Origin of the sequence: Streptomyces sp. NBC_00433, assembly GCA_036015235.1 — a bacterium.
Classification (GTDB): domain Bacteria; phylum Actinomycetota; class Actinomycetes; order Streptomycetales; family Streptomycetaceae; genus Actinacidiphila.
The window spans coordinates 749,731-1,672,476 of record CP107926.1; the positions used below are offsets into that span (position 1 = coordinate 749,731).

669 protein-coding genes and 53 pseudogenes (1 of these 722 only partly in view) are annotated in these 922,746 nt (G+C 71.4%); 394 read left to right on the forward strand and 328 right to left on the reverse strand.

All coding sequences use genetic code 11. From position 1 onward, the window contains the following. On the forward strand, positions 1-132 hold the 3' end of the coding sequence (locus tag OG900_03040; GenBank protein WUH89211.1) for a carboxymuconolactone decarboxylase family protein. The gene continues 339 nt to the left of window position 1, outside the view; only the last 132 of its 471 coding nucleotides appear in the window; the start codon falls outside the window, past its left edge; the stop codon is at positions 130-132. 68 nt (positions 133-200) lie between these two features. Here OG900_03040 and OG900_03045 read toward each other — a convergent pair whose 3' ends face one another. The 3 genes from OG900_03045 to OG900_03055 form a co-directional block, all read right to left on the reverse strand. Beyond that, positions 201-977 carry a uracil-DNA glycosylase gene (locus OG900_03045; GenBank protein WUH89212.1) on the reverse strand — a complete coding sequence of 259 codons (777 nt, stop codon included), beginning with the start codon at positions 975-977 and terminating at the stop codon, positions 201-203. A gap of 90 nt (positions 978-1,067) precedes the next feature. Then, on the reverse strand, positions 1,068-2,357 hold the full coding sequence (locus OG900_03050; protein ID WUH89213.1) for a SpoIIE family protein phosphatase: 1,290 nt from the start codon (positions 2,355-2,357) through the stop codon (positions 1,068-1,070). A gap of 43 nt (positions 2,358-2,400) precedes the next feature. Then, on the reverse strand, positions 2,401-2,904 hold the full coding sequence (locus tag OG900_03055; GenBank protein WUH89214.1) for a VOC family protein: 504 nt from the start codon (positions 2,902-2,904) through the stop codon (positions 2,401-2,403). 208 nt (positions 2,905-3,112) lie between these two features. Here OG900_03055 and OG900_03060 point away from each other — a divergent pair, with 208 nt between their 5' ends. Further along, the gene (locus OG900_03060; GenBank protein ID WUH89215.1) at positions 3,113-3,718 is read left to right on the forward strand and encodes a GPP34 family phosphoprotein; all 606 of its coding nucleotides are present in this window, start codon (positions 3,113-3,115) and stop codon (positions 3,716-3,718) included. A gap of 62 nt (positions 3,719-3,780) precedes the next feature. Here OG900_03060 and OG900_03065 read toward each other — a convergent pair whose 3' ends face one another. The 4 genes from OG900_03065 to OG900_03080 form a co-directional block, all read right to left on the reverse strand. Continuing rightward, a complete protein-coding gene (locus OG900_03065) occupies positions 3,781-7,746 on the reverse strand; it encodes a GH92 family glycosyl hydrolase (GenBank protein ID WUH89216.1) in 3,966 nt (1,321 codons plus the stop codon). A 65-nt stretch (positions 7,747-7,811) separates the two neighbouring features. Continuing rightward, positions 7,812-8,687 (reverse strand): hypothetical protein, encoded by an 876-nt coding sequence (locus tag OG900_03070; GenBank protein WUH95596.1) that lies wholly within the window; start codon positions 8,685-8,687, stop codon positions 7,812-7,814. A 479-nt stretch (positions 8,688-9,166) separates the two neighbouring features. Further along, positions 9,167-9,601: a universal stress protein gene (locus OG900_03075; protein WUH89217.1), complete on the reverse strand. Its 435-nt coding sequence runs from the start codon at positions 9,599-9,601 to the stop codon at positions 9,167-9,169. Positions 9,602-9,745: 144 nt separating this feature from the next. Then, positions 9,746-9,994, reverse strand: a complete 249-nt coding sequence (locus OG900_03080; GenBank protein WUH89218.1) for a DUF6480 family protein — start codon at positions 9,992-9,994, stop codon at positions 9,746-9,748. A 279-nt stretch (positions 9,995-10,273) separates the two neighbouring features. On the opposite strand from OG900_03080, the gene OG900_03085 reads away from it, so the two are divergent. Beyond that, positions 10,274-11,404 (forward strand): N-acetylmuramoyl-L-alanine amidase, encoded by a 1,131-nt coding sequence (locus tag OG900_03085; protein WUH89219.1) that lies wholly within the window; start codon positions 10,274-10,276, stop codon positions 11,402-11,404. A gap of 91 nt (positions 11,405-11,495) precedes the next feature. On the opposite strand, the gene OG900_03090 is transcribed toward OG900_03085, so the two are convergent. From OG900_03090 to OG900_03100, 3 genes are read right to left on the reverse strand one after another with little or no spacing between them, the layout of a single operon-like run. After that, positions 11,496-11,870 carry a hypothetical protein gene (locus tag OG900_03090; protein WUH89220.1) on the reverse strand — a complete coding sequence of 125 codons (375 nt, stop codon included), beginning with the start codon at positions 11,868-11,870 and terminating at the stop codon, positions 11,496-11,498. Beyond that, positions 11,834-13,030 (reverse strand): polysaccharide lyase family protein, encoded by a 1,197-nt coding sequence (locus tag OG900_03095; GenBank protein WUH89221.1) that lies wholly within the window; start codon positions 13,028-13,030, stop codon positions 11,834-11,836. Before OG900_03095 ends, OG900_03090 begins: the two co-directional genes overlap by 37 nt. Beyond that, positions 12,967-13,614 carry a hypothetical protein gene (locus OG900_03100; GenBank protein WUH89222.1) on the reverse strand — a complete coding sequence of 216 codons (648 nt, stop codon included), beginning with the start codon at positions 13,612-13,614 and terminating at the stop codon, positions 12,967-12,969. The genes OG900_03095 and OG900_03100 overlap by 64 nt, the downstream gene beginning before the upstream one ends. A gap of 148 nt (positions 13,615-13,762) precedes the next feature. On the opposite strand from OG900_03100, the gene OG900_03105 reads away from it, so the two are divergent. Both OG900_03105 and OG900_03110 read left to right on the forward strand, forming a co-directional pair. Continuing rightward, positions 13,763-14,017, forward strand: coding sequence for a hypothetical protein (locus tag OG900_03105; GenBank protein ID WUH89223.1), 255 nt, complete (start codon positions 13,763-13,765; stop codon positions 14,015-14,017). Between the two features lie 264 nt (positions 14,018-14,281). Continuing rightward, on the forward strand, positions 14,282-15,499 hold the full coding sequence (locus OG900_03110; protein WUH89224.1) for a chitinase: 1,218 nt from the start codon (positions 14,282-14,284) through the stop codon (positions 15,497-15,499). A 99-nt stretch (positions 15,500-15,598) separates the two neighbouring features. Here OG900_03110 and OG900_03115 read toward each other — a convergent pair whose 3' ends face one another. Next, positions 15,599-15,961, reverse strand: a complete 363-nt coding sequence (locus tag OG900_03115; GenBank protein WUH89225.1) for a hypothetical protein — start codon at positions 15,959-15,961, stop codon at positions 15,599-15,601. A 130-nt stretch (positions 15,962-16,091) separates the two neighbouring features. On the opposite strand from OG900_03115, the gene OG900_03120 reads away from it, so the two are divergent. Continuing rightward, a complete protein-coding gene (locus OG900_03120; protein WUH89226.1) occupies positions 16,092-16,709 on the forward strand; it encodes an ATP-dependent endonuclease in 618 nt (205 codons plus the stop codon). A gap of 12 nt (positions 16,710-16,721) precedes the next feature. Here OG900_03120 and OG900_03125 read toward each other — a convergent pair whose 3' ends face one another. After that, entirely contained in the window at positions 16,722-17,318 is a 597-nt protein-coding gene (locus OG900_03125) for a sigma-70 family RNA polymerase sigma factor (GenBank protein WUH89227.1), read from the reverse strand. A gap of 76 nt (positions 17,319-17,394) precedes the next feature. On the opposite strand from OG900_03125, the gene OG900_03130 reads away from it, so the two are divergent. After that, positions 17,395-18,228 carry an alpha/beta hydrolase gene (locus OG900_03130; GenBank protein WUH89228.1) on the forward strand — a complete coding sequence of 278 codons (834 nt, stop codon included), beginning with the start codon at positions 17,395-17,397 and terminating at the stop codon, positions 18,226-18,228. A gap of 111 nt (positions 18,229-18,339) precedes the next feature. Here OG900_03130 and OG900_03135 read toward each other — a convergent pair whose 3' ends face one another. Further along, positions 18,340-22,527 (reverse strand): beta-galactosidase, encoded by a 4,188-nt coding sequence (locus tag OG900_03135; protein ID WUH89229.1) that lies wholly within the window; start codon positions 22,525-22,527, stop codon positions 18,340-18,342. A 364-nt stretch (positions 22,528-22,891) separates the two neighbouring features. Between OG900_03135 and OG900_03140 the strand changes: the two genes are divergently transcribed. Continuing rightward, positions 22,892-24,868, forward strand: coding sequence for an NPCBM/NEW2 domain-containing protein (locus tag OG900_03140; GenBank protein ID WUH95597.1), 1,977 nt, complete (start codon positions 22,892-22,894; stop codon positions 24,866-24,868). Positions 24,869-25,086: 218 nt separating this feature from the next. On the opposite strand, the gene OG900_03145 is transcribed toward OG900_03140, so the two are convergent. From OG900_03145 to OG900_03160, 4 genes are all read right to left on the reverse strand, one after another. Next, positions 25,087-25,866, reverse strand: a complete 780-nt coding sequence (locus OG900_03145; protein WUH89230.1) for a hypothetical protein — start codon at positions 25,864-25,866, stop codon at positions 25,087-25,089. Further along, positions 25,863-26,786, reverse strand: a complete 924-nt coding sequence (locus OG900_03150; GenBank protein WUH89231.1) for a hypothetical protein — start codon at positions 26,784-26,786, stop codon at positions 25,863-25,865. The genes OG900_03145 and OG900_03150 overlap by 4 nt, the downstream gene beginning before the upstream one ends. Positions 26,787-26,846: 60 nt before the next feature. After that, a complete protein-coding gene (gene msrA, locus OG900_03155) occupies positions 26,847-27,359 on the reverse strand; it encodes a peptide-methionine (S)-S-oxide reductase MsrA (GenBank protein ID WUH95598.1) in 513 nt (170 codons plus the stop codon). Between the two features lie 147 nt (positions 27,360-27,506). Further along, positions 27,507-28,466 (reverse strand): RNA polymerase sigma-70 factor, encoded by a 960-nt coding sequence (locus tag OG900_03160; GenBank protein WUH89232.1) that lies wholly within the window; start codon positions 28,464-28,466, stop codon positions 27,507-27,509. A 323-nt stretch (positions 28,467-28,789) separates the two neighbouring features. Here OG900_03160 and OG900_03165 point away from each other — a divergent pair, with 323 nt between their 5' ends. Beyond that, a complete protein-coding gene (locus OG900_03165; protein ID WUH89233.1) occupies positions 28,790-30,424 on the forward strand; it encodes an ATP-binding cassette domain-containing protein in 1,635 nt (544 codons plus the stop codon). A gap of 91 nt (positions 30,425-30,515) precedes the next feature. Here the strand turns inward: OG900_03165 and OG900_03170 are convergent, their stop codons facing one another. Further along, entirely contained in the window at positions 30,516-30,686 is a 171-nt protein-coding gene (locus OG900_03170) for a hydrophobic protein (protein WUH89234.1), read from the reverse strand. A gap of 185 nt (positions 30,687-30,871) precedes the next feature. Here OG900_03170 and OG900_03175 point away from each other — a divergent pair, with 185 nt between their 5' ends. The 8 genes from OG900_03175 to OG900_03210 all read left to right on the forward strand — a co-directional run bounded on the left by OG900_03175 (position 30,872) and on the right by OG900_03210 (position 36,675). Beyond that, entirely contained in the window at positions 30,872-31,972 is a 1,101-nt protein-coding gene (locus OG900_03175) for a cation diffusion facilitator family transporter (protein ID WUH89235.1), read from the forward strand. Between the two features lie 187 nt (positions 31,973-32,159). After that, positions 32,160-32,747 (forward strand): hypothetical protein, encoded by a 588-nt coding sequence (locus OG900_03180; protein ID WUH89236.1) that lies wholly within the window; start codon positions 32,160-32,162, stop codon positions 32,745-32,747. Then, positions 32,744-33,025, forward strand: coding sequence for a monovalent cation/H+ antiporter complex subunit F (locus OG900_03185; protein ID WUH89237.1), 282 nt, complete (start codon positions 32,744-32,746; stop codon positions 33,023-33,025). Before OG900_03180 ends, OG900_03185 begins: the two co-directional genes overlap by 4 nt. A gap of 65 nt (positions 33,026-33,090) precedes the next feature. Continuing rightward, positions 33,091-33,408: a monovalent cation/H(+) antiporter subunit G gene (locus tag OG900_03190; GenBank protein ID WUH89238.1), complete on the forward strand. Its 318-nt coding sequence runs from the start codon at positions 33,091-33,093 to the stop codon at positions 33,406-33,408. Beyond that, on the forward strand, positions 33,405-33,692 hold the full coding sequence (locus OG900_03195; protein WUH89239.1) for a DUF4040 domain-containing protein: 288 nt from the start codon (positions 33,405-33,407) through the stop codon (positions 33,690-33,692). The genes OG900_03190 and OG900_03195 overlap by 4 nt, the downstream gene beginning before the upstream one ends. After that, positions 33,689-34,456 (forward strand): sodium:proton antiporter, encoded by a 768-nt coding sequence (locus tag OG900_03200; GenBank protein WUH89240.1) that lies wholly within the window; start codon positions 33,689-33,691, stop codon positions 34,454-34,456. Before OG900_03195 ends, OG900_03200 begins: the two co-directional genes overlap by 4 nt. After that, positions 34,453-34,797: a sodium:proton antiporter gene (locus OG900_03205; GenBank protein ID WUH89241.1), complete on the forward strand. Its 345-nt coding sequence runs from the start codon at positions 34,453-34,455 to the stop codon at positions 34,795-34,797. The genes OG900_03200 and OG900_03205 overlap by 4 nt, the downstream gene beginning before the upstream one ends. A gap of 9 nt (positions 34,798-34,806) precedes the next feature. Next, entirely contained in the window at positions 34,807-36,675 is a 1,869-nt protein-coding gene (locus OG900_03210) for a complex I subunit 5 family protein (protein ID WUH89242.1), read from the forward strand. A 37-nt stretch (positions 36,676-36,712) separates the two neighbouring features. Here OG900_03210 and OG900_03215 read toward each other — a convergent pair whose 3' ends face one another. Beyond that, on the reverse strand, positions 36,713-37,180 hold the full coding sequence (locus OG900_03215; protein ID WUH89243.1) for an STAS domain-containing protein: 468 nt from the start codon (positions 37,178-37,180) through the stop codon (positions 36,713-36,715). 128 nt (positions 37,181-37,308) lie between these two features. Between OG900_03215 and OG900_03220 the strand changes: the two genes are divergently transcribed. Continuing rightward, positions 37,309-37,626, forward strand: coding sequence for a winged helix-turn-helix domain-containing protein (locus OG900_03220; protein WUH89244.1), 318 nt, complete (start codon positions 37,309-37,311; stop codon positions 37,624-37,626). A gap of 49 nt (positions 37,627-37,675) precedes the next feature. Here the strand turns inward: OG900_03220 and OG900_03225 are convergent, their stop codons facing one another. Beyond that, a complete protein-coding gene (locus tag OG900_03225) occupies positions 37,676-38,902 on the reverse strand; it encodes a hypothetical protein (GenBank protein WUH89245.1) in 1,227 nt (408 codons plus the stop codon). A 159-nt stretch (positions 38,903-39,061) separates the two neighbouring features. On the opposite strand from OG900_03225, the gene OG900_03230 reads away from it, so the two are divergent. Continuing rightward, the gene (locus OG900_03230; GenBank protein WUH89246.1) at positions 39,062-39,268 is read left to right on the forward strand and encodes a hypothetical protein; all 207 of its coding nucleotides are present in this window, start codon (positions 39,062-39,064) and stop codon (positions 39,266-39,268) included. Continuing rightward, positions 39,265-40,326 carry a UbiA family prenyltransferase gene (locus tag OG900_03235; protein ID WUH89247.1) on the forward strand — a complete coding sequence of 354 codons (1,062 nt, stop codon included), beginning with the start codon at positions 39,265-39,267 and terminating at the stop codon, positions 40,324-40,326. Before OG900_03230 ends, OG900_03235 begins: the two co-directional genes overlap by 4 nt. Before the next feature lie 71 nt (positions 40,327-40,397). On the opposite strand, the gene OG900_03240 is transcribed toward OG900_03235, so the two are convergent. Next, on the reverse strand, positions 40,398-43,172 hold the full coding sequence (locus OG900_03240) for a discoidin domain-containing protein (GenBank protein ID WUH89248.1): 2,775 nt from the start codon (positions 43,170-43,172) through the stop codon (positions 40,398-40,400). A 409-nt stretch (positions 43,173-43,581) separates the two neighbouring features. On the opposite strand from OG900_03240, the gene OG900_03245 reads away from it, so the two are divergent. After that, positions 43,582-44,136, forward strand: coding sequence for a hypothetical protein (locus OG900_03245; protein WUH89249.1), 555 nt, complete (start codon positions 43,582-43,584; stop codon positions 44,134-44,136). A gap of 78 nt (positions 44,137-44,214) precedes the next feature. Here the strand turns inward: OG900_03245 and OG900_03250 are convergent, their stop codons facing one another. From OG900_03250 to OG900_03265, 4 genes are all read right to left on the reverse strand, one after another. Further along, entirely contained in the window at positions 44,215-50,679 is a 6,465-nt protein-coding gene (locus OG900_03250) for a sugar-binding protein (protein ID WUH89250.1), read from the reverse strand. 101 nt (positions 50,680-50,780) lie between these two features. Further along, complete coding sequence (locus tag OG900_03255; GenBank protein WUH89251.1) at positions 50,781-55,088, reverse strand: LamG domain-containing protein; 4,308 nt, start codon at positions 55,086-55,088, stop codon at positions 50,781-50,783. Between the two features lie 268 nt (positions 55,089-55,356). Next, positions 55,357-56,175, reverse strand: coding sequence for a DUF3152 domain-containing protein (locus OG900_03260; protein ID WUH89252.1), 819 nt, complete (start codon positions 56,173-56,175; stop codon positions 55,357-55,359). Between the two features lie 176 nt (positions 56,176-56,351). Next, positions 56,352-58,178 (reverse strand): adenylyl cyclase, encoded by a 1,827-nt coding sequence (locus OG900_03265; GenBank protein WUH89253.1) that lies wholly within the window; start codon positions 58,176-58,178, stop codon positions 56,352-56,354. 379 nt (positions 58,179-58,557) lie between these two features. Here OG900_03265 and OG900_03270 point away from each other — a divergent pair, with 379 nt between their 5' ends. Genes OG900_03270 through OG900_03280 form a run of 3 tightly spaced genes read left to right on the forward strand, consistent with a single transcriptional unit; the run spans position 58,558 to position 63,624 of the window. Next, positions 58,558-59,502, forward strand: coding sequence for an ABC transporter ATP-binding protein (locus OG900_03270; GenBank protein WUH89254.1), 945 nt, complete (start codon positions 58,558-58,560; stop codon positions 59,500-59,502). Then, the gene (locus OG900_03275; protein WUH89255.1) at positions 59,499-60,869 is read left to right on the forward strand and encodes an ABC transporter permease; all 1,371 of its coding nucleotides are present in this window, start codon (positions 59,499-59,501) and stop codon (positions 60,867-60,869) included. Before OG900_03270 ends, OG900_03275 begins: the two co-directional genes overlap by 4 nt. Before the next feature lie 4 nt (positions 60,870-60,873). Next, positions 60,874-63,624, forward strand: a complete 2,751-nt coding sequence (locus tag OG900_03280) for a phosphoesterase (protein WUH89256.1) — start codon at positions 60,874-60,876, stop codon at positions 63,622-63,624. Between the two features lie 70 nt (positions 63,625-63,694). Here the strand turns inward: OG900_03280 and OG900_03285 are convergent, their stop codons facing one another. Continuing rightward, on the reverse strand, positions 63,695-64,237 hold the full coding sequence (locus OG900_03285; GenBank protein WUH89257.1) for a DoxX family membrane protein: 543 nt from the start codon (positions 64,235-64,237) through the stop codon (positions 63,695-63,697). A 381-nt stretch (positions 64,238-64,618) separates the two neighbouring features. Here OG900_03285 and OG900_03290 point away from each other — a divergent pair, with 381 nt between their 5' ends. From OG900_03290 to dhaK, 6 genes are all read left to right on the forward strand, one after another. After that, positions 64,619-65,554 carry a DUF2236 domain-containing protein gene (locus OG900_03290; GenBank protein WUH89258.1) on the forward strand — a complete coding sequence of 312 codons (936 nt, stop codon included), beginning with the start codon at positions 64,619-64,621 and terminating at the stop codon, positions 65,552-65,554. A gap of 27 nt (positions 65,555-65,581) precedes the next feature. Next, positions 65,582-67,417: a response regulator gene (locus OG900_03295; protein WUH89259.1), complete on the forward strand. Its 1,836-nt coding sequence runs from the start codon at positions 65,582-65,584 to the stop codon at positions 67,415-67,417. 112 nt (positions 67,418-67,529) lie between these two features. After that, complete coding sequence (locus OG900_03300; GenBank protein ID WUH89260.1) at positions 67,530-68,390, forward strand: class II fructose-bisphosphate aldolase; 861 nt, start codon at positions 67,530-67,532, stop codon at positions 68,388-68,390. A 5-nt stretch (positions 68,391-68,395) separates the two neighbouring features. Continuing rightward, positions 68,396-69,190 (forward strand): HAD-IA family hydrolase, encoded by a 795-nt coding sequence (locus tag OG900_03305; GenBank protein ID WUH95599.1) that lies wholly within the window; start codon positions 68,396-68,398, stop codon positions 69,188-69,190. A gap of 22 nt (positions 69,191-69,212) precedes the next feature. Further along, positions 69,213-69,875 carry a dihydroxyacetone kinase subunit DhaL gene (gene dhaL / locus OG900_03310; protein ID WUH89261.1) on the forward strand — a complete coding sequence of 221 codons (663 nt, stop codon included), beginning with the start codon at positions 69,213-69,215 and terminating at the stop codon, positions 69,873-69,875. 26 nt (positions 69,876-69,901) lie between these two features. Continuing rightward, positions 69,902-70,897, forward strand: coding sequence for a dihydroxyacetone kinase subunit DhaK (dhaK, locus tag OG900_03315; protein ID WUH89262.1), 996 nt, complete (start codon positions 69,902-69,904; stop codon positions 70,895-70,897). Positions 70,898-70,983: 86 nt separating this feature from the next. On the opposite strand, the gene OG900_03320 is transcribed toward dhaK, so the two are convergent. From OG900_03320 to OG900_03335, 4 genes are all read right to left on the reverse strand, one after another. Then, positions 70,984-72,291: a dicarboxylate/amino acid:cation symporter gene (locus tag OG900_03320; GenBank protein ID WUH89263.1), complete on the reverse strand. Its 1,308-nt coding sequence runs from the start codon at positions 72,289-72,291 to the stop codon at positions 70,984-70,986. A 462-nt stretch (positions 72,292-72,753) separates the two neighbouring features. Beyond that, positions 72,754-75,171 (reverse strand): glycoside hydrolase family 95 protein, encoded by a 2,418-nt coding sequence (locus tag OG900_03325; GenBank protein ID WUH89264.1) that lies wholly within the window; start codon positions 75,169-75,171, stop codon positions 72,754-72,756. A gap of 113 nt (positions 75,172-75,284) precedes the next feature. Continuing rightward, a complete protein-coding gene (locus OG900_03330; GenBank protein ID WUH89265.1) occupies positions 75,285-77,111 on the reverse strand; it encodes a carbohydrate-binding protein in 1,827 nt (608 codons plus the stop codon). A gap of 89 nt (positions 77,112-77,200) precedes the next feature. Continuing rightward, a complete protein-coding gene (locus OG900_03335; GenBank protein ID WUH89266.1) occupies positions 77,201-78,382 on the reverse strand; it encodes an ROK family transcriptional regulator in 1,182 nt (393 codons plus the stop codon). A gap of 412 nt (positions 78,383-78,794) precedes the next feature. Here OG900_03335 and OG900_03340 point away from each other — a divergent pair, with 412 nt between their 5' ends. Next, positions 78,795-79,577 (forward strand): alpha/beta hydrolase, encoded by a 783-nt coding sequence (locus OG900_03340; GenBank protein ID WUH89267.1) that lies wholly within the window; start codon positions 78,795-78,797, stop codon positions 79,575-79,577. A 63-nt stretch (positions 79,578-79,640) separates the two neighbouring features. On the opposite strand, the gene OG900_03345 is transcribed toward OG900_03340, so the two are convergent. Then, positions 79,641-81,431, reverse strand: coding sequence for a galactose oxidase early set domain-containing protein (locus tag OG900_03345; GenBank protein ID WUH89268.1), 1,791 nt, complete (start codon positions 81,429-81,431; stop codon positions 79,641-79,643). Positions 81,432-81,693: 262 nt separating this feature from the next. Between OG900_03345 and OG900_03350 the strand changes: the two genes are divergently transcribed. Then, positions 81,694-82,107, forward strand: a complete 414-nt coding sequence (locus tag OG900_03350) for a hypothetical protein (GenBank protein WUH89269.1) — start codon at positions 81,694-81,696, stop codon at positions 82,105-82,107. Between the two features lie 126 nt (positions 82,108-82,233). Here OG900_03350 and OG900_03355 read toward each other — a convergent pair. Both OG900_03355 and OG900_03360 read right to left on the reverse strand, forming a co-directional pair. Next, a pseudogene (locus tag OG900_03355) lies at positions 82,234-83,191 on the reverse strand (DUF692 domain-containing protein). After that, positions 83,188-84,090, reverse strand: coding sequence for a TIGR04222 domain-containing membrane protein (locus OG900_03360; GenBank protein WUH89270.1), 903 nt, complete (start codon positions 84,088-84,090; stop codon positions 83,188-83,190). Before OG900_03360 ends, OG900_03355 begins: the two are co-directional and overlap by 4 nt. Positions 84,091-84,389: 299 nt before the next feature. Here OG900_03360 and OG900_03365 point away from each other — a divergent pair, with 299 nt between their 5' ends. Together OG900_03365 and OG900_03370 are read left to right on the forward strand one after the other, a co-directional pair. Beyond that, positions 84,390-87,788, forward strand: coding sequence for a discoidin domain-containing protein (locus OG900_03365; GenBank protein WUH89271.1), 3,399 nt, complete (start codon positions 84,390-84,392; stop codon positions 87,786-87,788). A gap of 152 nt (positions 87,789-87,940) precedes the next feature. Further along, the gene (locus OG900_03370; GenBank protein WUH89272.1) at positions 87,941-88,486 is read left to right on the forward strand and encodes an EF-hand domain-containing protein; all 546 of its coding nucleotides are present in this window, start codon (positions 87,941-87,943) and stop codon (positions 88,484-88,486) included. A 122-nt stretch (positions 88,487-88,608) separates the two neighbouring features. Here the strand turns inward: OG900_03370 and OG900_03375 are convergent, their stop codons facing one another. Then, the gene (locus tag OG900_03375) at positions 88,609-89,286 is read right to left on the reverse strand and encodes a GNAT family N-acetyltransferase (protein ID WUH89273.1); all 678 of its coding nucleotides are present in this window, start codon (positions 89,284-89,286) and stop codon (positions 88,609-88,611) included. 149 nt (positions 89,287-89,435) lie between these two features. Between OG900_03375 and OG900_03380 the strand changes: the two genes are divergently transcribed. After that, the gene (locus OG900_03380) at positions 89,436-90,275 is read left to right on the forward strand and encodes a prephenate dehydratase (GenBank protein WUH89274.1); all 840 of its coding nucleotides are present in this window, start codon (positions 89,436-89,438) and stop codon (positions 90,273-90,275) included. 6 nt (positions 90,276-90,281) lie between these two features. Here the strand turns inward: OG900_03380 and OG900_03385 are convergent, their stop codons facing one another. Together OG900_03385 and OG900_03390 are read right to left on the reverse strand one after the other, a co-directional pair. Further along, positions 90,282-90,842 (reverse strand): PRC-barrel domain-containing protein, encoded by a 561-nt coding sequence (locus OG900_03385; GenBank protein ID WUH89275.1) that lies wholly within the window; start codon positions 90,840-90,842, stop codon positions 90,282-90,284. A 182-nt stretch (positions 90,843-91,024) separates the two neighbouring features. After that, complete coding sequence (locus tag OG900_03390) at positions 91,025-92,842, reverse strand: ABC transporter ATP-binding protein/permease (protein WUH89276.1); 1,818 nt, start codon at positions 92,840-92,842, stop codon at positions 91,025-91,027. A 111-nt stretch (positions 92,843-92,953) separates the two neighbouring features. Here OG900_03390 and OG900_03395 point away from each other — a divergent pair, with 111 nt between their 5' ends. Next, complete coding sequence (locus tag OG900_03395; protein ID WUH89277.1) at positions 92,954-93,331, forward strand: helix-turn-helix domain-containing protein; 378 nt, start codon at positions 92,954-92,956, stop codon at positions 93,329-93,331. Here the strand turns inward: OG900_03395 and OG900_03400 are convergent. Beyond that, entirely contained in the window at positions 93,315-93,572 is a 258-nt protein-coding gene (locus OG900_03400) for a GNAT family N-acetyltransferase (GenBank protein ID WUH89278.1), read from the reverse strand. The genes OG900_03395 and OG900_03400 overlap by 17 nt on opposite strands. Positions 93,573-93,586: 14 nt before the next feature. Between OG900_03400 and OG900_03405 the strand changes: the two genes are divergently transcribed. From OG900_03405 to OG900_03420, 4 genes are read left to right on the forward strand one after another with little or no spacing between them, the layout of a single operon-like run. Next, on the forward strand, positions 93,587-94,201 hold the full coding sequence (locus OG900_03405; GenBank protein WUH89279.1) for a helix-turn-helix domain-containing protein: 615 nt from the start codon (positions 93,587-93,589) through the stop codon (positions 94,199-94,201). Continuing rightward, positions 94,198-95,541 carry an MFS transporter gene (locus tag OG900_03410; protein ID WUH89280.1) on the forward strand — a complete coding sequence of 448 codons (1,344 nt, stop codon included), beginning with the start codon at positions 94,198-94,200 and terminating at the stop codon, positions 95,539-95,541. The genes OG900_03405 and OG900_03410 overlap by 4 nt, the downstream gene beginning before the upstream one ends. Continuing rightward, entirely contained in the window at positions 95,526-96,638 is a 1,113-nt protein-coding gene (locus OG900_03415; GenBank protein ID WUH89281.1) for a MerR family transcriptional regulator, read from the forward strand. The genes OG900_03410 and OG900_03415 overlap by 16 nt, the downstream gene beginning before the upstream one ends. Next, on the forward strand, positions 96,635-97,930 hold the full coding sequence (locus tag OG900_03420) for an MFS transporter (GenBank protein WUH89282.1): 1,296 nt from the start codon (positions 96,635-96,637) through the stop codon (positions 97,928-97,930). Before OG900_03415 ends, OG900_03420 begins: the two co-directional genes overlap by 4 nt. Positions 97,931-98,036: 106 nt before the next feature. Here OG900_03420 and OG900_03425 read toward each other — a convergent pair whose 3' ends face one another. After that, positions 98,037-99,374 (reverse strand): FAD-dependent oxidoreductase, encoded by a 1,338-nt coding sequence (locus tag OG900_03425; protein ID WUH89283.1) that lies wholly within the window; start codon positions 99,372-99,374, stop codon positions 98,037-98,039. A 137-nt stretch (positions 99,375-99,511) separates the two neighbouring features. Between OG900_03425 and OG900_03430 the strand changes: the two genes are divergently transcribed. The 11 genes from OG900_03430 (at position 99,512) to OG900_03480 (ending at position 112,168) form a co-directional block, all read left to right on the forward strand. After that, entirely contained in the window at positions 99,512-99,793 is a 282-nt protein-coding gene (locus OG900_03430; protein ID WUH89284.1) for a hypothetical protein, read from the forward strand. Between the two features lie 432 nt (positions 99,794-100,225). After that, entirely contained in the window at positions 100,226-103,357 is a 3,132-nt protein-coding gene (locus OG900_03435) for a hypothetical protein (GenBank protein WUH89285.1), read from the forward strand. A 30-nt stretch (positions 103,358-103,387) separates the two neighbouring features. Next, positions 103,388-104,956 (forward strand): phospholipase, encoded by a 1,569-nt coding sequence (locus OG900_03440; protein ID WUH89286.1) that lies wholly within the window; start codon positions 103,388-103,390, stop codon positions 104,954-104,956. A 165-nt stretch (positions 104,957-105,121) separates the two neighbouring features. Continuing rightward, positions 105,122-106,066, forward strand: a complete 945-nt coding sequence (locus tag OG900_03445) for an aldo/keto reductase (GenBank protein ID WUH89287.1) — start codon at positions 105,122-105,124, stop codon at positions 106,064-106,066. A 320-nt stretch (positions 106,067-106,386) separates the two neighbouring features. Continuing rightward, positions 106,387-107,649: an FAD-dependent oxidoreductase gene (locus OG900_03450; GenBank protein ID WUH89288.1), complete on the forward strand. Its 1,263-nt coding sequence runs from the start codon at positions 106,387-106,389 to the stop codon at positions 107,647-107,649. A 135-nt stretch (positions 107,650-107,784) separates the two neighbouring features. Next, the gene (locus OG900_03455) at positions 107,785-108,069 is read left to right on the forward strand and encodes a hypothetical protein (protein ID WUH89289.1); all 285 of its coding nucleotides are present in this window, start codon (positions 107,785-107,787) and stop codon (positions 108,067-108,069) included. A 125-nt stretch (positions 108,070-108,194) separates the two neighbouring features. Beyond that, a complete protein-coding gene (locus OG900_03460) occupies positions 108,195-108,986 on the forward strand; it encodes a DUF427 domain-containing protein (GenBank protein ID WUH89290.1) in 792 nt (263 codons plus the stop codon). A 160-nt stretch (positions 108,987-109,146) separates the two neighbouring features. Further along, positions 109,147-109,779 carry a cysteine hydrolase gene (locus OG900_03465; protein WUH89291.1) on the forward strand — a complete coding sequence of 211 codons (633 nt, stop codon included), beginning with the start codon at positions 109,147-109,149 and terminating at the stop codon, positions 109,777-109,779. Positions 109,780-109,916: 137 nt separating this feature from the next. Beyond that, positions 109,917-110,279 (forward strand): STAS domain-containing protein, encoded by a 363-nt coding sequence (locus OG900_03470; GenBank protein WUH89292.1) that lies wholly within the window; start codon positions 109,917-109,919, stop codon positions 110,277-110,279. 114 nt (positions 110,280-110,393) lie between these two features. After that, on the forward strand, positions 110,394-111,209 hold the full coding sequence (locus OG900_03475; GenBank protein ID WUH89293.1) for an MEDS domain-containing protein: 816 nt from the start codon (positions 110,394-110,396) through the stop codon (positions 111,207-111,209). Next, positions 111,206-112,168, forward strand: a complete 963-nt coding sequence (locus OG900_03480; GenBank protein WUH89294.1) for a sensor histidine kinase — start codon at positions 111,206-111,208, stop codon at positions 112,166-112,168. Before OG900_03475 ends, OG900_03480 begins: the two co-directional genes overlap by 4 nt. 14 nt (positions 112,169-112,182) lie before the next feature. On the opposite strand, the gene OG900_03485 is transcribed toward OG900_03480, so the two are convergent. Together OG900_03485 and OG900_03490 are read right to left on the reverse strand one after the other, a co-directional pair. Next, positions 112,183-112,506 (reverse strand): STAS domain-containing protein, encoded by a 324-nt coding sequence (locus OG900_03485; protein ID WUH89295.1) that lies wholly within the window; start codon positions 112,504-112,506, stop codon positions 112,183-112,185. Beyond that, the gene (locus tag OG900_03490) at positions 112,506-116,483 is read right to left on the reverse strand and encodes a SpoIIE family protein phosphatase (GenBank protein WUH95600.1); all 3,978 of its coding nucleotides are present in this window, start codon (positions 116,481-116,483) and stop codon (positions 112,506-112,508) included. Before OG900_03490 ends, OG900_03485 begins: the two co-directional genes overlap by 1 nt. A 415-nt stretch (positions 116,484-116,898) precedes the next feature. On the opposite strand from OG900_03490, the gene OG900_03495 reads away from it, so the two are divergent. After that, positions 116,899-117,258, forward strand: a complete 360-nt coding sequence (locus tag OG900_03495) for an STAS domain-containing protein (GenBank protein WUH89296.1) — start codon at positions 116,899-116,901, stop codon at positions 117,256-117,258. Between the two features lie 34 nt (positions 117,259-117,292). On the opposite strand, the gene OG900_03500 is transcribed toward OG900_03495, so the two are convergent. Then, a complete protein-coding gene (locus OG900_03500) occupies positions 117,293-117,703 on the reverse strand; it encodes an ATP-binding protein (GenBank protein ID WUH89297.1) in 411 nt (136 codons plus the stop codon). 192 nt (positions 117,704-117,895) lie between these two features. Between OG900_03500 and OG900_03505 the strand changes: the two genes are divergently transcribed. The 12 genes from OG900_03505 to OG900_03560 all read left to right on the forward strand — a co-directional run bounded on the left by OG900_03505 (position 117,896) and on the right by OG900_03560 (position 133,419). Continuing rightward, a complete protein-coding gene (locus tag OG900_03505; GenBank protein ID WUH89298.1) occupies positions 117,896-118,744 on the forward strand; it encodes an STAS domain-containing protein in 849 nt (282 codons plus the stop codon). Beyond that, positions 118,741-119,118 carry an STAS domain-containing protein gene (locus OG900_03510; protein WUH89299.1) on the forward strand — a complete coding sequence of 126 codons (378 nt, stop codon included), beginning with the start codon at positions 118,741-118,743 and terminating at the stop codon, positions 119,116-119,118. The genes OG900_03505 and OG900_03510 overlap by 4 nt, the downstream gene beginning before the upstream one ends. Positions 119,119-119,201: 83 nt before the next feature. Next, positions 119,202-119,543, forward strand: coding sequence for an anti-sigma regulatory factor (locus tag OG900_03515; GenBank protein ID WUH95601.1), 342 nt, complete (start codon positions 119,202-119,204; stop codon positions 119,541-119,543). Beyond that, positions 119,531-120,583 carry an ATP-binding protein/SpoIIE family protein phosphatase gene (locus tag OG900_03520; protein ID WUH89300.1) on the forward strand — a complete coding sequence of 351 codons (1,053 nt, stop codon included), beginning with the start codon at positions 119,531-119,533 and terminating at the stop codon, positions 120,581-120,583. The genes OG900_03515 and OG900_03520 overlap by 13 nt, the downstream gene beginning before the upstream one ends. Continuing rightward, positions 120,580-122,385, forward strand: coding sequence for an ATP-binding protein (locus OG900_03525; GenBank protein ID WUH89301.1), 1,806 nt, complete (start codon positions 120,580-120,582; stop codon positions 122,383-122,385). The genes OG900_03520 and OG900_03525 overlap by 4 nt, the downstream gene beginning before the upstream one ends. Then, on the forward strand, positions 122,382-123,977 hold the full coding sequence (locus OG900_03530; protein WUH89302.1) for a SpoIIE family protein phosphatase: 1,596 nt from the start codon (positions 122,382-122,384) through the stop codon (positions 123,975-123,977). The genes OG900_03525 and OG900_03530 overlap by 4 nt, the downstream gene beginning before the upstream one ends. Positions 123,978-124,021: 44 nt before the next feature. Beyond that, on the forward strand, positions 124,022-124,549 hold the full coding sequence (locus OG900_03535; protein WUH89303.1) for a cupin domain-containing protein: 528 nt from the start codon (positions 124,022-124,024) through the stop codon (positions 124,547-124,549). Between the two features lie 161 nt (positions 124,550-124,710). After that, positions 124,711-125,439, forward strand: coding sequence for a DUF4232 domain-containing protein (locus tag OG900_03540; protein WUH89304.1), 729 nt, complete (start codon positions 124,711-124,713; stop codon positions 125,437-125,439). A 261-nt stretch (positions 125,440-125,700) separates the two neighbouring features. Then, positions 125,701-128,310: a lantibiotic dehydratase family protein gene (locus tag OG900_03545; GenBank protein WUH89305.1), complete on the forward strand. Its 2,610-nt coding sequence runs from the start codon at positions 125,701-125,703 to the stop codon at positions 128,308-128,310. Next, entirely contained in the window at positions 128,307-130,178 is a 1,872-nt protein-coding gene (locus tag OG900_03550) for a hypothetical protein (protein WUH89306.1), read from the forward strand. The genes OG900_03545 and OG900_03550 overlap by 4 nt, the downstream gene beginning before the upstream one ends. Before the next feature lie 100 nt (positions 130,179-130,278). Next, the gene (locus OG900_03555) at positions 130,279-132,225 is read left to right on the forward strand and encodes a TOMM precursor leader peptide-binding protein (GenBank protein ID WUH89307.1); all 1,947 of its coding nucleotides are present in this window, start codon (positions 130,279-130,281) and stop codon (positions 132,223-132,225) included. Between the two features lie 12 nt (positions 132,226-132,237). Beyond that, complete coding sequence (locus OG900_03560) at positions 132,238-133,419, forward strand: hypothetical protein (protein WUH89308.1); 1,182 nt, start codon at positions 132,238-132,240, stop codon at positions 133,417-133,419. A gap of 63 nt (positions 133,420-133,482) precedes the next feature. Here OG900_03560 and OG900_03565 read toward each other — a convergent pair whose 3' ends face one another. Then, the gene (locus tag OG900_03565) at positions 133,483-133,668 is read right to left on the reverse strand and encodes a hypothetical protein (protein ID WUH89309.1); all 186 of its coding nucleotides are present in this window, start codon (positions 133,666-133,668) and stop codon (positions 133,483-133,485) included. Between the two features lie 241 nt (positions 133,669-133,909). Between OG900_03565 and OG900_03570 the strand changes: the two genes are divergently transcribed. Beyond that, positions 133,910-136,663: a LuxR C-terminal-related transcriptional regulator gene (locus tag OG900_03570; GenBank protein ID WUH89310.1), complete on the forward strand. Its 2,754-nt coding sequence runs from the start codon at positions 133,910-133,912 to the stop codon at positions 136,661-136,663. Between the two features lie 40 nt (positions 136,664-136,703). On the opposite strand, the gene OG900_03575 is transcribed toward OG900_03570, so the two are convergent. The 3 genes from OG900_03575 to OG900_03585 form a co-directional block, all read right to left on the reverse strand. Further along, on the reverse strand, positions 136,704-137,141 hold the full coding sequence (locus OG900_03575) for an ATP-binding protein (protein WUH89311.1): 438 nt from the start codon (positions 137,139-137,141) through the stop codon (positions 136,704-136,706). Positions 137,142-137,325: 184 nt separating this feature from the next. Further along, complete coding sequence (locus OG900_03580) at positions 137,326-138,096, reverse strand: EI24 domain-containing protein (protein ID WUH89312.1); 771 nt, start codon at positions 138,094-138,096, stop codon at positions 137,326-137,328. A gap of 66 nt (positions 138,097-138,162) precedes the next feature. Further along, positions 138,163-139,956, reverse strand: a complete 1,794-nt coding sequence (locus OG900_03585; GenBank protein ID WUH89313.1) for a RecQ family ATP-dependent DNA helicase — start codon at positions 139,954-139,956, stop codon at positions 138,163-138,165. A gap of 200 nt (positions 139,957-140,156) precedes the next feature. Here OG900_03585 and OG900_03590 point away from each other — a divergent pair, with 200 nt between their 5' ends. Together OG900_03590 and OG900_03595 are read left to right on the forward strand one after the other, a co-directional pair. Then, positions 140,157-140,474 (forward strand): GlsB/YeaQ/YmgE family stress response membrane protein, encoded by a 318-nt coding sequence (locus tag OG900_03590; GenBank protein WUH89314.1) that lies wholly within the window; start codon positions 140,157-140,159, stop codon positions 140,472-140,474. A 197-nt stretch (positions 140,475-140,671) separates the two neighbouring features. Then, positions 140,672-140,797: a hypothetical protein gene (locus OG900_03595; protein WUH89315.1), complete on the forward strand. Its 126-nt coding sequence runs from the start codon at positions 140,672-140,674 to the stop codon at positions 140,795-140,797. 86 nt (positions 140,798-140,883) lie between these two features. On the opposite strand, the gene OG900_03600 is transcribed toward OG900_03595, so the two are convergent. Continuing rightward, entirely contained in the window at positions 140,884-141,195 is a 312-nt protein-coding gene (locus tag OG900_03600) for a hypothetical protein (protein ID WUH89316.1), read from the reverse strand. 130 nt (positions 141,196-141,325) lie between these two features. Between OG900_03600 and OG900_03605 the strand changes: the two genes are divergently transcribed. Beyond that, complete coding sequence (locus OG900_03605; GenBank protein ID WUH89317.1) at positions 141,326-142,510, forward strand: serine/threonine-protein phosphatase; 1,185 nt, start codon at positions 141,326-141,328, stop codon at positions 142,508-142,510. A gap of 40 nt (positions 142,511-142,550) precedes the next feature. Here OG900_03605 and OG900_03610 read toward each other — a convergent pair whose 3' ends face one another. After that, positions 142,551-143,852 (reverse strand): phosphatase PAP2 family protein, encoded by a 1,302-nt coding sequence (locus OG900_03610; protein WUH89318.1) that lies wholly within the window; start codon positions 143,850-143,852, stop codon positions 142,551-142,553. Positions 143,853-144,133: 281 nt separating this feature from the next. Continuing rightward, positions 144,134-146,527 carry a cellulose binding domain-containing protein gene (locus OG900_03615; protein ID WUH89319.1) on the reverse strand — a complete coding sequence of 798 codons (2,394 nt, stop codon included), beginning with the start codon at positions 146,525-146,527 and terminating at the stop codon, positions 144,134-144,136. A 640-nt stretch (positions 146,528-147,167) separates the two neighbouring features. On the opposite strand from OG900_03615, the gene OG900_03620 reads away from it, so the two are divergent. Then, positions 147,168-148,427 (forward strand): peptidase S8, encoded by a 1,260-nt coding sequence (locus OG900_03620; protein WUH89320.1) that lies wholly within the window; start codon positions 147,168-147,170, stop codon positions 148,425-148,427. A gap of 190 nt (positions 148,428-148,617) precedes the next feature. Further along, positions 148,618-149,769 (forward strand): aromatic ring-hydroxylating dioxygenase subunit alpha, encoded by a 1,152-nt coding sequence (locus OG900_03625; protein ID WUH89321.1) that lies wholly within the window; start codon positions 148,618-148,620, stop codon positions 149,767-149,769. A 68-nt stretch (positions 149,770-149,837) separates the two neighbouring features. Here the strand turns inward: OG900_03625 and OG900_03630 are convergent, their stop codons facing one another. The 7 genes from OG900_03630 to OG900_03660 form a co-directional block, all read right to left on the reverse strand. Further along, complete coding sequence (locus tag OG900_03630; protein ID WUH89322.1) at positions 149,838-153,668, reverse strand: hypothetical protein; 3,831 nt, start codon at positions 153,666-153,668, stop codon at positions 149,838-149,840. An 11-nt stretch (positions 153,669-153,679) separates the two neighbouring features. Further along, positions 153,680-155,719, reverse strand: coding sequence for a DUF756 domain-containing protein (locus tag OG900_03635; protein ID WUH89323.1), 2,040 nt, complete (start codon positions 155,717-155,719; stop codon positions 153,680-153,682). A gap of 350 nt (positions 155,720-156,069) precedes the next feature. Next, positions 156,070-156,903 (reverse strand): alpha/beta hydrolase, encoded by an 834-nt coding sequence (locus OG900_03640; protein ID WUH89324.1) that lies wholly within the window; start codon positions 156,901-156,903, stop codon positions 156,070-156,072. Between the two features lie 140 nt (positions 156,904-157,043). Continuing rightward, positions 157,044-159,977, reverse strand: coding sequence for a hypothetical protein (locus OG900_03645; protein WUH89325.1), 2,934 nt, complete (start codon positions 159,975-159,977; stop codon positions 157,044-157,046). A gap of 2 nt (positions 159,978-159,979) precedes the next feature. Then, the gene (locus OG900_03650) at positions 159,980-161,827 is read right to left on the reverse strand and encodes an HSP90 family protein (GenBank protein ID WUH89326.1); all 1,848 of its coding nucleotides are present in this window, start codon (positions 161,825-161,827) and stop codon (positions 159,980-159,982) included. A 55-nt stretch (positions 161,828-161,882) separates the two neighbouring features. Next, positions 161,883-162,869 carry a hypothetical protein gene (locus tag OG900_03655; GenBank protein ID WUH89327.1) on the reverse strand — a complete coding sequence of 329 codons (987 nt, stop codon included), beginning with the start codon at positions 162,867-162,869 and terminating at the stop codon, positions 161,883-161,885. A gap of 192 nt (positions 162,870-163,061) precedes the next feature. After that, the gene (locus tag OG900_03660; GenBank protein WUH89328.1) at positions 163,062-164,273 is read right to left on the reverse strand and encodes a cytochrome P450; all 1,212 of its coding nucleotides are present in this window, start codon (positions 164,271-164,273) and stop codon (positions 163,062-163,064) included. 594 nt (positions 164,274-164,867) lie between these two features. Here OG900_03660 and OG900_03665 point away from each other — a divergent pair. Next, positions 164,868-165,659 (forward strand): AfsR/SARP family transcriptional regulator, encoded by a 792-nt coding sequence (locus OG900_03665; GenBank protein ID WUH89329.1) that lies wholly within the window; start codon positions 164,868-164,870, stop codon positions 165,657-165,659. 108 nt (positions 165,660-165,767) lie between these two features. Here the strand turns inward: OG900_03665 and OG900_03670 are convergent, their stop codons facing one another. After that, a complete protein-coding gene (locus tag OG900_03670) occupies positions 165,768-168,620 on the reverse strand; it encodes an AAA family ATPase (GenBank protein WUH89330.1) in 2,853 nt (950 codons plus the stop codon). Between the two features lie 498 nt (positions 168,621-169,118). Between OG900_03670 and OG900_03675 the strand changes: the two genes are divergently transcribed. Beyond that, positions 169,119-170,210 (forward strand): LLM class flavin-dependent oxidoreductase, encoded by a 1,092-nt coding sequence (locus OG900_03675; protein ID WUH89331.1) that lies wholly within the window; start codon positions 169,119-169,121, stop codon positions 170,208-170,210. Here the strand turns inward: OG900_03675 and OG900_03680 are convergent. Continuing rightward, positions 170,185-170,793, reverse strand: a complete 609-nt coding sequence (locus OG900_03680; protein ID WUH89332.1) for a TetR/AcrR family transcriptional regulator — start codon at positions 170,791-170,793, stop codon at positions 170,185-170,187. The two genes, OG900_03675 and OG900_03680, sit on opposite strands and share 26 nt — an antisense overlap. A gap of 450 nt (positions 170,794-171,243) precedes the next feature. Here OG900_03680 and OG900_03685 point away from each other — a divergent pair, with 450 nt between their 5' ends. After that, complete coding sequence (locus OG900_03685) at positions 171,244-172,065, forward strand: SAM-dependent methyltransferase (protein ID WUH89333.1); 822 nt, start codon at positions 171,244-171,246, stop codon at positions 172,063-172,065. A 191-nt stretch (positions 172,066-172,256) separates the two neighbouring features. Here OG900_03685 and OG900_03690 read toward each other — a convergent pair whose 3' ends face one another. Then, positions 172,257-173,033 carry an AfsR/SARP family transcriptional regulator gene (locus OG900_03690; protein WUH89334.1) on the reverse strand — a complete coding sequence of 259 codons (777 nt, stop codon included), beginning with the start codon at positions 173,031-173,033 and terminating at the stop codon, positions 172,257-172,259. A 315-nt stretch (positions 173,034-173,348) separates the two neighbouring features. Between OG900_03690 and OG900_03695 the strand changes: the two genes are divergently transcribed. From OG900_03695 to OG900_03715, 5 genes are all read left to right on the forward strand, one after another. After that, positions 173,349-173,576 (forward strand): acyl carrier protein, encoded by a 228-nt coding sequence (locus OG900_03695; GenBank protein WUH89335.1) that lies wholly within the window; start codon positions 173,349-173,351, stop codon positions 173,574-173,576. 125 nt (positions 173,577-173,701) lie between these two features. Continuing rightward, positions 173,702-174,268, forward strand: a complete 567-nt coding sequence (locus tag OG900_03700) for a hypothetical protein (GenBank protein WUH89336.1) — start codon at positions 173,702-173,704, stop codon at positions 174,266-174,268. 4 nt (positions 174,269-174,272) lie between these two features. Next, positions 174,273-175,334 (forward strand): 3-oxoacyl-ACP synthase III family protein, encoded by a 1,062-nt coding sequence (locus tag OG900_03705; protein WUH89337.1) that lies wholly within the window; start codon positions 174,273-174,275, stop codon positions 175,332-175,334. 55 nt (positions 175,335-175,389) lie between these two features. Further along, positions 175,390-176,205: a 2-oxo acid dehydrogenase subunit E2 gene (locus tag OG900_03710; GenBank protein WUH89338.1), complete on the forward strand. Its 816-nt coding sequence runs from the start codon at positions 175,390-175,392 to the stop codon at positions 176,203-176,205. A gap of 33 nt (positions 176,206-176,238) precedes the next feature. Further along, complete coding sequence (locus tag OG900_03715) at positions 176,239-178,281, forward strand: FAD/NAD(P)-binding protein (protein WUH89339.1); 2,043 nt, start codon at positions 176,239-176,241, stop codon at positions 178,279-178,281. A 73-nt stretch (positions 178,282-178,354) separates the two neighbouring features. On the opposite strand, the gene OG900_03720 is transcribed toward OG900_03715, so the two are convergent. The 5 genes and pseudogenes from OG900_03720 to OG900_03740 all read right to left on the reverse strand — a co-directional run bounded on the left by OG900_03720 (position 178,355) and on the right by OG900_03740 (position 183,622). Continuing rightward, complete coding sequence (locus OG900_03720) at positions 178,355-179,074, reverse strand: SDR family NAD(P)-dependent oxidoreductase (protein WUH89340.1); 720 nt, start codon at positions 179,072-179,074, stop codon at positions 178,355-178,357. 29 nt (positions 179,075-179,103) lie between these two features. After that, positions 179,104-180,312, reverse strand: coding sequence for a cytochrome P450 (locus tag OG900_03725; GenBank protein ID WUH89341.1), 1,209 nt, complete (start codon positions 180,310-180,312; stop codon positions 179,104-179,106). 136 nt (positions 180,313-180,448) lie between these two features. Beyond that, positions 180,449-180,655 (reverse strand): annotated as a pseudogene (locus OG900_03730) (ferredoxin). Further along, entirely contained in the window at positions 180,652-181,824 is a 1,173-nt protein-coding gene (locus tag OG900_03735) for a cytochrome P450 (GenBank protein WUH95602.1), read from the reverse strand. Before OG900_03735 ends, OG900_03730 begins: the two are co-directional and overlap by 4 nt. A 277-nt stretch (positions 181,825-182,101) precedes the next feature. After that, complete coding sequence (locus tag OG900_03740; protein WUH89342.1) at positions 182,102-183,622, reverse strand: MFS transporter; 1,521 nt, start codon at positions 183,620-183,622, stop codon at positions 182,102-182,104. A 305-nt stretch (positions 183,623-183,927) separates the two neighbouring features. On the opposite strand from OG900_03740, the gene OG900_03745 reads away from it, so the two are divergent. From OG900_03745 to OG900_03815, 15 genes are all read left to right on the forward strand, one after another. Then, positions 183,928-199,137: an SDR family NAD(P)-dependent oxidoreductase gene (locus OG900_03745; GenBank protein WUH89343.1), complete on the forward strand. Its 15,210-nt coding sequence runs from the start codon at positions 183,928-183,930 to the stop codon at positions 199,135-199,137. Positions 199,138-199,169: 32 nt separating this feature from the next. Further along, positions 199,170-205,790, forward strand: coding sequence for a type I polyketide synthase (locus OG900_03750; protein WUH89344.1), 6,621 nt, complete (start codon positions 199,170-199,172; stop codon positions 205,788-205,790). 83 nt (positions 205,791-205,873) lie between these two features. Continuing rightward, positions 205,874-212,446 carry an acyltransferase domain-containing protein gene (locus OG900_03755; GenBank protein WUH89345.1) on the forward strand — a complete coding sequence of 2,191 codons (6,573 nt, stop codon included), beginning with the start codon at positions 205,874-205,876 and terminating at the stop codon, positions 212,444-212,446. Positions 212,447-212,541: 95 nt separating this feature from the next. Then, positions 212,542-224,406 (forward strand): SDR family NAD(P)-dependent oxidoreductase, encoded by an 11,865-nt coding sequence (locus OG900_03760; GenBank protein ID WUH89346.1) that lies wholly within the window; start codon positions 212,542-212,544, stop codon positions 224,404-224,406. Between the two features lie 404 nt (positions 224,407-224,810). Then, positions 224,811-226,727, forward strand: a complete 1,917-nt coding sequence (locus tag OG900_03765; GenBank protein ID WUH89347.1) for an HAD-IIIC family phosphatase — start codon at positions 224,811-224,813, stop codon at positions 226,725-226,727. Continuing rightward, positions 226,724-227,872 carry an alpha/beta hydrolase gene (locus OG900_03770; protein ID WUH89348.1) on the forward strand — a complete coding sequence of 383 codons (1,149 nt, stop codon included), beginning with the start codon at positions 226,724-226,726 and terminating at the stop codon, positions 227,870-227,872. The genes OG900_03765 and OG900_03770 overlap by 4 nt, the downstream gene beginning before the upstream one ends. Positions 227,873-227,903: 31 nt before the next feature. Continuing rightward, positions 227,904-232,394, forward strand: a complete 4,491-nt coding sequence (locus OG900_03775; protein WUH89349.1) for an acyltransferase domain-containing protein — start codon at positions 227,904-227,906, stop codon at positions 232,392-232,394. 101 nt (positions 232,395-232,495) lie between these two features. Beyond that, a complete protein-coding gene (locus tag OG900_03780; GenBank protein WUH89350.1) occupies positions 232,496-234,112 on the forward strand; it encodes an ABC transporter substrate-binding protein in 1,617 nt (538 codons plus the stop codon). Continuing rightward, positions 234,109-235,125 carry an ABC transporter permease gene (locus OG900_03785; protein ID WUH89351.1) on the forward strand — a complete coding sequence of 339 codons (1,017 nt, stop codon included), beginning with the start codon at positions 234,109-234,111 and terminating at the stop codon, positions 235,123-235,125. The genes OG900_03780 and OG900_03785 overlap by 4 nt, the downstream gene beginning before the upstream one ends. Next, positions 235,122-236,366: an amidohydrolase family protein gene (locus OG900_03790; GenBank protein ID WUH89352.1), complete on the forward strand. Its 1,245-nt coding sequence runs from the start codon at positions 235,122-235,124 to the stop codon at positions 236,364-236,366. Before OG900_03785 ends, OG900_03790 begins: the two co-directional genes overlap by 4 nt. A 37-nt stretch (positions 236,367-236,403) precedes the next feature. Next, entirely contained in the window at positions 236,404-237,285 is an 882-nt protein-coding gene (locus OG900_03795; GenBank protein ID WUH89353.1) for an ABC transporter permease, read from the forward strand. Continuing rightward, on the forward strand, positions 237,282-239,351 hold the full coding sequence (locus OG900_03800) for an ABC transporter ATP-binding protein (protein WUH89354.1): 2,070 nt from the start codon (positions 237,282-237,284) through the stop codon (positions 239,349-239,351). Before OG900_03795 ends, OG900_03800 begins: the two co-directional genes overlap by 4 nt. 61 nt (positions 239,352-239,412) lie before the next feature. Beyond that, positions 239,413-240,243: an alpha/beta fold hydrolase gene (locus tag OG900_03805; GenBank protein ID WUH89355.1), complete on the forward strand. Its 831-nt coding sequence runs from the start codon at positions 239,413-239,415 to the stop codon at positions 240,241-240,243. A 341-nt stretch (positions 240,244-240,584) separates the two neighbouring features. Continuing rightward, entirely contained in the window at positions 240,585-241,181 is a 597-nt protein-coding gene (locus tag OG900_03810; protein ID WUH89356.1) for a PadR family transcriptional regulator, read from the forward strand. Between the two features lie 39 nt (positions 241,182-241,220). Beyond that, positions 241,221-242,237, forward strand: a complete 1,017-nt coding sequence (locus OG900_03815; GenBank protein WUH89357.1) for a tyrosine-protein phosphatase — start codon at positions 241,221-241,223, stop codon at positions 242,235-242,237. A gap of 67 nt (positions 242,238-242,304) precedes the next feature. Here the strand turns inward: OG900_03815 and OG900_03820 are convergent, their stop codons facing one another. Genes OG900_03820 through OG900_03845 form a run of 6 tightly spaced genes read right to left on the reverse strand, consistent with a single transcriptional unit; the run spans position 242,305 to position 247,042 of the window. Next, positions 242,305-243,372, reverse strand: a complete 1,068-nt coding sequence (locus OG900_03820; GenBank protein WUH89358.1) for an FAD-dependent monooxygenase — start codon at positions 243,370-243,372, stop codon at positions 242,305-242,307. A gap of 2 nt (positions 243,373-243,374) precedes the next feature. Next, positions 243,375-244,217, reverse strand: coding sequence for an SAM-dependent methyltransferase (locus OG900_03825; GenBank protein WUH89359.1), 843 nt, complete (start codon positions 244,215-244,217; stop codon positions 243,375-243,377). Next, on the reverse strand, positions 244,217-244,873 hold the full coding sequence (locus tag OG900_03830) for a response regulator transcription factor (GenBank protein ID WUH89360.1): 657 nt from the start codon (positions 244,871-244,873) through the stop codon (positions 244,217-244,219). The genes OG900_03825 and OG900_03830 overlap by 1 nt, the downstream gene beginning before the upstream one ends. After that, positions 244,870-245,484 (reverse strand): histidine kinase, encoded by a 615-nt coding sequence (locus OG900_03835; GenBank protein WUH89361.1) that lies wholly within the window; start codon positions 245,482-245,484, stop codon positions 244,870-244,872. The genes OG900_03830 and OG900_03835 overlap by 4 nt, the downstream gene beginning before the upstream one ends. Next, the gene (locus tag OG900_03840) at positions 245,481-246,182 is read right to left on the reverse strand and encodes a class I SAM-dependent methyltransferase (GenBank protein WUH89362.1); all 702 of its coding nucleotides are present in this window, start codon (positions 246,180-246,182) and stop codon (positions 245,481-245,483) included. Before OG900_03840 ends, OG900_03835 begins: the two co-directional genes overlap by 4 nt. A gap of 14 nt (positions 246,183-246,196) precedes the next feature. Beyond that, on the reverse strand, positions 246,197-247,042 hold the full coding sequence (locus tag OG900_03845; protein ID WUH89363.1) for an SAM-dependent methyltransferase: 846 nt from the start codon (positions 247,040-247,042) through the stop codon (positions 246,197-246,199). A gap of 249 nt (positions 247,043-247,291) precedes the next feature. Here OG900_03845 and OG900_03850 point away from each other — a divergent pair, with 249 nt between their 5' ends. From OG900_03850 to OG900_03915, 14 genes are all read left to right on the forward strand, one after another. Then, positions 247,292-247,513, forward strand: a complete 222-nt coding sequence (locus tag OG900_03850) for an acyl carrier protein (GenBank protein ID WUH89364.1) — start codon at positions 247,292-247,294, stop codon at positions 247,511-247,513. Next, positions 247,510-248,775, forward strand: a complete 1,266-nt coding sequence (locus OG900_03855) for a beta-ketoacyl-[acyl-carrier-protein] synthase family protein (GenBank protein ID WUH89365.1) — start codon at positions 247,510-247,512, stop codon at positions 248,773-248,775. Before OG900_03850 ends, OG900_03855 begins: the two co-directional genes overlap by 4 nt. Then, positions 248,775-250,043 (forward strand): ketosynthase chain-length factor, encoded by a 1,269-nt coding sequence (locus OG900_03860; GenBank protein ID WUH89366.1) that lies wholly within the window; start codon positions 248,775-248,777, stop codon positions 250,041-250,043. The genes OG900_03855 and OG900_03860 overlap by 1 nt, the downstream gene beginning before the upstream one ends. Positions 250,044-250,558: 515 nt before the next feature. Continuing rightward, positions 250,559-251,071 (forward strand): response regulator transcription factor, encoded by a 513-nt coding sequence (locus OG900_03865; protein WUH95603.1) that lies wholly within the window; start codon positions 250,559-250,561, stop codon positions 251,069-251,071. Positions 251,072-251,339: 268 nt separating this feature from the next. Further along, complete coding sequence (locus OG900_03870) at positions 251,340-251,981, forward strand: cupin domain-containing protein (protein ID WUH89367.1); 642 nt, start codon at positions 251,340-251,342, stop codon at positions 251,979-251,981. Next, entirely contained in the window at positions 251,978-252,316 is a 339-nt protein-coding gene (locus tag OG900_03875) for an antibiotic biosynthesis monooxygenase (protein WUH89368.1), read from the forward strand. Before OG900_03870 ends, OG900_03875 begins: the two co-directional genes overlap by 4 nt. Then, positions 252,313-252,702, forward strand: a complete 390-nt coding sequence (locus OG900_03880; GenBank protein ID WUH89369.1) for a nuclear transport factor 2 family protein — start codon at positions 252,313-252,315, stop codon at positions 252,700-252,702. The genes OG900_03875 and OG900_03880 overlap by 4 nt, the downstream gene beginning before the upstream one ends. Next, the gene (locus tag OG900_03885; GenBank protein ID WUH89370.1) at positions 252,699-253,607 is read left to right on the forward strand and encodes an MBL fold metallo-hydrolase; all 909 of its coding nucleotides are present in this window, start codon (positions 252,699-252,701) and stop codon (positions 253,605-253,607) included. The genes OG900_03880 and OG900_03885 overlap by 4 nt, the downstream gene beginning before the upstream one ends. After that, positions 253,570-254,016, forward strand: a complete 447-nt coding sequence (locus OG900_03890; protein WUH89371.1) for an ester cyclase — start codon at positions 253,570-253,572, stop codon at positions 254,014-254,016. The genes OG900_03885 and OG900_03890 overlap by 38 nt, the downstream gene beginning before the upstream one ends. A 54-nt stretch (positions 254,017-254,070) precedes the next feature. Continuing rightward, positions 254,071-265,992, forward strand: a complete 11,922-nt coding sequence (locus OG900_03895; protein ID WUH89372.1) for an SDR family NAD(P)-dependent oxidoreductase — start codon at positions 254,071-254,073, stop codon at positions 265,990-265,992. Beyond that, complete coding sequence (locus OG900_03900; GenBank protein ID WUH89373.1) at positions 265,989-266,222, forward strand: hypothetical protein; 234 nt, start codon at positions 265,989-265,991, stop codon at positions 266,220-266,222. The genes OG900_03895 and OG900_03900 overlap by 4 nt, the downstream gene beginning before the upstream one ends. Further along, positions 266,219-268,279, forward strand: coding sequence for a phosphopantetheine-binding protein (locus OG900_03905; protein ID WUH89374.1), 2,061 nt, complete (start codon positions 266,219-266,221; stop codon positions 268,277-268,279). The genes OG900_03900 and OG900_03905 overlap by 4 nt, the downstream gene beginning before the upstream one ends. Before the next feature lie 17 nt (positions 268,280-268,296). Next, a complete protein-coding gene (locus tag OG900_03910; protein ID WUH89375.1) occupies positions 268,297-269,223 on the forward strand; it encodes a hypothetical protein in 927 nt (308 codons plus the stop codon). Positions 269,224-269,249: 26 nt separating this feature from the next. After that, positions 269,250-270,242: an acyltransferase domain-containing protein gene (locus tag OG900_03915; protein ID WUH89376.1), complete on the forward strand. Its 993-nt coding sequence runs from the start codon at positions 269,250-269,252 to the stop codon at positions 270,240-270,242. A gap of 28 nt (positions 270,243-270,270) precedes the next feature. Here OG900_03915 and OG900_03920 read toward each other — a convergent pair. Both OG900_03920 and OG900_03925 read right to left on the reverse strand, forming a co-directional pair. Further along, a pseudogene (locus OG900_03920) lies at positions 270,271-270,441 on the reverse strand (helix-turn-helix domain-containing protein). Between the two features lie 754 nt (positions 270,442-271,195). Then, on the reverse strand, positions 271,196-272,395 hold the full coding sequence (locus OG900_03925; GenBank protein ID WUH89377.1) for a serine/threonine-protein phosphatase: 1,200 nt from the start codon (positions 272,393-272,395) through the stop codon (positions 271,196-271,198). Positions 272,396-272,547: 152 nt separating this feature from the next. On the opposite strand from OG900_03925, the gene OG900_03930 reads away from it, so the two are divergent. The 6 genes from OG900_03930 (at position 272,548) to OG900_03955 (ending at position 278,076) form a co-directional block, all read left to right on the forward strand. After that, positions 272,548-273,471, forward strand: a complete 924-nt coding sequence (locus tag OG900_03930) for a hypothetical protein (GenBank protein WUH89378.1) — start codon at positions 272,548-272,550, stop codon at positions 273,469-273,471. 90 nt (positions 273,472-273,561) lie between these two features. Beyond that, a complete protein-coding gene (locus OG900_03935) occupies positions 273,562-274,005 on the forward strand; it encodes a hypothetical protein (GenBank protein WUH89379.1) in 444 nt (147 codons plus the stop codon). 333 nt (positions 274,006-274,338) lie between these two features. Continuing rightward, the gene (locus OG900_03940; GenBank protein WUH89380.1) at positions 274,339-275,166 is read left to right on the forward strand and encodes an alpha/beta hydrolase; all 828 of its coding nucleotides are present in this window, start codon (positions 274,339-274,341) and stop codon (positions 275,164-275,166) included. A 189-nt stretch (positions 275,167-275,355) separates the two neighbouring features. Further along, positions 275,356-276,864, forward strand: a complete 1,509-nt coding sequence (locus tag OG900_03945; GenBank protein WUH89381.1) for an MFS transporter — start codon at positions 275,356-275,358, stop codon at positions 276,862-276,864. Positions 276,865-276,937: 73 nt separating this feature from the next. Next, positions 276,938-277,579, forward strand: coding sequence for a helix-turn-helix domain-containing protein (locus OG900_03950; GenBank protein WUH89382.1), 642 nt, complete (start codon positions 276,938-276,940; stop codon positions 277,577-277,579). A 32-nt stretch (positions 277,580-277,611) separates the two neighbouring features. Then, on the forward strand, positions 277,612-278,076 hold the full coding sequence (locus tag OG900_03955) for a DUF3291 domain-containing protein (GenBank protein ID WUH89383.1): 465 nt from the start codon (positions 277,612-277,614) through the stop codon (positions 278,074-278,076). 6 nt (positions 278,077-278,082) lie between these two features. Here OG900_03955 and OG900_03960 read toward each other — a convergent pair whose 3' ends face one another. After that, positions 278,083-278,913 (reverse strand): methyltransferase domain-containing protein, encoded by an 831-nt coding sequence (locus OG900_03960; GenBank protein ID WUH89384.1) that lies wholly within the window; start codon positions 278,911-278,913, stop codon positions 278,083-278,085. A 163-nt stretch (positions 278,914-279,076) separates the two neighbouring features. After that, on the reverse strand, positions 279,077-280,612 hold the full coding sequence (locus OG900_03965; GenBank protein WUH89385.1) for an oligopeptide:H+ symporter: 1,536 nt from the start codon (positions 280,610-280,612) through the stop codon (positions 279,077-279,079). Between the two features lie 394 nt (positions 280,613-281,006). On the opposite strand from OG900_03965, the gene OG900_03970 reads away from it, so the two are divergent. From OG900_03970 to OG900_03980, 3 genes are all read left to right on the forward strand, one after another. Beyond that, positions 281,007-282,551, forward strand: coding sequence for a metallophosphoesterase (locus tag OG900_03970; protein WUH89386.1), 1,545 nt, complete (start codon positions 281,007-281,009; stop codon positions 282,549-282,551). Between the two features lie 261 nt (positions 282,552-282,812). Beyond that, positions 282,813-283,313 carry a tetratricopeptide repeat protein gene (locus OG900_03975; protein ID WUH89387.1) on the forward strand — a complete coding sequence of 167 codons (501 nt, stop codon included), beginning with the start codon at positions 282,813-282,815 and terminating at the stop codon, positions 283,311-283,313. 24 nt (positions 283,314-283,337) lie between these two features. Next, positions 283,338-283,721, forward strand: coding sequence for a hypothetical protein (locus OG900_03980; protein WUH89388.1), 384 nt, complete (start codon positions 283,338-283,340; stop codon positions 283,719-283,721). Between the two features lie 73 nt (positions 283,722-283,794). On the opposite strand, the gene OG900_03985 is transcribed toward OG900_03980, so the two are convergent. Next, positions 283,795-284,322 (reverse strand): hypothetical protein, encoded by a 528-nt coding sequence (locus OG900_03985; protein WUH96080.1) that lies wholly within the window; start codon positions 284,320-284,322, stop codon positions 283,795-283,797. Here OG900_03985 and OG900_03990 point away from each other — a divergent pair. The 3 genes and pseudogenes from OG900_03990 (at position 284,276) to OG900_04000 (ending at position 289,534) form a co-directional block, all read left to right on the forward strand. After that, positions 284,276-284,629: pseudogene (locus OG900_03990) on the forward strand (sensor histidine kinase). The gene OG900_03985 and the pseudogene OG900_03990 overlap by 47 nt on opposite strands. Positions 284,630-284,983: 354 nt before the next feature. Further along, positions 284,984-288,424, forward strand: coding sequence for a glycoside hydrolase family 3 C-terminal domain-containing protein (locus OG900_03995; protein ID WUH89389.1), 3,441 nt, complete (start codon positions 284,984-284,986; stop codon positions 288,422-288,424). A gap of 144 nt (positions 288,425-288,568) precedes the next feature. Then, on the forward strand, positions 288,569-289,534 hold the full coding sequence (locus OG900_04000; protein ID WUH95604.1) for an ABC transporter ATP-binding protein: 966 nt from the start codon (positions 288,569-288,571) through the stop codon (positions 289,532-289,534). Here the strand turns inward: OG900_04000 and OG900_04005 are convergent. The 3 genes from OG900_04005 to OG900_04015 form a co-directional block, all read right to left on the reverse strand. Further along, a complete protein-coding gene (locus OG900_04005) occupies positions 289,520-292,393 on the reverse strand; it encodes a hypothetical protein (GenBank protein WUH89390.1) in 2,874 nt (957 codons plus the stop codon). The two genes, OG900_04000 and OG900_04005, sit on opposite strands and share 15 nt — an antisense overlap. Beyond that, entirely contained in the window at positions 292,390-295,770 is a 3,381-nt protein-coding gene (locus tag OG900_04010; protein ID WUH89391.1) for an ABC transporter permease, read from the reverse strand. The genes OG900_04005 and OG900_04010 overlap by 4 nt, the downstream gene beginning before the upstream one ends. Positions 295,771-295,921: 151 nt before the next feature. Beyond that, a complete protein-coding gene (locus OG900_04015; protein WUH89392.1) occupies positions 295,922-299,881 on the reverse strand; it encodes an NACHT domain-containing protein in 3,960 nt (1,319 codons plus the stop codon). 150 nt (positions 299,882-300,031) lie between these two features. On the opposite strand from OG900_04015, the gene OG900_04020 reads away from it, so the two are divergent. The 4 genes from OG900_04020 to OG900_04035 all read left to right on the forward strand — a co-directional run bounded on the left by OG900_04020 (position 300,032) and on the right by OG900_04035 (position 305,119). After that, the gene (locus OG900_04020; GenBank protein ID WUH89393.1) at positions 300,032-301,399 is read left to right on the forward strand and encodes a toll/interleukin-1 receptor domain-containing protein; all 1,368 of its coding nucleotides are present in this window, start codon (positions 300,032-300,034) and stop codon (positions 301,397-301,399) included. A 6-nt stretch (positions 301,400-301,405) separates the two neighbouring features. Continuing rightward, positions 301,406-302,413, forward strand: a complete 1,008-nt coding sequence (locus OG900_04025; GenBank protein WUH89394.1) for a MoxR family ATPase — start codon at positions 301,406-301,408, stop codon at positions 302,411-302,413. After that, positions 302,410-303,384, forward strand: coding sequence for a hypothetical protein (locus tag OG900_04030; GenBank protein WUH89395.1), 975 nt, complete (start codon positions 302,410-302,412; stop codon positions 303,382-303,384). Before OG900_04025 ends, OG900_04030 begins: the two co-directional genes overlap by 4 nt. A 301-nt stretch (positions 303,385-303,685) precedes the next feature. After that, positions 303,686-305,119 carry a multicopper oxidase family protein gene (locus tag OG900_04035; GenBank protein ID WUH89396.1) on the forward strand — a complete coding sequence of 478 codons (1,434 nt, stop codon included), beginning with the start codon at positions 303,686-303,688 and terminating at the stop codon, positions 305,117-305,119. 91 nt (positions 305,120-305,210) lie between these two features. Here the strand turns inward: OG900_04035 and OG900_04040 are convergent, their stop codons facing one another. Further along, positions 305,211-307,544 (reverse strand): glycoside hydrolase family 3 C-terminal domain-containing protein, encoded by a 2,334-nt coding sequence (locus OG900_04040; GenBank protein ID WUH89397.1) that lies wholly within the window; start codon positions 307,542-307,544, stop codon positions 305,211-305,213. 46 nt (positions 307,545-307,590) lie between these two features. Between OG900_04040 and OG900_04045 the strand changes: the two genes are divergently transcribed. Further along, on the forward strand, positions 307,591-307,896 hold the full coding sequence (locus OG900_04045) for a hypothetical protein (GenBank protein WUH89398.1): 306 nt from the start codon (positions 307,591-307,593) through the stop codon (positions 307,894-307,896). 509 nt (positions 307,897-308,405) lie between these two features. Here the strand turns inward: OG900_04045 and OG900_04050 are convergent. The 4 genes from OG900_04050 to OG900_04065 form a co-directional block, all read right to left on the reverse strand. Beyond that, positions 308,406-308,948, reverse strand: a complete 543-nt coding sequence (locus OG900_04050; protein WUH89399.1) for a nucleotide-binding protein — start codon at positions 308,946-308,948, stop codon at positions 308,406-308,408. Positions 308,949-309,602: 654 nt separating this feature from the next. Next, positions 309,603-310,220 carry an alpha/beta hydrolase gene (locus OG900_04055; protein WUH89400.1) on the reverse strand — a complete coding sequence of 206 codons (618 nt, stop codon included), beginning with the start codon at positions 310,218-310,220 and terminating at the stop codon, positions 309,603-309,605. A 26-nt stretch (positions 310,221-310,246) separates the two neighbouring features. After that, complete coding sequence (locus OG900_04060; GenBank protein ID WUH89401.1) at positions 310,247-310,927, reverse strand: S1 family peptidase; 681 nt, start codon at positions 310,925-310,927, stop codon at positions 310,247-310,249. Between the two features lie 224 nt (positions 310,928-311,151). Further along, entirely contained in the window at positions 311,152-311,829 is a 678-nt protein-coding gene (locus OG900_04065; protein WUH89402.1) for a TetR/AcrR family transcriptional regulator, read from the reverse strand. Positions 311,830-312,372: 543 nt separating this feature from the next. Between OG900_04065 and OG900_04070 the strand changes: the two genes are divergently transcribed. The 5 genes from OG900_04070 (at position 312,373) to OG900_04090 (ending at position 317,375) form a co-directional block, all read left to right on the forward strand. Beyond that, positions 312,373-313,098 carry a hypothetical protein gene (locus OG900_04070; protein WUH89403.1) on the forward strand — a complete coding sequence of 242 codons (726 nt, stop codon included), beginning with the start codon at positions 312,373-312,375 and terminating at the stop codon, positions 313,096-313,098. Between the two features lie 57 nt (positions 313,099-313,155). Further along, positions 313,156-313,710 carry a SigE family RNA polymerase sigma factor gene (locus OG900_04075; protein ID WUH89404.1) on the forward strand — a complete coding sequence of 185 codons (555 nt, stop codon included), beginning with the start codon at positions 313,156-313,158 and terminating at the stop codon, positions 313,708-313,710. Beyond that, positions 313,707-314,453, forward strand: a complete 747-nt coding sequence (locus tag OG900_04080; GenBank protein ID WUH89405.1) for a hypothetical protein — start codon at positions 313,707-313,709, stop codon at positions 314,451-314,453. Before OG900_04075 ends, OG900_04080 begins: the two co-directional genes overlap by 4 nt. 185 nt (positions 314,454-314,638) lie before the next feature. Continuing rightward, the gene (locus OG900_04085; protein ID WUH89406.1) at positions 314,639-314,947 is read left to right on the forward strand and encodes a hypothetical protein; all 309 of its coding nucleotides are present in this window, start codon (positions 314,639-314,641) and stop codon (positions 314,945-314,947) included. A 529-nt stretch (positions 314,948-315,476) separates the two neighbouring features. Next, positions 315,477-317,375 carry a glycoside hydrolase gene (locus OG900_04090; GenBank protein ID WUH89407.1) on the forward strand — a complete coding sequence of 633 codons (1,899 nt, stop codon included), beginning with the start codon at positions 315,477-315,479 and terminating at the stop codon, positions 317,373-317,375. A gap of 125 nt (positions 317,376-317,500) precedes the next feature. Here OG900_04090 and OG900_04095 read toward each other — a convergent pair whose 3' ends face one another. Further along, positions 317,501-318,478, reverse strand: coding sequence for a sigma-70 family RNA polymerase sigma factor (locus OG900_04095; protein ID WUH89408.1), 978 nt, complete (start codon positions 318,476-318,478; stop codon positions 317,501-317,503). Between the two features lie 182 nt (positions 318,479-318,660). Between OG900_04095 and OG900_04100 the strand changes: the two genes are divergently transcribed. Continuing rightward, the gene (locus tag OG900_04100; GenBank protein WUH89409.1) at positions 318,661-319,074 is read left to right on the forward strand and encodes an SgcJ/EcaC family oxidoreductase; all 414 of its coding nucleotides are present in this window, start codon (positions 318,661-318,663) and stop codon (positions 319,072-319,074) included. 50 nt (positions 319,075-319,124) lie between these two features. Here OG900_04100 and OG900_04105 read toward each other — a convergent pair whose 3' ends face one another. After that, complete coding sequence (locus tag OG900_04105; protein WUH89410.1) at positions 319,125-319,655, reverse strand: hypothetical protein; 531 nt, start codon at positions 319,653-319,655, stop codon at positions 319,125-319,127. After that, a complete protein-coding gene (locus tag OG900_04110) occupies positions 319,652-320,587 on the reverse strand; it encodes a class I SAM-dependent methyltransferase (GenBank protein WUH89411.1) in 936 nt (311 codons plus the stop codon). Before OG900_04110 ends, OG900_04105 begins: the two co-directional genes overlap by 4 nt. Positions 320,588-320,895: 308 nt before the next feature. Between OG900_04110 and OG900_04115 the strand changes: the two genes are divergently transcribed. Both OG900_04115 and OG900_04120 read left to right on the forward strand, forming a co-directional pair. Further along, complete coding sequence (locus OG900_04115; GenBank protein WUH89412.1) at positions 320,896-321,564, forward strand: hypothetical protein; 669 nt, start codon at positions 320,896-320,898, stop codon at positions 321,562-321,564. 344 nt (positions 321,565-321,908) lie between these two features. Next, positions 321,909-322,337: a hypothetical protein gene (locus OG900_04120; GenBank protein ID WUH89413.1), complete on the forward strand. Its 429-nt coding sequence runs from the start codon at positions 321,909-321,911 to the stop codon at positions 322,335-322,337. Between the two features lie 89 nt (positions 322,338-322,426). Here OG900_04120 and OG900_04125 read toward each other — a convergent pair whose 3' ends face one another. Then, complete coding sequence (locus OG900_04125; protein WUH89414.1) at positions 322,427-324,193, reverse strand: serine hydrolase; 1,767 nt, start codon at positions 324,191-324,193, stop codon at positions 322,427-322,429. Positions 324,194-324,442: 249 nt separating this feature from the next. Here OG900_04125 and OG900_04130 point away from each other — a divergent pair, with 249 nt between their 5' ends. The 7 genes from OG900_04130 (at position 324,443) to OG900_04160 (ending at position 333,213) form a co-directional block, all read left to right on the forward strand. After that, positions 324,443-324,865, forward strand: coding sequence for a YciI family protein (locus OG900_04130; GenBank protein ID WUH89415.1), 423 nt, complete (start codon positions 324,443-324,445; stop codon positions 324,863-324,865). After that, positions 324,838-326,169, forward strand: coding sequence for a sigma-70 family RNA polymerase sigma factor (locus OG900_04135; GenBank protein WUH89416.1), 1,332 nt, complete (start codon positions 324,838-324,840; stop codon positions 326,167-326,169). Before OG900_04130 ends, OG900_04135 begins: the two co-directional genes overlap by 28 nt. Positions 326,170-326,263: 94 nt before the next feature. Further along, positions 326,264-327,559 (forward strand): MFS transporter, encoded by a 1,296-nt coding sequence (locus OG900_04140; GenBank protein WUH89417.1) that lies wholly within the window; start codon positions 326,264-326,266, stop codon positions 327,557-327,559. A gap of 39 nt (positions 327,560-327,598) precedes the next feature. Then, positions 327,599-327,979: an MmcQ/YjbR family DNA-binding protein gene (locus OG900_04145; protein WUH89418.1), complete on the forward strand. Its 381-nt coding sequence runs from the start codon at positions 327,599-327,601 to the stop codon at positions 327,977-327,979. Positions 327,980-328,235: 256 nt separating this feature from the next. Next, positions 328,236-328,841 carry an HD domain-containing protein gene (locus OG900_04150; protein ID WUH89419.1) on the forward strand — a complete coding sequence of 202 codons (606 nt, stop codon included), beginning with the start codon at positions 328,236-328,238 and terminating at the stop codon, positions 328,839-328,841. A 124-nt stretch (positions 328,842-328,965) separates the two neighbouring features. Then, complete coding sequence (locus tag OG900_04155; GenBank protein ID WUH89420.1) at positions 328,966-330,882, forward strand: glycoside hydrolase family 15 protein; 1,917 nt, start codon at positions 328,966-328,968, stop codon at positions 330,880-330,882. Between the two features lie 153 nt (positions 330,883-331,035). Next, positions 331,036-333,213, forward strand: coding sequence for a phospholipase C, phosphocholine-specific (locus OG900_04160; protein WUH89421.1), 2,178 nt, complete (start codon positions 331,036-331,038; stop codon positions 333,211-333,213). On the opposite strand, the gene OG900_04165 is transcribed toward OG900_04160, so the two are convergent. Further along, positions 333,203-334,777 carry a glutamate synthase subunit beta gene (locus tag OG900_04165; GenBank protein WUH89422.1) on the reverse strand — a complete coding sequence of 525 codons (1,575 nt, stop codon included), beginning with the start codon at positions 334,775-334,777 and terminating at the stop codon, positions 333,203-333,205. The two genes, OG900_04160 and OG900_04165, sit on opposite strands and share 11 nt — an antisense overlap. Before the next feature lie 538 nt (positions 334,778-335,315). On the opposite strand from OG900_04165, the gene OG900_04170 reads away from it, so the two are divergent. Continuing rightward, positions 335,316-337,118, forward strand: coding sequence for a hypothetical protein (locus tag OG900_04170; GenBank protein ID WUH89423.1), 1,803 nt, complete (start codon positions 335,316-335,318; stop codon positions 337,116-337,118). A gap of 36 nt (positions 337,119-337,154) precedes the next feature. Here OG900_04170 and OG900_04175 read toward each other — a convergent pair whose 3' ends face one another. Next, the gene (locus OG900_04175) at positions 337,155-337,661 is read right to left on the reverse strand and encodes a hypothetical protein (protein WUH89424.1); all 507 of its coding nucleotides are present in this window, start codon (positions 337,659-337,661) and stop codon (positions 337,155-337,157) included. Between the two features lie 226 nt (positions 337,662-337,887). On the opposite strand from OG900_04175, the gene OG900_04180 reads away from it, so the two are divergent. Then, complete coding sequence (locus tag OG900_04180) at positions 337,888-338,220, forward strand: YkvA family protein (GenBank protein ID WUH89425.1); 333 nt, start codon at positions 337,888-337,890, stop codon at positions 338,218-338,220. 51 nt (positions 338,221-338,271) lie between these two features. On the opposite strand, the gene OG900_04185 is transcribed toward OG900_04180, so the two are convergent. Then, positions 338,272-338,682: an ATP-binding protein gene (locus OG900_04185; protein WUH89426.1), complete on the reverse strand. Its 411-nt coding sequence runs from the start codon at positions 338,680-338,682 to the stop codon at positions 338,272-338,274. Positions 338,683-338,958: 276 nt separating this feature from the next. On the opposite strand from OG900_04185, the gene OG900_04190 reads away from it, so the two are divergent. The 4 genes from OG900_04190 to OG900_04205 all read left to right on the forward strand — a co-directional run bounded on the left by OG900_04190 (position 338,959) and on the right by OG900_04205 (position 342,124). Then, positions 338,959-339,306, forward strand: a complete 348-nt coding sequence (locus tag OG900_04190; GenBank protein WUH89427.1) for an STAS domain-containing protein — start codon at positions 338,959-338,961, stop codon at positions 339,304-339,306. Next, positions 339,306-339,989 (forward strand): response regulator transcription factor, encoded by a 684-nt coding sequence (locus OG900_04195; GenBank protein WUH89428.1) that lies wholly within the window; start codon positions 339,306-339,308, stop codon positions 339,987-339,989. Before OG900_04190 ends, OG900_04195 begins: the two co-directional genes overlap by 1 nt. Next, complete coding sequence (locus OG900_04200; GenBank protein ID WUH89429.1) at positions 339,986-341,098, forward strand: PAS domain-containing sensor histidine kinase; 1,113 nt, start codon at positions 339,986-339,988, stop codon at positions 341,096-341,098. Before OG900_04195 ends, OG900_04200 begins: the two co-directional genes overlap by 4 nt. A 180-nt stretch (positions 341,099-341,278) precedes the next feature. Continuing rightward, a complete protein-coding gene (locus OG900_04205) occupies positions 341,279-342,124 on the forward strand; it encodes an RNA polymerase sigma factor SigF (GenBank protein WUH95605.1) in 846 nt (281 codons plus the stop codon). 76 nt (positions 342,125-342,200) lie between these two features. Here the strand turns inward: OG900_04205 and OG900_04210 are convergent, their stop codons facing one another. Further along, positions 342,201-343,025, reverse strand: coding sequence for an SDR family oxidoreductase (locus OG900_04210; protein ID WUH89430.1), 825 nt, complete (start codon positions 343,023-343,025; stop codon positions 342,201-342,203). 193 nt (positions 343,026-343,218) lie between these two features. Between OG900_04210 and OG900_04215 the strand changes: the two genes are divergently transcribed. Both OG900_04215 and OG900_04220 read left to right on the forward strand, forming a co-directional pair. Further along, positions 343,219-343,611 carry a TraR/DksA C4-type zinc finger protein gene (locus tag OG900_04215; protein WUH89431.1) on the forward strand — a complete coding sequence of 131 codons (393 nt, stop codon included), beginning with the start codon at positions 343,219-343,221 and terminating at the stop codon, positions 343,609-343,611. Positions 343,612-343,779: 168 nt separating this feature from the next. After that, positions 343,780-344,259 carry a hypothetical protein gene (locus tag OG900_04220; protein ID WUH89432.1) on the forward strand — a complete coding sequence of 160 codons (480 nt, stop codon included), beginning with the start codon at positions 343,780-343,782 and terminating at the stop codon, positions 344,257-344,259. Between the two features lie 32 nt (positions 344,260-344,291). Here OG900_04220 and OG900_04225 read toward each other — a convergent pair whose 3' ends face one another. From OG900_04225 to OG900_04235, 3 genes are all read right to left on the reverse strand, one after another. Then, entirely contained in the window at positions 344,292-345,344 is a 1,053-nt protein-coding gene (locus OG900_04225) for a YihY/virulence factor BrkB family protein (protein ID WUH89433.1), read from the reverse strand. Positions 345,345-345,480: 136 nt separating this feature from the next. Continuing rightward, the gene (locus tag OG900_04230; GenBank protein ID WUH89434.1) at positions 345,481-348,792 is read right to left on the reverse strand and encodes an alpha/beta fold hydrolase; all 3,312 of its coding nucleotides are present in this window, start codon (positions 348,790-348,792) and stop codon (positions 345,481-345,483) included. A gap of 61 nt (positions 348,793-348,853) precedes the next feature. Then, positions 348,854-349,498, reverse strand: coding sequence for a TetR/AcrR family transcriptional regulator (locus tag OG900_04235; protein WUH89435.1), 645 nt, complete (start codon positions 349,496-349,498; stop codon positions 348,854-348,856). Positions 349,499-349,740: 242 nt separating this feature from the next. On the opposite strand from OG900_04235, the gene OG900_04240 reads away from it, so the two are divergent. Next, positions 349,741-350,691 carry an SDR family NAD(P)-dependent oxidoreductase gene (locus OG900_04240; protein WUH89436.1) on the forward strand — a complete coding sequence of 317 codons (951 nt, stop codon included), beginning with the start codon at positions 349,741-349,743 and terminating at the stop codon, positions 350,689-350,691. Between the two features lie 50 nt (positions 350,692-350,741). Here the strand turns inward: OG900_04240 and OG900_04245 are convergent, their stop codons facing one another. The 3 genes from OG900_04245 to budA form a co-directional block, all read right to left on the reverse strand. Continuing rightward, a complete protein-coding gene (locus tag OG900_04245; protein WUH89437.1) occupies positions 350,742-351,068 on the reverse strand; it encodes a hypothetical protein in 327 nt (108 codons plus the stop codon). Positions 351,069-351,328: 260 nt separating this feature from the next. Next, entirely contained in the window at positions 351,329-353,500 is a 2,172-nt protein-coding gene (gene glgX / locus OG900_04250; protein WUH95606.1) for a glycogen debranching protein GlgX, read from the reverse strand. Positions 353,501-353,629: 129 nt separating this feature from the next. Next, positions 353,630-354,433, reverse strand: coding sequence for an acetolactate decarboxylase (gene budA / locus OG900_04255; protein ID WUH89438.1), 804 nt, complete (start codon positions 354,431-354,433; stop codon positions 353,630-353,632). 434 nt (positions 354,434-354,867) lie between these two features. Here budA and OG900_04260 point away from each other — a divergent pair, with 434 nt between their 5' ends. Further along, entirely contained in the window at positions 354,868-355,665 is a 798-nt protein-coding gene (locus OG900_04260; GenBank protein ID WUH89439.1) for a DUF427 domain-containing protein, read from the forward strand. A 51-nt stretch (positions 355,666-355,716) separates the two neighbouring features. Here OG900_04260 and OG900_04265 read toward each other — a convergent pair whose 3' ends face one another. The 7 genes from OG900_04265 to OG900_04295 form a co-directional block, all read right to left on the reverse strand. Further along, positions 355,717-356,424, reverse strand: a complete 708-nt coding sequence (locus tag OG900_04265) for an HAD family hydrolase (GenBank protein ID WUH89440.1) — start codon at positions 356,422-356,424, stop codon at positions 355,717-355,719. 100 nt (positions 356,425-356,524) lie between these two features. After that, the gene (locus tag OG900_04270; protein ID WUH89441.1) at positions 356,525-357,544 is read right to left on the reverse strand and encodes an iron-containing redox enzyme family protein; all 1,020 of its coding nucleotides are present in this window, start codon (positions 357,542-357,544) and stop codon (positions 356,525-356,527) included. Continuing rightward, the gene (locus OG900_04275) at positions 357,541-357,777 is read right to left on the reverse strand and encodes a CDGSH iron-sulfur domain-containing protein (protein ID WUH89442.1); all 237 of its coding nucleotides are present in this window, start codon (positions 357,775-357,777) and stop codon (positions 357,541-357,543) included. The genes OG900_04270 and OG900_04275 overlap by 4 nt, the downstream gene beginning before the upstream one ends. Then, on the reverse strand, positions 357,761-358,477 hold the full coding sequence (locus tag OG900_04280) for a methyltransferase (protein ID WUH89443.1): 717 nt from the start codon (positions 358,475-358,477) through the stop codon (positions 357,761-357,763). The genes OG900_04275 and OG900_04280 overlap by 17 nt, the downstream gene beginning before the upstream one ends. 313 nt (positions 358,478-358,790) lie before the next feature. After that, positions 358,791-360,785, reverse strand: a complete 1,995-nt coding sequence (locus tag OG900_04285; protein WUH89444.1) for a Xaa-Pro dipeptidyl-peptidase — start codon at positions 360,783-360,785, stop codon at positions 358,791-358,793. 128 nt (positions 360,786-360,913) lie between these two features. Then, positions 360,914-361,330, reverse strand: a complete 417-nt coding sequence (locus OG900_04290) for a VOC family protein (protein ID WUH89445.1) — start codon at positions 361,328-361,330, stop codon at positions 360,914-360,916. Between the two features lie 10 nt (positions 361,331-361,340). Then, positions 361,341-363,671 (reverse strand): SpoIIE family protein phosphatase, encoded by a 2,331-nt coding sequence (locus OG900_04295; GenBank protein WUH89446.1) that lies wholly within the window; start codon positions 363,669-363,671, stop codon positions 361,341-361,343. Between the two features lie 125 nt (positions 363,672-363,796). Here OG900_04295 and OG900_04300 point away from each other — a divergent pair, with 125 nt between their 5' ends. After that, positions 363,797-364,165 (forward strand): VOC family protein, encoded by a 369-nt coding sequence (locus tag OG900_04300; GenBank protein ID WUH89447.1) that lies wholly within the window; start codon positions 363,797-363,799, stop codon positions 364,163-364,165. A gap of 50 nt (positions 364,166-364,215) precedes the next feature. On the opposite strand, the gene OG900_04305 is transcribed toward OG900_04300, so the two are convergent. Further along, a complete protein-coding gene (locus OG900_04305; protein WUH89448.1) occupies positions 364,216-364,725 on the reverse strand; it encodes a VOC family protein in 510 nt (169 codons plus the stop codon). Between the two features lie 92 nt (positions 364,726-364,817). Between OG900_04305 and OG900_04310 the strand changes: the two genes are divergently transcribed. The 3 genes from OG900_04310 to OG900_04320 are packed head-to-tail and all read left to right on the forward strand — an operon-like array spanning position 364,818 to position 366,405. Next, positions 364,818-365,207, forward strand: coding sequence for a metalloregulator ArsR/SmtB family transcription factor (locus OG900_04310; protein WUH89449.1), 390 nt, complete (start codon positions 364,818-364,820; stop codon positions 365,205-365,207). Further along, positions 365,204-365,965 (forward strand): aquaporin family protein, encoded by a 762-nt coding sequence (locus tag OG900_04315; protein ID WUH89450.1) that lies wholly within the window; start codon positions 365,204-365,206, stop codon positions 365,963-365,965. The genes OG900_04310 and OG900_04315 overlap by 4 nt, the downstream gene beginning before the upstream one ends. Continuing rightward, positions 365,965-366,405, forward strand: coding sequence for an arsenate reductase ArsC (locus OG900_04320; GenBank protein ID WUH89451.1), 441 nt, complete (start codon positions 365,965-365,967; stop codon positions 366,403-366,405). Before OG900_04315 ends, OG900_04320 begins: the two co-directional genes overlap by 1 nt. Positions 366,406-366,740: 335 nt before the next feature. Here the strand turns inward: OG900_04320 and OG900_04325 are convergent, their stop codons facing one another. Further along, positions 366,741-367,382 (reverse strand): cysteine hydrolase, encoded by a 642-nt coding sequence (locus tag OG900_04325; GenBank protein WUH89452.1) that lies wholly within the window; start codon positions 367,380-367,382, stop codon positions 366,741-366,743. A gap of 206 nt (positions 367,383-367,588) precedes the next feature. Here OG900_04325 and OG900_04330 point away from each other — a divergent pair, with 206 nt between their 5' ends. The 4 genes from OG900_04330 to OG900_04345 all read left to right on the forward strand — a co-directional run bounded on the left by OG900_04330 (position 367,589) and on the right by OG900_04345 (position 372,495). After that, a complete protein-coding gene (locus OG900_04330; protein ID WUH89453.1) occupies positions 367,589-369,103 on the forward strand; it encodes an MFS transporter in 1,515 nt (504 codons plus the stop codon). Then, positions 369,100-369,651: a TetR family transcriptional regulator gene (locus OG900_04335; protein ID WUH89454.1), complete on the forward strand. Its 552-nt coding sequence runs from the start codon at positions 369,100-369,102 to the stop codon at positions 369,649-369,651. The genes OG900_04330 and OG900_04335 overlap by 4 nt, the downstream gene beginning before the upstream one ends. A 311-nt stretch (positions 369,652-369,962) precedes the next feature. Further along, positions 369,963-370,937, forward strand: a complete 975-nt coding sequence (locus OG900_04340; GenBank protein WUH89455.1) for a hypothetical protein — start codon at positions 369,963-369,965, stop codon at positions 370,935-370,937. A gap of 265 nt (positions 370,938-371,202) precedes the next feature. Then, positions 371,203-372,495 (forward strand): serine/threonine protein kinase, encoded by a 1,293-nt coding sequence (locus OG900_04345; protein ID WUH89456.1) that lies wholly within the window; start codon positions 371,203-371,205, stop codon positions 372,493-372,495. 177 nt (positions 372,496-372,672) lie between these two features. Here the strand turns inward: OG900_04345 and OG900_04350 are convergent, their stop codons facing one another. Further along, on the reverse strand, positions 372,673-373,278 hold the full coding sequence (locus tag OG900_04350) for a dihydrofolate reductase family protein (protein WUH89457.1): 606 nt from the start codon (positions 373,276-373,278) through the stop codon (positions 372,673-372,675). Positions 373,279-373,462: 184 nt separating this feature from the next. Between OG900_04350 and OG900_04355 the strand changes: the two genes are divergently transcribed. From OG900_04355 to OG900_04365, 3 genes are all read left to right on the forward strand, one after another. After that, positions 373,463-374,080 carry a YceI family protein gene (locus OG900_04355; protein WUH95607.1) on the forward strand — a complete coding sequence of 206 codons (618 nt, stop codon included), beginning with the start codon at positions 373,463-373,465 and terminating at the stop codon, positions 374,078-374,080. Positions 374,081-374,241: 161 nt separating this feature from the next. Next, a complete protein-coding gene (locus OG900_04360; protein ID WUH89458.1) occupies positions 374,242-374,700 on the forward strand; it encodes a hypothetical protein in 459 nt (152 codons plus the stop codon). A gap of 2 nt (positions 374,701-374,702) precedes the next feature. Continuing rightward, the gene (locus OG900_04365) at positions 374,703-377,042 is read left to right on the forward strand and encodes a tetratricopeptide repeat protein (protein WUH89459.1); all 2,340 of its coding nucleotides are present in this window, start codon (positions 374,703-374,705) and stop codon (positions 377,040-377,042) included. A 22-nt stretch (positions 377,043-377,064) separates the two neighbouring features. Here the strand turns inward: OG900_04365 and OG900_04370 are convergent, their stop codons facing one another. Continuing rightward, a complete protein-coding gene (locus tag OG900_04370; protein ID WUH89460.1) occupies positions 377,065-377,760 on the reverse strand; it encodes a lysophospholipase in 696 nt (231 codons plus the stop codon). A 236-nt stretch (positions 377,761-377,996) separates the two neighbouring features. Between OG900_04370 and OG900_04375 the strand changes: the two genes are divergently transcribed. From OG900_04375 to OG900_04390, 4 genes are all read left to right on the forward strand, one after another. After that, complete coding sequence (locus OG900_04375) at positions 377,997-379,736, forward strand: serine/threonine protein kinase (protein ID WUH89461.1); 1,740 nt, start codon at positions 377,997-377,999, stop codon at positions 379,734-379,736. Between the two features lie 356 nt (positions 379,737-380,092). Further along, positions 380,093-380,422, forward strand: a complete 330-nt coding sequence (locus OG900_04380; protein WUH89462.1) for a hypothetical protein — start codon at positions 380,093-380,095, stop codon at positions 380,420-380,422. Between the two features lie 661 nt (positions 380,423-381,083). Continuing rightward, on the forward strand, positions 381,084-381,545 hold the full coding sequence (locus OG900_04385; GenBank protein WUH89463.1) for a hypothetical protein: 462 nt from the start codon (positions 381,084-381,086) through the stop codon (positions 381,543-381,545). Positions 381,546-381,743: 198 nt separating this feature from the next. Further along, the gene (locus OG900_04390) at positions 381,744-382,844 is read left to right on the forward strand and encodes an NADH:flavin oxidoreductase/NADH oxidase (GenBank protein WUH89464.1); all 1,101 of its coding nucleotides are present in this window, start codon (positions 381,744-381,746) and stop codon (positions 382,842-382,844) included. Positions 382,845-382,922: 78 nt separating this feature from the next. On the opposite strand, the gene OG900_04395 is transcribed toward OG900_04390, so the two are convergent. From OG900_04395 to OG900_04405, 3 genes are all read right to left on the reverse strand, one after another. Next, positions 382,923-383,684, reverse strand: a complete 762-nt coding sequence (locus OG900_04395; GenBank protein ID WUH89465.1) for an ABC transporter permease — start codon at positions 383,682-383,684, stop codon at positions 382,923-382,925. Beyond that, complete coding sequence (locus OG900_04400) at positions 383,668-384,726, reverse strand: ABC transporter ATP-binding protein (protein ID WUH89466.1); 1,059 nt, start codon at positions 384,724-384,726, stop codon at positions 383,668-383,670. Before OG900_04400 ends, OG900_04395 begins: the two co-directional genes overlap by 17 nt. Positions 384,727-384,834: 108 nt before the next feature. Then, positions 384,835-386,751: a condensation domain-containing protein gene (locus tag OG900_04405; protein ID WUH89467.1), complete on the reverse strand. Its 1,917-nt coding sequence runs from the start codon at positions 386,749-386,751 to the stop codon at positions 384,835-384,837. Positions 386,752-387,037: 286 nt separating this feature from the next. Between OG900_04405 and OG900_04410 the strand changes: the two genes are divergently transcribed. The 10 genes from OG900_04410 to OG900_04455 all read left to right on the forward strand — a co-directional run bounded on the left by OG900_04410 (position 387,038) and on the right by OG900_04455 (position 399,458). Then, the gene (locus OG900_04410) at positions 387,038-387,991 is read left to right on the forward strand and encodes a 3-oxoacyl-ACP synthase (protein ID WUH89468.1); all 954 of its coding nucleotides are present in this window, start codon (positions 387,038-387,040) and stop codon (positions 387,989-387,991) included. A gap of 8 nt (positions 387,992-387,999) precedes the next feature. After that, a complete protein-coding gene (locus tag OG900_04415) occupies positions 388,000-389,418 on the forward strand; it encodes an ATP-grasp domain-containing protein (GenBank protein ID WUH89469.1) in 1,419 nt (472 codons plus the stop codon). Beyond that, positions 389,415-390,686 (forward strand): type III PLP-dependent enzyme, encoded by a 1,272-nt coding sequence (locus OG900_04420; protein WUH89470.1) that lies wholly within the window; start codon positions 389,415-389,417, stop codon positions 390,684-390,686. Before OG900_04415 ends, OG900_04420 begins: the two co-directional genes overlap by 4 nt. A gap of 125 nt (positions 390,687-390,811) precedes the next feature. Further along, complete coding sequence (locus tag OG900_04425) at positions 390,812-391,069, forward strand: phosphopantetheine-binding protein (protein ID WUH89471.1); 258 nt, start codon at positions 390,812-390,814, stop codon at positions 391,067-391,069. A gap of 2 nt (positions 391,070-391,071) precedes the next feature. Then, positions 391,072-391,962 (forward strand): hypothetical protein, encoded by an 891-nt coding sequence (locus OG900_04430; protein ID WUH89472.1) that lies wholly within the window; start codon positions 391,072-391,074, stop codon positions 391,960-391,962. Beyond that, entirely contained in the window at positions 391,959-392,573 is a 615-nt protein-coding gene (locus tag OG900_04435) for a hypothetical protein (GenBank protein ID WUH89473.1), read from the forward strand. Before OG900_04430 ends, OG900_04435 begins: the two co-directional genes overlap by 4 nt. 1 nt (position 392,574) lies before the next feature. Beyond that, complete coding sequence (locus OG900_04440) at positions 392,575-393,888, forward strand: acyl-CoA dehydrogenase (GenBank protein ID WUH89474.1); 1,314 nt, start codon at positions 392,575-392,577, stop codon at positions 393,886-393,888. After that, entirely contained in the window at positions 393,885-394,499 is a 615-nt protein-coding gene (locus tag OG900_04445; GenBank protein WUH89475.1) for a 4'-phosphopantetheinyl transferase superfamily protein, read from the forward strand. Before OG900_04440 ends, OG900_04445 begins: the two co-directional genes overlap by 4 nt. Further along, a complete protein-coding gene (locus OG900_04450; protein WUH89476.1) occupies positions 394,496-396,331 on the forward strand; it encodes a hypothetical protein in 1,836 nt (611 codons plus the stop codon). Before OG900_04445 ends, OG900_04450 begins: the two co-directional genes overlap by 4 nt. A gap of 226 nt (positions 396,332-396,557) precedes the next feature. Beyond that, the gene (locus tag OG900_04455) at positions 396,558-399,458 is read left to right on the forward strand and encodes an AAA family ATPase (GenBank protein ID WUH89477.1); all 2,901 of its coding nucleotides are present in this window, start codon (positions 396,558-396,560) and stop codon (positions 399,456-399,458) included. An 11-nt stretch (positions 399,459-399,469) separates the two neighbouring features. On the opposite strand, the gene OG900_04460 is transcribed toward OG900_04455, so the two are convergent. Together OG900_04460 and OG900_04465 are read right to left on the reverse strand one after the other, a co-directional pair. Then, positions 399,470-400,897, reverse strand: coding sequence for an NAD(P)/FAD-dependent oxidoreductase (locus tag OG900_04460; GenBank protein ID WUH89478.1), 1,428 nt, complete (start codon positions 400,895-400,897; stop codon positions 399,470-399,472). 43 nt (positions 400,898-400,940) lie between these two features. After that, a complete protein-coding gene (locus OG900_04465; GenBank protein WUH89479.1) occupies positions 400,941-401,198 on the reverse strand; it encodes a hypothetical protein in 258 nt (85 codons plus the stop codon). 262 nt (positions 401,199-401,460) lie between these two features. On the opposite strand from OG900_04465, the gene OG900_04470 reads away from it, so the two are divergent. Beyond that, on the forward strand, positions 401,461-402,588 hold the full coding sequence (locus OG900_04470) for a glutamate--cysteine ligase (GenBank protein WUH89480.1): 1,128 nt from the start codon (positions 401,461-401,463) through the stop codon (positions 402,586-402,588). 340 nt (positions 402,589-402,928) lie between these two features. Here the strand turns inward: OG900_04470 and OG900_04475 are convergent, their stop codons facing one another. After that, positions 402,929-407,440: a cation-translocating P-type ATPase gene (locus OG900_04475; protein ID WUH89481.1), complete on the reverse strand. Its 4,512-nt coding sequence runs from the start codon at positions 407,438-407,440 to the stop codon at positions 402,929-402,931. Between the two features lie 129 nt (positions 407,441-407,569). Between OG900_04475 and OG900_04480 the strand changes: the two genes are divergently transcribed. Both OG900_04480 and OG900_04485 read left to right on the forward strand, forming a co-directional pair. Next, the gene (locus OG900_04480; GenBank protein WUH89482.1) at positions 407,570-407,977 is read left to right on the forward strand and encodes a hypothetical protein; all 408 of its coding nucleotides are present in this window, start codon (positions 407,570-407,572) and stop codon (positions 407,975-407,977) included. 30 nt (positions 407,978-408,007) lie between these two features. Next, positions 408,008-409,162, forward strand: coding sequence for a glutathione-independent formaldehyde dehydrogenase (locus OG900_04485; protein WUH89483.1), 1,155 nt, complete (start codon positions 408,008-408,010; stop codon positions 409,160-409,162). 56 nt (positions 409,163-409,218) lie between these two features. On the opposite strand, the gene OG900_04490 is transcribed toward OG900_04485, so the two are convergent. Beyond that, on the reverse strand, positions 409,219-410,820 hold the full coding sequence (locus OG900_04490) for an NAD(P)/FAD-dependent oxidoreductase (GenBank protein WUH89484.1): 1,602 nt from the start codon (positions 410,818-410,820) through the stop codon (positions 409,219-409,221). Beyond that, complete coding sequence (locus OG900_04495) at positions 410,813-411,331, reverse strand: SRPBCC family protein (GenBank protein WUH89485.1); 519 nt, start codon at positions 411,329-411,331, stop codon at positions 410,813-410,815. The genes OG900_04490 and OG900_04495 overlap by 8 nt, the downstream gene beginning before the upstream one ends. Before the next feature lie 164 nt (positions 411,332-411,495). On the opposite strand from OG900_04495, the gene OG900_04500 reads away from it, so the two are divergent. Then, a complete protein-coding gene (locus OG900_04500; protein ID WUH89486.1) occupies positions 411,496-413,043 on the forward strand; it encodes an FAD-dependent oxidoreductase in 1,548 nt (515 codons plus the stop codon). Between the two features lie 74 nt (positions 413,044-413,117). Beyond that, positions 413,118-415,397 (forward strand): catalase, encoded by a 2,280-nt coding sequence (locus OG900_04505; protein ID WUH89487.1) that lies wholly within the window; start codon positions 413,118-413,120, stop codon positions 415,395-415,397. Here the strand turns inward: OG900_04505 and OG900_04510 are convergent. Both OG900_04510 and OG900_04515 read right to left on the reverse strand, forming a co-directional pair. Next, positions 415,381-415,524 carry a hypothetical protein gene (locus tag OG900_04510; GenBank protein WUH89488.1) on the reverse strand — a complete coding sequence of 48 codons (144 nt, stop codon included), beginning with the start codon at positions 415,522-415,524 and terminating at the stop codon, positions 415,381-415,383. The two genes, OG900_04505 and OG900_04510, sit on opposite strands and share 17 nt — an antisense overlap. Positions 415,525-415,563: 39 nt before the next feature. Further along, a complete protein-coding gene (locus OG900_04515; GenBank protein WUH89489.1) occupies positions 415,564-415,821 on the reverse strand; it encodes a hypothetical protein in 258 nt (85 codons plus the stop codon). A 218-nt stretch (positions 415,822-416,039) separates the two neighbouring features. Between OG900_04515 and OG900_04520 the strand changes: the two genes are divergently transcribed. After that, positions 416,040-416,603, forward strand: a complete 564-nt coding sequence (locus OG900_04520; protein ID WUH89490.1) for an ABATE domain-containing protein — start codon at positions 416,040-416,042, stop codon at positions 416,601-416,603. Positions 416,604-416,784: 181 nt separating this feature from the next. On the opposite strand, the gene OG900_04525 is transcribed toward OG900_04520, so the two are convergent. After that, the gene (locus OG900_04525) at positions 416,785-417,519 is read right to left on the reverse strand and encodes an SDR family oxidoreductase (GenBank protein WUH89491.1); all 735 of its coding nucleotides are present in this window, start codon (positions 417,517-417,519) and stop codon (positions 416,785-416,787) included. A gap of 88 nt (positions 417,520-417,607) precedes the next feature. On the opposite strand from OG900_04525, the gene OG900_04530 reads away from it, so the two are divergent. Both OG900_04530 and OG900_04535 read left to right on the forward strand, forming a co-directional pair. Continuing rightward, positions 417,608-418,204 carry a TetR/AcrR family transcriptional regulator gene (locus tag OG900_04530; GenBank protein WUH89492.1) on the forward strand — a complete coding sequence of 199 codons (597 nt, stop codon included), beginning with the start codon at positions 417,608-417,610 and terminating at the stop codon, positions 418,202-418,204. Positions 418,205-418,357: 153 nt separating this feature from the next. Further along, positions 418,358-419,602, forward strand: a complete 1,245-nt coding sequence (locus OG900_04535) for a hypothetical protein (protein ID WUH89493.1) — start codon at positions 418,358-418,360, stop codon at positions 419,600-419,602. 20 nt (positions 419,603-419,622) lie between these two features. Here the strand turns inward: OG900_04535 and OG900_04540 are convergent, their stop codons facing one another. From OG900_04540 to OG900_04575, 8 genes and pseudogenes are all read right to left on the reverse strand, one after another. After that, complete coding sequence (locus tag OG900_04540; protein WUH89494.1) at positions 419,623-421,557, reverse strand: alpha/beta fold hydrolase; 1,935 nt, start codon at positions 421,555-421,557, stop codon at positions 419,623-419,625. A 157-nt stretch (positions 421,558-421,714) separates the two neighbouring features. Continuing rightward, entirely contained in the window at positions 421,715-423,499 is a 1,785-nt protein-coding gene (locus OG900_04545; GenBank protein ID WUH89495.1) for an N-acetylglutaminylglutamine amidotransferase, read from the reverse strand. A gap of 22 nt (positions 423,500-423,521) precedes the next feature. Continuing rightward, positions 423,522-424,940, reverse strand: a complete 1,419-nt coding sequence (locus tag OG900_04550; protein ID WUH95608.1) for a circularly permuted type 2 ATP-grasp protein — start codon at positions 424,938-424,940, stop codon at positions 423,522-423,524. Positions 424,941-425,006: 66 nt separating this feature from the next. Continuing rightward, positions 425,007-426,086, reverse strand: a pseudogene (locus OG900_04555) (glutamate--cysteine ligase). A 477-nt stretch (positions 426,087-426,563) separates the two neighbouring features. Further along, the gene (locus OG900_04560; protein ID WUH89496.1) at positions 426,564-427,829 is read right to left on the reverse strand and encodes a hypothetical protein; all 1,266 of its coding nucleotides are present in this window, start codon (positions 427,827-427,829) and stop codon (positions 426,564-426,566) included. Positions 427,830-427,962: 133 nt separating this feature from the next. Continuing rightward, complete coding sequence (locus tag OG900_04565; GenBank protein WUH89497.1) at positions 427,963-428,421, reverse strand: MarR family transcriptional regulator; 459 nt, start codon at positions 428,419-428,421, stop codon at positions 427,963-427,965. Positions 428,422-428,524: 103 nt separating this feature from the next. Next, a complete protein-coding gene (locus OG900_04570) occupies positions 428,525-429,184 on the reverse strand; it encodes an ATP-binding protein (protein WUH89498.1) in 660 nt (219 codons plus the stop codon). Between the two features lie 244 nt (positions 429,185-429,428). Beyond that, a complete protein-coding gene (locus OG900_04575) occupies positions 429,429-431,741 on the reverse strand; it encodes an FdhF/YdeP family oxidoreductase (GenBank protein WUH89499.1) in 2,313 nt (770 codons plus the stop codon). Positions 431,742-431,972: 231 nt separating this feature from the next. On the opposite strand from OG900_04575, the gene OG900_04580 reads away from it, so the two are divergent. Next, positions 431,973-433,172 carry a hypothetical protein gene (locus tag OG900_04580; protein ID WUH89500.1) on the forward strand — a complete coding sequence of 400 codons (1,200 nt, stop codon included), beginning with the start codon at positions 431,973-431,975 and terminating at the stop codon, positions 433,170-433,172. Positions 433,173-433,370: 198 nt separating this feature from the next. Here OG900_04580 and OG900_04585 read toward each other — a convergent pair whose 3' ends face one another. Continuing rightward, the gene (locus OG900_04585) at positions 433,371-434,051 is read right to left on the reverse strand and encodes an NAD(P)-binding domain-containing protein (GenBank protein ID WUH89501.1); all 681 of its coding nucleotides are present in this window, start codon (positions 434,049-434,051) and stop codon (positions 433,371-433,373) included. A 299-nt stretch (positions 434,052-434,350) separates the two neighbouring features. Continuing rightward, positions 434,351-434,911, reverse strand: a complete 561-nt coding sequence (locus OG900_04590; GenBank protein ID WUH89502.1) for an NAD(P)H-dependent oxidoreductase — start codon at positions 434,909-434,911, stop codon at positions 434,351-434,353. Between the two features lie 100 nt (positions 434,912-435,011). On the opposite strand from OG900_04590, the gene OG900_04595 reads away from it, so the two are divergent. Both OG900_04595 and OG900_04600 read left to right on the forward strand, forming a co-directional pair. Next, positions 435,012-435,470, forward strand: a complete 459-nt coding sequence (locus OG900_04595) for a MarR family winged helix-turn-helix transcriptional regulator (protein ID WUH89503.1) — start codon at positions 435,012-435,014, stop codon at positions 435,468-435,470. Between the two features lie 41 nt (positions 435,471-435,511). After that, positions 435,512-436,573 (forward strand): LLM class flavin-dependent oxidoreductase, encoded by a 1,062-nt coding sequence (locus tag OG900_04600; GenBank protein WUH89504.1) that lies wholly within the window; start codon positions 435,512-435,514, stop codon positions 436,571-436,573. A 31-nt stretch (positions 436,574-436,604) separates the two neighbouring features. On the opposite strand, the gene OG900_04605 is transcribed toward OG900_04600, so the two are convergent. The 4 genes from OG900_04605 to pflB form a co-directional block, all read right to left on the reverse strand. Further along, complete coding sequence (locus OG900_04605; GenBank protein ID WUH95609.1) at positions 436,605-437,627, reverse strand: LLM class flavin-dependent oxidoreductase; 1,023 nt, start codon at positions 437,625-437,627, stop codon at positions 436,605-436,607. Positions 437,628-437,782: 155 nt separating this feature from the next. Further along, positions 437,783-438,232, reverse strand: coding sequence for a cyclic nucleotide-binding domain-containing protein (locus tag OG900_04610; protein ID WUH95610.1), 450 nt, complete (start codon positions 438,230-438,232; stop codon positions 437,783-437,785). A gap of 198 nt (positions 438,233-438,430) precedes the next feature. Then, a complete protein-coding gene (gene pflA / locus OG900_04615; protein ID WUH89505.1) occupies positions 438,431-439,204 on the reverse strand; it encodes a pyruvate formate-lyase-activating protein in 774 nt (257 codons plus the stop codon). After that, the gene (gene pflB / locus OG900_04620) at positions 439,201-441,465 is read right to left on the reverse strand and encodes a formate C-acetyltransferase (protein WUH89506.1); all 2,265 of its coding nucleotides are present in this window, start codon (positions 441,463-441,465) and stop codon (positions 439,201-439,203) included. The genes pflA and pflB overlap by 4 nt, the downstream gene beginning before the upstream one ends. 160 nt (positions 441,466-441,625) lie before the next feature. Here pflB and OG900_04625 point away from each other — a divergent pair, with 160 nt between their 5' ends. Further along, positions 441,626-443,359 (forward strand): GAF domain-containing protein, encoded by a 1,734-nt coding sequence (locus OG900_04625; protein ID WUH89507.1) that lies wholly within the window; start codon positions 441,626-441,628, stop codon positions 443,357-443,359. 8 nt (positions 443,360-443,367) lie between these two features. Here OG900_04625 and OG900_04630 read toward each other — a convergent pair whose 3' ends face one another. From OG900_04630 to OG900_04655, 6 genes are all read right to left on the reverse strand, one after another. Further along, the gene (locus OG900_04630; protein ID WUH89508.1) at positions 443,368-444,351 is read right to left on the reverse strand and encodes a hypothetical protein; all 984 of its coding nucleotides are present in this window, start codon (positions 444,349-444,351) and stop codon (positions 443,368-443,370) included. A 138-nt stretch (positions 444,352-444,489) separates the two neighbouring features. Further along, entirely contained in the window at positions 444,490-445,194 is a 705-nt protein-coding gene (locus OG900_04635) for a response regulator transcription factor (GenBank protein ID WUH89509.1), read from the reverse strand. Positions 445,195-445,355: 161 nt separating this feature from the next. Then, a complete protein-coding gene (locus tag OG900_04640) occupies positions 445,356-446,075 on the reverse strand; it encodes a CBS domain-containing protein (GenBank protein WUH89510.1) in 720 nt (239 codons plus the stop codon). 256 nt (positions 446,076-446,331) lie between these two features. Then, positions 446,332-447,054 (reverse strand): FAD:protein FMN transferase, encoded by a 723-nt coding sequence (locus OG900_04645; GenBank protein WUH95611.1) that lies wholly within the window; start codon positions 447,052-447,054, stop codon positions 446,332-446,334. Positions 447,055-447,088: 34 nt separating this feature from the next. Continuing rightward, on the reverse strand, positions 447,089-447,568 hold the full coding sequence (locus OG900_04650) for an FMN-binding protein (protein WUH89511.1): 480 nt from the start codon (positions 447,566-447,568) through the stop codon (positions 447,089-447,091). 7 nt (positions 447,569-447,575) lie between these two features. Then, positions 447,576-448,943, reverse strand: a complete 1,368-nt coding sequence (locus OG900_04655) for a ferredoxin reductase family protein (GenBank protein WUH89512.1) — start codon at positions 448,941-448,943, stop codon at positions 447,576-447,578. Between the two features lie 151 nt (positions 448,944-449,094). Between OG900_04655 and OG900_04660 the strand changes: the two genes are divergently transcribed. Further along, positions 449,095-449,835, forward strand: coding sequence for a response regulator transcription factor (locus OG900_04660; protein WUH89513.1), 741 nt, complete (start codon positions 449,095-449,097; stop codon positions 449,833-449,835). Further along, positions 449,835-451,289, forward strand: coding sequence for a HAMP domain-containing histidine kinase (locus OG900_04665; protein WUH95612.1), 1,455 nt, complete (start codon positions 449,835-449,837; stop codon positions 451,287-451,289). Before OG900_04660 ends, OG900_04665 begins: the two co-directional genes overlap by 1 nt. Here the strand turns inward: OG900_04665 and OG900_04670 are convergent. From OG900_04670 to OG900_04680, 3 genes and pseudogenes are all read right to left on the reverse strand, one after another. Further along, positions 451,255-451,761: an FAD-dependent oxidoreductase gene (locus OG900_04670; protein WUH89514.1), complete on the reverse strand. Its 507-nt coding sequence runs from the start codon at positions 451,759-451,761 to the stop codon at positions 451,255-451,257. The genes OG900_04665 and OG900_04670 overlap by 35 nt on opposite strands. 5 nt (positions 451,762-451,766) lie before the next feature. After that, positions 451,767-454,417: pseudogene (adhE, locus tag OG900_04675) on the reverse strand (bifunctional acetaldehyde-CoA/alcohol dehydrogenase). A 30-nt stretch (positions 454,418-454,447) separates the two neighbouring features. Further along, on the reverse strand, positions 454,448-455,005 hold the full coding sequence (locus tag OG900_04680) for a hypothetical protein (GenBank protein ID WUH89515.1): 558 nt from the start codon (positions 455,003-455,005) through the stop codon (positions 454,448-454,450). A gap of 212 nt (positions 455,006-455,217) precedes the next feature. Here OG900_04680 and OG900_04685 point away from each other — a divergent pair, with 212 nt between their 5' ends. From OG900_04685 to gap, 4 genes are all read left to right on the forward strand, one after another. Further along, positions 455,218-456,060, forward strand: coding sequence for a universal stress protein (locus OG900_04685; GenBank protein WUH89516.1), 843 nt, complete (start codon positions 455,218-455,220; stop codon positions 456,058-456,060). 108 nt (positions 456,061-456,168) lie between these two features. Further along, entirely contained in the window at positions 456,169-458,553 is a 2,385-nt protein-coding gene (locus OG900_04690) for a phosphoketolase family protein (protein WUH89517.1), read from the forward strand. Between the two features lie 198 nt (positions 458,554-458,751). Then, positions 458,752-459,378, forward strand: a complete 627-nt coding sequence (locus tag OG900_04695; GenBank protein WUH89518.1) for a hypothetical protein — start codon at positions 458,752-458,754, stop codon at positions 459,376-459,378. A gap of 100 nt (positions 459,379-459,478) precedes the next feature. Beyond that, positions 459,479-460,486: a type I glyceraldehyde-3-phosphate dehydrogenase gene (gene gap, locus OG900_04700; protein ID WUH89519.1), complete on the forward strand. Its 1,008-nt coding sequence runs from the start codon at positions 459,479-459,481 to the stop codon at positions 460,484-460,486. Between the two features lie 61 nt (positions 460,487-460,547). On the opposite strand, the gene OG900_04705 is transcribed toward gap, so the two are convergent. The 3 genes from OG900_04705 to OG900_04715 form a co-directional block, all read right to left on the reverse strand. Continuing rightward, positions 460,548-461,393 (reverse strand): universal stress protein, encoded by an 846-nt coding sequence (locus tag OG900_04705; protein ID WUH89520.1) that lies wholly within the window; start codon positions 461,391-461,393, stop codon positions 460,548-460,550. A gap of 627 nt (positions 461,394-462,020) precedes the next feature. Then, a complete protein-coding gene (locus OG900_04710; GenBank protein WUH89521.1) occupies positions 462,021-462,773 on the reverse strand; it encodes an AraC family transcriptional regulator in 753 nt (250 codons plus the stop codon). Between the two features lie 46 nt (positions 462,774-462,819). Beyond that, on the reverse strand, positions 462,820-463,122 hold the full coding sequence (locus OG900_04715; protein ID WUH89522.1) for an antibiotic biosynthesis monooxygenase: 303 nt from the start codon (positions 463,120-463,122) through the stop codon (positions 462,820-462,822). 484 nt (positions 463,123-463,606) lie between these two features. On the opposite strand from OG900_04715, the gene OG900_04720 reads away from it, so the two are divergent. From OG900_04720 to OG900_04755, 8 genes are all read left to right on the forward strand, one after another. Next, on the forward strand, positions 463,607-465,223 hold the full coding sequence (locus OG900_04720) for a hypothetical protein (GenBank protein ID WUH89523.1): 1,617 nt from the start codon (positions 463,607-463,609) through the stop codon (positions 465,221-465,223). Positions 465,224-465,555: 332 nt separating this feature from the next. Further along, entirely contained in the window at positions 465,556-466,788 is a 1,233-nt protein-coding gene (locus OG900_04725; protein WUH89524.1) for a phospholipase D-like domain-containing protein, read from the forward strand. Positions 466,789-466,876: 88 nt separating this feature from the next. After that, on the forward strand, positions 466,877-468,604 hold the full coding sequence (locus OG900_04730) for a diacylglycerol kinase family protein (GenBank protein WUH89525.1): 1,728 nt from the start codon (positions 466,877-466,879) through the stop codon (positions 468,602-468,604). After that, the gene (locus OG900_04735) at positions 468,605-469,561 is read left to right on the forward strand and encodes a YihY/virulence factor BrkB family protein (protein ID WUH89526.1); all 957 of its coding nucleotides are present in this window, start codon (positions 468,605-468,607) and stop codon (positions 469,559-469,561) included. Between the two features lies 1 nt (position 469,562). Then, the gene (locus OG900_04740; protein ID WUH89527.1) at positions 469,563-470,369 is read left to right on the forward strand and encodes a phosphatase PAP2 family protein; all 807 of its coding nucleotides are present in this window, start codon (positions 469,563-469,565) and stop codon (positions 470,367-470,369) included. Continuing rightward, positions 470,366-470,653, forward strand: coding sequence for a hypothetical protein (locus tag OG900_04745; protein ID WUH96081.1), 288 nt, complete (start codon positions 470,366-470,368; stop codon positions 470,651-470,653). Before OG900_04740 ends, OG900_04745 begins: the two co-directional genes overlap by 4 nt. After that, positions 470,548-470,856, forward strand: coding sequence for an Ig domain-containing protein (locus OG900_04750; GenBank protein WUH89528.1), 309 nt, complete (start codon positions 470,548-470,550; stop codon positions 470,854-470,856). Before OG900_04745 ends, OG900_04750 begins: the two co-directional genes overlap by 106 nt. Next, positions 470,853-471,386, forward strand: coding sequence for a TerD family protein (locus tag OG900_04755; protein WUH89529.1), 534 nt, complete (start codon positions 470,853-470,855; stop codon positions 471,384-471,386). The genes OG900_04750 and OG900_04755 overlap by 4 nt, the downstream gene beginning before the upstream one ends. Here OG900_04755 and OG900_04760 read toward each other — a convergent pair. After that, positions 471,355-472,155 carry a helix-turn-helix domain-containing protein gene (locus OG900_04760; GenBank protein ID WUH89530.1) on the reverse strand — a complete coding sequence of 267 codons (801 nt, stop codon included), beginning with the start codon at positions 472,153-472,155 and terminating at the stop codon, positions 471,355-471,357. The two genes, OG900_04755 and OG900_04760, sit on opposite strands and share 32 nt — an antisense overlap. A gap of 274 nt (positions 472,156-472,429) precedes the next feature. On the opposite strand from OG900_04760, the gene OG900_04765 reads away from it, so the two are divergent. Next, entirely contained in the window at positions 472,430-473,881 is a 1,452-nt protein-coding gene (locus OG900_04765) for a peptidoglycan-binding protein (GenBank protein WUH89531.1), read from the forward strand. Positions 473,882-473,898: 17 nt separating this feature from the next. Here OG900_04765 and OG900_04770 read toward each other — a convergent pair whose 3' ends face one another. Next, complete coding sequence (locus OG900_04770; protein WUH89532.1) at positions 473,899-474,858, reverse strand: LuxR C-terminal-related transcriptional regulator; 960 nt, start codon at positions 474,856-474,858, stop codon at positions 473,899-473,901. Positions 474,859-475,340: 482 nt separating this feature from the next. On the opposite strand from OG900_04770, the gene OG900_04775 reads away from it, so the two are divergent. Together OG900_04775 and OG900_04780 are read left to right on the forward strand one after the other, a co-directional pair. Further along, the gene (locus OG900_04775; GenBank protein WUH95613.1) at positions 475,341-479,099 is read left to right on the forward strand and encodes a S8 family serine peptidase; all 3,759 of its coding nucleotides are present in this window, start codon (positions 475,341-475,343) and stop codon (positions 479,097-479,099) included. A gap of 387 nt (positions 479,100-479,486) precedes the next feature. After that, positions 479,487-482,480, forward strand: a complete 2,994-nt coding sequence (locus OG900_04780; GenBank protein ID WUH89533.1) for a VCBS repeat-containing protein — start codon at positions 479,487-479,489, stop codon at positions 482,478-482,480. Between the two features lie 297 nt (positions 482,481-482,777). Here OG900_04780 and OG900_04785 read toward each other — a convergent pair whose 3' ends face one another. The 3 genes from OG900_04785 to OG900_04795 form a co-directional block, all read right to left on the reverse strand. Next, on the reverse strand, positions 482,778-484,040 hold the full coding sequence (locus tag OG900_04785; protein WUH89534.1) for a hypothetical protein: 1,263 nt from the start codon (positions 484,038-484,040) through the stop codon (positions 482,778-482,780). Beyond that, a complete protein-coding gene (locus OG900_04790) occupies positions 484,033-485,574 on the reverse strand; it encodes an alkaline phosphatase D family protein (GenBank protein ID WUH89535.1) in 1,542 nt (513 codons plus the stop codon). The genes OG900_04785 and OG900_04790 overlap by 8 nt, the downstream gene beginning before the upstream one ends. Positions 485,575-485,839: 265 nt before the next feature. Continuing rightward, the gene (locus tag OG900_04795; GenBank protein WUH89536.1) at positions 485,840-486,637 is read right to left on the reverse strand and encodes an NADPH-dependent oxidoreductase; all 798 of its coding nucleotides are present in this window, start codon (positions 486,635-486,637) and stop codon (positions 485,840-485,842) included. A 440-nt stretch (positions 486,638-487,077) separates the two neighbouring features. On the opposite strand from OG900_04795, the gene OG900_04800 reads away from it, so the two are divergent. Beyond that, positions 487,078-487,284, forward strand: coding sequence for a winged helix-turn-helix transcriptional regulator (locus tag OG900_04800; GenBank protein WUH95614.1), 207 nt, complete (start codon positions 487,078-487,080; stop codon positions 487,282-487,284). A 50-nt stretch (positions 487,285-487,334) separates the two neighbouring features. Here OG900_04800 and OG900_04805 read toward each other — a convergent pair whose 3' ends face one another. From OG900_04805 to OG900_04830, 6 genes and pseudogenes are all read right to left on the reverse strand, one after another. After that, positions 487,335-487,580 carry a Smr/MutS family protein gene (locus tag OG900_04805; GenBank protein WUH89537.1) on the reverse strand — a complete coding sequence of 82 codons (246 nt, stop codon included), beginning with the start codon at positions 487,578-487,580 and terminating at the stop codon, positions 487,335-487,337. A 110-nt stretch (positions 487,581-487,690) separates the two neighbouring features. After that, positions 487,691-487,837 (reverse strand): annotated as a pseudogene (locus OG900_04810) (GNAT family N-acetyltransferase). Between the two features lie 125 nt (positions 487,838-487,962). Continuing rightward, the gene (locus OG900_04815) at positions 487,963-488,787 is read right to left on the reverse strand and encodes a carbohydrate ABC transporter permease (GenBank protein WUH89538.1); all 825 of its coding nucleotides are present in this window, start codon (positions 488,785-488,787) and stop codon (positions 487,963-487,965) included. After that, complete coding sequence (locus tag OG900_04820; GenBank protein ID WUH89539.1) at positions 488,784-489,770, reverse strand: sugar ABC transporter permease; 987 nt, start codon at positions 489,768-489,770, stop codon at positions 488,784-488,786. Before OG900_04820 ends, OG900_04815 begins: the two co-directional genes overlap by 4 nt. Before the next feature lie 221 nt (positions 489,771-489,991). Further along, positions 489,992-491,236, reverse strand: coding sequence for an extracellular solute-binding protein (locus OG900_04825; GenBank protein ID WUH89540.1), 1,245 nt, complete (start codon positions 491,234-491,236; stop codon positions 489,992-489,994). Positions 491,237-491,297: 61 nt separating this feature from the next. After that, complete coding sequence (locus OG900_04830) at positions 491,298-493,262, reverse strand: glycoside hydrolase family 127 protein (GenBank protein ID WUH89541.1); 1,965 nt, start codon at positions 493,260-493,262, stop codon at positions 491,298-491,300. A 268-nt stretch (positions 493,263-493,530) separates the two neighbouring features. Between OG900_04830 and OG900_04835 the strand changes: the two genes are divergently transcribed. Further along, complete coding sequence (locus OG900_04835; protein ID WUH89542.1) at positions 493,531-494,550, forward strand: LacI family transcriptional regulator; 1,020 nt, start codon at positions 493,531-493,533, stop codon at positions 494,548-494,550. A 79-nt stretch (positions 494,551-494,629) separates the two neighbouring features. Here the strand turns inward: OG900_04835 and OG900_04840 are convergent, their stop codons facing one another. Continuing rightward, complete coding sequence (locus tag OG900_04840; protein ID WUH89543.1) at positions 494,630-496,372, reverse strand: RICIN domain-containing protein; 1,743 nt, start codon at positions 496,370-496,372, stop codon at positions 494,630-494,632. A 455-nt stretch (positions 496,373-496,827) separates the two neighbouring features. On the opposite strand from OG900_04840, the gene OG900_04845 reads away from it, so the two are divergent. After that, a complete protein-coding gene (locus tag OG900_04845) occupies positions 496,828-497,427 on the forward strand; it encodes a hypothetical protein (GenBank protein WUH89544.1) in 600 nt (199 codons plus the stop codon). Between the two features lie 137 nt (positions 497,428-497,564). Here the strand turns inward: OG900_04845 and OG900_04850 are convergent. Both OG900_04850 and OG900_04855 read right to left on the reverse strand, forming a co-directional pair. Then, positions 497,565-498,473 (reverse strand): annotated as a pseudogene (locus tag OG900_04850) (non-reducing end alpha-L-arabinofuranosidase family hydrolase). Between the two features lie 93 nt (positions 498,474-498,566). Further along, a pseudogene (locus tag OG900_04855) lies at positions 498,567-498,956 on the reverse strand (cellulose-binding domain-containing protein). Between the two features lie 1,687 nt (positions 498,957-500,643). Between OG900_04855 and OG900_04860 the strand changes: the two are divergent. After that, positions 500,644-500,976 (forward strand): helix-turn-helix domain-containing protein, encoded by a 333-nt coding sequence (locus tag OG900_04860; GenBank protein WUH89545.1) that lies wholly within the window; start codon positions 500,644-500,646, stop codon positions 500,974-500,976. A 76-nt stretch (positions 500,977-501,052) separates the two neighbouring features. Here OG900_04860 and OG900_04865 read toward each other — a convergent pair whose 3' ends face one another. The 14 genes from OG900_04865 to araB all read right to left on the reverse strand — a co-directional run bounded on the left by OG900_04865 (position 501,053) and on the right by araB (position 524,350). Beyond that, positions 501,053-502,576: a glycoside hydrolase family 43 protein gene (locus OG900_04865; protein WUH89546.1), complete on the reverse strand. Its 1,524-nt coding sequence runs from the start codon at positions 502,574-502,576 to the stop codon at positions 501,053-501,055. A 168-nt stretch (positions 502,577-502,744) separates the two neighbouring features. Continuing rightward, a complete protein-coding gene (locus tag OG900_04870) occupies positions 502,745-503,854 on the reverse strand; it encodes a ricin-type beta-trefoil lectin domain protein (protein ID WUH89547.1) in 1,110 nt (369 codons plus the stop codon). A gap of 34 nt (positions 503,855-503,888) precedes the next feature. Then, the gene (locus OG900_04875) at positions 503,889-505,280 is read right to left on the reverse strand and encodes a ricin-type beta-trefoil lectin domain protein (protein ID WUH95615.1); all 1,392 of its coding nucleotides are present in this window, start codon (positions 505,278-505,280) and stop codon (positions 503,889-503,891) included. Between the two features lie 197 nt (positions 505,281-505,477). Further along, positions 505,478-506,998 carry an endo-1,4-beta-xylanase gene (locus OG900_04880; protein ID WUH89548.1) on the reverse strand — a complete coding sequence of 507 codons (1,521 nt, stop codon included), beginning with the start codon at positions 506,996-506,998 and terminating at the stop codon, positions 505,478-505,480. A 56-nt stretch (positions 506,999-507,054) separates the two neighbouring features. Further along, positions 507,055-509,037, reverse strand: coding sequence for an alpha-L-fucosidase (locus OG900_04885; protein ID WUH89549.1), 1,983 nt, complete (start codon positions 509,035-509,037; stop codon positions 507,055-507,057). A gap of 87 nt (positions 509,038-509,124) precedes the next feature. Beyond that, positions 509,125-511,533, reverse strand: a complete 2,409-nt coding sequence (locus tag OG900_04890; GenBank protein ID WUH89550.1) for a ricin-type beta-trefoil lectin domain protein — start codon at positions 511,531-511,533, stop codon at positions 509,125-509,127. Positions 511,534-511,686: 153 nt separating this feature from the next. Continuing rightward, a complete protein-coding gene (locus OG900_04895; protein WUH89551.1) occupies positions 511,687-513,339 on the reverse strand; it encodes a ricin-type beta-trefoil lectin domain protein in 1,653 nt (550 codons plus the stop codon). Between the two features lie 117 nt (positions 513,340-513,456). Beyond that, a complete protein-coding gene (locus OG900_04900) occupies positions 513,457-514,869 on the reverse strand; it encodes a ricin-type beta-trefoil lectin domain protein (GenBank protein ID WUH95616.1) in 1,413 nt (470 codons plus the stop codon). Between the two features lie 447 nt (positions 514,870-515,316). After that, on the reverse strand, positions 515,317-516,753 hold the full coding sequence (locus OG900_04905) for a ricin-type beta-trefoil lectin domain protein (GenBank protein ID WUH89552.1): 1,437 nt from the start codon (positions 516,751-516,753) through the stop codon (positions 515,317-515,319). Between the two features lie 328 nt (positions 516,754-517,081). Then, complete coding sequence (locus OG900_04910) at positions 517,082-518,458, reverse strand: endo-1,4-beta-xylanase (GenBank protein ID WUH95617.1); 1,377 nt, start codon at positions 518,456-518,458, stop codon at positions 517,082-517,084. A 609-nt stretch (positions 518,459-519,067) separates the two neighbouring features. Further along, positions 519,068-520,159, reverse strand: coding sequence for a galactose mutarotase (locus OG900_04915; protein ID WUH89553.1), 1,092 nt, complete (start codon positions 520,157-520,159; stop codon positions 519,068-519,070). A 96-nt stretch (positions 520,160-520,255) separates the two neighbouring features. Then, positions 520,256-521,761: an L-arabinose isomerase gene (araA, locus tag OG900_04920; protein ID WUH89554.1), complete on the reverse strand. Its 1,506-nt coding sequence runs from the start codon at positions 521,759-521,761 to the stop codon at positions 520,256-520,258. Next, complete coding sequence (locus OG900_04925) at positions 521,758-522,588, reverse strand: L-ribulose-5-phosphate 4-epimerase (protein WUH89555.1); 831 nt, start codon at positions 522,586-522,588, stop codon at positions 521,758-521,760. Before OG900_04925 ends, araA begins: the two co-directional genes overlap by 4 nt. A 100-nt stretch (positions 522,589-522,688) precedes the next feature. Further along, the gene (araB, locus tag OG900_04930) at positions 522,689-524,350 is read right to left on the reverse strand and encodes a ribulokinase (GenBank protein ID WUH89556.1); all 1,662 of its coding nucleotides are present in this window, start codon (positions 524,348-524,350) and stop codon (positions 522,689-522,691) included. 890 nt (positions 524,351-525,240) lie between these two features. Here araB and OG900_04935 point away from each other — a divergent pair. Further along, a complete protein-coding gene (locus tag OG900_04935; protein WUH89557.1) occupies positions 525,241-526,776 on the forward strand; it encodes an RICIN domain-containing protein in 1,536 nt (511 codons plus the stop codon). A 264-nt stretch (positions 526,777-527,040) separates the two neighbouring features. Then, positions 527,041-529,329, forward strand: a complete 2,289-nt coding sequence (locus OG900_04940; GenBank protein WUH89558.1) for a ricin-type beta-trefoil lectin domain protein — start codon at positions 527,041-527,043, stop codon at positions 529,327-529,329. A 155-nt stretch (positions 529,330-529,484) separates the two neighbouring features. Here OG900_04940 and OG900_04945 read toward each other — a convergent pair whose 3' ends face one another. From OG900_04945 to OG900_04960, 4 genes are all read right to left on the reverse strand, one after another. Then, positions 529,485-530,168, reverse strand: a complete 684-nt coding sequence (locus OG900_04945; GenBank protein WUH89559.1) for an FCD domain-containing protein — start codon at positions 530,166-530,168, stop codon at positions 529,485-529,487. Positions 530,169-530,513: 345 nt separating this feature from the next. Beyond that, complete coding sequence (locus OG900_04950; GenBank protein WUH89560.1) at positions 530,514-531,608, reverse strand: arabinogalactan endo-1,4-beta-galactosidase; 1,095 nt, start codon at positions 531,606-531,608, stop codon at positions 530,514-530,516. Positions 531,609-531,669: 61 nt separating this feature from the next. Beyond that, entirely contained in the window at positions 531,670-534,246 is a 2,577-nt protein-coding gene (locus OG900_04955; protein WUH89561.1) for a glycoside hydrolase family 9 protein, read from the reverse strand. A 199-nt stretch (positions 534,247-534,445) separates the two neighbouring features. Further along, positions 534,446-535,810, reverse strand: a complete 1,365-nt coding sequence (locus OG900_04960; GenBank protein ID WUH89562.1) for an RICIN domain-containing protein — start codon at positions 535,808-535,810, stop codon at positions 534,446-534,448. Positions 535,811-536,514: 704 nt separating this feature from the next. Between OG900_04960 and OG900_04965 the strand changes: the two genes are divergently transcribed. Continuing rightward, positions 536,515-536,718, forward strand: coding sequence for a cold-shock protein (locus OG900_04965; protein WUH89563.1), 204 nt, complete (start codon positions 536,515-536,517; stop codon positions 536,716-536,718). A 253-nt stretch (positions 536,719-536,971) separates the two neighbouring features. Then, positions 536,972-538,495, forward strand: coding sequence for a DEAD/DEAH box helicase (locus OG900_04970; protein WUH89564.1), 1,524 nt, complete (start codon positions 536,972-536,974; stop codon positions 538,493-538,495). An 84-nt stretch (positions 538,496-538,579) separates the two neighbouring features. On the opposite strand, the gene OG900_04975 is transcribed toward OG900_04970, so the two are convergent. Beyond that, complete coding sequence (locus OG900_04975; GenBank protein ID WUH89565.1) at positions 538,580-539,020, reverse strand: hypothetical protein; 441 nt, start codon at positions 539,018-539,020, stop codon at positions 538,580-538,582. Positions 539,021-539,275: 255 nt separating this feature from the next. Between OG900_04975 and OG900_04980 the strand changes: the two genes are divergently transcribed. Next, positions 539,276-541,723, forward strand: a complete 2,448-nt coding sequence (locus tag OG900_04980) for a tetratricopeptide repeat protein (GenBank protein ID WUH89566.1) — start codon at positions 539,276-539,278, stop codon at positions 541,721-541,723. A gap of 154 nt (positions 541,724-541,877) precedes the next feature. On the opposite strand, the gene OG900_04985 is transcribed toward OG900_04980, so the two are convergent. After that, positions 541,878-542,771, reverse strand: a complete 894-nt coding sequence (locus OG900_04985; GenBank protein ID WUH89567.1) for a LysR substrate-binding domain-containing protein — start codon at positions 542,769-542,771, stop codon at positions 541,878-541,880. A 109-nt stretch (positions 542,772-542,880) separates the two neighbouring features. Between OG900_04985 and OG900_04990 the strand changes: the two genes are divergently transcribed. From OG900_04990 to OG900_05020, 7 genes are all read left to right on the forward strand, one after another. Beyond that, positions 542,881-543,861 carry an FAD-binding oxidoreductase gene (locus tag OG900_04990; protein ID WUH89568.1) on the forward strand — a complete coding sequence of 327 codons (981 nt, stop codon included), beginning with the start codon at positions 542,881-542,883 and terminating at the stop codon, positions 543,859-543,861. A gap of 68 nt (positions 543,862-543,929) precedes the next feature. Then, on the forward strand, positions 543,930-544,550 hold the full coding sequence (locus tag OG900_04995; GenBank protein ID WUH89569.1) for a hypothetical protein: 621 nt from the start codon (positions 543,930-543,932) through the stop codon (positions 544,548-544,550). Between the two features lie 992 nt (positions 544,551-545,542). Further along, positions 545,543-548,584, forward strand: coding sequence for an AMP-binding protein (locus tag OG900_05000; protein WUH89570.1), 3,042 nt, complete (start codon positions 545,543-545,545; stop codon positions 548,582-548,584). A 965-nt stretch (positions 548,585-549,549) separates the two neighbouring features. Next, complete coding sequence (locus tag OG900_05005; protein WUH89571.1) at positions 549,550-550,866, forward strand: extracellular solute-binding protein; 1,317 nt, start codon at positions 549,550-549,552, stop codon at positions 550,864-550,866. A 137-nt stretch (positions 550,867-551,003) separates the two neighbouring features. Then, complete coding sequence (locus OG900_05010; protein WUH89572.1) at positions 551,004-551,894, forward strand: sugar ABC transporter permease; 891 nt, start codon at positions 551,004-551,006, stop codon at positions 551,892-551,894. Beyond that, positions 551,894-552,796, forward strand: coding sequence for a carbohydrate ABC transporter permease (locus tag OG900_05015; protein WUH89573.1), 903 nt, complete (start codon positions 551,894-551,896; stop codon positions 552,794-552,796). Before OG900_05010 ends, OG900_05015 begins: the two co-directional genes overlap by 1 nt. A gap of 117 nt (positions 552,797-552,913) precedes the next feature. After that, positions 552,914-554,413 (forward strand): alpha-L-arabinofuranosidase, encoded by a 1,500-nt coding sequence (locus OG900_05020; GenBank protein ID WUH89574.1) that lies wholly within the window; start codon positions 552,914-552,916, stop codon positions 554,411-554,413. 30 nt (positions 554,414-554,443) lie between these two features. On the opposite strand, the gene larA is transcribed toward OG900_05020, so the two are convergent. Together larA and OG900_05030 are read right to left on the reverse strand one after the other, a co-directional pair. Continuing rightward, positions 554,444-555,742, reverse strand: coding sequence for a nickel-dependent lactate racemase (larA, locus tag OG900_05025; protein WUH89575.1), 1,299 nt, complete (start codon positions 555,740-555,742; stop codon positions 554,444-554,446). 25 nt (positions 555,743-555,767) lie between these two features. Then, positions 555,768-556,475 carry a FadR family transcriptional regulator gene (locus tag OG900_05030; GenBank protein ID WUH89576.1) on the reverse strand — a complete coding sequence of 236 codons (708 nt, stop codon included), beginning with the start codon at positions 556,473-556,475 and terminating at the stop codon, positions 555,768-555,770. 260 nt (positions 556,476-556,735) lie between these two features. On the opposite strand from OG900_05030, the gene OG900_05035 reads away from it, so the two are divergent. From OG900_05035 to OG900_05055, 5 genes are all read left to right on the forward strand, one after another. Beyond that, on the forward strand, positions 556,736-558,040 hold the full coding sequence (locus OG900_05035; protein WUH89577.1) for a fuconate dehydratase: 1,305 nt from the start codon (positions 556,736-556,738) through the stop codon (positions 558,038-558,040). Between the two features lie 78 nt (positions 558,041-558,118). Next, positions 558,119-559,174 carry a sugar ABC transporter substrate-binding protein gene (locus OG900_05040; protein ID WUH89578.1) on the forward strand — a complete coding sequence of 352 codons (1,056 nt, stop codon included), beginning with the start codon at positions 558,119-558,121 and terminating at the stop codon, positions 559,172-559,174. Between the two features lie 20 nt (positions 559,175-559,194). Beyond that, positions 559,195-560,703 carry a sugar ABC transporter ATP-binding protein gene (locus tag OG900_05045; GenBank protein WUH89579.1) on the forward strand — a complete coding sequence of 503 codons (1,509 nt, stop codon included), beginning with the start codon at positions 559,195-559,197 and terminating at the stop codon, positions 560,701-560,703. Continuing rightward, positions 560,696-561,733 carry an ABC transporter permease gene (locus OG900_05050; GenBank protein WUH89580.1) on the forward strand — a complete coding sequence of 346 codons (1,038 nt, stop codon included), beginning with the start codon at positions 560,696-560,698 and terminating at the stop codon, positions 561,731-561,733. The genes OG900_05045 and OG900_05050 overlap by 8 nt, the downstream gene beginning before the upstream one ends. A 205-nt stretch (positions 561,734-561,938) precedes the next feature. Further along, a complete protein-coding gene (locus tag OG900_05055; GenBank protein ID WUH89581.1) occupies positions 561,939-562,991 on the forward strand; it encodes a LacI family transcriptional regulator in 1,053 nt (350 codons plus the stop codon). On the opposite strand, the gene OG900_05060 is transcribed toward OG900_05055, so the two are convergent. Next, positions 562,968-564,284: a cellulose binding domain-containing protein gene (locus OG900_05060; protein ID WUH89582.1), complete on the reverse strand. Its 1,317-nt coding sequence runs from the start codon at positions 564,282-564,284 to the stop codon at positions 562,968-562,970. The two genes, OG900_05055 and OG900_05060, sit on opposite strands and share 24 nt — an antisense overlap. Before the next feature lie 153 nt (positions 564,285-564,437). Next, positions 564,438-565,625, reverse strand: coding sequence for a cellulose binding domain-containing protein (locus OG900_05065; protein WUH95618.1), 1,188 nt, complete (start codon positions 565,623-565,625; stop codon positions 564,438-564,440). Positions 565,626-566,285: 660 nt separating this feature from the next. Here OG900_05065 and OG900_05070 point away from each other — a divergent pair. Beyond that, positions 566,286-567,695 carry an endo-1,4-beta-xylanase gene (locus OG900_05070; GenBank protein WUH89583.1) on the forward strand — a complete coding sequence of 470 codons (1,410 nt, stop codon included), beginning with the start codon at positions 566,286-566,288 and terminating at the stop codon, positions 567,693-567,695. Between the two features lie 94 nt (positions 567,696-567,789). Here the strand turns inward: OG900_05070 and OG900_05075 are convergent, their stop codons facing one another. From OG900_05075 to OG900_05085, 3 genes are all read right to left on the reverse strand, one after another. Next, entirely contained in the window at positions 567,790-568,752 is a 963-nt protein-coding gene (locus OG900_05075) for a sugar kinase (protein ID WUH89584.1), read from the reverse strand. Further along, entirely contained in the window at positions 568,749-569,423 is a 675-nt protein-coding gene (eda, locus tag OG900_05080; protein ID WUH89585.1) for a bifunctional 4-hydroxy-2-oxoglutarate aldolase/2-dehydro-3-deoxy-phosphogluconate aldolase, read from the reverse strand. The genes OG900_05075 and eda overlap by 4 nt, the downstream gene beginning before the upstream one ends. Before the next feature lie 136 nt (positions 569,424-569,559). Then, positions 569,560-570,243: an FCD domain-containing protein gene (locus tag OG900_05085; GenBank protein WUH95619.1), complete on the reverse strand. Its 684-nt coding sequence runs from the start codon at positions 570,241-570,243 to the stop codon at positions 569,560-569,562. Between the two features lie 502 nt (positions 570,244-570,745). Between OG900_05085 and OG900_05090 the strand changes: the two genes are divergently transcribed. From OG900_05090 to OG900_05130, 9 genes are all read left to right on the forward strand, one after another. Next, positions 570,746-572,125, forward strand: coding sequence for an ABC transporter substrate-binding protein (locus OG900_05090; GenBank protein WUH89586.1), 1,380 nt, complete (start codon positions 570,746-570,748; stop codon positions 572,123-572,125). Positions 572,126-572,157: 32 nt separating this feature from the next. Further along, positions 572,158-573,036, forward strand: a complete 879-nt coding sequence (locus tag OG900_05095; protein WUH95620.1) for a sugar ABC transporter permease — start codon at positions 572,158-572,160, stop codon at positions 573,034-573,036. After that, positions 573,026-573,979: a carbohydrate ABC transporter permease gene (locus tag OG900_05100; protein WUH89587.1), complete on the forward strand. Its 954-nt coding sequence runs from the start codon at positions 573,026-573,028 to the stop codon at positions 573,977-573,979. The genes OG900_05095 and OG900_05100 overlap by 11 nt, the downstream gene beginning before the upstream one ends. A gap of 110 nt (positions 573,980-574,089) precedes the next feature. Then, positions 574,090-576,021, forward strand: coding sequence for a hypothetical protein (locus OG900_05105; protein ID WUH89588.1), 1,932 nt, complete (start codon positions 574,090-574,092; stop codon positions 576,019-576,021). After that, entirely contained in the window at positions 576,018-576,965 is a 948-nt protein-coding gene (locus tag OG900_05110; protein WUH89589.1) for an aldo/keto reductase, read from the forward strand. Before OG900_05105 ends, OG900_05110 begins: the two co-directional genes overlap by 4 nt. Then, positions 576,962-577,897, forward strand: coding sequence for an amidohydrolase family protein (locus OG900_05115; protein ID WUH89590.1), 936 nt, complete (start codon positions 576,962-576,964; stop codon positions 577,895-577,897). The genes OG900_05110 and OG900_05115 overlap by 4 nt, the downstream gene beginning before the upstream one ends. Next, entirely contained in the window at positions 577,894-578,232 is a 339-nt protein-coding gene (locus OG900_05120) for an L-rhamnose mutarotase (protein WUH89591.1), read from the forward strand. Before OG900_05115 ends, OG900_05120 begins: the two co-directional genes overlap by 4 nt. Positions 578,233-578,273: 41 nt before the next feature. Further along, positions 578,274-579,278 carry an alcohol dehydrogenase catalytic domain-containing protein gene (locus tag OG900_05125; GenBank protein ID WUH95621.1) on the forward strand — a complete coding sequence of 335 codons (1,005 nt, stop codon included), beginning with the start codon at positions 578,274-578,276 and terminating at the stop codon, positions 579,276-579,278. Between the two features lie 5 nt (positions 579,279-579,283). Further along, positions 579,284-580,048 (forward strand): SDR family oxidoreductase, encoded by a 765-nt coding sequence (locus tag OG900_05130; GenBank protein WUH95622.1) that lies wholly within the window; start codon positions 579,284-579,286, stop codon positions 580,046-580,048. A gap of 74 nt (positions 580,049-580,122) precedes the next feature. Here OG900_05130 and OG900_05135 read toward each other — a convergent pair whose 3' ends face one another. Next, on the reverse strand, positions 580,123-581,652 hold the full coding sequence (locus OG900_05135) for a ricin-type beta-trefoil lectin domain protein (GenBank protein ID WUH89592.1): 1,530 nt from the start codon (positions 581,650-581,652) through the stop codon (positions 580,123-580,125). A 580-nt stretch (positions 581,653-582,232) separates the two neighbouring features. On the opposite strand from OG900_05135, the gene OG900_05140 reads away from it, so the two are divergent. After that, positions 582,233-585,991: a glycoside hydrolase family 3 C-terminal domain-containing protein gene (locus tag OG900_05140; protein WUH89593.1), complete on the forward strand. Its 3,759-nt coding sequence runs from the start codon at positions 582,233-582,235 to the stop codon at positions 585,989-585,991. Positions 585,992-586,108: 117 nt separating this feature from the next. Here OG900_05140 and yjfF read toward each other — a convergent pair whose 3' ends face one another. The 4 genes from yjfF to OG900_05160 form a co-directional block, all read right to left on the reverse strand. Next, the gene (yjfF, locus tag OG900_05145; GenBank protein ID WUH89594.1) at positions 586,109-587,116 is read right to left on the reverse strand and encodes a sugar ABC transporter permease YjfF; all 1,008 of its coding nucleotides are present in this window, start codon (positions 587,114-587,116) and stop codon (positions 586,109-586,111) included. Beyond that, positions 587,113-588,198: an ABC transporter permease gene (locus OG900_05150; protein WUH89595.1), complete on the reverse strand. Its 1,086-nt coding sequence runs from the start codon at positions 588,196-588,198 to the stop codon at positions 587,113-587,115. The genes yjfF and OG900_05150 overlap by 4 nt, the downstream gene beginning before the upstream one ends. Then, positions 588,195-589,748 (reverse strand): sugar ABC transporter ATP-binding protein, encoded by a 1,554-nt coding sequence (locus OG900_05155; protein WUH89596.1) that lies wholly within the window; start codon positions 589,746-589,748, stop codon positions 588,195-588,197. The genes OG900_05150 and OG900_05155 overlap by 4 nt, the downstream gene beginning before the upstream one ends. A gap of 75 nt (positions 589,749-589,823) precedes the next feature. Further along, complete coding sequence (locus OG900_05160) at positions 589,824-590,828, reverse strand: ABC transporter substrate-binding protein (GenBank protein WUH89597.1); 1,005 nt, start codon at positions 590,826-590,828, stop codon at positions 589,824-589,826. Positions 590,829-592,459: 1,631 nt separating this feature from the next. Here OG900_05160 and OG900_05165 point away from each other — a divergent pair. Beyond that, entirely contained in the window at positions 592,460-593,905 is a 1,446-nt protein-coding gene (locus OG900_05165; protein ID WUH89598.1) for a non-reducing end alpha-L-arabinofuranosidase family hydrolase, read from the forward strand. 184 nt (positions 593,906-594,089) lie between these two features. Here the strand turns inward: OG900_05165 and OG900_05170 are convergent, their stop codons facing one another. After that, positions 594,090-594,413 carry a helix-turn-helix transcriptional regulator gene (locus tag OG900_05170; GenBank protein WUH95623.1) on the reverse strand — a complete coding sequence of 108 codons (324 nt, stop codon included), beginning with the start codon at positions 594,411-594,413 and terminating at the stop codon, positions 594,090-594,092. A gap of 306 nt (positions 594,414-594,719) precedes the next feature. On the opposite strand from OG900_05170, the gene OG900_05175 reads away from it, so the two are divergent. The 3 genes and pseudogenes from OG900_05175 (at position 594,720) to OG900_05185 (ending at position 596,578) form a co-directional block, all read left to right on the forward strand. Beyond that, positions 594,720-595,415, forward strand: a complete 696-nt coding sequence (locus OG900_05175) for a nitroreductase family protein (protein ID WUH89599.1) — start codon at positions 594,720-594,722, stop codon at positions 595,413-595,415. 178 nt (positions 595,416-595,593) lie between these two features. Next, positions 595,594-595,752: pseudogene (locus OG900_05180) on the forward strand (SDR family NAD(P)-dependent oxidoreductase). A 13-nt stretch (positions 595,753-595,765) separates the two neighbouring features. Then, positions 595,766-596,578 (forward strand): isoprenyl transferase, encoded by an 813-nt coding sequence (locus tag OG900_05185; GenBank protein ID WUH95624.1) that lies wholly within the window; start codon positions 595,766-595,768, stop codon positions 596,576-596,578. Between the two features lie 95 nt (positions 596,579-596,673). Here the strand turns inward: OG900_05185 and OG900_05190 are convergent, their stop codons facing one another. Next, entirely contained in the window at positions 596,674-597,234 is a 561-nt protein-coding gene (locus OG900_05190; protein WUH89600.1) for a CGNR zinc finger domain-containing protein, read from the reverse strand. A gap of 217 nt (positions 597,235-597,451) precedes the next feature. Between OG900_05190 and OG900_05195 the strand changes: the two genes are divergently transcribed. Next, entirely contained in the window at positions 597,452-598,159 is a 708-nt protein-coding gene (locus OG900_05195; GenBank protein ID WUH89601.1) for a type 1 glutamine amidotransferase domain-containing protein, read from the forward strand. 104 nt (positions 598,160-598,263) lie between these two features. Here OG900_05195 and OG900_05200 read toward each other — a convergent pair whose 3' ends face one another. Then, complete coding sequence (locus OG900_05200) at positions 598,264-600,375, reverse strand: LamG domain-containing protein (protein WUH95625.1); 2,112 nt, start codon at positions 600,373-600,375, stop codon at positions 598,264-598,266. 444 nt (positions 600,376-600,819) lie between these two features. Between OG900_05200 and OG900_05205 the strand changes: the two genes are divergently transcribed. From OG900_05205 to OG900_05215, 3 genes and pseudogenes are all read left to right on the forward strand, one after another. Continuing rightward, the gene (locus tag OG900_05205; GenBank protein ID WUH89602.1) at positions 600,820-601,185 is read left to right on the forward strand and encodes an STAS domain-containing protein; all 366 of its coding nucleotides are present in this window, start codon (positions 600,820-600,822) and stop codon (positions 601,183-601,185) included. Positions 601,186-601,676: 491 nt separating this feature from the next. Then, positions 601,677-602,915, forward strand: a complete 1,239-nt coding sequence (locus OG900_05210; GenBank protein ID WUH89603.1) for a serine/threonine-protein phosphatase — start codon at positions 601,677-601,679, stop codon at positions 602,913-602,915. A 20-nt stretch (positions 602,916-602,935) separates the two neighbouring features. Beyond that, a pseudogene (locus OG900_05215) lies at positions 602,936-603,177 on the forward strand (ornithine decarboxylase). A 75-nt stretch (positions 603,178-603,252) separates the two neighbouring features. Here OG900_05215 and OG900_05220 read toward each other — a convergent pair. The 3 genes from OG900_05220 to OG900_05230 all read right to left on the reverse strand — a co-directional run bounded on the left by OG900_05220 (position 603,253) and on the right by OG900_05230 (position 608,173). Then, on the reverse strand, positions 603,253-604,434 hold the full coding sequence (locus tag OG900_05220) for a helix-turn-helix domain-containing protein (GenBank protein WUH89604.1): 1,182 nt from the start codon (positions 604,432-604,434) through the stop codon (positions 603,253-603,255). 387 nt (positions 604,435-604,821) lie between these two features. Next, positions 604,822-605,676, reverse strand: a complete 855-nt coding sequence (locus tag OG900_05225; GenBank protein WUH89605.1) for an LLM class flavin-dependent oxidoreductase — start codon at positions 605,674-605,676, stop codon at positions 604,822-604,824. A gap of 481 nt (positions 605,677-606,157) precedes the next feature. Next, positions 606,158-608,173 carry a SpoIIE family protein phosphatase gene (locus OG900_05230; protein ID WUH89606.1) on the reverse strand — a complete coding sequence of 672 codons (2,016 nt, stop codon included), beginning with the start codon at positions 608,171-608,173 and terminating at the stop codon, positions 606,158-606,160. A 592-nt stretch (positions 608,174-608,765) separates the two neighbouring features. Here OG900_05230 and OG900_05235 point away from each other — a divergent pair. Beyond that, positions 608,766-609,650: an LLM class F420-dependent oxidoreductase gene (locus OG900_05235; protein ID WUH89607.1), complete on the forward strand. Its 885-nt coding sequence runs from the start codon at positions 608,766-608,768 to the stop codon at positions 609,648-609,650. A 208-nt stretch (positions 609,651-609,858) separates the two neighbouring features. Here OG900_05235 and OG900_05240 read toward each other — a convergent pair whose 3' ends face one another. Then, on the reverse strand, positions 609,859-610,458 hold the full coding sequence (locus OG900_05240; protein WUH89608.1) for a hypothetical protein: 600 nt from the start codon (positions 610,456-610,458) through the stop codon (positions 609,859-609,861). Positions 610,459-610,777: 319 nt separating this feature from the next. On the opposite strand from OG900_05240, the gene OG900_05245 reads away from it, so the two are divergent. The 4 genes from OG900_05245 to OG900_05260 all read left to right on the forward strand — a co-directional run bounded on the left by OG900_05245 (position 610,778) and on the right by OG900_05260 (position 613,512). Next, positions 610,778-611,320 carry a hypothetical protein gene (locus OG900_05245; GenBank protein ID WUH89609.1) on the forward strand — a complete coding sequence of 181 codons (543 nt, stop codon included), beginning with the start codon at positions 610,778-610,780 and terminating at the stop codon, positions 611,318-611,320. Positions 611,321-611,340: 20 nt separating this feature from the next. Then, complete coding sequence (locus tag OG900_05250) at positions 611,341-612,534, forward strand: histidine kinase (GenBank protein ID WUH89610.1); 1,194 nt, start codon at positions 611,341-611,343, stop codon at positions 612,532-612,534. Next, positions 612,531-613,196, forward strand: coding sequence for a response regulator transcription factor (locus tag OG900_05255; GenBank protein ID WUH89611.1), 666 nt, complete (start codon positions 612,531-612,533; stop codon positions 613,194-613,196). The genes OG900_05250 and OG900_05255 overlap by 4 nt, the downstream gene beginning before the upstream one ends. A 64-nt stretch (positions 613,197-613,260) precedes the next feature. Next, positions 613,261-613,512 (forward strand): hypothetical protein, encoded by a 252-nt coding sequence (locus OG900_05260; GenBank protein ID WUH89612.1) that lies wholly within the window; start codon positions 613,261-613,263, stop codon positions 613,510-613,512. Positions 613,513-613,631: 119 nt separating this feature from the next. Here the strand turns inward: OG900_05260 and OG900_05265 are convergent, their stop codons facing one another. The 3 genes from OG900_05265 to OG900_05275 form a co-directional block, all read right to left on the reverse strand. Next, on the reverse strand, positions 613,632-613,802 hold the full coding sequence (locus tag OG900_05265; protein ID WUH89613.1) for a hypothetical protein: 171 nt from the start codon (positions 613,800-613,802) through the stop codon (positions 613,632-613,634). Between the two features lie 797 nt (positions 613,803-614,599). Further along, positions 614,600-615,013, reverse strand: a complete 414-nt coding sequence (locus OG900_05270) for a DUF1707 domain-containing protein (protein WUH89614.1) — start codon at positions 615,011-615,013, stop codon at positions 614,600-614,602. Next, positions 615,010-615,585, reverse strand: a complete 576-nt coding sequence (locus tag OG900_05275; GenBank protein WUH89615.1) for a winged helix-turn-helix domain-containing protein — start codon at positions 615,583-615,585, stop codon at positions 615,010-615,012. Before OG900_05275 ends, OG900_05270 begins: the two co-directional genes overlap by 4 nt. Before the next feature lie 186 nt (positions 615,586-615,771). Between OG900_05275 and OG900_05280 the strand changes: the two genes are divergently transcribed. Then, entirely contained in the window at positions 615,772-616,065 is a 294-nt protein-coding gene (locus tag OG900_05280) for a hypothetical protein (protein ID WUH89616.1), read from the forward strand. A gap of 91 nt (positions 616,066-616,156) precedes the next feature. After that, positions 616,157-620,059 (forward strand): S8 family serine peptidase, encoded by a 3,903-nt coding sequence (locus tag OG900_05285; protein ID WUH89617.1) that lies wholly within the window; start codon positions 616,157-616,159, stop codon positions 620,057-620,059. Positions 620,060-620,322: 263 nt separating this feature from the next. Here OG900_05285 and OG900_05290 read toward each other — a convergent pair whose 3' ends face one another. Both OG900_05290 and OG900_05295 read right to left on the reverse strand, forming a co-directional pair. Beyond that, positions 620,323-620,775 (reverse strand): MarR family transcriptional regulator, encoded by a 453-nt coding sequence (locus tag OG900_05290; GenBank protein ID WUH89618.1) that lies wholly within the window; start codon positions 620,773-620,775, stop codon positions 620,323-620,325. Positions 620,776-621,557: 782 nt separating this feature from the next. Further along, the gene (locus tag OG900_05295; protein ID WUH89619.1) at positions 621,558-625,532 is read right to left on the reverse strand and encodes a S8 family serine peptidase; all 3,975 of its coding nucleotides are present in this window, start codon (positions 625,530-625,532) and stop codon (positions 621,558-621,560) included. Between the two features lie 200 nt (positions 625,533-625,732). Between OG900_05295 and OG900_05300 the strand changes: the two genes are divergently transcribed. Next, positions 625,733-626,848 carry a helix-turn-helix domain-containing protein gene (locus OG900_05300; protein WUH89620.1) on the forward strand — a complete coding sequence of 372 codons (1,116 nt, stop codon included), beginning with the start codon at positions 625,733-625,735 and terminating at the stop codon, positions 626,846-626,848. Between the two features lie 424 nt (positions 626,849-627,272). On the opposite strand, the gene OG900_05305 is transcribed toward OG900_05300, so the two are convergent. Then, positions 627,273-628,391 carry a hypothetical protein gene (locus OG900_05305; protein ID WUH89621.1) on the reverse strand — a complete coding sequence of 373 codons (1,119 nt, stop codon included), beginning with the start codon at positions 628,389-628,391 and terminating at the stop codon, positions 627,273-627,275. Positions 628,392-628,927: 536 nt separating this feature from the next. Beyond that, on the reverse strand, positions 628,928-632,269 hold the full coding sequence (locus OG900_05310; protein WUH89622.1) for a cellulose binding domain-containing protein: 3,342 nt from the start codon (positions 632,267-632,269) through the stop codon (positions 628,928-628,930). An 874-nt stretch (positions 632,270-633,143) separates the two neighbouring features. Between OG900_05310 and OG900_05315 the strand changes: the two genes are divergently transcribed. Together OG900_05315 and OG900_05320 are read left to right on the forward strand one after the other, a co-directional pair. After that, the gene (locus tag OG900_05315) at positions 633,144-635,345 is read left to right on the forward strand and encodes a cellulose binding domain-containing protein (protein WUH89623.1); all 2,202 of its coding nucleotides are present in this window, start codon (positions 633,144-633,146) and stop codon (positions 635,343-635,345) included. 35 nt (positions 635,346-635,380) lie between these two features. Further along, on the forward strand, positions 635,381-636,778 hold the full coding sequence (locus tag OG900_05320) for a cellulose-binding domain-containing protein (protein ID WUH89624.1): 1,398 nt from the start codon (positions 635,381-635,383) through the stop codon (positions 636,776-636,778). A gap of 70 nt (positions 636,779-636,848) precedes the next feature. Here the strand turns inward: OG900_05320 and OG900_05325 are convergent. The 6 genes and pseudogenes from OG900_05325 to OG900_05350 all read right to left on the reverse strand — a co-directional run bounded on the left by OG900_05325 (position 636,849) and on the right by OG900_05350 (position 642,775). Beyond that, positions 636,849-637,016: pseudogene (locus OG900_05325) on the reverse strand (transporter). A 226-nt stretch (positions 637,017-637,242) separates the two neighbouring features. Then, positions 637,243-637,518 carry a YciI family protein gene (locus tag OG900_05330; GenBank protein ID WUH89625.1) on the reverse strand — a complete coding sequence of 92 codons (276 nt, stop codon included), beginning with the start codon at positions 637,516-637,518 and terminating at the stop codon, positions 637,243-637,245. A gap of 95 nt (positions 637,519-637,613) precedes the next feature. Next, complete coding sequence (locus OG900_05335; protein WUH89626.1) at positions 637,614-637,811, reverse strand: hypothetical protein; 198 nt, start codon at positions 637,809-637,811, stop codon at positions 637,614-637,616. A 407-nt stretch (positions 637,812-638,218) separates the two neighbouring features. After that, a complete protein-coding gene (locus tag OG900_05340) occupies positions 638,219-640,768 on the reverse strand; it encodes a CehA/McbA family metallohydrolase (protein WUH89627.1) in 2,550 nt (849 codons plus the stop codon). A gap of 672 nt (positions 640,769-641,440) precedes the next feature. Then, positions 641,441-642,043: a hypothetical protein gene (locus OG900_05345; GenBank protein ID WUH89628.1), complete on the reverse strand. Its 603-nt coding sequence runs from the start codon at positions 642,041-642,043 to the stop codon at positions 641,441-641,443. A gap of 504 nt (positions 642,044-642,547) precedes the next feature. Further along, positions 642,548-642,775, reverse strand: coding sequence for a hypothetical protein (locus OG900_05350; GenBank protein ID WUH89629.1), 228 nt, complete (start codon positions 642,773-642,775; stop codon positions 642,548-642,550). A 34-nt stretch (positions 642,776-642,809) separates the two neighbouring features. Between OG900_05350 and OG900_05355 the strand changes: the two genes are divergently transcribed. The 4 genes from OG900_05355 to OG900_05370 all read left to right on the forward strand — a co-directional run bounded on the left by OG900_05355 (position 642,810) and on the right by OG900_05370 (position 651,577). Beyond that, positions 642,810-646,136 (forward strand): NACHT domain-containing protein, encoded by a 3,327-nt coding sequence (locus OG900_05355; protein ID WUH89630.1) that lies wholly within the window; start codon positions 642,810-642,812, stop codon positions 646,134-646,136. Next, positions 646,133-646,468 (forward strand): hypothetical protein, encoded by a 336-nt coding sequence (locus OG900_05360; protein WUH89631.1) that lies wholly within the window; start codon positions 646,133-646,135, stop codon positions 646,466-646,468. The genes OG900_05355 and OG900_05360 overlap by 4 nt, the downstream gene beginning before the upstream one ends. A 133-nt stretch (positions 646,469-646,601) precedes the next feature. After that, positions 646,602-646,976, forward strand: coding sequence for a hypothetical protein (locus OG900_05365; protein ID WUH89632.1), 375 nt, complete (start codon positions 646,602-646,604; stop codon positions 646,974-646,976). Then, on the forward strand, positions 646,952-651,577 hold the full coding sequence (locus tag OG900_05370; protein WUH89633.1) for a tetratricopeptide repeat protein: 4,626 nt from the start codon (positions 646,952-646,954) through the stop codon (positions 651,575-651,577). The genes OG900_05365 and OG900_05370 overlap by 25 nt, the downstream gene beginning before the upstream one ends. Before the next feature lie 174 nt (positions 651,578-651,751). Here OG900_05370 and OG900_05375 read toward each other — a convergent pair whose 3' ends face one another. The 3 genes from OG900_05375 to OG900_05385 form a co-directional block, all read right to left on the reverse strand. Further along, on the reverse strand, positions 651,752-651,913 hold the full coding sequence (locus OG900_05375) for a transposase (protein WUH95626.1): 162 nt from the start codon (positions 651,911-651,913) through the stop codon (positions 651,752-651,754). A 226-nt stretch (positions 651,914-652,139) separates the two neighbouring features. Further along, positions 652,140-653,456, reverse strand: coding sequence for a cation:proton antiporter (locus OG900_05380; GenBank protein ID WUH89634.1), 1,317 nt, complete (start codon positions 653,454-653,456; stop codon positions 652,140-652,142). A 285-nt stretch (positions 653,457-653,741) separates the two neighbouring features. After that, entirely contained in the window at positions 653,742-654,002 is a 261-nt protein-coding gene (locus tag OG900_05385) for a PLDc N-terminal domain-containing protein (protein ID WUH89635.1), read from the reverse strand. A gap of 197 nt (positions 654,003-654,199) precedes the next feature. Here OG900_05385 and OG900_05390 point away from each other — a divergent pair. The 3 genes and pseudogenes from OG900_05390 (at position 654,200) to OG900_05400 (ending at position 656,786) form a co-directional block, all read left to right on the forward strand. Further along, positions 654,200-654,337 (forward strand): annotated as a pseudogene (locus OG900_05390) (NAD-binding protein). A gap of 363 nt (positions 654,338-654,700) precedes the next feature. After that, positions 654,701-655,837: a hypothetical protein gene (locus tag OG900_05395; GenBank protein WUH89636.1), complete on the forward strand. Its 1,137-nt coding sequence runs from the start codon at positions 654,701-654,703 to the stop codon at positions 655,835-655,837. 412 nt (positions 655,838-656,249) lie between these two features. Further along, entirely contained in the window at positions 656,250-656,786 is a 537-nt protein-coding gene (locus tag OG900_05400; GenBank protein ID WUH89637.1) for a low molecular weight phosphatase family protein, read from the forward strand. Between the two features lie 16 nt (positions 656,787-656,802). Here the strand turns inward: OG900_05400 and OG900_05405 are convergent, their stop codons facing one another. The 3 genes from OG900_05405 to OG900_05415 all read right to left on the reverse strand — a co-directional run bounded on the left by OG900_05405 (position 656,803) and on the right by OG900_05415 (position 659,972). Next, complete coding sequence (locus OG900_05405; protein WUH89638.1) at positions 656,803-658,503, reverse strand: DUF4012 domain-containing protein; 1,701 nt, start codon at positions 658,501-658,503, stop codon at positions 656,803-656,805. A 145-nt stretch (positions 658,504-658,648) separates the two neighbouring features. After that, positions 658,649-659,215: a hypothetical protein gene (locus OG900_05410; GenBank protein ID WUH89639.1), complete on the reverse strand. Its 567-nt coding sequence runs from the start codon at positions 659,213-659,215 to the stop codon at positions 658,649-658,651. A 148-nt stretch (positions 659,216-659,363) separates the two neighbouring features. Then, positions 659,364-659,972 (reverse strand): sugar transferase, encoded by a 609-nt coding sequence (locus tag OG900_05415; protein WUH89640.1) that lies wholly within the window; start codon positions 659,970-659,972, stop codon positions 659,364-659,366. A gap of 195 nt (positions 659,973-660,167) precedes the next feature. On the opposite strand from OG900_05415, the gene OG900_05420 reads away from it, so the two are divergent. From OG900_05420 to OG900_05465, 10 genes are all read left to right on the forward strand, one after another. After that, positions 660,168-661,172, forward strand: a complete 1,005-nt coding sequence (locus OG900_05420) for an SDR family oxidoreductase (protein ID WUH89641.1) — start codon at positions 660,168-660,170, stop codon at positions 661,170-661,172. Next, entirely contained in the window at positions 661,169-662,062 is an 894-nt protein-coding gene (locus tag OG900_05425; protein WUH89642.1) for a WecB/TagA/CpsF family glycosyltransferase, read from the forward strand. The genes OG900_05420 and OG900_05425 overlap by 4 nt, the downstream gene beginning before the upstream one ends. 56 nt (positions 662,063-662,118) lie before the next feature. After that, positions 662,119-663,303, forward strand: a complete 1,185-nt coding sequence (locus OG900_05430) for a glycosyltransferase family 4 protein (protein WUH89643.1) — start codon at positions 662,119-662,121, stop codon at positions 663,301-663,303. Further along, positions 663,297-664,490 (forward strand): glycosyltransferase family 4 protein, encoded by a 1,194-nt coding sequence (locus OG900_05435; GenBank protein ID WUH89644.1) that lies wholly within the window; start codon positions 663,297-663,299, stop codon positions 664,488-664,490. Before OG900_05430 ends, OG900_05435 begins: the two co-directional genes overlap by 7 nt. A gap of 105 nt (positions 664,491-664,595) precedes the next feature. Further along, positions 664,596-665,279, forward strand: coding sequence for a methyltransferase domain-containing protein (locus OG900_05440; protein WUH89645.1), 684 nt, complete (start codon positions 664,596-664,598; stop codon positions 665,277-665,279). Between the two features lie 69 nt (positions 665,280-665,348). Beyond that, on the forward strand, positions 665,349-666,152 hold the full coding sequence (locus OG900_05445) for a class I SAM-dependent methyltransferase (GenBank protein ID WUH89646.1): 804 nt from the start codon (positions 665,349-665,351) through the stop codon (positions 666,150-666,152). Continuing rightward, a complete protein-coding gene (locus tag OG900_05450; GenBank protein WUH89647.1) occupies positions 666,149-667,045 on the forward strand; it encodes a class I SAM-dependent methyltransferase in 897 nt (298 codons plus the stop codon). The genes OG900_05445 and OG900_05450 overlap by 4 nt, the downstream gene beginning before the upstream one ends. A gap of 112 nt (positions 667,046-667,157) precedes the next feature. Then, the gene (locus tag OG900_05455; protein WUH89648.1) at positions 667,158-668,321 is read left to right on the forward strand and encodes a glycosyltransferase; all 1,164 of its coding nucleotides are present in this window, start codon (positions 667,158-667,160) and stop codon (positions 668,319-668,321) included. Further along, entirely contained in the window at positions 668,318-669,103 is a 786-nt protein-coding gene (locus tag OG900_05460; GenBank protein WUH89649.1) for a glycosyltransferase, read from the forward strand. The genes OG900_05455 and OG900_05460 overlap by 4 nt, the downstream gene beginning before the upstream one ends. 25 nt (positions 669,104-669,128) lie before the next feature. After that, positions 669,129-670,076 (forward strand): FkbM family methyltransferase, encoded by a 948-nt coding sequence (locus OG900_05465; GenBank protein WUH89650.1) that lies wholly within the window; start codon positions 669,129-669,131, stop codon positions 670,074-670,076. Between the two features lie 58 nt (positions 670,077-670,134). Here the strand turns inward: OG900_05465 and OG900_05470 are convergent, their stop codons facing one another. Together OG900_05470 and OG900_05475 are read right to left on the reverse strand one after the other, a co-directional pair. Further along, positions 670,135-671,343 (reverse strand): hypothetical protein, encoded by a 1,209-nt coding sequence (locus tag OG900_05470; protein WUH89651.1) that lies wholly within the window; start codon positions 671,341-671,343, stop codon positions 670,135-670,137. A 124-nt stretch (positions 671,344-671,467) separates the two neighbouring features. After that, on the reverse strand, positions 671,468-672,781 hold the full coding sequence (locus OG900_05475; protein WUH89652.1) for a hypothetical protein: 1,314 nt from the start codon (positions 672,779-672,781) through the stop codon (positions 671,468-671,470). A 274-nt stretch (positions 672,782-673,055) separates the two neighbouring features. On the opposite strand from OG900_05475, the gene OG900_05480 reads away from it, so the two are divergent. Continuing rightward, positions 673,056-674,090 (forward strand): hypothetical protein, encoded by a 1,035-nt coding sequence (locus tag OG900_05480; protein WUH89653.1) that lies wholly within the window; start codon positions 673,056-673,058, stop codon positions 674,088-674,090. A gap of 63 nt (positions 674,091-674,153) precedes the next feature. Here the strand turns inward: OG900_05480 and gmd are convergent, their stop codons facing one another. Further along, complete coding sequence (gene gmd / locus OG900_05485; GenBank protein WUH89654.1) at positions 674,154-675,191, reverse strand: GDP-mannose 4,6-dehydratase; 1,038 nt, start codon at positions 675,189-675,191, stop codon at positions 674,154-674,156. A gap of 151 nt (positions 675,192-675,342) precedes the next feature. On the opposite strand from gmd, the gene OG900_05490 reads away from it, so the two are divergent. From OG900_05490 to OG900_05500, 3 genes are all read left to right on the forward strand, one after another. Continuing rightward, positions 675,343-676,851, forward strand: coding sequence for a polysaccharide biosynthesis tyrosine autokinase (locus OG900_05490; GenBank protein ID WUH89655.1), 1,509 nt, complete (start codon positions 675,343-675,345; stop codon positions 676,849-676,851). 20 nt (positions 676,852-676,871) lie between these two features. Continuing rightward, the gene (locus OG900_05495) at positions 676,872-677,426 is read left to right on the forward strand and encodes a DUF6000 family protein (protein ID WUH95627.1); all 555 of its coding nucleotides are present in this window, start codon (positions 676,872-676,874) and stop codon (positions 677,424-677,426) included. Between the two features lie 90 nt (positions 677,427-677,516). Continuing rightward, positions 677,517-677,654 (forward strand): hypothetical protein, encoded by a 138-nt coding sequence (locus OG900_05500; GenBank protein WUH89656.1) that lies wholly within the window; start codon positions 677,517-677,519, stop codon positions 677,652-677,654. Between the two features lie 79 nt (positions 677,655-677,733). Here OG900_05500 and OG900_05505 read toward each other — a convergent pair whose 3' ends face one another. Next, entirely contained in the window at positions 677,734-678,708 is a 975-nt protein-coding gene (locus OG900_05505) for an SGNH/GDSL hydrolase family protein (GenBank protein ID WUH89657.1), read from the reverse strand. Positions 678,709-679,121: 413 nt separating this feature from the next. On the opposite strand from OG900_05505, the gene fxsT reads away from it, so the two are divergent. Both fxsT and OG900_05515 read left to right on the forward strand, forming a co-directional pair. Next, positions 679,122-681,575, forward strand: coding sequence for an FxSxx-COOH system tetratricopeptide repeat protein (gene fxsT, locus OG900_05510; protein ID WUH89658.1), 2,454 nt, complete (start codon positions 679,122-679,124; stop codon positions 681,573-681,575). A 301-nt stretch (positions 681,576-681,876) separates the two neighbouring features. After that, entirely contained in the window at positions 681,877-682,254 is a 378-nt protein-coding gene (locus OG900_05515; GenBank protein WUH89659.1) for a hypothetical protein, read from the forward strand. A 236-nt stretch (positions 682,255-682,490) separates the two neighbouring features. Here the strand turns inward: OG900_05515 and OG900_05520 are convergent, their stop codons facing one another. Together OG900_05520 and OG900_05525 are read right to left on the reverse strand one after the other, a co-directional pair. Then, entirely contained in the window at positions 682,491-683,384 is an 894-nt protein-coding gene (locus OG900_05520) for an alpha/beta hydrolase (protein WUH89660.1), read from the reverse strand. A 527-nt stretch (positions 683,385-683,911) separates the two neighbouring features. Next, positions 683,912-684,373 carry a cupin domain-containing protein gene (locus OG900_05525; GenBank protein ID WUH89661.1) on the reverse strand — a complete coding sequence of 154 codons (462 nt, stop codon included), beginning with the start codon at positions 684,371-684,373 and terminating at the stop codon, positions 683,912-683,914. 328 nt (positions 684,374-684,701) lie between these two features. Here OG900_05525 and OG900_05530 point away from each other — a divergent pair, with 328 nt between their 5' ends. Continuing rightward, positions 684,702-685,316, forward strand: a complete 615-nt coding sequence (locus tag OG900_05530; GenBank protein WUH89662.1) for a TetR/AcrR family transcriptional regulator — start codon at positions 684,702-684,704, stop codon at positions 685,314-685,316. 247 nt (positions 685,317-685,563) lie between these two features. Here OG900_05530 and OG900_05535 read toward each other — a convergent pair whose 3' ends face one another. Further along, on the reverse strand, positions 685,564-685,932 hold the full coding sequence (locus tag OG900_05535) for a helix-turn-helix transcriptional regulator (GenBank protein WUH89663.1): 369 nt from the start codon (positions 685,930-685,932) through the stop codon (positions 685,564-685,566). A 49-nt stretch (positions 685,933-685,981) separates the two neighbouring features. On the opposite strand from OG900_05535, the gene OG900_05540 reads away from it, so the two are divergent. From OG900_05540 to OG900_05555, 4 genes are all read left to right on the forward strand, one after another. Beyond that, positions 685,982-686,221, forward strand: a complete 240-nt coding sequence (locus OG900_05540; GenBank protein WUH89664.1) for a hypothetical protein — start codon at positions 685,982-685,984, stop codon at positions 686,219-686,221. Further along, entirely contained in the window at positions 686,191-686,382 is a 192-nt protein-coding gene (locus OG900_05545; GenBank protein WUH95628.1) for a hypothetical protein, read from the forward strand. The genes OG900_05540 and OG900_05545 overlap by 31 nt, the downstream gene beginning before the upstream one ends. Before the next feature lie 122 nt (positions 686,383-686,504). Next, entirely contained in the window at positions 686,505-687,239 is a 735-nt protein-coding gene (locus OG900_05550; GenBank protein ID WUH89665.1) for an alpha/beta hydrolase, read from the forward strand. Between the two features lie 186 nt (positions 687,240-687,425). Beyond that, the gene (locus tag OG900_05555) at positions 687,426-687,650 is read left to right on the forward strand and encodes a DoxX family protein (protein ID WUH89666.1); all 225 of its coding nucleotides are present in this window, start codon (positions 687,426-687,428) and stop codon (positions 687,648-687,650) included. A gap of 241 nt (positions 687,651-687,891) precedes the next feature. On the opposite strand, the gene OG900_05560 is transcribed toward OG900_05555, so the two are convergent. Continuing rightward, entirely contained in the window at positions 687,892-688,356 is a 465-nt protein-coding gene (locus OG900_05560; protein WUH89667.1) for a hypothetical protein, read from the reverse strand. A 134-nt stretch (positions 688,357-688,490) separates the two neighbouring features. After that, positions 688,491-689,315, reverse strand: a pseudogene (locus OG900_05565) (integrase). A 177-nt stretch (positions 689,316-689,492) separates the two neighbouring features. Between OG900_05565 and OG900_05570 the strand changes: the two are divergent. Both OG900_05570 and OG900_05575 read left to right on the forward strand, forming a co-directional pair. Beyond that, positions 689,493-689,840: a helix-turn-helix domain-containing protein gene (locus tag OG900_05570; GenBank protein WUH89668.1), complete on the forward strand. Its 348-nt coding sequence runs from the start codon at positions 689,493-689,495 to the stop codon at positions 689,838-689,840. A gap of 143 nt (positions 689,841-689,983) precedes the next feature. After that, positions 689,984-690,991, forward strand: coding sequence for a zinc-dependent alcohol dehydrogenase family protein (locus tag OG900_05575; protein ID WUH89669.1), 1,008 nt, complete (start codon positions 689,984-689,986; stop codon positions 690,989-690,991). Positions 690,992-691,295: 304 nt separating this feature from the next. Here OG900_05575 and OG900_05580 read toward each other — a convergent pair whose 3' ends face one another. Next, positions 691,296-692,717 (reverse strand): serine/threonine-protein phosphatase, encoded by a 1,422-nt coding sequence (locus OG900_05580; GenBank protein ID WUH89670.1) that lies wholly within the window; start codon positions 692,715-692,717, stop codon positions 691,296-691,298. Positions 692,718-693,272: 555 nt separating this feature from the next. Then, complete coding sequence (locus OG900_05585; GenBank protein WUH89671.1) at positions 693,273-693,554, reverse strand: hypothetical protein; 282 nt, start codon at positions 693,552-693,554, stop codon at positions 693,273-693,275. A gap of 279 nt (positions 693,555-693,833) precedes the next feature. Here OG900_05585 and OG900_05590 point away from each other — a divergent pair, with 279 nt between their 5' ends. The 4 genes from OG900_05590 (at position 693,834) to OG900_05605 (ending at position 699,847) form a co-directional block, all read left to right on the forward strand. Then, positions 693,834-695,135, forward strand: coding sequence for a glycosyltransferase family 2 protein (locus OG900_05590; GenBank protein ID WUH89672.1), 1,302 nt, complete (start codon positions 693,834-693,836; stop codon positions 695,133-695,135). Beyond that, positions 695,132-697,024 (forward strand): right-handed parallel beta-helix repeat-containing protein, encoded by a 1,893-nt coding sequence (locus tag OG900_05595; protein WUH89673.1) that lies wholly within the window; start codon positions 695,132-695,134, stop codon positions 697,022-697,024. Before OG900_05590 ends, OG900_05595 begins: the two co-directional genes overlap by 4 nt. 85 nt (positions 697,025-697,109) lie before the next feature. Then, the gene (locus OG900_05600) at positions 697,110-698,351 is read left to right on the forward strand and encodes a right-handed parallel beta-helix repeat-containing protein (GenBank protein WUH89674.1); all 1,242 of its coding nucleotides are present in this window, start codon (positions 697,110-697,112) and stop codon (positions 698,349-698,351) included. A gap of 167 nt (positions 698,352-698,518) precedes the next feature. Then, positions 698,519-699,847, forward strand: a complete 1,329-nt coding sequence (locus OG900_05605) for a UDP-glucose/GDP-mannose dehydrogenase family protein (GenBank protein ID WUH89675.1) — start codon at positions 698,519-698,521, stop codon at positions 699,845-699,847. Between the two features lie 106 nt (positions 699,848-699,953). Here OG900_05605 and OG900_05610 read toward each other — a convergent pair whose 3' ends face one another. Both OG900_05610 and OG900_05615 read right to left on the reverse strand, forming a co-directional pair. Further along, entirely contained in the window at positions 699,954-700,103 is a 150-nt protein-coding gene (locus OG900_05610) for a hypothetical protein (GenBank protein WUH89676.1), read from the reverse strand. A gap of 257 nt (positions 700,104-700,360) precedes the next feature. After that, positions 700,361-701,143, reverse strand: coding sequence for a sulfite exporter TauE/SafE family protein (locus tag OG900_05615; GenBank protein WUH89677.1), 783 nt, complete (start codon positions 701,141-701,143; stop codon positions 700,361-700,363). A 496-nt stretch (positions 701,144-701,639) separates the two neighbouring features. On the opposite strand from OG900_05615, the gene OG900_05620 reads away from it, so the two are divergent. The 4 genes from OG900_05620 to OG900_05635 all read left to right on the forward strand — a co-directional run bounded on the left by OG900_05620 (position 701,640) and on the right by OG900_05635 (position 705,323). Then, positions 701,640-702,281, forward strand: a complete 642-nt coding sequence (locus OG900_05620; protein ID WUH89678.1) for a cysteine hydrolase — start codon at positions 701,640-701,642, stop codon at positions 702,279-702,281. 80 nt (positions 702,282-702,361) lie between these two features. Beyond that, complete coding sequence (locus tag OG900_05625; protein WUH89679.1) at positions 702,362-703,093, forward strand: cysteine hydrolase; 732 nt, start codon at positions 702,362-702,364, stop codon at positions 703,091-703,093. A gap of 124 nt (positions 703,094-703,217) precedes the next feature. Next, the gene (locus OG900_05630) at positions 703,218-704,891 is read left to right on the forward strand and encodes a regulator (GenBank protein WUH89680.1); all 1,674 of its coding nucleotides are present in this window, start codon (positions 703,218-703,220) and stop codon (positions 704,889-704,891) included. 33 nt (positions 704,892-704,924) lie between these two features. Beyond that, positions 704,925-705,323 carry a nuclear transport factor 2 family protein gene (locus OG900_05635; protein ID WUH89681.1) on the forward strand — a complete coding sequence of 133 codons (399 nt, stop codon included), beginning with the start codon at positions 704,925-704,927 and terminating at the stop codon, positions 705,321-705,323. 253 nt (positions 705,324-705,576) lie between these two features. Here the strand turns inward: OG900_05635 and OG900_05640 are convergent, their stop codons facing one another. Then, entirely contained in the window at positions 705,577-705,723 is a 147-nt protein-coding gene (locus tag OG900_05640) for a hypothetical protein (GenBank protein WUH96082.1), read from the reverse strand. Between the two features lie 113 nt (positions 705,724-705,836). Next, positions 705,837-706,205, reverse strand: a pseudogene (locus OG900_05645) (hypothetical protein). Between the two features lie 798 nt (positions 706,206-707,003). On the opposite strand from OG900_05645, the gene OG900_05650 reads away from it, so the two are divergent. Together OG900_05650 and OG900_05655 are read left to right on the forward strand one after the other, a co-directional pair. Continuing rightward, on the forward strand, positions 707,004-709,691 hold the full coding sequence (locus OG900_05650) for an RICIN domain-containing protein (GenBank protein WUH89682.1): 2,688 nt from the start codon (positions 707,004-707,006) through the stop codon (positions 709,689-709,691). 1,214 nt (positions 709,692-710,905) lie between these two features. Then, on the forward strand, positions 710,906-714,274 hold the full coding sequence (locus OG900_05655) for a GH92 family glycosyl hydrolase (GenBank protein ID WUH89683.1): 3,369 nt from the start codon (positions 710,906-710,908) through the stop codon (positions 714,272-714,274). Between the two features lie 365 nt (positions 714,275-714,639). On the opposite strand, the gene OG900_05660 is transcribed toward OG900_05655, so the two are convergent. The 4 genes from OG900_05660 to OG900_05675 all read right to left on the reverse strand — a co-directional run bounded on the left by OG900_05660 (position 714,640) and on the right by OG900_05675 (position 719,783). Then, the gene (locus OG900_05660; GenBank protein WUH89684.1) at positions 714,640-715,854 is read right to left on the reverse strand and encodes a patatin-like phospholipase family protein; all 1,215 of its coding nucleotides are present in this window, start codon (positions 715,852-715,854) and stop codon (positions 714,640-714,642) included. Next, positions 715,851-717,035, reverse strand: a complete 1,185-nt coding sequence (locus tag OG900_05665; GenBank protein WUH89685.1) for a hypothetical protein — start codon at positions 717,033-717,035, stop codon at positions 715,851-715,853. The genes OG900_05660 and OG900_05665 overlap by 4 nt, the downstream gene beginning before the upstream one ends. Further along, positions 717,032-717,793 (reverse strand): hypothetical protein, encoded by a 762-nt coding sequence (locus OG900_05670; protein WUH89686.1) that lies wholly within the window; start codon positions 717,791-717,793, stop codon positions 717,032-717,034. Before OG900_05670 ends, OG900_05665 begins: the two co-directional genes overlap by 4 nt. A 160-nt stretch (positions 717,794-717,953) precedes the next feature. After that, positions 717,954-719,783 carry a hypothetical protein gene (locus tag OG900_05675; GenBank protein ID WUH89687.1) on the reverse strand — a complete coding sequence of 610 codons (1,830 nt, stop codon included), beginning with the start codon at positions 719,781-719,783 and terminating at the stop codon, positions 717,954-717,956. Between the two features lie 279 nt (positions 719,784-720,062). On the opposite strand from OG900_05675, the gene OG900_05680 reads away from it, so the two are divergent. Then, positions 720,063-721,253, forward strand: a complete 1,191-nt coding sequence (locus OG900_05680; protein ID WUH89688.1) for a hypothetical protein — start codon at positions 720,063-720,065, stop codon at positions 721,251-721,253. Between the two features lie 50 nt (positions 721,254-721,303). On the opposite strand, the gene OG900_05685 is transcribed toward OG900_05680, so the two are convergent. From OG900_05685 to OG900_05695, 3 genes are all read right to left on the reverse strand, one after another. Then, a complete protein-coding gene (locus OG900_05685; GenBank protein WUH89689.1) occupies positions 721,304-721,690 on the reverse strand; it encodes an HIT family protein in 387 nt (128 codons plus the stop codon). Next, positions 721,662-722,966, reverse strand: a complete 1,305-nt coding sequence (locus OG900_05690) for a helix-turn-helix domain-containing protein (GenBank protein WUH89690.1) — start codon at positions 722,964-722,966, stop codon at positions 721,662-721,664. Before OG900_05690 ends, OG900_05685 begins: the two co-directional genes overlap by 29 nt. An 800-nt stretch (positions 722,967-723,766) precedes the next feature. Further along, a complete protein-coding gene (locus OG900_05695; GenBank protein ID WUH89691.1) occupies positions 723,767-724,411 on the reverse strand; it encodes a hypothetical protein in 645 nt (214 codons plus the stop codon). Between the two features lie 178 nt (positions 724,412-724,589). Between OG900_05695 and OG900_05700 the strand changes: the two genes are divergently transcribed. After that, a protein-coding gene (locus OG900_05700; protein WUH89692.1) for an IS3 family transposase occupies positions 724,590-725,752 on the forward strand; the annotation gives its coding sequence in 2 pieces (ribosomal slippage) (positions 724,590-724,874 and positions 724,877-725,752; 1,161 coding nt in all). Between the two features lie 1,155 nt (positions 725,753-726,907). Then, positions 726,908-728,207: pseudogene (locus OG900_05705) on the forward strand (IS256 family transposase). Positions 728,208-728,322: 115 nt separating this feature from the next. Here the strand turns inward: OG900_05705 and OG900_05710 are convergent. From OG900_05710 to OG900_05725, 4 genes are all read right to left on the reverse strand, one after another. Then, the gene (locus OG900_05710; GenBank protein ID WUH89693.1) at positions 728,323-728,988 is read right to left on the reverse strand and encodes a hypothetical protein; all 666 of its coding nucleotides are present in this window, start codon (positions 728,986-728,988) and stop codon (positions 728,323-728,325) included. Further along, positions 728,985-729,992 (reverse strand): hypothetical protein, encoded by a 1,008-nt coding sequence (locus tag OG900_05715; GenBank protein WUH89694.1) that lies wholly within the window; start codon positions 729,990-729,992, stop codon positions 728,985-728,987. The genes OG900_05710 and OG900_05715 overlap by 4 nt, the downstream gene beginning before the upstream one ends. A gap of 246 nt (positions 729,993-730,238) precedes the next feature. Beyond that, positions 730,239-731,477 (reverse strand): IS256 family transposase, encoded by a 1,239-nt coding sequence (locus OG900_05720; protein WUH89695.1) that lies wholly within the window; start codon positions 731,475-731,477, stop codon positions 730,239-730,241. A 196-nt stretch (positions 731,478-731,673) separates the two neighbouring features. Next, positions 731,674-732,054 carry a hypothetical protein gene (locus OG900_05725; protein ID WUH89696.1) on the reverse strand — a complete coding sequence of 127 codons (381 nt, stop codon included), beginning with the start codon at positions 732,052-732,054 and terminating at the stop codon, positions 731,674-731,676. A gap of 120 nt (positions 732,055-732,174) precedes the next feature. Between OG900_05725 and OG900_05730 the strand changes: the two genes are divergently transcribed. Next, entirely contained in the window at positions 732,175-732,627 is a 453-nt protein-coding gene (locus OG900_05730; protein ID WUH89697.1) for a DUF6188 family protein, read from the forward strand. Positions 732,628-732,908: 281 nt separating this feature from the next. Here OG900_05730 and OG900_05735 read toward each other — a convergent pair whose 3' ends face one another. Further along, positions 732,909-733,586, reverse strand: coding sequence for a hypothetical protein (locus OG900_05735; protein ID WUH89698.1), 678 nt, complete (start codon positions 733,584-733,586; stop codon positions 732,909-732,911). Positions 733,587-734,051: 465 nt separating this feature from the next. Here OG900_05735 and OG900_05740 point away from each other — a divergent pair, with 465 nt between their 5' ends. Continuing rightward, positions 734,052-735,977 carry an ABC transporter ATP-binding protein/permease gene (locus OG900_05740; GenBank protein ID WUH95629.1) on the forward strand — a complete coding sequence of 642 codons (1,926 nt, stop codon included), beginning with the start codon at positions 734,052-734,054 and terminating at the stop codon, positions 735,975-735,977. On the opposite strand, the gene OG900_05745 is transcribed toward OG900_05740, so the two are convergent. Continuing rightward, positions 735,883-736,143, reverse strand: coding sequence for an NAD-dependent epimerase/dehydratase family protein (locus OG900_05745; GenBank protein ID WUH95630.1), 261 nt, complete (start codon positions 736,141-736,143; stop codon positions 735,883-735,885). The two genes, OG900_05740 and OG900_05745, sit on opposite strands and share 95 nt — an antisense overlap. Before the next feature lie 766 nt (positions 736,144-736,909). Between OG900_05745 and OG900_05750 the strand changes: the two genes are divergently transcribed. After that, positions 736,910-738,148, forward strand: coding sequence for an IS256 family transposase (locus tag OG900_05750; GenBank protein ID WUH89699.1), 1,239 nt, complete (start codon positions 736,910-736,912; stop codon positions 738,146-738,148). 374 nt (positions 738,149-738,522) lie between these two features. Then, positions 738,523-741,015, forward strand: a complete 2,493-nt coding sequence (locus OG900_05755) for a GH32 C-terminal domain-containing protein (GenBank protein ID WUH89700.1) — start codon at positions 738,523-738,525, stop codon at positions 741,013-741,015. Here OG900_05755 and OG900_05760 read toward each other — a convergent pair. After that, positions 741,008-742,054: a LacI family transcriptional regulator gene (locus OG900_05760; protein ID WUH89701.1), complete on the reverse strand. Its 1,047-nt coding sequence runs from the start codon at positions 742,052-742,054 to the stop codon at positions 741,008-741,010. The genes OG900_05755 and OG900_05760 overlap by 8 nt on opposite strands. A gap of 139 nt (positions 742,055-742,193) precedes the next feature. On the opposite strand from OG900_05760, the gene OG900_05765 reads away from it, so the two are divergent. Further along, positions 742,194-744,746: a GH32 C-terminal domain-containing protein gene (locus tag OG900_05765; GenBank protein ID WUH89702.1), complete on the forward strand. Its 2,553-nt coding sequence runs from the start codon at positions 742,194-742,196 to the stop codon at positions 744,744-744,746. 198 nt (positions 744,747-744,944) lie between these two features. Here the strand turns inward: OG900_05765 and OG900_05770 are convergent, their stop codons facing one another. Then, entirely contained in the window at positions 744,945-746,045 is a 1,101-nt protein-coding gene (locus tag OG900_05770; protein WUH89703.1) for a LacI family DNA-binding transcriptional regulator, read from the reverse strand. A 570-nt stretch (positions 746,046-746,615) separates the two neighbouring features. After that, a complete protein-coding gene (locus tag OG900_05775) occupies positions 746,616-747,581 on the reverse strand; it encodes a carbohydrate kinase (protein WUH89704.1) in 966 nt (321 codons plus the stop codon). A 263-nt stretch (positions 747,582-747,844) separates the two neighbouring features. On the opposite strand from OG900_05775, the gene OG900_05780 reads away from it, so the two are divergent. The 4 genes from OG900_05780 (at position 747,845) to OG900_05795 (ending at position 751,980) form a co-directional block, all read left to right on the forward strand. Further along, the gene (locus tag OG900_05780) at positions 747,845-748,879 is read left to right on the forward strand and encodes a substrate-binding domain-containing protein (protein WUH89705.1); all 1,035 of its coding nucleotides are present in this window, start codon (positions 747,845-747,847) and stop codon (positions 748,877-748,879) included. Positions 748,880-749,007: 128 nt separating this feature from the next. After that, positions 749,008-750,003 (forward strand): ABC transporter permease, encoded by a 996-nt coding sequence (locus tag OG900_05785; protein WUH89706.1) that lies wholly within the window; start codon positions 749,008-749,010, stop codon positions 750,001-750,003. After that, on the forward strand, positions 750,003-750,896 hold the full coding sequence (locus OG900_05790; protein WUH89707.1) for an ATP-binding cassette domain-containing protein: 894 nt from the start codon (positions 750,003-750,005) through the stop codon (positions 750,894-750,896). Before OG900_05785 ends, OG900_05790 begins: the two co-directional genes overlap by 1 nt. A gap of 70 nt (positions 750,897-750,966) precedes the next feature. Next, positions 750,967-751,980: a LacI family transcriptional regulator gene (locus tag OG900_05795; GenBank protein ID WUH89708.1), complete on the forward strand. Its 1,014-nt coding sequence runs from the start codon at positions 750,967-750,969 to the stop codon at positions 751,978-751,980. Positions 751,981-752,425: 445 nt separating this feature from the next. On the opposite strand, the gene OG900_05800 is transcribed toward OG900_05795, so the two are convergent. The 6 genes from OG900_05800 to OG900_05825 all read right to left on the reverse strand — a co-directional run bounded on the left by OG900_05800 (position 752,426) and on the right by OG900_05825 (position 760,397). After that, positions 752,426-753,895, reverse strand: a complete 1,470-nt coding sequence (locus OG900_05800) for a glycoside hydrolase family 32 protein (protein ID WUH89709.1) — start codon at positions 753,893-753,895, stop codon at positions 752,426-752,428. A gap of 44 nt (positions 753,896-753,939) precedes the next feature. After that, positions 753,940-754,818 carry a carbohydrate ABC transporter permease gene (locus OG900_05805; protein ID WUH89710.1) on the reverse strand — a complete coding sequence of 293 codons (879 nt, stop codon included), beginning with the start codon at positions 754,816-754,818 and terminating at the stop codon, positions 753,940-753,942. Then, a complete protein-coding gene (locus OG900_05810; protein ID WUH89711.1) occupies positions 754,815-755,807 on the reverse strand; it encodes a sugar ABC transporter permease in 993 nt (330 codons plus the stop codon). The genes OG900_05805 and OG900_05810 overlap by 4 nt, the downstream gene beginning before the upstream one ends. A 6-nt stretch (positions 755,808-755,813) precedes the next feature. Continuing rightward, complete coding sequence (locus OG900_05815; GenBank protein ID WUH89712.1) at positions 755,814-757,070, reverse strand: sugar ABC transporter substrate-binding protein; 1,257 nt, start codon at positions 757,068-757,070, stop codon at positions 755,814-755,816. Between the two features lie 249 nt (positions 757,071-757,319). Next, positions 757,320-758,378: a LacI family DNA-binding transcriptional regulator gene (locus tag OG900_05820; GenBank protein ID WUH89713.1), complete on the reverse strand. Its 1,059-nt coding sequence runs from the start codon at positions 758,376-758,378 to the stop codon at positions 757,320-757,322. Between the two features lie 531 nt (positions 758,379-758,909). After that, positions 758,910-760,397, reverse strand: a complete 1,488-nt coding sequence (locus OG900_05825) for a ricin-type beta-trefoil lectin domain protein (protein WUH89714.1) — start codon at positions 760,395-760,397, stop codon at positions 758,910-758,912. A 301-nt stretch (positions 760,398-760,698) separates the two neighbouring features. Here OG900_05825 and OG900_05830 point away from each other — a divergent pair. The 3 genes and pseudogenes from OG900_05830 (at position 760,699) to OG900_05840 (ending at position 765,840) form a co-directional block, all read left to right on the forward strand. After that, a pseudogene (locus OG900_05830) lies at positions 760,699-760,974 on the forward strand (ISL3 family transposase). 197 nt (positions 760,975-761,171) lie between these two features. Next, entirely contained in the window at positions 761,172-765,251 is a 4,080-nt protein-coding gene (locus OG900_05835) for a carboxypeptidase regulatory-like domain-containing protein (GenBank protein ID WUH89715.1), read from the forward strand. A gap of 73 nt (positions 765,252-765,324) precedes the next feature. Continuing rightward, positions 765,325-765,840: pseudogene (locus tag OG900_05840) on the forward strand (transposase). Here OG900_05840 and OG900_05845 read toward each other — a convergent pair. The 6 genes and pseudogenes from OG900_05845 to OG900_05870 all read right to left on the reverse strand — a co-directional run bounded on the left by OG900_05845 (position 765,797) and on the right by OG900_05870 (position 769,805). Then, positions 765,797-767,434: an IS1182 family transposase gene (locus OG900_05845; GenBank protein ID WUH89716.1), complete on the reverse strand. Its 1,638-nt coding sequence runs from the start codon at positions 767,432-767,434 to the stop codon at positions 765,797-765,799. The pseudogene OG900_05840 and the gene OG900_05845 sit on opposite strands and share 44 nt — an antisense overlap. A gap of 163 nt (positions 767,435-767,597) precedes the next feature. After that, complete coding sequence (locus OG900_05850) at positions 767,598-768,065, reverse strand: hypothetical protein (protein ID WUH89717.1); 468 nt, start codon at positions 768,063-768,065, stop codon at positions 767,598-767,600. Between the two features lie 279 nt (positions 768,066-768,344). Then, positions 768,345-768,545 (reverse strand): annotated as a pseudogene (locus tag OG900_05855) (M23 family peptidase). Positions 768,546-768,605: 60 nt separating this feature from the next. Continuing rightward, positions 768,606-768,878: pseudogene (locus OG900_05860) on the reverse strand (M23 family peptidase). Between the two features lie 39 nt (positions 768,879-768,917). Continuing rightward, a pseudogene (locus OG900_05865) lies at positions 768,918-769,088 on the reverse strand (M23 family peptidase). A gap of 369 nt (positions 769,089-769,457) precedes the next feature. After that, positions 769,458-769,805, reverse strand: a pseudogene (locus OG900_05870) (C40 family peptidase). Between the two features lie 390 nt (positions 769,806-770,195). Here OG900_05870 and OG900_05875 point away from each other — a divergent pair. Further along, positions 770,196-771,755: a serine/threonine protein kinase gene (locus OG900_05875; GenBank protein WUH89718.1), complete on the forward strand. Its 1,560-nt coding sequence runs from the start codon at positions 770,196-770,198 to the stop codon at positions 771,753-771,755. Here OG900_05875 and OG900_05880 read toward each other — a convergent pair. From OG900_05880 to OG900_05905, 6 genes are all read right to left on the reverse strand, one after another. Beyond that, on the reverse strand, positions 771,667-772,464 hold the full coding sequence (locus tag OG900_05880; protein ID WUH89719.1) for a serine/threonine protein kinase: 798 nt from the start codon (positions 772,462-772,464) through the stop codon (positions 771,667-771,669). The genes OG900_05875 and OG900_05880 overlap by 89 nt on opposite strands. Before the next feature lie 294 nt (positions 772,465-772,758). After that, entirely contained in the window at positions 772,759-773,814 is a 1,056-nt protein-coding gene (locus tag OG900_05885) for a hypothetical protein (GenBank protein WUH89720.1), read from the reverse strand. 332 nt (positions 773,815-774,146) lie between these two features. Beyond that, positions 774,147-775,322: a group II intron reverse transcriptase/maturase gene (ltrA, locus tag OG900_05890; protein WUH95631.1), complete on the reverse strand. Its 1,176-nt coding sequence runs from the start codon at positions 775,320-775,322 to the stop codon at positions 774,147-774,149. Positions 775,323-775,800: 478 nt separating this feature from the next. Further along, positions 775,801-776,568, reverse strand: a complete 768-nt coding sequence (locus tag OG900_05895; GenBank protein ID WUH89721.1) for a transposase — start codon at positions 776,566-776,568, stop codon at positions 775,801-775,803. 66 nt (positions 776,569-776,634) lie between these two features. After that, positions 776,635-777,429, reverse strand: coding sequence for a GNAT family N-acetyltransferase (locus tag OG900_05900; protein WUH89722.1), 795 nt, complete (start codon positions 777,427-777,429; stop codon positions 776,635-776,637). A 241-nt stretch (positions 777,430-777,670) separates the two neighbouring features. Beyond that, positions 777,671-778,501, reverse strand: coding sequence for a GNAT family N-acetyltransferase (locus OG900_05905; GenBank protein ID WUH89723.1), 831 nt, complete (start codon positions 778,499-778,501; stop codon positions 777,671-777,673). 200 nt (positions 778,502-778,701) lie between these two features. Here OG900_05905 and OG900_05910 point away from each other — a divergent pair, with 200 nt between their 5' ends. Together OG900_05910 and OG900_05915 are read left to right on the forward strand one after the other, a co-directional pair. After that, entirely contained in the window at positions 778,702-779,067 is a 366-nt protein-coding gene (locus OG900_05910; protein ID WUH89724.1) for a DUF1330 domain-containing protein, read from the forward strand. Positions 779,068-779,459: 392 nt separating this feature from the next. Then, a complete protein-coding gene (locus OG900_05915) occupies positions 779,460-780,065 on the forward strand; it encodes a TetR/AcrR family transcriptional regulator (GenBank protein WUH89725.1) in 606 nt (201 codons plus the stop codon). Between the two features lie 620 nt (positions 780,066-780,685). Here OG900_05915 and OG900_05920 read toward each other — a convergent pair. Next, entirely contained in the window at positions 780,686-780,937 is a 252-nt protein-coding gene (locus OG900_05920; protein ID WUH89726.1) for a hypothetical protein, read from the reverse strand. A gap of 41 nt (positions 780,938-780,978) precedes the next feature. Next, a complete protein-coding gene (locus OG900_05925; GenBank protein ID WUH95632.1) occupies positions 780,979-781,284 on the reverse strand; it encodes a prealbumin-like fold domain-containing protein in 306 nt (101 codons plus the stop codon). A gap of 822 nt (positions 781,285-782,106) precedes the next feature. Between OG900_05925 and OG900_05930 the strand changes: the two genes are divergently transcribed. The 4 genes from OG900_05930 (at position 782,107) to OG900_05945 (ending at position 786,973) form a co-directional block, all read left to right on the forward strand. After that, a complete protein-coding gene (locus OG900_05930; GenBank protein ID WUH89727.1) occupies positions 782,107-782,538 on the forward strand; it encodes a group II truncated hemoglobin in 432 nt (143 codons plus the stop codon). Between the two features lie 2,520 nt (positions 782,539-785,058). Then, on the forward strand, positions 785,059-785,577 hold the full coding sequence (locus OG900_05935) for a hypothetical protein (GenBank protein ID WUH89728.1): 519 nt from the start codon (positions 785,059-785,061) through the stop codon (positions 785,575-785,577). After that, positions 785,577-786,086 carry a hypothetical protein gene (locus tag OG900_05940; GenBank protein ID WUH89729.1) on the forward strand — a complete coding sequence of 170 codons (510 nt, stop codon included), beginning with the start codon at positions 785,577-785,579 and terminating at the stop codon, positions 786,084-786,086. Before OG900_05935 ends, OG900_05940 begins: the two co-directional genes overlap by 1 nt. A 434-nt stretch (positions 786,087-786,520) precedes the next feature. Then, positions 786,521-786,973, forward strand: a complete 453-nt coding sequence (locus OG900_05945; protein ID WUH89730.1) for a DinB family protein — start codon at positions 786,521-786,523, stop codon at positions 786,971-786,973. 45 nt (positions 786,974-787,018) lie between these two features. On the opposite strand, the pseudogene OG900_05950 reads toward OG900_05945, so the two are convergent. Next, a pseudogene (locus tag OG900_05950) lies at positions 787,019-787,192 on the reverse strand (ATP-binding protein). 220 nt (positions 787,193-787,412) lie between these two features. On the opposite strand from OG900_05950, the gene OG900_05955 reads away from it, so the two are divergent. The 5 genes and pseudogenes from OG900_05955 (at position 787,413) to OG900_05975 (ending at position 791,472) form a co-directional block, all read left to right on the forward strand. After that, a complete protein-coding gene (locus tag OG900_05955; GenBank protein WUH89731.1) occupies positions 787,413-788,111 on the forward strand; it encodes a hypothetical protein in 699 nt (232 codons plus the stop codon). After that, positions 788,108-789,352 carry a hypothetical protein gene (locus OG900_05960; protein WUH89732.1) on the forward strand — a complete coding sequence of 415 codons (1,245 nt, stop codon included), beginning with the start codon at positions 788,108-788,110 and terminating at the stop codon, positions 789,350-789,352. Before OG900_05955 ends, OG900_05960 begins: the two co-directional genes overlap by 4 nt. Before the next feature lie 131 nt (positions 789,353-789,483). Continuing rightward, the gene (locus OG900_05965) at positions 789,484-789,900 is read left to right on the forward strand and encodes a tautomerase family protein (GenBank protein WUH89733.1); all 417 of its coding nucleotides are present in this window, start codon (positions 789,484-789,486) and stop codon (positions 789,898-789,900) included. Positions 789,901-790,192: 292 nt separating this feature from the next. Then, a complete protein-coding gene (locus OG900_05970) occupies positions 790,193-790,642 on the forward strand; it encodes a hypothetical protein (GenBank protein ID WUH89734.1) in 450 nt (149 codons plus the stop codon). A 488-nt stretch (positions 790,643-791,130) separates the two neighbouring features. Continuing rightward, positions 791,131-791,472 (forward strand): annotated as a pseudogene (locus OG900_05975) (transposase). A gap of 7 nt (positions 791,473-791,479) precedes the next feature. Here the strand turns inward: OG900_05975 and OG900_05980 are convergent. After that, a pseudogene (locus OG900_05980) lies at positions 791,480-791,737 on the reverse strand (integrase). 321 nt (positions 791,738-792,058) lie between these two features. Between OG900_05980 and OG900_05985 the strand changes: the two are divergent. Next, on the forward strand, positions 792,059-794,716 hold the full coding sequence (locus OG900_05985) for a carboxypeptidase regulatory-like domain-containing protein (GenBank protein WUH89735.1): 2,658 nt from the start codon (positions 792,059-792,061) through the stop codon (positions 794,714-794,716). A 509-nt stretch (positions 794,717-795,225) separates the two neighbouring features. Further along, the gene (locus tag OG900_05990; GenBank protein ID WUH89736.1) at positions 795,226-796,602 is read left to right on the forward strand and encodes an IS1380 family transposase; all 1,377 of its coding nucleotides are present in this window, start codon (positions 795,226-795,228) and stop codon (positions 796,600-796,602) included. A gap of 210 nt (positions 796,603-796,812) precedes the next feature. Here the strand turns inward: OG900_05990 and OG900_05995 are convergent, their stop codons facing one another. Next, positions 796,813-797,325 (reverse strand): RICIN domain-containing protein, encoded by a 513-nt coding sequence (locus tag OG900_05995; GenBank protein ID WUH89737.1) that lies wholly within the window; start codon positions 797,323-797,325, stop codon positions 796,813-796,815. A gap of 701 nt (positions 797,326-798,026) precedes the next feature. Beyond that, positions 798,027-798,712: pseudogene (locus tag OG900_06000) on the reverse strand (integrase core domain-containing protein). Between the two features lie 179 nt (positions 798,713-798,891). Between OG900_06000 and OG900_06005 the strand changes: the two are divergent. Then, positions 798,892-799,080, forward strand: a pseudogene (locus OG900_06005) (GNAT family N-acetyltransferase). Positions 799,081-799,265: 185 nt separating this feature from the next. Here OG900_06005 and OG900_06010 read toward each other — a convergent pair. Both OG900_06010 and OG900_06015 read right to left on the reverse strand, forming a co-directional pair. Then, entirely contained in the window at positions 799,266-800,882 is a 1,617-nt protein-coding gene (locus tag OG900_06010) for a cellulose binding domain-containing protein (protein ID WUH89738.1), read from the reverse strand. Positions 800,883-801,416: 534 nt separating this feature from the next. After that, positions 801,417-801,884, reverse strand: a complete 468-nt coding sequence (locus OG900_06015; protein WUH89739.1) for a MarR family winged helix-turn-helix transcriptional regulator — start codon at positions 801,882-801,884, stop codon at positions 801,417-801,419. A gap of 200 nt (positions 801,885-802,084) precedes the next feature. Here OG900_06015 and OG900_06020 point away from each other — a divergent pair, with 200 nt between their 5' ends. After that, positions 802,085-802,831 carry an SDR family oxidoreductase gene (locus tag OG900_06020; GenBank protein ID WUH89740.1) on the forward strand — a complete coding sequence of 249 codons (747 nt, stop codon included), beginning with the start codon at positions 802,085-802,087 and terminating at the stop codon, positions 802,829-802,831. 385 nt (positions 802,832-803,216) lie between these two features. Here the strand turns inward: OG900_06020 and OG900_06025 are convergent, their stop codons facing one another. After that, on the reverse strand, positions 803,217-803,483 hold the full coding sequence (locus tag OG900_06025) for a hypothetical protein (protein WUH96083.1): 267 nt from the start codon (positions 803,481-803,483) through the stop codon (positions 803,217-803,219). A gap of 55 nt (positions 803,484-803,538) precedes the next feature. Here OG900_06025 and OG900_06030 point away from each other — a divergent pair, with 55 nt between their 5' ends. The 3 genes and pseudogenes from OG900_06030 (at position 803,539) to OG900_06040 (ending at position 805,479) form a co-directional block, all read left to right on the forward strand. Next, on the forward strand, positions 803,539-804,393 hold the full coding sequence (locus OG900_06030; GenBank protein ID WUH89741.1) for an LLM class flavin-dependent oxidoreductase: 855 nt from the start codon (positions 803,539-803,541) through the stop codon (positions 804,391-804,393). 100 nt (positions 804,394-804,493) lie between these two features. After that, positions 804,494-805,111: an NAD(P)-binding domain-containing protein gene (locus OG900_06035; protein ID WUH89742.1), complete on the forward strand. Its 618-nt coding sequence runs from the start codon at positions 804,494-804,496 to the stop codon at positions 805,109-805,111. A gap of 150 nt (positions 805,112-805,261) precedes the next feature. Continuing rightward, positions 805,262-805,479, forward strand: a pseudogene (locus tag OG900_06040) (transposase). Between the two features lie 151 nt (positions 805,480-805,630). Here OG900_06040 and OG900_06045 read toward each other — a convergent pair. After that, the gene (locus OG900_06045) at positions 805,631-806,035 is read right to left on the reverse strand and encodes a helix-turn-helix transcriptional regulator (protein WUH89743.1); all 405 of its coding nucleotides are present in this window, start codon (positions 806,033-806,035) and stop codon (positions 805,631-805,633) included. Between the two features lie 31 nt (positions 806,036-806,066). On the opposite strand from OG900_06045, the gene OG900_06050 reads away from it, so the two are divergent. Continuing rightward, positions 806,067-806,783, forward strand: coding sequence for an NmrA family NAD(P)-binding protein (locus OG900_06050; GenBank protein WUH89744.1), 717 nt, complete (start codon positions 806,067-806,069; stop codon positions 806,781-806,783). A 199-nt stretch (positions 806,784-806,982) separates the two neighbouring features. On the opposite strand, the gene OG900_06055 is transcribed toward OG900_06050, so the two are convergent. After that, positions 806,983-807,429: a MarR family winged helix-turn-helix transcriptional regulator gene (locus OG900_06055; protein WUH89745.1), complete on the reverse strand. Its 447-nt coding sequence runs from the start codon at positions 807,427-807,429 to the stop codon at positions 806,983-806,985. Between the two features lie 137 nt (positions 807,430-807,566). Here OG900_06055 and OG900_06060 point away from each other — a divergent pair, with 137 nt between their 5' ends. Beyond that, positions 807,567-808,541, forward strand: coding sequence for an amidohydrolase family protein (locus OG900_06060; protein ID WUH89746.1), 975 nt, complete (start codon positions 807,567-807,569; stop codon positions 808,539-808,541). Between the two features lie 164 nt (positions 808,542-808,705). Here OG900_06060 and OG900_06065 read toward each other — a convergent pair whose 3' ends face one another. The 3 genes and pseudogenes from OG900_06065 to OG900_06075 all read right to left on the reverse strand — a co-directional run bounded on the left by OG900_06065 (position 808,706) and on the right by OG900_06075 (position 809,955). Continuing rightward, on the reverse strand, positions 808,706-808,888 hold the full coding sequence (locus OG900_06065) for a hypothetical protein (GenBank protein WUH89747.1): 183 nt from the start codon (positions 808,886-808,888) through the stop codon (positions 808,706-808,708). Positions 808,889-808,934: 46 nt separating this feature from the next. Continuing rightward, positions 808,935-809,246 (reverse strand): annotated as a pseudogene (locus tag OG900_06070) (adenylate kinase). A 235-nt stretch (positions 809,247-809,481) separates the two neighbouring features. After that, entirely contained in the window at positions 809,482-809,955 is a 474-nt protein-coding gene (locus OG900_06075; GenBank protein WUH89748.1) for a winged helix DNA-binding protein, read from the reverse strand. A gap of 84 nt (positions 809,956-810,039) precedes the next feature. Here OG900_06075 and OG900_06080 point away from each other — a divergent pair, with 84 nt between their 5' ends. Beyond that, entirely contained in the window at positions 810,040-810,933 is an 894-nt protein-coding gene (locus OG900_06080; GenBank protein WUH89749.1) for an alpha/beta hydrolase, read from the forward strand. Between the two features lie 306 nt (positions 810,934-811,239). Here OG900_06080 and OG900_06085 read toward each other — a convergent pair. Beyond that, positions 811,240-811,716 (reverse strand): annotated as a pseudogene (locus tag OG900_06085) (transposase). A gap of 514 nt (positions 811,717-812,230) precedes the next feature. Here OG900_06085 and OG900_06090 point away from each other — a divergent pair. The 8 genes and pseudogenes from OG900_06090 to OG900_06125 all read left to right on the forward strand — a co-directional run bounded on the left by OG900_06090 (position 812,231) and on the right by OG900_06125 (position 819,992). Next, positions 812,231-813,259 carry a carbon-nitrogen hydrolase family protein gene (locus tag OG900_06090; protein ID WUH89750.1) on the forward strand — a complete coding sequence of 343 codons (1,029 nt, stop codon included), beginning with the start codon at positions 812,231-812,233 and terminating at the stop codon, positions 813,257-813,259. A 206-nt stretch (positions 813,260-813,465) separates the two neighbouring features. After that, positions 813,466-813,910, forward strand: a pseudogene (locus OG900_06095) (helix-turn-helix domain-containing protein). 41 nt (positions 813,911-813,951) lie between these two features. Further along, the gene (locus OG900_06100; protein WUH89751.1) at positions 813,952-814,188 is read left to right on the forward strand and encodes a pyridoxamine 5'-phosphate oxidase family protein; all 237 of its coding nucleotides are present in this window, start codon (positions 813,952-813,954) and stop codon (positions 814,186-814,188) included. Positions 814,189-814,463: 275 nt separating this feature from the next. After that, positions 814,464-815,315: a slipin family protein gene (locus tag OG900_06105; protein WUH89752.1), complete on the forward strand. Its 852-nt coding sequence runs from the start codon at positions 814,464-814,466 to the stop codon at positions 815,313-815,315. Between the two features lie 255 nt (positions 815,316-815,570). Beyond that, positions 815,571-815,645, forward strand: a pseudogene (locus OG900_06110) (ornithine carbamoyltransferase, subunit I). A 1-nt stretch (position 815,646) separates the two neighbouring features. Continuing rightward, positions 815,647-816,621 (forward strand): carbamate kinase, encoded by a 975-nt coding sequence (locus OG900_06115; GenBank protein ID WUH89753.1) that lies wholly within the window; start codon positions 815,647-815,649, stop codon positions 816,619-816,621. Between the two features lie 11 nt (positions 816,622-816,632). After that, positions 816,633-817,115, forward strand: a complete 483-nt coding sequence (locus tag OG900_06120; protein ID WUH95633.1) for a universal stress protein — start codon at positions 816,633-816,635, stop codon at positions 817,113-817,115. Positions 817,116-817,160: 45 nt separating this feature from the next. Continuing rightward, the gene (locus tag OG900_06125; protein WUH89754.1) at positions 817,161-819,992 is read left to right on the forward strand and encodes a cation-transporting P-type ATPase; all 2,832 of its coding nucleotides are present in this window, start codon (positions 817,161-817,163) and stop codon (positions 819,990-819,992) included. A gap of 247 nt (positions 819,993-820,239) precedes the next feature. Here the strand turns inward: OG900_06125 and OG900_06130 are convergent, their stop codons facing one another. Next, a complete protein-coding gene (locus OG900_06130; GenBank protein WUH89755.1) occupies positions 820,240-820,566 on the reverse strand; it encodes a cytoplasmic protein in 327 nt (108 codons plus the stop codon). A gap of 353 nt (positions 820,567-820,919) precedes the next feature. Here OG900_06130 and OG900_06135 point away from each other — a divergent pair, with 353 nt between their 5' ends. From OG900_06135 to OG900_06150, 4 genes and pseudogenes are all read left to right on the forward strand, one after another. After that, positions 820,920-821,066, forward strand: coding sequence for a hypothetical protein (locus OG900_06135; GenBank protein WUH89756.1), 147 nt, complete (start codon positions 820,920-820,922; stop codon positions 821,064-821,066). A 378-nt stretch (positions 821,067-821,444) separates the two neighbouring features. After that, on the forward strand, positions 821,445-821,828 hold the full coding sequence (locus OG900_06140; protein WUH89757.1) for a hypothetical protein: 384 nt from the start codon (positions 821,445-821,447) through the stop codon (positions 821,826-821,828). Positions 821,829-821,927: 99 nt separating this feature from the next. After that, positions 821,928-822,299: pseudogene (locus OG900_06145) on the forward strand (integrase core domain-containing protein). 303 nt (positions 822,300-822,602) lie between these two features. Beyond that, entirely contained in the window at positions 822,603-823,028 is a 426-nt protein-coding gene (locus OG900_06150; protein WUH89758.1) for a hypothetical protein, read from the forward strand. 43 nt (positions 823,029-823,071) lie between these two features. On the opposite strand, the gene OG900_06155 is transcribed toward OG900_06150, so the two are convergent. Next, a complete protein-coding gene (locus OG900_06155) occupies positions 823,072-824,274 on the reverse strand; it encodes an IS110 family transposase (GenBank protein ID WUH89759.1) in 1,203 nt (400 codons plus the stop codon). A gap of 618 nt (positions 824,275-824,892) precedes the next feature. Between OG900_06155 and OG900_06160 the strand changes: the two genes are divergently transcribed. Then, entirely contained in the window at positions 824,893-825,825 is a 933-nt protein-coding gene (locus OG900_06160; GenBank protein WUH89760.1) for an SDR family NAD(P)-dependent oxidoreductase, read from the forward strand. Here the strand turns inward: OG900_06160 and OG900_06165 are convergent. Next, positions 825,818-826,443, reverse strand: a pseudogene (locus OG900_06165) (alpha/beta hydrolase). The gene OG900_06160 and the pseudogene OG900_06165 sit on opposite strands and share 8 nt — an antisense overlap. Positions 826,444-826,615: 172 nt before the next feature. Between OG900_06165 and OG900_06170 the strand changes: the two are divergent. From OG900_06170 to OG900_06180, 3 genes and pseudogenes are all read left to right on the forward strand, one after another. Continuing rightward, a pseudogene (locus OG900_06170) lies at positions 826,616-826,837 on the forward strand (IS1380 family transposase). A 394-nt stretch (positions 826,838-827,231) separates the two neighbouring features. Continuing rightward, positions 827,232-828,518, forward strand: a complete 1,287-nt coding sequence (locus OG900_06175) for an SMI1/KNR4 family protein (GenBank protein ID WUH89761.1) — start codon at positions 827,232-827,234, stop codon at positions 828,516-828,518. A gap of 122 nt (positions 828,519-828,640) precedes the next feature. Continuing rightward, entirely contained in the window at positions 828,641-830,017 is a 1,377-nt protein-coding gene (locus tag OG900_06180) for an IS1380 family transposase (GenBank protein WUH89762.1), read from the forward strand. 717 nt (positions 830,018-830,734) lie between these two features. On the opposite strand, the gene OG900_06185 is transcribed toward OG900_06180, so the two are convergent. The 3 genes from OG900_06185 to OG900_06195 form a co-directional block, all read right to left on the reverse strand. Continuing rightward, a complete protein-coding gene (locus OG900_06185) occupies positions 830,735-831,694 on the reverse strand; it encodes an NADP-dependent oxidoreductase (GenBank protein ID WUH89763.1) in 960 nt (319 codons plus the stop codon). A 279-nt stretch (positions 831,695-831,973) separates the two neighbouring features. Next, positions 831,974-832,561, reverse strand: coding sequence for a TetR/AcrR family transcriptional regulator (locus tag OG900_06190; protein ID WUH89764.1), 588 nt, complete (start codon positions 832,559-832,561; stop codon positions 831,974-831,976). Positions 832,562-832,709: 148 nt separating this feature from the next. Beyond that, positions 832,710-833,093, reverse strand: coding sequence for a tautomerase family protein (locus OG900_06195; GenBank protein WUH89765.1), 384 nt, complete (start codon positions 833,091-833,093; stop codon positions 832,710-832,712). 478 nt (positions 833,094-833,571) lie between these two features. On the opposite strand from OG900_06195, the gene OG900_06200 reads away from it, so the two are divergent. Together OG900_06200 and OG900_06205 are read left to right on the forward strand one after the other, a co-directional pair. Then, entirely contained in the window at positions 833,572-834,144 is a 573-nt protein-coding gene (locus OG900_06200) for a TetR/AcrR family transcriptional regulator (protein WUH89766.1), read from the forward strand. A gap of 126 nt (positions 834,145-834,270) precedes the next feature. Next, the gene (locus tag OG900_06205) at positions 834,271-835,254 is read left to right on the forward strand and encodes a zinc-dependent alcohol dehydrogenase family protein (GenBank protein ID WUH89767.1); all 984 of its coding nucleotides are present in this window, start codon (positions 834,271-834,273) and stop codon (positions 835,252-835,254) included. A gap of 150 nt (positions 835,255-835,404) precedes the next feature. Here OG900_06205 and OG900_06210 read toward each other — a convergent pair whose 3' ends face one another. The 3 genes from OG900_06210 to OG900_06220 form a co-directional block, all read right to left on the reverse strand. Continuing rightward, positions 835,405-836,505, reverse strand: a complete 1,101-nt coding sequence (locus OG900_06210) for a Gfo/Idh/MocA family oxidoreductase (GenBank protein ID WUH89768.1) — start codon at positions 836,503-836,505, stop codon at positions 835,405-835,407. Between the two features lie 54 nt (positions 836,506-836,559). Further along, complete coding sequence (locus OG900_06215; GenBank protein ID WUH89769.1) at positions 836,560-836,730, reverse strand: hypothetical protein; 171 nt, start codon at positions 836,728-836,730, stop codon at positions 836,560-836,562. A gap of 405 nt (positions 836,731-837,135) precedes the next feature. Next, positions 837,136-837,450 (reverse strand): hypothetical protein, encoded by a 315-nt coding sequence (locus tag OG900_06220; protein ID WUH89770.1) that lies wholly within the window; start codon positions 837,448-837,450, stop codon positions 837,136-837,138. Positions 837,451-837,636: 186 nt separating this feature from the next. On the opposite strand from OG900_06220, the pseudogene OG900_06225 reads away from it, so the two are divergent. Then, positions 837,637-838,293 (forward strand): annotated as a pseudogene (locus OG900_06225) (integrase core domain-containing protein). 53 nt (positions 838,294-838,346) lie between these two features. Here OG900_06225 and OG900_06230 read toward each other — a convergent pair. Genes OG900_06230 through OG900_06240 form a run of 3 tightly spaced genes read right to left on the reverse strand, consistent with a single transcriptional unit; the run spans position 838,347 to position 840,930 of the window. Then, positions 838,347-839,084, reverse strand: a complete 738-nt coding sequence (locus tag OG900_06230) for an amino acid ABC transporter ATP-binding protein (protein ID WUH95634.1) — start codon at positions 839,082-839,084, stop codon at positions 838,347-838,349. 50 nt (positions 839,085-839,134) lie between these two features. Next, on the reverse strand, positions 839,135-840,013 hold the full coding sequence (locus OG900_06235) for an amino acid ABC transporter permease (protein ID WUH89771.1): 879 nt from the start codon (positions 840,011-840,013) through the stop codon (positions 839,135-839,137). Beyond that, positions 840,010-840,930, reverse strand: coding sequence for an ABC transporter substrate-binding protein (locus OG900_06240; GenBank protein ID WUH89772.1), 921 nt, complete (start codon positions 840,928-840,930; stop codon positions 840,010-840,012). The genes OG900_06235 and OG900_06240 overlap by 4 nt, the downstream gene beginning before the upstream one ends. A gap of 760 nt (positions 840,931-841,690) precedes the next feature. On the opposite strand from OG900_06240, the gene OG900_06245 reads away from it, so the two are divergent. Together OG900_06245 and OG900_06250 are read left to right on the forward strand one after the other, a co-directional pair. Beyond that, on the forward strand, positions 841,691-841,909 hold the full coding sequence (locus OG900_06245) for a winged helix-turn-helix domain-containing protein (protein ID WUH89773.1): 219 nt from the start codon (positions 841,691-841,693) through the stop codon (positions 841,907-841,909). Between the two features lie 201 nt (positions 841,910-842,110). Further along, positions 842,111-842,704 carry a cellulose binding domain-containing protein gene (locus OG900_06250; GenBank protein ID WUH95635.1) on the forward strand — a complete coding sequence of 198 codons (594 nt, stop codon included), beginning with the start codon at positions 842,111-842,113 and terminating at the stop codon, positions 842,702-842,704. 163 nt (positions 842,705-842,867) lie between these two features. Here the strand turns inward: OG900_06250 and OG900_06255 are convergent, their stop codons facing one another. Continuing rightward, positions 842,868-844,427, reverse strand: coding sequence for a glycoside hydrolase family 43 protein (locus tag OG900_06255; protein ID WUH89774.1), 1,560 nt, complete (start codon positions 844,425-844,427; stop codon positions 842,868-842,870). 506 nt (positions 844,428-844,933) lie between these two features. On the opposite strand from OG900_06255, the gene OG900_06260 reads away from it, so the two are divergent. The 8 genes and pseudogenes from OG900_06260 (at position 844,934) to OG900_06295 (ending at position 851,973) form a co-directional block, all read left to right on the forward strand. Further along, complete coding sequence (locus OG900_06260) at positions 844,934-845,983, forward strand: pectinesterase family protein (protein ID WUH89775.1); 1,050 nt, start codon at positions 844,934-844,936, stop codon at positions 845,981-845,983. Between the two features lie 57 nt (positions 845,984-846,040). Further along, a complete protein-coding gene (locus tag OG900_06265) occupies positions 846,041-846,415 on the forward strand; it encodes a hypothetical protein (protein ID WUH89776.1) in 375 nt (124 codons plus the stop codon). A gap of 1,220 nt (positions 846,416-847,635) precedes the next feature. Continuing rightward, positions 847,636-848,734 (forward strand): annotated as a pseudogene (locus OG900_06270) (DNA polymerase III subunit alpha). After that, the gene (locus OG900_06275) at positions 848,731-849,423 is read left to right on the forward strand and encodes a hypothetical protein (protein WUH89777.1); all 693 of its coding nucleotides are present in this window, start codon (positions 848,731-848,733) and stop codon (positions 849,421-849,423) included. The pseudogene OG900_06270 and the gene OG900_06275 overlap by 4 nt, the downstream one beginning before the upstream one ends. Further along, positions 849,363-849,977 (forward strand): annotated as a pseudogene (locus OG900_06280) (integrase). Before OG900_06275 ends, OG900_06280 begins: the two are co-directional and overlap by 61 nt. A gap of 25 nt (positions 849,978-850,002) precedes the next feature. Beyond that, complete coding sequence (locus tag OG900_06285) at positions 850,003-850,602, forward strand: ISAs1 family transposase (GenBank protein ID WUH89778.1); 600 nt, start codon at positions 850,003-850,005, stop codon at positions 850,600-850,602. Between the two features lie 231 nt (positions 850,603-850,833). Beyond that, positions 850,834-850,974: a hypothetical protein gene (locus tag OG900_06290; protein ID WUH89779.1), complete on the forward strand. Its 141-nt coding sequence runs from the start codon at positions 850,834-850,836 to the stop codon at positions 850,972-850,974. A gap of 768 nt (positions 850,975-851,742) precedes the next feature. Beyond that, complete coding sequence (locus OG900_06295; GenBank protein ID WUH89780.1) at positions 851,743-851,973, forward strand: transposase; 231 nt, start codon at positions 851,743-851,745, stop codon at positions 851,971-851,973. 98 nt (positions 851,974-852,071) lie between these two features. Here OG900_06295 and OG900_06300 read toward each other — a convergent pair whose 3' ends face one another. After that, entirely contained in the window at positions 852,072-853,010 is a 939-nt protein-coding gene (locus OG900_06300; GenBank protein ID WUH89781.1) for an NADP-dependent oxidoreductase, read from the reverse strand. Between the two features lie 103 nt (positions 853,011-853,113). Here OG900_06300 and OG900_06305 point away from each other — a divergent pair, with 103 nt between their 5' ends. Next, entirely contained in the window at positions 853,114-853,680 is a 567-nt protein-coding gene (locus OG900_06305; GenBank protein WUH89782.1) for a TetR/AcrR family transcriptional regulator, read from the forward strand. Between the two features lie 376 nt (positions 853,681-854,056). Here the strand turns inward: OG900_06305 and OG900_06310 are convergent, their stop codons facing one another. After that, the gene (locus tag OG900_06310) at positions 854,057-854,965 is read right to left on the reverse strand and encodes a hypothetical protein (GenBank protein ID WUH89783.1); all 909 of its coding nucleotides are present in this window, start codon (positions 854,963-854,965) and stop codon (positions 854,057-854,059) included. 500 nt (positions 854,966-855,465) lie between these two features. Here OG900_06310 and OG900_06315 point away from each other — a divergent pair, with 500 nt between their 5' ends. Together OG900_06315 and OG900_06320 are read left to right on the forward strand one after the other, a co-directional pair. Then, positions 855,466-856,233 (forward strand): transposase, encoded by a 768-nt coding sequence (locus OG900_06315; protein WUH89784.1) that lies wholly within the window; start codon positions 855,466-855,468, stop codon positions 856,231-856,233. Next, positions 856,230-856,556 (forward strand): hypothetical protein, encoded by a 327-nt coding sequence (locus OG900_06320; GenBank protein WUH89785.1) that lies wholly within the window; start codon positions 856,230-856,232, stop codon positions 856,554-856,556. Before OG900_06315 ends, OG900_06320 begins: the two co-directional genes overlap by 4 nt. Positions 856,557-856,901: 345 nt before the next feature. Here OG900_06320 and OG900_06325 read toward each other — a convergent pair. Both OG900_06325 and OG900_06330 read right to left on the reverse strand, forming a co-directional pair. Continuing rightward, positions 856,902-857,770 (reverse strand): annotated as a pseudogene (locus OG900_06325) (DUF5655 domain-containing protein). A gap of 432 nt (positions 857,771-858,202) precedes the next feature. Next, positions 858,203-858,418, reverse strand: coding sequence for a hypothetical protein (locus OG900_06330; GenBank protein WUH89786.1), 216 nt, complete (start codon positions 858,416-858,418; stop codon positions 858,203-858,205). A 741-nt stretch (positions 858,419-859,159) separates the two neighbouring features. Here OG900_06330 and OG900_06335 point away from each other — a divergent pair. Together OG900_06335 and OG900_06340 are read left to right on the forward strand one after the other, a co-directional pair. After that, positions 859,160-860,617, forward strand: coding sequence for a non-reducing end alpha-L-arabinofuranosidase family hydrolase (locus tag OG900_06335; GenBank protein WUH89787.1), 1,458 nt, complete (start codon positions 859,160-859,162; stop codon positions 860,615-860,617). Positions 860,618-861,053: 436 nt separating this feature from the next. Beyond that, positions 861,054-861,801 (forward strand): annotated as a pseudogene (locus OG900_06340) (transposase). On the opposite strand, the gene OG900_06345 reads toward OG900_06340, so the two are convergent. The 3 genes from OG900_06345 to OG900_06355 all read right to left on the reverse strand — a co-directional run bounded on the left by OG900_06345 (position 861,784) and on the right by OG900_06355 (position 863,679). Next, positions 861,784-861,987, reverse strand: a complete 204-nt coding sequence (locus OG900_06345) for a hypothetical protein (GenBank protein ID WUH89788.1) — start codon at positions 861,985-861,987, stop codon at positions 861,784-861,786. The pseudogene OG900_06340 and the gene OG900_06345 overlap by 18 nt on opposite strands. A 93-nt stretch (positions 861,988-862,080) precedes the next feature. Beyond that, complete coding sequence (locus tag OG900_06350) at positions 862,081-863,109, reverse strand: hypothetical protein (GenBank protein WUH89789.1); 1,029 nt, start codon at positions 863,107-863,109, stop codon at positions 862,081-862,083. Between the two features lie 33 nt (positions 863,110-863,142). Next, a complete protein-coding gene (locus OG900_06355) occupies positions 863,143-863,679 on the reverse strand; it encodes a WxL domain-containing protein (protein WUH89790.1) in 537 nt (178 codons plus the stop codon). Positions 863,680-864,709: 1,030 nt separating this feature from the next. Here OG900_06355 and OG900_06360 point away from each other — a divergent pair. The 4 genes and pseudogenes from OG900_06360 (at position 864,710) to OG900_06375 (ending at position 866,904) form a co-directional block, all read left to right on the forward strand. Next, positions 864,710-865,498, forward strand: coding sequence for a hypothetical protein (locus tag OG900_06360; GenBank protein WUH89791.1), 789 nt, complete (start codon positions 864,710-864,712; stop codon positions 865,496-865,498). 105 nt (positions 865,499-865,603) lie between these two features. Continuing rightward, positions 865,604-866,200, forward strand: coding sequence for a transposase family protein (locus tag OG900_06365; protein WUH89792.1), 597 nt, complete (start codon positions 865,604-865,606; stop codon positions 866,198-866,200). 234 nt (positions 866,201-866,434) lie between these two features. Further along, positions 866,435-866,644, forward strand: coding sequence for a hypothetical protein (locus OG900_06370; GenBank protein ID WUH95636.1), 210 nt, complete (start codon positions 866,435-866,437; stop codon positions 866,642-866,644). Positions 866,645-866,724: 80 nt separating this feature from the next. Then, positions 866,725-866,904: pseudogene (locus tag OG900_06375) on the forward strand (ATP-binding protein). A gap of 342 nt (positions 866,905-867,246) precedes the next feature. Here OG900_06375 and OG900_06380 read toward each other — a convergent pair. The 5 genes and pseudogenes from OG900_06380 to OG900_06400 all read right to left on the reverse strand — a co-directional run bounded on the left by OG900_06380 (position 867,247) and on the right by OG900_06400 (position 873,533). Then, positions 867,247-867,846 (reverse strand): cation transporter, encoded by a 600-nt coding sequence (locus tag OG900_06380; protein WUH89793.1) that lies wholly within the window; start codon positions 867,844-867,846, stop codon positions 867,247-867,249. A 166-nt stretch (positions 867,847-868,012) separates the two neighbouring features. Further along, positions 868,013-868,281, reverse strand: a pseudogene (locus tag OG900_06385) (heavy metal translocating P-type ATPase). A gap of 135 nt (positions 868,282-868,416) precedes the next feature. After that, positions 868,417-869,670: an iron uptake transporter deferrochelatase/peroxidase subunit gene (gene efeB / locus OG900_06390; GenBank protein WUH95637.1), complete on the reverse strand. Its 1,254-nt coding sequence runs from the start codon at positions 869,668-869,670 to the stop codon at positions 868,417-868,419. Positions 869,671-869,861: 191 nt separating this feature from the next. After that, entirely contained in the window at positions 869,862-871,889 is a 2,028-nt protein-coding gene (locus OG900_06395; protein WUH89794.1) for an FTR1 family protein, read from the reverse strand. Positions 871,890-872,225: 336 nt separating this feature from the next. Continuing rightward, the gene (locus OG900_06400; GenBank protein WUH89795.1) at positions 872,226-873,533 is read right to left on the reverse strand and encodes a hypothetical protein; all 1,308 of its coding nucleotides are present in this window, start codon (positions 873,531-873,533) and stop codon (positions 872,226-872,228) included. Positions 873,534-873,961: 428 nt separating this feature from the next. Between OG900_06400 and OG900_06405 the strand changes: the two genes are divergently transcribed. Continuing rightward, positions 873,962-874,636: a response regulator transcription factor gene (locus OG900_06405; GenBank protein ID WUH89796.1), complete on the forward strand. Its 675-nt coding sequence runs from the start codon at positions 873,962-873,964 to the stop codon at positions 874,634-874,636. Positions 874,637-874,713: 77 nt separating this feature from the next. Next, on the forward strand, positions 874,714-876,084 hold the full coding sequence (locus OG900_06410; protein ID WUH89797.1) for an ATP-binding protein: 1,371 nt from the start codon (positions 874,714-874,716) through the stop codon (positions 876,082-876,084). On the opposite strand, the gene OG900_06415 is transcribed toward OG900_06410, so the two are convergent. The 4 genes from OG900_06415 to OG900_06430 all read right to left on the reverse strand — a co-directional run bounded on the left by OG900_06415 (position 876,072) and on the right by OG900_06430 (position 879,898). Next, positions 876,072-876,731, reverse strand: coding sequence for a response regulator transcription factor (locus OG900_06415; protein ID WUH89798.1), 660 nt, complete (start codon positions 876,729-876,731; stop codon positions 876,072-876,074). The two genes, OG900_06410 and OG900_06415, sit on opposite strands and share 13 nt — an antisense overlap. Next, the gene (locus tag OG900_06420) at positions 876,728-878,002 is read right to left on the reverse strand and encodes a histidine kinase (GenBank protein ID WUH95638.1); all 1,275 of its coding nucleotides are present in this window, start codon (positions 878,000-878,002) and stop codon (positions 876,728-876,730) included. The genes OG900_06415 and OG900_06420 overlap by 4 nt, the downstream gene beginning before the upstream one ends. Before the next feature lie 112 nt (positions 878,003-878,114). Continuing rightward, positions 878,115-878,954, reverse strand: a complete 840-nt coding sequence (locus OG900_06425) for an ABC transporter permease (GenBank protein ID WUH89799.1) — start codon at positions 878,952-878,954, stop codon at positions 878,115-878,117. Then, positions 878,951-879,898 carry an ATP-binding cassette domain-containing protein gene (locus OG900_06430; GenBank protein WUH89800.1) on the reverse strand — a complete coding sequence of 316 codons (948 nt, stop codon included), beginning with the start codon at positions 879,896-879,898 and terminating at the stop codon, positions 878,951-878,953. Before OG900_06430 ends, OG900_06425 begins: the two co-directional genes overlap by 4 nt. 237 nt (positions 879,899-880,135) lie before the next feature. Between OG900_06430 and OG900_06435 the strand changes: the two genes are divergently transcribed. Continuing rightward, positions 880,136-880,942, forward strand: a complete 807-nt coding sequence (locus OG900_06435; protein WUH89801.1) for a hypothetical protein — start codon at positions 880,136-880,138, stop codon at positions 880,940-880,942. On the opposite strand, the gene OG900_06440 is transcribed toward OG900_06435, so the two are convergent. From OG900_06440 to OG900_06455, 4 genes and pseudogenes are all read right to left on the reverse strand, one after another. Further along, positions 880,884-881,957 (reverse strand): M48 family metalloprotease, encoded by a 1,074-nt coding sequence (locus OG900_06440; protein ID WUH89802.1) that lies wholly within the window; start codon positions 881,955-881,957, stop codon positions 880,884-880,886. The genes OG900_06435 and OG900_06440 overlap by 59 nt on opposite strands. A 112-nt stretch (positions 881,958-882,069) precedes the next feature. Continuing rightward, on the reverse strand, positions 882,070-882,498 hold the full coding sequence (locus tag OG900_06445) for a BlaI/MecI/CopY family transcriptional regulator (protein ID WUH89803.1): 429 nt from the start codon (positions 882,496-882,498) through the stop codon (positions 882,070-882,072). A gap of 31 nt (positions 882,499-882,529) precedes the next feature. Beyond that, a pseudogene (locus tag OG900_06450) lies at positions 882,530-882,733 on the reverse strand (polysaccharide deacetylase family protein). 389 nt (positions 882,734-883,122) lie between these two features. Further along, entirely contained in the window at positions 883,123-883,668 is a 546-nt protein-coding gene (locus OG900_06455; protein ID WUH89804.1) for a hypothetical protein, read from the reverse strand. A 315-nt stretch (positions 883,669-883,983) separates the two neighbouring features. Here OG900_06455 and OG900_06460 point away from each other — a divergent pair. Continuing rightward, positions 883,984-885,273 (forward strand): annotated as a pseudogene (locus OG900_06460) (transposase). Positions 885,274-885,446: 173 nt separating this feature from the next. On the opposite strand, the gene OG900_06465 reads toward OG900_06460, so the two are convergent. The 3 genes from OG900_06465 to OG900_06475 all read right to left on the reverse strand — a co-directional run bounded on the left by OG900_06465 (position 885,447) and on the right by OG900_06475 (position 888,157). Then, positions 885,447-887,021 carry a ricin-type beta-trefoil lectin domain protein gene (locus tag OG900_06465; protein WUH89805.1) on the reverse strand — a complete coding sequence of 525 codons (1,575 nt, stop codon included), beginning with the start codon at positions 887,019-887,021 and terminating at the stop codon, positions 885,447-885,449. Between the two features lie 537 nt (positions 887,022-887,558). Beyond that, complete coding sequence (locus OG900_06470) at positions 887,559-887,957, reverse strand: SAM-dependent methyltransferase (protein WUH89806.1); 399 nt, start codon at positions 887,955-887,957, stop codon at positions 887,559-887,561. Then, the gene (locus OG900_06475; protein ID WUH96084.1) at positions 887,948-888,157 is read right to left on the reverse strand and encodes a hypothetical protein; all 210 of its coding nucleotides are present in this window, start codon (positions 888,155-888,157) and stop codon (positions 887,948-887,950) included. The genes OG900_06470 and OG900_06475 overlap by 10 nt, the downstream gene beginning before the upstream one ends. Positions 888,158-888,166: 9 nt before the next feature. Between OG900_06475 and OG900_06480 the strand changes: the two are divergent. Then, positions 888,167-889,062, forward strand: a pseudogene (locus OG900_06480) (integrase core domain-containing protein). 206 nt (positions 889,063-889,268) lie between these two features. Here the strand turns inward: OG900_06480 and OG900_06485 are convergent. Continuing rightward, positions 889,269-890,540 (reverse strand): alpha-L-fucosidase, encoded by a 1,272-nt coding sequence (locus OG900_06485; GenBank protein ID WUH89807.1) that lies wholly within the window; start codon positions 890,538-890,540, stop codon positions 889,269-889,271. Between the two features lie 420 nt (positions 890,541-890,960). On the opposite strand from OG900_06485, the pseudogene OG900_06490 reads away from it, so the two are divergent. Then, a pseudogene (locus OG900_06490) lies at positions 890,961-891,154 on the forward strand (transposase). Positions 891,155-891,238: 84 nt separating this feature from the next. Here OG900_06490 and OG900_06495 read toward each other — a convergent pair. Further along, positions 891,239-891,745: a hypothetical protein gene (locus tag OG900_06495; protein WUH89808.1), complete on the reverse strand. Its 507-nt coding sequence runs from the start codon at positions 891,743-891,745 to the stop codon at positions 891,239-891,241. A gap of 114 nt (positions 891,746-891,859) precedes the next feature. Between OG900_06495 and OG900_06500 the strand changes: the two are divergent. Next, positions 891,860-892,009: pseudogene (locus tag OG900_06500) on the forward strand (ISAs1 family transposase). A 429-nt stretch (positions 892,010-892,438) separates the two neighbouring features. Here OG900_06500 and OG900_06505 read toward each other — a convergent pair. Then, positions 892,439-892,873: a VOC family protein gene (locus tag OG900_06505; GenBank protein ID WUH89809.1), complete on the reverse strand. Its 435-nt coding sequence runs from the start codon at positions 892,871-892,873 to the stop codon at positions 892,439-892,441. A 135-nt stretch (positions 892,874-893,008) separates the two neighbouring features. Between OG900_06505 and OG900_06510 the strand changes: the two are divergent. Beyond that, a pseudogene (locus OG900_06510) lies at positions 893,009-893,382 on the forward strand (lysine--tRNA ligase). Positions 893,383-893,872: 490 nt separating this feature from the next. Here the strand turns inward: OG900_06510 and OG900_06515 are convergent. Both OG900_06515 and OG900_06520 read right to left on the reverse strand, forming a co-directional pair. Continuing rightward, positions 893,873-894,643: a hypothetical protein gene (locus OG900_06515; GenBank protein ID WUH89810.1), complete on the reverse strand. Its 771-nt coding sequence runs from the start codon at positions 894,641-894,643 to the stop codon at positions 893,873-893,875. A gap of 116 nt (positions 894,644-894,759) precedes the next feature. Then, a complete protein-coding gene (locus tag OG900_06520) occupies positions 894,760-895,053 on the reverse strand; it encodes a hypothetical protein (protein ID WUH96085.1) in 294 nt (97 codons plus the stop codon). On the opposite strand from OG900_06520, the pseudogene OG900_06525 reads away from it, so the two are divergent. Further along, positions 894,970-895,405, forward strand: a pseudogene (locus OG900_06525) (integrase). The gene OG900_06520 and the pseudogene OG900_06525 overlap by 84 nt on opposite strands. Before the next feature lie 282 nt (positions 895,406-895,687). On the opposite strand, the gene OG900_06530 reads toward OG900_06525, so the two are convergent. Then, positions 895,688-897,169 (reverse strand): ricin-type beta-trefoil lectin domain protein, encoded by a 1,482-nt coding sequence (locus OG900_06530; protein ID WUH89811.1) that lies wholly within the window; start codon positions 897,167-897,169, stop codon positions 895,688-895,690. Positions 897,170-897,265: 96 nt separating this feature from the next. Next, positions 897,266-899,050 carry a ricin-type beta-trefoil lectin domain protein gene (locus OG900_06535; protein WUH89812.1) on the reverse strand — a complete coding sequence of 595 codons (1,785 nt, stop codon included), beginning with the start codon at positions 899,048-899,050 and terminating at the stop codon, positions 897,266-897,268. A 790-nt stretch (positions 899,051-899,840) separates the two neighbouring features. Here OG900_06535 and OG900_06540 point away from each other — a divergent pair. Together OG900_06540 and OG900_06545 are read left to right on the forward strand one after the other, a co-directional pair. Continuing rightward, a pseudogene (locus tag OG900_06540) lies at positions 899,841-900,939 on the forward strand (integrase core domain-containing protein). A gap of 32 nt (positions 900,940-900,971) precedes the next feature. After that, positions 900,972-901,322, forward strand: a pseudogene (locus tag OG900_06545) (transposase). Positions 901,323-901,426: 104 nt separating this feature from the next. Here OG900_06545 and OG900_06550 read toward each other — a convergent pair. Beyond that, complete coding sequence (locus tag OG900_06550; protein WUH89813.1) at positions 901,427-901,957, reverse strand: NUDIX domain-containing protein; 531 nt, start codon at positions 901,955-901,957, stop codon at positions 901,427-901,429. A gap of 568 nt (positions 901,958-902,525) precedes the next feature. On the opposite strand from OG900_06550, the gene OG900_06555 reads away from it, so the two are divergent. Both OG900_06555 and OG900_06560 read left to right on the forward strand, forming a co-directional pair. After that, positions 902,526-902,681, forward strand: a complete 156-nt coding sequence (locus OG900_06555; GenBank protein WUH89814.1) for a hypothetical protein — start codon at positions 902,526-902,528, stop codon at positions 902,679-902,681. Between the two features lie 787 nt (positions 902,682-903,468). Continuing rightward, the gene (locus OG900_06560; GenBank protein WUH89815.1) at positions 903,469-905,370 is read left to right on the forward strand and encodes an ABC transporter ATP-binding protein/permease; all 1,902 of its coding nucleotides are present in this window, start codon (positions 903,469-903,471) and stop codon (positions 905,368-905,370) included. Positions 905,371-905,488: 118 nt separating this feature from the next. On the opposite strand, the gene OG900_06565 is transcribed toward OG900_06560, so the two are convergent. Continuing rightward, complete coding sequence (locus tag OG900_06565) at positions 905,489-906,217, reverse strand: spermidine synthase (protein WUH89816.1); 729 nt, start codon at positions 906,215-906,217, stop codon at positions 905,489-905,491. A 421-nt stretch (positions 906,218-906,638) separates the two neighbouring features. On the opposite strand from OG900_06565, the gene OG900_06570 reads away from it, so the two are divergent. From OG900_06570 to OG900_06600, 7 genes and pseudogenes are all read left to right on the forward strand, one after another. Then, complete coding sequence (locus OG900_06570) at positions 906,639-907,994, forward strand: AI-2E family transporter (GenBank protein ID WUH95639.1); 1,356 nt, start codon at positions 906,639-906,641, stop codon at positions 907,992-907,994. Between the two features lie 419 nt (positions 907,995-908,413). After that, on the forward strand, positions 908,414-909,886 hold the full coding sequence (locus tag OG900_06575; protein WUH89817.1) for an MFS transporter: 1,473 nt from the start codon (positions 908,414-908,416) through the stop codon (positions 909,884-909,886). A gap of 41 nt (positions 909,887-909,927) precedes the next feature. Beyond that, a complete protein-coding gene (locus OG900_06580) occupies positions 909,928-910,578 on the forward strand; it encodes a TetR/AcrR family transcriptional regulator (protein ID WUH89818.1) in 651 nt (216 codons plus the stop codon). 159 nt (positions 910,579-910,737) lie between these two features. Beyond that, positions 910,738-911,415 (forward strand): annotated as a pseudogene (locus OG900_06585) (integrase). Between the two features lie 121 nt (positions 911,416-911,536). Further along, positions 911,537-912,367, forward strand: a complete 831-nt coding sequence (locus OG900_06590; GenBank protein ID WUH89819.1) for an IS5 family transposase — start codon at positions 911,537-911,539, stop codon at positions 912,365-912,367. After that, a complete protein-coding gene (locus OG900_06595) occupies positions 912,364-912,867 on the forward strand; it encodes a hypothetical protein (GenBank protein ID WUH89820.1) in 504 nt (167 codons plus the stop codon). The genes OG900_06590 and OG900_06595 overlap by 4 nt, the downstream gene beginning before the upstream one ends. A 46-nt stretch (positions 912,868-912,913) precedes the next feature. Further along, the gene (locus OG900_06600) at positions 912,914-913,654 is read left to right on the forward strand and encodes a hypothetical protein (GenBank protein ID WUH89821.1); all 741 of its coding nucleotides are present in this window, start codon (positions 912,914-912,916) and stop codon (positions 913,652-913,654) included. Between the two features lie 235 nt (positions 913,655-913,889). Here the strand turns inward: OG900_06600 and OG900_06605 are convergent. Next, positions 913,890-915,127, reverse strand: a protein-coding gene (locus tag OG900_06605; protein ID WUH89822.1) for an IS3 family transposase whose coding sequence is annotated in 2 segments (ribosomal slippage) — positions 913,890-914,801 and positions 914,804-915,127 — 1,236 coding nt in all. Because the reading frame shifts where the segments join, the coding sequence is not laid out codon by codon here. Positions 915,128-915,811: 684 nt separating this feature from the next. On the opposite strand from OG900_06605, the gene OG900_06610 reads away from it, so the two are divergent. The 4 genes and pseudogenes from OG900_06610 to OG900_06625 all read left to right on the forward strand — a co-directional run bounded on the left by OG900_06610 (position 915,812) and on the right by OG900_06625 (position 919,395). Further along, positions 915,812-916,537: a hypothetical protein gene (locus OG900_06610; GenBank protein ID WUH89823.1), complete on the forward strand. Its 726-nt coding sequence runs from the start codon at positions 915,812-915,814 to the stop codon at positions 916,535-916,537. Positions 916,538-916,602: 65 nt separating this feature from the next. Beyond that, positions 916,603-917,502, forward strand: a pseudogene (locus OG900_06615) (IS5 family transposase). Positions 917,503-917,810: 308 nt separating this feature from the next. Then, positions 917,811-918,749: a transposase gene (locus tag OG900_06620; GenBank protein WUH89824.1), complete on the forward strand. Its 939-nt coding sequence runs from the start codon at positions 917,811-917,813 to the stop codon at positions 918,747-918,749. Between the two features lie 229 nt (positions 918,750-918,978). After that, the gene (locus tag OG900_06625) at positions 918,979-919,395 is read left to right on the forward strand and encodes a transposase (protein ID WUH89825.1); all 417 of its coding nucleotides are present in this window, start codon (positions 918,979-918,981) and stop codon (positions 919,393-919,395) included. Positions 919,396-919,430: 35 nt separating this feature from the next. Here the strand turns inward: OG900_06625 and OG900_06630 are convergent, their stop codons facing one another. Next, positions 919,431-920,303: an SDR family oxidoreductase gene (locus tag OG900_06630; GenBank protein ID WUH89826.1), complete on the reverse strand. Its 873-nt coding sequence runs from the start codon at positions 920,301-920,303 to the stop codon at positions 919,431-919,433. 144 nt (positions 920,304-920,447) lie between these two features. On the opposite strand from OG900_06630, the gene OG900_06635 reads away from it, so the two are divergent. Next, on the forward strand, positions 920,448-920,852 hold the full coding sequence (locus tag OG900_06635) for a helix-turn-helix transcriptional regulator (GenBank protein ID WUH89827.1): 405 nt from the start codon (positions 920,448-920,450) through the stop codon (positions 920,850-920,852). A gap of 167 nt (positions 920,853-921,019) precedes the next feature. Here OG900_06635 and OG900_06640 read toward each other — a convergent pair whose 3' ends face one another. Next, positions 921,020-921,538, reverse strand: coding sequence for a hypothetical protein (locus OG900_06640; protein WUH89828.1), 519 nt, complete (start codon positions 921,536-921,538; stop codon positions 921,020-921,022). A 253-nt stretch (positions 921,539-921,791) separates the two neighbouring features. Here OG900_06640 and OG900_06645 point away from each other — a divergent pair, with 253 nt between their 5' ends. Continuing rightward, positions 921,792-922,742 carry an XRE family transcriptional regulator gene (locus OG900_06645; GenBank protein WUH89829.1) on the forward strand — a complete coding sequence of 317 codons (951 nt, stop codon included), beginning with the start codon at positions 921,792-921,794 and terminating at the stop codon, positions 922,740-922,742. The last annotated feature ends 4 nt before the right edge of the window (positions 922,743-922,746 follow it).

Sequence of the window (922,746 nt, forward strand, 5' to 3'; positions counted from 1 at the left end):
GCGGCCGAGCACTTCGACGACGAGCAGCTGATGGCCCTGGTGGCGCAGATCTCCCTCATCAACGCCTTCAACCGGCTGAACGTCCTGACCGAGCAGTTGGGAGGCGAATACCGGCTCGGCCGGCACGGATAGCGGCAGCCGCGCCCCCGCGGGCGTACGGACAGCCGCAGCCGTCCCCCGTACGGGCGGGCCCGGGGCGCTCAGTCGAGTGCGGGCAGGCCCGCCGTACGGGCCGCGGTGCGCAGCACATCGCGGAGCATCGCCGGGGTGAGCGTGCGGGTCGAGACATTGCGCCGGCTCGGGTGGTAGCTGCCGAAGAGGTGCAGGTCGCCGCCGCCCGCGTCGCGCAGCAGCGCATGGGCGGCGTGGCCGAAGGCGGGCAGGGGGTGGGGCAGTTGCCAGCCGGCGTCGCGCAGCACCGGCAGCAGCGCCTGCCAGCCGAAGCCGCCGAGCACGACGACCGCCCGCAGCGTCGGGCGCAGCAGCTGGAACTCGCGGGCGAGCCAGGGGCGGCAGGTGTCGCGCTCCGCGGTGGTGGGCCGGTTGTCGGGCGGGGCGCAGTGCACGGGTCCTGTGACGCGTACGCCGAGGAGTTCGAGGCCGTCGGCGCGGTCCACGGCGGTGGGCCGGGAGGCCAGGCCCACCGCGTGCAGGGCGGCGTAGAGCACGTCGCCCGACGGGTCGCCGGTGAACATCCGGCCGGTGCGGTTGCCGCCGTGGGCGGCGGGGGCGAGGCCGACGATCGCCAGCGGGGCGTCCTGCGGGCCGAAGCCGGGCACCGGCCTGGCCCAGTACGTCCAGTCGGTGTAGGCCCGCCGCTTGACCCGGCCGACCTCCTCGCGCCAGGCGACCAGCCGCGGGCAGGCCCGGCAGGTGCTCAGCGCGTCGTCGAGGGCGGGCACCGAGTCCGCCCGCGCGGCGGCCGCCACGGGGAAGCGCGGGGCGTCCGGATCTGAGCCTGTTGTGTCGGCTGCCATGGCCTCCTCCGCCTCTCCCCCGCGTGCGGGACCGGCCGCGGGCGGCGGCCGCCGGTGGAAAGGGGCACGCTGCCAAGGGGCGGCGACCCGTCAGGGAGGGGCGCCGCCACGGCCGAGTCGATCGCCTGCCGCCGAGTCTAGGCCGCCGGCGGTCAAGGACCCGCCTCCGGACGTGCCGGCGGGCAGCGGTGGGACGCGGACGACCAGGACCGCCACGTCGTCGTCGAAGACCTGGCCGTGGTGGGCGATGACCTCGTCGCACAGCGCGTCGAGGTCCACCGTGGCCAGTGAGCCCGCCTGCGCGGCCAGCGCGCGCAGGCTGTCGTCGATGTCCTGGTCGCGGCGCTCGACCAGGCCGTCGGTGAAGAGCAGCAGGGTGCTCCCCGGCGGCAGCGGGTGCTCGTGGTCGGGACGCGGCAGCCGGGGGTCGACGCCGACCGGGATGCCGTGCCGGGGCGGGGCGAGGAAGCAGACCGTGCCGTCGAGGGCGATCAGCAGCGGCGGCGGGTGGCCCGCGTTGGTCCAGTGGAAGGTGTACTCCCCCGGGCGCCGCTCCTCCAGCCGGCCGAGGATGAGGGTCGCCGCGGGCGGGTCGTCGAGGGTGCCGATGACGTCGTCCAGCTTCGAGACGATCGTCCCGGGCGGGCCGCCCCGGTCGTGGGCCAGGGCGTGCAGCATGTTGCGGAACTGCCCCATGACGGGCGCGACGCCCGGGTCGTGCCCGGTGACGTCGCCGACCACGATGCACGCCACACCGTCGGGCAGCACCAGCACGTCGTACCAGTCGCCGCCGAGCTTGGGCAGCTCGGAGGCCGGCTGGTAGCGGGCGCGGACCTCGATGGGGCCCAGGTCGGGCAGGTCGGGCAGCATGCGGCGCTGGAACTGCTCGGTGGTGTATTTGAGCCGCTCGTAGAGCCTGGCGTTCTCGATGCTGACGCTCGCGGCGCTGGCCAGCGCGGTCAGCAGCGCCTCGTCGTCGTCGGTGAAGGGCGTGCCGTCGTTCTTGCCCGTCAGGCACAGATTCCCGTAGACGGTGCCGCGTACGGTCAGCGGGACGCCCAGCACCGTCCGTGTCGACGGGCGGCCCGGCGGGGCGAGCGCGGTGTCGCACTCGGGCGCGCCGACCGTGATGAGGTCGACGACGTCGCCGTCCTCGCCGAGCACCCCGAGCGCGCCGTGGCGGGCGTCGATCAGATGGGTGCCCGCGGTCACGATGTGGCGCAGCACGCTGTGCATGTCGATGTCGGAGCTGATGGCCACGACCGCGTCCAGCAGCCGGCGCTGCCTGCTCTGGCCCGCGGTGAGCCGGCGCAGCTGCTCCTCCAGGGACGCCGCCGACCCGTCCAGGCGCGGGTCGGCCTTCCGGGTGTCCTCGGTCATGCCCGCACCTCCTCGCAGGGCGGACCGGTGGGACCGCCGCCCGTCACCAGGCGTAGATCCGCGCCATGATCTCCTGCCGGGCCGCACCGTGCGGCCCGGGATGGGCGATGACCAGCGGCAGGCCGTCGGGGTCGCGGCCCTCGACCACCGTCACACCGTCGCCGGTCTCCTTCGACGCGATGTGCGCGTCGCGCTCCTTGAGCAGCCGCTCGCACCGCCGGAGGTCGTCGGCGCTGTCCGCGGTCCAGATGACGTACTGCACGCCGATGGCGCCGAGCGGGTGCTCGCCCCCGGAGCCCATGACGCGCAGATACAGCTGGGTGTCGTCGGCGCCGACCAGCAGCGCCGCCGTGGTCGTACGGACCGCGACCCGCATCAGCAGCAGGTCCTGGTAGAAGTCGATGGCCCGGTCGAGGTCGCGTACGAAGACCACCACGGAGGCCAGTTTCGGCCCGCGGCCCTCCGGGGCACCGCCGTGTCCGTCGACCTGCCCGTCGACCTGTCCGGGCTGCCCGGCCCGGTCGGCGCCGGCCGCATCCGCTCCCATGCAGAGCCCCTTCTCCACTCGTCCGCCGGCCGTCGGTCGACGATCCCGGCATCCCGCCGGCGATCCTCCTCTTCACGCTACAGGCCACCCGAACCGCCCGCTCGGTACAGCGCCCCGCCTATCGCGTTACCGTCGGTGCTGTGGGCAAGGACGTGCCGCCCGGCCGGGCGGAGCACCAGCCGCCCACGCCCCCGATGTGGAGTGCCCCATGACCACCGCGCAGGACCTGCTGATCGTCGCCATGGACGTGGAGTCCAGCCGGCCCGTGGAGTCGGGCGACCTCTCGCTCGCCCTCGCGGGGGCGGAGCTGGTCGATCTGCTCGACGGCGGCCTCGCCTCGCTGGACGGCGACCTCATAGTGCCCGGTGTCGGGCCGGCGCCGGGTGACCGGCTGCTGGCCGAGGCCGGGGCGGCGCTGGTGCGCCAGCTGCCGTACGAGTCGGTCGAGGACTGGCTGTGGCGCAGGGGCCGGGCGCTGTCCGCGGCCTATCTGGCCGCCATGGAGGCCGGCGGGCAGGTCACCCGCAGGCACCGGCGGCTGCTCCCGGGCCGCCCGGGTCCCGCGCAGCTGGTGGACTCGCCGGCCCGCCGGGACGCGGCCGCGCGCTGGGCCGAGCGCGAGCCGGTGCTCGCGCTGCTGGCCGCCTCCCTCGGCATCCAGCCGGAGTCGGCGGAGCCGGCCCCCGCGGTCGCCGACGAGGCGGTCGTGACGGTGCTGGCGACGACCGGCGGCGCGGTGATGGAGCTGGACTCCGTGCGGCAGCGGCGGGACATAGAGCAGGCGGCCTTCGACAACATCTGGCGCGGCGAGTAGCCCGCGCGGGCGCCGGAGCCCGCCGCCCCGGACGGGCGGCGGGCTCCGGCTGCGGTGCGGTCTCAGCGGTGGGCCAGCAGCTCCACCTCCGCCAGCGAGGTCGTGTCCTGGTCGCCGTTGTTGGCGGTCACCACCAGACGGTAGGAGGTGTAGGCGCCGGGGTGCGCGATCTCGAACGGGCGGGTCTGCAGCCGGTCGGTGAAGGCCTGGCCGCCCCTGGTGTCCAGCGTCCGCCAGTGCACGCCGTCGGTGGAGCCCTGGAGCTGCCAGCTCTTCGGGTCCCGGGCGGCGGCGGTGCTGCCCGAGGTGAGGGTGTAGAAGGCGGCCTTCCTCGCGGTGGCGGGCTTGCCGCCCGTACCGCTGTAGGCGTAGGTGACGGCCGGGGTGGCGCCGGGCAGCTCCACCTGGGTGGCCGAGGTGTTGTCGAACAGGCCGGCCACGTCCGTCCCGCCGGCCGCGGAGGCGGCGCCGAGGCCGGGTCCCGTGGTGTCGGTGAGCGGGTCGGGGGTGCTGCCGGCCGGGGTCAGCGAGGCCGGCAGCGCGTCCTTGCCGGTGCCCCACGAGGACGGCTTGGACCCCATCGTGAAGTCCAGCCGTGCGCCCGACGCCAGCTGGCTCTGCGTCAGGTACACCTTGTTCCACGGCTTGCCGTTGACCTTGAGCGACTGGACGTAGACGTTCTTGCCGCTGTTGTCCGGCGCGTTGACGACGATGTCGCGGCCGTTGTCCAGGTGGACGGTGGCCTTGGTGAACAGCGGGGAGCCGATCACGTAGTTGTCGTTGCCGACCTGGAGCGGGTAGAAGCCCAGCGCGGTGAATATCTGCCAGGTGGACGTGGCGCCGTTGTCCTCGTCACCCGGGTAGCCCTGGCCGATGGAGCTGCCGGTGAACAGCCGCTGCTGGATCTCGCGGACGGCGGCCTGGGTCTTGGCCGGGTCGCCGGCGTAGTCGTACATGTACGGGATGCCGAACGACGGCTGGTTGCTCATGCCGAGTTCGCCCATCCGGACGTCGCGGGCCTCGATCATCTCGTGGATGGTGCCGCCGTAGCCGCCGCCGTCACCGTCCGCGGTCTCCTGGGTGCCGAAGAAGGCGTCGAGCTTCTTCTCCAGGCCCTTCTGGCCGCCGTAGAGCGAGGCGAGGCCGTTCGGGTCCTGCGGCACCGTGAAGGCGTAGTTCCAGGCGTTGGTCTCGGTGTACTCGTTGCCCCACTGCTGCGGGTCGTACTGCGCGTCGGGGACGCGCCACGAGCCGTCCGCCTTGCGACCCTCGAAGAAGCCGACGTTCGGGTTGAACAAGGTGGTGTAGTTCTGGGCGCGGCCCAGGAAGTACGCCGACTCCTCCTGGTAGCGCTCGCGGTCGGCCTTGGAGGTGTGCGGGGCCTTGGCGAGCCTGGCGGCCATCGTGCCGATGCCGTAGTCGTTGATGTAGCCGTCCAGCGACCACGAGACGCTGCCGTCCACCGAGGTGTCCGTGTAGCCGTCGAACACCGAGGTGTCCAGGCCCTTGCGGCCGACGCCGCCGGCGGTCGGGAAGACCGTGGCGTTCTTCACGGCCGCCTCGTAGGCGGCCTTGGCGTCGAAGTTGTCGACGCCCTTGGCGAAGGCGTCGGCGAAGGCCACGTCGGAGCTGGTGCCGGTCATCAGGTCGGCGTAGCCCGGCGAGGACCAGCGGGCGGTCCAGCCGCCGTCCTTGTACTGCTGCACGAAGCCGTCGACGAGTTCACCGGCGGTCCTGGACTCCAGCAGGGAGTAGGCGGGCCACTCGCTGCGGTAGCTGTCCCAGAAGCCGTTGTTGACGTCGACCTTGCCGTCCACGATCTTCGCGCCGGTCCGAGTGGGCGTGCTGGGCCCGGTGGCCGGGGAGAACGGGCTGGCGTACCGGTACACCGGCTTCGCGGCCGTACCGGTGTTCTCGGCGGCGGAGTTGGGGTACAGGTTCATCCGGTACAGGTCGGAGTACAGCGTGGTGAGCTGGTCGTCACTGGCGCCCTGGACCTCGACCTTGCCCAGCTTGGCGTTCCACTGGTGCTCGGCACTGTTCTTGACGTGGTCGAAGGACGTGCCCTTCGGGATCTCCAGGTCCAGGTTCTTCTTCGCCTGGTCGGCGCCGATGAACGAGGTGGCGATCCGCATCGTCACGACCTTGTCGCCCGAGGTGTCGAACTGGGCGTAGCCGGTGACGTTGTCCCGGCCCTGCCCGGTGACCTTGGCGGCCGTGCCGGGGGCCCGGTCGAACTCGGCGTGCACGTACATCCGGGTCGCGGCCTCGCCGCCGCCGGTGTTGACGTCGGAGTAGCCGTCCAGGGTGCCCGCGGCGGCGTCGAAGGCCAGGCCGCCGTTGTTGTCGACGTTGTCGAACAGCAGGTCGCCGCTGTCGCCGGGGAAGGTGAAGCGGAATTCGGCGGCGTGGTCGGTGGGCGCTATCTCGGCCTTGATGCCGTTCTTGAAGGTGACGCCGTAGTAGTGCGGCTGCGCCACCTCGTCCTTGTGGTCGAAGGCCAGCGCCCGCTTGCTCCGGTTCAGGTCCGGGGTGCCGGACACCCCGGACGGCATCACCTGGAAGATGTCGCGGTCGCCCATCCACGGGCTGGGCTCGTGGCTGATGCCGAGCGCCTGGAGCGTCGGCAGGTTGTCGGCGTTGTTCTGCGCGGCGTAGCTGTACTCCCAGCTCGTCGAGCCGGCGTCGGTGACCGGTGTGAAGAAGTTGAAGCCGTTCGGGACGGCCGTCAGCGGCAGGTTGTTGCCGCGCGAGAAGGAGCCCGAGGCGTTGGTGCCGCGCCGGGTGTCGACGTGCTCGGCGTAGCTCGCCGAGTGGTCGTCCCGCGGTGCCGCGCCGATGGCGAGGTCGTCGATCCAGCCCTTGAACCGGGTGTTGGCGCCCGCCTCGGCGCTGCCGGCCGGGTCGTCGTAGCCGAGCAGGATGCGGTCGATCGTCTTGCCCGCGGCCACCTTGCCGATCGCGGAGGCGACGGCGTTCCACTGCGCGGCGTAGAGGATCTTGGCCGCGCCCTGGCCGTTCGGGCTGAGCGTGACGCCGTTCTGGTCCTGCGCCGGGGTCCGCAGCCTGCTGAGGTAGCTGCCGTCGGTGAAGTGCAGGTCGATCGAGGCGTAGGTGCTCGGGTACGTCAGGTCGCCGCCGGTCAGCTCCGGGAAGATGTCGTACGAGAGCTGCGTGTCGCGCCGGACCGGGATGTGCACGTCGTAGAGCTTGTTCCAGGCGTGCACGGCGCCGGACCGGGTGTGGGTGCCCGCGTACTCCAGTGCCTTCAGGCCGCTGAAGCCGACGCTCGGCTTGACGTTCGGACCCGAGACGGGGCCGGCGCCGACCTCGCTGGTCATACCCTGCACCGGTGGCGGCGGCACGGAGCCGTCGGACAGGATCAGGTCGGCGAGCTGCACGATGGTGCCGCTGGTGTTGGCCGTGACGTTCAGCCGGTAGTAGCGGTACGCGGCGGGGTTCGCGACGTCGTAGATGTTGCTCTTGAACCGGCCGCTGAACTTCACACCGCTGCGGGTGTCGACGGTGGTCCAGTCGGTGCCGTCGGCGGAGCCCTGGAGGGTGAAGTCCTTCGGGTCGCGCTCCGGGGAGTCGTTCGCGGAGGTGAGCGCGTACTTCTTGACCGTCACGTCCTCGGACAGCTTGTACTGCACCCAGCCGGTGGCGGCGAAGGTGAGCCACTTGGTGTTGGCGTCCTCGTCGGCGGCGTTCGCGGCGACCTCGTTCGGCGGGTTGTCCGCGCTGGCGGTGACCTCGGCGATCCTGTCCTTGACGCTGCCGGCGAGCACGGGCAGGGTGCCCGCGGTCACCCCGGAGACCTCCGGGTCGCCGTGGGCGTCGGTCTCCGCCGTGTCGGTCCAGGCCGGCTGCGGGTCACCGGACTCGAAGGACGTGCTGAAGGCGGGGCCGTGCCCGGAGCCGGCCGACTCGGCGTGCGCGAGGGCGGACGCCGGTGCGGTCAGGCCCAGGGCGACGACTGCGGCCAGCAGTGGTCTGGTGAGAGTGCGGCGGGTTCGGCCACTTCTCATGCGGTGCTGCCTTTCTTTTCTGGTGACGGCGGTTCCCGTGCCGGTTCGCCGGCGGTCCCCCCGTGTCATGCGTTGCGCCCGCTGACCGCGTAGGGAGCCAGCCGCGGGTCGTCGGGCAGGGTGAGCGAGACCGCGGTACGCGCGGGGTCCAGGGGTACGGTCAGGTGCCAGATGTCGACCGCGACGCCGTCCGGTGCGCCCTGCGCGCCGTAGCGGCTGTCGGCGTGGATCGCCCGGTCCTCGCCGAGCCGGGGGGCGCCGGCCGCCCGGTCGGGGGCGGTCAGCTGCTCGGCCGGGAAGCTCGTCCCCGTACCGTCGAAGTCCGCGCCGGTGACGCCGGCCGTGCCGACGCCGTCGACCGAATACTGTGCCGACAGGTCCTGCGGGCAGGACCCGGTGGCGCCCTCGCAGGTCGCCGTGGTCACCGAGACCTGCACGGTCCTGGTGACGGCGGGGCCGCCGGCCTGCGCGACCTCGACGGTGACGGGGTGGTTCCCGTCGGGGGTGCCCGCGGGGAAGGTGTAGCGCTGCCGGCCGGTGCGGTCGGTGGAGGTCAGCTCCGCGGTGATCCCGGTGCCGGGCCTCACCTTGGAGTAGCCGGGCGACGCGGTCTCGTCCGCGTGGCTGAACCGGGCCGCGTACCGCGTGGCGTCGCTCGCGGTGAGCGCGCCGGTCGTCGGCAGCACCGGCAGGTCGCCGCCGAGGCCGCAGCCCACGCCCGACAGGTGGACGGCGCTGAAGCCGAGGATGTGGTCCTGGTCGTCGTCGTAGCCGGTGTTGTGCCCGGTGTCGGGCGACAGCTGCACCATGCCGAAGGGGACGGCGGCGCCGGGGCAGGTGTTGCCGTCGTTCCGGGTGCCGGTGAAGGAGTCGACCAGGTGCGTGAGGTCGCCGCCGCTTCCGGCGCCGCCTGCCGCGCCGGCCGGCTGGGCCGGCAGCATCGCCGCCACCGCGGCGGGGTGCGCCGTGGCCGCGGCCGCCACGGCGGTGCGCAGGCGCTGCGTTCTTGGAGACATACCGTCCTCTCTCCGCCTTCTGACAACGTTGTCAGAAGGCCAACCACACCTGTGATGCCAGAGGCACGAGGTGCCGGACACACGAGTGAGCCGTGAGGAATCCTGATACTCGACACCCGGCAGCGTCAATGATGCAGCACGCATCAATATCGCCGGGCCAGCCATCCGGGCCGCCGCGGGACTTGGCGATACGTCAATCACCGCAGGTCAGAGCGGTGTTGGGCGGGCCGGGAGGCGGCCGACCCGAATTCGATCAGCGGTGAACCGTTTCAGATCGTGCGCGGGAGGCTGCCGCTCCTGGAGAGCGGCGGGGTCGGGGCGGCGCTCCGCACCCACCCGCCGCCCGTACGCAAGCCGGCCCGGCCGCGGACTGCGGTCGGGCCGGGTCGATCTTTCCCCCGGGGTCAGGCCTCGGTGCGGACCAGGAGGACCGAGACCGGGGACGCCTTCGCGACACCGCGGCTGACACTGCTGTGGAGCAGGGCGGAGATGCCGCTGTAGTGGCCGGGGCCGACGGCGATGAGGTCGCTGCCGAGGGCGGCGGCGCGGTCGACCAGGATGCCGGCCAGGTCCTCGCGCAGGCCCTCGTCCACCTCGCCGTCGGCGGTGATGCCGTCGGCGCGGAGGCGGGCCAGGGCGTCCTCGACGACCTGGCGGCCCTCGGCGGCCTCCTCCGTGGCGTAGGCGCCGCCGGAGATGCCGTCCGTGATGACCTGGGTGGGCCTGATGTGTATGACGTGCACGGACGCCCCGGTCAGCCCGGCGAGCGACGCCGCGGTGTCCAGCACCCCTGCACCGTGGGGCGTACCGTCGACGGCGGCCAGGATGTTCTTGTACATGCGATCAACTTCCTTGTCCGAAGGGGCCCCAGGGGTCCGCGGCCCGCCGTCATGGGACAGCGGCCCGGCGGGCTGATCAATTCCCCCGGCCGGCGTGACGGCCGCCACGTCGGAGCGCCCTTCGCCACAAGGAGTCACCACGGGTCACAGCATGAGTTCGATCGCCATCCCGAGCGTCCCCGCGGCGAAGACCGCGACCACGAGCATGATGCCGATGACCGGGGCGGTGGCCCAGCCGCGGCTGAGCGGGCCGCGCTCCGGCCCGTCGAGCGAGGACACGCCCGACTCGGCCGGCGAGGTCTGGCCCGCCAGCTGCACCGCGTCCTCGGGGACGCTCAGCCCCTCGTCCGGCAGGTGCGGGTTCACTGAACGTACGGGGTGGGTGACCGCCATGGTGGTCCTCCGATGCTCGCCCGGGAAGGTCCGTGCGCACGTCGACTACCCAGGTACGGCCCGACTACCCATTCCGGTCATAAAGGGCATCCCGAAGCCGGCTCAGGGACGGCTCGGCGACGGTCCGGGGGCGGCCCGGAGAGGGCCCCGCAAAGGGGATCTTCCCCGCAAGCGGACCCCAATCTTGAGAAGTTCCTGGCTGGACGTCAGTTCGCTCCTTATTCTCCGGGGGTCATCGGCAGTCGAAAACTGCCGCCCACTGTCCACTGCGGAGTATGCATGGCCTTGCACGAGCACGAGGTGGATCGCCGAACGCTGTTCAGGGTAGGACTGGGAACCGCGGTCGCCGCGGTCGTCGGCACCGAACTCGCCTTCTCCGGCACCGCCGAGGCGGTGCCCTCGGCCGAGTTCCCCTGGATCATCGACTGCGACAGCTGGGGCGCCCGGCCGCCGTCCAGTCCGATCCAGATCACCGGCAACACGACGAACAAGATCATCCTGCACCACATGGCTTTCCCGAACGTCACGGACTACTCGCGCGAGCACGCCGTCCAGCTGGCCAAGGACTGCCAGGACCTGCACATGGACACCAACGGCTGGGCGGACACCGGCCAGCACTTCACCGTCAGCCGGGGCGGCTACGTCCTGGAGGGCAGGCACCGCAGCCTGGAGACCCTGGACGCCGGCGAGCACCAGGTCACGGCGGCCCACTGCCCGGGTGAGAACGGCAATGCCATCGGCATCGAGAACGAGGGCACCTACATCACCGAGACGCCGCCCGAGGCGCTGCTCGACTCGCTCGTGCAGCTGTGCGTCGCGGTGTGCCGGCAGTTCGACCTGAACGCGTGGGACATCTTCGGCCACTGGGACTTCCGGATCACCGACTGTCCCGGCATCGCCTTCTACGCGCAGTTCCCGATGATCCGCACGCGGGTGCTGCGCGAGCTGGGCGTCAAGTCCTCCGCGGCGCCGAAGCGGCGGTGGCCGGACATCTGGCGCTTCGTGGACAGCCCCGTCGTCCAGGTGGGGCAGTACCTGCTCGACAACGCCGGATACGCGCTCACCGCAAACGGCGTCTTCGGTTACGACATGAATGCCGCGCTCGCCGACTTCCAGACCACCCACGGCATCCCGGTGACCCCGGACGCCACCTTCGACACCGCCACCTGGGAGGCGCTCGCGCCGCCGCTCGACAAGCACGCCGCCGGCCTGCCGGTCACCGCGCTCCAGTTCATGCTGGGCCGCAAGGGCTACCCGGAGGTGACCGCCACCGGGGAGTTCGACCACCCGACGATGAAGGCCGTGCAGTCCATGCAGCACCTGCACGGACTGACGCCCAACGGCAAGGTCGACCTCAGCACCTGGTGCGCCGTGGTCGGCGGCTCGGTGCGGGAGGCCTTCTGCCGCTGAGCCGCCGCTCACGGGTCCCCCCGTCCGGGGCGCGGCGGCCGACGGATCACCGACGGCCGTCCGGTCGGACGGGGGACCCTGCGGCACGACCTCAGTGCCCCGGGCGGCTGCCTGCCGTGGTGCGGGTACGGCCGCCGTCGGCGGACACGCCGACCTCCAGCGCGTCGTAGCCGCCGTGCGGACGGTTCCCGCGCGTCCGTACGATCACCGACGCGGACCCGCCGGGCGGGATCGAGGCGGCCACCGGGACCGGGAAGCTGTTGGGGCCGGCGCCCACGACGGCCGGGCGGTCCTTCGCCCGGCGCCGGCCGTCCGACCAGTCGACGGCGTCGAGGCGTACGTCGTTGGCCGGTCCTGAACCGCGGTTGGCGACCTCCACCCGCCAGCTGCTCGTCCCGCGCGAGGTGCCCGGGCTCGTCACCTTGCCCGTCAGCCGGGCCGGCCTGGGGGCCTGCGCCTGGTCCACCTCAAGGACGACGGTGTCCCAGCCGAAGCCGCCGGACGGCGGGTCGGCGGTCTCGACCGGGACGCCGTTGCCGTAGGTGAATTCACGGTGTTGTCACCGACGGTGAGCAGCGAGGCGGGGAAGGTCAGCACCGAGAGCACCCGGACCGCGCTGCGGTCGGCCTGCCGGGAGATGCCGGAGTCGCCGCCGTTCGGCAGCGAGCCGACGATGGCCGCCGCGGTGCCGTTGACGGTGACCGTGGGGGGCTTGCCCTGCGTGGAGGAGGACACCGTCAGGTAGGCGGTGCCGTCCAGTGCCTTGGCGAGCGGGAAGTGGACCTTCCAGACGCCCGGCTCGGTCTGGGCGTAATACCAGCTCTCCGGCTCCCAGTCCTTGCCGACGGTGAAGTCGAGGCTCGCCGGCACCAGGCCGGGCTTGACGTGGTCGCGCGGGCTGGGCATGGCGGGCGCCTGGGTGGCGAGCGCGAACTCACCACCGGTGCGGTCGGCGCGGCCGATCTGCCACAGGCGCACCACGCCGCCGGCGGCGTCGGCCGCGAGCTCGACGGGATTGAGCCGCCGCAGGCAGTGCAGCGCGTCGCCGGCCGTCTCCGGGTCCACGGCCGCCTCACCGGCGTCGCCCGCTGCCGGGGCCGGTGCGGTGCGGGCGCGGCGGGACGCGAGATGCGCCAGGGCCGGCGGGCTGCTCAGGACCGCCGCGGGGATGCCGTTGGCGTCGAGCATGCCGGCGAGCTCCAGCAGCGGGCGGGCCAGGCCCACCGGCGCGAGCTGGTCGGCCGGCTCGATCGACAGGGACCAGGTCGTGGCCAGCGTGCCGCGCTGGTCGTCGGGCAGGGCGCCGGCTTCGGGGAATATCTCGGCGAGCGTCCTGCGCCGGTCCGTGAAGCGGCGGCGGTAGGCGGCGCAGTCCAGGCCGCGGTCCGCCATGTAGGCGGCGGCCTGGGACAGCGCCAGCGGCAGGAAGCCCAGGTCCTCGACCAGGGCGTGGAGGTGCTCCGCGGCCTCGTCCCGGTGGGCGCCGAGAGCCGCGGACAGACAGGCGGCGGCCTCCCGCGGGGTGAAAAGGCCGACCGGGACCAGGCGCCGCCCGTTGTGGGTCAGCGCTCCGTCGAGGCGCCGGGTGGTGACCACCGTCCGGCCGGTGGGACGGGTCGCGGCCACAGGCCGCTCAGGTCGGCCGGGTCTGCGAGGTCGTCCAGGACGACGAGCCGGCGGCGATCGGCGGCCGCGAGCCAGGACAGGAAGTCGCGCGCCGCCATCTCGGGGTCGTCGCTGTGGGACTCGCCGACCTGTCGACGGGCGTGCGCGTAGGCGGAGATGGCCGCGTCCCGCGTGTTGGCGGTGATCCACACGACCAGATCCACCGCGGCGGACTCCCAGCGGCGTCGCGCGTAGTGCGCGGCGAGCTGGGTCTTGCCCACGCCGCCGGTGCCGGAGGGCACCTGGGTCTGGAGGAGGACGGCTGTCCCGGCGTCGGCCGTCGCCACGTCCAGGGCCTCGACGGCCGCGCGGTATCGGAAGCAGTCGGCCTGTCCCGGTATCACCCCGACCTGTTGCGGCCACGACACCGGTCCGCGCGGCGCGGCGTAGTAGGCGACGTGGTCGGCGCGGCCGACGGCGAGGCTGTGGTCGGCAGCGTAGGCCGAGAGTCCCGACGGGACGGCGGAGGTGTCGGCTGGGTCCTCGTCAGCGCGATGGCTGGGAAAGGCCGGTCCGTCCGGCCCTGGGACGGATCCGGCGTCCAAGGGGTGCCGATGCCCGCACCTCCGTGGATCATCGCGGCGGCGATCGAACCCCGCTCGGCGCGGATGATTCCCGCCGACGGCGAGGCCCCCCGAGCCGGCCGTCACCGGACCCGCGGCCCCGGCGTGCTCGCCCAGCAGGTCGCGCAGCTTGATCGGCGACCCGGTCCCGCTCCCGGTCGTCCAGACCTTCGAGCAGCGACTCGAACCTGGCCTGCCAGGTGGCCTCCTGGCGGATGCGCACCAGCTCGAACCCGCCGGGACCGGCATCCCGCAGGGCGGTCGCGGTCCGGTCGAGCCGCAGCAGCTCGGCCTGTTCGCGCCGCACGTCGCCCCGGCCGAACAGCCTCGCCACCTGCTGCCGGAATTCTTCCCATGCCCCGGTGCCGGCTGCCCGCACCACTGAGGTGCCGCCCGCCGCCGCCAACGCCGCACATGCCTCTGCGAGCTTCCCCGACCCCCTGGTCCTCGCGTCCGCCGACTCGGATCCTACGCCCGATTCAGGTGCTTTATGGCGCGATCCGCCGCCCGGCGGCGGGAGTTGTGAGACTCAGGGGAAGCGGGAAGTTGGTCTAGTCCTCTTGACGCGGCATACCTGCGCGCTGTTTGGTACGTACCAACTCAGGCCCGAGATGTACTCCCCCACCACTTCCACGCCCGAGGGACTCCCATGCACCTTGCGAAATGGGCGGCTTCCGCCTCCGCGCTCACGCTCGCGACCGCCGGCGCGGTCGTCGCCCTGGCCCCCGCGGGCAATGCCGCGGCGGCCGGCGTCTACTCCGTGGCCCCCTACGTCGACATGTCGAACAGCCAGGAAGGCCTCCTCGACACGGCCATCACCGGACACGGCCTCAAGGCCTACACCGCGGCCTTCGTGCTCGGCTCCGGCTGCAACCAGATCTGGGGCGACACCCTTCCCATCGGCGCCGACTCCTTCACCGACCCGCTGATCGCCAAGGCGGAGTCCGAGGGCGCCTCCCTCATCATCTCCTCCGGCGGCGCCAGCGGCCTGCCGCTCGCCTGGACCTGCTCCAACCAGAGCTCGATCGAGGCCGGCTACCAGGCCCTCGTCAACGACTACGGCGTCAGCCAGCTGGACTTCGACATCGAAGGCGCCGCGATCGCCGACACGGCCGCGGCGGCACGGCAGATGAAGGCGATGAAGGACCTCAAGGGGTCCAACCCCGACCTCAAGTTCTCCGTGACCCTGCCGGTCCTGACCAGCGGGCTGACCAACGACGGCGTGAACATCCTCAAGGCCGCGAAGACCGCGGGCGTCAAGATCGACGTGGTCAACATCATGACCATGGACTTCTACGCGGGCACCGGCACCGAGATGGGCCAGGGCTCGGTCGCCGCGGCCCAGGCCACGCTGGCCCAGATGCAGTCCGTCGACTCGGGCTACGGCTACGGCAACCTCGGGATCACCCCGATGATCGGCAAGAACGACGACGGCTCCACCTTCACCCTGGCGGACGCCCAGACCGTGGAGGCCTTCGCGGCGCAGCACAGCATCGCACGGCTGGCCTTCTGGTCGGTCAACCGCGACCAGCCGTGCGGCGGCGGCGCCAACTCGCTGTCCACGTGCAGCCAGATCAGCCAGAGCAGCCTGGCCTTCACCGACACCTTCATGCGGTACGCGGGCGGCTCGGGCGGCACCACCGGCGGGACGACCACCGGCGGCACCACCACGGGCGGGACCACGACCGGCGGAACCACCGGGGGCACGAGCTGCACCGTCGCCGCCTGGAGCTCCACGCAGGTCTACACGGGCGGCAACAAGGTGTCCTGGAAGGGCCACACCTGGAATGCCAAGTGGTGGACGCAGGGCGAGGAGCCCGGCACCACCGGCGAATGGGGCGTCTGGCAGGACCTCGGCGCCTGCTGACCCCCCGGCCGGCGGGCCGACCTGCCCGACCGCCGACCCGGAACGTCCCACGGCCCGGCCCCGGTTCGGGGCCGGGCCGGCCTGCCGTCGGCCCGGAGGTCACCGGGGGCCGCCCGGGAAGGAGCCGCCGACCGTCTCCGCCGGCGCGACCGGCCCGGCAGAAGGCTCGGCCGGAACCGCGGAGGCGAAGGCCTCGGCGTCGTCGCGCGGGTGGTAGCCGGGGGCGTCGCCGCCCTCGGTCGACCACCAGCGGCGGGTGTTGGCCGACACACCCCACACCGGCACGCAGCCGCTGACCGGCGCCCGGAGCGCGGCGCCGACCAGGCGGCAGAAGTCGTCGGGCGAGAGCCAGGTCGAGAGCATACGCACCGAGGCCGGCCGCTCGAAGCAGGAGCCGATCCGCAGCAGCACCACCTCGGTGCCGTACCGGTCGGCGTAGAAGCCGCCGAGCGGGATCGGCACCGGCGACCCTTTCCACGCCGCGATGAACGGGGGCGCCGCGGGCCGCGGGCGGTGAGGACGGTAGCGCCGGCGGCCGCCCGGCGGGGGAAATCCCGTACCGCGGTGGCCGCGGAAGGCGGAGACTCTTGCCATGGCTGACATGGCGGCATTCCGCGAGGCGGTCACCGGGTGGGCGGCCGGTGGCCCCGGCGACCTGGCCCGCGAGCTGGCGGCGCCGCTGCCGGTGCGGGCGGCGGTCCTGCTCGAAGGGCCGAGCGACGCCGCCGCGGTCGACGCGCTGGCCGCGAGCCGTGGCAGGGACCTGGCGGCCGAGGGGGTCTGCCTGGTGCCGATGGGCGGTGCGATGAGCGTCGGGCGCTTCGTCCGGCTGCTCGGGCCGCCGGGCCTCGGCCTGCGCCTGACAGGGCTGTGCGACCAGAATGAGCGGCAGTTCTACGCCCGCGCGCTGGCGGGGGCCGGCGTGCCGGAGCGGGACTTCTTCGTGTGCGCGGCGGACCTGGAGGACGAGCTGATCCGCGCGCTGGGCCCGGCCCGGGTGGCGGAGCTGGCACGGGCGGAGGGCGACGGGCGGGCCCTGGAGACCTTCCTGAGCCAGCCGGCCCAGCGGGAGCGCACCGCGGAGCAGCAGATGCGGCGCTTCCTCGGGACGAAGAAGGGGCGCAAGATCCGCTACGGCCGGGTCCTGGTCGAGGCGCTCGGCCCCGACCGCGTCCCCGCCCCGCTGGACGGGCTGCTCGCGAGCCTGTGACCGCAGGGCGGTTCAGCCCCCGGTGAGCCGGTCGCGCTGGACCTGGCGGGCCAGCGTGCGGCGGACCGAGGCCGGCGCGGCGGGGGCGGCCGCCGCGGTGCGGGGCAGGTCGAGGCCGCGGCTGATGGTGTCGTACGCGGCCCGGTAGCCGGCGGGCAGTTCGGCCCGGCGCAGCCGCAGGTCCTCCTCGACCAGCCGGCGCAGCTCGTCCACGTGCTGCGGGGTGAAGTGCCTGCGCCCCCTGGCCATGGCGTGCGCCAGGCGTGCGCAGGCGGCCGCGTCGCAGGTCTCGGCGATCGCGTCGGCGAGCGCCCACAGCCGCCCTTCGAGCCAGGGCGCGTCGTGCTGGTCGAGGTCGAGCCCGAGCGGGGGCGGGGAAGCGCCGGTGCGGTGCCTGGCCATCTGCTTGGACACCGCGGGCTGGCTGACCTCGGTGAGCCGGGCGATCTTGTCCTGGGTCCAGCCGAAGCCGGCGAAGACCAGGATCATCTCCGTACGCAGCTTGCGCATCTCCTCGCCGGCGCGGATGACGTCGTTCATGTCGGCGAGCATGCGGGCGGCCTGCTCCTCGGTCAGCGTCTGGGGTGTGCGGTGCATGTCCTCTGCCATAACTGGGGTGTATACCTGACCCCGTCGAATATAACCCGGTTGTACAACCCGGTTATGAGCTGCCAGACTGCGGGCCATGCCCACCTTCACCGCACCCGACGGGACCCGGCTCGCCTACCGCGAGGCCGGCGACGGCGACCCGCTCCTCTGCCTGCCGGGCGGCCCGACCGACGCCCGCTACCTCGGCGACCTGGGCGGCCTGTCCGCGCACCGCCGGCTGATCCTCCTCGACCCGCGCGGCACCGGCGGCTCCGCCGCGCCCGCTGACACCTCCTCCTACCGCAGCGACCGCCAGGTCGAGGACGTCGAGGCGCTGCGCGCCCACCTCGGCCTGCCGCTGGCCGACCTGCTCGCCCACTCGGGCGGCACCAACACCGCGATGCAGTACGCGGCCCGCCACCCGCACCGGCTCCGCAGGCTCGCCCTGATCGGCCCCAGCACCCGGGCCGTCGGCATCGCGGTCGACGGCGCCACCCGCCGCGAGACCGCCCGGCTCCGCGCGCACGAGCCGTGGTTCCCCGCGGCCTTCACCGCCCTCGAAGCGCTCACCTCGGGCGCGGGCACCCCCGCCGACGCCGAGGCCGTCGCCCCCTTCTTCTACGGCCACTGGGACGCGGCGGCCCGCGAGCACCACGCGCTGGGCCGCCCGGCGAACGACGAAGCCGTCGCCCTCTTCGGCGACGGGGACGCCTTCACCCCGGCCGCCACCCGCGCCGCCCTGGCCGCCATCCGCTCCCCCGTCCTGCTGCTGACCGGCGAGTTCGACCTGAACAGCCCCCCGCAGCCGACCGCCGAGGTCGCCGCCCTCTTCCACGGCGCCACCCTCATCGTCCAGCCGGCCGCGGGCCACTACCCCTGGCTGGACGACCCGGGCGCCTTCACCGCGGCGACCGCGGCCTTCCTGGCCTGACGCCCGAGGCCTCCGTGGCGGTCCCGCCGCGCGGGCCGCCGTCACCCGCCCATGCGGAACGGGCCGGCGGGGGGAAGTCCCCCCGCCGGCCCGTGGCCGGGTGAGCGGGCGTCAGCCGCAGGTCAGGGTGGGCGTCCCCCAGTCGCCGTGGTCGTTGCCGTTGCCGTCGCCCGCGTCGCCGACCACCAGGTCGAGCACCTTGGCCCCGGTGACGTCGACGTCGATCGGCAGGGCCGCCTGCTTGCCGCGGACCGTCGGGGTGGTGACCAGTGTCTTGCCGTCGGCGATCACCGAGAAGGTGACCGTACCGGCGCCTCCGGTCTCGTCGTCGACGCCGACCTGGGCGGTCAGCCGGGTGCAGGTGCCCCCGAGGTAGAGCTGCACGTCGCTGACGGAGTTGGTGCCGATTCCCTTCGCGTAGGCGGTGCCCGCGATGCTGAGCGCCCGGCCGTCACCGGCCGACTGCCCGCCTACGCTGCGGTCGCGCTCCACCGGGCCCCATCCGTTGGTGGACGAGAGGAAGGCCAGGTCGCTGACCGCGTCCTCGCCGGCCGCCGGTGGCGGCGGGATCGCGCCGACGATGCGCTCGTCGCCCGCGGTCGCCTTGCGGCCGCGCTGGAGGTACTGGGCGGTGACGCCGAGCGCCGACGCGGAGGGCAGTGTCCCGGCCGGCGGACGTACCGTCCACTGGAAGGTGGCCGATCTGCCGGGCAGCAGCAGGGCCGCCGACGTGGGCCCTGCAGCGGTCGCCGTCCAGCCCTCGGGCAGGTCGAGCGCCGCCTTCAGTGCGAGGGCGACCGGCTGCCCGGCCGGGACGCCGACGGTCGCCGAGGCGGTGAAGGCCTGGCCGGGCTGCACGGTGTTCGGCACCCCGAGGGCCACCGCGACGCCGGGCGCGGCCGGCATCGCGTACGTGGCGCGGTCGTAGCGCGGGCTCGCGTTCTGCGCGACGTGCAGCGACGAGGCGTAGCTGCCGTAGTTCGTCAGCTCCACCTTGCCGAGCCCGCCGGTGCTGCCGTCCAGGTTCCACACCGCGATGGCGATGCTGTTGTGCCCGTCGGGGTCGAGGATGCCGTTCGGTATCGGGAAGGTGTGCTGCGGGCCCAGGTAGTTGACGTAGTTGCCGACCTGCCAGCCGTTGACGAAGATCGTGGCGCGGTATTTGCGCGACGGGTCGTCGGTGAAGGTCAGGCCGACCGAGGTGTCCTGCCCGCGCGGCAGGTCCAGGTCGGCGTCGGTGCGGTACCAGGACACGCCGGGGCGGTTGTCGGTGGCCGGCAGCGAGACCGGCTTCCAGCCGCTGTCCGGGTAGCCGGGCAGCGACCAGCCGGCGCGCTCGCCGTAGAGGCCGCCGTTGGCGAGCGGACCGCGGACCGTGTCGAGCAGGTCCTCGCCGCCGCGGACGCCCTGGATCCGCCAGGTGACCGGGGTCAGCGGCGCCCCGACGAGGGAGGCGCTGGTCAGGCCGCGGGCGGTCTTGTTGCCGTTGGAGGAGTTGTAGTCCTCCTCGTGGCCCATGTTCACCGTCAGGACGGATATGACGTTGTCCCCGGTCGGCTTCACCGACCCGGCCGGGAAGGTGAAGTCGGCGCTGCCGGTGGTGGAGCTGCCGAGGAAGGTGCCGTTGATCCAGGCGGAGAAGGCCTGCGCCCTGCCGCCGGAGTCGGAGACCAGGTGGATGCCGGTCTCGCCGCCGTCCGCGCGGAAGCGGCCGCGGTACCAGGTGTTGCCGGTGTGGAAGCCGTAGTCGTCGGCATAGAGCACGGGCAGCGAGTTGACGCCGGAGGAGCTGTTGGTGGTCGTCTTGTCGGCCACCTGCCAGCTGGAGTCGTCGAAGGCCGCCGCGGCTTCCGGGGACTCCTCCTCGTGCTTCCAGTTCTTCAGCGCGGGCAGTTGCACCGGGGCGGCGACCGGTATCTGTCCGGTACGGCTGCCGGTGGGCGACGCCTTGGTGCTCAGGGTGCGGCCGTTCCAGCTGACGCGGTCGGCCGAGGTGAAGACCTCGATGTCCTTGTCGTCGGCATTGTCACCGGTGAGCGCGACCGTACGGCCGTGGTCCTCGCTGGTGGCGGTGCGCAGCAGGTGGCTGCCGCGTACCAGCACCGGGCCGGTCGCGGTGTCCTGGCGCCAGAAGGTCGCGGCCGTGGCCTTGTCGCCGACGAGCAGCAGCTGCGGGCGCGAGCCGCCGCCGCTGACGGCGATCGGGATCAGGCCCTGGTGACGGTAGTTCAGCCGCAGGTCGCCGGTGGCGGCGTCCCAGGTGGTGCTGACCTCGCCGCCACTGCTCGTCACGGTGGGCCGGGAGGTGTAGTGCAGCACGGTCTCGCCGTCGCTGCCCGCGTCGCCGTAGAGCACGGAGACGTCCCGGTCGCCGATGGTCGCGGTGGTCATGATCTCGGAGGTCGAGTACTGCAGCTGCGAGTCGCCGAGCTTGTAGTTCGCCACGATGATGTGCGAGTCGCGCCCGTCGAGGGTGATCGCGGTGCCCGGCTGCTGCGGCACGACCGGGTAGGTCGGCTCGGCTGTGCCGGCGGTCGGCACGTCGACGGCGTCGACCGACACGAAGTTGTCGGTGGACGTGGCGCTGTTGTGGGTGCCGGTGGCGACGATCTTCAGGGTGTGCGCACCGGCCTCCAGGCCGGACTTCTGGAAGACCACCGCCTGGTTCTCGCTGCCGGAGTCGTCGACGGTGGCCACCTTGGCGCCGTCGAGGTAGACGTCGGCGTAGCCGTGGTTGTTGGTCTTCGGGCCGATCCAGCGGACCGCGGTGCCGTCGAAGGGGATGGTGACGGAGTCGCCTGCCTTGTTGGAGAACGACTCGGTCTTCTTGTAGTCGCCGGCGGTGTAGCTCTGGTTCACCACATGCGACCAGGTGCCCGTGTACTGCAGCGCGGAGTCGGCGTCGTCCCACGTGTAGGTGGTGTCGGTGACCGGCTGGGCGTTGAAGTCCAGGGCGATGTGCGTCGTGTCGGTCGTCGTGGCGGTGGAGTCGCCGTGCCGCAGGACGTGGAACTGCGTCTTGGTGTCCGGGTTCATCCGGGCGGTGTCGATCACGGCGCTGTCGTCGGGCGGGGTCGCCCTGATCGCGTCGGTCTTGGTCAGCGGGGCCACCGACTGGGTGAAGTAGCCGATCAGCTTGTCCTCGTCGTACTTCGGGTCGAGCTGCCGGTTCTCCCGGATCGCGGCGCCGTAGTCGTACGACGTGTAGTTCTGCGGCTCGCCCAGCCAGCCCCAGTTGGTGCCGCCGTAGGTCATGTAGAAGCTCTGGGCGGTCGCGCCGACGGCGATGTTCTGCTTGTAGAAGACGTCGGCGAACTGGTCGTTGATCAGCTGGGCGCACTTGTCGTAGCCGGGGCCGCCCCACGGGTCGAAGGCGCCGCCCTGGTATTCGGGCGAGTAGAGCGGCTTGCCGGCCGGGTGGTCGTAGCTGAGGTCGGGGACGCCGCTCCACTTGGTGGGGTTGGAGCAGTTGAAGCCCTGCGGGTAGGAGTCGGGGCCGTCCACGGCCAGGGCTCCGTCACCGGAGTTGAAGGTGCCGTTGTTGTTGCCGGTGAGCGGCACCGTGATGCCGTCGGCGGTGGCCTTGTCCTCCAGGTGCTTCATGTAGGCGCGGGCGTCGGCCGAGCCGTTGTAGTACTCGTTCTCGACCTGGTAGGCGATCACCGAGCCGGTGCCGTTGGTCACCTGGTGGCGGGCGATGATCCGGTCGATCTGGGTCAGCCACTCGTCCGCGTACTTCAGGAACTTCGGGTCGTTGGTCCGGTTCTTCTCGTCCTTGGTGGTCAGCCACCCGGGCAGGCCGCCACTGTCGACCTCGGCGTTGATGTAGGGCGCCGGGCGGGCGATCACGTACAGCCCGGCCTGCTCGGCCATGTCGAGCAGCTTGTCGACGTCGCGCACGCCGGTGAAGTCGTAGACCCCCGGCGCGGGCGAGTGGTAGTCCCAGTCGAAGTAGAGGGAGGTGGCGTTGAAGCCGGCCGCCTTCATCTTCTGGAAGATGTCCAGCCACAGGTCGGGGCTGGGGAGCCGGAAGTAGTGGAACTCCCCCGACCACAGGTACGTGCGCTTGCCGTCGACCATGAACGAGTAGCCGTCGAAGGTCACCGTACGCGGCTTGTGCGCTGCCGCGGGTGCAGCGGCGGCGCTCGCGGCGGTGTCGGCGTGCCCGGCGCCCGCCGCCATCGCGGGCCCCGTCATGCCCGCGGACAGGGCGATGGCCGTGCCCGCGGCGATGCCCGCCCACCATCGTGCCCGGCGGCGGGGTCTCACGGCCCCGGAACCGATCTGCTGTCTCTGCACTGCTGCCTCCACACTCCCCGATGAGCCAACTCCAAACAGATTCAATCGGAGTCGAACAATAGGAGCGGGTGAACGACGACACAATAGTGCGGACGAAGGTTGCCGGAACGGGGCTCAGGTCCAGGCGCGAGGCAGAGGTGGCCTGTTGGAACGGTTCACGTCAGATCCCTTGACAGCTCGGGCAGCTGAGAGCTGTCATGTGGCCAACTGTTGAGTTGCGTCGGATTATGTTCCGACCTGACAGGCCCGTAGGAGCCGCATCCGCCCGGGCCGCCCCCGAGAACCCCCCGATCTCCCGGAACGAACGATGGGACCCCGTATGCCGATCCCCCGCAGGATCCTCGCCTGCGTCACCGCCGGAACCATGTGGGCCGGCGGGCTCGGCCTGGCCGCCTTCACCGCCGGTGTCGCCACCGCGCCCCCCGCCGCGGCGCTGGACAACGGCCTGGCCATCACCCCGCCGATGGGCTTCAACGACTGGAACTCCTTCGGCTGCGACGTCAACGAGCAGCTGATCAAGGACACCGCCGACTACTTCGTCAGCTCCGGGCTCAAGGCGGCCGGCTACACCTACGTCAACATCGACGACTGCTGGCTGACCCACTCCCGCGACGCCGGCGGGCGCCTGGTCCCCGACCCGGTGAAATTCCCCGACGGCATCAAGGGCACGGCGGACTACGTCCACAGCAAGGGCCTCAAGCTCGGCATCTACGAGGACGCGGGCACCGCGACCTGCGCCGGCTACCCCGGCAGCCTCGGCCACGAGACCGTCGACGCCCAGAGCTTCGCCGACTGGGGCGTGGACTACCTCAAGTACGACAACTGCAACAACAAGAGCGACGGCACCCGGGCCGACTTCGTGAACCGCTACACCGCCATGGGCGACGCGCTCAAGGCGACCGGCCGCCCGATCGTCTACTCGCTGTGCGAGTGGGGCCAGCAGCAGCCCTGGGAATGGGCCGCCAGCGTCGGCAACCTGTGGCGCACCACCGGCGACATCAGCGACAACTGGGCCAGCCTGAAGTCCATCACCGCCCAGAACCTGCCGCTGGCCGCCGCCGCGGGACCTGGCCAGTGGAACGACCCGGACATGCTGGAGGTCGGCAACGGCGGCATGACCGACACGGAATACCGCACCCACTTCTCGCTGTGGTCGATGATGAACGCGCCGCTGCTCATCGGCACCGACCTGCGCAAGGCCACCCCCGAGACGATGAACATCCTGCTCAACAAGGAGGTCATCGCCCTGGACCAGGACTCGCTCGGCAAGCAGGCCACCGTGCTGTCCTCCGCCGGGGGCGCCTCGGTGGTCGTCAAGCAGCTGGCGAACGGCGACCGCGCGGTCGCCCTCTACAACGAGTCCGACCAGCCGCAGCACATCTCCACCACCGCCGCCGCGATCGGCCTGTCCCGTTCCGCCCTCGGCTACCAGGTACGGGACCTGTGGCAGCACAGCTCCTACCAGTCGGCGGGCACGCTGGCCGCGACCGTGCCCGCGCACGGCACCACCCTGCTGCGGGTCAGCAGGCCAGGACGCCTGTTGCAGGACGCACCGCTGGTCGACTCGGGTGTCAACGGCACCACCGTCCACATCCAGCCCGGCCAGGGCGCCGACGTCACCACCTACACCTCCGACCTCGGCACCGTTCCCGCCCTGGAGGTCAAGGTCGAGCTGACCGCGCCCGACGGCTGGACGGTACGCCCCAAGGGCCGCACCAGCACCATCGCCCTGCCCGGCGGCCACACCTTCGCCACCACCTGGCACATCGACGTGCCCGCGGGCACCGCGACCGGCACCTACCCGCTGTCCGGCTCGGTCGGCTACAGCGGCCTACTGGCGCACAGCTCCGTGAGCCAGCCGCTGAGCGGCCAGGTCTCGGTCGCGGTCCCGCCGCCGGCCGGCTCCTCCTACCTCAGCGACCTGCGGTGGGAGTCGGTCAGCAACGGCTACGGCCCGGTGGAGCTGGACACCAGCAACGGTGAGGCCCAGGCCGGCGACGGCCACCCGATCACGCTGCAGGGCACCGTCTACGCCAAGGGCCTCGGCGTGCACGCCCCGAGCGACGTGGCCTACTACACCGCCGGCAAGTGCACCACGCTGACGGCCACCGTCGGTGTGGACGACGAGAAGAAGAACAGCAAGGGCTCGGTGGAATTCCAGGTCGTGGCCGACGGCAAGCAGGTCGCAGGCACCGGCGTCCTCACCAACGCCGACGGCAGCAGGCCGCTGACCGCCGACGTCACCGGCGCCCAGGAGGTCCACCTGGTCGTCACCGACGGCGGCGACGGCAACGACAGCGACCACGCCGACTGGGCGGGCGCCACCATCACCTGCTCCTGACCCGACTCGGCCCTGCCCAGGGGCCGGTGCGGTGCGCGCCTGCGCACCGCACCGGCCCCTTCCGCCGTCCGCCGCGGCGACCGCCCGGTCCGCCCGGCGGCCGGTGTCCGCCGGGCCCAGGTGGTGCGGACCCCGTCGGCGTCGACGACGAGCAGCTCGGCCCGCGGGTCCCCCGGCAGCCCGACCGCCGGAGCAGCGTCGGGGGTCCGCGACCGGTTCTAGGCCAGCAGGCCGGCGAGCCGGTCGCGGACGCCTTCCTTGCCGTCCAGCACGGTCGGGACCAGCTCGTCGGGGCGGTCGGGGTCGCGGGACAGCGCGTGCAGGCGGCCGTCGTGCCGGGCCAGCACCAGGTCGGTGCTCTCGCCGGCGATCTCCGCGGACCCCTCCGCCGTGTAGTGGGTGACGGTGACCAGCGCGGAGCGCGACGCCCCCGTGAGCAGCGCGTCGACGTCGACAGCGCGGTCGTGCTCGACCGCGCTGCCCCTGGGCAGCCACTCGGCGAGCATGCGCAGGGCCTCGTCGAGGACGTACAGCCCGATCTGGTGGACGCCGAGCGCGTCGATGCGGACCATCAGGCAGATCTCCTCGGGCTGCGGCAGCAGCAGGATGCGCCACGGCTCCCCCTGCTCCGAGCCGGTGATACGGGCGTCGAGCACCATGCGGGCCCGCTGCTGGAAGGCCACCGCGATGCCCAGGTCGCCGCGCACCTGCACCTGCTCGCCGGTGTCGCCGGCCAGCAGCAGCTCCCGCGCCGCGAGCGACCTGACGGCCTCGGTCAGCTCGTCCTCCGAGGGCCTGGCCTCCAGGAAGTCCACGATCGCGTCGACCGCGGTCAGCTCGGCGATGGTGTAAGCGCCGAGCATCACGGGCCCGGTGTGCACCAGGTTGACCACGGCGGTGACCAGGCCGGACGGCACGGCCGCCTCGCCCGGTGCCGGGCCCGGCGGCTGCTCGGGGGTGCTGGGCCGGTATTCGCCGTCGTGCTGCTCATGGCTCATCGCGGGCCTCCCGTCGGCCATACGGTCACCGCGGACGCCTGGTCGCTGCGCCCGCGCAGGACGGCGGAGGCGGTGCTTGACGGTGTCTGGGTGATCCACACCTCGGAATTGCCGAACAGCCCGCGCCCGCCCCGGTCCGACAGCGCCTGGCCCAGCTCGCCTGCCAGGTCCTCCCTCTCCGGGGGCGGGAAGCGGGCCGCGAGCCGCTCCGAGACCGCCGTGACGTCGTCGGACTGTTCGATCCTGCGCAGCGCCTTGGTCAGCGACGCCGCGACGGGCGGTGTCAGCGTGGTGGGCACGGCCACGATCGGCGACAGGTACATCGGGCGCCGTTCGGTCATCCGGGACAGGCCCCAGGGCCCGACATTGCTGCCGGTGAAGCGGTAGACCACGTAGTCCATCAGGTGCCGCAGGTCGTCGACGCTGGGCATCTTGCTGCCGCCGAAGGCGGCCGGCGTCTTCTCCAGCTGCACCCACGTGCCGGTCGCGGTGCGGCCGTGCAGCTTCTCGCGCACGACGTGCCCGCGCATGCCGATGTCGGGGTATCGCGCCTTGTCGATGTCGCGGTGGTGGCTGGACAGCCGGGCGTGGCTGCCCTTGGCCGCGCGCCACTTCTCGTACAGCGCCGTGTCGTCCACCAGCACGTGCCCGCCGCACAGCACGTCGTGCAGCTGCGGGACCTGGAGGCCGTGCTGCTCCAGGTCGGCGACGATCGCCGCCTCCTCGGGGCTGAGGCGGCCGACGGCCGCCAGCAGGCCCCTGCGGTATTCGCCGGCTCGGGCGGTGATCTCGATCGTCAGCCGGACCCTGGCGCGTACCTGCTCGGCCTGCCGGGCGGCGGCGTCGGCCTCGGCGGCGGCCGCTCCCGTCCGCCCGGCGTGTTCCGACCGCCAGGTCGCCAGTGGGTGCTTGCGCTCCATCTGGCCAGTACAGCACGGGTGCCGTCGTCCCGCAGCGGGTCGGCCGCGGGGCGGGCGGGGTCAGCCCTGGGCGCGGGCGGGGAGCCGCCAGCCGGGGCGGGGGAAGTGGCAGGTGTAACCGTCCGGATACCGCTCCAGGTAGTCCTGGTGCTCGGGCTCGGCCTCCCAGAAGGGCCCCTCGGGCTCCACCTCGGTGACCACCTTGCCGGGCCACAGGCCCGAGGCGTCCACGTCGGCGATGGTGTCCTCGGCGACCCGCTTCTGCTCGTCGTCCACGTAGTAGATCGCCGAGCGGTAGCTCATGCCGATGTCGTTGCCCTGGCGGTTCTTCGTGCTCGGGTCGTGGATCTGGAAGAAGGTCTCCAGGATCGCGCGGTAGTCGGTCCGCTCGGGATCGAAGGTGATCTCGATGGCCTCGGCGTGGGTGCCGTGGTTGCGGTACGTGGCATTCGGCACGTCGCCGCCCGTGTAGCCGACCCGGGTCCCGGTCACTCCCGGCAGCCGGCGCAGCAGGTCCTGCATCCCCCAGAAGCAGCCGCCCGCCAGAACCGCCTTCTGCATCTGCGTGGCCATCTCGATCCTCTCCGCAGTCATCACGTCATGGACAGCCGCCGGGGTGGGGGCGCGGCTCGCCGCCGCCGCCGGCCCACCGGCTCCTGTGGGGTCAACGCTCCGGGAGGCCGTACGATTCCAGGCCGCCGGCCGGACCTCGCCCACGGGTCAGGCCTCCGGCAGGCGTCCGCCGTTCGCCTCGTCGAGCACCTCCCAGCCGTCCGCCACCGGGCCGACATGGCCGAGTTTGTCAGGGTTGATCACCGTGCGGATCGTCTGGATGCGGCCGTCCAGGATGTCCAGCGCCATGGTGTTGAGCACCTTGCCGTCGCCCTTGCGGAAGATCGCGCCCGGCTGCCCGTTCACCTCGTGCGGCTCCACGACGCCGCCGATCCTGACGAACATCGGGAAGACCGCCATCAGCACCGCGACCACGTCGTCGGCCCCGTCGAAGCGGCTGGCCACCTGCGGCGCCTTGCCGCCTGCGTCGCCGACCATGTGGACGTCGGCGGCGAGCAACTCCCGCAGCCCGTCCACGTCGCCCGCCCTGAATGCCGCGAAGAACCGGTCCGCCAGCTCCTGGCGCTCCTTGCGGTCGGCCTCGAAGCGCGGACGGCCGGCGGCCATGTGACGGCGCGCGCGTACGGCCAGCTGCCGGCAGGCGGCCTGCGAGCGCCCGACGGCGGAGGCGACCTCGGGGAAGCCGAAGCCGAAGACCTCGCGCAGCACGAAGACCGCGCGCTCCAGCGGGCTGAGCCGCTCCAGCAGCAGCAGCGCCGCCATCGACACGGAGTCGGCCAGCTCCGCCGACCGCTCCGGGTCCTGGTAGGGGTCGGTGAGCAGCGGCTCGGGGACCCACGGCCCGACGTACTCCTCGCGCCGCACGCGGGCCGAGCGCAGCACGTCGATCGAGATCCGGGTCACCACCGCCGACAGGAACGCCTTGGGCGAGGCGGGCGACGTCGTGGAGGTCCGATAGCGCAGCCAGGTCTCCTGGACGGCGTCCTCCGCCTCGCTGACGCTGCCGAGGACGCGGTAGGCGATCGAGAACAGCAGCGGCCTCAGCTCCTCGAACTCCTCCGTGCGCGCCGCGCCGCCCCCGGTCCCGCCCGCCACGGACATCCGCATGGCCATCACCTTCCCCGAAACCGCGGTACACCTTCGCAGACTGGGACGAGACAGCGCCGCCGTCTGTGACACGCCGGGGCGGACGGGTCGGGCCGGCGCCCGCGAGCCGGCGGGCGCCGGCGGTAAACTGGCGGGGACGTTGATCGTTTGTCGAGGAGTACGGACATGGTGGTGGACGACGACATCTCCGGGTGAGACCCGGATCCGACCGGCCACCGGCCGGCGCCGATGAGCGCCGCCGCAGTGGCCATGTCGTCGTCCCCTCCCTCCATGTCTGCCACGGGTACGGCTTTCCCGCTGCCCCGCTCCTCCGAGGTGCCTCCATGTCCGACGCATCCGTCATCTGCTCCGACCTGTCCTTCTCCTGGCCCGACGACACACCTGTCTTCGAGGGCCTGTCCTTCACCGTCGGTGCCGGCCGCACCGGCCTCGTCGCGCCCAACGGCTCGGGAAAGAGCACCCTGCTCAGGCTGATCGCCGGTGAGCTGCGGCCCACCGCCGGATCGGTGTCCACGGCCGGCACGCTCGGCTACCTGCCGCAGACCCTCCCGCTGACCGGCGACCTCACGGTGGCCGAGGTGCTCGGCGTCGCCGACGTGATCCGCGCCCTGGACGCCGTCGAGTCCGGCGACGTCGGCGAGGAGCACTTCACCGCCATCGGCGACGACTGGGACATCGAGGAGCGCACCCGCGCCCAGCTCGACCGCCTGGGCCTGGCCGGCCTCGCCCTGGACCGCAGCCTGCGCACCCTCAGCGGCGGCCAGGTCGTCTCCCTCGGCCTGGCGGCCCGGCTGCTCGGGCGGCCCGACGTGCTGCTGCTCGACGAGCCCACCAACAACCTCGACCGCGAGGCGCGGCACCGGCTCTACGACGTGGTCGAGGACTTCACCGGCTGCCTGCTGCTGGTCAGCCACGACCGCGGGCTGCTCGACCGCATGGGGCGCATCGCCGAACTGGACGGAGGCGAACTGCGCTCGTACGGCGGCACCTTCACCGACTACGAGCAGGCCGTGCAGGCCGAGCAGGAGGTCGCGGAGAAGAACGTCCGCAATGCCGAGCAGGAGCTGAAGCGGGAGAAGCGGGAGATGCAGCAGGCCCGCGAGCGCGCCGAGCGGCGCGCGAGCAACGCCGCCCGCAACCTCAAGAGCGCGGGACTGCCCCGGATCTTCGCCGGGAACATGAAACGCGGCGCCCAGGAGTCCGCGGGCCGGGCGGGCCAGGTGCACGCGGGGCGGGTGGACGAGGCCAGGACGCGGCTGGACGAGGCGGGACGGTCGCTGCGCGACGAGCAGCGCATCACCTTGGACCTGCCGGACACCCGGGTTCCCGCGGGGCGCACGCTCTTCCTCGGCGAGCGGCTGCGGGTCGCGCTCGGCGGCCGGCAGGTCTTCGCCGGGCACGGCGTCGACCTGGCGGTGCGAGGTCCCGAGCGCATCGCGCTGACCGGCCCCAACGGGGCGGGGAAGAGCACGCTGCTGCGGCTGGTGCAGGGCGACCTCACCGCGGAGGGCGGCGACGTCAGGCGGGCCGACGGGCGGATCGCGTACCTGTCGCAGCGGCTCGACCTGCTCGACCCGGACCGCACGGTCGCCGAGAACTTCGCGGCCTACGCGCCCGACCGGCCGGAGGCGGAGCGGATGAACCTGCTGGCCCGCTTCCTCTTCCGCGGCGCCCGCGCCCACCTGCCGGTCGGCGTGCTGTCGGGCGGCGAGCGGCTGCGCGCCACCCTGGCCTGCGTCCTGTGCGCGGAGCCTGCCCCGCACCTGCTGCTGCTCGACGAGCCGACCAACAACCTGGACCTGGTCAGCACGGGCCAGTTGGAGAGCGCCCTCAATTCCTACCGGGGGGCCTTCATGGTGGTCAGCCACGACGACCGCTTCCTGCGCGAGATCGGCGTGGACCGGTGGCTGCGGCTGGCCGGCGGCGAGCTGGCCGAGACCGGCGCGCCCGAGGAGTGAGCGCTACGCCCCGGCGGGCGCCGCACCACAAGGACGGCGGGCGCCGCCACCCCCCGGGGGTGGCGGCGCCCGCCGTCCGAGCCGGCTGGAGCTACCAGCGATACCAGCGGCCCCGGCCGCCCCCGGAGTGCGTGCCGCGTGCGACGAAACCGAACAGCCACAGCACGAGCACCACGACGGCGATCCACCACAGCAGGTGGAGTGCGAACCCCGCGCCGAACAGCAGCAGCGCGAGCAGAAGAACTACCAGCAACGGTCCCATCTCTATCAACCTCCAGCGGGCCGTGTGCCCCAGGACGCCGCACTCATGCACCGGCTCCAGACAGCCGCGTCCGTACGGGCGGGATCGAAAAGGCACCCGCGTAAGGGGGCGCCTCGTCGGGTAGCCGAGCGGCGACAGCGCGGCGGAAGCCGCCCACCGCGGCAAGGAGTTGGATCCGACCGCCCATGAGCCACGACACCGACACCGAACCCGAGAACGAAGCCGAATCAGAGAACCAAGCCGCGACCGAGGCCGGCTCGGGCGCCGGAGGTCAGAAGGACGACGACAAGACCCGGGGCACGGTGCTGATCGCACTGCTGGCGAACGTGGCCATCGCCGTCGCCAAGGCCGTCGTCGGCGCCCTCACCGCCTCCCCCGCCCTGCTCGCCGAGGCGGCGCACTCGGTCGCGGACACCCTCAACGAGGTCTTCCTGCTGGTCTCGGTCCGCATCAGTCGGCGCGAGCCGGACGCGCGGCACCCCTTCGGCTACGGCAAGGAGCGCTACTTCTGGGCGCTGCTCGCGGCCGTCGGCATCTTCGTGACCGGCGGCTGCTTCTCCTTCTACCAGGGCCTGCACGGGTGGCTGTCGCCGGAGACGGGGGGCTCCGAGGGCTTCGTGGCCACCTATGCCGTGCTGGCCGTGGCGTTCGTCGCCGAGAGCATCTCGCTGCTGCGGGCCGTCGTCCAGATGCGCGCGCGGGCCCGCTCCCACGGGCACTCCCTGGCACGGGAGATCGCCGGGAGCGTCGACCCCACCGTCCGCACGGTCTTCGCGGAGGACTCCACGGCCGTCCTGGGCGTACTGCTGGCCGCAGGCGGTGTGCTGGGCCACCAGCTCACCGGTTCGCCGCGCTGGGAGGCCGCCGCCGCGCTGGCCATCGCCCTGCTGCTGGTCCTTGTCGCCTACTGGCTCGGCCGCTCCGCCCGCGACCTCCTGGTGGGACAGGCCGTCGACCCCCGGCTGCAGCAGGAGGCACACGAACTGCTCGCCGACCAGCCGGAGATCGACACCGTGACCGTCCTGCAGACCATGCGGCTCGGGGTGGGCTCGGCGCTGCTCGCCGCGCGGGTCGACCTGCGGGAGGGCATGGACAGCGAGGTGGTCGAGGAGGTCAGCGAGCGGATCAAGGGCGAACTGCGGGAGAGGTGCCCGGAATTCGCCGAGGTCTTCCTCGACATCGTCGACGCCGACCACCAGGACCGGGAGCGGGCGCGGGCCCGCAAGGAGGAGGTCGACCGGGCGGTCGCGGAACAGGCAGCCGGGGAGGGCCCGCCGGGGCGGTGACCCCCGGCCCGGCGGCCGGGTTTCCCGCCGGCCCGCCGGGACAGACGGTGCGCATGGCAGAGGAGTGGCCCGCTCAGGCGTGTCCCGCGCTTCTGCCGGGTGCGCGCCGGCCGGCCGGTATACCGGGGCAGCGGGGTGTTCGCGGCGCAGGGCAGGCGGCCCCGCACAGGTGAGGAGACGATCGCGGATGGCACACCGGGTCCTGGCCACTGCGGCCACCGTGGGCGGATGGTCGGGCCTGCTCTTCGTCCTCTATGTCGTCCTCATCTCCGACGTCACCCCGCTGGAGGCCGCGGTCGGCGGCTCCCTCGCCGTTCTCGGCGGAGTCGCCGCCGAGGCGGTACGCCGGGCCGAGCACCCGCGCGTCCACGGCAGCCGCCGCCTGGCCGCCGCCTTCGCCGCACTCCCCGCGTCCCTGCTCGCCGAGACGGCCCGCCTCGCGGTGGAGGTCGCGCACGCGACCGGGCGCGACGGCGACCGGCCGGTCGCCGGGGCAGCGTCCACGAGCCGGACCGGCGGGCGCGACGGCGCCGACCGGCCCGGCGACGGGGCGGCCACCCGACGTACGCAGGCCCGGCAGCCGGACACCGACCGGCCGGTCGCCGTCCGGCTGCCCGCGGACACCGATCCCGCCCTTGCCGCGGTGCTGCTGTCCGCGACGCCCGGGGCGTGCGTACTGAACATCGCGGGGCGGGAGCTGACCGTCCATCTGCTCGGCGGCGCGGCACCGCCCTCCGCGGTCGAGCGGGCACTCGGCGGCCGGAGGCCGGCGTGAACGCCTGGCTGCTGGCCGCCTGCGTCCTGCTGCCCGCCGGCCTCGGGCCGTGCCTGTGGCGGGCCTGCCGCGGCGAGCCGGCCCGGCGGCTCCCGGCGATGGCGCTGGCCGGGGTGATGGCCGTCGCCGTCTTCCTGCTGACGGCACGCGGCCTGCACCGCACCTCGTACGTCGACGTCGCCCTGGTGGCGGCCGTGCTGGCGCCCACCGGGACGCTGGTCTTCGCCCGCTGCCTCGCCGGCGGCGCGCGGACCGAAGAGGCGGGGGGTCGGGACTGAGATGACGACGACCGCGAATCACGGGCTGACGGCCCGGACCGACCGAGCGGGGGGTCGGGACTGAGATGACCGCGACCCATGTACTGGCCCTGGTGCTGCTGTGCTGCGGCTGCGCCGCATTGCTGCTGTCCGCGGCGGCGCTGGCGCTGCTGCCCACGCCGTACGGGCGGCTGCACGCGCTCGCCCCGGCGTCGAGCCTCGGGGTGCCGCTGCTCTGCCTCGGGCTCGCGGTGGACGCCGGGGCCGGCAGGGAGGCGGCGAAGCTGCTGGTCATCGGCGCCCTGACGGCCGTGTCCGGCCCGGTCACCACCATCGTCATCGGCCGCGCCATGGCGATCGAGGACCAGGCCGCCGGCGGCGGGCCGGAAGGGCCCCCGGCGTGAGCACTTCAGCGGTCGACTTCCTGGTGGCCGCCGGCCTCGTGCTGGTGGTGGCCGCCGCCACGTGCGCGGCGCTCACGCGTGACCCGGTACGCCAGTCGGTGGTGCTCTCGGTGCTCGGGGTGTGCCTGGGGCTGCTCTTCCTGGTCCTGCAGGCGCCCGACGTGGCGCTGTCGCAGCTAGCGGTGGGCAGCGCGGTGACACCGCTGCTGATCCTGCTGACGGTCCGCAAGGTCCGCCGCGCGCCGCGCGGCAGACCGCAGGAGGACGAGGGGCGCGAGCGGTGAGCCGCCGGGTCCGTACCGCGGTCTTCCTGCTCGCCGCGGCCGTCCTCGCGGTCGCCTTCGCCCTGGCCTGCACGGGGCTGCCGCACTTCGGCACCACCGTCCACCCGTACGGCGGCAGGGCGGTCGCCGCCGCGGTGCGGCACCGCACCGCCAACGTGATCTCCTCGGTCAACTTCGACCAGCGCGCCCTGGACACCCTCGGCGAGGAGTCGATCCTCTTCGGCGCCGTGCTGGGCTCCGTGGTCCTGCTGCGCCGCGCGCGGGACGAGGACCGGGCCGAGCCCGAGCCGAACCGGGTGCTTCCCTCGACCCTGCTGCTCGGCGCCGCGCTGCTGCCGGTCACCGTGCTGGTCGGCGGTTATGTGGTGGCGCACGGCCAGCTCAGTCCGGGCGGCGGCTTCCAGGGCGGGGTGGTGCTGGCCACCGGGCTGCATCTGGCCTATGTGGCCGCCGACTACCGCGTGCTGCGCCGGGTGCGTCCGCTGGCGGTCTTCGGCGCGCTGGACGCGGTGGCCGCCGGCGCCTTCACCGCGCTGGGGCTCGCCGGGCTGTGCGTCGGGGCGGCGTATCTGCAGAACGTGCTGCCGCTCGGCACGTTCAACCAGCTGTCGTCGGCGGGCCTGGTGCCGCTGCTGAACGCAGCCGTCGGCGTGGAGGTGGCCTCCGGCGTGATCGTGCTGGTCGCCCAGTTCCTCGACCAGGCGGTGGAGATCGAGTCCCCGGGGACGCCGCGCGCCGCCGGGCAGCGAGAGGACGACCGATGACCGTACTGCCCTTCCTCGCGGCCGGCTGGATCTTCCTGGTCGGCATCTACGGGATGGTGACCAGCCGCAACCTGGTCCACGCGGTCGGCTGCCTGGCCGTGGCGCAGTCCTCGACGTACGTCCTGCTGCTCGGCATCGGATTCCGGCGCGGCGGGACCGCCCCGGTCTTCTCCGACATCCCCGTCGGCACCCCCGTGGTCGACCCGGTCGTGCAGGCCCTGGTCCTCACCGACATCGTGGTCGGCGCCACCGTGACGGCGCTGCTGCTCAGCCTGGTCATCCAGATCCGCAAACGCACCGGGACGGTCGACCCCGAGGCGCTCTCCGAGCTGAAGGGCTGAGGGCCGCCCGTGCCGTACCCCGGCTGGCAGACGGCCGACCTGCTGCCGCTCGCCGTCGTGATCCCGCTGCTCGGCGCGGCCGTGCTGGTGCTGGCGGGGCGCGTGCTGCCGCGGGCCGCGCTCGACGTGGTGGCGAGCGCCTTCGCGGCCGGCACGGTGGCCGAACTCGCCCTGCTGTGGAGCCGGGTGGGGGATGCCGGCGGCCGTACGGTGTCCTGGCTCGGCGGCTGGACCCCGCGGGGCGGGCACAGCGTCGGCATCGTGCTGGTCGGCGACCGGCTCGGCGTCGGCCTCGCGCTGCTGGTCGCCATCCTGGTGGCGGCGGTACTGGCCTACTCCTGGCGGTATTTCGACGAGCCGCCCGCGCGGCACCGCGGCACCTTCCCGGCCCTGCTGCTGCTCTTCGAGGCGGGCATGTGCGGATTCGCCCTGACCGGCGACCTGTTCAACGCGTTCGTCTTCTTCGAACTGATGGGCGTGGTGGCCTACGCGCTGACCGGCTTCCGGATCGAGGACCCCCGCTCGCTGCACGGCGCGCTGGCCTTCGGGGTGGTCAACTCCCTTGCCGCGTACGGCACACTGCTCGGCATCGGACTGCTCTACGCGCGCACCGGCGAGCTGGGCATGGCGCAGATCGGCGGCGCGCTCGCCGGCCACCGCGCCGACGCGCTCACCGTCACCGCGTTCGTCCTGGTGATGGCCGGCCTGCTGGTGAAGTCCGCGACCGTGCCCTTCCACTTCTGGCTGCCCGACGCGCACGCGGTGGCGCCCACACCGGTCTGCATGCTGATGTCGGGAGTGATGGTCGAACTCGGTGTGTACGGCATCGCCCGCGTCTACCTGACGGTCTTCGCGGGCCCCGGCGGCATCCCGGCGGCGGCCTACACGCACACCCTGGGCGCGCTCGGCGTGCTGACCGCGCTCGTCGGGGCCGTCATGTGCTGGCAGCAGCGGCACCTCAAGCGGCTGCTGGCCTTCTCGACCATCGGCCACACCGGCCTGTGGCTGCTCGGCCTGAGCCTGCTCGACCCGGCGGCCACCGCGGGGACCGCCCTCTACGTCGCCGGGCACGCCGGGGTGAAGGCCGCGCTGTTCGGCCTGGCCGGTGTCCTGCTCGACCGGCACGGTTCGGTCGACGAGCACGAGCTCTACGGTACGGAACGCGGCTCGCCGCGGGCGGGGGCGCTCTTCATGGCGTGCGGCCTGGCGCTCGCCGGGCTGCCGCCGTTCGGCCTCGGCCTCGGCAAGGCGGTCGCCGAGCACGCGGCGGGCGGGCACGCGGCCTGGCTGCCCGCCGTCTACGTCCTGGTGTCGGCGCTGACCGGCGGCGCCGTGCTGCGCGCCGGGCTGCGGGTCTTCTACGGCGCCGGGCCGGCGCCCGAGCTCGGCCACTCCGACGTGGAGACCTGCGGGGAGGACGAGGAGCCGGAGGTCCGCGACCCCCTGCGGCCACTGCCCGCCACGATGACGGCGGTGCCCGCGGTGCTGCTGGCCGGGGCGCTGGCGGCGGGGGTCTTCCCGGGGGTCGGGCGGGCGGTGGCGTCGGCGGCTGCCGCCTTCCAGGACCGGGCCGGCTATCTCGCCCAGGTCTCGGGGCTGCCCGCGCACGCGCCGGCCGGGCCGCCGCCGGACGCGGCCTGGAATGTGCCGGGGGTGCTGCTCGGCGTGCTGTCGACGGTGCTGGCGGTGGCGCTGGCGTGCGCCGCCCTCCGTCGCGTGTCCCACGCGCCGGGTCGGCTGCGGGCGGCGGTCCGGCTGGCCGACCGCGGCCTGGTCCTCCCGCTGCGCCGGCTGCACTCGGGGCACCTCGGCGACTACGTCACCTGGCTGACGGTCGGCCTGGCGGGCCTGCTGATCGCGCTGGGGGCCCAGGTCTGACGGGCTTCGCCGCAAGGGTTCATCGGGACCTGGGCCGTCAGGCGGGGTAGGCGCGGCCGATGGTGTGTATCGCGGGCACCGCGCGGGTGTCGGCGGCCTGCGGGAAGGCGGCCCAGGTGCCGGTGAGGTCCAGGACACGGCCCACCGCGGCGGACACCGAGGTCACCGTCATCTCGCACCCGTCGGCGAGCGCCAGCGAGCGGACCCGCAGCAGCGAGTTGAGCCCGGCGCAGTCGAAGAAGCCGACGCCGCCCAGGTCGACGTGGAGTCCGGCGGGGGCCGACCGCAGGGCGTCGGTCAGCACATGTTCGAGCAGTTCCGCGCAGTCCAGGTCGACCTCGCCGTGGACGGCGACACGGGCGCGGCCGTCCGTCTCGGTGAGCCGCACCACGAGCCCGGACCGCAGGTGCCTGACGACGCGCACGTCCCGCTCCGCGGTCGCCGACGTGACGGTGACCGTGCCGGGCCGGGCGGAGGGAATCGAGCAGCGCCTACGACCGGACATGGCTGAGACCTCCTCGGTTTCCGAACTCGGCGGCTCCAGATTGCGCGTCGCGGCCACCCCTGTCAACTGATACGCGAAATCCGTTTCATGTTTTGCATCGCGTGAATCCCACGTCGTACGATGACGCAATGGACGACACCGCCAGCCCGAGGACCGGATGGACATTCCTGACGAACCACGCCCGCGTTCTGGCGGCCATCGCCCGTGATCCGGACATCCGCGTCCGCGACATCGCCGGGCGCTGCATGCTGACGGAGCGCGCCGTGCAGAAGATCATCGCGGACCTGGAGTCGGACGGGTATCTCACCCACACCCGCACCGGCCGCACCAACACCTACGAGATCCCCGGCGGCACATCGCTGCGCCACCCCGCCGACGCGGGCCCGACGGTGGCCGCGCTGCTGGCCCTGCTCTCCCTGGACCCGGGCGAGAAGTCCTCCTCCTGACGGGCGCCCGGTCTGCGCGCGGAGGCCGCCCTCGCGCGGCGCCCCGGGGTCAGTCCAGAGTGCTGCCCGACACGTCCGGCTTCCCCGCGCCGAGGAAGAAGACACCGGGATAGCCGGCGGTGGAGAAGCCGTGGCTGGGGTTGGCGTGCAGGGTCGACCGGCGCACCGCCAGGGTGCCGCTGCGGTCGTTGCTGACGAAGAAGAAGGCGCCGCCGCCCTCCTTGGCGTCGTTGTGCGCGATGAGCGAGCCCTCGACGCGGACGGTGTAGAGGTTGCCGTCGGTGTAGACCGCGCCGCCGCTGCCGCCGCCGGGGGTGCCGCCGCGGGCCGGGTTGGCGCCGCTGCCCACCGCCGAGTTGTAGGTGATGACGCTGTTGAGCACCACCCACGACACCCCGATGCTGCTGAGCGCGCCGCCGTTGGAGCAGGAGCCGCCCTGGCCGGCCGCACCGCCGAAGGTGCTCGCCGTGATGTAGACGGGCAGGCCGTGGTATTGGTCGAGGACGCGGATCGCCGCACCGCCGAGGTCCGGTCCGCTGCGGTCGCAGCGGTTGCGCACGAAGCGGTCGTTGACGGCCTTGAAGCGGCCGCCGCGGACGAGGATCGCGCCGCCGCCACCGCCTTCCGCCGTCTCGCCGGTCGAGTCGCCGTCGGCGAAGGTCAGGTTCTGCACGGTCAGTTCGGGTGTGCTCTGGTCCTGGCAGTGCGAGGTCGTCCACCCCTGCGCCTGGTCGCAGGTGTCCAGGTAGAGGATGCGCCGTCGTCCGCCGCCGCTGAGGGTGACCTTCCCGCCGCCGTCGAGGACGACGCGGGCCGAGGCGTTGCGCACCTTGGCCGTCGCCTTCATGGTGATCACCACCGGACGCGGCCCGCAGTCGAAGGTGATGACGCCGCCCGCGGCGACCGCGGCCACCACGGCGGCCGACGTGCAGCTCGCGGCGGTCCCGCTGCCCACCGTCCTGGTCGGCTTCGAGGTGTCGACCGCCCGTGCGGCGGCGGGCACCGCCGCGTGCCCGTCCGGATTGCCGGCGGGGGCGGGGGCGGGCGGCGCCGGCTTGGGCGCGGTGGTGCCGGGGGCGGGCTTGGGCCGGTGGGTGCTGGCCGTGGTCGCCGAGGGCGCGGCACTCGCGGTGGCCGGGGCGGCCGTCGCGGACGGGGACGGTGACGGCGGCGCCGCGGTGTCCCCGTTTCCGCTACCGGAGCCACCGCAGCCTGTCAGCAGGGCGCCGGCCAGCAGGCCGGCGAGTACGCATATCGCAGCGGGCGTTGAACGCATCGCCCGATGCTATGTGCTCGCCGCGCGCGGCCCGCCACCGGCCGAGGGCGCCGCGTCCGGGGCGGTCTGAGTACGGGTGCTCATGCGCCGCCCGGCCCGGCCGGGCATGCTGCGTTCGGGACACGGAGTCCGATACGCCGACGAGTGCCGGGGGGCATCATGAGTGACCGTTTTCGACCGCCGGGGGCTTCCGGCCCGGCGCGTCCTGGCCCGGACGGCCGCGGGGCCGGGCGGACCCCGGCGCGGACCGCGTGGACATGCCTGGGGGCGCTGCTGTCCGTGGTGCTGGTGGTGTCAGGGCTGGTCCTCGTCGGCTTCATCGTGCTGGTCGTGGTCGGCATGAACAGCTTCGGGTCGAACAAATGACGCGGCCGGTGGAGCGCCGGCTGCGGACGCCGGCGAACCGGCTGCGGACGCTTCTCGCGGTGGCCAGGCCGCCGGTCTTCCTGCTCCTCGCCGTCTACACCGCGCTCGGGCTGGCCGGGGCCGGGCACCCGGAGGACCGCCTGCTGCTGGGCCGCGCGCTGGTGCCCGTCGCCGCCTTCCTGATGTTCTCGGTGGCGGTCAACGACCTCGCCGACGAGCGGATCGACCGGGTCAACCTGCCGGGCGACCCGCGCCGGCCGCTGGTCGGGGCGGGCGCGCTGCGCGCGGAGATGACGGCGGTCGCGGTGGTCTGCGCGGCCGTCGCCACGGCCGGCGGCTTCCTGCTCGGCCTCGGGCCGGGCCTGGTGGTCACCGCCGGGCTCCTGCTGAGCGCCGGCTATTCGCTGCGGCCGGTCCGGCTGTCCGACCGCGGCGCGGTGGCGGCCCTCGTGCTGCCCGGCTGCTATGTCGCGGTCCCCTATCTGCTGGGGTGGCTGGCGACGGCGCCACCGCCGCACGGCCGGGGGCTGCTGCTGCCGGCCGGGCTCTACGTCGGCTTCGTCGGCCGCATCCTGCTCAAGGACTTCCGCGACGTGCGGGGCGACGCGCTGTTCGGCAAGCGCACCTTCCTGGTCCGCCACGGCAGGGTCTGGACCTGCCGTTTCAGCGCGGCGGGCTGGACGGTGGGCTGCGCCCTCATGCTCGCCGGCGCCCCGTCGCCCGCACCGGCGCTGGTCGCGGTGTCGGCCGTCCAGCTCGTGACGGTCCTGTGGCTGCTGCGCCGGCTCGCGGCGGAGGCCCATCCGCGCCGCGAGGCGCTGCTGATCACGGCGGCGGCGATCCTCGGCCGCGGGACGCTGCTCGCGCTGCTGGCCCACGAGTCGATGCTTCCGCTGGGCTGGTCGCCCCTGGCGTGCGGCGCGGCGCAGGCCGCGCTGCTGGCGCTGACGCTCGGCCAGGCAAGCGTGATGCTCCGCCACGGTCCGCTGGTCCGGCTGTCCGTGCCGGTGTCCGGACGACCGGTCGTCGAGGGCGCGTCCCGGACCGCCGGGGTCTGACCCCGGCGGCGGCAGGGGCGGACGCGTACGGGCCGCCGCCCCCGTGGGACGGCGGCCCGCGGCGGGTGGGGTCAGGACTTCCAGGCCTGGAATTCCGAGAGCTGGCCCGCCGGCCAGCCCGAGTTGGCCGTGACGGTCACCCGGAGGTAGCGCTGGGTGGTCGCGGGGAAGGTGACGGTGACGGTGTTGTCGGCCGCCGGGTCGAAGGTGTAAGTCGCGGCCGCCTTGACGGTGGTCAGGGTGGAGCCGTCCGTGCTGCCCTGGAGGGACAGCGTCTGGGTGCGGGCGCCCCAGCCGGCCGGCAGCCGGAGCACGACGCGGGAGACGCTCTGCGCCGAGCCGAGGTCGACCTGGACCCACTGCGGGAAGGCGTTGTTGGCGCTCTCCCAGTAGCTGGAGCGGTCCGCGTCCGTCACGTTGGCGGCGGAGTAGGTCTGGTTGTGGCTGGACTCGCTGGTGGCGCGGCCCGCGGCGAGGTCGGTGGCGGGGGTGGTGCCGCCGGAGGCGGCGAAGGCCGCGCTGTTGAGGTTCCAGCCGCCGTTGTCCTGGTTGAGCGTCAGGACCTGGCGGCCCGCGGGGAGGGTGACGGTGGTGGTGGCGGTGGCCCAGTTCTGCCAGCCGCCGGTGGCCGCCAGGTTCACCGCGCCGCTGAGGTCGGCGCCCGAGGCGTCGGACAGGTGCAGGGCGCCGGTGACCGCGGCTGGCGCCGCCACCCGCAGGCCGACGGTGTACGTACCGGCGGAGGCGACGTTCACGGTGTAGCGGAACCACTGCCCGCCGCTGGTCCAGCCCAGGTTGTAGCCGCCGCCGGTGTCGGAGGTGGCCTCCAGGTCGATGCCGTCGGCACGGTAGGCGGTGCCGTTGCCGTTGCCGGAGTCGGCGTTGTAGGCGCTGCCCTGCCCGCCGGTGTCGTAGTTCTCCGCCTGTACGGTGCCGGGCACCGCGGCGGGCGTGCCCCCGTAGGGGCCGCCGGCGGGGGGTGTGGAGGTCTGCCAGCTGTTGCCGCTCAGCGTGGCGGTGAAGGCGGCGGAGTTGTCGGCGTAGGCGGTGCCGCCGGTGTGCAGGCCGGTCAGGGTGTTGCCGGTGATGGTGGCGGACCCGCTGGGCGCCGGGTAGAACGGCGGGGAGATCACCACTCCGTTGCGCCCGGGGTTGGTGATGGTGTTGTTCTGCAGCAGCGTGTTGGTGGAGGTGGAGAAGCCGACGGCGTCGTAGACCGAGTCGGCGACGGTGTTCCCGGTGACGGTGACGTGGTCGACGGTGCCGGTGTTCTGGCCGTCGCCGCCGTTGCCGACGTGCAGGGCGGGCTGTCCCTGGCTGTAGGCGTTGCCGCCGGAGCGCACCACGACGTTGCCGGTGACCGTCGCGGACAGCAGGTCGCTGCCGTTGACGCCGAACCGCCCCGCGCCCAGGCCGATGTAGCGGGCGGTGTCGCTGATGTAGTTGTCGCTGACCAGGTGGCCGCTGCCGCCGTAGATCCCGATGCCCTTGCCGCCCCAGGGTGCGATGGCGGTGTTGCCGGTGAAGGTGATGCCGCTCATCGGGTGGTAGTACGTGTTCGTGCCGTTATTGGTGTTGTAGTTCACCGAGTTGATCGCCATCGCGTCGTCGCCGGTGCCGCGGACGAAGTTGTTCGTCGCGGTCAGGTTGTTGCCGGTGTCGGCGTTCAGCGAGACGTTGTTGAGGTTGATCCCGTCGGCCCAGATCGAGGTGAGCCGGCTGTTCTGGACCTTGCCGCCGGTGCCCGAGGCCCAGAAGCCGGACATGGTGTGCTGGGTCCAGATGCCGTCGGCCACCCAGTTGGTGCCGGTGGTGTCCATGGCGCCGCCGTCACCGCCGATAGTGCTGCGGCTCACCGCGTTGGCGTCGATGTGGAAGTTCTTCACCGTGCACGAGGTGACGGAGAAGAGGGCTCCCAGGGGCGTGCTGTTGGGGACCGGCACATCGCGGTAGATCGTGCTGTACCACAGGCCGGCGCCGGCGATGGTGATGCCGGTGGCGTGCAGCCCCGCGGTGCCCTTCACGTAGAAGGTGCCCGGTGGGATCCACAGTGTCTTGGACTGCGACTGGGCCTGGTCGATGCAGCTCTGGATGGCGGCGCCGCTGTCGACCGCCTGGCTGTCGCCCGCGCCGTTGGTCGGGTTGCTGTCGGAGACGGCTCCGCAGCTGGTCAGCGAGATCGAGTCGGCGGGCTGGGAGAGCGGGGCCGGCGGGTTCTCGACGTCGATGGAGTCGATGTCGTAGGAGGGGGCGGAATTCGCCGCGTCCTTCTTCAGCGTGAAGGTGCTGCCCGGCGCGATGGGGGTGCCGGTGACGAAGGTGTGCGACTCGTCGAAGAACACCCGCGGGGAGCCGTCCCCCGGGTTCTGGTTGTCGCTGGTGTTGTAGTTGTTGTTGCCCTCGTAGACCCAGGTCTGCTTGGAGTTGAGGTTCAGCGCCTGCCGGAACGTACCGTCGACGTACAGGTCGAGCGTGCCGGTGATGCCGCCGCCGGACGCCGAGTCGGGAATGCTCGCGCGGACGTTGACGAAGCTGATCGGCTGGCCCGTGGCGTTCGTCCACTGCACCGACTGTCCGGTGCCCCCGAGGTGGGCGTAGGCGTGCCCGGACGCCTCAAGGGTCGCGCTCGAATACTGCGTGGCGGGCGCCGAGGTGAGCGACACGGCGGTCGCGCCGCCGGCCAGCGTGCCTGCCTCGCCCTCGTAGATGGTGAAAGGTGTCGACGCGCCGGCGGCGGCCGCCTGCGCCTGTGCCTGCGGCAGGGCGGCGGCGTGCGGGGTGGCGGCGCCCGCCGGCGCGACGGACATCCAGGCCAGACCGACCAGGGCGGCAAGGGCCGCGGACATACGTGGGAGGACCCGCGCCTTCCGCAACGGCCTTGGGATCGCACGCATCGGATGCTCCTTCAAGGTGGGGGGAGGGGCGTCCGTACGGTACTGAGCACCCCGGCCCTCCGCAAGGTTCCGCGCTGCCGAAGAAAATTTTGCGCAGTTCGCTGGAAACAGTGCGCTCCGGGGTGCACACATCGGATGGCCGGGGGTCCGCGCCGGGGAATCGGGTCACATCGAATTTGCGGGTGCTTGAACCTCGCGCCCGGGAAATCGACTTGTGCCACGGGGATCACCACAGCACCAAGACGACCAATTGGACCCATGCGAATCCGGGCAGGCCAACCGGCTTACGGCGCGGGCGGGGTGCCGCTAGTCTCAGCCCCCACGTGTATGTCGCACGACTTCAGCAGGGAGACACAGAACCATGACGCACGATGTGCCGCCGCCGTCCGGCCCGCCGGCTCCGCCGCCGAACCCAGGCGGCCCGTCAGGAACTCCGTTCGACCCGGCATCGGTCAACCGCCTCGACTGGGCGATTCTCGGTATCGGGGCCGTCGTGTTCATCTTCTCGTTCTTCGACTACTACTCCTGGGATTTCGGCAACGAACTCGGCCTGAACATCCCCAGTGTGAGTTGGGGCGCCTGGCACTTCGGCCACGGCCTCTTCATAGCCTGGTTCGCGATGGTCCTCACCGTGCTCGGCGCGGCCGCTCTGGCCGTCAGCCTCTTCGCGCCCACGGTCACGCTGCCCGCGCCGGCCAGGAGCCTGTCCTTCCTGGCCTTCGCGGTGGGCTTCGTGCTCTACCTCATCGCGATCTTCGCGCACTCGGACTTCGGCCCGGGCGGCGGCCACGCCTTCAGCTTCTGGATCAGCCTGATCCTCGCGGGCGCCGGCGCCGTCATCGCCCTCATGCGGGCCCAGCAGACGAACACCGTGCTTCCCGGCCAGCTGAACAGCCTGCCGCATATCGGCAAGTAGCGCACCCGGCAGCCGCAGCGAAAGGACCGCGGCCCCACCCCCTGGAAAACGGGGTGGGGCCGCGGTCCTTTTCCGTCCCTACCGGTTCTCCAGCAGCTTGGTCAGGTTGCGGGCCTGCTGCTGCCACTGGCTCTTCGCGGCGTCGAAGTGCGTGACGCCGACCCAGGCGAACCAGTTCGAACCCGTCGAGTGGCCCTTCTGCGTCAGATAGACGCCATTCTTCCGGGACGAGATCGAGAACTTGATCTGGGACCCGGGCTCGTCGAAATACCCCTTGTTGGTCACGGTGAAGGTGAACGACGTCTTGTCCTTGACGGACACCGTCACCTTGCCCGGTCCGCCGGCGATCCTGCCGAGGCCGTGCATGATCGACTCAGCGGGGTGCAGGGTGCACTTCGTCCCCTGCGCGAACGTGTCGCAGCCGGTCACCTTGAAGGGGAAGACCTCCTTGGGGTGCGCCTTGAAGAAGGCCATGATCTCCTCCGGTGTGCCCAGGCTGTTCGGCCCGAGGTATTCGGAGGTGGTGTACGAGTAGCCCGGGTCGGGTGTGAAGGCGACCGACTTCTCCTGGGCGTGCTCGGCCGCGTAGCTGTCGTGCTCGACCGGCGGCGGGCTGCCCCCGTACAGGTCCTTGATCAGGTCCTGCCACTGGGGATCCTTCGGTGTGGTGATGCCCAGGGTGCCGCACAGGTCGTCGCAGTGGGTCCGCGCGTAGGTGACCTGGTGCTGCTGCTTGAGGCTCACGTCCGGGTTCTGGTTGACCTTGCTCGGGCCGCACTCGGTGTGCACGCAGTCGCCCGCCTGGGTCGCCCACGCGCTGCAGTCGCTGCCGCAGGGGTTGCCGTGCTCGTTGCAGCCCTCGTGGCCGTTGCGGCAGGTGTAGAGGCCGGTCGGGTCGGACTGGGTGACGGGGTCGTCGCCGGCGTAGGCGTAGCCGTTCAGCGACTGCGGGTCCCCGCTGTCGATCTCGGGGTCGACGGAGGCGAAGCGGCCGGTGGCCGGGTCGTAGTCGCGGGCGCCGAGATGGGTCAGGCCGGTGCCCGGGTCGGTGACGCCGCCGACGAAGCCCCGGTCGCCCGACCAGCCGGCCGGGGGTGTGCCGCGCAGCGAGCCGAAGGGGGTGGTACGGCGCTGCTGCATCGCCAGGCCCGCGCTGTCGACCTGGAGTTGGCCGGTGTCCTGGCTGTCGGCGATGAGGAAGTACACCTTGTTGTCGTCGGTGCGCATCGCCTGGTTGCCGTCGCCGAGGTCGTAGTAGCGGGTGGCGTGGGCGGTGGCCGACCCGGTGGCCGCGGTGACCTCGGTTCCTCCGAGGTAGAGCGTGCCGCCGCTGCCGGTGCGGGCGATCAGCCGGTTGCCGTCGGCGTCGTAGACGTAGGAGGTGGTCTTCCCGTCGTCGGTGGCCACCTGGGTGAGGCGGCCCTCGCCGTCCCACGTCAGGGTCTGCTCGACACCGCCCGCCGGGCGGGTGGCGGTGTCGCCGACCGCGTCGTAGGTGTAGGAGCCCACCGTCGTGCCGCCGGGGCCTGTGGTCCGCACCTGGCTGAGCGTGTGCGGCTGCGGGGCGGTGGGAGCCGGGTAGGTGTAGGTGCTGACCGTGTCCTGGGCCGCGTTCCCGGTGGCGGAGTGGTCGGTCTCCTTGGTGCGGTCGCCGGCCTTGTCGTAGCCGAAGGACTGCCAGTACGGCGCCGGTCCGCCGAGCACCTGGGCGGAGGGGGTGACCGCGCAGCCCGCCGCGCCCTGCGCCCAGGCCTCGGTCAGCCGGCCGAGGTAGTCGTACTGGAAGCACTGGGCGTCGGTGCCGTCGCGGGAGACGTCGGTGAGCGAGGTGATGTCGCCCGCCGCGTCGTAGCCGTAGGTCGCGGACTTGTCGGTGCCGGGCACGTCCTGCCGGTCGACCCGGGAGTTGGACAGCCGCTGGCTGCCCCACTCGTAGGTGTTGGTGACCTGGGTCATCTTCTGCCCGGCCGCCTGGAAGGTGTACTGCAGCGCCTGCCCGGTGTAGCTGTAGGCGGTGGCCGTGGTGTAGGTGGCGCCGCCGGAGCCCGACACCGTCACGGGCCGCAGCACCTCGTCGTAGGCCGGGGTGACCGCTTCCGCGGGCAGGCTGCCCGCCGCGGGGTAGCCGACGGACTGGGTGGTGCCGTCCGCGTTGTACTGCACGGTGCTCTGGTAGGAGCCGGCCAGCGCGCCCTCCGCGGCCGGGATCGTGGTGGTGGTGCGGTGGGCCCGGTAGAGGTTGTCGTACAGCCCGTACGCCACGGTGTAGGCCGAGCCCGCCGCGCCGCCGACGTAGCGGGTGGCGGAGGCCGGCAGGCCCTTGAAGCCCGCGGGGTCCCATACGTGCTTGGTCAGCAGCGGGCCGCTCGCGGCGCCGTCGTGGGTCTCGGTCTCCCGGCCGAGCCCGTCGTAGAGGTGGGTGATGGTCCTGCCGCGCTGGTCGGTGCTGGAGACCAGCCTGCCCCGGTCGTCGTAGACGCTGGCGGTGGTCCCCTTGTCGGGGTCGACCGCGCTGGTCTGGTTGCCGCGCTGGTCGTAGCCGAACGTCCAGGCGGTGCCCGCGGGGTCGGTGATCGTGGCGAGCTGCCCCGCCGGGGTGTAGCCGTACGACGTCTTGTCGTAGGCCCCGGTGGGTGTCGCGGCCTGGTACTGGTCCAGCTCGCGGGTGTTGCCGCGGGCGTCGACGACCGTGGTGGTCGGCGTGCCGCCCTGCGGCGGGGTGACCGTGGTGCGGTCGCCGCCGTAGGCCGTCGCGGTGGTCGCGAGGACCGTGCCGCCGTCGCCGTTGCCCGCCACCTGCCGGCTCAGGGTGATCCGGCCGAGGCCGTCGTAGGTGTTCCAGACCTGCGTCTCCACCGACAGCGCGTCGTCCGGCGTGTAGAGGACGGTGGAGGGCGCCTTGGCGGCGTAGTAGGAGGCGAAGGTCCTGTCGACCAGGCCGCGGGAGTCGTAGAAGGTGTCGGAGACCAGCATGCCGCCCTTCGGCCCCGGCGTCTGGGCCTGGCGCACCCGCAGGAAGCCGTCGTAGAGGGCGTAGGAGGTGTGGGTGCCGGTGCCGGCCAGGGTGGTGGTGGCCACCACGGGGGGCTTGCCGTCGGCCGTCGTGTAGGCGAAGGCGTCGTTCGGCGTCTGGCTGTTGGCCTTGGACCGGTCGGGCAGCCAGATCTTCAGCTTGCGGCCCAGCGCGTCGTAGGTGGTGTCGGTGCGCTTGCTGTTGGTGTCGGACACGGTGACCGGCAGCCGGCGGACCGGGTCGAGGGTCGTCGTGGTGGCCTGCGCGGTGGTCGCGTCGCCCGCGGTGGCCGGCGGCGTGGTGACCGTCACCGTGGTCGGGAAGCCGCTCGCCGGGGTGTAGGCCGTGGTGGTGGTCCGTCCGTCGGCGCGGTCGGTGCGCTGGGGTGCGCCGGTCACGGTGGCGGTGACATCGCCGGTCAGGTCGGTGGCCGAGGTGGTGCGGCCGTAGCCGTCGTAGCCGGCGCCGGTCTCCAGGTAGGTGGCGGTGGTGCCGTTGTGGGACTTCAGGGTCGCCACCCGGGTGGCGTCACCGGCCGTCGGCGCCGCCCCGTAGCCGAGGCCGTCGTAGGCGGTGCGGATGTCGGACAGGACGTCCTTGGCGTAGTCGGGCGTGGCGGTGCAGGACACCGCGACGGACAGGATCCGCGACGGGGTGTCCAGGATCCACGCGGTGGTGTTGTCGGCATAGGTGGTCGTGGTGCAGCGGTCGTCCGCGGTGGTGGACACGTCACCGTGGTCGTCGGTGGTCAGGACGCGGCCCGCGGTGTTCTCGAAGCCGCGGGTGACGTCGGTGATCCGCCACGCGGATCCGGCGCCGCCGTCCAGCGAGACCCAGGAGCGGGTCTCCGCGGTCCCGGTCAGGTTCGCCGCGATGGTGCCCCAACTGCGGGTGACCGAGCCGGTCTCGTGGTGCCAGGGGGTGTTGACGGTCTTGTCGAGGACCTTGCCGCCCGGCCCCGAGTAGTGCTCCGTCCTGTACTCGAACCCGGACAGCGAGTCGTGGTCGGTGATGGTGCCGCCGTTGTCGTCGGACACGGTCACGCTGCGCTTGCCGCCGCTGGTCTTGTCGGCGTCCATGCCGCGCAGGTAGTAGTGGTCGGTCTGCGAGAGCATGCCGACCGGGTCCTGGCCGCCGGTGTCCACCCGTACGTGCGCGTAGCCGCGCCAGGTGGACCAGGTCTTGTACTTCTCCTTGGTGATGCCGTCGTCGGAGTCGTAGTGCCAGGCGGGTGCGCCGAGGTAGTCGTACGCCGTCACCTCGTCGGGCGAGACGGCGGTCCGGTCGGACTGGACGACCTTGGCGACCACGTATTTGTTGAACCACTGCAGGCTGGGGTCCTCGTCCCCCTGCTTGGTGAAGAACTGCGGGAAGCACAGGGTGCTGTTGGAGTCCGGGGTCGGCAGGTGGGCGGCGTCGCAGGCGGCGGTGGAGTAGGTGATGTCGGTCTGGCCGCCGGTCTCGTCGTCGATGGTGGCGACGCGTTCCTTGACGAAGGGCGAGGTGTTGTCGCCCGGGATGTCCAGCCGGTTGGTGCGCTGGTCGTAGCCGAAGGTGACCTTGGGCAGGGTCAGGTCGGGGGCGCCTTCCGGGGTGTCGGCCCGGCCGGTGTGCTCGACGGACGCCAGCTCCAGCTGGTAGTCGATGTCGGCCATGCCCCACTGCTGGGCCAGCTTCCAGGTGTCCACCGGCGTGTAGGCGCCGGCCGCGGTGAGCACCTGCGAGGTGACCGCGGTCAGCCGCTTGCGGGTCCAGAAGGACGGGCCGAAGGCGTCGCAGTCACCGGTCGACTTGCAGTTCAGGTCCCACGGCGTGTCGTACCAGGGGAAGGAGTCGGTGTCGATCTTCGAGGCGTCGCAGGCCCCGGCGGTGGTGTCGAGGCAGCGCTCCGCGCTGGTGAACTGCACCTGGGCCAGGGCCTTGGCCGAGTAGACCGCGCCGGACTTCAGCCCGTAGTCGATGTGGTCGAGGGTGCCGCCGCGGACGTAGGCCGTGGGGCTGGACGCGGTCCTGTCGCGGCCGTAGTAGTTGGTCTCCTTGTTGTAGTAGTAGGCGATGGCATTGCCGTGCGGGTCGACGGAGTAGTCGAGGTTCCACCGCCAGCCCTGCTGGCACCAGGAGGTCGCGAAGGTGGAGCCGTGGCAGGGCTCGTCGGCGTTGTTGCCGTAGACCGGCACGGTCCAGGCGGAGTCGGTGGTCGCCTTGCCGCCGGCCCAGCCGGGCAGCTTGTTGTAGCCGAAGTAGTACCGGGTGCCGTCGGTGGTCGTCACCCGCCAGTACTCGTCATTGCGGGCGCCGTTGGAGCGCACGTCGGTCGAACTGCCGTAGACCCGGTCGACCTTCGTGCCGTCGTCGCCCTTGATGCGGAAGGAGTTGGTGCCGGTGGACACCAGCTGCCCGGAGTGGCCGTCGAAGGAGATGGTCGCGTTGTCGTAGGCCCAGCACAGGTCGTCGACCTTGTTGCCGTCGGAGTCCTTGACGTTCTCGTCCGCGCAGGGCTTGTAGCTGCGCTCGATGAACCCCGGGGACATGTCGAAGCCGTCGCCCACCCAGGACGACTGGTTGTTGGTGCTGCTGGTGCGGCCGTCGACGGCACCGGAGTCGTAGGTCAGCGCCACCTTCGGGGCGAAGCTGCCCGGGACGTCCGGCGCGGGCAAGTCGTAGACCCACGTGAAGGTGCCGGTGTTCGGCCCCACGTCCCACGACGAGGACGGGGACAGCGAGGTGGCGGCGTAGTCGCCGTGGTCGCTCGATGTGCCGGCGGTCGCCGCGAAGACCGTGGCGGACGCGGCCGTGGCGGACGCCGACGTCAGGGCGACCGCGTCGGCGGTCAGCGTGTGGGCGGCGGTGTCGTTCGTGGCGGCGACCGGGGTCTGCTCGGTGCAGGCCGCCTTCGCGGGGGTGGTCAGCGCGCAGCCGGGCAGCCGCACCAGGTGCAGCCGTGCGGCATAGGCCCCGCCGTAGGCCTGGGCGTAACCGCTGTCGTCCACGCTCACGCCCACGGTGCCGCCGCCGGCGTCCGGCCGCGGGGTGACGGTGAAGAGCAGGCCGTCCACGCCCGCCGCCCGGGTGGCTTCCTGGTCGAGGACCCGTACGGTCGCCGAGCCGGTCAGCGGGGCTGCCGTCTTCCCGGCGGTGCCGGACTTCGCGGTGCCTGCGGACGTCGCCGCTCTCGCCGCCGCGGGCACCGTCAGCGTCACAGGAAGGCTCCCGGCGCGTACCGCCGAGGTCTTCGCCGCCGCGGCCGGCAGCGTCACGGTGGCGCTTCCGGGCCGGGCCCAGGAGTGCTCGCCCGTCCGGCCGGGCTTGTGCGGCAGCCCGTCCTGGGCGCGCGGCACCGTCGTACTGCCCGAGTGGCCCGCCACCGGCACGCCCGGCGACGGCCGGTGGACCAGGTCGTCCGCCTGGGCCGCCGGCAGCGCCACTGCCTGCAGCATGCCGGCCACCAGCGCCCCGCAGGCCAGCAGCGCCGCCCTGCCCCGCGCCCCGCCGGGCCGTATCCGTCTGTCGGTCTTCCGTCTCCTGATCACGCCTGCCCCGTCCCCATATCCCTCGACGTTTTCCGCGTCACGCCATGCGTGCGCGGGGCGGCGCGCGATGCCCGCGCGCCGCCCCCCGTGGTGCTGCCGGGTCAGGGCCCGGCGGTGGTGTCCAGATCGACTCCGCTGGCCAGCGCGGCGATCTGGGTGTCGGAGGCCACTCCGCCGAAGACCCACACGTCGTCGATCACGCCGGGCCAGAACTCGCCCCAGGTGGACGCGCCGGTCTTGACCCGGCCCAGTTGCAGGCCCTTGGTCGCGTCGAAGGGCAGCACGGAGGAATTCCACGACACCGACTCCGTGCACGACGGGTCGTCGGGCACGCCGTCGTCGTCGCTGTCGGCGCAGAGCGCCTGCTGGAGCTGGCCGTTGACGTACAGCCGCATCTGCCCGGCCATCAGGTCGTAGACCACCGCGATGTGGTCCCAGGCCCCGTTGTTCTGGAAGCTGCTGTCCGAGGCGGTCGAGACGACCGCGGTGGTGCTGTCGGCGTTGGCCGTACGCAACTGCCAGCTGCCCGCGTTCGCCGGATCGGCGGAGTCGGGCACGTAGCGCACCGCGAATCCGCTGGTGGTCGCGCCGGCCATGCTCATCACCGTCACCGGCTTGGTGGGCCGCGCGGGGGTGGACACCCACGCGCCGACGGTGAAGCTGCTGTCGGTGTGGATCGGTGAACTGCTGGTGGACGCGTAGCCGTTCGCCGTGCCGTCCAGCACCAGTGCCCCGGTGCCCACCATGCCGGCGGCGCCGGTGGCGTCGATCCGCGCGCCGCTGCCGAGGGTCAGCGGGTGCTGGTCGGCCGCTGTGGACAGCGAGTCGGGCGAGACCTGCGGGCTGCCCGCCGCGCCGTCCAGCCGCCAGCGTCCCTCGACCTGGAGCTGGTTGTGGAAGAGCGACGCCGCCTCCGGCGCCGACAGCGCCCGGTCGTAGAGCTGCACGTCGTCGATCTGGCCGGGGAAGAAGCTGCCCGGGGCGCCGTCGTAGGACCCGGCGCCGATCTGGGTCGCGCCGCCGCCGTAGAAGGGGGCGGCGAATTTCGTGGTGGCGACCCAGACGCCGTTGACGTACAGCCGCATGTCGTCGGTGTTCGCGTCGTAGGAGCCCAGCAACTGCGTCCACACCCCGGCCGGCGAGTGGGTGGTGTCGCCCTGGGCGGCGCGGACGATGCCGGCGGTGCTGGTGTCCGCGGTGTAGGCGTCGAAGGACCAGCCGTAGGTCGCCGAGTAGTACAGCTCGAAGCCCGGTCTGTGGGCCCCGACCTGGGTGGCGATGATGGCCGCGTGGTCGGGTTTGGAGGACAGTTTCGCCCAGCCGGCCACGGAGAAGCTGTCGAGGTTGTCGACGTGCGAGGACACGGTGGACGCGTAGCCGGTGGTGCCGTCGAAGCTCAGCGCACCGTCCTGCGCTCCCGCGGTGCCCGCGCTGACCCCGCCGTGCAGCACCGCCGGGTCGACGTCCGCCCTGCCGTGCACCTGGGCGGTCGCCGTGCCGTCGTCCTGCGCGGCCGGCTCGTCCAGCGGGAAGACCGCGCGGGCGGGGCGTCCGCCGCCGATGGGCTGCCCGTTGGCCAGGTGCGTGATGTCGGCGGCGACCAGGGCCTTGTCGTAGATCCTGACGTCGTCGATCGTGCCGGGGAAGAAGGACGCCGGCGCCCCGGAGTAGCTGCCCGCGCCGATCTGCAGGCCGCGCCGCGCGTCCCACGCCGTCGTGTAGCTCGTGGTCCCCATCAGGGTCCCGTTCACGTACAGCGCCAGGGTGTGCTTGGACGCGTCGTAGGACCCGAGCAGGTGGTACCACTGCCCGGCGGCGACTCCGCCCGCCGTCGCGGACATCGCCCGCACCGGGGTGGCCGCGGCCGTGTCGGCGCTGTACTGGTTGAAGACCCAGCGGTTGAGGTCGTGCGAGTAGTACAGCTCGAAGCCCGGCGCGTCGTTGCCCGGCTGGGCGGCCACGATCGCCGCGGTGGTCGGCATCCGGTCGAGCTTCACCCAGGCGGCCACCGTCATGCCGGCGTCGGTGTGCACGGTCGGGATGTCGGACTGCAGGTAGGAGTCGGTCCCGTTGAAGTCGATCGCGGTGCCGGACCTGCCCGGCGCACCGAGCGTCGGGGAGCCCACCACGCTCAGGGTGCGCTCACCCGCGGTGCCCGCGGCCTGCGTGGCGCCCGCCGCGTCGTCCAACTGCCACTCGGCGCGGGCGGGCTGGCCCTCCTTGACGCGGAATTGGTATTCCTCCGGCTCGCTGCCGTTGCCGGCGCTGTCGAAGCTCTGTGCGTAGAGGAAGTTGGTGCCGGCCCGTGTCGGCCTGAATTCCACCGACTTGGCCGCACCGCCGGTGGTGGTCACCGTGTGGTCGGTGTCGCACACCGGGTCGGCGTTGACGCCGTAGCAGTACTTGACGACGTCCGTGGACGCCGAGTCGAAGCTGAAGGCGCCGTCCCGGCCGACGCCGTCGTACGACGGGTCGTTCGGGTCGCTGTCGTCGACCGCCGGGTAGTCGCCGGAGCTGATCACCGGGCCGGCCGGGACGCTGGTGTCGTACACCCAGTAGCAGCTGGTCGCGGACCCGGTGGAGGACCACGGCGAGTAGCTGTAATAGGTGCCCTGGTCGTAGTCGACCGCCCGTGCCTGCCAGGCGATCGTCTTGTTCTTCGGGATCGTCCTGCCGGACAGGGCCGCGGTGAGCTTCGTGGAGAAGGTCGACCCGGACTTCTTCGGCCCGATCCTGGCCGAGATCCACTGGGTCGTCAGGCCCTTGCCGTCACCGGCGTCCCACGCCACGGCGAACTGCACGCTGACCTGGTCGCCGTCGGGGTCGGTGACGTCGCTGGCGTTGATGGTCGGCAGGGTGCGGATCCGCACCGGCGCCGACGGGCTGTGGCACGAGCTGCCGGGGCTCATCGACAGGTGCGACATGGGGATCTGCTTGGGCGCCATGTTGTAGTGCACCCGCAGATACGCGTCGTCGGTGAAGCGCTTCCAGCCGTACTTGTCGCCCTCGTCGTCGGCTCGCAGCCCGAAGGCGGTGGTCGAGGAATTGTGCGAGGCCGCGTACCGCACACCGGTGGTGGCGTTGAACTCGACGTCGGAGGCCGCGCAGCCGTCGTAGCCGTGCGCCTCGTTCTGGGTGTCGAGCAGGTCGAGCCAGTTGTCGGAGGACGAATTCCACGTCGTGCCCGAGGTGAAGCCCTTCGTCCGCCACAGCTCGACCTTGCGGGCGCTGCAGGAGGCCGACCACGTCTCGTGCGCGACGAAGGTGGCGTCCACGATCGTCTTGCCGGCGAATTTCGAGGTGGGGAAGGAGTAGAACAGCCGCTTCACGTCGTAGGGGGCGCAGTAGGACCAGGCGCAGTCGCCGAGGCCGGAGTCCGAGTCGCCGTTGAAGTGGTATTGCGGGCTGGACGCCCAGTACTTCGACACCATCGTCCAGTCCCCCGCCTTGGGGGTGTACGTCTGGGGGTCGATGTAGAGCGGGAAGGACGTGGCCGCGCCCGTCAGCAGGGCGGGGTCGGGCGTCAGGGTCAGCCGGGTGTCGGCCTGGTCGACCGCGACGCCGATCGGCGCCATCTTCGAGGTGTCGGTCGGGCCCTGCGCCGGGTCGTCCGCGGCGCCCGTCCCAGCCGTGGCGGCGTCGGCGGTCGCGGCCTTGGACTTCTTCGCCGTGCTCGCCGTTGCCTGGGTGCCGGAGTCCCACATGATCGGCTGCGGTGCGGCGAAGACCTCGCCGCCGCCCGCGGTGTCGGTGGCCGTCAGGCCGCCGTCCGCGGTGCGCGCGACGTCCAGACCGGTCGCCCGCACCCCGAAGGTCAGCTGCGCGAGCGCCGGGTTCTGCGCGGCCTCGGCGGTGTTGACGACCACCAGCTCGTGGAAGCCGTCGATGTCGGCGCGCACCTGGAGGTCGACGTCCGGCAGCACGTTCCGGTAGGTGGCGGTGTCGCCGAGCAGCGTCGGGGCGGGCAGCGCGGAAGGCCAGGTGTACGCCAGCTTCCGCCCGTCACGGTCGAGTGTCACCAGCGGAGCGGAACCGCCGCCCGACAGGGTCATCCCGACCGACGCCACGGCCGGCGCGATGCTGCCGTCGGGCTGCTCGACGAGGGTGTTGTCGATCGCCTTCCACGCGCCGCCGACGCGCGCCCGCACCGGGCGCAGGTGCTGGTCGGTCTCCATGCCGCCGTCCGGGGTGGCATAGGTCTCGCTGGACTCCGTCCGCAGCGAGCTGATCTCCACGTTCCGGCCCGCGCTCGCGGCCTCGGCCGCCGCCGCGCTCTGCGTCGGCGCCGTGCGGTTGTGAGCGCCGCCGCTCTTCGCGGCCTGCGCCGTCCTGACCGCCGGCTTGACCGCCTGTGCCGGCGCCGCCGCGGCCGCCTGCCCGGCGGCCGCGAGCCCTGCCGCGACGACCACGACCGCGACCGCAGCCGTCAGCGTCCTGCGCGAGCGCGCGCGTCTGCACCCACCCAAGTCCATGAACCCCCCGTTCACATGCACGCCACCGCGGGTTTGCCGGGCGCACATTAATTTGAGAACCGTAGTTCACCGTGCTCAGGACGGACAAGGGCCGTCACGCGAAAACCCGTGCGGACCAGGGGGGTTGTGGCGATTCGTCAACTATGTGTAACCGGCCGGGAGTTGTGTCCGGATAGGGGGGTGCTCGCGGTGTCCGTCCCCGTTCTCAGGGCACGTGGGGGCCGCCGAGGTAGCGGCCCCGGGAGTCGTAGGGCCAGGCGTTCGCGACGCAGCCGTGCAGGCCGTCGATCTGCTGCATCATCGCGGGCGCCGGCCGCCCGGGACCGGGACAGCCCTCGTGGCCGTGGCCGATGCGGTGCCCCACCTCGTGGTTGATGATCAGCGCCCGGTATTCGCCGACGGGGCCGGGGAATTCCGGTGAGCCGGTGTTCCAGCGCTTGAGGTTGACGACCACCTGGGCGCCGACGTCGCAGTTCACCTCGCCGTGGGTGTGCAGGCCCGCGGCCCCGCAGATGGCGTCCACGGTCGCCGGGCTGGCGATCTTCACCACGAAGTCGTAGGAACCGCTCGACACGAGCTGGAAGGCGTCGCGGCGGTCGGCGGTCCAGCCGCGGGGATCGCCGAGTATCCGCTCGATCTCGCGGGCCGCGCTGTCGGCCGAGACGCCGGTCCCCCGCTCGACCTGCACCTTGTAGCGCCGGACCTTGCCCGAGCCCACCGCCGAGCCGGACACGGTGGCGGTGCTGAAGACCCCGTCTCCCTTTTGCGGGCCGGGGTCAGGGCGGCTGCTCGCCGTCGGGCCCGCCGCCGTATCCGCCGCCGCGCCGGGCGCCGCGCCGGGCGTCGCGTCCCGCGCCGCGTCCGACGTCCCGTTCGACGTGTGCGAGACCGCCACAGCGCCGGCCAGCCCCACGGCCACCACCGCGAAGAGCGTGGACAGGCGGCGCCTGCGGGCGCGCCCCTTGGCTCTCCCGCCCCTGACCGGCCTCGTGGCCTGTGACCTGCGTTTGTTAGCGTGCTGCATAGCGGTTCACCCTGCGTGTGCCAGGTGATCGCAGGTTGCCCAAAGGGTCACGGGACCGTAACAGGCGACTGCTGCGAGCGTCCGTGCCGGGCGTCCGACGTGCGGGAACGGCCGGTCGGGCGGGTCCACGGGGGACCCGCCCGACCGTCGGACTCGGACTCGGCGTGGTTCGGCGGTCAGACCGTCGCGACGCCGTTCGTGTACTTCTTCATGTTGTAGACAGCGAAGCCGTTCTGGACGGGGTCGCCACTCCTGTTGATGCAGTGGAGCATGCCGCCGCCGCCCGCGCCGTTGAGGCAGACCGTCATCAGGTCGGTGAAGACGACGCCCGGGGTGTCGGGCACCTCGTAGGTGCGGTCGGTGTAGATGTCGGCGTTGAGGTTGAAGAAGCAGTAGCTGCCCAGGCCCCACGCCAGGTGGTTCCGCACGTGGTCGCCGACCTTGTAGGACGCGTAGCCGTTGGTGGTGCCGTGCACCCAGGAGGACTGGGTGGGGACGTCGTACGGGTTCTCGTTCTGGAAGAAGTACGTCCGGCCGTGGTCGCCGTTCCAGATGACCTCGTACTTCTGGTAGTGCTCCACGAACAGGCCGTAGGTCGTGACGTGGTCGCCGTTCACCAGGATGCCGGTGTCGGCCGGGTTGACCGCCCAGCCCACGGTGCCGTCGAGGCCGTGGTCCGCGCGCCACAGCCACAGGTGGTCGCAGATGACGTCGTTGCTGTCGATCTGCACGCTGATGCCCGCGCCGCCGGCGATGGCGCCGCCGATCCGGGCGAAGACGTCGTAGAGCACGGTGGGGTCGCCGTCGTGGCGGCGGCGGCTGCTGCCGTCGCCGACCCGGAGCAGGACCGGGGTGTGCGCGGAGGCGGCCTCGACCAGCACGCCGGCGACGCTGACACCGCTGACGTCGGCGACGTCGATCAGGGTGTTGCCGTGCGTGGAGCGCAGCGTCGTGTAGCCCAGGCCCAGCACGACGGTGTTGGCGCGGGTGACCCGGATCGTCGAGGACAGGTTGTAGATGCCGGGCGTGAAGAGCAGGTGCCGGCCCCGGGCCAGCGCCCGGTTGATCTCGGTGGCCGAGTCGCCGGGCTTGGCCACGAAGAACTCCGACAGCGGGATGCTGTGTCCCGCGGCCCGCCCGCGGGCCCAGGTGGTGCCGGTGCTGTTGGTGCGCAGCGAGGGCACGAAGACCTGGTAGGAGCCGTGCCGGTCCACCGTCAGGAAGGGCTTCTCGCGGACGACCGGGGTACGGTCGACGGTCGTCATGGGGGGCGTGGGGAAGGACTGGGCGGGGGCGCCCTGCACGCCGACGAAGACCATGTTCCAGTTGGAGCCGACCCAGCTGCCGATGGTGTCGTTGCGCGACAGCCACTGCTGCTGCGAGCCCGACTGCACCTGGCCGTCCACCACGCTGTCGGCCAGGTAACCGCCGCTGGACCACCCGTTTCCGGGCGGGCTCGGCATCAGGTTGATGTCGCCCTTGATGTGGACCCTGCGCATCGGCCCGGCCTGCGCGACGGCCCAGCGGTTCAGGCCGTCCGGGGGCGCGATGCTCAGGTTCTCCGCGGCCCGCCAGAAGTCCTGTGTGCCGTTGCCGTCGAACCACTGGGCGTCGACCGTGACATGACCGTTGATCAGCACGTCGTCGGGGCTGTCGCCGAGCCCGAGCACATGGGTGTAGAAGCCGACGTTGATGTCGACGTTGTACGTACCCGGCATGAAGGCCAGCGCGTACCGCTCGTCGCCGAACTGGTTGGACTCCTGGACGGCGAAGACGGCGTCGACCTTCGCCTGGATCGCCGCGTCGCCCATGGAGGGGTCGAAGACCAGGACGTTCGCCCCGAGGTCGGGGCCCCGGTGCGGGTCGTGCGAGTGGTGCCGGTCGTGCGAGGAGTGCGAGGACGACGCGGCGGCCGACCCGGCGGCGATACCGCCGGCCAGCGGCACCGCGGCGGCGACGGCCGCCCCGCGCAGTACGGAACGGCGAGAGGGAATAACGGACACGGCTCTCCCTGGAGTGGTGGATTGGGGAGGTGGTCACGGTTGGTCCTGAACCGCGAGAGAGCGCTCTCAGGGACGAAGTGAAGCATCAGGGCTATGCAGCGTCAATAAAGAAGTAGTCATCAACCGTCCAGAAGATGAACGCAATCGGCCGCCGCGATCGACACCACTGGGGCGCGTGTGGCCACTGCGGACCTGGCCGTCCGTCGCCGGGCGACGCGCCCGCGAAGACGCGGTGGTCACGGGCCCGGCGGCCGCGATCGGGCCGGAGCCCGTGGCGGGAGGTCGTCGCCTTTCGTTCAGACATCGTTCAACCGCTCGACCGCGCACGGGATTTGGGCGGTCCCTAGGGTCCCTGGGAGGCGTGTGGAAGAAGGGACTCATGGAAACTCCCCCCGCAGTGCGGGCTCGTGGGATCACCAAATGCTTTGATGAGGTCGTCGCGCTCGACGGCATCGACCTCGATGTGGCGCCGGGCCGGATCCACGGCCTGGTCGGGCCCAACGGCGCCGGCAAGACAACGCTGCTCGGCCTCCTGCTGGGCCTGGCCGCCGCCGACAGCGGCAGCCTCCGCGTCCTCGACACCCCGGCCGGGCGGGCGCTCGCCGCCCCCGAGGGCGTCGCCGGCTTCGTGGACGGGCCGGGGCTCTACCCCTCGCTCACCGCCCGGCAGAATCTCGCCGCGCTGGCCGCGCTCCGCGGCGGCCGCGGCGGGCGGACCACCGGGATCGACGACGTGCTCGACCAGGTCGGGCTCACCGACGTCGCCGACGACAAGGCCCGCGGCTTCTCCCTCGGCATGCGGCAGCGGCTCGGGCTGGCCGCGGCCCTGCTCGCCGAGCCCAGGCTGCTGGTGCTCGACGAGCCGTCCAACGGCCTCGACCCGGCGGGCAAGAAGCACGTGCACGGCGTCCTGACCCGCCTCGCGGCGGAGGGCACCGCCGTCGTGCTGTCCAGCCACCGGATGGACGACCTGGAAGCGCTGTGCTCCGAGGTCACCATCCTCGCCACCGGGCGGGTCGTCTTCTCCGGTCCGTTGAGTGAACTGGCGGCCGAGAACCGCGAGTTGGACTACCGGCTGCTCACCTCCGACCCGCGGGCCGCCGGCGCCCTCGCCGCGGACACGGACGGCGTCCGCGTCGTGGAGGGCGCCGGGGAGTGGCGCGGCGCCGAGGCGCTGGTCGTACGCGCCCTGGTGCCTGCCCTCGACGAACTGGTCGCGCGGCTGGTGCGTAAAGGCGTCGCGATCCGCGAACTGGCCCCCGTGGTATCGCCGTTGGAAGCGGCCTTTCTCGCCCTCACAGAACCGCAGGAGGCCGGCCGATGACCGTGACAGCGACCGCGCCGGCCGCCGGGAGAGACGTCGCGGGGGTCCGCCGCGTCTCGGTTGCCCGGGGCTACCGCTTCGAGCTGGTCAAGCTGGTGTCCCAGTGGCGTATCCGCCTGGTGGTCCTCGCCTGCTGGATCGCGCCCGCGCTCTTCGTCGCCGCGGTGAGCCGGCAGAGCACGCTGCCCTCCGACACCCTCTTCGGCCGCTGGATGCACGCCAGCGGGTGGGCCGGGTCGCTGGTGGTCCTCGGCTTCTCCGGCACCTGGGCGCTGCCCCTGCTGACCTCGCTGGTCGCGGGGGACGTCTTCGCCTCCGAGGACCGGCTCGGCACCTGGCGCCACCTGCTGGTGGCGGTCAGGTCGCCGCGGCGGATCTTCGCCGCGAAGGCGCTGGCCAGCCTCACCGTCATCCTGCTGCTCGTGGCCGGCCTGGCCTGCTCCAGCGCGGGCGGCGGGCTCCTCGCCGTCGGCGACCACCCGCTGGTCGGCCTCGACGGCCACCTGCTCGCGCCCTCCGACGCGGCGGGCAAGGTGCTGCTCGCCTGGGTCTGCGTGCTGGCCCCGACGCTGGCGCTGGCCGCGATCGGGCTGCTCGGCTCCGTCGCGCTGGGGCGGTCCCCGATGGGCCTGCTGCTGCCCGCACTTGTCGCGCTGGCCATGCAGCTCGCCCAGATGCTGCCGCTGCCGGTGGCCCTACGCCTCGCGCTGCCCGGTTACGCCTTCATCTCCTGGAACGGGCTCTTCACCGACCCGGCGCAGCTGCGCCCGCTGATGACCGGCGTCGCGGTCGGCCTGGTGTGGGCGGTGGCCGCGACCGCACTGGCCTACGCGGTCTTCGTCCGCCGCGACTTCACCAACGCCTCCTACGACGGCACCGGGCGGCGGGCGGTGACCCTCGGCGCACTGCCGCTGGCCGCCCTGCTCGGCGCCACCGTCGCGGGGGTCGCCGTCGCGACGCCCTCCACGGGCTCCGGCATCGAGCAGGACAAGGTCCAGCGCTCGGTCGCCGTCGCCTTCGCCCACCTTTACCGCATGCAGACCGGCGAGCTGAACCGACCCGCCGTCACCGAGGCGCAGTTGCGGGTCACGGCGGCCTGCAACAAGGGCGGCGGACAGCGCACCGCCGAGGGCGCGGGCAACGACTGGCGCTGCGTCGTGTCCTGGCACCTCCCCGGCGTCCAGGCGGTGGGTACGGCCATCTACCAGCTCGACATCACCTCTGACGGGCGATTCGTGGCCGACGGCGACGGACCGAAGGAAGTGAACGGCTACTTCCTGGTACGGACCCCGATCGGGGACGCACCGAACCCGCTGTGGCAGTTCGACGGCAATGTCGAGCTGCTCCGCACCACCCCGAAGGGATAATTTCATGCAGGTAGTACGACAGCGCCGGACCGGAGAGAAGGCGCAGGTCAGCCTTCTCGGCCGGCGTGTCGGCCGCCGGAGCGCACTGGTGACGGCGTGCATCACGGTCGCTCTCGGCGTCACGGGCACCGCTGTTGCCTCGACGCAGCAGTTCGGCACCCAGCACGTCGGCCAGGTCACCCCCAAGGGCCAGGTCGTCGCCGACGACCAGTACATCGATCCGTACGGCACCCGCACGGTCATCAACGACGGCAAGATCATGTCGTCCGCGGTCAGCCCGGACGGCGGCACACTGGCGGCCGCGGTCACCGACGGCGACGCGGCGCTCGTCCTGATGGACCTCAAGACCGGTGCGGTCAAGCAGAAGGTCGGCACCAACGCCGCGGACGGCCTGCGCATCCCGAGCGCCGCGGTCGGCCAGGAAGGCCCGTCGTACTCCCCCGACGGCAAGCAGTTGTGGCTGGGCCAGAGCAACGGCTACACCAGGTTCACGGTCAACGCGGACGGCACGCTGGCCGCCCCGGTGGCCGTCCCGATCCCGGCCGACGGTACGAAGCAGGCACTGGTGGGCGCGGCGGTCTTCTCCGCCGACGGCGCCACCGTCTACTCCGCGGTCAACGGCCAGAACCGGGTCGTCGCCATCGACGCGGCGACCGGGGCCGTCACGCACAGCTGGAACGTGGGCACCGCCCCGCGCGGCCTGGCCCTGGTGGGCAGCAAGCTCTACGTCAGCAACGAGGGCGGCCGGCCGGCCAAGGCCGGCGACACCACGATCAACTCCTACGGCACCGAGGTGCCGGCCAATCCGAAGACCGGTGCGTCGACCACGGGCACGGTCAGCGTCATCAACACCGCCGACACCGCCGCCGCCGTCGGCACCATCGACGTCGGTCTGCACCCGACGGCGGTCTACGCCAAGAACGGCGCGGTCTTCGTCACCGACACCGCGGACAACAAGGTGTCGGTCATCTCCGCCGCCCGCGACAAGGTCGTGCAGACCATCGCCACCCAGCCGTGGCCGGAGGCATCGGTCGGCTACGAGCCCAACGCGGTGACGCTCACCGACGACGGCCACCTGCTGGTGACCCTCGGCCGGGCCAACGCGGTCGCGGTCTACGAATACTCCGGGGCGCAGCAGCCGGTCAGCTACGTCGGCCTGCTGCCGACGGACTACTTCCCGGCCGAGATCACCACGGTCGGCAAGCAGGTGGTGGTCTCCAACACCCGCGGTATCGACGCCCTGCGGCCCACCACCGCGGCCGGGCACGGCACCCACGACACCACCTCCAGCCTCACCCGCTTCACGCTGCCCGCCGACCGCGTCATCCGGGAGCAGACCGCGAAGGTCTTCCGGCAGAACGGCTGGGACCACGGCTCGGTCACCACCGCCAAGGGCCGCAAGGCCAAGGCCGTGCCGGTGCCGGCGCGGATCGGCGACCCCTCGACGATCAAGCACGTCTTCCTGCTCGTCAAGGAGAACCGGACCTACGACCAGCTCTTCGGCGACATGCCGCAGGGCGACGGCAACCCGGCGCTGACGCAGTTCGGCGCGAACGTCACGCCCAACCAGCACGCGCTGGCCGAGCAGTTCGGGCTGTACGACAACTTCTACGACGTCGGCACGAACTCGGCCGAGGGCCACAACTGGCTGATGCAGTCCGACAACCCGGAATACACCGAGTCGTCGGCCGGTGAGTACACGCGCAGTTACGACACCGAGAACGACGTGCTCGGCCACCAGAAGACCGGGTTCATCTGGACCGGCGCGCAGGCGGCGGGCAAGTCGGTGAAGGACTTCGGCGAATTCCAGTCGCTGGAGAGCAAGCCGGCCGGTGCGAACTGGCAGAACCTGTACTGCGACGCGAAGACCATGGACGCCACCGGCGCCCCCTCGGCGTACCCGATCTCGACGGGTTCGGCGATCCCCTCGCTCAACAGCGTCTCGGTGCCCGGTTTCCCGCTGTTCGACCTCGACGTCCCGGACACGTACAAGTACCAGGTCTGGAAGCAGGACTTCGAGAAGAGCGGCCCGGCGAACCTGAACATGTTCTGGTTCTCCAACGACCACACCGGGGGTCCGACCAGCCCGGCCGCCGCTGTCGCAGACAACGACCTCGCGGTCGGCAAGATGGTCGACGAGATCACGCACAGCAAGTACTGGAAGGACTCCGCGATCTTCGTGGTCGAGGACGACTCCCAGGCCGGCCTGGACCACATCGACGGCCACCGCGCCCCGGTGCAGGTCATCAGCCCCTACGCCCAGCACGGCACGGTCGACGACCACTACTACTCGCAGATCACCATGGTCCGCACCATCGAGCAGATCCTCGGGATCCAGCCGATGAACCAGAAGGACAGCGCGGCCACCCCGATGTTCGGCGCCTTCACCAAGAAGCCGAACTACACGCCGTTCACCGCGGTGCCCAACCGCACCTCGCTGACCGACGGCCTGGCCACCGCTCCGTCCTGCGGCCTGGACACCCCCGCGGCGCAGGACCCCACCGCCGCCACGGTGCCGGCCACGACCGCGGTGCCCGCGGCCGAGCGGCAGGTGGCGGCGCAGTGGGACACCTGGAAGACCCACCAGCGGCTGACCGGCCCGAACGCGGTCCCGGACTACGCCAACCCCGAGCAGATGGACCGCTTCACCTGGTACCAGGCCCACAACTGGGCCAGTCCCTACCCCGGCGACAAGAAGATCCTCGCCCCGGACGACGTCCCCGGCGCCTACATCCCGTCGGCGGAGACCGACTGATCCGGCACTGACGTGCGAGGAGGGGCCCCTGGCAGCCGGCCGGGGGCCCCTCCTCGCATGTGCGGTGCGGCTACTCGGCTGCCGCCTGGGGGCCGGGCTCCCCGGCGGCCACGAGCGTGGCCGTGCGGCGGTTGAGCACGACGGTGGCGGCGGCGGCGCTGACCGCGAAGGCCAGCAGGACCGTGCCCGGACTGTTCAGCCGGTGGCCGGTGAGCCGGTCGAGCGAGTAGCAGCCGGGTCCCGCCAGGCCGAGGCCCGCCGCGACGAAGCCGAGGAAGGCCGGGTATTCGAAGCCGCCCTGGCTCGCGAAGAACCCCGCGGGGGCGTGCACGGCCACCGCGCCGGCCATGGCGCCGGCCGCTGCCGCGCCCGCCACCGGAGTGGCGAGCCCCAGCGCCAGCAGCGCGCCGCCGCCCGCCTCGCCGAGGCCGGCCGCGATGGCGCTCTCCCGCCCGGGGAGGAAGCCCATGCTCTCCATGGCCGCGGCCGTGCCGTCGATACCGCCCCCGCCGAACCAGCCGAGGAGCTTCTGCGAACCGTGCGCGAGCAGCACCCCGCCGGCCCCCAGACGCAGGGCGAGCAGGCCGAGGTCCTTGCGATGGCTGAAGGGCATGGGGCCAGACCTTCCACAGACGGAGCCAGTACGATCCGCTGCCCATCCTGCCCCGCGGGACGTGCGCCCGCACGCGCTCGCGGCACCGGGGGGAACCCTCGCACACGCCCTGCGGGCGGCCGGCAGGAGGTACGCGGGGTTCGCGTACGCGCCGGCGCCCCGCAGGGTGACCGCGTCTCGCGCGCCGGCCGTGGGCCCAGTGGGTCACGCCGCCGTGAGGCTCGCGTCCGCGCGGGCGCACCCGTCCCGGGGGCGTATCGCCGCGCGGCAACCACCGGTCCCGGTCGCCTCGCCGGAGGCGGGCGTACGCCTCACCGCCGCCGCGGACGGCCCCGCCGTGGCCACCGCGCCGGAGGCGGGTGGCGTCGTAGAGTGGGGGCTGTGGTGGGCTACCCGGAGATACCCGGACTCGGCGCGATAAGGCGCCGGGTGGGGGCTGAGCTGTTCGCGCGGGTGGCCGGGCCGGACGGGGATGCCAGGCGGGAGCGGATTCACGGGTCCGCCGGTGAGCGGTGGTTCGGGGCCGAGCGGCCGATACGGGCGGTGCACGGCGACGCCTCGATGTTCGTCGGGGGCCTGCGCGCGCTGCTGCTCCAGTCGCTGCACCCGCTGGCGATGGCGGCCGTCGCCGCGCACTCCGGCTACCGGGGCGACCCCTGGGGCCGGCTGCAGCGGACCAGCACCTTCCTCGCCGTGACGACCTTCGGGACCGCGCGGGACGCGGAGGAGGCCGTCGCGCACGTGCGGGACATCCACGCCCGGGTCTCCGGCACCACCCCGGACGGCGAGCCCTACCGGGCATCGGACCCGCACCTGCTCGGCTGGGTGCACGCCGCCGAGGTGGACAGCTTCCTGCGGGCGCACCGGCGCTACGGGGCCCGGCCGCTGGACGACGACGGATATGACGCGTACGTCGCCGACACCGCCCGGGTGGCCCGTGCGCTGGGAGTCCAGGACCCGCCCCTCGACCAGGCGGAACTGGCCGCGCAGCTCGACGCCTACCGCCCCGAGCTGCGCGCCACCCCGCAGGCCAGGGACGCCGCCCGCTTCATGCTGCTCAGCCCTCCGCTGCCGTGGGCGGCCCGCCCGCCCTACGCGGTGCTGGCCGCCAACGCGGTCGCCCTGCTCCCGCTGTGGGCCCGGGTGCCGCTGGGGGTGCCCTATCTGCCGGTGATCGAGGAGACCGGGGTACGGCTGGCGGGCCGGGGCCTGACCCGGGCGATCCGCTGGGCGATGGCACCGCCGCCGGGCGTGGCCGCGTCGCCGCCAGGACCGGACGAGAGTCAGGACATTTCGGGCACGCCGAAGTTATCCTGAGGAGCATGCGGACGAGGTGGTCGTCCCGTGGGTGAGGTGCGCGGCCCACGCGGCAAGGTGGCCCGCGCGCGGGGCGGCCCCGCTGCCCGGGATCGCAGCGCCGCGCAGGTCGACGCGCTGAGCGGCGCGGTCGAGGACCTCGCGGGGCAGTTCGCGCTCCAGCCGCTGCTGGAGCGCATCCTGCGGCGGGCCGTGGGCCTGCTGGGCGCCGGCGCGGGCTCGATCAGCACCGTGGACGAGCGGGCCGGGACGTACCGCGAGGAGGCCGACCTCGGTGTCGGCTGCCAGGAGGGCGCGGTCTTCCCGCTCGGCGAGGGCGTCACGGGCGCGGTGGTCGCGCGGCGCGGGAGCTGCGTCTTCGACAGCTACGCCGATGTGCCGGGCGGCCATGTGGACCCCGCCGACCGGGTGCGGCTGCACGCGACCGTCGCCGTACCGATCATCTGGCGCGACGAGATCATCGGGGTGTGCGTCGTCTTCAGCACCGACCCGACCACCCGGTTCGACGAGGGCGACGTCGAGCTGCTGCACGTCTTCGCGCGGCACGCGGCCATCGCCATCGCCAACGCCCGGCTGCACCAGGAGGCCGAGCAGCGGGTCAGGCGGCTCGCGGTGAGCGCCGAGCGGGAGCGGGTGGTACGCGATGTCCACGACACGGTGGCCCGCGCGCTCGGCTCGATCCTGCGCCACCTCGACGCGGGCGGCCCGCTCGCGTCCACGGACGCGGAAGCGGCGGCCGACCGGCTGGAGGCGGCCCGCTCGGTGGCCCGCGCGGCCCTGGCCGACACCCGGCGGACCGTACTGGGCCTGGGCCCCGCGCTGCTGGACGCGCACTCGCTCGACGAGGCGATCGCCGTCGAGCTGGCGTGGGCGCACTCGACGGCGGGGCTGCGGACCGACCTGGTGGTCACCGGGGACCGGCGGCGGCTGGACGCGGACGTCGGCGCGCACGCCCTGCGCCTGGTGCAGGAGGCGCTGACCAACGTGGTCGCGCATGCCCGCGCCGAGGTCGTCAGGGTGGGCGTGATGTACGGGGACGACGAGGTCGCGGTGGTCGTCGAGGACGACGGCCGCGGCTTCGATCCGGCGGACGCCGGGGTGCGGCGGCGCGGCACGGGGCTGACCGGCATGGTGGAGCGCGCCCATCAGCGCGGCGCGGATCTGCGCGTCGAGTCGACGCCCGGCTGGGGCACCCGGCTCACCGCGCGTATCCCGTACACGGCCGGCCGCGACCCCGCGCACCCGGCGCTGACGCCGTGGCGGGTCCTGGTGGTCGACCGGCGGCCGGTCGTGCGGGCCGGGGTCGCGCGGCTGCTGTCCAGGTCGGGGCCCGAGATCGAGGTGGTGGGCGAGGTCGACGACGCCCGCCGGGTGGTCGACGCGGTGCGGGCGCTGGAGCCGGACGTGGTGCTGCTCGACCTGCGGATGGCCGGGCTCGACGGTGTCCGGCTGACCTCCTACGTCCGCTCCGCCAGCCCCGGCACGGCGGTGCTGATGCTGACCGACGACCTCGGCGACGAGCGGCTGGAGGAGGCGGTGCGGGCGGGCGCCCGCGGCTGTGTGGGCACCGACCTGGACGGGCCGGGGCTGGCCCGCGCCGTGCTCGCCGCGACCCGCGGCGACGCGCTGCTCACCGAGCGCTTCCTGCGCGGGCTCACCGACCGCGACCGCCCCGCGCCCGACCCGCTCACCGACCGGGAGCGGGAGGTGCGGGCGCTGGTGGAGCGGGGGCTGCCCGACAAGCAGATCGCGGCCCGGCTGGCCATCTCGGTGAAGACCGTCGAGAAGCACGTGGGGGCGGTGCTCCGCAAGACCGGGGCGCCCAACCGCACGGTCCTGGCGCACCGGGCCGCCGGGCACTGAGCCCCGGCATGGGGGGATTTCCCGCCCCGGCATGGGGGGAACCCCCGCTGACCGGGGCGGCCGCGGCGCCTAGCGTGGAAGTGCCAGGCGAACCCGAGCCCGGGGAGTCGATGTGTCCGTCGTACCGCTGACCGACATCCTGTCCGACGCCTACAAGGAGCGCTACGGCGTGCCGGCCGTCAACGTGGTCAACGACCTCACCTTGGAGGCTGTCCTCGGCGCCGCCGTGGAGAATTCGTCGCCGCTGATCGTCCAGACGTCCGTGAAGACGGTCAAGGCGGTCGGCTACGACGTGCTCTACGCGATGTGGCGCTCGATGACCGCCGGTATCGAGGTGCCGGTGACGCTGCACCTGGACCACTGCCCGGAGCGCGAGGTGATCACCGAGTGTCTGCGGCACGGATGGAATTCGGTGCTCTTCGACGCCTCGCGGATGCCGGTCGAGGAGAACATGCGGCAGACCGTCGAGGTGGTCGCCGAGGCCCGGCGGTACGGGGCCCACGTGGAGGGCGAGATCGAGTCCATCACCGGGGTGGAGGACGACATCGGCTCCGACACCGCGGCCCAGCAGCAGGATCTCGCGGTGGCGCTGGAATTCCTGCGGACCACGCAGGTCGACGTCTTCGCACCGGCCATCGGCAATGCGCACGGCAGCTACAAGCAGGCGCCCGTACTGGACGCTGAGCGGGTCACCGCCATCGTCGACGCCTACCCGATCCCGATCGCCCTGCACGGCGGCAGCGGCCTGTCCGACGAGCAGTTCCGCGACCTGATCGCCCGCGGCTGCGCGAAGGTCAACATCTCCACCGCGCTCAAGGAGACCTTCATGAAGTCGAACCTGGCCTTCCTCGAAGAGGCCGCGCGGAAGCAGAAGTGGGACCCGCCCTCGCTCTTCCGGCACGTCGGCGGTGACGTGGCCGACCTGGCGGGTTCGCTCATGCGGCTGTTCGGCAGCGCCGGAAGGGCGGCGTGACCGCGATGCCCGCACTCGTCTTCGACTGCGACGGCGTCCTCGCCGACACCGAGCGCTACGGCCATCTGCCCGCCTTCAACCGGACCTTCGAGGACTTCGGCCTGCCCGTGCGGTGGAGCGACGCCGACTACGCCGAGAAGGTGCAGGTCGGCGGCGGCAAGGAGCGGATGATGACGCTGCTGACGCCGGAATTCGTCGCCGAGGCCGGGCTGCCGGCCGACCGGGAGTCGCAGGAGGCCGAGGTCGCCCGCTGGCACCGGCGCAAGACCGAGGTCTACACCTCGATCATCGCGAGCGGCAGCATCCCGCCGCGGCCCGGGGTGCGCCGGCTCGCCGAGGAGGCCCGGGGCGCCGGATGGGAGCTGGCGGTCGCCTCCACCTCCGCCGAACCCTCGGTGCGCGCGGTGCTCGACATGGCGATGGGCAGCGAACTGGCCGCCCGCTTCTCGGTCTTCGCCGGGGACGTCGTGCGGCACAAGAAGCCCGCCCCCGACATCTACACCCACGCCGTGGAGCATCTCGGCGCGGACGCCGCCGGCGTGATGGTCGTCGAGGACAGCCGCAACGGGCTGCTCGCCGCCCTGGCCGCCGGTCTCAGGTGCACCGTCACGACCAGCGCCTACACCGGGGACGAGGACTTCACCGGCGCCTCGCTGGTGGTCAGCACGCTCGGCTCCCCGCCGCCCGACCCGGTCGAGGCGCGGGTGCTCGACGACCCGCTCGGCGTGAAACCGGGACCGTACGTCACGCTCGCCGACCTCGGGCGCCTGCTCGGCGTCGCGCCCCCGCAGGCCGCTTGACGCCGCGACCGCAAGGAGAGACATGTCAACGTCATCACCAGCAGTCAGTGACCTGGAATTCGTCGTCGGAAGCGTGGCGCAGACCGCGGTCGACAACGAGCGGGAGTTCGGTGAGCTGGACGCGGTCGTCGGCGACGGGGACTTCGGCTACTCGCTCGCACGCGGCTTCGAGATCGTGCTCGCCGACTGGGACGGCTTCGACCGCTCGACGCCGTCGGCCTTCCTGAAGAAGGTCGCGCTGGTCATCTCGCAGCGAGTGGGCGGCACTTCGGGCCCGCTGTGGGGCACCGCCTTCCTGCGGGCGGCGAGCGCGGTGAACGACACGGCGGAACTGGCCGGGCTGACCGGGCAGGACGCGGTGGCGATGCTGCGCGCGGCCGCCGAGGGCATCAAGGCCCGCGGCAAGTCCGACCTGGGAGACAAGACGCTGCTCGACGCGCTGATCCCGATGACGGACGCGCTGGAGAAGGAACTGGCCGCGGGCCACGGCGGCGCCGCGGAGCTGGCGCGGTCCACCGCGACGGCGGCCCGCGCCGCCGCCGACGCCACCACCCCGATGCAGGCCATGCGGGGCCGGCCGAGCTACACCGGCGAGCGCAGCATCGGCTCGCCGGACGCGGGCGCGGTGGCGGTCGCGGTGATGGCCGAGCGCGTGGCCGACGAGTGGGCCCGACGAGCCACCTGACCCATGCCGACACAGGGAGTGACACGATGAAGAAATTCGTCAACGACCCGAAGAACTACATCCCGGAGATGCTGCAGGGGCTGGCGCTCGCCAACCCCGACACCCTGCGGTACGTCCCCGAGTACAACCTGATCATGCGGGCGGACGCCCCGGACGACGACAAGATCTCGGTCGTCCAGGGCTCGGGGTCCGGCCACGAGCCGGCCCATGTGATGAGCGTCGGCAAGGGGATGCTGGACGCGGCCTGCCCCGGTGACGTCTTCTCCGCGCCGCCCACCGACTACGTGCTGGAGACCATCAAGCGGGTCGCGTCGCCCAAGGGCGTGCTGCTGCTGGTCAACAACTACACCGGTGACCGGATGGCGTTCGAGATGGCCCAGGAGTTCTCCGAGGCCGAGGGCACGAAGGTCCGCACCCTCTTCATCGACGACGACGTCTCCGTGCAGGACTCGACCTACACGGTGGGGCGGCGCGGGGTGGCGGGCAACTTCTTCGTGATGAAGGCCGTCGGGGCCGCGGCGGAACGCGGCGCCGAGCTGGACGAGGCGGTCAGGATCGGCGAGAAGGTCAACTCGGTGACCCGCACCATGGGCATGGCGCTGACCGCGTGCACTCCCCCGGCCAAGGGCTCCCCGCTGTTCGAACTGCCCGCCGACGAGGTCGAGATGGGCGTCGGCATCCACGGTGAGCCGGGCCGCCGCAGGGAGAAGCTGCGGGACGCGGACACCATGGTCCGCGAGCTGGTCGACGCCGTCGCCGACGACCTGCCGTACGCGTCGGGCGACAAGGTGGCGCTGATGGTCAACGGCCTCGGCGGCACCCCGTACAGCGAGCTGTACCTGGTCTACGGCATCGCCCACCGGCTGCTGGCCGACCGCGGCATCGACGTCACCCGTTCCTATGTCGGCGAATACTGCACCTCGCTCGACATGGCCGGCGCCTCGGTCACCCTGGTCCGCCTCGACGACGAGATCGACGGCCTGCTGGCGGACCCGGCGCAGACCCCCGTCCGCGTCTTCTGACCCGCCCGGTCGGACGGCGGTGGGAACGCGGCGGCCCCCGGTCTCCGTCTGGAGGACCGGGGGCCGCCGCGGGCACCGGCAGGGGGTCAGACCCCGACCAGCTCCTTGCGCTCGGCGGCGTCGGCGTCGGCGGGCGACTCGTCGGCGGCCTCCAGGTCACGCGGGTTGTTGAAGGCGTCCAGGTCGAGGATCTTCTCGCGGGACGCGACCAGGACCGGTGTGAGGACCTGGCCCGCGACGTTGGTCGCGGTCCGCATCATGTCCAGGATCGGGTCGATCGCCAGCAGCAGGCCGACGCCTTCCAGCGGCAGGCCGACCGTGCTCAGGGTCAGCGTCAGCATCACGATGGCGCCGGTGAGGCCCGCGGTCGCGGCCGAGCCGATCACCGAGACGAAGGCGATCAGCAGGTAGTCGCCGATGCCCAGGTGCACGTGGTAGACCTCGGCGACGAAGATCGCCGCCAGCGCCGGGTAGACCGCGGCGCAGCCGTCCATCTTCGTGGTGGCGCCGAAGGGCACCGCGAAGGAGGTGTAGTCGCGCGGCACGCCGAGCCGCTCGGTGACGCGCTGGGTGACCGGCATGGTGCCCACCGAGGAGCGGGAGACGAAGCCGAGCTGGATGGCCGGCCAGGCGCCGCGGAAGAAGTTGACCGGGTTGAGCTTGCCGACCAGGGCGAGCAGCAGCGGGTAGACCACGAACATCACCAGCGCGCAGCCGACGTAGACGTCGACGGTGAAGGTGCCGAGCGGCCTGAGCAAGTCCCAGCCGTAGGTGGCGACGGACTTGCCGATCAGGCCGAGGGTGCCCAGCGGGGCGAGCCGGATCACCCACCACAGGGCCTTCTGCACGACCTCGAGCACGACCTTGGAGAAGTCGATCAGCGGCTCGGCCTTCTCGCCCACGGACAGGCAGGCGGCGCCGACCGCCACGGCGAGGAAGACGATCTGCAGCACGTTGGGCTTGCTGAAGGCGTCCACGACGTTGGTGGGGATGATGCCGGTGAGGAAGTCGACCCAGCTGCCCTTGTGCAGCTCGTCGGGCAGCGCGGCGGCCTTGAGGTGGACGCCGTCGCCCGGCTTGGTGGCCAGGCCGAGCAGCATGCCGATGCTCACCGCGATCAGCGAGGTGATGCAGAACCACATCAGCGTGCGCAGCGCCAGCCGCGCGGCGTTGGTGACGTTGCGCAGGTTGACGACGCTGACCAGGACGGCGGTGAAGACCAGCGGCGGCACGGCCAGCTTGAGCAGCTGGACGAAGATGTTGCCGATCCGGGTGAGCGTCTCGGTGAGCCAGTTCACGTCGCCGTTCCGGGCGATCAGCCCGAGGACGACTCCGAGGACCAGACCGCCGAGGATCTGGGCCCAGAACGGGGTTCTCTTGAGCAAGGCAGGCAAGGGAGGACTCCTGGAAGAGAGCGGACACAGCCGGGCACCCGCGGGGGGGGTGGACCGGCGCGGTGCAGCTGGTGCCGCGCTCTCGACAGCGGTGAGGCAGGTCAGGAGCGGCAGGCGGACGACCGGGCCGGGTGGTGAGGCGTTGGCGCAGAGCGCCGGATGACCGCCCGGACCGTCAGGAACCGCCGCCGCGGCTCACGCGGGCGGCGGGGGGACGGACGTCAGGGGCGGATACGCGTCAGGGCGTACAGAGGTCGCCGTTGCAGTGGCCCAGGTCGACATGCCGACACATCACGAGCGGGGTTCCCCCGGCCGTGGGCGCGTCGAAGACACTGCGTGCACTGGACATGAGCAAGACGATAATGCATTCATCACACACGGACAAGCCGCCGGAGATCATAGTTGTGCAGGTGGGCGGCACACCGGAGGCGGACGGGGCCTTTCCCCCGCCCGCCCCGGCGGTCACGACAGGTGACGCAGGGTGACGGACTCCCCCGGCCTGAGGTCCACACGGCGGGACGTGCCGCCGGCGGCGAGGGTCGTGGTGCGGCCGCCGATACTGCGCAGCGTCGCCTGGGTGACCTTGCCGTCGCGCCACGCCAGGTCGGCGACGAAGCCGCCGCGTACACCCACGCCGGACACCGAGCCTGCGGCCGCCCAGGCGGCGGGCAGCGCCGGCAGCAGCTCGACACGGCCGGGCCGGGAGTAGACCAGCATCTCGACGATCGCCGACGGGGTGCCGAAGTTCGCGTCGATCTGGAAGATGCCGCGGCCCGCCTCGACCTCGTAGATGTCGAAGAGGTTCATCGCGCTGCCGTTGCCGCCGTCCGCGGACGGCCTGAGGTTGGTGACGACGAGCTGGTACGCCTTCTCCGCGTCCTTCAGCCGCGCCCAGCACAGGCTGCGCCAGGCGTTGGCCCAGCCGAAGCTGTTCATGCCGCGCGCGGTGAGCAGCGCCGTCGCGCCGGCCAGGATGTCCTTCGGGGTGGAGTCGTCGGGGCGGATCCGGTCGCCGGGGAAGAGGCCGAACAGCGGCGAGAGGTGGCGGTGCGTGGTCTCACCGAGGTTGTCCGGCGACATCCACTCCTCCAGCCAGCCGGTCGTCGGGCTGACCACAGGCAGGTAGAGGCGGTCCCGCAGCGCCTCGACGGCCGCGCTGTGGGCGGTGTCGCGGCCGAGGGCCTGCGTCGCGGTGCGGTAGTGGCCGAAGAGATTCCACACCAGCTCCTGGGCGTAGGTGATGCCCTTGGCGTCCAGCGGCCCCTGCTCGGGCGACCAGTCGCTGTCGGCGATCAGCACCTCGCGCGCGGCGCCCGACGCGTCGGTGACGGTGGTGGTGACCAGCCGCGCCTCCCAGAATTCCACCGCGCCCTTGATCAGCGGGTAGACCTTCGCCAGGTAGGAGCGGTCCTGGGTGTATTCGTAGTGCTCGAAGAGGTTGTGGCACAGCCAGGCGTTTCCGGCCGGGTGCCACCACCAACCGCCGCCGCCGTAGGGGTTGGTGGAGATCGCCACCGTCCAGCCGGCGATCTTTCCGCTGGAGTTGCGGTAGCGGTTGGCCGGGCTGTTGAACAGCCGCCGGGTGGTGTCGGTCCAGCAGGGCAGCTGCGCCAGGCAGTAGTCGGCGAAGGCGTCGAAGCCGCCGGACAGGCCCGCCCTGTCGGCCATCCAGTAGTTCATCTGGAGGTTGATGTCGGTGTGGTAATCGCCCATCCAGTCGGGGTCGTTGCCGTCCAGCCACACGCCTTGCAGGCCCATCGGCAGGCTGCCGCGCGACCCGGAGATCATCAGGTAGCGGCCGTACTGGAGGTAGGCCGCCTCCAGCTCCGGGTCGGGGACGTCGTCGCGGTGGCGCGCCTGCACCCTCTGCCAGGTGTCGAGTTCGCGCTGCGCCGGCGAGGACTTGCCGAGGCTGAGGTCGAACTGGCCGAAGACGGCGCGGAAGTCGGCGACATGGGTGTGCAGCAGGGTCGTCGCGGAGTGCCGGGCCGCGTCCCGCGCCTTCGTCCCGGCCAGGGCTTCGGGGTCCACCGACGGGGCGCGGAAGCCGGAGGCCGCGTCGGGGGCGTAGTCGGTGCCGCCGCTGAGGACGACGGTGAGGTCACCGCACCCGGTGAAGGCCAGGGTCGTGCCGTGCACGGCGACCTTGCCGGTGCTGCTGGTGGCGGTGACGGCGGCGCCGTATCTCAGGCCGTTGCCGAGGGCCGCGCCGAAGGAGGCGAGGCGGGCGGCGGCGTCCGCGGTGGCGGTCTCGCCGTGGGTGCCGGCCAGCGCGACGGTGCCGGTGTAACTGCCGCCGCCGCGCTGGGAGAAGTGCAGCACGATCGCGTCGTCGGGGCGGCTGGCGAAGATCTGCCGCTGGTAGTGGGCGCCGCCGATGTCGTAGGTCGTGGTGACCACGCCCTGGGCCATGTCGAGGACCCGCCGGTAGTTGTTCACCGCGCCCAGGTCGTGGTCGGGTATCGCGACGGTGAGCTGGGCCAGCAGGGTGAGGGAGCCGAAGTCGTCGCGGCCGTAGGGGAACTGGCCGTCGCCCTGGAGCGTGTCGTTGAGGCCGCCGGTCCACAGGGTGGCGTCGGTGACCATGAGCAGTTCGGCGGCCGGGTCGTTGCCGGTGAGCGCGCCGAGCCGCCCGTTGCCGACCGGCAGGCCCTGGCCGATCATCGAGCCGGCCGCTCCCGGTGCCTGCCACCACAGCTGGTTGCGCTCGGCGTCGGCGTCGGAGAGCAGTGGCGAGGTGGTGGGGCGCAGCGGGGCGGCCGACGCCGTGAAGGCCGGGAGGCCGCCGAGTGCCGCGGTGGCGCCGGTCGCGGCGGCGAGGGCCAGGAAGCCCCTGCGGCTGGGGCGGTGTTCGGGCGATGCGCTGGGCTGGGTGTCCACGTGCTGCACTCCAGGGTGAGGGGACGACGGGAGCGGTCCTGCGGTCATGGGGGGTCGCGCGGCCCCGGGGCGGGGGTCCGGTGGTGTGCCGGACCCCCGCCCTCCGGGTGCGGTCAGGGGGTCCGCGGTACGTCGATCCGGTCGATGTCGGGCGCGTATCCGTCGGCGCCGCTGTCGAAGGTGATCGTGTTGGCGCCCGCCTTCAGGGCGAGTTGGACGCTGACGGCCTGCGGGGTGCTCCAGTCGCCGGTGGAGGGGAAGGGCAGGCTGCTGCCGTGGCCGCTGTTCGACGAGACGGTCACCGCGCGCGGATCGCCGCTGACGTAGCGGACCTTGACGGTGTAGATGCCGGCCTTCTGCACGGTGACGCCGTTGAAGCGCAGCGTGCCGCCGCCGTAGAGGTTGCCGACCTTCGCGCCGCCCGAGCAGGCGTCGCAGGCGGCGGTGGAGGCGTTGCCGCCCAGGGTGTTGGCCGCGGACTCGGCCTCGTAACCGGTCGTCGCCACCGGGTGCCCGGCGGGCTTGACGGTGAGGAGCCGGGAGCCGTGCGCGGGCAGCGCCTCGGTGATCCGGTCCTTGTACGTGCCCAGGTTCTGCTTGTTCCACAGGTCGCGCACCGAGGCGGCGCCGGTGAAGCCGAGGGCCGCCCAGTCGGCGGTGACGGACGCCGGCGCCGCGGCGAGGTTGAACAGGGCGACGGTGTAGCTGCCGTCCGGATTCCGCGTCGCCCAGACCTGCTGGTCGCCGACCGGGGTGACCGGGCGTGCGACGGGCGAGGTGTTCTGGTCGACCGCGATGACCTCCCTGTTGGTCAGCAGGGAGACGCCGTAGTCGTCCAGCGCGGTGAGGTCGTCACCGGTGAACAGCGGGGACTTGTTGATGGCCCACAGCGTCAGGTAGCTCTGCCGCTCGGCCTTGGTCAGGCCGTCCATGGCACCGTTGCCGACATCGACCGCGTCGAGGTCGTTCCAGCCGCCGGGGCCTGCCTTGCCGCTCCACGCGGGGGCGTCGTTCCAGCGGTCGTCGACCGAATTCTCCCAGGTGACAAGGGTGTTGCAGTAGCACTCGACGTCGGTGTCGATGCGCCAGCCGTCGGAGTAGCGCTGCCAGTCGGCGGCGTGGCCGATGTCCAGCGACCAGGACACTTCGAGGTGGATGGGGCGCCCGGTCGCGGCGATCGCCCGGTGCCAGGCGGCGACGTCGGCGACGTTGTCGTAGTTGTCGCCGGACTTGCCGGAGCCGGGTCCGACGCCGTCCAGCTTGAGGAAGTCGTAGCCCCACCCGGCGAGCGCCTGCGCCTGCGAGTCGACGTAGCTCTGCGCGCAGGGGTTGTCGAAGTCCAGCTTGTAGGCGCTGTCCCAGCCGTTGGTGGTGCGCAGGTCCGGGTAGACGGCGTCGGCGGTGGTGCAGCCGGGGGCGTCCAGGATCGGCACCTCGCCGTCGCCGTAGGCGCCCTTCTCCATGCCCACGGGCAGGTAGATGCCGGCCTTGAGGCCCTTGGCGTGGATGTGGTCGGCGACCGGCTTCATGCCGTGGGGGAAGCGGACCGGGTCGGGCCGCTGCCGGCCGTACTGGTCGTAGCCGGGCGTCCAGCTGTTGTCCATCCACCAGCCGGCGTCGATGTTGACGTAGGTGTAGCCGTACTGCTTCAGCTTGGAGGCGAGGGCGTCCGTCTGCTTCAGGACGTTCGCCTCGGTGAGGTAGCTGTAGCTGCCGTTCGGGTTGAGCCCCGGGTACTGCGAGGACTGCATGCTCCAACTGGACCAGCCCATGTACGGCGTCGTGGCGGTACCGCCCGCGGTCGGCTCGGGGGCGGGGCCGGCCGCGCCGGCGGCAGGGGCGGCAGTGGCCAGGCCGGCCGTGACGGCCAGCACCAGCAGGGCTCTGACGGACCGGCGTACGGCGCCGACGCGCGGTGCCGGGTACGAGGATGACCGCATGAGGGTCGGACCTCCTGTTGTGGGAAACGGGGGAAGGCGTGCCGGAGCCGCGTGCGCGCTCCGGCGGAGGGGACAGGCGGGCGCGGCCGCTAGTCCTGGTAGGCGTGGGGTCCGATGAAGGACTGGATCGCGGTGGCCGCGGCGCCGCGCGCCCACTCCTCGAAGGGCAGCGGGCGGGTCGTCAGGTCGCACTGGGCGGCGGTGCCGAAGGCGGAGCGGGCGAAGGCGGTGCGGATGTCCTCGGCGAACAGGTCGTAGGCGGCCAGGCCCTCGCCGGAGATGATCACCCTTTCCGGGCCGAGGACGTTGACCACGGAGCCGATGGCGCGGCCGATCGCCTCGCCGGCCCGCGCGTAGACCTCACGGGCCGCCGGGTCGCCGCGGCGGGCCAGTTCGAGCGCCTCGGCCACGGAGGCCAGCGGTCTGCCGGTGGCGGCGCGGACCTCGCGCAGGATCGCCGGGTCGGACGCGATGCCCTCGACGCAGCCCTGGTTGCCGCAGTGGCAGCGCGGTCCGAGCGGGTCGATGGACAGGTGCCCGATCTCGCCGGCGACGCCGTGCGCCCCCGAGACCACCCGCCCGTGCACCACCAGGCCGCAGCCGATGCCGGCCCCCACCGTCACCAGGGCGAAGTCGGAGAGCCCCACCCCGGCCCCGAACCACTGCTCGGCCACGGTGAGCGCCCGTACGTCGTTGTCGACGGTGACCGGCAGCCCGGTCGCGGTCCCGGCTACGTCGGCGAGCGGCACGTCCCGCCAGTCCAGGAAGGGCGAGTACCTGACCACGCCGTCCAGCCGGTCCACGTCGCCGGACACGGCGATCCCCAGACCGCACACCCGGACGCCGAAGCCGTCGGCCTCGACGAGCAGTTCCTGCACCATGGCGATCAGCGCCGGCAGCACCACCGCCGGCTCCCGCCCGGTGAGCGGCATGTGCCGCGCCACCCGGATACGGCAGCACAGGTCGGTCAGCACCGCGATGACCTCGTCGCCGGTCACCTTGACGCCGATGAAGAGCGCCCGCCCGCCGTCGACCCGCACCAGGCCGGCCGGCCGGCCGACGGCGGGCCTGGCACCCCCGTCCAGGTCCTCGACCAGATAGCCGCCCTCCATCAGCGGCCGCACCGCCTTGGTGACCGCGGCCGGCGACAGCCTGGTCCGCCGCGCGACCTCGGCCCGGGTCAGCGGGCCGTGCGAGAGCACCGTGGTGAAGACCAGGGACGCGGCGGGCGTCGTCGCGGGAACCGTCTCGTGCGGGGGCGCTGAGGGCATGGCCGGAAACGTAGAGGCGTTCTTTTCCACTGTCAATGAAAAAAGCGGAAATCAAAAGAACAAGCCCGCAGGTGTCCCGTAGCCTGCAAAAGCTGGCTGGATCGGGGATTCTAACAGGGAATCGAAGGTGAGGGCGGGAATTTCTCACGTCCCAGCAGGGTGGGCTCTCACGCTGTCACAGCGAGGCCCTGATCCGGCGCGGGGCGGCGCGGCCGCGGTGCGCTGCGAAAAGGAGTTGGTCGTGCGGCGCTTCGTTGGTAACGTCCGGAGCACCGTGACACCGCGCGAGGAGGTGAGACCCATGACCGCTGTATGTGAGTGGGCGCTCCCCCTTTCCCTCACGGCCGGGCGACTGACGTAGCCGTCGCCGGGAGCGCCTCGACAATCCAGGCACTCCCGAAGGGCAACACCCATGAATGCATTGACTTTCAGCGCCGCGACCTCGTCGGACGGCGTCCTCGAACGCGACTTCACCGTCGGTGGCGTACCCGGCGTGCTCTGGTCGCCGGACCGGGGCGAGGGCGACGGTCCCGATCGCGCGCCTCTGGTCCTGATGGGCCACGGCGGGGGCACGCACAAGAAGGCACCCGCGATGGCGGGCCGTGCGGCGCGGATCGTCGCCGACTGCGGTTTCCACGTCGCCGTCATCGACGCGCCGGGGCACGGCGACCGGCCGCGCACCGCGTACGACGAGCAGGAGATCGCCGTCATGCAGCAGGCGATGGCGACGGGCGAGCCGGTCGGCCCGATCGTCGTGCGCTACAACGCCCACCTCGCGGAACGCGCGGTGCCCGAGTGGCGGGCGACGCTGGACGCGCTCCAGGAGCTGCCGGAGATCGGCGCCGACGGGCCGGTCGGCTACTTCGGCCTGAACATGGGCACCGCGATCGGGGTGCCGCTGGCGGCTGCCGACCCCAGGATCAGCGCCGCGGTCTTCGGTGTCTTCTGGCACGACCCGCTGGCCGAGACCGCGAGGCGGATCAGCATCCCGGTCGAGTTCGTGCTCCAGTGGGACGACGAGCACATCCCGCGCGCCTCGGGACTCGCGCTCTTCGACGCCTTCGCGTCGCAGGACAAGACGCTGCACGCCAACGCGGGCAGGCACAAGCAGGTGCCGAGGTTCGAGGTGGACAGCGCGGTCCGCTTCTTCGCCCGCCACCTCGGCGCGGCCCGCCGCCTCACCGGCGTGAGCTGACGGTCGACGGCACGTCCCCGGGGCGGCCGCGGCTGCCCCGGGGACGTACTCTGCACGGCCGGGTCAGGGGGCCAGTTTGACCCACTTGGCGACGCTGGGGACGCCCTTGTCGTTGAGCAGGAAGAGCATGTAGTAGCCGGGAGGGGCCGCCTTCGCGGACGGCGGGGTCTTCAGCGTGAGCTGGTTGCCCGAGCGGCCGGTGATCTGGAGGTCGAGGTGCCGCTGGCTGGTGTCGACCGCGTGGGTGGACGTGATCGGCGCCAGCAGGACCGCGCGGGAGACCTGCCCGGGGGTGGTGGTGCCGACCTTGATGGCGGTGTTGTAGCCGACCGCGCCCGCGGGCACCGTGCTGATCACCGGGCGGGCGCCCTGGTGCAGATACGCGGGCTCGTAGATTTCGATGGTGCCGTTCAGGCCGGACTTGATGTCCGGGTTGTTGGCGATCTGCTGGAGCTCGTCGCCGGTCACCATGATGCGGCCGTCGGGGAGGATGACCGCGTTGGAGTGGTAGCCGCGCGGCAGGCGCTGGGAGGGCCCGAGCCGCCAGGTGCCGTTGGCGTCGCGCATCTCGGTCTGGCGGTATTTGAGGTCGGCGTTCGGGTTGAGGTCGCCGTTCCCGTAGTTGCGGATGTCGTAGGAGCCGTTGACCGTGAACAGCGTGCCGTTCGGCAGGATGAGCGTGTCGTCCTGGGTCCGGCCGAAGGCGCGCGGGGTGTCCTTGTGCCACGCGCCGCCGGAGAAGCGGTAGGTGTTCGGGTCGTTGCGGTTGCCGCCGAGGATCAGGACCGAGTCGGGGCCCTGCGTGCCGTTGGGCAGCGCGACGGCCGAGCCGTAGTTGCGCAGGCCGCCGTCGGGGCGGTCGGGCAGCTGCGTACGGGACTGGTCGGCCGGGTCGAAGCGCCATTCCTGGTCCGCGTCACGGCCGAAGCCGTAGATCTTCCCGTCGTTCAGCGAGAACAGGTGCGGGTAGTCCATGCGGTAGGGCGCTTCGGACTTCCACTGGCCGGAGGCGACGCCGTCGGGCGCCTTGGCCGGGTCGAGCGGGACGGCGGCGGGCCGCGCCGGGAATTCCTCGATGACCGGGGTGGGGGTGCCCCAACCCAGCTCGGACTGGCCGGACATGATGACCTGTCGGCCCTGGGCGTCGGTGACCACGCTCGGATACCAGCGGCCGACCGACAGGTCCTGCTGCTGGTGCCAGGTCTCGGTCCACGGGTCGAAGACCAGCGCGAGCTTGGCCCCGGTGCCGCCGTTGCCGCCCAGATTGCCGCCGAAGACGCCGACCATGCCGTTGGGCAGGTAGGAGTGGCCGGCGCAGAAGAACGGGGCGGGGCGCGGCTGGTTCGTGCCGTCGGGCATGTCGACGATCGGCGGCGGCACGGCCTTGAAGGCGTTCGGGCCCTCGCCTGCGGCCGGGTCCCAGACATAGGCGGTGCCCGCGTTGCGGCTGCCGATGACGTCGGTGGGCGCGGGCTCCTTCTGCGGGTTGTCCTCGACGCTCTCGAAGGAGAACAGCAGCACCTTGCCGGTCGGCAGCATGGCCACGTGCGCGGCGAAGTCGGGGCTGGAGAAGTAGTCGGTGAACTTCCCGAACTCCGCCGGGTCGAACTTCGCATTGTCCTTGGCCTGCGTGTCGGTGAGCATCTTCAGGCGCAGGGTGCGGGTGGTCTGCGGGTAGTCGGTCTGGACGGCGCGCACGGCGCGGTCCCCGGTGCCGGGGTCGGACGCGGCCGAGGCCGCGGTCAGCGGCGCGGTCAGGGCGGCGGTCGTGCCCAGGGCGAGCACGGCGCCCCAGGCCGCCCGCGCTTTCGGCCGCCTGGTGCGCGGGCTCGTACCTGATCTGGTGGGTGACATCGGACTCCTCAGCCCGGCCGCGCGGGCGGACGGGGCAGACGGCGTGCGGCATGCAGCGGCCGCGACGCCGCGCGCGTGGTAACGGACAGCCACATTTGATCACGCTCCGTTCATCATCGTGGGGGGACACAGCATCGAATCCCGCATGGTCACTCGATCGAAGTCACTGAGAGTGTCCGGACGTGGTTCCGGTCACCGGCGTGCTGCAATGACCGAAACCGCTTCGGCGGAAGTGCGAGGACAGCTGGAAGGAGCGCGTTCAGTGATCAGCAGGACCCTCAAGCGCGCCGCCGCGGCCGTGGGCACCTCGGTGCTCGTCGTCATGGCCGGTGGCGGAGCGACAGCCGTGGCGCAGACCACGGTTCAGCCGCAGGCGGTGCAAGGCAGTGTGATCAGGGGCGGTGCCGACGGCACCCCGCGGACGTTGATGTGCCCGCCGGAGGAGAACGTCCTCAGTGGCGGATTCGCCATCTCGGCCCCCCAGGGCGGGGTGCTGGGCCACGGTGCCGCGGACCTGCTGGAGAGCCGCCCGACCCCGGACGCCACCGGCTGGGTCGTCACTGTCCGCAAGAACCTCGCGCCCGCGGAGCGCGGCCGCCCCGGGGCGCACGTCGCCCCGGCCGACCTCACGCTGTTCGTCGTCTGCACCCAGGGCGAGAACACCCCCGGCGGCTGACGGCCGCCCGGCCCGGCGGACCGGTCCGCGCCCTCACTCGCGGGCGCCGGACTGCCCGTCGCCCCCGTTGCGCCCGCCTCGGCGGGCGAAAAGGCGCGGGCGGCGGGGAGCCGCGGCCGGGGCGTGGGCATGCTTGGCGCGCAGGGCCCGCGCCTGGACCCGGACGCGCTCCGGGTCGAAGCCGGGCGGCGGCTCCGCGCCGCCGACGAGGGCGGCGAGCAGCCGCTCCTGCGCCGCGCCGAGCGCGGCCCGCTCAGCCGCGGACACCGCTGCCCCTGGCCACGGCGCCGCGTATGGCGGCGAGTTCGGCGGCGATCCCGCTGTCGGCCGGGTAGTCGCCGTCCCGCTCGAGCAGGACGCCGGGCAGCCGGGTCCTGGCGGCGAGGTCGGCGAGCAGGTCGAGCACGGGCCCGCCGACCGGATGGGTGTGGGTGTCGTGCCAGACGCCGTCGCGCTCGACCCCGCCCGCCACGTGGACGTAACCCAGCCGCTCCAGCGGGAGTTCGTCGAGCACCCGGTGCGGGTCGGCCCCGAGGTTGACGTGCGCGGTGTGCAGGTTGGCGACGTCGACCAGCAGCAACACGCCCGTTCGCTCGGCGACCTCGGCCAGGAACTGGCCCTCGGTCAGCTCGTCGTCGGGCCAGGCCAGCAGCGGGGCGATGTTCTCCAGCGCCAGCGGGACGGGCAGCTGGTCCTGGGCGATCCTGATGTTCTCGGTGAGCACGGTGAGCGCGTCCCTGGTCCTGGGCACCGGCAGCAGGTGCCCGGCGTTCCACGCGCCGGCCCGAGTGAAGGCGATGTGCTCGCTGACCAGCGGTGAGCCCAACGCCTCCGCGCACGCGGCGAGATGGGCCAGCCGCCGGGGGTCGGGGCGCTCGGCGCCGCCGAGCGACAGCGAGACGCCGTGCGGGATCACCGGTGTGCCGCGGTCCCGCAGCACCCGCAGCGAGGTGAACAGCCTCTTCGGGGAGAGCCCCTCTGCGATGGCCTCGACGAAGTCGACGCCGGAGAGCCGTTCGACGGTGATGTCGATGCGCGGGCGCCATCCGATGCCGTAGCCGAGCGCGGGGGGCGCGGCGGTCATCCGCCGCACCCGCCACCGCCGCACCCGCCGCCCCCGCATCCGCCGCCGCCTCCTCCTCCGCAGCTTCCCCCGCCGCCGGAGCCCGAGGAGCTGGACAACCCGCCGTAGATCGCATGCCGCAGGACCGGGTCGGCGACGCCCGCGGCGCCGAGCACCGCCACGCTGAGCACCGCCGCGGGGACGAGCGGGTCGCCGCCGCCGCCGGCCGGAGCGTGACCGCCGGCGCCGAAGAGGAGCCGCGGGTCGAGCGCTGCGCCCTGCCGCCCCCGCTCCAGCAGCCTGTCCCCCGCCAGCGTGCGGCGCGGGACGGTGGCCGCGACGGCCACCAGGACGAAGCCGCTGACCGCCAGGGCGAGGATCAGCAAGGTGACCGGGCGGCCGAGGCGGATGCCGTTGACGAGCCTGGCCACGCCCACGCAGAAGACCGCGAGCAGCGGCAGGACGGCGGCCGTCGACGCCCCCCGGCTGCCGGGTCCGAACAGCAGGCCGCGCTCGACGGCGTCCTGGGCGATCCGCTGGACCGGCCGGCTGACGACGGTGCGGGCGCGGACGGCCGACAGGCCGACGCCCTTGGCGCTGCCGCAGCAGGCCAGGACGGCCTGCTGCACCGGTTCGTATGCCGTCGGTGTGCCGCAGGCGGTGATCCTGTGGTCCCTGCCGACCCGCAGCCGGCCGTCCTCGATGAGCGCCTGCACCGCGGTGTCCACGACCCGCACGGTGCCGCCGCCGACGACGGCGAGCGTGTAGACGTCCGCAGGACCCGTCCCTGCGGTCGGGTCGGTGTCCTGCCGCTTGCGGAAGCCCGCTCGCAGCAGCGCCGTCACGATCCCCGCGGCGGCGAAGGCCGCGGCGTACGCGGCCAGGAAGTCCGGGCCGCTCATTCCCCATGGCTGACTCATGTCGACCACCCCCACCGGAAGTGACGCCCCGTCCGCCCGCCGCGGTTCCCCGCGGGAACGCCGACCCGGCATGTCAGCAACTCGCCAACCCTGCGCAAACTGTTGACAAAGCAGATACACGATTGCAACCTTTGACTCGCAAAAACCAGGCCAAGGCTTCCATATTTATTAGCGGCTGCTTGCAACTTCGTCGCAGGGATCGCTGCCCTGCCATGCCCGGCGGTGCGCGACCAGATTGCGGACGCGGCCGGAAACCTCCCCCCACCCGCTCTCTCGTTCCGGACAGAACAGAGGAGACCATGAAACGCAAGCAGCTCCGACGCCTGATCACCGGCGTGCTCGCGGTCGGCCTGATCGCCCTCGGCCTCTCCCCCCTCACCGCCTCCGCCACGGCCGCCGACCGCCCCAACCTGGCGCTGGGCAAGGCCGCTTCCGCCGGCGGCTCCGTCGGGGGCTACCCCGCCTCGAACGTCACCGACGGGAACCAGGGCTCGTACTGGGAGGGCCCCACGAACGTCTTCCCGCAGGGGCTCCAGGTCGACCTCGGGCACAGCGCCACCGTCGACCAGGTGGTGCTGAAGCTGCCTGCCTCGTGGGAGGCGAGGACCGAGACGCTCAGCGTGCAGGGCAGCGCCGACGGGTCCTCCTTCAGCACCCTGGGCGCCTCGCAGGGCCGGGCGTTCGCGCCGGGCACAGCCAACACCGTGACGATCGACTTCACGGCCGCCGACGCCCGTTACGTGCGGCTGAACATCACCGCCAACACCGGCTGGCCCGCCGCCCAGGTCTCCGAGTTCGAGGTCTACGGCACCGACACCACCGACCCCGGCGACCCGGGCGGTGACCCGGGCGACGGCAACGGCACCGACCTCGCACAGGGCAAGCCGATCGAGGCGTCCTCCACGACCCAGTCCTTCGTCGCGGCCAACGCCAACGACGGCCAGGTCGGCACCTACTGGGAGTCCAACGGCTTCCCGTCGACCCTGACCGCGAAGCTCGGCGCCGACGCCGATCTCACCTCCGTGGTGGTCAAGCTCAACCCCGACAGCATCTGGGGCGCCAGGACGCAGACCATCCAGGTCCTCGGCCGCGGGCAGTCCGGCGGCGGCTTCACCTCACTGGCGGCCGCGACCGCCTACACCTTCAACCCGGCCACCAACCAGAACTCGGTCCGGATCCCGGTCAACGGCCGGGCCGCCGACGTGCAGTTGGCCATCACCGGCAATTCCGGGGCGCCCGGCGGCCAGGTCGCCGAATTCCAGGCCGTCGGCATACCCGCGCCCAACCCGGACCTGACGGTCACCGCGCTGTCGTGGTCCCCCACCGCCCCGGTGGAGACCGACAGCGTCACCGTGGGCGCGACCGTACGCAACGCCGGCTCCGCGGCCTCGGCCGCGACCACGGTGAATGTCAGCGTCGGCGGCGTCGTCGCGGGCACCGCCTCGGTCGGCGCACTGGCCGCGGGCGCCTCGACCACGGTGTCGGTCTCCGCGGGAAAGCGGGCGACGGGCAGCTACGCCGTCACCGCCATGGTGGACCCGCTGGACACCGTCATCGAGCAGAACAACTCCAACAACAGCCTGACCGCGCCCACCCAGCTGGTCGTCGCCCAGAGTCCGGGACCGGACCTCCAGGTGCTCGGCATCACGTCCAGCCCGGCGAACCCGGCGGTCGGCGCACCGGTCTCCTTCACCGTCGCGGTGCACAACCGCGGCACCACCGCCTCCGGCGCCACCACGGTCACCCGGCTGACGGTGGGCGGCACCACGCTCAACACCAACACGCCCTCGGTCGCTGCCGGTTCGACCACGACCGTGAACGTCGGCGGCACCTGGACGGCCACCAGCGGCGGCGCCACCATCGTGGCCACCGCCGACGCGACCAACGTGGTGACCGAGACCGACGAGAGCAACAACATCTTCTCGCAGGCCATCGTGGTCGGGCGCGGGGCGGCGGTGCCCTTCACCGAATACGAGGCCGAGAACGGCGCCTACACGGGCGCGCTGCTGACCACCGACCAGGAGCGCACCTTCGGCCACACCGACTTCGCCACCGAGTCCTCGGGCCGCAAGTCGGTGCAGCTCAACTCCACCGGCCAGTACGTGCAGTTCACCTCGACGGTGCCGACCGACTCCATCGTGGTGCGCAACTCCATCCCGGACGCGGCGGCCGGCGGCGGCATCGACGCCACCATCAGCCTCTACGTCAACGGCAGCTTCGCCCGCAAGCTCACCTTCTCCTCGACGCACAGCTGGCTCTACGGCAGCAGCGACGACCCGGAGGGGCTGACGAACCGGCCGGGCGGTGACGCCCGGCGGCTGTTCGACGAGTCCAGCGCCCTGCTGAACACCACGTATCCGGCGGGCACCACCTTCAAGCTGCAACGCGACGCCACCGACACCGCGTCGTTCTACATCATCGACCTGGTCGACCTGGAGCAGGTGGCGCCCCCGACCAGCAAGCCGGCCGAGTGCACCTCGATCACCGACTACGGGGCCGTGCCCGACGACGGGATCGACGACACGGCGGCCATCCAGAAGGCGGTGACGGCCGACCAGAACGGCCAGATCACCTGCGTGTGGATCCCGGCCGGCCAGTGGCGGCAGGAGCAGAAGATCCTCACCGACGACCCGCTGAACCGCGGGCAGTACAACCAGGTGGGCATCAGCAACGTCACGATCCGCGGTGCGGGCATGTGGTATTCGCAGCTGTACACCCTCACCCAGCCGCAGGACGCGCACGGCATCAACCACCCGCACGAGGGCAACTTCGGCTTCGACATCGACGACAACACGCAGATCTCCGACATCGCGATCTTCGGCTCGGGCCGCATCCGCGGCGGTGACGGCAACGCTGAGGGCGGCGTGGGCCTCAACGGCCGGTTCGGCAAGAACACCAAGATCAGCAACGTGTGGATCGAGCACTCCAACGTGGGCGTCTGGGTCGGCCGCGACTACGACAACATCCCCGCCCTGTGGGGTCCCGCGGACGGGCTGCAGTTCAGCGGCATGCGCATCCGCGACACCTACGCCGACGGCATCAACTTCACCAACGGCACCCGCAATTCGCAGGTGTTCAACTCGTCCTTCCGCACCACGGGCGACGACTCGCTCGCGGTCTGGGCCAACAAGTACGTCAAGGACCAGTCGGTCGACATCGGGCACGACAACCACTTCACCAACAACACCATCCAGCTGCCCTGGCGGGCCAACGGCATCGCGATCTACGGCGGTTACGGCAACACCATCGAGAACAACCTGGTCTACGACACGATGAACTACCCGGGCATCATGCTGGCGACCGACCACGACCCGATGCCCTTCTCCGGGCAGACACTGGTCACCAACAACGCGCTCTACCGCACGGGCGGCGCCTTCTGGGGCGAGGCCCAGGAATTCGGCGCCATCACGCTCTTCGCGTCGACCCGGGACATCACCGGCGTCACCATCAAGGACACCGACATCTACGACTCGACCTACGACGGCATCCAGTTCAAGACCGGCGGCGGCAGCATGCCGGGCGTCGTGATCAGCAACGTGAAGATCGACAAGTCGAACAACGGCGCCGGCATCCGGGCGCAGGGCGGTGCACGCGGCAGCGCGTCGCTGACGAACGTGGCCGTCACCGACTCGGCCGACGGGAACGTCCTGGTCGAACCGGGCTCGCAGTTCGTGATCACGGGAGGTGCCGGCTCCTGAATCACGGCAAGGGGCCCCGGACCGCCGCGGTCCGGGCCCCTTGCCGTGACCGCGAGGGTGACGCTTCGTACGCATGTACCCGTGGGCATACGGGGGCTTCCGCGCCTATGGTCACATATGCCCGGTTCGGCGTGTGACAAGGGAGGCCGCGTATGGCCAGCGCGTTTCAGGAGCGCAAGCTCACAGGGATGTTCGCCGCGTTCGACACGGACGGTGACGGCTATCTGCGCGAGGAGGACTTCAGGGCGCTGGTCGCCCGCTGGAGCCGGCTGCCGGCGGTCGGCCCGGGGACGGAGCTGCGCACGGGGATGGAGACCCTGCTGATGGGCTGGTGGGCGGCGCTGCTTGAGGAGGGGGACGTCAACGGGGACGGTGCGGTCGACCTCGGCGAAGTGCTGCTGCTCGTGGACCGGTTGCCCTTGATGATCGCGGACGTCACCGCGACCGCCGACACCGTCTTCGACGCGGTGGACGCCAACGGCGACGGACGTATCTCCCCGGCGGAGCACCGCGCCCTGGTCGAGACCTGGAACGGCCGGCCCGTCGACATGACGGGCGTCTTCGAACTGCTCGACCTCAACGGCGACGGGCATCTCAGCCGGGAGGAATTCGCCCTGCTGTGGCGGCAGTTCTGGACCAGCGACGATCCGGTCGAACCGGGGAACTGGCTCTGCGGCCGCTTCGCCGCCGCGGGCTGAGGGCGGTCCCGCCGGCCGCCGCCGTCCCCGCCCGGCCTCCTACCGCCGGAGGGGAGCGGTACGGAACTGGCTTGTGCGGCCCCCTCCTCAGCCTGGCCCGGCCGCTCGGCGGGTGCGCCCGCTCAGGGTGAGTCGTAGCTGGCGCTCACCATGGGCGCGTGTGTCCGCCAGCCGAGCGCTTCGTAGAGCGCGCGGCCCTCCACCGTGCCGACCAGGACGCCGGTGTGCGCGCCGCGCTCCAGCGCCTCGCGGTGCAGGGCGCGCATCACGACCGAGCCGAGGCCCTTGCGCCGGTGCAGCGGCGAGGTGCGGATCTGGTCGGCGACGGCGGTCCCGCCGGTCGGGGCGATCTGGCCGCGCGCGGCGAGCGCGCCGTCCGGTGCCGTGACGGCCACGCGTGTCACCCCGCCGCGGGTCCAGGTCCGCAGGCGGTGGCCTTCGGGGACGTCGACCGGGGTGTGCCGCAGTTCCGTGGTCATCAGGAAGCCGGGATGGCCGAGCGTCCAGCCCGGTGCGAGCCAGGGGGCGACGATGTCCTCGGCCGCGTTCGGCGCGTCGTGCGCGGTGCTCACCCGCGGCAGGAAGACCTTGAGCCAGCGGCCGGGCGCGGCGCGGTCCGCGGCGAGCCCGCGCACCGTGGCCTCGTCGCCGTCGACCACCACGTGCCGGGCCGCCTGGGTGAAGATCCCGACGTCGATGCTCCATCCCCAGGGCTCCGGCTCCGGGTCCGCCGCGCCGCGCGAGACGATCCATCCCTCGATCCAGGACCACACCAGCGGCGTAAGAGATGAAGTAGGCATGGGTCCATTACATCCCGAGGTCGGGCCGCCCCTCGATCTCCGCGCGGGTTCGTTGCCGCATCGTGACGGAGGGCGCGGGCCGTAGAATTCCGGCAGCTCTTCCGACGGGAGGGCGCAGGCACCCGGACGGGTGGGAAGCTGAGGTTCGCGTGGTCACGATCGCCTACCAGGGGGAGCCGGGGTCCAACTCCGCCGCCGCGACCGCCGACCTCTACCCCGGCAGCACGGGCCTGCCCTGCACGGGCTTCGAGCAGGCGCTCGAAGCGGTGACGCTCGGCACCGCGGACCTCGCGGTGATCCCGGTGGACAATTCCGCCGCCGGGCGCGTGGCCGACGTGCACCATCTGCTGCCCGAGTCGGGGCTGTCCATCGTCGCCGAATACTTCCTGCCCATCCGCTTCGACCTGGTCACCGTGCCGGCCGGATCGGCCGAGCAGATCGAGTGCGTCCGCAGCCATGTGCACGCGCTGGGGCAGTGCCGCAAGGTCCTCCGCGAGGGCGGCTGGCGGACACTGGTCACGCAGGACACGGCCGGCGCCGCCCGCGAGGTGGCGGAGCTGGGCGACCCCCGGCACGCGGCGCTGGCCCCGCCGGCCGCGGGCCGCCTGTACGGGCTCAAGGTGGTGCGGGCCGGCGTCGAGGACGACCCGGACAACACCACCCGTTTCGTGGTGCTGTCCCGCAAGGCCGGGCTGCCCGCGGACACCGGCGCGCCGACGATGTCGAGCCTGTTCTTCTGCGTGCGGAACATCCCCAGCGCGCTCTACAAGGCACTCGGCGGCTTCGCCAGCAATGCCGTGAACATCACCAAGATCGAGAGCTACCAGATCGGCGCGGGCCTGCACCCGAGCCGCTTCTACATCGAGATCGAGGGCCACCCGGACGAGCGCCGGGTCACGCTGGCGCTGGAGGAGCTGGACTTCTTCTCGTCGGAGGTTCGCCTGCTGGGTGTCTACCCGGCCCACCCGCACCGCCGCGAAGGGCGCTGACCGGCTTCAGCCGTGGTCCCCGCCGGAGTAGGGGGCCGGGTCCGGGTCGGGCTGGGGCTCGGAGACGGACTCGCCGGGGACGTATCTGCGCAGCCGCGCGGTCGGGGCCGGGGGCTCCTCGGCCAGCTCCTTGACGTCCCGCAGGTCCGCCTCGCCCTCGACCACCGGCCACTTCGGCCGCCCGTCGCCGAAGACGCCGGGCGCCGCCGACGCCTCCCGCTCGGGAGTCGGCAGCCCGTAGTGGAGGAACAGCTCCTGCTCCTGTACGAGGTCGAGGTGCTGCTCGCTGTCCATCCTGGGCGCGCTGCGCACGGTCTCGGCCGTGCAGTCGAGGTCCAGTACGCCCTCCTGCGTGTGGGTGGCGCCGTGGAGCGGGGCGAAGATGTCGCCTTCCGGTCGGTCGAGGAGGTCCGCGTCGTCCGCCTCCGTGCGTACCGTCACCCACTCGGCGCCCCGCCCCATGTCGTTCACGTACACGTCGGCGACGTGGCCGATCCGCTCGCCGTCCCGGCCGTACGCGGTCAGCCGCCGGAGCGCCTCCGGGTCCGCGAAGACGTCCTCGTCCATCAGCGGGTCACTCCTCCGGGCACCGGCACCACGGCCACCTCATGTCTCCTGTGCAGGGCTCGCGCCTCCAGGACGGTTGCTGTTCCACCCTAAGCACGGCGCCGGCCCGCCGCACCCGGGACGGCGCCGGACGGAGCGCGGCCCCGGCGCGCCGGACGCGGATCGGTGCCGACTGCGGCCCGTCAGTTCAGGTCGGCGCGGGCCGGGGCGGTCCCGGTCAGGAAGCCGCCCGACTGGTGCTGCCAGAGCTTGGCGTAGGAGCCCTCCGACGCGAGCAGTTCCTGGTGCGTGCCCTGCTCCACGATCCGGCCGCGGTCGAGGACGACGAGCCGGTCCATGGTGGCGACGGTGCTCAGCCGGTGCGCCACCACCAGCGCCGTCCGGCCGTCCATCAGCCGCCACAGCGCCTCCTGGACGAGGATCTCGCTCTCGGAGTCCAGCGCGCTGGTGGCCTCGTCGAGCAGCAGGATCGGCGCGTCGCGCAGGATCGCCCGGGCCAGCGCGACCCGCTGGCGCTGCCCGCCGGACAGCTTGACGCCGCGCTCGCCCACCAGCGTGTCGTAGCCGTCGGGCAGCCCGTCGGCGAAGTCCGCCACGTGCGCCGCCTCCGCCGCGCGGCGGATCTCCGCGTCGGTGGCGCCGGGCCGGGCGAAGGCGATGTTCTCCCGCAGGGTGCGGTGGAACATCGCCGGGTCCTGCGGCACGTAGGCCATCAGGCCGCGCAGGTCCGCCTGGCGCAGCCGGCTGATGTCCTGGCCGCCGACCAGGATCCGCCCGGCGTCGATGTCCGCCATCCGCAGCAGCAGCCGGGTGAGAGTGGTCTTGCCGCCGCCCGACCGGCCGACGAGGCCGATCCTCGTGCCGCTCGGCACATCCAGGTCGAGTCCCTCGAAGAGCGGCTCCGCGCCCGCGTGGGCGAAGGCCACCCGCTCGAAGCGGATGTCGGCGGCCCGCGACCGCAGCGGCTCGGGCGAGACGGGGTCGACCACGGTCGGCGGCGTCAGCAGGAGTTCGGTGAACTGGGCGGCCTCGGTGACCGAGCTCTCCATGCGGCGGTAGATCTGGTTGAACTCGAACATGATCCGCGTGGCGTTGCTGTAATAGGTGAAGGCGACCACGATCGCCTCCACGCCGTGCCTGCCCCCGCCGAGGGTGACCGCGAGCAGCAGGCCCAGCGCGTTGGTCAGGACGGACATCGGCGCGACGAGCGTGTCGATGCGCAGGTTGCCGTAGTCCCAGGACCGCAGGCTGAGCCGCTTGGACTCCGCGACGCGGGAGCGGTGCTCCGCGGCCTCGCGCTCCTCGGCGGCGAAGGCCCGCACCGTGTCGATGTTCGTCAGGCTGTCGGCGACATGGCCCGCCACCCGGGCGATCGCCGCCTCGCGCTGGTCGACGATCGCCTGGCGGCGGCGGATCAGCGGGGCCACGCACAGCGCCGTCAGCGCGAGCATCGCCAGCAGTCCGACGACCAGCAGCGGCTGGTAGAGCCACAGCACCACGGACCCGAAGACCAGCGGGACCAGGCTGCCGATGACCGAGAAGGTCAGCGTGTCCACGAATTCCTCGAAGCGGGACGCGAAGCTCAGCACGCGCTTGGTGAGCGATCCGGCGAAGCTGTTCTGGAAGAATGCGGCGTCCTTGGCGAAGAGTTCGTCCATGCCGATCACGTACAGGTGCTCGACGCCGAGCGCGTCGACCCGGTTCAGGCAGTGGAAGCCGATACGCCACAGCAGCTCGGCGAACAGCAGGACGCCGGCGAAGCCCAGCACGTACGGCAGTGCCGCGCCGGCCGCGATGCCGGAGTCGTCGGCGATACGGCCGACGAGCTTGGCGACGAAGAGCGGAGCGACGTAGTTGATGCCGGTGGTGCCCAGCGCGGGCAGCAGCATCCCGGGCACGGCCAGTGGGCGGAGCCGCACCAGCTCCCGGCCGTAGTAGCGCAGCGCGAGGACCACCGAACCCCGCCGCGGCACATCCTCACGAGAATCAGGCGTTTCCATTTCCACCCCCGAGCCGTCGAGTGTCCCGTGGTGGCGCGGGCGGAGTCCAAGCGTTTTCCGGGCAGAGTCGCGTTTCAGACAGTGGGCCGGGGCGGCGCTATGGTGACGGCCATGGTGGACGATCTCTCCGAGCGGCTGGCGGCCGTCGTGCGTGCGGCGAGGACCGGGCGCGGGCTGTCGGTGAGCGGCTTCGCCGATGCCTCCGGGGTCTCCCGGGCCATGATCAGCAAGATCGAGCGCGGCGGGGTGCAGCCCACGGCGGCCCTGCTCGGCGAGCTCTCCGCCGCGCTCGGGCTGACGCTGTCCGAGCTGATCGCGCGCGCCGAGCACGACGAGCCGCGGGTCGCCCGAGCGGCGGACCAGCCGGAGTGGACCGACCCGGACAGCGGATACCGCCGCAGGGCAGTCTCCCCTCCGGCGCCGGGGCCGCTGGAACTGGTCGAGGTCGCCCTGCCCGCGGGCGCCGGCCCGCTCACAGCTCGCGGGTGAAGTAGACGTTGTCCGGCGTGGCCCGGTAGTCGCCGAAGGGCGGGCATGCGGCCAGGCCTGCCCCGCGGTAGAGCCGTCGCGCCGCGGCGAAGCCCTCCTGGGTGCCCGTCTCCAGGCTGACCCGGCGGAATCCGCGCCGCCGCGCCTCGGCCAGCAGGCCGTCGAGCAGTGCCCGCCCGGCGCCCTGCCTAGTATGCAGAGACTTCTCTGCAAAGAACCCTTTGCAGAGAAGTCTCTGCATACTAGGCTGCCGGCATGTCAGAGGAACCCGAAGGCACCCCGCGGGCCGACCCGCCCGCCAGGCCCACCCGGCGCATCGACGCGCGCAGCCTGCGGGGGCTGGCCCATCCGCTGCGGATGAACATCTTCGAGCTGCTCAGCCTGGACGGCCCCGCCACCGCCACCGGGCTCGCCGAGCGCCTCGGGGAGAACACCGGCACCGTCAGCTGGCATCTGCGCCAGCTCGCCGAGCACGGCTTCATCGAGGAGGAGACCGGGCGGGGGACGAAGCGCGAGCGGTGGTGGCGGCGCACCGGCGTCACCAACGAGCTGAACACCGCCGACTTCCGCGACGACCCCGACAGCAGGGGCGCGCTGTCGGTCTACCTGCACGAGCTGCTGCAGCTCTACTTCAGCCGGGTGGTGACCTATGTCGGCGAGGACTGGGACGACCGGTGGCGCAGTGCCGGCACCATCGCGGACTGGCGCGACCTGCGGCTGACCCCGGAGCAACTGGCCTCGCTCAATGCCGAGTTGATGGCCGTCGTCGCCCGGCACACCCCTGCCGCGGGCGCCGAGCCGGGGCCCGACGCGTGCCCGGTGGTCGTACAGCTCCAGTCCTTCCCCCGCAAGGCGCGGGACACCGGATGAGCCGGCACTCCGGCGGCGGACTGCTGCGCCGCCACCGGGACTTCCGGCTGCTGTGGTGCGGTGAGACCGCCGGCAAGTTCGGCGCGTCGGTGACCGGGGTGGCGATGCCGCTGACCGCCGTCTCGACCCTGCACGCCGGTACGTTCGAGGTCGGCCTGCTGAGCGCCGCGACCTGGGCTCCCTGGCTGGTGATCGGGCTGCCGGTCGGCGTCTGGGTGGACCGGCTGCCGCGCCGGCCGATCATGCTCACCGCCGCCGCGGTCTCCCTCGCGCTCTTCGCCGGCCTGCCGGTGGCCGCGTGGTGCGGCAGGCTGAGCATCGGGCTGCTGCTGGCCGTCGCCCTCCTGGCCGGCACCGCGGCGGTCTTCTTCCAGACCGCCTACAGCGCCTACCTCCCCACGGTGGTGGCGCCCGACGACCAGGCCGAGGGCAATGCGAAGCTGCACGGCAGCGCGTCGGCCGCGCAGATCGCCGGGCTCGGCTCCGGCGGTCTGATCGTGCAGGTGGCGGGCGCGGTGAACGGGATGTTCGCGAACGCGGGGACCTTCCTGGTCTCGCTGCTGTGCCTGGCGGGCATCCGGCACCGCGAGCAGCCGCCGGCCAGGACCCGCGGGCGGTCCCTGGCCGGGGAGGTCGGCGAAGGGCTGCGGCTGATCGCCGGCGACCCGTGGCTGCGTACGCTGACGCTCTTCGGCGCCGCCTCCAACCTGGCCCTGATGGGATACCAGTCGATACAGGTGGTCTTCCTGGTCCGCGGTGTCGGCCTGGCCCCTGGCACGGTCGGCGTGCTCATCGCGGCGACCAGTGCCGGCGGTGTCGCCGGGGCCTTCACGGCCCGCCGGGTCGCCGGCCGGATCGGTACGGCCCGCGCGACGCTGCTGTTCGAACTGGGCCTCGCCGTACCGGCCTTGCTCATCCCGCTGACCGGCCGCGGCGCCGGAGTCCTCTTCTTCGTGGCCGGCGGCTTCTGCGTCGCCGCGGGCGTCGTCGCCGGCAACATCATCAAGGCGGGCTTCCAGCAGCGCTACTGCCCGCCGGAACTGCTCGGCCGCCTCACCGCGAGCACGGCCTTCCTCGGCTACGGGACGATCCCGCTCGGGGCGCTGCTGGGCGGCGCGCTCGGAACGGCGCTCGGCCTGCGCACGGCCATGGCGGTCACCACGGCCGGGGTCCCGCTCGCCGCCCTGATCCTGCTCTTCTCACCGGTCCGGCGCTCCCGCGACCTGCCGGCCCACCGCCGGGGGACGGCGCGGGTTGACCTTCACCTTGGGGGAAGCGGCAGCCTTGCCGGCAGCGGTCATGGCGGCCGCGGCGAGGAGGGGTCGTGCGGCAGTTGCTGACGATCGGGGCGTTCGCGCGGGCGGCACGGCTGTCGCCGAAGGCGCTGCGGCACTACGACGAGCTGGGGCTGCTGCAACCGGCCTCGGTGGACGGCGAGTCGGGATACCGCTACTACGACCCGGCGCAGCTGGAGCGGGCCCGGCTGATCGCCTGGCTGCGGCGGCTGGGCATGCCGCTGGCGCGTATCCGCCGGGTCTGCGACCTGCCGGCGGCCGCGGCCGCCGAGGAGATCGGCGGCTACTGGGACCAGGTGCTGGCCGAGACCGCGGCGCGCGAGCGGCTGGCCGGCTTCCTGGTCGACTACCTCGCGGGAAGTGGGAGTTCCGTCGAGGCGGCCCCCGCCGTGCTCGGCCTCCGCTATGCCGCCAGGTCGGAGTCCGGGCTGGTGCGCACCAGCAACGAGGACACCGCCTACGCGGGACCCCGGCTGCTGGCGGTGGCCGACGGAGTCCGCGGCGCGGGCGGCGATCTCGCGAGCGCGGCGGCGGTGGCCGCGCTCAGACCCCTGGAGGCCCTGCGCGTCCCCGCCGGGGACCTGCTCGGGGCGCTCGCCGACGCGGTCGGGGCGGCGGACCGGACGATCGCGGAGATCGCCGCTTCGACGGACACCGGTACGGCGGCGACCACGCTGACCGCCCTGCTGTGGTCGGGCTCCCGGCTGGCCCTGGTGCACATCGGCGACACCCGGGCCTATCTCGTACGGGACGGGGAGCTCTTCCGGATCACCCATGACCACACCTATGTGCAGTCGCTCGTGGACGAGGGCCGGCTGACGGCGGAGGAGGCGGCCTCCCACCCGCAACGGGCGCTGCTGATCAGGGCGTTGAGCGGCACCGGCGCGCACCGCCCCGATCTGTCGCTGCACGAGGCGGCGGCCGGCGACCGCTATCTGCTGTGTTCGGACGGCCTGTCCGCCGTGGTGCCCGACCGGGGGCTGCACGAGGTGCTGGCCGCTTCCGCGGGGCCGCGCCAGGTGCTGGACGAGCTGCTCGCGCGGGCTTACGCCGCCGGCGCCCCCGACAACATCGCCTGCGCGGTGGCCGAGGTCGTCGGTCTTGAGGAAGCGGCCGCACCGGGCGGCGGGACGGGGCGGTGAGCCGGCCGGGGCTCCGGTCGCCCGGCGCCTACGCGGTGGACCGCCGCCCGTTGGCGATCGCGGCCTACCGGCGGCTGTGGCTGGCCTCCGCGGTGGGCGCGGTGGGCGGGTCCTTCAGCGTGGTGGCGATTCCGGCGCAGCTCTTCGCGGTGACCGGGTCGTCCGCGGCGGTGGGCGCGTCCGCCGCGGTGTCGCTGGTCGCACTGGTCGTGGCGGCGCTGTGGGCGGGTGCGGTGGCCGACGCCAGGGACCGGCGGACAGTGCTGCTGGCCGCGCACTGCGGCCTGGCGCTGACCTATGCGGGCCTGTGGGCCCAGGCGGCGCTCGGCTGGCGCTCGGTGCCGGTCCTGCTGGTGCTGGTGGCCTGCCAGGGGCTGACGCTCGGCGCGATCATGACCACGATGGGTGCCGCGGTGCCGCGCCTCGTCCCCGCCGAGCTGCTGCCGGCGGCCAACAGCCTCAGCTCGCTGGTCCGTTACGCGGGGTCGATCCTGGGCCCCGTCCTGGCCGGCGTGCTGATCCCGCTGCTGGGACTCGGCACGCTGTATCTGTGCGACGCCGTCGCGCTGCTGGCCGTCGTGTGGGCCGTCGTCAGGCTGCCTGCGCTGCCGCCCCGCCCCGGCCGGGACCGCTCCACGCCGGGCCGGGTGCTCGCGGGCTTCCGCTACGTGGCGGGCAGCCGCCTGCTCGCGGCGGTGCTCGCGGTGGACCTCGCGGCGATGGCCTTCGGCATGCCGGCGGCCCTCTTCCCCGAGCTGGCCCGGCACACCTACGGCGACCCGGCAGGGGGCGGCCCCGCGCTCGGCCTGCTCTACGCGGCCTACCCCGCCGGGGTCTTCGCCGTCGGCCTGGTCTCGGGCACCTTCACCCGCGCCGCCCGCCACGGCGTCCTGCTGGCGGCGGCCGCGGCGGCATGGGGCGCCTGCGTCGTCGTGCTCGGCCTGGCCTCCGGCCTGTGGCTCGCGCTGACCGCCCTGGCCCTCGGCGGCGCGGCCAACTTCGTGCTGAGCGCCTTCCGCAACGCCATCACCCAGGCGCTCGGCGACGACGCGCTGCGCGGCCGTATCCAGGGCTCGCTGACGGTCGTCACCATCGGCGGCCCCCAGATCGGCAACCTCCTGCACGGCGCCGCGGGTTCGGTCTTCGGCCCGCGCCCGGTGATCTGCGCCGGCGGCCTGCTCACGACGGCCACGGTGCTCGTGATCGTCCGGGCGGTCCCCGAACTGCGCCGCTACACGGCGCCGGCCTCTTCCCCGCAGCCGCCCGCCATGAGCGAGGCCACCGCCGGCTGACGTGACGTCGTCGACCGGACCCCGTGCGGACTCGCGCCCGGTGTACGGCACTTCGGAGACATGAGCGGCCCCGCGCCGGACCGCGGGACCAGCCGGGTCAGCCGGGTCAGCCGCGGCGGCGGGTGGCGCGTACCGCGATGCGGGGGGCCAGCAGGGACTCGGGGCGGCGGTTGAGCGAGAGCACCGCGAAGAAGGCCTCGGACACCACCGGGTCGGTGTTGGCCGCCCCCAGCACCCGGGACAGGTAGCCCTGCTGCATCCGGGCCAGCGGGCCCGGCGCCGGGCCGTCGGTGCTGGGATAGCGGGAGTCCTCGCCGGTGGCGATCATCCAGGCCGCCCGCAGGCACTTGGCCACGGCCTTCTGGGTCCCGCGCGCCCGGTCGGCGATCTCGGCCGGTTCACGCCCCGCGGCCTGGGCGGCGATCGCCTGCGCCTGGAGGGCGGCCACCGTCATGCCGTGGCCGTAGACCGGGTTGAAGCGGCACAGCGCGTCGCCGGTCACGAGGAGCCCGCGCGGCCAGCGCTTCGCGCGCTCGAAATGCGTCCACTCGTTCGCGGTCGCCCGGAAGGCCACCGCGTCCGACAGCGGCTCCGCGCCCTTGAGTGCCTCCGACAGCTCGCCGGAGCGCAGCGACGACGCGAAGTCGAGCCAGGCCCGCTCCTCCACCGGCGGCTGGTGCTCACCCTGCCCGATCAGGGTGACCAGCCACCTCTCGCCGTCGATCGGGACGATCACCCCGCCGCGCGGCACATCGGCATTCCCCTGGAGGTAGATCGCCCTCCAGTCCGCCTCGACGACCGGGCGCCGGTAGTAGCGGGAGGCGTACCCGAGGTGCGCATCGATCCGCTCAGCGGCCGGAACGGCGTATCCGAGCCGGAGCAGCCACTGCGCGGTACGGGAGCCGCGCCCGGTGGCGACGGCCACCAGGCCCGCCCGGAGCGTGGACTCCCGCCCCGCTCCCCCGCGTTCGCGCACCCGCACGCCGCGCACCGCGTCCCCGCCCGGCGCCGGGTCGAGTCCGGTCACCTCGTGGCGGTCCAGCACCGTGATCGCGGACCGGCCGACGACCCTGCGCCGCAGCGTGGACTCCAGCACCTCGCGTGACACGGACAGGTAGCCCGTCCCCCGGACGCCCGCGAACCAGTCCGCGGGCGACAGCCAGCGCATCTGGTCGGGGGCGCCGATGACGACGGCCCCGGCCTCTTCGAGGTCCGCGCCGACGCCGGGCAGCAGCTCGTTGAGCGCCTGCAAGCCGCGCGACCACAGGATGTGCACATGCCTCGACTGCGGTACGCCCGCCCGGAACCTGGCCGCCTCGCCGGCGAAGGCGTCCCGCTCGACCAGCGTCACGCGCTCGAAGCGCCGCGCCAGCGCATGAGCCGCGAGCAGCCCGGCCACCCCGGCGCCCACCACGACCGCGTGGGCCAACTCTTCCTCCGCCAAGGCGTGCCCCTCTCGGATATCGGCACTCCACACTATTTCGCACCTTATGGGTAGCTAACAGGGCGCAAATACCGGCGCCCAGGGCATCCGGCGGGGCGCACAGCCGCACCGGGCGCCGCATGTCCGCCAGTCGGGCAATGAGGCAAGCCGAATTCGCCGCATCTGGCCGGAAAGGCAGGGGACGCCCGACCAGGGGCCGGCTGCCCGCGGCGGCCGAGCGCGACCCGGATGCCGTCAGGCGGCTGCACGACGCGCGCGCCGCGGAACTGGAGCCCGGCGCCGGGCGGCGGACCCTGCTCGGCGCGGTCGCCCACCACCGCGAGCGCGGCACCGACCCGGGGCGGCGCCGCACCCTGCGCGAAGCGCTGACCTTCGGCCCGCCCCGCCGTCGAGCACACCGACCAGGTAAGGCGAGCTGATCCTGGCGAGAGTCGCCGCCTCGCGCCGGAAGCGCTGGACCGCGACATGGTCGGGGGCCTGCGGTCCGCCCGCGGGTATCTTCACGGCCGCCCGGCGGCCGAGCGCCGCGTCCTCGGCCTCGTGGACGCTGCTGCCGCCGCCGGATCCGAGCAGCCGGAGCAACCGGTAGCGGTCGGCCGGCACCTGTCCGCCTGCCGTCCTCCGCGTCCACCCCCGTCCCGGTGGCCGTCGTGCCATACGATCTGATGCCGCCGACGGCCGCCGGTGGCCGTTCCCCGGCCGATCGCCCATATGGGGGCGCGTCCGTCTCAGCGCAGCTCGGCCCAACTCACCCGTTTCCCACGTGCACATGACGACTGTTCACCCGGGAGTCGGCTGCCGGACAGTGTCGGTCCTCATGATATCCGTTGCCCTGTACATCAATATGGATCATGAGACGTCAACAGAAGGCCCGCTGGACCGTGGTGGCGGCGGTCGCCGCGGCGGCGACGGTGTTCGGCCTGGTCGCGGCCAACAGCGGCGGCGGGGCCGCGGCCGCGCCGGGCTCCGGCCAGCGCTACACCGCCACCTGCCCGACCGCCGACCAGGTCACCCCGGCGCTGGGCGCCAACCTGATCAGGAACCCCGGCGCCGAGGACTTCGCCGCGGTCACCGACATGGGCGCGCCGGACGGCGACCCGCAGTTCGTCCCCGCCTGCTGGGAGGCATCCTCCCCCATGGACGCGCCCGGCGCCGTCATGGAGTCGTACGCGTCGGCGGTCCCCGGCCAGACCGGGAGCCGCACCTTCTACGGCGGCTACGACTACGAGACCCCGCAGGTCTCGATCGTGGGCGTCACCACCACGGCCAGCCAGATGGTCGACGTCGGCCCGCTGGACGCGGGTGGCAAGTCGTACACGCTGACCGGCGCGATCGGCGGCTACACGACACAGACCGACTACGCGACCGTGACCGCCGCCTTCGAGGACGCCGGGGGCGCCACCCTCGGCTCCGCGGTCATCGGCCCGGTCAACGCCGCCCAGCGCGGCAATGTCACCAGCCTCGTCCCCGAGGCCGCGGTCGGCACCGTCCCCGCCGGCACCACGCAGATCCTGGTCACGGTCGCCTCCACCGGCGTCAGCTCCGGCTACGGCATCGACGGCCGCGCCGACAACCTGAACCTGACGATCGCCGCGAACGGCACCGGCCAGAGCTACACCGCGCCCTGCCCGGCCGCCGACCGGGCCACCCCGGCGCTGAACACCAACCTGATCTCCAACCCCGGCGCCGAGGACTTCACCGACGCCACCGCGCTCGGCGCCCCGGCGGGCGACGACCAGACCGTCGCCAGCTGCTGGACCAGCAGCTCCCCGCTGAGCGCCCCCGACGGCACGCAGGAGTCGCGGCCGTCGTCCTCTCCCGGCGTGACCGGCAGCCGGGTCTTCTACGGCGGTACGAACCCCAGCACGGTCCAGGTCGCGGGCGTGGTCACCACCGGCACCCAGCTCATCGACGTCAGCTCGCTGAAGGCCGACAACCAGCCTTTCAAGCTGACCGGCCAGATCGGCGGCTACTCGACGCAGACCGACTACGCCCAGGTCGTCGCCACCTTCGAGGACGCCAGGGGCACGAGCCTCGGCACCGCGGGCATCGGCCCGGCCACCGCCGCCCAGCGCGGCAACGCCTCCGTCCTGCTGACGGACGGCGCCTACGGCGTGATCCCGGCCGGTACGCGGAAGGTCCTCGTCACCGTCATCACGGTCGCCGTCAGCAGCGGCGCCAACAGCGACGGCACCGCCGACAACCTGAACCTGACGATCGGTGACAAGGCGGCGGGCCAGAGCTACACGGTGCCCTGCCCGGCCGCCGACCAGGTCACCCCGGCGCTGAACACCAACCTGGTCTCCAACCCCGGCGCCGAGGACTTCACCGCGGCCACCGCGCTGGGCGCCCCGCTGGGGGACGACCAGACCGTCGCCGACTGCTGGACCAGCGCCTCACCGCTCAACCCGCCGGACGGCACCCAGGAGTCGCGCACCTCGACCTACCCGGGCGTGACCGGCAGCCGGGTCTTCTACGGCGGTACGAACCCCAGCACCGTCTCGATCCCGGGCATCGCCACCACCGGCACCCAGGCGATCGACATCAGCTCGCTCGACACCGGCGGCCAGCCGTTCGTCCTGTCCGGCGACCTCGGCGGCTACGCGACGCAGAGCGACTACGCGACCGTGACCGCCGCCTTCCAGGACGCCGGTGGCGCCGCCCTCGGCTCCGCGGTCATCGGCCCGGTCACCGCGGGCCAGCGCAACAACGTCTCCAGCCTGGTCCACCAGGCCTGGCACGGCACGGTCCCGGCCGGCGCCAGGAAGGTCGTCGTCACGATCGCCACGGTCGGCGTCAGCAGCGGCGCCAACAGCGACGGCACCGCCGACAACGTCGACCTGACGATCGGTTCGAGCGCGGCCCCGACCGGCCCGATCCTGCAGACGATGCCGTACGCGTCGGTGGGCGACGACGCGGGCACCCACATCGACCCGGGCTCCGGCGCGGTCGTCCCCAACGTCACCCCCGGCTCGCTCTACCGCCCGGCGGGCGTGTCCGCCGGCGCCGGCTCGGTCTTCGTGTCGAACACCGGCGACAACGTGGTGGCCCGGCTGCGCGGCGGCGGCACGTCGATCCTGGCCGGCTCCCTTGAGGGCTACGGCGAGCACGGCGACCGCGGCAAGGCCGACGAGGCGACGCTCTACCAGCCCGCGGGCACGGCGGTGGACGCCGCGGGCGACCTCTTCATCGCCGACAGCGGCGACAACGTCGTACGCGAGGTCACTGCGAACGGCGTGATCCAGCGCTTCGCGGGCACCGGCACCGCGGGCCACGGGCTGTCCCTGACCGCCACGTCGGTCCAGCTCGACCACCCGGCGGCCGTCGTGGTCGACGCGGCGAGGGACGTCTTCATCTCCGACACCCAGAACAACCGGGTGCTCAAGGTGTCCGCGAAGGGGCTCGTCGTCGGTGTGATCGGCGTCGCCGGCCCCGGATACGCCGGTGACGGGAGGTCGGCGCTGCTGGCGCGGCTGAACCAGCCGACCGGGCTGGCGCTGGACGCGAAGAGCAACCTCTACATCGCGGACTCGGCCAACAACGTGATCCGCCGGGTCGACGCGCGGACCGGCGTGATCACCACGGTGGCCGGCGACTTCGCCGCGGGCAAGGCCCACGACGGCCTCGGCGGCTTCTCCGGCGACGGCGGCGCGGCCACCTCCGCGCGGCTCAACGACCCGCAGGGCGTGGCCGTGGACGGCGCGGGCGACCTCTTCGTCGCCGACACGTTCAACAACGCGGTCCGCATGGTCACCCCGGACGGGAGGATCACCACGGTGGTGAACTCCGCGGCGGTGCCGGGCGGCGAGAGCAGCGGCGCGGCCCCGGCCGCGTCGAAGCTCAACACCCCCGGCGCGGTCGCCTTCGACGCGTCCACGGACTTCCTCTACATCGCGGACACGCACAACAACGCCGTCGCCCAGGTGATCGGTGTCGCGCGGCCGGGCGCCGCGCCGGGCCCGGTGGCCCCCGCGGAGTCCTGACCCGGCCCCACGAGACGAAGAAGAGAGACCATGAGCAGCACAGATTCCGCTCGTCCCGGGCTGTCCCGCCGGCGCTTCGTGACCACCGCGGCGGCGCTCGCCGGCGCCGCCGGCATCGCCGGCGTGCTCCCCGAGAGCCTCGCCAGGGCCGCGACCGCGGGGCCGGCCAAGGGCGGCCTGGCCGAGATCAAGCACGTCGTGTACGTGATGATGGAGAACAGGTCCTTCGACCACTACTTCGGCACCTTCCCCGGCGCCCGCGGCTTCAGCGACCGCACCGCCGTCAGGCTGCCGAACGGCAACTCCGTCTTCCAGCAGCCCGACCCGGCCAACCCGGACGGCTACCTGGAGCCGTTCCACATGTCCACCATCACCACCGGCGCGGCCGCGATCCCGTCGCTGTCCCACGACTGGCGCGACCAGCACGCCTCGTGGAACCAGGGCGCGATGGACGGCTGGCTGACCACCCACCTGGCCTCCGACGGCCAGGTCAACGGGTCGTACACGATGGGCTACTTCACCCGGGAGGACATCCCCTTCCACTGGGCCCTCGCCGAGTCCTTCACCCTGCTCGACAACTACCACTGCTCGGTCCTCGGCCCGACGGACCCGAACCGGCTGGTGTGGATGTCCGGCACCAACGACCCGCAGGGCGCCTACGGCGGGCCCGTGCTGGAGACCGTCACGCCGAACCCGCTGACCTACCCGTCGGCCGCGGAGATCCTCTACGACGCCGGCTACAGCTGCAAGACGTACTTCTCCGGCGCGACCAGCGGCTTCAACGTCTTCGGCTGGTTCGCGAACTTCCAGAACAAGACGACCCTGCCGCTGAGCCTGTACAACTCCGTCATGACCGGCGGCACGCTCTTCGGCGACGGCACGCCGGGCCGGGTCGGCAACCCGACCAGCCCGACCCCGGCGGCCGACGCGTCGCTGGGCTTCGAGGAGGACTGCGCCAACGGCGTCCTCGCCGACGTGTCGTGGCTGTTCATGCCGAGCGAGGCCGACGAGCACCCGCCGAACCTGCCCGCGGCGGGCGCGCAGTACCTGGCGTCCAAGCTGGAGGCGCTCGCCGCCAACGAGGACCTGTGGAATTCGACCGTCTTCGTGCTGAACTACGACGAGAACGACGGCTTCTTCGACCACGTCCCGCCGCCGGTCCCGAACCGCCAGAAGTATCCCGAGGAGTTCGTGGACGTGCCGTCCCCGAAGGGCACCCCCGGCGGCGGCCTGCCGGTGGGCGCGGGCTTCCGGGTGCCGTGCATCATCGTGTCCCCGTGGACGGTGGGCGGCCGGATCTACTCGGAGGTCTCCGACCACACCTCGGGCCTCCGGCTGATCGAGACGATCGCCGCCGCGGGCGGCCTGTCCGGCCGCGGCCCGGTCACCTTCGGCCCGATCAGCAAGTGGCGCCGCCGCACCTTCGGCGACTTCACCGGGGCCCTCCACCTCCACGACCGCAAGCCGGCCCCGGCGAATCCGCAGTTCGACGCCACCACGGCCGCGGCCAACCTGGCCGCCCAGGCCACCGCCGCCACCCAGCCCATGCCCGCCCGCCCGGGTGCCACCCAGCAGATGCCCCGCCAGCAGCGCGGCTGACCCCGCGCCCGACTCCGACGGGCCGCCCGCTCCCCGCGGGCGGCCCGTCGCCGTACCCGGGCGTGAAGCGGATACGGAGGGGAGGCCGGGACGCGTCGTCACAGGCGGCCGGTCTCCGGACCGGCTGAGCGGAATACATGATCGACTACCGGTGTTGCCGCCTTCATGACTTCCTTGCGCAAACTCGGTTCCTCCGACCTTGAGGTCTTCCCGCTCGCCCTCGGCGGCAACGTCTTCGGCTGGACCGCCGACGAGAAGGCGTCGTTCGAGGTGCTGGACGCGTACACGGCCGCCGGCGGGAATTTCGTCGACACCGCCGACGCGTACTCCGCCTGGGTCGACGGCAACGAGGGCGGCGAGTCGGAGACGATCATCGGCCGCTGGGCCAAGGCCCGCGGCAAGCGGTCCGACATCGTCATCGCCACCAAGGTCAGCCAGCACCCGGACTTCCCCGGCCTGTCCGCGGCCAACATCAAGGCCGCCGCCGACGCGTCGCTGCGCCGGCTCGACACCGACTACATCGACCTCTACTACACGCACTTCGACAAGCCCGAGGTGCCGGTCGAGGAGATCGTCGGCGCGCTCGACGAACTGGTGAAGGCGGGCAAGGTCCGGCACGTCGCCGCCTCGAACATCAGCCCCGAGCGGCTCCGCGCCTCGCTGGACTTCGCCGACCGCGAGGGCCTGGCCAGGTACGTGGCCCTCCAGCCGCACTACAACCTGGTCTCCCGCGACACCTACGAGGGCGCGCTGCAGGACCTCGCCGCCCGCGAGGGCCTCGCGGCCGTGCCGTACTTCGCTCTCGCCTCCGGCTTCCTCACCGGCAAGTACCGCCCCGGCGCCACGACCGAGAGCGCCCGCGCGGGCTCCGCCGCCAAGCATCTCGAAACCGAGCAGGGCCGGCAGGTCCTCGCGGCCCTGGACGAGATCGCCGCGGCCCACGAGGCCCCTGTCGCCACGGTCGCCCTCGCCTGGTTGGCCGCCCAGCCGACGATCACCGCGCCCATCGCCTCCGCCCGCACCGTGGAGCAGCTGCCGGCGCTGCTGGGAGTGGCGGACCTGACCCTGACGGACGGCGAGGTGGACCGCCTGACGCAGGCGTCCGCCTGAGTCCGACAGGGGGCGCGGGCAGGCCCGACGGTCGATCCGACAAGTCCTGAATGAACTCATCCGGCCTTTCTCCGGCATTGCACAGGGCGCAACGTCGCATGCCACCTGGTGAACCTGCCCTTGACGGCCAATTCACTTCCCTGGTCCGGACCCTTGACGGGATGTTCGGACGCGAATGTGCATGCGCACGGCCGCACGAGGCGCGGCCGATCGGGTGACCGCAGGGGGTGGCGGCGGCCGCGGCCGAGCCGCAGGTGGTCCGCTGGCTCCGGTAGCCGCCCGCTGGGCGGGCACGCGGCAGGCAGGCGGCCGAAAGGGCGGTGGCGGCGGTGGCGGGGACAGCGGACGTGCTGGTCGTGGGGGCGGGCGTGGCCGGGCTGGCGTGCGCGCAGGACCTGGCGGCGGCGGGACTCGACGTCCAGGTGCTTGAGGCGTCCGACGCGGTGGGCGGCCGGATGCGCACCGACGTGCGGGACGGCTTCCGCTTCGACCGCGGCTTCCAGGTCGTCAACACCTCCTACCCGCAGCTGCGCCGGCGCCTGCGGCTGCCTGACCTGTCGCTGCGGCCGTTCACCCCCGGCGTCCTGCTGCACACCCCGCACGGGCGGCTGCGCTTCGCCGATCCGACCCGCACCCCCCGGCTGGCCGCCGACCTGCTGCCGGGCCGCCTGGCGTCGCTCCGCGACCTGTCCGCCCTGGTCATGCTCTGCGGGCGGGACCTGCTGCTGCCGCCACGCGTCATCAAGCACGCCGCGGAGCGCACGACCCGTACCGCCCTCGCCGACGCGGCGATCGGCGAGGAGCTGGTCGAGACGTTCTTCCGGCCGTTCCTTTCCGGCGTCTTCCTGGAGAGCGAGCTGGAGACCTCCAGCCGGTTCTTCCACCTGGTGTGGCGCTCGATGCTGCGCGGGACCCTGTGCCTGCCCGCGCGCGGGGTGGCGGCGGTGCCCGAGCAGCTGGCCGCCGCGCTGCCCGAGGGCACCGTGCGCCTGGGCATCCCGGTGGAGCGGCTCACCGACGACGGTGTGCTGACCTCCTACGGGGACGAGGTCGCGGCCGCCGCGGTGGTCGTCGCCGCGGGACCCGCGGCGGCGGCCGCCCTGCTGCCCGGCCTGGAAGTGCCGCCCACCCGCTCGGTCACCACGTATTACCACGCCGCCCCCGCCAGCCCGCTGGCCGAGCCGACCCTGATCACCGACACCGCGCGGCGCGTCCTCAACACCGTGGTGATCAGCGAGGTCAGCCCCACGTACGCGCCGCGCGGCCGGGCGCTGGTCTCCACCTCCGTGCTCGGCGCGGACGAGCGGCCCGCGCAGGAGGCCGAGGTCCGCGGCGCGCTGGCGGACATCTACGAGGCCGACACCGCCGGCTGGGAGCCGGTGGCCGTCCACCGCGTGGCGGAGGCGCTGCCGGCCATGCCCCCGCCGTGGCCGCTCAGCCGCACCACCCGGCATTCCCCGGGCCGCTACGTCTGCGGCGACCACCGGGCCACCGGCTCGGTCCAGGGCGCGCTGGCCTCGGGGGCCCGCGCCGCCCGCGAAGTCCTCGCGGACCTCGCGGCGACCGGCCGCCCGAGCCGGTGAAACCGCCCGGGTCCCGGCCCGGCGGCGCAAGCGGCCCTTCCGGTGATTGCGCGGTGCTTCACGAGCGAGGCGGCCGCCGCCGGGGTAAGGCATCTCAGCACACGTCGAACCCGGACCGGCGCGAGGAGATCGGCCATGTACGCAGCAGTACGGCGGTATGAGGGAGTGGCCGATCCGGCCGAGGTGGCGCGCTTCGTGGAGGAGGGATTCCTGCCGATCGTGCGCCAGGTCCCCGGCTTCGTGGCCTTCTACTGGCTCGACGCCGGAGACGGGGTGGTCCTGTCGACCAGCGTCTTCCAGGACCGGGCGGGCGCCGAGGAGTCGACGCTGCGGGCGTCGAACTTCATCCGCGACAGCCTCGGGTCGCACCTCCCCCAGCCTCCGCAGATCACGGCCGGGGAGGTCGTGGTCACCGGGTAGCGGACGCGCCGCCCGGCGCCCGCCGGCCCCCGCTCCGTACGATCGCCGGAGCAGGACCCCGCAGGCGGTCGCGGGCACCGCGCCCGCCACGCCTCCGCGATCGATCCCCGGCCCGAGGAGGGCTCATGAAGGACGCCGCACAGCACCAGGAACAGCCCGCGCGGAACTATCCGGGGACACTCGTGCCCGCCGGCCATGTCGAGCCGGTGCCGCGGCGCATCCGCGGCTTCGTGGGCGGCCGCCCGGTGCTGGACACCCGGCGGGCCCGCTACGTGTGGGAGTGGTCCGGCTACCCGCAGTACAGCATCCCCGTCGCGGACCTGGCCTCGGGGGAGCTGGTCGACGAGGGGCACGAGGAGAGCCGGGCGCCGGGCACCGTACGGCGGCACGCGCTGCGGGTCGGCGAGGAGCTGCGGCCGGGCGCCGCCTGGGTGTGGGCCGACGACGCGGCCGAGGGCCTCGCCGGCACGGTCCGCTTCGAATGGGGCGCGCTGGACGCCTGGTTCGAGGAGGACGAGCAGGTCTTCGTCCACCCCAGGAATCCGTACACCCGGGTGGACGCGCTCCGCTCCAGCAGCCACGTCCGCGTCGAGCTCGACGGGCTCGTGCTGGCCGACGCGCCGTCCTGCGTACCGGTCTTCGAGACCGGGCTGCCCACCCGTTACTACGTCGACCGCGTGCACGCCGACTTCACCCTGCTGACGCCCAGCGACACCGTCACCGCCTGCCCGTACAAGGGCACCACCAGCGGCTACTGGTCGGTCCGCACCCCCCGCGGCACACAGCGGGACCTCGTCTGGGCGTACGACTTCCCGACCCGCCAGCTGTCGCCGATCACCGGCCTGGTGTGCTTCTACAACGAGCGCGTGGACCTCTACGTCGACGGTGAGCTGCTGCCGCGGCCCGTGCGCCGCTGACCCCGCCCGGCCCCGGGCGGCGCGCCGCCGTCGCAGGGCGCGCGTGGCGGCGCCAGCGTCCGGGAGACGACGGAAAACCGCGCCGCGCACCTGCGCGGGCCCTTCGTCGGGCAAGCTGGGTCAGGCAGCTGATGTGTCCCAGCTCACCCGAGGAGCCGCCATGTCCGACACCCTCCGCCTCGACCCGGCCAAGACCGCGCTGGTCCTGATCGAGTACCAGAACGAGTTCACCAGCCCCGGCGGGGTCCTCCACGGCGCCGTGGCCGACGTGATGGCGAAGACCGGGATGCTGGCGAACACCGTGGCCCTGGTCGAGGCCGCCCGCGGGAGCGGCGTCACCGTCATGCACGCGCCCATCACCTTCGCCGCCGGCTACGGCGAGCTGACGCGCCACCCGTACGGCATCCTCAAGGGGGTCGTGGACGGCTCCGCCTTCGTCAAGGGCACCTGGGGCGCGGCGATCGTGGACGAGCTGGCACCCGCCGACGGCGACATCCTGATCGAGGGCAAGCGCGGCCTTGACACCTTCGCCAGCACGAATCTCGACTTCATCCTGCGCAGCAAGGGGATCGACACGATCGTGCTGGGCGGATTCCTCACCAACTGCTGCGTGGAGTCCACGATGCGCACCGGCTACGAGCACGGCTTCCGGGTCGTCACCGTGCGGGACTGCCTCGCCGCGACGTCCCAGGAGGAGCACGACAACGCGATCACGTACGACTACCCGATGTTCTCGCTCCCGCTGACCTCAGCCGAGGTGATCGCCGCGCTGGATGTCGCCTCCGCCCGCTGAACCCGCGCCCGGCCCGGCGGGGCGCGGGGGGGGCGGTGGCGGGGCTGTCACGCCGTCAAGTGGCGGACCCGCTGCCGGAGTGGCACTCTCTGGTGGATGTTCGCGGCCGGAGTCGCCGCTGCCGCGGAGGAAAGGGGGTGGCGTCCGTGGATTTCGGGGACGAAAGCGTGCCGGCGGGCGTCTACTACTCGGAGCAGTACGGCGCGGTGTGGATCATCGCCCTGCACGGCGAGTTCGACCTGGACACGCTGCCCGACGTCCAGGACGTCACCGCGCGGGTGCTCGCCGCCTTCGACGGCCCGCTCGTCTTCGACCTCGCGCTGGTCTCCTTCTGCGACTCCGCGCTGCTCAACCATCTGGTGCGCACCGCCTCGAAGCGGCGGACGGCCCTGGCACACGCCGGCGCCGGGGTCGACCGCCTGCTGCGGCTCACCGGCGCCGAGGCCGTCTTCAGCGCGTACGAGGACCTGGTGAACCCGACGGCCGAGCCCGACCAGTAGCCGATCGGGGCGGACGGCCGTGACCCCTGGGGCGGGGGTGTCGCCGTGCGGTCCGCGCGGGGTGCGAGACTGTACCGAGGGGAATTCAGCCGGAGTCGAGGCGAGGAGGGCGGGGTGAGGATCGCTCGCAGCGTCGCGAGCCTCGGCCGGGTCGGCATCGGTGACCACGTGTGCTGGGTGGTGCCGCGGCCGGGCGACTTCCAGCACGCGGCGCGGGGATACCTGTCCGACGGCACGGATCAGGGCGACAAGATCATGGTCGTCGGGTCGTCGTCCCCCGCGTGGCTGGAATTCCACGACCCGCACGGACTGCTGGTCGACCCCGTCGTCGTGCCCGGCGGCGTAGCCTGGGGTGTGGACGCACTGGTGTCACTGGTGCGGCAGGAGGCGGAGACAGCAGACCGGCAGGGCTTCAGGGCCTTGCGGGTACTGGCGGACATGGACCGTATCTGGCCTGCCGACATCACGGCCGAGCAGGTGGCCGATCAGGAGCTGAGGCTTGACGCGCTGACCGGCGGCTCGGGCGCGATGATGGTGTGCGCCTACACGGGTCCCGGTTTTGCACCGAAGGTGCTCGAACAGGCGGCGAGCGTGCATCCTCATTTCGCGGGTCATTCCGCACGGCCACCCTCGTTCCAGATATTCAACGAGGCAGCGGACTGCTGGAGGGTCAGCGGCGTGGTCGACGCGGACGGCGCGGGCGCCTTCCGGGTCGCCGTGACCGGGCTCCTGCGGACGTTCGCGACACTGCGGCTGCGGTGCGACGGCCTGCAGCTGATGGACGCGGCCGGCATGCGGACGCTCGCCGAGGCGGCCGCCGCGCTGCCCGGCCGCAAGATCGTGCTCGAACGCGCCAATCCCACGGTGCGAAGGTGCTGGGAGCTGCTCGGCTACGACGATCCCGCCGTGCCCGCGGAGCTGGTGCCGTGACCCCGCCCCGCACAGCAGAGCACGACGCCGCCGAGGCGCCGGCCTTCCGCCATGAGCTCTACGCCTACCAGGGCGAGTCCGGCTTCCTGAGCGGGGCGGTGTCCTTCATCGAGGACGCGCTCGCGGCCGACGAGACGGTCCTCGTCGCGGTCGGCGAGGACAAGCAGGTCATGCTGCGCGACGCGCTCGGCGGCAGTGACGCGGACCGCCAGGTGTCGTTCGTGGACACCGGCGCGCTGGGACGCAACCCGGGGCGGCTCATCCCGGCCTGGCACGACTGGATCGCCAAGAGCGTCAGCGACGGCCTGCCGGTGCGCGGCATCAGCGAGTCCCCGTGGGGGACGGCCACCCCGGCCGAGCGGGGCGAGCTGCGCTACCACGAGTGGCTGCTGAACCTGACCTTCGCCGCCTCCCCGGCCTGGTGGCTGCTGTGTCCCTACGACGTCACCACCGTCGAGGCGGCCGCCCTGGAGTCGGCACGCCTGTGCCACCCCTTCCAGCTCGCCGACGGCTCGCACGGCACCAACCCCGCCTTCTCCGACGAGCCCTTCCGCTTCGAGGACCTGGCGCCCGCCTGCGACCCCGGCAGGACCCTGGCCTACGGTGCCGGCGCTCTCGCGACCGTCCGCGGCGCGGTGACCGAGTGCGCCACCCGCTGCGGGCTGCGGGGCGCCCGGCTGCAGGAGCTGCTGGTGGCCGTCACGGAGGTGGCCGCCAACAGCATCAGGCACGGCGGCGGCTCCGGCACCCTGCGCACCTGGGGCGACGGCGACCTGCTGGTCTGCGAATTCCACGACGCGGGCCATATCAGCGATCCCCTCGCGGGCCGCTCGCGCCCGACGCCCGGCCAGAACGGCGGAAGGGGCCTGTGGCTGGTCCACCAGCTCTGCGACCTGGTCCAGATCCGCTCCACGCCGGAGCACGGCACCACCGTCCGGCTGACCATGTCGCTGCGCTGACCCGCCCCGGCGGGTCAGCCGCCGAAGTGCTCCGGCTCCTCCAGGCCGTGGACCGTGGTGAGTTCGGTGAGACCGCAGATGGCCAGCACCGGGCCGAGCACGGCCGCGGCGACGATCTCGATGCGGTCGGCGCGGATGAGGAGTTCCTTCAGGCCGGCGCTGTCGAGGTAGTCCACCGCGCTCAGGTCGACGACCAGCGGGCCGGGACCACCGCTCAGCGCCCGGTCTGCGGCGTCGGCGAGGTCGGCGGAGTTGGTCATGTCCACCTCGCCCGCGACGACCAGCACGACGGCGCCGTCCGCCCGGCTGCCGCAGGTGAGGTTCAGAGGTGTGGCCATCAAGGGATCCTGGTGTGCATCGCGACGGTGGTGCCGTCGGGACCTGACGTGACGGTGACGTTCTGCATGAGCGCGCGCATGAGCGCCATACCGCGGCCGCGGTGCGGGTTCATCTCGGGCCTGGGGGGCTTCCAGCGCCCGGTGTCGGAGATGGTCAGGCGCATGCTGTCCGGCTCGACCTCGGCCCGCAGCCGGACGGTGTCCCCCGGGGTGTCGCGGTGTCCGTGCTCCACGGCGTTGGCGCAGGCCTCGCCGGCGGCGACCAGGACGTTGAGGACGGTCTGCGGCGGCAGGGCGCACTGGTTCAGCCAGTTGCGCAGCGCCCTGCGGACCGGGGCGAGCTGTGCCGCTTCCGCGGGGAATCGCACGGACAGCGGTGCGGGGTGCCGGTAGAGCAGCAGCGCCACGTCGTCGTCGTAGCCCCCGGGCGGCGCCATATGGTCCATGACGCGCGCCGCGAGGTCCTCGACACCGATGTGCCGGCCCTCACGCACCGCCGCCCCGGCCTGCTCGATGCCCTCGGTCAGCGGCCGGCGGCGCCGCTCGACCAGGCCGTCGGTGTACAGCAGCAGGGTCGCGTGCGGCGGGACCTCCGCCTCCGCGTACGGGCGGGAGTCGGCGGTGCGAACCGCGAGGGGGGTCGAGCGCCCCTGGTCGAGCAGCCGGACGCCGCCGTCGGGGTGGACCAGCACCCCGGGCGGGTGGCCGGCGCTGGAATACGCCAGCAGGCCGCTGCCGGGATCCAGGACGCCGCAGAAGACGGTCGTGCACATCGCCCCGGGGATGTTGGCGGCGAAGCTGTCGAGCGCGAGAAGCACCCGGTCCGGACGCGGGTCGTGGAGCAGCAGCGCGCGGCAGGCGCTGCGCAGCTGGCCCATGACCGCCGCGGCCTGCAGGCCGCGGCCGACGCAGTCGCCGACCACGATGCCGATGCGCCCCTCGGACAGGGCGACGGTGTCGTACCAGTCGCCGCCTACCTCCAGCGGGCGTGCCGCGGGCTCGTACCGCACGGCGAAGCCCTCGGGCAGTTCCGCCGGGCCCAGGATGGACCGCTGGAGGGCCAGGGCCGTCTCCCGCTGCTGGTCGATCCGGTGGGCGCGGGAGAGGCCCTGTGCCAGGTGCCCGGCCAGCAGGGACAGCAGGGTGAGGTCCTGGTCGGTGAAGGACCGCCGCTCGCCGAGGTCGAGCCAGAGCGCCAGCGGCCCCAGGGGGTGGGCGAGGCCGACCCCCACGCCGCCGCGCCCGTCGACGGACGGCGTCAGCGAGGGGCCGTCGCGCAGAGCGGTGAGCGCGGCCCGGTGCTCGGCGGTCAGCTGCTCCCAGTCCGGCACCTTGCCGGTCGCGGTCAGCACGGGCCTGCCGCCCTCGGGGAAGAGCACGGCCAGTCCGCGCCGGGCCTGCCACAGGGTGCCCATCTCCCGCAGTGCGCCGTCCAGGGACTCGGCCGTGCTGGTGGCCTGCGACAGCCGTACGCTCAGTGCCGCCACCGCCGTCTCGCGCTGGATGGCGTACCGCTCGGCGGTCACGTCGCGCAGTGTGCCGACCACCATCTGCCCGCCGGTCTCCGGGTCCTGGACCCGGGCGAGGCTGGCCGACGCCCACAGCGAGTGGCCGTCGCGGTGGCGCAGGGGCAGGATGTGGCTGCTGCCGGGCCGCCCCGCGGGACCGGTGAAGGCCTCGGCCACGAGCCGGTGGCCCTCCGGGTCCGCGGCGGCGTCCGGCCACCAGGGCTGGTCGGGGCCGCTGGGCAGGTCCTCGGGGCCGAAGCCCAGCACATCGGCGAAGGCGGCGTTGACCTCGACGACGGTGCCGTTCTCGTCGCAGACGAAGAAGGCCTCCTGCATCGCGTCCGTCAGCGCGCGGCGCCAGCGGGCATGCTGGGTGCGCAGCCGGGCGAGTTCGACGTTGGCCCGCACCCGGGCCAGCAGTTCTGCGGCGGAGAAGGGCTTGACGAGGTAGTCGTCGGCGCCGGCCTCCAGGCCCTCGACGGACGCCTCCTGACCGGCGCGCGCCGACAGCAGCACCACGGGGACCCCCGCGGTGAGCGGCGCGGCACGCAGCGTCGCCACCATCCGCAGCCCGTCGAGGCGCGGCATCATCACATCGGCGACCACCAGGTCGGGGACCTGGGCGCGCACGGCGTCCAGCGCCGCGCGGCCGTCGCCGACCGCGCGGACCCGGTGGCCGGCGCCGCGCAGCAGGCGGGTGAGGTATTCGCGCATGTCGGCGTTGTCGTCCGCGACCACCACGTCGATGGGCCCGCCGCGGGCCGTGCCGCCGCCCGGCTCGGGCGGATCCGCGGGCGCGGCGGCCTCGCCTGGGGCCGCCGGGTCGGGCAGCCAGCGCAGCGCCTCCTGCACGTAGGGTTCGGCGACGGAGGAGACCCCGGGGCGGCCGTCGCCGCCGGCCAGCGCGTCCGGTGGCAGATGCCCGTGCCCGTAGGCGAGCCGGATGGTGAAGGTGGTGCCCTCCCCCTCCCGGCTGGCGGCGTCGATCGTGCCGCCGTGCAGCGCGACCAGTTCCTTGACCAGCGCCAGTCCGATGCCGCTGCCCTCGTTGGAGCGGGCGCGGGCGTTCTCTATCCGGTGGAAGCGTTCGAACAGCCGCGGGATCTCCTGCTCGGGCACCCCGATGCCCGTGTCGGCGACGGTGACGACCGCCTCCCCCGGCCCGTCGCGCACGGTGAGGCGGATGCCGCCGTCGAAGGTGAACTTCAGCGCGTTGCTCAGCAGGTTGAGTACGACCTTCTCCCACATGCCGCGGTCGAGGAGGACCGGCTGCGGCAGCGGGGGGCAGTCCACCTCGAAGGTCAGCCCCGCGCCTTCGACGGCCGAGCGGAAGACGCTGGCCAGCTCCGCGGTGAGTGTGGCGAGGTCGGCCTGCTCGTAGCTGGCCTGCATCCGGCCGGCCTCGATACGGGAGAAGTCCAGCAGGGTGTTGACGAGCTTGCCCAGGCGCATCCCGTTGCGCCGGATCACCTCCAGCTCCTCGCGCACCTGCGGGTCGGCCCCCGCCAGCCGGGGCCGCAGCTCCTCGGCCGGCCCCATGATCAGTGCCAGCGGGGTGCGGAACTCGTGGCTGACGTTGGAGAAGAAGGCGGTCTTGGCGCGGTCCAGCTCGGCCAGTTCCTCGGCCCGCTGCTGCTGCGCCCGGTAGCTGCGGGCGCTGCCGATGCCGGCCGCCAGGTGGGCCGCGACCAGTTCGACGAAGCCGCGGGTGGCCTCGTCGGCACGCCGGTAGCGGTTGAGGCCGGCGACCAGGAAGCCGTAGGGGTCGCTGCCCTGCTGGAGCAGCGGCACCACCAGCGCGTGCGCGGGCGGCTGCGGCCACGGCCCGGACGGCAGCCCGGTGAAGGGCGGCCCGTCCAGGGCCACCACCGCGGAGCGGGACGCGGCCGGTTCGCCGACCGGCCACACCGCGTCGGGGTCGCCGTCCGCCAGCCGGGCCGGTGCCGCGGGATGTCCCGCGGCCATGCCCGTCGTGGCCGCCAGCCGGGCGCCGCCGTCCTGGTCGAACAGATACGTCAGCGAGAAGGGAAGGTCCTGCTCGTTGCGCGCGAGCTGCCTGGCGGCGAAGGCGAGCGTCTGCTCCTCGGTGCGCAACACGCTCACGTCGGATCCCAGGTCGCGCAGCGTGGCCATCCGGCGCTCGCCGATGACGCGGTCGGTGTCCTCGCTGACCACGCACAGCATGCCGACCACGGTGCCGGCGTCGTCGCGCAACGCGCTGTAGGAGAAGGTGTGGTAGGTCTCCTCGGAATAGCCTGACCGCTCCAGGAAGAGCAGCAGCGCCTCGTCCCAGGTGGCCTTTCCCGTGGTGAGGACGCCGCTGATACGGGAGCCGATGTCGTCCCAGATCTCCGCCCACACCTCGCTCGCCGGACGGCCCAGTGCCCAGGGGTACTTGCGGCCGAGGGTGCCGCGCCGGTAAGCCTCGTTGCAGAAGAAGGTCAGCTCGGGGCCCCACGCCATCCACATCGGGAAGCGCGAGGACAGCAGGATGCTGACCGCGGTGCGCAGGCTCTGCGCCCAGGTCTGCGGGGGCCCCAGCGGTGTCGATGTCCAGTCGACCGCGGCGAGGTCCCGATGGATCTCCTCGTCCCCGCAGAAAACCCCGCCCCCGGCGGTGTCCTGCCGCCGGCCCGCCTCGTCGTCCCGACCTGCCACGCTCGACCTTTCTCCTGCCGCCGATCACGAAACGCCCTGCCCCGCCGCCGGCCTCAGCCGGCGGCCCGCTGTCCGGCTCCGGCTCCGGCTGTCGTACCGGGTCCGAGCCCATGGCCCCGCCACGCATCGTAGGATGTGCTTGCCCGCTGACCGGGGGACAAACAGCGGACCCGCGTGACGAGTGAAAGGCACGGCAACGGACAGCAGTCGCCCAGAAGGAGGAATCGTGAGCGATCCCGATCCGGAACCCGTCCTGACCGTCACCGCCGAGCGCCACCCCGCGGGCCCTGCCCTCATCATCCTCAACGGCGAGCTGGACTTCTCCACTGTGGCCGATCTGCACGACGTGATCAGCGACACGCCCTTCACACCGGCGGGCGTGGTGATCGACCTCACAGGTGTCCTCTACTGCGACTCCGCCGGCATCACCGAGCTGGTCACCGCCTCGCAGCAGGCCAGGAAGGCCGGCTCACCGCTCGCGCTCGCCGGGCTGAGCGACAACCTCCGGCGGGTCTTCGGCATCGCGGGGCTGGACGCGATCTTCTCCTCCTACCCCACGGTCGACCAGGCCGTGGGAGCCCTCTGACCGGCGGCGCCACGGCCGCCGGGGCGGCCGGGAGTCAGGACAGCGGCAGCACGACCTGGATCCGCTTGCCGCCGGGCAGGTCCTCCACGTCGACCGAGGTGGCCAGGCGCAGCACGATCGGCCACCCGAAGCCGCCGGCCCGGTAGGGGTCCTCGCCCAGCGCCCTGCGCGCCTGCGGCCGGTCCCTGCCTGCGTCCTCGATCTCCAGCGACAGCCCGGTCCCGTCCGGTGTGACGGCGACCCGGAGCGCGACCAGGCCGCCGCCGTGCCTCACCGCGTTGCTCACCAGTTCCGTGACGACCAACTCCGCGTCCGCTCTGGCCCGTTCGCTGTGCCCGGCGACACCGTCGAGCACCTCCGCTACGGTCCGTCGCGCGTCGGCCGCCGGGTGCCGGCTCTGGCCGGCCACCCGGGCTTCTGCCAGGAGGAAGGAATTCTGGGACATACACGGGCCTCGATCAGTCGGTGTGACACTGTCTCGGAACGGGTCGGCGATCGGCGACTCCCTGGCACGGAGGGGACACGAGAACTCGACTTCCCTGTGTGGACCGCTGTTACACGGCTTCGCGCCACAGTGTCTCCGGCGGGCCATGCCGTAGTCTCCATCCGGACCAGGGCGGGACGAGAGAGGTGCACGATGGGGCAGGACAATTCGGACCGGCTGCTGAGCCTGCTGACCGACGGGCAGGACGACATCCTGGCGCGGTGGGTACGCACGGTGACCTCGTCGCTGGCCGGCCGGCTCACACCGGCCGAGGTCCAGCAGGACCTCACCGAGCTCTACCGCGCGCTTCTGGTGGCGCTGCGGCAGGGCGACACAGCCACCAGGGGCGAGCAGTTCGGCGAGGTGCGCAGCCTGCTGGCCGAGCTGTCCCGCAACCGCGCCCGCCAGGGCTTCAGCCCGACCGAGACGGCCTTCAGCCTCTTCTCGCTCAAGGAGGTGCTGGAGCCTGCCCTGGTCGGGAACACCGACCTCGCCGTCTACGCGCGGTTCTCCCGGGTGCTCGACGACCTCGGGCTCTACACCGTCGAAGTGCACGCCAAGGCCCGCGAGGAGATCATCTCCGCACAGGCCGAGCAGCTGCTCGAACTCTCCACCCCGGTCGTCAAGCTGTGGGACGGCATCGTGGGTGTGCCGCTGGTCGGGACGCTGGACTCGGCCCGCACCCAGGTGGTGATGGAGAAGCTGCTGCAGTCGCTCCTCGACCAGAACGCCACCCATGCCATCGTGGACATCACCGGAGTCCCGTCGGTGGACACCCAGGTCGCCCAGCACCTGCTGAAGACCGTGGTCGCCGCCCGGATGATGGGCGCGGAGTGCACGATCTCCGGTATCCGCCCGCAGATAGCCCAGACCATCGTCGCGCTGGGCATCGAGTTCGGCGACATCACCACCAAGGCCACCCTCGCCGACGCGCTGCGGCACGCGCTGCACCGGATCCAGCAGGCCACCGGTGCCCCGGCCGGGATCGGCGGGACGGCATGACCGACCGGGTACCGATCCTCAAGATCGGCGACGTGCTGCTGGTCTCCATCCAGGTCGACCTGGAGGACCAGATGGTCATGGACCTCCAGGAGGACCTCTCGCAGCGGATCGTCGACACCGGAGCCCACGGCGTGGTGATCGACATCTCGGCGCTGGAGATCGTGGACTCCTTCGTCGGCCGGATGCTGGCCACCATCGCGGCCATCTCCCGGGTCCTCGGCGCGGAGACCGTGGTGGTCGGCATGCGGCCCGCGGTCGCGATGACGCTGGTGGAACTGGGCCTGTCGCTGGGCGGTGTGCGCACCGCGCTCAACCTGGAGCAGGGGCTCGGCGCGCTGCGCCGGACCGGGGACCAGGGTCCGGTCGACAGGTGACCTCCGGTGTAGGGCCGGTCGAGGAATCGGCGGCAGAAGAATCGCCCATCGCCGCCAACGCCGACGTGGTCAAGGCCCGGCAGATGGTCCGCGCGCTCGCGCAGCAGGCCCGGCTCTCGCTGGTCGACCAGACGAAGCTGGTCACCGCGGCCAGCGAGCTGGCGCGCAACACCCTGACCTACGGCGGCGGCGGGAGCATGCGGATGAGCATCGTCACCCGGGGCGGGCGAACCGGGGTGAAGGTGACCTTCCGCGACGAGGGCCCTGGCATACCAGACCTGGACCTGGCACTGACCGACGGCTGGTCGTCGGGCCGGGGCATGGGGCTGGGGCTGAGCGGGGCGCGGCGGCTGGCCGACGAGTTCGAACTCGTCTCGGAACCGGGCAAGGGCACGCATGTCGTGGTCGTCAAGTGGGCAAGGTGAACGCGGCTTCGCCAGCCGAGGCGGGCGAAGTGCTGTGGCTGCGGGCCGGCGAGGGGCTGGCCTCCGCCGGGCGGCGGGAGGCCGCCGGCCTGGCGCGCCGGGTGGGCCTCGCCGACGGCCGGGCCGCCGACCTCGCGCTCGCGGTCACCGAGGCGGCCACCAACCTCCTGCGGCACGCCGACGACGGGGCGCTGGCCCTGCGGATCGCCGCCTTCGGCGACCAGTCCGCCGTCGAGCTGCTTGCGCTGGACAACGGACCGGGCATCGCCGACCTCGGCGCGGCCCTGCGTGACGGCTCCTCCACCTCGGGAACGCTGGGTGTCGGGCTCGGCGCCATCCGCCGGCTCGCGGACTTCTTCGCCATCCACAGCCTGCCGGGCCGCGGAACCTGCCTCTACGCCCGCTTCACCGCCCAGCCGGCCGGTGCGGCGGAGCCGGGGTCGGCCGCGCAGCTCAGCGGCCTCACCCGGCCCATCAGCGGCGAGACGCAGTGCGGTGACACCTGGGCCGTACGGGAGGAGCCGGCCGCCGAGGGCGCCGCGCACCTGCTGGTGATGATGTGCGACGGGCTGGGCCACGGCCCGCTCGCGGCGCGGGCGGCCGACGAGGCGCGGACGGCCTTCCGCAACAGCCGGGCGCCGGATCCGGCCGGGATCATCGCCGACATCCACGCCGGTCTCAGGGGCACCCGCGGCGCCGCGGTCGCGGTGGCGCGGGTGGATCCGGCGGCCCGCCGGGTGTCGCTGTGCGGGGTGGGGAACATCGCCGCCTTCGTCCTCGGCGCCGAGTCCCGGCAGACCCTGATGTCCATGCCGGGCATCGTCGGCCACAACATCCCCCGCCCGCGGACCTTCAGCGCCTCCATGCCCCTCGGCGACGCCCTGGTGCTGCACTCCGACGGGCTCAACGGCCGCTGGCAGCCGTCGCAGTTCCCCGGGCTGACGGCGCAGGTCCCGGCGGTCGTGGCGGCCCAGCTGCTGTGGCAGGCGGGCACCCGGCGCGACGACGCGGGCATCGTCGTGGTCAAGGTGCCGACGTGACCGGCGCCTCGGCGGCCCCGGACGGCGACCGGCTGGCCCTGCTCTCGCTGGCCGTCACGGGCGAGCGGAAGCTGCTGGCCCTGCGCAGGGACGTCCAGGAGGCCTGCCGCCGGCTGGGCATGTCGGAATCCGAGACGGTACGGCTGGCGACCGTGGTCGGCGAGGTGGGCCGGAGCCTGCTGGGCGCCCGCGGACTGACCGGCAGGCTCGCACTGGTCGGCGGGGAACACCCGCAGGTCACCGCCGTGTTCGACTGGTCGGGCGCCCTGCGCCCGGCGGAGGAGGCGCTGCACGCGGCCCGGCGGCTGCTCCTGACCTGTGAGCTGTACGAGAACCCGTTTCCCCGCGTGGTTCTCGGGCAGCCGGTCACGGAGACACCTCAGCCCCTCGCCGAGCGGGCTGCCGGGCTACGCGAGGAGCTGATGGGACTGGGCGGCGTACACGTGGGCGAGGAGATGCGGAGCCAGAACCACGATCTGCTGGCCGCACTGCAGCAGGCCCGCGCCCACCAGGAGGAGCTGCGGCGGCTCAACGAGGAGCTGGAGGAGACCAACCAGGGCGTCATGGCGCTGTACGCGGAGCTGTCCAGCGAACTGGAGGCCACCAACAGCGGGGTGGTGGCGCTCTACGCCGAACTGGAGGAGAAGACCCAGGAGCTGAGCCTGCTCAACAAGGCGAAGACCCGCTTCTGGGCGAACGTGAGCCATGAGCTGCGCTCCCCGGTCAACGGTGTCCTCGGCCTGACCAGGCTGCTGCTGGCACCGGGCGCCGACCCGCTCAGCGACGAGCAGGTGCAGCAGGTCCAGATGATCGCCTCGGCGGGCAGCTCGATGCTGGCCCTGGTCGAGGAGCTGCTCGACGTGGCCAAGGCCGAGTCGGGACGGCTGGAGCCCGAGCTGGTGCCCGTCGACCTGCGGATGCTGCTCCACCAGATGCGCGGCACGCTCAGCGGCACCGCCAGGCCGGGGACGGCCCTGGTCTTCCCCGACGAGGCCCCGCCGCAGCCGATCATCACCGACGAGGTGATGCTCACCCGGATCCTGCGCAATGTCCTGTCCAACAGCCTGAAGTTCACCGAGAGCGGCGAGGTCGTCCTGCGGGTGGACCTGACCGAGCAGGCCGGCCGGCTGTGGTGCGTCCTGACCGTCACCGACACCGGCATCGGGATTCCCGTCGAGGAGCAGCCGCGGGTCTTCGAGGAGTTCTACCAGGTCCGCGGCCCGCACCAGCGGACGCACTCGGGCACTGGGCTCGGCCTCCCCTACGCCCGCCGGCTGACCGAACTCCTCGGCGGCCGGATGATGCTGGACAGCACCCCCGGCGTGGGCACCCGGGTGGTGGTCGAGATCCCCGCGGGGCCGCCTCCCGCGGCACCGGCCGGGGAGCCCGCCGGGCTTCCCGTGCGGCTGGAGCGGCTTGTCATCGTCGACGACGACCCGGTCTTCCGCGCGACGATCCGGCCGGTCCTCGCCGAGCTGGCCGCGGAAGTGGTCGAGGTCGGCGACAGCTCCGAGGCCGTCACGGTGATACGCCGCCGGCTGCCCGACGCGGTCCTGCTCGACCTGACGATGCCGCCGCCCGACGGCTACCAGCTGCTGGCCCGGCTGGCCGAGGACCCCGGGCTGAACCGGCTGCCGGTGATCGTCCTCACCGCCAACGACCCTTCTGGCCTGGAGAACTCCCGGCTGGCGCACGCGCAGGCCGTGCTCGGCAAGACCCACCTTTCCGCGGCGCGGCTGGCCGACGTCCTGGCGCCGGTGCTGGGCGGGCGCGCCACCCGGGAAGGGGCGGGGCAGAGATGACGGTGGACCCGTCCGGCACCGCCGGCGCGAAGGTACTGCTGGTGGACGACAACCCCACCAACCGCTACGTGCTGGGCACCTACCTGCGCCGCGCGGGGCACGAGGTGGTGGAGGCCGAGGACGGCAGGAGCGCCCTGGAACTGCTCCGGCGGACGGCGGAATTGCCGGAGCTGGCGGTCGTCGACATCCGGCTCCCGGACATGACCGGCTTCGAGGTCTGCGAGATCGTCAAGGCCGACGCCAGGACCGCGCGGCTGCCGATCATCCATGTGTCGGCCTCGGCGATCAGCGTCACCGACCGGGCACAGGGGCTCAACCGCGGCGCGGACGCGTATCTCACCGAGCCCGTCGCCTCCAACGAACTGCTGGCCACCGTGGCCGCCGTACTGCGCTACGCGCGGGCCCGGCAGCGGGCCGAGACCCTCGCGACCCGGCTGAGGGAGCTCAACCGCGCCACGCTCGACTTCTACTCCGCCGAGAATGCCGCCGACCTGGCCGCCAGGGCCGCCTGCGGCGCGCGGCGGGTGTTCGGCAACGACGCGCTCGTGGTGCTCCGTACCGCCGAGGACGGCCTGGTGCAGATGATCGGCACGCGGGACGGTGCGGCCGCCGTGGCCGAACCGGCGGAGAAGTTCGCCCGCGCGGTGCTGCGGCTGCGGTCACGCGACGACGCGGGTGTGCGGATGGAGGTGCTGCCGGCCGGCGGTCCTGCCGGCAGGGACCCACTGACCGGCGGCACGCGGGCGCTCGCCGTCGCCTCGGCGCGGGTCAAGGGCACCGGGTCGGCGGCGGGCGTCGTCCTGCCGCAGGACGCGCTCGGCGACGACGACTACGAGGTGCTGACCCAGTTGGCGCACGCCTGCGCCCTGTCGCTGGAGGCGCTGCGCTCCTACCGGGAGGAGCACACCCTGGCCCTGACGCTCCAGCGCACCTTCCTGCCCGCCGCGCTGCCCGCCACCACGCTCGCCGACCTGGCGGTGCGCTACCTGCCGGCGAGCCAGACCGCCGAGATCGGCGGTGACTTCTACGAGGCGCTGCCGGTCCCCGACGGGCTGCTGCTCGCGGTGGGCGACGTCGCCGGCCACTCGCTCGACGCGGCCGTCGTGATGGGCGAGCTCCGGCACGCGCTGCGCGCCTACGCCCTCGAAGGGCACGGTCCCGCCGTCATCCTCTCCCACCTGGAACGGCTGCTGCGGCAGGTCGACTCGCCGGTGGGCGCGACGCTCTGCGTGGCTCTCGTCGAGAACTCCGGGCGGGCTGTCCGGGTGGCCAATGCCGGCCACCTGCCACCGGCGATACGCGACCCGGGCGGGAAGACGTACTTCGTACCGGAGCACGGCCCCATGCTCGGGCTGGGGCTGTCCCACCCGGCCGCGGTCCGCCTCCCCGTCCGCCCCGGCACCCAGCTGGTCATGGTCACCGACGGCCTGCTGGAGCGGCGCGGCGGCGACCTGGACGAAGCGATGGAGCGGATGGCGGACGTCCTCACCGGCGCCGAGGAGGACGCGGACGGCGTCTGCGAACTGCTGCTCTCCCGCTTCCCCCCGGACGGCAGGGACGACGTCGCGCTGATGGCCGCGCGCCTGCTCTGACGTGATGTTGACAGCCTTTTCCGCCCGGCCCTAGCGTCCCGCCCATGAGCGAGCCGCAGACGACCGCGGGGGAAGGCTTCCACCCCCACCTCCACGACGCCCCGAGCCCTCCGGGAACCTCGCCGCGGTCCCGGCTGCACCACATCCGGGCAGGCGCCCTGGACGGCGACACGGCGCAGACGGGCGGCATGCGCAGATTCGCCGCCGTCAGCGGCCGCACGGTCGGCTCGGAGAAGCTGTGGATGGGCCAGACCCATGTGGCCGCCGCGACGTCCTCCACCGACCACCACCACGGCGAGTCGGAGACCGCCATCTACGTGGTGAGCGGGCACCCCGAGTTCGTCTTCCTCGACTCCCCCGACGGCCCGGGCGGCGCCCCCGGGGAGGTGCGGCTGCGCACCTCCCCCGGCGACTACGTCTTCGTCCCGCCCTTCGTCCCCCACCGCGAGGAGAACCCGGACCCCGACGCGGAGGCCGTCGTCGTCATCGCCCGCAGCACCCAGGAGGCCATCGTGGTCAACGTCCCCGGGCTGTACGTGCCGGGTCCCGACGCCGGGCCCGCGCGGGACTGAGTGCGGGCGCCACGGTCACGTCCCTGTCGCCACTTCGTGCGAGGGCGGTAACAACCGCCGTCACGGGGTGAACCCGGCGATCGGCAGCGGTCAGACTCACCGGTGTCGCTTGCGTTCAGGGCCGGTCCGGGGGGCCGGTGTCGGGGGAAGAGGAATCCAGCATGAACTCGAGGGAATCCAGGGTCGGTTCGATCCGCAGGGGCCTGCGCGGCACCCTCCTGGGGGCGGCCGCGGTCGCGGCCCTGCTGACGGCCACCGCCTGCCAGTCGTCCGGGGACGACGGCGAGGTCGCCGCCCCGTCCAACACCTCCCCTGCCGCGGGGAGCACGTCGCAGAGCGCCGAAACCCCGGGCGGCACCGGGACCGGCAGCAGCAGCCCGGCCGACGGGAGGACCGGGGACGGCGGCGAGACCGGCGGCGGCAACGGCACCGGCCACCCGGACTGCAAGGCCGCCGACCTCACCACCGCGGTCGAGCTCCAGGACCCCTCCGGGGAGACGCCCCGGCACTTCCTGCTGACCGTCGCCAACGGCGGCAAGTCGCCGTGCGTCCTCAACGACGCCCCGCAGGTGCGGCTCGGGGCCGGCAGCGGCTCCCCGACCGTACGGACCCTCGAAGCGCCGGACAGCGAGCCCCTCGTCGTCGCGGGAGGCGCCAAGGCGTACGCGGGGCTCTACGTCTTCGGCAACGACGAGGGGGGCGAGGCGCGGTACGACCAGGCCGACCGCTTCACCGCCACCCTGGTCGCCGGCGAGGGCACGGAACTCAGCGGCACCCTCGTCTTCGACCTGCCGGGCGGCCTCCGCTCCGTCTCCTACGACGACGCGGCGCGGGTCTACGGCTGGGCGGGAACCGAGGGCCTGGCCATGCGCCCGATCACCGAGCTCTGACCTCGACGGGCACCGGTCCTGCCGCCCTGACCACGGCGGGGCCGGTGCCGCCGTCCGGTGCGTGCGGGCGCGGTGCCTCTTCCGCGGACGCGTCCGCCCGGCGCCGGGCACGCGCAGACCCCGGCGGCACCGGCGCCGCCGCCCTGACGGCGGCGAGGCCCTCCTCCGCGGTACGTATGAGGGTGAGGCATTTCTACCGACGCGGCCGGGCCGGTCCGCTTGTGATCATCGCCTTCTCCGAATCCTGCGGGAGGAGGCCGGGTGGCCGGCACGACAGGCGGGGTGGCGGAAGGGTCCGCCCGCGCTCCGGGAGCGGTGGCGCCGGCGGTGACGGTGTCGCCGTACGCACTGGTCAGGACCGTGGCACTCGCTGCTGCCGAGCCCTCCCCCGACAGCCTCGCCCACCGCGAGTGCGCCGGGCGCCTCGTCGAACTGGCCCTGCTGTGCGAGCAGGTCAGGGCCGCCCTCTGCGACAGCCTCCACGAGCGGGCGCGCACCGCGGCGGCGGATGTGCGCGGTCGCGTGCTGCTGCCGCTGCGGCGGGACGTCCACAACGGGCGGTCGCCGAGGAGCGCCCTGCGGGCCGCGCTGGCCGACCTGGACCTCGGGACGCCCTTGCTGGACACGTGGCTGACCGCACGTGACGGCATCGATCGTACGGCCGCCCGGCTCGCCCTGCTCGGCCCCTCGGCGCTGCGCGCCGACCGCGAGGCGCTTGCCGCCCTGTGCCGCAGCGAAGACCTGCAGCGCGCTGTCGCGCTGACCAGCGAGGACCTCCTGCGTGCGGTGCGGCGTGCGGCCGCCCGGGGCGGCGAACCCGACAAGCAGGGCCGCAAGTCCGAGGCCACGGTGCTGCGGTACGCGATGCGCGCCGTGACCAGGACGAGCCCGCTGTCCTGGTTCTGCCACGTCGGCTGGGGCCGGTGGGAGGACGGCGCCGCCGACGCGGCCGCCCACCGTCCCTTCGCCGTGGCCGGGGTGCAGCGGTCGCTGCTGGACGCCCTCCTCCAGGCCGTCCTCGGGCGCCAGGAGCTTGCCTCCGCGGTGGACTACCAGCCGGCACCTGACCTGTACGCCGAAGGGGTGGAGCTGTCCTACCGGCGGGTGTCCCGGGCTGACGGGGCTCCGCCCGGTCCGGCCCCGGAGGAGAAGGTCACCCTGCGGTCGACCCCGGCGCTGCGCCTCGTGGTCGACCGCTGCCGGGCCGGCGGCGCGGTGCGGCAGCACGACCTGGCCGATGCCGTCGCCCGCCGGCTCGGGGGCCCGCCCGAGAGGGCGGAGCGCGCCGCGGCCGCCTACGTCGCCTCGCTCGTCGACCAGGGGCTGCTCAGGCCCGTACCGCCCTTCGACCCCCAGGCACGGGACATCGTCCCCGAGGCCTGCCGCTGGCTGGCCGGCCTCGGGCTCCCCGAACTGGCCGGCACGCTGGCCGCCATCGGAGCCGGCACCGCGGGCTACCCGCACCTCCCCGCGGCGTCCCGGCCCGCGGCCCTGGCCCGTATCCGCTCCCACTGGTCGGAGGCCTTCGCCCTGGCCGGGAGCGAACCCGGGAGCCTTCGGGCGCCGCTCACCGAGGACGTCGTCCTTCCCTCGGTGACAGCGCTCGGCCCGGGCCACGGAAAGGCCTGCCTGCCCGACATCGCCCGGCTCGGCCCGCTGTTCGAGGTCTTCGACGGCCACGCGGTGCTCCGCCGGATGACCCGGGACCGCTTCGTCGCCCGTTTCGGCGTCGGCGGGACGTGCGACTCGCTCGCCGGCTTCGCCGAGGAGATCGTCGCGGTCCGGGAGGTGTGCGACGGCCTGCCCCCCGGCGGTACGCCCCCCGGCGCCGGGGGGCAGGTTCGCGACCTGCTGGGCCTGCGTGCCGAGCTGGCCCGCCTGGTCCCGGCCGCCGGTCCCGGCGCCGAGGCGGTCCTGCCGGAGGAGCTGCTCGACGAGGCCGCCCGCAGGACGCCCTCCTGGGTCCGCCGGCGCCCCGCCTCCTACGGGGTCTTCGTCCAGCCGGTCCCGGACGGCCCCGCCACCCGGCTGTGCGTCAACCATGTCTACGGCGGCTGGGGCCGCTTCACCAGCCGCTTCCTCGACCACCTGGACCCGGGCGCGGGACGGCAGGTGTCGGCGCGGATAGCCGACGCGCTCGGCGAGGGCGAGCGCGTGGCCCAGGTCCGCCCGGTGGGCGGCTTCAACGCCAACCTGCATCCCCGCCTGGTGGCTGACGAGGTGTCCGAGGCCGCCGCCGCAGCGACGCTCCGGCCGGAGGAGTTGCAGCTCTTCCACGACGCCGAGGCCGACCAGTTGCGGCTGCGCGTGACCGCCACGGGCGAGCCGATCAGCGTGCTCTACCTGGGCTTCCTCCTGCCGTCCGTGCTGCCCGACCGCTGGATGCCGCTGGTGGACGACCTCGGGGCGGGCCCCGTGGACCTCGGAGGCGCGCTGGCGCAGAACCGGCCGTACGCGACCGCCCTCGGCCCGATCGGCTACCGGCCCCGGCTGCGGTATCGCGACGTCGTCGTGGCCCGCGCCCAGTGGCGGCTACCGAAGGAGGCGGTGCACGCCTGGCGTGCCGAACTCGACCGGGATCCGCCGGTGCAGGCCGTGGCCCGCCGGCGCGCGCTGCTCGGCCTCCCCGAGCACGTCTTCGTCGCCGCCGCTCCTCCCAGGGGCGCCGCCGGGACGGGTGCGCTCATGACCGGTCTCGCACAGCCCAAGTCGCAGTACGTGGACCTCGGCAGCGCCCTGCACCTGCGCTGCCTGTCGCGCACCCTGGCCCGCTACCCCGACGGCGTCGTCGTCGGCGAAGCCCTGCCCGTACCGATGCCGGGCGTGCGTGCCGTCGAACTCGTCATCGAGACCTACCGGAGCCATCCATGACGCCCGCGACCGCGGTCCGTACCCGGGTGCTGCGCCTGCGCCCGATCGTGCACGCCAGCCCCGTCCCTGACGGAATCCATGTGCGGGGGGCGCGGTCCAGTTTCACCATGAACGGCTCCGCGGGGCTGTGGCGGCTCTGGCGGGCGATCTCGGCGGCCCTGGCGGACGGGCGCTCCTACGAGCAGTTGCTGGACGCGGCCCCCGGGCCGGCGGTCCGCACCGCGACGGCCATGCTGGCCGAGCAGTTGCGCACGCACGACATGCTGGTCGAAGTGCCGCTGGGCTGGGGCGAGTCCGACGATCCCGCCGACCCTCCCCCGCGGATCGCCGCGTGGCTGGCGGCTGTCGCGCCGGACCCGGTGGACGCCTGGGAGCGGATCCGGTCCGCCGCGGTCGCCGTCGGCGGGACGGGCCCGGTGGCGGCCGCCGCCGCCCGAGCGCTGGCGGGGTCCGGCGTGCGGGTCCTCCGGCCCGAGCGGTCAGGGCGGACCCGCGGGGAGGCACCCCCGCCCGCCTTTCCGGCCCCGCCGGTCCTGGCCGCACCGCCGGTCGTGGGCGCATCGCCCGCGCTGGCCGCCCTGCCGGCCCCGGCCGCACCGGTCGCCTCTCCCGCGCTGACCGCCGTTCACGCGCTGACCGCCCTGCCCGCGCTGGCCGCCTTCCCCGTCCCGTCGGACCTTCCCGCCCCGGCCGTCCTGCTCTCCTCCGGCGAGGTGGCGGTAGCCGCAGCCGCCCGCGGCGAGGCCGGCTTCGTCACCCCGGCGGGAGCACCCGTATCGGCGTGCCGCGACGCGGAGTTGATCGGCGAACGGATCGGGCTGCCGGCCGGTCCCCCCTCCGCCGCCGCGCTCGCCGCGCTGGTCGGAGGGGCCGCGGCGCATCGCCTGGTGTGCGCGCTCGCCGGGCTGCCCGACCCCGGTGAGGACACCCTCGCCGCGTCGCCCGCCGGGCCGACCGCGCTCGGCCGCCCCACCGCGCTGATCGCGCGCCTCGACCCGTTGACCGCCGGCTACCACCCGTGGTGGGACACGGCGGAGTACGACCCGTCGGGAGGCGGACCGGCCGACGCGGACGCCCTGCCGGGCCGCGTGGAGGCCTTGAGCGACCCCGAGACCGGCGTGCTGCCCGTCATCGCGGTCGACGACCTCCCGCAACTGCCCGCGGGCCTGGCCCGGTGCCGTACCGGCGACACCGTCGTCTGCGGTGTCGGCGTCGACACCGCCATGGCCCGGCTGAGCTGCGCTGTGGGCGCCGCCGAGCGGCTGATCCTGCTGGACGGCGGCGTCCCGGCGGTGGTGGGCGCGGACGGCAGGCACGCCGAGGGCGTCCGGCTGCGCAGGCTCGTCCACGCGGGCGCCCCTCCCGCGGAGGCCGTCGCCGTACAGGACTGGGCGCTGTCCCCCGCCGCCCGCCGCTGGTTCAAGGCGGTGACGCTCCGCTTCGGCACCCGCGCCGACCTCGTGGTGCGGAGACTCGGGCCCGGCGTCTTCCACGCCGACCTGCGCGCCGGGACGGCGCTCCTGGGCTGGGCGGTGGAGAGCACCGCGGCGGACGCGGCGGCCTTCTGCGCGCTGGCCGCCGCGGGGACCCTGCAATGGCGGGCCGCCGGCGGTGACCCCTCGGCGCCGGTGTACGCGCCCTGCGGGGCGCTTCCGGTGCCGGCGGCGGACGCACCGGGCTCCGCACCGCCACAGGCCGACGCCTGGATACGGCCCGCGGGGGCGTCCGAGCGCGAGGACGCCTTGCAGCGGGAGCTACGCGGTCTGCTCGGCGAGCGCGCCGGATCCGCGCGGCGGGTGGTGCCGGAGCCCGGCCTGCGCCGGGCCCTGGCCGTGGCCGGCTTCACCGCCCTGGACGTCTCCCCGTGAGCGGCATGGCGCATGCGGGCGGCCTGCTCGCCGCCGCGCGGGTGCCCTGGCCGGTACCGGTCCTGGACACCGCCGGTCTCGCCGCCCTGGACGTCTCCCCGTGAGCGGCACCGCGCGGGACGCGGGACACGCGAGCGGCCTGCTCGCCGCCGCGCTGGCGGACGCGGGGCTGGCCTGGCCGGTGCTGGGGCTGGACGCGGCGCTGGAAGCCGCCGGACAGTCCGCGGTCGTGGCGCTCGACCGATGGACTCCCGATCAGGCCGTGGCCCTGTCCGTGCACGCCTGGCGGACCGGCGCGGCGCTGCTACCCGTCCGGGTCGACGGGTCCACGGCGCTGGTGGGACCGCCGCTGCACCGCGGCGCACCCGCCTGCCTGGGCTGCGTCGAGGCGGAGCGGCTGGCGACGGCGGGCGGGCGTACTCCCAGGGGCCAGGGGGATCTGGTGCTCGGCGGCCTGGCCGCCCCGACCGCGATGCCGCTGGTCGCCGCCCTCGCCGCGGACGCCCTCGCCGACACCGCGCGCTGGGCGGGCACGATGTGGGCCGTCCGCACGGACGACGGGACCTGCTCGACGCACCGGGCCAGGCCGCGCCGCGGCGGCTGCCCGACCTGCGGGCCGCTGCCCGAGGACACGCCGGAGCTTGCCCGGTTCGTCCCGGCGGCGCGGCCGCTGCCCGACCCCCGCCGGCTGCGCCAGGACAATCCGGCCACCACACGGGCGGGGTTGAGGACGGCGCTGTACGACTGGCGGCTGGGTCCCGTCGCGAGCGTGTCCCGCCAGGAGACGTATCCGCTGGCCTTCGTCGGGGCCGCGGTGGTCGGCGACCGGGAGGAGCGCGACGCCGGCTACGGCCGCGCGCTGACTTTCGCGGACGCCGAACGGGTCGCGCTGTTCGAGGCCGTGGAGCGGATGGCGGGAGCGGCCCCGCGCGGCAGACGCACCGCGCTGCGCGGCAGTTTCGCGGAGATCGGGCCGCGGCGCGCGGTCGACCCCGCCAGGTTCGGGCTGTACGAACCGCACGCGGCGGACCTGCCGGAGGCGCGTATCACCCGCTACACCCCGGACATCGTCACCGACTGGGTGTACGGCTGGTCGGCGGGCGAGGGCCGGGCGGTCGCGGTGCCCGAGCAGATGGCCTACTGGGGGCTGCCCCGGCGGCGGGGCGGCGCCGAGGCGTCCGCCTTCGTCCTGGAGACCTCCAGCGGCTGCGGTGTCGGCAACAGCCTGGAGGAGGCCGTGCTCCACGGCCTGTTCGAGGTGGCGGAGCGGGACGCCTTCCTGATGGCGTGGTACGCGCGGACCCCGCTGGCCCAGGTCGCGCCGCCCGACGACGACCCGCTGGTGGGCCACTGCGTCGATCTCCTGGACGCCCTCGGCTACGACCTGTGGCTCTTCGACTCAAGCAACGACTTCGGTGTGCCCGCGGTGGTGTCCCTCGTGCTCTGCCGGGACGCCGCGTCCGCCGCCCCGCAGGCCTTCTTCGCGGCAGGAGCCCATCCCGATCCGCGGGAGGCGATCCGGTCCGCCGTCGTGGAGGCCGTCGTCAGCGTGGGAGCCGTCGCGGAGACGGCGCGCACGTCGCCGGGAAAGCTCGACCGGGACCGGCTGCTGCGGATGCTGGACGAACCGCGGGAGGTGGTCTCCATGGAGGACCACACGGCTCTGTACACGCTGCCCGAGGCCCGAACACGCTACGACTTCCTGCTGGCCGGCTCCGGGCCGCCGCTCCCCTGGCAGCGGGTCTGGCCGGGAAGTCCGCGGCCCGTGCGGGACCTCGGGGCGCTGCTCGCCGAGACGGCCGCGCGCGTCGTACAGGCGGGAATGGACGTCGTCTTCGTCGACCAGAGCGACCCGGTCGTCCGCGACGCGCTCGGCCTGCACGCGGCCAAGGTCCTCGTCCCCGGCGCGCTGCCGATGACCTTCGGCCATGTCCACCGCCGTACGCGCGGCCTGCCCCGGCTGCTCGACGTGCCGTGGCGGCTCGGCCGCCTGCCGGCCCGGCCCCGCTACCAGGACCTGGCCCTCGACCCCCACCCCTTCCCGTGAACGGGCACCCTCATGACCGACCCCGTCCGCACCGCGCTCGCCGCCGCCCATGCGCACGGCCCGGGCAAATCCCTCGGGCCCGTCGGCGGCACGGTCAGGGCCGGCAGGCCGCGGCCGGCCCGCTCCGTACCGCTGAGCCGCCTGGCCGACGACCCGGCCTTCGGCGCGGCCCTGGCCCGAACGCTGTCCGCGGCGCTGGCCCCCCGCCGGTGGGAGCCCTGGAACGCGCACAACGACCACCGGGGCTATCCCTCGCCGCGCTGCGTGTACCTGACCGATACGGCACTGCGGATCGGCGGCGGCCGCTGGCCCGTCGATCCGGTCCGACTCGTACTCGAAGGCGAACAGCCGCTGCCCGACCCCGCCACGGTCGTCTCCGCCACCGTCGAACTGACCGTCGCACCCCATCGGCTGCCCGAGGGCTACGGCACCCTGCGTGACGCGCTCGCCCTGCTGGAGGCCGGGCACGTCACGTCCGGCCTCATCGAGGCGGGCAGCGCCGCGGGGCTCGCCGGGCACGCCTCGTCGTCCCGGGGCGCCGGCGTCGTGGCGGAAGTGGAGTTCAGGGCGGGTGCGGCAGCGGACCGGTCCTGGCGGCAGGTCGTCGCGGAGCGGAGCGGGGCGCTGGCCCCGCGGGGCCTGTCCGCGGATCCCAGGCCCCTGCCCGCCGGGGTCCTGCGCCGGGTGGTCCGGGACAGCCGCCCGCCCGCCGGCTCGCTCGCCGCCGGTCGGAGCGGCGCGGGCCGGCTGCGTCACCGGCTCGCCGTCCGCGGGGTCGCCGACATCCCGGACGGCCTGTACGAACTGGGCGAAGGCGGCCTGGACCTGGTCCGGCCGGGGCGGGCGACCGAGTGGGTCGAGCCGGCCTTCGGATTCAGCCGGTCAGCCGTGGACGTGGCCGGGATGAACGTGGTCTGGGCGGTCAGCGGCGACGTCGAGGGCGCGGTACGCGGACAAGGCCCCGACGGTTATCCGGACTTGCTGCTGGCGGCGGGAGCCGCCGCCCAGCACGTCTGCTCCGCGGCCGCCGTGTCGGGACTCTTCTGCCGCCCGGTGCGCAGCTTCGACGAGCCGGCCGCGGAGGCGGCGATGCGGGCCGGCCCCGGGGAGGACACCGTCTACCTGCTGCTCATCGGCCGCCCCCGCGCCCTGGACTTCTGCTACGACCTCACCGACCCGGGGGAATTCCCCTAGACCCCGCGCGGGCAGCGGAGGGCGGGCGGATGCCGTGGGCACCCGCCCGCCCCTGTGGTGCGGTCAGTTGGGGTAGCAGCAGCACGACGGGGGCCAGGAGTCCGCGACGCCGAACTCGGTCTTGGCCGCCGGGCCGTCCATGCTGACCACCGAGAGTGTGCTGAGGTCGAGGTCGCTGAAGTCGAGGTCGCCGAAGTCGAGCGCCTCCTTGAGGGTGGTGTTCTCGTGGTCGTCCGTCGTCTGGCGCATGGGTGTCCAATCCGCTGGTGGTGGGATACGGCACGCGACGTGAGGTTCACCGCACGACCACCCTCCGGCCTGCGGCTTTCCGCGACATCGGTAGAAATACGCAAACCACGTACGCAACAGCCCTGGTGGACCGGCCTGTTGGGCAACCCCGGTCGGCGGCTCCTTCGTTGCGCCGGAAAGTCGGGCCCGCCTAGGATGCTCGGACGGCGGGACCGGGCCACCTTTGCCTTGGGGGATGTGCGTGAACGGCGGGCCGCCCCAGGCGTACGGGAAGAGCGCGAGTGCCGCGGGCGCCTTCGTACCGGAGACCGGCGCGGCGGGCGGCCCCCGCGTCCTTGTCGGCAGGGACGTCGAGATCGGCGCCTTGCGTTCGGCGCTGAGGGGTCCGCGCGGCGCCCAGGGGCGTGCGGTCGCGCTCGTCGGTGAACCCGGTGTCGGCAAAAGCGCGCTCATGTCCGCGCTGGCCGCCCTGGCGTGCGACGCCGGCTTACCGGTCCTGTCCACACACGCCGATGTCGCGGAGCCGCTCAAGCCGTTCACCGCGCTCCTGGAGGGCGAACCCGGCCCCCGGCGGGAGGAATCCGCCGGCCCGGCGGCGTCCGCCGTCGCGGTGACAGCCATGGTGGACGACCTCCACCGGCTGGCGCCGGACAGCATCCCCGGCGTCACGCGGCTGATCCGGGCGGCGGCTTCGGGCCCGGTGCTCCTGGTCATGGCCTATCGCGAGCGCCAGCTCTCCTTCGAGATGGCCGAAGCCCTCTCCCGTGCGCTGAGTTGGGGCCGGCTCGACTTATGGCGGCTCGGCCCGCTGTCCCTGGAGCAGACCCGCGCCCTGCTGGGCGATCGGCCGGACCTGGACGACATCCACCGTTCGGGCCACGGGAATCCGCTGTATCTCAAGGCGATCGCGGGCGACGGCGAGGCGGGCACCGAGGCGGCGACGGCGATACTCGGCGAATTCGCCGGGCTCGACCGCGGCGCCCTCACCGTGGCGCAGGCGGCTGCCGCGCTGGGTGAGCCCTCGCACCCGGACCTGCTGGTCGAGGTGGCCGGCCTGGACGCCGCCGACGCGATGGCGGCGCTGGACACCCTCACCCGCGCGGATCTCCTCAGGCCGGTGCACCCCGCGCCCCACCTCGCGCTGCGCCACCCGGTGCTGGGCGCGGTCGTCTACGGACGTCTCGACCCGGGCCGGCGACTCGCCCTCCACCGGCGCGCGGAGGCGGCGCTGGCCCGGCGGGGCGCCCCGATCGCCCGGCGGGCGCCGCACGTGGCACAGGCCGCCGACCCGAACCGGCCCGACCATGTCGAGGCGCTGCTCGCCATGGCGCGCGACTGCCTGCACTCCGCCCCGCACACCGCGGCCGGCTACCTGGAGACGGCCGTCTCGCTCATCCCGGAGAGCGGGCGCTTCTGGCACGAGGCCCGCGTACTGCTGGCGCAGGCCCGCCTGCTGACCGGCGACCCGGCCAGGAGCCGGGCGCTGCTCGACACCCTGGGAGCCGACCGGCCGGGCAGCCCCTTCCGCACCCGGGTGATCGCCGACACCAGCCGTGCCGCGCAGCGGCTCGGCCACTACGCGGAGGCCGCGGCCATCGCGCGGTCCGGTCTCGCGTCGCTGTCCGGCCACGACACCGCGGCGGCCGCCGCCCTGCACATCGAGCTGGCGGACGCCGCCCTGGACCAGCGGCAGTACGGGACGGCCGAGCGGCACGCCGGCATCGCGGCGGCGATCGCCGGCGGGTCCGCGGACCGGGCCGGTGAGGCCAACGCCCTCGCGCAGGCCGCACTCGCCCGCCTGCACCAGTGCGACCAGGCCGGTGCGCAGGCCGCGGCCGCCAGGGCCGCCGACATCGTCGACGCGGCCGGTGACGCCGCGCTCCTGACCAATCTGCAGTCCGTCTACCAGCTGGGCCTCACCGAATCCCTGCTGGGCCGGCTGCCGGACGCCGAACGCCACCTCGCCCGCGGCGCGGCGCTGTCCCGGCGGACCGGGCAGAAGCACGTGCTGCCCGCGATCCTCAAGGCGCTGGGTGAGGTCCTGCTCCGGTCGGGAGACGTCCCACGGGCGCTCTCGGCGCTCGACGAGGTCCTCTCCCGGCCCGGCGGCAGTCCCGCGACGCGGGCCATCGCCCTGTCGCTGCGCGCCAAGGCGCTGCTGTGGCGGGGCGGGGAGGGCGATCCGCGCGACGCGCTCCTGTCGGCCGGACAGGCGGCCGGGATCGCCGGCTCCGCGCCGTCGGCCTGGGCCGTGGTGGTCCGCTGCCTGCACGCCGAGATCGTGCTGCTGGCCGGCGACCCGGAGCGGGCCGGATGGCTGCTGCTGGAAGCCGTCGGCGGGACCGGGCTGCCGCTGCTCACGGACTTGCGCAGGCCGCGCTGGTGCGACGTGCTGGCCGAGGTGGCGATGCTCGGCGGCGACCTGGCTGCGGCCGAACAGTGGGCGCTGCTCGGTGAGGAGTCGGTCGCGCGGCTCCCCTCGGCGGGGCGCGGGGGTTTCCGCCTTCGCGCCCGGATGCGGGTCCATGCCCTGCGCGGCGAGACCGGCAAGGCGGTGGAGGCCGCCGAGCAGGCGGTGGAGGGTTTCTCCACGGCGGGGAAGCGCATCGAGGTGTGCCGCACGCTGCTGGCCGTCGCGTCCCTGTCCCTGGACGTGGGGCGCGCGCAGCAGGTGGACGGCTGGCTGGGCCGCGCCGCCGCCCTGGCCGGCCAGTGCGGCTCCGCCCGGCTGGCCGACGAGGCCGCCCGCGAACGCCGCCGGCTCACCGATCCCGCCGGGGACCCTCCCAGCCTGCTGGCCGCGCTCTCCTCCCGGGAACGGCAGATAGCCGGCCTCACCAGCACCGGCATGACCAGCAAGGAGATCGCCGGCGCACTCTTCCTGAGCCAGCGGACCGTCGACACCCATCTGAACCGCATCTACCGCAAGCTGGGCCTGACGAACCGCGTCGCGCTCACCCGCCTGATGCTGGACGCCGGCGGGCAGCCGTCATGACGCCGTGAGCCGCACCCGGCTCACGGGAGGCGCCGTCCGCTCACTCCGCCGTGCCGGAGTCGTGCGGGTCGGCCTGGTCCGGCGGGATGAAGCAGGCCGTCACGGTCTTGCCGTCCGCCTGATGGCGGGTCTCCCAGCTGTCGGCGAGCGCGTTCATCAGTATCAGGCCCCTTCCCGAGGTGCGGTCCGGGTCCTGCGAAGGGGACACCGGTTCACCGCTGTCGGAGTCGTGGACGCTGACATGCAGGCACCGGCTGTCCCAGGCCAGCACCAACTGCGCGCCGCTGTGGGCATGGATGTGCGCGTTGGTGATCAGTTCCGAGACCGTCAGGACGATGGCGTCGACGGTCTCGGGGGCGTCTTGCGTCCACTTCAGAGTCTCCAGGTGCCGGCGTGCCCACTGCCTGCCCGCCTGCACTCCGCCTGAGATCGGGAAGGACTGTGCCCATCCCACGGCCTTCAGCGATCCTTCACCCATCGCCTTTTCTCCCCACTCCGTGATGGAGCGGCGCTTGCCTCGACGCACCCTGGCGTGCGGAGCCGCTCGGTCTCCGCCTGCCCGCTCTTGCGGACATGAGGCTCAAAAGGCGCCCGGTGATGGTCCAAGGGCGCGGGTACGCCGTCGGCGGGCGTCGGGTGGCCGGACACCCGGCGCGGGCGGGTCAGTCGCCGGCCGGTCCTGACTGCCCTGGCGGGGCCGCGCCCAGCAGTTCGCGGGTGAGCAGGGTCGCGCCCGCGACCGCGCCCGGCATCAGCACGACCGCCACGAAGGGCACGAGGAAGGCCAGCGCCAGCGGCACCCCGAAGCCGAGCACCAGCATCGGCTTGCGGCGCATCAGCCGCAGGCGCTCGCGCAGGTCGATGTCACGCCGCTGCATGGACACCGCGGACAGCTCCGCGGTGAGGAAGAAGCCGGACACGCAGAAGCCGACCGCGGGCACCACGGTCTGCCCGAGCGCGGGCACGAAGCCCAGGGCGAAGAGGACCACGCCGAAGGCGGCGACCAGCAGCAGCACCCGCGCGCTGTCCCGTACCCCGATCCACAGTTCCCGCAGCGGCGAACGGTCGGGCGGTTCGGGGGCGTTCCCCTGGGAGAGGTCCACCCGGTGGGCGAGCGACTCGTAGAAAGGCTGGCCGACCAGCAGCGTCACCGCGGTGAAGGAGATCACCGCGAGCAGCAGCCCGCCGCAGACCAGCATCGCGGTCACCAGTTCGCGGAAGACGTCGCGCCACGGCGAGGCCCAGCCGTCGGCGAAGGGGGTCGCCCAACTCGCCAGGTCGCCGGACCAGATGACCAGCGCGACCAGCGCGCCCGCGTAGCCGACCAGGGTGATCAGGGCGGGCACCATCCCATAGCGCCAGTCCGACCTGTGCCGCAGCGCCCAGTGCTGACCCCGCGCCAGGAGTCCGAGGCCCTTCACGAGATCGCCCATGGCGCGCATCCTAGGACCCCTCCCGGGCCGGGCGGGCAAGGTGGCGGCGTGCGGGGCGCGGGGATCTCATCGGCCCTGGCCGGGCAGTTGGGCGAGCAGGCGCCGGTCCGTCACCACCGCCATCGACAGGGTGCGGTAGCCGACGGAGGAGAAGAGCACGGTGACCTTGCCGTCGCCCTCGCTCATCACCTCGCCGTCGCCCCACTGCTCGTGGCGCACCCGGACGCCGGGCAGGTAGGGGTGGGGCGCCGCCTCGCGCGGCGCTGCGGGACGGCCGGGGCGGTCCCCGCCGGAGGCGGGCGCGGAGCTTCCCGCCGGCCTGCGCAGGCGCATCCGGCGTCCTCGCCCGGCGGTCGCGGGCCCGTCCGTGGCGTGCGCGGCCTCCCGCGGGGCCGGGTCGTCGGGGAGGCCGGGCTGCCCGCCGCGGCAGTTGTCGCACGACCCGCAGGATTCGGGCACGGTCTCGCCGAAGTAGCCGAGCAGGAAGCGGCGCCGGCAGTCGGCGGTCTCGGCGTATCCGCGCATCATGTCGACCCGGGACTGCTCCAGTTTCCGGTGGTCGGCGTCGACGGCCAGCGCGTCCCGGACGGCGGAGTCCACCGCGTCCGGGCCGTCGGGACCGGCCCAGCGGCTGCCGTCGCGTGCCGTACGGACCGAACCGGCCTCCTCCAGCAGGTTCAGGACGGCGGACAGCCGGGTCGCGGACAGGTCGCAGTCCGCCCGCAAGGCGGTCGCACGCACCGGTCCCCCGGCTTCGCGCAGCCGGTCGGCGACCCGCCCCAGCGCGTCCGCGTCCGGGGCCCCCGCGGCGAAGAAGCGCTGCAGGCCGAGGTCCTTCTGCCGGTAGGCCAGGATCGCTCGGGCCGGGGCGCCGTCGCGGCCGGCCCGGCCGATCTCCTGGTAATAGGCGTCCAGCGACCCGGGGACCGACGCGTGCAGGACGAACCGCACGTCCGCCTTGTCGATGCCCATCCCGAAGGCCGAGGTCGCCACGACCACGTCAAGCTCGCCGGCGAGGAAGCGGTCCTGGACGTCGCCGCGATCGGCGGCCGTCCGGCCGGCGTGGTAGCTCGCCGCGTCCAGCCCGAGGCCGGACAGCTCCCGCGCCAGGTCGTCGGCGGCCCGGCGGGTCGTCGCGTACACGAGCCCCGGCTTCTCCTCCACGGCCGCCCGCTCCACCACGAAGCGGTTCTTGGCGGCCTCGTCCTGGAAGGCCGCCACCTCAAGGCCGATGTTCGGCCGGTCGAAACCGGACACGATCTCCACCAGGTCCTTCATGCCGAGGCGTTCCGCGATCTCCCGGCGTACGGGGGCCGCCGCGCTCGCGGTCAGCGCGAGCACCGGTGGATCGCCGAGCCGCTCTCGCGCCTGGCGCAGCCGCAGGTAGTCCGGGCGGAAGTCGTGCCCCCATGACGAGACGCAGTGCGCTTCGTCCACCACGAGCAGCCGGGGCCGCGCGGCGGCGAGCCTGTCGAGCACGTCGCTCTTGGCCAGCTGTTCGGGGGCGAGGAAGACCACGTCGATCGACGAGGCGCTGATCCTGTCCCAGGCGCTGTCGTTGTCGCTGCGGCGCTGGGCGGAGTTGACCGCCGCGGCGCGCAGGGCGCCGGAGGCGAGCAGGCCCTGCATCTGGTCGCGTTGGAGTGCGATCAGCGGTGAGACCACCACGACGGGCCCGCCGAGCAGCGCCGCCGGGACCTGGTAGATCGCGGACTTCCCCGCCCCGGTGGGCATCACGGCGATCACGTCGCGCCCCTTCATCACCGACTTCATCGCGGCGAGTTGGGCCGGCCGCAGCTTTTCCCAGCCGAAGACCCGGCGCGCGGTGACACGCAGCCGTCGGGACGAGAGTGCGAACATACTTCTCCTCGGTGGTCCGGGCGTCGGCCTGCTGTGCTCCTGCCGACTACCCAGCCTCGCCCGGTTATCGCCTCCCGCGTCCCCCGTCCTGCCGGACGTGCCGTCGCGGTGTCCACGGACTGCCCGGCCGGGGCCCCCGCGCCCGCGCAGCCGCGATCCCGAACGGGCGTGTTATCAAAAGCCCAGGGCAGGAGGCCGGTATGGGCATCATAGGTTGGATCGTTCTCGGACTGGTCGCCGGCTTCATAGCGAAAGTCATCCTGCCGGGGCGCGACCCCGGCGGCGTCTTCGGCACGGCGCTGATCGGCTTCATCGGCGCTCTGCTCGGCGGGTGGCTGTCGGCGAAGCTGCTCGACAAGCCGATCCCCCACGACTTCTACGACGGCAAGACCTGGCTGGCGGCCATCGCCGGATCCCTGGTGCTGCTGATCGCCTACCGGATACTGTTCGGCGACTCGCGCTCCAGCCGCTCGCGCCCCCGCCGTTCACGCTCCCGCCGTTCACGCTCCAGCCGCTGACCGGAGCCCCGCCCGCCCCGGCGCGCGGACGAAGGGCCCAGGGGCGTACGCCGTACGCGGCAGCCGCTCCGGCTGAGAGCGCGAGTCGCGGGTAGGCGGTCGGTCAGGGCGGCAGACCGCCCGTGGACGAGCGGAGTCGGCGACGCCACGACGAAGGGCGTCGACGCCGCCAGAGACATCGTGAGGTCGAGGTCGAAATGCAGGATCTAGTGGAGCTGGCCTACCAGGGATCGCCCAGCGGCGGACCGGTGTGGGCCTTCATGACCGTGCTGGTGATCGTCTTCTCGCTCGCAGTCATCGTCAGGCTGCTGCGCAGGCACTGAAGTTCGTCGGCGTCGGCGTCGGCGTCGCCGTCCCGGAGCGGGGGCGGTGCCGCACGCCGGGTGATTCCGGGTCCGCGAGGCAGCGGTCACGGCCGTGCCCCGGTCCCGCCCCCCGGCCGCCAGGCGTGGCGGGCGGTGAAGCCGAGCAGCTCACGGCTGCGGCCGGTGGTGAAGGGGACCGCGAAGCCTTCGAGTGAGGCGTCGAAGCGGGTGCCGGGATGGTAATGGCGGACGAGGTCCTCGGTCGGCACCAGTGCCGCGGTGTCGGGCGCGGCCACGTTGACCACGGTGTGGCCGTCGAGCGGTGCGGCCAGCGCCATGCCGATCGCGCGGGCGGCGTCCCTCGTGTCGAGCCGTCCCCACAGCGAGCCCCGGTCGAACGCCTGGTCGGCGTGCACCCGTTCCAGACGAGCTCGCCGGCGTGCAGCCCCGTCACGACCATCCTGTAGGCGGTCGCGTGAGGACGGCTGCCCGGCCGGAACGGAGTGCCGCGACGGCGCGGCGGCGGTGAGGGGGCACGCTGGGCGGATGAATCTGCGACCTCTGTCGGGTATCCGGCGCCCCGGGCAGCCGGGGCGGCCCCAGTCCCTGCTGGCACTGCCGGTGGCGCTGATCGTCGGGGTCGTCGTCGCCAGCTTCCTCACCCCGCCGCGCGTCCACCTCGGACCGCTGCTGGTGGCGGCGCCCGCCTTCACCGTCGCCTTCGCCGGGGCGATGCTGACCGGGGCGGTCGGAGCGCTCGCCGTGGCCGCCGAGATCCTGATCGGCGTGCAGCGCGGCACCCTGGGCAGCGCGAACATCCTGGCGCAGATGGCGGCGCTGATCGGCATCTCCGCCCTGTGCGTGGGCTTCTGCCTGACGCAGGACCGCAGCGAGCGCAGGCTGGGCCGGGTGCAGTCGGTGGCCGAGACCGCCCAGCGGGTGCTGCTGCGGCCGCTGCCCGAGCGGAGCGGCCCGCTGGTGATGGCCGGCCTCTACCTGGCCGCCCACGAGGAGGCGGAGCTGGGCGGCGACCTCTACGCGGCGGCCCGCACCGCGAACGGCAGCACCCGGCTGCTGATCGGCGACGTGCGCGGCAGCGGCCTGGCCGCGATCAACTACTCCGGGCTGCTGCTGGGCGCCTTCCGCGCCGAGGCCCACCGGCAGCCCACCCTGCCGGCGCTGGCCGCGCACCTGGACGGGGCGCTGCGCTGGGACAGCGTCCAGTGGCGCACCGACACCCGCCCGGAGACCGGCGAGGTCTTCGCGACCGCCGTGCTGCTCGACATCCCCGACGACGGCACGACCGTCGAGTTCGTCCCGTGCGGGCACCCGCCGCCCCTCGTCCTGCGGGGCGACGGCGTCACCGCCGTCACGGCCCGCGCCAGCCATCTGCCCATCGGGCTGGGAGGCCTGGGGGGACTCGGCGGGCCGGTCGGCCCGGACGCCCCCGCCGGGGCCTCGGACGCCGAAGGCCCCGGCGCCTACGGCGCGGAGACCTTCACCCTCCGGCCCGGGGACGTCCTGCTGCTCTACACCGACGGGGTCACCGAGGCCCGCGACGGCTCCGGCACCTTCTACCCCCTCGCGGAACGGGCCGCCGCGTGGGCGGCGGACGCCCCCGACGTCCTGCTGGCCCGGCTGCGCGAGGACCTGATGGCCCACGCGGGCGGCCGCCTCGGCGACGACGCGGCCGCGGTCGCCATCCGCCGCGAGGCCGCCGACGGCGGTTGACGGCGGCTGGCCGAGCCGGGACGCCGACGGGCGACCGGGCTCAGACCAGTTCGGGCTGCGGCTCCGGCTGCTGGGCCGGCGCGGCCCGCGACTCGCGCGGCTTCGTGGCACGTACGTAGCCGTGGATCACGGAGACCAGCGCCAGGACGAGGAGCGGCCCGAAGACCCACGGGTGGCCGGCCATCTGCACTGCCAGGTAGCGGTAGGAGAGCAGCAGCGCGACGAAGACCGTCGCACCGTAAGCGACCTGCTGGATTCCCGCGCGGTCCCAGCCGCGGTCGTGGGCGCGCAGCGCTCCCTCGATGGTCAGCGCGAAGACCGCGCCGGCGATGAGGTCCACTCCGTAGTGGTAGCCGAAGCCGAGCGTCGCGGCGAGCGTGGCGACCAGCCAGAACGCCCCGGCGTACCGCAGGGCGCGCGGGCCCTTGCGGGAGTGGATGAAGATCGCGGTGGCCCACGCGGTGTGCAGGCTGGGCATGCAGTTGCGCGGGGTGATCGCGTCGAAGGCCATCTGGTGCGGGGTCGCGAGCGACGGGGGCGTGTCGGGCCAGATGTTCGCCGCCGCCCAGTGCCCGCCGTCGGCGCCGTAGGCGAAGACCGGTCCGACGGTGGGGAAGATCATGTAGATGGCCGGGCCGACGAGGCCTATGACCAGGAAGGTGCGCACCAGGTGGTGGTGCGGGAAGCGGCGCTCGACCGCGACATGGCGCAACTGGTAGAGCGCCACGACGACCGCGCCGACCGCGAGTTGTATGTAGACGTAGTCGAGCAGGTGCGTGCCGACCGGGCCGGTGGCCGCGACGAGGCGGCCGACCACCCACGAGGGGTCGCCCAGCGCGTGGTCGGCCGTCGCCACGTACTGGTCGAGCACCGCCGTGCGGGTCTTCGACGTGATCAGCAGCCAGGTGTCGCCGGTCTTGCGGCCGGTCACCAGCAGCAGGCCGAGCCCGACACCTTTCAGCAGCAGTTCACGTTCCCGCCCCCTGCGACGGGTGACAGCGATGACCGCGACCGCCAGAATCACCCACAGCGGACCGTTGCCGAAGGTCGGCCCGGCACCGGCCGCCCACCGCACCAGCAGGAAGACGGCGTCGATTCCGATCGCGGCGCCGAACGCGACGAGGCGCTGCCGCCAGGTGAGCACCACCATCATCAGCGCCATGCTGGCGTACAGCAGGGCTCCCGACTTGGGGGCGAAGACCACCTCTTGCGCCTGCGTGGTGATCGGCCCCGGCAGGTCGTAACGGCGCGCGGCGAACTCCAGCGCGACAAGGAATACGAGGGCCACCGCGCCCACGGCGGCCCAGAGAATCGTCCGTGGTCGACGCCACGCCGTGGACATCGTTGTGGAATGTATTCGCGAGGATATTCGCGACGCTATGGTTATCAATTATCTGGTCGATTTGCTCGGTTTTGACTGGCTTGGTCACTCTTCGTGCCGGGACGGCTCGGTATTTCCGGCGAAGGGCGGCGACCCGGGTGATCGCCGTGGGTTCGAACATGTTAACGGAGCCCCGCAAACAGGTTTTCGGCGGTTGGCGATTTCCGTGCCAGGGCGAGCGGGCGCGCTGACCGGGCGGTGCCGCCGCGGGACCGCGGGTCCCGCGGCGGCACCTCTCCGGGTCAGGACACGGCGTGCGCGCCGGGTGCGCGGCCCTGGGCCGCGGGGACGGTCAGGGCGGCCGCACCCGAGACGGTGCCGCACTGCCTGCCGTTGAGGGTGAAGGCCCGTGGGGCCGGGTTGGTTCCGGTGTAGGAGCCGTTGAAGCCGATGGTGGTGGACGCGCCGGTGGGCAGTGACGCGTTCCAGCCGGCGTCCTTGACGGTGACCGCGGCTCCGGTCTGGGACCAGGTGCCGTTCCAGCCCTGGGTGACCTTCTGGTTGCCGGCGAAGGAGAAGCGCAGTTGCCAGCCGTTCAGCGGGGCGGCCTTGTTGGTGAGGGTGACGCTGCCGCCGAAGCCGCTCCCCCAGTCGGTGGTGACGGAGTAGGCGACGGTGCAGCCGGTGGCCTGGCCCGCGGTGGTGGTGACGGTCACCGGGGACGAGGCGGGGGAGCTGCGGCCCGCGGTGTCCTTGGCGACGACGCGGAATGTGTAGGCGGTCGACGGGCTCAGCCCGGTGACCGTGGTGCTCGTGGCCGGCGCGGCGACGGTCGCGACGGCGGGGGTGGTCGCCGGGTCGCCGGCGTAGACCTGGTAGGACGCCACCGGCGCGGAGCCCGCGGTGGCCGGGGCCCAGGTCAGGGTGGCGCGGTCGGAGCCGACGGCGGAGGCGGTCGGGGTGCCGGGCGCGGACGGCGGGGTCGCGGTGGTGGAGCCGGCCGGGATGACGTATTCGGTGATCGAATACGCGGGGAAGGTCGCGCTGAAATTCCCGCCGGACAGCGACTGGTCGGCCGGGTGCTGGATGGCGGCGGGGTTGTCCTGGCCGTAGCGGTAGACCTGCGCCGCGGCGGGCAGCGCGCCGCCGGAGGTCAGCGAGACCGGGGCGGTCAGGTCGCCGGTGGTCTTGTTGATCACCATGACGGTCGTCGCGTGGTCGCTGCCGCGCTCGGCGGCGTAGACAGCGAGCTTGTCCTGGTCGGCACTGCCCGAGGTGACGGCGGTGTCGCCGAAGGCGCCGCCCGCCCCGTCGTAGTTGAGGAACATGCGGAAGGCGTACGCCCCGGGGTCGGTGGCCTTGGGCGGCGACCACAGGGTGGCCAGGTCGAGGCCCTCGCGGCCGAAGATGCCGAGGACGTCCGCCTCGGCGAGGGCGCCGTCGATGTGGTCGAGCGCGCCCCAGTTGTACTCGGATATGGCGACCTTCGTGCCGGGGTAGTTCTGGTCGACCAGCGAGCGCATCCGCGGGATGAACTGGATGGGCTGGTTGATCCAGCTCTCGTCGACGTAGGAGGGGTCCCACAGCTGCCGGGTGGAGCGCAGTCGCAGCGCCTGCGTGGCCGCGTCGTCGGTGCTGCCGAGCGCCACGCCGCTCTGCTGCGGGTAGATGTGCTCGTCGAAGTAGTCCAGGATGCGGCTGCCGTGGGCCTGCTGGTAGGCCCGCATCTGCTGGAGATACCAGGTCGCGAAGGGCACCCCGCCGTGCGCGGCCTGGTCCGGCGGGTTGGACCAGCAGCTGCCGCCCTCCTTGCTGCAGACGTCCTGGTCGAGGCCGGAGTAGGTCAGCGAGTTGAAGCCCCAGCCGACCGGGCCGAGGGTCTGCGCGCCGGGGTCGGCGGCCTTGACGGCGGCCGCGGTGGCGTAGGTGCTGTCGCGCAGCTCGTCGTCGCTCGCGCCCGTGGGGTGGACGTCGCGGTGCGTGGCGTGCCACAGGTCGGGTTCGTTGTCGAGGTCGTAGTAGCGCACCCCGCCCTGCCCCGCGGCCCCGTAGGCGCCGTCGAGGTACTGCACCCAGCCCTTGGTGAAGTCGGCGCCGATCGGGACGCTGGTGTCGGCGGGGTCGTTGCCGGTGACGGGTGTGCCGTCGGTCTTGGTGCCGTTGCCGCAGTCGGGGCGCCACTGGGAGTCGCTGCCCTGCTGGGGGCCGTAGGCGGCGATGCTGAAGCCGCAGGCGCTGTCGCGGGCCGCGGGGGTCCAGCCGATCATCGGCACGGTCAGCAGGGTGTCGCTGCCGGTGCGCAGGTTCTGGTCGACGAACTGGTCCGCCTCCGAGCCGTCGGGCAGCGCGGCGGGGTCGTTGCTGGAGGCGACGTTCTCGAAGTACCAGTCGGAGCCGGTGTTGTGGGTGTCGAGCTTGTAGTTGTAGCGGGTGGTGGCGTTGCCGCCCCAGCGGTTGACCGGCAGCCGCAGCTCCTTGGCCAGGGCTTCGTCGGCGAAGTTCATGCCGTAGACGTGGGGGTCGATGGCATGCCGTCCGGTGGTGGTGTCGACGCTGAGCGCCGGGCCCGCGGTGGCGGCCGCGCGGGCCGCCGGCACTGGGCGCGGCGCCGCTGCCGCCCCGGCGGGGCCGGCCGGCACGGCGGCGACCACCGCGAGGACCAGCGCCGCGAGGGCGCCCTTGGATGCTGTACGCATGGTCTCCTTCTCAACGGCCCCGGGGGGCCTGGTGTGGGGGGAACCGGCCGCGCACGCGTGTACGGCCGGGCAGTCAGGGGCTGTTGGGACGCGTGAGCCGGCACCCAGAATATGTGGGAGCGCTCCCACAGCAATAGGCCGACAACGTCGGCTTCGCCGCACTCGCGCGTCCCGCCGCCGAGGGACGTACCGACCGCGACCGGCCGGTCGCCACCGAGGCCGACGACTGCGGGCCGGTCGAGCGCGACAGTCCAACGGCGAGACCGGCTCGGAGGACGGGCTCCCGCCGACGGTCGACGGGACCACCTGCACCAAGGGCCCCGACACGAAGGGCGCGCACACCGTGCCTGGTCGTCGGCGTCGGCGGCAGCGCCTTCGACCACGCCGACCGGGGCCTGGCCCGGCTCACTTGCGCGGACTGACGCCGCGTACGCTCGCGCGTCTCCGGTCCGTACGCCTCCCGGCCCGCAGGCCCCCCGCAATGGCAAAGCGAACGTATTGCCTCGGCCAAATCCCCACCTCGGCTCGACTTGACGCGAACGCGTCAGGCTACCTTCATCTCGTCACTCGGCTCACACCATGCAGCCAAGTGAACACGCGACCCGCAAGCCCTCCGCACCACCCCGACAGGAGGCATCAGTTGCGCCCCACTCTCACCACTCCCCCGCTCTCCCTGCGCCGTGCCGGTCTGGCGCTCGCCGCCGTGACCGGCCTCGTGCTCTCCGGTGCCGCGCTCGCGGCACCGGCGGCCGACGCGGCCGGCACCACGACCACGCACAAGCTCACCACGACGCGCTCGTGTGCGGTCAGCAGCAGGCCCGACGTGATGGCCTGTGCGGCACTGAAGGTCACCGGCGGCGCCGAGACGCTGGCCCACTCCACCCTGCCGATGTCCGCCGCGGCCAAGCCGGCGGCGGCGCCGTCCGGTTACGGCCCCGCCGACCTGCACAGCGCCTACGCCCTGCCCAGCACGGGCGGTTCCGGCGCGACCGTCGCCATCGTGGACGCCTACGACGACCCCAACGCCGAGTCGAACCTCGCGACGTACCGGTCGACGTACGGGCTGAGCGCCTGCACCACCGCCAACGGCTGCTTCAAGAAGGTCGGCCAGAACGGCACCAGCTCGCTGCCGACTGCGAACGCCGGCTGGGCGGAGGAGATTTCGCTCGACATCGACATGGCCAGCGCGATCTGCCCGCAGTGCCACATCCTGCTGGTGGAGGCCACGTCGGCGTCCATGGCGAACCTGGGCAAGGCCGTGAACACCGCGGTCTCGCTCGGCGCGAAGTACGTCTCCAACAGCTACGGCGGCAGCGAGTCCTCCTCGGACACCTCCTACGACAGCTCGTACTTCAACCACACCGGCGTCGCCATCACCGTCAGCTCCGGTGACGGCGGCTACGGCGTCGAATACCCGGCGGCCTCGCGCTACGTCACCGCGGTCGGCGGCACCTCGCTGAAGAAGTCGAGCACGACCCGCGGCTGGACCGAGACCGCGTGGACCGGTGCGGGTTCCGGCTGCTCCCGGTACGACGCCAAGCCCACCTGGCAGAAGGACACCGGCTGCAGCAAGCGCACGGTCGCGGACGTCTCCGCGGTCGCCGACCCGGCCACCGGAGTCGCGGTCTACGACACCTACGGCGGCGACCCGGGCTGGGAGGTCTTCGGCGGCACCAGCGTCTCCTCGCCGATCATCGCCGCGGTCTACGCGCTCGCGGGCACCCCGTCCGCCGGCTCGTACCCGTCGTCGTTCCCGTACGCCCACACCTCGGCGCTCTACGACGTCACCAGCGGCTCCAACGGCTCGTGCGGCGGCTCGTACCTGTGCACCGCGGGTCCGGGCTACGACGGCCCGACCGGGCTCGGCACCCCGAACGGGGTGACGGCCTTCCAGGGCTGATCAGCCGCCCGCCGGCGCAACGGCCCGGCACCGTGGTCCGCCCACGGTGCCGGGCCGTTGCGCGGTCGGCGTGACGGCGTGGCTCACCGGCCCGGCCCGGCGTCACCCGGGTGCGTCGCTGGAAAGGACGGCGGGGCCTTCGCGGGGAAGGGTGGGTTCCGGGCATGGCGTGAGCGTGAGGAGGACAGTGATGGCTGATCCGTGGCGGCCGCGGCCGGAGGGCGGGGCCGATCAGCCTGCCGACCTGCGGCGCGTCGGCATCCACCCGGAGCACTGGTATCCGGTGGCGGAGTCCCGGCGCGTACGCCCGGGGAAGGTGCTCGCCGCCGAGTTCGCCGGGCAGCGGATCGCGGTCTACCGCACCGCGTCCGGTGCCGTGCACGCGCTGGAGGACCGGTGTGCGCACCGGCAGGTGCCGCTGAGCATGGGTGTGGTCGAAGGGGAGACCCTCCGCTGCTGTTACCACGCCTGGGCCTACCGGGGGAACGGGCACATCAGTCAGATCCCGTACCTGCCGAAGGGGACCAGCCGGCCGCCGCGGGGCGTCCGCGCGTATCCGGTCCGGGAGAAGTACGGCCTGGTGTTCGTCTATCCCGGTGCCGACGACAAGGCCGCCGCAGCGCCGCTGCCCGACCTGCCGGCGTACGGCTCCTCCACGCACCGGACGATGCGGTTCTCCCGGACGGTGGGCTGCCACTACTCCTTCATGCACGAGAACCTGCTCGACATGAACCACCAGTTCCTGCACCGCGGTGTGCTGGGCACGATCCGTCCTGAGCTGCTCGGCTACGACGACGGGCCGGACTTCCTCCAGGCGCGCTACCGCTTCACGGCGGGCGGCGGGCGCAAGGACCGCGGCGCCGGGCTGCTGTCGGGTGAGGGGAAGAACGGCCGGGACACCCCGGACGTCCTGACCATCCGGACGCAGTATCCGTACCAGACGCTCCAGTTGGTGCCCGAGGGGGCCACCGTCCCGGCCTTCTCGCTGTGGGCCGCGTACGTACCGCTGGACGCCGAGCAGCGCACCAGCCGGGTGCACGGGCTGCTCACCATCGCCAAGCCCCGCGTCCCCGGGGCGCTCCACCTGGCGTGGCCGCTGATCCGGCGCTTCACGGAACGGGTCTTCGCCGAGGACCGCACGGCCGTGGAGGCCGAGCAGCGCGCGTGGGACGAGCAGGGCGACGACTGGAACCAGGAGGTCTTCCCGCTGATCCTGCGCCTCAAGGAGGTGCTGCGCTCCAACGGCGTCCCCCTCGACCCCGCGGCCGCCTCCGGCCGGTCCGCGTGCGCGCGGACCCTGCTCGCCGACGGCGCCGCCGCCCCGCCCTCACCGCTCGGCTGACCGGAGTGTGACGTCGCCGGCCGCGGCCGTGGGCCGCCCCGCCTCAGGAGAGGCGGGGCGGCGGGATGTCAGCCGGTCACCGCCCAGGGGCCGTACGGGTCGCCCGGGGGCTGGTTGCGGGTGTACCACTTCGCCTTGTAGGCGACTCCGCGGTAGACCGCGATGTCGCCGGCCTGGAAGATCCTCGACGCGGTCCACGCCGGGGTGCCGTCGGCGGTCATGGCGATCTCCTGCCACGGACCGTTCGGGTCGCCCGGCTTCTGGTTCTGGGTCCACCACGAGGCCAGGTAGAGCCTGCCCTGGTAGACCGCGGTGTCACCGGTGTCGTAGACCTTCGCGGCGGTCCAGGCCGGCGTCCCCGAGGTGACCGCGGGGATCACCGACTGGCGGGTCTGCTCGACATTGCCCGCCGTGTCGGTCGAGCGGTAGGAGACCGCCTGGTCCGACATCGTCGGCGTGACCGTGAAGGGCTTGGTGTACGCCGCCCAGTCGTGGTCGCCGACGCGGTATTCCATGCTGCCCACGCCCGAGGTCGCGTCGGTGGCCGCGAGGGTCACGGTCACCGGTGCGAAGACGGTCGCGCCGGGCTTCACCGACGCGGTCGTACGCGGTGCGGCCCGGTCGGCCCTGACCTTCACGGTGGCGTCCGAGACGTTCCCGGCCCGGTCGGTGGCCCGGAAGTCGTACGCCGTCCCGCCGTCGCCGGGCGTGAGGGCGCCCGCGTACGGCGTCCACGTACCCCCGTCGACCCGGTATTCCAGCGTCGGGGCGACGCCCTCGTCGTCGGTCGCGGTCGCCGTGACCGCCGGCGCGGACACGTACCAGCCGCCCAGGCCGTCGGGGGCGGCCGGGGCGACCGCGGCGGTGAGGACCGGGGCGGTCGTGTCGGGTGTGCCGACGACGGCGACGGTCGCGGGCCCGGCCGCCGTGAAGCCCCACTCGTCGGTGGCCGTCACGGTGACCGGGTAGCGGGCGGGCACCCAGGGGTTGACGCCCGACAGGTCGACATCGACCGCGCCCGGCACGTCGAGGATCGGCTCAAGACGCGCCAGGACCGCCGCCTCGTCGACGGTGTCGCCGACGCCGAAGGTCGCGGTGTCGGCCGACAGGACGAGGCCGGGCACCGGCGCGACGCGTACGGTCACCGCGACCGGGTCCGAGGTGTAGCGGCCGCTGGTCGCGGTGACCAGCACCGTGTACCAGCCGGGGGTGCCGAAGTCGACGTCGGTGAGGTCGGCTTCGAGGGTCGCGTCGGCCGGGTCCGCGGTGGCCCCGACGGCGCTGAGGAAGGCGGTGGTGCCGGCGGGGCCGTGCCCGGCCTGGTAGGCGAGGGTGCGCACGTCCACGGACACGGTCGGCAGGTCGGGCGCCGGTGCGGTGGAGCCGTCGCCGACGGTGAAGGTGGTGACCGCCGCCGCGTGGTCGCTCGCCCAGGAGTTGTCGGCCACGTCGTCCTCGGAGGGCCAGCCGACGATCAGCGGGTGCGCCTCCTCCACGTGCAGGCCGCCGCTGGACCAGACGTAGTCGATACGGTCCTGCGGCTCGTCCTTGCCGTTGCCGTTGGTCGAGGTGATCGGCGACCATGTGTCACCGGGGTCCGCCTCGGGGTCGGTGTCGGCGACCCGGTAGGAGTCGGTCAGGCCGAGGCCGGCGAAGACGTCGGGCACGGGCCAGTCGACGGCGCCCGCGTCGCAGTGGGCGCCCGAGGTGGCCGCGGTCCAGTCGGCCCCGGACGGCGACGCCAGGTCGCCGAGGAGCAGCACGGGTGCGCTGCCCGCCAGGTCGCCGGCCATCTCCTGCGCGACGGCTCGGGCCTGCGCGTAGCGAGCGGTGGCCTTCTCGTGGGCGGCCAGGTCCGTGGCGCCGTCGAAGCAGGCGCGGTAGGGCCCGTAGTCGGCCTCGTCCAGGTGCGCGTCCCACACCCTGACCCGCGTGCCCGCCACGTCGACGGTGACGGCGGCGGCCGGTGCGGCCGCGGTCGGGGCGATACGGTCCGCGTCCGCGACGGGGTAGGCGGAGACGACGCCGAGGTCGCCAGCGGCGTAGACGTACCAGCCGAGGGCGCTGCCGACCTTGCGGGCCATGTCGGCGCCGCCGTCCTGGAAGCCGACCAGGCCGATGCCCTGGGTGGCGATCACGGCGACGTTCTTGGCGGCGGCGTCGGTCACGTGGCCGCCGCCGTCCCAGGCGTTCCACGACGCGCTCTGGATCTGCGGTGCCGCGCCGGCCGCGGCCACCGGGACCTGGACCTGGATCTGCGCGGTGGTCGCGCCGTCGGTGGCGGCGACGGTGATCTCGCCGTCGTTCTGCGGCACTTCGGCGGGCGCGGTGCCGGTGACGACGCCGTCGGGGCTCACGTCGAGCCAGGAGTCGCCCGACACCTTGGTGAAGCCGGCCGGTGCCTGGCCGGCCTGCTGCCAGCCGCTGGCCCACAGCCCCGCGAGCGGCTGGTGGACGGCGCCGGAGACGGGCGTCGCGGGGAGGTGGAAGGTGTCGGTCATGAAGCCCGCGGTGCCCAGCGGGCCGAGCTTGGTGACCGAGACGTCGTCGTAGGAGACGTCCGCCGAGTCGAGGTCCAGGCCGAGGACGCCCGTCGCCGTACGGGGGATGGTGACATTGCCGAGCGCGAGCCGGCCGTCGACGTAGAAGCTCGCCAGCGTGCCGTGCACTTCGAGCGCGAGGTCCACGTCGGTGCCGGTGCCGAGGTCGGAGCCGTAGGCGGCGCTCTTGACCACCGAGGAGGACGCCGGGGACTGGACCGCCGCGCGGACGCCGTCGGCGGCGGTGGTGTCCGCCCGTACCGCGAAGACCGGGTAGGGGCGTACACCGGAGGCCGGGGTGTCGGCGATCAGCCCGAGCCACGGGCCGGCCGGCTTCAGCGTGCTGTCGAACCGCGCGGTGGCCCGCAGGACGTAGTCGTCCAGGTGCGGGCCGAAGGTGACGACCGGCTGGTCGCCGGCGGCCGGTGAGCGGCCTGCGAGCCGGCCGTCGCCGACCTTCCACGGGGTGGAGCCGGTGGCCTGGTTCCAGCAGCCGGCCGAGGACGGATCGGCGAAGTCGTCGTCCAGGACGACGGTGCCCGCGGGGGCGCCGGCGGCCGCCGCCACCGACGCGTCGTAGGCCGTGCAGTCGGGCGCCCCGGGCGGCGGGGTGCTGTTCTGCTGGGTGAAGGCGGCGACCTGGTCGGGCGTGAGGACGGTGTTCCAGACGTGGGCCGTGCTGAGGCTGACCGGGGAGGGCGTCTCGAAGCCGCCGCCTCCCGCCGAGTCGGCGCCCAGCGTCCAGTTCTGCGCCCCGGCGGCGGGGACGGTGAGCGATCCGGCGGCGGCGGTGGCCGAGGCGAGGGCGCCGTCGACGTACAGCTTGACGTTCTGGCCGTCCCAGGTGGCCACGGCGTCGTACCAGCGGCCGGGCACGATCGGGGCGTGGGTGTACTTGTAACCGCCGACGTTGACGGAGAAGGCCAGCTGGCCGCTGTCGATCTGGAGGTCGGCGCCGCCGGACTGGGCGTTGGAGCAGATCGCCTTCTGGCCGGTCGCCGGGATGGCCGGGTCGTTCCAGCGGAAGCGGCACTCGACGGAGAAGCCGCCGGTCAGCTTGCCCCACTGGGCGGCGAAGGGGTACGTGTACGCGTCCGTGCTGCCGTTGAAGGCGGCCGCGTCCTTGCCCGCGGTGCGGTCGTGGGTGATCTGCGGGGTGCCCTTGGCGGTGGCCGCGAGGTTCTGGGCGTGGTCGGTGGGCGTGCCGTCCGCGAAGTCGACGTCGAGAATGCCGGCGCCGGGAACGGTGACCGCCGTGGCCGACGGCGTGTCAGCCGACGCGACGGTCTGTGCGAACGGCGCGAGCAGCGTCGTGAGGGTGGCCGCGGCGGCCACCGCGAGCCTGGCTCGTCGTCTCATGTCCCCGCCCCTCAGACCGTCGCCACGCGGCCGGCGTACCGCTGTGTCCAGCCGGTCCCGGTGTCGGCGGTGACGACCACGTCGTAGTAGCCCAGCTCGGTCGGCCAGTTCACGACGGCGGTCGCGCCGCCGGCGACGGTGTACGCCTGGGTGCCGCCGAGGTAGTCGTTGGCGCGCAGGGTGTAGCGGACCGCCCTGGTGCCGTCGTTGTGCAGCGTCAGCCGGACCTCGGCGGCGGAGCCGGCGAGCAGGTCGGCGTCGGCGCGCGGGATGCCGATGTTCTTCTGCGAGGCGGGCACGACCTGTCCGGCGAAGGAGCGCAGGAAGCCGTCGGGCCCGTAGATGGAGAAGGCGTATTTGCCGTCGGTCTTCTTCACGTCCCAGGTGTGGTGGCGCGGCTCCGCCGCGGACACCGTGTAGGGCGTGTTGGCGAAGGCGAGGTATCTGTCGGGGAAGACCTGGAGGCTCACCGCCTTGCCTTCCTGGCCGCCGGCCAGCGTCATCGACGCGGTCACCGTGCCCGCGGCGCGGTTCTCGGCGAGCGTGGCGTGCGGGTGGAAGGACAGGCCGCGCGGCGTCATCGCGTCCCCCGACATCGGCGGCGGTGTCCCGTAGACCGGGTCGGCGATGTCGGCGGGGCCCGGCTGCGGGTGGGCGAAGTCGATCGCGCTGGTCAGGTCGCCGGCGATGGAGCGGCGCCAGTCGGTGATGTTCGGGCAGGTGAAGGGCTTGCCGAGGTAGGCCGCCCAGGTTTCGAGGAATTTCACCGTCGACGTGTGGTCGAAGACCTCGGAGGCGACGTAGCCGCCGCGCGTCCACGGCGAGACCAGCAGCATCGGCACCCGCGGGCCGAAGCCGTACGGCGTGCTGCCGGAGAACTCGCCCGCCGTGCCCGGCTCGGGGCGCGGCGGCAGGACGTGGTCGAACTTCCCGTCGTTCTCGTCGTAGGTGATGATCACCAGGGTGTGGTTCCAGATGTCGGGGTTGCCCTGGAGCGTCTGGAGCACCTTGTTCATGTAGCGCTCGCCGTGGACGGTGTCGAAGCCGGGGTGCTCGCTCCACGCCGCCGGCATGACGACCCAGGAGACCTCGGGGAGCGGGTGTTCCGCGGCCGGCTCGCAGGCCGCGACGAGGTCGCGCAGCACCGCGTCGAGGTTCGCCTCGGAGTCGTCGTTCGGGGTGGTCGCGCCGGAGTAGAGAAAGGAGTTGGCCTTCCAGACCTTGCCGGTGCCCGGCGCGAGGTCCTCGGGGTCGGCCGTGCGCGGGTCGAAGGCCTGGAAGCTGTTCGTCACGTTGCAGCCGTAGTCGCCGACGTAGCCGCTCTGGAGGCTGCCGGTCACGCCGTTGCCGCTGTTGTCGGAGTAGACGCGCCAGTCGATGCCGGCCTGCTGGAGCTGCTCGGGGACCGAGAGCCAGCCGCGGGAGTAGTTGTTCTGGCCGCCGTTGGTGGTCTCGCCGTTCGACGTGCCGGTCATCAGGTAGTAGCGGTTCGGGATGGTCGGCCCGTGCAGCGAGCAGAAGTTCATGTCGCAGACGGTGTACTGCGAGGCGAGCGAGTACATCCACGGCATGTGGTCGGGCGTGTAGTACCACATGCAGTTGGCGCCCTTGTCCTGCACCCAGGTGTTCCACCGGCCGCCGTTGGCGCCGTAGAAGTTGTGGTTGTCCCCCCAGGTGGCGGTCGAGACGGAGGGCGTCACGACGGTGCCGCTCGCGTCGCGCTGCTGGAAGACGCTGGTGCCGTCCTGGAAGGTCAGCACCTGCTTGTCGTTCTGCCCGCGCACACCGGGCAGTTGGCCCAGGTAGTGGTCGAACGAGCGGTTCTCCTGCATGAGGATCACCACGTGCTTCAGGTCGGACATGTCGCCGCTGAAGCCTTCCGGCAGGACGTATCCGGCCGGGGGCGCGGCGTCCGCGCCGCCGGCGGTGATCCCGCCGACGGCGAGCGCGCCGAGCGCGCCCACGGCGGTCTGCAGCGCCCTGCGCCTGGTGACGCGCAGTTCGTTCCCTGCGCTTGCGGCGGGCGGGGGCGGGGTGGTGCTGGGCGTCATCGGGCGACCTCTGGAAGACGTGGCTCAAGGGCGGGGCGCGTCGTCGCGGTTGGCGTCACCGACGATGCATGTATGTGGAAACTAGGTGGACCGGGCGAACGGCAGGCAACCGCCGTCCGGCGTCCGAGGCACCGCTGGATGATCTCTGCCCCGCCGCGACCGGCACGGCCCCGCGGTCCGCGCGGTGTCCGACTGCACCCGTCCGGGTGATCGGAACCGGGCGCGGCCCGCGCCGGCAACGCGGTGAACCCCCGCGAACGGCACCGCCGCCCGGCTCTACGACCGCGACGGCACCGCCGCGCGGCAATGGCTGCCCGGCCCGAACAGCGCCGCTCCGCGGCCCGGCGCCCTCACAACTGCGCGGCGAAGCCCAGCAGAAGCCGGGCGGAGCCGGCCGGGTCCTCCAGGATGGGGGTGTGGCCGACGCCGGGCAGCGCGTCGACCCGGGCGCCCGGCAGGGAGCCGTAGTCGCCGAAGGACGCGGGGCTCCATCGCGCGTCCTGGTCGCCGAAGATCACCTGGAGCGGTGTGCCGAGGGGCGCGAGCCGGTCCGGCACGGGTGACCGGCCCAGGTAGGTCAGGGACGCCCGCATGGCCGCGGTGAAGGCGTCGTACGACAGGCCGCGCAGCTCGTCCACCAGGTCCTGCGGGATCTCGTAGCCCGCGCGGAAGGCGCCGCTCGCGAACTTCCTGAGCTGGTCGTCGGTCGGCGGCCACTGCTCGGGGCCGATGGTGCCCGACTCCCGGGCGAGGAAGGCGTCCAGGCGGGGGCCGGTGTTGATCAGCACGAGGGCGGTCACCGCCTCGGGGCGCTGCTCGGCCAGGGCGACGGCCGTGTAGCCGCCGCTGGAGTGGCCGACGACGACGGCCTGTTCCGCGTCGAGCCGGTCCAGCGCCTGGCCGGCCCGCCGCGCCTGCTCGGGGATGCCGTAGTCGCCCTCGACGGGTTTCGCGGACCGCCCGTGGCCGAGCAGGTCGATCCGGATCACGCGGTGGGACCCCGTCAGGAGCGGCACCATCGCGTCCCACGAGCGGGTCGAGGCGGCGGAGCCGTGGATGAGCAGCAGGACGGGCGCGTCGCGGGGGCCGTCCTGGCGTACGTAGACGTCGCCGCCCTCCAGGGGCAGGACCGACTCCTCCGCGACTGCGGCCGCCCCGGGTGATCGTCCATCAGAAACCGTCATGCGGACCATTATCGGCGCGGGTGCGCGCCCGCGCAGTCGGTGGTGCGGATCGCCTGGCCGCCGCCCGCGTCAGGCGGCGGGCCCGCTCGGCGGGTCCGCGTCCCCGGTGGCGGGCGGCCGCCTGCCACCGGGGCGCCGGGTCACTTCTCGTCGCGCAGTTCGGCCGCCAGGGATGCCAGCGGCTCGGTCCGCTCGGTGTGGCCCAGCGCGGCCAGCCGGGAGACGGCCGCGTCCAGGCGGGTGAGGGCGGGGGCGGGGCGTTCGAGGTAGATGCCCTCCACGGCGCCCGCGAGGCGGGTGCACTCGGCCCACTCGCCGGCCCGCTCCTGGTCCTCGTCCGGGTCGCCGAGCAGCGCGAGTGCCTTGTCCAGGGCGGTCAGGGCGTCCTCGTACTCACCGGCGTAGGCGTTGACCCGCCCGTGCTCGTAGGCCAGGGCGCTGTCCAGGGAGCGGCCGTCGGCCTCGAAGCCCTCTGCGCGTGCCTCGTCGGCGATCCGGGCGGCGTCGGCGAGGAAGGACCGGGCGCCGGCGAGGCCGTCGGGGCCCTGCTGCTCGGCCTGGAGGCGGGCGAGTTCGCGCAGGCAGTTGCTGAGCTGCTCGTGGCGCGGGGGCTGGATGCGGGCGGCGAGTGCCTGGTCCGCGACCTCGCGGGCGCGGGCGAAGTCGCCGGACTCGCCGAGCAGTACCGCCGTCTCGGTGGTGATCATGAGGTGGCTGCCCGGGTCGTCGTCCCAGCCGGCCGACTCGGCGGCGAGGGCGACGAATTCCGCGGTGGCGGCCTTGAGGTCCTCTCCCGAGTGCAGCGCGCGGGCGCGGGTCAGCCGCAGCTGGGCGACCAGCCGGTCGTCCAACTCCCCCGCGGCCACGTCCGGTTCGGCCAGCAGCGAGTCGAGCAGCGCGATGCAGTCCTCGACACGGCCCAGGTCGAGGCTGAGCCGGGCCGCGTTGCTGTAGGTGACGTAGGCGCCCGTGCGGTCGCCGCCGCGAAGCTCCAGCTCCGCCGAGCGGGTCAGGTGCCGTACGGCCTCGTCGGGGCGGTCCAGGCGCATGCAGGTGTTGGCCAGCGCGATGTGCAGGCTCGCGCCGTCGGCCACGTCCCCGGGCCATTCGGCGGCGCGCCGCAGGCTCTCCGTCAGGTCCGCGTACGCGGCCTCGGCGTCCCGCAGGCCCAGTCTGAGCCGGCCGCGCAGTCCGAGCGCGCGGGGCAGGTGCCAGGCGGGGCCGTCGGCCTCCAGCCAGGCGATGAGGCCGTCGACCTCGGTGACCGCGGCGGGCAGGTCGCCGCTGATGGCGTACGTGTTCGCCCGCAGCAGCAGGGCGCCGGCGATCTGGCCGCCGACGTCGTGCCGGGTGGCGAAGGTGTGCAGCAGGGCCGCCTCGGCGAGGACCGGCTCGATGTGCTCCTTGCTCCCCGACGTCTGGAGGCGCAGGCCCAGCGCGGTCGCCCGCAGCCGCAGCAGGCGCGCCTCCTGGTGCGGGGCGAGCCCGGTCGCCTCGTCGTGCAGGCGAACCAGGGCCGCGTGGGCGTCGGTCAGCGCCTCGGCGAGTGCCTCGTCGGCGCCGTCGCCCTCCGGGTGGATCTCGGCGGTCACCAGCAGGGCGCAGGCGCGGGCGATCGTCGCGTGTCCCGGAAGCCCGGCGTCGTCGTAGAGTCCCGCGGCCTCCTCGTGGAGGGCGGCGGAGACGGCGAAGTCGTCCTTCTCGCCCGCCTGGCTCGCCTCGTCGGCCAGCAGGTCCGCGCGCAGTTGGGCGAGCGGGCCGGCGGCCGGTTCTTCGGGGTGGGTGTAGCCGGGGGCGGCGGCGAGGGTACGCAGCCGCGCCCACAGGGTTCTGGCGTCCGGGTCGCCCAGCTCGCTCAGCGCCCTCGCCCGGGTGATGAGTTCGGGCAGGGAGTCGGGGACGGCGGTGGCGGCGCGGGCGGCGGGCGCGGCGGCCGGCGCGGCCGGGGACACGTCGTCGAGAATGCGGGTGCGCAGGGTCAGTTCCAGCGCGTCCAGGAGCGGGGCGCGGTCGAGGCGCTCCCTGCGGCGGTCGGCGTGGGCGGTGGTCCCGTTGCGGGCGTCGAAGCGGGCGGCGAGGTCGTCGGCGCGGCCGCGCACCTCGGCGCGCAGGCCGGCCACCGTCCAGGTGCGGCCGGCGTATCCGGGCGCGGGCAGTTCGCCGTGGCCGAGCAGTTCGACCCGGGCAAGGAGGACCTCCACGCCGGTGAGGTAGTCGAAGAGGGCCAGCGGCGAGTCCACGTCGTCGAACAGGTTGCGGTTCTCGGCCAGCAGTTCCAGGCCGCGGGCCTCGTTGCCGGTCAGCGCGCAGAATTCCAGGTGGCGGCCGACCTCCCCGGCCATCGACGGCTTGCGGCGGCAGCCGCGGTAGCCGAGGAGGTGCAGTTCGCGGGCCCGGTCGGTGTCGCCGGTGCGCAGCAGCGGCAGCAGCGCGTGCGAGAAGGTGCGGGCCGGCTCCTCCTGGCAGGACTCCTTCCCGGCGAGCACGGGCTCCCAGGCGCGCAGCGCCCGCTCGTCGGCGCCCGCGGTGAGGTGGTAGAGGGCGCGGTCGCAGATCTCGCAGGCCTCGCAGTCGCTGTACGGGGTGCGGCTGCGGGCCGCCCACAGCTCGTAGGCGAGATCGGCCTCCTCCCCCACGTGGGCGGCGAGTTGATAGGCCTGCCCGTAGTAGGGCTGGAGTTCCAGGCCGGCCTTCTCGTAGCGGTCGCGCATCTCGGTCAGCCACTTGCGCAGGCTGGCCAGCGGCATCTCGGGCAGCGCGCGCAGAGCGCCGGCCACCCACTTGAACCTCCACAGGAGCGTGCGGCGGCGGCGCGCGTCGAAGACGTCGGGCTGCTCGTCGAAGAGGGTGAGCAGCCGGGCGAAGACGACGGGCGACTTCCGCGGCTCCGATCCGTAGGTGTAGGCCTCCTGGAGTTCGAGCAGCGCGTCGATGAGCGGTACGGGCTCGGCGAACTGCTCGGCGGCCTCGACCAGTTCCTCGGCGGTGACGGTGCGGGTGCGGCCGTAGGGGCGCTCGTCGTTCTCCTGGAGCGCCTGGTAGAGCTCGTCCGTGGTCTGGGGTGCGGTCGGCATCGTCAGCTGTCCTTGCGGAGGGCGTGGGCGAGAAGGTCGAGGAAGGAGCGGTTGATGAGGCTCGACTCCGAGGGCCGCAGCGGGCGCCTGGACAGCAGCGCGGCCTGCCCGTAGAGGGCTTCCGCGCTGGTGCGGGCCAGTTCGGGCTCGGCGATGGCGACAGCGGTGCGCACCAGCGGGTTGAGCTGGTTGAGGATCAGCTGGGCCCTGGGGGCCTCGTCGCGCAGGGCGCCGAGGATGTCGCCCCACAGGCCGCCCTCCTGCTCGCGGGCGATCTGCGAGCGGGTGCGCTCGTGCCGGGCGTCACGGCTGTCGACCAGCAGGGCGGGCGCGGAGGCGGGGTGGAAGGTGCGCAGCGCGACATCGCAGTCGAAGACGGCGAGCGCGTCGCGAGCCAGCGCGAGGTAGGACGCGGCGGCCAGTTCGGTCTCCCGGTCGACCGGGTCGAGGTGGGCGGTCAGCGTCGCGGGGTCGAGGTCGGCGACGCTGGTCTCCGGCCTGATCTCGGGCAGCCGGTGGACCAGTTCGCGGTCGTAGGTGTAGCCGCCGTTGACGACGCCGAGTCCCGCTGCCGAGGCGATCGCGGCGACCTGCCGGAATTCCTCCACGCTCGACGTCACGAGCACGGTCCGGTGCGTGCGCGCGAACTCGTCGAGGGTGGTGTGCCCGTCGGTGGTCTCGAACGGCAGCCAGGGCAGCAGCATCCGCAGGATCTCGTCGTCGTGCACGGCGAGCGACTTCACGGCCAGGTGGTGTGCCTGCAGGAAGCGGCCGAGCAGGTCGGGGTCGCTGGCGGCGGCCCGCGCGATCCAGGCGCGCAACCGCTCGGCGAGTGCGTCGCGGACGGCGGCGAGGGTGTCGTCCTCGTAGAGGGACTCGCGGGACGCCGTCGGGCGCAGGCTCTCGGCGTCGACCACGCAGCGGACGAAGAAGGCCCATTCGGGCAGGATCTCCGCGGCCTGCTCGGACAGCAGCATGCCCTTGACGTGCACCCGGTGGCCGTGGCGGCGCCCGGCGGGCACCGCCTCGGGCAGGATGCACGCGATGCCCTTCAGGCCGACGGCCGGGAGGTCCAGCTCGACGGTGTCGAGCGGTGTGAAGCCGAAGACCTGCTCGCCGTAGGCGGCCAGCGCGCGGGAGCGGGCCCCGGGCGTGGGATACGTACGCGCCCAGGGTGCGGGCTCGGGGTTGACGGGTGCGTCCTTGCCGCTCCTGCCGTCGTCGAAGGCCACCGGGTGGCGCAGCAGCGAGCCGAAGTGCCGGGCCAGCGCGTGCACTTGGGTCGGCGAGGTCCACTCGGCCGCGTCGGCGCGCGGGGTCAGCGTGACGGTGGTGCCGGGGCGGGGGCGGGCGGACGCGGGCAGGGTGCGGACGCTGTAACTGCCGTCGCCGTGTCCGCGCCATTCCACGGCGGGTGCGTCGGGGGTGCGGGCGGAGCGGCTGAGGACGTGGATCTCGTCGGCGACCAGGAAGCAGGAGAGCAGGCCGATGCCGAACTGGCCGATGAAGTCGGCGCGTTGCTCGGCGATCCGCTCGGCGCGCTTGCTGCTCCGGCCGATCGTGGCGAGGAAGGTGTGCACGTCGGCTTCGGTGAGGCCGACGCCGTCGTCCTCGACGCGCACCACCGAGCCGTCGGCGTACAGGCGGATGCCGAAAGCACCCGCGGGGGCGGCCGGTTCGAGGGTGTGCCGGGCGGTGAGCGCGTCCACCGCGTTCTGCAGGAGCTCGCGCAGGTAGACGCGGGGGCTGGAGTAGAGGTGGTGGGACAGCAGGTCGACCAGGCCGCGCAGGTCCACCTGGAAGGTGCGGTCGGCGCCGGCCGGGTTCCGGTCGGTGTGGGGCAGAGTCATCGGGCAGTCCGTAGTACGAGGAGCGACGGGTGGCGGGCGCGACCGGGGCCGGCGGTCAAAGGCGGCCGTGGTAGCGGGCGAACTGCTTCTCCGGCTCGTTGAAGAAGGTCCAGGGGCGGCCGGTGTAGGCGCCGTCGAGCGCGTGGAAGACGCGCCGGACCGTGTGCTGCTCACCGGCCAGGGCCAGGGCCATGGCGAAGGAGCTGAAGTCGTACTGCCAGCCGGGGCGCCGCACGTAGGCGGGGTGCAGGATGCTGTGCTCTGCGGCCTTGCGCAACTCGGCCTGGACGGACACGGTTCGGAGGCGGTCCGCCCGGTCCGACTCGACCCACTCCTCGATGTGCGCCTTGGCGATCAGGCAGCCGAGCCGGTGCCCCTGCGGGGCGGCGCCGAGCGCTTCGCGGGCGAAGGCCAGGGCCTCGCCGGGCTCGCCGCCCCAGCGGGGCTGCAACTGCACCACCCGCTCGGTGTGGACGTCCAGGTCCAGCGGGTCGCGGCGCAGCGCGGCGGCGAGCCGTGCCTCGTTGACGGCGGGGCCGAGCGACATGCCGCGGCCCGAGGTGAGCAGGGGGCGCCACGGTGTGACCCAGTCAGGCCGCAGCTCGGCGGCCTCCAGCAGCTGCTCCTCGGCGATGCGCAGCCGGTCGCGGAAGACCTGCCACTGGTCCTGCGTGACGTGCGCCGCCAGCGCGGTGGTGCGCGCCTCCCAGCCCCAGTCGACGTGCCGCGCGCCGGAGATCAGCAGCGCCGTCGCCCGGTGCTCCTCGTCCTCCTCGGCGGCCCTGCCGATCCACTCCTCGACCCCGGCCAGGGCGGCCAGTTCGCCGAGGACGAGGTGGTCGCGGCCGAGGTCGAAGGGGGCCAGTGCCGCCTTGACCGCCGTCCAGTCGCCCGTGCCCGCGGCCTCCACCAGGGCGAGCACCCGGGTGTCCCCGAGCGCGCGCATCTTGTACACGCCGTTCTTCTGCCTGCGCGGGACCGGCAGCGTGTGCGGGTCCTCCGACGGTCTCTGCGCACCTCTGCCGAACAGCTTGCCGAACACCGCCGCGCCCTCCCCAGGTCCACGTGAACGTCCGGTGCAGGATAAGCGGTCGCACCGACATGGCTTCCACAGGGTTTTCACCGGGCCCCACGCGCCCGAGCCCGGCCCTGTCGCGGCGCACTCGGCGTCGGCTCTACAGGGCCGGGCCCGGCGGGCGGCGGGCGGCTCAGCGGCTGTTCCGCGGCCGTCCCCTCACCAGGTGACCGGCAGCGATGTCGGGCCGAACACCGCCATCTGGCCGCGGAAGTCCAGCTCCCTGGGCTCCTTGAGCAGCCGCAGGCCGGGGAAGCGGCGCAGCAGCGCGGCCAGCGAGACCTGCATCTCGATGCGGGCCAGCGGCTGTCCGAGACACTGGTGCACCCCGAAGCCGAAGCCGAGGTGGCGGTTCTCGGCGGCCGGGCGGGTGACGTCGAGCCGGTCGGCGTCGGCGAAGACGCTCCCGTCGCGGTTGGCGGCCACCAGGGAGACCAGCACACCCTCGCCGGACCTGATGTCGACGCCGCCCAGCGTCAGGTCGGCCCTGGCGATCCGCGGCAGGCCGGTCTCCAGGATGGTCTGGTGGCGCAGCACCTCCTCGACGGCGCCGGGGATCAGCTCGGGCCGCCCGCGCAGCACCTCCCACTGGTCGCGGTTGTCCATCAGGGCCAGGACGCCCAGGTCGGTGCTGTGCGCGGTGGTCTCGTGGCCGCCGAACATCAGGATCATGGCGACGCCCACCAGGTCGCGCCTGCCGACCCCGGCCGCCTCGTCCTCCTGGGCGACCATCCGGCTGAGCAGGTCGTCGGCGGGCTCCTCGGCCTTGCGCGCCAGCAGCTGCTGGAGGTAGCCGAGCATGTCCATCCGCGCGGTGCGCACCTGCTCGGGGGTGGCGGTCTGGTCGGTCATGACCGCGGCGCGGCTCTGGAACAGCTCGGCGTCCTCGTAGGGGATGCCGAGCAGCCGGCAGATCACCAGCGAGGCCAGCGGCAGGGTCAGGACCGCGCTGAGGTCGCCGGGCGGGCCCGCCGCCTCCAGGCGGTCCAGCAGGTCGGCCACGTCGGACTCGATGAGCGGGCGCAGCGCCTCCATCCGCTTGATGGTGAACTCCGGTGCCAGCAGCCGCCGGAAGACGGTGTGGTCGGGCGGGTCCATGCGCGGGAAGGTCGGCGGCATGTCCCGGATCTCGGTCTGCGCGGCGGACAGGAAGGGGAAGCCCGGTGTGCGGGAGTCGACGCTGAGCCGGTCGTCGCGCAGCGCCTGGCGGGCTTCCGCGTGCCGGGTGACCAGCCACGCCTGGCTGCCGTCGAAGAGGGTCACCCGGCTGACGGGGGCGCGCTCGCGCAACTGGCCCAGGACGGGGGACGGGTCCAGCGGGTGCCCCGCGGTACGCGGCGACGGGTAGGGCGGGGCGGCGGTGTCAGACATGGCAGGCGTCTCCGGTTCGACGGGCCGGGCAGCGGGCGGGTGGGCGGCGGCTGGATCGCGCGGGTGCCGGGCGCTGCGCGGAGGCGGCGCCGCGCAGCGGGCACGCGTTCGGCGGCGGGGGCGAAATCGGGCGAACCTGCCGTCTTCGCAGGAAGCGGCTACCGAGGGGGCGCGCGTCGCGCGCACGGCTGGGAGTGCACATCGCCCGAGACTGCGACCCGGCGCTAAAAGAGGCGTTAAGCCAAGGCTGTTTTCACGCCGTTTCCCATCGATCCGCGCCGTACCGCGCTATTACCGGGCGTAACACTCGTACGGCGCCGTTCCCCCGCGGTTCTCCCGGCATTCCCCGCGAGGACCGTTCCTGTCGGTCTTGTTACGCCGCGTTGCGGCCTTGTTGCGCCCCTATTGCGGCCTGTGTACCGACCTCACTGCTCTCGGCGCTTCTCAGCCGTTTCCGCGCCTTTCCAGCCGCTATCAGCGACGTAGGCACTTCTGACGATGCGGCCCCGTCGTCCCACGGGAAACAGTGGTCACGACACGAATGTCCGCCGGGTTCTCTCAGGCACCCGGTGCCGGCGGAAGACGGAGGTGTCCATGCGCTACGAGGTACTCGGCCCGCTCCAGGTCTGGGGGCCGAACGGAAGCTTCTCACCCAGTGCCCCGAAGATGGAGGTGCTGCTGACCGCGCTCCTGATCAGAGCCGGCCGGCTGGTGTCCAAGGAGCAGCTGACGGTGGAACTGTGGGGCGAGAACCCGCCGCGCCGGGCGGCGGCGTCACTCCATGTGTACGTGTCCCAGCTGCGCAAATTCCTCAACTCGGTGGCCGACACGGAGGAGGGCGAACCCGCGGCGGCCTGCGCGCTGGTCACCCGCGCACCCGGCTACCTGCTGCACGTCGGCGAACGCGGCCTGGATCTCAACGACTTCCAGGAGGCGGCGCAGCAGGGCAGGCAGCAGTTACGGGAGGGCCGGCACGAAGCGGCCGTCACCTCGTTCGAGACAGCGCTGTCCCTCTACCGCGGTCCGCTCATCGAGGGGCTCGGCGAGGGCCCGGCGGTCACCGGCATGGCGACCTGGGTCGAGCAGGAGCGCCTCGAGTGCCTGGAGCTGATGGTCGAGGCGTGCATCGCGCTGGGCCGGCACCGGGAGATGGTCAACCTGCTCACCTCGCTCACCTCGCGGCATCCGCTGCGGGAGACCTTCTACCGGCAGCTGATGCTGGTGCTCTACCGCTCGGAGCGCCGGGCGGAGGCGCTGCAGGTCTACCGGTCGGCGCGGGCGGTCCTGCGCGCAGACCTCGGCCTGGAGCCCGCGCAGCAGCTGCGTGACCTGCACCAGGCGATCCTGTCCTCGGACCGGGCGCTGGACGTGCCGACGGCGGTGTGACGCAGGGGCACCCGGAGCACGGCGTACCCGCGGCCGACCGCGGGTACGCCGTCATCGGCCGCGCGGGGACCGGCGGTTGCGCCGCCGGCCGTCCCCGCGGCCTTCCCGTCAGGCCACCTGGGCCATGAAGCGGGCCAGGGCGGCGCGCGAGCCCAGGTTCAGCTTGGCGTAGATCCGGGTCAGGTGGACGCCCACCGTGCGCGGGCTGATCTGCAGCTGCACCGCGATGTCCCTGGTCTTCAGCCCCTCGCCGGCCAGCCGGGCGATCTCCCTCTCGCGCTGCGTCAGTTCGCCGAGCGCGGCGGTGCCGCCCGCCAGCACGCCGGTACCGTCCCGGCCCAGCTCCCGGCGGCGGCGCCTGGCCTCCTCGCACATCGCCACCACGCCGTGCCGCCGGCCGAGCCGCTCGGCATTGTCCAGCATCCGCAGGGCCCGCGGGCCCTGGCCCGTACGGGCGGCGTGCGGGGCGGCGGCGAGCAGCGCCCGCATCTGCTCGCAGACCATGCCCGCCTCGGCGAACAGCTCGAAGGCCGTCTCGTAGTCCCGCAGCGCCTCGGCGGGCAGGTCGGCGCGGGCGTGGCCGGAGGCCATCAGCGCGTAGGCCCGCTCCGCGGGCAGGTCGGCGGCGACCGCCGCGGCCCGCTCCGCCCACTCCTCGCTGCAGTCGACGCCGTGCACGGCCGCCGCGGCGAAGACCTCGTAGGCGTGCGCCGCCATGCACGGGATCATCGTCGGCAGTGTGGCCCCGCCGCCCCCCGCGAGCACCAGGTCCTGCGCCACGGCCAGGTCGCCCTTGACCGCCGCCGCGTCGGCGAGCAGCAGGGCGATCAGCGGGCGCCACCACGCCTCGGGGCTGCACAGGTCGTCGATCTCCGAGGTGATGCCGCCGACGTCCGGGACGCGCAATAACGCGCCGGAGGCGGCGCTCAGCACACGGGCCAGCCCGGCGTGCTCCGCGGCGCCGGTCGCGGCGGCCACGCTCTGCGCCTCACCGGCGAGTTCGTGGGCCGACGCGACACCGCCCAGACGGCAGCGCACCAGGGCGAGACCGGTGAGCAGGATCGGCAGCAGGTGGACGTCGTTGGTGCCGCGCGCGGCGGCGACCGCCCGCTCCAGATGGCCGGCGGCCGAGCTGTGCCGCCCGATCAGCGCCTCGCCCCAGCCGAGGACGCCGAGCCGCTCGGGGCCGAGGCCCAGGCCCTCGTCCCGCGTGGCGTCCACGACCCGGGCGCACTCCGACAAGGTGGCGGCGGCGCGCACCCGGTCGCCGCCGGACAGCGCCTCGGCCAGGCCGCGCAGCGCCAGCGCGCCGCCGCGGGCGCGGGGGTCGGCGGCGGCGGCGCGCAGCACCGCGTCCAACTCGCCGGGCAGCAGGGTCAGTCCCCGCAGCGCACGGGCCAGGGCGTGCTGGATGCCGAGCAGCGCGTCGGTCGGCGAGCCGCCGTCGAGCCCGCGCAGCCGGTGCACCTCGCCGGTGACCAGCGAGCGGGCCTCGGCGGGATTGCCGAGCAGGGTCTCGACGGTGGCGAACCAGGCGACGGCCGCGGCGCGTTCGCCGTGCGCGTCGGCCGGCACGGTGAGCAGCGTCTCGCGCCGCACCTCGCGCACCGACGCGAGCCGGCCCTCGGCGGCCAGCGCCCGCGCGACCGGCAGGCGTATGCGCTCGGTCACATCGCCGGACCCGCCCTGCCGGGACAGCCGCATCGCCATCGCCAGCCAGCGGCCGGCGTCGTGCACCCGCTCGCGGTGCAGCGCCTCCTCGGCGGCCGCGGCGAGGATGACGGCGTCCGCGGGCTCCATCTCGCTGCCGGCGCCCTCGACGTGCCTGACCAGTTCGAGCGGCGGTTCGCCGCGCCGGCTCAGGCAGTCGAGCACCCTGCGGTGGGCGCCGCTGCGCTCGCAGGCGTCCATCGTCTCGTACACGCACTGGCGCAGCAGCGGGTGGCGGAAGGCCAGCATGCCGTCCTCGGCGGTGCGGATCAGGTCGTGCTGGACGAGGGTGGTGACGCTGTCGCAGGTGCGGCCGAAGGGGATGCCCGCGGCCTGCGCGACGGTGTCGGTGTCGAAGTGGTCGCCCACGACGGACGCCGCGGCCAGCACCTCGCGGTCGCGGTCGGCCAGCTGGTCGGTCTCGGCCAGCAGCCGGGCGCTGATCCGCTGCCAGGCGGGCACCTCGGACGCCGACATCTCGGCGGCGGCCAGCGCGGTCAGGTAGAGGGGTATCCCCTCGCTGCGGCGGTGCAGTTCGCGCAGTTCGGGCGCGCGCAGCGGGATGTCGAGCAGCGTGGCGGTCTGCGGCAGCGACAGCGCCTCCAGCTCGACCTTCCGCAGGGCGCCCAGCTCGGCGCCGCGCTCCAGGAGCGCGTGCATCCGCAGCGGGCTCTGCCGGGGGCGGTGCGCGAGGACCACCGCGAGCGGCTCCTCCACCGGCCAGTCCAGCAGGGTCTCCACCAGGTCGAGGGAGCCCGGGTCGGCGCTGTGGAAGTCGTCGAGCAGCAGCAGGACGCCGCGGTGGGCCTCGGTGGCCAGCACCTCGGCCAGCATCCGGCGCATCCCGGCGTAGAAGCGGCAGCGGTCGCCGCCGTACTTCGACCAGTTGGCGCCCTGGACGTCCTCGCCCGAGCCTTCGGTGAGGCGGGCGACCAGGCGGGCGGCCGAGGGGTGCAGCACGACCGGCTTGGTGCCGTGCCAGCCGCCGAGCGCCTCGATGAAGGCCTGGTAGGGCATGTCGGCGGCGTTCGCGCCGCCGCAGCCGGCCCGCAGGACGACGAGGCCGCGCCGCTTGGCTTCCTCACTCAGCGCGGTCAGCAACCGGGTCTTACCCGTTCCGGGGTCGCCGCCGATCGCCGAGACCGAGCCTCTGCCGTCCGCCAACTCCTGGAGGATTCCGGTCAGTCTGTGATATTCGCTGCTGCGGACTATACGGCCGTGGCTCGACTCACCAGGGACGGTGGAGAGCATTTTCGAATCCTCCGATGCGACGTCGACGGTCGACTCACAGAGTGATCATTCGGCAGGTTGTCTTATGTTCTCAAAACCCTATGAAGGGTAACAGTGCACATCGTCGGGGTTCAGGACGTCAAATTCCTGATCGGCTTTCAGCCGCCGCCGCGCGCGGGCGCGATATGCCGGAGCGGGACGGTCCGACGGTCTGCCGCCCGGACAGGGACGGCGGGCTCCGGAACGGTCACAGAGGTTGCCGCCGTACCCGTGGATGGACGTCAGCAGCAGACTCGCCTCCTCCCCGTATGGAGTCGCCGCGATACAACCAGGTCGGAACCGTCCGCGGCTTTTACACCGTTTTGCGGGCCGGCTCCGCCTGGCATACCAGCAAGACTGCCCAAAGTCGGACGGTTAAACGCCCCGATTGCGTTAACGGGGACTGTCCCCGTATTGTAGCGCCCCGGTGCCGACGCCTGTGGCACCGGCCCCGCTCCGCACCCGTGGAGGACCGACCGCATGAATGCCCGCCCCGCTCCGCGCCTGTCCGTCCTGGACGTCTCCCCCGTCTTCGTGGACTCCTCACCGGCCCGCGCGCTGCGCGAGACCGTCGAACTGGCCCGGCGTGTCGACGCGTTGGGGTACCACCGGTTCTGGGTGGCGGAGCACCACGGCATCGACAACATCGCCAGCTGCTCGCCCCCGGTGCTGATCGGCCTGATCGCCGGCGCGACCTCCCGGCTGCGGGTCGGCTCCGGCGGGGTGATGCTGGCCAACCACAGCCCGCTGATCATCGCCGAGCAGTTCGGCACCCTGGAGGCGCTGCACCCGGGCCGCATCGACCTGGGGCTCGGCCGGGCACCGGGCGCCGACCGGATCACCGCGCACGCGCTGCGCAGGACCGCGGACGCCGACGACTTCACCGGGCGGCTGGGCGAGCTGCTCAGCTACTTCGGCCCGTCGCAGGCGGGCCTGGGCGCCGCCGACGACGAGGCCGCCGGCCAGCCGCCGGTGCGGGCACTGCCCGCTCTCGACGCCGACCCCCAGGTGTGGCTGCTGGGCTCCAGCGGCTACAGCGCCGAGCTGGCCGGCCTGCTCGGGCTGCCCTTCGCCTTCGCCCAGCACTTCTCCCCGGCTCTCGCGGGGCCTGCCGTCCAGCTCTACCGCGAGCGCTTCCGGCCGTCGGCCGTCCTGGACCAGCCCTATGTGGCGGTGTCCTCGATGGTGGTGGCCGCGGAGTCCGACGAGGAGGCGCGGTGGCTGGCGGGGCCGATGATGCTCACCTCGCTGCTCCAGCGCACCCGCGGGATCAGCGACCTGCACGCGACCCCCGAGCAGGCCGCGAAGTTCTCCTACTCCCGCGACGAGGCCGACTTCGTCGAGGACCGGCTGTCCTCCCACCTGGTCGGCGGCCCGCAGACCGTACGCGACAAGGCCCACGAGGTGCTGGCGGCGACCGGCGCCGACGAGCTGATGGCACTGACGATGGTGCACGACCTGGAGACCCGGGTGCGCTCCTACCGCATCCTGGCCGACGTGCTCTTGCCGGACGCGGGCGCCGCCGGGGATACGGACCCCAGCGCGGTCAGCGGGTCCGCAGCCCGTCGATGACCAGCGACATCATCTGGTCGGCCTGATCGGGCCTGCCGCTCTGCTCCGACGCGATGGTGATCGCGTTGACCAGCCGCAGCAGGGTCAGGGCGTCCAGGTCGGAGCGGATCGCACCGGTGCCCTGGGCACGGGCGAGCAGGAATCCGGCGGCCGAGGTGATGGTCTCCCGGCACCAGGAGCCCAGCTCGGCGCCCTGGTCGCGCAGCACCAGCGTGAACAGGCCCTTCAGCCCGTTGTGCGCGCTGCTGCGCGACATCGAGGCCCGCAGCCAGCCGGTGAGGGCGTCGACCGCCTCCTGGGCGCCGCCGTCCTGCTCGGGCGCCGAGGTGTAGGCCAGGTCGCGCAGCTGGGAGATCTCGTCCCGGTAGACCGCCTCCAGGAGCGTCTCCCGGTTCGGGAAGTGCCGGTAGAGGGTGGCATTGCCGACACCGGCGCGCTTGGCGATGTCGTCGAGCGAGGCGTCCGCGCCGTGCTCGGCGAAGGCCAGCCCGGCCTCGGCCAGGAGCCGCTCGTAGTTGCGGCGCGCGTCCGCCCGCATCGGTCGCGGGGTCGCGGGCCCCGCGGTGCCGGCGGTGGGCGTCATGTGCACTTCCCCTGCTGCGTGGCTCCGGGACGGGCCGGAGGGCTGGAAAGGGCCTGCCGAGGCCGGCGATCCCGCCGGTCGGGCGCTGGCTCCATGATAGACGGACCTGGCCCGTAGAGGCTTCTCAGCTTGGGCCTTGAGTAAACGGGGGCAGTCCCTGTATCGTCGGGAACCCGCCGCCGATGCGGTGCGTCCGGACGAAGACGCCCGGTGGCGCACCCGGCGCCCGGCCCGGCCGTCCTCTGGCGTGCCCGCGCCGCAAACCTCCCCAGCACCCACGCCGTAGAAGCAGCGCGGCGCCGTACGGCTCGGCGCTAATGCCGCACGACCCGAAAGCCGTCGCTATTCCCGTATCGCCCTTCCGGCGCGGGCATTCTCCCGCCACGCCGTTTCCCGTCCCTTTCCACCTCTTCATGCCCTCTTCCCCGTCCCCTTCCCGGAGGATTGAGAATGCGTTCAGGTCTGGCACGTACCGCCATCGAAGTCGCACAGGTCCGGGCGAAGGAATCCGCCCGCGCGGACCGGTTATTCGATGACCAGTTCGCCGGGATTTTCCTGCGGACCGCGCTCGGCGACGAGCCGGAGGCAGAAGAGCAGACGCCGGAACTGGCGGCGTGGAAGGCGGTCATCGAGTTCAACGTGGTCATCAGGACCCGTTTCTTCGACGACTACCTCACCGAGTCCGCGGCGGCCGGCTGCCGGCAGGTGGTCGTGCTCGGCGCGGGGCTGGACGTGCGGGCCTACCGGCTGGAGTGGCCGCCGGAGACACGGGTCTTCGAGGTGGACCTCGCCGAGGTGCTGGAGTTCAAGCAGGAGGTGCTCGACGCCGAGGGCGCCAAGCCCGGCTGCATACGCATCCCCGTCCCCGCCGACCTGCGCGAGTCCTGGCAGGACGACCTCAAGGCGGCCGGATACGACCCCGCGGTGCGCACCGCGTGGCTGGTCGAGGGCCTGCTGATCTACCTGACGGCGGAGGAGGCGGCCTTGCTGCTGGAGACGATCGGCGCGCTGTCGCCGGCCGGCAGCCGCATCACCTTCGAGCACGCCAACACCGGCCGCGCCTCGGCCGCCACCGAGGCCAAGGCGGTGCCCGCGCTGGCCAAGCTCAACGAGCTGGTCAAGGGCGGGCTCGGCGACCAGACCCTGGAGTGGCTGGCCGAGCACGGCTGGGACCCCGCGCTGCACGATCGCGCCGAGGCCGCCGCCGGCTACGGCCGCCCGGTGACCGGCCGCCCGAACGGCGGGCTGGCCACGGCGGTGCGGACCGTGTAGCCACGCTCCCCCGCGGCAACCGGTGGCGCACCGCACGCGGAACGGGCCGGACGGTGTTCACACCGTCCGGCCCGTTCCGTTTCGCGCCCGCCCGGACGTTCCGATTGCCGGCCGCCCGGACGTTCCGTTCGGCCCCTGCCCCGCTTCCCGGCTCCAGTGCCCGGTCCCGCGGTCCGGGGCGCCGCCGCCGCTCAGGCGACGGGCGCCAGCGGCTGGTCGGCGTCGCGGACGGTGGCGTACAACTCCCGCAGGCCGCGGCCGGGTTCGAGGCCCAGCTCGCGGTCGATGGTGCGGCTGACCTCGCGGTAGGTGGTGAGCGCCTCCGAGGAGCGGCCCGCCAGGTGCAGCGCCAGCATCAGCTGGCGGGCGAAGCCCTCCCGCAGCGGGTGCTCGGCGGTGAGGACGCGCAGCGGCGCGATCAGCCGGTCGTAGCGGCCGAGCGCCAGCTCCTGCTCGATCCGCAGCTCCTCGCACTCCAGCCGGGCCTCCTCGGCCCAGCGGACGAACTCCTCGACGATCGGGCCGCCGCCGAGGCCGTCGAGCGCGGGGCCGCGCCACAGCGACAGCGCCCTGGCGAAGCTGCGGGAGGCCGCCTCGTGGCGCCCGGAAGCCGCCTGCGCCCGCCCGTCGGCGGCCAGCTCGCGGAAGTCCGCCACGTCCAGCTCGCCCGGGTCGACCCGCAGCACATACCCGGCCGGGCGGGTGGTCAGCCGCTCCTCGTCAGGCTCGGCCGCTCCCGACCAGGCCGCCAGCGACTTGCGCACCTGGTACACGTACACGTGCACCGCGGCGGTGAAGCGGCGGGGCGGGAGATCACCCCATATCTCGTCGGCCAGCTGGCTGGTCGACGTCACCTGGCCGGCTCGGATGAGCAGCACCGAAAGCAGCGTCTCGACCTTCGGCGCGCTGACCGACTCCGGTCCTGCCCCGGTGACGGCGCGCAGACTGCCCAACATCTCGAATCTCATGGCGCACTCCTGACGGTCCAGGGCACACAAAGAGCCGGCGGGTCCCCCGCTTCGGCTTACCCGCGCCCCGCGAACGGTGGTCTGGTGCGGCGCGATGCCTGCCGGCCGCGCCCCGCTCCACCCGGCCACGATCGCAGACCCCCCTACAGGGCCACATCCGAGAAAGTACCTACGTCCGTTCGGGGTACGTACAGGAGTTCCGGAACGCGCCTCTCGTGGGGCCCGCGGGCAGCGGCTTCAGCGCCGCCCAAGCCGCGGGGCGGAAGCTGCCGTCGGCCCATGCCCACGGCTCCCGGCACCTGGAGGACATGTCCCATGAACGACATCGACGACTTCGTCACACTGGTACGTGACGAGATCGGCCTGCCGGTGACCGCCGAGCACGCCGCCCTGGGGCTGGACGAGGTGCCCGGCTGGGACTCGGTCCACCTGCTGTCGCTGCTGGCGGTGCTGGAGCGCGAGACCGGACGGCGCATTCCGCTGCCCGCGGTCCTGGAGGCCCCGACGCTGGGCCACATCTACACGCTGGCCGTCGACGGCTGACCGCTCGGGGCCGGCGCTTTAGGTCTGCCCAAGCCGCCGCTTCGACCATGGACCCGCCCGGCCACACACCCGGCTCCCGCCCCCACCGCCCGCCGGAATCGAACCGGCCCGTCCTAAGGATGTCCATGAGGCTCTGGTCAGCCAGTCGTCGTACGAACATCGTCCTGGCCACGGCACTGCTCGGCTGTTCGGTCGCCGTGGTGTCCGAGTCGTCCGCCGCGAGCGCGGCGGTCGGCCTGAACGGCCGCCACTCGTCGTGCGTGAGCGTGCGGGGAGTCCTGGAGCAGACCGTCAAGTACGACACGGTGGGCTCGGACATCGCCGGCACCCCGCCGATGCAGAAGGTCGGCGACACCGCCGTCTACACCGACACCATCTTCGGCTCCGACGGCTCGGTGGTCGGCAAGGCGCTCGGATATGTCACGATCGTGGCGATCCGGCCCTCCGACGGGCACCTGCTGACGGACTACCACGAGACCGTGCAGCTGCCGCAGGGCACCCTGAGCGACAGCGCGAAGCGCCTGGACCGCGACGGGATGATCGCCGGCGAATGGCTGAACTTCTCGGCGACCGGCACCAGCGGCGACTTCGCGGGCAAGGTCGGCTACCGGCGCTGGCGCCTGCTGCCGCCGCTGTCGAACCCGCCGGTGCCCTCGGAGAAGGCACAGGTCGAGATCACGTTGTGCGGCTGACGCGATGGCCGCGCTGAGTGCGAACACGGGAGCGCCGGGCGCCGGCGCCGTCCACATACGGTCGGTCGGCACCGCCCTGCCCGGACCGCCCGTCGACAACGCCACCCTCGGGGAGCGGCTGCGGATGCCGGGCCAGTGGGAGGAGTGGGTGGAGACCTTCATCGGCACCAGGACCCGCCACCTGGCGATCGACCTGGACAGCGGCAAGCCCGCCGCCACCCTGGCCGACCTGTGCGAGACCGCGGGCCGCCGGGCGCTGGACCGGGCCGGGCTGGCGCCCGAGCAGGTCGACCTGGTCGTGATGGGCACCGCCTCCCCCGACGACCTGATGCCCGCCACCATCAACGTGGTCGCGGACCGGCTGCGTATCAACGGGGTGCCCACCTACCAGCTGCAGTCCGGCTGCACCGGGGCCTTCCAGGCGATGCACGTGGCGCAGCAACTGCTGTCGACCGGCGCGTACCGCAACGCGCTGGTGCTGGGCGGCGACGTGACCGCGCGCTTCTACGACTTCGACGTCGACTTCGCCACCCTGCCGCCCGAACACCTCGTGCACTACGTGCTGTTCGGCGACGGGGCGGGCGCGCTGGTGCTCGACACGCAGCCGGTGCCCGGATCGCTGGCCGTGCGCCGGCTGTTCACCCAGCTGACCGGGCTGGACCGGGCGCCGGGGCAGACCGTGCACTGGTTCGGCCCCTCCGACCGCGACTCGACCCGCCCGCCCGCCGAGGAGGACTACAAGGCGATCGAGGAGTCGGTGCCGGTGATGGCCGCCGAGATCCTCGACGACCTGCTCGACGAGGCCGGCTGGGACCGCGACGAGGTCGACTTCCTGCTGCCGCCGCAGCTGTCGGGGCGGATGACGACCAAGATCGTCGACCTGATGGCGCTGCCGGCGGCGACCGAGGTGTCCTGCGTCCGGGACGTCGGCAACAACGGCAACGCCACCCCGTTCTTCCAGCTCGAACAGCTGCTGGCGCAGATCACCCCGGGATCCCGCGCGGTGGGCGTGTCAGTGGAGTCCAGCAAGTGGATCAAGGCCGGCTTCGCGGTCGAGATGGTCTGAGACGAAGGGATTTACCCACGATGCAGGTCCGTGCGACCGGGTGCGAGGTGCGGCGGTGAAGATCGGTCCCGAGGTCCGCCAGCGCCGCCACACCCAGTATTTCACCGGCACCATCCGCGCCTTCTCGCCGGTCTTCCTCGACACCGACGTCGACATGGGGCGGGTGCTGCGGCACCGGGCCGCGCACCCGGGCTACTCGGTGGTCAGCTACGTCGCCGAGGCGACAGGGCGCGCGCTGGCCGCGCACCCGGAGGCCAACGCGGCGCTGCGCGGCAGGCTGTGGCCGCGGCTGGCCCGCTACGACGGCGTGCACGCCAAGATCACCCTCGACAAGACCCTCGACGGCCACCGGGTGGTGCTGGCGACGGTGGTGCCCGACGTGGACACCGCGGGCCTGCCCGCCATCCAGGAGCGGATCTCGCACTTCAGGGACGGCGACCCGCAGACCATGACGGAGTTCGGCGCGGTCCGCGTGCTGCACAAGCTGCCGCGGTTCGTGGGACTGCCGCTCTTCCGGCTGACCACCCGCTCGCTGCGGCGCCGCCCGCAGACGCTGGGCACGGTGGCCATCACCTCCCTCGGGCACCGCCCGGTCAACGGCTTCCACTCGGTCGGCGGCACCACCGTCACCCTGGGCGTCGGGCAGATCGCCGACCGGCCGGTCGTACGGGACGGCGCGCTGGCCGTCGCCCCCGTGATGCGGCTGAATTTCGCCTTCGACCACCGGGTCATCGACGGCGCGGAGGCGGCCGACCTGCTCACCGCGATCAAGGACGGCCTGGAGGCCTACCCGCCGGACGACGACCGCCAGGCCGCACCGGCGGCCGACGTACTCGCCGACATCCCGTCGGGCTCCACCCGCACCAACTGACCGGCGCTCGACGGAAAGGCGGACCGCGCTGACATGGCGGACAAGGCAAGCACGGCGGACAAGGCAGGCACCGCGACGGCGGTGCACCCCGCGGTGGCGGCAGGCATCCCAGGCACCCGGACGCCGACCGGCGCCGACGGCTCCGCGCCCTTCACCGTGGTGGTCGTCGGGGCGGGTCCCGCGGGCACCTCGCTGCTGGAGCGGATCTGCGCCAACATCCCCGAACTGGTGCCCGACCGCCCAGTGCGGGTGCACCTGGTGGACCCGCACCCGCACGGCGGCGGGCGGGTGTGGCGGCAGGAGCAGTCGGCCCTGATGTGGGCCAACACCCCGATGGCCGCGATCACCGTCTTCCCGGACGAGAACATGGCCTGCGAGGGCCCCAAGCCGCCGGGCCCGGCGATCCTTGACTGGGCCCGCACGGCCACCCCGGAGGACCTGGCCGACCCGGTGGTGGCCGACGAGGTGGTCAGGGCGCACCCGCGCTTCTACCCCTCGCGCCGCACCCTGGCCGCGTATCTGTCCAGTGTCGTACGGCGGTTGGTGGCCGGTGCGCCGTCCAACGTCGAGGTGGTGACGCACGCGGACACCGCCGTCGAACTGGTCGACGACGCGCACCGCACCGTCGTACGGCTGGAGTCGGGGGCCGAACTGGTTGCCGACGCGGTGCTGTTGGCGCAGGGCCACCACGATGTGGAGCCGGCGCCGCCGGCCCTCGAACTGGCCCGCTTCGCGGCGGAGCACGGCCTGACGTATCTGCCGGCGCAATATGCCGCGGACGCCGACCTGGACGTGCTGCGGCCCGGCGAACCGGTGATCGTCCGGGGCCTCGCGCTGTCCTTCGTCGACTACCTGGTGCTGCTCACCGAGGGCCGCGGCGGCTCGTGGACCCGGGACGCCGGCGGCACCCTGCAGTACGTGCCGTCGGGGCGGGAGCCGGTGCTCTACGCGGGGTCGCGGCGCGGGGTGCCCTACCGCAGCAAGCTGGGATACAACCAGCTGCTCGGCGAGAAGCCCGCACCGCACTTCCTCACCGCGCAGGTCGCCAAGGAGCTGATCGCCCGGCCCGAGCCGGTGGACTTCGGCCTCGACATCCGCCCGCTGATCCACGCGGAGATGGAACTCGCCCACTACCAGGAGCTGTTCACCGGCCACCCCGACCGGGTGACCCGCCCGTGGCAGGAGGTCGAGGAGGTCTTCGGGCTGCTGGGCAGCGGCCTGCCCGCCGACCGGGCCCGTGTCGACGCGGTGGTCGCGGACTGCGTGCCCGACCCCGCGGACCGCTTCGACCTGCCGGCGCTGCAATACCCGCTGGAGGGCGTACGGCTCGACAGCCCCGACCGGCTGCACGAGCTGATCCTCGACCACGTCACCGCCGACCTGGCGCGGCGCGGCGACCAGCGCTACAGCCAGGACCTCGCGGCGATCCAGGCCCTGATGAACAGCATGGGCCCGATCTTCCAGCTGCTCAGCTCCAACCGGCTGTCGGCGCGCTCGCGCACCAGGGAACTCGACCCGTGGTTCCACGACTTCTTCGGCTACATCGGCAGCGGCCCGCCCGGACCGCGCGCCGAACAGCTGCTCGCGCTGGGCCGGGCGGGCGTGGTGCGCTTCCTCGGCGGCGGCCTGGAGATCGTGCCCGACGCCGACCGCGGGGTCTTCGTGGCCCGCGGCGCCAACGCGCCCGTCGAGGTGGCGGCGACCGCGCTGCTCGAAGCGCGGCTGCCGACCGCCAGCGTCGTACGCAACCGCGACGCGCTCGTCCACCGGCTGTACGAGCGCGGGGCGTGCACCGAGGAGCAGTTGCGGGACGCCCCCGGGCAGCCGGCCTTCAGCTCCGGCAAGCTCGCGGTGCACGCCACCGACCAGCGGGTGCTGGCCGCCGACGGCACCGCGCACCCGCGGCTCTTCGCGGTCGGCGCGTGGACGGCGGGCTTCGGCCCGGCCGGCTTCCCCCGGCTCAACCCGATCGGGTTCATGCGCTGCGACGCGATGGTGCGCTCGATGCTGCGGCTGGGCGCCGCGGTGCCGTCACTGGGGTCGGCGGCGCCCGAGGTGCCCCAACAGGTGGGCTGAAAACGGCGGACGGGCGGCCGCACCCCACTGGCCTGTGGGGTGCGGCCGCCCGTCCGCGTGTCGCGGCCGGCGGTCAGTACGTGCCGATCGTGTCCTCGTAGCGGTCGCGCTTGACGTACATGTCCCAGAAGGTCTCGGCCAGGTCCTTCGGCCAGACCCGCTCGGGCTCGAAGCCCACGGCCTGCGCGCTGGTGGGGCGCCCGTCGAACTGGCGCTGCGCCTCGCTGAGTTCGATGAGCGCGCCGATGGTCAGGCCGCCGGCGTAGATGCCCTTGGGCGCCAGCGACTCGTTGAGCGTCTTGAGGTAGTTGCGCAGGCCGGCGAAGGCGATGCCGACGTTGCTCATCATCGGCAGCGGGTTGGTGCCGGCCGCGCCCAGGCCGAACAGCAGGGCGCCGTCGCCGCGTTCGAGCATCTGCGGCAGCACCAGGTTCACCAGGCGGATCGGCGCCAGCAGCCGCACGTCGAGCTGCGGCTGCAGCCCCGCGAGGTCGAGGTCGAGCGTGGCGACCGGCCGTTCGGTGATGCCCGCGGGGCTGTACTCCGTCACGTCGATCCGGCCGAACCGCTCGTTGATCGCCGCCACGGTGCCGGCGAGCGCGGTGTGGTCGGCCAGGTCCTGGGTGAAGGTGTCCGCCTCGATGCCCTCGCTCTCCAACTCGGCTCGCAAGGCGTCGAGTTTGGACTGCGTACGGGCGACGAGCGCGACCCGGAAGCCCTCCTGGCCGAAGCGCCGGGCGACGCCCAGCCCCAGGCCGGTTCCGGCTCCGAATACGGCAATGGTCTTGGACATGTGCTGTGGGTCCCTCTCTGCAGCGGTGTTCACCAGGTGACGGGCAGTTCGTGCAGGCCGTACATGATCGTGTCGTTCTTGAACGGCAGCTCCGCGAGCGGAGCGGCCAGCCGCAGGTCCGGCAGGCGGGCCAGCAGCGAGGTGAAGACCACGTCCAGTTCCAGACGGGCCAGGTTCTGGCCCAGGCACTGGTGGATGCCGTAGCCGAAGGCCACGTGGGAGGGCGACTCGCGGAAGAGGTCGAACTCCTCGGGGCGCTCGAAGGCGCGGGCGTCGCGGTTGGCGGCGGCGTTGGACAGCAGCACACCCTCGCCGGCCGCGATGGTGGCGTCGCCGACCTCGATGTCGGCCAGCGCCACCCGGCCGGTCGAGTGGTCGGAGATGCTGAAGTAGCGCAGCATCTCCTCGACCGCCTTGGGCACCAGCGACGGGTCCTTGACGAGCGAGTCCTTCAACTCCGGGTGCTCGATCAGGTACGCGGTGCCCAGCGAGATCATGTTGGCGGTGGTCTCGTGGCCGGCCACCAGGATGAGCAGCGCCATCCCGGTCAGGTGCTCGGCGTCCTCCACGCCGGCCTCGCGGTAGCGCACCGCCAGCCGGCTGAGCAGGTCCTCCTGCGGGTCCGCCTGCCGGCGCAGGACCAGGCCGTGCAGGAAGGCGCGCAGCTCCACCAGCGAGTTGAGCCGGTCAGGGCCGCTGGTGTTGCGGTCGGTCATCAGCCGGGCCCTGGACTGGAAGACCTCCCGGTCCTCGTACGGCACGCCCAGCAGCTCGCAGATGGTCAACGACGGTACGGGCAGGGACAGTTCCTGCACCAGGTCGACCGGGCGAGGCCCGGCCAGGATCCGGTCCAGGCACTCCTGGACGGTCCGGGTGACCGCCGGGCGCAGCAACTCGACCTTGCGGACGGTGAATTCGCTGATCACCATCCGGCGGTAGGTGGTGTGCTCCGGCGGGTCCATCCACGGCAGGAAGCCCCTGCGGTCGATGGCCTGCTGGCCGCTGAGCAGCGCCGGAAAGCCGGGGTGCACCCGGTCGGCGCTGAGGTTGGCGTCGGTGAACAGCCGGCGTACGTCCTCGTAGCGCGTGGCCAGCCAGGCCTCCCGCCCGGTGGGCAGCAGGACGCGGGCCAGCGGCTCCTCCTCGCGCAGCCGCGTGTACTGCTCGGGCAGCGCGAAGGGGCAGGTGCGCGGCATCGGGTAGGCCGGCGGTCCGGCGGCGTCGGCGGTTTCGGTCACGTGGGGGCCTCCAGACGGGGCGGGTCCTCCGGCGGGGCCGGAGACGGGTCTAGGCCGGGGACAGGCCGGTGGACTGCCGGTCGGGTTCGGCGGCTTCGGCTTCGGCTTCGGCTTCGAGCGAGGCGTCCAGTGCGGCTTCGAGCACGACGGCACGGGCGGGGCAGCGGGTGGCCGCGTCGCGCACGGACGAGGTCAGCTCCTCGGGCACAGGGTCCACCAGGACGTACGACAGGCCGTCGTCGTCGCTCTGGTCGAAGACCTCGGGGGCGGCGAGCACGCACTGCCCCGCCCCCACGCAGACGTCGCGGTCGACGACGGCACGCCGTACGGCGGGGGCGCTCACCAGGTCACCGGCAGTTCGTGGATGCCGTACATGATGGCGTCGTCCTTGAACGGCAGGTCGTCCACCGGCACCGCGAGCCGCAGGCCGGGCAGCCGGCGCAGCAGGGTGCTGAAGACGACGTCCAGCTCCAGCCTTGCCAGGTTCTGCCCCAGGCACTGGTGGATGCCGTAGCCGAAGGCCATGTGCTGGCGGGCGTCGCGGTGGATGTCCAGGGTCTCGGGGTCGGGGAAGACGGCGGCGTCGCGGTTGGCGGCCGCGTTGGACAGCAGCACGCCCTGCCCCTTGCGTATCGTCACCCCGCCGACCTCGACGTCCTCCAGCGACACCCGGCTGGTGACGTTGTCGGCGACGCTGAAATACCGCAGCAGTTCCTCGACCGCCTTGGGCGCCAGCGACGGGTCGGCGCGCAGCTCCGCGGCCTGGTCCGGGTGCGCCAGCAGGGCCACCGTGCCCAGCGCGATGGTGCTCGCGGTGCTCTCGTAGCCGCCGATGAGGATCAGCAGCGCCAGGCCGGTGAGGTGGTCGTGGTCGTCCGCGCCGACCGCGCGGTGCCGGGCCACCAGCCGGCTGAGCGTGTCGTCACCGGGCTCGCGGCCCTTGCGGTGCAGCAGGTCGGCGAGATACGTGCGCAGGTCGCGCAGCGCCGCGGCACGCTCCTCGGGCGGGTGCACCTTGCTGACCATGACCTCCGCGCGGTCCTGTATGTGGTCCAGGTCCTCGTAGGGGACGCCGAGCACGTCGCAGATGGTCTGCGACGGGACCGGCAGGGCCAGCGCCCGCACCAGGTCGACCGGGCGCGGCCCGGCCTCCATCCGGTCGATGCAGCCGTCCACCACGGCCTGGACCCGTGGCCGCATGGCCCGGATCCGGCGCACGGTGAACTCGTTGATGAGCATCCGCCGGTAGCGGGTGTGCTCGGGCGGGTCCATCCACGGCAGGAAGCCCCTCGCCTGCTCGTCGAAGGACTTCCGGCGGGGCGCGAGTATGGGGAAGGTCGGGTGGGTGCCGTCCGCGCTGAGCCGGGGGTCGAGGAAGAGCGAGCGCACGTGCTCGTGGCTGGTCACCAGCCACGCGTCGCGGCCGCTGGCGAGGTCGACCGGGGTGATCGGCGCTTCCTCCCGCAGCTCGGCGTACTGCTCGTTGAGATCGAACGGACAACGGCGGGGCATCGGAAAGCTGGGAAGTTCAGCCGTGTCCTCGGTCGGTGCGGCCGAGTCGGCGGTGTCGGTCACGAGTGCCTCCAAGCTGAAGCCGATCGCAAATGGCTCCCAGGATCGGCGAGACCTCTAAAGCGGCGCTTTACGCGCGCTTTTCGCCGGCCGAAACCACCGCCCGAACCGCGCCCGCCCCCCGGACGCCTTCGCTGTGCGCCGTGCGCGCACGCAGACCGGCGCGGCCCCGCGTCGACCGGGACCGCGCCGGGGTCTTGCGCCCGGGGTGAGCCGCTTACTCCGCCTTGGGCGCGGCAGCCTGGGCGGGCGGGGCCGCCTTGGCGGCCGCCGGCGCCTTCTTCGAGGCGAAGACGAAGACCGAGACGACCAGGGCGAGGGCCACGAAGACCACGCCGACGGTGAAGGCGGACTGCAGGCCGTGGGTGAAGGCGTACTTCGCCTGCTCCTTGACCGAGGCCCCGGCCGGCTTGCCCGCCGCGTCCTTCGAGGCGGTGCCGAAGACGGTGACGAGGATGGCCAGGCCCAGGCCGCCGCCGAGCTGCATCAGGGTCTGCAGCACACCGGAGGCGGAGCCGGAGTCCTCGCGGGCCACGCCGGTGAGGATCGTGACGTTCAGCGGCATGAAGCTCAGGCCCATGCCGACGCCGAAGATCAGCAGCGGTCCGAACACCGAGCCGAGGTAGCTGCTGTCGGTGGAGATCTGCGTCAGCCACACCATCGTGACGGTCATCAGCGCGGCACCGGCGATCATCAGCGGCTTGGCGCCGAACTTCGGCAGCAGCTTCGGCACCTGCGCCACGGTGAGGAACATCGCCACGGTCATCGGCAGGAAGGCGAGGCCCGCGTTGGCGGGGCTGAGCCCCAGCGCGTCCTGGACGAACTGGCTGAGGAAGAAGAACAGCGCCAGCATCGTCGCGGTGAGCAGCAGGATGTTGAGATAGCCGCCCGAGCGGTTGCGGCTGCGGAAGAGCCGCAGCGGCACGATCGGCTGGCTGATCCTGGTCTCGATGACGACGAACGCCGCGAGCAGCAGTGCCGAGGCGACGAAGCACAGCACCGTCACCGTGTCGCCCCAACCGTCGGTGGGCACCCGGATGAAGGCGTAGACCAGCGCGACCATGCCGGCGGTGACGGTGAGCGTGCCGCCGTAGTCGATACGGGCCTGGTGGCGCTCGGGCTCGCGGATGAAGCGGGGGGCGCCGAGCACGACGGCGAGGCCGAGCGGCACGTTGACGAACATCACCGCGCGCCAGCTGACCCAGTCGGTCAGCACGCCGCCGAGGATGAGGCCGACCGAGGCGCCGGCGCCCGCGGTGGCGGAGTAGACGGCGAGCGCGCGGTTGCGCGGTGCGCCCTCCTCGAAGTTGGTGGCGATCAGCGCCAGGGTGTTCGGCGAGGCCATCGCCGCGCCGACCCCCTGCCCGATACGGGCGGCCACCAGCAGCCCTGGGCTGTTGGCGAAGCCGCCGGCCAGGGAGGCGATGGTGAACAGCGCGGTGCCGGCGACCAGCATCCGCCGCCGGCCGAGGATGTCGCCCAGCCGGCCGCCGAGCAGCAGCAGCCCGCCGAACGCGAGGGTGTAGGAGTTGACCACCCAGGACAGGCCGACCGAGGAGAAGCCCAGCGCGCCCTGGATCTTGGGCAGCGCGATATTCACCACGGTCGCGTCCAGGCCCACCATCAGGTAGGCGGTCGCGATCAGAGCGAGGGTGATCCCGGGGTGGCCGGTGGGTCCGCTGTCGACCGGAGGCGGCTCGGCCACCGCCGTCCGCGGGGAGTTGGTCTGGTCGCTCATGGCTCTCCTTCGGCTCCGGCGGATCACCGGGGAGGCACGCCGGGAAGCAGTCGAGATGGGGGCGTCAATCGGCCTACGGACGTGTCCCGTTGACTCCTCACCGATTATACGGGGACAGCCCCCGTTTTCTCAACACGTGGCCCGTCCGGCGCGGCGGAACCGCCCCAGGCGGCGGTGCGGCCCCGCCCGCGCTTAAGAGTGCGGAAAGCCCCGCCTAAGGGACCGCCCGAACCCTGTGAGGTCGACGGTGGTCCCGCCACCGCCGGCCCCCTCGCGGGCGCGCTGGAGAAGGGCGACGACACCTGATGTCACTTGGCCACACCGCAGCACACGCGACCCCCGACGACGCCGGCGCGGCCCAGGACCCCGGTGCGGCCGACGCGATCGCCGTGATCGGCCTGGCCTGCCGGCTGCCCGGCGCCGCGGGGCCCGAGGACTTCTGGCGCCTGCTGCGCGACGGGCGCAGCGCCGTGGCCACCGCACCGGCAGAGCGCGGCTTCACCACGGCGGTGATCGCGGAGACCGGCCCGGACGCGGCCGCCCGCTTCGGGGCCTTCCTCGACGACGTCAGCGGTTTCGACGCGGAATTCTTCGGCATCTCGCCGCGCGAGGCCGCCGCGACCGACCCGCAGCACCGGCTGGTGCTGGAGCTGGCCTGGGAGGCCATGGAGGAGGCCGGGATCCGCCCCGCGTCGCTGCGCGGCAGCCGCACCGGCGTCTTCGTGGGCACCATGGCCGACGACTACGCCGCCCTCACCCGCGCCGCGGCCCCGCGGTCGCTGGGCCGCTTCACCCTGACCGGGCTCAACCGCGGCATCATCGCCAACCGGGTCTCCTACACCTTCGACCTGCACGGGCCGAGCCTCACGGTCGACACCGCCCAGTCGTCCTCGCTGGTGGCGGTCCACCTGGCCTGCGACAGCCTGCGGCGCGGCGAGTCCGACCTGGCGCTGGTGGCCGGGGTGAGCCTCGCCCTGGCGCCCGAGAGCGCGCTGAACACCGCGCGCTTCGGCGCGCTGTCCCCCGACGGCCGCTGCTTCACCCTCGACGCCCGCGCCAACGGCTACGTACGCGGTGAGGGCGGCGGCCTGGTCCTGCTCAAGCCCCTCGCGCGGGCGCTGGCCGACGGCGACCGGGTGGTGTGCGTGATCCGCGGCAGCGCCACCAACAACGACGGCGCCACGAACGGGCTCACCGTCCCCGGCGAGGCCACCCAGACCGACGTCATCCGCCGCGCCTGGTCCGCCGCCCGGGTCGACCCGACGACCGCCGGCTATGTGGAGCTGCACGGCACCGCCACCCGCGTCGGCGACCCGATCGAGGCGGCCGCCCTCGGCGCGGCCCTGGGCGTCATCCGCCCGCCCGACAACCCGCTGGCGGTCGGCTCCGCGAAGACCAACGTCGGGCACCTGGAGGGCGCCGCCGGCATCGTCGGCCTCCTCAAGACCATCCTCGCCCTGCACCACCGCACCCTCCCGCCCACCCTCAACCACGTCACCCCGAACCCCCGCATCCCGCTGACCGCCCTCGGCCTCCGCGTCCCGACCGCCACCGCCCCCTGGCCCGCCACCGACGGCCCGCTCGCGGCGGGCGTCAGCTCCTGGGGCGTGGGCGGCACGAACTGCCACGTGGTCCTGACGGAGGCGCCGGGCGCATCCGCGCCGGTCGCGGCGGAGGGATCCGCCGGCTCCGGTGCGGACGTCCTCGCGGAGGCGACCGGCGCTCCCGGCGACGGCGAGGCGCTCGACCGGGCCGGGGCGGACGGCAGCGCGGGCGTAGCGGCCGAAGCGACCGATGGCGGCGCGGGGGACGGGTGGACGGCTTGGGCCGTCTCCGGGCGGAACGCTGCCGCGCTCCGTGACCAGGCACAACGGCTGCGCGACCGCTTCGCGGAAAATTCCGGCTCGGGCGGGCCGGCGCACCCCACCGACCGCGCGGTCGCCGTCGCGCTGCACCGTACGCGTACCGCCTTCGCCCACCGGGCGGTAGTCGTCGGGAACGGGCGGGACGCGCTGCTCGACGGGCTGGCCGCGATCGCCGCCGGGGAGCGGGCGGCGCAGGTCGTCGACGGGGTGGCCAGTACGGCCGGTGAGCTGGCGTACGTCTTCAGCGGGCAGGGGAGCCAGCGGGTCGGCATGGGATCGGGGCTCTACGCGACCCACCCGGCCTACGCCCGTTCGCTGGACGCCACTCTCGCCGAGCTGTCGCCGCTGCTGCCGCGGCCGATCACCGACCTGCTGCTCGGCTCCCCCGAGAGCGTCGGCGCCGCCGACGCGGCTCTGCTCGACAGCACCGACCTGACCCAGCCCGCCCTCTTCGCGGTCGAGGTCGCGACCTACCGGCTGCTGGAGTCGTGGGGGGTGCGGCCGAGGCTGCTGCTGGGGCACTCCGTCGGCGAGCTGGCGGCCGCGCATGTCGCCGGGGTGCTGTCGCTGCCCGACGCCTGCGCGCTGATCGCGGCGCGCGGCCGGCTGATGCGGGCGCTGCCGGCCGGCGGTGCGATGGCCACCGTCGAGGCGACTCCGGACGAGGTCGCCGAAGTCCTCGCCGGAGGCCAGGACTTGGCCCGAGCGGTGGATCTCGCCGCCGTCAACGGCCCGCGCGCGGTCGTCATCGCCGGGGACACCGACCGGGTGCTGGAGCTGGCCGGCGTCTTCGAGGCCAGGGGCCGCCGCACCCGGCGACTGCGGGTCAGCCACGCCTTCCACTCGCCGCGCATGGAGCCGATGCTCGACGAGTTCCGGCAGGTCGCCGCTTCACTGTCGTACGCGCCCGCCCGCATCCCGATCGTCTCCACCGTGACCGGTGCCCTCACTGCTCCGGAGGAGCTGGCGTCCGCGGACCACTGGGTGGCGCACGCCCGGCAGACCGTACGGTTCCTGGAGGGTGTACGTGCCGCCGAGGCGGCGGGCGCGTCCGCCTTCATCGGCATCGGACCGGACGCGGCGCTGCCCGGCCTGGCGCGCGACAGCCTCACCGGGCAGCCGCGGCCGGTCGCCCAGACCGTCTCCGCGCCGACCCTGCGACGCGGCCAGGACGACGCGGAAACGGTGCTGACCGCGCTGGCCCGCCTGTACACGCACGGCGTGGACCTCGACTGGCCGGCCGCCCTCGGAGAGGAGCCGGCTGCCGCCGCGTCGCACGTGGCCCTGCCGACGTACGCCTTCCAGCGGCGCCGGCACTGGCTGGCGGAGCGTACACGGCAGGGTCCCGCCGGGGGGACGGCAGCGCCGGGCCCGACGGCGGCTCCCAAGGCGCCGGCTCCTCCTGAGGCGGCGGGCGGTCCGGTGGAGCCGGGCGCCGAGCCGGAGTCCGCAGCGTCGTCGGCGACTTCGACGACCTCGGCCTCGACGGCGGCTTCGACGGCGGACGCGGCTTCGGCTTCGGCTTCGGCTTCGGCTTCGGCCGGTGACCGTACCGGCCTGGACGCCCTGCTCGACGTGGTCCGGGAAAACGCGGCCGTCGTCCTCGGTCACGCCTCCGGCGCGGAGGTACGCGCCGACCGCAGCTTCAACGACCTCGGCCTGGACTCGCAGGGCGCGGTGGAACTGCGCGACCGCCTCGCGGCCGAGACCGGCCTCGCCCTGCCCTCGACCCTCACCTACGACTACGCCAACCCGACCGTCCTCGCGGCCCACCTGCACACCGAGTTGCACGGCGGCGCGGACGGCCGGCCCGAGGACGACGTACCCCACGCCGGAACAGGCACCGACACCGGCGAGCCGATCGCCATCGTCGGGATGGCCTGCCGCTACCCCGGCGGCGCCAGCACCCCCGACGCGCTCTGGCAGTTGGTGGCCGACGGCCGCGACGTGATCGGCGCGATGCCCACCAACCGCGGTTGGAACCTGGCGGAGTTGTACGACCCGGACCCGGACCGCCCCGGCACCACCTACGTCAAGTCCGGCGGATTCCTGCACGACGCGGGCGAGTTCGACCCGGCGTTCTTCGGTATCAGCCCGCGCGAGGCCGCCGCCATGGACCCGCAGCAGCGGCTGCTGCTGACCAGCGCCTGGGAGACCCTGGAGCACGCCCGGCTCGACCCGACGACGCTGCACGGCACCCGCACCGGCGTCTTCGTCGGCGCCACCGCGCAGGAGTACGGCCCGCGGCTCCACGAGTCCGCGGCCGGCCACGACGGCCACATCTTCACCGGCACGACCACGTCGGTCGCCTCCGGCCGGATCGCGTACACCCTCGGTCTTGAGGGCCCGGCCCTCACCGTCGACACCGCGTGCTCGTCCTCGCTCGTGGCCGTCCACCTCGCGGTGCAGGCGCTGCGCCGCGGCGAGTGCACGCTGGCGCTGGCCGGGGGCGCCACCGTGATGGCCGGGCCCGGCATGTTCATCGAGTTCAGCAGGCAGCACGGGCTCGCCGCGGACGCGCGCTGCAAGGCGTTCGCCGACGGAGCCGACGGCACCGCGTGGGCCGAGGGCGTCGGCATGCTGCTACTGGAGCGGCTGTCGGACGCCGAGCGCAACGGGCACCGCGTGCTCGCGGTCGTCCGCGGCAGCGCGGTCAACCAGGACGGCGCGAGCAACGGCCTGGCCGCCCCCAGCGGCCCGGCCCAACAGCGGGTGATCCGGGCGGCGTTGGCCGACGCACGGCTCGCCCCGCAGGACGTCGACGCCGTCGAGGCGCACGGCACAGGCACCGCGCTGGGCGACCCCATCGAGGCGCAGGCCGTCCTCGGCACGTACGGCCGCGAGCGGCCCGCCGACCGCCCGCTGCACCTCGGCTCCCTGAAGTCCAACATCGGCCATTCCCAGGCAGCCGCGGGCGTCGGCGGCGTGATCAAGATGGTCCAGGCCATGCGCCACGGTGTCCTGCCCCGCACGCTGCACGTCGACGCCCCCTCCCACCACGTCGACTGGTCCCCCGGCACGGTCGCCCTGCTCACCGACCCGCTGCCGTGGTCCACCGAATCCCCCGACCGCCCCCGCCGGGCGGCGGTGTCCTCCTTCGGGATCAGCGGCACCAACGCCCACCTCATCCTCGAACAGGCCCCCTCGTCAGCGGAGTCGGCGACCCCCGAGGACGGTACGGACGCGGGCGACACGCCGGCGGTCGCGGTCCCGGTGCTGCTGTCCGCGCGGAGCGGCCAGGCGCTGAAGGAGCAGGCCAGGCGGCTGCGCGAACATGTCGCTGCCCGGCCCGCGGTGGCGTTGGCGGATGTCGCGCTGGCTTCTGCCACGACGCGGACGCAGTTCGAGCATCGGGCAGCGGTCATCGCCTCCACCCACGAGGAGTTGACGACCGCGCTGGACCGCTTCGTCAACGACGACCCCGCATCCGACGCCTACACCGCCACAGCCCCGCCCGAACCCCCCAAGACCGTGCTGGTCTTCCCCGGCCAGGGCTCGCAGTGGCCCGGCATGGCACAAGAACTGCTACGCACCGACCCGGTCTTCACCGAGCACATCGAGGCCTGCCACCACGCACTCGCACCCTTCACCGACTGGCACCTCATCGACACCCTCAACCAGACCCCGGGAGCCGCCGACCCCGACCGCGTCGACGTCCTCCAGCCGATGCTGTGGGCCACGATGATCTCCCTCGCCAAGCTCTGGCAGCACCACGGACTCGCCCCCCACGCGGTCATCGGCCACTCACAAGGCGAGATCGCCGCAGCCCACATCGCAGGCGCCCTCACCCTCCAAGACTCCGCCCGCATCATCGCCCTACGCAGCCAGACCTTCACCACCATCGCCGGACACGGCACCATGCTCCACGTCCCCCTCCCCGCAGAAAACCTCCACGAACGGCTCGCAGACCACACCGGCGTCACCATCGCCACCCTCAACAGCCCCGCCAGCACCACCCTGTCCGGAGACGTAGACGCCATCCACCAGCTGCACGCCGCCTTGCAAACCGAGCAGATCGACAGCCGCCTCGTCCCCGTCGACTACGCCTCACACTCCCCCCACATCGACCCCCTCAAAGAACAGATCCTGCGGGAACTCGCACCCACCACCCCCCAACCCGCCACCATCCCCTTCCACTCCACCACCCACCCCCAGAACACCCCCACCGACACCACCACACTGGACGCCGCCTACTGGTACGACAACCTCCGCCAACCCGTCCAACTCCACGCCACCACAACCCACCTCATCACCACCGGCCACACCCTCTTCATCGAACCCAGCCCCCACCCCGTCCTCACCCACGCCATCCACCAAACAGCCCAAAACCACCCCCAAGGCCAACCCGTCACCGCCCTCGGCACCCTCCGCCGCAACCACGGCACACCCACAGACCTCACAACCGCCCTCGCCAAAGCACACACCCACAACACCCCCATCAACTGGAAAACCCTCTTCGCCAACACCCCCACCACCGACCTCCCCACCTACCCCTTCCAAACCACCCACTACTGGCTCACACCGCCCGCCGCGGCCGGCGACCTGGCGCACGCCGGGTTGCGGGACACCGACCACCCCCTGCTCGCCGCGGTCGTCCAGCTGCCGGACGACGGTGTCCTCTACACCGGGCGGATCTCCCTCGCCGACCACCCGTGGCTCGCCGACCACGCCGTCGGCGACACCGTGCTGCTGCCCGGCACCGCCTTCGTCGAACTCGCCCTCCACGCAGGCCAGGACACCGGGCACGACACCGTCGACGAGCTGACCCTCGAAGCCCCGCTCCTCCTGCACACCGGCCAGGCGGTCCAGCTCCACCTCACCCTGAGCGCGCCCGACGACGCCGACCGGCGCACCCTCACCGTCCACTCGCGTCCCGAACCGGCCGACGCCGACGACCCCGACGCCGCCGCCTGGACCCGGCACGCCTCCGGCACGCTGGCCGCCTCGCAGGGGCCCGCTTTGAACCTGACGGACACGGCGTGGCCGCCCGCGGCGGCCGATCTGCTGGACACCGACATGCTGTACGCGGAGTTGCTCGCCCGGGGTTACAGCTACGGACCCGCCTTCCAGGCGGTCACCGCGGCCTGGCAGGACGGCGACGACCTCTACGCCGAGTTGCAACTCGCCCCCGACCAGCGGGATTCGGCGGCGGACTACGGCATCCACCCGGCGCTGCTGGACGCCGCCCTGCACCCGGGTCTCGGGACTCCGGGCGCGGGCGGGGCCGCCGGGGGTACGGGCACCGGTCTGCCGTTCGCGTGGCGCGGGGTGCGGCTGCACGCCGTGGGCGCCGCGGCCGTGAGGGCGCGGATCGCGCGGACCGGCGCCGACGCGGTGTCGTTCGTCCTGATGGACGCCGAGGGTGTCCCGGTGGCGTCCGTGGAGTCGGTGGCGCTACGGCCCGTACGTCTGGCGGACCTGGAGCGCATGGCGGGTGCGGCGGGCGAGAACGGGGCGGCCGGGGACCTGTTGCGGCTGGAGTGGCCCGTCGTCCGGCTGCCCGCGGGCGGGCCGGCCGCGCTGGTCGTGCTGGACGACGGGGGCGACGGGATCGCGGCTGCGTTGCGGGCGCACGTTCCGGGCGTACGGGTGATCGCCGGCCTCCCGGCTGGGCCGGATGGAGCCGGCGATTCGGGTGGCGCGGGTGAACGGGCCGCCGGTGAGCCGCTGTTGCCTGAGGGCGCCGTGGTCGTCGTGCCGGGGCTTTCGTGCGCGGCGCTGGTGAGCGGGACCGAGGCGGGCGACCCGGTGCCGTGCGCGGCCCCGTCGCCGGCCGGGGTGCCGGAGCGTACGCATGTGATGGTGCACCGCTTCACCGCGCTGGCGCGGCGGTGGCTCGCCGACGAGCGGTACGCCGGGGCCCGGCTGGTCGTCGCGACCAGGGGCGCGGTGTCGGTCGACGGCGACGACGACGTGAGCGACATGCCCGCCGCGGCGCTCTGGGGCCTGGTCAGAACCGCGATGGCCGAGCACTCTGACCGGTTCGGCCTGGTGGACGTCGACCATGACAGCGCCTCGTATCTGGCGCTGGCGACGCTGCTGGGCGGCCCGGTGCGACAGGCCGCGCTGCGCGGCGGCCAGGTGCACGTACCGCGCCTCGTACGCGTCCCGGCGCAGCCGGAGGCGGCCGAGGAAGAAGCCGTGGCGGCGCTGCGGTTCGGCGGCCCGGACGCCACGGTGCTGGTGACCGGCGGCACCGGCGCACTGGGCCGGCTGACGGCCCGCCATCTGGTGGCCGAACACGGAGTGCGCAACCTGGTGTTGACCAGCCGGCGCGGCGAGGCGGCACCCGGCGCCCGGGAGGCGGTGGCCGAACTGGCCGCGCTGGGAGCGAAGGTGCGGGTCGCGGCGTGCGACGTCGCGGAACGCGACCAGGTCGCCGCCCTGTTGGACTCGATCCCGGCGCGGCACCCGCTCCGGGCGGTGGTGCACCTGGCGGGCGTACTCGACGACGGCGTCCTGACCTCGATGACGCCGGAGCGCACCTCGGCGGTCCTGCGGCCGAAGGTCGACGCGGCCTGGCACCTGCACACGCTGACCCGTGAACTCGACCTGGTGGCCTTCGTGTTGTTCTCCTCCGTGACCGGGGTGCTGGGCAGCGCCGGCCAGGGCAGCTACACCGCCGCGAACGCCTTCCTCGACGGCCTGGCCGGCCACCGCAGGGCCCGCGGCCTGGCCGCGACCTCCCTCGCCTGGGGGCTGTGGGCCGATCAGGACGGCGCGAGCATGACCGGCCACCTGGACCGAGCGGATCTGGAGCGGATGGCGCGGTCCGGCGTCGCCGCCCTGACCCCGGGAGCGGGGACGGCGCTGCTGGACGCGGCGCTCGCGGCCGGTGGCGCGGACGCGGTGCCGATGCGTCTGGAGCCCGCGGCGCTGCGCCGGCGGGCCGCGGACGGCATGCTGCCCGACGTCCTGCACGGCCTGGTCAGGACGCCGGTACGCCGTGCGGCGGCCGGCGCGGCGTCCGACGACGCCACGGGGGCCGCGCCCGGCGGTCTCGCCGGGCGGCTCGCGGCGGTGTCCGCTGAGCAGCGGGCCACGGTGGTGCTCGACCTGGTGCGGACGCACGCGGCGACCGTGCTGGGGCTGGGCGACCCGGGGTCGGTGGCGCCGGACCGGGCCTTCAAGGAGGTCGGCTTCGACTCGCTGACCTCGGTGGAGCTGCGCAACCGGCTCGCGCAGGCGGCCGGGGTGCGGCTGCCCGCCACCCTGGTCTTCGACCACCCCACGCCGGCCCGGCTTGCCGCCTTCGTCCTGCGGGAGGTGGTCGGCGACGCCGACGGGACCCCCGTCTGGGGCGCCCCGGCCGTCGGCGTCGGACCGCGGCCGGTGGACGACGAGGACCCCGTGGTGATCGTCGCGATGAGCTGCCGCTACCCCGGCGGTGTGGACTCCCCGGACGCGCTGTGGGACCTGGTGCTCGACGAGCGCGACGCGATCGGCGAATTCCCCGCCGGGCGGGGCTGGGACACCGACGCGCTGTACCACCCGGACCCCTCGCACCCGGGCACCAGTTACGCCCGGCACGGCGGGTTCCTCTACGACGCCGACGGGTTCGACGCGGCCTTCTTCGGCATCAGCCCGCGCGAGGCGCTCGCCACCGACCCGCAGCAGCGGCTGCTGCTCGAAACGTCGTGGGAGGCCTTCGAGCGGGCCGGCATCGCGCCGGACCGCCTGCGCGGCAGCCGCGCCGGGGTCTTCGTCGGCGTGATGTACAACGACTACGGCTCCCGGCTGCACCGCGTCCCCGAGGACGTCGAGGGCTACGTCGGCAACGGCAGCCGCGGCAGCGTGGCCTCGGGCCGGCTGGCGTACACCTTCGGGCTCGAAGGCCCGGCCGTCACCGTGGACACCGCGTGCTCGTCGTCGCTGGTCGCCCTTCACCTGGGCGCGCAGGCGCTGCGCCGCGGCGAGTGCTCGCTGGCGCTGGCGGGCGGGGTGACGGTGATGGCCACCCCGCAGGTCTTCGTGGAGTTCAGCCGCCAGCGCGGCATGGCGGCCGACGGCCGCTGCAAGGCCTACTCGGCCGCCGCCGACGGCGCCGGCTGGAGCGAGGGCGTCGGCCTGGTGCTGCTCGAACGCCTCTCCGACGCCCGCGCCAACGGCCACCCCGTCCTCGCCGTCCTGCGCGGCTCGGCCCTCAACCAGGACGGCGCCAGCAACGGCCTGACCGCCCCGAACGGCCCGGCCCAGCAGCGCGTCATCGAACAGGCCCTGGCCGACGCCGGTTTGACCACCGCCGACGTCGACGCCGTCGAAGGCCACGGCACCGGTACGGCGTTGGGCGACCCGATCGAGGCGCAGGCCCTGCTCGCGACGTACGGCAGGGGCCGCCCCGCGGAACAGCCCCTGCGGCTGGGCACGGTGAAGTCCAACATCGGCCACACGCAGGCCGCCGCGGGCGTGGCGGGCGTGATCAAAATGGTCCAGGCGATGCGCCACGGTGTGCTGCCGCGCTCCCTCTACGCCGAGGAGCCGTCCCCGCACGTGGACTGGACGGCAGGCGCGGTCTCGCTGCTGTCCTCGACCGAGCAGTGGCCCGAACTGCGCCGTCCGCGCCGGGCGGGCGTGTCGTCCTTCGGCATCAGCGGCACGAACGCCCACGTGATCCTGGAACAGGCGCCCCCGGCGCGGGGTGACGAGCCGGACCTCCCGGCACCGTCGGCTGCCGCCGCCGACCCCCGCGACGCGGGCGGCCACGACTACGCCGCGGACCCCGCGGCCCGTCCGGGCGGTGCGAACGACGCACTCGCCAACGGCGGTTGGGCCGAGACAGGCAGCCTGGACAGCCCCAACAGTGTCGGCGCTCACGGCAGCGCCGCGGGCAACTCCGCCCGGCTGGGCGGCGAGAGCGACGCCAACGCCACCAACTCCGGCGACGCCGGGGATCACAGCAACGCCGCCGGTGTCCCGGCACGATCCGGGAGCGGGGCTGCCGATGCCGCCGACTCCGACGGCTCGGCGGCTGCCGCCGGTGCCGGGGATGAGGGGCCGGTGGTGCCGTGGGTGCTGTCCGCCGCGACCGGGACCGCGCTGCGCGCGCAGGCCGAACGGCTGCACGCGTGGGTCGCGCAGCGGCCCGCGTTGGCGCTGCCGGAGGTCGGCGGGGCGCTGGCGCTCTCCCGTACGGCACTGGCCCACCGGGCGGTGGTGCTCGCCGGGGACCGGCAGGCGGCGTTGGACGGTCTCGCCGCACTCGCGGCGGGCGACGGCACGGAAGGCCCTCAGGGCGCTGCGGGCGCGGCGCGTTCGCTGGGCCGCGCCGGCGCCACCGCCGTTGACGAGGCCGACCGTACAGACACGGCGCAACCCGTGCGCGGCGCAGCGGACGCCACCGGCGACACCGCGGGCGGCAGCAACGGCGTGGATACCGCGCGAGGCCTCCCCGGCGGACCGTCCCGACGCGGCTCGGAGCCGACGCGGCTCCTCCCCGGCACAGCGGACGCCACCGCGAACGGCGCCACCCGCCCAGGCGCCGTGCGAGGTCGGCGCGGCTCGGACGTGGTGCAGCTTCTGCGTGGGACGCCGGGTCGCACGGGCGGTACCGCGTTCCTGTTCACCGGGCAGGGGAGCCAGCGGCTCGGCATGGGGCGGGAACTGCACGCCGCCTTCCCGGAGTTCGCGGTCGTCTTCGACCGGGTGTGCGACCGGTTGGACGGTGCGCTGGAGCGGCCGTTGCGCGCGGTGGTCTGGGCGGCGGAAGGCTCGGCGGACGCCGCGCTGCTGGACCGGACGGAGTACGCGCAGCCCGCCCTGTTCGCGCTGGAGACCGCGCTGTACCGGCTGTTGGAGGCGCACGGGCTGCTGCCCGACGTGGTCGTCGGGCACTCGCTCGGTGAGATCACCGCGGCGCACGTGGCCGGAGTGCTCTCCGAGGAGGACGCCTGCACGCTGGTCGCCGCCCGCGGCAGGCTGATGGGTGCGGTACGGCCCGACGGGGCGATGGCGGCGATCGGGGCGCCGGAGGCGGAGGTCGCGGAGTCGCTCGCCGGGTACGACGGACGGGTGTCGGTCGCGGCCGTCAACGGCCCCTCGGCGAGCGTGGTCTCGGGCGACGCGGACGCGGTCGCCGCGGTGGTCTCGGAGTGGCGGGAGCGTGGTGCCCGCACCAAGCAGCTGACGGTGTCCCGGGCCTTCCATTCCGCGCACATGGACGAGGTGGCCGCGCCCTTCCGCGAGGTGCTGGCAGGGCTGCGGTTCGGCACACCGGCCATCCCGCTGGTGTCCAACCTGAGCGGCGCGCTCGCCGACGCCGATGGCCTCGGCTCGCCCGAGCGCTGGGTGGACCACATCCGCCGGCCGGTGCGGTTCGCCGACGGTGTGGCGGCCGCGGCGGCGCTCGGAGTGACCCGCTGGGTGGAGTTGGGCCCCGACCCGGTGCTGACCGCGATGGTCGACGACACGCTGTCGGCCGAAGCTCAGGAGGGCGCCGCGCTGGTCGCGACGCTGCGCTCGGGCCGCCCGGAGGTCCGCGGGGTGGTCGCGGCGCTGGCCGGCGCGTGGGCGGACGGCCTCGCCGTTCGCCTGCCCGGCCTGCCGGAACGCCTCGCGCACCCGCTGCCGGACCTGCCGACGTACGCCTTCCAGCGGCGCAGGTTCTGGCTGGCGGGCGAGGCCGCTGACGGCGGCGGTGCGGACCGGCTGGGTCTGGACGCGAGCGAGCACCCGCTGCTGGGCGGCGCGGTGCCGCTGGCCGGGGACGACGGGCTGCTGCTGACCGGCCGGCTGTCGGCGGCCGCGCATCCGTGGCTGACCGACCACGTGGTCGGTGACTCCGTGCTGCTGCCCGCGACCGCCTGGGTCGAGCTGGCGGCGGCCGCGGGGAGCCGGGTCGGCACTGGGCACATCGCCGAACTCACCCTGGAGCAGCCCTTGGCGCTGCCTTCTTCCGGCGCGGTGCGGGTGCAGCTCGCCGTCGCCGCGCCCGGCCCGGACGGGCGGCGTAATGTGACCGTGCACAGCCGCCCGGCCGGGGACGACGAGCAGCCGTGGACCCGTGTGGTCGCCGGCGTCCTCGCCCCGGAGCCGGAGGGTGCCGCGGGTGAGCCGTGGACGGGCGCCTGGCCGCCGGAGGGGTCGGAACCGGTCGGCGCCGACACCGCGTACGCCCGGCTGGCGGAGCTTGGCCTCGGCTACGGGCCCGCCTTCCAGGGCCTGCGCCGCTTGTGGCGGCACGGCGGCGACACGTACGCGGATGTCGCACTGCCGGCCGAGCTCGACGGCGCAGCAGACGGATACGCGACGCACCCCGCACTCCTGGACGCCGCCTTGCAGGCGCTCAACCTGACCGGGCCCGAGGATGGCGTCGCGCGCCTGCCGTTCTCCTTCTCCGGTGTCACGGTCCACGCGCACGGCGCCGACACGCTCCGGGTACGGCTGTCCCCGGCCGAAGGCGGCGCTGTCGCCGTAAGGGCCTGGGACCCGGCTGGGGCACCGGTGTTGACCGCTGAGTCGCTCTTGCTGCGCGCGCTGCCGGCGGCCCCGGCGGGCGGCGGCCTGCCCGCGGCACCGCTCTATCGCGTCGAGTGGCGTCCGGCGCCCGCGCTGTCGGCCCCCGAGGCCGCACCCACGGGTGCGGGGCTCGCGGTGGTCGGCCCGTCCGGCGCCGGGCTCGCTGCCGTACTTCCCGGCCAGGTGGCCGCCTTCACGGACATCGAGGCGCTGCTGGCCGCACCGGGGCCGCTGCCGGGGACGGTACTGCTGCCGTCAACAGCCCTTGGACGAGCGGACGTCGACACGGACGGATCTACGGTGCCCGGTTCGGCCGACGTCGCCGCTCTGCACGGGCACCTGCACGACCTGGCGGGGCAGTTGCAGGCCTGGACGGGCGACGAGCGCACGGCGGGCTCACGGTTGGTCGTCGTCACCCGCGGCGGCGCCGCGGTCGATCCGGCGGACGAGCCGCGAGGCCGTACGGTCGACCCCGGCGAGGCCCTGATCTGGGGCCTGGTGCGCAGCGCGCAGACCGAACACCCGGGCCGCTTCACCCTGGCGGACGTCGACGGACACGCGGCGTCCTGGGCGACGCTCGCCGCCGTGATCGCGGACGCAACCGACGCCGGGTCCCGGGTCGCAGAACCGCAGATCGCGATCCGCGAGGGCGAGGCCCGGGTACCCCGGCTGGCCCTGCTGCCGGCCGGCAGCAGCCGCACGAGCGGGGACGTACCCGCCTTCTCCCCCGGCGGAACCGTCCTGATCACCGGCGGCACCGGCGCCCTGGGCGCGCTGACCGCGCGGCATCTCGTCGCCGAACACGGCGTACGCCACCTGCTGCTGGTCAGCCGGCGCGGCCCGGACGCGCCAGGCGCCGAGGAGTTGGCGGAGGAGTTGGCCGCGCTCGGCGCGGAGGTCATGGTGGCCGGGTGCGACACCGCCGACCGGGACGCGCTGGCCGCCCTGTTGGCCGCGGTGCCCGCCGACCGGCCGCTGACCGCGGTGGTGCACGCGGCCGGTGTCGCCGACGACGCGGCCTTCGACGGGCTGACCCCCGACCGTATCGACGGGGTGCTCGCGCCGAAGCTGGACGCGGCCGTACACCTGTACGAGCTGACCGGCGGTGCGGGCGCACCCGCCTTCGTGCTGTTCTCGTCGGTGGCCGGCACGCTGGGCACCGCGGGGCAGGCCGCGTACGCCGCGGCGAACGCCTTCCTGGACGCCTTCGCGGTACGGCTGCGCGCCGGGGGCCGGGCCGCGCAGTCGCTGGCGTGGGGCTGGTGGGATCTCGACGCGGGACTGGCCGCCGGGCTGGGCGAGGGCGACCGGCGCCGGCTGCGCGCCCTGGGGCTCGCGCCGCTCAGCGCGCGGCAGGGCCTGGCCCGGCTGGACGCGGCTCTGGCGAGCGGCGAGCCCGCGGTGGTCACCGCCCGTCTCGACCTGGCGGGGGCGCTGCCGGGGGGTGCGGAACCACCGGTCGTCCTGCGGGACTTGCTGCGCCCGGCGGGTCGCCGCTCCGCGGTGAGCGGCGCCTCCGCTCGCGACGGGGCCGCCAAGACCGAGGCGGGCGGCGGCGGTTCTGACAGCGACACCCTGCGGGCGAAGCTCGCCGACCTGTCCCCCGGCGACCAGCAGACGCTGCTCGCCGACCTCGTCGGCACGCACGTCGCGGGTGTGCTCGGGCACACCGGCACCGAGGCGATCAGCGCCGAACAGCCCTTCCGGGAGCTGGGGTTCGACTCGCTGACCGCGGTCGAGCTGCGCAATCTGCTGGGCCGGGCCACCGGGCTGCGGCTGCCGGTGGGCGTCGTCTTCGACCACCCGACGCCGGCGGCGCTGGCCGGGCACCTGCTCACCGCGCTGGCCCCGGCGCCGGCCGACCCGCGCAGCCGCTTCCTCGACGAGCTCGAACGCCTCGAAGCGGTGCTCGCCACCCTCAGCGGTGCCGAGCTGGCCGACCACCCGGACGGCGGCGACCCCGGCCAGGACGCGGCGGTCGCCTCGCGGCTGCGATCGCTGGCGTCGCGCTGGAGCGGGCTCACCGAGGGCCCGGCGGACGGCGGCGAGGCGCCCTCGGACAGCGATGGATCGCCCTCCGCGGTATCCGTGGCCGACACGGTCGCCGCCGCCACCGACGACGAGATTTTCGACCTGCTCGACCAGCGGTTCGGGTTGGACCGCCGCGATACGCGACCCGACCTTCTCGACGGCTGAGAAGACCGAGACGACTGAGACGGATGGCACAGATGGCCAACGAAAACCGGCTGCGGGAATACGTGAACCGGCTCGCGGTCGAACTGGACGACGCCCGCGAGCAGTTGCGCAAGGCGGTCGACCGCGAGCACGAGCCGATCGCCGTCATCGGCATGGCCTGCCGCTACCCGGGCGGCGTCCGCACCCCTGAGGACCTGTGGTCCGTGCTGCGCGACGGCACCGACGCGGTGGGGCCCTTCCCCGCCGACCGCGGCTGGGACGTCGAGCGGCTGTACGACCCGTCGCCGGACGCCGTCGGCCACTCCTACGTCCGCGAGGGCGGCTTCCTGCACGACGCGGCCGACTTCGACCCGGCCTTCTTCGGCATGTCCCCGCGCGAGGCCGCCGCCACCGACCCGCAGCAGCGGTTGCTGCTGGAGACGGCCTGGGAGGCCTTCGAGCACGCCCGGTTGCGCCCGGCGGACCTGCGCGGCACCGACACGGGCGTCTTCACCGGAGTGATGTACGACGACTACGGCTCGCGGCTCACGCCCGCGCCGGCCGGCTTCGAGGGCTACCTCGTCAGCGGCAGCGCGGGCAGCGTCGCCTCGGGGCGTATCGCCTACGCGCTCGGCCTTGAGGGCCCGGCCGTCACCGTGGACACCGCGTGCTCGTCGTCGCTGGTCTCGGCCCACCTCGCCTGCCGGGCGCTGCGCGACCGCGAGTGCTCGCTCGCCCTGGCCGGCGGCGTGACGGTGATGGCGACCCCGGCGACCTTCGTGGAGTTCAGCAGGCAGCGCGGCCTGGCGCCCGACGGGCGCTGCAAGCCCTTCGCGGCGGCCGCCGACGGTACCGGCTGGGCCGAGGGCGCGGGGCTGCTGCTGCTGGAGCGGCTGTCGGACGCCCGGCGGAACGGCCACCGCGTGCTGGCCGTCATCCGCGGCAGCGCCGTCAACCAGGACGGCGCGAGCAACGGCCTGACCGCCCCCAACGGCCCCTCCCAGGAACGCGTCATCCGTGCCGCGCTGGCCCACGCGCGGCTGGCGCCGCACGACGTCGACGCGGTCGAGGCCCACGGCACCGGCACCGAACTCGGCGACCCCATCGAGGCGCAGGCCCTGGTCAACACCTACGGCCGCAACCGCCCGGCGGAGCGCCCGCTGCGGCTGGGCTCGCTGAAGTCCAACCTCGGGCACACGCAGGCCGCCGCTGGCGTGGGCGGCATCATCAAGATCATCCTGTCGCTGGAGCACGGCACCCTGCCGCGCACCCTGCACGTGGACGCCCCGTCGCCGCACGTCGACTGGGCGGCGGGCGCGGTGTCGCTGCTCACCGAGCCCGTGCCGTGGCCGCGTACGGACCGTCCCCGGCGGGCGGCGGTGTCCTCGTTCGGCATCAGCGGGACGAACGCGCACGTGATCATCGAGGAGGCGCCGGGGCAGACCGCCGTAACCCCGTCGCCCGAGGTCGCGCCGGCAGCGCCCCCCGCCCCCGTCGTGCCCTGGGTGCTGTCCGGGCGCACCGAGGACGCGCTGCGGGCGCAGGCCGAACGGCTGCTCGACCACGCCGACCGCACCCCGTCGGCGTCGCCCGCCGACGTCGGGCTGACGCTGGCGACGGCCCGTACCGCGTTCGACCACCGGGCGGTGGTCCTCGGGGCCGACCGCGACGGCCTGTTGGGCGGCCTCCGCGCCGCCGCCGCCGGGCGGCCCGCCCCCGGCCTGGTCACCGGCAAGGCCCGGCGCGGCACGCGCACCGCGTTCCTCTTCACCGGCCAGGGCAGCCAGCGGCCGCGCATGGGGCAGGAGTTGTACGCGGCCTTCCCGGCCTACGCTGCCGCCTTCGACGAGGTGTGCGCGCATCTGGACCCGCTGCTCGAACTCCCCCTCAAGCAGGTGGTCTTCGCGGCCGAGGACGACCCGCGCGCGGCGCTTGTCGACCGTACCGACCTGACGCAGGCCGCGCTGTTCGCCCTTGAGGTGGCCTCCTACCGCCTGGTGACCTCGTGGGGTCTGGCGCCCGACGTGCTGCTCGGCCATTCCATCGGCGAGTTGGCCGCCGCGCATGTCGCCGGTGTGCTCGACCTCCCGGACGCGGCCCGACTGGTCGCCGCCCGCGGGCGGTTGATGGCGACGACCCGCAAGGACGGCGCCATGGCCGCCCTTGAGGCGACCGAGGAGGAGCTGCGGCCGGTGCTCGACGCCGAGCCCGCGCTGAGCCTGGCCGCCGTCAACGGGCCGGCGTCCACGGTCGTCTCAGGCGACGAGGACGCGGTGGCGCGGGCCGTGGAGCTGTGGCGGGCCCGGGGGCGGCGCACAAAGCGGCTCGTCGTCGGACACGCCTTCCACTCGGCGCACATGGACCCCGTCCTGGAAGCCTTCCGAGCCGTCGCCGAGCAGTTGACCTTCTCGGCACCGTCCGTGCCGATCGTCTCCGACGTGACCGGCAGGCCCGCCACCGACGCGGAGCTTCGCTCCCCCGACTACTGGGCCCGCCACCTGCGCGGCACCGTCCGCTTCCACGACGGCGTGCGGTGGCTGCACGACAGCGGCGTCACCGCGTACCTGGAGTTGGGGCCGGACGCCGTACTGACGGCGCTGGCGCGGGAGAGCGTGGAGGTCGCGGCGTCCATTGCCAGCGAGGGCGAGGCCCCGGCCGCACCCGCCTTCGCCGCGCTGCTGCGCGCCGACCGGCCCGCCGCGCTCACCGCCCCGGCGGCAGCGGCCGAACTCCACGTGCACGGTGGCCCCGTGGCCTGGGAGACCTTCTTCGACCCGGCCGCGGCGCGCGCGGTGGACCTGCCCGCCTACCCCTTCCAGCGGGAGCGCCACTGGCTGGACGCGCCCGCGGCGGCGGCCGGCGGTGACCCGGCCGGGGTCGGCCAGTCGCCGGCCGGGCATCCGCTGCTGGGAGCGGTGGTGCGGCTCGCGGAGGACGGCGGCTCGGTGCTGACCGGGCGGCTGTCCCTCGCCGACCATCCGTGGCTCGCGGACCACGCCGTCGCCGGCACGGTGCTGCTGCCCGGCACCGCCTTCGTCGAACTCGCCCTGCACGCGGGCGAGGACACCGGCCATGACACCGTCGAGGAGCTGACCCTCGAAGCCCCGCTCGTCCTCGCCCCGGACCAGGCGGTGCAGTTGCAGGCCGCCGTCGCCGCCCCCGACGGCACCGGGCGGCGCACGATCACCTTCCACTCCCGTCCCGAGCCCGCGGACGAGGCCGCGCCGGCCCCGTGGACCCGGCATGCCACCGGCGTCCTCGCGGCCGGTGGCCCGGCCCCGGACCCGGCGGCCGCGAGCGGGAGCCGGCCGCCCACGGGAGCCGAACCGCTCGACCTCACCGGGGCCTACGACATTCTGGCCGCACGCGGCTACGGCTACGGGCCGGCCTTCAGGAACCTCACCGCCGCCTGGCAGGACGGCGACCACCTCTACGCCGAGGTCCGGCTCGGCGCGGACGACCCGGAGCAGGACCCGCGGCAGGCGGCGGACTACGGGCTCCATCCGGCTTTGCTGGACAGCGCGCTGCACGCCCTGGTGGTCGCGGCGGACGGCGGGACGCGGCTGCCGTTCGCGTGGAGCGGAGTACACCTGCACGCCACCGGCGCCACAGCCGCACGCGTCCACCTCACCCGTATCGGCGAGGACGCGGTGGCCGTCGAACTGACCGACCCGGCCGGGCAGCCGCTGGCCACCGTCGAACGGCTGACCACCCGCCCGCTGGACCCCGCCGCCCTGGCGGCCGTACCTGCTGCCCGGGAAGGGGACGCCGCCTTCCACCGGGTCGAGTGGACCGCGCTTCCCCTCGCCAACGCGACCACGGACACGCGGGGTTGGGCGGTCTGGGGCGCGGACACGGTCGGCCTCGGACTGCCGAGCCACCCTGACCTCGACGCGCTGGGCGATCCCGCACCCGCGGTGGCGTTGCGCTTCTTCGCCCCGCCGGACGGCGTGGACCTGGTGGGACGGACGCACGCGGCGGCGGAGGGCACACTGCTGCGGCTCCAGGACTGGCTTGGCAGGCCGCAGACGGAGGACACCCACCTGGTCGTGGTCACCTCTCGCGGCAGCGCGGTCGAGCCCGCGGACGACCCGGACCTGGTGCAGGCGACGGTGACCGGCCTCGTGCGGACCGCGCAGAGCGAGCACCCGGGGCGGATCACCCTCATCGACCTGGACGGCCACCCCTTCTCGACCGCGGCCCTGGCCGAGGCGATCGGGACAGTCCGGGCGGCCGACGAGCCGTACACCGCCCTGCGCAAGGGCGAGCTGTACGCTCCCCGGCTGACCAACACCCCGCAGACCCAACTGGCCATCCCCACCGACAGCGACAGCGCCTGGCGGCTCGCCCTCACCTCACCCGGCAGCCCCGACCAACTCGCCCTCCTCCCCGCCCCCGACCTCGAACAGCCGCTCCAACCGGGCCAGATACGCATCCGGCTGGAGGCGGTGGGCCTCAACTTCCGGGACGTGCTGATCACCCTGGGCATGTATCCGCAGCCGGCACCGCACGTCGGATCCGAGGGCGCGGGCGTCATCACCGAAGTCGGCCCCGAGGTCACCGGCTTCGAGGTCGGCGACCGCGTGATGGGCATCCTCACCCACGGCACGGCGGCCACCACGGTCACCGACCACCGGCTGGTCACCCCCGTCCCCGACAGCTGGACGTCCACCGAGGCGGCCGGAGCGATCGTGGTCTACGCGACGGCCTATTACGCCCTGGTGACCCTGGCGGACCTCAAGCCGGGCCAGAACCTTCTCGTCCACACCGCGACCGGCGGCGTCGGCCAAGCCGCCACCCACCTCGCCCGCCACCTCGGCGCCCGCCTGTACGCCACCGCCAGCCTGCCCAAACACCACACCCTCACCGCCGAGTTGGGCTACGACGCCGAGAACATCGCGGACTCACGAACCCACGACTACGCCAACCACCTCCTGGCCCGCACCAACGGCCACGGCATGGACGTCGTCCTGCACTCCCTCGCCCACGAACACACCGACACCACCCTCCGCCTCCTCCCCCGAGGCGGCCACTTCATCGACATGAGCAAAACCGACATCCGCGACCCCGACACCATCAACGCCGACCACCCCGGCACCCGCTACCAGGCCATCGACCTCAACGACGCGGGACCGGACCTCACCCGGGAGATCCTGCACGCCCTGAGCGGCCTGTTCGCGGACGGCACGCTGCCCGCGCTGCCCACCGTGGGCCATCCCTTGCAGCAAGCCCCGCAGGCCATGCGGCAGTTGAGCCAGGCACGGCACATCGGCAAGCTCGCGCTGACCCTGCCCGCACCGGCCCGCCCCGACGGCACCACGCTGATCACCGGCGGCACCGGCGTCCTGGCCGGACTCACGGCGCTGCACCTCGCGGAAAACCACGGCCACCGACGCTTCCTCCTCGCCAGCCGCTCGGGCCCGCACTCGCCCACCGCGACAGAACTCACGGCCAATCTGGCCCAGTTCGGCGCCACCGCCACTCTCGTCGCGGCCGACACCGCCGACCCGGACGCCCTGGCCACCCTGCTCGCCGACATACCCGACGACCACCCCGTCACCACCGTCATCCACGCCGCCGGCACCCTGAACGACGCCACCTTCACCTCCCTCACCCCCGAACAACTACACGCCACACTCACCCCGAAAATCGACACCGCCTACCACCTCCACACCGCCGACCTCCCCCACCTCCAGCACTACGTCCTCTACTCCTCAGCCGCCGCCACCCTCGCCAACCCCGGCCAAGCCAACTACAACGCCGCCAACAACTTCCTCAACGCCCTCGCCCACCACCGCCACACCCACCACCAACCCGCCACCAGCCTCGCCTGGGGCCTATGGGAACAAACCAGCGCCATGACGGGGGCCCTCGACGCAGGGCAACACAGCCGACTGCACCGCAACGGCGTCTCCGCCCTCACCACCCCGCACGCCCTCGCCCTCCTCGACACCGCCCTGGGGTCCGGGCTGACTCTCACGGTGCTCACGCCGATCGACAGCGGTGTGCTCCGCCGCCACCCCGACCCCCGGTCGCTCCCGTCCGTGCTGCGCGACCTCGTACGGCTTCCGCGGCGCACGGCGGCGGCCGCCACGCCGACGGCGGAGGCGGCGGAGTCCTTCGCCGTGAGCCTGAGCCGGCTGCCCGCGGCCGAGCAGCGCAGCACCGTGCTCGCCCTGGTCCGTACCCACACCGCCACCGTGCTGGGGCACGCCACGCCGGAACTCGTACGCAGCGACAACGCGTTCAAGGAGCTGGGCTTCGACTCGCTCACCGCGGTCGAGCTGCGCAACCTGATCAACGCCGCCACCGGGCTGCGGCTGCCCGCCACCCTGGTCTTCGACTACCCGACCCCCGCCGCGCTCGCCGGCCGGATCGTCGCGCTCGTCGCGGAGAGCACCGGCACCACCCCGGCTGACGGCGGCGGGGACCCGATCGGGGCCGAACTCGCCGCGCTGGAGGCCGCCATGGCGGCACTCGCCGGCGACGGCCTGCCGACGGACACGGACCCCGCGCACCACGCCAAGACTGCCGCCCGGCTCCAGGACCTGCTGCGCGCCTGGAATTCCGCATACGCCCCGAAGGACGGCGCCGGCTCCACGACCGACTTCGACTCCGCCTCCGACGACGAGCTGTTCGAGGCGTTCGACAAGGGGCTCGGCAGCGCCCCTTGAGCCGTGCTCCTGACCCGCGCCAACGCGCCCGCCAGGCCCGGCCGCCCCACGGCGACGCGCCGCTCCGAGAGGAATGAGACCCGATGGACAACGAAGAAAAGCTCCGCACCTACCTCAAGCGTGCGATGGCCGATCTTCAGCAGGCTCGCGAACGCCTGCACGACGCCGAGGCGGAGCGGCACGAGCCGATCGCGATCGTCGGGATGGCCTGCCGCTTCCCCGGCGGTGTCAGCACCCCGGACGAGCTGTGGTCGCTGCTGTCCGAAGGGACCGACGCGACAGGGCCGTTCCCGACCGACCGCGGCTGGGACCTGGAAGGCCTCTACGACCCGGACGCCGACCACCTCGGCACCAGCTATACCCGCCGAGGCGGATTCCTCTATGACGCGGGCGACTTCGACGCGGACTTCTTCGGCATCAACCCGCGCGAGGCGCTGGCCACCGACCCGCAACAGCGGCTGCTCCTGCACACCGCCTGGGAAGCGCTGGAGAGCGCCCGGCTCGACCCGACGACGCTGCGCGGCACCCGCACCGGTGTCTTCACCGGTGTGATCGCGCAGGAGTACGTGCCGAGCAGCCGCGACGCCTCGGGGGCCGCCTGCGAGGGGTACTTCCTCATCGGCAACACGACGTCGGTCGCGTCGGGGCGGGTCGCGTACACGCTGGGCCTTGAGGGACCGGCGGTCAGCGTGGACACCGCCTGCTCGTCCTCGCTCGTCGCCCTGCACCTCGCGACCCAGGCGCTGCGCAATGACGAGTGCACGCTCGCGCTGGCGGGCGGTGTGACCGTCCTGCCCAGCCCGAACCCCTTCCTGGAGTTCAGCCGGCAGCGCGGCCTGGCCCCCGATGGTCGGTGCAAGCCCTTCTCCGACAGCGCCGACGGCTTCAGCCTCGCCGAAGGCGTCGGCATGGTGCTGCTGGAACGCCTCTCCGACGCCGAACGCCAAGGCCACCCCGTCCTCGCCGTCATCCGCGGCACCGCCACGAACCAGGACGGCGCCAGCAACGGCCTCACCGCACCCAACGGCCCCTCGCAAGAGCGCGTCATCCGGGCGGCGTTGGCCGACGCGCAGCTGACGACGAACGATGTCGACGTCGTCGAGGCGCACGGCACCGGGACACCGCTGGGCGACCCGATCGAAGCGCAGGCGCTCCAGGCCACCTACGGCAAGGAACGTCCGGCCGAACGGCCGCTGCTGCTGGGCTCGGTGAAGTCGAATATCGGACACACACAGGCCGCCGCCGGAATAGCGGGCGTCATCAAGATGGTCCTCGCCCTCCAAGAAGGGCAGTTGCCCGCCACCCTGCACCTCGACGCACCCTCGCAGCACGTCGACTGGAGCGCGGGCACCATCGCCCTCACCCAGACCGCCATGACCTGGCCCGAAGTCGACCGCCCCCGCCGGGCAGCAGTCTCCTCCTTCGGGATCAGCGGCACCAACGCCCACCTCATCCTCGAACAGGCCCCCTCGTCAGCGGAGTCGGCGACCCCCGAGGACGGTACGGACGCGGGCGACACGCCGGCGGTCGCGGTCCCGGTGCTGCTGTCCGGGAAGACGGCGGACGCCTTGACGGCGCAAGCGGCACGGCTGCGGAGCCGGCTCGCCGACAGCCCCGAGGTGTCGGTCGCGGACGTGGCACTCGCGACGGTCAAAACGCGGACGCAGTTCGAGCATCGGGCAGCGGTCATCGCCTCCACCCACGAGGAGTTGACGACCGCGCTGGACCGCTTCGTCAACGACGACCCCGCATCCGACGCCTACACCGCCACAGCCCCGCCCGAACCCCCCAAGACCGTGCTGGTCTTCCCCGGCCAGGGCTCCCAGTGGCCCGGCATGGCACAAGAACTGCTACGCACCGACCCGGTCTTCACCGAGCACATCGAGGCCTGCCACCACGCACTCGCACCCTTCACCGACTGGCACCTCATCGACACCCTCAACCAGACCCCGGGAGCCGCCGACCCCGACCGCGTCGACGTCCTCCAGCCGATGCTGTGGGCCACGATGATCTCCCTCGCCAAGCTCTGGCAACACCACGGACTCACCCCCCACGCGGTCATCGGCCACTCACAAGGCGAAATCGCCGCAGCCCACATCGCAGGCGCCCTCACCCTCCAAGACTCCGCCCGCATCATCGCCCTACGCAGCCAGACCTTCACCACCATCGCCGGACACGGCACCATGCTCCACGTCCCCCTCCCCGCAGAAAACCTCCACGAACGGCTCGCAGACCACACCGGCGTCACCATCGCCACCCTCAACAGCCCCGCCAGCACCACCCTGTCCGGAGACGTAGACGCCATCCACCAGCTGCACGCCGCCTTCCAAGCCGAGCAGATCGACAGCCGCCTCGTCCCCGTCGACTACGCCTCCCACTCCCCCCACATCGACCCCCTGCGCGAACGCATCCTCAACGACCTCGCCCCCACCACCCCCCAACCCGCCACCATCCCCTTCCACTCCACCACCCACCCCCAAAACACCCCCACCGACACCACCACACTGGACGCCGCCTACTGGTACGACAACCTCCGCCAACCCGTCCAACTCCACGCCACCACAACCCACCTCATCACCACCGGCCACACCCTCTTCATCGAACCCAGCCCCCACCCCGTCCTCACCCACGCCATCCACCAAACAGCCCAAAACCACCCCCAAGGCCAACCCGTCACCGCCCTCGGCACCCTCCGCCGCAACCACGGCACACCCACAGACCTCACAACCGCCCTCGCCAAAGCACACACCCACAACACCCCCATCAACTGGACCGCACACCCCGCACTCCGCGGTGCCCGCCCCACCGACCTCCCCACCTACGCCTTCCGGACCAGCCGCTTCTGGCTGACGCCCTCGGCCGGGAGCGGGAGCGGCGACCCGAGCTGGGTCGGGCAGCAGGCAGTGACACACCCCTTGCTGGGTGCCGCGGTCCAACTCCCGGACGACGGTGTCCTCTACACCGGGCGGATCTCCCTCGCCGACCACCCGTGGCTCGCCGACCACGCCGTCGGCGACACTGTGCTGCTGCCGGGAACGGGGTATGTGGACATCGCCCTGCACGTGGGGGAGTCCGTCGGGACCGATGTGGTCGAGGAGTTGACCCTCGAAACACCGCTGGTGCTCGCCAAGGGGGAGGCCGTCCAGCTCCGGGCGACGCTCACCGCGGCCGACGACACCGGTCGCCGTACCGTCACCGTCCACTCGCGGCCCGAACCTGACGCCGACGACGCCGGCACGACGCCATGGACCCGCCACGCCACCGGCACCCTCACCACGGCCCAAGCGCCCGAGCCCGCACCGACCCCCGCCGACGCCGCCTGGCCGCCCCCCGGCGCCACCCCCATCGACCTCACCGACGCCTACGACAGCCTCACCGCACGCGGCTACACCTACGGCCCCGCCTTCCAGAACCTCACCGCCGCCTGGCAACACGGCGACGACTTCTACGCGGAGCTGGAACTCGACGACGCGAGCGCCGAGGTCGACGGAGCCGACGCCTTCGCCATCCATCCGGCCTTGCTGGACAGCGCCTTGCACCCGCTGGCGCTTGCGGCGGACGGCGGGACGCGGCTGCCGTTCGCCTGGAGCGGAGTACGCCTGCACGCCACCGGCGCCACGGCCGCCCGGGTGCACCTGAGCCGAACCGGCGAGGACTCCCTGGCCATCGAGGTGAGCGATCCGGCCGGGCAGCCGCTGGCCAGTGTCGAACGGCTCACCACCCGCCCGCTGGACCCTGCCGCGCTGGCCGCACTGGGAAGCTCCGGCCACGACTCCGCCCTCTTCCGTGTCGAGTGGGCGCCGCTGCCGGTCGGCGACTCGACTATTGGCAGCGCGCGTTGGGCGGTCTGGGGGGACGAGGACCCGCTGGGGCTCGGCCTGCCCGCACACCCCGGCCTCGACGCCTTCGGCGGGGAGGCTGCCCCCGATGCCGTGCTGCTCGTCCTCTCGCCGGCGGACGGCACCGACGTGGTGGGCCAGGCGCACGCCACCGCCGAAGACGTGCTGCTACGCCTCCAGGACTGGCTGGAGCAGGTGGACTTGGCGAGCATCCCGCTCGTGGTCGTAACCCGCGACGCCGTCGCCGCCGTGCAGGCGGACGACCCGGACCTGGTGCAGGCGACGGTGACCGGCCTCGTACGGACGGCACAGAGCGAGCACCCGGGGCGGATCACCCTCATCGACCTGGACGGCCACCCCTTCTCGACGGCGGCCCTGATCGAGGCGATCGGGACAGTCCGGGCGGCCGACGAGCCGTACACCGCCCTGCGCAAGGGCGAGTTGTACGCACCCCGGCTGACCAACACCCCGCTCCCGGCCCTCGACGTCCCGGAGCCGGACGCCGGTGCCTGGCGGCTGGACCTCACCTCGCCGGGCAGCCCCGACCAACTCGCCCTCCTCCCCGCCCCCGACCTCGACAAGCCCCTGGAAGCCGGGCAGGTCCGGGTCGCGTTGGAGGCGGTGGGCCTCAACTTCCGCGACGTGCTGATCGCGCTGGGGATGTACCCCGTGCCCGCGCCGCACATCGGTTCCGAGGGCGCGGGCATCGTCACGGAGACCGCCGCCGACGTCACGGACGTACGGGTCGGCGACCGTGTGATGGGCATCCTCACGCACGGCACCGGTGCCACCACGGTCACCGACCACCGGCTGGTCATCCCCGTCCCCGACGGCTGGACAACCGCCGAAGCCGCGTCGGCTCCTGTCGCCTACGCGACGGCCTATTACGCCCTGGTGACCCTGGCGGACCTCAAGCCGGGCCAGAACCTTCTCGTCCACACCGCGACCGGCGGCGTCGGCCAAGCCGCCACCCACCTCGCCCGCCACCTCGGCGCCCGCCTGTACGCCACCGCCAGCCTGCCCAAACACCACACCCTCACCGCCGAGTTGGGCTACGACGCCGAGAACATCGCGGACTCACGAACCCACGACTACGCCAACCACCTCCTGGCCCGCACCAACGGCCACGGCATGGACGTCGTCCTGCACTCCCTCGCCCACGAACACACCGACACCACCCTCCGCCTCCTCCCCCGAGGCGGCCACTTCATCGACATGAGCAAAACCGACATCCGCGACCCCGACACCACCAACGCCGACCACCCCGGCACCCGCTACCAGGCCATCGACCTCAACGACGCGGGACCGTCGGGGATTCACGCGGTGCTTGAGGCGTTGCACGCGCTCTTCCGGAGCGGGGCCCTGCCGCCGCTGCCCACGTCGACGTACCCGATCACCCGTGCCCCGCAGGCGCTGCGGCACCTCAGCCAGGCCCGCCACACCGGCAAGCTCGCCCTCACACTCCCCCGGCAGCCCCACCCGGACGGCACGACCCTCATCACCGGCGGCACCGGCCTCCTGGCCGGACTCACGGCGCTCCATCTCGCCGAGAACCACGGCCACCGACGCTTCCTCCTCGCCAGCCGCTCGGGCCCGAACTCGCCCACCGCGACAGAACTCACCACCGCCCTCGCCCAGTTCGACGCCACCGCCACCCTCGTCGCGGCCGACACCGCCGACCCCGACCAACTCGCCACCCTGCTCGCCGACATACCCGACGACCACCCCGTCACCACCGTCATCCACGCCGCCGGCACCCTCGACGACGGCACCTTCAGCTCCCTCACCCCCGAGCGACTGCACACCGTCCTCACCCCGAAGGTCGACACGGCCTACCACCTGCACACCGCCGACCTCCCCCACCTTGAGAGGTACCTCCTCTTCTCGTCGGCGGCCGCCACCCTCGCCAACCCCGGCCAGGCCAACTACAACGCCGCCAACAACTTCCTCAACGCCCTCGCCCACCACCGCCACACCCACCACCAACCCGCCACCAGCCTCGCCTGGGGCCTATGGGAACAAACCAGCGCCCTCACCGAGGGCCTGGACTCCGGCCAGCGCCAGCGCCTGGGGCGACACGGCATCTCCGCCCTCACCACCCCGCACGCCCTCGCCCTCCTCGACACGGCACTGGCCGCACCTGACCCGCTTCTGGTCCCGGTCGGCCTCGACGCGCGGCGGCTGGACCCCGCCGTCGCACCGGCCCTCTTGCGCGGTCTCGTACGGGCGCCCGGCCGGCGGCGGGCGGCAGGCGGGCGGGCCGGTGCGGCGGACGGCAAGGCGGCGGGGCTGGTGGAGCGGCTCGCGCGGCAGTCGCCCGGCGAGGGCGGCGAGACGGTGCTGTCGCTCGTGCGAGCGCACGCCGCCACCGTGCTCGGTCACTCCGCTCCCGACGCCATCGACGCCGGCCGGGGCTTCCTCGACCTCGGGTTCGACTCGCTGACGGCGGTCGAGCTGCGCAACCGGCTCGGCGCGGCGACGGGCCTGCGGCTGGGCAGCACCCTGCTGTTCGACTACCCGACCGCCGGAACCCTCGCCCGCCACCTGTACGCGGAACTCGTGCCGGACAGCGCGGGACAGGCCGCCTCGCCCACCACCCTCATCGCCGAACTCGACCGGTGGGAGGCGGTGTTGACCGCGCCCGAGTACGACCAGGGCGCTCGCGAGACCGTCGCGGCACGGCTGCGCACCCTGCTGGCGAGCGTCACCGGCCGATCCGACGACCCGGGCGACGCCCCGGACGCGGAGGAGCGGATCGCCGAAGCGACGGACGACGACCTTTTCGCGTACATCGACAACGAGTTGGGCGCTTCCTAGCCAGGGCGCCGCTCCCCGGTCACCGATCACCACCCACGAACCACGGATCTCTGATCGCTGGAGATCGTCCTTCTCCTACCGAGGGCTGATACCGGATGGCGAACGAAGAAAAGCTCCGCGACTACCTCAAGCGCGTGACGGCCGACCTCCAGCAGGCGCGGCGCCGGCTGAGCCAGGTGGAGTCCGCACGGCACGAGCCGATCGCCATCGTGGGGATGGCCTGCCGCTTCCCGGGCGACGTACACACCCCGGACGAGCTGTGGTCGCTGCTGGTCGACGGGACCGACGCCACCGGCCCGCTGCCCGAGGACCGGGGCTGGAGCCTGGAGGAGCTGTACGACCCGGACCCCGACCGCACGGGGGCGTCGTACGCGCGCACGGGCGGATTCCTGCGCGACGCGGGCGACTTCGACGCCTCGTTCTTCGGTATCAACCCGCGCGAGGCGCTGGCCACCGACCCGCAGCAACGGCTGCTCCTGCACACCGCCTGGGAAGCGCTGGAGAGCGCCCGGCTCGACCCGACGACGCTGCACGGCACCCGCACCGGCGTCTTCACCGGCGTGATCGCCCAGGACTACGCCACCCGACTCGCCCCCGAGCACGCGCAAGACCTGGAGGGCTACCTCGCCACCGGCAACACCACGTCGGTCGCGTCCGGGCGGATCGCCTACACCCTCGGGCTCGAAGGCCCGACCCTCACCGTGGACACGGCCTGCTCCTCGTCCCTGGTCGCCATCCACCTCGCCTCGCAGGCCCTGCGCGGCGACGAGTGCTCGCTCGCACTGGCCGGCGGCGCCACCGTGATCTCGGCGCCCAACCCCTTCCTGGAGTTCAGCCGGCAGCGCGGCCTGGCACCCGACGGGCGCTGCAAGCCCTTCTCCGACAGCGCCGACGGCTTCAGCCTCGCGGAAGGCGCGGGCCTCGTCGTCCTGGAACGCCTGTCCGACGCCCGGCGGAACGGCCACCGCGTGCTCGCCGTCATCCGTGGCAGCGCGGTCAACCAGGACGGCCAGAGCAGCCAGTTGACCGCTCCCAACGGGCCGTCCCAGCAGCGGGTGATCCGGGCGGCGTTGGCCGACGCGCGACTCACCACGAACGATGTCGACGTCGTCGAGGCGCACGGCACCGGGACACCGCTGGGCGACCCGATCGAGGCGCAGGCGCTCCAGGCCACCTACGGCAAGGAACGTCCGGCCGAACGGCCGCTGCTGCTGGGCTCGGTGAAGTCGAATATCGGACACACACAGGCCGCCGCCGGAATAGCGGGCGTCATCAAGATGGTCCTCGCCCTCCAAGAAGGGCAGTTGCCCGCCACCCTGCACCTCAACGCACCCTCGCAGCACGTCGACTGGAGCGCGGGCACCATCGCCCTCACCCAGACCGCCATGACCTGGCCCGAAGTCGACCGCCCCCGCCGGGCAGCAGTCTCCTCCTTCGGGATCAGCGGCACCAACGCCCACCTCATCCTCGAACAGGCCCCCGTCGAGGAGGACGAGGATACGGTCGCCGAGGCGGCCGAACGGCACGTCGTGGGACCTTGGTTGCTGTCCGCCCGCACGCACGATGCCCTGATCGACCAGGCTCGTCGGCTGCGCACGCACCTCGACCGGCACCCCGGTGAGGACCCGCACCACCTCGCCGCCGCCCTCGCCACGACCCGCACCCACTTCACCCACCGCCTCGCCGTCACCAGCCCGACGCGTGAAGAACTAGTGGCGGCCCTGGACCAGTTCGCGGCGAGCGAGCCCGCTTCCGACGTCTACGAGGCCGTGGCGCCGACGGACACGCCGAAGACGGTGCTGGTCTTCCCCGGCCAGGGCTCCCAGTGGCCCGGCATGGCACAAGAACTGCTACGCACCGACCCGGTCTTCACCGAGCACATCGAGGCCTGCCACCACGCACTCGCACCCTTCACCGACTGGCACCTCATCGACACCCTCAACCAGACCCCGGGAAGCGCCGACCCCGACCGCGTCGACGTCCTCCAGCCGATGCTGTGGGCCACGATGATCTCCCTCGCCAAGCTCTGGCAACACCACGGACTCACCCCCCACGCGGTCATCGGCCACTCACAAGGCGAGATCGCCGCAGCCCACATCGCAGGCGCCCTCACCCTCCAAGACTCCGCCCGCATCATCGCCCTACGCAGCCAGACCTTCACCACCATCGCCGGACACGGCACCATGCTCCACGTCCCCCTCCCCGCAGAAAACCTCCACGAACGGCTCGCAGACCACACCGGCGTCACCATCGCCACCCTCAACAGCCCCGCCAGCACCACCCTGTCCGGAGACGTAGACGCCATCCACCGACTCCACGAGGTATTGCAAACCGAGCAGATCGACAGCCGCCTCGTCCCCGTCGACTACGCCTCACACTCCCCCCACATCGACCCCCTCAAAGAACAGATCCTGCGGGAACTCGCACCCACCGCGCCCCAACCCGCCACCATCCCCTTCCACTCCACCACCCACCCCCAAAACACCCCCACCGACACCACCACACTGGACGCCGCCTACTGGTACGACAACCTCCGCCAACCCGTCCAACTCCACGCCACCACAACCCACCTCATCACCACCGGCCACACCCTCTTCATCGAACCCAGCCCCCACCCCGTCCTCACCCACGCCATCCACCAAACAGCCCAAAACCACCCCCAAGGCCAACCCGTCACCGCCCTCGGCACCCTCCGCCGCAACCACGGCACACCCACAGACCTCACAACCGCCCTCGCCAAAGCACACACCCACAACACCCCCATCAACTGGAAAACCCTCTTCGCCAACACCCCCACCACCGACCTCCCCACCTACCCCTTCCAAACCACCCACTACTGGGTGAAGAGCAGCGCAGGGTCGGGCGATGTGGCGCGGGCCGGGCTCACGCGGACGCAACATCCGCTGCTCGGTGCGGTGGTGCGGCTCGCGGAGGACGGCGGCTCGGTGCTGACCGGGCGGCTGTCGTCACGCGACCATCCGTGGCTGGCTGATCACGCCGTCGCCGGCACGGTGCTGCTGCCCGGCACCGCCTTCGTCGAACTCGCCCTGCACGCGGGCGAGGACACCGGGCACGACACCGTCGACGAGCTGACCCTCGAAGCCCCGCTCGTGCTGCATCCCGAGCAGGCAGTCCAGCTCCAGTTGACCGTCGGCGCACCCGACGAGGCCGACCGACGCACCCTCACCGTCCATTCACGGCCCGAGCCTGACGCCGACGACGCCGGCACGACGCCGTGGACCCGCCACGCCACCGGCACTCTCACCACGGCCCTAGCGCCCGAGCCCGCACCGACCCCGGCCGACGCCGCCTGGCCGCCCCCCGGCGCCACCCCCATCGACCTCACCGACGCCTACGACACGCTCGCCGCACGCGGCTACACCTACGGCCCCGCCTTCCAGAACCTCACCGCCGCCTGGCAACACGGCGACGACTTCTACGCCGACCTCGACCAGGGCGCCGACGCCGACCCGCAGACGTACGGCATCCACCCGGCGCTCCTGGACGCCGCCCTGCACCCCCTGGTGCTGGCGGCGGACGGCGGGACACGGCTGCCGTTCGCGTGGAGCGGGGTACGCCTGCACGCCACCGGTGCCACGGCCGCCCGGGTGCACCTGAAGCGCCAGGGTGAGGACGCGGTGGTCATCGAGCTGACGGACGCGGCCGGGCAGCCCCTGCTGGCCGTCGAGCAGTTGATCACCCGCCCGTTCGACCCGGCGGTGCTCGGTACGGCCGGGAGCGCGGGCCGCGACAGCTCGCTCTTCCGCGTCGAGTGGACGGCGCTTCCGCCTGCGGAGCCGACAGCCGGCACCGCGACCGACGCGGAAAGCTGGGCGGTCTGGGGCCAGGACGACCGGCTCGGCCTGGACCTCCCCGTCCACCCCGGGCTCGACGCGTTGAGCGATCCGGCACCCGCCGTGGTGCTGCGCTTCCTCACCGCGCCGGACGGCGCCGATGTGGTGGAACAAGCCCACGCGGCAGCCGAGGACACGTTGCTCCGGCTCCAGGACTGGTTGGGCGCCACGGCACTGGCGGATACGCACCTGGTGGTCGTGACCGCGAACGCCGCGCCGGTCGACCACGCGGACGACCCGGACCTGGTGCAGGCGACGGTGACTGGCCTCGTGCGGACCGCGCAGAGTGAGCACCCGGGGCGGATCACCCTCATCGACCTGGACGGCCACCCCTTCTCGACGGCGGCCCTGATCGAGGCGATCGGGACAGTCCGGGCGGCCGACGAGCCGCACACCGCCCTGCGCAAGGGCGAGCTGTACGCTCCCCGGCTGACCAACACCCCGCAGACCCAACTGGCCATCCCCACCGACAGCGACAGCGCCTGGCGGCTCGCCCTCACCTCACCCGGCAGCCCCGACCAACTCGCCCTCCTCCCCGCCCCCGACCTGGACGGGTCCTTGGAACCCGGGCAGGTCCGGCTTGCCCTGGAAGCGGTGGGCCTCAACTTCCGGGACGTGCTGATCACCCTCGGTATGTACCCCGAGCCCGTCCCGCACCTCGGTTCAGAGGGCTCGGGCGTCATCACCGAAGTCGGCCCCGAGGTCACCGGCTTCGAGGTCGGCGACCGGGTGATGGGCATCCTCACCCACGGCACGGCGGCCACCACGGTCACCGACCACCGGGTTCTCGCCCGGGTGCCGCAGGGGTGGACGCCCGCCCAGGCGGCCTCGGCGACGCTGGCCTACGCGACCGCGTACTACACCTTGGTGACCCTGGCGGACCTCAAGCCGGGCCAGAACCTTCTCGTCCACACCGCGACCGGCGGCGTCGGCCAAGCCGCCACCCACCTCGCCCGCCACCTCGGCGCCCGCCTGTACGCCACCGCCAGCCTGCCCAAACACCACACCCTCACAGCCGAGTTGGGCTACGACGCCGAGAACATCGCGGACTCACGAACCCACGACTACGCCAACCACCTCCTGGCCCGCACCAACGGCCACGGCATGGACGTCGTCCTGCACTCCCTCGCCCACGAACACACCGACACCACCCTCCGCCTCCTCCCCCGAGGCGGCCACTTCATCGACATGAGCAAAACCGACATCCGCGACCCCGACACCATCAACGCCGACCACCCCGGCACCCGCTACCAGGCCATCGACCTCAACGACGCGGGACCGGATGCCCTGCAGGACATCCTCGGCGCGCTGCACCGGCTGTTCGCCGATGGTGTGCTGCCGCCACTGCCCACCGCTGCCTACGCGATCGAGGACGCGCCGCAGGCGCTGCGGCACCTCAGCCAGGCCCGCCACACCGGCAAGCTCGCCCTCACACTCCCCCGGCAGCCCCACCCGGACGGCACGACCCTCATCACCGGCGGCACCGGCGTCCTCGCCGGGCTCACCGCCCTGCACCTCGCGGAAAACCACGGCCACCGCCACTTCCTCCTCGCCAGCCGCTCGGGCCCGCACTCGCCGCAAGCAGCCGCCCTCGTGGAGCAGTTGGCCGGTCGCGGCGCCACCGCCACCGTCGTCTCTGCCGACACCGCCGACCCGGACGCCCTGGCCGCCCTGCTCGCCGACGTACCCGACGACCACCCCGTCACCACCGTCGTCCACGCCGCCGGCACCCTGAACGACGCCACCTTCACCTCCCTCACCCCCGAACAACTGCACGCCACACTCACCCCGAAGGTCGACGCCGCGCACCATCTGCACACCGCCGACCTCCCCCACCTGGAGAGGTACGTCCTCTTCTCGTCGGCGGCCGCCACCCTCGCCAACCCCGGCCAAGCCAACTACAACGCCGCCAACAACTTCCTGGACGCCCTCGCCCACCACCGCCACACCCACCACCAACCCGCCACCAGCCTCGCCTGGGGCCTATGGGAACAAACCAGCACCCTCACCGGCAGCCTCAACACGGCCCAGCGCCAACGCCTCGCCCAGCAGGGGCTGCACGCCCTCACCACCCCGCACGCCCTCGCCCTCCTCGACACCGCCCTGGCCGCGCCGAACGCGCTGCTGCTGCCCGTCGGCCTCGACGCCCGCCGGCTGGATCCCACCCTCGTGCCGCCCGTCCTGCGCGGCCTCGCCCGGCGCCCGAGCCGGCGTACAGCGGCGGGTAGGGCGGCAGGACGCGGAACGACCGATGTCCTGCGGCAGCAGTTGGCGCGACAGTCGGCAGCCGAGCAAGGCGAGACGCTGCTGACACTGGTCCGTACGCAGGCGGCGGCGGTGCTCGGCCATCCGGACGGCGCCGATGCCATCCAGGTGGACGCGGCCTTCAAGGAGTTGGGCTTCGACTCGCTCACCGCGGTCGAGCTGCGCAACCGGCTGGGCACGGTCACCGGGCTGCGCTTGCCGACCACGATGATCTTCGACTACCCGAGCCCGGCGCGTCTCGCGGCCTATCTGCGGGACGAGTTGGTGGACTCCGCGGTGGGCGACCGCAACGCCCCGGCCGCCGCGCGGGCCCGTACGGCCGCGGGGGCCGCGGGCGCGGCCGACGAGCCGATCGCCATCGTCGGGATGGCCTGCCACTTCCCGGGCGGCGTGCGCAGTCCCGAGGAGTTGTGGGCCCTGCTGTCCGAAGGGACCGACGCCACCGGGCCGTTCCCGACCGACCGCGGCTGGGACCTGGAACGCCTCTACGACCCGGACCCCGACCACCTCGGCACCACGTACAGCCGGGGCGGTGGATTCCTGCACGACGCGGGCGACTTCGACGCGGACTTCTTCGGTATCAACCCGCGCGAGGCGCTGGCCACCGACCCGCAGCAGCGGCTGCTCCTGCACACCGCCTGGGAAGCGCTGGAGAACGCACGGCTCGACCCCGCGGGACTGCACGGCACCCGCACCGGCGTCTTCACCGGCGTCGTGGCGCAGAACTACGCCGGCCAGATCAGCGCCGAGAACACCCAGGAACTGGAGGGCTACCTCGCCACCGGCAACACCACGTCGGTCGCTTCGGGCCGGATCGCGTACTCCCTCGGATTCGAGGGACCCGCCATGACGATCGACACCGCGTGCTCGTCGTCCCTGGTGGCCATCCACCTCGCCGCCCAGGCGCTGCGCGGCGACGAGTGCTCGCTCGCGCTGGCCGGCGGTGCGACGGTGATGGCGGTGCCCAGCCCCTTCCTGGAGTTCAGCCGGCAGCGCGGCCTGGCACCCGACGGGCGCTGCAAGCCCTTCTCCGACAGCGCCGACGGCTTCAGCCTCGCCGAAGGCGTCGGCATGGTGCTGCTGGAACGCCTCTCCGACGCCGAACGCCAGGGCCATCGCGTACTCGCCGTCCTGCGCGGCAGCGCGGTCAACCAGGACGGCGCCAGCAACGGCCTCACCGCACCCAACGGCCCCTCCCAGGAGCGGGTCATCCGCCAGGCCCTCGCCAACTCCGGCCTCCTCCCCGCTGACATCGACGCCGTCGAGGCGCACGGCACGGGTACGAAGCTCGGCGACCCGATCGAGGCGCAGGCGCTCCAGGCCACCTACGGCAAGGAACGACCCGCCGAACGGCCGCTGCTGCTCGGCTCGGTGAAGTCGAATATCGGACACACGCAGGCCGCCGCCGGAATAGCGGGCGTCATCAAGATGGTCCTCGCCCTCCAAGAAGGGCAGTTGCCCGCCACCCTGCATCTCGACGCACCCTCGCAGCACGTCGACTGGAGCGCGGGCACCATCGCCCTCACCCAGACCGCCATGACCTGGCCCGAAGTCGACCGCCCCCGCCGGGCAGCGGTCTCCTCCTTCGGGATCAGCGGCACCAACGCCCACCTCATCCTCGAACAGGCCCCCGCCACGCAGGAGGCCGAACCCGCAGAACCGACCGCCGTAGGCCCCTGGTTGCTGTCCGCCCGCACCCCGGAGGCCCTCACCGACCAGGTCCGCCGGCTGCGCACGCACCTCGACCGGCACCCCGGCGAGGACCCGCACCACCTCGCCGCCGCCCTCGCCACGACCCGCACCCACTTCACCCACCGCCTCGCCGTCACCAGCCCCACCCGCGAGGAACTGCACACGGCTCTCGGCCACCACATCGACGGGCAACCCCACCCGGACCTTTACGCCGCCACGGCCCCGTCGACGTCGCCGAAGACGGTGCTGGTCTTCCCCGGCCAGGGCTCCCAGTGGCCCGGCATGGCACAAGAACTGCTACGCACCGACCCGGTCTTCACCGAGCACATCGAGGCCTGCCACCACGCACTCGCACCCTTCACCGACTGGCACCTCATCGACACCCTCAACCAGACCCCGGGAGCCGCCGACCCCGACCGCGTCGACGTCCTCCAGCCGATGCTGTGGGCCACGATGATCTCCCTCGCCAAGCTCTGGCAACACCACGGACTCACCCCCCACGCGGTCATCGGCCACTCACAAGGCGAAATCGCCGCAGCCCACATCGCAGGCGCCCTCACCCTCCAAGACTCCGCCCGCATCATCGCCCTACGCAGCCAGACCTTCACCACCATCGCCGGACACGGCACCATGCTCCACGTCCCCCTCCCCGCAGAAAACCTCCACGAACGGCTCGCAGACCACACCGGCGTCACCATCGCCACCCTCAACAGCCCCGCCAGCACCACCCTGTCCGGAGACCTCGAAGCCGTCCACCGACTCCACGAGGTATTGCAGGCCGAACACGTCGACAGCCGCCTCGTCCCCGTCGACTACGCCTCACACTCCCCCCACATCGACCCCCTGCGCGAACGCATCCTCAACGACCTCGCCCCCACCACCCCCCAACCCGCCACCATCCCCTTCCACTCCACCACCCACCCCCAAAACACCCCCACCGACACCACCACACTGGACGCCGCCTACTGGTACGACAACCTCCGCCAACCCGTCCAACTCCACGCCACCACAACCCACCTCATCACCACCGGCCACACCCTCTTCATCGAACCCAGCCCCCACCCCGTCCTCACCCACGCCATCCACCAAACAGCCCAAAACCACCCCCAAGGCCAACCCGTCACCGCCCTCGGCACCCTCCGCCGCAACCACGGCACACCCACAGACCTCACAACCGCCCTCGCCAAAGCACACACCCACAACACCCCCATCAACTGGAAAACCCTCTTCGCCAACACCCCCACCACCGACCTCCCCACCTACCCCTTCCAAACCACCCACTACTGGGCCAAATTGGCGGCCGGGAGTGGTGATCCGAGCGGGTTGGGGCAGCAGGCGGCGAACCACCCGTTCCTGGGGGCGTCGGTGCACCTGCCGGATGGCGCGGCGCTGTTCACCGGGCGGATCTCCTTCGCCGACCACCCGTGGCTGGCGGACCACGCTGTCGGGGAGACCGTGCTGCTGCCCGGCACCGCCTTCGTCGAACTCGCCCTCCACGCTGCCGAAGGCACCGCGCACCAGGCGGTCGAGGAGCTGACGCTCGAAGCCCCTCTGGTCCTGTCTCCCGGCCAGGCGATCCAGCTCCAGGTCACTTTGGGGGCGCCCGACGACGCCGACCGCCGTGCCCTCACCGTGCACTCGCGGCCGGAGCCGGGCACCGGCGCGGCTCACGACGACCCGGACGCCACCGCGTGGACCCGGCATGCCACGGGTAGGCTCACCGCCGCCCAGCCGGAGCGCGCGCCGTCGCCGGCAGAGGGCGCCTGGCCGCCCCCCGGCGCCACCCCCATCGACCTCACCGACGCCTACGACACGCTCGCCGACCAGGGCTATACCTACGGGCCCGCCTTCCAGAACCTCACCGCCGCCTGGCAGGACGGCGACGAACTGTACGCGGAGATCGGTCTCGCCGCGGACCAGCGGGCCCAGAGCGCGCGGTTCGGGGTGCATCCGGCGCTGCTGGACGCGGCGCTGCATCCGGTGGCGCTGGCGGCGCAGGCGCAGGCGCGGCTGCCGTTCGCGTGGAGCGGGGTACGGCTGTACGCCACCGGCGCGACGGCCGCCCGGGTCCACCTGACGCGTACCGGCGAGGACTCGCTGGCCGTCGAGTTGACGGACGCGGCCGGGCAGGTGGTGGCCTCCGTCGAGCGGCTGACCACGCGGGTGCTGGATGCCGCGCAGGTCGCGGCGATCGGGCGGCAGCCGGTGGAGGGCCTGTATCGCGAGACGTGGGCGCCGCTGGCGGTCGAGGCGGCGCTCGGGGACGGCTCGCGCTGGGGTGTGCTGGGCGAGCCCGGGGAGTGGGCGCCGGGGCCGGTCTACGCCGACCAGGCCGCGGTGCCGGACGCCGACGGCCGGCCCGAGGCGCTGGTGCACTTCCTTCCCGCCACGGCCGATTTCGCATCAGCCGGCGGCGGCCGCCTCGACGTGCCTGGCCAGGCGCATGCGGCGGCAGAGCGGACGTTGCTGTTCCTGCAGTCCTGGCTGGCGGACGACCGGCTGCTCGACGTGCACCTGGTGCTGGTCACCCGGGGCGCGGCCGCGGTCGGAGCGGGCGACGACCCGGACCTGGTGCAGGCCACCGTGACCGGCCTCGTAAGGACCGCGCAGAGCGAGTTCCCGCAGCGGATCACGCTGGTCGACAGCGACGGTACGGCGGAGTCGGGGCAGGCCCTGGCGCGGGTGGTCGCGGCGGCCCGGACGGGCGACGAGCCGTATGCCGCGGTCCGCGCAGGTGCGGCGTACGCGCTACGGCTGACGCGCCATGTCCCGGCACCGGACGACGAGTCCGCGCCCGCAGGCGACCCGGAGGGGACGACCCTCATCACCGGCGGCACCGGCGTCCTCGCCGGACTCACGGCGCTGCACCTCGCCGAGAACCACGGCCACCGACACTTCCTCCTGGCCAGCCGATCGGGCCCGAACTCACCCGCCGCGACGGAACTCATCGCCGCCCTGGCCCAGTTCGACGCCACCGCCACCGTCGTCGCAGCCGACACCGCCGACCCCGACCAACTCGCCACCCTGCTCGCCGACGTACCCCACGACCACCCCGTCACCACCGTCATCCACGCCGCGGGCACCCTCAACGACGCCACCCTGACCAGCCTCACGCCCGAGCAACTCCACGCCACGCTCACCCCGAAGGTCGACACGGCCTACTACCTCCACACCGCCGACCTCCCCCACCTCCAGCACTACGTCCTCTACTCCTCAGCGGCCGCCACCCTCGCCAACCCCGGACAGGCCAACTACAACGCCGCCAACAGCTTCCTCAACGCCCTCGCCCACCACCGCCACACCCACCACCAACCCGCCACCAGCCTCGCCTGGGGCCTGTGGGAACAGACCAGCGCGCTCACCGGCACCCTGGACACCGGGCAGCACCGGCGGCTCAACCGGCAGGGCTTGCAGCCCCTCACCACCCCGCACGCCCTCGCCCTCCTCGACACCGCCCTGGCCGCACCTGACCCGGTGCTGCTGCCGGTCAGTCTCGACGCCCGAGCGCTGCGGGCGATCTCGCCGACGCCCGCGCTGCTGCGGCAGTTGGTGCGCCGGGCAGCGCGGCGGGGGCCGGAGGGACCGTCACGGCCCGCGGCACTGGCGGGGCTGCCGCCGGAGGAGCAGCGGCGCGAGGTGACGCAGTTGGTACGCGGCACGGTCGCGGCGGTGCTGGGGCACGCGGACCCGTCGGCGGTGGACACCGCGCGGCCTTTCAAGGAGCTGGGCTTCGACTCGCTCACCGGGGTCGAGCTGCGAAACCGGCTGGACGCGGCGACCGGGCTGCGGATGCCGGCGACGCTGGTCTTCGACCAGCCGACGCCTTCGGCGGTCATCGACTTCGTGCTGGGGCGGCTCGCCGACTCCCGACCGGGCCCGGCGGCGCAGCTGTTCTCGGAGCTCGACCGGGTGGACGCGGCGATCGCCGGGTTCGACGCGGCCGACGAGTCGGCGCGGGAGAAAGCGCTGTCCCGGGTGCGCGGCATCCTGTGGAGCCTGGAGGCGGCCGCGGGTGGCGGCGCCGCCGACGGGGCCGGCGTCGGCGATGGCGGCAACGGCGTCGACATCAGTACGGCGAGCGCCGAGGACCTGCTGGACCTGATCGACCGCGAGTTCGACCTCGGCGGCTCGGCCTCGGAGGGGGCGTGAGTCCGCCGGGGCCGGGTGCGGGGGCCGGACCGCCGCGTGCCGCGCAAGGTCTCCGTAAGCCGGGCTTTAGCGCCGGTCATGAGCATGAGGAAGTACGACCGCGAACTGCCGTCCACGGCGTCGCCGCGCCGAGGGCCTGTCTGGCAAATAGCGTCGTCCGCCCCTTGGGGCGGGGCTGGCGGGGTCTGGTGCGTGCGATCGCAAGGCGGAGCGTGGGGGCACCTCCCGGGCCGCCAGGCCCAGGGGGACAGAGCGCAGCGGGCTGCGCCGACGACCGACAACGCTGGGGGCACCTCCCTTCGAAGGCAGGGGGAGCGTGCGTGCCGACCCCGCCAGCCAGACGGGATTGCCAGACAGGCCCTACGTCCCACCTCCCTATAGTCGATCTTGCCGAGAGGACCAGGATGTCCGTGCCCGAGGAGGATGTGTTCGGGTTGCTGCGAGCCGGTCTGGCGGCCGGCGCCTACCCGCGGTTGCGGGGGCTGCTCGCCGGCCTGCCCGACGCGGATCTGCAGCGTGCCGGCCGCCTGCTGGCGCGGCTCGACCCGGCCGAGGTGCTGCGCGAGCACCCCGGCACGCCGGTGGTGAAGGTCTCCGTCACCGGCCATGGCACGCTGTCCGCGCTGGTGCCCGCGCTCACCGCGCAGGCCGCCCGGCACGGGCTGCTGCTGCGTCCGCACGTGTCGGCGTTCGACAGCTGGATCTTCGAGCTGTCCGATCCCGGAAGCGGGCTGTACGCGGCAGACGGCGACCTGACGCTGTGCGTGCTCGACCCTTTCGTCGTCTTCGACGAGGTGCCGGTGCCGTGGGGGCCGAAGGACGTCGAGCGGGTGCTCGCGGAGAAGCTGGCCACGCTGGAACGGCTGGTGAAGACCTTCGACGCGGCCGGTCGCGGTGGGGTGCTGGTGCTCAACACCATCCCGCTGCCGCGGCGTTGGACCGCCCAGCTGGTGGACCTGCGGTCGCGGGCCGAGCTGGGCGCGGTGTGGCGGGAGGCCAACGCCCGGCTGCTGCGGCTGGCCGGCGACTCCGTCGCCGTCGTCGACCTCGATCCGCTGGTGGCGGAGGGGGTGCCGGTCACCGACCCGCGGATGAGCGCCTACGCCAAAGACCACCTGTCGGCGGAACTGATCGCGGGATACGCCCGCGAGGTGGTGCACCTGGCCCGCAGCGGAGCGGGGCGGACGAAGAAGGCGCTGGTCGTGGACCTGGACGAGACGCTGTGGGGCGGGGTGCTCAGCGAGGAGGGCATCGACGGAATCGAGATCGGCGAAGGCTACCGGGGTGAGGCCTTCGCCGCATTCCAGCGGGTGGTCAAGCAGATCGGCTCACAGGGAGTGGTCCTGGCGGTGGCCAGCAAGAACGACGCCGAGCCGGTGTCGAGGGCGCTGCGCGAGCGCGAGGGTATGGTCCTGCGCGAGGAGGACTTCGTCCGGGTGACGGCCAACTGGCGACCCAAGCACGAGAATCTGACCGAGCTGGCCGCAGCGCTGAACATCGGCGTGGACAGTCTGGTCTTTGCCGACGACAGCCCCTTCGAGTGCGGCCTGGTCGGGCGGCAGTTGCCGGAGGTCGCGGTGGTGCGGCTGGACGAGGAGCCGGCGCTGCACATCGAACGCCTGCTGGCCGACGGCTGGTTCGACGTCCGCGAGGTGACGGCGGAGGACCGGGCCCGGACCTCGCGCTACCGCGACGAGATGGTGCGGGCCGACTTCCGGGAGAGCTTCACCTCGGTGGACGACTACCTGGAGGAGCTGGACATCCGGGTGGAGCTGGCGGTGCCCTCCGACCGCGAGGTGCCGAGGGTGTCGCAACTGACGCTGCGCACCAACCAGTTCAACCTCACCACTCGGCGGTTGCAGCCCGCCGAGGTGAGCGCGTGGATCGCCGACCCGGCGGGGCTGGTGCTGCGGATCGCGTCCTCCGACAGGTTCGGCGAGAACGGCCTGGTGGGTGCGGTCTTCGCCCGCTGGGAGGAGAAGGTGCTGCGGATCGACAACATCGTGCTGAGCTGCCGGGTGTTCTCCCGCGGTATCGAGCAGGCCTGCCTGGCCGCGGTGCTGGCGCACGCCCGGTCGGAAGGGGCGAGCGCGGTGACGGGCGGCTACCGGCCGACGGCGAAGAACGCGATGGTCAGCGACTTCTACCCGCGGCACGGCTTCGTCCCGCTGGACGGCGGCGACGGGTCCGCCGCGTCCTTCCGCCACGACCTGGACGGCTCATCCGAGCCGGACGGGACCGGCGGGGCCGGCGCGCACGACAGGGCCGGCTTTCCGGCCTACGTACAGCTGACGACGACACTGAGCGGGGTACCACGATGACCGAGGGCAGGACGACGGCCGGCAGAATTCCGGCGGCGGGCACCGCCAACGATGTGCGGGAGCTGAAGCAGTTCGTCGAAGTGCACGCCAAGGCGCAGCAGTTGAGCCCGAAGACCTATCGGCCGCTGCTGGCGCGTATCACCGACGACGGCGAGGGCACCCCCGGCTCGTGGGTGTACGAGTGGAGCCGGGCGGGAGCCGAGGCCGAGGCGGCCGGCCGGCTGCTCGAAGCCAGCCGCTACTACAACATGGCCCGCTTCCCGTTCGTCAACGGACCTGCCCGGCAGGAGGCGTTGGACCGCTGCGTGGCCGCCTTCGACGCCTGGCGCGGCACCCAGAAGGGCATCGAGCGGCTGGACGTGGACCTGCCGGCGGGCCGGGTGCGCTGCTGGACGTCGGGGCTGCCCGCGGCCGGCTCCGAAGGCAGGCGCCTGCCGCTGCTGCTGGTGACCGGCGGCATCGTGAGCGTCAAGGAGCAGTGGGCGCCGATCCTGGTGCAGGCCACCCGGCTCGGCGTGGCGGGTGTGGTCGCCGAGATGCCCGGCGTCGGCGAGAACACCCTGCCCTACGACGAGGACAGCCCCGCGATGCTGTCGGCGATCCTGGACGCGGTCGGCGAGCGGGCCGACACCGGGCAGACGTATCTGGTGGCGCTGAGCTTCAGCGGCCACATGGCGCTGCGGGCCGCGGCGGCCGATCCCCGTATCAAGGGGGTGATCACCGCGGGTGTGCCGGTCAGCTCGTTCTTCTCCGACCGCGAGTGGCAGGCGCAGGTGCCGCGGGTCACCGTGGACACGCTGGCGCACCTGCTCGGCACTGCCCCGGGCGGCGTCGGCGACCGGGTGGCGGGCTGGGGCCTGGCCGACGCCGAACTGGGCGCGCTGGACGTGCCGGTGGCGTGCCTGTGGAGCCGTCGCGACGAGATCATCCCGTCCGCCGATCCGCGGGCACTGCTGCGCTCGGTGCGCCGGCTGGACCTGGTCGACAACGACGACGTGCACGGCTCGCCGTCGCACCTGCTCGAAACGCGGGTGTGGGTGCTGCTGTCGCTGCTGCGGATGCTCGGCGTACGTGACGTGAAGCGGCTGGTCTTCGGCGCACTGTGGCGTGCGCTGCGGCTGGCCGGCCGGCGGCGCGGGAACTGACCCGCGCCGCAGACGGGGAGAGGGAGTGGGTATGGCGGACGAGGCGAAGCTCGTCGATTACCTCAAGCGGGTCACCGCGGATCTGCGGCGGGCCCGACAGCGGGTGCGGGAGTTGGAGGCCGAGCGGACCGACCCGATCGCCGTGGTCGCCATGGGCTGCCGCTACCCGGGCGGGGTGCGCGGGCCGGAGGACCTGTGGCGGCTGGTCTCGGAGGGCGTGGACGCCATCGGCGGCTTCCCGACCGACCGCGGCTGGGACCTGGACGCGCTGTACGACCCGGACCCGGAGCGACCCACCACGTCGTACACCAGGCGCGGCGGCTTCCTCTACGACGCGGACCGCTTCGACGCGGACTTCTTCGGCATCAGCCCGCGCGAGGCGCTGGCCACCGACCCGCAGCAGCGGCTGCTGCTGGAGGTGGCCTGGGAGACCCTGGAGCGGGCCGGGATCGACCCGGCGGGGCTGCGCGGCAGCGACACCGGGGTCTTCGCCGGGGTGATGTACGACGACTACGCCTCCCGCCTGCGGCAGGTGCCCGACGAGGTGGCGGGTCTGATCGGCAACGGCAGCGCGCCGAGCGTGGCGTCCGGCCGGATCGCGTACACCTTCGGCTTCCGCGGCCCCGCGGTGTCGGTGGACACGGCGTGCTCCTCGTCGCTGGTGACGCTGCACCTGGCCGCGCAGGCGCTGCGGGCGGGCGAGTGCGCGCTGGCGCTGGCCGGCGGTGTCACGGTGATGGCCACGCCGGGGCTTTTCGTGGAATTCAGCCGGCAGCGCGGGCTGTCGGCGGACGGCCGCTGCCGGTCCTTCGGGGCCGGTGCGGACGGCGCGGGCTTCTCCGAGGGCGTGGGCCTGCTGCTGCTGGAGAAGCTCTCGGACGCGCGGCGCAACGGACACCCGGTGCTCGCGCTGCTGCGTGGCAGCGCCGTGAACCAGGACGGCGCGAGCAACGGCCTGACCGCCCCCAACGGCCCTTCGCAGCAGCGGGTGATCCGGCAGGCGCTGGCGAGCGCGCGGCTGCGGGCCGACCAGGTCGACGTGGTCGAGGGGCACGGCACCGGGACGTCGCTGGGCGACCCGGTGGAGGCGCAGGCGGTGCTCGCCACGTACGGCACGGACCGGCCCGCCGACCGGCCGCTGCGGCTCGGCTCGGTCAAGTCCAACATCGGGCACACCCAGGCCGCCGCCGGTGCCGCGGGCGTGATCAAGATGGTGATGGCGATGCGGCACGGGGTGCTGCCGCGCACCCTGCACGCCGACGAGCCGTCGCCGCACGTCGACTGGAGTGCGGGCGCGGTGGAGCTGCTGACGGAGGAGCTGCCCTGGCCGGGCGGCGCCGAGCCGCGGCGCGCGGCCGTGTCGTCCTTCGGGATCAGCGGTACGAACGCCCATGTGATCCTGGAGGAGGCGCCGCCCGCGGCGGGCGGTACGGGCGAGGACGAGGGCGACGAAGCGGCTGACGGCGCCGCCGACCCGGCCGAGGTGGTCGCGCCGCCGCTCGCGCCGTGGGTGCTGTCGGCCCGCACCCCGGACGCCTTGCGGGCGCAGGCGGCGCGGCTGCTGGACGCGGTGGCCGCGCCCGCGGGAGACGACCGCGACCCGGTCGACGTCGGCCGCGCGCTCGCGTCCACCCGCAGCGCCTTCGAGCACCGTGCCGCGGTCGTCGCCGAGGACGCCGCGGGGCGGTCCGCCGCGCTGGCCGCGCTGGCCGCCGGCGGCACGGCACCCGGGCTGCTCACCGGTATCGGCGTCAAGCCGCCCACGACCGCGTATCTGTTCACCGGGCAGGGCAGCCAGCGGGCGGGCATGGGGCGGGAGTTGTACGACGCCTTCCCTGTCTTCCGTGCCGCCCTTGACGAGGTGCTGGCCGAGCTGGACCCGCTCCTGGAGCGGCCGTTGGCGCCGCTGCTGTGGGCGGCGCCCGGTTCTGAGGAGGCGGCGCAGCTGGACCGCACCCGCTTCACCCAGCCCGCGATCTTCGCCGTGGAGACCGCCCTCTACCGGCTGCTCGCCGGCTACCGGCCGGCCCCCGACCTGCTGGCCGGCCACTCGGTGGGCGAGCTGGCCGCCGCCCATGCCGCCGGGATGCTGGACCTGCCGGACGCGTGCCGGCTGGTCGCGGCCCGCGGGGCGCTGATGGACGCGCTGCCGGCGGGCGGGCTGATGACCTCGCTGCGCGCCTCGGAGGCCGAGGTGCTGGAGTCCTTCGACGGGGTGGCGGGCCGTATCGGGATCGCCGCGGTCAACGGCGCGCAGTCCACCGTGGTCTCGGGGGACGCCGACGCGGTGGCCGAGGTCACCGCCCGCTGGCGGCAGCGCGGCCGGCGGGTGAAGCAGCTGCGGGTCAGCCACGCCTTCCACTCCGCGCACATGGACGGCATGCTCGCCGACTTCGAGCAGGTCGCGGCGGGGGTACGCTTCCGCGCGCCGTCGATCCCGGTGGTCTCGGGCCTCACGGGCCGTCCCGAGGAGCGGATGACGACGCCCGCCTACTGGGCCGAGCAGGTGCGCGGCGCCGTGCGCTTCCACGACGCGGTGCGGCACCTCGCGGACGCGGGCGTGACCGCCTTCGTGGAGGTCGGTCCGGATGTCGCGCTCGCGCCGATGGCGCAGGAGAGCGGCGCCGCGGACGCCGTCGTCATCCCGACGCTGCGCCGCGGCCGGCCGGAAGCCCGCACGCTGGCCGTGGCGCTGGCCACCCTGCACGTCAACGGGGCCCCGGTGGACTGGAGCCGGTGGTACGGCGCCCCGGGGCCGCAGGACGCGGCCCGCCATGTGCCGCTGCCGACCTACCCTTTCCGCCAGGTCCGCTACTGGCTGGACGAACCGGCCGCGCAGGCCCCCGAGAACCGCTCGGACGACGCCTTCTGGGACGCGGTGACCGCGGGCGACGTCGACGGCGCCGCGACGGCCCTCGGCCTGGCAGACGCGACCGGGCCCGCCCTCGACGCGCTGCTGCCCCAGCTCGCCGCGTGGCGGCGCCGCCACACGTGGTGGTACCGCTTCGACTGGCGTCCGGCGGCCTCCGCCACCACGGCGGCCGGCCCGGGGCGCTGGCTGCTGCTGGGCGGCGAGGACGCCGCGGTGGGCGGTGCCCTGGCCGCGGCCGGGGCCGAGATCAGCCGTGCCGGTGTGCGGGATGCCGCCGAGTGGCCGCGGCTCGCCGCCGACCCCGCGCTCGACGGGGTGCTGCTCTTGCCCGGCGCGGTCGACGGCCCCGAGGAACTGGCCGCGCTCGTCCGGGACTTCGACGCCGCCGGGGTCCGCGTACCGCTGTGGGCGGTGACCCGGCAGGGCGTCGGGGTCGACGCCGACGACGACAGCCCCGCAGCCGCCCAGGCGCCGCTGTGGGATCTGCCCGCCGGCATTGCGTGCGGCCTGGTCGACCTGCCGGCCGAGGTGGACGCGGCCGCGGGCGCCGCCTTCGCGGCCGCGCTGGGGCAGGGCGGCGAGGACCGCATCGCGGTTCGCCGCACCGGGACGTGGGTGCGGCGGCTGCTGCCGGTCCCGGCGCCGGAGCCCGACCCGAAGATCGCGGCGGCGCTGCGGTCGGGTACGGCACTGGTGGCCGGATCCGGGCCGCTGGCAGGGGAGTTCGCGGCCGCGCTGGCCGCTCAGGGCGCGGGCCGGGTGCTGCTGGCCGGTCCGGACGCCGGCGTGCCCGCCGGGTCCGGGGTCACACCGGTGGCGTGGGCCGCCGGGGACGAGGCGGCGCTGGCGGCGGTCCTCGCCGACCTGCCCGCGGACCTCCCGCTGGCCGCGGTCGCGGTGGTCGCCGAGAGCGGCACGCCCTCGGCCGCGTCGGCCGCGGGGACGGCGCACCTGCTGGACCGGCTGACCCGCGCGTACGACCCGGCGGCCTTCGTCCTGCTGTCCGACGGCCTGCTGTCCTCGCTCGGCCTGCGGCAGCCGGACGGGCCCGCCGCGCACGCCCCCTTCGAGGCCCTCGCCCACGCCCGCCGCGACGCGGGCCTCCCCGCGGTGGCCCTCTCGCTCGGCCCCTGGCAGCCCGCCGACACCCCCGGGGTGCGCCCCGTCACCGTCGGCATGCTCACCCATGTGCTGACCGGGCCGGCCGCGTCGCTCGCCGTCGCGGACCTCTCGTGGCCGGAATTGGACGCCGAACAGCTCGCCGCCGCAAGGGCGTTGCCGCTGCTGCGGGACGTCCCGCGGGTCACCGCGGCCGGCGGGTCCGGCAGCGGGCCCGCCGTGGCCGGGCAGTTGCGGGACCGGCTGGCCACCGTGCCCGACGGGGCCCGCCTCGACGTGCTGATCGAGCTGGTGCGGGCCCACGCGGCCAGCGTCCTCGGCCACGAGTCGGCCGCGTCCGTACCCGAGGAGGCGAGCCTCCTCGACCTGGGCTTCTCGTCCTTCACCGCACTGGAGATGCGGGGGCTGCTGAGCGAGGACACCGGCCTGGACATCTCCGCGATGGCCGTCTTCGACCACCCCACCCCGCGTGCCCTGGCCCACCACCTCCACGAGGCGCTCATCGCCGCCCACCCTTCAGGTGGGTTTTAGACGCCCTGGCGATATTGGCGCATGTGCGCGGCCGGCCGGCCGACGGAGCGAAGGAGACGGGCTTGCTAGGCAGCCGAGGCGGGGGCTCGAAGCAGTCAGGGTTGGTACTCAAGACGGTCGCGGCGGGACTGGTGTGTCTGACCGCCGCGGCCTGCACGTCAGGCGGCTCCAGCGCCGGCGGCGACAGCGGCACCCCGACCGCCGGCGGCGACCTGAAGTTCGCCACCTCCGTGGAACCGGAGTGCCTGGACCCCGAGGTCGGCGCCCGCGACGTGGACGCGCTGATCGACCGGAACATCTTCGACTCGCTGGTGGAGCAGGTCAAGGGCGGCACTTTCAAGCCGTGGCTGGCGACGTCCTGGACGATCTCGCCGGACCAGCGGACGTACACCTTCACCCTGCGCCCGGGGGTGCTCTTCCACGACGGCACCCCGCTGGACGCGGCGGCGGTCAAGGCGACCCTGGACCACGCCGTCGACCCCAAGGCCCGCTCCTACTACGCGGCGAGCCTGATCTCCGCCTACAGCGGCGCGACGGTGGTCAACGCCACGACGGTCGCCATCCACCTCTCGCGCCCGTCGCGGCCCTTCCTGCAGGCGCTGTCCACCCCCTACCTGGGCATCCAGTCGCCGAAGTCGATCCGGGAGAACGGCACGAGCCTGTGCCAGAAGCCGGTGGGCTCCGGCCCGTTCGTCTTCGACAACTGGGCCAAGGGCACCAGCGTGAAGCTGACGCGCAACGCGAAGTACGCCTGGGGCCCGTCGACGGCCGCCCACACCGGGCCGGCCCGGCTGAACAGCCTGACCTTCAGCTTCGTCTCGGAGGACTCCGTCCGGCTGGGCGCGCTGACCTCCGGCCAGGCCGACGTGATCAGCGAGGTCCCGCCGCACGACGTGACCGTGGTGCGCAAGGTCGACCAGCTGCTGACCACCCCCGAGCCGGGCGCGGTCTACACGCTGCTGCTGAACACCAGGTTCGGGCCCCTCACCGACGAGCGCGTCCGCAAGGCCCTCCAGCGCTCGGTCAACCTCGACAAGCTCGTCGACTCGGTCTACGCCGGGCAGTACAAGCGGTCCTGGAGCGTGCTCTCCCCGGCGACCCCCGACTACGACAAGGCCACCGCCGACAGCTGGCCGTACGACCCGGCGCTGGCGGGCTCGCTGCTGGACCAGGCCGGCTGGACCGGCAGGGACGCGCAGGGATACCGCACCAAGGACGGCAAGCGGCTGACGCTGCGCTGGCCTTACTCGGCGATCCAGCAGCGCGACCAGCGGGTGGTGTTCGGCCAGGGCATCCAGGCCGAGGCGAAGAAGGTCGGCATCGACCTGCAGTACGCCAGCGAGGACCCCGGCAAGCTCGGCGCCGACCTCAACAGCGGCAAGAACCTCGACATCTTCGCGATGAGCTTCGTGCGCGCCGACCCGGACATCCTGCACTTCTACTTCGGCTCCGACCAGACGGTGGCCAAGGGCGGCGGCAACATGTTCCAGCTGTCCGACGCCACGCTCGACGGCTGGTTCGGCACCGAGAGCTCCACATCGAGCCCCGCGGCCGCGACCACCGCGGTCGCCGCCGCGCAGCAGTACATCAACCAGCACGCGCTGGCACTGCCCACCTACGCCTCGTCGTATCTGCTGGGCGCGGCGCACAAGGTGCACGGCGTCACCTTCGACCCGACCGCCTACCCGCTGTTCTACGACGTCTGGCTGGGCAAGTGAGCCCGCAGGACACGCAGGACCGGCCGGGCGTCCAGGACGGGCACGCCAAGGGAGGCGACCCGGCGGCCACGCCGGGTGCGTCGAACCTGTGGCGGTGGCTCGTACGGCGGCTGCTGCTGTCGGTCGTGGTGGTGCTCGGCTCGGCGACGGCCGCCTTCGTGGCGCTCTACCTGCTGCCGGGCGACCCGGTGCAGACCATGCTCGGACCCACGGGGCAGACCCCGGCGCTGGTCGCCGAGGTGCGGCACGAGACGGGCTTCGACCACCCGGTCTACGTCCGCTACGGGCTCTTCATGGGGCGGCTGCTGCGCGGCGACCTCGGCCGGTCCTACCAGCTGCACCAGTCCGTGAAGAGCCTGATCTTCGACCAGTTGGGCTCGACGGTCGAACTGGCCGTGACCGGCTTCGTGCTGGCGCTGGTGGTGGCCACGGTGCTCGCCGTGACCACCGCCGGGCGCCGCCCGCTGCTGCGGGGCCTGGCCTCCACCGTGGAACTGGTGCTCGCCTCGCTGCCCGGGTTCTGGATCGGGGTGCTGCTGCTGACCTTCTTCTCCTTCCGCTGGCAGCTCTTCCCCGCGGTCGGCGGCAACGGCGTCAACGGGCTCGTGCTGCCGTCGGTGACGCTGGCCCTGACGCTGCTCGGCGTGTTCGCGCAGGTCATGCGGGAGGGCATGGAAAGGGCGCTGAGCGAGCCGTTCGTGCTCAGCTCCCGGGCCCGCGGCGCGGGCGAGACGACCGTGAGGGTGCGGCACGCGCTGCGGCACGCCATGGTGCCGATGGTCACGCTGTCCGGCTGGTCGGTCGGCGCGCTGCTCAGCGGCGCCGTCATCATCGAGACGATCTTCAGCCGGCCGGGCCTGGGACGGGTGCTCGTGTCGGCGGTCAACAGCCGCGACCTGCCGGTGATCAGCGGTGTGGTGGTGGTCTCCGCGGTGGCCTTCAGCGCGGTCAATCTCCTTACCGATGTGCTCTACCGCGTGGTCGACCCACGACTGAAGGAGGCGCAGGCATGACGCGACGCGTGCTGGCGGCGGAATTGGTACTTCCCGGCGGCGACCAGGAGGCCGTGCCGGACGGCGCGGTGCTGGTGGACGGCGACAAGATCGCCGACGTCGGCCCCAGGGACGCGGTGATCGGGCGCGCCCCGGCCGGCACCCCGGTGCGGGAGCTGGGCGCGGCCACGCTGCTGCCCGGCCTGATCGACTGCCATGTGCACCTGGTCTTCGACGGCAGCGAGGACCCGCTGACCGGCTTCCTGGCGGCGGACGACGCCGCGCTGCTGCCGGCGATGGCCGGCCGCGCCGCGCGGCTGCTGGACGCGGGGGTGACCACCGCCCGCGACCTGGGCGACCGCAACGGCCTGGTGCGCAAGGTGCGGGACGCGATCACCGCGGGCGACATCCCCGGGCCCCGGCTGCTGTCAGCCGGGACACCGGTGACCGTGACCGGCGGCCACTGCTGGTTCCTCGGCGGCGAGGCCGACGGCCAGGACGCGGTGCGGGCCGCGGTGCGCCGCAACCTGCGCGACGGCGCCGACCTGACCAAGATCATGGTGACCGGCGGCACCATGACCACGACCGGGCCGCGCCCGCACCAGGTGCAGTTCACCGCCGCCGAACTCGCCGCCGCCGTCGAGGAGTCGGCGCGCTTCGGCCGCCGGGTCGCCGCGCACGTGCACGGCACCGAGGGCATCGAGGCAGCCCTTGAGGCGGGCGCGGACACCCTGGAGCACTGCACCTTCGCCTCGCCGGTGAAGGGCCGGCCGGCGCACAAGCACGAGCTGATCGACCGGATGGCCGCCGACGGGGTCTTCGTCTGCCCGACCTTCAGCAGCACGCTGGACTGGGTCGAGCGCGAGCGCGGCCTCGACACCATCAAGCCCTATCTGGACCTGGTGCGGCGGGAGTTCGAGGCCGGTGTGCGGCTGGTGGCCGGCACCGACGCGGGTGTGCACCTGGCCGCCTTCGAGGGCTACGCGGAGGGCCTGCTGTGGTACGAGCGGGCCGGGCTGCCGGTGGAGGCGGTGCTGAAGATGGCCACGTCGGAGGCGGCCGCCGCACTCGGCATAACGGACCGCACGGGGCGTATCGCGCCGGGCCTGGACGCCGACCTGCTGGTCGTGCCCGGGGACCTGCGCGAGGACCTGCGGGCGCTGCGCGACCCGCTGCTGGTCCTGGCCCGCGGCCGCGTCCACATCCCGCCGGCCGCGGCGGAACGCGCGGTGCTGGGGCCGCGGGAGAAGGTGGCGCCGTGAACAGCGCAGGTGGCAGAGCGGCGGACGGGGCGGCCTCATGAGCGCGCTCGGTACGGTCGACGGGCCCGGCTCCGCGATCCCGCGCCCGCGGGCACGCGGGCGGGGCGCGGTGCGGCTGCCGGCCTGGAGTGTGCTGGTCGCCGGCCTGGTGGTCGCGCTGGTGCTGGTCGCCGCCCTCTTTCCCGGGGTGCTGACCTCCACCGACCCCGACGCCGTCGACCCGATCGCGGCCCTGGCCCCGCCCGGCGGCGGACACCTGCTGGGCACCGACCAGTTGGGCAGGGACGTGCTGGCCCGGATCATCTACGGTGCCCGGCCGTCGCTGATGATCGGTGTCGGGGCGACCGCGATCGCCGTCGCGGCCGGGTCGGTCCTGGGCATCCTCGCCGCGACCGGCGGCCGGGTGCTCGACGAGGCGATCATGCGGCTCACGGATGTCTTCCTGGCCTTCCCCGGGCTGCTGCTCGCCCTGGTGGTCGCGGCGGTGCTCGGTCCGGGCACGGGTGACGCCACCTTGGCCATCGGCGCCTCGCTGACCCCCGGCTTCGTCCGGCTCGCCCGCGGTCAGGCCCTGGTGGTCAAGAACGCGGACTACGTGCGCAGCGCCGTGACCTACGGGCGCGGGCGGCTGAGCAACGGTCTGCGGCACCTGCTGCCGAACACCCTGCCGCCGCTGCTGGTGCTGGCCAGCATCAACATCGGCACGGCGGTGATCGCCGGGTCGTCGCTGAGCTTCCTCGGCCTCGGGCCGAAGGCGCCCACCGCCGAGTGGGGCGAAATGCTGTCCGACGGGCGGGACTTCATGGCCACCGCGTGGGCGATGGCGGTCTTCCCGGGCGTGGCGATCACCCTCACCGTCGTCGCCGTCAACGTCCTCGGCCGCGATCTGAGGCGGCGCTTCGAAGGACGGGAGGCATGATGGCGAAGGACCTGAACGGACCGCACGGGCCGGACGGTTCGCCCGCCGGCTCCCCGCCCGCGCAGCCGGTGCGGACGGCGGCGCCCGACGCGCAGGAGGTACAGCCGCTGGTCGCCGTGGAGGACCTGCGGGTGTCCTTCCGCGGCGCCGGGGGCACGGTCGTGGAGGCCGTACGCGGGGTGGACCTGTCCATCGCCCCCGGGGAGTGCCTGGCCGTGGTCGGGGAGTCCGGGTCCGGCAAGAGCGTGACCGCCCGTACGCTGGTCGGCCTCGCGGGCGCGGGCGCGACCGTGCGGGCGGCCCGGCTGGAGGCGGAGGGACGCGACCTGCGCGGCCTGAACGACCGGCAGTGGCGGGAGATCCGCGGCCGCAGGATCGGGCTGATGCTGCAGGACGCGCTGTCCTCCCTGGACCCGGTCCGCACGGTCGGCGCCGAGATCGCGGAGGCGCTGCGGGTGCACCGCACCGTGCCGCGGGCCGAGGTGGGCGGCCGGGTGGTGGAGCTGCTTGCCCAGTCGCGGGTGCCCGAGCCGGAACTGCGCGCCCGGCAGTACCCCTACCAGCTGTCCGGCGGGCTGCGGCAGCGGGCGCTGATCGCCTCCGCGATGGCCGCGGACCCCGAGGTGCTGATCGCCGACGAGCCCACGACCGCACTGGACGTCGCGGTGCAGGCGCAGATACTCGACCTGCTCGCGGCGAAGAAGGCCGAGGGCACCGCGGTGCTGCTGATCAGCCACGACCTGGCGGTGGTGGCACGGCTCGCCGACCGTATCGCGGTGATGTACCGCGGGGTGTTCGTCGAGACCGGCACCGCCGAGCAGGTGCTGCGCGCGCCGTCCCACCCCTACACCCGGCAGTTGCTGGCCGCGGTGCCGTCGGCGCACGCCAAGGGCACCCGGCTCTCGCCGTGGCCGAGCGGCCAGGCCACGGCGGGCGGCGACTGGGACGGCGCCGGCTGCGCCTTCGCCGACCGCTGCCCGCTGGCCGTCGACCGATGCCGAGAGCAGCCGCCGCCGGACGTGCCGGTCGGCGGGGACGCGGAGGCGGGCGCCGCAGGAAGTGAACACCGCGCGCGCTGCTCGCGGTTGGACGTGCCCTGGCCCGCTCCCGCCGCCGCGGCCGGACGCAGCCGGGGCACCGCCGAGCGGACCGTCCTCGAAGTGACCGGCGTCAGCAAGAGCTTCGCCGGGCCCGACGGCGTCCGCCGGCTCGCCGTCGACGACGTGTCGTTCACCCTCGACGCCGGCGAGACGCTGGGCGTGCTGGGCGAGTCCGGGTCAGGCAAGAGCACCACCGCGGCCGTCGTACTGGGCCTGCTGGAGCCCGACGCCGGGTCGGTGCGGGTGCTCGGCCGGCCCTGGTCGGGGCGGCCGGAGTCGGAGCGGCGCCCGGTGCGCAGCCGGGTGCAGCTCATCCACCAGGACCCGCTCGGCTCCTTCGACCCGCGCTTCACCGTGGAGCGGGTGATCAGCGAGGCCCTCGGGGTACCCGGGCGGCGCACGGTGCGCAGGGAGCGCGCCAGGATCGCCGAACTGCTGCGGCTGGTCGGCCTGGACCCGGCCGTGGCGGGCCGCCGCCCCCGGCAGCTGTCCGGCGGGCAGCGCCAGCGGGTGGCCATCGCCCGCGCCATCGCGCCGGAGCCGGACATCGTCGTCTGCGACGAGCCGGTGTCCGCGCTGGACGCCTCCGTCCAGGCGCAGATCCTCGACCTGCTCGCCGACCTCCAGGACCGGCTGGGCATGGCGCTGCTGTTCATCTCGCACGACCTCGGCGTCATCCACCACACCAGCGACCGGGTGCTGGTCATGCGCAAGGGCGTCGTGGTGGAGAGCGGCCGGGTCGAGGAGGTCTTCCGCGCCCCGGCCCACCCCTACACCCAGGAACTGCTCGCCGCCCTCCCGAGGGTGGACGATCCCGCGGCCGTACCGGACAAGGAAGTCCGGACCGTCTCGACGGCCAAGGCGGCCGCACCGGCGGAGCCCGTGACGGGCGACCCGCCGGCCGGCCCGACCTCCCCGCCACCTCCTACCGCTCGGACCGCCCGCAAGGAGGCACCGCTGCGCTGATGCCGGCGCCCCGGCCGTCCGATGGCCCGCAGCACCGTCCGGAGAACGACGAGGACCCGCCATGACGCCCAACCCGTCCGCCCGTTCCGCAGTCGGCTTCGCAGCCGGCACCGACACCGACACCGCCGACTGGGTCCGGGTGCACCGCCCGCGCCCGGACGCCGCCGTGCGCCTGGTGTGCTTCCCGCACGCCGGGGGCGCCGCGTCCGCCTTCTACCCGTGGGCGGTGGCCCTCGACGACGTCGAGGTGCTCGCCGTCCAGTACCCGGGCCGCCAGGACCGGCGTGCCGAACCGCTCGTACGCGACCTGGCGCGGCTCGCCGCGCTGACCGCGCCGGCGCTGGCCGACGTACTGGACGACGGCCGCCCTTACGCCTTCTTCGGCCACAGCATGGGCGCGGCGCTCGCGTTCGAGGTGGCCAGGCTCCTGGAGGGGCAGGGCAGGGGGCCGTCGCTGCTCGCGGTCTCCGGCCGCCGCGCCCCCTCGCTGCCGGCCACCATCGGCCCGGTCGTCCTCGGCCTGGACGACCCGGGCCTGACCGCGCACCTGGGGGACCTCAGCGGCACCGACCCGCGGCTCCTCGCCGACCCGGAGGTCCGCCAGATGATCCTGCCGGTCATCCGGGCCGACCTGCACGCCGCCGAGACCCACCTGCTCCCCCGCGGCACCACGGTCTCGGCGCCGATCCTGGCCCTCACCGGGGACAGCGACCCCTGGGCGACGGTCACCGCGTCCCGCGAGTGGGCCGCGCACACCACCGGCGGCTTCGAATTCCGCGCGCTGCCCGGCGGCCACTTCTACCTGGTCGAGCACCAGCGTGAGGTGCTGTCGCTGCTGACCGCCCGGCTGTCCGCGGCCACCGCCCGTACCGCGGTGGAGGCGAACGGCTGACCCGCGGGGCCCGGGGTCGGGCGGCCGCGTCGAGGAACTCCCCGACAGGCTGGGCCGGTTCCGCGGGCGGCTCGATCATTGCCGCACGGCCGCACGCCAGTTCGGCGGAGCGGCCGTGCGGGATACCCGCCGCCGGCTCGCGCGAGTGCGCGACGGGGATCAGCGCGTCCAGTACCCCACGACCGGCGTCTGGGCCCGGATCCGGGGAAGTCGGCGCGGCCGGGCGCTCGTCGGGCCCTGGCGGTTCGGCTGTCCCTGTCGCGTGCCCCTCACGGACCGGCACGCCCTCATGTATAGTCGACCTCGGTTACTCGAACTCGACTAATATCCCTGGGGGGCCGATGCCGCCGCGTGCGCTGCGGACACCGCTGACGCTCGCGGTGCTGAGCCTGTTGCGGGAAGGCCCCCGGCATCCCTACGAGATCCAGGCGCTGGTCCGTGAGCGGCATGTCGACCAGGTCGTGAAGATGCGCGGCGGGTCCCTCTACGACGCGATCGGCCGGCTGGCCGACGCCGGCCTGATCACCGCCGTCACCTCGGAGCGGGCCGGCGCCCGGCCGGAGCGCACCGTCTACGCGATCACCGGTGAAGGCACCGCCGTGGCCGACGCGCTGGTCCGGGACTATCTGGGCACTCCGGCCCAGGACTACCCGGTGTTCGTCACCGGCCTGGCGCACATCCTCAACCTCGACGCGGCGGCCGCGGCGGACCTGCTGCGGCAGCGCCGGACCGCGATCCAGGCCGTCCACGACCGGGTCGCGGCCCACCTGGCCGCCGACACCGCGGACCTGCCGCGGGTGGTGACCCTGGAGGCCGACTACGCGCAGGCCCTGCGCGTGGCGGAGATGGCCTGGCTGGACCGGGTCGTCGGCGACATCGACGCGGGCAGTCTGCCCTGGCTCGATCCGGCGCACGAACCGCGGGACGGCGACACGTAGCCGCGCACGGACAATCGCACGGACAAACGGAGGAATCGCATGGGAACGGTCGTGCTGGCGGTCGACGTGGTACGCGACGACACCGGTGTCCTCGACGTGTCCTGGGAGTTGGCCGGCGCGGGTCCGGTGGAGCTGGCGATCGGGCCGACGCCCGAGTCGGTCGACCACGGCCGTCCTGTGGCCCTCGTCGACGGCGGTTCCACGCGGGTGTCGCTCTCCGAGCTGGGCCCCGGCCGGCACTACGTGTCCGTCGCCCCGGCCGGCGGCGGCGCCGCGGTGCTCGCCGCCGAGCGGGTGATACCGCTGGAGGGCGCGAGCAACTTCCGCGACCTGGGCGGCTATCGGACGGCGGACGGCGGACGTACGCGGTGGGGCATGGTCTTCCGCGCCGACGCGCCCGACCGGTTGACCGCCGCCGACCTGGCCGCGATCGACCAGCTCGGCCTCCGGGTGGCGTACGACCTGCGCACCGACGACGAGCGCAGGAGGGCGCCCTCCGCGCTGCCCGCGGCCGTCCGGCATGTGCCCTTCGCCATCGGCGGCGACGCCTCGCGCCCGAACCCGCTGGGCGACCTCTTCCGCAGCGGGCGGGTCGCCGAGGTCCCGGACGACCTGCTGCACCGGATCTACCTGGACATGGGCGAGCAGGACGCGGCCGTGCTCGGCCGGGTCCTCACCGGCCTGGCCGCGCGGGACGGCCTGCCCGCCGTGGTCCACTGCACCGCGGGCAAGGACCGTACGGGTATGGCCGCCGCGCTGCTGCTGTCGGTGCTGGGCGTGGACGACGCGGCGGTCCTGGACGACTACACGCTGAGCAGCGTCTACTTCAACGAGCGGCGGATGGCCCACCTGCTGCCCAGGCTCGCCGAGCTGGGCCTGGACCTGGCCCGCTACCGCGAGGTCTTCGGAGCGCCCCGGCACGCGATGGCGGCCACCCTGGACGCGCTGCGCGGGCGGTACGGATCGGTGGAGGGCTATCTGACCGGGCCCGGCGGTGTGGCGCCGGGGACGATCGCGGTGCTGCGGGAGCGGCTGGTGGCACCCGCAGCCGCGTGAGGGAAGGCGTGTGGGGGGCGCGGCGATCCCGCCGCGCCCCCCACACGCCTTCGCCGGCCGGGACCGGTCAGACGCGGGCCGCCCAGTCGATCCGGTAGTCGAGGACCCAGTCGAGCGCGCCGTCGGGCGACGCGTCGTTCAGCTTGGCGGCGGACGCGCGGGCACCGAGCGCGACGATGCCCTCGACGCGCTCCCTGCGCAGCTCCTCGTAGCGGGCCAGGGCCTGCTGCCTGGGCAGGTCGCGCAGGCACTTGGCGAGCACCACCGCGTCCTCCAGCGCCATCGACGAGCCCTGCCCCGAGGTCGGCGTGGTGGCGTGCGCCGCGTCGCCGAGCACGACCATGCCGTCCCGCGACCAGGTCGGCACGGTGGCCAGGTCGTGGGTGGGCAGCGCGTACAGGTCGGTGTAGGTCGCGCGGATCACGTCCGCCACGAAAGGCGGGGCCTCGGCGAAGGTGTCGAGCAGGCGCCCGGTGAGGGAGGCGCGGTCCATCGCCGCCAGTTCGGCCCGGCTCGGCTCCGCGCCCCAGGGCAGGTTGGCGAACCACCACACCTCGCCCGTACCCGAACCGGCGTAGCCGAAGAAGCCCTTGGGACCGCGGACGAACTGCAGTTGCGCGGCTTCGCCGGGAGCGTCCACGCCGGACGCGAAGCCGCCGAGGTTCAGCAGCGGTACGTAGCGTGTCGTGGGCGCGGCCGGATCGATGACGGACCTGGTGCGCGAGTGGATGCCGTCGCAGCCGACGAGCAGGTCGCCGGCGAGGGTCGAGCCGTCGGCGAACCTCGCCACCACCCCGTCGGCGGTGGAGTAGGCGCCGACCAGCTTCCGGTCGTGCTCGATCCGCGCGCCGCGCGCCGCCGCGGCCTCGCGCAGCAGCCGGTAGAGCCCGACGCGGCGGATCGGCGCGAAGCCGGAAGGGCCGACCGCGCCCGCCAGCGACTCGTGCAGCACGGTCTCCTTCAGGCCCAGCACGTCGAGCGCGGCCAGGCCGTTCGGGGCGACCATCACCCACAGCCCGACATCCTTGTCCTCGGCCGGGCGTGCCTCGCAGACGGTGACGTCGACACCGATGGAACGCAGGGCGACGGCGGTGGCAGGACCGGCCACCCCGCCGCCGATGACCAGGGCGTGCATCGCTAGCTCCTCTCTTCTCCGGTCGCGCGGGCGTGCACGATCCGGCCGCCGAACAGGTCGGGCAGCGACGGGTCGAGCCCGTAGCGCGCCAGGCAGTCGTGCCAGCCGACGTCGGCGACGCTGTCGAAGCCGGCGTCGGCCAGTTCCGCGGCGATGTCGGCCGGCGTGAAGAACGACCGCCACGGCTCGCCCGCCTTGGCCATCGCCTCGGCCTGGGCGGCGCGGGTGGCCTGGCGGTGCGGCGGCAGGGACTCGGCCGGCTGGTTGTAGTCGAAGACCAGTTCCGCGGGCGCGGGCAGCCGCGCCACGAAGCGCGCCGTGGCCAGCAGCGCGTCCCTGGTCAGGTAGGGGGCCACGCCGAGCAGCAGGAAGAAGGCCGGTGCGTGCCGGTCGAAGCCGGCCGCCGCGAGCCCCTCCTCCGCGGTCTGCTCGGCGAAGTCGACCGGGCAGAAGACGACGCTGTCCGGCACGCCGATGCCGGCCTCGGCCAGCCGTTCGCGCTTCCACGCCTGGGTGGCCGGCAGGTCGACCTCGAAGACCCGCAGCGCCGGATTCCGGTTCCGGTAGGCGAAGGTGTCCAGGCCCGCGCCCAGGACGACCACCTGCCGGGTCCGGGCGGCGGCCCACAGCGCGTCCTCGGCGACCCGGTGGCGCAGCGCCATGAACAGCCGGACCTCGGCGGGCATGGCGGGCACACCGGCGGGCCGAGGGTCGTCGTCGGCGACGCCGCCGATGATGCGTACGGCCAGCGGGTCGGCGAAGACCGGTGGCGAGTCCGCGACCTGGTGGACGGCGCGGGCGCGCGCCGAACTCATTGCGGTACGGCTGGGCCGGCCCGTCTGCATCACCGATCTCCTCCTGTGGTGGTCAGCCGCAGCCGCCGGGCGTAGCTGATCAGCTCCGCCCGGCGGCTGACGCCGAGCTTGACCTTGATCGACGCACGCTGTGCCTCGATGGTGCGTACCGAGAGACCCAGCTCGTCGGCGATCTGGGGATGGGTCAGGCCGTCGGCGATCAGCCCGAGCACCTCGCGCTCCCTGCGGCTCAGTTCGCCGTCGGGGTCGGTGTGCCGGTCGAGCAGGGACGCGCCGAGCGCCGGGTCGAGATAGCGGCCGCCCGCGGCGAGCGCGTCGACCGCGGCGACCAGTTCCTCGGCGGCGGCGTCCTTGGACAGGAAGCCGTGGGCGCCGGCGGCCAGCGACTCCCGTGCCGAGTCCAGGTCGTTGTGCATGGTGAGCATCAGCACCCGGGTGGCGGGCGAGACCGCCCGCACGGTGGGCAGCACGCAGAGGCTCAAGGTGCCGAGGAAGCTCAGGTCGAGCAGCAGCACGGTGGGCCGGTGCCGGTCCACCTGCTCGACGGTGCCTGCCAGGTCCGCCGCCTCGCCCACGACCCGGTAGCGCTCGTCGGGGAGCAGGGTGCGGATGCCGCAGCGCACCACGGGATGGTCGTCGCAGATCAGGATGGTCGGCCGGTACGCGCGGTCGGGCGGCGGCGTCATCGCTGGACTTCCCCCTCGGGCACCGGATTCCTGGGCAGCGAGAGGGTCACGAAGGTCCCGGTGCCGCGGGACTGCACGGCCAGGTAGCCGCCCGCGTCCCTGGCCTGCGCGTACATCGCGGTCAGCCCGAAGTGCGGGCGGGCCGTGGCCGGTGCGAAGCGGCCGTCGTCGGACACCACGCAGACCAGCCGGTCCCGCCGTACGGCCACGGTGACCCCGGCGTGCCTGGCGCCGCTGTGCTTGGCGGTGTTGTGCAGCGCCTCGCGGACGATCCGGTAGGCGACCAGGTCGTTCCCCGCCCAGCGGCCGCGCGGTGCGGTGCGGCTCTCGACGCTGATGTGGATGCCGGTGGCCGACTGGAGGTCGTCCGCGGTGGCGGCCAGCGCGCTGGGCAGGTCCGCCTGCGGCGGTGTGTGCCGGGCGGAGCCGCTGATGAGGCGGCGCAGGTCGGCGATCTGGCGCTCCAGCACCAGCTTCAGGTCGGTGCCCAGTTCGCGGGGCAGCGGGCCGGGCCGGGCGAGCGCCCGGCCCAGCTGGATGCGGGCCACTGCCAGGTCCTGGAGCACGCCGTCGTGCAGATGCTGGGCCAGTTCGGGCAGTTCGCCGCTCATCGCGCCCCCGGATGGCGTGCGGCGAACAGGCAGACCGCACCGGTCCTGACCGTCTCGACGTCGGTGAAGCGGGCGCGCAGCTCCTTGTCCAGGTCGTCGAGGCGGTCGTCGAGGTTGCTGAAGACCTCGCTGCGGTTGAGCTTGGCCAGCAGCTTGCCGGAGCGCTTCGTGTGGTGCGGGCCGCTGCCCAGCACGGTGCTGCCGAACACCCGGGCGCCGGGGCGCAGATACGGTGTCACGTGGTCGAACACCACCGACTTCTGGCGCATCGTCCCGGGCAGGCAGTGCAGGAGGAAGTTCATGCCGACCGAGTCGAACCGCCCGGCGCCCAGTTCGAACGGTCGGAAGGCGTCACCGACCCGGGTTTCCGGGTGATACCGGCTGATCCGGTGCGCCGCGGTGGAAAGCACCACCTCGTTGAGGTCGACCAGGGTGATCGACGGGGATTTCACCGGAAACCTGCATTTGTCCAGAAACCAGCCGGTGCCGGGTCCGATATCCAGATGCGTCGCGCCGACCTGCCGGTCGTAATGTGCCAACATTTTGCCACGCGGGCAGCGCCACATGAACCGGCTCATCATGCCCAGCACGAACATGTCGTAGGCGGCGAGCATCGGCCGCTGATACGACTCGGCGGCGGCCTGAATACGGGCCTGCGTCGGTTCGGCGAGTTCGGTCTGCGCCGGGTTCGATTCCATATCCTTCGTCCCGGTCAGTCGCGGGTCGCGGTGATGAACTGGCCGCCGGACAGCCGGCCGTCGGGGCGCCCGTAGCGCGGCCCCAGCTCGCCGCGGTCGGTGATCTCGATGGTCCAGCCCTGACCGGCCACCCAGTCCCTGCCGCCCGGTCCGAGGCCGCCGCGGACCATCGCGCTGATCCGGTCAGCGCCGGGCGTGGTGAGCGCCGCGGCGGCGGCCTGGGGGTCGGGGCCCGCCTTGTCGGAGTGCTCGAAGACCAGCCTGCTGCCGGGCGCGGACAGCCGGCCGACGTCGGTGATGACCTGCCGCGCCTGCTCGGCGGTCAGGTAGGGCAGCACGCCCTCGGCGACCCACGCGGTCGGCCGGGCGGGGTCGAAGGTGCCGCCGGCCAGGCGCGCGGCGAAGTCTTCCCGCAGGTCGGCGTCGACCGCGGTGCGCGAACGGGCGGTCGGCCGGGCGCCGGCGTCGGCCAGCACCTTGTCCTTGAAGGCGAACGCCGAGGCGGTGTCCACCTCGAACACGTCGGCGCCGGGCAGCGGCAGCCGGAAGGCGCGGGCGTCGAGGCCGGCTCCGAGCAGCACCACCTGGGTGCAGCCGCCGGCCGCCGCCTCGCACACGAAGTCGTCGATGAACCGGGTGCGCACCACGCCGCGCGAGTAGAACAGGTCGACCCAGGCGGTCAGCGACGGCCACTCGCCCGGGTCGGACACCGCCTTGGCCACGTCGACGAACGACTGGGCGTACGGGTCGTGGAACAGCCGGTCGGGGCGGTCGGACTCCATGGCCCTGGCCATCGCCACGGCGACCGCGGTGATCCCTGCGCCGGCCGGTGCCTTTATCGGTGCTGCTGAGGCGTCCATTTTCATCTCCGGGCAATCGAGGAAATCAATTGGAGCCAGTGAAGCACCGGGCGCGAAATAACGTCAATAATTCCGTGGGCCTGCATAAGATCATCCGCGAGGATGGGTCGGCCTCATTCTCGGGCATGAGTCGATTTAGTTCTCCAGGCTGAAGATAATCAGACCCATTATTGCGTAGCCTGAGTTGCCGGGTTCGTAGCCGAAATGCGAAGGGGAATCGCTGTGTCGACATTCACAATTAGTGAGCTCATGGAGATCCTGGTCGTGAAAGCCGGGTTGCCGCGGTCCGCGGTCACCGCCGACCCGAGTGCCACGCTCAGCGACGTCGACCTGGACTCGCTGGCGCAACTGCAGGTCAAGGCGGAGATCGAGGACCGCTACGGTATCGAGCTGGACGACGAGCATGCGCACGCGACCTTCGGCGAGCTGGTGACGCTGGTCAACGAGGAACTGAGCGAGCGGGCACGATGAGCGGCCGCCGGCGCATCGTGGTCACCGGGATCGGCGTGGTCGCGCCCGGTGGCGCCACCCGGAAGGCGTTCTGGCAGCTGATCACCGACGGGCGCACCGCGACCCGCAGGATCTCGCTGTTCAACCCGGCGCAGTTCCGCTCCCAACTGGCCGCCGAGGTCGACTTCGACCCGCTCGCCGCGGGTCTGACCCGGCAGGAGGTCTTCCGCAACGACCGCTCCGTCCAGTTCGCGCTGGTCGCCGCCGACGAGGCGATGGCCGACTCGGGCCTGGACCTGGACGGCGGGTTCGACCACGACCGGATGGCGGTGTGCCTGGGCAGCGCGGTCGGCGCGAGCACCCGCCTTGAGGACGAATACGTGGTCGCCAGCGACGGCGGCCGGAACTGGCTGGTCGAGCCGGAGTTCGCCTCCGACTTCCTCTACCAGGCGTGGGTGCCCAGCAGCATGGCCGCCGAGGTCGCCTACCGCTACGGCGCGCACGGCCCGGCGTCGGTGGTCTCCACCGGCTGCACCTCGGGCATCGACGCGATCGGCCAGGCCTACCAGCTGATCCAGGACGACATGGCCGACATCATGGTCGCCGGCGCGAGCGACGCGCCCATCACGCCGATCTCGATCGCCTGCTTCGACGCCATCGGCGCCACCAGTACGCGCAACGACGACCCCGAGCACGCCTCCCGCCCGTTCGACGCGACCCGCGACGGGTTCGTGATGGGCGAGGGATCGGCCGTGCTCATCCTCGAGGAGTACGAGCACGCCCGGCGGCGGGACGCGCACATCTACGCGGAGATCGCCGGCTACGCCAACCGGTGCAACGCCTTCCACATGACCGGGCTGCGTCCCGACGGCCTGGAGATGGCCGCCGCGATCGGCAGCGCGCTGGAGCAGGCCCGGCTGGACCCCACCGCACTGGACTACGTCAACGCGCACGGCTCGGGCACCAAGCAGAACGACCGGCACGAGACCGCCGCCATCAAGCGCAGCCTGGGCGCGCACGCCTTCCAGGTGCCGGTCAGCTCCATCAAGTCCATGGTCGGGCACTCCCTCGGCGCGATCGGCTCCATCGAAGTAGCCGCCACCGCGCTGGCCATCGAGCACAACGTCGTGCCGCCCACCGCCAACTACGCCCACCCCGACCCGCTGTGCGACCTGGACTACGTGCCCAACACCGCGCGGGACCACCGGGTGCGGGCCGCGCTGTCGGTCGGCAGCGGCTTCGGCGGCTTCCAGTCGGCGATCGTCCTGGCCGGGGTCCGCTGATGGCCGCCGTGATCACCGGGATCGGCGTCGTCGCGCCGACCGGCATCGGCGCGGCCGAGCACTGGCGCGCGACCCTCGCGGGTGAGTTGGCGGTGCGGCCCATCGAGGCCTTCGACGCCGGCCGCTACGCCACCACGCTGGCCGGCCAGGTGCCCGGTTTCGACGTCGCCGAGCACGTACCCGACCGGCTGGCCGTCCAGACCGACCGGTGGACCTGGCTCGCCTTCGCCGCGACCGGCATGGCCCTCGACGACGCGGGCTACGACCCCTCCGCCCACGACCCGTACGCCACCTCGGTCATCCTGGGCAGCGGTTCCGGCGGCAACGAATTCGGCCAGCGGGAGATCCAGGCGCTGTGGAGCCGGGGCCGCAAGGCGGTCGGCGCCTACCAGTCCATCGCCTGGTTCTACGCCGCGAGCACCGGCCAACTGGCCATCCACCACGGTGCCAAGGGGCCCTGCGGGGTGCTGGTCTCCGACGCGGCGTCCGGCATCGACAGCCTCGGCTGGGCCGACCGGGCGATCAGGCGCGGCACCGGCGCCGTGCTGGCCGGCGGCACCGAGGCCCCGATCGCGCCCTACGCGCTGACCGCCCAGATGGCGGGCGGCCGGCTGTCCACCGCGACCGACCCGCGGGCCGGCTACAAGCCGTTCGACCGGGCGGCCAACGGCCACCTGCCCGGCGAGGGCGGCGCGGTGCTGGTGGTGGAGGACGAGTCCGCCGCGCGTGCCAGGTCGGCGCCCGAGGGCTACGGCGTGATCGCCGGCTACGCGGCCACCCAGGACGCGCACCACTACCGGGACACCGCACAGGACGGGCGGCAGTACGCCCGAGCGATCGAGTCGGCGCTGCGCCGGGCCGGCGCGCGCCCGGACGAGGTGGACCTGGTGCTCGCCGACGGCGCCGGGCGCCCGGACGCCGACGCCGCGGAAGCGGCGGCGCTGTGCTCGGTGTTCGGCCCGCACGGGGTGCCGGTCACCGCGCCGCAGGGCCTGGTCGGCCGACTGCTGGCCGGCGGCTCCGCGCTCAACGTGGCCACGGCGCTGCTGGCCATGCGGGCCGGCGTCGTCCCGCCGGTGGGCAACCTGGACGACCCCGACCCGGCCTACGGCCTCGACCTGGTGCGCGAACCGCGCGAACGCCGGCTCGACACCGTCGTGGTGACCGCGCGCGGCCAGGGCGGGTTCAACAGCGCGCTGGTGCTGCGCAGCCCCGCCGCGCAAGGCGTGAAGCGGCTCGCGTCGGGGGGGCCGGACGGCGGCAGATAGCGAGTACCCCCACGACTGACCGGGGGCGGGGCCGTGACACCACGTGGCCGCGAGGGCTTCTTCGAGTGCGAACAAGAAGGGTGCCCGCGCGGCCACCGTCATGCCGCGGCACCGCACCCGTCCGCTTCCGCGACTCCGCTCGGAGCCCGAGCCGGCTGTCCGCACTACGGCGGACGGCGGCACGGCCGTACCGGTATTCGGTGCGCTTGGCGCTGACTATAGGGGAGCGTACGGACGCCGGTTACGCGAGTGCGCGGCGGGGAGAGCCAACTGGTGGCGGTGATGTCTGCCCCACAAATCCACAGATGGTTTATCACTCTGCGGGGGTCTCGATGGATATTGTCCGTGGTTTAGACGATTTGTTGCCGGTCGCAGTTTGTGGTGGTCCTGGCGTGTACCGGGCAGGCATGATGACTGTACTGCGGGGTATACAGGGGATCGATGTGGTCGTCGAATTCGACACCGCGAGTTACCACCCGGGTTTGCTGAAGGAGCATCAGCCGCGCGTGTTGCTGATGGACCTCGACAGCTTCGACATCGAGGACCTGCTGTCGAGGCAGCTGGTGAGCCGGACCGCGGAGGAGTCGGTCAAGGTGCTCGCCCTGTCCGCCAACCTGGACCCGGGCACGGCGCTCAAGGTGCTCCTCGGGGGCGCCCAGGGGTTCCTGCACAAGGACACGCCGGTGCAGGGGCTCGTGGACGCGATCCGGGCGGTGGACCGCGGCGGCGTGGCCCTCGATCCGCAGGTGGCCAGCGAACTGGTCACCGCGCTGCGCTTCAGCGGGCCTTCCGGTGTGCCGTCCGGGCCGGGGAACGGGGTGAAGCTCACCCCCCGGCAGCGGCAGATCCTCGGCCTGATCGGCCACGGACTGACCAACGTGGAGATCGCCGACCAGCTGCAGCTGGGCAGACCCACGGTGAAGACGCACATCTCCTCGCTGCTGCGCACGCTCGACCTGCGCGACCGGACCCAGCTGGCGGTCTACGCCTGTACGCACGGTTTCCGGGCGCACGCGGCGGTCCCCTGACCCCGGGGGAAGTGAACGGCCGACGGGCCGGCGGGCCTTGCCCGCCGGCCCGCTTCCTTTTGTCCCCGGCCGGGCCGCTGCGGGTTTCCCGCAGCAGGCTGCGGAATTGCCGCCGATATTTCGCGGCAGATTTCCGATGCGATCCCGCGGGGCCGTCGGACATGATTCATCCATGAGTGATTCACAGGTGAGTCGAATCCGCGCCGATGGGATAGAGCCCTATCGGAAGCGCGGCGGCCAGTTGCGTATGGTTCTGCACCCCGGTTCCGTGGGCAGCCGATCCGGCTATATGGGCACGGCTGTCCTCCAGCCCGGTGAACACGTGGTGGAGCATTTCCACCCCTATTCCGAGGAATTCCTCTTCGTCGTCAGCGGCGACCTGGTGCTCGAGGCGGAGGGCGAGAACTGGACGCTGGGCGCCGGCGAGGGCATCTACGTGCCCATCGGCAAGCGGCACCGGCTGCGCAATGTGGGCACGACGGAGTCGCTGACCGTCTACCACATCGGTCCGCTGGCGCCCGACCCGTCGCTTGCGCACGTGGACACCGAGGTCCTCGGCGAGCCGGAGGCCGGGCAGTCCGAGCAGGCCGACGGCGCGGCGGGCACCGCCCGCGTCCTGTTCATGATGAAGGTCGACGAGGACAGGCGGGAGGAATTCCTCGCCGCCTACGAGAAGGTCCGCTTCAGCGTCGCGTCGACCCCCGGCCACATCCGCGACCAGATCTGCCAGGCGCCCGACGACCCGCGGAGCTGGCTGATCGTCAGCGAGTGGACCACCCTCGCGGAGTTCTTCACCTGGGAGAAGTCCGAGAGCCACAAGGAAATCGTCCGGCCGATGCGGGAGTGCTACTCCGACCCGGAGTTCCGCAGTTTCACCGTGGTCGCCGAGACGTTGGCGACGTGGTCATGAGCACGATTTCCGCCGAGGAACGGCTGATGATCTACATCAACGTCTTCACCTGCAAGCCGGAGAACCAGCAGGCGCTGTCCACCGCCATCCGCAAGGAGACGGACGACATCGTCCGGCACATGCCCGGGTTCGTCTCCGCCAACGTGCACTGCAGCGTCGACGGGACCCGGGTGACGAACTACGCCCAGTGGAGCGAGCTGACCGCCTTCCAGGAGCACATCCGCAGCGAGGCGGGCCGTGCGCTGATCCTCGAACTCCACAAGTACGCCGACAACGCAGATGTGCATGTTTACCAGGTCGACTGGATCGTATCCGGCGAAAGGGAACTGGCATGAAGACCGCTCGGGAACTCTGGGAGGCCGTGTACGCCGCGGTCGAGGCGGAGAACCACTTCGCGTTCTACGAACTGTGCGACGCGGAGCTGGACATCCGCACCGCGAGCCAGCACAAGACGGGTCCCAAGGGCCTCGCCGGGATGTTCACCCAGCAGCGCGGCCTGTACGCGGAGCTGGACCACACCGTCGACGGGATCATCGAGTCCGCGGACGGCTCCGCGCTGTCGGCCGAGCTGACGCTGTCCGGCGTGGCCAAGGGCACCGACGAGCGGTTGACCTGGAATGTCGTGGAGACGATACGGGCCGACGCCGGCCGCATCGTGTCCTGGCACGCCATGCTCGACCGCACCGGACTGGTCCAGCGGATCCGCGCCCTCCAGGGATGACCGCCATGCCGGTCGGGATTCCCGTGCGCCAGGAGGTCGAGGTCGCCGACGGCGTCGTCGCGGTGGTCAACGGCGACGGCAGCGCGGGCCTGTCCAACAGCGTGCTGCTGCTCGGCGGGCCGGCCACCGTCATCGACACGATGCTGCTGCCGGAGATGGCCGACGCCGTCGTGGCGGCGCTGAGCCGCCGGGGCCGCAGCGCGGAACTCGTCGTCAACACCCACATCCACACCGACCACATCGGCGGGAACGTCCTGTTCGACAAGGTGCCGATCATCGCCCATCCGCGCACGGTGGCCGGGATGCGCAAGATGATCGGCGAGCCGGGGCTGCCCGCGCTGCTCGCCAAGGTGATGCCCGCCTTCGCGGACCGGCTCGGCGGCTGGGACAGCGTGGCCGCGGAACCCGTGCCGGCCGCCGGCATCGAACGCGCGCTGCCCGACGGCACGCGGGTGCTGGAATTCACCGACGCCCACTCGGCCGCCGACCTCGCGGTGTGGCTGCCGGCGGAGCAGGTGCTGGTCAGTGGTGACCTGTGCTTCGCCGGTGTGACACCGCTCGCGGTGCACGGCCGGGTCGGCGGCTGGCGGGCGGCGCTCGACCAGTTGATCGCGCTGGGCCCCAGGGTCGTCCTGCCCGGTCACGGCAGGCCGGCCGGGATCGAGGCGCTGCGGGATCTGGCCGACTACTTCGACCGGGTGCTCGCAGCCGCCCGGTCGGCGCACGCCGAGCGGCTGTCCGCCGAAGCGGTGTGGGCCCGGTTCGACCCGGGCCCCGCGGCGGGCTGGCTCGAACCGGAGCGGACTCTCGTCAACATCCAGGTAGCTCTTTCCGAGATCACCGGAAAACCATTCCAAGGAGAACATCGTGTCCAACAAGACCGTGGCCCGTCGCATTCTGGATGAAGGATTCTCCCAGGGAAATGCCGACGTTCTCGACGAGGTGATGAGCGAGGACTTCGTCAACCACAACGCGCCGCCCGGAATGGACACCAGCCGCGAGGGCGTCAAGTCGGTGATCCTGATCGAGCGGCAGGGATTCCCTGACCTGAAGGTCAACATCATCCGCGAGTTCGAGGACGGCGAGTACGTCATCCAGCACGTCGAGCTGACCGGCACCCACAAGGGCGTGGTGTTCGGCGCCGAGCCGACCGGCCGCACCATCAGCTGGAACGAGATCCACATCGCCCGGGTCCGCGACGGCCAGGTGAGCGAGCACTGGGCCTGCAACGACCTGCACGTCCTGATGATGCAGCTGGGCAAGATGGCGCCGCCGGACACCTCCGCCTTCCGCCGGGCGCCCGCCGCTTCCTGACCGGCACCCCGCGTCGTACTTCGGGATTTCGGGATTTCGTCGAGGAGATGCATCATGACAGACGGGTTCGCAATCATCGGTATGGCCGCCCGGCTGCCCCGGGCGAACGGACCGGCCGAATTCTGGCGGCTACTGGTTTCGGGCACCGACGCCGTCACCGACCCGCCACAGGGCCGGCCGACCGCGCGCCGCGGTGCATTCCTCGACGACATCACCGGATTCGACGCGGGCTTCTTCGGCGTCTTCCCACGGGAAGCCGCCGCGATGGACCCGCACCAGCGGCTGATACTGGAGCTGGGCTGGGAGGCGCTGGAGCAGGCGCGGCTGACCGCGGCCCGGCTGGAGGGCACGCAGACCGGCGTGTTCGTGGCCGCGCCGGGAGAGGCCGCACCTGCTTCCGCGCCCGACCCCTACACCTTCACCGGGCGGCAGCGCGGCATGGCGGCCAACCGGCTGTCCTACGCCCTGGGGCTGAACGGCCCCAGCCTCACGGTGGACACCGGTCAGTCCTCGTCGCTGGTCGCGGTGCACCTGGCGGTGCAGTCGCTGCGCGGCGGCGAGTGCGACCTGGCCATCGCCGGCGGGGCCAGCCTGATGGTGGCCCCCGACACCGGCAACGGCCTGGCGGAGATGGGCGTGCTGTCCCCCGACGCCCGCTGCCATGTCTTCGACAGCCGCGCCAACGGCTTCGTACGCGGCGAAGGCGGCGGCCTGGTCGTCCTGAAGCGGCTGGCCGACGCCCTCGCCGACGGCGACCCGATCGCCGCGGTCGTCGCCGGCAGCGCGGTCAACAACGACGGCCGCACGGAGGGGCTGACGACACCCAGCGCCGCCGCGCAGCAGGCCCTGCTCGAACGGGCGTGCCGCCAGGCCGGGATCGACCCGGGAGCGGTCCAGTACGTCGAACTGCACGGCACCGGCACGGCCGTCGGCGACCCCGTCGAGGCCGCCGCGCTCGGCGCCGCGCTGGGCACCGCGCCGACCAGGACGGCGCCGCTGCTGGTCGGGTCGGTCAAGACCAACATCGGCCACCTGGAGGCCGCGGCAGGCATCGCGGGGCTGCTCAAGACGGTGCTGAGCCTGCGCAACCGGCACGTGCCGGCGAGCCTGCACTTCGTGGAGCCCAACCCGGCGATCCCGCTGGCGGAGTTGAACCTCGCGGTGAACACGGCGTCCCGGCCGTGGCCCGAGGGCCCGGCCGTCGCGGGCGTCAGCTCGTTCGGCCTCGGCGGGACGAACTGCCACGTGGTGCTCACCGAGGCACCCCCGGCGCCGGCGCCGCCCGCGCCGTCCGGCCTGCCGGTGGTGCCGTGGGTGCTGTCGGCGAAGACCCCCGAGGCCCTGCGCGCGCAGGCCCTGCGGCTGCTGGACCAGGCCGCTGGTGCCGACCCGGTGGACGTCGGGTTCTCGCTGGCGACCACCCGGACGGCCTTCCCGGTCCGCGCCGTCGCCTTCGGCCGCGACCGCCTCGAACTGGAGTCCGCGCTACGAGCGTTGGCCGGCGGTGAGCTGCCGGCGGTGGCCGGTTCCGCCACGGAGCCGCTGTCGGCGATGGCCGCCGGCTTCGTGGCGGGGGGCGAGGTGGACTGGTCCGCGGTCTTCACCGGCTCCGGCGCCCGCCCGGTGGACCTGCCCACCTACGCGTTCGACCGCCAGGCCGCCGGAGCCGCCACCCCGACTGTCGCGGCGCCCTCGCCGGGCGGCGACCTCATCGGGGTCGTCCGCACCGAGGTGGCCGCCCAGTTGGGCCACGGCGACCCCGGCGCCGTGCCGCGCGAACGCAGTTTCAAGGATCTCGGCTTCGGCTCGCTCAGCGCCGTGGACCTGGCCGAGCGGCTGTCGGCGGCGCTCGGCAGGCAGGTCGAGCCCACAGCGGTCTTCGACTTCCCGACGCCCGCCGCGCTCGCCGCGCACCTGGCCGAGCACGCGGCGGACGACCGCGCCGCCGACGAGGCGCCGACTGCCGAGCGCCCGCGCCCGGCCCGTACCGCCCGGCCCGCCGACGACGACCCGATCGCCATCGTCGGCATCGGCTGCCGGTATCCGGGCGGCATCGCCTCCGCGGCGGACCTGTGGGACGTCGCCGCCGCCGGGCGTGACGTGATCTCCGCCTTCCCCACCGACCGGGGCTGGGACCTGGCCGCGCTCTACGACCCCGATCCGGACCGCGCCGGCACCACGTACGTCCGCGAGGGCGGTTTCCTCACCGATGTCGCGGGCTTCGACGCGGGCTTCTTCGGGATCAGCCCCGGCGAGGCGCTCGCGATGGACCCGCAGCAGCGGCTGCTGCTCGAAGTCGCCTGGGAGGCGCTGGAGAACGCCGGTGTCGACCCGCGGTCGCTGGCCGGCAGCAGGACCGGCACCTTCGTGGGGATGTACGGCTGGGACTCCAGCGAATCCGTCGAGGGCTACCGCATCACCGGCGGCCTGTCCGGTGTCGCGTCCGGCCGGGTGGCCTACGCGCTGGGCCTGGAGGGTCCGGCGGTGACCGTCGACACGGCGTGCTCGTCGTCGCTGGTCGCGATGCACCTGGCGTGCGGCTCGCTGCGGTCCGGCGAGTCGGACCTGGTGCTGGCCGGCGGCGCCAGCGTGATGGCGACACCGCGGGTCTTCCTCGAATTCGCCCGGCAGCGCGGCCTGTCGCCGGACGCGCGGTGCAAGTCCTTCGCGGCGGCTGCCGACGGCACGGCCTGGGCCGAGGGCGTCGGCGTCGTCGTACTGGAACGCCTCTCGGACGCCCGCAGGAACGGGCACGAGGTGCTGGCGCTGGTGCGGGGCAGCGCCATGAACCAGGACGGCGCCTCCAACGGCCTGACCGCGCCCAACGGCCCCTCCCAGCAACGGGTGATCCAGGCCGCCCTCGCCGACGCCGGACTGCTCGCGGCCGACGTCGACGTGGTGGAGGCGCACGGCACCGGCACCGCGCTGGGCGACCCCATCGAGGCGCAGGCGGTTCTCGCGACCTACGGGCAGGGCCGGCCGCGCGGCCGGCACCTGCTGCTCGGCTCGCTGAAGTCGAACATCGGGCACACCCAGGCCGCCGCCGGGCTGGCCGGCGTGATCAAGATGGTCGCGGCCATGCGGCACGGCATCGTGCCCGCCACCCTGCACGTCGACGCGCCCAGCCCCCACGTCGACTGGTCGTCCGGCGCGGTGCGGCTGGCCACCGGCGCCGAGGACTGGCCGGACACCGGGCAGCCGCGGCGGGCAGGCGTGTCGTCGTTCGGGATCTCCGGCACGAATGCCCACGTCGTCCTCGAACAGGCACCCGTCCAACCGGCCCCGCCCCGCGGCGGGCCGCGCTGGCCCGCCGTGCCCTGGGTCCTGTCGGCGCGGACCGAGGACGCCCTGCGCGGCCAGGCCGAGCGGCTGCTCGCGCACGCCGGCCCCTACGACCCGGCGGACATCGGCAGGTCGCTGGCGACCGCCCGGTCGCGCTTCGAGCACCGCGCTGTGGTGGTCGGCGCCGACCGGGCCGACATGCTCGCCGGGCTGTCGGCGGTGGCCGCGGGCCTGCCCGCGGCGAACGTGACCTACGGACGGGCCGAGGACGACCCCGGCAGGACCGCCTTCGTCTTTCCCGGGCACGGCATCCAGTGGCTGGGGATGGCCGCCGAACTGCTCGACTCCGCACCGGTCTTCGCCGCCCGGATGGCCGAATGCGCGCGGATCATCGACCCGCTGGTCGACTGGTCGCTGCTGGACACGGTCCGGGAGTGCGCCGACGACTCCTGGCTGGCGCGCGTCGACATCGTGCAGCCCGCGCTCTTCGCGGTGCTGGTGTCGCTGGCCGAGCTGTGGCGCTCGCTCGGCGTACGGCCCGACGCCGTCGTGGGCACCTCGCAGGGCGAGGTCGCGGCCGCGTGCGTGGCCGGTGCGCTGTCGCTCGACGACGCGTGCCGGCTCATCGTGGCGCGGGCGCGGCTGATCGCCGAGCAGCTCCCGGGCGCGATCGTCTCGGTCGGGGCACCGGAGAGCGCCGTGGCGGGACGGCTGCTCCCGGGCCTGTCGATAGCGGGCGTCAACGGTCCGGGCGGGACGACGGTGGCCGGTCCGGCGGACGTGCTGGCCGACTTCATCGCCGAGCTGCGCGCGGCCGAGGTGCCGGTCAGGATCGTGACGCCCTTCGCCTCGCACTCCCCGCTGGTCGACCCGCTGGAGGGCGACTTCGCCGACCTGGCCGCCTTCGTACGCCCCACCGCCGCGTCGGTGCCGGTCTACTCGTCGGTGACCGGCGGGACGATCGCGGGCGAGGAGCTGACGGGCGCGTACTGGTACCGCAACTGCCGGGAGCCGGTGGCCTTCCAGCGGTCCGTGGAGGCCCTGCTCGCCGACGGCTTCACGCACTTCGTGGAATGCTCCCCGCATCCGGCGCTGGGCATCCACATCGAGCAGACCGCCGAGCTGGCGGGCCGTACGGTCACCGTGGTCGGCTCGCTGCGTCGCGACGAGGGCGGCCCCGCAAGGCTGCTGGCCTCCGCCGCCGAGCGGTACGTGCGCGGCGGCGAGGTGACCTGGGGCCCGGTCTTCGGCGGCGCGCGGCAAGTGCCGCTGCCCACCTACGCGTTCGACCGCACGCGGTATTGGCTGGAGCCGAAGCCGCACACCGACGCGGCCGCCCTGGGCCTGACCGCCGCGGAGCACCCGCTGGTCGGCGCCGTGGCCGAACTGCCGGACACGGGCGCGGTGCTGCTGACCGGGCGGCTGTCGCTCGCCACGCACGGCTGGCTTGCCGACCACGCCGCCGCCGGCGCGGTGCTGCTGCCCGCCACCGCGTTCGTCGAACTGGCCCTGCGCGCGGGCGCGGAGGCCGGCCGCGAGAGCTTGCGGGAACTGGTGATCCACAGCCCGCTCGTCCTGCCGGAGCAGGGCGGGGTGGACGTACGGGTGGTCGAGGACGACGGCGAGGTCGCGATCCACTCCCGCGGCGACGGCGAGTGGGTGACGCACGCGCGCGGCGAACTGGCCGCCGGGGAGCCCGCGGCCCCCCGCCCGCTGCCCGCCGAATGGCCGCCCGCCGCGGCGGCCGCGGTCGGCCTGGACGACGCCTACCAGCGGCTGGCCGAGCGCGGTTACGCCTACGGGCCGGCATTCCGCGGTCTGCGGGCGCTGTGGCGGCAAGGCGACGAGGTCTTCGCCGAGGTCGCGCTGCCCGAAGGCACCGACCCGGCCGGGTTCGGCCTGCACCCGGCGCTGCTCGACGCGGCGCTGCACGCGGCGCTGCTCACCGTCGCCGGGCAGGGTGTGGCGCTGCCCTTCGCGTGGGCCGACGTGCGGCTGCTCGCGACGGGTGCGACGGCCCTGCGGGTGGTGATCACGCCGAGCGGTCCCGACGAGATTTCCCTCGCCGCCTACGACGGCTCCGGCCGGCCGGTGTGCACGGCGGGCGGGGTCGTGCTGCGGCGCCTGTCGCGCGAGCAGCAGGCCGCGGTCTCCCGGGCCGGGCAAGCGGCCGCCCACCGCCTGCTGGAGGTGGCCTGGCCGCCGCTGGCGCGGCCCAGGGCGATCCCGGTGTCGGTCGGGGGCTGGGACGAGCTGGACCGGGGGGCGCCGCTGCCGAACGTCGTGGTCCTCGATGGCGCCTTCGGGTCGGACACGGCGGGCTTCGACACGGTCGCCGAGACGCACGCCGCCGCCCACCACATGCTCGGGGTGCTCCAGGACTGGCTCGCCGACGAGCGCTCGGCGGACAGCGTCCTGCTGATCGCCACCCGCGGCGCGGTGCAGCCGGCCGGTGAGGGCCCGCCCGATCCGGTGGCCGCCGCGGTGTGGGGCCTGGTGCGGGCCGCCCAGGCCGAGGCGCCCGGCAGGTTCGTCCTGGTGGACACCGACGGTGAGGTCGACGTGGCCACCGTCGTGGCGAGCGGCGAACCGCAGGTGATGATCCGCTCCGGTGTGCTGCGCGCCGCCCGGCTGGCCCCCGTGCGGGATTCGGGCGCGGGCGGCTTCGACACCTCCGGCCCCGTCCTGATCACCGGCGGCACCGGCGGCCTCGGCTCGGCGCTGGCCCGCCACCTGGTGACGCGGCACGGCGTACGGAAGGTGCTGCTCGCCTCCCGGCAGGGCCCTGACGCGCCCGGCGCCCGCGAACTGGTCTCCGAGCTTGTCGAGTTGGGCGCGACTGCGCAGGTGGTGCGGTGCGACGTCACCGACCGCGACGCGGTCGGCCGCCTGGTGACACCGGAGCTGGCGACGGTGATCCACGCGGCGGGCGTCCTGGACGACGGCGTCGTGGAGGCGCTGACCCCGGACCGGATGGACACCGTGCTGCGCCCCAAGGCCGACGCCGCCTGGTATCTGCACGAGGCCACCGAGCGGACCGGCGCCACGCTCGTGCTGTTCTCCTCGGTGCTCGCCGTGAGCGGCGGCCCCGGACAGGCCAACTACGGCGCCGCCAACGCCTTCCTCGACGCGCTCGCCGCCGCGCGGCACGACCGCGGGCTGCCCACGCTGTCCATCGGCTGGGGGCTGTGGGACCGCGGCGCGGGCATGGCGGAGCAGTTGGGCGAGGCGGACCTCGCGCGGCTCAGGCGGCGCGGCCTGACCGAACTCCCGGTCGGCACGGGGCTGGCGCTCTTCGACGCCGCCCTCGCGCAGCACCGGCCGCACGTGGTCGCGATGGCCGTCGACCGGGCGGCGCTCCAGGCGTCCGCCGGAATCGGCGAACTGCCCGCCGTCATGCGGGACCTGGCCCCGGCCCGGCAGCAGGAGGCGCCCGCCACGGCGGTGTCCGCGAGCGCGGACCTGCTCACGCTGACCCGGTCCGCGGCCGCGGTGCTGCTGGGGCGCGGCGACGGCGGGCAGATCGACCCCGACCGCAACTTCCGCGACCTCGGCTTCGATTCGCTGCTGGCCGTCGAGCTGCGCAACCGGCTCAAGACGGCCACCGGGATGACGCTGCCCGCGGGTGTGGTCTTCGACTACCCCACGCCCGCCGCGCTGGCCGGCTACCTGCGGGACCGGGCCGACGGACGTGGCGACGTCGCGCAGGAGCGTCCCGCGGCCGTGGCCGACGGCGCCGACCCGATCGTCGTGGTGGGCATGAGCTGCCGCTTCCCCGGTGGTATCGACTCGCCCGAGGACCTGTGGGAGGCCGTGCTCGAAGGGCGGGACGCGATCGGCGACTTCCCGACCGACCGCGGCTGGCAGGTGGGCGGGCTGACCACCCGGCAGGGCGGATTCCTCGCCGACGCCGGGGCCTTCGACGCGGGCTTCTTCGGCATCAACCCGCACGAGGCGGCCGCGATGGACCCGCAGCAGCGGCTGCTGCTCGAAGTCGGCTGGGAGGCGGTGGAGCGCGCCGGCATCGCACCGGAGTCGCTGGCCGGCAGCAGGACCGGCGTCTTCGCCGGGATCATGGCCCAGGAGTACGGAGCGGGCGCGGACGACGCCGCGGCCGGGACGGAGGGCTACCGGCTGATCGGCAGCCAGGGCAGCGTCGCCTCCGGCCGGGTCGCCTACGCGCTCGGCCTGGAGGGGCCCGCGGTCACCGTGGACACGGCCTGCTCCTCGTCACTGGTCGCGGTGCACCTGGCCGCGCGGTCGCTGTGGTCCGACGAGTGCGACCTGGCGCTGGTCGGCGCCGCCACGGTGATCGCCACACCGCGGGTCTTCGTGGAATTCGCCAGGCAGGGCGGCCTGGGCGCCGACGGGCGCTGCAAGTCCTTCGGGGCGGGCGCCGACGGGACCGGCTGGAGCGAGGGCGCCGGGATGCTGGTGCTCGAACGGATGTCGCGGGCCCGGGAGCGCGGCCACCGGGTGCTGGCGGTGATACGCGGCAGCGCCGTCAACCAGGACGGCGCCTCCAACGGGCTGACCGCGCCCAACGGCCCCTCCCAGCAACGCGTCATCCGCGCGGCGCTGGCGGCCGCCGGGCTGTCCACCGTGGACGTCGACGTGCTGGAGGCGCACGGCACCGGCACGGTGCTCGGCGACCCCATCGAGGCGGAGGCGGTGCTGGCGACGTACGGCCAGGGCAGGCCCGCCGACCGGCCGCTGCTGCTCGGCTCGGTCAAGTCGAACCTGGGGCACACCCAGGCGGCCGCGGGCGTGGCCGGCATGATCAAGATGATCGGCGCGCTCAACCGGGGCGTGGTGCCGCCGACGCTGCACGCCGACCCGCCGACGTCCGCGGTGGACTGGTCGAGCGGCGCCGTCGCGCTGGCGACCGAGCCGGTCGGCTGGCCGCAGACCGGGCGGCCCCGGCGGGCCGGGGTGTCGGCGTTCGGCATCTCAGGCACCAATGCCCATGTGATCCTCGAACAGCCCCCGGCGCAGGCCGAGTCCGCCGCCGAGGATCGTGACTGGCCGGTGCTGCCGTGGGTGCTGTCCGCGCGCACCGAGCCCGCGCTGCGCGGCCAGGCCGCCCGGCTGCTGGCCCACCTGCGGGCGGACGAGGACCTCGACCCGGCGGCCGTCGCCACGGCGCTGGTCGCGACCAGGTCGCGCCTGCCGCACCGGACGGTCGTCACCGGCGCGGACCGCGCCGAGCTGCTCGAAAGGCTGGCCGAGGCGGCGCAGGCCGAGCCTGCCGAGCAGGTGAGCGGCCCTGTCGTCTTCCTCTTCCCCGGCCACGGCAGCCAGTACGCCCGCATGGGCGCGACGCTGCACGCCGAATTCCCCGCCTTCGCCACCGCGCTGGACGAGGTGCTCGCCGCGCTCGACGCGAACCTGGACCGGCCGCTGGCCGAGCTGCTGTTCGCCGCGAAGGGCACACCCGAGGCGGCCGTCCTCCAGGACCGGACCGAATTCACCCAGCCTGCCCTCTTCGCCATCGAGGTCGCGCTCTTCCGCCTGGTCGAGTCCTTCGGCCTGCGGCCGGACTACCTGCTCGGGCACTCCTTCGGGGAGCTGGCCGCGGCGCACGTGGCCGGCATCCTGACGCTGCCCGACGCCGCCAGGCTGATCGCCGCGCGCGGCCGCGCGATGGGCGCCCTGCCGCCCGGCGTCATGGTGCAGATCCAGGCGAGCGCCGACGAGATCGAGCCCACCCTGGAGCCGGGCGTCTCCATCGCGGCGCTCAACGCGCCGGAGGCCACGGTGATCTCCGGCACGCCGGACGCGGTCGAGCGGGTCATCGAGGTGTGGCGCGAGCGCGGCCGCCGGTCGGTCAAGCTGCGCAACCGGCACGCCTTCCACTCGGCCGAACTGGACGGCAGACTCGGCGAATACGCCGAGGTGGCCCGGCAGGTCAGCTATCACCCGCCCACGATCCCGATCCTGTCCAACGTCACCGGCGGCCTGGCAGGCGAGGGGGACCTGCGCTCCGCCGACTACTGGATGCGGCACGCCAGGGGCGAGGTGAGGTTCCTGCCCTGCGTCAACTCCCTTGCCCAGCTGGGCGCCAGGACCTTCCTGGAGATCGGCCCCGGACGGGCGCTGACCACGCTGACGGCGCAGAGCCTCCCCACCCCGGTGGTCGCGCTGTCGCTGCTGCGCCGCGACCTGCCGGAGATGGCCAGCGTGCTGCCGGCACTCGGCGAACTGTCGTCGCGCGGCCTCCCGGTGGACTGGCGGGCCGTCTTCGGCGAGACCGCGGGGCCCTTCGCGGAGCTGCCCACCTACGCGTTCGACCGGCGGCGCTACTGGCTGCGGCCCGAGTCGCCGGTGGCCGCGACGGGACTCGGCTTCGTCGCCGCCGACCACCCGGTGCTGACCGCCCGGATGGAACTGGCGGACAGCGGCACGGTGATCTGGTCGGGGTCGGTCTCCCGCGGCGCCCCCGGCTGGCTGGCCGACCACGCGGTGGGCGGCGCGGTGCTGGCACCGGGCACCCTCTTCGCGGAGCTGGCGCTGCGCGCCTGCGCCGACCTCCGGCTGAACACCGTGCGGGAGTTGGTGGTCCTCGCTCCGCTGGCGCTGCCCGAGCGGGGCAGGACGACCGTCCAGGTGGTCGCCCAGCCGACCGGTGAGGTGGTGGTCTCCGCCCGCGCCGACGAGCCGGGGGCGCCGTGGGTGGTGCACGCCAGGGCGCAGGTTGTCGCGGCGGACCCGGGGGACCCGCTGAAGCTGGTGGCCTGGCCGCCGCCCGGCGCGGTGCCGATCGACCCGGCGGGGGCGTACGACCGGCTGGCGGAGCAGGGGTACGACTACGGGCCGGCCTTCCGCGGGCTGCGCGCGCTGTGGCGCGACGGCGACGACGTCTTCGCCGAGATCGCGGCCGAGGTCGACACGACCGGCTACGGACTGCATCCGGCGCTGCTGGACGGGGCCTTGCAGGCGTGGCTGGTGGGTACCGGCCGCGGCGGCACGGACGTCCCCTTCGCCTGGGAGGACGTGGTGCTGCACCGGGCCGGGGCCGACGGCCTGCGGGTCCGGCTGTCCCCCGCGGGCCAGGACGGCGTGTCGGTCGCGGTGTGCGACCGGGCGGGCCGCCCGGTGCTGACCGCGGGGTCGGTACGGCTGCGGCCGATGTCGGAGTCCGCGGGCCGGCTGCGGGAACTGGCCTGGTCGCCGCTGACCTCGGCGCCCGCCGCCGCCGTGTCGGAAGCCGGCGTCGCGGTGCTCGACGGCTTCTCCACGGCTGCGGACGTGGTCCCCTCGGCTGCGGACGTGGTCTCCTCGGTGCACGCGGCGACGCGGACGGTACTGGAGGCGTTGCAGGCGCCGACGGCCCGGCGGCTGGTGATCGTGACGCGCGGCGCGGTCGGGCTGCCGGGCGAGGACGTACCGGACCTGGCGGGCGCCGCGGTGTGGGGCCTGGTGCGGTCCGCGCAGGCCGAACAGCCGGGCAGATTCCTCCTGGTGGACACCGACGGCGAACTGGACCTGCCCGCCGTCCTGGCCGCCGGGCAGCCGCAGCTGCTGATCAGGGCCGGGGTGCCTTACGCGGCCCAACTGGCCCCGCTGACAGGGGCGTCGGCGGGCGATTCCCCCTTCGGGCCCGAGGGGACGGTGCTGGTCACCGGCGGCACCAGCGGCCTCGGCGCGCTCTTCGCCCGGCACCTGGTGGTGGAGCACGGTGTGCGCCGGCTGGTGCTGGCCAGCAGGCGCGGCCCCGCCGCACCGGAAGCGGCCGCGCTGCGAGCGGAGTTGACGGGGCTGGGCGCCGCGGTCGAGATCGTGGCCTGCGACGTGTCCGACCGGGCAGCCGTATCCGCTCTGGTGACACCGGAGTTGACCGCGGTGGTGCACGCGGCCGGCGTACTGGACGACGGGGTGCTCGGGTCGCTGACACCGCCCCGGCTGGCCGCGGTGCTCGCCGCCAAGGCGGACGCCGCGTGGCATCTGCACGAGGCGACACGAGAGTTGGACCTGACCGCCTTCGTGCTCTTCTCCTCGGTGGCCGGCACGCTCGGCTCCGCCGGGCAGGCCAACTACGCCGCCGCGAACGCGTTCCTGGACGGGCTGGCCGCGCACCGCAGGGCCGCCGGGCTCCCCGCGGTGTCCATCGCCTGGGGCCTGTGGGCGGGACAGGGCGGCATGACCGAGCACCTGCGCGACGCGGACCTGGCGCGGCTGCGCGACCGGGGACTCGCCGCGATCTCCGAATCCGACGGCCTGGCGATGTTCGACGCCGCCCTGACCGCGCCGCGCGCGCGGGTGACCGCGGTGACGCTCCGCCCGCCCGCCCCGCCGAACCGCCAGGACGACGCCCTGCGACTGCGCCAGGAGCTGGCCGGCCTCGACCCGGACGAGCAGCGGCAGCGCGTGGGGGACCTGGTGAACCGCAAGCTGGCCGCGGTGCTCGGCCACACGGACGGCCGGCTGCTCGAAGCGGACCGCAACTTCCGCGACCTGGGCGTCGACTCCCTCACCGCCATCGAGCTGCGCAATGCCCTCGCGCCGCTGACCGACACACCGCTGCCGGCCACGGCGGTCTTCGACCACCCGACGCCCGCGGCGCTCACCGACCACATACACCGAATCCTCGTCGCGCCGGAGCCTGACGCGCGGCCGGGCCGGAAGGAGCTGATCGAGACGATGGACACAGAAGAGCTGATCGCGGCCGCCCTGGGTGAGGGTGGTCCGCGATGATCGGCTGGCTTCCGAGGGCGCAGATCCCGTCAGGGCGGCCGGTGGGTCCCGGCAACCGCACCCAGCCCGCCTCCTACCGGCGTGACCAGGCCTTCCTCATCGCCCTGTGGCAGATCCTGGTCTCCATGGGCACCCCGTTCGTGCCGCCGCCGGTCTATGACGACGACCCGGACGACGCGTACGATGCCGGCGGGGGCTCCGGCGGCTCCGGGCGGAGTGGCGCCCGATGAGCGAGGACACCGAAGCCAGGCTGGTGGCGGCGCTGCGCGAGTCGCTGAAGGAGATCGAGCGGCTGCGCGGGAGGAGCCGCGGCGGCGACGACCCGGTCGCGATCGTGGGCATCGGCTGCCGCTTCCCCGGGGGCGCCGCTTCGCCGGCCGCCCTGTGGGACGTGGTCGCCGAGGGCCGCGACGTGATCTCGGGCTTTCCCGCCGACCGGGGCTGGGACCTGGACGGCGTCTACGACCCCGATCCGGACCGCCCCGGTACGACGTATGTGCGCGACGGCGGGTTCGTGGCCGGTGCGACGGACTTCGACGCGGAATTCTTCGGGATCACCCCCGGCGAGGCCGTGGCGATGGATCCGCAGCAGCGGCTGGTGCTCGAAGTCGCCTGGGAGGCGCTGGAGAACGCCGGCATCGACCCGCACTCCCTCGCCGGCAGCGCGACCGGGGTCTTCGTCGGCCACATGGCGCAGGAGTACGGGCAGGGCGTCGCCGAGGCCGGGGCCGAGGGCTACCGGCTGACCGGCACGGCGGGCAGCCTGGTCTCCGGCCGCCTCTCCTACACGCTGGGCCTGGAGGGTCCGGCGGTGACCCTCGACACGGCGTGCTCGTCGTCGCTGGTCGCGGTGCACCTGGCGTGCGGATCGCTGCGGTCCGGCGAGTCGGACCTGGTGCTGGCGGGCGGCGCGACCGTCATGGCGACGCCCCGGGGCTTCGTGGACATGGCCCGGCAGCACGGCCTCGCGCCGGACGGCCGGTGCAAGTCCTTCGCCGCCGCGGCGGACGGCACCGGGTGGGCCGAGGGCGTCGGCGTACTGGTGCTGGAGCGGTTGTCCGACGCGCGGGCGCACGGGCATCCGGTGCTGGCGCTGGTACGCGGCAGCGCGGTGAACCAGGACGGCGCCTCCAACGGGCTGACCGCGCCCAACGGCCCCGCCCAGCAACGGGTGATCCAGGCCGCCCTCGCCGACGCCGGACTGTCCGCGGCGGATGTGGACGTGGTGGAGGCGCACGGCACCGGGACGGTGCTCGGCGACCCGATCGAGGCGCAGGCGGTGCTGGCCACCTACGGACAGGGGCGGCCCGCGGACCGGCCGGTGTGGCTGGGGTCGCTGAAGTCGAACATCGGGCACACGCAGGCCGCCGCGGGCGTCGCGGGGATGATCAAGGTGGTCGAGGCGATGCGCCGGGGCGTGGTGCCCGTGACGCTGCACGTCGACGCGCCGAGTCCGCATGTCGACTGGTCGACCGGCCGGGTGGCGCTGGCGACCGGGCCGCGGAGCTGGCCGGAGACCGGACGGCCGCGCCGGGCCGCGGTGTCCGCGTTCGGCATCGCCGGGACCAACGCCCATGTCGTCGTCGAACAGGCGCCGCCGGCGGCCGAGGAGCCCCGGCGGCCGATGCCCGCGGTGCCGTGGGTGCTCTCGGCGAAGAGTCCGGCCGCGCTGGCCGCACAGGCCGCCCGGCTGCTCGCGCTGCTGGAGGGCGCGGACGTCGACCCGGCGGACGTCGGGCTCACCCTGCTGACCCGGGCGCGGTTCGCGCACCGGGCCGTCGTGCTCGGCGCGGACCTGGACGAACTCCTGGCGAATCTGCGGACGTTGGCCCGCACACCAGAGCCGGGCACCGTGATCGGGCGGACCGCGCTGCGCGGCCTCGCCGAGCGCTTCGCGGGCGGCGGCACCGTCGACTGGGCGGCCGTCTTCACCGGTTCCGGCGCCCGGCGGATCGACCTGCCCACGTATCCCTTCGCCCGGCAGCGCTTCTGGTCGGCGCCGGTGACGGCGAAAGCCGCGGTGGAAGCCGCACCCGGCCCCGCTCCCGCCGCCGCGGTGCCCGCGGGCGACAGCGTCAGCACCGTACGCACCGCCGTCGGCGACATCCTCGCCGAATGCGGCCCGCTCGACCTCGACGACGACATCTTCGCGCACGGGCTGAACTCGCTGTCGGCGGTGGAGCTGCGAGGCCGGCTGCAGGCGCTGGCCGACGTGCGGATCAGCCTGACGGACATCTTCGACAACCCGACCATCCGCTCGCTGGCCAAGTTCTTGGACGAGCGCTGACAGTCCCGGAGGCTCCGATGCCCATCGATCCCGTTGCCGCTCTCGGCTTCGACCAGTTCGTGCCGCCCATGACGGTGAACCGGCGCTCGCCGCGCGAGGTGTTCGTCACCGACCACGCCCGGATCGGCCCCGACGAATTCGCCATCGCCGTACGGGTGGCGCACGACCACCCGCTGTGGTCCGACCAGCGGGCGCCCTGGCACGACCCGGTGGCGATGACCGAGGCCTTCCGGCAGGCCTTCGTCGTGGCACGGCACGAATACCTCGACGTGCAGCGGGGCACCCCGTCCGCCGTACAGCAAGTGACCCTGGACGTGTGGGAGTTGGACGCCTTCCGGGCCGACGGCGAAACACCGCTGCAAGGCGTCGTCAAGGTCCGGGTCACGCAGACCGACAGCACCTTCGACATCGCGGGCGACTTCCTCGTCGGCGGGGTGCGGGCCATGTCGCTCTCGTTCGGCAGCATCCTCTTCCCCCGCGAGTCCTACCACGAGATCCGGGACTACCAGCGGTCCCGGCGGGCGCTGGACGCGGGCAGCGTGCCCGACGCCAAGCCGATCGACCCCGAGCTGGTCGGGCGGCGCGACCGCGGCAACGTCGTGATCGGGCCCGCCGTGCGGCCCGACCGCTATCCGCTGCTGGTGGACCGGACCCACCCGTCCTTCTTCGACCGCGACTACGACCACATCCCCGCGTCGCTGCTCATCGAGGCCATGCGGCAGTCCGCGCTGCGCAGCGCGGCGGAGGCGGGCCTGTGCGCGGGCGACGCGGCCCTGACGCGGGCCGAGTTGGACTTCGGCATCTTCGTGGAGATCGACGTGCCCGCCGAATGCGCGGTGTCGGTGACCGGGCGCCCCGGCGGGGTGTCCGCGTCGATCGGCATCGACCAGGCAGGCGTGCGCGTCGCGAGCGGAACGCTGGAACTGACCGAACTGAGCGCGTGACCGGACCGGCAAGGGGTGTGGGTTCCATGGGCGAACGACGCGACGTCGCGCTGGTCTTTCCCGGCCAGGGCGCGCAACAACCGAGGATGGGCGCCGACTTGTACGGCGCCGAGCCGGTCTTCACCGCCGTGATGGACGACTTCTTCAGCGCGGCGGGCACCGAGGGGAAGCGGCTGCGCGACGACTGGCTGGCCGAGGACCCGGGCCCGGACTTCGACGACTGCCGCCGGGCGCAGCCGCTGCTCTTCGCCGTCGGCGCCTCCCTGGCCTTCGCGGTGATCGCCCGGGGCCTGCGGCCGGCGGTCCTGGTCGGACACAGCGTCGGCGAACTGGCCGCGGCCGCCGTCGCCGGGGTCTTCAGCGTCGCCGACGGCAGCCGGGTGATGGCGGCGCGGACCACCGCGATGGCGGCCACGGAACCGGGCGGGATGCTCGCGGTCGCCGCCGGGGCCGACCGTGTCCGCGAGGTGCTCGGCGGCGACCTCGCCGGGCGAGGCCTGGCGGTCGCGGCCGTCAACAGCCCTTTCCAGACAGTGCTTTCGGGTGCGACGGCGCCGCTGCTCGCCGCCGAGCGGACCCTGGCGGCCGAGGTGGTCGCGTGCCGTCCGGTGAAGGCCTTGCAGGCCTTCCACAGCCCGCTGTGCGCCGGTGCGGCGGCCCGGTTCTGCGAAGAGCTGCACCGCGTCCGGCTGCGCCCGCCCGCCGTCACGATCCGCTCGACCTCCACCGCCCGGGACGTGACCGACGCCGAGTCGGTCACCCCGGAATTCTGGGCGGCGCAACTGACCGGTCCTGTGCTCTTCTGGCCCGCGGTGGACGGCCTGCTGGACTCCGGCAACCGCGTCTTCCTCGAAGCGGGCCCGAAGGGCGGTTGCGCGGCGGCGCTGCGGCTGCATCCCACAGTCCAGTCCGGCGCGAACGTGGTGGTCTCGCTGCTGCCGGCGGCGCCGGGGGCCGCGGGGGAAGGGCGCCGCGTCTTCGAGGAGTCCGTCGCCGCCGCGCTGGCGCTGGCCGGCTGACCTGACCCGCGGCACGGGGTATGGCGGGTCACACCCCTTCCGGGTCCTCCGCTCTCGCGACCAGCCCGTCGAGGTCCTTGATGACCAGGCTCCGGTAGCCGGCGCTGATCAGCCCGAGGTCCCGCAGCCGCTTCATCGCGCGCTCCGGGGTCGGTACGGTGGTGCTGACGATCGCCGCCAGTTCCGGTTGCGTCACCGGGGGCCTCCACCTGGACGCCCCCGGCCACCGGTCGGCCGTGCCCTTCGGCCAGTTCGCACAGCACCGCCGCCAGCCGGGTCGTCACGGGGTTGCCGCCCACGTCGACCCGGTAGCGGGTGGCCCTGCGGAGCTTGACCGACAGGTAGCGGCTGAGGGCGATGCCCGCCTCGGGGTCGGTTCGCAGGACCCGGAGGAATTCCGTGCCCGCGATCTCCCGCACCAGGGTCCGGCCGACGCTGACCGCGGTGGCGGACCGCGGACCGGCGTCCAGCACGGTCTGCTCGCCGAGCAGGTCGCCGCCGCCCCTGATCGCCAGCAGCGTGGGGCGGCCGGAGCGGGTGGTCGCGTGCAGGTTGACGCACCCGTGGAGGAGCAGCAGGACGTGGTGGTCCCGGCCCCCCTCGGACAGCGTCTCGCCGTTGCGGTAGACGCGGCGCGAGCCCAGTGCCGGCAGCTCCCCGGACATGGCGGCCGGGGCCATGGCGAGCAGCGAGTCGCGCGGCCATTGCTCGGGCGGAACGCGCGGCCCGTCGTCCATGCTGTCCACGCGGCCCTCAGAGCCCCTCGAAGAATCCGTCGTGCGTGTCGTCCCCGTAGTGGCTGTCGTCCAGGTGGTGCGGGGCCGTCCGGCTGCGGCGGGTCGTCCGGGTGGTTCGCGCCTCCACCGACATGGCCGGCTACCGCGACGGCGACCGGTGGCCGCGCCGCCCGCAGGGTGGTGGTCTGGCGGCACCAGGCGGAGCCGGAGTCCTGATCAGCGTCCGGCGGCCTGGCCGCCGGTGCCGAGCCGGCGGTGGCCGTCCGAGGACTGGCCCGCGGCCTGCGGCCGGTGCGGGCGGCGGGCCGCCGTGCGCTCGATGACCAGGAGGGCCGCGTCGTCGGAGAGCCGCTCGCCCACGTGCTCCATCAGGTCGCGGTGGACGCGGCGCAGCAGCCCCTCGGGGCCGGAGGCGGGGAAGGAGGCGACCCGTTCCGCGAGCGGGTACATGCCGCCGGTCGGCGAGCGGGCCTCGATCACACCGTCGGTGTAGAGCAGCAGCAGGTCGCCGGCCTCGAAGGTGAAGGGGTCGGTGCGGCCGCCGCGCTCCGAGGACAGGACGCCCAGGCCCAGCGGCGGCGCGGGAGCACGGGGGTGCAGGGCGGTGACCTCGTCACCGTGCACCAGCAGGGCGGGCGGGTGCCCGCAGTTGACCATCTCGGCCTGGTGGTCGGTGTCGTGGATGTCGAGCAGCATGGCGGTCACGAAGTGCTCCCCCGGGTCGCGTACGGCGTCGGCGGACTCGTCGAGGTCCCGGCAGACGCTGTCGTCGACGGCACCGACCAGCTCGGGCAGGTCGTCGCAGCGGTGAGCGCCCTCGCGGAAGGCGCTCATCACCGTCGACGCCTCGCCGATGGAGGCCAGGCCGTGGCCCCGGACGTCCCCGATGAGCACCCGGGTGAGGCCGCGGTCGCACCGCACGACGGCGAAGAGGTCCCCGCCGATCTGGGTCTCGTCCTCGGCGGCCAGGTAGAGCCAGGCCACCCCGAGGGGGCCGACCCGGCGCGGTGGCGGCCGCAGCAGGACGCGCTGCGCGGTCTCGGCCACCGATCGGGCCCGGCTCAGCTCGCGCTCCCGCCGCACCCGCACGTAGGAGAGGAAGACCACCAGGGCGGAGAGCACCGCGAGCGCGGTGAGCTGCGCCACGTGGTTGGTCGTGCTCAGCCCGCCGTGGAAGACGGAGATGATCACCAGGGCGAATTCCGCCGCTCCCCCGACCAGGGCGGTCACCCGCGGTCCGGCGAAGGACGCGGTGAGGGTGGGCGCGATGACCAGCAGCGGGCCCAGATGGACACTGGTCCCGACCCAGATGTCCGTCACGCTGATCACCACGATCAGCGCGACCGCGATCACCAGCAGCCCGCGCCCGGTTCGCTCCTCCAGGACGCGGTCCACCTGTAGCCGGAGCCACCCCATGGAGGGCTTCTGCCCCTTTTGTCGGAGATACATGCATTGTTCGCCGGTGTGACAGGTGGCGGCGCCCCGCACAGCGCCCGAGACCGGCCGGCAGGCGCACGCCGGCCGCACCCTCCGCAGGCCGGAGCTGACGCGCCATAGAATGCGCTGCCATGCACATAGCACGTAGACATCTGCACAGCTCCAGGCCCCTGCACAGCTCCGCCGCGGCCGCCGTCCTGGCCGCCGCGCTCCTCGCCACCGCGACCGGCTGCTCGTCCGGATCCGGCGACGGCGGGTCGAAGCCGCTGGAGGCACTGCGGCACCTACCTGCCGACGCCAACGCCGCGAAGCAGGTGACCTACGCCGACAACGTCCGGATACGGAAACTGAGCGCCGCCGACCCGGAGCGCTTCAAGACCGTCGCGCAGTCCGCCAGCCCGCTGCTGAACAGCTACACGGTCGGACCGTGGGGGCTGATCCTCAAGGAGTCCCGGATCGACACCACCGTCGACTCCGCCGCGGCGGGCCACTGGGACGGCTCCTTCGACGCGGCGGCCGTCACCGCGTCCCTGAAGAAGAGCGGCTACACCTCGGCCGAGCAGGACGGCGGGCAGGTCTGGAAGCCGGCGGACTCCGGCCCGGCCCTCGCCGTCTCGGACGACGAGATCAGGTACGCCACGGACGCCGCCCACTTCTCCGCGACCGACCCCGGCCACGGCGCCTCCCTGGCCGACAAGCAGGAATACCGGCTCGTCACCGGCTGCCTCGGCGACGTCTACCGCGCCGACTTCAACACCTTGTCCACCACCGAGCCGGTCCGCCTCTCCGCCCTCGGCCAGCAGGCCGACGACTCGGGCAGGAACACCGAGGTCCTGTGCGTGGCGGTCAAGGACCAGGCGACCGCCGACCGCCTGGCGGCCGAGCTCCGCTCGGTCGTCAAGGACAGGGCCCCGCGCTTCGACGGCACGACGGTGACCGTCACCAAGGGCGACCGCCCCGTGGTGCGCGCCGCCGTCCCCGACACCGCCGCCCAGCGCCCGGGCCGGCTCTTCCTGACCGATTACCAGCTGTGGATGGCGGTCGGCAAGGTGTGACGCGGCCCGCACCGCGCCGGTAGGCCGCACCGCGCGGGCCCGGCGGGCGCCGGGCCGATCCGGGTCCGCGCCGCTTCCGGCGGCCTGGCGGTGCACACCGCCGCCGGCGGCTTCCACCAGCACCAGCACACCACCGCCCCGCCCTCGGGCGCCCTGGCGGGCGACACCGATCCGCTCGCCCTCGGGGTGCACCGCGCCCGCCGGGGCGGCGACGGGGGCGCCGCGCTGCCGCCGTATGTGCGGCGGGACGTGGACGGCCGGGTGCGGGACGCCCTGCGGACGGCCGCGGCAGCCGGCGGCATGGTGCTGCTCACCGGCGACTCGACCGCGGGCAAGAGCCGTACGGCGCTGGAGGCCGTACGGGCGGTGCTGCCCGGACATCTGCTGCCGGCACCGCCGCGGGCGGAGGGCGAGCGGTGGTTCGCCGAGGCGCTGGACAAGGGGGACGAACGGGCCCGCGAGCCCCTCTCCGAGCTGCGGGCGCACCTGGCGGGCATGCGGGCCGAAGCCGGTGGCGGCACGCCCTCGTCGTGACGCCGGCCGCGGGCCCGCCGTCCGGGCCGCGGCCGCCCGCGGCCCCGCGGGCTTCGTGATGCGGGACCTTCCGGGCTGCGCGAAGCTGGAAGCCGAACGGGAGACGCCACCGCGGTGCGCGCGACCGTGCCGGGTGGAGGTCTTCCCGGCCCCGGCCGCAAGGCGGCCACCGGAGCCGCCACCGTACGCGTGCCCGCGGGGCGGTCCGTGGCCGGGCAGCACGACGCCGGGCGGACCCGCGCCCTGGGCGATGCCCTGCCGGGCCGCCCCCGGCCGCTCCCGATTCCCCGATTGATGCCGTCGATGTGCTCGCTATCGTGAGGAAACCGCACCATGCCTTTCATCACCGCGAAGGACGGAACCGAAATCTTCTACAAGGACTGGGGGTCGGGGCAGCCCGTCGTGTTCAGCCACGGCTGGCCGCTGACCGCCGACGCGTGGGACCCCCAGGCGAAACTGGTCGTGGACAACGGCTTCCGCGCGATCGCCCACGACCGGCGCGGGGGCGGCCGGTCCGGGCAGCCGTGGGACGGGAACGACCTCGACACCTACGCCGACGACCTGGCGTCGCTGATCGAGGCTCTCGACCTGCGGGACGTCGTCCTGGTGGGGCACTCGACGGGTGGCGGCGAGGTGACCCGCTACGTCGGCAAGCACGGCAGCGACCGGGTCGCCAAGGTCGTCCTGCTCGGCGCGATCCCGCCGCTGATGCTGAAGACGGCGGACAATCCCGAGGGCCTGCCGATCGAGGTCTTCGACGGGATACGCGAGGGGGTCGCGACCGACCGCTCGCAGTTCTACGAGGACCTCAGCGCCGCCTTCTACGGTGACAACCGGGACGGGTCGACGGTGACGCGGGGCACCCGTGACGCCTTCTGGCTGTGGTCGATGACCGTGGGGATCAAGGGCGCGTACGACTGCGTCAAGGCCTTCTCCGAGACCGACCTCACCGAGGACCTCAAGCGGTTCGACGTCCCGACCCTCATCGTCCACGGCGACGACGACCAGATCGTGCCCATCGTGGCGGCGGGCGCCAAGTCCTCGAAGCTGGTCAAGGACGCCACCTACAAGGTCTACGAGGGCGCCCCGCACGGCCTGGCGATGGTCCCGAAGTTCGCCGACCGCTTCAACGCCGACCTGCTGGCCTTCCTCCGCGGCTGACCGGGCCGCCCGACCCCGTGGGGCCGCCCTGCCGCGATCGCCGGCCCGGCGTCCCCACCTCGTCCGCTACAGGACCGCGGCGACGCGATCGTCCGCGGTTCACCTCCGCACCTCCCGTATCCACGGCGGCTCACCGCATAGCGTAAGCGTACAAATCGGTACGTAACGCGACAGCGGGAGCGACTGAGCGTGGATCGCAAGTGGTGGACTCTGATCGCGGTGTCGGTGGCGACCTTCATGCTGCTGCTCGACATCACGGTGGTCAACGTGGCGCTGCCGTCGATCCGCAAGGATCTGGACGCCAGCTTCACGGACCTGCAATGGGTGCTGGACGCCTACGCGTTGACCCTCGCCGCGCTGGTGCTGACCGCCGGCTCGCTGGCCGACCGGCTGGGGCGGCGGAAGGTCTTCTCCTACGGGCTGGCGATCTTCTCGCTGGCCTCGCTGCTGTGCGCGCTGTCGCCCGACCCGACGTTCCTGAACATCGCGCGAGCGATCCAGGGAGTCGGCGGGGCCGCCATGTTCGCCGTGTCGCTGGCCCTGGTGGCGCAGGAATTCCCCGCGGGCAGGGAGCGGGGGGTGGCGATGGGGTGGTACGGGGCGACGATCGGCGTGGCGGTGGCGATCGGACCGCTGGTCGGCGGGGCCCTGACGGATTCGCTCGGCTGGGAGTCGATCTTCTACCTGAACGTGCCGATCGGCGCCGTGACGCTGCTCGTCACCTTCACCCGGCTGCGCGAGAGCCGCGACCCGCACGCCACACGGGTCGACTGGCCGGGTGTGGCGGCGTTCAGCGCGTCCCTCTTCCTGCTGGTGCTGGCCTTGGTGCGGGGGAACGACGAAGGGTGGACCAGCACGCTGATCCTGGCGCTGCTCTCGGCGTCCGCGGCGCTGATGGCCGCTTTCGTCTGGATCGAACTGCGGGTGCCCGAGCCGATGCTTCCCATGCGGCTCTTCCGGCGACACGCCTTCACCGGCGTGCAGTTGGCCGCTTTCGGGGTGTCCAGCTCGCTCTTCGCGCTGTTCCTCTACCTCACGCTGTACATGCAGAACTACCTGGGCCTCACACCCTTCGGGACCGGCCTGCGCTATCTGCCGGTCACCGCGGTGAGCTTCCTCGCCTCGCCGATCGCCGGACTGCTGCTGTCGCGGGTGCCGGCCCGGGCGATGCTCGGCACCGGCCTGGCGGCGATCGGGCTGGGCCTCTACCTCATGGGCGGTGTCGCCCCGGGCGACGAGTGGACGACGCTGCTGCCCGGGTTCGTGATCGCGGGCGCGGGAGTGGGGCTGATCAACCCGGTGATCGCGGACGTGGCCGTGAGCGTGGTGCCCAAGCAGCAGAGCGGGATGGCGGCCGGCATCAACGACACCTTCCGGCAGGTCGGGATCTCCGTGGGCATCGCCGTCTGGGGGGCGATCTTCGTGGCCCGGGGCGCGAGAGCGGTCCGCGAACTGGCGGCGGGGACGCCCGCGGCGAGCGGGGGGCATCCCCACGAACTGGTCGAGGCCGCGTCGTCGGGGAATCTGGACATGGTGCTGGCCGCCTTTCCGCCGCAGTCGCGCAAGGCGGTCGCGAACGCCGCCCGCGACGGCTTCCTCGCCGGATTCAACGAGGTGCTCTTCCTCGGCTCGATGGTCTGCTTCGCCGCCGCGATCCTGGCCGTGTGGCTGGTCAAGGAGAGCCAGATCGAACGCTAGGGCCTCCCCCGGCTCACCGGCTCCTCGGCGTCTCACGGAACGGCCGCCGGGGGGCGGTCATAGAATTCGTCGGGTGGCTGCTGAAGACGACGCCTTCACGGCGCTGAGCGTGCTGAGCGATCCCGTACGGCGGAAGCTCTACCGGCATGTCGCCGCCTCCGCACGGGAGGTGGGGCGGGATGCCGCCGCGGAGGCGGTCGGGGTCTCCCGGTCGCTCGCGGCCTTCCATCTGGACAAGCTGGTCGCGGCCGGGCTGCTCGCCGTGTCCTTCCGGCGCCTGTCGGAACGCACCGGCCCGGGTGCCGGGCGGCCGGCGAAGATGTACCGGCCGGCCGGCGGCGAGCACACCGTGTCGCTGCCGCCCCGCTCCTACGACACCGTGGGCCGGCTGCTGGCGGAGGTGGTGGAGAAGGCCGGCCTTGACCGGGAGTTGCAGGCCGCGGCGAGGGCCGCGGGGGCGGCGGACCCGGACGCGGCGGACGGCGACCTGGTCGGGGTGCTCCGCGCCCGCGGCTATCTGCCGTACTGGGACGGCGGGACGCTGCGGCTGAAGAACTGCCCCTTCCACGCCCTCGCGGACGACTTCCGCGCGCTGGTCTGCGGGATGAACCTGGCGCTGATCGAGGGCCTTGCCCCCGAGGGGTGGTCGGCGGACGTCGAGCCGTGCCCCGGCGGGTGCTGCGTGGCCCTCAGGTCTAAAACAAATTCTGATTGACTATAGAGATCGGGCCTTGCCATGCTGACCCCATGACTGGCTTTCATCTCGCACAGGTCAACGTGGGCCGCAGCGTCGCCCCGGTGGGCGGCCCCGAGTTGGCCGACTTCATCGCCCAACTGCCCGAGATCAACGCGCTGGCCGACCACGCGCCCGGATTCGTCTGGCGCATGGTCGACGACGGCGGCGAGGACTCGACCGCGCTGCGCCCCGACGGAGACGACGACCTGCTCCTGATCAACTGCTCGACCTGGGAGTCGGTCGAAGCCCTCAAGAACTTCGCCTACCACACCGACCACCTGCGTGTGCTGAGCCGCCGCCGGGAGTGGTTCCAGCCCATGGCCGGCCCGCACCAGGCGCTGTGGTGGGTCCCCGCCGGCCACCGCCCGAGCGTGGGGGAGGCGATGGAGCGGATCGGGATCCTGGCCGAGCGGGGTTCGGGCCCGCTCGCCTTCACCTTCCGCGACCCGCACCCGGCACCGGTCGCGGCGACGTAGACCGGTTCACCGGGTCGGGGCGTCGTCGGGCTTCCGCCCCCAGGCGGTGAGCATGCCGGCCGACAGCGCGGCGCACGCGTCGGAGTCCAGATACCTCACCGCCGCGTCGACGGCCGCGCCGTCGACCAGCCCGGTGGCGAGCATCGCGGCCCTGCTGCGCTCCCAGGTGTCCGCCCAGAAGCGGCTGATGGGCGAGCCCGGCAGCAGCGGCGGCACATGGATCTCGGCGGCGACGGACACCAGCCCCGCCCCGCGCAGCAGTTGGGGATACGACGGCACCCAGGAGACGTCGGTGCCGATGCCCGCCCGCAGCCCCTGCCACATCGCCCGCATCACCGCTGTGTACGGCGTGCCGGGCGTACGGTCGCTCGTCAGGTCGACGGCGTCGCTGAGCACCAGCACACCGCCGGGTGCGACGAGGTCGGCCAGGGCCGCGATCAGCTCGTCGTGCTCCGGCAGGTGCATCAGCACGAAGCGCGCGTGGACGAGCCGGAAAGTCCCCGGGATCGCCCCCGGGGCGGTGATGTCGGCCTCCAGGACGTCAAGACCGGGCGCGGGCCGCTCGGCGAGGAAGCGCACATCGCGGTCCACGGCGAGCACGCTCGCCACCCCGGCCTCCTCCAGCAGCCGGCGGGAGACCGTACCGGTGCCGGCGCCCACGTCGAGGCAGTGCCATCCCGGACCGGCCCCGAGGGACCGCAGCCGCGCCACCGTGAAGTCGTCGTAGGCCAGCGCCCCGAAGTCGATCCGCTCGCCCTCGCCCACCTGCCCCGGGCGGAAGACGGCCTCGCCGTAGCGGCTGCCTCGCGGCGCGGCACCGCCGGAGGCGGCGGTCACCTCGCGACCGATACGGTGCCGGGCCCGGGGGGCCGGTGCGGCGGGTCGTCGAGCACGTTCATCCGGACCTCTTCACGCCGTGGGGCGGCGACCCCGAACCGGGCCGCCGCCCCACAGATCCTCCGCCGGCAGCCGCCGGCCCGGCCGAGGCGCGCCGTCCCGCTCAGCGCACGTCGCCCATGAGGGCGACCACCCTGCGCCGGTACATCCAGACCGCGTAGCCCGCGACACAGGCCAGGATTCCCTCGAAGGCCACCATGCTGGTGCCGTTCAGATCGACGCCGGCCAGCGACAGCAGGCTCGTCGTGCAGTCGCCCGCGGTGACGGCGAGGAACCAGACACCCATCATCTGGCTGCCGTACTTCCTGGGCGCCATCTTCGTGGTCACCGACAGGCCGACCGGGGACAGGGCCAGCTCGCCGACGGTCTGGATCATGTAGATCGACACCAGCCACATCGGGCTGACCCGCGTACCGTCCGACGCCAGCGCCATCGGCACGACGAAGACCAGGAAGGAGGCGCCGATGAGGAAGAGGCCCACGGCGAACTTCACCGTCGTGCTCGGCTCCCGGTTCCGGCGCGCCAGCCACACCCACACCCAGGCGATGACCGGGGCCAGCGCCATGATCCACAGCGGGTTCACCGACTGGTACCAGGAGGAGGGGAAGCCGAAGCCGAACAGCGTGCCGCTGGTCTTCGCGTCGCCGAAGATCGACATCGTCGACCCGCCCTGGTCGTAGATCATCCAGAACACGGCGGCGGCCACGAAGAACCAGATGTAGCCGCTCATCCTGGACTGCTCGGTCGGCGACAGCTCCCTGTCGCGCTTGATGCGCACCAGGACGCCGACCGGGATGACCAGGCCGATCACGGTGATAGGCACCAGCGCCCAGTTGAGCGTGTAGACGCCGGTGGCGATCAGCACGCCGTAGGCGGCGGCCGCGGCGACCAGCCACGCCAGGCCCTTGCGCAGGGTCGTGTCGCGCTCGGTGCGGCTCAGCGGCTTCGGGACGACGCTGCTGCGGTCGCTCAGGTGCCGGGTGCCCAGCAGGAACTGGACCAGGCCGAGGGCCATGCCCGCCGCGGCCAGCGCGAAGCCCAGGTGCCAGCTGTAGTTCTGGCCGACGGTGCCGATGACCAGGGGCGCGGCGAAGGCGCCGATGTTGATGCCCATGTAGAAGACGGTGAAGCCGCCGTCGCGGCGGGGGTCGTCGGGGCCGTCGTAGAGGTGACCGACCATCGTCGAGATGTTGGCCTTGAGCAGCCCGGAACCCATCGCGACCAGCGCCAGGCCGCCGAAGAAGGGGCCGTCGCCGGGCAGCGCCAGCGTCAGGTGCCCGGCCATGATGATCCCCGTGGCGATCACGACGGTCTTGCGGGGGCCCCAGACGCGGTCGCCGAACCAGCCGCCCGGCATCGCCAGCAGGTAGACCATCGCCAGGTAGATCGAGTAGATCGCGGTGGCCGTGGCCGCCGTCATGGCGAGGCCGCCGCCCTGCGAGCCCTTGCCGGCCGCAGGACCGCCGGCGATCAGGTAGAGCGGCAGCAGCGCGCGCATGCCGTAGAAGCTGAAGCGCTCCCACATCTCGGTCATGAAGAGCGTGGCCAGGCCACGGGGGTGGCCGAAGAAGCCCTTCGCACCGCCCGGAGCAGCGGGACTGCTCTGCCGGGCGGCGTCCTTTGTCAGGCTGGACGCCATGGGTCGGTCCTCGTTCGCTCGGGACGTGCCGGTGGAGACGCACGCCCGGGTGGGGGGTCGATCACTGATGCTGGACTCGCCAGCCCCGTATCCGAAGTGGCTTATCCCTGTCCGTCCACAAAAGGACACTGAATGCCAGTACGGGTGATTCATAACTTTATGGCGTCGCACGACGTGGTATATGACGGGTTGAGACTCGTCTCACATTGCCGACACGCAGGCTTTGACCTGCGGAAAGGCCGGCTGACGTCATCGCCGACCGCCCCACCCACGGAATCGCACACGATTCGAACACCGGGTGGCGGCGGACCGCGGCCGGCCGGGTCGGCGACGACACGGCGGCGGTGACGGAGGTGCGGGCCCCTGCCGTGACGGCGGCGGCTAGAGTCCGCTCATGTCGACTTCCTCCGCCCCCGCCCCGTCTCCCAACTCACCGGACTCCTCCCGCGATTCGCTGGCGGGCGCCGGCTGGGGCGGCCAGACACCGGGCACCTACCGGGAGTTGATGCCCCCGCGGGTGTCGAACCTGTCGTGGCTGAATCCGACGACGCTGTGGAAGGCGCGCAACGGCCCGCTCGCCTCGCTGCTGGGCGACCCGACCGGGTCACAGCGGCAGCAGTGGGTGCGGGGCCAGCTGGAGCGCGGCGCGGCCGGCGAGGACCTGCTGGTCGAGCGCGACGACCCCGACACCTTCTCCTTCCTGCTGCTCGGCGACACGGGCGAGGGCGACGCCCCGCAGTACGCCGTCGTGCCCGGCCTGCTGAAGGCCGGCGCCGGCACCCGCTACGCGGTGCTGTGCAGCGACGTGCTCTACCCGGTGGGCAGCGCCGACGAGTACGGCACGAAGTTCTTCCGCCCCTACCGCGACTACGACGCGCCGATCTACCCGATCCCCGGCAACCACGACTGGTACGACGGCCTGACCGGCTTCATGCGGGTCTTCTGCGACGCCCCCGCCCTGCCGGGGCCGACCCGCCCGCGCACCGGGTCGGCCGGATGGCTGCGGTCCCTGCTGTGGCGGGCGCCCGAGGTGCCCGACGAGGCCCGCCTGGCACAGGCCAGGCAGCTGCGGGACAAGCCGGCGCAGGCGGCAAGCCACCCGGGACCGTACTGGGCCATGGACTCCGGGCCGCTGCGCATCATCGGGATAGACACCGGCCTGCTCGGCACCATCGACCGCGAGCAGGGCGAGTGGCTCGCCCGGGTGGCGCGCGGCCCCCGGCCGAAGATCCTCGTCACCGGTTCGCCGATCTACGTCGACGGGGAGCACCACCCCTGCGCCATCGACGGCGGCGGCACCGTCGACGACATCGTCCGCGACCCGGAGAACCACTTCGTCGCGGCCATCGGCGGCGACATCCACAACTACCAGCACTACCCGGTCGACGTGGACGGCCGCCGGATCGAATACGTCGTCTCCGGCGGTGGCGGGGCTTTCATGCACGCCACCCACACCATCCCCCCGGTCACGGTCGGCGGTGTCACCGAGGACCGCTTCCGCTGCTACCCGCTGCGCTCGGACTCGCTCGCCTTCTACAGCCGCCTGTACGGCCGCCGGCTCCATCTGCGGCGGCTGTTCGACCTGTCGCCCGACCAGGCGGCCGGGGTGATCGCCGCCCGCCTCGGCATCACACCCGTCCGCTCCTCGGCCGCCCGGGTGACGCCGCGCATGCGCTTCGTGGCCTCCGTGCTCGGCGTGGCCGCCCGCTCCGGCCGCCGGCGCCTCCTGCGACTGCCCGTGCGGCGCGTGCTGACCCGCATCCTGTCGCCGGGCGGGGCGACGTACAGCCCGCCGTTCTTCAAGAACTTCCTGCGGCTCGACGTCACCCCGTCGGAGGTCCGGGTCCGCTGCTTCGCCGCGACCGGCCTGCGGGAGCACGAGATCGACCCGCCCGTCGAGGACGACTTCACGATCCCGCTGCCCCCGCACTCGTCCTGAGGGACGTCCGCACCGGGCAGCGGGTTTTGTCGTTCGTTGGGCGGCGTTGTCATGAAAACGTCTATCGTCGCAATCTCCGGGTGCGGGTGCGGACTGGTGGGGGCGGGTTTGTGACGGAGCGGCTGTTGGTGGACTTACGGGCCGACGGGCTGGTGCAGGTGTCGTCGTGGGCCGCGGGTGAGCAGTTCCCGCGGCCGGTGGGCGAACCGGTGGAGCTGGTGTGGCCGCTGTCGGACGAGGATCTGGCGGATCTGCGGTGGTATGGCCGGCAGCTACCACCAACTCGGCAACGTCGCCCAAGGACGGGGACAACTGGACGAAGCCGAAGACTGGCACCGCCAATCCCTCACCATCAAAGAAGACCTCGGCAACCGCCCCGGCATGGCCAGCAGCTACCACCAACTCGGCATGGTCGCGCAGGATCGGGAGCAGTGGGAGGTGGCCGAAGGCTGGTACCGCCAATCCCTCACCATCGAAGAAGACCTCGGCAATCGCCCCGGCTTGGCCATCTCCTACGCCCAACTGGGGCTCCACGCCCAAGCACAGCAGAGGTCCGCGCAGGCGCTGACCTGGGTGGTCAAGTGCGTATCGCTGTTCGATGCGATCCCGCACCCGAGCACAGGATCAGGCCCGGCCCATCTCCGCCTCCTGACCGCGGAATTGGGCATCGAAGCCGTCGAAGGCGCCTGGCAGGCCACCACCGGCAGCCCGTTGCCCGCCGCCGTACGCGAGTACGTCCTTACCGAGCCCACCGCCGACTGACCGAGCCCAAGGAGCAGACCCCGGATGACCGACCCCGTCGCACAAGGTGCCCGAGCCGCCGCCCAGCGGCTCGCCGGCCCGGCACACCCCGACCTGGCCGTCGATGTGGAAGTCGCCCTCCACACCCGCGGAGCCGACGACGAACCCCGCCAGTACGCCGACCCGGCAGCCCTCGGCAGCCTCATCGTGAGCATCGCCACCCTGGCCTGGACGATCTACAACGACATCCGCAGCCGAAGCACTGCCGCGCCCGCCCCGGACGCGGTGGCCCGCCGCGTCCGACACGAACTCGACCGGTCCGACACACCCGCGCCCCCACTCCCCCCGGCCGAGCGCGACCGCATCATCGACGTCACGATCGAGGAAACCCTCACCCCCGCCCAGGACCAGGCCTCAGAAAACCCGTAAGCCCGGCGGCCCTACCCAGGGGCGGTCAGGTCCTTGGCCCTCTGCGGGTGCCTGTAGCTCCGGCGCGCTTGCGTTACAGGACGACGATCGGGCAGATCAGCGTCCGGGGCGATCCTCGCCGGATTGGCGGGGGTGGCGCCGCGCCAGCCAGGGATTCGATCTCTCCCATCAACTGCTCGGAGATGCCGACCAGTTCGGCGAGCGCCCGTTTGGTCAGGCCCACCTTCTCCCGCGCCCAGGTCATGGCTTCCGGCTCCTGGTGCAGCCTGCGCGGGCGCTCCCGCTTACGCCCGCCCCGCACCTCACCTGATGCCCCCCTGTCGCCGCCGTCGGTCGCGCATTCGGCCCAGACGAGCTTCCCGACCCCCGCACGGCCGCTCACCCCCCAACGCCCACCGGTGAGCGCGTCGACCAGCGCCAGGCCACGCCCGGACTCGGCGTCCGCGGACAACTGGCGCAGTTCCGGCCTGTTCTCGTTCGCGTCGTGCACATCAATGCGCAGAGCGCCGCTCGCGAGCCGCTCGAACCGGGTCTCGACCAGGGCGTCTTCCGGCGGCTCCCGCCGCCAGCTGGCCCGGGTGCTGGGCAATCTGGTGGACAACGCGCAACGCCACGCGCGGACCCGTGTGACCGTACGGGTGGTCCGTGACGCGGCGCGCGGGGAGGTCGTCCTGGCCGTACAGGACGACGGCCCGGGTGTGCCCGAGGCCGACCGGGAGCGGATCTTCGAGCGGTTCATCCGCCTGGACGAGGCCCGCAGCACCGACGACGGCGGCGCCGGGCTGGGCCTCGCGATCGCCCGCGACATCGCGGAACGCCACGACGGCCGCCTGACCGCCGATTCCTCCCCCGACGGCGGCGCGTCCTTCGAACTCCGCCTCCCCGCAGAGCAGGCGCTGGCCGACTGAGCCACGCGCGCCGGTCCGCGCCACCTGCGTGCCCCGCGCCGACCCGCCACATACGCGGCACCGGTGCCGATCGCCGCCACCACCCGCGCGAGCCGCGCCGACCCCGCCTCCGCGGACCGGACACCGCCCCGGGGCGGGCCCCGGGCGCGTCCCTGGCGACCCGGGCGCGCTCCCGGGCGCCGAGCCCGGCCCTGGCGGGCGTCAGAATCCCGCACCCCGCGGCGGAGCCGGTTTGTTCACGGCGTGATTCATGGCGTGAAAGAAGTCGTCGGAATCCTTGACACGGCGTCACGCGTGGGCGAATCTCATGTGCGCCTGAGAGCGCTCTCCCCCCATGAAACGGAGCGCGTACACATGAACGCACCGCCCCGCACCGAGAAGCGGTTCTGGTCGCAGCGACGTCGCAGGCCGGGACGCCGCCGTACCGTGGAAGTCGTGCTGGCGGCGGTGGCCCTGGTCCTGCCGGTCGGCGTCTTCGCCGCCGGCGGGCAGGCCACCGCCGCCGACCAGCCCTGGACGAACAGCGCCCAGGCTCCGCTGGACCGCGCCAACGAGCTGCTCGCCGCGATGACCCAGGCGGAGAAGCTCACCATGCTGCACGGCGGCCAGGGATGCGGCTACGTCGGCTGCGTCGACGGCAACACCCGGCTCGGGATACCGCCGCTGCACCTGCAGGACGGGCCGGTCGGCGCCGGCGACGGCTTCACCGGCGTCACCCAGCTGCCGGCGCCGGTCGCGGGCGCGGCGAGTTGGGACACCGCGCTGATGAACCAGTACGGCCAGGTGCTGGGCTCCGAGCAGTGGGGCAAGGGCACCAACGTGGTGCTGGCCCCGACCATCAACATCGTGCGCGACCCCCAGTGGGGCAGGGCGTTCGAGTCCTTCGGCGAGGACCCCTACCTCGCCGGGCAGATGGGCGCCGCCGACATCCAGGGCATCCAGAGCCAGGGGCCGATGGCCCAGGTGAAGCACTACGCGGTCTACAACCAGGAGACCAACCGCAACAACATCACCGACAACGCGATCGTCTCCGACCGCACCGAGCGGGAGATCTACCTGCCGGCCTTCGAGACGTCGGTGAAGCAGGGCGGGGCCGACTCGGCCATGTGCTCCTATTCGGCCATCAACGGCGCCTTCGCCTGTGAGAACGGGCAGTTGCAGAACAACGTGCTCAAGGGCGGCATGGGCTTCACCGGGTTCATCACCTCGGACTGGGGCGCCACCCACTCCACCGTGGCGTCGGCGAACAACGGCCTCGACATGGAGATGCCCGGCAGCGACTACTACGGCACGGCGCTGACCAACGCGGTCAACAACGGCCAGGTGTCGCAGGCGACGATCGACGACCACGTCCGCCGGATCCTGACCTCGATGTTCAAGGCAGGCCTCTTCGACCGCGCGCAGTCCGGCAACACCGGCTCGGTGGTGACCAGCAGCGCCCACAATGCCATCGCCAAGCAGGTCGCGCAGGAGGGGGCGGTGCTGCTGAAGAACACCGGCCCGGTCCTGCCGGTCGGCAGCGGTACGGACTCGATCGCCGTCGTCGGCGACGACGCGGGCACCAACGCGATGTCCCAGGGCGGCGGCAGCGCGGGCGTCAACGCGCCCTACCTCGTGACGCCTTACCAGGGCATCAAGAGCCGGGCCGGCAGCGGGGTGAACGTCACCTACTCGCAGGGAACCCCTTCCGCCGACGGGGCACTGCCGCCGCTGGGCAGCGCGTACCTGACGCCGAGTTCGGGCACCGGCGCCGGCCTCACCGCGTCGTACTACAACAACACCGGCCTGACCGGCACCCCCGTGCTGACCCGCAACGAGTCGAGCGTCGACAACGTGTGGGGCGGCGCGTCGCCGGCCCCGGGGGTCAACGCCACCAACTGGTCGGCCAAGTGGACCGGGACACTGCACCCGCCGGCCACCGGCACCTACCAGCTGTCGCTGACCAGCGACGACGGCTCCCGGGTGTACGTCAACGGGCAGCAGGTCATCAACAACTGGTTCAACCAGGGCAGCACGACCCGCACCGGCAGCGTGTCGCTGACCGCCGGGCAGGCCGTCAGCATCGAGGTCGACTACTACAACGGGGGCGGCGCCAGCAACGCGACGCTCGGCTGGGCCGTCCCCGGCCAGTCCCCGCACGACCAGGCGGTCGCGGCCGCGCGGGCGGCCAAGCTGGCCGTCGTCTTCGTCTCGAACTTCGAGTCGGAGGGCGGCGACCTCAACGGCATCAACCTGTCGGCCGCGCAGAACACCCTGGTCACGGACGTGGCGGCGGCGAATCCCAACACGGTCGTCGTGGTCAACAGCGGCTCGGCCGTGACCCTGCCGTGGGCCGGCGCCGTCAAGGGCGTGGTCGAGGCGTGGTATCCGGGGCAGGAGGACGGCAACGCGATCGCGTCGCTGCTGTTCGGCGACACGAACTTCAGCGGCAGGCTCCCGGTGACCTTCCCGACCTCCCTGTCGCAGGGGCCGATCACCACCACCGCCCAGTGGCCGGGACAGAACGGGCAGGTGCAGTATTCCGAGGGCCTCAAGGTCGGCTACCGCTGGTACGACAGCCAGAACATCGCGCCGATGTTCCCGTTCGGCTTCGGGCTGTCCTACACCACCTTCGGCTACGCGAACCTGTCGGTCGGGCAGCCGGACGCGAGCGGCAACGTGGCGGTCGGCTTCGACGTCACGAACACCGGCTCGCGGGCCGGGGCCGAGGTCCCGCAGGTCTACGTGGGCCAGCCCGGCACGACCGGTGAACCTCCGAAGAATCTGCGCGGCTTCACCCGGATGACGCTCGACCCCGGGCAGACCCAGCACGTGGCGATCACCCTGGACGCGCGCAGCTTCCAGTACTGGAACAACGGCTGGACCAACGCGTCGGGCACCAACACGGTCTACGTCGGCTCGTCGTCGCGGGACATCCGCCTGACCGGCACCACCACCATCGGCGGCGGCACGGGCGGCGGCAGTCAGACGGCCCTGCCGCGTACCGGCTGGACGGTGACGGCGTCGTCCACCGGCGGCGGCGACGTGCCGGCGAACATGCTCGACGGCAGCACGGCCACCCGCTGGAGCACCGGCGTCCCGATGGCGAACGGGCAGTCCTTCACCCTCGACCTGGGCGCGGCCAAGAGCATCGACCGGGTCGTCATGGACTCTGCGGGCAGTGCGAGCGACTACGCCCGCGGCTACCAGGTCCTCACCTCCACCGACGGTACGAACTTCGGCAGCCCCGTGGCCACCGGAACCGGTACCGCCGCCCAGATCACGGCGAACTTCCCCGCCACCACCGCCCGCTACGTCAAGGTCGTCCAGACCGGCACCTCCACCAGCTGGTGGTCGATCGCCGAGGTGAACGTCTTCACCGACGGCACCACCGGCAGCGGTGGCACGGGCGGGTCCGGGGCGGTCCTGCCCCGGACGGGCTGGACGGTGACGGCGTCGTCCACCGGCGGCGGCGACGTGCCGGCGAACATGCTCGACGGCAGCACGGCCACCCGCTGGAGCACCGGCGTCCCGATGGCGAACGGGCAGTCCTTCACCCTCGACCTGGGCGCGGCCAAGAGCATCGACCGGGTCGTCATGGACTCTGCGGGCAGTGCGAGCGACTACGCCCGCGGCTACCAGGTCCTCACCTCCACCGACGGTACGAACTTCGGCAGCCCCGTGGCCACCGGAACCGGTACCGCCGCCCAGATCACGGCGAACTTCCCCGCCACCACCGCCCGCTACGTCAAGGTCGTCCAGACCGGCACCTCCACCAGCTGGTGGTCGATCGCCGAGGTGAACCTGTCCGACTGATCCCTCCCCGCAGTCAGGCGGCCCGGCCGGTCACCCGGCCGGGCCGCCGCACTATCCTGGCCCTGCCCGGCAACCGCCACCACCGCACGCCGTATCCCTGGAGGACCCGTGTCAGCTTCCGAGGACCGAGGCGAGGCACCGGACCTGGACGAACTGCGGCGGCGGGCCGCCGCGGTCAGTACCCCGCACCGCGAAGAGGGACTGGTGGTCTGCGAGAACCTGGTGCGGATCTACCAGACCGGCGGCGTGGAGGTACAGGCCTTGCAGGGCCTCGACCTGGCCGTCGCCGAAGGCGAGATGGTCGCGGTGATCGGGGCCTCCGGCTCCGGCAAGTCGACGCTGCTGGGCATCCTGTCCGGCCAGGACGTCCCCACCGCCGGCTCCGCCGAGGTCGCCGGGCACGACCTGCTGACGATGAAGCGCCGCGCCCGGCTCGGCTACCGCCGTGCCACCGTGGGCTTCGTCTGGCAGCAGACGGCCCGCAACCTGCTGCCGTACCTCTCGGCGGCGGAGAACGTGATGCTGCCGATGACCTACACCAGGACCGGCCGCTCCCGGCGCAGGGCCCGCGCCGAGGAGCTGCTCGGCCTGCTCGGTGTCGGCCACTGCCGGGACCGCCACCCGGACGAGCTCTCCGGCGGGGAGCAGCAGCGGGTCGCCATCGCGGTGGCCAACGCGAACGAGCCCAAGGTCCTCTTCGCCGACGAGCCCACCGGCGAGCTGGACACCGCCACCAGCGACGAGGTCTTCGCCGCCCTGCGCCGGGCCAACAAGGACCTGGGCGTCACCGTCGTCGTGGTCACCCACGATTCGCTGGTCTCCGAGCAGGTCCAGCGCACCGTGCGGATCCGCAACGGCCGCACCTCGACCGAGGTGGTGCGCCGGGTGGCCACCGACGAGGACGGTGTCGAGGCGCTCGCCGCCGAGGAGTACACGGTGATGGACCGCCACGGGCGGCTCCAGCTGCCGAGCGAGTTCACCGAGCGCCTGCACATGCGCAAGCGGGTGCGGCTGGCCCTGGAGTCCGACCACATCGGGGTGTGGCCCGCCACGGCCGCGCAGCGGCCGGACCCCGAGCGCGAGGAGCCGGAAGCCTCACATGAGGCGTAGGACGGCGCCGAGACGGCGCCTGCGGGCCAGGACGGACTCGGTGATCGCGGCGGCGAAGACCACCAGGGCCACGCCGCCGACCAGGGCGACGGTCAGGGTGTAGTCGGTCCGCAGCGCCGGTTGGGCGGGGCCGCCGGTGAATTGGCGCAGGTCCAGGGTCTGTGCCAGCAGTCGCGGTTCGAGCAGGCCGAGGAGCGTGCCGCCCACGGCGGACGCCGCCGCGAGCGGCAGCAGTTGCAGGAAGTGCACCGCCCCTGCCTGCCGGCCGCCGAGTCCGAGCGTACGCAGCAGCGACGTGGTGCGGCTGCGCTCGTCGAAGGTGAGGATCAGCTCCATGGCGACGGCGAGGAGTCCGGCCAGGGCGGCGAGGGCCGAGCTGGTCGCGTAGACGGTGCGCAGCCCCCGGGTCAGGCCGTCCTCGCGGAGGGTCGCCAGGGCTTGCGAGCGGGTGCGGATCTGTGCGAGCGGCCCCAGCGCCTGGGCCGCTGCCGACCGCAGTGCCGCGTCGCCGGTGGAACCGTCGCCGCGCAGCAGCAGGACGGTGCTGCCGGAGGACTGCTGCGGCAGCAGGCGATCGGCTGCGGCGCTGGTGATCAGGATCGGCGTCCCGGCCGCGACCCGTGCCGTGACCGGCCCGAGCAGGGGGTCGCGCAGCTCGGCGGTGGTGAGGGTGCCGACGGGGTCGAGCACCAGGCTCACGGACCGGTCGCCGTGCGCCGCGACGGTGGAGGTGAAGCCGCCGGTGTGCTCGCTCGCCCGCAGGGCCGGGGAGATCAGGGACGGCAGCCGGACGCTCCCGCCGGACCGTACGGGCGGCGGGTCGCCCAGCGCGGCGAGCAGCCGGGCGGCCAGCGGCGACTTCGGGGCGACGGCGCCCAGTTGCCGGGGGTCGACGGTGATCACGGCGACCGCGGAAATCTCGGCGCCGTCGGCCTGCCCCACCAGGTCGAGGGGGCGCAGGTGCTGGAGGGCCGTACGTATCCCGGTGTTGCCGGCGAGCGCGCCCGGTGCGGGCGTCGTGATGTCCGCGACGGTCGCGCCGGCGTCGGCGCCGGTGCTCCAGGCAGCGCCCGCGGCCGCGCCGTCGCCGACCGTACGCTGCACGAGGCCGCCGAAGACCGCGGTGCCCAGCGTCAGGACGAGGACGAAGAGGGCGAGCCCGGTCGCCGGGGCGTCCTGCGTGGCGCGGGCCATGCCGATGACGCCGACGGCGCCCCTGCTGCGACGGGTGCGGCCCAGCAGGAGGCGCAGGACGAGCGGGTAGATCCGCAGCAGGACCAGTACGGCGGCCAGCGCGACCAGGACCGGCACCGCGCCCAGGACCCCGTCGGGGCCCTGGAACCGCAGCGCGACCACCCCGGCGGCCGCCATGAGCAGCACCGTCAGCTCCAGGACGAGGCGCCGGCCGCCGGCGAGGCGGCGGCGCGAGCGCCGCAGCCGGCCGGGCCTGGGCGGCTCGCGGACCGCGAGCCAGGTCATCAGTGACAGCGTCAGCGCCACGGTCGCGGCGGCGACGGCGGCGGCCACCGGTTGCGCAGACCCGGAGGTCCCCGCCGGGGCGAGCTGCCGGCCGGCCGCCCAGCCGAGGAGGGCGGCGAGCAGCACCACCGGCCAGGCCACGGCGCTGCGGAGCAGGACCAGCCGCGCCGTGGACGCGCCCCGGGCTCGCTGCAGCCGCAGGTGCGCCTCCCTGCGGCGCAGCAGCAGCCTTACGGCGACCGCGGTGGTGGCCAGCGCGATGGCGGCCAGCGAGTCGACGGCGAAGTCGGCGAGCGCCCTGGCCTGGTGGTCCTGTGCGGTGAAGGTGTCGAGGAGCGGCGACAGGGCGTCGGTCACCAGCAGCGGCCCGGTGGCCTGGGGGCCGACCTGGCAGCTGGTGTCGCCGGTGTAGACGTCGGACCCCTGGCACAGCGCCGCGTTGAGATCCGCGGCGAACTGGGACAGCGGCCCGGCCAGTGCGCGGGCCCGGTCGAGCGCCGCCTGCCGCAGGTCGGCCCGCAGCTGCCAGGTCACCAGCGGCCCCGACACCCCGGCGTTCGCCAGCAGGTCGGCGGCGTCGGTGCCGACCAGTCCGCCGGCGGCGAGTACGGTGCCGCCGGCGTTCTGCGTCGGATAGCGCAGCGGCTGGACCAGTGCCGCGTGGCCGCTCCAGAAGTCGTCGGCGCCGGACGTGGCGCGGAAGACCCCGCTCACCACGAGGACCGCCTTGGGGTCGGCCAGCTGTGCGGTGGGCAGTTTGGCGAATTCCAGGTCGAGCCGGCTGCCGACCCCGACCCCCAGTGCCTGCGCGGTGGCCTGCGACAGCGCGACCTGCGGCGGTGTGCCGAGCGGCGTGTCGTCGGCGGGTGCCCGGCCGCTGGTGTAGCGCAGGTGCGCGGCGGCGCCCGGCAGGTGGCTGATCGCCAGTTTGGTGCTGGTCACCGCGGGACCGGGCGGGATCGGTGAGTCGAGGACCGCCTGGTTGTAGTCGTATCTGCCGCCGGCGAAGGCGAGGTCCCGCGCCGCTGAGCCGCTGAGCCGCCCGGCGAGCGTACGGCCGTCGCCGAGCAGGGTGGCCATGTCGACGGCGGGCGGGTAGGAGGTGAAGACCTCGGGCACGGTGCTGACGCTGACGACGGGGCCCTGTGCCTGCGCGGCGTCGATCCGCTGCCGCAGCGCCCGGTCCTCCTGGCGGCCCGCCACCGCGGGGGCCCAGGCGCACAGTCCCGCCAGCACGACGACCAGCACCGCGAGGCAGGCCAGTAGCGGCAGGTCGCCGCGGGTCTCCCTGCGGATCAGGCGCAGCGTCATCGCGGCGCCCTTTCCCGCGGACCGCGTCGCGGTCCGCTGCTTCCCCTCGTCTTCGGCCGCGCGGTTCAACGGTCCTCCCCTGCTCGCAGGACGCGGACCAGGTCCACTCGGGCCAGCAGCCGGGCCAGGGCGAGCACGACCGCGCTGATGGCGAGGGCGGTCAGCACCGTGACCAGCGCGACCGTGCCCCACGGCAGGACCACCGGCAGCGGCGGGTAAGGGGCCTGGCCGGTGTCGTCCAGGGTGACCAGCGGCAGCACGGTCGAGGCCAGCGCCATGCCCATCAGCGCCCCGGGGATCACCGCGAAGAGCGCCAGGCCCAGTTGCTCCGCGCTCAGCAGCAGCGAGAGGCCCTGGGAGCGGATGCCGATCGCCCGCAGCAGGGCGAATTCCTTCCGGCGCTGCCGGGTGGTGACCACCGCGTGGACGGTGAAGGCGACGACCGCGAAGCAGGGGGCCAGCAGCCGGACCAGTTCGAGCACCCGGCGCAGCCCGTGGCGGAAGGGGTCGGAGCGGAGCGCCGCGGCGGCGCTCGCCGTGGTGGTCACCTGTCCCAGGGCGGGCTCCGCCTCGATGGCGGCGGCCGTACGCGCGCTGTCGGCGCTGTCGATCCACCAGAAGGCGGGGTCCTGCTGGAGGCCGCCGGCGAGCGTCAGCGCGGTGGTGAGCTGCCGCTGGTCGGCGATCAGGTGGCCCTGCCCGCGGCCCAGCCCGCGCAGCGAGCCGGGTTCGGCGATGATCCTGGCGGTGACCGGGGCGCCGAGGCCGACGTCGAGGGTGGTGGTGCCGCCCACGACGAGGTGGCCGTCGCGCAGTGCTGTGGCGTCGGCTGTCACGGGCAGCGGCGCCGGTCCGCCGACGGGGCTCGCCACGAATCGCACCTGGCCGCCGGGCGCGGTCTTCATCTCGCCCAGGCCGTCGTCCTGGCCGGAGCCGCCGCCGGCTGCCTGCGGGTCCTGGAAGCCGGTGCTGACGTCGGCACGCAGCAGGCCGGTGCCGCCGGGGAGGATCGCGCACACGCCGGGGGCGCCGATGAAGGCGTAGCTGTCGGGGCCGTTCTTGCCGCAGGCCGCCGACTTGGCGTCCGCGGCGTGGGGGGTGCCGTCGGTCCAGGCCTGCCCGGCGGGCAGTGCGGCGGACCAGCTGTCGGTGGCGCCGCGCGAGCCGATCCGGTTGAGCCTCAGGTCGAGCCGCGCGGGGTGCACTCCGGGCTTCGGCAGGACGCTCATGGCGGTCACGGTGAGCGGATACGTCCGCGGGTGGCCGCCGCTCAGCGGGATGCCGAGGGGGACCGCGAGGACGTGCCTGGTCCCGTCGGCGGCCGGCAGGGCGGCGGACACGGTGCTCTGCAGTCCGGTCGGGTCCTGCAAGGTCAGCGCCATGACCGGTGCGGAGGTGTCGCCGTCGCTGCGCAGCGTCTCGTCGAGCAGCAGCGCGGTCGGACGGCCGGTGAGGGTGATCCCGTAGGAGATCGGGGACCGGGTGCGGGGCGCGGGTCCGGCGATCGTGCCCACCAGCTCCTCGGTGGCCCCGCCCGGCAGGTTGGCCGTCGTCCGGGTCACCGGTGTCACGCCCGTCACCGCGGGAAGGGCGCGATAGGCGCCGTCGAGGATCGCGGAGGGGTAGCTGTCCTGGGCGGCCGGGGCGACCCTGACGTCCGGGCCGACCGTGTAGGCGGCCTGCGCGGTGGTCAGGCCGCCCAGGCAGGCCAGCGCGGTGGTGGCGAAGGCGCTCGCCGACACGGCCAGGCACATCAGCACGACCGGTCCCGCGTTGCGGGCGGACCGCCGGCTCAGCTGCCACCCGGCGAGCGCGCCGATCAGTGTCCGGCTGCGGCGGCCGAAGGCGTCGAGCAGCCGGGACGTCAGCGGCAGCAGCCGTAGCAGCAGGAGCGCCGCGGCCCCGCTCGCCAGGGCGGGCACGAGCACCAGCACCGGGTCGACGGACAGGTCGCCGCCTGCCGACGCGCCCGCGGCGCCGATCAGCGAGTGGTGCCGCCGCAGTTCCAGATACCCGAGCACCGCGACGGCCAGCAGCGCCAGGTCGGCGCCCAGCCGCTGCGCGACGGCGGCCCGCGCGCCGCGGGCCGCGGGCACCCGCACCTGCGGCAGCGCGGGCAGCATCACCGCCCCGGCGTGCACCAGCAGGGTCAGCCCCACGGCCGCCCAGGCGCCGGGACCCCGGCTGCCGGGATGCAGCAGACCGGCCGCGTACGGTGCCGCGATCGCCGCCGGGATGCCGGTGAGGGCCCATTCGGCTCCCGCGCCGCGCAACAGCCGCAGTGTGCCCGAGCCCCTGGCCTGCTGGAGGGCCAGTTCGCCGCGCCTGCGTACGGTCGTCTGGCGGCCGGCGAGCACCAGCGTGGCCAGGGCGAGAACCGCCAGCATCACGCTCGGCAGATACAGCTCGGACCGTGCCGCCAGGGCCGGTACGGCAAGCTGGTCGATCGCTCCGGGCAGGCCGGAGGAGATGTTCAGGTCGTCGAGCGGCGGCGTCTTCCCGCCGAAGACCGACAGTGCGCTGTGGCTGCCGGAGAAGGCGTGGACCCGGTCGCGCAGCCCGGCGAGGTCTGCGGCGTCGAGCCGGGAGAAGTCGGGCTGCACACTCCAGTGGGCCGTGAGATGCCCGTTCAGCACGGCACTGCCGTTCAGCGCCGCCGCCGGAACGACCAGCAGTTTCTGGCCGGCGGTCTCGTTCTCCGACAGGTTCCCGGCCATGGCGGGCCAGAACCCGACCGCACCGGCCGGCTGGAAGACGCCGGATATCCGCAGCGTCATCCTGCGGCTGAAGTCGTCCTGCACCAGGACGCTGGAACCTGGCTTGAGCCCGAGGCGCCGGGCCAGCGGCTCGGGCACGGCGGCGTCGACCGGGGCGCCGGACCCGGTGCCGACCCGCACGGTGGGCAGCGCGGTGAAGGCTCCGGCCGGGGCGTCCGCCGCGTCCGCGGGCCAGTGCCCGGCGACCAGCCGCCCGAAGGACTGCCCGTCCTGCACCGCTACGGGGTGGAGTCCGCTGCCGCCGGGACCGTCGGGCACCTTCGTGCCCCCGTCGACCCGCTTCACCGCGACGGGCGCGGTGCCCAGCAGCCCCACGTAGGTCCGCTGCGGCACTCCGGCGAAGACCCTCGCGGCGGCGGCCCTGACGTCGCGGTCGGCGGCGGCCATCCCCCCGGGGTCGAAGGAGGCGTTGACGGATATCTGGGCGTCGGGGTCGGCGGCGAGCCTGCGTATCTGCCCGGATCCGACCGAACTGCCCGCCAGCGTCACGAGGGTGGCAAGCGCCGTCGCGCACAGCAGGACCGAGACGGTGACGGCTGCCAGGGCCGATCCCTGCTGGGTGGACCGCCGGACGGCGGCCGGAAGGAGTCGCCGAAGCCGGCGTCGGACGTCCGGGCGCCGCGGTGACGAGAGCTGCCGTGCCGAAGGAGGCGGGACCGCCGCGACCACATGTACCCCCGCAATTCGAACATGTGACGACGCCGGTGTGCCTCTTTCCTATCAGTAATCGACATTCGTCGCAATGAGTTGGATCTTCGGCGACCTGCTCGGAAAGGCCAGGTGGGACCCGCCGCCGGACTTCAGGTCCGCCCCGCCGCCGTCAGGAACGGTCGAGGGGGAAAACCCGGACCGCCCCGTCTCTTCCGCCGACGGCCAGCAGGTCGCCGCCCACCGACAGGGCGAGCGGCCGGGCGCCGTCCATGGCCTCGTCGAGCACGTGGCGGGTCGCCGTACCTGAGGTGCGGTCCCACACGCGAACCGTACCGTCGTCACCTCCGGTGGCCAGCAGCCCGCCGTCCGCGGAGAAGGCCGCCGCCGGCACCCGGGAGCCGTGCCTGATCTCGGTCCGGAGCGGCGGGTCGTCCGGGGAGGCCGACCACATCCGCACCGCCCCGTTCTTCGCGTCGGCGACCACCACCGTGGCCTCGTCGTCCGGGGGCAGCACCATCGCCAGTACGCTGCCGTCGTGCGCCGCCCGCGCGAGACCGATGGATTCGAAGCCGTCGAGCCGCCACAGGTGGACGGCCCCGTCCTGCGCGCCGGTGGCGAGCAGTTCGCCGTTGGGGGAGAAGGCCAGCGCGCGGACGGTGCCCAAAGACTGCACGCCCTCCGTCCGCTCACCGTTCAGGTGTTCCCAGAGCACCACACCGCCGGCCCCGGCTACGGCAAGTCTGGTCCCGTCCGGGGAGAACGCCAGCGCCCACACGGCGCCGTCCCTCGTGAGGAAAGCCCGTTCCCGACCCGTGCGGACGTCCCAGACCCACACATCCGAGGTCGAGCCGCCGGTGGCCAGCAGGGTCCCGTCCGGTGAGAAGGCCAGCGCGGCGGCGGGAGCGTCGTCCGGGACGTGCAGCACCGTGAGCGGGTGCGGCAGGGAGGAGCGAAGCGGCGTCGCCCGGCTCCGCCGGACCGCGTATTCGGTGCCGCGCGCATTGCGCAGCCTCACTCCCGCGTCCCCGACGGTCACGGTCACGGGCTGCCCCGGCTCGACCGTGACCGTGCGGACGGCCCGGGTGGCGGTGTCGGACTCGTCGGCGTAGACGATCACGTCGACGAGGCGGGGGTCGGTGTCGGGGACGGGCACCGCGCCGAAGGCGTTCGACACCGGGCCGCCGAGCACGAGTTCGGAGCCGTGGAGGGCGACGGGGAGTGCCACGTCGGACAACTCCTCGGCGATGACGGCGACATCGTCGATGTCCAGGCTCTGCGGGGCCGCCGGTGCGCCGAGTTCGACCTCAGGGGCGTGTCTGCGGGCCAGTGCCGCGAGCTGCCAGCCTGTGGTGGTCTCCCGCACCTCGGGCGGCAACCGGCCCCAGGCGCCCGCGAACCAGTCCGCGATTCCCGTACGGCCCTCCTCGACCAGGGCGCGCAGCGCCGGTCGCAGGGCCAGGTCGAACTGCTCCCGGGCGTCGGGGCCGCCGGTGACGTAGGCCCAGGTGAGCTGCTCCTCCAGGGCGAGCGCGGGCGGCAGTTGGGCGTGGACGCGGGTGACCACCTGCCACAGGTCGCGGAAGGGGTCGCCGGGGGCGCAGCCCGCGACCACCGTGGCCAGTTCGGCGCGCAGCTCGGGCAGTACCTCGCGCCGCAGGGCGATCGCGTCCGCGGTGCGGGAGGCCACCCAGTCGCTGAACCAGAGGTCGGACTCGGCGCCGACGTCCAGGTGCGGCAGCACGCGCAGGCGTACGGCCCTGATCAATTCCGGCTCGATGCGGGTGGCCACGCTCAGCGCGACCGCCAACTCCCGCACCCCGGGGGCGAGTGGGCGCAGCTCCAGCTGCGGCGGCGGCTCCGGTGCGGGTGCCGGCGCGGCGGGCCGGGCGCGCAGGACGTACCGCGACACCGGGCGTTCGGTGCCGGGGGTGCCGAGGCGCAGGACCGGCCCGGCGGGCGAGGGGGCTCGTCCTGCGGCGCCGCCGCCGGACGGCGGCAGCGGCGGGAGGGCGGGGATGATCCTCTTGAGCAGGACCCGCTCCCGTTCCGAACGCGGCGGGAGCAGGCGGGCCGCCCGGCGCTCCACCTCCTGGCGCAACTCGTCTTCCAGCACCGGGGCGTAGTCGAGGCAGGAGAAGGCGAGCACCTCCAGCCGGCGGCTCTCGGCGCGCTCGCGGTCCGCCCGGTCGAGCAGCCCGCTGAGGATGTGCTCCCTCTCGGGCGGCCGGGAATGGCCGACCGCGAAGCGCAGGACGTCCTCCCACTGCGGGCGGTCCGCGTTGGCCACCAGGAGGCTGAGGTCGGCGGACTCCACCGCCGCCCTCGCGGCCAGGAAGTCCCTGAACGTGCGGTGGGCGAAGGAGACCGAGCCTTCCGCTGACGAGCGCAGGATGCCGGTGCGCTCCAGCAGGAGACCGCCGACTGCCGCCGCGTCCTGCTCGGCGGACGGAAGGGAGACCAGTTGGCGCTGCACGATCGACAGGTATTCCCGCCGGTCCGCGGCGCTCAGGCCGTTGCGGAGGAGCCAGTAGGCCACGGCCTGGAGCAGTTGCGTCTGCTCGGCCCCGGAAAGCGCCAGGCGCGGGGTGGCCCCGCGCTCCTGGTCCCACCGCCCGAGCATCATCGACAGGAGCACGTCGTACAACTGGATCCACCTGAGAGGCAGTCGCCGGTCCCAGCCCCACGTGCAGATGATGGAGCACATCAGGGGATTCGCGGCGAGCACCGCCAGCTCGGGATGTTCGCGCAGGGTCGCGTGCAGCGAGAGCCGATCGCCGTCCGCCTGGGAGCGCGATCGGGGCCCGTCGGCCGAGAACCATCGGTCGACAAAGTTGTGGACGGTCCGCTCGCTCATGTCGTTCAGCACGGCGGTGGTGAATCCGAGGTCGGCGCCCCACGCGTCGTCGCCGGAGCGCGACGCCACGACCCACCGGCTGCCGGGAAAGGCGGCGAGCAACTCCCCCGTCCAGCGCGGCGCTCGGCGCCGGGCCGCCTCCGGGATCTCGTCCAGGCCGTCGAGGAGGAACAGGCCGCGCTGGGCGGCCAACGTCCGGGTCAGCCAGTCCGCCGGCACCGCGAGCAGGTCGCTGATCCCCGAGAGGAAGCGCTCAGGCGAGGGCAGGCGGTCCTGGTCGGACAGCAGCCTGTGGAGCGGCAGCAGGAAGGGCACCAGCTCCTCGGGGGCGTGGCCCGTCGTGTCCACCCGGCGGTCGGCGTAGACCGACACGAGCCACTGGAGCAGCGTGGTCTTACCGGAACCGGCGCCGCCGACGAGGAACACCCGCTCGTGGCGTGCCACGACGTCCTCGACGGAGTACGCCTCCCTCGCGGCGTTCGAACCGCTGTCGGGCGCCACCTCGGCCACGGACAGCGGCACGTACGCGGCATCGAGCGGCAGGTCGCTGCGGGGGCCGCGGCCGAGACGCGTGCCGTACTGGGGCAGGACGCCGTGCAGCCGTGCCACCTGCGCCAGATAGCGCCGCTCGAACGGCAGATAGGGCGACGGGGTGAGCAGGACCGGGCGGTGGCCCAGCGCGGTGAGGAAACCCGGCTCTCGGAGGAGCCTCCAGGCGGGCTCGATCGCCAGTCGCCCACTGCTGGGTTCGCTCCTGACCACGAGGCCCATCAGCAGGCCGTCCGCGATGAAGGCGGCCCCCGACATCCAGAGCCAGGCGTCGGGGTCGGGGGGCCAGGGATTGGACCCTTCCACCAGATAACCGCCGCCGCGTCGCGCCGGGTACAGCCGTCCCGTCAACTCCTCTCTGCGCGGCCCTCCGACGGCGGAGCGTTCACCGGTGTCGCGGACGGGAAAGCCGACGGCGGAGCCGAGGACGTACGAGTCCGCTGCGAGCCGGCCCCACTCCACCTCGGCCTGTGGAGCGGCATCCACCGCTTCGTCGAGGAGCAGCAGCGCCGCGTTCGATCGAGCGCCGATCCAGTGGGTGGTGCAGCCGATCTCGCGCCCGAGCACGCCGACCGACATCCTGCCGGGGCCCACCACGTATTCCGCGGTGAGCACGAGCCGCGGCGAGAGGAGGTAGCCGGTCGCCCGGCTGCGAAGGTCGCCGTCCCTGCGGGCGACCGACACCACACGCCGGTCGACCGACCGATCGACCGAGTCGGGCTCCATGCCGCATCCACCCCCGTCACCGACGGTATCGCCAACGCCCCTCGGCCGTAGATGGTATGACGGTATATCAGCGTCACGTGGGCCTTCTCCGTCGTTTGTCCGGCTGCGAAGCGCGGACGACAATCGTGGTGTGGGAGGGGGGCGGACGCTGTGGCCGAGCGGTCGTCGGGTGGGGGCGGGGCGGCGATCGAGGTGTTCGTCAGCCACAGTTCGAAGGGCGACCCCCTTGCGGGGAAGGTGCTCGACGCGGTCACCGCGGGCCTCGCACACAAGCGCTACCGCGTGAAGGTGGACTCCCAGGCGCTGCGACCCGGCGAGGACTGGTGCCCCGCGCTCTACCAGTGGCTGGCCGAGTGCGACGCCGCGGTGATCCTGCTCAACCGCAGGGCGCTGGAATCCGCTTGGGTCAGGCGCGAGGTGAACATCCTGCTGTGGCGCCGGGCGCTGAATCCGCGGCTGCTGGTGATACCGGTGCTCATCGGTGACGTCTCGTCGGCGGATGTGAAGGCCCGCGGTCTGGGGGAGGTGCTGCCCGTGCAGGCGGCGCGGATTCCCGCGGACCCCTCCGAGGCGCATCGGGTGCCGTCCGAGGCGGGTGAGGTCCCGTCGGCGCCGGACGCCGCCGCCCTCGGGCCGCTCGTGGCGCGCGTACTGGACGAATTCGCCGCCCTGCCGGACCTCGGGCCCGCGTCCGACAGCATGCGCAGGTGGATCGGCGTGATCGCGGACCACCTCGAACGCACCCGGAAGCCGAAGGCCCTGACCGCGGCGGGCAGGGCGCTGGGCCTGGCCGACGGGGACCTGCCGGAGCTCGAAGCCCGGATCGGCGCCCACCACTTCCTCGCTTACCAGATGCTCGACGTCTCGCTGGGCCCCCGGCTGGCGGACGCCGTCATGGAGGTGGCCCCGCACCTTGACCTGGACACGCTGCGCAGGCTCATCGTCCAGGTCACGCCGGCCTGGGTGAACGGCGAGGTGGCGCGGCAGATACTCCCGGCCCCGCATGGCGCTCACGACGCCATGACGGTGGCGATCAACGTCCACGAGGACGTGACGGCCGAGCAGTTCATCCACCGCGCCATGTGCCTGGACTTCCCGCGCTACTGGGTCAGGGCGGTCGGCGCCGTCCCCGCGGGTGAGGACCAGGCCGCGGAAACCCTGGCACACTGCCGCGAGGCCGTCAGAAGGCTGCTGAACGCCCCGCCGTATCTTCCCGTCGCCGAGCTGAAGCCCCGGCCGGGCGCCCTGCACTTCCTCACCATCAACCCGCGCGGCCTGCGGGAGCGGACGGTGGCGACGGTGCTCGGCGAGCTGCGCCGCGACCACCCCTGGCTGATCGTCCTGCTCCTCACCGGGGCGGGCGCGCCCGCCCCCGACACGCTGCGGGCCTGGGACCTGGAGGACGCGGTGGTGGTGACGCCGCCGCTGCAAGGGGGCGAGGAGGCCGACGGCTACCGCCTCGCCCGCGATCTCGAAGCAATCCCCGACCGACTCAACGGCTCAGGTTCCTGGAGGTAACGGACCATGCCAGCAGCCCAGCCCGGACCGTCCGGCGACCCCGGCGCCACCGACCCGGTGGAGTCGCCGGACCGCCGCGACGGCCTTGTCTACGTCCTCCAGGACGAGGTGGACCTCGCGGTCGACGTCGCGCTCGCGACCGGCCGCCCGCTGCTGCTCCGGGGGGACCCGGGGTCCGGCAAGTCCTCCCTGGCCCCCTACATCGCCCGGCAGCGCGAGTGGCGCTACTACGAGAAGGTCGTCTCCGCCCGGACGCAGGCGACCGAACTGCTGTGGACCTACGACCACGTACGCCGGCTCAGCGACGCCCAGGTCCACGCGCGGGGCCGGGCACTCGCGGACGACGACCGCTACCTCGTCCCCGGCCCGCTGTGGTGGGCGTTCGCCCCCGGCTCCGCGGCCGCCGTGCAGGCTGCCGGGCGGCGCGGGGCGGGAGCCGGCCGGGCGCTGCCGCCGCAGGCCGACCCGAACGACGGGCGGTCGGTGGATCACGCGGTCGTCCTCGTCGACGAGATCGACAAGGCGGACCCCGACCTGCCGAACGGGCTGCTGGTGCCCTTGGGGTCCAACGAGTTCACCGTCTCGGAGACCGGCCGGCGGGTCGCCAAGGAGCCGCCCCGCACCCCCGGCGGCCTGGACGGCTCTGGCAGCCGCCACCTGATCGTCATCACCACCAACGAGGAGCGCGAACTGCCCCAGGCCTTCCTGCGGCGCTGCGTCGTGGCGTGGCTGCCCGAGCACGACAAGGAGCGCCTGGTCAGCATCGCCGAGGCGCATCTGCGGCACTCCTTCGGCGACTTCTGCGCCGCCGACCGGCAGTTGGCCGAGGCGCTGGCCGACGAGCTGGTGCGGGCGCGGCAGGACGCGCGCAAGCAGGCGCTGCGCATGCCGAGCACCGCCGAGTATCTCGACGCGCTGCGCGCGTGCCGCGCGCTGGGCATACGAACCTCCGACAGCCAGTGGGAGCTGCTCAAGCGCCTCGTCCTGCTCAAGCCGCAGCAACCCGAGCGGTGAGCGTGCCGGGCGGCGTCTGGATCGCCGACGTGGTGCGCGCGCTGTCCCTGGCGTCCCCCGGTGACACGGCGCGGCAGCAGGCCATCGCACGGCTGCTGGGCATGGAGGTGCGGGGGGCGGCGCCCGACGACGCGGCCGCACCGGCGGGGCCGGCCGCCTTGGACTTGCCCGGCGGCGGCCCGGCGCCGGGCGGGCAGGGCGCCGGCGCCCGCGACGACGGCTCGCACACCGACGCGGCGGTGCCGGTCGCCGTGGACGCGACCGGCACCCTGCCGCTCCTCCCCCCGGTCGGTTTCGAGCCACCGCCCGAGCCGGTCTGGTCGGGTGCCGCGCTGCCCGCCCAGAACCCCCGCTCCCCCGACGCCCGACCGGGGCACGAGCCGCTGCTCGCGCCCCGGTCGGCGAACGCGGTCCTGCACCGGGCGCTGTCCCGCGACGTGCCGGAGGGGGAGCTCGACATCCCCGGCGTCATCCGACTGCTGGCCACCGGCCGGCCGGTGGCGGGGCTGCCGCACCTGCCGGTGCGCACCCTGCGCTACGGCGTCCAACTGCTGGCCGATGTCGGGACGGGGATGGAACCGTTCAGCAGGGACGTCCACGAGATGATCGACAGGGTGCGGACGATCGTCGGCCGGGAGGGCACCGAGGTGCTCTACTTCGACGACTGCCCGACGCGCGGCACCGGCCCCGGTCTGCGCTGGAGCTGGCAGCGGTACGCTCCGCCGCCGCGGGGCACGCGGGTGCTGGTCCTGACCGACCTGGGGCTGGGCGGCCCGCCGCACAGCCCCAGGCGCGGCACCAGGGGCGAGTGGGAGCAGTGGGTCGGCGCCCTGCTGCACGCGGGCTGCACCCCGGTCGCCTTCGTTCCCCTGCCGCCGCGGCGGTGGCCCGGGTGGGCGGTGGATCTGCTGCCCCTGATGGCCTGGGACCGGAACACCACGGCGGGCTGGGCGCGGACCCATCTGGGGTGACAGGGGTAAGCTCGCGAATCCGAAAAACGATTCACCCGTTCAACCGTGAACATTTCCGGATTGAATGATATTCATACCTCCCGAAAGGCCACCGATCCCCCCAGCAGGCACTTCTTACGAAATGATTACCCTGCCAGGACAAAGGGATGAAGCCCTGCGGGAAAAGCCGCGGGCGCACTACTGTCGGTGCTCGAATGACCGGCGCGCGCCGGTCACTTTTGCGTACCGCTCGCGGACGCGTTCTTCTCATGGGGGGATTTCTGTGATCAAGCGCAGGTCATTACTGTTAAGTGGCGCGGTCGTGACGACCAGCGCCGCCGGCGCCATCGGCGCCGGCGGCCTCCTGCTCTCCGCACCGACGAGCAGCGCCGCGCCGACCACCGGAATCGACCCGGCGAGCATCGCCAAATACACCCGGAAGATGCCGGTGCTGCCCGCCCTCCTCCCGCACGCGGTGTCGCCCACGGCCGACTACTACCGCCTGACCATGAAGGAAGCCCGCGCGGAGGTCATCCCCGGCTTCCTGACCAAGGTCAACACCTTCAACGGGCACTTCCCGGGTCCTGTCCTGCACGCCTGGTCCGGGCGCCGGGTGGTCCTGACGCAGACCAACCGCCTCAGCGTCACCGCCTCGGTCCACCTGCACGGCGCGCACGTGCCGTCGTCGAGCGACGGGGCCCCGATGGACCTGATCGCCACCGGCGGCGGCACCAAGACGTACACCTACCCGAACGAGCAGCCGCACGCGAACCTCTGGTTCCACGACCACGCGCACCACCAGGAGTCCGAGACGGTCTTCCGCGGTCTGACCGGCACCTATCTGCTCCACGACAAGGTGGAGACCCGGCTCGGGCTCCCGTCGGGGCGCTACGACGTGCCCGTCTCGATCCGTGACGCGCGGTTCGACGAGGACGGCCAACTCCACTACGAGATGAACGACTTCGCGAACCGCCAGGTGATCCTCGCCAACGGCAGGGCGTGGCCGTACTTCGAGGTGGCCGCCCGGAAATACCGCTTCCGTTTCTACAACACGGCCAATCTGCGCTCCTTCGCCCTCGCCCTGGCGGACGGCTCGCCGATCACAGTCATCGGCACCGACGGCGGACTGCTCGCCGCCCCCTTCGAGACCGCGTCGGTGACGCTGTCGCCCGGCGAGCGCGCCGACGTCGTGATCGACTTCTCGCGCTACCCGGTGGGCACGGAGCTGGAGTTGCGGAATGTCATCGCGCAGCCGCCGGGACAGCCGGCCGACGTGGGGCAGGTGCTGCAATTCCGCGTCACCCGCACCGCGCGGGACACCAGCGTGGTCCCGGCCGCGCTGCGCACCCTCCCGCCGCTGCCGCCCGCCACGGTCGAGCGCTCCTTCAGCCTCCTCATGGACGAGTCGCAGCCGCAGCCCGCCTACGCGTACATCAACGGCAAGGAGTTCGACGACCAGCGGATCGACACCACGATCGCCTACGGCACCACCGAGGTCTGGACGGTCACCAACGCCAACCTGCGCGCGCCGCACAACTTCCACATCCACCTCGTGCAGTTCCGGGTGCTGGAACGCAACGGGGTGGCGGTGACCTCGGGCGCGGAGAGCGGGCTCAAGGACACCGTGATGCTCAAAGCGGGCGAGACGGTGAAGCTGCAGGCCACCTTCGGCGGCTACCGGGGCGTCTACGTCTACCACTGCCACCTGTTCGACCACGCCTCGATGGGCATGATGGCGCAGATGCAGGTCGTCTGAGGACAGCCGTCCGAGGGCGGTCGTCCGGGCACGATGCGCGCCACAGCCGAAGGACGGCTGCCGGGTCCTCCGGCAGCCGTCCCGGCCGTGATCAGCTCGCGGGCACCAACTGGGCCATGTCGAACCCGGCGACGTCCTTGCTGGAGCCGATGCCGTCACCCCACTGCGTGTAGCCCTTGCGGACCCCGTTGTCCTTCTCGTTGAGGTCCAGCGCGAAGGAGAACACGTTGTTCGCCGTCGGCTGCACCGAGGTGAGGTCGCTCCACGGCACCGCCAGTTCGTAGAGCGTGGTGTGGGTGGCCTCGTCCCTGGTCACGTTGACGGTCGCGTCCGTGACCGGGCCGCTGCCCTCGGTCGGAGCGGTCCACCGGTAGAGCCGGGCGCCGAGCGAGGTGAGCGCGGCTCCGTATTCGTAGTGTCCGGCCGCCGACGCGCTGCTCTCGGTGGCCGACGAGCCCGGCACCCCCGACGTGGCCGCGAACTGCAGGCAGTCGCCCTGCCAGATGTTGGCGTCGGTCGCGGGTTCCGACTGGACGTCGTCGGTGATGTCCGCCGTCAGGTAGAGGTTGTCGGCGTCCCAGTCGAGCCACACCTTGCCCGACAGGTCGGACGGGCCGCCGTAGGGCTGCGAGCCGTCCAGCGACACCCAGGTCCCGTCTGCGGTGGTGGCGAGGTCCACCGCGGGGCCGTCCTTCACCTGGTCGAGCGTCCATGACTTGCCGAGGCTCTTGTTGACCACGGGCAGGAAGGTGACGTGCCCGGTGAGGGCTTCCGACGACAGGTCACCGGAGATGACGCTCGTCACCGGGAAGGCGTATTGCTTGGCGAAGCCGATGCCCGTCACGGGTACGTCCACGGTGGCCGACCCCTGGGGGGCGATGGTCGCGCTGACCGGCTGCGTGCCCGTCGCGCTGCCGAGCTTCCACTTGACGGCCGTCACCGTGGTCGGGGTGTCCGACGGGTTGTGCACGACCACCTGGAGCGAGCCGGCCGCCGGGCTCATCCCGGTCACCACCGGCGTGACCTGCTCGGGGGTGGCGCCCGAGGTCACGGTGAGCGTGCTGACGGCGGCCTGGGTGTAGGCGCCGGCGCCGCCGGTGAAGGCCGCCGTGGCGTCCAGTTCGGCCTTGGCGCCGGGGCTCGCCGACGCCGGGACGGTGACGCTCCAGGTGGCCGTCACCTGCCCGCCGGGGGCGACGTTGGACACCGAGACCGGCGAGGTGGGCGCCGCGGTCCAGCCGCTCGGCGAGCCGAGCTCCATCGACAGGTTGCGGATCGCCTGGGCGCTGGTGTTCGCGAAGGTCGCGGTCGCGGTGATCGTGGTGTTGGGCTTGACGATGCCCGCCGCCTGGAGGGTGAACGGGCTCTGCACCACGATCGGGGCCGTGCCGGTCACACCGTCCACCGTCACCTCGATCGTCGCGGCACCGGGCGCCCGCATGGCGACCACGCCGGTGCGGCTGACCGTGGCGACCCGCGGGTCGCTGGAGCGGTGGGTGACGCGGCTGCGGGACAGGTCGGCGAACGACTGGTCGTTGTCGGCCGCTTCGACGATGCTGTCCGCGGCCGCGTGCTGCTGCTCGAGCGTGGGATCGGTGTCCGGGGCGATCCACGGGTTCTTGCCCGTGAGGTTCAGCGTGTCGCCGGCCTTGAAGACCACCTGGCCCGGCTGGACGGTGACCGACCGCACCCGCGGGGTGATGGCGCCGTGCACCTGTACCGTGCCGGTTCCGGCCGCGGTGGCGGAGTCGGGTCCGACGCGGAATTGGTAGTCGCCGTTGCGGACGACCTGCTTCAGCGCGCCCTCGTCCCACTGGCTGAGGTCGGCGGCCTTGACGGACAGGTCGATGTGCTGGGTGTGCCCCGGCGCGAGCACCGCCGTCTTACGGAAGCCGGCCAGCTGCTCCTTCGGCAACTCCGCGCCGGGCACGGTGAATTGCCGCGCCGCGTAGAGCTGGGCGACCGTCGAGCCGGCGACCTTGCCGGTGTTGGTGACGTCGAAGCCGACGCGTACGGTGCCGTCGGCGGACACCGAACCGGGTCCGACCTTGACGTGGGAGTAGGCGAACTGCGAGTAGGACAGGCCGTATCCGAAGGGGTAGGTCGGCTTGCCGGTGAAGTGCATGTACGTACGGCCGAGTCCGCCGGTCTGCGACGGGGTGAGCCCGTAGTTGTCCATCGGCGGGAGCTGCGAATCGTCGGCGTACCAGGTGAAGTCCAGGTGCCCGGAGGGGTTCACCTTGCCGAACAGGACCTGGGCGTGCGCCGAGCCCTGGCTCTCGCCGTTGTAGCCGCTGAAGACGATCGCCGGGAAGTCCTGCTGGGCCTCCTTGATGTCGTACGGGCCGTCGGCCTGCATGACCAGCGCGGTGCGCGGGTTGCCCAGCGCGGCGACCTGGCTGATCAGCTCGGACGCGTTCCTCACCTCGCTAGGCTGCGACCGACCTGCTGCCCCACTCGTCGGAGGAGCCATGGACATCCGGTCCGCCCAGAAGCTCGCCTGGGAGAACAAGACCGCCAAGGGCTTCAACACCACCGACGTGCCCCTGGAGTTCGGCCTCCTGACCGCCGAGATCGGCGAGGCTTTCACCGCCTGGCGCAAGGGCCTCCCCGACTTCGGCGAGGAGCTGGCCGACGTCTTCCTCTACCTGGTGGCCCTCGCGGAGATGAACGGCATCGACCTCGGCGACGAGGTGGCCCACAAGATCGACAAGAACACCCGCCGTGTGTACGAGCGCAACGAGCACGGGGTACCGATCAGGGTCAGCGACGAATGAAGCGATGCTGCTAGATCATCAACATCCGATTTCTCACCGACCACTTGCCGCCCGGGCCGGAGCGTTGGACTAGTTGTTGTCTGCGCTGGTCATCCGGTCCGTTTATGACCGCTGTAAAACCGTCCCGACTCCAAGGGGCAGCACCAAAATCCCCCTCCTGTTCCAAGCTGCGGCGAACCGTGGGAACAGCACCACATCGGCCGTATGGCTCTCAATGCTTTGCACACCCTGAGCAGGAGCACTCCGATGCAAATTTCCTGACACTGCGCACCCGGCCGATTGAGGTCGGCCATGCGAAGCTGCCGATCTGATGCCCTACGAAGACCTACCGACTCGACTGCCGGCGGGGACTCCGCACATTGGCGATTCTCATTTGCCTACACCGACCTACGGCAACCCGAAGGAACTCTGGAGCCGTCGGCTAAGGGTGGTCGTCCAGTGATCGATGCCCCGGCATTGAACACTGGAAGGCCCGAATGCAGCCGTGGTTGCACCGCAACGTTGAGCGGTTACAAGAGCTTGTCGAGAGAGGCTTCGATGCCGGCAGCGCGCAGTTCCGACACGAGACCCATACGCCATGCTTTGTTCGGGTCGAGGGGCACGTAGGTGACTCCCAGGTAGTCGCTGGGGATTTCCACACCCGGCTCATGGAGTGCCGCCACCTTGTTGCGGCCGAGTAGCCCGAGGAACAAGCCAAGCTCAAGGATCACATTTTGACGCGCGCGCCTCTGCAGGCTGCCCCCACCCATGAGGCCACCCTCGTCGTCTCCGGTCAACAGGACAACCGCGTACGCGGCCTTCTGAGCGTGTTCAAGTAGCTTCCCCAGGATGTCCGCTCCCTGTCCAGCCATTTCGTCGAGGACAATAACCTCCCGCTTAGTGCATCGCTCCAAAAAGCCCCGGACATCCTCCCGCGACAAATGGTCGCGACCATGGACAAGGAAGATCGCTTCGCCGGACTCGCTACGGTCGACACGAGGCGCCGCATACGACCAGAGTTCAAGTCGATCGCGGATAGATTCCAATACACGCGAACATCCTATCTCGCCCATGTGGCCGCTCGTCCTCGTCTTGACAGACGGTCCAAACTCCCGACCAATATCTCTGGCGGGCAGTGGTAGGGACTTCAGCGCCGGGGGCGTGCGGCGGCGGTCCGGAATCACGGCGACCCGTCGCACCCAACTTTGCGCAGACAGCGCCCCGTGCTACGTCGATGGTCTTGACCTTGGCGACCATGCCCCAAGCAGTCCAGGAGGGCTCGCCAATCAGGAATAGCGGATGCTGAGTTGGCCCGGTAGAAGGCGGCAGGTAGATCGGGGGCTTGCAACGCAGCGAACCGGGACAGCCTGGGCACAGGTGGCGTCTCAAACGCGGCGGGTGAGCGGCGCACGACTCGGGACCAGTCTGCAAGCAGTCCGTAGCGCAGTCGAAAAGGGCCGTTGGGTGCCAACGCTGGTCAGCGGAAGGCGCCAGGTCAGGCCGAGTGGCGAGCTCCGCCGCAGGTCAGAAGGTTGACCGAATGGCTCATCACCAACTTTGCGAGACCGTCCCATGGGTCCACGCAGTCCGTGCAGACCCTGGCGGTCTCGTACCGCTTTTCGTAGAGGCTGAGTACAACGGGGCGTCGAGCAACGACTCCTTGGTGCCGGAGCTTCGGTACAGCGTGGCCGCATGGTGGTGCAGTCGGGTGTGGAATGGGCCGGGGCTCAGTGGGCGGCGAACCTCGTGGCCGAGGCCAGGAACTGGGGCAGGTGGGGGGCGAAGGCTGGGTGGGGTGGCTCTGGGGAGCCGGGGAGTTCGGTGCCGGCGGGGTGGAGTCGCCGGAGCGCATCGACGGTGTGGCGTTGGTGGAGCGGGTTCTCCGGGGCTGAGGGGAGCACGCTGATCGGCATCTTGAGCGTTGCCAGTTCGGCGTCGGTGACGCCTCGCAGGGTCTGGCCGTCCAGCAGGGCCCGGATGGTCCGGTCGGAGGCGCCGAGGCTGGTCAGGGCGATGCGGGTGCGGGCGTCCGCTGCGGGATCTCCTGCGGTTGCGGGCCATGCCAGCAGCAGTCTTGCGATCCGGTCGGGGATGGCCAACGCGAGGCGAACGGCCGCCGAGCACCCGTTTGATCCCGCCACCACGGAGACGGGTCCGCTGGGTAGGGCGGCGGCGAGGTGCTCCACCTCCGCATCCCAACTCGGTGGGCGGTGCAGGCGGTTCGGTGCAAGCACCGTGAAGCCCTCTCGTTCGAGGCCGGCCGTGATTCCCGGTGCTGCCCAGAAGCGGTCGGCGTCCATGCTGTCTTCCCACAGGCCGCCGTGGATCAGCAGGACTGCTGGCATCGGTTGATACCGCACGACGGTCGGGGTCAATACAGCGACAGCCCGTAGGCCGCCAGGACCTCGGTCAGGGGCTGGTAGTAACCGGTGCCGCCGCTGGTGCAGTTGCCTGATCCGCCGGAGAAGAGGCCGAGGGCCGTCGAGCCCGAGAACAGCACGCCGCCCGGGTCCCCGGGCTCGGTGCAGACGGTGGTGGCGATCAGGCCGCTCACGACCCCGCCGCCGCCGTAGTTGACCGTGGCGTTGAGGGCCGTGACCGTGCCGCAGTGCTGGCCGCTGACCGTGCTCCTGCTGCATACCGGCTCGCCGACATACGCGCTGCCGACCGACTTGAAGCCGCTGCCGGGGTGCGGCACCGCCGGGTTGTCGTAGCGGACCAGGCCGTAGTCGTTGCCGGGGAAGGAGGTGGCCACGGTCGGGCCGATGTACGTGGTCAGGGCGGCGGTCGTGTACCAGGCCGTGGTGCCCTGGGTGCAGTGGCCCGGCAGGACCATGTAATACGTGGTGCCGCCGCGGGCGTTGACCTGGACCCGGCAGGCGGTGCCGCTGCTGGAGTAGACCAGGTCGCCGGCGGAGACCTGAGGCCGCGGTGCGGGCGCGGCGGCGGCCGCGGGTGCCGCGAAGGCGGCAAGCGTCGCGGCGAGCGCGAGCGCGGCCAGGCCGGATCGGCGGACGGCGGGCCGGGTGGTGGAGCGGTGTCCGATCCTCAACGGAGCCTCCTGGGTGGGCGGGTCGCGTCGCCCCGGCGGCGCGGCTCAAGGCGCCGGGCGCCGCACCGCGCACTGCGGAGAGCACCGCGGCGGCACCCCTGCACGGCATGGCCCTGACACTGTGGGCCCAGTATGCGAACGGGGCAGGACGGGCACAAGGGCACAATGGGGCAGGCCCCGCGCACCCGTACGCCACCCCCGTACGCCCCTGTACGCCGGCCGGGTCAGCCCTCGGGCCCGCCTGACGGAACCCGTCCGGCCGACGCGGTCCGGCCCGAACGCCAGGCAAGGGCGTCGTCGCCGAAGGAGGCGGTGAGCGCCATGGCGATCAGGTCGGGCAGTTCGGACCGCCCGTCCTCCTCGGCCCAGCGCGTCATCGCCGTGTGCATCACGGCCAGGCAGGCGCTGACCGCGGCCCGTGCGCGGAAGGCGCCGTCAGGGTCGGACGGGGTGTCCCCGAGGGCCTCGATGACGGTCTGCTGCAACGCGTACTGGCGGTCCAGGTGCCGGGCCCGCAGCGCGGGGGTGCGGACCATGAGCCGGAGGCAGTCCAGCAGGACCCGCCGCCTCGCCGCCGTCTCGTCCCCGTCGCCACAGGTCAGCACCTCGGCCGCCTCGACGAGCGCGCCACCGACGCGTCGCACCAGGGGGTGCGCCGCGGACGTCGCGGCGACCAACCCGGCGATGAGCCGGGCCGGCTGGTTCGGGACGACGACGAGGTCCTCCTTGGTGGGGAAGTGCCGGTAGACGGTCATCGCCGCGACACCGGCGGCCTCCGCGACGTCGGCCACGGTCACCTCGTCGTAGCCCTGGTCGGTGAAGAGCCGCACGGCGTGCGTCTGGATCAGCCGGCGCGTCTCGGCCCGCTGCCGCTCCCTGAGGGTTGGCCGTCCTTCACTCACGTGATAGACACTACCGCGGTGTTAGCGACTCACACCTGGCAGGGGCGGGGGCATGACCGCAGGTACGGTCGTGCCACAGGGGACGGCCGTTCGGAGGGGGGCGGCCGTACCACGCGCGGCGCTCGGCGCGGCTTCGGACGCTGTGCCGCACGGCAGGGGCGCCGAACAGCCGGCGCTGCGCGTCCGGCCCCGGCGGCAGAGTGCCCGCGGGCAACCGGGCCATCATCCGCCTCGCCCGTCACGGGCGGCGCAGGCACAACTCTTCGGCGCGGGCCGCGTCTTCAGGCAGGCCGCGCAGGACCGTCACCGTACGTCTCGTACGCGCTCGGGCCCGGCCGTGTACGCCGGGTCGGGTCGTACACGCCCGTGCCCGGCCGCGGCGTCGGGCCGTACGCGCCCGGCACCTGCCACCGCGCCAGGTCGGGAAAACCTCGTGCGGCCGTGCAACCCGGCAGCGGTGAACGGGAGTACCTACGGACGGACTTGGCCTTCACCGGGCCGCGCGGTGCCGAGCCGCACGGTTCGTTCTCACGAGGAGTAGACGTGGCTGTCAGTTTCATCAGGAAGGTCGGCGTGGCGGGTGCCGCCGTCGCCGCGGTCGGGGGGATCTCCTTCGGGGCGTCGGCTTTCGCGACCGGCCCGGGATCCGCCGGGCACCACACCGCGGCGCCGGCCGCCGCACCACGCGGACACAAGGCCGCCGCGCCGGTCGCGCACGAGGCCGCCGCGAAACCCGCGGCCCCGAAGGTCGTCAGGCAGCTGATCGGCAAGGGCGAGGTCCACGGCACGGCCTGGTCGGTGACCCTGGAGTTCCACCCGACGCTGCCCGAGGGTTACGACATCCCGTCCTTCCCGCCTTCCGGCGTGAAGGACGCTCCCTCCACGCCCGCCAAGAAGGTGACGGCGCTGGTGTGCCAGCGGATGGTCATCGACGGCGTCCGCGTGGACCACCAGGGCGGCCCCTGGGCGGACTGCCAGCCGGTGGACGGTGCCCACGACCCCGGCAGGAGCGGTGAGGCGGGCCTGTGGGGCCTGCACGACAAGGGCACCAGTGGTTTCCGGCTCTTCGTCGCCAATCCGGAGTCCCAGGTCGCCTACGGCGTGGTCATCCTGGCCGACGGCACCCGGCTGACCGCCCGTACGGTCACCGTGCCCGGCACCGCCTACCGCGCCTGGGCCGTGGCGATCCCGCAGGGCAGGACCATCGCCTCGGTCGACCAGTACGACGCCCGGGACCACCGGATCAGCCACGAGACCGAGTGGCGCTGAGCGGACGCCCGCGGCAGCGAGGAATGCGACGAGGACGAAGGATGGGACACCCCTTCCGTGCGGCAGCCTGATCTCTCCGCGCACGACGACGGACCGGACGCCGATTTCAGCCGGTTCGTCGGCGCCCGCTGGCGTGCGCTGACCCATACCGCCTACCTGCTCACCGGGGACTTCCACGAGGCGGAGGACCTGGTGCAGGCCACTTTGGCGAAGGTCTACCCGCACTGGCGGCGGGTGCGGACGGAGACCGCCGAGCACTATGTGCGGCGGGCCCTGGTCAACACCAACCGCAGTCGGCACCGCCGGCGCCGGGTCGTACAGCTGCTGCTGCCCTCGCTGCCCGACACCTCCGCCGTCGACAACGGCGGAGGTGCGCAGCAGGGCGCCGAGCGGGACGTGCTGGTCCGCGCGCTGTCGGAGCTGCCCGAGCGGCAGCGGGCGGTCGTGGTGCTGCGGTATTGGGAGGATCTGTCGGCGGAGGAGGTCGCGGCGACGCTGCGCTGCTCCGTCGGTACGGTCAAGAGCCAGGCCTCCCGCGCCCTCGCCAAGCTGCGCCACAGCCCTGAACTGGCCCACTACTCGCTGGCCGGCGGGAACGGAGACCCGCGATGACGTACGAACCCGACCAGGAAGGCGGCCGGCTGCGCGAAGCGCTGGCCCGCAGCGTGGAGGCCCACGACCCCTCCCCCGCACCCGTCGCCGGCATCATCGCGGCCGGCCGGGCCCGCCGCGCCCGGCGCCGCGGCGCGGCGGTGCTCGCGGCGACCGTGTCGGTCGCCGCCGCCGGCCTCCTCGTCACGCTGCCCGGCCACCACCAGGCCGCCGAGCCCCTGCGCCCGCGCCCGCGGGCGACCACCCCCGCCGCCTCGCCGTCCGGCGGACCGGTCAGTACGCGGGTGGCGCAGGGCAGCGTCGACGGCACGGCCTGGTCGGTGACCCTGGAGTTCTACCCGACGCTCCCGCACGACTTCGCCGGCGCTTCGGCCGGGTCGCTGCTGTGCCAGCGGATGGTGATCGACGGGGTCCGCGTCGACCACCAGGGCGGTCCCTGGTCCGACTGCCACCTGGGGGACGGTCCCGACGACATCCGCCAGAACAGTGAGGAGGGCCTGTGGGGCCTGCACGAGAAGGGCACCAGCGGTTTCCGGCTCTTCGTCGCCCATTCCGAGCCGACCGTCGCCTACGGTGTCGTCACCCTCACCGACGGCGACCGGCTCCAGGCCTCGGCGGCGGCCGTCCCCGGCACCGTCTTCCACGCCTGGGCCGTCGCGATCCCGCAGGGCAGGACCATCGCCTCGGTCGACCAGTACGACGTCCGCCACCGGCTGGTCAGCCATGAGACGGAGTGGCGCTGAGCCGCCGGGTGTGACGCCGGGCGCGGGTCCGGCGCGGTTCGGCAGGAGCCGAGCGGGTATGGCAGTGATGATCGGGCACCGCTTGTGACGCGTGGGACATCTGACCGGGTGCGCGGTGGGCCCCTGGATGCCGGGCGTGGCGGGGCCGGACGCGTTGATGTCGACGTACCGGAGGGGGCACGACCATGAGGACACTGGTGCTGGGTAGGACGCCCGCCAGGGTGACGGCGGTGCTGGCCACGTTACGCGGGGACGGATTCGACGTGGAGGGCGTGAGCACCGACGACGAGGCCCTGGCGCTGCTGGCGACCGACGATTTCGAGGTGCTGATCATCGGCGGGGGTGTGGGGCCGGGCTCCCGCGCGGCGATCAAGGAGTTCGCGGCCGGCCACCGGGTGCGGCGGGTGATAGACGGTGCGCTGACCGAGCCTTTCGACGTCTACGTGCGGCGGGAGTTCGAGCCGGTGATCCGGGAGGTCGCCGCCGGGGGGTGAGGCTGCGGGGCACGGGGCGGCGGGACGGCCGGGGCGGGGGCTCGCTCTCCCCCCCCGGATCGGGGCCACCCGACCCGCGGTTTCCGATCAGGCCCGATATCCCGGCTCAGGGTGACTGGGAAGGCGTCGAACGGGCACGCGAAACAGTATGAATGCACGCAAGAAAGGCAGTGGCCCCGACTCCCATCTCACTCCGGACCTCCCGCCCGCGGTCGAGGTCCCCGATCTCCCGCTCAGACCCGCCCCGAAGGACCGTCCCGCACCCCGGTGGAGCCGCGGCGACGACTCCCGCTCCCGCCGGCCGGACCGTGACGGCAGCTCATGACGCACCCCGGCAACCCCGGCCGCGCCTGACCCTTCGGGGCCGCATCCGGCGGTGAGCCCGGCACTCAGGGCCTGCGCTCGCCGCCGCTGCGGAGCCCCCGCACCCGCCGGCGGTACGTGCCTTCGCCCCGCGATCACCGGTCGGCCATACCGTGGCCGGGTGGAATGGTTTCCTCCCTCACCAGGGGGCCTGTACCGTCCGCCAATGGACAAAGGATTACCTTCCCGAAGCCGGATCTCGCTGCTGACGTGGGCCGTCGTAACGGCCGCGACCGTGTGGGCCGTCCTGGCCGGGGCCGCCCCCGTCCGGGCCGCACCGGCCGCGGCCGCGCCGACGGTCAGCCGGCCCTTCGCCGCCCACACGGACGGCATCGCCTGCTACCGGCTCCCGTCGGTCATCAGCGTCCCCGACCCGGCCCACCCGCACGCTGTCCTGGCCTTCGCCGAGGGTAGGGTCGACAGCTGCGCCGACGCCGGCGAGACCGACCTGGTGATGAAGAGGTCGGACGACGCCGGGGCCCACTGGGGCAGCCTCGTGACGCTGCTCGGCAAAGACCCCGGCGAGGCTCCCGACGCCTTCCAGAACATCGTCCCCATGGTCCACGTCCCGATCGGCGGCGGCCCGGCACGTATCACCGTGATGTACGCCTACAACACCGTGGGCACCGACATGAACGGCAATCCGGTCCGCACCGGCAAACGCACTTTGCACATCCTCGCCAGCACCGATTACGGCGACAGCTGGCAAGCCGGTGACCCTGTCGACAGCGTGCTCGACGATCCCTCGTGGACGTGGGTTTCCGCTGGTCCGGGCCACGCCGTCGAGCTCCGGCACGGACCGCACGCGGGCCGGATGGTCGTCGTGGGCGACTACGGCCCCGCAGGGGCCGTCACCCCCGTGGACCCCGCACAACCCACTGTCCCCGTCCCCCCGATCGTCCAGACCGGCCTGGTGCTGTTCTACAGCGACGACGGCGGCGTGCAGTGGACGCGCGGTCCCCTGTGGGAGCCGCCGGCCGGAGGATTCGGAGCCAACGAGCCGGCCCTCGCCGAACGCGCCGACGGCTCGATCTACGTCAACGCGCGTGACGACCAGTACTGCACCACCGACACCCACCGCGTCGCCGGGGTCACCGACGCCGACGGTACGCACTTCGTGAACGACGACGCAGCCTTCGCCCCCGTGGCGCACCTGACGGGCCCTCCCGTCTCCGGCTCCCTGCTGACCCTCTCCGACCCGGACGGCACGGGCAAGGGCCTGCTGCTGTACTCCGGTCCCTCCCGCGCGGGCCCGAGCAGCACCGATCGACAGGCCATGTCGATCCGCGCCTCCACCGACCAGGGCGCCACCTGGACGGACGTGGGCACACTGATCGACGCAGGCCACACCGGCTACTCCGACATGACCCGGCTGGCCGGCGACGCGAGCAGCCCCCAGCAGATCGGCCTGGTCTACGAGACGGCCGCCACCACTGCGAACGGCACCATCAACTTCACCTCCTTCACGACCCAGTGGCTCGACGCGAACACCACCGCACTCGTCCAGCGGACCAGTGACGGCACCGGACTCGGCTCCAACGGCGTCGTGAACGGGGGCGCCGCCCTCATCACGCGCGGCTCCGGCACCGCCCACGCCCTGAGCCTGGACGGCATCGACGACTACGTACGCGTCGTCAACTGCCCCGACCACCTGCGGCTGACCCAAGGCGAGGACTTCACCGTCGCGGCGTGGATCAACTACACGGCCACGACCGGCACCCGCCCGATCGTCTGGGGATACGGGCAGGACGCCGCCCCCCAGTTCTGGCTGCGCGCCGAACTGGACGGCGGCAACCACGACATCACCGGTCGATCACCACCGCCACCGGCGACCACTTCACCGTGCGCACCACGTCCGCGTACAACGACGGCGCCTGGCACTACGTGGTCTTCCGCCGCCAGGGCGACCAGTTGCTGCTGTCCGTCGATTCCGAACCCGCGGTCTCCAAGACCGCCTCCAGCGACAGCCTCGTCCTCCACGGCACTTACACGAATCTCGGCGACACCTTCACCATCCACATCGGCGCACGTCCCGACCACCTCCAGCTCTTCAAGGGCGCCATAGACGAGGTACGCGTCTACGACCGCTCCCTGAGCCGGGCCGAGTGCACCCAGGCCTCGACCGGCGCCGTCCTCTCGAACGAGCAGCTTCGGCTGGACTTCAACAGCATCTGGTGAGTCGGCGGTCGTTCAGCGGGCGCCGATCTCGGCGGGCAGGCCGAAGGCCGCGAAAATCTCCGCCTCCTGGAAGACGGTGGTCCTGCTGATGCCGGCGGCGGTGACGGTGAAGACCTGAAGGGTGTGCAGCTCGAACACCCCGCCGTCACCGCCCCGGTAGGCCGCGAAGCCCGGCTGGCCGTTCGCGGCGATCGGTACGAGGCGCCAGTCGGTGCCCGCCTTGTCGAAGACCCAGTCCATGAACAGGCCGTAGTTCTCGGGCCCGACGAACCAGTTGAGCATCGGGGGCATCTCCATGAGGACGTCATGGGTGAGGAGCTGCTTGAGCCCTTCGATGTCCGCCTTCTCGAACGCCGCCATGTAGCGCTCCACGCAGGCCCGTTGCTCCGCCCGCGTGGGCTCGGCGACCTGGTCCTCAAGGACGCCGGCCTCGTTCAGCCGGGCGCGCGCCCGCTGCAGCGAGCTGTTGACCGACGCGACCGTCGTACCGAGGATGTCGGCTGTCTCGGCGGCGGAGAAGGCGAGCACCTCGCGCAGGATCAACGCGGCACGCTGGCGTGCGGAGAGGTGCTGCATCGCGGCGACGAAGGCCAGCCGCAGGCTGCCGCGGTCGACGGCCGCGCCGGCCGGGTCCCCCAGGTGCAGCAGCGCGTCGGGCACGGGCTGGAGCCAGGTGGCCTCGCCCCCTGGGGCCAGCGGCTGGAGGGGGTCGCTCTGGGCGACCATTCCCGAGGGCAGCGGTCGGCGGCCGCGGCTCTCCAGGGCGGTCAGGCAGGCGTTGGTCGCGATCCGGTACAGCCAGGTGCGCAGCGAGCCGCGTGTGCCGTCGTAGCGGTTCCGCGCCCGCAGAGCCCGCAGGTAGGTCTCCTGCACGAGGTCTTCCGCGTCGTGGACCGAGCCGAGCATCCGGTAGCAGTGGGCCAGCAACTCCGACCGGTAGGGCTCGAGCCGGCGCTCGAAGTCCGCCATGTCCTCGGTCGTGGTCGCCACCGCGGGCCCCCTCCTGTCGCTTCCCCCGCCGGGGACCCTACCGTGCCGGCAGGGGCCGGAAGGAAGTCGCCGCGGCCGCGATGAGTTCGGGCCCGCCCGCCGGTAGGTATCCGCGGAGGCGAAGACTCCCGGTGAGCCGCGGACCGCGGCGATCCGTACCGGTACGGTGAAGCGAGGGAACCTTGAGTACGAACCAGAGGCACGCGGCCGACGAGACCGCCATCCTCAAGGTGCTGAAAGACCTCTACGAGGCCTGGGACGACAACGACGCCGACACTTTCGTGGCCGACTACACGGAGGACGCCAGCGCGATCCTGCCCGGGTCCTACCGGAAGTCCAGGGACGAGATCCGCGACAGCATGGCGGCCGGCTTCGGCAGCCACCTGAAGGGCTCGACCACCGTCGACAAGGTGCTGGACGTCCGCTTCCTCGGCGACGACAACGCCGTGGTGGTCAGCGAGACGGGCATCCTCTTCCCCGGCGAGACCGAGGTGCCGGCCGACCGGCTGGCGGTCGCGACCTGGGTGGTCACCCGGCGGGACGGCAGGTGGCTGCTCGCGGCCTACCACAACTGCCCCGCCGTGCCCGTGAGCTGAGGCCGCGCCCGGCCCTGACGCCCCTCCCCCGCCGGCGCGGCGGAGGGGCGTCAGGCGCCGGGGGCCGGCTGGAGCACGCGGGCATACCAGCGGCGGTGGACGACCGGCTCGACGCAGAGGACCGCGGCGCCCGCGACCGCGCCCACGAGCAGCGACGCCCAGCCGCCGCCGTTGGCGACCGCGCCGAGGCAGGCGGCGGCGACGGCGAGCGGGCGCAGCAGCGTCAGCGGGCCCAGGCCCACGACCATGGCCAGGGTCCCGGCGCGGAAGGGCAGGGCGAAGTAGGCGGCGAGCGCGAGCAGCACGGCGGCTGCGTAGGCCGCCGGCGGAAGCAGGTAGCCGATGCCGCCGTCGGCGAGTACGGCATAGGCGCGGGCCCGGTCGGGTGCGGCCAGCAGCACGGCGCCGGCCGTCAGCGCGGGGGCCAGGAGCAGGAAGGAGCCGACGGTGAGACCGCGCAGCGCGGCTCGGGCGTTGGCGCGGTGCTTGCGGATACGGGCGTCGCGTCCCGCGTAGGCGCGGAAGCCGCTGAAGGCCGCGTCGACCAGGCCGAGCGCGGCGAGCGGCAGGGCGGGGGTCATCGGGCGGACCCGGTGAACTGCTCCGGGCCGACGAGCCTGCGCGAGGCCCGGCCGAGGTGCCGGCGGAAGGGCGCCTCCAGGTGCGGGCGGACGCCGAGGACCGGGCGCAGGGTGGTGCAGAAGGGGTTCGCCAGGCCCCGGGGCTCGTAGAGCAGTGCCCGCAGGCCGGGGGCCTCGGCGGCCCGCAGCAGTGTCTCGTCGCGGTGGGCGCGCAGCGCCGAGGCGACCCCGTCGTGGCGGCCGAGCGGGTGGCGCATCCGGGCGCGGTGGAAGACCCATGCGCCGATGGGCGCGAGGCGGGTCGCCGCGATGTCGTAGTGGCAGAAGGCGAGCGCCTCGGAGGCGGCCTGGGCGCGGAAGAAGTCCGCCAGGGCGGGGCCGCGGAAGTGGTGCAGCACTCCGGTGGAGACGTAGACGGTGGCGGCCTCCGGAAGGTCGAAGGCGTTGCCGTGGACGAAGCGGCAGTCGAGGTTCTCCGCGCGGGCCAGCCGGGTGGCCTCGCCGACCAGCGCCGCGTCGAGGTCGACTCCGATGAGTTCGACGTCCGGGCCGAGGGCGCCGGTCGCGGCGAGCCAGCGGACGAGGTAGCCGAGGCCCGCGCCGACGTCGACCAGCCGGAAGGGCCCGGTCTGCGGGGTCGTCGCGCGGATGGCGGCGAACAGCGGGCCGAGCAGGTGCACCAGGCGCTCGCCGATGCGCAGTTCCTCGCTGAGGCGCTGCAGTTCGGTGTGCACGCAGACCATCAGGTAGTCCACGGCGTGCGGGTCGAGGACATCGTCCTGGTCGGCGGGCAGCCCGGCGACGATCCGGGCGGCGCGCTCGTCACCGTACTCGCGGAGCCTGCGCAGCACTTCGGCCCGGCGGACGGGAAGCCGGCGGCCGGTGTCCGGGTCCGTGACGGTGATCAGGTCGGATATCTCAACGTAAGGCACGGTGGAGAACCCTAGTTGCCCCTGTGGTACCCCCCGGGCGAACACGCGGCGGCGGCGCCGGCATGTGCGGGCTGTTGAATGAGGGGCTGGGGGAATCATTGTTGATATCGCGATACGTGGGGCAGCCCGCTCGGAGGAAATGGGCCACCGACCGCTGCAATAATGCACCTTCCGGCTTCCCTGAGGGCCGGCGCAAGCCCGGCTCTCCCCCAAGCGGAATTCCCGGCAAGGAGTTCCTCAAGAGGACGTCGCACGGCGATCGGCCATGGTAAACCTGCCTCGAAGGCTTTACGGAGGGGGATGTCACAATGGGCGACGACGAACTGGGATCGGATCCCGATGAGGAAAGCGGGGGAAGCGGAATCTGGGGGCACCGGAACGGTAGGGTGCAAATCGTCGTCGCCGTGATCGGCGTCGTGGGAGCCGCTCTCGCGGCCGTACTCGCCGGAGTGTTCACCGGCAACAACGATCACCCCGGCCCACCCCCGGGCGCCATGCAGACGCCCTTACCGGTGACGAGCAGCCAGACCCAGGGCGCGCCCGCCGAGTCGAGTGCCTGCACCAAACACCTGCGGATCGTCTCGCCCCAGCAGAACTACCGGATCGCGGACGGCAATGTCGGCGCCGCCGTCCAGGTCGACGCCTGCGACCTGAGCGGCGACACGGGCTGGATCTTCGATTTCGACCCCACGGGCGACCAGGCGTACTTCCTCGACGGCACACCGCCGTTCGCCCCGATCGCGCCGGGCGACGGAAGCTGGCACCTTGTCGACCAGGGGATCGGAAGCGTCGGCGAAGTGAACACCCCGCATATCATCTATCTGGCCGAGGCGACGCCCCAGTGCGCCAGGGCGCTGCGCACGGCCAAGCCTGACAAGGACGGCGACGTCAGTTTCAAAACGCTGCCCACGGGCTGCACCGTCGTCGACTCCGTCGACGTCACGGTGGTGGCCTATCCGTCCGAACCCTCGAATTAGCCGGTCGGGCCGGGGACTTCGTATACGAATTCACCGGCTGTCCCGGTACCGCCGATATCCGCACCGGAACATCCTCCGAATACGGCGCCCCCGCCCTCGGCGGGGACGCCCGGCGGGATCGCGCCGACAGGGCAGGCCGGGCGGCCCGTATCCGGCCCGCCGGACGGAACCGGGCCGACGGCCAAGGGCGTTCGCACCCCGAGGGACGTCACCACCGCCGGAAGGCGGTACGCTGCGACGCCGCTGTCGTGTTCACGACCGCGGCGTCGCCTTTGTGTTGCCGGCACACCCGGCGCACGGGGCGCGTCATTTCAGTCACAGCACGTCGAAACTGGGGGCACCACATGGCCATTCGCAAGTCCACCATGCAGGAGCAGGTGGCCGAGGCCATCGCGCAGATCAACCCGGGCGACCGGCCGATCGCCACGATCCACACCGTGACCGGCCCGAGCCCGTGGCTCATCAACTCGCTGGGCGTCATCGCCCAGGCGTTCGTGAAGTACTACTTCGTCACGGTCACCGAGCAGGCCGTGGTCTTCCACAAGGCGGGCCGGATGAGCGCCCGTCCCAAGGAGCTGGTGGTCGCGATACCGCGGGCCGAGGCCGCGGCCCTGGTCAGCGACGTCCGGCGGAAGCCGCTGTGGAGCTCGCTGAAGTTCCAGCTGCCCGGCGAGGCCAAGCCCACCCGGCTGAACGTGGCCCGCTACTGGCGGCCCGAGCTGGACCAGTGGGTGCCCGCGGTCACCGGCACGCCGGTCGCCGCCAACTCCTGACCCGCGCACTCCGCGGGGGGCCCGCTGCCGGGTCCCCCACGGCCCCGGCTCCCACCGCGCAGGACGCGGGAGAGCCGGGGCCTCGGCGTTCAGGACGGCTGCCTGGGGGCGTCCGGGAGGAGTTGCCAGGCTCCGGCCGGGGTGAGGGCGGCGGCGCCGGGCACGGGGTGCCCGGCGGAGGTCACCGCGAGGTGGGCGAGGTCGACACCGCGGCCCTCGTAGACCGGGTCGGTGGTGTAGCGCCAGCGGATCAGGAAGGCGCCGGCCGGCTGCGGGATCTCGGCGTGCACGTGCCACCAGGCGCGGACGGACTGCCCGGACAGCGCGGCCGGTGTGCCGGACGGCGTCCCCTGGCCGGTGACGGTCAGCGGCAGCGCGTGCCAGGTCGCGCCGCCGTCCGTGGAGTCCTCCAGGCAGAGCGGGTCGGTGGACTCGGTGTTGACGAACGTGGCGAAGTCGACGTCCACCGGGGCGGTCGCGGTGAGCGGTCCGGTGGCCAGGGTGCTCGTGGTGCCGCCGGCCTGGCCGGAATACCAGAGCGGGCCGCCGCCGGGCGCCGCCACCCGCATGGCCTGCGACATCGCCACGCCGATGGCCCGGCGCGGCGGGTTGGTCGAGGGGGTGGCCCGGGTGGGGTGCACCCGGTTGCTCAGCAGGATGACGAAGGACCGCGACTGCGGGTCGATGACCAGCGAGGTGCCGGTGAAGCCGGTGTGCCCGAGGCTCTGCGGGCCGGACAGTCCGCCCATGTACCAGATCTGGTCGAGCTCGAAGCCCAGGCCGTGCGAGTCGCCGGGGAAGGCCTGGTTGAAGTTCTGCTCCATCAGCCGGACGCTGTTCCCGCTGAGGATGCGGTGCCCGCGGTACGTACCGCCGTTGAGGATCGTCTGGGCCAGCACCGCGAGGTCGTCGGCGGTGGAGAAGACGCCCGCGTGGCCGGCCACGCCGCCCAGCGCCCAGGCGTTCTCGTCGTGCACCTGGCCCCGCACCATGCCGCGTGCGGGACTGGCCTCGTATTCGGTGGCCGCGATCCGGGGCAGCTTGTCCGGCGGCGGGTTGTAGCCGGTGTCGGTCAGGTGCAGCGGCGTCGTGATGCCGTCGCGCACCAGGGTGTCCAGCGGCTTGCCCGTCACCCTCTCCAGGACCAGCTGCATGCTGAGCATGTTGAGGTCGGAGTAGAGATACGTGGTGCCCGGCGCGTTGATCGGCTCGGCGTCGAGGATCGCCCGCTCGCGCGAGGGGATGTCGGAGTAGCCCTGCCACAGCGAGGGCACCGGGTCCGCGTCGAATCCCGAGGTGTGGGTGAGGAGTTGCTCGACGGTGATGGCGCCCTTGCCGTTGGCGGCGAATTCCGGGATGTAGTGCGCCACCGGGGTGTCCAGGTCGATCCGCCCGGCTTCGAGCTGCTGCATGGCCGCGATCGAGGTGAAGAGCTTCGACAGCGACGCCAGGTCGTAGAGGGTGTCGGTGCGGGTCGGGACCCACTGGTCCCGGGGCAGCTCGGTGGTGGCGTCCGCGTACTTCACCGCGTAGCCGCCGGCGCCGCGTTCGACGACCACTCCGTCGTGCGCCATCAGCGTGGTGGCGCCGGGGAAGAGGTAGCCGGCCCCGGCGGAGGGGTCCTCCCAGCCGGCCATCTGCTGCTGGAAGGCGTCGATGGGCGCCGCGTCGAGCCCCGCGTCGCGCGGGCTGCCCCGGCGGAGCACGGTGCCGGCCGGGGCGAACCCGCTGTGCGGCCGGTCGAAGCGCCCGCCGTCCGCGCGGTGGCCTGCGGGGACCGCGGCGGCGCTGCCGGCCGGCGGGAGGGTGAGGGAGGAGAGCAGCACCACGGCTGCCGCCAGTACCGGAATCCGCATGGGAACCTCGTCCGTCGGGGCCGTCGCGTCGTGGCGGCGGGCGGCCGTGGGGGGTGGCTTCCGAAAAGGCTGTTCACCATGTGTTGATCGGGGTGTTGATCGAGGTCGGTAAATTACTGACCTCCCGCGTGCCCGGTCAACCGCGTCCGAAGAAAATCGGTCCGCCCGCGCCCGCCGTGTCGATCGGCGGCCGCGCCGTTCGACCTGGGATGGAGAGGGTCGAGACGCGACCCCTGACCGAGGAGAGCGATGATGGCGAAGTACATGCTGATCATGCGAGGCACGGACGAGTCCGTCGCCAAGATGATGGAGACGCCCTTCGAGGAGATGATCGAGGCGATGGGCCGTTTCAACGAGGAGATGATCCGGGCGGGCGTGCTGGTGGCCACCGAGGGTCTCGACGACCCGTCCCAGGGGGTGGTGGTCGACTTCAGCTCGGAGACCCCGGTGGTCACCGACGGCCCCTACGGTGAGACGAAGGAGCTGTTCGGCGGCTTCTGCCTGCTCGATGTCGCGTCGAAGGAGGAAGCCGTCGAGTGGGCCAAGCGGCTCCCGGCGATCGCCGGGTCGAAGGTCGAGATCCGCCGCGTCCCGGGCATCGACGAATTCCCGCAGGACAACGAGTGGATCGTCAGGGAGCGGGCGTGGCGCGAGCGGACCGGCCAGGTCTGATGCCCGAGGTCGTCGGCGGCCCGCCCGGCGCCGAGGCGGCGCGGCGGGCCGCCTCGGCCGTCTGGCGGATCGAGTCCGCCCGGATCGTCGGTGCCCTGGCCCGCTACACCGGGGACTTCGCGCTCGCCGAGGACGTCGCGCAGGAGGCGCTGGCCGAGGCACTCGTCGCCTGGGCGCGCGACGGCGCCCCGGCGAACCCGGTGGGCTGGCTGCTGGCGACCGCGCGGCGGCGGGCGATCGACGCCTTCCGCCGCAGGTCGGCACTCGACGAGCGGTACGCCCTGCTCGCGGGCCGGCTGGCCGAGGGCGAGTTCAGCTCGGGCGCGCAGGCCCCGCTCGGGCGGCAGGACGACCTGCCGTGGGATCCGGACCGGGTCGACGACGACGTCCTGGCGCTGATGTTCACCGCCTGCCACCCGGTGCTCTCGCCCGAGGCCCGGGTGGCGCTCACGCTGCGCGTGGTGGGCGGCCTGTCCACCGAGGAGGTCGCCCGCGCCTTCCTCGTGCCCACCCCGACCGTCCAGGCCCGGATCACCCGGGCGAAGAAGACGATCGCCGCGGCGCGCGTACCGTTCGAACTCCCGCCGCCCGAGGAGCGGCGGGAGCGGCTCGGCGCCGTCCTGAGCGTCCTGTACGTGATCTTCACGGAGGGCTCGACGGCGACGGCCGGCGACCGGCTGCTGCGCCCCGACCTCGCCTACGAGGCCGTCCGGCTGGCCCGGACGCTGGCCGCCCTGCTGCCTGCCGAGCCGGAGGTCCACGGGCTGCTCGCGCTCTTCGAGCTGACCGCGGCGCGCTTCCCCGCGCGTACGGGGCCCGACGGGGAGCCGGTGCTCCTGGAGGACCAGGACCGGCGCAGGTGGGACCGGTCGGCGATCCGCCGCGGTCTCGCCGCCCTCAGCAGGGCCATCGGCGCCGGGCGGGGCCTGGGACCGTACGGTCTGCAGGCCGCGATCGCCGCCTCGCACGCGACGGCGCCCTCGGTGCGGGAGACCGACTGGGAGCGGATCGTGCTCCTCTACGAGGCGCTCGGCCGGGTGGCGCCCTCACCCGTGGTCGAGCTCAACCGGGCCGTGGCCGTCGCGATGGCGGGCGCACCGGGGCAGGCGCTGGACACCGTCGACGAACTGGCCGTCTCCGGCCGCCTGTCGGGGTCGTACCTGCTGCCGAGCGTGCGCGGCGAACTGCTCGCCCGCCTCGGCCGCACCGCCGAGGCGCGGGCCGAACTGGAGCTCGCCGCCCGGCTGTGCGGCAACGCCCGCGAGCGGTCCGTGCTGCTGCGCAAGGCGGCCGCTCTGGAATGAGGTGCCCGGCAGGGCCCGGACAGGGAATTGGGCCAGGACATCGATCCCGAAGTGGGCCTGATCACCGGTCCACACAGCCGTTACCGTGATCGGTATGACAACCCGGTCGCAGCGCCGCCTGGCCCTGGCCCAGCTCGCCAACTCCGTTGGCGACGGCGCCTTCTACGTGACGTCGGCGCTGTATTTCACCCGGGTCGCCGGGCTGTCCCCCGCCCGGGTGGGACTCGGGCTCACCCTGGCCTGGGCGTTCGGCTCGCTGGTCGGGGTGCCGCTCGGCCGGGTCGCCGATCGGCGGGGGCCGCGCGGCATCTCGGTGCTGCTGGCGCTGGCCACCTCGGCGGCGGTGGGCTCCTTCCTCCTCGTACGGGGCTTCGCGGTCTTCGTCGCCGCCGCGTGCCTCTACACCGCGGCGCAGTCCGGCCTCGCGGCCTCCCGGCAGGCCCTGCTGGCCCGGCTGGTTCCGGCCGGTGAGCGGACCGGGCTGCTGGCGCGGCTGCAGTCGACACTCAACGGCGGCCTCGCGGTCGGCGCGGCCCTCGGCGGCCTCGCCCTGAGCGTCGGGACGGCCGCGGCCTACCGGGGCGCGCTCGCCCTGGACGCGGTGTGCTTCCTCGCGTGCGCGCTGCTCCTGATGCGGCTGCCCAGGACGGCGCCGAGCGCGGCGGGGGCATCGGTGACGGAGGCGGCTTCGGGAGCCGCGGCCGACTCGGAGCAGACCACGACCGCGCCCCCGGTCCCGGGGATATTCCGGGACCGGCCGTACGTGCTCGTCACGCTGCTCAACGCGATCCTGATGCTGCGGCTGCCGCTGCTCAGCCTGGTGCTGCCGCTGTGGATCACCGAGCACACCGACGCCCCGGCGTGGGTGGCGTCCGGCCTGTTCGTCCTCAACACCCTCGCGGTCACGCTCTTCCAGGTAAGGGCGGCGCGCGGCGTCGTCGGGCTGGGCAGCGCGGTGCGGGCCGTACGGCTGTCGGGGCTGGTGATGCTCGCCTGCTGCGCGGTCTTCGCCCTGTCGGCGGGACGCTCGGCCGGGCCGGCGACGGCCATCCTGGTGGTGGGCGCGATATTGCAGGTGATCGCCGAGATGCAGCAGTCGGCGGGCTCCTGGCAGCTCTCCTTCGACCTGGCCCCGGCGGACCGGATCGGCGAATACCAGGGATTCTTCGGCACCAGCGTGACCGTCGCCCGGACCCTGGGCCCCCTGGTGCTGACCACCGTGCTGCTGGACTGGGGCACACCGGGCTGGCTGCTGCTCGGCGGCCTCATGGCGGCGGCGGCCCACGCCACCGGCCCGGCCGCCCGCCGCGCCGACCGGCACCGCCCGGCTCCCCGCACGGTCGGCGACGACGGTCCCGTGCGGGACGCCGAACTGCCGCAGCCGGCCTGACCCGCACGGCACACCGGCCCACACGGCACACTGACCCCCATGACACCTGACGCGCTCAAGGCCGCCTGCCTGGGACTGAACGGGGCGGCCGAGACCTTCCCCTTCAATCCGGAGACCTCCGTCTTCAAGGTCGGCGGGAAGGTCTTCGCGATCAGCGCCCTGGAGGCCGACCCGCTGAGCGTGAGCCTGAAGTGCGATCCCGAGATCGCGGTGCGGCTGCGCGCCGCCCATCCCGAGATCACCGGCGGCTGGCACCTCAACAAGCGCCACTGGAACACGGTGCGCCTCGACGGATCGCTGCCCGACGGACTGGTCGGCGAGATGATCGAGGATTCCTACGACCTGATCGTCGCCAAGCTCCCGCGCGCCCAGCAGCTCGTGCTGGACTGGCCCGGCGTGCGCAAGCCGGAAGAGCGCTGAGACCCCGCCGGATCGGCCCGAGCGTGGCCAGGCGGCTCCGGCGGCTCGGCCGGCGACGGGGAAGTGGCTCATCCCCTTGCCCCGGAAGTGGCCCACGCGGAGGGGACGCCCGGCGCATACGGTCGAGATCACGGCACATCGGGTTCCCCGCCGACGCAGGCGGGCATCTGTGTGCCCGATCGCCGCCGGGTCGCCTCCCCGGGACCCGTGACGACCACCCGCATCCCGCCCGCCAGCCCCTGGAAGGAGGCCCGCAGTGACCCTCGTGTCGCTCGACGCCCTCCCGGTGCCCCACAGTGCCGCGTCCGCCGCCGCCCTGGAGGTGGCCACCGCCTACCACTCCCCCGCGCTGCTCAACCACTCGCTGCGTGCCTACGTGTGGGCGGCCGCCCGCGGCACGGCGGAGGGCATCGCCTTCGACCCGGAACTGCTCTACGTGGCCGCGCTCCTGCACGACATCGGGCTGGTGCCGGCCTTCGACAGCCACACCGTGCCCTTCGAGGAGGCCGGCGGCCATGTCGCCCGGGTCTTCGCGGCCGGCGCCGGATGGCCGGCCGAGCGCCGTACGCGCCTGTCGGACGTCATCGTCCGCCACATGTGGCCGCGGGTGGAGGTGTCCGACGACCCCGAGGGACACCTGCTGGCCCGCGCCACCGCCACCGAGATCGTCGGCAAGGACGCCGGCGACCACCCGCCCGCCTTCCGCGCCGAGGTGCTGGCACGCTACCCCCGGCTGGACCTCGCCGCGGAGTTCCTGGCCTGCTTCCGGGCCCAGGCGGCGCGCAAGCCCGACAGCTCCGCGGCGCACGCGGTGCGATCGGGCCTCGCCGACCGGATGGCGGCCAACCCGCTCCACGACTGAGCGGGGAGCGCTCCCACCCCCCTCGTACGGCGGCAGGCCGGTGCCCGCCCCCGCGCCGGGGCGCGCGCCGGCCGACAACGGGTGACGATGGTAGGTGGGGGCGTGGTCGAGGACGGGAAGAGGTATGAGTGACGCCGGAGCCTGGACGCCTTCATCCGAGGACTACCTGCCCATCGCCGAGCACGGCCTCATCGGGGACCTGCGGACGGTGGCCCTGGTGGGCACCGACAGCCGGATCGACTGGTTCTGCGCACCGCGCTTCGACTCGCCGAGCATCTTCGGGTCCCTGCTCGACGCGCACAAGGGCGGGCACTGGACCATCAGCCCGATGTGCGAGCAGGCGTCGGGCCAGCAGTTCTACTTCCCCGACACGAACATCCTGATCACCCGGATGCTCACCGAGGACGGCATCGTCGAGATCCAGGACTTCATGCCCCTGGTGCGGGAGCACGATCAGGACCACAGGCAGCGGCTGGTGCGGCGGGTGGTCGGAGTGCGCGGCCAGCTGCGGATGCAGGTGCGGATCGCCCCGCGCCTGGACTACGGCCGCGCTCCGCACCAGACCGACGCCCTGCCGAGCGGCATCCGCTTCCGCGGCGACGGCCTCACTGTGGCCGTGCACAGCGATGTGCCGCTGCGGGCCGACGGCGACGACGCCTACGGGCAGTTCCTGGTCGGGCAGGGGGAGAGTCGGCTCTTCGTCCTGCACACCGCGGACACCACCGACGACGGCCCGGACGGCACCGCGGACCCGGCCGTCCCCGAGGACGGCGACGCGGTCGACGCGCTCTTCAACGCCACCGCGGCCTTCTGGCACCGCTGGCTGCGCCAGTGCACCTACACCGGGCGGTGGCGGGAGATGGTGCACCGCTCGGCCCTGACGCTGAAGCTGCTCACGCACGAGCCGACCGGCGCGATCGTGGCGGCGCCGACGCTGGGCCTGCCCGAGAAGCTCGGCGGCGAGCGCAACTGGGACTACCGCTACGTCTGGATCCGCGACGCCGCCTTCTCGCTCTACGCCCTGCTGCGGCTCGGCTTCACCGACGAGGCCCAGGGGTTCATCAAGTGGCTGACGGCCTGCCTGCGCAGGACCGACGGCAGCGAGCACGGCCCGCTGCGGGTGCTGTACTCGATCGACGGGCAGTCCCACCTGCCCGAGCACGTCCTGGACCACTTCGAGGGCTACCGCGGCTCGCGCCCGGTGCGGGTCGGCAACGACGCGACCGACCAGCTCCAGCTGGACATCTACGGCGAACTCATCGACTCCATCTACCTGTTCAACAAATACGGCGTCGGCATCTCGCACGACAGCTGGATGGACCTGTGCTTCATCACCGACTGGCTGCTGGACAACTGGGACCGGGCCGACGAGGGCATCTGGGAAACCCGGGCCGGGCGGCAGAACCACACCTACTCAAGGCTGATGTGCTGGGTCGCCGTCGAGCGGATGACCAGGATGGCCCGCCAGCGCGGACTGCCCGGCGACCTGGTGCGCTGGAACATCGCCCGGGACAAGATCTACCGGGAGATCATCGACCACGGCTGGAGCGCGGAGGCGGGCACCTTCGTCCAGGGCCTCGACGGGAAGCCGGGGAAGCCGGACCCGGCACGGACGGGGAAGCCGGGACAGCCCGGTGAGCCGCGCCCGGTGCTCGACGCGGCGCTGCTGCTCATGCCGATGGTGAAGTTCCTCTCGCCCGCCGACCCCCGGTTCCGCTCCACGATGGACGCCATCGAGGAGCAGCTCGTCATGGACAGCCTGGTCTACCGGTACGACCCGACGATGTCGCCCGACGGGCTGGCCGGCGCGGAGGGCACCTTCTCCATCTGCTCCTTCTGGTGGGTGGAGGCGCTGACCCGCACCGGGCAGATCGACAAGGCCAGGCTGGCGCTGGAGAAGACGTTCACCTACGCCAACCACCTGGGCCTGTACGCCGAGCAGATCAGCGTGACGGGCGAGCACCTGGGCAATTTCCCGCAGGCCTTCACCCACCTCGCCCTGATCAGCGCGGCCTTCAACCTCGACCGCGCGCTGCACTGAAACACCCCGGGCCCGGGGCCGGTCGGCGGCGGCAACCACCGGAAATCAACCAGCTCTTGATCGACCGGCTATTCGTACGTCGGTTCCAGGATGCCGCGGCGCAAGGTTGCAGCCTCAGTGTCAGGGGTTGTCACCTCGACCCGAAGGAACCGAATGTCCGATCTGTCCCGCCGTAAATTCCTGGGCGCCGCCGCCACCGTCACCGGTGCGGCCGCCGTCGGTGCCGCCTCGCCCGCCGCCGCCGCGACTTCCGGACACGGCGACGAGCACGACCACGGCCACGAGCAGGGCCACACCGATCACCGGCACGGTGACATCCGCGACATCAAGCACGTCGTCGTGATCATGCAGGAGAACCGCAGCTTCGACCACTACTTCGGCGCCCTCAAGGGAGTTCGCGGTTTCGGCGACCGCTCGACGATCCAGCTGCCCGGCGGGGCGTCCGTCTGGGAGCAGCCGAAGACGCCGACGGAGGGTGCCGAGACGCAGTACCCGTGGCGGCTGAGCGGCGCGAAGTCCTGGAGCGGCGACACCCCGCCGAGCGCCGAGCTCGGCGCGGCCAACTACGGCGGCACCAGCCACGGTTGGACCGACCAGCACGGCGCCTGGTACGGCGGCCTCATGAACGGCTGGTATTACGCCAAGGGCGGCCCGACCACCCTGGGCTACCTCGACCGCAAGGACCTTCCTTTCCACTACGCCCTCGCCGACGCCTACACGGTGGGCGACGCCTACCACTGCTCCGTGCTCAGCGCGACCGGCCCGAACCGCACGTACCTGTGGGGCGGCACGATCAACGCCGACAAGAAGCACGGGACCTTCACGGCCAACGACGGCGGTGACGAGCGGGACAAGTTCCTGCCCTGGGAGTCCTACGCGGAGACGCTCCAGAAGGCGGGCACCAGCTGGCGGGTCTACCAGTGCGCCGACGACTACGGCGACAACGGCCTGGAGTACTTCAACACCTTCGCCAAGCTCGACCCCACGCAGGGCGGCACGGCCGCACCGGGCAACGTCTACTACGACAACGGTGTCAAGAACGTCCCCGAGCCGGCCACCGGGCTCGCGGGCAATGCCGACAACATCAACGCCGCGATCCGCGCCGACGTGCTGAACGGCACGCTGCCGCAGGTCAGCTGGGTCGTCAACAACCAGTTCTTCTCGGAGCACCCGGTCACCTCCCCGAGCAACGGCGCGTACTTCCTGCGCGGGGTCCTCGAAGCGCTCAACGCCGACCCCGACGTCTTCAACTCGACCCTGGTGATCGTCAACTACGACGAGAACGACGGCCAGTTCGACCACGTCGCGCCGCCGGTCCCGGCGCCGGGCGAGGGCGACGAGTTCGTTTCGGGCACCATGGCGCAGTACGGCGTCACCCAGCCGCTCCCGGTCGGCCTCGGCTTCCGGGTGCCGCTGATCCTCATCTCGCCCTGGACCCGCGGCGGCTGGGTGACCTCCGAGGTCTCCGACCACACGTCGGTCATCCAGTTCCTGGAGAAGTGGACCACCGCGCTGGGGATGCCGGCCGTCTCCCCCAACATCAGCAAGTGGCGGCGCAAGGTCTCCGGTGACCTCACCGGCGCCTTCGACTTCAGCTCGCCGGTCTACGGGCTGCCGCACCTGCCCGACACCGGTGAGCTGATCCCCGAGACCCGCTACACCCCGCTGCCGGGCGACAACACGATGCCCACCCAGGAGAAGGGCACGAAGCGGGCCCGCCCGCTTCCCTACCAGCCCAACGCCCACCTGACCGGCTTCGCCCACGGCAGCGCCCAGCTGGCCTTCAGCAACGACGCGCCGTTCGTCACCAAGGCCAGCCACTTCACCGTCTACAACAACCTGGGCGGCTTCCCGACGCTGGCCGACTACCCGGCCAGGTTCCCCGGCCAGTACACCGTCGCTGCCAAGGGCACGGCCACCGGTGCCGGCCCGGTCGGCTCCGCCGAGGGCGACACCGCGTACGACCTGACCGTCACCGGGCCGAACCGGTTCCTGCGCCGCTTCGTCGGCGACACGGCCGCCGCGGGCAAGGACCTCGTCGTCGAGGTGAGCTACTACGACGGCAGGTCGACCGGGCACCCGAAGCTGAAGCTGACGCTGCACAACAACAGCCACAAGCCGGTGACCTTCACCGGCAGGCACAACCACTACGTCTCCTGCGCCCCGGAGCGGGTGCGGGTCGCCGCGCGCGGCAGCAAGACGTGGGTGGTCGACGCGGTGGACACCAGCGACGGCTGGTACGACGTGACCGTCACGGCCGACAGCGACCACACCTGGTCGCAGCGCTTCACCGGCCACCTGGAGACCGGCAAGGCCAGCGTCACCGGCTGACCCGGCACGCATCGCGGCCGGCCCTTCCCGCCGTCCCCCAGGGACGGCGGGAAGGGCCGCATAACACGGTGAAGGGGCTGTCGTCGGGGGTGACGGGGGCGGGGAGGGCCGTGGTGCCGGTCAGGTAGCGGTCGGCGGCGGCCGCGGCGGAGCGCCCCTCGGCGATGGCCCACACCACGAGGGACTGGCCGCGGCCCGCGTCGCCCGCCACGAAGACCCCGTCCGCGGGGTCCGTCCCGTCCGCGGGGTCGGCGGGCTTCGCCCCGAAGCCGCCGTCGCGTGCGATGTTCCCCCGGCCGTCCAGCGACAGCCCGAGCTGCTCCAGCAGGCCCGTGCCGCGTTCCGTTCCCGAGAACCCCAGGGCGAGCAGCACCAGCTCCGCCGGGATCAACCGCTCGGTGCCGGGCCGGGGACGCCGCACACCGGGTTCCACCTCGGTCAGGTGCAGGGCACGCACCTGGCCGGTCGCGCTCCCCTCGAAGCGCAGGGTGGCGGCGGAGAAGACCCGCGGATCGCTGCCCGCCCGCCCCCGGGCCTCCTCGTGGGCGTGCGAGATCCGGTAGACCTTCGGATACGTCGGCCAGGGCTCGGCCTCCGGCCGGGTCACCTCCGGCTCCGGGTTGATGTCCAGCTGCACCGCCGAGGCCGCGCCCTGGCGCAGGACCGTGCCCAGGCAGTCGGAGCCGGTGTCCCCGCCGCCGATGATGACGACGTGCTTGCCCTCGGCGCTGATCGGCGACTCGTCGCGGTCGCCCTCCGTGACGTGGTTGGCGAGGGTCAGGTACTCCATGGCCTGGTGGATGCCGGACAGGCTCCTGCCGGGCACGGGTAGCTCCCGCTGCTCCCCGGCTCCCACGGCGACGACCACCGCGTCGTGCCGGCGCGCGAGATCGGTGGCGTCGACGTCGCCGCCGATGTCCATTCCGGTGCGGAAGGTGGTGCCCTCGGCCCGCATCTGCCCGATCCGCCGGTCGAGCTGGTGCTTCTCCATCTTGAACGAGGGGATGCCGTAGCGGAGCAGCCCGCCGATGCGGTCGGAGCGCTCGTAGACGGCCACGGTGTGTCCCTGGCGGGTGAGCTGCTGGGCCGCGGCGAGCCCGGCGGGCCCGGAGCCGACGACGGCGACGCTCTTCTCGCTGAGCCTTTCCGGCGGCTGCGGCTCGGCGTATCCCCGCTCCCATATCTGATCGGCGATCGCCTGCTCGACGTTCTTGATCGTCACCGGCTCGGCATTGATGGCCAGCACGCACGCGTCCTCGCACGGGGCCGGGCAGAGCCGCCCGGTGAATTCCGGGAAGTTGTTCGTCGCGTGCAGCCGCTCGGCGGCGGCCTCCCAGTCGCCGTGGGCGGCGTAGACATTCCACTCCGGGATGAGGTTTCCCAGCGGGCAGCCGTTGTGGCAGAAGGGGATGCCGCAGTCCATGCAGCGCGCGGCCTGCTCGGACACGACGGGAAGCAGCGCCTGGCCGGCGTACACCTCGTTCCAGTCCCCCAGCCGTTCCTCGACGGGGCGGGGCGCAACCGCCCGGCGGGGGTATTTCAGGAAGCCGTAGATATCTGTCATGCGGCGCCTCTGGAGCCCACTCGCGGAATCGCGGTCCCTTCCCAGCGTACGACGCCGTGGCCGCGGCGCGGGGCGCCACGGTGTGGGACCCCTCGCGTACGTCCGGCAGGCAGCCCGGGGTGGCGGAAGCGGTGCGGGCCTGCGTACGTGCAGCCGTCACCGAAGTCCCCATGCGGCACCCCGGTTGACAGCACACGCCAATGCCGTCGAGGCGCGGACAGGGGCGGGCCGTTCTGGCAGGCTGAGAAACCGGCGACAGCGGGTTCAAGGGGGCGTCTTGCACAGATGGGGTCGCTCGCTCCTCCTGGCGACCGCTGTGCTGCTCCCCGTCTGGGGATCAGCGGTACTTGCCTGCGCGGAGCCGGCGCGGGCGGATTCCGTACCCGCCCGGACCCTCACCGAGACCTGGTCCGGAGGCTCCGCGATCACCATAGGGTGGGACCGCTCGAAGAGCACGGCGTCCATCACGGCGGTCTCGACGCTCCACGTCCCCGCGCGCTCGGCGATCCTGGCCGGCCTGCGGTCGGGGACGCGGTACATGTACCCCTCGGACCTCCCCCTCGCACCCGTCGTCACGTGCCCGGAGGACTACGGGCCTGACTCCTGCTGGGAATCCTCGCTGCTGACGAACGACGTGGTGACAGTCGACGTCGACCAGCCGGACACGGCGGGTGCGGCCACGCTGACCGTCACGGAACGCCTCTGGGCGAGACGTCCGTCGATATCGCGCGACTACTACCCCGATCTCCATCTGGACCTGGATCCCGTCGCGTCGAACCGGGACTACGCGGTGTCGTTCGCGACGTGGACCACCACGATCACCGCACCCGGTTGGCACGTCACCACGGCGACCGGGCCGGTAGCCGCCGAGACAACCTCGTCGGTGGCCTTCACCGTCCGCACGGCCGACCCGCTGCCCGGCGGCCCCTCGAAGGCCGGGCCCTCGGAATCCGGCGACAGTCCCAGCACGGCGCAAGGCGAGGTCTTCCTCGGTTCCCCGCACCCGATCACCCCCATGTACACATGGCCCGACCTGGAGTTGGGCTTTCTCGATTGGCTCACCGGGGCGACGTTGCTCTGGGCCCTCGCGCTCGTCGTGAGGAACGCGGTCGAATCTCCCGCGGGGTGGCCCGGACTCCTCGGCGCGTCCAAGCCGGCGCGGTACGCCCTGGGGGCCCTCGGAGTCCTCGGGGTTTTCTTGGCGGCCGTGGCGGTGGACCTACCCGGCTACGGCCTCTTGTGGTTCCTCGGCGGGGCGGTCGGCCTCGCACTGGGAGTGATCCACCTCCTGGAGGACCCGCCCGATCCGCGGCAGTGGCGGGGCAATGCCGGCGCCGTCTGTGTCGGACTGCTCGTCTGGGCCGCCGCGGAGAGCACCGGAGCGCCCCCGGCGTACGCGCTCTCCCACTGGGGGACGGGACTCGGCGTCCTGATGGCCGGCGGGTTGTCCGCCACCTTCCTCCTCGCCGACTCCGAGGAGCCGGCCGCCCGGCGGCTCCAGCGCGTCTCGGGCGCGGGGCACGCACGGCTGCTCGGCCGGTGGATCGCGGCCCGCCTGGTGAGCGACAGCAGAGCCGACCTGCAGAAGTCGGCGCGCGGCGCCATCGCCGAAGGGTCCTTGTCGGCGCAGGACTTCGTCCGGCGGTGGTCGGAACTGGAAATACCGGGCCGGCACGGCTCGCCGGCGGACCGCCTGCGCCGTATCAGGCGGTCCGCCCTCGGTTCCGCGGGAGGGGCGACACCCGTGGCGGGCGCGGTGACCGGGGCCGCGTACGCCCTGCTGCTCGCGCTTCCCTGGTCGGCGTTCGAGGCGCTGGGCAAGCCGGCCGCGACCGGCTGGTCCTATCCGCTGTTCGGCAGCTTCCCCGCCCAGGCGGTGCTCGTCCTGCACTGGAGCGTCTACGGGTTCGTCTACGGCCACCTTTATCCGTGGGTGCGGGGAAGTTCGCCGGTCGCCAAGGCCATGTCCCTGTCGGCGGTGGTCATACCCGCCGAGGTGCTGCCCGTCGTGGCCTGGGCCTGGGACGACCACACCTCGACCGACCCGGGCCCCGTGTCCTCACTGCTGCTGCCCTGCGTGGCCCTGCTCGGCCAGTCGCTGATCGTCTGCCTGGGCCTCGGACTGCTCTGGGAGCGCCGCCTCGCCCTCGCCGGCGGGCTGCGCTGGGGCCAGCTGCGCAACCTGCGCACCTTCTCCTCCGCGTCGGTCCCCGCCGTCACCGTGCTGGTCGCCGCGACGACGGCCTTCGCCACCGCGATCGCCGGCACCTGGGCGCAGGCGGTCACCCATCCTCCGCCGAGCCCGCAGGTCACAGCGCCGGCCGACCCGCAGCGCGGCTGACGCACCGGCGCGAGTGCGGTGCCTCCCCCGACGGCCTCAGGACAGCCGTTCGTCCAGGCGGCGCAGATTGCGTTTCTGCTTGCGGTAGCCGAGGACGGCGAAGCCGTCGAAGACCACCACCGCGGCGACCAGCGGAAGAGCCGCCGTCCAGCTGCGCGAGGCGATGGCGAGTCCCGCGATGGCCAGCAGGAGCACGCTGAAGACAGGCATCGTCCAGCGCACCCGCTTCAGCTGCCGGCGCCGGCGGCCCATCAGGCCGCGCATCTGCTCCTGCTGTGCCGTGTCGTCAGGCGTCTGCCCCTTGGCGAGCATCCGGTTCAGCGCCGGGATGTCCGCGTCCTGGTCGCCGGCCGCGCGCAGGTCGCGGGAGCGCCGTCTCCGGTAGGTCCAGACTCCGATTCCCGCGTAGACGAAGGCGTTCAGCACAGCGCCGATCAGCGAGCGGCCGGGCCGGAAGGCCAGCAGGATGCCGGTGTCGAGGACGACCAGCACCGCCGCCCACAGCCACAGGTGCCGGTCGATCCAGCGATTCAGACCCTTCACGGAACCTCCCGGGTTCGATTCCTGCGAGGTCGGCTACCCCGGGGGGCGCCGGGCACGGAGCCCTACGCCCGAAGTACGCGCGGCGGTGTAGACGCACCGGGCCGGCGGGCGCCGCCCGTACCGGGAGGACGGTGCCGGACCACGCGGGGTCGCCTTCCGTGTCGTGGCCGCCGATATAGGGGGCAGGTGCAAGGCACGGGATCCCGGCGGCGCGGAGGTTGCACAGATGAACGACACGGAGTGGTTGCTCGTCGCCCTGCTGGCCGTGGTCGCGGTCGTCACGCTGGCGATCGCGATCAGGGTGCTGCTCAAGCTCGTCCGCTCACGGCGGCTGCTGAAGGACTCCGGCATCCCGATGTCCACCAAGACGATGTTCTGGGGATCCATCGTCTATCTCGTCTGGCCCGTGGACCTGCTGCCGGACCCCATCTACCTCGACGACATCGGCTTCCTGCTGCTGGCCCTGCGCTCCCTGCACGCGGCCGCCAGGAAGGCGGGCGTACGCTACGCGCTCCCCGCGGCTGAGCGGGGTGAAGCGGGCCGCAAGGCGCGCAAGTAGGCACGAGCGGCGGGGCGCCGGGCACGGCGCCACCCTTCCCTTCGGCGCGGACTACCAGTCCAGCTCGGCCCGTACGGTCTTGCCGCCCGGCCGTGGGTCGACATGCACCCGGCGGGCGAGGCTCTGGACGATGAACCAGCCGCGGCCGCCGGTCCGGTCGGGGGTCCGCGCGCGCGGGAGGCTGGGGCTGGTGTCCCGCACGCTGATCCCGATCCCGCCGGGCAGCAGGCCGACCCTCAGGGTGAGCGGCCCGGGGGCGTGGCGGACGGCATTGGTGACCAGTTCGGAGACCACCAGCAGGACGTCGCCGTGGAAGGTGCCGCGGCCGTGCGGGGCGTGGTGGCGCAGGAAGAGGTCGGCGGCATCCCGCGCCTCGGCGATGCAGCCGGACGAGCCGTCGAAGTCCACGCGCACTTCCGGGGGAAGAGCGTCGTCGTACGGAATGGCCGGCGGGAGTTCCATCCGGACGCCCTTTCCGCTGAGAGTCCCACCGCCCGAGCACTTCACCACTGTCTGTGACCACCCCGTCGTCCTGCCGGGACATCCGTCCCTGTCGCTTCCCCCAACCAGCGTACCCAGCTTGCGTTTTCGCATCCCCAGTCATGGGCTTTTGCGGTGGTACGCCCGGTGTGTCGTGGTGATCCGCCGGGAGGACGGCTTTCCTTCTAGTGCATTGTCACTAGTCTGGGGTGGTGCCAACAGCTCAATGTGGGGTTGCCGCATGAGAGAAGACGTCGCGTGATCGGCCCGTCGTTCCGCGTCGGCGCCGCACTCGACGCCGGTATGCCCCGCCTCCGGCTCCTCGGCGAGCTGGACCTCGACGGGACCGCGGATCTGCGGGCCGCGCTGGCCGAGTGCTTCGCGCGGCGGCCGGACCGTGTCGTGGTCGACATGCGGGGCCTGCGCTTCTGCGACTGCGCGGGGCTCAACGTGCTGCTGGAGGCCAAGGCCACGGCGGACAGCATCGGCACCGAGCTGCGCATGGAGGGCGCCTGCCCGCAGGTGGCCCGGCTGTTCGCCCTCACCGGCGCCGGCGGACTGCTGTACCGCGCCGGCGTGCCGCGTCTGCCACCGAGGATCGCCTGATGCCCGCCGCACCGCCGAACGCACCGGCCGCCGCGCCGCGTTCCGCCGGTGAGCCCGTCACCATCCTGCTCGTCGAGGACCACGACATGGTGGCCGAGGCCATCCGGCTCGCCCTCGACAGCACCGGCGACCTGGAAGTGGTCGGCCGCAGCCTGTCGGTGGAGGAGGCGCTGGCGGACGTCGCCCGGCTGCGCCCGGCCGTGGTGGTGCTGGACCGGCGGCTGCCCGACGGTGACGGCATCGCCGCCATCGGCCCGCTCAAGGCCGCCGCGCCCGGCACCCGCGTCCTGGTGCTGACCGGCGAGGCGACACCGGCGGTGGCCGCCCGCGTCGCCGCGGCAGGCGGCTCGGGACTCATACTCAAGGTCGGCAGCCTGGGAGAGCTCAAGGACGGAGTACGCCTGGTGGCGGCGGGCGAGGTCGCCTTCAGCAAGGGCCTGCTCGGCGAAGCGCTGGAGCGGCTGACCGGGCAGTCCGCCGACCTGGGCAGCACCCTCACCCCGCGCGAGCGCGAGACCCTCGACCTGCTCGGCGACGGCCTGGGCACCGCCGAGATCAGCCGGCGGCTCGGCGTGGCCCTCAACACCGCGCGCAACCATGTCCAGCGCGTCCTGGAGAAGCTCGGCGCCCGCTCCCAGCTGGAAGCGGTCGCCGTGGCCCGCCGCGAGGGCCTGCTCCGGTGACCGCGAAGAGCCCCGCTGGGGGCGGCGGCCCCGCCGCGAACGAGACGGCCTTCACCCTGCTGGTCACGAGCGTCCTGGACTACGGCATCTTCATGCTCGACCCCGGCGGCCATGTGTCCACCTGGAATGCCGGAGCCGAGCGGATCAAGGGCTACCGGGCCGAGGACATCATCGGCAGGCACTTCTCGGTCTTCTACCCTCCCGAGGAGATCGCCGCCCGCAAGCCCCACCTGGAGCTGGAGGCGGCCGTCGCCGACGGCCGGCTGGAGGACGAGGGCTGGCGCATCCGCAAGGACGGCTCCCGCTTCTGGGCCAACGTCGTGATCACCGCGCTCTTCGACGAGACCGGCGAGCTGCGCGGCTTCGGCAAGGTCACCCGGGACATGACCGAGCGCCGTGCCGCAGAGCAGGAACTCACCGACCGCCGCCGCCTTTTCTCCCATCTGGTGCAGGCGCAGGAGCTGGAGCGCCGCCGTATCGCCTGGGACGTGCACGACGACTCCATCCAGGCCATGGCCGCCGTCAGCATGCGGCTGCAAAGCCTCGCCGAGCGGGCCGGCGAGCCGCACGCTGACGAGCTCCTCCGGCTCGACGCCTCGGTGCGCGAGGCGGTGGGCCGGCTGCGCAACCTCACCTTCCGGCTCCAGCCGCCCGGCATCGACCGGCACGGCCTGGTCGAGGTGCTGTCGCAGTACCTCATCGACGTCGTCGGGGGCTGGGGGCTCGAGGCGTCCCTGGACCACGACCTGGCCGGCGAACCGGCTCCCGAGACCGCGATCACCATCTTCCGCATCGTGCAGGAGGCGCTGCTGAACGTGCGCAAGCACGCCCGTGCAAGCTCGGTGAGGGTCAGCGTCACGAACGGGAACGGCGGTGTGCTCGTCCGGGTCGCCGACGACGGCACCGGAGAACCGGCCGCCCCGCACGGGCTGCGCAAGCACTTCGGGCTGCTGGAGATGCGCGAGCGCGCCGAGACCGCCGGCGGCTGGTGGACGCTGCACAGCGAACCGGGCACCGGCACCACGGTGGAGTTCTGGACGCCCGACCGCCCGGTCGGCGGGCCCCTCGGGAGCCTCGGCTACCGGACCGGCTCCCAGGGTCCGCCGTGACCCCGGCCCGCCGTGACGCCCCGGCGCAGAAAACCGGCGCGAAAACCCGGCGCGAAACCCCTTCCGACGAATATGGCATGGCCCCGCAGACCCGGGGTACACAAGTCCCATCAGTCCGCAACCCGAGGTGATGACGTGACGGCAACCACGCAGTCCGCAGGTACGCCCGTTGGCGAGGCTGTGGCGGCTTCCCCCACAGCCGGGCAGGTCGGTGAGCTTCCCTGGATCGAGGACGCCGCCAAGGTCGCCCCGAAGGACGCGCGGTCGTTGTCGAAGGTGTTCTTCGACCGGCTGCAGCATGTGGAAGAGGGCACCGCGGAGTATTCCTACGCGCGGAACACCCTGATCGAGATGAACATGTCCCTGGTGCACTTCAGCGCCCGCCGCTTCCGGGGCCGCGGCCCCGAGGAGTGGGAGGACATCCTCCAGGTCGGCACCATCGGGCTGATCAAGGCCATCGACCGCTTCGAACTGAGCCGCGAGGTGGAGTTCACCACCTTCGCCGTGCCCTACATCGTCGGCGAGATGAAGCGCTTCTTCCGCGACACCACCTGGGCCGTGCACGTACCGCGCCGCCTCCAGGAGCTGCGGGTCGAGCTGGCCAAGGCCCGCGACCACCTCACCGCCCTCCTGGACGCCCCGCCCAGCGTCGCCGAACTGGCCGCCTACCTCGAACTCAGCGAGGAAGAGGTCATCGAGGGCCTGGTGGCCTCCAACGGCTACACCGCGGGCAGCATCGACCTGCCCACCGGCGACACCGAGGACACCGGCTCGGAGGCAGGACGCTCCTACGCGGAGACCCTCGGCGCCTGGGACCCGGCCATGGAGCTCGTCGAGGACTTCCAGACCCTCGCCCCGCTGCTCGGCAAGCTGAACGAACGCGAGCGCACCATCCTCCAGCTCCGCTTCGGCCAGGAAATGACCCAGGCCGACATCGGCGTGCAGCTCGGCTACTCCCAGATGCACGTCTCCCGCCTGCTCACCCGCACGCTGAAGAAGCTCCGCAGCGGAATGCTGGCCGGCTAGCCGACCCGGTACGGGACGGCCCGCGGCAGGTCCGGCGGGCCGTCTGGCGGTTTCAGGACCGCTCGGACGGGTGGTTTCAGGACGGGTCGAGGGTGAAGGCCCGCGCCGTCTCGAAGTCCGCGCGGTGCGCCTCGTCGTAGGCCGTCAGGTAGGTGTGCGCGTCGGAGCCGACCGGGACGCGCAGCGGGGTGCGGTCCGCGGCGACGATCCGCAGCACGACCTCCGCGAAATGGTCCGGGTCGCCCAGGCCGGCGTTGCCCTCCATGCCGCGCAGCCCCTCGCGTACGGGCCCGGTCACGGGGTCGTACGCGGCGACGCGGCCGCGGGCCTCGGTCAGGGAACTGCCGTAGCGGCTGGCGAACTGGCCGGGTTCGAGGATCGTGACACGGATACCGAGACCGCCCACCTCTGACGCCAGTGCCTGGCTCAGGCCTTCGAGCGCGTGTTTGGCCGTGACATAGGCCGACAGGCCGGGCAGTGCCATCCGGCCGGCGAGCGACGAGATGTTGACGACGTGGCCGGAGCCCTGGGCCCGCATCAGCGGGAGGACCAGCCGGGTCAGCCGCCAGGGGCCGACCACCAGGGTTTCCAGCTGCTCGCGCAGTTCCTGGTCGGAGACCTCCTCCACGGCGCCGAAGAGTCCGGTGCCGGCGTTGTTCACCAGGACGTCCACCCCGCCGAGCCGGTCGACCGCCAGGGCCACGGCGGCTTCGCACTCCCCCGGGTCGCACACGTCGAGGGCGGCCGTGACGATGCGGTCGGGATACCGGCGCCGGAGCTCGTCCAGGGCCGCCGGTTTGCGGGCCGTCGCGAGAACGGAGTCACCCGCGGCGGCCGCCGCGGCCGCCAGCGCATGGCCAAGACCCGAAGAACAACCCGTCACCAGCCATCGACGTGCCATGGTCCCCCCTTGCCCGGACCCGGCGACCGCGTCCGACCGGGAGCACAGGGTCTCACGGCTCCGCGCCCCGCGAAACAGCGCGCGGAAGCGTAGAACACCCGGAGGGGCGTGGTGTCGTGCGCCGCTCAATCCGGCGTACGCGACGCGGCACCGCCGTCGGAATGGTGAGGCGAGCACCCGCGTTGTCCCCCTGATGAGCGATTCGCACGGAAATCACCCTGTCGACCCCGCGGAGGAGGCCGCCGCCACCCGCGAGCGCCTGGCGGCGGCGCAGGCGGCCACGAGCGCGCAGATCACGGCCCTGAGCCGGGACTACGAGGGGATAGTCGAGGCCAACGCCCTGATCGCGGTCGACGACGAGCACGACCCCGAGGGGTCGAGCACCGCCTTCGAGCGGGCCCACATCGGCTCCCTGCTGGCGCAGGCCCGCGACCACCTCGCCGCTCTCGACCTGGCGCTGGAGCGGCTCGAAGAAGGCGGCTACGGGCGGTGCGAGGTCTGCGGCGAGCCGATCCCGCCGGAGCGCCTCGAAGTGCTCCCGGCGGCGGCGACCTGCGTCCGGTGCGCCGCGGCCCGCGCCCGCTGAGCGCCGCCCGGCAGGGGCCGCGGGGTCCGTCCGGCGGAATGCGCCGGGCCCGGCGGGCGGGGCGGGGCGCGACGCGCGGCGCGTGCGGCGATCGTGGGGAGCGGAAGCTCCCGTGCGAAGGGCGGCACTGTGTCGGACAGTCCGGTCCGCGTTCCGGCCACCGGCCGGATGCGCGTGCCACTGCAGCGCCTGCTCTTCGGCGGCGTGTACGGAACGGTGCTCGCCAGTTCCCTGGCGTCCGCCCTCGACCACGACAACGGCAAGCCCAACGCCGGCTACGACGCGCTGTGGATCATGGTGGCGGCGCTGGCGGCGGCCGCGGCCCACGGTTACGCGCACACCATCGCCCACTGGACGGCCGGCGGGAAGAAGGCCACCGCCGAGAGCATCCGGTCGGTACTGGACGAGTGGCCCCTCGTGGCGGCCGCGCTCCCCACGGTGGCCGCGCTGCTGGGCGCCGCCGCCGGCTGGTGGAGCGAGGAGGGCGCCGTCGACGTCGCCCTCACCGTCAACACCGCGGCGCTCTTCTGCTGGGGACTGCTGGCCGCCCGCGCGGCGGGCCAGGGCTGGGGTTCCGCCTGCCGTGTCGGCGCGGTCGACGTCCTGCTCGGCCTCTTCATCGTGAGCGCGAACGCCCTGACCCACTGACCCAGCCGCCCGGCAGGCGCCGGGCCGTACGGCTATTCGCGCGCCGAGCGCCGTGCGCGCGTCCGGCGTGGGCCGGCCACGCTCGCCTCCGCGACGGGGGCCGCCCCCTTGCGCGGCTTGACGCCGGCCTCGCGGGCGGGTGGCGCCGCCTCGTCCGCGCCGCCGCGCCGCGACAGGGCGGCGAGCCGGCAAGCCCGCTCGGCGTTGTAGTGCGCCCCGACCAGCAGCGCGAGATTGCTGAACCACAGCCACACCAGGAAGGCGACAGCGCCGGACAGCTGGCCGTAGAGCCGGTCGTACGTGCCCAGGCGGGCGGTGTACGTCGCGAAGCCGGCCGAGGTGAGCAGCCACAGGCCGACCGCCACGCCGCCGCCCGGCGCGGTCGCCCGCAGGCCCCGTGCCGTGGGCGGACCCGAGCGGAAGAGGATCAGCACGGTCGCCGCGGCCACGGCGACCAGGACCGGCCAGCGCAGCGCTCGCCATGCCGACACCGCCGGCTTGCCGAGGTGGAACAGGTCGCCCGCCCGGTGGGCGAATTCGCCGGTGACGACCACGCAGATGGTGCTGCACGCCAGCAGGACGAGCAGCATGAGCGCGGTGATCACGACGCGCGGCGCGGCACGCCAGGCGGGCCGGTGGTCGGCGACGCCGTGGATGTGGTGCAGTGCCCGCCGGAAGACCGCGGCATAGCTGCACGCGGCCCAGGCGGCGCCCGCCCCGCTGACCGCCGCGAGCGAGGTGGTGCCCGAGGCGTCCTCGGCCATGTGCCGCAGCGCGTCGGCCACCAGCGGCCGCGACTGCCCCGGCATCAGCACTTCGAGCCCGCCGGGGACCCCGCTGCCGTCGGGGCTGCCGGTCAGCCCGACCAGGGACAGGGTCATCAGCAGGGCGGGGAAGAGGGCCAGCACCGCGTAGTAGGTGAGCGCGGCGGCCCGCTCGGTCGCGTCCTTGTCCCAGGCCGCTGCCAGGGCGCGTACGAGGTTCCTGCACATCCCGAACACCGCGACCACCCGTGACGCCCGCCGCCGGGGTTTCCCGCCGGACTTCCCCGGCTCGCCGGTCGACACGCCTTCGCCAGTCGCCACTGCTACCCCCACCCGGCCCGAGGCCGTCCGCACCACACCTGTCGCGGAAGGTCTTCCCCCGTTTCGGCCGGACCAACGTGCCTGGTCGAACCGGGTCGAGGCAGACACCCGTCCGACCGTCCGAGGCACCTTCGCGTCACCCGGCCTCGTCCGCGTCCCGCCGCTGCCCGGCGGCCTCAGCCGGCGCGGGAAGGTCGTCCCATGTCCACGGGAGCGCCGCGCTCCCGTCCGGCCCGCGTCCGTACGGGATCAGCCGGGCCGGGAGGGCGGCTCCGTCGCTCAGGGCCCGCTCCGTCAGGGCCTCGGCCTCGGCCTGGGCCCCCGCCTTCGACAGGGCCCGCAGCAGGGCGTCCACGCCCGCGGCGTGGGTGGTGGCGGCGTGCGCGGCGGGATTCCGGTCGAGCAGCGCCCGTACGTCCCGGTCCGCCCCGGCGTCCATGAGCCCGTGCAGCAGCAAGGCGACGTCCGCGGGATCCGTGAGGTCGGCGTGTGCCACCGGATCGCCGGCGAGCAGCTCGCCGACCGCTTCCGTGGCGCCCGCCGCCGTCAGGGCGCTGAGCATCATCCCGGCGATGTCCGTGCGGCCCGGCTCCTGGTCCGCCACCGGGTACTGCGCCAGGAGCGCCGCCCGAGCGGACACCGGGTCCTCCTCCAGCAGGGCGCGCAGGGCCGCAGGGTCGAGCAGGTCCAGCTCCACCGCCATGCGGTCCAGCAGCGTCTTCCTGTCCTCGGTGGCGCCGAGCTCGCCCAGTTCCCACAGCAGGGACACGAGGCCGACGAGCACGTCGGAGCCGACCTCGACATGTGCGGCGGGGCCGCGCCCCAGCAGTCCCGCCACCGCGTCGTCGGCCCCGGCACGGCACAGCGATCCGAGCAGCCGGGCCACCCCGTGGGCGCTCTCCAGGTCGGCGGCGGCGGCAGGGTCGCGCGCCAGCAGGCGGCGCGCGTGCGGGGAGTCCACCGTGACGAGCGCGTCCAGCAGCTCGGCGACCGCCAGGGCGTCGCCGAGGTCCGCCCTGGCGACGAGGTCGCAGTGCTCGACCAGCTCCGCCGCCGCGTCGTTCGCACCGGCGCGCAGCAGCTCCCTCAGCATCCAGGGGGTCTCGAAGGGGTCGTCCGGGTCCAGATACGCCACGGGGCCGCGTGCCAGGAATTCGGCGACGGCCGCGTCGGCTCCGGCGTCGAGCAGCTCCTTCAGTATTCCCGGCAGGCCGTTCCAGCCCGCCGTGCGGTACAGCCGCACCCGGCCGATCGCTCCCCGGTCCAGCAGCTCCTGGACGATGGCGCCGGCTCCCACCTCGCGCAGCCGCTTCAGCGTGGGGTAGAGCGTGACGGAGTCGGCGCCGAAGTCCTCAAGACGGCCGATCAGGCCGCGTTGCCGGAGGTCGGCCACGGCCTCCTCGCCGGAGGGTCCCGCTTCCGCGAGCGCCTCCAGCAGGTCGAACAGGTCGAAAGGATTCCTCAGGGAGCAGTGCGCGGCCGTCCACCGGGCGGCCGTCCCCGCGGGATCGAGCGCGCCGTGCAGGCGGCGTACCAGCACGGCAGGGGCGGAGGGGGCGCCCGCGAGCACCGCGCGCCGCCACAGGAGGGCCGCATGGCGGCGCAGCCCGCGGTCCCAGGCGGACTGCCCCAGGCGCAGCAGGTCACCTGGGTCGTCGGCCTGTTCCAGCAGGCCGTCCCAGAGAGCGGCGTCCGGGCGGTGGCCGGCCGGGTGCCCGCGCATGTGCTGGTCCAGATAGTCGGCGGGCTCGAAGACCGCGGGTGCGCCGGACCGCGACCGCAGCGCGGTGAGCGCGGTGAGCGTACGGACGGCGGTGGGTGTGCCGTCACCGCGCCTGCCTCCGCTGAGCGAGGACAGGTCCCGCACCTCCCAGCCGGGGTCGCCACTGCGCTGCCTCGCCGAGAGGGCGCCGTCGGCGGCTCGGGCCAGCAGGGCCGCCCGCATCGGGGCGTGGTGGCCGAGGCGCCGGGCTTCGAGCGACGCGCTGATCAGCGCGTGCTCCGACGGGGTGAAGAAGACGCCGGGACCTGAAAGGTAGGCCGCGAGCAGTTGCGGTCCGCCGGTCAGCTGCTGGATGACCCGGCCGTCGTCGCGGCCCGCCTCCAGTGCGTGGCCCATGCGCAGGTCGTCGGACAGGTCCTCCCACGCCGTCAGGTCGTCGTCGTCCAGGTTCGGCGGCACGGTCAGCCGCAGGGTCAGCGCCGTGTGGCCGAGCAGCGCGGCGGCCTGGACGTGGCCGGTGCGGTCCGGGTCCGTGATCTCCGTCCAGTAGGGGTGGGTCCACAGCGTGGCGAGCGCCACCACCCCCGGCTCCCGCGCCAGGCAGCGGTGGAGTGCCTCGGCGGCGGCCTCGCCCTCGGCGCCGAAGAAGAACCGCTGGGCCTCGTTCAGCCACAGCACCGACCCGCTCCCGACCTGGCCGGAGACGAGCAGGGACAGCAGGTCGGAGGCGGTGCTCGGCCTGAGCAGGGGCTGCTCGGGGGCGCATTCGAGCAGCGCTTCGTAGAGGGCGCGGGTCTTGCCGGTCGCCGACTCGCCGGTGAGGACCAGCAGCCGGGGCATTCGGCCGTCGAGCGCCGTGTCGAGCGCGTCGCGGAGCCGCGTGTCGTGCTCGCGGGTCAGGTACGGCGTCAGCGGCCGTTCCGCCGCGTCGTCGGACCGGTCACCGGGAAGGGGCGCGCGGTGCACTTCGAGAACGGTCGGCGTGAATCCCCCGACGGGCGGCGCGGCCGGCGGGTCGCTGCCGCTGGCCTCCTCGCGGAGCAGGTGGCGCAGCGTGGTGTAGGCGGCGTCGTCGCGGGAGCGCGGCTGCACGACGCTGAAGTGGTCGCCGGGCAGCACTCCGCTGCGGGGAAAGGCGCCCTGTGCGGACGCGCGGGGCACCACGCGGTCGCTCTCTGCGGCGTAGACGGAGAAAGGGATGGGGCACGTGCGCTCGCTGACCGCCTCGGTGCCGACGATGTCGCGCAGGACGGCCGTGTGGGTGTCGCGGACGTCCTCGTCGAGCGTCCGCAGCTGCCGCTCCTGCGGGTTGCCCCCCAGGATCTGCCGGCGCGCGCTCCGGGCGATCTCGGAGCCGGCGTTCGGGCAGGCGAAGAGCACGACCCGCCGGATGCGGGTCAGCTCCCTGCCGCGGCCCTCGGCGAGCATCCGCACCAGATAGCGCTGGATGACCAGCCCGCCCATGCTGTGCCCGACCAGCACCAGCCGCCGGTCCGCGCCCTCGATCTCCAGATGTGTCTTCAGGTGGTCGGCGACGGTGCTCAACGAGGGCAGCGCCCGGTCGGGCCGCAGCCGGGTGAAGCCGGTCGCGTATCCGAAGGTCCCGGTGTCCACGAAGCCCAGGTCCGGGTCGTCGTCGATCAGCGAGGTGAACCGCTTCCAGACCTTCGGCCCCGAGTTGAAGCCATGGACGAACACGACGCCCAGCCGGCCCCCGTCACCCATCCACGCCCTCCCCCACGACGCAATCGCGCCGGGTTCCTACCCAGGCGGCATCGGCCGCGAACTATCCGCCGCCGCCACCCGGGCCCGCGGCGGACGGTCCTGGCCGCGGGGTCGCCGCCGCCCTCTCCCCCTGTCCGGCGGTCGGCGGCCTGAGGCCGTCCAGGAGGAGGTCGAGGAGGCGCCCGGTCAGGCCCGGCCGGTCCGGTTCGCCCGCGATGAGGGCCACCCCGCCCAGGCCCATGAGGACGTCGTAGGAGTCGACGTCCGCCCGCAGCGTGCCGTCCTCGGCGCCGCGGGCCATCAGGACCCCGACGGCGTCCGCCAGCAGGAAGCGGGTGCGCATCCGGTCGGCCTCGTCGACGAGGATCGCGCGCAGCGCCTCACCCATGCCGTGCTTGGTGCTCATGTAGGTGGCGAACAGGCCCATCCAGTGCCGCAGGGCGCGGTCGGCCGGCATGGCGGCCGGCAGGTCGAGTGCCGCGTCGCAGAGGCGGGCCGTCTCGCTGCGGTAGGTGGCCTCGACCAGTTCCTCCCGGGTGGGGAAGCGGCGGTAGAGCGTGCCGACGCCGACGCCCGCCTCCTTGGCGATCACCTTCATCGAGGTGTCGGGCCCCTGGCGGGCGAAGACCCGGGCGGCCACCTCCAGGATGCGGTCGTGGTTGAGCTGCGCGTCGGCACGCAGCGGACGACGGCTGTCACCGGGCACGTCATCTCCTGGGTTCCTGGGGTCGGGTGGTCGGGACCTGCTGTCGGGAACTCGGTGTCGCGGAACTCGGTGTCGCGTTGCTCGTTGTCGCGGAACTTGCTGAGCGGAGCCGCGTCCGCTTACCGTAGAGAAAACGGACCCGGTTCCGTTTACCAGCGTAGCGCCTCCCCGCGGCGTGGCGGACATCCGCCGGGAACGTACCGGCATACCGGCCGCGGAAGCGGCGGGCAGGAGCAGTGACCATGAGCAACCGACTGATCACCACCCCGTTCGGCGCGGAATCCACAGCTGCCGAGGTCCTCGCGGGCGTGGACCTGAGCGGGAGGCGGGCCGTCGTCACGGGCGCGTCCTCGGGCATCGGCGCCGAGACCGCGCGCGCCCTGGCCGCAGCCGGGGCCGAGGTCACCCTGGCGGTCCGCGACGCGGCCGCAGGCCGCGGCGCCGCCGCCGACATCACCGCCGGCCATCCGGCCGCGCGCCTGCGGGTCGCCCCCGTGGACATCGCCGACCAGGCCTCGGTGCGCGCCTTCACCGGCGCCTGGCGCGGCCCGCTGGACATCCTCGTCGCCAACGCGGGGGTGATGGCGCTGCCCGGCCTCGAACGCTCCGCCGAAGGCTGGGAATTGCAGTTCGCCACCAACCACATGGGCCATTTCGCGCTGGCCCTCGGCCTGCACGCGGCCCTGGCGGAAGCCGGCTCGGGCCGGATCGTCTCCGTCAGCTCGGTCGGGCACATCAACGGCCGCGTCGACTTCGGCGACCTGCACTTCGAGCGCCGCCCTTACGACCCGTGGGCGGCCTACGGCCAGTCCAAGACGGCCAACATCCTCTTCGCCGTCGAGGCCTCCAAGGCCTGGGCCGCCGACGGCATCACCGCCAACGCGCTCAACCCCGGGCGCATCCCGTCCACCGGCCTGATGCGGCACCTGGCCGACGCCCGGACGGCCGCCGCGCCCGGAACGGCCGACAGCGCCGGCGTCTCCGTCAAGACCCCCGAGCAGGGCGCGGCGACCTCCGTCCTGCTGGCCGCCTCACCGCTGCTGAGCGGCGTCGGCGGACGCTACTTCGAGGACTGCGCCGAGGCCGGGCCGAACCTGCCGGGAGTCCGCCGGGGGGTCGCGGACTACGCCCTCGACCCGGACGGCGCGGCCCGCCTCTGGGAGGTCTCGCTCGACCTCCTCAGGGCGGGCTGAGGGCTCCTCGCCGCGATACCTGGCGAGCGGCCGCCGCGACAGGGCGGCCCTCACGTCATCGGGTGCCCACCGCGCCGGTCCTCCGCGGACTCCACGGTCGCGCGGCGCCCGCGGCGCAGCAGGATCGCGGCATTGGCCACCGCGATGACGAAGAACAGCGCGCAGATCGCCGAGAGGATCTCCAGCACGGCCCTGTCGTCGGCACCGGTGTCCGACGCCCACCAGGCGAAGAGGCCGGACCCGATCAGGAAGACCGGGGCGTAGATCATGCACAGCCGCAGGCGCAGCTTGCTGGCCGTCCTGGCCTTCGTCGGCTCGGTGCCCGAGCGCTGCCCGCCGGATGTCTCCCGGCGGTCTCGTACGGGTGTGGTGGTCACGGGGCAGCCTCCTTCGCTCCGGGCGCCGCGGCACGGTACGCCTCGGCCCGGCTCCAGTCGGTTGCGCTCACATGTGCTGGCGGAAGGCACGCACCACTCTCCGAGGGTGCCGGAGAGGCGGACTTCCCGGGCAACCGGCCCTGTCCTGCCAGGCTACGCCCAGACGGCGGCAGCCCGCCTGGCCACCGCGACGGCGTAAGGGGGGTACGTGGCGGACGTGGCCGCCGCCCGGCGGAGCGGCCACGTCCGCCACCCGGATGTCAGCGGGCGCCGCGCGGGCGGCGGGTCGTGGCGGTCAGTGAGCGGCGGATCCGGCTGAGGCCCTGGCGGCGCGGGCTGGTGAGGATCAGGGTGGCGCGGGGCGGGACGAGCAGGGTGCCGCCGGCCTTGGCCTCGGTCTCGTCCGAGGTGTCGGCGCCGGCGGCGGTGTCCACGGCGACCTGCCAGGCGTCGCCGTAGGCCCGGTCCGGCAGGACGAACTCGACCGGCTCGTGGTGGCTGTTGAGCAGGATCAGGAAGGAGTCGTCCACGATCCTGCCGCCGCGCGGGTCGGGTTCCGTGATGGCGTCGCCGTTGAGGAAGAGGGCGACCGCGTGGGCGTCGTCGCGGTGCCAGTCGTCCTGTGCCATGGTGCGGCCGCCGGGCGTGAGCCACACCGCGTCCCCGAGGCCGGGGCCAGGAGTGGCGCCGCGCAGGAAGCGGCGGCGCCGGAAGACCGGGTGGTCGCGCCGCAGCGCGATCAGCCGGCGGGTGAATTCGAGCAGTTCGATCTGCCCGGGGTCGAGGTCCCAGTGGGTCCAGGATATTTCGCCGTCCTGGCAGTAGGCGTTGTTGTTGCCCTGCTGCGTACGGCCGAACTCGTCGCCGTGGCTGATCATGGGGACGCCCTGGGATATGAGCAGGGTGGTGAGCAGGTTGCGCTGCTGGCGGGCGCGCAGGTCCAGGACGTCGGCATCGTCGGTGTCGCCCTCGGCGCCGCAGTTCCAGGACCGGTTGTGGCTCTCGCCGTCCCGGTTGTCCTCGCCGTTGGCCTCGTTGTGCTTGTCGTTGTACGACACCAGGTCGCGCAGCGTGAAACCGTCGTGGCAGGTCACGAAGTTGACGCCGGCCCGGGGCCGGCGGCTGTCGTCCTGGTAGAGGTCGGAGGAGCCGGTCAGCCGGGAGGCGAGGTCGGGCAGCGTGGAATTCTCGCCGCGCCAGAAGTCGCGCACGGTGTCCCGGTAACGGCCGTTCCACTCGCTCCACAGCGGGGGGAAGTTGCCCACCTGGTAGCCGCCCTCGCCGACGTCCCACGGCTCGGCGATCAGCTTGACCCGGCTGACCACCGGGTCCTGCTGGACCAGGTCGAAGAAGGCCGAGAGCCGGTCCACCTCGTGGAACTGCCGGGCCAGCGTCGCCGCCAGGTCGAAGCGGAAGCCGTCCACATGCATCTCGGTGACCCAGTACCGCAGGCTGTCCATGATCAGCTGCAAGACGTGCGGGCTGCGCATCAGCAGCGAGTTGCCGGTGCCCGTGGTGTCGAAGTAGTGCGCCGGGTCGTCGTCCACCAGCCGGTAGTACGAGGCGTTGTCGATGCCGCGCATCGACAGCGTCGGGCCGAGGTGGCTGCCTTCCGCGGTGTGGTTGTAGACCACGTCGAGTATCACCTCGATGCCTGCCGCGTGCAGCGCCTTGACCATCGACTTGAACTCCGTGACCTGCCCGCCCCGGCCGCCCGCGGAGGAGTAGCCGTTGTGCGGGGCGAAGAAGCCGATGGTGTTGTAGCCCCAGTAGTTGCGCAGCCCGCGGTCCAGCAGGTGGCCGTCCTGCACGAACTGGTGCACCGGCATCAGCTCCAGCGTGGTGATGCCGAGCCCGGTCAGGTGGTCGACGACCGCGGGGTGCGCCAGGCCCGCGTAGCTGCCCCGCACTTCCCTCGGCAGCCGCGGGTGCAGCCGCGTCAGCCCGCGGACGTGCGCCTCGTAGACCACCGACTCGTGGTACGAGTGGCCCGGCGGCCGGTCGTCGCCCCAGTCGAAGGCCGGGTCGGTCACCACCGACAGCATCGTGTGGTGGAGGCTGTCCGCGGTGTTCTTCCCCTGCGGATCGCCGAAGGGGTAGCCGAACAGCGACTCGTCGCCGTCGGCCTGGCCGTCGATGGCCTTCGCGTACGGGTCGAGCAGCAGCTTGGCCGGATTGCAGCGCTGCCCGCGCCACGGCTCGTAAGGGCCGTGCACCCGGAAGCCGTAGCGCTGTCCCGGCCCGACCTCGGGCAGGTAGGCGTGCCATATGAAGCCGTCGACCTCGGTCAGCGGCACGCGCCTCTCCCGGCCGCGCCGGTCGATCAGGCACAGCTCGACGCTCTCCGCGGCCTCGGAGAACAGCGCGAAGTTCGTTCCTGAGCCGTCGTACGTCGCCCCGAGCGGATACGCGCGGCCGGTCCACTTCTGCATCACTGCCCCCTCCGACGGGCCGCCGACCGCGGCCCTCAGGGCCTGTCTACCCACGAGTCGTCCTTCACTCCCCGGGCAGGGGCATCCGCTCAGCGCGGTTCGTCGACGACGGGGTTCACCTCTCGGGATTCAGGAGCCCTCGGCCCGGCGGATCCGGCTGTCGGCGTCGGCCTGCGAGAGACTGGCGCCGAGGAATTCCGACGTCCTGGGCAGGCTCAGGTGGAGTTCTGAGGCGGTGCTGATCTCGACGGTGCCGCGCGTCACGAGGAAGTCGAGCGCGTGGCCGCCGCGGTGTCGCGGGGCGTCGATGAAGTGCAGGTGGTAGCCGGCCACGGAGATGCCCTGCTGGTAGGCGGGCGTGCGATAGCCGGCCAGGGTCCCGGCGGCGCCGCGGATGACCGTCTCCTGCTGCCCGGCGGTCGCCTCGGTGAGCGGCGGGTAGGGCGGCTGCTGCTCCATGACGGTCCGCGTGTGCACGGTGTCGAACCTCCCGGTCACCCGGACGGCGTAGATGAGGTTCCCGCTGCCGATCTCCTCGTCGATCCGCCGGACGAGGCCCTGCCGGTCGTACGGGGTGGTGATCGGGAATCGCGTGCTGGTCACGAAGGGGGTGACGGCGGCGAAGGGGGTCAGCTCGTCGGCGCCGGCCGGGCTCACGCTGCCGTCGGCGCGCAGGTGGTAGCAGACTCCGTCGAGCACGACCATCTCACCGTCGAGGCGGTTGAAGGTGCCGAGTCCGAAGTCTCCGTGCCGCAGCAGTTCGCCGATGGTCACGTCGCCGTCGTAGACGCCGTCGAGCAGCGCTCCGATGGTCGATGTCTGGTACACCTCCCGTGGCGTGCCGCCCCCGGCGCGGGCCCCGTGGTGGGCGAGGACGCCGCGAACCCAGTGGCGGAAGGCCTCACGGGAGTGTTCCTGTGGTGCGGAGTTCATGGTCAGCCACTCCCCTCCGAAGACAGAACGGGATACGTGTGGCGAATCACCCGAACTTCTCCTTCATTGTTGGTGCCGCCCACAGACGGGGCAATCCGTGGTTTCCCCGGTCCTTCCGGGGCGCTCACCGACCGGAGGGTCGAGCGGCCGTCGACATCACTGAGAGTGACGATTACCCCTTGGGGGCGTCGAAGGGAGCGGCGGGCTGTGATCGGCCGGCAGCGGGAGTGCGGCGGCGTCCGTGAAGCCGAGCGCAGCGCCGTGCACCGCCTGGAATACGCCGGGTACTCATCTCGTTCGAGAGCGAACAGCCCATCCCCGACTCGGCCTGATCGTCCGCGCGGCCCTGCGGCAGTCGTCGACCGTCGCCGCACCGCCGCCGCCCGACCTGCCGGGTCGTCCTCGTACCGCCGACATCCGAGGGACAGGCACACATGACCGACACCAGCACCGAGAACGGCACCGGCACCGACACCGGCGCCCCCAAGCGCCGAAGTGTCCGGGTGGAGCCCAGCGGGAGGCACGTCCGCACCTACCTGGGCGGCCAGGCCGTCGCCGACTCCACCCGCGCCCTGATGGTGTGGGAGTCGCCGCACTATCCGGTGTATTACTTCCCCGCCGCCGACGTCCGCGAGGACCTGCTCGAATCCGACGGTTCCACCAGGCACTCGCCCCGCCGCGGTGACGGGCGCAAGCACACCGTGCGGGTCGGCGACACCGTGGCGCCCGGCGCGGCGATGTACTACGCCGAGGACGCGCTCGTCGAGGAGATCCGCGGCTTCTACCGCTTCGAATTCAGCGCCATGGACTCCTGGTTCGAGGAGGACGAGGAGATCTTCGTCCACGTCCGGGACCCGTACACCCGGATCGAGATCCTGCCCAGCTCGCGCCATGTGCGCATCGAGGTGGACGGCGTCACCATCGCCGAGTCCACCAGCGCGCGCATGCTGTTCGAGACCGGGGTGCCGATCCGCTACTACCTGCCGAAGACCCATGTCCGCTTCGACCTGCTCGAACCGAGCGACACCGCCACCGGCTGCCCGTACAAGGGCACCGCCCAGTATTGGTCGGTCCGGGTCGGCGACACCCTCCACCAGGACGTCGTGTGGTCCTACCGCACGCCCACCGCGGAGAGCCAGAAGATCGCGGGACTGGTCGCCTTCTACAAGGTCGACATCTACGTCGACGGCGAGATCCAGCCGGAGAAGCCACGCCCCCGGGCCCTGTCCTGACGAACCCTCCGCGGCCGGACGATCCCCCGGGCCCGGACGCGCTGTGACGCGTCAGTGGGGGCTCTTCCCGGCGGCGAGCCGTCCGAGCGGGCTGTCGTCGAGGTGGGCGAGCAGGTCGGCGGGTGACCGGTAGACGCGTGCGGCGCCGGCGTCGAGCAGCTCCTCGCGGGAGTAGCCGCCGCCGGTGAGCACTCCCAGGCCCGTGACGCCTGCCTTGCGGGCCGACTGCAGGTCCCACACCGCGTCCCCCACGAAGACGGCACGCTCGGCCGTGACGCCTGCCCTGTCGAGCGCCTGGCGCACGATGTCGGGGGCCGGCTTGCTGGATTCGACGTCGTCGGCGGTGGTGACCGCGTGGACGGCGTCCCCGGCTCCGAGTGCGCGGATCATCACGTCCGCCTCCCTGCCGGAGGCGGAGGAGGCGAGGACGACCCGCAGGCCGCGGTCGGCGCAGGCGCGTAGCAGGTTTGCGGCCTGCCCGAGCGGGGCGAGGCGCGACCAGAACTGGGCGTAGAGCGCGTCGTGCGCGGTTTTCAGGCCCGTGTCGCCCGAGCGGTCGCGGTCCTCCCCCGCGAGGGCGTCGAGCAGGTGGTCGCTGCCCATCCCGATGGCCCGCTGGATGTCGGTCATCGCGACGGTCCGCCCGTTCTGCCGCAGCGCCTCCCACCACGCGACGGTGTGCAGCTGAACGGTGTCCATCAGCGTGCCGTCGACGTCGAAGAGTGCCGCACCGCGGTCGGAAGGCCCGTCGCCCGTCATATGCGCCTCCATGGTTCGGCTCGCGTGCACCCTGGCCGGCGGCTACCCGGTGCGGAAGACCGCATTCCTGGCCGGCGCCCCCGACCTGCCCGCCGCCCGCTCAGCAGCGCAGCGCCGAGCGCCCGGCGTGCCAGGAGTCCAGCAGACGGGCCGACAGGCGGTCCTCAAGGAAGGTCGTGGCGTCCGCGCCGAAGGCGACGTCCGCGGACAGGGCGGGCTCGTCGGCGAGCAGGCCGTCGACGACCTGGTGCCGCACCACCTGCTCGTGCACCGCGTCGGCCTCGACGTGCTCGTCGTAGAAGTGCTGCGCCGCCGCACCGGCGCCGGCGCGGCGCAGCCCGGCCGCCAGCTGCCGCGAGGCCGGTGAGGAGGTGACCTCGACCCAGGCGAAGTGCCCCACCAGGGCGCCGCGCAGGTCGCGGTGGAGACCGAGCAGCGACATCAGGTCGACCACCGCGAGCATCTCGGCCGGTGCGCGGTCCAGGTAGCGGCCGTACGAAGGGTCCAGGCCCAGGTCCGCCATGAGGTCGGCGAAGAGCCGCGCGTGCACCTGGTCGGCCCGGCCCGCGCCGAATTCGTCGTACTCGATCGCGGCCATGGCAGCCTTCGCCTGCCCGTGCAGCCGCGGGAGCACCCAGGCGTGCGGGTCGGCCTCCTTGAGGTGGTAGAGCGACCGCAGGGCCGCGTACTGGCGGAAGTGGTCCAGGTCGGCGTGGCGCCGCAGGTGGCGGGCGACGGAGCCGGGGGGATCCGCGGGCTCGGCGAGCAGCTCGGCGAAGACCGCCGCGGGGACGCGCGGGCCGGGCACGTCCCGGCGCAGCGCGGCGAGGAAGCGGTCCTCCAGTGCGCCGCGCACGGCCAGCAGCGCCGGGTCCCACTCGCGGTCGCCGCCGACGCCGGCGAAACCGCGGTAGTGCAGCTCGTAGAGCACGTAGAGCGCCAGGTGGAGGTCGTCGCCGTACGGGTCCGCGTCCGCCGCGCGACGGCGCGGGGACGCCTCGGGCGGCCGGGCGGTGCGCAGCGCCTGGAGCACGCCGTGGGAGAGCGGCCCGCGGGGTTCGGGGAGCCCGGGTTGCCCGCCGGGCGCGGGCGGGCTGTCCCGGCGGGCCGTGGCGGTCATCGCCCGCCGCCCGCCGCGCGACCGGGCGGGCGGGCGCGGTGGCTGGCGTCGCACCACGGGTAGGCGGCGCTGCGCCGGCAGGTGCAGATCGCGACGGCGAAGCGCCGCGACACGGCGACGGTGCCGTCGTCGGTGACGACCTCGACCGGGCCCTCGACCACGACGGGGCCGTCGCGCTCCACCGTGACCAGGCGCGGTCGCGGTGATCCGGGGTGTTCATCGGCGTTCCGCACGTATCACCACCAGCTCCTCCTCGTCGTCGGTCACCGCCATCAGGCCGCGGGCGCGCAGCCAGGGCAGCCGGGAGCGCAGCACCGGCCCGAGCGGGACGCGGGCGCGGGCTCCGACGCCGGCGGACAGGCCGAGGCCGGTCAGCAGGTCGACGGTGGTCTGCGGCCCGCACAGGGCGGAGTGGACCATCAGGAGCACCCCGCCGGGACGCAGCAGCCGCGCTGACGCGACACACAGCGGGTCCACCACCTGCCGGCCGTCGGGCCCGGCGTTCCAGGCGCGGGCGGCCCGGTGCGCGGGGCCGGTGTCCCGGGCGGGGGGCACGGGGACGTACGGCGGGTTGCTGACCACGACGTCGTAGGTGCGGCCGCTCGCCGCCCGGCCCGCGGGGCGGCAGATGTCGCGCCTGTGCAATTCGATCGGGTGTCCGGCGCGCAGGGCGTTGACGCGGGTCACCGCCAGCGCGCGCCACGAGATGTCGACGGCCTCGACCCGCCCCCCGAGCCGGGACGCGTAGAGCGCGAGGGCGCCGCTGCCGGTGCCGACGTCCAGTACGTCGCTGCCGCGTACGATCTCGCGGCTCAGCGCGGCGGCGAGCAGCGCGGTGTCGGCCTGCGGCCGGTAGACGCCCGGCAGGCGCCAGACCCGGTCAAGCGCGGGCGACGGGGCTGGCGCTTGCGTGGTGGAGGCCGGATAGGGCACGTCGGCTCCTCTCGGTCGGGTTCGGGCCGGTGATGCGCCCCGCTCGGGCCACACCGCACGGACCGCAGATCCGGACCGGCGTGTCGGGTGTGCGGGCCACGGAAAAAACCCGCAATTCGTCCTTATCGGTCACACCTCGCGGATAACCGCCTCGCCGCGCACGAAACATCAGCGGGGTCGGGCGGCCGCCGCGGCGCGCTCCCGTCGCCTCCACGAGCGGCCGGTATCCCCGCCGGGACCTCGCCGTCCGCCGCACCACGCGGGGCCCCGCCGTTCGCACGGAGGGGCCCCGCGTGTTTCCCGACCTGGAGGGTCAGCGCAGCCGCGCCGCCTGCGAGGCGGGCAGCGCGGCCGCCGGGCCGCCCGAGCGGACCGCGGTGGTCGGACCGCCCGTCGCGCGCGGGACGGCGGCGCCGGGGCGCAGGGCGTGCGCCAGCGCCGGGAGGCCGCCGACCAGCGGCAGGTTCGCCTTGGACCGGGACAGGTCGATGGTGATCGCCGGCTTGGTGGACGGGGCGACGATCAGCCCGTTGTCGGTGCCCGCGACGATCAGTGCGAGCCGGTGCCCGGCCGGGACCACATGGTCGGAGGAGGCCAGCTGGACGGTGATGGTGTAGGGCTTGCCCGCGGTGAGCGGGACGCCGTGCAGCGCCGGGTCGTAGTGCCCGAGGTCGGCCCAGCCGCGGCTGAAGACCGTCTGCTGGACGCTCTCGGTGTCGGCCGCGGTGTCGAGGTAGCAGGCGCTGTCCCCCGAGGTGCTGTCGCCCCAGCAGGACCTGGTGCTCAGCGTCGTGATGCCCTCGGCGCCGGCCTCGTAGTCCCGGATCGTCGCCGGGCCGAGGTCCACGAGGACCGCGGACAGGTGGGCGCTGGTGGTGGACGGCGTCGCGGTCAGTGTCACCGTGCCGCCGCCGGACAGCCGCAGGTCGGCGGCGAGCACGCCGGTGGTGAACGAGACCTTGGCCGCGGTCGCCTGGTCCGCGTGTGCCGCCCAGTCGTCCTCGCTCTGCGACGGGTTGTCGGTGTACCGCTCGGTGCCGCCGGCCGGAGGGGGCCCGGCGCTCAGCGTGCCGAGGCCGTTCGCGGTGCCCGGCAGCAGGCCGAGCTGGGTCGCGGCGGTGCCCGAAGGCGGCCAGGCCGCATCGGTGGTCCAGTGGTCGGGGGTGCGTTCGATGTCGGCCATCGGCTGGCTCTGGATGCCGTTGTCGACGCCCATCAGGTAGTGGTCGAACCAGAGTTGCAGGGTGTCGACCCAGGCGGACCGCCGGTAGTCGAACGGGTCGACGTGGCCGGTCTGCGACAGCCATATCTTGCGCGGCACCCCGTTGGCGGCGAGCGCGTCCCACCACTGCCCGAAGTTCTTGGTGCGTACGTTGAGGTCCTGCATCCCCTGCGCGACGAAGACGCTGGCCTTCACCTTGGCCGCGTCGGCGTAGTAGTCGCGCTGCTGCCAGGCGCTGGTCCAGTCGCCGTTGCGCGGCGCCCCGGTCCGCAGCGCCTGCTCCTCGGCGGAGCAGTGGGACTGCGCGCCGGAGCTCTCGACCTCGGAGGCGAGCGCGTCGGGACCGCTGCCGTAGAGCGCCGCACCCTGCGCGAAGTAGTAGTCGTACCAGGAGCTGATGCCGCTGATGTCGACGATGGTCTTCAGGCCGTCGACGCCCGTGGCGGCGACGCCGTTGGCGATGGTGCCGTCCCAGCTCTTGCCGATCATGCCGACCGACCCGTTGGCCCAACTCGCCGTGGCGGTGGTGCTTCCGGTACGCGAGGTGTAAGCGGTGGCTCTGCCGTTCAGCCAGTCGATGACGGCCTTGGCGGAGGTGATGTCGAAGGAGCCGCCGACGTCGACGCAGCCGTCGGAGCGGTTGGTGCCCGCGAGGTCGACCAGGACGACGGCGTAGCCGCGCGGCACGAAGTAGTTGTCGTAGTAGAGCGGGAAGCCCACCGGGTTCCCGCCCGTGCCGTAGGTCTTGACCTGGCTCTCGTTGCCGCGGCCGCAGCAGGAGTAGTAGGGGCTGGCGTCCATGATCACCGGGACCCGCTGTCCCGCCGCGGCGGGCTCCGACGGCCTGATGATGTCCGCCGCCACACGGTCGGGTCTGCCGTCGCGGTCGCCGTCGAGGCCGGTGTTGACCCAGACGGACTGGCGGACGGCGTTGGCGTAGGAGTCGACCGGCTGACTGCCGGCCGCCCTTGGGCCCGGACCGGCGTGCGCGGCGGCCGGGGCGAGGAGGACGAGGACCAGGGCGGCGAGGATCGCCGCCACGACGGATATCGAGTGGGTGGGGGATCTCCGCGTGAGTGACAGCACCCGGGGACACTACCGCCTGACGCAGCCATGACAACAGACCGCCTTCAATACAACAGCCGCCGACCTGCCCGGACGAGGCCGCCGGCCCCGGTCGTCGAGGCGGCGGGTGCGCGACCGCGCCGCTGCCCCTACCGCACCGGCGCGCTGCCCGCGTCCTCGCGCAGCGCCAGCCACTCCTGGAGCTCGATCAGGTTCCCTTCCGGGTCCTCCAGATAGGCGACCCGCATCCGGTCGCCCATCGGAGCCGCCTCCCGGACGAACTCCGCGCCCCGCGAGGCGAGTTCAGCACAGACGGACCCCAGGTCGTCCACCCGCAGCGCCACCAGCGCGCGGTACCCCTCCGGCTCCGCCCCCAGCCGCCCCAGCACCCCGGCCATCTGCCCCCGATCCTGCAACGCGACGGCCGCCCCACCGACATCCGGACTGAGCTTGGCATACGGCCCGGCCTCGGCCTCGAACTGCGGCTTGAGCCCGAGCACGTCCCGGTAGAAGCGGTAGACAACGGGAAAGTCGGACACCAGCAGGCGTATCTGGGTGAGTTCCATGCCCACCTTTCTAGCCCAACTCCACGCCCGCCGGCACCGACGTCCGCACCGCACCCGCACCCCCGGCGCCTGCCTGGTCGCCCAGTTCCTGCTCGACCCAGATCGTCTTGCCCTCCTCGCCGAAGCGGGTGCCCCAGCGGCTGGCCAGGGTGGCGGTGATGAGCATTCCCCTGCCGCCCTCGTCCTGCGTTCGTGCGTGGCGCAGGTGGGGGGAGCTGGTCGACTCGTCCGAGACCTCGACGGTGAGGTTCTCGCCGCGGATGAGGCGGACCCGCGGGTCCCCGGCGGCGTGGTTCAGCACGTTCGTCACCAGTTCGCTGACCATCACCTCGGTGGCGTACACCTGGTCGTCCAGGTGCCAGGTCTCCAGCTGGCTGCGTGCGCGGGCCCTGCAGTCGGCGATGGCGGCGCGGTCACGTGGCGTCGTCCAGGACACGTAGTCGTCCTTCGCGAGGCGGCTGACCGCCGCGGTCAGGACGGCGCCGCCGTCGCGCGCGCGGTCGTGGTCGCCCATGAGCGCGTAGACGATGTTGTCGCAGGCAGCCTGGGCGTCGTCCGCCGATTTGGCAACGGTGTGCTGGAGCAAGGCGAAGGCGTCGTCGTCGTAGGAGGGGCGCAGCATCGAGTCGGAGTAGAGGGTCAGCAGGGTGTGCGGCTCAAGGATGGTCCTGAACATCTGGTAGCTGGAGTGGTGGCCCAGGCTGGGTCCGACGCCGAGGTCGACCGGGCCGGTCGTCCCGTCCGGGGCGGTCACCAGGGGCGCGGGCCAGTTCGCGGCGGCGACGGCGAGCTCGCCGGTGATCGGGTCGTAGACCGCGTATACGCAGCAGGCGTCACCCAGCCCGGGTGCCTCCTTCGGGTCGGCGGACGCCCGGTCCTCCTGCCGGATGGTGTCGGTGACGTCGTCCAGGTGCGCCAGCAGTTCGTCCGGGGCCAGGTCCATCCTGGCCAGCGTGGCGAAGGCGGTGCGGAAGCGCCCGATGTCCACCGAGGCCCGCAGGCCGTGCTTGGGTATCTGGCCCATGGCCAGGCCCACCCTGGCGCCGGACAGCGCGATCACGTCGAACCATTGGGTCTGCCCGGTGCCCGGATTCCAGAAGTAGGCCGTGCTCACCCCGGGCACCTCGGGGAGATTGCGCGGCAGCAGCTTGCGCTGCAGGGTCGTCGCGGCGGTGAGCTCCCGGGTGTAGCGGCGGCCGTTCTCCATGTGGACGGCCGCACGGACGGCGATCTGCTCGGCCAGGGCCACGTCGTGGGAGTCGAACGGCGTGGTGGTCCGACGGGCGCGGTAGAGGCAGACCAGCCCCAGGACGCGGCCCTGGTGCACCAGCGGGACCAGGATCATCGAGTGCACCCCGGCCGCACGCAGGATTCCCGACCGGGCGGCGTCGTGCATGTGCCAGTCCGACGGGCTGCCCTGGGGATCGACCAGACGCGGCTTGGTGTCCGCGAGGGCCTGGCTGTACGGGGTCGGGAAGGCGAAACGGCTCGGCTCACCCACCGCGTACACACTGGGGAAGTCCGCGAAGGAGACGAACGCCGCCCGGCGCATGGGTGCGTCGTTGTTCAGCGGGGGCAGCGGGGCTTCCTCGCCGTGGAGGATGGATTCCACCAGGTCGACGGAGACGACGTCGGCGAAATCCTCGGTGGCGACCGACGCCAGTTCCCGCGCCGTCCGCATCACGTCGAGTGTCGCCCCCACCGTCTCGTTCGCCACGGCGAGCAGTCGCTCCGCACTCCTGGCCCGTTCACTCTCCGTCACATTGTGCATGATCGTCGCGGCACCGACCACGGTCGAGCCCTCGCGCAACGGAAAGGCCAGGACGGAGTAGGTCTGCCGCGCCATGCGGACGTGCCGCACGACGACCGGGCTCGCGCGGACGGCCCGCCCCTCCTCCATGACCTCCTTCAGCAGCGGGCTCAGCCGTAGCGTGGAGTCGAGATCCGCCGCGTTCTTGTCGATCACCTCGCCGCACGGCAGGCCGCGGATGGCGAGGGAGGCGGCATTGCTGCGCAGGACGGTCAGATCGGTGTCGTACAGTTCGAGCCCCGCGGCCGCGTTGTCGAAGGCCGCCGGCATGTAGGCGTACTGCGCCCGGGCCGACCGCGGGCTGGACGCCGATCCGACCGCGGAGATCACGGTGCCCTCGTCGTTCCGCCAGGTGTCGAACTGGAAGACGGGGGTGCCCTCGGACTCGCCGGCCGCCAGCAGGTCGCCCAGGACGTCGAGGGCCGACCGGCCGACCGCGTCTTCGAGGGCGGCCTGCGGAATCCCCATGCCGGTGCGCGCGGCCGTCACCAGCCCGCGCGCGTCGAAACTGAACGAACCGCTGTCCGCCACCTGGGACCTCCCTTCGGATGCCCATGAGCCCCATTGTCCGGCTCGGGCCGCGCCGATGCACCTTCCGACCGCGGCGGACCGCGCCTCCACGTTCGGCAGTCGCTGCCCTACGCGAGAATCGGTGCATGCTGAGAGTCGGTTCCGTAGTGCTGGGTGTCTCGGATGTGCCACGTGCGGCCGCCTTCTGGACGGAGGCCCTGGGATACGTGCCGCGCGAGGAGATGGAGGACGACTGGGTGGTCCTGGTGCCGCCGGCGGGAGCCGGGGTGCAGATCGCCCTCGGTCTCAGCGCGACGCCGGCCCAGGAGCACCCCCGGATCCATCTGGACCTCTACGCCGGGGACGCCGCCGACCAGGCGGCCGAGGTCGAGCGGCTGGTGTCCCTGGGCGCCCTGCGCGTCGACTGGGACCTGTACCCGGACGACCCCGACTTCGTCGTGCTCGCCGATCCCGACGGCAACCGCTTCTGCGTCATCGACACCGGTCACCACTGAAGCGTCCGACCACCTGTGAGGTCCCGCCCGGCGCACCCCCCGCGGTGGGTTCAGCCGGCGCAGGCGCACCCGGCCGCGGTCTTGGCCTCCTGCGGAGTCCGGGCGGGGTCGACGGCCCGCTCGCCGGGCGTGCAGCAGGCGGTGGTGCCGCAGCACGCCTGCGGCGCGGCGTCTGCGGACCTGCCGAGGGTGTCGGCGTCGGCCTTGACGGTGTAGACCTCCCAGGACTCGCGGCCGGGGGCGGTGACCCAGACCTTGTCCTGGAGGGCGTAGCAGCAGGACGTGTCGTTCTCCTCGAAGGTGGCCAGGCCCGCGTCCTTCAGGCGGGTGGTGGCCGCGGTGACCTCCTGGGGCGAGGGGACCTCGACTCCCAGGTGGTCCAGGCGGGTGTCCTGGCCGGCCTCGCCCTCGATGAGGACGAGCTTGAGCGGGGGCTCGGTGATGGCGAAGTTGGCGTAGCCGTCGCGGCGCTTGGCGGGGGCGGTGCCGAACAGCTTGGAGTAGAAGGCGATCGAGCCCTCCAGGTCGGCGACGCGCAGGGCGAGTTGGACGCGGGACATGGCGTTCTCCCATCTATTGCTTCGATGACCGTCGATACAGTCTCGATACAGCGGAGGTTGCCACCCGATTAGACAACTGTCAACATAGAGGCATGTCGAAACAAGCTGGTCTGCCGCTGCTCGGCCAGGACGAGGCGGCGTGCTGCGCGCCGATGGTCCGCGAGCCGCTGGGCGAAGGGGCCGCCGAAGGCCTGGCGCGGATGTTCAAGGCGCTGTCGGACCCGATCCGGCTGCGCCTGCTGTCGCTGATCGCCTCGCACGAGGGCGGCGAGGCATGCGTATGCGACCTGTTGGAGCCGTTCGACGTGTCCCAGCCGACGATCTCCCACCACTTGAAGGTGCTGCGCGAAGCCGGCCTCGTCGGCAGCGAGCGGCGCGGCACCTGGGTCTACTACTGGGTGCTGCCCGCGGCCCTGGTGCAGCTGTCCGCCGTACTGCAGGTCCCCGCCGAGGCCGCGCTGACCGCGGCCGCCGGGGCATGAGCGCCCGGGTCCCGCTCCCGCGCCGGGCGGCCGCGGAAGCTGTCGGCACGGCCGCGCTGGTCGCCGTGGTGGTCGGTTCGGGCATCCAGGCCACCGAGTTGACCCGGGATGTCGGGGTGCAGCTGCTGGCGAACTCCCTCGCCACCGTCCTCGGCCTGGGGGTGCTGATCGCGCTGCTCGGACCGGTCTCGGGCGCGCACTTCAACCCGGCGGTCTCGCTGGCCGCCTGGGCCACGAGGCGCCGGGGCGGCGAGGGCCTGGCCCTGCGTGAGGTCGCCGCCTACATACCCGCGCAGATCGGCGGGGCCGTCGCCGGCGCGATGCTGGCCGACGCGATGTTCGCCGAACCCGTGGTGCGCTTCTCCGGCCACGACCGGTCGGCCGGCCACCTGTGGCTGGCCGAAGCCGTGGCCACGGCCGGGCTGGTCTGGCTGATCTTCGGACTGGCCCGCACCGGCCGCGCCCGTCTTGCACCGGTCGCGGTCCCCGCCTGGATCGGGGCGGCCTACTGGTTCACCTCCTCGACGTCCTTCGCCAACCCGGCCGTGACGATCGGCCGGGCCTTCACCGACACCTTCGCCGGTATCGCGCCCGCCTCCGTCCCGGCCTTCCTCGCCGCACAGCTCGCCGGCGCCGGGATCGGCCTGCTCCTGGTCGCCGCCGTCTTCGGCCGCTCCGTCCCTTACGACGGCCGGCCTGACCCCCTACCTGCCTCCCGATCCGGCTCCCGACCCGCCGAAGAAAGCGCCCTGACCTGATGAACACGCCTGCCCCCGGCCTCCCCGAACCTGCCGTGCCGTCCGTGCTTTTCGTGTGCGTGCACAATGCCGGCCGCTCCCAGATGGCCGCCGCTTTCCTCACCCACGCGGCCGGCGGCCGCGTGCAGGTCCGCTCGGCCGGCTCCACCCCGGCGGACGCGGTCAACCCGAGCGTCGTGGAAGCCATGCGCGAGGTCGGCATCGACATCTCCGCAGAGACCCCCAAGGTCCTCACCGTCGAGGCGGTGCACGCCTCGGACGTGGTGATCACCATGGGCTGCGGAGACACCTGCCCGGTCTTCCCCGGCAAGCGCTACCTGGACTGGACGCTGGACGACCCCGCCGGGCAGGGCGTCGACGCCGTACGGCCGATCCGCGACGAGATCGGCCGGCGCGTCACCGTCCTCCTCGCCGACCTCGGCATTCCCGCGACGGCATGAATGCCCCCGGGGCTGTACGTGTCACACCGCCGGCCGGTCGGACCGCGGGCGGGGACGCTGCCACCAGCAGCCGCGCCCGAGGTACTCGGTGACCCGCCAGAGGCGGACGCCCGCTCCTCATCCACCCCGAACACCCCCACCCGAAGCAACACCCCGGCCGTACATCCCCCTGACCGGTCCCGCCCCACCGGCCGGTGGCGACGTGCGCCCCGTCGCGGGTCGGCCGCGCACTTCCCCGCGCCCCCATGGGGCACCGCCCGCCGCAGAGGACACGCGTCCGGGAACGGATCGCCCGTACGCGGGCCGCCCTGCCAGGCGACCTTCCAGCGGAGGAGTCAGCGACGCGCGAGTGCGGCGCGGAATTCCTCGGTGGTCGTCAGGATGGAGTCCCCGGCGAAGCTCAACGCCGCCAGAGACCGCTCGGCGGCCTCGACATTGCCCGCCCCGCAGGCATCGGTGATCACCACCGGGATGTAGCCCAGGTCCGCCGCGTGACGGGCGGTTGGTTCGATGCCGATCTCCATGGCGGCGCCGACGACAGCCACCGTCGTGATTCCGCAGTCCCGCAGGGCGATGTCGAGCCATGTGCCCTCGAAGGCCGACATCGTGATCTTGTCCAGAACCGCGTCGCGCCCCGCCGGCCGCAGCTCGGGGACGATCTGGCTCTGCGCCGCGTCCGGCGGGAAGGGCGAAACCACCTCGGCCGCGCTCTCGGTTCGCTGCCAGCCGCGCCACATCCGCAGTTGGGAGGCGCCCATCAGCTCGACGGGAAGGGTGATGTGGCGCAGGAAGAACGTACGGACCCCGGCGGCTCGGGCGGCCTCGACCACGGCCGCCGCCCGGCCGATGACGCGGTCGCGGTCGCTGATCTGGTCCAGGACGCCGACCTGCATGTCGTACACCAGCAGGGCCAGTCGCGGCGGATCGCACGCCTCCTGAAGAGAACGCGGTACGCCGAGGCCATTTCGCTCATCCACAGGCGTGAGGCTACCCCGCTCCCCCTGCCGCGATCACGCCCACGCGCGGAGCGCACCGGACCCGTGTGCCCCCGGATCGCACCCCCTCAGCGCCGGGCAGCCGGCCGCCGGCCCGTACCGGCGGACGGACAGGCTTTTGCCGGGCAGACCCCACATATGTCATCGTGTGAAGACATCATATGATGACAAGCTTGGGGAGAATGTCGATGCCTGCCCGACACGTAGGGCCTGACCTGCGGCAGCGTGCGTTGGTTCCGGTGCTGGTCTTCCTCGGCACCGTGGTCGCGGTGATCAGCAGCCTGGGGGCTCCGCTGGTGCCGACCATCGCCGCCGTGGACCATGTGTCGCTGGCCGACGCGCAGTGGTCGCTCACGATCACGCTGCTGGTCGGATCGGTCGCCACCCCCGTGATGGGACGCCTGGGCGACGGACCGCACCGGCGGCGGGTGGTGCTGGGGGCGATCGCGGTGGTGCTGGCCGGCAGTGTGCTGGCGGCGCTGCCGCTGGGGTTCGGCTTCCTGGTCGCCGGGCGCGGGCTGCAAGGGGTCGGCCTCGGGCTGATCCCGCTGGCCATCGCCACCGCACGCGACGTGCTGCCGCCCGAGCGGTCACGCCCTGCGGTGGCGCTGCTCTCCATCACCACCGTGGCCGGTGTCGGCCTCGGCTACCCGCTCACCGGCCTGATCACCGAGTCGATGGGCGTCCACGCGGGCTTCTGGTTCGGGGCGATCATCAGCGGTCTCGCCCTGCTGGCCGCCGCGCTGGTCGTGCCCAAGGTGGGCGGACGGGAGAAGCGGCCGCTGGACGCCCCGGGGGCGGCGCTGCTCGCCGTCGGGCTGGCCTCGCTGCTGCTCGCGCTGAGCGAGGGCGAGGTCTGGGGCTGGACGTCGGCACGGGTGCTGGGCCTGGCCCTGTTCGCGCTGGCGCTGCTGGTCGGCTGGAGCTTCCACGAGCTGCGTACCGCGCACCCGCTGGTGGACCTGCGGACGCTGCGCAACCGGTCGGTGCTGACGGCCAACGTCGCCGGGCTGATAGCCGGCGTGGCGATGTACATGCTGATGTCGATGGTCACCCGCTTCGTGCAGACCCCGAGCGCCACCGGCTACGGCTTCGGCACCTCGGTGCTGGTCACCGGGCTGGTGCTGCTGCCCTTCTCCGCCGCGAGCGTGGCCTCCAGCAAGCTGGTGCCGCTGCTGGCCCGGCGGACCTCCACGGCGATGGTGCTGCCGATCGGCTGCGGGATCTCGCTCCTGTCGATGGTGGTGTTCCTCTTCGCCCGGGGCAGCCTGTGGGAGCTGTTCGCGGTCATGGGCATCGCCGGACTCGGCGTCGGCTGCACCTTCGCCGTGATGCCGGGACTGATCGTCAACGCCGTGCCCGCGCACGAGACCGGCAGCGCCATCAGCTTCAACCAGGTGCTGCGCACCATCGGCTACACCACCGGCAGCGTACTGAGCGCCGTCGTCCTGGAGGCGCACACCGCCTCCGGTCAACTGCTGCCGGCCAACAGCGGCTACGAGGCGGCCGCCTGGCTGGGGTGTGCGATCTGGGTGGTCACCGGTGTCATTACGATCGTCCTGCCGCGGCGCTTCGCCGCGGCGCGGCGCCCCGTGACCCCCGTGACCGTGGACGAGGAAATCCTGATGGACGAGAGCATCGCCGACGCGCAGACCGCCGAGGACAGTGCCCACCCGGCGCCGGGCCGCCGGTCCGGCCGGTGAACCCCGGCAGACGGCGGGACTCCGCCCGCAGCCGGCAACTGCTGCTGGAAGCGGCGGCCGCCCTTTTCGCCGAACGCGGCTTCGACCGCAGCACGACCAGGGAGATCGGCGAGCGCGCCGGCGTCGACCCGGCCCTGATCGCCCGCTACTTCGGCGGCAAGGCTCAGCTCTACATCGCCGTGCTCGACCTCGACCGGGCCAGCGCCAGGCCCGCCGACCTGCTGGAACCCGAACGCAACCTGATGCTGGTGGGCCGCGTCGACCAGCGCGGCCCGGGTCCGGTCTTCCGGGCCGCGGTCGCCCCTCTGGAAGACCCGGAAGTACAGGCCGCCGCCGTGGGCCAGCTGCACTGGCGGCTGGTGGACCCGCTGCGCGAGCGCTTCACCCGTGAGGGCCTGGACCGCCCGCAGCTGCGGGCGGAACTCGCGGTGGCCGCCTTCGTCGGTATCGTCCTGTCCCGACACGGCGGCGCCTTCAGCGCGCTGGCCGAGGCCGACACGGACGAGGTCGTCCGCCTGGTGCTCGACATGCTCGGCCAGGGCCGCTGAGCGGGCGGCCGGACACCGGCCCCTGGCGGCTGGACCAACGGTCCCCCGACTGCTGGACCACCGGTTCCCGACGCCCCGGGGAGGTACGGCTTCCCGCGTGCGGACCGCTGCCCGCCGCCTGCCGCGCGGGCGCGGTCCCCGATGACGGTCCGCAATGACCGTCCGGTGTCTTGACGGCCGTGCCTCCCGCTCCTACGGTGAGCCCGCTGAGAGCGCTCTCTCGCCTGATTCCGGGGCTGTCGCGCACAGCGCCCGCGCCGCCCCGCCCCGTACCTCCCGACACGCACCACCGTTTCTCAGGAGAGTGAGCGATGGAGCAGCACCGGAAGGCCCGCCGGACCCTGGTCGCGTCGATCACGGCCCTGCTCGCCGCCGCGGCGGTGGCGCTGGCGCCGGGTTCGGCGCAGGCGGTCAGCACCTGGCACACCGGCAGCGGTCGGCCCGCGCTCGCGGACTCCGGCGGCCGGCTGTACGTGGCCTGGGCCGGATCGAGCGGGACCGCCGCCGCCAAGGAGCTGGTCGTCGGGTACTCGACGGACAGCGGCGCCGACATCGTCAAGCTCGACAGCACCGAGCGGGTGCCGCAGGGCGAGGGCGCGGCGATCGACGGCGACGGGACCGGCGCCTTCGTCGCCTGGCCGGCCGGTGACAACGCGGACACGCTGACCGCGTTCCACACCAGCGGCACGGGGAAGACCTGCCGGACCGCGTTCACCGGAGTCGTCAGCCACCACGCCCCGGCGCTGGCCGACGACCCGGCCGGGCACCGCTACCTCGCCTGGACCGATCCGCAGGGGCGGCTCAACGTGGGCCGCCTGGACAGCGGTTCCTGCGCCACCGCACACACGATGTCGCTCGTGGACCGGCACACCTTCGCCGACACCAGCCCGGCCGGGCCGGCCCTGATGTGGGACGACAGCGGCAGCAGCAACCTGGGCCTGGTGATCGCCTGGACCGGCTCCGACCCGGCGCACACCGTGGAGGTGGCCACCTACGACGACATCATCGGCGGCCTGACCCACCGCTCGTCGGTGGTGTCCGCGGTCGGCGCCGACCAGGGCCCAGGGCTCGCCTCGGCCGACAGCGACATCTACACGGCCTTCCGCGGCACCGACGGCGGCTTCCACCTCGCCTATTCCGAGGGCTGCATCCCGAGCTGCTTCCACGACGCCGGCTTCTTCAACCCGCCGATCACCGGCGGGGTCGGCATGTCGGGCCGCGCGCGGGCGGCGACGCGCTGGGCGTACTTCGATCAGAGCGGCCACCTGGTCATCGACCACTTCTGAGCGGCTACGGGCGGCCTGTCCGACGCTACGAGTCCGGCGGTACGACGTCCGGCGGTAGGTGCGGGCCCGCCCTGCGGCCTGCCCGGCGGTCTGGACGAGGCCTGGAGCGGGCCGGACACGGCCGGGACCACCTCCGGAAGGTCCGGCCCTCGCCCGGCGGACCGCCGTCCGCCGGGCGGCCGGGGCGTGCGAGTGCCGATCCGCCCGAATGCACCCCGAGGGCCCGGGTAGGAGGCGAACCACATCTCGTCCTTACGGGGGTCTCATGTCCGCCCTTCAACGTCCTGCCGGCCCTCCCGGCCCGCGGACCGGCGATGTCCTCGACGGCCGGTACCGGTTGGACGAGATCCTGGGCACCGGCGGCACCGCCGATGTCTTCCGGGCCGCCGATCTGCGGCTGCGCCGGGAGGTCGCGGTCAAGGTGTTCCGGCCGGGCGCCACCGCGGTCTCCGCCGACCGGTTCTGCGAAGAGGCCATCCTGCTGGGCCGGCTGACGCATCCGGCGCTGCTCGCGGTCTACGACACCGGCCGCTACCTCGGCGGCGCCTACGTGGTGATGCACCTGGTGAACGGCATCACCTTGCGGGAGCGCATCCACGGCGGGGCCCCGCTGACCGACGCCGACGTGGCGCGGCTGGGCGAACAACTGGCCCTCGCGCTGGCGCACGCCCACGCGGCCGGGATCGTCCACCGGGACGTGAAGCCGTCCAACGTCCTCCTCGGGCCCGGCGACACCCCGTATCTGGCCGACTTCGGGATCTCCCGGCTCATCGACGAGCCGACCCGCGCCGAGCCCGGCACGGTGGTCGGCACGGTGCCGTATCTGGCCCCGGAACAGGTTCTCGGCAGAGGGTCCAGTCCGGCCAGCGACATCTACTCGCTGGGACTGGTCCTGCTCGAAGCGGTGAAGGGCGAGAAGGAGTACCAGGGGGCACCGCTGGAGGCGGGTGCGGCCCGGCTGCTCCGGTCGCCGGAGATCCCGCGGTGGCTCTCGCCGGAGCTGGCGCACGTCGTCGAGGCGATGACCCGCGGCGAGCACCGGGCGCGACCCGACGCCCGCAGCTGCGCCGAACTGCTGCACCGGGCGGCCGCCTCCCGTCCACCGCGGGCGCGCGCCGCCACGGACGTCCCCACCCAGCCCAGCCGGACCGTCATCCGTGGCGCTGTCGCGCGCCCGGGTCGCCGGCGGAGCGCGCTGGTCGTCGGCCTGACCGCCGTCGTGGTACTGGGCGCGACGGGGGCGACGCTGCTGGCCATGGACGGCAGCCCGGCCGCCCCGGACGCGGGCACCCATCGCTCCGCCCCGGCCGGTGCGACGGCCGCCCCGACCACGCCGCCCGGCACCCCGGTCAGCGCGGCGCGGACCGGCTCTCCCGCCGCCGGCGCGCCCTCGGCCCGGCCGAGACATCCCGTCGCGCGGAAACAGTCCCACCCGGCCGCCCACCCGGCCCCGCCCGCGGCGCCCGGTCAGCAGAGTCCTCCGGGCAAGAAGAAGGCACCCGCACCCGCGGCCCGGGGAGCCGCGCCGCCGCATCCGGCCGCGCGGACTGACAAATGATCACGCTGTGGTTTCGCGGAGCCACCAAATGAGTGAGGCCGGGGGCAGACCACGGCTGTCCACCGCCGGGTGCACCGTCGTGGCCGGCCCGCCACGGAGCCCCGTCCGCAAGCGCCACAGCACCCGTCGACCAGCTGCCGGTGATCCCGCAGGGGATGATCATTTGTCGGACACGGCTCAGTAGCTGTCGTAGCTGGGCTTGCCGTTCGGCCGGTAGACGCCGACGATCGTGCCGCCCTTCGTCGTCGAGACGCTGACCGGCTCCAGCGCGGTGGGGATCGCTCCGTCGGCGAACAGCCGCTTGCCGGTGCCGACGATCACCGGATGGATGGTCAGCCGGTACTCGTCGACGAGGCCGTGCCGGATGAGGGTCTGGGCGAGGTCGCCACTGCCCACGACGTTGATGTCGCCGCCGTCGGTCGTCTTCAGCTCGCGTACGGCATCGACGGTGTCGCCCTCCAGCAGCGTGGAATTCCGCCACTCGACGGATGTCAGGGTCCGGGACGCGACGTATTTGTGCATGCTGTTCATCCGGCTGGTGAACGGGTTGCCGGGATCGGCGGTCGGCCAGTACGACGCGAAGATCTCGTACGTCCTGCGGCCCAGCAGCATCGCGTCGGACCCGTCGTACCAGCCGGCGATGGCCGTGCCGACCTCGTCGTCGGACACCGGCTTCTGCCAGCCGCCGTGGTCGAAGCCGCCCTGAGCGTCCTCGTCCGTACCGCCCGGCGCCTGCATGACGCCGTCCAGCGTCAGGAACGTGCAAATGATGATCTCGCGCACGGTGCGCTCCCTTCGTCGACGGATAGACCGCACACCCGCCGGAAACTCATCGGCGGACTCGTCGTGGATCCCGCCCGCCGGTCCGCTGTGACCAGCGTCACGGCGAATCGGATATTTGTCGTGGAATGGGACAAGTGGGCACTTGGTTGAAACACGAACCAACGCCGTCCCCAAGGAGAACGCCATGGGCCTGTTCAACCGCAAGACCGAGACCGTCGCCCCCGCTGCCGCAGCCACGGCAACGGCTGTCGCCGCCCCGGAGCTGGCGCACCTGACCGGTGACTACGCCATCGACACCTCGCACAGCGAGATCGGCTTCTCGGCGCGGCACGCGATGGTGACGACCATCCGCGGTCGCTTCACCGACTACGAAGGCACGCTGCGCCTCGACGGCGGCAACCCCTCCGCCTCCAGCGCCGCGCTCACCATCAAGGTCGCCAGCATCGACACCGCGCTCGGCGCGCGCGACGAGCACCTCCGCAACGGTGACTTCTTCGCGGCGGACGAATTCCCCGAGATCACCTTCCGCAGCACCAGCGCCGAGCAGGTCGACGCCGAGACCTACCGGATGCACGGTGACCTCACCGTCAAGGGGACCACCCGGCCGGTCGCGATCGACCTGACGCTCAACGGCCAGGTGACCGACCCGTACGGCAACGTCCGCGTCGGCTTCGACGGCTCCGCCACCGTCAGCCGCAGTGACTGGGGCCTGACCTACAACGCGGCCCTCGAAGGCGGTGGCGTCCTGATCAGCGACAAGGTCAAGCTCACCTTCGACATCTCCGCGGTCAAGCAGGTCTGACCCCGCCTCGCGGAAGAGGATCCGGCCGGGCGGCGGCGCGTACCAGCGCCGCCGCCCGGCCGCGTGCCGCCGCCGGCGGCCTACCGGGCTCGGACGGGTGCGTCCGGCCCTTTTCGGCTTTCCCCCGGGCGATGTCCCGGGGGGCATAGGGTCGTCGGTGGATGGCTGACTGGCGAGGGCCGGGCGGGGGCGTTGTGGTGGGCGTGGAGTTGGTGGTCGGGTACCTGGTCGCGTGGGCGGTGCGGAAGGCGCGTCGGGTGGCGGGTCGGGCGGACGCCGAAGTGGACACGGTGCTGGACGCCGGGATGGACCGTCTGCACGAGGTCGTGGCGGCCCGGCTGGGTACGGATCCGGCGCTGGAGCAGGCGGTCGCCGAGGCGGCGTCGGCCCGGGAGGCGGTGTCGGGACGCACCCGGACCCGCCTGCGACTGGCGCTGGAGGAGGCCGTCGAGCAGGACGCCGCGTTCGCGCGGACGTTGGAGCATGCCGTGGCGGGAGTGGTGGGCGCCGCGGAGTCGGCCGGGCCGGGGGCGCTCGCGGTGTACGGGAACACCTTCGGCGGGCCGGTCGCCTTCCAGGCCGGTGACCACAACACGCAGACCAACACCTTCGGGTCCTGACCGTGGCAGGCGACGTCTTCAGCGGGCCCACCGCCTTCCAGACCGGCGACGGCAACACCCAGCACAACCACTTTCACAGCGCCGGGCGCCCGGTGATCCCGCTTCCGTACCAGGTGGGTGTGATCCCGCCGCGGGCGCAGTCGTTCACGGGGCGCGCGGAGGCCGCCCGGCTGCGGGAGGCGGCGTCCGGCGGAGGGGCGGCGGTGCCGTGCCAGGTGCTGACCGGGATGGGCGGGGTCGGCAAGACCCAGCTGGCCGCCGACCACGCGCGTTCCGCGTGGGCGAAGGGCGAGGTGGACCTGCTGGTGTGGGTGACCGCGGTGGACCGGACCTCGGCGGTCGCGGGGCTGGGACGCGCGGGTTCGGACATGGCGGGCGCGGACCCGTCGGATCCGCAGGCCGCGGCCGAGGCGTTCCTGGCGTGGCTGGAGCCCAAAGCCGGTCAGGAGCCGTGCCGGTGGCTGGTCGTCCTGGACGATGTCGCCGACCCGGCGGACCTGAGGGGCCTGTGGCCGCCGGAGAGCCCCACGGGCCGGACGCTCGTCACCACGCGGCGCAGGGACGCGGCCCTGACCGGCACCGGGCGGTCCCGGATCGAGGTCGGGCTGTTCACGCGGGACGAGGCGACGGATTACCTGGCGTCCGCGCTCGCTGCCGGCGGACGTACGGAACCGGACGACCAGCTCGCCGCCCTCGCCGTCGACCTGGGCTGCCTGCCACTGGCGTTGTCGCAGGCGGTGGCCTACCTGGCCGATCAGGCGCTGGGCATCGCCGGCTACCGGGCCCTGCTGGCCGACCGCACCCGTACCCTCACCGAGGCGGTGCCGGGTCCGGGCAGGCTGCCCGACGACCAGCGCACCTCCGTGGGGGCGGCCTGGTCCCTCTCGGTGGACCTGGCCGACCGTCAGGACCCGCCCGGCTTCGCCCGGCCGCTGCTCACCCTGGCCGCCATGCTCGACCCCAACGGCATTCCCGCCGCGGTCCTCAGCTCCCGACCCGTCCGCGAACTCCTCGCCGCGGCCGCCGAGCGGCCCGAGCCGGCCCCGCAACAGCGACGGTGGCGGCGCCGGCAGAGCACGGCTCCTGCGCCGGCGGCGACCGAAGAGCAGGTTCACCGGGCGCTGCGGGTCCTGGACCGGCTCAGCCTGGTCGACGACAGCCCCGGAACGACCCACCGGCCCGTACGCGTCCACTCCCTCGTCCAGCGCACCGCCCGCGACTCCCTCAACCCCGGCGAGCACACGGCCTACGCCCTCGTCGCCGCCGACGCCCTGCTGGCCGCGTGGCCCGAGACCGAACGGGACGCCGACCTCGCCCAGACCCTCCGCGCCAACACCGCCACCCTGGCCGCCCGCACCGGCCCCACCGGGTGCCTGCACCTGCCGAACACCCACAAGGTGCTCTTCGTGGCCGGTCGCAGCCTGGGGGCGTCGGGCCAGGTCACCGCCGCCGTCACGTACTTCCGGAACCTGGCGGACAGCACCCTCACCGGCCTCGGCCCCGAGCATCCCGACACCCTCACCGCACGCGGCGACCTCGCCTTGTGGCAGGGCCGCGCGGGCGACGCGGCAGGCGCCGTATCGGCGTTCACCGAACTGCTCGCCGACCAGGGACGGGTACTGGGCCACGGCCACATCGACACCCTCACCACCCGCCACCGCCTCGCCGACTGGCGGGGGGAGGCCGGTGACGCCGCCGGTGCCGTGTCCGCGTACGCCGAACTGCTGGACGTCTACGAGCGGGTGCTGGGCCCCGACCACCCCGGCAGCCTGGAGACCCGCCGCACCATCGCCTACTGGCAGGGCGAGGCGGGTGACGCGACCGGCGCCGTAGCCGCGTACGCCGAACTGCTCACCGACCGCACACGGGTACTGGGCCCCGACCACCCCCACACCCTCGAAACACGCCACGCCATCGCCCACTGGCAAGGGAAGGCGGGTGACCCGGCCGGAGCCGTAACCGCGTACGCCGAACTCCTCGCCGACCGGGAACGCGTACTGGGACCCGACCACCCCCACACCCTGGAGACCCGCCACGCCATCGCCCACTGGCAGGGCGAGACAGGCGATTCGGCCAGCGCCGTAACAGCGTTCGCCGAACTGCTGACCGACGTGGTGCGGGTGCTGGGCCCCGACCACCCCGGCGCTCTGGTGACCCGCCACAACCTCGCCCACCGGCGGGGCGAGTCGGGTGACGCGACCGGCGCCGTAGCCGCGTTCTCGGAACTGCTCGCCGACCGGGCGCGCGTACTGGGCCCCGACCACCCGCACACCCGGGAAACCCGCCGCAACCTCATGCACTGGCGTGAACGGAGCGGCGAGGGCCCGGACGCACCGGGCTGACCCGTTCCCCGTCGGAGGCGGATCAGGTCGTAGTGGCGAGTTCGATGAGGTGGCGGGCCGTGCGGGCAGGTTCGACGGTCTGGTGCAGGTGCTCGCCGGGCAGGTGCGCCACACGCCAGCCGCGCTCGCGGGCCTCGGCGGCGAGGTCGTCGTACGGAGGGCCGAACAGCAGGTAGGAGCAGGGGTGGTCGTCCCAGCCGTCGGGCACCGGGATGCGCTGCTCGTAGTAGGACAGCGGCAGGGTGGGCTGCTCCTCGACGACCGCCTGCCGCACCGCCGGATCGGAGAACATGGGCGCGACGTCGGCCTCGTCCCACCAGTCGGTCCAGCGCGGCAGCCTGCCGTCGACGGCCATCGGGCGGAGGAATTCCAGCAGTTCGGGCGGGGCGACCGGGGTTGATCCGTGCCGGGCGGGTAGCGCGGCGTCGACGAAGATCGAGCCGGCCACCGGATGGTCGAGGCCCGCGCGGATCGTCGGGAGGAACAGGCCCGCGTTGCTGTGTGCGACCAGGGTGACGGGGCTGCCGGCCGGGACCTGCCGGAGGTCGTCGCGGACGGCCTCGGCGATACGCGGCCAGAACGGCGGAGCGCCGGCCCCTATGTGAAGCAGCGAAGGGACCCGCACCTGGTATCCCGCCGCCGCCAGGTGTTCGGCCACGGAGTGCCAGGTCGAGGGGCCCACGGACGGACTGTGCACGAGAACGAAGATCGGCTGCATGTGTCGATCCTGCCGCGCACTCCACCGCAGGCGTGCGCGGCTCGGCTGAGAGCTGAACGGCCGCGCGGCAGCTCTGCCTGGTGACCACACGGGCATTGCCCGCCCCCATTCGCCGCAGCACCGGACGTACCTCACCACGGCCGTAACCGCGCTTGTCCGCTGAACACGGCCCGACGTCCGCACCGAGGTTTCCCGCTGGTCGGGACAGGGAGGGACGGGCATCGTAGGCTTCGGCCATGGAGAGTCTGGGGGCGACCGATCCGGCATCGGTCGGGGGGTATTCGCTGTTCGCGCGGCTGGGCGCCGGAGGCATGGGGCAGGTCTATCTGGCGCGGACCCGGGCCGGGCGGCCGCTCGCGCTGAAGACCGTGCGGTCCGAGTTCGGGCTCGATCCCGCTTTCGGGGAGCGCTTCGCCCGTGAGATCCGGCACGCCGACCGGGTGCGCTCGCCGTGGACCGTCACGGTGGTCGACTTCTCGCCGGCGGGCGCCCGCCCGCAGTGGCTGGCCACCGAGTACGTGGCCGCGCCGTCGCTGGCCGACTGGGTGGCCGGGCAGGGGCCGTTGCCCGCCGAGAGCCTGGCGGCACTGGCCGGCGAGCTGTGCGGGGCGCTGCACGCGGTGCACCAGGAGGGCCTGGCCCATCGGGACGTCAAGCCGTCCAACGTGCTGCTGTCGGGCACCCGGCCGCTGCTCATCGACTTCGGCATCGCCCGCGCCGCGGAGGACTCCCGGCACACCAGCACCGGCGGGGTCATCGGCTCGCCGGGATACATGGCGCCCGAGCAGGCCACCGCGGGCATGTCGGCGGAGCCCGGCGACATCTTCGCGCTCGGCGCCGTCCTGGTGTACGCGGCCACCGGACGCGGCCCGTTCAACCGGCTCGGCGAGACCCCCTCCGCGGCGGCGCTGCTCTACCGGGTGGTCCACGAGGAGCCCGATCTGGCGGGGGTCCCCGAGTCGCTGCAGCCGCTCGTACGGGCCTGCCTGGCCAAGCGGCCCGAGGACCGTCCGACGGCCCTGGCCGCCGCGGAACTGCTGGCGGAAGCGGACCGCTCGTCCGGGCTCTGGGCGACACGCCGGCCTCCGGGCCTGGCCGCGGAACTGGCGGCGCGTGAGGCCGCCATGCGGGCGGCGCTGGGCGAAGAGGCCGCGGTGTCCCTGACCCATCCCGTCACGACCCTGGACTCCGGCTCCGGTTCCGGCAATTCCCCGGCCGACCCGCCGGTCCCCTCCCCCGACACCGTGACGCGGACCTCGCCGGCCCCCCGCAAGGAACCCGCGCCGGCACCCGTTCCCGCTCCCAGTCCGGTTCCCGGTCCAGGTCCAGGTCCCGATCCCGCTCCGCGGGACGACAGCGACGGCGAGGATCCGGCCGACCGGGACGCAGCACCGCCCCCACCGCGGCCGGCCAGGCGCCGTATCGTGCCGATCGCCGTGGCGGGCGGCCTGGCCGCGGCGACGCTGGTCGGGCTGCTGGCCTACAACCTGCTGGACTCCGGCTCGGACGACGGCGGTTCGAGCGGCGGCAGCGGCACCTCGACCACACCGGCCAACGGCGCGAACGCCGATCCGAACGCGCTGCCCGCCTCCTGGGTGGGCACCTGGGCCGGGACCGGCCCGGGCAACCCGAACGGCAACTACTCCATGGCGGAGTACACCGACAACTACAGGATCACCCTCACCTTGCACGCGGGCAGGCTCGGCGAAGTGGTCGGCCGTCAGGTGAGCAGCATCCACGATCAGCAGACCGGCGAGAACGTCGGCTGCACGGAGGACCTGGTGCTGAAGGCGGTGAACCCCGGAAGCCTGCAGTTCGCCGCGCGGGCTCCGCACCCCACGGACGCCACCTCCTCGCATGTCTGCAAGCCCGGCAAGACCTACGAGCTGCACAAGCCCGACGCCACCCTCGACCTCCTGCCCGGCTCCCAGGACCTCGGCGCCCCGACGAGCCTCACCCGGCAGACGGGGCCGTGAGGCAGCGGCCTGAGCCGGGGAGACCGATGCGCCGATTCCCCACGGTGTGCGCTGCCCGGCTTCGGCAACCCGGAGGGCGGGCACGGGGGCGACGGAAGGGAAGGCACGAACAATGACTGCGACGCTGATCACCCGGGCGAACAAGGGCCTGGGCTTCGAGACCGCCCGCCGCCTCGTGGCCGCGGGCCACACCGTCTACGGCGCGACCTCGCGAACCCCGAGTCCCCCACGCACTTCTACCCCGACATCGCCTACCCGTCCTCGAAGGCCGCCGTCATCATGCTCACCGTCCAGTACTCCAAGGCCTATCCCCACGTCGGGATCAACGGAGCCGGGCGGACGCCGAGGTCGATCAGGTGCTGGACGCGGGGATGGAGCGGCTGCACGAGGTGGTGGCGGCCCGGCTTGGCTCGGATCCGGCGTGGGGGCAGGCCATGGGTCAGGCAGCGTCGGGGCAGGCGGCCGTGACGGATCGCACCAGGTTGCGGCTGCGGCTGGCGTTGGAGGAGGAGGCCGAACGCGATGCCGCCTTCCGGCGGATGCTGGACGAGGCGGTGACCGCGGTGCGGGCCGCTGCCACAGATGCCGGGCCCGGTGCGCGCGCGCTGTACGGGAACACCTTCAACGGACCGACGGCGTTCCAGATCGGCGACCACAACGTCCAGAACAACACGTTCGGTTCGTGACCCATGGCCGACCACATTCACAACGGTTCGGCCGCCGGACAGCTCGGCAGCAACAACACGCAGAACAACTACTTCCACGGCGCCCAGCCGCCGCAGGCGAGGTGGCCGTACCAGGTGGGGGTGATCCCGCCGAGAGTCGGCGCGTTCCAGGAACGAGACGAGCGGGCACGGCTGCATCAGGCGCTCGCCGGTGGCCGGACGCCCGTGCCCGGTCGTACGGCTCCGGAGCCGGGCACCGGGCAGATCCTGCTGTCGGGGATGGGCGGGGTCGGCAAGACCCAGCTCGCAGCCGACTACGCCCACACGGCATGGGCCACCGGTGAGCTGGACCTCCTGGTGTGGGTGTCCGCGGTGGACCGGGCCTCGCTGGTGGCGGGGCTGGGGAGCGCCGGCGTACAGGTGTCGGGCGCCGACGGGGGCGATCCGCTGGCCGCGGCCGAGGCGTTCGTGGCGTGGCTCCAGGCCAAGGCCGGGCGGGACCCGTGCCGGTGGCTGGTCGTGCTGGACGACGTCTCCGATCCGTCGGACCTGGAGGGACTGTGGCCCCCGTACAGCCCGACCGGACGCGCACTGATCACCACCCGGCGGCGGGACGCGGCCTTCACGCACGACGGCCGGACGCGCCGCGGTCACCGCGACGGACGTCAACGGTGCCCTGCGCGTGCTGCACCGCCTCAGCCTCGTCGACCGCACCCGCCAAGATCCCTACCGCACCGTGCGCGTCCACGCCCTCATCCAGCGCGCCGTCCGAGAGACCCTCACCCCTGACCTCTTCGAACGGACCGCACGCAGCGCCGCCGACGCCCTGACGGCCGCCTGGCCCGAGGTCGAACGCGACACCACCCTCTGCCAGGCCCTACGCACCTGCACCACCACCCTGATCACCTGGGCAGGGCCCGACCTGCACCGCCCCCACGCCCACGGTGTGCTGTCCCGGAGCGGCCGCAGCCTCGGCGAGACCGGTCAGGTCACCGCAGCGATCACCTACCACCGGCACCTGGTCGAAACCACGACCGAGCATCTCGGCCCCCGCCACCCCCACGCCCTCGACGCCCGCCACAGCCTCGCCTACTGGCGGCGGCAGACGGGAGATGCGGCCGCACCGTCCTCGCAGGATGGGTGAGCAGCCGCGGGCCGGGACGTGGCCCGGGGACGCCGGCAAGAGCGGCTCCGGTCCCGGCGATCGACCGTCGCGAGCGAGGGAAGTCTCCATGCGTGCACATATACCGGCTGCTGCAAGTATTATGTGCCGGGTAGCACCAGGCCAGGCGTCCGCGGCCTCGCGCACCGTCCGGCATTGCCACGACTTCGGAGACCTTTCATGTCCAAGCTGTTCGAGCCGTACACCCTGCGGTCGCTGACCGTGCGCAACCGCGTCTGGATGGCTTCCATGTGCCAGTACAGCGCCGCGCCCACGGGGCCGGGGACCGGTACGGCGAACGACTGGCACTTCAGCCACCTCGCCGCGCGGGCGGCCGGCGGCACAGGACTGATCATCACCGAGGCCACCGCGGTCAGCCCCGAGGGCCGGATCACCCCCTACGACCTCGGCATCTGGAACGACACGCAGGTCGACGCGTTCAAGCGCGTGACGGCGTTCCTCAAGGAACAGGGAACCGTGCCGGGCATCCAGCTCGCGCACGCCGGCCGCAAGGCGTCCACCGAGCGGACCTGGGTGGACCGCGGCGCGCCGATCCCGCCCGGCGCACCGCTCGGATGGACCCCGGCCGGCCCCAGCGCCGTCCCCTTCGGCACCGCCTCGACCGTGCCGCAGGAACTGACCGGGGACGGCATCCGCCGGATCGTCGCGGAGTTCGCCGACGCGGCCGGCAGGGCGCGTGCCGCCGGCTTCGAGGTCGTGGAGATCCACGGCGCCCACGGCTACCTGCTCCACCAGTTCCTCTCGCCCTACACCAACCGCCGCACCGACGCGTACGGCGGCTCCTTCGAGAACCGCACCCGGCTCGCGCTGGAGGTGGTCGAGGCGGTGCGCGCCGTGTGGCCGCAGGACCTGCCGGTCTTCTTCCGTGTCTCGGCGACGGACTGGCTCAGCGAGAACACGGACGACGACCGTGAGGGCTGGACGGCCGAGGACACCGTGGCCTTCGCCAAGGAGCTGCACGCCCGCGGGGTGGATCTGATGGACGTCTCCACCGGAGGCAACGCCCCCGACGCCCGCATCCCCGCGGGCCCCGGCTTCCAGGTCCCGTTCGCCGAGCGGGTGCGCAACGAGGCCGGCATGCCGGTCGCCGCCGTCGGCCTGATCACCGAACCGGCCCAGGCCGAGGAGATCGTGGCCTCCGGCCGCGCCGACGCGGTGCTGCTGGCACGGCAGCTCCTGCGGGACCCGTACTGGGCGCGCCACGCCGCCGAGGAGCTCGGCGCACAGCCGTACGTGCCCCAGCCGTATCACCGCTCCTGAGATCGCCGCCGCGACGACCCCGCCCGGGTGCCGCGTCGCGCCGGTGCCAGGCCGTGGGCGACTCGGCGCAGGCGGCCGTCAGACGTTCTCGCGGCAGAAGACGTATGTGCCCGCTGCCAGGGAGAGGGCGGCGAGGGCGAGGCCGACCGCGAGGCCCTCGGCGACGGTGGCCGTGGCGAAGCGGCCCACGAACGCGTCCCGGATGGCGTCCACGAGGTAGCGCAGCGGGGTGAGGCGGGAGACGTCGTTCAGCCAGCCCGGCGCCAGGGACATGGGCAGCAGGATGCCCGACAGCAGGAGCAGCAGCACGGTCGCGATGTTGAGCATCGGTGAGAAGGCCGTCTCGCGCTTGACCACCAGCCCCAGCCCGTAGGAGAGCGAGGAGAGGCTGCAGGTGAGCAGCGCGACGAAGAGCAGGCTCAGGGCGATGCCGGCGAGGGGCGCGCGCAGGCCGAAGACGACCGCGGCCAGGATCAGCACCACGCTCTGCGCCAGCAGCACCGCCACGTCGTGCAGGACGCGGCCCATCAGCAGCGCGAACCGGCTGACCGGCGTGACCCGCATCCGCTCCATCGACCCGGTGCGCCAGTCCGCGATCACCGTGAAGCCGACGAACGCCGCGCCGAACAGGGCGAGCTGGACCAGCAGGCCGGGCACGTACACCTGCCAGGCGCTGCCGGTGCCGCCCTCGTCGGCCCGCAGGACCCGGGACAGCATCGGACCGAAGAAGGCCAGGTAGAGGATCGGCTGCGACAGCCCGATCAGCAGCCAGACGGGGTTGCGGGTGTCCTGCCGCACCTGCCGGCGGAAGATGAGCGAGGTGTCACGCGCGACGGGCACCCAGGGCTCCTTGGTCGGCGGGTTCGGCGGGTTCGGCACGTTCGGCGGGGCTGGTAGGGCTCGCGGCGGCAGGTACGGGCGGCGGGGGCGGCGGGTCTGCGTGCAGGGGGTGGCCGGTCGCGGCCAGGAAGACCTCGTCCAGGCTCGGCCGCGTCAGCTGGATGGACTCCAGCCGCACCCCCGCCCCGCCGAGCGCCTGGACCAGCCCGAACAGCGCCTGCTCGCCGCGCGCCACCGTCAGCCGGAGGGTCCTGTCGTCGGCGGCCAGCGCCAGCACTTCGGGCCGGGCCCGCAGCACCGCCTCGGCGGGGGCCGGGTCGTCCGCGACCTCCACGCTGATCACGTCGCCTGCCACCTTGCGTTTGAGTTCCTCCGGGGTGCCCTCGATGACGATGCGGCCCCGGTCCATCACCAGCACGCGGTCGCACAAGGCGTCCGCCTCCTCCAGGTAGTGGGTCGTCAGGAAGACCGTGGTGCCCCACTCGTCGCGCAACCGCCGCGTGTGGTCCCACAGTTCGCGGCGGCTGTGCGGGTCGAGGCCGGTCGACGGCTCGTCGAGGAAGACCAGCGGCGGGGAGTGCACCAGCCCCAGCCCGATGTCCAGCCGGCGGCGCTGGCCGCCGGAGAGCGTCTGCACCTGCCGGTCGAGCAGGTCGGCGAGGCCCAGCCGCCCCGCCACGGCCGCGGCCTGCTCCCGTGCGGCGGCCCGGGTCATCCGGTACAGCTCGCCCTGGAGCAGCAGTTCCTCGCCGACCAGCGCGTCGGGATGGGCACCGCCGCCCTGCCCGACGTAGCCGATCCGCCTGCGCACACCCGCGGGGTCCCGGCGCAGGTCGGCGCCGGCCACGGTCGCCCGGCCCGACGTGGGCCGCAGCAGCGTCGCCAGCATCCGCAGGGTGGTCGTCTTGCCCGCGCCGTTGGTGCCCAGGAAGCCGACGATCTCACCCGCGCCGACCTCCAGGTCCACCCCGCTGACCGCCTCGACCGTGCGGCCCCGGGTGCGGAAGGTCCGCGCGAGGCCCTCCGCCATGATGATCGCCACGTCCACTCCTCGGTCTGGGGGCGTTCGAAGGGTCCGTACGCCGGCGGGTTCGCCCGCGCGGGACACGTACGCGCAGGGTCCGTACGCGGGACACCTACGCCGGCGGGCTCAGTCCGCCGGCTCCCCGGGCTCCGCTCCCCTGCCGGTGCCGCGCGCCAGCACCGGCAGCTTCCGCCAGGACGCCTCGTCGCCCGGGTCGTCCGGCTGTCCCGCGCAGACGACGTACGAAGCCGGGGCCATGGCCGCGTACCGTCCGGTGACTCCCGCGAGGAAGGCCTCGTGCAGGTCCGCGGGCGCGGGAGCCGCCTGCGGGTCGCCGGTCCAGGCGGCGTATCCGGTCAGCAGCCGGTCCGTTCCCCCCTCGTCCGTTCCGCCCTGGGCAGTGTCGCCCGGCTCCGCTGCCGGCGACGCGACGACCGCCACCGGTCCGGCGCCCGCCGCCGCCGCGGCGGCGGCCAGGACCTCGGCCACCGCGGTGCGCTCCACCCAGCAGCCGTCGATCCGCACCCACTCCGGGCCGCGTCGCGGGGCGCCCAGGCCGGTGGCCGCGGAAGCGTCCGCCAGCTTCAGGTCTTCGGCGGCGGCCGCGACGAGCAGCCGCTCCACTCCCCTGAGCAGGCCCTCCACGTCGCGGCGCGGCAGGACGGCGGGGTCCGCCCACAGCGCGAGGACCAGTTCCCCCGCGACCTGGCGGACGCTCAGGTAGGCCGCCACCGGGTAGGACTCGTCGGGAAGTGAGGTCAGGCGGGTGTCGCCGAGGGCCGCGTGCACCTCCGCCAGTGAGCCCGGCGGCGGGGCGGGGAGCGCGGCGGCCGCGGTGTCGAGCGCCGAGAAGTCGTTGTAGACCACGTCGCGGTGGAAGGCCGTGCCGCGCGCCCTGCCCACGCCGTCGATCACCCGCCACAGCTCGTCCGCGTCGAACTGGCTGTAACGGTAGGCGTTGAAGGCCGCCGTGCCGGCCCGCTTGACCACCGTGTCGAAGTGCTCGGCGCGGACGTCGACCGACAGCAGCGCGTCCTGCGCCAGGTTCCCGACGTAGCCGCGCGTCGCACCACGGATGCGGTTGCCGGCGACGGAGGTCACCACGCACCTGTCCTGGCCGGTGCGCAGCGCGGTGCACACCGCGAAGGCCGCCAGCACCACGGTGGAGGGGCCGATGCCCGTCCGCGCCACGACATGGCTGATCGCGAGCGCCGCCGCGCGGGAGCGGAAGGTGGTGCGGCGCCGGCGGCCGGGCGGCGACGGGTCGGGCGGGACGGCGAACATCGCCTGGGGGGCCGCGGCCAGCGTCGCCTGCCAGTACAGCAGCGCCGCGCGGGCCCGCCGGCGCCCGGCCGGTGTGCGCTCCGCGGCGGCCTGGTCCAGCGGCTGGAGCGGCGCGGGGCCGGGAGGCAGGGACGCCGGGTCGGCGAGCAGCGCGGCGAACTGCTCGCCGAGCAGCCTTACCGAGCCGACGTCCACGGCCATGTGCGAGATCACCAGGACCAGCAGGAAGGGCTCACCCGCGCGGGTGGCCACCGCGGCCCGCACCGGCAGCTCGCGGACCAGGTCGCCCTCGCCGCCGGCCAGCATGCGTTCGAGCACCGAGCGCGGGTCGCGGCCCGAGGAGCCGAAGTCGTGGACGGAGACCCGTAGCGTGCCGGCGGCCGCGACGGCCTGCTCCGGCTCTCCACCGGGAGGGTCGACATAGGTGGTGCGCAGCGACTCGTGCCGCGTGAGCAGGGTCGCGAGCGCCTCGGTGACCGCCGTCAGCGAGGTGCCCGCGGGGACGTCGAAGAAGGCCGGCACGGTGGCCGAACCCCGGTCGGCGGGCTTGCGTATCCAGCGCAGGACGTTGGCCTGGCCGAAGGTGAGCGGACCGCTGCGCGAGCGCCCGCCGCCGAAGGCCACCGTCAGCGTGTCGGCGGCGGCCGGTGAGGCGGCGCCCTGGTCCTCCGGGGTGGCTTCGGCGGCGGCCGGCGGGGCGGCGGCCCGGTCCCCCGCGTCCCTTTCCCCGGCGGTGCCTTCCACGGCGGTGCGGTCCACGTCGGCTCCTTGCGGTCCGGCAGGGCGGCGGGTTGCCGGCCCCGGCGGACGGGCTCGGGGCGACACCGACCGTACCGAGCGGCCAGAAAGCCGCCCAGCGGGGAAATCCCTGGTTTCACGGGCCGCTGGGCGGTGCCGGGAAACCCAGGGATTTCCCGCATGCTCCGGCCCGCGGCAGGTGCCTAGCCTCGTCTCGCCCCGCCGCTCCGCCCCGCACCGCGTCCCCTCCCCCCCCTCGTGTCCTGCGCCGCGGCGCAGGACCGCAGCCCGCCGAGGCAGGAACCCCATGGCCATGCGACCCACCGTGCTGGAGCGCGTCGAGGCGTATCTGCCCGCCAGGTCCGTCGACGTCCAGCAGGTCGCGGCCGGCATGGGGCTCAGCCGGCATCAGGCGCGGCTGATGCACCGCGTCCACGGTCTCGACGTCCTGCACGACGATCCCGGCCTGAGCCTTTACGACCTGGTGCTTGAGCCGGCCCGGCGGGTGCTGGCCGCGCTGCCCGACCCGTCGGTGGTGCGGTATCTGCTCTACGCGCACACCATCCAGGAGGTCACCCCCGCGCATGTCGACGCGGCCGCCGACCTCGGCCGCCTGCTGGGCCTGCCCGACGCCGAGTGCTTCGCGCTCACCCAGCAGAACTGCGCGAGCAGCCTGGCCGCGGTGGACGCGGCGGGCGAACTGCTGCGGGCCGACGGCGATCCGCGGGCCAAGGCGCTGGTCGTCACCGGGGAGAAGCCCTTCTCCAAGCTCGCCAGGCTCATCGCCAACACCACGGTCATGGGCGAGGCGTCCGCCGCCTGCCTGGTGGGCCTCGCCCCGCGGGGCAGCGCCGTACGCGGCTACGCGGTGCGCACCGACGGCCGGTTCTGCGAGGGCATCCGGATGACGACGCGGGCCGCCCAGGACTTCGGCGACAGCTACGCCGCCGGTCTCGCCGCGGTGGTCCACGAGGCGCTCGGCCAGGCGGACGTGCGGCTGTCCGACCTCGTCACGATCGTGCCGCACAACGTCAACCGCTCCTCCTGGCTCCGGGTGGCCAAGGAGCTGGGCATCGGCCCGGAGCGGATCCACCTGGACGGCGTGGCCCGCTACGGCCACTGCTTCTGCAGCGACCCGTTCCTCAATCTCGTGGCGCTGCGCGAGCAGCGCGGCCTGGTCGAGGGCGGTCACTACCTGTTCGCCGCCGTCGGCCTGGGCGCGACGTACGCGGCCATGGTGATCGAGCACCTCGGAGGTTAGGAGACCACGTGGAAGGCTCATCAAGCGCGGCCCGCGAGGACGGCCGCTATCTGCGGCGGCTCAAGGCCGCGAGCACCGGGGACGCCGACGCGCGGCTGGTGTTCCTGTGCAATTTCGAGGCCGAGGAGCAGTGGGCGGTCGGCCACACGGGCCTGCCCGCGCCCAGGTTCCCGGTGTCGGCGGCCCTGGTGCGGCGGATGGAGGAGCTGGGCGCGACCCTCGCCGGACCGCGCGACGTCCTGCTGCTGTCCGCGCCGCTGGACGAGGACTTCCGCACGCACGCCCGGAGCGGGGGCGCGGCGCTGCCCGAGGTCCTGGTGCCGGAGCGGGCCGCGGGCAGCGCGTCGACGGCGCAGGCCGTGCTGGACTCGCCGCGCGCGCTGGCCGAGCTGACCCGGCTGGCCGCCGAGGGCGCCTGGCTGATGCCGATGGGGACCTCGCCGCTGGAGCAGCGGGTCGCCGAGGTCACAGGACTGCGGCTGGCGGTCCCCGACTCGGCCACCTTCGAGCGGGTGAACAGCAAGATCTACGGCCGCAGGCTCGCCGCGGAAGCCGGGCTGCGGGAGGTGCCGGGCGAGTGCTGCGAGCAGGTCGGCCGGCTCGCCGACGCCCTGCGCAGCCGCTACCCGGCGATGGCCGAGGGCCGTCCCGTGGTGGTGAAGGACGCCTACGGCGTCTCCGGCAAGGGGCTGGTCGTCCTGGAGAGCCCGGAGAAGGCGGAGCGGCTGCTGCGCATGGTCGGCCGGCGGGCGGAGCGCACCGGCAGCCACCGCCTGGAGGTGGTCGTCGAGGAGTGGCTGCCTAAGCGCTGCGATCTCAACTACCAGCTCACCATCGACCGCGACGGCCGGGTGGAGTTCGACTTCGTCAAGGAGGCGCTCACCGAGAACGGGGTGCACCGCGGCCACCTGATGCCCTCGCGGCTGGGCGAGGGCCAGGTGGCGGAGCTGCGCGAGGCGGCTGCGGCCATCGGCAAGGCGCTGTACGCCGACGGCTTCACCGGCATCGCGGGGGTGGACGCCGTGCTCGGCGCCGACGACGTCCTCTACCCGATGCTGGAGATCAACGCCCGGCTCAACATGTCGACCTATCAGGGCGGCGTCACCGAACGGGCACTGCACCCGGGCCATGTCGCGCTCGCCCGGCACTACGCCCTCACCCTGGACGCCCCCTGCCCCCTCGACCGGGTGCTGGGCGCGCTCGGCCCGCTGGCCGGCCCCGAGGGCGACCCGGCACTCGGCGGCGCGCGGCTGGTCATCACCTGTTTCGGGACGCTCAACGCACTCGCCGGCGAGAGCGCCGGGGCGCCGTTCACCGGGCGGCTGTACGCGGTGCTCTTCGCCCCGGACCGGGACCTGCTGGCAGCCGCGGACGCCGCGGCCGAGAAGGCCCTTTCCCGAATCGCCTCCCGAGGAGAACCGTCGTGACCGAGCAGCACCCGTCCGAGCACACCGTCCAGGGCATACCGGTCAGCGCGCTGGCCGAGCAGTTCGGCACCCCGCTCTACCTCTACGACGGCGACCGGCTGCGCGGCACCTACCGGGAGCTGCGGGACCTGCTCGACCCGCGGATCGACATCTTCTACTCGGCCAAGGCCAACCCCAATGTGAGCGTCTGCGCGGTGCTGCGGGCCGAGGGCGCCGGGATCGAGGTCTCCTCGCTCGCGGAGCTCGTGACCGCCCTGCGGGCCGGCGCGCGGCCGCAGGACGTCATCTTCCTGGGGCCAGGCAAGTCCGCCGAGGAGCTGCGGGCCTGCCTGGACGCCGGTGTGCACGCGGTGGTGTGCGAGTCGCTCGACGAGCTCAGCGCCCTGGACGCGCTGGCACCGCCCGAGGGGGTGCGGGTCCTGCTGCGGGTCAACCCGCTCTTCAGCAACAAGGGGTCGCGGCTGTCGATGGGCGGCAAGCCCCGGCAGTTCGGCATCGACGAGGAGATCCTGGACGGCGCGGGACCGCTGCTGCGCTCGCTGTCGCGGGTCCGGGTCGAGGGCGTCCACGCCTACATGGGCACCCGCATCCTGGACGCCGACGCGGTCGCCGCCAACACGCGCGGCATCCTCGCACTGGCCGGGCGGCTCTCCGCCGAACTGGGCTTCCCCCTGCACACCGTGGACATCGGGGGCGGTCTGGGGGTGGCGTACTTCGACAACGAGAAGGACCTCGACGTGGCGGCGGCCGCCCACGGGGTCAACGCCGAGGTCGCCGCCTTCCTCGACGAGCACCCCGGCTGCCGCGTGATCACCGAGCTGGGCCGCTACCTGGCCGGCTGGTGCGGCCTGTACGTCGTACGCGCCCGGTATGTGAAGCAGTCGCGCGGCGAGTGGTTCGTCGTCGCCGACGGCGGCACCAACCACCACATGGCCGCCGTGGGCATCGGCAGCTTCGTCAAGCGCAACTTCCCGATCCGCTCGCTGACCCGCCCCGAGGAGCCGGGCCGCCGGCCGTACACGATCACGGGGCCGCTGTGCACACCCAACGACGTCATCGGCAAGCAGGTGGAGCTGCCCGACGTCGAGCCGGGCGACCTGCTGGGCGTGGAGCGCTCCGGCGCCTACGGGCCGAGCGCGTCCCCCGTGCTGTTCCTCAGCCACGGCCATCCGGCCGAGGTGCTCGTCCTCGACGGGCGCGCGCACCTGGTACGCCGTCGCGACACCGTCGACGACCTGCTCGACCGGCAGGTCCTCGTCGACGTGTGACGCGGCCGGAGCGCCCGCCGCACGACCGCCGCGACTGCCCGCCAGACCGACCGTTCCGACCGCACTGACCGCACTGACCGCTCTGACCGCCGCAACCTCCGTCACGCCGCACAAGGAGTGCACCCGTGGACCGTTCCGAGACCATCACCGTCATCGAGAAGTGCCTCACCGAGGTGCTCAAGCACGAGGTGACCGGGCTGAGCGAGGACCTCAGGCTCTTCGACGACCTGCACCTGGACTCGACCTCCGTCCTGGAACTGCTGATGGTGCTCGAGGACGCCGTCGGCCTGGAGATCGACCCGGAGAACCTCGACATGGACGACTTCCGCACCGTCGGCTCGCTCGCGGACTTCGTCGAGCGCAGCCTCGACGGGGCAAGCTGACCGTGCCCCCGCCCCACGCCGCGCTCGCGCTGGAGTCGGCTGTCTGGCTGGTGGCCGGACACCGCAATCCGTACGGCTACGACCAGGAGCTGCTGGACTACCACCAGGACCTGATCGCCCCGCACGGGCTGCCGCTGCGCGAGGACCTGGTCCGCGCCGGGACCGGCGTGTCCTTCACCGACCTCGCACACCGCCTGGTCGGCGCGGCACGCCGGTCGGGGCTGCCGCCGTGGCCGCAGGGACCCGACCTGCTGGTGCTGGCCTACGCCCTGCCGGACTACCACCCGCTCACCACCGTCAGCGCGGACGTGAACCGGCTGCTGGGCGGCGGGGCGCGCAGCTTCGCGGTCTCCGAGCAGGGGCTGCGCGCGCCGTACACCGCGCTGCGGCTGGCACGGGCCTACGCACGGTCCGGCCGCTGCGCACGCCTCGCGCTGCTCGTGCTGGAGCAGACGACACTGCCTTACGCGGAACCGCTGCTGGCGCAGGGGCGGTTGACGGACTCCGGGGCGCTGCTGTTCTTCGGCCCGGACGGCGGCTACGAGCCGGCCCCGCCGCCGGCCGCCGTGCCGGGGGGCCGGCTCGCCGGCGCCCTCGCCGCGGCGGCGGACGGCGTGCCGGAGCAGGACGTGCTGGTGGTGGCGGGACCGGGGGCGGACACGGCGGAGCTGGCGGCCGCCGGCCTGCCCTGCCACCGGGCCGGCCCCGGCTCGTACTGCACCGGCGTCTGGCTCGATGTGGCCCGGCACCACCGGGACTGGGCCGCGCGCCACCGGGCCCTCGTGCTGTGCGACACCGACCCGAGGACCGGCCGCAGCAGCGTCCTGGCCCTGCACCACCGGGGCGCCGCCCCGGACACCGCCCGACCGCCGGCAAGGAGTGCACACCGATGAACCCGACCGCCTCACCCACGCGACCCGCTCCGCAGGCGGGCACCGCCGCACCCTTCGGTTTCCCGCGGCGGCTCGACGCGCTGCACGCGCACGCCCTGCGGGAGGACGCGGGCGGTCCGCCGGGCCGCCGCGTGCCTTCACGGGGCGGGCTGGTGCTGCTGGCCGCGGCGGCCGCTGACGGGGCGTCGCCCGGCCGCTTCGGGCTCGCCTGCCGGCCTGCGACGCCCGGGGAGCTGGCGGTGCCCGCGCCGGTCCGCGAGGCCTTCGGAGCCGGTCTCCTCGCGCTGCACTGCGACCTGGTCGAACACACCGTGCGGCACGCCCTGGACCACCTGGGCGCCAGGACGTCGGGCGGCGCGGACCTGCTGTCGCGCCAGCTGGTGCAGGCCGGCCTGGCCGACGCGGCCCTGGTCCTGATCGAGGAGCGTGCGGGCGGCCCGCCGGCCGGCCGGGACGCCCTCGGGCGCGCGCACCTGCGGCTCGTCGCGGCGGGCCGCACGCTGCTGCGGCTGCTGGGGGCCAGCGGCTTCCTCGCCGACGGCCCCGGCGGTGAGCTGCACGCGGCCGAGATCGCCGCGAACGTCTACGCCCACCCAGGTACGGAGGGATGACATGTCCGACTTCGGTGGCCTCGCCGCGCCGCCCGCGGTGACATATCCGACGGCCTACGCGCCCCCGGGGGCGCCGCTCGCCGGAACCGACCTCGACCCGACGCTGCGCGACCTGGACCGCCACTGCCGCGAGCTGTCCGCGGGGATGCGGGAGGCGGGGGCCGCGGTCGACCGCGACCCCGACGCCATCGCGGGGCTGCTGCACCTGCCTGCCGTCGGCTTCCAGGCGCAGGGCTCGCTGCCGCCCGAATACCGCGACACCGGCGCCCACCCGGCCGGGCCGGTGCGGGCCAGCGCCTCCTCGCTCGGCTGGGCCGTCACCGCGGAGCGGCTGGCCTACGGGGACGCCGGGGTGCTGCTGGCCTGCCCCGGCCCCTCGCTGTCCGGACTCGCCGTGGAGGCCCTCGCGGACGACGCCCAGCGCACCGCGTACTACGAGCGCGTCACGTCGGCCCCGACCTGGACCTTCTTCGGGCTCACCGAGCCGCGCAAGGGCTCGGCCGCCATGGAGCTGGAGACCACGCTGACCCCGGGCGGCGGCGACGGCGAGCTGGTGCTTGACGGTGAGAAGCGGTACGTCGGCACCGCCGCGAGAGCGCAGACGGGCGTGGTCTTCTGCCGCCGCGCGCCGGGCCCCTGGGGCATCGAGGCGGTCCTGCTCGACACCGCGCAGCCGGGCTTCGAGGCCGAACTGCTGCCCATGGTCGGCCTGCGCGGCGCCCGGATCAGCCACATCCGGCTGACCGGCCTGCGGGTGCGGCCCGAGCAGGTGCTCGGCCGGCACCGCCCGCCGAGCCGGCGCGGCCTGTACGGCGCCCTGCACGTCCTCTACCGCGGGCGGCCGGGCATCGCGGGAATGGCGCTCGGCGTGACCCAGGCGGTGTGCGACTACACGGCGGCGCAGCGGCCCGCCATGCCCGCCTCGGCCCGCGCGCGCCTGGACGGGGTGCTCGACCGTGCGGCGGCGCTGCGCCGGCTCGTGCACACCGTCGCGGGCGAGATCGACCGCGGTGTGGTGGACGTCCCGAGGATCGGCGCGGTGAAGTCCAGGGCGGCCGCCCTCGCGGAGGAGACGACGCTGCTGGCCGCCGAACTGCTGGGGCCGGCCTCGCTGATCGAGCACCCGTGGCTGGAGAAGGCCTACCGGGACGTGCGGGCCTTCGAGTACATGGAGGGCACCGGCGCGGTGCACCGCCTGTCGGTCTTCCACGGCCTGGTCAAGGGCGACCTGCTGGGCGGCGGCGCGGTCCCGGCCGGGCCGTACGCGCCGCCGGCCGGCGTCCCGGCGGGCGCCGGCGGAAGGAGCCCGGGATGACCGGCCCGGCCCTGTCCGGCGTACCGCCCCGCGCCCCGGGGCTGCGGCTCGGCGTGGACCTGCTGCGGGCCGGCGAGCTGGACCGCGTCATGGGCCGGGGCTGGTTCACCGCCCACGTCTACGCGCCCGGTGAGCTGGCGGAGGCCGCGGCGCTCGGCCCGGCGCGGCGGCGCGAATACCTGGCCGGGCGGTTCGCCGCGAAGGAGGCGCTGCTCAAGGTGCTCGGGCGCGGCCTGTTCCAGGGCGTCGCCCCCCGGGACATCGCGGTGCTGCGCCGCCCGGAGGGGGCGCCCGCCGTGACGCTCGGCGGGAGCGCGGCCCGCGCGGCGGCGGACCTGGGCCTCGACGCCTTCGCCGTCTCCCTCAGCCACAAGGACGACCTCGTCGCGGCGGTGGCCGCCGGCTGGCGGGGGCACGCGGGCGATCCGCGCCCGGCGGCCGGTGCCGCCCCGCTGCTGGCCGCCGCGATCGGCGCCGCGCTGCCGGCGGGCCCGCCCGTGTCCGCCGTCCCCTTCGACGCCTGCCGGCCGTCCCCGTCCCGCGCCGGCTCCCCCGCAGCGGCCACGTCCGCCATGCCCGCCGTCACCGCCACCTCGCAGGAGTCCTCATGACCGCCACCGGCACGCCCCGAGTCGTCCTGGGCTACAGCGGCCTCGACGGGTCGCAGGAATGCAAGACGCGCGAATTCCCCGGCCTGAGCACACCGGAGAGCCGGCTCTTCCAGGGCCTGGACTCGGCCGCCGCGCTGCTGGTCGACGGCGAACTGGTCGCCGCCGTGCAGCAGGAGCGTTTCTCCGGCTCGAAGTTCGACCACCGCTTCCCGCGCGAGGCCATCGACTACTGCCTGCGCTCCGCGGGGCTCGGCATGGCCGACGTGGAGGTCGTCGCCCACAACTTCGACTACGGGCGCGTGGCGGCCTTCTCGCAGGCGGACGCCTACTCCCGGCTGCGCTATTCCTCGGTCTACGACCCCGCCAACCAGATCCGGCTGCTGCACGAGAACTACCCGGCCGCCGCCGGGCGGCTGGAGGTCCGGCCGGTCAACCACCACCGGGCGCACGCGCTCAGCGCCGCTGTCCCGTCCGGTTTCGGCGAGGCGCTCGTGGTCGTCCTGGACGGGATGGGCGAGCTGCACGCCGTCACCGTCCACCACTGGAAGGACGGCGAGCTGCGGCGGCTGGCCGCGCTGGACTTCCGCAGCAGCCTCGGCCTGCTCTACGGGCTGACCACCCTGCACCTGGGGTTCTGGCCCAACAGCGACGAGTACAAGGTGATGGCCCTGGCCGCGTCCGGCGACCCCGCCCGCTTCCGCGCCGCGCTGCGCGAGGCCGTCGTCCTGGAGGCCGACGGGCGCTTCTCGGTCCCGCTGCTCGGCCTGAACCACGACCCCCGCGCCCGCGAGACCTTCTCCGGGTCGCGGCAGCGGCTGGTGGACTACGGGTGCCCGGCGCAGGAGCCGGGGCGGCCGCCGACGCCGTTGCAGACGGACTTCGCCGCGGCGGTCCAGGAGCGCGTCGAGGAGGCCTTCCTGCACGTGGTCGGCCACTGGGTGCGGCAGACCGGGGTGGCGCGCGTGGCGCTGGCCGGCGGCGTCGCGCTCAACTGCGTGGCGGTCGGCAGGCTGTGCGCGTCAGGGCTGGTCCAGGAGGTGTACGTGCAGCCGGCCGCCGGCGACGAGGGCACCGCGGTCGGCGCGGCCCTGGCCTTCGCCGCCGACCCCGCGGCGGTCCGCTGCCCGCCGATGACCTTCCTCGGCCCGGACGTCGACGAGACCCCGCCGCCGTCCGCGACGCCTTACTGGCACGCTCCGGCCGCGCCCGGGGTCGCCGAGGAGGCCGCCGCCGCGCTGCTCGCCGAGGGCTGCGTCCTCGGCTGGGCCCAGGGGCGGCTGGAGTTCGGGCCGCGGGCGCTGGGCAACCGCAGCATCCTGGCCGACCCGCGCGAGCGCGGGACGCGCGACCGGGTCAACGCGGCGGTGAAATTCCGCGAGGGCTTCCGCCCGCTGGCGCCGGCGGTCAAGTCCGAGTCGCTGACCGCGTGGTTCGACGTCCCCGCCGCCGCGCAGCTGCGCCACATGACGGTCACCGTCCCCGTACGCCCCGAGTGCAGGGACCTGATCCCGGCCGTGGTCCACGACGACGGCAGCGCCCGCGTGCAGAGCGTGCACGTCGACGAGGTGCCGGGGCTGTGGCGGATCCTGGACGGCTTCGAGCGGCTGACCGGTGTGCCGGTGCTGATGAACACCTCGCTCAACGTCAAGGGCCAGCCCACCGCGCGCGACGGCGCCGAGGCGTACGCCACCTTCTCGTCCTCCCAGTTGGACGTGGTCTTCATCGGCGGCACCGTCTACGCCAAACCCGCCTGGGAGCAGCGGGTCAAGGACGCCCTGGCGGCCGCCGAGCGGCCCGGAGCGCCCGCGCGGGAAGCGGCGGGCGGACGCTGACGCCGGCCGTCCGACGCCACTGCTGGGACAAAGAGCCGGATTCGTGCCACGATCCCACTACGTCAAAGGTGCAGACCAATAACAGCGCAACGCTCGGTTCGACGCGGTACCGCGGGCAACCATGAGAAGCACTCGAAAGGTCTTGACTGTGAAGCCGCTGACCAGGCATCCAGGGGATGGCGCAACGAACACGCCGGGCGCTCGCACGGGCGCCGGTGAGCCCTTCGTGGGGAGGCGCAGCGAGTTACGGACGCTGGAGGTCGTCCTGGCCGGGCTGGAGGACAGCCGCGGCAGCCGGGTCCTGGAGATCATCGGCGAACCGGGCATCGGCAAGACGCGATTACTCGGCAAGCTGGAGCAGGCCGCCGCCGCGCGCGGCCTCCCGGCACTCACCGGCCGCGCCCCCGAACCCGAACGCCGTATCCCCTTCGGCCCGTTCGTGGACGCGCTGGACGACGGCCTCGCCGACCTCGCGGCCGGCGGCGCCGCACGGCCCACCCATGAGACGCTCAGATCGCTCGGCTCGGTCTTCCCCTCGCTCGCGCCCCTGGTGCCGGCCGCGGGCACCCACCCGGCGCCGCTGCCGCTGGGACTGCACGGCTTCTACCGGGCGGTGCGCCAGTCGCTGCACGCGCTGGCCGTCCCGGCGCTGGTCCTGGCGCTCGACGACATGCACCGGGCGGACGAGGAGTCCGTGGAACTCATCGCCCAACTGCTGCGCCGGCCCATCGACACCCCCGTCCTGCTGGTCCTGGCCCACCGCCACCGGCAGACCCCGGTCCGGCTGCGCGCGGCGCTCGCCGGTACCGCGTGGGACCACGAGCGCCTCCAGCTCGGACCGCTCAGCGACCGCGACATGGCCGCCCTGCTCGGCGAGCGCACGAGCACGCCCTGGCACCGCGCGCTCTACCAGGAGAGCAGGGGCAACCCGCTCTACCTCAAAGCCCTGCACGCGTGCATGCCCCAGAGCCTGCCGGCCGACCCCTCCCTCACGCCGGGCGACGCCGGGGAGCTGCCGCCCGCGGTGGAGGCCGCGCTGCTGGCGGAACTCGACGCGCTCAGCCCGCGCGGCGCGCTGCTGGCCAGGGCCGCCGCGGTCGCCGGGGAGTCCTTCGACGTGCCGCTCGCCGCCGAGATCGCCTCGCTCGACGAGGCCGTCGCCCTCGGCGCGATCGACGAGCTGGCCGCCCAGGACATCATCAGGCCCACCGCGGGCCCCCTCGACTTCTCCTTCCGGCACGCCCTGGTGCGCCGCGTCGTCTACGACAGCACCAGCCCCGGCTGGCGGCTCGGCGCCCACGCCCGCGCCGCGGTGGCCCTGCGCCGCGCCGGCCTGCCGGCCGCCGCCCGCGCCTACCACGTCCAGTGCACCGCGGCGGTCGGCGACCTCGACGCCGCCGAGGTGCTGGCCGAGGCGGCGCAGGCGGTACGCGTCCAGGCGCCGGCCACCGCGGCGCAGTGGCTGCGCACCGCCCTGCGCGTCATACCGGCCGCCGGCGAGCACACCGCGCGCCGGCTGGAGCTGATGGTCATGCTGGGCACGGCGCTTGGCGCCTCCGGCCACCTCCAGGCCAGCCGGAAGGTGCTGCACGAGGCGCTGGCCGGCTTCCCCGGCCGGCCGTCGGCCCCCCGGGCCGAGGCCGCCGCGCTGTGCGCGCGCCTGGACCGCCAGCTCGGCCGGCCGGTGGAGGCCGGGGAGCTGCTCGACCGCGAGATCGCGGCGCTCAGGGGCGCACCGGGTCTGGAGCGTGCCACGCTCGAACTGGAGCGGGCGCAGGGCGAGTTCGCGGCGGGCCAGAGCACGGCGAGCCGCGAGTGGGCCTACCGGGCGCTGGCGACCGCCCGCAGCCACCCGTCGGCGGCCCCCTTCCAGGCCATGGCCCTCGGCATCGCCGCGTCCGCCGCCTGCCTCGCCGCGGACCGCAAGGCCGCGGCGCGCGAGGCGGACCGGGCCGCTGAGCTGCTGGACCGGATGCTGGACGCGGAATTCACCCTGCGCCAGGACGCCGGGGCGTGGGTCGGCTGGAGCGAACTGCTGCTGGAACGCCCCGCCGAGGCGCTGCGCCACGTCGACCGCGCGCTGGCCTGCGCCAGGTACGGCGGGCAGGCCGCGCTCCTGCCGAACGTCTTCGTCGCCCGCACCCTGCTGCTGCACTCCCTGGGCCGGCTGCACGAGGCCAGGAGCTGCGCCGAGGAGGGCGTCGACCTCGCCCAGGCGTCCGGCGGCGGCGAGGAGCGGGCCGCCGCCCGCGTACTGAACCGCTGGGCCGGCCTGTGGACCGGCGACCCCGCGGCCCCGCCGGGCGCGGGCCTGCGCCCGGTCGAGCCGCGGCCCGGTCCTGCCCAGGGGCTCTTCGACTCGCTCTCGCGGTACATGCAGGCCGAGCACCGGCTGGAGTCGGGCGACGCCGAAGGCTGCCTGACCCTCGCACGCACCGGTGGCGGCCCCGGCTTCGAGGCCTTCGACCCGTGGTCGCGGGTGAGCTGGTGCGAACTGGCGGTGCGGGCAGAACTGGCCGCGGGACGCGCGCAGGAGGCCCGCCGCGCCGCCGACCTGGGCGCGCGCGCCGCCGCCCGGCTCGGCCTGCCCGGCCGCACCGGCCTCGCGCTCCTCGGCCAGGCGCAGGCACGGGCGGCCCGCACACCGGCCGGCGCGCTGGACACGGCCAGGTCCGCCGCGGAGGCGCTGGAGTCCGCGGGCTCGGTGATGGACGCCCTCCGCGCCCGGATGCTCGTCGGCACCCTGCTGGCGGCCTGCGGGAAAGCGGAGGAGGCCGAGGCGTGCCTGCGGGAGGTGCAGACCGCGTGCGCGGCCTACGGCGCCCGGCCGATGGCCCGCCGCGCGCTCGCGGCCCGCAGGGACCTGGACTGCCGCACCGGCCCCGCCCCCGCGGGCGCCGCGGACGCCGGCCGGCCGTCGCTGACCCAGCGGGAGAAGGAGGTGGCGTCCCTGGTCAGCGAAGGACTGACCAACCGCCAGATCGCCCAGCGGCTCTTCCTGGCCGAGAAGACGGTCGAGATGCACCTGTCCCGCGTCTTCGCCAAGCTCGGCGTCAGCAGCAGGACGGCCCTGGCCGGCCTGCTGATCCGCGCCGCGGCGGCCTCGGTCCGGCCGGGCCTGCTGTGAGGGCGCCGTGCCTATGCCGGGTGTGAGCGGCGGAAGTGGCGCAGGGCCGCCTCGGCCGCGTTGGCACCGCACATGCCGTGCGCGCCCGGTCCCGGCGGTGTCGCGGCCGAGCAGAGGTACATACCGGGGATGCCGGTGTCGTAAGGGGAGAGCGTGGGCCGCGGTCCGAGGACGAGCTGGCGTGCGTCCTTGGCGCCGGTGACGATGTCGCCGCCCACGTAGTTGGCGTTGTAGGCGGGCATGTCCGCGGTGGAGCGCGATACGTGTCCGAGGACGCGCTCCCGGAATCCGGGGGCGAACCGCTCGATCTGGCCGATCACCGCCTGGGTCGCGTCGCCGGTGTAGCCGTGGGGTACGTGCGCGTAGCTGTAGACGGGGTGGATGTCCCCGACGGAGCGCTGCGGGTCGGCGAGATACTGCTGGCCGACGAGGACGAAAGGGCGCTCGGGCATGCGGCCCGCGTGGACGTCCCGCTCCGTGGCGGCGATCTCGGCGTAGGTGCCGCCGAGGTGGAGCGTGCCGGCCCGGTGGGCGTCCGGGTTCGTCCACGGCACGCCGCCCTCGACCGCGAAGTCGACCTTGAAGGCTCCAGGGGCGTGCCGGAAGCGCCGGTAGGCGCGGGCGACACGGGACGGCAGCCGGTCGCCGACGATCGCGGCGACGGCCCGCGGCGCGAGGTCGAAGATCGTGACGTCCGCGGGCGGCAGGTCGCGTGCGTGCCGCACCTCGACGCCGGTCTCGATCGTGCCGCCGTGTTCGGCGAGGACCGCGGCCAGCGCCGCGGAGATCGACCGCGATCCGCCGGCGGCGACGGGCCAGCCGTGCCGGTGCCCGGCGGTGATGATGCCCAGGCCGATGGCGGAGGAGAGCGGGTGGTGCAGCGGCCGGAAGGCGTGCGCGGCGACCCCGCCGAACAGCGCCCGGCCCCGCTCGGTGGTGAACAGCCGCGCGACGGCCGAGCCCGGCAGCAGCGTCGGCAGGCCGAACCGGGCGAGGGCGAGCGGGTGCCGGGGCAGGCGCAGCAGCGGCCCCATGATGTCCTCGGCCAGCATGTCGAAGCGGGCCGCCGGCCCGGCGAAGGCCAGCCGCCAGCGGGCACCGTCCCTGCCGAGCCCGGCGGCGGTCGCCTCGACCGAGCGGTGCAGCACGCCGGCATCGCCGCCGTCGAGCGGGTGGACGCAGTCGATCTCCGGCCAACGCCAGGCCAACCCGTACCGCTCAAGCCCGAGGCCCTGCAGGAATGCCGATCCGACGGCCATCGGGTGGATGGCCGAGCAGTGGTCGTGCAGCAGCCCCGGCAGGACGGCCTCGCCCGAGCGCGTACCGCCGCCGATCTCGCCGGCCGCCTCCAGCACGGTGACCCGGGCGCCCGACCGGGCGAGGACGACAGCGGCGGCGAGCCCGTTGGGCCCGCTGCCGACAACGATCGCGGTCATCATGCGAGCGACCCTAACGGCCGCGGCCCGCAGCGATCTGCGCGGCTCAGGCCGGCGGCCCGTAGCCGCCGGCGCCGGGCCCCGCGGCTTCGCGGTCCCGCAGCAGTCTCAGGCGGGCCGTCAGGGAACGGATGATCGGGAGGCGGTTCCGGTGCGCGCGCTCGTATCGGAGGAGGTCCGCCAGCTCCTCCGTGCCGAGGCCGGGGAAATAGCTCTCGGCCGTCCGGCCGGCGAGGTGGTTGTAGTCCGCGATGGGCAACTGCTCCGTCGGTGGACCACCGGTCTCGTTATCGAACAACTCCATGCGAACCTCCCCGGAATCCCTCGCTCACATGCCCCGAAGACCGAGGTGGAAACGCCCGGATCACCGCAAGAGTGGTGATCACGCGGTGTTCGAGTCACAGGACCGCCGTGGCGCGGCGGACCGGCTGTCCCGCCGCCGCGGTGCGTGAGCGGAAGGCGGGCGGCGCCCGTCAGGCGACACCATGCCCCGGACGGTCCTGACCACCGGAGCGAGCGGCGGGGTTCCAGTCGTTGCCCCGGCCGAATCGGGGTAGCCGTCGACCATGACGACAGGCGTGACGCTCGGAGTCGAGGAAGAGTTCCTGCTGCTGGACCGTGCGAGCGGGCTGCCGGTGCCGCGCGCCGGCGAGGTCCAGGAGGCGGTGCAGTACGAGCCCGCGATGCTCCGCGAAGAGGTCGACAGCGAACTGCTGCAGGCCATGGTGGAGGTCGCCACGCCGGTGTGCTCCGGCCTGGACGAGGTCGCCGCGCACCTCGCCCGCTTCCGCGAGTCGGTTTCCGGGGCGGCACTCGACGCGAGCTGCCGGCTCGCCTCGACCGGCGGGGCGCCCCTGGCGGGAGGGGCGGCCGTGCCCGTGACCGACGACCGCCGCTACCGGGAGATGCGCGAGGACGCCGCGCGGCTGGTCGACGAGCAGCTGATCTGCGGCATGCACATCCACGTCGCCGTGCCCGATCGCGAGGCGGGCGCCGCCGCGCTCGGCCGGCTGCGCCCGTGGCTGCCGGTGCTGGTGGCCCTGGGCGCCAACTCGCCCTTCTGGGACGGGCGTGACACCGGGTTCGCCAGCTGGCGCACCGTGGTCTTCGGCCGCTGGCCGGTCAGCGGCCCGCCCCCGTTCTTCTCCGGCGCGGCTCATTACGAGGAGCGGGTGGCCGCCCTGCTGGGCACCGGCGTGATCGCCGACCGGCACCAGCTCTACTGGCACGCCCGGCTGTCCGACGACTACCCGACGCTGGAGGTCCGGGCGCCTGACGTGCAGGTGGACGTCGACAGCGCCGTCACCATCGCCGGGATCGCCCGCGCCCTGGTGTCGACCGCGCTGCACGAGGGCAGCCGCGGAGACCGCCCGCTGGACCCGCCGGCCAGCGTCATGCAGGCGGCGGGCTGGCATGCCGCACGGCACGGCCTGACCGGCGACCTGGTCGACCCGCGCACCGGCACACCCTCGCCGGCGGCCGACGTGGTCGGCTCGCTGCTGGAACGCCTCGCGCCCGCGCTCAAGGAGCTCGGCGACACCGACCGGGTGACAGCCGGGGTGCAGCAGCTGATCGACAACGGGACAGGAGCGGCGAGGCAGCGGGCCGCCCTCGCCCAGGGCGGCACGGAAAGGCTTCTCGACCTCATCGCACCCGAGCCGCCAGAACCCGACGCCGGCGCTGCCGCGCGCTGAGCGCGGCCGCGCACCTGCCGCTGGGGGAAATGTGCGGAAGGTTCACCCTTCCGGGCGCGACCCCCGCGCGATCAGTTGCTCCGGATGGCGAAAATCACTCCCGCGACGAAGACCACGAAGATGATCGAGTACCAGATGATGTCGTCCTGAACGGTATGGCTCAAAGCCAGGTCTACGAACCCTGCGGGCATGGCGACGACCTTTCGTGGGCATTTCTCCTCCTTTGACGTGTTCCCAAAGGTGTCCCTGGATTCACATCACGCGGCCGGCCCGCACCGCGGCGGCCCATGGCAGGAGCGCCCAGGGCACGTCTCAAAAGGGCGGTCCCCGGCACCCGGCGTCACGCGCCCGCGGCGGAGGCGGAGGCGGAGGCGGAGGCGGCCATCATGCTGTTCGCGGCGTTCTTCACGGTGCCCCACGCCTCGGTCACCCCTGCCATCACCGGCCCCAGCGCGCGGCGCAGCTCACCGGCGAACGGGGTGAGCAGCGGTGATCCCGCCGTGGCGAGGGCGGCGCAGCCAAGCGCCGTGCTCCAGGCGACCGGCCCGAGGGGTACGCAGCCGAAGAACTGGCTGACGCCCGGGGTCTGGATGACGGCGGCCAGTGCGATTGCGGAGCTGAGCACGGAGCACAGGACCGCCGGACTCCGGCCGCCGACCAGGAGCGTCTGGCCCAGCTGGGTGCCGACCAGCGCGGCCAGCGCGATCGTGCGGGCCCTGGCCGGGCGGCCGGTGAGGCACCCGGTGATCCAGGCGGCGGCCGCACCGGCGGCGGTGGCGGCCGCCCGTACGGTGATCTCGTCGTTGAGCGCGGCGCCGAGGGAGGCGTCGGGGCCCTCCTTCAGGAGCTGTTCGACCGTGTCCGCCTGCGGCCGGCGCAGGGCGATGGCGATCGCGGGGGCGAGGTCGGTGAAGAGGTTCACCAGCAGGAGCTGGCGTACTGTCAGCGGCGAATCGCCGGTGAGCGCGGAGCCGAGCACGGTGAAGGCGATCTCGCCCAGGTTCCCGCCGACGAGGATGGCGAGGGCCTGGCGTACCGAGGCCCACATGGCCCGGCCCTCGATGAGGGCGGCCAGGATCGTCTCCAGCCGGTCGTCGGTGACGACCAGGTCGGCGGCCGCGCGGGCGGCGGGTGTGCTGCGCTCACCGAGCGCGATACCCACGTGGGCGAGGCGGATCGCGGGCGCGTCGTTGGTGCCGTCGCCGGCCATGGCCACGGTCCGGCCCAGCCGCTGGAAGCTCTGGACGACGCGGACCTTGTGGGTGGGGGTGCCGCGCGCCACGACGCCGACGGCGGGCAGGAGTTCGTCGAGGGCGTCGTCGTCGAGCCGGTCGAGTTCGGCTCCGGTGACCACGCGGCGGCCGTCGAGCACCTCCAGCTCGCGGGCGATGGCCTGAGCGGTCTGCGGGTGGTCGCCGGTGATCATCACGATGTGGACGCCGGCCTCGGACAGCCGGCGCACCGAGCGGGCCGCGCCACTGCGGACCTGGTCGGCGAGCAGGAGGAAGCCGAGGAAGTCCAGGCCGGCCACGGCGTCGTCGTCGAGTGTGCCGCCGGGTGCGTCGCGGTGTTCCGCGACGGCCAGGACGCGGTGGCCGGCTGCCGCCAGCCGGTCGGCGCGGGCCAGCAGCCGTTCGGTGTCGAGAGGCCGGCCGCGGTCGGTGGCGCAGCGCCCGACGACCTCCTCCGGCGCCCCCTTGACCGACAGCACCCGGGTCCGGCCGCCGCGGCCACGGGTGGCGTGATAGCCGCGGTTGGACTCGAAGGGCAGGTTGGCGCCGCTCCGCCACCCGGGGGCCCCGGCGGAGGTGCGGACGGCCGCGCGCTGCGCGCCCTCGGTGACGGCACGGTCGGTGAAGTGCTCCAGCGGGCGGCCGGCGCGGGCCCGCGGGGTGGCCCGCAGCGCGGCGGCGAGGACCGCCCGGTGGTCGTCCGGCAGGCTCTCCACCGGGCGCCGGACACCGTCGGCCTCCACGCCGGCGAGTTCGATCCGGCCGTGGGTGAGGGTGCCGGTCTTGTCGAAGCACAGCACGTCGGCACGGCCGGCCGCCTCGATGGTGCGGGGATCGCGTACGAGCACGCCCTGTGCGGCGAGCCGCCGTGAGGCGGCCAGCTGGGCGGCGGAGACCAGGAAGGGGAGGCCTTCGGGAACGCTGGCGACCGCCAGGGCGACTCCCGCGCTGACGCTCTCCCGCAACGGGCGGCCCCGCAGCCGGCCGGCGGCGACGACGGCGCCCGCCGATCCGAGGGCGAGCGGGAGCGTGGTGCGGGTGATGGCGGCGAGGCGCCGCTCGACACCCACCGTGGCGGCCGCCTTGCCCGCGGCCGGCGCCGCGCGCCCCGTCTCGGTGTCGGCGCCGGTGGCCACGACGACGGCGGTGCAGCGGCCGGTGGCCACCGTGGTGCCCTCGTAGAGCATGGAGGTGCGGTTCGCGACGTCCGCCGCGAGGACCGGGTCGACACCTTTGACGACCGGCATCGACTCGCCGGTGAGGGCGGACTCGTCCAGTTCGACGCCGCCGCCGTCGAGCAGGCGGCAGTCGGCTGGCACGATGTCGCCGCCGGAGAGGCGGACGATGTCGCCGACGACGAGCTCCCCCGCCCCCACCGTGTGATCCGACCCGTCGCGCACGACGACGGCCGGGGTCTCTGACCGCTCGTGCAGGCGGTGCACCTCGCGCTCGGTGAGGTGGCGCTGGACACCGCCGATGACACCGGACAGCACGGTCACGCCGACGACGAGGGCGGCGTCCGTGGCGCCGCCGACCGCCGCAGACAGCACGGCGCCGCCGAGCAGGATGGGGGTGAGCGGATTGGCCAGTTCGGCGGCCACGGACCGCGGCAGCGAGGGCTGCCGGGGCCCTCCGCTTCCGGGCGCGGCCCTGCGGGCGGCCTCCTCCCCGGTCAGCCCGCCGGCGCTGCCGCCGGTGCGCTTCAGGACGGTCTGCGGGGGCATCGCGTGCCAGGGCTCCCTGGCGGGCAGGACGTCCTGCGGGCGGCGGAGGAATTCGACGGCGGCCCAGGCGCCGTAGGCGATGCCGAGCCCGGCGGCCCAGTTGACGGCCGCCATGCTCCGGACGGCGGGGCGCCGAGCCGTGCCGGTCAGCGCGGTGGTGGCGCCGATCCCGGCGGCGGCCTGCGCCAGCCTGACGCCGCGCCGGGAGACGGTCCTGGCCGGCCCGCAGGCGTCGGCGAGCAGCAGCGCCTCGCGTGCGGACCCGACGTGCACATCCGCTCCCCAGGCCGGCACGCCGTCCGCGCCGGCGACGCCGACGCCGAGGTCGGCGCAGGCGAGGGCGGTGCGGTCGCCGGAGACCACCAGGACACCGCGCCCGTCGGCCTGGAGGCGGCGAGTCGTCGCGGCGGCGGCCTCATCCGCCGGGGCGAACTCGTCGGCGTCCGGTACGAGGACGGCGGCTCCGGGACCGGTGGCCACGATCCTCAGCCGGGAGCGGCGGGCGGCCCGCACCAGCAGCCTGGCGGCCTCGGGCTCCTCCCGCAACGCCTGGACGACGGCCATCAGCCGGTCCCCCTGTGCCAGGGCGAGCAGCAGGGCGCCGTCCCGGGCGAGACCAGCGGCGGCCCGCTTCCCGGTGCGGCCGCTCACCGGCAGCCGGTCGAGCGGACCGAGCCGCCAGCCGTCGTCCTCGGCGACCAGGCACGGGTCGTGCGGGTCGAAAAGCCGGTGGGCGGTCGCGGTGAGGGGCCCGGCGGCGGCGTCCTGGTCCAGTGGGACGAGGTCCGCCAGCCGGTGGCCGGCGTCCCCCAGCGACGCCGTGTCCAGCAGCAGGGTGCCGATGCGGTCGAGCCGGCGCAGTGCCCGGGTGTCGTGCACGGGGGTGCCGCGCCTGCTCAGGGCGCCGCTGACGACGCAGGCGAAGCCCTCACGCGCCACCACCGGGGCTTTGGGAATCGCGGAGAGCGCGGCCGCCGCGGCGGCCCGGGGGCGGCGGCCGATCGCGAGGACGCCGGCGAAGGCGGCGCCTGCCACGTAGGCGGCGCGGTCCGCGTAACGTTCGACCGGCCCTTTCGCCAGCGGGGTCTCGCGCGCCGGGAGCTCGGGCGGCAGCCCGGCCGCGGCCTGCTCCCGGGCGCCGGTCAGACCGGGTTCCGCGTGGTGCCAGGCGGTGCGGGCGGCGTTGAGTTCGGCGGCCCGCATGCCGTGCCGGACGGCGTCGACGGTCAGCCCGAGGACTCCGCCGGCGCCCGCCTGGAGTACGGCGCTCAGCACGGAGAGCACGAGTCCGGCGTTGTCGGGGCCGGCGACCGACTCCACCAGCCGGCGCAGCCGGGGCTCGAAGTCGATCTCCGGGATCACCGCCGCCACCTCGGGCGGCACGGGCGGCAGCCGTGCGTACCGGACGAGCGCGGCGACGGGCAGCGCGGCGGCATGGAGGGCAACGGACACAGCGGCCTTGCCCGCCGGTCGGGGCCCGGCCGGGTGGGAGGTGGGGAGCGGCTCGCCGTCGGCTCCGTGGGCCCGCTCGATCTCCTCGATGAGCTGCAGGAGGTCGTCGAGGAGGGCCTCGTCCTCCTCCGGTCCCCCGGTGGAGACGACCACCGCTTCCAGCGCCGCGTTGACGGCCGCCCACTCGACCGCCGGGTGCGCGGCCAGCCCCCGCTCGATCTCCCGGGCGATCCGGCCTGCTCTCGGCCCCCGCAGCCCGCGGACGGCCAGGTGCCGGCGGCCGCCCTGGGACACCCTCACCCGGGCCTTGCCGTCGGCCGACGGCACGCGGGCAGCCGTGGTCCCGCCGGTGACCAGGGAGTGGGCCGTGACCAGGCAGGCGGTCGCGGTGGCGACGGTCGCCTCCACGACCCCGGTCAGCAGCCCGACCCCAACGATCCTCACCGTCACCGTCCGCAGTTGGCCCAGAGGTGAAGAGGTACCCCGGCGCGACGGCGACAATTACCATCTGATCCCGTTTATACACATATAGCCGTGGTAGGGACCAAGACGGGGGCGAAGGAGACGAGACATATGGCGAACACCACGAGCGCAGGCCAGAAGCGGAAGGCGTCGAGCAAGGCGTCGCGGGCATCGCACAAGACGGCACCGCGTGCTTCCGGCCCCGAGAAGTCCACGCCCGGCACGAGCCGCCGGACCTCCGACACGGCAGAGGGCCGCTCGGCGGCCCAGGGCCTCCACATGCACAAGGCGCACGCCTCGATCCCGCTGCCCTACGTGACGCCGGGCGACCTGTCCGCGAACGTACGCGCCGCCGGCGAGTCGATCCTCCCTGACATGAGCCTCCCCTCACCCGAGCGCCTCGCCTTCTACGGCGGCCTCGGCGCGCTCGCGCTCGTCGGCGCCGTGGAGTGGCCGGTCGCGGCCGCCATCGGCGCCGCGACGGTGGTGGCCCGTCGCGGGAAGCGGGAGAAGGCCTGAGGGCGAGAGGCGACGACCGAGGAGCGGACCATGAGAGCAGTCGTGTACAACGGGGCCTTCGACGTCGCCGTCAAGGAGGTCCCGGACGCCCGGATCGTGCAGCCGAACGACGCGGTCGTACAGATCACCACGACGAATATCTGCGGATCCGACCTGCACATGTACGAAGGCCGCACCACCGTGGAGCAGGGGAAGATCCTCGGCCACGAGAACATGGGCATCGTCTCGGAGGTCGGCCCCGGGGTCACCCGGGTGAGGGTCGGCGACCGGGTGTCGGTGCCGTTCAACATCGCCTGCGGGTCCTGCCGCAACTGCCTCGACGGCCTGACCGCCTTCTGCCTGCGGCTCAACCCCACCGAGGGCGTCGACGGAGCAGCCTACGGCTACGCGAACATGGGCCCCTACGACGGGGGCCAGGCCGAGCTGCTGCGCGTCCCCCACGCCGACTTCAACCTGCTCGAACTGCCCCCGGGCAACGGCCACGAGAACGACTTCACGATGCTCTCCGACATCTTCCCCACCGGCTGGCACGGCACCGTGCTGGCCGGTCAGCGCCCCGGTGACCGCGTCGTCGTCTACGGAGCCGGGCCGGTCGGCCTGCTGGCGGCGCACAGCGCCGTGATCCGCGGCGCCGCGGAGGTCTTCGTCGTCGACAAGGAGCCGGACCGCCTCGCGCTCGCCGAGTCGATCGGGGCGGTGCCGGTGGACTTCAGCGAGGCCGACCCGGTCGAGCAGATCCTCGACGCCACCGACGGACGGGGCGCGGACTGCGGGGTCGAGGCGGTCGGCTACCAGGCCCACGACCCGGCGGGCCGCGAACACCCCGAACTCGTCCTGGACGGCCTGGTCAAGGCCGTCCGCACCACCGGCGGCATCGGCGTCGTCGGCGTCTACATGCCGTCGGACCCGGAGGCCTCCGACGAAGGCGCCAGGCAGGGCCGGATCGGCTTCGACTACGGCACCTTCTTCACCAAGGGCCAGCACATGGGCACCGGCCAATGCCCCGTCCTGCGCTACAACCGGCGGCTGCGCGACCTGATCGTCAAGGGAGTCGCCAAGCCGTCGTTCCTGGTCTCCCACGAACTCCCCCTCGACCAGGCGGCCGAAGGTTACCGCCACTTCGACAACCGCGACGACGACTGGACGAAGGTCCTCCTGCGGCCGTCCTTCGCCGGCGCGATGTAAGCGGACGGCAAGGGGGCGGCGCCCGCCGGTCGGCGGGCGCCGCCCCCTTCGCGTGCTCAGCCTCCGGCCAGGGCCCGCTGCACACGGCTCATCAGCGCGTTGGCCGCAGGCAGGCGCAGTGCCGCTCGGGCGGCGGAGGCGCCGGGGGCGCCGTGGACACCGCCGCCGGGGTTCGCGGAGGCGGATGCGAGGAAGAGCGCGCGCACCGGCGTCTCGGGGCGCCCGAGACCTGGTACGGGCCGGAAGACCAGCTGCTGGTGGAGCGCGGTGGTTCCGCCGCTGATCGCCCCGCCCTGGAGGTTGGCGTCCAGGGCCTGCAGCGTCGGGGGCGCCAGGATCCGCCGCTCGCGGATCAGCCCGCGGAAGCCCGGTGCGTAGCGCTCCACCTGGGCCTCGATCCGATCGGCCATGACGCTCTGCTCGCTGTCGTCCCACCGGCCGGTCAGCCCGGCGTCCGCCGCGTCGCCCTCGATGACCTGCGGTACGTGGGTGTACGCCCAGGCGGACTCGGTGCCGGCCGGTGAGCGGGTGGAATCCGCCGTGGTCATCTGCCCGAAGAGGGCGAACGGCCGCTCCGGCACCTGCCGGGTCGCGATCTGCGCCGAGAAGCGCGTCAGATCGTCGACGCTGTCGGCGAGGTGGACCGTTCCCGCGCCGTGGGCGGCCTCGGCCGTCCACGGCACGGGGCCGTCCAGGGCCCAGTCCAGCTTGAAGGTGGAGAGGTCCCACTGGAAGCGGCGCAGCTGCCGCCGTACGCCGTCCGGCACGTCGTCCGGTTGCAGCAGGTGCCGGTAGAGGGTGGGGAAGGGCACCGCCGCGAGCACCGCGCGCCGCGCCGGCACCTCCTCCCCCGCCGCGGTGCGCACCGCGACGGCCCGGCCGGAGCGGACGACGACGGAGCGTACGTCCTCCCCGCAGCGCACGGTGCCGCCGCGGCGCCGCAGCCGGCTGACCAGCGCGTCGGTGAGCGCGCCCGCGCCCCCGACCGGTACGGGGAAGCCGACGGACTGCCCGAGCATCGACATCAGCCACCCGAAGGCGCCGCTGCCCGCGGACTCCGGTCCCAGGTCGGCGTGCAGCGCGTTGCCCGCGAGCAGCAGCCGGGCGCCCTGGCCGGCAAAGAACTCCTCGCCCATCCGCCGCACGGGAAGCAGCATCAGGCGGGCGAATTCCAGGCCGGCGGCCGGCCGCAGCCGGGCCGCGAGTCGCATGCCGCCTCGGACGGGCGGGAAGGGGGTGAAGAGGGAGCGCAGCAGGTCGTCGCCCACCCGCTGCCACAGGCGGTGCATCTCCTGCCAGGCGGCCCCGTCGCCCGCGCCGAAGGACTCCGCATTGCGCATCGTGTCCCGCACGTCGCGGCTCAGCGCCGCGCACCGGCCGTCCGGCAGCGGATGCGCGAGAACGGTCGGCGCGTGGCTCCACCGCAGTCCCTCGTCCCCCAGGGACAGCGCCTCCATCACCGGCGAGACGGCCGCCAGCGGGTAGAAGGCGCTGAAGACGTCGGTCACGAAGTCGGGGTCCACGCCGCGGTCGCTGCGAGCGGCGCCGCCCGGCAGCGGCTGGGCCTCCAGGACCTCGACGCTCCAGCCGGCGTCGGCGAGTACGTTCGCCGCCACCAGACCGTTCGGACCGGCCCCGATGACGACAGCGTCAGGCATGGCCTTCCTTTCCGCTGCCATGGGGGCGCGAGGCGGCGGCCCGGCCTTCCGGGGCCGCCGGAGGGCCGTCGGCCGTTTTCGGCCCGCGCTCCACGACCGCGGCCAGCCGGGCGAGCATGCGGCGGTGGCGCAGCTGCAGCAAGGCGTCGAGCGCGCTGTTGTGCAGCAGGCCGCCGGACCCGGTCAGCGGATGCTCGTCCGCGATGACCAGGCTGTCCCCGCCCCACCGGCGGATCTCGATGTCGACCCTGGCGGTGCCCAGCGGCCCGCTGTCGATCTCCAGGGCGAGCCGCTCCGGGCGCCGCTGCTCGCGCACGACCGTCGTGCCGTGCAGGGACCACGGTCCGGCCCGCACCGTGTAGCGCAGGGTGGAGCCCTCCTCGGGCCAGTCGCCCTCGCCGACGCGGGAGTCGGACGTACCCGGCACCCACCGCACGTACAGTTCGCGGTCGGCGAGCACCGACCACACGTCGTCGCGGGGGCGCCTGATCAGTTGGTGGCGGATCGCCATGGGGGCCTCCCGGAAGTGCCGATACGGTGCGGCTCCCCTCTGCTCACCCGACGAAACGTCCCATTATGCACGGTTCGAGGAGGGCGATCCCGCGCGGTCGGCCACCCGGATGAAACCGGTCCGGCGCCACGCGTGGCGCCCGTAGGAAGGGGAACGCGCTGGTCATGCCGAACCACGACGCACTGCCCGGCGCCGACGAGTCGTACTGGATGAGCAGCACGGACTCCACCCGCTTCGCCCCCCTGGCCGACGACGTCACCGTGGACGTCGCGGTCGTCGGCGGCGGCGTCGCGGGCCTGAGCACCGCCTGGGAGCTGGCCGAGACGGGGCACTCCGTCGCCGTCGTCGAGGCGGACCGGATCGCGGCCGGCGTCAGCGGCTACACCACGGCGAAGGTGACCGCCCAGCACGGCCTGGTCTACGAGCGGCTGCGCCGCACCCGCGGTCCGGACGCCGCACGCCTGTACGCGCGCTCGCAGCAGGAGGCCGTCGACCGGGTGGAGGAACTGTCGGCGGCCCTCGGGATCGACTGCTCCTTCGAAAGGGCGCCCGCCTTCGCCTACACGCTGGACGGCGACGCCCTTCCCGCGCTGAAGGCGGAGGCGGCGGCGGCCGAGCAGGCGGGGCTGGCCGCGCGGTACGTCGAGCGGACCGACCTCCCCTTCGCGGTGGCGGGCGCGGTGCGGATCGACGGGCAAGCGCAGTTCCACCCCCGCGCCTACCTCCTCGGGCTCGCCGCCGCCCTGACGACCAGGGGCGGCACGATCTACGAGCGGACGCGGATCACCGGGCTCACCGAGGGCGAGCCCTGCCGCCTCACCACGGAGTCCGGCGCCACCCTGACCGCCGGGAAGGTCGTGGTGGCCACCCACTTCCCGGTCTTCGACCGCGCCCTGCTCTTCGCCCGGCTCTCCCCGCGCCGCGAACTCGTCGTCGCCGCCCCGCTGGAGGCCGACGCCGCGCCGCAGGGGATGTACATCACGGAGGACGAAGGCAAGCGCTCCGTACGCACGGCCCCGCTCGCCGACGGACGGCGGCTGCTCATCGTCACCGGGGAGAGCTTCACACCCGGCGCCGGCGGCCACGTCGGGGAGCGCTTCCGGCGGCTGGACTCCTGGATGCACGAGCGGTTCCCGGCGGCTCCGACCGCCTACCGGTGGGCGGCACAGGACCTCGATCCCACGGACACCGTCGCCCTGGTCGGACCGCTGCACGCCGGAGCGCGGCACACGTACGTCGCCACCGGATTCGGCGGCTGGGGCATGAGCGGCGGCGTCATGTCCGGGCGGCTGCTCAGCGAACTGGTCAACGGGCGCCGCCCCGACTGGGCCGACCTCTACGACCCCCGCCGGATCGCACCGGTCCTCAAGGAGGCACCCGCCCTGCTGCGCCGGCAGGCCGACGTGGCGCGGCACTTCGTCGGCGACCGGCTGCGCTCCACACACACCGACTCCGTCGCCGACGTCGCCCCCGGCACCGGGGCGGTCGTCCGCGTCGACGGCAGCCGGTGCGCCGTCTACCGCGACCAGGACGGCGCCGTCCACGCCGTCTCCGCCCGGTGCTCCCACCTCGGCTGCCTGGTCGCCTTCAACGCCGCCGAGACCACCTGGGAGTGCCCTTGCCACGGCTCCCGCTTCGACGTGGACGGCGCGGTCCTCCAGGGCCCGGCGGTACGCCCCCTGGAACCCCGCGACGTCGGCCGACCGGACTGACCGCAGGCGCGATTGTCCAGGCGCCGCCGCCCACCGCGGTGGCGTAGCTCCAGCAAGCGATCGGAAGACCCCTGATGAGCGAGAAGAAGAACCGCGTGGCTGCGGCCGCCGACAAGATCGCCGACAAGGTGCAGGAAGCCGTCAGGACCGGCAACGAGATCCCAGGGGCACCCGGTCCGGTGCCGCCGGCCGTGGACGAGCCGACGGAGGCGTCCGGCCCGCTGCCGCCGAAGCACGACCAGCGCGGCCCGGAGACGTACAGCCCGACCGGGCAGCCGACCAAGACCCCGCAGAAGAAGGTCGCGCAGGGCGGCGACCGGCTCACCACCGCGCAGGGTGCGCGGCTCCACGACACCGACCACTCGCTGAAGGCGGGCCCGCGCGGACCGGTGCTGCTCCAGGACCACCACCTGCGGGAGAAGATCACCCACTTCGACCACGAGCGGATCCCGGAGCGGGTGGTGCACGCCCGCGGCGCCGCCGCCCACGGCGTCTTCCGCGGCTACGGCGCCGCCGACCGCATCAGCCGGGCGGCCTTCCTCGGCAAGGACGTGGAGACACCGGTCTTCGTGCGGTTCTCCACCGTGCTCGGTTCGCGCGGCTCGGCGGACACCGTGCGGGACACCCGGGGCTTCGCGACGAAGTTCTACACCTCCGAGGGCGTCTTCGACCTGGTCGGCAACAACATCCCGGTCTTCTTCATCCAGGACGCGATCAAATTCCCCGACGTCATCCACGCAGGCAAGCCGCACCCGGACCGGGAGATCCCGCAGGCGCAGAGCGCCCACGACACCTTCTGGGACTTCGTCACCCTGCACACCGAGGCCACCGCCCACACGCTGTGGAACATGTCCGACCGCGCCATCCCCCGCTCGTTCCGGATGATGGAGGGCTTCGGCATCCACACCTTCCGGCTGGTCACCGCGGAAGGCGCCACCACGCTGGTGAAATTCCACTGGAAGCCGAAGCTCGGCGTGCACTCCCTGGTCTGGGAGGAGGCCCAGCTCACCAGCGGCATGGACCCGGACTTCCACCGGCGCGACCTCGCGGACGCCATCGAGGCCGGCGCCTTCCCGCAGTGGGAGCTGGGTGTGCAGACCTTCCCCGACACCGACGACCAGATGTTCCAGGGCATCGACCTGCTCGACCCGACGAAGATCGTGCCCGAGGAGCTCGCACCCGTCCAGCCGATCGGGCTGATGACGCTGAACGCCAACCCGTCGAACTACTTCGCCGAGACCGAGCAGGTCGCCTTCCACCCCGGCCACCTCGTCCCCGGCATCGACGTCACCGACGACCCGCTGCTCCAGGGCCGCCTCTTCTCGTATCTCGACACGCAGATCAGCCGCCTCGGCGGCCCCAACTTCGGCCAGCTGCCCGTCAACCGCACGCACGCCCCGGTCAACGACATGCTCCGCGACGGCATGCACCAGAGCGCCGTCCACCGCGGGGTGGCGCCCTACCGCCCCAACTCCCTCGACGGCGGCTGCCCCTTCCTGGCCGGCGCGGACACCGGCGCCTACATCGAAGTCCCCGCCGAGGTCCCCGCGAGCCGCAAGGTCCGGGAGGCGGCGGCGTCCTTCGACGACCACTTCAGCCAGGCCCGGCTGTTCTGGCTGAGCATGACCCCGACCGAGCGCGAGCACATCACCGCCGCCTACACCTTCGAGCTGGGCAAGTGCTACGAGACGGCGATCAAGCAGCGCGCGCTGCTCGTCCTGGCCAACATCGCCACCGAACTGTGCGAGCAGGTCGCCACCGGCCTCGGGCTGCCGGCACCCGAGGCGACCGTGACCCTCACCGACCCGCAGCCCAGCCCCGCGCTGTCGCAACTGGGCGCCAGTTGGCCCCTGGACGGCCGCACCGTCGGCATCGTCACGGCGGCCGGACAGGACCTGGACGGCGTCCGCGAGGTCCGCCAGGCCGTACTGGACGCCGGAATGGTCCCCCTGGTGATCGCCCCGACCGGCGGAGAGACCGGCACCGGCGACGACACCCTCACCGTGCAGCGCACCTTCGCCACCGCCCGGTCCATCGAATTCGACGCGCTCGTGATCGCCGGCGCACCGGCCCCGGGGGCGGACGCCTCCGGCGCCCGGGACGCCAAGGTGGACGACAGCGCGGCCGCGGCGGCGGACATCGACCCCCGGATCCTGCTGATGCTCGCCGAGGCCTACCGCCACGGCAAGGCGCTGGGGGCGTGGGCCGGCGGGACGGACGCCCTGGGCGCGGCCGGGATCGCCACCGACGCCCCCGGCGTGGTGACGGCCGACGACGGGAGCGCGGTGTTCGAAGGCCTCACCGGGCTGCTGTCCCGGCACCGCGCCTGGGACCGCTTCACCCCTGCCGGCTGAGGGCGACCGCGTCGTCGGCCGAGGCGGGGAGGGAGACCACCGGGTGCCGGCGCCGGCCTTCCCCGACGGACAGCTTGGCGCAGTCCCACGGGTTCAGCAGCGCCGGTGTCCGCCGCCGACCGGCCATCAACCGGTGTGATCCCCCGGCCTGCCGGGGTGGCGGGGGTCAGGCAGCGGCGGCCACCGCCTGATCGCACTCGCTGCAGAACTCGTGCACCCCGACCGACGGATACCAGGTGTCGAAGGAGTCCAGCGGCTGGTCCTGCTGGTGCTTCACCAAGTCGTCGGTGCTGATCCCGCACATGGTGACCGGGCCCGGCAGCCCGAGGTCGCCCTCGGCCGGTGCGGCGTGGACAGGGCCGACCCCCTCGACCGACTCCATCCGCTGCTTGGCCGGTTCGTACACGACCGCGTATCCGTTCATGCCGCCGAGGCTAGGCACAGGGGGACGAGGCTGCCTGCGCTGGCGGCCATCCGGACGTACGACCGCCACAGCTTCCTGCCCGACGTGGTGCGCGGGCCGTCCGGCCGAACGGCCCTCACGTGTGGATACCGCTCGGTTCCGTGGACGCCGCGAGCACGGAACCACCTCGACCGGCGACGTCTCTTGCACCCCGGAATGTCACCCGTCAGACTGGTGATGTGAATCTTGACCATGTTTTCGTGTGCGGGCACCCGGCCCTCGACTTCGCGGCCACGCTGCGGGCCCGGCGTTCGACCCGGTTCGAGATGTTCGCGACCCCGGAACGGCTCGACGCGTGGTTCTTGGAGTCCGGACTCGTGGACACGATCACACCGGGCGAGGAGCACGACGTCCGTCAGGCGACGGCGCTTCGCGAGGCCGTCTACCGGCTCGTCACCGACCGCCGCCTGGGTGAGGGGTTCGACCCGGAGGCGCTCGGCGCGGTCAACGCCGCCGCCCGGGAGGTCCCCGTGACGCCGCAGCTCACCCCGACCGGGCGGCGCACCGAGGCCACTCACGCGCAGGCGCTGGCGACCGTCGCCCGGCAGGCCGTCGAGCTGCTGAGCGGCGACGACGTACCGCTGATGAAGGAGTGCGGGAACCCCGAGTGCACGCGCGTCTACATCGACCGTTCCCGCGGCATGCGCCGCCAGTGGTGCGGCATGGAGTCCTGCGGCAACAAGATCAAGGCCGCCGCATATCGCGCCCGCAAGAAGAGCGCGCCCGCCGTGGCCGCGCACTGACACCTGACCTTTGAGGCCAGGGCCTGTCATGGCCGTCACCGCTGCGCCCACGCACGTGAGGACGACCGGTCCTGACCGACCCTGCCCTCACCGACTGGCGCACCGTCCCTGCTCGAACCCTCCCCGGCAGTCGGCGGTCCGGCCTGACAGCCGATCAGAGCGGGGTCGGGGCGCCCTGCGGTCAGACCTGGGCCTGGCCTCCGTCGACGAACCAGTCGGCGCCGTTGACGAAGCTGGAGGCGTCCGAGGCCAGGAAGACCGCCACGGCGGCGATCTCGTCCGGGCGGCCGATCCTGCCGAGCGGCACCTCCGCGGCGAGCGGGCCGAGGTCCGGCCCCAGGGCGCCGATCAGGCCCGGGGTCTCGGTCGGGCCGGGGCTGAGCACGTTCACCCGGAACTTGCGTTCCTGCGAGCTGAGGGCCCAGCTGCGCACCAGGTTGCGCAGTGCCGCCTTCGACGCGCCGTAGATTTCCAGGCCCGGTCCGGCGCGGAGGGTGTTGGTCGATCCGGTCACCACGATCGAGGCGCCGTCCGACAGCAGGGGCAGCGCCTTCTGCACGGTGAAGATCGTGCCCTTCACGTTCGTGCCGAAGGTGGCGTCGATGGCGTCCTCGGTGATGTCGCCGAGCCGCTGGGGGATGGCGCTGCCCGCGTTGGCGACGAGCACGTCGATGCGCCCCGCCTTCTCGCGCACGACCGAGTAGAGGTGATCGAGGTCCGCCTGCACCGACACGTCGGCCCGCACCCCGGTCGCCGCCGGGCCGATCTCGGCCACGGCCGCGTCGAGCGGGTCCTGGCGGCGTCCGGTGAGGAACACCTGCGCCCCCTCGGCGGCGAACCTCCTGGCGATGGCGAGCCCGATGCCGCTGTTGGCCCCGGTGACGACCGCCACCTTGCCTGCGAGTGCTTCCGTCATGCCGCGCTCACTCCTCAGTTCTTGACTAGGTCGTCCACAAAGCTAATCATTATGGACGAGCGAGTCAAGAAAGCGTAGACTTCCCGGCATGGCGCGACCTCGGAAATTCGACGAGCAGCAGGTACTGGACACCGCCCGGGAGCGCTTCTGGGCGGGCGGGTACGCCGCCACGCGCATGGATGACATCGCCACCGCGACGGGCCTGGGCAAAGGCAGCCTGTACGGCGCGTTCGGCGGAAAGCAGGAGCTGTTCCACCGCGTGTTCGACGAATACTGCCGCTCCGTCGTCGACGCCACGGCCCAGCAGCTGCGCGGCGACGACAAGAACGCGTACGCGCGGCTGTCCGCCCACGTCCACGCGGTGGCCGCGGCTACCGCCTCGGACACCGCCCAGCGCGGATGCCTGCTGGCGAAGGGCGCCGCCGAGCTGGCCGAACACGACAAGACGGTGGCCGAGCGGGCGCACGCGGCCATCGAGGAACTGCGCGCCCTGCTGGAGGACGACATCGCCGCCTGCCAGCGCAACGGCGACCTCGCCGCGGACGCGGACCCCGGGAAGCTGGCCGCGCTGGTGCTCGCCGTGCTGCGCGGCATCGAAGCACTGGGCAAGGCCGGAGCGGACGAGGAGACGCTGGCGGACATAGCCCGTACCGCCCTCGCCGTCCTGCCCCGCCCCACGGCCTGACGGCCCCACCAGGCCACGCCGTCAGGCCCCTCGCCTGTGGCTTCCGTCCTCGCGGGTGCCGGGCCGAAGCCGAACCCGGCCGTGGGGCTGGGCGGCCCCCGGGCGGGCGGGCTATAAACGGTCCTGACGTGATGTCACCACCGGGGGGCGGGGATGGACCAACTCAAGGCGTTGGAGCCGGAGCGGATCGGAGCGGTCTTTCGCCCGCCCTCACCCGTCACGATCCGGCGGGCGGCGCGCCGGCTGCGCGGACTGCCGCGGCCCGCCCGGCGGGTGGTGCGCCCGGTGCTCCACGTGGTCTACCTGCCGTACACGGCGAAGACCAAGTTCCTGCTGATCAGTCTGGCCGCGTCCATCGCACTGCTGGGGCTGGCCGACGCCGCCGGTGCGCTGGTGTCTCCGGCCGGAGCGGGCCGGCAGTGGGCGTTGAATTACCACCTGGCCGACAATGCCGAGCCCAGCAGGGTCAGCCTGTCCCTTTTCCAGGATCCGGCCGGTCTGATCGAGCTCGCGGTCGTCCTGGTCACGCCGATCTTCTGCTGCCAGCAGGTGAGGGCGATCGCCGACTTCGTCTCCATGAACGAGCGCAACGGCGGCGCCATGCACCTGACTGTGCAACAGGTCCGGGACCTCGACCGGCTGGTCGGCAGGACCAACAAGTGGTTCGCCGCACTCGGCCGCCGGGACGTCTCCGCGGCTGTCGCCGTGGCCATGGCGGGCGGCACGGCCGGGCTGTACGGCTTCATCAACAGCCACGGCCTGATGCAGTCATGGAACGCGACCGCGCTTCCCGATGCGGTCTGGCGCTCCGAGGTCTACGCCGGCTGGTGGGCCAACCGGCACACCCACCCCGAACTGGCCGTCGCATTATGCCTGGTGGGCACATACGCCTTCTACTTCCTGGCCAAGCAACTGGCGGTAGGCGTCATATTCGCCGGCTATCTGAAGCGGTCCGCCGCACTCGGCTTCGGGGTGACCCCGAACATGAACTTCGACAGCGACGGCTTCTCCGGACTGCGGACCCTGCGCCAGTTCATGCTGTGGACCTACGGCTCCGCCCTCTCCCACATGGCAGGCCTGCTGGTCCTCTTCACGGTCTGGCTGCCCGCCGCGCCGTGGATGCTGTTCACCGTGGTGGGGGTGATGGTGGTGGACATGCTCGTCATCGTCTATCCCTCGTCGATCGGCTACCACTTCGCGCTGCGCGTCAAGCAGGACTACGTCCGAGGGCTGTACGAGAGCAACCGCACGCCCGCCGACCGCGACGCCGAGATCGCGAAGGTGTGGTCCTCCCCCGTGCTGCCCGTCGGGACGCGCAGGGCCATGACCGGCATCACCCTCTACCTTCTCGTCCCCGCGCTCCTCTCCCTCGTCCCCGGGCTGTATTCAGGGCTGTGACCTGACGTCCGCCGACGCCCTCAGGCGGTCCAGCGGGTCAGCCACTGCCCCGCGGCGGCGTGGAGGCGTTCGCGGTTGGCGCGGCGGGCCAGGTCGTGGCCCTCGTCGGGGAAGACCAGCAGCTCCGCGGTGGCGCCGAGCCTGCGGGCCGCACGGACGAACCGCTCGGACTCGCCGGGCGGCACGTTGGTGTCGAGGGCCCCGTGCACGGCGAGGAGCGGCGCGCGCAGGGCCCCGATGTGCGTCATCGGCGACAGCAGCGCGAGCAGCGCGTGGTCGTGCACGGGGTGGCCGTACTTCACGGCGGCCGACTCGGCATTCCACGGCTCGGTGTCCGAGAAGAAGGTGGCGAAGTCCGAGATGCCGCTCACCGCGACACCGGCCCGGAAGAGGTCGGGGTGCCGTACCAGGACCGACATCACCAGGTAGCCGCCGTAGGAGCGGCCCATCACGGCCAGCCGGTCCGGGTCGGCGAGCCCGGCGGCGACCAGGTGGCCGGCGCAGTCGGCCACGTCGTCGATCGCCGCGAAGCGGCCCGCCCCGAGGTCGGCGGCGAGGAAGGCGCGCCCGTGGCCCGCGGAGCCGCGGACGTCGGGGGCGAAGACATGCAGGCCGCGGGCGAGGAGCGCCTGGTACAGCGGGTCGAGTACGGGCCGCTCCTGGCTTTCCGGGCCGCCGTGCAGATGCACCACGCACGGCCCGGCGTCCGGGACGCCGGGCGCCCGGTGGAACCAGCCCGACAGCGGCAGGCCGTCCCGCGCGGCCAGTTCCAGCAGCAGCGGCGGTCGCGGAGCCGGGGAGGCGGGCGACGACGGCGGGCGGTGCCAGGTCCACGCGGTGGGAGCCGGCTCTGCCTCCGGCTCGGCTTCGGGGGCGGCGACCCACACGCCGGGCGGCCGGACCGACGAGGACAGGGACAGCAGCAGTCCGCCGGTCGCGGCGGGCTCGGCGCGGGTGACGACCTCGTGCGGCAGCCGGACCTCGCGCACCGCGCCCAGGGTGCCGTCCGCCCCCAGCACGGCGGTCCCGAGGAGGCTGCGGCCGCCGCGGTTCCACACCAGGGCGGCCCGCCGGCCCGCCGGGTCGGTCGCGAACAGCTCCAGGTCGGCGTCGGGCCGGGCGGCGGCCTCGACGGTCCGCTCCGGGGCGCCGTCCGCGCCCAGCTCGACGGCGAGCAGCGCGGCGTATTCGCGGTCCTCGTCGCTGCGCAGCCACAGGGTCCTCGCGTCGGGAGAGAAGCGGCCCACGCGCGGGTCGCCGTCCGCGGCGGGCAGCAGGCAGGTCTCCCGGCCCGCGGCGGTGTCGAGCACGACCGCCTCACGGTGGCCGCGCGGCCCGCGCCGCAGCAGGATCCAGCGGCCGTCGCGGGACACGTCGCACACCCTGAGGGTGGCGGACCCGGTCTCGGCGGCCACCCGGCGGGAGGCGGCCCGGCCGTCCGGGTCGACCAGCGAGGCGATCAGCAGGCCCTGTTCGGTCGCGCTCCGGGCCGCGGCGGTGTGCGCGTCCGCGGGCCCGGGAGCGGGCGCGTCGCCGCCGGCGGCGACGGCCTCGGTGACCGCGAGGGCCGTGCCGTCGGGCGTCCAGCAGCCGAAGGAGGCGGCGGCGGGCGACCCGTCGCCGGCCAGGACGCGGTGGCCCGAGCCGTCCGGGCGTACGCAGCGCACCACGGTGTGCTCACCGCCGCCGGGCGACGAGGTGTACGCGATCCACCGGCCGTCGGGCGACCAGCTCACGTCGGTCACCGGGTCGGCGCGGTCGTCGAGCAGCCGGGGCTCCGCGTCGCCGTGCGCGGCCAGCCACAGCTGCGGTGTGCCTCCCCGGTCGCACACGAAGGCGGCGAGCCCGCCGGTGGGATCGGCCGACGCCGGTCCGCAGCGGTGCGGCGGTACGGCGGTCCCGCCGTGCGGGGAGGTGTCCGCAGGCGCGGAGCCGGTGTGCGCGGTCGTGCTCATTCCACTCCGTTGGTCGATGCGCTCCGTCGGTCGGTGCGCCCCACTGGCCTGTACGCCACTAGTCGGTACGCCGCGTCGCCCGGCGCACCACGCGACGCTACCGCCGCCCGGCCGCCGGGCGTCGCGGCCCGGCGGGGACGTACCGCGGCCGTGCCGTTCAGGTGACCCCCTGGGCCTGCAGCCAGATCTCCAGCAGCGCCGCCTGCCACAGCGCGTTCGCGCCCAGCGTGGTGCGGTGCTGCTCGGGCGCGCTCAGCAGCTCGCGGAGGTAGTCGTCGCGGAAGATCCCGCGGGCCCGCGCCTCGGGGGCGCCGAGCGCGTCGCGTACGCGCTCCAGCACGGGTCCTGCCATGTGGCGGATGGCAGGTACGGGGAAGTAGCCCTTGGGCCGGTCGGTGATCTCGACCGGCAGCAGGGTCCGGCCCGCGGCCTTCAGTACGCCCTTGCCGCCTTCGGCGAGCTTCAGCTCGGGCGGGCAGGCCGCGGCCAGTTCGACGAGTTCGTGGTCGAGGAAGGGCACCCGGGCCTCCAGGCCCCAGTCCATCGTCATGTTGTCCACCCGCTTGACCGGGTCGTCCACCAGCATGACCTGGCTGTCCAGCCGCAGCACCGCGTCCAGCGCCGCGTCGGCGCCGGGGCGGGCGAGGTGGTCGCGCACGAAGTCGCCGGAGGCGTCGCCCGGCAGCAGCACCGCGGCGTCCACCATCCGGGCCAGCTCGCCATGGGGTCGGTCCACGAACACCCGGCCGTACATGGCGGCGGCCTCGTCCCGCGCGATCCCGGCCATCGGCGGGTACCAGTCGTAGCCGGCGAAGATCTCGTCGGCGCCCTGGCCGCTCTGCACGACCTTCACATGGCGGGAGACCTCCCGGCCCAGCAGGTGGAAGGCGACCACGTCGTGGCTGACCATGGGCTCGCTCATCGCGAGGACGGCGTCGTCCAGGGCCCCGGGCAGCTCCCGCGACGGTATCGAGATGCGGTGGTGGTCGGTGGAGTAGCGCTTGGCGACGAGGTCGGACCAGGTGAATTCGTCGCCCGACTCGCCGCCCTCGCTGTCGAATCCGATGCTGAAGGTCGACAGGCCGGTCGCGCCGGCCTCGGCCAGCAGCGCCACCACCAGGCTGGAGTCGAGGCCGCCGGAGAGCAGCACCCCGACCGGCACGTCGGCGACGGTACGGCGGCGCACCGCGGTGCGCAGCGCGTCCAGCACGGCGTCCCGCCAGTCCTGGGCGTCCATGCCCGCGTGCTCGGGCAGCCGGGCGTAGGGCGGGTTCCAGTACAGGTGGTCGGTCTCGGTGCCGTCGGGCTCGATCACCCGGACGGTGGCGGGCGGCAGTTTCCGCACCCCCGCCAGGATGGTGCGCGGGGCGGGCACGACGGAGTGGAAGCTGAGGTAGTGGTGGAGCGCGACCGGGTCGAGCGCGGTGTCGACGTCACCGGCGGCGAGCAGCGCGGGCAGGGACGAGGCGAAGCGCAGCCGGCCCGGCCGGGCGGCGAGGTAGAGCGGTTTGATGCCGAGCCGGTCGCGGCCCAGGACCACCCGGCCCGTGTGGTGTTCCGCGACGGCGAAGGCGAACATCCCGGCGAAGCGGTCGACGCAGTGCGTGCCCCATCGGCGGTAGGCGTGCAGCAGCACTTCGGTGTCGGAGGCGGAGTGGAAGCGGTGTCCCAGCTTCTCCAGTTCGTCGCGCAGTTCGCGGTGGTTGTACAGGCAGCCGTTGAAGACGACGGTCAGCCCGCCGTCCGGGTCGGTCATCGGCTGGTCGCCGCGTTCCGACAGGTCGATGATCTTCAGCCGGCGGTGGCCGAGCGCCACGGCGCCGTGCGACCACAGGCCGCGCCCGTCGGGGCCGCGCGCCGCCAGGCGGTCGGTCATCCGCTCGACGGCCGCGAGGTCGGGGAAGGTGCCGTCGAATCTGATCTCGCCGCTCAGCCCGCACATACGTACCTCCGGTCCGGGCGGCTCATGACGCGCCGCGCAGTATCCATGTGTCCTTGGCGCCGCCGCCCCGCGAGGAGTTGACGACGAGTGAGCCGCCCGCCGCGACTCGGGTCATCGCCGACGGGAGCACCGTGGTGGTCAGCCCCACGGCGCCGAGGCCGTCTCCTTCCCGCTCGGCGCAGACGAACACCCGGAGGTCCACGACCCGCGGTTCGAGGCGTTCCCCGTCGAAGGTGGGGTGGCTGGTCAGCTGCACGACGTCCTGCGCCACCCACGCGTGCGGGGAGACCAGCAATTCCGCGCGCAGCCGGGCGAGTTCCTCGGGCGAGGCGTGCGGTCCTATGACGACCCCGGCGCCGCCCTGGCCGCCCACCGGTTTGACGACCAGGTCGGCGAGCCGGTCCAGGACCTCGTCCAGGACGCCGGGCTCGCCCGGCAGCAGCGTCGGCACCTGGCGGAGCAGCGGTTCCTCGGCCAGGTAGTAGCGGATCAGCCGCGGCACCATGGCGTAGAGCGCCTTGTCGTCGGCGATGCCGTTGCCCACGGCGTTGGCGAAGGTGACCCGCCCGGCCCGCGCCGCCGCGAGCAGGGCCGGCCACAGGGGTGCGCCGTCGGCCCCGTCGGCCTTGGCCAGGTCGTCCTCGTCGATCCGCCGGTAGACGACGTCGAAGGGCAGGTCGTCGTAGGAGGCCCCGTCGGGTCCGGTACGGCTGCCGCGCACGGCGTGCACCCGGCCCTCGCGGACCACGAGGTCGCCGGTGGTGTGCAGCGCGCAGCCCATCTCCTCGGCGAGGGTGCGGTGTTCGTACCAGGCGGAGTTCTCGGGGCCGTCGCTGAGCAGCATCAGCCGCGGTTCGGGCACCGGCGCCGCCGAGCGCAGCACGCGGGCCAGGGTGGCGGGGACGTCGTCGACGCCGAGCACGTGCGGCCCGGGGACGACAGGCCCCAGCCGCCGCGCCGCGTGCGCGTAGGCGATACCGGACGGCACCCGGAGGTTGTCCTCCAGGACCAGCCAGCCGTGGGCCGCGTCGCGCACCAGGTCGATGCCCGCGATGTTGACGCGGACGGTGCCGGGCCGCCCGGGAATGCCGGCCGCGCCCTCCACCTGCCTTTCCGGCAGGAAGCGCGGCGCGACCACCTCGTCGCGCAGGACGGCCTGTTCGCCGTAGGCGTCGTGCAGGAAGGCCTCAAGGGCGCGGACCCGCTGGCCGAGCCCGGCTCGCAGCGCCTTCCAGTCGCGGGCCTCGATGAGCCGGGGCACGGTGTCGTAGGGGAAGACGCGGTGCGTGTCGTCGTGGTCGGCGCGGAAGCGCACGCCGAGTGCTTCCTGGCGCTTGCGCAGGTCGCGGGCCGCGCGTTGCAGGCCGGGGACGCCGGCGCGGTCCAGCGCGGCGAGCACCGGGCGGTAGAGCGGCCGTACCTCGCCGGTGACGTCGACCATCTCGTCGTGGTCGGCGCGGTAGCCGAGCAGCAGACCGCCGTGGTGCGGTTGCTGGTCGAGTTCGCGGTCGCCCGCGGTGCGGGCCACGAGCATGCCGACCGCGGCAGGCAGGCCGTCGGTGTCGGCCACCCGCCTGATGTGGTGGGCGGCGCTGCCGAGGCCGAGTGCCTCCTCGGTCAGTTCGACCACGTCCGACCAGTCGCCCAGGCGTTCGAGGACCGGGCGCAGCCGGGTCACCAGTGCCCGCACCACGCGCGGCGCCGGGCGGGGCAGGCCGTCGGCGGGGTGCACGAGGTCGCCTTCGAGGCCCGACCTAGCGGCCCGCCAGGTCGCCGCCCGCAGCCACGTCGTGCGCTCGCCGTCGCCGCGGCGGCCCGCCGCGACGGCCTCGCACGCCTCGACCACCAGCGCCCGGTAGAGGCCCGCGATCATCACCGCGGTCTCCGCCCGGGGAACGGCGTCGCAGATGCGCAGTTCGAGGGTCTGCAGGTGCGCCGAGGGCCGGACGTCGTAGTAGACCATGCCGGCGTCGCTGATCACGCCCGATCTGACCAGGTCCGCGATGGCCTGGTCGTAGTGCTCGGCGGAGCGGAAGTGCCCTGCGGGGCCGGTGGTGGGCCAGCGCTGCCACAGCAGGGTGCGCCAGCTGGCGTACCCGGTGTCGGAGCCGAGCCAGAAGGGTGAGCTGGCGGACAGCGCCAGCAGGGTCGGCATCCACGGGGAGAGCAGGCTCATCGCCAGGATCCCGGTGTCCCGGTCGGGTACGTCCACGTGCACCTGGAGCCCGCAGATGAGCTGTTCCTCGGCGACGACCCGGTAGTTCTCGGTCATCCGCCGGTAACGCGGGTCCGCGGTGGCCTCGATGGTGCCCAGCCGGGCGAGCGGCGCGGTTCCGGCGGCCACGATGCCCAGGCCCAGCGGCGCGGCGGCGTCGCGCAGCGCGCGGCGGGAGGCCCTGACGTCCTTGAGCAGGTCCGCGAGCGAGCGGTGCGGCCTGCTGTTGGCCTCGACGATCGACTGCTGCAGCTCGGTGGTGAAGCCCCGCTCGGGCAGCCGGTCGAGGACCTCGCGGGCCCGCGGGACCAGCGCTCCCGACTCCAGGTCCACCACGTGGAATTCTTCCTCGACTCCGACGAGTTCGGCCATGCCGTCTCCATTTCACGTGAGTCCGGGCACGGGTTCAGCAGACGCTGCGGGAGCACCCGGAACCTGGGATCGCCGCCTGACCGCACCGCGGTGTGCGTCTTCTGCCCGCGTATCGGGGCTGCAAGAGAGGTCGTGGACCGCACTCGCTCCCGGAGGTGGCCATTCGGGGGCTGTCGCCGCGCCGTTGCGGTGGGTGTCGAGTGCGCGGACGCCGCCGGGCAGGGCGGCGGAGCACCTGTCCTGCCCGTGGCCGCGCGGAACACGACGGTCCGACGCCACTCGTCGAGCCGCGTTCGCGCCTGCGGGCAGGTGCTGTCCCAGAAGTGTCGGGCCACGCACGCCCTGTGGCAAGACGCACCCGGCATCTGATGGCGCACGCGCGGCGGCCCCGGGCACTCTGCCCGGGGCCGCGGTGGCGGGTCCGTGGTGCGCCGGCCCCCGGCCGGTGAGGCGCGGGTGGCGGGCCTTGCCGCCCTGTCAGCAGGTCGGGACGCCCGGCAGCCAGGCCTGCGGCACGTCGATGTAGATGTTCGAGATGTAGCCGCCGTATCCGGGCAGGTAGGCCCACCCGTCGTTGCTGTAGCCCTCGGCATTGACGAGCTGCCCGTGCACCTGGCAGCTGACGGTCACGTTGGTGGGTCCTGCCAGGGTCGCCACGGTGGTGGAGCCGGTGTTCGGCTGGGAGTGGATGCGTACGCCCGTGCCCCAGGTGGTGAAGGGGCTTCCCGAGCTGCCGCCGCTGGTCCACAGGTAGGTGACGGTCACCCAGCCGTTGTTGTTCAGGCCCACGTTGTAGAAGGTGCCGTCGGCGAGGTCGATGCCCGCGGGGTTGGAGACGGTCCGGCCGAAGCCGTCGTGGCCGCCGTTGTAGCCGTTCTGGTACGCGGCCTGCGCCTCGGGGAGCCCCTGGGCGAGGTCGCCGAAGCTCTGCCGGACCGAGGACGGGTTCCAGTAGTCGTCCTGGGTGTTCCACGGGCCGACGTCCCAGACGGGCGCGGTCTCGCAGCGCACCGGGCCGCAGACCTGCACCGAATACTGCCCGCTGCCGTTGGGTGACAGGCCCCGCCGTGAGGGCAGGGCGACGAAGTGGTCGCTGGGGGCGATCACATGGCCGTTGGCGGTGGTGCCGCCCACCAGGCCCTCGCGGGTGGCGTAGACGGTGGCGCCGAGCGCCGCGGGCCGGGCGACGGCGTGCGGGGCGGCGGTCCGTTCCGCGTGCAGGCGCAGGCCCCGGACGCGGGCGCCCGCGGTGGGGTCCTGCAGGGTTATCCGGCTCTGGACTGCGGTGACCTCGACCGGCAGGTCGGCCGGGGCGCCGGCGGTGGCCTCCCGCCACTCCGTCCAGCTGCCGTCGGCGGCCCTTCCCCGTACGTCGACGACGGCGCTCGCACCGGCCGGCAGGTCCGCCCGCAGGTCAGCGGTGACGCGGTCGACCGGCGCGGACAGGGTGTGGGCGGGCTCCGTCTGCGAGGCGAAGCCGGCGGTGGCGCCGCCCGCGGCGGCGGGGTGGAAGGCCCGCGACGCCACGCGCAGGGCCCCGGCGGTGTGGACGAGGTTCACCTCGTCGGCCCCGGCGGGCCCGAGGTCCACCGTCCATCCGGCCGAGGAGGTATCCGGGGCACGCGGCGCGGAGGCGGCGGCGGGCAGGACCCCGCCGAGCAGCAGGGATCCGAGCGCGGCGGCGACGAGGAGCAGCCGCGGGGCGCGCGGGGGCGGAGTGTCTCCTGAGAATGATGTGTACATGGCGATTGACGGTACTGGTGGGGACGGGGCCCGCCAAGAGCACCTCCGGCGACGAACCGATGACGTCGTCCCCGGAGGGGGTGCCTGACCGGAGGAACGGACCGCGGCGCCTGCCGGGGCATCGGCCCGCGGTTCACGCGTGCCGTGCGTTCAGGCGTTCGGTGATGAGGGTCAGTACGCGGCCGGCGGTCAGCAGGTCCTCGGCCGGGATGCCCGCGTAGGCATGCCCGATCGCCTCGCTGATGCCGGACGAGATCCGGTCGTGGACCGCCTGGCCCGCGTCGGTGAGCGCCACCCGCGTGACGTCGTCCCCGGACTCCGCCAGCAGGCCGGCGTCGGTGAGTTCGGCCAGTGCCGTGGCGGCCGCCGCGAGGTCCGTCCTGAGCGCGTCGGCGACCCTCCCGGCCAGCCGGTCGCGGCCGGCGGAACCGCCCGCGGCGGCGGTGAACTTCAGCCCGACCCACTGGGTCATACCGAGGCCGGTGGCGGTCAGGAGCCGCTGCAGGATCGGCGCGTGGGCGTTCTCGGCCCGGCCGAGGATCTGCGGGTTGAGCGACAGAGCGGAGCTGGAGGGTGCGGCGGAGGTGGTCACGGGAGACTCCCAGGTCGCTGGCCGGCTGGACGCTTCCCCATAAATGTTAATGGCACTAACGTTTATTGCACTAGCGTACGTACTCCGCCGGTTCGGCTCCCGCTCATTCGGCGAGCGGTGGAGGGGGCGCCGGGTCGAAGCGGATCGTATGCAGGCGGGCGGCGCACTGCCGGTCGAGGAGCACGACCGAGGCGTAGCCGGGCGGCGGGGCGCCGGAATCCGCCAGCTCCCTTTCCAGGGCGAGGAAGGCGCGGACGTGGCGGCCGAGGGCGTACGGCGTCACCCGGCGACCCCTGGCCCGCTGTCCCGAGATCGCCTCGCATTCGGTGGCCACCAGCGTGATGAGGTGCACGGGGCGCCCGCGGCGCCGGCCGGCGCGGGCGAGCCAGCCGCGCACCCAGGGCTGCGCCCCGCTGTCCTGCACCACCAGCGGCTCGGTCCCGCGCAGGGCGCCGCGCAGGCGCGCGTAGTGCTCGACGCGGACCAGGGGGCGGTAGACCCCGTAGGCCACCCAGCCGGGCACCCGGGCCGCCCAACGCTCCCTGACCGCCTGCGAGTCCACGAGCGCGGCCCGGACCGTACGCGCCATCAGCGTGCTCTTCCCCGCGCCCGGCAGCCCCGCCACCACGACGACGGACCCCGCGGCGTACTCCAACTCCACGACGACGGGACCGCACCGCAGGTCCACAACTCCCCCCGGCCGCACGACCCGTCGGCGATCCGCGCGGGGGGCGGCCGAGGAGGAGTCGGCGGAAAGGGCCACGCCTCATATGTAAAGTACGGGCAATATTCCGGTCAAGTCGTCGGCCCCCGAAGGACCCCTGACACCGCGGCGGCGGGCTGGTCGGAGGCGCGGTAGTGGGCGGCCTGCGGGAAGGCGTACGCGGCCCGGGATCGCCGCCGTTGCGGCCGTACTCGACGGCCTCTTTGCGAAACACCGGCCATCTGGCCTCGCGTCGGCAGCGACGGCCTCCGGCCACCATTTGAAGCTGACGTGCCCTGCTCGCTCAGGCAGCGGGAAAGATCGTGACTTTGACGTGCTTCATGATCGGCTGATCGCTCTGCTCGCTGTGGTCGACGAGCGCGCACAGCACGTTCATCTCGGGCATGTAGCCCGCCGCGCACCCGCGCGGGATGTCGTAGGGGACGGCCAGATAGCCCTTGAGACGGCGCCGGCTGCCGTCCTTCGCCGTGCTCGTGATGTCGACGGGCGCGAGGTCGCCGATCCCCCGCTCGCGCATGTCCGCCCTGTTCATGAACACCAGCGTGCGCAGGTTCCTGACCCCTCGGTAGCGGTCGTTGTCGGAGTAGATCGTGGTGTTCCACTGGTCGTGCGAGCGCATCGTGCCCAGCGCCAGGGTGCCGGGGGCGGGCACGACGTCGGGCAGCGGGGCGCACGAGAACTCGGCGCGCTGCGACGGGGTCTCGAAGACCAGCTCGCGGGCCGGCTGCTTGATGCGGAATCCCAGCGGGAGGCGTACGCGGCGGTTGAAGTCCTCGAAGCCGTCGAGGACCCGGGCCATGGTGTCGCGGATGCGGTCGTAGTCCTCGACGTACCACTGCCAGGGCGTCGAGGTCTCCGGCAAGGCGGCCCTGGCGATGCCCGCGATGATGGCCGGCTCGGACAGCAGGTCCTTCGAGGCGGGGCGCCTCATGCCGACCGACAGATGGACCATGCTCATCGAGTCCTCGACGGACATGCTCTGGACGCCCTTGCGCTGGTGGTCCTTCTCGGTGCGGCCCAGACACGGCAGGATGAGCGCCCGGCGGCCGTGGACGAGATGGCTGCGGTTCAGCTTGGTGCTCACCTGCACGGTGAGGTCGCACGTGCGCAGCGCTTCGTAGGTGACAGGGGTGTCCGGCGCGGCCAGCGCGAAGTTGCCGCCCATACCGACGAAGACCTTCACGTCACCGCGCCGCATCGCCCTGATCGTGTCGACGGTGGCCAGCCCGTGCTCCCGCGGCGGGTCGATCCCGCAGACCTCCGCCAGGCGGTCCAGGAACTTCTCGGTCGGGCGGTGGTCGATGCCGCAGGTCCGGTTGCCCTGGACATTGCTGTGCCCTCGCACCGGGGAGGGGCCCGCGCCCTCGCGCCCCAGGTTGCCGCGCAGCAGCAGCACGTTGACGATCTCACGGACCGTGTCGACGCCGTGCTCGTGCTGGCTCACTCCCAGACACCAGCTGATGATGCTGCGGTCCGCCTCGCCGTACACACGCGCGGCCTCCAGCACATCGGCCCGGCTCAGCCCGGACTGCTCCTCGATCTCCTCCCACGGGGTCGCCTCGCAGAGCGCGCGGTAGTCCTCGAAACCCGTGGTGTGGCGGTCGATGAACTCCTGGTCCAGGGCCTTGGGATCGTTCTTCGACTCCTCCAGGATCGCCTTGGCCATCCCGCGCAGCAGCGCCATGTCCCCACCGATGCGCACCTGGAGATTCAGGCTGCTGGTCCGCGTCGACTTGAACAGGGCCATGTCCGTGAAGTCGTGGGGGACGATCGTCCGGGTGGCTGCCGCCTCGACGAGCGGGTTGACGTGCACGATGCTCGCGCCCCGCCGGTCGGCCTCGGCGAGCGCGGTGAGCATCCGGGGCGCGTTGGAAGCGGCGTTGACCCCCATGATGAACAGGGCGTCCGCCGCCTCCCAGTCCCTGAGGTCGGCAGTCCCCTTTCCGGTCCCCAGGGACGCCGTCAGCGCGCGACCGCTCGCCTCGTGGCACATGTTGGAGCAGTCCGGCATGTTGTTCGTGCCGAACTCACGGATCATCAGCTGGTAGAGGAAGGTCGCCTCGTTGCCCAGCCGGCCGGAGGTGTAGAAGGACGCCTGGTCCGGGCTGTCCAGCTCGCGCAGGGCGCGGCCCACGACCTCGAAGGCGTCCTTCCAGCTGATCGGGACGTAGTGGTCCGACTCGGGGTCGTAGACCATGGGCTCGGTGAGCCGGCCCTGGTTCTCCAGGTCGTAGTCGCTCCACCCGTACAGCTCGGACACCGAGTGCGCGGCGAAGAAGTCGCGGCCCACCCGCTTGCGGGTCATCTCCCACGTGACGTGTTTGATGCCGTTCTCGCAGATGTCCAGGTGCAGGCCCTTCAGGTCGTCCGGCCACGCGCACCCGGGGCAGTCGAACCCGGAATTCTCATGATTCATCTTCATGATGGCCCGGGGGCCGTCCGCCAGCGCCCGCTCGCGCACGAGGAACCGCGTCACGCTCTTCGCCGCGCCCCAGCCCGCGGCGGGGTGGTGGTAGGGCCGAAACCCTGGCTCACCCTTCGGAGTGGGACCCTCCTCGGGCTCCACGGGCTGCGGCTCGTCCCGATCGATGCTCACGACTCTCGACCCTCCGCCATGTGGGACATCAGCGACAGAACACACCTTTGCCCACGGTACGCGGCCGAGGTCCGGGGCCGCCCCGCGACTCGCGATAGGCATGCGCCGGAGCGCTGCCGTACGGTCCGGCGCAGGAGGCGCGGCGGGCCCCCGCGATGGTCAGGCGCCGTGCGGGAGCTGCTCCTTCGTGCGGTAATGTCTGCCGACTTCTCATGAGATCAAGGGCATCCGATGACAACTGCGCCTCCGCCTCCGCGTGAGGAAGACGACGAGCCGTCCAGCATTCCTGACGCCGTGTGGGAGGAATTCGCCGAGGACCCCGGCAGGATCGGGGCGAGCACGCCGAAGGAACCCTCGGCCCGCGCCCGCATGGTGACCGAGAGGCTGCGGCGCGAGGAGGCGGAGGAGGCGGAGCGTGCGCGGCGCTCGAAGCCCCGGTGGAGGGGCGGCAGCGGCCGCCGGCCCCAGGAGCCGGAAGGGTGGCGGACCGGACCTGCCTGGCGGGAGATGCAGGGGGGCCGGCGAGGGCCGTGGCGGGACCGAATACGCACCCTGCTGATCGTCGCGGCGGTCGCCGTGCTGGCGCTGGTCGCGATCAACCCGTCGGGCGCACGCTCGCTGGTCCTCGGCCACGGGCACTCGTCCGACAGCCACGACGACTCCTCCGACAGCACGCCGCTCACGCCGGAGACCGCGGCGCCGACCGCCGCACCGACGGCGGCCCCGGACCCCGACATCCCCACCACGAGCCACCCCTTCGCGGGATCCCCGGCCGTCGGCTGGGCCGAAGGCGCGGACGCCATCGTGCTGCCGCACGCCGAGAAGGTCGGCGATGTCCCGGCGCGGCAGGTGGACGCCGTCCTGCGGGCGACGAAGGCATACCTGGTCGCGGCCGACCTCGACCCGGCCACACTTCGCGGCGGCTACCCGGACTCGGCCCTGCGCCTGGTGGATCCGATCAACGGCGAGCCCGCCCAGATGAAGGCCGCCCTGCACTCACCGAGCGCCAAGGCCGACCCGACCGTGTGGTTCACCCGCTACGACCCCCACGAGGTCCAGCTCGTGGGCGACGTGATCAAGGTCCGCGGCCGGATGACCTTCGCCAAGTCCGACCACGGCTCCGTGCGGGTGCACAGCGACTACACCTTCGTCTACGCCTTCACGAAGGCCGGAAAGAACGACGGCACGGTGCAACGGCTCATCGCCCGGCGCGAGGTGGACACCCAGTGGTTCCCGCATTCACCGCCGGCAAAGGTGCAGATAGCTCATGCCGGCGCCTATTTCGGCGGCTCGGGCTGCGTCGACGACGGCTACCTCCATCCCTTTGCCGACTCCTCGGACGTGGACTCCTCCGGACCCGTCACGGACCCGTACGACCGCAGCAAGCCGCTGGCCGACGGGGGGACTTGCGGAGTAGCCAGCCGTACATGACCAAGGCCCTGAAGTAGCCGCGGTCCACCTCGCGCTCGGCGAGCTCGGACACCACGACGCGATCTCGCGCGAGGCGGTTGCACGCGGGAAGTGGACCTACGGGAGATCGACGCGAAAGGGCGCGACCGGAGGCGCGGACGTACAGGGCCCGGACCGCGTACGTCGCGCGGTCCGGGCCCCGGCCGGTGTACGGCGAGGTCAGTCTTCCGCCGCTGCCAGGGCCGCCTCGATGGCGGACACCGGGGCGGGCATCGGGGGCTCGTTCATGAAGTCGGCCGTCGCCGCGTACGGCAGGCCGTACGCGGGGGTGCCGGGCTGGAAGCGCCTGCCTTCGGCGAGCGGGCCGGCGTCCACGGTGTCGAAGCCGAGGAGGTCGAGGAGTTCCACGGCGTGCGCCTTGGCGGCCGCGTCGTCGCCCGCGATGGGCAGCGCGCTGCGGTCCGCCGCGCCCGCCGGACGCGGCAGACCGGCCAGGTGCTCGAAGTAGATGTTGTTGAACACCTTCACCACGTTGGCCGACCCGCCCAGATACCCCTGGAGCAGCCCGCTGTCCGTGGTCTCCTTCGTGTCGAGCTGGGCGATGTTCCCGTCGCGCTGCGGGTAGTAGTTGCCGGTGTCCAGTACGGTCTTGCCGGCCAGCGGCTCGCGCGGGACCTGCTGGTAGGCCTTGACCGGGATGGTCACCACCACCCAGTCCCCTGCGGCGGCGGCCTCCGCCGCGGTGGCCGCCCTGGCCCGCGGGCCGAGCTCCGCCACGAGGTCGCCGAGGGTTTCCGGCCCCCGGGAGTTGCTGAGCACCACGTCGAGGCCGCTGTCGACCGCCAGCCGGGCCAGAGTGCCGCCGATGTGTCCACTGCCGATGAGTCCCAAAGTCGCCATAAGACGGATAACGACGCCTGTGGCCCGTATGTTCCGCCGGACGGCGGCCGCGGACTCCCCGACACCGTACGCCCGGCACGCCGGCCGCCGCGCCGATGCGGGCGGGCACCGGCGCCGACGCGTGCCGGCGCACCCGCCGCGGCCGACAGAGTCAGGCCGCGGCTCGGTGCGATCCGAGGGCCACCCTGCCGGACCGGGGCGTCCCTTCCCCGGTCCTGGCCCCCGGATCGCTCACCTCCCCCTTCGGACCGGCCCTCCGCAGGAGACCGGCCGCCTTGGTGGCGCTGACGCGTCGCGGGTCACTTCGCGCGGAGCGGGGCCAGGGCCTCGCTCCAGGCCACGACCTGGTCGAGCGTGGCGGTGACGGCGTCGGCCTGGTGCGGGCCCGGCTTGAACTCGCTGAAGTTCACGAAGTCGGTGAACAGCGAGAGCGCGACCTGGGAGCGCACGTCCGCCATCTGCAGCTCGCCCGCGACGAGGCGCAGGTGCTCGACGGCGCGCGTGCCGCCGACCGAGCCGTAGCTGACGAAGCCGACGGCCTTGTTGTTCCACTCGGCGTAGAGGAAGTCGATGGCGTTCTTCAGCGCGCCCGAGGTGGAGTGGTTGTACTCCGGGGTCACCATGACGAAGCCGTCGAAGGAGGCGATCTTCTCCGCCCACCGCAGGGTGTGCGGCTGCGCGTACTGGCCCAGGGACGGCGGCATGACCTCGTCGAGGTGCGGCAGCTTGTAGTCCAGCAGGTCGACCAGTTCGAACTCCGCGTCGGTGCGCTGGGCGGCGATGTCGTACACCCAGCGGGCGACCCCTTCGCCGTTGCGGCCGGGACGCGTGCTGCCGAGGATGATGCCGATCTTGGTCATGACGGGTCCTTCACGATCATTCCGGTCGACGCCGGAGCTGTACTTGACGAGTCAAGGAAACGCCTAGATAGTTGCTGCGTCAAGCGAGTAGAATGTGGCCATGAGCACTCAGGAAGGTCTCCAGCCGATGAGCGCGGCGGAGGAAGCGCTGGTCAGGGCGCTGGGCAGGCTGATACATGTGCTGCCGCGCGCCATCGACCAGGACATGGCACGCGCCCGTCAGCTTCCGCTGTCCGAGTACACCGCGCTCATGTACCTCTCGGAGGCGCCGGACCGGCTGATGCGGATGAGCGAGCTGGCCGCCGCCTGCGACCTCTCGCTCAGCGGGATGACGCGCATCGTCGCCCGGCTCGAGCAGCGGGGGCTGGTCGAGCGGGTCCGGTGCGAAGCCGACGGGCGCGGCGCGAACGCGGTCCTCACCGACGCCGGTCTTGAGCGGCTCAAGGAGGCCTGGCCGGCGCATCTGGCCAGCGTCCGGCGGCACCTGCTCGACCACGTCCCGGCCGAGGACCTGGAAGCGATCACCCGCGTTCTGCAGCGCATGGCGACGAACCCCTGATCCCGGGCCCGACCGGGTCCGCGTACGAAGCGAGAACCACCATGAACACACCCGTTCCGCCCTTCCCCGAGTACGTGACGCTCGGCCTCGACACCTTCGGCGACGTGCCGCGTGACGAGGGGGGCGCGCCGCTCACCCACGGCGCCGCCATCCGCGGGCTGGTCGAGGAGGGCGTCCTGGCCGACGGGACCGGGCTCGACCACTTCGGCGTCGGCGAGCACCACACCGACTGGATGCCGCTGTCGGCCGCCGACGTCGTCCTCGCCGCGATCGCCTCCCGGACCTCCCGCATCCGGCTGGGCTCGGCGGTGACCGTGATCAGCTCCGACGACCCGGTGCGCGTCTTCCAGCGCTACGCCACGCTGGACGCGGTCTCCGGGGGCCGCGCCGAGGTGATCCTCGGCCGGGGGTCGAGCACCGAGTCCTTCCCCCTCTTCGGGTACGAACTGCGCGACTACGAGCAGCTCTTCGAGGAGAAGGTCGGCCTGTTCGCCGAGCTGCTCAAGGAGGAGCCCGTCACCTGGTCGGGCAGCACGCGGGCCCCGCTGGACGGCCTGCCCGTCTACCCGCACACGGAGTCGGGAGCGATCCCGACCTGGGTCGGCGTCGGCGGCAGCCCGCAGTCGGTGGTGCGGACCGCGCGCTACGGCTTCGCCCTGATGCTCGCCGTCATCGGCGGCGACGTCGCCCGCTTCGCGCCGTTCTCGGAGCTGTACGGCCGGGCGCTGGAGGAGTTCGGGCAGCCGGCCCGGCCGGTGGGCGTACACGCGCCGGGACACGTGGCCGCCACGGACGAGCAGGCGTGGGAGGAGTTCCTGCCCCCCATGGAGCAGGCGATGCGCAAGGTGTCGGCCGAGCGCGGCTTCAGGGCGCCCACGCGGGCCGACCTGATGCGGGACGTGGCGCCCGGCGGGGCGCTGCACGTGGGATCGCCCGAGACGGTGGCCCGCAAGGTCGCCGACACCCTCAGGACCCTCGGCGCGACCCGCTTCGACCTGAAGTACGGAATGCCCGGCATGCCGCACGGCCAGGTGCTCTCCTGCGTGGAGCTTTTCGGCACGAAAGTGGCCCCCCTGGTCCGGGACATGCTCAGCGGCGGTTGACCCGCGGCCCGCGGTGTCGGCCCGCGTGACGTCAGGTGGCGGCGGGCCGCCAGCCCAGTGCCGGGCCGAGCACGGTGGCGATGTCGGTGAGGATCTGGACGTAGTCGTCGTGGTCGAAGGTGAAGGGCAGCGCGAAGGCGACCTCGTCGATCTCCCGGAAGGCGGCGTGGGCGTGGAGCTGCTCGGCGATCCGCGCCGAGGGTCCGACGAGGTCGGGCGCGAACATCATGCGGGCGGGCCCGTGCGTCACGGCGGTGCGTGGTGTCCGCTCACGGACGAAGGCCTCGTATGTGGCGCGCTGCCGCGGCGAGGCGTTGTCGGTCGGGATGACGACGAGCCCCTGGGAGACGCGGGCCCGCTCCCCGTCGGGGTGCCGCTCGCGGAAGGCCCGGACGTGCGAGAGCTGGATCGCGGCGAAGTCCTCGGACTCCTCGGCCTTCACGACGCTGCTGGTCAGGAAGTTCATGCCGTTCTCGCCCGCCCACCGGGCGGACCGCAGGCTCGCGCCGCCGTACCACATACGGCTGCCCAGGCCCGGGGCCTGGGGCTGGACGCGGTCGGAGAAGGCCTCGAAGCCCTCGGTCCCGCTGAAGTCGGTGGCGGCTTCGCCGCGCACGAAGTCCAGCAGCCGCCGCACCCGGTCGTAGCTGAAGTCCTCGGCCTCGGCGGTGTCGGGGTAGAGGGCGTCCCTGACCCGGTCGTAGTGCGTCGGCGGGCCCACGCTGACCCCCGGATTCAGCCGGCCGCCCGACAGGATGTCGACCGTCGCCAGATCCTCGGCCAGCCGCAGCGGATTCTCCCAGCCCAGCGGGATCACCGCGGTGCCCAGGCCGATACGGCTGGTGCGCTGGCTGGCCGCCGCCAGCACCGCGACGGGTGAGGAGATTCCGTACTGCAGATGGCGGTGCCGCACCCAGGCGCTGTCGAAGCCGAGGCTCTCACCGAGTTCGATGATCCGCAGTGTCGACTCGTGTCCCCGCCGCGGGTCCGCGGGATCGAACAGGCCGATCGTCAGGAATCCCAGCGTCCGCAACGGCTCCGAGACCAGCGGCATCGCGTTCTCTCCTTCGTTCATGGTTCTCCGCCGACGAGTATCGCCGACGCCGTGCCGGCTGCGGAGACGGGATCGCCGTGGCCCCAGAAGGTGGGTGGGGAGCCGGTGTCCCGGCCGAGGCGGCCGTCGGACTGATCCCTCGTACCTACGTCCTCTCAGCGCCGCAGGCCGCTGCCGTGGGGGCCGTACAGGTCGAGGAGCCGGGTGCGGGCGTCTTCGAGCCGGTGGCCGATGACCTCGGCGCAGGCGAGGACGAAGACGTAGCCGAACTCCGTTTCCTCCTGGCACAGCCGCCGTACGTCGGTCGCGTCGAACTCGACGGCCCGCACGCCGGTGAGCGCCCGAGCGGACATGTGCCAGCGGCGGGGCGGGAAGAGCCAGGACCAGCCGAGCAGAGAGCCCTGCCCGAGCTTCTCGACGGCGGCGGCCGGCCGGCCGGGGACGTGCAGTTCCAGAGCGACGTCGCCGTCGCGGAGGATCCAGAACCGGTCGGCCTTCCCCTTCTCCTCGAAGATCCGCCCGCCGGCGGGGAAGTCCACCTCGCGTCCCAGAACCATCAGCCGGTCCAGGTGCTCGTCGGACAGGGCGGCCAACCGCCCGGTCATCGTCATCAGCTTCGTCGTCACGGTCTTCTCCTCGTCTCGGGGGGCGCCCGTTGGCGGCCATGTGCCGCGTGCGCGCCGTACGTGCCTCATCGTCGGGCGGATGAAGCGCCCGCGTCGTGGGCCGAACGGCCCCTGTACGGGGTTCGGTCGGTCCTCGTCCGCGGGGCCCGATGACGTCGGCCGGTCGGGGGTGGTCTGTCACAGTGCGCGCAGTCCGTGATCGTGGAACTGCCGGCGGACCCGGTCCACGAGAGCCGGGTCGGGCAGGGGGGTGTCCGCCAGGGGGAAAGGCAGTCCGAGTGCCTCGTACTTCGCGGTGCCGAGCTTGTGGAAGGGCAGCACGTCGATCTGCTCGACATTGCCGAGGCCGGCGGCGAAGGAGGCCAGGCCGTCGACGGCCCTCTCGTCGTCGGTCCAGCCGGGCACGAGGACGTAGCGGATGCGGACCGCGACACCGAGGCGGTCCAGGCGGGTGGCGAAGCTCAGGGTGGGAGCGAGGGAGCCGCCGGTGAGGGCGCGGTAGGCCGGTACGTCGAAGGACTTGATGTCGAGCAGGACCAGATCGGTGTCGGCGAGCAGAGCGTCCGTGGCACGCGCCCCGAGGAACCCGGAGGTGTCCAGGGCGGTGTGCAGGCCCTGTTCGCGGCAGCGGCGCAGGATCTGCCCGGTGAAGGCGGGCTGGAGGAGGGGTTCGCCGCCGGTGAGGGTGACGCCGCCGCCGCCGGCGATGAAGGCTGTGTATCCGCCTATTTCCTTCATCACCTCGTCGACGGTCGCCTGCCGGCCGTCGCGCATGTGCCAGGTGTCGGGGTTGGCGCAGTACAGACAGCGCAGCGGGCAGCCGCTGAGGAAGACCACGAAGCGGGTGCCGGGGCCGTCCACCCCCGTGGACAGGTCCCAGGAGTGGATGCGGCCGGAGAGCGGCGGACCGGGCGCCGCCCGGTCCGCCGTGCCGTCGTGCCCCATGCTCATCGGGCACCGTGGAAGGTGCGGCTGATCACGTCGAGCTGCTGCTCGCGGGTCAGGCGGACGAAGTTGACGGCGTAGCCGGAGACCCGGACGGTCAGGTTCGGGTAGTTCTCGGGGTGCGCCATCGCGTCTTCGAGGGTCCGCCGGCCCAGGACGTTGACGTTGAGGTGGAAGCCGCCGGTGGCGGTGTAGGCGTCGAGGATGTCCGCGAGGTTCGCGGCGCGCTCGTCCGGGTCGTGGCCGAGCCCTTCGGGGGTGATGGTCGAGGTCAGGGAGATGCCGTCCCTGGCCTGGGCATAGGGGATCTTGGCGACCGACATCGCGGAGGCGATCATGCCGTGCCGGTCGCGGCCGTTCATCGGGTTCGCACCCGGGGCGAACGGCGCTCCGGCGGGCCGCCCGTCGGGCGTGGCGCCGGTCTGCCGGCCGTAGACGACGTTGGAGGTGATGGTGAGCACCGACAGGGTGTGCTCGGCCTCCCGGTAGGCCGGGTGCCGGGCGATCCTGGCCATGAACGACTCGACCAGATCCGTCGCGATGGTGTCAGCGCGGTCGTCGTTGTTGCCGTAGGCCGGCCAGTCGCCTTCCGCCTCGTAGTCCACCGCGAGGCCGGTGTCGTCCCTGACGACCCTCACCTGGCCGTACTTGACGGCTGAGAGGCTGTCGGCCGCGACGGACAGCCCGGCTATGCCGCAGGCCATGAAGCGGTGCACGGGGTGGTCGTGCAGTGCCATCTCCAGCCGCTCGTAAGCGTACTTGTCGTGCATGTAGTGGATGACGTTGAGCGCGTTGACGTAGGTGCCGGCGAGCCAGTCCAGGGTGCGGTCGTAGGCGTGGGACAACTCGTCGTAGTCCAGGTATTCGCCGGTCAGCGGTGCGGAGGGCGGGGCGATCTGTTCGCCGGTGATCTCGTCGCGGCCGCCGTTGACCGCGTAGAGCAGGGCCTTGGCGATGTTGACGCGGGCACCGAAGAACTGCATCTGCCGGCCTACCGCCATGGCGGAGACGCAGCAGGCGATGGCGGTGTCGTCGCCGGTGCGCGGCCGCATCAGGTCGTCCGATTCGTACTGGATGGCGCTGGTGTCGATGGAGACCTGGGCGCAGAACCGCTTGAAGGGGTCGGGGAGCCGGGGGGACCACAGCACCGTGAGGTTCGGCTCAGGCGCGGGTCCGAGGTTGTAGAGGGTCTGCAGGAAGCGGAAGGAGGTGCGGGTGACCAGGGTGCGGCCGTCGGTGCCCATCCCGCCGATGGACTCGGTGACCCAGGTGGGGTCGCCGGAGAACAGCGCGTCGTATTCCGGTGTGCGCAGGAAGCGGACGATGCGCAGTTTGATCACGAAGTCGTCGATCAGCTCCTGGGCCCGGGTCTCGTCGAGGACGCCGGCGTCGAGGTCGCGCTGGAGGTAGACGTCCAGGAAGGTGGAGGTCCGGCCGAGCGACATCGCGGCGCCGTTCTGCTCCTTCACCGCGGCGAGGTAGCCGAGGTAGAGCCACTGGACCGCCTCGCGGGCGGTGGCGGCGGGGCGGGTCACGTCGCAGCCGTAGGAGCCTGCCATCCGGGTCAGTTCGCCGAGCGCGCGGATCTGCTCGGCCAGTTCCTCCCGGTCGCGGATCACCTCGGCCGTGGACGGTTCCCGGTCCAGCCGGGCGCGCTCGGCGTGTTTGGCCTCGGCCAGGCGTGCGGTGCCGTAGAGGGCGACCCGGCGGTAGTCGCCGATGATCCTGCCACGGCCGTAGGCGTCGGGCAGGCCGGTGACGATGCCGGCTTTGCGGGCGCGGCGCATCTCGGGGGTGTAGGCGTCGAAGACACCGGCGTTGTGTGTCTTGCGGTACGAGCCGAAGATCTTGCTGACCGCCTGGTCGGGCTCGTACCCGAAGGCCCGCAGGCCGTTCTCGACCATCCGCAGCCCGCCGTTGGGCATGATCGCCCGCTTGAGCGGCTCGTCGGTCTGCAGGCCGACGATCAGCTCGCGGTCGCGGTCGATGTAGCCGGGGGCGTGCGAGGTGATGGAGGAGGGGGTGGCCGCGTCGACGTCGAGGATCCCCCGGCGGCGTTCCTCGGGCAGCAGCGCGGTGATCCGCGACCACACGGCGAGAGTGCGGTCGGTCGGCCCGGTCAGGAAGCCGGAACCGCCCTCGTAGGGGGTGTAGTTGGTCTGGATGAAGTCGCGCACCGCGATGTGCTCACGCCACCGCTCGCCCCGGAAGCCGGTCCAGGGATCTGCTGCCGCTGCCCGAGGCGTGGCCTCGGTGATTGCCGTCATGCCGACAACCCCCTTGTCTTGTCGTCCTGTTGTCTTCCCTTCGATGGTTCTCGCTCGGGCGGCTCACGGGCAGGGCCGACCGGGCCCTGCCGCGGCGTCGGTCGGCCCCGTGGTCGCCCGTTACACGGACCCACTACGGTGACCTTGACCGGTGCGCGGGATGTTCCGAGCGGAGGATCTGGTGGGCGAGGGTTCGGGAGGTTTGCCGCGGCTTCAGCTGGACGAGCTGCTGGAGGAGCTGCAGGTCCGGATCGATGCCGTGCGCGGCACCCGGGACCGGGTGCACGACCTGCTGGAAGCCGTGCTCTCCGTGGGCGGCGACCTGGACCTGGCACAGGTGCTACGGCGCATCGTGGAGTCCGCGGTGGTGCTGGTCGACGCGGAATACGGCGCCCTCGGCGTCATCGAAGGGACGCGGCTCTCCCAGTTCCTGACCAGCGGGATCTCTCCCGGACAGGCCGAGGCGATCGGCCCGTTGCCGTCCGGCCACGGCATTCTCGGCGAGCTGATCCGCCACCCGGAGCCACTGCGGCTGACGGATATATCCGAACACCGGGCCTCGTACGGCTTCCCGCCCGGCCATCCGCCGATGCACTCCTTCCTCGGCATGCCGATCCGGGTACGTGACGAGGTGTTCGGCAACATCTACCTCACCGAGAAGCGCGGCGGCGCGGCGTTCGACGGTGAGGACGAGACGGTCCTGCGGACCCTCGCGGTGGCCGCCGGGGTGGCCATCGAGAACGCCCGGCTCTACAAGGCCGCTCGCGACCGGCAGCGATGGCTGGAGGCGAACGCCGGCATCGTGGGCGATCTGCTGTCCGGCGCAGGCGAGGAGGCGGTGCTGCGGGGCATCGTCGAGCACGCCAGCCGCATCCTCGACGCCGACCTCGGGGTGATCGCCCTGGCCGCGGGTGACAGCACCGATCTCCAGGTGGTGATCGCGGTGGGAGTGGACGCCGAGGACCACCGCGGCCTGGTGCTGCCGGCGGAAGGCTCCTTCATGGGGGCTGCTCTTGCCGCCGGGGGCTCCATCACGACGAGCGAGATCCGCAAGGACCCCCGGGTCACCGTGGGCCCCCCGCGGTGGAACGGGCTCGGTCCCGTGGTGGCCGTCCCCATGCTGGCGGAGGGCAGGGCGCGCGGAGTGCTGCTGCTGGGCCGCGCCGAGCACGCGCTTCCGTTCACCGAGGACGAGACCGCCCCGCTGGCCGCCTTCGCGGGGCAGGCCGCGCTGGCCATGGAGCTGGCAGAACGCCGCAGGTCCGCCGAGCAGTTGGTCCTGCTGGAGGATCGCGACCGGATAGCCCGCGACCTGCACGACCTGGCCATCCAGCGGCTCTTCGCCACCGGCATGACCCTGCAGAGCTCGCTGCGCTTCGTCGACCACCCCGAGGCGAACGAGCGCATCATGCGGGCGGTGGACGATCTCGACGAGACGATCAAGATCATCCGCTCGACCATCTTCGGCCTGCGGGCCAAGGAGGCCGACCGCAAGCGCCTGAGCCTGCGCGCCCGCGCCGTGACGGCAGTCGAGTCGGCTGCCCGCACCCTCGGATTCACGCCGTCCCTGCGGATGGAGGGCCTGATCGACACCGATGTGCCGCAGACCGTGGCGGAGGACGTGGTCGCGGTGCTGGAGGAGGCGTTGTCCAACGTCGGCCGCCACGCTCGGGCTTCGGCTGTCGAGGTCTCGCTGACCGTCGCCTCGGGCCGGCTGGCCGTGACGGTGGCGGACGACGGCATCGGCCTTCCCGAGCAGGGTCGGCGCAGCGGCCTGCGCAATCTGGCCGAGCGTGCCGCACACCGCGGCGGCCTGATGACGTCGGGCCCCCGCGACGGCGGCGGGACCCGCCTGGTCTGGCAGGTGCCGCTCTCGCCTCCCGGGGACGGGTAGGGCCCGCGTCAGTCGTCCCGTCCGTCGAGCACGTCGCCCACCGGTCGGCGGGGGCTTGCCGGTCCTTCCGGGCCGTAACCCAGCCGGATGAGCATCTGCACATGTCCCGCGCCCTCACGGGGGTCGCGGAGCGCCCAGCGGATGTCGGGCCATTCCAGGGCCTGGTGGAGCAGCGAGGCACGCAGGTGGTGGACGGTGCCGGCCAGCAGGATGCTCTCCAGCGCCTGGCCCGCCCGCAGCCAGTCGGCGCGGCGGTCGTGGCGGGTGGAGAGCACAGCGATCAGCGGGTGCGGTTCGAATGCCGCCGACGGCCCCGCCCAGGCCGGTCGCAGGGACGCGAAGTCCCTGACCGGAAGGTGTCCGGTCGCGTCCCGCGGTCCGAGCACCGCGCCCGGCATGCCGTCCGGCGCTCCGTCCCGAACCCATCTGCGGTTCTCCGCACAGCGAGCCGGGTCGGTCGCCGTGAACCACTCCGCCTCCGCGGTCAGTTGCAGGATCCGCCGGGTCTCGCGCGCGGTGGGGACGGCCAGTTGGGCGCCCTCCTTGACCGCCGCCTCGGTCAGCTCGGAGAGGACCTCCGCCGGCACCTGCCCCGCGGAGAAGGGGAGTCGGCTGCTGTGCCGGCGCCACACCGCGTCGTAGAGGTCCGCTCCGTGGCGCCGTCGGCCGGCCCGAGAACCCGCCAGTCGCACCGACGCCAGCAGATCGGGCTCAGGGGGCCTGGGCAGCAGCCGCACCACCGGCTCCCAGCCCCAATACGCCACCGCCACCCGCAGGTTGAACACCGCGGCCCCGACCGACAGGTGCAGCGCCCGGCCCACCGGATCGGTGTGCCGCAGCGCGCGTTCGGTCGCCGCGCGTACCTCGATCGTGCAGGTGTCGGGATCGAGGCGGTAGCGCCAGGGCTGCGTGTTGTGGAGCGAAGGGGCCGCCACAGCGGCCGCGATCAGCTTTTCCAGGGTCGCCGCGTCCAGCGGGCTGGTGGTCTGCATGGTGCTCTCCTCGGGCCGTCCTGCGTCAAGCCTGGCGGCCGCCGGAGGGCGACGGCAGGGCCGGCAGGTCCCGGGAGCGTGGGCCGACCGGCCCTGCGGCTCGGCGCCGGCCGTACGAGTCGGCGCCGAACCTGCCGCTCAGCGCCGGCCGTTGCGCGGGTCCGGCGACGGCGCGGCGCTGTTCGAGGCGATGACCGCGGCCTGGACCCGGCGTTCGACACCGAGTTTGCCGAGGAGCCGCGAGACGTTGTTCTTCACGGTCTTCTCCGACAGGTAGAGCTGCTTGCCGATCTGCCGGTTGGTGAGGCCGTCGCCGATGAGCGCGAGGATCTCGCGCTCCCGGGGTGACAGGGCCGCCAGCGGCTCCTTTTCCGAGCCCGCGCCGGAGTGCTCGTCGCGCAGGCTGCTCATCAGCCGGGCGGTGGTCGCCGGATCCAGCAGGGACTGGCCGGAGGCGACCGTCCGTACCGCCGTGACCAGGTCGGAACCCTTGATCTGCTTGAGCACGTATCCGGCCGCGCCCGCCATGATCGCGTCGAGCAGCGCGTCGTCGTCGTCGAAGGACGTCAGCATCAGGCAGGCCAGGGACGGCATGGCCGAACGCAGTTCCCGGCAGACCGAGATCCCGTCGCCGTCGGGAAGCCGGATGTCCAGGACGGCCACGTCCGGGCGCAGGGCGGGGCCGCGAGCCATCGCGTGACCCGCCGAATCGGCCTCGCCGACCACCTCGATGTCGGGTTCGGCGTCCAGCAGGTCGTGGACCCCGCGGCGCACCACCTCGTGGTCGTCGACGAGGAAGACCCGGATCGGGGACTCCGCGGAGAATCGCGCTGCCTCACTCATGGACGGACCTTCACCTGTCGTCTGCCGGCCCGATGCCGTGCTGTGCCTCCGATCATCGCGCGCGGGCCGATCCGGCACCAGGGCCGAACGGACCCGTCAGCCGGTCCGCCGGCCCCTGGGAAGGCCGAGCAGGTTCCTTCAGGGAGGGTTGCGGAAGGTTTTCAGAGTTTGTGCAGCCACTCGTCGGCGACGCCGTGCGTGGACGAGGACACGGCCCGCAGGCTGGAGTCGTCGAGGCGACCGGTGAGGCGGTTGTCGACGGCGACGACGCCGTCGATCCGGGCGGTGGCCTTGCCCGCGATGGACACGTCGCTGTCGCGCTCCAACGTGCCGTCCAACGTCACCACGCCGTCATGGACCGTCACGTCCGCTGCCTGCGGGGTCAGCCACAGGGTGTGGACGAGCACCTCCTGGATGACGTCCTCGCGGATGTCGGCGTCGGGGCGGAGGAACACCTGCAGTACGTCGCGCCGAGTGACGATCCCGACCAGCCGGTCTTCCTCGTCGAGGACCGGAAGCCGCTCGACGCGGTGCTGGGCCATGGTGCGAGCGGAGAAGGCGATCGAGTCGTCCGCGTGGACGGTCACGGGAGGGGTGGACATCAACTGGCCGGCCGTCGTCGCCTCGGCCTTCACCGCCACCCGCCGGGATGCCGGACGCACCAGCAGGCGGCGTCGCCGGGCGGCATCGTCCCCTCGGGCCTGGCGGGCCATCAGGTCCGACTCCGAGAGGACACCGATCACCCTCTCGTCGTCGTCCACGACAGGCAGGCCGCTGATTCGGTGCTGCGCCAGGAGAGTTGCGACCTGCTTGAACGAGGTCGCCTCCCGGACGCTGACGACGTCGCTCGTCATGACGTTGCCGACTTTGCGGAATTTCATGGTGTGCTCCTGTGAGTGCGGGCCGGCTGCTGTGTGCGGACGGCGGGGCGGGGGACCCGGTGCGCTGTGCGTGGGGAAGTCCCGCTTCCACCGTCCAGCGGTTCCCGCTGCGGTGGGAGGGCGGCCTGGGCCGCTGTCGGGGGCCGATCGGCCCCAGCAGAGGGCCGCCGCCGTCAGGCGCCCTGGGCGGTCGGGCCGTGTCGCGGTCCCGTCGGCCGGGTGCCGCGCTCGTGCACGGACGTGACGGACCGCGAGGTCACCGGCGGGTCGGCCCGCCGTCCGGTCCGGTCCCGCCCGTGGTCCACGAGGTGCCGTCCGCGGCGACCGCGAAGCACCGGGTGCCGGGAAGTGACTCCAGCCAGGGGCGGGCGCGGTCGCCCATGGCGTAGCCGGCGGTGGCATGGGCGTCGGCGTCGGTCAGCCTGCGGGTGACCACGGTGAGGGAAGCCAGGGCGGCGGCCGGGGGGAGGCCGGTGCGCGGGTCGACGATGTGGCAGCCGCGTTCCGCGGGGCCCGAGGTGGCGACGGCCAGTTCACCGTCGGCGTGGACGGCAGTGGCCAGTTCGCCCTTGCGCAGTGGATCGGCGACACCGATCCGCCACGGCCCGCCGTGCACCTGGACGTCGCCGCCGCCGTTGACGCACACCGCCTCGGCGCCGGCCGAGGAGACCATCGCGGCCGCCCGCTCGACCGCCCAGCCCTTGACCAGGCCGGTGGGGTCGAAGCCGCCCGCGTACCGCGCGCTGAAAAAGCCGTCGCTGCGCCGCTCGGCGGCCTCGCAGAGCCCGAGCACCTCCCACACCTCAGGTGAGCACGCGGACAGCGCCAGAGTTCCCCGCGCCAGCCGGCTGATCTGGCTTTCGGGCCGGTAGGTGGAGAAGACCTCGTCGACGTGGTGCAGCCAGGCCGCCGCGGCTTCGAGGGCCGCGGCCGCCCGGGAGCCGCCGCCGCGCACGTCGAAGGAGAAGACGGTGCCCATGGTCCGCTCCACCCGGCGCAGCCGGGCGACGACCTCAGGCACCGGCCTTGTCCAGGGCGCTCTGCAGGGACTGGACATAACCCTCGCTGGTGTACGTCGCTCCGGAGACGGTGTCGATGTGCGCGCTCTGCGCGGCCAGTGCCTCCTGTGTGAGCTGGGGCACCGCGAAGCCGGCGATCTCCCGGTCACGGGGGTTGCCGTCCGGCACCCGGATGGCGGACACGGCCGTGATCCTCCCCCCGTTCAAGGTGATCCGGAGCTGCACGGGACCGTAGCGGGTCTGCACCGTGTCGCCGTCCACGGTGCGGGTCGCCGTCGAGCCCCCCGCGCCCGTCCCGGTGGAGGGGGACGCCGGCGGGGCGGACGGCATCGGAGCGGGGGCCGCAGGAGGGGCGGCGGCGCTGCCGGGCCCGCCCGTCGTGTGCGGCTTGAGGCTGAGCAGGAGGACCACACCGGCTACGGTCGCCAGGGTGCTGAGCAGGGCACGCCGCAGCGGGCGGGCGGTGGGGTTCACGGGCGTCTCACAGTTCGAACGACTCGTGGTGGATGTGCCGGGCGGGCACGCCGGCGGAGCGCAAGGCCTGGTAGGAGGCCTGGGCCATGCCGGGCGGCCCGCACAGGTAGACGTCGTGCCCGGCGATGTCGGGTACGGCGGAGCGCAGGACGTCGGCGGTGATGCGCGGACCGCGGCCGTCGGCCCGGTTGAGCAGGTAGTGCAGGCGTGCGCCGCGGGTGCGGGCTATGGACTCCAGCTCTTGCCGCAGCGTCAGGTCGTCCGCGGTACGGGCCCGGTAGATCAGCGTCAGGTCGCCGGGCCTCGCGGGCAGGGACTCGAACAGGGCGCGCAGCGGTGTCACCCCGACCCCGCCGGCGAGCAGCAGGACCTTCTGCCGGGTCCTGCGGTCCGCCGTCAGCGCGCCGTACGGCCCTTCGGCCCAGATCCGGGTGCCGGGCCGCAGCCGCGCCAGGGCCGCGCTGTGACCGCCCACCTCCTTGACGGTGATGCGCAGCAGGTCGGGACGGGGAGCCGTGGACAGCGAGTACGGGCTCGCCGTCCACCACAGCCCGGGGGCCAGGAAGCGCCAGCGCAGGAACTGGCCGGCCCGCGCCGCCAGCTCCGGCAGTCGCTCGCCCCGCACGATCACCGACACCACCTCGGGGGTCTCCCTGACGACATGGGTCACGTGCAGGCGGTGGCGCAGGTTCAGCCGCAGCGGCGCCGCGAGCCGGTACCAGAGCACCGCGGCAGCGACCGTCGCGTAGAGCGCGTACCACGATCCCCGCGCGAGCGGGTGCGCCGAGAAGTCCGCACCGAGGGCGAGCTGGTGCGAGAAGGCCAGGAAGACCGCCAGGTAAGTGAGCAGATGCAGGTAGTACCAGGTCTCGTAGCGGACCCTGCGGCGTACCGCCCGCACGGAGACGGCTCCGACGGTGAGCAGCAGCAGCCCGCCGATCGTGCCCTTGAGCATCTCGGGGTAGGTCAGGACGACGGTCGTCGTCTCGCCGATGACGCCGGTGTGTGCCTGGACCGCGTAGCCCCAGAGGATCAGTGTGATGTGCGCGACCAGCAGGCACACGGTGTAGCGGCCGAGCGCGGCGTGCCACCGGGCCACCCGGTCGCTGCCCACTCCCTGCTCCAGGACGGGGACCCGGGCCATCAGGCCGACCAGCAGCGCGCAGCAGTAGGCGCTGAGCAGACCCGCGATCCGGCCCGCGCCGATGAGCCAGTCCGCGGTGCCGACCACGGCACCGGTGTCCTGCCACCACAGCGCCAGGACCGCGGCCGCGCCCGCCCAGCAGAGCACGAGGACCAGCGCGGCCGGAGAACCCCGTCGCCGAGGGGAGGGCACCGCGTGCTGTGCCGGGCGCGGCCTGTATGTCGTGGCCATGGTGGAAGTCCTCTCCTTCGCCTTGCACGGCCACTGTGCGGGCGAAACCTCTCAACCAGCTCTGAGTCGGCGGTCCGGCGGAAGGATCACAGCGGATTCAGAGGAAACCCAGAGCCGCACTACTGCTCGGGCGAGGGATGCTGGAAGGACCATGCACACCGCACCGCGCGCTCAGCCCGCGCCCCTCACCCGGCCCGACGGGTCGCCGGTCCGCGTCCTCGTGGTCGACGACGAGCCCGACCTCACGGAGGTCATGGCCGGCGTGCTGCGCCACGAGGGCTGGCAGGTGCGCACCGCCGGCGACGTGGCCTCCGCGCTCGCCCTGGCCGGCGACTTCCAGCCGGACGCGGTGGTCCTCGACATCATGCTGCCCGACGGCAACGGGCTCGCGGCGCTGCGTGACCTGCGGGCGGCCAGGCCCGACGTGTGTGTCCTCTTCCTCACCGCACGGGACTCCGTGGAGGACCGTATCGCCGGTATCACGGCCGGCGGCGACGACTACGTCACCAAGCCGTTCAGCCTGGCAGAAGTGCTCGCCCGGCTGCGCGGCCTGCTGCGCCGGGCGGGGATGACCCGCGCGCGCAACGACGCGGCGCTGGTCGTGGTCGGCGATCTCACCCTCGACGAGGACGCCCGGGAGGTCACCCGGGCCGGCGAGGCGATCGACCTGTCACCGACGGAGTTCGAACTCCTCCGGTACCTCATGGGCAACCCGCGCCGGGTACTGAGCAAGCGGCAGATCCTGGACCAGGTCTGGTCCTACGACTTCGGCGGCCAGGCCCACGTGGTGGAGCTCTACATCAGCTATCTGCGCCGGAAGGTCGACGCGGGCCGGGAACCGATGATCCACACCGTGCGGGGAGCGGGCTACGTGCTGAAGGCGGCGCTGTGATCAGGCGGATACTGCCGCACACCCTGCGCGCCAGGCTCACCTGCGGCCTGGTGGTGCTGCTGGCGCTGAGCTGCGCGGCGGTGGGTATCGCGGCCGTCGTCACGCTGCGCTCCTTCCTCACCGAACGGCTGGACCAGCAGCTCGGACAGGCCGGCGGGACGTTCCCGGCCAGCCTGGAGCACCGCGGGCCGGCGGAGCCGGACGGGGACAACGCCCACGTCGACACCCGCCGCCAGGCCCCCGGCACCTTCGGCGCCCGGCTGCTGGACGGGAAGGTCACCGCGGCGGGCGTCGTGCGCTCAGGAGCGGGCACGGCCGTGGCCCTGACAGCCGGCGACAAGGCGGCCCTCGCCGCGGTTCCCGTGGACGGGCACGCTCACACGCTGGAGCTCGCCGCACTCGACGACTACCGGGTGAGTGCCGTCGACGGGGACGACGGCGACATCCTGGTGACCGGCCTGCCGCTGAGCGGTGTGCAGGACGCCGTGACCCGCCTGGTCGCGGTGGAAGCGGCCGTCTTCGGCGGCGCGCTGCTGGTCGCCGGCGCGGCGGGGGTGTTCTGGGTACGGTGGTCGCTCCGGCCGCTGGACCGGGTCGCGGCCACCGCGGCCTCGGTGACCGTGCTCCCGCTGGCCAGTGGCGAGGTGGCGCTGCCCGACCGGGTCCCGGACGCCGACCCGCGGACCGAGGTCGGCCAGGTCGGTATCGCGCTGAACCGGATGCTGGGGCACGTCGAGGACGCGCTGGGCAAGCGGCACGCCAGCGAGGAGCGGCTGCGCCGCTTCGCCGCCGACGCCAGCCACGAGCTGCGCACGCCGGTCGCCTCCATCCGCGGCCACGCCGAACTGGCGAGGCTCCACCCGGGCCCCGTGCCGCCCGGTGTGTCCCGCGCGCTGGAGCGGATCACCGCCGAGTCGGTCCGGATGGGCGGCATGGTCGACGACCTGCTGCTGCTCGCCCGTCTCGACGCCGGCCGGCCGCTGGCCCGCGAGGCGGTCGACCTCACCCGGCTCGTCTTGGACGCCGTTGAGGACGCGCGGGCCGCGGGCCCCGGCCACCGCTGGGTACTCGACCTGCCGGAGTCCCCGGTCACCGTCACCGGTGATCCGCTGCGCCTCCAGCAGATCACCGGAAACCTGATGGCCAACGCGTGCCGGCACACCCCGGCCGGCACGCGGGTCACCGTCCGGCTCCGCCAGGACGAGGCGGCCGTCCGACTCGTGGTCGAGGACAACGGCCCCGGCATCCCCGCGGACGTCCGCGACACCGTCTTCGAACGCTTCGCCCGTGCCGGCCACACCCACCCGGCGACCCAGGGCCACGGCGCCGGCCTCGGCCTCGCGATCGTGACCGCGGTGGCCGGCGCCCACGGCGGATCCGCCGAGGTACGAAGCCACCCGGGCGCCACCGCGTTCACGGTCACCCTGCCCGGTCACCGCCCGACGTCCGGGTGATCCGGTGGCCGTCCGCCACGGCCCCGCGGCCCAGCTGGCGGCGTACGGCGTCCGCCACGTTCTCCACCTGGACGTGCACGCCGGCGCCCCCGACGGTGTGGATGCCGGGCGGAAGGTCCGGGCCGGCGCCGTCGAGGCCGCGCGGCAGCGGGTGCCGTCCGGTGGCCAGGACCAGGACGTCGTAGCCCAGCGTGGTGCCGTCGGTGAGGAACAGTTCGGCCCGGTCGGCGTCGACGGAGGCGACCGCGACAAGCCGGAAGCCGATCCCGTCCCGCAACCAGAGGTCGTCGGGCGCGCGCGGCGCTCCGCCGCCGTAGAGGCCGAGGGCCATGAGGAGCCGGGTTTCCGGGGCCCGGCGATCGGCGCTGTCGAGCACCACGATCCGCACGCCGCTGCCCGCGGTGCGGTGCAGCCGGTTGGCCAGCAGTGTTCCAGCGGTTCCTCCACCGACGATGACGATCTGCTTGTCCACGGGGATCACTGCCCGTCGGCGGGCGCGGTGCCCTGGTAGGCAGCACGCATCAGGTCCCGCATGTCGTCGACCATCGGCGTCCGCGGGTTGGCTGGGGCGCACTGGTCCTCGAAGGCGTTCAGTGCCTGCTGCGGCAGGGCCGCGGTGAACGCCGCCTCGTCGATGCCCATGGCGGCGAAGGACGGTTCGATGTGGACGGCGTCGCGCAGCCGCTCCACGGCCGCCGCGTAGGCGGCCACGCCCTCGGCGGGGGTCGCCGCGGGCAGGCCGAGTGCCCGCGCGATGTCCTGGAAGCGCTCAGGTGCCTGATACCTCTCGTACTTGGGCCAGCCCGTGAGCTTCGCCGGGACGGTGCCGTTGTACCGGATGACGTGCGGCAGCAGTACGGCGTTGGTCCGGCCGTGGGCGACGTGGAAGGTGGCGCCCAGCGTGTGGGACATGGCGTGGACGATGCCGAGGAAGGCGTTGCCGAAGGCCATGCCGGCGATCGTGCCGGCGTTGTGCATCTTCTCCCGCGCCGCCGGATGCCCGGCAGGACCGTTCACCGCTGCTTCCAGGTTGCCGAAGACGAGCTTGATCGCGTGCAGGGCGAGACCGTCGGTGAAGTCGTTGGCATAGACCGACACGTATGCCTCGGTGGCGTGGGTGAGGGCGTCGAAGCCGCTGTCTGCGGCTATGGCGGCGGGCAGTTCGGCCGTAGCGTGGGGTCGATGATCGCGACGCTGGGGGTCAGGGCGTAGTCGGCCAGCGGGTACTTCTTGCCGGTGGCCGGATCGGAGATGACCGCGAACGGGGTGACTTCGGCTCCGGTCCCGGATGTGGTGGGGATGCACACCAGCGTCGCCAGCTCGCCGAGCACGGGGAAGCGGAAGGCGCGCTTGCGGATGTCGGAGAACTTCTGCCGCATGTCGGAGAAGTCGACGTCCGGCTGCTCGTAGAGCAGCCACATCACCTTGGCCGCGTCCATGGCCGATCCGCCGCCGAGGGCGATGATCGTGTCGGGGTGGAAGCCGCGCATCAGGGCCGCGCCGCGCTGGACGGAGTCGATGCTCGGTTCGGGTTCGACGTCGTCGATGACCTGGATGGTCACCGGCTGCTCGCGCCGCTGCAGCACCTCGTTGACGCGGTGGACGTACCCGAGCCTGGTCATGGTGGCGTCGGTGACGACGGTGACGCGCCTGACACCGGGCATGGCCGTCAGGTAGCGGATGGCCTGCGGCTCGAAGTAGATCTTGGGCGGCACCTTGAACCACTGCAGGTTGTTCTGGCGCAGCGTCACCCTTTTGATGTTCAGCAGCTGCGCGGCGGAGACGTTGTCGGACACCGACGTTCTGCCCCAGGAGCCGCAGCCGAGGGTCAGCGAGGGCAGCAGCCGGTTGTAGATCCCGCCGATGGCGCCTTGCGAGGACGGCGCGTTGACGATGATCCGCACGGTTTGCATACGGCGGCCGTATTCCTCGGCCAGAGCCGGGTCACCGGTGTGGATGACGGCGCTGTGGCCCTGGCCGTGGAAGGCGACCATCCGGGCGGCCAGGTCGAAGCCGTGCTCGGTGGAGGCGGCCCGCAGCACGGTCAGGACGGGGCACAGCTTCTCGCGGGTCAGCGGCTCGTCGGGCCCCACGTGGTCGGCCTCGGCCAGGATGACCGAGGTTCCTGCCGGCACGGTGAAGCCGGCCTGCCGGGCGATCCACTCGCAACTCATGCCGACCGCAGCGGAGTTCACCTTCACCTCGCCGCCGCTCGGGTCCTCAGGGAAGAGATATGCCTCCAGTTGCTTCTTCTCCTGCGCTGTGGCCCGGTGCGCGTGGAGTTCGCCGAAGAGTTCGAGCGCCCGCTCGTAGATATCGCTGTCGAGGATGACGGCCTGCTCCGAGGCGCAGATCATGCCGTTGTCGAAGGACTTGGACAGCACCAGGTCGTTGACCGCCCGGCGCAGGTCCGCGCTGCGGTGGACGTAGGCGGGAACATTGCCCGCGCCGACGCCGACGGCGGGCTTGCCCGCGGAGTACGCGGCCTTGACCATGGCGTTCCCGCCGGTGGCGAGGATCATCGCGACACCGGGGTGCCGCATCAGCGCGCCGGTGGCCTCCATCGACGGCTCCTCGATCCACTGGACGCAGTGCTCGGGCGCGCCTGCGGCCACGGCGGCGTCCCGCACGGTGCGAGCGGCGATGGCGCTGCACCGCTGGGCCGAAGGGTGGAAGGCGAACACCACCGGGTTGCGTGTCTTCAGCGCGAGCAGGGCCTTGAAGACGGTGGTCGAGGTGGGGTTGGTGACCGGAGTGAGGGCGCACACGACTCCGACGGGTTCGGCGATCTCGATCAGCCCGTCGATGTCGTTGCGGCTGACCACCCCGACGGTCCTGATGCCGGCGAGGCTGTGGACGACGTGCTCACAGGCGAACATGTTCTTCGCCGCCTTGTCCTCGAACACCCCGCGCCCGGTCTCCTCCACCGCGGCGCGGGCCAGCTCGGTGTGCTGGTCCAGGGCCGCCACGGACGCCTTCGCGACGATGTGGTCGACCTCTTCCTGGGTGAGTGACCCGAACGCGGCGAGCGCAGCGGTGGCGTCGTCGACCAGCCGGTCGACGGCCGCCGCGGGCGGCGCCTGGTCGGCCGTGGCCGCCGCGGGTCGCTGAGTCCTCGGTTGAGTCATGGATCGGTCCTCCGACTTGTCGATGGCGGTTCAGGCTCTTCTGCGGTCCCACTGCGGGCCGACAACGGTCCATTCCGCGGCCCACTGCCCCGCCCGGCGCTTCGCGCCGAGCCGTACGGCGATCGCGCAGCCGAGGAGGCCCATGGCACAGGCTCCGAGGCCGACGGCTCCACCGTCGACCGCCGCCTCCAGCCGCGCGGCCGGGGCGTCGAGTGGCGCCGGCGTGAGTTGCCCCCGTCCGTCGGTCCACACGCCGACGCGGTCACCGCTCTTCTGCGCGGCGCCGACCCTGGTGCGCGCGGAGCGGCGGGTGCCGTCCGGAGCCGTCCACACCACCTCGGCGAACCGGTCGGACAGGTAGCCCGCCTGCGCCGAGGAGTCCTGGGTCAGCACCGCCGTCGTGGGATGCCGCTGCGTGCGCTGCTGGGCGAGGTGGTGCTGGACCTCGTCCGCCACCGCCACACCGGTCGTCACCGCTCCGGCAGCCGTCACTGCGCCCGCCGCCAGGAGTGCCCAGGCTTCCACGGCGTAGGACCGACGCCGCAGCGGACTGCGCCGCACCCGCCACAGCCACATCGACCTGCTCATGGTGGTCGCCTCCCGCTGGACGTCCTGCGGCGTGCCGGGTGGCCCGCACCCCACACGCTGCCCCTCCCGCGAGTCGTTGCCGAGTGCCGAACGGCCCTGTCGTGGGGACGGGTCGGCCCGCAGGACGGCGCGTGCGGGCCCTCCCGGCCGGCGGCGAGCGGTCACAAGGATGGAGACGGCAGTGCTCAGACCCGACGGTGAAGGGAACGGACATGCGTGAGCGTGAGGTGGTCGTGGGGATGGACGGATCGGTGGCGGCTTTCCGGGCGATGGATGCGGCCGCGCTCGAAGCGGAGCGCCGGTCCGCCGTCCTGGACATCGTCTCCTGTGTCCCGGATACCGATGAGGCAGGTCCCGTCCTGCGGGCGGCCGCCGCCAGGCTCGGGCAGCGGCATCCGGCCCTGGCCGTACGGCAGTCGGCGGTCGTCGGCGATCCCGTCGGTATCCTGGCCGAACGCAGCCGGAAAGCGGAACTCACCGTCGTCGGCACCCGGGGGGCCGGCGCCATCGCCGGACTGCTGACCCACTCCGTCAGCCGGGGGCTGGCCGCCCGCGCACACGGACCGCTGCTCGTCGTACGCGGCGGCGCGCACCCCGCGTCTCCGGGCCGCCGGAGAGGCGTCCTGCTCGGGCTGGAAAGCGACGACGACACCGAGGCAGCGCTGTTCGCCTTCGAGGAAGCCGCCCTGCGCGGCGGTGGGCTGACCGTCCTGCACGTGTGGTCCTACCGCCCGGCGTTCCGCGGCGGGCCCGGCCCACGCCCGGCCGGACTCGTCCAGGACGGGATCGCCCGCCAGCCGGTGGCGGCCGCCGGGGTGCCCGGGGGCGTGGTCGCGGCCCTGCCCGAGAGCGGACCCGGCCTCGCGGCGCACACCCGGCCCGTACGCGTCACTCCGTACCGAGTGCTCATCGAGGCGACCGCAAACGCCGACCTCCTGGTGCTGGCGTCACACCCCCGGCGGGCCCGGCACGGCCGCGGACTCGGCCCGGTCACCGAGGCCCTGCTGCGCCACTCGCGCTGCCCTGTCGCCGTCGTGCCGGTCCCCGCACCCTAGCCGAGGGGGGACAAGTGGCCGCGGAAGTACACCGGATGGCCCTACTCGGGAGGGTTCCGCGGCCGGGAGAGTCGGGCTCACGACCCCGACCCGCCCCGGAGGAATCCCATGTCCGACGCCCCCTCGCCCGCCGTCGCCCCGCTGTCCGAAGACGAACTGCGCGCCTTGGACGCGCACTGGCGGGCGGCGAACTACCTGGCCGTCGGCCAGATCTACCTGATGGGCAACCCGCTGCTGACCGAGCCGCTGCGCCCGGAGCACGTCAAGCCGCGGCTGCTCGGCCACTGGGGCACCTCACCGGGCCTGAACCTTGTCCACACCCACCTCAACCGGGCCGTCAAGTCCCGCGGTACGGACGCGATCTGCATATGGGGCCCCGGACACGGCGGCCCCGCGGTCCTCGCGAACTCCTGGCTGGAGGGCAGCTATTCCGAGACCTACCCGGATGTCAGCCGGGACGCGGAGGGCATGGGCCTGCTCTTCCGGCAGTTCTCCTTCCCCGGCGGGGTGCCCTCCCACGTCGCCCCGGAGACACCGGGTTCGATCCACGAGGGCGGCGAGTTGGGCTACTCCCTCTCGCACGCCTACGGCGCCGCGCTCGACAACCCTGACCTGGTCGTGGCCTGCGTGATCGGCGACGGTGAGGCCGAGACCGGACCGCTGGCCGCCTCCTGGCACTCCAACAAGTTCCTCGACCCGGTGAACGACGGCGCCGTCCTGCCGATCCTGCACCTGAACGGCTACAAGATCGCCAACCCCACGGTCCTGTCACGGCTCCCCGAAACCGAGCTGGACGAGCTGCTGCGCGGTTACGGCCACGACCCGATCCACGTCACCGGCGACGAACCCCTGGCCGTGCACCGGGCGATGGCCGCGGCGATGGACACCGCCCTGGACCGTATCGCCGCCTTCCAGAAGGCGGCCCGCGAGCAGGGCGCCACCGAACGGCCCCGCTGGCCGGTGATCGTGCTGCGCACCCCGAAGGGCTGGACAGGACCCGCCGAGGTCGACGGCCTGCCCGTCGAAGGGACGTGGCGTGCCCACCAGGTCCCGCTGTCCGAAGTCCGCACCAACCCGGCCCACCTGCGCCAGCTGGAGGAATGGCTGCGCTCCTACCGCCCCGACGAACTCTTCGACGCGGCCGGGCGCCCGCGCCCGCAGGTGCTGGCGTGCGTTCCTGACGGGGAGCGCCGGCTGGGCGCCAACCCGCACACCAACGGCGGTCTGCTGCTGCACGACCTGCCCGTCCCGGCGCTGGACCGCTTCGCGGTGCCCGTGGAGAAGCCGGGTGTCACCCTGCACGAACCCACCCGTGTCCTGGGCGACCTCCTCGCACAGGTCATGGCCGACACGGCCGGGCGCCGCGACTTCCGGATCGTCGGCCCGGACGAGACCGCCTCCAACCGGCTCCAGGCCGTCTACGCCGCGTCCGGCAAGGCATGGCAGGCAGAGACCCTGCCGGTCGACGAGAACCTGGACCCGCACGGCCGCGTGATGGAGATCCTGTCAGAACACACCTGCCAGGGCTGGCTGGAGGGCTACCTGCTGACCGGGCGGCACGGCCTCTTCTCCTGCTACGAGGCCTTCGTGCACATCGTCGACTCGATGGTCAACCAGCACGTCAAGTGGCTGCGCACCACCCGGCAGATTCCCTGGCGCCGCCCGATCGCCTCGCTCAACTACCTGCTCACCTCGCACGTCTGGCGGCAGGACCACAACGGCTTCTCCCACCAGGACCCGGGCTTCATCGACCACGTCCTCAACAAGGCACCCGAGGTCGTCCGGGTCTATCTTCCGCCGGACACCAACACCCTGCTGTCCGTCGCCGACCACGTCCTGAAGTCCAAGGACTACGTCAACGTCGTCGTCGCCGGCAAGCAGCCCACCTTCGACTGGCTGTCCCTCGACGACGCCAGGGCGCACTGCGCGCGCGGCGCCGGGATCTGGCAGTGGGCCGGCACCGAGGACGGCCGCGCCGAGCCCGACGTGGTGCTCGCCTGCGCCGGCGACGTGCCCACCCAGGAGGTCCTGGCCGCCGTCCAGTTGCTCCGCCGCCACCTGCCGCAGCTGGCCTTGCGCGTCGTCAACGTCGTCGATCTGGCACGCCTGCTGCCCGGAGAGGAGCATCCGCACGGCATGTCAGGCGCGGAGTACGACGCGCTGTTCACCCCTGACAAACCGGTGATCTTCGCCTACCACGGCTACCCCTGGCTCATCCACCGGCTCGCCTACCGCCGCACCAACCACGCCCATCTGCACGTGCGCGGCTACAAGGAGAACGGCACCACCACCACGCCCTTCGACATGGTCGTCCGCAACGACCTCGACCGCTACCGCCTCGTCATGGACGTCATAGACCGCGTTCCCGGCCTCGCCGTACCGGCCGCCCCCGTGCGCCAGTTGATGGAGGACACCCGGTTGCGGCACCACGCCTGGATACGCGAACACGGCACCGACCTGCCCGAGGTCGCCGACTGGACCTGGGAGGGCTGAGCCCCCGCCCGACCGTCACAGGGGCCCGTCGGAGAGATCCGGCGGGCCCCGCCGCCATGCGCCGACACCGCCCCAACCGGGCCTGCGGGCAGGGCCGTTCGGCCCCCCGGCCGGGGTCTTGGGCCCCCAGCGCCGACACCGCCGCGCGCAGGACAGTAATGGCGTACCCAACAACCACCCACTGAACAGGGAGTCACCATGGCCGTCCACCACAACACCCCCCGGCACACCGGATTCCACCTGCCCACCTGGAACGGGGCATCCGCCGGCGACGTGAGCGACACGGCGACCACCGCCGCCGGCGCCACCACCGCCGCCGCCAAGTCGCTGGCCGCCGTGCGGATCGCGACCGGGTTCATCTTCCTGTGGGCGTTCCTCGACAAGACCTTCGGCTGGCACTACGCCACCGGATCCGGCAAGGGCTGGATCGACGGCGGCTCGCCGACCAAGGGCTTCCTCACCGGGGTCTCCGCCGGCCCGCTGCAGTCCTTCTTCCACAGCATCGCCGGACAGGGCTGGACCGACTGGCTGTTCATGCTCGGCATGCTCGGCATCGGCGTCGCCCTCGTCAGCGGCATCGCCCTGCGGGCCACCGCCGTGGCCGGCACCACCCTGATGGCGATGATGTGGGCCGCCGAATGGCCGCCCGCCCAGCACCTGTCGACCGGCGCCCCGAGCATGTCGTCCAACCCGTTCGTGGACTACCACGTCGTCTACGCCCTCGCGATGATCCTGTTCGCCCTCACCGCGGCAGGCACCGCCTGGGGCCTCGGCCGCCGCTGGGCGCAACTCCCCGTCGTCCGCGACCACCAGTGGCTCCGGTAACAGTGCCCGGTCCGCCCACCACGGGGCACCGCCCACCGGGCGGTGCCCCGCACAGTCTCCCCCCACCACCGCCGGACCCCGGCGAAAGGAAGCGCCTGCCATGACCGTCCGCATCGGCATCAACGGCTTCGGCCGCATCGGCCGCAGCTACCTGCGTGCCCTCCTGGCCCGTGAGGCATCCGAGATCGAGGTGGTCGCCGTCAACGACATCGCCCCGGTCTCCACCCTCGCCCATCTGCTGGAGTACGACTCCACCTACGGCCGGCTCCACACCCCTGTCAGCCACGACGACCGCAGCCTCACCGTGGCCGGCCACCGCATAGCGGTGACCGCGCACCGCGACCCTGCCGCTCTCGCCTGGTCCGAGGAGAGCGTGGACATCGTGATCGAGTCCACCGGCCGCCTGCGCACCCGCGACCAGGCCGCCGCCCACCTGAAGGCCGGGGCCAGGAAGGTCCTGCTGTCGTCACCGGGCACGGACGTCGACGCCACCTTGGTCATGGGCGTGAACCACACCGCCTACGAGCCGGCGCGACACGACATCGTCTCCAACGCCTCCTGCACGACGAACTGCGTGGCGCCGATGGTCGCGGTCCTCCAGGACCGGTTCGGGATCGAGAGCGGCCTGATGACGACCGTCCACGGCTACACCAACGACCAGTCCCTGCTGGACGGCCCGCACAAGGACCTGCGACGCGCCAGGTCAGCCGCCCTGAGCCTCATCCCCACCAGCACCGGCGCGGCCCGCGCCGTCGGACTGGTGCTGCCGGCGCTGGCCGGAAAACTGGACGGCATCGCCGTCCGCGTACCGGTCGAGGACGGCTCCCTCACCGACCTGACCGTCCTGCTGGCCCGCGGCACCTCCGCCGACGAGGTGAACGCCGCCTTCGACCAGGCCGCGGCCGGCCCGCTCGCCGGCATCCTCCGCGTCAACACCGCACCCATCGTCTCGCGCGACGTGATCGGCGATCCGGCGTCCTGCATCATCGACGCACCGCTGACCCAGGTGCACGACCGCCTGGTGAAGGTCTTCGGCTGGTACGACAACGAGTGGGGCTACAGCAACCGGCTGCTCGACCTCACGCAGTACGTCGCAGCCCGCCTGTGACATTCCCGGGCAGATGTGTGGGGCCCGCCCCGAACCGGGCGGGCCCCACACATCTGCCCGGTCAGTGGCGCGAGGCCAGCAGCACAGGGCAGGCGCTGTGGTGGGCGACCGCGTGCGCGACCGCCCCGAGGGCGGACACCTTCCGCGGCCCACGGCCGACGACCAGGAGATCCGCTCCGGCGGAAGCCCGTACCAGCGCGTCGGCCGGACCGAGCAGGCGGACGTCGGGGAGGACATGCACCCCGGGATACTTCTCCCGCCAACCGCGCAGCACGTCGTCCAGCAGCAGCACCTCGGCGTCCTCCCACTCCGCCCGGTCCTCCTCCAGCACGGCGATCGCCGACTCGTCGTACGGCGGCGGAAGGTGCCAGGCGTGCACCGCCCGCAGTCGGGCCCTTCCCAGCCGAGCCGCGTCGAACGCCAGGTCCAGCGCCTTCCCGTCGGGATTGTGTGCGTCGACGCCGACCACCACCTCGGGAACCCTGTCATCAGCGAGGACAGGTGCCGGAACGAGCGCCACTGGACAAGGAGCAGCACCCGCCACCCCCAGCGCCACCGATCCCAGCCGCAGTCCGGCGAACCCGCCAGTACCCCGAGTGCCGACCACCAGCAGATCCGCGCCTTGCCCGATCTCGCTCAGCACCTCCGCCGGCGTCCCGGGCACCTCCCGCGCCATGGCCTCCAGCCTGGGGTGGTCCCGCACGATCCCGGCGAGCGTGATCCCTGCGACGTGCTGCCGCGCCCGACCGGGCACGGCCGAGACCCCTGCCGGTGCCGGGTGGACCGGAGGAACAACCGTGACGACCCGCAGGGCCAGCCCCCGCGACACCGCCTGGGCCGCGGCCCATCGCGCCGCGACGACGCCTGCTCCCGAACCGTCGAATCCGACCACCGCATACCGAGTCATCGTGTGTCGCCCTCCAGGCGTCGCCCCCACGGTGTCCGTCACCGCGGGTCCTCCTCCCACGGTCACCCGAACCGCGTGACACGGCCACCGGCCGATCAGTCCGGGCCATGGGCCGATCAGCCCTTCTTCTCGACTTCGGCCTCGCCCCGGCCTCTGAGAGCGAGGCGGTGGTGACCGGCGGGCAGCAGGGCGTCCCCGCCTCGCCGGCTTCGGCCGCTCAACCCCCCCGACCGGCTGGACCCGGGCGTCGGAGTGCCTGTCGCACGCGGGCAGGTGCCGCCCATGACCGCCTCGACGTCGGCCCCGGGCGTCACGGTGCAGGAGAAGCGGTCGAGGACGGGCCGGGGAGCGCCGGCACTGCCCGGCTCGGCGGTCCCGGGGCGGGTGAACCCCACGACGACGCGCACCGCGGTGCCGCCCCGCTCCAGGCGGAGCACGTCGCCCGTACCGGCACTGTCCTGGATCTCCCGGTCGGCCGGGCAGTCGGCTCGCGCACGACGGGATCCCGGCTCCCGGCGAAACCGCGGCCGAGAAAAGGCGGTGTCCAGGTGCGGCCGCGGCCGCGTTCTGCTGCCCGGGACATGATGCGTGATCCTGCCGCCACGCCGCCGGCCCGGCGCCGCGGGCTCAGGGACGGAAGCTGGCCCTGTAGTCGGTGGGCGTGCGGCCGGTCAGTTCCCGGAAAGCGGCGTTGAACGCCGACAGGGAGGTGTAGCCGACCGTGAAGGCGATCTCCGTCACCGGGGTATCGCCTGCGGCGAGTTCCTCGATCGCGCGCAGCAGGCGCATCCGGCGCAGGGCCGCCCGCCAGGTCATGCCGGTCTCGTCCGAGAAGCGGCGTGCCAGCGACCGCGGCGCGAGGCCGACCTCCTGCGCCAGGTCCTCGAAGCGGACGTCACCGTCGAGCCGCTCCTCGGTCAGTCGCAGGGCCCGGCGCAGCTCCGGAGACCGCCCGACCGGCACGACGACCGGGCTCGGCCGCTCGGCGAGCCGCCAGGTCACCGCGGCGAGCGCGGCGAACAGGGTCTCGGCGTACGCGGTGAGGGGCTGGTCGCTGTCGCCCCACGCGCCGCACTCGGCCACCAGGGAGCGTGCGAGGGGGCTGAGGTCGAACACGGTCAGCGGCGCGGGCGGGGGCGGGGTGAATCCGGTGTCGAAGAGCGCCGACGCGGTCGTGACCGGCCCCGGGATACTCACCTGGATCGCCCGGCCCGCCTCGATCAGTGCGGCCCGAGCCGGCGGCAGCAGCCACGCCCGGCCCTGCGCCTCCAGCCGGAGGGCGCCGGCGGAGGCGCAGAGCAGATAATGGCGGTCGACGCGGAATTCGCGAGCGGGCCCCGCGGCGAAGGTGCGGACGAAGCTGTACGCCTGGCGGGTCATCGATGGCCTCGCACGAGCCGATTTTAGCGGTCCGCCGCGATACCGGTCAGGCGACCGTCGCCAGCAACTCGGCGCGGAAGCGCCGGCTCACCGGCGCGCCGGCCATGATCGGCCGGATCGCCTCGCTGAAACGCGCGAAGGAGGCTGACTCCAGGTAGCCGTCGAACGCCGCCTCGTCCTCCCATTCGTGCACGATGGTGACCCGGCCGTCGTCCTCCCGGGAGGCGTACACCCGGAAGGCGAGGTTGCCGGGCATGGCGCTGATCCGGCCGCGCTCGGCGTCGAGTTGGCCGAGGGCGGCCGCGCGGTCGGTGGCGGCGGTGCCGAAGTCGACGATGGCGATGATCACGGGGACCTCCTGGATCGGGGCAGCGGTTGCTGCGGATGCGATGTCCCACATCCTCACGCGGACCACCGCGGCAGGCCTCCGCCGACCGGACGCGTTCACGCTCCCATCGGACAGGCGGGGTCACTGCGGCCAGCGGCTGCCGTACGGCGACGCCGAACTCGCGGGCCTGCGCGCGCTGGGGACCGCCGGCCCTCAGGACGACCCGACCGTGCTCCTTGTGCCGGCCTGGTCCCGGGGTGAGGGGCAGCTCGGCCAGGCGGCGGCCGTGTTCGGGGGGCATCACGCGGTCCTCGGCGGACCCGGTCGTAGGCGCACCACTCGGCTTCCCCGGCCTGGCGTTCATCGACGGCGCCCACACCAACAGGCCCGCGTACAACCTTTGTTCACCGATCACAGTCTTCGTGTTCACATTACGAGGATCAAGGGGCGGGACATGATGGGGTTGCGCGGGCGGCGCGGTGCGTCGCGGAGCAGAGCGCGGTGGATGGTCACCGCCGTGGTGGCGGTGGGTCTGGCGGCGGGCGCCGCCATGTCGCCCGCCCAGGCCGACAGCACGCGGATATCGGTGCTCGCCCCGACGCAGCTGCCGCTGCCGCTGGGGCCGTCCGCCGGGCAGAACCCGGTGAAGTCCCTGAAGGTGCAGCTCGTCCGCAGCGTTGTCGGGGGTGTGCTGGCGGGCTCGCTGACGATCGACACCTCCGACATCTCCGGCCTCGCCGACATCACCTGGCCGTCGGCCTGCACGCCGGCCGCGGACGGCAGCGGGGCCGAGTGCGACGTCCCGATCGCGGACCGGACGCTGGACTCGTCGGTGGTGCTGCAACTGAAGGCGGCCGCCGGGGCTCACAGCGGTGCCTCGGGGGTGATCCGCTCCACCGGCCACGCGCCGGGCAAGGCGGACGATCACGCTCAGACGCAGGTCAGCGTGCGGGCGGGTGCCGACGTCGAGCTGCACGGGGTGCCGGACAAGCTCGGGCCGGCGCCGGGCGGCACGGTGGCGCTGCCCTTCGCCCTGACCAACCACGGCGGTGAGCCGGGAGAGGGCACGGCGCTGTACGCGACCCCCTCGCACGCCCTGGACTCCGTGCCGCGGTTCGGCAACTGCTGGTACGAGGTCGACGGCGCCGGCAAGGTCGGCTTCATGATGTGCGCGCTCCCGCCGGTCACGCCCGGCGGCACGGTGTCGTACGGGGGCCTGACCTTCACCGCGGGTGCCAACGCGCTGATCGAGGACGTGGAATTCGGCGCCGGCCCGTACACCTCCGACACTCTGGCCACCGAGCGCAAGCAGCACACGCTGGTCCAGGGCACAGGACCGGACCTGGCCCCCGACGGCTCCCCCGTCCTCGCGAACGGCACGCCGTACATGGGCGACGTGAAGGTCGACGTCGCCAACACCGCTGAGCTGGCCCTGTCGGTGCCGCAGCTGCGGGGCAAGAAGGGCGCGTTGGTCGACGCCGTCGTGTCGGTCGCCAACCAGGGGCCGGCCGACTACGTGGACGCGTGGGGCGAGAACCCGATCGACTACGTCGACTTCCGCCCCCCGCCGGGGACCACGGTGGTCGACCTCTTCGAGAACTGCGGCGTCTACGACGCGAACGGCAAGCCGCTGAACCACAACGTCCGCGGCGCCCGGTACTCCTGCCCGCTCGGCTTCTACTTCCTGAGCGGCAAGTCGCAGGACATCCACTTCAAGCTGCGGGTGGACAAGGTCGTGCCCAACGCGACCGGCAGCGCGTCCGTCGCGGCCAGGGCGTACGACAAGAACACCGCGAACAACAGCGCGAAGGTCGTGCTCAACGCGGCCTCGGGCGGCACCGCGATCGGCGGCGGCACCTCGGGCGGTGGCACCTCGGGCGGTGGCACCGGCGGCAGCGGCACCGGGGGTACGACGGGGTCCGCGGGCGGCAGCGTCTCCGGCGGCACCGGCGGGACGGCCGGCACCTCGGGGACGTCGGGCACGTCCGGCTCCACCAGCGGCGACCTGGCGGCCACCGGCGGCGACCCGGTCGGCCTGATCGGCGGAATCGCGCTGGGCTGCGGCCTGATCGGCGGCGCGGTGCTGCTCGTGGTGCGCTCGCGGCGGCGTTCGGCAGCGTGACGCGGCGCTGGACGCCGTGGCCCCGGGGTCACGGCGTCCAGCCGGCCGCATGCGACGAGCAGGCCGGCGGCGCTCGCCGCCGTCGGCTCAGCCCGCTACCTCGCCCGGCGGACCGGAGGGCGGCACCGGGGTCACCCGGTTTTCCACCTCGGTCACGTCCCTGTCCGCCAAGGAACAGTGCGACGGCGACGACTCCAGGTGCCCTCCCGCGGCGCGCGACGGCGGAAACGTACCGCCGACCGGCGGGCCTTGTTCCGCTGACTCGGGGCAGACGGGCCAGAGTGCCGTCCACCGGGGACGGCCGATGACCTGTGTCCGCCCGGGAGGCACGCATGACGGCTGTGGAATTCCGTGCCGCACGGCAGGGTGACGGCCCGCGGACCGCGGAGGCGGACCCGGGCGTGGACCGGCAGGCCCAGGCGCAGCGCCTGCGGCGGCGGCTGGAGCGCCTCATCGGCATCGCCGCGACCGAGGGCAACCTCCTGCGGCCGCTGCGCAACGGCGACCAGATATTCCCCGCGCTCCTGGCGGCGGTGGCCGGCGCCCGGCACACCATCGACATGATGACCTTCGTGTACTGGCGCGGCCAGATCGCCCGGGACTTCGCGCACGCCCTCGCGGAGCGGGCCGCGGCCGGGGTGCGGGTGCGGCTCCTGCTGGACGGCTTCGGCGCGAAGCAGATCGAACCGGACCTCCTGCCGATGATGGAAAGGGCCGGCGTGCAGGTGGCCTGGTTCCGCAAGCCGCTGTTGCTGTCGCCGCTCAAGCAGAACCACCGCTGCCACCGCAAGGCGCTGATCATCGACGAGCGGCAGGCGTTCACCGGCGGGGTGGGCATAGCCGAGGAGTGGTGCGGCGACGCCCGCAATCCCCGGGAGTGGCGCGACACCCACGTCGAGGTGCGCGGACCGGCCGTGGACGGGGTCGCCGCCGCCTTCGCCCAGAACTGGGCGGAATGCCACAGCGACCTCTTCGACGACCGGGACCGCTTCGTCGCGCACGAGCAGCCGGGCCGGTCGGTGGTGCAGGTGGTCCGCGGTTCCGCGAGTGTCGGCTGGCAGGACATGCAGACCCTGCTGCGCGTCGTCATCACCTCCGCGGAGCAACGGCTCCGGCTCTCCACGGCCTACTTCGCCCCCGACGACTACTTCGCCGGCCTGCTGTGCGCGACCGCCCGGCGGGGCGTGCGGGTGCAGATCCTGCTGCCCGGCCCGCACACCGACCAGCGCGCCTGCCGGCTCGCCGGCCAGCACCTCTACTCCTCGCTGCTGGACGCGGGCGTGGAGGTCCTTGAATACCAGCCGACGATGCTGCACACCAAGATCCTCACGGTGGACGGGATCGGCGCGCTGATCGGCTCCTCCAACTTCAACCGCCGGTCGATGGACCACGACGAGGAAGTCATGCTGGCGGTGCTGGACGAGGATTTCACCGCCTCGCTGGACGCCGACTTCGACGAGGACATGCGGCGCGCGGAGGCGATCGACCCCACCCGGTGGCGCCGCCGTCTCCCGCTCCAGCGTGCCCGCGAGGCCGCCGTGCGGCCCATCCGCCGCTTCCTCTGAGCCCGCCCCCGCCGTCCTGACGGCACCGGAGTCCTCGGTGCGCCGCCGGGCGAGCATCCCTCGCAGCACCCGCAGAACAGGGGAAACCATGCCAACCGCGATCCCGGACCGCAGCGTCCCGGGCCACCCGGGCCGCAGACCGCCGGCCGTGTCGCCCGCCGGGCGCCGGCCCGCGCCGACCACCGGCGCCACCCGGGCGGCCGTCAGCATCGCCGCGCTGACCGTGTGCCAGGCGGCCTTGATGATCGGCTTCGGGCTGCTCATCACGGGGCCCGCACGGCACCTGTGGCCGATCACCGCGGAGGACCGTGTCAACGAGGGCTTCGAGCGCGTGCGGACGAGTGCCTTCGACACGGTGACGTCATGGGGGTCGGAGGCCGGCAACACCCTGACGATCATCGCGATCACCCTGGCCGCCTGCGCGCTGCTGGTCTTCGTGCCCGCCCTGCCCCGGTGGCGCGAGGCGGTCTTCCTCGCGGTGAGCGTGTCGCTCCAGGCGCTGGTCTTCCTCGCGATCACCTCCGCCGTGGACCGCGACCGGCCCGAGGTGCACCGGCTCGACCACTCGCCGCCCACGTCGAGCTACACCTCGGGGCACACCGGGGCGGCCACCGCCCTCTACGGCGGGCTCGCCGTGCTGGTGCTCACCAGGACCCGGCGGCTCGGCCGCCCCTGGCGCATCGCGGTGGCGGCCCTCCTGCTGCTGGTGCCGATCGGGGTGGGCACCTGCCGGATGTACCGCGGCATGCACCACCCGACGGACGTCGCGGGCGGGATGCTCAACGGGGCGCTGTCGCTGCTCGTCGTGTGCCGGTCGGTGCTGGCCGGCGACGCCGTGCCCGCCCCGCTGCCGGACGGCGCCGTGGACACCGCCGGGGACGGGGCCCAGGCCGCGGCGCCGGAGCCGGGGGCGACCGTGGTGGTCGTCAACCCCCTCTCCGTCGGCGCGTCGGACCGCGACCGGCTCCGGCGCGTGCTGGAGCGCCACGGCCGGGGCGCACCGCGCTTCGCCGAGACGACGGCGGAGGACCCCGGCCGCGGCCAGGCGGCGCGGGCCGCGGCGGAAGGAGCCGCGCTGGTCGTCGTCTGCGGCGGCGACGGGACCGTCCGCGCGGTCGCCGACGCCCTGGCCGGCACCGGTGTGCCGCTGGCGGTGGCCCCCTACGGCACGGGCAACCTGCTGGCCCGCAACCTCGGCCTGCCGCTCGACCCGGCCCGCGCCCTCGACGCGGCGCTCGGCGGGACACCGCGCCCCATGGACGTCGGACGTGTCGAGGGGGACGGGCTTCCCGCGAGCCACTTCTGCGCCATGGCCGGCACCGGACTGGACGCGGCGCTGATGGAGGGGACGCCGGCCCGCGCCAAGTCCGCGCTGGGCTGGCCCGCCTACGCCCTGGCCTCGGTACGCGCCCTGCGCACCACCCCTGCCCAGGTCACGCTGCGCCTGGACGGCGGCGAGCCGATACGCCGCTCGGTGCGCATGGCGGTGATCGCCAACGTCGGCGGCCTGCAGGGCGGCGCCTCCCTCGCGCCGGACGCCCGCCCCGACGACGGCCTGCTGCACATCGCGCTGCTCGACCCGCACGGCCTGCGCGGCTGGGTGTCCGCCGCCTCCGACATCCTGCGCGGACCCGCCCGGCATCCGCGCCCCGGCGGCCTGGAGACCTTCACCTGCCGCGAGGCGGAAGTCGTCCTGGACTCCCCGCGTCCGCGCGAGATCGACGGGGATCCGGTGGCGGCGGGGCGCCGGATGTCGGCGCGCGTGGTGCCCGGCGCCTTGCGCGTCCTGCTCCCCGACCCCGGCCCGGAGGCATGAGTGGGTACCGCGAAACGGGTCCCGCAGACCCGCGGCATGCCGGAGGACGAGCTGTCCGCCGACGAGGCGATGGCGGCGCTGCTCCGCTACGGCCGCTGGCCGCTGCTGCGCGACTCCTTCGTACGCTTCCGCTACGCCGACGGCTTCAGCCACGCCCGCGCCCTGGCCCTGCAGATCGTGCTGGCGGTGATCCCGCTGGCCATCGCCTTCGTGGGGCTGTCCTCGGCGCTGCACGGCGAGAGCCTGGGCCGTATCGCGGAGCTGACGATCCGCCGGCTCGCGTCGGGGCCGAGCGAGCAGGTGGTGGACGACGCCCTCGCCCGCAGCCGCCGGCACGCCGGTGAGGGCGCCCAGTTCGCCCTGTGGTTCGGGCTGGCCTTCTCCTGGGTGAACCTGACGACGGCCATGTGCCAGATCGAGCGCGGGGCGAACCGCATCTACGGTATCGAGCGCGACCGCCCCTTCCGCCAGAAGTACGGGCGCGGCCTGCTGATGTCCGTGACGGCCGGCACACCGCTGGGGCTGGCGACGATCATGCTGGTCGCGGGCGACGACCTCGGGGCGTCCGCCACGGCCGTCTGGCACCTGGGCGGCGGCACCACCCTGGACGTCTGGAACACCGTGCGCTGGCCCGTCGGCGTACTCCTCGCGCTGGCCTCCGCGAGCGTGATCTTCCGGCGGTCGCCGCGCCGCCGCCAGCCGGGCTACACCTGGCTGGTGTTCGGCGCCGCCGTCTACATCGTCCTGTGGGCCGCGCTCACCGCGCTGCTGGCCCTCTACCTGCGGCTCAGCGGCTCCTTCGACACGGTCTACGGGCCCCTGAGCGCCTTCATGGCCCTGCTGCTCTGGTCCTATCTGACGTCGCTGGCGCTCTTCCTCGGACTGTCCTTCGCGGCCCAGCTGGAGGCGGCACGGGCGCGGCGGCCGGGTCCCGTCCAATCCGATCCTGGAGCCTGACATGTTCTCGCGCACCGCCCCCACCGGCCCGCTGTCCGCTTTCGACCGCGCGCGCCGCGCCGACCGGAAGTACGGCGCCCACCTGCTGGGTTCGGCCGCGGCGGCCGCGGCGGCCGCGGTGTGCTTCGGGCTGGTCCTGGTGCTGGTCGAGGCGCACTGGGGGCCGCTCAGGCGGGTGGACGCGGGTGCGGCCGGCGCGCTGCACCGCTTCGCGGTCCGCCACCACGAGTGGACGCGGGTGCTGGCCTTCGTGTCCGACTGGATCCTCGGCCCCGGCATCCTGCGCACCGCGGTGGCCCTGCTGACGCTGTGGCTGCTGCACCGCAGGGCCTGGCGGCTGGCGGCGTGGTCCGCGGTGACCGCGATCGCCGGGGCGGCCACCGGTGTGCTGGTCAAGGCCGTCGTCGAACGCGCCCGCCCCGACCTGCCCGATCCGGTGGCGCACGCGCCGGGCTACTCCTTCCCCTCGGGGCACGCGATGACGGCCACCACGTCCTTCGCGATCTTCCTGCTGGTCCTGCTCCCGCTGATCCCCCGTGCGGCGCACCGGCTGTGCTGGCTGGCGGCGGCGCTGGCCGTGGCGGGCGTGGGCTTCACCCGCGTGGCGCTGGGCGTCCACTGGTGCAGCGACGTGATCGGCGGCTGGCTGCTCGGGCTGACGGTGGTCACGGCGACGACGTGGGCCTTCGAGCTGTGGCGCTCCGACGCCCACCGCCCGCTCGCGGTGGTGGCCGACGGACTGGAGCCCGAACTCGGCACCCCGCACCCCGAGCCCTCCCGCCCGCCCCGACAGGCGCCGCCCGTGTGACCCCCGCAAAGGCCTCCGGTGGCACAGAGCGGGCCTGGCAGCAGGCCATCGACCACGGCTTCTTCATCATCTGGGACCTGGCGATGGGCGGCAACTACCCCGACGGGATCTCCGGCACCAAGACCCCGACCGCGGCGACCACTTCCGGCGGCACCCTGAGTGCCGACCGGGTCGCACGGTGGGTACGGCGGCCGTCCTCCAGGTCCATGCCGCCGACTCCGCGACCGGGCAGACGCTCACCTGCAGCGCCACCGACCTGTCCATCAACGCGGCCTCCGGGCTGATCTCGGGAACACCGACCGCGGCGGGCACCTCGAACGTCACCGTGACCGCCAAGGACGGGACCGGCCCTCGCGGCCCGAGATGGCCGGAAGACGCCGCTCGAAGCCGCCCAGGGCGGGAAGGTGTGGACAGCGAGGACGCGAAAGGGTTAATCGAGAGGAAAGGCGGCGGCCAGACGGCCGCCCCAGGGGGAGGCATCCGATGAGCGGCCTCAGCAAGGGCATCGAACGGGCCGAGGCACGACTGAAGTGGGACCCGAGTCCGTTGGGGGCCCCGCCGAGCGATCTGGACCTGATAGCCGCGACGTACCGGGTCGGGGCGGAGCACGGCGACCCGGCGTATCTGGTCGCCTTCGAAAGCCGGTTCTCGCCCGACGGCACGATCTGGCTCAACCGCGACAGCACCGACGGCAAGGGCCTGGGCTTCGACGAGGTGCTGACCCTCGACCTGGGCCGGCTCAGCTCCGAGTACGGCCGGGTCGTGGTCGGCGTGGCCATCCAACAGGGCTTCGGGCGCCTGGAGTTCCAGACGGTGGCCAACCCGGCCTACCAGCTCGTGACCGGCTACACCGTGCTGGCCGAGGACGACTTCACCTCGGTCGGCCCCGCGACGGGGGCGACGCTGGCGGAGTTCACCCGCGCCGCGTCGGGCGCGTGGGAATTCCACAGCCTGCTGGTCGGCTACGACGCCGACCCCGACACCCTCAGCCGGACGATGGGCCGCCCGCCGGCCTGAGCGCCGAGCGGTCGCCCCGGGCTACAGGGCCGGGTCGGGCCGCGAGTTCGCGCCGGAGGTGATCGGCGGCCCGCCGTAGCTGGGCGATCCCGCGGGCCATGGGGACCGCCCGCACCGGTGAGATCAGGCCGAAGGCGTACGTTCCGGCGGGAGCGGGCACGAGTGCCGCTCCGCACCACCAGCCCAGCTGGATCTCCTCGCGTTCGTAGGCGACGCCGGTGTCGGCGGCACGCCGCACCCGTCCGTGGAGCAGGCGCGGGCTGGTCACGGTGTGCGGTGTCAGCCGGGTCAGGCCGCGGCTCAGGACCTGGTCCACCTCGGCCGGCCGCAGCGAGAGGAGCAGATGCCCGGCGGCGGTCACCGCCGGCCCCAGCGCTAATCGCGGCCGCCAGGTGGCGGCCATCAGCGTCGCGTGTTCCGCCGGGTAAGCCGTGTCGAGGACGACCAGCGCCTCACCGTCGAAGGCCGCCACCCAGGCGATCTGGCGTGTCCGCTCGTGGAGTTCGTGCACGAAGGGCGCCGCGGCTTCCGCGGTGCCGAGCTGAGCGGTCGCCGCGCCGCCCAGCTCGATCAGGCGGAGTCCGAGCAGGTAGCCCCGCGGGTCCCGGGACAGAACACGCTCGGCGACGAGCTGGTTGGCGATGCGCCGCACCGTCGGTTTGGGGATGCCGGTCTCGGCGGCCATCCGTGCCAGCGAGCACGGACCGGTGCCCGCGGCGACCACTTCCAGGATCGCCGTCACCCGGCCTATCACCGTGTGGTCGTCCATGCCCCCACCCCCGAGCCCGTCCCCCATGAGCCACCCCTCCAGCATGGCACCGGCAGCCGGGCCGGGTCCGGGATTCTTCGGGAAATTCGGCGCCGGGTCACTGAGTGACACGCTGCTCTGGCCGGGGCCGGACGAGAGCTGGCAGCGTGCGTGTACGGGCGGCCGCGGCGGGGGTCGGGGCCCCTGGTGACCGTACCGGAATGAGGAAGTGCGCTTTCTCGTCCCATCCGCGCGATGCGCGGCGGTCGCTGAATTCTCGGGAGGGGGGCAAGTGGTGGAGGGAAGACCACGGTGGTCGAGAAGCGTCGCGCTCGCCGTTGTCCTGGCGGTGCTCGGCACCAGCGGGCTGCTGGTCGGCTGCACGCGCAAGGAGAGAGTGGCGGTGCGGGCGGTGACGCTGGGGGTGGTGTCGGAGTCGCCGTTCTTTCGCACCGTAGGACTGGGGCTGGATGTCCTCGGCGTCGTTGACCAGTTGGGTGGCGGGCAGCAGTCGGGAGGCGCCCCCGGCGTGTTCGGCGGCACCCGCATGAAGGGCCGCTGCGACAAGGCGAGACTGGTCAGCTTCCTGAAGGACGCGAAGTACGCCCGGCAGGCCGCTGCCTGGACCGACGTCCTGGGGGTGAAGCCCAAGGACATCGAGAAGACCGTCAAGCGGTGGACACCGGTGCTGTTGCGCAACGACACGCTGGTGAAGAACCACGATTTCAAGAACGGCAAGGCGTCCGGCTTCACCGCGCTGCTGCAAGCCGGCATCGCGGTCCTGGTGGATGCCTACGGGCAGCCGGTGGTGCAGTGCAGTTGCGGCAACCCGCTGCGTGCCTACGACCGGAACATCGACAAGATCGACATCGATCTCAAGGTCAGCGGGAGGAACAAGAAGTGGAAGGGCTACGACAGGAAGAAGGCCGTGCAGGTCAAACCGGCGGATAAGGCCCAGGCGGCGTTCGAGCTGGTCGACGTGACGGAGCAGGGTGCGGGCATCGAGCGGCCGCAAGGCAGCACGGGAGGTGCCGACGAGACGCTCCCGACCGATCCCGCGGCACCGGGGGCGCCGGCGATCCCCGATGTGGTGGGGCAGTCGGCCGACCAGGCACGGCAGACGCTGGAGGACGCCGGCTTCACCGTCAGGACGCAGACCGACGACTCCCCCGAAGCACAGCAGGTGGAGCCGGGCCAGGTGCTGCGCCAGGATCCCGAGCCCGGCAGCAGCGCCTCCGCGGGCGCCCAGGTGACCCTCTACCTCGCGCCGCAACCGGGAGATGCGAAGCCGGCCGCGTGCAGCGGGGCGGCCTTGGACTTCACCGCCTACCCGGCGCTGGATCCCGGAGCAACCGGCGACGCGGTCACGGCCGCCCAGTGCCTGCTGGCCGCGGCCGGCCACGACCCCGGACCGGTGGACGGTGACTTCGGGCCGTCCACGGCCGCTGCCGTCCAGGCCTACCAGGCAGCCACGGGCCTGCAGGCCCTTGGCCGGATCGGCCCGCGGACCTGGACGGCGCTGCTCGCCCGCGGCGACACCCCGGACCTGCAGGTCGGCTCCGGTGGTGAGGCGGTGAGCCGACTCCAACGTGCGCTGACGGTGGCGCTGGACAGGACCGTGGTGATCGACGGCGACTACGGCCCCGTCACCGAGCAGGCTGTACGCGACTACCAGGGCGACCACAAGCTCGACGCGACCGGCAGCGTCGACCCTGACACCTGGGCCTCACTGCAGTCCGGCGGATGAGCGCGGCGGCGGGCCGCTCACAGCCAGTCGCTGCGGGCCGCGATGACTCCGGCCTGGAAGCGGTTGGCCGCGCCGAGCAGTTCCAGGAGGCGGCTCATCCGGCGGCGCATGGTGCGGATCGACAGGCCGAGCTGGCGGGCTATCGCCTCGTCCTTGAGGCCGCTGACCAGAAGGGTCAGCAGCTGCCTGTCCTCCTCGTCGAGCGGGTCCTCGGCGGGGGCGCCCAGCGGAGTGGCCTGCCGCCAGCACATCTCCCAGTAGTCGATGAGCGCGTCGAGCAGGGTGGAGGGGTGGATGACCGCGGCACGTACGTCGCTGAGGTCGAGCGACAGCGGCATCAGCGCGAGCCGGCGGTCGGCGACGGCGAGTTTGACGCGCAACCCCGGCAGCACCCGCGCCTGTTCGCCGTGGCCGATCAGCTCGCGGATGTCACCGAGGACGCCCGGCCACTGCAGCGCCTCAGGGGCGTAGACCGAGCGGTATTCCACGCCGCGAGCCAGCGCGGCGGTCTCCACCGGGTTGGAGGTGGTCAGCGCGTACGGCGGCCGGTCGAGGGCGATGACCTCCTTGCAGGCTTCCTGCTGGAGGCGTACGAACCAGCGGCCCAGCGCTTCGCTGCCGGTGATGATCTCGACGTCGTCGGTGGCGCCCTCCTGTGCTCCGGCGAACAGCAGGGACAGTTCGGTCGCCGCGCTCCTGACCTGGTCCAGCTCGACGGTCCTGGCCCTGATCAGTGCCTCCATCGCCGCCCGCGGCTCGATCGCGGCATAGCGGCGGCGGCTTCCGGCGAGCCGGCCGACCAGCCCGTGGTCGCGCAACCGGTCCAGCGCGCGGGCGACCCGGTCCGGCGAGTGGTCCAGGTCCGCGGCGAGTTCCGCGGGGCGCGCGGTGTGCCGGGTGAGGATCGCGCGATAGACGCGCTCGTCGAACGGGTCGATCCCCGCAGCGGTCAGTCCGGTGGTCGCTTCGGTGGTCACCGGCCGAATTCTGGCCCACGTGTGCCACTGGCATCAATGGGCCACGGAGAAACATTGCCCCGGTCAGATCGCTGCACGTACTACTGCTGCCCATGGCATTCACTCGTCGAACATCGCTCAACGCCGGTCTGGCAGCCGTCGTTGTCGGAGGGCTCCTCACCGGGATCCCGACCGCCGCGGGCTCGGTTCCCCCCGGGCCAGGACAGCGGGTGATCGTGGAGCTCTCCGGGGCCGCCGCGGTCGGCGCCGTCCCCGGGGGCCGGGTGCGGGCGGCCGACGCCCCCGCGGTCGCCGCGGAACGCGGGACGCTGGCCTCGCGGCAGCAGGACTTCCTCGGCAGGGCGCAGCGTTCCGGTCTGCACCCCACGTCGGTCCGCCACTTCGATCTCCTGGTCAACGCGGTGGCGATGACGGTGCCGGCGGGCGAGGTCGCCCGGCTGTCCGCCCTGCCGGGCGTCACGGCCGTCGTCCCCGACGCTCCGATGAAGGCGCAGACCGACGTCAGCGTCCCGCTCGTCGGCGCGCCCGACGTGTGGAAGCGCGAGGACCCGGCGGGGAAGGCCGCCCGTGGAGCGGGGGTGACGGTCGCCGTCATCGACTCCGGCGTCGACTACACCCACCCCGACCTCGGCGGCGGATTCGGCCCGGGGCACAAGGTCGTGGCGGGCTACGACTTCGTCAACGGCGACGCCGACCCCATGGACGACAACGGCCACGGCACCCATGTCGCGGGGATCATCGCGGGCAGGGCCGCCGAGAAGGGCGGCATCACCGGCATCGCCCCGGACGCGAGCATCGTCGCGTACAAGGTCATGGACGCCGACGGCTCGGGCTGGGAGTCCGACATCATCGCGGGCATCGAGGCGGCTGCCGACCCGGCGAACCCGCACCGCGCCGACGTGATCAACATGAGCCTGGGCGGTGACGGCGACGGCACCGACCCGGTGGGCCTGGCGGCGACGGCCGCCACCCGCGCGGGCGTTGTCGTGGTGGCGGCCGCCGGGAACGCCGGTCCGCGTCCGAACACCGTCAGCAGTCCCGGGTCCGCAGACGGGGTCATCGCGGTCGGCGCCTCCACGAGCAACCTCGTGCTGCCGACGGCGTATCTGGCCGGTCCGCACCCAGAACTCCTGCAAACAACTCGGCTGTCCCTGTCGGCCAACCCGCCCCTCGCACCGGTCACCGATCCCCTGGTGGACGGGGGCGACGGCACGGACTGGTCGCGGATCGGCGACCTGCACGGCAAGATCGTGCTGGTCAGGGCGGACCCGACCGTGGACCTGGCCCGACAGGCGGAGCAGCGCGGCGCCTTCGCCCTGCTCGTCGGCCCACCGGCCGGCAGCACGGGCGGCCCCCAGTTCGCCGCCGCCGAGCGGGGAGTCGCCCCGGTCTCCGCCGACGCACCCGGCGTCGAGGCCTCCGGCGACTCCCAGCGCATGGACAAGATCGTCCTCATGGGCGTCGACGACGGCCAGTACGCGGAGTTGAGCGCCCGGCTGGCGAGCGGCCGGACCTCGGTGACCGTCCGGGGCACCGACGCCACGGACCAGATCGCGTCGTTCTCCTCCCGCGGCCCCTCGCCGCGGCTGGAACTGAAGCCCGACCTGGTGGCGCCCGGCGTGGAGATCCGCTCCACCGTGCCGAAGAGCCTGTACGCGCCCGGCGAGTACCGCATGTCCGGTACGTCGATGGCCGCCCCGCACGTGGCCGGCGCGGCGGCGCTGCTGCGGCAGCTGCACCCGGGCGAGTCGCCCGAGGACGTGAAGTCCGCGCTGGTCGGCACCGCGAAACCGCTGGACGGCGTCGCGCCGACCACCGCGGGCTCCGGGCGGCTCGACGTGTCCGCGGCCGCCGGCGCGGTGGTCACCGCGGAACCCCCGACGCTCTCCTTCGGGCTCGCGGACCTCTCCCGGCAGACCGTCGGCGGCACGAAGACCGTGACGCTCCGCAACACCGGAGCACGGCGGCTCGCCGCCACGCTGACGGCCGGCGGCGCGGCCACCATCACCCCCCGGCACCTCGACATCGCGGCCGGCGGAACAGCCACCGCCACCGTGACGCTGAAGGCGGCCCGCCCGGCTGCCGCCGCCGAGGTCAGCGGACACGTCACCGTCACCCCCGACCGCGGCCCGGCCATCACCGTCCCCTATCTGCTGGTCGCCCGGCCGTTGCTGGTGCAGGCCACGCCCGACCCGAGCGACGGCCACTCCACGGTGTTCGTCGGCAGCCCCGTCCCGCTCGGCGCACCGCCGGCCATCGTCGTCACCCCGCCGCACGGCAAGGCCGTCACCGTCCCGGCGGTGACCGACAGCGGCACCTCCTACGAGGCCGCGGTGACCGTCGGCGCCCCGGGGGCGTACAAGGTGTCGGTCAGCGGCACCGCCACCACCGGGCAGCGTCTCGTCGGCTCCGCCTTCTTCGAGGTCACCCCCGAGGACAGCCGGAGCGACCGGTGGGAGCCGGTCGGCCCCAACTCGGAGGCGGGGGAGCTCACCATCGCCCCCAGCGCGCCCCGGGAGGCCGTCCTCACCCAGAGCGGCAAGGCCGGACCGTGGCTCACCACCGACAGCGGCACCACCTGGACCCAGCTCAACCGCCTTCCGGTGTCCGGCGGCGGCGGCCAGATCGTCATCGACGCCAAGCGGCCGGACCGCTGGTGGTACGCCGTCAGCGACGGGCCGGTGACGCAGGGCACGATCCTGCGGACACAGGACCGGGGACGTACCTGGACGGCGCTCGCCGTCCCGGACACCCGCGTCTCCGCGCTCGTTTCCGACGAGAAGACCAGGGCCCTGATCGCGGTGACCGACGGCGGACTCCTCGTCAGCACCGACACCGGAGACACCTGGACGGCGTATCCCACCGGGGTCCCCGGTGACGTCAGCTGGGCGGCGGTCGGCGGGAACGACCTGTACCTCGCGAACCAGAACGGCGTCTGGGTGCGGCCGGGCATCGTCTCCGGCACCCCGGGACCGGCCCGGCAGGTCTACGACTCCCCCGGCGACATCAAGGCACTGGCCGCGGACGGTTCCACCGTCGTCGCCTACGACCTGCAGACCGGCGTGGTCGGCTCGTACGACCACGGCGGCACCTGGTCCACCCTGCTCGCACAGCCCTGGACCGGCGACGGCCTCCGGATCTCCGGCGGCGACGTCTTCCTCGCGGCGGCCGGCACGAGCTGGCTCGGCCGCGACGAGGGCCGGACCTGGTCGCAGCTCCCCAACCCGGCGGCCAGTGCCATACCGCTGGACTACGACCGCTGGGCGGACGGATCGTTCACGATCGCCGAGCAGACGGCCGGCCTCTACCGGGGCACCGCCGCCGGCGCCGGCTACCGGCGCATCGGGGTCCAGGGCGGGACAGTTGACGATCTGGCCGTCGCCGGGAACACCCTGCTCGCAGGTACGGCCTACGGGGTCCAACGCGCCCGGCTGCCCGTCAGCGCCGCCGAATGGGGTGCCTCGGGCAACGAGGGACGGTTCGGCGAGACGGTCAGCCTGGTCGCCGTGTCGCCCAAGAACCCCAAGGTGGTGTGGAAGGTCCGCGAAGGCTCAGGCGACGGGACGTTCTACATCTACCGGAGCGACGACGGCGGCACCACGTGGGAGCAGAAGGCGCTCTTCCAGGAGAACCCGACGTCGCTCACCATCGACCCCGCCGACCCCGACCGGGTGCTCGTCGGCTACACCACCCTCGACGACGCGGGCCTGTTCGCGACCGCGGACAACGGCAGCACGTGGAAGGCCCTCCACCACGACGCCTTCTTCGACACTGTCGTCGGCGACCCGCACGACCCGCTCCGCCTGTGGCTGGGCAATGCCGGCGGCCTCTACCGGTCGGACGACGGCGGGGCCACGGTCGCCAAGGTCGCCGGCGGCCCCGTCTCCGCCCTGGCCGTCGACGGCGGCCGGCTGCTCGTCGGCGGTGACGGCGTCCGCGTGAGCAGCGACGGCGGGCGGTCCTTCAGGACCGCGGACACCGGAGGGCTCCCGACGAGCGTCTCCGACATCGTCCGGGCCGGCGGCGCGCTGTACGCGTCCACGACGTCGTCGTCCGTGAACGGCCTGCCCAGGGGCGGCCGCGGTGTCCTGCGCAGCACCGACAACGGCCTCACCTGGTCCAACATCTCCACCGGCCTGCAGAACCTGAACGCCACGACACTGGCGGCGAGTCCGGACGGCGGCTACCTCTACGCCGGCACCGTCACCGGCGGCGTGCACCGCCTGAAGTTGCGACACTGACACACCGACCCGAACTGGCACGGGGGGCGGCTCACGGCGAGCCGCCCCCCGAAGTACCCCAGTGGTCGTGGCGGTCGGCTCAACAGGTGGTGGGCCTGCTGCCTGACACAGGGTGCCGTGCGTGCTGTGTTCGCCGACCGGTGCTAATGTGCACCGGTTTCACGCGTGTGAAGCAATCGCAGTGGGGTGGGGAACATGCGACGACACGGACGCCTGAGGCGTGCGGTGGGCAGCTGGCTGACGGTCTCGACGCTGGCGGTGTCGACTGCCTTGTTGACGGCGCCGTCCGCAGGGGCGACCGGGGCGGCAGGAGCTGCCGGGGCGGTCGCGCCGCAGGAAAGAGTCCTGGAGCCCGTTTCGCGCTACGCCCCGACCGAGGAGCAACTGGTGGGGGCCGGGACGGCCGGGTTCCTCAGCTCCACGGCAGACTGGCAGCGGTATGGCTGCAACTCCGCGAACGACCTCCGGTGGACGCGGTACGACGGCGGCCCCGGGACGACGCTGAAGTCCTCCTCCGGGACGTTCTGCGGGGCGAGCCAGACCGGAGACGCCGTATACGTCCAGCAGCAACTCGGCGATGGCTCCTACCGTCGCACGGAGATGACCACCGGCGCGTCCGTGACGTACCGCATGCCCGCCGGCTACGAGAACCTCGGCCTCGCGGGCGACGTCGTCGTCGCCGGGGAGCTGTCGGCGGACGGCCTCGCCTACGCGCGACTCCACCTGCTCAGACCCGACGAGGCGTCCGGTACCGCCACCGACGTCCCGGTGACCGGGTGGCCCGCGGGGGCCACCCTGCCTACCTCCTACCCCAGCGCGGTCGAGGCGTCCGACGGCACCCGCGGCGCGGTGTTCTTCAAGGCATCCGACGGCAGTGCCCGCATGGGCGTCCTGGACCTGGGGACGGGTGTCCTGCACGCCACGGAGGCCTCCGCGGGCCTCGGCAAGCAGGTACAGATCGACGGGCAGCACGTCGTCTGGCTGACCGGGCAGACCACGGTCCACATCGTGTCGACGCAGGATCTGTCGGCGCCCGAGCGGCAGCTCACGTTGCAGGCGGTGTCCGCGGACGGCTACACCATCGCGCTCGCCCACGACGCCGTGCTCGCGGTCGGCTACCCGGAGGGCGACACCGCTCACGATCCGACCGGCGCGTGGCTCGGGGCGTACCCGCTGGACGGCGGGGATCCGAAGGGCGTGTGGCAGCCGGAATTCGGCGGGGACGTGAGGGCCGCCCCGACGTTCGCGACGGCCACCGACGGCGACACGCTGTTCGTCGGCGGCGGCTCCGCGACCAACTGGTGGGTGCAGCGGGTGGTTTCCGACGGCGCGGGCGGTTACGAGGCCCGGCACGTCGTGCAGGTCCCGCCGACCCCGGCGGAGCTGGAATCCCTCAGCGCGGCGGGCGGCATCGTGACGGCCGCGTACGACGGCGGCGAATTCGGCTCCAAGGTGGGGGGCTTCTACCGCTCCTACGCCACCAACTCCTCATTCGGCCTCATGGGAAGCGGGGCCGGGACCTACCCCTGCGGCACCTACCACAACTGCCTCACGCAGCAGGTCTGGGCGACGGGAACCGCGAGCGTGGCCTTCGCCAGCCTCGGGTCGACGGTGGCCGAATGGCCGGGCGGCATCACATCGGTCCATCCGACGGCGGACGTGGGGGGCGTCGCGGGCGCCTTCGGCCCGTGGGTGCTGCGAACCTCCTCCACAGGGCTTCCCCAGCAGTCGGAGGTCGACAACATCGTCGGCTCGGGGATCTACCCCGTCGGGGGCGTGCAGCTGACGCAGCCGGCCGCTCCCGCCGCCTTGTGGGGTCATCTGCTCTATTCGGCAGGTGACGCGCCGGGTGCGGTGTCGGTGACGGACGTACGGTCCAAGGCGGCCGCCGGCACGGTGAACATCGGCGCGGACTGCCGGCCGGCCCGGCTCCAGGTGGTGGGGCACTGGCTGTGGCGGACCTGCCAGGGCGGATCCGCGAGCGTGCCGGTCGGCGTCGTGGACCTGACCGACGGCCGGCTGATCGCGCTGCCCGCCGAGTCGGCGGGCGGGCAGGCGATGCTCGGCGACGGCCTGGTCGTCAACCAGGACGCGGTCGGCTCCCTGCACCTGACGGACTTCCACACAGGCACCGCCGTCGCCACCGATCTCGGCATCCACCCCCGCCAGGACGGCGTCGGCGGCGAGATGCGCAGCCCGTGGACGGTGGACCAGTACGGCGGCGGTCTGGTCTACCGCGCGGCCGACGACACCGTGCACATCACCCCGCTCGCAGTGCCCACATCACCGCTGGCCGCACCCGACAGCGCTGTCCCCGGCACCTACGACCGCAACACCTGGTCCACCTGGGAACCGGTGTGGTGGCTGTCCAAGCCCGCCGCCTCCTGGCAGCTCAGCGTCTCGGACTCCTACGGGCGCCCCGTCGCCTCCTGGTCCGGCGGTGCGACCGACGGCGCGAAGATCGCCGTCTCCTGGAACGGCAGGATCGACCTCACGGGCCCGAGCGTGGCCGCCGGCGCCTTCACCTGGAAGATGGTCGCCCAGCCGGCGGACGGCCAAGGCCAGGCCATGACGCTGAGTGGCAACCTCACCGTCTCCGGACCACCCGCCGGGCCCTACCAGGTGCTCTACGGCCGGGACGCCACCGGCGGCCTGTTCGCCTACACGGGCAGCGGCGAAACCGACCGGTACCCCTACCTCGCCCCGCGCTACGTGGGGGGCGGATGGGGGCAGTACACCGCGCTGGTGTCCCTGGCCGGCCAGTCCGACGACGGCAAGGGCGACCTCGTGGCGCGTGACGCCTCCGGCGTGCTCTGGTACTACCAGGGCAGCGGCATCTCCACCGCGCCCCTCAAGTCGCGAACCCGGGTCGGCGGCGGCTGGAACATCTACGACCAGCTCGTCGGTGCCGGCGACCTGACCGGTGACAAGAAACCGGACCTGGTGGGCCGGGACGCCTCGGGGGTGCTCTGGCTCTACCAGGGCACCGGCAATCCGGCGGCACCTCTCGCGAACAGGACCCGGATCTGCGCCGGCTGGAACATCTACGACCAGCTCGTCGGCGTCGGCGACCTGACCGGTGACAACAAGTCGGACCTGGTGGGCCGGGACGCCTCGGGGGTGCTCTGGCTCTACCGGGCAACCGGCGATCCGGCCGCGCCTGTCGCGAACAGGACCCGGATCGGCGGTGGGTGGAACGCCTACGACCTGCTGGTGCGGGCCGGCGACTGGGACGGCGGCGGCCATCCCGACCTCATCGCCCGCGACCCGGCCGGCCACCTGTGGTTCTACTCCGGCACAGGCATCGCCGCCACACCGTTCGCACCGCGGGTGATGATGCAGAACACCGCGGGCTGGTATCAGTACAACCCGCTGCTGTAGCCCGCGAACCGCTCAGCTCGCGTCCCTCGCTCGCAGGGTGACGTCTCGGGCAGGGGCGGCTGCCGACCCCTCGACGTCGGCAGCCGCCCCTGCCCTCCCCCGCAACGGGAAGGCCGACGGCCTCGCCCCAGGCTCGGCGTCTCGCGGTCGAAGGCCGGCGGTCTGCCGCCGGCGCTCCTCCACGCGAGGCCGGTTGCCGTGGTGCCGGGCGTGGACCCGGTCCTTCTCGTGACCCGCCGCCACGGGCGTGGGCGCCCACCGGCCTGGCCGGTGGGCGCCCACGGATCGGAAGGGACGTCACCAGTCCGAGTTGGTCGCGCCCAGGCTCATCAGGACCTGGTCGAAGGTGTTGCCGTCGTTGTCGTCGGTGTACGACATCGCGAGTGTGCCGAACGGGGAGGAGGCCACCGCGACCTGCTCCTGCCGGCCGGTCGTGACCTGGCTGACGGACTGGGCCGGCAGGCGGCCGGTGAAGGTGCCGTCGGGGTTGATGCCCCGGGCCCGGACCGCGGGGTCGGTGCCGGCGACGTTCCAGCTGACCACGGCGTCGCGCTGGTCGTCGATGCCGACGGTGGGAGTGCCGGCTCCGGCTCCGCTGGAGATTTCGACCTCGGCCGAGCCGGCGGTGCCGGTCGGGGTGAACGATCGGGCCCAGACGCCACGGGTGCCGGTGTGGTCGGACTCCCATGCCACGGCGAAGTCGCCGTTGAAGTCGGCGGCCACGGACGGGTGCTGCTGCTGCCCGCCGGCGACGCTGTTGGCGCTGCGGCGGGTGAGTGTGACGGCGCCGTTCGCCTTGGCCAGCTTCACCAGACCGATCTGGTAGGTGCCGTTGTTGTCGGTGTCCTCGTCCCAGACGACGACGGCGTCACCCGCGGCGGAGGTCGCGACGTCGGGATCGTGGTGCGCGCCGCCGGCCGCGTTGACCGTCACCTCGTAGGCCTTCGTCGTGGTCCCGGTGAACCCGGCTGCCTTCACCGTCGCCGCCGCGGTGCCCTGGATGTCCTCCCACACCACGGAGAACGCGACCGCGGTGGTGCTGTTGGGCGCCCCGTCCGGATCGACCGCGACGCGCGGATGGATCTGCTGGCCGTCGGCGCTCGCGTTGGCCTGGCCGGAGCCGAGGACCGCACCGGCCGGGGAGAGGACGCGGTAGGTGATGTTGTAGAACCCGTTGCCGTCCGGGTCCTCCGCCCACACGACGACGGCGTTGCCCCGGTCGTCGAGTGCCACGTCGGGCTGGAGGTGCCGCCAGGCCGTGCCCGCGGTCCCGCCTGCCGAGAGCTTCTTCTCGTACGCCGAGACGCCGTTGCGGTACATCCGCACCCACACGTCGCTGTGCGCGTCGTCGCCCGGGTCGGTCGAGTCGCGGTCGTCCTCCCAGACCACCGCGACGTCACCGAGGCGGTTGGCCGCGATCGACGCGGAGTCCTGGTCACCGGCGGAGTCGCTGTTCACGGTCACCCAGGACGAGGGACCCGCCGCCGAAGCGGGGGCGACCAGGGCGAGGACGGCGGCGAGGCCGGCGACGGCCGTGCCGAGTGCTGAGAGCTTACGCATCGGCCAACCCCGGCTTTCCGTCGTGGATGACAAAGGTCCGGGCGGTGGTCGCCGCCGCGCCGTGCTCGGTCACCGTCGCCACCGACCGGAAGTCGGCTGTGAGTTGCGACGGGGTGATGTGCGTGCGGACGTAGCCGCGCTGATTGGAGTAGAAGCGCAGATGCGGGTTGAGCGATCCGTCGGGGATCGCCGTGCTGGTGCTCCCGTTGCCGCCGCTGGTGATGGAGGTGCAGACAAGCTCGGAGCCGATCGTCGCCGACGACGGATTGGCGTAGTCGGCCTTGAGGTTGTTGCCCCAGGAAGCGTGCACGTCGCCGGTGAGGACGACCGGGTTGCGTACGGCCCGGTCGATGATGCCCTGCTGGATCCGCGCCCGGCTGGCCCGGTATCCGTCCCAGGCATCCATGTTCATCGCGCCGGACGCGTTCACGTTGCGGGCGAAGAAGACCTGCTGGCCGATGAGGTCCCAGGTGCTCAGGTGCTGGCCGAGTCCGTCGAGCAGCCATGCCTCCTGGGCCGCGCCGGTGATCGAACGGCCGGCCAGATCGGCGTCGGCGCAGACCTTCATCCCGTCGCCGCAGGCCTGGTCGTCGCGGAACTGGCGGGTGTCGAGCATGTGGAATGTGGCGAGGGTGCCCCAGCGGACCCGGCGGTAGAGCGGGATGCTGTTGCCGGAGGGCGTCGCGGCGGCCCGCAGCGGCATGTTCTCGAAGTAGGCCTGGTACGCGGCGGTGCGTCGTGCGGTCCACTGGGCCGCCGTCAACGAGGGGCTGCTGTCGGCGCGGACCATGTTGGCGTAGTTGTTCTCCACCTCGTGGTCGTCCGGCACCACCAGCCACGGGGCGATCGCGTGCGCGGCCTGCAGGTCAGGGTCGGAGCGGTAGAGGGCGTAGCGGCGGCGGTAGTCGGCGAGCGACACGATCTCGCTGCCGAGGTGCTGGCGCAGGGCGCCTGAGGTGGCGCCGCCCTCGTAGATGTAGTCGCCCAGGTGCAGGATCAGGTCGGGGCGGTCGTCGGCCATGCGGCGGTAGGCGGTGTAGTAGCCCTGCTCGTAGTGGGCGCAGGAGGCGAAGGCCATCGTGAAGTCACGCCCGACCGCGGTCGGTGACGGCGCGGTGCGGGTCCGGCCCACCGGGGATATCGATCCCTGGGCCCGGAAGCGGTAGTAGTAGTCCGAGTCCGGGGCGAGTCCACCGGCCAGCGCGTGCACCGAGTGGGCCTGTGCGTAGCGGGCGGTGACCGTACCGGAGCTGACGAGGGTGGTGAAGTTCTGGTTGGCCGACACCTGCCAGTCGACGGCGACGTCGGCGTTGGGCATGCCGCCCTGGCCGTCCGCGTTGGTCGGTGCGGGAGCCAGACGTGTCCAGAGCACCACGCTGCTGTCGTCCGGTTCCCCGGAGGCGACGCCGAGCGTGAAGGGGAAGGGGGCGGAGGCGGCGGCCGACGGCTGGGCCGTCGCACCGAGTTGGAGTCCGACGGTGCCTGCTGTGGTGAGCCCGCTGAGGATGAAGATGCGGCGGCTGAGGTTGCTCATGGGCGCTGATGCTCGCGGACCCGGGTGAACTTCCACCCTTGCGACGGGGATGGTCAAGTGACGTGTCAGCGGCGCGAGTTGACGAGTTTCGGTACGGCCACCGGCCTCCTCCGGGTGACGTCGAGGAGGCCGGTGGAGGAGCGGGTGAAGCCGGCGTGGCCGGGAGTGGTACGGCGCGGGGCGCCCTGAGGTTCGCCGGAGTCGTCCGACGGTCCCGGCGGGGGTCCGCGTCGTCAGCGGCGGGCTTCCTCCCGCCGCGCGGGGGTCAGCGGGACGGCAGGCCGAGGCGCACCAGCTGCTCCCGCAGCAGGTGGCGGCCGGAGAGGGAGTGCGGGCCGGCGAGGCGGCTGAGGACCCGGTTGCTCCAGGTTCCCGGGAGGCCGTGCCGGGTGTTGTAGTCCCGCAGCCGGTCGTCGTAGGACGCGATGTGCGCGTCGGCGGTCGCCGCGTCGTACTGCTCGTGGTGCAGCACCGCGCCCTGCGGCAACCGGGGTTTGACCCCGGCGTTCTCGGTGGGATCGGGTGTGCCGACGGCGAGGCCGAACGTCGCCACCGTGTGCGGAGGCAGGCCGAGTTCGGCGGCGACGTCCTCCGGCCGGTTGCGTATCGCGCCGACGAAGACGGTGCCCAGGCCCAGGGACTCGGCGGCCACGACCGCGTTCTGCGCCGCGAGCGCGGTGTCGATGAACCCGAGGATCGTGGTCTCCAGGTAGTCGGTGCCGTCGAGTACGGCCGCCGAGCGCTCGGCCAGCCGCCGGGCCCGGCCCAGGTCGGCCACCCAGACCAGGAACAGCGGTGCCTGGCGGACGAATTGCTGGTTGTTCGCCAGGACGGCGAGTCGCGCCTTGCGCTCCGGGTCGCGTACGGCGATCACGCTCCAGGACTGGAGGTTGGACGACGTCGGCGCCGACTGGGCTGCCGCGACCAGCGCGGTCAGTTCGTCCTGGTGGACGGGCCGTTCGGTGAACCTGCGCACCGAGCGGTGAGCGAGTTGAAGTGCCACGACGTCACTGATGGCGCCGAGCGTCGCTTCGGGGTCGCCGTAGCGGGCGGTGACTGTCATCTGCGGGGGTTCCTTCGTGATCGCGCGAAGTGGCGGACGGGCGTGCTCGTCGGAAGTGAGGGTGCGCGTCTGGCGGCCGGGAGATCCCGGCGCCGCGGGGACGGGCGCGATGCGCCACCGGATTCCCAACGGGCCGCAGGGGCGGCGACAGAGCCGGACATGCCCTCAGATCAGCGCGAACACGATGCGGAGCAGGCACGCATCAGATCCACATGGCGGCGGGTCACGAGAAGGACCGGGTTCACGCCCGTCATCATGGCACACCGGCCCGGCGTGGCCGAACCCCGGCCGGGTGGCCGTGGCCCCGGCGGCGTCCCTGGCGAGAGGGGAGTTCAGCTGGTCATGTCGCCGGGAGAGCTCGTCCAGCTGCGCGCAGAGTTCGGCCGTCCACTCGAGTGCCAGGGACTCGTGGACCCCTTGCCACCGCGGCTCCTTGCTGACTGGAGGACGCCGGAGTCATCGAGCGCCGCCGGTACAGCGACCGTCCGCCTCGGGACGAGCACGTGCTGACCGACGCGGGCCGCGGTTTGCTGGCCGTCCTCGGCGCGCTGCGGGAGTGGGGGACGCGCCGCATCACCCCCGTCGGCACGCCGGCCGCCCGACCCGAAGAACCTCCTGGCGCCGGCACCCGGCCGGGCGCCGCCTGACCGGGCCGGACGGCTGATCGGCACCCGCAGCCGCTGGGCCGGGCCCGTCGTCAGCGCAGGTGGACCAGGATCCGCCCGGGGTTGTCCGGGTCGACCTCGACCCGGGCGTAGAGCTTTTTCAGGTGCGTCTGCGCCAGCGTGGTGAGCACCCGCTGCCTGAGCGCACCCGTGCCCTTTCCCGGGATGACCTGCAGCACGTCGACCCCGGTGGCGGCGGCCCGGAAGAGCGCCTGACGCAGCGCGACGTCGAGGTCGCGGTTGTTGCGGAAGATCGGGTGCAGATCGAGTGTGAGCAAGGTGACCGCCTCCCACGGGTAGCCGTACGGTCGCAGCGTACGGCAGGCTCCGCGGGCGGCGGCAGCGTCACGGAAGCCGCAGGGTGACGTACCGGATCGTGTCGCCGTCCGTAGGCCACGTCGAGCGTGCTGCGCACGCTGCGGTCGCGAACGTCCGCCGACGACAGCACATGCGTCGGGATGATCGTGTTGTGCACGTGCCGCCAGTCCCGCAGCCGTGCGTCGCCGTCCGCGCGGACGATCCGAAGGTCAGCCATCCCCCCAGGCAACCGCCCGCGAACCGCGCCCGTCAATGCGATGAGGCCTCCGGCGCGGCGCGCGTGGTGTCCGCGTGCCGAGCGCCGGACGGCGTCGGCCGGGTCGGGCTCCTGGAGCCGGGGCGTCAGTCCTTGACCGCTCCCGCGGTGACGCCGGCGGCGACGTAGCGCTGGGCGAGGACCAGCAGGGCGGCCGCGGGGATGGAGGCGACGACGGCGGTGGCCATGATGGAGTTCCACTCCTGGTTGTTGTTGCCGATGTACTTGTAGATGCCCAGCGTGATGGGGCGCATGTCGCCCCCGCTGTCGAGGGTGTTGGCGAAGACGAAGTCCGACCAGGCCCACAGGAAGCTGAACAGCGACACGGTCACCACGGCGTTGCGCGAGACCGGGAGGACGACGGAGACGAAGGTGCGCCAGGTGTTCGCACCGTCGACCTTGGCCGCGGACAGGAGTTCGTCGGGGATGCCGGACATGAACGCGGTGAAGATCATCACGCCGAAGGGCACGGCGATGGTGGAGTCGGCCACGATCAGCCCCCACCAGGTGTTCATGATGCCGAGGTTGAGGAAGATGCCGTAGAAGCCCATCGCCATCACGATGCCGGGGATCATCTGGGCGATCAGCAGCACCAGTCCGACCAGGCCGCCGCCGCGCGGGCGGAGCTTGGCCAGCGCGTAGCCGGCGGGCGCGGACAGCACCAGCGTCAGGGCGACGGTGCCGAGACCGACCAGCAGGCTCACCCACAGGTAGGGCAACTGGTCGTCGAGGACGGCACGGTAGCCGGTGAAGGTGGGGTGCAGCGGGAACAGGTCCGGCGGGCTCTTGCGCATGTCCTGCTGCGGGGTGAGCGAGACGTTGACCATCCAGTAGACCGGGAAGAGCATGGCCGCGGTCAGGACGACGCCGATGACCGTGTTGCGGCGGGAGCGGAACACGCGGGATGTCATGCCGGCTGGCTCCTTTGGAGGCGGATGTAGAAGAGCCCGAAGACCAGGGCGATGACGATGAGGATGTTGCCGACCGCGGCTCCGGGACCGAACTGCGGCAGCAGCGAGCCGAAGCCGAAGCGGTAGGACCAGGTGGCGAGGGTGGTCGACGCGTCGCCTGGGCCGCCCTTGGTCATGATCCAGATCAGGTCGAAGACCTTGAGGGTGTAGATCAGGCCGAGCAGTACGGTGATCGCCGAGACCGGCCGCAGCAGCGGGAAGGTGATGCGCCGGAACTGCTGCCAGCCGCTCGCGCCGTCCAGCGACGCGGCCTCGTACAGCTCGGCGGGGATGTTCTGCAGGCCGCTGTAGAGGATGACCAGGTTGAACGGGATGCCGATCCAGATGTTCGCGATGATCACCGAGGTCAGTGCCCAGTGCGGGGAGGTCAGCCAGTCCACCTCCCCGATGCCGGCCAGGTGCAGGACGTAGTTGACCACGCCGGACTCGCTGTTGAGCATCCACGACCATGTCGAGGCCGACACGATCAGCGGCAGCAGCCACGGGATCAGGAACAGCGCGCGCAGTGTCGGGGCGAGACGGAAGCCGCGGTGGAAGAACACCGCGAGTGCGAGCCCGAGGACGTACTGGAAGAGGATCGACACCAGCGTGAAGACCATCGTGTTGCGCAGGGCCGTGCCGAACGTCGGATCGTCGAACACCTGCCGGAAGTTGTCCCAGCCGGAGAAGGGCGCACCGCCCTGCACGAACGACCGCACCGTGTAGTGCCGCAGCGACAGGTCGAGGTTGCGGTACAGCGGATAGGCGTAGAACGCGCCCAGGTACACGATGACCGGCGCCAGGAACCCCCAGGCAGCCAGCTGGGCGGTCCGGCGGCTGTGACGGCGGGGGCTCGTGCGACGCGGCGCGGAGCGTGTCTGCTCGCGACTCGTCCCGGGTGCGGCCGGCGGCCCCGGGAGGCCGTCGACGTGGGCGGTGGACATATGTGCTCCTCAGTCAGTGTGCTGCCGGGACGGATGGCGATACCGCCCGGGCGACTGCCGCCGCCGTCCCGGCACCCCGTGAGGCGGGGGTGCCGGGACGGCGCCAGGGGTCCGCCGTGCCGCCGGGACGGGCGGCGGCACGGCGGGGTCTCGTCCACCGGACACCGGGCCGCGGCGACCTGGCATCCGGTGGCGCGGGGCCGGCGCGGAGGCCGGCGCGTTCAGTCCTTGTGGCTGTCGGCCGCGGACTGCGCGGCCTTCAGCGCCGCCTCAGGGCTCTTGCTCCCGGACAGCGCCGACTGCACCGCCGTCCACAGCTGCTGGGAGATCACGGGGTAGCGCACGCCCAGGCCGTCGCTGGTCCGCCCGCGTGCGGCCGCCACCGCCTCCGTCCAGGGCTTGAGTTCCGGGTCGGCGGTGACCTGCTGGCTCTGCACCACGCCGGTGGGGGCGATGTAGGACAAGGTGGTGTCGGTCGCCAGCAGGTTCGGGCTGTCGGTCAGGCAGGCGATGATCTTCGCCGACACCTTGTACCGCGCCGTGTCCTTCTGCACGGGCACGGTGACGAACTCGCCCCCGGTCGGGGCCGGAGCGGCGCCCCCGGCGCGGCCGGGGATGCTGATCACGCCGTAGGGGAAGCCGGCCTTCTTGGCGTTGGCCAGCTGCCAGGTGCCGTTCTCGCCGAACGCGTACTGGCCGGTGGCGAACTCCTGCCAGCTGGTCGTCTGGGTGTTGCTCAGCACGTCGTTGGGCGCGAGGCCCTGGGAGACCCAGCCCTTCCACAGCGTCAGGGCCGCCTGCCCGTCGGCGTTGTCCAGGTGGGTCAGATCGCCCTTGGCGCCCCAGAACCACGGCAGGAACTGGAAGCTGCCCTCCTCGGTGCCGATCGCGGAGAAGGTGATGCCCTTCTTGCCCGCGGCCTTGACCTTCTTCAGGGCCGCTGTCAGCGAGTCCCAGTCCTTGATCGAGGCCGGGTCGACGTGGGCGGCGTCCAGGACGTTCTTGTTGTAGTACAGCGCGAGGGTGTTGGCGCCGATGGGGATGCCGTAGGACGAGCCGTCCAGCGTGCCGGCGCCGATGATGTTGGCCTGGATCGACCCGGTCGAGACCCCGACGTCGCCCATCTTGTTGAGGATCTCGGCCTGCACGAGGGTGGACACCACGGGGTTGTCCACGAGCATCACGTCGGGGGCGTTGCCCTGCTGGGCCGCCAGCAGGGCCTTGTTGCCCAGGTCGGTGGTGTCGTACGCGGTGCGCTTGACGGTGACGCCGGCCTTGGTGCCGCAGGCGGCGACCAGCTTCTCCCACGCCGAGGAGGCGTCGAACTGCGGGTAGGGGTCCCAGAAGGTGTAGGTCCCCGAGGCCGCGGACGAGGACGAGCCGCCGCCGGAGCCACCGCAGGCGGTGACTCCGACCAGAGCGGTACAGGCCGCTACGGCAGCGATGGCGAAGCGTGTGTGTCTCATGGTGGTCCTTGGGCTTGTACGTGATGGGTTGATGGGAATGAGCGCGGGCGGGATGCGGCGGCTAGCGGGTGGGTATCCACACCCGCATGGGCCCGTCCTGGCGGTTTGCCCAGGCGTAGTAGGGGACGGCAGTCAGGGTCACCGCTCCGTCCTCGGGCTCGGGGTGGCCGGCGGGGGTGCGGCCGGGGCCGGTGAAGTCGTGGTACGGCCACCAGCCGTGGTCGGGCAGGTCGCGGCGGTGGCCGGTGGCCGTCACCGTGACGACGCCGCCGAGCAGTTCGGGGTGTGGTTCCTCCGCGAGCGGCCGGTCGGTGTCGAGAACGACGGCGTCCAGTCCGCCGGGGTTGTCGACGCCCTCCAGGCAGTAGACGAGCGGCCCGCGTTCGACTGCGACGCAGCCGCGGACGGCGTCGACGCGCGGGTCGGCGGCCACCAGGCGTGCGGTGACGGCCAGTTCGAGCGTGATCTCGTCCCCGGGCGTCCAGCGGCCCTCCAGGCGCAGCCAGCCGGCGTCGAGGGAGCCGGGCTGGGCCTCCCGTCCCGCCACCGCGACGCGGTGGCCGGTGCACCACTGCGGGATGCGCAGGGAGAGGGTCCACGGCCGGTCCGTGGGGCAGTCCTCCACCGTGAACCGCACGGTCCCGGACCACGGGAAGTCTGTGTGAACGCTAACAACAACCGCGTCACCACCCATGTCGCCGGCGTAGCGGCCGGTGGCGTACTGGTGGATCTGCAGACCGCCCGCGTCGGTCGAGGCGATGTAGTGCTCAAGGCTGGCGAGCAGCCGCATGACGTTCGGCGGACAGCACGCGCAGCGGAACCACCGGGTCCTGCGGGCCGACTGGTCCCCGCCGGTGTCGGTGTGGCCGTCGCGGACCTGGAGCGGATTGACGTACAGCCAGCTCTCGCCGTCCAGCGAGACCCCGGCGAGGAAGCCGTTGAAGAGGGTGCGCTCGATCAGGTCGCTGTAGCGGGCCTCCCCGGTGAGCAGCGCCATCCGCCAGCTGAAGTGCACGGACGCGACCGCGGCGCAGGTCTCGCAGTAGGCGCGCTCGTTGGGAAGCTCGTACGGGTCGCCGAAGTCCTCCTCGTCGTGATGGGCACCGAGCCCTCCGGTGATGTGGGTCTTGGTGGCCACCATGGCGGCCCACAGCCGCTCGCACGCCGCCAGCAGTCCGGCGTCGCCGGTCTCCGCGGCCAGGTCCGCGGCACCGGCCAGCAGGTACAACTGGCGCACCGCGTGGCCCTCGACGTTCTCCTGGACCCGCAGCGGCGTCCGGTCCTGGCAGTACGCCTCACCGCCGAGCAGGCCGTGGCCGTGGCGCTCCACGAAGTAGCCCGCGAGATCCAGGTAGCGCCGCTCGCCGGTCTCCCGGTACAGCTCGACCAGCGCCGTCTCGACCTCCGGGTGTCCGTCGAAGCCGTCGATCTGCTTGTCAGGGCCGAAGACGGAGTCCACGTGGTCGGCGAACCGGACCGCCACGTCGAGCAGTTCCTTGCCGCCGGTCGCCCGGTGATGGGCGACCGCCGCCTGGATGAGGTGGCCGGCGCAGTACAGCTCGTGCCCCCAGCGCAGGTCCTCGTAGCGGCGGCCGTCCTTGGCCACCTGGAACCAGGTGTTCAGATAGCCGTCGGGCTGCTGGGCGTCCGCCACCAGGGCGATGACGCGATCCACGTCGGCGGCCAGCCCCGCGCCGGCGCCTTCGCCGCCCTCGACGGCCGCGGCGGACGCACCGAGCTGCCAGGCCGCTGCCTCCAGCCACTTGTAGACGTCGGAGTCCATGAAGGGCAGGTCGCCCCGGAAGGCTCCTTCGGCCGTGCGGGCGGCCAGCCGCAGATTCTCCAGGTTCCCGGCCGACTCCAGCAGCCGGGGCCCCTGGGGAATGCCGACCCGGGCGTTGACCTCACGCCGACCGTGCCAGAAACCGCCCCTGATGTCGGCGGCCGCGACGGGACGCAGGGCTCCCCCGGGCCCCGGCCGCACGGGCCCGACAGGGGCAGGCGATGTCGGTTTGCTCTGGGACATGGATCTCCCCTGGAATGTACGGTCGGCGAGAGGTGCCGTGCCCGACGGGTGACACCGCCGGTCACGTCGGCGCGGCGCACACCGGCCGTCGACGGATCGGGGCCGCGCTGACGATGAGCAACGGTTTTCTTGCACGAAACCTAGGGACGCCCGGGCAGGCCGTCAAGACCTCTTGCACACTCACCATCCGATCTTTCCGGCGCACTTGGGGTACAGGCCGACTGCTGGCAGGATGAGTGCAGGCCTTCAGATGAGAAAAGGATTGTCCGTGACAGAGACTGATCGGCGCCCACGCTCGGGGCGGGTGACGCTGACGGATGTCGCCGTCGTGGCGGGCGTGAGCGTGGGAACGGCGTCCAAGGCGCTGAACGGCAACGGCAGGATGCGTCCCGAGACGCGCGAGCGGGTGCTCGAGGCGGCTCGGCGCCTGGACTTCCAGCCCAACGAGCAGGCCCGAGCGCTGCTGGCGGGACGTACCTGGACGGTGGGACTGATCACCACCGACGGGATCGGCCGTTTCAGCACACCGGTGCTGCTCGGCGCGGAGGACGCGCTCGGCGCGGGCAAGATCTCCGTCCTGCTGTGCGACACCCGCGGCGACGCGATCCGCGAACGCCACTACGTGCAGACCCTGCTGGCCCGCCGGGTGGACGGCATCATCGTCACCGGACGGCGCACGGACCCGAGGCCGCCGCTGCGGGGCCTGCAGGACGTCCCGACCGTCTACGCGCTGGCCCCGTCGGAGGATCCCGCGGACATGTCGGTGGCCAGCGACGACGAAGGCGGGGCCCGGCTGGCGGTGGAGCACCTGATCGGCTCGGGGCGACAGCGCATCGCGCACGTGTCCGGCCCCGCCCACCACGCGGCGGCCCGCCAGCGGGCGGCCCTCACCCAGGACCTGCTCGGCCACGCCGGCCTCGAACTCTCCGGCAGACAGGTGTATTTCGGCGACTGGAGCGAGGCCTGGGGACGGCGGGCCGCGCGCAGCGTGCTGCGTGCCGCGCCGGACACCGACGCCTTCTTCTGCGGGAACGACCAGATCGCCCGGGGCGTCACCGACACGCTCCGCGAGGAAGGGCGGCACGTCCCCGACGACACGGCCGTCATCGGCTACGACAACTGGGACACGATGGCGCTCGCCTCCCGCCCCCCGCTGACGACGATCGACATGAACCTGGGCGAGATCGGCCGCATCGCCGCCCTGCGGCTCCTGGACGCCATGGACGGCACGACGGCCGGCGGTGTCCGGACCGTTCCCTGCCGGCTGGTCATCCGCGAATCGGCCTGACGCCCGGCCGGCCGCCACCCTGGACTTCGGGGGCGACCGGCCGGGATGGTCCGCCGGCTCGGGAGCCGGCGACCGGGTGTCAGCGTGCGGTGAGCTTCCACAGGTGGTCGGCGGTTCCGTTGTCGTCCCACTGCAGGACCTGGGCGCCGCTGCTGGTGCTCATGTTCTGCACGCCCAGCAGCAGATGGCTGTTGCTGTTGACGATCTTGTAGTAGCCGGTGCCGTCGGGCACGACGCTCCACAGGTGGTCCGCGGTTCCGTTGTCGCCCCAGATCAGCGCGGTGCCGCCGTCCGAGGTGCCGGCGTTGGTGATGCCGAGCAGCAGACCGCTCGCCTGGTTGCGGATCTTGTACAGGCCGGAGCCGGCCGACACCAGGGTCCAGGTCTGGCTGGACGAGGAGTTGAGGGTGGCCTGGTCGACCAGGGTGCCCTGGGCGGTGCCCCCGTTCTGGGTGTCGAGCGCGAGTCCGCTGTTCTTGTTGGTGATGCGGTAGTTGCCGTCCAGGGTGGTGGAACCGCCGCCGGTCCCCGGGGTGATGACGAGGTGGTAGGCGTCGGTGGTGTTGGTGGTCACCGGGACGGTGATGGAGCCGTTGCTCACGGTGTAGTTGCTCTCGGACAGGGTGATCGGTCCGGACACCGCGGTGGTGCGGCCGCGCGAGGGTGTGTACTCGACCTTGACGTGTGCGCTCGACCCGAAGGCCGAGAGGGAGTTCAGGCCGTTCACGGTGACGGCGGAGTCGCCGGAGCTGCCGCCGAAGACGACATCGACCTCGTTGCCCGCGCTGTTGCGGGAGGCCGCTCCGTCGATGCCGGTCTGCGCGGGCGCGGTGGTGGTGAGCATCGAGCCGCTCATGTCGGCGTACCACTTGTAGAGCCAGTAGGCGCCGTTGGGGCTGCCGCCCTGGCCGGTCAGGAGGTCGCCGAGCGCTCCGGACTGGTTCCAGAAGGCCAGTTCGGCGTCGTGGACGCCGAGCCGTTCGAACTTGGCGATGTAGCCCACCAGTGCTCCGGGGATGCCGACTTCGGCGGGGGCGGCGTACTCCTCGATGGCGATCGGCCGCGGGCTGATGCCGTACTTGTTCTCCAGCGCGACGACGGTGGCGACGTCGCCGGCGATCTTGGAGGACCGGATCAGCTCGTGCCAGGCGATGATGTCGGGCACGGTGTTGGTCGCGACCGCGTTGCGGAGGAAGTTGTCCATGTCGCTGATGTTGTCCGAGAAGCTCGGGCCCTGGATCGGCGTCGTGGCGTCCTTGGCCCGGATCTCACGGTAGGTCCGGGTCCAGAAGTCCTCGAAGGTACCGTTGGCGGTCTTCCAGGTGTTGTCGGACTCGTTCCACGGCGCGTAGGCGGCCAGGTTGGTGATCCCCGCCGCCTTGGTCCTCGCGATCTGGTCGTCGACCACGCTCAGCCAGTTGCTCCAGCTGAACTGGTACGGCCATCCGGCGTAGTAGTCGGACAGCCTGTTGACGACCTTCGCGCCCGCCCTGGCGGCCTTCGGCGCGACGACCAGGATGTCGCCCGAGCCCTGCTGGTGCCCGCCGGCGGGCATCTGCACGAACGTGTTCGGCTTGATCGCCTGCACCAGGTTGTCCGCCGGTGCGCTGGCGTTGGCGAGCCCGTACAGCGAGCCGGTCGCGACATGGGTGACCGGCCGCAGGACCTGATTGGCGCTGACCACCAGGGTCGTGGACGGAGTCGGGGCGGCCTGGGCCGAGGTGCCGAGGAACGCGGTCGAGACCACGCCCAGTGTTGCGGCTCCCAGGCCGATGGTGCGGCCCAGCGGCCGCACTGGCTGGAGATGCGCGAATCCACGCATGGCGAAATGCCCTCCTGAGAAGTTGAGGTGATGCCGCGCAGCCGGTAGCGCCGTCGACATCCGGGCCCGCCCGTCCTGCGGGACCCGGCACGATCGGCCCAGGTCATGTGGTGGTCTGCGCAACCGAGCAAACGGTTTTCCGGCGCATACCGTAGGACCGGCCGAACCCCCGGGTCAAGGGAGCGCACAGAGCCACTTCCCCCTTGGTGTGGGGCAATTGGCTCGGCGGGGAGCGGACGGCCCTTGCTGGGAAGACGCTTTCCTCAGCCATGCGTGAGCCGACCCGTCCCGGCCCTGGGAAAGCGGCCGGCGGCCCTACGGCGGGCGGGTCTTCCCCGGCGGCCGGCCACGCAGCACAGGACCGGTGATGCGTAGCACGTATCGCCTGGTAGGGGAGGTATGCGGGTACGATCCGTGTCCAGTCCCGCGATCCCCCAGCATGAAGGACGCAGCCCATGTCTGAAGACCAACTGCCTCCGGCAGGTGTCAAAGCGCACTACGCCGCCCAAGTGGCGGCGGATCTCAAGCGCAACGAGGAGGAGCAGGAGAAAGTCGCCGCTGACGCCGCGGCACTCGATGCGAAATTGCAGGTGCTCCGGCACGACCGGGATCTGCTGCTGAGTGTGCAGCGGGCCCTGGGCGACGAGGAGGCCGGAATCCCGGTCAAGACCGAGGTCGCACAGGTTCCCGAGCAGCGGTCGGCCGCCTCCCGGCCCACTTCGTCACCGCGCAGGAAGGCCGCCGCCACCCGGCCCGACACGAGCCCCTCCTCGGCGACGCGCACGAGGGCGCCGTCGAAGCGTTCGAAACCGACGCTGGTTGCCCTGGTCGGCGAGTACCTGGGCCAGAGTTCGGAGCCCCGCTCGGCGGCGGAGATCACCGCGGCGCTCAGCCAGAGCCACCTCGAACGGGAGATCAAGGCCACCGTGGTGCGCAACACGGTGGAGGCACTGGTCGCCAAGGGGAAGGCCGACCGCACCAGGCAGGGCTCCGCGGTCTTCTACACCGCTCCCACCGGCGAGCCGACCGAGAGTGCCGAGCCTGTCAGCACCTGACCGCTGCACGGGATCCGCCGAGGAGAGGGACCCCGGCCGGCTCAGAGCCGGGGTCCCTCGGCGCGGTGGGTACCGGTCAGCAGGCCGGACCGCCCTGCGGCGGTGGCCGCCTGACCGCGATCACCGTGATCGGGTGGTCAGTGCTGCAGGGTGAGGAGGCCCGGACGCCAGGGCAGTTGGCCGTAGTCGCCGCTCGAACCCTTGGCCATGCCCTGGTAGAGGAACTGGAGGTTGCAGGGGTCGACCGTCATGGTCTGGTCGGGGTTGTTGCGGACCAGGTCGCCGTGGCTGATGTCGTTGGTCCAGGTGGCGCCGCTGTTGGCCTTGCCGGCGAAGGGGTTGCTCTCGCTGGTGGCCTGCGGGGTCCACGAGCCGCTGAGGCTGGAGGCGGTGTAGGAGCGGAAGTAGCGCCCGTTCGCCCCTATCGCTTCGACGATCATGAGGTACTGGTTCTGGTTCTGGACCTTGTAGACCTGTACGGCCTCGAAGAGGTTGTTGGTGGAGTCGCTCATGACGGTGGTGTAGTTGGAGCCGAAGCTGCCGGGGAAGTTCCCGATGGGCATGCTGGCGCGGTAGATCTTGCCGTTGTCGCCGGCGAAGAAGAGGTACATGTTCTGGCCGTCGCCGATGAGGGTCTGGTCGATGGGGCCGGTGCCGGAGCCGGAGATGCTGCCGGTGAACAGCGGCTGTGACGAGGACCAGCCGTTGGGGTTGGTCGGGTCGGTCGACGTCTTGTAGAAGAAGGGCCACGCGCCCCACTGGGACGCCAGCACCCAGATGTTCTTCGGCGCGAAGTAGAACAGGGTGGGTGCCACGGTGCCCTGGCTCATCCCGGTCTGGCCGGCCGATGCCATGTCCGACCAGTTCGTGAACGGCTTGAACGCCATCGACCCGTAGGACGATGCGTTGTGGTTCGAGGCGTAGACCAGGTGCTTGCCGTTGTAGACCACGTTGGTGAAGTCCTTCAGCGAGACCCACCCGTTCGCCGGCTGGGCCAGCGCACCCGTCGACGACCACCGGTACGACGACGGAAGAGAGCACGTACCACCCGACGTCGGCGGGGTGGTGGGCGTCGTGGGCGGGGTGCTCGTCGGCGTGGTCGGCGACGTGGTGGTGACGGCGCCGGTGCAGACGGTGCCGTTGAGCACGAAGCTGGTGGGGATGGGATTGCTGGAGGTGTAGGCGCCGTTGAAGCCGAAGTTCGTGGACGAGCCGGTGGCCAGGCTGCCGTTCCAGGCGGTGTTCGCCACCGTGACCTGGGTGCCGCTCTGGGTGTAGGTGCCGCTCCACAACTGCGTGATGGTCTGTCCGCCGGCGAAGGCCCATGAAAGCTGCCAGCTGGTGACCGGCGCACCCAGGTTGGTGACGCTCACGCTCGCGCCGAAGCCGCCGGGCCACTCGTTCGTGATGCTGTAGTCCACCTGGCAACCGCTGGCCGCCTGCGCCGATGTCGCTACGAACGAGACCCCTGCGGCAGCCAGCACCGTGGAGAACAGAGCGATCGACAACGACTTGTAGCGCCTGGACATGTATGTCCGTTTCACAGAACACACTCCTTGGGTGATGAGCCATCGAGAGGACTGATCGCACCGACGTGCGCGCGGGCGCCGCAGCGGTCCACCCGCGCGCCGATCCGCCCGGCTCTGCGGACCCGAGGGAGCGGGATCCGGGAGCGGGCGCGCGACGGAGGCCGGCCGGGTACGGGGATCACGTGCGGGACGGCGACGGAACCGCATGGCGGAGAGCACCCACGACGAGGGCAGGCGCACGCGATCGCGATCATGGAACCTCCGGCAGCGTGAAGCAGCGATTACCTGTCAGGTACGCGCGAACCGCTAGGAGGGGCGATCTGCGAAAAGAGAAAACCAGGGCCGAACCCGCGCTTCCCGCGGGCAGGCGGCCTTCCCGCACTCGGCGTCCGATCCGGCAATCGGTCAGTCCCGGCGGGGGTGTGGAGAGCAAGACAAGCAGACCGCCCCGCCAGGCGTCAATGACACCGCGGTGCCCGCCTGCCGGAACCGCTGGGACTCGGCATGCCGGCTGTGACAAAGGTTGACACCACGCAACCCGGGGCGCACAGTGCAGACGTTGGAGCTGCCCGTTTCCCACGGACCGGCATCCGTGGTTCTCTGTTAGCGCTAACAATCCACCCTCGCGTCGCCTTGCCCACCCCCCACTGCAAGGAGAATTCCGCGTGTACACCCTGAAGCCGCGCCCGCCCAGAGGTCCCGACGGTCGATCGAGACCGGTCCGCGTCCGCCACTGAGCCCCTGCGGGCGTCGACAGCCGACATGCCGCAGGCGGCCCCGCTCCCCCGGACGGCACATCCCTGGCACACGCGCGGAAGCCACCCTCCTTACGCGCGCCGCCGGCGACCGTGACGTCCTGGCGGAGCGGCCTGGCGTACCGGGAAGCGCCCCACCCCAGAGGCACCCCCACCCCACGCTCCCCACCCGAGGCCGGCGACAGGCCGGGCACCAGCCGGCGGTCTCCTGCCGGGCCGCTCCCGCGCCGACGGTGGCCTTGCGGGCCTTGGCGCACCCGGCGATCGGGATGCGCGGCGTCACGATGTCGTGCTCGACGCCGACCTCGATCGCCTCGCCATCGCCTCGCCATCTCCGCGACACCCGCGGCGACGAGGCCCCCACGCGTGAACGCGGACCGCCCCCCTCATGTCCGGCCCGGGTAACCTCCGCTTCGAACATCGAAAAATCTATCGTGACTGAAGTAGACATTGGACGCCCGCGTGGTTATGGTTTCTCTTGTAGCCAGAAGGACGCAGGGCCCGGCAGAGACGAACTGCCGGGAAGCGGTATCAGCAGTTGCAGTTCGCAGGACGGTGCGGTGGTGGAGTTCCGAAGCCAGAGCGGTCGCAGGACGGCGACGGGGCTGACGACCGGACCGGGTGGCCCGCGGGATCAGGGGCCGCCGCAGCAGTTCGGCATTTGTCACCAAGAGGGAAGAACGGAGGGGCTCCGCACCATCAGGATCGCCCGGGTGGAAACACCGAGCCCGGGTACCGCAGGACATCGATAGTGAGGTGGTCTCCGGTCAAGCAACCGCGATCCCCGCAATTCCCGCCCTCCTCTGGGCGGACCCGCGGACATGGAGAGCCGGCGCAGTTCCCAGGCCGGCAGATGGTGTAACCCGTTCCTTCGGGGCCTTGGTGCCGTACGGCACCAAGGCCCCTCCAGGCGTGTTCCGCAGAGAGACGAGATGACAGCAGACGACTCGTACAACCGGCTCGACGACGACGACTACCCCGCCTACACCATGGGCCGGGCCGCCGAACTGCTCGGCACCACCCAGGGCTTCCTGCGCGCCATAGGCGAAGCCCGCCTGATCACCCCGCTGCGCTCCGCCGGTGGCCACCGGCGCTACTCCCGCTACCAGCTGCGCATCGCCGCCCGCGCCCGGGAACTCGTCGACCAGGGCACGTCGATCGAGGCCGCCTGCCGCATCGTCATCCTCGAGGACCAGCTCGAAGAAGCCCAGCGCATCAACGAGACCCTGCGCCACTCCCAGGCGGACGAACACGCCGACGCCTGACCGGATCTTCCGGCGGGCTCGGGCCCCCACCCGAGCACCGCATACGGTGTGCCGGCTCCGCGACAAGGACGGGCCGTCAGACCGGGGATGCCTCCTCGTAGTGGAACCAGTCGAAGGCGACGGTGCCGTCGACGGCGTACATGCCGATCACCCGTCCCGTGAAACCGGTGGCGACCTCGGTGGACAGGTAGCGGCCTTCCAGTTCGGCGAGCGGCTCCGCGCCCGGGGCGTCGGGTTCGCCGAGCCAGAAAGCGACGGTGTCGGGGCCGGTGGGCTCGATACCGGGGAATTCGGGGGACGGGGACACGACGTCCGTGGTGCGGACCGTGACGGTGAGGGTGAGAGGGCCGGCCGTCACCGGACGACGGGCCAGCGTCTGGCGCAGCGGGCCGATGCGCGCGATGACGCTGATCTCCCCGTCGCCGACCTCCAGGTCGTAGTGGTGGGCCTCGTCCATGCGCACGCTCAGGCCGCCGCGACCCCTCCCCGGGTCGAGCAGGGCGGCGACGCGGCAGTCGTGGTGCTGCTGGCGGTGGCCCACAAAGGTGTATCCGGGCCGGTCGAGGGTGGGTCCGGTGGCGGTGAGAGTGAGCCAGCCCTGGCGCTCGGTCAGCGACCACGAGTCGTCGGGGCGGGCGTAGGGCGATATCCAGTGCGGTGCGAGCCCCGGCGCGTCGAAGTCGTCGCGGGCGGGCGGCGCCGGGAGGGGGTGCCAGGCGCCCCCGGGCGCGGAGTGGCGTTCGGGCACGGGTGCCACCACCGGCCAGCCGCTGCCGTCCCACTCCACGGGAGTGAGGAATGTTTCGCGGCCGAGCACCTGGAAGTTGGGCGTGTAGCCGCGGGGCCGGGTGCCGAGCAGCACCATCCACCAGCTCCCGTCGGGCGCCGTGACCAGGTCGGCGTGGCCGGTGCTCTGGATGGGGCGGTCGGTGGCGCTGTGGGAGAGCACGGGGTTGGCGGGGGCGCCTTCCCAGGGGCCCCGCGGTGAGCGCGCGCGGGCGATGGACACCGCGTGGCCGCGCTCGGTGCCGCCTTCGGCGATCAGCAGATACCACCAGTCGTCCACGCGGTACAGGTGCGGCGCCTCGGGATACTTCAGGCCGGTGCCCGACCAGGTGGGGAACGGTCCTTCCAGCACCTCGCCCTTGACGGGGTCGATCCGGGCGATGTGGATCCCGGGAACGGTGAAGGCGCACCAGCAGGTGCCGTCCTCCTCCCACGCCAGGTCCGGGTCGATGCCGGGCAGGTCGATCCATACCGGGTCCGACCAGGGGCCCTCGGGCCGCTCAGCGGTGACGATGAAGTGGCCGCCGCCGCTGACATTGGTGTTGATCACCCAGAAGCGGCCGTCGTGGTGGCGGATCGTGGGCGCGTACAGCCCGCGGGACGCCATGGTGCCCGGCAGCGGAAGCGGCAGTTGCCCCGGCCGGTCGAGCACGTTTCCTATCTGCTGCCAGTGCACCAGGTCCTTGCTGTGGAAGAGCGGCAGACCGGGGACGTACTCGAAACTGGAGCACACCAGGTAGTAGTCGTCGCCGACCCTGCACACGCTCGGGTCGGGGTGGAACCCGCTGATCACCGGGTTGTCGAATGTCCGCACAGGACGTGTTCCCTTCTCGTTCCCAGGGCCTGCTGCCCGAGCGACCGTATACGACCGCCGCGGCCCCGGGCCCGCCGGGCGCCTTGTGGCGCCCGGCGGGGTGTCACGGAGTACGGAGGGGGAACCCCGCGCGACTCCGCTGCCTTCCGGCAGGGGAAAGGAGTCACGTCATCCGCTGGTGAGGGTCCACTTCTGGTTGGCGTTGCCGTTGCAGTCCCACAGCTGGAGCTGCGTGCCGTTGACCGTGGACGAGGCGGGATCGTCCAGGCAGCGGCCGGAGACGGGGTTGCGGTAGCCGCCGTTGTAGCTCTGCCAGACCTGGTTCGTCCCGCCGTTGCAGGTCCATATCTCCACCTTGGTGCCGTTGGCGGTGCCCCTTCCTGTGGCGTCCAGGCACTTGCCCACGGCGCGCAGGGTGCCGTCGGCGTAGGCGGACCAGGCTTGGGCCGGAGCGTTGTCGCAGCTCCATATCTGCACCGGGGTGCCGTCGGCGCTGCTGCCGCCGTTGACGTCGAGGCATTTCCCGGCGATGCCCGACACCACCGGGGCACCCGCCGGCACCGGGCTGTGCAGCCAGCCGGCACTGTCCGCGGCCTGGACGCCCCGGTGGAAGGCGTCGGCCATCTTCTGGTAGCCCCCGTCGTTGGGGTGCAGGGAGTCGGACAGGTCGGCGCTGGTCAAGGCGCTCATGTCCACGTAGCCGACATGCTTGCCTGCCGCCTGCTCGCTCTGCACGATGCCGGGAATGGCCTGGTTGTAGGCGGCCCGGTGCTGCTCCTCGCCGGCGCTGGTGGACACGATCAGCGACGCCAGCAGCACGGTGGCGTCGGGCACGTCGGCGGTGATCTGGTCGACCAGGGACTTCAACCGGGCGGTGGCCGTGGAGACCTGGTAGTTCCCGTTGAGGTCGTTGGTCCCGATCTCCAGTGTCACGACATTGGGCCGGTAGCGGGCCAGGGCGGCGTCGGCCAGGGCGGCGATCTGGTCGATGCGGTACCCGGAGTGCCCTTCGTTGTCCGGGTCGGACATCGTGCCGTTGCGCAGGGTGCCGACGAAGTCCGACGGATGGCCGTCTGCCACCAGCTCGTTGCGCAGCGGGCCCCGGTAGCCGTTGCCGGTACTGCTCCCGACGCCCCACGTGATCGAGTCGCCCAGCGGCATCACGGTCAAGGCTGTCGTGGACGCCGCCGGCGTGGCGGCTGCCGCGGTCACGCCGGCCGCCGCGGCGAGCGAGCCGGCGGCGAGCGCGACCAGGAGGGCGGACAGTGGTTTTCTCATCGCTTCACGCTCCGACTCGGCGCGGGCACGGGGGTCATCGGTAGCCCGCCGCGGCGATGTCGGCCTGGACGGCGTTGTCGGTGGCGTCCGAGGGGTAGCCGGCGACGATGGCTCCTTCGTAGAAGGTGCCTTGGGACTGGTTGGTGTTGCCGTTGCAGCAGTCGCCGCCGCTGCCGAGGATGATGGCCCCTTGCTTCTTCATGGGGCTGTAGCCCGGGGGCAGTCCCCCGTCCCAGAGCGTGCTCAGGCCGCCGGACTGGGCGTTGGCGCCCTTGATCGCGAATCTGGACGTGCCGTTGTTCTTGAGCATCGCGGTGACGTACTTGCTGGTGAAGGCGTGCTGGTTGGAGTTCCAGGACTGGCTGCCGCCGGAGTAGAGGCCGTATTCGAGATCGGCCTGCACCCACGGTCCGCTGCCGGAGCAGCCGCCGAACCAGCAGCTGGTGCCGAAGTAGATGGCGTCCATGGCGCCGGCACCGTCGGCCCTGCGGTCGGTCTCGCTGTTGCCGTAGTCGAAGCAGCAGCCGCTGTTGACATGCGTACCGCTGGTCACCATGTACGCGCCTTCGGGTGCGCTGCCGGTGGGCACACCGGTCAGGTGGCCGTCCCGCCAGTAGCTGTTACCGGGCTTGATGTACAGCGAGTACGCCTTCGAGCCGCCGACGGTCAGCGACTCGGAGGTCGCGCTCGCGGCGGTGTCCGAGCCTCCGACACCGCCGGGGCCCTGGTAGCCCACGTTGTTCCCGTGCCCCGACTGGTCGTAGACCGTGGTGATCACGCAGGAGGTGCCGGAGCAGAAGGCGTCCTGCGCCGCTGCGTCGGCCGGGCCGCCCGCGCTGACCACCCCGATGTTCCGGGTGGCGCTGTCGGACGAGCGCCTGACCTGGTAAAGGCTACCGCTGTAGGACGAGTAGAGCGCCCTGACCGTGCTGTGCGCGGCCACGCACGGCGTGCCGCCGGCGGCGTAGATGTCGCACGCGTGGGATCCGCCGGTCGGCGGCGGCGTCGTCGTGGTGGAGGTGGTCCACTTCTGGTTGCCCTGCCCGTTGCACGTCCACAGGATGACCGCGGTTCCGTTCGCGGTACCCGCGCCGTTCACGTCCAGGCACAGCCCCGACTGGACGCCGGTGATCGAGCCGTCGGAATTGTGCCGCCACTGCTGGTTCGACTGTCCGTTGCAGGTCCAGATGAGCACCGCCGTGCCGGGAGTGGTCTGCTGGTGCGAGGCGTCCACGCAGCGGGTGCCGCCCAGCGTCTGCAACTGCCCCGAGGAGGTGAACTCGAAGGCCTGGCCGGACTGACTGTTGCAGTCGTAGATGTCCAGCACCGTGCCGGCCGTGGAATCACCGCCCTTCACGTCGAGGCAGCGTCCCGACGCCGTGCCCACCAGGGGCGCCGCCGCCGCCTGTGCGGTGTCGGGTGTCATCAGTACGGCTGTGACGATCGCGGCGAGCAGGGTCAGCACGGTGGCGACCGCGGCGAAGGGGCTGTGCCGTCTGTGCGGGCGCCAGGTGGAGGGGAGGGCGAGGGAAGGCAGCATCGGTGCGACTCCTTGGTGGGGGGATGGGACGCGGCGGCCGCCCGGTCGGCACGAGGCCTACCGGGCGGCCTTCGGCGCAGGGGTCAGCCGAACGTCCAGTGCTGGTTGGACTGGCCGTTGCAGGTCCACAGCTCGGCCAGGGCGCCGTTGGCCGTCGAGGCGCCGGTGACGTCCAGGCACAAGCCGGACTGGGTGCCGGTGACGGTGCCGTTGGAGTTGACGCTCCACTGCTGGTTCGCCCCGCCGTTGCAGTTCCAGATCTCCACCTTCGTGCCCGGGGTGGTCTGGTGGTTGTAGGCGTCCAGGCACAGCTGGCCGCCACCGGAGGAGACCGCCAGCTGCCCCGACGAGGTCCGCGTCCAGGTCTGGTTCGCCTGGCCGTTGCAGTCCCATATCTGCACCTGGGTGCCCGCCGTGGTGGACGAGTTCGGCACGTCCAGGCACTTGCCCGCACCCACCGCGTGCAGCGCGCCCGACGTACCCGTACTACCGCCGCCGCCGGTGGTGCCGCCGGTTCCCCCGCCCGTGGTGCCGCCCAGGGCGGCGACGGCGGCGTTGTAGGCGGGCTTGGGCTGGTAGTTGCTGTCGTACATGGTGGCGGCGCCGTAGCCGGGGAAGGTGCCGGGGATCCAGGAGTGGCCGTCGTCCACGCCCCACTGGCTCACTCCCACGCAGCGGGAGACCGCCAGGCAGTCGTTGACCACGGTGCCGTAGTCGTTGGCCTGCTGCTGGAGGTTGGAGCTGTTGGTCGGCAGCTGGATGCGGTCGTCCAGTTCGGTGATGGCGACGTCGAGGCCGAGGTTGGCGAAGCGCTGCATGTTCGCCAGCATCGACGAGGGGACCTGGCCGGCGATGAAGTGCGCCTCCAGGCCGATGCCGCCCAGCGGCACACCTTGGGCGACCATGGTCTGCGCCAGGCTGTAGAGGGCGTTGCTCTTCGCGTTCTCGCCCTCGATGTTGTAGTCGTTGATGTACAGCTTGGCGTTCGGGTCCGCGTTGTGGGCGGTGCGGATCGCGTCGGCGAGGTAGCCGGAGCCCATCGCCTTGTAGAACACGTCCTGGCGCAGGCTGCCGTCCTCGTTGTAGGGCTCGTTGATGACGTCCCAGGCGTAGATCTTGCCCTTGTAGTGGTTGGCCTCGGTGGTGATGTGGGACTCCATCACGCCCTGGACCTGGTTCAGCGGCAGGCTGCTGACCCAGCTGGGCAGTTGGGAGTGCCAGACCAGGTTGTGGCCGCGTACGCGGGCGTTGTGCGCCTGTGCCCAGTTGACGATCTGGTCGCCGGGGCCGAAGTTGTACGAGCCGTTGGACCGCTCGGTGGTGTCCCACTTCATCTCGTTGCCGGGGGTCACCATGTCGAACTGCGTGTTGGCGATGGCCATCTCGCCGCTGATGTTCAGGTCGCCGTCGGTCAGCGCGGTGCCGAAGTAGCGGTTCTGCGCCTCGGCGAGGCTGCGCAGCGAGGTCGCCGCCTGCGCGGTGCCGGCTGTACCGAGAGCGAGCAGTGACGCGCCGGCCAGGGCGACGGCCAAACCCGCGGCCAGAGCGCCCGAGCGGGCCGACCGCAGACGCGGCAGCCGGTGGGTGGGGTTGTGGGGGGACATGCGGACTCCTGCGGTCGGTCTGGGGGCGCGGTGTCGGTGGCACCGCCCCCGGGCGGTCATATTCCGGTGATGGTCCATTCGTTGTTGGTGTTGGAGTTAGGTGCCCACATCACCGCGGTGGCGCCGGCCGTGGTGCTGCCGGCGCCGTCGAGGGCGGTACCGGTGCCGCGGTTGACGATCTGGTAGCGGTTGTTGCCGAGGCTGGTGAGGGACCACTGCTGGTTGTTGCCGCCGTTCCAGGCGGACTGCCGGGCGGGGGCGCCGTTGGCGGTGTTGCCCCAGCTGTCGGCCACCATGCCGTTGGTGCGGTTGACGATGCGGTAGTAGCCGCTGCCGAGGTCGACGAGCTGCCACTGCAGGTTGTTGCTGCCGTCGTAGTTCCACTGCTTGAGGTTGGAGCCCGAGGCGACGCTGCCGCCGCTGTCCAGGACCAGTCCGGTGGTCACGTTGGCGATCTTGACGTACCCGGTCCCGGTGCCGCCGCCGCCGAGCGAGGGGATCTGGCCGGAGAAGGTGAGCTTGACCGTGTATGCCAGCGCGCTGAAGGGTGCGCCGGAGGAGGGCATGGACAGGTGCAGCCCTGAACCGTCCTGCGTGGGGGCAGGCAGGTTGGTGTAGCTGCCCGCGGCGTTGTTGAGCAGCTGGGCGCTCGTCAGGCTGCTGATGTTGAACTGGTTGGAGTTCAGCGTCGTGATGGTCATGGTGCTGCCCTGCCAGCCCAGTGCGGTGGCGTAGAGGACCTTGTTGTCCTGGCTGCGGGTGAACCGCACGTCCTTGGCGGTGCCGGCCTTGGGGCCGCTGAAGGAGCCGCCGCCCATCGCGGTCGGGCCCTCGCCGTAGCTGGACCAGGAGCGCGTGCCGTAGACGGCCTCTCCGAAGCGGCCGAGCCAGTCGCCCATGGCGCGCAGGATCGTCTGCTGCCCCGAGGGGATGGTGCCGTCGGCCATGGGGGCGATGTTCAGCAGCATGGTGCCGCCCTTGGCGGTCCGGTCGATCAGCGCGTGCAGCAGCGCCTGGGTGGTGTAGTAGCCGATGCCCACCGTGTAGCACCAGCTGGAGGACGAGATGCTGTCGTCGGTCAGCCAGTAGGGGGCCATCAGGCCCGCGGGGCCGCCCCGCTCGAAGTCGAAGACCTCGCCCTTGTTGTCGAAGCCGTCCTTGTAGGTGGCGACGACGTCCTTGTTCCACGCGACGGCCTGGTTGTAGTAGTACGCCAGGAACTGCAGCCGAGTGGACTCCTGCACCAGGCCCAGGTCGAAGTCCTGCCAGATCAGGTCGGGCTGGTAGCCGTTGATCACCTCGGCCAGCTTGTTGTACCAGAGCTGGTTCTCCGCGGACGAGCCCTGCTGCCCGTAGAGGATACGCAGTGTCGCGTCCGACTGGTAGGGCACGTGGTCGTAGTAGCCGTTGAAGTGGTAGGCGTGGTGGAGCGAGGCCATGAACTTCAGTCCCTGCCCGCGGATGGCCTGCGCGTGCTGGCCCACGAGGTCGAGCTTGGGGCCGTGCTTGACCGAGTTCCACGGGTTGGACGAGCTGTTCCACATCGAGAACCCGTCGTGGTGCTCCGCGACCGGCCCGGCGAACCTCGCTCCCGCGGCCTTGAACAGCTGCGCCCACGCGGCGGGGTCGAAGTTGCCGCCCTGCGAGGCCAGTTTGGGAGCGAACTGCACGAAGTTGCCGGACTTGTCCCGGGCGCCGTCGATGAAGTTGTTGTACGGCCACGCCGAGGGATCGCCGTAGGTCGCGATGTGGTGCTGGTTCTCGGCCGAGCCGCCGATGTACATGTTCCGCGGATACCACTCGTTGCCGAACGCCGGGACGCTGAAGGCGCCCCAGTGGTAGTAGATCCCGAACTTCGCGTCCTGGAACCAGGCCGGCGCCGGAGGATGCTGGTCGACGGAGGACCAGCTCGCCGTATAGCTGCCGGGGCCGTCGGTCGCGCGCGCGTCGGGGGCGAACCGCAGCAGCCCGGCGGTAGCGGCCGCTCCGGCTGCCGCCAGCAGGCTGCGCCGGCTCGGCTGGAAGGATGAGGAGGACATGGGGGGCCTCTCAGCAGATCGATGGGGGGGGAGGGACCGGGGACCCCGGGTGCTGCGGGGTCCCCGGTCGGCCGGAGGGGCGACGGATCAGCCGCGTGTCCATTTCTGGTTGCTGCCGCCGGTGCAGGTCCACAGCTCCAGCAGGGTGCCGTTGCCGGTCCCCGCAGCGGTGGCGTCCAGGCACAGGCCGGACTGCGAGCCCGTGATGGTGCCGTTGGCGTTGAGCGTCCACTTCTGGTTGGCGCCGCCGGTGCAGGTCCAGATGTCGACCTTGGTGCCGGGGCTCGTGCCCTGGCCCGAGGCGTCGAGGCAGGTGCCGCCGTAGACCCGCAGCTCACCGGCCGAGGTGCTGGTCCACTGCTGGTTGGTGCCGCCGTTGCAGTCCCACAGCGCCACCTGGGTGCCGGACGTCTGCGACTGGCCTGGCACATCCACGCACCGGCCCGAGCCGGCTCCGACGATCGTGGACGTGGTGCCGCCGCCGGTGCCGCCGCTGCCGGGTGTGATGGACAGGTTGTCGAACTGGGCCGTCTCGGTCTGAGCGGTCTGGAAGCCGACCTGCCCGCCGGCGAAGGCGTAGTCGTTCACCGAGCCGACCGCCGCGCCGTCGATCACCGCGGAGATGGTCGAGCCGGAGAAGGTGAGACCCAGGGTGTGCCACCGGTTGGTACCCAGGGCGGCCACCGTGCCGTGCGCCAGGGTGGTGGTGCTGCCGTTGGTGCTCGAACTCAGGATCGACCACGCTCCCGCGTCGGTCACCCGCAGGTGGTAGGCGTTCAGACCGCCCGTGGTCGTGTAGTCCTGCGAGTTCGCGCGGCCGAGCAGGTCCGCGTATCCCGACTGCTCCAGCAGCACGTCGGAGGAGACGGTGTAGTTGCTCCAGCCCACGTCACCGAGCAGGGCGTGCGGATCGGACAGCGCGTCCCAGGTGATCGGCTTCTGCGGGCTCATCTGGCGCTCGCACATCCCGCTGCGGCCGCCCCCGCAGGCGGTCGTCTCGAAGGCGCCCTGCCAGTCCATCAGGTACTTCGCCTCGGAGCCCACCGCGTAGCTGTCGAAGGAGTCGCTGTAGGGCAGGCTCAGACTGCCTGCGGCGGGCCCGGTGGCGGTGCCCTTGCCCTGGCCGGTGGTGGTGGTCAGCGTGTAGACGTAGCCGGGCTGTGCGGTCAGGCTGAAGCTCCCGTTGGACGGGGTGATGTCCGCGGCGTGCACGAAGTAGTCGGCCTGGTTATTGGAGTTGACCTTCGTCGACCACACGTGCACGGTCCCGGTCGACAGCCCGCCGGCGACATTGAAGTTCAGCGTCTGGGCGCTGCCGGCGTCCACCGTCTCGATGACCGTGGAGTAGTCCGAGTTGTTCGTGGACTTCAGCGACACGTAACTGCCGTTGCTGCGGTTGCCGCCGATGTATCCGCTGGACGAGTCGAGGTACTTCCAGCCAGGAGCGGTGAACTGGGTCGTCTGCGCCATCACCCAGGCGTTCTTGCCGACCGAGTACGAGCCCGACCACGGCTGCGAGGCCAGCGCGACACCCATCGTGGGATACGGCAGGTTCGGCGTGACCGCCGCGACGACCGGCCAGTTGAGATACGCCGTCATCTTCCCGTCGATGTAACCGCGGTTGATGCCCCGCGCCATCGCCTGCGCGCCGCCGTTGTAGTCGTCGGACCCGTTCTCGCTCGCCCACAGCTGCTTGCCGGACGACGTGGCGGCCGAGGGCACCGAGCAGTTGGACTGCGCCGATCGGTAACCGCACGGATAGTGCGTACCGATGATGCTCACCGAGCCGGCGAAGGTCGGGTTGGAGTTGATGTCATTGGCGATGGACCAGTCGGAGTCGGCCCCGACGATCTTGATGCCGGAGTAGCCGTTGCTGTTGAGCGCGCTGCGCAGCTGCTCGTACCACGAGACGTTGTAACCGCGCTCGTTCCACCCGCCCAGGTAGTCGATCGTCAGACCGTGTTGCTTGGCACAACCCAGCCACGAGACCAGGTAGTTGACCATGTCGGTGGACCAGAAGTTGCCGTTGCCGATCCACCCGGGCGCCCCCCACGCCAACCCGTACAGCTTCAGGTTCGGATTGCGCGCCTTGGCCTGCTCCATCAGCCACCACTCGTAGCCCCGGTTGCAGTTCAGATCGGACCTGGTGTGCTGGTGGCTCGGCTCGGCGCCCGACGTGGAATTGGTGTCGCCCCCGATCTCCGCCTTCAGAATCTGCAAGGAGGCGCCGTAACCGGGCCGGAAAAGGTAGTCCAGGACCTGGCTGCGCTGAGGCTCCGGATAGTCGATCAGGAGCCGGCTGTTGCCGCCCCCACCGCTGATCGCACCGACGCCGTCGAAAGTCCGGCCGCCGGACGCTCCGTTGATCGTGATCGAGGTCGCGGCGTCGGCTGGCGCGGCGACCGTACCCACGATGCCGCCGGCGGCCAGGACGAGCCCGATGAGGACGGCCGTCGAAACCCGTATTCGCCGGAACAATCGGCTGAGTGCTGACACAGTGCGTTCCTTTCGCAAAGGCGCAACAGGTGGGGTGCCGGGTGGGTGGCCAGGGGCGGGAGCCGCCCGCCCCTGGCCGCGCGTACGGTTGGTCCGGCGTGCGCCGGGACGGCGGTTGGCCGCCGCCCCGGCAGTTTTCATGAGGTGGTCAGGTCAGCTCAGAGACCACTGCTGGTTGGACTGGCCGTTGCAGGTCCACAGCTCGGCCAGTGCGCCGTTGGCCGTCGAGCCGCCGGTGACGTCCAGGCACAGCCCGGACTGGGTGCCCGTGACCGTGCCGTTGGAGTTGACAGTCCACTGCTGGTTGGGTTGCCCGTTGCAGGTCCAGATCTCCACCTTGGTGCCGGGTGTGGTCTGGTTGTTGTAGGCGTCCAGGCACATCTGGCCGCTGCCGGAGTAGACCGCCAGCTGGCCCGAGGACGTCTTCGTCCAGGTCTGGTTGGCGCCGCCGCCGCAGCTCCAGATCTGCAGCTGGGTACCGGCGGTGGTGGAGGAGTTCGGCACGTCCAGGCACTTGCCCGCACCCACCGCGTGCAGCGCACCCGTCGTACCCGTACCGCCGCCGCCGCTCGTGCCGCCGGCGACCCTGTACATCACCGTGCCGTGCGAGGGCACCGAGGCGCTGATGGTGCCCGAGGTGGTGGACGTCGCGCCCGACCACAGGTCGGTCAGGTTGTAGCTCGACGCACCGGTCTTGCCGATGGCGGCGACCGACGTGCTGATGGTCGCCGTCGACCCGGTCTCGTTGAACAGCGCCACGGACACGTCGCCGTTGGCCAACGGCTTGGCCAGGACGTCCAGGCCGCCGGACGAGGAGACCATCGTGCCCTGCTTGCCCAGCGGGTCCTGGTCGACCGCGATCACCCGGGAGTTGGTCAGCGTCGACAGTGTGGCCGCGCTGGCCGAGGCGATGTTGGTGCCGGCGATCAGGGGTGCGGCCATCTCCGACCACAGGCTGAACTCGGAACGGCTCTCCGTGGTGGTCAGCGAGCCGTTGCCCACCTCCAGCATGTCCGGGTCGTTCCAGTGCCCCGGCCCGGCGTAGGAGGCCAGTCCCACGTTGCTGTGGAAGATGGACAGCATGCTGGAGTAACTGGCCTGGATGTCACCGGTGGTACGCCAGCTGTTGCCGACGCCGGCCCCCCAGGTCCACACGTTGTCCTGGCCCCAGTTGCACAGGCTGTAGAGGATCGGACGGCCGGTTGCGGCGAGGGCGTCGCGCATGGCGGTGTAGCGGGACTGGGCGTTCACGCCGGAGTTGTTGCAGTTGTCGTACTTCAGGTAGTCCACGCCCCAGGACGCGAACGACTGCGCGTCGGTGGTCTCGTGGCCCAGACTGCCGGGGTATCCGGCGCAGGTCGCCGTTCCCGCGTCCTCGTAGATGCCCAGCTTCAGGCCGAGGGAGTGCACGTAGTCGGCGGTGCCCTTGATCCCGTCGGGGAACTTCGCGGGGTCGGGGACGAGGTGCCCGCCGCTGTCGCGTGAGTGGGTCAGCCAGCAGTCGTCGATGTTGACGTAGGTGTAGCCGGCGGCCTGCATCCCGTTGCTGTGCATGGCCTGCGCCGTCGACTTGATCAGCGACTCCGACACGTTGCACCCGTAGGCGTTCCAGTCGTTGAACCCCATCTGCGGGGTTGTCGCCAGCCCGTTGCCCAGTGCGGCGGCGGGTTGGGCGGCGCCCAGGGTGGCCAGGGGTGCCGCTGCGGAGAGCAGGGCGACGGAGAATGTGAGCGCTAACGTCCTCCGGAGGGACCGAGGGGCTGGCGGCTGGGGCGAACGCTTGGCTCGCGCACTGAACAGGGGCATGATTCCTTGACTCCTGAACCTGATGGCGGGGGGACATGGGGCGGGGGGGCGGGTGCTGCGGTGGTCCTCCGGGGTGTCCCGGAGGACCACCTACCCCACCCCCCACGGGTGAGGTGGTCAGCGGTAGCCGGCTGCGGCGACGTTGGCCTGGACCGCGTTGTCGACGGCGTCGGACGGGTAGCCCGAGACGATGGCTCCTTCGTAGAAGGTGCCCGCGCTCAGGTTGGCGCCGCCGCCGGGCTTGCAGCAGTCGCCGCCGCTGCCCAGAACGATCGCCCCTTGCTTCTTCATGGGGCTGTATCCGGACGGCAGGGCCCCGTCCCACAGTGTGGTGAGGCCGCCGGACTGCGCGTTCGCGCCCTTGAGCGCGAAGCGCGACGTGCCGTTGTTCTTCAGCATCGCGGTGACGAACTTGCTGGTGAAGGCCCGCTGGTTGCTGTTCCAGGACTGGCTGCCGCCGGGGTAGAGGCCCCATTCGAGATCGGCCTGGACCCACGGGCCGACGCCCGAGCACCCGCCGAACCAGCACTGCTTGCCGAAGTTGATGGCGTCCATCGCCCCGGCCGCGTCGGCCTTCCTGGTCGTCTCGCTGTTGCCGTAGTCGAAGCAGCAACCGCTGTTGACATGCGTGCCGCTGGTCACCATGTAGGTGGTCTCGGGTGCGCTGCCGGTCGGCACACCTGTCAGGTGGCCGTCCCTCCAGTAGCTGTTACCGGGGTTGACGTACAGCGAGTAGGCCTTGCTGCCGCCCGCGGTCAACGACTCCGTGGTCGCGTTGGCCGGGCTGCTCTGGCTCGATCCCGGCACCTGGGCGGATCCCTGGTACCAGAGGTCGTTGCCGCGCCCGGACTGGTCGTAGACCGCCGTGATGACGCAGGAGGTCCCCGAGCAGAAGGAGTCCTGTGCGGCGGCGTTGGCATAGCCGCCGGCAGCCAGTACGCCGATGTCCCTGGTCGTGCTGTCGGAGGAGCGCCGGACCTGGTAGAGCCTGCCGCTGTAGGAGCCGTACAGCGCCCGCACCGTGCTGTGGGCGGCGACACACGGGGTACCGCCGGCACCGTAGATGTCGCACGGGCCCGACCCGGTAGGCGGCGGTGTCGCCGAGGTGTTCCACTTCTGGTTGCCCTGGCCGTTGCACGTCCACAGGATGACCGCGGTTCCGTTGGCCGTGCCGGCCCCGTTGGCGTCCAGGCACAGGCCCGACTGGACGCCGGTGATCGACCCGTCGGAGTTCTGCCGCCACTTCTGGTTCGCCTGGCCGTTGCAGGACCAGATGATCGCCGGAGTGCCGGGGGACGTCTGGTTGTTGGAGGCGTCCACGCAACGGCTGCCGTTCATCGTCCGCAGCTCTCCCGCCGACGTGAACTCGAACGCCTGGCCCGCCTGGCCGTTGCAGTCCCATATCCGCAGTGCGGTCCCCTGGGTGTCGACGCCGCCGGTGACATCGAGGCAGCGCCCCGAGGCGGCTCCGACCAGGGGCGCGGCTGCCGCCGACGCCGGTAGCGGCCAGGTCAGCGCCGTCGCCAGCATCGCGGCCAGCAGCGCCAACACGGCGATGACGGCGGGCGCCGGCGAGCTGCGTGCGAGAAGGGCAGGACTTCGGTACCGAACGGATGAAGACTGCATGGTCTGTCCTTGGCGATGTGGGGGGAAGAGCCCGCTTTGTTAGCGCTAACCTCAAGGCTCCTCGACGCGGGCTGGCCGCGAGCCACAACAGCGAGGCATGGGATGAATTTACAGGTGGCTGGCTGGTCGATGTCCAGACCCCTGCGTCGCCTATCTCAATTCACGCGGAGCCACCAGGGCTCTTCATCTTTTGGGCAGCAGACGACGTGCCGACTGTCGCCGCCGAAAGAGAGAGGAGATGGGATTGATCGCCCCGAATATCTCGTCTCATCGTCAGGGCGCCCGCCGGCGCGGGCAACTCGGTCGCACCCGTGGCCGGCTGTGGCCGGCCACGGGTGTCAGCCGATCGAGTCAGCTGAGGTTCCACTGCTGGTTGCTGCCGCCGTTGCAGGTCCACAGTTCGGCGAGTGCGCCGTTGGCGGTGGAGGCTCCTGTGACGTCGAGGCACAGGCCGGACTGGGTGCTGGTGACGGTCCCGTTGGAGTTGACGCTCCACTGCTGGTTGGCGCCGCCGTTGCAGGACCAGGTCACGACCTTGGTACCGGCGGTGGTCTGGTTGTTGTAGGCGTCCAGGCACAGCTGCGAGCCGCCGGAGAAGACCGTCAGCTGGCCCGAGGAGGTACGCGTCCAGCTCTGGTTGGCCTGGCCGTTGCAGTCCCAGATCTGCAGCTGCGTGCCGGCCGTGGTCGAGGAGTTCGGCACGTCCAGGCACTTGCCCGCGCCCACCGCGTGCAGCGCGCCCGTCGTACCCGTACCACCGCCACCGCCGGAACCGTAGGCGACGGAGTTGATGTTGGTCTGGACGGCGTTCTCGGTGGCGTCGGAGGGGTAGCCGGAGGTCATGACGCCTTCGTAGAAGGTGCCTTGGGCGCCCTTGCTGTTGTCGCCGCCGGTGCCGAGGATGATGGCGCCCTGCTTCTTCATCGGGTTGTAGCCCGAGACGTTGGGCCGGACCCCGTCGTAGAAGGTGGACAGGCCGCCGGACTGGGCGTTGCCGCCGCGGATGGCCCAGTGGTTCGGGGCGCCCTTGATGATGGCGGTGGTGTAGCGGTAGTTGATGGTCGGGTCGTTGGAGTTGAGGTGCTGGTTGACGCCGGAGAACAGGCCGTTCTCCAGGTCGGCCATGATCCACGGGCCGTTCCCGGAACCGTAGCCCCAGACCTTGATGTTGCCGAAGTAGATGGCTTCCATCGTGCCGTTGCCGTCGTCGCGGCTGTCGGTCTCGGCGTTGCCGTAGTCGAAGCAGCAGCCGCCGTTGTAGTGGGTGCCGTCGAAGATCGCGTACATGCCCTCGGGGTTGTCACCCGTGGCGATGCCGTTGGTGTGGTTGTTGCGGTAGCCGGTGCCGGGGGCGACGAAGACGCCGTAGGCCTTGTGGCCGCCGACCATGGTGGGGGCCGCGGTGGCGTTCGCGAGGTTGTCCGGGCCGCCGGCCGCACTGCCGGCGGGCGCCTGGGTCAGGTTGTTGCTCCGCCCGGACTGGTCGTAGATCACGGTGATCACGCACGAGGTCCCGGAGCAGAAGGAGTCCTGCGAGGCCGCGTCGGCGTAACCACCGGCACTCAGCAGCCCGATGTCCTTCGTCGCGTTGTCCGAGGCACGCCTGACCTGGTACAGAGGCCCGCTGTACGACGAGTACAGCGCCCGCGTCGTACTGTGCGCCGCCACACACGGCGTCCCACCGGACTGGTAGAGGTCACACGGCAGCGAGCCGGCCGCCTGCGAGGTATGTGTGCCGCCGACCAGGACGCCGGCTGCGAGCGCGACGGACGCACCCGCCGTCAGCATCCATCGCCTTATCCGGCGAAACCGTTGAGCAACTGCTGATGACGACATCAGCATCCTCCTTGTGTAGTGGGAGAACGCCGTCGGGAGCGGCGATACGAGCCTTCGAACGGCAGGACCGCAGAGCGCGAGACCCGACAGCAAGGGAAAAGGGCACGCGGAAGCCAGGAACTCAAGCCGGTGGTACGTGGTGTGTTCGGACCGGTCGCAGGTGGTGCCTTCCGCGCGCGGCGGTACGTGGCGTGCGGCGCCGCCCGTCGTACATGCTGGGGAGAGCAGGAACGGGCGGCACCGCTGTGAGCGTTACCCCATGCCAACGCTCACGTCTGCGTCAGGAGCAGGTGAGCGACGGTGTCGACGGCGTGCCGTTGGCGAGGAAGCCGAAGGTGGTGGACGCCGAGGGCTGGAGCGAGCCGTTGTACGACGCGTTGGTCACCGTCGCCGCCGAACCGCTGGTGGACAACGTTCCGTTCCAGACCTGGGTGATGCTCTGTCCGCTGGACAGGGTCCAGCGGACCGTCCAGCCGCTGATCGCCGCGCTGCTGGCGGTGACCTTGACCTCCCCTTGGTAGCCGCCCGACCAGGAGTTCGTGGTCGAGTACGTCGCCGTGCACGCGGCCCCGCCGGTGCCGCCGGTGGTGGTTCCGCCGTTCGTGGTTCCGGTGGTCGTCCCGCCGTTGGTCGTCCCCGAGGACGTCCCGCCGTTCGTCGTTCCGCTGGTCGTGCCGCCGTTGGTGGTGCCGGAGGACGTCCCGCCTGTCGCGGTGCCAGTGGCGGCGTTGAGTGCGTTCAGGACGGAGGTGTAGGCGGATTTGGGATTGCCGTTGCTGTCGAAGAGCAGCGGGTTGTCGCCGCTGCGCCAGGAGTCGCTGTCACGGATGCCCCACACGGTGATGCCCGCGCACCGGGACACGTGCAGGCACGCGTTCACGGTGTTGGTGTACTGGGTGGTGCCGGCTTGGGCGATGTCGAGTTCGGTGAGCTGGACGTCGACGCCGAGGGCGGCGAAGTTCGTCAGCGTCGTCTGGAAGCTGGAGGGCGGTCCGCTGGATCCGAAGTGGCTCTGGAAGCCGACGCAGTCGATCGGGACGCCGCGGGACTTGAAGTCCTTGACCATGTTGTAGACGCCCTGGGTCTTGGCGTCCGACCAGTTCTCGATGTTGTAGTCGTTGTAGCAGAGCTTCGCGCTCGAGTCGGCGGACCTGGCGGTGCGGAAGGCGTGCTCGATGAAGCCGTTGCCGAGCTTGTCCTGGAAGGGCGAGCTGCGGTGCTGGCCGCTGCCGCCGTCGGCGAAGGCCTCGTTGACCACGTCCCAGGCGTAGATCTTGCCCTTGTAGTGGTTCATCTCGGTGGTGATGTGGTTGTCCATGGCGGACTGCAGGTCCGACGCGGACAGGTTCGAGACCCAGGAGGGCAGCTGGTTGTGCCAGACCAGGGTGTGGCCGCGCATCCGCTGGCCGTGGGCCTGGGCGTGGCTGACGATCTGGTCCGCGGGACCGAAGTTGAAGTTCCCGCGGGACGGCTCGATGGTGTCCCACTTCATCTCGTTCTCCGGGGTGATCATGTTGAATTCCCGGTCGAGAATGGTGGAGTACGCCGAGTTGCCGAGCTTGCTCGCCGGCACCGCCGTACCGAAATACCGGCCCGACTGCGCAGCAGCCGAACCCAGCGAACCCGCCGCCGCGGCATGGGTGGCGAACGTGCCCATACCGACGACGGCCAGTGCCGCACTGGCTGCTAATCCGGTGATCGCGGCCACAGCACTTCTGCTGCCGCGCTCTCTCTTGAACCAAGACATTGCAGGATTTCTCCTTTGTGTGGGGGGAGGCATCCGCCGACAACCGATGCCCGTACGGCGGCCGGCACGCCAGGTCTCCTGGATGCGGGCCGCTCCCTGTCACCAGGGAAGACTGTGAGTTAGCGCTAACATGCCAGGGGGCGGACGGGCTGTCAGCGTACTGAACGGCACGCACAGGTGCCGACGCACACCCTTCCGCGCGGAGAAGCGGCTCACGAGCCTCGACGGGCCGGCTGAGGCAACGTCACACCGATGACTGCGGGCAACCTGAGGGCGACTGGCCTGCGGTTCAGTGAGCGTTAACATTCATCTCGCCCCATCCGCTTGTGCGATGCGACTCTGGGAGACACATGAGCGTGCCAAAACTTCCGAATGTTTCCCAAACGTTTCGGGCACTCTAGGTCGCCGAGCGAGTCGCGTCAATGCATCGCGCGGATTCCCTCCCCTCCGGTGGCCGGGCGGTTTCCGGCGCATACCTGGCGTGCCGCCCGACGACGGTCCCCGAAGGGACACATCCCGTCATCCCACGGCGCCCGTCCGGTAGATCGTCGTCGAACGGTAAGGATGTCCCGGGTGCAGCCATGTGGGCGGATAGTCCGGCCGCCGGGGCGAGTCGGGGAAGTGCTGGGTCTCCAGCGCGACGCCGGTGTGCCGGGGCAGCGGATGGGATCCCGCGGCTTCGCCGAAGCCCTGCCCCGCCTCGACGGGGGCGGCAGGCGTGTTGGCCGTGTACACCTGCAGTCCCGGCTCGGTGGTGAGGCACTCGAGCACCCGGCCTGTCGCAGGATGGCTGAGCACCGCGGCCAGGCGCAGCTCACCGCACTCGCCTCGCAGGACCCAGTTGTGGTCGTAGCCGCCCCCGGCGAGGGCGAGTTGCTCGTCATCGTAACGATCGAGCACCTGGCCCAGCCGGCACGGGGCGGTGAGATCGAAGGAAGTGCCCGCGACCGCCTGCGGCGGACCGGGCAGCGGGATGAGCGTGGGGTCCACCGGGGTGTAGGAGTCGGCCGCGACGTACAGCTCGTGGTCATGCACCGTACTCCGCCTGCTGCCGGAAAGGTTCCAGTACGCGTGGTTGGTGAGGCCGAACGGTGTCGCCGCGTCCGTCGAGGCCGAGTAGTCGAGCCGCAGTTCCCCGGCGTCGCTGAGGCTGTAGCGCACCGTCACTTCGACATTGCCGGGGAAGCCCTGATCGCCCGCCGGGCTGGCGAGGGTCAGCGCGACGCCCACGCCCTCCGCGGTCCGGAAGGGGCTGGCGTCCCATATGCGCAGGTCAAAGCCTTCCGGACCGCCGTGGAGTGTATGGCCGTTCTCGTTGACGCTCAGCTGGACGGGGCCGTCGGGACCCGGCACCGAACCATGCGCGATGCGGTTGGCATAGCGGCCCACCGTGGCCCCGAGGTAGCGCGCCACAGTGAGCTTGTCCTGAACGCCGTCCGGAGTCAGCACCACGTCAGCCGACCGTCCCTCGCGGTCAGGAAAGCTCAGCGCGTGAAGGCTTGCTCCGAGGGTGAGGACGTCGGCACGGACCGCACCGGCGGCGAGCCGCCAGCGGTGGACGGTGCGGCCGTCGGCGAGAGTCCCCGCAGGTGAGCAGAATACGTCGGACATCGGTCTCCGAAAGGTCGAGGTGTCGCGTGGGCATACCGCTGCACCGGACGGGCGCCGAGACCTCGGCCGTCCGGTGCAGCGGGTCCGGCAGGGGCGTCACAGCCCCCTGGCGAGGTGGTAGTAGGCCTGGTTCCAGCGGATTTCCTTGGTGAATTGGCGGAGGTCGGTGTCGGCGTCGATCATGAGGAGTTCGGTGCCGAGGAGGTCGGCGAGGTCGGTGAGTTCTTCGGTGCCGATCGCGGTGGACAGCACGGTGTGGTGGGGGCCGCCGGCGGTCAGCCATGCCTCGGTGGAGGTGCGCAGGTCGGGTTCGGGGCGCCAGACCGCGCGGGCGACCGGGAGTGCGGGCAGGGGTTCGAGGGGGGCGACGATCTCGATGCGGTTGGCGACCAGGCGGAAGCGGTCGCCCATGTCGGCCAGCCCGACCACGACCGCCGGGCCGGGGGCTGCGTCGAAGACCAGCCGGACGGGGTCCTCGCGTCCGCCGATGCCCAGCGGGTGGATCTCGCAACTGGGCCGCCCGCCCGCGATGGTGGGGCAGACCTCCAGCATGTGGGCGCCCAGGATCAACTCGTTCCCCGGCGCGAGGTGGTAGGTGTAGTCCTCCATGAACGACGTGCCGCCCGGCAGCCCCGCGCCCATCGCCTTGACCGTGTGGACCAGGGTCGCGGTCTTCCAGTCGCCCTCGCCGCCGAAGCCGTAGCCGTCGGCCATCAGCCGCTGCACCGCCAGGCCCGGCAGCTGCCGCAGCCCGCCGAGGTCCTCGAAGTTGGTGGTGAACGCCCCGAAGCCGCCGCCGCCGAGGAACGCCCGAAGGCCCAGCTCGATCCGGGCGGCATAGCGCAGCGAGCCGTGCCGGTCCCCGCCCGATGCCAGCTCCGGTGCCAGGCGGTAGGTGCCCGCGTACTCCTCGACCAGGGCGCCCACCTCCGCCTCGGAGGCCGCGTCGACCGCCTCGACGAGGTCGTTGACGCCGTAGGTGTTGACCGACACCCCGAAGCGGAGCTGCGCCTCGACCTTGTCGCCCTCGGTGACCGCGACATCGCGCATGTTGTCCCCGAAACGCGCCAGCCGCAGCCCGCGCAACGCCGCCCGCCCCAGCGCCGCCCGCATCCACGCATGGATCCGCGCCCCGACCTGCGGATCCGAGACATGCCCCGCAACGGTCTTGCGGACCACCCCGACCCGGGACTGGACATACCCGAACTCCCGGTCGCCGTGCGCGGCCTGGTTGAGGTTCATGAAGTCCATGTCGATCGTCGACCACGGCAACTCGACATTGGCCTGCGTATGCAGGTGCAGCAGCGGCTTGCGCAGCAGATCCAGCCCACCGATCCACATCTTCGCCGGCGAGAAGGTGTGCATCCACGCGATCAGCCCCACACACCCCTCATCGGCATTCGCCGCCAGCACCGTACCGGTGATCGCCGAGGCATCGGTCAGCACCGGCTTCCACACCACCCGCACCGGACCACCCGCCAACCCCGCAAGCCGCCCCGCTATCTCCCGCGACTGCTCAGCCACCTGCGCCAACGTCTCCGGCCCGTACAAACCCTGACTACCCGTCAGGAACCACACCTCGGCAGTGGGAACGGCATTCATGCACTGGCTCCTCGATCGATACCGGAAGACACATCAGAAGCAGGGACAGGCTCGCCGGCGATGGGCGCGGGCGCCGCCTCGGAAACAGGCACGGGCACGGGTGCGGGGGCGGCCTCGGAAACGGATACAGGTGCGGGTGCGGGTGCGGGCTGGCCGTAGACGTTCTGGTAGCGGTCGTAGAGCCGGTCGATATCGGCCCCCGCGATCGGCACCGGCTCACCCAACTGCCGGGAGATGTGCACCGTCCGCGCCACGTCCTCGCACATCACCGCCGCCTTCACCGCCGCCCGCGCGTCCCCGCCCACGGTGAAGACCCCGTGGTTGCGCATCAGCACCGCCGGCGAGCGATGCCCCCGCAGCGTCTCCACGATGCCCCGCCCGATCGAGTCGTCCCCGATCAACGCGAACGGCCCCACCGGGATCTCCGCCCCGAACTCGTCCGCCATCGCCGTCAGAACACACGGCACCGCCTCACCACGCGCCGCCCACGCACACGCATACGTCGAATGGGTGTGCACCACACCCCCCACCTCCGGCATATGCCGATACACATACGCATGCGCCGCCGTGTCCGACGACGGCGCCAACCCACCACCCTCCACCACCCCACCGTCCAGATCACACACGATCATGTTCGACGGCGACAACCGCTCATAATCCACACCACTCGGCTTGATCACGAACAGATCCGCACCCGGCACCCGAGCCGACACATTCCCAGCCGTCCACACCACCAACTGATACCGAACCAACTCCTGATGCAAATCACTGACCTGCGCCCGCAGACGCGCGACAGCGCCCGGCGACGCGGGAGAACTGCTGCTCATGGCGAAGAACCTCGGTCTCGTCTCTCATAGTGAGCGCTAACAACAAGAGCGGCCGCCCGGAAGGAGCGATCACCGGCAACCACCCCCCGACGACCCCGCCTCACGCCGCCCGCGCAGTACGCAAGGCGCGGAGCCGGTGCATGACGTCATTGCCGCCACGGCCGAAATAGTCGTGCAGAGTCCGGTACTCGGCATAGAGCCCGTCGTAGGCGGCCGCCCGCTCCGGATCCGGGACATAAACGGCCCGCTCGATCCGCCCCATCGCCGCCGAAGCCGTACGAATGTCCGGATACACCCCCGCCGCGACCGCCGCATGGATCGCAGCCCCCAACGCCGGCCCCTGCTCCGAGGCCAGCACATTCACCGGGCGGTTCAGCACATCACTGTAGGTCTGCATCAAAAAGGTGTTCTTCAGCAGCCCCCCGGCCGCGGTGAACTCCCCCACCGCCACCCCCGACCCCTCGAACGCCTCGATGATCGTACGCGTCCCGAACGCCGTCGCCTCGACCAGCGCCCGATAGATGTCCTCCGGCCGGGTGTCCAACGTCAACCCCACGATCAAACCCGACAGATGGTGGTCGACCAGCACCGAACGATTCCCGCTGTGCCAGTCCAACGCCACCAGCCCATGCCCCCCCACCGGCTGCGACGCCGCCCTGCGCGTCAACAGCTCATGCACCGACACACCCTCACGCCGCGCCTCGGCCACATACCCGTGCGGCGCCGCCGTACGCACCGCCCACGCCAGGATGTCCCCCACCCCGCTCTGCCCCGCCTCATAACCCCACAACCCCGGCACCACACCGTCCCGCACCACCCCGCACATACCCGGCACCTCGGCCAGCACATCGGAATTCATGATGTGACACGTCGACGTCCCCATGATCGCCAACATGTGACCCGGCTCCAACGCCCGCGCCGCCGCACTCGTGACATGAGCATCCACATTGCCCACCGCCACGACCGTCCCCTCACGCAACCCCGTCAACGCCGCCGCCCGCGCACTCAACACCCCCGCGGGCGAACCCAACTGCGACAACGGAAAATCCAGCTTCTTCGTGAAATCCGCGAAATCCGGATGCAACGACGCAAGGAACTCCGCATCCGGATAAACACCGTCCTGATGAATCCCCTTGTAACCCGCCGTACACAGATTACGATTCTCCGCGCCCGTCAACTCCCACACGATCCAGTCGGCCGCCTCGATCCACCGCTCAGCCGCCGCATAAACCCCCGGATCCTCCCGCAGCACCTGCAACGCCTTCGCGAACTGCCACTCACTGGAAATCTTCCCCCCATAACGAGCCAGCCACCCCTGCCCCGACCCCACAGCCGCCGCCACGATATCGTCCGCCTCCGGCTGCGCCGCATGATGCCGCCACAACTTCGCAAACGCATGCGCACGCCCCGCGAACTCCGCCACCTCACTCAACGGCGTACCATCCGCCAACACCGGCAACACCGTACAAGCAGTGAAATCCGTCGCGATCCCCACCACCTGCTCCGCCCGCACCCCCGCCGCCGCCAACGCCCGCGGCACCGCGAAACGCAACACATCACGCCAGTCCTGCGGCACCTGCAAAGCCCAATCCGGCGGCAACACCCCCCCACCACCAGGCAGCACACCCTCCACCACACCATGGGTGTACTCATGCACCGCACTACCCAACTCAGCCCCGTCCTCGACCGCGACAACCAACGCACGCCCGGACAAGGTCCCAAAATCCACACCCACGGTCACCGCGGGCGAATGGGTGGTCATATGTGATCTCCAGAAGAAATGGAATCGATAAGAGGCCCGACGGGTCGCCGGCGGGCAGGCGACCGGTCAGGACGCCGTGCCGCAGCGCCGGACGGTCTGCCGGGGTTCGGTCACCACGCGCTCACCGTCACGGCTGGTCGAACCGGACCCCAACCGGGACACCAGCAGGACGACACGTCTGCCACCTGCGCGACGTCCGCCATCGTGGGGACCCAGCGGCGAGGCTCCCGATGAGGGGTCTCCGCGGTATGCGACATGGCTCTCCGATCCGTGATGGCGTAAGTGTTAGCGCTCACAGGTGCACCAGTCAAGACGTCGCCCGGCCTGACCAGAGGATTGCTTTGCCAAGGGATTGCTTTTGCTCCCGCCTGTGACCGCGCCACAGCTCTGTGCGTCTTCCGCGGCGACGGACGGCCCGCGGTGGCCCGCGGGGAGCGACCAGGGACTCCCGTCCAGGTGCCGCCGAACGGGAAGAGGGGAAGCCCCGCGTGCACGCCTCTTGAGGTTCGGACCGAGAATGTGTCAGTCTCATTTCGGCACTCGTCAGCCTGGTTCTCTTGAATCCGATCGCCTGTACCTACCCCAATGTGAGCGCTCACATCCCCCCAGGAGTTGTTCCGTGGTCAGAGGAACAGGATTGACCTGGTCAAACCCCCGGGCCGCCCCGTCTGCGGGCTTTCCCGTGTACGGCAGCGCAGCTGGAATGCCCTCGGAGACGCCGCCGCGAGCACTCCGACTGCGGGCGTCACCTCTCAGAAGAGACTGATGCATCACCACCGTCGCCGCGCAGCATAGGTGCTATTGCGGCACTCGTGGTCGGCGTCACCGAGTGCTCCGCCACGTTCGGCGGCAGCCGCTCTCAGCAGCCCGTTCTCCCGAAAGGAAGATTCATGTCCGTCACGTTCCCCCCACCCACCGGGCTACGCCGCGGCAGACCGCTCGCGGTGCTCCTGCTGGTCATAGCCCTGGCCGTGGCAGCAGCCGTCTTCGGAGGGCGGGCCGACGCCAGCGGGCCCGCCGCGGGCACGACCGCCTCCCGTCAGGCCGCTCCGGCGGCCGCGGCGGCCTCGTCGCTTCCCTGTGACCTCTATGCCACCGGCGGGACGCCGTGCATCGCGGCGCACTCCACGACCCGTGCCCTGTTCGCGGCCTACAACGGCCCGCTGTACCAGATCCAGCGCGCGTCGGATCACAGCTACCGCGACATCGGGCTGCTGGCCGCGGGCGGTTACGCCGACGGGGCGTCCCAGGTCTCGTTCTGCTCCGGCACGTCGTGCACGATCACCAAGATCTACGACCAGAGCAGCAAGCACAACGACATGCCCATCTCCTGGGGCGGCTACTGGAAGGGACCCGGCGCCAACGGCGCCGACATCGGTGCCGACGCCATGGCCCTGCCCGTGACGGCCGGGGGCCACCAGGTCTTCGGCGTCAAGGTCACACCCGGCACCGGCTACCGGATCGACCACGCCAACGGCGCCCCCACCGGCGCCCAGCCCGAGGGCATCTACATGGTGACCTCGTCGAACTACACCAACCAGTGGTGCTGCTTCGACTACGGCAGCGGTGAGAACACCCACACCGACACCGGCAACGCCACCATGAACTCCATCTACTGGGGCAACGCCTGCTGGTTCGGCGGCTGCACCGGCACCGGCCCCTGGGTCGAGGCCGACCTGGAGAACGGCATGTTCCACACCGGGACCGGATCCAACCACGACGCGAACAACCAGGGCGTCCACTACCCGTTCGTCAGCGCCTGGGAGAAGAACAACGGCACCAGCAACTTCACCCTCAAATACGGCAACGCCGCCTCAGGGGGACTGACCACCACCTATTCCGGCGGGCTGCCCAAGGGCTACTCCCCCATGAAGACCGACAGCTCGATCCTCCTGGGCACCGGCGGCGACAACAGCCCGACCGGACAGGGCGAGTTCTTCGAGGGCGCCATCACCGCCGGCTTCCCCACCGACGCCACCGAGAACGCCGTGCAGGCCGCCATCGCCTCCGCCGGCTACGGCGGCGGCTCCACCGGAGGCACCGGCGGTGCGCTGCACGCCGTGGCGGCCGGCAGGTGCCTGGACGTCCCCAACAACAGCCAGACCAACGGCACCCAGACCGCGCTGTGGGACTGCAACAGCGGCGCGAACCAGCAGTGGACGGCCACGAGCGCCAAGGAGCTGCGGGTCTACAGCGGCAAGTGCCTGGACGCGGAGGGAAGCGGTACGGCCAACGGCACCCGCGCGATCATCTGGGACTGCAACGGCCAGAACAACCAGAAGTGGAACGTCAACTCCGACGGCACCATCACCAACGCCCAGTCCGGACTGTGCCTCGACGTCAGTGCCTACGGCACCGCCAACGGCACCCTCGTCCAGCTGTGGGCCTGCACCGGCGCCACCAACCAGAAGTGGAGCCGGAGCTGACACCGCCGTCTGCGGCTCGCCTGCCGTCGAGCCGCAAGGCGAGGCACAGCCGCAGCAGTACGTCCTGACCCGAGGGCGGCGCCCGGACCGCCGCGGCGCCGCCCTCTCGCACCGTCCCTCCACGACGCAGAAAGCGAGCAGTCCATGAATTTCCTCCGTCGCAGCCGCCCCGGCCGCAGCCGGCCACCGAGAGCGGCTCTTGTCGCGACCCTCGCCATCGGTGCGGTCGTCGCCGCTCCGGCCGTGACATCGCACGCGGCCACGATGACGACCCTGTACGTCTCACCCACCGGCAGCGGCACCGCGTGTTCCGCCTCGGCCCCCTGCTCGGTGACCCAGGCGAAGTCCTCGGTCCAGGCCATCGACGGGAACATGAGCGGCGATATCGTCGTGCAACTGGCCGGCGGAACGTACCGCTTGTCCTCCCCGCTCGTGCTGGGCAGCGCGGATTCGGGCAGCAACGGCCACCAAGTGATCTGGCAGGCAGCGTCCGGGCAGAGTCCGGTGCTGTCCGGCGGGCAGCAGGTGACGGGCTGGACGGTCAAGGACGCGTCGAACAACATCTACGCGGCGTCCGTACCCAGCGGGGCCGACTCCCGGCAGCTGTACGTGGACGGCGCTCTGGCACCGCGGGCGGCGATCTCCATCTCCCGCAGCGACGTGAACATCACCGCCAGCGGGATGACGATCGTCAACTCGGCGCTGAACTACCTCGCCTCGCTGCCGCAGCAGAACCGGATCGAGCTGGAGAGCCAGAACTCCTTCACCGACCGCTATGCCCCCGTGCAGTCCATCAGCGGCAGCACGATCACGATGCAGCAGCCGGCCTGGAACAACAACAACTGGGGCTACGACACGCTGGCCAAGCCCTTCGCCGGCGGCAGCCTCCAGCTGGAGAACTCCTACTCCTTCCTGAAGACCGCCGGCCAGTGGTTCCTCGACCCGCAGGCCGGACAGCTCTACTACAAGGCGCCGTCGGGGTGGTCGCCCACAGCCCACGACATTGAGCTGCCGCGCCTGACCTCCCTGCTGCAGATCGGCGGCAGCTACTCCAGCCCCGCCCACGACATCACCGTCCAGGGGATCGCCTTCGAGCACACGACCTGGCTCCAGCCCAGCAGCTCCGTCGGCTACGCCGACCAGCAGAGCGGTGCCTTCCTGGGGCGTAGCTTCACCCAGCCCTCGGACTTCATGACGTCCTGCCAGTCGGGCTGCTCCCTCTTCGAAGCCGCCCGCAACAGCTGGAGCCAGGTGCCCGCGGCCGTGCAGGTCTCCGCGGCCCGCGGCATCACCTTCACCGGCGACACCTTCGCGCACCTCGGCCAGGTGGGCCTCGGCATCGGCAACGACGCGAACGCGCACGCCTCCGGGGTGGGCCTCGGCGCGTCGTCGGTCACCGTCAGCGGCAGCACCTTCTCCGACGACTCCGGCTCGGGCATCGTGGTCGGCGGCGTCCAGCCCGACGCCCACCACCCCTCCAACACGGCGATGACCAACCAGGACATCACCATCCAGAATAACCGGATCAGCGGCGTGGCCAAGGACTACAAGGACATGGCCGGCATCCTGTCGACCTACGTCACCCACGCCGTCATCACCCACAACGAGGTCTCGAACCTCGCCTACGACGGCATCGACGTCGGCTGGGGCTGGGGCGCCAACGACCCCAACGGCAGCCAGGACTACCGCAACCGCGGCCTCTACAACTACCAGCCCGTCTACACCACACCCACGACCCTGAAGAACACCGTCGTCAGCTACAACCTCGTCCACGGCACGAAGAAGGTCTTCCACGACGGCGGGAGCATCTACAACCTGTCCGCCAACCCCGGCGCCAGCATCGACCACAACTACATCTACGACAACCAGCACACGGTGGGCCTCTACCTCGACGAGGGCTCCCGCTACGTCAGCCTCAAGAACAACGTCATCCAGGACTCCGGCGTGTGGGCCTTCACCAACGCCGGCGGCTCGAACAACACCAACGACAGCACCTTCGACACCAACTGGTACAACTCCGGTGCCACCCAGGTGGCCACCGGCTCACCCCACAACAACGTCCTGACCGGCAATGTCCAGGTCAGCGGCACCAACTGGCCGTCAGGAGCGCAACAGGTCATCGCCCAGGCCGGCGTGACCAGCGGCGGCGGCACGGGGAGCACCGGGGCGCTGCACGCGGTAGGCGCGGGCAAGTGCCTCGACGTGCCGAACTCCTCCACCACCCCGGGCACCCAGACGCAGATCCGGGACTGCAGCGGCCAGGCCAACCAGACCTTCACCCGCACGTCCTCCGGGCAGTTGACGGTCTACAGCGGCACCGGCCAGATGTGCCTGGACGCCAGCGGCCAGGGCACCACCCCGGGCACCAAGGTCGCCATCTGGACCTGCAACGGCCAGAGCAACCAGCAGTGGACCCTCAACGCCAACGGCACCGTCACCGGCGTCCAGTCCGGACTCTGCCTGGACGTCACCGCGGGCTCCACCGCCAACGGCGCCCTGGTCGAGCTGTGGACCTGCAACAGCCAGAGCAACCAGCAGTGGACGCTCGGGTGACTCGCGTCAGCGTGCTGTCCCTGCCCGTAGCCTGCCGCTGAACCGTGCGTCAGGACCGCCGCCTCACCCCGGGCACTTCCGGGGCGGGGCGGCGTGCGTCGGGCCTTCGTGGGTCGCGATCCGCGTGCACCCGCCGGAGCGGGCCGGCGGACGGCTCAGCCGAAAACGCGGCGCTGGATCTCGCGCCGGTAGTCCTCAAGGGTCTGGTCCAGGTGGAGCGCGGCCGCCAGCGCCGCCGCCTCCGCATCGCCGTCCTTGATCGCCTGGTGGATCGCCGCGTGCTCCGCCACGGCCTCCTCGGCATGCCCGCCGACCGTCCCGTGCAACCCGATGGTGCTGGACTGCCGCTGGAGACGCCGGGCCTCGCGGACCGCGTCCACCAGGAACGGATTCTGCGAAGCCTTGGCGACGCTGAGGTGGAAGTCGTCGTCACCCCGGTCGAACAGGTCACGCCGGCCCGTCAGATGGCCCTCCCGACACGTCTGAGCGGCCTGCTCGATCGCGCGCAGGTCCGCCGGCGTCGCACGCGTCGCCGCCAACCGGCTGGCCGCGGCCTCCTGCACCCGCCGGAACTCGAACAGCCGGTAGACGTGATCGAGGTCGGTCGGCAGGAAGAAACTCCCCCACAACGACGAACCCAGCATGCCCTCATCGTTCGCCACGAACAGACCGCGACCCTTCTGCGCGCGGATCCGCCCGATAGCAGACAGGATCTTGACAGCCTCACGCACCACCGTCCGACTGGTACCCAACCGCGACGCCAACTGGTTCTCCGTAGGCATCCGATCACCCGGCTGCAACTGCAACTCGGCAATCAGCCGCAGGATCTCCTCGGCCACACGCTCATAACCAGGTCGATAAGCCGTCGAGTCCGGCTCGTCCGACGGCGCTGGTGCGGAGTTGCCGGTCGCCGCGCCTACGGGGCTGCCGTCCAACGGCCCGCCTCCCTCATCTCCTGTGGCCGGCCGAGCGTCCGCACGGCCGGTCGGATGCCACGCCGAAGCTTACATCGGCCATCCCGAAGATGAATATGTGTACGACTTATCCTGTCCTCTCACCTCTCTCGTATCCGTTGATCCGGTTGATACCGCGCGCTATGTCCTCGTAGCGGGAAATCCTCGCGGAAATAAACATGCCCATTCTGTTGGCTGGAGCCTCACGCCGGCGGAACGAGCGTCGCGCGCCTATGGTCTCCATCTGACGTTGGGGTTGATGTGGCCTGTCCAGTCGAAGACGGCCATGTTGTCCCAGCCGTCACCGCTGTGGTTGATGTCCGCCGGGTCCCAGCCGTTGCCCGGGACCGCGTACCAGGTCGGCTCCCAGTAGAAGACGCCGATCGCACCGGCGCTGCGGGCCGTGCTCTGCACCGCGTCGAACTCGGCAGCCTGGCCCTGCCAGGTGAGCGGGTATCCCGCGCATCCGGAGGTGACCGAGTTGCCGGTTCCGTCGGCGTCCGCCGCGGTGAACGGGTACGCGGTCTCGGCGATGACGACGTCCTTGCCGTAGCGGGACCTCATGTCGGAGACGACGCCGCCCATGGTGGACAGCGAGCCGTGCCACATGCAGTAGTACGACAGACCGGTGATGTCCCAGTTGACGCCCTTCGCCTTGATCCCGTCGTAGAACCAGCGTGCGTGCGCGTCGCTGTCCGCGTCCGCGGTGTGGATGACGACCTGGGTGGTGCCGCTGCACGCCTTGGTCGCGTTGTAGCCGGACTTCAGCAGCAGGCTGAGGTTGGTGAAGTCGTTGTTCACCACCTTGCCGTCGTTCCACAGCATCCCCGTGTTGATCTCGTTGCCGATCTGCACGCTGTCCGGCGTGGTGCCCTGGGCCTTGAGGCTGTTGCAGACGTCGTAGGTGTAGTTGTAGACGTCCGTCTGCAGCTGGCCGATGCCGTGGCTCGCCCATGCCGCCGGCTTGTTCTGCTGCCCCGGGTCCGCCCAGCTGTCGGAGTAGTGGAAGTCGACCAGCAGTTTCAGCCCCTTGGCCTTGACCGTCTTCGCGTACTGCAGCACCTTCGCCTTGTTGTTGTAGCCGCCGGCCGGGTTGTTCCAGACGCGCAGCCGGACGTAGTTGACGCCGGCGTCCTTGAGGATGTCCAGCGGATCGCGGGCGTTGCCGCTCGCGTCGTAGTATTTCGCGCCGAGATCCAGTGCCCGCTGGGCGGTCGACACGTCCGCGCCGCGCATGCCGAGCGAGGTCGCCGCCGACGCGGACGACGAGGTGCCCGGTATGGCCACCGGCAGGACGAGGGCCGCCAGGAGCAGAGCAGACTTCACGCTCCTGCCCGGTTTGCCCGTCACCATTGTCGATCTCCTCTCCGTGACCCGCCGAGGGCTCTCACGTGACGGTGTCGCAGAGGCCGCCGTTCATGCTCAGCGCCACCGGATCGGCCACCTGGCCGCTCGAAGTGCCGTTGAAGCCGAAGTAGACGGAGGCGCCGGGTGCGAGGGAGCCGTTCCAGCTGACCGGCTTGGCGCTGACCTGGTGCCCGTTCTGGGTGATCTCGGCCTGCCAGCGGTCGGTGATCTGCTGGTTGTCGGCGAAGGACCACTTCAGTTCCCAGGGGGAGACGGCCGTCGTGCCGGTGTTCTTCAGGTACACCAGGGTGGTGAAGCCGGCGCTCCACCGGTAGGAGGTGTAGGTGACCTGGCAGGCCGCCTTGCCGCCTCCGTGGCCGCCGCTGCCGCCGAGGTCGTCCGCGTAGGAGGCGACCCAGGCCAGTGGCGCGTTCCAGTTGATGGCGCTCTCGTTGGTGGAGTAGGACTCGATGTCGTCGATGTAGCACATCGCCGGCGCGCAGCCGGTCAGCTTGCTCTGCGCGGTCGGGTCCTCCAACTGGCTGTCCGGGCCTCCGGCCAGGGTGCCCGCGGGCGGGTTGGGCAGGTCGGCGTCGAGCTGGTGCGCCCAGATGCGGCTGTGCTGGTTGTGGGAGTTCCGCTCGCCGAAGCCGGTGACGTAGGACTCGTTCAGCGGGTTGCGGCCCAGAATGTAGTCCAGGGCGTGCAGCACCGCGTCCTGGTACTTGGCGCTGCCGGTCAGGTCGCCCGCCACGCCCAGCACCACGGCGTTGTTGAGGACCTGGCTGTTGGACCCCCACACGTAGTGCTGGCCGGAGGGCGCGTAGGGCAGGCCGTAGAGCGCGGTCTGCGAGTCCTCGGCGTAGCCGTCGGCGGCGTCGGTCACCATGGAGCGCACGGTGGCGAGCTGGCTTGCGGTCAGCTTGTTGGGCACGGTCGCGAGGTCCAGGGCGCCGAGTGCGGCGGTGGAGCCCCAGGAGAACCCGTCGGGCGGGAAGACGGCGGCGGTGTCGCCGTGCAGCGGGGAGCTGAGCACCGCCTGGCGGTAGGAGTCGTCGCCGGTGGTGATGAAGAGCTCTGACGCAGCCCAGTAGAACTCGTCGGTGACGTCGCTGTCGCTGTAGGCCCCGCCGCCGGTGGCGTCGTTGGGGTCGGCGTAGACGGCCGGGTGGGCCTTGGCGGCGGTCCACGCCTTCTGCGAGGCGGCCAGGCACCGATCGGCGAACGCCGCGTCGTAGGGCCGGAACAGCCGGGCGCACTGGGCGCCCGCCGCGGCCAGGTTGAGCGTGGCGGCGGTTGACGGCGGGTGCAGCAGGCGCGGCTGGGAGTCCTTGTCCGGTGCCTGCGGGAGGCCGGTCCACGCCTGGTCGTGCAGCTTGTGGTGGGCCATGCCGGCCAGCGGCTGCCCGTCGGGGACCTGCATCTCCATCAGGAAGCCGAGTTCCCAGCGGGCCTCGTCGAGGATGTCCGGCACGCCGTTGCCCGTCTCGGGCACCTTCAGCCTGCCGTCGCCCAGCGCCGCGCCGTTCGCCCCCTCGGCGGTCAGCGTGCGCTCGTAGGAGTTCATCAGCTCGGAGACCGCGATGCCGCCGTTGACGACGTACTTGCCCTGGTCGCCCGCGTCGTACCAGCCGCCTGCCGCGTCCAGGGTGTAGTCGCACACGCCCGGCTGGCAGGGCACATCGTTGTCACCGGTGTTGGGGGCGACGTTGAGGTGCCCGGCGGGTCGGGCGTACGCGGCGCCGGCTATGGAGCCGTCGATGGCGATGCCGCTGCGCTGGTTGTAGTAGTAGGCGAGGGAGTCGGTCCGCAGCGCGGAGTAGACGTCGTCGGCGATGGAGAACGGCTCGCTGGTCTGGTCGCCGATGGTGACGGTGTAGCCGTCGCCGGGGGTGGTGTAGCTGCCGAAGTCGAACGTCTGGACGTTCTGGTCCGAGGTCGGGTCGGTGCCGCCGGGCTCGGTGGTGCCGGTCGCGACAGCGGTTCCCGCGGCATTCCTGAGCGTCCATGCCCGCGGCTCGGTGGCGTCGGTGACGAACGTGCCGTCCTTCGGACCGCTGGGCAGGTAGCCGACCTGGTCCACCCGGACCGGGGAACCGGTGTCAGGCGTGTAGACGGGCGGCTCGGCGCCGCCGCGCAGCGAGATGTCGTCGAGGCACAGCGTGAACGCATGGGAGCTGCCGCCGACCTGGAAGGCGAGTTGGGCGGCGTCGTTGTCCGCCCTGGCGGTGAAGGTGTGGGTGATCGGCGCCGCGGTGTCGTCGATCTGGTCGTGCTCGGACAGCTCGGTGGTGTAGGGGTCGACAGCCATCTGCACGTTGGTGGTGATGGTGACCGGCACCGAGGCGGTCGCGGTGTAGCTGAGGGTGTAGCTCTCGCCTGCGATGAGGGGAAGGTCGCTCTGCCCGATGATGGCGTCCCACGGATTGGCCGTGCCCCCCGGGATGTCCGCGCAGAGCCTGCCGTCCACCACGGAGGCCGGGTTGTTCGCCGTCCACCACCAGGGAGCCGTGCCTCCGCCTGAGAAGTCGCCGTTGACGATCTGCTCCGGCGGGTCGTCGGCGGCGCTGGCCGCTCCGACCGGGGCGACCAGCGCGGCGCCGAGCAGGCCGGCCACGGCGAGCGTGCCCAGTGCGCGGCTGCGGAGCCGCCGGACCTGTCGGGGACGTCTCGGAGGGTGGGAGCGTGGTGAGTGGGGGATCACGGTTCGTTCCTTCCGGCGGACACGAGAGAGTGGGAGCGCTCCCACGCATGGTGATGCGCGCCGGGGGCACCGTCAAGGTGCCGAACCGGCCGCGCTCGGGGTGCCGACTCGCCTACTGGCGGGTCCACTGCTGGTTGCTGCCGCCGTTGCAGGTCCACAGTTCGACCAGCGTGCCGTTGGCGGTGGCGGCCCCGGTGACGTCCAGGCACAGGTTGGAGCCGACGTTGGTGACCGTGCCGTTGCTGTTGAGGTTCCACTGCTGGTTCGCGCCGCCGTTGCAGTCGTAGATGGTGACGGCCGTGCCGGCGGTGGTCCCGTTGTTGTCGGCCTCCAGGCACTTGCCGCCGTTGGAGACCACCAGCTCCTTCGTGGAGTTCAGGGTCCAGGACTGGTTCGCGCCCCCGTTGCAGTCCCATATCTCGGTCCTGGTCGCGTTGGCGGTGCTGCTGTTCGGCACGTCCAGGCACCGGCCGGAGCCCGTCCCGCGCAGCGCGTTCGTACCACCGCCGGTGGCGCCGCCCACCACACCCGTCTCCGTGTCGACGGTCCACGAGCTGTTGCAGGCGATGGAGGCGTTGGTGCCGCTGATGTTCAGCGGCTCCCAGACGTAGCGGGAGTCGCTGAGATTGCCGGAATTCCAGCGGTCGCCGAGGAAGAGGTAGCTGGTCGTGGTGGAGCCGGCGATCGGGACGATCGCTGTGGTCTGGGAGTTGCAGGTGTTGGTTCCGGAGGGCGCGAAGCTCTTGAAGGACGACCAGGTGCCGCTGATCGAGCCGGCGGTGGCGTACTGGTTGTCGTTGGTCGACCAGCCGGTCAGGTGCGAGCCGAAGAGGTAGTAGGTGCCGCCGATCTTCGCCATGGCCGGTGCCTCGTACTGGTTCAGGGTCTTGACCAGGGAGGACACGCTGAGAAAGTCGGCCGAGAGCTTGTATATCTGCAGCTTGGCGCTGGTGCGGTCCTCGCTCATGAAGTAGCCGGTGCCGTCGTCGAGGAACAGGTTGTCGTCCAGGCTGTCGTGGCCCAGCGGCTTGGAGCTGCCGCGGTAGGTGTAGGCGCCGCAGACACTGCTGCTGGTGGCGACGCCGGCCTTCCGCTCGGAGTAGCTGCTGTTGTCGATGTGCATGTACATCACATAGGTCGACGTCGAGGCGTTGTAGATCACGTGCGGCCGCTCCACGACCCGGTTGGGCCCGAGGTCGCCGCTGGACTGCCGGGTCAGGACGTTGCGGACGAACGTCCAGGTCTTGAAGTCGGTCGAGGAGTAGCACGTGATGTTCTGGAAGGGCGACCCGTCGGTCTTGTCCTCGCCCAGCCAGTAGTAGGTGCTGCCCACCTTGACGATGCCCTCGCCGTGCGCCTGGATCACTTTCCCCGACGTGTCGTACGCCACCGTGCCCGGGTAGTTGGTCACGCTCGCGGCCGAGGCGGTCTGGGTCACCGCGACGAGGAGGCTGAGGGCGAACGCGAGAACGACCATGACCCCCCTCGCCCCGGCTCCCCCGCGGCTGCTGCCGACCCCGACTCCGGTGGTGCTCCTGCTCCAGGGCGATCGCGTTGTCATTGACGCGTTCCTTTCCGGTAGCTGTCAGCTGTCCGATCCGTCGCGCAGCATCCGCGCTTCACCTCGGGGGCCGCTGCGGTTCGAATTCACCGCGAAGCAGACATTCGGAATTGCTCACCACCGCACACCGTATGCATTTCCGCATTCCTCGGTTCGGCCTCCGTGGGGCGATGGTTACGATAGGGGCGCGTGGTGGGTGCACGTCAAGACTCGGGAGCGGGTGATGTTTGCGCAAACATCACCCGTCCGACCGGCCCTGGCGCGATGACCAGGGAGCGGGGGTCGCCGGCCCGTACGCAGGCCTGGCGCCGCGCTCGGGCGGCAGGACACACGACAGCATGAAATCTGATGCCGCGAGCACAGAAATACCGGTACGCCGCCCGAAGCCTTTTACGCTCTCGGCGGCACGGAAATCAACGGGCCCACACAATCCGTTGCCGTGTGCTAAGGTCTTCACCAGTTGCAGTTGTGGTTCCCGAAGACTTCAAGTGCCCTCGCTGTCGTGTACGGCGGGAGCACTTTTGTATTTCCGGCGTTCTTCCGGACGGGGTAATCATCGCGGCGACGCGGAGTCCGTACTGTGCGGATTCCGGGCACTGCCCCTGAAGGAGATTTTTCATATGGCATCTGGCACCGTGAAGTGGTTCAACGCGGAAAAGGGCTTCGGCTTCATCGAGCAGGACGGTGGCGGCGCTGACGTCTTCGCCCACTACTCGAACATCGCCGCCTCCGGCTTCCGCGAGCTGCAGGAGGGCCAGAAGGTGAACTTCGACGTCACCCAGGGCCAGAAGGGCCCGCAGGCGGAGAACATCGTTCCCGCCTGACGCTGACGCGTACAGCAGGCCGGGGCCCGCACCTTGGGGTGCGGGCCCCGGCCTGCTGCTTTTGCCAGGCAGTCTCCCTGGCCGCGCCCGGAGGCGCCGTCGCAGCCGCCCGGCGTGTCGGGCATTTTCCCCGGGCACCTCGGGCGTCGGCCCGTTTCTTACCCGCATTTACACCGGTTCGTTGTTGTGCTCCCATTCGCGGCCTGGCGCCGCCCGGGATTCCTCGACGTACCGCATCGAGGGAAGGTTCTCCATGAATCGCACGTCTCGCACGACCGACCGGTCCTCCCGCGGCCGCTCCGCCGGCTCCGACCGCGGCGGCTACCGTGGCCAGACGCCGGGCCGCCGCGGCGGCCCGTCCCGCTCCGGCAGCCACGGAAGCCGCCGACCGGCCGCGCAGCAGGGGGAGTTCGCCCTGCCCGTCACCCTGACGCCCGCCCTGCCCCCGGTGGAGACCTTCGCCGAGCTGGACCTGCCGTCCACGCTGCTGAAGACGCTGGCCACCCAGGGGATGGCCGTGCCGTTCCCGATCCAGGCCGCCACGCTCCCCAACTCCCTGGCAGGGCGCGACGTGCTGGGCCGCGGCCGCACCGGCTCCGGCAAGACGCTGGCGTTCGGGCTGGCGCTGCTCGCCCGCACGGCCGGACAGCGCGCCGAGCCGGGACAACCGCTGGCCCTGGTCCTGGTCCCGACGCGGGAGCTGGCCCAGCAGGTCACCGACGCCCTCACCCCGTACGCCCGCGACCTGCGGCTGCGGCTGACCACGGTTGTCGGCGGCATGTCCATCGGCCGCCAGATCAGTGCCCTGCGGGCGGGCGCCGAGGTCGTCGTGGCGACCCCCGGACGGCTCAAGGACCTCATCGACCGCGGTGCGTGCCGGCTGGACCGGGTCGCCGTCACCGTGCTCGACGAGGCCGACCAGATGGCCGACATGGGATTCATGCCCCAGGTCACGGCGCTGCTGGACCAGGTGCGCCCGGGAGGTCAGCGGATGCTGTTCTCCGCCACGCTGGACCGCAACATCGACCTGCTGGTGCGCCGGTACCTGACGGACCCGGTCGTCCACTCCGTCGACCCCTCCGCGGGCGCGGTCACCACGATGGAGCACCACGTTCTGCACGTGCAGAACGCGGACAAGCAGGCCACGACAACCGAGATCGCGGCCCGCGACGGCCGGGTGCTGATGTTCCTCGACACCAAGCACGCCGTGGACAAACTCACCGCGCACCTGCTCCACAGCGGCGTACGGGCGGCGGCGCTGCACGGCGGCAAGTCGCAGCCGCAGCGCACCCGCACGCTCGAGCAGTTCAAGACCGGTCACGTGACCGTGCTGGTGGCCACCAACGTGGCAGCCCGCGGTATCCACGTCGACGACCTCGACCTGGTCGTCAACGTCGATCCGCCCAGCGACCACAAGGACTATCTGCACCGCGGCGGACGCACCGCGCGGGCCGGCGAGTCCGGCCGCGTGGTCACCCTGGTCCTTCCCAACCAGCGCCGGGAGATGACCCGGCTGATGGCCACCGCCGGCATCACCCCGCAGAGCGCGCAGACCCACTCCGGCCACGCCGAACTGGCGCGCATCACCGGTGCCCGCACCCCCTCCGGTGTGCCGGTCACCATCACCGCACCGGTCGTGGAACGCAGCAGGCGCAGCACGTCCGCCTCCTCGCGGGGCCGGCGCAGCCGCCCGTCGCAGGCCCGGCGCTCCACCCGGTCCGCCCTGGCGCCGGCGGGCACCCCCCAGCGCGGCTCCGCCCTCAGCCCGGCAGCGTGAACCCCGCCGGTACCGCCCTTCCCGGCGTGCGGAGATGACACCTCCGTCCGGTGGCCGCTGTCGTGCGAAGGGCGCTTACCGGCTTCAGCTGTAAGTCAGCGAGGTGAGGGAGCAGTAGCGGACGTACGGGCCCGGGTAGACGTACATGTCCTGGCAGTTGCCGTTCGCGCTGATGGTCGAGGTGCCCGCGGTGATGCTGTAGCGGTAGCCCTCCCAGTAGGGGGTCTTGGGATCGTTCTCGCAGAAGCCGGTGTTGATCGCGAGAGACGTGGCGGAGGCGGGGATGTAGACGGTGAAGTACTTGACGCCGCCGGACGCGTAGCTCGATCCGTCGGGGTAGTACCAGCCGGAGCCGTTGTCCACGCTCATGCCGTACGGCAGGCCCGCGGAGCAGCTGAGGGCCACCTGGAGCGTGCGCATGGTGTCGGCCGAGGCCGCCTGCGGTGCGGCGACCGCGATGAACAGCACGGAGGCGGCCGCCGACAAGACGGCGACGAGTCTCCTGCGCAGACGTCCTGAGATCATGGGTGCACCACTGTCCTTCCAGGTGTCCTCTCGCGCGTCGGGGACCCGCGTCCCGGACGGCGGCGGCGGCACACTGCGGCCGTGCGGCCCATGGTGGCTGGCGGCCGCCGCGGGCACCTCGGATTCCGTGCACCGCCGGACACCGCCGGACGCCACCGGAAACCGGCGTACGCCCTTCGCCGGTGCCCACCCGCTGTTAAGCTGCGATCACGCCATCAGTGTCCGATCCCGTACTCACCGGAGAACGATGCGACGATGGAACGCGGCGTACAGCAGACAGTGCCGGAACCCCCCGATTCGCCGGCCGCGGCCGCGGCGGCGGTGCGGACGCTGGAGGAACTGGCCGCGCTGCTGCGCGATCTGCGGCGCCGGCACGCGCGCAGCCGCCGGGACAGCACCCTGACCTACCGCGAGCTGGCCACGATGACCGGGTGGTCCCGGACGGCGATCGCCGAATACTTCACCGCCCGCACCCTGCCACCGACCGAGCGCTTCGACGCACTGCTCGACGTGCTGGGCGCCACACCGGCCGAGCACCGCGCGCTGGCCACCGCCCGCGACCGGATCGAGGAGGCCAACCGCCGCTCCAGGGGGGCCGGGAGCGCGCATCGCACACCTGCCGCTCCCCCGGCCGGCCGGCCGTCCGCACGGCCGCGGGAGGAGCCGACGCCGCGCCAACTACCCGCCGGATCGGGCATGTTCACCGGTCGCACCCGCGAACTTGCCTGCCTGGACGCCGCTCTTGCCGAGCAGTCGAAGGCCGACGGCACACCGGTGATCTGCACGATCGGCGGGATGGGCGGCATCGGCAAGACCTGGCTGGCCCTGCACTGGGCCCACGGACGCCTGGACCGGTTTCCTGACGGCCAGTTGTACGTCGACCTGCGCGGGTTCGACCCCACCGGCCGGCCCCTGGACCCGGCGGCCGCGCTGCGCGGCTTCCTGGCCGCCCTGGGCGTGGCGCCGACCGCGATCCCGCCGGAACAGGAGGCCCAGGCCGCGCTGTACCGCAGCATCACGGCCAACAGGCGAATGCTGCTCGTGCTGGACAACGCGCGCGACACCGCCCAGGTCGTCCCCCTGCTGCCGGGCGGTGCGGCATGCTCGGTGCTGGTCACCAGCCGCAGGCAGCTGACGGGACTGATCACCGCGCACGGCGCTCGTCCCCTGCCCCTCGACGTGCTGCCCGAGGACGAGGCACGCCAGTTGCTCGCCCGCCACCTCGGCCCCGGCCGGCTGCACCTGGAACCGGAGGCGGCAGCCACCGTGCTGACCTGCTGCGCCGGGCTGCCGCTGGCGCTGGGCATCGCCGCCGCCTGCGCCGTCACCCACCCCGGCCCGTCGCTGACGGCGCTGGCCACCGAGCTGGGCGACACCGCCCATCGGCTCGACGCCCTGGACGGCGGAGAGCCGCAGGCCGACCTGCGCGCCGTACTGTCCTGGTCCCGCCACGCGCTGTCCCCGGATGCCGCCGATGTGCTGGGCCTCCTGGCGATCGCTCCCGGGCCCGACATCACGGCGGCCGCGGCCGCGAGCCTGCTCGCCCTGCCGCCCGCGGCGACCCGCGCCCTGCTGCGCGAGCTGGACCGCGCCCACCTGATACAGCTGCACGCCCCCGGCCGCTACCGCATGCACGACCTGCTCAGGCTGCACGCCGCCGAAAACGCCCGCGACCACCACACTCCGGCGGACCGACAGGCGGCACTGCGCCGGGTGGTGGACTTCTACGCGGTCACCGCTCGGGCGGGCGCCCGATTACTCGCGCCGCACCAACCCGCACCGCGGTCGGGCGAATCCGCGCCGGACCGCGTACCGCACCCGCTGCGGGACGCGGCGTCGGCGATGAGCTGGTTCGATGCCGAGCACACCAACCTGCTGGCCGCCCAGCAGGTGGCCCGCGGCCACGGCTGGGACGCCCAGGTCTGCGACCTGGCCTGGGCGCTGGACCCCTACAACCGCCGACGCGGACACCTGGAGGCGCAGGCCGACTCCTGGCAGCGGGCCGTTGCCGGCGCCCAGCACCTCGACGACCCCGCACTCCGCGCCCAGGCCCACCAGATGCTCGGTGACGCCCACGCCCAGCTCGGCAGGACCGCCGACGCCCTGCGGCACCTGGCTCAGGCCCTCGACCTGGCCGAGCTCTCCGGCGACGTCGCGGCTCAGGGCGAGATCCACCACAGCCTCGGCGGCGCCTGGGAGCGGCACAGCGACGACCGCCGCGCGCTGCAGCACGCCCAGCGCGCGCTGACGATCTTCCGTGCGCAGGGCGACACCTACCGGCAGGCCCGCGCGCTCAACGGTGTGGGCTGGCTGCAGACCCGGCTCGGCGACTACACCGAAGCACGGGCCAACTGCCGGGCCGCCCTCACCCTGCTGCGCCAGCACCCCTCCGACCACCGCCAGCTCGGCGAGTCCAGCACCCTCGACAGCCTCGGCCACATCGCCCGCTGCCTCGACGAACACGACCGCGCCCTCGACTACTACCGCCAGGCCCTGGCCATCTGCCGCACGCAGGGCCACAGCCACCTCGAAGCCGACGTCCTGCGCCACATCGCCGAGATCCTCCTCGCACAACGCCGCCCCGGCCGGGCCCGCGACACCTGGCAGCAGGCCCGCGAGCTCCTCACCGCCCAGCACCGGCTCAACGACGCCGAGCACGTCCAGCGGCAACTGGACAGCCTCGGTCAACCGCCGGTCGCCTAGGGTCTGTCGTCTGGATCTCCGCGGCGTCGCGATTTCCTCAAGCTCAGTCCTGACGGGCAGTCAGGCGAACGAAGGTTCGCCCGACCCCTTCCGGGCGCAGCCGTCCGGTGGCGCGTCACGGCACGGTCGGCGCCGGACCCGGACCCCCGCCCGGCTACCGGTCGGCCGCCGGGCCGGGCAGCGTGTCGACGAGCCGCAGCAGCTCCCGCAGGGCCGGGCTTGCGGCACGCGGCTGGTGGGCCAGGGCGAGATCCACGGTGGGCATGGGTGCGGTCACATGCTTGAACCGCACCCCGGGGATCCGCAGCGCACGCGCCCGCCCCTCCGGCACGGGGGCGATTCCGGCGCCGGCTGCCACGCTGAGGAGGAGCTGCTCGTCGTCGGGTTCCTCCCGCACGATGCGCGCGCCGTCGGGCCACAGCTGGCGGGTGATCCGGTCATGCATTCCGGGGGCGTTCTCGCGAGGCCAAAGGATCACGGGCTCGGCGGCGATGCGCTCGCGGGTGACCCTGCGTTCCCTGGCGAGGGGATGGCCGGCGGGTACGGCCAGGAGGAGTTCCTCGCGGGCGATGTGCCGGCACTCCACCTCCGCGGTGTCCAGCGGAGGGCGTACGAAGGCCGCGTCCAGCCTCCCGGCCAGCAGTTCGGCGACGTTGCGCGCCGACCACCCGGTCCGCACGACGAGATCCACCTCCGGGTGATGCGCGCGGAAGGCGGCGATGAGGGCGTCGACGGGGCCGCCGCGCGCCGACCGGGTGAGAGCCAGGCGCAGTTGCCCCTGCCGTCCGCCGGCCGCCGCCCGGATGCGTTCCTGCGACGCGGCGGCGTGGGCCAGCAGCGCGTCGGCCTCGCGGGCCACCACCTCGCCGACGGCGGTCAGCCGGCAGCCGCGGTGGTGCCGTTCGATCAGCGGGGCGCCGACCTCGCGTTCCAGTGCCCTGATCTGCTGGCTCAGGGCGGGCTGGGCGATGTGCAGCCGTTCCGCGGCCCGCGTGAAGTTCAACTCCTCGGCCAGCGCCAGGAAGTACCGCAGCCGCCGCAAGTCCATCTTGCGACTATAAGCGCGTCTTATGGAGTTGGGCAGAACTGGTCTTGGACAGCGCGTCAACTCCCCGCCGACAGTGGGACGCACACAGCCCGGCGGTCAAGGAGGAGGCATGGGCGACATGTTCGACGCGGTCGTCATCGGCGCCGGAGTCATCGGCCTCACCAGCGCGCTGCGCCTCCAGGAGGCGGGCGCCCGGGTCGCCGTGGTCACGGCGGAGCCGTCGGCCGAGACGACGTCCTCGGTGGCGGCGGCCGTCTGGTACCCGACCCGCACGGCGTTCGAGGACCGCGTCCTTGGCTGGGCCACCCGGACCTACGACGAGTTCGCCCGCGAGGCGGCGGACGGTGTGCCCGGCGTGGTGATGCGCCCGACCCGCATGCTGCTGCGCGGCGCGGCATCCGGCCCTCCCTGGTGGGCCGCGGCCGTCCCCGACTTCCGTGCCCTGGGGAGGGAGGACGTACGCGCCCCCTTCGCCGCGGGCTGGGCTTTCACCGTTCCGTCCGTGGAGATGTCCCGCTACCTCCCGTGGCTCCAGGGGCGTTTCACCGGAGCGGGCGGCACCCTGATCCGACGCCGTATGGACGCCCTTGAGCAGGCTGGCGTGTGGGCTTCCACGGTGGTGAACGCCTCCGGCCTGGGCGCTCGCACCCTGTGCGGCGACACCGACGTGCGGCCTGTGCGGGGGCAGTTGGTCCTCGTGGCGAACCGGGGCCTGGACACGTCCGTGCGCGACGAGGACAACACCGACGGCTACACCTACGTCCATCCGCGCAGCACGGACATCGTCCTCGGCGGCAGCTTCGAGGTGGGCGAGTGGGACACCGCCGCGTCCCCGGCCGTCGCGGCCGCCATCCTGCGCCGCTGCACCGAGCTGCTGCCCGAGCTCGCGGGCGCCCCTGTGATCGGCCACCAGGTCGGTCTCAGGCCCCACCGCAACGGCGGCGTCCGTCTGGAGACCGACCTGCGCCCTCCGGGCAGGGTGAAGCGGATGGTCCACAACTACGGCCACGGAGGCGCCGGCGTCACCCTGGCGTGGGGCTGCGCGGACGCCGTCGCGGCCCTGATCGCCGGGGCCGCCGGCCCAGAGTGAGCCGCCGCCGGCAACTCCCGCTCGTACTTCTCCCGCCGCTCTCGTTCCCGAGGATTGGGTGTGCGCTGATGGATACGGATCCCGTGCCGGATGTGGACTCCGCCGGACCCGCGGAGATCAGTACGTCCACCACCGCGGCCCCGGCCAAAGGGCTGGAAGGCCCGGTCACGCCCGGGAGACCGTTCCTGCCACCGGGCAAGTGGTACGCCCGCTCCGCGCTGACCTGCCTTTTCGTCGTCGGCCTGCTCTTCCGCGCACTGAAAGGCGACCGGTCCCTCGCCGAGCTGTGGGCCCTCGCCTTCCCGGTCTTCCTGGTCGGCTGCGCCGTCGTCCGCGGCACGTGGCGGGCCACGGCGACGTGGTGGCTGCTGCACCGCCACGGCGTGACCACCGTCGCCACCTACGCGGGCTACGAGCCCGGTGAGGACGGCAACTCGCCCGGCACCAGGATCTACCACTTCACCGCCCTCTCCGGCACCACCCACGAAATCCGCCGCAGCGGTTTCGAGTCGGGGCCCTTCGAGGCGGGGATCTCCTACGACCCCGCCAGGCCCGACCTCGCGAGAGGCCCGGCCCAGCCGTGGGCGAGAACCCTCATCCTGCTGGCCCACCTCCTCACCGGCGTGCCGGTCACGCTCCTCACGGTGGCCTACCTGCTGTGGTATTTCACCACCGCCCCGCGCGCCTAGGCCTGGCCGTGCATCGGGAGCGTGGTGGGCCCCTTCGGCCGGGGCGTGGAGGGCCGGCGGCAGGCAGCTGTCGTGCCGGGCACACCGGGGATGCGCTCCCGTACGGCCTGCGGCAGTCGTGCAACTGCGATGTTGTCGGTGAGGCCGGTCGGCAGGAGCGGCTCGGATACGGCTCATTCCTCGAAATCCGGCAGAAGCGCAGTTGCCCGCAGGTGTGGAAATGCAGGAACACGGGGCGCGGAGTACAGGAATACGAGAAAGAGCACGGGCTGGTATCAGCCGGCCGCAGGAGGCAAGAAAATACAGGCCGGGAGGGCGACCTGAGGGAAAGGGACCACTTGGCCGCGAGGGCGGTTAAGGGACAACCCGACAGGAGCGCTTGTGCGGAGCTGTCGTTCTGGGCTGCCAACACCCTTCTTGGTTACGATAGTTGACGAATCGTCGGTCATGCTAGCCGCGGCCGTCGCAATCCGTCAATACGGGGAATTTGGGGCCTGTGTGATGGATCGGCACGGCAGAGATGGATGAGGTATTTGCGGTCCTCCCGGACGGGGGCTTGACAGCGCAGAATTCAGCGATGAAAGTTCGGAGTGGGAATACGGCACACCCTCGCCGACAGTTCCGCCTCCCATTGATCCAGACCATCGGCCGACGCAGGCCGGTCGATAAATACCGTCGGGGACGAGACCTTCACCGGTTCACCGGTTCCGGCGCCTGCCGCTGTTCCCGCCGGCTACGCCGTTCCCGGTAAACCGGGAGCGGGCAAAGCTGGAAACGCGGACGGGGTTCGGGGTTCGGTCGCCCGACGCAGGCCGACTCGACGCGTCCTGGGCAGGAGCGGGAGCGGCCGCCCCCGATTCCCCCTGGGCGGTCGGCCTGCTCGCGGCCACCTTGGCCGTCGCACGGGCCGAGCCCGTCGGCGGCGGCGAAAGGAGCGGACGGCGGTTGAGGCGGGACGACATGACGACAGGTCGACACGAAGGAGGAACGCCGTGACCGGCAAGGACATCCGGGCCCGGCTCGCCGCTGACCCCGAGTTGGGGGCGGGCAACGTGCTGTCCGCGCTGCTGGCTCTCGGGGCCGACCCGGCGGGCCCCGGCGCGGCCTTCGACACCCCCGTTGACGGCCGCCCCGCCGGCCGTCCGCTGACGCTCGGCGAGCTGCGCGAGCGGGTCGCCGCTCGGGCGGCCTGGTGGCACGCGCACGGCGTCGGCCCGCGCGACCCGGTGGCGGTGTACGTGTCGGGGGCCGCGGACTGCCTGCTGACCTTCCTGGCCCTGACCTGGCTCGGGGCGATTCCCGCGCTGATGGACCGGTCCCTGACGGGCGACGCCGCCGCCGAGTACGTACGGCGGCTGCGCCCGGTGGCACTGGTGACCGACCCCGGGCACCGCGCCCTGCTGGCCGACTACGACCTGGGGGGCGTCGCCCTGCACGCGGAAGCGGCGGACACCGGCACCGCGGACCCGGCGGACGCGCCCGCGCACTACCGCCACCACGCCGACGACCCGGTGGCCGTCACCCACTCCGCGGACACCACCCGGGTGCCCGCGGCCGTGGTGCACTCCCACGCCGGCCTCTTCGCGGCCATGCGGCTTTTCCAGCTGACGGCCCCGCCCGCCCAGGGCGCCGAGCGGATGCTCGGCGCGCTGCCCGCCGCCCACGCGGCCGGCGTCCAGGCGCTGAACATGGCGCTGTGCCTGCGCAGCGACCCGCTGTTCCTGTCCGCGCCGAACGACGGCCCCGCGGTGGTGGCCGCGATCGAGCACTGGAAGCCCGGTGGGGTCCTCGGCTCCGGCGCCACCTGGGCGCAGCTGGCCGGGATGGACCTGACGGCGCACGACCTCGGCTCCGTGTCGCTGTGGTGGAACACCGGGGACTGCGTGCCCGAGCCGTACATCCGCAAGCTGGTCGCGGTCGGCTCGCACGAGACCGTCACCCGCGAGGGCGTCCGCCGTACCGCCGGCTCCAGCTTCCTGGACGGCATGGGCTCCACGGAGGCGGGCCACCCCGTCTTCCACATCACCCACACCCGCACGACCGAGAAATACGGGCGATGCGTCGGCGTCCCGCACGGCTTCGCCGAGGTGGCACTGCTCGACCTGGCGACGGGCCGGGAGGTCCCGGTCGGCGAGGTCGGCCACCTGGGCGTGCGGGGACCGGCCCTGGCGCCAGGCCACTGGAACGACTCGGCGGCGACGTACCGCAGCCGGCGGGACGGCTACCACCTCACCGGCGACCTGATGTACCGGGACGAGGCGGGTTTCTATTACCACGTCGACCGGGCGGCGGACGCGGTGCCGCTGGGCGGCGGGGAGTGGCTGTACGCGGCGATGTCGGAGGAGCGCGTCCTCGTCGCGTGTCCCGAGGTGCACGACTGCACGGTGGTCTCCGACCGGGTCCACGGCGAGGTCGTCACCGACGTCCTGCTCGCCCTGCACGCGGGCGCCGACCGGCGGACCGACCGTACGGGCGCGGTCCGCGCCGCCCTGACGTCCGCCGCAGCGGCGACGCTGCGCAGGGTCGTCGTGGTCGACGACGCGGACCTGGCCGCCGGCCTGGTGCACAAGTCCCTGACGCGCGAGCGGCATCGCGCGCGGACGGCGGGTGCTGACGCGAGGGCCGCGGAGGGGCCGCCGGTGCCGCCGCTCGCCGAACAGGTGGCCGTCGGCTTCACCGGGGACGGCGAGGGCGAGGGCGAGATGTCCTGGGGCATGTGGGAGATATGGGGTGCGATGTGCCGGCAGGAGTCCGGACTGCCGATCGGGGGGCGGGCACCGCTGGAGGCCGGCAGGACGCTCGCCGACATCGCGGAGGAGCTGCGCTACCTGATGGGCCGCTTCCCTGCCATGCGCACCCGGCTGCGCTTCGACGCCACGGGACGGCCCCGGCAGCGCCTCTTCGCCGCCGGCGAGACCGCCCTTGAGGTCTACGACGCCGACCCGGACGCCGACCCGGACGAGGTCGCCGCGGCGGTCGAGGCGCACTACCGGCGCACCCCCTTCGACTACGCGAACGCCTGGCCGGTCCGTATGGCGGTGGTGCGGCAGCACGGCAGGCCGGTGCAGCAGGTGACCATCCTGCACCACCTGGTGATGGACGGGCGCGGCGGTGCGATCATGCTCCGCGACGTGGGGAAGCGCGAGACCGCGCCGGCCACCGGTATGCAGCAACTCGAACAGGCGCGCTGGCAGCGGTCGTCCGCCGGGCAGCGGCAGAGCGAGCGGACGCTGCGGTTCTTCGAGAACATCCTGCGGACGGTGTCCGCGGGGCAGTTACCCGGACCCACGGACCCGCGCACGCCGCGGCACTGGATGGCCGAGTTCCGCTCACGGGTGCTGGCCGAGGCCCTGCCGATGATCGCCGCGCGAACGGGCGCCGGGACGCCGGCCGTCCTGCTGGCGCTGTTCGCGCTCGGCCTGCACCGGGCCACCGGCATCAGCCCCGTGGTGGTCCGCCCGGTGATCAGCAACCGCTTCCGGCCGGGCCTCTCGGACGTGGTGTGCCCCGTCTCGCAGTCGGGCATGTGCTCCCTGGACGTCGAGGGAGCCACCGCCACCGAGGTCGTCGAGCTGACCGGGCGGGCCAGCATCTCCGCCTGGAAGTACGCCTATTACCAGCCGGAGGACCTGGACGCGCTGATCGCCCGGCTCTCCCGCGAGCGCGGCGAGGACATCGTCATCGGGACGTACTTCAACGACCGCACCGCGCACGCCCCGGCGCCGGACGCCGCCCGGCAGGTGACCGCCGACGAGCTGGCGGAGCAGCTCCGGGCCGCGCGCGACGACACCGCCTTCGCCTGGACCCGGCGGCAGGACACCTCGTCCGAGCGGTTCTTCGTCTACGCCGACGACGCGCCGGACGGCGGCCTGGTGTTCGACATCCGCATCGACACTCACTACGTCTCGCCCGCCCAGGCCGAGGCCTTCGCCCGGTGCATGGAGGACGCGGCGGTCGAGGCGGCGCTCGAGGACGCGGGCGGCCGCGGGGAACTGCTGGCCGTCGCCGCGCCGCCGGAAAGGCCGGCCCGTTGACCGTGCCGGGTGGCGGCGGCCGATCACCTGTAGGGGACCGCGCCCCAGGGGCGCCTCGCATTCAGCCGTGACCGTCAGGCGGTCACGCCCCCGGTGCTGCGACCGCACGCAATCCCCCACGGCGGAAAGCCTGCGGACCCGCCGCGGGCAGCCGGCACGATGCGCGAATCCGGCGGGCTGCCGCCCGCCGGACGCCCGCACCACCTCATCGAAACATGAGTCAGCACCATACTCGAAACTTTTCGCACAGCCTGCTCGCCGAAGGGGGCTCGCACCAGGCAGGCGGGCAGCGCGGGACCACATCAGGGTCCCAGACCTGTTTGTGTGAGATGTATTGACGTGTGCCGATGGCTCGACCTAAGGTGCCCGAAACGATCGCAAGGCGCACGAAACTTTCGATCCGGAGCGGGAGTTCAGGGCGACATCGGGGAGCGTTCGGCTCCCCATCGGGGGCTTGCGAGGCGTAAAAGGGGAGGCGAGCACGCATTCCCAGGCGACCCGAAGCGGGAGAATATGCTGAATGTTAACGCTAACCAGGCAAACCATGCGCTGAACCACGGCTTCCGGATTCCCGCCGCATTCGAAGAGTGCCCGCCCCCGCCGTAATCGGACTCCGTATCGCCACCCCGCAACACCCCGCTCATGGTGCGGTATACATTTGCGCTCACCCTCAGCAAAACGGCCGCCCTTCGCCTGCTTACCGAACGAACCTCCTCGTCGGCGATGACACGCCGCGTGCCGTCGCCGCCGCTCGTCGCGCACCGCGCGACGGACACCGCGGCGCGGCGGCTGCCGTTGGGCGACGGTTCGTTCGGGGGCTCCCCGGCCCGCCGTACCAGCCTGCGGCCGGACGACCAGATCAGCACGTGCACGAGACCTTCGGTGCCCACCAGGCCATCGCCGTTGCACAAACCCCACCAATCCCACTCATTGCGACAGTGACGACAGATCAGGGAGATTCCACGATGACGAGGAAGATTCGCAGCGCAACAGCTGTGGGGATCGGCTTGGGCATCGCGCTTGCAGCCACCGCCTGCGCCGGCGGCAGCGACGACAGCAGCACCAGCAGCGACAACGGCGGCAGCGGTTCGTCGGGCGGCAAGGTCACGGTGACCGTCTGGGAGAACGCGCAGCCCGGACCCGGCGCGGAATACTGGAAGACCGCTGCGGCGACGTACCACGCGCAGCACCCGAACGTCACGATCAAGATCCAGTACGTCCAGAACGAGGACCTCGACGGCAAGCTGCAGACCGCGCTCAACTCGAACTCCGCGCCGGACGTCTTCCTGCAGCGCGGCGGCGGCAAGATGCAGGCCATGGTCAACGCCGGCCAGCTCCAGACGCTGAACCTGACCGACACCGACAAGGCGAACGTCGGCGCGGCCGCTCTCGCGGGCGACACGATCGACGGCAAGATCTACGCGATGCCGCTCGACACGGCGCCTGAGGGCATCTACTACAGCAAGGACCTGTTCAAGCAGGCCGGCATCACCGCCACGCCGACCACGATGGACGAGCTCACGGCGGATGTCGCGAAGCTGAAGGCGATCAAGGTCGCGCCGATCGCGGTGGGTGCCAAGGACGCCTGGCCGGCCGCGCACTGGTACTACAACTTCGCCTTGCGCGAGTGCAGCCAGGACACCATGACCGAGGCCGGCAAGTCGCTCAAGTTCGACGATCCGTGCTGGACCAAGGCGGGTGACGACCTGGCCTCCTTCCTGAAGATCAGCCCCTTCCAGAACGGATTCCTGACGGCCCCCGCGCAGCAGGGCGCCGGGTCCTCGGCAGGCCTGCTGGCGAACCACAAGGCCGCCATGGAGCTCATGGGCAACTGGGACCCCGGAGTGATCGGCACCCTGACCCCGGACCAGAAGCCCCTCCCCGACCTGGCCTGGTTCCCCTTCCCGGCCGTGGCCGGCGGCAAGGGCGACCCGAGCGCCATCATGGGCGGCAGCGGCGGATACTCGCTGTCCAAGAACGCGCCGAAGGAGGCCTTCAACTTCCTCCAGTTCCTGGTGACCAAGGAACAGCAGGAGGGCTACGCCAAGGGCTTCTTCACGATCCCGGTGAACCCGGCCGCCCAGTCGGTCGTCACCGACTCCTACAACATCTCGGCGCTGCAGGCCTTCAACAAGGCCGCGTACTCCATGCAGTTCCTTGACACCGAGTACGGCCAGAACGTCGGCAACGCCCTGAACACGGCCGTCGTGAACCTGCTCGCCGGCAAGGGTTCCGCGGCCGACATCGTCAAGGACACGAACAAGGCTGCCGAGAGGGGCTGAGTAAGAAGCCCATGAGCGACACCCTGGGTACTGACGCGGCCATCGGCCGCCAGTCGCAGGGCACGTCTCGGGTCGGGGGCGCCGCCACGCCCCCGACCTCGCCGCGAGCGGCTTCACGCCGCCGCGGCCGTGCCAAGATGCGACTCGAGATCGCCCTCCTGTCCGGACCGGCGATCCTCATGTTCCTGGCTTTCGTGATCTTTCCGGTCGCGCTCGCCGCGTACTACGGCTTCTACCGCTGGCACGGCTACGGAGCACCCACCGACTGGGTCGGCCTGAACAACTACAAGCTGATCCTCACCGACCCCGCGTTCCAGCAGGTCCTGAAGCACAGCTTCATGATCATGGGACTGTCCCTGGTCATCCAGGGGCCGCTGGCGATCATCCTCGCGCTCCTGCTCAACCAGAAGATCCGCGGCCGCTCGATCATCCGGGTGCTGATCTTCGTGCCTTACATCATCTCCGAGGTCATCGTCGGCACCGGCTGGAGCCTGATGCTCCAGGGCGACGGCGCCATGAACGGCCTGCTGCGGCAGATCGGCCTGGGCTCCCTGCAAGCAGACTGGCTCTCCGACCCGAAGCTGGCCATCTGGACGCTGATGGCCATCATCTCGTGGAAGTACGTCGGCTTCGCGGTGATCCTGATGCTCGCCGGCCTCCAGTCGATCCCCGAGGAGCTCTTCGAGGCCGCCCAGATCGACGGCGCCTCCTACTGGCAGATACAGCGCCGCATCACGCTGCCGCTGCTGGGACCGACGATCCGCATCTGGGCGTTCCTGTCGATCATCGGCTCCCTGCAGCTGTTCGACCTCGTCTACATCATCTGGGGCCAGTACGTCTCGGGCACCGCCGGCACCTCGACCATGGCGATCTACATGCTCGCCCAGGGCCGCAACGCGGGCAACTACGGCTACGGGAGCGCCATCGCGGTCGTGATGTTCCTGATATCGCTTATCGTGGCGCTGATCTACCAGCGCTTCGTCCTGCGCCGTGACCTACGGGGAGCCGTCACGGAGGGAACCGTCTGATGAGCGCGACCACTGCAAGATCCTGGTTCTCCTCCGCCGCCGGGCCGAACGGCCAGAGCGGTCGTCGGGTCGGTCGTGACGCGCCGCAGAAGTGGGGGAGCCCCTTCACCTACTTCGTCGCGCTGCTGTTCATCGGGGTCTGTATCGCTCCGGTGATCTACATCGTGCTCGGCGGATTCCGCACCAACTCGCAGATCACCACGAGCCCTGCCGGGCTGCCGCACCCCTGGATCACCGCCAACTACATCAACATCCTGAAGTCCACGAGGTTCTGGGGCGAGTTCGCGAACTCCGTCCTGGTCGCGCTGGCGAGCACCGTCGGCATCGTCGTCCTCGGCCTGATGGTGAGCTTCGTGATCGCGCGCTACGACTTCAAGCTCAAAGGCGCGATGTACTCGCTCTTCGCCGCCGGCCTGATGTTCCCGATGGTCATCGCGATCACTCCGCTCTACATCGTCATCAAGGACCTCGGCCTCATCGACAACCTGCTCGGCGTGATCGTCCCGCAGATCGCCTTCGGCCTGCCGACGACTGTCATCATCCTGGTGCCGTTCCTGCGCGCCATACCCAATGAGATCGAGGAGGCCGCCGCGATCGACGGTACGAGCCGACTCGGATTCTTCGTCCGCATGGTGATCCCGCTGTCGGTGCCCGGTGTGGTGACAGTCGCCATCCTCGCTTTCATCGGCAGCTGGAACAACTACGTCCTGCCTCTGTACATCCTCAATTCGCAGGCCAATTTCACCCTGCCACTCGGCGTCCAGGCGTTCTCCTCGCAATACTCCACCGACACGGCGAAGGTCCTCGCGTTCACCTCGCTCGCGATGCTGCCCGCGCTGGTCTTCTTCTCCATTTTCGAGAAACGGATCGTCGGCGGTCTCACGGGCGCTGTGAAGGGCTGATATCCGCTGCAGAACACGCACCCGTTGTGAGCCTGCCCGTGCCGTACCCCGGCAGGGGCAGGCCGCTGAGCGGCCCCTTCGCTCGGCCCGCGCCACCCCCAGACAAGGACCACTGAATTGCCCCGCGCGCACATCACGCTCAACAGGCAGGCGCTCATCGCTCCTGTCCGACGACGCACCTTCGGCTCGTTCGTCGAGCACCTCGGCCGCTGCGTCTACACCGGCCTCTACGAGCCGGGACACCCGACCGCGAACGACGACGGATTCCGCATGGACGTCGTCGAACTCGTCAAGGAGCTCGGCAGCACGACCGTCCGCTACCCGGGCGGAAACTTCGTCTCCGGCTTCCGGTGGGAGGACGCGGTCGGTCCGCGGGAGCAGCGCCCGGTGCGCCGCGACCTCGCGTGGCACGCACTCGAATCGAACCAGGTCGGCCTCGACGAGTTCGCCAGATGGCTCAAGCTCACCGGCTCCGAGCTGATGCTGGCGGTCAACGTCGCCACGCGAGGCATCCTGCCCGCCCTGGACCTGCTCGAGTACGCCAACCACCCGTCCGGCACGGCGCTGTCGGACCTTCGCGTCGCCAACGGCACGCCGGACCCACACGACGTCCGCATGTGGTGTCTCGGCAACGAGATGGACGGACCCTGGCAGACCGGCTTCATGACGGCTGACGACTACGGCAAGATCGCCGCCCGCACCGCCGCCGCGATGAAGATGGCGGACAAGGACCTCGAACTCGTCGTCTGCGGTTCCTCCGGGTCCGGCATGCCGACGTTCGGCGACTGGGAGCGCACGGTACTGGAGCACGCCTACGACCATGTCGACTACGTCTCGTGCCACGCGTACTACCAGGAGCACGACGGCGACCTCGGCTCCTTCCTCGCCTCGGCAACCGACATGGACTACTTCATCGACACCGTCGTCGCGACCGCCAACCACGTGGGGTTCAAGAAGCGCTCGGACAAGAAGATCAACATCTCCTTCGACGAGTGGAACGTCTGGTACCTCAAGGAGCACATGGAGTCGCAGGAGGTCGACACCGAGTGGCGGCACGCTCCTCGGCAACTGGAGGACATATACACGGTGGCGGATGCCGTCGTCGTCGGCAACCTCCTGATGACGCTCCTCAAGCGCAGCGACCGCGTCACCTCGGCGTCGCTCGCACAACTCGTCAACGTGATCGCGCCGATCATGACCGAGCCCGGCGGGCCGGCCTGGCGGCAGACGACCTTCTACCCGTTCTCGATCACCAGCCGGCTCGCGTCCGGCGACGTGATCCGGCCCGTGATCGAGACGCCGGCCTATGAGACGGCGCGGCACGGCGAGGCAGCCGTCGTCGACGCCGTCGCGACCGTCGACGGGGACCGCGCCGCGGTCTTCCTCGTCAACCGCGACCTCGCCGAGGCCGCGCAGGTCACGATCGACGTGCGCGGCCTCGGCTCGTCGCGCGTCGTCGAGGCGGTCACGCTCGCCGACTCCGATGCCTACGCGAAGAACACGCTCGCCGAGCAGGACCGGGTCACCCCGTCCGCGAACACCAGCGCGGCGCTTGCCGACGGGATGCTCACCATCGACCTGCCGCCGGTCTCCTGGACGGCGATCGCCCTCGGCTGAGCGACGGCACGCAGCACATCCGGCGCCGCGTCAGGCCTGCTTCGCGGCGCCGGAGCCGTCAAGGTAGGGAATCGTCTGCGGGCCCTCGGGCAGCACGCACAGCCGCGCCCCCGGCCCGGCGGCGGCCAGCGCCCGGGCCACGGTTTCCGAGACGTCCCGGGTCTGCCGCAGGTGCGCGGCTGCCAGTTCGTCGTCGGTCAGGTAGGAGGTGGCCATCACCACGTTGCTTCCCGCCTGGATGCGGGCCTGGATCTGCACCTGCCACTGGTCGGGGACGGTCTCGGCGGCGGAGCGTGCCCCGATCGTCCTCAGCAGTTCCTGCGGCGAGGCCGCCGAGGCCAGGACCTGGCGGTAGGAGCCGTGGTCGGGGAAGCCGTCGCGGCATTCGGCGGCGCACACGATCGTCCCTCCCGGTCTGACGACCTGGAAGGCGGCCGACATCCCCTTCACCGCCTGGTAGAGGTTCTGGTCGAGCGGGAAGCCGGAGTTGGTCGTGACGACCACGTCGAACGGCTCGGGCACCGGGCGCATGGCCATGCGGGTGACGGCGGTCGTGGCGGCGGCGTGCATGGGGAGCAGGTCCCCGCCGAACGCGGCGACGATGTCCTTGTCCCGGTTCAGGATCACGTCGAGGGCGAAGGTGACGCCGGTGGCTGCCGCGATGGCGCGAACATCGTCGTGGACGGGGTTTCCACGGGTGACGCCCCAGGTGGCGCGGGGGCTGCCGATACGGGCGGCGTCGTGGAGGACGAGTACGGTCTCCAGTGCGGCCAGCCCGGGGGCGACGAGCTTGGGGCCGCCGGAGAAGCCCGCGAAGAAGTGCGGTTCGACGAACCCGGTGGTGATCCGCACGTCCGCCTCGACCCATTCCTTGTCGAGCCACACCGGCACCCCGTCGCCGTGGGTGCCCATCCAGGTCAGCCGGCTCCGGTCGCGTGCGTCGTGGTTGACCACGCGCACCCGGTCGACGATGTCGTCGCCGAGCATCCGCCGCAGTTCGGCGTCGGTGTTGCCGCGGTGGGTCCCGGTGGCGACCAGGATCACCACGTCGTCGAGCCGTACGATCCCCTCCATTTCCGCGAGGACGGCGGGGATCATGAGATGCCGCGGCTGTGGGCGGGTGCCGTCGCACATCGAGATCGCCACCGTGTGCCCGGGGCGGATACGCTCCCGCAGCGGAGGCCCGGCGACCGGGTGCCGCAGCGCCGCGGTCAGTACCGCGGCCTGGTCGCGAGCGGCCTCGTGGTGCACCGGTTCGACCACGGTGGTCACCGCGGGGTCGACGTCGATGTCCAGCCCGCTCTCGCCGTAGGCCAGGCGTGTCCTCACTCTTCCCGTCCTTCCGGCCCGCCAGTCACGGACGGCTGCCCGCGCTGCCGCCCTCCTGGTCGAAGTGCTCGCGCAGCCACTGCTCGGTCGTGCTCACATGGATCAGGGCAGCGGCCTCGGCCAGGGCGCGGTCCCGTGCGACCAGCGCGTTGTAGATCGCCCGGTGCTCCGCCACGGTCCGGTCGCCGGCCTTGTCGTCGACCAGCCCGCGCCACACCCGGGCACGTACCGTCCGGCTGGAGATGCCCTCCAGCAGGGTGGCCAGCGTGCTGTTGCCGGCGGAGGCGATGACGGCACGGTGGAAGGCGGCGTCGTGCTTGTTGAGCAGCTCGACGTCGTCGCGGGCGAGCGTCATGGCGTCCAGGTGGTACTTGATCTCGGTGAGGTCTTCCTCGGTGATCCGGCCGGCAGCCAGACCGGTGGCGATCGGTTCGAAGAGTCTGCGGACCTCGGTCAGCTCCAGCATCTTGTCGCCGCGGAGCAGTTCCACCGCGGACCCGAGGCCTTCCAGCAGCAGCGCCGGCTCAAGGCTGGTCACATAGGTGCCGTCGCCCCGCCGGATCTCCAGGACCCGTGCGACGACGAGGGCTTTGACCGCCTCGCGCATCAGGTTGCGGGAGAGCCCGAGGTCCGAGGCCAGCTGCTGTTCCGGAGGCAGTTTCGCCCCGGGGAGAAGCTCTCCCGACTGGATGAGTTCCCTGATCCGGGCGATGGCTTTGTCGGTCAGTGACATCGATGGTCCCCCACTCCCCTGCAGGCGCCGCATGAGACTAGCAGGGTCATCCAATGTCTGACCAGACATGGGATGGATAATCCCTGGTCGCGCGACATGCCCCCGTATCGCCCGCAGTCGGCCCCACCTGCAGCGTCAACAGCCGTTCTGCGCCGTCCTCTAGACAGGCGGTCGGCGTGGCCCGTATAAATCCATCCCATGTCATGGATGCAGCAATGCCCCTGGGCGCATACCCATGGGATCCGGAAGGGCCAGGGCGTATGGCCGAGCTGATCATCGCCGTGGAGACGGCCGATGTCCGCTTCCCCACCTCGCTCGACCTGGACGGATCCGACGCGATGAACCCGGAGCCGGACTACTCGGGTGCCTACGTGACCGTACGGACCAGCAGCGGGGCGACGGGCTACGGCCTGGCCTTCACCGTGGGCCGGGGCAACGAGGTGGAGGTCGCCGCCGTCCAGTCCCTCGCCCGACTCGTGGTGGGCCTGCCGGTCGACGAGGTGCTGGGCGACCTCGGCGGCTTCTCGCGCCGCCTGACCGGCGACAGCCAACTGCGGTGGCTGGGGCCGGAGAAGGGCGTGATCCACATGGCCGCGGCGGCGATCGTCAACGCCGTCTGGGACCTCTACGGCCGCCGGGAGGGCAAGCCGGTCTGGCGCCTGCTGGCCGAGCTGTCCCCTGAGCAGTTGGTCGACCTGGTGGACTTCCGCTATCTGCGGGAGGCCCTGACCCGCGAGGAGGCTCTGGACATCCTGCGCCGAGCCGAGCCCGGCCGGGCCGAGCGGGCCGAGCGGCTGATGTCCGAGGGGTTCCCCGCCTACACCACCACACCGGGCTGGCTCGGCTACTCCGACGAGAAACTGGTCCGCCTGTCGAAGGCCGCCGTCGCCGAGGGCTTCACGCAGATCAAGCTGAAGGTGGGGGCGGACCCCGACGAAGACGTCCGGCGGATGCGGCTGGCCCGCGAGGCGGTCGGACCGGACATCCGTATCGCCGTCGACGCAAACCAGGCGTGGGGCGTGCAGCAGGCGATCGAGTGGATGCGGCAGCTGGCTCCCTACGACCCCTACTGGATCGAGGAGCCCACCTCCCCTGACGACATCCTCGGCCATGCCGCCGTCCGCAAGGCGGTCGCGCCGATCAAGGTGGCCACCGGGGAGCACACGCACAACCAGGTGATGTTCAAGCAGCTGCTGCAGGCCGGCTCCCTTGACATCCTGCAGATGGACGCCAGCAGGACCGCGGGGGTGACGGAGAACGTCGCGATCCTGCTGCTGGCCGCCAAGTTCGGCGTCCCGGTGTGCCCGCACGCCGGAGGCCTGGGCCTGTGCGAGATGGTCCAGCACCTGGCCATGTTCGACTACGTGGCCGTCTCCGGCTCCATGCGGAACCGCGTCATCGAGTACGTCGACCACCTCCACGAGCACTTCACCGACCCGGTGCGCATCCGCCAGGGGCGCTATCTGGCGCCGACCGCCCCCGGGCTGAGCGCCGAGCTGCACGCGCAGTCAGCGGCCGCCCACCGCTTCCCCGAGGGCGCCGTGTGGAGGCGGAAGGCGGCATGAGCGGCCCGCGCCGCATCCGCCTCCGCAGCTGACCCAGCCCGCCCCGTACGCGCAAATGACCCCGAGGAGACCAGAGCAATGAAGCCAGCCTCCAGCAGAACCACGGCCCTGGCAGCCGTCCTCGCCGCCGTGGCGATCCCGGTGCTCGCCGCGTGCAACTCCGACTCCGGCGGCTCGTCCGCCGTCGGCGTGGACTACCCCCGCTCCGACACCGACTTCTGGAACTCGTACATCAAGTACACGCCGCAGTTCGCCAAGCAGCTCAAGATGACGCTGAAGACGACGAACTCCCAGAACGACGTGGCCAAGCTCACCGCCAACATCCAGACCTTCATCAGCCAGGGCGTCAAGGGCGTGGCGATGGCTCCGCAGGACACCGCCGCGATCGCCCCGACGCTCGACCAGCTGGCGAGCAAGAAGATACCCGTCGTCACCGTCGACACCCGCCCCGACAGCGGCAAGGTGTACATGGTGGTCCGTGCCGACAACCGGGCCTACGGCGAGAAGGCCTGCCAGTTCCTCGGCGCCAAGCTCGGCGGCAAGGGGGAGGTCGTCATGCTGGAGGGCGACCTGTCCTCGATCAACGGCCGGGACCGCACGGAAGCCTTCAACTCCTGCATGAAGCAGGACTTCCCCGGCATCAAGGTCTACGGGGAGGCCACCAACTGGGACGGCGCCACCGCGGCGCAGAAGCTGCAGACGGACCTGACCGCCCACCCCGGCATCAAGGGCGTCTACATGCAGTCCAGCTTCGCCCTGTCCGGCACCTTGCAGGTCCTCAAGCAGAAGGGGCTGCTCGTGAGCCCCGGCGACCCCAAGCACGTCTTCGTCGTGTCCAACGACGGCATCCCGGAGGAACTCAGCGACATCGCCGCAGGCAAGATCGACGCCACCGTCTCCCAGCCGGCCGACCTGTACGCCAAGTACGCGCTGTACTACCTGCAGGCCGCCCTGGACGGGAAGACCTTCAAGCCGGGCAAGACCGACCACGCCAGCACCATCATCCAGGTCCGCCCGGGGGTCCTGGAGGACCAGCTGTCCGCACCGCTCGTGACGGCCGACGGCGCCACGTACGGCGGGGTGGCCAGTGTGAAGAACACGGACACCTCCCTGTGGGGCAACCACCTCGGCTGACCGGAAAGGCGACACCAGTCATGGGTACGGCAGCGCCCGTCGCCGAGGCGTCGGGAATCGTCAAGCAGTTCGACTCCACCGTGGCGCTCGACGACGCCCACATCACGATCCACCAGGGACAGACCCACGCACTCGTCGGCCGCAACGGCGCGGGAAAGTCCACCCTGGTGTCCATCATGACCGGCCTGCAGGCCCCCGACCGGGGAACTGTCGCCTTCGACGGCCGGCCCGCCCCGCGGCTGGCGGACCGCGACGCCTGGCGCAGAAGAGTCGCCTGCGTCTACCAGAAGTCCACGATCATCCCGGAAGTGACCGTCGCGGAGAACCTGTTCCTGCACCGCCTGGACCGCGGGCCGCTCGGGCTGGTCCGCTGGAGTGAGGTCCGGCGCAAGTCCCGCGAACTGCTGGAGACGTGGTCGGTGGACGTGGACGTACGCCTCCCGGCCCGAGAACTGACCATCGAACAGCGCCAGTTCGTCGAGATCGCGCGGGCGCTCTCCTTCGGCGCGCGGTTCATCGTCCTCGACGAGCCGACCGCCCAGCTGGACGGTGCGGCCATCAGCCGGCTTTTCGCCCGGATCGAGGACCTCCAGCAGCAGGGCGTGACCTTCCTGTTCATCAGCCATCACCTGCAGGAGGTCTACGACATCTGCGACACCGTGACGGTCTTCCGCGACGCCCGCCACGTCCTCACCGCGTCCGTGGCGGACCTGCCGCGCGGCGAGCTGGTGGCCGCCATGACGGGCGACGCTGCGGCCACCGGCCGGCGCGGGTCACGCCGGCCGCCCCCGTCCGGCGCGGGCGGCACTCTCGCCGTCGGGTCCCTCACCAGCGCCGGCGCCTACCAGGGCGTCTCGTTCGAGGTCGGCGCCGGCGAGATCGTCGGTCTGGCCGGCGCTGCGGGCAGCGGCCGCACCGAGGTCGCGGAAACCGTCGTGGGACTGCGCGCCGCCGACAGCGGGACCGTGGACATCGCCGGTGTCCGTCCCCGGCCCGGCAGCGTTCCCGGCACGCTCGCCGCGGGAGTCGGCTTCGTCCCCCAGGACCGGCACCACCAGGGGTACGTGCCGCACATGTCCATCGCCGACAACGGCACCCTGACCGTCCCCCGCCGCCTGGGCAGTTACGGATTCATCAACGGGCGGGTGCGCGAGGAGCTCGCGCGGGCGGCGATCGACGACCTGGCCATCAAGACACCCGGCCCCGACCTGCCTGTCGCCGGACTGTCAGGGGGCAACCAGCAGAAGGTGGTCATGGCCCGTGCCCTCGCCAACGACCCGAGACTGCTGGTCCTGATCAGCCCGACCGCGGGCGTCGACGTCCGGTCCAAGGAGTTCCTGCTGCACAAGGTGGAGGAGACGGCCGCCGGCGGCACCGCCGTCCTGCTCGCCTCCGACGAACTGGACGACCTGCGCATCTGCGACCGGGTCCTGGTCATGGTCCAGGGCCACGTCGTCGCCGAAATGCCCCGCGGATGGAACGACCACGACCTGGTGGCCGCCATGGAAGGAGTGGACCTCGATGCCTGACACCGTGGCCACGGGTACACCGAAGGACTCCACCGACCCCTCGAAGCCCGCCGTGTCGGCCGAGCGGCGGATCGCCTTCGCGCGCCTGCGGGACCTCGCCCTGATCCCGCCCATCATCGTGATCGCGATCGTCGGCCAGCTGGTCAACTCCGTCTTCCTGCAGACCGACAACATCATCAACGTCCTCCAGACGATGTCGGAGATCGCGGTCCTGGTCCTGGCGGAGACGATGGTCCTGATCGTCAAGAAGATGGACCTTTCACTGGAATCCACCGTCGGCCTCGCGCCCGGCATCGCCGCCTGGCTCACCGTGCCCTCCGGCGCGGGCCACGGCCTCGGCCTGCTGCCGGGCGGCTGGGCCGTCCCGGTGACGCTCGCCGTCGGGCTGGCCATCGGCGCGGTCAACGCCCTGTTCATCATCAACTTCGGCCTGAACGGCTTCATCGTCACCCTGGGCATGCTGATCGTGCTGCGCGGCGTCCTCACCGGGGTCTCCGGCGGCCAGACCTTCTTCCACCTGCCCGGCTCCATGCTCTACCTGGGATCCACCGAATGGCTGGGGATGCCGGCCTCGGTCTGGGTGTGCCTGATCCTCTTCGCGATCGGCATCGTGGTCCTGGGCTTCACCAGCTTCGGCCGGTCGCTGTACGCCATCGGCGGCAACGTCGACGCGGCCAAGGCGGCCGGCATCCGCACCGACCGGGTGCTGTGGACCGTCATGATCACCGCGAGCGGCCTGGCAGCCCTCAGCGGCCTCATGCTCTCCGGCCGCCTGGCCTCCGTCGCCTCCGCGCAGGGCAACAGCTACATCTTCACCGTCTTCGCCGCGGCCGTCATCGGCGGCATCAGCCTCAACGGCGGCAAGGGCAGCGTCTTCGGAGCCTTCACCGGCATCCTGCTGCTCTACCTCATCCAGAACGTCCTCACCCTCGGCGGTGTCCCCGCTCAGTGGATCGGCGCCCTCAACGGCGGCATCATCCTCATCGCCCTGGCCCTGTCCCGCGTCACCGGCGGGAAGATCCAGGAGTAGGCCGGGGCCGGACGGCTTGCCGCCCGTGGCGCCGCCCCCGGATCGGGGACGCCGCCACGGGCGGTCCGGTCTCCGCGCCTCACGACGTTCCAGGGCCGATCGGGGCGCCCCGGCTCAGCGGTGCCCCTGGGGCGGCGAGGCAGGACCCGAACCGATTCGACGAAGATAGGGTTCACCCTCGCGAGCGGACTGCGGGAGGGAGCACATGAACATCGGGGAGATCGCCCGGCGTGCGGGGGTGTCGCGCAGCACCGTCTCGTACGCGCTGAGCGGCAAGCGCCCGGTCGCGCCCGCGACCCGCACGCGGATCCAGGACGTGATCGACGAGCTGGGCTACCGTCCGAACGCCACCGCGCGAGCGCTGAAGGAGGGCAGGACCCGCACGCTCGGACTGGTGATCCCGCCGGCGAGCAAGAGGCTGACCCACATGCAGCTGGACTTCGTCGCCGGCGTGGTCGACGTCGCGGCCGACGCGGACCTGGACGTCCTGCTGTCCCCTTCCGGCGGCGACCACGACCGGTCCTTCGAGCGGCTGGTCTCCGAAAGCCGCGTCGACGGCGTCATCCTGATGGAGATCCGGGTCGAGGACGCCCGCGTGGGCCGCCTGCAGCAGACAGGGCTGCCCTTCGTCGGCATCGGCCACCCCGCGGACGATGAGCGGATGTGCTGGATCGACATCGACTACGCAGGCCTGATCCACCACACGGTGCGCCACCTGGCAGACCTCGGCCACCGCAAGGTCGCCCTGGTGAACCGCTCCCCCGAGCTGGTCGCGGCAGGTTACGGTCCGGCGCGCCGGGCGAGTGAGGGGTTCACCGCCGCAACCCGGGAGCGGCACCTTGAGGGCGTCGAGGCCACATGCGGCGACGACGCCCGCTCGGGCCAGGAGTGCGTCGAGCAGCTCCTGCGGGACCATCCCGACCTGACCGCCGTCACGACCGTCAACGAGGCCGCTCTTCCGGGTGTTCAGCGCGCTCTCGCCGATGCGGGGCTGAGCGTTCCCTCCGACTTCTCCGTCACCGGGGTTGCGGGCCGGATGTGGGCCGAGGACTTCCGACCGCCGCTGACGGCGGCGGACGTCCCCGCCCAGGAGATGGGCGCGCAGGCGGTGGCCCTGCTGATCGAGCGCATCGCCGAGCCGGCTACGCAGCCCCGGCACATCCTGCTGGCCCCTCCGGTCTCCCTGCGGGCCAGCACGGGGGCGGTCCGGTTCCGCTCCTCAGGCCCGCCCGGATCACGGACTGGTGCAGCTCAATGACACGTCGGCGGGCGTACCGGTGCCGAGGAAGCCGAACGTGGTCGACGCGGACGGTTGCAGTGAGCCGTTGTAGGAGACGTTGCGCACCGACACATCGGAGCCGCTGGTACTGATCGCACCGTTCCACACCTGACTGATGCTCTGGCCGCTGCCCAGCGTCCACCGCACGGTCCAGCCGCTGATCGCTTGGCCGCCCGCGGTGACCTTGACCTCGCCCTGGAAGCCGCCGGACCAGGTGTTGACGGTCGCGTACGTCGCCGTGCAAGCGCCCCCCTGGGTGCCTCCCGTGGTCGTGCCGCCGGTGGTCGTGCCGCCGGTGGTGGTGCCACCGGTCGTCGTGCCACCGGTCGTCGTGCCACCCGTCGTCGTGCCACCCGTCGTCGTGCCACCGCTGGTGGAGCCGCCCGGTGGCGCGTAGGGGCACTTGCTGTGGTAGATCGAAATGCCGCTGGGATCGGCCAGCGACGGGCAGAGGAACTTCGTGTAGCGGGTGTCGTTGTCGACGAAGATCTTGAGCCAGGGGATCAGGAGGCGCATCTCGGTGCTCTGCGGATGCGTGTAGTAGACGTGGTCGGCGCCGGCGATCTGCACGAAGTCGCTCTGCGTGGCGGCCGGCATGGTGGCGTAGAGGCCGTCGAGGTACGAGGGGGTGACCACGGTGTCGTTCTGCCCGGCCATGACCATCGTCGGCACCTGGTCGGTGGACATGTTCTGCGACGGTGAGAAGGGCGCCAGGGCGACCGCGGCCTTGAGCGACGGCCGGTGCTCGGAGGCGTACACCACGCCACCACCACCCATGGAGTGGCCGATCACGGAGAGCCGGCTCGTGTCGACGCGGTCCCGTACCGGACTGCGCTGGGTGAGGTAGTCCAGCGCTGCCAGGAGTTGGGTTCCCCGAGCGGCGTCGTAGTCGGTACGGCTGTTGGTCTCGATGCCGATCACGACGAACCCGAAGGAGGACAGCCAGGGTCCCATCCAGGCTTCCTCATTGGCGAACAGGGCGGTGTATCCGGGGACGATGGCCACCGCGCCCCAGGTGCCCGCGCTGGTGTCGGTGGGGTAGTAGATCGTGCCGCCGTTGAATCCGTTGCCCGGCGCGACGCTCGTCTGCGCGGTGGCGAACGGCCCCCTGGAAGCGGCCACGCCGGCCAGCGTGGGGTCGGGTCCCCGCTGGTAGGGATTGTCCGCGGCCGCCGCCGGCTGGAAGGCCAGCAACACCGCGAGCAGTCCCGCGACGGCCACCAGTGCGGCCACGACCGTTCTGACCGACCAGGGCCGTGAACGCTCGTACATCGTCTTTCCTTGACCGCCCGTGGGCGCTTCCCAGGCTAGGTGCACGGCACGTCTTCCTTCCGGACAGCAGCCGGTGCGGACACCGGCTGCCGGTCGTCGTGTGTGTCTCCGTCTTGGCAGGTGAAGGAGTGGGGACCTCGGCGCGGCCGGAGGTCAGGAGCAGGAGGTGCCGTTGAGGGTGAAGTGGGCGGGTTGGGCGTAGGTGCCGGAATATGTGCCCTGGAAGCCGAACGACTGCGTGCCGCCGGCCGGGATCTGGGCGTTGTAGGAGAGATTGGACGCGGTGACGGACCCGGAGGAGGGCGACACGGTCGCGTTCCAGGCACTGGTGATCGACTGGCCGGACGGGAGGCTGAAGCCGACCTTCCAGCCGTTGACAGCGGTGGACCCGGTGTTGGCCACGGTGACGTTGGCCGTGTACCCGCCCGCCCAGGTCTGCGGGGTGACGGTCACCTTGCAGGACGGCGAACCGGAGCCGCCGGTGGTGCCACCGGTGGTAGAGCCCCCGGTCGTCGTACCGCCGGTGGTGGACCCGCCGGTCGTCGTACCGCCGGTGGTGGAGCCGCCGGTGGTGGAGCCGCCGGTGGTGGAGCCGCCGCCGATGTTCACCGAGGACGAGAAGGACGTCACCGCGAGGCCGGCGCCGTTCTGCCAGGGCTCGAAACCGGCCTGGACGCTGGTGAGGTACCAGGAGTTCTGGGCCAGGCCCCGGCTGATCGTCTCGTTGGCGAAGGCCTTGACGTCGAAGTTCCAACTGCCGATGGCCGAGGGCGCCACGAAGGAGATCACGTCGTTGGAGCCGTTGTTGCCGGTCCACACGGTCCAGCTGCGTCCGGCCACGTTCGCGGTTCCCACGCGGGAGCCGACGGGCTGGACGGGACTGGTCTGGTTGTACCAGACCATGATCTCGGTCTTGTTGACGCCGTCCTTCTTGGCCGTCGGGTCGAGCCAGATGTCGTAGGCGGCGTCGTAGACGGCGTTGCCGACGTAGCTGAACGAGACGCTCGTCGGCGCGCTGCTGATCGTGCTGAGCTGCGCGGGCAGGTTGGTGCCCGGCGAGCAGTTGGTGTAATGGCAGCCATAGAAGACCGACGGGTACGACTTGGGTCCGCCGTTGGTGGCGGTGCCGTCGGCCTGGGTGACCTGGAAGCCGCTACTGGTGACGTTGATGCACTGGGTCGCGGTGGTGCCCCATCGGTTGTTCTGGACCACGTAACGGCCCTGGATGGTGGTCGAGCCGTACTGGTCGCAGATCTGCGTGTCGGCATGAGCGGCAGGAGCGGCGGTCAGGGCGACTAGACCCCCGACGGCGACGCCGAGCGCCACGGCTGCTGCCAGCATCGCCTTGCGGGTCGTTCGGAAGGCTCGCTGAAGTCTGGACATGTTGTCCCTTCGACGCGCACTGAAGTGGGGGGAGAAGGACAGGCAGCGTGGGGCACCGTCCACGGGACGGGAGTGGGAGCGCTCCCAAACAACTCCGGACGCGGACCGTGAACGCAGGCCCCTCGCAGACGACGGCGGTTCGACAGGTGGCGCATCCTGTCCGGCGTGCGAGACGTTGGCAAGTGTGCACGCGCGATCCGCGAAACGTCAACGCCCGGGAATCGAAATTTTCGAGGCTCCCGCCGCCGGCCGGGAGCGGGAGAGATCGCCCCCGATCTGATCGGCCCTGGTCGAGGCGCTGGTGGCAGCGCGAGTTTGGCCAAGTGCACCGTGCCCGGAGGTGCTTCACGCAGGAGGCGCCCCGCTGTGAGATGTCTTGACGTGCCCCGGTGGGCGTCCTATGGTGCCGCGAATCGATCGTGGAAATCTCGAAAATTTCGCCCTTCCCTCCTCGCGGAGGCAAGCAGATTGTTAGCGCTCACCTACCCGTCAGGGCAGGCCGTGCGCTGAGAGCAGCAGGGCACCCGGCCCTCCGGTCGATGCCCTGTCCCCCCACCGTTAGGAGCACCTTCCGACATGTCTTGGCTCACCGGACATCGAAGCATCCAAAGAAAAGCCGTGGCGGCGGCCACCGGAGTGGCCGTCAGCGCCTCGCTGGCTGTCGTCGCCCTGGCGACATCGGCGCCTCATGCCGCGGCGGCGGGTTCGCTGGGTTCGGCTGCTGCGCAGTCGGGCCGGTATTTCGGTACGGCGGTGCCGGCGAGCAAGCTCGGCAACTCGGCGTACTCCACCATTCTCGACCGGGAATTCAACATGATCACCCCGGAGAACGAGATGAAGTGGGACACCATCGAGCCGTCCCGCGGGAACTTCAACTTCGGTCCCGCGGACCAGATCGTCAGCCACGCCCAGGCCCACGGCCAGCGGATGCGCGGCCACACCCTGGTCTGGCACAACCAGCTGCCCTCCTGGGTCTCGAACCTGTCCGCGTCGGACCTGCAGTCCGCCATGGACAACCACATCACCACCGAGATGAACCACTACAAGGGCAAGGTCTACGCCTGGGACGTGGTCAACGAGGCCTTCGCCGACGGCGGCAGCGGCCAGCACCGCAGCTCGCCCTTCCAGGACAAGCTCGGCAACGGCTTCATCGAGCACGCCTTCCGCACCGCCAGGTCCGCCGACTCGAGCGCGAAGCTCTGCTACAACGACTACAACATCGAGAACTGGTCGGACGCCAAGACCCAGGGCGTCTACAACATGGTCAAGGACTTCAAGTCCCGCGGCGTCCCGATCGACTGCGTCGGCTTCCAGAGCCACTTCGGATCCAGCGGACCGCCCTCCAGCTTCCAGACGACGCTGACGAACTTCGCGGCACTGGGTGTCGACGTCCAGCTCACCGAACTCGACATCGCCCAAGCCGGCACCACCCAGTACACCAACACCGTCCGAGCCTGCCTGAACGTCGCCCGCTGCACCGGCATCACCGTCTGGGGCATCCGCGACAGCGACTCCTGGCGCTCCGGCGACAACCCGCTGCTCTTCGACGGCAACGGCAACGCCAAACCCGCCTACACCGCGGTGCTCAACACCCTCAACTCCGGCGGCTCGACCTCGTCGCCGACCTCGCCGACCACACCGCCGAGCAGCGGCAACACCAGGACGATCAAGGGTGCCGGCTCAGGACGCTGCGTGGACGTGCCCAACTCCACCACCACTGACGGCACCCAGGTGCAGCTGTGGGACTGCTCCGGCAACAGCAACCAGCAGTGGACCTACACCTCCGACAGCGAGCTGAGGGTCCTGGGCAGCAAATGCCTGGACGCGGCCGGGACCGGCAACGGCGTCAAGGTGCAGATCTACTCCTGCTGGGGCGGCGACAACCAGAAGTGGCGCGTCAACTCCGACGGAACCATCGTCGGGGTCCAGTCCGGGCTGTGCCTGGATGCGACCGGCGCCGCCACCGCCAACGGGACGCTGATCGAACTGTGGACCTGCAACGGGGGCAGCAACCAGAAGTGGAGCTGAACCAGCCGCGGTAGTGCCGCCGCCCCCGGCCTCGTCGCAGGCCGGGGGTGGTGTGCCGGGATCGCCCCGGCACACCGCTGTCATCGGCACCGGCTCACCTCATGACGTCCTGGACGGACTCCAGAGCCGCCAGCTCCGGTCGCCGGGGAAGCCCTTCGCAGTCCCCCGGCACGCTCACCGCGTACGCGCCTGCGGCGACAGCCGTCCGCAGCCGCTCCGACGCGGGCCTGCCGGCCAGGAGTTCGGCCAGGTATCCGGCGACGAACGCGTCGCCGGCGCCGACCGGGTCGACGACCTCGACGGGCAGAGCGTCGAGCCGGTGGTCAGCGCCCTCGATACGTGCCGTGCAACCCCGTGCCCCGTCCTTGATGACCGCCTGAGCCGGCCCCAGCGCGGCCAGCCCTTCCGCCAGAGCGGCGGCCGAGGACCCGCCGTCCGCGCCGAGCACCAGCTGCGCCTCCTCCACGCCCGCGAACACCACGTCGGCGAGCGCGACGAGACGTCGAAGCGTAGGGCCGGCTGCTTCGGGGCTCCACAGTTTGCGGCGGTAGTTGACGTCGACGCTGACCGGCACCCCGGCGGTCCGGGCCCGGTCGACGGCGCCGAACACCGTGTCGCGGGCCGAGGGGGACAGCGCTGTCGTGACGCCGCTGACGTGCAGGACCCCCGCGGCCTCGACGCAGCCCTGCGGGACGTCCTCCGGGCTCAGCCGGGATCCGGCACTCCCCGCGCGGTGGTAGTCCACGCAGAGCGCGCTGCCGAAGCGGCGGTGCTTGACCATCAGTCCCGTATAGGCCCCGTCGCGGGCCGCGAGGACGGCGACGCCCTCGGAACGCAGGCGGCGCTCGATCATGTCCCCCGTCGCGTCGGCGCCGAGCCGGCCTATCCAGGTGGCGGGCGCTCCCAGCCGGGACACTCCGATGGCGACGTTGCTCTCGGCGCCACCGATGCCGTAGGTGAAGGTGCGGGCGTACTCCAGGGAGCCGATCTCGACTGCGGTGACCAGTCCCATGGTCTCCCCGAGGGTGACCAGGCCCGGCATGCCCGTCGCGGTCATGCGGACCGCCTCTCCGCGGTGGTCGCCGCCAGCTGCGCGGCCTGCGCGCACAGCGTGCGGATCCGGTCCCACGCGTGCCGGGCCAGGAGATCGCGCGGAGCCATCCAGCTGCCGCCGATCCCCAGCACCGACGGCTCGTCCAGATACGCGGGGGCGTTGTCCTGGCCGATGCCTCCGGTCGGCATGAAGGCGATGTCGGGTATGGCGGAGGCGAACGCCCGCAGGGCGGGCACACCGCCTGACTGCTCGGCGGGGAAGAACTTCGCCGCCGGCAGCCCGTATCTGCGCGCGCGGAGGACCTCCCCGGCCGTCGCGACTCCGGGCAGGACCGGCACACCGAGCTCCAGGCACCGTTCGACGACCGCCGGGTCGAGGCCGGGCGAGACGATGAAGCGCGCTCCGGCCTGCACCGCCTGGTCGACCTGCAGTGGCTCCAGGACGGTCCCGGCGCCGGCGAGCAGTTCCGGATGGTCGGCCAGCTTGCGCAGGACCCGCAGGCCGGCCTCGGTGCGCAGGGTCACCTCGGCGCAGAGCAGCCGGGACTCCGCCAGGACCTCCGCCAGTGGCGCCGCCGCCTGCACGTCGTCGACGACCAGCACCGGCACGACGGACGCGGACCGGATCCGCGCCAGCACCTCGGCGGTGCCGGGCAGGGGTGGGCGGGATTCCATGACGCATCGTCTCCTCGGTGCTCGGGTGAAGTGCGCTGCGCGGGGCAACGCGGCATGGCGCGTGGGCTGTTTCGCGGACCCGGGAGGGCCCACGCGAGGGGCATCGGCGGCGTGCGGGGACGGAACCGCCCGCGGCTCAGCCGAAAACGCGGCGCTGGATCTCGCGCCGGTAGTCCTCAAGGGTCTGGTCCAGGTGGAGCGCGGCCGCCAGCGCCGCGGCCTCCGCATCGCCGTCCTTGATCGCCTGGTGGATCGCGGCGTGCTCCGCCACGGCCTCATTGGCGTGGCCGCCGACCGTGCCGTGCAACCCGATGGTGCTGGACTGGCGTTGGAGACGCCGGGCCTCGCGGACCGCGTCCACCAGGAACGGATTCTGCGAAGCCTTGGCGACGCTGAGGTGGAAGTCGTCGTCACCCCGGTCGAACAGGTCGCGCCGGCCCGTCAGATGGCCCTCCCGGCACGTCTCGGCCGCCTGCTCGATCGCCCGCAGGTCCGCCGGCGTCGCACGCGTCGCCGCCAGCCGGCTGGCCGCGGCCTCCTGCACCCGCCGGAACTCGAACAGCCGGTAGACATGGTCGAGGTCGGTCGGCAGGAAGAAGCTCCCCCACAACGACGAACCCAGCATGCCTTCATCGTTGGCCACGAAGAGGCCGCGGCCCTTCTGCGCGCGGATCCGCCCGATGGCCGACAGGATCTTGACAGCCTCACGCACCACCGTCCGGCTCGTGCCCAGCCGCGAGGCCAGCTGGTTCTCCGTCGGCATCCGGTCCCCCGGCTGCAGGTTCAGCTCGGCGATGAGCCGCAGGATCTCCTCGGCCACACGCTCGTAACCGGGTCGATAGGCCCCGGTGTCCTGCGTGTCCGGCGGCGCCGATGCGGAGCTGTCGGTCGCCGCAAGTACGGGGTTGCCGTCCAACGACCCGCCTCCTTCATCTCCCGTCGTCAGCCACGCGGTACGCAGCCGGTCCGACATTGCGCCGCAGCATACAACGGAGGTTCGTCCCGACGATATGTGTAGGACTTATTTCTCCCGCTGGTTCGTCGCAAATCCTCACAAATCGGTCAGAAGGTTGCGGCTGTGAGTTCATCGCGTTAAAAGAATCTTGGAAATAACCACGCTCATCCTGTTGACTTGACCGGGGTCTGGAGCTTGTTATGTGTGATCAAAGCGCGACGCTGCTTCGCCTGAAAAATTCAGGTCGGGACCGCTTCGTCCCGGCGGCCGTCACGCTCCCACCCGATTGCCTTCCTCTCCAGCAGTGCGACCCATCCCGGCCCACGTCCCAGCGATGGACGGGCCCCACGACGTAGTGGAGTTGTTCATGACAGCCAAGGTCCGCGCGGTCGGCGCGAACACACCCAACAGAACCCGCGGGAACCGCAGACGCACCGGCATGCTGGCCGTGGCCGGCGCCCTGGCTCTGGTCACGGTCGCCGCCTGCGGCGGAGGCAGCAGCGACAACGGTTCCAAAGGCGGCTTCAAGCCCGTCAAGCAGACAGGCGGCGCCCTGACGGTGTGGGTGGACGCCTCTCGTATGGACGCCGCGAAGCTGTACCAGAAGCAGCACCCCGACGTGAAGATGAACATCGTCAGCTACGACGGGGACGCGAACGGCTCCAACTACCTGCGCACGAAGGTCAGCCTGTTCAACCGCACCGGCAAGGGCTGGCCCGACGTGGTGTTCAGCTCCCAGAACAACGAGACCACCTGGGCCGTCGACGCAGGATTCACCGCCCCGCTGAACAAGGGTCTGATACCGCAGTCGACGCTGGCGGGCTGGGCCAAGGGCGCCAACAACCCCTGTACGGTCAACGGCACGCTGTACTGCCTGCGCAACGACCTCGCGCAGACGGTGCTGTGGTACAACGCCCCGCTGATGAAGCAGTGGGGATACCAGGTCCCGCAGACCTGGGAGGACTACCAGGCCCTCGGGCAGAAGGTGGCCACCGAGCACCCCGGCTACCTGGTCGGCTCGGCCGGCGACACATGGGCGCCCGAGCTCTACATGTGGCCGAGCAAGTGCGGTGCGAACCAGATCACCGGGCCCAAGGCGGTGACGGTCAAGACCACCGGCCCGGAGTGCACGCGGATGGCCTCGCTGCTCGACACCCTCATCAAGAACAAGACGATGTCGATGAGCAGCGTCTTCAGCACGGACTTCGACAAGAACGAGGCCGCCAAGATCCTCATGATGCCCGGCCCGTCCTGGTTCGGCGGCGCGCTGTTCCAGGGATCGTTCAAGACGCCGGCGCACCAGATCGCCGTCGCACCGATGCCGAAGTGGTCCGCGGACACCGAAAGCACCGCGGGCAACGTGGGCGGCGGCACCTGGCTGCTGTCGGCCCACAGCGCGAACCTCAAGGCCGCGACGGCCTTCCTCACCTGGGCGACCACCTCGGACGACTACCAGGCGAAGCTCGCACCCGGCTACCCCGCCTACACCTCCGCCGCGAAGAACTGGCTGGCCAAGCAGGCCGCCTCCGACTACTTCACCGGCGACATCTCCTCGCCCATGCAGGCCGCCGCGAACCAGGTCTGGCCCGGCTGGGGCTACGGCCAGTTCAGCCAGGAGGCCGTCTGGGCCGCCACGGTGACCCCCAAGCTGACGGCAGGCAAGACCATCGTGTCCCTGCTGCCGGCCTGGCAGACGGCCATCGCCAACTACGCCCGCGCCGCCGGCTACAAGGTCACCACCCAGTGACGGCGCAACCCACCGAGGCCGGCCGGGCACAGCTGCGCAACTCGCGCACGCTGTGGCCCGGCCGGGCCGGGCACAGCTTCGTCGCCGCCTACACGGTCCTGCTGATCGCCTTCGGACTCGTGCCGACCGGCTACGCGATCTACTTCGCCTTCACCGACGGCGGCGGCACCTTCAGCGGCCTGTCCAACTTCTCGACCGCCGTCAACGACTTCCGCTTCACACCGGCCGTCGAGCACGTGGCCCTCTACCTGCTCTGGTGGCTGGTGTCCCTGGTCGTGTTCGTCGTCGGGCTGGCGCTCCTGCTGCACCGCCTGGCGCTGAGCGGCGTCAGCAGGGCGCTGCGGTTCCTGTACTACGTGCCGGGCGCCCTCGCCGGAGCGGCCAGCGTCATGGTGTGGCTCTTCGTGCTCGACCCCACGGTCAGCCCGGTCGCCTTCCTGCTGCGGGCCTTCGGTTACCACACCTTCGGCGAGGTCATCGCCCCCGGGCACCTGCCGATCCTGTTCACCCTCATCGCCTTCTGGACCGGCGCGGGCGGCTGGATCGTGGTGATGTACGGGGCGCTGAACAACATCTCGCAGGACGTCCTGGAAGCCGCGCGGATCGACGGGGCCGGTGCCTGGCAGACGGCCTGGCGGATCCAGATCCCGCTGCTGCGCAAGTGGATCGTCTACATGGTCATCCTCGCCTTCGCCGGCGGCACCCAGCTGTTCGTCGAGCCGCAACTGCTGTCGCAGGCGAGCGTGGGCGTCGCCGGCCGGGACTACTCGCTCAACCAGCTCGCGTACGACTTCGCGTTCCAGAACAACGACGTCAACACAGCGGCGGCCGTGTCCGTGGAACTGCTGCTGGTCGGACTGGTCGTCGCAGGGGTCTTCGTGGCCAGATCGGGGTTCTTCGATGCGGACTGACATCCGGCGGCCTGCGGTCGCCACATCCTCCGGCAGCGGGCAGGTGCCCGGACGAGCGGACCGGACGCGGTCCGGCCGCCCGGTGCGCGGGCGTCTCAACCCGCTCCCGGCCCTGGTGCTCCTGCTGTTCGTGGTCTTCTTCGTGCTGCCGGTGCTCTGGCTGCTGCTGGCGGCCACCAAGACCGACGACCAGCTGGTGAACAACAACCCGCTGTCGTTCGGCTCCCTCCACGCGCTGCACGCCAACTGGAAGGCCCTGACCGCCTACCAGGACAACGCGATCTTCCTGTGGCTGCGGAATTCGGCCGTCTACTCCTTCCTCGCCCTGGTGATCACCCTGTGCGTGGCGGTGCCGGCCGGCTACGCGATGGCGATGACGGAGTTCCGCGGCCGGCGCGCCCTGCTGATCGCCACCCTCGTGGTGATGCTGATGCCGAACGCCACGCTGGTCGTGCCGCTCTTCCTTGAGGTCAACGCGGTCCACCTGATCGGCTCGATGTGGTCGATCATCCTGCCGTACGCGTTCTATCCGTTCGGGGTGTACCTGACCTACATCTACTTCAGCACCGCCCTGCCCCGGGAACTGCTGGACGCGGCGCGGCTGGACGGCTGCTCGGAATTCGGCGTCTTCCGCCGGGTGGCACTGCCGCTCGCGGCACCTGTCGTGGCACTGGTCGGATTCTTCAGCTTCGTCGCCAACTGGACGAACTACTACCTGCCGTACGTCATGCTGCCGCAGAGCGACCAGTTCCCGGTCCAGGTCGGCCTGGGGACCCTGCTCGACTCGGTCCCGCAGTTCAACCCGACGGCCAGCACGCTGCAGGTCGAGCGACCCGAACTGGCCCTGGCCACGCTGCTGGCGATCGTCCCCGTGCTGGTCGTCTTCCTCTTCTCCCAACGGTTCCTGGTCGCCGGCATGCTCGCCGGCGCGACAAAGAACTGACCCAGCCGGCCGCCCCGCACAGCGCGCAGCGCACCGCCCGCCCCGGCCGGTGTGCGGGCGGCGCTGTGCCCGGACGCGGCCGTGCCCGAACGCGAATGGAGCTCCTCCCGATGCATCCTGTCATCACGGCCTCGGTGCCGCTGCTCGAACCGCCGGGCTGGGCGACAGCGCAGCGCGAGCTGTTCGACCTGCTCGACCGGGCCTGGCGCCGGTTCGCCCGCGACTTCACCGGACCTGACGGGCGGCTGCGCTACACCGGCGAGCTGACCTCCCGCGACGGCGTCGACGACTTCTACGAGGTCTTCTTCAACTGGCCCCAGCTGTACCTGCTGGGCGGGGCCGACGACCTGCTGGCCCAGTCCGAGCACCACTGGGAGGGCGTCACCCGGCAGCTGACCGAGCTGGGCATGCTCAAGGACGAGTACGAACGCGGCTACGACTGGTTCCACCAGGGCGAGAGCCTGCTGCTGCTGTACTTCCTGTGCATGGCCGCCCCCGATCGGTGGGCCGGGCGGGCACAGCGCTTCGCGGATCTGTACGTCGACCCCGGGCACGGCAACTACGACGCCGACCGGCGCATCATCCGCCGGCCGCACAACGGCAGCGACCCCGGACGTGACGGCCTGTCGGACGGCGACGCCTACCCGTGGCTGCCGAAGGAAGCGCAGATGTACGGCTTCCCGCTCGGCTGGATCCTGCCCGCGGGCGCGGAGCAGCCGCCGCTCGACGCCGACCCGCGGCTCGGCGCGGAGATGCGCCGCCGGATGGGCGAGGGTGACACCGCGGTCAACCTCTCCGCGGCGGGACTGGTCCTGAACGCCTGGATCATCTCCGGCGAGCAGCGCTACGCGGACTGGATCGCCGACTACGTGGGCGCCTGGCGCGAGCGCGCCGCCGCCAACGGGGGCCTCCTGCCGGACAACGTCGCCCCGGACGGCACCGTCGGCGGGCTGCTGGAGGGGCGCTGGTACGGCGGCCACTACGGGTGGTCCTGGCCGCACGGCTGGTACAGCGTGGGACACGCGGCCATCGTCGCCGCGCTGGCGGGTGCCGCGGTCACCGGCGACGACTCGTACCTGGACATGGTGCGGCCGGTCCTGGACGAGATCATCTCGCACGGCAAGGTGATGGCTTTCACCGAGGCCGACTCCAGCATCAAGTCCAAGTGGATCCCGCAACTGGCGGAGGACGTGAGCGTCCCGACCTTCCACGTGCCCTTCCGGTACGAGGACGAAGGCTGGTTCGACTACAACCCCATGCTGATGGCCGTCCCGACGGCGCTGTGGCACCACACCGCCTCCGACGCCGACCGGGCGCGCATCGAACGCCTGCGCGCTGCCGCCGGATACGACTGGCGTACGGTCCGCTCCTTCCGCAGCAAGGAGGAGGCCGGCCACGAGGAGCCCTGGCTGGCCTTCCTGGCGGGCGACGACCCGGCCTATCCGGAGAAGATCCTGGCAGCGGCCCAGGCGCAGGTGCGGCACCGGCTGTCCCGTATGGAGAAGTACCGCGACTGGGACGTGCCGGAGGCGGACATCCACCTGTGGCAGCAGTCCAACCCCGTGGTCACCGAGGCGCTCGTCCAGCTGACCTGGGGCGGCCCCCAGGTGGTCTACAACGGCGGTCTGCAGCAGGCACGGGTGCGCTACCACGACGCCGCCGCCCGCCGTCCGGGGCTTCCCGCGGGGGTCGCGGCGCTGGTTTCCGCCATCGACCCGGACGCCACCGTCATCGACCTGGTCAACCTCGATCCCGAAGCGGCCCGATCGGTGATCGTCCAGGCCGGCGCGTTCAGCGAGCACACCATCCGCTCGGTGGACTACAGCGTCTGCGAGGACCCTTCCTGGATCGGCGACCTGTACGACTACGGGCACACCGCCCCGACGGTGACCACCGCGTCGGCGGTGGTCGGCGGACCCTGGCTGCAGGTGGAGCTCCCCCGCTCCAGCACCGTCCGGCTCACCTTGCAGCTCGGCCTGCGCACCCGGCCGCCCTCCTACCGCACCCCGTTCGACGAGCAGGCGCGGCAGGACGCCGCGTGAAGCGCCGCACGATGGGCACCACCGGTCTGGAGGTCTCCGAGCTGGGGTTCGGGGCGTCCCCGCTGGGCGCCGTGTACGGCGCGTTCGCCGAGCCCGACGGTATCGACGCCGTGCGTACCGCCCTGGACGTGGGGTTCTGTTTCTTCGACGTCTCGCCCTACTACGGGGCGACGCTCGCGGAGACGGTCCTGGGCAAGGCCCTGCGCGGTGTCGAGCGCTCCGGCTACGTCCTGGCGACCAAGGTCGGCAGATACGGGGACGACGAGTTCGACTTCACCGCCGACCGCGTCAAGAAAAGCGTGCACGAGAGTCTGAGGCGGCTGGGGACGGACCACCTCGACCTGGTGCAGTGCCACGACATCGAGTTCGGCGACCTGGACCAGATCGTCCACGAGACGCTCCCGGCCCTGCGCGAACTGCAGGACACCGGCCTGGTGCGTGCGGTGGGCGTCACCGGATACCCGCTCGGCGCGCTGCGGCACGTGTCGGCCCGGACACCGGTGGACACGGTGATGTCCTACTGCCAGTACACCCTGCAAGACCGGCGCCTGGCACAGCGCGGCCCCGATTTCGACCGGGCGGGCATTCCGGTGATCAACGCCTCGCCGCTGGCGATGGGGGCGCTCACCGAGCGGGGACCTGCCCCGTGGCACCCCGCACCGGCGCCCGTCCTGGAGCGCTGTGCGGCAGCGGCCGCGCTGTGCCGGGCCAGGGGGGTCGACATCGCCAAGCTCGCCGTCCAGTTCGCCGTCTCGACCGGCGGCTTCGCCTCCACCGTGGTCGGCACCTCCAGCGCGCAGCAGGTGCGCCGCCTCGCCGAGTGGATCGCCCAGCCCATGGACGAGGAGCTGCTGAGCGCCGTGGAGGACTGCCTGGCACCGGTGCTCGACCAGGGCTGGCTCAACGGGCGTCCCGAGAACCAGCACTCCGAGGAGCAGCCATGACGATGGATCAGCCGCCCGGTGGCGCCGAGGCGGAGCGTGCGCCGGTACTCGACAGCCACGTCCACTTCTGGGACCCGCAGCACCTGTCCTACCCGTGGCTCGCCGACGTTCCCCCCCTCGACCGGCGCTTCTCCCCCGCCGGCTTCCTCGGCGACGTGGACGAGCCGGTGGAGGCGGTCTTCGTCGAAGCAGGGCGGCATCCGGACCAGGCGGCCCAGGAAGTGCGGTGGGTGCGCGGCCTGGCACGTACCCAGCCGTGGATCCGCGGCGCCGTGGCGCACGTGAGCCTGGACGACCCCGCCGGGGCGCCGGACGCCGTCCGCGGTTTCGCCGCCGACCCCTTCGTCGTCGGCGTCCGCCACAACATCCAGGACGAGGAGCCGGGCTTCACCGAGGGTGCCGACTTCCGTGCCGGTGTGGGACTCCTGGGCCAGGCGGGACTGCCGTTCGACGCGTGCGTGCGGGAACGGCAACTCGGCGAGCTCGCCGAACTGGCGGCCGCGTGCCCGCAGACCCTCATCGTCCTCGACCACCTCGGCAAGCCGTCCGTCCCCGAACCCGACCCCTCGTGGCGGCCGGCCCTGCTCCGGCTGGCCCGGCGGGACAACGTCGTCTGCAAGCTGTCCGGGCTCGCCACCGAGGCGGCTCCCGGCACCGGCGCGCCCGCCCTGCTCGCCGTGCTCCGCGAGGTGCTGGAGGCGTTCGGCCCCGACCGCTGCCTCTACGGCGGCGACTGGCCGGTGATGACGCTCGCCACCTCGTACGGGTCCTGGATGGATCTGGTCCGCGAAGCGCTGTCCGATCTGCCGGCGGCCGACGCGGATGCGGTGATGCGCACCAACGCGGTCCGCACCTACCGGCTGCGGGACCGGCGGCCGGCACCCATGTCCGACGAGGCCGACCGGCCCGCATCAGCAAAGGAATCCGCATGAGACGCCTCGCCCAGACCATCCGGCTGCGGCCAGAACGCCGCGCCGAATACCTGGAGTTGCACTCCTCCGTGTGGCCGGGAGTGGAGGCCGCGCTGCGCGCGGCGAACATCCGCAACTACACGATCTTCCTTCGCGACGACGTGCTGTTCAGCTACTTCGAATACCACGGCGACGACTTCGAGGCCGACCTGGCCTCCATCGCCGCCGACCCGGACACGCAGCGCTGGTGGCGGCTCACCGACCCGTGCCAGGAGCCGTGGCCCGACAGCGGAGCCGGCGGGAACTGGTCCGACCTGGAAGAGATCTGGCACCTGAACGAGGAGTCCCCCGCGTGAACGCACGACGAGTGGCCTACACCGCGCCCCGGACGCTGGCGCTGGAGGCCGGCACCGCAACCGCGCCCCCGCCGCCAGGACACGTGGCGATCGACGTGGCGTACACCGGCATCTGCGGTACCGACCTGCACATCTTCCACGGCTCCATGGACGCCCGGGTGGGTCCGCCCCAGGTCATCGGGCACGAGATGTCCGGACGTGTGGCGGAGACCGCCCCCGACGTCACCGAGTGGAAGGCGGGGGACAACGTCACCGTCATGCCCCTGGTCCCGTGCGGGCAGTGTCCCGCGTGCCGCTCCGGCCACCGCCACATCTGCCACAACCTGGTGTTCCTCGGCATCGACGCGGCCGGCTCCCTGCAGTCCCGCTGGACGGTACCGGCCGACACGCTCGTCCGGCTCCCCGAAAGCCTGCCGCTGGACCACGCCGCGCTGGCGGAGCCCACCGCGGTGGCGGTGCACGACGTGCGGCGCGCCGGACTGCGGGACGGCGAGAAGGCCCTGGTCGTCGGAGGCGGGCCCATCGGCCTGCTCATCGCGATCGTCGCCCGCCGCGGCGGGGCCGACCTGCTGCTGGTCGAACTCGATCCCTACCGGCGCGGTATCGCCGAGTCGCTCGGCCTGGCGACGCTGGACCCCGCGGCGGTCGACGCGGCCGACGCGGTGGCCGACTGGACGGGCGGCGCCGGGGCGGACGTGGCCTTCGAGGTCTCGGGCGCCGCGGCGGGGGTGACCACCGCGGTCGACGCGCTGGCGACACGCGGGCGGCTGGTGCAGGTGGCCATCCACCCGGCTCCGCGCGAGATCAGCCTGCACCGCTTCTTCTGGCGCGAACTCACCCTTCTCGGGGCTCGGCTCTACGACCGGGAGGACTTCGAGACCGCGGTGGGCCTGATCGCCGAGGGCCACATCCCGGCCGAGTCGCTCATCTCACGGATCGAGCCCATCGACCGGGCGGCGCAGGCCTTCGAGGCACTCGAAGCCGGAGGCGGCGTCATGAAGGTCCTGATCGACTGCCAGTCCGACGCGGGAGCAGACGCACGATGACAACGATCCCTACGCCGTTCGACCTGACCGGCAAGCTCGCCGTCGTCACCGGCGCCAGCCGGGGCATCGGCCTCGCCGTCGCGGAGGCACTGGCAGCCGCCGGAGCCGACATCGTGGCTGTCAGTGCCCATATGGAGGCGTCCGGCAGCGAAGTCGAGAAGCGTGTGACCGCGCTGGGGCGCACCTGCACCGCCATCCAGGCGGACTTCGCCGACCGCGCCGCCGTCTCGCGCCTCGCCGCCGACCTCGGGGAGCTGGACCGGCCGGTCGACATCCTGGTCAACAACGCCGGGACCATCGCCCGTGCCCCGGCGGCGGAGCACTCCGACGACGACTGGGACCACGTCCTGACGGTGAACCTCAGCAGCCAGTTCACCCTGACCCGCGAGGTAGGGCGGCGCATGCTGAGCCGGGGGCAGGGCAAGGTCGTCTTCACCGCCTCCCTGCTCAGCTTCCAGGGCGGCATCAACGTCCCCGGCTACACCGCCGCGAAGTCCGGCATCGCCGGCCTGACCCGGGCGCTGGCCAACGAATGGGCCGGGCGCGGGGTGAACGTCAACGGCGTGGTGCCCGGGTATGTGGCGACCGACAACACGCAGGCCCTGCGGGACGACCCCGCCCGCTATGCCGCCATCCTCGACCGGATTCCCGCCGGACGGTGGGCCACACCGGAGGACATCGGCGGCGCCGCGGTGTTCCTGGCCTCACCCGCTTCCGACTACATCCACGGCGCCCTCATCCCCGTCGACGGGGGCTGGCTCGGCCGCTGACCGGCGCCGAGTCCTCCAGGGGTGAGAGCCGCCCCCGGCCATCGCGGCCGGGGGCGGTTCACGCTTTCGTCACGTCAGCTGCGTGCCCACTTCTGGTTGGTTGCCCCGGTGCACGTCCACAGCTGCACCAGCGTGCCGTTCGCGGTCCCGCTGGCGCTTGCGTCCAGGCACAGGCCGGTCTGGACGTTGGTGATGCTGCCGTCCGAATTGATGTTCCACTTCTGGTTGTTCTGGCCGTTGCAGTCCCAGATGATCGCCTTGGTGCCGTTGGCCGTACCGCTGCCCGAGTCGTCCAGGCACTTGGTGCCGTAGACCTGCAGTTCCTTGGCGGCGGTGAGGTTCCACTGCTGGTTCGAACCGCCGTTGCAGTCCCACAGCGCGGTCTGCGTGCCGTTGGTCTGGCTGAGGTTTGGCACGTCCAGGCACCTGCCGGAGGCGGTGCCGCGCACCACGCCGCCGGTGCCCCCGGTGGAGCCGCCGCCGTAGCCGGCGGCGGTGATGCTGGCCTGCACCGCGTTCTCCGTGGCGTCCGTCGGGAAGCCGGCGGTCATCGCGCCCTCGAAGAACTCGCCCTGGCCGGACACGCTGTTGTCGCCGCCGGTCCCCAGCAGCAGGGAGCTGTCGGTCTTCATCGGCGAGTAGCCGTTCGGCAGCCCGCCCGAATAGGTCGTGGTGAGACTTCCCGTGGCGGCGTTGCCGTATTTGAGGGTGAAGTTGCTGGTGCCGTTGTTCTTCTCCCAGGCGCTGACGAACGGGTAGTGGACGCCCTGGTTGTTCGCGTCGTGGTTGGATCCGGTCCCGGTGTGGAACATGCCGTTCTCCAGGTCGGCCTCGACCCAGGGGCCGGTGCCGGTGCAGCCGCCGAACCAGCAGGCGTTGCCCCAGTAGATGGAGTTCATGGTGGCGTTGCCGGTGTCGGTGTGGGTGTTCTCACCGCTGCCGTAGTCGAAGCAGCACCACTGGTTGGTGAAGTTCGACGAGGTCACCATGTAGATGCCCTCGGGCTGGGCGCCGGTGGGGGCGCCGTTGGCGTGGTCGATCCGATACCCCACGCCCTGGTTGACCTTGACCCCGAAGACCTGGTGGCCGCCCGCGGTGATCGGCAGTGCCGCAGCGTTCGCGCCCACGTCCGCCCCGTTCGCGCCCGGCCCCTTCCAGTAGCCGCCCCAGGAGATGGGCAGGTCGTTGTGCTTGCTGCTCTGGTCGTAGATCTTGCTGATGATGCACGACGTGCCGGCACAGAAGGTCGTCTGGACCGAGGCGTCGGCGTATCCGCCCGCGGACAGCAGGCCCACGTCGTGATACGTGTGGTCGGAGGCGCGCTGGACCTGGTAAAGCGGTCCGTTGTACGCCGCGAACAGCGCCCGGGTCGTGGAGTGTGCCGCGATGCAGGGTGTGCCGCCGACAGCGTAGATGTCACAGGGCAGGGACGAGGCCGCTGCGGCCGCCGGACGGGCCGCGGCGGACGCCGTCTGGGCGCTCGGGCCGCTCGCGGCGGCCCGGCCGCCGAAGACGGCCGCGGCCATCGCCAGGGCGAGCAGGAGGATGAGCAGCGGTCTTGCTCGCCGTACGCCGGCGGATAGGGAAGATGCGGAGCTGTGCATCGGCTCTCCTTCGGTTGTGGGGTGGGGTTCCCCGTTGCGGTAGGACCCGTTCGCCGCCTGCCGGACCTGGTCGGCACCGCCGTCGCCCGTGCCGCTTCCGACGTCCCAGGCGATCGGGTCACCCAGCGGCATCCGGCTCAGGGGTGCCGCGGACGCCGCAGCTGCCGCCGGCGTCGTCGACGCCGTGACCGGCAAACAGAGCGTCACTGTGAGCGCTAACAACTCTCGGCGTGGGAAGACTGCCAAGAGAGGGGCTGCATACCCACTGCCGCGCTCCCGCAGCGGTGGACGGGATGAGATTGACATAGACGAGCGACGGAACTCAAGAGTGCTGCACCCGGCCCTCTGCGAACCCGCGACGCAACCGATCACCATCACCGCGGAACTCGTACCGAGGCGCCGTCGGATCGGGTCGAACGGACGGAGGGGCTTGACACCTCCAGCCCCGTGCAGCACGCTGCCGTCGTTCCGACGACAGACGCCGTCCCGAAAACGGGTGTGGCACCGATGGTATGTTAGCGCTCACATACTCGGGTGCCGTACCCGCCCATGGCTGCCCCCCACCTGCCAGGAGACCCGCGTGAACGTCAGACCCGTTCCTCTCATGTCCGGCCCGTGGCGCCTCATGTCCGGCCCGTGGCGCCGGACCGTCCGTGCCCGCCGCCCCGCGCACGACCCCGACGCCCGAGCAGACGCCATGCGATTACTTCGATCGACTGCGACGCGCGCGGTCACGGCGGCCCTGTGCACGCTCGGCCTGCTCTGCGCCCCCACCCCGGCGCACGCCGGGGCCCCCGTGGCGGCCGGCCCCTCGGTGCCGATCTACCTGGACACCGGCTACTCGTTCCAGGAACGGGCCGCGGACCTGGTCTCCCGCATGTCGCTCGACGAGAAGGTCCAGCAGTTGCGCACCAACAGCGCACCGGCCGTTCCACGCCTGGGCGTGCAGCAGTACACGTACTGGAGCGAGGGCCAGCACGGCATCAACACGCTGTTCGCCGACACCGATCCCGGGCCGGTGACCGGCGGTGTCCACGCCACCAGCTTCCCCACGAATTTCGCCGCGTCCATGAGCTGGGACAAGGACCTGATCTACCGGGAGACCACCGCCGTCTCGGACGAGGCCCGCGGCCTGCTCGACAAGTCGCTGTGGGGCACCGGGCAGAACAACCTCGGGCCGTCGAAGGACGACTACGGCATGCTCACCTACTGGGCGCCGACGGTGAATCTCGACCGCGACCCGCGATGGGGCCGCACCGACGAGGCGTTCGGCGAGGACCCGTACTTCGCGGGGCAGATGGCCGGCGCGTTCGTCAACGGCTATCAGGGCCAGAATCCGGACGGCACAGCGCAGAGCAAGTACCTCAAGGTCGCCGCCACGGCGAAGCACTACGCCCTCAACGACGTGGAGCAGGATCGCACCGGCATCAGTTCGAACGTCTCGGACGACGACCTGTACGACTACTACACCGCCCAGTTCAAGAGCCTCATCGAGAAGGCGCACGTCGCCGGGCTGATGACCTCCTACAACGCGATCAACGGCACGCCGTCGGTCGCCGACACCTACACCACCAACCAGATCGCACAGCGCACCTTCGGCTTCGGCGGGTACATCACCTCCGACTGCGGCGCGGTGGGCACCACCTACCAGAGCTTCCCCGCCGGCCACGACTGGGCTCCGCCGGGCTGGACCACCGACCGCAAGGGCGGAAGTGCCACCTGGACCGACACCGCCACCGGGCAGCAGGTCTCCGGTGCCGCCGGCGGCCAGGCCTATGCGCTGCGGGCCGGGACCGACGTCAACTGCACCGGCGCGGAGGCGACGTCGCTCAACCTCGAACAGGCGATCAGGGCAGGGATCCTGAGCGAGGGAGTCATCGACAACGCACTGCTGCACCTGTTCACGGTCCGGATGCGGACCGGAGAGTTCGACCCGGTGGACAAGCAGCCGTACACGAGGATCACCAAGGCCGCGATCGAGTCGCCGGCGCACCAGGACCTGGCACGGACCGTCGCTGACAACGCCCTCGTCCTGCTGCAGAACAACAAGGCCGGCGGCGCGCACAAGCCCCTGCTGCCGGAAGACCCGGCCGCGCTGGGCAAGGTCGTGATCGTCGGCGACCAGGCGGGCAAGGTCACCCTCGGCGGCTACTCGGGCGACCCCACCAAGAAGGTGGACGCGGTACAGGGCATCACGGCCCAGGTCACGGCCGCCGACCCGGACGCGCAGGTCGTCTACGACGCCGCCGGCACCTCCACCACCGCGACCGGCGACGCCGTGCTCAGCGACCGGACCCGGGCCGACATCCGGAGCGCCGGCCTCGTCGTCATCGCGGTCGGCACCGACGAGGCCACCGCCGGCGAGGGCAAGGACCGGAGCGGCCTGGCCCTGCCCGGCAACTACGGCAGCCTCATCGACCAGGTCGCGGCCCTCGGGAACCCCAGGACCGTCCTGGACATCCAGTCCGACGGGCCGGTGGCCATCGAGGCCTACCGCGCCGAGGTCGCCGCCATCGTCTTCGCGGGCTACAACGGCGAGAGCCAGGGCGACGCCCTGGCCGACGTCCTGTTCGGCAGGCAGAATCCCGGCGGGCACCTCAACTTCACCTGGTACAGGGACGACTCCCAACTGCCGGACATCTCCGACTACGACCTCTCCCCGAGCGGCACCGGCGGTCTGGGCCGCACCTACCAGTACTTCACCGGAACCCCGACCTATCCGTTCGGCTACGGCCTGAGCTACAGCGCCTTCGCCTACTCCCACATCCGGGCCGACCGCCACTCGGTCGGCGCCGACGGTACGGTCGGGATCAGTTTCGACGTCACCAACACCGGCTCCGTGCCCGGGACCACGGTGGCGCAGCTCTACGCGGCCGGCGACTTCACTGTCAAGGGCAGGGAACTGCCGGACAAGCGCCTGGCCGGCTTCCAGAAGACCAGGGTCCTGCGGCCCGGCGCCACGCAGCACATCACCCTGCGCGTCCGCATTCCCGACCTCGCCTTCCACGACGGCCGGTCGGCCAAGCAGGTCGTCTACGACGGCCGCTACCGCTTCGAGGTCGGACCCGACTCGGCGACCCCCGCCGGGTCGGCCCAGGTGACCGTCCACGGCAGCCTCACCCCGCACGTCCAGTACGTGACGGTGCAGCCCGAGTCCGTGGTCTACGACGCCGGCGACACCATCGACCTCACCGGCCGCAACCGGTGGATCAAGGACGACACCGACCCCGCCGCCCAGCCCGGCCGCGACATGAGCGTCACGGCCGACCACGTCGTGCAGGCGGTCAACGACGACGGATCGTTCCTGGACCTGTCCGAGAACGCGGTCCGGTACACCAGCAGCGACCCTTCCGTCGCCACCGTGAGCCGCCGAGGCGTGGTCACCACGGTCGGCAACGGTGTGGCGACCATCAGCGCGACCGTACGCGGGGTGACCGGCTCCGCGGTGATCCGCGTCCACCACACCCTGGCCGTCTCCTCGGCGCGCATCGTCACCCCGGGAACCCCCGTCACCGCGACCACCACCTACACCAACACCGGCCCCACCGCGCTGCCCAACGCCTCGGTCACCCTGGCCGCACCCGACGGCTGGACCGCCGCACCCACGTCCCCGGCCACCTTCGCCAAGGTCCCGGCCGGTGCGTCGGTCACCACCACCTGGACCGTCACTCCCCCGGCGGACACCGAGCCGGGCAGCTACGCCCTGGCCGCCTCCGCCACCTACCAGGGGGCCAAGGCCAGCGACGACGCCGCCGGGCAGTTGCTGGTCCCCTATTCCTCGGTCGACGACGTCATCACCAACGTCGGCATCAGTGACGACGCCGACCCCGGCGGCGGCAACATCGACGGCGGCGGGCAGAGCCTGTCACAGCAAGCCCTCGCCGCCCAGGGGATCACCTCCGGCGGCACTGTCAGCCACGACGGCCTGACCTTCGTCTGGCCCGCCACCGGCACGGGCAGGCCCGACAACATCGTGGCCGGCGGGCAGACCGTCCCGTTCACCGGAGGGGGCAGCACGATCGGCTTCCTCGGCACCGCCGACTACGGCAACGCCTCGGGCACCGGAATGATCACGTACACCGACGGGACCACCCAGAACTTCACCCTGTCCTTCCCCGACTGGTGGGCCAACAGCCCCTCCACAGGCAACGACGTCCTCGCCACGACCGACTACTTCAACAACGGCGGCGGCAAGGTCCAGCAGAAGGTGAGCGTATACAGCGCCACCGCTCCGCTGCAGGCAGGCAAGACCATCGCCTACCTGACCCTGCCGAACATCGGCCCGAACGCCGCCGCCAACCAGGTGGCGCTGCACATCTTCGCCATCGCCGTCGGCTGACGACCGCCGTACCGCGGCGGCAGTTCGCGGCATACGAGTGCGGCCCGGGTTCCCACCCGGGCCGCACTGCTTCCCAGTCCGACCACCCCGTCGGCGGTCGAGGGGGAGAGCCGGGATTCACGTCCGGCTTCGTGCCGTCATGGTGCGCTGGATCAGGATGAAGGCGAAGAGCAGCACCCCGGTGGCGATCTTCGTCCACCAGGAGCTGAGGGTGCCCTCGAACTGGATGAGCGTCTTGATCAGGCCCAGCACCAGCACGCCGAACAGCGTCCCGACGACGTAGCCCGATCCGCCGGTGAGAAGCGTGCCGCCGACCACGACCGCGGCGATCGCGTCGAGTTCCAGGCCTACCGCGTGCAGAGGGTCACCCGACTGGATGTACAGGGTGAACAGCAGCCCCGACAGTGCGGAGCAGAAGCCGCTGACGGTGTAGACGGCGATCTTCGTACCTGCCACCGGCAGGCCCATCAGCAGCGCCGACTGCTCGTTCCCGCCGATGGCGTACACGCGCCTGCCGAACCGCGTGTAGTGCAGCACGTAGAAGGCGAGGGCCAGAACCGCCAGCGAGATGACGGCGGCAATCGAGAGGAACGATCCGCCGGGCAGCGGAACATGCGTCTGGGCGAGCCTGTCCACCGTGGGGTCGGTGATGGATATCGACTCCTTGCTGATGACCAGGCACAGCCCGCGGAAGAAGAACAGCCCCGCCAGAGTCACGATGAAGGGCTGGATCTCGAAATGGTGGATCACATAGCCCATCAGGTAGCCGCCGAAGGCACCGACCCCCAGCGCGATGGGCGCCACGAGGAGGAGAGGCAGGCCCTGCTTCTCCACCAGCCAGGCGGTCAGCATCGTCGTGAACCCGATGACCGAGCCCACCGAGAGGTCGATTCCACCGGTGAGGATGACGAAGGTCGCACCGACGGCGGCCACGAGCAGGTAGCCGTTGTCGATGAAGAGGTTCATGAAGACCTGGGCGTCCAGGAATCCGTAGGACTGGTAGCGGACGGCGCCGAAGCCGAACATGACCACGAACAGCCCGGCCGTCACCAGGACGGGCAGCCGCCGGTCGTGCAGCAGCCGGAGTCTGTCCCCGCGCGCCCGGAAACCGTCGATCACGCTCACGGCGACACCTCCATCTGCGGCGCCGCGTCGGCGGCCGCGCCCTGGCTTTTCTGAACAGGGCCGCGACGCCTGGCGCGAGCGCCGAACACCTTGGCCCGGAAGGCGGAGGACTGCATCAGGCAGACGACGATGACGACGACCGCCTTGAACACCAGGTTGGTCTGGGTCGGCACACCGATGGTGTAGATCGTGGTGGTCAGGGTCTGGATGATGAGCGCTCCGATGATCGTGCCACCGAGGTGGAACCTGCCCCCGGTGAGGGAGGTCCCGCCGATCACGACGGCCAGGATCGCGTCGAGCTCGATCCACAGCCCCGCGGTGTTCCCGTCCGCCGCCGACACGTTGGAGCTGATCATCAGGCCGGCGATGCCGGCGCAGAGCCCGCAGAACACGTACGCCATGATCTTGATGCGTCGCGACCTGATGCCCACCAGGCGGCTGGCCTCCGCATTGCCGCCGACAGCCTCGACCAGCAGCCCCAGGGCGGTACGGCGGGTGAGCGCCACGCTCAGCACGACCACCAGGGCCACCACGAAGAGCGAGAACGGCAGTCCCAGCCAGTAGCCCCCGCCGATGAGCGAGTACGCGTCGCTGTTGACGGTGATGATCTGGCCGCTGGTGATCAGCTGGGCGATCCCGCGGCCCGCGACCATCAGGATCAGCGTGGCGATGATCGGCTGGATGCCGAGCCGGGCGACCAGCAGGCCGTTCCACGCGCCGCACACCAGTGATACGGCAAGTGCCAGCGCGAAGGCCAGCAGCACTCCGGCCACGCTGTCCTGGTCCGCCTGCTTGCTGACGACGAGGCAGGCCAGCGCACCGGAGATCGCCACCACCGCCCCGACCGAGAGGTCGATGCCTCCGGTGGCGATCACCAGGGTCATACCGATCGCCACCAGGATGAGCGGCGACCCGAACAGCACGATGGAGACCAGGCTGCCGTACAGGTGACCGTTCTTCAGATGGATCTCGAAGAACCCCGGGGTGAAGGGGACGTTGATCACGAGCAGCGCGACCAGGGCAGCCACCGGCCAGAACAGCCGGTGCTGTGTCGCCGCGCGCCACAGGGATGTGAGGCTCACTGATGCTCTCCGCTCGCAATGATCTCCAGGACCCGCCCGGCAGTGATGTCGGGCCCGTTGGCCATCCGCGCCACGAGCCGGCGGTCGCGGAGCACGCCCACGGTGTGGCTGAGCCGGAGCACCTCCTCCAGCTCGGCCGATATGTAGACCACGGCCATACCCTCCTCGGACAGCGACACGACAAGCTTCTGGATCTCCGCCTTGGCCCCCACGTCGATGCCCCGGGTGGGCTCGTCGAGGATGAGCAGCTTCGGCTGGGTGAGCAGCCATCGGGCGAGGAGGACCTTCTGCTGGTTGCCGCCGCTGAGCGAACCGGTCTTCGCCTCCGGGTCGGCCGGACGGATGTCCAGTGCCGCGATGTACTTGGCGACCAGCTCGTCCCGCTGCGACGCGGGTACGGGGCGGATCCAGCCGCGTGCGGCCTGAAGGGCGAGGATGATGTTCTCCCGCACCGTCAGGTCCGGAACCAGGCCCTCGGTCCTGCGGTTCTCCGAGAGGAACGCGACTCCCCTGCCGATCGCGTCGTTCGGCTCCCGCAGCGCGGCCTGTTCCCCGCCGATGTACACCTTGCCGCCGTCGGAGGTGTCGGCGCCGAACAGCAGGCGGGCCAGTTCCGTACGGCCCGAGCCGAGGAGCCCGCAGAGCCCGAGGACCTCCCCGGCGCGGACCTCCAGGTCGAACGGGGAGACGCTGCCGAGCCGGGAGAGGCCCTCCGCCCTGAGGAACGGCTCGCTGGTGTCCGGCTCCCCGTGGTGCTCGCTGAGTTCCTCCAGCTCGTCCAGGTCCTTGCCGATCATCAGCTTGACCAGGTTCACCTGGTCGAGGTCGGCGACCATGTGCTCGCCGACCAGGGCCCCGTTGCGCAGCACGGTCATCCGGTCGCAGACCTCGTAGATCTGGTCCAGGAAGTGGGAGACGAACAGGATCGCCACCCCGTCCTCCCTCAGCCGCCGCATCAGGACGAACAGCTCCTCGACCTCGTCGCGGTCGAGGCTGGAGGTCGGCTCGTCCAGGATCAGCACCCGTGTGCCGACCGCGGCGCCGCCCGCGTCCGCGTCCGCGGGGTCCCCGGAGCCGACGGCGCGGATGATGGCCACCAGCTGCTGTACGGCCAGCGGGTACGAACCGAGCGGCGCGGAGACATCGACATCGAGGCCGAACCGGGCCACCAGCTGCGAGGCCTGCCTGCGCAGTTCCTTCCACCGGATCCGGCCCGCCCCGACCGGTTCGCGGCCGATCAGGATGTTCTCGGCCACCGAGAGGTTCGGGCAGAGGTTGACCTCCTGGTAGACCGTGCTGATACCGGCCTGCCGGGCTTGCAGCGGACTGGTGATGCGGACCGGCCGCCCCTCCAGGACGACCGTTCCGCCGTCGAGCGCGTGGACTCCCGTCAGGACCTTGATGAGAGTGGACTTCCCGGCCCCGTTCTCGCCGAGAAGGGCGTGGATCTCGCCAGGGAACAGTCGGAAGTCGACGTCCGACAGAGCCCGTGTGCCGGAGAACTCTTTGACGATGCCCGTCATTTCCAGGACGGGCCGAGGCTCTGCCATGGCAGCGCTCCTAGGTGGAATGGTCGCGACGTGGACGGGGGTCCCCCACACCCCGGGGGCCCTCGTGGACGGGTGTCAGTACTTGCGGCTGGGCAGCGCCGCCGCGGCCTGATCCGCCGTGTAGTCGCTCTCCTTGGTCTTGATCCAGCGAGGAAGCGTCGATCCCTTGCCCGCGTGCACCGTCTTGGTCGCGTCCATCAGCTGCGGGCCGAGCAGGGGGTTGCACTCGACGATCGCGTTGATCTGTCCCTTGGACATCGCCACGAACCCGTCGTGCACGCCGTCGACGGACACGATCTTGATGTCCGTTCCGGGGGTCTTGCCGGCCGCCTGGATGGACTGGATGGCGCCGATGGCCATGTCGTCGTTGTGGGAGAACAGCACATCGATGTCCGAGTGCGCCTGCAGGAAGGCCGCCATCACCTGCTTGCCGCCGGCCCTGGTGAAGTCGCCGGTCTGGCTGGCGATGATCGTCCATTCCGGGTGGCTCGCGTGCATGATCTTGGCGAAGCCCTTGGCCCGCTCGATCGCGGGGGCCGCGCCCGTGGTGCCTTCCAGCTGCGCGATCTTGACCGGCCCCTTGTGGCCGGCGAGGACCTTCTCCAGCATGTGTGCCGCGCGCTCGCCCTCGATCTCGAAGTCCGAGCCCACCAGGGTGACGTAGAGCGAGGGGTCGGAGGTCTCGACCGAGCGGTCGGTGAGGATCACCGGGATGCCGGCGGCCTTCGCCTCCTTCAGCACGGTGTCCCAGCCGGTGACGACGACCGGGGAGAACGAGATGACGTCCACCTTCTGGGCGATGTAGCTGCGGATCGCCGAGATCTGGTTCTCCTGCTTCTGCTGGGCGTCGGAGAACTTGAGGTTGATGCCGGCGGCCTTCGCCGCCTCCTTGACCGACTGGGTGTTGGCCGCGCGCCAGCCGCTCTCCGACCCCACCTGGGAGAAGCCCAGGGTGATCTGCTTGCTCCCGGTGCTGTCCGAGCCGGCGGACTTGGCGGGGTTCTTCTTCGCGCACGCCGCGAGGACGCCGGCGGCCGATACGGCCGCGCCCGCGGTGAGGAAGCTGCGTCTGTCGATCATGTCTTCTCCTTCGAGGAATTCGGCAGGTGGGTCGGTGCAGGTTGCTGACACCCCTTGCGGTCCGCGCAGCGGCACTGCCGGAGCGCGGGCAGGGGGTGGTCAGCGGGTAGTGGGGGATCGGGTGAGGAGGCCGACGTTCCAAGGGAGGGTGTCGTGGTCATCGCCGGCGTGCGGGGGTTCCCGGCCGGCGTCCGGGGAAGTCCGGGCGCCGGCAGGGGCGGTGGGCCGGCGCGGGCCGCCGCGTCGAGGTCGTCTCGGGTTCTCATGGTCCGACTGCACCGCTCCGGTCGGGATCTGACGGGCCGAACAGAAGGACGGGCTTCGCGGACACCGAGGTCCAGGGTCACGACATCACGCCCAGGGATGTGCGCCCCCACCTGGAAGGGCTGCGACGTGAGCGCTAACATAGCCCGTTGCGATGGCGGTGCCAACCCCTCGTCATCCACGCCCGCAAGCCCCCCGCGGCCATCCACCCGGGCGGAGCGACCGAGCCGGTGGTGAGCGCTAACACCATGGTTTCCCTCTCGCACTTCGAACCAATGCAGCCACTGCCGTGGCGTCCCACATCGCCCTGCGGCACGAGCGAGCCGACCCCTCGGACGCCGTACGATCTTTTCGCGGCACCCTAGGACGCCCGCTGACGCCCGTCAAGAGATCGCACAGCCCACCCACAGTCGCGAGCGCATCCGGTCACGCCGCGCCTGGACAGGCGGTCTTCTGGGCCGGGCAGCCGATGCCTGCGACGCGGTCGGCGCAGTCGCAGCGGCGGAGGTACTCCTGGCGCAGTTGACGGACCGGAACGAGTAACCTCGCCCGTTCCGGGGCGACTTGGGGCGGAAGATGGTGTCCTGCGCGAACCGCGGGCTGTCCGGGGTCCGGGAATTTCACTTCCGCCGCGAATGTTTCGGATTCCCGGTCCCGACCCATCCACATCGTCGGACACGCCCGCCCGGACGACGCAGAACCGTCGCTGCGACGTGACCCGACAAGCCGTGGAACCCTTGTGCCGGGCGACCTGCAGACAGGGCGTCAGCCGCCGTTCCCGACGAGAGCCGCCGTCGTCGGCGCGAGAGGGCGCCGAAATTTTCGCACCGCGGGCGTTGACCCCTCGTGCCCAGCGGGTCCACACTTGCCACCGTTTCGCCTGCTCGCCACATCGTGACACACAGCACCTCACGCCGTGGCGGCCAGAACCTCGTTGTTGGTCCCCCCACCGCATCCAGGCCGGCGCGCCCTGTTCGGCGCTCCCGGCCGGAGCACCAAGAAATGAGGTCGTTATGGCGCCAGTGAACTGTCGCGCCCCCGATCCGCCGCGCCGCACAGGGCGCAGCCCACGTCTGCCGGCCGCGAGGGCGGCCTCCCCCTGCGGACTGGTATCCGCGGATTTATGTGAGCGCTAACAGATCGTGAAACCGTCTCCGGCCCCGTAGCCGTACCGGAGGCGGTTGCTCCGTCTGTCCCCTGCGACGGCCGACGTGCCGACCCACCCGAGGGTGTGACCGGGTGTCACCTCCCTCCGTATCGGCTTCGGTGTGCCCGCGGGCCGTTAGCGAACGCACCAACACCGACAACCCGGGCGCTCCGTGACGGGGTCGTCCGGAACCGATCACCCAGGGATCAGGAGGTCCCCCATGCACAGAGAAAAATTCCGCCACAGGCGTCTGCTCGTGGCGCTCGCCTCGATGCTCGCAACCGTGGGCGTGGTGGCGGCGATGCTCGTCGCCAACCCGGCCCAGGCGGCGACCAGCGGCGCCTTGCGCGGCGCTGGTTCCGGCCGCTGCCTGGACGTGCCGAACGCCAGCCAGACCGACGGCACGTATCTGCAGATCTACGACTGCTCGGGCGGGACGAACCAGCAGTGGACGCTGACGTCCGGCAACCAGCTGACCGTCTACGGCAACAAGTGCCTGGACGTCCCGGGCCACGCCACCGCGGCCGGCACCCGGGTGCAGATCTGGAGCTGCAGCGGCGGTGCGAACCAGCAGTGGCGGGTGAACTCCAACGGCACGATCGTCGGCGTGGAGTCAGGGCTGTGCCTGGACGTCACCGGCGCCGCCACGGCCAACACCACGGCAGTGGAGATATGGACGTGCAACGGCGCCAGTAACCAGAGCTGGTCCGGCCTGTCCGGGACGACGCCGCCGACATCGACCCCGCCGACGTCGGGTGGTACGTGCTCTCTTCCGTCGTCGTACCGGTGGTCGTCGACGGGTGCGCTGGCCCAGCCGGCGAACGGGTGGGTCTCGCTGAAGGACTTCACCAACGTGGTCTACAACGGCAAGCACCTGGTCTACGCCTCGAACGTCAACGGGTCGTCCTACGGCTCGATGGCGTTCACGCCCTTCACCAACTGGTCGGACATGGCATCGGCCGGCCAGACCGGCATGAGCCAGGGCACCGTGGCACCCACCCTGTTCTACTTCGCGCCGAAGAACATCTGGGTCCTGGCCTACCAGTGGGGCGCCTGGCCCTTCATCTACCGCACCTCCAGCGACCCCACCAACCCCAACGGCTGGTCCTCCCCCCAGGCGCTGTTCACCGGCAGCATCTCCGGCTCCGGCACCGGCCCCATCGACCAGACCCTCATCGGCGACGGCCAGAACATGTACCTCTTCTTCGCCGGCGACAACGGCAAGATCTACCGCGCCAGCATGCCCATCGGGAACTTCCCCGGCAGCTTCGGCTCCAACTACACCACCGTCATGAGCGACTCCACCAACAACCTCTTCGAGGCCGTACAGGTCTACAAGGTCCAGAACCAGAACCAGTACCTCATGATCGTCGAAGCGATAGGGGCGAACGGGCGCTACTTCCGCTCCTACACCGCCTCCAGCCTCAGCGGCTCGTGGACCCCGCAGGCCACCAGCGAGAGCAACCCCTTCGCAGGCAAGGCCAACAGCGGCGCCACCTGGACCAACGACATCAGCCACGGCGACCTCGTCCGCAACAACCCCGACCAGACCATGACGATCGACCCCTGCAACCTCCAGTTCCTCTACCAGGGCAAGAACCCCAACGCGGGCGGCAGCTACGACCAGCTGCCGTGGCGGCCGGGTGTCCTCACCCTCCAGCACTGACCACCACATGAGGAACCCCGGCCGTCTCCGGCCGGGGTTCCCCCGTGAGCGGATGCTCCGTCGGTCAGCCGGCAGCGGTGATCCGCCCCTGCTGGTCGGTGCCGTTGGTGTCGCTGTACTGCCCCAGTGAGGACTCGGCTCCACTACGGGCGGCGCGGTGGTACGGCGGCGCGGGGAAGTCCGGTCACCGTGCGTCGAAACGCTCTCGGGCCGCGGCGATCTCGTCCACATGCGTGCGGGTCCAGGTGCACAGGGCGTTCACCGTGGTCCGCAGGACCAGTCCGGCCTCCGTGAGGTTGTAGTCGACCCGGGGCGGCACGACCGGATACACCACACGGTGGACCAGACCGTCGCGCTCGAGGCTGCGGAGGGTCTGGGTCAGCATCTTGTGGCTGATGCCCTCGACGACGGCGCGGATCTCCGAGAAGCGCAGGGTGCGCTCCCCGAGCCCGTTGATGATCAGCAACGCCCACTTGTTGGCGATGTTGGAGAAGATCTCCCGGGCCATGGTGTCCGCGCGGGACTCGTCGTTTCTCCCCGCCGCTCCACTGGGCTGCTCGGTCACCTTGAGGTTCCTCCGTAACGGAAAAGTGCGTTCTTGCTGGTCAAGCCACACTTTCCTACCATTGCCGGTGAGCTCGAAGAGAGCAACCGGGAAGGGCGGCACGCTCACTTCTCCCGGTGCCCCTCGTCGCCGCCGCGTTTCCGGCGGCGGTGCCGGAGCAACCTCGATCTTCCGGAAGCCCGCAGGGGCCGCGTATCCGATACTGCGGAGATCCGCTCCGGGACAACCCTTCCGCCTCGGGAGTCACACGTGCACGATCCATTCGCTCCGCGGTCCGAAGACTCGCCCGGCTTCCGGCTGGGCCTTTCGGCGGACGAGGTCCTCACCACCACCCGCGCGGTGCGCAAGCGGCTTGACCTGGAGCGTCCGGTACCCCGCGACGTCATCGAGGACTGCGTCCGCGTCGCAAGCCAGGCGCCCAGCGGTCGCAACAGGCAGCGATGGGACTTCGTCTTCGTCGAGGACGCAGGCGCCCGAGCCGCCGTCGCGGAATTGTGGCGCCGCGGCCTGGCGGCTCCCGCGACCCCGGGAGTCACCGGACCCGAGCCCACCCGCATGAACTTCGCCTCGGCCGAATGGGGCCGGATCTCGGACAGCCTCGGGTATCTCGTGCAGCACATGCACGAGGTACCGCTGATCCTCATCCCCTGCCTGCGGGTCGGCGACCGGGCGGAACTCGATTCGGTACGCGGCCAGGCGGGGGCGTGGGGTTCGGTGATCCCCGCTTTCTGGAGCTTCATGCTCGCGGCGCGCGAGCGGGGAATCGGGACCGCCTGGACGACGAGCCATCTCAGCTACGAACGCGAGATGGCAGATCTGCTCGGAATTCCCTACGACACGGTGGTCCAGGTCGCCCTCACCCCTGTCGCCTTCACCGTGGGCACCGATTTCAAGGAGGGCCCCCGCGCGGACGCCGCCTCCTTCGCCCACTGGAACGAGTGGTGACCTCACGGTTCCTTTCGTTCGACAAAGTGCGTTCTTCCGATCCGGGACCGCGACCGGCCGGCGCCGGTAAGCCCGCCGTTCCCCCGGCGCCGAGGTCGCATACTCGGCGTGTCCCTGGATCACCTGATCTTGTTGTTCCATCCGATCCGCAGATCGCGGACATTCCAAGGAGGCAGACATGTCCGGATCGCTCGACGGCCGCGTAGCAGTCATCACCGGTGGTTCCACCGGTATCGGGCTGGCCACAGCCGCCCGATTCGTCGCGGAAGGCGCGTCCGTCGTGATCGTGGGCCGCCGTCAGGCCGAGCTCGACAAGGCCGTCGCGCAATTGGGCAGCAACGCCCCGCGGGATTCTGGGCCGGAACCGGACCTCGTACCGTACGCCCGACCCGCACCCCTCGGGCGCGCAGCCGCCCAAGCTGCCCGCGGAGCTGGTGCCCAAGCACGTCGCGGTGATCATGGACGGCAACGGCCGCTGGGCCAAGGAGCGCGGGCTGCCGAGGACCGAGGGCCACAAGGTGGGTGAGGGCGTCGTCCTCGACGTGCTCAAGGGCTGCCTGGAGATCGGCGTCAAGAACCTGTCGCTCTACGCCTTCTCCACCGAGAACTGGCGGCGCTCGCCCGACGAGGTGCGCTTCCTGATGAACTTCAACCGGGACGTCATCGGCCGGCGCCGGGACGAGATGGACGAGCTGGGCATCCGCATCCGCTGGGTCGGGCGGATGCCGAAGATGTGGAAGTCGGTGGTCCAGGAGCTCCAGGTCGCCCAGGAGCAGACCGTCGACAACGACGCGATGACGTTGTACTTCTGCCTGAACTACGGCGGGCGGGCGGAGATCGCGGACGCCGCGAAGGCGCTGGCGCGGGATGTCGCCGAGGGGCGGCTGGACCCGTCGAAGGTCAACGAGAAGACCTTCGCGAAGTACCTGTACTACCCGGACATGCCGGACGTCGACCTCTTCCTGCGGCCCAGCGGCGAGCAGCGCACCTCCAACTACCTGCCCTGGCAGAGCAGCTACGCCGAACTGGTCTTCCAGGACGTCCTGTGGCCCGACTTCGACCGCCGCGACCTGTGGCGTGCCTGCATGGAGTACGCCTCCCGCGACCGCCGCTTCGGCGGCGCCATTCCCAACGAGGAACAAGTGCTGCGCGGCAGGCTCTGACGCCGACACTTCCGGCCCTGGATCTACGGACAGGCCGCCCCGAACCGCCGGCCACCGGGAGGCAGCAGCCGCACCCTGGCGCAGCGCTCGGAGGCCTAAGCGTTCTCACGGGCGCGGAAGGCCGCGACGTTCGCCCGGTTGCCGCAGAGTTCGTAGGAGTGCCACCGCTGCGTACGGCTGCGGGTCGCGTCGTAGAAGACCGCCCGGCAGCCGTCGTTCGCGCAGACCCGGATGCGCTTCCAGGTGCCGTCCCTGAGGACGTCCGCGACGGCGGCCACGATCCCGCCGAGCAGCGGGTCGCCGGTCACCTGGGACAGCGCCGGCGTCCCGTCGGCGAAGTCCAGCCGGAAGGCGATGCCCGAGACGTGCGCCGACAGCGCGTCCCACCTCTGCCGCGCCTCGTCGGCGCCCGCCGCGTCCACGGCGGCCATCAGGTCGGCGCGCAGCGCCCGGACCTGGTCGAGCCGCTCGGCGGTCAGGTCCCCCGCCTCCGCGAAGCCGTAGCTCCCCAGGATCTCGGCGGCCCGCTCGTGGTCGTCCAGCCTGTCCGGCAGCGGCGGTTCGGCGTGCGGGCGTGAGTTGAGCAGGGTCACCAGCGCCTCCGCCGCGGCGGGCGCCCGGGACCGCGCGGCGCTTCCGTTGTCGGTTCCAGCCATGTGTCCACTCCGCTCTCGCTCCGGTGCTGTCGTATCCATCCTACGCCCGTAAGGCTCATACGGCCAACGAACATTACAGGCTTGCGGGCACCGACCCCGGGTCGTCGACATGGTCAATCGACGAACGACCTTTACATGGAGCCGGACCTATGATTAGCTCGTAAGCGTCAAAGAGAGTTTGACGCTTACGAAGCCCGAAGCTCAGAGGAGCACAGACATGTCCAGGATTCTCATCGTCGTGACCGGCTCGGACCATTGGACGCTGGCGGACGGCACCGAGCACCCGACCGGCTACTGGGCCGAGGAAGTCACCGCCCCCTACGCGGTCTTCCGCGCCGCCGGCCACCAGACCGTCTTCGCCACCCCCGGCGGCGTCGTACCGACGGTGGACGCGGGCAGCCTGTCGCCCGACGTGAACGGCGGCCAGGAGAATGCCGACCGGATCGCCGCCGAACTGGCCGCCATCACCGAACTGCGCAGCCCCCTCCGACTGGAGGACATCGACCCCTCGGACCCGAGCGCCTTCGACGCGGTCTTCTACGCCGGCGGCCACGGACCCATGGAGGACCTGTCCGTCCACGCCGCTTCCGGCCGGCTGCTGAACAGCGTGCTCGCTTCGGGCAAGCCGGTGTCCATCGTGTGCCACGGTCCCGCCGCGCTGCTCGCCACCGTCGGGGAGGACGGCACCTCCCCGTTCGCCGGATACCGGGCGACCGGATTCACCAACGCCGAGGAGACCGCGGTCGGCTTCGCCGACCGGGCCAAGTGGCTCCTCCAGGACCGGCTGGTGAAGCTCGGCGTCGACTTCCAGGAGAGCGAGGTCTTCGCTCCCTACGTCGTCACCGACCGCAACCTGATCACCGGCCAGAACCCGGCATCGTCGGCTCAGGTCGCCGAAGCGGTGGTCCGCACGCTGGCAGCCTGACCCCGCCCCGGCCGGGCGGTCCGGCAGGAGCCCGACGGCCCGTCCGAACCTCTGGTTCGGACGGGCCGTCGGGATTTCAGAACTCCGGACTCAGCACCGTCGCGTCAGCACAGGCAGGGTTCCGTGTCCTGCCCCAGGCCGAGCACGTCGTCGTCCCTCAGCGCACCGGAGTAGGCCTGCACCTCGTCCACATCACCGTGGAGGTACTCGCCCCAGCCGTCACCGACTCCGGCCCGGCCGATCTGGAGCGCACCGGTGCTGTGCCAGCCGTCAGACAGGCTTGCCGTGGCGCCCGCGTTGGTGAAGCCGTCGAGGTAGAGCTTGATCGTGTCGGTCCCGTCGTCATAGACCACGGCGAGACGATGCCCCTGCCCCTGACCGCCGTCCGCACCCTCGATCTGGGACACCACCTTCTCGGGGGCTCCGGCCTCGTCCCTCTCCGGCATCACCAGTTGCCAGGTGTACGTGGACGGCTCATAGCGCACCTTGAACGCGTCGGTGTGCTCGCCGGCCTGCGAGAGCACGGTCATCGGGTGGGCCGGCTCGGAGTCCGCAAGGCGTACGACGACACCGAGGGTGAAGCTGTCCCCTGTGTCCACGACGGGCCCATCGCCGGCGGCATACCCCGTCTCGCCGTCCAAGCGCAGATTTCCGTCGCCGACGAGTGGCGGTGGCACGTAGGTGCAGTCGGGGTCGAAGTCCGGGATGCAGGAGTTGTCGGATCCCCGGAAGATCGACGCTCCCGTGCCGAGCCGCAGCGGCGCACCGCCCGACTGCTCGGGGCTCGCGCCTCCCGTCGCGTCGTCCAAGGACCAATGGCCGAGGAGCTTCGGCTTGCGCAGCGCCAGTTCGGCGACCTCGCCGGGCACGACGACCCGGTCGTGCACCTGTACGTCACCGATGTCACCGTGCCACCGGTCGCGATAGCCGGCAGCCCCGCGGGCACGTCCGATCTGGAACGCGCCGGCCGCCTCCGCGGGTGCCGCCTCCACCGCGATGCCCACCTCATGTCCGTTGACGTACAAGTGCGCGCGACCCGTCTCCGCGTCGTACAACCCCAGCAGATGGGCCCACTCGCCGGTCTCGGGCGCGCCACCGGACACCCGCGCGCCGCCGATCGCGAACGACCAGGCGGGGCCGGTCCCCTGGCTGCGCAGCCCGAGGTTGAACCCGGGCTTCCCGTCGCCGTCCTGGCTGGCGACAGTCATGCTCCGGCCGGTTTCGGCGGGCCGCGCCCAGGCGCTGACGGCGAAGGACTTGCGGATGTCGGTGGCCGGGGCGCCCGTGGTGAGGAAGCCGTGCCCGCCACCGTCAAGGCTGACCGTGGCGGCGGCTGCGGTGCCCGCGGGCGCCGGGCCGCCGAAAGTCACCCCGGTGCCGGCACGGGCAGCGGTTCCCGCCGTGGCGGCGGCCGAGCGGGAGCCCGCCGGGTCGTCCAGCTTCCAGCGGGCGACGGGGGCACGGCCGGACTGCACGTTGAAGTCGTACTTCGACTGCCCGCTGCTGCGGCCCGCCCGGTCGAGCGCGCGGACCGTCAGCGACTCGGGCCCCGCAGTGAGCGGCAGGTAGGGAATGGTGACTGCCGCGCCCGGCCGCTCGGCGGAGACGGTCCCGTAAGGGCCGCCCAGGAAGTTGTAGATGTACGACACCACATCGTCGGAGGGCGAGTCCATGGTGAAGTGCCCGTAGACCCCCACCCCGTCCACCCAGAACACCTGGTCAGGGGTGGGGTATTCGGGAGAGCTGATCACCGCGTCCGCGGGGTTCACGTCGTCGTACACGAACGAGCAGACCGAGCCGTCGCCCTCGTCGCTCCACGCGGAGGTCGCCTGGCCGTCGTCCGCGCGGACGTGCCAGGAGACGACCGTGTTCGCCGGGACGTCGCCCGGCATCGTCCAGTTCTGAGGCGTCCCCGACGGCAACATGACGGTGGTGTAAGTACGGCGCTGCTCCACGCCTGCCGCGTCCGTCCACCAGGCTTCGAAATCGCCTCGGACCCGGTTGGTCTCGGTGGGCTGGTTGTCCTCCTCCGGGTCGTACAGCTTGGCACTGAGCCTGGGCGGCGACGGCACGTACGGCGTGTCGTCCCCGGTCGCGCAGGCCCTGCCCTGCGACTGCAGATCCTGGACCAGCGGCTGCTTCGGCGGCAGGTTGTCCACCCCGTACGCCGTACCGGCAGCCAAGGTCAGCAGCACCGTCGCGCAGCCCCCCAGCACCGTCCCCCTGCGTCTGCCCACTCTTCCCCGTCCGATCATGTGCCCCTCCCCTGTGCGTGCTTGCGGCTCGTGCACCACACGAGCCGCTCGAAGCTAACAGGGAGCGGTGACAACGCCGGGCGACGGGCTTCTCGCGGGTGGAGGCCGAGGCCTTCTGCGCCGCCGCCGAGGCACCGCGGTAAAGAGGGGGCCGCGCCTGGGCCGCGACCATCGCTGCGGGACCTGACGCCGGACACCGCGGTCCGGCCCGGTCCTGGACGCGCCGGGGCGGAACCGGCCTCACCCGGGTCTTGCCGCACATGCCGTGGCTGGGGCAGGAGATTCCGGGTAGGCGACGGCATACGGCCGCGCCTTCGGAGATCGCGCAGGGACGCTCCGGCCGGTGCTGCGGGCTGTACACCGGCAGCACGCCTCCTCAAGGACAGTGAGAAGGGAGCGACGGCTGTGGGCGAAGACCCCAAGGTGACCGTGGTGGAGCAGCGCGGACGTCTCACGGTGGCGGCGATATCCGGAGAGCTGGACTTCACCAGCGCCGCCGAGGCGTACGTGCGTGTCACGTCGCTGCTCCGCGACCACCCCGATCTCATCCTGGATCTCTCGGGCGTCACCTTCTGCGACTCCACCGGCTTCAACGCCCTGCTGCGCCTGAGGCGGCGGGTCATGGAATCCGATGGCCGGCTGGCACTGGCGGCCCCGCCTGCCCAGATCGGCCGCCTACTGACTCTCGTCGGGGCCGACATCGCCTTCGCCCTCTACAGCACCACAGCAGAGGCCGTGGCCGGCTACGAAGGCACTGGCATCCGCCGGTGACGCGGGACTGCGGCGAGATGCGGTAGCGCGGCAAGAGCGGTGCGCAAGGCGCCGTAGAAGATCGTTCGCATGGCCGCGTCGAACTCTTCGGCTCCGATCGCCTCGACCGGCGCCACAGAGTCGGGCGCCCATTCCGTGCTCCGTGACCTGGGTGGTCTCGCACTGGGTGGGCAGGCCCCGGTTGCACATCCAGCAGCTCCCGCGGGCGCGGCGGGCGGGACGCTGTCCTCCGACCGCACCGCACCCTTCGCCGAGGCGGCGCTCGTCACCGCACGCCGGGACATGTCGGTGGCCGCGACCCGGGTGCCGATGCGGGCGGCCAGCACTGCCAGCGCGCGGCTGCCCGGCTGCATCACCAGAAGAGGGCGACAAACTCATATAATCGATGTAAAACATGCCATTCGCATACGCCGACATGTGGCCTCCCTCATGCGGGGACACCGCGAGCCGGTCGCGGACGACTCCGGGTCGATGCCTGAGGAGGTGGCGGGGTGGCAGGAGCCGCGGGGCTGCTGGACATGGCGGGCAGGCTGCTCGAGCGCGGGCACGTGGTGGGTTTCGACGGGCTGCCGCGCCTCGTGGAGGAATGCGCCGCGCTGGCGGGTCTGATGGGTGCGCGGGTCTTCGTGGCGGACCTGCGGGACGAGGCGCTGTGCGAGGTGACCGGACTCGGTCCGGACGCCGGGGCGGGCGGGACGCGCTTCTCGATCGACGGGTCGCGGCCCGGCCGCACCTTCGCGGACACCCGGCCGCTGCTGGAGCCGGCGGGCGGGACGGACGGGTCGGACAGGTGGTGGGTGCCGATCCTGGACGGCACCGAGCGCCTGGGCGTGCTCCGGGTGGATCCCGCCCCCTCGGCGGGCACGGAAGCCGAGACCCGGGAGGCGGCCCAGATGCTGGCGTCGCTGGTCGGCCTGATGCTGGTCAGCAAGCGCCCGAGCAGCGACGCCTACGCCCGCCTCACCCGCAAGCAGCGGATGACCGTGGCAGCCGAGCTGGAATGGAACCTGATGCCGCCGCTGGCCTTCGCGAACAGCGACGTGGTGATCGCCGCGGCGGCGGAGCCCGCCTACGACATCGGCGGTGACGCGTTCGACTACGCGATCGCCGGACGGACAGCCCACCTGGCGGTCTTCGACGCGATGGGCCACGACAGCGCGGCGGGCCTGACGGCCAGTGTCGCGGTGGCCGCCTTCCGCAACCAGCGGCGGCAGGGCGCCGACCTGGTCACCGTCGGCGAGGAGATCGAGAAGGCGCTCGTGGACCAGTTCGGCGGCAGCACGTACGCCACGGCCGTACTGGCCGAACTCGACCAGGCCGACGGCGTGTTCCGCTGGGTGAACCGGGGTCACCCGCCGCCGATCGTCATCCGCCACGGCCGGTGGATGGCCGGCATGGAGTGCGAGCCCGCGCACCCGCTGGGCCTGAGCTTGGGGCTGGAGGCCACCGTGTGCCGGGAGCAGCTCACACCGGGCGACCGTATCGTCCTGTACACCGACGGCATCACCGAGGCCCGCGACCGCAGCGGCCTGCAGTTCGGCACGGCCCGCTTCATCGAGTTCCTCAACCGCCACCACGCGGAAGGCCTGCCCGTACCCGAGACACTGCGGCGGCTGATGCTGGCGATCATCGCCCACAACCAGGGCCGCCTGTCCGACGACGCCACCGTGCTGTGCCTGGAATGGCGAGGCCCCAGCCGCAACCCCCAACTGCGGCCCGACGGATCATGAACCCCTCGGTGCGCCCGGCTCCGCCGGTCCACCTGCCCGATCCATCCGACCTGCGCCTGGATCAGGCGATGCTGCCGCGAGAGGCGTTCTTCGGGCCCGTCGAGCAGATCCGCGCAGACCGTGCCGAAGGCCGGGTCGCCGCGGAGATGCTCACGCCCTGCCCCCCGGCATCCCCGCGGCATTGCCCGGCGAACGGCTCGACACGGCCGTGCCGCGATACCTGCGCTCCGGCGCCGAAGCCGGCATGGCCGTCCCGCCGGCCTTCCTGGGCAGCAGCGGTGAAAAGAAGCCCTGGCATGCGCTGGCTGGACCGCCGACCTCGACAACACCGGGTTCGTCACGCGGCACGGTAGGCCACGGCCCTCACGGCAATCAGAACCTTGTGCTGTCGGCTCACTGCCGGTGTGCGATCTGCTGCACCGAGGAACCGGCGCAGTTCGGCCCGGATGGTGGCCGAGTCGGCGCTTTTGATCACTGGCAGCGCTTCCGCGATGGTGCGGCAAGCCCCCTCCTGATCGCCCATCCCTGCCTGGGCGGTCGCGTACCGCACCGCAAAGCGGGCCCGCGAGTTGGCGTCAGCGGTCGCCACGGGAGCACGCCGAAGTTCGGCAGCGAAGATCCCGGCGGCGTGGCTGAATCTGCCGAGGTCGACCAGGCAGGACGCCTCGATCACGCGCGGGGTCCCATTCTCGATACGCGGCCCCCACCGCAGTCCTGACGGGCTTGCAGCCGCCTCGGCCCGGTGGGTTTGCATCCGGTCCAACGCGCGCCGGTACGAATCGTAGTCGCCGAGGACGGCGTGGCCTTGGGCCTCGCGCCGTGCGGCATGTACCAGGATTCGCGGGGTCGCGGCCGGATGGTCGGCCGCGCGGCGGGCATGGTCGACCACGGCGGATCGGTCTCCGCGGTGCTGGGCGATGGAGGCCCGGCGGACCAGCGCGTAGGCGGCCATCGAGTCGTCGTCACCCAGAGCTGCCCAGCGGACCGCGACGTCAGTCCAGCGCAGCGAATCAGCCGGCCTTTCCGCCTCCTGAGCCATCCAGCCCAGGTATTCCGCATACCGTGCGGCGATCAGCCAGACCTCCCGTCGGCGAGCGTGACCGACGCGTGGCGCCGCATCGGTCAGCAGACCGGCTATGGACCGCATGGGCGCGGCCGGCATGCTCGGGCCCAAGGTCCGCCCGAGAGCCCGGAACTCGTCGAACATCCGCGTGTAGCCGGAGACCAGGACATCGGCGTCGATGTGGGTGCTGCGGCCTTGCCGAGCCTTGTCGGCGAGGGCTTCGAGCGCACCGCCGGCGCTGAGCGCCGCATCGCAGGCCGCCGCAATCGCTGCCGTGGGATTGCGCCGGCCACTTTGCAGATTGCAGATGTGCCCCTCGGAGATGGCTGTGCGTTCGGCCAGCCCGCGCACCGACCAGCCCTTGAGCACACGGAGCCGGGCGAGTTCGACACCGAACTCCTGCGCCGGAGAAGGGGCGTGCGTGGCTTCCCGGCCCGATGCGAACGGAAGGTCCATACACGTCAGGGTAGGGAGCGGGGGGAGTTCGAAGGTGGCGATCGAGGATACTCGGTCGTCATTCAGTCTGGGGTGAATGGTGTGGTTCGGTCCGTGGGTGGGGGTGGGGGTGGGGCCTCTGCGGTGTGGTCGGGGCCGGGTGGTTCCGGGCCATGGTGTCCGGCCGCAATCACGTGGAGAGGTGCGCGGCCGGCACGATCCGCGCGGCGTTTCGTCCGGATACCGGGCAGACCAGCTCATCCGAACGAAACGCCCCACGTCATCCGAGTGCGCTGCCCCGGTCACGGCGCAGGCCCGTGCAGTCGTACGTCCTAGCGTGCGCGTCGCGCGTGTCCTTCGTACTCCTCCACGGCCGGCAGCCCGGCTTCCGGCAGCCCGTCAAAGGCGTCAGAGCTTCAGAGCGTCGGCGAACCGGTCGATCTGGTCGGCGTCCGAGCTCCAGCAGTACAGCATCACCTCGTCGGCGCCGATGTCCGTGTAGCCCTCGACGGCCTCGCGGATGGCCTGCGGGGTGGTGAGGAGTCCTTCGACCATGCTGTCGGCGTGGCCGGTGAAGTCGTAGTACTCCAGGAGGTTGCGGCGGGCCCGGTCAACGGTGGCGTCCGGGCCGAGGACGGCGTTCACCTGGGCGAGCAGGCGGGGCCGCCCGGAACGGCCATGGGTCTGCCAGGACGTTTCCACGCGACGGAAGAGGCCGGACATGATCCGCGGTGGCAGGCCGGCGCCGAGGAACCCGTCGCCGAACCTCCCCACGCGTTCGACTGCCGCCGGTACGAAGCCGCCGAACAGCACCTCCGGTCCGCCGGGTGTCGCGGGCGCGGGGCCGATGGGGCCGACGCCTTCGCCGTAGGGCTTGCCGGACCAGGCGAGGCGCAGTCGGTCCATCTGCTCCTCGAGGCGGCGACCCCGTTGCCGGATGTCGATGCCCGCCGCGCGGCAGTCGTCCTCACGGACGCCGACACCGACGCCGAGAGTGAAACGGCCGCCGGTGAGCCGGTCGAGGGTCGCGGTCTGTTTGGCGAGTAACGCGGTGTTGTGGTGCGGCGCGAGCAGCACCTCCGTCTGGAGGCGGATACGGGAGGTGACGCCGGCGAGGTTCGCGAGGGTGATGAGGGGTTCGGGATTGTCGAAGACGAGCCGATCGAGCAGTCCGAGGGTGCTGAACGGGCCGGTGTCGGCGCGTTGGGCCCAGTCCAGCAGGGCGGCAGGATCTTCGACGGGAAGGCCGAGGCCTATCTTCACGGGATGAACCTCCGAAGGGCATGGCGGATGGTGACGCGTCACTGGACGCGCCTGGGGCCGGTTCGAGCGGATTCGACAGTGGGAGCGACGTCGAGAACGGCGTGCCGGCGCTCATGCGTGAGCGGGTGGTTCCGGACCAGCCCGGGGGGACCGCCGGGCTGTCAGAGCTGGGTGGTTGCGTGGCGGCCATGCGGCCGCCGGGCGGACTCCTGTGTCGTCCAGGCCCGTCGAGGCCTCCCGGAAGTTCGCCGAGTCCCAGCTCGTCACTCATATCTCCACGGTGTGCCTGGATGGCTCGACTGCCCGTCAACCTTAGCCCCCACTCGTGACGCGCCATCAGGTCCGCGGTGGATGTTCTTCGCTGCCGGCAACGACACCGACACCTCTACCCTTGCCGAACGCCGGGCACAGTATGCGGGGATCCGTGTCGCCCGACGGTTCGCGGGACCGGGCGACCGTTCGCGGGAGCGGCGGGCCGCGCTCACCGGGGCAGGGGGAGCGTGCGCGCCAGCAGCAGCGCGGTGTCGTCCTCGGAACCGCCCTCGGGCAGCATCGTGTCGATGACCCTGGTGCAGAGGTCGTCCAGGGTCGCCGCAGGACGGGCGAGGGCCGTGCGCAACCGTTCGAGGCCTTGGTCGATGTCGGCTTCCCTCGTCTCGACCAGGCCGTCGGTGTACAACGCGATCAGGCTGCCCTCCTCCAGGTGCGTCTCGGCGGAGCGGAAGTCCCCCAGCCCGATGCCGATCGGTGCCCCGGGGGGCAGGCCGACGAATTCGACGCTCCCGTCGGGGGTGACGATCGCCGGCGGGGGGTGCCCGGCGCTGGCCATGGTGCAGGAGCGGGTCGCCGGGTCGTAGACGACGTAGATGCAGGTGGCTCCCACGCTCGGTGAGGTGAGCTCTTCCTCGGGCCGGTCGCGCGCCAGGCCGACCACGAGTTCGTCCAGCCGGGCCAGCACCTCGTCCGGGGGCAGTTCCAGGTTGGTCAGGGTGTTCAGCACCATACGGAGCCGGCCCATGGTCGCGGCGGCGTTGATGCCGTGGCCGACGACGTCGCCGACGACCAGGGCGACCCGGTCGTGCGACATCGGGATCACGTCGAACCAGTCGCCGCCGACTCCGCCGTGCTTGTCCGCGGGCAGATAGCGCGAGGCCACCTCGACCGCGTCGCCGCTGCGCAGGATGTGCGGCAGCAGGTCGCGCTGGAGCGCGAGGGCGGCCGTGCGCTCGCGGCTGTAGCGGCGGGCGTTGTCCAGGCTCAGGGAGGCGCGGGCCGCCAGCCCCTCGGCGAGGAAGAGGTCGACCCTGCTGAAGGGCACCGAATTCTCCGAGCGGAAGAAGGTGACGATGCCGAGGACGTGCCCGCGGGCCTGGAGCGGGATGATCATCAATGAGTGCATCCCGAACCGCTGGAGGACCGCGGCACGGCTGGGGTCGTCGTCGCGCCAGGTCCCCCCGGAGGGGTCCATCACCGGCTCGAAGTGGGAGGTCCCTGTGACCCGCACCTCGGTGTAGGGGGATGAGGTCGGCACGAAGACCGGCATTCCCCGCGGCCAGATGGCCTCGGGGACGCCGGGGTGGATGGAGGCCAGGCCACCGCGGTAGAAGGCGGCGTTGCCGGCCTCGTTGGGGCTGACGCGCTCCAGCGGTTCCTGATCCGGCGTGATGGAGTCGGCGAGGTCGACCGTGACGAAGTCCGCGAGCGTCGGCACCGCGGTGTCCGCCAACTCCTGGGCGGTGGCCATGACATCGAGCGTGGTCCCGATCCGGGTGCCCGCCTCGACGAGCAGTCCCAGCCGCTGCCGCGACCAGCTCTCGCGAATGTCCTCGACGATCAGGCACAGGCCCAGTGCCCGGCCGCCCGCGTCGTCCACGCGGAAGAGGGACAGCGACAGCGACGGCTCGGGGCCCCCCTCCGGCCCGGACGGCATCCACAGCAGATCCACCGAGGCTGTCCCGCGTTCGAGGATCCGCCGCATCGCGGCCTCAAGGCTCTGGCCGCGCCCCGACGCGATCAGCTCCGTGAGCCGCCGCCCCACGCGGGGACCGCCGGGGATGAAGTCCATGCCGGTGATCGCCTCGTTGTACCAGGTGCAGCACAGGTCGGGCCCCCACAGCGAGGCCCCCATGGGCGCGTGCTCGAACACGGTCTCCAGCGCGGCCGTGTCCAGGCGGGAGGGCGCCGGCCGCCCGGCGGGAGCGGCCTCCCACACCAGCCAGTCGTGGCCCGCCTCGCCGACGAGGAAGGGGGTGACCCGGAAGTCCACGTTCCGTCCCCGGCCGTCGGCCTGCCGGATGTCCACCGGCCCTGACCAGCGCCTGGAGGCGTTCAGCGGACCGGGGGGCCGAGGCTCGCCGCCGGCCATCACCAGCTGGTGGGCGGGGCGGCCCAGCGCCTCGGCGGCGGAGAAACCCCAGAGGCGCTCGGCCGCGGGCGCCCAGATGACCACCGTACCGGCGTCGCTGATCACCGCCACCAGTTCGAACGAGCTGCTCACCGTCTGCTCTCCTATGACCCCGCAGGGTCATCGACGGGCGTGCGAGACCCGCTGCAGGGAAGACCCCTCCCCGCCAGGTTCGCACAATATCGGGCATACCGTACGAGTAGTCGTGGTCAGGACGGCCCGCCACCGGCGCTCCCGCGGAGCGCGCCGCCCGTCCACGACCCGGGGGTCAGCGGGGCCGGGGGGTCGGGGGCAGGCCGGTGGATTCCTCCTGGGCGACGTGGGCGGCGGACATGGGGGTCCACCGGCGCCTGGGTGGCCAGGTCGCCGGTACCCGTGCCGACCGTGCCCCCGGCGCCGCCCCGGTCGCTCACGAGCGCGAAGGCCCCGGGCGAGCCGGCCGCGACGACGCCCGCCGGCGCCTGCCGCAGCCCGGGGTGGTCGGGCGCGGGAACGGCGGCCGCGGGGACGATCGGGCCCGGCCGCGACAGCGGCCCACGATCACTACTTCCACAGACGCCCTGGCGCGCGACTTCGTCATGTCCCGCAGCTCAGCGCACGCGGCGACGTACGCGTCCTCAACGGCGGGCAACGGGCCGTGTACAACGGAGGTGATCGGAATCCCCTTCGAGCGAGGACGACGCACATGGCACAGGACAAGAACCCCCTGGGCAGGATCGGCGTCTGGACCAGCGCCTGGACCACCGCCCAGAACGGCGACGGCCCCGCGTACTCAGGTGTGCACGACGAGGCCGCGGCCGAACTCGACTCCCTGGGCTACGGCACGATCTGGCTCGGCGGCGGCCCGGACGTCGGCTACGCGGCGCCATTGCTGGCCGCCGCGCCCCGGATCACGGTGGCCACCGGCATCCTCAGCATCTGGCAGCACGGCGCGGAGGAGGTCGCCGCCGGGCGGGCGGCGCTCGAACGCGCCCATCCCGGGCGGTTCCTGCTCGGGCTCGGCGTGAGCCACGGAGTGCTCGCCAAGGACTACGCGAAGCCGTACTCGGCGATGCGCGAGTACCTGACCGCGCTGGACTCCGCGCCGGAGCCGGTGCCCGCGGCCGGAAGGGTCCTGGCCGCGCTCGGCCCCCGGATGCTGGAGCTGGCCAGGGACCGCGCGGCAGGTGCGCACCCGTACCTGGTCACCGCGGAGCACACCGCCGGGGCCCGCGACATCCTGGGCCGGGACGCGCTGCTCGCGCCGGAGTTCAAGGTGGTGCTCGACCCGGACCTGGACCGCGCCCGCGCCACCGCCCGCGACTACCTGGCCATGTACCTCACGCTGCCCAACTACACCACGAACCTGCGGCGGCTCGGCTTCACCGAGGACGACCTGCGCGACGGCGGCAGCGACCGGCTGCTGGACGCGGTGTTCGCGCTCGGCGACGCCGACACGATCGCGGCGCGCGCCCAGGAGTTCCTCGCCGCGGGGGCCGACCACCTGGCGCTCCAGGTCGTCACCGCCGACACCCGGACGGAACTCCCGCTGGACGCCTGGCGGCGGCTGGCCGAGGTGCTGCTGCCGTAGACACGCCCGGTCGGCGCGGGCCGGCAGGCAGGCGGTGCGTCCTGGGCCACGCGCACGCCCCTCCGTCATGCGCGGAGCACCGGTCACCCCGCAGGGAAACGCAGCAGGTCAACGCCCCTCACTCGACTTCTCCGGCGGGACGGGTCGTACGGACCGACGACGTGCGGAACGCCCGGCCGGGAGACTCCGGCCGGGCGCTCCCCACGGATCAGATCGTGGGGGTGTCGTCGACGATCTCCTGGTGCGGCTCGACGACGAACTTCCAGCCGTCGCTGGGCTCCAGGAACCGCACCCGGGGCGGGTAGATGTCCAGGGCTCGGCGGTCGCGGTTCTGGTTGCCCGCGCTCTTCCGGCCCCGGATCGGCTCCTCGAACAGGTCGACCTTGACATCCGGCACCGCGACGGACTCCTCGCTCCAGCGCTGGACGATCCCAGCGCCGAAGGCGTCCCGCGCGGCGGCGTAAAGCGCCTCCAGCGATTTCACGTCGCCGCCGGGAACGAAGAGGGCGAGATTCAGCAGCACGCCCGCGCTCCGGAGGACCTCTATTTCCTCCCCTGCCTTTTCGGCGACCCATACCCCGGCATCTTCCGCACTGTCAGGGAGGAGGGTTATCTCGTCACCGAATATCGTCCGCGCGGTGAAGGACCCGCCCTCGAAATTCTGGCCCGGCTTCGTGAGGCTGGCCGGGGCGTAGCAGTCGACAGGAAGACCGTCCGTCCGCGCCGGAACGAAGATGCCGTCCTGGATGCCCAACTCCGCGACCTCCTCAGCCGTGAGACGTCGAGCCGCAACCTTCTCGGTATTCACGCCATTCCCCTTTTTTCGGCGCCTGCGAATTACTCATTACCCTATCACGAAGACACCCGTTCAGTTCCCGCCCCGTATGGCGTCGCGACGGTCACGACACTGCTGGTCAGCACTCAGGGAATTCCTTCGTCCGGACGCGAACCCGATCGGCGGCGACGCACAGGGGACGCGTCCTTATACGTCGACCATTCGCCGGAAACACCTCGGCAATTCACCGACGCCCGCGCGCCGGGGGTGGAGGGGAACGGTTCCCGATCTCCACCTGTCCTTCCACCCGTGGGTCCAGGTACGGAAAGCGCCGGATCGGCAGGCTTGAGGCATGACAACGACCGACTGGATCACCGACATCGCCCTCGTCCTCGTCGTCTTCCGGCAGCTGCGGGAAGGCCGACTCGATCTGAAGTCCTTCCTCGTCCCGCTGGGGATCGTGGCCTTCGTGGCGCACACCTACCTCGACAGCGTCCCGACGGGAGGCAACGACCTCGTGCTGATCGGCGCCCTGATGGCCGCGGGCGCGGCGCTCGGGGTCGCGGGCGGCGTCTACACCCGCATCCGGGTCGCCGGTGGGCACCTGCTGATCAAGGCGGGCGCGGTCTCCGCGATCCTGTGGGTCGCCGGCATGGGCGCCCGCATGGGCTTCCAGGTGTGGGTCGACCACGGCGGCGCCGACAATGTCGCCCGGTTCAGCCTCACCCACCACATCACCAGCGACCAGGCGTGGGTCGCGGCCTTCGTCCTGATGGCGCTCACCGAGGTCGTCACACGACTCGCCACCATCTTCATCCGCAGCCGGACAGCAGCCCACCGGCAGCCCCCGGCCACTGCGACGCGTCCCGCGCCCGCCCTCGAACGTACGGCCTGACCATGGGCTATGGTCACGCCGTGCACGAAGCCCAGAGCGTCCCGGATCACGGGCCGGCCCCGCACTCGGGGGTCGGCCCCCGGCCGGTTCCCGGCCGGGACCCCCGGGTCCAGCAGGCCCTGACCGTCATCGTCATCGTGGCGGCGCTCTGGACGGTCCGGCCGCTGGGCCTGAGCGGCCGGGGGCTGGTGGTGGCCGTCCTGCTGCTGGTCAACTCGATCGCCCTGGCGGCGCGGCACCTGCCGGAGGACTGGATCCCGCCGCGCCTCGTCCTGGTCTGGCCGACGCTGGGCATCGTGGCAGCGGCGGCCCTGATCGGCGTCAGCAGCGCCGGGTCCGGCTACCTGTTCGCATACTTCCTCGTCGGTCACATCGGGGTCCGCCTCGAACCCCGGCAGTCGCTCACCCTGGCGGCCCTGTGCGGCCTGCTGTGCGGCGGCGTCCTCTACTTCCACCTCGGCCCCGGCCACAACCTGCTGCCGTGGACGCTGGGCCTGACCACCGGTCTTCCCGTCCTGATCGGCATCCTCAACCGCAGCCACCAACGGGCCGTCGTCGCGGCCATCTCGGCGGCCGAGTCAGCGGAGCGGGCGGCGCGGGCCGAGGCCAGGACCGCCGCCCTGACCGAACGGAGCCGGATCGCCCGCGACGTCCACGACGTCCTGGCCCACTCCCTGGCGGGCATCAACATGCAGCTGGAGCTGGCCGACGCGCTGATCGACACCGGCGACCTGGACCGGGTCCGCGAGGCGAACAAGAAGGCGCACACCATGGTCAAGGAGAGCCTGAAGCAGGCCCAGTGGACCGTGCACGCACTGCGCGAGGACGCGCTGCCACTGGTCGAGACCCTCACGGCGATGCTGGACACCCCAGGACACCGCGAGACGCTCACCGTTGCCGGGACCGTCCGCGCGGTCCCCTCCCGCGTGACCCAGGACCTGCTGCGGATCGCCCAGGAGTCGCTGACCAACGCGGCCCGGCACGCGCCCGGCGGCGAGGTGCGTGTCGAGCTGGCGTTCGACGCCGCGTCCACGGCACTGACCATACGCAACGGTCCTGCGACCCGTACGGTGAGCACGGGCGTCGGCAGCGGAATGGGGCTGATCGGCATGCGCGAGCGGGTCGCCCTGCTGAGCGGGACGATCACCGCGGGCCCGGTCACCGAAGGACCGGACGCGGGCGGGTGGCAGGTGGAGGCAGTGATCCCGGGATGAGCGAATCCACGCGGGACGTACGGCGGTTGAAAGTGGTCGTCGCCGATGACCAGGCGGCGGTGCGCGAGCCGCTGGCCGCGGTCCTCGGCATGTCCGAGGACATCGAGGTCGTCGCGGCGGCGGCCGACGGGGCCGAGGTGCTCGCGGCGGTGGCGGCGGGACCCGTGGACGTGGTCCTGATGGATCTGCGCATGCCCGTGATGGACGGCACCGAGGCGACTCGGCAGCTGACGGAGAAGCACCCGGAGGTGGCGGTGGTCGTACTGACCACCTTCGCCGACGACGACTCGATCCTGGCCGCGCTGAGCGCCGGCGCACGGGGCTACCTCACCAAGAACGCGGGGCGCCAGGACATCGCCCGCGCGATACGCGCCGCGGCCGCGGGACAGTCCGTCCTCGACCGCGAGGTGCAGGACCGGCTCCTCGCCACCGTCCGTACGAAGCCCCCGGCGCCCGCGCAGCCGCTGCCCGGGGACATCACGCCCCGCGAGCGCGAGGTGCTCGCCCTGATCGGCCAGGGCCTGCCGAACCGGGCGATCGCCGAGACGCTGTTCATCAGCGAGGCCACGGTCAAGACGCACATCAACAACCTGTTCGCCAAGGCGGACATCAAGGACCGCGCCGACGCCGTCCGCCGGGCCATCGCGGCGGGGCTTGCCTGAGCCCGCCCTGCTGCCAGGGGTGATCGCGGCGCGGGACCGGCATCGTGCAGCGGGTGGGGGGATCGTGCAGAGCTGGAAGTCGACGACGACGCGACCAACCTGCCCGTCGTCGGTGCGGCCGATCCTCGTCGGGCTGGAGGACCGTTTCCCGGTCACGGGGCGGGCCGTCCAGGAACGTCACCCGGGCCGCGGCGGCATCGGCCCCGTGTGTCGTGCGCAGAAGCAACAGCGTGACGGGGAACTCGCCCGGTGGCACGGCAACGGTCCGCGGGGCATCTCCGATCCGGCCGGGATCCGAGACCGCCTGCTGCCCTGACATGCGGGCACCGCACCCGGCCATACGGTACCGGCGCGATGTCGGGCCGGCAGCCCGGTGGGCGGCGAGCAGGACCGGCCGACGCGGCCGGTCCTTCGCCCCTGGTCGGCACGCCGGAATCAGCCCTGCGGTTCGAGGGTCCAGCGGCCCCGTCCCCTGATCTGGAGATATCCGCTCGGGAGCCGATGCAGACCCGAAGCCGTGCTGATCCGGCGCACCGGCTCCAGGTATTCGTCCAGTGCCCACAGCACCGGCAGGTCGAGCATGCCGTTCGGCGCGTACGTGACCATCACCTCGGCTTCGGGCCCGGCCTGCCGGACGACTCCGTAACCGTGGCCCCCGTCGACCGGTGCAGTCGGAGGAGATCGCCGAGCGGCCGTCGGCCTGGAATGCACGGGTGAGCAGGTTGGCGTCGTCACCGGTGGTGCGGTGCAGCCCGAGCAGTGCGGGCGGCCCGTCGTACCGGAAGACGGCGCTGCCGGTGCCTTCCGCCGGGCCGGTGAGCGCGGGTGCCTGCTCGATCGGCAGCACCTGCAGGTTCCACTCGCCGACGTTCTCCAGCCGCAGCTTGGCCTCGCTCTCGCCGCGGCGAAAGATCAGGCAGCGGCCGGGCGGAGAGCTGCCAGGCGCCCTCGGCCTCCAGCACGAGCAGCAGGGGCCCGTCGGGCAGCGGGGCGGTCCGGCGGAGCCGTCCGGTGGCGTTGACCAGAAGGTCGTACGCGTTCGGTTCGCTGAGCGACGCCGCTTTGTGGGAGGTCAGCCCGAAGTAGCCGTCGCCGTCCTCCTCGCCGGCGTATTCCACGTCGAGGTCGGCCGCGGTGCCCTCGTACGCGACGACCTCGGGGCCGTGCCCGTGGAGCGGGCCGGTGCCGAGCCGGCGGGCCGCCGGCAGCGGCCCCGGTCACGACGGTGCACCCACCCGCCGCCCGGCCCTGGCGCGGGCGTTGGCGCGGGCGTTGGGCAGAGCGCGGCGGGACCGCGCGCCGGGCATTCGAACCCGCGGCCTCATCCCGAGGCAATCCTGGCAGCCGCACGACGCGACCAGGCAGCCGACGCAATGGCGTTCAGGTCCTCGTCGGTGCCGACTTCAGTTCGCCTGCCGCGGACCAACCGCGGGCTGAGCCGCGGTGTCGTCTTCCAGGTCAGGGATCGGAGCCCGCGCCTGTGCTCGTGAGTGCGTTCGACGTGCGGTGCGTCGGGACATGAGCCAGTAGACGAGCGCCGCAGGCGGCGCGACGCATAACAGGATGATCAGCAGGCGCGAGTCGATCACGTGAGTGAGTGGCGCAGGTACTTCCGCTTCGTCTGGCAGATCTTTCACGAGGGCGGCCAACTGCTCGCGGGTGCGTGCTTCGTAGGCCGCGGCCACGCGTTCTTCGAGCTCGGGCAGTGTCAGTCGGCCAACCGCGTAGTGATGTTGCAGCCGCGCCTCGACCCGGGCGCGCTCGGCGTCCGAGGCTCGGATCACCGCGCCGGTCGTGCGCTCCTCGTCGTCATTCATGACGGCCTCTCAGGCGTGGCGGCATTGGGGGGGCGATCTTGCAGGTCGACCAGCGCGATGACCACCCGCGTCCAGACCCCTGGGGCATCGCGCTCCCCGAACCGGGTGGCGAGCCGTTCGATGTGGCCGCGCAGCTCGGCGAGCGCCTCGTCGGTCAGCCGCACCGCACCGCGGTGCAGATCGACCTCCCGGCGGCCGCCCGCCTCCTTGGACCGGTAAGCGGCGCTGATGTCGGCCCGCGTGGCATCCAGCATCGAGCCGAGGAACCCGACCATTTCCTCCGGGCTCGCGGCATCCCCGGGAGGTTCGGCGACCGCAGGGGCGTAGACCCGCTCGACCTTGCCGCGGGCCAGTGGCCGGTATTCGGCGATCTCGATCAACCCGGCCCGTTCGAGCTGACCCAGATGGTAATAGAGGCGATCAGCCGGGAGGTCAGCGTGGTCGGCGAGTTCACGTGCGGACCGTGGCATCTCCCACAGCGCTTCCAGGAGCCGGATGCGCAAGGGGTCGGCAAGCGCTTTGTGCACACCGCGCCAGCGCGGCGGCGACGCACCGGAACCCTGTCCGCCCATCGCCCGACTCCCCTTCATCGCACCGATCTTGAGTGATTGGAAAATTCTACAATCAACGGCGGGGCGTGGCCAGCCCGACGGCCCACCAAGACCGCAGAGAGCGCGGCACGATGCAGAGCCGAGAGTCCTGGGGGCCGGTCGCCTTCGGCCCCCAGGGCAGGAGGAGTCCACGGCGTCAAGTGCGTGATGTTCGGCTTCGACGGCCCGCTGTGCCCGCTGTACGAGGACCGGCCGAGCGACGGGCTCGCGCGGACCTTCCACCGCGTCCTCGCGGACGCCGGCCTGGAGCCGGCCGAACTGTCCGGCCTGGCCGACCCCTACGGCATGCTGCGCCGGTTGCCGCACTCCTTTCCCCGGCCGGCCCGTCAAACGCCGCGCGGCAGGCGTCCGGCGTATACCGCGGCTGCCGTCGCCCGCCGCCGCACGCCCCGTAGGGGCCCGCCTGCGGCAGCGCGACCACCCGGCTCGCACCCCGCCTGAAAAGCGGGGCGGTTACAGGCAGTTCAAGGCCTTGTCATGTCACATCCATACGTTGTGATCAGATCCGCCGATCGCCACCTCTGGAGACAACGTGAAGCTCCCGTTCGCCCGAAGATCCGCCGTGCCGATCGGGGTCGCCCTCGTCGCCGCGCTGATCACCCCCGTGCAGGCCTACGGCGCCGCCCCGCCCCTACCGTCGGCGGCGACGCCGGCAGCGGCGGGCGGCCCGCGGCCTGCGCCGGTCACCGTGACGCTGATCACCGGCGACAAGGTGACGGTGACTCCGGGTGCCGACGGGTCGGCCCTCTCGGTGGACGCCGTCAAGCGCGCGCCGGGCGCCACCGGTTCGGTACGCACCTCCGTCGAGGACGGGGACACCTACGTCTTCCCCGACGAGGCCATGGCCTACGTCGCGACCGACCGGCTCGACAAGCAGCTCTTCGACATCACCCAGCTGATAGCCCAGGGTTACGACGACGCGCACAGCAGTGGACTCCCGCTGATCGTCACGCAGACGAAGGCCCCGGCCGCCCTCAGGTCCGACCTCGCCAAGGGCCCGGCCGCCCAGCCGCCCGGCCTGGACCTGCCGGGGGCGGAGACCACGCTGAGTCTTCCGTCCGTGCGCGGGGAGGCGGTGCGGGCGAAGCGGTCGAAGTCCGCCGCCTTCTGGACCGCCCTCACCGGCACCGCGCGGCAGACCTCCCGGCTCCCGGCGGCGCCTTCCGGTGGGACCGCGGACACCGCGCCGTACGCGGCGGCCGCCTCGGCCCCCGATGCCGCGCCGGCCTTCACCGCCGGTGTCGACAAGGTGTGGCTCGACGGCAAGGCGCAGGCGACCCTCGCCGACAGCACCGCGCAGATCGGGGCTCCCGCGGCCTGGGCCGCGGGAGGCACCGGGGCCGGGGTCCGGGTCGCGGTACTTGACACCGGGGTGGACCTCACCCACCCGGACCTGGTGAACCGCATCGTGGCGTCCAAGAACTTCGTTCCCGGCACCGACATCCTCGACCGGGCCGGCCATGGAACCCACACCGCCTCCACCGTCGCCGGTACCGGCGCCGCTTCCGACGGCAAGGAGCGGGGAGTCGCCCCCGGCGCCGATCTGCTGGTGGGCAAGGTCCTCGGCGACGACGGGTCGGGCGCGATGTCGGGGATCATCGAGGGCATGGAGTGGGCGGCGCGGACCGAGCACGCCAGGGTGATCAACATGAGCCTGGGCACTCCGGTCTGGCGCACCCAGGACGACCCGCTGAGCCAGGCGGTGAACCAGCTGACCGCCGAGACGGGCGCGCTCTTCGTCATCGCCGCGGGCAACACGGGCAACAGCCCCTACAGCGTGACCGCACCGGGAACCGCGGACGCCGCGCTCACCGTCGGGGCGGTGGACGCCTCCGACCACCTCGCCGACTTCTCCGCCGCCGGGCCGCGCATGGACGACGACGGCCTCAAGCCGGATCTGACCGCTCCCGGCGTGGACATACTGGCGGCACGCTCGCAGTACATGAACGACGGAGGTGACGGCTACTACCGCTCGGACAGCGGCACTTCCATGGCGGCGCCACACGTCGCCGGGGCTGCCGTCCTGCTGGCGCAGAAGCACCCCGAGTGGACCGGGCAGCAGATCAAGGACGCGCTGATGAGCACCAGCGTGCCGACCCCCGACTACAGCCCCTACCAGGCCGGCAGCGGCCGGCTCAACGTGGCCGCCGCCTACCACCAGGCCCAGGTCATCGCGACCGGATCGGTGGACGCGGGGCTCGTTCGCTGGTCGACCGACCCGCAGCGGAAGCGGATCACCCGGCAGATCACGTACACCAACACCACCGACGCGGCGATCACGCTGGACCTGTCGACCGACCACGGCGACACGCCCGCAGGGGTGTTCACGCCGGCCGCCGGCAGCGTCACCGTACCGGCGCTCGGATCCTCGACGGTCGACATCGTGGTGGACCCGAACGGGCTGGCCCCCGGCCAGTACGCCGCCCAGGTCACCGCGCGCTCCGCGCACGGAGAGGTGCACACGGCCGTGGGGGTCTCCGTCGAACCGGAGAAGTACGACCTCACCATCCACCTCAAGGACCAGGCCGGCAAGCCCTTGAGCGGCGACGTCGAGATCGCGGGCGCCGACGGGAAGACCGTCGACAAGTGGGTCCAGGACGGCACGCTCACCAGCCGCTGGGCCCCCGGGTCGTACACAGCCGTCACCACGGTGGATGTGCCGGGTCTGCACGGACCCCACTCCCTCGGCTTCGCGCTGCTGACCGTTCCCGAGTTCGACCTGACGGCCGACCGGGACATCGACCTCGACGCCTCGCGGATACGCCAGGTGAAGGTGGCGACACCCAAGCCGACGAGCATCGCCACCAGCAGGATCGACGTCTACCGCTCCTTCACCTCCCGCACGCCCACACCCGGCGACAAGCAGGCCCTGCACGAGAACTTCTGGCCCTCGGCCGCCTACGACAGCCTGTGGGCCCTCCCCACCAAGGGCAAGGTGACCAAGGGCAGCTTCGTCTTCACCACGCGGATCCGTGCCGTGCAGACTCCGCTGAAGATCACGTACGGCGGGCAGAGCCTCGATGACGCCCTGGTGGTGCAGCCCGGTTCGGCGCTGCTGCCGGACGGCACCACCCGCCTGGACGCCGTCTTCGCGGGCGGCGGCTCGCCGGCCGACTACGCCGGCCTTGCCGCCCGCGGCAAGGCCGTGGTCGTACGGGCCGGTGGCACCGCGTTTCCCACGGATCAGGCAGCGGCGGCGCACGCCGCCGGCGCGGCGATGCTCCTGGTGGTCAACGACGGCGACGGTCGGGGAGTCGACTGGTACGGCGAGCCCGACGGCGCGACGACCGGGCAGATCCCGGTCGCCTCGGTCGCCACGGACGAGGGGGAGGCGCTGATCAAGAAGATCGCCTCAGGAAAGGGCCGGGTGAAGCTGGCAGCCGAGGCGCACCCCGCGCCGGCGTACCTGTACGACCTGGCCGATTACCACCTGGGAGGGGTGCCCGACGACCCCTCGCCCGCGACGGATCCCCGCAGCCTCGCCCGCATCGACCTCGCCTTCGCCCCGCCGAACGGCGAGCAGGTCGTCGAGAGGCGGGAGGACAGTCCGCCGTACGAGAACGGGCCGGCCGCCAACCCGCACGCCGTGTACGGGATGGTGCGGGTAGCGAAGTTCCCGCTGACCCTGGCCGCCCCCGGCGGGCGCACCGACTGGGTCTCCACCGGACCCGGCGTCAAGTGGCAGCAGTACGCGAGTATCGACGGCTGGCAGTCCAACACCGACGTGCGGTCCTTCCAGCCGGGCAGCGTGCAGAAGGACCGCTGGTTCGGCCCCATCACACGGCCGCGGCTGACCAGCGCCGAGATCCCGTTCCGTGGCGGGCCCGGCATGAGCCTCTTCATCACGGGACCCGCGGGTGACGCGGGGTCGGCGCACAACGCCTACGCCGGCCTGGTGTCGGGGACGTTCTCGCTCTATCAGGGCGACACGCTGGTGACGCAGCGCAGAACCCAGGACGCGCCCTCACTCGACGTCTGGGGCCTGTCACCGCAGGAACTGCCGTATCAGCTGGTCGCCGACACCACGGCGGACCCCGCGTTCGGCCCGTACTCCCCCACCACCCACACCGAGTGGGACTTCACCTCCGGCGCCCCTGAGGACGTGGACGCCGAGGCCGTCCCGCTGGCCCAGCTGGACTACGGAACCGACCTGGACCCCGAGGGGCGGGCGAAGCGCACCTCGGACTTCTCCATCACCCCCCAGGTCCTCGGCAGCGACTCCGCCCACGACGCGATCTCCTCGGTCACGCTTGAGGTCTCCTACGACGACGGGGCCACCTGGCACCGCCAGGACCTCAGGGAGAAGCAGGGCACCTGGAAGACGTCCCTGAAGGCCCCGCACGGGGCCGGCTACGTCTCCATCCGGGTCACCGCCAAGCAGCGCAACGGCGGCGGCATCACCCAGACCGTCGTCCGGGCCTTCGGCCTGAAGTGACACCCCGAGGGGCCGGTGGCCGGCGCGTCCACGCGCCGGCCACCGGCCCCTCCGCGGTGATCCGGATCGGCCTGGACAGCCGCGTCACCCTCGTCGAGGAGATACGCCCCCTGGTCGCACAGCGCCTGCCCGTCGGGGCCGGCACTGTGCGAACCCGCCGCGGCACAGCACAGGGCGGAAGAGGAACTGGTGAATCGGGCGGAACCGCACCTCGCGGCCCGTTCCGCGGAACGGAAAAAGCGGGAACGGGGTCAAAGGCCGGCTCAGTCGAGTCGGGCGGCGACCTTCTCGAACTGGTCTGCCAAGGTGGCTACCGTGGGCTTGTCCAGAAGGTCCATGACCCGCTTGCGGGCACTGGCCAGATTCGCCGGATAAGCGGCCTCCAGTCGCGTCCGGCCCTCCGCGGTCAGACATGCCACGCTGCCGCGAGCGTCATTGGTGTCGCGTCGCTTCTCCACCCAGCCACGTGCCTGCATCGCGTCCACCACCCGGGACATCCGGCTGACGGACAGTGCCGTGGCCGAGGCAAGGTCGGTCATCCGCACTTCGGGCTCCGTGACCTCGGACAGGTGCACCATTACCGCGTACTGGGTCATCGTCAGCCCGGTCGCCCGCAGGAGGTCCTCGTCCAGACCCTTGGGCAGGGCCACCATGACCCGCATGAGGGCACGCCAGAAGCGCTCTGCTTCCTTGTCCAGCGGGACTTCGGCTGTCATTCGTGTCCACTGCCTTCCCATTCGTCCTGTCTGCACTATCAGAGTCGTCATGTCGGAAGCAGAGGGGTTGCAGCCACCACTGGTTGCGGAGAAGGCGCCGCCCTGTGGTTGCGGGAGGCGCCTTCGAACGGCACGCAGGCAACTCGAGAGGAATCAGCAGAAGTAGCCGCCACCAGCCTTAGCCGTCCCACCGGTCGCAACGGAGGCATCGTCACTGGCGAGGAATGCCACGGCGCCGGTCAGGCATCCGGCGACGACGCCTGAGACCCGGGTGCGGCGAGAGCGTGGACCACCACCGGGCCCGCGCGGTAGGCCTGAGGGACGCGGCCCGGCCTCCCGCGCGACGCCGGGGACTCCCTCACCCCTACGAGCATCTGCATGCATAGGTTGCTTGCGTCCGCAAATCATGTGCGGATACGGGCGTCGCACCGTGGGGCGGGAAGCGGATGTCCCACCTGGATGTCCTGGCGGAGCACGGCGAAGACGGGAGCGACGTCCGTACGTGCCGACCGAGGTCGATCCGCGACCGGCTCCGCCCGTCCCCTTCCGGGTCCCCCATCGCCCCGGGTATACGCCCCTGACAGTGGCGGCCGCAGTCCTCGCGGTACCGCTCTCCGCGCTGCGCCCGCTGATGCCGAAATGCCCGGAAAGGGTGGTGCGCGTATGGGTCGCGGCCACCGAAGATCACCCGGGCATCGCCGCAGCTCACAGCGCTGAATCGTAGCGGCACAGCCCGGCAGCACCCGCTCATGGGCGCTGCCGGGCCGATGCCAACCGGGTACTCAGTAGGAGAACCGCTCCAGGCCGTTGGCCCACGGGTTGACCAGGTAGGCGGTACGGGTGGCGGGGTCGAGGAACAGGCCGCGCCGACTGGTGAAGTCGAAGTTGGACGTGGTGATCGTGGAGTTCACCAGGTTGGCGACGGGGTGGCGCCCCACGACCTTTCCGGTGTCGGGGTCGATGACGGTGATCTCGCTCAGGGCGTTGTTGTCGCCGTCGGTGCCCGCCTCGTACAGATCGGCGACCACGGCGAGGTGGTGCTGCGGGTCGAGGGCCGGCCACATGACGCCCCGGGTCCCGAGGTCGCTCGGGGCCGACGTGGTCAGCGTCTGCTGGTCCGCGGTACGCCAGTTGCTCGTGGGGAAGTCACCGTTGCTGTAGTCCGGGGTCGCCGAGCCGGCCGCCACGTACACATGCTGTCCCTTGCCGTCCGGCAGCAGTCCGGCGGTGCAGGCGGGCATGACCGCGAGCGGCGAGACGGTCCGGGCGTCGGGGTCGACCGACACGGCCTGGTAGGGTACGCGCCCGGACAGGCAGGGGCCCATCGTCCCGGACGTGGCGACGAAGAAGGTCCCCGTCGAGGAGTCGACGGACACGCTGCTGAAACTCCGCCCCGGGCTGGCCGAGTTGAGCGGGAGAGGGGCGGACAGGTCGCCGGTGGCCATGTCGAGCGTCCGCAGGGCGGCCTCACCGGTCACCCCGTTGTAGGTCGTGACGGCCGCCCGGTGGCGGACCGGGTCCACGACACCACCTTGGAAGTAGAGCGACGAGGAGCCGTCGGCCGACGTCAGCGGCGTCGTCCGCACCTCGGCGCCGGTCCTGGTGTCGCGCAGGTCGAGCAGCGCCGGGGAACTGCTGTCGAAGGGGGTGCGGGCGATGAGCGTGTGCCCGCTGCCCGTGTCGGCGCCGACGACCTCCTGCATCATCGAGCTGCCGGTGTCCTGCGAGAGCGGCACGCCCAGAGTCCCGCTCTTCAGCGAGTACGACTGGGTGGTGGAGCCCTGGAGCACCGTCCATCCGTCGTCGCCGGGCTCGAAGTCGTCGGTCGCGATCAGCGCCCTTCCTTCGCTGATCTCGAAGTTCTCCAGCGTCCCGGGGACGGTCTCACCGTCCAGGTATTCCGTGAACGAGGTCGGCGACGCCTGGCCGACGGGCTTGCCGCCGTACGTGGCCAAGATCCGGACCGGGTACTGCAGGCCTGTGGGCAGTCCCAGAGCCTTCAGGTCAAGCTGGGTGGTGCCCTTCACCGAGGGCAGCGTGCGGAGCAGCGTCGAGGCGTGGTCGACACCGTTGTCGTCGCGCCCGCTGCCGTTCTGGTTGGTGGTGGTGTTGAGCGCCCCGTACAGCGTCGGCGCGGGGGTGAGGAACTCGACGGCCGCGCCGTCCGCCCCGGCCACGCCCTTGGCGTCCCAGGAGATCTTCAGCCCCGAGGAAGCGTAGGCCACGCTCACGGAGTGTCCGGTGGCGCCGTCGGCGGTGGTCAGCACCGGTGCCTGGGGGCGCTGGTCGGCGTCGGGACCGATGCGCAGCGCCCGGAAGTCCCCGAAGACCTGGCCGCCGCCCAGGGTGACGCCGACGCCGTAGAGTCCGGCGCCGCCGGCCTGGAAAGCGGCGGCCGGGATGGTCACCGACCCCTTGGTGGCCGACAGCGGAGTGCTCCACTGGGTGCGCCACTTGTCCATAGTGGTGAAGGGCGTCCAGTGCCCGACCGAGGAGAGGGCCAACTCCGGGTCGACGGCGCCGCGCAGTCCGGTGAGGTCGTAGTGCACGGTGACGGGCTTGCCGAGCGGGGCCGAACCGGGTGCGGTGGGCGCCTGTGGCTGCTCGTAGGTGCCGTCGGTCCCGCCGAGGGTGATCCGGCTGGACGCGGACGCGACGGCCCGGCCGCCGTCCAGCGCCTCGAAGGTCACAGTCAGGGTGCGCGGGGCGGCGCTGACCAGCGGGAGGCCTGCTGCTGCCAGCAGTTCGCGCGGCAGGACCCGCAGGCTCGGCCCGGCCGAGGGTAGCGACCCGTGGGCGCCGACCTTCAGACGGTACGACAGGTGCTCGCTGCCGCCGGTCAGGTCGAGTCCGAAGGTGAGCGGCGCCAGGGTGTTCTGGCCGGACGGGTTGTCCATGGCGTCGAGGGGCCCGGCCAGGTCGACGGCGGCCGAGTCCGTGGCCTCGACGAAGCTGGTGCTGGGGGTGGTGGAGAGCAGTTGCCGCTGGGCCACCGACAGGCGCACCGCGGACGGGGTGAGGTGGTGACGCCGGCCGAGCACCTTCTCCACGGCGGCGGTCACGTCCAGCTGCGGACCCATGGTCAGCGGCTGGTCGGTCTGCGGCGGCTGGGCGATCGGGCGTCCGGTCTCGACCAACAGGTCCCGGACCTGGGCGGGGGTCAGCTTGCTGCCGGTTTCCTTGGCCGCGGCGAGGACGTCGGCTGCGGCGGCGGCGATCATCGGACCCGACGCTGAGGTGCCGCCGTTGAGGACCACGGAGGTCCCGTCCGAGGTGTGGATCAGAGAGGGCAGGTTGTCGCCCGGCGCGGCCAGGTCCACCCGGGTGCCGAAGCCGGAGGAGTAGCCGGCGGACCCGTTGTAGCGGGTGGTCGGATAGACCGCTGTACGGACGTCGCCGGAGGTCAGCGTGTCGTCGACGGTGGTGCCGCCTGCCGCGATCACCCCGGTGTCACGGACCAGCGAGGGGGTGGTCGTGGGGGCGACGTCCTCGATGTCGGTCTGCGCGGTCCGGCTCGACGTCCGGTCGGTGGGCGTGCTGCCGCCGTCAGGACCGACGGAGACGGGCAGCCCCAGCCGGGTGCCGTCGTTGGACGAGACGACCACGACGATGCCGGAGTCCACGATGGAGGCCAGGGTGTCCCGGATCACCGGGTCGTCCTCCAGCCATCGGGCGGGGAAGCCGATCGAGCCGTCGGTGCCGAAGCCGAGGCTCGCGGTGATGACGTTCGGGCGCGGCTTCTGCGCGGCGGCGGCCTTCAGGGCGGCGGCGATGCCGTCGGTCGACGGCTCCTGGGGAATGACGAGCCGGTACTGCGCGCCGGGCGCGATGCCCAGCAGGTCGCTGGCGCCGCTGCCGGTGTTCTCGGGTCGCTGCCGGTCGTGCGGCAGCGGGGACATCATCGAGAAGTCGAGCAGCACCTCGGCGAGGTTGGGGTCCTGGCCCTCGGTCGATCCGGTCGGGTCCAGCCGGCCCTCGTTGTCGCTCGTGTAGGTGGGGATCAGCGGCAGGGAGGGGTAGTCGAGATAACGCTGCCCGCCCTTGACGACGGTGGTGGGGCCGTACGCCTGGACGTACGAGTCGCCGTTGTCGGCCATCGACTGGTCGGTGAGGTCGCCGAGAGACACGTTGGTGACGATCTGCCCGGCGCCGGGCAGCGCGTGCAGGTAGGTCGCGGAGTCCGCGAAAGCACCGGCCGCGTCGACCCCGCCGGCGTTCAGATAGGACTGGAAGGAGGTGGCCAGCCCCGCGTTGGAGGGGAGCCCGCCGGTGACGGCCGTGGGCCCGGCGAGGGACCTGCGATCGGAGGCGGCACCGCCGACCGCCTTGCGGACAGCGGCGGGAAGCGGGACGGGACCCGAGTTCATGGTCTGCGGGCGGACGGTGGAGCGGGCCCCGCCAGTGTCGCCCGCGACCTGATAGGGCTTCAGGCCCACGGCGTTCACGCGGCGCTGGAGCAGGTCGGCGGTCGGGGCAAGCGGGGTGCCCAGCCCGGTGCGGCCCTTGGTGGTCGGTACCGGGAACACCCGGGTGCTGCCGTCCTTGCCGGTCAGCGTGCCGGTCCCGTCATCAGACCAGCGCACCACCGAGCCGTCGGACAGGGTGACGGTATGCGCCACGGGGGCCGCACCAGCTGCTGTGGGCGGGGGCTCGCCGGTGGAGGCGGGAGTGGCGGCGTGCACCGCCGCGGGGGTCCCGGCGGCCAGCAGAGCGGCTGCCAGGGTCCCGAGTGCGACCCGTCTGAAGCGTATGGACATGCGCCATCCTCCGATGATTCAGAGAAGTGAATATTTACCCTTCTCAGTGATCGCGGCTCCGACTCACCTTGACGGTGCAGCGTCACACTGGACAAGATCCTTTGATTGCGGGTACGCGCAGTTGCCCACATGAGAGCCGGTCCCGTTGGTGACGGGGCCGGGTACGGCCACTGCGCGCTCTCGACCCGCAGGAGCTGCCGATGGACACCTCCGCGGACGACCCGTGGACGGGGGCGGGACCGGGCCCGTGGGTCGGCGCCGGACTGGACCCGCTGGCCGGGCGGATACTCGATCACCTGGTCCGCCATCCCGTCTCGGGCACCGCAGCCGTAACGGCAGCCGTCGCCGCACCTGCCACCGCGGTCAGACGGGCGCTGCGGTCCCTGGAAGCCGAACGCCTCGTCATCCGTGCCTCCGGGCGCCCGATCCGCTGGAGCGTCGGGCCGCCACGCGTGTCCCTCGGCTCGCTGCTGGCCCGCCGACGGCAGGAACTCGCCCTGGCGGAAGAACACATGGAGCAGCTCGACGAGGTCTACCGGGCCTTGGCGCACCCGCGGGCGACACCGCGTCCCGTCGAGGTCCTGGAGGACGAGGTGGAGGTCGCGGCCCGCTACCTCCACCTCCTCAAAGCCAGCCGCCACGAGGTACTGCACCTGGCGAAACCGCCCTACGTGACCGCCACCCCCGACGGACCCGGACCGCGCCAGCGGCCCGCCTCAGACACGGCCCACGACGGCGTACGACTGCGGTCCGTCTACGACAGCGAGGGGCTGACCGACCCGGTGTCCCTGGAGACCGCGGTCCGCGGCACTTCGCTGCTCCACGGGGAGCTGCGGATCAGCTCCGGACTCCCCCTCAAACTGGCGCTCTTCGACCGGACCGCGGCCCTCCTGCCGCTGCGCGGCGACCGGCCCGGACTGGGCTCGCTGCTGGTGCACTCCCCCGCCCTGCTCGACGTGCTCGCCGCCTTCTTCGAGAGCGTCTGGGAACGCGCGGTACCCGTCTCGCTGGAGACCCTGCGGGACTGGCGCGTTCCCTACCAGGCCCCCCTCGGTCGGGAACCCGACGCGCGGACCCGGGAGATCCTGCACCTGATGGCCACCGGGCTGAAGGACGAGGCCATCGCCCGGGTGCTGGGGGTGAGCAGGCGGACCGTCCAGAAGCACGTCAGCGAGGCCGTCCAGACGCTCGGGGCCAAGACGCGCTTCCAGGTGGCCCTGCTCGCGACGGAACGCGGCTGGCTGACCGGCTTCGCGGCGAGCCGCGGGGGGCCGCCGGTGGGCGGCGGGGACGGCGTGGCCGACGGCAATCCGTGATCGCCGTCGGGGAGCGTGCTGCGGCAGTCCGCGCGGAGTAGGTCCTGCGGGTGATCTGATCGCACTCCTTCGTCTCTCCCATGGGCGTGCGTGCCAGGGTCGGAGCACGTCCGTTGTCGCAGCGCGCCGCGAGCGGGGGTCGCGGGACCATTGGACGATCGGCGCCGCGGCTGCGCTGCCACCGTCGACGGTCGCTGACGCGGCTCGTGTGGCCCGGAAGCGGGGGCCGCACTCGCCCAACGGCTGCCGGAGAACGGCTGGCACGTGGTGTGCAACGGTCCCGACTCCAGCCGGAACCGCGACCAGGAGATCCTTGCCACCCACCTGGCGACGAAGATCCAGACGGACGTGACCTGGGAGAAGAATCTCCAGTACGGCGACCCGCTGATCCAGTTCGACGTCGTACGGCTGCGGGTCGATACGCCTAGGGCGTCCGCGTCACGAGACTCTGCACGGTGTCGCCGGTGTTGCACACCACGGTCGACGTCGAGGGCGCCGCCACCGTGTAGCCGGGGAGCACGTACGTCAGGCCGGACAGCACGTTCTTGCAGGTGGCCTCGACGTGGTACTGGCCGGAGTCGCACTGGGCGTTCCCCTGGCCGTAGAAGTGGTTGCTGCCCTGGGTGACCCAGTCGGTCCAGGTGACGCAGCCCGTCACGCCGGAGGGCGGCGGGTAGGCTGCCGCCTGCACGGTCTCGGCGGTGTTCCCCGTGTTGCACGTCGTCGTGGCGGTGGCCGGAGCGGAGACGGTGCCGCTGTAGATGACGTACGCGGTGCCGGTCTGGTTGTTGCGGCAGACGATCTTCACCCGGTACTGCCCGGAGTCGCACTGGGCGTTCCCCTGGCCGTAGAAGTGGTTGCTGCCCTGGGTGACCCAGTCGGCCCAGGAGACGCAGCCCGCCGAGCCGCCGGACGGCGGGTACGGGACCGCCTGGATCGTCTCGGCGGTGTTCCCCGTGTTGCAGGTCGCGCTCGTGGTGGCCGGGGCGGACACCGCCCCTGAGCCGCTGATGACGTACGCGGTGCCGGTCTGGTTGTTGCGGCAGACGATCTTCACCCGGTACTGCCCGGAGTCGCACTGGGCGCTGCCGCGGCCGTAGTAGTGGTTGCTGCCCTCGCTCACCCACTCGGCCCACGAGACGCAGCCCGTAAGGCCGGTGCCGAGCGGGTCGGCGACGGCCTGCACGGTCTCGGCGGTGTTGCCGGTGTTGCAGGTCGCGCTCGCCGTCGCGGGCGCGTTGACCGCCTGCGTGCCGTAAAGGGCGTACGCGGTGCCGGTCTGGTTGTTGCGGCAGACGAGCTTCGCCTTGTACCGTCCCGACGTGCACTGGACGCTGCCCAGGCCGTAGAAGTAGTTGCTGCCCTGGGTGACCCACGACACCGAGGTGGTACAGCCGCTCGGCTCCACGAGTGGAGTCACCGTGTGCGGTCCGGCCGTGGCCGCGGCCCGCGCCGGCTGCGCGGAGGCGACGGCGGGCACGGCGGCTATGGGCAGCAGACCCAGCAGGGCCGCGCCGAGTACGACCAGCAGGCGTTTGATCATCACACATCCTCAGTCGAGGTACTGAGCAAACGGACCGTACGACTGCGGAAAGTATCAGCGCTTGAGCGCAGCGCACAGGGGCGCTTTCGGCCATGGCATCGCGAGTCCGCCCGTGGCGCCTGAGCCCCCCAGAGCCCGCGCAGCAAGCACCCGCGGCCGGCCCGGGACGGCCCCCCCGGGGCCTGGTGGACCTCGGCCCTCGCCGGACTACGCCGCCCGCCCCCGCCCCGCGCCTGCGGGGGCCCGTCCCCGCAGCGAGTCGCTGAACTCGCCGCCGAACCCGACATACCGACCGCCGGCTTCTCGTGGCCGCGGGCCACCGGTACCGGCGGAACTCCTTCCCCCGGAGCGCGACACCGGGGTCATGAGGCAGTTCGCTCACCGCGCCAGTTACTGCGACCACTCGCGACTGAGTGACGGTCAGGAAAGGACCTGCGGCCGGCCGGCCCCCGTCCGAGGCGGGCACCGTCGGGTGCACCGCCGAGGAAGGGAGCCGGCCAGGCCCCTTTCACGATCGTCGGACGGTTTCGTCCGGTTCAGCCGCAGGGGGTTCCGTTGAGGGTGAAGGAGCCGGGGGGAGTGTCGTTGGATGTCCAGGTGCCCTGGAAGCCGAAGCCGACGGTGCCTGCGGGGGCGATGACGGCGTTGTAACCGGCGTTGGTGGTCGTGACAGCCTTGCCGGACTGGGTCGCCGTCCCGTTCCAGGCGCTGGTGATCTGCTGGTCGCCGGGGAAGGAGAACTTCAGCGTCCAGCCGTTGATCGCGCTGGTGCCGGTGTTGGTGATCGTCACGTTGGCGGTGAACCCGCCGGCCCATTCGCTGGTCGTGCTGTACGCGACCTGGCAGGTGCCGCCGCCCGTGCTTCCGCCGCTGACCGTCCATGTGAAGGACGCCGAGCCGGCCGCGCCGGTGGAGTCGGTCACGGTCACCGTCACGTTGGATGTGCCGGCGGCGGTCGGAGTGCCGGAGACCAGGCCCGAGGAGCTGATCGACAGCCCGGCCGGGAGACCGGCCGCCGAATAGGTGAGGGTCTCACCCGATGCCGAGTCGCTCGCATGGACCTGAAGGGCGGTGATCGCGGCGCCGACCGTAGCCGACTGATTGCCGGGACCGGTGACGGACACAGTGTTGCCGCCCGTGCTCCCGCCGCTGACCGTCCATGTGAAGGACGCCGAGCCGGCCGCGCCGGTGGAGTCGGTCACGGTCACCGTCACGTTGGATGTGCCGGCGGCGGTCGGAGTGCCGGAGACCAGGCCCGAGGAGCTGATCGACAGCCCGGCCGGGAGACCGGCCGCCGAATAGGTGAGGGTCTCACCCGATGCCGAGTCGCTCGCATGGACCTGAAGGGCGGTGATCGCGGCGCCGACCGTAGCCGACTGATTGCCGGGACCGGTGACGGACACGGTGTTGCCCAGGTTCGGCGGGGCGTTGCCGTCCAGGCCGATGGAGACGCTGCCCAGGTGCTTGGCGCTCGTCGCCTGGCTGCCGGTGACCGGCGCGAAGGGCAGGGAGGTGGTCGGGCTGGCGACCTGCTCGACCAGGTAGGTCGAGCCGGCCGTGACGGGCACGCTCAGCGTGCCGGCCGTGGTCGGGGAGACGACGACGGCGCCGGTCGAGCCGTTGACGACCTCGGCCTGCTGCCCGGACCAGGGGTTGCGCACGTTGACCGTGCCGCTGCTGCCGGCCTCGATCGCGGCGGTGGTCAGGGTGCCGCCCTGGACCTGGACGTCGACCTTGGAGCCGCCCTGGATGGACAGCCGGCCGGAGCCGTCCCAGCCGGCCGGCCACGCCGGGGCGAACCGCACGGTGCCGTCGTAGTCGGTGGCGAAGGCCTCGTCCAGTGTGGCGGCCACGTTCGAGACGTGCTCGATGTACGGCTCGTCCAGTGAGCTGGTGCTCCAGGCGGCCAGTCCGGAGGGGTAGAGCTGGTATTTCTTCGTGCTCGCCGCGAGGTCGTTGGCGACCTCGGAGGACAGGTCCAGGCGTGCTGCCTGGAGCGAGTCGTACGTCCAGTCCGGGTTGTTGACGTACTGCCGGTGGCTGTAGGTGCGCTGCGCCAAGGCAGTGAGGTTGTCGCCGTTCACCACCGTGTTGTCACCGATCAGGTTGTACGGCCAGACCGGTTCCAGGCCCAGGTTCTCCACGTTGTGCACGGCCGCCGTGGGCTGGTAGGAGTTGCCGATCACGTCGGTGCCCGAGGAGTCCGCGGACGGGCCCAGCAGCTGCGAGTGGGTGCTCTGGTCGGTGCGTGCGTACGGCTCGACGCGGGTCAGCGCGGTGCGCAGTTGCGAGACCAGCGCGGAGTCGGTGCCGAGCAGGGTCGCGGCGTTCGCGGTGGCGGTGAACAGCGCCTGGTCGGCGGCGATGTCGGTGGTCGGGTCCTGCACCGCCCACTGGGTCTCGTGCGCGTTGGCCACCGCGTGCAGGTAGCCGTCGGAGCCCACGGACTGCCAGGCGAGCAGGAATGTGGCGGTCTGCTGGAGGAGCGGGTAGTACTTCTGCAGGAAGGCGCGGTCGCCGGTGTGCTGGTACTGCTGCCAGATCCACAGCGCGATCTCCGCGCCGCTGGTGACGGTCTCGGCGTTGAAGTTCGGGCTGGAGGCCACCGCGCACGAGGCGTCCGAGGTGATCCCGCCGCCGTTGTAGTAGCCGTTGCCGTTGAAGCGCATGGTCTCCGGCACGCAGGCCCCGGGTTTGCCGTTCATGTTCGCGCTGGTCCACGACTCGATGGCCGGCAGGTCGTTGAGGTACATGTCGAAGATCGGGACGTTCTGCGCGAAGTTCCCGGCGTCCAGGTTGGCCTGGATCTGGCCGCGCAGGTTCCACAGCCAGTATCCGGCCGGGTACCAGGCCTGGTGGTCCTGGTTGAAGTTGTACAGGTCGGCCAGGCCCGCCTGGCTGCCCGGGTACTGGCCGGAGTGCATGAGGCCGGCCTCGAAGTACTGGTACAGGGTGTTCAGGTTCTCCATGTACTGGGCGGTGCCGTCCGATGAACTCGCCTCGATCAGGCCGCTGTTGGCCCAGAAGTTCTGCCACCAGGACGACTGCGTGGCCAGCAGCGAGGCCCGGCTCGCGGTGGTGTCCGGCCCGATCAGGGTGGAGGCGGCGGAGTTGGCGTTGCCACCGGTCCACGACGGCGAGGCGACGACGACGCGGTACGAGCCGTCGCTGTTCGGGTTGAACGCCACTTGGACCTTGGTGGAGTTCACCACGGAGGCCGACACGTTCGACCCGCCCGCGGTGATCGCGGCCATCGCCCCGAACGTCTGGTTGGAGTGGCCGGTCTGCGAGTTGTCCGACCAGGACTGCGCCAGGCTGGCGACGGCTCCCGAGGCGGAGGCCGTCGGGTTGCGGCCGCTCCACAGGCCGACCGTGGCGGTCTGCCGGGTGCCCGGGTTGGCGCCCGTCACGTCGATGACCAGCTCGTCCTTGCCGGCGGCCACCCAGGCCCGCAGGGTCATCCCGCCGCCCTGCTCGACCAGCACCCCGTTGTACAGGTCAAGGATGCCGGAGAAGTTCGACGCCGAGGTCATCGCCGACAGGCCGGGGATGTTCACCTGGCCGGGAGAGAGCCGGTTGGGCATGGTGTCGCTGCGGTTGAGCTGCGCCGTGAATCCGTTCGCGGCCCACTCGGCCACGCCGAGCGAGCCGTTGCCCAGTGGCAGGAACTGAGAGCTGGAGGAGTTCGCCTTTCCGAGGACGATGTCGGAGCGCGAGACGACCCCCGCGGTGTTCACCGAGAAGGCGCCGTTGTGCCAGGCCGTCGTCCCCGTGGCAGCCGACGCCGGGGGAGCCAGGCTCCCTACCGAGGCCAGTGCCGGAACTGTCGCGACGACAGCGGCCACGGCCATGAGCCGCAGCCGATCAAGAGCGGACATGCTGTCCCTCCGGGATGTGTCGATACGTCATGTTGATGCGACAGACGGCCAACACATGGGATGTCGTTGTAGCACAAGTCCTCGACCGGGTCTAGGAGTTGGGCTTGTCAGCGCTCACAAGTCCCCAGCCCCCGGGTATTCATGGGATCTCTCGGGAAGCGGCAGGCGGGCCCGCGTTCGGCTGATCGCATACCACGCGGGCTTGACGTTCTCGCCCTCTCTTGCCACGCTCACCTTCGATGCGACAGGTATCGGGCTTTCCGCACTGACAACCTCCACCCCCCCACATCGAGTGCTCATTGTGAGCGCTCACTAGGATGGTTTGGATGCTTACGCCCCGTAGTACGAGTCGTGCTCGCTCCCTTGGAGGCGCCGGCGACGCCGGCCGCCGCCGACGCGGGGACGACCACCGACGAGCACCCGTCCGCCCGGCTCACCGCCCAGCGGCTTCCCGCGGACTTCCGTCGGCGCCCTGACCGGTCAGGAGCCGAGCCGCCACCCCACCACATCGCGGTGAGGAACCCGGCGAACGCGCCGGTTTCCCGGCCGCTTCGCGCGCCCATGCCCTCGTCCACCGGCATCGGGTCATGTCGGCGTGCCGGCGCGGGCAGTTCCCGCACCCACCGGCAGGCGTGCCGGTAGGTGCGCCGGCCGCGGTGGCCGTTCCGGCCGGCCACCGGCAGGACGGCGTACGACCCGTGCGCCGGCGGCCCACCCTGGCCGGATCCCCGCACCCCCCCACACACAAGCGGCGCGTGCCCGCCCACCCACGGGCCGCCCCGCACGGCCCGCCCGCGCACGGCCCGCCCGCATACGCCGGCGTGCCGCGCGCTGCGGCTCCGGCCGAGCGGGGTCCGACCGGAAGGAGATCGAAGTGCGCCACACGAAAGACACCAGAACGTACCGGCGACGAGGGGCGGCCCTGACGCTGGGCTTCACGCTGGCCGGTGCCGCGGCACTCAGCGGCGTCGCCGTGATCCCCGCGGCGGCGGGCGCAGGCCCGGCCGCCAGGAACGCGGCCGCTGCCGCCTCGACGGCCACGGTGACCGTGAACGGCAATGCCGGGCTCGGCACCTTCCCCGCCGAAGGCGTCGGCCTGAACACGGCCGTCTACGACGGTTACATGAACGACACCCCGATTCCCGGCCTGCTCAAGGCCGCGGGGATCGGCGCGCTGCGCTACCCGGGCGGCTCGTACTCGGACATCTACAACTGGCAGACGCAGACCGCCGTGGCCGGCGGCTACATCGCGCCGAACACGTCCTTCAGCCAGTTCGCCGCCACCGCGAAGGCGGCGAGCGCCCAGTCGATACTCACGGTCAACTACGGCAGCGGCACCACCTCGCTGGCCTCCGCGTGGGTGCAGGCCGCCGCGGCCAACAGCGTCAATGTGAAGTACTGGGAGGTCGGCAACGAGATCTACGGCAACGGCACCTACGGCGCGAACTGGGAAACCGACAGCCACTGCAGGACCGCGCTGAACGGCAGCGCGGTGACCATCGGCAACGAGCCGTCGCAGACGTACAACTGCGGCCCGACCGAGTACGCCCAGAACCTCCTGGGCTACATCTCGGCGATCAAGGCGGTCAGTTCGAGCGCTCACGTCTGCGCGGTGCTGACCACCCCGGGCTTCTGGCCGGACAACGTGACCAACGCGGAGTACCCGCAGTCCTGGAACCAGACCGTGCTGACGGCGCTGAAGTCCAAGACCGACTGCGTCATCGTGCACTACTACCCGTCCCAGAGCACCGACTCCGCGGCGAGCATGCTGGGCACGCCGAGCGACATCCCCGGCATCGTCTCGACCCTGCGCACGGAGATCCAGCAGTACGCGGGCGTGAATCCCTCCAACGTGCCGATCCTGGTCACCGAGACAAGCTCCCAGGTGGCTTCGGACACCCAGCCCGGCGCGCTCTTCGCTGCGGACATGTACATGTCCTGGCTGGAGAACGGCGTCAGCAACGTCGACTGGTGGGACGAGCACAACGGGCCCACCACCCCCAGCACCGTGGGCGGCGCCCAGGACTACGGCGACTACGGGATGTTCGCCAACGGCGCCAACAGCAGCGGAGTCACCGAACCGGCCGTCGACACCCCGTTCTCCCCCTACTACGCCGTGGAGATGCTCTCCAAGCTGGGTGGAGCGGGCGACACGATGGTCACCTCCTCGTCCACCAACTCGCTGCTGAAGGCGCACGCCGTACGCCACGGCGGCAACCTCGACATCCTGATCGACAACGAGGACCCGTCGAACTCCTACACCGTCAACCTCGGCTACAACAACTTCACGCCGACCGGCGGCCCGACCGTCCACACCCTCGGCAACAACGCCAACAAGATCACCAGCACCACGCAGACCTCGGCTTCGAGCGTCACGGTCGCCCCGTACAGCCTGACCGTCCTCCAGGTGCCGGGCAGCGGCGGCACCGGGACCACCGCTCCGGGCGCTCCCGGCCAGCCGACGGTGTCGAACCTGGCCTCCACCACCGCGGGCGCGAACACCGGCACAGGGACGCTGGGCTGGTCCGCGTCGACCGCCGGCACGTACCCCGTCGCCAACTACCAGGTCTACCAGCTCGGCAGCGGCGGGAGCAGCACGCTGGTGGGCAGCCCGACCGGCACCACCTTGCCGCTCAGCGGCCTGACCATCGGGGCGGGCTACACCTACGACGTGGTCGCGGTAGACACCCACGGCAACCCGTCACTACCCTCGCCGCCCCTCACCTTCACCGTGCCACCGCCGTCCGACAGCAGTTGCGCCGTCCACTACGCCCAGACAAGCAGCTGGCCGGGCGGCTTCGGCGGGACCATCACGATGACCGACAGGGCCGCCACCCCGATCAAAGGCTGGAAGCTCACCTTCACCTTCCCCGCCGCCGGTGAGGGGGTCCAGTCCGGCTGGAACGGCACCTGGACCCAGACCGGTCAGGCCGTCACGGTCACCAACGCCGACTGGAACGGCACCATCCCCGGCGGCGGTGGCTCGGTCAGCCTGGGCTTCAACGGCGTCGACACCGGCCTGTCACCGGCGCCGACCAGCTTCTCCATCAACGGCACCATCTGCGCGAACAACTGACAGGACGGACAGAATCGAAAAGGAGGTACGACGCCATGCGAGAGCAGGACAGCTCGCCCGCCGCGTCCCCGGGCGCCGCGGGCGGCCGGGCCGGACCCGGCACACCGCGCCGGCCGGCCAGGGGCGCGGCGACGATCGCGGCGACGGTGCTCGCGGTGCTCGCGGCCGTCGTGGCGATGGCCCTGACCCAGCCGGCCTCGGCCGCCGGCCCGGCCGCGGCCGCGGCGCCGAACGCGGCGGCCTCGACCCAGCGGGGGCCTGACCCGACGGTCGCCATGATCGAGGCCAACCGCGGCCCGTTCGCCACCGCCCAGCTGACCGTAGCCCCCGGCAGCGGCTTCAACGGCGGAACGGTCTACTACCCGACGGACACCGGCCTCGGGACCTGGGGCGCCCTGGCCATCGTGCCCGGCTACAGCGCCCTGTTCGCCAACGAGGAAGCGTGGATGGGCCCGTGGCTCTCCTCGTTCGGGTTCGTCGTCATCGGTGTGGAGACCAACTCCCGGTCCGACGACGACAACGCTCGCGCCTCCGAACTCCTCTCGGCGCTGACCTGGCTGACCACGACGAGCCCCGTCAAGGACAGGGTCGACCCCAACCGGCTGTCGGTCCTGGGCCACTCGGCGGGCGGCGCGGGGGCCATCAGGGCGGCCGAACGCCAGCCGTCGCTGCGCGCCATGATCGGCCTGGCGCCCGGGTTTCCCGGCAACGCCCTGAGCATGTCGACCGACCACGTCCCGTCGCTGGTGATCGGGGGCCAGAACGACGGCACGGTCACCCCCTCGTACCTCTCCAGCCTGTACGGGACGCTGCCGTCCGACACCCAGAGCGCCTTCGCGCAGATCGCGGGGGCTGACCACGTCTACTACACACACGCCAACAACGTCGAGATGAAGATCCTCATCCCCTGGCTCAAGGTCTTCCTCGACAGCGACACCCGCTACACCCAGTTCCTGTGCCCGACCCTGCCCGATCCGAGCAGCGTCTCCGAGTACAAGCCCAAGTGCCCCTACGTACCGCCGGGCGGTTCGACCGGGGGCACCACGACCGGCGGCACGACGACCGGCGGCACGACGACCGGCGGCACGACCACGGGCGGCACGACCACGGGCGGCACCGGGGGCAGTTGTCATGTGGCCTATACCAGGAACGAGTGGACGGGCGGCTTCACCGCCGACGTCGTCGTCGGCAACACCGGCACCACACCCGTCAACGGCTGGGCGCTCGGCTTCTCCTTCCCCGGCGACCAGAAGATCACCAGCGCCTGGAACGCCGCCGTCACCCAATCCGGCAACACTGTCAAGGCCACCAACCTCAGCTACAACTCCGCCATCGCCCCCGCGGGCACCGTCGACTTCGGCTTCCAGGGCACCTGGACATCCAACGACACCTCCCCCAGCTCCTTCACCCTCAACGGAACCCCCTGCAACTGAACCGGTCCGCCGATCGACGGTTCTCCGGGGCCCGGCCGCCGCGTGAGCAACGCGGGCGGCCGGGCCCCTCGCCGTGCACCGGCCCCGTGCTGTACCCGGACGCCAGAAACCGCGCGCCCAGCAACGCCGGCATGTTCGCCTCGACCAGCGCCCGCAGATCCCGCTCCCGCCCCACCGCGAGCGAGGCGATCTCCCTCACCCGTCCGTGTCGGTGGGAGTGTTTCCGGAGGGGCTCCATCCACCGTGTGGGCGGAGTAGGTCAGACGAGAGAGGCATTCAGGACAGTCGTGGGCTGTGGACTGTTTGTGGGCCGCGCGAGCCGACGGTGTGTCAGGCCCCGGAGGACGCCTGCCGGCCACCCGTACGCCATCCGAATGCTGCTGGCGACTGCCCTACCCGTATGCACTGGTGGGCTGCTCGACCGAAGGTATAGCTTTCGGCATTTGCCTGGCGCCGAGCCGTGCTTACTCCCCGCTCAGGGTCTCCATCCAGTCGCTGACTCGCCAGCTGCGGACGACGCCATTGACCACGAAGGGGTCCCGCTCTGCGAATTCCTCAGCCGCCGTGCGATCGGTGAACACCGCCATTGCACCTTCGTTCCGCACATCGGCGAACACGCCGATCATCAGTAGCAGCCCACGGTCGTGGAACTCCCGGGCGTGCGCACTGTGGGCGGCGAAGTGCAGCGGTGCTCTTGCCTCCACATCGGGAGCCGACTCATAGAAGAGTACGGATTTCATGGACGTGTTCCTCTCGGGATCGAGTCCAGGTGGGCCCGATTATCCTACAGTGATGTCAGTTGAGTGAGTCGAAATTGCTCCTTCAACTTGCCATTTCATGGAGTGCCTTCGGCTGCCCGGGTGCTCGTCAGGTGGCCCCCGACGATGAACTGACCGTCACGTTTGTCGCCCGCCGTGAGGTCGACGAGGAAACGGAAAGCCTCGCCGTGGGTGTCGCGGAAGCCCGCGGCGGCGAAGTTGCCGCTGCCTGTGGGGCTCAAAGACACGAATTGCCCGCCCGTGTTGGGCTCCATGAAGGAACCGGAATCCCACGTCGAAGAAGTGGGACTACAGCCAGCACCGCCGACCCGGCCGCCCGCCGACAACTGCCGCAGTCAAAAGCGGACACGCTCACCAAGGATCCGTCTGCCGTGAACGGTCAGCCGGGCATTACGGTGGGACACGAAGACCTCCGTGTGGTGCGGTCCTAGACAGCTGCACCACACCGGAGGTCTTCGCCATGATCAAGCACCGGCACGTGTCAACAACGCTCGTGATCAATACACCTGGCAGGGCAGGGCAGCCTCCCCCGAAACGCACCCCGCGCGGTTCCCCGCGCCCCTGGTGAGGCGCCCCTGTCCGGAGAGGTCCGCGGAGGGGGTGTGTGGGCCGGGGCGGGCGGCGGGGGGCGCCGGCCGCCCCGGGGCGGTTTGTGGGGGGCTCAGACCAGTTTGGCCAGGAAGACCTGCTGGGTCGCGTCACGCTGCGTCCGGGTCGCGCCGCGGTCGCTGGTGAAGACCACGACGCCCTGGTGGAGCGCCGGCCAGGTGTTGTTGCCCTGGCGGCTCACCTGCGTGGCCGGGGTCCAGCCGGTCTTCGGGTCGAGGGTGGCGGTGAAGATCTTCCAGCGCCAGTCCGTCGAGCGGGAGTCGTACCAGACCGCCCGCACCGTGCCGTCGGGGTCGACGGCCAGCTTCGCCAGCTGGCTCATCGCGTCCGGGGCCGGGGCGACCTGCTCGAAGGCCGTCCAGGTGGTGCCGCCGTCGGTGGAACGCGCGGCGCGGAGCCCGAGGTTGGCGCCGGAGCTCTGGAGGGCGCCGCTCTGCCAGATGGCGACGAACGTGCCGTCCTCGTCCACGGTCAGACCCGGGTGGCGGTCGGCACGGTCGGTGACCTTGCTGACCTGGACCGGGTTGCTCCAGGTGTGGTTCGGGGCCTTGCGGACCGACGCCAGGATCTGCCAGTTGTCGGGGTCGGTGCCGCCGCTCGCCGGCTGGCCGGCGGGCGGGGTGTGGCCGGTCCACAGCGGGTCCGGGTCGTAGCGGTCGTCCTGCCAGCTGATCACCGCGTGCTTTCCGTCCTGGACCGCGATGACCGGGAACAGGGAGGCGGGGTAGCGCGGGGAGCGGGCGTCGGTGGGCACACCGGGGCTCGTCGCCTTGCCGGCCGTGGAGAGGTTCACCGCCGCCTTGTCGACGCCGATGATCTGCGCGTAGACGTCGAACGCGCCCTGGCTGTTGTCGGACCAGGCGACCAGCGGGTGCTTGTCCTCGATCAGCGCCAGCGCCGGGTTGATCGCGCGGCCCTTGCCCTTGCTGATCTTGTCGGGCGCCTTGAACGAGTCGCCGCCGTCCGCGCTGTGCGCCAGCAGGACGACCGGACGGTGCGGCTGCTCCTTGCCCTGCTCGTCCTGCCACACCACCCAGACGTCGTCGCCGGTGGCGACGATGCGCGGGAAGCGCGCCGTCGCCGAACGGCCCGAGACGGTGACGGACTTGGTGAGCCGGCCCTTGGCGTTGAGGCGGCGGTAGACCACCTTGCTGGCCTGGTTCTCGTGCAGCTCGGCCACGACGTGCGTGACACCGCCGACGACCGCCACGTCCGAGAAGCCGGTGAAGGTGCCCGGGGCGCCGGTGATCAGCGTCGCCTGGTCGTCGGTGGTGTCGGCCGCCGGGAGCGCGATCTCGGGCCGGGGGTCGGCCGGGGCGCCGACGGACACGAAGATCGGCGAGGTGGCGGCGCGGAGCTGGTCCGGCAGGTTCGGGTCGGCCTCGGAACCGGAAGCGCTGCCCGGGGAGCGGACCTCGACCCGGTACCAGCCGTGGTCGGTGCCCTTGAGCACCAGCGGGACCTCGAACGTCTCGTTGGCGCGCTGCGGCCGGAAGGTCGCGACCGGGCCGACGGAACGGCCGGGGGCCGCGTAGACGAGGACGCTGGTGCCCTTGCCGCCCTTGACCTTCACGCGCAGCGTGGCCTTCTTGGACAGCTTGCGGTCGGCCACGACGACCTCGTCGCCGCCCATGGCCTCGAACACACCGTCACCGTCGACGTCCGCCTCGACGGTGACGAACGGACCGGCGGTGTTCTGCGAGAGTGTCGTGCGGCCGCTGCGGAAACCGTCGAGGATGCCCAGGACCGAGCGGTCGGCCACGTAGACGTGGGTGGTCGGCTCACCGGGGGAGTCGACGTCCCACAACTCGCGGAAGTGGCAGTCGCTGGCCGCCGCCACACCGAAGCGGAAGCCGGCGTTCCAGCGGTTCTCCGCGTACTCGACCTCGACATCGGGGTCGCTGGCGACGTTGAGCACCTCGACCAGGTTCGCGCCCTGGACGCTGGCGTTGTCGTTCGGGCCGTCGGCCCGGGTGTACTCGCCGTCGTCGGGGTGGGCCTGCGACCACACCGCCCCCTGGGCGTGGGCGTCCCAGACCGACTGCTGCACATGGCGGAAGCTCGCGGAGCCGGGCGGGTTGGCGCCGTCCACGATCACGTCGACGTTGCCCAGCACGATGGCGTGCGGCGAGCCGTTCGCCTCCTCGCCGGGGAGGAGCAGCAGCTTGGACGACTTCCACTGCGGGTCCCAGACCTGGTCGTAGGTCCGGTGGTCGGTCAGCGGCATGAAGTCGAGGCCGGCGCTCTCGCCCTGCCCGATCTGGTCGCCGACCGGCAGGTTGCCGGGGAGGGTCTGGTGGGACGTCTGCCGCGGACCGCTGCCGTCGGACGAGTGGTCGTCGTGGACGTGGGTGTCGCCCGCCAGCCACTTGCCCTTGGGGGCCTTGCCGGCGTCGGATCCGTTGACGACGCCGGTGACCGTGGTGGCCGCCTTGACGGTGTCGGTCGCCTTGACCGCGGAGCCGGTGGCCGCTTCGGCGGTGCTCGCGCCGATGCCGACCGCGGCGACGGCGGCACCGGCCGCGACGACGAACCTCCGACGGGTGAGGTCGGCGGATTCGGCGGTACGGCCCGAACCGCTGGACTCCCTGGGTGTTTCCATCTGCGTCTTCGCCTTTCGTTCACCGCTCCCCTGCGGAACAGTGCAAACCATTAGCGACGCTAAGAAACCCCCGATGCGGCCGAATGAACCCACGACAAATCGTCCGTAGTGATCTCCGAAACAGCGTATGTCGACGCAACCCGCCCGCCGCCAGGCAAAACGGCCGCCGGACGGCCGGAACCCGGGCGGGTGATCCAGCTACCGCATGGGGGTCATGCTCGCTGTCCACACCGCCGGCGTCACCGGATTCACCTTTCCTCGGCACCTGTCCATGCACGCCGCCGCCTACGGCGCGGCGGGGGTGGGCTACACGCTGAACGGCGCCTTCGCCGCCGCGAACCTGCCCGACATCGTCTTCTTCGACGTGGCGGCGGGGACGTGCAAGGTGGGAGGCGAAGGGACGCGGGGTCGGAGCAGCACAAGACGCCGTTCGCGGGAGACCACGAGATTCCCGGCGGACCCGGCCTGCCGGTCATCCGGACCGCCACGGCCAGCCTTCCGGTGGCCCGGGAGATGTTGGCCACCGGGGCGGTGCTGCCGGGACGGAGCGGGTTCGACGCTGCCGGCGGCTGGGGCGGCAACCACGTGGGTGGCGGCTGGTTGGCCCGTTGCGCCCCGTGTGGGGCGGGGTGACTGTCGAAAACCATGATCCGCCGGATCGGGGCCGCCAGGTCAGACGGGCTCCCAGCTCGATGGAATCCGGTTCGGGTCTCGGGTGTCCCGCCACGACAGCCAGCCGTCGGCGACCCCGGGCAGCCGGATGCCCCAGGCCTGCCCTCCGTGGAGCTGGTCGGCCACGCTCTCGATCCACTCGGCGAACGTGTCGCCCGATTCCTCCGGCTCGGTGAACTCGCCAGCATGGACATTCCACCCCAGCTGACCGGTCGGAACGTCGATGAAGTTCCACAGGGCGGGCTCATCCGTCGCCGTCGCGCACGCGGGAACCCACGGACGCGGACCCATCTCCCCGACTTCGAGGATGGGCGACAGCGCGATGAAATGACACCGGACCGCATCCATCGGCGGGAACACGTCATAGCCCCTGAGGATCTGCGGGCGTTCAGGACCGCTGCCGCTGCCTCCGGCCCGGAGAGACCACAACGCCACCAACTCCTGGGGCAGTTCTCCCAGGGCGGCCTCCGCCGCCGCGATCTCGGACGGCTCGGCGGGACCGGGCAGCATCGCGTACGACCGCGGCGCACGTACCCGCAGCCACTCCTCGATGCGCGTCCAGGCGGCTGTCGTCCGTTCCGCACGAGACGGGTCGTGGTCCATGGCCGGATGCTACAAGGGCCACGGGCGGACGGGCGTGCTGTGCCCAGACCGTGACAGCCCGGACCCTACGCAGCTCCTCAACTCGCCGGCTGAAGCGCTCAGGCACACGAAGAAGAAGACGACTCCGGCTTCCGCAACGTCGGCGTGGAGATCGCGTCTGCACGCGGGAAGTCGCCGGCGGCACCGTGCTGCAGCACTGGCCGACCATTGCGCATCGCTCATGCGTGCGGACCCTTTCCCGGGGCAGGCGCCTCAAGCCGGAGCGACCGCTCCAGCAGGTCCGCCGGGCACCGTCCGCGGACTCCACCCAGAGAAGAGGATCCGCATGTACATCGGCCTGGGAACTGTCATTCTGATCATCGTCGTGGTCGCCATCGTCATGATCCTGCGCCGCGGGTGACCTCCACGCCCACACCGGTCCACGCCAGCCGGCTGTTCCACGCGCAGGCCGCCGGGACCACCGAGCAGCAACTGCAGCGCATCGACGCCATCTGCAGCAGCCGGCTACGCCGCGGCGTAGCCGAGCCGCAGCAGGTAGACCAGCGCCTCGGTGCGGCGGACCAGGCCGACGCAGCGGCGGATCCCACCGACCGCGTGCCGGTCGTAGCGGGTGAAGTCCTCCGCGACGCAGAGCCGGCGTCGTCGCAGCAGGACCAGCTGCCTCCGACGGGCTCGCCGCACAGGCCGGGCGCGGGGCGGGGCCGGGCCGACGCGGTCTCGGCCGTTCGCCACACGGTGCCGCCACCGCGGTCGTAGCATCAGGCAGGTGACGACTGTAGACCGCATCGCGGCGGTCATAGGGGCACGACAGGGAACGGGCTACCTCCTGACCCCACGGCTCGTGCTCACGGCCGGCCACCTGCTCCGCGAGCGTTCGGACGCGGTCGTCGTCGTGCCCGGCGGTCTGGGCGAGGTCACGTGTCACGCCGTCTGGGCAGGCGAGAGGGAACACAGCGACGCGGTACTCCTCCTGGCGGACACGCCCCTCGTGGCGAACGAGAGCGCTGACGGCTTCGACCCCCGCCTGGGCAGAATCGACGGCCTTGCCCCCGTCGTCGACTGCTACGCCATCGGATTTCCCCGCGTGCAGCGCTACGACGGGGAGCACCTGGACAGCGAGCAGTTCGTCGGCACGATCAAGCCGGGGTCGCAGTCGATTCGCGGCAACTACGTGATCGACAGCGTGCACACCCCGCCGGCCGCGCTGAAGGACGGGGGCTCGCCCTGGGCGGGGATGTCAGGCGCACCGCTCTTCTCCGGTCAGCACCTGATCGGCATGGTCGTGGTGGACGCCGCCGGGTGGCAGCACAGCAGGCTCACCGCCGTACCGATCCACCGTTTGCTCAGCGATTCCGCCTTCTCCAACATCTACCGCCTCCACAACGGCCCCGTCCGCTTCAGCACGCTGCGCCGCGCTCCGGACGGCCCGGCGGAGTTCGAGCAGCGCTACCGCTCGTACATCGCCGACGTGCACGGGGAACTGAGCATTTTCGGCCTCAACTTCAGCCTCCCGGAGAACGCGCAGTGGCCACTGGACTCGGCGTACATCAGCCTTGAGCTGGTCCGCCGTGAGGAGGAGTGGGTCGAGCCCGGCCATCGAGACCCTGTCGGCGGTGATCTCGGTTCCCCGGCCATGGACGAGCGGGCACGCGTCGAAGTCGCGCTCCACGGCCGTCGGCGGGTGCTCCTGCGGGGCCTGGCCGGTTCGGGGAAGACCACGCTGATGCAGTGGCTGGCCGTCAACGCCGCCCGCGACTCCTTCGACGACCGGCTCACCCACCTCCGTGGCCGGGTCCCCTTCATGCTGCCGATGCGCACTCTCGTCCGCAGTGCCTCGCTGCCCGCAGTCGGTGACCTGATCACGGCCGCCGGGCACCCGCTGACGCCGCCGGAGGGGTGGGTGGATGCGGTACTGAACGAAGGACGCGGACTGCTCCTCGTCGACGGGGTGGACGAGATGCCCCAGGAGGACCGCGCCCGCACGCGGGACTGGCTGGTCAAACTGATCACCGCCTATCCCGACAACGTCGTCGTGGTCACCACCCGGCCCACCGCGGTGGACGAGGGCTGGCTCGACCGCAAGGGCTTCACCGAATTCCAGCTGCTGCCGATGAACGAGCGGGACGTCGCCGAGTTCGTGCGGCGCTGGTACAAGGCGGCCGGCTCGATGTCGGTCAGCTCGGCCAAGCGGGGGCAACTCGAAGCCCTCCGGGACCAGTTGCTCGACAGCCTCCCGCGCAAACGCGATCTCGCACGTCTCGCCACCAATCCCCTCATGTGCGCGATGATCTGCGCCCTTCACCGCGACCGACGCGGTTTCCTGCCCGACAGCCGGATGAAGCTGTACGGTGACGCCCTCACCATGCTCCTGGTCCGCCGCGACCAGGAACGCGCTGTAGCCGCCCCCGAAGGACTGGTGGTGTCCGAGGAGGCCCAGCACAAGCTGCTCCAGGAGATCGCCTACTGGATGATCCGCAACGGTCTGGCCGAGGCCGAGCACCAGCAGGTGATCGACCTGATCGGCAGACTGCTGCCGGCCATGCCTCAGGTCGGGACACCCGACCGCGCTCCGGACGTCTTCAGGTTCCTGTTGCACCGCAGCGGTCTGCTGCGGGCACCGGCTCCGCAGACCGTGGCCTTCGTGCACCGCACCTTCCTGGACTACCTGGGCGCCCGCGCCGCGGTCGACGCCCAGGACATCAACCTCGTCGCCACCCACGCGCACGAACCGCAGTGGGAGGACACCGTGCGGATGGCTGTGGGCCACGCCCGTGACAGTGAGGCCGCCACGCTGCTGAAGAAGCTGGTGGAGTTGGGGGACCGCGCTGCCGGGAACTCCCGTCACCTCCACGTCCGCTTCCATCTGCTCGCCGCGGCCAGCCTGGAGCACGCCACGAGCCTCGACCCGGAGGTCAGGGCCATGGTCAAGCAGCGCGCGGCAGCCCTGGTCCCGCCCAAGGACACGTGGGAAGCGGGGCAGCTGGCCGAAGTCGGCCCCATCGTCCTTGAATTGCTTCCGGGACCGGCCGGTCTGACCGACGAGGAGGCGCTCGCCGTCGTGACGGTGGCGGACACGATCCGCGGGGACCATGCGCTGCGCCTGCTGTACGACTACCGCGACCACCCGTCGCTGACCGTACGCGACGCGCTTGCGCGCAGTTGGCCGTCATTCGACGCGGCCGCCTACGCCGAGAACGTCCTCGCGCCGATGAGGACCGACGACGTATGGATCACGGTCACCACCGCCGAACAGCTCGGCGCGCTGCCTTTCGTCAACGACGCGCACAACGTGGCCTTTCGCGGTGCCCTGAGTGCCGACGGGATCGCCTCCGCCGCCCGTGCTGTCGCCGCGCGGAACGTGGTCATCGCGAACAATCCCCGGCTGCGGAATCTCACCGCCCTCTCCGAAGAGAAGCCGGCGCTGACCACCCTCGTGCTCGACTCCTGCAACCGCCTTGCCGACTACTCCGCCCTCGCGGAACTGGCGCTGGAATCACTCGAACTGAGGCAGATGGCGGCATCCGCCACGCTGTCGGCACTGCGTTCCGTGACGACGCTCCGCCGGGCCGCGCTGGACCTTCACGGAGACCACGGCACCCTGCGAACCCTGCCGCTGCCGTCCGCACTCGTCCATCTCTCCCTCAGCGGGAGCTGCGCCCTCGTCGACTCGCTTGCGGGCGTCGAGCAATGCCGCGGCCTTGCGAGCCTGAAGATCGACACCGATCCCTTCGTGAATCCGGAGGAACTGCGCCGGCTTGCGTCGCTGCCCGAACTGGGCGAGCTCACCTGCCGCCTGCACTCCTTCGCCCTGCTGGCCAACAGCGAACTGCCGATTCTCAGCACCGTCACGAAACTCACCCTGCACGCGTCGGTGGACACCGACAGCACGGCGGCCGATCTGCGGCGGATCTTCCCTCGGCTCGGAGAACTGTGCCTGGAGCTGACATCCCGTCATCCCGTGTCGCTGGACGTGAACGCGCTGGACGCGATTCCCGCAAAGAGGGTGAGCGTGTCCGGAGGATCCATCCAGTTCACCGGAGCGGAATCCCTGCCCGCGCCCCCCGTTGCCCCTTCGGAAGAATCGGACGTATGAGCGAACCTCTCCCCCGTATCGACCTGACCCAGGCAATCCAGGCTGTACGCGACCAGCTCATGGCGGCCGCCGCGCTCGGCGTCAACGAGCCCCTGCGCTTCGAAGTCGGGGAGATAACCATGGAGTTCACCATTGAGCTGCGGCACGATGACCACCTCAAAGGGGCAGTCAAGGCCTGGGTGCTCGCCGCGGATGCCGACAGCGGTCGCCAGAGGGCACATACACACAAGGTCTCGTTCACTCTCCAGCCCAAAAACGCCGCTACCGGCGACGGCTGGGAGGTCGGCCACGACAGCAGGGGCGACACGTCCGCTTTCGGCGGGAGCGCTTAGCCGGCTGCCCCTTGTGGGTTCGCCTCCGTCGAACTCCCGTACCGACGGCAGGCGGGACGAGGCGGCACCGAATTTCGCGAATACGAGCCCTGATCCCCCGGCGCTGGGTAGCTTGTCGGGCAGGGGGTGTGCGATGGATCCGCACGGCGGCATGGGTGAGGTCGGCGGCGTTCAGGGCGAGGCGGGCGGTCAACGCCTCGTGGCCGCGGCCGTGGGCGACTGCAAGCTGTACGTCGCCGTGCAGGACTTGGACACGCCGGCCGGGCCGGGCGGGGAGCTGGAGATCGGGGCGCGGCTGCCGGGCATGGACGGGGCCCTGGACGGGCTGGCGCAGTTCGCCCAGCATCTCGTCACGCGTTTCGCCCAGACCGACGTGCAGAAGGTGACCGTGCAGTTCGGCTGCGACATCGTCCTGGAGTCCGGGACGTTTCTCGCGGTGATCGGCAAGGCATCGTCCACCTCCTCGCTCACCGTGGGGCTCGAGTGGGTCCGGCCGACCACGGACTGATCGGGAGGGCGCTGACCGAGCTGCTGCGCGCCTCGACGGTCGCGTTGGAGGTGCACACGCGCGCCGAGACCGTGCTGGGAACCGGGTTTTTCGTGGCCCCGGGCATCGTCGCAACCTGCGCGCACGTTCTGGCGAAGCAGCGGGACCGGCTGCCGGAGATTGTCGCGGGCCGCATCGTGGCATCGGAAGCCGGCGCCGCCGACCGCGAGTTGGTGCTGGAGCCGGTCGCCGAGTGGTTCACGGCCGACGGCGACACCGGGCCGGACCTGGCGTTTCTGCGTGTGCCGACAGCGCTGGACGTTGCGTCGGTCCCGCTCTCGGACGTGGTCGAGGTCGGCGACGCCCTATGGACGTTCGGCCACCCCGCCGCGGCCCGAGGCGGGCAGTCCGCGCTGTTCACCGCGCTCGGTCCGACCCGGATCCGCGGGCAGGCGGGCGACTGGGACCCGGAGCGGGTCCAGGGCACGCCGGTGGGCGGGGGCTACAGCGGCAGCCCGGTGCTGAACAGCCGGACCGGCGCTGTCGCCGGGCTGCTGTACTCGTCAGATCTGGGCGGCAGCGCCCACGTGGTCCCGGCGGCGGACATCCTGACGGCGCTGCGGGTGACCGTCGGGGCGGTGCCGGATCCGCCGGCCCCGGCTCGGTGGCTCGCCCTGCTCGACGACGAGCAGATCCGGGCCGGCGGCTGGCGCTACCCCGGGCCGCGGCTGCGGGACTACCTGCAGGTCGCCGCGCTGGCGGCGGCCGATCACCCGTTCCGCAGCCTGCTGCCACATGTCGGGGCGCCGTCCTTGACGGCGGTCTACCAAAGCCAGAGCGTGCGGACCGTCGGGCCGGGTGGGGACGACGGCGGGTCCGCTCGTCAGGACACGGACCTGGAGCCCTGGGGGACGATCCTGGACGACTACGCCGACTGCGTCGTGGTGGCCGGACCGGGCGCCGGCAAGTCCAGCCTGCTGCGCCACACGGTGCTCGACCTGGCCCGGCGCTGGCAGGACATCGCACGAGCCGATCCGCCCGACCCGTCCGATCCTTCGCGGTCCGAGCGGAGCCAGGACGAGGGCGAGACCATGCGTGCCGCGGACGGCGGCGTGCCGCGCTTCGTCCCGGTCCGGGTGTCCGCCGCGGACCTGGCCGAGGCCGACTCACTGTCGACCGGGATCGCGGCGAGCGTGAACGCCGAACACCGGGGTTACGGGCAGATCGAGCCGCAGCCGGCGGCGCTGTTCGCCACCGAGCCGGTGCCCGGCGCGCGCTGGCTGGTCCTGGTCGACGGCCTCGATGAGGTCTTCGATCCGCTGGCCCGGAAGCAGGTCGTGCGCGGCATCCGCGCTGCTGCGGCCCGGGGCGAGCGGGCCACGCCGTACCGCTTCGTGCTCGCCACTCGCCCGCTGCCCGGCGGGGAGCTGAGCGGCGGCGTCCCGGCCCTGGACACCCGGTATGTCGAACTGCTGCCGTTCGGGCGATCCGACCTGCTGGCCTTCGCCGAGGCCTGGTTCCGGGCCCTGGGCCGCCCCAAGGACCCGCAACTGGAGGCCCTCGACTTCGACGAGGCCGTCGCGAAGTCCCCGCTGGCGAGCCTGGCGCACACGCCGCTGATCGCCACCATCCTGTGCCAGCTGTTCAGCGTCCGACCCGACATACCGCTGCCCGGCAGCCTGTCCGAGACCTACGCCGGCTTCACCGGTCTGCTGCGCGACCGCTGGATGCGCGAACGGCTTCCCGGCGAGAAGAACGCCGACGAGGTGGCGGCCGCGGCGCTGTCCCGGGACGGCGGATCCGCCGCCGTCGCCGTCGGCGCGCAGGTCCTCGACACCACCGACGAGCTGCTGGCGCGGCTGGCCGTCGTACGGCTGGAGGGCCGGACCACGCCGGCTGTGGAGCTGTTCGCCCAGTGGACGCAGCAACCGGCACGGGTGTCGGCCGAGGCGTGGACGGAGTTCCTGCACGACGTCCTGCGACGCAGTGGTGTCATGGTGCAGAGGGCGGGCGACTTCACCTTCCTGCATTACACGATCACCGAGTACCTGGCGGCCACGTACACGGCCGCCGACCGGCAGCGCAGCGACGCCGCCTTCGCCACGGTGCTGGGCCGCTGGGAGCGACGATGGCCGTACTCCGGGTTCTGGTCGCGGAGACGCGTCCAGCGCGTCGTCGGCGCCTGCATTCCGGAGCGGGCGCGGTTCTGGCTGCCGTCGTCCTGGCACGGACCGGTGTACCCGGATGCCTCGTACTACGGCTTCCTCATCACCGCTTGGCGCGACCGGCCGGACCTGACCCCGACCCTGCTGCACATCATCGCCCGCACGCGGACCGACGGCACGCGGTTCACCGTGGCGCTGCTCAAGCAGGACGCCGCCCTCGACCCCGCTGTGGTCGACGCCACCGGTAAGGCGCTCGCCCGCGAAGCCCTGAAACCCAGCCCTGTGGAAGGGCCGAGGTATTACGCTTTAAGCGGCAGGAACGAGATCGACGGCCACCACAGGTACCGGTGCGCGGTGTCGTTGTGGCAGATAGGCGACCCGCGGACCATCGAGGTCTTCGCCGCCCTCGCCGCGGATCCCACCCTTCACAGCCGGTTCCGGCGACACGCGGCCGAACAGCTGGCGGACTTCGGAGACGAACGTGGCAGGGACCTGCTGGCCGCGCTCGCGACCGCCAAGCCGACCACCGACCGCCTGACCTGGCGGGACGTGCAGCTCAGGTGGCAGGCCGCAGCGACAGCGGCCGGGCATGGGGACCAGCGAGGCGCCGACGAACTGGCCGCCCTGTCCGCCGACAACACCATGCGGACGCTGCGCTGGGCTTCGGCCGCGATCCTGCTGGGGGTCGGGGATCCCCGAGCCGGCGACCTGCTGTTCGACCTGACCGGCGACGAGTCCGTCTCCGCGGGTGAACGGATGCACGTGGCGGCGTTCCTGGCGGCTCACGGCGACGCGCGGGGTGCCGACCGGTTCGCCGCGCTCGCCGTCGACGGCAGGCTGTCGAACGACGACTTCTGGCGGGCGACGGTCATGACCCGCCTGGTCGGCGATCCGCGGCTGGCGGCGGTGCTCAACGCGCTGGCCGTCCGCCACGGCCGCGAGGTGTTCCAGGCCGACGAATTCCCCGAGGCCGTCCGGCGCCGGGCCGATCAGGCGCTGGTGGACCTGCTCGGCGACGACGCGGTCGCGATGTTCCTGGCCATGTCCAGCAACCAGGAATACTGTCAGGACTTCCCGTGGGAGATCGCCGAGGCGCTCGCCCGGCCCGGAAACCGGTTCTGGTCCAACGTTCTGATCGGCCTGGTGACCGACCCCGAGCTCGCCCGTGAGCACCGGATGCGGGCCGCAGCCGTCTTCGCCCTTGTTCTCGACGAGGCACAGGCGCGCAGCATGTACCTCGCTCTGGAACAGGACTGCACGCTGGATCGGGAGGGCCGGTTCGGCGCATGCCTGGCGTTGATCGGCCTCGGCGTGTCGAGGGACGCCAAGTGGCGCGACCCGTGCCCCAAGCAGAAGTCCCAGGCCGTGACCACGACCCCGGCCGAACCGGATCCCGCCGCGAGCGCGGAGGTCCTCGGCCGGACGTTCCAGGCCGAGCTCCGGCCATCACGCCAGGTGCAGCACGCCGAGAACATCCTGGCGGGTGCGACGCGCCTCTTCGGGGCGGCCGACCGCGAGACCCTCGGCGCCCGCAACCAGTCCGCCGTCTTCCGCGCCGCCGAGGCCGGGGCCGAGGCGATGATCCCACCGTTCGAGGACCTCCTCGCGGACGCCGTTCGAGAACTGGGCGACGACGACCGCCTGACGTTGCGGATCCTCGGGAACCTGGCCTGGGCCCGGTACACGGCGGGCGATCTCGCGGCGGCGCTCGCGCTGTACGAACGGACCCTCACCGGCGCCGAGAAGACGCTTGGCGACCTCGACACCGAGACCTTGACCGCCCGATACGACCTGGCCCAGGCGCTCGCGGATTCCGGCGACACTGCGCGGGCGGGCGCGCTGTTCGAACTCGCCTACGCCGGCCGGCTGCGCGTCCACGGCGCGGACCACCGCGACACGCTGGCGGCCCGCTACCAGGCGGCCCGCACCCGCCACCGCGCCGGGGCTCTTGACGAGGCGGTGGCGCTCTACGAGCAGATCCTCGCGGCCCAGCAAAGCGCCCTGGGCGGGGACGACGCCGACACCCTGCTCACCGCGGGTACCCTGGCGGTCGCCCACCACCAGGCCGGCCGGCTCGCCGAGGCCATCGCCCTGCACGAGAGCACACTGGCCCAGCACCGCCGGATCCTCGGCGAGACCGATCCGCGCACCCTGGCCTCGGCGCACGACCTCGCGGAATGCCACGCGGCCGACGGCGCTCCGACGACCGCGCTGCCGCTCTATCGGCAGGCCTATGACGGCCGGCGCGGGCTGCTCGGACTGGAAGACCCTGACACGCTCGCCAGCCTGCGCGGCCTGGTCTCAGCCTACGAGGCGGCGGGGCGGCCCGAGACGGTCGAACCGCCGGACCTTGAGGCCCTGGAGGCCTTGCGGCATGCGGACGCTGCGCAGCATCGGGCAGTCGAGCCCCGGACGTCCCCGGAACGGTCACCGGTCGACGGCCGGTCCGGCCCGTAGGTCGGGGACGAACCTCCAGTCGCCTCCGCCCAGCTTGACTCCGTCGGGGATCTTGGTTGCTCGGGTTCAGCTGCCGAGGGTTCGCCAGGACTTCGACCGGGGGATCCCGTTGTCGTCCAGGAAGGTCCGAAAGGCGCTCGGCGGTCTCGGCGGAGAGGGTTCCCCCGTCTCCGATCAGCCGCTGAGTCGTTCGATGTTCACGGCGATGGCCGTGAGTACGTGGTGCGGGTGGGCTTTCGGCTGTCCTCGGTGGCGGCAGTGGCGCATGCCGTGTCCGTGGGCGAACTCGTTGACGGTTCCCTCGACTCCGGAGCGGAAGGCGTACCCGAAAGGGATCGGGGGGACTGACCTGTGCCCGCACGGTTCGACCCACCGCCACCGTGAGCTCCACTGCGCCCGTGCTGCTTGAGCCCCGGCGGCTGCCGGCCGCTCGGGCTGAACGCTGCCGGGCCGTACCTCGCAGCAAGGTTGTCGACCGGTTGGGGACCCGTCGAACGCCCACAGGTGTCGGATCGCGTCCGTGAAGGTGTAGCGCGGGCAGGAACCGTCTCCGCTCGAGCGGTCACCGTGATTGCTGTGAGCCCCGGGGACCCCGCATACCTAGGACGTCGTCGGCCGTGAGCGCGTTCTCCCGGAGTTCCGGTTCGCTGGGGAGCGTTCTGGCGAACCAGTCGCCGTAGCGGTCACCCAGATACGGAGCCGAAGCACCGTGCAGAAGGACGCTCAGGCCCACGGTCACCGCGACGACTCCGCTCAGCTCCGTCGTCCCGGGCAGGTGTTCCTCGAAGGCGAGCAGACCGAAGACCAGGGAGGCCAGTCCGCGGGGACCGAACCAGCCGATGTAGCCGAGCGAGACGGGCCGCAGACCGCTGCCTGCCATGGCGAGAGCGACGGGCACCATCCGGATGACGGTCAGGCTGATCACCCCGTAGACCACCATCCGCCAGGTCAGGTGCTGGAGAGCCGGCCCCAGGATGACTGCACCGAAGGCCAGGAAGCTCACCGAAGCGAGCAGGAGCCCGAGCCGCTCGCTGAACTGCGCGCTCTGTGTGGGATCCGGTCCGTCGGTGTGCGTCTTTCGGCCTGGCGACGCGCCCCGCAGCCTGCTCCCGAAGGCGAGACCGGCGACCCAGGCGCCGATGAAGCCGCTGCCTTCGGCCGCGCCGCACACCGCGAAAGCGACCACGGGAACGGCGAGCACCAGGAACTGCCGCCAGTGCGAACTGCTCCAGTCCCGCAGCACGGACCACCGCAACACGCCCGCCCCAGCCCATCCGACCGCGAAACCGATCGCACCGCTGAGCAGCAGCGCGCGCAGGAACGTCGCAACGACGCCCGGATGGCCTCCGCCCTCACCCGCCGCCGCCAGCGCGAGCACGAAGAACGGCAGCGCCAGGCCGTCATTCAGACCCGATTCGACTCCCAGGCCCCCTCGGACCAGCGCCGGGACCCGCTGGTTGGAGAAGGCCTGCTCCCCGAGCGCGGCATCCGTCGGGGCCAGGATGATGGCGACCAGCGCCAACTCCCACGTGCTCAGACCGGGCAGCAGGGGCCAGGCCACCAGCCACCCCAGCGCGATCGTGACGGGCAACCCGATCACGAGCAGTCGCAGCGGAAGGAACTCCTCTCGGCGCAGGTCCTGGATCCTGATGGCCGCCGCGTCCGTGAACAGCACGAGAATCAGTGCGCTCTCCAACAGCGTCCGGGTGACCTCCGGATCCCGGTCCGCATTCAGAAGGTCCAGGCCCAGCGGCCCGATCGCCAGGCCGCACACGGTGAACACCAGGGGCCCGGACACCACCGTCGTGGACAGCCACCGTGAGAGCGCGCCGTAGCCGACGACCACGCCACCGGCCACCACCACAGCCCACTGGCTCATCCGTACTCCTCACCTGTGACAGCGGCCACCGCATGGGCAGCTGGGCCCGGCAGACGCGCCACGTACCCGACCACACCGTCCCCCGCCGTCACACAGCGGCGTGACCGTTCACCCTACGTGTCGACCCCTTCGAAGGGGGGACCCCCGGTCACGGCACGCAGAACTCAATGCCCTTCTGCCCTTCCGCAGCACGCCCCCCTGCCGGACGATCACACCGATGTACGCCATCCGCCGGCCAAGGTCGCCGGCCGCGAAACGGGCACAGCGTTGCCTACCGCACCCCCATCAAGACCGCCGATGGGACTCCGGTTGGCGTGCCTTGTCGCCTCTGGCGATGAGATAGAGGAAAACACCGAGGAAAGGCAGAAAAATCAGGAAGACCAGCCAGAGCGCCTTTCCAGCACCGCTCACACTGTCATCGGAGAAAAGGTCACTGATGACACGGAACAGCAGGATGAGCCACACGGCCGCACCGACCAGGAAGACGATCGTCAAGAAGGCCCCAAGCACCGGATAGCCGCTTGCCAGAACCATATGTCCGTTCATGCCACTCCAGCTGATGTCGGTCGGTATCCAGTCGGTCCTGCTCGGGAAGTGAGACGGGCCTGGGGACCATGGTGAACCGCTGCTGTTCTCAGGCAACCCCAAGTCATCTTCACCTTGGTGCAGAGGTATCCGTCCCGCACTTCAAGAGGATCCGTCTGGGTTCAGCCGGGCCTCCGATCGGTCGCGGCTTGCCGCGCGGCGGCGGCGACACCGCCATGGAAGAAGCCACCTTCCTGACCCGCTTCGCCCGCCCGGTCACCGTCGTCCACCGCCGCAGCCGCCTGCGCGCCTCGGAACACCACCCCGCTGCTCTCGCCGACCGGGCCCAGGCCGACCTCGCCGACGCGTCCTGAAGCCCGCCTGTCGGTCAACAGGTGCGCCCTCCCCGGTCGCGGGCACACGAACCGTTGGCCCCAGGGTGCCGACGTCCCTTGGGGACCGGCGGCGACGCCGCCCGGCAGCGCCCGGCCGTCTCCCCCCCAGACGGCCGGAGCAAGGAGAGCGGCCGTCTCCTTGCACTGCCCCCTCATGCCCTTCCAGGCACCTGGACCGGACGGATAGTCAGCAAATGCGACGCATGTCAGATTCATATATATATCTGAGTGTCGGTCTGCGGCGCTCAGGGGCGAAGGCTGCTCAGTGACTGGGCCGGGCCCGGATCGCGCTCCCTGCCCCTCACACAGTCAAGGAAAAAACGCATGACTGACACCCGCAGACGCCTGTCCCTCACCGCAGCCGCCGGCCTCGGCCTGTGCCTGACCCTCCTGCCCGTCGGGCAGGCCCAGGCAGGGCAAGAACACCCGTCGCCGAGCGTGCCGTGCGGCGACATCCCGGCCCTGAAGACAGCGATCACCACGGCGAACACCAGCGGCGGGTCCATCACCCTCGCCTCCAACTGCGTCTACACCCTGACAGCGGCTGACAACCCGGACGACGGCCTGCCCGAGATCACCGGCAAGGTGCAGATCTCCGGAGGAGACCGCACCGTCATCCAGCGCGCGTCCAGCGCCACCGGGGACTTCCGCATCTTCCACGTGGCGCCGGGCGGCAGCCTCGGCCTCGACTCGCTCACCGTCCGCGGCGGCAACGCCGGCGGCACCGGCTACGCCGACGCGGGCGGGGGCATCCTCAACGACCAGGGCACACTGAAGCTGACCGGCGTGACCGTCCGGAGCAACAGGGCCGGCTTCATCGGCGGCGGAATCTGGAACAACCTGGGAACGCTCACGATGAAGGACTCGACACTCCACGACAACGCATCCCGCATCGGCGGCGGGGTGGCCACGAGCGGAACGATGACGATGGAGGGCGGCGCCCTGCGCGGCAACTCCTCCGACAACTGGGGCGGTGCCCTCGCCAACGCAGGCGACACCAAGCTGAACAACGTGTCCGTCGCCGACAACTCCTCCGGTCTCGGCGGCGGCATCATGACCCTGACCATCAACAATGACAGCGGGCCCCTGACCCTGGAATCCACCCAGGTCACCGGCAACATCGCTGAGAGCAGCGGCGGCGGAATCTTCATCGGTATCGACCAGCCGACGACCCTGAAGAAGAGCACCGTCTCCCACAACACCGCCAACGGCGGCCCCACCACCGGCGGCGGCATCAACAACGACGGACGCCTCTTCGGCGCCATCATCAGCCCGACTGCCGGCTCCCAGCTTCAAAACAACGCAGCCGCCGACGCCGCCGACCCGGCCCTGCCCAAGGTGGACCTCATCGACAGCGCCGTCGTCAACAACACCCCGACCAACTGCGCGCCCCCCGGAAGCGTCCCCCACTGCGACGGCGCCAGCACCACCTACACGGCGCCCACAGCGGAAACGCCGTAACAGCAGGGAAAGTTGAGCTTGTCGGAGGACCCACGTCGGCAGCAGAAGCTCAGGCTGAAGCCGCACAACGGATGCTCCCCAGGCCGGCGGTCGAACGCTCCTGTCGGGCTACAGGAGCGCCGAGGTGCCGTACTGCGTCCCAGGTCCCGGCCACCTGTGCGAGCCCACGTGCCTTCGGTCTGCCGTTGTGGGCACCGCTTCCGCGGTGCCCACGAGCAAGCGCAGCTCGGGCGCCCACCAAGCCTCCGCTCGATCCGCTGCCCGTGGGTCTCCTTCATCAGCACTTGACCATCAGCCTGGAAGCCGGCCCGGCGCGGCGGACGGACGCGGCCTCCGCTGGAATACTGTCGGCATGCTCGGCATTTCTGCCCCGTCGGTCCAAGGACATCAGAAGCCGCCTTTCAGGGTGCTTATGGTCTGCACTGGCAACCTGCACCGCTCTCCGCTGGCTGAGCGTCTGCTGACGGCCCGCCTGGGCCCGTCCCGGGCCATGTTCCGGGTGACCAGTGCCGGCACAGCAGCCAAGGCCGGAACCCCGATGGATCCGGCAGCCGCGGCTCTCCTTGCCGAGCTGGGCGGGGATCCTCGCGGTGCCGTCGCCAGCCGGCTGACCGCGGAACTCGTGGAGAACGCCGATCTCGTACTGGGCGCTGCGACGGAACATCGCGATGCCGCGGTGCGGCTGTCCCCCGTGTGGGCGCTGCGGCGGGCTTTCACCTTGCGCGAGTTCGCCCATCTGGTGCGAGCCGAGGACGCCGCCGGGGTGGCCTTGCCCGCAAACCGGGCCGCGTTGCTGGTTCAGGGAGCCTGGGCCCGGCGGGGCATGGAGGGCCGTTCTGAGGACCACGACGTGGACGACCCGTATGGCGCCTCCGATCAGGTGGCGCGGTGGTGCGCGGGGCGTATCGCGGAGCCGGTCGAGCGGATCGCCGTGGCCGTACTGGGCTGATCCGCGCAGGCGGACGTCAATGACCGCACCGGATGTTCGGCCGCACGGTGGTTCGCAGCGGCCGCACCAGTGGCTGGTCGAGCAGGATCGGAGGCCGCGTGGAAGGAGGTTCCACCAGGTACAGCTTGAGCGTGCGAGTCGACTGCCGGGGAAGCTCCACGTCCAGTGTGAACACGGGATGACCCCGCTCAGTGGTGGTGTTTGCCAACACCGCCCGGCCGTCCGACGTGGCGCCGGCCAGGCCCGCTCCGTTGGTCGCGTAGTAGGAGACCAGCAGCCGGTTGTCGCCCGGTCTGGTGGCGTAAGGCGGTCTGTCCACTCTCTGCGTGACGTATGCGGGGAGCCCGGTGGCCGGGGCCCGGTTGGTGAGCGTCACGGTCACGGTGACGTCCCGCCCGTCCCGGCCGCACTGCCCCGCTTTCCAGTCCAGCGTCCGGTCGAGGTAGTAGTCGAGCTTGGTCCCGGCTGCGTTGTTGACCACCAGCCCCGCGGTGGGTTGAGGACCTTCCGGCAGCACACCTGCGAAGTCGTCCTGCTGGAGCTCCCCTTGCTCGGTCCGGCGCGCGCTCCACACCGTGACCCGCCGTTCTTTGAGTTCCGTCCGCAGCGCGGACAGCAAAGCAGGGTAGTGCCGCCCGTCGGCGCTGAGGAGTTTCCCGGCGGTCGCCTTGGCGACGTCCGTGAAGAAGTTCTTACGCTCCATGGTGTCCGAGAATTCCGCATAGCTGGTGCGTTCGGTCAGGTCCACGACGTTGCCGGCCGACACGGCGGTGCCGTCGGCCAGACGCGCCGGTCCGGTGACCGCGAGCAGCCCTGCCATCGCACGCGGGTCGAGCGCAATGACCCCGTCGACCTTCTTGCCGCTGTGCCGCGCCCAGGAGTCCGCCCAGATCCGCGCTGCGTAGGGGAAGTGTGGGCTGAGGTTGGCATTGACCCAGACGGTGGTGGGCGCGTTCTGTGCATAGTCGGCGGCGTACTCCTCGCCGAGGTTCACCGAGGCGCGGGAGTCAGCCATGGCCGTGTCGTTGCCGAAGTCCCCGAAACTCAGTTTTCCCTGAGTGGCCGTCAGCACGGCGAACGCACCGGGCAGTCCCCCGGTGCCGCGGGACTCGGCGGTGTTCTGGAAGATCACCAGATACCGCCGTACGCCCTGCGCGCCCATCATGGCGGGAAGTACACGTGCTGCCGCGGCGGCGTCGGCCGTGGCCGGCGCGAGCCGGCCGAGCTGACCGGTGAGCTGGTTGCGGGCCCGGTCCGCGGACGCCAGCCAGGTGCTGTCCGGCAGCTTGTCCGAGCGCGCTCGAATGTCGGACGCCACCTGCGCTGCGCGGTCCAGGGACGGGGACTCGCGTCGCAGCGCGACGAGGTCGATGGGATTTCCGCCCGCCCGGCCGCCGTCGGTCAGGCCGTCCGTAAGACGCACCAGTGGGGGCAGAACCTCTGCTGTGACGCGATGGGTGGCCCACGCCGCTCCACGCACGGTACGCACGGGGTCGCCCAGGATGGGGATCCGCGCGGCCAGATACCAGGCCGGGCCGCCGGTGAAGCGGTGGGCCCAGGCGGCGTGGCCCGCGGCGGAGCGCAGTTCGGACGTCAGAGAGTCGATTCCCCGCACCCCTGGCCCCGGTGTGTTCGCCGCCCTGACGCTCTCCAGCGCACTCAGGCTGCGCTGGGCGGCGAGCAGTTCCGCACGCGCCAGCACAGCGGTGACCGCCACCCACGCGGCCCCTGCCGCCGCTAGGGCCAGGACGCCGCGAAGCAACAGCCGTGCCCGGCGGTCAAGACGTGGCCGGTTGCGGCTGCCGCTGTCGATCCGGTGGCGGGTTCCCCGAGACAGGCGCATCAGCGGCTACGCCCACCCGTCACTGATGCAGGCTGTGACGACGACGGCGCCGGTGCAGCAGGTACGAGCTACCGCCGAACGCACACAGTGCGGCTGCCGAGCCGGCCGCAAGGGTGGTGTGACTCGGACCGCTCTCCTGCGCCGTGGCCTGGCTGGCAACCGGAGCGGCGTTGATATTCGCGGACGCGGTGTCCGCCGCCCTGCGATGGAACGGTCTCCGTACGACGACCGTCTTGGACAGCACGCGCCCGGATGACAGCCCTGTCAGGGAGAAGGAGTGCGGACCGGACGTCGTGTTCCGGGGAATGGTCACAACCCCGGACGCAGCGCCGCGCCAATCGGATCGGACGGTGCGCAGCAGGGTTGTGTCGAGCCGTGCTGCGACCTGTTCCCTCGCGGCGAAACCCGTGCCGAGGAAGGACAGCGGGGCGCCGGCGAACGGCCGGGTGGAACTGAGGCACAGGGCTCCGGGCCCTGGCGGGTACGGAGTAGCGGCGGCCGGTGTCGCGACCACGGTGGCGGGAACGGCGGCCAGGGCGGCGACGGAGATCGCCGCGGCGGTGCGTCGAATCACGTCTATGGGCATCGTGACCGGGCTCCTCTTCTGGAACTCGCGTCCTACCCCGGGAGGCAGCAGGACAGATGGGCGAGGCACAGGGATATATACACCGCAATGGGACCTGGATAACGGCCTGGGCGAGAGAGCACCCTGATGGCCGAGTTGCTGTGCCCCCTCAGTAGGCCCCCTCCCCTCGGAGTACCGCCCTCGGGGTGCGCGCGAGGATCACCAGGTCCAGGCGGAGCGACCACGTGTCAACGTATGCAAGGTCCAGACGCAGCGTCTCCTCCCAGCTCAGGCTGGACCGGCCACTGACCTGCCACAGCCCGGTGAGCCCGGGGCGGACCAGCAGCCTGCGGATCGCCTGTTCGCTGAACGCCGAGTCCTCCAGCGGCAACGGCCGCGGCCCGACCAACGACATGTGGCCCATCACCACGTTGAACAACTGGGGCAGTTCATCGAGTGAGAAGCGGCGCATCAGTCGGCCCGCCCGGGTGACACGCGGGTCTTCTCGGATCTTGAAAAGGTGCCCGTCGGCTTCGTTGCTCCCGGCCAAGGCGTGTCGCTGCAGTTCCGAGCCCACCCGCATGGTCCGCACCTTCAACACCTGAAACACCTCACCGCGCAGGCCGGTTCTGCGCTGCCGGAAGAGCACGGGACCCGGGCTGTCGATCTTGACAGCGACGGCGACGGCGAAGAGGACCGGGGACAGCAGCACGATCAGGGCCGAGGCGCCCAGAACATCGACAACTCGCTTGACTGCCTTCGCCGCTGATCCAGACATGCTGACCTCTCCTACCGCTTGGGCCGACCAGGGGGCGTAAACCGCTCAAACGGCGGGCGCGCTTCGCCCGTCAGCCGCGGCAGCATTGCACATAACGGATATGTCAAGGTAAGCATGGCATTAGTTCGAATTCCTGCATTGACACTTTGGGTCGGCCGGTCACGGGGCGGCCGACCCGGCAGCGAGAGGACCCTCATGCGTGCAGTGGTGACCGGCGGGGCCGGATTCATCGGCTCCCACCTGTGCGAGCGATTGCTCGCCGAAGGCGGTGACGTGGTGTGCGTGGACAACTTCCTGACGTCAGGCCTGCACAACATCGATCATCTGATGGGGCATCCTCACTTCCAGTTCAGTTACCTGGACGTTTGTCAGGGTCTCGATGTGAACGGACCGGTGGACGCCGTCTTCCACCTGGCCTCGCCCGCTTCGCCCACGGACTACCTCAAGATGCCTCTGGAGACCCTGCGCGTCGGGTCGGCCGGCACCTGGAACGCCCTGGACCTGGCGACCGAGAAGGACGCGCGTTTCCTGCTGACCTCCACCTCCGAGTCGTACGGTGACCCGCAGGTCCATCCGCAGAGCGAGGACTACTGGGGCCACGTCAACCCGGTGGGACCGCGGTCGGTCTACGACGAGGCCAAGCGGTTCGGTGAGGCGCTGACCATGGCGTACCGCCGGAGCCGCGGCGTAGACGCCAAGCTGGTCAGGATCTTCAACACCTTCGGCCCCCGCATGCGCCCCGACGACGGCCGGGCCATTCCCACCTTCATCCGCCAGGCACTGGAGGGGGAGCCCCTGACCGTCGCCGGTGACGGCGCCCAGACCCGGTCCCTGTGCTATGTCGACGACCTGGTCGGCGGACTGGTCCAGATGATGGCCGGCCCTCACGGTGGGCCTGTCAACCTGGGAAACCCGCACGAGGTGTCCATGCTCGACCTCGCCCGGTGGATCATCGAACTCACCGGCTCCCGTTCGGAAATCCAACTGGTGCCCCGGCCGCAGGACGACCCGGAGAAGCGCCGCCCGGACATCACCCTTGCCCGCGAGTTGCTGGGCTGGGAGCCGAAGACCGACGTCGATCAGGGACTGCGCGCGACCATCGCCAGCTTCAGCAGCCGCATGAGCCAGGCCGCTTCGGCCGGAGACGACCTCGCACTCCCGGCCCCCGGATCTGCACTCACCGCAGGAGCGGCATCGTGACCGTCCTTGTGGACGAACTGCCCAACCGCTCGGTTCCCGTCGTCGACTGCCTCGGCGTACCCATCACCGCTCACACCCCCGAGAGCGCGGCCCGCGAGGTCGTCAGGCTCGCCCGGCACCACCGCGACACCCGCTCGGCCGCCACCTCCCGTGGGAGCGCCGTACACCTGTGCAACGCCTACACCCTCGCTCTCACCAATCGCGATCCGCAGCTCCACGGCATCATGCGCAGCGGCGCCCTGAACCTTCCCGACGGCCAATCGGTGGTATGGGCGAACCAGTGGCTGCACCGCGATACGGCCCTGCCCGCCACCCGGGTGTACGGTCCCGACCTGTTCCTGGACGTATTCGCCCACGGACAGGACGCCGGACTCAGGCACTACCTGCTCGGTTCCACGCCCGAGGTCATGAAATCGCTGCGGAGAGAAATGCTCCGGCGCTTCCCCCGGGCCCAGATCGTGGGCAGTTGCTCGCCGCCGTTCCGTTCTCCGACCGCGCGTGAGCTGCTTGACGAGGAAGAAGCCATCCTCTCCTCCCGCGCCGACATCGTCTGGGTCGGCCTCGGCACCCCCAAGCAGGACATCCGAGCGGCGCAACTAGCGGCGGCGCTCCCGGTCGTGGCCGTCGCGGTGGGCGCCGCCTTCGACTTCGTGGCGGGCCACAAACGCCAGGCCCCACCGTGGGTGCGGCGCCGGGGCCTGGAGTGGGCCTTCCGTCTCGGCTGCGAACCACGCAGGCTCTGGCGCCGCTATCTCTTCGGCAACGCCCGCTTTCTCGGCGGTGTCGCCCGGCAGGCGGCGGTCGGTACCGTGCCGTGGATGGCCGGGCGGTCCCCGCGTCCGACATCCCTCACCATCGAGTGCCTTGCCGGACGGGAGAAGCGAACGTGAACGCCCGGCATGTACAACCACCCCCGCTCCCGGCCCCCCGCCGTCTGCATGTTGCCATGGTGCACAGCTTCTACCGCTCCGCCAGCCCCAGCGGGGAGAACCTGGCGGTCGTCGACCAGGCCCAGGCACTGCGCCGGGCAGGGCACACAGTCTCCGTGGTCGCGGCCCACACCGATGAGCTCCAGGCAAAGCCGTTCTACGCGGCGCGCGCAGGCCTGACAGTGGCGACCGGCCGTGGGCGCTCTCCCCTGGCCGAACTCAGGCGCCTTCGCCCGGACGTGGTCCATGTGCACAACCTCTTTCCCAACCTGGGTACCGGTTGGCTGCGGCGCTGGGGCGGCCCGCTCGTCGCCACCCTGCACAACTACCGACCAGCCTGTGCTGCCGGCACGCTCTTCCGGGACGGCAAGGTGTGCACGGCATGCCCTGACGGTGATCGATGGGCAGGGGTGCGGTGCAGCTGCTACCGGAGCTCGCGCAGCGCGACGCTTCCCCTCGCCTGGGCCGGTCGAGCGGGAGCAGCAGCTCATCCGCTGTTGCGCCGTGCCGACCGCCTGGTGATGCTCTCCGAGCTGAGCAAGGAGCTCTATCTACGTTTCGGGGTGCCGGCCGGGAAACTGGTGGTCGTACCGAATTCCGTCGACAGCCGAGACGACGGCCCGTCGGCGGAGCCCGCAGTGGCTGCGCCCGGGACGCGCGCACGCTGGCTGTTCGTGGGTCGGCTGACCGAGGAGAAGGGAATTCTGCCGCTGCTGCGGAACTGGCCGGAGGGGGAATCCATCGACGTGATCGGTTCTGGGCCACTTGAATCAGCCTGCCGCGCGGCCGCTCCGAGGGGAGTGAGAATGCTCGGTGCGCTTCCCCGCGAGCAGCTGCTGGCTGCGTTGCCCGGCTATACCGGTCTTGTCTTCCCCAGCGTCTGGTTCGAGGGCGCGCCTCTGGTCTGTCAGGAGGCGCTGGCGGCTGGGGTGCCCGTGCTGGCCCTGGCCGGATCGGGAGCTGCTGACAGCGTGCGCCGGGACGGCACTGGTGCCGTCTACCGCAATGCCGACGATCTGGCGCGCGTCCTCGCCGTGGCCGCTGGCAACTTCCCGAGGTTGCGTGAGCACTGCCGGCGGGTCCATGCCGAGCGCTACAGCGTCCGGTCGTGGACGGAAGCGATGGTCACCGTGTACGCACAGGCCATAGGGCATGCCCCAGGACCTCGGGAAAGGGTCGCGGCCGCGGCGCCGAGGTGCTGAGCAAGGCAGGTCGGCGGCGAGTCGTTGTGGTGCAGCCGTATGTCCCCGGCTACCGCACGGAATTCTTCGACCAGGCGGAGGCCATCCTCGGAAGGCGAGGAGTGGTTCTGGAAGTCCTCCACGGAGCTCCTCCACCAGGCCATACGGCCAGACGTGATGCCGCCGCCTGTGCCTGCGCGACGCAAGTGCCCGTCGCCCGGATTGCCGTTCCCGGTGGCCGGCACCTCAACTGGCGCCGTGTGCAGCGCCAGGCGGCTTCCGCCGACGCGGTCGTGGTGGAGCAGGCGCTGCACAACCTGGAGACGTACCCCCTTCTGCTGATGCACCTGCTCGGGCGGGCGGCACCGACAGGTCCCCGGGTCGCCTTCTGGGGCCACGGCCGGACGTACACCAAGCCCGTGAGCCGGATCGAGTCCCTTGCCAAGGACGCGCTGACACGGCGCGGCGCCTGGTTCTTCGCCTATACGGAGAGCGGAGCCGCACACGTCGCCTCGCGGGGCTATCCCCGCGATCGCATCACCGTGGTGCGCAACTCCGTCGACACCGCCGCACTGTCCGCCATCGTCGACCGCACCCGACGACCGGGAACGGCGGAGTACGCCGAGGCGCTGCTGCTCCGCGAGAGATATGGCCTGGTCAGCGGGCGAACGGCCCTGTTCCTGGGCGGATTGGACGCGCCCAAGCGGATTCCGCTCCTGCTGGAAGCCGCCCGACGGATCGCGAGCGAACTGCCTGACTTCCGCCTGCTGGTAGCCGGGGACGGCATTGACAGGAGTCTGGTCGAGGAGGCCGCGTCCTCCCCCGGCAGTCCCGTGGTCGCGGTAGGCCACGCCACGGGCCGGCGCACCGCAATGCTCGGCGCGGTCAGCGACCTCATGCTGATGCCTGGGCGAGTGGGGCTGTGCGCGGTGGACTCCTTCGCGCTGCGCACGCCCATCGTGACGACCGACTGGCCCTGGCACGCTCCTGAGTTCGAGTACCTGACCGACGGCCGCAACTCCTTGGTCACCCCCAACGACACAGCGTCGTACACCGCGGCAGCAATCGACCTTCTGAACAATCCTTCCCGTCTTGAACGGCTCCGTGCGGGTTGCGCGAGGGACTGCGCCGACTACACCGTCCAGGGGATGGCCAGCAGATTCTGCGAGGGCCTGTACCGGATACTCGGCGACGGAGTGCGACAGTGACCGATACTTGAATGTCGAGGAATCCGGCTGGCGCATCCGCATGAAATCCTGCGAAACGCGGAGCCGTGAAAAGTACTTCACCGAGAGATCCGTTAGCGTTTCTGCATGACTGTCGTGAGAGAAGCCGTCAAGTTCCTCGTCGGGGGAATGAACCGCCCGGTGGCCACGATGCGCCTGGCACACGCAGTGATGACGGATCCCCGACCTCACAGGATCGAGATCGGCGCGCACCGCAGGGGCCGTGCCGGGTGGATCGGAACCGATATCTCATGGCGTACGCGGCACTACATGGACGCCGCAAAACCGTGGCCCATTCCGGACAGTTCGGTAAGCCACGTCTATGGCGACAATATGATCGAGCACATGCGTATGGAGCCGAACAGAAGGATGTTCAGGGAAGCACGCAGGGTGCTGATGCCGGGCGGGAAGATCAGGTTCGCGACACCCGACGTAGAGTACGTCGTCGAACTCTACGTGCAAAATAACGAGGAAACAAAGAAGGCGATCGAGCGGTCGACCTGGGAAGCACATCACCCGGTTGACCTTCTGCGCATTCCATTTCAAGAATGCGGTCACCACCTCGGCTACCTCTGGGATTTTCAGTCGCTCAACGCCGAACTCGTCGCGGCCGGTTTCACCGGTGTGCGTCGCTGTGCGCCGGGGCAGAGCGACGATCCGGTTTTCAGGAACCTGGAATCCCGCCCGGACCGGGCGCTCATCGTGGAAGCAGAGGTCAGCTCAGATATTTCCGAGGAAGCGCGGCGTCCGACGTTTTCAGGTGTGCGATAGCAGGCGATGACGTAATTGCGCGCCCAACTCCAAGACCGCAGAGTACGCGGGACTGTGGAAGGAACAAGAATGAGTAACGGTGTTGAATTGCAGCGCGCCGCAATGGACGAGATCTGCCATAGCCGAGATGACTGGTCGTTCCACGTCACCGAAGATCCCCTGACGCGTTTCCTTCGGGATCGCCGTCTGCTGATCGCCCTGCGCCGTCTCCGCGACCGAGGTCTGCTGGACTGCGCGACGCAGAGCGTCCTGGTCGTCTGCGGCGGAGTCGGCGGGGAGGGAATCCTACTCCTCCGATATGGATTCACAGACGTCACCGTCTCCGATCTTTCTGATCAAGCTCTCACCGTCTGCCACAGCCTGAAACCTGAACTGCAGACTCTGTCGTTGAACGCGGAAAACATGGCCGAAATCCCTGACGCCAGTTACGATATCGTCCTGGTTCAAGACGGGCTGCACCACCTGCCCCGGCCGGTTCTAGGATTTACGGAGATGCTCCGAGTCGCTCGTACCGCAGTCATCGTGATCGAACCGCACGAGGGTCTGGTCGGCAAACTCATCGGCACCGAATGGGAAAAGCACGGTGACGTCGTGAACTTCGTCTTCCGGTGGAGCCGATCGATCCTGGAGCAAGCCACCCTGAGCTACCTCCTGACTCCGGACGCCATCGTGCTGCCGCACCGGACATGGGATCACAACGTGGTCGTGGGAAGGCTGGTGAACCGCCTACCGGCGCGGTGGCGTCTACCGATCGCCAAGTCGGTCTACAGGGTGCTGTCACCGGCAAACCGGCTCGGCAACATGATGATCGGAATCGTGGTCAAGCCAAACGGCAGTCGCCCCTCGCGGATGGCCGAACACGGAACCCGATGACGTCTCGGAAGGCATCCCGTAACGGCGAACAAGCGCTGCGACCGGATCTTTCGCGATTCAAAGGAAACATGATGAAATGTGCACCGCGGGACCCATTCGCCGATCGGTACCTGTCGGGCGGAGAACTGTGGGGTGATCGATTCAGCGAGGAGGAGATTGCCGAATGGTACAACGATGAGCGCGAAGCCTACGCGGACCTCGGCGCCTCATCCTCCGGTGCTGAGTCCTACGGATACCACGGGGTCAATCGGTATCATGGATTTCAAAGGCTTCCAAAACGCCGATTTTCTCACGCGCTCGGCGTGGGGAGCGCTTTTGGTGGCGAATTCATTCCGATGCTGCGATCGATCGACCGTGTCACGATTCTCGAGCCGTCGGCACGCCTGCACTCCGCCGACCTCGGCGTAAATTTGACCTATATCGCTCCTGACCCCTCCGGGTCCATGCCGTTCGGTAACGGGACCTTTGACCTCCTGCTGTGCCTGGGAGTGCTGCATCACATTCCGAACGTAACCCATGTGGTATCCGAGATCGGGCGAGTTCTTGAACCGGGCGGGTGGGCTGTGATCCGCGAACCGGTGATCTCCATGGGAGACTGGCGTTCAACCCGCAAAGCCGGAATCACTCGACGGGAACGGGGGATTCCGCGCCATATCCTCGAGCAGGCAGTGCGCAACGCCGACATGAAGATCCACCGTAGCCGTTTCTGCATGTCGCCACTGACCCCCAGAATCGGTCGCATGCTGCATCGAAATCTTTATGCCACTGAGTTTGGTGCAGCCATCGATCGCGCACTGTCGCTCTCCACCGCCTGGAACTATCGATATCACGCCGAATCCACATGGCAGAAACTGCGCCCGTCCAGTGCCGTCATCGTGGCGCAGCGGCGATGACACCGCGAGAGTAAGCAGCTTTCGTAGATGATCGCGCACCGAGTATGCCGGCCGTGTCGCCAGTATGTGACAGTACACTCAGAATCGGCAAATTCCGGAGAGGAATAGTGAGGTGAGGTCAAGAGTCGCCTGGTACACGCCACAGATCCTCCCTTATTCCCAGACTTTTGTTGCGAGCCAACTCGCTGCGTTGCGCGGGGTGGATTCAACCCTGTTCGGCGTCGATGTCGTTCCGGACATCGAGGTCAAGGGCAGGACGTGGGTGCTTGGAGTGGATCGTCCGTTCGGAAGGGCACAAGCGACCGTCTTCAAAGCGACCCGACGCTCCCCTGCGCTGTGCGCAGCACTTCGTGCGTTCGATCCCGACGTATTGATCGCACACTTCTTGCAGTGCGCCTGGCGTATTGCACACGTAGCGAAGAATGTCCGGGTCCCGCTGGCTGCGGTGTGCCACGGATCCGACTTGCTGACGCTCCAGGGGAGCAGGCGCCAGCAATCGAGAAGTACGCGGCAACTCGCTGCCAACTGGCGACGTCTCGTTGATGAGGTGCAACTTTTCCTACCGGTATCCGAGTTCCTGGGGAACCGTCTTCTGGAATCCGGGGTGCCGTCGGCCCGCATTGCGGTCCATCACCTGGGCGTGCCGATTCCGAGCGGCCTTGACCTGGGGAGTGCAGGGGAGCGCTCCGGTGTGCTGTTCGTCGGTCGTCTTGTCGAGAGCAAGGGTTGCGACCTGTTGCTGCAGGCTGTGGCGGACCTGGCTCGTGGTCGGCAGGTCGAGGTGACGGTGGTGGGGGACGGGCCGCAGCGGAGCGCCCTGTCGAAGCAGGCTGCGGGCTTGCCGTCCCGTGCGAGGATTCGCTTCCTCGGCAGCCTTCCGCAAGAGGCGGTCTTTCGCCTGATGAGGCAGCACCGCGTGGTGTGCGTGCCGAGCACGGACGTCGCTTCCGGGGCTTCCGAAGGGCTCGGTCTGGTCGCGTGCGAGGCGGCAGCACACGGTCGCCCTGTGATCGCCTTCGACACGGGCGGACTACGCGAGACCGTCATTCACGGGACAACTGGCCTGCTGGTCCGTCAGCGGGATGGTAGAAATCTGGCGGAAGCTCTTGAAATCCTGCTTTCAGACGACACCATGGCAGCTGAGATGGGTCGCGCTGCACGGCGGTTTGCGGTGGAAAAATTCGATCTCTCCCGACAGGGCCGCCGGCTTTTCGAGAAACTGCTCGCACGTGGCTTGATCACTTCGGACGGCAAACGGGAGGAGAATCCGGCATGAATGCTCCACCGAAGCGCATCCGGCTGGTTGTTCCGACCACGGGGCATCGCCTCCCCTACCTTCAGCAGTGCTTGGATTCGATCAGGCGACAGGACGGGTCCATCGAGGTGGTGATTGTCGCTCCAGTCGCCGCAGCAGCAGATCTCCGAGTCCTTGCCGAGCGTTACTCGTGCCAGCTGCTACTTGAACGGGGCCGTGGTATCAGCAATGCGGTCAACCAGGCTTGGGAAGACGCGCAGACAGAGTATCTAGCCTGGCTAGGTGATGACGATCTGCTTGCCGATGGTTCGGTGTCCGCGGCCGTGGCAGAACTCGAAAAGAACCCGACCGCAGTCATGGTCTACGGTCGGGTCCGAGTCATCGACGCGCACGACAACCATGTTTTTACGATGCGCCCAGGAAAGTATGCTCCCAGCCTCCTCAGGTACGGTCCCAACTTCGTCTGGCAGCCTGGTTCCGTGTACCGGAACACCGCCGTCCGCGCAGTCGGCATGCTGGACCCGTCGTTGCGCTACGCCATGGATTTCGATCTGCATCTCCGGTTGCGCCAGAAGGGCGAATTGAAATACATTCCCCGCCTGCTCGCGTCATTCCGCTGCCATCCGACGTCCTTGACGGTCACGAACCCCGAGCCGGTCGGTGAACCCCGGCTTGTCGTGCGCCGAAATCTCGGACCTGTTGCGCGATCATGGGAACGGTGCTGGTGGCCGGTCGTCAAGAACGCCGGGCGAATCTGGGGGTCCGTACAGCTGCGAACGGGCCGGAGACACAACTGGTGCTAGTGCATGCCAATCGATGGGAGTTGCTATGGGAACGACCGCGAACACACCCGTGAACACATTGACCGACGAGGACCGGACCGGCGTGCTGCGGGCTCTCGACACGCAGTACCGCACCAGCCGTACCCGCATTCGATACCGAGTGCTCCGCCATCCCGTCAGACTTGGGTATCCGACGCCTTCTCGGCTACAGAAATGGAAGCAGCGCGGAGTCAGCGTACAAGCGAAAGGCAGTACACCCTGGGGTCAGCAGATGGTCGTTACGCTGCCCGACGACGTATCTGTCTCATTGCGCTGGAACGGATTCTTCGAGTATGACCTGAGCGCATTCTACCTCCGGTTCCTTCGGCACTCGATGACGTTCATCGACGTGGGTGCGCATGTCGGCTACTTCAGTATGCTGGCGAGCCGAGCAGTCGGCCCGGTCGGCCATGTCTTCGCGTTCGAGCCAACGCCTTCGACATTCGAGGTGCTTGCGCAGAATGCTGGCACGGAGTGCAATATCACCCCGATCAACAAGGCTGTGTGGTCCGAAGCCACAATGATTGAACTACGCGACTACGGACCGTGTTACAGCGCATTCAACTCCACTTTCCGGGCCCGGCTTCCTGAATCGGTCAGGGTTGATCTCACCGAACGAACACATTCCGTACCAGCAGTTCGGCTCGACGATTTCGTGCGCGATCAAGGGTGCGTTCCTGACGCCGTGAAGATCGATGTGGAGAGTGCAGAGATGCACGTGCTCCATGGAATGCAGGCCATGCTCAGCGGGTCACGGCCGATCGTGTCGCTGGAAGTCGGCGACATGGGCGTACCAGGTGCCACACGCAGCCGCGTTCTGGTCGAGCACGTGCTGTCCTTCGACTACCGCGCGTTCGAACTGCGTGACGGTCGTGCGTTGCCGCACCAGTTGAGGGAAGAGTACGGCTACGAGAACATCATCTTCGCTCCCGCGGAGAAAGCCGGTCAGCTCTGAGCGGTGAACGGCCGGACGCAGCGCGCCGCGCTGCGTCCTCGGCGGGTACTCACACGCGTCAACCCGCGGGCGACCGTCGCTGACGGACGAGGTAGACCACCGCGGCCGCCGCAGCAGTACCCAGGTACACGCCCTGAAGCCGGGGCCACGGGGAGAAGAGGAGGTCCCAGCCCAGTCGGCCCGCCGCAAGTGAGAAGACCAGTGCGGCCGGCCCCGACCCCGCCCGCACCGCGGCGAGGAGTGCCCGCAGGACAAGGAACACGGGGAACAGCAGTCCGGGAAGGACGAGGATTCCCGTCTCGGCCCACAGTTGGAAGAGTACGGAGTGCAGAAAGAGGCCCCGGCTGAAGTAGTAGCGCGTGAGGCCCTCGTGGACCGTGATGCCGATGGCCTGCATCCGTTCCATGAACGCGTCCTGTGTCTTCCGGCTGATCTGCGGTGCCACACCGCGGCCTACCCAAGGCGAGTCCTCGATTACGGCGCCCGAGGCGAGAAATTCCGGCCGGTCCCCCATCAGGGGGCCCCCCTCGATACGGCTCTGCGTATCCCACTTCACTTGCTGCTGCCGACCGAGCCTCCCGCTCTCGACGACGTGTCCGTAGGAGACGTAGATGATCCCCGCCAAAGCACAGACACTGGTACCGATCAGCAGGCATCGCCTCCATGCCACACCCGAGCCGCGTCGGGAGGCAAGGACGCCCATCGCGCCGGCCAGGGAGACGACCAGGAACTCCGATCGGAACCCGAGTTTCAGATTCAGCAGGGCGACCGCCGTCATCACCAGCGCTGAGAACAATCGCCTGCCACGGCCCTGCAGCGTGGCCGACACCAGGACCGTCCCCAGGCTTGCCACCGGGCCGAACCCGTACTTCCACGGATCTGTTGCGAGGCCTGCGCTCGGAGCGAACGCGATGCCTCCCACCAAGCCGACCGTCAGCGACACGATGTAGGTGGTCTTGACCTTGTCGCGTTGCTGGAATGCCCACATTCCCGCGCAGAAGCTCAAGGCCACGGTGACAGGACGGGACAAGGCGTAGACCAGGTGGCCCCGCGGGTCGTGGACGACGATCTCGGTCAACGCCGCGGTGAACAGCCACAGGGCGAGGAGGATCAGGCAGATGCGCCCCTGCCTCCACCGCCATGCGCCGGTCAGCACAACAGGGCCCAGCAGCAACGCGGCGACGTGTCCCATCGTCACGCCGCCATTTGGGTATAGAGACCACGCCGTTCCCAGGCCGAGGACGCCGGCGGCGATCGGGGTGAGCATGTCGGCTGCCCCTGCGGAGCGGCCGGCGAGAGGAGCGGGTCCAGGCGACGGCGTGCCGGCCTTCACCAACACAGGCGGCTCACGCCTGAGCCGGTCGTTGCGGGGCGCCAGGTTGGCCGTCGTGTCATGCACGGGACAGGGCCTTTCTTAGGCTGGGGACGAAGACGACAGCGGTGAACGCCGCCACCGAGGCGATCACCGGGCCCGGTGCGCCGACCAGGCGGGCGAGGGGGATGGACAGTGCGAGATTGGCGACCGCCATGATGCTGACCCTGATCGCTTGGAAGCGCAGGCCCGCAGCATCGGTCAGCCACATGCTGGCCGGGTAGTTCACGGCCTGGACGAACAACAGGGCGGCGAATGCCGCCATAAGGCCTGCCCCCACCTGGGCCTGACCGTGCATCATCCACGAGCCGACAGTGGGGCCGAGCGCCACGAACCCCACACCGGCGATCAGTCCTCCTGCCGCGAAGTGCACGGTGAGCCTGCTGAGATCGCGCCAGGTGGGTCGGTCCGGGGATTCCCGCTGATGGGCGAAGAGGGTCCACAGCGGCATTCCGGCGACACTGATCAGGCCCACCGCTGGGGCGAACAGTTGCGCCCCGGCCGAGTACACGGCGACGGTCGCGGGATCGGCGACATGGCTGAGGACCAGTCGGTCGGTGGCGTAGGCCACGGACGACCCGGCGTTGATGACCATCATGGGCACGACGAGATTGCGGATGCGGGTTCCGGGCCGGCACCGTCGGACACTGGCCGGGATCAGGCGAAGCAACGGCATGCCGAGTAGTCGGCTCGCCAACGCAAGGCAGAAGGCGCCCACGGCACACTGTGCGATGAAGCCCGATGCGACGAACGCCACGACGGAAGCGTGCGCGGCCGCGGCACCCAGCAGCAGGAGAAGGGCGAGAACGCTCCCTGCCCCCTGCAGCACGAGGGCGACATGAGTCCGATTCAGCGCGATGAGGATCGATTTGCCCAGGTTGAGCGGAAGGGTGCAGCCGAACAGCAGGAAGGCGACAGCGACAGATCCGTCGGTGCCCGGTTGTCCGGCGCGGCCGAGAAGGGGACTCCACATCCCCAGGCAGGCCGGAACGATACCCAAGGCCGCGATGAGAGCTCCGGCGTACACCAATGTGCGTGCGCCCGAGGTGATGGCGCGGCGCAAGGGCTCCCGGTCGCCGTTCCGGCTGCGTGCCATCGCGTCCACGATGGCAGCACCGGCACCGAGGTCGCCGAGAGGCACCATCGCCGTGAGCGTGGTGACCAGCGCAACAAGTGCGTATCCGGACACGCCGAGGGAGTCGACCACCGTTCGGGTGGCGACCAGCATCGCCAGTGCGGTGACGGGAAGGGTCAACGCCTTGGCGCCCACCGCGCGGGCGGCGGCCCGCAGATGGGGTGCCGTTCCGCCGCCGACCGAAGGACCGAGGGCCACGTCCGGCGCCGACAAGAGCCGCGTGCCCGGCGTCCGGGCATTCGGCGGCTCTGCGGATAGGCCGGGCCCACCTTCGGACGGACTCTCGGACGGTCCATGACCCATCACTACGGTGCCGGGCGGGGAGGCGGGACGTCGAGGAGCATGCGTACTCCATTGATACGGCTTGGCGGGAAGGGTATGCGCATGCTACTGGTAATTTGTAACCAAGCACGGTTTATGTGACGGTTATTGCGATATTGCCGTGTTGTGTCACCTCAAAGGAGCTTGTGGAGTGGAGAACGCCGTCACCGGCCTCCGCCGCCGCGAACGGACCACGCTGCGTGTGGCCGTTCCCCCGGGCAGTGAACACCCGTCGCACTACGTGGTCAGGGATCTCATCGCGGAATTGGCCGCCCAGGGAGCCGCCCTCCAGCCGGTTCCGGTGGGTCGACCGGTCGGCCGTGTCCTCGCCAAGGGCCATCTCGCCCTCCCGTCCCCGCTGCGCCGTCGGAGTGGTCCCGTCCTCGTGCCGCTGATGGGAGCGCGATTCGGGGACCTCTACGGGTCGGCCTTGACGGGAGACGTCGTCCCCTACTGCTGGGACGTGTGGGAGCCGCAGTGGCGGAAGTACGTTCAGAGGCTGCGACCGCTCCGGCCGCCCGTGGTGTTCGTGACCGCCGCACAGTCAGCCCGGTTCCTCGCAGACGCTCTCCCGGACTCCGAGGTGGTCCACCTCCCGGAGGCCACCCGGATGACCTCGCACGATCCCCGGCGTCCCCTGGCCGCCAGGACCATCGGGGTCCTGGAACTGGGCCGGCGGTTCGGAGTCTGGCACGAGGCGGTGCAGAAGGCGGTGGAGAGTTCGAACCACCGCCATATCTACACGCGTTGGAGTGACCAATTGGTGTTCCCCGACGAGCGGGCCTTGCGGGACGGCTTCGCGGACACGATGGTCTCCGTGTGTTTCCCCTCGTCGATCACCCATCCGCGCCGGTCGGGAAATGTCGAGACCATGACGCACCGCTACTTGGAGAGCATCGCGTCCGGGTGCCTCGTCGTCGGGCATGCACCTACGGAGCTTGTGGAGCTCATGGGGTACAACCCGGTGGTAGAGGTCGACTGGAGTGCTCCAGCCGACCAGTTGCTGGACATTCTGGCCGCACCGCAGAAGTGGCAGTTTCATGTGGACGACGCGCGGCGACGAATGTGTCAGGTGGGCGACTGGAGCGTGCGGGTGGGGACGATCCTGGCCACACTTGACGCCGCCGGGTACGGAGTGGCACGACCGGGCGCGGCGGTCGGGACGCCATCCGGCCACTCCCGGTGATCCGCCGGACTGTGCGTTGACGGGGGTACCCCCTTGCATGCAGGCGGCCCGCCGGTCACACCGTCACCCGACAGCCAGGGCGGCGATGGCGGCGTCGGCTGCCGGAGCGGCCAGGAAGGTCTGCGGCAACGCTCTGACCTCCGCGTCCACCATCAGGCCGGCCAGTTCCGGTACGTGCACGGTCGGCCGCCATCCGAGGACCTTCTCCGCCTTGGACGCGTCGCCGACCAGGTCGTCGACCTCGGTCGGTCGCAGGTATCGGTGGTCGAAGCGCACGTGGTCGGACCAGTCGAGGCCCACATGGGCGAAGCACTGTTCGACAAAGTCGCGCACGCTGTAGCTCGTGCCGGTGGCGATGACGAAGTCGTCCGGCTCGTCCTGCTGGAGCATGCGCCACATCGCCTCGACGTACTCCGGTGCGTAGCCCCAGTCGCGGCGGGCGTCGAGGTTGCCCAGGTACAGCTCCTTCTGCAGGCCGGCCTTGATCCGGGCGGCGGCTGTGGCGACCTTCCGGGTGACGAATGTGGGGCCGCGGCGCGGCGACTCGTGGTTGAACAGGATGCCGTTGACCGCGTGGATGCCGTATGCCTCCCGGTAGTTCCGGGTGACCCAGTAGGCGTACACCTTGGCCACCCCGTAGGGCGAGCGGGGGTGGAAGGCGGTGTCCTCGCGCTGGGGCGGCGGTGTAGCACCGAACATCTCGGAGCTGGACGCCTGGTAGAAGCGACAGGGCAGATTGATCGCCCGGATGGCCTCCAGCAGGCGTGTCGTGCTCAGCCCAGTGGTGTTCCCGGTGAATTCGGGCTCGTCGAAGGAGACCCGGACGTGCGACTGGGCAGCCAGGTGGTACACCTCGTCCGGCCGCACCTTCTCCAGCAGGCCGGCGAGACGCGTTCCGTCGGTGAGGTCGCCGTAGTGGAGGAACAGGCGGGTCCCGGGGTCGTGCGGGTCGCTGTAGAGGTGCTCGATGCGGTGCGTGTTGAAGGTGGAGGCGCGCCGGACGACGCCGTGCACCTCGTAGCCCTTCTGGAGCAGCAGCTCCGCGAGGTACGAACCGTCCTGGCCGGTGATGCCGGTGATGAGTGCTGTCTTGTCGGTCATAAACACTCCTGTTGACGGGCTGGTGAGGCTCCGTCAGCGTACGGAGTCAACGACCCAAAGATAGGCAATTGATGCCAGATGTAAGCGTTTGAATAGTTTGGCCCATAGAGTGGAGACCCATACCCACTGGCTCTGACTGGGGACGGACATCTTGGATCTGCGCGACTACCTACGGGTCCTCTTCCGGCGCTGGCGCGTCATGGCGGTTCTGACCCTGCTGGGCACTGGTCTCGGCGCGCTGGCCACCCACGTCACCACGCCCGAGTACCGAGCCAGCACCACGCTCTTCGTGTCCATGCACGACCAGACCGACACCGCCCAGCTCAATCAGGGGAACGTCTTCATCCAGGCGCGCGTGCAGTCCTACGCCGAGATGGTGGCGAGCCCCCTGGTGACCCGTCCCGTCGTGAAGGCGCTGAAGCTTCCCATGACTTCGGAGCAGCTGGCGAGCCGGATCACGGCCACGGCCGGCCTCGACACCGTGCTGGTGTGCATCAACGTCACCGACACCGAACCGCGCCGGGCCGCCCGGATCAGCAACGCTGTCGCCGAGCGATTCGCCGACATGGTCAGTGGGCTGGAGCGACCGACCGACTCGAAGACCTCGCCGGTGAAACTGAGTGTCACGCAGCCCGCGACCACACCCGGCGCGCCCTTCTCCCCCCGGCCATTGGTGAATCTCGCGCTCGGGCTGCTGTCCGGGCTGGCCCTGGGGATCGGCTGTGCGGCGCTGCTCGAGTCTCTGGATACCTCCGTACGCACCCGGCAGGCGCTGGCCGACCTGGCGTCCGGGGCCGACGGTCCTCCGGTTCTCGGCAGCATCGTGCATGACTCGCGCAACGCCCGGCATCTGGTGGCCACCCGGGACGACGCGCACGGTCCACGTGCCGAGGGCTTCCGGCAGCTACGTACCAACCTCCGCTTCGTGGATGTCGACCGGCCGCCGAAGGTGATCGCGGTGACCAGCGCTCTCCCAGGCGAGGGCAAGACCAGTATCGCGGTGAACCTCGCAGCATCAATGGCGGAGTCCGGCGTCAAGGTGTGCCTGGTCGAGACCGACCTGCGGCGCCCCACCGCGGCCCGAGCTCTCGGCCTCGTCCCGGATGCCGGGCTGACGACCTGTCTGATCGGCCAGGCTCATGTGCATCAGGTGCTGCAGTCAGCCGGCACGTTCACGGTACTGACCAGCGGGCCGGTGCCGCCCAACCCCGCGGAACTCCTCGGCAGCGAGCAGTTCCGCACGGTGCTCGCCACCCTCTCGGATGAGTTCGACCACATCGTGATCGACACTTCCCCGGTGCTCCCCGTCACGGACACCGCAGCGATGGCTCCGATGGTGGACGGTTACGTCCTGGTGGTCCGCGCCGCCCGCACCGGTCGTAGCCAGATCGTCACTGCTCTGGACGCGCTTCGGCGTGGCGGCACCCCCGTTCTGGGGATGGTGTTGAACATGGCTCCGCTGAGAGGCGAGGGGAAAGCCTACGGATATGCCTACACCTACCGGCCGCAGCATCGCGCGTCCAGCGGGTTCGCCCGGCTGCTGCACCTCGGCGACCATGCGCAGCGGACGGAATCGCCGGCCGCCCGCGCGGCCGCGATGGTAGACGCAACGGAAATGGAGACGGTCCCCAGCGCCGAAACCAGCCCGTCCGACCGGTGAAGGGGCTGCTGCACGGTTGGGTGACGTCTGAACCGGCTTGCCTTGCGGGGCCCCTGGGGGAAACCGCTGGCAGCTGGGTCCTGGCCGGGCAAAGACGCAGCCATGCGCTATGCCAACACCGACCCCGAGCTGATGGACCTGGTCCGACGATTCGTCACGCCCGGCCGGCGGTACCTCCGGCTGGGCGGAAGCTCGCTGCGGTTGAGCGGGCCCGAGCGCGAGTCTGTATCTCTCTTGCCACCTTCTGCACCAGCGCGGACGCCGATCTGGTCTGCAGATACCTTGATCGCTACTTGCCTCAACCCGAACTCGTCCGGGACCAGACCGGGGTTCTCAGCACGCTGCTTCACCTCGATGCCGTCCTTGGGACCGAGCGAGCAGCCCCACACCTTGCCGCCGGTGGCCTGTGGCAGCAGTGGAGCGATGCCACGCCGAACATGGTGCGGGATCCACAGGAGTACCGGAAGGTCGTGGACCAGCTCTGTTCCTTCGCGAGCGAGTGCGCTGAACTCTTTGCCAGACCTGCCGGAACAGGAACTTCGCGGCGGTGCGGTCACCGATATCCGCCGCAGTGACCGTCACCGGCCGCCGGCTCTCCGTCCCGGCATCCCCTCGTCTTCGCCGCCTGCACCGCCGCCCGCATCGGCGAGGTCTCCGGCGTCCGCGTGAAGGACATCGACCTCACCAACTGGATCTGGACCGTGCGCCGCCAAACCACTCCCTCCCCCGGCGGCCTCGCCGACAAGAACACCAAAGGCAAGACCGCCCGCCGCGTCCCCTCATCCAGGAGGCCCGCCCGATGATCGCCCAACGCCTGCTCGTGCTGAGGGACAAGCCCGACGCCCGCCTGTTCACCCGCCGGCTCCCCGAGAGTGCGGTTGCTCAGTTGACGCCCAGGGCGTTCAAGATGGCTGCGGAGACGTGGTCGGCGGCGTTCTTGTGGCCCTTGGCGTTGGGGTGGACGAAGGCCACCTCGGTCGGGAAGTGGCTGAAGACGCCTTCCACCCACTTGCCGGCGTCGCAGACGCTGTGGTTCCGGGTGGAGTCGGCGAGGTCGACGAACGCGTCGCCGCGGTCACCGGCCGCCTTTTCGATGGCCTTGTTGAGGGGCCCCAGGACGTCGTCGCGGAGCCAGTCCAGGTCGCCCGGGGTGATCGAGGCGAACTGCTCCCAGTCGTCGTACCGGCACTTGGTCGTGTCCTGGGGGATGACCGCGGGGTAGCCGACGTTGATGACCTTCGCGTGGGGGGCGCGCTTGTGGACGGTGGCGAGCATCTCGTCGTAGTCGCTGCTCACCTTGGCCAGCCGGCCGGGGATGTTGTCGGCCAGGTCGTCCCGGCACGGTGTCCCCACGCCGCCGGTGCCCTGGCCCAACTGGAGACAGGTGAAGAGGATCTCGGCGAATCCGAGGGTGTTGCCGCCCGCGCCGACGGTGACCACGTCGGTGCCGGATTTCACCGCCTCGGACTGGGGAGGCACCGGCAGGAACGGGTAGTCCGGGTCCTCCGAGAAGGGCGGCAGGTGCCGGCCGATCGGGTTCTGGGCGTTGTCGGTGATGTCCTCGATGGTGGCGGCGCCGCAGCTGACGTTGGTCAGCTCGATCAGTGAGCCCAAATCCCGATCGACGACCTGGGGGTAGGACTGGTCGGTGCGCTCGCAGCCGTCACGGGGGACCTCGAAGGTGTCGCCGGCCGCCGGGATGACTCCGGCGGTGTAGGAGTCGCCCATGGCGACCCACTGGTAGGCCGGCGCGGCGGCCGCCGGGGTTGAGCCGGCGAGTTGTACGGGGACGAGGGCACCTGCGGCCAGAGCCACGGTGGAGCCCAGTACGGCCAGTCGAGCACGCGCGTTTGTCATGGATCCTCCGGAAGTGCGGTGTCTGCAGCTTGGCGATCCTACAAGGAACATCACTGATAGCTTTCACATAACTACGGAGTGTCACCATTGGCATGCGCCGCAGTACAGCGCCCGGCCGGCGGCCCGTCTGCCCGTGCGCTTCGCCCAGCGACCCGACGACGTTTCACTCTGTGGCCACCTGACCGGTCTCACCGAAGTCTGACGACCCACCTGTTTGTCTCATCGAGGCCTGATCACCGCCAGGGCGTCCCTCGGCGCCGGCAGGCCGGGGTGCGGGGTGCACGGCGGTTCCGGGGACGGTACGTGGTGGCATGGCGCATCCTTGGGTCATCAGCATCGTGGGGAATGGGGGCGGTGTGGGTAGTGGCAGGCGTGCGCGGGTGGGTTCGGTCGTCAGCGCGTCAGGGGCGGCGGTGACGTTCGCGTTGGGGGTGGTGACGAACTACGCCACGAACGCCGCGCCAGGCTGGGCGTCTCATCCGTGGGTGGTGTGGTCGGTCTTCGGTGTGCTGGCGGTCGGTGCGCCGGTATTGGAGCTGGTCGGGCGCCGTTGGGACACCGCAGGGATGGTGGAGGGTGGTGGGTCGGTGAGGTTGGTGGCGCTGGAGCGGCTCCGCGCCAGCGGCATGGCTTCGCTGCGCGCGCCTCACGGGTCTGGTCCCGTCCGCGGCCGTGACGGCGAACTCGATTCTCTTCGGCGGCTGCTGGCCCGGCCCCAGGGGAGGTACGGCGTGGTGTGCGGGGTGGGTGGGGTCGGCAAGACCACCTTGGCTTCCGCCCTGGCTGACATCGCGCGCGCTGAAGGACGGGCCGTGTTCTGGATCCGCTGGCGTGACACGGAGGAGCTGGCCGAGCAGATGACCCGCACCGCGCTGGCCTGCGGCCTTCCCGAAGCCCGGCTCGAAGAAGCGAGGGCGGGGCGGGCCGGACTGCCGGATTTGGTGTGGGAGCAGCTGGACCAGACCGCCAAGTGGCTCCTGGTCCTTGACAACGTCGACACCCCGCAGGCCGTCGGCCCCGCGGGGGAGGACGTGGCGTCCTACCGAGGGTGGATCCGGCCGGGTAGGAGAGGCCTGCTGCTGGTCACCAGCCGCAACACCGACTCCGTGGTGTGGGGCACGCAGGCCGTCCTCCGCCGCGTCGTCCCGCTGGAGCCCGCAGCCGGCGGCCAGGTTCTCTGCGACGCGGCCCCCCAAGCCGGAACCACCGAGGAAGCACGGGCGCTCGCGGACCGGCTGGGCGGCCTGCCGCTCGCCCTCCATGCTGTCGGCCGCTACCTGTCCGCCCCCGGCAGCCGCCACCGCACCTTCACCGCTTACACCACCGCCCTCGAGACACAGCTGGGCACGCTGCTCGGCGCCACGCAACCCCGGGCGAGCGACCCGGCTGTCGGACGGACCCTGGTCCGCCACACCTGGGAGCTGTCATTGGACGAACTCGCCACCGACGGCCACCCACTCGCACGGCCGACGCTGCGGCTGATGTCCCTTCTGGCACCAGCCCCTATCCCCGTCTTCCTCCTCACCCCGGCACTGGTCACCGAGGCCACCGGGCAACCGACCAGCGAGATCGAGATGGAGGCCGTGCTCAACGGCCTGCACACCTACGGACTCGTTGACACGCCCACACGCAACGGCGGACAACCCGTCCTCGGACAGGTCGTTTTGCACCCCCTCGTACGCGAGATCACTGCGCACATCCACACCACCGAATCCACCGAGCCCAACCGCTTCCAGCAGGTCCTCACCAGCCGCCTGATTCAGGCAGCCCAAGGGGTGACGAGTGCCAGGATCGCGGACTGGGACACGGCCCGCCTCCTGGCCCCCCACCTCCTCAGCGCCGCAACCCACACCACCGACCAGCACAACCAGCACCTTGCCGATGCCATGGATCGCATCAGTCAGTCCCTCACGGAAGCGGGCGACTACGGCGGCGCACTACAGCTGCAGCAGGTAGCGCACTCGATCACCGCTCGTTCCTTCGGCCCCGACCACCCCAAAACCCTGAACAGCCGCCATCACCTCGCCGACGCGCTCGACCTCTTCGGCCGACACCAGGAGGCAGCAGACCACCACCAGCACGTTCTCAGCACCCGCGAACGCGTCCTCGGTGCAGACCACCCCGACACCCTGCTCAGCCGCAACGACCTGGCCAACGCGCTGGACCACCTCGGCCGACACCAGGAGGCAGCAGACCACCACCGGCAGATTCTCACCGCCCGCGAACGTGTCCTCGGCACCGACCAAATTTCCACCTTCCACAGCTGCAACAACCTCGGCCTCGCACTCGGCTACCTCGGCCACCACCAAGAAGCAGCAGACCTCCACCGACGGGCTCTATCCGGTTACGAACGCCTCCTAGGCGCCAACCATCCCGACACCCTGAACAGCCGCAACAACGTCGCGCTCGCGCTCGATGACCTCGGCCTGCATCGAGAAGCGGCAGACCTCCATCGACAGGTCCTCAGCGCCTACGAGCAGGTCCTGGGCCCCGATCACCCCGACACCCTTCACAGTCGCGACAACCTCGGCCTCGCGCTCGACCACCTCGGCCGACATCGAGAGGCAGCAGACCACCATCAACTCGTCCTCAGCGCCTACGAACGCCTCCTTGGACCCGATCACCCCAGCACCTTGACCAGCCGCAGCAACCTCGGCCTCGCGCTCGACCACCTCGGCCGGCATCGAGAGGCAGCAGACCACCATCAACTCGTCCTCAGCGCCCGCGAAGGCGTCCTCGGACCTGCCCACCCCCATACCCTGCACAGTCGCGACCACCTCGCAGCAGCCCTGCGTGCTGCGGGGCGCACCGGCACAGGGTGGGGTTCTGGGAGGAGGCTTCGGTTCTTCGGGGCCAGGCGCAGTTGAAAGTCGATGCGCTCGTGGCTATGTGGCTGTTCGGCCCGTCCTGCAGGGCTCCTACGAGAACGGGCCCATCTCCATACCTGGGCCTGGCCCAGCCCCGGCGACTGGTCGCGTTGTCGTTGGCAACGGGCCCGGCCGATACGTTCCCCGGCGGAGCCGCTCCGGGGACGTGGGCTGCACCCGGGGATGCAGACCTGAACCTGGGTCCGTTCCGTCACCGCGCTCCCCCGCCGGACGCCCTGAAGGCACTGCTCGACGAGCCCGTGGTGCCCGGCTCCACGCCGCAGCAGCCGACTTCGCCCGCATGCGTGCCTGGGCCGCCTTCGACACCCGCGGCGAATGCCCCGACCACGCCTTCGACACCGCCCTGCACGCCGCGCATGCCGAGTCCGACGCCGCACTCGGAGCCCACGTGCCGGCCTTCTGGTCGATCACCGCCTACAACACCGGGCGGCCCGCGGACGCGGAAGCCATGGTGACCGCAGCGCTCGCCGCCGCCCGGGGCCGCACCGCCGACCGGGTCATGGCCATGCTCCTCAGCCGCCGCGCACGAGCCCTAGCTGTAATGCCCTGTGAGGTTGGGGACGCGGGCGGCGGGTGTTCGGCCGCCCAGGGCGGTGTGTCCGCCGCGATGGTGATCGTAGGGCCATTGTGGAGACGCTTCGCCTCACTCGGTTTCTGAGCGGTAGGGCGGGCGTAGTTCGGGTGAACAGAGCCAGCCGTGGGTAGCGATGAGTCTTCATGTCCACAGGCGACCGCGGTCGGGAGCGGTGGCGGTGGCTCGGAGTAACTCCATGCTCTCCGCGCGGCTGGGTGCCGGGGCTGTGAGGCGGGTCGGGCAGCCCATAGCCTCCCGGCACGCCCTCTCAGATCCCACCGACAAAACCACCCGGCCCACGCCGTGCTGTGTGGCGGTGGTTAGCCGGCCCAGTTGCGTTTGATGAACGCGGCGGCGGCGTTGAGCGCCTGGTCGGCGTCGTCGAGGAGGGCGGCGAAGCCTTGGAAGACGTGGGGGACTTCGGGCCAGACCTGCAGCTCTACGGGGACGTCGTGGCGGGCGGCTCCGGCGGCGAGGCGGATGGCGTCGTCGAGGAGAATCTCGTGCGAGCCGACCTGGATGAGCAGCGGTGGCAACCCGGTGAGGTCGGCGAAGACGGGGCTGGCCAGTGGTGCGGCGGGGTCGAGTTCGCCGAGGTAGTCGCGGGCTCTGATGCGCAGGGCCTCGGGGGTGAGGGCGGGGTCCACGCCAGCCTTGCCGGTCGCGCTGGCGCCGGACACGCTCAGGTCGGCCCAGGGGGAGAAGACCGCAGCGCAGGAGGGCTGTGGCAGGTCGGTGTCCTTGAGTGCGACAAGGGCTGACGCGACGAGGCCACCGCCTGCGGATTCGCCGACGAACGCGATCCGTGAGCTGGGAACACCCTCGCCCAGGAGCGCGCGGTAGGCGGCTATGGCATCGTCCATGGCCGCGGGGAACGGATGTTCAGGGGCAAGGCGGTAGTCGACCGAGATGGCCTTTGCCCCGACGCGCCGGGAGACATCGGCGGCGAGGCCGACGGAGTCGGCGGCCGAACCGAGGGCGTAGGCGCCGCCGTGGAAGTAGAGGACGACGACTGACGGGTCCAGTCCCGGGGTCTCGACGGACACGACGGGCACTGAGCCGAGTTCGGTTTGCTTGGTGGAGACGTCATCGGGCAGAGGCACCGAGGAGATCATCTCGTGGAAGAGCGCCCGTTGTTCGGTGACGTCACCGCCGACGTCGAGAGGGGCCTGGCGCAGGAGTTCGTCGAGGGCTTGGCGCTGTTGCTGGCTCATGGTGGTGCCTTCCGGGCTGTTCAGGATTCGGGCTGGCGAGTAACGGACGGCGACGGTGCGGAAGGACCGGACACGTTGGTGGGTGTCAGCGCGATGACAGGGATGATCCGCTCGGTCTTGCGCTGGTAGCCGGCGAAGCCGGGGCAGCGGCGGGCCTGTTCGGGTTGTGGTACCAGTCAGGGTGGCGGTCGGAGCCGGCTTCGGACGCGAACACCAGGTAGCGTCCCGGGCCTTGAGGGAAGTCGCCATCCCGCTCCGGCACGCCGTGGACCGGTAGCTTCGCGAGAGGGGGACCGACGTACCAAGTGGCGCAGCCGGGCCGGGGCGGGCCTGGTTGCCAAGGCCCCTCGCCGGACGCCGAGCGCGGCGTCACGGTGTCCCTCACCGACGAGGGCCCTGCCCTGCTCGGCGGGGTCCTCGGCCGGGTGCGCCTGTACGTGCGCAACGTCTCGCCTCGCTCGGCGGCGCCGCACCGCAGGCCGGGCGGTCCGTACGCTGGTAGCCGCGCCCTCGGAGCCTCAGGGCGATCAGCGTGGCGGGCCCATGATGACGTTGCCGTACTTGTCGGAGACGGCGGGGTCGGGATTCACCTGGAAACCGGGCGGACGCGGCGTGGCTTTGTCGCGGCCGGTCTCCCGGAACATCCCCTCGATGCCGGCCGGCGTGTTGATCATCAGGAGGTCGGCCTTCGCGGACGTGATGCGGTATCCGTGCGGGATCTGCTTGGGCAGGAACACCACGCCGCCTTCGGCGAGGTCGTACTCCTGGTCGTCGCACCACACCAGTGCGGTCCCTTTGAGCAGCAGGAAGACCTCGTCCTCACGTGTGTGCATGTGATACGGCGGGGCCTCGCCCCGGGCGACATCGAAGCGCCCGACCATGAGCTGGCCGTCGGTGGCTTTGCCGTCGAGCAGCATCGCGAGGGTGCCGCCGTCCAGCCATTCCAGCTGCTGCTGCTGTTCGGGCTGAGCGAGGTACACCATGCTCATGGCGGGCTCCGTTCGGTTGTGCGGGTGCCCCGTGCGATCGGGCAGTGCCTGTGGTCGGGGGAGGCTCCGCGTCGGCCACGGTGGTCCAGCTGTTCGCGCCAAAGGGGCCTGGCGCGGAACCGCCGCCTCCGGCGCCCACGGTCCAGCCGGTGGAGGTGGCGACATCCTCGTCGCCGCCGCGATGTCCTTTGCCGGGTGCGGCACCAATCCCTTGGGCATTATGAGGTAAATGCCCCAGTTCCACCATCTAACCGGACACTATCGTCCGCTTGGTGAGGCTGTCAAATGTGCGGAGCCTGCTGGTCCCGGTGGTGTCATCATCGACGGTGTGGCGGGTGAGCGGCCGGACGAGGACATCAGGAGGCGAGGGTTGCGGCGTGACGCGGCAGACAACAAGGACCGCATACTTGCGGCGGCCGCGGTCGCGGTCAGACGAGAGGGCACCGCGGTCCCGATGGCGACGGTCGCGGCGGATGCGGGTGTCGGTGTGGGCACCGTCTACCGCCACTTCCCGTCTCGTGAGGTCCTGCTCGGAGCTCTGACGCAGCGGTCCTTCCAACTCGTACTGGACGCGGCGAGGGCGGCCGCCGAGACCGATCAGCCGGGCATCGAAGCCCTGCGGAACTTCCTCGATCGCACCGTCGAGCACGGGCCCGACCTGGTGTTGCCGTTGCACGGAGGCCCGGTCCTGCTGGACCGGAGCACCACCGCCGTCCAGACCGAGGTGCACCGCAGCCTCGGCGCCCTGCTGACCAGAGGCCGGAGGGACGGCACGATCCGGCACGATGTACGCACAGCCGACCTCGTGATCTTCGGTGCGCTGATGGCGCAGCGGCTTCCGCACGTGTCCGACTGGGATCAAACCGCGCGCCGGCTGGTGGACATCTACATCGCCGGAATGGCCCCTACGGCGCAGCCCCTCAGAAGCTCGTACAGGGGGTAATACCACGCTCGGACGCGTCGGTCGGTGAAGATGCGGGCGAGCTCCAGGAACGCTTCGCGGATGTCGTCGCGGGCTTCCCTGTCGCCGACGTCCTCCAGGCGGTCCACGCGAAGCGCTCCGAGCGTGCGCCCACCCGATGCCCGAGTGCCGGTGCACGTGCGGGCATCAGTGGCTCGATCATGCCTCAGCGAGCACTGGTCGGACAGACACATTCAGTCACCCGACTCACCCACCAGAGGCGTACGCGCTATGCCTCCCTCTCCTCGGCTGCCTCGTGAAAGGCGGCGACAGCTTCACCGTTGGCTCTTGCCCACTCGGTGAGCCTTCTGATGGGCTCCTCCAGGGTGCGCCCGAGCTCGGTCAGGCTGTATTCCACGCGTGGTGGTGCTTCGGCGTACGCGCGTCGCTCGATGAGCCCGTTGTCCTGGAGGCGGCGCAGCGTCTGCGTCAGTACTTTGCGCGAGACGCCTCCGATGAGCTCGACCAGCTCGCCGTGGCGCAAGGGGCCGTCGCTCAGAGCGAAGACCGTGACCACGGCCCATTTACTGGCGATGATCTCGATGGCCAGGCGGGCGGGGCAGTCGGCGAGGAAGACAGTGCCGGGACGGAGGCTCATGAGCTGAAGGGTACCTTTAGGTACCTATCGGCGGCCTAGCGTCGAGGGTATGCAGCGCACCGCCTACAGGGGCACCGAAGTCGAGCTCGGCGTCTTTCCCCTTAACGACATCGCTCCAGGCGCCACCGGCTCGCAACGAGTCCGCGACATCGCGGGCACCGGCGTCGTCGCCGACCAGGCAGGGCTCGACGTATCCGGTGTGGTGAACACCACGCCCCCCGGTTCGCGGTCTCCTCGCAGGCAGTCGTCCTCGCAGCTATCGCCGGCCGAACCGCCTCCATCACTTTGACCAGTCCCATCTCGCCCCTGAGCGCGCTCGACCCCGTCCGTCTCCTTCAGGACTCCGCGCAGCTCGACCTGGTCTCCGGCGACGTGTCGAGCGATGCGGCTTGGCCGTTGGCGGATCACCGGGCAGCGCGCGGCGTGCCAGCCGTCCTGGGCTGCCGATGACACCGGCGCGTCTGGGAGGCGGTCCCGCCGGGGCACCCTGCGCCGCACGCGCGCCCAGCCATGCGCGCGTGGAGCACAAGTTCACCCGCCAGTAGATCCACACCCATGACAAGGAAACAGCTATGACCTGCCCGACCACCTACGTCCTCGTGCACGGAGCATGGCACGACGGACAGTCCTGGAACCGCGTCGCCCCACTACTCACCGCCCAGGGCCACCGTGTCTTCACGCCGTCCCTCACCGGCCACGGGGACAAGGCACACCTGCTCAGCCCCGAGGTCGGCCTTACCACCCACACCGACGACATCGTCAGCCTCGTCCTCGACCACGACCTGAACGACATCGTCCTCGTCGGACACAGCTACGCGGGAATGGTCATCTCCAGCGTGGCGAACCAGATTCCCGAGCGCATCTCACGCCTTCTGTACCTCGACGCGATGGTGCCGACGCACGGCGAGAACGCCATCGACGTCATGCCGCTCACACAGGTCATGATCGACAGTGCCGCCGACAATGCCGAGCCCTGGCGGATCCCGCCTCTGCCGGAGTTCCCCCCGCCGCACGGCCTCTTCGGAGTCACCGACCCCGACGACATCACCTGGCTCAAGACCACACTGGCAGATGAGTCGGCCCTCTGCTTCCAGCAGCCAGCCGAGATGGACAACCCCGCACAGGCGTCCATCCCCCGAGCTCACATTCTCTGCACCGGCAATGAGCCCGAGGGCGTCACACGCCGGCCCATCCCGAAACTTCAGCCCAACGGGGAGCCGTCTCGCGTCTACACGCTGGACACCGGCCACGACGCCATGGTTACCAAGCCCGCGGAACTCAGCGCCCTGCTGCTCGAAAACTCCTGACCTGCGAAGCAAAGCACGGCCAGATATTCTCTCCAGCCCGTTGCACAGTTGAGGTCTCACCATGCTCATCACTTATGCCGTCGTTGCTTCACTCATGTCGGTGGTGCTCTTGGCTTCGGCAGGTGCCAAATTCACCCGGCCAAAGCGGCTCGTCGACCAGATGTCACCCTTGGCCTTTCCTACGGCATGCTGCCGTTCCTTGGCGCCGCCCAGACAGCCGGCGCCGGCGGCCTCGTCACCGGACTATGGTGGGGACCCCTCGGAATCACCGCCGCCGTCGGCCTGACGCTCTACTTCATCGGCGCAGTCGCCACACACCTGCGCGCCAGTGACTACAGGGGAGCACCGCCGGCAGCCGTCCTCACAACCGTCGCCATCACCCTGATCGCACTGCGCTCCTCAACCCTGTAGTCCGATCCCCGAGCACCGGTGATCCTCCGAGGCTGTGTCGATCCTGGCCGGTAGTCGCCTCCGCCCTTGCCCGGTGCCCGGAACAGTCGCCACCTTCTACGAGAGCGGCAGAACGTGGACCAGCACGGGAGGCATCCCCCAGTCGTGGGTCGACTGGGGCCCCATGTACGCCATTCGCAACTGCTGAGCGGCAGCTGCCGCTCGCAGTCCGGGATGAAGCGGCGCCGCGGGTGCGATGAGTTCACCTGCGAGCACGGTAGTGGGCGAGTCGTGGAGCGTCCCATTCGACGATGTCGAGGATGTCGTCGAGATGCGCGTGAGGCATGTCCTCGGGGTTCAGGAACTCCCGGTAGAGGAGCCAGAGGCCGTCGCGGATCGTTTCGAAGCAGCGCCAGTAGTAGCCCGAATCGACGGAGTCACCGTCCTCCTCGCCGGCGGCGAACCAGAGGATGGCCCACATGACCTCCTCCCTCCGGGACGGGCGGACCCCATCGGCGAGCATGGCCATGACCACCGAGCAGACGGCGGGCGCGGGGGGCATCAGGATCGACTGGATGAAGACATGCCCGTCCAGGGCGCGCAGGGCGCCCGGCCGGCCGTCGATCGCGGACTCCAGGGGTTCGACCAGGTGGCGCGCGGGCTGCTTGCAGCCGCAGGTGATCGAGTCCCAGTCCTGCCGGGCCAGTTCCATGCGTGCCAGGTTCACGGACCTCTACTCCTCAAGCGAGAACGGACTGCCGGACGGGCGGGCGGGAGTCCCGCCCGTCACAGTCAACTACGCATCCGTCACGGCTCCCGGCTGACCGACGCCTGCGGGGCTCGTAAAGTCGTCGTCGCAGGTCAAGCCGCATAGCGATACTCGTCGATGACGCCGCCGAGGATGCGTGCGCGCAGGAGTCTGCGGCCTTCGGGCTCGTGCGTGGCGACGGGCTGCTGGTCGGCGCCTGGAGGTAGTTGGTTGCGGACCCGGTGGGGGCGGTGCTCGTCGTAGTGCCGCTCGTAGGCGGCCAGGACCTGCCGAGCGTGGGCCTCGTTGCGCGTGCCGAGGTCGGCGGACAGGTTCCGGGCCTGCTGAACCGCCCACTCCCGGGCGGGGTGGGCGGTGACGCCGGTGATGCGCAGCCGCCGGGTGCCGTGTTCGAGGAACACCAGTGCGCACAGCCTGCGTCCGAGGGCAGTATCGCGATGCAGGAAGTCGACGGCGATGATGCCCTGGGCCTGGTCGGTGAGGAACTCCCTCCAGGCCGGGCCAGTGCGGCGCGGGGCCGGCTCGATGCCCGCCGCGTCCAGGACCTCCCCCACCGTGGACGCGGCGATCGGGTGACCGAGACGGGCCGGTTCGCCCTGGATCCGCCTATGCCCCCACCTTCCGCTCTCTCGAGCGAGCTGCAGGACCAGCTTCTTGAGTGCAGCCCTGGTCGGCGGCCGCCCGGTGCGGGTGCGTCGGGCGCTGTAGTCCCACTTCGCCGCGATGAGCCTGCGATGCCAGGCCGGCAAGGTCCCGGGCGCGACCGGGAAGACCTCCTGCCGACCGCTCCGGGCTATCAGAGCGGAGAGTGCAGCCAGCCAGAAACGGTCGGCGGGCTCGCAGCGGACCGGGCGGGCGAGCTGACGCCGCAGGACCGCATTCTCATGCCGGAGCACGGGCAACTCCGCATCCCTGGCCCCTATGCCCGGCGTCTTGCCGGGTGCCGCGGGCCTTCCGGCCTGGACGGCCCCAACCTCGTCGCCCGCGGAAGAACGGGTGGACGCCGGCCGAGGAGCCGGCCTGGACCGACCCTTGCTTTGATCTCCGTCGTAGTATGGAACGGCTGCACCAATTGCCGGCCTTAAGGAGTCGCTGTGGCCCGCCCCCGCACCGCCCCCCGAACGGTGGAGCATCCCGACCTGGCGCAGGTCTCTCTGCAGCAGGTCCTGGAGGCGCTGGTGGACCCGGTGCGCCGGACAGTGGTGGCGCAGCTCGTCAACGCCGGCGAGGACCTGAGCTGCGGAACCTTCGTCGCACCGGTATCGCTGTCAACACTGACTCATCACTTCAATGTGCTGCGCGAGTCGGGCGTGATCCGCCAGCACTACGTGGGGACGACAAAGATGAACGCGCTGCGCACCGACGAGATGGAGGAGAGGTTCCCGGGGCTGCTGCCGGCCGTACTGGCCGCCCTGGCCGCGGAGGCTGTGGACGGGGTCTGAACCTGCCGGCGGGAAGCAGCGCACCGGGTACATACTTTGACGACTCTCGTAATTTGACTGCGGTCAAAGTTTAGAGCAGGGTGGACAGCGCGCCGGGACGGTCCGGCGTTCTCACGCTCTTCTACGCCCGGGACTGGTGCACCATGGCAAAGCTCGTACAGTTCGACCGGATCGGCGGACCCGAGGTCCTCGCTCTCCGCGATGTCGCCTCCCGCGCTCCGGGCGCGGGAGAGGTACGCATCCGGGTCGATGCGATCGGCCTGAACCGGGCCGAGATCATGTACCGGGAAGGCGCCTACTTCTATCAGCCGGTCTTCCCCTCCACGCTGGGCTACGAGGCCGCGGGCGTCGTCGAGGCGGCCGGTGAGGGCGTGAGTGACTTCTCCGAAGGTGACCCGGTGGCCGTCGTGCCCGCCTTCCTGCAGAGCGAGTACGGCACCTACGGCGACAGCGTCGTCCTGCCGGCCGCAGCCGTCGTCCCCCGCCCCGCACAGGTGGACGCCGTCACCGCGGCGGCCCTGTGGATGGCCTACATCACCGCCTACGGCCCCCTCGTCGAGAGCGGCCGGGTACGTCCGGGCGACCACGTCCTGATCACCGCCGCCTCCAGCAGCGTCGGCCTGGCCGCCATCCAGATCGCCCGCCACATCGGTGCGATCCCGATCGCCACCACCCGCGGCGCCGGTAAGAAGCAGCGCCTCCTGGACGCCGGCGCGGCCGATGTCATAGTCACCGACGGCGAGGACCTGCCCGCCCGCATCGAGGAGATCACCGGCGGCAAGGGGGTGCGCCTGGCCTTCGACCCGATCGCGGGGCCCGGCGTCGAAACCCTCGCGAAGGGCATCGCCCCCGGCGGATGCCTGGTCGTCTACGGCGCGCTCGACCCGCGCACCACCCCGCTGCCCAACGCGCAGTCCTTCCCCGCTCTGAACAGCAGCACCTACACCCTCTTCGAGATCACCTCCGACCCTGAGCGGCTGCGCCGCGCGGTCGCGTTCGTCAACGCGGGACTCGCCTCAGGCTCCTTCGCCCCCGTCGTCGACAAGACCTTCGACCTGACCGACATCGCCGAGGCCCACCGCTATATGGAGGCCAACGGCCAGGTCGGCAAGATCGTCGTCACAGTCACCCACGGCGAGATCACCTCCTGAGCCCGGCCGCGCCGCACCGCGATACACCGCGCCCGCCCACCATCGGCGCGGTCCTGCACCCGGGCCCGCACCACCTGCCTCCCCTCCCCGGACACAAAGGCCCGGGGCCCGTTGAGCAGCCCGTCACGACGGCAGACGCGGGCGTGCGGACCGTGACACCTCGGCGACCCCACCGTCACCACCACGGACCGCGGCACCGGAGCCGAGATCACCATCCAGTACACCGGCGCGGACGCGTATGGGCTGTCGACGGCGTACCACCGAGGCGCAGACGTGCCCGATCACCTCGGTCATCCGCGCGAGGTTATACGGGCCCGAGGTATTTCGAGGCCCAGATCGTCTTGCCGCGCGGCGTGTAGCGGGTGCCCCAGCGGTCCATGAGCTGTCCGACGAGGTACAGGCCGCGTCCGCCCTCGTCCATCAGGTCGGCACGACGGGCGTGCGGCGCCGTGCTGCTGGTGTCGGAGACCTCGCAGATCAGGGACAGGTCCCGGATCAGCCGGAGGCCGATCGGACCCTGGGCGTGCTGGACCGCGTTGGTGACCAGTTCGCAGACCACCATCTCCAGCGCGAAACCGTGTTCGTCCAGGTCCCACTCGGCGAGCTGTCCGGTCACCGCCGCCCGGACCGACGGCATTTCCTCGACCGCGGCACGGAATTCCCACGTCCGTACGTGCCCGGGGTCCAGCACCCTGGTCCGGGCCAGCAGCAGCGCGACGTCGTCCTCGCTCGTTGTGGGCAGCGCGCTGAGCACCCGGTCGCACATGTCCTGGAGCGTGCCGCTGCCGGCGTTGATCGCCGCCGCCAGCTCCTCCAGCCCTTCCTCGGCCCCCCGGTGCCGCAGCCCCAGCAGGCCGTCGGTGTAGAGGGCGATCAGCGAGCCCTCGGGGAGGTCGCACGACGTCACGTCGAAGGGCGCGTTCCCGAAGCCCAGCGGCGGGTTCCTGCTGTCCTCCTGGACGAAGACCTCGCCGTCGGCCATCACGAAGACCGGCGGCGGATGGCCGGCACTGGTGTACTCGCAGCGCCGCGAGATCGGGTCGTAGACCAGGAAGAGGCAGCTCGCGACCAGTTCGGCCTGCGCTCTGTCCTGGCCCATCCGCTGGAGCAGATCGTCCACGGTGGCCATGACCTCCTCCGGGTCCTGGTCCAGATCGGCGAGCGTGTGTACGGCGGTGCGCAGTTGGCCCATGGTCGCCGCCGCCTCCGGACCGTGGCCGACCACGTCCCCCATCACCAGCGCGACCCGTGCGCCGGACAGCGGGATCAGGTCGAACCAGTCACCGCCCAGGCCGACCGCCGCCTCGGCCGGCACGTAGCGGTGTCCCAGCTCGACCGCGCTGCTGTCGGGGAACTCCCGGGGCAGGAGGCTTTCCTGGAGGCGCAGCGCGGTCTTCCGAACCCTGCGGAATTCCTCCTCGCGCATCCGGATGAAGCTGAGGAGCATGCAGAGCAGGCATACGATGACGACCAGGGCGAGCTTGATGATCCAGGTCGCGTTGTGGTCCTCCTCCAGCGGGAGCCGCAGCAGCGCGAACGTGACCAGGGTCAGCGCGCCGACGAAGGCCGTCGTGCGGACGTCGTACAGCGCGGCGGCCAGCACGGGCGCCGCGACCACCAGCATGTCGAAGTGCACGCCCGGACTGATCAGGCCGAGGGTGATCGCCGTCGCCGCCAGGAGTAGCACCGGCGACATCCGTCCGGTCGGCGAGGATGGCGTCACCACCCGCGGATCCCGGGGGTACCCCCCGGACCGTCCACCGGTGCCGGCTGCATGGCGATCCCGCTCCTGATGTGCGATAGGTCGAAAAAGAACGTCTTTGTTCCGATACGTTACCGCCCGGCCGCGCCGACGGGTCCGCTCCGACACCCCCGTCACGGCCCGCGTCTCCACCGTCGTGCCGACTGTGGGACCCGGTCTCCCTGCCTCGGCTTGGAGGTGCGGGCGGCGCAAGGGGGCCAAGGGCGGCCGGACGAGGGGGTGGTCCGGCGAGTACGTCGTCCGCGGCCGCGACCGGGAGAACTCGGAACGCCCGGTCTCGGTCCACGTGGCCTACGACGAGGTGGTCGATGCCCGCGACCGTCTCACCGCACTCATCGACAACCCGCCCGCGTGGACCCGCGCGGACGAGTCGCTGCTCGCCGTCTTCGTCGAAGTGGTAGGCGCTCTTGGAGCGCTTCGGGTACTCCTTCATACCGCTCTTGGTATTGACCTCGGTTATGGGCAGACCGCATTCCGGATCGGTGCCGTCCATGCCGATGGAGGTGGGAAGCGGTCGGTTCACCACTCGGTTTCGGTGTGCGGATCTCGGTATCGCGTTTCGCTCGGGTGCCGTTGACGGGGGCTGAGTTCGTGGCACCAGGTCTTTGCGTCGCACGCGTTTTCGGTTCCTTGCAGTTCCATGGCCGTGTGCCATTCGTCGATGCCGACACCTGACATGGCGATGGAGCCCGAGAGGATCGTCGCGTCTTCCGCGGCCAAGCGCGCCCCGGGGATTCCCCCGAGATCGCCACCGCCGGTATCGGATCGGGGCAAGATTGCGCGGTTCAACTGCCGGGCCATCGATTCTCCCGGCACGGCGCGGTTGACGTGTCCGCGAAGGCATCCAGACGGGGCAAGGTAGCCGTTACCGCAGGTCACGGCGTTGGGGCCGAGGAGGTGGAGGTGAACAGGTGGTCATGCGTGGGAATTGAGGCGACATTGCGTCAAACATGAGTGAACTCTGTGTTGATTCGGTGAATCAGTGTCCTCTGCGCCTGGTAAGTTCGCGAAGCAGGCGTGCGTAACCCACTTTTCTGAGGGAAATGCTGAGATACCACCTGGGGGCGGGGGTGCGGGGACATGTCAGGGTTTCTTGACCAGGTCTGGTCATGGATAGTCGTCGCCACGGCGGAGACGTCGTGGCGCGAGGTGATGCCGCTCGGGTTAGCAGGCCTCTTCGTATGGGGGTTATGGCTGGTCCGGGCGGTGCTGTCGAGGTTCGCCAAGCCGGTGGTGAACGAGTTCCGCACCACCGTGTCCGTGGTGGTGCCGGCGTACCGCGAGGACCCAGACATCCTGATGGACTGCCTGGAGACGTGGCTGGAGCAGGATCCGTCGGAGATCATCATCGTGCCGGACGTCGAGGACGTCGAAGTGCTGCGCAGGCTGGCGATGGTGGAGGATCCGCGGGTGCGGGTGCTCGCCTTCGAGCACCGGGGGAAGCGGTCGGCGCTGGGTGTGGGCATCCGGGCCGCCAAGAGCGAGCTCATCGTGCTGGTCGACTCGGACACCCGCTGGGAGCCCGGACTGCTCGCCGCGGTGCAGATGCCGTTCATCGACCCCGCGGTCGGTGGCGTCGGCACGCAGCAGAACGTCTACCAGCGCAGGACCAGCGTGTGGCGCCGCACCGCCGACTGGCTGGTGAACCTGCGCTACTACGACTACGTGCCCGCCATGGGACGGGCCGGTGCGGTGGCGTGTCTGTCCGGGCGGACGGCGGCCTACCGCCGTGCGGCGATCGCTCCGGTGCTGGAGAACCTGGAGAACGAGTTCTTCCTCGGCCGCCGCTGCGTCGCCGGTGACGACGGCCGGCTGACCTGGCTGGTGCTGGCGTCGGGGTACAAGACCGTGCACCAGTCGTCCGCCCGGGCCCTGTCGATGTTCCCCTCGTCCTTCCGGGCGTTCGTCAAGCAGCGGGTGCGCTGGAGCCGCAACTCCTACCGCTGCTACCTGACCGCCGTGTACAAGGGCTGGATCTGGCGGGTGCCGCTGGTCACCAAGGTCACCGTGCTGCAGATACTCGTGACTCCGGTGACCATGGGCATGGCGCTGGGCTACCTGGTGTTCAGCCGTCTCGAACCGACCGGCCGCGGCGTGGTGCTGGTGCTGGTCTGGCTGCTCCTGGGCCGCGGCGTCCGCGGCTACTCGCATCTGCGCAAGCACCCGCAGGAGGTGTTCCTGCTGCCGCTGGTCGCACTCGTGGTCATCATGATCTCGCTGCCGATCAAGTTCTACGCGTTCGTCACCATGAACAAGCAGGGTTGGCTGACCCGTACCAGCACCAGCACCGGCGGCGAGGGCCAGAGCGCCGCGTCCCTCACCGGCGGCGGCACGGGCTCCGACACGATGACGCCCGACAAGGCAGGGGCCCTCCACCAATGACCCGTCCTCCCGCAACCGTCCCGGGCCGGGCGGCGCGCCTGGCCGCCGTGTTCTTACTCGCCGGCGCTTTGCTGCCGGCCGTCTCGGGGGCGGCCCGCGCCGCGCCGGCCGACGGCGCCAAGCCCGGGGACGACCAGCGGATCACCCAGGCCGACTCCGAGAACGAGGCCGCGCTCGTCGCCGCCGAGGACCACCGGCTCGACCAGGTCCGCGCGGTCGTCGCCGTCGCCGCCCTCAAGGGCGGACGGTGGACGCAGCCGTACCGGCTCGACACCGGCAGCGGCTACACGCTGGTCCTGACCCAGCGCAGCACGCCCTACGGCGTCTCGGACCTCATCAGACTGTCCCCGCAGACGTTCGTCCGCCGGCACGACGGCTCGTACCTGCTGACCGAGAACATCTACGTCGACGCGGGCGCCAAGCTCGACCTGTCCAGTCCGGGCGGCCTCGACCTGCTGCTGGCCAGCGACAACAAGGGCTTCGTGTCCATCGTCTCGTTCGGCGGCCGGCTCACCCTGGCCGGCACCCCGCAGGCGCCGATGCGGATCGGCAGCTGGGACACCAGGACCGACAAGCCCGACAGCGACGTCCGGGACGGACGGGCATACGTCCGCGCCGTCGGCGGCCAGTTCACCATGAACTACGCCCAGGTCGACGACCTCGGGTTCTGGAGCGGGCGCACCGGCGGCCTCAGCCTCACCGGTACCGACCGCCCCGACACCAGCAACATCGAGGGCCCGGACCCGACCGCGGACGGGGACGCCAAGGGCACCGGGCAGCTCAGGAGCGGCGGTGTCGCCGCCGAGCCGGCCGGCCCGTTGACCACGCCCGACAGCCGCTTCGCGGTCCCGACGCTGTCCTATGTCTCCGCGGAGATCACCCACTCCGTCATCTCCGGCAACCTGTACGGGCTGTTCGTCTCCGGCTCCACCGGTGTCACCATCAGCGAGACCCAGGTACGCGGCAGCCTGGAGTCCGGCATCGTCATGCACCGCGGCGTCGTCAACGCGGTCATCGACCGCACGGTCTCGCACGACAACGCCGGCGACGGCTTCGTCCTGTCCCGCGCCACGGAGGAGGTCCGGGTCACCGGCTCCAAGGCGCTGTCCAACGCGGGCAACGGCTTCACGCTCAGCGGCCGCCCGCTGGCCGACGGCCCCTCCGCGTCGGGTGAGCCGACCAGCAGCTACGGCTCCAACTCCGTGTCCGACGGCGTCGCCAAGGGCAACGGCCGCTACGGCATCGAGATCTTCGGCGGCTCCGACGTCGGCGTGCAGAACAACGAAGTCGACGGCGGCGACATGGGCATCGTGGTCCGTGCGGGCGCCACGAAAGTGTCCGTCACCGGCAACCGCCTCAGCGGCCAGAAGCGGCAGGGCATCTCGGTGCGCGACGGGGTGTCGGAGGCCACCGTCACCGGCAACATCGTCGAGGGCGCCGACACGGGCGTCTACGTCCGCGACTCGCAGGCCGAAGTGCGTGGCAACACGGTCCAGGACGTCACCAACCACGGGATCTCGCTGGTCGGCGGCGTCGCCAAGTCCATGGTCTCGTACAACGTGGTCGCCGGCGTCGGCCCGAGCGCGGTGGACACCAACCGCGCCCACGGGCGCCTGACGGTCAAGAAGAACCAGACCTTCGCCTGGCACGACACGAGCGCCTTCTGGGTCAGGTTCCGGCACTACGCCACCCCGATGACGCTGCTGTGGCTGTTCCTGCTGCTGCTCATCCTGATCTCCGCGCTGCTGGGCGCGCGCCGCAGCAGCCGCTGGGGCCACCGGGTGATCGGTACGCACCCCTACGCGGACAAGGCGCCACTGCCCAGTGCGGTCACCGAGGTCACGCTCCCGAACGCGGAGAGCCCCCGCGTCCCGGTGATGACGGAGTGACCGCCGCCGGGTCGCAGGCCCGGCCCGTCCGTTCGCACCCGTCCGCTCGCCCCCACCCGTTCCCGCTGAGCCGGAGTCACCGCCCATGCCAGTCCCGACGCCCCCGCCAGACCGGCCCCAGCCGCCGCCCTCCACGAAACCGGCCGGGCGGTTCCGGCTGCCCGGCGGGGCGGGGGTATGGCTGGGCGGCGGCGCGCTCCTGGTCTCCCTGATCACCCTGGTGCTGGTCGTCTCCGGAAGGGACGGCAGCGGACGGAACGAAGGCGGCGGCACGGGCAGCTCGTCCGGCGCCCGGCCCACGGCACAGGGGTCCGCCACCACGGGCGGCGCGCGTGCCAGGAACGCACCGGAGACCGCCGACCCGCGCTCCGGCCCGGTCGAGGACCCCGCGATCCCGCCCGGCACCGGCGGCCCGCTCTCGACCGCGCCGGTCACCTGCCCGGCCGCGACGGTCACGGTCACGGACGCCGTCACGCTCAAGAGCGCCCTCGCCGACGCCAAACCCGGCGACAGCATCCGGCTGGCCGACGGCACCTACGACGGCCGCTTCACCGCCACCGCCGATGTCGCCGGCACCGCCAAGGCACCGGTGTTCCTGTGCGGAGGCCCCGGCGCGGTGATCGACGGCGGCGGAATCAAGGGCGGTTACGTCTTCCACCTCGACGGCGCCAGCTACTGGCGGCTGGTCGGCTTCACCCTGCGCGACGGCCAGAAGGGCGTGGTGGCCGACCGGGTGCAGGGCGCTGTCCTCCAGGGCCTCACTGTCGAGCAGATCGGTGACGAGGCCATCCACCTGCGCGACTTCAGCTCGGACAACGTGGTCCGGGACAACACCGTCCGCACGACCGGGCTGCGCCGCGACAAGTTCGGCGAGGGCGTCTACATCGGCTCCGCCGAGTCCAACTGGTGCACCGACAGCGGTTGCAAGCCCGACGCGAGCGACCGCAACGTGGTGATGGGCAACCGCATCAGCGACACCACCGCGGAAGCCGTCGACATCAAGGAGGGCACCACCGGCGGCCGGCTCATCGGCAACTCCTTCGACGGATCGAAGCTCACCGGCGACACCAACGACTCCTGGGTCGACGTCAAGGGCAACGGCTGGCTGATCCAGGGCAACACCGGACTCCACTCCCCGGCGGACGGCTTCCAGACCCACGAGATCGTCCACGGCTGGGGCACCGGCAACACCTTCAAGGACAACATCTCCCAGGTGGACGGGCCTGGTTGGGCCTTCCATCTCACCTCGGACGGGAACGTCGTCGCCTGCGGCAACAAGGTGTCCGGAGCGGCCCAGGGCCTCTCCAACGTCACCTGCACGCCGTGACGTACCCGTCGCGCCCCCTTCTGACCTGATCCGCCGGCCCGCACCGTCCCGACCGGCCGCCACCGGCCGTGACGGCGGCCCCGCACACCCCGAAGCACCCTGAAGTTTTCCCGGCACCACCGCACATATCCCTCACCGCACCCCATTGCGCACTCGCGGAGGCCAGCATGGACCAGCCCGTTCCCCGTCTCAGCGTCATCGGTACCGGCTACCTCGGTGCCACCCATGCCATCTGTATGGCCGTGCTCGGTTTCGAGGTCCTGGGCGTCGACGTCGACCAGGCCAAGGTCGACCGGCTGAACTCCGGCGAGGTCCCGTTCTTCGAGCCCGGACTGCCCGAACTGCTCTCCAAGGCCATGGACTCCGGCCGGCTGCGCTTCACCACGAGCTTCGCCGAGGCCGGCGCGTTCGGCGACGTCCACTTCCTCTGCGTGGGGACACCCCAGCAGAAGGGCTCGCACGCGGCCGACCTCACGTACGTCGACCGTGCCGCCGGCGACCTCGCGCAACACCTGCACAGACGCGCCCTCGTCGTCGGCAAGTCCACCGTGCCGGTGGGCACCGCTGCCCGGCTGACCGAGCTGGTGCAGCGGATCGCGCCGGCCGGCCAGGACGTCGAACTCGCCTGGAACCCGGAGTTCCTGCGCGAGGGCTACGCCGTCGACGACACGCTGCGGCCGGACCGCCTGGTGTTCGGCACCGGCTCCGTCTGGGCCGAGGACCAGCTGCGGGCCGTCTTCGCGCCGGTCATCGCCCAGGGCAGCCCGGTGGTGGTCACCGACCTGGCGACCGCCGAGCTGGTCAAGGTGGCGGCCAACTCCTTCCTCGCCACGAAGATCTCGTACATCAACGCCATGGCCGAGGTCTGCGAGGCCACCGGCGCCGACGTGACGGGGCTGGCCGAGGCGCTCGGGTACGACAACCGGATCGGCGCCCGCTTCCTCAAGCCGGGGCTCGGCTTCGGCGGCGGCTGCCTGCCCAAGGACATCCGCGCCTTCACCCACCGCGCCGGGGAACTGGGCGTCGGCCAGGCCGTGGCCTTCCTGCGCGAGGTGGACGGCATCAACAAGCGGCGCCGCGCCCGGACCGTGGACCTGGTACGCGAACTGGTCGGCGGCGAACTGGCCGGCGCCCGGGTGACCGCGCTCGGGGCGGCGTTCAAGCCCGACTCCGACGACATACGCGACGCCCCGGCGCTCGACGTGGCCAGGACCCTGCACCAGGGGGGCGCCGCGGTCACCGTCGTCGACCCGGTGGCCACCGGGAACGCTCGCCGGGCCTACCCCGAACTGGCTTACGACACCGACGCGATCGCCGCCGCCGGCGACGCGGACATCGTCGTGCTGCTCACCGAGTGGGCGCAATTCCGTGAGATCGACCCGCACGCCATGGGCGCGGTGGTCGCCCAGCGCCGCATCGTCGACGGCCGCCACGCCCTCGACCCCGCGCTGTGGCGAGCGGCCGGCTGGGAGTACCGCGCGCTGGGCCGCCCCTGACCCGCCGCGCCCACCCCCGGCCACGACCCGCCGGGTCCCGACGCCCCGGGAGCGGCCCGGCGGGCGGAGAGCCCCGCTCGGTGGCGGGGCGGTGGCGTGCCCGGGGTCAGGTGGCGTCGGCGTTCTTCTCCCCTGCGCCTGGCGAGTCTTCAATGGCCTCGGTGTACGAGTCGAGGACTTCATCCATAGCCCCGTCCTCAACGGCCTCAGCTTGGGGTGGGGCGTGGAACCCGGTGTCGTCCTGTGGTGTGGTCATGCGGGGCGTCTTGCCCGGCAGACGGCAGTGATGCCTGAAGGCCTCAGCCGCGAGCGCTTTCCTCAGGGGCACCTACGAAGAATTCGGCATATGCCACAGCTTTCGTCGGTGAATGCCGACCCGTGGCCGCCGGTAGCCTCGAACCAGTCGGCAGGCGCTCCTGGGCTGGGCACCGAAAGCTCCCTGCCGTCCGGTCGCACGCAGTGCCCGTACGAGTTGGCGAGTGTTTCCGAACCGAGGTGATCCGGCGCTGCTGTTCAGGCGATGGCTTGGACGGCGTAGAGCGCTCCGATTCCCGTGGCGAGGGCGCCGAGGAGTAGTCGTAGGAACTGTTCAGGCAGGTGGGGTTGGAGACGAGCTCCGAGGTTGCCGCCGACCAGTCCTCCCAGGCCGCAGGCAAGACCGAGGAACCAGTGGGGTGCGATGTCGTGGCCGCCGGTGAGGGCCAGCAGCGCGTATGTGCCTGCGCCGACGATGGAGGTCAGGAAGGTGGAGGCGAGGGCGGCGGGGGCGACCTGGGCAACGGATATGCCGCGGCCGACCAGAATGGGCCCGAGGATGGAGCCGCCTCCGATGCCGTAGATGCCGCCGACCGTCCCCACCGCCAGGGCAAGAACGGAAATCATTCGTGGGGACGGGGCTTGGGGTGGGTTCACGCCGGCGGGGTGGAGTGTGCGGACGCTCAGCCAGATTCCCAGGGGCAGCAGCAGCCCGGCGACCAGGAGCCGGAAGACGGCGGGGCCGGGGACGGCCAGGACCCGGATGACCGCGCCGAGGACGACTCCCGGCAGTGTGCCCGAGATGAGGCGGCGAGTCAGCGGTCCGTAGAGCGTGCCGTCATGGCGGTAGCGGTGGAGAGCGCCCGGGCCGGCCACCACGTTGAACAGCAGGTTCGTCGGTGTCACCGCGGGGCTGGGAACGCCCAGAACACTCAGCTGGACCGGAAGCAGGAACACCGCGCCGGAGACGCCCACCGGTGCGGTGACGACCGCGATCAGCATGCCCGCGGTGAAGGCGAATACGCCCGTTGACCAGTCCATCGAACTCCCACTCGATCTACTGGCCTTCAGTATCGGTGCCGGTCAGGCAGCTCTCGCTTTCGCGGGCGGGGTGAGGGGCTGACGGGCCGGCGGTCGATGGGATCACCCCGCACCGTGGCGGCGGCCCTGAGAAGCGCCCGGCGCAGCGCGACGTCGAGGTCGCGGTTGTTGCGGAAGATCGGGTGCGGATCGAGTGTGTCGACTCGTCCGGGCCGACCCCACCACCGTCGACCTGGTCCTGGCGGAAAGCCGCCGGCCGCTTCATGCCCGCGTAACGCGGCGACCGCCCAGCCGAAACCTGGTCTCCCATAATGAGCACTACCGAAATGGCCCAGCGTACGTGCGGCACCTTCGCACAGCCCCGCTTCACCATCCTGGGGGGTCGATGGACGACAGCGCGCCCGAAGTGCAGCGGGCACCGGATATTCACGTCGGTCCGGACATCCTCGTCGGTCCGGTCACTGCGAAGCCCTACGCATGGCCCTATGACACATCCGTGGCGGCCACCCGCGTCGCCCTGCTCTGTATCGACTGGCAGACGGACTTCTGCGGCCCCGGCGGATACGTGGACTCCATGGGTTACGACATCTCACTGACCCGCGCCGGGCTGCCCGCGACACAGAAACTGCTCGCGCACGCCCGCGCCGTCGGCATGCTCGTGATCCACACCCGTGAGGGCCACACCGCGGACTTGTCAGACCTGCCGGCCAACAAGCGCTGGCGATCGGCACGGATCGGCGCGGAGATCGGCGGGGACGGTCCGTGCGGCCGGATACTGGTCCGCGGTGAGCCCGGCTGGGAGATCGTCCCCGAAGTCGCCCCGCTGGCCGGTGAGGTGGTCGTGGACAAGCCGGGCAAGGGGGCGTTCTACGCCACCAATCTCGACCTCGTGCTCCGTACCCGGGGCATCACCCATCTCATCTTCACCGGCATCACCACCGACGTATGCGTCCACACCACCATGCGGGAGGCCAACGACCGCGGCTACGAGTGCCTGATCCTCTCCGACTGCACCGGGGCGACGGACCCGTCGAATCATGAGGCCGCACTCCACATGGTCACCATGCAGGGCGGCGTCTTCGGCTGCGTGTCGACCTCGGACGACGTGATCGCCGCCACGGCCGCGGCGCTTTCGTAGTCATCTCCGTGCACGCGTCCGGACCCGCCCGGACCGCCGGCGTCACGCCATGACCCGCTGGACGAAGGCAGGAACCGCACATGGCAGTTCCCCACCCGCTCGTAGCCGACGCCGCCCCGTACCCCTTCTCCTTCGACCTCGCCACCACCGCCCTCGTCCTCATCGACATGCAGCGGGACTTCCTGGAACCCGGCGGGTTCGGCGCGAGCCTGGGCAACGACGTGGACGAACTGCGCCGCACCATCGCCCCGTTGCGAGCCGTACTCGACGCCTGCCGCGCCGCAGGCATGACGGTCGTGCACACCCGCGAGGGGCACCTGCCCGATCTGTCCGACTGCCCCCCGAGCAAGCTGCTGCGGGGCAGCCCCAGCCTCCGAATCGGTGACCCGGGACCGAAGGGCCGGATACTGGTACGCGGTGAGGAGGGCCACGACATCATCGAGGAGCTCTACCCGGCAGCGGGAGAGGCGGTGATCGACAAGCCCGGCAAGGGCGCCTTCTACGCGACCGGTCTCGGTGATCTGCTCGCCGCCCGCCGCATCCGCCGTCTGGTGGTCACCGGTGTCACCACCGAGGTGTGCGTGCACACCACGGTCCGCGAGGCCAACGACCGCGGCTTCGAGTGCCTGGTGCTGTCGGACTGCGTCGGCTCGTACTTCCCCGAATTCCAGCGCGCCGGCCTGGAAATGATCAGAGCGCAGGGCGGCATCTTCGGCTGGACGGCCGAATCGGCGGCGTTCCTCGGCGCGTTGGCCACCTCCGCACCCGTCCCCCCCGACTCCGCGGAGACCGCCACCCGGCCGGCCTCGTAACGGGTCGGCCCCGGCCGGCCGCACCCCCGCCCCTCGAGCCACCCGCCACCCACCGCGCCGCCTGACGAAGGGTCGTCCCGCCATGCCTGCCTTCCGCCGCGCCACCGCAGTCGAGAACAGACCCATGCCCCTCCCGCTGTGGGTACGGGGCGACACCAACGCCTTCTTCGGACTCGGCGTCAACGTCCTGGTCAATGTGCTGACCCTGACCGGGCTGTGCTTGGGAGTCGTCAAGATCCCGGGCCACGACGTCTTCCACACGATCCTGCCGGCCCTCGGCATCGCCCTGATCGTGGGCAACCTCTACTACGCCTACCTCGGCCGCAGACTCGCCGTGCGGGAGGGGCGGCCGGACGTCACCGCGATGCCCTACGGCCCCAGCGTGCCGCACATGTTCATCGTCGTCTTCGTCATCATGCTGCCGGTCTACCTGAAGACCAAGGATCCCCTGCTGGCGTGGAAGGCCGGTGTCGCGTGGGCCTTCATCATCGGCGTCATCGTGCTCATCGGCGCCTTCATCGGCCCCTACATCCGCCGCTACGCGCCCCGCGCCGCGCTGCTGGGCACCCTCGCCGGCATCTCCATCTCCTTCATCTCCATGCGACCGGCCGGCCAGATGTGGGACAAGCTGTGGATCGCCCTGCCGGTCTTCCTGCTCCTGCTCATCGGCCTGATGACCGACATCAGGCTGCCGGGGAACATCCCGATCGGACTCTCCGCCCTGCTGGTGGGCACCGCGATCGGCTGGGCCGGCGGGGCGATGTCCGGATCGGCGGTCTCCTCGGCGGCGGGCGACATCACTCTCGCCCTTCCGAGCCTGCACCTCGGCACCCTGTTCTCCGGTCTGTCCGGCGTCTCACCGCTGCTCGCCACCGCCATCCCGCTGGGCGTCTACAACTTCACCGAGGGCATGACCAACGTCGAGAGCGCCGCCGCCGCCGGTGATTCCTACAACCTGCGCTCGGTACTGCTGGCCGACGGTGCGGGCGCCGTCATCGGCTCCGCGCTCGGCTCCCCCTTCCCTCCCGCGGTGTACGTCGGACACCCGGGGTGGAAGAAGGCCGGCGGACGTACCGGCTACTCGCTGGCCACCGGGGCGGTCATCGCCCTGCTGTGCTTCCTGGGCATGTTCGGCCTGCTGGGCGCGATCCTCCCGGTGGCCGCGATCGTGCCCATCCTGCTCTACATCGGGCTGCTCATCGGCGCCCAGGCCTTCCAGTTCTCACCCAGGGCACACGCCGCCGCCGTTGTCGCCGCGCTGGTGCCGAACATCGCCTCCTGGGCCGTCGGCCAGATGGACGACGCCCTCGCGGCGGCCGGGACCACCGCGGCCAAGGTCGGCGAAGCCAAGCTCGAATCGTCGGGCGTCGTCTACCACGGCTTGATGGTGCTCGGTGAGGGCGCGATCCTGGCCGGCCTGGTCCTGGGCGCGCTCGTCGCCTTCGTCATCGACAAACGGTTCGTGCCGGCCGCAGTCGTGGCCCTGTTCGGCTCCGCGCTCTCCTTCGTGGGACTGATCCACGGCCCGGAGGTCGGCTGGGACGAGAACGGCGGTGTGTCCCTCGGCTATCTCTTCGCCGCGGTGCTGTGCGGCGCCCTCGCACTGACGCGCCCGCCGGCCCGCGTCCCGGACGCGGACGAACGCGAACTCGACCGGTTGCACGGCAGCGATCGCGACGCCCCGGCCCCGGAACCGCGGCCGGAACCCGCCCTGGCAGGAGTCGCCACCGGGACGGACGAACCCGCCGGCCCCGGCGAACCGGCCCAGCGCCCGAGCGCCCCGGCAACGACCGACTGACCCTGTCCCGCCACGACGAACGGAAGAGAGCGGATGGATGTGGACCTGCCGCAGACGGTCGCCGAAGTGACGGCGGCCTTCGCGGGCTACGAGGAAGCGCTCGTCGCGGACGACCGCGTCGCCATCGCGGGGTACTTCTGGGAGTCCCCCGGCACGGTCCGCTTCGGCATCGCCGACCATCAGATCGGGGCGGCGGACATCCGCAACTGGCGGTGGCAGCAGCCCCCGCTGCCCGCCGGCCGCAAGCTCTTCGAGACCCTCATCAGCACGTTCGGAACCGAATTCGCCGTCGTCACCACGTTGTTCGCCTACCCGGGCGCCGCGGTCACCGGCCGCCAGACCCAGGCGTGGGCCCGCTTCCCCGCCGGCTGGCGGATCGTCAGCGCCCATGTGTCGGAGATCCCCGACGACGCCCGGACCCCGGCAACGTGAGAGGGCCGGAGTGGCCCCTGTAGGGTGCAAAAACTGGCGCACGGCCGCTGACCAGGCTCTTTGCGGTTCCAGGTGATCATGGCATGCTCCGGCTGTATGGCGTTGCGTGTGATCCGGGCACCCTCATGTCCTGGCACCGCCGACTCCTGCGGCGGAAGTGGAAACAGAAGCCTCCCCGGACCGGACGCCCGCCGATCTCCGAGGAACTCACCGCACTCATCCTGCGCCTGGCCAACGAGCATCCGACCCGGGGCTACACCCGCATCCAGGGCCACAACGTCCTCAGCGGACCCATCCACGAGTACCGCCAGGCGGCCTCGCGGTCGAAGGCGGGAGGTCTGCCGATGGACCAGGCCGTCGCCGACACCGACGCGCAGATCTCAAGATCGAGGCGATCCATTCGGGGGCCGCCTGCGGGGCTGTTCGGCAGAGCGGTCGTCGTGAGGTACCAGCACAAGGCGAGGCTTCAGCGTCGTGCTCCGTGCCCCCAGCGGATCTTGCACCAGGGCGGCCCCGTGTCAGCGAGGCGACCACGGTGGAGAGCACGAGGGTGGCTACGAGGCTTGCCGTCAGGACCAGGCCCACTCCGATCAGGAAGAGGCCGCTGGGATCGTCGGACCAGTCGTAGTAGGCGGCAGCGGTCAGGCCAGCCGTGGTGCCGAGCACGGCGCCCTTGACCTGCCCATGGGAAGCCGCCCAGCACACCGTTGCCGCCAGGGTCAATACCAGTCCGATAACCTGCCACGGCTCGTAGGGGCCCGTCACCGAACCGTCGGCATGCACGTCACGATGCTGGTCCCACCCCAGCCAGGCGGCCCATGCCGCAACCGGAACGAGGAGCAGTGACAGGAAGGGAGGAACGTTCAACGGCTTGAAGCCCATGACCCGAGCGTCCCTTGAACTTCGCGGCCAAGGCAGAGCGCTCATACTCACTTCTCCTGAGTGCCGGATCCTCATGTGGTTGTGGTGAGGAGCTTCAGCCGCATGATCGATCCGCGGAGGTGGAGTCCAGCTTCGTAAGCGTCGGGCGTCTTGTCGTAGCGGGTGGCCGGGCCGCGCCATGTCTTGATCTTCTGGAGCCGACCGGCGCGGGGCGCTGCAATTCTTGAGCGCGCGTCGCCCAGGAGGGGTGAGCGCTCACATTCAGTGGGAGGGGTCCAGGTTCGCGCAGTCGACCAGCGGGGGCAATGCCCCGGCAGAAGGGTCGTAATGAGACTGACACGTCCTTCGGCGCCACCTCAAGGGGTGTGCGGTTCGGGCCTGTTCCGGTGCCGGCCCCGCGCGCCGGCCGTCCGCGCGGGGACCTCGGCTTCTGGCGCCGATGCGAGCACAGGGGCGATCAGGGCAAGGGTGGGGGCGGGAGGTCTCACCGATGACCGGGCGAATCGGTTCGTGTCGTGAGGCTTGACACCGCGAGGGGCGGAGGTGCACGTTCTTGTATCCGAAACATCTGTCCCTCCAGTGACGCCATATCTCCGACCGATCAGTATATGTGAGCGCTAACACGGTGGGTGCCCGTCAGGTGAGCCGAGGGTCCGGGCGGCCCCCTTCCCCCTGGTTGTCGGCGAGTTGTGGTGGGACAAGGCCAACCCGGCGGGTCGCTCACCGCCTTACGGCTTCAGCGCCGCCCCGGCCGGTTCACCACCTGCCCGTGCCGGGTCCGTCTACAAGGAGGATCGTGTGAAGCGACAACACGTACAGCCGCCGCGCCGTCGACGCCTGGCCCTTTGGTCCGTGGCCGTCGTGGCGCTGCTGACCGGGGCTGTGGGAACACAGCCGGCCACGGCGACCGCCCTAAGGCCCACGGCGGCCGTTCCCGCCGCGCCGGCCTCCGGCACCGACGGCTTCACCGCGGGCAACGCCGCCATCGCGTCGGTCGACCTGGCCGGCACGTGGGGCTTCACCCCGGTGGGCCGGTCGGCGACGTCGATCACCGTGCCGGGCGGCGGCTGGTACAAGCAGGGCTTCACCGATGTGAACGAGGCGGTGTACTCCCGCACCATCACCGTGCCGGACTCCGGGCAGCCGCAGTCCACATGGATCGAGTTCGGCGCGGTGAACCACCAGGCGACCCTGTCGGTCGACGGGCGGACGGTGGCGACCAAGACCACCGCCTTCACGCCGTCGAACTTCGACATCAGCGCGTACGCCGCACCCGGCACCACGCACACCATCAGCGTGGATGTGAAAGGCCGCGGCGCGTTGAAGAACAGTTCGGGCAAGTACCTGGTGCCGGTGGCCGCCGACTGGTCGGAGGCCGTGCCGCAAGGCATCTTCCGTTCGGCGTTCCTGCGGGCATACCCGGCGGTGTACGTCAGCGACACGTTCGTCCGTACGTCCGTGGCCAATCAGACCCTCACCTACGACGCGTCGGTGACCAACACCTCAGGCGCCGCGCGGACGGTGACCCTGACCGGCTCGCTCGCCTCGGACAACGGCACGTCGTTCACCTACCCGTCCCTGCCCAGCCGCACGGTCAGCGTCGCCGCCCACTCGACGGTCAAGGTGACGGTCGGGCCGGTGGCGTGGAACCTGGGCTCCTCCTCGTACTGGTGGCCCAACGTCCCCTACCGCCAGGGGTATCGCGCCCAACTGCACCGCCTGACGGTCCACGCGGCCACCGACGACGGCCGCACCAGCGACGCCACGTACCGCTTCGGATTCCGAGAGAGCACGCAAAACGGCGAGTACTACCAGCTCAACGGCGTACGCGTGAACTACCGCGGCGACAACCTCCAGGGCGCCGACTTCGACCGCGTCAACAACGGCGGCAAGGGCGACGCCTACGACACCCTGCCCGGCTTCCTCGCGCCCTCCTCGGGCAACGGCGGCTGGCCGCAGGCGGTCGACAATTACCAGCGGCTGAACTACAACGTGGTCCGCATTCATCAGGAGCCGGCCAGCCCCTACATGCTCGACGTGGCCGACGAGATGGGCCTGATGATCATCGACGAGGGCGGAATCCGCGGTGGTTCGGAGGACTTCGTCGGCGGTCACGACAACATGGTCGACCACGACCGCGCGCTGACCCTGCGCGACCGCAACCACCCGGCGGTCGTCCGCTGGAGCCAGGCCAACGAACCGAGCTTCAGCAACGACTCCGAGCAGTTCGAGCAGGACCTCTACGCGGCGGTGAACGGCAACGACGGCACCCGGCCGATCAGCATCGACGCCGCGCCGGGCGCCGATTCGCCCAGCAGGTACCCGAACATGAACTACTCCAACTTCGCCATCTTCGCGCACTACATCGACGGCACGGGTCAGTACGGCGAGCGGGTGCAGTCGGTGACCGGCCGGCCGGACGGCGAGGGCGAGTACATCTGGCCGAAGTGCAACACCAAGCAGGGCTTCGAGTGGTTCGCCACCGCGACGGCCGCCAAGCGCGGCAAGGGCGCCAGCGACCTGCGCCCGTACACCCTGCTGTCGGGCTGGGACGGTGTCGTGCCCGGGGTACGGACCACCGATCTCACCCCGGAGGAAGGCGGCCATCCCGTCTACGGCGCCGACAACCTCTCCGACCCGTGGAGCAATCCGCAGATCCAGCGCGTCCAGGCCGCGTTCAACCCCGTTGCCGCGGTCGACCTGCCCTACTGGTCGGCCTCCGGCGTATCGGACTCCAACGGCACCTTCCCGCTCACGCAAGCGGTCCCCGGATACGCCGCCAACAGCACCGTGAACCGTACGATCTCGGTGTTCAACGACGACTTCACCGGCACCGCCGTGGGCTTCGCCTGGAGCGCCCACCTCGACAGCGCCACCGGCCCGGTGATCGCCTCCGGGAACACCACCCTCACCGTCCCGCTCGGCTCGAAGGCGACGCAGACCGTGTCGTTCACCGCGCCGTCCAGCGGCTCACGGGTCTACCTCGTCCTGTCCACCAGCAAAGCCGGCACGACCGTGTTCAGCGACGCGGTCGAGTACTTCACGTTGAGCGGCGGCGGGAGCACCGGTCCCGCACCGGGCACCTACCGGATCGTCAACCGCAACAGCGGCAAGCCGCTGGCCATCGCCGGCAACTCCACCGCCGACGGCGCCAAGGCCGTCCAGCAGACCGGGAACGCGACCTGGACCCTCAGCGCCTCCCAGGACGGGGCCTACACCCTGCGCTACACCGCGAGCGGCAAAATGCTCGACGTCAACGCCTCCTCCACCACTGCCGGACTGCAGTTGCAGCAGTGGACCGCCAACGGCGGCACGAACCAGCAGTGGTACCTCACGCCGACCGGTGACGGCTACTACACCATCGTCAGCCGCGCCAGCAGCCTGGCCGCCGACGTGTCCGGCCAGTCGACCAGCGACGGCGCCCAAGTCGTGCAGTGGACCGCCAACAACGGCACCAACCAGCAATGGCAGCTGACACCGTCCTGATCCGACGGCCCGCCTGCCGGATGTGCCGCCACCTCCCCGTGGCGGCACATCCGGGGCGTGCGGCCATCCCGGGCTGCGCGTCGACCCCTCCTCCGTGCGGCGCTGGCGCGCAGAGCGGCCTCCTCAGGGGCCGCCGTTCATTCGCCTGTCCGAGCGCGTCGTCCTCTACGACGCCACCGGCCTGCAGGCCTGGCTGGACACCCGGCGCACCGTGCCCGGCACCCGGCGAACGGCGGCTTGAGTGCCCTACCGTCACCAACTCCCCGTCGCTGTGACCTTGTCGGAGGACGTCGAGCACCGACCGGGGCGGAAGCTCCCCTACAAGGCCCGCGTGCGGTGGACCGACCCGCAGACCAAGCGCCGCCGCTCGGTCGCCCAGATGCACCCGACGTCACAGAGCGCGCAGGAGTGGATCGACCCCGAGCATCGCCGACGCGAGGCCACTGCACCGGCTGCCGCCGCCAATCGCCGGCCCAGCGAAGATCGCCTGCCTCACGGTACAGAAACGCGACCGACGCGACGGCATCCTCCACGAGTATCAACATGCCACGTGACCTACCCGGATGGAGTTTTCGGCACTCACAGGGCCGCGCCCCGGCGGACAGCACGCCCGCCCCGCCGGAAGCGGAAGCCCCTGCTCCCGGGGGCGCAGGCCCGCCCCCGTCGTGGGGGAAGCCCCGCGGGCGGGGTGAAGAGGCCCGCCTCGCCGAGAGGAAGGAGAAAGTGCTCGCCGCAAGCGCGACACGCCCGGCGCCGCCGCCCTCTCGACCGTTCGTGCGGGCGGCCCCGCCGACCCCGTGCGGGCGACCCCGGCGCCCCGGCGGGGCGGTGCCGATCGCCCCGCCAGAACAGAGCGCCGTCCGGAAACCGCCGTAGGCGCAACCGCTCAGGATCGGCCCCGCGGCGCCCCGCGACGGGGCCGCCGCGGGACGGCACGCCACCCCTGAGAGCGCTCCCTCACGGGCGGGCGCGACTCGCGGGAAGTTGCGCCTACTTGTCCGGACGGCGCCCTTCCGCGAGCCGTCAGATGGCAAAGCAGCAGGTCTTGACACTTCGTGAGGCCGGGAGGAGCATCGCTTGCTGTTGCGTTGACAACGTTGTCCACCTCGACGGCACCCCGCCCCCTACCCCGCGGGGCGCCGACCGAGCCCGTGGAGCCGGCAGGGCCGTCCGCGTCCTTCCGATTCCTCTCCGTACCTCCGAAGGGCAGGAAAGTGTCAGCCAGATCGTCCTCTGCCGGCGGAAGAACTCGCCTGCGGCACCGGGCCGTCGTCGCCGCCGTGGCCGCCGCGCTGCTCGGCCTGGGCCTGGGCGCGCAGAACGCCGCCGCCGCGCCGCCCGGTCCCCCGCCAACTGGTCCCGCGCCGGTCGACCCGGCCTCCTACGTCAACCCGCTGATCGGCAGCTCCAACGCGGGCAACACCTACCCGGGCGCCGTCGTCCCGTTCGGCATGCTCGCCTGGAGCCCGCAGAATTCCACGGGCAACCAGTTCTCCACCCCCGCCCCGGGCGGCTACCGCTACGACGCCACGAAGATCCGCGGCTTCAGCCTCACCCACCTCAACGGCGTGGGCTGTTCGGGTGCCAACGGCGACATCCCGATCATGCCGTTCGTCGGCGACGTGACCTCCTCGCCGAGCTCCGACACCCGCGACTCGGTGTACGCGAGCACCTTCTCGCACGCCAACGAGAGCGCCCGTGCCGGCGACTACAAGGTCGCCCTCGACAGCGGCGCCAGCGCGGAGCTCACCACCACCGCGCGCACCGGCACCGGCGAGTTCGGCTTCCCCGCCGACAAGCCGGCGAGCATGCTGCTGCGCACCTCCAACTCCGAGAGCGGCAGCAGCGCGGCCACGGTGAGCGTCGACGCCGCGACGCGTACGGTGACCGGGTCCGTCGACGCGGGCAACTTCTGCGGCCCGCAGAGCCCCAACAACCGGCACGACGTCTACACCCTGCACTTCACGGCCCACTTCGACCAGCCCTTCGCGAAGGTCGGCACCTGGACCGACGGCGCCCTCGCCCCCGGCTCCACCTCCGCCACCGGCGGCACGGGCTACGACGGCAACGGCGACCCCGCCTCCGGCAAGGGCTCCGGCGCCTACGTCACCTTCCCGGCCGGCACCCGCAACGTGCAGGTGAAGGTCGCGATCTCCTACGTGAGCACCGACAACGCCGAGGCCAACCTCCGCGCGGAGAACCCGCCGACGCGCTCCTTCGCCGCCGTGCGCGACGCGGCCAAGGGCGACTGGAACGCCGCGCTGGGCCGCATCGCGGTCTCCGGCGGCAGCACCGACCAGCTCAGCACCTTCTACACCGCGCTCTACCACTCGATGCTGGAGCCCACGCTCACCAGTGACGTGGACGGCCGCTACCTCGGGGCCGACCGCGCGGTCCACCGGCTCGCCAAGGGCCAGCAGGCCCAGTACGGCACCTTCTCCGGATGGGACCAGTACCGCGCCCAGGTGCAGCTGATGACGCTGCTCCAGCCGCAGATCGGCAGCGACTACGCCCAGTCGCTGTTCAACTACGCCGGCCAGGCGGGCGGCGAATGGGACCGCTGGCTGCTGGAGAACGGCAAGACCAGCATCATGTCCGGCGACCCCTCGGACGCGGCACTCGCCGGCATCTACGCCTTCGGCGGCCGTGACTTCGACGTCAAGGGCGCGCTCGCCTCGCTGGTCAAGGCCGCCACCGTGCCGACCGCCAACGACTCCGACAGCGCCGGCTGCAACGTCGAGTGCGTCGGCCAGCGGCCCGCGCTCGACCAGTACCTGAAGCTCGGCTACGTGCCGTCGGACAACTGCCACTGCTGGGGCGGCGCCGCCGAGACGCTGGAGGACGCGGCGGCCGACTTCGGCCTGTCCGAGCTCGCCGGCGCCGTCGGCGACAAGTCCGTCCAGAAGACCTTCGCCGAGCGCAGCAACAACTGGACCAACGTCTTCGACCCCAACGCCACCGCGCAGGGCGGCTACATGCGCGACCGCAACTCCGACGGCTCGTGGGCCGGCACCAACTTCACCCCGAGCACCGGCAACGGCTTCGTCGAGGGCAGCAGCGCCCGCTACAACTGGATGGTCTACTCCGACGTCGCCGGGCTCGCCCAGGCGCTGGGCGGCAACGCGACCGCCATCCAGCGGCTCGACGCCTTCTTCCACGCCTCCGACGGCAGCTTCGACTTCAGCGCGCAGGACGACACGCGCTACGACGCGACCAACGAGCCGGACATCAACGCGCCCTACCTGTACGACTACTTCGGCGCGCCCTACAAGACGCAGCAGACCGTCCGGGCCGAGACCGACAAGCTGTGGACCAACACCCCCGGCGGCATCCCCGGCAACGACGACGCCGGCACCATGTCGTCCTGGTACGTCTTCTCCGCACTCGGCATGTACCCGCAGGTGCCCAGCCGCGCGGACCTCGTCCTGAGCACGCCGATCTTCCCCAAGGCCGTGATCCGCACCGGCTCCGGCCACACCATCACCGTCAACGCCCCTCAGGCGTCGGCGCAGAACATCTACATCCAGGGCCTGCGCGTCGACGGCAAGAAGTCGAAGCAGCCCTGGGTCCCGGCGTCCTTCACCACCAAGGGCGGCACCCTCGACTACACCCTCGGCGCCACCCCCGACACCAAGTGGGGCAGCTCCGCCAAGGACGCCCCGCCGTCCTTCCGCGACGGTGAGGCCCCCTTCTTCGCGGCCGCCTCGCCCACCTCGGTGAGGATCGAGCCCGGCAGCTCCACGCCGGTGGCGCTCGACCTGTCGACCATCCAGGGCAAGAAGGCCAAGGTGTCCTGGACCGCCGAAGTCCCGGCCGGCATCACCCTGTCGCCGTCGCACGGCGAGGTCTCCGTGCCCAAGGAAGGCGCCGCCACCGCGGATCTGACCGTCAAGGCCGCCGCCGGCACCAAGTCCGGCGTCTACCGGGTGCCGTTCACCTTCGCCGGCAAGCACGGCGAGACGGCCCCGACCGCGTGGCTCAGCGTCACCGTCGACGTCAAGGGCTCCGTCACCTGGTACGTGAACAACAACGGCATCTCGTCCGACGACAACGCTCCGACCGCCAACTTCGACGGCGGTGGCTGGAGCTACTCGGCGAAGGCGCTCGCCGCGGCCGGAGCCACTCCGGGCGGCACCGTCTCGGTGAACGGCTTCGACTTCACCTGGCCGAACGTCGCGCCCGGCGCCGCCGACAACATCGTCGTGGGCGGCGGTGACCAGGTCCTCGACGTCTCCAGGACCTCGGCCGGCGCCACCAAGCTCAGCCTGCTCGGCAGTGCCTCCAACGGCGACACCTCCGGCACCGTCACGCTCACCTACGACGACGGCACCACCCAGCAGGCCCAGATCGGCTTCAGCGACTGGACCCTCGGCGGCGGCGGAGGCACCCCCGCCTTCGGCAACGTCGTCGCCCTGCACACCTCGTACCGCGACTACGCGGGCGGCACCACCGACCCGGTGGGCACCGACGTGTTCGCCACGGCGCCGATCGCCCTCCAGTCCGGCAAGCAGCTCACCTCCGTGACGCTGTCGGCCACGACGCAGGAGGGCGCGATCCACCTGTTCGGCATCGCCACCGCCTGACGATTCCGCCGAGCCGGCCCCTGCCGGCACCCCCGGCAGGACGCACCCCGCGCCCCCTCGCCTCCCCCGGAGGCGAGGGGGCGCGCACGTCGCCGACCCGCGCACCCGTACGCGGCTCAGAACCCCCGCCGGCGCGGGGACGAGGACCGTCACGCCGGTAGTCAGGCCCGCCGATCACGTTGTCGTATGTCGAGGCGGGATATCTGCCCCGGATCAGTGATTGCCGCGGGCAACGGGTGGCCCTCCGGCCTGATCCCCGCCCTGGGCCCGATGATCGCCCCCTTCGGCGGTGACCCCAGCATGGTCCAGTGCCGCCCCTGGGAGCCCGTGCAGCAGGGCGCCGCCAGGACCTGGATGCACACCCGTTACGGCGGCTGGGTGTACGTCGTCGCGGGCGAGTCCTCCGGCCGGGCGGGGGACCGCGGCGGGTCCTGAAGCCGCTGGACGCGTTCGGCCATCAGGCGTTCGCTGTGCCGGATCGCGGCGGTGGAGCGCAGCAGGGCGTTCACGCGTTCCATCAGGGCGTCGGCGTCGCGGTAGCCCTGCTCGTGGAGGGTGCGGTAGCGGCTCGGGGAGAAATCCAGGGCGCCGCTCACCGCACCCAGCGGGCCCGCGGGGACCAGCGGGTGGGCGGGGCGGATCTGGAGCAGGGTGAGCCCCTCGTGATCTCCCTTGCGGAGGGTCTCGCCCGGCGCCAGGTGGACGACGATCACCACGTCGCAGTGGTCGACGTCGGCCAGGGCCCGGATCGGGGTGTTGTCGCCGCCGAGGAAGCCGTCGCGGTAGTAGCCGCTGCCGGCGCTGCGCGGCGGGAACAGCAGGGGCAGGGCCGCGCTGCCCAGCACCGTGTCCACCACCTCCTGCTCGGGGAGCTCGTTCAGCTCCACCATGCGGGAGCGGAAGCCCATCCAGCGGCGCAGCACCTGCATGCCGGCCTGCGCGGCACGCAGCCGGAAGAAGATCATCGGGATCGGCGCCTCCACCGGGTACACCGCGACCCGGCACGGTATGCCGGACCGCAGCGCGTCCACGTCCACGAACGTGCGGACCAGCTGCTCCAGGTCGCCGCGGCGGGAGAGCATGCGCACCAGCCGCGGGGCCAGGTTGCCGAACTGGACGGTGAACTCGTCGTCCTGACCGTCCGCAGGACCGAACGGCCCCTGGCCGAAACGCCCGGTGAACCACTCCCACGCCTCGCTGAGCCGGTCCGCGCCCGCCGTCAGGTCCGGGGCCGAGGCCAGCACCGCCGCGTTGAGGGCGCCGATGCTGGTGCCGGCGACGGCGGTGAGCTGCACCCCGGCCTCCGCGAGCCGGCGTACCGCGCCGACCTGGTAAGCGCCCTTGGCCGCGCCGCCGGCCAGGACGAGCCCGACCCGGTGCTCGGGCGGCGGGGCGATCGGCAGCGGCTCCGGGCCGTCACGCTGCGCGGCGACCGGCGGGACCGGGCGCACGGCGAGCGCCTCGGCCCGCGCGACGAGCGACGCGACCTGCTCCTGCGGCGTCCCCGCCTCCTTTTCCGTCCCCTTCTCCTCGCCCGCTCCCGGGAGGCCCGGCTCCTTCGCCGGCAAGGCGCCGCTCATCGCACACCCTCTTCCGTGGCGGGCGTGGCCAGCCGGGCCGGGTGCTGCGACTGCGGCGGCAGTTCCGCCACCGGGAGGGCGCCGCGGCCGCCCGGTGCCAGCCCGCGGCCGATGCGCCCGCGGGCGGCCCGCGCGGCGTCGGCCTGCTCGTCCACCGCCCAGCGGACGAACTCCTGCGGCGTCATCGCCCCCGGCCTGCGCAGGCACTCCTCGAAGGTGTCCTGGCGGGCCTGGTGGATGATATGCCCCTCCTGCTCCTCGGGCCGGCGCGCGGCCAGTTCCAGGGTGCGCGCGGTGACCAGGGCGAGCGGGGTGTGCGGCGGCCGCAGCTCCGGGGGCAGCCCGGCACCGAGCAACTCGGCCACCATCAGCCGGTCCTCCGTGCCGGGCAGGGCGGCCAGCGTGTGGGAGAGCAGCGCCGCCAGCGGCAGCCGCTCCCGCCAGCCCAGCTCCTCCCGCAGCTCGCCGTACCCCGCGTCGGCCAGCAGCTCGTCGGCCAGCCGCTCGCGCCACTGCCGGTCGCCGGTGGCCGACTCGTGCTCCCCGGGCTTGCCCGCGGCGAGCTGCCTGGCCAGCAGCAGCGCCTGGCAGGGCCAGGGCAGACTCCGGTAGGCGCCGTGCGTCCGCCACCCGCGGACCGCCGCGTCCACCGAATCCCGGGAGCCCTGCCAGAGCTCGCTGTGGACCTGCCGGCGCTCCAGTTCCAGCAGCGCTGCGGCATGGGCGTCCAGGAGCGCCGCGTGCACGTCGAGGCGCTGCTCGACCGCGTCCAGTCGGCGGGTGGTGATGTCCATGAACGAGGCGACCACCGACGCGAGTTCGGAGACCTCCTCCAGGCCCTGCCGGGCGAGCCGGCCGCTGTCCTCGGTCTCGCGGGCCAGCTCGTCCAACCGGGTCGCCACCAGCGCGACGTTGAGGTTGGTGAAGGACAGGTGCTCGCCCAGGTCCCGCACCAGGTCGACGGTGAGCCGCTGGGCGCGGGCCAGCGCCTGGGCGCCCTGGTCGTTGCGCTTGCGGTCCGAGCCGGTGACCTTCGACCACAGGTGCCGGAAGAACCCCTCACCGGCCCGGTAGTCCGCCAGATGGGCGGCGGTCTCGGTGCTGTTGACGATCTCCACGAGCGCCCGGTCGGCGACGAGCGGAATCCGCTCGGCGAGCACCCGCAGGTCCATGACGGTCATGCCAGGTCCCTCCCTGTGGCCGGTACGGCGGGCTCGGTCAGCACGGTCGGCGCAGTCAGCCGCATCGCGCCCGCACGGTAGGCGGGCAGCACCACGTACAAGGCCGGGCGGCCGAAGCCGCACTCCGACGAGTAGAGGCTCCCGGTCGTCGGCGTGACGACCGGCTCCGGGGGCGAGAAGTCGAATTCGGGGCGCTCTTTGAGCCGGCTGCCCTCGCGGTGCAGCCCGGCGGCCCGGGCGGCGAGGTCCGCCACGGCCGCGCGCTCCGCCGCGCCGTCCGTGCCCGCGGATACGAGCAGACGTTCCAGCTCGGACCGATCGACGTCCTCACCCGCGATCAGCAGCTCCGCGCAGGTGCGTCGCAACACCGCCTCCGCGCGTACGCGTGCCCAGTGCGCCGCTTCCGACTGGTCCGCGGGTTGCCACGCGCGGTCCGGGGCGTGCTCGACGGCACTCTCCACGAGGCGGACGATCCTCCGGTCGCTCAGCAGTTTCCGCCATTTCGCGGCCAGTTCGGCGTGCTGCGTGTGCTGGTCGTCCTGGAGCCGGCTCAGGGTGGCCCGGACCAGCTCCACCTGCTCCCCCTGGAGGGCGCGTTCCCGGTCGGCGGCATCCAGCCGCTGCTCAAGGCCGCCCGCATACCGCCGGAGGGCGTCGATCTGCTCGCGCAGGCCCGCCAGTCGCTGTTCGGCCCTGCTGGGCCCACCGGTCAGCAGCCACCTGAACATGAACAGCAGTTGGTCCAGCACTTCTTCCACTTCCCTTTCCGTCAGGTTTGGTTCTGCAGGTGCGCCGGCCCGGCGCCCCTGCGTGGTCCTCGGTGCGGTCTTCCTTTGGTCGTACACGTCGTGGGCCTCCTTCCGTGCTCTCGTTCGCCGGCAGCGGGCGGTCCCGGAGCCGGACGTGGTGGGCATGAGGTCAGCGCATACGCGCGAAGGCGATGGTTCCCTTGGTGATCTCGCCGGTCCGGTCGTCGCACATCTCGACCCTGATCTGCGTGTCGCCGAAGTACATGCGGAGCGTGAAGCCGTCCTCGTTGTTCCGTCGGCGGTGGTGGGGGGGAACGGGCACCTTGATCGTCCCCGCCGGGTCGCAACCCTCCTCGTCGGTGTAGCGGGGATTCGTGGCCCTGGTCCGGTAGAACTCGAGCGTCACCTCGGAGGCTCTGCGGTCGGTGATGTGCAGGTCGGTCATCTCCACGCGCTCACCGATCTCGACCGTCTGCCCCAGGGTGACGGCGATCTGGAACCGGTCCATGCACACCGCCTGGCCGTCGACGACACTGCGGCGCTCCGGGCCGTCCTGCCGCTCCCACACCTGGGCCAGCGACACCCCGTAGGTGAAGCGGGCCTGGTGGGAGGCGATCATCTTCGGGTCGTACGCGTAGTGCACGGCCCCTTCCAGGACTGCGCTCTCGTGGCTGGCGGGACGCAGTATGCGGATGCGGTCCCCGAACCGCCGGTGCATCCGCTCCCCCAGGTAGCCGCTGCCGACGAAGCCGCCGACCAGCAGCAGGTACTCCTGCGACGCGCCGCCTGCCTCAGGCACCATGGGCGGTGACTGCTCCATCGCCGTCAGCTGCTCGTCGACCTGCTTGAGGATGTCGTCGATCAGCCCGTCGAAGACCCGCTGCACCTCGGCGGCACTGAATTCCAGGCGGTACCGGCGGCCGGACGCCTCGGTCAGCCGCCGCCTGTGGTCCTCGTCGAGCAGTTCCCAGACCGCGCCGGGCACCTCCACCCACAGCAAGGCGGACTCCGCCAGCCGCGGCTCGCCGGTCGTCTCGTCGGACACCGTCACCAGGTCGTCGATCTTGTGGCGCTCCCACTGCTCGACCATCCGCTGGAGTTCGTCGGGATGGGTGGTGGCGAGCCGCGACACGAGGCCGGCGCCGAGCCGCTCGGCCAGCAGTTCGGTGCGGAATGCCTGGTCGAGGAACTCCGAGCCGAGCCTCCCGCCGCAGACCTTGCCGATCTCGGCGAGCAGGATGCTGCCGTCCTTCAGCGACTCGTAGGCGGTGATGTCGATGGTCCCGCCGCCGCAGTCGACCACCATGAAACGCGTGCCGGCCTTCATGAGCGGAACCCGGTCGGTCTGCCCGGTGCCGTCGATGAGCAGCGCCAGGCAGAGATACGCCGTAATGGCGGCTGCCTCCGGCTCGTAGGTCAGCAGCAGCCTTTTCTCGTCGTCCGGGAAGCCCGCCGCGACGGCGCACTCCCGCATCAACTGCTTGTCCTCCTCTTCCCAGACGGCCGGAACCGTCAGGCACCAGCGGACCTCATGGGGCAGGAATCCGGCGGCGGCCATGTCCTGCTCGGCGGCGGCCAGCACCTTTGCCAGGCAGCCGGTCACCAGCGCGCGTACCGCCGCGGTGGTCCTGATGTCGGCGGTGCCCTGTGCCAGGGCGACGCCCATCTGCCCGGTGTCGGCGCGCAGCGCCATCTTGTAGCCGGTGGCGTAGCCCCAGCCGTCCGTGGTCCCGGTCTCCAGCATGCGGAGCCACCGGGCCCGCGCCGCGTAACCCCATTCGGCCACGTTCCCGGCCGGGTCGACGAGAAGCGCCGAGAGATTCTTCGCCGGGGTGATCTCGTATTTGCCGACGGGCTTGTACGAGGACCGCCTGATCTGCCGCTCGGCTGCCACGGCGTTCAGCGGCTCGATCACCGACCAGGCGAATCCCGTTCCGTGGGTGCCGAAGTCGATGGCGGCGGCGATCCGGACGGTGCCGGTCGTGGGTGTGCTGTCCATGCGCGTGCTCCCCTTGCACGGGTGGGCGCGGCGGCGGGCCGCCGGCACTCCTAGTTGCGCGATGAGGCCAGTCTGCGAGGGTTCGCGGGCAGATCTCCGTGTTGCGGTGTTGCCTGACGCGCGGGCGCACTACGCTCACCGAACGTGCCCCGGTTGACCTGTTTCGCGCCCGCGACCGACGGCGGCCAGGATCTGCTGGACCGTCACATAGTCCCGCTCTGCGCGCGGTTGGGCGTCGCGCTGCGAGTGGTACGTCCGCCTGCCGACCGGCGCGACGGAATGGGCGCAGAGTTGGGCCGCACCGACGTCATCGTCTGGGACGCCTCGCTGGAGGACGAGCGCGGCGTCTACGACGCGATGACGGGGTGGACGAAGCTGCGCCGCAAGAACGTGATCGTCAGCCGTACGCCGCTGCCGCGCAACGTGCTGACGTGGCACCAGTTCGCCCCCGTGCACGGCAGCACCTACGACAACGACGCCATCGGGGCGTGGCTGGCCCGCCACCTGACCGCCCGGCTCACCGGCGCGCCGCTCACGCCGCCGGAGCAGGCGGCGCCGCCGGCCGGGCACTACTGGATGTACGACCGGCCCGCCGAGCACTTCCTGAGCTTCCGCGGCTCGCGCCAGCAGGAGGCCGAGCAGTGGCGGGACGCCTTCGAGCGCAGCCGGGGCACGACCGTGCGGATGGTCCCGCCGAACGAGTACTCGTACCCCACGGAGGTGGTCACCCGGGCGCAGATGTGGGAGGGGATCGCCCGGCTCCAGCGGGAGATCGAGGCCACCGGGCGCATCGTGCTGTATCTGACCGACGACTACGCCGACTCCTTCTGGTGCGCGGGCGAGTTGATGTGCGCCGCGTACATGCTGCTGCACACCGGCGGGCGGCGGCTGGTGGGCCGGCTGCCGCAACTGGAGGACGCCCAGGTGGCGCTGCCCGGCGTACCGGGGACGATGCCGCTGGTGACGGCGGCGAACCGCGGGCTGCTGCGGCTGCCGGACCACGAGCAGGTACGGCGGCTGGCCATGCTGCTGACCAACTGCGACCCGATCTCCTCGGCGCCGGAGAGCCAGATCGAGCCGCGCGGGCCTGCCCGGCCGCTCTCCCGGGTGCTGCGGCGGTGGGGCTTCTACGATCCGGAGGTCGTCCAAGAGCTCTTCTGGTCCCGGGTGCGGGTGCCCTGCCCGGGGTGCTCCGCGCGGGGGCGGGCCGCGAGCGAGCTGGACTGGGACGCCTTCCTGCGCGCCCCGGACGAGGGCGGGGGCGGGATGGACGCCTTCGGCTACTTCGACGCCCCGGAGGACGACCTGGTGGCGGGCCGGGTCAGCTGCCCGGGGTGCGGCCGCGGCTGCCGGCTCGTCAACCGCCGGGGGGTGCGCACGCTGTGGATGCCGGTGATGACCACGGAGGCCGACAAGGACCGCCCGGTGGTGGCGCGCACGCCGGTGTGGGAGGTCGTCGCGGACCGCTGATCCCGCCCCGTACGGGGTGGTACGGGGCCCGCGCGAGCCGCCCGTACGGGTCAGCGGGGCCCCGGGACCCAGGGCAGGGCCAGGCGGTCGCCGCCGCGCCGCGGGACGACGTGCAGGTGCAGGTGGAAGACGGTCTGCGTGGCCTCGACGCCGCAACTGGTGATGATGTTGCACGACGGATAGCGGCCGGCCAGCCGGGCCGCGTGGCGCATCGCCGCCGCCGCGACCTCCGGGGCGGCAGCCGCGTCCGGCACGTGGCTGCGCGGCACGACGAGGAGGTGCCCCTCCGTCACCGGGCGGCGCGGGGTGAGCGCGACGGCGTCCGGCCACCGCTCCACGACCGCGGGGTGGGCGGGGGTGCGCAGCAGCTCGCAGAAGGGGCAGCCGGCGGCCGGGTCGCCGGTCCCGTCAAGGCTGTCGTACGCTCCCGCGGTCATCGTGGCCCTCACCGTCGCCGTCGCTGCGGTCATTGTCGCCGACGAAGGCTCGCGCCGCGTCTTCGGTGTACGCGGCGCCGGCGCCGGGGCCGGGAAGCGCGCGTATCGCCTGCACCAGGTCGGTGGCGGGTCGGTGCCGGGGTGCGCGCTCCAACGCCAGTGCGAGCAGCCGCAGTTCAATGCGGGCCGTCGCGGAGTGCGTGGCCGAGGCTGCCCGCATCGACCGGCGGCCCAGTTCCACCGCCTCCTGGAGCTCGCCCCCGTCCGCCAGGGCCCTGGCGGCCCTGGCCCCGAACAGCGCGCGCATCCGGCGGCCCTCCACCCGGTGGGCGGGGCCGAGCCCGGAGTGCAGCAGCTCGGCGGCCAGCCGCGGCCGGCCCAGGTCCACCCAGCACCAGCCGGTCACGAGCTGCCCGGGGTCGCCCACGGCGGCCGACCCGAGGAGCATCGCGTCGGGCCGCTCGTCCGGCTGCGCAGACCAGAGTTCGCGGGCCCGCTCCAACGCCCGCATGGCGGCGACAGCTTCGCCGCGCATCGCATGGCCCTGGGCGGCGCGCTGGGCGGCGAACGCCCGGACGCGTACGCCGTAGCGGCGCTCGTGGTGCACCCGTTCGCACAGCTCGACCACGGTGTCGGCGCGGCCCGCGTACATCGCCAACTCGGCCTGCCGGACCCTGCTGTAGGCGCGCAGGTCGTGGAATCTGCCGATGGACGCGAGCCGGCCGGCCTCCGTGGTCCACCGCGCGGCCTCCGCGGCCTCGCCGCTCTCCTGGGCCATCCAGCCGGCGAACTCCGCTATGTGCGCGGCCAGGCGCAGCAGGGTGCGGTCGGGGGTCCGGCCGGCGAGGGCTGTCGCCCGCAGGGAGCGAGCCTGTTCGGCGACGCTGGGCAGGACGACATGCGCGGGCACCTGCCGGCCGAGCAGCCGCAGGTGCCAGGCGGCGGACGCGAAGCCCGCGGCGATCGCGGCGGAGTCGCGCGGGTCCGGCGCCCAGGGGGCGGGACCTGCGGGCCGGCCCCGGTCCGCCTCCTCCGGCCCGGTGTCCCGGGGCCTGGCGGCGGCCTCCTCGCCACTGCCCGGCAGCAGTGCCAGCAGCAGCCCCTGGGCGTCCAGCACGCGGTCGAACAGCCGGGCGACGCCGTGACCGGGCTGCCGCAGGCCGCGCTCGATCCGGCTGATGTGCGCTGGGCTGCACTGGGCCTCGCGGGCCAGCGTGCGCAGGGACATCCCGGCCGCCAGGCGGAGGCGGCGCAGCTCCTCCCCGAAGGCCGGCACCGGAGCGCCCTCACCGATTAGATGCGGTACCACTTGGCCGTCCCCCCCCGGGTCGGTGCCGCGACGGCATGAGATATCGTCAGATTACCCTATTCATGGCCACTATCGGGGGCATAATCGCCGGAGCCGGCCCGGCCGACTTTTTTCACAGCTACCCGAGTGTGATGATCTGAGAAATATCCGGCGACACCCTCAACACCTCGCTCGGGTCCCCTCATCAGCGGATTGAGGTGACCGCGAGGCCCCGCCGCAGCCTCGCGCCGAATGCGGGCGCGGCGGACCCAGGACGTCCGACCTCTGGCCCTGTCGCGCCAGCCGGGTAAGAACGCTGGGCGGGAGGCCAACTGCGCGTGTCCTCAGGCGAGTTGGTTACCCACGGTTTCCTCCGCATGAAGGAGAAAGGAGATACGTGTCCAGACGCCTTTCTCCACCGCTTGCCGCCGCCCACAGCAAGCCGGCACTCGCCAGCGCACCGCCGCGGCGGCCAGTGCCCAGGACGTGGACCAGGGCGTGCCGAACACCGCGCGGGTCTCGTGGATCGGGCACCCCAGCCAGACGCTCCAGCAGGTCAGGACGCTCGGCCGGCGTCACCGGCGCCTGATCACGGAGCTGGTCAAAGACAGGCAGGATCGGTGATGATGACGCAGCAGGCACGATCTTCCCAAACGGTCATGTGGCGTAGAGACCTACGTGATCTTGGGAAGACGTGCCTGACGGGTCATCAGGTTCGTGGGGCCGCCCGAGAATCCGGACGGCGGGCGACCACCCAAATGCGGTGGGGCCCTGGCCGGCCGGTGAGGTCACAGCCGCGGAAGCGCCACACCGGCACCGGGTTCACGACGTTCGATGAGCCAGTACACGTAGCCGCGCAGATAACGCTCCAGAGGGCCTCCAACGTGCGCGGCGAAGTCGTGAAGAGCTGGAAGGTCCTCGTGATCCTGGGCCCGCTCGCTGGCGGAACACCGCCCGATCTCGCTGTGTATCCACTCGCGGACCCGCGCCCGGCCAGCCCACCACTCCCGGACCGAATCCTCGCTCCAGCGGTCGTCGCCGTCCCACGCATACCCGCCCATGGGCTCTCCCCAAGCGACGTCGAGCAGCGTCTCCACCTCCGCGCGGGTTCGCGGCTGACGGTAGACGAACTCCATGCCCCATTCGCCGCCGCACAGGACCAGCCGAGGGGCGTAGACCGGACCGTTCACGCCGTCGTCGGTCACTCCGGTATAGAACGGGCCAGGGACGTTCAGCCAGTTCCGGTCCTCCCACCTTCCCTCTCCGATCGAGAGGTCACTCGAGCCGCCGCGCCAGCGCGTCACGATCTCTCGGGCCGTCGGAAGCGGATCCCAGTAGGCGCTCTCCATCCCGGTGTCATCGGCATCCACGGCCGCGAGCGTACCGGTGACAAGCACCGAGTCGGTCAAAGAACGGCCGCCATCGACCTGCACCGCAACGTCTGTTCCGTCAGCCCTCCAGAAGGCTGATATCGCTATGAATCGGACGCCCAGCGACTTCGCCGAGACCCTGCCTCGCCAGCACCCGCGCACGAACGGAAGAGGGTCTGGTGCACGATCGGGTGACGTCTGAACTGGCTTGCCCTGTGGGGCGGGTGGGAAGGATGTCGCTGTGCCCAAGCCTTATCCGGAAGAGTTCCGTCAGGACGTCGTGCGGGTCGCGAGGAACCGCGGCCCGGGCGTGACGGTCGAGCAGGTGGCCGCCGACTTCGGCGTGCACGCGATGACGCTGTTCAAGTGGATGCGCCACGCGGACATCGACGAGGGGACAAAGCCCGGAACTACCCGCCAGGAGAGTGCGGAGCTGCGGGAAGCACGGCGGCGGATCAAGCTGCTGGAACAGGAGAACGAGGTCCTTCGCCGGGCCGCGGCCTATCTGTCGCAGGCGAACCTGCCGGGAAAAGGATCTACCCGCTCGTGAAAGAGCTGGCCGCAGGCGGTACTCCCGTCACGGTCGCGTGCCGGGTCCTGAAGCTCTCCCGCCAGCCCTACTACCGCTGGCTGGACAAGCCAGTGGCCGATGCCGCGCTCGAGGAGGCGTATCGAGCGAACGCGTTGTTCGACGCCCACCGGGAGGATCCGGAGTTCGGCTATCGCTTCCTTGCCGACGAGGCCCGCGCCGGGGGAGCCGGTATGGCGGACCGGACCGCGTGGCGGATCTGCCGGGACAACCGCTGGTGGAGCGTGTTCGGCAAGAAGCGCGGCAGCGTCAAGAAGGCCGGACCGCCGGTCCACGACGACCTCGTCCGCCGCGACTTCACCGCGAGTGCGCCGAATCGGCTGTGGCTCACCGACATCACCGAACACGCCACGGGGGAAGGAAAGCTGTATCTCTGCGCAGTCAAGGACGTCTTCAGCAAGAGGATCGTGGGCTACTCCATCGACTCGCGGATGAAGTCGCGCCTGGCCGTCGCAGCCCTGGCCAATGCCGTTGCCCGACGCGAGAGCGTTGCCGGGTGCGTTCTGCACAGCGATCGCGGATCGCAATTTCGCTCCCGGAAATTCGTCCGGGCGCTGGACCGCCACCAGATCGTCGGCTCGATAGGGAGGGTCGGGGCGGCAGGCGACAACGCGGCCATGGAGTCCTTCTTCAGCCTGCTGCAGAAGAACGTCCTCGACCGCCGGCAGTGGGCCACCCGCCAGGAACTGCGGATCGCCATCGTGACCTGGATCGAAAGGACCTACCACCGGCGCCGCAGGCAAGCCTCCCTCGGCCGGCTCACACCCGTCGAGTACGAGACCGTCATGACCACACCGGCCCTCCAGGCCGCGTGAACGAACCTGTCACCCAACCCTGCACCAGACCCAGAGCCGTCCAAGGCCAGCTGACTTCCCGTGAGCGTGGCGGGCGTGTCACCGTTGATCTCCGGCGGGCTTCAACCCTCACGCTCTGCCGGTCGTGGCTCTTCTCGATCTCGCCTGCCCGTGCCGGCCGGGCGCGTCCGGGGACTTGGTGGGGTGGCAGATGGGGGCAGGGTGAAGGACATCGCGGTGCAGGCAGACAGCGACTTCGACGGCCGGTTGAAATAGCGCTCTCGCCATCTGATCCACAAGGCCCGCCGCCGCTCCCCCACCGCATACCGGTCGGCGTGCCGGCCCGCGACGGCGACCTCCTGCCAGCCGACCTGGCCATCGCCTCCACGGGGACCCGCCTGGTGCTGTGGTCACAGCAACTTCAAGCGCCGGTGAGGCCCGTGCTGCTCAGCCGCATCACCCGCGACCTGCTGCCTCCCGCCGCGCAACTGCTGCACCTGCTCGACCACGCCGGGGAACGCCCCTGGCACCCGTTCACCTGGACGCAAGGCTCTTCCGCACACCCCCTACACCCCGCGCGCCACCTTCCGAGGCACCATCCTGGCACCGCAGCGCTGGACCCTCCCCGACACCCTGACCCGGGCCGCTGCCCGGCGCGCGCCTGAGCTACTGGCTGCGCTACCGCACCGACGCGCTCGGGCCCCACCTGCGGGTACGCGCCCACACCACCACGGCGAGCCGGCTCCAAGTGCTTGACGCCCTGACCGGCTGGGCGGCCGAACTGCCCGACCAGGGCTTGGACACCAGCGGCGCCGGCATCTGCCACGGCACCGCCGGTGTCCTGCTGACCGCCGCCGCACACGGCAACGCACCCCTGGAACGCAAGGCAGCCGACGCCACACTCAACTCGCCGCCACCGGCGCCCAGAGCGGCAACCTGGGACTGCTCACCGGCAGCGCCGGCACGGCCCTGGCCCTCAGCAACCGCTCCAACCGCCCCCGCGACCAGGCGCACTGGTCGGCGCTGCTGCTCCTGACGTGAACGAACAAGCCGGCGACAGCCGGGGCCGTGCCACGGCGTTTCGGCCACACCAGTGTCAGACCCCCTTCCGGGTCCGCCAAGGGTCGATGCTGGGGTCTGTACGGTGACCGGTGTATCTCCTGATCAAGGAAGCACCTGATGAGCGACGTGATCGCCTCTGTCGAGGCGCATGAGGATGGACGCCCGGTCGAGCTGCCGGCGGATGTGGTGGACGAGCAGTTGATCGGGCAGCTGGTCGACCGGGCCCGTTCCGGCGGGCTGCAGTTGACCGGTGAGGGCGGGCTGCTGCAGCAGCTGACCAAGCGGGTGCTGGAGTCCGCCCTGGAGGGCGAGATCACCGACCACCTCGGCTACGAGAAGCACGACCCGGCCGGCGTCGGCAGCGGCAACAGCCGCAATGGTGTGCGGGCCAAGACCGTTCTGACCGAAGTCGGACCGGTCGAGATCGAGGTGCCCCGCGACCGGGAGGGCAGCTTCGAGCCGCAGATCGTCAAGAAGCGTCAGCGGCGGCTGACCGGCGTCGATGAGATGGTGCTGTCCTTGTCTGCCCGGGGCTTGACGCACGGCGATATCTCCGCGCACTTGGCCGAGGTTTACGGCGCCAGCGTTTCCAAGTCGACGATCTCGACGATCACCGACAAGGTCATGGACGGCATGGCCGAATGGCAGAACCGACCCCTCGACCCGGTCTACCCGGTCGTCTTTCATCGACTGCGTCCACGTGAAGGTGCGTGACGGGCAGGTCGCCAACCGGCCGATCTACGTCGCCCTCGCAGTCACCGTCGACGGCACCCGCGACATCCTCGGCCTGTGGGCCGGCGACGGCGGCGAGGGAGCCAAGTACTGGCTCCAGGTACTGACCGAGATCCGCAACCGCGGTGTCGAGGACGTGTGCATGGTCGTCTGCGATGGGCTGAAAGGCCTGCCCGACGCGATCGGGACGGTCTGGCCGCAGGCGATCACGCAAACCTGTGTCGTGCACCTCATGCGGGCCTCGTTCCGCTACGCGGCCCGCCAGGACTGGGACAATATCTCCCGCGCGCTCAAGCCGATCTACACCGCCCCGACCTCGGACGCGGCCGAGGAGAGGTTCCTGGAATTCCAGGAGGAATGGGGCACCAAATACCCCGCGATCGTGCGGCTCTGGTCGAACGCCTGGGCCGAGTTCGTGCCCTTCCTCCAGTTCGACGCGGAGATCCGCCGGGTCGTCTGCACCACCAACGCCATCGAGTCGGTCAACGCCCGCATACGCAAGGCCGTCCGCGCCCGCGGGCACTTCCCGAACGAGGCCGCAGCGCTGAAGTGCGTCTACATGGCCGTCATGAGCCTGGACCCCACCGGCCAGGGACGCAAACGCTGGACCATGCGATGGAAGCCCGCACTCCAGGCCTTCGACATCGCCTTCGACGGCCGACTCTCCATCGGCCGCCGCTAATCCACGCAAACCCATTTACACCAGTCGCTGGACAGACCCTGACTTAGCGCTGCAATTTGGCCCCTGTGGGCACCCGAACGCTCAGCGGCGGGACCGAGGGCTCGGCCTTCGGGAGTCAGTTGCCGGCCAGGCCCCATGCATCGAGCCCGCCGTAGATATGGGCCCTCAGGCAGTGGGGGGCGCTGAAGCCTGAGGCTTCGCCGCGGTAGATGGCGATGAGCGAGTCCTTGCCCCGCCACCAGGTGTCAGCGAGTCCCTGAACTTCGGGTACCGGCTCGAATCCGTCGAGGTTCAGGTCCTCGACGGCGCTGCCTTTGATCTTCGTGATGGTCTCGGCCCAGTAGCCCGCGTGGCTGGCCAGCGCCAGGGCTTCCACCCACCCCTTTGTGCTGGCGTGCAGCGGCGTCCAGTGGTCAGTGTCGATCCCGAACTCACCTCCTGGCCCGATCATGAACCCGTGGGCCATGGAGACGCGACAGCCGCCGGCCGGGAACCGCCATCCGTTCGCGGCCGAGCCCTCGGGGGCATCGGCTTCCAGAACGCGCGGGCCGCCCTCGTATTCGGGGGCCGGGGGCAGGGCGAGACCGCCCCAGAGCTCTTGAAAGGCGACAGCCCGGTCGATCTCGGCATCCGGAATCCCTTGCTGGAGCCATGCCTCCCGAAAGGGCTTGAGGTCGCGGTGTGGAACACGCAGCCCGTGTCCCTCGACGAAGTACCGAGCTCGCCGGCTCAAGCCTTCAGGCGCCTGTGGAATCAGCGGTACTCGGGGGTCTGCCGTCACGGTTGCTGCCCCTCGTATGGAGATGCTGGTACGGCCAGGTGCGGCGGTGCCGACGGCTGCGGAGCGCTGGACCAACGGACGGGGTCGCCGCCGGGGCCGTCGGTGAGCCAGGAACCGTCGCCCAGGGGTACCAGCTCGTACGGGTTGCTCGCCTCGACGGTGAACTCGCCGCTGAGGGTGCCCGTGCGTACGTCGACCAGGTGGTAGCGGAACCACTCCTCCTCGTCCTGACTCTCACCGCCCAGGGTGACGATGGCCGTGTCCTCGGTCAGGTAGCCACCGCTCCATTCCACGAAGGACTCCTCCGGGTCGTAACCGAAGGCTTCGACGGGGAGGGTGAAGAGCACGTCCCCGTTGGGGTGGTCGTGGAAGGCGACGTCCGCCTGCCCGTGGTCCACGGTCATGAACTGGTGCCCGGACGGAGCCAGGTCGATCAGGCAGCGGTCCTGCCACGGGTACGTCACGAACTTCGGCTCGCTGCCCGCCCCGCCCGTGCCCCGGAGAATGACGGAGCCGTCCTGGCCCTCACCGATGTCGATGTAGATGCTGCCGTCCACGGGATGCAGGTGGTGGAAGGCGCCGTGCCCGACCGTCCCCAGTTCCCGGCGGGCGACAACCACACCGCTCTCGGCGTCGTGCACGACCCACTGGTCCCCGCCCCCGCGTCCCGCCATCGCGTCCGGCCGGTAGACCCACACCGTCCGGCCGTCCAGAGACAGCGCACAGCCAGGCTGGTGGCCATGGCGTACGTCAGAGTGCGGTTCGAAGTCCGAGGCCCACATGAGGTCGCCGGCACGCGTGAGGCAGACGACTCCGTTCAGCGTCGTATACACGACCCGCTCCAAATCCTGCCGGACCACCGACGCTACGACCTCCTCACCATCCCGCGGCTGGAAAACCGCTGCGGGCTCCAGCGTCCCGTAGACGCCGGCCCCCACGACGTAGGCGTGGATCCGCCCGTCGCGGAGACGCGTGATGACCTTCGGCGACGACTCAGGAATCATCCGCTGAGGCTAACGCCAGCTCAGGAACCTCAAGAGCCGGGGCGGCGTGGTCCCGAGTTGGGTAGGCGCTAGCTGTAACGCCCAGGGGCCAACGAGAGCACTAAGTCTCAACAACTGTGACTGGCCGAGATAGGTGTCACCCGGAGCAGCCCGCGACCTGCGCTTTCACTTCACCCTGGCCGTGATGACTGGGTCACGTCCGCTGGAGTGGTGTATCGACGGCCACTCGGCGATCTTGTTTTGAGGCTATGCGGTGAGTTCGGTGGGCAGGGCGGTCTCGTCGGTTTCTGACCCGATCGAGTGGAGGCGGGCTTTGGCGAGCAGGTCGAGCCCCATGTAGCGGCGGGCTTCGGTCCATTCGTCGTTCTGCTCGGCCAGGACTGCGCCGACCAGGCGGATGAGTGCGGTGCGGTCGGGGAAGATCCCGACGACGTCGGTGCGGCGGCGGATCTCCTTGTTCAGGCGCTCCTGCGGGTTGTTCGACCAGATCTGCCGCCAGATCTCGCGGGGGAAGGCGGTGAAGGCCAGCAGGTCATGCTGGGCGGTGTCCAGGTGTGCGGCGGCCTTGGGGAACTTCGCCTCCAAGGCGTTCAGCACGTGCGTCATCTGGGCTTTCACCGCATCGGTGTCGGGTTGTTCGAAGACCGTCCGCAGCAGGGTGGCCACCCAGGGCTGGGCGGATTTCGGCACTTGGGAGAGCAGGTTGCGGGCGTAGTGGGTGCGGCAGCGCTGCCAGGACGCGCCGGGCAGGACCGCCCCGATCGCATTGACCAGGCCGGTGTGGGCGTCGGAGACGACGAGCTGGACTCCGCTCAGGCCGCGGGCGGTCAGCGAGCGCAGGAACGCCAGCCAGCCGGCGCCGTCTTCTGCGGTGGCGACGTCGATGCCGAGGATCTCGCGGTGCCCGTCGGCGTTGACTCCGACCGCGACGAGGGCGTGGACGTTGACGGTCCGGCCCTGCTCGCGGACCTTCTGGGTGAGGGCGTCGACCCAGACGAAGGCGTACGGGCCTGCGTCCAGGGGCCGGTTGCGGAACGCGGTGACTTGCTCGTCCAGGTGCTTGGACATGGCGCTGACCTGGGATTTCGACAGCTGGGTGACGCCGAGGGACTGGGCGAGTTTCTCGACACGGCGGGTTGAGACGCCGAGGAGGTAGGCGGTGGCGACCACGGAGATGAGGGCTTGTTCGGCCCTGCGGCGCCGTTCCAGCAGCCAGTGCGGGAAGTAGCTGCCTTGCCGCAGCTTGGGGATCGCGAGTTCGACGGTGCCGGCGCGGGTGTCCCACTCCCGCGGGCGATAACCGTTGCGGTGGTTGACGCGCTCGTCGCTGGCCTGCCCGTACTCGGCGTTGCAGAGCGCGTCGGCCTCCGCCGACATCAGCGCGTCGGCGAACGTCTTGATCATCGCGCGCAGCAGGTCAGGACTCGCCGAGGCCAAGTTCTCCTCGGTCAGGGCGTGCAGGGGCAGACTGTCATGTGCGGTCATCGTGCTGATCTCCTTCGAGGCTTAGACACTTCGAAGATCAGCCGGTGGCCGTCTCTCTATGCGGGCACCAACCCGGACGCCGGGACAAACCCCCGGATCAGGTCCAACCCGCTACACCACTTCCAAGGACGCAACCGATGACTGTCACCGGCTGGTCGGGATGGTTGTCACTTTCCTCACTCAGTCGCGACGGTTGTCACCAGATCCACATCGCTCGCGCGTCGGTCTGACCTCTCTCGTCAACGCCGACTAGATGGGCCGCCTCGGGACCCACGCGCGAAGCCTGGTCCAGCGGGATGGCAAAGCGGTGTTCTCCGAAATCCACCGCGAGGAGCCGATCCGGAAGCAGCTCGTAGTCGTCGGCGGTCTTGCCGATGAAGGATCGCATGAGCTCCAGAGATCCCTGCGCAGGAAAGTGCCATCCGCGGCAGCTATACAGGCCGAAGGGGTTGCTCAGTGCCCGCAAGACCGGTCCGTCGAAGTGCAGCTCGACGTAGTCGCGCACGAAGCAGACGGCGCTCACCTCCCGACCCAGAAGCAGCCGGAGGGGGTCACTCGAGTCGTCGACGATAGTCACGGGCTCATGCTGCCAGACGCTCCTGCTCCAGCAGGCCCGACCTCCTCCGCCCTTTAGCGAAGGCCGAATCCGCAGTGACCGTCCGTCGCCCTTGGCTGGGCCGTGCACCATGGTGGGGTGATGAGCACCGAAGCAGAGCCGGTCGAACACGATGACCGGTGGATCTTGAATCTCCGAGGACAGGGCGTTGCTGGGATCACTGTCGACTACCGCCTCACGCTGGCCCTCAACGAGGGTTGGGAAGTCGTACTCGAAACGCCCGCTCGGCTCTCATCCGGGCCGGCCCACACCAATCCCGGCGTGCTTCTGGTGCCGGAGACTCAGGACGTGGCCGCCGCCCTCCCGCTCTTCGGGACGAAGGTCGTCTCTGCGGTCGCCTTCAAGTCCGGCACGCTCCGGATGGCGTTCGAGAATGGCATGCATCTGACATGTCCAACCGATGCGGCGTTCGAGGCGTGGCAGATCACAGGACCTGAAGGATGGCGGTTCGTGTCCATGCCGGGAGGCGACCTCGGCGTCTGGTCCGCCTCCGCGGCGAATGAGAATCCGCAAGGTCGGTCTGCAGAGCATTGACAATCTGCCAGCTGGAGTGCGACGGGACGGACAGTCGCGGCTCACCAGGTGAGCCGGGACACGATAGTTGGAACACGCAGGACACGACGACCTGGCTGTTCTGGGCGCGTGTGCCACGCTGCCTGGAACTGGCTGGCCATGATTCATGGAACCAAGCGGTCAATTGCCATTCTCGTTGGAACCGCTTCGGGCGTCTCGCCTCCGGTGATCTGGTCACGTCGCAGATGACATGGTCCGGCCGGACCACGTCGGTTGAGGCAGAGGTTCTGTCCTGCCCTCGGTCAGTACAGGTGCTCCGCTTCGGCCGCGCGGGCCCGAAGGGCGCCGGCCTGCTCGTGTTCGCCACGGGCTTCGAGGATCTCTGCCCGGTACTTCATGGCGTACGCGTCACCCAGGTCCCCGGCGATCGTGAAGGCGCGGAGGGCCTCCGAGGTGTAGCCGCGCGAGCCGAAGGCGACACCGACCGAGGTGATCGGAAAGGCCAGGTCCTGGGAGTAGATCCGCGGTACCCAGCGCTCGATCGTCGGCCGGTCGTCGCGCTCGAAGGCCAGCCTGACCAGGCCGAGCATGGCATCGACATCGCCGCAGTCGGCGGCCTGCTCCCAGACGAGCCGTGCCTGGTCCCGGTTCCCGGCCGTCCAGTGCAGCGTGCCGAGATTGAACCCGGCAGCAACATTCCCGGCTTCCCAGGACTTGGCGTACCAGTGCAGCGCCCCGACCTGATCACCCGCCGCGTGCAACGCCGTCCCGTAGTTGGACATCGCCACCGGCAGGCCCCGCTCTGCGGCCGCCCGGACCGCCGCCAAGGACTCGGGAGCGACCCGCCCGTCGGTTCCGTGTTCGATCTCGGGTCCAACAGCCGCAGCGTCATCGGTCCCCTCGTCCGGCGAACCCGTCAGTGGCCCAGAGAGCAGACCACCGTCCTCGCCCGCGCGCAGGTGAAGGCGGCGAAATCTCATGCGAGCGATCTTCCCAGATACATCCGCCAGCACTCAGCCCGACCTGGTCCCAACAGGCGTGGCCAGGTTCCAACTGACGTGTCCCGGCTCACCAGGCCGCTCCCACCCTGCCGCGCCAGGTGACAGATAGCTCGACCAAGTGACAACTATCTTGACCAATCACAACAACACAGCGTTACGGAAGCAAGATCCGCCAAGTACTGCGCTCGTCCGCCAAGTAAAAATCTCGGTCACAGATGCACCGCACACGCTCACACCACCGCGGAATTCCGGGGCGCACAGCACGGCCGAAAGACATGTGTTCGAAATCGTGGTGGCGTCGTTGAACTCCACATCGCTGCCTGGCACATCGGGAGGGACACGTTGAACTCTGCACGATCAGCACCCACCGCCGAAGCCGGCTCTCCTCCGGCAGGGAGCGGGGAGACGATCTCCGCCGCAGAGCAGGAGCTGTACGGGGGCCAGTTGCGCTACGACCAGTCCTACGTCCGCCACGCGGGCCCCCTGACCCGCCTCGGGTTCGGGCACATGGCCGCCGCGCTGCCCCGCATGGTGGCCATGGTGCTGCGCACCGGCTGGCAGAGCGACCCACGCGCGCTGGCAGGGGTGGTGGCCGCGCAGCTCGGGCAGGGCGTGGCGTCCGGGTGGGGGCTGGTGGCGGTCAACAGCGTGCTCACCCAGTTGTTCGCGGACGGCCCGACCGCGGACAGGCTGCGCCAGTCCCTGCCGTCGCTTTCGGTCCTCGCGGTCACCGCGGTGGCGACCGCGCTGCTGATGGCCTGGTCGACGGCGATGTCCGGGCGGTTGGAGCCTCAGGTGGAGCGGGCGGTGTCCTCCCGGTACTACCGGGCCGTCACCGATGTCGAGGTGGAGGCCACGGAGCGGCCCGAGGTTCAGCGCATCCTGGAGGCCGGCCGCTTCGGGACCGACTCCGCCCGGAACATGCTCCGGCTGTCGGTCGGGGTCGGCAACGTGGTCATCGGCATGGCCGCGGCAGCGGCGGTGCTGGTGTCGCTGCACTGGGCGCTGCTGCCGATGCTGCTGGCCATCGCGCTGCCCCGAGGGTGGGGGGCGGTCCGCTCGGCCCGCCGCGAGTACCTCTCGCGCCTGCACTGGGTCGACCACCGCAGGGCGATCGCCTCCCTGCTGGCCTACCTGACCCGCCCGCACGCGGCCGGAGAGCTGCGCGTGCACGCCGCGGGGGTCAAGCTCCTTTCCAGCTTCGAGGAGATGTCCCGGCAGACCGAGGCGGAGCAGCGGCGCCTGGCCCGAGCGCAGGCGACGACGGATCTCGTCGCGGGCGGCTTCGCGGGCCTGGCGTCGCTGGGCTGCTACGGCGTCCTGTGGTGGCTGCTGGCCTCGGGCGGACTGCCGCTGGCGGTCGGCGGAACCGCCGTAGTCGCCATCCGCACCTCCACCGCCCGGCTGACGTCCCTGGTGCAGCAGGTCAACCGGCTCTATGAGGAGCTACTGTTCCTCACCGACACCGAGGACGCCATCGAGATCGCAGCCCGGCACGCGATCCCCCGCACCGGTGCCCCCCTGCCCTGCCCGGTGCGCGCGGTGCGGACCGAGAACCTGTCGTTCACCTATCCCGGAGCCGACTCGCCCGCCGTGGACGGGGTGAGCGTGGAGATCCGGCGAGGCGCGGTGACAGCCCTGGTCGGCGTGAACGGATCGGGCAAGACGACCTTGACGAAACTGCTGTCCGGACTGCTGCTGCCCGCCGAGGGCAACGTGTGGTGGGAGGGCGAGGACGGCAGGCGCGTCGATGTCAGGGACGCCGACCGCAGCGAGGTGTTCGCCGCGGTCGGGGTGCTGGCGCAGGACTTCCCGCGCTGGGAGATGACCGCCGCCGCGAACGTGGCGATCGGCGCCGGCGACCGCCCGCGGGACATGGCCGCGGTCCGCCGCGCAGCCGAGGCCGCAGGCGTGCTGGATCTGATCGAGGCGCTCCCGCACGGCTGGGACTCGATCGTCTTCAAGGGCTACGAGCGCGGCGTCCAGCTGTCGGGCGGGCAGTGGCAAAAGCTCGGCACGGCGCGCACCTTTTACCGCGACGCTCCGGTGCTCCTGGTCGACGAGCCGACCTCGGCCCTCGACCCGCACGCGGAGATCGCCGCCTTCCAGGGCCTGTGGTCGCTGGCACGGGAGGGCCACGCGGTCGTCCTGGTCACCCACCGCCTGGCCGCCACCATGCACGCCGACCACATCTACGTCCTGGCCGACGGCCAGCTGGTCGAGGACGGCTCCCACACGCAGCTGATGCAACGCGAGGGCGTGTACCAGCAGATGTTCACCGCCCAGGCCGCCCAGTACGGGCTCGGTGGCGACGACCTGCTGCCCGGCCCCCGCACGAGGACACCCACTGATCCGCAGGAGGCACGGTGAACAGCGGCGCCCGGTCACAGGCAGGTCCCCGCAGCCGCCGCGCCCCCTCGCGTCTGCCGATACGAGAGGGCGACCTCACCGAGCCACGTACCGCGTATCCGCGCCGCAGCAGCTCGGCTGCGATGTGACCACCGATGAGCCCCGACACGCCTGTGACCAGCACCATGTCCGTCATACCCACTGCAGACCGGTGCTGGACGTGCTCGAGGTCGCGGCGGGGCGTGGGGAGTGCGGTGATCCGGCAGGACGGCCCGGAGTTCGCGGCCGCCGGCCGGGGCGAGTTGAAGGCCGTGTTCGGTTCCATCAACGGTGCGGGTGGCAGCGGTAGAAGGACAGTACGCGGGTGTATCGGTGACGGCGCACGACGAGGAACGCGTGCCCGGCTGGCAACACGAAGCGACGGAGACAACCGGGTGAACCGGCCGGCTGATCGATCGCTACCGCCGCCGCTCGGAGGAGGCTCGCCACAGCGCCGACCCCGTCCACTTCGTTCGGCTCTTGGGCATCCTCCCGATCGATGCGAAGTACGTCCGCACAGCGCGGCACCCCGACAACAGGCTGCCCTGCTTCAACGCCTCTGATCCGCCGGCAGTCCGACCCTCCAGCGCAGCCGCGCCCACGGCAACTGTCATGCGGAGAGTAGCCGCACTCTCAGGAAACGTTTCCTCCTCGGCGCTCAGCTCTGCGACGTTGCGGGTTGACGATGCGCGACACCAGCTCTCATTTGAGACGCGGAGGCGCCGCCTTCCGGAGGTGACGCGTCCTTGGTCCGGCAGCACCTCGCTGTCGGGTGCCCGGTTGCGTCCTTGGAAGTGGTGTAGCGGGTTGGACCTGATCCGGGGGTTTGTCCCGGCGTCCGGGTTGGTGCCCGCATAGAGAGACGGCCACCGGCTGATCTTCGAAGTGTCTAAGCCTCGAAGGAGATCAGCACGATGACCGCACATGACAGTCTGCCCCTGCACGCCCTGACCGAGGAGAACTTGGCCTCGGCGAGTCCTGACCTGCTGCGCGCGATGATCAAGACGTTCGCCGACGCGCTGATGTCGGCGGAGGCCGACGCGCTCTGCAACGCCGAGTACGGGCAGGCCAGCGACGAGCGCGTCAACCACCGCAACGGTTATCGCCCGCGGGAGTGGGACACCCGCGCCGGCACCGTCGAACTCGCGATCCCCAAGCTGCGGCAAGGCAGCTACTTCCCGCACTGGCTGCTGGAACGGCGCCGCAGGGCCGAACAAGCCCTCATCTCCGTGGTCGCCACCGCCTACCTCCTCGGCGTCTCAACCCGCCGTGTCGAGAAACTCGCCCAGTCCCTCGGCGTCACCCAGCTGTCGAAATCCCAGGTCAGCGCCATGTCCAAGCACCTGGACGAGCAAGTCACCGCGTTCCGCAACCGGCCCCTGGACGCAGGCCCGTACGCCTTCGTCTGGGTCGACGCCCTCACCCAGAAGGTCCGCGAGCAGGGCCGGACCGTCAACGTCCACGCCCTCGTCGCGGTCGGAGTCAACGCCGACGGGCACCGCGAGATCCTCGGCATCGACGTCGCCACCGCAGAAGACGGCGCCGGCTGGCTGGCGTTCCTGCGCTCGCTGACCGCCCGCGGCCTGAGCGGAGTCCAGCTCGTCGTCTCCGACGCCCACACCGGCCTGGTCAATGCGATCGGGGCGGTCCTGCCCGGCGCGTCCTGGCAGCGCTGCCGCACCCACTACGCCCGCAACCTGCTCTCCCAAGTGCCGAAATCCGCCCAGCCCTGGGTGGCCACCCTGCTGCGGACGGTCTTCGAACAACCCGACACCGATGCGGTGAAAGCCCAGATGACGCACGTGCTGAACGCCTTGGAGGCGAAGTTCCCCAAGGCCGCCGCACACCTGGACACCGCCCAGCATGACCTGCTGGCCTTCACCGCCTTCCCCCGCGAGATCTGGCGGCAGATCTGGTCGAACAACCCGCAGGAGCGCCTGAACAAGGAGATCCGCCGCCGCACCGACGTCGTCGGGATCTTCCCCGACCGCACCGCACTCATCCGCCTGGTCGGCGCAGTCCTGGCCGAGCAGAACGACGAATGGACCGAAGCCCGCCGCTACATGGGGCTCGACCTGCTCGCCAAAGCCCGCCTCCACTCGATCGGGTCAGAAACCGACGAGACCGCCCTGCCCACCGAACTCACCGCATAGCCTCAAAACAAGATCGCCGAGTGGCCGTCGATACACCACTCCAGCGGACGTGACCGGGTGCCCAATCGTTTTGGCCCCAGGTATTGCCAGCGAATCTGCACCCGTTCTGCGGACCTGTCAATCCCCTCGAACGTCCTTGTCGCGCGTGGGCGACCGGCGTCGTCGAACGCCCGGTCGGAAGTGTTGACATGCCCCCAAGGCGGCCTGATGCTGTCGGGCAGCCGTTGAGGATACGTTCCCTCAACATCCCGGCAATCTCCCCGTCGCCGCTTCGCGACCGTAAGGTGTCGCCACTCCGTAGCTGTCGTATGTCTTCCGCAACCGGAGGAACTGTGAACGTTCGACGCCCATCAGCCCTGGTCAGCCGCGTAGTCATGGCGCTCGCGCTGCTGATCGCGGCCGCCCAGGCGGCTCTGACCCCGCAGCATGCGCAAGCCGACCAAGCGCCCGTATACCGGGCGGCTTACCACTTCACCGTGCCCGACAACTGGATGAACGACCCGCAGCGGCCGATCTTCGTCGACGGCAAGTACCAGTACTACTACCTGTACAACGCCGACTACACGCACAGTGTGGGGACCGCGTGGCGCAGAAGCACCACCACGGACAACCTGGCGTTCCAGGACCAAGGTGTCGCGATCCCGAAGAACACCCAACCCAACGGCGACATATGGTCAGGGTCCGCAGTCGTCGACGGCTCGAACACGGCCGGCTTCGGAGCGAATGCCGTTGTCTCCGTTATGACCCAGCGTGACAGCAGCAGCGGAGCCCAGGCACAGTTCCTGTGGTACTCCACCGACGGGGGGAAGACGTTCTCGCACTACAGCGACACCCCCGTGCTCCCCAACCCAGGGAAAGCCGACTTCCGCGACCCGAAGATCGTCCGAGACGCGGCCCACAACCGCTGGGTGATGGCTCTCGCCGAGGGCAACAGCATCGGGTTCTATACCTCGTCCGACGTGAAGCACTGGCAGTTCCAGAGCACCTTCGGCACCAGCGGAATCGGTACCATCGAGTGCCCGGACCTGTTCTCCGTCCAAGCCGACGACGGCACCACGAAGTGGGTCCTCGGCGCGGGGGCCAACGGCAAGGCGTCCGGGCTGCCCAACACGTATGCCTACTGGACCGGAACCTTCAGCGGGACAGGGTTTCAGGCGGACCAGGCCGCCCCGCAGTGGCTGGACTACGGCTGGGACTGGTACGGCGCGGTCACCTGGGACAAGATGGTCGGCGGCTCGCCCGACCCGGCCGTCCGGTACGCGATGGGCTGGATGAACAACTGGGACTACCCCGACAGCACTCCGACCTGGTCCAACGACGGCTTCAACGGCACGGACTCGATCGTGAGAGAGATCCGTCTCAAGAAGCAGGACGGAGCCCTCTACAGCCTGGTCTCCCAGCCCGTCAGCGCGCTGGACAGCATTGTCAACCGCACCGTCGACCTGGGGACGATCCCGGTCAACGGGCAGGTGCCGCTGTCGTACAGCGGCAGCACCTACGAGCTGAGCGCGGACGTGAGCTGGGACACCGCGACCAACATCGGCCTCCAGTTGCGCAAGTCGGCCGACGGCACCCACCACGCCGATGTCGGCGTCTCCGGTGGCAACGTGTACGTCAACCGCTCTCAGACCGGCAACCCGGATGGGTCGGGCCGATATGTGGAGAGTCGGTCGCCGATCAGCAAGAAGACCGTCCATCTGCGCATCCTGGTCGATCGCACCACTCTGGAGGTCTTCGTTGACGACGGTAAATACGTCCACTCCAGCGAGATTTTTCCAGCCCCCGAAGACAAGGGGATCTCGCTGTACAGTGCCGGCGGACCGGCGCAGTTCTCCAATGTGGTGATCCGTGAGTTCAAGGATATCTACAGCACGACGAAGGCCGATGACGGGAACAATCCCGGGAGCAATCTGACTGGTCCGTGGCGCGCGGCGGGCGGGTCGTGGACGTCTCTCCCGGACGGGAAGACGGGGACTGCGCCGGGCGACGGGTTCTACGTCTCGGCGCAGTCGGGTTCGGATTTCTCCTATGCGGCTGATTTGCGGCTGGACACCGCGAATGCTGCGGGGATCACTTTCCGGGCGTCGAATGACCTGGCCAAGCACTACACGGTCAACATCAATGCCGACGGCGGCGGCCAGGTCAAGCTCTGGCGGCCCGGGGCCACCGTGGGCACGTTCAACACCCCGATAGTTCGCGGACGCGACTACCACGTGAATGTGGTGGCCGTCGGTCCCCGCATCCAGGTCTATTTCGACAACAGTGCCGCACCCGTCGTCGATGTCACCGACAGCACCTACACCAGTGGCCTGTTCGGCATCAACGTCTACAACGGCGGCGGCACGATCCGTAACGCAGAGGTCGGGCCCCCCGACTCCGGCTCCGGCCCGAGCTCCGGTTTCAAGACGAACCTGTCGGGTCCATGGACGAGCGTGGCAGGCTCCTGGTCGGACACCGCAGCCGGGGAGGTGGGCACGTTCAGCGGTGACGGCTACCTCCTGTCCTCGCAGTCCGCGTCGGACTTCAGCTACGACGCCGACCTCCGCCCCGACACCGCCGGCGCTGCCGCGGGCCTGACTTTCCGCTCCAACGATTCTGCGACCGGTCATTACACAGTCAACGTGAATACTTCCGGCCAGATCAAACTGTGGCGTCCCTGGGTGACGCTCGGTGTCTACAACACATCGATCTCTCCCGGAACGGTCTATCACCTGAAGATCGTAGCGGCAGGATCCAGGATCAAGGTGTTCTTCAACAACGCCACCACCCCGGTGATCGACGTGACTGACACCACCTACAGCAGTGGCCGCCTCGGCCTCAACGTGTGGAACGGGTCGATGACCTCCCAGAACGTCACCATCAGCTAATACCGAGATCGCCCGGTATCTCGCCGGAGCCGCGTGCGAGATACCGGGTGGGGAGAACGACATGGCGTGCTGGGCTTGAATCCCCGTCCAGCCGGGCCAGGAGCATCGTCGCCGCCGTTCTGCCTATTTCTGCTGGATCCTGTGCGACGACAGACAACGGCGGATCGAGCAGATCCGCCATATCGAAGTCGTCGAAGCCGACGTGCGCGACGGAGTGATGCAGCTGCAGCTGCTGCAGCACGCGTCGCGCACCGATCGTCAGCAGGTTCTGGGCGGTGATCAGCGCGGTCGGCGAGTTCCGGCCGGTGAATATCTCGGTCGTGGCGCTTTCGGCCGCGGCAGCGTCGTGGATATCCCGGCGTGCCCAAGAGGTGCGTACCGCGCACCGGGCCTGGGTCATCGCCGCTACGAATCCGTCCCAGCGCTGCTGCGCGGTCCACAGGGATGTTCGGTCTCCCAGGAAGGCGATCTTGCGATGCCCCAGCGAGGTGAGTCGCCGCACCGCCTCCGCGATGCCGCCGGCGTTGTCGACGGTCACGGTGTCGACGCCGTCGAGCGCCAACATCCGGTCGACGCACACCACCGGAGTTCCGAACTGCCGCGCGGAGGCCAGCTCCGCGCCCACCTCGCCCGTCGGGAGGACCACCAGGCCGTCCACCCGACGGGTCAGGAGGGAGGTAAGCAGACTGCGTTCCCGAGCTGGATCCTCGTCGCTGCTGCCGGTAAGGAGGAGAAGGCCCCGTTCAGCCACCACGTCCTCAACCGCCCGGTGCAGCGAAGAAGAGAACGGGTTGGCGACGTCTTCCAGGACGAGCCCGACTGTGTCCGTGCGGCGGTCGGTACGGCGCAGATTGCTGGCGGTGGCGTCGTGACGATAGCCGAGCTGCTCGACCGCGTCGCGGACCTGGGCGGTCAGTACCGGATCGACCAGCACGCCGTTGACGACCCGGGAGACTGTCGTAAGGCCCACCCCGGCGAACGCCGCGACGTCGCGCATCGTCACGCGCCTGCTGCGCGGCCGTGCTCCGCCTGCGGTCATCGCCGTCTCCTCCCACGCAGACCTCACCGCCCAAGGCGGTGGGTCCCGCCCCATGGACATTGCGCACCTCTTGGCACATGCTAGCGGGCGCTCCAGGAAACGTTTCCTCAATCCTTCGCCTTCATTTCGGAGAGAAGTCATGCGGATCTCTCATCGCGGCCGTCCCTGGCTGCGCATACTGCTGACCCTCGCGCTGCTGTCCGTCGCCCTGCTGGGCGCGAGCAGGACCGCTGTCGCCGGCCCCGGGGCCGAGGGCTCCCGGCAGCAAGTCCCCAGACCTGCCGCCACCAGCCCCGGTTCCGAGCCCTACCGGCCCCGGATCCACTACACACCAGCACAGAATTGGATGAATGACCCAAACGGGCTGATCTTTTACAAGGGCAGGTATCACCTCTTCTACCAGTACAACCCGTCCGGCAATACCTGGGGCAACATGTCCTGGGGGCATGCGGTCAGCACTGATCTGGTGCACTGGAAGGAGCTGCCGCTGGCGATCCCGCAGGACGATCAGGAGATGGTGTTCTCCGGCAGCGTCGTCCTCGACCGAAACAACACCAGCGGGCTCGGCACCTCTCGCAAGCCTCCGCTGGTCGCGGTCTACACCAGCAACTACAAGCAGACCGGGAAGCAGGCACAGTCCCTGGCCTACAGCACGGACGAAGGCCTTACCTGGACCAAGTACTCCGGCAACCCCGTGCTCGACATCGGCTCGACCAACTTCCGCGATCCCAAGGTGTTCTGGCAGCAGGCGACCCACCGCTGGCTCATGGTCGTCGCTCTGTCCGACCAGCACAAGGTCCGCTTCTACTCCTCGCCGGACCTGAAGTCCTGGACAGCGCTGAGCGACTTCGGCCCCGCCGGAGCCACCGGTGGCCTGTGGGAGTGCCCAGACCTTTTCGAACTGCCGGTGGCCGGTGCCGGACACCGGCACAAGTGGGTTCTGGTCGTCAACATCAACCCGGGCGGGATCGCGGGCGGATCAGGGGCCCAGTACTTCACCGGAGACTTCGACGGAACCAGGTTCACCTCCGATGACCCGCCGAGCTACACGCCGCCCGCCGGCATGATCCTGGCCGACTTCGAAGGCGGCTACGGCCCCTGGACCACCACCGGCACCGCGTTCGGCACCGCACCGGCGGACGGCTCCCTGCCCGACCAGCAGGGTGTGTCGGGATTTGTCGGCGCCGGGCTGGCCAACAGCTTCCTCGACCACGATGCCTCGACCGGGACGCTGACCTCACCGGAATTCACCGTCGGCAAGCCGTACCTGAACTTCCTGGTCGGTGGCGGCAAGCACCCCCACGTCAACGGCACGGGTGATGGCGCCCCGCCTCCCGGCGACGTGTTGGCAGACTTCGAGGGCTCCACCTGGGGCGACGGTTGGACTGCCACCGGGTCGTTCGTCAATGCCGGTCCCGCTCCAGGCCCGCTCCCGGGCCAGATCGGCGGCAGAGCCCTGGACACCTGCGTCGAGTCCTGCGACCCGGCAACCGGCACCATCACGTCCCCGACCTTCACCATCACCCGCCGCTACATCGACTTCCTCATCGCAGGTGGCGACCACCCCTACGGCAGGGATGGCGCAGCCGCGTTCAACCTCGTCGTCGACGGGAAAGTCGTACGCACCGCGACCGGCCTGGACAGCTCCGACATGCTGTGGACGTCCTGGGACGTCAATGACCTGATCGGCGAGCAGGCCACCGTCCAGGTCGTCGACGACGCCGTCGGCGGGTGGGGGCATCTCATGCTCGACCACATCGTGTTCTCCGACGTCGCGGCCAAGCCGCGCGATGCGCAGACCTCCGTCAACCTCCTGGTCGACGGGAAAGTGGTGCGCACCGCGACCGGGCAGAACAGCGAGTCTCTGGACTGGGCCTCGTGGAAACTGGCGGACCTGGCAGGGAAGAAGGCCCGGATACAGATCGTCGACGCCGACCAGGGCAGTTGGGGACACATCTTGGCCGACCAGTTCACGCTCGCCGACGCCCCCGCCCGCAGCAGCGTCGAACGCGCGCACTGGGTCGACTACGGGGCGGACTTCTATGCCGCGGCCACCTACAACGATGCCCCAGGCGGCCAGCGGATCATGGTGGCCTGGATGAACAACTGGGACTACGGCCAGAACACCCCCACCAGCCCATGGCGCAGCGCCGACTCCTTGCCCCGCAGACTGTCGCTGCGCTCCGTGGACGGCAACCTGCGGCTCGTGTCCGAGCCGGTGGACTTGTCGGGACTACGGCGGGGGACGCCGTTGCACATCAAGAACCGGGCGGTGCCACGTACCACCGTGCCGCTGGGCGATCGTGGAGCGGTATCCGAGATCGACGCGGTCTTGAACCCTGGCAGTGCCACGACATTCGGTCTTGACCTGCGCTCGGGCGAGGGCCACAAGACCCGCCTCGGCTACGACACCAAGACCGGTGAGCTGTACATCGACCGAACGGAGTCCGGAGACACCAGCTTCCATCCGGTCTTCCCCGGCGTGCACCGCGCCCCCCTCGCTCTCGACCACGGCAAGTTGCGCCTTCATGTAGTCATCGACGCCTCCTCGATCGAGGTCTACGCCAACGGGGGCCTGGTCACCCTCACCGACCAGGTCTTCCCGGGCCCCGGCGACACCGGGATCAGCGCGTTCGCCGTCGCAGGGACGGCCCACGTCACACAACTGACCGCATGGAGGCTGGACCTCTGAAGGTGCAAGGCGGGTCCGCAACGCATCGCCGTTCGGACCCGCCGCCCGGCTTCCAGCGAACCTGCCAGGCCCGCGGACGAACGAACGGGCACCAGAACGGACGCCTGGGAGGCCTCGCCGCTCCGGGACAACGACCAGGGCGGCAAAGCGGCCGCCCTCGGCGTTCACCCCGTAGGTGTGGTTCCTGGCTGTCCGGCATCACGGCCGGGGGGGCGGACCGACCGAGTCCCGCAAGATCAGCGGACAATGCAGGTACTCATGGACGGCTGCGGCCGCGGGAGCAGCGCCAGCCGCGGCGTCGATCGCCTGCTGGAGGTGCACGATCGCCCGCGCACCCATCTCGTAGTGCGGAAGTGCCACAGTGGTCAGAGCGGGGAAGAGATTTTCGCTGATCAGCTCCTGGTTGTCGAACCCGATCACCGAAAGGTCCGTCGGAATGGCGAGCCCGGCTTCCGCCGCCGCGCGGTAGGCGCCCATCGCCATACGGTCGTTGAAGCAGAACAGCGCGGTCGGAGGATCCTCCTGGCCGAGCAGGGTCCGGGCTCCCTGGTAGCCGCCCGCGCCAACCGCGTTGTGGGCGACCACCAGGTCAGGGTCGAAGGCGATCCCCGCTCCTGCCAGCTCCGCCTTGTAGCCCGCCAGCCGGCCCCGCGCAGCGGGGATGTCCTCGATGTGGTTGATGAAGCCGATCCGCCGGTGACCACGCGCCACCAGCGCACGGGTCGCTGTCCGACCCCCCTGCTCCTCGTCCGGTACGACAGAGGCGACGCCGGGATCGTCACTGCGTGCGTCCAGAAGGACGGTGGGAACCGAACGCAGCAACGTGGGCACCTCTACCACCCGGTGGTACATCGCGGCGTAGAGCACGCCGTCCACGCGGTGCTGGAGCAGCAGCGTGATCTCCTTGTCCTCCAGCTCCTGGTCGCCACCGGTGTTCAGCATCAGCAGCATCAGACCGCGCTTGGCCGCAGCCTCCTGCGCACCCCGGATGATCTGACCCGCATGGGGCGTGGTGGCAATCTCGTCGGAGACGAAGCCCACCGTGTTCGACCGGCTCAGGCGCAGCCCGCGAGCCAGGCCGTTGGGCAGGTACCCCATTCGCTCGGCTGCATCCAGCACCGTCCGCCGGGTCGCGGCGTTGATGCGTTTGCCCTGCACGTCGTTCAGTACATGGGACACCGTGGTGACCGAAACGCCGGCAGCAGCGGCCACATCCTTGAGTCCAACGCGTTTCATGAGAACCTGCCAGAACCTTTGGGCTTGTCGGTTGCGATGAAGCTCATGCGCGTTGCCGTGCATGTCAACGGTTCGTCATGGCCTCGTGTCCCGTGCGGAGGGAACGGAGGCTCCCGCTCACCGCCGGTGAGCAGGTCGGCGGCCGAACGAAGTGGCGCTCCCCCGGCGCGCTCGGCGGGATGCCATGGGCGGCGGCGTAGAGACGATCTGACGGTCGGGCCGACCGGGGCCGCCCCGGGCGAAGCAGCGGCAACGCGCCGGGCGTGGAGGCGAAGCCGCACCCCCTTGTTCATCACGCTCCGCAGATGAGTCGTAGCCAGACGGTGGATCGTCTGCCTATGCGGCTTCGAGCACCTGCCCAAACGTTTTGGCACCGCAAACACGACGATGCGCCGTGGCTATACATATGTCAACCCTGACCAGATGCTCTTATCGCGACAGGTCAGAAACCGCACAAGTCGCTCGGAGCGAGCGAACTACCGGGCCATCGGCGCCGGGAGGCGGACAGGCCATCACCCGCCGTCGTCGGTGCACACGACCCCTCCCATGCCAGTGTCAGTACTGCCTGGCCAAAACCGGCGACCCATGGCAAGTCCAGGCAGCGGCCCACGCCGGCCGGCGCCAGGTCGGGCGTCAGAGTACGGGTGTCGTCGCCGGGCCACCGAGCTGATGAGCCCACGGCGGGTTGGGTCCGGGAACTGAGCAGGTCAGGGCCGCCACCCGGGTGCCGAGCTCGGCTGCGGCCACGGCGTCGGCGAGCGTCAGATCGGTCAGTCGCCCACCGAGCAGGCCGCGCGCCCCAAGGTGGTGGAGCAGGCCCGCGGTGAAGGAGTCGCCGGCGGCAACGGTGTCCGCCACTCGCACCGGCACACCCGGCAACTCCGCCCGTTCGCCGTCCAGTGACACCAGCGCGCCCCGATCCCCTCGGGTGACGACCACCAGGCGGGCCCCGGAGGCGTGCCACTCGTCGCAGGCACGCTCCGGGGGCGTTCCTGGGCGCAGCACCTCCAGATCCTCCTCGCTGACCCGCAGGATGTCGGCGACCTCGCACCAGCGGGTCAGCCGTGCCCGGTAGTCGGCCGGCGGCACGAGTTGCGGGCGCACGTTCGGGTCCAGCGACACAGTGGCGCCGGTGGCCGCGCGCACCAGGAAGTCCTCGACCACTGCGGCGCCCGGCGCCCGTATCAGCGTGAGCGAGCCGGCGTGCAAGCAGGCGGTGCCGGCGAGGTCCACCGCGTCCAGTTCGGCGGCTGTCCATTGCCAGTCGGCCGTGCCCTCGGCGTGGAAAGACCAGGTGGCGGAGCCGTGCTCGTCCAGTTCGGCCACTGCCAGGGTGCTGGGCTCGGCCGCCCGGGGGCAGTCGCGCACATCCACCTGCGACTCGGTCAGCCGCGCCCGGAACAGGCGGCCGAAGGTGTCGTCGGACAGCCGGCCGAGGAAGCGGACCGCTGTGCCCAGCCGGCCCAGCGCGACGGCGGTGTTGGCCGGCCCGCCGCCGGGCAGGACGCGCAGCGCCAGTTCGCCCGACGGGGCGGTGCTGCTCGCGAGGAGGGCGTCGGCGACGCACTCGCCGACCACGGTGACCTGGGGTCCCTGCATCGATGGTTCTCTTTTCGTGAGATGACGGCTGTGCCCGGAAGCCGCGCTGTGCGCCGGGAACTCGCTGCTCGGGCCGCGGCTTCGTTGGGTCGGCGCCAGGGGTGACGGCGGTGTTGCCGACTTGTTATGGCCGAGGGGCATTGACGTTTCGACGATGCGGAGCCCATCATCCTCAGCAGGCCAATGTCAACGATGACAGTGTCAACGATGACATTTTGCGACCGCCGCCGGCGCCGCACTTCCGTACTGCTGAGGAGCTGACCATGTCCCGTCTCACCCGCGCCGCCGCCCCCACCGCCGTCAGAGCCGCCGTCGGGCTCACGGTCGCGGCGCTCGTGCTGACCGCCTGCGGATCGGGGTCCAAGGGATCGTCGTCCGCCGCAGGGTCCGGCTCGAACGACAAGATCAAGGTCGGTCTGATCACAAAGACCGACACCAATCCCTTCTTCGTGAAGATGAAGGACGGCGCGCAGAAGGCCGCCACGGCCAACAACGTCGACCTGGTGACGGCCGCCGGCAAGTTCGACGGCGACAACGCCAGTCAGATCACCGCGATCGAGAACATGACCGCTGCCGGTGTCAAGGGCATCCTGATCACCCCGAGCGACTCCAAGGCCATCGTGCCCGCGATCGCCAAGGCCCGCGCCAAGGGCGTCGTGGTCATCGCTCTGGACAGTCCCACCGACCCCCAGTCCGCCACCGACGCCCTGTTCGCCACCGACAATCTCAAGGCCGGCGAACTGATCGGCGCCTACGCCAAGGCCGCGATGGCCGGCAAGCGGGCGAAGATCGCCACGCTGGACCTGGCGCCGGGCGTCGCGGTCGGGCAGCAGCGGCACGACGGCTTCCTCAAGGGCTTCGGTATCAGCGCCGGCGACAAGTCGATCGTCTGTTCCCAGGACACCGGCGGCGACCAGGCCAAGGGCCAGACCGCGATGGAGAACTGCCTGCAGAAGGCCTCCGACCTCAACGTCGTCTACACCATCAACGAGCCCGCGGCGCTGGGCGCGTACACCGCGCTGAAGGCGAAGGGCCGCGAGAAGGACGTGCTGATCGTCTCGGTCGACGGCGGCTGCACCGGAACGCAGGCGGTCAAGGACGGCAAGATCGCCGCCACCTCCCAGCAGTACCCGCTGACGATGGCCGAGGACGGCATCAAGGCGGTCGCCGACTACGCCAAGGGCGGTGCCAAGGCCGCCGGTTACACCGACACCGGGGTCACGCTGATCACGGACAAGCCACAGACCGGCGTCGACGCCAAGGACACCGCCTACGGCCTGGCCAACTGCTGGGGATGATGCCTGACCTGCGCGCGGCGGCCCCCGCGATCGGGCGGCCCTCTCCCGCAGCCACAGAACGGCGGCCCGGCCGGTGACGCCCTGACCAGGGCCGGGCCGCTTTCGACTCTCACACCGCAAGGACCCCCATGACCACCGCAGCCCCCCCTTACTCCACATTGAAGGAGCCGACCCGGCTGCGCCGGCTGACCGCCGCGCCCACAGCCGGCCCATTGGCCGCCCTCGCTCTGGCCTGTACGTTCTTCTCGTTGACGACCGACCAATTCCTGTCAGGCGGCAACTTCTCCCTGATCATCCAGCAGGTCATGGTGGTAGGCGCTCTTGCCATCGGCCAGACCCTGATCATCCTGACAGCCGGAATCGACCTGTCCTGCGGGGCGGTGATGGCGTTCGGCTCCATCATGATCGCCAAGACCGCGGCGGAGGGCAGCGTCCCGCCGCTGGTGGCGATCGCACTGGGCCTGGGCGTGTGCGCCGGGTTCGGTCTGGTCAACGGCCTGCTGGTGCGCCTGGTGCCGCTGCCGCCGTTCATCGTCACGCTCGGCATGCTGAACATCGCCTTTGCCCTGACGCACGTCTACTCCAACGAGCAGACCATCACCGGGCTGCCGCGGACGCTGACTTTTCTCGGCGAGACCTTTCCCCTGGGGCACACCGACGTCACCTACGGCTCGGTGCTGACCATCGCGCTCTTCCTCGCCTTCGCCTACGCGCTGGGCAACACCTCCTGGGGACAGCACGTCTACGCGCTCGGCAACAGCCCCGAGGCCGCCCGGCTCAACGGCGTCCGTACCGGCCGGCTGACCATCGGTGTCTACGCCGTGGCCGGCCTGGTCTACGGCATCGCCGCACTGCTGCTGGTCTCCCGCACCGGCGTCGGCGACCCCCAGGCCGGGCAGACCGAGAATCTCGACAGCATCACCGCGGTCGTCCTCGGCGGCACCAGCCTCTTCGGCGGCCGCGGTACTGTCCTGGGCTCCCTGATCGGCGCGCTCATCGTCGGTGTATTCCGCAACGGCCTGCAGCTGATGGGTGTCGCCTCCATCTACCAGACGCTGATCACCGGCATTCTCGTCATCCTCGCGGTGACCGTCGACCAGCTCTCCCGAAAGAGGATCCGCTGATGACGCCGAAGACCCCCACACCCCCCGACGCGCACGGCACGTCCTCGACGCCCGTGGCGAAGCCGACCCGTCCCACCCCTGTGCTCCAGGCCCGCGGGGTGGTCAAGCGCTACGGTCACGTCACCGCCATCGACGGCGCCGACTTCGACTTGATGCCCGGCGAGGTGCTCGCCGTCATCGGCGACAACGGTGCCGGAAAGTCCAGCCTGATCAAGGCTCTCACCGGCGCCCTCGTTCCGGACAGCGGCGAGATCCGGCTGAACGGAGAGGTCATCCGCTTCAGTGGCCCCCAGCAGGCCAGGGAGCACGGCATCGAGACCGTCTACCAGGACCTTGCCGTCGCTGCGTCCATGGATATCGCCTCCAACATGTTCCTCGGCAGGGAACTGCGTCGGCCCGGCCTGTTCGGCAGCGCGCTACGCATGCTGGACAAGAAGCGGATGCGCCAGGAGGCCGCCGCCCACATGGCCGAGCTCAAGATCGGCCTGCGGTCGCTGACCCAGACTGTCGAAACCCTGTCTGGCGGACAGCGCCAGGCGGTTGCCGTGGCCCGCGCGGTCGCCTGGGCCAGTAGCGTCGTCGTCATGGACGAACCGACCGCGGCCCTGGGCGTCAAGGAGTCCGGCCAGGTGCTCGACCTGATACGCCGCGTGAAGGACAAGGGCCTGCCGGTCGTCCTCATCAGCCACAACATGCCGCACGTCTTCGAGATCGCCGACCGTATCCACGTCCATCGCATGGGGAAGCGGGAAGCGCTCATCAAGCCGTCCGACTACTCGATGGCCGAGGTCGTGGCGATCATGACCGGGGCGCTGACGGTGGGAAGCGACGGCAGGAGAACCACCGTCGCCGACGCGGATGCGGCCAGGGCCGCCGGGCTGCCCACCACGTGACCTATAAGATGCCCCGTCGGCCGGTGACCAGGGCCGGCCGGACAGGGGCAACAGCGGAGAACGGTGGCATATGAGCGGGGATCGGCGGCCGACGCTCAGCGATGTGGCCCATGAGGTCGGCGTCAGCGCCAAGACGGTCTCCCGGGTTCTCAACGGTGACGGCCCGACTTCGGCCAAGACCCGCGAGAAGGTCATGGAAGTGGTCGCCCGGCTCGGCTTCCAGCCCAACCTCATGGCCCGCAATATTCGGCGGGGCAGTCCGGACAGCACCATCGGCCTGGTCGTCCCGGACATGGGCAACCCCTTCTTCGGCACGGTGGCCGGGGGGATCGAGGACGCGGTCCGCGAGCGGGGCCTGACACTGCTCATGGGCTCATCGGCCGAGGACCCGGCCCAGGAACGCGCCCTCATCGAGACCTTCCTCAGCCGCCGGGTCAGCGCACTCGTCGTCGTTCCCTCGGTCGGCGCGCATCACGACTACCTCGGCGGGACCTCCTCCGGACCGCCCGTGGTCTTCCTGGACCGGCCCGGCAGCGGGCCGGCCAGCGACAGAGTAGTGAGTTCCAACCGGGCCGGCGCCCAGGAAGGCACGGCGCACCTGCTGGCGGTCGGGCACCGGCGGATCGGATTCATCGGAGACCTCCCGGCGGGCCTCTACACCCGCCGCGAGCGCCTGGCCGGCTACCGTGCCGCTCTGGCCGGTGCCGGCGTCCCCTACGACAGGCACCTCGTCGTCAGCGGCCACGACCAGGACGCTTCGGCCGCCGCTACCGAACGCCTTCTGGACCTCGCCGAGCCGCCCACGGCGCTGCTCGCCGGGAACAACTTCACGGCCATGGGCGCGGTGACGGCCCTGGCCAGGCGACGCCGCAAGGACATCGCCCTCGTTGCCTTCGACGACCTCCCGCTTGCCGAGATCCTCGAACCGCCCCTGACGGTCATCGCCCAGGACCCCGCCGCCCTGGGCGCCGCCGCGGCACGGACGGTGCTCGCCCGTCTCGACGGCGACCGCACTCGCCCTCGGGCCGAGGTCGTCCCTACCCGACTTGTCCTGCGCGGTTCCGGCGAACTGCCTCCCCGCTGAGCCGGACCATCGTCGAGGCGGCTTCCCGGACGGCCCTCAGGACGGCGCTCGGCGACATTGCCGTCGAGATTCCGCAGCGCGCCCTGGCAATCGTCAGCGACCTCAGCGCACCAGCGCAGCGCCACAGCCGGGGAAGGGTCATGCACGCCGTTTCGCTGTCCCCGTTGCCCCGGGTACGGGTTTTCGGCCTGAGCACGACGCGTGACGCACGGCCCGGACTTCGGCTGCGCTCGCGGCGCGGATGACGCACGTTGCCACGACGTCCGCGAACGAGCCAGTGCGGAGCGGGGCGGTCAGTGCCCGGCGGATCCCAAGTGGCCAGGACCTCTGGCGTGGCTGCCGGCGGTGTCGTCCAGGTGGCCGAGCGCGATGGCGGCTCGGCCGGGGGCCTGTCCGCCCGGCCAGGCGAGGTCGGCCTACCCCTTGCCTGGCCGGACAGGCGCGTTCAGGCCAGAGAACCTTCCCAGGTTGCTGCCTCGGCGGCGGGCTCCTTGATGGTGAGCGGCCGAATCTGCCACGCGTCCACTGAGTAGCGGAGCTGCGCGTCCGAAGCGGCCCGCGCCTGCAGGCGCCAGGGGCCGTCGCCGACCGGGTAGAAGCGCAAGGTGAGTGCCTGCCCGGTGGACAGGAATATCTCGGCGACGGAGTGGTCGACGATCAGCCGCAGGTCGACAGGCTCGCCGACGGGGTACGGCATCGAAAATGTGCCGCGGTTCGCTTTCGGGTCGAGTGAGGCATTCTCGCGATCCACCACCAACAAGCCCGCGAACGGGTCGAGGCGGATGTCGAGGTACTCGGAGCCGTCCGCGGAGGTGACCAGGCGCAGGCCGGCTCCGCCGGAGGGATCCAGGCGTGCCGTGAGGTCGAAACTGCGGCCCGGTTCGCCCAGTTCCACCAGGTTGTCGCCTACGGCCGATCCCGCCGCGTGGACCACACGTTCCCCGCGGAGGGCGGTCAGTTCGGCGGCGGGTTGCTGGTGCACCCGGCTGCCCCCGGTGAGCTTGATCTCGCGGGGAACCGTGAGGGTCCCGGCCCAGCCGTCGGTTCGGGTCCACACCCGGTCGCGGGCTTCCCAGGCCCAGCCCCACAGCAGCCATCTGCCGCCAGGCGCACGCATCACGGCAGGGGCGTAGAAGTCGGGTCCGTGGTCGAGGAGTTGGGGTGGCTCGGCCTCGAAAACGTCGTTGCGGTCCTCGCCGGGCAGCGCCAGGACGCCGCCAGGTCCGTCCTCGGGGCTCCAGGCGCTGAGGATGAGGATGCCCCGCCCCAAGCCGTCGGCTGCCGGGAGGTACTGGGGGCACTCCCAGCCGTCGCCGGTGACTGCTCCGGCGTCACCGACGGGCTGCGGAGCGCCGGCGTGGAAGGGGCCCAGGTAGGTCCAGTCCTCCAGATCGGGAGAGTCGTAGAGCAGGACAGCGGCGCGGCCGTCGGCGAGGGCGGCGCCTACCAGCATCCGCCAGCCGCCGCCGTGCCGCCATACATAGGGGTCGCGGTACATGGTGGTGCCGTCGGGCGGTTCCGGTATGAGAAGGTCGCCGCGTGGTCGGAAGGTCAGGCCCCCGTCGTGGGAGGTGGCGGTTGTGACCGGCTGGTGTCGGCGGTCGCGACGGTAGGCGGAGTAGAAGGCGACGATCCTGTCGCCGTCGGATACGGCGTTGCCGGAGTAGCAGCCGTCGGCGTCCTCACCGCCGGGAGTGGGGGTGAGGGCGAGGGGCAGCGTCTGCCAGTTCAGCAGGTCGGCGCTGCGGAAGTGGCCCCAGTGCATGTTCGCGTGATCGGTTCCGTACGGGTTGTACTGGTAGCAGACGTGGTACTGGCCGTCGTGGTGAACCAGGCCGTTGGGGTCGTTGATCCAGTTTCGGGGCGGTCGCAGGTGCGCGACAGGCCGATGCCGGTCAAAGGGCGCGTTGGACACACGCGTGCCTTTCGAGATGTGGGCGAGCGCGAGGACGGGGCGGCTCAGCGGAAGGAGCCGGCCACGATTCCCTCGACGAAGTACCGCTGGGCGGCGAGGAAGATGAGCAGGCTGGGGATGAGCGCGATGATCACGCCGGCCAGCACGATGGAGATGCTGCCGGTGCCCAGGGTTCCCTGCAGGGTCACCAGGCCCAGCGGCATGGTGAAGTTGTCGGTGGACTGCAGGAAGATCAGCGGGCGGAAGAACTCGTTCCAGTAGGCGGAGAAGGTGAGGACCGCCAGGGTCGCCATCGGGGCGCGCGCCATGGGGACGTAGATGCGGGCGAAGACCTGGAAGTGCGAGGCGCCGTCGACCCGTGCGGCCTCGCCGAGCTCACGGGGCATCTGCAGAAAGTACTGTCGCATCAGGAAGGTGCCGAAGGCACCTCCGATGACAGGCAGGATCAGTGCCATGCGGCTGTCGGTCAGGCCAAGGTATTTGATGATCAGGAAGACGGGGATGATGGTGGTCTGGATGGGGACCATCATGGTGGCCAGGATGATGCCGAACAGGGCTTTGTTGCCGCGGAAGCGGACCATGGCGAAGGCATAGCCGCTCATCGTGGAGGTGATGAGCTGGCCGACCACGATGAGTCCGGTGACGACGACGCTGTTGAGGAAGAACGACGTCAGCGGCACCTGGTCGAAGACCGCCTTGAAGTTCGACCAGATCGGGTGGGTGGGGATCCATTGCGGCGGTTGGTCGAAGGACGTAGCCGGTGTGCGCAGCGAGGTGGCCACGGCCCACACGAGCGGGGCCACCACCAGGAGGGCTGTCACGGTCAGCACGGTGATCGACAGCAGACGTCCGACCTTGGGACGGTGACGGGGGCGGGACGTACGGGCAGTCGGCGATATCTGCTTGCCGAGGATGGCGGTCACGAGTAGAACACCCACTTTCGGCTCACCGTGAACTGCACGGCTGTGATGACCAGCAGGACGACGAACAGCACCACGGAGATCGCGGAGGCGTAGCCGAACTGGAGGTTTTGGAAGGCGGTCTGGTAGACGAGCAGCACCGTGGTGTACGTCGAGTCGCCTGGGCCGCCCTTGGTCATCACATACGGCTGGTCGAACAGCTGCATCGTGTTGATCAGGCCCACGGTGGAGGCGAACAGCAGGGTCGGGCTGATCAGGGGCAGCTTGATCCGCCAGAACATGCGGGCGGAAGTGGCACCGTCCATCTGGGCGGCCTCCAGCACGTCGACTGGTAGCGAGCCGAGGGCGGCGACGAACAGGATGAACGTGAAGCCCAGTTGCTGCCATACCGCGACCAGCACGATGGTGGCGGTTGCTCCTCCTGTGGAGCTCAGCCATGACACCTGTGGCAGATGCAGCAGGTCCAGGTAGTAGTTGATGACGCCGAACTGATCGTTGAACATGTACGACATCACGATGGATATGGACGCCGCCGAGGCCAGCATGGGCAGGAAGTACGCAGCGCGGAAGAGGTTCTGCACGATCTTCGACGCCCGCTGCGCGACGAGCAGTGCCAGGCCCAGGCCGAGGGCGACCTGGAGGACGACGATCATCACGGCGAGGCCCGAGGTCACCAGCAGCGAGTGGGTGACCGCCTTGTCATGCACGAGCGCGTCGAAATTGTCCAGCCCCACGAACTGAGGGCTGGAGATGGCGTCCCACTTGAACAGGCCCAGGACGAACGAGGCGAGGATCGGGGCGATGGTGAAGACGACGACCACGACCAGGGCCGGCGCCACCATGACGTAGCCGAAGAAGGTTTCGCGGCGCGCACGGCGGTTTTGCGAACGTCGCCGCAGGATGTCGGCGTCTGCCAGCGGCCGCATGGGGCTGCTGGGCTGCTCGCCCGGCGGGGCGGAGGCACGGCTGACGATTCGGACAGGGTTCGACATCGGGCGTCATCCCGTCTTCGCGGCGGTTTCGAGATCGCGCTGGAGACCGTCGAGGGCCGATTTGGCGTTGCCCGACGACATGGCCTGCGTGGTGCGCTTGTTCAGCGCGATCGCCATCGCGTTGTAGTACGGCGGGGCAGGGATCGGGGCGGTGTTGTCGAACTGGGTGAGCGTGTCGTGGAAGACGTGCCAGTTCTTCGGCCCGTTGGCGGCATACCTCTCGGCCGTCATCATCGACTTGCGCGGGAACGTGGTGACGTTGCCGGGGAACAGCAGGTCGAGGTTCTTCGCGGACACCAGGGTCTTCACGAACTCCCAGGCGAGGTCCTTGTTCTTGGAGGACTTGAAGATGCCGTAACCACCCGCCCCGAACAGGTGTCGCTGAGTCCTCCACTTGGGGAAGTACTGGACGTCGAAGGAGCCCGACGCCATGCCGGCGTTGTGGAGTCCGCCCGCCCAGAATCCGCCGCCGATGGCCGTGCCGATCTTGTTGCTGGCGAACAGCCCCTGGAGAGTGTTGCCGCCGCCGATGTCGGGCTTGGGCGACAGGCCTTCCTTTTGCAGCTGGATCATGTAGTCAAGGGACTCGATGACTGGAGCGGAGTTGGCAGTGGGGTCACCCCAGCGCCAGCCGCCCTTGCGGTGGGCCGCGGCGGGGTCGTTCGGGTAGAAGGTGTTCCACAGCCAGTCGCCGCCGTCCCACTTGCCCTCCGTGAGAAGGTTGCCGCCGTTGGCGTACATCCAGGACGTCCAACTGCCCCAGAGCCGGACGACCCAGTCGTAACCCACCGTGTTGCCGCCCCCGGCGGAAACCTTCTTGGCGATGTTGTAGAAGTCGTCCTTGTTCCAGTCGGCGGCAGGCTGGCCGACGCCGGCGCTTTCGAGCAGGGACGTGCTGTAGAACATGTTGCCCGCGTTGAAGTCCGTCGGCAGTTCGTACAGGTGGCCCTGGTACATCATCGCCTCGACCAGAGCCGGGTGGACGTCGGCGAAGTACGACTTGAGCTCGGAGGCGTCCCGCTTGACGTAGTCGTCCAGCGGCTCCGCCAGTCCCTTGGCCGCGAAGAGCTGGAGGCCCTCGGTCGCGACCGAGGCGATGTCGGGGGCGTTGCCGGCGGCAATCTGGGTGAGCAGCTTGCTGAAGAAGTCGTTCCAGTCGGTGCCCGAGGTGCCGGTGAACTTCACCTTCACGCCCGGGTGCGCCGCCTCGAACGTCGCGGCCGCCTTGCTCAGCTTGTCCGCGGACGACTGGTCCGCGAACACCGAGACCTTCAGTACCTTCGATCCGGAGGAGCTGGAAGACCCGGAAGAGCATGCGGAAGCCAGACCGCCGACGCCCGCCACAGCGGCGGTCGCGGCTCCGGCTCTCAGCAGGCCACGACGGTTCATCGACGACCGGAAGAGTTCAGAGGACATGGTTGTGTACCCTCACTGTGTTCGAAGTACAGACAGGAGTGACGACCGATCGCAGCGGTCGCCTGTCATCGTGTGAAGTGCTTCGCCGTCCCGGGGTCAAGACCGGGGCGGCGAAGTGACCGATGCCCGCCCCACCAGCGGGCAATGCAGCATCTCTTGCGTGACGGGGCCTGGTGGGCCGCCCGCCGTTCCGGTGAGCGCGAGCAGCTGGGTGACCGCTCGTTCCCCCATCTCGTAGTGGGGGAGCTGGACAGTGCTCAGCGCCGGGTAAAGCGCCTCAGCGACCAGCTCCTGGTTGTCGAACCCGATCACCGACAGATCCCCGGGAATGGAAAGCCCCAGTTCGGCGGCGGCCCGGTAGGCGCCGGCCGCCATGCGGTCGTTGAAACAGAACAGTGCCGTCGGGCGCTGCCCGGTTGTCAGCAGCCGTCGCGCGGCCCGGTATCCGGCAGCCACGTCGTCGGCTACCGAACCCAGGTGCGCCACTTCCTCGGAGGCGATCAGGGCGGGATCGTAGGGGGCACCGGCCTCGGCCAGCGCCTTGCGATAGCCCGCGATGCGACCGTGAAGAGCAGGGATGTCCGCGGTTCCCGTGGTCATGCCGATCCGGCGGTGCCCGTGATCGATCAGTTCGCGCACCGCTGTGTATCCGCCCTGCACCTCGTCCGGCACGACGAAACCGACCGCGGGATCGTCGCAGCTGGCGTCCAGGAGTACCGAAGGCGTGGAGCGCAGGCTCTCGGGAAGGCGTACGACCTGGTGGTACATGGTGGCGTACAGCACCCCGTCGACCTGGCGCTGAAGCAGCATCTCGATGCTGCGACGCTCCAACTGCTCGTCGCCGCCGGTATTCACCAGAAGGAGGACCACTCCATGGGCCGCTGCGGTCTCCTGAGCGCCGAGAACCATCCGGCTCGCGTTCGGGGTAGTGGCGATCTCGTCGCTGATGAAGCCTATGGTGTGTGACCGCTGGGTCCGCAGCCCCCGGGCCAGACCATTCGGGGCGTACCCCAGTTCCTCGGCCACCCGCAGGACACGCTCGCGGGTCTCCTGACTGGCTCGCTTGCCCTCCACGCGGTTCAGGATGTTCGACACCGTCGCCACCGACACGCCGGCTGCGGCAGCTACGTCCTTGATCCCGATCCGTCGCGCCATGACCTACCCAAAATGGTGAAAACCAGGTTGGCTAATCGTTTAGCCACTTGCTTGCACAGAGACTGCCTCTGACCAAAGTCCCTGTCAATGGCTCGTCACGAACTCGTGGCGTCGGCATGACCCGTCACCTCCGGTCAGCCCCGACGATCACCGTTTTGACGCCCAGCATCAGGTCCATGCCGCTGCCCTCGCGAGTGGCGAGGATGGCACCGGCCATGTCGCCGTCCGCGGTCCACGGACTGGGGCCTGGACATGGCGTTGATCTTTTCGGCTGGACGTCGAAGTTCGAGGGTGCTGCCGCAGCGGCCCGGTCCGACGCCACGAGGAGCGTGCGCCGTCGGCCGGGCGCGGACCGTGCCCCGCGGCCGCCGTGGCCGCCGGGCCACGGTGCATCCGTCGGGCCGCCCGACGCAGGATGCCTGCCCCGGCACGGGACAGGCATCCTGGATTCGCAGTGGCTCGTGCCTCCAACGCCGAAGGCGGCGGAGTCGGGGCAGGGCGCGTGATGGCGGCCCTGCCCCGTAGCCGGGTTCAGCCGGTCATGCTCCACTGCTGGTTGCTGCCGCCGGTGCAGCTCCAGAGCTGGATCTTCGTGCCGTTGGCGGTTCCCTGGCCGTAGGCGTCCAGGCACAGGCCGGACTGGACTCCGGTGATGGTGCCGTTGGAGTTGATGTTCCACTGCTGGTTGGTCTGGCCGTTGCAGTCCCAGATCACCGCGGCGGTGCCGTTGGCGGTTCCCTTACCGGAGGCGTCCAGGCACTTGTTGCCGTAGACCATGAGCTGCTTGCTCGCGGTGGACGTCCAGCGCTGGCTCGAGCCGCTGTTGCAGTCCCACAGCTGGGCCTGGGTGCCGTTGGCGGTCGAGGAGTTGTTGATGTCGATGCAGCGACCGGAACCGGAACCCTTGATCGGCCCCGTCCCCGTCCCACCGGTGCCCCCGGTGGTCCCACCCGTCGTACCGCCAGTGGTGCCGCCGCCGTCGCCTTGGCCCCAGGCGTATTGCAGGCGGGTCAGGCCGGAGGGGTTGGTCAGGGTGAGTTTGGTGGCCGAGCCGGTGCCGGTGCGGGTGGTCATGCTGTACCAGTCGCCGTCGCGCAGTCCGGGCCAGTAGACGCTGCCCATGCCCAGGGTGCGCAGTTCGCTGCTGACGCCGCGGACGTAGGCGGGGAAGAGGGTGTTGCTGGGGATGCTGTAGTCGATGGTGTCGTAGTGGACGCCGTTCTTGCTGCCCGGACTCATGGGGCCGCCCCATTCGGTGGCGATGGTGCGGTCGGCGTAGCCGCCGATGTAGCTGGCGATGTGGTTGGCCCAGTCGGTCTCGTTTGTGTAGCCGGCGAAGAAGGAGTAGTCGTGGACGGCGAGCATGGTGCCGTTCAGGCGGCTGTCGTTGCCGACGGCCGGGACGTTCTGGGCGTCGCCCGCGCCGTCCAGGATGACCCGGGAGCGTGGCACGCTGGAGTAGCGGCTCAGCCAGGAGTTGTAGAAGTTGTCCAGGTCGCCGGTGCCGTAGCCGTAGGGTTCGTTGATCACTTCGAAGTAGGCGTTGGGGTTGGCGCCGTACTTGGCCACGACGGTGTCCCACATCTGGTTGAAGCTGTTGGTGTTGGGGGGTTTGCCGCCGGCGTAGGCCCAGTAGGCCAGGATGACCTTGCCTTTGGTCAGGGCGGTGTCGATCGCGCCGGTGTAGGTCGACCAGTAGCTGCCCACGGTGGGCTCGTTGATCGGCATGCGTACGGTGTTGGCGCCGGTGATCGAGTCCATCTGGCCGATGACCTGGCCGGCGGTGGCCGATGCCGAGGCGTACGTGTCCGAGGCGCTCAGCCCGGAGACGTACAGCACGCCGTTGACGAAGTTGTCCCTCTGGTCAGCCCAGTTCACGCCCCTGAACTGGTTGGTGGACGCATGCGCCTGATTGGACCCCAGCGTCGTCAGCGTTCCCGCGGCCAGCGCGAACACGGCGACGATCCGGCACAGCGCGAACAGCACGCTGCGGGGTAGGGCGGGATGAGATGATTCCACGGGCTGATCCTTCCCTGCGGCTCCTGCCGCGCGGATCGGTCCACGCGGTCTGCATCACGGATAGGGGATTGCGAAAGTGCTCCGCTAGGGTTCGAAGCGAACAGCACACAAACGCACGCAATCGCACACCGAGAAACCGGTTCTCACGGACTCCGGGAGGTTCCGGATCCGAGGCGACAGCCTGGGCGCCGTCCTCTCGGCCGCGAAAGATCGTCTGCGGGACGCGTGCGAACCGCCCCCGACGCTGGGTCTGTTCAGCGACTGGCTCTGTTCCGTGGTCGGTGGCCCCCGCCAGCTCGCCCGACTCCTGCTCACCCACCCCGAGCACCTGCGGACCAAGGACACCGACCTGCTCGGCCTCCTCGCCGCGGCCTGCCCCGAGACGACCGCACTCGCGCGACTCACCGGCGAGTTCGCCGCGCTCCTGACCCCGGCCCAGGCCAACAACGACAAGCTCGCCGGGTGGATCGCCGCGGTCCGCAGCGTCAACCTGCCCCACCTGCACAGCTTCCGCAACGGCCTCGAACTCGACCGCGCCGCCGTCAACGCCGGCCTCACCCTGCCCTGGAGCAACGGCGAGGCACCAACCCCGTGAGCCGGTCACCGATCTGACGACCAGTCCGATCTGGCAGTACAAGTTCCCTTCGCTTCTTATGTCGGGAAGAGAAACGCAGAAGTAACCTCCCGGACTTGATCTTGGGGGACTGGAAAGGGGTCAATCTCCCGGTGAGCAAAAAGTTGTACGTCGCAGCTACTACTGCTTGGAGAACACCCTTGTTCCACCGGTCCAAACGCAGACCCGCCCGCCCCGCGCGGGCGGTCCTCGCCCTCGTTGCCGCGGTCAGCGCCGCCGCCGCCGGGCTGCTCGGCGTCAACACGCCCCAGGCGCAGGCGGTTCCCGCCTCCCCGGCGCACGGCACCGCCCCGCAGAGGACCACCCAAGCAAAGAGCCCGGGTGACTCCGTCGAGCGGGTCTGTGGCGCGCCGCAACCCGGGCAGGCCACCTGCTTCGCCATGCGGCGTACCGACACCCAGGACTTCCGCGCCAGGGCGGCCGCGGACGGGCAGCCGGACGGGCTCGGCGCCACCGACATCCAGAGCGCGTACAACCTGCCCGCGGACGGCGGTGCCAGCCAGACCGTGGCCATCGTCGACGCCTACGACGACCCCACGGCCGAATCGGACCTGGCGATCTACCGGGCGCAGTACGGGCTGCCCGCGTGCACCACGGACAACGGGTGCTTCCGGAAGGTCGACCAGCGGGGCGGCACCGTCTACCCGGAGCCGGAGGAGAGCTGGGCCGGCGAGATATCACTCGACCTCGACATGGTGTCGGCCGCCGCGCCGAACGCGCACATCCTGCTGATCGAGGCGGACGACCCAGACCCCAAGAACTTGGCCGCCGCCGTCAACCAGGCGGTGGCCATGGGGGCCAAGTTCATCTCCAACTCCTACGGCCTGGACGAGTCCCTGGTCGACACCGCGCTGTGGGACGCCGCCTACAACCACCCCGGCGTGGCGGTCGTCGCAGCATCCGGTGACGAGAGCTACGGGGTGCAGTTCCCGGCCGCGTCGCCGTACGTGACGGCGGTCGGCGGGACGTCGCTGGTCCGCGACCCGGGCACCGTCCGCGGCTGGTCGGAATCCGCCTGGAACGGCGGCGGTTCCGGCTGCTCGACGTCAGAGCCCAAGCCGGACTTCCAGAACGACGGGGGCTGCGCCGGGCGAACGGTGGCCGACGTCTCCGCGGTCGCCGACCCCGAGACCGGGGCGGCGGTCTTCCAGACGTACGGGAAGATCACCGACAGCGGCTGGGAGATCATCGGCGGCACCAGCGCCGCGACCCCGATCATCGCCGGCGTCTACGCTGTGGCGGGCGCGCCGGAACCCGACACGTACGCCAACTCCTACCCGTACGTGGCCAACCGCTCCGCGCTCAACGACGTCACCTCCGGCAGCAACGGCGAGTGCCAGCCCGCCTACCTGTGCAACGCCGGTGCGGGCTACGACGGTCCGACCGGCCTGGGCACGCCCAACGGCCCGGCAGCCTTCAAGAACGGCCCCTACGGGCGGGTCCACGGCAAGGTCCTTGACGCCGAGAAGGGCACCCCGGTCGCGCTGGCCGAGGTCAGCGCGGGCGGTTCGACCACCTACACCGGAGCCGATGGCACCTTCAGCCTGACCCTGCCGGCCGGGAAGCAGAGCGTCACGGTCGGCGGCTACGGCTTCCGGACCAAGACCTTCGCCGGGGTGAAGATCGCCGACAAGATCGTACTGGAACGGGACTTCGCCCTCACCCCGCTCCCGTCCGCCACGGTCTCGGGCACCGTCAAGGACGGCTCCGGCCACGGGTGGCCGCTCTATGCGCGGATCACGGTGGACGGCAAGCCCGGCGCCCCGATCTGGACGGACCCGGTGACCGGCGCCTACCGTGTGACGCTGCCCCAGCAGGCTGCCTACACCCTGCGGGTGACCAGCTACTACCAGGGCTACGCGTCGGCTGTCAGCACGGTCGCCGTCGCGGCGGACGACGTCGAAGCGGACTTCGCCCTCGCGGCCGACCCCCGGGTCGGCGCCGCGCCCGGCTACTCCGTCACGCACGACGGAAGCTTCGAGAGCTTCGAGTCCACCGCGTCGGCCCCCACCGGCTGGGCGGTGCAGAACGCCGGTGGGACCACCGGTGGTTGGCAGTTCAACGACCCCAGGTACCGCGGCAACAAGACCGGTGGCGCGGGCGGGTTCGCCATCGCCGACAGCGGATACGGCACGACCGTGGACACCAGTCTGCTCAGCCCGGTGTACGACTTCTCGCAGGACGGCCACCCCGACCTGTCCTTCGACACGCAGTACATCGGTTCGTTCGCTCAGGAGGCGTCGGTCGACGTCTCCGCCAACGGCGGAAAGACCTGGACGACCCTGTGGGCGCCCGACCCGGTCTTCGCCGACGTCCCGGGACCGGCGACGATCCGCCTGGACCTGACCGCGTACGCAGGCAAGCCCAAGGTGCGGCTGCGCTTCCACTTCGCCGGCAGCGACGCCTGGTATTGGCAGATCGACGATGTGCAGGTGGCAGACTGGAAGGCGACCCCGCTTCCGGGCGCACTGATCACCGGTCAGGTGACCGACGCCAACACCGGTGAGGGCATTACCGGCTCCGACGTCAAGGACGCGGCGGGGGACACGGCGATCACCACGGCCACCCCCGAGGACGCCACCACCCCCGACGGCTTCTACTGGCTGTTCTCCCAGGCGGGCAAGCAGCAGGTCACCGCCGTCCGCAAGCCGTACCAGTCCGCCACCAAGAACGTGAAGGCGGTCGCGGACAGGACGACCCGGGTCCCGGACCTCGCACTGGCGGCCGGCCGGCTGTCCGTCACCGGCGGCGACATCAGCGCATCGGTGGGCTGGGGCGCTTCCGCGTCCCAGAACCTGCAGGTCACCAACACCGGGGGAGCACCGGTGCACGTGACGCTGGCTGAGCGTCCGGCACCCGCGGCCAGGCCCACTCCCGGCAGCGGCTGGCAGCCGGCCGCCGACCTGCCCGGCCCGGTCATCGACGGCCTGGCGGAGAGCTACCAGGGCAAGCTCTACGCCGGGCTCGGCGGAAACGGCGTCGGCCCGTCGCGCAAGCTGATGCGGTACGACCCGGAAACCGGTGCCTGGTCCACCCTGGCCAGCGCCCAGGACACCCGCACGTACCCGGCGCACGGCTTCATCGGCGGCAAGCTCTACGTCACCGGCGGATTCGGCACCTCGCACCAGGCGGACCCCACCCTGGAGGTCTACGACCCGGCCACCGACACCTGGACGCGGGGCGCGAGCATGCCCACGCCGCTGGCCACCGCGGCCAGCACCGTCCTGGACGGAAAGCTCTACGTCATCGGAGGGTGCTCCAGCGACTACTCCTGCGGTGAGAACTCGACAGTGAGCGTCTACGACCCGTCAACGGACAGCTGGTCGAGCGCGGCGAACTACCCCGTGCCGGTCGCGGCGGGCGCCTGCGCCGGGATCGAGAACCGGATCTACTGCGCCGGCGGCACCGCGAACCCCGCGGTGCCGGGCGGGACGTACGACCTGTCGTCGGCCTACTCCTACGACCCGGTGACCGACCGCTGGTCGAAGCTGCCCGACATGCCGCATGCGGTCTGGCGCTCGGCGTACACCTCGGCTGACGGCCTGCTGCTGATCAGCGGTGGCCAGTCCAAGGACGCGGTGCTGGACTCCGCGCTCGCCTTCGACCCCCGGACCTCCACATGGTCCAGCCTGCCCCGGATGAGCCAGGCCCGTACGGGCGCGGCCGGTGCGCCGGGCTTCTACACGGTCGGCGGCATTGCCGAGGGAGCGTCGGTCCAGACCGTGGAGCTGCTGTCCGGATACAACCAGCAGGACGGCGCGGACATCACCTGGATGTCCGCGAGCACCCCGTCGCTGGCGCTCCAGCCGGGCGAGACCGCGCAGGTCACTGTCACGCTGGACGCCTCGGTGGCCGAGATCGGACAGCCGGGCGCCTATGCCGCCCGGCTCCAGCTGAACAGCGACACGCCCTACCCGCTGGCAGACATCCCGGTCTCCCTCACCGTGTCCCCGCCGAGCAGCTGGGGCAAGATCACCGGAAAGGTGACGGCGGCGAGCACTGGTCTGCCGCTCGCCGGAGCGACCGTCGAGGTCGACTCCTGGGTGGCCGACACCACCCTCACCACGGCTGCGGACGGCAGCTACGAACTGTGGCTCGACAAACGCAACAACCCGCTGACCGTGATCGTGGCGAAGGAGGGCTACAAGCCGGTCGTGGCCACCGTGAAGGTGGTCAAGGGATCGGTGGTCGTCACCGACTTCGCCCTGAAGAAGGCGTAAGCGAGACGCCACGACCGACAGCGCCCGGCCGGGATCCCGGCCGGGCGCTGTCGTATGACAGGAGGAGTTCAAGCGTGATGCCGTCGCACCGGCCCGATCCTCCAGCAAAACGGTCACCGAGGTGGCCCGAGACCTGGGAGTGAGCCCCGAGGGGCTGCGGAGCTGGGTCAAGCAGGACAGGATCGACCGCGGCGAGGGCGGCCCGGCCCGGCATACGCCTGGTCGGCGACATCACCTGCCTGCCGACCGAGGAGGGCCGGCTCCACCTCGCCTGCTGGCTGGACCCGGCCACCCGCGAGACCGCCGGCTGCGCGATGGCCGGCCACCACCGCGCCGACCTGGTCGTCGATGCCCTGCACATGGCCCAAGGACGCGGTCGCCCGGAACCGGACCGGACGCACCGGCCCGTGTGACGACAACGCCGCAGCCGAGAGCCTCTGGGCGGTTCTCAAAGCCGAGATCGGCACCCGGACCTGGCCCGACGACCGGGCAGCCGCCCGCACCGAGGTCTTCTCCTTCATCGAGAGACCCCGTTGCCCAATTGTCTATGCGGCGAGGTCGAGGGCGGCGAGGTGTGATGTTCGGGTAGGTGCGAGTGGCTGCCCGGTCCACCAGGCATCGAGGCGGATGAGGTTGACGGCGGTGGCTGTAAGGACGTGTGCGAGGGCGGTCTTTCGCAGTCCTGCGTAGCGGGTGCGGCGAGCGCCGGCGGCCATGACCGCCTGGTGGATCGTGCCCTCCACTCCGGAGCGGAGGGCATAGACCGCCTTCCACTCCTCGGTGGTTTGCTCCGCGCGGACGCGTTCGAGGACGGCGTCTTGATCTTGTGGGCGGACGGTGAGCTGTCGGCCGTAACGTGTTGAGTTGGTGCACTGCCCGCGGGACGGGCAGGGCGCGCAGGTCTCGGTGGCGAAGCGGATGCGGATCGCGGGTCGCTGATTGTTGTCGAGTCCCTCGGTCCAGTAACGACTGTGGGCACCGTCGGGGCAGATCGCCCGATGAGCGTCCCAGTCGATAGTGAAGGATGCCTTGTCGTAGCCGGTTGCCTGGACGGTGCGGCGGGTCATGGGCCGGACCGGGCCGATCACGCGGACACCTCTCTGGGTGGGCGCCGTCAACAGGAGCTCCGCGGAGATGTAGCCGGCATCCATCAGGTGTTCGCCCGGCAGCAGGCCCTTGGCGTCGAGGCGGTCATGGATCTCGTCGACGACCACGGGGTCGCCGACCGTGGCGTCCGTTGTCACCACGTGGGTGATCAGATGCGGTCGGCCGGTCTCCCGGGCGTCGCAGGTCTCGCTGAAGTGGACTTTGTAGCCGTCCCAGGCCGAGCCGCGCTTGACGGCGTTGCGGGAGTCGGGGTCGTAGGGCGAGGTGATCCGTGCTCTGCTGGGCGGGAGATCGTCTTTCCCCCGCCAGGACACCTCTTGCACTCCGTCGGTGATCGTGCGCTGGAACTGCTGGAGCCACACCGTCCGCAGGATGCCAACAACCGGGACCTGCCGCAGCCAGGCCGGGGCACTGGCCGCGAAGGACGCATTGAGGAACTGGTAGCCGTCAGCTGCAATACGCCAGGTGAGCTGCGTCCGCTCGCTTTCACCACTCGGCAGCCGGTAGGAGTCCACCCGGGCCCCGTACTGTTGCTGCCAGGCCGGGGGCATCCAGGAGGCGAGCCACTCGGGCGCTGCGACGGCGACCGCCTCCAGCGTGGCCCGCAGCGTCTCGCCGATGAACTCCAGGCGGTTGAGGTCCCTCACCGCGGCAAGCACGTGCGTGGAGTCGGTACGCTGCCGGCCCCGCCCGGACACCAGCCCCAGTTCGTTGAGCCGCTCCAGCAGCAGATCCAGGATCTTCTCCTCCAGACTGTGGGCCAGGAGACGGTCGCGGAACCCCGTCAGCACGGTGAAGTCGAAGCCCGGATCGGCCAGGTCGAGGCCAAGCAGGTACTTCCAGTCGATTCTCGCGCGTACCGCGTGGGCCGCCTGGCGGTCGGTCAGATTCTCCGCGAACTGCAGCACACTGACCAGCGCCAGCTGGCCCGGAGCGACACCGGGGCGGCCACGCACGCCGAACGTGGACTTGAAGACCTCGTCATCGAACAGTGGACCGAGCGCGTCCCGCACCCGCATCGCCAGACACCCCTTGGGAAACGCCGCCCAGGCCACCGCCCGCGTCTCCTCAGGCACCTCCCGACCCGAGTCCGCCCGCATCGACACCCAACCCCTCCGTCCCAAGATCGAGGCGGGCTCGCGACTCAGGCCCCCGACCTCAGGCTCCACCCCTCAACCAACCGCCAAGGCCGAGATCAGAAGCCATCACCCAATTGGGCAACGGGGTCATCGAGACTTTCTACAACCGGCGCCGAGCCGCCTCGCGACGGCCGAACCGCGGGTGCGCTCGGTCATCCGGCCACTCCCGCACTGGCCCGGCAAGCCGCAGCGGGGGGCCGTCCCCGCGCTCGCCGCCGCCCCCACCCACGCGCTCGCACCGGCCCCTGCCCTGGTCTCCCGGTCCGGTTGGCCCGCCCCCTCGGCCGGGCGGGACCTCGCGGTGCTGCACGGGCGGATGGGGAGGTGTGGAGCCGACCAGCCGTACGTCGTCGCTCCACAGCGAGGTGTCCCGGGCCAGGAGCCGGATCATGCTGGTGAGCAGGAGCGATACGGCGCGCAGCCGTTTGCCGTAGCCGGACTGCCGGGGCACGTAGGGGAACATGCCGCGGAAGTCACGGTCCACGCGGCGCAGCCGGCGCCGCTCGGAGGTGTAGTCGAGCAGCGCCGACATCACGGCCAGCGTGAGCAGTTCCGCGTCACTGAGCATGGGCGCGATCCCGACCTTCGGGCGCCCTGGCGCCCTGGCGCCAGCTACGACGAAGCCTACGACTCGTCGTCGACACGGGTATGGAGTGCTGTTGCGAGGGTGTTCAGGTCTTTCGTCACACATTGACACTGGACGCCCTCGTGCCATGTCCGCAGCCAATCCCTTGGACTCATTCATCCAGGGGGTGCCAACGTTCACGTGCGCGGCCCAAGTCCGGGATCCGGTGTGGGCCGGGGACGCGCCCTGGGGGCGTGCCCCCGGCCCCAGCAGCCGGAAACGTCAGCAGGTCGGAATGGCGCCGCCGTACATGTCGTCGGCCTGGTCGTTGCCCTGACCCGACAGGTAGTACGCCGACACGTAGTCCTGACCCCCGGTGTCCATATCCGTGTTCAGCCACCAGTGGTTGTACGCGGAACCCGAACCCACCTGCGCACCCCACACCTTGCAGAACACGTAATTCGTCCCCGCGTTCAACGTCCCACCATGATCGCGACCAGGCGCCGCGGAGAACGTCGTCACCCAGTACTGCCCGTCGGAGCCGCAGGCGGGAATGTCGTGGCCCGTGTTGTCCTTGGCCTCGTCGTTGCCCCAGTGGGACAGGTAGTAGGCGGACACCCAGCCCTGGCCGCCGGTGTCGAGGTCGGTGAACATCCACCAGTGGTTGTAGCTGGAGTTGGAGCCGACCTTCGCGCCCCACTCCTTGCACAGCACGTAGTTGGTGCCCGCGTAGAGGGTACCGGCGCCGTCGCGGGCCGGGGCGTTGGCGAAGGTGTCGACCCAGTACTCGCCGTCGGAGGTACCGCCTCCCCCACTGCCGCCCGAGGAGCACTCGGGTATGGCGCCGCCGTACATGTCGTCGGCCTGGTCGTTGCCCTGACCCGACAGGTAGTACGCCGACACGTAGTCCTGACCCCCGGTGTCCATATCCGTGTTCAGCCACCAGTGGTTGTACGCGGAACCCGAACCCACCTGCGCACCCCACACCTTGCAGAACACGTAATTCGTCCCCGCGTTCAACGTCCCACCATGATCGCGACCAGGCGCCGCGGAGAACGTCGTCACCCAGTACTGCCCGTCGGAGCCCGAGCCTCCTCCCCCGCTGCCGCCTCCGCCACCGCCTCCTCCTCCGGTGTCGCCCGTGCACAGCGGGTCGCCCGGGTGGTCGTGCATCCACAGGGCCGAGCAGCCCCGGCTGCAACCGGTCAGGCCACTCGCGCCGCAGCCGTCCTCGCCGTGCACGGCCTGGGCCTGGGCGACGTGCGCGTCGGCGGCCGCGGCGGCCTGGTCGACCTGGGCCGGATGGCCTTGGGTGGAGAAGCCGTACATGCGGATGGCGCCGACGTAGCCGTTGTGGTCGAAGGGGGCGACGTTGGCCGGGGTGCCCGACTGCGACTCCTGGACCACCAGACCGCCGCCGAGGTACATCGCAACGTGGTGCACGGGGTTGCCCCAGAACACCATGTCGCCCGGGCGCAGCGGGCTCAGGCCCTGGTCAGCAGTGAAGTGGATCGCCACGTTCGTGTCGGTGTGGAACTGGCCGTTCGCACCTCCCTCCAGGGTCAGATAGTTCTCGTCACCGGTCACGGCGTACCACAGCCAGTGCATGAACCCTGAGCAGTCGTACCCCTTCACATTGGCGTCGTTCCAGGCGTACTCGGTGTGGTCTGTGTGACCGTAACTGGCTCCGGGATGAGTGCCCCAGCCGCCGCCGAAACTGTACGTGATGCGGTCGTGAACCATCTTGCAGGCCAGGTCCAGGGCCTTGGACGCCTCAACGGTCGCCGGGTCCTGGTCGACCACCGGGCACGAACCACTGGCGGCCTGCGCGGGCCCGGCGACGGTGAGCTGGACCAGGCACGCGGCGAGCAGCGCGACGATCGCCGCGAGGACGGTCGCCCGTAGCCGGTGCCTCCCCCGCGCTCTGCGCACGGACTGTCTGAACGGTGTTCTCACGGCATTCCTCCCTGGCTGACAACGGTCGCGATTCAGTGAACCCTGGGCGGGGGCTGTGGGGTACCTGTAAGGTTCCGGGGTCCGAGAGGGCGGGACCGAGGAAGCGGGGCGGGGGGTGGCGCCGTGCGGCAGGCGCAGACACGGGGCTGGGCGGTTCGGGTACCGGGCGGCTACCGGGTGGGTGACTGGACCGTGCACGCGCCGGTGGCCACCGGGAGCTGGGGCAGCGTCTACGAGGGCCGCCGCGCCGGCAGGCGCTCCGGCGACGAGTCCGGCGAGGGGGCAGCGGACGGCGTCGGCGAGTTACCCGGCCGGGTGGCGATGAAGTTCCTGCCCACCGGAACCATGACGCCGCGTCAGCTCTCCGTACTGTCCGACATGGTGAGCCGCGAGATCCGGCTGCACGAACGCCTGGCCCACCCGCGCATCGTGCGGCTGTACCGGACGCTGACCGTCGATGACGCCGAGTCGCCGGAGATCGACGGCTGCTGCGTGCTCATCATGGAGTTGGCCGACGGCTCGCTCGCCGACACCCTGCGCGGTGCCGCGGGCCGACCGCTGCCGGACGCGCCGCGGATCATCACCGAGATCTGCGAGGGGCTGGCACACCTGCACGACTCCGGCTGGGTGCACGGGGACCTCAAACCGGCCAACATCCTGCTGATGCACGACGGCTCGGTGCGGCTCGCGGACTTCGGGCTGACCGCGGAGATGGAGTCCACACACGCCTATCTGACGCCGGCGGGCTCCCCCGACTACCTGCCGCCGGAGCGGTGGACCGAGCAGCTGACCGACCGGGGCGTCGCGATCCGGCCGACGTCAGACGTGTGGGCTCTGGGCGTGACCGCCTACCAACTCCTCGCCGGCGCAATGCCCTTCCCCGGCGGAACCCCCCGGGCCCGGGCGGCGAACGCGGCGCAATATGCCGAGGGCCGTGCCCGGCTGACCCTCTCCGCCGACCTGCCGCCCGGCTGGCGGGACTTCGTCCGGGACTGCCTGGCCCCGGGCCACCGGGAGCGCGCCGCGTGGACCGCGAGTGCCCTGCACAGCCGGGCGAAGGCACTGACGGCCGACCCCGCCGCCCTCATCCGCAGGCCCCACCCGCACCGTCGCCGCAATGCGCTGGCCGGTGCCGCGGCCGCTGCGGTGGTGACCGGTGGCACCATCGGCGGCCTGATGGTCACGGCACCCCAACGCATCGACTACGCCGCCTACTTCAACACCCGCTCGGACATCCCACGCGCCTACTACGACCTGGTGGTGCAGGCAGGCACCTCCTGCGACGAGCCGGGCGTCACTCCAGCCACGGTCGCGGCGATGCTCAAGGCGCTCAGCAACTGGGACCCAGACCTGCACTCGCCGCAGACCGACGAGTACGGCATCGCCCGTTGGAGTCCGGGCGTACTCTGGTACTACATGCCGGCGGGCCGCCAGAAGGCGATCCCTGAGCCACCGTTCCCACCGGAGTTGTCCATTCCCGCGCTCGGCCGCTACCTGTGCAAGTACTCCACCGCGCTGCAGAGCGTACCGGGCGACCGCGGGCTGCTGCTGGCTGCGGCCTTCGCCTCCTCCGACGGGAAGGTGCGCGAGTACGGGGGCGTGCCACCGCGCCAGGCCGCGTTCGAGAAGCGCGTGGAGCAGGCGCTCCTCAGCTACCTGCCCGCGGGGGCGCCGAAGCCGGCGCTCCCGCGGATGGGGACGACAACAACGGCAGATGCTCCTCCCGCACAAGGTTGAACCGCACCGCGGTGGCCACCAGCGCCGCCCGCTGCCAGTCGGCCTTGGCACCCGCCCTGCCGCCGGGACCGGCGCGGGCCTTCACCCGCAGCTTGGCACTGGCCAGGTAGTCGATGTGGAAGTTGACCGCGGCGCGCGTCAGGCCGACGCAGCCCGCCACGGGGCGCAGCCGCTCGATGATCTCCGGGACCGTGGGGATCACGGTGGACGCGCAGTCGCGCAACCGGGGTTCGCACAGCGCGAGCAGCACCAGAAAATACTTGGCGCTCTCGTCCAGCGGGAACGAGGAGACCGTGTCGGCGCCGCCCGGACCCGCGGAGCCCTCGCCGTAGGTGTGCTCGGGCGCGTACACGTCGAAGGACACCCAGCTGTCGACGGTGGGCAGCAGCACGCGGGCGAACTCGAAGGGCACCGGTGCGTGCAGGCGGCGCGGCGCCACCTTCAGGAACTCGCCGCCGCCTTCGGGATTCTCCACGACGTAGGTGGTGCCGGCGCTCAGATTGCTGATCGACCAGTGGTCGTCGACGGCCCGGATGCTGCCCGCGAGCCGTGAGACGGCCGGGTCGGGCAGCACCACCTCCACCCGCGTGCCGCCACCGCCGCGACCGAACCGGACCTCCTGGCCCGGCCCCAGTTCCAGTAACTCCGGCCGGCCCGCTCGACGGCGCTCCCCCGCGGTGGCCGGCAGCTGGATGATCACCGTCCGCATATCTTCCGTCACCCCCTTCCGATCGTACAGGGGTGCCGCCTGGGCGGCGGGGCTCTCGTGGGTGTCCTTGCCGCTCCTCGATCGCACCCTCATCTGGAACCAGCGCCACCTGCTCCGTTCAAGCGCCTCGACGACGCGGGCATCAGCGGGCGGACTCATCGACAGCGGCCGTTCCTCCACGCATCGTTACTTGACATCTCGAAGCGTGGAGGACGGCCGCGTCCGCTGTCCCCGGAAGAGACCAAGATCAGCCCGTCAGGTGACGAGCGAGGTTGAACAACAAGCTGAGTACAGCTAGATGGCGAAGGGAACGTACCCGAGCGTCTCGGTGGCGTTGGACGCCGCCACCAGGCCGCTCGGCGGCAGGGTTGTGGATTTCGGGGTGACGAACGCTACGAGGTCGGTGAAGTAGCCTGCGTTGGCGACGCTCGCCGAGCAGGTGGTTCCGCTGGCGCAGGATGCGAGCAGGGTCCCGTTCTCATTGAATATCTCGATGTAGTAATGCGCCGTGCCGACGTCAGCGCTCGCGGTCGCCGTCGCGGTGAACGTCGAGCCGACCCACACGCCGCCCGGGGCGGACAGGCTCACCGTCCATCCGGAGTGGGTCCACGTGACGTACGTGGTCTGCGACGTGGCCTGTAGCGTGGCGGGTGGGGCGGTGGTGCCGTTGCCACCGAAGTAGGCGGTGAACGCGTGTGTGGTCGCCTGTGCTTCGGTGACCGTCGCCGAGCACGTCGTGCCGGTCTTGCACGAGGCGAGCAGGGCGCCGGTGGTGGTGTCGAAGATCTCGTTGGAGAACGGCGAGGAGCTGATGTCCGTTCCGGCGGTCGAGGTCAGGGTGACCGTCGCGCCGGGCGCCGCGGTGGTGGCGGACGCTTCCAAGTCAAGGTATGTCCCCTTCCAGACCAGAGCGGAGTTGTCCCACTCGGACTGGATGTGGCCCGGCGGGAAGCTGGTCGAGTTGTCAGCGATGAACGCGTCCACGCCGTGGCTGGCGGCTACGGGCGAGGTCTCGTACGCGGTGCAGATCGTGCCGGTGTCGCAGGTGCCGATGTACGCGCCGATCGTGTAGTCGTAAATCCGGACGTATAAGCCGGAGCCCGTCACGCTCCGGCTGGTGGTCACGGCGACGGAGGCTTTCTGGGTGGCCCACGCCTCGAAGCTGTTCACTACGACGATCTGGTTTCCGGCAGGCGGCTTGGCCGACTGGTGGGTGGCAGTGCTCTGACTGACGTTCCGGGCGGCGGCCGAGCTGCCCGCGGCGCTCGCCGGGCCGGCGGCGCCCAGCAGCACCAGGGCGGCGGTCGCCATCGCGGTCACCAGGACGGCTGCTCGCTTGAGCCTGAACATGAGTTCCCTTCTTGGCACGAAATTATCACAGAGGCCTGATTGTCTCCTCCGAGAACGTACGAGCACGTACATGCGGAGTCAATGCGGGGAAGCGGCCTGGACGCCTACCAGCATCGGAGCAAGATCACGGCCTCATTCTCCGGTATCCAGAGCGAGTCGGGCGTACACCTACGCGGGCTGGTCAGCCGGTCGATCAGTTCAGGCGGCAGGCCCGCATTCTCCGCCGGCCTTAGTGGGGTCGGGGACTGGAGCGGTGGCTTCCGCTCCGTTTCCAGTCCCCGCCGCTTCAAACCGTGCACGCAGTTCTCCCGCACACGGCTTTCCGACATCGTTCACCGACTGGCATGCGCTGTCGCCCTGCGTACGTTTCCGGTAAGACGGTAGACACCGAGCCGGGTGATCCATCCATAAGTACATCGGGTGGTCCAGTTCCTGCCCGCGAGTCTGTGTTTCCCGCTGGCAAAGATCGCCAGCCGTTCGTGGACGTAGCCGTCGATCACGTTGAACTTCCGTCCGGAGTTCCCGTTGCGGAAGTACGTTGCCCAGCCCCGTAGGATGGGGTTGAGATCAGCTACCACGGCGGATACCGGCCGCTCAGTCTTCGAGCGAGCGGTTGCCGCGCGGATTCTTTCCCGCAGCACCCCTATCGCCCTGGCCGAGGGCCAGCGTTGCGGGTAGTACTTGCCCCGCCATTTCCACGATTCCATCTTCCGGTGATGGAAGCCGAGGAAGTCGAAGCCCTGCCCGCCTCGGGTGAGGCAGACCTGTTCCAGCACCCTTGCCGCTAACTCCCGGGCCTGTTCGGCCCGTTGCTCGGTCGGCGACAGGACTGCGAAATCATCGCAGTACCTCACCAGCGTCCCCAGTCGGCGGCCCTCGTTCTGCCACGCGTCATCGAGAACGTGCACCGCGATATTTGCCAGCAACGGGGAAATCGGTGAGCCCTGAGGAGTTCCCGCCCCGGTCGGGGAGGTCACCCCGCCCTCCAAGACTCCCATCCGCAGCCAGCACCGGATCAGCTTCAGCATCGACCGGTCCACCACACGCCGGGCCACCTGGGCCATCAGCGCCTCGTGGTCGATCGTCCCGAAACAGTCCCGGATATCGGCCTCGAACACCCGCTCCCGCCGCTGGTTCGCGGCGACACGCACGGCTTCGCACGCATCGATCGCGGACCGCTTCGGCCGGAACCCGTAGCTCGCCTCGGTGAACTGAGACTCGAAGACCGGTTCCAGGACCAGTTTCGCGGCCGTCATCACCACCCGGTCCGCTACTGCAGGGATCGACAGCGGCCGGAACTCTCCCGGCCGCCCCGGTTTGGGAATCTGGACCCGACGCAGCACTGACGGACGATACGTATACGTCCGCGGTGTCTGCGAAATGTCCTGGAGGAATGAATCCACTCCCAGGGTTTCCACCGCGTCGACGGTCACACCGTCAATGCCGAGGGCACCCCGGTTCGCACACAACGGCCCACGCCCGCCTGAGAACGTCCGTGCGGTGGACATGGCTATACAGGGCATGAAACCGTCGCTCGGGTTCTTGCTTGGCACAGCGGTAAAGCGTCCGCTGCAAGGCTCGGACCTTGTCCAAAGGACGGCGGCCCGGTCTTGCGGCACCTTCCTCCCGGCGGATGGAACTGAGGGCTGTCCCGCTGATCCCCGGCGGGCGCGCGACGACAGCTACGGCACCTCGCCGCGTTGTCGGGCTCGCCCGAACACGACCCGGTATGAGGGCGACCCTTCGCCTTGCGATGTACCGCGTCTGACGCCGCGCGCTGGTCCACCGCGGATTACGGGACAGCCCTTGGCCTCGATCTTTCGTGACGGTCTGCCGGGGGTCTGTACGGTGACCGGGAGAGGTTGCGGCTCCAGGCCGTGGAACGTTTCGAGAGCGGGCAGAAGAACGCGGAGGTTACCGCTGCCCTGCGGATCAGGACACGGTCTTCAGGACAACGGCGCATCCGGGGACAGTGAGCCTTTTCCATCATCGGTCTGAGCTGGCCAGATGCAGGGCGAGGACGGCCTGGATGAGGGCGGTGATCCGGGTGGTGGAGCACCGGAGTTTGCGCAGGAGCCGCCAGCTCTTGAGGGTCGCCATGGCCTGCTCGACGAGGGCACGGATCTTCGCGTGGGAGCGGTTCACCGCCTTCTGTCCCGGGGAGAGTGTCTCCCATCGCCCCCAGTACGGGATGCGGACCGTGCCGCCGGCGCCGCGGTAGCCCTTGTCGGCCCAGCAGGTGACGTGGGCCCGATCGAGGGCGTCGATGATGCCGTGCTCGCGGGCCGCTCGGATGTCGTGGACGGCTCCGGGCAGGGCCGGCGAGGCCCATAGCAGTCGGCCGAACGGATCGGTGAGGACCTGCACGTTCATGCCGTGTTTCTTGTGTTTCCCGGAGTAGAAGGGCCGGTCCGCGGCGGTGCGGTCGATCGGCAGGAGCGTGCCGTCCAGGAGCACGAACGCCTTCGTCGAGGCGGTGCGGACGGCATCGGCCAGGGTGGGAGCGAGGACGGCCAGGAGGTCGACGGCCTCGGCGACATAGCGGTATGCCGTCGTGGTCCCCACGCCGAACCCGGTGGCGAGCTGGGCGTAGGTGTGTCCGACGCGCAGGTGGGCGAGGGTGAGAAGGGCTTGGCGGCCGGCGGTCAGCCGTCGCCAGCGGGAGTTGATGGCACGGCGGTGCCGCCGCAACTGATCTGCAAGGAAGCGGAGGGCGGAACTGGACACGTCCACGCCGGACGGGTAGACAAGCATGCGAAGCCTCTGGTGGACACGGTTCTCTTGGTCGACAACCCATCTACCAGGGGCTTCGCTTCGTTGTCACCCCAAGTGCGCAGCCACGTCAGCAGGTTGGAAAAGGCTCAGTGGGTCGCGGCGGCGGTGAGTGGGGAAGGCGAAGAGGCGGTACTCCGATACTGTGGCGAACCCCAGGCGGCGGTACAGCGGCTCGCCGGCCGGGCTCGCCGCGAGGGCGGCGTGCCCCATGCCGCGGTCGCGTCCGGTCCGGAGCGCGTCGGCGGTCAGGGCCGCGCCGATGCCGCGCCGGCGGTGGGCTTCGGCGACGTGGACCAGGAAGATTCCCGCCACCCCGTACGCCGAGATCACCACGGCTGTCCCGACGACGCGTCCGTCGAGGACCGCGGCCAGGCGGACGATGTCCGCGTTGTCCGGACGCTGTGACTCGATGCGCACCATGTCGCTTTCCAGGCCGGGCACGACGCCCATCGAGGCACTGTAGGTGCGGACCACCTCCGTCAGCCGGTCGTGGTCCGTCACCGCGACGATCTGCGGGCCGCCAGGCGCCGCCTTCGGAGCCGCGGTGCGGTCGAGGGGGCGCACCATCACCGGGACAGCTCCGAGCTCCACCGCTCCGTGCCCGGCAAGGGCCGCGGCGGTTCCCTCGGGGCTGTCCGGACCCGCCCACCACCACCAGGGCACTCCCGCGAGCCGCTCCTGGACGGTTGCCGCGGCGTGCCCGACCGCGTCCAGGGAGCGCAACCGGGCCACGCCGTTGAACTGTGGCTGGGCCAGCCCGCTGCGGAAGTGGTCGACCTCGCCCCGACCGTGTTCCGCCTCGCCCCAGCCCATCAGGTACTGCCGGAAGTTGGCGGTCACCTGGGCCAGGATCCCGGGATGCGGGGTGCCTGCCGGCGGACGCGTCCCCGCCTGCCCGCTCCTCTCGGCAGAGAGGCCCGACGCCGCGGTGTCAGCCGCACTTGCCTCGTACGTCACGCTTGTCGCCTTTGGCTTTCACGCACCGTCTCGCCCGCGAGGGCGGCGTGCCCGGGGTGCGCATGGGTGGTCGGTCGGTCTGGGGGCCTGCGGCCGTCCTCGCGGGTCACGGCCTCTTCCCTGCTCAGGGCGCCACGATGCGGAAGTCCGAGACAGGCCGGTAACCGGCACGCCTGTAGAGGCGGTTGCTCGTCGGGTTGGAAAGGTCGGTGAAGAGCAGGACGTTTTCCGCGCCGGCATCCCGCGCGGCCTGTGAAATGGCTGCGGTGACGGCGGCGCCGTATCCCCGTCCGCGGTGCCGGGGCGGCACGTACACCGGGGTGATGCGAGCGGTGGCGGCCACCACCGTGGTCATGGCTGCCACCGCCACCGGTTCGCCCGCGACCGTCCACAACCGCCAGCCGCCCTGGGCGATCCGCTCGTCGACGAACGCGTCGAGGTCGGCTCCGAGCGAGCCGGCTTCCGCAACGAAGCGGCTGCACCAGTCGTGGAGCAGATTCCGGTCGTCCCCGGTCGCAACCCGCGGTCCCCCCGGTGGAGCGACCGCAGGGGACTCGAGTTCGTCGAGCCGGTGGAGGCGGACGCGCGGGCCGTCGGCCGGCGCACCGCCCGTCTCCGCTTCCCAGGCCTGGCAGAAGGCGAGCACCGACGCGGCGTCGGCCAGCAGTCCCGCGCAGCGGCTGGAGCCGGTGATCAGCAGCCGGGCCAGGCCCGCTGCGGCAGCCCGGGAAAGACTGCTCGCGTTCAGCAGATGGGGCGGAGTCCAGACGAATGCGGCTGAGGTCGGGGCGCCGTCCGCGTCGCGCCACCAGCCCAGGCAGGCGGTCGGCGCCGTGCCCTCGGATCGGAGGCGCTCGATCGTGTCGAGTCCGGACAGCAGCATGGTGTGCAGGTCGGGGCGTGCGGCGACGAAGGCCCCCGCCTCCGAGCGGAACACCTCGGGACTGCCCGTCATGGACCACGCCATAGATTCAGATCTCCTCAGTGACCCCCTACCCGCCCATCGTTCCGTCCCGACCGCCGGACGTCCACGTGATAGATGCCACACTTAATCTATCTTGGCCGGACATCCCTCGCCGTCCATCGGGCTTAAGATTAAGGACGTCATCTAAACCAGGAGGGGCAGCCGAACGAGCGCCCTCCGGAGGGAACGCCATGAGCACATACCTGATCAACCATCTCCGTATCCCCGGGGGCGTCCCGAACGAGCAGGGGCTGTCCTATCTCGAACAGGTCGAGGCCACCGTCCACCCCCACGGCGGCAAGTGGCTGGCCAACGGCGAGGTCAGCGTCGTGGAGGGTGCGTGGCCGGGCTTGGTCGTCCTCATGGAGTTCCCCGACCGTGCTGCCGTCGACGCCTGGTACAACTCGCCGGAGTACCAGGCGATCCTGCCCCTGCGCACCAACAACTCGATCGCCGACATCGTGCTGATCGACAGCCTCCCCGAGGGTTACACGGTCCGAGGATTCGCCCAGCAGGTCAGGGCTGCCGTCCAGGCGGCATCCGCCCCTCAGGACTGACCAGGCAGGAGCAGGCCCCCGCCACCGTGAACACGGGCCGCCGACTTCGAGGAGGCACGCACGGCGGGATCTACACGGTCGGCACGGTGCGGGGGCGTCCGGGGGACGGCGACACCGCTGGAGGGCAAAAAAGGCGGAGGACGCCCTCGTACGGAGCCCCTCACCGGAGAAGAGCGCACCGACACCGCCGGCCGGTGCGTCCAGGGCATGGTCGAGCCGCGAGAGCCTTGGCGAACTCCGGCACCACAGTTGGGCCATGATTGCCCACAAAACCGGTCGGGAGGGGCTCCCGCCCGCGCCCCCAGGCCTGACATGAGGGCTCCATGGGGGACGGTGCATGCACCGCAGATCGCGTCATGTCAAGTGACCGTCGAAGCTGGGAAGGATGAACGATGGGCCGCGTCTCACAGGCAGAAGCGAGGGCCAACCGGGAGCGGGCGGTGGAGGCCGCCTCCCGCTTGATGCGCGAGAAAGGCATCGCCGAGGTCGGCATCATCGACCTGATGCAGTCGATCGGTCTCACCCAGGGCGGCTTCTACAAGCAGTTCGCCTCGAAGTCCGCGCTGGTCGATGAGGCGATAGCCAAGGGCCTGGCCGACAACATCCACTACCTGACGTCCTTGGACGAGGACGCAGGCGAGCACGGCGCGGCCTGGCGGTCATTGGTCGAGTCCTATCTCTCCGTCGAGCACCGCGACGACACCGGCAGCGGCTGCCCCGCGGCCGGCTTCGCCGGCGACACCGCGCGCCACCCCGAGTACAGCAGGACGTACGCCGACGGCGTCGCGGAAATGGCGGCATGGATAGCACCCGGGGACGCCGGTCTGGCAGCCCTGACAACCCTCGTGGGCGGCATTCTCCTCGCCCGCGCCACCACCGGAACGGCCCTGTCGGAGCGCATTCTCCACGCGGCACAGGAAGCCGCCTTGGGGGCCGTCGAAGGCGCCCGGACCGATGGGGGCCAGGTGGTTGCGGACGGCGCGGTCGACGCCGTCTAGCCGGGCCCGGACCGGCGCCCCGGCACGCCGCGGCCGATCCGGCCGGGCTCCGCCCGAACAGGAACGAACGAGGTACGCCCACAGATGTTCCCATTCTCGGCGACCACCCCGGCCGGCGCTCCCACCGACACGCAGCTCCTGCGCATCGGGTGTGACGGCGAGGTCGCCGCACGACTCGGTGGGAAGTGCCGCACGGCTGCTGGGGCGACTGTCCTTTGCTGCATGCGTCGTTCAATGAGTACGCGGAGGACAGGGACCACTTCTATCCGGACAGCGGCTCGGCCGCCGTCAACGCAGACGGCAAGCTCGTCCGGGCACACGTCCGCGGGCCGCTGGGCAGTGACGGGTGCCGGTCGCCTCCACCGACCGTACTGCGTGGACGCCGGCGAACACTGCGGCATCCCGTTCCGGTGACACCGTCACCATCCCAAAGCGACGCGGCCAGGGAGCTGGGAAGCGGATCTCAGCGCCTCTACCAGCACCAGGCTCATCAACATCGAGCGCCACCACCTCAGCGTCGCCACACTGCACCAGGAGCGTGCGGCCCGGCCAGCACAGCACCGGACCCCGAGCGGCGTCACCGAGATCGCCTCCGGTAGACCGACATCACGCTTTCAAGTTCAGTAGCGGGCGCCGGACAGTGCCACGGCTCCGATGATCATGAGCAGGCCGGCGGTCCCGGCGAGCCATGTGGTGCCCTCGACTCCGGTGTGGGCGAGCTGGGTGTGCGCGGCGGAGGCCGCCGGCGTGGTGATGGCGGTCGGTGCCGGCCCGGCTGTGGAGGCCGGACCGGCCGTGGTGGGTCGGCCGCCGGACGTCGGGGCGGCGACCGGGTCGGCGGACGTGGGCGTTGCGGGTCCGGCGGTCGGCATGGTGGTCGGCGGCGCGGTGGTGTCGGTGAGGGTGATCGCGATCAGCCCGGCCAGTTCTGCTCGGATGGTGACGGGCTTGCTGTGGGCGGGGTCACCGTGACGGGCACGGTGACGCCGTCGGGCACGACGACATCCTGGTCGGGACCGGGCTTGATGGTGGCCGAGCCGGTCGCGGTCTGCCGCAGGTGGTAGACGCCAGCGGGCAGCTCGGGGAAGGCGAGGGTGCCGTCGGCACCGGTGGTACCGGAGGCCGAGGTCGTCCCGGCCAGGTCGGTCAGGGTGAACGCGGCGCCGGACACGGGCGTCCCGTCGGTAGCGCTGACATGGACGCTGATGCCGCCGGGCACCACGGCGCGGGGCGCGGCGCTGTGCGGAGGTGGCGGACCGGGATCGCGGACACCCGCGGGGGCACGGGACCAGGATCGAACAACCCGTCATGCGCAGGTCTCGGGTCCGCCTGCGGGCCGACCTCACGGACGGGCAGCGGCCGACCTGACCCAGCTGCTGCGCCGCCTGTGCGCCCGGCCCGGAGCTCGCCTCGTGCGCGTCCAACGGGGGGCGGCAGGGCCTGCTGCACCGCTTCGGCAGCGCGGCCCGCCTGCGGCACACCCGGGTCCTGTGCAGCGCTCCCGTGCTGATCATCCGGAGCCGGCGGAGCGTGGCTCTCCGCAGCCGACGTGCGTCCGGTCAGCGGCAAACCGCTCAGCGCGAACACGGCGGCTGCGTGCGGCCGTATCCGCCGCATGTACCCGAACCCGTGCCTGTGTGCGTCATCCGTGCCGTGGCGTCGGAGCCGCCCCTCCCTGGTGAGGGTGCGCCGGCAGTTCGATCCATGGAGGTCAGGCCCCTTGCAGGACCTGCGCTGCGTTGGTGGCGGCGGCGCTGATGACGGCTTCAGGCCGAAGCCGTGTGCCTGCGGGAATGAGATGACGCCGTGAGAACAGCCCCCCGGGCGCGGGGAGGACGTGCGGTACCTCCCGTGCAGGCGGGGCGGTGTGGCGGGCGACGTGCTTGCCGGCTTCGGCCTGCGGTCGCCGTACTTGCCGGCGATCGGAGCCCGCACGAACCCGACAGTCCCGCGCCGGGCTGAAATTCGCGGGCGAAATCCCTGGCAGTCGGCGTGAACCGGCCTCCAGACTTGCGGGACGATCTATTGCGGAGGTCTTTCGATGACAAGTCTCTACGAGCATTCCGGCGGGGACGAGGCGCTGCACCGCCTTGAGGAGCTGTTCTACGCCAAAGTGCTCGCCGATCCCGTACTGCATGAGCTGTTCCCCGAACGGCGGCCGCACCACGTCGAGCACTTGACGTGGTTCACGGCGGAGTCGTTCGGCGGCCCGGACCGCTTCACCCGGGAACTGGGGTTCGAGTATCTGATCGCAGCGCACCGGCATCTGAAGATCACCGACGAGCAGCGTGAACGGTTCGTCGCCCTCTATCTGGAGGCGGTCGACGAGGCGGGCCTGCCCGCGGACGAGCCGTTCCGCGCGGCTGTGCGCTCGCATCTGGAGTTCGGTTCCGAGGTGGCCCAGCAGAATTCCCATGCCCAGACCGACGACCAACTGCACCCGCTGCGCGAGGTACCGCACTGGCAGTGGTGACTCTCCCGCGTCGGCGCCGGGCTTCCGGTCCGGCGGTGCACCAGCGCGGCGCACTGCCTCTCCAGCGGACCGCAGGGCAGTGCGGCGGTGCATCGGCTGCTCTCCACCTGAGCGGATCGGGGCGGTTGTCCCTGGCCGCGGGACCGCTTCGGCCGGCCGGCAGGGAGACCCGTGCGGTCAGTGCGCCCTTGGCGTCGGGAGCCACCCGGAGTTCGTCCTCGTGGAGACTGACGATGTCCGCCACGATGGAGAGTCCGAGACCGTGCCCGCGGTGGCCCGGCCGGTCGGGGCCGTCCGGCCCTCGCCCCGAAGGAAGGACTCGGTGAACATGTCGACCGTGTCCGCCAGCGGGCGCCCCGCGTCGGTGACCGTCAGCAGGGAGCGGAGCCGGTGGTGCGGATCCGGCCCGGTTGTCACGGAAAGGGAAACGGACGGGCTGGGAGCTGGGGCCGTTGCGGAGGCCGGGGCCTGCGCGAGGAGCACGAGGGCGGCAGCAGTGAGGCCGAAGGTGCCGAAGCGCAGCGCAAGGCGGCGGGGGTGCTGCCGCTCGGGCGGGCTGGTGCTGCGGCTACCACCCTGGCGCGTGCGACGCATCGGTGCTTCTGGGCTACAGCCCCCCGATGTCGTCGATGTCGCGAGGGGGCCACCGATCCGATGGATAAAAGGGCGGCTCCCTGTACAGGGAGTGGGTCCGTCTCCCGGTAGCCAGCCTGATGCCGTCTTCGGTCCACGCTCTGACGAACAGGAGCCCGGCACAGATCCCAGTGATGCCGATCGCCAAGAAGAGGGCAAGGGAACCGAGACTTTCCAGGAAAGAGGACTCCTCGCCGGGTTCGTCGTTGATGGTCAGCCGGTATAAGCCGACCACGGCGCCCCCGGTGCAGGCGAGGACGGCGATGGCGCACCCGCATAACCGGATACGCAGTCTGCGCGCCGCTCTGACGCTGTACACGGTGCAGTCGATCAGTTCTCTGCATCCGCGGCATTGGACTGACGTACTGGTGCGGCCTGCGACGGGACGTGGAGCGGTGATGTCACTCTTCTCCCGACATTTCCGGCACTCCAGCTGTCGGCGCGGGTGGCGCAAGTCATACGGGCCGGTCTCCGCTGCGGACATCGCATCGCCTCCACTGGGCGAAATCGGAAAAGCCACTAATGTCCTGTATGGTATCGCGTCCCCGTGCGGGCAAGTGCCGAGTGTCTGTGGCCACGTCACGTTTCGGCCAGCGCGCGGGACCCGTGACCGGCATGCGGCGATCATCGCGCGTGCAGTGCCGCTCCGTTGCCCGGGGGTGCTTCCGTCGTGGTTGCGAGGTTCCCGGCCGCCGGTGCGCCGTTGACAGACGTCACCTACGGACGACTCATGCCACTGTCCGGCGCTGGTGCTCCGGTGGCCGGTCCTGAGTGACGAGCCGGACTGCGGGTCGTCCGCGGAACCAGGCCGAATCGAGCGCGGGTGGAGTTCACTGGTCCTGTCGGCCCACGGAACAGCCAAGGTGACGGAGCTGATCCAGGGCACGTCGGCGCCCGAAGCCGAAGGCAACCAGAACCAGACCCACGCAGGCGGCGAATCGCTCTGCTCAGCCAGGCGAGCTGAACCCTGGCCGAGAGCAGTCTTACCCCGCGACTTCCCGCTGCCCAGACTCACATAAGGGGCATCTGGGATGCGTGGGGGAGCATATGGAGAAGCGGGGCGAGCGCCGTTCTGCGGCGCGGAGGCGATTCACTGCTCGCAGTGGCATCGCGGTGGGCAGCGTCGCGGCGCTTGTCCTGGTGACCGTGTTCCGGTCCCAGGTGTGGCCGTACGTTGTGGGGATTGCTGTGTTTTTCGCTGCCGGGGGTGAAGTCGTCGTCTACTGGATCTGGCTGTGGCACTCGGAGCGGCTGGAACGCCGCCGCGACCCCACGGGATCAGCACAGGACGCGATCGAGGTGGGCCTCCAATCGCAGACCCCAGTGGACCAGGCTGAACTAGCTGACGAGGATGCGGGCCCTGCCGCCCCCGGGCCGGGGGACTGAAGAAGTGCGGCATCTCAGCCCCGCATGGTTAGTACGACAGCAGACAGAGCCAGCCGGTCGTGCCGCGGCGCACGTCGTCGCTGTCTCATCCTGAGCGCATCCTCCAGCTCGGCAACGGCATGTGGGTGCGGATGGACCGCGCCACCGACTCCGACCTGCTGCTGTGGAGCCGGCTGGCAACGAGGTCCAGGACTACATCGACCAGCGCATCGACGCCTTCCGCAGCCACCCCGGACTCGAGTTCCTCGGCGACCTCGAACGGATCGTCTTCGGCTCCGTCAACGGACCCCGACCAGCCCGCCGTCGTCGAAGCCGAGGAGGAGTGACCCGCCCGGCGCCAAGCGGTGGTTCGCCGCCGCCATCGCCGTAACCAGCAAGGACCAGCTGCTGGTCGTCTTCGCCGAGCAGAGCGACCACAGCTGGCAGACGGTTCTCGCCTCCGATCTCGGCGGGGCACCGCTTCCCTCCATTGCGCTGAACGCCGACGGGTACGCCACGGCCGTGGCAACCGACGGCAGCCAGCCGGCGCTCGACGCCGGACGGCTTCGGGCCGCGGTCGTCGACAACTTCGCCACCGGAGGGGTGTACGACGGTACGAAGTACCTCACTCCCACCGCGGCAAGCCAGCGGCAGATCAGCGTCCACACCAAGGACATCCACCGCCTCGGTACGAAGGGCACCACGGCATTCGCTGCCGCCGACAACCCGTGGACCCAGGCCTACGCCCTGAAGACCGCCGGCGGCGGGCCACTGGTGCTGTTCGCCCACACCCAGACCGACACCGTCTACCAAGGCTGGCAGATCATCTCCGGTCCCAGCACGAGGGCCTGGCTGGGCACAACTCCCCGGCAGGCGATCACCGCCACCTTCACCTGCGCGGACGCCGCCCTGATTCCCGACGCGAACTCCAAGGCACAGCTCCTCGGCTACTCCTGTGAGATCACCGCCGCCGACGGCCCGCCCGAGGCCGGACGACCAGCGTCTAACCTCCACCTCCACAGATCGAGGAGCACGCGCTGATGCCCAACCCCGACTTCGAGCTCTACGACAACACCGGCCGCACCACCGACCGGATCCACGCCCACAACGCCGGCAGCCCCACTCCGCACGACCTGTCCCGGTGGGGCGCCGCAGCGGCCAAACCACTGATCGACGCAGCCGAACTCCCGCCTTCCGGCCAGGGCATCATGGGCTGGACCGACCTGCTGCGCCGGGCAGGCACCGAGAGTGAGTTCCACGGCATCGCCACCGCGGTCCTGGAGAACGACGACGGTGCGGTCGCCCGCCTCCACCAGTTCCTGGAGTCACTCGCCAACTGGTACGACGACCGCGGCGACCGGACAAGCCGTCGCCACTACCAGGGCCTGGCCGACCAATTCGACGCGCTGGCAGACGACCTCGTCCAGCTCACCGCGGACCTCGCCCGCACCGCATACCACCACACCACAACGGCTGCTCCGGCAACCCGGCTGGCGCCATCGCCAGTCCACCCGCCCGCACCGATGGCCGGCAAGCCGCCCCGGCGTTGACGACCGCCGGCCTCAACACGAAGGGGTTCCCGCACAACGGCGCGCTCCGCCTTCGGAAGTGCCCGACGCCATCGGGTCGGCACGAGCCGGGCGCGGCGGGGACGTACTGGCCGACCCCCCACCACACGATCCCGATCGGACCGACGACCGTCATGGCCCGCACCAGCTTGTGGTCCGCGGCCGGCGGCAGGAGCTGCCTCGTCCAGGGCGAGGAGCACCTCGCGCTGTGAGTGACCTTTATGACGGCCGGGGAACTGCTGCCGCTACCATTACCGCAAACACGCCCACCCGCTCACTGGCTTTGAACGAGACTTTTGGCCCCACATCGTGGCGGTTCAGGTCGCCTCGTCTCGCACGACGATGGCAGAGATGGCCTCCCGGGCATGGAGGTACGAGTCGGCAGGCCGGGGAGCACATGGTGCAAGCTGGGTGCCGTGAAGTCCTCGCGTGACGATGTCCTCGACCTGTTCGACCATGTCTGGCAGCGGTTCCGGAGGCGTATGGAAGGGCTCGCCGACGAGGAATGGCGTTGGCAGCCAGGACCGGACGAGCGCCTCACGCTGCGGTGGCGGTTGCAGCACATCACAGAGTTCCTGCGAGAGGAACGAAATGGGCCTTGGCTCGGGCTGGCGGCCGAGTCAGGGGAGCGCCAGGCCGAGGCCGCTGACGCTGCGACCGCGCTCAGCCACGCTGATGAGGCGTTTACTCGGTGGCGCGGTCAGCTTGCCGAGGTTCCCGAGGAAGCGTTCGCTGAACCCATCGGTCCGGCCGCTGGTCACTTTGGCGATGCGACCCGATGCTCTTTCGCTCTGCATGTTGCAGATGAGTTGATTCATCACAGCGCGGAGGCGTCGGTTCTGCGAGACCTGTATGCGGTGCGCGCCTGACGCAGTCGGCTCTCTTTGCCGGGCGCCTCAGGCCGAGTTGTGCTGTCGGGCTGCCTTGGTGTGGGCGAGGCGGTAGGGGGCGCTGCCGGTTCCGATGATGTTGCCGCCGAAGGTGAGGCGGTCCACGATGGCCGCGCAGAGCAGGTGCGACTTGCCGGTGCCGCTATCGCCGATCAGACACAGCGGCAGTCCTTTGCGGACCCACTCGCAGGACGCCAGGGTGCGGACGCCGCCCGGGTCTTCCCGTGGAGATCAGGAAACGACCTCGCCTCCGTCCTCGGCCACCGGCCGCTTATCAGCCCGCGGCCCGCGTGATGGGCAATACCGTCGAGCCGCGCACGCTTGGCTACCTCGCCCGGCGGCTGGGCGACCTGATCGACGCACTCCCTACCGACCGTGCGGCGATCAAGCCGGCTGAGCCTCCGAACCTGTGGCGTGGATGAGCCACTACACCGAGCGCGCGACGGCCTGGATCACCACCACCCTCACCAGCGAAGAGCCGGTCCCGCTGCGGCAGCGGGAGGCCATCGAGCAGCTCACCGACGCGATGATCCCGATGGCCGACGCCCAGCAGGCCCTGACCCAGGCCCTGACGCACGTGGCACGGCTACCGCACGGCGGCGGTCCCCGGCGTCGAGCGCAGCCGCCTGCGCGCCGACGAGACCACGTCCCGGATCACGTGATCTACAACCTGCCCTCCGACGGCCGCCTGGTCACCCTGCCGGGACCCGGAATCGCCGACTGGGATTGTCACGCCGACCCCAACCTGGTCGAGTGGCAGACCCGCCACCGCGGTACCCGAGCCATGGCACTCCTGCGCGACCGGGACTCCAGCGCCCCGCCTTTGGCCGGCGGCGAGGACACCCTGATGATGGCAGCCGCCACGCTCGCCACCCCCGGTGGCACGGAGGTGATCTGGTGGGCCGGGTTCTCCCACGACATCCCGGCGCCGGTCACCGGCGCCTTCCTCACCACCCTGCTGACCCCGGAACCGGTCACCCGGCCCGCCAACAGCTTTCTCCGACCCGACCTGGCGCCCCTGCTCACCACGCACCGCACCGTCACCAGGCCGGACAGCCCGATTCCACGTGGCCCTGCTGACGGGTGGGGACGGAACCGTGGGCCGGGGGGCCGGTGAGCGGCAATACGCTGCCGGCCGGGACCCAGATCACCCTCGCGTTCAGCGCCCGTACAGGGATCGTCGCCGTCACCGGCGGCACCCGCTACGGGCAAGCAGACACGCTCCTGGCCACCGCCGGATTCAGCCGGCGCGAGGACGGCACCAGCACCCTGGCCATCGCGGATGCAGACGCGGCCCGGCGGGCACTGACCGCCCTGACCCGGCTGGCCGCCGACCAGGACATGACGCTGACCGCCGGCAGCCGAATCTGGCTGGGCGACACCGCCGACCGGATCGCCGCGCTTCTGCCGGGGGCCTGGCGGTCCCGGATCGAGGTCTACGCCATGCCCGTCTGGCAGCAGGATCTCGCCGAGTGCCTGTGGGACGCCGGCGACCTCATCGGCGCGGTGCGGGAACGAACGCATCCCCTTCGGATCGGTGGTCACCGACCGCCAGGGCACGGAGCTTTCCGTGGTGGACAAGCCGGGCGCCGCCGGGAAGCTACTGGTCAGAGTGCTCGCCCCCACCGGTCTGATCGGCCCGTTCGCCGACGCCCCGGCCGCCCCGCCCTCCCTGACCGTGCCCGGCGATCCCGCCCTGGCGGCGCAGGCGATCACCGCAGCCCTGCTGCCGCCTGCCGGCAGGCCGTGCACCACCTCCGGGTACAGGAAGTCGGGGACCGGCTGGCGCATGCGCTGTCCGCCGAGATCGCCCGCGTCCTGGTCCGCGGATCATGGCCCGCCGACGAGGGGACCGGGATCGGCGCGGCCATCCTCGGCCAGCTCGACCACGCCCGCCCCGAGGCGCTGTGGGAGGACTTCCGGTCCTTCCCCCAGCACGGACCCGAATTGCTGGACCACCTGGAGAGGACCGCCAAGCCTCTCGCACTGGCCCAGCGGGCCGTGCTGCCGGCTCTGCGGGAAGCACTGCGGCACGGCCGCCGCGTCCACGGCCAGTGGCTGGACACCGTGCGGCGTATGCGCGAAGGCGACAGCGCCCTGGCCTGGACGACCTATGACCAGGCCGCCGCGCAGCGCACCGCTGATGCCGGTCCGATGCTGGCCGCCCGGCTCGGACACGGCCCGGCCCTGGTCGACCTCGCCCACCGGCACCCGCCCGCCGACAGCCGACCGTTCACACCGCACACGCTGCCGTTCAGTGATCAAACTCGCCATGCTGTGCGTGCCGCAGGCTTCCCCAACGCCCCACGGGCCGCGGACCGTCGGCCCGCTACAACATCACGAGTTCAACCTCGATAACTCACACCGCCCGAGTTATACCGATAGCTGGACACACCCGGCTGTGGTGCTAGAAAAACGTGGGACCGTGATTATGATCGCATCGTAGAGATGGTGCCGCGCCCCCTCTGCGCAAAGGAAGGACGTTTGTCATGCCACTCGCACGGATCGACCTCGTGGAGGGGAAGTCGGTAGAATACCGCCAGACCATTGCGAACGCCGTGTACGACAAGATGATCGAACATCTGGGTGTGCCCGAAGATCGCTTCCAGGTCATCACCGAACACAAAATCGAGAACTTCCTCTACGACCCCGACTACCTCGGCATCTACCGGTCAGAGAACTGTGTTTTTATCCAGCTTGATTTCCTTGACGTCGCAAGCCCTGAGCAAAAGGCCGAGTTCTACAAGGCTGTCGTAGACGAACTGCACGATAAGCTGCACCTACGGCGGGAGGACGTCTTCTTCAACCTGTTCACAGTCGCCCAAGCGGACTGGTCGATGGGTAACGGTGTAGCTACTTATAACAACGGGGTGCCGACTAATCGTCTCGACCCCAACTCGGTCTAGCAGCGCCCGGCGAGACAACTACTGAGGTCGAACTTGCGGCTTCGTTTGGTGGCTCAGATGGGGCCAACGGCTCGGCCAACTGCGGATTGCTGCTCGGCGCGGGGAGCTGGAGCCGTTCGAGTCCTGGTACGACGCGGCCCAGCCGCCGGATCACCCTGGCCTACTGGACCGAGCACGACGACTCGACCGTCCTGGCGCTGGCGGAAGCCCCGGCGGCGACATCACCGGCCAGGGCCGGTACGACACCGAGTACGAAGCGGGCCGGGCCAGCCCGCCCCCGGTTCCTGCCGGAGTGCTGCGGCCCGACGCTCCCTGGCGCAATGAGCAGCCTCAGCCCGAGGGCGAACTCGGCACCCTCATCCAGGACGTCATCACCTCCGCGCACACCGGGGACGTCTCCCGCTCCATCGCCTCAGCCGTGGACGCCGGCGACCACCAGCGCGGAGCGCTCCCGCAACTCGGCGACTTCCTCCGCGTGTGCGCGGAGTTCGCCGACGCCCTCGACACGGCTCAGGGCCACAAGATCGCCGCCCGCCTGTCCTTGCTGGCCGCGCAGGCCGACGCCCTCACCAGGGAACTGGCCGCGGCCGGAGAGGGATTCGGCGCGCAGGTCGCGGTCCTGCTGCCGTACCGGGTGCCGCACCCGCGGCACGTCGCCACGCCGCCCGGTCCGGCGCTGCAGACCACCTCGCCGCCCCGGGCCGCCGGCAACATGCCCGTGGCCGGCGCACGCAGGAAATGATCATCCCGCCCAGCCCGTTCCCACCAGGCGCTCCTCCCAGAAAGGCGGCATGCCACCGGATGCCGGCCAGATAGCGGTGGCCATCGCACGACACGGTGGCAGGGTCACTGCCCGCACCCATGGCCCCCTCGACCTGGACGAAAGCCCCTCGGCCTCCGATCAGGCGCACGGATATGCGCACCTCACCACCCCGCTGCGCCGGCGTGGCCTGGATGCACGGTCGAATACGGCCTCAGCGACTACATCGTGTGCGCGGAACTCCCCGACCACAGCAGGCTGTTCATCTCGCCGCCGCAGGAGCCGCCGACCGATCACCCGCCCGGCCACCCGGACAGCTGGCTGGTCACCCGAAGCCACCCCTTTGACGCGGCTGTTCACAGCGTCGTGTACAACTCCAACCCCGGTGGACCGCACGCCCAGCACAAGGGAGACGTCCCGCCGCTTCTCGCCGCCATCGACACCTTCCTGGACCAGCTCGGGATAGAGCCTCGGGCAGGCCGGACAACCTCAAGGCCGAGCAACACGAACTCCTGGCCAAGCTCACCGCGGCCTGCCCCGAGATGACCCAACTGGCAGAGGCGATCGCAGACTTCGCCCCGCTCTTGGCGCCGCATGCCGACAATGCCGACGCGCTCACCTCCTGGATCGCCCACATCCGAGCGGCCGACCTGCCTCACGCGCACGCCTTCGCCCAAGGCCTGGACCGCGACCTCGACGCCGTGATCGCCGGGCTCACACTTGCGTACAGCGACGGCCCCACCGAGGGCGTCAACACCAAGACCAAACGGATCGCGCACCAGATGCACGGGCGAGCAGGATTCACCCTGCTTCCCGGTTGCGGTGCCATGCCAGCCGCGCGCCGGGCATGGGAAGACAGCCTGCCGGCGGTGACGGGGTATCAGGGCCGGAGAGCGCAGCAGCCACAGCCGGTCCGCGGGCTCGTAGCGGACCGGGCCGGCGATCTGACGACGCAGGACCGCGTTCTCATGCCGGAGCACGAGCACCTCGGCGGCCTTCTCGGTGTCGCTGCGCAGCAAGCACTCCAGGGACGGACGGCAGCTTGCGGGCCACCTTGTACAGCAACGAAACGATCACGCGGACATGGTGTCAGCCGAGCCTGCCCCACCGCTGCTACCTGCAGCGATGACTTTCCGAGCCCGACAGGTGTTCCAGGCGGCCCGTGGGCTGCGCCCGTCGACCGTGTCGGGTCATCCGATTCCGAACAGCCCCCTGAGCTTTGCCTGTTGGGGCAAGTGCGAATGTCGTGCTTGTTCTCGGTATGGGCTGATGCGCAATGTGCCTGCAACGCGCGATCCGTTGACATGTAACCCACCAGTCACCGTAATTGATCTTCGGCAGATTCTTGGATCCGCCAACGAACGGGCCCGTGAGAGGTCCTCTACCGATTGGTGAACGATGTCGATGTCCCACCCCGCGAGAAGCGCCGCCACGGGCTTCCGCAAACTCGGCCGTGGCGCCGCCGCCCTGGGCGCCGCCGCGGCCTTCGTACTGCTGGGCGTTCAGACGCCCGCGCAGGCGGCACCGGCCTCCGGCTCCGTACCCGTGCAGACCTCGACGGCCGCGGCGTCGACGCCCGCCGCGACCGACCCGGCGCAGCAGGATGACGGGACGGAGCTCGAACCCGTCTGCGGGACACCGAGCCCCGGCCACGCAACCTGCCTCGCGATGCGGGTGGCGGACGAGACTCCCGTAAGGAGGCTCAGCAGCGCGGCCACCCCCGACGGGCTGGGCCCGCGGGACATCCAGGGCGCCTACGGCCTGCCCGCGAACGGCGGCGCCGGCCAGACCATAGCCATCGTCGACGCGTACGACAACCCGAACGCGGAGGCCGACCTTGCGGTCTACCGCGAGCAGTACGGCCTGCCGGCCTGCACGACCGCCAACGGCTGCTTCAGGAAGGTCGACCAGCGCGGCGGCACCTCCTACCCGCAGCCCAGCAACGGGTGGGCCGGTGAGATATCCCTCGACCTGGACATGGTGTCCGCCACCGCCCCGGCGGCGAACATCCTGCTCATCGAGACCAGCAACGACGGCATGGAGAATCTCGCCGCCGGTGTCGACCGGGCGGTCGCCATGGGCGCGAAGTTCGTCTCGAACTCGTACGGCAGGGTGGGCGACTTCGCCACCGACCTGGCCACCTACGGAGCCTCCTACGACCACCCCGGCGTCGCCGTGGTCGCGGCGACCGGCGACAACCGGTACGGCGTCATGTTCCCCTCGACGCTGCCGTACGTGACCGCCGTGGGCGGCACCAACCTGACCCCCGCGCCGGACACCGCCCGCGGCTGGACGGAGACGGTCTGGTCGCGCGACAACTACGGGCCCGGCTCCGGCTGCGCGACGTACCAGGCCAAGCCGGACTACCAGCAGGACACCGGGTGCAGCGGCCGCAGCGTCGCGGACGTCTCCGCGGTCGCTGACAACGTTGCCGTCTACAGCACGTACGGCACGAAGGTGATCGGCTGGCAGCGCTTCGGAGGCACCAGCGCCTCCAGCCCGCTGATCGCCGCGGTGTACGCCCTCGCGGGTGCCCCGCGCCCGGGCACCTACCCCTCCGCCTACCCGTACGCGACCGGCGGCGCCGGGCTCAACGACGTCACCTCCGGCACCAACGGCACCTGCAGCGTCACGTACCTGTGCAACGCCGGCGCCGGCTACGACGGTCCGACGGGCCTCGGCACCCCCGCGGGCCTGGGCGCGTTCCGCAGCGGTCCGCACGGCACGCTCTCCGGCACCGTCACGGACGCCGCGACGGGCAAGCCGGTCGCCCACGCCGAGATCGGCTCGGGCCTGAACGTCGCCACGACGGACAGCCAGGGCGCGTACCAGCTGGACCTGCCGGCCGGTGACATCACGGACCTGACGGTCCGGGCCTTCGGCTACACCACGCCCAGCCCCGTCCCCCTCACCATGGCCGACGGGCAGTCGCTGACCCGTGACTTCCGGCTGGCCGCGATCCCGCGGAAGAAGGTCCACGGCACCGTGACGGACGGCTCCGGCCACGGCTGGCCGCTCTATGCGAAGGTCGCGGTGGACGGGTCACCCGAAGCCCCGGTCTGGACCGATCCCGCCACCGGCGACTACGAGCTCTCCCTGCCCGAGGGCGCCTCCTACGGCCTGAGCGTCATGGCCGGCTCGCCCGGCTACGAGCCCGCCGAACGGACCGTCAGCGTCGCCAGGAAGAAGGTCGTCGAGGACTTCGCGCTCGCAGCGGACCCCGACGCCACCACGCCGGCGGCCGGATACACGACCAAGACCGACGGCGCGACCCAGACGTTCGACTCCACCACCTCGGCCCCGCAGGGCTGGACCGTGGTCAGCGCCCCCGGCACCGACAGCGGATGGGAGTTCGACGATCCCGGCACGCGCGGCAACGCGACCGGCGGCAGCGGCTCCTTCGCCGTCGTGGAGAGCGACAACGGGCCGATCGGCCCGCACCAGGACTCGCAGCTGATCAGCCCGGTCTACGACTTCTCCGGCGACCGGTCGGCCGAGCTCGACTTCAAGACGGCCTTCGTCTACAACCCGAACCAGCAGCAGATGAGCGTGGACGTCACCACCGACGGCGGCGCCACCTGGAAGACCGCCTGGGCCAGTTCCTCCTCGGGCGGCGGGAGCTACGACCACGAGTCCGTGCACGTCCCGCTGCGCGATTACGTCGGACACAAGGTGCAGCTGCGGTTCCACTTCGTGGCCAACTGGGGCTACTTCTGGTCCGTCGACGACGTCTACGTCGGGACGCGCAACCTGGTCCCGGTCTCCGGCGGCCTGGCGGTCGGCGTCGTCAGCGACAGCGACACCGGCGCCGGCCTGGTCGGAGCCACCGTGGCCGATCCGGGGAACCCGGACGTGACGGCGGTCACCGTCGCGACCCCCGACGACCCGGCCGTCGGTGACGGCTTCTACACCCTGTTCGTCGCCGATCCCGGCAAGCACACCCTGCGGGCGGCCGACCCCGGCTACCTCACCGCGGACCACAAGGCCAAGGTGCGCGCCGACGGCACGGTCCGTACGGACCTCCGGCTGAAGGCCGCACCGGCGACGTCGGGCTGACCTGACGTCGGGCTGACCTCCCCCCGCCAACGGCGGGTGCCCCCGACCGGCCCCGGCGTGACCGGGACCCGGGCGGGGGCACCCCCGCGGCCGAGGCCTCCGCCCCCGGTCGTCACGGCGCCCGCGCAGCCGGCTGCGCGCCGTCACGGCGCCGCCCGGCGGCCGGGGGCACCTCGGCTCAGGCCGCGTCCGGGTCACCGGGGCGGTCGCCGGCCCCGCGCACGGTGACGACCGCGATCCCGCAGAACCTGACAACACACCGCTTGATCGGCCGACCGGGCTCCGCCCTCCGCGCGGCGTCAGGCGAACTGCCGCTGGCGCGCTCCGGATCGAGCAGAGAGAGGGCGATCCGCGATGTCGGTCTCGCCCAGCAGGTCGAATCCCTAACCTCGCGCTTTCGCGACTGCGGGTGTCCGATGCTTGATCAAATAAGCGAGGAGCGCATCTGACCTGGGACGATGGGACTTGTCTAGGATCCATGTCGTCGTCAGGAAAGCTGCACTCCTCAGGTGAAGAAGACTACCGGGTCGTACCCCCGTGTCCGGGTCGAGGGCGGTGGCCGGCAAGTGGTCTCCCAGGCCGGGGCCGTGCTGCTGGCGGAGACGGTCCGCAAGACCGGGCTGGACAGTGCGATATCAGCGGCTTTGGCGCCATGGCGAAAGCAGCGGGCGGTGCACGATCCAGGCAAGATCCTGCTGGATATGGCGCTCGCGGTGGCGCTGGGCGGGGACTGCCTGTCCGATGTCGCCATGCTGCGGGCCGAGCCGGCGGTGTTCGGGCCAGTGGCCTCCGACCCGACCATCTCCCGCCTGGTCGACACGCTTGCCGGCAGCGGGAAGCGCGCGCTGGCCGCGATCCGCCAGGCCCGCGCCCAGGTCCGCGAACATGTCTGGGCGTTGGCCGGGGACACCGCCCCCGACCAGGGCGGACAGGTGATCGTGGACCTGGACGGGGTACTGGTGATCGCGCACTCGGACAAGCAGGACGCCGCAGCGACCTGGAAGCGGACCTTCGGCCACCACCCGATCATGGCCTTCGTCGACCACGGGGCGGGCGGCGCCGGTGAACCGGTGGCGGGCCTGCTGCGAGCGGGGAACGCGGGCAGCAACACCGCCGCCGACCACATCACCGCCACCCAACAGGCCTTGGCTCAGCTCCCGAAGAGGTTCCGGCGCGGGCGCCGCACACTGATCCGCACCGACTCCGGCGGCGGCACCCACGAGTTCGTCAACTGGCTCGCGGCGCGGGGCCGGTGGCTGTCGTACTCGGTCGGCATGACCATCACCGACACCATCCACCAGACCGTACTGAAGGTCCCAGCATCGGCCTGGACCCCGGCCGTCGAACCTGGTGGCGAGGTCCGCGACGGCGCCTGGGTAGCCGAGATCAGCGGAGACTGCCTGAAGGGGTGGCCGAAGGGAATGCGGCTGATCGTCCGCAAGGAACGCCCACACCCCGGAGCCCAACTGCGCTTCACCGACGCCGACGGCATGCGCTTGACCTGCTTTGCCACCAACACCCCCGGCGAGGCCATCGCCGGGCTCGAACTGCGCCACCGCCAGCGCGCCCGCTGCGAGGACCGCATCCGAGACGCCCGCTCCACCGGCCTGCGCAACCTCCCGCTCCACGGCCTCGCCCAGAACCAGATCTGGCTGGAGATCGTCCAGCTCGCCCTGGACCTGCTGGCCTGGATGCCGATGCTCGCCCTGACCGGCAAGACCCGCCGCTGGGAATCCAAGAAGCTTCGCTTCCGCCTGTTCTCAGCCGCCGCGCAACTCGTCACCACCGGCCGCAGCCGCTACCTCCGCCTCGCGGCGCACTGGCCCTGGACCGACGTGATCACCGCAGCGGCCGACCGGCTCCAAGCCCTGCCGAGCCCCGGCTGACCAGCACCTTCGAGTCCCTGCGGACAGCATCACCCCACCGGAGCAGTGGAACCCGGCGCCTACCCGACGCGACAGCCGGGCCACCACCATTCTCACAACCAGCCCGCAACAGAGAAACGGCCCGCCGCAGAAACCGACGGACCGTCATGCAAGATCGAGGCTAACGGGGACTCGCGCTCCTGTCAGGCGATGGTGGGCGCGCCGAGCAGTTCAGGTGTGCGAACCCGCCCATGGGACGCAGGCATAGTCTCCCGAAACCCCCACCACACTGGTGCCCGAACCATTCTGAATGCAGACCCCTGCCCTGTTGAAGAAAGCCCCGGCAGAAGCGTCGTAACGCCACGCCTGAAGATTGCTTCCATCCACACAGGATCGCATATATACAGGCTGGCCAGGGCCGTCAACCGTGAGGCAAAAATGGTTGAGGTAGGGGGCACCACTTTCGCCGAACTCCCCGACATTATCGAGCTGATTGTAGTGGTCGGAATTATTGGTTATGAAGACCCACTCCTGGTAAGCGCTGCCGCCGACACAAGGCCCTACGAACGTGCCGGCCGTCGGACCGGAGAACTTCCCGCCCGTCAGGCACCCCTCGTGGCTGCCGTCATAGACAGTCTGGAATTTCCAGAACGCATCAGACGCTTGAGCGGGAGACAGGGCGGACACGCTCAGACCGACCGCCACGGTCGTGGCGAGAAACACTCTTGCAATCCACTTACCCACAAGAACTCTCCTTGGTTCACTGCAATATTGGACAACCTGGAACGGAAGACCGACTTGCGTCCATGTTCTATGGCATGCCATGCGCGGCCTGTCCTTGCCTGAGCGCCGCGTTTCGACGGGCGGACTCTCTCAGGTTTTTTTGCCTCCCCCAGGCCGGGATCAGAAAGTGCCGCGCCTCCGTCCGGCACGTGGCCGATCTGCCGACATCGAATGTGCAGGCTTGTGACGTTGCCTGGCCTGCCGCCGTCGCGCCAAACAATGCCGCTATACCCTGACCAACACATGACCGGGACATGACCAAGGGATGATCGGGGATGATGGGGCTCGGCGTGCCGCCGCGGATCTCCTGTAAAGCAGGGTTCACCCGCCCGCCCGTCACCTGACAGCGCTGCCACGTCCGAGTCGGAGCGTGACCGGGGACGGCGCCCCGCAGCGCACTTGACCGGGTGAGATCGACGGGCAGTCAGAGGCCGCGTACGCAGGCCGACAAGCTCGGCGAGGGCCGGGGCGGGGAGCTCGACGCACTCGGCATGCGCTGGGGGTTCGGTGGCGTCAGTCGTCGCGGAGGCAGCGGGGGTGTTCCTGCGGCAGAGGGCGGGGGGCGGCCGGCAGGCTGGGACCGCCGGTGTAGCCCCATTCGAGAACGTGACGGTGCGGCCGGGCTCCATGGTGGCCCGTGCCTGGTACAGGAAGCCGCGCCCTCAAGCGGCATGTTGGTACTCGTGGAGGATGCCGCCAAGTCGGTCGTGTTTTCGTATGTCGAGGCGGACGATCTGCTCCGGATGGGTGATTGGTGCGGGTAGCGGGTGCCGTGGACGGGCGTTGGCGATGCCCTGATGCGGGCGGTGCTCGTTGTAGGACTGCTCGAACTCGCGTAGCACGTGGAGGAGGTGTCGGTGGTTCCAGATGAGTGTGCGGTCCAGCAGTTCTCGTCGGCAGGTCTCCACCCAGCGTTCCATGATCGCGTTCATGCGCGGTACGCGCACGCCGCTGGGGACTGCCTCGATCCCGGCGTCGGTGAGAGTCGGGCTCCTGACAGGGTGACGGTTTCGAAAAAGTCGCAGGCCAGGAGGGCGTCGCTTGGGAAGCGCAGGAAGTCCGCCCAGGTGTTCGACGCGCGCTTGGGGGCAGGCGGGATGCCGGCGTCCCGAAGAATTTCCCAGACCGTTGAGGCGGCTACTTTTACTCCGAGGACGAGCAGTTCGCCGTGCAGGCGCCGGTAGCCCCAACTGGGGTTCTCCCGGGCCAGGCGCAGGACCAGGGCTCGGATGGAGCGGACGGTGCGCGGTCGGCCCCCGCGATGGGGCCTGGATCGAGCGGCGTGCCGGAGGGCGACCAGGTCACGGTGCCAGCGCAGGACCGTATCCGGCCGTACCAGCAACCGCATACGCCGAAGTACGTCCTTCGGGGTGCCGTGCAGGATCGCTGCCAGGAACGCCCGATCGCCCGCTGTGAAGCCGATTCTCTGGCCGTTCAGTTGCCGCTCCAGGATCGTGATCTGATGGCGAAGGGCCAGGATCTCCGCGTCCTTGTCCCGCTCGTTCGCCGGTAGCAGGTGCAAGGCCCGAGGCGTGTGCGGCGGCCCTCGGCTGGTTCGCAGGGGCGTGTCGGGGTGAGCCGGTGGTGCTGTGCACGCAGACCGCCGACGCCGGCTCGATGCGGCTGGCGGCGAAGCTGGGGTTCACCGAGGTGGAGCAGTTCGAGGGGTGGGGCGCCGAGCAGGGGCTCGGTATGTGGTCCCCGCCCACGCTGTCCCGCCGACCTCGCGGCGCGGGCGCTCGACGCCGTAGGTGGACGGCCTCGGTTCCGCTCCTGACGGGCGTGCCGACCGGCCGGCGCCGAGAACCGGATGTTGCCTGTCCGGCTTCGGCGCCGTCGGGAAGGCGTCGGGCCTGTCCGCTTTCAGATCGTGTCGTACGTCCTCACCCGAGGAGTCCGTGTCATGGGCTGGTGCAGGTGAGCGAGGGCGTGTTCGGGGTGCCGTTGGCGAGGAAGCCGAAGGTGGTGGAGGCGGACGGCTGTAGTGATCCGTTGTAGGAGACGTTGGTGACCCTGGCCGTCGAGCCGCTCGTGGTGAGGGTGCCGTTCCACACCTGGGTGATGCTCTGCCCGCTGCCGAGGGTCCATCCGACGGTCCAGCCGCTGACGGGCGCGTTGCCGGCCGTCACCTTGACTTCTCCCTGGAAGCCGCCCGACCAACTGTTGGTGGTGGTGTACGTGGCGGTGCAGGCGCCTTCCGTGGTGCCACCGGTCGTGCCACCGGTGGTGGTCCCCCCGGTCGTCGTGCCGCCAGACGTCGTGCCGCCGGTGGTTGCACCGTCGCTGACGCGGTACATAACTGTGCCGTGGGCCGGCACGGAGGCGCTGATGAAGCCGGTGTTGTTGGTGGAGGTGACTCCCGACCACAGGTCGGTCAGGGTGGAGAAGGAGACTCCGTCGCCGCCGTCCTTGCCGATCGCGGTGGTGGTGGTGGAGATGGTGGCGGTGGAGCCCGTCTCGTTGAACAGGGCCACGGAGACGTCGCCGTTGGCCAGCGGCTTGGCCAGCACGTCATGACCGTTCGACGAGGAGACCATGGTGCCCTGCCGGCCCAGCGAGTCCTGGTCGACCGCGATCACCCGGGAGTTGGTGTAGATCGACAGGGTGTCGGCACTGGCAGAGGCGATGTTGGTGCCGGCGATCAGCGGTGCGGCCATCTCGGCCCAGAGGCTGAACTCGCTGCGGGCTTCGGTGGTGGAGAGTCCGTTGTTGCCGACTTCGAGCATGTCGGGGTCGTTCCAGTGGCCGGGTCCTGCATAGGAGGCCAGGCCGACGTTGCTGTGGAAGATCGACAGCATGCTGGACCAGCTGGCGTTGATGTCACCGGTGGTGCGCCAGCTGTTGCCGACGTTCGTCCCCCAGGTCCATACGCTGTCCTGGCCCCAGTTGCACAGGCTGTACACGATCGGCCGGCCGGTCGCGGCCAGGGCGTCGCGCATGGCGGTGTACCGGGACTGGGCGTTGACGCCGTTGTTGTTGCAGTTGTCGTACTTGAGGTAGTCCACGCCCCAGGAGGCGAACGACTGGGCGTCGACGGTCTCGTGGCCGAGGCTGCCGGGGTAGCCGGCGCAGGTGGCGGTGCCGGCGTCCTCGTAGATGCCCAGTTTCAGGCCGAGCGAATGGACGTAGTCGGCGGTGCCCTTGATGCCGTCGGGGAACTTGGCGGGGTCGGGGACCAGCCGGCCGGAGGAGTCCCGGGAGTGGGTCAGCCAGCAGTCGTCGATGTTGACGTAGGTGTACCCGGCCGCCTGCATGCCGTTGGTGTGCATGGCCTGGGCGGTGGACTTGATGAGCGACTCGGAGACATTGCAGCCGTAGGCGTTCCAGTCGTTGAAGCCCATCTGCGGCGTGAGCGCCAGCCCATTGCCGAGCGCTGCCGCCGGCTGGGTACCGCCTGCGACGACCAGCGGGACGAAGAGGGACAGGAGAAGCCCGGTGCAAGCCAGGGCTATCGCCCGTGGAGTCGCGGCCAGGCGCTGGAGGGCACGCGCTCTTGTGGGGACTGTCTCATGGGTCATGGTTTCGTCGACCTCCTGGCCGAGCTGAGTGGGGGGAGAAGGCCCTGAGTCGCCCCGTCCGGCGGGCCCGGTCCTGCGGGGAGAGGGAAGGGGCAGACATCAGCTGTCCCTCCAGACGGGCTGGCAGGTCCTGTTGATGCGCCAACACCGTAGTGAGTGATACATGGGATGTCGCTGCGGCACAAGGCCCGAAGGAGAGGGCCAGGTCCCATTGTCAACGCTCACATCGCCCGGATCAACGGGGAGGCATGGGATCCCCGTCGAGTGCGGGGTGCCGAAGTGCCGCGCCTCTGCGAGGGCCCTTGACGGGCGCTCCGTCCGCGTTGCGCGCGGCACGCCCTCGATCACCGAGGCGAGCTCGGAGGCGGAGGGTTCGGCTACCGCTGTGGGTCAGGTGTCAGTGCCTGTGGGGTGCCGAAACTGGCGCAGGGTCCCTGATCAGGCTCTTTGCGGTTCCAGCTGATCATGGCATGCCCCGCCGACCGGTCTCGTGTCGCCGGGAGAGGGGCAGCGATCAGGGCGAATCGGATTCCCTCAGCTAGGACCTTCTGCGTTTTCCAGCTTGGCCCATATCCGGGAGATGGCAGCGATGTCATCGTCGTTGAGCGGATCGACGAAATATTTCTTGACCGAAGCTTCGAAGGTCCGTCTGACTGTCTCGGCGAAGTGCCGTCCGCTCTTGGTGAAGCTGATGAGCGACACCCGACCGTCGCCTTGGTCGGCTCCACGTTGTAGGTGCCCCGCATCGATCAGTTCCTGGACCAACCGTGATGCTCTGGTCGGGCTGACGCTGACGAGTTGGCCAGACAGACCTCGAACCGACTGAGGCTCGGCCTCCAGGAGCCAGCACAGGATCTCGACGGTGCTGAACGAGATCTTGTGCTGGTCCATCAGCACGGCGTCGATCCGCCCGGTGACCGTGGCGTGGGTGAACAGCAGCGCGAACCAGCCGTTGACCTGGTCCGGGGAGATGATTCGCGGTTGCGACACGGGTGCCCTCACGATCGGCAGTATATCCGAAAATTGGATGCTCGCCCGTTTACATGCGCGTGCACGCATCTGCTACGGTAGGCATGCAGACACGAACGGGAGACCAGCCCCGTTTGCGGAGCCCTTCGCACGAGCGGCGTCACCCCGCCGGCCCCACACACCTAGCAGGTCCCCGCACCGAACGGCCGTTCGGTCGTTCGGCCGACAGGAAGATGAAGGTCAACATGCCCAAACTTGATGGCAAGGTCGCCGTGATCACTGGAGCAACCTCTGGGATGGCGTTGGCAACGGCCAAGTTGTTCGTCGCCGAAGGCGCCTACGTGTTCATCACCGGACGAGACAGGCAAAGACTGGACGAGGCGGTCGCGGCCATCGGCCACAATGTGACGGGCGTACAGGCGGACTCGGGAAATCTGAGCGACCTGGCTCGCTTGGCCGAGACCGTGCGGGAGCACCACGGACGAGTCGACGTCCTCTTTGCGAGCGCGGGCCTCGGGTCGGTGTCCGACCCGTTGGGAAGCATCACCCCGGAGACGTTCGATGCGATTGTGGGCGTGAACTTCCGCGGCACCGTGTTCACCGTTCAGTACTTGCTGCCGTTGATGAGCGACGGTGCGTCGATCATCCTGAACGGCACGACCAGCGCGACCAAGGGCGTCCCCGGTGCCGGTGTCTACTCGGCGAGCAAGGCCGCCGTCCGTTCACTCGCGCGCACCTGGGCCGCGGAGCTGAAGGTCCGCGGTATCCGGGTGAATGTCGTCAGTCCCGGTTCGATCGACACCGCGCTCTTCAGCACCGTATCCCCCGAGTTTCGGAAACAGATCACCGCCGCCATCCCGCTGGGACGGCTGGGAACCAGCGAGGAGATCGGGGCTGCCGCGCTGTTCCTGGCCTCCTCGGACGCCGGCTTCATCACCGGCGCGAACCTCGTCGTCGACGGCGGGTTCAGCCAGATCTGACGGCGAGTGCCGACCTGAGGAGTGCCTCATGTCGGTGCTCCGGCCTGACCGCACGAGGAGCAGAGAAAAATGCGCAGCAACCAGGCATCCAGGGCCCCGGCGTCTCAGTCGCCGCGAAAGCCGACGCGGCACAACCTTCGGTTACGCACAATCCCTACTACGAGCGGCGGTGGACGGCTCGGGGCATCGTCGTGATCGCCCAGATCATGACCCTGCTGGACGCGACTGTCGTGAACGCGGCCTTGCCTTCGGCGCAGGCCGACCTGGGCTTCTCTGAACGCCAACCGGCAGTGGGTCATCACTGCTTACGTGCTGGGCTTCGCGATTGCCTCCGCCGTCGGTGGCGCCATCGGCCTGCTGCTCGGTGGGTTGCCGACCGACTACGTCAGCCGGCGCCGCACAACTCCCCCGAACCCGACAGGCCCAAGCTTTCCGTGCCGAGCACTGTCGTCGGCTCGGCGGCAATCTGCGAGTTGGTCTTCGGATCGGCCAAGGCCCGGACCGGCGGCTGGAGTTCGGCGGTCACCCTGACCCCGCTGGTGCCGCCGCTGTCCTCCGCGGTGCTTTGATCCGCGGTGGCACCAGCCTTCACCACGAGGCCGGCCAGCCCGAGCCTCTCGACGAAATCGTCAGCGCCCTGATCTGACGACAACCTGTGCGCGACGACGTCGCGGCTGACCGCGAACGAACGACTGAAGGAGACATCTGTGCCTGACTACGGTCATCCCCTGCGTTTCGCAACATTCATCGGTCCCACCAACTCCCCGCCGAACCGTCCGGTCGAGCTGGCGCAGCTAAGTGAGCGGCTCGGCTTCGACTTCGTCACCTTCCAGGACCATCCCTACCAGTCGAGCTTTCTCGATACCTGGACTCTGCTGAGCTGGGTGGCCGCGCGGACCGAGCGCATCGGAGTGTCCGGCAACGTGCTGAACCTGCCGCTGCGTCAGCCCCCCGCCGTACTCGCCCGCGCGGCGGCCAGCCTCGACCTTCTCTCCGGTGGACGGACCAGCCTCGGACTCGGAGCCGGCTTCTACTGGGATGCCGTGCAGGCGATCGGCGGACGGCGGCTGACCCCGCTACAGGGTGTTGCGGCACTTGACGAGGCAATCGACATCATCCGCGGGGTCTGGGATGCCGACGGGCCCGGCGGCGTGGATGTTGACGGCGAGTTCTACTCGGTCCACGGCGCCGAGCGTGGACCCGCGCCCGCCCACGAGATCCCGATCTGGCTCGGCGCCCACAAGCCGAAGATGCAGGGCTTGGTGGGACGCAAGGCCGATGGTTGGCTGCCGTCGCTGCCGATGATGGCGCCGGGCGGCGTGTCCAAGGGAAACGCGATCATCGACGATGCCGCCCGGACCGCCGGCCGCGATCCCCGCGAGATCACCCGTCTACTCAACATCTTCCCGGGCCAGCAGACTCCGGAGGCACTGACCCGGCTGGCCGTCGAGGATGGCGTCAGCATCTTCATTCTGGCCAGCGACGACCAGGACGTCATCGAGCGCTTCGCCGCTGAAACCATCCCCGCGGTACGCGAGCACGTCGCCCGCGAGCGCAACTAGTCCGCGAGCCAATGCTGCGTGGCCGAAGCGCTTGATGCAGCCGATCAGACCGGCAACGCACTCCTTACCGGCAGCTCCATAGACAGCAAAGGAACACGTCATGACCACCATCAGCATCGTCGGTTCGGGCAACATGGCCACCGCCATCGGCACCCGGGCAGCCAAGCACGGCCACGCGATCGAGCTCATGAGCCGCAACACCGCCAAAGCTCAGGCGCTGGCCGACCAGATCGGCCACGGAGCCACCGTCGGCGCGCTCGGCGCAACGCCGGCAGGTGACATCGTCATCGTGGCCGTCCCGTACACCGGCGCAGTCGACGTGGTCACTGGCTACGGCGACGCGCTTGCCGGCAAGATCCTCGTCGACATCTCCAATCCCTTCAACGCCGACGCCAGCGGACTCGCGACCACCCCGGACAGCTCGGCGGCCCAGGAGATCGCTGCTGCCGCCCCCAAGGGCACACCCGTCGTCAAGGCGCTGAACTCGGTCTTCGGCCACGTCCTCGCTCACGACACGCCCCTGGACGTCTTTGTTGCCGGCGACGACGTCGCAGCGAAGGCCCAAGTCGCGGCGTTTCTGGAGAGCATCGGCTTGCGGCCCCTCGACACGGGAGGGCTCAAGATGGCTTCGGTCCTCGAATGGACCGGCATCCTGCTGATGGGGCTGGCCCGCAACGGCGCCGGCTTCGACATCGCCCTCGGCGCCGAAGTCCGCTGAACAGACCCCCTCGATGGCTTCGCCACCCACGCCAGGACCAGCCGGTCCCGAGCGGGGATCTGGAAAACCTGACAGACCTTGTCCCCCCTTGTTGTTCATGATCCGGGGGGTGGTGTCACCGGGCCCGGCGACATCGACGTCTTCCTCGGCCTGGACGTCGGCAAGGGCGAACACCACGCCACCGCCGTCACCCGGCCGTCTACCGCGGAGGCCAAAACCGACGCAAAGGACGCGTTCATCATCGCCACGCCGCCCGCGCGATGCCCCACACCCTGCGAGCCATCGACGGCGAGGACGGGACGATCGCCGAGCTGGAGGTGGTCGTCGGGTTCGACGATGACCTGGCCGGCGAAGCCACCCGGATTTCACGGTCATGGACTCCCGTCCCCCGGCGCGAGAGCGGCGTGGCGCGCGCCTGCGGAACTCGTGCTCAGCGGGGCCGGACGGCAAATGCTGACGGAACTGAGCGGAGTGGGCTCGGAGGTGCCGAGCCGGGCGCTGCCCTCTGCGAGTCAGGGCTCAGCCGGTCTGCTGGGCGCGGGTGCTGTATGCCTCGCGGGCTGCGAGGACCTCGGCCATGTGCTGCAGGGACCATTCCGTGAGCCCCCTGAGGGGACCGCGCAGCGTGTGTCCGAGCGGGGTCAGCTTGTACTCGACGCGCACTGGCACTTCCGGGTGGACCGTTCTCAGGACCAGGCCGTCGCGTTCGAGGGCGCGAAGCGTCTGGGTGAGCATCTTCTCGCTGACCCCCGACAGGCGCTTGCGCAGCTCGGTGAACCGGGATGTCCCGTGTTCGCCGAGTTCACCGAGGACGAGGATCGACCATTTGTCGCCGATCCGGTCGAGCAGGTCCCGTGACGGGCAGCCTTGCTCGTACGGGTCCCACGACGATGTCGCGTCGGTCACAGCCTCACCAGTCGTCACCGCTGCCACCTCATTTCTTGACCGTGGTGTCGTGACGCGCCGGGCGGACTTCGCCGACCCCGACAGCCTTTCGGCGGCCTTCGCGGGGGCCGGGAAGCTACTGTTGATCTCGGCCTCGGTCCCCGTGGACGAGCGCCTGGCCCATCACCGCCGCGCCATCGACGCAGCACTGACGGCCGGGGTCTCCCTGATCGCGTACACGAGCATGACGCGGGCCGACACAGCCCGCACGATCCTCGCCGGCACCCACCGCGCCACTGAGGAGTACCTGCGCGAGTGCGACGCTCCAGCCGTGGTGCTGCGCAACAGCTGGTACCTGGAGAACTACACCGACCAGCTGCCCCTGGCTCTCCGGCACGGCACCTTCCTCGGAGCGGCCGGCGAGGGCACGGTCAGCGCCGCGACCCGCGCCGACTACGCCGAGGCCGCCGCGACCGTCCTGACCGCCGAAGGCCATACCGGCGCCGTCTACGAGCTGGGGGGCGACCAGGCGTTCACCCTGGCCGAACTCGCCGCCACCGCCTCGGCCGCGACTGGCACGCCCATCGCCTACACAGATCTTCCCGCGGACGCATTCGCCCAGACGCTGACCGGCGCCGGCGTGCCCGCCGAACTGGCCCGGATCCTCGCCGACTCCGACCTCGGCCTGGGCCGCGGCGAACTGTTCACCGACACCGGCCCCCTGCGCCGCCTGATCGGACGGCCCACCACCGCCCTCGCCGACGTGATCACAGCCGCCCTGCGCTGACTCCTCCTGTCCGGGCGGCTGCGAGCGGGCGATCGGCCGGAGCCGTCCGGCACGGGCGTGTCAGTGACCTCGAACGACTTGCACGAATTCACTGACATGCTCCACGTGGCACCTTGAGCGCCTGCTGCGGGTGGGTGGCGAGGCAGGCCGGGTCCCGAAGCGGCGTCCTGGCAGGTGGGACGCGGCGCAGCCGCCGGATCTATCGGGCCCCGGGGCGGGGCCGGGCGGTCAGCCTGGTCTCGATGTTCCGCAGCGTCGAGATCACGGCATCGATCTCGTCGGAATCAGTCACCGCTTCCTCGAGGAGGTGGCTCCAGACCTCGCGCAGTCGTTGCAGGTTCTCCTGCGCCTTCTCGGTGGGATACAGGAGCACCCGCCGCGCATCGTGTTGATCCGCTTCGCGCCGCACCAGGCCCCCTTTCTCCAGGCGCCGTACCGCCCGCGCGAAGTTGCTGGAGATCATCCGAGTGGCTTCGGCGGCCGCGCCGGCCGTTGTGCCGGGATTGCGGTCGATATAGCGCATCACCGCTCCCTCCAGGGGCGTCCCCGACTCGACTTCGCCCTCCTTCGACGCTCCGATGTGCCGGCTCACCGCCAGGATGAGATCGGCGAGTTCGAACAGCCTCGGAGTCTCCTCGTCGTTCATCTGCCAGAACCCCGCTCTCATCCCTGATTGCTATCGCTTGACAGGTAATTTAGTCTCGTCAATTATTGCTGTCAATTGACAGGTACCGGTGGGGCCAGGCCGGTCGTGCTGCCCGCCCGAGCGAAGGACGAAAGACCATGACTCTCGTCGCCATTGAAGAACACTGGGCCGCCCCGGATCTCACGTCCGCGCTCAAGGTCCTGCCGCGGCCGGACCAGAGCCTCGCCTTCAACGACATGGGCGACCACCGTCAGCGCCTGGAGGACCTCGGAGAGGACCGGATCGCCGCGATGGACGCCCAGGGCATCGACCTCTCGATCCTCGCCCTGACCCCGCCCGGCACCCACCCGCTCTCCGCAGGCCCGGCCCGGGACCTGAGCCGCGCCGCGAACGACACGGCCGCTGCGGCCGTCGACGAGCACCCGACGCGGTTCCGGGCGCTCTCGACCCTGCCCATGTCCTCCCCGGAGCACGTCGTCGACGAGCTCGTGCGAGCCAAGGGCCTGGGCCATGTCGGTGCGATGGTCTACGGTCGCTCCGGCGACCGCTTCCTCGACGACCCCGCCTACGACGGATTCTTCGCCGCCGCGGCGGAACTCGGCCAGCCGGTCTTCATCCACCCGCAGATCCCCTCGGACGCCGTGCGCGACGCCTCCTACCGAGGCCTCGGCGAACTGCCCGACCTCGCTCTGGCCACCTTCGGATGGGGATGGCACCTCGACACCGCGACCGCGGCGCTCCGGCTCATCCTGCGCGGCACCTTCGACCGGCACCCCACCCTTCAGATCGTGCTCGGCCACTGGGGCGAAATGCTGCTGTTCTGGCTCGACCGGGCCGACAGCCTCTCCCGCGTCGCCGGTCTGCAACGCTCCGTCGCGGACTGCATCCGAATGAACTTCCACATCACCACCTCCGGCATGCTCAACCCCGCGCTGCTCCGACACACCCTGTCGGTGACCACCATCGACCGGCTGATCTTCTCCACCGACTACCCCTTCCAGCACCCCACCCAGGACGAGATCACCTCCTTCCTCGGACACTTCGCGTCCGACGAGGACCGGCAGAAGTTCTCCTCCGACAATGCGACAGCGCTCTTCGGTCTCAAGCGCTGAAGATGACCGGCCCCGGACGACAGCGCCGGTGTCCACGTCGCCCTGCGGGCCGAGGGGTCTCCGCCGGGGTATCGAGACCGCGCGTGCCCCGAACGCCCCTGGTGGGACCGCCCTGGTGGGACCCGTCCTGGGACGGAAGACCGTTCCTGCCGGGCGCGGTGTCGTCAACCGAAGGCGCCAGGTGCGGCGTCGCGGTCGGTGACCTCCTCGGTGATCAGGAACCGCAGAACCTCGGCAGGGACGCTGCGTTGCACGCGGGCTGTGGCCGATATCTGACGGGCGAGCTGGGCTGGTCCCGCGTGCGCCTGGACGGCTCCCGCGTCCGCGCCCGCCCCGGTCGACTGCATCCGCCGCCCGTCGAAAGGGGCGTCCGTGCCACCGGCCGGCGCTCTCGGTGCGCCGGATGGACCGGCGCAATACGCGGGGCATGATGACGCGTTTGGGATAGTCCAGCCAAATCACGGTGTCGGCCCGGTCCCACAGCAGGTCACGGAATTCCGGATAGCCGATAGAGTCAATGATCCAGCGAGGCTCGGTGGTGAGCCTTGATACGTCTTCGGTCAATTTGTTGTTGATGGCCCAGTTGGGGCCGTTGAAGTACAGCGCGTCCATCTCGTGGTAGGGCAGGCCCAGACGACTGCTCAAGGTTTGGGCGAGCGTGGATTTGCCCGCACCGGTAACACCTACCACCAAGATCCTTTCCATGGGTGCACCCTAACCCGGCGCCCTGACTGGACCGGTTCGCCCCGGTGCTGCCGATCATGCCGGGCATGCCTGAACGCCGCACCCACGACTGCATACGCCAGTGCCTGTTTCTGTCCTCTGAAATATCAGCCGCCGATCTTGCGCGGGAGCGAACGAGTATTCCTTGCAGATTTTTCGTTCGTCCGTTCACTTCGAGCGGTGGAGCGGCGTGATACGGGAGGTACGGGAGGGCCTACTACACGTCCGGGTCGCGCGCGATCCAGCCCGGTGAATCGAGCCGGATCGCACTGTCCCCCACGAGCGATCGGAGTGTCACCTCGAGTGCTGAGAGTGACGCCGCACCCACCTGTTTCTCCCACTGCTCACGCAGCTCGTCGAAGATCGCTTCGCCCTGTTGCAACATTGCGAGTCCGTGCTCGGTGACGCGAAGTCGCGTCCGTCGACGATCGGTCGAGTCAGGTTGGCGCGCTACGTAATTGCGTTCCTCCAGTGCGGCGATCGTCTTTGCGGCCGCTTGTCTCGTCACCGACATTCTGCGAGCGAGTTCGGAGGCGCTGTCGGCGCCGGACAATATCGAGTGGAGGGCAAAGTCGTGCACCGGCCGTACGTCCTCGTACCCGCGCTCGGCGAGCTCGGCCGTGGCTCGATCCGCCAGAGTGCGGAAGCTGGCGAGCAGGAGCAGGGCGAGATCGGCGCCTGATCTGGACATGCAGCCAGCATACGGCCACCTTTGACAAAGGCAACCTGGTTGCCTACCTTGGTTGGCAACCAGGTTGCCCATTTGGGAGTTCACGTGACCACAACCACACCCTCCGGCGCGACCCTTCCCGGCGTCACGCATCACCTCGCCGACGTCAACGGAACGCGACTGCACTATGTCTCCGCCGGCACCAACGGCTCTCCGATCCTCCTGGTGCACGGCTGGCCGGAGACCTGGTGGGCGTTCCGCAAGCTGATTCCGCTGCTTGCGCAGAACCACCGGGTCTTCGCCCTCGACCTCCGCGGGTTCGGCGACTCCAGCAACGCCGACACCGAGTACGGCGAGGCGGTCGCAGCCGAGGACCTGCATCATCTCGTCGAGCACATCGGCGCGGGTCCCGTTCACATCCTTTGCCAGGACATCAGCGGCGGCACAGGCTTCCGCTTCGCGGCAACGCGCCCCGAGGACGTCATCAGCTTCACCGGAATCGAGACGGCCCTGGCCGGTTTCGGACTCGAGGCTCTTGCCGACGTGAACAACCACGGTTCTTGGCACGTCGGATTCCTCGGCACTCCAGGCATACCCGGAATGCTCCTTCCGGGCCACGAGCGCGAACTCCTGACCGACTGGGCCTTCCCGATGATGAACGGGACGAAGGGTTCCATTGGCGAAAGCGACGTCGACGAGTTCGTTCGAAGCTACGCGCGCCCGAACGCCTGGCGAGGTACGGAAGGTCTTTACCGAGGCCTTTTCTCCGACGAAGGCGCAACCAAGGCTCTGGCCGAGTCACACCCGATCGCCGTCCCGGTACTCACCGTTGAGGGTGCCGCCCATGGAAGGATCACCGAGATGACCTTCCGTCAGGTGACCGCCGGCGAGGTCACCGCGGTGCATCTTGAGGGGGTCGGCCACCTCATCGCGCAGGAAGCTCCTGAAGCACTCGCGGCCACGATCCTGGAGTTCACTGGAAGAATCGACAATAAGTAGGCCTGAGCACCATCGGGTTTGGTCACGGCGCCTGCGAGGCGCGAGAGCTGCTGACTGAACGCCTCTGAACCTCGGAGCCGGGTGGGACCACATCAGCAACCGCTCGCGCCCTACCGGTCCGGGCTCCGCGGCTGTCGGGATGGGGTTCTGGCAGGGCAGCCGCGCTTCGGCGGCTGCCCTGCCGCCGCCGGCAGCGGGGACGCGGCCCCGAGACGGCGGGTTCCTGGCACCGGTGTCCTCACGCGGCGCTTGGTTCGCCCTGGGCGCCGGCGTGCTGGGGGCGGGCTTGGCGCGGGCGCGGGCCGGGGTGCGGGTGAGGCGGCGGGTCATGAGGGTGACGGCGGCCCAGGTGATGAGAGTTTCGGAATGCTGGACGAGGCGTTCGTAGTCGCGTGCGTGTCGGCGAGCGTGCATGATCCAGGCGTGCGTGCGCTCGACGACCCATCTGCGGGGCAGGACGTTGAATCCGGTGGTGTCCTTGGGGCGGCTGACGGTCTTGATGGTGAGGTTGAGGTACTTCTTCGCCCAGGTCACGAGTTTTCCGGCGTAGGCGGAGTCGGCCCAGACGATGGTGATCTCGGGGTGCATCAGCCGGAGCCGGAAGAGGACTTCCTTGGCCGCGTCGCGGTCGGCCATGTCGGCGGGGGTGACGATGACCAGCAGCGGAAGGCCGTGGGTGTCGACCACCAGGTGGCGTTTGGGACCGTTTGTTTTCTTGGCAGCGTCGTAGCCGCGGGAGGCTTTGCCGACGGTCTCGGCTGCCTTCACCGACTGGGAGTCGACACGGCCGTGGCCTTCCCCCCCATCTCCTACACCGGGACCGATAAGTAGCCATTGCGGCGAGATCGCGCAACCCGTAATCCCGGATCGCCTAGACCTTCGCGCCGTCGCCGGCACGGACCGCGCCGAGTACCGCTCGGTGAAGGCTGGGTAGCCCCGTGGGCAGGCGCAGGTCGTGGGTCACGACCTGTCATGACCGCGGGGTTGGTGACCCTCCGTGGCTCTGGCACCAAGAGTGATCCAGAACCCGAGATCGGACAGCAGTTGTCAGTCACTTCTGATCCGACAGCACTACGGCGAAGACTGGAATCGAACGCGCGGCCGCGAGTCTGCTTGCGCATCTCGGCAGGACGGCGGCAGGATAGCGGGGGCGTGGCCTACGCCCAACCTCCCGCGACCGCCCCCGGCGCGGTCTGACATGGGGGGCAAAGGGACCGGAGTCTCAGGTCGCTGTTGCAGCCCGATCGCCTCGGGCGAGGTTGCCGGGGAGCTGTCGCTCAAGGCGTGGAAGGCCGCCATGACCGCCCATCACAATCTCAAGCGCCAGGTACGCGCTCGCGCCGCCCGGACCGGAGAGTCCTACACCGCCGCCCTGCGCCACTTCCTTCCGCCCGCGTCTGCCGATGCCCCGCCGGCGGTAGTGGCAGCCGGGGCCACCGGGGCGGTACGGCTGGCTGTCGCGCAGACCCCGGCACACGAGGACCCTCGCGACATCGACGCCCTGCGCGAAAGCGGGCGCCAGGTTCGTGCCCTGATGCGTCAAGCCCGCGGCCAGGGAGCGAGGATCGTTCAGTTCCCGGAAGGCGCGATCTGCTTCCCGAACAAGCGCATCATGTCCGCCACCGGCCCAGAGGCAGTCGGCCCCGCAGACTGGGACCGCTACCCGTGGCCGGTCGCGCAGCAGGAACTCGCCGAGATCGCCGACCTGGCCGCGGAGCTGCGACTGTGGTGCGTGATCGCCGCACCGCACCGCCTGACCGGGGCCAACCGACCGCACAACAGCCTGTACGTCATCTCCGACCACGGCGCAGTGGTCACCCGCTACGACGAGCGCCGGCTGTCACGCACCAAGGCGCTGTACATGTACTCGCCCGGCAGCACACCGGTGACCTTCGACCTCGACGGCGCCCGGTTCGGCCTCCTGCTCGGCATGGAGATCCACTACGCGGAGCTGTTCGCCGAGTACGAGGCCCTGGACGTCGACTGCGTCCTGTTCTCCACCACAGGGGTTCAGCCCGGCAATGTCGAAGCCCAGACACAGGGACACGCCGCGAGCAACAGCTACTGGGTGAGCCTGGCCGTACCCAGCCAGCACAGCACGGCGACACCCTCAGCAGTCGCTGCCCCCAACGGCCAATGGCAGGCCAGATGCCCCGCCGATGGTTCACCCGCGGTGGTCTCCCTCGACCTGGACGGCCACACCGAAACCGCAGCGGAAGCGGTCAACCACGCACGGGCCTGGCGCCGCCAGTCGCGCATAGCCGGACCCGACGACCACTCTGCGGCGGACCCGCGCAGCGAGAACCGCGCTACCGGCTTCAACTGACTGACGCCATAGCCTCGATCTTGCATGAGCCCTCATTGGAGGATCTGTCCAGCGACGACTCTGTTCCGTAGTCGGTGGTGACGGCAGGCGACGGGCATCGTTGACGTTACATGCGAGATGTCAACTCCTGTGGGGTGCCAAAACTGGCGCATGGTCCCTGATCAGGCTCTTTGCAGCTCCAGGTGATCACGGCATGCTCGGATCGCATGGCGTTGCATGTGCTCTACCTGATCTTCGTCCGGCTGCTCGGGCTGCTTCTGCTGCCGTCACGGTCGCAGGACGCCAAGGACGTTGAGCTCCTCGTGCTGCGCCATGAGGTCGCGGTGCTTCGTCGACAACTCGGCAGCCGGCCGCGCTTGATGTGGCCGGACCGCGCCATCCTCGCCGCCCTTGCCCGGCACCTGGCGAGCAGGCTGCGTCGCCACCGGCCTCGTCACCCCGGGCACACTACTGTCCTGGCACCGCCGTCTGCTGCGCTGGAAGTGGAAGCAGAAGCCCTCCCGGACTGGACGCCCACCGATCTCCGAGGAACTCACCGCCCTGATCCTGCGCCTCGCCGAAGAGAACCCGACCTGGGGCTACACCCGCATCCAGGGCGAACTGCGCCGCCTCGGCCACCGCGTCGAAGCGTCCACCATCCGACGTAGTCTTCACCACCGACGGCATATCGCGAGTTGGGCGCCCAGGAGTGTATGAGGCTGCTAGCGACGATCACGATCGGGCGCATCGTCTTCACGCACCACGCCCTGCCTGCGATCCTCCCGGTCAGGTATGTCCTGGATCAGGGCTCCGCCATTGCCGTCCGCACCTCCAAAACCTCCCGAATGGCCGTCGAAGTAGACCGCGCGGTCGTCGCTTTCGAGGCGGACTGCTTCAACGAGGAGGCACGCAGCGGATGGAGTGTGGTCGTCACCGGCCGGGCCGAGTAGGTGCCGGACCCCGTCGAACTCAGGAGGCTGCGCGCATTGGACGTGCACACCTGGGCGACTCCGCTGGAGGAGACATACATCCGGAGCGTGTGCGAGCTCATCGCCGGACGATCACTTGAGCGTCCACCGGATGCTGGGCCACTGCCCACGTGACGCGTTCGTGGACCGTTCGGCCCCTGCCGGGCGCACGGACACCGAGCAATCCTGATGTGAAGGCAGCACGATCCCGGAACACGCACACGAACTGTGCATCCCCCTTTCTGAGGAGCAGCACCATGGCACTTCTGGTTGTCCTTCTGGTAATCGTGGCCGTCCTGGTCATCGTGGCCGTCGCCATGGCGGTCAAGGTGGTCAAGCAATACGAGCAGGGGGTGCTGTTCAGGTTCGGGCGTCTGGTCGGGACACGTTCACCAGGGCTGCGGTTCATCGTCCCGTTCGTCGACGTCCTGCACCGGGTGTCACTGCGGACCGTCACCATGCCCATCCAGTCCCAGGGCATCATCACCCGGGACAACGTGAGCGTCGACGTCTCGGCCGTGGCTTACTTCCGGGTAGCCGACGCCAGGAAATCCGTCATCGCGATCGAGGACGTGCACACGGCGATCAACCAGATCGCGCAGACGACTCTGCGCAAGGTCGTCGGCCAGAACACCCTCGACCAGACGCTCTCGGAAACGGACCGGATCAATCTGGACATCCGCGAGATTCTCGACGTGACGACCACCGAATGGGGCGTGGAGGTCACCCTGGTCGAGCTCAAGGACATCCAGCTGCCGGACAGCATGAAGCGGGCGATGGCCCGCCAGGCGGAAGCGGAGCGGGAGAAGCGAGCGAAGATCATCAACGCCGAAGGCGAATCGCTGGCCGCGGCCGCGCTCGGCGACGCCTCCGACATCATGATGGAGCACCCGCTGGCGCTCCAGCTCCGCAACCTGCAGAGCCTGGTCGAGATAGGCGTCGACAAGAACACGACGGTCGTCTTCCCCGCACCCCTGATGAGCACCATCGGCGAGCTCGGATCCTTCCTCGCCCGTGAAACGGCCGCCGCCGCAGGCCCCGTGCCGCCGAGCGTCCGCGCGAAGACCGACACCTCCGCTGCGCTGAACGGTGCCGACGCGCTGGTGTGAGGCAGCCGCCGGCTCTCGGCGCCCTTGCCGAGACAGGAATGGTGTGTCTGCCGCCAGGTCCTCCGTTCCGCAGGAGAACAGAAGCGAGGAAGAGCTCAATTGAGTACGCAGGTGAACAGCGAGGCGTCCGAAGAAACCCCGATTCCAGAGACCGCGAAGACGGCAGACGGCGGCGCGGCAGCGCCGGTTCGTACTGCCGACGGCCACCGCGCAGGTCATCGGCAGTGGAAGACACGCATCCCGCTGCGCCTGCCGTCGGTCGTCTTCGACCAGGCAGAGAACCGCCTGCACACCGTCAAGGCCGTCCTCGTCGCAGCCCTGGGCGACTGACGTGCGCATCGTCGTCGCCCTCGGCGGCAACGCCCTGCTGCGGCGCGGCGAGAATCCCGACGCCGCGATCCAGCTCGGCCACATCCGTACCGCCGCCGAGGCCCTCGCCCCGCTCGCCGCACACCACGAGCTGATTGTCTGTCACGGCAACGGACAGCACGGCGGCATGCTCGCTCTGGAGAGCGAGAACGATGCGTCCCTGACACACCCTTACCCTCTGGACGTACTGGTCGCCCGGACCCAGGGGATCATCGGTTACTGGCTGGTCCAGGAACTGCGCAACGCCGGGGTGACCAAGCCGGTCCTCGGCATCCTCACCCAGACGGTCGTGGACGCCTCGGACCCGGCCTTCGCCAGGCCGACGAAGTTCGTCGGACCGGTCCATGACCAGCCGAATGCCCGCCGGCTCGCCGACCTCCATGGCTGGAACATCGGCCTCGACGGGGAGCACTGGCGGCGCGTCGTCCCCTCACCCCGTCCGGAGCGCATCCTCGAACAGGCCACCCTCACCCATCTGCTCAGGCAGCAGGCTGTGATCGTCTGCGGCGGGGGCGTGCCGGTCACCGAGGACGGCTACGGCCGGATCCGCGGCGTCGAAGCCGTCGTGGACAAGGACTTCACCGCAGCGCTCCTCGCCATCACCGTGCGCGCCGACCGGCTGCTCGTCCTCACGGACGTGCCGGGTGTCATGCGCCATTTCGGCACGCCGCAGGCGACGCTCCGCAAGCGCATCGACGTGGACGACCTGGCCGCGATCCCCACTTTCCCGGCCGGCTCCATGGGCCCCAAGATCAACGCCTGCGCCCGATTCGTCACCACGACCGGCCGCAGAGCGGCCATCGGCTCCCTGTCCCAGGCCGCCGCGGTCCTGGACGGCAGCGCCGGGACCACGATCACCGCGCATCCGGTCCCGGTGCGCCGGCCGAGCGTTCTCCGCCCGCACGGTCCCCGAAAGCCCATCACCACCGATCATTAGGAGTTCCCATGATGAATCAGCCCGCACCGCAGATTCCGCGCGTCGTCGTAGGAGTGGACGGTTCGCCCGGTTCCGAGACCGCGTTGCGCTGGGCGCTGGCACACGCGCCGGCGCAGGGCGCGTCGGTCCAGGCGGTCACCGCGTGGCAGTACCCCGACATGTACGGCTACTCCTGGGGCTACCTGCCGTCCGTACCGGACGGCGGGAACTTCTCCGCGGCCGCCGAGAAGGCCCTGGTGGAAACGGTGGCCCGCGTCACCGCGGAGACCGGCAGCAACGCCGAGGTGACGACCCGGGTGATCGAGGGCCATCCGGCCCAGGTGCTCAGGGATGCCGCACGCGGCGCCCACCTGCTGGTGGTGGGAACCCGGGGACACGGCAGCTTCGCCGGCGTCCTGCTCGGGTCCGTCAGCCAGCACTGCGTCCAGCACGCACCCTGCCCCGTCGTCGTCGTACCGCAGGACGCCGCGAGTGCGGCGTCGGCCGCGCAGTGACCGCCGCTTTCCCCGCTCCGCCGAAGAGTCCAGGAGGACACCCCCATGGTGCTGTCAGCCGGCATCGACCTGCCGAACGGAACAGGCCCGCCGAAACCGCCGGTACTGCCTGATCCGGACAACGCCGAGGACGGGGACGAGCGCCGGCAGCCCGCCGAGTTGTTCCGCGATCTGCGCACGTCCAGGGAAGGACTCGCCGGCCGCGAGGCCGCCCGCAGGCAACGTGTCTACGGGCCGAACGAGCTGACTCGCCGCGAAGGGCGCCGCTGGCCGGGTGAACTTCTGTCCCAGTTCACCCAGCCGCTGGCGATCCTGCTGATGCTGGCGGCGGTCCTGGCCTGGGCGGGAGGCACCCCGGCCCTGTCCGTCGCCGTGATCGCCGTCATCCTGCTCAACGCCGGCTTCGCCTTCGCCCAGGAGATGCAGGCCGAACGCGCCGTCGAGGCGCTGGCCGCGTTCCTGCCCGCCACCGCCCGAGTGGTCAGAGACGGGACGCGCTGCGAGATCGCGGCCCGCGACCTGGTGCCCGGCGACATCCTGGTCATCGCCGAAGGCGACCGGGTCTGCGCGGACGCGCGCATCATCGACGGCTCAGTCCAGCTGGACCTGTCCTCGCTGACCGGCGAATCGCTCCCGGTGAGCCGCTCCGCCGACCCGGGCCCAGCGGCCGGGCCCCTGCTCGAAGCCCTGGAGCTGGTCTTCAGCGGCACGACCTGCGGCGCCGGCGAGGCCGAAGCAGTCGTCACCCGTACCGGCATGCACACCGAGCTGGGGCGGATCGCGACACTCTCCCAGCGCGATACGACCGAACGCAGCCCTCTGGAGAAGCAGGTCAGGCGGGCCACCTGGATCATCGCGGTGGTCGCGGTGCTCATCGGAGCGGCCTTCCTGCCCGTGGGCGTCGCAGCCGGACTCGGCTGGAGCGCCGCGATCAGCTTCTCGATCGGCCTGATCGTCGCCAACGTGCCCGAGGGCCTGCTGCCCACCATCACCTTGGCCCTGGCCGGTGGTGTGCGCGAACTCGCCCGTGGAGGAGCCGTCGTCAAACGGCTCTCCGCGGTGGAGACCCTGGGCTCGACCACGGTCATCTGCACCGACAAGACCGGCACGCTCACCGAGAACCGGATGCGGGTCACCCGGATGTGGCTGCCCGGCGCCGAACTCGACGCCGCCCGCGCCGGAGACGATCCGCGAGCCCGGCTGCTCGCCGCAGCCGGCGCCGCCTGCACGACGGCCGACGCCCCGGGCGGGAACCAGTCCGGCGGCAGCGGCGACCCCACCGAACTGGCCCTGCTGCGGCTGGCATCGGACCTGGGCGTGGCGGTCACCCCGGCACGGCGCAAGGCCGCACGAAGGGCGGTCTTCCACTTCGACGCCCATCTCAAGCGCATGTCGACCGTGGACGACGACGCGGGCACGGCAGCCGACGACCGGGCTGGCACCGCACACGGAGCCGGCGGCGCGGTCGTGCACACCAAGGGCGCACCCGAGGCCGTACTGCCCTGCTGCACCCGCCTGCTGGACGCCGGCGGGCAGGACCAGGACCTCGACGAGACTGCCCGCACGGACCTGGGCGCCGTCATCGACCGCTACGCCGCGTCGGGCCTGCGGGTGCTCGCCGTGGCCCAGCGGGTCCTCCCCGCCGGCCAAGCGGTACCCGACGACCGGACGCGGGCGGAGACCGGACTGACCCTGATCGGCCTGGTCGCGATGACCGACCCGCCCCGCGCGGGCGTCGCCGAAGCGGTCAAGGCCGCCCACGGCGCGGGGGTACGTATCCACGTCATCACCGGTGACTACGGACTGACCGCCGCCGAGATCGCCCGGCAGGTCGGCATCGGCGACAAGGGCAGCCCCGTCGTCGCCGGCGAGGCACTGGACGCGATGAGCGACACCGACCTGGACACCCTGGTCTCCGCCGACCAGGAGATCGTGTTCGCCCGGACCTCCCCGGAAGGAAAACTCCGGATCTGCGAAGCGCTGCGCGCCCGGGGCGAAGTGGTGGCGATGACCGGAGACGGCGTCAACGACGCACCGGCCCTGCGGCACGCGGACATCGGGGTGGCCATGGGCCGTTCGGGAACCGACGTCGCCCGCGAAGCGGCGACCATGGTGCTCACCGACGACAACTTCGCCACCATCGTCTCCGCCGTCGACGCGGGAAGGAGAGTGTTCGACAACGTCCGCAAGTTCGTCCTCTACATCTTCGCCCACGCCGTCCCCGAGGTCGTGCCCTTCCTCGTCTTCGCCCTCTCCGGCGGCGCGATACCCCTGCCGCTGACCGTCCTGCAGATCCTCGCCGTCGACCTCGGCACCGAGACTCTGCCCGCCCTGGCGCTGGGACGCGAACCCGCGGAACCCGGACTGATGAACCGCCCGCCGCGCCCCCGCACCGCCGGCGTCATCGACCGCCCGCTGCTCATCCGCGCCTGGCTCTTCCTCGGCACCATCTCCGCAGCGCTCGTCATGGGCGGCTTCTTCTTCACCCTCTGGCGCGCCGGATGGTACCCCGGCGACGCCACCGACGGCGGAGCGGCCCTGCACCACGCCTACCTGCAGGCCACGACCATCACCTTCGCCGGCATCGTCGCCTGCCAGATCGGCACCGCCTTCGCCGCCCGAACCGACCACGCCTCCCTGTTCACCATCGGTCTGCGCTCCAACCCGCTCCTGCTGTGGGGCATCGCCTTCGAACTGGCCTTCACCGCGACTGTCATCTACACGCCCCCGCTCCAGCACATCTTCGGCACCGCCTCCCTCAGCGCCGCACAACTGGCCGTCATCGCCCCGTTCCCCTTCATCGTCTGGGGAGCCGACGAACTGCTCCGCTGGAGCCGCCGCCGGAACACACCAGGCCGGCGGCTCTCGCCGCAATAGCCGTCAGTCAGCGGGCAGGACGGCCACCAGCGCCCGCTGTAGCGCGACCCGGGCACGGCCCTCCCGCCCACGGATGCACCGCGCACACGTCCCGCGCCCCTGGGCCAGCGAACCGGTGGCGGCGAGTACGGCGGGCGGGGCCGGTGTGGCGTACGGCGCCACCGCGCAGGGGCCGGGCCCTGCGCGAGTGTCCCGCCGAGGTCAGGCATCACATCCGCCCGGCCGCTGTCGGCAGCCCGGCTTCCGGTCAGGTCCGGCTGGGCCCCAACGGGCTCTGGGCCTGGGGCGCGGGCGCGGGTTCCTTCAGCTCCACGAAGATCACATGTGTCTCGGTGTCACCGATGTTCTCCCCGGCGTGCTCCTGTGCTCCGATCCAGCGTGCCTGGCCGGCCTCAAGTTCCAGATCGCGCTGCTGGTCGCCGGAGGTGAGCCGCCGGGCGAAGGAGGTCAGGGTGTACATGACGCTGTCGGGGTGGTCGTGGGGTGTGGTCCTGCCGCCCGGCTGGTCCCGGTATTCGAGGACGCGGACGCGGTCGTTCTCGAAGATCACCTTGTAGAACTCGGAGTTGGTCACTACCGGATCGTGACTCACGGCTGCCTCACAGGAGTTGGCCTGCCTCTATGGGACTTCAGCCCCATGGAATCAGAGTGCCGCAATGGCCGTGCCGGTTCCGTACGCGCCGCTGAACCGGCCCTCGCCTCGTGTGACAGCGCGCCCCGGCCGACGATCGGCCGGGGCGCGTAGGTATCGCGGGTATCGCGAGGCGGGTGTGTGCTCTGCCCGACGATTCCAGGGCGACCGCGGCCTGCGTGTCGGGGATGGTGGCGCTGGTCCCGGTCTGCAGGTACCGATAATTCATCCGCGCAGGTCACGGTGTCGATCGCCTGCCTGCCTTCCCCGGGGCATGAGCGGCATCATGATCTGTCGTGCTGCTACGCCTGGCCTACCTCACCGCGACCAACGCCTTCGCGTTCCTGCGCCGGCACCGCAGCAGGCGCACCGGGGGGTGCGGCCGGCTGCTGCCGTGCCGAAGGGCGCGCTCGGCCACGTCGTCGAGCAGCTCGTCGAGGTAGAAGCGCGTGGCCTGCTGCTTGGTGTCCCCGGAGCCGTACGTCTCCTCGCCCGTCTCGATACGGCGCGGACGCGCGGTCTTTCCCTAGAACGGCTCCACTCGGCCCGCCCCCCGTTCTCCCGCAGCCTCACTCCGGGTGACGGACATTAGCAAGGAGTACCCTTCGGGCCGGACGGTTCGCAGAATCTCCCCAACTCCGGTCCAAGGGTTCGCCTGCGGATGTGGCGCGAAGGCGCCCATGGTCAGTGTGCGAAGACAAACCTGGACACTTTCGCGACAGCACTCTATGCCCGGATCGACCCCTCTCTGTCAGCCTTGAGTGAGACGTCCCGCTTCGTCGGGTTAGCTTGAGAGGGCACGACAGGAGACCCACCCCCTCATGACCAGCACCACGCCTGCCGGACCCGACCCGGCCGCGCGGCCGAAGCGCCGCACCCTCAGCCCCGAGTACAAGCTACGGATCGTGGCCGAGTACGACGCCGCACCCCACAGCGAGAAGGGTGCGGTCCTGCGCCGCGAACGCCTGTACCACTCGCGCGTCAAGGAATGGCGGGCCGCGCGGGACGCCGGGGCCCTGGAGAAGCTGGTCGACAAGCGCACCAGCCCGGCGAGGCCGAAGAGGCCGGCTGCCGGGGCGGAGAACGAGAGGCTGCGCCGCCAGGTGGAACGGCTGGAGAAGGAACCGGCCCGGAACAAGGCTGCGCTGGAGGTCATGGGAAAAGCTTCCGCGCTCTTGGAAACGATCTCCGAGAGCGCGGACTGAACGCTGCCGCCGAACCGGTGGTCGACGACGCGTTCACCGGCATCGGTGACAAGCCCGGTGTCACGGCGGCCTGCCGGCTGACCGGCCGCTCCCGGACCACCCACTACCGCCGTCTGCGGCCCCCGCCCGAGCGAGACCGTGAAGTACATGTCCGACCACCCCGAGCAGTTCGATTCGCTGGCCCACGCCCGCGAGTGGTTCGAGGCGTTCATCGCGTACTACAACCACGAGCACCGGCATTCGGGCATCGGCTGGCACACGCCCGCCAGCATGCACTTCGGCACCGCCGAGGAGGTCCGAGACCACCGGGCCGTCACCCTCGCCGACGCATACCGCCCGCCATCCCGAACGCTTCGGCCGACGCCCCCGACCACCCCGGACACCCCAGCAGGCGTGGATCAACGACCCGGCCAAACGCCGCGACCCCACACCACAAACCCCATAACGTCACGACCGTCTCACTGGACTTGAAATCTTCCGGGCCGGCTGCCAGGGGTTTGGGTTGCCACCGTCGCGCCACGGCTTCCCGTCCCAGCCGGGGACGCAGGGATGCTGAGTGCTTCAGTCGGCGGGACCCGCCGACTGAAGCACTCAGTCACACCACCTGCGCGCCCGTGTCCTGTTCCAGCGAAGTTTGATCGTTTGCCACTGATTCCTAATGCCGTATGTCAAGCCCCACTGGCCACGCCGAGCGCCGCCCTGGCGTCCCAGGGGTATGGAACGACGGCCTCTATCATGATCGGGACGAGTCGTTGGGGGAGGCGGGATCCGACCGTGGCATACCAACTCACGTTCTTCTGTCGGTCGGACGAGGAGAACGGGCAGGCAGCGGTCAGCCGCCTTCTGGACGAACTCCTGCCAGCTGGTGATCTCCTAGTGGCGCAACGGTCTGGTCCGTTCGTGGACGAGGTTGCCGTGTGCTCGCTGGCGACCAGGGGGCCTGCCGGGGATCCCACGGCTGACTGGCTGGCCCTTGAGTTGCACGTAGGAGTGGAGAGGATCGCGGAGTCGGTGATCGCTGCATCGCCTGGAGACGAACAGGGCATCTGGGGCTGTGACCTGCTCGCAACGGTCACTCTCACCGGGGACACTCCTGACTGGCCGCTCGCCAACCGTATCTGGAAGGCCTTGCTCCACCTCTGGAGCGCAACTCCTTGGGATGAGATGTCCGGATTCGAGATCGCAAAGAGCATGCCGTAGATCGAAACCGTGCGGGCGAGTCCAAGGAGTAATTGACCGAGGCTCAACTCGTCCCAGCAGGTGCGGGCGTCCCTGGCCGTGCTGGCTGGTAGCAGCGTTGGTCGCGCAGGAGTGCCCAGATGACGTTGACGCGTCGTCGCGCCAGGGCGAGGACGGCCTGGGTGTGGCGCTTGCCCTCGGCGCGCTTGCGGTCGTAGAAGCGCCGTGATTCCTCGCAGCAGCGGATGCTGATCAGCGCGGAGGTGTAGAAGACCCGCTGGAGCTTGCGGTTGTAGCGTTGCGGACGGCGGAGGTTGCCGCTGATCTTGCCCGAATCGCGAGGCGCGGGTGCGACGCCGGCGAAGCCGGCGAGCCGGTCCGGACTACCGAAGGCGTCCATGTCGCCGCCGGTGGCGGCCAGGAACTCGGCACCGAGGATGGGGCCCAGACCCGGCAGGCTCGCGAGGATCTCGGCGTGGCCGTGCTCGCGAAATCGGGCGCCGATGAGCTTGTCCATCTCAGCGATCTGCTGGTTGAGCGCTATTACCTGGCTGGCCAGGGTGCGGACCATCCGTGCGGCCATCTTCTCGCCCGGGAGGCTGGTGTGCTGATTCCCAGCGGCCTCCAGCGCCGATTCAGCTATCTGGCCCGCGCCGCGAACCTTGCGGTTTCGCAGCCAGGTCTCCAGCCGCCGGGGGCCGAGGCGTCGAAGCGCGGCGGGGGTCTGGTAGCCGGTCAGCAGGGTCAGTGGTCCGGTGTTGGTGAGGTCCAGTGCCCGGTCCAAGGCCGGAAAAATACCGGTGAGGTGGGCGCGGAGCCTGTTGACGGTGCGGGTGCGGTCGGCGACCAGGTCCGAGCGGTGGACGGTGAGCAGCTTCAGGTCGGTAGCGATCTCGTCACCAGTCCGCAAGAGGTGCAGGTCGCGGCGGATGCGGGCCTGGTCGGCGATGACGGCCGCGTCCTTGGCGTCAGTCTTGCCTTCGCCGCGGTAGCCCTCGGAGGCGCGGTGGATGGCTCGCCCAGAGATGTAGTAGGTGCGTTGGCCGTGGTTGAGGAGCAAGGCGATGGCCAGGGCGGCACCGCCGTCGGCGAGGTCGATGCCCCAGGTCACCTCGTCGCCCAGAGCCAAGACGTCGGCGAGCAGTTGGAGCAGTTCCGGCTCGTCGTTAGCGACGCGTCGCGACAGCAGCCGACCCCCGGTCTCGTCGATCACCACGCAGTGGTGATGGGTCTTACCTGCGTCGATACCGGCCCAGATGGCGGCCACTCGGTTCCTCCGTGCGTCGGACAGTGCGTTCGTGCCACGGACGACGTCGCTGTCGATTCCCTACGGAGCGATCGAGTCGCAATTCCTAATTGGCAGCCGAGTCGTCGTTGGGCGTCGGGCGGCCAATCAGTGGAAGCCACGAGCGGCAGAACCTTGAAAGCCATACCCGACACCCCGGGTGGGCCAACCATACGAAGGGCTCGCCCGATCCCGTGCCAACAAGGTAGGGAACCTTGACCGATTGCCTCCGCATGCGGGGTCGGCTGAGCGCTCGGTGAACGAAGTGCCGCTGTCCGGCGGACGCATCACCTTGGGCGTGGTCAGGGTCGGCAACACCGTCCGGAGGCCGGCCACCGCGATGCAACATGCCTCGCTGAGCCACTATGACGTCGAGGGACCGGTTCACCGCTTTCTGCGTCCTCCCTTAGGCGCGCAGTTCCGATTCCAGGAACCCGTCCGGGTGGACCTGCCAGTCCCTGTCCCAGCCGGTCCCGGGCGGCCCGCCACACGTGCCGCACAGTGGCAGAGCACGGCCGCAACCGGCGCACACAGTCGATGAACGATGTCCTGCCAGATGCGGCGGAGCAGCCCGTATCCGTGTCCTCCCGAGGAGCGCTCATGTCCGAGCTTTTCCGTGGTCCCTTCGACCGTCACTCGACCGCTTCCCAGGTGATCGACGGTGTCGACCTGTCAGGAAAGCGTGCCGTGGTCACCGGCGCCACTTCCGGCATCGGAGTGGAGACGGCCCGTGCGCTGGCGTCCGCGGGCGCCGACGTGACACTTGCTGTCCGGCGCCCCGACGCAGGAGAGGAGGTCGCCGCCGATCTGCGGGCCAGGACCGGCAACGAGGCGATTCACGTCGCCCGGCTGGATGTGGCGGACCTGGACTCGGTGGCTGCGTTCTCCGCCGGCTGGTCCGGCCCCCTGCACATCCTGGTCAACAATGCCGGGATCATGATGTTGCCCGAGCTGGAGCGGGGCACCGGCGGCCACGAGCAGCAGTTCGCCACCAACTACCTGGGCCACTTCGCCCTGGCTCTGGGCCTGCATCGGGCACTCGCCGAGGCGGACGGCGCACGCATGGTGACTGTGTCCTCGAGCGGGCACCTGTTCTCCCCCGTCGTCTTCGACGACCTCGACTTCCGCTTCCGTCCGTACGACGCGCTCGGCGCGTACGGTCAGTCCAAGACCGCTGAGGTGCTCTTGGCCGTCGAGGCGGACCGGCGCTGGCCACGTGACGGCATCAGGTCGAACGCGCTGCACCCCGGTGCGATCGCCACCAATCTCCAGCGGCACACAGGCGGGCTGAGGACGCCCGAGCCCTACCGCAAGACCATCGAGCAGGGCGCCGCCACCTCCGTCTTCCTCGCCGGCTCCCCGCTGGTCGAGGGCATCGGGGGCCGCTACTTCGAAGACGTCAATGAGGCCCCGCAGGTGACCTCACGGCCCGTTGAACTGGGCGTGCCGGGGGTCGCCGCCTACGCACTCGACGCCGCGAACGCCGAGCGCCTGTGGGATATCAGCAGTGCCACCGTCCTGCTCCGTTTTTGAGCAGCTTGACCGAGAGAACCGCGGAGTCGGCGTAGGGGACGACCTGGTCGTCGGTGCCGTGCGCGACGAGAACGGGAACGTCGATCCGCTTGAGATCCTCAGTGAAGTCGGTCTCGGAGAACACCGGACCCGAGGGGACATCGATGTAGAACTGGAACGATTGGCGGCGAGAGCGGTCCGCAGCTCGTCGAACGCCTCGACCGGCAGGCCGCCGGGGTTCGACTTCGACTTCAGCATGACGGGTGGGATGGCGCTGACCAGCACTGCCTTCGCCACACGACCGGCCTTGGCGCGGGCGACGTAGCGGGTGACCTCGCCTGCACCCGTCGAATGCCCGACGTGGTAGGCACCTTGGAGGTCGAGTTCGTCGGTGAGGACTGCGACGTCGGACGCGTAGGTATCCATGTCGTTGCCGGTTGCGGTCTGGCTGGAGCGGCCGCGGCCGCGGTGATCATGCGCGATCACTCGGAAGCCGTGCTCCAGGAAGAAGAGCATATGGTTGTCCCAGTCGTCGGCGCTCAGCGGCCAACCGTGATGGAAGACGATCGGCCGGCCGTCGCGAGGGCCCCAATCCTTGTAGAAGATGACTGTGCCGTCGTCGGTGGTAACCGTGCCCATTGCCATGCCTGCCCTTCTGCTGAATTACCCAGGAACTGCGCATTGCTAGCCTCGGGCTTTCGCGAGTGGGTGCCGTCCGGCAGGTGATCGAAAACGCAGAAAGTGCCTCTGAGCTGCAACGACAGGACTTGCTGAGGGTCCCGTACGTGGTAGCGAGAGAGGCACTTCCCAGGTGAAGAAGACTATCGGGTTCGCTCCGCGTGTTCGTGTCGAGGGCGGCGACCGCGGGGTGGTCTCGCCGGCTGGGGCGGTGTTGTTGGTCGGGACGGTTCGCAAGCGCGGTCTGGACACCGCGATATCGGCGGCGCCGGCGCCGGTGCCGTGGCGCAGGCCGCGGGCGGTGCACGACCCGGGCAAGATCCTGCTGGATGTGGCCCTGGCCGTCGTACTCGGGCGGAACTGGACGGGCTGGAAGAATAGCTGGTCAAGCAGCTGGACCAAGTACGGGCCGAGCGGGACGAACTCGCGGTCGCCGAGCGGGTCCTGGCGCGGATGAGCGAGCAGGTCGCTGGGGATCGAGCTGCCAGCGCGCCGATGACGAAATCCGACAGCACGAACGAGTACCCGTGAGAATCCGACAGCCTCAGTGCGACAAGGCACCGGTCGTAACGCTGGACAGGCCACGACCTCACTTCGCTTCGCCAACTCTCGTGCACATCCGCCAGCTGAAGCGCTCAGTCACAGCTTCCACTGTCATTGGCTCCGCGTATGGTCTGCGCATGGTTGATCAGAGCCCCCCCTTGCCATCGGTATGCGACTTCGCGGCCTGGGAACCCGTACTCCGGCTCATGCTGGCGGACGACACAGAGTGGCGTGCAGCCCGGTCGGCCCGTGTGGCAGGACGCATCAGTCAATCCGGATACAGCATCGCCCATCGGGGATCCATGTCGTCGACAGCGCGGATCGCGGCGGAGAACATACAGAGGGCGCTCACGCGCGGCGGAGTCCAGGAGGTCGCATTCAGGGCGGAGGCTCAACCGGACGGACGGACCACGCTCGGGCTGGTCTGGCCGAGCCCGGCTGTGGAACCGGTCTACGGCTACCCGGACCTGGGGGTGCTCGTCCTGGCCGATGGCTCCCTTCCCGCACCCTGGCTCCGCCGCCCCGATCCGGTGCCCGGGGCGGTACCGGCACCATCGGCGGATCCTGAGTTGCTGGAGTGGACGCTCCGCGAACGGTTGCCCGACGCCATCGGCGCGACGGAAGAGGAGATCGCTGCCGCCGAGGCACGCCTCGGTGTCACGCTGTCCGATGAGCTCAAGGTGCTCTACCGGGTGGCTGGGGGGGACTGGGGCCACGACTTCGAAACGGCGATGCGCATCGACAAGGCGGTCGGCTGCGAGATCTCCGGCGTGGAACACCTGTTCAGCATCGAAGCGGCGTCCCGTTACCCCGGCTGGGACCTCGGCGCGACGGATGCGATCTGTACCCTGCCGGACGCCGCGGTGCAGGGCCTGGGCGGCTCACCGGGCTGGATCGGCTTCGGCAGCAACGGCGGCGACGTGTTCGCATTCGACCTGACCCCCGGCCCGCGCGGGCACTTCGGGCAGATCATCCTGGTCCATCACGCGGAGAGCCTCGGTGCCGAGCTCGTGGCCGATTCCCTCACCGATTTCGTTCTGGGCCGAGTACAGGAGGAACGCCGTGACCCCCGCGGAGACGAGCTTCCTGCCGTGGCCAGGGTCGGCACCGGATGCCTTGAGACGATCCAGGCCGCCGCCCATCCCACCCTGGAAGTCCTGTCCCTCGGCGCTTGGGACGGCGCGCCGTTCAATCTCGCGCCTGTCGCCGGGTTGCCCCACCTGCGCACTCTCACCGCCATGCCTGGCACACTGGCCGACCCCCTGGAGGTCGCCGGGCTCACCGCACTGGAGTTCCTGGCCCTCGGCGTGCAGGAATGGCGTGTCCTGCTGAAGGCCGGAGCCGTCCCGCGCACTCTGAAAGCCGCAGCCGTCAAGGTGCGGCACCAGGACCACCTGCCCGTCGTGGCCATCGCCAACGAGATCCTGGCCCTTTGGGACCGGCCCCAGATCGTACAAACGCTCCTTGAGGGAGACCTCGGCCCCGCAGCCTAGCCTCGCGCTTTCGCGACTGCGGGTGTCCGATGCTTGATCAAATAAGCGAGGAGCGCATCTGACCTGGGACGATGGGACTTGTCTAGGATCCATGTCGTCGTCAGGAAAGCTGCACTCCTCAGGTGAAGAAGACTACCGGGTCGTACCCCCGTGTCCGGGTCGAGGGCGGTGGCCGGCAAGTGGTCTCCCAGGCCGGGGCCGTGCTGCTGGCGGAGACGGTCCGCAAGACCGGGCTGGACAGTGCGATATCAGCGGCTTTGGCGCCATGGCGAAAGCAGCGGGCGGTGCACGATCCAGGCAAGATCCTGCTGGATATGGCGCTCGCGGTGGCGCTGGGCGGGGACTGCCTGTCCGATGTCGCCATGCTGCGGGCCGAGCCGGCGGTGTTCGGGCCAGTGGCCTCCGACCCGACCATCTCCCGCCTGGTCGACACGCTTGCCGGCAGCGGGAAGCGCGCGCTGGCCGCGATCCGCCAGGCCCGCGCCCAGGTCCGCGAACATGTCTGGGCGTTGGCCGGGGACACCGCCCCCGACCAGGGCGGACAGGTGATCGTGGACCTGGACGGGGTACTGGTGATCGCGCACTCGGACAAGCAGGACGCCGCAGCGACCTGGAAGCGGACCTTCGGCCACCACCCGATCATGGCCTTCGTCGACCACGGGGCGGGCGGCGCCGGTGAACCGGTGGCGGGCCTGCTGCGAGCGGGGAACGCGGGCAGCAACACCGCCGCCGACCACATCACCGCCACCCAACAGGCCTTGGCTCAGCTCCCGAAGAGGTTCCGGCGCGGGCGCCGCACACTGATCCGCACCGACTCCGGCGGCGGCACCCACGAGTTCGTCAACTGGCTCGCGGCGCGGGGCCGGTGGCTGTCGTACTCGGTCGGCATGACCATCACCGACACCATCCACCAGACCGTACTGAAGGTCCCAGCATCGGCCTGGACCCCGGCCGTCGAACCTGGTGGCGAGGTCCGCGACGGCGCCTGGGTAGCCGAGATCAGCGGAGACTGCCTGAAGGGGTGGCCGAAGGGAATGCGGCTGATCGTCCGCAAGGAACGCCCACACCCCGGAGCCCAACTGCGCTTCACCGACGCCGACGGCATGCGCTTGACCTGCTTTGCCACCAACACCCCCGGCGAGGCCATCGCCGGGCTCGAACTGCGCCACCGCCAGCGCGCCCGCTGCGAGGACCGCATCCGAGACGCCCGCTCCACCGGCCTGCGCAACCTCCCGCTCCACGGCCTCGCCCAGAACCAGATCTGGCTGGAGATCGTCCAGCTCGCCCTGGACCTGCTGGCCTGGATGCCGATGCTCGCCCTGACCGGCAAGACCCGCCGCTGGGAATCCAAGAAGCTTCGCTTCCGCCTGTTCTCAGCCGCCGCGCAACTCGTCACCACCGGCCGCAGCCGCTACCTCCGCCTCGCGGCGCACTGGCCCTGGACCGACGTGATCACCGCAGCGGCCGACCGGCTCCAAGCCCTGCCGAACCCCGGCTGACCAGCACCTTCGAGTCCCTGCGGACAGCATCACCCCACCGGAGCAGTGGAACCCGGCGCCTACCCGACGCGACAGCCGGGCCACCACCATTCTCACAACCAGCCCGCAACAGAGAAACGGCCCGCCGCAGAAACCGACGGACCGTCATGCAAGATCGAGGCTAGTGCAGCCAATTCTGGTGACGGAGTCCGTCGCCGCCCTTGATCTCGCGGGATCGTGGGCGCGACGCATGTCCGGCCTGTCTACGTCCATGTGGGCTGGCTCACACGTCGAGTGTTCTCCAGCCGGCCACCGCCAGAACCACACAGGAATTCGAGTAGGGAGGCCTCACACGGTGGGCGCTACGGAGCAATTCCGTCATGACACCCGGTCAGGCGTCGGGGAAGCCACCCGGGAGGGGATCCAGCTGCAGGCGCGTCAAGGTCAGACGGCGGATCAACCACCGGCCGCTCTCCTTGCGGTACTCCTCGTGGTAGTGCCCCCAACCGTGAATCCCCCTTGGAACAGTTCCCGAAGCCGAGCCCATTTCCGTATGTCCACAAAGCGGCAGTAGCGGGCCGTGGTCTTCTTTATTTCCTCGACGTCCGCCAGAGTTTGCAGATCCGACATGTGTTTCTCCGTCAACTAGGACACCTGGCGCTGCCGTCGGCTCTCAACCTGCGGCAGCGTCGGCCGTGAATCGTCCGAGCGCCCGGCCGTCATCGCACCGGTGCGCTGTCAGAACTCGAGGATCAGGCGCCCGCGCACACCCCCGGCTTCGAGGAGGCGGTGGGCGTCCGCCGCTTCCTCGGGCGGGAAACGGCCTGCGACCCTCAACGTCAACTCCCCTTCGTCGGCGAGCCGGCGGAGCAGCTCAAGCTTGTCCCGACGGCCGTCGTAGTCGTGGACGAACGTTGCGAAAAGCTGCACGCCCTGTCTCTTGGCCGCCTCCTCGAACGCTCCCTGCCCGGACACACCGCGCACGGAGGCAAGCCCGCCCCCCTTGCGGATCGCGCCGAGCAGGGGAGCTCCGATGACCGCCGCGTCCACTACGGCATCGACACCGCGAGGGGCCAGAGCGCGGAACCGCTCGGCCTCGTCAGAACCGCGGGGAACGACTTCGTCTGCTCCCAGGGCAGCGACCAACTCTGCGTCTGCTGACGACGCATCCGCCAGCACGCGGTGCCCGGCAGCTTTGGCCAGTTGCACCGCGAAACCCCCGACCGCTCCGGCGGCACCCGTCACTGCGAGAGTGCTGCCCGTCGCCAAGTCCAGCTGATCGAGTGCACGCAGGGCGGTCAGTCCGTTGAGTGGGACCGTGGCTGCCTCGGCGTCAGTGGTTCCCGCCGGCGCCGGTACGACCCAGGAGCCAGGCAGTACGACCTGTTCGGCGTATCCGCCGCCTCTGGGCAACGTCGGATTCACCATGGCCATCACCCTGTCTCCGACAGAGAACCCGAGGTCGGGGCCAGCGCCAACCTCATCGATCGTGCCGGCCACGTCAAGTCCGGGAATGATGGGCTCCGGACCATGGAACCGCAGGGGTGACACGCCACTTCTGATCATGGTGTCCGCCGGGCTGACGGCCGCAGCCCCGACGCGGATCCGGACCTGGCCGATGCCGGCATGAGGTGTATCTCGATTGACGACCTGGAGTACCTCCGGGCCGCCGAAGCTGAACAGTCCTACTGCTTTCATAGCGGATCCACATCACACGTAGGGGGTATGGGGTTCTCGTTCGATGCTCTCGGTGCTTGCGGCACTCCGCTGGCCGGCATGCAACCGCCGGCCCCTGCGGTGTCCGGGCCACGCCACCCATGCGATGACGTACGGGGCGCACCCAGGGTGGCTTTCGGGGCACCAAGGCCCGCTGTCTGGGCATGCCGGCCGGCCGCCCCCCACTGATGTACGCGTGTGGGAGGTCCGGCTGGTCAGGCGAAGGAGGATTCGCCTATCTACAGCCGCCGTCTGTGCAGATCAGGCCGGCGCGAGAGGCATAAGGGCGGTTTCCACGTTTTCCATCAGCGCCTGACGGTCCGGGGCGATGGCACCCATGACGCGGATTCCCTGCATGAAGGTGAGGAGATAGCGGGCGAAATCCCGAGCGCACCGGTTGTCGGAGAGCTGCCCGTCCGCCTGGGCCTCGGCGATCACCTCACACAGTGCGTCCTCCAAGGAGGACGTCGTAGTGCGCACGTGTGCGGCAACCTGAGGATCGTGGGCAATGCGTTCAGTGACCGCGCCGACGATCAGACAGGCATGCCGGTTGCCGTCACGCACCACTTCGTCGACCGTGCCGACCAGGACTTCACGCAGCAGGTCAAGAGCCGGTGCCCCGCCGCGAAGGATGTCGATCAAGGGCGTGGAGTACTTCTCCCGGTATCGGTCCATTGCAGCCAGGTAAAGGCCGTCCTTGCTGCCGAACGCGGCATAGAGCGACCCTCGACCGAGTCCGGTGGCATCCACCAGATCCTGGATCGACGTCCCTTCGTAGCCCTTGCGGCGAAAGGCGTTCATCGACGCTTCCACCGCGGCCTGGGTGTCGAACTCCCTCAGTCGTGCCATACCGGTAGATTACGCAATCAGGAACGATCGGTCAAGTAACGCGCCCCGCCGACGAGCCCGTACGCGAGCGACCGCGCGCGACCTCAGGTCGGCCACAAGACGGCCGCCACGGGTCCACGCACCGGCGTCGTGTCACGCCGAGCCGCCGTCAGGTCCTGGGGTCATTAACCGGTGCGGCCTTCGCCCACTCTTCGCGCGTAGTCGGGTTGCCGTCGATCGATTCTATGATCTTCTTGGAGTTCCCCAGGACCTCGCCGAGTGACGCCGGTCCGCGGAAGGGACGCCCACCCATATGCCAACCGTCGGGGTGGAGTTCTTCAATGAGAACCCAAACAACCTCGCGAAACGCTTCAGATCCTTCGAACTGGACCATTACGTCACTGAGCACCTTTGCCATGGCATGCTTTTCTTCCTCCGAGAACATGCCCTCCACGAGCTTTACGTTGACAAACGGCATTTTCCTCCTCGCGATATTTGCGATGTTCGTGACTATTTCCCCCCGGTCGCGCCAGGTCGCAAGAGGGGTGATCACGAGGCACATAGTCCGCCAAATAGTCCTGCACGTCGGCGAGTTGTGGCTTCGCCCGGCAGGACGGACTCCATTCATGGGATTTCACGTGAACGCGTCCCTCTCGAAGAGGCCCACCGTTGCCACGGAATTCATAAATCGGGTCCGCTCACAAGTGGCACCACTCTTGCCAATGAGCGCACGGGAAACGATCCCTGGTCAAAGCCATGAACATGGGGTGGCGGACAGGTCATGCGTCCGCCCGGGGAGGATCGGCGACAACCACAGCGCTGCCCCTCCACGGCCACCGCCACGCCGGGTATGGGGCGGCCAAGTGATCGCCGGTGACGCCTCGTGTGCAGACTAGATGCCCCCTGGGCTGGGTGGCGTGGGTCACTTCCCCACGGTGCGTGCAGCCGCCCCTGGGTTCCTGATGGGCGCAGGCGTCGGCTTGGGTTTCTTAATCAAACGTACTAGTCTGTCTGATTAAGGAGGTGCAGTCATGGCGACGCAGATCAGGAAGACGAAGTCGGAGGAGAGGATTCTCGCTGCCGCGGCCGAGCTGTTCTACGCTCACGGGCTGCGTGGCGTCGGCATCGATCAGGTCCTGGCGGTGTCGGGTGTTGCAAAGTCGACACTGTATGTGCACTTTCGCACCAAGGAGGAGCTGATAGCGGCGTATCTTCGCAGGACAGACGACTCCTGGATGGCGCAGCTACAGGAAGCCGCCGCACGAGCGGGTGATGGCCCTCGAGACCGTCTCGTCGGCCTGTTCGACGCTCTGACAGACGCTTTCGACCGCCACGGGTTCTTCGGCTGCCCGTTCGTCAGTGCGGCGATCGAGACGGACCTCGACTCGGAAGCCCGCGCCATCACTCTGCGGCACATCCGACGACGTCAGGCGTGGCTGACCGAGCTGGGCGAGCAGGCAGGTGCTGAGAGTCCCGCTGCACTTGCCCAGCACATAGGACTCCTCATCGACGGCGCTCTGACCTCTGGTCGCCTGCTGCAGGACAGGGCCGTCGTGGACGAGGCGAAGTCCGCGGCACGGCGCTTGGTCGCCGACCACACCTGATCACAACGCACGCGAGCGCCCCACCGACGTGGCCTGCTCGGCCCGACGCAGGGACGCGGCTCCCGCCGGCGGCGTCCGCGATCACCATCCGATGCACAGGATCCGATAAACAGGAAAGGCACGCTCATGCGCGCGATGGTTCTCGAAGAGTTCGACACTCCCCTGGTCCTTCGGGAGATCGAAAAGCCCGCTCCAGGACCGGGCCAGGTGCTGGTCAAGATCTCGGCCAGTGGCGTCAACCCGCTGGATGCCAAGATCCGGGCCGGCAAGGCGCCCCACGCAAGGCGCACACCTCCAGCCGTCCTGGGCCTGGACATGGCAGGTGTGGTCGAGGAGGTCGGTATCGGCGTCCACGACTTCGCCCCCGGCGACGAGGTCTTCGGCCTGACCGGAGGTGTCGGAGATGTACAGGGCTCGCTCGCGGAGTACGCGGCGGTGGATGCCCGTCTCATTGCACGCAAGCCCGCCTCTCTCACGCTGCGCGAGGCCGCGGTCCTGCCCCTGGTCTTCATCACCTCGTGGGAGGGGCTGGTGGACCGGGCGCGGGTTCACTCGGGACAGAAGGTCCTCATTCACGGCGGAGCCGGCGGCATCGGCCATGTGGCCCTGCAGATCGCACGGTCCCGCGGTGCTGAAGTCTTCGCCACCGCGTCCTCCTCGCACCTGGAGGCGGTCGAGCGACTGGGAGCCACTCCCATCGACTACATGGCCACCCCCGTGGAGGAGTACATGGCCAAGTGCACCGGCGGTGAGGGGTTCGATGTCATCTTCGACACCGTCGGTGGCGCCGTGCTCGACAATTCCTTCAAGGCCGCCCGCACCTACACCGGCCACGTAGTCAGTGCCCTGGGCTGGGGAACCCATGCTCTCGCTCCCCTCTCCTTCCGTGGGGCGACCTACTCCGGCATCTTCACCCTGCTGCCGCTGCTCACCGGGCGCGGGCGGGAACGGCACGGAGAGATCATGCGTGAGGCTGCCGCCCTCGCCGACGCGGGGGCGCTAAAGCCGATGCTCGACCCCAGAAGCTTCACCCTCACTGACATCGCCGCAGCCCATGAGGTCGTTGAGAGCGGTGCGGCACAGGGCAGGGTCGTGGTCGACATCGGATGAGCCGACTCCTGACCTGTCGTCAGCGATGAGATTCACGTTTGCCGACCGGCGGGTGCCTCACGCGGTGCCCGGAGATGGTCCTGTGCCACCTTTGGTGGGCATTTCGCACCGCACCCTGTCCCGTCAAGTGCGGCGATGTGACGCGCGGGACTATCGGGGGGTCTGGCCGATTCGTTCGGCGGAAGAGCGCTCCACCGCGTCCAGGAACTGGTGCCGACGGTGGGCGTAGGCGAAGTCGGGGACGGTGTGCGTGCCATCCCGCAGATCCCGTGCCAGATTCGTGTACAGCGCTGCCACATTCCGGCTCGGCCCCGAGAGGCCATCCGGGATGTCGCGCGTGTACTCGGCAGGAATGTCGATCGGGGTTACCGTCGCATCCTCACCGAATCCGGCCTCCACGGTGAGGTCGGTCACCTGAAGGTTGCCCCACGGTGCGGTCACCACGATGTCTCCGTCGGTGCCGTTGATCTCCCAGCGGAAGTTGTCACCGCGGGACACGCCACCGCGATAGAAGACGGAAGCCGCAGCGCCGCCCTCGAGCGTGCCGATGAGGGAGATCTGGTCCGGGGCCGTCACCGGAATGACCTTGCCGCCGTCGTCGCTGACGATGACTTCCTTCCGCCCCACGACGAGGTTGGTCGAAAGGTGTTCGAACTCGCCGAGAGCGACGTTGAGTGCGTCGACGGCGTGGAGGGCGGCGGCGGTCAGCGGTGTGGCCCCCTGGCTGTTGTCGAACCAGTAGGTGTGGTTCTTGGTTGTCTGCGGACCCCATACCATGCCGGAGGCCACCATGGTGGTGCCGATGACTCGGCCAAGACGTCCCTCCTCGATCAGCCGGCGCGCGTAGCGCAGCCCGGGGTGGTAGCGCCCCTGGAGGCCGATGACCGTGCGCACACCGGCGGCTTCGGCACGCCTGGTGAGCTCGGTGGCCTCGTCCAGGTTCAGGGCCAGGGGCCATTCGGCGTAGACGGTCTTGCCGGCCTCGATGGCCGCCGAGATGAGTTCACGGTGATAGGGCACCCTCACTGCCACTACGACGACGTCGACTCCGGAGTGCGCCAGGAGGTCGGTGTGGTTGTCATAGGCGCCCTGGACTCCGAACTCCTTTGCCGCTGCCAGTGCAGACTCCTGACGCGAGGTGCTGACGGCCCGCAGCTCGTAGTCGGGCAGCGCCTTGAGGGCAGGGATATGGCTGATGGAGGCCCAGCCTCCTTGGCTGCCCCCGATGATACCGACGCCGATGGTGCTCACTGTCTTGACTCCTGGGAAGAGGGCTCATGACGAGCCGGATGGTGGGGTGGGTGGCTACGTGACCGACGTGGCGGGCGCAGTCCAGTTCGGGACGGGGTCCACTCGGAAGCGGATCAGGAGACTGCTGTCGATGTACCAGTGGCCGTGGATCCGGGTGTACGTGTCGTGATACTCACCGTAACCGCGGAAGCCCTCTTTGCAGCTGGAGCCAGGCGGGAAACTCACGTAGTCCTCCATGGCCCAGAAGTAGCGTGCTTTGAGGTGACGGATGTCCGTCCGCTCAGGAGCGCCACGCCAGGGGCCTACGGGGTCTCCGCTCGTCCATGTTCCCTGCCTTCTACTCAAGGTGCGCCCAGGGCGAGCGCCCTCAGGTCCTTGCAGTGAACAATATCTGGAACGTTTAGTCAAGAAACAAAGCCTGCTGCAACCGTCAAGGCCGGAAATAATCCGGATCGATCATTCCATTAAGGCTCCCCCTGCGGCGGGAGGGGCGTGCCGTTCCGGCGGGCGGCGCTGCAGGCGGTGGTGGCGGTCCGCAGTGCGGACCCGACGGCGGGCCGGGCCGTGGCTGCCTGACGGTTTCCACCGGACATCGCGGCGCCTTGGGTGAGCCGGACTCGCGCGTCGGCGTCAGGAACGAAGGGTGCGCAGGCCGGTGCGGATCTCGCCGACCAGCATCTCTGGCTGTTCCAAGGCCGCGAAGTGCCCGCCCTCGTCGGCCTCGCCGTAGTGGATCAGGTTGCTGTAGGTGTCTTCGATCCAGCTTCGTGGCAGGCGTGGGATGTCCCTCGGGCAGACGGTCACCGCGACCGGGAGCGTCAGTTTCGGGCCGGCGAGGGTGCCCGATTTGTTTCCCAATAGATGCGGCCGGACGACGCTGCGCTGTTGGTGAACCAGTAGAGGGATATCGCGTCGAGCATGTCGGTGCGGGTGCCGATAAATCATCCGACCAGGTCACGGCCGTGATCGCCGGTCTCCACCTGCGCCTGCTCCTTCCCCTCGATGTTCGCCTGCGCAGGGGATGAAGGCATCATGATCTGTCGTGCTCCTGCGCCTGGCCTACCTCACCGCGACCAACGCCCTGGCGCTCCTGCGCCTGCTGCCGATGAGCGACGACGGTAAAGACATCCCACCGTTCGGGAAATCCTCAAGGAGCACGGCATCCCACCCGCCCCGGAACGAGCGAGCACGACGTGGGCCGACTTCCTGCGCGGCCAGGCCGGCGCCCTGCTCGCCTGCGACTTCTTCGAAACCCGCACCCTGACCGGGGCCCGACTCTACGTCTTCGCCGTCATCGAGCACTCCACCCGGCGCATCCGGATCCTGGGCGCCACCACACACCCCACCGCACGCTGGGTCGTACAGCTCGGGCGCAACCTCGTCATGGACCTCGAAGAGGCAGGCAGCAAGGCCGGCTTCCTGATCCGCGACCGCGACTCCACGTTCACGACCGCCTTCGACGCGCCACTGACGGACGCCGGACTGAAGGTCGTCACCACCGGCGTCCGGATGCCGCGTCTGAACTCCATCATGGAGCGCTGGATACAGACCTGCCGGCGCGAACTCCTCGACAGAACACCGATCTGGAACCAGAGCCACCTTCCGCACGCGCTCCAAGAGTTCGAAACCTTCTACAACCAGCACCGACCCCACCGCACCCTGAAGCAAGCCGCTCCGCTCCACCCACTACCCGAGCCGATCAGCGGGCCAGGACACATCAGGCACTCGGAGGTCCGCCGACAAGACCAGCTCGGCGGAACCCTCCACGAGGACCAGCATGCCGCTTGACCAGCCCGGATGATTAATCGGCACCCGCACAGCCCCTATCCGGGCGGGGCCGCCTACAGCCGCCCCGCCGCGGTGATCCGCCGCAGGAAGTCCTGGGTGCGCCGCTCGCGCGGCGCGCCGAAGACCTCGGTTGCAGTGCCGCGTTCCAGCACCACCCCGCCGTCGAGGAAGCACACCTGGTCGGCCACCTCGCGTGCGAAGGCCATCTCGTGGGTGGCGATCACCATCGTCATGCCCTGCTCCTTCAGGTCGCGGACCACGGCCAGGACCTCGCCGACCAGTTCGGGGTCGAGCGCGGCCGTGACCTCGTCGAGGAGCAGCAGCCGCGGCCTGGTGGCGACCGCCCGCAGGATCGCCACCCGCTGCTGCTGTCCGCCGCTGAGCCGGTCCGGGTACTCCCCGGCGCGGTCGGCCAGGCCCAGCCTGCCCAGCAGCTCGCGCGCACGCTCTTCCGCCTCGGCCCGCGGCACCTTGTGCACCCGGCGCGGTGACAGGGTGATGTTGTCCAGCACCGTCATGTGCGGGAAGAGGTTGTACGACTGGAAGACCACTCCGATCCTGCGGCGTACCGCGTCCTGGTCGGCGCGCGGGTCGGTGATCTCCGCACCGTCCAGCAGGATGGCGCCGTCGTCGACCTCCTCCAGGAGGTTCACGCAGCGCAGCAGCGTCGACTTGCCGGAGCCCGAGGCGCCGATGAGCGCGGTCACGGTGTGGGCGGGCACGTCCAGGGTGATGTCCCGCAGCACCAGGGAGCCGCCGTAGGTCTTGCGCACCGACTCCAGGCACAGCACCGGCGGGTCCGCCGGCGCGGGCACGGCGTCCTTCGCCGGCGGGTCGGCGGTCATACGGCGCCGCCCTGGGACTGGCGCCGGTTCATCCGGGCGGTCACCCAGTCGGTGAGGCGCGTCATGGGGATGGTGAGCGCCACGAAGATCACTCCGGCGACGACGTAGGGCGTGTAGTTGAAGGACCGAGACGCGACGATCTGGGCCGCCGCGACCGCGTCCACCGCACCACCGATGGAGACAAGACCGGTGTCCTTCTGCAGCGACACCAGGTCGTTGAGCAGCGGCGGCACGACCCGGCGCACGGCCTGCGGCAGCACCACGTACCGCATGGTCTGGGCGCTGGTCAGGCCCAGCGAGCGGGCCGCGGCGCGCTGGCTGGGGTGCACGGTCTCGATGCCGGCCCTGAACACCTCGGCCACATAGGCGGTGTAGGTCAGGCACAGCGCGAAGCCGCCCAGCACGACCGGGTCGTTGGGAACCCCGTTCAGCCGCAGCGCGGGCAATCCGAAGACGACGGCGAGCAGGCAGATGATCAGCGGCAGCCCGCGGAAGAAGTCCACGTATGCCGTGGCAAGGGCGCGCAGCGGAAAGAAGACCGGGCCGCGCAGCGTACGGACCACGGCCACCAGCAGCCCGGCGGCCAGCACGATCGCGCCGCACACCACCATCAACTGGACGTTCAGCCATAGCCCATGGAGCACGTCTGGCAGCGACTTCCTCGCGTAGTGCCAGTTGAAGAAGGTCTCCCGGGTGCGCGACCAGCCCGGTGAACTGACCACGAGCGCGACCAGCACGGCCGCTGTCGCGAGCGTGCTGCCGGCCGCCAGCAGGCCGGCCCGGCGGGTCCTGGCACGCCGGAAGCGCTCCCGTTCGATCCGCCGAGCGGACGGCTGGTAGAGGTCCGGCGGAGCCGGGTCGTCCCGGACCGTCACGACAGCAGCGGTGCGTCGACCGCGTCGGAGAGCCACTGCTTCTCCAGCGCGGCGAGCGTGCCGTCGGTGCGCAGCGCGGTGACGGCCTTCGACACGCACGCGGTCAGCCGGCCGCCCTTGTCGAGCACCAGCCCGAACTGCTCGGGCGTGCCGTCGGCGGCGGCGAACTGCCCAACGACCTTGGCGTCCTGGACCTCGGCGCCGGTGATATAGAAGGCGGTGGGCAGGTCCACCACGATCCCGTCCACCTGGCCGTTCTTCAGCGCGGCGACGGCCAGGTCGTTGCGCTGGAAGGCGGCGGGCTTCTTCGACGGCTTCACCACGTCGGTGATGGTGTCCAGGCTCGTGGTGCCGATCTGCGCGCCCAGTTTGGCGTCCTTGAGGTCGGCGATCGAGTGCGCGTCGGCGATCTTCGACCCCTTGCGGGCGATCACCGTCTGCCGTACGTCGTAGTAGCCGGGCGAGAAGTCGACGGTCTTCTTGCGGTCGGCGTTGATCGAGACCTGGTTGATGTCGAAGTCGAAGCTCTTCGCGCCGGGCGCGAAGGCTGAGTTGAACGGCACGGTCTTCCAGGTCACCTGGTCCGCGGTGTAACCGAGCTGCTTGGCGACGGCGTAGGCGACCGCCGACTCGTAACCCTTGCCGTTGGAGGGTTTGTTGTCCGAGAACCAGGGGTCGTACGCCGGGTTGTCGGTGCCGATGGTGAGGGTGCCGGCGGAGTGGGTGGGCAGCGCGCCCGACGGGCAGGCGTCGGCTGCGGTGGTGGACGCCGAGCTTCCGCCCCCGGACGACGACGGCGTGTCGGACGCCGTGGAGTCGTCCTGCGGGGAGCAGCCGGCGAGCGCGAGGACGAGTGCGAGCGGGGCGACGGCCGCAAGGGCGGCGCGGTTCCGGGACAGTCGGATCACGGGACGCATGGCGGGACCTTGACATCCCGCGCGCTGCCTGTCCACGCGATTCGGGTCGTTGTCCGGATGGCGGACGTTTGTGTCCGCGGCATTGCGCGAACGGTCGCCATCGCCGAGGTCGACCAGGGACAGCGTGTGCGTCTCCGGGACCACCACGACATGCGCCGGGTGTCCGACAAAGGGGAGTCCGCGTCAGCACGCGGAGTTGACGGCACAGGACAACTACGGGGCAGGGGTGGGTCATCTCCGCCCGCCACACCGGGTCACCCATCGGTCCGGCCAGATCCTCGATGGCTCGCGCCTCGGAAGCGGCCCTCCTTGCTTGCCAGCGCATGTCGTCGAGCGAGGCGAGAGGGTCGTGAAAGACGTTCGGCACGATGCGGGCGAGGTTCTCGTTGAGTGCCTCGCGTCCAGCTCGCAAATCGTGCGGGCTGACCGCCGAACGGCAGCAGTTCCGCCAGGAGTTACGACTCAGAACGGCGGAGGGGTTCGCGGGCGGTGAGGCGAGCTCGGTGATCGCCCAGCGGTGGCGTGTGAGTGTCCGGTCGTTACAGCGGTGGGCGGCAGGCGTGGGACGAGGGCGGTCCGGGTTCTTTGCGGTCGCAGGGGCCGGCGTCGCTGCCGAGGCTGAGCGAAAAGCAGTTCGCCCAGTTGGAGGCGGAGCTGGCCAGGGGGCCGGCCGCGCAGCGCTGGGAGCACCCACGGTGGACGCTCTCCCGGGCCAAGACGGTAATCGGGCGGCGTTTCCACCTGACCTGCACGATCCAGCGTGCGCAAACTGCTGGTCCGTAACGGCTGGTCCTGCCCGGTACCGGCTCGACGCGCGATGGAGCGGGACGACGATGCCGTGGCCGGGTGGGTCACAGGAGGCCTGGCCCCGTGGGGAAGGCTAGCGGCGGCTTGTGGGGCCTGGCTGGTCCTTCGAGGACGAAGCCGGCTTCTCCATGACACCGCCTGTAGGGTGCCAAAACTGGCGCACGGCCGCTGACCAGGCTCTTTGCGGTTCCAGGTGATCATGGCATGCTCCGACTGTACGGCGTTGCGTGTGATCTGTCTGATCTTCGTCCGGCTGTTCGGACTGCTCCTGCTGCTGTCCCGCTCGGAGGATGACAACAACGTCGAGATCCTGGTGCTGCGCCATGAGGTCGCGGGTACTGCGTCGACAGCCCGGCACCCGGCCGCGCCTGACATGGCCGGACCGCGCCGTCCTCGCAGCATTGGCCCGACACCTACCGACCAGGCTGCGCCGTCACCGCCTCGCCACCCCCGGGCACCCTCATGTCCTGGCACCGCCGACTCCTGCGGCGGAAGCAGAAACAGGAGCCTCCCCGGACCGGACGCCCGCCGATCTCCGAGGAACTCACCGCACTCCTCCTGCGCCTGGCCAACGAGAATCCGACCCGGGGCTACACACCCGCATCCAGGGCGAACTGCGACGCCTCGCCCACCTACAGGCCCGACGGGCACCTGCGGGATCGGCTACCAGGTCACGGGAAGCTGGAGCGGCGGCTTCCAGGGCGAGATCGTCATCAACAACACCGGCAGCGCCGCACTCACCGGCTGGACCCCGGCCTTCACCTTCACCGCCGGCCAGACCATCACCCAGATGTGGGGCGGCACCCCCGCGCAGAACGGCAGCACCGTGACCGTGACGCCGGTGGACTACACCCGCACCATCCCCGCCGGCGCCTCCGTCAGTATCAGCTTCCTCGCCAACCAGGGCAGCACCAACCCCGCCCCGGCCACCTTCACACTCAACGGCGGCCCCTGCAGCACCGCCTGACCACCAGCCACCCGCGGCCACCCGCGGGCCAGCGGTGCTGCGCGGACGCCGACCCGGCACCCGCACAGCACCGCTACCCCCGGCGGAGATCGCACTGGAGCCTGCCGCACCGACTTGGGAGATGGTCACACCGGCCCGTATCTGCTGACCGCCGTCATCCGCGTCAGGCGTTGTCTGCTTCGCCGCGTTCGCTTGGAGGCGTGGCTGGCGTGCAGTCGTACCAGTCGAAGGCGACGCTGCCCTCGATGGTGTACATGCCGATCACTCGGCCGGTGAAGCCGGTGCTGAGCTGGGTCGAGAGGTAACGCCCGTCGAGCTCAGCCAGCAGCGTGTCGGTGCCGGCGACCGAGAAGGCAAGCGTGTCGGGCCCGCCGGCTTCCATGCCGAGCGGGCCGTGCTCCACCTCGTCCGAGGAGGTGACGGAAGGGGGCAGGACACCGGACGTGCGGATCTCGATGACCAGGGTGAGCGGTCCGGGCGGTACCGGGCACTGGGCCACGGTCTGCCGCAGCGGTCCGATCCGGGCGACAACCCTCGCCTGCCCGCCGCTCACCTCCAGTTCGTAGTGGTGGGCCTCGTCCATGCGCACGCACAGTCCGCCCCGGCCCTCTCCCGGGTCGATGTGGGCGGAGATCCGGCAGTCCAGGTGCTGCTGACGGCGTCCGACGAACGTGCAGCCGGGACGGTCGAGGCTCCGCCCGGTCGCGTGGAGCGTCAGCCACCCGGGCCGTTCGTCGAGGGACACCGACGTGGCCGCACGGCTGCGCACGGAGATCCAGCTCGGCGCCAGCGCCGGGGTGTCGAAGTCGTCCCTCGTGGGTTCGGGCGCCGGCGGATGCCAGGCCGCGGGGGCCGGATGCCGGAGCTGGACCGGGCCGACGACGGGCCAGCCGTTTTCCCACCGCACCGGCGCCAGGAACATCTCCCGCCCCATGACGTGGAATCGGGGGAAGGCCCCGCGGGGACGCGTGCCCAGCATGGCCAGCCACCAGGTGCCGTCTGCGGCCTGGACGAGATCGGCGTGGCCGGTGCTCTGGATCGGCAGGTCGGTGCTGCGATGGCTCAGGAAGGGGTTCGACGGGCACGGTTCGAACGGCCCGCGGACCGAGCGGCCACGGGCGATGGAGACGGCATGCCCGTCGCCCGTACCCCCCTCGGAGACCAGCAGGTACCACCAGCCGTCGATTCGGTAGAGATGCGGCGCCTCCGGATACTGCCCCCCGGATCCGGACCACATCGGCCAGGGGCCCTCCAGCACCGCGCCGGTCGAGGGGTCGATGCGGGCCATCCGGACACCGGAGAACACACACCAGCACACGCCCTCCTCGTCCCAGACCAGGTCGGGGTCAACACCTGGCAAATCACAAGGGACGGGATCGGACCACGGACCCTCCGGCCGCTCGCTGGTGAAGATCAGATGCCCGGCGGGAACTCCGCCGGCACCCACCCGTGTCGTGATCACATGGAACAGACCGTCATGATGCCGGATCGTCGGCGCGTAGATACCACGGGAGGACGGTGTGTGATCCGGCAGGTCCAGCTGGCCCGCCCGGTCCAGCACGTTGCCGATCTGGCGCCAGTGGACCAGGTCGCGGCTGTGGGACACAGGTAGTCCCGGGAAATACTCAAAACTCGAACTCACAGCGTAGTAGTCATCGCCGACCCGGCACACGCTCGGGTCGGGATAGAAACCGCTGATCACCGGATTGTCGTACATCTGCATCTGGAGCAGTCTCTCTCAGGGTCAGTCACCCGGCACCCGACGGGCGCCGGTGGCGCGATGCTCGCGCGCCTCGGACCGTGACGCAATGGCGGGTTGCCGATCAGTTTGAATCCGCCGCTGGTTGCGGTTGCCGTTGCGGTCCCAGATGACAACCGCGGTGCCGGGGCTTGCGGGGGGCGTCTGGTCCAGCGGTCCGAACCATTCGAGAGGTTCGCGCAGCAGTGTCCGTACCGGGCTTCGAGCCGACGACCTCCCGGTGGCCACGTCCTCGGCCACACTGGTCGAGCTGGTCCACCCGCGGATCGACCGCCCGGCTCCGGGATCGAAGCGCTTCGACAATCTACGGCCCGATGTCTTGTCAGTAGCGGGAGTTGGTCCTAACTTCGTTACGTGAAGCGCTTCTGTCTGTGTCGGGTCTCGCGTTCGCACCGCGGTACGGCAGTAGTGAATGTCAGCGCTCACGTAATGCGTTCATCGTCCCTCACCCCACCCCTGAGGACGGTTAGATGCTCTCCCTGTCCCGCGGGCCGGCCCTGACCTCGGCGCTGGCCGGCGTGCTGTGCGCCGCCGGCCTCGCCGCCACTCCCGCGCACGCCGCCGCCGGCGTCACGCTCACCGTCGCTCACACCGGGGCGCAGTTCTCCACCATCCAGTCCGCGGTCAATGCGGTGCCCGACAACTCGGCGACCTTGTACACGATCTCGGTCGCCGCCGGCACCTACGCCGAGTACCTCACCGTCCCCGCCGCCAAGCTGCACCTGACCCTGGCCGGCGCCACCGGCAACCCCGCCGACGTGCGGATCGACGGCTCCCGCTACAACGGCCTGGCCAAGCCCGGCGGCGGGACGTACGGCACCGAGGGTTCGGCGACCGTCCACGTGAAAGCCGACGGCTTCACCGCGCAGCACGTCACCTTCCGCAATCTGTTCAGTCGGCAGGCCAACCCCTCGGTGACCGGCACCCAGGCCGTGGCGCTGGCCATGGAGGGTGACCGGCAGACGTACCTGGACTGCGACTTCTCCGGCCACCAGGACACCCTGCTGTCCTGGAACTCCACCGCGGGCAACAGCCTGCGGCAGTACGTCCGCGGCGGTCAGATCGACGGCGACGTCGACTTCATCTTCGGCAACGGAACCCTGGTCGTGGACCGCTCACACATCAACCTGCTCAGCGACGACGGCTTCACCAGCGGATACCTGGCCGCGCCCGCGACCTACGGCAGCAACCAGTACGGCATCCTGCTCACCGGCGACACCGTGACCAGCACCTTCGCCGCCGGGCGCCTCTACCTGGGCCGCGCCTGGAAGCCCTCGGGCGACAACGTTCCGCAGATGGTCGTCCGCCAGACCGCACTGCCCGCAGCGATCAGGACCACCGGTCCGTGGACCGGGATCTCCGGCGCCACCTGGACGCCGGGCCGCTACGGCGAATACGCCAACACCGGCCCGGGCGCGACCGTCAACTCCGCCCGCCCGCAACTGTCCGCCGCGAACGCCGCCGCCTACACCGCAGCCGCCTACCTCGCCGGCAGCGACGGCTGGAACCCGGCGCAGTAACCGCCCGCAAAAGCCTGGTTCCACGCCGCGGCCGCCGGGCGCGGCTACGACCAGGCCGTGCGCGACCAGGTCTGGGAGACCGTCGAAGCCTTCGGGGCCTACGGATTCTGCCGCGCCCACGCTGTCGCGGTGCCCGCTCTTTCTCTGAACTACACAGTGACCGCCCTGTTCGCTCCTGGTCAGATCCGTAAAATGCTGTCAACTGGCGTTCACGAGTGTCGCCTGGGTGCCATGGTGGTCTCAGAATTATTCATGAGCACCACGCGGAAAAAGAACCCGGAGCCAAACCCCGAACGACAGTCGATTGCCGTGAACTCAACAAGCGAAACATGGGAACGAAGCGGGCTCCGAGTCGGGCTTGCTTTGGTGTCGGCGGCGGTCGGGGGTGCGGCCAAAGCAGTTGTCGATCACTTCCTTAAAGACAGTCAGTGAACGCCGCCAGGGGGGATGGTGACAGGAATAAACCTGAGCCTGATTGCGCTGCCAACTGAATCGGAGGTCCCACCAGGGCCTCACCGTCAACTATTGATAGCCTTGCACGATCTTTATCGGCTAGCTGGATTTCCGAGCACCCGTGAGATCAGCAGGGTGATCGCCCGATCCGAGTTCGCTCGGGACTCCATGTCGCATCAGACCGTCGCCAATATTTTGACCGGCCGCCGTGTTCCGCGATGGCTTAAAGTGGAGGCGTTAGTAGACGGGTTCCTTACTCTCGCGAGACGCGAGACAACACCGTCCGAGATTGACCGCTTCCGGCGACTCTGGGAGTCGACGCACTTTTCCCTGGGGGAACATCCTGCGTCGATCCCTGAGCCTCCGCCCCATCGGGTCCCCCCAGCAGAGACGAGCCAAGAGACTGGCAGCAGTGAGCCGGTAGAACCCAGTTCGTCGAATTCCGAGGCAGCCCCGGGAGAGGGGCAGGTACTACTGGACGCGCCGGTCCATGATGGGAATGCACGTCAAACTATAATTGAACCGGCTAGATGGAACGGTCCCGAGATGTTCGATGTCTCCTTCCTTCCTGGGTTGTATAGCGTCCGAGTGAACCTTCGACACCCCATGGGGAATGAAATTTGGGAGATCATGGACAAAATGCCTACGGAGGCGGGAAAGACTCTATCCCTCCTTCTGATCTCCTGGGCTTACATGGAAGATGAACTGCCTTCGGAGCGGGCCAGGGAAAGAATCAAGAGTGCCCGAATCGATTGGAGTCGGTATGCGCGCCTGTTTGTGGAGCAGCTTCGCAGGTAGCACACCTAATCATCGCTTCTCATCTGCGTCGATGGCGCGAGCGGCAATCTGAGAAAAAATGGGGATTCCTATAAAGGTCGGGCCATTTATGCGCTCTCGGTGTGCCTCGATATGGGCGAGTTTCTCTAGTACGCCGCGACCTGGCGGTGGGCCATGACCGCTGCGGTCCGGGCCCACCCCGACGGCGCCCCGATCACCGCCGACGCCCGGCGCCGCGCCGGCCGCGCCCGCCACCAAGCCGCTCCGTGCGACACCCATCACGGACCGGCCGCCGCACCGGCCGCACCCGATTCGGCAGCGTCTGCGCCGGCGGCCGCGCCCAACAGGACACCGCACCTGGTGGCGCACCGTGTGGATTGGCCTCCAGATCGACGGCATCCCCGTGCGGGTCTGGCACGCCGCAGTCGGCGTATCTCAAGAGCCGGTATCCGGCGGCGCTGCTGGCCGGGCTGCTGGAGCACGACCCGGGGATGTGGCCCAAGCGGGTGGTCATCGCGGACTTCCGGCGCCACGGCGTGCCGGTACTGCCCGTCGACGTCAACCGCTCCGCCGCGCGGTACCGGGTGGAGACGGTCAACGACACGTTCGGGGTGCGCCTGGCGCTGGCCGGGTGGCGCGGCATCACCGACCAGGAGGCGGCGCGGATCGAGGCCGGCCGGCCCTACCAGTCGCTGTCGGACTTCTGGCAGCGCGCCCGACCCTCGCGCCCGCTGGCCGAACGCCTCGCGGAGATCGGCGCGTTGACCGGCCTGCACGAGGCCGCGACGACCCGGCGCGACCTGCTGCTGCAGATCAACGAGCTGCACCGGCAGTCCCGGACCCGCAGTGCCCGGCCCGGCCAGGTGCCGATCGCCGACGGGCCCGTCGGCGGCGGCGAGCCGTCCGGGCTGCCGGAGATGACCGGCCGGGAGATCCTCGGCGCCCAACTGTCCGCCCTCGGCGTGGACGTCGACCAGCACCTGATGGTCCACCACCACCGCCTGCTGCGCGAGATCGGCGCCACCGACGCCGCCCACCTGGCCCGGATGCGGCCCGGGCAGCAGGTCCTCGTCGCAGGCGTGCGCTCTGCCACCCAGACCCCGCCGATCCCCTCGGGGAAGAGGGTGATCTTCCTGACCCCTCGAAGACGGCTCGGGCCTGGTCGACGTCGCCTTGTTCGAGGACTCCCACGAGCAGGTCGCGCACACCGTCTTCCACAGCGGGCTGCTGCTGGTGCGCGGCACCGTCCAGGCCCGCGGCACCCGCCGCACCGTCGTAGGCACGATGGCCTGGAACCTAGAGGAGATCGCCGCCGCCCGCCGCGACCACGGCCCCCAGGCCGCGCTCGACCTGCTCGGTGCCGGCCGGCCGACACCCACCCCGCCCCAGCCCGGCGGCCGCACCCTTGCCAATGGCACCGCCGGCGCCGAACTCCACCCCTACGCCGACCTCCGCCCCGCCGGGACCCGCTCCGCGGACCTCCAGCGCCTCGCCCACCGCTCACCGGGCAATGCCGGATGAGCAGCCGGCAGCACATCGCGCATCTCCACCTGCACGGCGACCTGACCGAGGAACGCTACGCACACGTCCTGGACCTGCTGGCCGGCATCACCCCCACCGTCCACGCGGTCCCACCCGACGCCGTCCAGTGCGACCTGATCGGAGCGGTCCGGTTCTTCGGCAAGGACGCCTTCGCGATCCTGCAGATGGCCCGGATGCGCATCGCCGCCCACATCGACAACATCCAGACCAGCGCGGGCCTCGGCCCCAACCGCATGATCGCCGCCATGGCCGCCGCCGCAGCACCGCCCGGACAGGCCGTCCACGTGGCCGGCGGCCCGGAGAAGGCCACGCTGTGGCTGCGCCCCCGCCCTATCGCCGCGCTGCCCGGCGTCGGCAAGGCCACCTTCAATGTCTTGGACCGGTACGGCGTGCGCACCATCGGCCAGATCGCCGACCTGCCCCCCGCCACACTCCAGCGCATCCTCGCAGCGGCACCGGCACGGCTGCTCGCCGAACGGGCCGCGGACACGACCCCCGCCCGGCCACCGCGACCGAACCCTGCGGGTGCCGATAATTCATCCGCGCAGATCACAGTATTGATCGCCTGCCTGCCTTCCCCGGGGCATGAGCGGCATCATGATCTGTCGTGCTGCTACGCCTGGCCTACCTCACCGCGACCAACGCCTTCGCGTTCCGGCGCCTGCTGACGGTGAGCGACCGTGACAAGGACATCGAGATTCTTACGCTCCGACACCAACTCCTCGTCCTGCAACGCCAGGTCAGCAAACCTGCCTTCACCGACACCGACCGCGCCGTCCTCGCCGGCCTGCTCCACCACCTGCCCAAAGACAAGCTGCGCCATCTACAGCTGCTGGTACACCCCGACACGATCCTGCGCCGGCACCGCAACCTCCTCAAACGGCAGCATGCCGCGACCTGCGTACCGAGGCATCGCGGACACCCGCCCGCAGCCCGCTCGATCCGCGCCCTGGTCCTGCGCCTCGCCCGCGAGGACTCCTCGTGGGGATATCGCCGCATCCACGGCGAACTCACCGCCCTCGGAATCAAGGTCGCGGCCTCCACCGTCCGGGAAATCCTCAAAGAACAGGGCATCCCACCCGCTCCCGAACGCCAGAACACCACGTGGGCCGACTTCCTGCGCAGCCAGGCAGGCTCCCTGCTCTCCTGCGACTTCTTCGAAACTCGCACGCTGACCGGAGCACACCTGTACGTCTTCGCAGTCATCGAGCACTCCACCCGGCTCGGCGCCGCGGTGGGCGATCGCGGTGGACGGCAAGGCTCTGTCCGGCTCCGCGCACCGCCAGCAGCGCCACCGGCACCTGCTGTCCGCTGTCACCCACGCCCCCGCCGTCACCCTGGCCCAGCGTGAGGTGGGGGCCAAGACCAACGAGACGGCCGCCTTCCGCCCGCTGCTGGAACCACTCGAACTGGCCGGCACCGTGGTCACCTTCGACGCCCCGCACAGCGTCAAGGACCAGGTGCGCTGGCTGGTGCAGGAGAAGAAGGCCCACTACATCGCGGTGATCAAGGGCAATCAGCCGACCGCGTCGGCGCAGCTCAAGACGCTGCCGTGGGAGAAGGTGCCCGTGGCGCACACCGTCTCCCACGCCGGGCACGGGCGGCGGGAGTCCCGCTCGCTCAAGACCAGGGCCATCGCGGCAAACCTGGGCGGGATCGCCATCCCCGAAGCACGGCTGGCGCTACGCATCCCCCGGCGCCGACAGGAGTCCGGCAAGCGACAGACCCGGGAGACCGTCTACGCCGTCACCAGCCTCGACACCCACCAGGCCAGCCCTGCCGACCTGGGCGGATACGTGCGCTGGCACTGGGGAATCGAAAATTCAAGCCACCACGTCAGAATGTGACCTTCGCCGAGGACACCTCCACCGTCCACACCGGCAGCGCGCCGCGGGCGATGGCCTCCTTGCGGAACCTGGCCATCGGCAGGCTACGACTGTTGGGAGCGATAACATCGCCAAGACCACCCGAGCGATCCGGAACGCACCCGAACACGCCCTCTGGATCTGGGGCACCACCGGCAACCCACCCCTACCCGGAACTTGAATCCGCCCTGCCGTCAGAGACCACAAGATCGCGTGACGAGACCCGTCATGGCGTGGCGGGGGGCGGGGACGGACAACCTGATCTGGTGGTCCCAGTTCAACGGGACCTCCTGGTCCGCCCAACAGGCACTGACCGACCGTCGCACCGACGGATCGCCGGCCATGGGTTACTGACCGGTGTCGCCCTCTGCAGGCCGGTCGAGGGAAGCAACTGCCAAAGCGCTGGGGCGGTCTGCCGAGGTCGGCAGCATGCTCACCTCGGCGAGGGATAGCGCAACACCTGTTGCACCCGATAACGTCCTCGGTACTGCTGCTGAGCTGCGCCGATTCACCTTAGAGCCTTGGGCAACACCGACCGGCCCCAAAGAAGCTCGCACTCGACGGCGACGTCGCCTTCGATGGCGAGCTGATCGTGTGGGACAACAACCGGCTGGCGTTCGAACGGCTCCAAGGCCGGCTCAACCGTTCAGCCACGGCAACGTCGCAGCTAGCCGAACAGTGGCCCGCCCACTTCGTGCCTTCGATCTCTTGCGCCGCGGCGTCGACCTCACCAGGCAGCCCTACACCGCCCGCCGCGCAGCCCTGGTACAGCTCTTCGCAGAACAGAGCCTGGGTCCGCGCCTGGCGCTGTGTCCCTCAACCACCTATCCGGCGACCGCCGCCGAATGGCTGACGTGGTCCTCGGTCGGTATGGAAGGCCTGGTCTTCAAATCCCTTCGGCAACCGTATCTGGGTGGCAGGCGGGGATGGCGGAAGTACCGCTCGCGGGCGAGTGCAGAGGCGGTGTTCCCTGTCAAGTTCTTGTGTTCAACTCTGCAGGATGCAGCTGGTGAGTCGCGCACTGCCCAACGGAGGTGGTGCGTGTGTGCCAGCCAAGGGTGACTCCTGAACCGAGGAAGGTTCGGGGAGGCCAAGATCGGATAGCCCCCTGCCAATGCCGTGGTGCTCTGGACCACGCGGTACATCGACGCCGCCGTCGCCCAGCTCTGTGCCGAGGGCGACGAGATCCCGGGCGAGGACGTGGCCCGGCTCTCCCCGCTCAAGCACAAGAATTTGAACGTCCTGGGCCGCTACAGCTTCACCGCCTCCACCCCGGCCGGCGGCGGCCTGCGGCCGCTGCGCGACCCGGACGCAGCCGGGCTCGACGAGGACGACGAGGACGACGAGGAGTAGGCGGCGTCAGCCGGCCCAGCCTGCCCGGCGGGGGCAGTGTCGGCCGGAGGAAATAGGAGGGTGCTACCAGTAGAGCGCTCAGTCGTTTCGGTCTTGGTCTAACTGGTATGGGTCATGTCGAGGACGATCTTTCCCCGTCGGGGCGGTCGTGCGGCTGTCTCGTGTGCCTGTGCTGCCTGATGGGCCGGGTAGGTGTCCCGGACTGGAACACGGAAGCGGCCCCGGTCGGCGAGTGCTGTGGCTGACGTGAGTCCGTGGACGCCGTCGGGCTGGCCGCCGATGCGGCCCATGGACAGCCGAACTCCGTAGGTTGAAGCCTTGAAGTCGGCCAGTGTGACGACGCTGTCCGCGGTACCGGTCAGTTCGATCAGTTCACTCAGCGATCCGGCCCCCGCGACGTCGAGTGCCCGGTCGACCGGAGCGGCGGTCAGCGCGCGGATCCGGGCGGGCAGACTGTGCCCGTAGTCCACTGGTTCCACCCCCAGTTCCCTGAGGAACGGGTGGCTGTCGGGGCGTGCGGTGCCGATCACGCGGGCGCCGCGTGCCACCGCAAGCTGCACGGCAATGCTGCCGACGCCGCCGGCCGCACCGTCGACCAGCAGTGTCGTGTTCTCCTTGATGTCGAGCAGGTCCAGGGCGCGGGTTGCGGTCTCGATGCCAGTGCCCGCCGCGCCGGCTTCGGCCCACGTCATGCCGTGTGGTTTATGCGCCCAGAAGTCCAGGACCGCGTACTGCGCGCTCGCGCCGCCCAGCCGTGCGACGTCGACCGCGCCGAAGACCTCGTCACCGACGGCGTAGTCCATTACCCCGGCGCCGATCTCGTCGATCACTCCGGCGGCATCGACGCCGGGAATGTGCGGCAGGTCGAGGTTCTTGCTCATGGGGGACGAGCCGGCGCGCAGTCCGAGGTCGACGGGTGAGACGGCCGCGGTCCTGACGGCGATCCGCACCTGGTGAGGACCGGGGTGCGGCTCGGGCGCGGGGCCCAGGGTCAGGACCTCGGGCGGGCCGAACCGCTGGAACTGCACAGCAAACATGATCACCTCTCCCGCCCGGAGTCTCCGGGCGCTTCGATGAGGTAAACATCTTTCCGGAGCACCTGTTCCACTTCGGGAGCAACTGAGAGGGACGCGGAGAAAAGTGACTCGGAAAGTCAGGGCCGACGCGACCGACAACCATGCACACATCGTTGCGACCGCCCGTCAGGCCATCGCCGCGGAGGGTGTGGACCTTCCCATGCGCGAGATCGCGCGGCGTGCCGGCCTGGGCATCGCGACGCTGTACCGGCACTTCCCCACCCGCACGGAATTGGTCAGCGCGGCCCTTGCCGGGGACGTGGCGGCCTGCCGGGCTGACATGCAGGCCGCACTGGCGGAGCCGGACGCCTGGACCGCGCTCAGCGGAGTCATCCGCCAGTTCGCGGAACACCAGATCCGGGCCCCCGGCCTCAATGAGGCCCTGCTGGGCTCACACACGGCAGGCGACGCGTTCCACAACGACCGGCGGGCCCACGCCGCAGCACTGGAACAACTCGTCGCCCGCGCACACCAGCAGCGGGTCCTGCGGCGAAAGACCTCCGTCACAGACGTCCGCGTATGCCTGATGGCGATCTCCTCGCTGCGCCCCACGCAGGCCAATCGACGGCCCGATGCGATCCGCACCTTGCTGGGTCTGCTTTTGACGGGACTGCACTCGCCCGATCACTGAACTGCCGAGGGCTCAGGCCGCGCCGCGCCCCTGCCCTCCACCGTAAGCGGCCATCGGTCGAGGGCATAAGTCGGCTTCGGTAGGAACACCGGAACGAAAACCGGCGCTACCTGGCAGCCTCGGGCCATGGGCGTCACGCACGGTCATTCTCACAAATGTTCCGGCGCCGAGGCCCGGCAGAGTCCGGTGGCGGGCGGAGCCGGGCAGCAGGCTCACGCAGACCCGACCTCGCCCGGCATGGCCGGCGGGCCAGATCACGGTCCGGTCGTCAACTCCTTGGACCCTGGGCTCGCCGTGCGGGGGGGGGCCGATCCGGTCCCTGGCCGGCGTACGGGTTCGCTCATGGGCTGCTGCAGCACTACTTCGTTCTGCGCGTCTACCGTCGCCCGTGCGCACTGCGGAGTTTCCCGTATCGGACGACAGCTTGCGGGCTGGCTGTGCGCACCCACAGCGGCGCTCCGATGAGAATCTGGCCTGCTCCCTCGCAGGGGTCGCCTCGAAGGTCCCAACGCTGCGGATCCACCCGGACATGGGTATAAATATGGGCCAGCCATTCGGCTTGTTCGGCCCGCCCGAGAGAATACCCCCTGGCCCATGGGCGGCTCTCATGGTCTGTTTCCGAATCCGTTCCTTGCGCAACAGCGATTTTCAGGATTTCGAGCGACCGGGATTCTTCATCGTCCCACTGCGATGTGTTCCGGGTGCCCCTGCTCTCAAGTAGTTCAGCGACGGCATACCAAGCGGACGAGTACCAGCCCGTATCGATGGCATCCGATCGCCGAAATCCGGCCAGATTGTCCAGGCTCCCGAAGAGGATCAGGTCGACCCGCTCCCCACTCGTGCTACTTGTGGCGATGTGGAGCATGACGCCCTTGTCCGCCTGGGGCCCTCCCAGGAATCGCGCGAAGTCCACCCTCCCCACCCCCTGGGCGAAGTGAGCGGGAGGAGGAGATTCAAAGGCAACATTTGCCTGATGGATGACCGCACGCATCACCTTGCGGGCGATCTCCCGCCGGTCGTGGTCCTGGCCACCCGTCGGGGAGAACTCCATCTGGGGCGCCGGAATGCCGGCGATCGTTCCCGGGGTCTTCACCGATGTGGGATACCAGGACCGGGTGAGGGAGATTCCGTTGTCTTCGGCCAGTTCTCGGACCGAGCGGTCGGACCAGTACAGGTACCGTGCGAGATCGTTCCTCTGCCGGCGGAGACCTCTCGCGAGAGGAAACCGGAGGGAGATGTGCCCAAAGATCGCCAGGAAGAAACGTAGGATGACGAAAAAAGCCATAGCGATATCCTTTCACCGAAGAAACAGGTGAGGGCGGAACAGCATGCTGCTCAGCCCGGTCAATAACGACGACGGGACCGAGCTTCATGCCGACGCTGAAGACTCAGGCGGTGCTCAAGGCTGCTTGGCTCAGCCTTCTCCTGCTGGCGGTACAGGTACTGCGTTCGCCGCCCTCCTATAGAGGGCCAGAAGGCGATCCACTGTCGGGCACGAACCGGAGTACGTCGGCCGTACTCCGTATGCCTGACCGCGTGGCGGTGTTTTTTCCGAGCGAGGGTTGCTCTCCCCCGGCGGGTGACGTAGAGGCTACCTCCTGCCACGGAGTTCGCCAACCTGCCCTGAACGTCGCGTAGTTCCGCGCCAGTCCAGCTCGCTGCCGTATATCCGCAGTGAGCCTTTTCCAACCTGCTGACGTGGCTGCGCACTTGGGGTGACAACGAAGCGAAGCCCCTGGTAGATGGGTTGTCGACCAAGAGAACCGTGTCCACCAGAGGCTTCGCATGCTTGTCTACCCGTCCGGCGTGGACGTGTCCAGTTCCGCCCTCCGCTTCCTTGCAGATCAGTTGCGGCGGCACCGCCGTGCCATCAACTCCCGCTGGCGACGGCTGACCGCCGGCCGCCAAGCCCTTCTCACCCTCGCCCACCTGCGCGTCGGACACACCTACGCCCAGCTCGCCACCGGGTTCGGCGTGGGGACCACGACGGCATACCGCTATGTCGCCGAGGCCGTCGACCTCCTGGCCGTCCTCGCTCCCACCCTGGCCGATGCCGTCCGCACCGCCTCGACGAAGGCGTTCGTGCTCCTGGACGGCACGCTCCTGCCGATCGACCGCACCGCCGCGGACCGGCCCTTCTACTCCGGGAAACACAAGAAACACGGCATGAACGTGCAGGTCCTCACCGATCCGTTCGGCCGACTGCTATGGGCCTCGCCGGCCCTGCCCGGAGCCGTCCACGACATCCGAGCGGCCCGCGAGCACGGCATCATCGACGCCCTCGATCGGGCCCACGTCACCTGCTGGGCCGACAAGGGCTACCGCGGCGCCGGCGGCACGGTCCGCATCCCGTACTGGGGGCGATGGGAGACACTCTCCCCGGGACAGAAGGCGGTGAACCGCTCCCACGCGAAGATCCGTGCCCTCGTCGAGCAGGCCATGGCGACCCTCAAGAGCTGGCGGCTCCTGCGCAAACTCCGGTGCTCCACCACCCGGATCACCGCCCTCATCCAGGCCGTCCTCGCCCTGCATCTGGCCAGCTCAGACCGATGATGGAAAAGGCTCAGTGGCGCGGCTTCGGCCTGGGGCCAGCGCCGAGCGGCTCGGCGATCCACCGGCTGTCCGGCGGTTGCGCCGCCGTTGCCGTCCAACCCTGGCCCGCGAAGGGCAGCGTACCCACCGAAGCAGACCACCAGGCCGGCTTCGCCCGGCTCGCGGAGACGTTCGGCCGCCTGGGCTTCGAGCACTATCAGGACGATGCGCTCGTCCTGGGCCTGTCCCTGCAGGAGGCCGAGGATCCGCTGCGGGTCGGGTTGGCGAACGCCGCAGCCCTGGGTGGGCACTACCAGGAGCATCGCCGCTCGCTCGGCGCCTGACCCGTGATCATCGGGTGCCGCAGTCTCCAGCCAGTCCCGTAGAGCCAGTTGCGGGCGCGCCACCAGCCTGCCGACCGTCCCGCGAGGCTGCTCGGGCGAGAGATAACACGGAAAACACCGTCAGGCAAAATGCGTTTTCTCAGCATCATGGAATTCACACCGCCCCGCACTGTCCGCCGACGAAAGGACCCGTCCCGAGCCTCCACTTTGTTCCCACAACACCGCCGCGAAATACCGCCAGTGAGCCCAGGCGCAGCCCGTGGACGCCAGGTGCACAGCCACGGCCACGCCGATTTGTGCCGCCCAGTCCGGCCGACGCCCATCGACGCCATCTGCAGCAGCCGACTACGCCGCGGCGTAGCTGAGCCGCAGCAGGTCGTTGGCGCGCTCCAGGTCCTTCTCGGTACGCAGCCGGATCTCCAGGCCTCCGGTCCCGTGATGGCCCAGGCCGGTCACGTCCCGGGTGAACCCGGGGATCAGGTCGACCTTCTTCGGGTCGGCCCGCAGGTAGACCAGGACCTCGGTGCGGCGGTCCCGGCCGACGCAGGCGATGTTCCGCGCCTGCGGTAGGCCCGGTACTGCTTGCGCTCGATCCGCCGCACGTCCTCGCCCAAGGACACCAGCACCTCGTCCAGGGCGTCCCGCAGCTCGCCGATCGCGTCGTCGGCCGACTGCGTCTTCGGCATACGCCCCGCGCGGCCCGACCCCGCTCCGGGGCGGCCGCGGTCGCGGGCCGCGGCGGTGACGACCGGCTCAAGGCCGAGCAGGCCGGCGCCGAAGAAGCGGTAGCGGACCAAGTCGATGCAGCGGCGGATCTCACCGACCGCGTGCCGGTCGTAGCGTGTCAAGTCCTCCGCGACGCAGGTCAGCCTCGGCGCGCTCCACAGCACCTGGGACGCCGCCGGAACCCCGAGCCGGTCGCGGACCAGTGCCTCGAACTCCGCCCGGTGATCGGTCGGCCACGCCAGATAGAACAGCCCCTGGGTGATCACCCCGGGATCGCGCCCGCGCTTGTGCTCCACCACCACCGGAGCACCGTTCTCGTCGATCCCCAGCGAATCGATCCGCCCACCGTGCACCGGACCCGTGCTGTACTCGGACGCCAGGAACCGCACGCCCAGTAGCGCCGGCATGTTCGCCTCGACCAGCCCCCGCAGATCCCGCTCGAACTCCAGCGCCTGCGGCACGACCTCCACAGCGCTTCCATCACCCAGCGTGAACAGCCTCAAACGCGTCCCCCTTGCGATCCTCCACACCGATCATCGACGTGACACCAACGCGACAGGGAGGCACAATCATTTCCAGCGCGAGTTTCACCGTGGCCGCCTGATGGATAATCAGTTATCAGGTCGGAGCGCGTGGCGTATTTGTGGCGCGGCAGACCCGACACTGCGTCAGATAACCCTCTGACCTGTGGAAACGCCGGGGAGAGTAACCTCCGGACCTTTGCTCTTTCCGGCGTGAGAACCCTACAAACGGGCAATGTGTGCCCTCGGCGCGACCAATCCCGCAGGTCAAGCGGTCAGCGGTCGCGTGACGACCGACCCACCTCCGCGCCGGGAGACTGTGCGGACCACATTCGCCCGTCAGCCACGTTCTCCATGAGTAACCCCGTGGCCTGCAATGAATCCCGCAAACGCACACGGTCATGAGGGCCAGGCCCGGTCGCAGCTGGAGGACTCCAGCACACCGAGCCGCTCTTTGAAGAACAGCCGCCCGTCCTCCGCCACGCCATGGGTCCGGATACACACCTTCAAGATCAGCACCAGTCGGGGCGGCAGCGGCACCACCCGGGTGTCTTCCGCAGCCTGGTTCTTCAAGCCCCAGTCGTCATGGAACTCACCGGAATCGGTCCAGCTCATACCGGCTGTTGGGAAGCCAGGTGGAGCGAGACTCCGGCCTGGCAGTTGGTGACCCCGCCTGCGATGCCGGTACGGCGTTGAAGGGCCGACCTGTGATGCCGACGGCCTTGGCGGGGTGGTGTTCGGCAGGCTCCCGGTGTGGGGATCGTCGAGCGGCCGGGGAGCACTGCGCCAAGGGTTGACACCGCACACTCCGGTCCCGCACAGTGCCGTCGTTAGAGCTGATGCTCCTCCCACAGACCGCCCCCCGGTTCATGTTAGCGCTAACAATTACCCTCGCGCCCCCTTGCCCACACCCCCACGCTGCAAGGAGATCCCCGCGTGAACACTCGTGACTCGCGCCTGTCCGACCACCTCGACACGCGACACCATTCGGCCCGCGTGCGCCGCTGAAGCCCCTCGGGCGGTGTCACCGCGCGAGCCCGGCCCGCCGGTGCGCGGTTGAGAGCAGGCGCCGACAACCGTCTCGCTCGCCGCCTCGGGCCCGGTCGGCCCGGCACGCCTCCCTCGCTGCCTCCGGCCGGGTCGGGGCCGCTACGTCCCTGGCGTACTCGCGGAAGCCGTCGGGCCAACGCGCCTGCCCGGTAACACATCGTGCGGGCCGGCTTCCTCGCCGGTCAGGACACCGCGCCCCGAACACCTTCCAGCTCAACGGCGGCACCCGCACGACCGCCTGACGGCCGCCGCCGCGCCGCGGCGCGGCCGATGGCCTCCATGCCCCTCACTCAAGGAGAGTGTTCTGTGAAACGCAGGTATACATTCAAACGCTACAAGCCGATGCTGATCACCCTGCTTTCCATGGTGCTGGCCGCCGCGGGGATCTCGTTCGCGACGACATCGGCGCAGGCAGCCACCGGCTGCAAGGTCGACTACAGCATCACCAGCCAGTGGTCAGGCGGCTTCGGCGCCAGCGTGAGCGTGACCAACCTGGGTGACGCGGTCGCCAGCTGGCGGGTCGGCTGGACCTTCCCCTCGGGACAGACCGTCACCCAGTTGTGGAACGGCACCTACACCCAGAGCGGCTCCCAGGTCACCGTGACCAATGCCTCCTACAACGGCAGCCTGGCCACCGGCGCCTCCACCAGCTTCGGCTTCAACGGCGCCTTCACGACCAGCAACTCCGTACCCAGCACCTTCACCCTCAACGGCACCACCTGCACCGGCAGCACCACATCCGGCGGAGCCACGACCGGAGGCACGACCACCGGCGGCACCACCACAGGTGGCACGACCACGGGTGGCACCACGACGGGCGGTACCACCACCGGCGGTACTACGGGTGGCACTGGCGGCCCGTGCACCCTTCCGTCGTCGTATCACTGGTCGTCGACGGGTCCGCTGGCGCAGCCGGCGAACGGATGGGTCTCGCTGAAGGACTTCGACACCGTGGTCTACAACGGCAAGCATCTGGTCTACGGCTCGACCGTCAACCAGTCCGGGTCGTACGGCTCGATGGCGTTCGCGCCCTTCACGAACTGGTCGGACATGGCGTCGGCCCAGCAGATCGGAATGAACTCGGGCACGGTGGCGCCCACGCTGTTCTACTTCGCGCCCAAGAACATCTGGGTGCTGGCGTCCCAGTGGAGCCAGTGGCCCTTCTTCTACCGGACGACGAGCGACCCGACCAACCCCAACAGCTGGTCCTCGCAGCAGGCGCTGTTCACCGGCAGCATCTCCCCGTCCAACCCGATCGACCAGACCCTGATCGGTGACGGACAGAACATGTACCTGTTCTTCGCCGGCGACAACGGCAAGATCTACCGGTCGAGCATGCCGTACGGGAACTTCCCCGGTAACTTCGGCTCCTCCTACACCACCGTCATGAGCGACTCGCAGGCCAACCTCTTCGAGGCGGTGCAGGTCTACAAGGTCCAGGGTCAGAACCAGTACCTGATGATCGTCGAGGCGATGGGCGCGCACGGGCGCTACTTCCGCTCGTTCACCGCCTCCAGCCTCGGCGGATCCTGGACCCCGCAGGCCACCAGCGAGTCCAGCCCCTTCGCGGGCAAGGCCAACAGCGGCGCCACCTGGACCAACGACATCAGCCACGGCGACCTGATCCGCAACAACCCCGACGAGACCATGACCATCGACCCCTGTAACCTCCAGTTCCTCTACCAGGGCAGGAACCCCTCCTCGGACGGCACCTCCTACAACCTGCTGCCCTGGCGGCCAGGACTGCTCACCCTCCAGCGCTGACCCGCACGCGCCCCGATCCGCCGAGGGGCCCCGGCTGCACCCCGGCCAGGGTCCCTCCTCGGTAACGCCCTGTCGGTCCCTTCGCGAGAAGGACCCGCTGGAGACGCGGACCGCCGCCCGCCCCGGTCAACCCGCCCTGGACCAGCTGCTGCACCATGCCCATTCCCCTCTCGTCGAGGAGGCAGGACTGCCCACCACTTAAAGCCGCCATCCGCTCTACCACCCGAACGGCCCAGCCTCGGATCGGGGACGGCCCCGTTCTGCCAGCGGAAACCATGGTCACCCAGCGCAACCGGAAAGCACGTGCGCCCGATCACACTCCTTCACGCCCCAACGCCGTTCTCGGCCAGGGATGCCGGCACACCGGGAGGGGTACGAATCCGGGTGAGGGTCCGTAAAACGATCGGTGTAACTCCTGATCAAGGAAGATGCATCGATGACCAGCGACAACGTGACCGAGGCCGAGCCTGTCAAGGCAGTTGAGCCGCAGCCGGCGAAGGCGGTGGACGACCAGCTCATCGACGAGTTGGTCGGCCGGGCCCAGGCCGAGGGCCTGCAGCTGACCGGCGAGGGCGGCCTGCTCCAGCAGCTGACCAAGCGGCTCCTGGAGTCCGCTCTCGAAGGCGAGATCACCGACCACCTCGGCTATGACAAGCACGACCCTGCCGGGAAGAACGGCGGCAACAGCCGCAACGGGACCCGGGCCAAGACCGTGCTGACAGACGTCGGACCGGTCGAGATAGCCGTGCCCCGCGACCGCGAGGGCAGCTTCGAGCCGAAGATCGTCAAGAAGCGGCAGAAGCGCCTGTCCGGCGTGGACGGAAGCCGCACTCGATCGGTTCGCGGAGTTCGTCGACGCATGGGGCAGGAAGTATCCGGCGATTGTCCGGCTTTGGGAGAACGCGTGGGAGGAGTTCACGCCGTTCCTCCGCTTCGACACCGAGATCCGTCGCATTGTCTGCACCACGAACGCCATCGAGTCGGTGAACGCCAGGATCCGGCGGGCGGTCAAGGCCCGCGGCCACTTCCCGAACGAGACCGCGGCCTTGAAATGCGTCTACATGGCCATCATGTCGCTCGATCCCACCGGCAAAGGCCAGGCCCGCTGGACCATGCGCTGGAAGACCGCCCTGAACGCCTTCGACATCACCTTCGACGGCCGACTCTCAGCAGCCGGCCAGTAACCCCAACAACCCGGTTACACCGCTCGTTTGACAGACCCCCCGGAGGGTCACGAGCGCGGTGTGGACGGGGTCGAGTTCCTCGACGGAGCGGTGGTAGGCGAGGGTCTGCGTCAGTTCCAGGTCGATGGCTTCTGCCGAGTCGCGGATGCGGCCGAAGCGGGCGCCGCGGCGAACAGGCCCGAGCACGCAGCGCACGGTGGCGGTGGCCTGGGCCGGGTTGACCCAGACACGGCGGTCAGCGGGCCGACCGCCGCCGCGCGGACGTCCTCGCCCTCGATATCACGTGTTCCCGCGGCGTCTGCGTCGGCGGGCCGCAGTGAGCAGGGTGGCCATGCCGAGGAGGAGCGCCGCGCCGATTACGCCGATGAGCACCGGGCGGGAAGGGGCGTGTGGCGAGATGACGGCGGCCGCGGCGGCGATGCCGGGGGTGTGGGGGAAGGTGATCCGGGCGTGGGCGGTCTCATCGAGCAGTCCGCTCTTCAGATCGATGGTGGCCTTCCACGGTCCGTCTGCCACCTGGTCGGTCACTGGGACGGTCACCGGTTCGGACTGGCCTGGTGCCAGGGTCGTGCCGAGCTTCACCGCGTAGGGGCCTGCGGTGAGGTTCCCGGAGACCTTGGAAAGCCTCAACGTGCCGCTCAAGTCCACCGCGCGGCCCCCGGTGTTGTGCACCTGGGCCATGACGATCGCGTCCCCGGCGGGATTGCGCTCGGCGGTCATCGTATCGACCGTGAAGGCCGCAGAGGGGGGATTGTCGCCGCCGACGGAAAGGTAGAGACGGATGCCGGTACGGGTGACCAGTGTGACACCGCCGGCGCCGTGAGCGTCGGAAACCTGGGCCCACAGGACGGCGTATCGCTCACCGGGTGCCGCATCGGCGGGTACCGCGATCGTCACGGTGTCGTCGGCGTTGCCGCCTGCTGGGATGTCGAGGCTGGAATGGCCCAGCTTCGTCCAGGTGGTCACGTCGTTCCGGGTGCCGGCCCGCGCGCCGATGAACGAACCGTGGGTGATGGCCGCGGCGCCCGGATACACGTCCACGTGCTGCGTAGAGGTGCTTTTGTTCACGACCCGGATGCGGCGGTGGATGATCGTGCCGGGTACCAGGTTGTCGATGATGTATTCCCGGGCTCTGGGGTCGTCGGCCAGCTTGGCGGGTACATCGACAAGCCGGATGCCGATACTTCCGGGATCGTGGTGTGTGCCGCGTGGCGCCGGGGCGGCGGTACTGGTGCTGGGCGCGAGGACGCTGGCCGACACGGCGATCGCCATGCCTGCCAGCACCCGGGCGGGAATGAAACTACTCAAAGTGCCAGGCCTCTGGAGATGTCACGAGTGTGCTCAGGCGACGGAGTGGATGATCGTTGAGGTGTACGTCCCTGCCACGGTGTTCGCGGGAAGATTGAGCGTGATGGTCGGGTTCCAGGTGGCGCTGTTGACCCCTACCACTCCGGTGGCGGTCTGCACCGGACCGGGCGGGTACAGCGGGTTGAGATCGCTGGGCGCGACACTCGCGGTGCCGGTGACGGCGGCGAGAGGGGACGTGTACGTGGAGGAGCCGGCCGTCGAGACGGAGATGGTCGAGGAGGGCCCGATGAAGTCGTTCCCGTTGGCCGTGACCGTCCACCCGGTGGTGCCGCCCCGGCTGTCCGTCACCGTGACGTTGCCGAGCTGTGCGCTGACTGTCTGGGCGGTGGCGAGGGCCGGCACCGTGCCCAGGGACACCGGACCCGCCGGGACGGTGATGTCGAGTGTGCCGGTGGTGACCGTGACCGTCACCGGCGTGCTGCCGCTGCTGGCCGCGGACGCCGATGCCGCGAGCGGCAGCACACCGAGGGCGCCGGCGACGATGGGAATGACAATCCTACGATTACGCATTCATCGATCCTCTACTGTTTTGCGAGAGCGACCTGGATTCTGGGTATCAACGTACGGTCGGCGAGATGTAAAAAATCCGTCAGGTCCTCACGAGTCGATCCATTTCATCCGTTCGGACGCGGCTCCACTCGTCACCTGCTTCAGATCAACTGGATTTGTTCCGCCGCACGTCAGGTCAATTGCCTGACAGGGTCGTTGCTCCTGGGCAACGAACTCCGTGCCAGCCCGATTTTTGTAGGGCCCCGACAGGCGCTCGCCGCATCCTCCCCCGGCACGTAGATGCCTTTGGGACGGGTAGATCCGCATGCCGTCGAGTCGCGTATGCCAGTGATGAGGATAGCCACTCGTCACTCTGGGTACTGACCTTGCGGATTGAAGGCCGGGTTCCGGCCCAGGCCAGGTCGTGGCTCAGCCGGTCGGGCAGCTGCCGGGGCAGGCGGCGTTCAGGACTGGGCTGATGCTCTCCTGGTCCGTCATCGAGCAGCGGGCGTACCCGATTCGGATCGCTGCCGCCGTCGTCGCCGGGCTCTACCGTGTACTCGGCATCGTGCCCGACCTCGCCACCTACCTCCAGCGGCGCGAGTACTCCGTGGGCATGCCCTGGCTCTACGACCTCGCCACCCTCGGCCTGCCCCCTCCTGCCGGCCACCGTGCTCGCCAGCCCCTCCATGCGCACCCTGCACCACCCGGCACGCTCTCATCGAGGCCACGCGCCTGCGATAGCAGTTGAAGCCCAATCCGACCGCGCACATTGAGTAATTGGGGTGCTACCAGAGCCGGGGGCCCGGCAGAGTGGGCGCCTGGATTCCCTCCTACGCGCCCTCGTGATGAACATGGTGCGCGGCATTCTCCACCCCGAGCCGTTCCGCCGCCGCCGAGTGCGCGCCGCAGCCCGCTCTCTTGTCACCTGCGAGAGCTGGCCCGACGACGACGAGACGAAGGCCGACGTGGCGCAGCTGGCGATGCTTCGGCTGCTGTGGCTCCAGCGGGAGACCCGCGAGCGGCGAGCGGCCGGCACCGGGAAGCGTCCGTGCTGCTGGCCCGTGCCGCCGTGGAAGGGTGCCTTCTCGGGCTGTACTGCCTGCACAAGCCGGACGTGGTCGCACGGTTGAAAGCAGCGAACATCAAGGCGATGGGCGACGTCGTCGGCTACTTCGTCGATGACGGTTTCGTCTCGAAGGGCGCGGTCGACGAGTCGCTCGCAAGTTTCGGGGACAAGGGCCAGCCCTTGAACGTCCGCCAGATGGCCGAACTGGTCGGCACAACGCTGGAAGGTGCCGGCGCGCTGAGCTTGTACCGCCGCTTCTACGTGCCCACCTCGACGTTCTTCGTGCACGCCAACGCCGCATCCCTGCTGCGACACGTCGGGCCGGACAACGCCCTCAACGGTCGGCCCGTCGTCCCGTGGACACGCCGGTCCGCGGTCCGGATCAGCGATGCCTGCGTGGGGCTCTTGGCCGGTGCCCTCGCGAGCCAGGCGGACGTGGATACGACAGTATTCGAGGAGTACGCGCAGGCACATGCCGCGCGGGCGATAACCCCACTGGCCGTCGTGGCAGGGCGCGGTCTTCGGAACTCGGTGAAGCTCGCGGAACTGCCGGCCGCATGGCAGCGGATGCTCCGCCTGCGCGCGTACGCAGAATCCGAGCAGGCGTGGCTGGACGCCCCGGCCGCTCGCGAGGCCCGGGTGCGGCAGGAGTTCCCGCAGAGCCTCGGCGTCCTTTACCTGGATCTCGACGACGGAGCAACCGCACCGGTCTACGAGTACCTCGTCACTGTGCTCCTGGAGAGGATCGCCGAGCACGGGGCAGCAACGTAGGACCCCATCCCACGCCCTGGAGAGCGTAGAGGGCGGGTCTGTCCAGCGACTGGCGCTGTTCCGTAGTCGGTGGTGACGGTGGGCGACAGGTGTCGTTGAACTTGTGTGCGAGATGTCAACGCCCTGGTGGCGACGGTGTTTTCAGGGCTTTCGGGGCTGGTCATCGACGATGTGGTGGACGACGGTGAGGTGATCCGGGTAGCCGCTCGGACCCCGGAGGTTCCCTTGCCCTGGCCGATGTGTGGGGTCCCGACGGGCAAGGTGCACGGCTACCACGGCCGGACGGTTGCGGACGTGCCGGTCGACGGCCGGCAGGTCGTCATCGATGTCCGGGTGCGGCGCCTGGTCTGCCCGGTCCTGGGCTGCCGGCGGCAGACCTTCCGCGAGCAGGTCCCCGGGCTGCCGGAGCGCCTGCAGCGCCGCACCACGCGTCTGACCGGCCAGGTCTCGGAGGTGGTCAAGGAGTTATGCGGCCGGGCGGCTTCGCACCTGGCGCGGTTCCTGGCCACGCCGATCTCCTATGCCACCGCCTTGCGGCTGCTTCGAGGCATCCCGCCGCCGACAGTGAAAATCCCGAGGGTGATCGGGGTCGACGACTTCGCCCTGCGCCGCCGCCACCGCTACGCCACGATCATCATCGACGCCGGTCCGAGACCCCGGCCGTCCCCGTCACCCACCTCCTCCACGAAATCAGGCAGCTAGGCCACACCGGCAGCGCCAACCTGCAGGTCCGCTACCTCAACCAAGGCCGCGCCGAAGGCGACCGCCCCGTCACACCCCCGCCACCTCCCCCGACTCCTGCTCACCCACCCCGAGCACCTGTGGACCAAGGACACCGACCTGCTCGCCCCCCTCACCGCGGCCTGCCCCGAGACGACCCAGCTCACCGCCCTCCTGACACCCACCGACGGCAACGACTCCAAGCTCACCGAATGGATCGCCCAAGCCCGCAGCGCCGACCTGCCCCACCTGCACAGCTTCTGCCACGGCCTCGAACTCGACCGCGCCGCCGTCAACGCCGGCCTGACACTCCCCTGGAGCAACGGCCGCACCAAAGGCATCAACACCCGAACAAAGAAGATCATGCGGCAGATGCACGGCCGAGCAGGATTCGACCTCCTCCGCCACCGCATCCTCCTCCAATGACTGCCACCGACCGTCACCACCGACTACGGAACAGCGCCGGAGACCGTACAGACCCGACCTGGGGCAGCGACGACACCCCCATCTGCCAGTTCGACGACACCGGTTACATCCACGACCCGCTGGTCGGCCGGTCCCGTCCGACGCCGCAGCAGATCGGCGGCCGCGGCCTGTGGCTGATCCGCCAACTCTGCGACCTGGTGCAGACCCGCTCCACCGCCGAGCACGGCACCACCGTCCGCCTGAGCACAGCACTGCCCTGACAGCCCTCGCAGTCCACTCGATCTGCTCGATCGATCAGGCCGAGTCCAACCCCGGGCGATCTGCTTTCTGGGACTGCCCCAACGGTCGGCGGCGAGTCGGTACGTGCCCCACGTGTGCGAACGGCCGATCTGCCGCCACCGCCGGGACCGCGCGCAGTCTTCGACGGCGGCCTGCCGGTCACGGCGACCTCTCCGACAGCCTGCGACGGCCGGCCTGTGGACAACCGTCACCATCTCGCGGCGGGCGGGGACCGACCTCGGCCTTGCGCCCGCGAACGCCGGTGCCTGCAGGGAGCGACACGCCGGTCGGCGGCGAGTGCGGTGTTCGACCAGCTCGGGCGGTCAGTGCCCGACGGACAAGATCGCCTTGGCCTCGCGCAGTGCGTAGTACACCAGCACGTATCCGGCTGCCGGGTCTGCCCACCACAGGCCGGCCAGAGCATTGAGCAGCAGGCCGAGCAGTACGGCCGAGGCCAGCAAGCCGTCGATGAAAGTCACCCGCCCCTCCATGGTGAGCACCGGGTTGTCCAGGGCGGCGCCGGTGCGGGCCTTGCCCGCGGAAAGGACGAACATCACCGCGGCGGTCACTGCGGTCCAGGCGATGCCCAGCGGCGAGTGATGCGGCCGAAACGCGGTGGCCAGCGCCCAGGTGGACTGCACGAGCAGGTAGAGGACCAGGAGTGTGAAGCCGACGCCGATCAGCTTCAGCGCACGGCGCCGGCGCTCCTTACCGGTGCCCGACAGTTCCCACACCACCACGGTGGACGCGCCGATCTCGATCAGGGAGTCCAGGCCGAAGCCAGCCAGCGCAACCGACCTGGCGGAGACGGCGGCGACCGCGAGCACCACGATGCCGACCACATTCCAGGCCAGTGTGGTGTATTCCAGGGCGAACCCGCGGCGGACAAGCGCCTGACGGGCGGCATCATCAGCACTGGTCACCGGGGCATCCTCGCAGGAGTTGCCTGCACGCTCGCGCCCGCCCCCGCAAGCCCGGCGCCGACCGGTCGGGCAACATGCCGGGCAGCGGGGTCGGGCAGCGGACACGCAGCGCCGTGTGCGCGGGCGCGGCGCCAGGCGCCGTCGGCCGGCAGACGCAGCCCGTTGAGGCGACGATGACAGTGGAGCCCTGATGCCCGGCCCCACACCCAGCGGCAGGGGCGGGGTACCGGCCAGGTCCCAGATGACCAGGCCGGTGATGAACACCGAGGCGATGACCAGGTTCTGCACCACCAGGCGCCGCACGCGGGACAAGGCGGCGACGGCGGGGACGGTGGCCAGCTCGTCGCGGACCACCACCGCGTCGGCGGTCTCCAGCGCCAGGTCGGATCCGGCCCCTCCCACGGCGATGCCAGTGCGGGCGGCGGCAAGGGCGGGGCGTCGTTGAGTACGGACTCGTGATGCGTAGATCGCCGGTCTCGTTCTGGTGAGACTGCGACAAGCCTGCCAGGCTGGGACAATGCCCGGGCGTTACGGCCCCCGCTACCGGGGGATCGTGACTGCCGACAGGCGTCAGCCCGTGTTGAGCAGTCCTCGTCCCAACCAGTCGCGCGTGTCGTGCACGCCGGGGAGGACGAAGAAGTAGCCGCCGCCGACGGGGGAGATGTAGTCGGCGAGTGGTTCGTCGACGAGGCGGGTCTGCACGGCCTCGAACTGCCTTACGACGTCCTGCTGGTAGCAGCAGAAGACCAGGCCCATGTCGAGGTTGCCGACGGAGTCGATGCCGCGGTCGAAGTTGAAGCCGCGGCGCAGGATGCGGGAGTCGTCCGTCTTCGCGGTGCGGGGGTTGGCCATGCGGATGTGGGCGTTCAGCGGAATGGCGTTGCCGTCGGGGTCTTTGGGGTAGTCGGGGGCGTCGGTTTCCTCGGCTCCGTCCAGAGGGGCGCCGGTGTCCTTGCGGCGGCCGAACATCTTCTCCTGCTCGGTGAGGGAGACCCGGTCCCAGAACTCCACGAGCATGCGGATGATCCGGATGACCTGGTAGCTGCCGCCGGTGGCCCATGAGGGTTCGCCGAGGCCGTCGGTGACCCACAGCAGTCGGTCCATCTCGCGGGTGGAGGACACGTCGGGGTTGGCGATGCCGTCCTTGAAGCCGAGCAGGTTGCGCTGCGCTCCCGTGGGGCGAGGGGCGTTCTGGAAGCCGTCGATGCGCCACTTGATCTGCATCGCCCCGCGGGTGTGGCGGGCGATGTCGCGCAGGGCGTGCAGCACGGTGTCCGTGCTGCCGCCGCAGATCTGCAGCGAGAGGTCGCCGTGGCACTCGGCGGCCTGGAGGTTGTCGTTGGGGAAGACCCGCATGGGGCTCAGGCGGCGCGGCTTGGCGGCGGCCAGGCCGTAACGGTCGTCGAAGAGGGACGCGCCGACGCCGACGGTCACGGTGAGGGCGTCGGCGGGGACCGTCGGGCCGAGAATGCCGTTGTCGGAGGGCGGGGCACCGACGCCGAGGTCAGCCGGGGTGCCGCCGGCGGTCAGGAAGCGGGCCCGGTCGGTGATCGTACGCAGCAGGCCGGCGAGTTCGGCCCGGTTGTCGGCGATGACGTCGAACGACACGAAGGTGGCCGCGGCCGGCGCGGGGGTGGTGATGCCCGCCTGGTGCACGCCGTGGAACGGTACGGCGGGGGCCCGCCCCGGCTCCACGGTGTCCGACGCGTGCGCGGCGGCGCCGCCGGCCGCCGAGGTCAGCGCGAAGCCGCCGCCAGCCAGCGCCGCGGTGCCGGCTCCCGCGCCGAACACGGTCTTCACGAAGGACCTGCGCCCGGCGCCCATCGGGCAGGTGCCCTGCGGCACCGCGGGGGCCTCGTGGCCCTCGGGGCGGGGGGAGTCGGCGGACATCGGAGGGTTCCCTTCGGGGCGGCGGGCGGCGTGCGGCCGGGCGGGCGCGCGCGGAGCGCGGGTTCGCTCGTCGGGCGCCTGTACGGCGCCGACGTGTGTGGTGGCGGGCGGAGGGGGCGTGCTCATCACGCGGACTTCCGGATCTCGAGGAGGTCGGGCACAGGTGCCAGGTCCTCCAGCAGTTGCCCGGTCGCCCCGTTGACCTTCTGTCGTGCTGCCGCGTCCAGCTTCTCGACCGGCGTCCAGGCGGCGCCGCGGTGCGCGGCGTCCAGCAGGCCCCGCAGCCGGGCGATGTCGGCGTCGATGACGGTCAGCTGCTGCGGCGCCCGGCGGATGATCAGCGGACGCAGCACGTCCAGCAGTTCGCGGGTGCCGTCCAGGTTGGCGTCGGCGGTGGCCAGGTTGCTGCCGCTGCCCTGGTCCGTGTCGCCGGTCAGCTCGAACTGGAGGGTGTTCTCGAGGATCTCGTGGCTGCGCAGCGGCAGGTCGGACGGGTCGAAGGGCTGCGTGGGGAACGCCTTGCGCAGCCCGGTGACGTCCTTCACGAGCTGGTCGGCGAGGGGGCGCAGGGTCGCGGCGGACTGCCCGTGCCACAGGCCGTACTCGATGCGGTGGAAGCCGGTGAAATCCGGGTCGGTGACACCGCCGGGCAGGCCGTCCTTGCGGCCGTTGATCTTCGTGTCGAATTCGGTGAAAGTGCCGTAGGCCGCGCCGAGCGAGGAGTACGTGAGGTGCGCGGTGAGCCAGTCGGTGCGGGCCGCGCCGAGGTCGCCGGCCGTGAGGTCCGCGGTGAGCTGGGCGGTCTGCGTCCGGAGCTTGTCGAGCCCGGCGTCCACGTACGTCCTGTACGCGGCGAGCGGCGGCTCCAGTTCCGAGGCGGCGAGCGGCAGTACGGGCTTGGCGGAACCGCCGCCGCTGACCCGTACCGTCGCGGAGGTCACGGCCTTGCCGCCGGTCGGCACGCAGCGCCAGGCGTATGCGCCGCTGCCGAGGGTGGCGACCAGGTCGCGAGTGGTACCGGGGGCCAGGCCCTCGATCTCGCCGTACACCGCGTTGCTGGCCGGGTCGATGAGGTAGACCTCGGACGCCTTGCTGCCGGTGTTGTGCATGCGGAACGTCTGGCGGCCGGGGTGCGGGGCCGTGAAACCCTTGCCGCAGTCCGCCTCCGACACACTCACGGTCGAGGCGGCGGCTTTCTTCCCCCCGGACGCGGCGATGACGACGCCGGCGGCGACGGCCGGGATGGCGACGACGGCCACCGGTACGGTCCAACGCGGCACGCGCCGGGCGGCGATCACGGTCGCGGACGCTGCGGCGGCGGCCGACTTCGCCGCCGGCGCGGCCCGCAGCCCCCGCACGAACAGGCTCATGACCACGGCGAGGTACACCACGTACGACACGACCTGAAGCGACGTCATCTGCGTCGTGAGGTTCAGCACTCCCTGCACGAGCTGCGCGTACCACGAGGTGGCGTCGACGTGCGCCGAGACGTCCACCAGGTACGAGCCGCCGCCCGGCAGGACCTTGCCCTCCTGGAGGTCGCGCAGGCCGTAACCGAGCACGCCCGCCGCGATGACGATCAGCCCGAAGCCCGTCCAGGTGAAGAACCTGGTCAGGTTGATCTTCAACACGCGCTTGTAGAGCCCCCAGCACAGTCCGGTCGCCAGTACGAGCCCGATGGCCCCGCCGAGCAGCGGGCCCGCGCCGGAACCGTGCGCGGTCTGCTCGTTGGTCCACAGGAAGAGCGCGGTCTCCAGGCCCTCGCGGCCGACCGCGAGAAAGCTGGTGACGACCAGCGCACCGGCGCCCACGGTGAGCGCGGCGGCCACCTTCTCCTTGATCTCACCGGACAGGTTGCGCGCGTTCCTGCGCATCCAGAAGATCATCACGGTGACGAAGGCCACCGCGACCACCGAGAGGAAGCCGCCGAAAGCCTCCTGGGCGGTGGTGGCCATCTGCTGCGAGCTGAACGTCAGCACCGCGCCGAAGCTGAGCGACAGGCCGACCGCGGCGGCGACGCCGGTCCACACCTGGGGCAGCCGCTCCCTGTTGCCGCCGCGGACCAGGGTGGCCACGAGGATCGAGACAACGAGCCCTGCCTCAAGGCCTTCCCGCAGACCTATGAGGAAGTTGGGGAACATGTTGTCCCACATGAAGGTGCCCTCCCCGGGCCAGTTCAGCCCACCGCCGATCAATTAGCCAAGGCAAACCTTACCAGTGGGGTCTACAGCCGTGTCGACGAAGGTCGTGCGGGAGATTCCGGAGCGGCCCGGAGCGCCGGTCCCCGGCGCCGGTGGGCGCGCAGGGTCGGCGGCGGTACGTGCCCGCCCCGATCCACCGACCGTCCTTCCTCGTCCGGGGCTCCGGTCGGAGGTTCGCGAGGTTGGTGATCACATCAGTGCGTCACCTGAACCTGGATCACGTCCTGGACGGACTCCCTCGGTCCGCGCCGCTCGCGATCATCGCTGCTCGCCCTGCGAGTCGCCTGCTCAGAAGTGGTGACTGGTGAAGTCACCCAGCAGGACGTCGAGCTGCCTCTCCTGCTCGGCGGCCGGGGCGGGCTTGATGTCGCCGTGGTCGATGGCGTAGGTCCTGAGGACCTCGTCCATCTGGTTGTCGAGCAGGGTCCAGGTGGTGTTGTCCACCGCCTGGAGCGAGGTGGCGTCCGCGTCCCAGTCGTCGCGCATCTTCTGCACGGTGGCGTGCGAGGCCGCGGTGCTTCCCGCCTTGTCCTGCGCGATCGCCGTCTGCGTCAGCCTCTCGTACTTCGTCACCGCCGCCGCGGTCTGGCCGGCGGTCATGGCAGCCTTCGGGCAGGCCGGCAGCGTCTCGCTCTGACCGGTCGGGTCGCACGTGACGTGCGGCTGGTGGTGGGCCCAGACCAGCAGCGCGACGGTGGCGAAGGCGACCGCTGCGAAGCCTCCCAGTGCGATGCGCTCTTTGCGCGGGTTGGTGGTGACCGGCGACTCGTGGGTCAGTTCGTAGGTCTCGGCGACGTCGCTGCGGCTGACCGCCAGGTAGACGACTGTCGCCAGGATGGCGCTGAGGAAGATCAGGCTCGTGGCGAAGGTGCCGAGGCCCAGCCCGACGGGCTCGCCGGGGCTGGTCGCGGTTTTCGGGGAGGCGAGCCAGTCACCGATGTTGGCGCCGAGCGGGCGGGTGAGGATGTAGGCAAGCCAGAAGGAGAGCACCGGGTTGGCACCGAACTTCCACAGGCCGGTGACCGCCGCGATGAGACCCAGTGGCAGGAGCACCGACTTTTCGGGCGTCCAACTGGTCAGCTCGAGTGTCCAGTCGCCGGTGGCCGTGCCCAGCGCGAAGGTCACCAGGACGGTCAGCCAGTAGAACGCCTCCCGGGGGAAGGTGGTGATGCTGTGGATCGACAGGGTCCGCTCGCGCAGCCACCAGACCCCGAAGACGAGCGCCAGCAGGACGGAGAACACCGTCGCGCTGAGCCACAGCGGGACGTGTCGCTGATCGGTGAGCATGTCGGTGTAGAGGGTGCCGGTGACACTGACCACGACCACGGTGAGCCAGTACGGGAACGGACTGTAGCGCCTCGTCCGGAACTGGACGGTCAGCACGACCGCGAACACCGCGGTGAACAAGAGCGTGGTGTTCGTCAGGCCGAAGCCCAGCGTGGTGTTGATGTAGTCGGCGAAACTCTCCCCGACCGTCGTGCAGAGGATCTTGATGATCCAGAACCAGACCGTGACCTCGGGCACCTTGTTCAGTGCGCTACTTCCCGCGGCGCCCTGCCGGGTCGTGGGAGTGGCGGGAGTGGTGGGAGTCGTCATGTCGCGACGGTAGCGTCTACAAGCTTGTAGTCACTAACGTGAGGTGCTCTCCGGCCAGGAGCTGTCGAGACCTCGAAGGGATGCGTTCGCCCGCACCGGTGGCGCCGACATGACCGCCCTGGCCCCTGGATATCGGCTCCACCCTGGTCGCACGAGTGGTGCGCACACAAGCGCGACGGGGCGCCGGGGGTGGGTTCCGACTTCCGGCCGACCCGCACCTGCCCGTGGTGCGTTCGCGCTGGTCACGGCCTTGCGATGGAATTCCATTGCAAGGTGTGGCGGAGTGCTTGCGGTGGCGGCACGCAGTCAGGTTTTTTTCAGGCTGCGCGTGTCAACCTCGGCCCATGAGCGCGACCGTGGGCACGTCACCGGGGCCGGGGCATACGAGGGGCCGCCGGGGAAGCGCCGGGATCGGTGACAATCGTACGGTGACCTCTCATCGCGTCCTGGTCGTGGAGGACGACCCGGGCCTTCGCGCGATACTCGCCCGTGGCCTGCGGGAGGAGGACTTCGACGTCCTCACCGCCGGCGACGGGGCGGGCGCGCTGCGGGCCCTACGGTCGCGGACACGAGTGGACGCCGTCGTCCTCGACATCGGGCTGCCCGACTCCGACGGACGGGACGTGTGCCATGCGATGCGGGCGGCTGGCATCGACGTCCCCGTGGTGTTCCTGACCGCGCACAACACGCTCCCGGACCGGCTGTCCGGCTTCACCGCCGGTGGCGACGACTTCCTCGCCAAGCCGTTCCACTTGGTGGAGCTGGCCGCCAGGGTCCGGGCGGCGCTGCGCAGGGCGGGGCGGGAGGCGACCGTCGAGTCGTCCGGTGTCCGGCTCGACCCGGTGGCGCACGTCCTCCAGGTGCACGGGCGGGACGTGCCGCTGACGCCGACCGAGTTCCGGCTGATGGCCTGCGTGATGGCCGCGGCGCCGGGCACTGTGGTACGCCGCCGGGCTCTGCTCAGGGCGGCCTGGCCCGAGGGGGCCCGGGTCAGCGACAACACCCTCGACCAGTACATGACGCGGCTGCGGCGCAAGCTGCGCGAGGCCGGCGGCGGCCATGCGATCAGCACCGTGCGGGGCGTCGGGTACCGGTTCTCGTGAGGCTCCTCCCCTGGTCTCGGGCTTCGGCCTGGGCGGCACGACCTCCGGGGCGGCGATCGCGGCGGCCGTCCCGGCCCGTGCTGCGGCCGCGTACGCTGCGCGGGCGGCTGGCCCTGCTGGCGCTGGCCACCACCGCGGTCTGGGTGACGGTGCTGACGATCGCCGCCAACCTGATCCTGGGTGCCCAACTGCGCGGTCAGGCCGACGACCTGCTGCGTACGAGGTCCGCGGCGGTGGCGGCCACGGTCGAGGCGCGGGCCGACGGCCGGATCGTCGTGCACGAGCCCAGCGACGACCAGGCGCTGGACGTCGGCGTGTGGATCTACCAGGGCCGGGTTGCCGTCGAGCGCCCCGCCGCGCCCGACGCGTTGCAGCGCCAGGCGGACCGGCTGGCCGGCCGGTCCTCGGTGTTCGCCGACACAGCGGAGCCCGCCGCGAACCGGCTGTACGCCCTTCCCGTCGTGGCCCCGGCCGGCGGCCGCCAGGTGGGCACCGTGGTGGCGACCGTTGCACTCGACCCGTACCGGTCCACCGCCAGGTACGTGCTCCTCGGCTCGATAGGGCTCGCGCTCGCGCTGCTGGCCGGCGTCTACCTCGTGGCGCGGGCGGTCGCCGGCCGCGCCCTCCAGCCAGTGGGGGCGATGAGCGCCCAGGCGGCCGAGTGGAGCGAGCACGAAGCCTCGCGGCGCTTCGGCACCCACGAGCGCCCGCGTGAACTCGCTCACCTCGCCGGCAACCTCGACGGTCTGCTGGACCGGCTGGCGGCCCTCGTCCGCCACGAGCATCAGCTCACCGCCGAGCTGTCACACGAGCTGCGCACGCCGCTTGCGCGGATCACCGCCGAGGCCGAGTGGCTGACCACGCGGCCACGCAGCCGGGCCGAGCAGGCGGCCTCCCACGAGACCATCGCGGCGAGCGCCGCGGCGATGGCGCAGATCTGCGAGGCCCTGCTCGCCGACGCCCGAGCGGGCTCGGCCGATCCCGGCCGCTGCGCCCCCGGCGAGGTCGCGGCGTCCTTGGCCCGGCGGCGTGCCGAGTCCGCGCCGAAGACGGTCCCGGTCACCGTCGAGGGGCGGGCGGTCACCGCCGACGTCCCGGCGGCGCTGTTCGAACGCATCCTCACCCCGCTGCTCGACAACGCCGACCGCTACGGCTCGCACGAGATCCTCGTGGAGTGCGTGCCGGCTCCGCGCGGAGCGCAGGTCCACGTGAGCGACGACGGCCCCGGCGTCCCCGCGGTCCTGGGCCCCGCGGTCTTCGAGGCCGGACGCCGGGCCGACCCCTGCGACGGCCACGACGGAGCGGGCCTCGGCCTTGCCCTGGCCCGCCGCCTGGCCAGAAACGCAGGCGGCGACATCACCCTGTCCGAGGCTCCCGGTCCCCTGGGAGGCGCGCACTTCGTCATCACCCTCCCCGGAGCGCGGGGGTCTGCGGTTCACTCGGTGTGAGGGCGTGCCAGCCCGTGGTCGTAGGCGAAGATCACGGCCTGGATGCGGTCGCGCGCGCCGATCTTGGCGAGGACCCGGCCGACGTGCGTCTTCACCGTGGACTCGGCCAGCACGAAGTGGGAAGCGATCTCGGCGTTGTTCCAGCCCTGGCCGACGGCGACGAGGATCTCGCGCTCGCGGTCGGTGAGGGAGTCCAACCCCGGGCCCGCGACGGGGCTGGAGGGAGTCAGTTGAGCGAACTCGCGAAGGAGGCGGCGGGTGAGTGCGGGGGCGATCACCGCATCACCGGCTGCGACGGCGCGAATACCGGAGAGCAGCTCCTCGGGGTGGGCGTCCTTGAGGAGGAAGCCACTGGCCCCGGCGCGCAGGGCCGCGTAGACGTACTCGTCGAGGTCGAAAGTGGTCAGCACCAGGACGCGGGAGCGGCCGCCGGTGGCGGTGATCCGGCGGGTGGCCTCGATGCCGTCCATGCCGGGCATGCGGACGTCCATGAGGACCACGTCGGGGCGGAGTTCAGCCGCCATGCGGACAGCCTGCGCGCCGTGCGCGGCCTCGCCCACGACCTCCGTCCCAGCAACGGAGCCGAGGAGCAGCCGGAAACCGTAGCGCTGCAGCGGCTGGTCGTCCACGACCAGCACGGTGGTCATCCGGCACCGTCCAGCGGGGTGAGGTCGAGCACGGCCTCGACTGTCCAGCCCGTGCCGTCGGGACCCGCCCTGAGGCTTCCCCGGTAGAGGGCGGTGCGCTCGCGCATGCCGACCAGGCCGTGGCCCTCCTCGTTGACCGGCTCGTGGCCGCGGGTGTCGCCGCCCGCACCGGTGTCCTGGACCCTGAGGGTCAGCCGGGAGGGCTCGGCGATGATCGCCAGGTTCACGCGGGTGCCGGCGCCGGCGTGCTTGAGGGAGTTGGTCAGCGCTTCCTGGACGATGCGGTAGACCGTGAGCTGCACCCCGCTGTCGAGGGCTTCGACAGCGCCGGCGGTGCGGTAGACGACGTCGAGGCCCGCGGCGCGTACACCCTCGCACAGGCTGCCGATGTCGCCGAGGCCGGGCTGCGGGTGCAGTTCAGGACCGTCCTGTGGGCCGCTGGCGGCCTCCCGCAGGACGCCCAGGACGCGCCGGAGCTCGCCGAGTGCCTGACGGCCGGTCTCGCCGATGAGGTGGAGGGCCTCTCTGCCGCGTTCCGGGGCGGCGGCGCCGGCATAGCCGGCGGCGTCGGCGAGGGTGATGATGACGGCCAGGTTGTGGCCGACGATGTCGTGCATGTCGCGGGCCACCCGGGCGCGTTCGGCCGCGGCGGCGAGCCGGCCGCGCTGGTCCCGCTCGACCTCCAGCCGGGCAGCGCGGTCGCGCAGCCCGGCGAGCTGAGCCCGCCGGACCCGCACCATCAGGCCGAGCGCCAGCGCCGCGGTCGCCGTGCTGAACAGGAAGAACAGCGCGTCCCCGACGGACACTGCAGCCGACGCCCGCACCGCGACCAGCACCATGGCGGCGGCCGTGACCGCGCAGGCCCAGGGCAGCTGCCGCAGCCGCCCGTGCAGAGCGAGGCTGTACAGGGCGATGAACAGCGCGATGTCCGCGCGCAGCGCGGCGCCCAGCCAGAACTGGAGGACGAAGGCGCCGGCCACGGCGCCGAAGGCCACCGCAGGTCGGTGTCGCCGCCACAGCAGCGGCACGACAAGCCCGGCCTGGAGGGCGAGCATCCCGGCGACAGGCAGCCGGGCGAACGCCAGCCGGAAGCGGCGCGGCCCGTCGCCGTCCTCCCCGTGCAGCAGGTCGGGCAGGCAGAACGCCAGGAAGACCAGCACCAGCAGCGCGCTGTCCAGCACCCACGGGTGCGCCCGGTCGGCCTGCCGCAGGCGCCGGCCGGCCCGGGAGAACCGGGCGACCAGCGGACCCATCGCGCCCATGTCCGTCATGGACGCCGCAGGCGTCACGTCGTCCGAGGCGTCCAAGAAGGACGTCACCGGCGCGCCCGCGACGGCGGTCTGGGAGGTCATGAGGGGCACCTCCTCATCATGGTGCGAGCCGTCACACGTCGCTGCGCAGCAGCCGGTATGCGGCACCGGCCAGGGCGAGTGCCGTCCAGCCGAGGAAGACCAGCAGGCCGGCACCGGGCGACAGGCTGGTGCTGTCGTGTGTCAGGGCGAACATCGACTCACCGGCGTTGCTCGGCAGATAGCAGGTGATGTCGTCGCGCCACGAGGAGGGCAGCAGCGAGGCCAGGCCGGGGATCAGCATCAGGGTGGCAACCAGGACGGAGATGCCGCCGGCCACCGACCGCAGCAGCGAGCCCAGCGCCGTGCCGATCACGCCGACCAGGCCCAGGTAGAGGCCGGCGCCCAGCAGGCTGCGGACGACACCGGCGTGCGAGATGCCCATGGCGGCGGGCGTGCCCGAGACGATCCGGCTGCCGAAGAGGAAGGCGACGAACACGCCCACCAGGGCGACGACCAGCGCGACCAGACCGAACACGGCCGCCTTGGACCACAGGACCGGGAGTCGGCGTGGCACCGCGGCCAGGGAGGAGCGGATCATCCCGGTCGAGTACTCGCCCGCGGTGACCAGCACGCCGAGAACGCCGAGCGCCAGCTGGGCGAAGTTGGTGCCGAAGAGCGACAGGCTCACGGCGGTCGACATGGCGAAGTCGTGGTCCATGTGGGGGGAGCCGTACGTGGACTCGTACCGCCCGGACGCGATCAGCCCGAACGCGACGAGGAACAGCAGGCCGAGCCCGAGCGTGATCCAGGTCGAGCGCAGAGACCAGAGCTTCTCCCACTCCGAGGCCAGCACCCGGCGCCCGGTCACCCGGTAGGGGGGACGGGAAGGAGCCGCGGGGGGCGTCTGCGCGGTCGCGGTGAGGGTGGTCATGCCGTCCTCCCGAGTGACTCGACGATCCCGCTGCCGGTGGTGGAGCCGTGGTATTCGACGGCGTCCCTGGTCAGATCCATGAACGCCTGCTCCAGCGACACCTGGCGGCTGCTCAGCTCGAACAGCGCGATCCCATGCTCGGCGGCCTTCAGACCGATCTCCCGTGCGGTCAGGCCCGTCACCTGCAGCTCCTCGGAGCCGACACGCCCGGTGACGTCCACGCCCGGACCGGCCAGGACGTCCCGCAGCCGGGACGGGTCCTGCGTGGCCACCTGCACGGTGTCGCCGCCCGCAGCGCGGACGAGGTCCTGCACGGTCGTGTCGGCCAGCAGCCGACCGCGGCCTACGACGATCAGATGGTCCGCCACCAGGGCGACCTCGCTCATCAGGTGCGAGGAGACGAAGACCGTGCGCCCCTCCTCGGCGAGGGAGGTCAGCAGGGTGCGGATCCACAGGACGCCCTCGGGGTCGAGACCGTTGACGGGCTCGTCCAGCATGACCGTCTGCGGGTCGCCCAGCAGCGCCGCGGCGATGCCGAGCCGCTGTCCCATACCCAGCGAGAAAGCGCCTGCCCGCTTCGTGGCCACGCTGCCGAGCCCGGCGATCTCGATGACCTCGTCGACTCTGCGCCGCGGGATGCCGTGCGTCAGCGCGAGTGCCGTGAGGTGACGGTAGGCGGACCGGCCCGGGTGGACCGACTTCGCCTCCAGCAGGGCGCCGACCTCCTGGAGCGGCGCGCGGTGCCGCGCGTAGCGGTGCCCGTTCACCGTGACGGAGCCGCCGGTGGGGGCGTCGAGGCCGACGATCATGCGCATCGTCGTGGACTTGCCCGCGCCGTTGGGACCGAGGAAGCCCGTCACCGTGCCAGGCCTGACAGTGAAGTCCAGGCTGTCGACGGCGGTCTTCGCGCCGTAGCGCTTGGTCAGCTGCCGTGCGTCGATCATGGGTGCTCTTCCTGTCGGGTCCGGCGTCCGCGGGTCCGGCGCCTCACCTGCAACGTTAGGTCCCGGCCAGCGCGATTTCCTGGTACCGGAGGCTGAACCGTGCCGCGCCGGTGGTACCGCGGTACTACACGGGGCGCGGCCCTTTCGCGGCCATCTCCTACGAGTTGTAGTATCACGGCGGACCGCGTGATCGATGGCGGTCCCCGCCGTCGCCGCGCCCCGCAAGGAACCTCCGTGATGTTCTCCGCACGCCACTCCCGACCTGGCCTCACCACCGCGGGCGCCCTGCGCGTCCCTCAGATCACCGCCGTGTTCTGGCTGGTCAAGGGGCTGTCGACGGCGATGGGCGAGTCGGTCTCGGACTACCTGGTGGGCGTGATGGCCCCGCCGCTCGCAGTGCTGCTGGGCTTCGTGGGATTCCTCGCCGCCCTGGTGGCGCAATTCCGCGCCGCGCGTTACCGGGCGTGGACGTACTGGTCCGCGGTCGCCGGGGTCGGCGTGTTCGGCACGATGGCCGCCGACGTCGTCCACGTCGCGGTCGGCGTCCCGTACGCCGTCTCCAGCCTGCTGTACGCGATCGTGCTGGCCGCCGTCTTCGCGTCATGGCGTGCGACCGAGGGCACCCTGTCCGTGCACAGCATCGACACGCCGCGGCGCGAGGCGTTCTACTGGGCGGCCGTCATGGCCACCTTCGCCATGGGCACGGCGCTGGGCGACCTCACCGCCGTCACCGCGCACCTCGGCTACGGCTCCTCGGCGGTCCTCTTCGCCGTCCTCATCGCGATCCCGGCGGCCGGCCGGTACTGGCTGCGCTGGGACGCCGTCCTGACGTTCTGGACGGCCTATGTCCTCACCCGGCCACTGGGCGCCTCGATCGCCGACGGGCTCGGCAAGCCGAGGAGCAGCAGCGGACTCGGCCTGGGTGACGGCCCGGTGACGCTGGTGCTCGCCCTGCTGATCGTCGCCCTGGTCGCCTACCTCGCGGTCAGCCGCTCGGACGTCCAGCCCGAGCCCTCCGAGCAACTGGAGACGGCACGGAGCTGACACGCCCCGCCCGGTCCGCCCCGGAACGGGTCCGCCCCGGCACCACCGGCGTGCCGGCCGCAGCGGGCCGGTCCCGGTCGGGCAGGTGCCGGGTGGCGGCGGGGCGGGACGGCGGGGTGGCCGCGTCGAAAAGGGCGTCGACGTCCTGGGCGGCAAGGGCGGTGGTGGCGCAGCAGGCCGTCATGAGGACCGCGACGGTGGCGACCAGTGGGCGGCGGGCGGGCCGGCGCGGTGCCAGCAGGGCGGTGACGCGCTGCGGGACCGGGCCGGAGGTGGCCGCGAGTGGCTGCTCCGGAGGGCGTTTGGTCGCAAGGGCCGCCCGTGCGATGGCCCGCGCGACGAGCGGGCGGCCTCCTACGACGTCGGCCGCCGCCTCGTCGGCCCAGCGTTCCAGTGTGAAGGCGCCCGCCTTTGCCAGCGGGTGCAGCAGCGGGTTCACCGCCGCGGAGACCTGGAGGACGAGCAGGAAGAGGTGGTGATGGTGCCGCAGATGGGCGCGCTCGTGCGCCAGCAGCGCCTGCCGCTCGTCCCGGGACAGTACGCGGAGCATCCCGGACGAGACCACGACCCTGCCGGGAGTCCCCGGCAGGGCGAAGGCGGTCGGCGCGGGATCGTCCACGACCGCCAGATCCCCGGCGGCAGGCAGATCGCGGCACTCGCGCCACATGCCGACCAGCACGGTGATACGGCGCCACGACGCGACGACCAGCGCGGCGGCGCAGCCGATCAGGGCCAGGGCGCATGCCGCGCCCACCGGCCGGTCGAAGGGGGCGTGCGCGGCCAGCACGTGCGGGGACCAGCGCCCGGCCTCGGCCACCTCGGGGATCTGGCCGACGATCGTGGAGCCGATCATCGCCAGGCCCGCGGCCCACACCCCGGTCGAAACGACGGCGGCGGACACCAGCAGCCACGCCGCGGACCTGGGCGGCAGCAAATCGCGGAGCCATGGCGCGATCAGCGCCAGGAGCGTGCCGACCATCAGAGGCGCGCACAGGCCGAAGCCGGTGCCGCTCACGTCCACACCGTCCGTGCCGGTACCGGCCCGCCCCCGGGACAGCTGGAGCACCCTCCCGGACCGCACCGGAACCCCCCTCGCCCGGCTGCGCGACCGTCCGTGTCCGGCACGGTCAGTCCTGCGTGCCGGAAGGGCGCGTGGCGCCGTCGGTGGGGTGGGGACCCGTCATGTGGTCGCGCAGCAGCTGTTCCAGCAGCCTCTCGTCCTCGTCCGGCAGTTCGGAGACGAAGCGTGCCAGCACCGCGGCGCGGTCCCCGCCGTGCTCGAGCAGATCCCGCATCCCGGCCGCCGCATGCCCGGCCTCGTCGCGCACGGGCGAGTAGAGGTAGCTGCGCCCCGCACGCTTCCTGGTGACCAGCCCCTTGTCGTACAGCCGGATCAGGATCGTGAGCACGGTGGTGTAGGCGGGATCGCCCGCGACCTGCTCGCGTACGGCGCCCGCACCGACCGGCTCACCGGCCGCCCACAGCGCCGCGAGCACCTCGTTCTCCAACTCGCCCGGCGCGCGTCGCCCGGCCGCCGCGCCCTCCTGCCTGCTCACATCGCCGCCCCTCGTAGAAGGAACCAGATTACTACCGTGCAGGGAAGCCGCTCCGGCCACGGCCGCCGGACCACCCCGCCACAGGCGGTGTGCCGTGGCCACGCAGAGGGCCGACGGTGAGGCCGCACGCCTGGCAGCGGTCCGGCAGCCCGGGGAGCGCGGCCAGGGCGGTGCGCCACGAGCCGGTGGCGGAGGTGCAGTCGGAGTCGTGCAGCGGCACGGTGCCTCCGCCGCGCTCCACGCTTTCCCGCCTGCGGCAAGGTGCGGTGCGCGATCAGCCGGCCCCTGCCCGACCGGGGCAGACGACAGTCCGGCAGAGCGACGGCGACAGCTTCTTCCGGGCGCAGGCCCGCGCAGTACATCCCAGCGAACAGCCCGACCAGCCGGCGTCTGCGGGTGCCGATAAATCATCCGTCCAGGTCACGGACTTGATCGCCGATCTCCGGCTGTCCTGCCCTCACCTCAAACTCTTCATCCGCATGGGGCATGGACGGCATCATGATCTGTCGTGCTGCTGCGCCTGGCCTACCTCGCTGCGACCAACGCCTTCGCCCTCCTCCGCCTGCTGCCGATGAGCGACCGCGACAAGGACATCGCACCATGCCGCCTGACCAGGCCGGATGATTAATCGGCACCCACACTGGCCGAAGCGTGAACCACCGGAGGAGAAACCGGTCCTCTCTCTGCGAACTCCCGTATCGTCTCCGGGTCCAGCACGCACGGCCGGGGAACATGCTCGTCGACCTCCACGAACTCCAGCTCCGGCGGCTCGGCCAGCACCTGTCGAACCTCGGCCGCCGCCCGCCACCGCAACTGGACTGCCGGCCAGCATCCATCGAGGGCGGGCACGGGCAGCCACAGGACCTGGAGCACGTCCGTCCCTTCGGGGAAGGGCAGGCCCGGCACGTCCCGCGCATACAGCTGCGCGACCGGGATCAGCGGCTCCTCCCACGTGTCCTCGGACGCCGCCTCGCCATAGGGCGGCCGCTCAGGATCAAAACGCGGCCACTCCTCATCCGCGGGCCACAACAACGGCCCGCCCACCGAGCTGTCGTGCACCGTCGGTGCCCCCGGCGTCGGGTGCAGCCGAACCGCCGCCCGCGTCATTCCCCCCAGTTCCGGAAACTCCGCGCCCATATCAACCGGACGCTGCGGCGTCGTACGTGCCATGCCTCCCCCTCTACGACCCGGCACCGCCCCACCAGCGCCGACGCGCCCATCAAACCACCTGCCCCCGACAACATCGGTCTGCGGAACAGCCGCCAACCGGGCTGCATACAAGGTACCCAGCACCCCACCTGCACCCTGCCCAACGAGCCACCCGAACAGCTGGGATGCCGGATCTCAAACGCGCTCTCAGCTTGGCGTTTAACCTCGCACGTCACCCGACCTGCTGATCTGCGGTTCTTTCCGGGACGGCCGAGACGGCCGTTCTCCACGCTTCGAGATGTCGAGTAACGAAGCACGAGAGAACGGCCGCTGCGTATGAGTCTGCCTGTCCCCGGCTCCGCCGGTGATGCGATGGGTGTCCTGTCCCGCTTTCGGGTCGAGTTCTACGAGTCCTTGTACGCCCGCGCAGATGCGCTCTTCGAGCTCACGGACGCGGTGCTGTGTACGGACGGGCCGGTGAAGACGCTGGTTGAGCTGTGCCTTGCTGCCGAGTATCGGCGTGGGCACGGGGCCCTGTACGCCGCGTTGGACCGGGGCTGGTGCGAACCTGCCCGCCTGCGCCGCGCCCTGGCCGGCCTGCCGCTGCCCCGCGCGGCTGACGGGCGGATCGTGCTGGCCGTCGACGTCAGCAACTGGCTGCGGCCTGATGCCCCTACCAGTGACGACCGGTTGTTCTGTCACGTCTACGGGCGCGGGAACCGCAGCAAGGACCAGTTCGTGCCAGGCTGGCCGTACTCCTTCGTCGCGGTCCTGGAGACCGGCCGGACCTCCTGGACCGCGCTGCTGGACGCCCTCCGCCTGGACCGGGCTGACGATGCGACGGCGGTCACCGCTACCCAACTCCGCTGCGTGATCGATAGGTTGATGCACGCCGGGCAGTGGTGCGAGGGCGACCCGGATATCTGGGTCGTCATGGACTCCGGCTACGACGTCGCCTTCCTCTCCCATGCGCTCGCGGACCTGCCCGTCGTCCTGGTCGGACGCCTGCGCTCGGACCGCGTGATGCTCCGCGACGCCGGGCCTGCCCACTGCGGCCCGAAGGGCGGCCGGCCCCGCAAGCACGGCGGCGTCCTGTCCTTCGCACGACTCGACAGCTGGCACGAACCCGACGTCACCACCGTCACCGACACCACCCGCTACGGCAAGGCCGAAGCGAGGGCCTGGGACCGGATACACCCCCGACTCACCCACCGAGGTCCCTGGCTGGACCTGGCGAAGGAGAAACTACCCATCTTGCACGGCACCTTGATGCGGCTGAAGGTCGAACGCCTGCCAGGCGACCGCGACCCCAAACCGGTCTGGCTCTGGATCTCCTCGACCGCCGCCGCACCGGCGGACGTGGACCGCTGGTGGCAGGCATTCCTCCGCAGGTTCGATCTCGAACACACCTTCCGGTTGATGAAACAGACCCTCGGCTGGACCGCCCCAAAGATCCGGCACGCGGACACCGCCGACCTGTGGACGTGGCTGATCATTGCCGCCCACACCCAGCTCCGCCTCGCCCGTCCGCTCGCCGAGGACCTGCGTCGCCCCTGGGAACGGCCCGCCGAGCCTCGCCGGCTCACCCCCGCCCGGGTGCGGCGGGGGTTTCGCAACGTCCGCGCGACGGCAGCGAGGCTGTCGCACGGCTTGTCTTGCTCGGGAGTCAAGAGCGATTTGGTGTTCTTTGGCGGCAGCCCGCAGGGGCGTACCGCCCGCGCGCACACCCGGGTGGCCGCGGGGGAGCGGTCGTGCCGGGACCCGTCCGGGTCCCGGCACGACCGCCTGCTACCTACTGCCTACTGCCTGCTCCACTTCTGGTTGCTGCCGCCGGTGCAGTTCCAGAGTTCGACCAGGGCGCCGTTGGCCGTGGAGCTGCCGGTGACGTCCAGGCACAGGCCGGACTGGGCCGAGGTCACCGTGCCGTCGCTGTTGACGTTCCAGTGCTGGTTGGCGCCGCCGTTGCAGTCCCAGATGATGACCTTGGTGCCCGCGGTCGTCCCTGACCCGTAGGCGTCCAGGCACTTGGAGCCGTAGACCCGCAGCTCCTTGGCCGAGGTCAGGCTCCACTGCTGGTTCGCGCCGCCGTTGCAGTCCCAGATCGCGGTCTGGACGCCGTTCGTGGTGCTCGAGTTGGGCACGTCCAGGCAGCGGTTGGAGCCGGCGCCGCGCAGCACGCTGCCGCCGCCCGTGCCGGTCCCGCCGCCAGGGTTGGTGCCGGTGCCCCAGCCCCACTGGAGCCGGTCGAGACCGGACTGGTTGGTCACGCTCACCGAGAGGTTGGTGCCGCTGCCGCTGAGGGTGGTGATGGCGCAGGAGGCGTTCTCGCACGGCCCGGGGCCCTGCGTCTGGGTCGCGTTCTTGACACCGGTCCACAGGACCGAGCCCATGCCCAGGTTGCGGACGGTGTCGGTGATGCCGTAAAGGTAGGAAAGGTCGTTGTTGCCGTCCTTGGGGCCGTTGTAGTTGGCGCCGGTGTTCATGGGGACGCCGAACTCGGTGAGCACCGCCCGGTCGGCGTGACCGCACAGCTGGTTGGTGAAGTCGTTGACCCAAGCGGCCTCGGTGGTGTGCGAGTCACCGAACATCCCGTAGATGTGGATGGACAGCAGCGTGCCGGACAGCCGGGAGTCGCTGCCGGGGGAGCACAGACTCGCGTCCCATATACCGGGAACGATCACGTGGCCGCGGGGGAGGTTCGGGTAGCGCGCCAGCCACGACGCCTCGAAGTTGTTCAGGTCGGTCGCGCTGTACGAGTACGGCTCGTTCATGATGTCGAAGTAGAAGTTGCTCTTCGCACCGTACTTGTTGATCATCGTGTCCCACATCTGGTTGAAGGACGCGGTGTCGCTGACCTTCCCGCCCTGCAACCAGGGGGCGACGATGACGTTCATGCCCAGATCGGTGGCGGCGTCGAGCGCCGCGGTGTAGCTGCCCCACCAACTTCCCGAGGTGGTCGCCGCGTTGAAGCCCATGCGGACGGTGTTGGCCCCGAGGCCCTGGAAGCCTTTGAGGATGGCGGTGGACTTCGCGTAGACGGTCGCGTAGCTGTCCGACTGCGACAGCCCCACCGGGAGGTTGGGCCCGGTGATGAAGTTGTCGTTGGGGTCGGCCCAGTTCACTCCGTGGAACTGGCTGGTGGACGCGGGGGCGGCGGCGACCGGTGCGGGTGACGCGGCCCGCGCGGTGCCGGCGGCCGCCAGCCCCGAGGCGGCCAGGGCGGCGGCGGCCAGGGCGGCGACCAGATACCGGGCGGTGGGCAGGCGGCCGAAACGCGCGGCTCGCCTGCGGTCGCGGCCGGCGTGGGCGTTCGCCCGACCGCCGTTGCCCGCGCCTTCCGGCGGGTGCAGCAGACTCGTTGCCGTGCTGAACAAAGGGATCTCCCTGGGCTAGTTGAGGAAGGTCAACCGTCCAGCCGAGTGTGAGCGCTAACAATGCTGGACGGAGGCGCCGACCGACAGCATGCAAAGCCCGGTCCGGCGGCGGGAGCAGAGTGCTCCCCTCCGCTCGCGGTGTCAACAAGGCCACCCCGTGAGGCTCCGCGAGCATCGCGTCGCGGGATGCCGGATCCCCGAACCTCCCTCGGTCGGTCCCTGCACACCTCTTGAGGTTCCGCTGAAGGTTGTGTCAGTCTCATGTGAACGGTCGCCGGAAGATGTCCCGGTGATGTGTCATGCACTCTCCATCCCCCCACTTTGGAGTGTGAGCGCTAACTTAACCGTGGCGGTCGCGTTCCCGCGGGCCGGGACTGCCTCTACCCCTGCGACGCTAGGAGGGCCCGGTGACCGACCGGGAGTGGACTCAGGGCACCACGTGGGTGGACTCGGCCACACGCAACACCGCGGCTGGAATGCGAGGGCCCCATCGCGTGCCCACGCGGCCGGTGGCGCGGGCACCGAGACGGGACGGGGTCATCGCAGGCGCGCGAGCATCGCGTAGCCGTGATACAGGCCAGGCGGGACCTGCCCGTTTTCGGGCCGCCAATACGGCTGGAACACGGTGCCGGGCTCCAGCACCTCTATCTCCCGGCCGGCACGGACTGCGAACCGGTCGATCTCGGGCTTGGTCCGCAGCCGGGTTGTGATCACCGCGCGGTCGTAGTGATCGGCGGCGGCCCGCATCATCTTCGGATCGGAATCAGGGCTGGCGTGCGTGATCGCCAGAAGACTGCCGGGAGCAAGCGGCGCGACCAGGTCGCGGACCAGCTCTGCGGGTGCCGATAAAGCATCCGCCCAGGTCACGACCTTGATCGCTGTCTCCGGCTGTGCCAGCCCCTCACCCCGATGCCCTCGCTGCGAGATCAGCGGCATGATGATCCGTCGTTCTGCTGCGCCTTGCCTACCTCGCCGCGACCAACGCCTTCGCTTTTCTGCGCCTGCTGCCGATGAGCGACCACGACAAGGACATCGAGATCGTTGCGCTCCGGCACCAGCTGCTGGTCCTGCAACGTCAGGTCGGCAAGCCCGCCTTCACCGACACCGACCGTGCGATCCTCGCCGGCCCGCTCCACCTCCTACCGATGGACAAGCTGCGCCGACTCCTACTGCCGGCCCGCCCCGACACGATCATGCGCCGGCACCGCAACCTGCTCAAACGGCGCCATGCCGCGGCCTGCGTGCCGAAGCGGCGTGGTCGACCGCCCACCGCCCGCCCGATCCACGCCCTGATCCTGCGCCTCGCCCGAGAAAACAACTCCTGGGGGTATCGCCGGATCCACGGCGAACTCGCAGCCCTGGGCATCAAGGTCGCCGCCTCCACCGTCTGGGAAACTCTGAAGGAACACGGCATCACACCCGCGCCGGAACGACAGAGCACGACCTGGGCAGACTCCCCCGCGCAGCCAGGCCGGCGCCCCGCTCGCCTGCGACTTCTCCGAAACCCGGACCCTGACCGGGACGCACCTGTACGTCTTCGCCGTCATCGAGCACTCCACCCGGCGCATCCGAATCCTGGGCGCAACCGCACACCCCACCGCGCAACGGGTGGTACAGCTCGGACGCAACCCTCGTCACGGACCTCGAAGACGCAGGCAGCAGGGTCAGGTTCCTGATCCCGGACCGCGACTCCAAGTTCACGGCCGCCTTCGACGCCGTACTCGCCGACGCCGGACTCGAGATCGTCAAAAGTGGTAACCGCATGCCGCGCATGAACTCCATCATGGAGCGCTGGATACAGACCTGCCGGCGCGAACTCCTCGACAGGACCCTGATCTGGAACCAGAGCCACCTTCTCCACGGGCTTCGTGAGTTCGAGTCCTTCTACAACGAGCACCGACCGCACCGCACCCTGAAGCAAGCCGCTCCGCTCCGCCCACTACCCGAACCGAGCAGCGTGCCAAGGCACATCAGACACCTGGAGGTCCGCCGAAGAGACCGACTGGGCGGAACACCTCACGAGTACCAGCACGCCGCCTGACCAGTCCGGATGATTAATCGGCACCCGCAGAGACACTCCGCGCCGCACACCACGGCGGGCGCGGACGGGGTCAGCCGCGCCCACTCCTCGAACAGCGCGTGGACCGATCCCTGCGGCATGGCGTGAGCCCCCAGTCATCACCGGTGCGGTGGCCCGCAATCCTGCCATCCCGTCGGAAGCCGGGGGCTTTCATGGTGCGATTCGGCCTAGGTACGCCCGTGGCCCTGGTAAAGGTCGAGTTCGCCGTCGAGTTCGACGGCGAGGACGGTGGCGTGGTCGTCAAGGTCCGCGGGCGGTGGGGCGTCGATCCAGCTCAGGCCGGGCACGTCCCCGAGGCCACCGGTGACGTGGTGGCGGAGTTCGGTGCCGGTGCCCAGGACGGTGACCCGCCTGATCGTGTTGCGCAGGCCGCGCAGGGCCAGCGGGCCGCGGGGGGCGTCGTAGCAGATCAGGTAGAGGGTGCGGCGATCGGCGGACAGGGTGCTTGGGCCGTAGTGGTGCCCGGGCGGCATGCCCGCGACGGTTCCGTGGACGGCGGCGTCGTGCTTGACCTTCCAGGCACCGAGGCCTTCGAGGCGTTCGATCTGCTCGACGGGGATGGTGCCGTCCTGGCGCGGGCCGACGTCCAGGAGGAGGTTGCCGCCCATCGCGATGGTCTCGGTGAACCAGCGGACCAACTGGCGCACGCTCTTGTGGTGGTGGTCGGTGTGCTGATAACCCCAGGAGTCGTTGACGGTCAGGCACAGCTCCCAGGGGCCCCGGGGCGGGTGGACCGGCAGACCCTGCTCCGGGGTGGCGTAGTCGCCGCGCGAGAGCATGCGGGCGTTGAGGACGGTGTCCGGGTTCTCGGCGAGGATCAGGTCGGCGAGCGGGCCGATGCCCCACTGCTCCTCGCTGCGCTCCCATTCGCCGTCGAACCAGAGCAGGTCGGGACGATAGCGCCGCATCAGCTCGCCGACCTGGCCGTCGCGGTAGGCGAGGTAGCGCTGCCAGGCGGCGGGGTCCTCGCGGCCGCCGGCCGGAACGACCAGGGGGTGGGTGCGGACGTCGTCGTTCGGCGGCTCGGGGTGGGAGACGCTGGGGTAGTCGGGGTGGTTCCAGTCGGAGTGGGAGTAGTACAGGCCCACCTTCAGGCCGTATTCGCGCAGGGCCCGCGCGAACGGGCCGACCAGGTCGCGCCCCGCGGGGGTGTGCTCGGCGACGTTGAGGGTTCCGTATCCGGTGTCCCACAGCGCCACCCCGTCGTGGTGGCGGCTGGTCAGCACCGCGTAGCGTGCGCCGACACGGGCGAAGAGCCCCGCCCATTGCCGCGGGTCGTAGGCGGCGGCGGTGAAGCCGTCGAGTTGGGCGAGATACTGCTCCCGGCTGAGCCCGCCGTTGAAGAAGGCCCACGATTCGGGGACACCGTCGACGGCGTAGACGCCGTAGTGGATGAATATGCCGAGCTTGGCGTCGGTGAACCAGGACTGCATGGGCATGGGTGGTCGCTCTCCTCGGGCTGCGGTCCGGCGGTGGAACGGACGAAGAGTACGGCGGGACCGGGGGTCCCGGCCGGTGCCGGCGAACCCGTCACCGGCCGGTGGCCCCGGCCTCGCTGCCCGCAGCTCAGCCCCACAGCGCGGAAAGCTACCGCACCTGCTCGCCCCGCTGCTCCGCGCCGCCGCCCCCGTGCTGGTTGTTCGAACGCTTGCGTCGCTGCTGGTCACTCCGCCCGCAATTGCGCGGGGTGCGCGACCGTAGTCCCAGGGAATTGATCGAAGCCGCAACGACTCCGGCGCCTTCTACGACCTCACCGCAATGGCCGGCCAGTGGGCGACCCAGCAGCCGGATCAGCTGCTGGGGAACCTTCTCGATTCACTACGCGCCCGCACCGGCGGCTCCCTCAACGACGAACGACTGCCCGGGGCCTGACCCACGGCGACATCTCCGCGCATCTGGCCGAGGTCTACGGGGCCAGCATGTCCAAGTCGACGATCTCGACGATTACCGACAACGTCACGGATGGCATGGCCGAATGGCAGAACCGGCCCCTCGACCCGGGGCGGTCTACCCGGTCGTCTTCATCGACTGCGTCCATGTGAGGGTGCGCGACGGCTCCTTCACCCTCACCGGCCAAGGCCTCGGCAAAGTCCTGCGATGTCCGTTTTGGGAGAACGCCGGGTGTGGGGTTTGCTCGTCAGCGCAGTGAGTGACGCCGGTGGTGCGCCTCAGGGAGCCCGAACGTCAGCCCGTTCTCGTCGAGGGCGTTGACGATGGTCAGCCGCTCCTTGGGGAAGAGGAAGCTGAGGTCGACCGCTCCTTGGGCGACGTCGTTGCCGGTCCATTCGAGGAGCTCGACGTCCTGGAGGACCTGACCTTGGAGGGCGTGCAGCTCGGGGCGCGCGTCGTGGCGCCACTGCAGGTCGAAGTCGGGCCAAAGGACCGGCTGGTGGGGGTCGATGCTGTTCCAGGTGATGGAGAGGTCATCGAACTTGTGGTGGTTAAGCTCGACCTGTTCCCCGTCGAAGTCGAGCAGGACGGGGCAGTCGGGGAACCATTCGTTGTCCTGGAGGTCCCAGACCAGCCAGGCGCGGGTCAGTGCGCGGCCGATGAGCGCGCGCAGCCGGTCGCCCTGGGTGGCCATGACAGCGTTGCGGCCGGCCAGCCACTGCGGCTGGTAGCTCTCGATCCCGAAGTTGAACACGCGAGGATCCTCTCAGGCCGGTGCACGCTCCTGAACCTCTGGAACGTCTGGCCGAGGTCCCCGATCCGCGAGCCGCGCGCGGGATACGGCACGCCCTCGTCCATGTCCTAAGCGTTGGCCGCCTCGTCCGTACTGACCGGAGCGACCTCGCTCCCGGCGATCAGCGCATGGGCCGCCGACGCCCCGCAGTCCGTGCTGGCCGCCCTCGGCGGCCCGCCCGACGTGCTGACCGGGCACCACCCGGTGCCCGGCGAGGCAACGCTGCGGCGAGTCCTTTCCCGCGTCGACGGCGACGTCCTTGACCAGGCCATCGGACGCTGGCTCGCCGACCGCCACCGGGCAACCCCGCAGGCCGCCGGCCTGCGCGGGATCGCCGTCGACGGCAAGAGCCTGCGCGGAGCCGCCCGCGCAGGAGGCCGCAAGATCCACCTCCTCGCCGCGCTCGACCACACCAGCGGCCTGGTCCTGGCCCAACTCGACGTCGGCGAGAAGACAGTCTGGCGTAGCCCGATACCGGTCCGCTCCGGCTTGCAGGCCGACCAGCCGGGCGCGGCGGAGCCCGGGAACCCGGGCGTCCGCCGCGAGCCGCCGTCTCCGGCGTCCGGTCTTCAGTTCTCGGTCACCGCCGCCTCAGTCGCCGCCGTTTCGGTCCCCGTGGTTCCGAGTGCGGCGGCTCCCCGGGCGGCCCTGCAGTCAGGGGGCCTTGGGCGGCCACCCACCCGGACGCGTGGTCTGCCCCACCTCGATCAGGTGCCCGTCGGGGTCCCGCAGGAAGCAGCGGATCTCCGGGTAGCCTTTCTCGATCGGCGGCGTGATGAACTCGGCGCCCCGCGCGGACCATTCTGCGTACACGGCGTGGATGTCCGAGACCCGCAGGTTCAGGAAGCTGCTGACCCGGTCCGGGTCCTGCGGCGTCTCCAGCACGACGGTCGGCTTGTCGTCGGTGGGGCCGCCGCCTTCGTTGATGATGATCCAGCCGTTGTGGAACTCGATGATCGACGGGACGCCCGAGCGCAGGGCCCGGCCGCCGAGGACCTCAGTGTAGAAGCGACGCGAACGTTCGACGTCGGCGGACACGATGAAGTGCGTCATGGCGACGTCGTAGGCGGGCGCGTTCTCGCCGGTCACAGTGCCTCCGGGGGTTCGTTCGGATGTTCGAGGGAATCAGCTCCCTTCCACAGTACCGATTCGCGGCGGTCTGGGCGGTGTCCCCGGCCCTTCTGCGAGCCCTGACGCCGACCCCGCCGAAGGAGTCCACCGACCGTGTCGCCGACCGCCGCCGAAGCCGACTGGGTCTCTCGTCTCGCCGACGAGGTCATCGCCGAGGCCGGGGCGCGGGCCGCCGGGAAACCGATCGTCGTCGCCTCCGGGCTGAGCCCGTCGAGCCCGATCCACCTGGGCAACCCGCGAGGTGATGACGCCGCACCTCGTCGCCGACGAGATCCGGCGCCGGGGCCTGGCCTGCGAGCGCATCATCAGCTGGGACGACTTCGACCGGTTCCGGCAAGGTCCCGTTCGGGGTCGAGGGCGTCGACCGCGACGAGTGGGCCCCCTGCACCGGTATGCCGCTGACCTCCGTGCCGGCGCCGGCCGGGAGCGCCCACCCGAGCTGGGCCGAGCACTTCAAGGCCCCGATGTTCTGCGAAGAATGCCCATTGCACGAAGGGGCCGTCGTGTCCAGTGTCGTGCATCCCGCGATCGTCTGTGGCCGGTTGGCATGTATTGGCGGGGTTCCGCGACGGTCCGCATGAGGCGCTGACCGCCCGGCGTGATGAGCTGACCGACCCGGTGCTGTGCACCGATGGTGCGGTGAAGCCGTTGGTAAAGCCGGCGCCGGCGCGGGAGCAACAGCGCGGGCACGGGGCGCTGCACGACGGGATCAACCACGGCGGTCTCGACGTGGGTCGGCTGCGCCGCATAGCTTCCCACGACCTGGCGCTCGCCGTCGCGGGGTGGGACAGCGCCAGGCGTTCGTGTCCGGACATGGAGCGCACGTACATCCACTCCAGAGTGCGAATCACCTCAGCTGGTGCGGCGTTCGGGTTCCGTCGACGGGCGCGGGCGACGTGCTTGGCCACCCGGGATGCCCACAGGCCGGTTCTTTCTGCAGCCTCGGGCCCGGACGGGTCACGCGTTGCACTGAGCTGCTGATTCCGTGTAGGGCCGCGCTGGCAACGGCTGCTGCGGGGTCTCAAGCCATGCCGTCTGACGGTCAGGGGTGATGGTCAGGCCGAACCGCGTGATGTCGGGGTGCCCAGCACCGGTCCACCAGCGGTGTGCGGCCTCGATGTCGTCCCACAGGCGACGGGGGCCGCTTTGGTAGACGGTCGACGTCTGCCGACCGTCGTGGAGAACGGCCGCGGCCCAGGAGTGGTCCGAGATCCCGTACAGCCAGAAGCTGACGTCGGTGCCGCGGCGGTCCGAGACGCTGAAGGCGTCCCGGCCAGCGAACAGGCCGGCGACGAAGCTGAACGGGTGCCCCAGGTTTGTCGCGGTCAAGTCGGTACTGGTGACGGACTCGGCTGCCGCCGCGACGTCGCCGCCGGCGACGCATTCGGCGTGTCCGGCCCTGACCAGGCGGTGCGTGCGTGCCTTCATGAACTCCACGGGCCTGGTGAACGGCCCTTCGGCGCGACTGTGGTCGTCGGCGACGGTCAGGCGCACCACGGCATCGGCGTGGGAGTAGTGCGTGCCCCAGGGCGCCACGACCACCCCGCTGGGGACGGTCTGCTCGACCCACGCGAAGGGCACCGAGCGCACCGCCATCGTCGCGATCACTCTGTCGTAGGGGGCGGCCTGCGGGTGGCCGAGCAACCCGTCGGCCACCAACTCCGGCAACAGGCCCGCCTCGTGCAGCGCGACAGCCGCGTCAGACGCCACGGCCGGGTCGACTTCCACGCTGGTGACCCTGCGCGTGCCGATAAATCATCCGTCCAGGTCACGGACTTGATCGCCGATCTCCGGCTGTCCTGCCCTCACCTCAAACTCTTCATCCGCATGGGGCATGGACGGCATCATGATCTGTCGTGCTGCTGCGCCTGGCCTACCTCGCTCAGACCAACGCCTTCGCCCTCCTCCGCCTGCTGCCGATGAGCGACCGCGACAAGGACATCGAGATCCTCGCGCTCCGACACCAGCTCATGGTTCTGCAACGCCATGTCGGCAGACCGGCCTTCACCGAGACCGACCGCGCCATCCTCGCCGGCCTGCTCCACCACCTCCCGATGGACAAGCTCCGGAGCTTCCTGCTGCTGGCACGCCCCGACACGATCCTGCGCTGGCACCGCGACTTGCTCAAACGGCGTCACGCCGCGACCTGCACACCCAAGCGGCGCGGACGCCCACCCACCATCCCGCTCCATCCGCGCTCTCGTCCTCCGCCTGGCTCGCGAGAACTCCTCATGGGCGTATCGGCGCATCCACGGCGAGCTCGCCGCCCTGGGCATCAAGGTCGCCGCCTCCACTATCTGGGAGATCCTCACGGAGCACGGCATCCCACCCGCTCCGGAACGACAGAGCACGACGTGGGCCGACTTCCTTCGCCACCAGGCCGGCGCCCTGCTCGCCTGCGACTTCTTCGAAACCCGCACCCTCACCGGGGCACGCCTGTACGTCTTCGCCGTCATCGAGCACTCCACCCGCCGCATCCGGATCCTGGGCACAGCACCACACCCCACCGCGCATCGGCACCCACAGTGGTCGGCTGCGGCGACCGGCTTCCTGCGCCGCCTCTCACCGGACCGCAGCGGGTGAGACGGACTGCCCCCGCCCTGGAGTGGGGGCGGTTCGCCGGTCCGCCCGCCTGCCGGCGGTCCCGGCTCGGTGCGGCCCGAGGTGCGGATCGGCGCGGTGCGGTGCGGTGCGGAAGGCTCTCCGACCGCGGACGCCCGGCGCCGAGGCAGTCGGCCTCGGTGCCGGGCGTCCGCGGTCGCGGCGCGGCGGTCAGGACAGGGACCACCGCTGATTGGAGCCGCCGTTGCAGGACCACAGCTCGACCAGCGCGCCGTTCGCGCTGGAGGCGCCGGTGACGTCCAGGCACAGGCCCGACTGCGCCCCGGTGACCGACCCGTCGGAGTTGACGTTCCACTGCTGGTTGCTCTGGCCGTTGCACGTCCAGGTGACGACCTTGGTGCCGTTGGCCGTGCCCTGCCCGCTGGCGTCAAGGCAGAGCTGGCTGCCCCCGCTGTAGACGGTCAACTGCCCGCTGGAGGTCCGGGTGAACTGCTGGTTGGCGCCGCCACTGCAGTCCCAGATCTGCAGCTGCGTGCCCGTGGCCGTCGAGGAGTTGGGCACATCGAGGCACTTGTTCGCACCCACGGCGTGCAACGCCCCCGAAGTGCCGCCGGTGCCGGTCGACGAGCCCCCGTATCCGGCGGCCGCGATGTTCGCCTGCACCGCGTTCTCCGTGGCGTCCGACGGATAGCCGGAGGTCATGGCGCCCTCGTAGAAGGTGCCCTGGGACTGGTTGGTGTTGCCGTTGCAGCAGTCGCCCCCGCTGCCGAGGATGATCGCGCCCTGCTTCTTCATCGGGCTGTAGCCCGGTGGCAGGGCGCCGTCCCACAGTGTACTCAGGCCCCCTGACTGGGCGTTGGCCCCCTTGATCGCGAATCTGGAGGTGCCGTTGTTCTTGAGCATCGCGGTGACGTACGGATTGGTGAACGCCTTCTGGTTGCTGTTCCAGGACTGGCTGCCGCCGGAGTACAGGCCGTATTCGAGATCGGCCTCGACCCAGGGCCCGCTGCCGGAGCATCCGCCGAACCAGCAGCTGGTCCCGAAGTAGATGGCGTCCATGGCACCGGCGCCGTCTGCCCTGCGGTCGGTCTCGCTGTTGCCGTAGTCGAAGCAGCAGCCGCTGTTCACGTGGGTGCCGCTGGTCACCATGTACTCGCCCTCGGGCGCGCTGCCGGTCGGTACACCGGTTTGGTGGCCGTCACGCCAGTAGCTGTTGCCCGGTTTGATGTAGAGCGGGTACGCCTTGCCGCCGGCCACGGTCAGCGACTGCGTCGTCGCGCTGGCCGGGGTGTCCGAGCCGCCCGCACCGCCCGGGCCCTGGTACTTCAGGTCGTTGCCGTGGCCGGACTGGTCGTAGACGGTGGTGATCACGCAGGACGTACCGGTGCAGAAGGAGTCCTGGGCTGCCGCGTCGGCGCGGCCGCCGACCGCCACCACGCCGATGTCGCGGGTCGTGTTGTCGGACGACCGCCGCACCTGGTAAAGACTGCCGCCGAAGGAAGCGTACAGCGCGCGGACGGTGCTGTGCGCGGCCACGCAGGGCGTGCCGCCGGCGGCGTAGATGTCGCACGGCCCCTGTCCTGCGGCGTGCGACGGCGCGGCCGTCCCGGCCAGGACACCGGCGGCCAGTGCCACCGCGGCACCGCCGCTCAGGACGCTGCGCCTGAATCCGCGCAGCCATGTTCGGATCATTGCTGGGTCCTTCCCTTCTGTCGGGATGTCACGGGACCGCCGGCCGTCGGGACGGCGTCGGTGGGGTCGCTCCTGGGGGCGGCGGCACCTGCCCGGTCAGGAGGAGCTGCGCAGGCTCCACCGCTGGTTGGCCTGTCCGTTGCAGGTCCACAGGTCGAGCTTCGTGCCGTTGGCCGTGCCCTGGGCGGACGCGTCCAGGCACAGGCCCGACTGCACGCCGGTGATGGTGCCGTCGGAGTTGACGTTCCACTGCTGGTTGGTCTGGCCGTTGCAGTCCCAGATGATGGCGGCCGTCCCGGGGGCCGTTCCGCGGTTGTCGGCGTCCAGGCACTTGTTCCCGTAGACGGTGAGCTGCTTTCCCGCGGTGTAGGTCCAGGACTGGTTGGCCTGGCCGTTGCAGTCCCAGAGCTGGGCCTGGGTGCCGTTGGCCGTGCCGGCGTTCGGCACGTCCACGCAGCGGCCGGACTGTCCGCCGACGATCTGCTTCCCCTGCGCCGGCTGGCCGCCGTCGGTACCCGTGACGGTGAGCAGCACCGCCTGGTTCGCCGGGACGCTGGTGGTGTAGCCGGTGGTGGAGCTGCCCAGGTCCGTGGCCGTCCAGGGGTCGTGCACCGCGGCGGAGCCGGTCAGGCCGAGGGACGACCAGCGCACGGTGACGGCGGCGGCCGCGCCGGTGCGGTTGAGCAGCACGACGGCCCGGCGGCCGCCGCCGGAGAGTACCTTGCTGTAGACCTGCAGGCCGGAGGAGTCCTCGGCCACCTTGGTGCCCTGCTTTCCCAGCGCGTCCTGGTCGATGGCGACGACCTCGCGGTTGGTCAGGACCGCCCTGGTGTCACTGCTCATGGCGGCCAGGTCGTTCCCCGCCAGCAGCGGGGCGCCGGAGATCGCCCACAGCGCCATGTGGGTGCGGTTCTGCGCTCCGCTGAAGCCGGACATCCCGACGACGAGCATGTCCGGGTCGTTGGAGTGGCCGGGACTCTGCGCGGAGGGGTGCTGCGCCGCGTCGAAGTTGGCCAGGACCCGGCTCATCGACGGGCTCTCCCCGTAGTAGATGATGTCCTGGCTGGTCCGCCAGAGGTTGGAGATGCCCGGCGCCCAGTTCCACGGGGAGCCGTTGCCCCAGTCGCACACCGAGAGCACCATGGGCCGCCCGGTCTGCGCGGTGGCCCGGCCGATCGCCGCGCTGATCGCCGAGTAGCTGCTCGCGGGGTCGAGCCCCTCGGCGTTGCCGCCGCACCAGTCGACCTTGACGTAGTCGAAGCCCCACTGGGAGAACTGCAGGAAGTCCTGGTCGTAGTGGCCCTCGCTGCCGCTGCCCGGCGCCGCGGGGCGGCCGGTCGGGTAGTAGTAGCCGCAGCCGTTCCTGCCCGCGTCGGTGTAGATGCCCGCCTTCAGGCCCTTGCTGTGCAGGTAGTCCGCGATGGCCTTCATGCCGCCCGGCCAGTCGGCGGGGTCGACGGTGATGTTGCCGGCGGAGTCCCGGGTGCCCTGCCACCAGCCCTCGTCGATGTTCACGTACTGGTATCCGGCGTCCTTCATGCCGGAGGAGACCAGGGCGTCGGCCTGCGCCTTGATCACGCCGTAGTTGATCTTCGCGGCGAACGAGTTCCACGAGGCCCATCCCATGGGCGGCGCGGTGAGCGACGCCACCGAGGGCCGGGCGGCCGACGAGCCCGCGGCGGGGGCACTCGCCGCGGTCGTCACGTGCGCGGGGCGCTGCGGTGGCCCGGCGTTCGCGGCTTGGGCGGTCTGCACTCCGGTGAGGGCGGAGAGGGCCAGCGCGGCGGCGGCGGCCATGGCGCCGGCGGCCCGTCGCCAACGGGGACGCAGGGTTCGGCGGCGGCGGGGTACGGCCACGGGGCGCCGGTGGGAGTCGGTCATGATGACCTCCGGTGTGGGGGGAGGGACTGAACGCGGGAGACGGCGCGAGGACACGGTTGCGCGGCTGGCCCGGTTCATGAGAACGCTCACACTTCAGCGCCAGTGAGCCTAGGAAGAGGCTGACCGGTCGTCAATGTTTCTGTCCGGCTTCTTGTTGACTCGTGTGGGGTTCTTTTGCGTTCCGGCCATCCGGGGTGCGAGAGGGCGCCGGCTCGGTGGCCGCGGGGCGGCCTGCTCGCAGGGTCGGGGAGGGCGCCGACCGGCCTGCGGATACCGGCATGTACCGCGTGACGCGTCGCGGGAAGGGTTGACACGGATCGCGGGGTGATGCACGCTGCCGCCGTCACCAGTACGACACATACTCCCCCACCCCGCGAGGACATGTGTCGTACCGATCTGTGCGTTAGCGCTAACAGAAATAGCGGAGTGAACGCGCACATTCCTCGGCCCCCCCGCCCCTTCACGTGCGCGCACAGGGAACGGGAGCTGCCGCCGCCGCTCTCGTCCGGCGCGGGCGGCAACCCGGAGCGGGCGGGCCGCGGATGTGTCGCGGCCCGCCCGTGGTGTCGCACCGGTCGCCGCCGTCTCAGCGGCGGCCGGCCCTCACCCGCCGAGGTCGCAGGTGCCGCCGTTCACGGTGAACGCCTTCGGATCGGCCACCTGGCCGTGTCTTTGCCGAAACTCGTCCACCCTGGTCAGAGCAGTGCGCTGGTTTCTGTGTGTTGTCGGATGTAGAGGCTGCTGTGGTGCTCTGGCGGGGACGACGATCACCTCGGCATGATGATCACTCGTGCCGTTGAAACTCGCGTACTTGAGCGTGGCGAACGTGTTCGCGGCTCTGCGCCTCCTGCCGATGAGCGACCCAGGACAAGGACGCGGAGATCCTGGCGCTACGCCATCAGATCATCGTGCTGGAACGTCAGCTGAACGGGCAGCGAGTCGGCTTCACTGCGGGGGATCGGGCGTTCCTGGCAGCACTGCTGCACCGCCTTCCCAAGGACGCGCTGCACCGTGTCCGGCTGCTGGTGCAGCCGGACACCGTCCTGCGCCGGCACCGCGACCTGGTCGCTCGCCGGCACGCCGCCCGGTCCCGGCCCAATCGCGGGGGTCGCCCCCGAACCGTCCGCTCGATCCGAGCCCTGGTATTGCGCTTGGTCCGAGAGAACCCGACCTGGGGCTACCGCCGACGGCACGGCGAACTGCTCGTCCTCGGAGTGAGAGTAGCCGCTTCCACCGTCTGGGAGATCCTCCAGGACGCGGGTATCCCACCCGCCCCCGAACGGGCGTCGAGCACGTCGGCGGACTTCCTGCGTTCTCAGGCAGACGTACTTCTGGCCTGCGACTTCTTCGAGACCGTCACCTCACCCGGAGCACGGTTGTACGAATTCGCAGTGACCGAGCACGCAAGCCGGCGGATCCGGATCCCGGGCGCCACCGCGCACCCCACCGCGGCCTGGATGACGCAGACGGCCAAAAACCTCGTCATGGACCTCGAAGACACCCACTGCCGGGCACGGCACCTGATCCGGGACCGCGACGGGAAATTCCCCGCACTCTTCGACGCCATCCCCGCCGACGCCAGGATCGAGTCAACACCCAGCGGTGTACGCATACCGCGTATGAACGCGATCATGGAACGCTGGGTCCTCACCTGCCGCCGCGAACCACTGGACCGCACCCTCATCCGGAACCACCGGCATCTGCTCCACGCACTACGCGAGTTCGAGCAGTTCTACAACGAGCACCGACCACACCAAGGCATCGCCAACGCCCGACCACTGCACCCCCTGCCCTCGCCCATCACCGATCCAGGCCAGATCGCCCACCTCGACATACGAAACGCGACCGACTCGGGCGGCATCCTCCACCAGTACCAGCATGCCGCTTGACCTGCACGGACGGGGTTTTCGGCAAGGACAACGTCCTGGACGCCCTGGAGGCCAAGTTCCCCAAGGCCGCCGACCACCTCGACACAGCCCAGGCCGACCTGCTGGCCTTCACCGCCTTCCCGCGTGAGATCTGGCGGCAGATCTGGTCCAACAACCCCCAGGAGCGCCTTAACAAGGAGATCCGCCGGCGCACCGACGTCGTCGGGATCTTCCCCGACCGCACCGCCGTCATCCGCCTGATCGGCGCCGTCCTGGCCGAGCAGAACGACGAATGGACCGAAGCCCGCCGCTACATGAGCCGTGAACTCCTCACCAAAACCCGAACCCACCCGAACGAGTCACAAAACGACGAGATCACCCTGCCCACCGAACTCACCGCGTAGCCTCAAAACAAGATCACCGAGTGGCCGTCGTCACACCACTCCAGCGGACGTGACCCGCTGACCCGGATCGAGGGGATCTTGTGACCGGCGGGCAGATGCACTGCTCAACGAGAGCCGACCGCCCGCAGCGCCGCCAGGCGCCGGGCGTGCGTACGAATCCGTTCACGGTCCTCGGGAAAGACGCTGTCCCAGCCCTCGTCCAAGCCGAACCATGCCACCGGCTGGTTCGGCTCCCCGCTCACCGGAACGCCCCGCGGCAGGATCGCCGCGTAGGACAAGCCCAACGTCGGCGACCAATCAGCTCGGTAGGACCGCACAGCCACAGCCGCGGGCTCGGGCAGCAGATGACCGGCAAGGCCGGTCTCCTCCTGAAGCTCCCGAGCCGCTGCCCCACGCGGCCCCTCCCCCGGCTCCACCTTGCCGCCCGGCGGAACCCATCCGCGCACCCGATGCCTGACCAGCAGGACATGCTCGAAATCCGGATCGGTAACCCACACCTCGGCCGCCATCGGCTCCATCGGATGCCGACAGGCCTCCTCCAGCCAGGCCCGAGCACTGTCGAATTCCCACACCGCGAGACGGGCATCCGCCAACACCTCGTCCAAGATCATCTGACCGATATCGCCATGGCTCATCCGCCTCACCCTAGGCGCACCCTTCCGCCGCACACCGTAGCGAGCGGCGGACTCCCCGCACTGCGCTCCAACGGACTCGCTTCCCGCCCGCCAACCGGCCGACACGCGCAGCAGCCGCATCAACGAAGGAAGAGCCGAGCATGCACGGTGACCGAATCGAGGACGTTGGGACCTGGGTCGTCCTGGGCGGCGTCCACCTGTCAAACCGCACGGCGCCCCACAGGCCCGACGAGCCGATCGTGCTCGTCCGCGTGCCCCCGCAGGAAGTGTGCCGCCCCGCCACCACCGTGATCATCCGATGGAAGACTCTCGGCCTCATCATCTCCCCAGACCGCTTCGAGGACTACTTGAGCCAGGAGTTGGGCCTCCACGTCCGCGCCGTGCCGCCCTTCCAACGCGTCCGGTACGACATCCAGTGCGAGTCGATGCGCACCGGACACATCTACGGAATCTTCCTCGACCACTGCTCCCTCCTCTCGGCCCCTGACGTCGTGCTCTGCCAGTGCGAACTGGAATACCTGCGCTCACGCAGCATCCTCAACCAGCAACAGATGGAGTCCTCCAGGAGATGGAGCGCATCGACAACTGGCTGGGCAGGTACCTCATCACCCGAGGCTGGACGACAGAACGAACCTTCTACTCCAAGCGGAGCTTCCTCCGCGACACCGTCGCCCTCCGGCCCGATCTGGCTCCGCCCAGCCGCCCCGACAGGCCGGAACGATGACCATCACCCAGCAAGCCAAGGATCCGCTGGAAGCAGCATCAGGAGACCGCTGTGCCCGCGCCACGAAAGGGCCAACTTGAAGTGGAACTCAAATGCGGATTTCTTCCTCCTCGTGCAGAGCCATGACGGTGCACACCCCGCGCCGCCGAAGGTGGTCGCCAAGGCCGCCTCACCGCGAGTCACGGACCTCAAGCGGCGCTCCTTTAGGCGCCCTCTGCCTCGTCAGCGCCTGCCTGCTCATCTCCAAGGCCCAGGGCGCCGCCCATGCCCCGGGGTTCCGAAAACGACCGAAACACACGCCTTCGATATCCCAGCCGAGTCGTTGGGCTCCACGTCTGGCCGGAAGAGCCCTCAGGAGGATCTACTTGACCTCGGACGCCACGAACGAACAACACGACAAGGCGCAAGCTGCGCAACCCCCGGTGGGATGTGCGCCCAGCGCAGCACGTCAGTCTTTTGGCACCTCCCCTGGCGACTGGGGCGTCCAAACCGGGAGCTACTCGGGAACGGAAGCAACTCCGCGCGGCGCCGGACTGTGTATGGCGACGTGGGCGAGCGGACAATCGGTGCATGGGCATCGCGGCGGGGACCGGTGCCTGCACTCTCGGCCTGAGCCGGCGTGGGCGGAGCCTTCGTCCTTGTCCAGGTCAGGTGTGCCGGGGTGGCGACTGTGACCGGGCCAGTGTCGCCAGGACCCGCCGACGATGTCGCTGAGGTACCGGGTCAGCGCACCGGTGGGCTTCCGCTACCGCCTGCTTCGGCGCCGGCCTCGCCGGAGGGCGCGCAGTTGGGAGAGGAGCTGAAGGACGCGTACTGGTCGACGTGGGACGGCGCCGCGGCGCGTGCCGGTCTGCGGACGATCTTCGGCCGGCTGCCTGCGATCGTCCGTCGGGTCCTGGTCATGGCCTGGCGCGCTGATGCGCGCGCGACTGCGGCGGTGATCGTGATGCAGCTCGGGTCCGCCGCGATGGCGGCGTTCGGGCTGCTGGCGTCGATCGGCGTTCTGCAGGCCCTGTTCGCTCAGGGTGCCACGCCGGACCGCATCCGTGCGGCCGTTCCCTCGCTGGTCCTGGTGGCCGGTCTGCTGATGGCGCGCGCGGTCCTCGACACCGGTGTCACCTTCTACCAGGCGCGGCTGACGCCCAAGGTCCGCCGCATCGTGGAGACGGAGTTCCTGCATCTGACCGCGCACGTACGGCTGGAGGCCGTCGATGACGCGGACTGGTCCGACGACTCCTACCGCGCCAACGACCGCGGCCTGTACTACGCACGCGAGTCGATCGCCCAGATCCTCGAACTTGCCTCCGCCCTGCTGTCGCTGGCCGGTGCGGCCTCGGTGCTCACCTTCCTGCACCCTTTGCTGCTGCCGCTGCTGATCGCCTCGGTGATCCCGCAGGGTCTGGCCTCCGTGCGGTCCGCGCGGCTGCGGTTCCTGTCCCAGGTGCGGTACAGCACGCTCCAGCGCCGTATGCGGCTGTTCACCTGGCTGCTGCTGGACCAGACCTCCGCCCCGGAGCTGCGCTCCTCGACCGCGCAGCCGGCGCTGCTGGCCGAGCACGAGCGGATCGCCGTGGCGATCGAGGAGGAGGACACCCGTCTGGGCCGGGCCGAGGCCCGGACCGCCCTGGTGGGCCGTGCGATCGGCGGTGCCGCCACCGGGCTGACCTATGCCGCGCTGGCGTGGATGACGATCGCGGGCTGGCTGCCGCTGGCGTCGGGAGGCGGCGCGGTGCTGGCGATCCGGGCGGCGCAGTCCACCCTGACCCGGATCGTGCTGGCCACCCACGTCGTCTACGAACACGCCCTGTGGGTGACCGACTTGACGACCTTCCTGGACAAGTGCCGCACCCTGATGCCCCGCAGCACCGGCCGGAGCCTGGCCTCCCAGGTGGGGACCATCACCGTCGACAACGTCACCTTCATCTATCCCGACGCGGCCAGGCCCGCCTTGAACGGCGTGTCGATGCGCCTGCAGGCGGGCTCCACCGTCGCGTTCGTGGGGGCCAACGGCTCGGGCAAGTCCACGCTGTCCAAGCTGCTGGCCGGCCTGTACGAACCGGCCTCCGGCGCGATCCGCTGGGACGGCACCGACGTCATGGAGGTCGACGCCGAGAGCGTCCAGGCACAGGTCGCCATGGTGCTCCAGGACCCCGTGGAATGGCCGCTGTCGGCACTGGCGAACATCACCATCTCCACCGGCACCATCACCGAGGCCGATCCGCAGCGCGCCCACCAGGCCGCCGTGGACGCCGGCGCGGACGCGGTCATCGCGGACCTGCCGCGGCAGTGGGCCACCCCGCTGTCCCGCCGCTTCAAGGACGGCCAGCAACTGTCGGGCGGCAACTGGGCGAAGTTCGCCGTCGCCCGCGGCCTGTACAAGGACGCCGCGCTGCTCCTGCTGGACGAGCCGACCGCCAGCATGGACCCGCGCGCCGAACACGCCGTCTACACCGCCGTCCTGCGCGGGCGCCGCCGCAAGGACCGCATCACCGTACTGATCTCCCACCGGCTGGCCAGCGTCATCGAGTGCGACCACATCTACGTCTTCCGCGACGGCCGGATCATCGAGGACGGCACCCACACCTCGCTCATGGCCGCCGGCGGCGAATACGCGGCCATGTTCACCCTCCAAGCCGCGGCCTACCGGACCGAGCCCCCGGCCGCGGGCCTCGGGGAGACGCAGGGATGACCTTTCCCCAGTGGCTGCGCGGTGCGCCGCGGCCTGCGCCCTCCTGGTCGTCGGGCCGTCCCCCGCCGAGGACGGGGTCGGCCGCGGCCTGGTCAACGCCGGCAGGGAAAGGGTGTTGCTACCGGTCGCCCGCGGCTTTGACCGCGACGTAGACGGTGTTGGCGGCGGTGCGGTCCTGCAAGGGGTTGGCGAATGCGACCGTGTGGGCTTCGGCGTGGGCGAAGGCGGTGCCGAGCAGGGAGGTGAAGGCGTCGCTGGGCGGGTCGTTGGACCACAGCGCGAAGACACCGCCGGGGTGGAGGTGTTCTGCCAGGGCCCGCAGTCCGTCGGGCTGGTAGAGCGCGGCATGCCGCGGATGGAGGACGTGCTCGGGCGAGTGGTCGACATCCAGCAGAACGGCGTGGAATCGGCGCCCGGACACAGCCGGGTCGAAGCCGTCGGTTCCGGCTGCCAGGGCGAAGAAGTCGCCGTGGACGAGGCGGCAGCGGTCGTCGGCGGTCAACCGCGCGCCCAGCGGTACGAGGTGCTTGTGGTGCCACTCGATGACCTTGCTGATCGCGTCGACGACGGTCAGTGACGCCACCCGCGGGTCGTCGAGTGCCGCCACGGCCGTATAGCCCAGGCCGAGGCCCCCGACGACGACATCCACCGGCTCGTCCGGCAGTGCGGCCAGGGCGAGTTCCGTGAGTGCGGTCTCGCCCGCGGTGAAGAGGCTGGACATGAGGAACTCGTCCCCGAGCTTCACTTCGTAGACGTCGTCGCCCGAGGCGGGGTCGCGCCGCCGGCGCAGGCTGATGTCGCCCATCGGGGTGGTGGCCCAGTCGAGTTCCTCGAAACGCAAGCTCATCCGCTCTTCCTTCTGGGCGGCTGCTGAGCAGTGCCGGCTCGGGGTGCGCCGCCTTGAGGCCTCGATGATGCCAGCGTTGCCGCCCCCCGTCGCCGCCCGACGGGCGCTACCCGGCTTCCGGACCGCCGTGACACCCCAACCCGACTTTCCGGGCGCCCTCTCCGTTCTCCTTGGCGCACTCGTCCGCCGACCGGCGCTGTCAGGGAGAACGTCCGGCGGCGGAGGGAGTCGGCAGGAGTCAGCAGGAATCGGCAGGAGTCGGGAGGAGTCGGGAGGAGGAGGCCCTGGCCGACGCGAATCTTCCGTTCGCACGGGGGCAGGCGGACGCCAGGTTGTGCTGTCGGTCGAAGGGTCCGGGCTGCGGCATCGCGGAACCGACTCCAGGACCGTCGTCATGAAGGGGGATGGCGCAGTGCCAGACATGCCTGCCCAGGCGTCATCGCGGCCCGGGTCCGCCGTCTCCGACCCGCACCGGCGGGACGGCGCCGAGGCTCCGAGGGAGCAGGGCGGCACCGATGCGGCCGGGACCGGGACTGCGGGTCGCGAGGCGGCCGGTTCACAAGCGGTCGGCGCCGAGGCGGCCGGTACCGAAAAGGCCGGTCCCGCAGACGCGGGCCCCGAGACGGCCCGGCGCAGGACCGACCCTCCCGAGAGCGCGGCCGACGCGGCCGACCCGCAGCTACCCCCGGGCGGCGTACCAGGCGCAAGTCAGGCGGCCGAAGGGTGGCGGCGCAGGCTCGGCGGGGTGCCGGCCGCGCGGCGTTCCTGGTTCCAGATCGGCTTCGGGCTGGCCCTGGGCGGGAGCCTGGCATGGCTCCTGGTGCAGACCGTGCTCAAGCTCAGCGAGCTGCTGACCCTCCTGCTGCTGGCCGTCTTCATCGCGGTCAGCCTGGAGCCGGTGGTCGCCCTGCTGGGGCGGCTCGGCCTGCGCCGGAGCTGGTCGGTGGCGGCGGTGCTCGCCGGCTTCGCCGGTGTGCTGGCGGCGTTCCTGGCTCTGGTCATCCCGCCGGTCACCGACGCGGTGAACGCGCTGAGCGACGGGATACCCCGCTGGCGCCAGCAGTTGCACGACCACCACTCCACCCTGGGGCGGCTGGAGGACCGCTACCACCTCATCGAGAAGGCGCAGTCGCGGTTGAGCGCCGGAGGTGCGTCCCAGGTGGCCGGCGGGGTGCTGGGGGCCGGCCAGCTGGTGATCAGCCTCATCACGTCCGCCGTCATCGTGATCACCGTCACCCTCTACGTGATGGCGGCGCTGCCCACGATCAAGCAGTTCTGCTACCGCTTCGTCCCCGGTACCCGGCGCCCCCGGGTGGAGGCCGTCACCGAAGAGATCCTCAGCCGCGTCGGCCGGTACATGCTCGGCAACATCGCGACCTCCGCGATCGCGGGCGTCGCCACCTTCGTGTGGTGCGAGGTCGTCGGCGTGCCCTACGCCGCCGCGCTGGGCTTCTTCGTGGCGCTGATGGACATGGTCCCCGTGGTGGGCTCGACGGTCGGCGGCATCGTGGTCAGCCTGGTGGCACTGACCGTCTCGCTCCCGGTGGCCCTTGCCACCGCGGCCTTCTACATCGGATTCCGGGTCGCCGAGGACTACCTGATCATGCCGCGGGCCATGAAATTCGCCGTGGACGTACATCCGGTGGTGACCGTCGTCGCGGTCCTGGCAGGCGGCTCACTGCTCGGCATCATCGGCGGCCTGGTGGCCATCCCGGCCGCCGTGGCCCTCGGCATCGTGCTCGACGAATACGTCTTCCCCCGCACTGACGCTTCCTGAGCACGCTCGCCGCCGAGGTGCCGGGCGCCGCGAAGAAACCGCCACCTGGCCGGCGTTCGCGGCTCAACGCACGAGGCGCGGGCCGTCAGACGGCGGACATCGGCCGGCGGACATCGGTCCGCGCCAAAGCCCGATCCGCGCCCTGGTCCCGCGTCTCGCCCGGGAGAACAGTTCGCCGGCGTCTTCGTCGGCCTCGAAGCAGGCACGAAGGCCACCGGCGACCTTGGGCTCTCACGGTCCTCGCAACACCCGCGATCCGCAGGAGATCCGCACGCCGGGCTTATTCCCGTCCGCGACACCGTGAATTGTGCGATACGCCTCAGCCCCCGAAGCCGCCTGGAAACGGAATCGCCATTCCCGATGCACTAGGCTCACCCTCTAACGGAATGGTCGTTCCGTTTCTTAGTCTGAGGAGTTCCATGGCGTCCGAGACCCGGCGAACGAACCACCAGGTCACGTTCGCGGTTCTGGCGGCCGGTGTGGCCGCCTACGCACTGCTGCAGTCCCTGGTCACCCCCGTGCTGCCGACGATCCAGGAGAGTCTGCACACCACCCAGAACACCGTCACCTGGGTGCTGACGGCCTATCTGCTGTCGGCGTCGATATTCACCCCGATCATGGGCCGCGTCGGCGACATGATCGGCAAGGAACGCGTCTTCGTGGCGACGATGTCCGCCCTGGCGGTGGGCTCGCTGCTGGCCGCGCTCGCCACCAACGTGCAGGTGATGATCATCGCCCGCGTCATCCAGGGCATCGGAGGCGGTGTGCTGCCGCTGGCCTTCGGCATCATCCGCGACGAATTCCCGCGCGAGAAGCTGAACGGCGCGGTCGGCGCCATCGCCTCGCTGATCGCGGTCGGCTCGGGCCTCGGCATCGTGCTGGCCGGACCGATCGTCAGCGCGCTGGACTACCACTGGCTGTTCTGGCTGCCGATGATCATGACGGTGATCGCCGCCGTGGCCGCGTACTTCCTGATTCCCGCGTCGCCGATCCGCACGCCCGGCCGAATTAGCTGGCTGCCCGCCGTCCTGCTCTCCGGCTGGCTGGTCGCCCTGCTGGTCGCGCTCAGCCAGGCACCGGTGTGGGGCTGGGGGTCCGGCAAGGTGGTCGGCCTGCTGATCGCCGCCGTCGTGCTGGCGTACGCCTGGGTGCGGGTGGAGGTGGGCTCCGCGGTCCCGCTGATCGACATGAAGATGATGCGGCTGCCCGCGGTGTGGACCAACAACCTGGTCGCGCTGCTCTTCGGCATCGGGATGTACGCGACCTTCGCCTTCCTGCCGGAATTCGTGCAGACGCCCAAGTCCACGGGCTACGGCTTCGGTTCGAGCATCACCGAGTCTGGCCTGATCCTGCTGCCGATGTCGGTGGCCATGTTCGTCGTGGGTCTCGGCGCCAGCCGTCTCGCCCAGCGGATCGGCGGCAAGATCGTCGTCCTGATCGGGTCGTTGATCAGCACCGTCTCGCTGGCGCTGCTCGCCTTCGCGCACGGCGCGACCTGGGAGCTGTACATCGCCACCGGCGTGATGGGCATCGGCTTCGGCCTGGCCTTCTCGGCCATGTCCAGCCTGATCGTCGCCGCGGTGCCGCCGGAGCAGACCGGTGTGGCCAGCGGTATGAACGCCAACATCCGTACCATCGGCGGCTCGATCGGCGCGGCCCTGATGGCCAGCGTCGTGACCGCGAGCCCGGCCGCCGACGGCCTGCCGCGCGAGTCCGGTTACACCAACGGCTTCGCGATGCTCGGTGCCGCGCTGCTGGTCGCCGCCTTCGCGGCGATCCTGATCCCGGTCGGCCGGCAGAAGACCCGGCTGGTGGACTTCGCCGACGAGCCCGCGCACCCGCAGATGGCGGTGGTACCCGGCGGTACGGTCGTAGGTGACAAGCCGGAGTGACCGACCGGCGTACGAACGGCCCGATCGACCGGGAGTGACGGATGGCAGTGCACGACACGCGGGACCGGCCGATGCGGCGGGACGCCGTACGCAACCAGCAGTTGGTCATCGAGGCCGCGCGCGAGGTCGTCTCCGAATTCGGCACGGAGGCGAGCATGGAGCTGATCGCCTCGCGCGCGGGAGTCGGCGTCGGCACGGTCTACCGCCGCTTCCCCAACAAGGAGGCGCTGGTCGAGGAGATCGTCGGGCTGATGGTCCGCGAGATGGTCGACCAGGCCCGCCGCGCCCTGACGCTGAGCGACGGTACGGGACTTGAGGTCTTCCTGCGGGCCATGGGCCAGTCGCTGAGCGACCACCGGGGCTACGCGGTCAAGGCCGTCGGTCATTCCAAGGCCGCGCAGGTCGAGCTGTTGCGCGACCTGATCACCGAACTCCTCGACCAGGCGCGGGAATACGGCCATGTCGGCCCCGGCGTCGTTCTCGGCGACGTCATGGCCATCGCCTGGGCGCTGCGCGGCATCGTGGAGACGGCGGGCCCGATCGCGCCCGAGGCGTGGCAGCGCCATCTGGACATCCAGCTCGCGGGCCTGCGCGTGATCGGCGTCCCGTCTGCGCACGCGCCCGCCACCCGCGAGCAGTTGACGCGGATCAGCGGCGGGGCGGGGCGTACGAGCTGCGGGCGCGGCCTGTAGGACAGGCCGTCGGGCCGGATCCCACCGCGTCCGGCCGCCCGGCGTGCCCACCGTCACCGCCACCGGCGGGCGCCACCGAATTCGGCACACGCCTTCCGGTGGCGGTCGGGGTGTGGGGCTCGTAAAGCCGTCGCTGCAGGTGGAACTCTGGAGAGAGACCTGGGCTGGGACCATGTCCACGGGATCGTCTCACTGCTGTACAAGGCAACTCGCAGGCTGTTGTCCGTCCCTGCGGTGCTGCTGCGCCGCGACACCACCAAGGACGCGGAGCTGCTTGTCCTCCGGCATGAGAACGCGGTGCTACGCCGTCAGATCGCCGGCCCGGTCCGCTACGAGCCCGCGGACCGGTTCTGGCTGACTGCCCTGTCCAGGCTGATACCCCGTAGCCGCTGGCACGAAGTCTTCCCTGTCACGCCCGGCACGCTGCTGGCCCGGCATCGCAGGCTCATTGCGGCGAAGTGGGACTACAACGCCCGACGCTCCCGTACAGGGCAGCCGCCGACCAAAATGGCGCTCAAGAAGCTGATCCTGCAGCTTGCTCGAGAGAACGCGCAGTGGGGCCACAGGCGGATCCAGGGCGAGCCGGCCCGCCTCGGTCATCCGATCGCCGCGTCCACGGTCTGGGAGATCCTGCACGCGGCGGGCATCGACCCGGCCCCGCGACGTAGCGGACCGACCTGGAGGGAATTCCTCACCAGCCAGGCCCAGGGCATCATCGCCGCCGACTTCTTCCACCTCGACACTGCCACTGGACGCAGGCTGTACACGCGCAGGGAGTCTCTGCGCTTCCTATTGCGCGACCGCGACGGCAAATACGGGCGGTCCTTCGAGACGATGGCGATGTCCAGTCCTGTGAGAGGGCGGTATGTGACGTGATGCCGCGTTTGTTGTCGCTGGAACGTGTGGCGCAGGGGCATCGGCGCTGATCGGGGAGTTCTGTCGTGCTGGAGTGTTCTTCGTGAGCGACCGCCAGCCCTACAAGAGCGACTTGTCCGACGAGCGGTGGGCCCTGATCGAGCCCGTCATCGCCTCCTGGAAGGCTCGGCATCCCTCCGTCAGCGGCCACCAGGGCGCCTACGCGATGCGGGAGATCGTCAACGCCCTACTCTACCAGTCCCGTACCGGCTGCCAGTGGGACTACCTCCCCCACGACCTGCCCCCGGTCGGCGCGGTGAAGTACTACTTCTACACGTGGCGCGATGACGGCACCGACCAGACCATCCACGACCTGCTGCGCTGGCAGGTGCGCGAGAGCCGGGGGCGCAAGGCCGACCCCAGCCTGGTGGTGCTCGACACCCAGAGCCTGCACGCGGCCGTCGGAGTGCCCGCCGACACCACCGGAAGGGACGCGGCAAAAAAAGTCCCGGGCCGCAAGCGCGGCCTGGCAGTTGATGTTCTCGGTCTGGTGATCGCGGTGGTGGTGCTGGCCGCGTCCGCGCACGACAACGCCGCCGGCATCGCCTTGCTGGACAAGGTCGCCGCCGACACCGACACGGTGCAGAAGGCCCTGGTGGACCAGGGGTTCAAGAACGCTGTCATCGACCACGGGCGGAAGGTGGGCATCGACGTCGAAGTCGTCGAGCGTAACCCGGAGGGCAGCGGGTTCGTCCCGCAGCCCAAGAGGTGGGTGGTGGAGCAGGTGAACGGGATCATGACGCTGCACCGCAGGCTGGTACGGGACTACGAACACCGGCCCGCCTCTGCCGAGTCGAGGGTGTACTGGGCCATAAGCGACCGGATGGCCCGGATACTGACCGCGACCTCCACCCCCACCTGGCGCAGCGCGTGAGCGGCAGCGAGCTGACCTTGGGAGCGGTGCTGGCGCGCCTGGAGGAGCAAGAGCGCGAGATCGCCACGCAGGCCGAGACCACGCGGGGACGCATCGCCGAACTCAACGCGCAACTGGCGGAGTTCGACCGCCTCGCCGAAGAAGTCCGCATCACCCGCAAGACGCTGCTGGCCCTGCCCGATCCGTCCCCGCCGACGCCACCGGCCACGAAGCTGCCGGACCATCCGGCCTACCGGCAGATCATGGCGGGTGTTCGCCGCGGCCGACGCCCCGCTGCGGGCGCGGGCGGTCTGCGAGGCGATGGCTCTGGAGATCGCGCCCAGCAACGTCAACAACGTCCGGTTGAAGCTGAAGCGGCTGGTCGAACGCGGGATCCTGATCGAGTCCGAGCAGGGGTTGTTCACCCAGCCACGGCGATAGCCACCCGAAGAGGCCACCACCAGCCCGACAGCCCCACCTGCAAGCGCGAAACGGGCAGTACGTCACTTACCGCCCTCTGACACTGATACGCACCACTGCCGCCAGCTGGCCCGTCATGTGGAGAGTGTGGCGGTCAGCCCCGACGGCCGTACCGCGATCACCGACGACCTCTTCGGGACCCTGCGCTCTTGGAATCTCGCCGCCGACCGTCTCTCGCCGATTGAACTCCGAGCGTCCGGCCGGGCGATGTTCCGCCCTATCGCGATCAGTCCGGACGGGCGGACAGTAGCGGCTCGGGCAGACAACGGAACCGTCCGGCTCCTGGTCGCTGCCACCGGGCGCACCCTGCGCACCCTCACCTCTCCGGCCGCGCCCCGGGCCCAGCTGCCCACATCGTTCGCGTTCGCCCCGGACGGGCGGACACTCGCCGTCAGCGGGGTGCACGGGACCGCTTCCCTGTGGGACCTGCGCTCCGGCAAGCTCCGCGCCACCTTCGCCGCCGGCACGTCACCGCTGGCCTCCGTCACGTTCAGCCCGGACGGGCGGACACTCGCAACCGCCAGTGCCGACAGCAGCCTGCGTCTGTGGGACATCGCCACCGGCCAGGACCGCGCCACTTTCGATACGGGCCGGGCCTACGCGGCCTCCATGGCGTTCAGCCCCGACGGGCACATACTCGCCGTCGGTACCGGCGTCGCCACCTTCACCTACAACGTGCCACTGCCCCGGCCGACTGCGGCCATCACCACCGTATGCGCCGCAGTGGACCGGGCGCCCACACCGCAGGAGACCGCCGTGTACCGGCTCGACACGACACTCCCACCCGCCTGCCCACGCCACAACGTTCAGGGCAGCGAACGTCAGTGACGTTGCAGGTGCAGGATATTGCATCCGTGCTGGTCACAGCCCTGATGTCCGGGTTCAGCGGTGCGCGGTGGCAGTTGAGCGTCCGATGCAGGGAAGGCTGCTCGTGGAGCCTTGCCCCTGCCGATAAACCCATCCACCCTGGTGGGAAGAGGTACGGGAGATGCGGCATGTCTGGGTAAGGGCAGTCACTCAAAGGCCGGGCCTTCCCCCATGAAGGTGGGCACGCGGTTATTGATCACGCGGCGAGTGTGAGTTTAGCGGTGTGGTGTCGGTGTTCGTATTCGTTGGGGCTGAGGTAGCCGTTGGCGGAGTGCCGGCGGCGGGTGTTGTAGCGGGTCAGCCAGGCGAAGACAGTCCGACGGCAGGTGCCGGCGTCGCCGAAGTCGTGGGCGCCCTGGAGGGTCTCGCGTTTCAGAGAAGCGTGGAAACTTTCGCAGGCCGCGTTGTCGGCGCTGGTGCCGATCGCGCCCATCGACCGGGTGACCCCGAGCTGGTCGCAGAGGTCGGTGTAGGCCCGGGAGCCGTATTGGGCCCCGTGGTCGGAGTGGAACACCGCGCCGTCCAGACTCCCGCGAGTCGCGGCGGCCATCCGCAACGCGTCGGAGACCAGACTGGTGCGCATGTGGTCGGCGATGGACCAGCCCGTGACCTTGCGGCTGAAGCAGTCCAGCACCGTCGCGAGATAGAGGAACTCCCCGCCCGCGAGCGGGAGATACGTGATGTCGCCCATGAGTTTGAGCCCCGGCTCGGTGGCGGTGAAGTCCCGCTGGAACAGGTCCGGGACCGGTGAGGCGGCCGGGTCCGGGACGGTGGTGCGCACGCGTCTGCGCAGGCGGATGCCGGTGATGGAGAACGTCCGCATGATCCGGGCGACCCGCTTCTCGTTGACCCGCTGCCCTTTCTCGCGGAGCTCGGCCGCCACTCGCGGGGAGCCGTAAGCGCCGCCGGACTCGCCGTGGATCTGACGGATCTCCTCGGCCAGGACCCGGTCCTGCCGCTGCCGGCCAGCCCGGACCTCGGCGCCGGCGAGCCACTTGTAGTAGCTGGACCGGTTCACGTCCAGGACCTGGCAGAGCCGCTTCACCTCGTAGGTGTCCCGGTGGTCGTCAACGAACTGGAAGCGGCTCCTCACCAGTTCGTCTCTCCGGCGAAATACTTGGCCGCCTTGCGGAGGATGTCCCGCTCGGTGGCGAGCTTGCGCTCACTTGCCTCGAGTTCGGCCACCCTCGCCTCCAGCTGCCGCACACGCTCGACCGGATCAGCGGACGCAACGGCCTCCCGAGGCCGGGCGCCCGGCGTCGCAGCCGCGGCTGTGACGCCACGGCGTTCGCGGTCCCGCAGCACCCACTCACGCAGGGTCGCCCGGTTGACGCCCAGGTCAGCAGCGATGTTCTTGTAGATCGCCCCGGGTGTGGACTCGTACAGGGCCACGGCATCGGCCTTGAACTCGTCCGAGTAGTCCTTCATCGCCATCGGCGGTCTTCTCGCTTCCTCCGGATCAAGCAGATCCAGTATCAGCGTGTCCACCACTCAGGGGGAGGCCCCGAGCTCTTCCCGCACCCTGGCGTCCTTGTGGATGAGCGGCGGAATTGAGCAGGGAGGTCGACGAAAGATCACTTAGCGGCTATGACCCGTCAGGGGCATAGCTTCGTTGAGTGGTGCTGAATCGGGCTATGGGGGGGCGTTGTGGTCGATGTGGAGTCAGCGGTGGCCTATCTGGTAGCGCGGGCTGCGCGCCGGGCGGGGGCCGAGGCGGAACTGGCTTTGGACGCGAGCATGGACCGCCTGCACGAGGTGGTATCGGTACAGGCGGTGCGGTCTGCCGCGGGCAGATATCTGATCCACGCCGGGCGCAGCAGACTGCCCGCCGGATAGGGGCGCGTCGTGACCGGGCGCCCGGCCCGGCGTGCGGCCTCGGCCGCCGCGCTGCGCACACGGTCGCTATGAACTCGGCTTGCGTCAGTCTGCCGTGGGATGCACTTCACCCGTCTGGATGTGCGGCGTCCCGTCGCCCAAGGTGCGGCCGGGTGTGAAATCGTGTGGACCGGTGCTCTGTAGTCATGATCAACTGAGCCGAGGGAAACCGGCGTTTGAAGGTGATGCGCCGACCCCACTATTCACACGCTTTGCCATGACCACCACACCCTGAGGAAGATCATGCCGCGCAGCACCGGCACCGTGTTGGTGAGCTCCGCCCTGCTGTCCGTGCTGAGTCTCGGCGCTTCGGCGTGTAGCAGTGACAGCGGCAGCGTTGACAAGCCCCCGGTCGGCGTACCCGCCTCGTCGGCCCCTGTCTCCTCCGCACCTGTTGCGAAGACGCTCAGCGCGGCTGAGCTGAAGGGCGCTCTGCTTACCGCCAAGGACCTGCCGACCGGCTACACGGCGAGAGCGCCGGAGTCCGTCGGCGATCTCCGCGGGCAAATCGTCACGGTGACCCCTGCCGTCTGCTGGCCGATCCCGGAGGCAATTTTCGGCGGGCGCGGGAAGTCAGCGATCTTCCAGAATTACTCGCAGACCGCGAATCCCGCGGTGGTGCTCAACTTGTACCTCGCCGCCTATGAGTCCGGCGATGCCGAGAAGGCGATGGACGACCTGAAGGCGGCCATCGCGGCGTGCCCGAACTTCACGATCACCGGCAAGGACGGTTCGGTCGGCAAGACCGGGGTGAAGTCACTCACGTCCGCCCCGCTCGGGGACGACGCGGTGATGTTCGAATTCACCCCCGCAGGAGGGGAGGTCTACCGCATCGTGCCCATTCGCGTCGGTGCCACGCTCGCGACCTTCGTCACACTGGATGGTACGAATGTCGACCAGGGGGTCGAGTTCCCCCAGCCGCTGCTGGCCCTGCAGTTGGAGAAGCTCAAGACGGCCGCGACCGGTTGAGCCGCCCCCAGCCGACGGCGGACATAACCTGACGTCGGCCCTACGCCGTGTCTGATAAAGATATTGTGACGGGTCGAGGCGAGCTGACAGATACGGCGTGGGAGCGGATAGAGCCGCTTCTTCCGGGTGCGGACGGGTGTGGGCGCCCCTGGCGGGATCACCGGCAGGTCGTCGATGGGTTGCTCTGGCGGCCCCGGACGGGTGCGCCGTGGCGTGATCTGCCGGAGCGGTATGGGCCGTGGCAGACGGTCTATGAGCGGTTCGCCCGCTGGGACGCGGACGGCACCTGGGCGAAGCTGCTGGAGCACGTTCAAGGTCCGTGATGACGCGGTGGTCGCGTTGGAGTGGACGCTTTCGGTGGACTCCACGATCAACCGCGCTCATCAGCACGCCGCCGGCGCCCGTAAAAAGGGGAGACCGACGGGGACAAACTGGAAGATCCGGAACGCTCGGCGGCACGGCAGTCCCTCGGTCGGTCCCGGGGCGGCCTGACCACCAAGGTTCACCTGGCGGTCGACGGCCGCGGCCTGCCGCTGTCGCTCGCGCTCACACCGGGCAACGTGGACGACTCCACCGTGTTCGAGGCGGTCATGGACGTTGTCCGTGTTCCACGTATCGGGCGGGGCCGGCCGCGCACTCGCCCGGATCGGGTCCTGGCGGACAATGCCTGTTCGTCCCGGGCGATCCGCGCCTGGTGCAGGCGTCATGGCATCGCCGTTACGATCCCTGAACGCTCTGACCAGGTCGCCAACCGGCTCCGTCGGGGCTCCCGAGATGGTCGGCCACCCGCCTTCGACGCGGAAGCGTACAAGCACCGCAACGTTGTCGAGAGATGCTTCAATCGGCTCAAGCAGTTCCGCGCGGTAGCGACCCGCTTTGACAAGCTCGCAGACCGTTACCGGGCCGGACTCCGCCTGGCCTCGCTGATCCTCTGGCTCCGCGAGCCCGGCTCGGCGAGCGCTTAGCGCTCACGCGCCAGGGCGGTGAGCGCACACGACGGGATCCCCAGTAGACCCAATCGGGACAGGAGCGCTGCTTCCTGTTCCTGTGTGACCTCGATCCACAGGGCCGTTCCCGAGTCGCCGGCACTGAAGACCAGCCGGCCTTCTCGCCGGCCTTCGGCGTGGATCGTGTAGGGAACCAAGTCCGACAGCACTTCGAACTGCCCGTCGTCCCGGACATCGATGTCGACCCCCGTCCCAGGGTCGGAGCGCCTGGAGCGACTACCGCGCACGGCCTCCTCGCGAGCCAGTGACAGGACACGCTCGTACGAGTGCAGGACCTCGGGCGGCCAGGCGTCACCGCTGCAGGCATCGCTGTGGGCTGCGTCGATGCCCGAACGCAGCACGTGCAGCGCTTCGCGATGAACACGCACAACGTCCGCCCGGCGAACCCCGTCCACGAGTACGAGCTCGCGGACCCCGGCACCATCCTGACTGATCACATGCTCCGTCCCCGTTCCGGTGAGCAGGTTCCGTCTCTGACCGCGCAGGTCGCGCGGGCGAGCAATCCGGTTGGTACGACGGCGATGTGGGTGAGGGACCGGCTGGACGGGCTGTGGTGCGACGAGGACCTCGCCGGCTGGTACCCGCGCGACGGGCGTCCGGGCCTCTCACCCGCCCAGCTGGCCACCGTCTGTGCGCTGCAGTTCCTGCTGGACTTATCGGATCGGCAAGCCGCTGAGGCGGTCCGCTGCCGGATCGACTTCAAGTACGCGCCGGCCATGGAGCTGGACGATCCCGGCTTCCACCACAGTGTGCCGGCCGACTTCCGAGAGCGTCTCATCAAGGGCGACCGTGCCGACCGCCTGCTCGATCTCGCGCTCGTGCGCTTGAAGGAGGTCGGACTGGTACGCGAGCGCAGCACGCAGCGCACCGACTCCACCCACGTTCTGGCAGCCGTGCGCGACCTGACCCGGCTGGAACTGGTCACCGAGGCGGTCCGTGCCGCGCTGGAAGAAGTAGCCCGCACTGCCTCGCACCTGCTGGCCGGGGTGGCCGACGAGGACTGGGGGCGCCGTTGTGGCCGTAAGGTCCGGCCGGGCAAGAACCCCACCCGGCCCAAGGCCAGGATCCTCGCCGCCGGCGAGGACGCCTGCCGGCTGCTGGAACGCCTTCACCGGTCTGGATCGGGCTGCCGGCCCGGCCCGCACGCCGAGGCGCTGCAGCAGATCGTGGTGACGTACTACTACCGCGACGAGGCGGACCGCTGACGACGGCGGGCTGCCGCCTTCCTCCTGCGCGATCGTCTCGCCCTACGACACCACGGCGCGCCACGTCCGCCACGGGCACATCATCCGCTGGAAGGGGTTCGCCGCACACGTCACCGAGACGTGTGACCTGACAGCGTCAACGTGATCACGGACGTGGCCACCACCTCGGCCGCCACCAACGACGGCCAGGCCCTGCCCGGCATCCTCACCCACCGCCGCACCCCTGATCGTGGCCCGGTTCGCCAAGAGCCAGTGCCGCCCCTGCCCGGCCCGCACACAGTGCACCACCACCGACAGCGCCCGAACCGTGGGCTTCCCCCCACGAGAACTACGCGACCTGCAACTCCGCGTCCGGGCCGAACAGCAGACACCCGCCTGGAAGACCCGCTACGCGGTCCGCTCCGGAGTCGACGGCACCATGAACGAGCTTGCCCACGGACACGCAATGCGCCGCTGCCGCTACCGAGGACAGCCCAAAGCCCACTTGCAACACGTACTCACGGCCATCGCCGTGAACATCGAGCGACTCAGCCGCCGGCCATTCACCGAGGACGCCCCTCCAGGGAGACCGCCAACAGCCTTCCAGACCTTCCTGGACCAGCAGGGAATTCACCGGCCGAAGTCCTGGCGAACGCTCGGCACCTGACCACCGACCACCGACCACCAAGATCACCGACAGAGTCAGTAATGCAGGGCGGCCGCGAGTGCCTCGGCCAGGGTCACCGGCGGGCGGCCGATCAGGCGGCGCAAGTCGCCAGAGTCGGTGTACATCTCGCCGCGGTTCATACCGCGGTCAGCGTCAGCGAGGACCTCCGCCAGTTCGGCGGGTAGGCCCGCGGCGGCCAGTACCTGGGCGAAACCGGCCACCGGGAGGTCAGCGTAGGTAACCTGCTTTCCGGCCGCAGCGGAGATCGCGGCGGCGAGCTCAGTCAGGGTGAAGGATTCGTCGCCGCCGAGCTCGTACACGGCGCCGGTGCGGCCTTCAGCGGTGAGGACGATCGCTGCGGCCTCGGCGTAGTCGGCGCGGGACGCGGCGCTGATCCGGCCCTGGCCTGCGGCGCCGACGACCGCGCCGTTCTGCAGGATCTGCGGCAGTTGGCTGGTGTAGTTCTCCAGGTACCAGCCGTTGCGCAGCAGCACGCTGGGGATTCCGCGGTCCCGCAGATACGCCTCGGTCTCCCTGTGCGTGGCACCGATGACGGTGGTGGCCGTGTCCGCGTGCGTCGTGCTCGTGTACGCCACTAGCGACACGCCTGCGGATGCCGCGGCGTCGATCACGCGGCGGTGGTTGGTGACCCGCTCGTCCACGGGGACCGAGGCCGAGATCAGCAGCAGCCTGTCCGCCCCCGCGAATGTCTCGGCCAGGCCGTCGGTGTCCGCGAAGTCGGCGCGGCGTACCGTGATGCCTCGGTCGGCCAGGTCTTTGATCCTGGCGATGTCCCGGCCGGTCGCGATGATGTCCGCGGCCGGGATCCCGCGCCGCAGCAGTGCCTCGATGGTGAGCCTGCCCAGCTGGCCGGTGGCTCCAGTGACGACGATCGGCATGATGGTCATTCCTTCCTTCCGCGCGTGCCTCGCACGCCTGCCGCGGTCTGTCCGCGGCGGGGTGGAACACAGAATGACCTGGACACTCTCTGTTGGGGAGTAGCCACTTCTCGGTATGGTACTTACCGAACCGATAGCATTGAGGTGAGCCGTATGACTGCTGTCGAGAAGGTGACCGGGCCCATACCGTCGTTCGATCCGTACGAGCGCGGTTGCCCGTCGCGGGACCTGCTCGACCAGATCGGCAGCAAGTGGGCGGTCCTCGTGCTGGGCGAACTCGGCCGGAACGGGACCTCCCGGTTCGGCCGGCTCCGGCAGGCGCTGGCGGGTGTGAGCGAGAAGATGCTCACCCAGACGCTGCGTACCCTCGAACGCGACGGGCTGGTCAGCCGGACCGTCTACCCAGAGGTGCCGCCGCACGTGGAGTACGAGCTGACCGCGCTCGGCCAGACGCTGCGGGAACCGCTGAAGGCGCTCACGGAGTGGTCCGTGCTGCACATCGAAGAAGTCATCACCGCCCGCGAAGAGTACGACGACCGCACTGAGCGCACCAGGTAACCAGCGGCGGCCAGCGGTCTGGTCATAGACGGCCGCCTCGCCGAGACCGGCCCGACAATCAGACCCACCCAAGCCACCCGGCGACATCACGAGTTCAACCTCAGGAGACCGAGGGAGCCGCCCGGCCCAAGTCCGGACAGCTCCTCAGCAAGATCTTCTTGAGCCCTTTATGCGTTGTTGTTGATCCACGGTGCGTCGCTGATGCTGCCAGGATTGCAGCCGGTGTTCACGAGGTCGCGACGGCAGACTTGGAAGCGAATCCTGCTGCCTGTGTGTTTGTAGTAGTTGGTACTGGAGGACTCGTAGTAGTCCTTGTTGCACACACCCCAATTGGGGGCGCCCAGGTTGTTGCTGCACCAACCGGATCGGTATGGCATCCACGAGGAGCCATTCCAGAGCCAGTTTTCCCAGTAGATGAAGGTCTGGTCTCCGTCCGCAAGGGAGTCTTGAATTCTCCACACGTCGCCATTCCTGGTGAAGCAGCCCCTGGCGATCTTGTCGTACGAGATCGATTTAGGGTTCCAGACATAGTCGTCCAAGCAGGACTCACCGCCCGTGTCGTAGGAAAGCGTGGATATTTGGTCTTCGAACGGTTTTTCGAAGTCCACGCCGAAGGACTGGCCTTGTCCCGCTATAAGGACGGTGAAGATTACTGCGGCTACTGCGAGTACTGAACGGATGCGCATCTGTCTCCTTCGAGTCTCCGGATCCAACAGCCGAGCGAGAGCCCGTTCGCGCAGCCTGGCCTGGCCGTCAGCGACGGTTCGTCTGCTCGGGCACCACAGACACTGCTGACCGCCGGCAGCTGAAGGAAGAGCCGTCGGCTGTCCCGGACAGAAGCGGGCTGTCCGGGCTGGTCACGCTGCTGTCCGGAATGAGTCCCGGACAGCGGGGCATGGCGGAATCCGCCGTTGTCCCCTGTGCAATGACCACGACAAGATGCTGTTCGTGGATCACCAGGGGGAGCTGTCACCGTACGAAGCCCGAGACGCAGCCGGCTTCATTGAGTTGATGCAGCAACTCAAGGAGCGTTCAGGGCTGACATACCGCGATTTGGAGGAGCAGGCCGCCCGAAACGGTGACGTGCTGGCGCGCAGCACGCTGGCCGACATCCTGAAACGGACCAGCCTGCCGCGCCCCGACGTGCTGGCCGCGTTCGTCCGTGCCTGCGGGGACGGGCCGAGGGTTGGCGCCTGGCTGGATTCCAGGAATCGGATCGCCGCCACAGGCATCGCTGCCGTACCTGCCGTGGTGCCGAGCTCCGCGAGCAATGCCGAAGCCACGGCCGGGGCTCAACCGCAAAGTGAAAACTCCGTGCCCCCGCGAAAACATAGGGCTAAGCGGCGCGTGGTGGCGGTCGCGACCTCGCTGATGGTCCCGGCGCTTGCCTTGGCCGCCTGGGTTTTGTTCCCCCGCAGTTCGGCCACCTCTTCCCGGCTTCCCTCCGACGGCTGGGTCACCATCCGTCCCGCCCGTACGCCCAACTTGTGCCTGACCGACGGACGCGACCGCGACGGCGCCTACCCCAGCGCCGTCGCCGTCCAGCTCCCCTGCTCTCAGGCCACGGTGCCGCGCACCTACCTCGAACCGGTCGGCGAGGGCCTCTACCGCATCCAGTGGCACCACCCTGTGGAGGGCAAGGGGTGCCTGACGGTCATGAGCACTGGTCCGGTCAAGGGCATGCTCGAACCCCGGAACAACTGCGCCCAAGCCACGCTGTTCCGCTTGGAACCCGTCAATACCACCGGCGGCGAGGGCTTCCGACTTCACTCGGCCGACACCAGCCGGTGTGTCGGCATCGCCCACAACGACACCACCCAGGGAGCTGAGGCAATCGAAGAACAATGCACCCACGCCACCGACCAGGGGTTCCTCATCCGGAAGGACTGAGCTC

What these genes read in the sequence shown, in the direction of transcription:
- OG900_03045 (WUH89212.1), bottom strand. Translation starts at nt 977, where the DNA reads ATGGCAGCCGACACAACAGGCTCAGATCCGGACGCCCCGCGCTTCCCC.
- OG900_03050 (WUH89213.1), bottom strand. Translation starts at nt 2,357, where the DNA reads ATGACCGAGGACACCCGGAAGGCCGACCCGCGCCTGGACGGGTCGGCG.
- OG900_03055 (WUH89214.1), bottom strand. Translation starts at nt 2,904, where the DNA reads ATGGGAGCGGATGCGGCCGGCGCCGACCGGGCCGGGCAGCCCGGACAG.
- OG900_03060 (WUH89215.1), top strand. Translation starts at nt 3,113, where the DNA reads ATGACCACCGCGCAGGACCTGCTGATCGTCGCCATGGACGTGGAGTCC.
- OG900_03065 (WUH89216.1), bottom strand. Translation starts at nt 7,746, where the DNA reads ATGAGAAGTGGCCGAACCCGCCGCACTCTCACCAGACCACTGCTGGCC.
- OG900_03070 (WUH95596.1), bottom strand. Translation starts at nt 8,687, where the DNA reads ATGCTGCCGGCCCAGCCGGCCGGCGCGGCAGGCGGCGCCGGAAGCGGC.
- OG900_03075 (WUH89217.1), bottom strand. Translation starts at nt 9,601, where the DNA reads ATGTACAAGAACATCCTGGCCGCCGTCGACGGTACGCCCCACGGTGCA.
- OG900_03080 (WUH89218.1), bottom strand. Translation starts at nt 9,994, where the DNA reads ATGGCGGTCACCCACCCCGTACGTTCAGTGAACCCGCACCTGCCGGAC.
- OG900_03085 (WUH89219.1), top strand. Translation starts at nt 10,274, where the DNA reads ATGGCCTTGCACGAGCACGAGGTGGATCGCCGAACGCTGTTCAGGGTA.
- OG900_03110 (WUH89224.1), top strand. Translation starts at nt 14,282, where the DNA reads ATGCACCTTGCGAAATGGGCGGCTTCCGCCTCCGCGCTCACGCTCGCG.
- OG900_03120 (WUH89226.1), top strand. Translation starts at nt 16,092, where the DNA reads ATGGCTGACATGGCGGCATTCCGCGAGGCGGTCACCGGGTGGGCGGCC.
- OG900_03125 (WUH89227.1), bottom strand. Translation starts at nt 17,318, where the DNA reads ATGGCAGAGGACATGCACCGCACACCCCAGACGCTGACCGAGGAGCAG.
- OG900_03130 (WUH89228.1), top strand. Translation starts at nt 17,395, where the DNA reads ATGCCCACCTTCACCGCACCCGACGGGACCCGGCTCGCCTACCGCGAG.
- OG900_03140 (WUH95597.1), top strand. Translation starts at nt 22,892, where the DNA reads ATGTGGGCCGGCGGGCTCGGCCTGGCCGCCTTCACCGCCGGTGTCGCC.
- OG900_03145 (WUH89230.1), bottom strand. Translation starts at nt 25,866, where the DNA reads ATGAGCCATGAGCAGCACGACGGCGAATACCGGCCCAGCACCCCCGAG.
- OG900_03150 (WUH89231.1), bottom strand. Translation starts at nt 26,786, where the DNA reads ATGGAGCGCAAGCACCCACTGGCGACCTGGCGGTCGGAACACGCCGGG.
- msrA (WUH95598.1), bottom strand. Translation starts at nt 27,359, where the DNA reads ATGGCCACGCAGATGCAGAAGGCGGTTCTGGCGGGCGGCTGCTTCTGG.
- OG900_03160 (WUH89232.1), bottom strand. Translation starts at nt 28,466, where the DNA reads ATGCGGATGTCCGTGGCGGGCGGGACCGGGGGCGGCGCGGCGCGCACG.
- OG900_03165 (WUH89233.1), top strand. Translation starts at nt 28,790, where the DNA reads ATGTCCGACGCATCCGTCATCTGCTCCGACCTGTCCTTCTCCTGGCCC.
- OG900_03170 (WUH89234.1), bottom strand. Translation starts at nt 30,686, where the DNA reads ATGGGACCGTTGCTGGTAGTTCTTCTGCTCGCGCTGCTGCTGTTCGGC.
- OG900_03175 (WUH89235.1), top strand. Translation starts at nt 30,872, where the DNA reads ATGAGCCACGACACCGACACCGAACCCGAGAACGAAGCCGAATCAGAG.
- OG900_03180 (WUH89236.1), top strand. Translation starts at nt 32,160, where the DNA reads ATGGCACACCGGGTCCTGGCCACTGCGGCCACCGTGGGCGGATGGTCG.
- OG900_03190 (WUH89238.1), top strand. Translation starts at nt 33,091, where the DNA reads ATGACCGCGACCCATGTACTGGCCCTGGTGCTGCTGTGCTGCGGCTGC.
- OG900_03205 (WUH89241.1), top strand. Translation starts at nt 34,453, where the DNA reads ATGACCGTACTGCCCTTCCTCGCGGCCGGCTGGATCTTCCTGGTCGGC.
- OG900_03215 (WUH89243.1), bottom strand. Translation starts at nt 37,180, where the DNA reads ATGTCCGGTCGTAGGCGCTGCTCGATTCCCTCCGCCCGGCCCGGCACG.
- OG900_03220 (WUH89244.1), top strand. Translation starts at nt 37,309, where the DNA reads ATGGACGACACCGCCAGCCCGAGGACCGGATGGACATTCCTGACGAAC.
- OG900_03225 (WUH89245.1), bottom strand. Translation starts at nt 38,902, where the DNA reads ATGCGTTCAACGCCCGCTGCGATATGCGTACTCGCCGGCCTGCTGGCC.
- OG900_03230 (WUH89246.1), top strand. Translation starts at nt 39,062, where the DNA reads ATGAGTGACCGTTTTCGACCGCCGGGGGCTTCCGGCCCGGCGCGTCCT.
- OG900_03235 (WUH89247.1), top strand. Translation starts at nt 39,265, where the DNA reads ATGACGCGGCCGGTGGAGCGCCGGCTGCGGACGCCGGCGAACCGGCTG.
- OG900_03240 (WUH89248.1), bottom strand. Translation starts at nt 43,172, where the DNA reads ATGTCCGCGGCCCTTGCCGCCCTGGTCGGTCTGGCCTGGATGTCCGTC.
- OG900_03245 (WUH89249.1), top strand. Translation starts at nt 43,582, where the DNA reads ATGACGCACGATGTGCCGCCGCCGTCCGGCCCGCCGGCTCCGCCGCCG.
- OG900_03260 (WUH89252.1), bottom strand. Translation starts at nt 56,175, where the DNA reads ATGCAGCACGCTAACAAACGCAGGTCACAGGCCACGAGGCCGGTCAGG.
- OG900_03270 (WUH89254.1), top strand. Translation starts at nt 58,558, where the DNA reads ATGGAAACTCCCCCCGCAGTGCGGGCTCGTGGGATCACCAAATGCTTT.
- OG900_03275 (WUH89255.1), top strand. Translation starts at nt 59,499, where the DNA reads ATGACCGTGACAGCGACCGCGCCGGCCGCCGGGAGAGACGTCGCGGGG.
- OG900_03280 (WUH89256.1), top strand. Translation starts at nt 60,874, where the DNA reads ATGCAGGTAGTACGACAGCGCCGGACCGGAGAGAAGGCGCAGGTCAGC.
- OG900_03285 (WUH89257.1), bottom strand. Translation starts at nt 64,237, where the DNA reads ATGCCCTTCAGCCATCGCAAGGACCTCGGCCTGCTCGCCCTGCGTCTG.
- OG900_03305 (WUH95599.1), top strand. Translation starts at nt 68,396, where the DNA reads ATGCCCGCACTCGTCTTCGACTGCGACGGCGTCCTCGCCGACACCGAG.
- dhaL (WUH89261.1), top strand. Translation starts at nt 69,213, where the DNA reads ATGTCAACGTCATCACCAGCAGTCAGTGACCTGGAATTCGTCGTCGGA.
- dhaK (WUH89262.1), top strand. Translation starts at nt 69,902, where the DNA reads ATGAAGAAATTCGTCAACGACCCGAAGAACTACATCCCGGAGATGCTG.
- OG900_03330 (WUH89265.1), bottom strand. Translation starts at nt 77,111, where the DNA reads ATGCGGTCATCCTCGTACCCGGCACCGCGCGTCGGCGCCGTACGCCGG.
- OG900_03335 (WUH89266.1), bottom strand. Translation starts at nt 78,382, where the DNA reads ATGCCCTCAGCGCCCCCGCACGAGACGGTTCCCGCGACGACGCCCGCC.
- OG900_03340 (WUH89267.1), top strand. Translation starts at nt 78,795, where the DNA reads ATGAATGCATTGACTTTCAGCGCCGCGACCTCGTCGGACGGCGTCCTC.
- OG900_03345 (WUH89268.1), bottom strand. Translation starts at nt 81,431, where the DNA reads ATGTCACCCACCAGATCAGGTACGAGCCCGCGCACCAGGCGGCCGAAA.
- OG900_03360 (WUH89270.1), bottom strand. Translation starts at nt 84,090, where the DNA reads ATGAGTCAGCCATGGGGAATGAGCGGCCCGGACTTCCTGGCCGCGTAC.
- OG900_03365 (WUH89271.1), top strand. Translation starts at nt 84,390, where the DNA reads ATGAAACGCAAGCAGCTCCGACGCCTGATCACCGGCGTGCTCGCGGTC.
- OG900_03370 (WUH89272.1), top strand. Translation starts at nt 87,941, where the DNA reads ATGGCCAGCGCGTTTCAGGAGCGCAAGCTCACAGGGATGTTCGCCGCG.
- OG900_03375 (WUH89273.1), bottom strand. Translation starts at nt 89,286, where the DNA reads ATGCCTACTTCATCTCTTACGCCGCTGGTGTGGTCCTGGATCGAGGGA.
- OG900_03385 (WUH89275.1), bottom strand. Translation starts at nt 90,842, where the DNA reads ATGGACGAGGACGTCTTCGCGGACCCGGAGGCGCTCCGGCGGCTGACC.
- OG900_03390 (WUH89276.1), bottom strand. Translation starts at nt 92,842, where the DNA reads ATGGAAACGCCTGATTCTCGTGAGGATGTGCCGCGGCGGGGTTCGGTG.
- OG900_03395 (WUH89277.1), top strand. Translation starts at nt 92,954, where the DNA reads ATGGTGGACGATCTCTCCGAGCGGCTGGCGGCCGTCGTGCGTGCGGCG.
- OG900_03400 (WUH89278.1), bottom strand. Translation starts at nt 93,572, where the DNA reads ATGCAGAGACTTCTCTGCAAAGGGTTCTTTGCAGAGAAGTCTCTGCAT.
- OG900_03405 (WUH89279.1), top strand. Translation starts at nt 93,587, where the DNA reads ATGTCAGAGGAACCCGAAGGCACCCCGCGGGCCGACCCGCCCGCCAGG.
- OG900_03410 (WUH89280.1), top strand. Translation starts at nt 94,198, where the DNA reads ATGAGCCGGCACTCCGGCGGCGGACTGCTGCGCCGCCACCGGGACTTC.
- OG900_03430 (WUH89284.1), top strand. Translation starts at nt 99,512, where the DNA reads ATGAGGCAAGCCGAATTCGCCGCATCTGGCCGGAAAGGCAGGGGACGC.
- OG900_03435 (WUH89285.1), top strand. Translation starts at nt 100,226, where the DNA reads ATGAGACGTCAACAGAAGGCCCGCTGGACCGTGGTGGCGGCGGTCGCC.
- OG900_03440 (WUH89286.1), top strand. Translation starts at nt 103,388, where the DNA reads ATGAGCAGCACAGATTCCGCTCGTCCCGGGCTGTCCCGCCGGCGCTTC.
- OG900_03445 (WUH89287.1), top strand. Translation starts at nt 105,122, where the DNA reads ATGACTTCCTTGCGCAAACTCGGTTCCTCCGACCTTGAGGTCTTCCCG.
- OG900_03455 (WUH89289.1), top strand. Translation starts at nt 107,785, where the DNA reads ATGTACGCAGCAGTACGGCGGTATGAGGGAGTGGCCGATCCGGCCGAG.
- OG900_03460 (WUH89290.1), top strand. Translation starts at nt 108,195, where the DNA reads ATGAAGGACGCCGCACAGCACCAGGAACAGCCCGCGCGGAACTATCCG.
- OG900_03465 (WUH89291.1), top strand. Translation starts at nt 109,147, where the DNA reads ATGTCCGACACCCTCCGCCTCGACCCGGCCAAGACCGCGCTGGTCCTG.
- OG900_03485 (WUH89295.1), bottom strand. Translation starts at nt 112,506, where the DNA reads ATGGCCACACCTCTGAACCTCACCTGCGGCAGCCGGGCGGACGGCGCC.
- OG900_03490 (WUH95600.1), bottom strand. Translation starts at nt 116,483, where the DNA reads ATGTGGATGGCGTGGGGCCCCGAGCTGACCTTCTTCTGCAACGAGGCT.
- OG900_03500 (WUH89297.1), bottom strand. Translation starts at nt 117,703, where the DNA reads ATGTCCCAGAATTCCTTCCTCCTGGCAGAAGCCCGGGTGGCCGGCCAG.
- OG900_03505 (WUH89298.1), top strand. Translation starts at nt 117,896, where the DNA reads ATGGGGCAGGACAATTCGGACCGGCTGCTGAGCCTGCTGACCGACGGG.
- OG900_03510 (WUH89299.1), top strand. Translation starts at nt 118,741, where the DNA reads ATGACCGACCGGGTACCGATCCTCAAGATCGGCGACGTGCTGCTGGTC.
- OG900_03515 (WUH95601.1), top strand. Translation starts at nt 119,202, where the DNA reads ATGGTCCGCGCGCTCGCGCAGCAGGCCCGGCTCTCGCTGGTCGACCAG.
- OG900_03530 (WUH89302.1), top strand. Translation starts at nt 122,382, where the DNA reads ATGACGGTGGACCCGTCCGGCACCGCCGGCGCGAAGGTACTGCTGGTG.
- OG900_03535 (WUH89303.1), top strand. Translation starts at nt 124,022, where the DNA reads ATGAGCGAGCCGCAGACGACCGCGGGGGAAGGCTTCCACCCCCACCTC.
- OG900_03540 (WUH89304.1), top strand. Translation starts at nt 124,711, where the DNA reads ATGAACTCGAGGGAATCCAGGGTCGGTTCGATCCGCAGGGGCCTGCGC.
- OG900_03550 (WUH89306.1), top strand. Translation starts at nt 128,307, where the DNA reads ATGACGCCCGCGACCGCGGTCCGTACCCGGGTGCTGCGCCTGCGCCCG.
- OG900_03560 (WUH89308.1), top strand. Translation starts at nt 132,238, where the DNA reads ATGACCGACCCCGTCCGCACCGCGCTCGCCGCCGCCCATGCGCACGGC.
- OG900_03565 (WUH89309.1), bottom strand. Translation starts at nt 133,668, where the DNA reads ATGCGCCAGACGACGGACGACCACGAGAACACCACCCTCAAGGAGGCG.
- OG900_03575 (WUH89311.1), bottom strand. Translation starts at nt 137,141, where the DNA reads ATGGGTGAAGGATCGCTGAAGGCCGTGGGATGGGCACAGTCCTTCCCG.
- OG900_03580 (WUH89312.1), bottom strand. Translation starts at nt 138,096, where the DNA reads ATGGGCGATCTCGTGAAGGGCCTCGGACTCCTGGCGCGGGGTCAGCAC.
- OG900_03585 (WUH89313.1), bottom strand. Translation starts at nt 139,956, where the DNA reads ATGTTCGCACTCTCGTCCCGACGGCTGCGTGTCACCGCGCGCCGGGTC.
- OG900_03590 (WUH89314.1), top strand. Translation starts at nt 140,157, where the DNA reads ATGGGCATCATAGGTTGGATCGTTCTCGGACTGGTCGCCGGCTTCATA.
- OG900_03595 (WUH89315.1), top strand. Translation starts at nt 140,672, where the DNA reads ATGCAGGATCTAGTGGAGCTGGCCTACCAGGGATCGCCCAGCGGCGGA.
- OG900_03605 (WUH89317.1), top strand. Translation starts at nt 141,326, where the DNA reads ATGAATCTGCGACCTCTGTCGGGTATCCGGCGCCCCGGGCAGCCGGGG.
- OG900_03610 (WUH89318.1), bottom strand. Translation starts at nt 143,852, where the DNA reads ATGTCCACGGCGTGGCGTCGACCACGGACGATTCTCTGGGCCGCCGTG.
- OG900_03615 (WUH89319.1), bottom strand. Translation starts at nt 146,527, where the DNA reads ATGCGTACAGCATCCAAGGGCGCCCTCGCGGCGCTGGTCCTCGCGGTG.
- OG900_03625 (WUH89321.1), top strand. Translation starts at nt 148,618, where the DNA reads ATGGCTGATCCGTGGCGGCCGCGGCCGGAGGGCGGGGCCGATCAGCCT.
- OG900_03630 (WUH89322.1), bottom strand. Translation starts at nt 153,668, where the DNA reads ATGAGACGACGAGCCAGGCTCGCGGTGGCCGCCGCGGCCACCCTCACG.
- OG900_03635 (WUH89323.1), bottom strand. Translation starts at nt 155,719, where the DNA reads ATGACGCCCAGCACCACCCCGCCCCCGCCCGCCGCAAGCGCAGGGAAC.
- OG900_03640 (WUH89324.1), bottom strand. Translation starts at nt 156,903, where the DNA reads ATGACGGTTTCTGATGGACGATCACCCGGGGCGGCCGCAGTCGCGGAG.
- OG900_03645 (WUH89325.1), bottom strand. Translation starts at nt 159,977, where the DNA reads ATGCCGACCGCACCCCAGACCACGGACGAGCTCTACCAGGCGCTCCAG.
- OG900_03650 (WUH89326.1), bottom strand. Translation starts at nt 161,827, where the DNA reads ATGACTCTGCCCCACACCGACCGGAACCCGGCCGGCGCCGACCGCACC.
- OG900_03660 (WUH89328.1), bottom strand. Translation starts at nt 164,273, where the DNA reads ATGTCTGACACCGCCGCCCCGCCCTACCCGTCGCCGCGTACCGCGGGG.
- OG900_03665 (WUH89329.1), top strand. Translation starts at nt 164,868, where the DNA reads ATGCGCTACGAGGTACTCGGCCCGCTCCAGGTCTGGGGGCCGAACGGA.
- OG900_03670 (WUH89330.1), bottom strand. Translation starts at nt 168,620, where the DNA reads ATGCTCTCCACCGTCCCTGGTGAGTCGAGCCACGGCCGTATAGTCCGC.
- OG900_03675 (WUH89331.1), top strand. Translation starts at nt 169,119, where the DNA reads ATGAATGCCCGCCCCGCTCCGCGCCTGTCCGTCCTGGACGTCTCCCCC.
- OG900_03680 (WUH89332.1), bottom strand. Translation starts at nt 170,793, where the DNA reads ATGACGCCCACCGCCGGCACCGCGGGGCCCGCGACCCCGCGACCGATG.
- OG900_03685 (WUH89333.1), top strand. Translation starts at nt 171,244, where the DNA reads ATGCGTTCAGGTCTGGCACGTACCGCCATCGAAGTCGCACAGGTCCGG.
- OG900_03690 (WUH89334.1), bottom strand. Translation starts at nt 173,033, where the DNA reads ATGAGATTCGAGATGTTGGGCAGTCTGCGCGCCGTCACCGGGGCAGGA.
- OG900_03695 (WUH89335.1), top strand. Translation starts at nt 173,349, where the DNA reads ATGAACGACATCGACGACTTCGTCACACTGGTACGTGACGAGATCGGC.
- OG900_03700 (WUH89336.1), top strand. Translation starts at nt 173,702, where the DNA reads ATGAGGCTCTGGTCAGCCAGTCGTCGTACGAACATCGTCCTGGCCACG.
- OG900_03705 (WUH89337.1), top strand. Translation starts at nt 174,273, where the DNA reads ATGGCCGCGCTGAGTGCGAACACGGGAGCGCCGGGCGCCGGCGCCGTC.
- OG900_03715 (WUH89339.1), top strand. Translation starts at nt 176,239, where the DNA reads ATGGCGGACAAGGCAAGCACGGCGGACAAGGCAGGCACCGCGACGGCG.
- OG900_03720 (WUH89340.1), bottom strand. Translation starts at nt 179,074, where the DNA reads ATGTCCAAGACCATTGCCGTATTCGGAGCCGGAACCGGCCTGGGGCTG.
- OG900_03735 (WUH95602.1), bottom strand. Translation starts at nt 181,824, where the DNA reads ATGCCCCGCCGTTGTCCGTTCGATCTCAACGAGCAGTACGCCGAGCTG.
- OG900_03740 (WUH89342.1), bottom strand. Translation starts at nt 183,622, where the DNA reads ATGAGCGACCAGACCAACTCCCCGCGGACGGCGGTGGCCGAGCCGCCT.
- OG900_03745 (WUH89343.1), top strand. Translation starts at nt 183,928, where the DNA reads ATGTCACTTGGCCACACCGCAGCACACGCGACCCCCGACGACGCCGGC.
- OG900_03750 (WUH89344.1), top strand. Translation starts at nt 199,170, where the DNA reads ATGGCCAACGAAAACCGGCTGCGGGAATACGTGAACCGGCTCGCGGTC.
- OG900_03755 (WUH89345.1), top strand. Translation starts at nt 205,874, where the DNA reads ATGGACAACGAAGAAAAGCTCCGCACCTACCTCAAGCGTGCGATGGCC.
- OG900_03760 (WUH89346.1), top strand. Translation starts at nt 212,542, where the DNA reads ATGGCGAACGAAGAAAAGCTCCGCGACTACCTCAAGCGCGTGACGGCC.
- OG900_03765 (WUH89347.1), top strand. Translation starts at nt 224,811, where the DNA reads ATGTCCGTGCCCGAGGAGGATGTGTTCGGGTTGCTGCGAGCCGGTCTG.
- OG900_03770 (WUH89348.1), top strand. Translation starts at nt 226,724, where the DNA reads ATGACCGAGGGCAGGACGACGGCCGGCAGAATTCCGGCGGCGGGCACC.
- OG900_03775 (WUH89349.1), top strand. Translation starts at nt 227,904, where the DNA reads ATGGCGGACGAGGCGAAGCTCGTCGATTACCTCAAGCGGGTCACCGCG.
- OG900_03790 (WUH89352.1), top strand. Translation starts at nt 235,122, where the DNA reads ATGACGCGACGCGTGCTGGCGGCGGAATTGGTACTTCCCGGCGGCGAC.
- OG900_03795 (WUH89353.1), top strand. Translation starts at nt 236,404, where the DNA reads ATGAGCGCGCTCGGTACGGTCGACGGGCCCGGCTCCGCGATCCCGCGC.
- OG900_03800 (WUH89354.1), top strand. Translation starts at nt 237,282, where the DNA reads ATGATGGCGAAGGACCTGAACGGACCGCACGGGCCGGACGGTTCGCCC.
- OG900_03805 (WUH89355.1), top strand. Translation starts at nt 239,413, where the DNA reads ATGACGCCCAACCCGTCCGCCCGTTCCGCAGTCGGCTTCGCAGCCGGC.
- OG900_03810 (WUH89356.1), top strand. Translation starts at nt 240,585, where the DNA reads ATGCCGCCGCGTGCGCTGCGGACACCGCTGACGCTCGCGGTGCTGAGC.
- OG900_03815 (WUH89357.1), top strand. Translation starts at nt 241,221, where the DNA reads ATGGGAACGGTCGTGCTGGCGGTCGACGTGGTACGCGACGACACCGGT.
- OG900_03820 (WUH89358.1), bottom strand. Translation starts at nt 243,372, where the DNA reads ATGCACGCCCTGGTCATCGGCGGCGGGGTGGCCGGTCCTGCCACCGCC.
- OG900_03825 (WUH89359.1), bottom strand. Translation starts at nt 244,217, where the DNA reads ATGCAGACGGGCCGGCCCAGCCGTACCGCAATGAGTTCGGCGCGCGCC.
- OG900_03830 (WUH89360.1), bottom strand. Translation starts at nt 244,873, where the DNA reads ATGACGCCGCCGCCCGACCGCGCGTACCGGCCGACCATCCTGATCTGC.
- OG900_03835 (WUH89361.1), bottom strand. Translation starts at nt 245,484, where the DNA reads ATGAGCGGCGAACTGCCCGAACTGGCCCAGCATCTGCACGACGGCGTG.
- OG900_03840 (WUH89362.1), bottom strand. Translation starts at nt 246,182, where the DNA reads ATGGAATCGAACCCGGCGCAGACCGAACTCGCCGAACCGACGCAGGCC.
- OG900_03845 (WUH89363.1), bottom strand. Translation starts at nt 247,042, where the DNA reads ATGGACGCCTCAGCAGCACCGATAAAGGCACCGGCCGGCGCAGGGATC.
- OG900_03850 (WUH89364.1), top strand. Translation starts at nt 247,292, where the DNA reads ATGGAGATCCTGGTCGTGAAAGCCGGGTTGCCGCGGTCCGCGGTCACC.
- OG900_03855 (WUH89365.1), top strand. Translation starts at nt 247,510, where the DNA reads ATGAGCGGCCGCCGGCGCATCGTGGTCACCGGGATCGGCGTGGTCGCG.
- OG900_03860 (WUH89366.1), top strand. Translation starts at nt 248,775, where the DNA reads ATGGCCGCCGTGATCACCGGGATCGGCGTCGTCGCGCCGACCGGCATC.
- OG900_03865 (WUH95603.1), top strand. Translation starts at nt 250,559, where the DNA reads ATGGACCTCGACAGCTTCGACATCGAGGACCTGCTGTCGAGGCAGCTG.
- OG900_03875 (WUH89368.1), top strand. Translation starts at nt 251,978, where the DNA reads ATGAGCACGATTTCCGCCGAGGAACGGCTGATGATCTACATCAACGTC.
- OG900_03880 (WUH89369.1), top strand. Translation starts at nt 252,313, where the DNA reads ATGAAGACCGCTCGGGAACTCTGGGAGGCCGTGTACGCCGCGGTCGAG.
- OG900_03885 (WUH89370.1), top strand. Translation starts at nt 252,699, where the DNA reads ATGACCGCCATGCCGGTCGGGATTCCCGTGCGCCAGGAGGTCGAGGTC.
- OG900_03895 (WUH89372.1), top strand. Translation starts at nt 254,071, where the DNA reads ATGACAGACGGGTTCGCAATCATCGGTATGGCCGCCCGGCTGCCCCGG.
- OG900_03900 (WUH89373.1), top strand. Translation starts at nt 265,989, where the DNA reads ATGATCGGCTGGCTTCCGAGGGCGCAGATCCCGTCAGGGCGGCCGGTG.
- OG900_03905 (WUH89374.1), top strand. Translation starts at nt 266,219, where the DNA reads ATGAGCGAGGACACCGAAGCCAGGCTGGTGGCGGCGCTGCGCGAGTCG.
- OG900_03910 (WUH89375.1), top strand. Translation starts at nt 268,297, where the DNA reads ATGCCCATCGATCCCGTTGCCGCTCTCGGCTTCGACCAGTTCGTGCCG.
- OG900_03915 (WUH89376.1), top strand. Translation starts at nt 269,250, where the DNA reads ATGGGCGAACGACGCGACGTCGCGCTGGTCTTTCCCGGCCAGGGCGCG.
- OG900_03925 (WUH89377.1), bottom strand. Translation starts at nt 272,395, where the DNA reads ATGGGGTGGCTCCGGCTACAGGTGGACCGCGTCCTGGAGGAGCGAACC.
- OG900_03930 (WUH89378.1), top strand. Translation starts at nt 272,548, where the DNA reads ATGCACATAGCACGTAGACATCTGCACAGCTCCAGGCCCCTGCACAGC.
- OG900_03940 (WUH89380.1), top strand. Translation starts at nt 274,339, where the DNA reads ATGCCTTTCATCACCGCGAAGGACGGAACCGAAATCTTCTACAAGGAC.
- OG900_03955 (WUH89383.1), top strand. Translation starts at nt 277,612, where the DNA reads ATGACTGGCTTTCATCTCGCACAGGTCAACGTGGGCCGCAGCGTCGCC.
- OG900_03965 (WUH89385.1), bottom strand. Translation starts at nt 280,612, where the DNA reads ATGGCGTCCAGCCTGACAAAGGACGCCGCCCGGCAGAGCAGTCCCGCT.
- OG900_03970 (WUH89386.1), top strand. Translation starts at nt 281,007, where the DNA reads ATGTCGACTTCCTCCGCCCCCGCCCCGTCTCCCAACTCACCGGACTCC.
- OG900_03975 (WUH89387.1), top strand. Translation starts at nt 282,813, where the DNA reads ATGGCCGGCAGCTACCACCAACTCGGCAACGTCGCCCAAGGACGGGGA.
- OG900_03980 (WUH89388.1), top strand. Translation starts at nt 283,338, where the DNA reads ATGACCGACCCCGTCGCACAAGGTGCCCGAGCCGCCGCCCAGCGGCTC.
- OG900_03995 (WUH89389.1), top strand. Translation starts at nt 284,984, where the DNA reads ATGAACGCACCGCCCCGCACCGAGAAGCGGTTCTGGTCGCAGCGACGT.
- OG900_04015 (WUH89392.1), bottom strand. Translation starts at nt 299,881, where the DNA reads ATGGAGCCCGACTCGGTCGATCGGTCGGTCGACCGGCGTGTGGTGTCG.
- OG900_04025 (WUH89394.1), top strand. Translation starts at nt 301,406, where the DNA reads ATGCCAGCAGCCCAGCCCGGACCGTCCGGCGACCCCGGCGCCACCGAC.
- OG900_04045 (WUH89398.1), top strand. Translation starts at nt 307,591, where the DNA reads ATGGACATCCGGTCCGCCCAGAAGCTCGCCTGGGAGAACAAGACCGCC.
- OG900_04050 (WUH89399.1), bottom strand. Translation starts at nt 308,948, where the DNA reads ATGGGCGAGATAGGATGTTCGCGTGTATTGGAATCTATCCGCGATCGA.
- OG900_04055 (WUH89400.1), bottom strand. Translation starts at nt 310,220, where the DNA reads ATGCCAGCAGTCCTGCTGATCCACGGCGGCCTGTGGGAAGACAGCATG.
- OG900_04080 (WUH89405.1), top strand. Translation starts at nt 313,707, where the DNA reads ATGACGTACGAACCCGACCAGGAAGGCGGCCGGCTGCGCGAAGCGCTG.
- OG900_04085 (WUH89406.1), top strand. Translation starts at nt 314,639, where the DNA reads ATGAGGACACTGGTGCTGGGTAGGACGCCCGCCAGGGTGACGGCGGTG.
- OG900_04090 (WUH89407.1), top strand. Translation starts at nt 315,477, where the DNA reads ATGGACAAAGGATTACCTTCCCGAAGCCGGATCTCGCTGCTGACGTGG.
- OG900_04105 (WUH89410.1), bottom strand. Translation starts at nt 319,655, where the DNA reads ATGACCCCCGCCCTGCCGCTCGCCGCGCTCGGCCTGGTCGACGCGGCC.
- OG900_04115 (WUH89412.1), top strand. Translation starts at nt 320,896, where the DNA reads ATGGGCGACGACGAACTGGGATCGGATCCCGATGAGGAAAGCGGGGGA.
- OG900_04120 (WUH89413.1), top strand. Translation starts at nt 321,909, where the DNA reads ATGGCCATTCGCAAGTCCACCATGCAGGAGCAGGTGGCCGAGGCCATC.
- OG900_04125 (WUH89414.1), bottom strand. Translation starts at nt 324,193, where the DNA reads ATGCGGATTCCGGTACTGGCGGCAGCCGTGGTGCTGCTCTCCTCCCTC.
- OG900_04130 (WUH89415.1), top strand. Translation starts at nt 324,443, where the DNA reads ATGATGGCGAAGTACATGCTGATCATGCGAGGCACGGACGAGTCCGTC.
- OG900_04140 (WUH89417.1), top strand. Translation starts at nt 326,264, where the DNA reads ATGACAACCCGGTCGCAGCGCCGCCTGGCCCTGGCCCAGCTCGCCAAC.
- OG900_04145 (WUH89418.1), top strand. Translation starts at nt 327,599, where the DNA reads ATGACACCTGACGCGCTCAAGGCCGCCTGCCTGGGACTGAACGGGGCG.
- OG900_04155 (WUH89420.1), top strand. Translation starts at nt 328,966, where the DNA reads ATGAGTGACGCCGGAGCCTGGACGCCTTCATCCGAGGACTACCTGCCC.
- OG900_04160 (WUH89421.1), top strand. Translation starts at nt 331,036, where the DNA reads ATGTCCGATCTGTCCCGCCGTAAATTCCTGGGCGCCGCCGCCACCGTC.
- OG900_04165 (WUH89422.1), bottom strand. Translation starts at nt 334,777, where the DNA reads ATGACAGATATCTACGGCTTCCTGAAATACCCCCGCCGGGCGGTTGCG.
- OG900_04170 (WUH89423.1), top strand. Translation starts at nt 335,316, where the DNA reads ATGTACCCCTCGGACCTCCCCCTCGCACCCGTCGTCACGTGCCCGGAG.
- OG900_04180 (WUH89425.1), top strand. Translation starts at nt 337,888, where the DNA reads ATGAACGACACGGAGTGGTTGCTCGTCGCCCTGCTGGCCGTGGTCGCG.
- OG900_04185 (WUH89426.1), bottom strand. Translation starts at nt 338,682, where the DNA reads ATGGAACTCCCGCCGGCCATTCCGTACGACGACGCTCTTCCCCCGGAA.
- OG900_04195 (WUH89428.1), top strand. Translation starts at nt 339,306, where the DNA reads ATGCCCGCCGCACCGCCGAACGCACCGGCCGCCGCGCCGCGTTCCGCC.
- OG900_04210 (WUH89430.1), bottom strand. Translation starts at nt 343,025, where the DNA reads ATGGCACGTCGATGGCTGGTGACGGGTTGTTCTTCGGGTCTTGGCCAT.
- OG900_04215 (WUH89431.1), top strand. Translation starts at nt 343,219, where the DNA reads ATGAGCGATTCGCACGGAAATCACCCTGTCGACCCCGCGGAGGAGGCC.
- OG900_04220 (WUH89432.1), top strand. Translation starts at nt 343,780, where the DNA reads ATGCGCGTGCCACTGCAGCGCCTGCTCTTCGGCGGCGTGTACGGAACG.
- OG900_04230 (WUH89434.1), bottom strand. Translation starts at nt 348,792, where the DNA reads ATGGGTGACGGGGGCCGGCTGGGCGTCGTGTTCGTCCATGGCTTCAAC.
- OG900_04240 (WUH89436.1), top strand. Translation starts at nt 349,741, where the DNA reads ATGAGCAACCGACTGATCACCACCCCGTTCGGCGCGGAATCCACAGCT.
- glgX (WUH95606.1), bottom strand. Translation starts at nt 353,500, where the DNA reads ATGCAGAAGTGGACCGGCCGCGCGTATCCGCTCGGGGCGACGTACGAC.
- budA (WUH89438.1), bottom strand. Translation starts at nt 354,433, where the DNA reads ATGAACTCCGCACCACAGGAACACTCCCGTGAGGCCTTCCGCCACTGG.
- OG900_04260 (WUH89439.1), top strand. Translation starts at nt 354,868, where the DNA reads ATGACCGACACCAGCACCGAGAACGGCACCGGCACCGACACCGGCGCC.
- OG900_04265 (WUH89440.1), bottom strand. Translation starts at nt 356,424, where the DNA reads ATGACGGGCGACGGGCCTTCCGACCGCGGTGCGGCACTCTTCGACGTC.
- OG900_04270 (WUH89441.1), bottom strand. Translation starts at nt 357,544, where the DNA reads ATGACCGCCACGGCCCGCCGGGACAGCCCGCCCGCGCCCGGCGGGCAA.
- OG900_04290 (WUH89445.1), bottom strand. Translation starts at nt 361,330, where the DNA reads ATGGAACTCACCCAGATACGCCTGCTGGTGTCCGACTTTCCCGTTGTC.
- OG900_04300 (WUH89447.1), top strand. Translation starts at nt 363,797, where the DNA reads ATGCTGAGAGTCGGTTCCGTAGTGCTGGGTGTCTCGGATGTGCCACGT.
- OG900_04305 (WUH89448.1), bottom strand. Translation starts at nt 364,725, where the DNA reads ATGTCCCGCGTCCAACTCGCCCTGCGCGTCGCCGACCTGGAGGGCTCG.
- OG900_04310 (WUH89449.1), top strand. Translation starts at nt 364,818, where the DNA reads ATGTCGAAACAAGCTGGTCTGCCGCTGCTCGGCCAGGACGAGGCGGCG.
- OG900_04315 (WUH89450.1), top strand. Translation starts at nt 365,204, where the DNA reads ATGAGCGCCCGGGTCCCGCTCCCGCGCCGGGCGGCCGCGGAAGCTGTC.
- OG900_04320 (WUH89451.1), top strand. Translation starts at nt 365,965, where the DNA reads ATGAACACGCCTGCCCCCGGCCTCCCCGAACCTGCCGTGCCGTCCGTG.
- OG900_04330 (WUH89453.1), top strand. Translation starts at nt 367,589, where the DNA reads ATGCCTGCCCGACACGTAGGGCCTGACCTGCGGCAGCGTGCGTTGGTT.
- OG900_04340 (WUH89455.1), top strand. Translation starts at nt 369,963, where the DNA reads ATGGAGCAGCACCGGAAGGCCCGCCGGACCCTGGTCGCGTCGATCACG.
- OG900_04345 (WUH89456.1), top strand. Translation starts at nt 371,203, where the DNA reads ATGTCCGCCCTTCAACGTCCTGCCGGCCCTCCCGGCCCGCGGACCGGC.
- OG900_04355 (WUH95607.1), top strand. Translation starts at nt 373,463, where the DNA reads ATGGGCCTGTTCAACCGCAAGACCGAGACCGTCGCCCCCGCTGCCGCA.
- OG900_04360 (WUH89458.1), top strand. Translation starts at nt 374,242, where the DNA reads ATGGCTGACTGGCGAGGGCCGGGCGGGGGCGTTGTGGTGGGCGTGGAG.
- OG900_04370 (WUH89460.1), bottom strand. Translation starts at nt 377,760, where the DNA reads ATGCAGCCGATCTTCGTTCTCGTGCACAGTCCGTCCGTGGGCCCCTCG.
- OG900_04375 (WUH89461.1), top strand. Translation starts at nt 377,997, where the DNA reads ATGGAGAGTCTGGGGGCGACCGATCCGGCATCGGTCGGGGGGTATTCG.
- OG900_04390 (WUH89464.1), top strand. Translation starts at nt 381,744, where the DNA reads ATGTCCAAGCTGTTCGAGCCGTACACCCTGCGGTCGCTGACCGTGCGC.
- OG900_04410 (WUH89468.1), top strand. Translation starts at nt 387,038, where the DNA reads ATGGCCATGCGACCCACCGTGCTGGAGCGCGTCGAGGCGTATCTGCCC.
- OG900_04435 (WUH89473.1), top strand. Translation starts at nt 391,959, where the DNA reads ATGAACCCGACCGCCTCACCCACGCGACCCGCTCCGCAGGCGGGCACC.
- OG900_04440 (WUH89474.1), top strand. Translation starts at nt 392,575, where the DNA reads ATGTCCGACTTCGGTGGCCTCGCCGCGCCGCCCGCGGTGACATATCCG.
- OG900_04445 (WUH89475.1), top strand. Translation starts at nt 393,885, where the DNA reads ATGACCGGCCCGGCCCTGTCCGGCGTACCGCCCCGCGCCCCGGGGCTG.
- OG900_04450 (WUH89476.1), top strand. Translation starts at nt 394,496, where the DNA reads ATGACCGCCACCGGCACGCCCCGAGTCGTCCTGGGCTACAGCGGCCTC.
- OG900_04460 (WUH89478.1), bottom strand. Translation starts at nt 400,897, where the DNA reads ATGATGACCGCGATCGTTGTCGGCAGCGGGCCCAACGGGCTCGCCGCC.
- OG900_04465 (WUH89479.1), bottom strand. Translation starts at nt 401,198, where the DNA reads ATGGAGTTGTTCGATAACGAGACCGGTGGTCCACCGACGGAGCAGTTG.
- OG900_04470 (WUH89480.1), top strand. Translation starts at nt 401,461, where the DNA reads ATGACGACAGGCGTGACGCTCGGAGTCGAGGAAGAGTTCCTGCTGCTG.
- OG900_04480 (WUH89482.1), top strand. Translation starts at nt 407,570, where the DNA reads ATGGCGAACACCACGAGCGCAGGCCAGAAGCGGAAGGCGTCGAGCAAG.
- OG900_04485 (WUH89483.1), top strand. Translation starts at nt 408,008, where the DNA reads ATGAGAGCAGTCGTGTACAACGGGGCCTTCGACGTCGCCGTCAAGGAG.
- OG900_04490 (WUH89484.1), bottom strand. Translation starts at nt 410,820, where the DNA reads ATGCCTGACGCTGTCGTCATCGGGGCCGGTCCGAACGGTCTGGTGGCG.
- OG900_04495 (WUH89485.1), bottom strand. Translation starts at nt 411,331, where the DNA reads ATGGCGATCCGCCACCAACTGATCAGGCGCCCCCGCGACGACGTGTGG.
- OG900_04500 (WUH89486.1), top strand. Translation starts at nt 411,496, where the DNA reads ATGCCGAACCACGACGCACTGCCCGGCGCCGACGAGTCGTACTGGATG.
- OG900_04505 (WUH89487.1), top strand. Translation starts at nt 413,118, where the DNA reads ATGAGCGAGAAGAAGAACCGCGTGGCTGCGGCCGCCGACAAGATCGCC.
- OG900_04510 (WUH89488.1), bottom strand. Translation starts at nt 415,524, where the DNA reads ATGGCCGGTCGGCGGCGGACACCGGCGCTGCTGAACCCGTGGGACTGC.
- OG900_04515 (WUH89489.1), bottom strand. Translation starts at nt 415,821, where the DNA reads ATGAACGGATACGCGGTCGTGTACGAACCGGCCAAGCAGCGGATGGAG.
- OG900_04525 (WUH89491.1), bottom strand. Translation starts at nt 417,519, where the DNA reads ATGACGGAAGCACTCGCAGGCAAGGTGGCGGTCGTCACCGGGGCCAAC.
- OG900_04530 (WUH89492.1), top strand. Translation starts at nt 417,608, where the DNA reads ATGGCGCGACCTCGGAAATTCGACGAGCAGCAGGTACTGGACACCGCC.
- OG900_04535 (WUH89493.1), top strand. Translation starts at nt 418,358, where the DNA reads ATGGACCAACTCAAGGCGTTGGAGCCGGAGCGGATCGGAGCGGTCTTT.
- OG900_04540 (WUH89494.1), bottom strand. Translation starts at nt 421,557, where the DNA reads ATGAGCACGACCGCGCACACCGGCTCCGCGCCTGCGGACACCTCCCCG.
- OG900_04545 (WUH89495.1), bottom strand. Translation starts at nt 423,499, where the DNA reads ATGTGCGGGCTGAGCGGCGAGATCAGATTCGACGGCACCTTCCCCGAC.
- OG900_04550 (WUH95608.1), bottom strand. Translation starts at nt 424,940, where the DNA reads ATGGTCGACGTCACCGGCGAGGTACGGCCGCTCTACCGCCCGGTGCTC.
- OG900_04560 (WUH89496.1), bottom strand. Translation starts at nt 427,829, where the DNA reads ATGTACACATCATTCTCAGGAGACACTCCGCCCCCGCGCGCCCCGCGG.
- OG900_04580 (WUH89500.1), top strand. Translation starts at nt 431,973, where the DNA reads ATGACAACTGCGCCTCCGCCTCCGCGTGAGGAAGACGACGAGCCGTCC.
- OG900_04585 (WUH89501.1), bottom strand. Translation starts at nt 434,051, where the DNA reads ATGGCGACTTTGGGACTCATCGGCAGTGGACACATCGGCGGCACTCTG.
- OG900_04590 (WUH89502.1), bottom strand. Translation starts at nt 434,911, where the DNA reads ATGACCAAGATCGGCATCATCCTCGGCAGCACGCGTCCCGGCCGCAAC.
- OG900_04595 (WUH89503.1), top strand. Translation starts at nt 435,012, where the DNA reads ATGAGCACTCAGGAAGGTCTCCAGCCGATGAGCGCGGCGGAGGAAGCG.
- OG900_04600 (WUH89504.1), top strand. Translation starts at nt 435,512, where the DNA reads ATGAACACACCCGTTCCGCCCTTCCCCGAGTACGTGACGCTCGGCCTC.
- OG900_04605 (WUH95609.1), bottom strand. Translation starts at nt 437,627, where the DNA reads ATGCCGCTGGTCTCGGAGCCGTTGCGGACGCTGGGATTCCTGACGATC.
- OG900_04610 (WUH95610.1), bottom strand. Translation starts at nt 438,232, where the DNA reads ATGACCGGGCGGTTGGCCGCCCTGTCCGACGAGCACCTGGACCGGCTG.
- pflA (WUH89505.1), bottom strand. Translation starts at nt 439,204, where the DNA reads ATGAGCATGGGGCACGACGGCACGGCGGACCGGGCGGCGCCCGGTCCG.
- pflB (WUH89506.1), bottom strand. Translation starts at nt 441,465, where the DNA reads ATGACGGCAATCACCGAGGCCACGCCTCGGGCAGCGGCAGCAGATCCC.
- OG900_04625 (WUH89507.1), top strand. Translation starts at nt 441,626, where the DNA reads ATGTTCCGAGCGGAGGATCTGGTGGGCGAGGGTTCGGGAGGTTTGCCG.
- OG900_04630 (WUH89508.1), bottom strand. Translation starts at nt 444,351, where the DNA reads ATGCAGACCACCAGCCCGCTGGACGCGGCGACCCTGGAAAAGCTGATC.
- OG900_04635 (WUH89509.1), bottom strand. Translation starts at nt 445,194, where the DNA reads ATGAGTGAGGCAGCGCGATTCTCCGCGGAGTCCCCGATCCGGGTCTTC.
- OG900_04640 (WUH89510.1), bottom strand. Translation starts at nt 446,075, where the DNA reads ATGAAATTCCGCAAAGTCGGCAACGTCATGACGAGCGACGTCGTCAGC.
- OG900_04645 (WUH95611.1), bottom strand. Translation starts at nt 447,054, where the DNA reads ATGGGCACCGTCTTCTCCTTCGACGTGCGCGGCGGCGGCTCCCGGGCG.
- OG900_04655 (WUH89512.1), bottom strand. Translation starts at nt 448,943, where the DNA reads ATGGCCACGACATACAGGCCGCGCCCGGCACAGCACGCGGTGCCCTCC.
- OG900_04660 (WUH89513.1), top strand. Translation starts at nt 449,095, where the DNA reads ATGCACACCGCACCGCGCGCTCAGCCCGCGCCCCTCACCCGGCCCGAC.
- OG900_04680 (WUH89515.1), bottom strand. Translation starts at nt 455,005, where the DNA reads ATGAGCAGGTCGATGTGGCTGTGGCGGGTGCGGCGCAGTCCGCTGCGG.
- OG900_04685 (WUH89516.1), top strand. Translation starts at nt 455,218, where the DNA reads ATGCGTGAGCGTGAGGTGGTCGTGGGGATGGACGGATCGGTGGCGGCT.
- OG900_04690 (WUH89517.1), top strand. Translation starts at nt 456,169, where the DNA reads ATGTCCGACGCCCCCTCGCCCGCCGTCGCCCCGCTGTCCGAAGACGAA.
- OG900_04695 (WUH89518.1), top strand. Translation starts at nt 458,752, where the DNA reads ATGGCCGTCCACCACAACACCCCCCGGCACACCGGATTCCACCTGCCC.
- gap (WUH89519.1), top strand. Translation starts at nt 459,479, where the DNA reads ATGACCGTCCGCATCGGCATCAACGGCTTCGGCCGCATCGGCCGCAGC.
- OG900_04705 (WUH89520.1), bottom strand. Translation starts at nt 461,393, where the DNA reads ATGACTCGGTATGCGGTGGTCGGATTCGACGGTTCGGGAGCAGGCGTC.
- OG900_04710 (WUH89521.1), bottom strand. Translation starts at nt 462,773, where the DNA reads ATGACCCGCCAGGCGTACAGCTTCGTCCGCACCTTCGCCGCGGGGCCC.
- OG900_04720 (WUH89523.1), top strand. Translation starts at nt 463,607, where the DNA reads ATGGTCACCGCCGTGGTGGCGGTGGGTCTGGCGGCGGGCGCCGCCATG.
- OG900_04725 (WUH89524.1), top strand. Translation starts at nt 465,556, where the DNA reads ATGACGGCTGTGGAATTCCGTGCCGCACGGCAGGGTGACGGCCCGCGG.
- OG900_04730 (WUH89525.1), top strand. Translation starts at nt 466,877, where the DNA reads ATGCCAACCGCGATCCCGGACCGCAGCGTCCCGGGCCACCCGGGCCGC.
- OG900_04740 (WUH89527.1), top strand. Translation starts at nt 469,563, where the DNA reads ATGTTCTCGCGCACCGCCCCCACCGGCCCGCTGTCCGCTTTCGACCGC.
- OG900_04755 (WUH89529.1), top strand. Translation starts at nt 470,853, where the DNA reads ATGAGCGGCCTCAGCAAGGGCATCGAACGGGCCGAGGCACGACTGAAG.
- OG900_04760 (WUH89530.1), bottom strand. Translation starts at nt 472,155, where the DNA reads ATGGACGACCACACGGTGATAGGCCGGGTGACGGCGATCCTGGAAGTG.
- OG900_04775 (WUH95613.1), top strand. Translation starts at nt 475,341, where the DNA reads ATGAAGGCGCAGACCGACGTCAGCGTCCCGCTCGTCGGCGCGCCCGAC.
- OG900_04785 (WUH89534.1), bottom strand. Translation starts at nt 484,040, where the DNA reads ATGCGTAAGCTCTCAGCACTCGGCACGGCCGTCGCCGGCCTCGCCGCC.
- OG900_04790 (WUH89535.1), bottom strand. Translation starts at nt 485,574, where the DNA reads ATGAGCAACCTCAGCCGCCGCATCTTCATCCTCAGCGGGCTCACCACA.
- OG900_04795 (WUH89536.1), bottom strand. Translation starts at nt 486,637, where the DNA reads ATGACAGTCACCGCCCGCTACGGCGACCCCGAAGCGACGCTCGGCGCC.
- OG900_04815 (WUH89538.1), bottom strand. Translation starts at nt 488,787, where the DNA reads ATGACATCCCGCGTGTTCCGCTCCCGCCGCAACACGGTCATCGGCGTC.
- OG900_04820 (WUH89539.1), bottom strand. Translation starts at nt 489,770, where the DNA reads ATGTCCACCGCCCACGTCGACGGCCTCCCGGGGCCGCCGGCCGCACCC.
- OG900_04825 (WUH89540.1), bottom strand. Translation starts at nt 491,236, where the DNA reads ATGAGACACACACGCTTCGCCATCGCTGCCGTAGCGGCCTGTACCGCT.
- OG900_04830 (WUH89541.1), bottom strand. Translation starts at nt 493,262, where the DNA reads ATGTCCCAGAGCAAACCGACATCGCCTGCCCCTGTCGGGCCCGTGCGG.
- OG900_04840 (WUH89543.1), bottom strand. Translation starts at nt 496,372, where the DNA reads ATGCGTGGATTCGCGCATCTCCAGCCAGTGCGGCCGCTGGGCCGCACC.
- OG900_04845 (WUH89544.1), top strand. Translation starts at nt 496,828, where the DNA reads ATGTCTGAAGACCAACTGCCTCCGGCAGGTGTCAAAGCGCACTACGCC.
- OG900_04860 (WUH89545.1), top strand. Translation starts at nt 500,644, where the DNA reads ATGACAGCAGACGACTCGTACAACCGGCTCGACGACGACGACTACCCC.
- OG900_04870 (WUH89547.1), bottom strand. Translation starts at nt 503,854, where the DNA reads ATGAGAAAACCACTGTCCGCCCTCCTGGTCGCGCTCGCCGCCGGCTCG.
- OG900_04875 (WUH95615.1), bottom strand. Translation starts at nt 505,280, where the DNA reads ATGACACCCGACACCGCACAGGCGGCGGCGGCGCCCCTGGTGGGCACG.
- OG900_04880 (WUH89548.1), bottom strand. Translation starts at nt 506,998, where the DNA reads ATGTCCCCCCACAACCCCACCCACCGGCTGCCGCGTCTGCGGTCGGCC.
- OG900_04885 (WUH89549.1), bottom strand. Translation starts at nt 509,037, where the DNA reads ATGTCCTCCTCATCCTTCCAGCCGAGCCGGCGCAGCCTGCTGGCGGCA.
- OG900_04895 (WUH89551.1), bottom strand. Translation starts at nt 513,339, where the DNA reads ATGCCCCTGTTCAGTGCGCGAGCCAAGCGTTCGCCCCAGCCGCCAGCC.
- OG900_04900 (WUH95616.1), bottom strand. Translation starts at nt 514,869, where the DNA reads ATGCTGGCGACGGCGCTGACCTGGCCGCTACCGGCGTCGGCGGCAGCC.
- OG900_04905 (WUH89552.1), bottom strand. Translation starts at nt 516,753, where the DNA reads ATGCTGACGGCGGGTGCGTCCGTCGCGCTCGCAGCCGGCGTCCTGGTC.
- OG900_04910 (WUH95617.1), bottom strand. Translation starts at nt 518,458, where the DNA reads ATGGGCACGTTCGCCACCCATGCCGCGGCGGCGGGTTCGCTGGGTTCG.
- OG900_04915 (WUH89553.1), bottom strand. Translation starts at nt 520,159, where the DNA reads ATGTCCGACGTATTCTGCTCACCTGCGGGGACTCTCGCCGACGGCCGC.
- araA (WUH89554.1), bottom strand. Translation starts at nt 521,761, where the DNA reads ATGAATGCCGTTCCCACTGCCGAGGTGTGGTTCCTGACGGGTAGTCAG.
- OG900_04925 (WUH89555.1), bottom strand. Translation starts at nt 522,588, where the DNA reads ATGAGCAGCAGTTCTCCCGCGTCGCCGGGCGCTGTCGCGCGTCTGCGG.
- araB (WUH89556.1), bottom strand. Translation starts at nt 524,350, where the DNA reads ATGACCACCCATTCGCCCGCGGTGACCGTGGGTGTGGATTTTGGGACC.
- OG900_04935 (WUH89557.1), top strand. Translation starts at nt 525,241, where the DNA reads ATGTCCGTCACGTTCCCCCCACCCACCGGGCTACGCCGCGGCAGACCG.
- OG900_04940 (WUH89558.1), top strand. Translation starts at nt 527,041, where the DNA reads ATGACGACCCTGTACGTCTCACCCACCGGCAGCGGCACCGCGTGTTCC.
- OG900_04960 (WUH89562.1), bottom strand. Translation starts at nt 535,810, where the DNA reads ATGGTCGTTCTCGCGTTCGCCCTCAGCCTCCTCGTCGCGGTGACCCAG.
- OG900_04965 (WUH89563.1), top strand. Translation starts at nt 536,515, where the DNA reads ATGGCATCTGGCACCGTGAAGTGGTTCAACGCGGAAAAGGGCTTCGGC.
- OG900_04970 (WUH89564.1), top strand. Translation starts at nt 536,972, where the DNA reads ATGAATCGCACGTCTCGCACGACCGACCGGTCCTCCCGCGGCCGCTCC.
- OG900_04975 (WUH89565.1), bottom strand. Translation starts at nt 539,020, where the DNA reads ATGATCTCAGGACGTCTGCGCAGGAGACTCGTCGCCGTCTTGTCGGCG.
- OG900_04980 (WUH89566.1), top strand. Translation starts at nt 539,276, where the DNA reads ATGGAACGCGGCGTACAGCAGACAGTGCCGGAACCCCCCGATTCGCCG.
- OG900_04985 (WUH89567.1), bottom strand. Translation starts at nt 542,771, where the DNA reads ATGGACTTGCGGCGGCTGCGGTACTTCCTGGCGCTGGCCGAGGAGTTG.
- OG900_04990 (WUH89568.1), top strand. Translation starts at nt 542,881, where the DNA reads ATGGGCGACATGTTCGACGCGGTCGTCATCGGCGCCGGAGTCATCGGC.
- OG900_04995 (WUH89569.1), top strand. Translation starts at nt 543,930, where the DNA reads ATGGATACGGATCCCGTGCCGGATGTGGACTCCGCCGGACCCGCGGAG.
- OG900_05005 (WUH89571.1), top strand. Translation starts at nt 549,550, where the DNA reads ATGACGAGGAAGATTCGCAGCGCAACAGCTGTGGGGATCGGCTTGGGC.
- OG900_05010 (WUH89572.1), top strand. Translation starts at nt 551,004, where the DNA reads ATGCGACTCGAGATCGCCCTCCTGTCCGGACCGGCGATCCTCATGTTC.
- OG900_05015 (WUH89573.1), top strand. Translation starts at nt 551,894, where the DNA reads ATGAGCGCGACCACTGCAAGATCCTGGTTCTCCTCCGCCGCCGGGCCG.
- OG900_05030 (WUH89576.1), bottom strand. Translation starts at nt 556,475, where the DNA reads ATGTCACTGACCGACAAAGCCATCGCCCGGATCAGGGAACTCATCCAG.
- OG900_05035 (WUH89577.1), top strand. Translation starts at nt 556,736, where the DNA reads ATGGCCGAGCTGATCATCGCCGTGGAGACGGCCGATGTCCGCTTCCCC.
- OG900_05040 (WUH89578.1), top strand. Translation starts at nt 558,119, where the DNA reads ATGAAGCCAGCCTCCAGCAGAACCACGGCCCTGGCAGCCGTCCTCGCC.
- OG900_05045 (WUH89579.1), top strand. Translation starts at nt 559,195, where the DNA reads ATGGGTACGGCAGCGCCCGTCGCCGAGGCGTCGGGAATCGTCAAGCAG.
- OG900_05050 (WUH89580.1), top strand. Translation starts at nt 560,696, where the DNA reads ATGCCTGACACCGTGGCCACGGGTACACCGAAGGACTCCACCGACCCC.
- OG900_05055 (WUH89581.1), top strand. Translation starts at nt 561,939, where the DNA reads ATGAACATCGGGGAGATCGCCCGGCGTGCGGGGGTGTCGCGCAGCACC.
- OG900_05060 (WUH89582.1), bottom strand. Translation starts at nt 564,284, where the DNA reads ATGTACGAGCGTTCACGGCCCTGGTCGGTCAGAACGGTCGTGGCCGCA.
- OG900_05065 (WUH95618.1), bottom strand. Translation starts at nt 565,625, where the DNA reads ATGCTGGCAGCAGCCGTGGCGCTCGGCGTCGCCGTCGGGGGTCTAGTC.
- OG900_05075 (WUH89584.1), bottom strand. Translation starts at nt 568,752, where the DNA reads ATGACCGCGACGGGCATGCCGGGCCTGGTCACCCTCGGGGAGACCATG.
- eda (WUH89585.1), bottom strand. Translation starts at nt 569,423, where the DNA reads ATGGAATCCCGCCCACCCCTGCCCGGCACCGCCGAGGTGCTGGCGCGG.
- OG900_05090 (WUH89586.1), top strand. Translation starts at nt 570,746, where the DNA reads ATGACAGCCAAGGTCCGCGCGGTCGGCGCGAACACACCCAACAGAACC.
- OG900_05100 (WUH89587.1), top strand. Translation starts at nt 573,026, where the DNA reads ATGCGGACTGACATCCGGCGGCCTGCGGTCGCCACATCCTCCGGCAGC.
- OG900_05105 (WUH89588.1), top strand. Translation starts at nt 574,090, where the DNA reads ATGCATCCTGTCATCACGGCCTCGGTGCCGCTGCTCGAACCGCCGGGC.
- OG900_05115 (WUH89590.1), top strand. Translation starts at nt 576,962, where the DNA reads ATGACGATGGATCAGCCGCCCGGTGGCGCCGAGGCGGAGCGTGCGCCG.
- OG900_05120 (WUH89591.1), top strand. Translation starts at nt 577,894, where the DNA reads ATGAGACGCCTCGCCCAGACCATCCGGCTGCGGCCAGAACGCCGCGCC.
- OG900_05135 (WUH89592.1), bottom strand. Translation starts at nt 581,652, where the DNA reads ATGCACAGCTCCGCATCTTCCCTATCCGCCGGCGTACGGCGAGCAAGA.
- OG900_05155 (WUH89596.1), bottom strand. Translation starts at nt 589,748, where the DNA reads ATGGCAGAGCCTCGGCCCGTCCTGGAAATGACGGGCATCGTCAAAGAG.
- OG900_05160 (WUH89597.1), bottom strand. Translation starts at nt 590,828, where the DNA reads ATGATCGACAGACGCAGCTTCCTCACCGCGGGCGCGGCCGTATCGGCC.
- OG900_05165 (WUH89598.1), top strand. Translation starts at nt 592,460, where the DNA reads ATGCACAGAGAAAAATTCCGCCACAGGCGTCTGCTCGTGGCGCTCGCC.
- OG900_05170 (WUH95623.1), bottom strand. Translation starts at nt 594,413, where the DNA reads ATGGCCCGGGAGATCTTCTCCAACATCGCCAACAAGTGGGCGTTGCTG.
- OG900_05190 (WUH89600.1), bottom strand. Translation starts at nt 597,234, where the DNA reads ATGGCTGGAACCGACAACGGAAGCGCCGCGCGGTCCCGGGCGCCCGCC.
- OG900_05195 (WUH89601.1), top strand. Translation starts at nt 597,452, where the DNA reads ATGTCCAGGATTCTCATCGTCGTGACCGGCTCGGACCATTGGACGCTG.
- OG900_05220 (WUH89604.1), bottom strand. Translation starts at nt 604,434, where the DNA reads ATGGACCTTCCGTTCGCATCGGGCCGGGAAGCCACGCACGCCCCTTCT.
- OG900_05235 (WUH89607.1), top strand. Translation starts at nt 608,766, where the DNA reads ATGGCACAGGACAAGAACCCCCTGGGCAGGATCGGCGTCTGGACCAGC.
- OG900_05245 (WUH89609.1), top strand. Translation starts at nt 610,778, where the DNA reads ATGACAACGACCGACTGGATCACCGACATCGCCCTCGTCCTCGTCGTC.
- OG900_05255 (WUH89611.1), top strand. Translation starts at nt 612,531, where the DNA reads ATGAGCGAATCCACGCGGGACGTACGGCGGTTGAAAGTGGTCGTCGCC.
- OG900_05265 (WUH89613.1), bottom strand. Translation starts at nt 613,802, where the DNA reads ATGGTCACGTACGCGCCGAACGGCATGCTCGACCTGCCGGTGCTGTGG.
- OG900_05270 (WUH89614.1), bottom strand. Translation starts at nt 615,013, where the DNA reads ATGAATGACGACGAGGAGCGCACGACCGGCGCGGTGATCCGAGCCTCG.
- OG900_05275 (WUH89615.1), bottom strand. Translation starts at nt 615,585, where the DNA reads ATGGGCGGACAGGGTTCCGGTGCGTCGCCGCCGCGCTGGCGCGGTGTG.
- OG900_05280 (WUH89616.1), top strand. Translation starts at nt 615,772, where the DNA reads ATGTTCGGCTTCGACGGCCCGCTGTGCCCGCTGTACGAGGACCGGCCG.
- OG900_05290 (WUH89618.1), bottom strand. Translation starts at nt 620,775, where the DNA reads ATGACAGCCGAAGTCCCGCTGGACAAGGAAGCAGAGCGCTTCTGGCGT.
- OG900_05295 (WUH89619.1), bottom strand. Translation starts at nt 625,532, where the DNA reads ATGTCCATACGCTTCAGACGGGTCGCACTCGGGACCCTGGCAGCCGCT.
- OG900_05300 (WUH89620.1), top strand. Translation starts at nt 625,733, where the DNA reads ATGGACACCTCCGCGGACGACCCGTGGACGGGGGCGGGACCGGGCCCG.
- OG900_05305 (WUH89621.1), bottom strand. Translation starts at nt 628,391, where the DNA reads ATGATCAAACGCCTGCTGGTCGTACTCGGCGCGGCCCTGCTGGGTCTG.
- OG900_05310 (WUH89622.1), bottom strand. Translation starts at nt 632,269, where the DNA reads ATGTCCGCTCTTGATCGGCTGCGGCTCATGGCCGTGGCCGCTGTCGTC.
- OG900_05320 (WUH89624.1), top strand. Translation starts at nt 635,381, where the DNA reads ATGCGAGAGCAGGACAGCTCGCCCGCCGCGTCCCCGGGCGCCGCGGGC.
- OG900_05330 (WUH89625.1), bottom strand. Translation starts at nt 637,518, where the DNA reads ATGAAATCCGTACTCTTCTATGAGTCGGCTCCCGATGTGGAGGCAAGA.
- OG900_05335 (WUH89626.1), bottom strand. Translation starts at nt 637,811, where the DNA reads ATGGAGCCCAACACGGGCGGGCAATTCGTGTCTTTGAGCCCCACAGGC.
- OG900_05340 (WUH89627.1), bottom strand. Translation starts at nt 640,768, where the DNA reads ATGGAAACACCCAGGGAGTCCAGCGGTTCGGGCCGTACCGCCGAATCC.
- OG900_05345 (WUH89628.1), bottom strand. Translation starts at nt 642,043, where the DNA reads ATGGACCACGACCCGTCTCGTGCGGAACGGACGACAGCCGCCTGGACG.
- OG900_05360 (WUH89631.1), top strand. Translation starts at nt 646,133, where the DNA reads ATGAGCGAACCTCTCCCCCGTATCGACCTGACCCAGGCAATCCAGGCT.
- OG900_05365 (WUH89632.1), top strand. Translation starts at nt 646,602, where the DNA reads ATGGATCCGCACGGCGGCATGGGTGAGGTCGGCGGCGTTCAGGGCGAG.
- OG900_05380 (WUH89634.1), bottom strand. Translation starts at nt 653,456, where the DNA reads ATGAGCCAGTGGGCTGTGGTGGTGGCCGGTGGCGTGGTCGTCGGCTAC.
- OG900_05385 (WUH89635.1), bottom strand. Translation starts at nt 654,002, where the DNA reads ATGAACGGACATATGGTTCTGGCAAGCGGCTATCCGGTGCTTGGGGCC.
- OG900_05395 (WUH89636.1), top strand. Translation starts at nt 654,701, where the DNA reads ATGACTGACACCCGCAGACGCCTGTCCCTCACCGCAGCCGCCGGCCTC.
- OG900_05400 (WUH89637.1), top strand. Translation starts at nt 656,250, where the DNA reads ATGGTCTGCACTGGCAACCTGCACCGCTCTCCGCTGGCTGAGCGTCTG.
- OG900_05410 (WUH89639.1), bottom strand. Translation starts at nt 659,215, where the DNA reads ATGCCCATAGACGTGATTCGACGCACCGCCGCGGCGATCTCCGTCGCC.
- OG900_05415 (WUH89640.1), bottom strand. Translation starts at nt 659,972, where the DNA reads ATGTCTGGATCAGCGGCGAAGGCAGTCAAGCGAGTTGTCGATGTTCTG.
- OG900_05420 (WUH89641.1), top strand. Translation starts at nt 660,168, where the DNA reads ATGCGTGCAGTGGTGACCGGCGGGGCCGGATTCATCGGCTCCCACCTG.
- OG900_05430 (WUH89643.1), top strand. Translation starts at nt 662,119, where the DNA reads ATGGTGCACAGCTTCTACCGCTCCGCCAGCCCCAGCGGGGAGAACCTG.
- OG900_05440 (WUH89645.1), top strand. Translation starts at nt 664,596, where the DNA reads ATGACTGTCGTGAGAGAAGCCGTCAAGTTCCTCGTCGGGGGAATGAAC.
- OG900_05445 (WUH89646.1), top strand. Translation starts at nt 665,349, where the DNA reads ATGAGTAACGGTGTTGAATTGCAGCGCGCCGCAATGGACGAGATCTGC.
- OG900_05450 (WUH89647.1), top strand. Translation starts at nt 666,149, where the DNA reads ATGACGTCTCGGAAGGCATCCCGTAACGGCGAACAAGCGCTGCGACCG.
- OG900_05460 (WUH89649.1), top strand. Translation starts at nt 668,318, where the DNA reads ATGAATGCTCCACCGAAGCGCATCCGGCTGGTTGTTCCGACCACGGGG.
- OG900_05465 (WUH89650.1), top strand. Translation starts at nt 669,129, where the DNA reads ATGGGAACGACCGCGAACACACCCGTGAACACATTGACCGACGAGGAC.
- OG900_05470 (WUH89651.1), bottom strand. Translation starts at nt 671,343, where the DNA reads ATGCTCACCCCGATCGCCGCCGGCGTCCTCGGCCTGGGAACGGCGTGG.
- gmd (WUH89654.1), bottom strand. Translation starts at nt 675,191, where the DNA reads ATGACCGACAAGACAGCACTCATCACCGGCATCACCGGCCAGGACGGT.
- OG900_05505 (WUH89657.1), bottom strand. Translation starts at nt 678,708, where the DNA reads ATGACAAACGCGCGTGCTCGACTGGCCGTACTGGGCTCCACCGTGGCT.
- OG900_05515 (WUH89659.1), top strand. Translation starts at nt 681,877, where the DNA reads ATGCGTGCCTGGGCCGCCTTCGACACCCGCGGCGAATGCCCCGACCAC.
- OG900_05520 (WUH89660.1), bottom strand. Translation starts at nt 683,384, where the DNA reads ATGAGCCAGCAACAGCGCCAAGCCCTCGACGAACTCCTGCGCCAGGCC.
- OG900_05525 (WUH89661.1), bottom strand. Translation starts at nt 684,373, where the DNA reads ATGAGCATGGTGTACCTCGCTCAGCCCGAACAGCAGCAGCAGCTGGAA.
- OG900_05535 (WUH89663.1), bottom strand. Translation starts at nt 685,932, where the DNA reads ATGAGCCTCCGTCCCGGCACTGTCTTCCTCGCCGACTGCCCCGCCCGC.
- OG900_05540 (WUH89664.1), top strand. Translation starts at nt 685,982, where the DNA reads ATGCAGCGCACCGCCTACAGGGGCACCGAAGTCGAGCTCGGCGTCTTT.
- OG900_05550 (WUH89665.1), top strand. Translation starts at nt 686,505, where the DNA reads ATGACCTGCCCGACCACCTACGTCCTCGTGCACGGAGCATGGCACGAC.
- OG900_05555 (WUH89666.1), top strand. Translation starts at nt 687,426, where the DNA reads ATGCTGCCGTTCCTTGGCGCCGCCCAGACAGCCGGCGCCGGCGGCCTC.
- OG900_05575 (WUH89669.1), top strand. Translation starts at nt 689,984, where the DNA reads ATGGCAAAGCTCGTACAGTTCGACCGGATCGGCGGACCCGAGGTCCTC.
- OG900_05585 (WUH89671.1), bottom strand. Translation starts at nt 693,554, where the DNA reads ATGGCCCGGCAGTTGAACCGCGCAATCTTGCCCCGATCCGATACCGGC.
- OG900_05590 (WUH89672.1), top strand. Translation starts at nt 693,834, where the DNA reads ATGTCAGGGTTTCTTGACCAGGTCTGGTCATGGATAGTCGTCGCCACG.
- OG900_05595 (WUH89673.1), top strand. Translation starts at nt 695,132, where the DNA reads ATGACCCGTCCTCCCGCAACCGTCCCGGGCCGGGCGGCGCGCCTGGCC.
- OG900_05600 (WUH89674.1), top strand. Translation starts at nt 697,110, where the DNA reads ATGCCAGTCCCGACGCCCCCGCCAGACCGGCCCCAGCCGCCGCCCTCC.
- OG900_05605 (WUH89675.1), top strand. Translation starts at nt 698,519, where the DNA reads ATGGACCAGCCCGTTCCCCGTCTCAGCGTCATCGGTACCGGCTACCTC.
- OG900_05610 (WUH89676.1), bottom strand. Translation starts at nt 700,103, where the DNA reads ATGACCACACCACAGGACGACACCGGGTTCCACGCCCCACCCCAAGCT.
- OG900_05615 (WUH89677.1), bottom strand. Translation starts at nt 701,143, where the DNA reads ATGGACTGGTCAACGGGCGTATTCGCCTTCACCGCGGGCATGCTGATC.
- OG900_05625 (WUH89679.1), top strand. Translation starts at nt 702,362, where the DNA reads ATGGCAGTTCCCCACCCGCTCGTAGCCGACGCCGCCCCGTACCCCTTC.
- OG900_05630 (WUH89680.1), top strand. Translation starts at nt 703,218, where the DNA reads ATGCCCCTCCCGCTGTGGGTACGGGGCGACACCAACGCCTTCTTCGGA.
- OG900_05635 (WUH89681.1), top strand. Translation starts at nt 704,925, where the DNA reads ATGGATGTGGACCTGCCGCAGACGGTCGCCGAAGTGACGGCGGCCTTC.
- OG900_05640 (WUH96082.1), bottom strand. Translation starts at nt 705,723, where the DNA reads ATGGATCGCCTCGATCTTGAGATCTGCGCGTCGGTGTCGGCGACGGCC.
- OG900_05660 (WUH89684.1), bottom strand. Translation starts at nt 715,854, where the DNA reads ATGAGCGGCGCCTTGCCGGCGAAGGAGCCGGGCCTCCCGGGAGCGGGC.
- OG900_05665 (WUH89685.1), bottom strand. Translation starts at nt 717,035, where the DNA reads ATGACCGTCATGGACCTGCGGGTGCTCGCCGAGCGGATTCCGCTCGTC.
- OG900_05675 (WUH89687.1), bottom strand. Translation starts at nt 719,783, where the DNA reads ATGGACAGCACACCCACGACCGGCACCGTCCGGATCGCCGCCGCCATC.
- OG900_05680 (WUH89688.1), top strand. Translation starts at nt 720,063, where the DNA reads ATGGGCGCAGAGTTGGGCCGCACCGACGTCATCGTCTGGGACGCCTCG.
- OG900_05685 (WUH89689.1), bottom strand. Translation starts at nt 721,690, where the DNA reads ATGACCGCGGGAGCGTACGACAGCCTTGACGGGACCGGCGACCCGGCC.
- OG900_05715 (WUH89694.1), bottom strand. Translation starts at nt 729,992, where the DNA reads ATGATTCCTGAGTCGTCGCCGAAGGTCATCACGCGTCTCCGCGACGGG.
- OG900_05720 (WUH89695.1), bottom strand. Translation starts at nt 731,477, where the DNA reads ATGACCGCACATGACAGTCTGCCCCTGCACGCCCTGACCGAGGAGAAC.
- OG900_05730 (WUH89697.1), top strand. Translation starts at nt 732,175, where the DNA reads ATGAGCACCGAAGCAGAGCCGGTCGAACACGATGACCGGTGGATCTTG.
- OG900_05735 (WUH89698.1), bottom strand. Translation starts at nt 733,586, where the DNA reads ATGAGATTTCGCCGCCTTCACCTGCGCGCGGGCGAGGACGGTGGTCTG.
- OG900_05745 (WUH95630.1), bottom strand. Translation starts at nt 736,143, where the DNA reads ATGGTGCTGGTCACAGGCGTGTCGGGGCTCATCGGTGGTCACATCGCA.
- OG900_05750 (WUH89699.1), top strand. Translation starts at nt 736,910, where the DNA reads ATGACCGCACATGACAGTCTGCCCCTGCACGCCCTGACCGAGGAGAAC.
- OG900_05755 (WUH89700.1), top strand. Translation starts at nt 738,523, where the DNA reads ATGGCGCTCGCGCTGCTGATCGCGGCCGCCCAGGCGGCTCTGACCCCG.
- OG900_05760 (WUH89701.1), bottom strand. Translation starts at nt 742,054, where the DNA reads ATGACCGCAGGCGGAGCACGGCCGCGCAGCAGGCGCGTGACGATGCGC.
- OG900_05765 (WUH89702.1), top strand. Translation starts at nt 742,194, where the DNA reads ATGCGGATCTCTCATCGCGGCCGTCCCTGGCTGCGCATACTGCTGACC.
- OG900_05770 (WUH89703.1), bottom strand. Translation starts at nt 746,045, where the DNA reads ATGCACGGCAACGCGCATGAGCTTCATCGCAACCGACAAGCCCAAAGG.
- OG900_05775 (WUH89704.1), bottom strand. Translation starts at nt 747,581, where the DNA reads ATGCAGGGACCCCAGGTCACCGTGGTCGGCGAGTGCGTCGCCGACGCC.
- OG900_05780 (WUH89705.1), top strand. Translation starts at nt 747,845, where the DNA reads ATGTCCCGTCTCACCCGCGCCGCCGCCCCCACCGCCGTCAGAGCCGCC.
- OG900_05785 (WUH89706.1), top strand. Translation starts at nt 749,008, where the DNA reads ATGACCACCGCAGCCCCCCCTTACTCCACATTGAAGGAGCCGACCCGG.
- OG900_05790 (WUH89707.1), top strand. Translation starts at nt 750,003, where the DNA reads ATGACGCCGAAGACCCCCACACCCCCCGACGCGCACGGCACGTCCTCG.
- OG900_05795 (WUH89708.1), top strand. Translation starts at nt 750,967, where the DNA reads ATGAGCGGGGATCGGCGGCCGACGCTCAGCGATGTGGCCCATGAGGTC.
- OG900_05810 (WUH89711.1), bottom strand. Translation starts at nt 755,807, where the DNA reads ATGTCGAACCCTGTCCGAATCGTCAGCCGTGCCTCCGCCCCGCCGGGC.
- OG900_05820 (WUH89713.1), bottom strand. Translation starts at nt 758,378, where the DNA reads ATGGCGCGACGGATCGGGATCAAGGACGTAGCTGCCGCAGCCGGCGTG.
- OG900_05850 (WUH89717.1), bottom strand. Translation starts at nt 768,065, where the DNA reads ATGCTCAGTGACGCGGAACTGCTCACGCTGGCCGTGATGTCGGCGCTG.
- OG900_05880 (WUH89719.1), bottom strand. Translation starts at nt 772,464, where the DNA reads ATGCGGACGGTGATCATCCAGCTGCCGGCCACCGCGGGGGAGCGCCGT.
- OG900_05885 (WUH89720.1), bottom strand. Translation starts at nt 773,814, where the DNA reads ATGTTCAGGCTCAAGCGAGCAGCCGTCCTGGTGACCGCGATGGCGACC.
- ltrA (WUH95631.1), bottom strand. Translation starts at nt 775,322, where the DNA reads ATGTCCACCGCACGGACGTTCTCAGGCGGGCGTGGGCCGTTGTGTGCG.
- OG900_05895 (WUH89721.1), bottom strand. Translation starts at nt 776,568, where the DNA reads ATGCTTGTCTACCCGTCCGGCGTGGACGTGTCCAGTTCCGCCCTCCGC.
- OG900_05905 (WUH89723.1), bottom strand. Translation starts at nt 778,501, where the DNA reads ATGACGGGCAGTCCCGAGGTGTTCCGCTCGGAGGCGGGGGCCTTCGTC.
- OG900_05910 (WUH89724.1), top strand. Translation starts at nt 778,702, where the DNA reads ATGAGCACATACCTGATCAACCATCTCCGTATCCCCGGGGGCGTCCCG.
- OG900_05915 (WUH89725.1), top strand. Translation starts at nt 779,460, where the DNA reads ATGGGCCGCGTCTCACAGGCAGAAGCGAGGGCCAACCGGGAGCGGGCG.
- OG900_05920 (WUH89726.1), bottom strand. Translation starts at nt 780,937, where the DNA reads ATGCCGACCGCCGGACCCGCAACGCCCACGTCCGCCGACCCGGTCGCC.
- OG900_05930 (WUH89727.1), top strand. Translation starts at nt 782,107, where the DNA reads ATGACAAGTCTCTACGAGCATTCCGGCGGGGACGAGGCGCTGCACCGC.
- OG900_05940 (WUH89729.1), top strand. Translation starts at nt 785,577, where the DNA reads ATGCCCAACCCCGACTTCGAGCTCTACGACAACACCGGCCGCACCACC.
- OG900_05955 (WUH89731.1), top strand. Translation starts at nt 787,413, where the DNA reads ATGAGCCACTACACCGAGCGCGCGACGGCCTGGATCACCACCACCCTC.
- OG900_05965 (WUH89733.1), top strand. Translation starts at nt 789,484, where the DNA reads ATGCCACTCGCACGGATCGACCTCGTGGAGGGGAAGTCGGTAGAATAC.
- OG900_05985 (WUH89735.1), top strand. Translation starts at nt 792,059, where the DNA reads ATGTCGATGTCCCACCCCGCGAGAAGCGCCGCCACGGGCTTCCGCAAA.
- OG900_06010 (WUH89738.1), bottom strand. Translation starts at nt 800,882, where the DNA reads ATGACCCATGAGACAGTCCCCACAAGAGCGCGTGCCCTCCAGCGCCTG.
- OG900_06020 (WUH89740.1), top strand. Translation starts at nt 802,085, where the DNA reads ATGAAGGTCAACATGCCCAAACTTGATGGCAAGGTCGCCGTGATCACT.
- OG900_06035 (WUH89742.1), top strand. Translation starts at nt 804,494, where the DNA reads ATGACCACCATCAGCATCGTCGGTTCGGGCAACATGGCCACCGCCATC.
- OG900_06055 (WUH89745.1), bottom strand. Translation starts at nt 807,429, where the DNA reads ATGAACGACGAGGAGACTCCGAGGCTGTTCGAACTCGCCGATCTCATC.
- OG900_06060 (WUH89746.1), top strand. Translation starts at nt 807,567, where the DNA reads ATGACTCTCGTCGCCATTGAAGAACACTGGGCCGCCCCGGATCTCACG.
- OG900_06065 (WUH89747.1), bottom strand. Translation starts at nt 808,888, where the DNA reads ATGCAGTCGACCGGGGCGGGCGCGGACGCGGGAGCCGTCCAGGCGCAC.
- OG900_06075 (WUH89748.1), bottom strand. Translation starts at nt 809,955, where the DNA reads ATGTCCAGATCAGGCGCCGATCTCGCCCTGCTCCTGCTCGCCAGCTTC.
- OG900_06090 (WUH89750.1), top strand. Translation starts at nt 812,231, where the DNA reads ATGACCGCCCATCACAATCTCAAGCGCCAGGTACGCGCTCGCGCCGCC.
- OG900_06100 (WUH89751.1), top strand. Translation starts at nt 813,952, where the DNA reads ATGAGGCTGCTAGCGACGATCACGATCGGGCGCATCGTCTTCACGCAC.
- OG900_06105 (WUH89752.1), top strand. Translation starts at nt 814,464, where the DNA reads ATGGCACTTCTGGTTGTCCTTCTGGTAATCGTGGCCGTCCTGGTCATC.
- OG900_06120 (WUH95633.1), top strand. Translation starts at nt 816,633, where the DNA reads ATGAATCAGCCCGCACCGCAGATTCCGCGCGTCGTCGTAGGAGTGGAC.
- OG900_06125 (WUH89754.1), top strand. Translation starts at nt 817,161, where the DNA reads ATGGTGCTGTCAGCCGGCATCGACCTGCCGAACGGAACAGGCCCGCCG.
- OG900_06140 (WUH89757.1), top strand. Translation starts at nt 821,445, where the DNA reads ATGACCAGCACCACGCCTGCCGGACCCGACCCGGCCGCGCGGCCGAAG.
- OG900_06160 (WUH89760.1), top strand. Translation starts at nt 824,893, where the DNA reads ATGTCCGAGCTTTTCCGTGGTCCCTTCGACCGTCACTCGACCGCTTCC.
- OG900_06175 (WUH89761.1), top strand. Translation starts at nt 827,232, where the DNA reads ATGCTGGCGGACGACACAGAGTGGCGTGCAGCCCGGTCGGCCCGTGTG.
- OG900_06185 (WUH89763.1), bottom strand. Translation starts at nt 831,694, where the DNA reads ATGAAAGCAGTAGGACTGTTCAGCTTCGGCGGCCCGGAGGTACTCCAG.
- OG900_06190 (WUH89764.1), bottom strand. Translation starts at nt 832,561, where the DNA reads ATGGCACGACTGAGGGAGTTCGACACCCAGGCCGCGGTGGAAGCGTCG.
- OG900_06200 (WUH89766.1), top strand. Translation starts at nt 833,572, where the DNA reads ATGGCGACGCAGATCAGGAAGACGAAGTCGGAGGAGAGGATTCTCGCT.
- OG900_06205 (WUH89767.1), top strand. Translation starts at nt 834,271, where the DNA reads ATGCGCGCGATGGTTCTCGAAGAGTTCGACACTCCCCTGGTCCTTCGG.
- OG900_06220 (WUH89770.1), bottom strand. Translation starts at nt 837,450, where the DNA reads ATGATTTATCGGCACCCGCACCGACATGCTCGACGCGATATCCCTCTA.
- OG900_06240 (WUH89772.1), bottom strand. Translation starts at nt 840,930, where the DNA reads ATGCGTCCCGTGATCCGACTGTCCCGGAACCGCGCCGCCCTTGCGGCC.
- OG900_06250 (WUH95635.1), top strand. Translation starts at nt 842,111, where the DNA reads ATGGCCGGACCGCGCCGTCCTCGCAGCATTGGCCCGACACCTACCGAC.
- OG900_06255 (WUH89774.1), bottom strand. Translation starts at nt 844,427, where the DNA reads ATGCAGATGTACGACAATCCGGTGATCAGCGGTTTCTATCCCGACCCG.
- OG900_06260 (WUH89775.1), top strand. Translation starts at nt 844,934, where the DNA reads ATGCTCTCCCTGTCCCGCGGGCCGGCCCTGACCTCGGCGCTGGCCGGC.
- OG900_06275 (WUH89777.1), top strand. Translation starts at nt 848,731, where the DNA reads ATGAGCAGCCGGCAGCACATCGCGCATCTCCACCTGCACGGCGACCTG.
- OG900_06300 (WUH89781.1), bottom strand. Translation starts at nt 853,010, where the DNA reads ATGTTTGCTGTGCAGTTCCAGCGGTTCGGCCCGCCCGAGGTCCTGACC.
- OG900_06310 (WUH89783.1), bottom strand. Translation starts at nt 854,965, where the DNA reads ATGGCTTTTTTCGTCATCCTACGTTTCTTCCTGGCGATCTTTGGGCAC.
- OG900_06315 (WUH89784.1), top strand. Translation starts at nt 855,466, where the DNA reads ATGCTTGTCTACCCGTCCGGCGTGGACGTGTCCAGTTCCGCCCTCCGC.
- OG900_06320 (WUH89785.1), top strand. Translation starts at nt 856,230, where the DNA reads ATGATGGAAAAGGCTCAGTGGCGCGGCTTCGGCCTGGGGCCAGCGCCG.
- OG900_06330 (WUH89786.1), bottom strand. Translation starts at nt 858,418, where the DNA reads ATGAGCTGGACCGATTCCGGTGAGTTCCATGACGACTGGGGCTTGAAG.
- OG900_06355 (WUH89790.1), bottom strand. Translation starts at nt 863,679, where the DNA reads ATGCGTAATCGTAGGATTGTCATTCCCATCGTCGCCGGCGCCCTCGGT.
- efeB (WUH95637.1), bottom strand. Translation starts at nt 869,670, where the DNA reads ATGGGCGCCGGGCGCAGGTCCTTCGTGAAGACCGTGTTCGGCGCGGGA.
- OG900_06395 (WUH89794.1), bottom strand. Translation starts at nt 871,889, where the DNA reads ATGTGGGACAACATGTTCCCCAACTTCCTCATAGGTCTGCGGGAAGGC.
- OG900_06400 (WUH89795.1), bottom strand. Translation starts at nt 873,533, where the DNA reads ATGACGACTCCCACCACTCCCGCCACTCCCACGACCCGGCAGGGCGCC.
- OG900_06415 (WUH89798.1), bottom strand. Translation starts at nt 876,731, where the DNA reads ATGACCACCGTGCTGGTCGTGGACGACCAGCCGCTGCAGCGCTACGGT.
- OG900_06420 (WUH95638.1), bottom strand. Translation starts at nt 878,002, where the DNA reads ATGACGGACATGGGCGCGATGGGTCCGCTGGTCGCCCGGTTCTCCCGG.
- OG900_06425 (WUH89799.1), bottom strand. Translation starts at nt 878,954, where the DNA reads ATGACCACCCTCACCGCGACCGCGCAGACGCCCCCCGCGGCTCCTTCC.
- OG900_06430 (WUH89800.1), bottom strand. Translation starts at nt 879,898, where the DNA reads ATGATCGACGCACGGCAGCTGACCAAGCGCTACGGCGCGAAGACCGCC.
- OG900_06435 (WUH89801.1), top strand. Translation starts at nt 880,136, where the DNA reads ATGTTCTCCGCACGCCACTCCCGACCTGGCCTCACCACCGCGGGCGCC.
- OG900_06455 (WUH89804.1), bottom strand. Translation starts at nt 883,668, where the DNA reads ATGGCACGTACGACGCCGCAGCGTCCGGTTGATATGGGCGCGGAGTTT.
- OG900_06470 (WUH89806.1), bottom strand. Translation starts at nt 887,957, where the DNA reads ATGCCGCTGATCTCGCAGCGAGGGCATCGGGGTGAGGGGCTGGCACAG.
- OG900_06485 (WUH89807.1), bottom strand. Translation starts at nt 890,540, where the DNA reads ATGCCCATGCAGTCCTGGTTCACCGACGCCAAGCTCGGCATATTCATC.
- OG900_06530 (WUH89811.1), bottom strand. Translation starts at nt 897,169, where the DNA reads ATGATCCGAACATGGCTGCGCGGATTCAGGCGCAGCGTCCTGAGCGGC.
- OG900_06535 (WUH89812.1), bottom strand. Translation starts at nt 899,050, where the DNA reads ATGACCGACTCCCACCGGCGCCCCGTGGCCGTACCCCGCCGCCGCCGA.
- OG900_06550 (WUH89813.1), bottom strand. Translation starts at nt 901,957, where the DNA reads ATGAGCCATGGCGATATCGGTCAGATGATCTTGGACGAGGTGTTGGCG.
- OG900_06555 (WUH89814.1), top strand. Translation starts at nt 902,526, where the DNA reads ATGGAGCGCATCGACAACTGGCTGGGCAGGTACCTCATCACCCGAGGC.
- OG900_06565 (WUH89816.1), bottom strand. Translation starts at nt 906,217, where the DNA reads ATGAGCTTGCGTTTCGAGGAACTCGACTGGGCCACCACCCCGATGGGC.
- OG900_06570 (WUH95639.1), top strand. Translation starts at nt 906,639, where the DNA reads ATGCCTGCCCAGGCGTCATCGCGGCCCGGGTCCGCCGTCTCCGACCCG.
- OG900_06575 (WUH89817.1), top strand. Translation starts at nt 908,414, where the DNA reads ATGGCGTCCGAGACCCGGCGAACGAACCACCAGGTCACGTTCGCGGTT.
- OG900_06580 (WUH89818.1), top strand. Translation starts at nt 909,928, where the DNA reads ATGGCAGTGCACGACACGCGGGACCGGCCGATGCGGCGGGACGCCGTA.
- OG900_06610 (WUH89823.1), top strand. Translation starts at nt 915,812, where the DNA reads ATGCCGCGCAGCACCGGCACCGTGTTGGTGAGCTCCGCCCTGCTGTCC.
- OG900_06630 (WUH89826.1), bottom strand. Translation starts at nt 920,303, where the DNA reads ATGACCATCATGCCGATCGTCGTCACTGGAGCCACCGGCCAGCTGGGC.
- OG900_06635 (WUH89827.1), top strand. Translation starts at nt 920,448, where the DNA reads ATGACTGCTGTCGAGAAGGTGACCGGGCCCATACCGTCGTTCGATCCG.
- OG900_06640 (WUH89828.1), bottom strand. Translation starts at nt 921,538, where the DNA reads ATGCGCATCCGTTCAGTACTCGCAGTAGCCGCAGTAATCTTCACCGTC.
- OG900_06645 (WUH89829.1), top strand. Translation starts at nt 921,792, where the DNA reads ATGCTGTTCGTGGATCACCAGGGGGAGCTGTCACCGTACGAAGCCCGA.